815 protein-coding genes, 4 tRNA genes, 3 rRNA genes and 31 pseudogenes (2 of these 853 only partly in view) are annotated in these 922,746 nt (G+C 55.4%); 490 read left to right on the top strand and 363 right to left on the bottom strand.

Annotated elements, in window-relative coordinates:
- The 3 genes from OM794_RS21700 to OM794_RS21690 all read right to left on the bottom strand — a co-directional run.
- Positions 1-439, bottom strand: the 5' portion of a protein-coding gene (locus OM794_RS21700) for a glutaredoxin (protein ID WP_226250884.1). It extends 317 nt beyond the left edge of the window; only the first 439 of its 756 coding nucleotides appear in the window; its start codon is at positions 437-439; its stop codon lies off the left edge, out of view.
- A 122-nt stretch (positions 440-561) separates the two neighbouring features.
- Complete coding sequence (locus OM794_RS21695; RefSeq protein ID WP_226250883.1) at positions 562-906, bottom strand: hypothetical protein; 345 nt, start codon at positions 904-906, stop codon at positions 562-564.
- Between the two features lie 79 nt (positions 907-985).
- Positions 986-2,107, bottom strand: coding sequence for a glycosyltransferase family 9 protein (locus OM794_RS21690; protein WP_265154055.1), 1,122 nt, complete (start codon positions 2,105-2,107; stop codon positions 986-988).
- A 357-nt stretch (positions 2,108-2,464) separates the two neighbouring features.
- Here OM794_RS21690 and OM794_RS21685 point away from each other — a divergent pair, with 357 nt between their 5' ends.
- Together OM794_RS21685 and OM794_RS21680 are read left to right on the top strand one after the other, a co-directional pair.
- Complete coding sequence (locus OM794_RS21685; protein WP_226250881.1) at positions 2,465-3,127, top strand: response regulator transcription factor; 663 nt, start codon at positions 2,465-2,467, stop codon at positions 3,125-3,127.
- Positions 3,124-4,536: an ATP-binding protein gene (locus OM794_RS21680; RefSeq protein WP_226250880.1), complete on the top strand. Its 1,413-nt coding sequence runs from the start codon at positions 3,124-3,126 to the stop codon at positions 4,534-4,536. The genes OM794_RS21685 and OM794_RS21680 overlap by 4 nt, the downstream gene beginning before the upstream one ends.
- A gap of 238 nt (positions 4,537-4,774) precedes the next feature.
- Here the strand turns inward: OM794_RS21680 and OM794_RS21675 are convergent, their stop codons facing one another.
- The 5 genes from OM794_RS21675 to OM794_RS21655 form a co-directional block, all read right to left on the bottom strand.
- On the bottom strand, positions 4,775-5,500 hold the full coding sequence (locus OM794_RS21675; RefSeq protein ID WP_265154054.1) for a copper resistance protein B: 726 nt from the start codon (positions 5,498-5,500) through the stop codon (positions 4,775-4,777).
- A 53-nt stretch (positions 5,501-5,553) separates the two neighbouring features.
- Entirely contained in the window at positions 5,554-7,398 is a 1,845-nt protein-coding gene (locus OM794_RS21670) for a copper resistance system multicopper oxidase (RefSeq protein ID WP_226250878.1), read from the bottom strand.
- Positions 7,399-7,466: 68 nt separating this feature from the next.
- Positions 7,467-8,801 carry an ATP-binding protein gene (locus tag OM794_RS21665; RefSeq protein ID WP_226250877.1) on the bottom strand — a complete coding sequence of 445 codons (1,335 nt, stop codon included), beginning with the start codon at positions 8,799-8,801 and terminating at the stop codon, positions 7,467-7,469.
- The gene (locus OM794_RS21660; protein WP_226250876.1) at positions 8,788-9,453 is read right to left on the bottom strand and encodes a response regulator transcription factor; all 666 of its coding nucleotides are present in this window, start codon (positions 9,451-9,453) and stop codon (positions 8,788-8,790) included. Before OM794_RS21660 ends, OM794_RS21665 begins: the two co-directional genes overlap by 14 nt.
- 14 nt (positions 9,454-9,467) lie before the next feature.
- Entirely contained in the window at positions 9,468-9,971 is a 504-nt protein-coding gene (locus OM794_RS21655; protein WP_226250875.1) for a plastocyanin/azurin family copper-binding protein, read from the bottom strand.
- A 189-nt stretch (positions 9,972-10,160) separates the two neighbouring features.
- Between OM794_RS21655 and OM794_RS21650 the strand changes: the two genes are divergently transcribed.
- Positions 10,161-10,310 carry a hypothetical protein gene (locus tag OM794_RS21650; protein ID WP_157693147.1) on the top strand — a complete coding sequence of 50 codons (150 nt, stop codon included), beginning with the start codon at positions 10,161-10,163 and terminating at the stop codon, positions 10,308-10,310.
- On the top strand, positions 10,307-10,750 hold the full coding sequence (locus OM794_RS21645; protein ID WP_226250874.1) for a DUF411 domain-containing protein: 444 nt from the start codon (positions 10,307-10,309) through the stop codon (positions 10,748-10,750). Before OM794_RS21650 ends, OM794_RS21645 begins: the two co-directional genes overlap by 4 nt.
- Before the next feature lie 12 nt (positions 10,751-10,762).
- Here OM794_RS21645 and OM794_RS21640 read toward each other — a convergent pair whose 3' ends face one another.
- Both OM794_RS21640 and OM794_RS21635 read right to left on the bottom strand, forming a co-directional pair.
- The gene (locus tag OM794_RS21640; protein WP_226250873.1) at positions 10,763-11,179 is read right to left on the bottom strand and encodes a PaaI family thioesterase; all 417 of its coding nucleotides are present in this window, start codon (positions 11,177-11,179) and stop codon (positions 10,763-10,765) included.
- Positions 11,180-11,249: 70 nt separating this feature from the next.
- Positions 11,250-13,436, bottom strand: coding sequence for a malate synthase G (locus OM794_RS21635; RefSeq protein WP_226250872.1), 2,187 nt, complete (start codon positions 13,434-13,436; stop codon positions 11,250-11,252).
- A 217-nt stretch (positions 13,437-13,653) separates the two neighbouring features.
- Between OM794_RS21635 and OM794_RS21630 the strand changes: the two genes are divergently transcribed.
- Positions 13,654-14,637 carry an alpha/beta hydrolase gene (locus tag OM794_RS21630; RefSeq protein WP_226250871.1) on the top strand — a complete coding sequence of 328 codons (984 nt, stop codon included), beginning with the start codon at positions 13,654-13,656 and terminating at the stop codon, positions 14,635-14,637.
- Positions 14,638-14,742: 105 nt separating this feature from the next.
- Here the strand turns inward: OM794_RS21630 and OM794_RS21625 are convergent, their stop codons facing one another.
- Positions 14,743-16,053 (bottom strand): esterase-like activity of phytase family protein, encoded by a 1,311-nt coding sequence (locus OM794_RS21625; protein ID WP_226250870.1) that lies wholly within the window; start codon positions 16,051-16,053, stop codon positions 14,743-14,745.
- A 218-nt stretch (positions 16,054-16,271) separates the two neighbouring features.
- Here OM794_RS21625 and OM794_RS21620 point away from each other — a divergent pair, with 218 nt between their 5' ends.
- On the top strand, positions 16,272-16,850 hold the full coding sequence (locus OM794_RS21620; protein WP_226250869.1) for an NADPH-dependent FMN reductase: 579 nt from the start codon (positions 16,272-16,274) through the stop codon (positions 16,848-16,850).
- Positions 16,851-16,872: 22 nt separating this feature from the next.
- Here OM794_RS21620 and OM794_RS21615 read toward each other — a convergent pair whose 3' ends face one another.
- Positions 16,873-18,381, bottom strand: coding sequence for a YifB family Mg chelatase-like AAA ATPase (locus OM794_RS21615; RefSeq protein ID WP_226250868.1), 1,509 nt, complete (start codon positions 18,379-18,381; stop codon positions 16,873-16,875).
- A 209-nt stretch (positions 18,382-18,590) separates the two neighbouring features.
- Between OM794_RS21615 and OM794_RS21610 the strand changes: the two genes are divergently transcribed.
- Together OM794_RS21610 and OM794_RS21605 are read left to right on the top strand one after the other, a co-directional pair.
- On the top strand, positions 18,591-18,926 hold the full coding sequence (locus OM794_RS21610; RefSeq protein ID WP_265154053.1) for a type II toxin-antitoxin system PrlF family antitoxin: 336 nt from the start codon (positions 18,591-18,593) through the stop codon (positions 18,924-18,926).
- Positions 18,923-19,420 (top strand): type II toxin-antitoxin system YhaV family toxin, encoded by a 498-nt coding sequence (locus OM794_RS21605; RefSeq protein WP_226250866.1) that lies wholly within the window; start codon positions 18,923-18,925, stop codon positions 19,418-19,420. Before OM794_RS21610 ends, OM794_RS21605 begins: the two co-directional genes overlap by 4 nt.
- A 60-nt stretch (positions 19,421-19,480) precedes the next feature.
- On the opposite strand, the gene OM794_RS21600 is transcribed toward OM794_RS21605, so the two are convergent.
- The 5 genes from OM794_RS21600 to OM794_RS21580 form a co-directional block, all read right to left on the bottom strand.
- Positions 19,481-20,368, bottom strand: coding sequence for an ABC transporter substrate-binding protein (locus OM794_RS21600; protein ID WP_226250865.1), 888 nt, complete (start codon positions 20,366-20,368; stop codon positions 19,481-19,483).
- Positions 20,369-20,539: 171 nt separating this feature from the next.
- Positions 20,540-22,642, bottom strand: coding sequence for a TonB-dependent siderophore receptor (locus OM794_RS21595; RefSeq protein WP_226250864.1), 2,103 nt, complete (start codon positions 22,640-22,642; stop codon positions 20,540-20,542).
- Between the two features lie 304 nt (positions 22,643-22,946).
- Entirely contained in the window at positions 22,947-23,930 is a 984-nt protein-coding gene (locus OM794_RS21590) for a helix-turn-helix transcriptional regulator (RefSeq protein WP_226250863.1), read from the bottom strand.
- A gap of 49 nt (positions 23,931-23,979) precedes the next feature.
- Positions 23,980-26,133, bottom strand: coding sequence for a TonB-dependent receptor (locus tag OM794_RS21585; protein WP_226250862.1), 2,154 nt, complete (start codon positions 26,131-26,133; stop codon positions 23,980-23,982).
- 227 nt (positions 26,134-26,360) lie between these two features.
- Positions 26,361-26,705: an accessory factor UbiK family protein gene (locus OM794_RS21580; protein WP_226250861.1), complete on the bottom strand. Its 345-nt coding sequence runs from the start codon at positions 26,703-26,705 to the stop codon at positions 26,361-26,363.
- Between the two features lie 356 nt (positions 26,706-27,061).
- Between OM794_RS21580 and OM794_RS21575 the strand changes: the two genes are divergently transcribed.
- The 3 genes from OM794_RS21575 to glnK all read left to right on the top strand — a co-directional run bounded on the left by OM794_RS21575 (position 27,062) and on the right by glnK (position 29,213).
- Complete coding sequence (locus tag OM794_RS21575; protein WP_007112359.1) at positions 27,062-27,400, top strand: P-II family nitrogen regulator; 339 nt, start codon at positions 27,062-27,064, stop codon at positions 27,398-27,400.
- A gap of 44 nt (positions 27,401-27,444) precedes the next feature.
- Positions 27,445-28,692, top strand: coding sequence for an ammonium transporter (locus OM794_RS21570; RefSeq protein WP_226250860.1), 1,248 nt, complete (start codon positions 27,445-27,447; stop codon positions 28,690-28,692).
- Positions 28,693-28,874: 182 nt separating this feature from the next.
- Positions 28,875-29,213: a P-II family nitrogen regulator gene (gene glnK, locus OM794_RS21565; RefSeq protein ID WP_007112362.1), complete on the top strand. Its 339-nt coding sequence runs from the start codon at positions 28,875-28,877 to the stop codon at positions 29,211-29,213.
- A gap of 161 nt (positions 29,214-29,374) precedes the next feature.
- Here the strand turns inward: glnK and OM794_RS21560 are convergent, their stop codons facing one another.
- Complete coding sequence (locus OM794_RS21560; RefSeq protein ID WP_133731876.1) at positions 29,375-30,151, bottom strand: ferredoxin--NADP reductase; 777 nt, start codon at positions 30,149-30,151, stop codon at positions 29,375-29,377.
- Positions 30,152-30,330: 179 nt separating this feature from the next.
- On the opposite strand from OM794_RS21560, the gene OM794_RS21555 reads away from it, so the two are divergent.
- Positions 30,331-31,257: a LysR family transcriptional regulator gene (locus OM794_RS21555; protein WP_088700197.1), complete on the top strand. Its 927-nt coding sequence runs from the start codon at positions 30,331-30,333 to the stop codon at positions 31,255-31,257.
- Between the two features lie 4 nt (positions 31,258-31,261).
- Here OM794_RS21555 and OM794_RS21550 read toward each other — a convergent pair whose 3' ends face one another.
- From OM794_RS21550 to phnD, 6 genes and pseudogenes are all read right to left on the bottom strand, one after another.
- Positions 31,262-33,127: a methyl-accepting chemotaxis protein gene (locus OM794_RS21550; protein WP_226250859.1), complete on the bottom strand. Its 1,866-nt coding sequence runs from the start codon at positions 33,125-33,127 to the stop codon at positions 31,262-31,264.
- A gap of 125 nt (positions 33,128-33,252) precedes the next feature.
- Positions 33,253-33,614: pseudogene (locus OM794_RS21545) on the bottom strand (host attachment protein).
- 171 nt (positions 33,615-33,785) lie between these two features.
- Positions 33,786-34,595: a phosphonate ABC transporter, permease protein PhnE gene (gene phnE, locus OM794_RS21540; RefSeq protein ID WP_226250857.1), complete on the bottom strand. Its 810-nt coding sequence runs from the start codon at positions 34,593-34,595 to the stop codon at positions 33,786-33,788.
- Positions 34,589-35,401, bottom strand: a complete 813-nt coding sequence (phnE, locus tag OM794_RS21535) for a phosphonate ABC transporter, permease protein PhnE (protein ID WP_226250856.1) — start codon at positions 35,399-35,401, stop codon at positions 34,589-34,591. Before phnE (OM794_RS21535) ends, phnE (OM794_RS21540) begins: the two co-directional genes overlap by 7 nt.
- A pseudogene (phnC, locus tag OM794_RS21530) lies at positions 35,388-36,184 on the bottom strand (phosphonate ABC transporter ATP-binding protein). Before phnC ends, phnE (OM794_RS21535) begins: the two are co-directional and overlap by 14 nt.
- A 73-nt stretch (positions 36,185-36,257) precedes the next feature.
- Positions 36,258-37,249 (bottom strand): annotated as a pseudogene (gene phnD / locus OM794_RS21525) (phosphate/phosphite/phosphonate ABC transporter substrate-binding protein).
- 173 nt (positions 37,250-37,422) lie between these two features.
- Here phnD and OM794_RS21520 point away from each other — a divergent pair.
- Positions 37,423-38,016 carry a histidine phosphatase family protein gene (locus tag OM794_RS21520; RefSeq protein WP_226250854.1) on the top strand — a complete coding sequence of 198 codons (594 nt, stop codon included), beginning with the start codon at positions 37,423-37,425 and terminating at the stop codon, positions 38,014-38,016.
- Here the strand turns inward: OM794_RS21520 and OM794_RS21515 are convergent.
- The 7 genes from OM794_RS21515 to hemE form a co-directional block, all read right to left on the bottom strand.
- Positions 38,013-38,408 (bottom strand): RidA family protein, encoded by a 396-nt coding sequence (locus tag OM794_RS21515; protein ID WP_413229718.1) that lies wholly within the window; start codon positions 38,406-38,408, stop codon positions 38,013-38,015. The genes OM794_RS21520 and OM794_RS21515 overlap by 4 nt on opposite strands.
- Before the next feature lie 123 nt (positions 38,409-38,531).
- On the bottom strand, positions 38,532-39,260 hold the full coding sequence (locus OM794_RS21510; RefSeq protein WP_226250930.1) for an amino acid ABC transporter ATP-binding protein: 729 nt from the start codon (positions 39,258-39,260) through the stop codon (positions 38,532-38,534).
- Positions 39,261-39,362: 102 nt separating this feature from the next.
- The gene (locus OM794_RS21505; protein ID WP_226250852.1) at positions 39,363-40,463 is read right to left on the bottom strand and encodes an amino acid ABC transporter permease; all 1,101 of its coding nucleotides are present in this window, start codon (positions 40,461-40,463) and stop codon (positions 39,363-39,365) included.
- Between the two features lie 15 nt (positions 40,464-40,478).
- Positions 40,479-41,669 carry an amino acid ABC transporter permease gene (locus tag OM794_RS21500; protein WP_226250851.1) on the bottom strand — a complete coding sequence of 397 codons (1,191 nt, stop codon included), beginning with the start codon at positions 41,667-41,669 and terminating at the stop codon, positions 40,479-40,481.
- Positions 41,670-41,770: 101 nt separating this feature from the next.
- The gene (locus OM794_RS21495) at positions 41,771-42,796 is read right to left on the bottom strand and encodes an amino acid ABC transporter substrate-binding protein (RefSeq protein WP_226250850.1); all 1,026 of its coding nucleotides are present in this window, start codon (positions 42,794-42,796) and stop codon (positions 41,771-41,773) included.
- A 259-nt stretch (positions 42,797-43,055) separates the two neighbouring features.
- Positions 43,056-43,922, bottom strand: a complete 867-nt coding sequence (speE, locus tag OM794_RS21490) for a polyamine aminopropyltransferase (protein ID WP_226250849.1) — start codon at positions 43,920-43,922, stop codon at positions 43,056-43,058.
- Entirely contained in the window at positions 43,922-45,034 is a 1,113-nt protein-coding gene (gene hemE, locus OM794_RS21485) for a uroporphyrinogen decarboxylase (protein ID WP_226250848.1), read from the bottom strand. Before hemE ends, speE begins: the two co-directional genes overlap by 1 nt.
- Positions 45,035-45,283: 249 nt before the next feature.
- Between hemE and ribA the strand changes: the two genes are divergently transcribed.
- The 3 genes from ribA (at position 45,284) to cheZ (ending at position 47,622) form a co-directional block, all read left to right on the top strand.
- Complete coding sequence (gene ribA / locus OM794_RS21480; RefSeq protein WP_226250847.1) at positions 45,284-45,928, top strand: GTP cyclohydrolase II; 645 nt, start codon at positions 45,284-45,286, stop codon at positions 45,926-45,928.
- Positions 45,929-45,955: 27 nt separating this feature from the next.
- Positions 45,956-46,651, top strand: coding sequence for a PAQR family membrane homeostasis protein TrhA (gene trhA / locus OM794_RS21475; RefSeq protein ID WP_226250846.1), 696 nt, complete (start codon positions 45,956-45,958; stop codon positions 46,649-46,651).
- A 284-nt stretch (positions 46,652-46,935) separates the two neighbouring features.
- The gene (gene cheZ / locus OM794_RS21470) at positions 46,936-47,622 is read left to right on the top strand and encodes a protein phosphatase CheZ (RefSeq protein ID WP_226250845.1); all 687 of its coding nucleotides are present in this window, start codon (positions 46,936-46,938) and stop codon (positions 47,620-47,622) included.
- A gap of 80 nt (positions 47,623-47,702) precedes the next feature.
- Here cheZ and OM794_RS21465 read toward each other — a convergent pair whose 3' ends face one another.
- From OM794_RS21465 to OM794_RS21435, 7 genes are all read right to left on the bottom strand, one after another.
- The gene (locus OM794_RS21465) at positions 47,703-48,326 is read right to left on the bottom strand and encodes a glutathione S-transferase family protein (RefSeq protein ID WP_226250844.1); all 624 of its coding nucleotides are present in this window, start codon (positions 48,324-48,326) and stop codon (positions 47,703-47,705) included.
- A gap of 105 nt (positions 48,327-48,431) precedes the next feature.
- Complete coding sequence (locus tag OM794_RS21460; protein WP_226250843.1) at positions 48,432-48,908, bottom strand: RES family NAD+ phosphorylase; 477 nt, start codon at positions 48,906-48,908, stop codon at positions 48,432-48,434.
- Complete coding sequence (locus tag OM794_RS21455) at positions 48,908-49,351, bottom strand: antitoxin Xre/MbcA/ParS toxin-binding domain-containing protein (RefSeq protein WP_226250842.1); 444 nt, start codon at positions 49,349-49,351, stop codon at positions 48,908-48,910. Before OM794_RS21455 ends, OM794_RS21460 begins: the two co-directional genes overlap by 1 nt.
- A gap of 96 nt (positions 49,352-49,447) precedes the next feature.
- Positions 49,448-50,209, bottom strand: coding sequence for a co-chaperone DjlA (gene djlA, locus OM794_RS21450; protein WP_226250841.1), 762 nt, complete (start codon positions 50,207-50,209; stop codon positions 49,448-49,450).
- A 32-nt stretch (positions 50,210-50,241) separates the two neighbouring features.
- The gene (gene dxs / locus OM794_RS21445; RefSeq protein WP_226250840.1) at positions 50,242-52,167 is read right to left on the bottom strand and encodes a 1-deoxy-D-xylulose-5-phosphate synthase; all 1,926 of its coding nucleotides are present in this window, start codon (positions 52,165-52,167) and stop codon (positions 50,242-50,244) included.
- Between the two features lie 2 nt (positions 52,168-52,169).
- Complete coding sequence (gene ispA, locus OM794_RS21440) at positions 52,170-53,063, bottom strand: (2E,6E)-farnesyl diphosphate synthase (RefSeq protein WP_226250839.1); 894 nt, start codon at positions 53,061-53,063, stop codon at positions 52,170-52,172.
- Positions 53,057-53,347 (bottom strand): exodeoxyribonuclease VII small subunit, encoded by a 291-nt coding sequence (locus tag OM794_RS21435; protein WP_226250838.1) that lies wholly within the window; start codon positions 53,345-53,347, stop codon positions 53,057-53,059. Before OM794_RS21435 ends, ispA begins: the two co-directional genes overlap by 7 nt.
- A 247-nt stretch (positions 53,348-53,594) precedes the next feature.
- Between OM794_RS21435 and serA the strand changes: the two genes are divergently transcribed.
- Positions 53,595-54,839 (top strand): phosphoglycerate dehydrogenase, encoded by a 1,245-nt coding sequence (serA, locus tag OM794_RS21430; protein WP_088700221.1) that lies wholly within the window; start codon positions 53,595-53,597, stop codon positions 54,837-54,839.
- Positions 54,840-55,156: 317 nt separating this feature from the next.
- Positions 55,157-55,397, top strand: a pseudogene (locus OM794_RS21425) (IS30 family transposase); the annotation flags it as partial.
- A gap of 86 nt (positions 55,398-55,483) precedes the next feature.
- Here OM794_RS21425 and OM794_RS21420 read toward each other — a convergent pair.
- The 10 genes from OM794_RS21420 to OM794_RS21375 form a co-directional block, all read right to left on the bottom strand.
- Positions 55,484-55,789, bottom strand: a complete 306-nt coding sequence (locus OM794_RS21420) for a hypothetical protein (protein ID WP_226250837.1) — start codon at positions 55,787-55,789, stop codon at positions 55,484-55,486.
- Positions 55,790-55,797: 8 nt separating this feature from the next.
- The gene (locus OM794_RS21415; RefSeq protein ID WP_226250836.1) at positions 55,798-57,255 is read right to left on the bottom strand and encodes a polymorphic toxin type 50 domain-containing protein; all 1,458 of its coding nucleotides are present in this window, start codon (positions 57,253-57,255) and stop codon (positions 55,798-55,800) included.
- Positions 57,245-57,871, bottom strand: a complete 627-nt coding sequence (locus tag OM794_RS21410; protein WP_265154643.1) for a DUF2169 domain-containing protein — start codon at positions 57,869-57,871, stop codon at positions 57,245-57,247. The genes OM794_RS21415 and OM794_RS21410 overlap by 11 nt, the downstream gene beginning before the upstream one ends.
- The gene (locus OM794_RS21405; RefSeq protein ID WP_413927724.1) at positions 57,814-57,975 is read right to left on the bottom strand and encodes a DUF2169 domain-containing protein; all 162 of its coding nucleotides are present in this window, start codon (positions 57,973-57,975) and stop codon (positions 57,814-57,816) included. Before OM794_RS21405 ends, OM794_RS21410 begins: the two co-directional genes overlap by 58 nt.
- A gap of 5 nt (positions 57,976-57,980) precedes the next feature.
- The gene (locus OM794_RS21400) at positions 57,981-58,127 is read right to left on the bottom strand and encodes a hypothetical protein (protein ID WP_265154033.1); all 147 of its coding nucleotides are present in this window, start codon (positions 58,125-58,127) and stop codon (positions 57,981-57,983) included.
- Between the two features lie 165 nt (positions 58,128-58,292).
- Positions 58,293-58,748 (bottom strand): Imm30 family immunity protein, encoded by a 456-nt coding sequence (locus OM794_RS21395; protein WP_226251448.1) that lies wholly within the window; start codon positions 58,746-58,748, stop codon positions 58,293-58,295.
- The gene (locus OM794_RS21390; RefSeq protein WP_226251449.1) at positions 58,749-60,320 is read right to left on the bottom strand and encodes a DUF4150 domain-containing protein; all 1,572 of its coding nucleotides are present in this window, start codon (positions 60,318-60,320) and stop codon (positions 58,749-58,751) included.
- Positions 60,310-61,464 carry a DUF2169 domain-containing protein gene (locus tag OM794_RS21385; protein WP_265153936.1) on the bottom strand — a complete coding sequence of 385 codons (1,155 nt, stop codon included), beginning with the start codon at positions 61,462-61,464 and terminating at the stop codon, positions 60,310-60,312. The genes OM794_RS21390 and OM794_RS21385 overlap by 11 nt, the downstream gene beginning before the upstream one ends.
- A 3-nt stretch (positions 61,465-61,467) precedes the next feature.
- Positions 61,468-63,702, bottom strand: coding sequence for a type VI secretion system tip protein VgrG (gene tssI / locus OM794_RS21380; RefSeq protein WP_265154032.1), 2,235 nt, complete (start codon positions 63,700-63,702; stop codon positions 61,468-61,470).
- Positions 63,703-64,017: 315 nt separating this feature from the next.
- Positions 64,018-64,707: a pirin family protein gene (locus tag OM794_RS21375; RefSeq protein ID WP_226246459.1), complete on the bottom strand. Its 690-nt coding sequence runs from the start codon at positions 64,705-64,707 to the stop codon at positions 64,018-64,020.
- 211 nt (positions 64,708-64,918) lie between these two features.
- Between OM794_RS21375 and OM794_RS21370 the strand changes: the two genes are divergently transcribed.
- The 5 genes from OM794_RS21370 to ybiO all read left to right on the top strand — a co-directional run bounded on the left by OM794_RS21370 (position 64,919) and on the right by ybiO (position 70,777).
- The gene (locus tag OM794_RS21370; RefSeq protein ID WP_226246460.1) at positions 64,919-65,869 is read left to right on the top strand and encodes a rhodanese-related sulfurtransferase; all 951 of its coding nucleotides are present in this window, start codon (positions 64,919-64,921) and stop codon (positions 65,867-65,869) included.
- An 86-nt stretch (positions 65,870-65,955) separates the two neighbouring features.
- Complete coding sequence (locus tag OM794_RS21365; RefSeq protein WP_226246461.1) at positions 65,956-66,777, top strand: enoyl-CoA hydratase; 822 nt, start codon at positions 65,956-65,958, stop codon at positions 66,775-66,777.
- A gap of 172 nt (positions 66,778-66,949) precedes the next feature.
- Positions 66,950-67,771, top strand: a complete 822-nt coding sequence (locus OM794_RS21360) for an IclR family transcriptional regulator C-terminal domain-containing protein (RefSeq protein WP_226246462.1) — start codon at positions 66,950-66,952, stop codon at positions 67,769-67,771.
- A gap of 17 nt (positions 67,772-67,788) precedes the next feature.
- Positions 67,789-68,220: a YqaA family protein gene (locus OM794_RS21355; RefSeq protein ID WP_226246463.1), complete on the top strand. Its 432-nt coding sequence runs from the start codon at positions 67,789-67,791 to the stop codon at positions 68,218-68,220.
- Positions 68,221-68,377: 157 nt separating this feature from the next.
- Entirely contained in the window at positions 68,378-70,777 is a 2,400-nt protein-coding gene (gene ybiO, locus OM794_RS21350; RefSeq protein WP_226246464.1) for a mechanosensitive channel protein, read from the top strand.
- Between the two features lie 62 nt (positions 70,778-70,839).
- Here the strand turns inward: ybiO and OM794_RS21345 are convergent, their stop codons facing one another.
- Entirely contained in the window at positions 70,840-71,586 is a 747-nt protein-coding gene (locus OM794_RS21345; protein WP_226246465.1) for an SDR family oxidoreductase, read from the bottom strand.
- Positions 71,587-71,752: 166 nt separating this feature from the next.
- Between OM794_RS21345 and folK the strand changes: the two genes are divergently transcribed.
- Both folK and OM794_RS21335 read left to right on the top strand, forming a co-directional pair.
- Positions 71,753-72,196 carry a 2-amino-4-hydroxy-6-hydroxymethyldihydropteridine diphosphokinase gene (gene folK / locus OM794_RS21340; RefSeq protein WP_226246466.1) on the top strand — a complete coding sequence of 148 codons (444 nt, stop codon included), beginning with the start codon at positions 71,753-71,755 and terminating at the stop codon, positions 72,194-72,196.
- 79 nt (positions 72,197-72,275) lie between these two features.
- Positions 72,276-73,097 (top strand): flagellin, encoded by an 822-nt coding sequence (locus OM794_RS21335; RefSeq protein ID WP_226246467.1) that lies wholly within the window; start codon positions 72,276-72,278, stop codon positions 73,095-73,097.
- Between the two features lie 24 nt (positions 73,098-73,121).
- Here the strand turns inward: OM794_RS21335 and OM794_RS21330 are convergent.
- The 3 pseudogenes from OM794_RS21330 to OM794_RS23285 form a co-directional block, all read right to left on the bottom strand.
- Positions 73,122-73,752: pseudogene (locus OM794_RS21330) on the bottom strand (BCCT family transporter); the annotation flags it as partial.
- Positions 73,753-73,767: 15 nt separating this feature from the next.
- Positions 73,768-74,081 (bottom strand): annotated as a pseudogene (locus tag OM794_RS21325) (hypothetical protein); the annotation flags it as partial.
- Positions 74,073-74,162, bottom strand: a pseudogene (locus OM794_RS23285) (LysR family transcriptional regulator); the annotation flags it as partial. The pseudogenes OM794_RS23285 and OM794_RS21325, both read right to left, overlap by 9 nt.
- Positions 74,163-74,464: 302 nt before the next feature.
- On the opposite strand from OM794_RS23285, the gene OM794_RS21320 reads away from it, so the two are divergent.
- The 4 genes from OM794_RS21320 (at position 74,465) to OM794_RS21305 (ending at position 78,855) form a co-directional block, all read left to right on the top strand.
- Positions 74,465-75,304: an AraC family transcriptional regulator gene (locus OM794_RS21320; RefSeq protein WP_226246468.1), complete on the top strand. Its 840-nt coding sequence runs from the start codon at positions 74,465-74,467 to the stop codon at positions 75,302-75,304.
- A 321-nt stretch (positions 75,305-75,625) separates the two neighbouring features.
- Positions 75,626-77,938 carry a TonB-dependent siderophore receptor gene (locus OM794_RS21315; protein ID WP_226246469.1) on the top strand — a complete coding sequence of 771 codons (2,313 nt, stop codon included), beginning with the start codon at positions 75,626-75,628 and terminating at the stop codon, positions 77,936-77,938.
- Positions 77,939-78,011: 73 nt separating this feature from the next.
- Positions 78,012-78,467 carry a hypothetical protein gene (locus tag OM794_RS21310; RefSeq protein WP_226246470.1) on the top strand — a complete coding sequence of 152 codons (456 nt, stop codon included), beginning with the start codon at positions 78,012-78,014 and terminating at the stop codon, positions 78,465-78,467.
- Positions 78,454-78,855: a hypothetical protein gene (locus OM794_RS21305; RefSeq protein WP_226246471.1), complete on the top strand. Its 402-nt coding sequence runs from the start codon at positions 78,454-78,456 to the stop codon at positions 78,853-78,855. Before OM794_RS21310 ends, OM794_RS21305 begins: the two co-directional genes overlap by 14 nt.
- Here OM794_RS21305 and OM794_RS21300 read toward each other — a convergent pair.
- The 3 pseudogenes from OM794_RS21300 to OM794_RS21290 form a co-directional block, all read right to left on the bottom strand.
- A pseudogene (locus OM794_RS21300) lies at positions 78,844-79,044 on the bottom strand (DUF3363 domain-containing protein); the annotation flags it as partial. The gene OM794_RS21305 and the pseudogene OM794_RS21300 sit on opposite strands and share 12 nt — an antisense overlap.
- A 53-nt stretch (positions 79,045-79,097) precedes the next feature.
- A pseudogene (locus tag OM794_RS21295) lies at positions 79,098-79,432 on the bottom strand (PDDEXK nuclease domain-containing protein); the annotation flags it as partial.
- A gap of 13 nt (positions 79,433-79,445) precedes the next feature.
- Positions 79,446-79,812 (bottom strand): annotated as a pseudogene (locus OM794_RS21290) (BCCT family transporter); the annotation flags it as partial.
- 346 nt (positions 79,813-80,158) lie between these two features.
- Here OM794_RS21290 and OM794_RS21285 point away from each other — a divergent pair.
- From OM794_RS21285 to OM794_RS21275, 3 genes are all read left to right on the top strand, one after another.
- Positions 80,159-81,241: an ABC transporter substrate-binding protein gene (locus OM794_RS21285; protein WP_226246472.1), complete on the top strand. Its 1,083-nt coding sequence runs from the start codon at positions 80,159-80,161 to the stop codon at positions 81,239-81,241.
- A gap of 2 nt (positions 81,242-81,243) precedes the next feature.
- Complete coding sequence (locus OM794_RS21280) at positions 81,244-81,906, top strand: ABC transporter ATP-binding protein (protein WP_265154029.1); 663 nt, start codon at positions 81,244-81,246, stop codon at positions 81,904-81,906.
- Between the two features lie 159 nt (positions 81,907-82,065).
- The gene (locus tag OM794_RS21275) at positions 82,066-82,836 is read left to right on the top strand and encodes an ABC transporter permease (RefSeq protein WP_226246474.1); all 771 of its coding nucleotides are present in this window, start codon (positions 82,066-82,068) and stop codon (positions 82,834-82,836) included.
- 13 nt (positions 82,837-82,849) lie between these two features.
- Here the strand turns inward: OM794_RS21275 and OM794_RS21270 are convergent, their stop codons facing one another.
- The gene (locus tag OM794_RS21270) at positions 82,850-83,620 is read right to left on the bottom strand and encodes a YdiY family protein (protein ID WP_226246475.1); all 771 of its coding nucleotides are present in this window, start codon (positions 83,618-83,620) and stop codon (positions 82,850-82,852) included.
- Between the two features lie 100 nt (positions 83,621-83,720).
- Here OM794_RS21270 and OM794_RS21265 point away from each other — a divergent pair, with 100 nt between their 5' ends.
- The 10 genes from OM794_RS21265 to urtE all read left to right on the top strand — a co-directional run bounded on the left by OM794_RS21265 (position 83,721) and on the right by urtE (position 95,736).
- Entirely contained in the window at positions 83,721-85,394 is a 1,674-nt protein-coding gene (locus tag OM794_RS21265; RefSeq protein WP_226246476.1) for a sensor histidine kinase, read from the top strand.
- Positions 85,395-85,450: 56 nt separating this feature from the next.
- Entirely contained in the window at positions 85,451-86,194 is a 744-nt protein-coding gene (locus OM794_RS21260; RefSeq protein WP_226246477.1) for a response regulator, read from the top strand.
- Between the two features lie 178 nt (positions 86,195-86,372).
- Positions 86,373-87,371 carry a Bug family tripartite tricarboxylate transporter substrate binding protein gene (locus OM794_RS21255; protein WP_226246478.1) on the top strand — a complete coding sequence of 333 codons (999 nt, stop codon included), beginning with the start codon at positions 86,373-86,375 and terminating at the stop codon, positions 87,369-87,371.
- A gap of 118 nt (positions 87,372-87,489) precedes the next feature.
- A complete protein-coding gene (locus tag OM794_RS21250) occupies positions 87,490-87,972 on the top strand; it encodes a tripartite tricarboxylate transporter TctB family protein (protein ID WP_226246479.1) in 483 nt (160 codons plus the stop codon).
- Between the two features lie 54 nt (positions 87,973-88,026).
- The gene (locus OM794_RS21245) at positions 88,027-89,529 is read left to right on the top strand and encodes a tripartite tricarboxylate transporter permease (RefSeq protein ID WP_226246480.1); all 1,503 of its coding nucleotides are present in this window, start codon (positions 88,027-88,029) and stop codon (positions 89,527-89,529) included.
- A gap of 427 nt (positions 89,530-89,956) precedes the next feature.
- Positions 89,957-91,318, top strand: coding sequence for an urea ABC transporter substrate-binding protein (gene urtA, locus OM794_RS21240; protein ID WP_226246481.1), 1,362 nt, complete (start codon positions 89,957-89,959; stop codon positions 91,316-91,318).
- Positions 91,319-91,409: 91 nt separating this feature from the next.
- On the top strand, positions 91,410-93,029 hold the full coding sequence (gene urtB / locus OM794_RS21235; RefSeq protein ID WP_226246482.1) for an urea ABC transporter permease subunit UrtB: 1,620 nt from the start codon (positions 91,410-91,412) through the stop codon (positions 93,027-93,029).
- A 3-nt stretch (positions 93,030-93,032) separates the two neighbouring features.
- Positions 93,033-94,196 carry an urea ABC transporter permease subunit UrtC gene (gene urtC / locus OM794_RS21230; protein WP_226246483.1) on the top strand — a complete coding sequence of 388 codons (1,164 nt, stop codon included), beginning with the start codon at positions 93,033-93,035 and terminating at the stop codon, positions 94,194-94,196.
- Entirely contained in the window at positions 94,193-95,029 is an 837-nt protein-coding gene (urtD, locus tag OM794_RS21225) for an urea ABC transporter ATP-binding protein UrtD (protein WP_226246484.1), read from the top strand. The genes urtC and urtD overlap by 4 nt, the downstream gene beginning before the upstream one ends.
- Complete coding sequence (urtE, locus tag OM794_RS21220) at positions 95,029-95,736, top strand: urea ABC transporter ATP-binding subunit UrtE (RefSeq protein ID WP_226246485.1); 708 nt, start codon at positions 95,029-95,031, stop codon at positions 95,734-95,736. The genes urtD and urtE overlap by 1 nt, the downstream gene beginning before the upstream one ends.
- 16 nt (positions 95,737-95,752) lie before the next feature.
- Here urtE and OM794_RS21215 read toward each other — a convergent pair whose 3' ends face one another.
- Both OM794_RS21215 and OM794_RS21210 read right to left on the bottom strand, forming a co-directional pair.
- Entirely contained in the window at positions 95,753-96,217 is a 465-nt protein-coding gene (locus OM794_RS21215) for an RES family NAD+ phosphorylase (protein ID WP_226246486.1), read from the bottom strand.
- Positions 96,214-96,663, bottom strand: a complete 450-nt coding sequence (locus OM794_RS21210) for an antitoxin Xre/MbcA/ParS toxin-binding domain-containing protein (protein WP_226246487.1) — start codon at positions 96,661-96,663, stop codon at positions 96,214-96,216. The genes OM794_RS21215 and OM794_RS21210 overlap by 4 nt, the downstream gene beginning before the upstream one ends.
- A 190-nt stretch (positions 96,664-96,853) precedes the next feature.
- Here OM794_RS21210 and OM794_RS21205 point away from each other — a divergent pair, with 190 nt between their 5' ends.
- The 8 genes from OM794_RS21205 (at position 96,854) to ureG (ending at position 103,926) form a co-directional block, all read left to right on the top strand.
- A complete protein-coding gene (locus OM794_RS21205) occupies positions 96,854-98,215 on the top strand; it encodes a diguanylate cyclase (RefSeq protein ID WP_226246488.1) in 1,362 nt (453 codons plus the stop codon).
- Between the two features lie 230 nt (positions 98,216-98,445).
- Complete coding sequence (locus OM794_RS21200; RefSeq protein ID WP_226246489.1) at positions 98,446-99,330, top strand: urease accessory protein UreD; 885 nt, start codon at positions 98,446-98,448, stop codon at positions 99,328-99,330.
- Positions 99,331-99,367: 37 nt separating this feature from the next.
- Positions 99,368-99,670: an urease subunit gamma gene (locus OM794_RS21195; RefSeq protein WP_022521353.1), complete on the top strand. Its 303-nt coding sequence runs from the start codon at positions 99,368-99,370 to the stop codon at positions 99,668-99,670.
- Positions 99,671-99,772: 102 nt separating this feature from the next.
- Positions 99,773-100,141: an urease subunit beta gene (locus OM794_RS21190; RefSeq protein ID WP_226246490.1), complete on the top strand. Its 369-nt coding sequence runs from the start codon at positions 99,773-99,775 to the stop codon at positions 100,139-100,141.
- Positions 100,138-101,853 carry an urease subunit alpha gene (gene ureC / locus OM794_RS21185; RefSeq protein WP_226246491.1) on the top strand — a complete coding sequence of 572 codons (1,716 nt, stop codon included), beginning with the start codon at positions 100,138-100,140 and terminating at the stop codon, positions 101,851-101,853. Before OM794_RS21190 ends, ureC begins: the two co-directional genes overlap by 4 nt.
- 158 nt (positions 101,854-102,011) lie before the next feature.
- A complete protein-coding gene (gene ureE / locus OM794_RS21180; protein WP_226246492.1) occupies positions 102,012-102,572 on the top strand; it encodes an urease accessory protein UreE in 561 nt (186 codons plus the stop codon).
- On the top strand, positions 102,562-103,275 hold the full coding sequence (locus OM794_RS21175) for an urease accessory protein UreF (protein ID WP_226247020.1): 714 nt from the start codon (positions 102,562-102,564) through the stop codon (positions 103,273-103,275). The genes ureE and OM794_RS21175 overlap by 11 nt, the downstream gene beginning before the upstream one ends.
- 12 nt (positions 103,276-103,287) lie before the next feature.
- Complete coding sequence (gene ureG, locus OM794_RS21170) at positions 103,288-103,926, top strand: urease accessory protein UreG (RefSeq protein ID WP_226246493.1); 639 nt, start codon at positions 103,288-103,290, stop codon at positions 103,924-103,926.
- A 2-nt stretch (positions 103,927-103,928) separates the two neighbouring features.
- On the opposite strand, the gene OM794_RS21165 is transcribed toward ureG, so the two are convergent.
- Positions 103,929-104,855, bottom strand: coding sequence for a YihY/virulence factor BrkB family protein (locus OM794_RS21165; RefSeq protein ID WP_226246494.1), 927 nt, complete (start codon positions 104,853-104,855; stop codon positions 103,929-103,931).
- 427 nt (positions 104,856-105,282) lie between these two features.
- On the opposite strand from OM794_RS21165, the gene OM794_RS21160 reads away from it, so the two are divergent.
- Positions 105,283-107,067: a methyl-accepting chemotaxis protein gene (locus OM794_RS21160; RefSeq protein WP_413229630.1), complete on the top strand. Its 1,785-nt coding sequence runs from the start codon at positions 105,283-105,285 to the stop codon at positions 107,065-107,067.
- A gap of 115 nt (positions 107,068-107,182) precedes the next feature.
- On the opposite strand, the gene OM794_RS21155 is transcribed toward OM794_RS21160, so the two are convergent.
- Genes OM794_RS21155 through OM794_RS21145 form a run of 3 tightly spaced genes read right to left on the bottom strand, consistent with a single transcriptional unit; the run spans position 107,183 to position 110,004 of the window.
- Entirely contained in the window at positions 107,183-108,445 is a 1,263-nt protein-coding gene (locus OM794_RS21155) for a TRAP transporter large permease (protein WP_226246496.1), read from the bottom strand.
- The gene (locus OM794_RS21150) at positions 108,442-108,966 is read right to left on the bottom strand and encodes a TRAP transporter small permease (RefSeq protein WP_226246497.1); all 525 of its coding nucleotides are present in this window, start codon (positions 108,964-108,966) and stop codon (positions 108,442-108,444) included. The genes OM794_RS21155 and OM794_RS21150 overlap by 4 nt, the downstream gene beginning before the upstream one ends.
- Positions 108,967-110,004, bottom strand: coding sequence for a TRAP transporter substrate-binding protein (locus tag OM794_RS21145; RefSeq protein ID WP_226246498.1), 1,038 nt, complete (start codon positions 110,002-110,004; stop codon positions 108,967-108,969).
- A 298-nt stretch (positions 110,005-110,302) separates the two neighbouring features.
- Between OM794_RS21145 and OM794_RS21140 the strand changes: the two genes are divergently transcribed.
- Positions 110,303-111,694 (top strand): FAD-binding oxidoreductase, encoded by a 1,392-nt coding sequence (locus OM794_RS21140; RefSeq protein ID WP_226246499.1) that lies wholly within the window; start codon positions 110,303-110,305, stop codon positions 111,692-111,694.
- Positions 111,695-111,708: 14 nt separating this feature from the next.
- Here the strand turns inward: OM794_RS21140 and OM794_RS21135 are convergent, their stop codons facing one another.
- The gene (locus tag OM794_RS21135; protein ID WP_226246500.1) at positions 111,709-112,674 is read right to left on the bottom strand and encodes a LysR family transcriptional regulator; all 966 of its coding nucleotides are present in this window, start codon (positions 112,672-112,674) and stop codon (positions 111,709-111,711) included.
- Positions 112,675-112,781: 107 nt separating this feature from the next.
- The gene (locus OM794_RS21130) at positions 112,782-113,777 is read right to left on the bottom strand and encodes a TRAP transporter substrate-binding protein (RefSeq protein ID WP_226246501.1); all 996 of its coding nucleotides are present in this window, start codon (positions 113,775-113,777) and stop codon (positions 112,782-112,784) included.
- Between the two features lie 144 nt (positions 113,778-113,921).
- Here OM794_RS21130 and OM794_RS21125 point away from each other — a divergent pair.
- Positions 113,922-113,998: transfer RNA gene (locus OM794_RS21125), tRNA-Arg, on the top strand.
- A gap of 188 nt (positions 113,999-114,186) precedes the next feature.
- On the opposite strand, the gene OM794_RS21120 is transcribed toward OM794_RS21125, so the two are convergent.
- The 5 genes and pseudogenes from OM794_RS21120 to OM794_RS21100 all read right to left on the bottom strand — a co-directional run bounded on the left by OM794_RS21120 (position 114,187) and on the right by OM794_RS21100 (position 118,745).
- A complete protein-coding gene (locus tag OM794_RS21120) occupies positions 114,187-114,561 on the bottom strand; it encodes a hypothetical protein (RefSeq protein WP_226246502.1) in 375 nt (124 codons plus the stop codon).
- Between the two features lie 89 nt (positions 114,562-114,650).
- Positions 114,651-115,064: pseudogene (locus OM794_RS21115) on the bottom strand (Imm70 family immunity protein).
- Between the two features lie 110 nt (positions 115,065-115,174).
- Positions 115,175-115,618 carry a hypothetical protein gene (locus OM794_RS21110; RefSeq protein WP_226246503.1) on the bottom strand — a complete coding sequence of 148 codons (444 nt, stop codon included), beginning with the start codon at positions 115,616-115,618 and terminating at the stop codon, positions 115,175-115,177.
- 525 nt (positions 115,619-116,143) lie between these two features.
- A complete protein-coding gene (locus OM794_RS21105) occupies positions 116,144-116,530 on the bottom strand; it encodes a hypothetical protein (RefSeq protein ID WP_226246504.1) in 387 nt (128 codons plus the stop codon).
- 40 nt (positions 116,531-116,570) lie between these two features.
- Positions 116,571-118,745, bottom strand: coding sequence for a TonB-dependent receptor (locus OM794_RS21100; protein WP_226246505.1), 2,175 nt, complete (start codon positions 118,743-118,745; stop codon positions 116,571-116,573).
- 247 nt (positions 118,746-118,992) lie between these two features.
- Between OM794_RS21100 and OM794_RS21095 the strand changes: the two genes are divergently transcribed.
- The 4 genes from OM794_RS21095 to OM794_RS21080 all read left to right on the top strand — a co-directional run bounded on the left by OM794_RS21095 (position 118,993) and on the right by OM794_RS21080 (position 122,390).
- Complete coding sequence (locus OM794_RS21095) at positions 118,993-119,841, top strand: ABC transporter substrate-binding protein (RefSeq protein ID WP_226247021.1); 849 nt, start codon at positions 118,993-118,995, stop codon at positions 119,839-119,841.
- Between the two features lie 420 nt (positions 119,842-120,261).
- The gene (locus OM794_RS21090) at positions 120,262-121,608 is read left to right on the top strand and encodes a type II toxin-antitoxin system HipA family toxin (RefSeq protein WP_226246506.1); all 1,347 of its coding nucleotides are present in this window, start codon (positions 120,262-120,264) and stop codon (positions 121,606-121,608) included.
- A complete protein-coding gene (locus OM794_RS21085) occupies positions 121,605-121,904 on the top strand; it encodes a helix-turn-helix domain-containing protein (protein ID WP_226246507.1) in 300 nt (99 codons plus the stop codon). The genes OM794_RS21090 and OM794_RS21085 overlap by 4 nt, the downstream gene beginning before the upstream one ends.
- Before the next feature lie 330 nt (positions 121,905-122,234).
- Positions 122,235-122,390, top strand: coding sequence for a hypothetical protein (locus OM794_RS21080; RefSeq protein WP_226246508.1), 156 nt, complete (start codon positions 122,235-122,237; stop codon positions 122,388-122,390).
- Between the two features lie 73 nt (positions 122,391-122,463).
- Here the strand turns inward: OM794_RS21080 and OM794_RS21075 are convergent, their stop codons facing one another.
- Genes OM794_RS21075 through OM794_RS21040 form a run of 8 tightly spaced genes read right to left on the bottom strand, consistent with a single transcriptional unit; the run spans position 122,464 to position 130,741 of the window.
- Positions 122,464-123,234 (bottom strand): cyclase family protein, encoded by a 771-nt coding sequence (locus OM794_RS21075; RefSeq protein WP_226246509.1) that lies wholly within the window; start codon positions 123,232-123,234, stop codon positions 122,464-122,466.
- 19 nt (positions 123,235-123,253) lie between these two features.
- The gene (locus OM794_RS21070) at positions 123,254-124,711 is read right to left on the bottom strand and encodes an amidase (RefSeq protein WP_226246510.1); all 1,458 of its coding nucleotides are present in this window, start codon (positions 124,709-124,711) and stop codon (positions 123,254-123,256) included.
- Entirely contained in the window at positions 124,708-125,475 is a 768-nt protein-coding gene (locus OM794_RS21065; protein ID WP_226246511.1) for an aspartate/glutamate racemase family protein, read from the bottom strand. Before OM794_RS21065 ends, OM794_RS21070 begins: the two co-directional genes overlap by 4 nt.
- Positions 125,472-126,410, bottom strand: a complete 939-nt coding sequence (locus OM794_RS21060; protein ID WP_226246512.1) for a polysaccharide deacetylase family protein — start codon at positions 126,408-126,410, stop codon at positions 125,472-125,474. Before OM794_RS21060 ends, OM794_RS21065 begins: the two co-directional genes overlap by 4 nt.
- 2 nt (positions 126,411-126,412) lie before the next feature.
- Positions 126,413-127,789, bottom strand: coding sequence for an amidase (locus OM794_RS21055; RefSeq protein ID WP_265154024.1), 1,377 nt, complete (start codon positions 127,787-127,789; stop codon positions 126,413-126,415).
- 13 nt (positions 127,790-127,802) lie between these two features.
- On the bottom strand, positions 127,803-129,101 hold the full coding sequence (locus OM794_RS21050) for a TRAP transporter large permease (protein ID WP_265154023.1): 1,299 nt from the start codon (positions 129,099-129,101) through the stop codon (positions 127,803-127,805).
- Positions 129,098-129,673, bottom strand: a complete 576-nt coding sequence (locus OM794_RS21045; RefSeq protein ID WP_226246515.1) for a TRAP transporter small permease subunit — start codon at positions 129,671-129,673, stop codon at positions 129,098-129,100. The genes OM794_RS21050 and OM794_RS21045 overlap by 4 nt, the downstream gene beginning before the upstream one ends.
- 18 nt (positions 129,674-129,691) lie before the next feature.
- Positions 129,692-130,741, bottom strand: a complete 1,050-nt coding sequence (locus OM794_RS21040) for a TRAP transporter substrate-binding protein (protein ID WP_226246516.1) — start codon at positions 130,739-130,741, stop codon at positions 129,692-129,694.
- Between the two features lie 318 nt (positions 130,742-131,059).
- Between OM794_RS21040 and OM794_RS21035 the strand changes: the two genes are divergently transcribed.
- The 4 genes from OM794_RS21035 to OM794_RS21020 all read left to right on the top strand — a co-directional run bounded on the left by OM794_RS21035 (position 131,060) and on the right by OM794_RS21020 (position 134,815).
- Positions 131,060-131,743: a GntR family transcriptional regulator gene (locus tag OM794_RS21035; RefSeq protein WP_226246517.1), complete on the top strand. Its 684-nt coding sequence runs from the start codon at positions 131,060-131,062 to the stop codon at positions 131,741-131,743.
- Positions 131,744-131,881: 138 nt separating this feature from the next.
- Positions 131,882-132,613, top strand: coding sequence for an aspartate/glutamate racemase family protein (locus OM794_RS21030; RefSeq protein WP_226246518.1), 732 nt, complete (start codon positions 131,882-131,884; stop codon positions 132,611-132,613).
- A gap of 1 nt (position 132,614) precedes the next feature.
- Positions 132,615-134,048, top strand: a complete 1,434-nt coding sequence (gene hydA / locus OM794_RS21025) for a dihydropyrimidinase (RefSeq protein ID WP_226246519.1) — start codon at positions 132,615-132,617, stop codon at positions 134,046-134,048.
- The gene (locus OM794_RS21020) at positions 134,048-134,815 is read left to right on the top strand and encodes a fumarylacetoacetate hydrolase family protein (protein ID WP_226246520.1); all 768 of its coding nucleotides are present in this window, start codon (positions 134,048-134,050) and stop codon (positions 134,813-134,815) included. Before hydA (OM794_RS21025) ends, OM794_RS21020 begins: the two co-directional genes overlap by 1 nt.
- A 427-nt stretch (positions 134,816-135,242) precedes the next feature.
- Here the strand turns inward: OM794_RS21020 and OM794_RS21015 are convergent, their stop codons facing one another.
- The 6 genes from OM794_RS21015 to OM794_RS20990 form a co-directional block, all read right to left on the bottom strand.
- Positions 135,243-136,175 (bottom strand): hydroxymethylglutaryl-CoA lyase, encoded by a 933-nt coding sequence (locus tag OM794_RS21015; RefSeq protein ID WP_226246521.1) that lies wholly within the window; start codon positions 136,173-136,175, stop codon positions 135,243-135,245.
- Positions 136,175-136,693 carry a TRAP transporter small permease gene (locus OM794_RS21010; RefSeq protein ID WP_226246522.1) on the bottom strand — a complete coding sequence of 173 codons (519 nt, stop codon included), beginning with the start codon at positions 136,691-136,693 and terminating at the stop codon, positions 136,175-136,177. The genes OM794_RS21015 and OM794_RS21010 overlap by 1 nt, the downstream gene beginning before the upstream one ends.
- A gap of 11 nt (positions 136,694-136,704) precedes the next feature.
- Entirely contained in the window at positions 136,705-137,751 is a 1,047-nt protein-coding gene (locus OM794_RS21005; RefSeq protein ID WP_226246523.1) for a TRAP transporter substrate-binding protein, read from the bottom strand.
- Positions 137,752-137,860: 109 nt separating this feature from the next.
- The gene (locus OM794_RS21000) at positions 137,861-139,150 is read right to left on the bottom strand and encodes a TRAP transporter large permease (protein ID WP_226246524.1); all 1,290 of its coding nucleotides are present in this window, start codon (positions 139,148-139,150) and stop codon (positions 137,861-137,863) included.
- 13 nt (positions 139,151-139,163) lie between these two features.
- Entirely contained in the window at positions 139,164-140,381 is a 1,218-nt protein-coding gene (locus OM794_RS20995; protein ID WP_226246525.1) for a CaiB/BaiF CoA transferase family protein, read from the bottom strand.
- A 39-nt stretch (positions 140,382-140,420) separates the two neighbouring features.
- Positions 140,421-141,113 carry a GntR family transcriptional regulator gene (locus OM794_RS20990; RefSeq protein WP_226246526.1) on the bottom strand — a complete coding sequence of 231 codons (693 nt, stop codon included), beginning with the start codon at positions 141,111-141,113 and terminating at the stop codon, positions 140,421-140,423.
- Positions 141,114-141,504: 391 nt separating this feature from the next.
- Between OM794_RS20990 and OM794_RS20985 the strand changes: the two genes are divergently transcribed.
- A complete protein-coding gene (locus tag OM794_RS20985; protein WP_226246527.1) occupies positions 141,505-141,894 on the top strand; it encodes a histone-like nucleoid-structuring protein, MvaT/MvaU family in 390 nt (129 codons plus the stop codon).
- Between the two features lie 1,046 nt (positions 141,895-142,940).
- On the opposite strand, the gene OM794_RS20980 is transcribed toward OM794_RS20985, so the two are convergent.
- A complete protein-coding gene (locus OM794_RS20980; protein ID WP_226246528.1) occupies positions 142,941-143,744 on the bottom strand; it encodes an amidohydrolase family protein in 804 nt (267 codons plus the stop codon).
- A gap of 148 nt (positions 143,745-143,892) precedes the next feature.
- Here OM794_RS20980 and OM794_RS20975 point away from each other — a divergent pair, with 148 nt between their 5' ends.
- From OM794_RS20975 to OM794_RS23440, 5 genes and pseudogenes are all read left to right on the top strand, one after another.
- The gene (locus tag OM794_RS20975) at positions 143,893-144,651 is read left to right on the top strand and encodes a GntR family transcriptional regulator (RefSeq protein WP_226246529.1); all 759 of its coding nucleotides are present in this window, start codon (positions 143,893-143,895) and stop codon (positions 144,649-144,651) included.
- A gap of 55 nt (positions 144,652-144,706) precedes the next feature.
- Positions 144,707-145,669: a Bug family tripartite tricarboxylate transporter substrate binding protein gene (locus OM794_RS20970; RefSeq protein ID WP_226246530.1), complete on the top strand. Its 963-nt coding sequence runs from the start codon at positions 144,707-144,709 to the stop codon at positions 145,667-145,669.
- Positions 145,670-145,698: 29 nt separating this feature from the next.
- Positions 145,699-146,148 (top strand): tripartite tricarboxylate transporter TctB family protein, encoded by a 450-nt coding sequence (locus tag OM794_RS20965; protein WP_226246531.1) that lies wholly within the window; start codon positions 145,699-145,701, stop codon positions 146,146-146,148.
- A gap of 15 nt (positions 146,149-146,163) precedes the next feature.
- Positions 146,164-147,321, top strand: a pseudogene (locus tag OM794_RS20960) (tripartite tricarboxylate transporter permease); the annotation flags it as partial.
- A gap of 73 nt (positions 147,322-147,394) precedes the next feature.
- On the top strand, positions 147,395-147,655 hold the full coding sequence (locus OM794_RS23440; RefSeq protein ID WP_413927723.1) for a hypothetical protein: 261 nt from the start codon (positions 147,395-147,397) through the stop codon (positions 147,653-147,655).
- Positions 147,656-147,751: 96 nt separating this feature from the next.
- Here the strand turns inward: OM794_RS23440 and OM794_RS20955 are convergent, their stop codons facing one another.
- A complete protein-coding gene (locus OM794_RS20955) occupies positions 147,752-148,606 on the bottom strand; it encodes a sensor domain-containing diguanylate cyclase (protein ID WP_226246533.1) in 855 nt (284 codons plus the stop codon).
- Between the two features lie 318 nt (positions 148,607-148,924).
- Here OM794_RS20955 and OM794_RS20950 point away from each other — a divergent pair, with 318 nt between their 5' ends.
- The 7 genes from OM794_RS20950 to OM794_RS20920 all read left to right on the top strand — a co-directional run bounded on the left by OM794_RS20950 (position 148,925) and on the right by OM794_RS20920 (position 154,997).
- A complete protein-coding gene (locus tag OM794_RS20950; protein WP_226246534.1) occupies positions 148,925-149,092 on the top strand; it encodes a hypothetical protein in 168 nt (55 codons plus the stop codon).
- Positions 149,093-149,262: 170 nt separating this feature from the next.
- Positions 149,263-150,219, top strand: a complete 957-nt coding sequence (locus tag OM794_RS20945) for an FHA domain-containing protein (protein ID WP_226246535.1) — start codon at positions 149,263-149,265, stop codon at positions 150,217-150,219.
- 16 nt (positions 150,220-150,235) lie between these two features.
- Entirely contained in the window at positions 150,236-150,649 is a 414-nt protein-coding gene (locus OM794_RS20940) for a hypothetical protein (RefSeq protein ID WP_226246536.1), read from the top strand.
- Positions 150,646-151,008, top strand: coding sequence for a tetratricopeptide repeat protein (locus OM794_RS20935; RefSeq protein WP_226246537.1), 363 nt, complete (start codon positions 150,646-150,648; stop codon positions 151,006-151,008). Before OM794_RS20940 ends, OM794_RS20935 begins: the two co-directional genes overlap by 4 nt.
- Positions 151,005-153,173, top strand: a complete 2,169-nt coding sequence (sctV, locus tag OM794_RS20930; protein WP_226246538.1) for a type III secretion system export apparatus subunit SctV — start codon at positions 151,005-151,007, stop codon at positions 153,171-153,173. Before OM794_RS20935 ends, sctV begins: the two co-directional genes overlap by 4 nt.
- 79 nt (positions 153,174-153,252) lie before the next feature.
- Positions 153,253-154,548, top strand: coding sequence for a type II and III secretion system protein family protein (locus tag OM794_RS20925; protein WP_226246539.1), 1,296 nt, complete (start codon positions 153,253-153,255; stop codon positions 154,546-154,548).
- A 17-nt stretch (positions 154,549-154,565) separates the two neighbouring features.
- A complete protein-coding gene (locus tag OM794_RS20920) occupies positions 154,566-154,997 on the top strand; it encodes a hypothetical protein (protein ID WP_226246540.1) in 432 nt (143 codons plus the stop codon).
- 5 nt (positions 154,998-155,002) lie between these two features.
- On the opposite strand, the gene OM794_RS20915 is transcribed toward OM794_RS20920, so the two are convergent.
- Entirely contained in the window at positions 155,003-155,818 is an 816-nt protein-coding gene (locus tag OM794_RS20915) for a tetratricopeptide repeat protein (protein WP_226246541.1), read from the bottom strand.
- A gap of 166 nt (positions 155,819-155,984) precedes the next feature.
- Between OM794_RS20915 and OM794_RS20910 the strand changes: the two genes are divergently transcribed.
- The 19 genes from OM794_RS20910 (at position 155,985) to OM794_RS20820 (ending at position 174,199) form a co-directional block, all read left to right on the top strand.
- Positions 155,985-156,575, top strand: coding sequence for a hypothetical protein (locus tag OM794_RS20910; RefSeq protein WP_226246542.1), 591 nt, complete (start codon positions 155,985-155,987; stop codon positions 156,573-156,575).
- A gap of 34 nt (positions 156,576-156,609) precedes the next feature.
- Complete coding sequence (locus tag OM794_RS20905; RefSeq protein WP_035537911.1) at positions 156,610-156,801, top strand: hypothetical protein; 192 nt, start codon at positions 156,610-156,612, stop codon at positions 156,799-156,801.
- 75 nt (positions 156,802-156,876) lie between these two features.
- Positions 156,877-157,314, top strand: a complete 438-nt coding sequence (locus tag OM794_RS20900) for a hypothetical protein (RefSeq protein WP_265154017.1) — start codon at positions 156,877-156,879, stop codon at positions 157,312-157,314.
- Between the two features lie 3 nt (positions 157,315-157,317).
- Complete coding sequence (gene sctJ / locus OM794_RS20895; protein WP_226246544.1) at positions 157,318-158,142, top strand: type III secretion system inner membrane ring lipoprotein SctJ; 825 nt, start codon at positions 157,318-157,320, stop codon at positions 158,140-158,142.
- 9 nt (positions 158,143-158,151) lie between these two features.
- Positions 158,152-158,835 (top strand): hypothetical protein, encoded by a 684-nt coding sequence (locus tag OM794_RS20890; protein WP_226246545.1) that lies wholly within the window; start codon positions 158,152-158,154, stop codon positions 158,833-158,835.
- Positions 158,832-159,419 (top strand): type III secretion system stator protein SctL, encoded by a 588-nt coding sequence (gene sctL / locus OM794_RS20885; RefSeq protein WP_226246546.1) that lies wholly within the window; start codon positions 158,832-158,834, stop codon positions 159,417-159,419. Before OM794_RS20890 ends, sctL begins: the two co-directional genes overlap by 4 nt.
- The gene (locus OM794_RS20880; protein WP_226246547.1) at positions 159,416-160,753 is read left to right on the top strand and encodes a FliI/YscN family ATPase; all 1,338 of its coding nucleotides are present in this window, start codon (positions 159,416-159,418) and stop codon (positions 160,751-160,753) included. The genes sctL and OM794_RS20880 overlap by 4 nt, the downstream gene beginning before the upstream one ends.
- The gene (locus tag OM794_RS20875) at positions 160,750-161,232 is read left to right on the top strand and encodes a type III secretion protein (protein ID WP_226246548.1); all 483 of its coding nucleotides are present in this window, start codon (positions 160,750-160,752) and stop codon (positions 161,230-161,232) included. The genes OM794_RS20880 and OM794_RS20875 overlap by 4 nt, the downstream gene beginning before the upstream one ends.
- Entirely contained in the window at positions 161,229-162,311 is a 1,083-nt protein-coding gene (gene sctQ / locus OM794_RS20870) for a type III secretion system cytoplasmic ring protein SctQ (RefSeq protein ID WP_226246549.1), read from the top strand. Before OM794_RS20875 ends, sctQ begins: the two co-directional genes overlap by 4 nt.
- Positions 162,304-162,963, top strand: a complete 660-nt coding sequence (gene sctR, locus OM794_RS20865; RefSeq protein WP_226246550.1) for a type III secretion system export apparatus subunit SctR — start codon at positions 162,304-162,306, stop codon at positions 162,961-162,963. Before sctQ ends, sctR begins: the two co-directional genes overlap by 8 nt.
- Position 162,964: 1 nt before the next feature.
- Positions 162,965-163,234 (top strand): type III secretion system export apparatus subunit SctS, encoded by a 270-nt coding sequence (gene sctS, locus OM794_RS20860; protein WP_226246551.1) that lies wholly within the window; start codon positions 162,965-162,967, stop codon positions 163,232-163,234.
- 65 nt (positions 163,235-163,299) lie between these two features.
- Positions 163,300-164,079 (top strand): type III secretion system export apparatus subunit SctT, encoded by a 780-nt coding sequence (sctT, locus tag OM794_RS20855; protein ID WP_265154015.1) that lies wholly within the window; start codon positions 163,300-163,302, stop codon positions 164,077-164,079.
- A gap of 162 nt (positions 164,080-164,241) precedes the next feature.
- Positions 164,242-167,805 carry a hypothetical protein gene (locus OM794_RS20850; protein ID WP_226246553.1) on the top strand — a complete coding sequence of 1,188 codons (3,564 nt, stop codon included), beginning with the start codon at positions 164,242-164,244 and terminating at the stop codon, positions 167,803-167,805.
- Between the two features lie 15 nt (positions 167,806-167,820).
- A complete protein-coding gene (locus OM794_RS20845) occupies positions 167,821-168,870 on the top strand; it encodes an EscU/YscU/HrcU family type III secretion system export apparatus switch protein (protein ID WP_226246554.1) in 1,050 nt (349 codons plus the stop codon).
- A gap of 110 nt (positions 168,871-168,980) precedes the next feature.
- Positions 168,981-169,445 (top strand): hypothetical protein, encoded by a 465-nt coding sequence (locus OM794_RS20840; RefSeq protein WP_226246555.1) that lies wholly within the window; start codon positions 168,981-168,983, stop codon positions 169,443-169,445.
- Between the two features lie 175 nt (positions 169,446-169,620).
- Positions 169,621-170,532: a LysR family transcriptional regulator gene (locus OM794_RS20835; RefSeq protein ID WP_226246556.1), complete on the top strand. Its 912-nt coding sequence runs from the start codon at positions 169,621-169,623 to the stop codon at positions 170,530-170,532.
- Between the two features lie 2 nt (positions 170,533-170,534).
- Positions 170,535-171,443, top strand: a complete 909-nt coding sequence (locus OM794_RS20830; RefSeq protein WP_226246557.1) for a LysR family transcriptional regulator — start codon at positions 170,535-170,537, stop codon at positions 171,441-171,443.
- A 138-nt stretch (positions 171,444-171,581) separates the two neighbouring features.
- Entirely contained in the window at positions 171,582-172,205 is a 624-nt protein-coding gene (locus OM794_RS20825) for a glutathione S-transferase family protein (protein WP_226246558.1), read from the top strand.
- A gap of 20 nt (positions 172,206-172,225) precedes the next feature.
- Positions 172,226-174,199 carry a pyridoxamine 5'-phosphate oxidase family protein gene (locus OM794_RS20820; RefSeq protein WP_226246559.1) on the top strand — a complete coding sequence of 658 codons (1,974 nt, stop codon included), beginning with the start codon at positions 172,226-172,228 and terminating at the stop codon, positions 174,197-174,199.
- A 15-nt stretch (positions 174,200-174,214) separates the two neighbouring features.
- Here the strand turns inward: OM794_RS20820 and OM794_RS20815 are convergent, their stop codons facing one another.
- The gene (locus OM794_RS20815; RefSeq protein WP_226246560.1) at positions 174,215-175,003 is read right to left on the bottom strand and encodes an SDR family oxidoreductase; all 789 of its coding nucleotides are present in this window, start codon (positions 175,001-175,003) and stop codon (positions 174,215-174,217) included.
- A 314-nt stretch (positions 175,004-175,317) separates the two neighbouring features.
- Between OM794_RS20815 and OM794_RS20810 the strand changes: the two genes are divergently transcribed.
- From OM794_RS20810 to OM794_RS20770, 9 genes are all read left to right on the top strand, one after another.
- A complete protein-coding gene (locus OM794_RS20810; RefSeq protein ID WP_226246561.1) occupies positions 175,318-175,455 on the top strand; it encodes a hypothetical protein in 138 nt (45 codons plus the stop codon).
- Between the two features lie 66 nt (positions 175,456-175,521).
- The gene (locus OM794_RS20805) at positions 175,522-176,049 is read left to right on the top strand and encodes a TRAP transporter small permease (RefSeq protein WP_226246562.1); all 528 of its coding nucleotides are present in this window, start codon (positions 175,522-175,524) and stop codon (positions 176,047-176,049) included.
- Positions 176,049-177,335 (top strand): TRAP transporter large permease, encoded by a 1,287-nt coding sequence (locus OM794_RS20800; RefSeq protein ID WP_226247022.1) that lies wholly within the window; start codon positions 176,049-176,051, stop codon positions 177,333-177,335. Before OM794_RS20805 ends, OM794_RS20800 begins: the two co-directional genes overlap by 1 nt.
- Positions 177,336-177,593: 258 nt before the next feature.
- Positions 177,594-178,610 carry a TRAP transporter substrate-binding protein DctP gene (dctP, locus tag OM794_RS20795; protein ID WP_226246563.1) on the top strand — a complete coding sequence of 339 codons (1,017 nt, stop codon included), beginning with the start codon at positions 177,594-177,596 and terminating at the stop codon, positions 178,608-178,610.
- A gap of 90 nt (positions 178,611-178,700) precedes the next feature.
- Positions 178,701-179,630, top strand: a complete 930-nt coding sequence (locus OM794_RS20790) for an SMP-30/gluconolactonase/LRE family protein (RefSeq protein ID WP_226246564.1) — start codon at positions 178,701-178,703, stop codon at positions 179,628-179,630.
- Between the two features lie 689 nt (positions 179,631-180,319).
- On the top strand, positions 180,320-181,195 hold the full coding sequence (locus OM794_RS20785) for an NAD(P)-dependent oxidoreductase (RefSeq protein WP_226246565.1): 876 nt from the start codon (positions 180,320-180,322) through the stop codon (positions 181,193-181,195).
- A gap of 50 nt (positions 181,196-181,245) precedes the next feature.
- Entirely contained in the window at positions 181,246-182,214 is a 969-nt protein-coding gene (locus OM794_RS20780; protein WP_226246566.1) for a TAXI family TRAP transporter solute-binding subunit, read from the top strand.
- A gap of 97 nt (positions 182,215-182,311) precedes the next feature.
- Positions 182,312-184,240 carry a TRAP transporter permease gene (locus tag OM794_RS20775; protein ID WP_226246567.1) on the top strand — a complete coding sequence of 643 codons (1,929 nt, stop codon included), beginning with the start codon at positions 182,312-182,314 and terminating at the stop codon, positions 184,238-184,240.
- Positions 184,241-184,270: 30 nt separating this feature from the next.
- Positions 184,271-185,755 carry an aldehyde dehydrogenase gene (locus OM794_RS20770; protein WP_226246568.1) on the top strand — a complete coding sequence of 495 codons (1,485 nt, stop codon included), beginning with the start codon at positions 184,271-184,273 and terminating at the stop codon, positions 185,753-185,755.
- Between the two features lies 1 nt (position 185,756).
- Here the strand turns inward: OM794_RS20770 and OM794_RS20765 are convergent, their stop codons facing one another.
- Positions 185,757-186,446, bottom strand: a complete 690-nt coding sequence (locus tag OM794_RS20765) for a GntR family transcriptional regulator (protein ID WP_226246569.1) — start codon at positions 186,444-186,446, stop codon at positions 185,757-185,759.
- Positions 186,447-186,607: 161 nt separating this feature from the next.
- Here OM794_RS20765 and tcuA point away from each other — a divergent pair, with 161 nt between their 5' ends.
- Both tcuA and tcuB read left to right on the top strand, forming a co-directional pair.
- Positions 186,608-188,032 (top strand): FAD-dependent tricarballylate dehydrogenase TcuA, encoded by a 1,425-nt coding sequence (gene tcuA / locus OM794_RS20760; RefSeq protein ID WP_226246570.1) that lies wholly within the window; start codon positions 186,608-186,610, stop codon positions 188,030-188,032.
- On the top strand, positions 188,019-189,128 hold the full coding sequence (tcuB, locus tag OM794_RS20755; RefSeq protein WP_226246571.1) for a tricarballylate utilization 4Fe-4S protein TcuB: 1,110 nt from the start codon (positions 188,019-188,021) through the stop codon (positions 189,126-189,128). The genes tcuA and tcuB overlap by 14 nt, the downstream gene beginning before the upstream one ends.
- Before the next feature lie 342 nt (positions 189,129-189,470).
- Here the strand turns inward: tcuB and OM794_RS20750 are convergent, their stop codons facing one another.
- On the bottom strand, positions 189,471-190,151 hold the full coding sequence (locus OM794_RS20750) for an IclR family transcriptional regulator (protein ID WP_226246572.1): 681 nt from the start codon (positions 190,149-190,151) through the stop codon (positions 189,471-189,473).
- 202 nt (positions 190,152-190,353) lie between these two features.
- Here OM794_RS20750 and OM794_RS20745 point away from each other — a divergent pair, with 202 nt between their 5' ends.
- Both OM794_RS20745 and OM794_RS20740 read left to right on the top strand, forming a co-directional pair.
- Positions 190,354-192,705, top strand: a complete 2,352-nt coding sequence (locus tag OM794_RS20745) for a cytochrome P450/oxidoreductase (RefSeq protein WP_265154013.1) — start codon at positions 190,354-190,356, stop codon at positions 192,703-192,705.
- A 77-nt stretch (positions 192,706-192,782) separates the two neighbouring features.
- The gene (locus OM794_RS20740; RefSeq protein WP_226246574.1) at positions 192,783-193,850 is read left to right on the top strand and encodes a TRAP transporter substrate-binding protein; all 1,068 of its coding nucleotides are present in this window, start codon (positions 192,783-192,785) and stop codon (positions 193,848-193,850) included.
- Between the two features lie 133 nt (positions 193,851-193,983).
- On the opposite strand, the gene hppD is transcribed toward OM794_RS20740, so the two are convergent.
- A complete protein-coding gene (gene hppD, locus OM794_RS20735) occupies positions 193,984-195,093 on the bottom strand; it encodes a 4-hydroxyphenylpyruvate dioxygenase (protein ID WP_226246575.1) in 1,110 nt (369 codons plus the stop codon).
- 127 nt (positions 195,094-195,220) lie between these two features.
- On the opposite strand from hppD, the gene OM794_RS20730 reads away from it, so the two are divergent.
- Positions 195,221-195,697, top strand: a complete 477-nt coding sequence (locus tag OM794_RS20730) for an Lrp/AsnC family transcriptional regulator (protein WP_226246576.1) — start codon at positions 195,221-195,223, stop codon at positions 195,695-195,697.
- Between the two features lie 14 nt (positions 195,698-195,711).
- Here the strand turns inward: OM794_RS20730 and OM794_RS20725 are convergent, their stop codons facing one another.
- Positions 195,712-196,194, bottom strand: coding sequence for an Lrp/AsnC family transcriptional regulator (locus tag OM794_RS20725; protein ID WP_226246577.1), 483 nt, complete (start codon positions 196,192-196,194; stop codon positions 195,712-195,714).
- Between the two features lie 177 nt (positions 196,195-196,371).
- Between OM794_RS20725 and OM794_RS20720 the strand changes: the two genes are divergently transcribed.
- On the top strand, positions 196,372-199,887 hold the full coding sequence (locus OM794_RS20720; RefSeq protein ID WP_226246578.1) for an indolepyruvate ferredoxin oxidoreductase family protein: 3,516 nt from the start codon (positions 196,372-196,374) through the stop codon (positions 199,885-199,887).
- A 54-nt stretch (positions 199,888-199,941) separates the two neighbouring features.
- Here OM794_RS20720 and maiA read toward each other — a convergent pair whose 3' ends face one another.
- From maiA to OM794_RS20690, 6 genes are all read right to left on the bottom strand, one after another.
- Positions 199,942-200,586 carry a maleylacetoacetate isomerase gene (gene maiA, locus OM794_RS20715; protein ID WP_226246579.1) on the bottom strand — a complete coding sequence of 215 codons (645 nt, stop codon included), beginning with the start codon at positions 200,584-200,586 and terminating at the stop codon, positions 199,942-199,944.
- Positions 200,587-200,597: 11 nt separating this feature from the next.
- Positions 200,598-201,617, bottom strand: a complete 1,020-nt coding sequence (locus tag OM794_RS20710; RefSeq protein ID WP_226246580.1) for a fumarylacetoacetate hydrolase family protein — start codon at positions 201,615-201,617, stop codon at positions 200,598-200,600.
- A gap of 36 nt (positions 201,618-201,653) precedes the next feature.
- The gene (hmgA, locus tag OM794_RS20705; RefSeq protein WP_226246581.1) at positions 201,654-202,961 is read right to left on the bottom strand and encodes a homogentisate 1,2-dioxygenase; all 1,308 of its coding nucleotides are present in this window, start codon (positions 202,959-202,961) and stop codon (positions 201,654-201,656) included.
- Between the two features lie 62 nt (positions 202,962-203,023).
- A complete protein-coding gene (locus tag OM794_RS20700) occupies positions 203,024-203,224 on the bottom strand; it encodes a DUF2783 domain-containing protein (RefSeq protein WP_226246582.1) in 201 nt (66 codons plus the stop codon).
- Complete coding sequence (locus OM794_RS20695; RefSeq protein ID WP_226246583.1) at positions 203,211-204,941, bottom strand: FAD-dependent oxidoreductase; 1,731 nt, start codon at positions 204,939-204,941, stop codon at positions 203,211-203,213. The genes OM794_RS20700 and OM794_RS20695 overlap by 14 nt, the downstream gene beginning before the upstream one ends.
- A 73-nt stretch (positions 204,942-205,014) precedes the next feature.
- Positions 205,015-205,983, bottom strand: a complete 969-nt coding sequence (locus OM794_RS20690; RefSeq protein WP_226246584.1) for an MBL fold metallo-hydrolase — start codon at positions 205,981-205,983, stop codon at positions 205,015-205,017.
- A gap of 480 nt (positions 205,984-206,463) precedes the next feature.
- Between OM794_RS20690 and OM794_RS20685 the strand changes: the two genes are divergently transcribed.
- The 4 genes from OM794_RS20685 to OM794_RS20670 all read left to right on the top strand — a co-directional run bounded on the left by OM794_RS20685 (position 206,464) and on the right by OM794_RS20670 (position 210,218).
- The gene (locus tag OM794_RS20685; protein WP_226246585.1) at positions 206,464-206,952 is read left to right on the top strand and encodes a MarR family winged helix-turn-helix transcriptional regulator; all 489 of its coding nucleotides are present in this window, start codon (positions 206,464-206,466) and stop codon (positions 206,950-206,952) included.
- Positions 206,953-207,310: 358 nt separating this feature from the next.
- Positions 207,311-208,360 (top strand): TRAP transporter substrate-binding protein, encoded by a 1,050-nt coding sequence (locus OM794_RS20680; protein WP_226246586.1) that lies wholly within the window; start codon positions 207,311-207,313, stop codon positions 208,358-208,360.
- Positions 208,361-208,387: 27 nt separating this feature from the next.
- A complete protein-coding gene (locus OM794_RS20675; RefSeq protein ID WP_226246587.1) occupies positions 208,388-208,930 on the top strand; it encodes a TRAP transporter small permease in 543 nt (180 codons plus the stop codon).
- Positions 208,923-210,218: a TRAP transporter large permease gene (locus OM794_RS20670; RefSeq protein ID WP_226246588.1), complete on the top strand. Its 1,296-nt coding sequence runs from the start codon at positions 208,923-208,925 to the stop codon at positions 210,216-210,218. Before OM794_RS20675 ends, OM794_RS20670 begins: the two co-directional genes overlap by 8 nt.
- Before the next feature lie 106 nt (positions 210,219-210,324).
- Here OM794_RS20670 and paaZ read toward each other — a convergent pair whose 3' ends face one another.
- The 9 genes from paaZ to paaG all read right to left on the bottom strand — a co-directional run bounded on the left by paaZ (position 210,325) and on the right by paaG (position 219,377).
- Entirely contained in the window at positions 210,325-212,367 is a 2,043-nt protein-coding gene (paaZ, locus tag OM794_RS20665; protein WP_226246589.1) for a phenylacetic acid degradation bifunctional protein PaaZ, read from the bottom strand.
- A 69-nt stretch (positions 212,368-212,436) separates the two neighbouring features.
- Positions 212,437-213,519 carry a 1,2-phenylacetyl-CoA epoxidase subunit PaaE gene (paaE, locus tag OM794_RS20660; protein WP_226246590.1) on the bottom strand — a complete coding sequence of 361 codons (1,083 nt, stop codon included), beginning with the start codon at positions 213,517-213,519 and terminating at the stop codon, positions 212,437-212,439.
- Positions 213,520-213,538: 19 nt separating this feature from the next.
- Entirely contained in the window at positions 213,539-214,123 is a 585-nt protein-coding gene (paaD, locus tag OM794_RS20655; RefSeq protein ID WP_226246591.1) for a 1,2-phenylacetyl-CoA epoxidase subunit PaaD, read from the bottom strand.
- Positions 214,107-214,946, bottom strand: coding sequence for a 1,2-phenylacetyl-CoA epoxidase subunit PaaC (gene paaC / locus OM794_RS20650; protein ID WP_226246592.1), 840 nt, complete (start codon positions 214,944-214,946; stop codon positions 214,107-214,109). The genes paaD and paaC overlap by 17 nt, the downstream gene beginning before the upstream one ends.
- An 11-nt stretch (positions 214,947-214,957) precedes the next feature.
- The gene (paaB, locus tag OM794_RS20645) at positions 214,958-215,239 is read right to left on the bottom strand and encodes a 1,2-phenylacetyl-CoA epoxidase subunit PaaB (RefSeq protein ID WP_022521442.1); all 282 of its coding nucleotides are present in this window, start codon (positions 215,237-215,239) and stop codon (positions 214,958-214,960) included.
- 81 nt (positions 215,240-215,320) lie between these two features.
- Positions 215,321-216,307 carry a 1,2-phenylacetyl-CoA epoxidase subunit PaaA gene (paaA, locus tag OM794_RS20640; protein WP_226246593.1) on the bottom strand — a complete coding sequence of 329 codons (987 nt, stop codon included), beginning with the start codon at positions 216,305-216,307 and terminating at the stop codon, positions 215,321-215,323.
- Positions 216,308-216,614: 307 nt separating this feature from the next.
- The gene (paaK, locus tag OM794_RS20635; RefSeq protein WP_226246594.1) at positions 216,615-217,928 is read right to left on the bottom strand and encodes a phenylacetate--CoA ligase PaaK; all 1,314 of its coding nucleotides are present in this window, start codon (positions 217,926-217,928) and stop codon (positions 216,615-216,617) included.
- A gap of 78 nt (positions 217,929-218,006) precedes the next feature.
- Entirely contained in the window at positions 218,007-218,474 is a 468-nt protein-coding gene (gene paaI, locus OM794_RS20630; RefSeq protein WP_226246595.1) for a hydroxyphenylacetyl-CoA thioesterase PaaI, read from the bottom strand.
- 111 nt (positions 218,475-218,585) lie between these two features.
- Complete coding sequence (gene paaG, locus OM794_RS20625) at positions 218,586-219,377, bottom strand: 2-(1,2-epoxy-1,2-dihydrophenyl)acetyl-CoA isomerase PaaG (protein WP_226246596.1); 792 nt, start codon at positions 219,375-219,377, stop codon at positions 218,586-218,588.
- 589 nt (positions 219,378-219,966) lie between these two features.
- Here paaG and paaY point away from each other — a divergent pair.
- Positions 219,967-220,581 carry a phenylacetic acid degradation protein PaaY gene (paaY, locus tag OM794_RS20620; RefSeq protein WP_226246597.1) on the top strand — a complete coding sequence of 205 codons (615 nt, stop codon included), beginning with the start codon at positions 219,967-219,969 and terminating at the stop codon, positions 220,579-220,581.
- 49 nt (positions 220,582-220,630) lie between these two features.
- Here paaY and paaX read toward each other — a convergent pair whose 3' ends face one another.
- The 6 genes from paaX to OM794_RS20590 all read right to left on the bottom strand — a co-directional run bounded on the left by paaX (position 220,631) and on the right by OM794_RS20590 (position 225,638).
- On the bottom strand, positions 220,631-221,557 hold the full coding sequence (paaX, locus tag OM794_RS20615; protein ID WP_088699521.1) for a phenylacetic acid degradation operon negative regulatory protein PaaX: 927 nt from the start codon (positions 221,555-221,557) through the stop codon (positions 220,631-220,633).
- Positions 221,558-222,013: 456 nt separating this feature from the next.
- Positions 222,014-222,427, bottom strand: a complete 414-nt coding sequence (gene rnk, locus OM794_RS20610; RefSeq protein ID WP_022521456.1) for a nucleoside diphosphate kinase regulator — start codon at positions 222,425-222,427, stop codon at positions 222,014-222,016.
- 111 nt (positions 222,428-222,538) lie between these two features.
- Positions 222,539-223,891: an NADP-specific glutamate dehydrogenase gene (gene gdhA, locus OM794_RS20605; protein WP_226246598.1), complete on the bottom strand. Its 1,353-nt coding sequence runs from the start codon at positions 223,889-223,891 to the stop codon at positions 222,539-222,541.
- Positions 223,892-224,129: 238 nt separating this feature from the next.
- Positions 224,130-224,606, bottom strand: coding sequence for an NYN domain-containing protein (locus tag OM794_RS20600; protein WP_226246599.1), 477 nt, complete (start codon positions 224,604-224,606; stop codon positions 224,130-224,132).
- Positions 224,607-224,749: 143 nt separating this feature from the next.
- Complete coding sequence (locus OM794_RS20595) at positions 224,750-225,313, bottom strand: flavin reductase family protein (protein ID WP_226246600.1); 564 nt, start codon at positions 225,311-225,313, stop codon at positions 224,750-224,752.
- Between the two features lie 22 nt (positions 225,314-225,335).
- Positions 225,336-225,638 (bottom strand): LysE family translocator, encoded by a 303-nt coding sequence (locus OM794_RS20590; RefSeq protein ID WP_226246601.1) that lies wholly within the window; start codon positions 225,636-225,638, stop codon positions 225,336-225,338.
- A gap of 582 nt (positions 225,639-226,220) precedes the next feature.
- Here OM794_RS20590 and OM794_RS20585 point away from each other — a divergent pair.
- The 7 genes and pseudogenes from OM794_RS20585 (at position 226,221) to OM794_RS20555 (ending at position 235,645) form a co-directional block, all read left to right on the top strand.
- On the top strand, positions 226,221-227,366 hold the full coding sequence (locus tag OM794_RS20585) for a GlxA family transcriptional regulator (RefSeq protein ID WP_226246602.1): 1,146 nt from the start codon (positions 226,221-226,223) through the stop codon (positions 227,364-227,366).
- A 232-nt stretch (positions 227,367-227,598) separates the two neighbouring features.
- Positions 227,599-228,576 (top strand): dipeptidase, encoded by a 978-nt coding sequence (locus OM794_RS20580; RefSeq protein ID WP_226246603.1) that lies wholly within the window; start codon positions 227,599-227,601, stop codon positions 228,574-228,576.
- 179 nt (positions 228,577-228,755) lie between these two features.
- Positions 228,756-229,301 (top strand): DUF5943 domain-containing protein, encoded by a 546-nt coding sequence (locus tag OM794_RS20575; RefSeq protein ID WP_226246604.1) that lies wholly within the window; start codon positions 228,756-228,758, stop codon positions 229,299-229,301.
- Positions 229,302-229,324: 23 nt separating this feature from the next.
- The gene (gene dgcA, locus OM794_RS20570) at positions 229,325-231,409 is read left to right on the top strand and encodes a dimethylglycine demethylation protein DgcA (protein WP_226246605.1); all 2,085 of its coding nucleotides are present in this window, start codon (positions 229,325-229,327) and stop codon (positions 231,407-231,409) included.
- Between the two features lie 148 nt (positions 231,410-231,557).
- Positions 231,558-233,560: pseudogene (locus OM794_RS20565) on the top strand ((Fe-S)-binding protein).
- Positions 233,557-234,837, top strand: coding sequence for an electron transfer flavoprotein subunit alpha/FixB family protein (locus OM794_RS20560; RefSeq protein WP_265154007.1), 1,281 nt, complete (start codon positions 233,557-233,559; stop codon positions 234,835-234,837). The pseudogene OM794_RS20565 and the gene OM794_RS20560 overlap by 4 nt, the downstream one beginning before the upstream one ends.
- Positions 234,827-235,645, top strand: coding sequence for an electron transfer flavoprotein subunit beta (locus OM794_RS20555; protein WP_226246607.1), 819 nt, complete (start codon positions 234,827-234,829; stop codon positions 235,643-235,645). The genes OM794_RS20560 and OM794_RS20555 overlap by 11 nt, the downstream gene beginning before the upstream one ends.
- Before the next feature lie 81 nt (positions 235,646-235,726).
- Here OM794_RS20555 and OM794_RS20550 read toward each other — a convergent pair whose 3' ends face one another.
- Together OM794_RS20550 and OM794_RS20545 are read right to left on the bottom strand one after the other, a co-directional pair.
- Positions 235,727-236,614 carry a DMT family transporter gene (locus tag OM794_RS20550; protein WP_226246608.1) on the bottom strand — a complete coding sequence of 296 codons (888 nt, stop codon included), beginning with the start codon at positions 236,612-236,614 and terminating at the stop codon, positions 235,727-235,729.
- Between the two features lie 71 nt (positions 236,615-236,685).
- Positions 236,686-238,266 (bottom strand): BCCT family transporter, encoded by a 1,581-nt coding sequence (locus OM794_RS20545; RefSeq protein ID WP_226246609.1) that lies wholly within the window; start codon positions 238,264-238,266, stop codon positions 236,686-236,688.
- Between the two features lie 244 nt (positions 238,267-238,510).
- Between OM794_RS20545 and fdhA the strand changes: the two genes are divergently transcribed.
- The 3 genes from fdhA to fdhF all read left to right on the top strand — a co-directional run bounded on the left by fdhA (position 238,511) and on the right by fdhF (position 244,471).
- The gene (fdhA, locus tag OM794_RS20540; RefSeq protein ID WP_088699578.1) at positions 238,511-239,701 is read left to right on the top strand and encodes a formaldehyde dehydrogenase, glutathione-independent; all 1,191 of its coding nucleotides are present in this window, start codon (positions 238,511-238,513) and stop codon (positions 239,699-239,701) included.
- A gap of 155 nt (positions 239,702-239,856) precedes the next feature.
- Positions 239,857-241,575 (top strand): NAD(P)H-dependent oxidoreductase subunit E, encoded by a 1,719-nt coding sequence (locus tag OM794_RS20535; protein ID WP_226246610.1) that lies wholly within the window; start codon positions 239,857-239,859, stop codon positions 241,573-241,575.
- Between the two features lie 16 nt (positions 241,576-241,591).
- Entirely contained in the window at positions 241,592-244,471 is a 2,880-nt protein-coding gene (gene fdhF / locus OM794_RS20530) for a formate dehydrogenase subunit alpha (RefSeq protein ID WP_226246611.1), read from the top strand.
- Here fdhF and OM794_RS20525 read toward each other — a convergent pair.
- The 3 genes and pseudogenes from OM794_RS20525 to OM794_RS20515 form a co-directional block, all read right to left on the bottom strand.
- Positions 244,468-246,504: an NADH:flavin oxidoreductase gene (locus OM794_RS20525; RefSeq protein ID WP_226246612.1), complete on the bottom strand. Its 2,037-nt coding sequence runs from the start codon at positions 246,502-246,504 to the stop codon at positions 244,468-244,470. The two genes, fdhF and OM794_RS20525, sit on opposite strands and share 4 nt — an antisense overlap.
- A 157-nt stretch (positions 246,505-246,661) precedes the next feature.
- On the bottom strand, positions 246,662-247,297 hold the full coding sequence (locus OM794_RS20520; RefSeq protein WP_226246613.1) for a TetR/AcrR family transcriptional regulator: 636 nt from the start codon (positions 247,295-247,297) through the stop codon (positions 246,662-246,664).
- Positions 247,298-247,430: 133 nt separating this feature from the next.
- Positions 247,431-248,716, bottom strand: a pseudogene (locus OM794_RS20515) (aromatic ring-hydroxylating oxygenase subunit alpha).
- Positions 248,717-249,078: 362 nt separating this feature from the next.
- On the opposite strand from OM794_RS20515, the gene OM794_RS20510 reads away from it, so the two are divergent.
- From OM794_RS20510 to OM794_RS20475, 8 genes are all read left to right on the top strand, one after another.
- Complete coding sequence (locus OM794_RS20510) at positions 249,079-250,185, top strand: hybrid-cluster NAD(P)-dependent oxidoreductase (protein WP_226246615.1); 1,107 nt, start codon at positions 249,079-249,081, stop codon at positions 250,183-250,185.
- Positions 250,186-250,571: 386 nt separating this feature from the next.
- A complete protein-coding gene (glyA, locus tag OM794_RS20505; RefSeq protein WP_226246616.1) occupies positions 250,572-251,885 on the top strand; it encodes a serine hydroxymethyltransferase in 1,314 nt (437 codons plus the stop codon).
- Positions 251,886-251,932: 47 nt separating this feature from the next.
- The gene (locus tag OM794_RS20500; RefSeq protein WP_009286043.1) at positions 251,933-253,183 is read left to right on the top strand and encodes a sarcosine oxidase subunit beta family protein; all 1,251 of its coding nucleotides are present in this window, start codon (positions 251,933-251,935) and stop codon (positions 253,181-253,183) included.
- 24 nt (positions 253,184-253,207) lie between these two features.
- Complete coding sequence (locus tag OM794_RS20495) at positions 253,208-253,549, top strand: sarcosine oxidase subunit delta (protein ID WP_022521483.1); 342 nt, start codon at positions 253,208-253,210, stop codon at positions 253,547-253,549.
- Positions 253,546-256,596, top strand: coding sequence for a sarcosine oxidase subunit alpha family protein (locus OM794_RS20490; protein ID WP_226246617.1), 3,051 nt, complete (start codon positions 253,546-253,548; stop codon positions 256,594-256,596). The genes OM794_RS20495 and OM794_RS20490 overlap by 4 nt, the downstream gene beginning before the upstream one ends.
- The gene (locus OM794_RS20485; RefSeq protein WP_226246618.1) at positions 256,589-257,221 is read left to right on the top strand and encodes a sarcosine oxidase subunit gamma; all 633 of its coding nucleotides are present in this window, start codon (positions 256,589-256,591) and stop codon (positions 257,219-257,221) included. Before OM794_RS20490 ends, OM794_RS20485 begins: the two co-directional genes overlap by 8 nt.
- A 71-nt stretch (positions 257,222-257,292) precedes the next feature.
- Positions 257,293-258,159, top strand: a complete 867-nt coding sequence (gene purU / locus OM794_RS20480; RefSeq protein ID WP_088699585.1) for a formyltetrahydrofolate deformylase — start codon at positions 257,293-257,295, stop codon at positions 258,157-258,159.
- A gap of 283 nt (positions 258,160-258,442) precedes the next feature.
- Positions 258,443-259,825 carry an L-serine ammonia-lyase gene (locus OM794_RS20475; RefSeq protein ID WP_226246619.1) on the top strand — a complete coding sequence of 461 codons (1,383 nt, stop codon included), beginning with the start codon at positions 258,443-258,445 and terminating at the stop codon, positions 259,823-259,825.
- A gap of 242 nt (positions 259,826-260,067) precedes the next feature.
- Here the strand turns inward: OM794_RS20475 and mapR are convergent, their stop codons facing one another.
- Positions 260,068-261,477 carry a GntR family transcriptional regulator MpaR gene (mapR, locus tag OM794_RS20470; protein WP_226247024.1) on the bottom strand — a complete coding sequence of 470 codons (1,410 nt, stop codon included), beginning with the start codon at positions 261,475-261,477 and terminating at the stop codon, positions 260,068-260,070.
- Between the two features lie 341 nt (positions 261,478-261,818).
- Between mapR and ccoG the strand changes: the two genes are divergently transcribed.
- A complete protein-coding gene (ccoG, locus tag OM794_RS20465) occupies positions 261,819-263,267 on the top strand; it encodes a cytochrome c oxidase accessory protein CcoG (RefSeq protein ID WP_226246620.1) in 1,449 nt (482 codons plus the stop codon).
- Between the two features lie 104 nt (positions 263,268-263,371).
- Here ccoG and OM794_RS20460 read toward each other — a convergent pair whose 3' ends face one another.
- From OM794_RS20460 to OM794_RS20430, 7 genes are read right to left on the bottom strand one after another with little or no spacing between them, the layout of a single operon-like run.
- Positions 263,372-264,655 (bottom strand): MSMEG_0569 family flavin-dependent oxidoreductase, encoded by a 1,284-nt coding sequence (locus OM794_RS20460; protein ID WP_226246621.1) that lies wholly within the window; start codon positions 264,653-264,655, stop codon positions 263,372-263,374.
- Between the two features lie 41 nt (positions 264,656-264,696).
- Positions 264,697-264,981, bottom strand: coding sequence for an MSMEG_0570 family nitrogen starvation response protein (locus tag OM794_RS20455; RefSeq protein WP_226246622.1), 285 nt, complete (start codon positions 264,979-264,981; stop codon positions 264,697-264,699).
- Between the two features lie 2 nt (positions 264,982-264,983).
- Positions 264,984-265,985: a sll0787 family AIR synthase-like protein gene (locus OM794_RS20450; protein WP_226246623.1), complete on the bottom strand. Its 1,002-nt coding sequence runs from the start codon at positions 265,983-265,985 to the stop codon at positions 264,984-264,986.
- Entirely contained in the window at positions 265,982-266,590 is a 609-nt protein-coding gene (locus OM794_RS20445; RefSeq protein WP_138801201.1) for an MSMEG_0567/Sll0786 family nitrogen starvation N-acetyltransferase, read from the bottom strand. Before OM794_RS20445 ends, OM794_RS20450 begins: the two co-directional genes overlap by 4 nt.
- Positions 266,591-266,623: 33 nt before the next feature.
- Positions 266,624-267,718, bottom strand: coding sequence for an MSMEG_0568 family radical SAM protein (locus OM794_RS20440; protein WP_226246624.1), 1,095 nt, complete (start codon positions 267,716-267,718; stop codon positions 266,624-266,626).
- Positions 267,711-268,703, bottom strand: a complete 993-nt coding sequence (locus OM794_RS20435) for a Nit6803 family nitrilase (protein WP_226246625.1) — start codon at positions 268,701-268,703, stop codon at positions 267,711-267,713. The genes OM794_RS20440 and OM794_RS20435 overlap by 8 nt, the downstream gene beginning before the upstream one ends.
- A gap of 14 nt (positions 268,704-268,717) precedes the next feature.
- Complete coding sequence (locus tag OM794_RS20430; RefSeq protein ID WP_226246626.1) at positions 268,718-269,200, bottom strand: MSMEG_0572/Sll0783 family nitrogen starvation response protein; 483 nt, start codon at positions 269,198-269,200, stop codon at positions 268,718-268,720.
- A 359-nt stretch (positions 269,201-269,559) separates the two neighbouring features.
- On the opposite strand from OM794_RS20430, the gene OM794_RS20425 reads away from it, so the two are divergent.
- On the top strand, positions 269,560-270,957 hold the full coding sequence (locus OM794_RS20425; protein ID WP_022521499.1) for a PLP-dependent aminotransferase family protein: 1,398 nt from the start codon (positions 269,560-269,562) through the stop codon (positions 270,955-270,957).
- Positions 270,958-271,148: 191 nt separating this feature from the next.
- On the top strand, positions 271,149-271,781 hold the full coding sequence (locus OM794_RS20420; protein WP_226246629.1) for a hypothetical protein: 633 nt from the start codon (positions 271,149-271,151) through the stop codon (positions 271,779-271,781).
- Here OM794_RS20420 and OM794_RS20415 read toward each other — a convergent pair.
- Entirely contained in the window at positions 271,778-272,860 is a 1,083-nt protein-coding gene (locus OM794_RS20415) for a zinc ABC transporter substrate-binding protein (protein ID WP_226246630.1), read from the bottom strand. The genes OM794_RS20420 and OM794_RS20415 overlap by 4 nt on opposite strands.
- Positions 272,861-272,968: 108 nt before the next feature.
- Here OM794_RS20415 and OM794_RS20410 point away from each other — a divergent pair, with 108 nt between their 5' ends.
- From OM794_RS20410 to folE2, 3 genes are all read left to right on the top strand, one after another.
- Positions 272,969-273,715, top strand: coding sequence for a metal ABC transporter ATP-binding protein (locus OM794_RS20410; RefSeq protein ID WP_226246631.1), 747 nt, complete (start codon positions 272,969-272,971; stop codon positions 273,713-273,715).
- Entirely contained in the window at positions 273,705-274,538 is an 834-nt protein-coding gene (locus tag OM794_RS20405) for a metal ABC transporter permease (RefSeq protein WP_226246632.1), read from the top strand. Before OM794_RS20410 ends, OM794_RS20405 begins: the two co-directional genes overlap by 11 nt.
- 61 nt (positions 274,539-274,599) lie before the next feature.
- A complete protein-coding gene (folE2, locus tag OM794_RS20400; protein ID WP_226246633.1) occupies positions 274,600-275,502 on the top strand; it encodes a GTP cyclohydrolase FolE2 in 903 nt (300 codons plus the stop codon).
- Between the two features lie 26 nt (positions 275,503-275,528).
- Here folE2 and OM794_RS20395 read toward each other — a convergent pair whose 3' ends face one another.
- Positions 275,529-276,416, bottom strand: coding sequence for a LysR substrate-binding domain-containing protein (locus OM794_RS20395; RefSeq protein WP_226246634.1), 888 nt, complete (start codon positions 276,414-276,416; stop codon positions 275,529-275,531).
- A 176-nt stretch (positions 276,417-276,592) separates the two neighbouring features.
- Between OM794_RS20395 and OM794_RS20390 the strand changes: the two genes are divergently transcribed.
- The 8 genes and pseudogenes from OM794_RS20390 to OM794_RS20350 all read left to right on the top strand — a co-directional run bounded on the left by OM794_RS20390 (position 276,593) and on the right by OM794_RS20350 (position 284,941).
- A complete protein-coding gene (locus OM794_RS20390; RefSeq protein ID WP_226246635.1) occupies positions 276,593-277,393 on the top strand; it encodes a citryl-CoA lyase in 801 nt (266 codons plus the stop codon).
- Positions 277,394-277,416: 23 nt separating this feature from the next.
- Positions 277,417-278,559, top strand: a complete 1,143-nt coding sequence (locus OM794_RS20385; protein ID WP_226246636.1) for a CaiB/BaiF CoA transferase family protein — start codon at positions 277,417-277,419, stop codon at positions 278,557-278,559.
- A 93-nt stretch (positions 278,560-278,652) separates the two neighbouring features.
- Complete coding sequence (locus tag OM794_RS20380) at positions 278,653-279,594, top strand: dioxygenase (protein ID WP_226246637.1); 942 nt, start codon at positions 278,653-278,655, stop codon at positions 279,592-279,594.
- A gap of 80 nt (positions 279,595-279,674) precedes the next feature.
- Positions 279,675-280,784 (top strand): C4-dicarboxylate TRAP transporter substrate-binding protein, encoded by a 1,110-nt coding sequence (locus OM794_RS20375; RefSeq protein ID WP_226246638.1) that lies wholly within the window; start codon positions 279,675-279,677, stop codon positions 280,782-280,784.
- Positions 280,785-280,881: 97 nt separating this feature from the next.
- A complete protein-coding gene (locus tag OM794_RS20370; RefSeq protein WP_138801185.1) occupies positions 280,882-281,472 on the top strand; it encodes a TRAP transporter small permease subunit in 591 nt (196 codons plus the stop codon).
- A pseudogene (locus tag OM794_RS23435) lies at positions 281,459-282,786 on the top strand (TRAP transporter large permease). Before OM794_RS20370 ends, OM794_RS23435 begins: the two are co-directional and overlap by 14 nt.
- 18 nt (positions 282,787-282,804) lie before the next feature.
- A pseudogene (locus OM794_RS20355) lies at positions 282,805-283,415 on the top strand (malonic semialdehyde reductase).
- A gap of 250 nt (positions 283,416-283,665) precedes the next feature.
- Positions 283,666-284,941 (top strand): annotated as a pseudogene (locus OM794_RS20350) (O-acetylhomoserine aminocarboxypropyltransferase/cysteine synthase family protein).
- Between the two features lie 57 nt (positions 284,942-284,998).
- On the opposite strand, the gene speB (OM794_RS20345) reads toward OM794_RS20350, so the two are convergent.
- The gene (speB, locus tag OM794_RS20345; protein WP_226247025.1) at positions 284,999-285,901 is read right to left on the bottom strand and encodes an agmatinase; all 903 of its coding nucleotides are present in this window, start codon (positions 285,899-285,901) and stop codon (positions 284,999-285,001) included.
- 173 nt (positions 285,902-286,074) lie between these two features.
- Here speB (OM794_RS20345) and OM794_RS20340 point away from each other — a divergent pair, with 173 nt between their 5' ends.
- From OM794_RS20340 to OM794_RS20330, 3 genes are all read left to right on the top strand, one after another.
- Positions 286,075-286,998 carry a LysR family transcriptional regulator gene (locus OM794_RS20340; protein WP_226246639.1) on the top strand — a complete coding sequence of 308 codons (924 nt, stop codon included), beginning with the start codon at positions 286,075-286,077 and terminating at the stop codon, positions 286,996-286,998.
- Positions 286,999-287,201: 203 nt separating this feature from the next.
- Positions 287,202-288,773, top strand: a complete 1,572-nt coding sequence (locus tag OM794_RS20335) for a Re/Si-specific NAD(P)(+) transhydrogenase subunit alpha (RefSeq protein WP_138801180.1) — start codon at positions 287,202-287,204, stop codon at positions 288,771-288,773.
- 16 nt (positions 288,774-288,789) lie between these two features.
- Positions 288,790-290,232: an NAD(P)(+) transhydrogenase (Re/Si-specific) subunit beta gene (locus OM794_RS20330; protein WP_226246640.1), complete on the top strand. Its 1,443-nt coding sequence runs from the start codon at positions 288,790-288,792 to the stop codon at positions 290,230-290,232.
- Positions 290,233-290,344: 112 nt separating this feature from the next.
- Here OM794_RS20330 and OM794_RS23430 read toward each other — a convergent pair whose 3' ends face one another.
- From OM794_RS23430 to OM794_RS20320, 3 genes are read right to left on the bottom strand one after another with little or no spacing between them, the layout of a single operon-like run.
- The gene (locus tag OM794_RS23430; RefSeq protein ID WP_413927733.1) at positions 290,345-290,473 is read right to left on the bottom strand and encodes a hypothetical protein; all 129 of its coding nucleotides are present in this window, start codon (positions 290,471-290,473) and stop codon (positions 290,345-290,347) included.
- Between the two features lie 42 nt (positions 290,474-290,515).
- The gene (locus OM794_RS20325) at positions 290,516-292,018 is read right to left on the bottom strand and encodes a sensor histidine kinase (RefSeq protein ID WP_226246641.1); all 1,503 of its coding nucleotides are present in this window, start codon (positions 292,016-292,018) and stop codon (positions 290,516-290,518) included.
- The gene (locus tag OM794_RS20320; protein ID WP_226246642.1) at positions 292,015-292,740 is read right to left on the bottom strand and encodes a response regulator transcription factor; all 726 of its coding nucleotides are present in this window, start codon (positions 292,738-292,740) and stop codon (positions 292,015-292,017) included. Before OM794_RS20320 ends, OM794_RS20325 begins: the two co-directional genes overlap by 4 nt.
- Before the next feature lie 175 nt (positions 292,741-292,915).
- On the opposite strand from OM794_RS20320, the gene OM794_RS20315 reads away from it, so the two are divergent.
- The 11 genes and pseudogenes from OM794_RS20315 to OM794_RS20265 all read left to right on the top strand — a co-directional run bounded on the left by OM794_RS20315 (position 292,916) and on the right by OM794_RS20265 (position 305,441).
- Positions 292,916-293,218, top strand: a complete 303-nt coding sequence (locus OM794_RS20315) for a hypothetical protein (RefSeq protein WP_226246643.1) — start codon at positions 292,916-292,918, stop codon at positions 293,216-293,218.
- A 65-nt stretch (positions 293,219-293,283) separates the two neighbouring features.
- Entirely contained in the window at positions 293,284-294,165 is an 882-nt protein-coding gene (locus OM794_RS20310) for a cytochrome b/b6 domain-containing protein (protein ID WP_226246644.1), read from the top strand.
- 127 nt (positions 294,166-294,292) lie between these two features.
- Entirely contained in the window at positions 294,293-294,958 is a 666-nt protein-coding gene (locus tag OM794_RS20305) for a molybdopterin-binding protein (protein ID WP_226246645.1), read from the top strand.
- A gap of 289 nt (positions 294,959-295,247) precedes the next feature.
- Positions 295,248-297,010: pseudogene (locus tag OM794_RS20300) on the top strand (ABC transporter transmembrane domain-containing protein).
- 31 nt (positions 297,011-297,041) lie between these two features.
- A complete protein-coding gene (locus OM794_RS20295; protein ID WP_226246647.1) occupies positions 297,042-298,049 on the top strand; it encodes an aldo/keto reductase in 1,008 nt (335 codons plus the stop codon).
- A gap of 262 nt (positions 298,050-298,311) precedes the next feature.
- On the top strand, positions 298,312-300,465 hold the full coding sequence (katG, locus tag OM794_RS20290) for a catalase/peroxidase HPI (RefSeq protein ID WP_226246648.1): 2,154 nt from the start codon (positions 298,312-298,314) through the stop codon (positions 300,463-300,465).
- Positions 300,466-300,680: 215 nt separating this feature from the next.
- A complete protein-coding gene (locus tag OM794_RS20285) occupies positions 300,681-302,132 on the top strand; it encodes a 4-hydroxyphenylacetate 3-hydroxylase family protein (RefSeq protein WP_226246649.1) in 1,452 nt (483 codons plus the stop codon).
- A gap of 3 nt (positions 302,133-302,135) precedes the next feature.
- On the top strand, positions 302,136-302,630 hold the full coding sequence (locus tag OM794_RS20280; protein ID WP_226246650.1) for a flavin reductase family protein: 495 nt from the start codon (positions 302,136-302,138) through the stop codon (positions 302,628-302,630).
- Between the two features lie 56 nt (positions 302,631-302,686).
- Complete coding sequence (locus OM794_RS20275; protein WP_226246651.1) at positions 302,687-303,706, top strand: ABC transporter substrate-binding protein; 1,020 nt, start codon at positions 302,687-302,689, stop codon at positions 303,704-303,706.
- 63 nt (positions 303,707-303,769) lie between these two features.
- Positions 303,770-304,624: an ABC transporter permease gene (locus OM794_RS20270; protein WP_226246652.1), complete on the top strand. Its 855-nt coding sequence runs from the start codon at positions 303,770-303,772 to the stop codon at positions 304,622-304,624.
- Position 304,625: 1 nt separating this feature from the next.
- On the top strand, positions 304,626-305,441 hold the full coding sequence (locus OM794_RS20265) for an ABC transporter permease (protein WP_226246653.1): 816 nt from the start codon (positions 304,626-304,628) through the stop codon (positions 305,439-305,441).
- A gap of 77 nt (positions 305,442-305,518) precedes the next feature.
- On the opposite strand, the gene OM794_RS20260 is transcribed toward OM794_RS20265, so the two are convergent.
- The 6 genes from OM794_RS20260 to OM794_RS20235 are packed head-to-tail and all read right to left on the bottom strand — an operon-like array spanning position 305,519 to position 310,163.
- On the bottom strand, positions 305,519-306,451 hold the full coding sequence (locus OM794_RS20260) for a 2-hydroxyacid dehydrogenase (protein ID WP_226246654.1): 933 nt from the start codon (positions 306,449-306,451) through the stop codon (positions 305,519-305,521).
- A 4-nt stretch (positions 306,452-306,455) separates the two neighbouring features.
- Positions 306,456-306,917 (bottom strand): type II 3-dehydroquinate dehydratase, encoded by a 462-nt coding sequence (locus tag OM794_RS20255; protein WP_226246655.1) that lies wholly within the window; start codon positions 306,915-306,917, stop codon positions 306,456-306,458.
- A gap of 22 nt (positions 306,918-306,939) precedes the next feature.
- The gene (locus OM794_RS20250; RefSeq protein WP_226246656.1) at positions 306,940-307,569 is read right to left on the bottom strand and encodes a glutathione S-transferase family protein; all 630 of its coding nucleotides are present in this window, start codon (positions 307,567-307,569) and stop codon (positions 306,940-306,942) included.
- A 7-nt stretch (positions 307,570-307,576) separates the two neighbouring features.
- Positions 307,577-308,575 (bottom strand): NAD(P)H-quinone oxidoreductase, encoded by a 999-nt coding sequence (locus OM794_RS20245; protein WP_226246657.1) that lies wholly within the window; start codon positions 308,573-308,575, stop codon positions 307,577-307,579.
- Positions 308,575-309,000: a GlcG/HbpS family heme-binding protein gene (locus OM794_RS20240; RefSeq protein WP_226246658.1), complete on the bottom strand. Its 426-nt coding sequence runs from the start codon at positions 308,998-309,000 to the stop codon at positions 308,575-308,577. Before OM794_RS20240 ends, OM794_RS20245 begins: the two co-directional genes overlap by 1 nt.
- The gene (locus OM794_RS20235) at positions 308,997-310,163 is read right to left on the bottom strand and encodes an ABC transporter ATP-binding protein (RefSeq protein WP_226246659.1); all 1,167 of its coding nucleotides are present in this window, start codon (positions 310,161-310,163) and stop codon (positions 308,997-308,999) included. Before OM794_RS20235 ends, OM794_RS20240 begins: the two co-directional genes overlap by 4 nt.
- Positions 310,164-310,511: 348 nt before the next feature.
- Between OM794_RS20235 and OM794_RS20230 the strand changes: the two genes are divergently transcribed.
- The 9 genes from OM794_RS20230 to OM794_RS20190 all read left to right on the top strand — a co-directional run bounded on the left by OM794_RS20230 (position 310,512) and on the right by OM794_RS20190 (position 318,628).
- Positions 310,512-310,907, top strand: a complete 396-nt coding sequence (locus OM794_RS20230) for a RidA family protein (RefSeq protein ID WP_226246660.1) — start codon at positions 310,512-310,514, stop codon at positions 310,905-310,907.
- A complete protein-coding gene (locus OM794_RS20225) occupies positions 310,856-311,572 on the top strand; it encodes a DUF1028 domain-containing protein (RefSeq protein ID WP_320442895.1) in 717 nt (238 codons plus the stop codon). The genes OM794_RS20230 and OM794_RS20225 overlap by 52 nt, the downstream gene beginning before the upstream one ends.
- A gap of 1 nt (position 311,573) precedes the next feature.
- A complete protein-coding gene (gene argE / locus OM794_RS20220) occupies positions 311,574-312,737 on the top strand; it encodes an acetylornithine deacetylase (RefSeq protein WP_265154642.1) in 1,164 nt (387 codons plus the stop codon).
- Positions 312,738-313,021: 284 nt separating this feature from the next.
- Positions 313,022-314,014, top strand: coding sequence for a TRAP transporter substrate-binding protein (locus OM794_RS20215; protein ID WP_265153997.1), 993 nt, complete (start codon positions 313,022-313,024; stop codon positions 314,012-314,014).
- Positions 314,014-314,820 (top strand): hypothetical protein, encoded by an 807-nt coding sequence (locus OM794_RS20210; protein WP_226246663.1) that lies wholly within the window; start codon positions 314,014-314,016, stop codon positions 314,818-314,820. Before OM794_RS20215 ends, OM794_RS20210 begins: the two co-directional genes overlap by 1 nt.
- Complete coding sequence (locus OM794_RS20205) at positions 314,807-315,322, top strand: TRAP transporter small permease (RefSeq protein WP_226246664.1); 516 nt, start codon at positions 314,807-314,809, stop codon at positions 315,320-315,322. Before OM794_RS20210 ends, OM794_RS20205 begins: the two co-directional genes overlap by 14 nt.
- A 13-nt stretch (positions 315,323-315,335) precedes the next feature.
- Complete coding sequence (locus OM794_RS20200; protein WP_265153995.1) at positions 315,336-316,616, top strand: TRAP transporter large permease; 1,281 nt, start codon at positions 315,336-315,338, stop codon at positions 316,614-316,616.
- 34 nt (positions 316,617-316,650) lie between these two features.
- The gene (gene dmeF / locus OM794_RS20195) at positions 316,651-317,598 is read left to right on the top strand and encodes a CDF family Co(II)/Ni(II) efflux transporter DmeF (RefSeq protein WP_226246665.1); all 948 of its coding nucleotides are present in this window, start codon (positions 316,651-316,653) and stop codon (positions 317,596-317,598) included.
- Positions 317,599-317,668: 70 nt separating this feature from the next.
- Positions 317,669-318,628, top strand: a complete 960-nt coding sequence (locus OM794_RS20190) for a LysR family transcriptional regulator (protein WP_226246666.1) — start codon at positions 317,669-317,671, stop codon at positions 318,626-318,628.
- Positions 318,629-318,693: 65 nt separating this feature from the next.
- Here OM794_RS20190 and htc1 read toward each other — a convergent pair.
- The 4 genes and pseudogenes from htc1 to OM794_RS20170 all read right to left on the bottom strand — a co-directional run bounded on the left by htc1 (position 318,694) and on the right by OM794_RS20170 (position 324,741).
- Positions 318,694-320,669, bottom strand: a pseudogene (gene htc1, locus OM794_RS20185) (methyl-accepting chemotaxis protein Htc1).
- A gap of 232 nt (positions 320,670-320,901) precedes the next feature.
- Positions 320,902-321,513: an NTP transferase domain-containing protein gene (locus OM794_RS20180; RefSeq protein ID WP_226246668.1), complete on the bottom strand. Its 612-nt coding sequence runs from the start codon at positions 321,511-321,513 to the stop codon at positions 320,902-320,904.
- Positions 321,503-322,471, bottom strand: coding sequence for an XdhC family protein (locus OM794_RS20175; protein WP_226246669.1), 969 nt, complete (start codon positions 322,469-322,471; stop codon positions 321,503-321,505). Before OM794_RS20175 ends, OM794_RS20180 begins: the two co-directional genes overlap by 11 nt.
- The gene (locus tag OM794_RS20170) at positions 322,471-324,741 is read right to left on the bottom strand and encodes a xanthine dehydrogenase family protein molybdopterin-binding subunit (RefSeq protein ID WP_226246670.1); all 2,271 of its coding nucleotides are present in this window, start codon (positions 324,739-324,741) and stop codon (positions 322,471-322,473) included. The genes OM794_RS20175 and OM794_RS20170 overlap by 1 nt, the downstream gene beginning before the upstream one ends.
- Before the next feature lie 209 nt (positions 324,742-324,950).
- Between OM794_RS20170 and OM794_RS20165 the strand changes: the two genes are divergently transcribed.
- Positions 324,951-325,418, top strand: a complete 468-nt coding sequence (locus OM794_RS20165; protein WP_320442894.1) for a MarR family winged helix-turn-helix transcriptional regulator — start codon at positions 324,951-324,953, stop codon at positions 325,416-325,418.
- A gap of 31 nt (positions 325,419-325,449) precedes the next feature.
- Here the strand turns inward: OM794_RS20165 and OM794_RS20160 are convergent, their stop codons facing one another.
- The 7 genes from OM794_RS20160 to OM794_RS20130 all read right to left on the bottom strand — a co-directional run bounded on the left by OM794_RS20160 (position 325,450) and on the right by OM794_RS20130 (position 332,151).
- Positions 325,450-326,970 carry a tripartite tricarboxylate transporter permease gene (locus OM794_RS20160; RefSeq protein ID WP_226246671.1) on the bottom strand — a complete coding sequence of 507 codons (1,521 nt, stop codon included), beginning with the start codon at positions 326,968-326,970 and terminating at the stop codon, positions 325,450-325,452.
- Between the two features lie 21 nt (positions 326,971-326,991).
- Entirely contained in the window at positions 326,992-327,534 is a 543-nt protein-coding gene (locus OM794_RS20155) for a tripartite tricarboxylate transporter TctB family protein (RefSeq protein ID WP_226246672.1), read from the bottom strand.
- A gap of 20 nt (positions 327,535-327,554) precedes the next feature.
- The gene (locus OM794_RS20150; protein WP_226246673.1) at positions 327,555-328,529 is read right to left on the bottom strand and encodes a Bug family tripartite tricarboxylate transporter substrate binding protein; all 975 of its coding nucleotides are present in this window, start codon (positions 328,527-328,529) and stop codon (positions 327,555-327,557) included.
- 144 nt (positions 328,530-328,673) lie between these two features.
- Complete coding sequence (locus tag OM794_RS20145; protein ID WP_226246674.1) at positions 328,674-329,366, bottom strand: N-carbamoylsarcosine amidohydrolase; 693 nt, start codon at positions 329,364-329,366, stop codon at positions 328,674-328,676.
- A gap of 11 nt (positions 329,367-329,377) precedes the next feature.
- Positions 329,378-330,160 (bottom strand): Asp/Glu racemase, encoded by a 783-nt coding sequence (locus tag OM794_RS20140; protein WP_319001043.1) that lies wholly within the window; start codon positions 330,158-330,160, stop codon positions 329,378-329,380.
- A 15-nt stretch (positions 330,161-330,175) separates the two neighbouring features.
- Positions 330,176-330,994: an alpha/beta fold hydrolase gene (locus tag OM794_RS20135; RefSeq protein WP_226246675.1), complete on the bottom strand. Its 819-nt coding sequence runs from the start codon at positions 330,992-330,994 to the stop codon at positions 330,176-330,178.
- On the bottom strand, positions 330,991-332,151 hold the full coding sequence (locus OM794_RS20130) for an FAD-dependent monooxygenase (protein WP_226246676.1): 1,161 nt from the start codon (positions 332,149-332,151) through the stop codon (positions 330,991-330,993). The genes OM794_RS20135 and OM794_RS20130 overlap by 4 nt, the downstream gene beginning before the upstream one ends.
- A gap of 462 nt (positions 332,152-332,613) precedes the next feature.
- On the opposite strand from OM794_RS20130, the gene OM794_RS20125 reads away from it, so the two are divergent.
- From OM794_RS20125 to OM794_RS20105, 5 genes are all read left to right on the top strand, one after another.
- Positions 332,614-333,096, top strand: a complete 483-nt coding sequence (locus OM794_RS20125; protein WP_265153994.1) for a (2Fe-2S)-binding protein — start codon at positions 332,614-332,616, stop codon at positions 333,094-333,096.
- Positions 333,093-336,104 (top strand): molybdopterin-dependent oxidoreductase, encoded by a 3,012-nt coding sequence (locus OM794_RS20120; RefSeq protein ID WP_265153993.1) that lies wholly within the window; start codon positions 333,093-333,095, stop codon positions 336,102-336,104. Before OM794_RS20125 ends, OM794_RS20120 begins: the two co-directional genes overlap by 4 nt.
- A gap of 21 nt (positions 336,105-336,125) precedes the next feature.
- On the top strand, positions 336,126-336,314 hold the full coding sequence (locus tag OM794_RS20115; RefSeq protein WP_088699225.1) for a hypothetical protein: 189 nt from the start codon (positions 336,126-336,128) through the stop codon (positions 336,312-336,314).
- A complete protein-coding gene (locus tag OM794_RS20110) occupies positions 336,307-337,815 on the top strand; it encodes a sodium:solute symporter family protein (protein WP_088699226.1) in 1,509 nt (502 codons plus the stop codon). The genes OM794_RS20115 and OM794_RS20110 overlap by 8 nt, the downstream gene beginning before the upstream one ends.
- A 128-nt stretch (positions 337,816-337,943) precedes the next feature.
- A complete protein-coding gene (locus tag OM794_RS20105) occupies positions 337,944-338,975 on the top strand; it encodes a leucyl aminopeptidase (protein ID WP_226246679.1) in 1,032 nt (343 codons plus the stop codon).
- Positions 338,976-339,143: 168 nt separating this feature from the next.
- Here OM794_RS20105 and OM794_RS20100 read toward each other — a convergent pair whose 3' ends face one another.
- From OM794_RS20100 to OM794_RS20090, 3 genes are read right to left on the bottom strand one after another with little or no spacing between them, the layout of a single operon-like run.
- A complete protein-coding gene (locus tag OM794_RS20100; protein ID WP_226246680.1) occupies positions 339,144-340,097 on the bottom strand; it encodes a biotin-dependent carboxyltransferase family protein in 954 nt (317 codons plus the stop codon).
- Positions 340,094-340,834, bottom strand: coding sequence for a 5-oxoprolinase subunit PxpB (gene pxpB / locus OM794_RS20095; RefSeq protein ID WP_265153992.1), 741 nt, complete (start codon positions 340,832-340,834; stop codon positions 340,094-340,096). The genes OM794_RS20100 and pxpB overlap by 4 nt, the downstream gene beginning before the upstream one ends.
- Positions 340,831-341,583, bottom strand: coding sequence for a 5-oxoprolinase subunit PxpA (locus OM794_RS20090; RefSeq protein WP_226246681.1), 753 nt, complete (start codon positions 341,581-341,583; stop codon positions 340,831-340,833). The genes pxpB and OM794_RS20090 overlap by 4 nt, the downstream gene beginning before the upstream one ends.
- A 367-nt stretch (positions 341,584-341,950) precedes the next feature.
- Here OM794_RS20090 and OM794_RS20085 point away from each other — a divergent pair, with 367 nt between their 5' ends.
- From OM794_RS20085 to OM794_RS20070, 4 genes are all read left to right on the top strand, one after another.
- Positions 341,951-342,934, top strand: coding sequence for a LysR family transcriptional regulator (locus OM794_RS20085; RefSeq protein WP_226246682.1), 984 nt, complete (start codon positions 341,951-341,953; stop codon positions 342,932-342,934).
- Positions 342,935-342,970: 36 nt separating this feature from the next.
- Positions 342,971-343,954 (top strand): TRAP transporter substrate-binding protein, encoded by a 984-nt coding sequence (locus OM794_RS20080; protein WP_226246683.1) that lies wholly within the window; start codon positions 342,971-342,973, stop codon positions 343,952-343,954.
- 92 nt (positions 343,955-344,046) lie between these two features.
- Positions 344,047-344,610: a TRAP transporter small permease gene (locus tag OM794_RS20075; RefSeq protein ID WP_226247028.1), complete on the top strand. Its 564-nt coding sequence runs from the start codon at positions 344,047-344,049 to the stop codon at positions 344,608-344,610.
- A 77-nt stretch (positions 344,611-344,687) separates the two neighbouring features.
- Entirely contained in the window at positions 344,688-345,992 is a 1,305-nt protein-coding gene (locus tag OM794_RS20070) for a TRAP transporter large permease (RefSeq protein WP_226246684.1), read from the top strand.
- Positions 345,993-346,074: 82 nt separating this feature from the next.
- Here the strand turns inward: OM794_RS20070 and OM794_RS20065 are convergent, their stop codons facing one another.
- On the bottom strand, positions 346,075-347,181 hold the full coding sequence (locus OM794_RS20065) for an HDOD domain-containing protein (RefSeq protein WP_226246685.1): 1,107 nt from the start codon (positions 347,179-347,181) through the stop codon (positions 346,075-346,077).
- Between the two features lie 197 nt (positions 347,182-347,378).
- On the opposite strand from OM794_RS20065, the gene OM794_RS20060 reads away from it, so the two are divergent.
- The 9 genes from OM794_RS20060 (at position 347,379) to OM794_RS20020 (ending at position 358,551) form a co-directional block, all read left to right on the top strand.
- Positions 347,379-350,054 carry a GGDEF domain-containing phosphodiesterase gene (locus OM794_RS20060; protein WP_226246686.1) on the top strand — a complete coding sequence of 892 codons (2,676 nt, stop codon included), beginning with the start codon at positions 347,379-347,381 and terminating at the stop codon, positions 350,052-350,054.
- Positions 350,055-350,185: 131 nt separating this feature from the next.
- Entirely contained in the window at positions 350,186-350,911 is a 726-nt protein-coding gene (locus OM794_RS20055) for an HAD family hydrolase (RefSeq protein ID WP_226246687.1), read from the top strand.
- Positions 350,904-351,614 (top strand): UTRA domain-containing protein, encoded by a 711-nt coding sequence (locus OM794_RS20050; protein WP_226246688.1) that lies wholly within the window; start codon positions 350,904-350,906, stop codon positions 351,612-351,614. Before OM794_RS20055 ends, OM794_RS20050 begins: the two co-directional genes overlap by 8 nt.
- A gap of 119 nt (positions 351,615-351,733) precedes the next feature.
- Positions 351,734-352,768, top strand: a complete 1,035-nt coding sequence (locus OM794_RS20045) for a putative 2-aminoethylphosphonate ABC transporter substrate-binding protein (RefSeq protein ID WP_226246689.1) — start codon at positions 351,734-351,736, stop codon at positions 352,766-352,768.
- 48 nt (positions 352,769-352,816) lie between these two features.
- Complete coding sequence (locus tag OM794_RS20040; RefSeq protein ID WP_226246690.1) at positions 352,817-353,941, top strand: putative 2-aminoethylphosphonate ABC transporter ATP-binding protein; 1,125 nt, start codon at positions 352,817-352,819, stop codon at positions 353,939-353,941.
- Entirely contained in the window at positions 353,938-355,632 is a 1,695-nt protein-coding gene (locus OM794_RS20035; RefSeq protein ID WP_226246691.1) for a putative 2-aminoethylphosphonate ABC transporter permease subunit, read from the top strand. Before OM794_RS20040 ends, OM794_RS20035 begins: the two co-directional genes overlap by 4 nt.
- Positions 355,633-355,694: 62 nt before the next feature.
- Positions 355,695-356,843, top strand: coding sequence for a 2-aminoethylphosphonate--pyruvate transaminase (locus OM794_RS20030; protein WP_226246692.1), 1,149 nt, complete (start codon positions 355,695-355,697; stop codon positions 356,841-356,843).
- Positions 356,843-357,661 carry a phosphonoacetaldehyde hydrolase gene (phnX, locus tag OM794_RS20025; protein ID WP_226246693.1) on the top strand — a complete coding sequence of 273 codons (819 nt, stop codon included), beginning with the start codon at positions 356,843-356,845 and terminating at the stop codon, positions 357,659-357,661. The genes OM794_RS20030 and phnX overlap by 1 nt, the downstream gene beginning before the upstream one ends.
- Complete coding sequence (locus OM794_RS20020; protein WP_265153991.1) at positions 357,658-358,551, top strand: EamA family transporter; 894 nt, start codon at positions 357,658-357,660, stop codon at positions 358,549-358,551. The genes phnX and OM794_RS20020 overlap by 4 nt, the downstream gene beginning before the upstream one ends.
- A gap of 11 nt (positions 358,552-358,562) precedes the next feature.
- Here the strand turns inward: OM794_RS20020 and OM794_RS20015 are convergent, their stop codons facing one another.
- The 6 genes from OM794_RS20015 to OM794_RS19990 all read right to left on the bottom strand — a co-directional run bounded on the left by OM794_RS20015 (position 358,563) and on the right by OM794_RS19990 (position 365,053).
- Positions 358,563-359,306 (bottom strand): sulfite exporter TauE/SafE family protein, encoded by a 744-nt coding sequence (locus OM794_RS20015; RefSeq protein WP_226246696.1) that lies wholly within the window; start codon positions 359,304-359,306, stop codon positions 358,563-358,565.
- Positions 359,307-359,419: 113 nt separating this feature from the next.
- Positions 359,420-360,223: a 5-deoxy-glucuronate isomerase gene (iolB, locus tag OM794_RS20010; protein ID WP_226246697.1), complete on the bottom strand. Its 804-nt coding sequence runs from the start codon at positions 360,221-360,223 to the stop codon at positions 359,420-359,422.
- A 48-nt stretch (positions 360,224-360,271) separates the two neighbouring features.
- Entirely contained in the window at positions 360,272-361,300 is a 1,029-nt protein-coding gene (locus OM794_RS20005; protein ID WP_413229632.1) for an ABC transporter permease, read from the bottom strand.
- 39 nt (positions 361,301-361,339) lie between these two features.
- Positions 361,340-362,890, bottom strand: coding sequence for a sugar ABC transporter ATP-binding protein (locus OM794_RS20000; RefSeq protein WP_226246698.1), 1,551 nt, complete (start codon positions 362,888-362,890; stop codon positions 361,340-361,342).
- A gap of 54 nt (positions 362,891-362,944) precedes the next feature.
- Positions 362,945-363,862, bottom strand: a complete 918-nt coding sequence (locus tag OM794_RS19995; RefSeq protein WP_226246699.1) for a sugar ABC transporter substrate-binding protein — start codon at positions 363,860-363,862, stop codon at positions 362,945-362,947.
- Positions 363,863-364,189: 327 nt separating this feature from the next.
- Complete coding sequence (locus tag OM794_RS19990) at positions 364,190-365,053, bottom strand: MurR/RpiR family transcriptional regulator (RefSeq protein WP_226246700.1); 864 nt, start codon at positions 365,051-365,053, stop codon at positions 364,190-364,192.
- Positions 365,054-365,445: 392 nt separating this feature from the next.
- Here OM794_RS19990 and OM794_RS19985 point away from each other — a divergent pair, with 392 nt between their 5' ends.
- The 11 genes from OM794_RS19985 to OM794_RS19935 all read left to right on the top strand — a co-directional run bounded on the left by OM794_RS19985 (position 365,446) and on the right by OM794_RS19935 (position 380,382).
- Positions 365,446-366,270: a TIM barrel protein gene (locus tag OM794_RS19985; protein WP_226246701.1), complete on the top strand. Its 825-nt coding sequence runs from the start codon at positions 365,446-365,448 to the stop codon at positions 366,268-366,270.
- Between the two features lie 53 nt (positions 366,271-366,323).
- Positions 366,324-367,220, top strand: a complete 897-nt coding sequence (locus tag OM794_RS19980; RefSeq protein ID WP_226246702.1) for a sugar phosphate isomerase/epimerase family protein — start codon at positions 366,324-366,326, stop codon at positions 367,218-367,220.
- 14 nt (positions 367,221-367,234) lie between these two features.
- Positions 367,235-368,107 (top strand): Gfo/Idh/MocA family oxidoreductase, encoded by an 873-nt coding sequence (locus OM794_RS19975; RefSeq protein WP_320442893.1) that lies wholly within the window; start codon positions 367,235-367,237, stop codon positions 368,105-368,107.
- Positions 368,108-368,496: 389 nt separating this feature from the next.
- On the top strand, positions 368,497-370,416 hold the full coding sequence (locus OM794_RS19970) for a bifunctional 5-dehydro-2-deoxygluconokinase/5-dehydro-2-deoxyphosphogluconate aldolase (protein ID WP_226246704.1): 1,920 nt from the start codon (positions 368,497-368,499) through the stop codon (positions 370,414-370,416).
- 33 nt (positions 370,417-370,449) lie between these two features.
- The gene (iolD, locus tag OM794_RS19965; RefSeq protein WP_226246705.1) at positions 370,450-372,300 is read left to right on the top strand and encodes a 3D-(3,5/4)-trihydroxycyclohexane-1,2-dione acylhydrolase (decyclizing); all 1,851 of its coding nucleotides are present in this window, start codon (positions 370,450-370,452) and stop codon (positions 372,298-372,300) included.
- Positions 372,301-372,388: 88 nt separating this feature from the next.
- Positions 372,389-373,288, top strand: coding sequence for a myo-inosose-2 dehydratase (gene iolE / locus OM794_RS19960; RefSeq protein WP_226246706.1), 900 nt, complete (start codon positions 372,389-372,391; stop codon positions 373,286-373,288).
- Between the two features lie 25 nt (positions 373,289-373,313).
- Positions 373,314-374,816, top strand: a complete 1,503-nt coding sequence (locus OM794_RS19955; RefSeq protein WP_226246707.1) for a CoA-acylating methylmalonate-semialdehyde dehydrogenase — start codon at positions 373,314-373,316, stop codon at positions 374,814-374,816.
- 303 nt (positions 374,817-375,119) lie between these two features.
- Positions 375,120-376,601, top strand: coding sequence for a sugar porter family MFS transporter (locus tag OM794_RS19950; protein WP_226246708.1), 1,482 nt, complete (start codon positions 375,120-375,122; stop codon positions 376,599-376,601).
- A gap of 737 nt (positions 376,602-377,338) precedes the next feature.
- Positions 377,339-378,274, top strand: a complete 936-nt coding sequence (locus OM794_RS19945; protein WP_226246709.1) for a TIM barrel protein — start codon at positions 377,339-377,341, stop codon at positions 378,272-378,274.
- Positions 378,274-379,464 (top strand): Gfo/Idh/MocA family oxidoreductase, encoded by a 1,191-nt coding sequence (locus OM794_RS19940; protein ID WP_319001044.1) that lies wholly within the window; start codon positions 378,274-378,276, stop codon positions 379,462-379,464. Before OM794_RS19945 ends, OM794_RS19940 begins: the two co-directional genes overlap by 1 nt.
- A 72-nt stretch (positions 379,465-379,536) precedes the next feature.
- Positions 379,537-380,382 (top strand): AraC family transcriptional regulator, encoded by an 846-nt coding sequence (locus OM794_RS19935; RefSeq protein ID WP_226246710.1) that lies wholly within the window; start codon positions 379,537-379,539, stop codon positions 380,380-380,382.
- A 179-nt stretch (positions 380,383-380,561) separates the two neighbouring features.
- On the opposite strand, the gene mgtE is transcribed toward OM794_RS19935, so the two are convergent.
- The 3 genes from mgtE to OM794_RS19920 form a co-directional block, all read right to left on the bottom strand.
- The gene (mgtE, locus tag OM794_RS19930) at positions 380,562-381,917 is read right to left on the bottom strand and encodes a magnesium transporter (protein ID WP_226246711.1); all 1,356 of its coding nucleotides are present in this window, start codon (positions 381,915-381,917) and stop codon (positions 380,562-380,564) included.
- A gap of 75 nt (positions 381,918-381,992) precedes the next feature.
- Positions 381,993-382,334, bottom strand: a complete 342-nt coding sequence (locus OM794_RS19925; protein WP_226246712.1) for a DUF6482 family protein — start codon at positions 382,332-382,334, stop codon at positions 381,993-381,995.
- 132 nt (positions 382,335-382,466) lie between these two features.
- Complete coding sequence (locus OM794_RS19920; RefSeq protein WP_226246713.1) at positions 382,467-383,483, bottom strand: 1-aminocyclopropane-1-carboxylate deaminase; 1,017 nt, start codon at positions 383,481-383,483, stop codon at positions 382,467-382,469.
- Between the two features lie 213 nt (positions 383,484-383,696).
- Between OM794_RS19920 and OM794_RS19915 the strand changes: the two genes are divergently transcribed.
- Positions 383,697-384,203 (top strand): Lrp/AsnC family transcriptional regulator, encoded by a 507-nt coding sequence (locus OM794_RS19915; protein WP_226246714.1) that lies wholly within the window; start codon positions 383,697-383,699, stop codon positions 384,201-384,203.
- On the opposite strand, the gene otnC (OM794_RS19910) is transcribed toward OM794_RS19915, so the two are convergent.
- The 6 genes from otnC (OM794_RS19910) to OM794_RS19885 form a co-directional block, all read right to left on the bottom strand.
- Entirely contained in the window at positions 384,200-384,853 is a 654-nt protein-coding gene (gene otnC / locus OM794_RS19910; RefSeq protein ID WP_226246715.1) for a 3-oxo-tetronate 4-phosphate decarboxylase, read from the bottom strand. The genes OM794_RS19915 and otnC (OM794_RS19910) overlap by 4 nt on opposite strands.
- Positions 384,850-386,136: a 3-oxo-tetronate kinase gene (otnK, locus tag OM794_RS19905; protein ID WP_226246716.1), complete on the bottom strand. Its 1,287-nt coding sequence runs from the start codon at positions 386,134-386,136 to the stop codon at positions 384,850-384,852. The genes otnC (OM794_RS19910) and otnK (OM794_RS19905) overlap by 4 nt, the downstream gene beginning before the upstream one ends.
- A 22-nt stretch (positions 386,137-386,158) precedes the next feature.
- The gene (locus OM794_RS19900) at positions 386,159-387,649 is read right to left on the bottom strand and encodes a tripartite tricarboxylate transporter permease (protein WP_226246717.1); all 1,491 of its coding nucleotides are present in this window, start codon (positions 387,647-387,649) and stop codon (positions 386,159-386,161) included.
- Between the two features lie 58 nt (positions 387,650-387,707).
- Entirely contained in the window at positions 387,708-388,196 is a 489-nt protein-coding gene (locus tag OM794_RS19895; protein ID WP_226246718.1) for a tripartite tricarboxylate transporter TctB family protein, read from the bottom strand.
- A gap of 112 nt (positions 388,197-388,308) precedes the next feature.
- Positions 388,309-389,277, bottom strand: a complete 969-nt coding sequence (locus tag OM794_RS19890; RefSeq protein WP_226246719.1) for a Bug family tripartite tricarboxylate transporter substrate binding protein — start codon at positions 389,275-389,277, stop codon at positions 388,309-388,311.
- Positions 389,278-389,327: 50 nt separating this feature from the next.
- Positions 389,328-390,752: a flagellar biosynthesis protein FlgA gene (locus OM794_RS19885; protein WP_226246720.1), complete on the bottom strand. Its 1,425-nt coding sequence runs from the start codon at positions 390,750-390,752 to the stop codon at positions 389,328-389,330.
- A 245-nt stretch (positions 390,753-390,997) separates the two neighbouring features.
- On the opposite strand from OM794_RS19885, the gene OM794_RS19880 reads away from it, so the two are divergent.
- The gene (locus OM794_RS19880; RefSeq protein WP_226246721.1) at positions 390,998-391,699 is read left to right on the top strand and encodes a GntR family transcriptional regulator; all 702 of its coding nucleotides are present in this window, start codon (positions 390,998-391,000) and stop codon (positions 391,697-391,699) included.
- A gap of 22 nt (positions 391,700-391,721) precedes the next feature.
- On the opposite strand, the gene OM794_RS19875 is transcribed toward OM794_RS19880, so the two are convergent.
- Positions 391,722-393,095 carry a PLP-dependent aminotransferase family protein gene (locus OM794_RS19875; RefSeq protein ID WP_226246722.1) on the bottom strand — a complete coding sequence of 458 codons (1,374 nt, stop codon included), beginning with the start codon at positions 393,093-393,095 and terminating at the stop codon, positions 391,722-391,724.
- Between the two features lie 162 nt (positions 393,096-393,257).
- On the opposite strand from OM794_RS19875, the gene OM794_RS19870 reads away from it, so the two are divergent.
- The 3 genes from OM794_RS19870 to OM794_RS19860 are packed head-to-tail and all read left to right on the top strand — an operon-like array spanning position 393,258 to position 396,176.
- The gene (locus OM794_RS19870) at positions 393,258-393,491 is read left to right on the top strand and encodes a hypothetical protein (protein ID WP_226246723.1); all 234 of its coding nucleotides are present in this window, start codon (positions 393,258-393,260) and stop codon (positions 393,489-393,491) included.
- A gap of 2 nt (positions 393,492-393,493) precedes the next feature.
- Entirely contained in the window at positions 393,494-394,855 is a 1,362-nt protein-coding gene (locus OM794_RS19865) for a tripartite tricarboxylate transporter permease (RefSeq protein ID WP_226246724.1), read from the top strand.
- Between the two features lie 55 nt (positions 394,856-394,910).
- Positions 394,911-396,176 carry a hydroxymethylglutaryl-CoA reductase, degradative gene (locus OM794_RS19860; protein ID WP_226246725.1) on the top strand — a complete coding sequence of 422 codons (1,266 nt, stop codon included), beginning with the start codon at positions 394,911-394,913 and terminating at the stop codon, positions 396,174-396,176.
- A 36-nt stretch (positions 396,177-396,212) separates the two neighbouring features.
- On the opposite strand, the gene OM794_RS19855 is transcribed toward OM794_RS19860, so the two are convergent.
- The 7 genes and pseudogenes from OM794_RS19855 to hemP form a co-directional block, all read right to left on the bottom strand.
- Entirely contained in the window at positions 396,213-396,593 is a 381-nt protein-coding gene (locus OM794_RS19855; RefSeq protein ID WP_226246726.1) for a YbaN family protein, read from the bottom strand.
- A gap of 123 nt (positions 396,594-396,716) precedes the next feature.
- Positions 396,717-397,418, bottom strand: a pseudogene (locus OM794_RS19850) (ATP-binding cassette domain-containing protein); the annotation flags it as partial.
- A 53-nt stretch (positions 397,419-397,471) separates the two neighbouring features.
- A complete protein-coding gene (locus OM794_RS19845) occupies positions 397,472-398,512 on the bottom strand; it encodes a FecCD family ABC transporter permease (protein WP_226246728.1) in 1,041 nt (346 codons plus the stop codon).
- A 105-nt stretch (positions 398,513-398,617) separates the two neighbouring features.
- Positions 398,618-399,385: a heme/hemin ABC transporter substrate-binding protein gene (locus OM794_RS19840; RefSeq protein WP_265153986.1), complete on the bottom strand. Its 768-nt coding sequence runs from the start codon at positions 399,383-399,385 to the stop codon at positions 398,618-398,620.
- Positions 399,382-400,437, bottom strand: coding sequence for a ChuX/HutX family heme-like substrate-binding protein (locus OM794_RS19835; protein WP_226246730.1), 1,056 nt, complete (start codon positions 400,435-400,437; stop codon positions 399,382-399,384). Before OM794_RS19835 ends, OM794_RS19840 begins: the two co-directional genes overlap by 4 nt.
- Before the next feature lie 32 nt (positions 400,438-400,469).
- The gene (locus OM794_RS19830; protein ID WP_226246731.1) at positions 400,470-402,446 is read right to left on the bottom strand and encodes a TonB-dependent receptor domain-containing protein; all 1,977 of its coding nucleotides are present in this window, start codon (positions 402,444-402,446) and stop codon (positions 400,470-400,472) included.
- Positions 402,447-402,564: 118 nt separating this feature from the next.
- Entirely contained in the window at positions 402,565-402,750 is a 186-nt protein-coding gene (hemP, locus tag OM794_RS19825; protein WP_226246732.1) for a hemin uptake protein HemP, read from the bottom strand.
- 208 nt (positions 402,751-402,958) lie between these two features.
- On the opposite strand from hemP, the gene OM794_RS19820 reads away from it, so the two are divergent.
- Positions 402,959-405,094, top strand: a complete 2,136-nt coding sequence (locus OM794_RS19820) for a PhoX family protein (RefSeq protein ID WP_226246733.1) — start codon at positions 402,959-402,961, stop codon at positions 405,092-405,094.
- A gap of 75 nt (positions 405,095-405,169) precedes the next feature.
- Here the strand turns inward: OM794_RS19820 and OM794_RS19815 are convergent, their stop codons facing one another.
- Positions 405,170-405,505 carry a hypothetical protein gene (locus OM794_RS19815; RefSeq protein WP_226246734.1) on the bottom strand — a complete coding sequence of 112 codons (336 nt, stop codon included), beginning with the start codon at positions 405,503-405,505 and terminating at the stop codon, positions 405,170-405,172.
- Positions 405,506-405,689: 184 nt separating this feature from the next.
- Here OM794_RS19815 and OM794_RS19810 point away from each other — a divergent pair, with 184 nt between their 5' ends.
- From OM794_RS19810 to OM794_RS19800, 3 genes are all read left to right on the top strand, one after another.
- Positions 405,690-406,583, top strand: coding sequence for a LysR substrate-binding domain-containing protein (locus tag OM794_RS19810; RefSeq protein ID WP_226246735.1), 894 nt, complete (start codon positions 405,690-405,692; stop codon positions 406,581-406,583).
- Between the two features lie 175 nt (positions 406,584-406,758).
- Positions 406,759-407,685: a 2-hydroxyacid dehydrogenase gene (locus OM794_RS19805; protein ID WP_226246736.1), complete on the top strand. Its 927-nt coding sequence runs from the start codon at positions 406,759-406,761 to the stop codon at positions 407,683-407,685.
- A 140-nt stretch (positions 407,686-407,825) separates the two neighbouring features.
- Positions 407,826-408,695 (top strand): GNAT family N-acetyltransferase, encoded by an 870-nt coding sequence (locus OM794_RS19800; RefSeq protein ID WP_226246737.1) that lies wholly within the window; start codon positions 407,826-407,828, stop codon positions 408,693-408,695.
- A 164-nt stretch (positions 408,696-408,859) separates the two neighbouring features.
- Here the strand turns inward: OM794_RS19800 and OM794_RS19795 are convergent, their stop codons facing one another.
- Positions 408,860-409,705 carry an alpha/beta fold hydrolase gene (locus OM794_RS19795; RefSeq protein ID WP_226246738.1) on the bottom strand — a complete coding sequence of 282 codons (846 nt, stop codon included), beginning with the start codon at positions 409,703-409,705 and terminating at the stop codon, positions 408,860-408,862.
- 457 nt (positions 409,706-410,162) lie between these two features.
- Positions 410,163-410,801, bottom strand: coding sequence for an NAD(P)-dependent oxidoreductase (locus tag OM794_RS19790; protein ID WP_226246739.1), 639 nt, complete (start codon positions 410,799-410,801; stop codon positions 410,163-410,165).
- A 110-nt stretch (positions 410,802-410,911) separates the two neighbouring features.
- On the opposite strand from OM794_RS19790, the gene OM794_RS19785 reads away from it, so the two are divergent.
- A complete protein-coding gene (locus OM794_RS19785) occupies positions 410,912-411,817 on the top strand; it encodes a LysR family transcriptional regulator (RefSeq protein ID WP_226246740.1) in 906 nt (301 codons plus the stop codon).
- Here OM794_RS19785 and OM794_RS19780 read toward each other — a convergent pair.
- A complete protein-coding gene (locus OM794_RS19780; protein ID WP_226246741.1) occupies positions 411,814-412,512 on the bottom strand; it encodes a FadR/GntR family transcriptional regulator in 699 nt (232 codons plus the stop codon). The two genes, OM794_RS19785 and OM794_RS19780, sit on opposite strands and share 4 nt — an antisense overlap.
- Before the next feature lie 276 nt (positions 412,513-412,788).
- On the opposite strand from OM794_RS19780, the gene OM794_RS19775 reads away from it, so the two are divergent.
- From OM794_RS19775 to OM794_RS19750, 6 genes are all read left to right on the top strand, one after another.
- Entirely contained in the window at positions 412,789-413,784 is a 996-nt protein-coding gene (locus tag OM794_RS19775; protein ID WP_226246742.1) for an asparaginase, read from the top strand.
- A gap of 77 nt (positions 413,785-413,861) precedes the next feature.
- Complete coding sequence (locus OM794_RS19770) at positions 413,862-414,863, top strand: TRAP transporter substrate-binding protein (RefSeq protein WP_226246743.1); 1,002 nt, start codon at positions 413,862-413,864, stop codon at positions 414,861-414,863.
- Positions 414,864-414,925: 62 nt separating this feature from the next.
- The gene (locus OM794_RS19765; RefSeq protein ID WP_226246744.1) at positions 414,926-415,447 is read left to right on the top strand and encodes a TRAP transporter small permease; all 522 of its coding nucleotides are present in this window, start codon (positions 414,926-414,928) and stop codon (positions 415,445-415,447) included.
- A 16-nt stretch (positions 415,448-415,463) separates the two neighbouring features.
- On the top strand, positions 415,464-416,738 hold the full coding sequence (locus OM794_RS19760; RefSeq protein ID WP_226246745.1) for a TRAP transporter large permease: 1,275 nt from the start codon (positions 415,464-415,466) through the stop codon (positions 416,736-416,738).
- A gap of 40 nt (positions 416,739-416,778) precedes the next feature.
- Positions 416,779-417,246 carry a RidA family protein gene (locus tag OM794_RS19755; RefSeq protein ID WP_226246746.1) on the top strand — a complete coding sequence of 156 codons (468 nt, stop codon included), beginning with the start codon at positions 416,779-416,781 and terminating at the stop codon, positions 417,244-417,246.
- 23 nt (positions 417,247-417,269) lie between these two features.
- Complete coding sequence (locus tag OM794_RS19750; RefSeq protein WP_226246747.1) at positions 417,270-418,670, top strand: amidase; 1,401 nt, start codon at positions 417,270-417,272, stop codon at positions 418,668-418,670.
- Between the two features lie 13 nt (positions 418,671-418,683).
- Here the strand turns inward: OM794_RS19750 and OM794_RS19745 are convergent, their stop codons facing one another.
- Complete coding sequence (locus OM794_RS19745; protein ID WP_226246748.1) at positions 418,684-419,733, bottom strand: LacI family DNA-binding transcriptional regulator; 1,050 nt, start codon at positions 419,731-419,733, stop codon at positions 418,684-418,686.
- A gap of 146 nt (positions 419,734-419,879) precedes the next feature.
- On the opposite strand from OM794_RS19745, the gene ltnD reads away from it, so the two are divergent.
- From ltnD to OM794_RS19695, 10 genes are all read left to right on the top strand, one after another.
- On the top strand, positions 419,880-420,812 hold the full coding sequence (ltnD, locus tag OM794_RS19740; protein ID WP_226246749.1) for an L-threonate dehydrogenase: 933 nt from the start codon (positions 419,880-419,882) through the stop codon (positions 420,810-420,812).
- A 4-nt stretch (positions 420,813-420,816) separates the two neighbouring features.
- On the top strand, positions 420,817-422,115 hold the full coding sequence (gene otnK / locus OM794_RS19735) for a 3-oxo-tetronate kinase (RefSeq protein ID WP_226246750.1): 1,299 nt from the start codon (positions 420,817-420,819) through the stop codon (positions 422,113-422,115).
- A complete protein-coding gene (gene otnC, locus OM794_RS19730; protein ID WP_226246751.1) occupies positions 422,112-422,771 on the top strand; it encodes a 3-oxo-tetronate 4-phosphate decarboxylase in 660 nt (219 codons plus the stop codon). The genes otnK (OM794_RS19735) and otnC (OM794_RS19730) overlap by 4 nt, the downstream gene beginning before the upstream one ends.
- A 43-nt stretch (positions 422,772-422,814) precedes the next feature.
- Entirely contained in the window at positions 422,815-423,612 is a 798-nt protein-coding gene (gene otnI, locus OM794_RS19725; protein WP_226246752.1) for a 2-oxo-tetronate isomerase, read from the top strand.
- Between the two features lie 63 nt (positions 423,613-423,675).
- Entirely contained in the window at positions 423,676-424,638 is a 963-nt protein-coding gene (denD, locus tag OM794_RS19720) for a D-erythronate dehydrogenase (protein ID WP_226246753.1), read from the top strand.
- A 104-nt stretch (positions 424,639-424,742) separates the two neighbouring features.
- Positions 424,743-425,756 (top strand): TRAP transporter substrate-binding protein, encoded by a 1,014-nt coding sequence (locus OM794_RS19715; protein ID WP_226246754.1) that lies wholly within the window; start codon positions 424,743-424,745, stop codon positions 425,754-425,756.
- Positions 425,757-425,827: 71 nt separating this feature from the next.
- Positions 425,828-426,391 (top strand): TRAP transporter small permease, encoded by a 564-nt coding sequence (locus tag OM794_RS19710; protein WP_226246755.1) that lies wholly within the window; start codon positions 425,828-425,830, stop codon positions 426,389-426,391.
- The gene (locus OM794_RS19705) at positions 426,388-427,665 is read left to right on the top strand and encodes a TRAP transporter large permease (protein ID WP_226246756.1); all 1,278 of its coding nucleotides are present in this window, start codon (positions 426,388-426,390) and stop codon (positions 427,663-427,665) included. Before OM794_RS19710 ends, OM794_RS19705 begins: the two co-directional genes overlap by 4 nt.
- 63 nt (positions 427,666-427,728) lie before the next feature.
- Positions 427,729-429,189 (top strand): aldehyde dehydrogenase family protein, encoded by a 1,461-nt coding sequence (locus OM794_RS19700; protein WP_226246757.1) that lies wholly within the window; start codon positions 427,729-427,731, stop codon positions 429,187-429,189.
- Between the two features lie 23 nt (positions 429,190-429,212).
- The gene (locus OM794_RS19695; protein ID WP_226246758.1) at positions 429,213-430,085 is read left to right on the top strand and encodes an NAD(P)-dependent oxidoreductase; all 873 of its coding nucleotides are present in this window, start codon (positions 429,213-429,215) and stop codon (positions 430,083-430,085) included.
- A 35-nt stretch (positions 430,086-430,120) separates the two neighbouring features.
- On the opposite strand, the gene OM794_RS19690 is transcribed toward OM794_RS19695, so the two are convergent.
- Positions 430,121-430,771, bottom strand: a complete 651-nt coding sequence (locus tag OM794_RS19690) for a TetR/AcrR family transcriptional regulator (protein WP_226246759.1) — start codon at positions 430,769-430,771, stop codon at positions 430,121-430,123.
- A 101-nt stretch (positions 430,772-430,872) separates the two neighbouring features.
- Between OM794_RS19690 and OM794_RS19685 the strand changes: the two genes are divergently transcribed.
- From OM794_RS19685 to OM794_RS19675, 3 genes are read left to right on the top strand one after another with little or no spacing between them, the layout of a single operon-like run.
- Complete coding sequence (locus OM794_RS19685; RefSeq protein WP_226246760.1) at positions 430,873-432,033, top strand: efflux RND transporter periplasmic adaptor subunit; 1,161 nt, start codon at positions 430,873-430,875, stop codon at positions 432,031-432,033.
- Positions 432,020-435,094 carry an efflux RND transporter permease subunit gene (locus tag OM794_RS19680; protein WP_226246761.1) on the top strand — a complete coding sequence of 1,025 codons (3,075 nt, stop codon included), beginning with the start codon at positions 432,020-432,022 and terminating at the stop codon, positions 435,092-435,094. Before OM794_RS19685 ends, OM794_RS19680 begins: the two co-directional genes overlap by 14 nt.
- A gap of 42 nt (positions 435,095-435,136) precedes the next feature.
- On the top strand, positions 435,137-436,075 hold the full coding sequence (locus tag OM794_RS19675; RefSeq protein ID WP_226246762.1) for a GGDEF domain-containing protein: 939 nt from the start codon (positions 435,137-435,139) through the stop codon (positions 436,073-436,075).
- Here OM794_RS19675 and OM794_RS19670 read toward each other — a convergent pair.
- Positions 436,072-436,833 (bottom strand): SDR family NAD(P)-dependent oxidoreductase, encoded by a 762-nt coding sequence (locus OM794_RS19670; RefSeq protein WP_226246763.1) that lies wholly within the window; start codon positions 436,831-436,833, stop codon positions 436,072-436,074. The genes OM794_RS19675 and OM794_RS19670 overlap by 4 nt on opposite strands.
- A 222-nt stretch (positions 436,834-437,055) precedes the next feature.
- Between OM794_RS19670 and OM794_RS19665 the strand changes: the two genes are divergently transcribed.
- Positions 437,056-438,402: an aspartate aminotransferase family protein gene (locus tag OM794_RS19665; RefSeq protein WP_226246764.1), complete on the top strand. Its 1,347-nt coding sequence runs from the start codon at positions 437,056-437,058 to the stop codon at positions 438,400-438,402.
- 8 nt (positions 438,403-438,410) lie between these two features.
- Here OM794_RS19665 and OM794_RS19660 read toward each other — a convergent pair whose 3' ends face one another.
- Entirely contained in the window at positions 438,411-438,620 is a 210-nt protein-coding gene (locus tag OM794_RS19660) for a hypothetical protein (RefSeq protein WP_265153979.1), read from the bottom strand.
- Positions 438,599-439,939: a PLP-dependent aminotransferase family protein gene (locus OM794_RS19655; protein ID WP_265153978.1), complete on the bottom strand. Its 1,341-nt coding sequence runs from the start codon at positions 439,937-439,939 to the stop codon at positions 438,599-438,601. Before OM794_RS19655 ends, OM794_RS19660 begins: the two co-directional genes overlap by 22 nt.
- Positions 439,940-440,199: 260 nt before the next feature.
- Here OM794_RS19655 and OM794_RS19650 point away from each other — a divergent pair, with 260 nt between their 5' ends.
- The 6 genes from OM794_RS19650 (at position 440,200) to OM794_RS19625 (ending at position 443,701) form a co-directional block, all read left to right on the top strand.
- Positions 440,200-441,057, top strand: coding sequence for a transporter substrate-binding domain-containing protein (locus OM794_RS19650; protein ID WP_226246766.1), 858 nt, complete (start codon positions 440,200-440,202; stop codon positions 441,055-441,057).
- 82 nt (positions 441,058-441,139) lie between these two features.
- Positions 441,140-441,781, top strand: a complete 642-nt coding sequence (locus tag OM794_RS19645; protein ID WP_226246767.1) for an amino acid ABC transporter permease — start codon at positions 441,140-441,142, stop codon at positions 441,779-441,781.
- A 23-nt stretch (positions 441,782-441,804) separates the two neighbouring features.
- Positions 441,805-442,470: an amino acid ABC transporter permease gene (locus OM794_RS19640; RefSeq protein WP_226246768.1), complete on the top strand. Its 666-nt coding sequence runs from the start codon at positions 441,805-441,807 to the stop codon at positions 442,468-442,470.
- Positions 442,463-443,230: an amino acid ABC transporter ATP-binding protein gene (locus tag OM794_RS19635; protein ID WP_226246769.1), complete on the top strand. Its 768-nt coding sequence runs from the start codon at positions 442,463-442,465 to the stop codon at positions 443,228-443,230. Before OM794_RS19640 ends, OM794_RS19635 begins: the two co-directional genes overlap by 8 nt.
- 80 nt (positions 443,231-443,310) lie before the next feature.
- Positions 443,311-443,496, top strand: a complete 186-nt coding sequence (locus tag OM794_RS19630) for a stability determinant (RefSeq protein ID WP_226246770.1) — start codon at positions 443,311-443,313, stop codon at positions 443,494-443,496.
- On the top strand, positions 443,483-443,701 hold the full coding sequence (locus OM794_RS19625; protein ID WP_226246771.1) for a type II toxin-antitoxin system RelE/ParE family toxin: 219 nt from the start codon (positions 443,483-443,485) through the stop codon (positions 443,699-443,701). Before OM794_RS19630 ends, OM794_RS19625 begins: the two co-directional genes overlap by 14 nt.
- A gap of 63 nt (positions 443,702-443,764) precedes the next feature.
- Here OM794_RS19625 and OM794_RS19620 read toward each other — a convergent pair whose 3' ends face one another.
- The 6 genes from OM794_RS19620 to OM794_RS19595 all read right to left on the bottom strand — a co-directional run bounded on the left by OM794_RS19620 (position 443,765) and on the right by OM794_RS19595 (position 450,431).
- Positions 443,765-444,529 carry a M15 family metallopeptidase gene (locus OM794_RS19620; protein ID WP_265153977.1) on the bottom strand — a complete coding sequence of 255 codons (765 nt, stop codon included), beginning with the start codon at positions 444,527-444,529 and terminating at the stop codon, positions 443,765-443,767.
- Between the two features lie 20 nt (positions 444,530-444,549).
- On the bottom strand, positions 444,550-445,824 hold the full coding sequence (locus tag OM794_RS19615; protein ID WP_226246773.1) for a TRAP transporter large permease: 1,275 nt from the start codon (positions 445,822-445,824) through the stop codon (positions 444,550-444,552).
- Positions 445,825-445,843: 19 nt separating this feature from the next.
- Positions 445,844-446,335: a TRAP transporter small permease gene (locus tag OM794_RS19610; protein ID WP_226246774.1), complete on the bottom strand. Its 492-nt coding sequence runs from the start codon at positions 446,333-446,335 to the stop codon at positions 445,844-445,846.
- A gap of 137 nt (positions 446,336-446,472) precedes the next feature.
- Positions 446,473-447,507, bottom strand: coding sequence for a TRAP transporter substrate-binding protein DctP (gene dctP / locus OM794_RS19605; protein WP_226246775.1), 1,035 nt, complete (start codon positions 447,505-447,507; stop codon positions 446,473-446,475).
- A 126-nt stretch (positions 447,508-447,633) separates the two neighbouring features.
- A complete protein-coding gene (locus tag OM794_RS19600; protein WP_226246776.1) occupies positions 447,634-448,560 on the bottom strand; it encodes a LysR family transcriptional regulator in 927 nt (308 codons plus the stop codon).
- A 197-nt stretch (positions 448,561-448,757) separates the two neighbouring features.
- The gene (locus OM794_RS19595; protein ID WP_226246777.1) at positions 448,758-450,431 is read right to left on the bottom strand and encodes an isovaleryl-CoA dehydrogenase; all 1,674 of its coding nucleotides are present in this window, start codon (positions 450,429-450,431) and stop codon (positions 448,758-448,760) included.
- A 208-nt stretch (positions 450,432-450,639) separates the two neighbouring features.
- Between OM794_RS19595 and OM794_RS19590 the strand changes: the two genes are divergently transcribed.
- The 3 genes from OM794_RS19590 to OM794_RS19580 all read left to right on the top strand — a co-directional run bounded on the left by OM794_RS19590 (position 450,640) and on the right by OM794_RS19580 (position 451,982).
- Complete coding sequence (locus OM794_RS19590) at positions 450,640-450,933, top strand: hypothetical protein (RefSeq protein ID WP_226247031.1); 294 nt, start codon at positions 450,640-450,642, stop codon at positions 450,931-450,933.
- Positions 450,934-450,954: 21 nt separating this feature from the next.
- On the top strand, positions 450,955-451,251 hold the full coding sequence (locus OM794_RS19585; protein WP_226246778.1) for a YciI family protein: 297 nt from the start codon (positions 450,955-450,957) through the stop codon (positions 451,249-451,251).
- Positions 451,252-451,454: 203 nt separating this feature from the next.
- A complete protein-coding gene (locus tag OM794_RS19580; RefSeq protein ID WP_226246779.1) occupies positions 451,455-451,982 on the top strand; it encodes an HPP family protein in 528 nt (175 codons plus the stop codon).
- A 2-nt stretch (positions 451,983-451,984) separates the two neighbouring features.
- On the opposite strand, the gene OM794_RS19575 is transcribed toward OM794_RS19580, so the two are convergent.
- Positions 451,985-452,575 (bottom strand): gamma-glutamylcyclotransferase, encoded by a 591-nt coding sequence (locus OM794_RS19575; RefSeq protein WP_226246780.1) that lies wholly within the window; start codon positions 452,573-452,575, stop codon positions 451,985-451,987.
- A gap of 127 nt (positions 452,576-452,702) precedes the next feature.
- On the opposite strand from OM794_RS19575, the gene OM794_RS19570 reads away from it, so the two are divergent.
- Both OM794_RS19570 and OM794_RS19565 read left to right on the top strand, forming a co-directional pair.
- Positions 452,703-453,557, top strand: coding sequence for a sirohydrochlorin chelatase (locus OM794_RS19570; protein WP_226246781.1), 855 nt, complete (start codon positions 452,703-452,705; stop codon positions 453,555-453,557).
- A 111-nt stretch (positions 453,558-453,668) separates the two neighbouring features.
- Positions 453,669-455,257: pseudogene (locus tag OM794_RS19565) on the top strand (ABC-F family ATPase).
- A gap of 29 nt (positions 455,258-455,286) precedes the next feature.
- Here the strand turns inward: OM794_RS19565 and OM794_RS19560 are convergent.
- The 3 genes from OM794_RS19560 to OM794_RS19550 all read right to left on the bottom strand — a co-directional run bounded on the left by OM794_RS19560 (position 455,287) and on the right by OM794_RS19550 (position 457,635).
- Entirely contained in the window at positions 455,287-455,886 is a 600-nt protein-coding gene (locus OM794_RS19560; RefSeq protein WP_226246782.1) for a cell division protein ZipA C-terminal FtsZ-binding domain-containing protein, read from the bottom strand.
- A 31-nt stretch (positions 455,887-455,917) separates the two neighbouring features.
- Positions 455,918-456,385 carry a TspO/MBR family protein gene (locus OM794_RS19555; protein ID WP_226246783.1) on the bottom strand — a complete coding sequence of 156 codons (468 nt, stop codon included), beginning with the start codon at positions 456,383-456,385 and terminating at the stop codon, positions 455,918-455,920.
- Between the two features lie 131 nt (positions 456,386-456,516).
- Entirely contained in the window at positions 456,517-457,635 is a 1,119-nt protein-coding gene (locus OM794_RS19550) for an alkene reductase (protein WP_226246784.1), read from the bottom strand.
- A gap of 182 nt (positions 457,636-457,817) precedes the next feature.
- Here OM794_RS19550 and OM794_RS19545 point away from each other — a divergent pair, with 182 nt between their 5' ends.
- The gene (locus OM794_RS19545) at positions 457,818-458,573 is read left to right on the top strand and encodes a FadR/GntR family transcriptional regulator (protein WP_027957091.1); all 756 of its coding nucleotides are present in this window, start codon (positions 457,818-457,820) and stop codon (positions 458,571-458,573) included.
- Between the two features lie 20 nt (positions 458,574-458,593).
- On the opposite strand, the gene OM794_RS19540 is transcribed toward OM794_RS19545, so the two are convergent.
- The 5 genes from OM794_RS19540 to OM794_RS19520 all read right to left on the bottom strand — a co-directional run bounded on the left by OM794_RS19540 (position 458,594) and on the right by OM794_RS19520 (position 463,895).
- A complete protein-coding gene (locus OM794_RS19540) occupies positions 458,594-459,853 on the bottom strand; it encodes an allantoate amidohydrolase (RefSeq protein ID WP_226246785.1) in 1,260 nt (419 codons plus the stop codon).
- Positions 459,854-459,905: 52 nt separating this feature from the next.
- Complete coding sequence (locus OM794_RS19535; protein ID WP_226246786.1) at positions 459,906-460,607, bottom strand: DUF1028 domain-containing protein; 702 nt, start codon at positions 460,605-460,607, stop codon at positions 459,906-459,908.
- Between the two features lie 18 nt (positions 460,608-460,625).
- Complete coding sequence (locus tag OM794_RS19530; RefSeq protein ID WP_226246787.1) at positions 460,626-462,020, bottom strand: YfcC family protein; 1,395 nt, start codon at positions 462,018-462,020, stop codon at positions 460,626-460,628.
- Between the two features lie 172 nt (positions 462,021-462,192).
- The gene (locus OM794_RS19525; RefSeq protein WP_226246788.1) at positions 462,193-462,570 is read right to left on the bottom strand and encodes a hypothetical protein; all 378 of its coding nucleotides are present in this window, start codon (positions 462,568-462,570) and stop codon (positions 462,193-462,195) included.
- 137 nt (positions 462,571-462,707) lie between these two features.
- Positions 462,708-463,895: a M24 family metallopeptidase gene (locus OM794_RS19520; protein WP_226246789.1), complete on the bottom strand. Its 1,188-nt coding sequence runs from the start codon at positions 463,893-463,895 to the stop codon at positions 462,708-462,710.
- Between the two features lie 299 nt (positions 463,896-464,194).
- Here OM794_RS19520 and OM794_RS19515 point away from each other — a divergent pair, with 299 nt between their 5' ends.
- On the top strand, positions 464,195-465,487 hold the full coding sequence (locus tag OM794_RS19515) for an NAD(P)/FAD-dependent oxidoreductase (protein WP_226246790.1): 1,293 nt from the start codon (positions 464,195-464,197) through the stop codon (positions 465,485-465,487).
- Positions 465,488-465,674: 187 nt separating this feature from the next.
- On the opposite strand, the gene OM794_RS19510 is transcribed toward OM794_RS19515, so the two are convergent.
- On the bottom strand, positions 465,675-467,063 hold the full coding sequence (locus OM794_RS19510; protein ID WP_226246791.1) for a glutamine synthetase family protein: 1,389 nt from the start codon (positions 467,061-467,063) through the stop codon (positions 465,675-465,677).
- Positions 467,064-467,329: 266 nt separating this feature from the next.
- Here OM794_RS19510 and OM794_RS19505 point away from each other — a divergent pair, with 266 nt between their 5' ends.
- The 5 genes from OM794_RS19505 (at position 467,330) to OM794_RS19485 (ending at position 473,425) form a co-directional block, all read left to right on the top strand.
- The gene (locus tag OM794_RS19505) at positions 467,330-468,124 is read left to right on the top strand and encodes a gamma-glutamyl-gamma-aminobutyrate hydrolase family protein (RefSeq protein WP_226246792.1); all 795 of its coding nucleotides are present in this window, start codon (positions 467,330-467,332) and stop codon (positions 468,122-468,124) included.
- Between the two features lie 34 nt (positions 468,125-468,158).
- Positions 468,159-469,535 (top strand): aspartate aminotransferase family protein, encoded by a 1,377-nt coding sequence (locus OM794_RS19500; RefSeq protein ID WP_226246793.1) that lies wholly within the window; start codon positions 468,159-468,161, stop codon positions 469,533-469,535.
- The gene (locus OM794_RS19495) at positions 469,535-471,034 is read left to right on the top strand and encodes an aldehyde dehydrogenase (protein ID WP_226246794.1); all 1,500 of its coding nucleotides are present in this window, start codon (positions 469,535-469,537) and stop codon (positions 471,032-471,034) included. The genes OM794_RS19500 and OM794_RS19495 overlap by 1 nt, the downstream gene beginning before the upstream one ends.
- A 222-nt stretch (positions 471,035-471,256) precedes the next feature.
- Entirely contained in the window at positions 471,257-472,711 is a 1,455-nt protein-coding gene (nhaC, locus tag OM794_RS19490; RefSeq protein ID WP_226246795.1) for a Na+/H+ antiporter NhaC, read from the top strand.
- Positions 472,712-472,873: 162 nt separating this feature from the next.
- Positions 472,874-473,425, top strand: coding sequence for a cupin domain-containing protein (locus OM794_RS19485; protein ID WP_041158716.1), 552 nt, complete (start codon positions 472,874-472,876; stop codon positions 473,423-473,425).
- 74 nt (positions 473,426-473,499) lie between these two features.
- On the opposite strand, the gene OM794_RS19480 is transcribed toward OM794_RS19485, so the two are convergent.
- The 3 genes from OM794_RS19480 to OM794_RS19470 form a co-directional block, all read right to left on the bottom strand.
- Entirely contained in the window at positions 473,500-474,240 is a 741-nt protein-coding gene (locus OM794_RS19480) for a sulfite exporter TauE/SafE family protein (RefSeq protein ID WP_226246796.1), read from the bottom strand.
- 31 nt (positions 474,241-474,271) lie between these two features.
- Positions 474,272-474,952 carry a lysozyme-like domain containing protein gene (locus OM794_RS19475; protein WP_226246797.1) on the bottom strand — a complete coding sequence of 227 codons (681 nt, stop codon included), beginning with the start codon at positions 474,950-474,952 and terminating at the stop codon, positions 474,272-474,274.
- Between the two features lie 87 nt (positions 474,953-475,039).
- Positions 475,040-476,458 carry a PLP-dependent aminotransferase family protein gene (locus tag OM794_RS19470; protein WP_226246798.1) on the bottom strand — a complete coding sequence of 473 codons (1,419 nt, stop codon included), beginning with the start codon at positions 476,456-476,458 and terminating at the stop codon, positions 475,040-475,042.
- 279 nt (positions 476,459-476,737) lie between these two features.
- Here OM794_RS19470 and OM794_RS19465 point away from each other — a divergent pair, with 279 nt between their 5' ends.
- The 3 genes from OM794_RS19465 to gabT are packed head-to-tail and all read left to right on the top strand — an operon-like array spanning position 476,738 to position 480,918.
- Positions 476,738-478,153 carry an APC family permease gene (locus tag OM794_RS19465; protein ID WP_159177453.1) on the top strand — a complete coding sequence of 472 codons (1,416 nt, stop codon included), beginning with the start codon at positions 476,738-476,740 and terminating at the stop codon, positions 478,151-478,153.
- A 30-nt stretch (positions 478,154-478,183) separates the two neighbouring features.
- Entirely contained in the window at positions 478,184-479,635 is a 1,452-nt protein-coding gene (locus OM794_RS19460; RefSeq protein ID WP_226246799.1) for an NAD-dependent succinate-semialdehyde dehydrogenase, read from the top strand.
- 11 nt (positions 479,636-479,646) lie between these two features.
- Positions 479,647-480,918 carry a 4-aminobutyrate--2-oxoglutarate transaminase gene (gene gabT, locus OM794_RS19455; RefSeq protein ID WP_226246800.1) on the top strand — a complete coding sequence of 424 codons (1,272 nt, stop codon included), beginning with the start codon at positions 479,647-479,649 and terminating at the stop codon, positions 480,916-480,918.
- A 105-nt stretch (positions 480,919-481,023) separates the two neighbouring features.
- On the opposite strand, the gene OM794_RS19450 is transcribed toward gabT, so the two are convergent.
- The 4 genes from OM794_RS19450 to OM794_RS19435 form a co-directional block, all read right to left on the bottom strand.
- Complete coding sequence (locus OM794_RS19450) at positions 481,024-481,824, bottom strand: AraC family transcriptional regulator (protein ID WP_226246801.1); 801 nt, start codon at positions 481,822-481,824, stop codon at positions 481,024-481,026.
- 438 nt (positions 481,825-482,262) lie between these two features.
- Positions 482,263-482,904: an AzlC family ABC transporter permease gene (locus OM794_RS19445; protein ID WP_265153974.1), complete on the bottom strand. Its 642-nt coding sequence runs from the start codon at positions 482,902-482,904 to the stop codon at positions 482,263-482,265.
- A gap of 970 nt (positions 482,905-483,874) precedes the next feature.
- Positions 483,875-484,054: a hypothetical protein gene (locus tag OM794_RS19440; protein ID WP_226246803.1), complete on the bottom strand. Its 180-nt coding sequence runs from the start codon at positions 484,052-484,054 to the stop codon at positions 483,875-483,877.
- Positions 484,055-484,208: 154 nt separating this feature from the next.
- Positions 484,209-485,804 carry a cryptochrome/deoxyribodipyrimidine photo-lyase family protein gene (locus OM794_RS19435; protein ID WP_226246804.1) on the bottom strand — a complete coding sequence of 532 codons (1,596 nt, stop codon included), beginning with the start codon at positions 485,802-485,804 and terminating at the stop codon, positions 484,209-484,211.
- Between the two features lie 136 nt (positions 485,805-485,940).
- On the opposite strand from OM794_RS19435, the gene OM794_RS19430 reads away from it, so the two are divergent.
- On the top strand, positions 485,941-486,243 hold the full coding sequence (locus tag OM794_RS19430; RefSeq protein WP_035560873.1) for an antibiotic biosynthesis monooxygenase family protein: 303 nt from the start codon (positions 485,941-485,943) through the stop codon (positions 486,241-486,243).
- A gap of 58 nt (positions 486,244-486,301) precedes the next feature.
- Here OM794_RS19430 and OM794_RS19425 read toward each other — a convergent pair whose 3' ends face one another.
- Entirely contained in the window at positions 486,302-487,228 is a 927-nt protein-coding gene (locus OM794_RS19425) for a 1,4-dihydroxy-2-naphthoate polyprenyltransferase (protein ID WP_226246805.1), read from the bottom strand.
- 142 nt (positions 487,229-487,370) lie between these two features.
- Between OM794_RS19425 and OM794_RS19420 the strand changes: the two genes are divergently transcribed.
- From OM794_RS19420 to menH, 4 genes are read left to right on the top strand one after another with little or no spacing between them, the layout of a single operon-like run.
- Positions 487,371-487,874, top strand: coding sequence for a DoxX family protein (locus OM794_RS19420; protein ID WP_226246806.1), 504 nt, complete (start codon positions 487,371-487,373; stop codon positions 487,872-487,874).
- A gap of 28 nt (positions 487,875-487,902) precedes the next feature.
- Positions 487,903-489,225, top strand: coding sequence for an isochorismate synthase MenF (locus OM794_RS19415; RefSeq protein ID WP_226246807.1), 1,323 nt, complete (start codon positions 487,903-487,905; stop codon positions 489,223-489,225).
- 5 nt (positions 489,226-489,230) lie between these two features.
- Positions 489,231-490,982, top strand: a complete 1,752-nt coding sequence (menD, locus tag OM794_RS19410) for a 2-succinyl-5-enolpyruvyl-6-hydroxy-3-cyclohexene-1-carboxylic-acid synthase (RefSeq protein ID WP_226246808.1) — start codon at positions 489,231-489,233, stop codon at positions 490,980-490,982.
- Entirely contained in the window at positions 490,972-491,730 is a 759-nt protein-coding gene (menH, locus tag OM794_RS19405; protein WP_226246809.1) for a 2-succinyl-6-hydroxy-2,4-cyclohexadiene-1-carboxylate synthase, read from the top strand. Before menD ends, menH begins: the two co-directional genes overlap by 11 nt.
- Before the next feature lie 6 nt (positions 491,731-491,736).
- Here menH and OM794_RS19400 read toward each other — a convergent pair.
- Positions 491,737-493,205, bottom strand: a pseudogene (locus tag OM794_RS19400) (anion permease).
- A 269-nt stretch (positions 493,206-493,474) separates the two neighbouring features.
- Between OM794_RS19400 and frdA the strand changes: the two are divergent.
- Genes frdA through OM794_RS19365 form a run of 7 tightly spaced genes read left to right on the top strand, consistent with a single transcriptional unit; the run spans position 493,475 to position 500,044 of the window.
- On the top strand, positions 493,475-495,262 hold the full coding sequence (gene frdA, locus OM794_RS19395) for a fumarate reductase (quinol) flavoprotein subunit (RefSeq protein ID WP_226246810.1): 1,788 nt from the start codon (positions 493,475-493,477) through the stop codon (positions 495,260-495,262).
- Positions 495,259-496,011: a succinate dehydrogenase/fumarate reductase iron-sulfur subunit gene (locus tag OM794_RS19390; RefSeq protein WP_226246811.1), complete on the top strand. Its 753-nt coding sequence runs from the start codon at positions 495,259-495,261 to the stop codon at positions 496,009-496,011. Before frdA ends, OM794_RS19390 begins: the two co-directional genes overlap by 4 nt.
- 12 nt (positions 496,012-496,023) lie before the next feature.
- Positions 496,024-496,425 carry a fumarate reductase subunit C gene (locus OM794_RS19385; RefSeq protein ID WP_226246812.1) on the top strand — a complete coding sequence of 134 codons (402 nt, stop codon included), beginning with the start codon at positions 496,024-496,026 and terminating at the stop codon, positions 496,423-496,425.
- Positions 496,422-496,808 (top strand): fumarate reductase subunit FrdD, encoded by a 387-nt coding sequence (gene frdD / locus OM794_RS19380; RefSeq protein ID WP_226246813.1) that lies wholly within the window; start codon positions 496,422-496,424, stop codon positions 496,806-496,808. Before OM794_RS19385 ends, frdD begins: the two co-directional genes overlap by 4 nt.
- A 34-nt stretch (positions 496,809-496,842) precedes the next feature.
- Complete coding sequence (menB, locus tag OM794_RS19375; protein WP_226246814.1) at positions 496,843-497,703, top strand: 1,4-dihydroxy-2-naphthoyl-CoA synthase; 861 nt, start codon at positions 496,843-496,845, stop codon at positions 497,701-497,703.
- The gene (gene menC, locus OM794_RS19370) at positions 497,703-498,653 is read left to right on the top strand and encodes an o-succinylbenzoate synthase (protein ID WP_226246815.1); all 951 of its coding nucleotides are present in this window, start codon (positions 497,703-497,705) and stop codon (positions 498,651-498,653) included. Before menB ends, menC begins: the two co-directional genes overlap by 1 nt.
- Positions 498,650-500,044, top strand: a complete 1,395-nt coding sequence (locus OM794_RS19365) for an AMP-binding protein (RefSeq protein ID WP_226246816.1) — start codon at positions 498,650-498,652, stop codon at positions 500,042-500,044. The genes menC and OM794_RS19365 overlap by 4 nt, the downstream gene beginning before the upstream one ends.
- 13 nt (positions 500,045-500,057) lie before the next feature.
- On the opposite strand, the gene OM794_RS19360 is transcribed toward OM794_RS19365, so the two are convergent.
- The 5 genes from OM794_RS19360 to OM794_RS19340 are packed head-to-tail and all read right to left on the bottom strand — an operon-like array spanning position 500,058 to position 505,387.
- A complete protein-coding gene (locus OM794_RS19360) occupies positions 500,058-501,458 on the bottom strand; it encodes an amidase (RefSeq protein ID WP_226246817.1) in 1,401 nt (466 codons plus the stop codon).
- Position 501,459: 1 nt separating this feature from the next.
- On the bottom strand, positions 501,460-502,734 hold the full coding sequence (locus tag OM794_RS19355) for a Zn-dependent hydrolase (RefSeq protein WP_226246818.1): 1,275 nt from the start codon (positions 502,732-502,734) through the stop codon (positions 501,460-501,462).
- Between the two features lie 18 nt (positions 502,735-502,752).
- On the bottom strand, positions 502,753-503,595 hold the full coding sequence (locus tag OM794_RS19350) for a FadR/GntR family transcriptional regulator (protein ID WP_226246819.1): 843 nt from the start codon (positions 503,593-503,595) through the stop codon (positions 502,753-502,755).
- Positions 503,596-503,606: 11 nt separating this feature from the next.
- The gene (locus OM794_RS19345) at positions 503,607-505,130 is read right to left on the bottom strand and encodes a sodium:solute symporter family protein (protein ID WP_226246820.1); all 1,524 of its coding nucleotides are present in this window, start codon (positions 505,128-505,130) and stop codon (positions 503,607-503,609) included.
- Between the two features lie 2 nt (positions 505,131-505,132).
- Complete coding sequence (locus OM794_RS19340; RefSeq protein WP_226246821.1) at positions 505,133-505,387, bottom strand: hypothetical protein; 255 nt, start codon at positions 505,385-505,387, stop codon at positions 505,133-505,135.
- A gap of 325 nt (positions 505,388-505,712) precedes the next feature.
- On the opposite strand from OM794_RS19340, the gene OM794_RS19335 reads away from it, so the two are divergent.
- From OM794_RS19335 to OM794_RS19270, 14 genes and pseudogenes are all read left to right on the top strand, one after another.
- Complete coding sequence (locus OM794_RS19335; RefSeq protein WP_319001048.1) at positions 505,713-507,086, top strand: aspartate aminotransferase family protein; 1,374 nt, start codon at positions 505,713-505,715, stop codon at positions 507,084-507,086.
- Positions 507,087-507,105: 19 nt separating this feature from the next.
- A complete protein-coding gene (locus OM794_RS19330) occupies positions 507,106-508,602 on the top strand; it encodes a CoA-acylating methylmalonate-semialdehyde dehydrogenase (RefSeq protein ID WP_226246822.1) in 1,497 nt (498 codons plus the stop codon).
- Positions 508,603-508,695: 93 nt separating this feature from the next.
- A complete protein-coding gene (locus OM794_RS19325; RefSeq protein ID WP_088701924.1) occupies positions 508,696-509,316 on the top strand; it encodes a TetR/AcrR family transcriptional regulator in 621 nt (206 codons plus the stop codon).
- 248 nt (positions 509,317-509,564) lie between these two features.
- Complete coding sequence (locus OM794_RS19320; protein WP_226246823.1) at positions 509,565-510,227, top strand: GntR family transcriptional regulator; 663 nt, start codon at positions 509,565-509,567, stop codon at positions 510,225-510,227.
- 231 nt (positions 510,228-510,458) lie between these two features.
- Positions 510,459-511,457, top strand: coding sequence for a TRAP transporter substrate-binding protein (locus OM794_RS19315; protein ID WP_226246824.1), 999 nt, complete (start codon positions 510,459-510,461; stop codon positions 511,455-511,457).
- Between the two features lie 53 nt (positions 511,458-511,510).
- Entirely contained in the window at positions 511,511-512,032 is a 522-nt protein-coding gene (locus OM794_RS19310; protein WP_226246825.1) for a TRAP transporter small permease, read from the top strand.
- Positions 512,029-513,309, top strand: a complete 1,281-nt coding sequence (locus OM794_RS19305) for a TRAP transporter large permease (protein WP_226246826.1) — start codon at positions 512,029-512,031, stop codon at positions 513,307-513,309. Before OM794_RS19310 ends, OM794_RS19305 begins: the two co-directional genes overlap by 4 nt.
- A 19-nt stretch (positions 513,310-513,328) precedes the next feature.
- Entirely contained in the window at positions 513,329-514,207 is an 879-nt protein-coding gene (dapA, locus tag OM794_RS19300) for a 4-hydroxy-tetrahydrodipicolinate synthase (RefSeq protein WP_226246827.1), read from the top strand.
- A gap of 9 nt (positions 514,208-514,216) precedes the next feature.
- Positions 514,217-517,189: an FAD-dependent oxidoreductase gene (locus OM794_RS19295; RefSeq protein WP_265153972.1), complete on the top strand. Its 2,973-nt coding sequence runs from the start codon at positions 514,217-514,219 to the stop codon at positions 517,187-517,189.
- A complete protein-coding gene (locus OM794_RS19290) occupies positions 517,186-518,067 on the top strand; it encodes a DMT family transporter (protein WP_226246828.1) in 882 nt (293 codons plus the stop codon). Before OM794_RS19295 ends, OM794_RS19290 begins: the two co-directional genes overlap by 4 nt.
- 15 nt (positions 518,068-518,082) lie before the next feature.
- A complete protein-coding gene (locus OM794_RS19285) occupies positions 518,083-518,484 on the top strand; it encodes a gamma-glutamylcyclotransferase (protein ID WP_226246829.1) in 402 nt (133 codons plus the stop codon).
- Positions 518,485-518,568: 84 nt separating this feature from the next.
- Positions 518,569-519,996 (top strand): dihydropyrimidinase, encoded by a 1,428-nt coding sequence (gene hydA / locus OM794_RS19280; protein ID WP_226246830.1) that lies wholly within the window; start codon positions 518,569-518,571, stop codon positions 519,994-519,996.
- Positions 519,997-520,234: 238 nt separating this feature from the next.
- A pseudogene (locus tag OM794_RS19275) lies at positions 520,235-520,615 on the top strand (TetR family transcriptional regulator C-terminal domain-containing protein); the annotation flags it as partial.
- 37 nt (positions 520,616-520,652) lie between these two features.
- Positions 520,653-521,111: a nucleotide triphosphate diphosphatase NUDT15 gene (locus OM794_RS19270; RefSeq protein WP_319001049.1), complete on the top strand. Its 459-nt coding sequence runs from the start codon at positions 520,653-520,655 to the stop codon at positions 521,109-521,111.
- Positions 521,112-521,117: 6 nt separating this feature from the next.
- On the opposite strand, the gene OM794_RS19265 is transcribed toward OM794_RS19270, so the two are convergent.
- Positions 521,118-521,588: an Lrp/AsnC family transcriptional regulator gene (locus tag OM794_RS19265; protein WP_226246832.1), complete on the bottom strand. Its 471-nt coding sequence runs from the start codon at positions 521,586-521,588 to the stop codon at positions 521,118-521,120.
- Positions 521,589-521,713: 125 nt separating this feature from the next.
- Here OM794_RS19265 and OM794_RS19260 point away from each other — a divergent pair, with 125 nt between their 5' ends.
- The gene (locus OM794_RS19260; protein WP_226246833.1) at positions 521,714-522,676 is read left to right on the top strand and encodes a nucleoside recognition domain-containing protein; all 963 of its coding nucleotides are present in this window, start codon (positions 521,714-521,716) and stop codon (positions 522,674-522,676) included.
- On the opposite strand, the gene OM794_RS19255 is transcribed toward OM794_RS19260, so the two are convergent.
- The 8 genes from OM794_RS19255 to OM794_RS19220 all read right to left on the bottom strand — a co-directional run bounded on the left by OM794_RS19255 (position 522,659) and on the right by OM794_RS19220 (position 529,509).
- Entirely contained in the window at positions 522,659-523,285 is a 627-nt protein-coding gene (locus OM794_RS19255) for a LysE family translocator (RefSeq protein ID WP_226246834.1), read from the bottom strand. The genes OM794_RS19260 and OM794_RS19255 overlap by 18 nt on opposite strands.
- A 93-nt stretch (positions 523,286-523,378) precedes the next feature.
- Complete coding sequence (gene speB / locus OM794_RS19250; RefSeq protein WP_226246835.1) at positions 523,379-524,365, bottom strand: agmatinase; 987 nt, start codon at positions 524,363-524,365, stop codon at positions 523,379-523,381.
- Between the two features lie 10 nt (positions 524,366-524,375).
- Complete coding sequence (locus tag OM794_RS19245; protein WP_226246836.1) at positions 524,376-525,665, bottom strand: M20 family metallo-hydrolase; 1,290 nt, start codon at positions 525,663-525,665, stop codon at positions 524,376-524,378.
- A 21-nt stretch (positions 525,666-525,686) separates the two neighbouring features.
- The gene (locus OM794_RS19240) at positions 525,687-526,406 is read right to left on the bottom strand and encodes a DUF1989 domain-containing protein (protein ID WP_226246837.1); all 720 of its coding nucleotides are present in this window, start codon (positions 526,404-526,406) and stop codon (positions 525,687-525,689) included.
- Between the two features lie 55 nt (positions 526,407-526,461).
- A complete protein-coding gene (locus OM794_RS19235) occupies positions 526,462-527,280 on the bottom strand; it encodes an amino acid ABC transporter ATP-binding protein (protein ID WP_319001050.1) in 819 nt (272 codons plus the stop codon).
- Positions 527,267-527,962, bottom strand: coding sequence for an amino acid ABC transporter permease (locus OM794_RS19230; RefSeq protein WP_226246838.1), 696 nt, complete (start codon positions 527,960-527,962; stop codon positions 527,267-527,269). Before OM794_RS19230 ends, OM794_RS19235 begins: the two co-directional genes overlap by 14 nt.
- A 13-nt stretch (positions 527,963-527,975) precedes the next feature.
- The gene (locus OM794_RS19225) at positions 527,976-528,632 is read right to left on the bottom strand and encodes an amino acid ABC transporter permease (RefSeq protein ID WP_190374540.1); all 657 of its coding nucleotides are present in this window, start codon (positions 528,630-528,632) and stop codon (positions 527,976-527,978) included.
- Between the two features lie 49 nt (positions 528,633-528,681).
- Positions 528,682-529,509 carry a transporter substrate-binding domain-containing protein gene (locus tag OM794_RS19220; RefSeq protein WP_190374541.1) on the bottom strand — a complete coding sequence of 276 codons (828 nt, stop codon included), beginning with the start codon at positions 529,507-529,509 and terminating at the stop codon, positions 528,682-528,684.
- A 160-nt stretch (positions 529,510-529,669) separates the two neighbouring features.
- On the opposite strand from OM794_RS19220, the gene OM794_RS19215 reads away from it, so the two are divergent.
- From OM794_RS19215 to OM794_RS19180, 8 genes are all read left to right on the top strand, one after another.
- On the top strand, positions 529,670-530,638 hold the full coding sequence (locus OM794_RS19215) for a LysR family transcriptional regulator (protein WP_226246839.1): 969 nt from the start codon (positions 529,670-529,672) through the stop codon (positions 530,636-530,638).
- Positions 530,639-530,935: 297 nt separating this feature from the next.
- Positions 530,936-531,559, top strand: a complete 624-nt coding sequence (locus tag OM794_RS19210; RefSeq protein ID WP_226246840.1) for a hypothetical protein — start codon at positions 530,936-530,938, stop codon at positions 531,557-531,559.
- A 23-nt stretch (positions 531,560-531,582) separates the two neighbouring features.
- Positions 531,583-533,520 (top strand): hypothetical protein, encoded by a 1,938-nt coding sequence (locus OM794_RS19205; RefSeq protein ID WP_226246841.1) that lies wholly within the window; start codon positions 531,583-531,585, stop codon positions 533,518-533,520.
- 161 nt (positions 533,521-533,681) lie between these two features.
- Positions 533,682-538,601 (top strand): DNA repair ATPase, encoded by a 4,920-nt coding sequence (locus OM794_RS19200; protein ID WP_226246842.1) that lies wholly within the window; start codon positions 533,682-533,684, stop codon positions 538,599-538,601.
- A 79-nt stretch (positions 538,602-538,680) separates the two neighbouring features.
- On the top strand, positions 538,681-539,196 hold the full coding sequence (locus tag OM794_RS19195) for a PAAR domain-containing protein (protein WP_226246843.1): 516 nt from the start codon (positions 538,681-538,683) through the stop codon (positions 539,194-539,196).
- On the top strand, positions 539,193-539,891 hold the full coding sequence (locus OM794_RS19190; RefSeq protein ID WP_226246844.1) for a VRR-NUC domain-containing protein: 699 nt from the start codon (positions 539,193-539,195) through the stop codon (positions 539,889-539,891). The genes OM794_RS19195 and OM794_RS19190 overlap by 4 nt, the downstream gene beginning before the upstream one ends.
- Before the next feature lie 16 nt (positions 539,892-539,907).
- Positions 539,908-540,996 carry a type VI immunity family protein gene (locus OM794_RS19185; protein WP_226246845.1) on the top strand — a complete coding sequence of 363 codons (1,089 nt, stop codon included), beginning with the start codon at positions 539,908-539,910 and terminating at the stop codon, positions 540,994-540,996.
- 278 nt (positions 540,997-541,274) lie between these two features.
- Entirely contained in the window at positions 541,275-542,324 is a 1,050-nt protein-coding gene (locus OM794_RS19180; protein WP_226246846.1) for a hypothetical protein, read from the top strand.
- A gap of 112 nt (positions 542,325-542,436) precedes the next feature.
- Here the strand turns inward: OM794_RS19180 and OM794_RS19175 are convergent, their stop codons facing one another.
- Both OM794_RS19175 and OM794_RS19170 read right to left on the bottom strand, forming a co-directional pair.
- Entirely contained in the window at positions 542,437-542,991 is a 555-nt protein-coding gene (locus tag OM794_RS19175; RefSeq protein WP_226246847.1) for a zf-TFIIB domain-containing protein, read from the bottom strand.
- Positions 542,992-543,140: 149 nt separating this feature from the next.
- Complete coding sequence (locus tag OM794_RS19170; protein ID WP_226246848.1) at positions 543,141-544,133, bottom strand: LysR family transcriptional regulator; 993 nt, start codon at positions 544,131-544,133, stop codon at positions 543,141-543,143.
- A gap of 87 nt (positions 544,134-544,220) precedes the next feature.
- On the opposite strand from OM794_RS19170, the gene OM794_RS19165 reads away from it, so the two are divergent.
- Both OM794_RS19165 and OM794_RS19160 read left to right on the top strand, forming a co-directional pair.
- On the top strand, positions 544,221-544,886 hold the full coding sequence (locus tag OM794_RS19165; RefSeq protein ID WP_226246849.1) for a LysE family translocator: 666 nt from the start codon (positions 544,221-544,223) through the stop codon (positions 544,884-544,886).
- A gap of 130 nt (positions 544,887-545,016) precedes the next feature.
- The gene (locus OM794_RS19160) at positions 545,017-545,937 is read left to right on the top strand and encodes a lysine exporter LysO family protein (RefSeq protein ID WP_226246850.1); all 921 of its coding nucleotides are present in this window, start codon (positions 545,017-545,019) and stop codon (positions 545,935-545,937) included.
- A 222-nt stretch (positions 545,938-546,159) separates the two neighbouring features.
- On the opposite strand, the gene OM794_RS19155 is transcribed toward OM794_RS19160, so the two are convergent.
- Genes OM794_RS19155 through OM794_RS19140 form a run of 4 tightly spaced genes read right to left on the bottom strand, consistent with a single transcriptional unit; the run spans position 546,160 to position 551,319 of the window.
- Complete coding sequence (locus OM794_RS19155; protein WP_226246851.1) at positions 546,160-548,280, bottom strand: TonB-dependent siderophore receptor; 2,121 nt, start codon at positions 548,278-548,280, stop codon at positions 546,160-546,162.
- Between the two features lie 46 nt (positions 548,281-548,326).
- A complete protein-coding gene (locus OM794_RS19150; protein WP_226246852.1) occupies positions 548,327-549,457 on the bottom strand; it encodes an ABC transporter substrate-binding protein in 1,131 nt (376 codons plus the stop codon).
- Positions 549,458-549,472: 15 nt separating this feature from the next.
- A complete protein-coding gene (locus OM794_RS19145; RefSeq protein ID WP_226246853.1) occupies positions 549,473-550,264 on the bottom strand; it encodes an ABC transporter ATP-binding protein in 792 nt (263 codons plus the stop codon).
- Positions 550,261-551,319 carry a FecCD family ABC transporter permease gene (locus OM794_RS19140; RefSeq protein WP_226246854.1) on the bottom strand — a complete coding sequence of 353 codons (1,059 nt, stop codon included), beginning with the start codon at positions 551,317-551,319 and terminating at the stop codon, positions 550,261-550,263. Before OM794_RS19140 ends, OM794_RS19145 begins: the two co-directional genes overlap by 4 nt.
- 254 nt (positions 551,320-551,573) lie before the next feature.
- On the opposite strand from OM794_RS19140, the gene OM794_RS19135 reads away from it, so the two are divergent.
- The 3 genes from OM794_RS19135 (at position 551,574) to OM794_RS19125 (ending at position 553,725) form a co-directional block, all read left to right on the top strand.
- Complete coding sequence (locus OM794_RS19135; protein WP_226246855.1) at positions 551,574-552,626, top strand: class I fructose-bisphosphate aldolase; 1,053 nt, start codon at positions 551,574-551,576, stop codon at positions 552,624-552,626.
- A gap of 202 nt (positions 552,627-552,828) precedes the next feature.
- On the top strand, positions 552,829-553,290 hold the full coding sequence (locus OM794_RS19130; protein WP_226246856.1) for an Hsp20/alpha crystallin family protein: 462 nt from the start codon (positions 552,829-552,831) through the stop codon (positions 553,288-553,290).
- Between the two features lie 36 nt (positions 553,291-553,326).
- On the top strand, positions 553,327-553,725 hold the full coding sequence (locus tag OM794_RS19125; protein WP_226246857.1) for an Hsp20/alpha crystallin family protein: 399 nt from the start codon (positions 553,327-553,329) through the stop codon (positions 553,723-553,725).
- A 70-nt stretch (positions 553,726-553,795) separates the two neighbouring features.
- Here the strand turns inward: OM794_RS19125 and OM794_RS19120 are convergent, their stop codons facing one another.
- Both OM794_RS19120 and OM794_RS19115 read right to left on the bottom strand, forming a co-directional pair.
- Positions 553,796-554,668, bottom strand: a complete 873-nt coding sequence (locus OM794_RS19120; protein ID WP_226246858.1) for a PhzF family phenazine biosynthesis protein — start codon at positions 554,666-554,668, stop codon at positions 553,796-553,798.
- Positions 554,655-554,867 carry a DUF1127 domain-containing protein gene (locus OM794_RS19115; protein ID WP_226246859.1) on the bottom strand — a complete coding sequence of 71 codons (213 nt, stop codon included), beginning with the start codon at positions 554,865-554,867 and terminating at the stop codon, positions 554,655-554,657. The genes OM794_RS19120 and OM794_RS19115 overlap by 14 nt, the downstream gene beginning before the upstream one ends.
- A gap of 167 nt (positions 554,868-555,034) precedes the next feature.
- Between OM794_RS19115 and OM794_RS19110 the strand changes: the two genes are divergently transcribed.
- From OM794_RS19110 to OM794_RS19100, 3 genes are all read left to right on the top strand, one after another.
- Entirely contained in the window at positions 555,035-556,477 is a 1,443-nt protein-coding gene (locus OM794_RS19110; RefSeq protein ID WP_226246860.1) for a PLP-dependent aminotransferase family protein, read from the top strand.
- 42 nt (positions 556,478-556,519) lie between these two features.
- Entirely contained in the window at positions 556,520-557,137 is a 618-nt protein-coding gene (locus OM794_RS19105) for a class I SAM-dependent methyltransferase (protein WP_226246861.1), read from the top strand.
- A 103-nt stretch (positions 557,138-557,240) separates the two neighbouring features.
- The gene (locus tag OM794_RS19100) at positions 557,241-558,215 is read left to right on the top strand and encodes a zinc-dependent alcohol dehydrogenase family protein (RefSeq protein ID WP_226246862.1); all 975 of its coding nucleotides are present in this window, start codon (positions 557,241-557,243) and stop codon (positions 558,213-558,215) included.
- Between the two features lie 40 nt (positions 558,216-558,255).
- Here the strand turns inward: OM794_RS19100 and OM794_RS19095 are convergent, their stop codons facing one another.
- The 4 genes from OM794_RS19095 to OM794_RS19080 form a co-directional block, all read right to left on the bottom strand.
- Entirely contained in the window at positions 558,256-558,948 is a 693-nt protein-coding gene (locus OM794_RS19095; protein ID WP_226246863.1) for a uracil-DNA glycosylase family protein, read from the bottom strand.
- A 33-nt stretch (positions 558,949-558,981) separates the two neighbouring features.
- Positions 558,982-559,707: a phosphatidylcholine synthase gene (gene pcsA / locus OM794_RS19090; RefSeq protein WP_226246864.1), complete on the bottom strand. Its 726-nt coding sequence runs from the start codon at positions 559,705-559,707 to the stop codon at positions 558,982-558,984.
- A 171-nt stretch (positions 559,708-559,878) separates the two neighbouring features.
- Complete coding sequence (locus OM794_RS19085) at positions 559,879-560,484, bottom strand: DNA-3-methyladenine glycosylase I (RefSeq protein WP_226246865.1); 606 nt, start codon at positions 560,482-560,484, stop codon at positions 559,879-559,881.
- Between the two features lie 9 nt (positions 560,485-560,493).
- A complete protein-coding gene (locus OM794_RS19080) occupies positions 560,494-561,990 on the bottom strand; it encodes a PLP-dependent aminotransferase family protein (RefSeq protein WP_226246866.1) in 1,497 nt (498 codons plus the stop codon).
- A 92-nt stretch (positions 561,991-562,082) separates the two neighbouring features.
- Between OM794_RS19080 and OM794_RS19075 the strand changes: the two genes are divergently transcribed.
- The gene (locus OM794_RS19075; RefSeq protein ID WP_226246867.1) at positions 562,083-562,532 is read left to right on the top strand and encodes a GNAT family N-acetyltransferase; all 450 of its coding nucleotides are present in this window, start codon (positions 562,083-562,085) and stop codon (positions 562,530-562,532) included.
- A gap of 10 nt (positions 562,533-562,542) precedes the next feature.
- Positions 562,543-562,998, top strand: coding sequence for a rhodanese-like domain-containing protein (locus OM794_RS19070; protein ID WP_226246868.1), 456 nt, complete (start codon positions 562,543-562,545; stop codon positions 562,996-562,998).
- Between the two features lie 63 nt (positions 562,999-563,061).
- Here OM794_RS19070 and OM794_RS19065 read toward each other — a convergent pair whose 3' ends face one another.
- The 3 genes from OM794_RS19065 to codB all read right to left on the bottom strand — a co-directional run bounded on the left by OM794_RS19065 (position 563,062) and on the right by codB (position 566,257).
- Positions 563,062-563,631 (bottom strand): YbaK/EbsC family protein, encoded by a 570-nt coding sequence (locus OM794_RS19065; RefSeq protein WP_226246869.1) that lies wholly within the window; start codon positions 563,629-563,631, stop codon positions 563,062-563,064.
- A 90-nt stretch (positions 563,632-563,721) separates the two neighbouring features.
- The gene (codA, locus tag OM794_RS19060; RefSeq protein ID WP_226246870.1) at positions 563,722-564,975 is read right to left on the bottom strand and encodes a cytosine deaminase; all 1,254 of its coding nucleotides are present in this window, start codon (positions 564,973-564,975) and stop codon (positions 563,722-563,724) included.
- Positions 564,976-564,991: 16 nt separating this feature from the next.
- Positions 564,992-566,257 (bottom strand): cytosine permease, encoded by a 1,266-nt coding sequence (codB, locus tag OM794_RS19055; protein WP_226246871.1) that lies wholly within the window; start codon positions 566,255-566,257, stop codon positions 564,992-564,994.
- A gap of 275 nt (positions 566,258-566,532) precedes the next feature.
- On the opposite strand from codB, the pseudogene OM794_RS23280 reads away from it, so the two are divergent.
- The 3 genes and pseudogenes from OM794_RS23280 to OM794_RS19040 all read left to right on the top strand — a co-directional run bounded on the left by OM794_RS23280 (position 566,533) and on the right by OM794_RS19040 (position 569,793).
- Positions 566,533-567,977: pseudogene (locus OM794_RS23280) on the top strand (diguanylate cyclase domain-containing protein).
- 4 nt (positions 567,978-567,981) lie between these two features.
- A complete protein-coding gene (locus OM794_RS19045) occupies positions 567,982-568,878 on the top strand; it encodes an amino acid ABC transporter substrate-binding protein (protein WP_226246873.1) in 897 nt (298 codons plus the stop codon).
- Between the two features lie 12 nt (positions 568,879-568,890).
- Entirely contained in the window at positions 568,891-569,793 is a 903-nt protein-coding gene (locus OM794_RS19040) for an amino acid ABC transporter substrate-binding protein (protein WP_226246874.1), read from the top strand.
- Between the two features lie 101 nt (positions 569,794-569,894).
- Here OM794_RS19040 and OM794_RS19035 read toward each other — a convergent pair whose 3' ends face one another.
- Complete coding sequence (locus OM794_RS19035) at positions 569,895-570,518, bottom strand: TetR family transcriptional regulator (RefSeq protein ID WP_226246875.1); 624 nt, start codon at positions 570,516-570,518, stop codon at positions 569,895-569,897.
- A gap of 177 nt (positions 570,519-570,695) precedes the next feature.
- Here OM794_RS19035 and OM794_RS19030 point away from each other — a divergent pair, with 177 nt between their 5' ends.
- The 5 genes from OM794_RS19030 to OM794_RS19010 all read left to right on the top strand — a co-directional run bounded on the left by OM794_RS19030 (position 570,696) and on the right by OM794_RS19010 (position 578,827).
- Positions 570,696-571,790 carry an efflux RND transporter periplasmic adaptor subunit gene (locus tag OM794_RS19030; protein ID WP_226246876.1) on the top strand — a complete coding sequence of 365 codons (1,095 nt, stop codon included), beginning with the start codon at positions 570,696-570,698 and terminating at the stop codon, positions 571,788-571,790.
- Position 571,791: 1 nt separating this feature from the next.
- Positions 571,792-572,178: an efflux RND transporter permease subunit gene (locus OM794_RS19025; protein WP_265153970.1), complete on the top strand. Its 387-nt coding sequence runs from the start codon at positions 571,792-571,794 to the stop codon at positions 572,176-572,178.
- Positions 572,179-572,207: 29 nt separating this feature from the next.
- Positions 572,208-574,838 carry an efflux RND transporter permease subunit gene (locus tag OM794_RS19020; RefSeq protein WP_265153969.1) on the top strand — a complete coding sequence of 877 codons (2,631 nt, stop codon included), beginning with the start codon at positions 572,208-572,210 and terminating at the stop codon, positions 574,836-574,838.
- A 239-nt stretch (positions 574,839-575,077) separates the two neighbouring features.
- A complete protein-coding gene (locus tag OM794_RS19015; RefSeq protein ID WP_226246878.1) occupies positions 575,078-576,793 on the top strand; it encodes a methyl-accepting chemotaxis protein in 1,716 nt (571 codons plus the stop codon).
- A 552-nt stretch (positions 576,794-577,345) separates the two neighbouring features.
- The gene (locus OM794_RS19010) at positions 577,346-578,827 is read left to right on the top strand and encodes a methyl-accepting chemotaxis protein (RefSeq protein ID WP_320442891.1); all 1,482 of its coding nucleotides are present in this window, start codon (positions 577,346-577,348) and stop codon (positions 578,825-578,827) included.
- A gap of 102 nt (positions 578,828-578,929) precedes the next feature.
- Here OM794_RS19010 and OM794_RS19005 read toward each other — a convergent pair whose 3' ends face one another.
- The 5 genes from OM794_RS19005 to OM794_RS18985 all read right to left on the bottom strand — a co-directional run bounded on the left by OM794_RS19005 (position 578,930) and on the right by OM794_RS18985 (position 585,066).
- Positions 578,930-579,799 carry an ABC transporter substrate-binding protein gene (locus OM794_RS19005; RefSeq protein WP_265153968.1) on the bottom strand — a complete coding sequence of 290 codons (870 nt, stop codon included), beginning with the start codon at positions 579,797-579,799 and terminating at the stop codon, positions 578,930-578,932.
- Between the two features lie 163 nt (positions 579,800-579,962).
- Entirely contained in the window at positions 579,963-581,297 is a 1,335-nt protein-coding gene (preA, locus tag OM794_RS19000; protein ID WP_226246882.1) for an NAD-dependent dihydropyrimidine dehydrogenase subunit PreA, read from the bottom strand.
- Positions 581,294-582,673 (bottom strand): NAD(P)-dependent oxidoreductase, encoded by a 1,380-nt coding sequence (locus tag OM794_RS18995; protein WP_226246883.1) that lies wholly within the window; start codon positions 582,671-582,673, stop codon positions 581,294-581,296. Before OM794_RS18995 ends, preA begins: the two co-directional genes overlap by 4 nt.
- A gap of 58 nt (positions 582,674-582,731) precedes the next feature.
- Entirely contained in the window at positions 582,732-584,171 is a 1,440-nt protein-coding gene (gene hydA / locus OM794_RS18990) for a dihydropyrimidinase (RefSeq protein WP_088701890.1), read from the bottom strand.
- Positions 584,172-584,199: 28 nt separating this feature from the next.
- Entirely contained in the window at positions 584,200-585,066 is an 867-nt protein-coding gene (locus tag OM794_RS18985) for a nitrilase-related carbon-nitrogen hydrolase (protein WP_226246884.1), read from the bottom strand.
- A gap of 574 nt (positions 585,067-585,640) precedes the next feature.
- Here OM794_RS18985 and OM794_RS18980 point away from each other — a divergent pair.
- On the top strand, positions 585,641-587,158 hold the full coding sequence (locus OM794_RS18980; RefSeq protein ID WP_226246885.1) for an NCS1 family nucleobase:cation symporter-1: 1,518 nt from the start codon (positions 585,641-585,643) through the stop codon (positions 587,156-587,158).
- A gap of 36 nt (positions 587,159-587,194) precedes the next feature.
- Here OM794_RS18980 and OM794_RS18975 read toward each other — a convergent pair whose 3' ends face one another.
- Positions 587,195-588,097 carry a LysR family transcriptional regulator gene (locus tag OM794_RS18975; RefSeq protein ID WP_226246886.1) on the bottom strand — a complete coding sequence of 301 codons (903 nt, stop codon included), beginning with the start codon at positions 588,095-588,097 and terminating at the stop codon, positions 587,195-587,197.
- Positions 588,098-588,303: 206 nt separating this feature from the next.
- On the opposite strand from OM794_RS18975, the gene OM794_RS18970 reads away from it, so the two are divergent.
- Positions 588,304-591,012: an EAL domain-containing protein gene (locus tag OM794_RS18970; RefSeq protein WP_226246887.1), complete on the top strand. Its 2,709-nt coding sequence runs from the start codon at positions 588,304-588,306 to the stop codon at positions 591,010-591,012.
- Here OM794_RS18970 and OM794_RS18965 read toward each other — a convergent pair.
- The 5 genes from OM794_RS18965 to OM794_RS18945 are packed head-to-tail and all read right to left on the bottom strand — an operon-like array spanning position 591,009 to position 595,859.
- A complete protein-coding gene (locus OM794_RS18965) occupies positions 591,009-592,031 on the bottom strand; it encodes a CobW family GTP-binding protein (RefSeq protein ID WP_226246888.1) in 1,023 nt (340 codons plus the stop codon). The genes OM794_RS18970 and OM794_RS18965 overlap by 4 nt on opposite strands.
- A 3-nt stretch (positions 592,032-592,034) precedes the next feature.
- Positions 592,035-593,087, bottom strand: coding sequence for a GTP 3',8-cyclase MoaA (gene moaA / locus OM794_RS18960; protein ID WP_265153966.1), 1,053 nt, complete (start codon positions 593,085-593,087; stop codon positions 592,035-592,037).
- Positions 593,084-594,355 (bottom strand): gephyrin-like molybdotransferase Glp, encoded by a 1,272-nt coding sequence (gene glp, locus OM794_RS18955; protein ID WP_226246889.1) that lies wholly within the window; start codon positions 594,353-594,355, stop codon positions 593,084-593,086. The genes moaA and glp (OM794_RS18955) overlap by 4 nt, the downstream gene beginning before the upstream one ends.
- Positions 594,352-594,975 carry a molybdenum cofactor guanylyltransferase MobA gene (gene mobA, locus OM794_RS18950; RefSeq protein ID WP_226246890.1) on the bottom strand — a complete coding sequence of 208 codons (624 nt, stop codon included), beginning with the start codon at positions 594,973-594,975 and terminating at the stop codon, positions 594,352-594,354. Before mobA ends, glp (OM794_RS18955) begins: the two co-directional genes overlap by 4 nt.
- Positions 594,972-595,859: a formate dehydrogenase accessory sulfurtransferase FdhD gene (locus OM794_RS18945; RefSeq protein WP_226246891.1), complete on the bottom strand. Its 888-nt coding sequence runs from the start codon at positions 595,857-595,859 to the stop codon at positions 594,972-594,974. Before OM794_RS18945 ends, mobA begins: the two co-directional genes overlap by 4 nt.
- A gap of 117 nt (positions 595,860-595,976) precedes the next feature.
- On the opposite strand from OM794_RS18945, the gene OM794_RS18940 reads away from it, so the two are divergent.
- From OM794_RS18940 to glp (OM794_RS18885), 12 genes and pseudogenes are all read left to right on the top strand, one after another.
- Positions 595,977-596,417, top strand: a complete 441-nt coding sequence (locus OM794_RS18940; RefSeq protein WP_226246892.1) for a DUF3305 domain-containing protein — start codon at positions 595,977-595,979, stop codon at positions 596,415-596,417.
- Positions 596,414-597,040: a DUF3306 domain-containing protein gene (locus OM794_RS18935; protein ID WP_226246893.1), complete on the top strand. Its 627-nt coding sequence runs from the start codon at positions 596,414-596,416 to the stop codon at positions 597,038-597,040. Before OM794_RS18940 ends, OM794_RS18935 begins: the two co-directional genes overlap by 4 nt.
- Positions 597,041-597,240: 200 nt before the next feature.
- Entirely contained in the window at positions 597,241-598,968 is a 1,728-nt protein-coding gene (locus OM794_RS18930) for a 4Fe-4S dicluster domain-containing protein (RefSeq protein WP_226246894.1), read from the top strand.
- 4 nt (positions 598,969-598,972) lie between these two features.
- Entirely contained in the window at positions 598,973-599,587 is a 615-nt protein-coding gene (locus OM794_RS18925; protein ID WP_226246895.1) for a molecular chaperone, read from the top strand.
- An 81-nt stretch (positions 599,588-599,668) separates the two neighbouring features.
- Positions 599,669-599,869, top strand: a complete 201-nt coding sequence (locus OM794_RS18920; RefSeq protein WP_088701878.1) for a twin-arginine translocation signal domain-containing protein — start codon at positions 599,669-599,671, stop codon at positions 599,867-599,869.
- A gap of 24 nt (positions 599,870-599,893) precedes the next feature.
- Positions 599,894-601,519 (top strand): annotated as a pseudogene (locus tag OM794_RS18915) (molybdopterin-dependent oxidoreductase); the annotation flags it as partial.
- An 878-nt stretch (positions 601,520-602,397) separates the two neighbouring features.
- The gene (locus tag OM794_RS18910) at positions 602,398-602,745 is read left to right on the top strand and encodes a molybdopterin dinucleotide binding domain-containing protein (RefSeq protein WP_320442890.1); all 348 of its coding nucleotides are present in this window, start codon (positions 602,398-602,400) and stop codon (positions 602,743-602,745) included.
- 76 nt (positions 602,746-602,821) lie between these two features.
- Complete coding sequence (gene fdh3B / locus OM794_RS18905) at positions 602,822-603,436, top strand: formate dehydrogenase FDH3 subunit beta (protein ID WP_007112726.1); 615 nt, start codon at positions 602,822-602,824, stop codon at positions 603,434-603,436.
- A gap of 11 nt (positions 603,437-603,447) precedes the next feature.
- Complete coding sequence (locus OM794_RS18900) at positions 603,448-604,548, top strand: formate dehydrogenase subunit gamma (RefSeq protein ID WP_226246897.1); 1,101 nt, start codon at positions 603,448-603,450, stop codon at positions 604,546-604,548.
- Positions 604,549-604,651: 103 nt separating this feature from the next.
- Positions 604,652-604,990: a DUF1244 domain-containing protein gene (locus tag OM794_RS18895; protein ID WP_226246898.1), complete on the top strand. Its 339-nt coding sequence runs from the start codon at positions 604,652-604,654 to the stop codon at positions 604,988-604,990.
- Positions 604,990-605,511, top strand: a complete 522-nt coding sequence (moaB, locus tag OM794_RS18890) for a molybdenum cofactor biosynthesis protein B (protein ID WP_226246899.1) — start codon at positions 604,990-604,992, stop codon at positions 605,509-605,511. Before OM794_RS18895 ends, moaB begins: the two co-directional genes overlap by 1 nt.
- The gene (gene glp / locus OM794_RS18885) at positions 605,504-606,709 is read left to right on the top strand and encodes a gephyrin-like molybdotransferase Glp (RefSeq protein WP_226246900.1); all 1,206 of its coding nucleotides are present in this window, start codon (positions 605,504-605,506) and stop codon (positions 606,707-606,709) included. Before moaB ends, glp (OM794_RS18885) begins: the two co-directional genes overlap by 8 nt.
- A gap of 19 nt (positions 606,710-606,728) precedes the next feature.
- On the opposite strand, the gene OM794_RS18880 is transcribed toward glp (OM794_RS18885), so the two are convergent.
- From OM794_RS18880 to dctP (OM794_RS18790), 19 genes are all read right to left on the bottom strand, one after another.
- Positions 606,729-607,136: a hypothetical protein gene (locus OM794_RS18880; protein WP_226246901.1), complete on the bottom strand. Its 408-nt coding sequence runs from the start codon at positions 607,134-607,136 to the stop codon at positions 606,729-606,731.
- 1 nt (position 607,137) lies between these two features.
- Positions 607,138-607,698, bottom strand: a complete 561-nt coding sequence (locus OM794_RS18875; protein ID WP_226246902.1) for a chemotaxis protein CheW — start codon at positions 607,696-607,698, stop codon at positions 607,138-607,140.
- Positions 607,688-609,367: a diguanylate cyclase gene (locus OM794_RS18870; protein WP_226246903.1), complete on the bottom strand. Its 1,680-nt coding sequence runs from the start codon at positions 609,365-609,367 to the stop codon at positions 607,688-607,690. Before OM794_RS18870 ends, OM794_RS18875 begins: the two co-directional genes overlap by 11 nt.
- Positions 609,368-609,441: 74 nt before the next feature.
- Positions 609,442-609,804, bottom strand: coding sequence for a response regulator (locus OM794_RS18865; protein WP_226246904.1), 363 nt, complete (start codon positions 609,802-609,804; stop codon positions 609,442-609,444).
- A gap of 54 nt (positions 609,805-609,858) precedes the next feature.
- On the bottom strand, positions 609,859-611,988 hold the full coding sequence (locus OM794_RS18860; RefSeq protein ID WP_265153959.1) for a response regulator: 2,130 nt from the start codon (positions 611,986-611,988) through the stop codon (positions 609,859-609,861).
- Positions 611,989-611,990: 2 nt separating this feature from the next.
- Entirely contained in the window at positions 611,991-613,418 is a 1,428-nt protein-coding gene (locus OM794_RS18855) for a CheR family methyltransferase (RefSeq protein WP_226246907.1), read from the bottom strand.
- The gene (gene cheB, locus OM794_RS18850; protein ID WP_226246908.1) at positions 613,415-614,482 is read right to left on the bottom strand and encodes a chemotaxis-specific protein-glutamate methyltransferase CheB; all 1,068 of its coding nucleotides are present in this window, start codon (positions 614,480-614,482) and stop codon (positions 613,415-613,417) included. The genes OM794_RS18855 and cheB overlap by 4 nt, the downstream gene beginning before the upstream one ends.
- A 12-nt stretch (positions 614,483-614,494) precedes the next feature.
- Positions 614,495-616,537, bottom strand: a complete 2,043-nt coding sequence (locus OM794_RS18845; RefSeq protein WP_226246909.1) for a methyl-accepting chemotaxis protein — start codon at positions 616,535-616,537, stop codon at positions 614,495-614,497.
- Between the two features lie 166 nt (positions 616,538-616,703).
- Positions 616,704-617,870, bottom strand: coding sequence for a glutathionylspermidine synthase family protein (locus tag OM794_RS18840; protein WP_226246910.1), 1,167 nt, complete (start codon positions 617,868-617,870; stop codon positions 616,704-616,706).
- 19 nt (positions 617,871-617,889) lie between these two features.
- Entirely contained in the window at positions 617,890-618,513 is a 624-nt protein-coding gene (locus tag OM794_RS18835) for a DUF1190 domain-containing protein (protein ID WP_226246911.1), read from the bottom strand.
- 23 nt (positions 618,514-618,536) lie between these two features.
- On the bottom strand, positions 618,537-618,950 hold the full coding sequence (locus OM794_RS18830; protein WP_226246912.1) for a DUF350 domain-containing protein: 414 nt from the start codon (positions 618,948-618,950) through the stop codon (positions 618,537-618,539).
- A 43-nt stretch (positions 618,951-618,993) separates the two neighbouring features.
- Positions 618,994-619,716, bottom strand: coding sequence for a DUF2491 family protein (locus OM794_RS18825; RefSeq protein WP_226246913.1), 723 nt, complete (start codon positions 619,714-619,716; stop codon positions 618,994-618,996).
- Between the two features lie 45 nt (positions 619,717-619,761).
- Complete coding sequence (locus tag OM794_RS18820) at positions 619,762-620,457, bottom strand: PspA/IM30 family protein (RefSeq protein ID WP_226246914.1); 696 nt, start codon at positions 620,455-620,457, stop codon at positions 619,762-619,764.
- Between the two features lie 68 nt (positions 620,458-620,525).
- On the bottom strand, positions 620,526-620,984 hold the full coding sequence (locus OM794_RS18815; protein WP_226246915.1) for a DUF2170 family protein: 459 nt from the start codon (positions 620,982-620,984) through the stop codon (positions 620,526-620,528).
- 133 nt (positions 620,985-621,117) lie between these two features.
- Positions 621,118-622,656 (bottom strand): malonate--CoA ligase, encoded by a 1,539-nt coding sequence (locus OM794_RS18810; protein ID WP_226246916.1) that lies wholly within the window; start codon positions 622,654-622,656, stop codon positions 621,118-621,120.
- Positions 622,653-624,020, bottom strand: coding sequence for a malonyl-CoA decarboxylase (locus OM794_RS18805; protein WP_226246917.1), 1,368 nt, complete (start codon positions 624,018-624,020; stop codon positions 622,653-622,655). Before OM794_RS18805 ends, OM794_RS18810 begins: the two co-directional genes overlap by 4 nt.
- Positions 624,021-624,031: 11 nt before the next feature.
- The gene (locus OM794_RS18800) at positions 624,032-625,366 is read right to left on the bottom strand and encodes a TRAP transporter large permease (RefSeq protein ID WP_226246918.1); all 1,335 of its coding nucleotides are present in this window, start codon (positions 625,364-625,366) and stop codon (positions 624,032-624,034) included.
- A 2-nt stretch (positions 625,367-625,368) separates the two neighbouring features.
- Positions 625,369-625,890 (bottom strand): TRAP transporter small permease subunit, encoded by a 522-nt coding sequence (locus tag OM794_RS18795; RefSeq protein WP_226246919.1) that lies wholly within the window; start codon positions 625,888-625,890, stop codon positions 625,369-625,371.
- 102 nt (positions 625,891-625,992) lie between these two features.
- Positions 625,993-626,988, bottom strand: a complete 996-nt coding sequence (gene dctP / locus OM794_RS18790) for a TRAP transporter substrate-binding protein DctP (protein WP_226246920.1) — start codon at positions 626,986-626,988, stop codon at positions 625,993-625,995.
- Positions 626,989-627,142: 154 nt separating this feature from the next.
- Between dctP (OM794_RS18790) and OM794_RS18785 the strand changes: the two genes are divergently transcribed.
- Entirely contained in the window at positions 627,143-627,826 is a 684-nt protein-coding gene (locus OM794_RS18785; protein ID WP_226246921.1) for a GntR family transcriptional regulator, read from the top strand.
- Between the two features lie 95 nt (positions 627,827-627,921).
- Here OM794_RS18785 and OM794_RS18780 read toward each other — a convergent pair whose 3' ends face one another.
- A complete protein-coding gene (locus OM794_RS18780; protein WP_226246922.1) occupies positions 627,922-629,361 on the bottom strand; it encodes an amidase in 1,440 nt (479 codons plus the stop codon).
- Between the two features lie 324 nt (positions 629,362-629,685).
- Positions 629,686-629,823, bottom strand: a complete 138-nt coding sequence (locus OM794_RS18775) for a hypothetical protein (RefSeq protein WP_226246923.1) — start codon at positions 629,821-629,823, stop codon at positions 629,686-629,688.
- Here OM794_RS18775 and OM794_RS18770 point away from each other — a divergent pair.
- Positions 629,812-630,819, top strand: a complete 1,008-nt coding sequence (locus OM794_RS18770) for a GlxA family transcriptional regulator (protein WP_265153958.1) — start codon at positions 629,812-629,814, stop codon at positions 630,817-630,819. The two genes, OM794_RS18775 and OM794_RS18770, sit on opposite strands and share 12 nt — an antisense overlap.
- Positions 630,810-631,973: an MFS transporter gene (locus tag OM794_RS18765; protein ID WP_226246924.1), complete on the top strand. Its 1,164-nt coding sequence runs from the start codon at positions 630,810-630,812 to the stop codon at positions 631,971-631,973. The genes OM794_RS18770 and OM794_RS18765 overlap by 10 nt, the downstream gene beginning before the upstream one ends.
- Here the strand turns inward: OM794_RS18765 and OM794_RS18760 are convergent.
- Genes OM794_RS18760 through OM794_RS18740 form a run of 5 tightly spaced genes read right to left on the bottom strand, consistent with a single transcriptional unit; the run spans position 631,970 to position 637,302 of the window.
- Entirely contained in the window at positions 631,970-632,416 is a 447-nt protein-coding gene (locus OM794_RS18760; RefSeq protein WP_226246925.1) for an HAD family acid phosphatase, read from the bottom strand. The genes OM794_RS18765 and OM794_RS18760 overlap by 4 nt on opposite strands.
- A complete protein-coding gene (locus tag OM794_RS18755) occupies positions 632,413-633,495 on the bottom strand; it encodes an MBL fold metallo-hydrolase (protein ID WP_226246926.1) in 1,083 nt (360 codons plus the stop codon). Before OM794_RS18755 ends, OM794_RS18760 begins: the two co-directional genes overlap by 4 nt.
- Positions 633,492-634,598 carry an ABC transporter ATP-binding protein gene (locus OM794_RS18750; RefSeq protein WP_226246927.1) on the bottom strand — a complete coding sequence of 369 codons (1,107 nt, stop codon included), beginning with the start codon at positions 634,596-634,598 and terminating at the stop codon, positions 633,492-633,494. Before OM794_RS18750 ends, OM794_RS18755 begins: the two co-directional genes overlap by 4 nt.
- Entirely contained in the window at positions 634,586-636,295 is a 1,710-nt protein-coding gene (locus OM794_RS18745) for an ABC transporter permease (protein ID WP_226246928.1), read from the bottom strand. Before OM794_RS18745 ends, OM794_RS18750 begins: the two co-directional genes overlap by 13 nt.
- Before the next feature lie 2 nt (positions 636,296-636,297).
- Positions 636,298-637,302 (bottom strand): ABC transporter substrate-binding protein, encoded by a 1,005-nt coding sequence (locus tag OM794_RS18740; protein ID WP_226246929.1) that lies wholly within the window; start codon positions 637,300-637,302, stop codon positions 636,298-636,300.
- 134 nt (positions 637,303-637,436) lie between these two features.
- Here OM794_RS18740 and OM794_RS18735 point away from each other — a divergent pair, with 134 nt between their 5' ends.
- Both OM794_RS18735 and OM794_RS18730 read left to right on the top strand, forming a co-directional pair.
- Positions 637,437-638,189, top strand: coding sequence for a DeoR/GlpR family DNA-binding transcription regulator (locus OM794_RS18735; protein WP_226246930.1), 753 nt, complete (start codon positions 637,437-637,439; stop codon positions 638,187-638,189).
- Positions 638,190-638,253: 64 nt separating this feature from the next.
- The gene (locus OM794_RS18730) at positions 638,254-638,520 is read left to right on the top strand and encodes a DksA/TraR family C4-type zinc finger protein (RefSeq protein WP_226246931.1); all 267 of its coding nucleotides are present in this window, start codon (positions 638,254-638,256) and stop codon (positions 638,518-638,520) included.
- 10 nt (positions 638,521-638,530) lie between these two features.
- On the opposite strand, the gene OM794_RS18725 is transcribed toward OM794_RS18730, so the two are convergent.
- Entirely contained in the window at positions 638,531-638,818 is a 288-nt protein-coding gene (locus tag OM794_RS18725) for a YrhK family protein (protein ID WP_226246932.1), read from the bottom strand.
- 190 nt (positions 638,819-639,008) lie between these two features.
- On the opposite strand from OM794_RS18725, the gene OM794_RS18720 reads away from it, so the two are divergent.
- Both OM794_RS18720 and mtnK read left to right on the top strand, forming a co-directional pair.
- Positions 639,009-640,238 (top strand): diguanylate cyclase, encoded by a 1,230-nt coding sequence (locus OM794_RS18720; protein WP_226246933.1) that lies wholly within the window; start codon positions 639,009-639,011, stop codon positions 640,236-640,238.
- A gap of 69 nt (positions 640,239-640,307) precedes the next feature.
- Positions 640,308-641,570, top strand: coding sequence for an S-methyl-5-thioribose kinase (gene mtnK, locus OM794_RS18715; protein WP_226246934.1), 1,263 nt, complete (start codon positions 640,308-640,310; stop codon positions 641,568-641,570).
- Positions 641,571-641,797: 227 nt separating this feature from the next.
- On the opposite strand, the gene OM794_RS18710 is transcribed toward mtnK, so the two are convergent.
- Genes OM794_RS18710 through mtnB form a run of 3 tightly spaced genes read right to left on the bottom strand, consistent with a single transcriptional unit; the run spans position 641,798 to position 643,672 of the window.
- Positions 641,798-642,346, bottom strand: coding sequence for a 1,2-dihydroxy-3-keto-5-methylthiopentene dioxygenase (locus OM794_RS18710; protein ID WP_226246935.1), 549 nt, complete (start codon positions 642,344-642,346; stop codon positions 641,798-641,800).
- Between the two features lie 35 nt (positions 642,347-642,381).
- Positions 642,382-643,068 (bottom strand): acireductone synthase, encoded by a 687-nt coding sequence (mtnC, locus tag OM794_RS18705; protein ID WP_226246936.1) that lies wholly within the window; start codon positions 643,066-643,068, stop codon positions 642,382-642,384.
- 16 nt (positions 643,069-643,084) lie between these two features.
- The gene (gene mtnB, locus OM794_RS18700; protein ID WP_226246937.1) at positions 643,085-643,672 is read right to left on the bottom strand and encodes a methylthioribulose 1-phosphate dehydratase; all 588 of its coding nucleotides are present in this window, start codon (positions 643,670-643,672) and stop codon (positions 643,085-643,087) included.
- A 111-nt stretch (positions 643,673-643,783) separates the two neighbouring features.
- Between mtnB and mtnA the strand changes: the two genes are divergently transcribed.
- Positions 643,784-644,803, top strand: coding sequence for an S-methyl-5-thioribose-1-phosphate isomerase (mtnA, locus tag OM794_RS18695; RefSeq protein WP_226246938.1), 1,020 nt, complete (start codon positions 643,784-643,786; stop codon positions 644,801-644,803).
- On the opposite strand, the gene recQ is transcribed toward mtnA, so the two are convergent.
- The 14 genes and pseudogenes from recQ to OM794_RS18625 form a co-directional block, all read right to left on the bottom strand.
- A complete protein-coding gene (gene recQ, locus OM794_RS18690; protein ID WP_226246939.1) occupies positions 644,800-646,932 on the bottom strand; it encodes a DNA helicase RecQ in 2,133 nt (710 codons plus the stop codon). The genes mtnA and recQ overlap by 4 nt on opposite strands.
- Positions 646,933-646,996: 64 nt before the next feature.
- Complete coding sequence (locus OM794_RS18685) at positions 646,997-647,833, bottom strand: carbohydrate ABC transporter permease (protein ID WP_226246940.1); 837 nt, start codon at positions 647,831-647,833, stop codon at positions 646,997-646,999.
- Entirely contained in the window at positions 647,830-648,714 is an 885-nt protein-coding gene (locus tag OM794_RS18680) for a carbohydrate ABC transporter permease (RefSeq protein ID WP_226246941.1), read from the bottom strand. The genes OM794_RS18685 and OM794_RS18680 overlap by 4 nt, the downstream gene beginning before the upstream one ends.
- A gap of 63 nt (positions 648,715-648,777) precedes the next feature.
- A complete protein-coding gene (locus tag OM794_RS18675; RefSeq protein ID WP_226246942.1) occupies positions 648,778-650,058 on the bottom strand; it encodes an ABC transporter substrate-binding protein in 1,281 nt (426 codons plus the stop codon).
- A gap of 29 nt (positions 650,059-650,087) precedes the next feature.
- Entirely contained in the window at positions 650,088-651,218 is a 1,131-nt protein-coding gene (locus tag OM794_RS18670; RefSeq protein WP_226246943.1) for an ABC transporter ATP-binding protein, read from the bottom strand.
- 124 nt (positions 651,219-651,342) lie between these two features.
- On the bottom strand, positions 651,343-652,113 hold the full coding sequence (locus OM794_RS18665; protein WP_226246944.1) for a class II aldolase/adducin family protein: 771 nt from the start codon (positions 652,111-652,113) through the stop codon (positions 651,343-651,345).
- Between the two features lie 19 nt (positions 652,114-652,132).
- A complete protein-coding gene (locus OM794_RS18660) occupies positions 652,133-652,945 on the bottom strand; it encodes an ABC transporter permease (RefSeq protein ID WP_226246945.1) in 813 nt (270 codons plus the stop codon).
- A gap of 10 nt (positions 652,946-652,955) precedes the next feature.
- Entirely contained in the window at positions 652,956-653,792 is an 837-nt protein-coding gene (locus OM794_RS18655) for an ABC transporter permease (protein WP_226246946.1), read from the bottom strand.
- Between the two features lie 22 nt (positions 653,793-653,814).
- The gene (locus OM794_RS18650) at positions 653,815-654,924 is read right to left on the bottom strand and encodes an ABC transporter substrate-binding protein (RefSeq protein WP_226246947.1); all 1,110 of its coding nucleotides are present in this window, start codon (positions 654,922-654,924) and stop codon (positions 653,815-653,817) included.
- Between the two features lie 58 nt (positions 654,925-654,982).
- The gene (locus OM794_RS18645; protein ID WP_226246948.1) at positions 654,983-656,122 is read right to left on the bottom strand and encodes an ABC transporter ATP-binding protein; all 1,140 of its coding nucleotides are present in this window, start codon (positions 656,120-656,122) and stop codon (positions 654,983-654,985) included.
- Between the two features lie 39 nt (positions 656,123-656,161).
- Positions 656,162-656,938, bottom strand: a complete 777-nt coding sequence (locus OM794_RS18640) for a hypothetical protein (RefSeq protein ID WP_226246949.1) — start codon at positions 656,936-656,938, stop codon at positions 656,162-656,164.
- Entirely contained in the window at positions 656,935-657,381 is a 447-nt protein-coding gene (locus OM794_RS23425; RefSeq protein WP_413927732.1) for an isopenicillin N synthase family dioxygenase, read from the bottom strand. The genes OM794_RS18640 and OM794_RS23425 overlap by 4 nt, the downstream gene beginning before the upstream one ends.
- A gap of 195 nt (positions 657,382-657,576) precedes the next feature.
- Positions 657,577-657,962: pseudogene (locus tag OM794_RS18630) on the bottom strand (2-oxoglutarate and iron-dependent oxygenase domain-containing protein); the annotation flags it as partial.
- A complete protein-coding gene (locus tag OM794_RS18625) occupies positions 657,962-658,786 on the bottom strand; it encodes a phytanoyl-CoA dioxygenase family protein (RefSeq protein ID WP_226246951.1) in 825 nt (274 codons plus the stop codon). The pseudogene OM794_RS18630 and the gene OM794_RS18625, both read right to left, overlap by 1 nt.
- A gap of 103 nt (positions 658,787-658,889) precedes the next feature.
- Between OM794_RS18625 and OM794_RS18620 the strand changes: the two genes are divergently transcribed.
- The gene (locus tag OM794_RS18620; protein ID WP_226246952.1) at positions 658,890-659,801 is read left to right on the top strand and encodes a LysR substrate-binding domain-containing protein; all 912 of its coding nucleotides are present in this window, start codon (positions 658,890-658,892) and stop codon (positions 659,799-659,801) included.
- Between the two features lie 53 nt (positions 659,802-659,854).
- On the opposite strand, the gene OM794_RS18615 is transcribed toward OM794_RS18620, so the two are convergent.
- Positions 659,855-661,276 (bottom strand): sigma-54 interaction domain-containing protein, encoded by a 1,422-nt coding sequence (locus tag OM794_RS18615; protein WP_226246953.1) that lies wholly within the window; start codon positions 661,274-661,276, stop codon positions 659,855-659,857.
- Between the two features lie 222 nt (positions 661,277-661,498).
- Between OM794_RS18615 and speB (OM794_RS18610) the strand changes: the two genes are divergently transcribed.
- The 6 genes from speB (OM794_RS18610) (at position 661,499) to OM794_RS18585 (ending at position 669,139) form a co-directional block, all read left to right on the top strand.
- Positions 661,499-662,449, top strand: coding sequence for an agmatinase (speB, locus tag OM794_RS18610; protein ID WP_226246954.1), 951 nt, complete (start codon positions 661,499-661,501; stop codon positions 662,447-662,449).
- A gap of 103 nt (positions 662,450-662,552) precedes the next feature.
- Entirely contained in the window at positions 662,553-663,935 is a 1,383-nt protein-coding gene (locus tag OM794_RS18605) for a YjiH family protein (protein ID WP_226246955.1), read from the top strand.
- 10 nt (positions 663,936-663,945) lie between these two features.
- The gene (locus tag OM794_RS18600) at positions 663,946-665,619 is read left to right on the top strand and encodes a 5-guanidino-2-oxopentanoate decarboxylase (protein ID WP_226246956.1); all 1,674 of its coding nucleotides are present in this window, start codon (positions 663,946-663,948) and stop codon (positions 665,617-665,619) included.
- Entirely contained in the window at positions 665,609-666,922 is a 1,314-nt protein-coding gene (locus OM794_RS18595) for a purine-cytosine permease family protein (protein WP_226246957.1), read from the top strand. Before OM794_RS18600 ends, OM794_RS18595 begins: the two co-directional genes overlap by 11 nt.
- Positions 666,919-667,653: an MBL fold metallo-hydrolase gene (locus OM794_RS18590; RefSeq protein WP_226246958.1), complete on the top strand. Its 735-nt coding sequence runs from the start codon at positions 666,919-666,921 to the stop codon at positions 667,651-667,653. The genes OM794_RS18595 and OM794_RS18590 overlap by 4 nt, the downstream gene beginning before the upstream one ends.
- Positions 667,654-667,666: 13 nt before the next feature.
- Entirely contained in the window at positions 667,667-669,139 is a 1,473-nt protein-coding gene (locus tag OM794_RS18585) for an aldehyde dehydrogenase family protein (RefSeq protein ID WP_226246959.1), read from the top strand.
- A 3-nt stretch (positions 669,140-669,142) separates the two neighbouring features.
- On the opposite strand, the gene OM794_RS18580 is transcribed toward OM794_RS18585, so the two are convergent.
- Positions 669,143-670,084: a hydroxymethylglutaryl-CoA lyase gene (locus OM794_RS18580; protein WP_226247035.1), complete on the bottom strand. Its 942-nt coding sequence runs from the start codon at positions 670,082-670,084 to the stop codon at positions 669,143-669,145.
- A gap of 35 nt (positions 670,085-670,119) precedes the next feature.
- Positions 670,120-671,325, bottom strand: coding sequence for a CaiB/BaiF CoA transferase family protein (locus OM794_RS18575; RefSeq protein ID WP_226246960.1), 1,206 nt, complete (start codon positions 671,323-671,325; stop codon positions 670,120-670,122).
- 148 nt (positions 671,326-671,473) lie between these two features.
- On the opposite strand from OM794_RS18575, the gene OM794_RS18570 reads away from it, so the two are divergent.
- The 4 genes from OM794_RS18570 to OM794_RS18555 all read left to right on the top strand — a co-directional run bounded on the left by OM794_RS18570 (position 671,474) and on the right by OM794_RS18555 (position 675,436).
- Positions 671,474-672,382: a LysR family transcriptional regulator gene (locus OM794_RS18570; protein ID WP_226246961.1), complete on the top strand. Its 909-nt coding sequence runs from the start codon at positions 671,474-671,476 to the stop codon at positions 672,380-672,382.
- Positions 672,383-672,503: 121 nt separating this feature from the next.
- Positions 672,504-673,484, top strand: a complete 981-nt coding sequence (locus tag OM794_RS18565) for a TRAP transporter substrate-binding protein (protein WP_226246962.1) — start codon at positions 672,504-672,506, stop codon at positions 673,482-673,484.
- A gap of 105 nt (positions 673,485-673,589) precedes the next feature.
- The gene (locus tag OM794_RS18560) at positions 673,590-674,144 is read left to right on the top strand and encodes a TRAP transporter small permease (RefSeq protein WP_226246963.1); all 555 of its coding nucleotides are present in this window, start codon (positions 673,590-673,592) and stop codon (positions 674,142-674,144) included.
- On the top strand, positions 674,141-675,436 hold the full coding sequence (locus tag OM794_RS18555) for a TRAP transporter large permease (RefSeq protein ID WP_265153954.1): 1,296 nt from the start codon (positions 674,141-674,143) through the stop codon (positions 675,434-675,436). Before OM794_RS18560 ends, OM794_RS18555 begins: the two co-directional genes overlap by 4 nt.
- A gap of 59 nt (positions 675,437-675,495) precedes the next feature.
- On the opposite strand, the gene OM794_RS18550 is transcribed toward OM794_RS18555, so the two are convergent.
- Genes OM794_RS18550 through OM794_RS18540 form a run of 3 tightly spaced genes read right to left on the bottom strand, consistent with a single transcriptional unit; the run spans position 675,496 to position 679,439 of the window.
- Positions 675,496-676,923, bottom strand: a complete 1,428-nt coding sequence (locus OM794_RS18550; RefSeq protein ID WP_226246964.1) for an FAD-binding oxidoreductase — start codon at positions 676,921-676,923, stop codon at positions 675,496-675,498.
- Positions 676,923-678,224, bottom strand: coding sequence for an L-fuconate dehydratase (locus tag OM794_RS18545; RefSeq protein WP_226246965.1), 1,302 nt, complete (start codon positions 678,222-678,224; stop codon positions 676,923-676,925). Before OM794_RS18545 ends, OM794_RS18550 begins: the two co-directional genes overlap by 1 nt.
- A 51-nt stretch (positions 678,225-678,275) precedes the next feature.
- Positions 678,276-679,439, bottom strand: a complete 1,164-nt coding sequence (locus tag OM794_RS18540; RefSeq protein WP_226246966.1) for a fumarylacetoacetate hydrolase family protein — start codon at positions 679,437-679,439, stop codon at positions 678,276-678,278.
- Between the two features lie 260 nt (positions 679,440-679,699).
- Here OM794_RS18540 and OM794_RS18535 point away from each other — a divergent pair, with 260 nt between their 5' ends.
- The 8 genes from OM794_RS18535 to nanR all read left to right on the top strand — a co-directional run bounded on the left by OM794_RS18535 (position 679,700) and on the right by nanR (position 687,800).
- Positions 679,700-680,464 carry an SDR family NAD(P)-dependent oxidoreductase gene (locus OM794_RS18535; RefSeq protein WP_226246967.1) on the top strand — a complete coding sequence of 255 codons (765 nt, stop codon included), beginning with the start codon at positions 679,700-679,702 and terminating at the stop codon, positions 680,462-680,464.
- A complete protein-coding gene (gene pdxA / locus OM794_RS18530) occupies positions 680,461-681,474 on the top strand; it encodes a 4-hydroxythreonine-4-phosphate dehydrogenase PdxA (protein WP_226246968.1) in 1,014 nt (337 codons plus the stop codon). The genes OM794_RS18535 and pdxA overlap by 4 nt, the downstream gene beginning before the upstream one ends.
- Positions 681,471-682,661, top strand: a complete 1,191-nt coding sequence (locus OM794_RS18525) for a four-carbon acid sugar kinase family protein (protein ID WP_226246969.1) — start codon at positions 681,471-681,473, stop codon at positions 682,659-682,661. Before pdxA ends, OM794_RS18525 begins: the two co-directional genes overlap by 4 nt.
- A gap of 198 nt (positions 682,662-682,859) precedes the next feature.
- Complete coding sequence (locus OM794_RS18520; protein WP_226246970.1) at positions 682,860-683,861, top strand: sialic acid TRAP transporter substrate-binding protein SiaP; 1,002 nt, start codon at positions 682,860-682,862, stop codon at positions 683,859-683,861.
- 56 nt (positions 683,862-683,917) lie between these two features.
- Positions 683,918-684,460 (top strand): TRAP transporter small permease, encoded by a 543-nt coding sequence (locus OM794_RS18515; protein ID WP_226246971.1) that lies wholly within the window; start codon positions 683,918-683,920, stop codon positions 684,458-684,460.
- A gap of 41 nt (positions 684,461-684,501) precedes the next feature.
- On the top strand, positions 684,502-685,881 hold the full coding sequence (locus OM794_RS18510; RefSeq protein ID WP_226246972.1) for a TRAP transporter large permease: 1,380 nt from the start codon (positions 684,502-684,504) through the stop codon (positions 685,879-685,881).
- 46 nt (positions 685,882-685,927) lie between these two features.
- A complete protein-coding gene (locus OM794_RS18505) occupies positions 685,928-687,004 on the top strand; it encodes an Ldh family oxidoreductase (RefSeq protein WP_226246973.1) in 1,077 nt (358 codons plus the stop codon).
- Between the two features lie 76 nt (positions 687,005-687,080).
- Complete coding sequence (gene nanR / locus OM794_RS18500) at positions 687,081-687,800, top strand: transcriptional regulator NanR (RefSeq protein ID WP_035580639.1); 720 nt, start codon at positions 687,081-687,083, stop codon at positions 687,798-687,800.
- Between the two features lie 17 nt (positions 687,801-687,817).
- Here the strand turns inward: nanR and OM794_RS18495 are convergent, their stop codons facing one another.
- The 4 genes from OM794_RS18495 to OM794_RS18480 all read right to left on the bottom strand — a co-directional run bounded on the left by OM794_RS18495 (position 687,818) and on the right by OM794_RS18480 (position 692,494).
- Positions 687,818-689,455 carry a UxaA family hydrolase gene (locus OM794_RS18495; RefSeq protein WP_226246974.1) on the bottom strand — a complete coding sequence of 546 codons (1,638 nt, stop codon included), beginning with the start codon at positions 689,453-689,455 and terminating at the stop codon, positions 687,818-687,820.
- Positions 689,456-689,501: 46 nt separating this feature from the next.
- Complete coding sequence (locus OM794_RS18490; RefSeq protein ID WP_226246975.1) at positions 689,502-690,353, bottom strand: fumarylacetoacetate hydrolase family protein; 852 nt, start codon at positions 690,351-690,353, stop codon at positions 689,502-689,504.
- 24 nt (positions 690,354-690,377) lie between these two features.
- Entirely contained in the window at positions 690,378-691,127 is a 750-nt protein-coding gene (locus tag OM794_RS18485; protein ID WP_226246976.1) for an SDR family oxidoreductase, read from the bottom strand.
- Positions 691,128-691,417: 290 nt separating this feature from the next.
- Positions 691,418-692,494: a TRAP transporter substrate-binding protein gene (locus OM794_RS18480; protein WP_226246977.1), complete on the bottom strand. Its 1,077-nt coding sequence runs from the start codon at positions 692,492-692,494 to the stop codon at positions 691,418-691,420.
- Between the two features lie 284 nt (positions 692,495-692,778).
- Between OM794_RS18480 and OM794_RS18475 the strand changes: the two genes are divergently transcribed.
- Genes OM794_RS18475 through OM794_RS18460 form a run of 4 tightly spaced genes read left to right on the top strand, consistent with a single transcriptional unit; the run spans position 692,779 to position 697,318 of the window.
- A complete protein-coding gene (locus OM794_RS18475) occupies positions 692,779-694,581 on the top strand; it encodes an IlvD/Edd family dehydratase (protein WP_226246978.1) in 1,803 nt (600 codons plus the stop codon).
- Between the two features lie 16 nt (positions 694,582-694,597).
- Complete coding sequence (locus tag OM794_RS18470; RefSeq protein ID WP_226246979.1) at positions 694,598-695,542, top strand: DMT family transporter; 945 nt, start codon at positions 694,598-694,600, stop codon at positions 695,540-695,542.
- Positions 695,543-695,573: 31 nt separating this feature from the next.
- The gene (locus OM794_RS18465) at positions 695,574-696,344 is read left to right on the top strand and encodes a FadR/GntR family transcriptional regulator (protein ID WP_088701807.1); all 771 of its coding nucleotides are present in this window, start codon (positions 695,574-695,576) and stop codon (positions 696,342-696,344) included.
- 35 nt (positions 696,345-696,379) lie between these two features.
- Positions 696,380-697,318 (top strand): Gfo/Idh/MocA family protein, encoded by a 939-nt coding sequence (locus OM794_RS18460; RefSeq protein WP_226246980.1) that lies wholly within the window; start codon positions 696,380-696,382, stop codon positions 697,316-697,318.
- A gap of 48 nt (positions 697,319-697,366) precedes the next feature.
- Here the strand turns inward: OM794_RS18460 and OM794_RS18455 are convergent, their stop codons facing one another.
- From OM794_RS18455 to OM794_RS18435, 5 genes are all read right to left on the bottom strand, one after another.
- Positions 697,367-698,263, bottom strand: coding sequence for an NAD(P)-dependent oxidoreductase (locus tag OM794_RS18455; RefSeq protein WP_226246981.1), 897 nt, complete (start codon positions 698,261-698,263; stop codon positions 697,367-697,369).
- Between the two features lie 69 nt (positions 698,264-698,332).
- Entirely contained in the window at positions 698,333-699,388 is a 1,056-nt protein-coding gene (locus tag OM794_RS18450; RefSeq protein ID WP_226246982.1) for an Ldh family oxidoreductase, read from the bottom strand.
- Between the two features lie 36 nt (positions 699,389-699,424).
- Complete coding sequence (locus OM794_RS18445) at positions 699,425-700,303, bottom strand: NAD(P)-dependent oxidoreductase (RefSeq protein ID WP_226246983.1); 879 nt, start codon at positions 700,301-700,303, stop codon at positions 699,425-699,427.
- 113 nt (positions 700,304-700,416) lie between these two features.
- Positions 700,417-701,382, bottom strand: a complete 966-nt coding sequence (locus OM794_RS18440) for a GntR family transcriptional regulator (RefSeq protein WP_226246984.1) — start codon at positions 701,380-701,382, stop codon at positions 700,417-700,419.
- 28 nt (positions 701,383-701,410) lie between these two features.
- On the bottom strand, positions 701,411-702,940 hold the full coding sequence (locus OM794_RS18435; protein ID WP_226246985.1) for a UxaA family hydrolase: 1,530 nt from the start codon (positions 702,938-702,940) through the stop codon (positions 701,411-701,413).
- 549 nt (positions 702,941-703,489) lie between these two features.
- On the opposite strand from OM794_RS18435, the gene OM794_RS18430 reads away from it, so the two are divergent.
- From OM794_RS18430 to OM794_RS18405, 6 genes and pseudogenes are all read left to right on the top strand, one after another.
- Positions 703,490-704,623, top strand: a complete 1,134-nt coding sequence (locus OM794_RS18430) for an iron-containing alcohol dehydrogenase (protein ID WP_226246986.1) — start codon at positions 703,490-703,492, stop codon at positions 704,621-704,623.
- A 189-nt stretch (positions 704,624-704,812) separates the two neighbouring features.
- Positions 704,813-705,739: a tripartite tricarboxylate transporter substrate binding protein gene (locus tag OM794_RS18425; RefSeq protein ID WP_226246987.1), complete on the top strand. Its 927-nt coding sequence runs from the start codon at positions 704,813-704,815 to the stop codon at positions 705,737-705,739.
- Between the two features lie 205 nt (positions 705,740-705,944).
- Positions 705,945-706,741 (top strand): annotated as a pseudogene (locus tag OM794_RS18420) (aldolase/citrate lyase family protein).
- Positions 706,742-706,837: 96 nt separating this feature from the next.
- Entirely contained in the window at positions 706,838-707,824 is a 987-nt protein-coding gene (locus tag OM794_RS18415) for a tripartite tricarboxylate transporter substrate binding protein (RefSeq protein WP_226246989.1), read from the top strand.
- Positions 707,825-707,833: 9 nt separating this feature from the next.
- Complete coding sequence (locus OM794_RS18410; protein WP_265153952.1) at positions 707,834-708,304, top strand: tripartite tricarboxylate transporter TctB family protein; 471 nt, start codon at positions 707,834-707,836, stop codon at positions 708,302-708,304.
- Between the two features lie 13 nt (positions 708,305-708,317).
- Complete coding sequence (locus OM794_RS18405; protein ID WP_226246991.1) at positions 708,318-709,823, top strand: tripartite tricarboxylate transporter permease; 1,506 nt, start codon at positions 708,318-708,320, stop codon at positions 709,821-709,823.
- A gap of 227 nt (positions 709,824-710,050) precedes the next feature.
- Here OM794_RS18405 and OM794_RS18400 read toward each other — a convergent pair whose 3' ends face one another.
- The 6 genes from OM794_RS18400 to OM794_RS18375 form a co-directional block, all read right to left on the bottom strand.
- Entirely contained in the window at positions 710,051-711,625 is a 1,575-nt protein-coding gene (locus OM794_RS18400; RefSeq protein WP_226246992.1) for an aldehyde dehydrogenase (NADP(+)), read from the bottom strand.
- Positions 711,626-711,655: 30 nt separating this feature from the next.
- Positions 711,656-712,642, bottom strand: coding sequence for an AraD1 family protein (gene araD1 / locus OM794_RS18395; protein WP_226246993.1), 987 nt, complete (start codon positions 712,640-712,642; stop codon positions 711,656-711,658).
- Positions 712,643-712,670: 28 nt separating this feature from the next.
- Complete coding sequence (locus OM794_RS18390) at positions 712,671-713,972, bottom strand: TRAP transporter large permease (RefSeq protein ID WP_226246994.1); 1,302 nt, start codon at positions 713,970-713,972, stop codon at positions 712,671-712,673.
- Entirely contained in the window at positions 713,972-714,577 is a 606-nt protein-coding gene (locus OM794_RS18385; protein WP_226246995.1) for a TRAP transporter small permease subunit, read from the bottom strand. The genes OM794_RS18390 and OM794_RS18385 overlap by 1 nt, the downstream gene beginning before the upstream one ends.
- Positions 714,578-714,657: 80 nt before the next feature.
- Complete coding sequence (locus OM794_RS18380) at positions 714,658-715,677, bottom strand: TRAP transporter substrate-binding protein (protein WP_088701801.1); 1,020 nt, start codon at positions 715,675-715,677, stop codon at positions 714,658-714,660.
- A 288-nt stretch (positions 715,678-715,965) separates the two neighbouring features.
- Positions 715,966-716,907, bottom strand: coding sequence for a LysR substrate-binding domain-containing protein (locus OM794_RS18375; RefSeq protein ID WP_226246996.1), 942 nt, complete (start codon positions 716,905-716,907; stop codon positions 715,966-715,968).
- 183 nt (positions 716,908-717,090) lie between these two features.
- Here OM794_RS18375 and OM794_RS18370 point away from each other — a divergent pair, with 183 nt between their 5' ends.
- From OM794_RS18370 to OM794_RS18345, 6 genes and pseudogenes are all read left to right on the top strand, one after another.
- Positions 717,091-718,320, top strand: a complete 1,230-nt coding sequence (locus OM794_RS18370) for an aldose epimerase family protein (protein ID WP_226246997.1) — start codon at positions 717,091-717,093, stop codon at positions 718,318-718,320.
- A 127-nt stretch (positions 718,321-718,447) separates the two neighbouring features.
- On the top strand, positions 718,448-719,443 hold the full coding sequence (locus OM794_RS18365) for an arabinose ABC transporter substrate-binding protein (protein ID WP_226246998.1): 996 nt from the start codon (positions 718,448-718,450) through the stop codon (positions 719,441-719,443).
- 71 nt (positions 719,444-719,514) lie between these two features.
- Positions 719,515-721,008, top strand: a complete 1,494-nt coding sequence (gene araG, locus OM794_RS18360; protein WP_226246999.1) for an L-arabinose ABC transporter ATP-binding protein AraG — start codon at positions 719,515-719,517, stop codon at positions 721,006-721,008.
- Positions 721,009-721,073: 65 nt separating this feature from the next.
- A pseudogene (gene araH / locus OM794_RS18355) lies at positions 721,074-722,083 on the top strand (L-arabinose ABC transporter permease AraH).
- 63 nt (positions 722,084-722,146) lie between these two features.
- Positions 722,147-723,892 carry an IlvD/Edd family dehydratase gene (locus tag OM794_RS18350; protein ID WP_226247000.1) on the top strand — a complete coding sequence of 582 codons (1,746 nt, stop codon included), beginning with the start codon at positions 722,147-722,149 and terminating at the stop codon, positions 723,890-723,892.
- A 20-nt stretch (positions 723,893-723,912) separates the two neighbouring features.
- Positions 723,913-724,689 (top strand): SDR family oxidoreductase, encoded by a 777-nt coding sequence (locus OM794_RS18345; RefSeq protein ID WP_226247001.1) that lies wholly within the window; start codon positions 723,913-723,915, stop codon positions 724,687-724,689.
- A gap of 63 nt (positions 724,690-724,752) precedes the next feature.
- Here OM794_RS18345 and OM794_RS18340 read toward each other — a convergent pair whose 3' ends face one another.
- A complete protein-coding gene (locus OM794_RS18340) occupies positions 724,753-725,979 on the bottom strand; it encodes an ROK family transcriptional regulator (protein WP_226247002.1) in 1,227 nt (408 codons plus the stop codon).
- 211 nt (positions 725,980-726,190) lie between these two features.
- Here OM794_RS18340 and OM794_RS18335 point away from each other — a divergent pair, with 211 nt between their 5' ends.
- The 22 genes from OM794_RS18335 to OM794_RS18230 all read left to right on the top strand — a co-directional run bounded on the left by OM794_RS18335 (position 726,191) and on the right by OM794_RS18230 (position 748,255).
- Positions 726,191-727,702 (top strand): sugar ABC transporter ATP-binding protein, encoded by a 1,512-nt coding sequence (locus OM794_RS18335; RefSeq protein ID WP_226247003.1) that lies wholly within the window; start codon positions 726,191-726,193, stop codon positions 727,700-727,702.
- Positions 727,695-728,720, top strand: a complete 1,026-nt coding sequence (locus OM794_RS18330; RefSeq protein ID WP_226247004.1) for an ABC transporter permease — start codon at positions 727,695-727,697, stop codon at positions 728,718-728,720. Before OM794_RS18335 ends, OM794_RS18330 begins: the two co-directional genes overlap by 8 nt.
- A 140-nt stretch (positions 728,721-728,860) precedes the next feature.
- On the top strand, positions 728,861-729,826 hold the full coding sequence (locus OM794_RS18325; protein WP_211593890.1) for an ABC transporter substrate-binding protein: 966 nt from the start codon (positions 728,861-728,863) through the stop codon (positions 729,824-729,826).
- 111 nt (positions 729,827-729,937) lie between these two features.
- Positions 729,938-730,990 (top strand): sugar phosphate isomerase/epimerase family protein, encoded by a 1,053-nt coding sequence (locus OM794_RS18320; protein WP_211593889.1) that lies wholly within the window; start codon positions 729,938-729,940, stop codon positions 730,988-730,990.
- Positions 730,991-731,025: 35 nt separating this feature from the next.
- Positions 731,026-732,072, top strand: coding sequence for a Gfo/Idh/MocA family protein (locus OM794_RS18315; protein WP_265153948.1), 1,047 nt, complete (start codon positions 731,026-731,028; stop codon positions 732,070-732,072).
- A 155-nt stretch (positions 732,073-732,227) separates the two neighbouring features.
- The gene (locus OM794_RS18310) at positions 732,228-732,998 is read left to right on the top strand and encodes an SDR family NAD(P)-dependent oxidoreductase (RefSeq protein ID WP_226247006.1); all 771 of its coding nucleotides are present in this window, start codon (positions 732,228-732,230) and stop codon (positions 732,996-732,998) included.
- A gap of 34 nt (positions 732,999-733,032) precedes the next feature.
- Complete coding sequence (locus OM794_RS18305; RefSeq protein WP_226247007.1) at positions 733,033-734,322, top strand: ABC transporter substrate-binding protein; 1,290 nt, start codon at positions 733,033-733,035, stop codon at positions 734,320-734,322.
- A 66-nt stretch (positions 734,323-734,388) separates the two neighbouring features.
- The gene (locus tag OM794_RS18300; RefSeq protein ID WP_211593885.1) at positions 734,389-735,321 is read left to right on the top strand and encodes a carbohydrate ABC transporter permease; all 933 of its coding nucleotides are present in this window, start codon (positions 734,389-734,391) and stop codon (positions 735,319-735,321) included.
- Entirely contained in the window at positions 735,318-736,145 is an 828-nt protein-coding gene (locus OM794_RS18295) for a carbohydrate ABC transporter permease (RefSeq protein ID WP_226247008.1), read from the top strand. The genes OM794_RS18300 and OM794_RS18295 overlap by 4 nt, the downstream gene beginning before the upstream one ends.
- Before the next feature lie 13 nt (positions 736,146-736,158).
- Positions 736,159-737,775: a glycoside hydrolase family 43 protein gene (locus OM794_RS18290; protein ID WP_226247009.1), complete on the top strand. Its 1,617-nt coding sequence runs from the start codon at positions 736,159-736,161 to the stop codon at positions 737,773-737,775.
- 4 nt (positions 737,776-737,779) lie between these two features.
- Positions 737,780-738,835 carry an ABC transporter ATP-binding protein gene (locus OM794_RS18285; protein WP_226247010.1) on the top strand — a complete coding sequence of 352 codons (1,056 nt, stop codon included), beginning with the start codon at positions 737,780-737,782 and terminating at the stop codon, positions 738,833-738,835.
- Between the two features lie 68 nt (positions 738,836-738,903).
- Complete coding sequence (locus OM794_RS18280; protein ID WP_413229633.1) at positions 738,904-740,310, top strand: sugar porter family MFS transporter; 1,407 nt, start codon at positions 738,904-738,906, stop codon at positions 740,308-740,310.
- Between the two features lie 286 nt (positions 740,311-740,596).
- Positions 740,597-740,893 (top strand): hypothetical protein, encoded by a 297-nt coding sequence (locus OM794_RS18275; RefSeq protein ID WP_413229634.1) that lies wholly within the window; start codon positions 740,597-740,599, stop codon positions 740,891-740,893.
- Positions 740,894-741,080: 187 nt separating this feature from the next.
- Entirely contained in the window at positions 741,081-742,190 is a 1,110-nt protein-coding gene (locus tag OM794_RS18270) for an acyltransferase family protein (RefSeq protein WP_211593880.1), read from the top strand.
- 29 nt (positions 742,191-742,219) lie between these two features.
- Positions 742,220-743,362, top strand: coding sequence for a serine hydrolase (locus OM794_RS18265; RefSeq protein WP_226247011.1), 1,143 nt, complete (start codon positions 742,220-742,222; stop codon positions 743,360-743,362).
- Positions 743,363-743,439: 77 nt separating this feature from the next.
- Positions 743,440-743,718 (top strand): peptidylprolyl isomerase, encoded by a 279-nt coding sequence (locus tag OM794_RS18260; protein ID WP_226247012.1) that lies wholly within the window; start codon positions 743,440-743,442, stop codon positions 743,716-743,718.
- Positions 743,719-743,813: 95 nt separating this feature from the next.
- Positions 743,814-744,755, top strand: coding sequence for an ABC transporter ATP-binding protein (locus OM794_RS18255; protein ID WP_226247013.1), 942 nt, complete (start codon positions 743,814-743,816; stop codon positions 744,753-744,755).
- On the top strand, positions 744,752-745,513 hold the full coding sequence (locus OM794_RS18250) for an ABC transporter permease (protein WP_088701777.1): 762 nt from the start codon (positions 744,752-744,754) through the stop codon (positions 745,511-745,513). The genes OM794_RS18255 and OM794_RS18250 overlap by 4 nt, the downstream gene beginning before the upstream one ends.
- 59 nt (positions 745,514-745,572) lie before the next feature.
- Positions 745,573-746,577 (top strand): nucleoid-associated protein, encoded by a 1,005-nt coding sequence (locus tag OM794_RS18245; RefSeq protein ID WP_211593875.1) that lies wholly within the window; start codon positions 745,573-745,575, stop codon positions 746,575-746,577.
- Positions 746,578-746,613: 36 nt separating this feature from the next.
- Entirely contained in the window at positions 746,614-747,078 is a 465-nt protein-coding gene (locus tag OM794_RS18240; RefSeq protein ID WP_211593874.1) for a TerB family tellurite resistance protein, read from the top strand.
- A complete protein-coding gene (locus OM794_RS18235) occupies positions 747,071-747,664 on the top strand; it encodes an exopolysaccharide biosynthesis protein (RefSeq protein ID WP_211593873.1) in 594 nt (197 codons plus the stop codon). The genes OM794_RS18240 and OM794_RS18235 overlap by 8 nt, the downstream gene beginning before the upstream one ends.
- Positions 747,665-747,694: 30 nt before the next feature.
- Complete coding sequence (locus tag OM794_RS18230) at positions 747,695-748,255, top strand: YqhA family protein (RefSeq protein WP_226247014.1); 561 nt, start codon at positions 747,695-747,697, stop codon at positions 748,253-748,255.
- Positions 748,256-748,283: 28 nt separating this feature from the next.
- Here OM794_RS18230 and OM794_RS18225 read toward each other — a convergent pair whose 3' ends face one another.
- The gene (locus OM794_RS18225) at positions 748,284-749,306 is read right to left on the bottom strand and encodes a serine hydrolase domain-containing protein (RefSeq protein ID WP_226247015.1); all 1,023 of its coding nucleotides are present in this window, start codon (positions 749,304-749,306) and stop codon (positions 748,284-748,286) included.
- A gap of 399 nt (positions 749,307-749,705) precedes the next feature.
- Positions 749,706-750,047 carry a hypothetical protein gene (locus OM794_RS18220; RefSeq protein ID WP_211593870.1) on the bottom strand — a complete coding sequence of 114 codons (342 nt, stop codon included), beginning with the start codon at positions 750,045-750,047 and terminating at the stop codon, positions 749,706-749,708.
- 172 nt (positions 750,048-750,219) lie between these two features.
- Between OM794_RS18220 and OM794_RS18215 the strand changes: the two genes are divergently transcribed.
- From OM794_RS18215 to pseI, 14 genes and pseudogenes are all read left to right on the top strand, one after another.
- A complete protein-coding gene (locus tag OM794_RS18215) occupies positions 750,220-751,545 on the top strand; it encodes a UDP-glucose dehydrogenase family protein (RefSeq protein ID WP_226247016.1) in 1,326 nt (441 codons plus the stop codon).
- A gap of 231 nt (positions 751,546-751,776) precedes the next feature.
- Positions 751,777-753,132: a flagellar filament capping protein FliD gene (fliD, locus tag OM794_RS18210; protein WP_226247017.1), complete on the top strand. Its 1,356-nt coding sequence runs from the start codon at positions 751,777-751,779 to the stop codon at positions 753,130-753,132.
- A 174-nt stretch (positions 753,133-753,306) separates the two neighbouring features.
- Positions 753,307-754,656 (top strand): flagellar filament capping protein FliD, encoded by a 1,350-nt coding sequence (fliD, locus tag OM794_RS18205; RefSeq protein WP_226247018.1) that lies wholly within the window; start codon positions 753,307-753,309, stop codon positions 754,654-754,656.
- 175 nt (positions 754,657-754,831) lie between these two features.
- Positions 754,832-755,695, top strand: a complete 864-nt coding sequence (locus tag OM794_RS18200; protein WP_226247019.1) for a flagellin — start codon at positions 754,832-754,834, stop codon at positions 755,693-755,695.
- 254 nt (positions 755,696-755,949) lie between these two features.
- Positions 755,950-756,813 carry a flagellin gene (locus OM794_RS18195; RefSeq protein WP_226247019.1) on the top strand — a complete coding sequence of 288 codons (864 nt, stop codon included), beginning with the start codon at positions 755,950-755,952 and terminating at the stop codon, positions 756,811-756,813.
- A 287-nt stretch (positions 756,814-757,100) separates the two neighbouring features.
- Positions 757,101-760,553, top strand: coding sequence for a glycosyltransferase (locus tag OM794_RS18190; protein ID WP_265153944.1), 3,453 nt, complete (start codon positions 757,101-757,103; stop codon positions 760,551-760,553).
- Positions 760,554-760,598: 45 nt separating this feature from the next.
- Positions 760,599-761,597 carry a UDP-N-acetylglucosamine 4,6-dehydratase (inverting) gene (gene pseB / locus OM794_RS18185; RefSeq protein WP_226251240.1) on the top strand — a complete coding sequence of 333 codons (999 nt, stop codon included), beginning with the start codon at positions 760,599-760,601 and terminating at the stop codon, positions 761,595-761,597.
- A gap of 2 nt (positions 761,598-761,599) precedes the next feature.
- Positions 761,600-762,760: a UDP-4-amino-4,6-dideoxy-N-acetyl-beta-L-altrosamine transaminase gene (gene pseC, locus OM794_RS18180; protein WP_226251241.1), complete on the top strand. Its 1,161-nt coding sequence runs from the start codon at positions 761,600-761,602 to the stop codon at positions 762,758-762,760.
- A pseudogene (locus OM794_RS18175) lies at positions 762,753-763,537 on the top strand (N-acetylneuraminate synthase family protein); the annotation flags it as partial. The gene pseC and the pseudogene OM794_RS18175, both read left to right, overlap by 8 nt.
- Complete coding sequence (locus OM794_RS23420) at positions 763,523-763,822, top strand: SAF domain-containing protein (protein WP_413927731.1); 300 nt, start codon at positions 763,523-763,525, stop codon at positions 763,820-763,822. The pseudogene OM794_RS18175 and the gene OM794_RS23420, both read left to right, overlap by 15 nt.
- Positions 763,819-764,493, top strand: a complete 675-nt coding sequence (locus tag OM794_RS18170; protein WP_226251243.1) for a cytidylyltransferase domain-containing protein — start codon at positions 763,819-763,821, stop codon at positions 764,491-764,493. Before OM794_RS23420 ends, OM794_RS18170 begins: the two co-directional genes overlap by 4 nt.
- Positions 764,494-764,513: 20 nt before the next feature.
- Positions 764,514-765,632, top strand: coding sequence for a UDP-2,4-diacetamido-2,4,6-trideoxy-beta-L-altropyranose hydrolase (pseG, locus tag OM794_RS18165; protein ID WP_226251244.1), 1,119 nt, complete (start codon positions 764,514-764,516; stop codon positions 765,630-765,632).
- Positions 765,629-766,276: a formyltransferase family protein gene (locus OM794_RS18160; RefSeq protein ID WP_226251245.1), complete on the top strand. Its 648-nt coding sequence runs from the start codon at positions 765,629-765,631 to the stop codon at positions 766,274-766,276. The genes pseG and OM794_RS18160 overlap by 4 nt, the downstream gene beginning before the upstream one ends.
- On the top strand, positions 766,269-767,300 hold the full coding sequence (gene pseI, locus OM794_RS18155) for a pseudaminic acid synthase (RefSeq protein ID WP_226251246.1): 1,032 nt from the start codon (positions 766,269-766,271) through the stop codon (positions 767,298-767,300). The genes OM794_RS18160 and pseI overlap by 8 nt, the downstream gene beginning before the upstream one ends.
- 116 nt (positions 767,301-767,416) lie before the next feature.
- On the opposite strand, the gene OM794_RS18150 is transcribed toward pseI, so the two are convergent.
- From OM794_RS18150 to OM794_RS18115, 8 genes and pseudogenes are all read right to left on the bottom strand, one after another.
- Positions 767,417-769,030 carry a hypothetical protein gene (locus OM794_RS18150; protein WP_226251247.1) on the bottom strand — a complete coding sequence of 538 codons (1,614 nt, stop codon included), beginning with the start codon at positions 769,028-769,030 and terminating at the stop codon, positions 767,417-767,419.
- Positions 769,031-769,209: 179 nt separating this feature from the next.
- Entirely contained in the window at positions 769,210-770,322 is a 1,113-nt protein-coding gene (locus OM794_RS18145) for a DegT/DnrJ/EryC1/StrS family aminotransferase (RefSeq protein ID WP_226251248.1), read from the bottom strand.
- Positions 770,323-770,940: 618 nt separating this feature from the next.
- Positions 770,941-771,654, bottom strand: coding sequence for a hypothetical protein (locus tag OM794_RS18140; RefSeq protein WP_226251249.1), 714 nt, complete (start codon positions 771,652-771,654; stop codon positions 770,941-770,943).
- Between the two features lie 13 nt (positions 771,655-771,667).
- The gene (locus tag OM794_RS18135; RefSeq protein WP_226251250.1) at positions 771,668-772,396 is read right to left on the bottom strand and encodes an SDR family NAD(P)-dependent oxidoreductase; all 729 of its coding nucleotides are present in this window, start codon (positions 772,394-772,396) and stop codon (positions 771,668-771,670) included.
- Complete coding sequence (locus OM794_RS18130) at positions 772,386-773,759, bottom strand: ANL family adenylate-forming protein (RefSeq protein ID WP_226251251.1); 1,374 nt, start codon at positions 773,757-773,759, stop codon at positions 772,386-772,388. The genes OM794_RS18135 and OM794_RS18130 overlap by 11 nt, the downstream gene beginning before the upstream one ends.
- Complete coding sequence (locus tag OM794_RS18125; RefSeq protein WP_226251252.1) at positions 773,740-773,985, bottom strand: acyl carrier protein; 246 nt, start codon at positions 773,983-773,985, stop codon at positions 773,740-773,742. Before OM794_RS18125 ends, OM794_RS18130 begins: the two co-directional genes overlap by 20 nt.
- 825 nt (positions 773,986-774,810) lie before the next feature.
- On the bottom strand, positions 774,811-775,125 hold the full coding sequence (locus OM794_RS18120; protein ID WP_226251253.1) for a hypothetical protein: 315 nt from the start codon (positions 775,123-775,125) through the stop codon (positions 774,811-774,813).
- 422 nt (positions 775,126-775,547) lie between these two features.
- Positions 775,548-775,715, bottom strand: a pseudogene (locus OM794_RS18115) (IS1380 family transposase); the annotation flags it as partial.
- Positions 775,716-776,392: 677 nt separating this feature from the next.
- Between OM794_RS18115 and OM794_RS18110 the strand changes: the two are divergent.
- From OM794_RS18110 to OM794_RS18025, 18 genes are all read left to right on the top strand, one after another.
- Positions 776,393-776,866, top strand: coding sequence for a hypothetical protein (locus tag OM794_RS18110; RefSeq protein ID WP_226251254.1), 474 nt, complete (start codon positions 776,393-776,395; stop codon positions 776,864-776,866).
- 783 nt (positions 776,867-777,649) lie between these two features.
- On the top strand, positions 777,650-778,327 hold the full coding sequence (locus OM794_RS18105; protein WP_226251255.1) for a hypothetical protein: 678 nt from the start codon (positions 777,650-777,652) through the stop codon (positions 778,325-778,327).
- A gap of 166 nt (positions 778,328-778,493) precedes the next feature.
- Positions 778,494-779,264 (top strand): amino acid ABC transporter substrate-binding protein, encoded by a 771-nt coding sequence (locus tag OM794_RS18100; protein ID WP_226251256.1) that lies wholly within the window; start codon positions 778,494-778,496, stop codon positions 779,262-779,264.
- Between the two features lie 94 nt (positions 779,265-779,358).
- Positions 779,359-780,027 carry an amino acid ABC transporter permease gene (locus OM794_RS18095; protein ID WP_226251257.1) on the top strand — a complete coding sequence of 223 codons (669 nt, stop codon included), beginning with the start codon at positions 779,359-779,361 and terminating at the stop codon, positions 780,025-780,027.
- The gene (locus tag OM794_RS18090; RefSeq protein WP_226251258.1) at positions 780,024-780,779 is read left to right on the top strand and encodes an amino acid ABC transporter ATP-binding protein; all 756 of its coding nucleotides are present in this window, start codon (positions 780,024-780,026) and stop codon (positions 780,777-780,779) included. The genes OM794_RS18095 and OM794_RS18090 overlap by 4 nt, the downstream gene beginning before the upstream one ends.
- A gap of 269 nt (positions 780,780-781,048) precedes the next feature.
- Entirely contained in the window at positions 781,049-781,315 is a 267-nt protein-coding gene (rpsT, locus tag OM794_RS18085; RefSeq protein WP_008959243.1) for a 30S ribosomal protein S20, read from the top strand.
- Between the two features lie 96 nt (positions 781,316-781,411).
- Positions 781,412-782,995: a murein biosynthesis integral membrane protein MurJ gene (gene murJ, locus OM794_RS18080; RefSeq protein WP_265153941.1), complete on the top strand. Its 1,584-nt coding sequence runs from the start codon at positions 781,412-781,414 to the stop codon at positions 782,993-782,995.
- Positions 782,996-783,059: 64 nt separating this feature from the next.
- Entirely contained in the window at positions 783,060-784,097 is a 1,038-nt protein-coding gene (gene ribF, locus OM794_RS18075; RefSeq protein WP_226251259.1) for a bifunctional riboflavin kinase/FAD synthetase, read from the top strand.
- Between the two features lie 6 nt (positions 784,098-784,103).
- Complete coding sequence (gene ileS / locus OM794_RS18070; protein ID WP_226251260.1) at positions 784,104-786,935, top strand: isoleucine--tRNA ligase; 2,832 nt, start codon at positions 784,104-784,106, stop codon at positions 786,933-786,935.
- Positions 786,928-787,476 (top strand): signal peptidase II, encoded by a 549-nt coding sequence (lspA, locus tag OM794_RS18065; protein ID WP_226251261.1) that lies wholly within the window; start codon positions 786,928-786,930, stop codon positions 787,474-787,476. Before ileS ends, lspA begins: the two co-directional genes overlap by 8 nt.
- A 36-nt stretch (positions 787,477-787,512) precedes the next feature.
- Positions 787,513-787,959, top strand: coding sequence for an FKBP-type peptidyl-prolyl cis-trans isomerase (fkpB, locus tag OM794_RS18060; protein WP_088702254.1), 447 nt, complete (start codon positions 787,513-787,515; stop codon positions 787,957-787,959).
- Positions 787,960-788,028: 69 nt separating this feature from the next.
- Complete coding sequence (gene ispH / locus OM794_RS18055) at positions 788,029-789,045, top strand: 4-hydroxy-3-methylbut-2-enyl diphosphate reductase (RefSeq protein ID WP_226251262.1); 1,017 nt, start codon at positions 788,029-788,031, stop codon at positions 789,043-789,045.
- Between the two features lie 81 nt (positions 789,046-789,126).
- Entirely contained in the window at positions 789,127-789,522 is a 396-nt protein-coding gene (locus tag OM794_RS18050) for a type IV pilin protein (RefSeq protein ID WP_319001110.1), read from the top strand.
- Entirely contained in the window at positions 789,509-790,099 is a 591-nt protein-coding gene (locus OM794_RS18045; RefSeq protein WP_226251263.1) for a Tfp pilus assembly protein FimT/FimU, read from the top strand. Before OM794_RS18050 ends, OM794_RS18045 begins: the two co-directional genes overlap by 14 nt.
- The gene (locus tag OM794_RS18040) at positions 790,096-790,524 is read left to right on the top strand and encodes a prepilin-type N-terminal cleavage/methylation domain-containing protein (RefSeq protein ID WP_226251264.1); all 429 of its coding nucleotides are present in this window, start codon (positions 790,096-790,098) and stop codon (positions 790,522-790,524) included. Before OM794_RS18045 ends, OM794_RS18040 begins: the two co-directional genes overlap by 4 nt.
- The gene (locus OM794_RS18035; RefSeq protein WP_226251265.1) at positions 790,524-791,009 is read left to right on the top strand and encodes a PilW family protein; all 486 of its coding nucleotides are present in this window, start codon (positions 790,524-790,526) and stop codon (positions 791,007-791,009) included. The genes OM794_RS18040 and OM794_RS18035 overlap by 1 nt, the downstream gene beginning before the upstream one ends.
- Positions 791,006-792,799 carry a PilX N-terminal domain-containing pilus assembly protein gene (locus OM794_RS18030; protein ID WP_226251266.1) on the top strand — a complete coding sequence of 598 codons (1,794 nt, stop codon included), beginning with the start codon at positions 791,006-791,008 and terminating at the stop codon, positions 792,797-792,799. Before OM794_RS18035 ends, OM794_RS18030 begins: the two co-directional genes overlap by 4 nt.
- A 73-nt stretch (positions 792,800-792,872) precedes the next feature.
- A complete protein-coding gene (locus tag OM794_RS18025; RefSeq protein WP_226251267.1) occupies positions 792,873-793,895 on the top strand; it encodes a tryptophan--tRNA ligase in 1,023 nt (340 codons plus the stop codon).
- Positions 793,896-794,033: 138 nt separating this feature from the next.
- Here OM794_RS18025 and OM794_RS18020 read toward each other — a convergent pair whose 3' ends face one another.
- Positions 794,034-794,552: an Hcp family type VI secretion system effector gene (locus OM794_RS18020; RefSeq protein ID WP_226251268.1), complete on the bottom strand. Its 519-nt coding sequence runs from the start codon at positions 794,550-794,552 to the stop codon at positions 794,034-794,036.
- Between the two features lie 642 nt (positions 794,553-795,194).
- On the opposite strand from OM794_RS18020, the gene tssB reads away from it, so the two are divergent.
- The 26 genes from tssB (at position 795,195) to OM794_RS17890 (ending at position 828,878) form a co-directional block, all read left to right on the top strand.
- Positions 795,195-795,704, top strand: coding sequence for a type VI secretion system contractile sheath small subunit (gene tssB, locus OM794_RS18015; RefSeq protein ID WP_226251269.1), 510 nt, complete (start codon positions 795,195-795,197; stop codon positions 795,702-795,704).
- 53 nt (positions 795,705-795,757) lie between these two features.
- Positions 795,758-797,239, top strand: a complete 1,482-nt coding sequence (tssC, locus tag OM794_RS18010; protein WP_226251270.1) for a type VI secretion system contractile sheath large subunit — start codon at positions 795,758-795,760, stop codon at positions 797,237-797,239.
- A gap of 15 nt (positions 797,240-797,254) precedes the next feature.
- Complete coding sequence (tssE, locus tag OM794_RS18005; protein ID WP_226251271.1) at positions 797,255-797,686, top strand: type VI secretion system baseplate subunit TssE; 432 nt, start codon at positions 797,255-797,257, stop codon at positions 797,684-797,686.
- 18 nt (positions 797,687-797,704) lie between these two features.
- Positions 797,705-799,468 carry a type VI secretion system baseplate subunit TssF gene (gene tssF, locus OM794_RS18000; RefSeq protein WP_226251272.1) on the top strand — a complete coding sequence of 588 codons (1,764 nt, stop codon included), beginning with the start codon at positions 797,705-797,707 and terminating at the stop codon, positions 799,466-799,468.
- A complete protein-coding gene (tssG, locus tag OM794_RS17995) occupies positions 799,432-800,451 on the top strand; it encodes a type VI secretion system baseplate subunit TssG (protein WP_226251273.1) in 1,020 nt (339 codons plus the stop codon). Before tssF ends, tssG begins: the two co-directional genes overlap by 37 nt.
- 3 nt (positions 800,452-800,454) lie before the next feature.
- Positions 800,455-801,921: a type VI secretion system-associated FHA domain protein TagH gene (gene tagH / locus OM794_RS17990; protein WP_226251274.1), complete on the top strand. Its 1,467-nt coding sequence runs from the start codon at positions 800,455-800,457 to the stop codon at positions 801,919-801,921.
- On the top strand, positions 801,918-802,457 hold the full coding sequence (gene tssJ, locus OM794_RS17985; protein WP_226251275.1) for a type VI secretion system lipoprotein TssJ: 540 nt from the start codon (positions 801,918-801,920) through the stop codon (positions 802,455-802,457). The genes tagH and tssJ overlap by 4 nt, the downstream gene beginning before the upstream one ends.
- Entirely contained in the window at positions 802,457-803,791 is a 1,335-nt protein-coding gene (gene tssK / locus OM794_RS17980; RefSeq protein ID WP_226251276.1) for a type VI secretion system baseplate subunit TssK, read from the top strand. The genes tssJ and tssK overlap by 1 nt, the downstream gene beginning before the upstream one ends.
- A 3-nt stretch (positions 803,792-803,794) precedes the next feature.
- Complete coding sequence (gene icmH, locus OM794_RS17975; protein WP_226251277.1) at positions 803,795-804,640, top strand: type IVB secretion system protein IcmH/DotU; 846 nt, start codon at positions 803,795-803,797, stop codon at positions 804,638-804,640.
- An 8-nt stretch (positions 804,641-804,648) separates the two neighbouring features.
- Positions 804,649-807,270, top strand: coding sequence for a type VI secretion system ATPase TssH (tssH, locus tag OM794_RS17970; RefSeq protein WP_226251278.1), 2,622 nt, complete (start codon positions 804,649-804,651; stop codon positions 807,268-807,270).
- Positions 807,271-807,274: 4 nt separating this feature from the next.
- The gene (locus OM794_RS17965) at positions 807,275-808,858 is read left to right on the top strand and encodes a sigma-54 interaction domain-containing protein (RefSeq protein ID WP_226251279.1); all 1,584 of its coding nucleotides are present in this window, start codon (positions 807,275-807,277) and stop codon (positions 808,856-808,858) included.
- Between the two features lie 62 nt (positions 808,859-808,920).
- Positions 808,921-809,514: a type VI secretion system-associated protein VasI gene (gene vasI, locus OM794_RS17960; protein ID WP_226251280.1), complete on the top strand. Its 594-nt coding sequence runs from the start codon at positions 808,921-808,923 to the stop codon at positions 809,512-809,514.
- An 18-nt stretch (positions 809,515-809,532) separates the two neighbouring features.
- Positions 809,533-810,996, top strand: coding sequence for a type VI secretion system protein TssA (tssA, locus tag OM794_RS17955; RefSeq protein ID WP_226251281.1), 1,464 nt, complete (start codon positions 809,533-809,535; stop codon positions 810,994-810,996).
- 177 nt (positions 810,997-811,173) lie between these two features.
- Positions 811,174-814,704, top strand: coding sequence for a type VI secretion system membrane subunit TssM (tssM, locus tag OM794_RS17950; RefSeq protein WP_265153939.1), 3,531 nt, complete (start codon positions 811,174-811,176; stop codon positions 814,702-814,704).
- Complete coding sequence (locus OM794_RS17945; protein WP_226251283.1) at positions 814,688-815,299, top strand: GNAT family N-acetyltransferase; 612 nt, start codon at positions 814,688-814,690, stop codon at positions 815,297-815,299. The genes tssM and OM794_RS17945 overlap by 17 nt, the downstream gene beginning before the upstream one ends.
- A gap of 70 nt (positions 815,300-815,369) precedes the next feature.
- Positions 815,370-816,254, top strand: a complete 885-nt coding sequence (locus OM794_RS17940; protein WP_226251284.1) for a type VI secretion system PAAR protein — start codon at positions 815,370-815,372, stop codon at positions 816,252-816,254.
- The gene (locus tag OM794_RS17935; protein ID WP_226251285.1) at positions 816,248-816,790 is read left to right on the top strand and encodes a hypothetical protein; all 543 of its coding nucleotides are present in this window, start codon (positions 816,248-816,250) and stop codon (positions 816,788-816,790) included. The genes OM794_RS17940 and OM794_RS17935 overlap by 7 nt, the downstream gene beginning before the upstream one ends.
- A gap of 4 nt (positions 816,791-816,794) precedes the next feature.
- Complete coding sequence (gene tssI / locus OM794_RS17930; RefSeq protein WP_265153937.1) at positions 816,795-819,020, top strand: type VI secretion system tip protein VgrG; 2,226 nt, start codon at positions 816,795-816,797, stop codon at positions 819,018-819,020.
- A gap of 3 nt (positions 819,021-819,023) precedes the next feature.
- A complete protein-coding gene (locus tag OM794_RS17925) occupies positions 819,024-820,178 on the top strand; it encodes a DUF2169 domain-containing protein (protein ID WP_265153936.1) in 1,155 nt (384 codons plus the stop codon).
- Complete coding sequence (locus OM794_RS17920) at positions 820,168-821,739, top strand: DUF4150 domain-containing protein (RefSeq protein WP_226251449.1); 1,572 nt, start codon at positions 820,168-820,170, stop codon at positions 821,737-821,739. The genes OM794_RS17925 and OM794_RS17920 overlap by 11 nt, the downstream gene beginning before the upstream one ends.
- The gene (locus OM794_RS17915) at positions 821,740-822,195 is read left to right on the top strand and encodes an Imm30 family immunity protein (protein WP_226251448.1); all 456 of its coding nucleotides are present in this window, start codon (positions 821,740-821,742) and stop codon (positions 822,193-822,195) included.
- A 165-nt stretch (positions 822,196-822,360) separates the two neighbouring features.
- On the top strand, positions 822,361-823,110 hold the full coding sequence (locus OM794_RS17910) for a DUF2169 domain-containing protein (RefSeq protein ID WP_226251447.1): 750 nt from the start codon (positions 822,361-822,363) through the stop codon (positions 823,108-823,110).
- Between the two features lie 225 nt (positions 823,111-823,335).
- Positions 823,336-824,748 (top strand): tetratricopeptide repeat protein, encoded by a 1,413-nt coding sequence (locus OM794_RS17905; RefSeq protein WP_226251446.1) that lies wholly within the window; start codon positions 823,336-823,338, stop codon positions 824,746-824,748.
- Positions 824,749-824,830: 82 nt separating this feature from the next.
- Complete coding sequence (locus OM794_RS17900) at positions 824,831-825,574, top strand: hypothetical protein (protein ID WP_226251445.1); 744 nt, start codon at positions 824,831-824,833, stop codon at positions 825,572-825,574.
- Positions 825,575-825,758: 184 nt separating this feature from the next.
- Positions 825,759-826,970: a YeeE/YedE family protein gene (locus OM794_RS17895; RefSeq protein ID WP_226251444.1), complete on the top strand. Its 1,212-nt coding sequence runs from the start codon at positions 825,759-825,761 to the stop codon at positions 826,968-826,970.
- 228 nt (positions 826,971-827,198) lie between these two features.
- Positions 827,199-828,878 (top strand): NAD-dependent malic enzyme, encoded by a 1,680-nt coding sequence (locus OM794_RS17890; protein ID WP_264168017.1) that lies wholly within the window; start codon positions 827,199-827,201, stop codon positions 828,876-828,878.
- A gap of 63 nt (positions 828,879-828,941) precedes the next feature.
- Here OM794_RS17890 and acnA read toward each other — a convergent pair whose 3' ends face one another.
- The gene (gene acnA / locus OM794_RS17885) at positions 828,942-831,674 is read right to left on the bottom strand and encodes an aconitate hydratase AcnA (protein WP_226251442.1); all 2,733 of its coding nucleotides are present in this window, start codon (positions 831,672-831,674) and stop codon (positions 828,942-828,944) included.
- Between the two features lie 254 nt (positions 831,675-831,928).
- Here acnA and trxB point away from each other — a divergent pair, with 254 nt between their 5' ends.
- Positions 831,929-832,882 carry a thioredoxin-disulfide reductase gene (gene trxB, locus OM794_RS17880; protein ID WP_226251441.1) on the top strand — a complete coding sequence of 318 codons (954 nt, stop codon included), beginning with the start codon at positions 831,929-831,931 and terminating at the stop codon, positions 832,880-832,882.
- Positions 832,883-832,903: 21 nt separating this feature from the next.
- Here the strand turns inward: trxB and OM794_RS17875 are convergent, their stop codons facing one another.
- Positions 832,904-833,443 (bottom strand): GspH/FimT family pseudopilin, encoded by a 540-nt coding sequence (locus OM794_RS17875; protein ID WP_265153935.1) that lies wholly within the window; start codon positions 833,441-833,443, stop codon positions 832,904-832,906.
- Between the two features lie 140 nt (positions 833,444-833,583).
- On the opposite strand from OM794_RS17875, the gene thiO reads away from it, so the two are divergent.
- The gene (gene thiO / locus OM794_RS17870) at positions 833,584-834,687 is read left to right on the top strand and encodes a glycine oxidase ThiO (protein WP_226251438.1); all 1,104 of its coding nucleotides are present in this window, start codon (positions 833,584-833,586) and stop codon (positions 834,685-834,687) included.
- Positions 834,688-834,700: 13 nt separating this feature from the next.
- Here thiO and OM794_RS17865 read toward each other — a convergent pair whose 3' ends face one another.
- On the bottom strand, positions 834,701-834,973 hold the full coding sequence (locus tag OM794_RS17865) for a PP0621 family protein (protein WP_226251437.1): 273 nt from the start codon (positions 834,971-834,973) through the stop codon (positions 834,701-834,703).
- A 136-nt stretch (positions 834,974-835,109) separates the two neighbouring features.
- On the opposite strand from OM794_RS17865, the gene OM794_RS17860 reads away from it, so the two are divergent.
- A complete protein-coding gene (locus tag OM794_RS17860; RefSeq protein ID WP_226251450.1) occupies positions 835,110-836,744 on the top strand; it encodes an NAD+ synthase in 1,635 nt (544 codons plus the stop codon).
- Positions 836,745-836,851: 107 nt separating this feature from the next.
- On the opposite strand, the gene OM794_RS17855 is transcribed toward OM794_RS17860, so the two are convergent.
- On the bottom strand, positions 836,852-838,555 hold the full coding sequence (locus OM794_RS17855) for a methyl-accepting chemotaxis protein (protein WP_226251436.1): 1,704 nt from the start codon (positions 838,553-838,555) through the stop codon (positions 836,852-836,854).
- Between the two features lie 234 nt (positions 838,556-838,789).
- Positions 838,790-839,605: an outer membrane protein assembly factor BamD gene (locus OM794_RS17850; RefSeq protein WP_226251435.1), complete on the bottom strand. Its 816-nt coding sequence runs from the start codon at positions 839,603-839,605 to the stop codon at positions 838,790-838,792.
- A gap of 185 nt (positions 839,606-839,790) precedes the next feature.
- Here OM794_RS17850 and rluD point away from each other — a divergent pair, with 185 nt between their 5' ends.
- The 9 genes from rluD to rrf all read left to right on the top strand — a co-directional run bounded on the left by rluD (position 839,791) and on the right by rrf (position 853,472).
- On the top strand, positions 839,791-840,750 hold the full coding sequence (gene rluD / locus OM794_RS17845) for a 23S rRNA pseudouridine(1911/1915/1917) synthase RluD (protein ID WP_133733178.1): 960 nt from the start codon (positions 839,791-839,793) through the stop codon (positions 840,748-840,750).
- Complete coding sequence (gene pgeF, locus OM794_RS17840; protein ID WP_088702235.1) at positions 840,747-841,502, top strand: peptidoglycan editing factor PgeF; 756 nt, start codon at positions 840,747-840,749, stop codon at positions 841,500-841,502. Before rluD ends, pgeF begins: the two co-directional genes overlap by 4 nt.
- Before the next feature lie 166 nt (positions 841,503-841,668).
- Positions 841,669-844,266, top strand: coding sequence for an ATP-dependent chaperone ClpB (clpB, locus tag OM794_RS17835; RefSeq protein ID WP_226251434.1), 2,598 nt, complete (start codon positions 841,669-841,671; stop codon positions 844,264-844,266).
- Between the two features lie 432 nt (positions 844,267-844,698).
- On the top strand, positions 844,699-846,423 hold the full coding sequence (locus tag OM794_RS17830) for an acetolactate synthase 3 large subunit (RefSeq protein ID WP_226251433.1): 1,725 nt from the start codon (positions 844,699-844,701) through the stop codon (positions 846,421-846,423).
- Positions 846,423-846,914 (top strand): acetolactate synthase small subunit, encoded by a 492-nt coding sequence (ilvN, locus tag OM794_RS17825; RefSeq protein ID WP_007113940.1) that lies wholly within the window; start codon positions 846,423-846,425, stop codon positions 846,912-846,914. Before OM794_RS17830 ends, ilvN begins: the two co-directional genes overlap by 1 nt.
- Positions 846,915-847,117: 203 nt before the next feature.
- Positions 847,118-848,020, top strand: coding sequence for a CDP-diacylglycerol--serine O-phosphatidyltransferase (gene pssA / locus OM794_RS17820; protein ID WP_226251432.1), 903 nt, complete (start codon positions 847,118-847,120; stop codon positions 848,018-848,020).
- A 509-nt stretch (positions 848,021-848,529) separates the two neighbouring features.
- Positions 848,530-850,062: ribosomal RNA gene (locus OM794_RS17815) — 16S ribosomal RNA — on the top strand.
- A 247-nt stretch (positions 850,063-850,309) separates the two neighbouring features.
- Positions 850,310-853,212: ribosomal RNA gene (locus tag OM794_RS17810) — 23S ribosomal RNA — on the top strand.
- Between the two features lie 144 nt (positions 853,213-853,356).
- Positions 853,357-853,472 (top strand): 5S ribosomal RNA (rrf, locus tag OM794_RS17805).
- The 16S, 23S and 5S rRNA genes sit together here, the layout of an rRNA operon.
- Positions 853,473-853,657: 185 nt before the next feature.
- Here rrf and hisC read toward each other — a convergent pair.
- Positions 853,658-854,716 (bottom strand): histidinol-phosphate transaminase, encoded by a 1,059-nt coding sequence (hisC, locus tag OM794_RS17800; RefSeq protein ID WP_226250729.1) that lies wholly within the window; start codon positions 854,714-854,716, stop codon positions 853,658-853,660.
- A 166-nt stretch (positions 854,717-854,882) separates the two neighbouring features.
- On the opposite strand from hisC, the gene OM794_RS17795 reads away from it, so the two are divergent.
- The 4 genes from OM794_RS17795 (at position 854,883) to mnmH (ending at position 859,056) form a co-directional block, all read left to right on the top strand.
- A complete protein-coding gene (locus OM794_RS17795; RefSeq protein WP_226250728.1) occupies positions 854,883-855,326 on the top strand; it encodes a copper resistance protein NlpE N-terminal domain-containing protein in 444 nt (147 codons plus the stop codon).
- 168 nt (positions 855,327-855,494) lie between these two features.
- On the top strand, positions 855,495-856,865 hold the full coding sequence (gene radA, locus OM794_RS17790; RefSeq protein WP_226250733.1) for a DNA repair protein RadA: 1,371 nt from the start codon (positions 855,495-855,497) through the stop codon (positions 856,863-856,865).
- A 56-nt stretch (positions 856,866-856,921) separates the two neighbouring features.
- On the top strand, positions 856,922-857,959 hold the full coding sequence (selD, locus tag OM794_RS17785) for a selenide, water dikinase SelD (protein WP_226250727.1): 1,038 nt from the start codon (positions 856,922-856,924) through the stop codon (positions 857,957-857,959).
- Positions 857,956-859,056 carry a tRNA 2-selenouridine(34) synthase MnmH gene (gene mnmH, locus OM794_RS17780; RefSeq protein WP_226250726.1) on the top strand — a complete coding sequence of 367 codons (1,101 nt, stop codon included), beginning with the start codon at positions 857,956-857,958 and terminating at the stop codon, positions 859,054-859,056. Before selD ends, mnmH begins: the two co-directional genes overlap by 4 nt.
- A gap of 21 nt (positions 859,057-859,077) precedes the next feature.
- Here the strand turns inward: mnmH and OM794_RS17775 are convergent, their stop codons facing one another.
- Positions 859,078-859,767 carry a type 1 glutamine amidotransferase gene (locus tag OM794_RS17775; RefSeq protein ID WP_226250725.1) on the bottom strand — a complete coding sequence of 230 codons (690 nt, stop codon included), beginning with the start codon at positions 859,765-859,767 and terminating at the stop codon, positions 859,078-859,080.
- Positions 859,768-860,053: 286 nt separating this feature from the next.
- Here OM794_RS17775 and OM794_RS17770 point away from each other — a divergent pair, with 286 nt between their 5' ends.
- Positions 860,054-860,656, top strand: a complete 603-nt coding sequence (locus tag OM794_RS17770) for a YjaG family protein (protein WP_226250724.1) — start codon at positions 860,054-860,056, stop codon at positions 860,654-860,656.
- Positions 860,657-860,659: 3 nt separating this feature from the next.
- On the opposite strand, the gene OM794_RS17765 is transcribed toward OM794_RS17770, so the two are convergent.
- The 5 genes from OM794_RS17765 to hisB all read right to left on the bottom strand — a co-directional run bounded on the left by OM794_RS17765 (position 860,660) and on the right by hisB (position 864,043).
- Complete coding sequence (locus tag OM794_RS17765) at positions 860,660-861,166, bottom strand: hypothetical protein (RefSeq protein WP_226250723.1); 507 nt, start codon at positions 861,164-861,166, stop codon at positions 860,660-860,662.
- Between the two features lie 28 nt (positions 861,167-861,194).
- Positions 861,195-861,968: an imidazole glycerol phosphate synthase subunit HisF gene (gene hisF, locus OM794_RS17760; RefSeq protein WP_226250722.1), complete on the bottom strand. Its 774-nt coding sequence runs from the start codon at positions 861,966-861,968 to the stop codon at positions 861,195-861,197.
- Positions 861,965-862,711 (bottom strand): 1-(5-phosphoribosyl)-5-[(5-phosphoribosylamino)methylideneamino]imidazole-4-carboxamide isomerase, encoded by a 747-nt coding sequence (gene hisA / locus OM794_RS17755; protein WP_226250721.1) that lies wholly within the window; start codon positions 862,709-862,711, stop codon positions 861,965-861,967. Before hisA ends, hisF begins: the two co-directional genes overlap by 4 nt.
- An 11-nt stretch (positions 862,712-862,722) precedes the next feature.
- Positions 862,723-863,364 (bottom strand): imidazole glycerol phosphate synthase subunit HisH, encoded by a 642-nt coding sequence (hisH, locus tag OM794_RS17750; RefSeq protein ID WP_226250720.1) that lies wholly within the window; start codon positions 863,362-863,364, stop codon positions 862,723-862,725.
- An 85-nt stretch (positions 863,365-863,449) separates the two neighbouring features.
- Positions 863,450-864,043 carry an imidazoleglycerol-phosphate dehydratase HisB gene (hisB, locus tag OM794_RS17745; RefSeq protein WP_226250719.1) on the bottom strand — a complete coding sequence of 198 codons (594 nt, stop codon included), beginning with the start codon at positions 864,041-864,043 and terminating at the stop codon, positions 863,450-863,452.
- Positions 864,044-864,239: 196 nt separating this feature from the next.
- Here hisB and OM794_RS17740 point away from each other — a divergent pair, with 196 nt between their 5' ends.
- The 8 genes and pseudogenes from OM794_RS17740 to OM794_RS17710 all read left to right on the top strand — a co-directional run bounded on the left by OM794_RS17740 (position 864,240) and on the right by OM794_RS17710 (position 869,169).
- Positions 864,240-864,725 carry a GNAT family N-acetyltransferase gene (locus OM794_RS17740; protein WP_226250718.1) on the top strand — a complete coding sequence of 162 codons (486 nt, stop codon included), beginning with the start codon at positions 864,240-864,242 and terminating at the stop codon, positions 864,723-864,725.
- Positions 864,722-867,061, top strand: coding sequence for an AsmA family protein (locus OM794_RS17735; protein WP_226250717.1), 2,340 nt, complete (start codon positions 864,722-864,724; stop codon positions 867,059-867,061). The genes OM794_RS17740 and OM794_RS17735 overlap by 4 nt, the downstream gene beginning before the upstream one ends.
- A 133-nt stretch (positions 867,062-867,194) precedes the next feature.
- Positions 867,195-867,661: pseudogene (locus OM794_RS23415) on the top strand (A/G-specific adenine glycosylase); the annotation flags it as partial.
- A gap of 108 nt (positions 867,662-867,769) precedes the next feature.
- Positions 867,770-868,288 (top strand): NUDIX domain-containing protein, encoded by a 519-nt coding sequence (locus OM794_RS23410; RefSeq protein WP_413927730.1) that lies wholly within the window; start codon positions 867,770-867,772, stop codon positions 868,286-868,288.
- A gap of 70 nt (positions 868,289-868,358) precedes the next feature.
- Complete coding sequence (locus tag OM794_RS17725) at positions 868,359-868,634, top strand: oxidative damage protection protein (protein ID WP_035585612.1); 276 nt, start codon at positions 868,359-868,361, stop codon at positions 868,632-868,634.
- A gap of 230 nt (positions 868,635-868,864) precedes the next feature.
- Positions 868,865-868,940, top strand: a tRNA-Phe gene (locus tag OM794_RS17720).
- Positions 868,941-868,946: 6 nt separating this feature from the next.
- A tRNA-Gln gene (locus OM794_RS17715) sits at positions 868,947-869,021 on the top strand.
- 72 nt (positions 869,022-869,093) lie between these two features.
- A tRNA-Thr gene (locus OM794_RS17710) sits at positions 869,094-869,169 on the top strand.
- A 225-nt stretch (positions 869,170-869,394) separates the two neighbouring features.
- On the opposite strand, the gene OM794_RS17705 is transcribed toward OM794_RS17710, so the two are convergent.
- Complete coding sequence (locus tag OM794_RS17705; protein ID WP_226250715.1) at positions 869,395-869,853, bottom strand: META domain-containing protein; 459 nt, start codon at positions 869,851-869,853, stop codon at positions 869,395-869,397.
- A 269-nt stretch (positions 869,854-870,122) separates the two neighbouring features.
- Between OM794_RS17705 and thpD the strand changes: the two genes are divergently transcribed.
- Both thpD and OM794_RS17695 read left to right on the top strand, forming a co-directional pair.
- Positions 870,123-871,112, top strand: coding sequence for an ectoine hydroxylase (gene thpD / locus OM794_RS17700; RefSeq protein WP_226250714.1), 990 nt, complete (start codon positions 870,123-870,125; stop codon positions 871,110-871,112).
- A 127-nt stretch (positions 871,113-871,239) separates the two neighbouring features.
- On the top strand, positions 871,240-871,905 hold the full coding sequence (locus OM794_RS17695; RefSeq protein WP_035585610.1) for a fumarylacetoacetate hydrolase family protein: 666 nt from the start codon (positions 871,240-871,242) through the stop codon (positions 871,903-871,905).
- 164 nt (positions 871,906-872,069) lie between these two features.
- Here OM794_RS17695 and speA read toward each other — a convergent pair whose 3' ends face one another.
- Together speA and OM794_RS17685 are read right to left on the bottom strand one after the other, a co-directional pair.
- A complete protein-coding gene (speA, locus tag OM794_RS17690) occupies positions 872,070-873,986 on the bottom strand; it encodes a biosynthetic arginine decarboxylase (RefSeq protein ID WP_226250713.1) in 1,917 nt (638 codons plus the stop codon).
- Positions 873,983-874,942 (bottom strand): homoserine kinase, encoded by a 960-nt coding sequence (locus tag OM794_RS17685; protein WP_226250712.1) that lies wholly within the window; start codon positions 874,940-874,942, stop codon positions 873,983-873,985. Before OM794_RS17685 ends, speA begins: the two co-directional genes overlap by 4 nt.
- A gap of 187 nt (positions 874,943-875,129) precedes the next feature.
- Here OM794_RS17685 and polA point away from each other — a divergent pair, with 187 nt between their 5' ends.
- A complete protein-coding gene (gene polA, locus OM794_RS17680; protein WP_226250711.1) occupies positions 875,130-877,934 on the top strand; it encodes a DNA polymerase I in 2,805 nt (934 codons plus the stop codon).
- A gap of 78 nt (positions 877,935-878,012) precedes the next feature.
- On the opposite strand, the gene OM794_RS17675 is transcribed toward polA, so the two are convergent.
- A complete protein-coding gene (locus tag OM794_RS17675) occupies positions 878,013-879,038 on the bottom strand; it encodes a Fe(3+) ABC transporter substrate-binding protein (RefSeq protein WP_226250710.1) in 1,026 nt (341 codons plus the stop codon).
- Between the two features lie 225 nt (positions 879,039-879,263).
- On the opposite strand from OM794_RS17675, the gene OM794_RS17670 reads away from it, so the two are divergent.
- On the top strand, positions 879,264-880,367 hold the full coding sequence (locus OM794_RS17670) for an ABC transporter ATP-binding protein (RefSeq protein ID WP_226250709.1): 1,104 nt from the start codon (positions 879,264-879,266) through the stop codon (positions 880,365-880,367).
- A gap of 6 nt (positions 880,368-880,373) precedes the next feature.
- Here the strand turns inward: OM794_RS17670 and OM794_RS17665 are convergent, their stop codons facing one another.
- The 4 genes from OM794_RS17665 to dctP (OM794_RS17650) form a co-directional block, all read right to left on the bottom strand.
- Entirely contained in the window at positions 880,374-882,059 is a 1,686-nt protein-coding gene (locus OM794_RS17665; protein WP_226250708.1) for an ABC transporter permease, read from the bottom strand.
- Between the two features lie 207 nt (positions 882,060-882,266).
- A complete protein-coding gene (locus OM794_RS17660; protein WP_226250707.1) occupies positions 882,267-883,601 on the bottom strand; it encodes a TRAP transporter large permease in 1,335 nt (444 codons plus the stop codon).
- Entirely contained in the window at positions 883,598-884,101 is a 504-nt protein-coding gene (locus tag OM794_RS17655) for a TRAP transporter small permease subunit (RefSeq protein ID WP_226250706.1), read from the bottom strand. The genes OM794_RS17660 and OM794_RS17655 overlap by 4 nt, the downstream gene beginning before the upstream one ends.
- 67 nt (positions 884,102-884,168) lie before the next feature.
- The gene (dctP, locus tag OM794_RS17650) at positions 884,169-885,272 is read right to left on the bottom strand and encodes a TRAP transporter substrate-binding protein DctP (RefSeq protein ID WP_226250705.1); all 1,104 of its coding nucleotides are present in this window, start codon (positions 885,270-885,272) and stop codon (positions 884,169-884,171) included.
- 439 nt (positions 885,273-885,711) lie between these two features.
- Here dctP (OM794_RS17650) and OM794_RS17645 point away from each other — a divergent pair, with 439 nt between their 5' ends.
- The gene (locus OM794_RS17645) at positions 885,712-887,796 is read left to right on the top strand and encodes a tRNA(Met) cytidine acetyltransferase TmcA (RefSeq protein WP_226250732.1); all 2,085 of its coding nucleotides are present in this window, start codon (positions 885,712-885,714) and stop codon (positions 887,794-887,796) included.
- A 27-nt stretch (positions 887,797-887,823) separates the two neighbouring features.
- Entirely contained in the window at positions 887,824-889,290 is a 1,467-nt protein-coding gene (locus OM794_RS17640) for an aminoacyl-histidine dipeptidase (RefSeq protein WP_226250704.1), read from the top strand.
- An 88-nt stretch (positions 889,291-889,378) separates the two neighbouring features.
- Here OM794_RS17640 and OM794_RS17635 read toward each other — a convergent pair whose 3' ends face one another.
- Together OM794_RS17635 and OM794_RS17630 are read right to left on the bottom strand one after the other, a co-directional pair.
- On the bottom strand, positions 889,379-889,855 hold the full coding sequence (locus OM794_RS17635; RefSeq protein WP_088699324.1) for a Dps family protein: 477 nt from the start codon (positions 889,853-889,855) through the stop codon (positions 889,379-889,381).
- A 223-nt stretch (positions 889,856-890,078) separates the two neighbouring features.
- Positions 890,079-891,212 (bottom strand): glycerate kinase, encoded by a 1,134-nt coding sequence (locus OM794_RS17630; RefSeq protein ID WP_226250703.1) that lies wholly within the window; start codon positions 891,210-891,212, stop codon positions 890,079-890,081.
- A 133-nt stretch (positions 891,213-891,345) separates the two neighbouring features.
- Between OM794_RS17630 and OM794_RS17625 the strand changes: the two genes are divergently transcribed.
- From OM794_RS17625 to OM794_RS17610, 4 genes are all read left to right on the top strand, one after another.
- Positions 891,346-891,900, top strand: coding sequence for a hypothetical protein (locus OM794_RS17625; RefSeq protein WP_226250702.1), 555 nt, complete (start codon positions 891,346-891,348; stop codon positions 891,898-891,900).
- Positions 891,897-892,256, top strand: a complete 360-nt coding sequence (locus tag OM794_RS17620) for a hypothetical protein (RefSeq protein ID WP_226250701.1) — start codon at positions 891,897-891,899, stop codon at positions 892,254-892,256. The genes OM794_RS17625 and OM794_RS17620 overlap by 4 nt, the downstream gene beginning before the upstream one ends.
- Positions 892,253-892,912, top strand: coding sequence for a DUF1007 family protein (locus OM794_RS17615; RefSeq protein WP_226250700.1), 660 nt, complete (start codon positions 892,253-892,255; stop codon positions 892,910-892,912). Before OM794_RS17620 ends, OM794_RS17615 begins: the two co-directional genes overlap by 4 nt.
- A 90-nt stretch (positions 892,913-893,002) precedes the next feature.
- Positions 893,003-894,079, top strand: a complete 1,077-nt coding sequence (locus OM794_RS17610; protein ID WP_226250699.1) for a nickel/cobalt transporter — start codon at positions 893,003-893,005, stop codon at positions 894,077-894,079.
- On the opposite strand, the gene OM794_RS17605 is transcribed toward OM794_RS17610, so the two are convergent.
- Complete coding sequence (locus tag OM794_RS17605; RefSeq protein ID WP_226250698.1) at positions 894,035-894,454, bottom strand: HIT domain-containing protein; 420 nt, start codon at positions 894,452-894,454, stop codon at positions 894,035-894,037. The two genes, OM794_RS17610 and OM794_RS17605, sit on opposite strands and share 45 nt — an antisense overlap.
- Positions 894,455-894,627: 173 nt before the next feature.
- On the opposite strand from OM794_RS17605, the gene OM794_RS17600 reads away from it, so the two are divergent.
- The gene (locus tag OM794_RS17600) at positions 894,628-894,759 is read left to right on the top strand and encodes an entericidin A/B family lipoprotein (protein WP_226250697.1); all 132 of its coding nucleotides are present in this window, start codon (positions 894,628-894,630) and stop codon (positions 894,757-894,759) included.
- Positions 894,760-894,860: 101 nt separating this feature from the next.
- Positions 894,861-895,232: an I78 family peptidase inhibitor gene (locus tag OM794_RS17595; protein WP_226250696.1), complete on the top strand. Its 372-nt coding sequence runs from the start codon at positions 894,861-894,863 to the stop codon at positions 895,230-895,232.
- Positions 895,233-895,261: 29 nt separating this feature from the next.
- On the opposite strand, the gene OM794_RS17590 is transcribed toward OM794_RS17595, so the two are convergent.
- The gene (locus OM794_RS17590) at positions 895,262-895,867 is read right to left on the bottom strand and encodes a LysE family translocator (protein WP_226250695.1); all 606 of its coding nucleotides are present in this window, start codon (positions 895,865-895,867) and stop codon (positions 895,262-895,264) included.
- 98 nt (positions 895,868-895,965) lie between these two features.
- On the opposite strand from OM794_RS17590, the gene OM794_RS17585 reads away from it, so the two are divergent.
- Positions 895,966-897,360 (top strand): PLP-dependent aminotransferase family protein, encoded by a 1,395-nt coding sequence (locus OM794_RS17585; protein ID WP_226250694.1) that lies wholly within the window; start codon positions 895,966-895,968, stop codon positions 897,358-897,360.
- 1 nt (position 897,361) lies between these two features.
- Here OM794_RS17585 and OM794_RS17580 read toward each other — a convergent pair whose 3' ends face one another.
- The 7 genes from OM794_RS17580 to OM794_RS17550 all read right to left on the bottom strand — a co-directional run bounded on the left by OM794_RS17580 (position 897,362) and on the right by OM794_RS17550 (position 904,517).
- Positions 897,362-898,366 carry an ion transporter gene (locus OM794_RS17580; protein WP_226250693.1) on the bottom strand — a complete coding sequence of 335 codons (1,005 nt, stop codon included), beginning with the start codon at positions 898,364-898,366 and terminating at the stop codon, positions 897,362-897,364.
- Between the two features lie 38 nt (positions 898,367-898,404).
- A complete protein-coding gene (locus OM794_RS17575) occupies positions 898,405-898,941 on the bottom strand; it encodes an acyl-CoA thioesterase (RefSeq protein ID WP_226250692.1) in 537 nt (178 codons plus the stop codon).
- A gap of 110 nt (positions 898,942-899,051) precedes the next feature.
- Positions 899,052-900,362 (bottom strand): short-chain fatty acid transporter, encoded by a 1,311-nt coding sequence (locus OM794_RS17570; RefSeq protein WP_226250691.1) that lies wholly within the window; start codon positions 900,360-900,362, stop codon positions 899,052-899,054.
- Between the two features lie 163 nt (positions 900,363-900,525).
- Positions 900,526-901,815, bottom strand: a complete 1,290-nt coding sequence (locus OM794_RS17565) for an MATE family efflux transporter (protein ID WP_265153934.1) — start codon at positions 901,813-901,815, stop codon at positions 900,526-900,528.
- A 5-nt stretch (positions 901,816-901,820) separates the two neighbouring features.
- Complete coding sequence (locus tag OM794_RS17560; protein WP_088699339.1) at positions 901,821-902,069, bottom strand: YfhL family 4Fe-4S dicluster ferredoxin; 249 nt, start codon at positions 902,067-902,069, stop codon at positions 901,821-901,823.
- Positions 902,070-902,142: 73 nt separating this feature from the next.
- A complete protein-coding gene (gene coaD, locus OM794_RS17555) occupies positions 902,143-902,637 on the bottom strand; it encodes a pantetheine-phosphate adenylyltransferase (protein ID WP_035585562.1) in 495 nt (164 codons plus the stop codon).
- On the bottom strand, positions 902,634-904,517 hold the full coding sequence (locus OM794_RS17550) for a beta-ketoacyl synthase (RefSeq protein WP_226250731.1): 1,884 nt from the start codon (positions 904,515-904,517) through the stop codon (positions 902,634-902,636). The genes coaD and OM794_RS17550 overlap by 4 nt, the downstream gene beginning before the upstream one ends.
- Before the next feature lie 221 nt (positions 904,518-904,738).
- Here OM794_RS17550 and trmB point away from each other — a divergent pair, with 221 nt between their 5' ends.
- The 6 genes from trmB (at position 904,739) to OM794_RS17520 (ending at position 911,619) form a co-directional block, all read left to right on the top strand.
- Positions 904,739-905,404 (top strand): tRNA (guanine(46)-N(7))-methyltransferase TrmB, encoded by a 666-nt coding sequence (gene trmB / locus OM794_RS17545; RefSeq protein WP_226250690.1) that lies wholly within the window; start codon positions 904,739-904,741, stop codon positions 905,402-905,404.
- Positions 905,401-905,730 (top strand): DMT family transporter, encoded by a 330-nt coding sequence (locus OM794_RS17540; RefSeq protein WP_226250689.1) that lies wholly within the window; start codon positions 905,401-905,403, stop codon positions 905,728-905,730. The genes trmB and OM794_RS17540 overlap by 4 nt, the downstream gene beginning before the upstream one ends.
- Before the next feature lie 9 nt (positions 905,731-905,739).
- On the top strand, positions 905,740-907,215 hold the full coding sequence (gene dacB / locus OM794_RS17535) for a D-alanyl-D-alanine carboxypeptidase/D-alanyl-D-alanine-endopeptidase (RefSeq protein WP_226250688.1): 1,476 nt from the start codon (positions 905,740-905,742) through the stop codon (positions 907,213-907,215).
- A gap of 34 nt (positions 907,216-907,249) precedes the next feature.
- Positions 907,250-907,621, top strand: coding sequence for a diacylglycerol kinase (locus OM794_RS17530; RefSeq protein ID WP_226250687.1), 372 nt, complete (start codon positions 907,250-907,252; stop codon positions 907,619-907,621).
- Positions 907,622-907,670: 49 nt separating this feature from the next.
- Entirely contained in the window at positions 907,671-910,658 is a 2,988-nt protein-coding gene (gene glnE / locus OM794_RS17525; RefSeq protein WP_226250686.1) for a bifunctional [glutamate--ammonia ligase]-adenylyl-L-tyrosine phosphorylase/[glutamate--ammonia-ligase] adenylyltransferase, read from the top strand.
- A gap of 67 nt (positions 910,659-910,725) precedes the next feature.
- Positions 910,726-911,619: an AEC family transporter gene (locus OM794_RS17520; protein WP_226250685.1), complete on the top strand. Its 894-nt coding sequence runs from the start codon at positions 910,726-910,728 to the stop codon at positions 911,617-911,619.
- Positions 911,620-911,657: 38 nt separating this feature from the next.
- On the opposite strand, the gene OM794_RS17515 is transcribed toward OM794_RS17520, so the two are convergent.
- On the bottom strand, positions 911,658-912,017 hold the full coding sequence (locus OM794_RS17515) for a hypothetical protein (RefSeq protein ID WP_226250684.1): 360 nt from the start codon (positions 912,015-912,017) through the stop codon (positions 911,658-911,660).
- Positions 912,018-912,235: 218 nt separating this feature from the next.
- On the opposite strand from OM794_RS17515, the gene OM794_RS17510 reads away from it, so the two are divergent.
- Positions 912,236-913,861 carry a BCCT family transporter gene (locus OM794_RS17510; protein WP_226250683.1) on the top strand — a complete coding sequence of 542 codons (1,626 nt, stop codon included), beginning with the start codon at positions 912,236-912,238 and terminating at the stop codon, positions 913,859-913,861.
- An 85-nt stretch (positions 913,862-913,946) separates the two neighbouring features.
- The gene (locus OM794_RS17505) at positions 913,947-914,099 is read left to right on the top strand and encodes a hypothetical protein (protein WP_170938491.1); all 153 of its coding nucleotides are present in this window, start codon (positions 913,947-913,949) and stop codon (positions 914,097-914,099) included.
- 53 nt (positions 914,100-914,152) lie between these two features.
- On the opposite strand, the gene OM794_RS17500 is transcribed toward OM794_RS17505, so the two are convergent.
- Genes OM794_RS17500 through OM794_RS17490 form a run of 3 tightly spaced genes read right to left on the bottom strand, consistent with a single transcriptional unit; the run spans position 914,153 to position 916,917 of the window.
- On the bottom strand, positions 914,153-915,439 hold the full coding sequence (locus OM794_RS17500; RefSeq protein WP_226250682.1) for a GGDEF domain-containing protein: 1,287 nt from the start codon (positions 915,437-915,439) through the stop codon (positions 914,153-914,155).
- The gene (locus tag OM794_RS17495) at positions 915,436-916,191 is read right to left on the bottom strand and encodes a substrate-binding periplasmic protein (RefSeq protein ID WP_226250681.1); all 756 of its coding nucleotides are present in this window, start codon (positions 916,189-916,191) and stop codon (positions 915,436-915,438) included. The genes OM794_RS17500 and OM794_RS17495 overlap by 4 nt, the downstream gene beginning before the upstream one ends.
- Before the next feature lie 6 nt (positions 916,192-916,197).
- Positions 916,198-916,917, bottom strand: a complete 720-nt coding sequence (locus tag OM794_RS17490) for a substrate-binding periplasmic protein (protein WP_226250680.1) — start codon at positions 916,915-916,917, stop codon at positions 916,198-916,200.
- Positions 916,918-917,122: 205 nt separating this feature from the next.
- Here OM794_RS17490 and OM794_RS17485 point away from each other — a divergent pair, with 205 nt between their 5' ends.
- The 5 genes from OM794_RS17485 to OM794_RS17465 all read left to right on the top strand — a co-directional run bounded on the left by OM794_RS17485 (position 917,123) and on the right by OM794_RS17465 (position 922,180).
- Positions 917,123-918,514: an MFS transporter gene (locus tag OM794_RS17485; protein WP_226250679.1), complete on the top strand. Its 1,392-nt coding sequence runs from the start codon at positions 917,123-917,125 to the stop codon at positions 918,512-918,514.
- A gap of 8 nt (positions 918,515-918,522) precedes the next feature.
- On the top strand, positions 918,523-919,050 hold the full coding sequence (locus tag OM794_RS17480; RefSeq protein WP_226250678.1) for a TIGR02281 family clan AA aspartic protease: 528 nt from the start codon (positions 918,523-918,525) through the stop codon (positions 919,048-919,050).
- Between the two features lie 72 nt (positions 919,051-919,122).
- Complete coding sequence (locus tag OM794_RS17475; RefSeq protein WP_022522092.1) at positions 919,123-919,302, top strand: PLDc N-terminal domain-containing protein; 180 nt, start codon at positions 919,123-919,125, stop codon at positions 919,300-919,302.
- Between the two features lie 503 nt (positions 919,303-919,805).
- Positions 919,806-920,564, top strand: coding sequence for a response regulator (locus tag OM794_RS17470; RefSeq protein ID WP_088699351.1), 759 nt, complete (start codon positions 919,806-919,808; stop codon positions 920,562-920,564).
- Between the two features lie 20 nt (positions 920,565-920,584).
- Positions 920,585-922,180 (top strand): ATP-binding protein, encoded by a 1,596-nt coding sequence (locus tag OM794_RS17465; RefSeq protein ID WP_226250677.1) that lies wholly within the window; start codon positions 920,585-920,587, stop codon positions 922,178-922,180.
- Here OM794_RS17465 and OM794_RS17460 read toward each other — a convergent pair.
- Positions 922,143-922,746 carry the 3' portion of a LysR family transcriptional regulator gene (locus OM794_RS17460; protein WP_226250676.1) on the bottom strand. It continues 335 nt past the right edge of the window, so only the last 604 of its 939 coding nucleotides appear in the window; the start codon falls outside the window, past its right edge — the gene reads right to left on this strand; the stop codon is at positions 922,143-922,145. The two genes, OM794_RS17465 and OM794_RS17460, sit on opposite strands and share 38 nt — an antisense overlap.

The raw sequence follows: 922,746 nt of genomic DNA, 5'->3' as shown, positions 1-922,746 counted from the left end.
TGAAGCTTTCGACATCCTGCAGTTTTTGCAGGCCGAGCAGCACCATGGCTGTAGCAACGGCATACTCCGGCATGCGTGCAGTAAACAGTGTGCCCTGGGACGCCCAACTAATTGCCAAACCGATCAGCAGCGCAGTAGCAAAAATGGCGATCACCGGCCGGTAAGTGGTCTCTTTTGCATTGGGAACGCTCATTCCCAGATGCTCACGCAACGCTTCATAGCCGCCGATGCGTTGATCACCGATGTACACCTGGGGCGTCGTGTCGACGTTTTCCTGTTGTTTGAACGCGTCGATCTCATCGCGGGACGTTAAGGTGTGGTCGTCGACCGTAAAGCCCTTGCGTTTGAGTAGATCAACCGTCTTCAGGCCAAACGGGCACAGATGCTCGGCGGTTTTCATCCGGTAAACCCGCGCGCTTTGGTGTGTTGATGATGCCATGGCAACCTCCCTTTTTTGCCTTATCAAGGCTAACAGCGTAGTACCTGGGGTCGCCTATAGGTCAAGTGTTGGTATATTTTCCATCGCCGAATAAATCAGGTAGTGGCCTTCGCAACGAGCGATTAGGCTAAAAGATATAAAACAACCAAAGTCCCCACGCCTGCCATACCTATCGCGTCCAGCGTATCTAAAACCTCGCGCTCTTCAGGATGAAGGAGGTGACACATAGCGGTTCTTGCACTGCTTAACCTTAATAGTTGAGAGGTACTGCTGATCCCCATGCTGAAAGTAGCGATAATGATTTCGATGATCTCTAACCCAAATAGCACAAGGAAAATGGTTAACAAGGCAGTTAAAAATAGGCATAGCCAAAAAGAAAACCATTGACAGTCAATGAGCCCCTTATTATCAAGCGACATCCAACTATCAGAAGCGATCTTTTTTGTTGATAAGAGCGATATGAACATTCCGGTGCACCCGAATCGTGATGAGGTTGGGCCTATCCTGCCACCGAATAATTAACGAACAGTTATGTGCTTTCATTCATTAGCTGGCGTACGTATGGGTTGTATTAGGAAAAGGTGTTAGGCGCTGTTTTGGTTGGCCTGCTGCCGAGTTCGCATGAATGGATGTCGCTGAGGCTCGACCCTTAAGATTAGCTTGTATGGCTTCTACGACCGTGCTGATCTCTGGACGCCATAGAATCGTGTCATAGGGTTCTCGTGGTACGAAGGCGAGTGATTTTTTCTGACGTACCAGGGAAATGGTGGCGACATCGAGTGCTGCCGCTAAGTGCATCGGCCCTGAGTCGGGTGTCACGAATAATCGCGCTCGCTCTAGAACCGCAGCAAAGTGACGGATAGGAAGCGGTGGGCATAAGCTGCCATACCGCGATAACATCAAGCGCTGCTCAATCGGTGCTAGAAGCCTAAACTCCTCCGGCCCAAGGAAAACGGCATAACGTATTTTGCAGGCTTCCATGGCATCGATGAGCATTAGCCAAAATGCCAACGGCCAACGTTTGTTTTGATGCCCGCCTACGAAGAGCGCAATAAAGTCTGTATCTGCTGTTTGGTCGCTATGCAGACTGACTAACTGTCGTATCTTCGTCATGGCCTGATCGCGCTCCTGCTCCGTTAGCTGGAGCAGTGGCCGATTACGACAAGCAACACCGAGCGGACGTGTCAAATTAACGATGGCATCGTAGGCGTGTGATGATTTCCCTTCCGCCTCAATGCTGTACCACCGCTGGTGACCTTTACGTGCCCCCATGCTGTACCGCGCCCCTATTAACCGGGTCACTATAAAGCCGCTCGTTGATCCTCCGCTTACTTGTACCGCCAGGTCATAACGTTGTGCTCGTAAGCGTCGTAATAGTGTTACGCACTGCCAGGGACGGAGAATGGCTTCTCTCGACAGTAAATAAAAATGGTTAACAGGACGTTGCTGCAACAGTGGCCATGTTTTATCAGTCGCTAAATAGTCTATGCGCGCGGAAGGAAAACGTTCACGAAAAGCATCGATGGCAGGGGTGCTGATTAGTGCGTTGCCCAGACGAAAATTGGGGCGAATAATTAAAATTTTCTCTATGCCGACAAGGCTATCGATGGTTTCTGGTTCAGGCGCTTTGAGGATATACCGTAGACCTCCCAGTAAAAATCGCTTCATTCTTTTTCAAAAAAACGGGCCACTATTTTTAAATAAGAGTTTGTTCTAATAAGTGTTAGTAAGTGCATGCTCTGGCGCTCTGTTCAGTTAATAGACAATGGTCTGCCTACGGCAGCGTTAAGGCAGATTAAAAATGACTGCCATTGAAGGCGCTGCTTTGGCTATGCCCATGGCGAAAGAGGCAGCTTGAGCCTAAATAACTTAAAGAAGAGTTAAGCTGCATAAGAGGTTTGCAAAAAAGGGCTGGCTTACTGGTTGAATTCAGATGCGTATGCCTTGTGGGGTATAAGTTGCCGTATTTAAGAAAAGCTTAAGTTTTGATGGCGAAGATAGCGGTTTGTAGATTGAGGGAGCAGCATGCGCGCACTGCTGATCGAAGATGATCCCTTGCTTGGGGATGGCATTAAAACGGCGCTGGAGCGCGAGGGGTATACGGTTGATTGGTTTATGCTCGGCCGCGAGGCAATCCGCGCTATCGGCAGCGAGACCTTCAGTGTGATTATTTTGGATCTTGGCCTGCCCGATATGGACGGCATGCAGGTACTTCAGTTACTCCGTCAGCAATCCACCCTACCTATTCTGATTTTGACCGCCCGCGATGCGGTGGAAGACCGTATTGGCGGTTTAGATGCGGGGGCGGATGACTATGTGCTCAAGCCCTTCAATTTGCAGGAGCTACTCGCCCGTTTGCGTGTCGTAATGAGACGCGCGGAGGGGAGAGCCTCACAGATATTAACGCTGGGGTCGCTGAGTATTGATGAGGCTCGTCATGCGGTGACTTGGCGGGGCAAAGACGTAAAGTTGGGGCGACGCGAGTATGCCTTACTCTTAGAACTAGCTAGGCACCCCGATAGAGTGCTTTCTCGCCCTCGCTTAGAAAATTTGCTCTACGGCTGGGGCGAAGAGGTAGAGTCCAATGCGGTGGAGGTTCACATTCATCATCTGCGTAAAAAGCTTGAGAAGCACCTGATCATTAATGTGCGTGGGATTGGCTACCGGCTGGATAGCCAAGCGCAATGATATCGATACGGCGTTATCTACTCCGCACGCTGGCCATTACCATGGTTGTCGCCGGAGGGATCGCGGTGACCGCGGCTTACTTAATTACCGATCATGAGCTAGAAGAAATTCTCGATACACAGCTCAGTCTGCATAGCCGGATTGTGGCTGGCCAACTCGAACCAAACGCGACCATTGACGACTATGCTCGCCTGACTTCGCGCATGGGCCTTCCAGGCCATCCGGCACAGCTATATCGCGCCGGTGACGCAGTGCCAGTGAGCAGCGCTGAATCAGATCCTGAGTTTTACCACGAGGAAGAGTTTAAATTAGTGCTGGGTTTTTGGAATGCCGATGGCTCACCCAAGCTGTTAGGCGGCAAATGGAATGATGCCGGGCCTTTCCCCGCACCTTTAGAAGAGGGCTTTCGCTGGGAAAGCTACGATGGTCATCGTTGGCGGGTGTTCAGCATGTTCGACGTTGCCAGCGATACCTGGATCCGCATGGGGCTGCAAGGTTCGTTTCATGATGAAGTGGTGGAGCGCATCACCTGGAACAATTTATTGCCGATGCTCTTTTTGCTGCCACTCCTCCTTTGGCTGATGAGCCGCATCATTCGGCGGGGAATTGCGCCCATCCAAGCGCTTTCCAGCCAGGTGCAAGGCCGCTCCGCCCACGACCTAAGTAAAATCGATAACCCGGTTCCTCAAGAGCTTAATGAATTACGCCAATCGCTAAACGACTTTATCGCCCGGTTAAAAGCAACGTTAGAGCGCGAGCGGCGCTTTACCGCCGATGCAGCCCATGAGTTACGCACGCCTTTGGCAGCGCTGAGAATCCACCTGGATAACGCTCAGGCAGGGGGAGAACAATCATTACAAAAGGCGTATGTTGGTGTGGAACGGCTTCAGCGGGTAGTAGAACAACTGCTTATTTTGGCGCGTTTGGATCAAGTTGCCACAACCTCACCGGCAACTATCGATCTTTACCCGATTATTGCTGAATTGGTAGCCGAACTGTGGCCACTCGCTGAAGAGCGAGATCAGCACTTGAGGCTAACAGGGTTAACCCGGCTGGAGGTTCGCGCCGACGAAGTCGAGGTGGGCATTCTCTTTCGTAACCTGCTGGATAACGCCTTACGCTATACCCCGGAAGGAGGTCATATAGAGGTAGAGTTGACCCTTCGGGAGGGGGCGCCTCAACTTATTGTGAGAGATACTGGCCCCGGACTGCCTGAGGCACTATTGGATAAAGTCACAGAGCGCTTTAGGCGCGCGTCTGGTCAGGGCACTACTGGCAGCGGATTGGGTTTGTCGATTGTTTCGGAGTTGGCTCAGCGCCAGGATGCACGCCTTACACTTAGTAACCGCATGCCCAATGGGCTAGCGGTAAGCGTTACGTGGGAACAAAACCAGCAACAAGCTCACTGATTAGCTTGCTTGGCTTGTCTTCGGATCAAGACCTCGAATCTAACGGCACTTCCACCGTTAGATGCACCAGAGAACCGCACTGTTGTTGAATGCTCTGCCGGCAAATGTCAGGCGATTCTGGGGTGCCCGGCAACAGTGCGGCAATCGCTGCATGGAGGTTGGGCCAATCGATCCAATTTGTAAGCTCGCCCCTGCGCAGGCTGCGCAGGCTGCGAAGGGGCAGTCGCACTTATCTTCGTTAAAACATCAGCTTCACACCAGTAACGACCCCCGCGTCTTCCGTGTTATCGCCACTAGCGCGGGAGAGATCCGCCGTGTCGCCATACTCTTTCTCCCAATAAGCACCGACGTAGGGGGCGAAGCGGCGGGTGACTTCATAGCCTAGCCGCAGGCCAGCACGAACCGAGTTAAGCCCTTCACCGACGCCAAATTCTTCCACTTCACTGGCGGCCACGGCGATTTCGGTGCGCGGCTGTAGGTAGAGCCGCTGTGTGAGTCGCAGATCGTATTCGCCCTCAAAACTGGCAGCCACGTCGCCATCTTCACTCACTTGCATGGCAACGTCGGTTTCAATGCCGTAGGGCATCACACCTTGCAGGCCGACCACTCCATAGGTGCGTTCGGCGTGGTCATCGGAGAACACACCGCCTTGATAACCGATACCCCCTTGTAACTCCCAAAAATCTGCCACTAGGCGGCTATAGAGTAGTTCCAGGGACTCGAACTCAGCATCTTCGCCGTCGCCCTGGACGTTTTCGCCCTCTGACTTCAGGTAAACGCGGTTGATATCACCGCCGTACCAGCCTTGAAAGTCCCATACCACGGCGTCTTGGCCTTTGTCGGGAACGGTGTATTCAAGCCGGTCGAACAGCCCCATGCGCATGTTGTGTTCCATCGTGGGCGCTGGCCAGTTGTCTGGAGCCGCATAGCCATCTTCGGCCTGAGCGGTAGTAGCGGCGGCCACGGCGAGGGCCACGCTGGCGAGGGTTAAGTAGTGCTTGTTTTCATACTGCCTCCTTAAGAAACCTGAACAACGCGGAACATGCCGGCATCCATGTGATAAAGAAGGTGGCAGTGGAACGCCCAGCTGCCCTCGGCGTCTGCGGTGATCAGCGCAGACACGCGCTCGCCGGGCTTCACATTCAGGGTGTGTTTGCGCGGAATCAATTCACCCTGGCCGTTTTCCAGCTCCATCCACATGCCGTGGAGGTGAATGGGGTGCTCCATCATGGTGTCGTTGACGAGGATGAGGCGCAGCCGCTCATCTTTCACAAAGTGAATAGGGCCGGTCACTTCGCTAAACTTTTTGCCATCAAACGACCACATGTAGCGTTCCATGTTGCCGGTCAGATGCAGTTCAAGCTCACGGCCTGGTTCGCGGCGGTCAGGCCATGGCGTGAAGGCTTTAAGATCGCGGTAGACGAGTACTCGACGTTCGTTGGGGTCGATGCCTATGCCTGCCTGGTCGTAGCGAGAACCGGGCTGGGCTTCACCAGCAACGAGCAAACCATTTTCGCCGATTTTCGCCTGCTCCCCCGGCATGCCGCCCATATTAGAGTGATCCATACCCTCCATGTTGGAGTGATCCATGCCCTCCATACCGGCATCGTCACTGCTCATTCCTGGCATATTGGAGTGATCCATACCTTCCATATTTGACATGCCTGAGTGATCCATCCCTGCCATATTGGAATGATCCATACCGCCCATACCGTGGGCAGCCATGGCTTCCATGCCGCGGTCGGCAATTTGACGTCGTTCAGGAATGTCGGCCTGCATGCCTTCACGCGGTGCCAGGGTAGCGCGGGCGTAGCCGCTGCGATCCATGGACTCGGCGAAGATGGTGTATGCCCGGTCGTCTTCAGGTGAAACAAGCACATCGTAGGTTTCCGCTACGCCAATACGGAATTCATCAACGGGAACGGGTTGCACCGGCTGACCATCAGCGGCTACCACGGTCATTTTCAGGCCGGGTATACGGACATCGAAGAATGACATGGCTGAGCCGTTAATCACGCGTAGCCGTATCCGCTCTCCTGCCTTGAACAGCGCGTTCCAGTTTTCCTGGGAGGAGTGGCCGTTGAGCAGGTAGGTATAAGTGCTGCCAGTGACATCGGCGATATCCCGGGAGCTCATACGCATTTGGGCCCACATGCCGCGCATTTCGGCGGTTTGTGCGAAACCTTTTTCGCGAACATCGGCGAAGAAGTCAGCAATCGTGCGCTCTTGGAAGTTGTAGTAGCCTTCCATGGTTTTCAGATTACGGAACACCGACATGGGGTCTTCAAAGGTCCAGTCGGTGAGCAGTAGCACGTGCTCTCGGTCGTAGCGGAATGGCTCGCGTTCGGCGGCGTCAATAATTAACGGCCCCGCATGGCCAAGCTGTTCCTGCATACCTGAGTGGCTGTGGTACCAGTAGGTACCGTTCTGACGAACAGGAAAGCGATAGGTAAAGGTTTCACCAGGGGCGATACCTGCAAAGCTAACCCCAGGCACGCCATCCATTTCCGGCGGTAGGATGAGGCCATGCCAGTGGATAGAGGTGGGCTCATCCAGCAGGTTAGTGACGCGAAGCACGGCGTCCTGCCCCTCTTGCAAGCGAATCATCGGGCCTGGGCTGGTGCCATTGATGGTGATGGGCGTCGCCTCTTGACCATCAATGGGGTGTGACTCGCGGCGAATGGCTAGCGATACCTCGGGGCCTTCTTCGACGCCCTGCGCATAAACATTGGTGCGGCCCCAGGGGGTTGCCCAGGCGGGGGTTAGTCCCATTGCGGCAGCGGAACCTAAGCCTAAGGCAGCGCCGCCTTTTAGGATCTGTCGGCGAGAGAGCGGGTGAGAAATGATGCTTGAGCGTGCCATGTAGAACTCCCATCAATGATGAATGGCACCATCTTGATGGAAGAAGCTGAAACAAAGCTGAATAGTGATTAATTAGCCATTTCACCCGCCAGTGGCAGGATAATCGTAACGCGCAAGCCCCCCAGTGGGCTGCGTTCAAAATGCGAGTGTCCTGAGTAGCGGCCAATTAGTTGCGCAAGAATCGAAAGGCCTAAGCCATAGCCGGGACGGCGTTCATCCAGCCGTGTGCCGCGCTCACCCAAACGCGAAAGATCCCCTTCTGCAACGCCGAGACCGTCATCATCAATGGTGAGCGTGAGTGTGTTGGCGGAGACGGCAATATCGCAATGAACGCGCCTACTCGCCCATTTGCCAGCGTTATCGAGCACGATGCCTACTATTTCAGAAAAGTCATGAGCCTCAATAGGCACTTGGTCTTTCTCGCCTGCCGAGTGGGTGAAGTTGAACATACGCTCAGGGTAAAGGCTTCGGAACATCTCTATGAGCCGTGAACTATCTCGCGTGACGTTGGCCATTCGACCCGCGTTAGGGCCTGCAATACGCGAACGACGCAGCTCCGCATCTAACTGGGCGTTAATAGCCTCAATACGGCTGAGCAGTTTCTGCCGCCGGTTTTCATCAATAGGCCGGTTGCCGCGCAGTACTTGGGTAACCGCTGCCAACGGAGTTTTTAAGGCATGGGAAAGGTTGGCGAATGACTCTCGAGAGCGCTGTAGACGCAGGTCGATGTCGTCCATAAAGCGGTTAAGCTGTGCGACCAGAGCGTCCAGCTCGGCTGGCGCGGTTAGCGAAAGGCGCTCGCGCTCCCCCGCTTGCAGTTCGGCCAATTGCCCACGGAGCTGCCATAAAGGCGTCAGGCTACGGTTAACGGCCAGCATGTTGAGCGTGATTAGCATTACTAAAAGCCCTGCGGCAATGCCGCCTACCCACCAGTGCAGCGTGGCCAGGCCCGCTTCAACCTGGGAAAAATCCTCCCCCACCAGTAAAACGCCGTTAGAACCCTGCCACTCAAAATGGCGGCGGTAGACCAGCAAGTGCTGATCGCCCTGTTTAACATCTAAAAGAGCATCGCCGTTTTCTTCCAGCAGCGGCGCCAACTGTTGCTGCCATTGGGGATTAGAGGCGCTCACCGAGCCGTTTAGGCGCAGCACGTATAAATGGTGAAAGACTTGATAGCCACGGCTAACCGAGTCAAGCGCGGCAGGCATGGCGGCTTCACCTTGCTCAAGCTGGGTGACGGCATGGTCGGCTTCGCGCTGGAGACGCTCACCCAAGAAATCCCGAGCAAGGTTCTGCAGCAATATTCCATGTAGTAGCCAGGTCGTCATCACCACGAATAGCGCCACGCCACCTAGCCAGGCGAGTAGTCGAAAACGTAAGCTGCGCCGATCAATGTGAAGCAAAGTAATAGCCCTGACCGCGGCGAGTTTGGATAATTGATTTGCCTAGATAACGGCGCAGACGAGCGACATAGACTTCGACCAGGTTGGGCGCGGCAGCATCCTGCTCCAAGGCATACAACTGCTCTAGTAGCTGCTCTTTAGAATGAATGCGATCCGGATGCAGCATTAAATAGCGCAGTAGTCGAAACTCAGTCGCCGTGAGCGAGCGCCACGCTTCCCCTTCTTTGCAAACCCGTTGGCCTGCCCCATCCAACGATACGCCGTTAAGCGTGACCACCTGCGATAACTGACCAGACTGCCTACGCAGTAGGGCCTTCAAGCGGGCCATGAGTTCGGCTTCATGGAAGGGTTTGGTCAGATAATCATCGGCTCCTGTTTCAAGACCAATGACTTTATCTTCCCAGGTGTCGCGGGCCGTCAGAATCAAAATAGGGGTGGCGCGTTTTTGCTTGCGCCACTGGGCGAGCAGATCCAGCCCCGAGCCATCGGGCAAGCCGATATCCAAGATAGCCAGCTCGTAATGCTCGGTTGCCATAAGCGACTTGGCCGCTTTCAATGTAGCGGCCAAATCAACCAGGTAACCGTTGTCTTTAAGACTCTCTGCCAAGCTTTCTGCTAGCAGGTCATCATCTTCGAGTAGCAACAGTTTCATGGGTAAACATCAGGTTAGAAAGAAAAATTGCCGTACATGCCGGATTCGTAATGGCCGGGGATGTTACAGGCATACTCTAGCTGGTTAGCATTATCAGGAACACTCCATAGTAGAGTCCCTGTCTCACCAGGCGCAATGGTGACGCCTGCCATGCTCATGTTGGCCATATCGTGGCTTTCACCGTGTGCCATATTAGACATATCGTGGTCACCATTGGCCATATCTAGCATCATTTGACGATGCTCTTCCTGGGCTTCTTTACTGCCAATCACAAATTCATGCTCTAAATTGCCGGTGTTGGTGATTTCAAATCTAACCACCTCCCCAGCAGTCAGTTCTAGCGCTTCAGGGTCGAACCACATATCGCCAGCCTCAAGGCTGATCGTGCGGTCAACGTCAGCCTCGGTTAGGTTATTGCCACCACCGCCGTGGCCGGGTGCAGCCAGCGCCGCGCCCGTGATCAGACTTAATGAAAGGGCAAACAAAGACGTTGTTAAAAGAGTGTAGCGCGTGGTCATTTACCTCAGAGGTTATTGTCACCCGTTCTTTATACGGTGTTAACCTGAAACGAGCCTGAACCCAGCGGTCAAAACATGATCTTTAGCAACCTTACTGTTGTCCGCAAGGTTGCAAGGCTTGACCTGAGGGTAGCCCCAGGGTTGTAAGCTTAAAGCGTTATTGCTAGCTGACTTGGTAGGAGGCTTACCATGATGAACGCAGATTGTTTTGCTTTTATGAGCTCGATGGGGTGGTTGGCTTGGTTAATGCCGCTAACTTTTTTACTGTTGATAGGGCTGGTTATTGCCTCGCTGGGCAAGTATTTGTTTAGCCACACACCTCAAGGAGACCGCTCATGAAGCGTTTTACCGCTACGGTTTTATCTAGTGCTTTACTCCTAGGAGCCGCCTCGGCTCAGGCTGCGTTGCCGGATGAAGCCACGCTGTACAAGAATCCGCAGTGCGGCTGCTGTGACGAGTACGCCCGCCACCTTGAAGAGCAGGGTGTGGATGTAACGATCGTTGATGACGTTGAGCTAAGTGAGATCAAACAGCAGGCAGGCGTCCCCTATGGTTTAGGGTCGTGCCATACCACCGAAATAGGCGACTACTGGATTGAAGGCCATGTGCCGATGGAAGCGGTTACCAAGCTGTTTGAAGAGCAGCCTGACATAGATGGCATTGGCCTGGCGGGGATGCCCATCGGTACGCCGGGTATGCCGGGGCCTCAGAGTGAGCCCTATAACGTTTACGCCTTTAGCGGCCAGCAAGATGAACCGTTTATGACGTTGGCACCGTAAGTAGCGTGCGCTTCAAGTCTTATCCGGCAGCGCATAGCTGGCGGTGACATGCACCACGGGGCGCGTTTCATCGCTGGCTGAGAATAGCTGTACTTCGCCCACCGCTAAGCGGCGGCCGAGCTTGATCAGCTTGGCGTGGGCGATAATGTCGTGATCACCTGACGCTGCGCGGAGGAAGTGGCAGTTTAAGTCGCTGGTCACCGCCATCGGCTCGGGGCCAATTTGCGCTAAAATAGCCACGTACATAGCCACATCCGCAAAGCCCATCATGGTGGGCCCGGAAACCCGCGGGCCGGGTCGCAGGTGCTCGTTGCCTATCTTCAGACGCAGGGTGGCCGTCATGTCGCCCACGCTCTCTATCTTGCCCATCCGCTGGGGAAACACTTCATCCAGAAAGTGTTCGATTTGCTCGGCACTCATTACGGTCATTGTTGTTTTCCTTTATAAAAAAGCCCCGAGACATGCGCCTCGAGGCTGATTAAACCATAAAACGAACTTACTATGCCTTATGCACCTTGGCCTTATGCACTTGCCGCCACTCGTGCAGTAGCGGCTCGGTGTAGCCGGAGGGCTGCACACGGCCTTTGAAGATCAGGTCAGAGGCGGCTTTAAAGGCGGTGGAGCCTTCAAAATCGGCGCTCATGGCGGTGTAGGTGGGGTCGCCTGCGTTCTGCTCATCGACCACCTTGGCCATGCGCTTGAGGGTCTCTTCCACCCGCGGTGCATCGACAATGCCATGCAGTAGCCAGTTGGCAATGTGCTGGCTGGAGATACGCAGCGTGGCGCGGTCTTCCATCAAGCCGACGTTGTGGATATCCGGCACTTTCGAACAGCCTACGCCGTGCTCTACCCAGCGTACTACGTAGCCCAGAATACCCTGGCAGTTGTTATCCAACTCCTGCTGCTTCTCTTCATCCGACCAGTTGGCATTTTCCGCTACCGGCACGGTGAGTAGGTCGTCCAGATAGTCGGGTTCGCCCAACGCCTCCAACTCGCGTTGTACGTCTGTGACGTTGACCTGATGGTAGTGCAGCGCGTGCAGTGCAGCCGCCGTAGGAGAGGGCACCCAAGCAGTGTTGGCACCGGCTTTCGGGTGACCGACTTTCTGCTCCAGCATGTTGTGCATCAGGTCTGGCATGGCCCACATGCCCTTACCGATTTGCGCACGACCACGCAGACCGCAGGCAAGACCCACTTGTACGTTGCTCTTCTCGTAGGCCTGAATCCAAGCGGCGCCTTTCATATCGCCCTTGCGCACCATGGGGCCCGCTTCCATGGTGGTATGCATCTCGTCGCCGGTACGGTCGAGGAAGCCGGTGTTGATAAACGCCACCCGTGAGGCAGCTTCGGCAATACACGCCTTGAGGTTAACGGTGGTGCGGCGCTCTTCGTCCATGATGCCCATTTTCAGGGTGTCACGGCTCATGCCTAAAATGTCTTCAACGCGGCTAAACAGTTCGTTGGCGAAGGCGACTTCTTTAGGGCCGTGCATCTTCGGCTTGACGATATAAACAGAGCCAGTGCGCGAGTTGCGCGGCTGGTCGGCGTCTTTCTTCAGGTCGTGCAGCGCCAGCAACGAAGTGACCACCGCATCCAGAATACCTTCCGGTAGCTCGTTGCCGTTCTCATCCAAAATCGCCGGTGTGGTCATTAAGTGACCCACATTGCGCACGAACATCAGCGAACGGCCGGGTAGCGTGACACTGCTGCCATCGGTGGTTTGCCAGGTGCGGTCAGCATTCAGCTTGCGGGTAAAGGTTTTGCCGCCTTTTTCGATCTGCTCTTCCAGATCGCCCTTCATCAGGCCCAACCAGTTGCTGTAAACACCCACTTTGTCTTCTGAGTCCACCGCGGCAACGGAGTCTTCGCAATCCATGATGGCGGTCAGGGCGGCTTCCACCACCACATCTTTAACACCTGCCGGGTCGGTTTTGCCGATGGCGTCGTTAGGGTCGATCTGGATTTCCAGGTGCAGGCCGTTGTTACCCAGCAGAATCGCGTCGGGCTTGGCCGCTTCGCCGGTAAAACCAATCAACTTGCCGGAATCCTTAAGGCCCGTCTCACGACCGCCTTCCAGCGACACCACCAAGTGCTCATCACGAATGGCGTAGTTCACCGCATCACGGTGCGAGCCAGTCGCCAGCGGTGCCGCGCGGTCAAGCACGCCACGGGCGTAGGCAATCACTTTGGCGCCACGTTTGGGGTTGAAGCTGGTGCCTTTCTCCGCGCCATCCTCTTCGGAAATCGCATCGGTGCCGTACAGGGCGTCGTAAAGGCTGCCCCAGCGCGCGTTAGCCGCATTCAGCGCATAGCGTGCATTGCTCACCGGTACCACCAGTTGAGGACCTGCCTGAACGGCTACTTCACGGTCAACGTTGGCAGTGGTCGCTTTGACGTTAGCCGGTGCTTCTGCCAAGTAGCCGACTTCTTTCAAGAAGCGGCGGTATCCCGGCATATCAGTGACCGGGCCGGGGTTTTCCCGGTGCCATACGTCAAGTTTTTCTTGCAGCGTGTCGCGCTCTTCCAGCAATTGACGGTTTTTGGGTGTCAAATCATAAAACAGGGCATCCACACCGGCCCAAAAAGCGTTTTCATCAACACCTGTTCCCGGTAGCGCCTGCTCATTGATAAAACGATCTAAATCGGCTGCCACCTGTAAACGGTGGCGCGTGATACGCTCGCTCATGGGGTTTCTCCTGTGAGGATGTCCGTGGGTAATGTGTTTGCCACGGTCAGTGTAAAATGTATTTATGGAAAATAATTCCACACCTGGGCGGGCATGTAAACAGCGTAGACCCTAATGCGCTAAAATGCTCGACCAAATGACTAGGCATTTGGTTTGGGGAGCGCGAAACACCTGCCGGGCCTAGGCCAATGGACAATGGCGTTATGGAGAAACATCAATGAGTGATTTCCAACATCTGGAAGGCTTGTTTCGCCACGCCTCGGGCGATACCGCCCTTACCCGCCTGTTGCCTGGGGAAGTACTGGCAGATGCCATGCAAGGCTATTTCCAGCACTATGGCTTAGAAGCACTGCTGTTAGATACCAGTGAAGTGCATGCAGGCTTTATCGATACGGGGCGCTTTGCGCTGTGGTGTCAAGTGTGGAGCCCCCCGCAGCCGGTAGGCACTGCCTTTGTGGTACACGGCTATTTCGATCATATGGGGCTATATCGTCATTTGCTTGAACGCCTGCTGGCTAAGGGTTGGCGAGTGGTGCTGTGGGATCTTCCCGGCCACGGCCTTTCCAGTGGAGCGCGGGCGGCAATAGAAGATTTCGATGACTATCAGCACTGCCTGGCTCATTTGCAGATGACCTTAAAGAGCCAAGGCATGGCGCCTGAGCCGTGGTTAGGCGTGGGCCAGAGCACCGGTGGGGCGATTCTGGCTACCGATGCACTCACCCGCCGTGAGGTCTCTGGCTGGTCGGGTTTGGTGCTGTTGGCGCCTCTGGTGCGACCTTGGGGGTGGAGCCAAACCAGCTGGCTGCACCTGATTGCCAGTCCTTTCGTAAAAGAGTTGCCGCGTAAATATCGCCCCAACTCCACCGATGAGCAGTTCACCGAATTTCTACGTGAGGGTGACCCGCTGCAGCCCGAGCGTTTGAGCGTTGCTTGGGTGAGCGCCATGCGCCGCTGGATGCCGCGCCTGCTGGCCCAGGAGCCTAATCCGCTGCCTACCCTGATACTCCAGGGCGAGCAGGACTTGACCGTCGATTGGGAGTGGAATTTGGCGATTCTGGCGAAGAAGTTTCCCAATGCCGAAATTCACCGCCACCCGGAAGCTCGCCACCACTTGGTAAATGAGGCAGACCCCATCCGCGAAGTGCTGTTTGAAGCGCTGGATAATTTTGTAGATGGGTTTGTCGAGAGTTCTAACCGATAGGTTTCGCAAAATATATCGGTGAGAGACCTCCCAAGCGTTACGGGCACAGAATAAACGCCGCTGAGAATTTATTCTGTGCTTTACCTGCCTATGTTCACACTCACCTTACTGGGCGTTCAGGAAGTCCTCCACATTGAGCAGTATCAGCTCATTATCATCCGCTTGCCCCTGCTGGCGGCCAATCGAGAACGGGTAGTTATTGTCGTTGGCAACCACGATGGTGCTCTCATCGACACGATCGACGTTCTCAATGGTGACAAAGGGAAAGTTAAAGGTGCCGTTGATCGTGCCTCTCGGTGCAAGGCCCTCTGGATCCTGGATGTCCATCAAGTCGATATAGGCGATTTTCTCAAGCACACCCTGCTCGTCCGTACGCTCGAGGTCGATGAGATAGATGCGTTTGAACTCGGCGGGATTCTCTGCCCACTCTTCTCGCGGGTCGCCTTGACGGCTATCGCGCTCGATGATTAGGCCGCGAGTTCCGCCAATGAGGTTGAAATCGCCAATCGCATGATCCGTTGACTCCAAGGGGTAGTAGCGGGTTGTGTCGCCCCATTCGCCGTTTTCAGTATCGAGCTCGAACATTCTTAATACGGGGGTGCCATCAATGGTTTCCGGGGCGTTGGCGTTGCTGTCCCAGACTGGCTTTTCCAATAAGGGGTAAAGGGTTGTTTGGTCTTCGGAGAGCGCCATGCCCTCGTAGCCGCCGGAGCGAAACACCACCACATCATCAGCGAGAGGCGCGCCAGGATTAGGGGTGAGGGCAAAGGCATTGTCGGGTGAGCGCATTAGTTTGCCGCCTGGGTCTGTGGCCAGCACCTGCAGCACCTCACCTTCGTTATCGACCTGGATAATCCAGGGGCCGAACTCATCGCCAATCCAGTAGCTATCGCCCACCGGTTGTATCGATTCGAGGTCGAAATCGGCACCCGTTAAGAAACGACCGGGGGTGGCTTCATTCATAATAGGGAAGGGCACCTTGCGGTTTGGATCCGAGAGTTGAACGGTCTCCTCAATGATGACGCGCCCTGAGTTCCAGTCGGGCTTTATGATGTTAAACATCAGAATGACGTCGGAAGAGTTCGCCTTGGAGCCAAAGCCGTTATCGGTCAACACCAGGAAACGGTCATCGCCAAGTGAGCGAATACCAGAAAAACCCTGCAGAGGCTGGCTGGGGAAGGGTAGCGCTAAGCCGGTGGCTTGCATGTTCGTATATAACTGCTCAATGCGGCCCTCTTGGCCAGTAAAACGGCCGGAGACGTTGTAGTGCTCAGCGGCGCCGGAAGGAGCCGCCACAAAGGTACTGCCGGGTAGCTGAGCATGGCCGGACAATGTGGAGGGAAAGCTCTGCTGGGCGTGTGCCGTACTGGTAAACGCAAAGGCGAGTAGAGCAGTCGCTAGTAACGGCTTTGTCATCACTATTTCACCATTTAGGAAGAAAAATTAGAGCAGGTGCAGCCTTTGCTAATTTTCATCCGTCATAGTGATAGTTGAATGACAAAGTGCAGACGTTTTAATGGCAGCAGGGTTTCACGTCGAGTCTGGCCCTGAGTTGTAAATACGTCTTGCTCAACAGGCGTAAATATTAATAAATGGTGTGGCTTTCAAATACATTATTCAAAGAGGAAATGACAATGGGATCATCGGTCAAAAAGGTACTGGTATTTGCGGGCAGTGCCCGAGAAGCGTCACTGAATAAGCAGCTAGCCAAGCTGGCCGCCAAGCGTATTGAGGCGCTTGGCGGGGAAGCAACCTTTATCGATTTAAAAGATTATCCCTGCCCACTGTTTGATGAGGATGTTGAAGCCCGGGGCATGCCGGAAAATGTGCTGAAACTGCGTGAGATTCTGGCGGATCACCAAGCAGTGATGATCGCCTCCCCGGAGTACAACGGCTTTATCACGCCGCTGCTGAAAAACACGCTGGACTGGCTGTCACGGCCCTACCAGGATACGCCGGGGCTCAAGTTATTTGCCGGTAAGTGGGCAGCGCTGGTGTCGGCTTCCCCTGGTGGGCTAGGTGGCATCCGTGCGCTGCCGCTAGGTCAGCAACTGTTAGCCAATCTGGGGTTGGTCGTGCTACCACAGCCATTGTCGCTGGCAAAAGCGGGCAGCGCCTTCAATGATAGTGGCGCGTTACACGATGAAACCACGGGTCAGAAGCTGGATGCGCTGTGTCAACGCCTAGTGGACTCATTGGCCGCCACCCATTAACCGTCTAGTGGCTTTCGGGGACTTACGCCCCCTTTAGCATCCGATCCAGTTGGCGGTAACCAATGGCCTCAATTAGATGCGGCTGGGTGGGCTTGGGTTCGCCCTGAAGGTCGGCCAGGGTCAGGGCTACGCGCAGTACGCGGTGATAGGCGCGGGCGGAGAGCTTGAGCTTTTCGAGCACGCCCGCAAGCCAGGCGCGCTCTTCATCGTTAAGCGCACAGGCGGCCTCCAGGGCTTTGCCGCTTAGCTGGCTATTCAGCGCGCCGCGGGCCATTTGGCGTTCTCGGGCGGCCATCACCCGCTCACGCACGGCTTCTGAAGACTCGCCTTGGGTTTGTGCGGTGAGCTGTTCTGGCGGCAGGGCAGGGACTTCCACTTGCAGATCGATACGGTCTAGCAGTGGCCCGGAAAGCCGCGCTTGATAACGTTGGATTTGACTGGCGGTACACTGGCAGCGCTGGCGCGGATCGCCCAAATGGCCGCAGGGGCAGGGATTCATTGCCGCGACTAACTGAAATTGAGCAGGGTAGCGACGTTCATGACTGGCGCGGGCTAAATGGATCTCGCCGGTTTCCAGCGGTTGTCGAAGTACCTCTAGCACATGGCGGGAAAACTCCGGCAGCTCATCCAAGAACAGCACGCCGTGGTGGGCGAGTGAAATCTCGCCGGGTTTGGGTTTTGAGCCGCCACCTACCAGCGCCGCAGCGCTGGCACTGTGATGGGGTTGCCTAAAGGGCCGTTTACCCCAGTCAGCTTCCAGCGGTAGCCCGCAAACCGAGCGCACGGCGGCGACTTCCAGGGCATCCTCCTCAGAAAGCGGCGGCAGAATGCCCGGCAGGCGGCTGGCCAGCATGGTTTTGCCGGTGCCCGGCGGGCCTGCAAACAACAGGTTATGGCCACCGGCCGCAGCGACTTCCAGCGCCCGGCGGGCCTGCTGCTGGCCGCGCACATCGGCAAGATCATCCACTGGGGCAGTGGTTTTCACCGAGGCACTGAGCTTGTGCGGCGGGATCTTCTCTTGATCGAGTAGGTGGGCGACGACTTGCCAGAGCGTATCGGCAGGTAGTACCGGCAAATCGCCCGCCAGGGCGGCTTCATCGGCGCAGGCGCGGGGAATAATCAGCGCTTTCTTTGCTCGCCGTGTGGCAAGGGCAAAGGGCAGTATGCCCGGCACGGCACGCAGCTTGCCATCCAAGGCTAACTCGCCAGCGCACTCCATGCCTTCCAGCGCTTCGACGGGAATTTGCCCGGAGGCGGCAAGAATACCTAGGGCAATGGGCAGATCAAAACGGCCACCTTCTTTGGGAAGATCAGCGGGGGCGAGGTTTAAGGTAATACGGCGGGTATTGGGAAAATCAAAGCCTGCATTGACTAGCGCACTGCGCACCCGCTCGCGGCTCTCTTTTACCGCCGTTTCCGGCAAACCCACTAGCGTTAGGCCCGGCAAGCCGTTAGCCAGATGCACCTCAACATGCACCGCCGGTGCATCTAAACCTACGCCTGCCCGCGTGGCTACAATGGCTAGCGTCATTGCCTTCCCTCGCTGCTTTTAGATAAAACTCTAACTCGAATGTAAGCGAAATCTACATTACCTTAAGTACTTAACCTATCGTAATTAAGAACGCTTTGGTAGCGCTTAAGAAACCGGTTTAAAGAAGCTGGGGGTAACTTGACGAGGTAATGCGCTTGCATTAACTTTGTATGCATTACATTTGCATTGCTATCAAGCGGGGAGCAACAGTGAGCACGCTTATCGAAGACGATTCAACTCTGACAGATCGCTATCAAACGACTGTTCCGGCATCGATTCGCCGGGCGCTAAAGCTGAAACGCCGAGACCGTATCCATTATACCGTGCGTCCAGATGGTGAAGTGGTGCTTTCCCGGGTAAGTGATGAGGCCAAACACGACCCTGTGATGGTCAACTTCCTTAATTTTCTGGAGCGCGATCTTCTGGCGCATCCAGAAAATATTCGCCCGGTGACTGCCAGTAGCTTTGCCGAGGCCGAACGGCTTACCGCAGGTATTGAGGTAGACCTCGAAGAGGCGCTCGAAGAGGATGATGACGACGAATGAAGCCTCTGGAGGTTAATGGATGGACGATTTATGCCCATCCGTTGTTCTTGGAACAAGTCGAAGCACTCACCTTGAAGGTGAGACATCTTCAATCGAAAGATCCTGCCGGTTATCGCAACAAGGCGGCAACCAAGCGCCTAGCAGCGATCATGAAGCTGGCCTTGAATGATATTCCGCAGGATCCATCAGGCACTCAATACCGCCAAGGAAACACCCTCGGCACAGAGCATACAAATTGGCAACGAGCAAAGTTCTACCAGCAGTACCGGCTGTTCTTTCGTTACGATGCTGCGAGCAAAATCATTATTTACGCGTGGGTCAATGATGACGCTACAAAGCGCGCTTACGACAGTAAGCATGATGCGTACACTGTCTTTCAGAAAATGCTCAACAATGGTAATCCGCCGGACAGCTGGAAAGCCTTACAGAAAGCCTCAATGAGTGAAGTTGAACGCATCAATGTGCTCTTTGCGGCAGATGGTGACGAAAACTAATGGCGGCATGATGTGGTCGCGCTATCGTTTATTAGGCTTCAAATCCCGCTACCCTCTGTCCTAATGGCTAACCGTTGGTGCTGTCTCCAGTGCCGTCGTCAGCTCACGGGCAAAACGTTGAGCAGAGGGGAGTGCGCCGAAGCTCCATACCGGCGGCAGGTGAACTATCCTGTCGTGCCTGACGCTGGGGAGCTGCTGCCACAGGCCGCTTTTTGCGAGCTTCTCCTCGACTCCGGTGGGCAGCGGGTCGATGATCACCAGCGTTGCTTCTGGGTAGCGTGCCAGCGCTTCAATCCCTACCAGCGCAAATCCCCAGGCATTGGTGGATTGATCCCAGGCATTGGGAAGGTCGAGCTGCTTCAGAACGGCGTTGTATAAGCTGTTTTCCCCAAACACCCGCACGTGGCGGGCATCCATGAACTGTACCATCAGTAGCGGCGCGATTTCTGACTGAGAGAGGGGCTGGGATTCGCGCAGGGTGGCCATCAAGGCTTGGGTCTCTTCAATAAGCCGCTCGGCCTGAGGCTGGCGCTCGGTTAACTCGCCTAGCTGACGGGTCAGGGTTTGCATTTCCTGCCAGGTATCGGTGCCGGGGGAGTAGAGCGAAAATGAAGTGACCGGGGCGATGCGCTCCAGGCGCGGTGTCAAACCGGCGAACATGGGCGAGATCAGCGTCTGTTCTGGCGGCACCTGGGCCAGCAGTTCCATATTGGGCTGGGTGCGCAGGCCCATATCGGTGGCACTATCGGGAATATGAGGCTCACCTACCCAGGCGTGGTAGTCACTCTGTTGAGCAACGCTGCTAACCGGCGCATCAATGGCCAGCAGTGTTTCAGCGATCGTCCAGTCCACCGTGGCCCACTGCGCTTGGGCAGTAGAAACGCTCAGCATACAAACGGCGAACAACCCGCAGCGGGCGAGCAAAGAGAACAGGTTGGTGTGGCGCATGGTGGTGAGAGGCCATCCAGAAAATAAGGGCTGTATTTAAACGATAATATTTATTGTTTGCAAACCTGCATTCAAGAAAAAAATGCCCAGGTGGAGTGGCCTGGGCAGGTGGAGTTACAAGAAATTAACGATGCTTAGATAAGGGCTGGAACCGCTGCCTAGCACGAGCGTTTAGAAACGGTAGTGAACGCTGGCGGTGACGCCGCGCTCCGCACCGAAGTAGCAATACTCAAGCGAGTTGCAGGAGGCTACATAGTCTTTATCGAGTAGATTGCTCACGTTTAAACGTGTTTCGACACCTTGAACGCCAACATGGCTCAGGTCGTAGCCAATGGTGGCATCCACCAGGGTGTAGTCGGGCACGGTTTCGGTGTTGGCCCGGTCAGCGGCGATATCCGCGTAGTGACGCACGCCGACACCCATATCTACGCCATTTAGCCAGCCCTTGTTGGCCTCGTAGTGGCCCCAGAGCTGCACTTGATGGCGTGGTGAATAAATGGCGTTGTTGCCCTGATTACCATCATCGCTTTTGGCGTAGGTGATGTCGGTGAAGCTATAGCCTGCCTGAACCGAGAGGGTATCCGTTAGCTGGGTTTGCGCTTCCAGCTCCAGCCCTTGGGATTCGATCTCCCCCACTGCGCGGTATGGATCGGTGGGCTGCTCTTTGGTGGCAACGTTCTCCTGGCGGATATGGAACAGCGCCGCGCTGTATTGGCTTTGGCTGCCGCTGGGCTGGTATTTAACGCCGGTTTCCCACTGTTCGCCCTCCATGGGCTTCAGCAGGTCGCCACGCTCATCCACGAAGCTGGTGGGGGTGAACGCGGTGGAGTAGCTAAGGTAGGGAGCCACGCCATTATCAAACAGGTAGACCACCCCGGCGCGGCCACTGAACTGGGTATCGCTGAGGGAGCTGGTGTCACCGCTATCGCGGTCGGTATTGTCGATACTCACCCAGTCGTAGCGGCCACCCAGAGTGAAGCGCCAGTTATCCATGGCTATCTGATCCTGCAGGTATACCCCGGTCTGATCGATCTTATGGCGTTCACGCACCGGGGCGTAAAACTCGATGGGGTCGCTGCCATAAACCGGGTCAAACGCATTGAGCGGCGGGAAATACCCAGTGGGCCACGATACATCGTTCTCCCGCTGCTGGTAATCCACCCCGAACAGCAGCGTGTGATCCATAAAGCCGCTGCTAATGTTGGCTTCTAACTGGTTGTCGAGCGTCCAGGCTTCCAGGGACTCATCGCTGCCGGAGTAGTAGCGGGTGAGCTCGTCAGATTCCGGTGATACCCAGCCAAAGCCGTAGACCTGGTTGAGTACCACGTCTGAATTGAGGTAGCGCATCAATTGACGGCCGGTCACCTGGTCGTTGAAGCGGTGTTCCAAGGCGTAGCCGAACATGCGTTGGGTTCGCTCGTAGGTGTCGTAATCCTCTTCACCATCAAAGAAGTTGTTGCCGATCTTGCGGCCATTATGGGCGACCACGGCCCCCTCATAAGGTACGCCGGAGTGGTAGCCGCCTTCGGGTTCATCCTGTAGGTAGGCTTCTACGGTTAGGTTGGTGTCATCGGTGATATCCCAGGTGAGCCGGGGCGCAATGGCATAGCGTTCCTCTTCTGCCGGGCCAAACTGGGTATCCGCGGCGCTGGCAATACCGGTCAGGCGAAAGGCCACCCGTTGCTCTTTGCCAATAGGCCCGGTGAGGTCAAAAGCGGCGCTGCGTTGGTTGTTATTGCCGACCCGGAAACGCAGCTCACCTCCCTGTTCAAACTCCGGCCGCTTGCTGTTCAGGGCGACCACCCCCCCAGGGGAAGCGCGGCCATAGAGCACCGAGGCGGGCCCGCGCACCACTTCAATGCTTTCCAGAAACCATGGGTCGATGCGCATACTGCTATGGGAGTTGGCATCACCCATGACTTTCAGGCCATCCAGGAAGGTATTGCTCAAGCTGCCGTCAGAAAACCCGCGCAGTACCAAGTAGTCGAAGCGATTGGAGGCGCCTACCTGATTGCTGTAAACACCGGGCGTGTAGTTGGTGGCGCGCTGCACGGTACTTACCCCGCGGTTATCCATCTGTTCGCGGGTAATCGTGGAAACGCTCTGGGGTATTTCGATCGTCGGCGTTTCCACTTTGGTGGCAGCCTGCTGGGCTGTGACCGTGACGGTGGCTAACTCGGTGCTTTCTTGAGCGTATAGCGGAGAAACAGCCAGTGCCGAGAGAACGGCGACGCTAAGCGGAGAGCGTAGAAAACGGTGATGGGGGATTAACATAGGAGGTACCTGCAATAAGCATCAATTAACCAATGTGTTAATGAGAATTATTGCGCTTAATGGCTGCTGAAAGGTATGCGCAATGACAAAGGGCGTATGCGTACTGCCAAAAAATGTCCAACAGAGGAACTTAGGAAACCTCTGATTAACTATTACGCTTGCCCATACGGCGTTAAAAATCGCCTCAAAATGCTCATTTACACCCACGTAAACTCCGCTTTTTCGTTGATTTTTGCCTTGTCTGGCCTGCGCTCATTACGTTAATCAGAGGCTCCTGACCGCTCCAAAAACAACCCTGCGGCTTTTAATGGCGATGGTGTACTTCATGGGGCGCAATGCCAAAAGCGCGCTTAAAGGCGGTGGCAAAATTGGTGGCGTGGCGGTAGCCACAGGCGTGAGCGGTTTGCTGCACGCTATAACCTTTGCGTAAGTAGTCTTGAGCTTGGGTCAGGCGACAACGGCGTAAATAGTCGAATATTGAGCAGCCGTAGCAGCGCTGAAATTTGCTGCGTAGGCTGCTGGGACTCATGGCCGCATTGCGGGCCATCTGCTCCAGCCGATACACCTGGTAGGGGTGCTCTTCGAGCTGCTTGCGCAAACGTTCCAGACGTTGGTGATCGCGATGGGAGAGCCCCTGCGATTGGCCTACTGCTTGCTCTGTTTCTCTGGGCTCGAGGTAGGCGTCGGGCAGCCCGTGAGCGAGCAACTGGAGTGCTAGGCCCTGCCATAATAGGCGCTGTCGCTCTGCTGGCCAGTTCGACGCCAGTGCCGCTTCAAGACTATGGCGAAGAAGCGGCGGCACCTGCCAGGTATGCAGCACCGGCGTTGACGGTGGGGCCACGTTGGTAGACGAGAAAGAGAGAGACCCGCTGTCCGCGAGAATTGAGAGGTTGAGGATGCGCAAATGCTGTGGTGCGGGTTGGAAGACCTCAAGCCCGGTCTGCTCGTTGAAATGGGCACTGAAGGCGCCGCCGGCCTGCAACTGAAACGACTGTTGCCCTAGGCCGACTTGGATATGGCCCTCGAGTATCACGCTGAGAAACCACGGCGCGGCACGCCGTGAAGTGGAGGCGTAAGCGTGCAGGACGTCAAGATCAGAGTGTGTCACCCGCAGCGTGGGGTCTATCTCGACGTCCATCACCCGCCCACGGGCAACACAGGGCGCTGGCTGGGAGCGGTCAGGCGCTTCGGGAAAGCGGTAGTCGATCCCGAAGCGCTGACCAATAGCCAGCAGGTCATGGGTGGTGAGTGGTACGCAAGATGGCGTTATTGAGCCGAGTGTAGCCATCCCCGTTACCTCACCCTTGAGCGGTTGTCAGCGAGTAGTGAACCAGCACTCAGTACTCCATCGACCAGTTTAGTGTGTAAGTACGCCCGCGGCCCTGGTAGTCGTAGAGGTATTCCGGGCCGTAGTAGGGCGAATAGAACATGGCGGCGCGCTGACCCCAGACGGTGGAGTACTGGTCATCCAGCAGGTTCTGCACGCCCAGGCTTAGGGTGCCGAAGTCGGTGTCTTGACTGAGCGATAGGTCGAGGGTGGTATTGCCATCGATCTCGCGGTCAGCATCGTCCTTCAGGTCGAAGTTATGGTTGGCCTGCAAGCGCGCCGAGCGAACATAATCTGTCCAGCCGATAAAGGCGGTGGCGGAAGAGAGCGAGGCATAGCGGGCGTCACGTTTCTCCCACTCCCCTTGGTCGTTCTCCTGCTCGGAACGCACCAGGTGCAGAGTGCCCCCGGCCTCCAGGCCATTATCAAAGTAACGGGTCACGGCGCTTTCCAGGCCGAAGTCACGCTTCTTCTCATCCACAACGCTGACGCTTAAATCCTCGGCGTTCTCTACCGCCTTGTCCGACCAGGCGTAGTAAAGCGCTGTTTGGGCCGTCCAGTTGCCCCCCTGGTAGCGCCAGCCTAGCTCTACTTGATCCGTCTCGATGGCAGATAACGGGTTGTTATCGACACTGACGTCGGGGCTCTTGCCGTAGTATTTGGCGGGATCTGGCAGTTCGAAGCCCTGGCTGAACTGCAGCCAGTTCTGGTGTCCATTGCGGTAGTCGTAGAGGGCGCTAGCATTGAAGAGCGTCGCTTCGTAGTCATTTTTGCCGCCAGGAATCCCCTGGAATTCATCCACTTCGACGTCCATGTGCTGCTGGCGCAAACCGGCAGAGAGTTTAAGTGCCTGAGTGGCTTGCCAGTCGCCCTGCACAAAGCCTGAGAGCCCGTCCACCTGATAGCCGGGGTAACGGGGTTCAACGCCAGATGCCTGTTGCACCAGACCGCCGGAGGCGTTCGAGATGTCGGTATCGAACAGCATTTGGCTGGCATCGAAGGTTTCACGATCCAGATCGAGGCCGTAGGTTAGCGAAACGTCATCACCCAGGCGTGACTCAAACAGCGCCTTGATGCCGCTTAAGTCGGTGTTTTGCTGTGAGGCGCGAAATTGCAGACCGTCGTCGACTGGGTAGGGAAATGCCTGGAAGCTGGACTCCTCCTCCCGGTGAAATGCCTGCAGGTAGAAGTTTTGCCCCCACAGGTTGGCGTGGTGATAGTTAATGTTGACGAGTTTACGGTCGGTTTCCGGATCGCGCTGTGAACGGTAGCCATCGCGAATCTCGGCATCATTTAAGTTGGGCGTGGCCGCGTCGAGGTTGGGAAAATAAACACCCCGGTTGCCTTCGAAGCCTGAACGGTAGAGCTGGGCACCCAATTCCAGACTCTGTTCGTCGGTCAAGCGGAAAGAGAGGTTGCCCAATACATCAATGCTGCGATTGTCCTGCAGGTCGGTCTGGGCGATATCAGGGAAGATTTCCTGGCCGCTACCGTCATAGTGGCGGCCGTTATCGCTAATGGCTGTACCCAGGTAGCCTTGAACAAACTCATTTCCACCGCTGATCGATTGCGAGAGGCGGCGGTCCATATCATCGCTGTTGTTAAAGCCGGATGTGATGCCAGCTTCCGTCCGCCAGTTCAGGCCTTCTTCGCCCTTGCGGGTAATAATATTGATCAAGCCACCCGTAGCGCCGCCGCCATACAGGCTGCTGGCGCCGGAAAGCACTTCCACACGCTCGATATTAAAGGGGTCGATGGCATCGAACTGGCGGGAAAGACTACGGGAACCGTTCAGCGATACACCGTCGATCAGTACCTGTACACCACGACCGCGCATATTTTGCCCATAATTGGTGCGCCCTTGCGGTGCCAGATCCAGCCCCGGCACCAGACGCCCCAGTGCTGTCTTGAGGTCTGCACCATTGCGGGTCTGTTGTTGCAGCATCTCTTTATCAATGACCCATACCGCACCAGGGATTTGGCTAATCTGGGTGGGCGTACGGGATCCCACGACAACCATGGTCTCCTCTTCGTCCGCGTTTGACACCGTATTTTGGGCGAAAACACTGCTGGAGAAACCCAGTAAAAGGCCGGTGCCAATGAGCGCAGCGGTTGAAGACGGCGATTTGGAAAAAGGCGATTTTGCAAATAACAGCGCGTGCATGGGTAACGATCCGCAAACGATAAGAGAGGAAATAAGCAAGTAAGAAGCGGAGGTTATCATCATGTAAGGCAAAGTCAACGATAGTGATTCGTATTTGTTTTTTGGTTAACAATGGTTGATGGGTAGAGGCATTCGCCGACCTGCCCGTCCCAGTGAATGAATATTTGTAGCAAGAGTAAGGCGCAGCAACAGGCCAATGCCCTATTGCTGCGCATAAAGCGGAAGGGTTAAGCAGGCTTATTCTTCTGGTCTGTATCTGTATCGGCGTCCGGTTCGGGGGTCGGTACCGGCGGTACCTCTGCTTCCATTGGCGTGGCCACTGGGGCAGCAGCTTCAACGGTCGCTTCAAGGTTAGCCACTTGGCGCTCCAACGTCTCTACCCGTGAACGGGTACGTTGCAATACGTCCATTAAAATATCGAAATCCTCCCGCGAGACAAGCTCCAAGCGGTCAAAGGCACCGCGTACGACTTGCTGCACGCCCTTTTGAATATCTTCCGGCGCCTGGGAGGCGTTTTGTAAACGGTCGCCAATCTGCTGGGCCAGTCGGCTGATGCGGTCTTGAGGCACCATCGCGCTCTCTCCTTAATAACTCGCTAAATGAATATTTCAAAAGTTGCTTACCGGTAAGGATACGCAACAGTCGGCGAATTCGCATGCGCCGAGTGAATTTCCTGTTAATCGTGTGGCTTGCATCGAAATGGAGCGTGCTGCTTTTGCTTGCGCTCTTTTTTGGTGCAATAGCGGTGGCGCATTAATGGACTTTGCTCAGATTTAGCTCTGCAGGACGCTTGGTTTTCAGGTAACCAGTTGACTTATAAGAAAAAAAAGTCAGCTGGCACAGTATGCGCATTATCGGTTCAGGTGCTTATTCTGGCGGCTGTGCCGCTACCAATCTAGCAGGACTTATCCAGCAGGGGAGATCCGGGATGAAACTCATCACCGCTATCATCAAGCCATTTAAGCTCGACGACGTTCGTGAGGCATTAGCCGACAACGGCGTTCAGGGCATTACGGTCACTGAAGTTAAAGGTTTTGGCCGTCAGAAAGGGCATACCGAGTTGTATCGTGGCGCTGAATACGTCGTCGATTTTCTACCCAAGGTAAAAGTGGAAGTGGCCGTAGATGACGCCCGTTTAGAGAGCGTACTGGATGCGATCTGTAGTGCGGCTAACAGCGGCAAGATCGGTGACGGCAAGGTGTTTGTGACACCGCTTGAAGACGTTATTCGGATTCGGACAGGCGAACGCGGTGCAGACGCCGTTTAACGCTGTTTTTCGGATCATTTCTATAGTTCAACGGGGAACTTACAATGAATGAGTTGACTGATCTGAGCTACGCGCTCGATACGTTCTACTTTCTAATTTGCGGTGTGCTCGTCATGTGGATGGCGGCAGGCTTCTCAATGTTAGAGGCGGGCTTGGTACGCTCCAAAAACACCGCTGAGATCCTGACCAAGAATATAGCTCTGTTCGCCATTGCCTGCACCATGTACCTGCTGGTGGGCTACTACATCATGTACTCCAGCAGCGCTGGCGGCTTCCTTCCCAATCTGGGCTTCTTGATTGGCGCTGAAAACAGTGTGGATGCGGTTACCGCAGGCGGCGATGACGCGCCTTACTACTCCATGCGGTCTGACTTCTTCTTCCAGGTCGTGTTCGTGGCAACCGCCATGTCGATTGTTTCGGGTGCCGTGGCTGAGCGTATGAAACTGTGGGCATTCCTGGCCTTTGCTGTGGTAATGACCGCGTTTATCTATCCGGTGTCTGGCTACTGGACTTGGGGTGGCGGCTGGTTGTCTGAAGTGGGCTACTCTGACTATGCGGGTTCAGGCATTGTGCACCTTGCCGGTGCGGCGGCTGCGTTAGCGGGTGTGATCGTGCTAGGCCCACGTAAAGGTAAATACGGTAAAGACGGTTCTATCCACGCTATTCCCGGTGCCAACATGCCGCTGGCAACGCTGGGTACCTTCATTCTGTGGATGGGCTGGTTCGGTTTCAATGGCGGTTCTGAGCTCAAACTTGCGGCTGTCGATTCTGCTAACAACGTGGCACAGGTGTTTGTAAACACTAATGCAGCAGCGGCGGGTGGTGTTATTGCTGCCCTGATCCTGGCCAAACTGTGGTTCCGCAAAGCGGATCTGACCATGGCCTTGAACGGTGCGCTGGCTGGCCTGGTGGCCATCACCGCTGATCCGCTCTCTCCGACCGCACTGAGCGCGACCATTATCGGCGCGATTGGCGGCATCATCGTGGTCGCAGCCATCGTCACCCTCGATAAAGTGAAGCTGGATGATCCGGTCGGCGCAATCTCGGTTCACGGTGTTGTCGGTATCTGGGGCGTGCTGGCGGTGCCGCTGAACAATGACGGCGCATCATTCGGTGCCCAGATCATCGGCATCGTAGGTATCTTCGCTTGGGTATTCCTGGCCAGTCTGGTGGTATGGCTCATTCTGAAAGCCATCATGGGCATCCGGGTTAGCGAAGAAGAAGAGTACGAAGGCGTTGATATCGCAGAGTGTGGTCTTGAAGCCTACCCTGAATTTGGTGTCAAAAAGTAATGTAGAAAGTAATTTGATGCTGACCTAGTGAGCTGGCGTGCTCCTTCTGGCCTCCCTTTAGTGGGAGGCTTTTTTATTCTCTGCCGATAGCGGTGTATGCTGGTAGTTAGCGGTTAACGGCTGCAACATTTGCAGCCGTTCAACCCGACCCCATCACGGCCACCCAGTTAGAGGATATGGTAATGAAATTGATCACAGCGATTATCAAGCCGTTCAAGCTCGACGATGTGCGCGAGTCGCTTTCTGACATCGGCGTACAGGGTATTACGGTAACGGAAGTGAAGGGCTTTGGGCGCCAGAAAGGGCATACCGAGCTATATCGTGGCGCTGAGTATGTGGTGGACTTCCTGCCCAAGGTGAAGCTGGAAGTCGCCGTGGACGACGACATGGCCGAGCAGGTGATTGATGCCATCACCCAGGTGGCAAACACAGGTAAAATCGGCGACGGCAAAATCTTTGTGATGCCGCTGGAGCAGGTGATTCGTATCCGTACTGGCGAAACGGGCAAAGACGCGGTTTAGGTTTGTGAACTGTGAGTGGTGAATGGTAATAAAAAGCAGTAAGTTTTTGAATTGTAGGTAGTAAACAGCACAAAGCCCCTGCGGATCATCTCCAGCAGGGGCTTTGTACTAGTGATGCATCACTACAGCGGCATAGCGGCTAAAATTTTTCCGCTCACCACTCACTTCTCAACAAACGCACGCTCAATCACATAGTCCCCCGGCTCGCCCATGCGCGGCGAAATATTCAGGCCCAGCTCGTCGAGCAGTGCGCTGGTATCGTCCAGCATGGCGGGGCTACCACAGATCATTGCGCGATCCTGGCGTGGGTCGATGGGCGGTAGACCGGTGTCTTCAAACAGCTTGCCCGAACGGATATGATCGGTCAGGCGCCCCATGGTGTGGAACTCTTCCCGAGTAACGGTTGGGTAGTAGACCAGCTTTTCAGCGATGTCTTCACCCAGGTACTCATGGGCTGGCAACTCTTTGGTGATGAAGTCGGCGTAGGCCAATTCAGAAACTTCCCGCACACCGTGAACCAGCACTACCTTTTCGAAGCGCTCGTACACTTCTGGATCCTGGATCAAGCTCATAAACGGCGCCAAGCCGGTACCGGTGGAGAGCATGTAGAGGTTACGGCCCGGCAGTAGGTCATCGCATACCAGTGTGCCGGTGGGCTTGCGGCTGACCATGATCTGATCGCCGACTTTCAGGTGCTGAAGGCGTGAAGTGAGCGGGCCGTCGGGTACTTTGATGCTGAAGAACTCAAGGTGGTCTTCGTAGTTGGGGCTGGCAATAGAGTAAGCGCGCATCAGCGGCTTGCCGTTCACTTCCAAGCCAATCATCACAAACTGGCCGGTTTTGAAGCGCAGGCTGCGTTCGCGGGTGGTGCGGAAGCTGAACAGGGTGTCGTTCCAGTGGTGAACGCTAAGCACTTCTTCCAGAGCAAACTTACTCATGCCGTTTTCTCCATTAGTCGATGCTGGCGCTAGGCTGCATCGATATATTCTTAAAAAGAATAAAAATGTTTAAATATGTTGCCAGCAAGTCTAAGCAAAGGGTGGTATATCTGTTAAGCGAATTATATTGATAACGCTTATCTGAAAAATAGATATAGACCAAATAAAGGGCGGATGCTATGCACTACACCCTGCGGCAGTTGGAAGTCTTTGTGGCGGTTGCCCAGCATGAAAGTGTCTCTCATGCGGCACGTGCACTGGCCATGTCTCAGTCGGCGACCAGCACGGCACTTGCGGAGCTTGAGCGGCAGTTCGATTGCCAGTTGCTGGATCGGATCGGGAAACGCCTAAAACTCAACGCACTCGGTTTTCAGCTATTGCCCAAAGCGGTGGCGCTGCTTGACCGTGGTGAAGAGATTGAAGAGCTTCTACGTGGGCAGAAAGGGGTTGGTACGCTTGATGTAGGCGCTACGCTAACTATCGGTAACTACTTAGCGACACTGCTTATTAGCGATTTTATGCAGCGTCATCCGGGGAGTCGTGTGCGCTTAGCTGTGCGCAATACCCGCCATATTATCGAGGGCGTGCGCCAGCACTCGCTGGATTTAGGCTTGATCGAGGGGCAGTGCGACGATGATATGATCATCAGCCAGCCCTGGGTGGAAGATGAGCTGTGCGTGTTTTGCTCGCCGCGGCACCCACTGGCAGGCCGCGAGCACCTTGAACTTGAACAGCTGTTGCGTGAGGACTGGATTATGCGTGAAGAGGGCTCTGGCACCCGCATGACTCTGGAGCACGCCGCCCGCCACCGCCGAAGCCGCTTCAATACCCTGCTAGAGCTAGAGCATACGGAAGGTATTAAGCGTGCTGTGGAGTCAGGGCTGGGGATTGGCTGTGTCTCGCGCCTGGCGCTGCGGGATGCCTTCCGGCGCGGCAGCTTGGTGCCGCTGCCGACGCCGGAGTTGGATCTAAAGCGTCAGTTTACGTTTATCTGGCACCGGCACAAATACCTCACCACCGGTGTGCGCGAGTTCCTGCGCCTGTGCCGTGAAATGACGGCCGGGGCCAAGCGCAGCGACGATATTGCGCTGCCGCCGATTCCTTAATCCCTCAAAATGATGCTAACGCTTTGGCTTTGGGCGAGTTTAACGTTAGCGGAGCCGATGGGTGCTGAGAGAGTTTGAAGCTGCCTATGGTGACCGCTAAATGGTCGGCTTGCTCTTTCAACTGCTCGGCAGCGGTAGTGGACTCTTCCACCATGGCCGCGTTCTCCTGGGTCATGCGATCCAGTTCTGCGACGGCAACATTGACCTGATTAATGCCATCACTCTGCTCGCTGGTGGCCGCATTGATCTCCTCCAAGACATCGGTCACGCGGGTAATATGCGCCACGATATCCTGCATGGTGGCGCCAGCATTGCGCACGAGCGTAGTGCCGTTATTCACCTTGCTTTGTGAATCTTCAATCAATTTTTGGATATCGTTGGCGGCATCGCTGCTACGCCCAGCCAGCTTGCGTACTTCATCGGCCACCACGGCAAAACCACGGCCATGCTCGCCAGCGCGGGCAGCTTCCACCGACGCGTTAAGCGCCAGCAGGTTGGTCTGGAATGAAATGCTGTTCATCAAGGTGACAATCTCGCCGATCTTATCCGAAGCGTGAGTAATGTCTTCCATGGTGGTCACCACATTTGCTACAACCTTCCCACCTTCGTTGGCTACCTCTGAAGCGGTTTGGGAGAGCTTGTTGGCTTCTTTTGCGGAGGCCGCCGTGTGTTGAACCGTGCTGGTGATTTCCTCGATCGATGCAGAGGTCTGCTGCAGGCTAGCGGCAGCGTTATCGGTGCGACGGGATAAGTCCTGGCCACCCATGGCGATCTCATTGGCCGCATGATGAACAGATTCACTGCTGGTGCGTACATCAATTAATACGGCCTCCATTTTACCTACGAAACGGTTGAAGGCCTTGGCAATTTGAGTGACTTCGTCATTACCCTCTTCGGGCAAGCGTCGGGTTAAATCGCCCTCTCCCGATGCGATATCATCCATCGCATTACGAACTCCCAGCAAGCGGCGTAGTAGCAGAGAAAGCAGCAAACTGAAGACCACTGCCGTGATTGCGGCCACAATCAGCAGCGTGACTATCGATGTCGTGGCGATGGCGCGCAGGCCCGCTGTTGCCTCGTCTTCGTCCAGTGCCACAATCAACTGCCAGCCACTGCTACCACCCACGTTATTGCCCATTAGCAACGTATCGCTGTTTTGCAGTGCAAGTGATTGGGGTTCATCGGCTTGGGCGATTTCGCTAAGCCGGGTGTTGGTCAGTTCATCGCTCAAACGTGTGGAAGGTTCGAGCGTCATGTCAGCGTCAGGATGCGCGATCAGGGTGCCGTCTTCAGTGGTTAAAAAGCCGAAACTGGATGGCGTAGGGGCAATGCCGGTAACAATTTCGATCACATCCTCGATGGTAATATCCGCACCAATGACTGCGGCCAGCTGCCCATTACGGTAGAAAGGGCGTGCAAAGGTAACGATTAAGCCCCCCGTTTGGGCATCCGTGTAAGGTGCCGTAATAATGGTCTCTTGCGCTTCGGCTGCGCCTTGGTACCAGGGCCGCTGACGCGGGTCGTAATCGCTGGGGGGCTGCCATCCATCGGAAAAAATAGCGTCTGGTGTGGAAGGATAAGCAATGTAGGCTGTCATAAAGCTGCCTGAGCCAGCCAGTTGTCGAAGTGCGGCAAGTGGGTCATCGCTATTGGCTGCATCATCCATGCTGGAAAGCATGGTATAGCGTGCGTTAAACCACTCATTGATAGCTTGCGTATTACCGTTAACTACGGCGCTAAGATTGCGCGTTATTTGCTGGCTATTATGGTGTTTTACGGTGGTGTAACTGGCAATGCCGTTAATCACCAGGGCGAGGGTAATCGCCACTAATGCGGCCAATAGGATGCGTGCTCGGAGGGTAGATAGCATGGTCGCTCTCGACGTAGAAGTGCATGTCAGTACTCAGGGGGAGGTACCGTTTATAATGTCTTCTAGGCTATCGGCGAGAGCGACCCTTTCTTTAGTCTTAGATGGGCTTTAAGTTTTGGATATTACTAGCGTAAATCACTAACTGCTTGTTGGATATCGGCCATGGAAGCTTTACTTAGATCTTTTGATAGGGAATGAATCACCAGCTTTTGGGTAGGGGCATCGAGCTTATCGCGTAAAAGCCCCAAAAATTTAGGCGGCGCACCATAATGAGCTTCTCCATACTGTTGCCTACTCGAGCGTTGTAAAGCCGCTGAGCGACCTCTTTCGCAAACAGCTCGTTTTCGTGCTTAGTAGCCGTTCCCTCTTCACCCGCCGAGCGAGAGGTGGTGGACATCGACTCATGCACATCGCCTCGACCGTCGGTGACCAAGTCACCTTCGTGCAGGCGTCCTTCAGCGTGAACCATGCTCTCCTTTTCCGCCAACGTTAAGGCATCCCGGGTAAAAATACGTGCGCGAGCTGCGTCGGCTACCACGATATAGGTTGTCATCGCTGTGCATACTCCATGTCGTTGATGGTCATCTAACCATGGCAAGCGTTTGGCGTTAGGTCAAACGCTTGCCAAGGCTTAAGCAACCTGGTTTAAACCGTGGGGCTACAGCACCTTGCTACGTAGCAAGCTGGTGACGGCTTCCCCCATCAGCACCAACACAATAATGGCAATTAAAATAGTTGCTACGGTAGGCCAAGCGAAGGTATCAATTGCGCCCTGCAGAATAACGCCGATACCACCGGCACCCACTAGCCCCAGCACGGTCGATTCGCGGATATTGATATCCCAGCGGAGTATCACAATGGCAAAAAAGGCGGGCATGACCTGGGGTACAATTGCATAGGCGACCACTTTTGCCTTGGAGGCGCCGGTCGCTTCCATCGCCTCTACAGGGCGTCGGTCAATCTCCTCAATCGCTTCACCCATCAGCTTGCCGATAAAGCCGACTGAGCGAAATACGATGGCAAGAATGCCCGCTAACACACCGGGGCCAAAAATGGCCACGAAAAGGAGCGCCCAAATAATCGTATTCACCGAGCGGCTAGAGACCAGAATGAAACGGCCCAGCCACAGGCAGGCGCGGTTGGGGGTTGTATTCTGGGCGGCGATGTAGGCCACCGGGAGCGCCAGGAAAATCGTCAGAAAGGTAGCCAGCGTAGCAATATGCACGGTTTCAATCAGTGCTGAGATAATGCTGTTTAATCCTGCGGGACTGGGCGGCCACATGCGCGCCCCGAGACCGGATATTTGGTTGGGTGCATCCCAAACCCAGGGCCAGAAAATATCAATATCGCGTACCGCCCAAACCACTACCATCAACGTAGCGAGCAGTACGCCGTAACGTATAAGACGCTGTTTGCGGTCATAGCGATGCCAAATACGGTCGGCAAGCTGCTGTGCGTGATCTACCATATTTTTTTCCTTACCCAGCCGCTGACACCTTCACTGAACAAAATGACCGCGATGATAATGAGCAGAATGGCAAAGGCGAAATCGTAGTCGTAGCGGCCAAAGGCGTTCATTAGCGTACCGCCTATGCCGCCTGCCCCCACGATTCCGACCACCGCTGATGCGCGCAGGTTACTGTCTAGCTGGTACATGGAAAGTCCTACTTGGCGTGGCAGTATCTGTGGGAAAACGGCATAAAACAGAATCGCCACATACCCCGCGCCAGCGGCTTTCATGGCTTCTACCTGGCCCCAATCAATCTCTTCTATCTCTTCGGCCAGCAGCTTTCCTACAAAACCAATCGAGTAGAGAGTGAGGGTCAAAATGCCCGCCAGCGGGCCAAACCCCACCGCGGCAACAAACAGGATCGCTACGATCACCGGGTGAAAGCTGCGTGAAACGATGATCACAGCGCGGCCCACAATATAGACGGGCAGAGGAGCGATGTTGCGGGCCGCCATCACAGCAAATGGGATCGACAAAAAGACACCCAGTAGGGTAGCCAAAATGGCGATCTGGAAGCTCTCTTTAAAGCCTGTTATCAGTAGCTCGTAGCGCTCTAAGTTGGGTGGAAAGCCACCGCTAAAAATGCGTGCTGCGCGTGGCAAACCTTCCGAGATACGCTCCCAGTTAAACGGCAATGAGCCGAAGGCCCAGATCAAATAGACCACCGCGACGATGATCAGCCCGTAGCGCAGCAGCGGGTTAGTGATAAACGGTGGCTTTCTCCACGTGCGTGGCGTCGTTGAAGAGGGTTCAGGCGGAGTCATGGGAGCGCTCCTCCGCAGACGGTTCGGTAATCGCGTCGTCTGGCGCTTCAATACCACCGTAGATGGCGTCTAACGCGTCTTTGTTGAAATCGGCAGGCAGCCCATCAAAATCATCTTACCGTGGCGTAGACCCACAATGCGCTCGGTATAGGTTTTGGCCTGAGCAACGTTGTGGATATTGATCAACACCGGCAGCGATAGCTCGCTGGCCAGGCTTTGCAGCAGAATCATAATCTGCTCAGAAGTTCGCGGGTCAAGCGAGGCGGTTGGCTCATCGGCGAGCAGCACCTCAGGCTCCTGCATGAGTGCACGCACAACGCCTACCCGCTGGCGCTCACCACCGGAGAGCTCATCAGCACGCTTGTTAGCGTAGTGGGCAATGCCCACCCGCTCCATGAGCACAAAGGCGCGCTCAACATCATCCTGGGGGTAGCGGCGGGAAATCGCCTGATAGAGATTGACGTAACCCAGCCGCCCGGCCAATACGTTCTCCATCACGGTTAAACGATCCAGCAGGTTAAAGCCCTGAAATACCATGCCGATTTTGCGCCGCGCACGGCGCAATTCAGCACCTTTCAGGTTGACCAGTTCATTACCATTGAGCTTGATAGAGCCGGATGTCGGTTCTACCAAGCGATTGATACATCGCAACATGGTGCTTTTGCCCGCACCCGAGGCGCCTACGATAGAAACAACGCTGTTTCCCTCTACCTTGAGGTCAAGCCCTTTCAGCACAGCTTCATCGTGGCCATAGCGTTTGACCAGATTGGTAATTTCCAGCATGTGTTCGCTTCCATCGTCGAGAAAAAAGCGCACCGCCGAGGGCGGTGCTGCCCTTATTACTTGAAATCAGGTTTTACTCTTCCAAGTTTTCGGGCGTATAGCTCACATTATTGGCCGCTTGATGGTACGAATCACCTGCCAGTTATCCTGATAGTTGATGGGTATGAATTTTTCGACGCCCTCAAACTCTTCGCCTAGCTCGGTGCCGACAAAATCAAAGCTGAAAAAGGCCTCTTCGATTTTTTCGACCAGATCCGGGTGCAGGTTGTGGGCGTAGTTATACGAGGTCGTCGGGAAACGGTCGGATTCGTAGATCAGGCGCACGTCCTCTTCATCGTAAAGGCCGCGTGCCGCCATCCGCTCGACGACTTCTGAGGCCACCGGGGCCGCGTCGTAGTCCTGGGCTACTACGCCCAGCATGGATTGGTCGTGGCTGCCCGAGTAGACTACTTCGTAATCCTCATCGGGCGTAATACCGAGCTCAGGCAGCAGGGCACGGGGCGCTAAGTTGCCCGAGTTAGAGGTGGGGGAGGTGTGGGCGACGCGTTTACCTTTAAGGTCTTCAACGTCATGAATATCGGAGTCAACGTGGGTAAACAGCTGAAGGGTGTAACCAAATTGGCCGTCATCGGATCCCATTAATGCAAACGGCACGGCACCGGCCAAATTCACCGCAAAGGGTGTGGGGCCTGTGGAGAACCCGGCGATATGCAGCCGCCCGCTGCGCATGGCTTCAACTTGAGCCGCATTGGATTGTACCGCGAAGAAGCGCACATCCCTCTCGGTAACTTCTGATAGGTGGTCGATAAAGGGCTGCCAGATATCTGAATAGATGGCCGGATCCTCTACGGGGGTATAAGCAAAAATTAGCGTATCCGGGTTGGCCCACTCAGACTCATCGGCGGGGCGGTCGGCGACCATATCGCCATCTTCATCGCAGTAAATGGCATCCAGATCGCCGCGTTCACACTCAGCGTGGGCCTGGGTTGAGAGCAGAGCAAGCGGTAGCAGAGAAATAGCGGTAAGCGTCGCAAGCGGGCGCTTGCGGAAGAGCGAAGTTGCCATGGTAAGCCTCATTGGTGCGTTATTGTTGTGTTCTTGCTATGGGTAAAGCACTTTTCTCTTCACTGCGTTTTGGCACTATCGAAAACGGAAAATGTTTCGTAAGTGTACATTCCGCGTGAAGAATGATTATTTTCGAAAGTAGACACCTTCAATCTAGGGTTTGTGACGAACTTATGTCAAATACTTTACAGCCGCTCTCCGACCATTGGCGTAACCGCTACTTATTAATGCGCCATGGCCATAGCCAGGCGAATCAGCAGGGGGTGATTGTCAGCTCACCAGAGCGAGGGATCGAAAACTTCGGTCTTTCCGAGTATGGCGAGCAACAACTTGCCCAGTTGGTTGCCGATTGGCAGTGGCCCGTGCCAACCCGAGTGGTGCATTCAGATTTTTTGCGCACTCGCCAAACCGCCGCTCATGTGGCCGCTAGGTTCGGGTTAGTGCCCAGTGTGGATACGCGCTTGCGAGAGCGCCATTTTGGCGAATTAGAGGGGCAGGGAGACGATCGCTATCCCAGTATATGGGCTTTGGATGCCGAGGATGCCGAACATCGTCACTATCAGGTAGAGACGTTATGTGAGGTGGCGAGCCGTATGCAGGCGGTGATAGCGGCGTGGGAGCAGCAGGCTAGCGGTGAAACCATCCTGCTGGTGAGTCATGGTGACCCGCTACAGATTTTGTTAACGGCGCTGGCTAACAAGCCCCTTACCCAGCACCGTGAACAGCCCGCACTACTCCCCGCGAGCGTTACCCTAATAGGCGGTTAGGCGTTCTCGGCAGCAGGCGGTATCCAGGCAATCATATCGACTTCCACGTCGGCGCCACCCGCCAAGCCGGTTACCCCAATGCAGGTGCGGGTGGGCAGCGGCTGGGGGAAGTAGCTGGCGTAGACCTTATTGACCTCGTCAAAGTGGCCCATATTGGTGATAAACACTCGCGACTGAACCACGTACTCGAAGGCGCTGCCAACTTCTTCCAACACAATCGCCAGGTTCTGCATCACCCGATGGGTTTGCTCGGTAAAGGTACCCAGTAGCATTTCGTTGGTTTCTGGCACTGTCGGCATCTGCCCGGTGATAAAGACCAGATCGCCCACACGGCAGGCGTGGGAAAAAGGCGCAATGGGCTGTGGCGCACGTTCAATAAACAGCTTTTCAATCATGTTTTTATCCTTCGTTAACTGTTTCTACTGGCTGTTTTTTAAGTCTGTTAACCATCATGCCTCAAGAGAGGCCCATGATGAGTTACTTATCCACAGCTGCTTTGCAGTCTGGGCTGTGTATTAATGTCCCAGAATCTGGCTAAGGAACAGTTTGGTACGCTCAGACTGGGGGTTATTGAAGAAAGGCTCCGGTGCGTTCTCTTCAATGATTTGCCCCTGATCCATAAAGATTACCCGGTCAGCCACTTTTTTGGCGAAGCCCATTTCGTGGGTGACACAGATCATGGTCATGCCTTCTTCCGCCAGCTCCACCATAACGTCGAGTACTTCCTTGATCATCTCAGGGTCAAGGGCGGAGGTGGGCTCATCAAACAGCATCACATCCGGGTGCATGCAGAGTGAGCGGGCAATCGCCACGCGCTGCTGCTGACCACCCGAAAGCTGCCCTGGGTATTTAGTCGCCTGTTCGGCAATGCGCACCCGCTCCAGGTACTCCATCGCCATCGCTTCGGCCTCTTTGCGGGGCTTCTTTTGTACCCACATCGGTGCGATACAGCAGTTCTCCAGCACTGATAAGTGCGGAAACAGATTGAAGTGCTGAAACACCATGCCGACGCTGCGGCGAATCTGCTCAATGCGCTTAACGTCTTGGGTCAGCGGTACACCGCCCACCACGATCTCACCTTTTTGGTGCTCTTCAAGGTGGTTAATGCAGCGGATCAGCGTTGATTTGCCCGAGCCTGAAGGGCCGCAAACCACGATACGTTCACCGCGCTTTACCTCCAGGTAGATATCCCGCAGTACGTGAAAGTCACCGTACCACTTGTTAACGTTGTGCATCTCGACCATCAGGTCAGAAGTACTGGTGTCAGAGGTGCTGGTGGCTGCTTGTGTCATGTTGAAATCCTACTCAAAACGTAAAGAGATTCGGCACTCGTACTTAAACTCGAACTAGCGCTTATGGCCGGTGTTTAGCTTGCGCTCTAAGTACTGGCTGTAGCGCGACATGCTGAAACAGAAAATCCAGAAGACGAACGCGGCAAATACATACCCCTCTATCGAGAAGCCCAGCCAGCGTGAGTCCGAAAGCGCCGCTTGCACAATGCCCAACAGGTCAAACAGCCCGATGATCATCACCAGGGTGGTGTCTTTAAACAGTGAGATAAAGGTGTTAACGATACCGGGAATCATCATTTTTAGCGCCTGCGGCATGACGATCAGCCCCATGCGTTTCCAGTAGGTCATGCCCAGCGCCGCAGCCGCTTCATCCTGCCCTTTGGGAATCGCCTGTAAACCACCGCGTATCACTTCGGCCATGTAGGCGCTTTGGAACAGCGTCAGGCCAATCAAGGCGCGTACAAGGCGATCGACGCTAAGTTCTGACGGCAGGAACAGCGGGAGCATCACCGAGGCCATAAACAGAATGGTGATCAGTGGCACGCCGCGCCAAAACTCAATAAAGATCACGCAGAATGTTTTGACGATAGGCATGTTCGAGCGTCGCCCAAGGGCAAGTACGATGCCGATAGGAAGCGCACCAATCATCCCTACACTTGCCAGTAGCAGCGTCAGCATTAAGCCGCCCCAGCGGTGGGTGGGAACACGCGGTAGGTCGAAGTAGCCGCCGTGTAACAGCACATAGGCGATTACCGGGAAGATCAACAGGGCAAACAGTGCCATCCAGCGCTTAAATGGCAGCCGTGGGATGACCATCCAGGCAATAATGCCCGCAAACATGGCGAACACAATATTGGCGCGCCAGTACTCACTGCTTGGATAGAGGCCGTACATAAACTGGGAAAAACGTGCATTGACGAATACCCAGCAGGCGCCTACCCGAGAGCAATCTTCACGGCTATCGCCCACCCAGTCGGCATCAATAAATGCCCACTGAACCGTTGGCACCACGAGTAGGTACAGCACGTACAGGCCCAGCAGCGTAAAAATGCTATTGATGGGGCCATTGAACAGATTGCTGCGTAGCCAGGCAATTGGGCCAATGGTACCTTTTGGTGCCGGGCGCTGAGGTATGGTTTCTTTATTGTGAATCATGGGGTCGCCTCCGGCCTAGCGTTCGACCAGCGCAACGCGAGCGTTGAACCAGTTCATGAACATGGACACCAGCAAGCTGATGATCAGATAAACCGCCATGGTCATGGCAATGACTTCAATTGCCTGACCCGTCTGGTTGAGCGTAGTACCGGCAAAAACCGATACCAGGTCGGGGTAGCCGATGGCGGTGGCCAGGGATGAGTTTTTAATCAAGTTAAGGTATTGGCTGGTGAGCGGCGGAATGATGACTCGCATGGCTTGTGGAATCACCACTAGGCGCAGCACTAGATTGCGCGGCAAGCTCAATGCCTGGGCAGCTTCCGTTTGACCATGGGGAATAGCCTGGATGCCTGAGCGCACGATTTCGGCAATAAACGAGGCAGTATAGATCGAGAGTGCTAACCAGAGCGCTAGAAATTCCGGGATAACGGTTACCCCGCCACGGAAATTGAAGCCAGTAAGCTCAGGCATTTCCCAGGTCACCGGTACCCCGGTAGCCACCAGTACCAGCAGGGGCAGGCCGAAGATAATCACCAGCGATATCCAGCCAGCAGGTAGCCGTTTACCGGTTGCTTCGTGGCGGCGTTTGTTCCAGATAATCAGCGCAATACTGGCAATGATTGCCACTACAAAGGTGATGGGGATTAGCCCAAAGCCTGATTCAAATAGCGGTTGAGGCAGGAATAAACCACGTACATTGAGAAAAATGGCTTCGCCGAACGCCATGCTCTCTCTGGCACTGGGCAAGGTACGTAGTACCGCGAAGTACCAGAAGAAAATTTGCAGCAGCAGCGGGATATTACGAAACGTTTCGATATAAGCGTTGGCTAGTTTGGCGATCAGCCAGTTGGGTGATAGTCGTGCGATACCGACGATAAAACCAATAATCGAGGCAGCTAGCACCCCAAGTCCACCGACCAGCAGTGTATTGAGCAAGCCAATCACAAAGGTTCGGCCGTAGGTGCTCTGGGAGGAGTACTCGATTAAGGTTTGACCAATACCAAAGCCGGCTGTGTTGCCCAGGAAGCCAAAGCCGGTCGTGATGCCGCGGGCGTTCAGGTTGGCTTGGGTATTGCCGATAATATAGATCAGGAAAGCCGCCACAACGGCGATTAAAATGAGCTGGAAAATAAGTGCGCGCTTAGCGCGGTCTCGCCAGAACGGCGGCTTATGGCCGGCGGGGCGAATGTTGGGTCTTACAGACATGGATGGCGTCTCCGCAACACGGAAGGTCAATCAAATGGCCCGCCAAGCCCTTTAAACAGAAATCTGTGAAGAGGGCGGCGGGCCGGGGTCAAGCGAGACGCTTAGCGAATCGGGGGAGCGTACTGGAAGCCACCGTCAGTCCACAGGGCGTTAACACCACGCTCAATTTCAAGCGGAGAGCCCATGCCTACGTTACGTTCGAAGCTTTCAGCGTAGTTACCGACTTGGCTAATAATGTTGTAAGCCCAGTCTGCTTCAAGGTTCATGCCTTCGCCGTAGTTGCCGTCTTGGCCCAGCAAACGAGCGATGTTGGGATCTTCTGAGTTAAGCATTTCTTCAGCGTTTTCACTGGTGACGCCGTATTCTTCGGCGTTAATCATCGCGAACAGTGACCACTTAACGATGTTGAACCAAAGGTCGTCGCCCTGACGAACCACAGGGCCCAACGGCTCTTTGGAAATAACGTCAGACAGAATCATCGATGCTTCAGGGTCATCTAGCTGAATACGTAGCGCTGCCAGCTGAGAGGTATCAGACGTTAGCACGTCACAGCGGCCGGCTTGATAGCCACCCACGGTTTGCTCAGAGGTATCAAAAACAATTGGGTTGAACTCCATGTCGTTAGCACGGAAGTAGTCAGCCAGGTTCAGCTCGGTAGTGGTGCCCGACTGAATGCAGATGGAGGCGCCGTCGAGCTCATCAGCACCGGTAATACCCAGGTCACGGGATACCATGAAGCCCTGGCCGTCGTAAAAAGTAACCCCGGTGAAGTTCAGGCCCAGAGTAGTATCGCGGGTAGTGGTCCAAGTGGTATTACGTGATAGAACGTCGACTTCACCTGATTGTAGGGCGGTGAAGCGCTCCACAGCGTTGAGTGAAATGTAGTTGACGGCCTCTGAGTCGCCGAGTACCGCTGCCGCGACAGCGCGGCATACATCAACGTCGATACCTTGCCAGTTACCGTCGTCGTCCGGAGCTGAGAAGCCCGGCAAACCATCGCTCACACCACACTGAACGGCGCCACGCTCAATGGTATCTTCCAGGGTGTCGGCTTGAGCAGTTGCCATTCCCGCTAGGCTAAGTGAGCCAGCAGATGCCAGCAGCACTAGGTGTTTTTTATTGAACATTTAGTTTCCCTCGAAGTTCTTGAAATTGGTTATTGAAATCAGCCATTGAAATAGTTGTGCATGCCGTAGCATGTAACTAAACCTAGCAAGGAAGATGCCAACAAGGGTACAGGCGTTAATTCAGCGCTTTTCAACGCTACTCAACGAATTCGAGACGAAGGTCTAGGTGCAAGAAAGGCAAGCGTCCACTCCAGTTTGCACCTTTGTGGGGCAAGCTGGAGTGGGCGGTGATGAAAAGGTGGGCAAAACGGCCGAGGGTTTACTCGGGGGCAAAGGCCTTGCGCATAAATGGCGGTAGGGCGAGGGCGCCACGATGGGCTTCAACGCTGTAGTACTCAAGGGGCAGGTCGTGGCTGGCGGCTGCCTGTTCGCGGAAGGCGTTAACATCAGTGGCTTTACCCGCCAATGTCACGCTCCACCAGCCCGATGGGTAAACTGGCTGCGGGAAGGGCAGCGTGGCAACGCTGTCAAAACCTGCTTTTAGCATGTCGTTGCGCAACTCACGGATGATCGAGCCGCTGTGATAAAGCGGTGACTCGCTCTGTTGCACCATTACGCCGCCGCTTTTCAAAATACGGTGGCAACGCTTGAGAAAATCGGTTTTAAATAGCCCTTCAGCGGGCCCAACCGGGTCGGTGGAGTCGATAATCAGCACATCGATGCTCTCATCAGGTGCATCGTCCACCCACTTGACGCCGTCGGCGAACAGCAGCTCAGCCCGCGGGTCGTTATTCGATTCTACCAACGACGGGAAGAAACGCTCAGACGCCTTGGTAACCTCTTCGTCGATATCAATTTGGGTAACTTTCTCAACACTCGGGTGGCGCAGCACCTCTTTTAAGGTGCCGCAGTCGCCACCGCCAATGATCACCACCCGTTTGGGATCCTGGTGGGTAAACAGCGCCGGGTGCGCAATCATCTCGTGATAGAGGAAGTTATCACGATCGGTCAACATCACGCAGCCATCCAGCACCATTAGGTTACCGTAGGTCTCGGTAGCGTAGACCTCCAGATGCTGGTACTGGCTCTGCACATCCAACAGTTTTTCAGATATCTTCAGTGAGAAAGCGCTGCCGTGGCTATCAAAGACTTCGGTAAACCACTGGTCGTCGCGTAAATCGCTCATCAATTGGCTCCTGAGTGCTGTGCATTGGTGTGCGTTGGGATATCGCGGTGATACTGCGGGCTGAGTTCGTGCAGCGCCTCCATAAAGGCGGTGACGTTATCTGGGTTGGTAAACTGGCTGATACCATGACCCAGGTTAAACACGTGGCCAGGGCCGTGGCCGTAGCTCTCCAGCACCCGAGCCACTTCGGCGCGGATAGCCGAGGGGCGGGCGAACAGCACGTTAGGATCCAGATTCCCTTGTAGTGCTACTTTGTGGCCAACACGAGCGCGCGCATCAGAAAGTTCGGTTGACCAGTCGATACCCAGCGCGTCGGCACCGGCGCAGGCGATATGCTCAAGCCACTGGCCGCCGTTTTTAGTAAACAGAATGACCGGTACGTGGCGTCCGTCGTGCTCGCGAATCAAGCCGGAGACGATCTGCTCCATATAACGCAGCGAGAACTCAAGATAAGCCGGCGTCGAGAGCGCGCCGCCCCAAGTATCAAAAATCTGCACCGCCTGCGCACCCGCACGAATTTGGGCGTTCAGGTAGTCAGTCACCGCATGAGCCAGCGTATCCAGCAACTGGTGCATGGTATCCGGGGTATCGTAGAGCATGGTTTTTAGATGGCGGAAGTCCTTGCTGGAACCTCCCTCCACCATGTAGGTTGCCAGTGTCCAGGGGCTACCGGAGAAGCCGATCAGCGGCATGCGACCGTTCAGCTCGCGGCGAATGGTTGACACCGCGCGCATCACGTAATCCAGGTCGCGCTCCGCATCAGGAACGCTGAGTGCCGCCACTTCTTCTGAGGTGCGCACGGTTTTGCGAAATTTAGGCCCTTCGCCGGTTTCAAAATAGAGCCCCAACCCCATGGCATCGGGGATAGTCAAAATATCTGAAAACAGAATGGCCGCGTCCAGCGGGTAACGCTCCAAGGGCTGCAGGGTGACTTCGCAGGCCAGATCATGATTGCGGCACAGATCCATAAAGCTGCCCGCATCAGCACGGCTGGTGCGGTATTCAGGCAGGTAGCGACCCGCTTGGCGCATCATCCATACCGGGGTGCGGTCGACAGGCTGGCGCGCTAGCGCGCGAAGAAAACGATCATTTTGTAACGGTGTAGTGGTCATAGACACTTGCTCTTAAGAAATTTGCCCGCATTGTACTCGGTGTATGTACTTGGGAACGTATGCGGGCAATTGTACTTGAAGATAAGCGCCAGGGCGGTCTACTCAGTGGCAAAATCGTCGCACCCGGCCAATTTTTCTCGCCTAACTAATCGATTTTAGCCGCTTTGCCAGCGTGAGGCGGGGGCCGCTTCCTGGTAGAATAGCTGCCCACTTTGCCAACACTCGTTTGGTTAATCCGCGAGGTATCCTGTGACCATTCGCTTCATAGCCGCTTCCCAGCTGCCAACGCCCTGGGCAACATTCACCATGCATGGTTTCGAGGACGAGGCCACCGGCAAGGATCATATCGCCCTAACCCTGGGTGATGTGACCGGCGATGAGCCTGTACTGGGGCGGGTGCATTCCGAGTGCTTGACCGGTGATGCGCTCTTTTCCATGCGCTGCGACTGCGGCTATCAGCTTCAGGAAGCGCTCAAACGCATTGCTGAAGAGGGCCGTGGCGTACTGTTTTATCTGCGCCAAGAGGGGCGCGGCATTGGCCTCTTGAACAAAATTCGCGCTTACCACCTGCAGGATCAGGGGGCAGATACGGTCGAGGCCAACGAGCAGCTCGGCTTTGGCGCTGACATGCGCCGCTATGACCTGTGCGTGCCAATGCTTAACCATCTGGGCATTACATCACTGCGATTAATGACCAACAACCCGCGCAAGGTGGATGCCCTAACCCGCGATGGCGTGAATGTCGTCGAACGCCTGCCGATCACCACCGGGCTTAACCCCCATAACGAGCAGTATCTATCCACCAAAGCGGGCAAGCTTGGCCACATGATGGCGCTGGATGATTTCACCCACGCCAGCGCAGTGGATATTGAGCGTAAGGGGGGATATGAGTGAGGCATGGGATGTCAGGAGAGCCTCAGAATGAAAGCCGTACGTGACCCATCTGATGTATCTGCTGAAAAGCAGAGCGAATTCAGCGTTGTCGAAGAGTGGCTGCACAGCATCACCCACGGTATCGGTGCTGTGCTTAGCTTGGTAGGTATGGTCGTGCTGTTGGTGGCGGCCAGCGTTGCTGCTCATGTGGATCCGTGGAAAATTGTCAGCTTGAGCCTGTACGGCACCACCCTGGTTCTACTGTATACCGCGTCAACCCTTTACCACGGCATCCCTCACCAGCGCTGGAAGCAGCGCTTTCAGCTGCTTGATCACTGTGCGATTTATCTACTCATCGCAGGGACTTACACACCTTTTTTACTCGTCAATATGCGTGGCACTACGGGTTGGGTTTTGTTTGCTGCTGTATGGTCGCTGGCGCTGGTGGGCATTGCCTGCCTACTGCTGTGGCCACAGCGCTTTTCGATATTGCGCGTGGCGATTTACCTGCTTATGGGGTGGTTGATCGTGCTGGCCTCAGGCGAGATGGCAACGAGTCTATCGACAACGGGGATCGTCCTGCTTGCTGCGGGTGGAATCACCTACACACTAGGCGTTATTTTTTACGCCGTGCGCGCGATCCCCTACAACCATGCGATCTGGCATCTGTTTGTGGTCGCCGGAAGCGTCTGCCACTACTTTGCCGTTTATAATGCCGTGTTGCCCCACGTTTCGGCTGCGTAGCGGTTAATAGCCTGACGTCGAATCACTCTCCTTTTTCGATTTGCCTACCTTATTGGTTGGCTTTTTAGCGGGTCGAAAATTCCTGTAAATCGTAGAATCCCTCTGTAAACTAAGCCGAAAACTTAAGTTTTAAGATATTAAGCCGAAAGTAGTAATAGGGTTAAATGCTGACCTGGATGTATTTAACGCCGAATGGCCTGAAAAACCACAGCGGATTCGCATAGTGATGTCTATCGCCAAACCCAAAACGACATTCAACAAGATTTTCCAACAAGAGGATTGTCATGAGCACTGTTAACAACGCCCACGACACGACCATGCCGTCGGTACTGGGCAAAAAAGACAGTACTGATGAAATGGTGCATCGCATAGGCCACTTGACGCGCCTGCTGCGGGACAGCATGAAAGAGCTGGGCTTAGATCAGCAGATTACCCAGGCGGCGCAAGCAATACCGGATGCCAATGACCGACTCAATTATGTTGCCTCCATGACGGAGCAGGCAGCAGAGCGGGCCTTGAATGCCGTTGAGCGTGCGCAACCTGTGCAAGACAGTCTCGAGGAGGAGGGCGCTGCGCTTAATAAGCGCTGGCAGTTAGCGGCCGCCCAGCTCGCGGCGGTAGAGGGTGATCCCAGTCTCGTCGAAGACACCCAGGACTTTTTGAACAGCAAGCTTCCCAGCGCAACCGGGGCTACACAAAAAGAGCTGCTTGAAATCATGATGGCTCAGGACTTCCAGGATCTCACCGGCCAGGTGATCAAGAAAATGATGGAAGTCATCAAGCTCATCGAAGAGCAGCTTGTTCAGGTGTTAGTGGATAATGTGCCTAACGTCACCGATGGCGTTAAGCTTGAAGATGACCGCGATGAACATGCCAAGCTGCGCAATGGCCCCCAGGTGGGCGAAAACAAGGTTGACGCAGTGTCAGGCCAGGATCAGGTCGATGATTTGCTTGATGAACTTGGCTTTTAGGGGCACTCAGACCTGCAAACAACCGTTGCCATGCGCTGCCAGCAACGGTTTTGAAAGCGCTTAGCTGTCGTTTACTTTGATTAACCCTTCGCGGCTGCCTGCTCTTTCTCAATTGCCTTAGCCATCGCGGGGCGTCGTATGTGGCGTTCGCGATAGGCCATCAGCGGCTCGGGTAAGCGGTGCTTCATGCTGATCGCCCACGATAAGGTATGGGCTAAAAACAGATCCGCGAGGGTAAAAGTATTGCCCACCAGGTTTTCTTGACCGTTGTAGCGACGCTCGAGGGCGCTTAGCGCACGCTGAAACTCCCAGGCGCAGGTCGGCAGCACAGCCGTCACGCGCTTATCTTCAGGCAGGGCGAATTTATGTTTGGCCTGACTCCACAGTGGCTGCTCAATTTCCGTAACAATAAAGCTAAGCCACTGGTCGACCTGAGCGCGGGCGGCGGGATCGCTGGGCAGCAGCGTACCATCGCCATACTGCTCCGCCAGGTAACGGCAAATCGGCGCTGACTCAAAGAGGGTGAGTTCGCCATCCTTTATCACCGGCACCTTACCGTCCGGGTGGCGCGCTAAATGTTCGGCTGTTTGGCCCTCACCTTTATCCAGCGCTACGTGCTGGCACTGATACTCTAGGCCTAACTCTTCAAGCGTCCACGCTGCGCGTAGCGAGCGGGAGTGGGGGAAAGTGTATAGCGTGATCATTACGGCTCCTTAGTGCTCTTAATCTTCTCGTTGCTTTCTTTGCGACGTTTTTTTCTAAATGTAGTAGAGGCCTAACAGGCCGCACTGCGATCTATAAAATTAAGCTTAAATGCCCCTAAATAAGCGCTGGTTATAAATGTCTTGGCGAGTGTCTATTAAGTGAATATCGGTAATGGCGGGATGGAGAGGGTTAATGACGGCAATATTCTCCATTGCCCCGGGTACAGCACAGCTGGGAACTAGCAGCATCAGCGTATCGCAACGCTGCAGCCATGCAGTGCCTAGTGTTTGAGTGCTTTCAGGGTAGGGGTAGTGGTGCCAATCGTCCGGTAACTGGTGCTGGGGCCAGGTTTCCCTACCGGTATCGTCGGGTAGCTCGAAAATACCTAACCGGTAGTTGGCGGGTAGCAAGCGGGGAGAGGGCAGATAATTACCGAGTTCCAGCATCGCTACGCTGGCAGAGGTGCCGAAATAGACGACAGGGTTGCCTGGAGCGTTCCACCTTGCGCCATCCCGGTAGCTGGCGCCAAGGCCGCTTAAATTATTCATATAGCGTTCGGGAGCGATGCGGTATAGCTTCATTAGCTAAATTCACCGAACTCAATTTTACGCAGCGCTTCCCTCACTAACTGGCGACCTTCGAAAGTATCAAAAAGATTCAAGGGCGTCTCGCCCGCCAGCGCAGGAATCGGCGTATTTAGCCACTCATGGGCTTTAGTGTTATCGCCAAAAACAGTTTGAGCATGGTAAAGCACGCGCAACACATCCAGTACCTCTTCGCTGTCGGTGCGGCTTAGTGCTTTGCGATGGTAGAAGCGATGCAAATTGCCTGGTGTGGTTTCCAGCAGTCTGACAAACAGTTCACGATTATTGCCCATTGCCTGAATCGCTTGTTTTACCACGCTGCCCGGGACGCCGACGCGCACCGCGTGAATAAAGGCGATCTTATCCGTCAGCACATTAACCGAGACGCTAACGCCACTAACAGCTTGCTGGCTATTGGAATAATGTTCGAGCGCTTCCATAAGCACCTCCTTCGCTGAACGCTATCGAAGTATGCATCATTTTGATGATGGCTTGCCATCAAAATGTTTTCAGCGCTTTCTGAGGCTCTTTTCCCTTTATCCCTCTCTCGCCTCACGAATCCGCTCATAAGCGTTGCCGATTTCACTGGTGCGTGCTTGGGCGACGTCGCGCATGCTGTCGGGGAGGCCTTTGCCGGCGAGTTTGTCCGGGTGATTTTGGCTCATTAGGCGGCGGTAGGCTTTTTTGATCTCTGCATCGCTGGCGTCTTCAGAAACGCCGAGCACGCGGTAAGCGTTTTTGAGGGCCTCTTCGCTGGCGCCCTGGGAATTAGCGGCGGCGCCGTGGAGCATCGCTTCGATCTGCTGGACTTCCGCATCACTACAGCCTACGCCCCGGGCGACGCGCAGAATCATCTCGTGCTCGGCGGGGTGAAGCACGCCATCGGCGGCGATGGCCGTGAGCTGAACCTGGATAAACACCTGACGCAGCACCGGCTGGCGCTGAGTGAGGCGGTTAACGGCCGCCAGTTCGGCATCGAGATTAAAGTCATCGGCGCGGCCACGCTCGAAGGCGGCGCGGGCCTTGGCACGCTGTTCGCCCTGCAGGCGCATCTGGTCAAACAGCTTTTCGGCAACGTCTAGTTCGCCTTCGGTCACTTTGCCGTCTGCTTGGCACAGGCAACCCATCACAGAGAAGATCGACTCCAGAAAGCCCTCCTGGATGCGCATGCGGGCGATATTCAGACGACGGCTAAGGCGTTTGCCTAGCCACCAGCCCAGACCACCGCCAATCAGGAGGCCCACCGGGCCACCAAACGCAAGGCCAATCAAGGCAAAGATAATAATAAGAAATAGCATGTTGATCTCAAAAGTAATTTAAAAATAATGGTTTACGGAAGTCGGGCGCGAATAGCCTGCTCAATACCATCGCTATCCAGCTGGCAGTCGGCAAGCAGCTGCGCAGGCGTGCCATGCTCTACAAAGGCGTCCGGTAGACCGAGGTTGAGCACTTCTACCTGAACGCCTTCGGCGTGGAGTAGTTCATTGACAGCGCTGCCTGAGCCACCGGCAATCACGTTCTCTTCCAGGGTCACCAGCAGTTCATGCTCATCGGCGGCGTGAAGCACCGCATCGCGATCCAGCGGTTTGATGGAGCGCATATTGATATGGGTAGCATTGAGTCGTTCGGCGACTTCTGCTGCGGCGCTATTGAGGCTGCCAAAGGCGAGCAGCGCAATACGCACCCCATCGTTGGCGGCATGGCGGCGTACTTCCGCTTTACCAATGGCCAGTGGCTCAAGGTGCGCGGGGATCTCCACGCCTGGGCCAGTGCCGCGGGGGTAGCGCACCGCGGCGGGGCCGGGGTGGTGATAGGCGGCACTCAGCATAGCGCGGCACTCAGCCTCATCCGCCGGGGCCAGAATCACCATGCCTGGCACACAGCGCAGGAAAGAGAGATCCATACTGCCGTGGTGGGTGGGACCGTCTTCGCCCACCAAGCCTGCGCGGTCAATGGCGAAAGTAACATCCAGGTTCTGCACCGCGACGTCGTGAATCAACTGGTCATAGCCGCGTTGTAGAAAGGTGGAGTAGATCGCGACCACCGGTTTCATGCCGTCGCAGGCCATACCCGCGGCGAGGGTTACCGCGTGCTGCTCGGCAATCGCCACATCAAAATAGCGCTCTGGGTACTCTTTTGAGAAGCGAATCAGGTCGGAGCCTTCGCGCATGGCGGGGGTGATGCCCATCAGGAGTGAATCAGCGGCTGCCATGTCGCAGAGCCAGTCGCCGAACACATTGCAGTACTTTTTCTTGGCCGGTGGTGGGGTCACCACCGGTCTCTTGGCTGCATTCGCATTGGATAATGTATTGGGCTTCTCCAGCTTGGTAATGGCGTGGTAGCCAATCTGATCCGCCTCGGCGGGCAGGAAGCCTTTGCCTTTGACTGTTTTGATATGCAGAAACTGTGGGCCGTCCAGGTCGCGCAGGTTTTCGAGCGTATCGGTGAGCGCGTCGAGATCGTGGCCATCAATGGGGCCTACGTAGTTAAAGCCCATCTCTTCAAACAGCGTGGCGGGGCTGACCATGCCTTTCATGTGCTCTTCGGTGCGCCGGGCCAGTTCTAGTGCGCCGGGCAGGTGGGAAAGCACTTTTTTGCTCTCTTCGCGTATTTTCAGATAAGGCTTGCTGGAGAGCACCCGGGCAAGATAGGTCGCCATGCCGCCGACGTTCTCTGAAATCGACATCTCGTTGTCGTTGAGAATCACCAGCAGGTTGGCATCTACGTGGCCCGCATGGGCCAGGGCTTCAAAGGCCATGCCAGCGGTGAGTGCACCGTCGCCAATAATCGCGCACACACGGCGCTTATCGCCCTGTGCCTTGGCTGCCAGCGCCATTCCCAGCGCCGCCGAAATCGACGTGCTGGAGTGGCCTACACCGAAGGTGTCGTACTCGGACTCGGCGCGGCGAGGAAACGCCGCCAAGCCGCCGTGCTGGCGAATACTGAGCATTGCCTCGCGGCGGCCAGTGAGAATCTTGTGCGGGTAGGCCTGATGGCCTACGTCCCACACCAGTCGGTCATTGGGCGTTTGGTAGATATGGTGCAGAGCAACGCTCAGCTCAACCACGCCGAGTCCAGCGCCAAAGTGGCCGCCGGAAACACCCACACTATAAAGCAGGTAGGCGCGCAGCTCATCAGCCAGTTGGGCGAGTTGTTTGGCGTTCATGGCCCGCAGCGCGGCGGGGTGGTCAAAGGAGTCGAGCAGCGGCGTCGTGGGGCGCTCGCGGGGGATTTCGTCGAACAGCTTCATGGGCATCTTTAGTGGTCGCGCTCGATCATATAGTGGGCTAAGTCGGCCAGCGGTGCAGCACGTTCGCCCAGCGGGGCGAGCGCGGCAATGGCCTCGTCAATCAGGCTGTGCGCTTTGCGCTGAGCGCCCTCTAACCCCAGCAGACTGGGGTAGGTGGGCTTGGCGCGGGCGGCATCGGCGCCTGATGTTTTGCCTAGGGTAACGGTGTCGCCGGTCACATCCAGGATGTCGTCGTGAATCTGAAAGGCTAGACCAATGGCGCGGGCGTAGCGAGTCAGCGCCGTTAAGCGGGGGTCGGAGTCTTCAACGGCAACCAGACCGCCCAAGCGCACAGCGGCGACAATCAGAGCGCCGGTTTTATGGGCGTGCATATGGGCCAGGGCATCGACATCCGGGTGGCCACCAACGGCGTCTAAATCCAGCGCCTGCCCCGCCACCATGCCATCACGGCCAGCGGCAGAGGCCAGGGTGTGCACCAAATGGCCCAGCCGGGGGTGAGCGTTGCTGGCCAGCACTTCGAAAGCAAGCGCCTGCAGGGCATCGCCGGCCAGAATCGCGCTCGCTTCATCAAAGGCTTTATGCACCGTGGGCTGACCACGGCGAAGGTCGTCGTCATCCATAGCGGGTAAATCATCATGGATCAACGAGTAGGCGTGGATTAACTCTATGGCCGCGGCAGGGGCGTCCAGGGCGCTGTCTTCAGCCCCCAGCGCGTGACCGGCCATATAGACCAGCAGCGGGCGCAGGCGTTTGCCACCGGCCAGCAGGCCATGGCGCATGGCGGCTTCAAGTCGCGGCGCTACCGCAGGGCGGCTATCAAACAGCGCCGCCAGGGTGGCATCTACACGGGCATTGCTGGTCTGGCGCAGGGTAGTAAGCTGGCTAGGCTGCACGGCTACCATGGTGGCGTCTCCTTGCTATCATCCTCGGCCGCATCCTTGAGGTCGTCGGGGCCAGCGAAGGGTGCGACGTTTAAACGTCCTTCGCTGTCTTCACTCAGCGCCCGCACCTTAAGTTCGGCGCTATCCAGACGCTGCTGGGCATCGCGGGTTAGCCGCACGCCCTGTTCAAACGCGGTCAGTGCATCTTCCAATGAGAGCTCGCCTGACTCAAGACGTTCAACGATGGATTCGAGTTGCTCAACCGTCGCGGCAAAGTCCTGCGGGGGTGGTGTCGTGTCGCTCATTGGGGGTGCCTACAAACCGGTATGTTTTTTAATAAGCTTAAATAAGCCCACAGTATACACCGAGGCCGGGGGGCGGCGTCTGCCCTCTTCAGTGCAGCTTATTGCGCGACTTGCGATCCATTCATCGTCTGCACGCAGACTTTTCATCATTCGCACCCGGCCTGAACGGCGCGGGTTGTGCTACGATATGCGCCTCCCGTGAACCGATACACGGCGCATGCCGCCGACCATAGAGGTTGATTCAGCCATGGCCAAAACGTCCCTGGACAAGAGCAAGATCAAGATCCTGCTACTCGAGGGCGTCCACCAAAGTGCGGTGGACAATTTTCACAACGCCGGTTATGAAAATATCGAGCATCTGCCTACATCCCTTGATGAAGACGCGCTGATCGACAAGATCCGTGATGTTCACTTCATCGGTATTCGCTCCCGCACCCAGCTCACTGAGCGAGTGTTCGAAGCGGCTGAAAAACTGGTCGGCGTTGGCTGTTTCTGTATTGGCACCAATCAGGTTGATCTGACTGCCGCCCTTGCTCGCGGTATCGCGGTATTTAACGCACCTTACTCCAATACCCGTTCGGTGGCCGAGCTGGTGCTGGCAGAAGCGATTATGCTGCTGCGCGGTATCCCCGAGAAAAATGCCCGCGCCCACCAGGGCGGCTGGCTGAAGTCCGCGAAAAACTCCCACGAAGCGCGCGGTAAAACGCTGGGTATTGTGGGATACGGTAGCATCGGCGCCCAGCTCTCTGTGTTGGCCGAGTCGCTAGGCTTTAACGTCATTTTTTACGATGTAGTTGCCAAGCTAGGCATGGGCAATGCCAGCCAAGTAGGCAGCCTTGAAGAGCTTCTGGGCCGGGCCGATGTGGTCAGCCTGCACGTGCCCGACCTTGCCTCTACCCGCTGGATGATTGGCGCGAAAGAGATCGCTGCCATGAAGCAAGGCGCTATCTTGATTAACGCTGCCCGCGGCAGCGTGGTGGAAATTGATGCGCTGGCTGAGGCGATTAAGGCTGGCAAGCTTAACGGCGCCGCGATTGATGTCTTCCCAGTTGAACCGAAAGGCAACAACGAGGAGTTCCAGAGCCCGCTACGCGGCCTGGAAAACGTGATTCTGACGCCGCACGTAGGTGGTTCTACTCTGGAAGCCCAGGAGAACATCGGTATCGAAGTGTCAGAAAAACTGATCACTTACTCTGATAACGGTACCACGGTGACCTCGGTCAACTTCCCAGAAGTCGCGCTGCCCGCTCACCCGGACAAGCACCGTCTGCTGCATATTCACGATAACGTGCCGGGTGTGCTCTCGCAGATCAACCGCGTGCTGTCTGAAAACGGCATCAACATCTCAGGTCAGTACCTGCAAACCAATGAAAAAGTCGGCTATGTGGTCATTGACGTAGATAAAGCTTACGGCCCCCAGGCGCTCGAAGCATTGAAGCAGGTGGAGCATACGCTGAAGATTCGTGCTCTTTATTCGGCGCAGAATAGCTAAAACTTAGCGTCAGAGGTACAAAACGCCCCTCATTGTAGGGGCCGTTTTAGTCTGCTTTTCTTCAGAGTATTGATGACGTTTGCCAGAAAGCCGTGGTGACCATAGTCGATGGTGCAGCTAGCCGATTCGGCAGCCACGCGATAGCGGTGAGCGAGGTCGCCGTGCAGGCTGCCGATCAAGCCTCCGGCGGCGTAGTTGTAGATGAGTGCTTTGGAGGCCGGATCACCTTGCTGTGAGCAGAGGCTTATTCGCCCCAGTGCGCCATATTAATAGCTCTACTGGCTTGCGGGTTGCGCAGGGCAACTGCCCAGGCTCTGTTTGCCGACTCGTATAGCCCATGGCAGCGGGGTTCCAAGCGGTTGGGCGCCCCCTCAACACCAGCGGGCTATTGAGACAGTACCTACTGAGGGGCACAAATCTGTCGGTCTACAGCCAGGGATAACTCGACGAGATTACCTCAATATTCGGCCACGCAAGACACTGAAGTGGCGAACGCCGTTGGAAGTCTATGCCGAGATACTTAAGAAATCCGTCGTCGTCCCGAGTACTCTTCAATAGTGTTGCAGTTGGCGCTTGAGGCCGTCGACCTTGAGCGTACGAAAATTTATGCAAAGGTACATTGCTGATCAAAATATTAAACACTTTCAGTATTCTCTCCTCGCATATACCAAGCCATCCAACAAATCCAAATCAGCTATTTTCTGTTCTGAAAATATGGCCTCTTCTTCAATATTTCTAATCTGCTCATTTGATGAAGTATGAGCCAGAATATTTGTGATAACACACTCTATAGATTCCACATCATCCTCTGTTGGCTCACGGTCAAAATAATATCGAATAAGTAAATTTTTATTTGCATCGTAACGTAAAGCAATCGCTCGGATCTCAGGGTAGATTTCTCCGATTAAAGCTTGCCAGACCCATAAAACCAACCATCCTGGTAAATTCATAAATAACCTCAAAATTGTATCGGGTTTGCGGGAACGATATGCGCTCCATTCTTGCCGTGATGTATTATTCCAAATTGAGTGCCATTGCCTTCAAATTGACCAATGGTTTTACCGAAGTCAACTACAGGCTGCCCCCTAGGAGTCATTCTAACAATAGAGTGAGTGCCATCGTGTACACCATCAAGCAGTTGTTGCGGGTTTATACCCTCAGCTAGTGGCGAACGCCCAGGAGTAAAGTTGTTGTGTCCCGGTATATGCTTACCCTGTTGACCAGGATGAATATTTTCCGGCAAGTTCTCAGGAACGGGTAGCCTCCTCCTAACATTACCGGAATTTTCCTCCACCCGGAGCCCTTCGTTGTCCTGACCAGATTCTCGCGGGTTAGCCGAACTACTAGACGAATCTCTGTCAACCCTCTTGGGCTTTTTGAAACCGCCAAACACCTTTTTAACCATGGAGCCGAGCGAGCGCCCAATGGGGGTGCTGTCAAGTAACACAGGCAACATGGCCTGGCCGTATTGGCCTGACCTGACACCATCTCCCACTCCCTCAAGCAACTGTGCTCCCGCTATAACCGGGTTGAAACCAATAAGAAAATCAACCCATGTCCCTTTTGCATTGGCACGCGCGGTCTGTCGTCCAGCGTTATCTTGCAAATCTAGGACACTGACGGTGGTTTCATTGGTGTAGTCCATCAAATCATGCAGCTCATCGTCGGAGAGGGTGCCGTTGCGCCTGGCCTCCATCATCGCTTGCTGCTGGTGCTCCACCGTCTGGGCAAGCTCCTCTACCTGTGCCCGCAATGCCAGGGCTTGTTCCGAGGTTTTGCCGGTGGGGTTGTCGTTCAGGGCCTCGCGTAGTTCGCCTACGCGTTCCAGGTTGGCTTGTGCCTCTTGCTGTAATTGCTCGGCGACGCTGAGCGGTTCGCTGGTCTCTTCGGGCTGGCTGTTGACGCTTTCGGTATTGGTGTGGACATAGCCCTTGGCGCCGCCTACCCCGGCGGCGTTGCAGTTGATCATGCTTTCGCTGCCGTCGCGGACGACCGGTTGCCCGTTGGCTTTAACGTTGTCGTGCCCGGTCATGAACAGCACGTGGCCACTGCCCTGGGAGGTGCCGGAGCCCACTCCCGACCCGGCGTTGCCCTCGGTGCCTTGGCACAGGTCACCGACCCGGTAGGTGCGTTGCCCGGCGGTGATCACGTTGGGTGAGTAGTTCACGGGGTTGCCCAACGTTGCACAGGAATCGAAGCCCACAATCTTGTCGCCCACCTGACAAAAATCAGGGTGGCTGGTCAACGCTCTCCAGCGGGCCTCCGCATTACCGGCGTGGCGAGCCTGGCCGCTAAGGGGTTCGCCTTGAGGGGCTGCCGCGGAAGTGTCTTCGGGCGTGCCTGCGTTGGTGGCCTTATCATCGCCTTCGCAGGGGCTTTGATCGCCGATGCAGATGGTTAGGCTACTATCCGACATTGCGTACCCCTCCGGTGGATGAGGTCGCCGCCAGCCGTGTGCGCCGAATGCGTACCTTCTTGAGCGGGTCATCGAGCGGGAACAGCGCCCGCCAGGTGAGGCTGACGTCTTCCCGATCCAGGTCGATCACCACGCTGTCGAGGGCCAGCGGGGTATTGCCGCGCTGGCCGCTGGCGTGGTCGGTGAGGGCGTGCAGGGCGATGCCGGGTAACCGGGTGCGGTGGCGAAAACGTTGACGATCCCCCACCGTAATCGCCCGGCTATTGGGCAGGCAGTTGGTGAGGATCATCAGTTCGTCCCCGCGCAGGTAATCGGGGGCGACCAGATCCGCCGGGGCGCTGTGGTGAAAGCGGTAGTCGAAGTCTTCTGGCCAGTAGGGTAAGCGCTGGGTTCTCCAGTGCTCGTCGAAGGTGCCTTGATAGCTGACCCGGGGCTCCCACCAGGGGGCAATGGGGCCAAAGCCTGCCGGAGCCGGACGCTCAAAGGGTGAGGTGACCAGCCAGTCCGGGTCTTCCAGTTGAGGTGCGGGTAGCCGCGTGACGGCGTTGAGGTCGGGTTTTAGGTACCTAGCGACCTCGCTGGATACCCGCTTGTAGTCCGCGCGGACGGCAACCAGCCGCGCCCGGCGGGGTTGTCGGGGTAGTAGAGTGTGTTAGCGAGGGCGTCCCCCTCGGGCAGGCGGTAGTGCCCACCGAAGGCATAGCGGTAGTCCAGCGGCACTTCGCTCACCGGTGTGGGGTCAGTGACCCGCCAGCCACCGAGCAGTTGCCAACGAAACTCCCGGGGCCGCGCACGATCAGGCGTTTGTCTACCGGGCCTACCTGTAACCGTACCTGCCAGGTGCTGCGCGGTTGCCCGGTGGGCGAGCGCATTAACTAAGTTTCCATATATAAGCTAAAACACATGCAAATCAATTACCTGCACTTCATATCTGATCTACTTTTGCATAGACACTTATCGCAAGAAACACTCTAGCGACGAAATCGCATTAACATTAAAATTGATTGTATCTAATATTGAATTAATTATTATTTTATCTATCCTTTTGCGGCAATAAGAGGTGCGACTGTCTTTGAGAGAAACGCCGGGCTCTCATTATTAATCTGTTCCAACAACCAAGCCAAAGACTTCTTCGCATCCTGATTGGCATTCCGTGCTTGTAACGTCAACTGCCCCCGCGCAGAATCGCTATTAAGAACTCTCATAATTACGATAGATGCCCAAGCGGGAGAGGTATGGCACATAGTTGGTAAAGCATCGAGAAGTTCACAAGTATAGGTTCGATCATCAAACGACTCTGCAGCATGAATAAGTGAATACATCCCCTCATCATATAAAGCGTCATCGCGAAGTAAACAGAGCAACGGCTTAATACTCGAAGCGCTACCGAATAAGGTTATTTTTGAAATAACCCTATCAATTTCTTGAACCTCACCACCATCAATTTTTCTTTCGAGCTCTTTGAGTGCCTCCTGAAGCGCTTCTTCTGACATTTATCTACCCCTCCTAAAAATAATTGGATGTGTGGTCTTGTTCTGCCGAACAAGCTCTTGTAGCTGCCGCCTTATATAGCTGTCATATAAACCATCCTGCTGGTAAATGCGGCGTGCATCTCTGACTCCTGCAGCCAAAGCATCTCGAGGCATCATGCCACTATCTGCTCTCGTGCCGTATGTAAAAGTTCGCCTATGCCTACCTCCCACTCCAGGTGTAGGTTGCTCCATGTTAATAGAAATCCCATCCTTTCTATTGACACCATGATTTGCCATATGGCTAGCAGAAGGGATGTGGTGAGGAGTAATATTATCCCCCTTAGTACCGGCAGCTTGAAGCACTCTATAAGGAGCGACATCCCCTTCTCCTGGCAGCAACTGATTATGACCACCACCTTCCATATTAGTGGAATTTTGCTCTACCCGCAGCCCTTCGTTGCTACTTGACGTCCCGCCCCTATTGGCACTACCCGCCGCATCCCCTGCTCTATCAGTGCTCCGTACAACGTCCGCGACGTCATCCGCCTTACGTAGAAGCCTTACCCCCGGAATAACCGATACTGCCGTTAGCAGAGTCATCCCAGATGCAGCGAGATAGCGGCCCTCTCCCCATAACTGTACCGTATCTTTGATATCCAAATAGGTGCCATACGGGGTGGCAACTTCGGCGGCAAACTCGCCCGCTGCGCGGGCCGACTGGCCGGATGAGGAGCTATAGCGCACTTGGCGCTCGGCTTCTTGCTGCATATCTGCTGCACGATTAGCAGCCTCATCGACCTCAAAACTACTCTCGATATAGTCGTTACCGCTGATGCGCCCTTCCCTTAGCGCATCCATCAGGGCGTCTTGTTGAGCGCGGGTTTCGCCGACTAATTGCTGCACCTCCGCATAGAGGGCTTCTGCCTCAGCAGCGGTTTTGCCGTTCGGGTTGTCATTCAGAGCGTCGCGTAGCTCACCCACGCGTTCTAGGTTGGCTTCGCCCTGTTGCTGAAACCGCTCGGCTTCGCTGAGCGGCTCGCTGCTCTCTTCGGGCTGGCTGTTGACGCTTTCGGTGTTGGTGTGGACATAGCCCTTGGCGCCGCCTACCCCGGCGGCGTTGCAGTTGATCATGCTTTCGCTGCCGTCACGCACGACCGGCTGGCCGTTGGCTTTGACGTTGTCGTGCCCAGTCATGAACAGCACGTGGCCGCTGCCCTGGGAGGTGCCGGAGCCCACCCCCGATCCGGCGTTGCCCTCGGTGCCTTGGCATAAATCGCCGACCCGGTAGGTGCGTTGCCCGGCGGTGATCACGTTGGGCGAGTAGTTGACGGGGTTGCCCAACGTTGCACAGGAATCGAAACCCACAATCTTGTCGCCCACCTGACAAAAATCAGGGTGGCTGGTCAACGCTCTCCATCGGGCCTCCGCATTACCGGCGTGACGGGCTTGGCCGCTAAGGGTTTCGCCTTGAGGTGACTCTCCCTGGGTATCGCGCGGTGTGCTGCTGTCAGCACCGGGTGGGCCGTCGCCCTCTTCGCACAGTCCGTCAGGTGTCACACACATGGGGGCTAGCTCGTGCGCGTTATCCGACATGGCGCGCTCCTCCGGTGGATGAGGTCGCTGTCAGCGGTGTGCGCCGGATGCGTACCTGCTTGAGCGGGTCATCGAGCGGAAACAGTGCCCGCCAGGTGAGGCTAACGTCTTCCCGATCCAGGTCGATCACCACGCTGTCGAGGGCTAGCGGTGTATTGCCGCGCTGGCCACTGGCGTGTTCGGTGAGGGCTTGCAGGGCGATGCCGGGTAGCCGGGTGCGGTGGCGAAAGCGTTGGCGATCTCCCACCGTGATCGCGCGGCTATTGGCTAGGCAGTTGGTGAGGATCATCAGTTCGTCCCCGCGCAGGTAGTCAGGCGCGACCAGATCCGCCGGGGCGCTGTGGTGAAAGCGGTAGTCGAAGTCTTCGGGCCAATAGGGCAGCCGCTGGGTTCTCCAGTGGTCATCAAAAGTGCCTTGGTAACTGACCCGGGGCTCCCACCAGGGGGCGATGGGCCCAAAGCCTGCCGGGGCCGGACGGTCAAAGGGTGAGGTGACCAGCCAGTCCGGATCTTCCAGTTGGGGCGCGGGTAGCCGGGTGACGGCGTTCAGGTCGGGCTTGAGGTACCGGGCAACCTCGCTGGATACCCGCTTGTAGTCCGCGCGGGACGGCAACCAGCCGCGTCCGGCGGGGTTATCGGGGTAGTAGAGCGTGTTGGTGAGGGCGTCCTCGTCGGGCAGGCTATAGTGGCCGCCGAAGGCATAGCGGTAGTCCAGCGGCACCTCGTTCACCGGTGTGGGGTCAGTGACCCGCCAGCCGCCGAGGAGTTGCCAGCGGAACTCCCGCGGACCGCGTACGATCAGGCGTTTGTCCACTGGGCCTACCTGCACCCGCACCTGCCAGGTGCTGCGCGGTCGCCCGGTGGGCGAGCGCAGCGTGCCATGCACGTGCACTTCGGTGCTGAGTTTGCCGAGCAGCACGTCGCGGTCATCGGTGATGACCTGGGCATACAGGTTGTCGCTGTCACCCTCTAGCGTGGGATGCCAGCGAATCGGCTGCTGGTGGCTGGCTTCAAACAGCGGCCAGTTGTCTTCGGTGAAGCGGTAAGTGGCGCGTACCACCACCACGTCATACTCTTGGTCGCCCGGGCCGAGCTTGCGATACAGCGCATGGGGGAACGACGTTGGATTAATCACTTGCGCCATGGACTACCACCCCGGCGACTTAGCGTCGCTTGGTTCAGGGCCATCGCTTTCCTCGGCACTTCCCGGTGCGGGCTGGGCCGTGCCGGTGTTGAGCAGGACGTCATCGGGGCCGTCGACGTGTACCTTGGTGCCCGCCTTGACGTGGATCTCGCCGGCATCCAGGTAGATGGCGTCCTCAGTGAGCACCAGCCGGCTGTTGCCTACCTGCAGGGTGAGCTGGTTGCCGGCCTTGAGGGTGATATTGCGTCCAACATTGAGCGAGTGGTTGAGCCCCACCTGAGTGCTCTTGCTGAGCCCGACCAGGGTGTTCATGATCGCCCCAACGTTGAGGCTGTAGCCCAGGCCGACGTTTTCCATGCGGCCCATGCCAACGTTCTGCAGGTACGCCTTGCCAACGGTTTCGGTTTTGTTCTTGCCGACTTTGCTCGACCAGTTTTTGCCGATGCGGTCGGTTTCGTTGCCATCCACCGTTTTGCGGCGGTTCTTGTGCACGGTAAAGGTTTCGTTACCGTCCACGGTATGGGTCTCGTTGCCATGCACGGTGTGGACTTCATGGCGATGAACGGTGCGGGTTTCGTCGCGGTCGATGTCGGTGGTGCGATCACGAAAGACATGCAGGGTGCTGTCGCGCTTGATGTCCTCGGTGCGGTCGTTAAGGGTCAGCAGGTCGAGGTCTTTTTGGGCGTGCACCCAGATTTGCTCTTCGCCCGCTTCATCTTCAAAGCGCAGTTCGTTAAAGCCGTCCGCCTTGTGGCTTTGGGTGCGGATGACCGTGCGGGTTTTGTAGGCAGGCAGTGGGTAAGGCGGCCGGTTAACCGCGTGGTAGGTGCGCCCGGTGATCAGCGGCTGGTCCGGGTCTCCCTCTAAGAACGACAAAATGACCTCATGCCCGATCCTGGGGATCGCCATACTACCGTAACCACCGCCCGCCCAGCCCTGGGCGACGCGCACCCAGCAACTGGCGGTTTCGTTAGCGGCGGAGTAGCGATCCCAGGGGAACTGCACTTTGACCCGGCCATATTTATCGCAGTAAATTTCTTCGCCCGCTGGCCCGACCACAAAGGCCACCTGGGGGCCATCGACCCGGGGTTTGGGGTTGGGCACCGGGCGGAAGGTCTGATCCCGGGGCATGATCACCACTTCATTGTGGTAGCGGGTCATCAGCTCGCCTGCTTGCGCAGCGCTGCTCCCCCTATTGTTACTGTCATAGCCACCCCGCGCCATGCCGTCCTCTTCCAGGGCCTGGGGCTGCTCGCCGTGGTGCACCACCGAGACCACCTGCCAAGCGCGGTTGAGGCTGTCGATATCATGATCCGTCAGGGTAAAGCAGATCCCAGGAGCGAGCTCCGGCAGGTCGCTTTCCGCTTCGGCGGTGGTGGCGTCAGCGCGCAGCGATTCTAGACGGTGGCGGGTGAACGGCTTGCCGGAGGCGTCTTTCTTATAGCGCCCTGGGTAGTCGTAGTGTTCGTAATCCTCTCGCTGAGCGTGCTCCCCTAGATTGGGCGCCTGGTGTTCGTGTAGCTGGGCGTAAGGCGGGTTCTTGAAGCTATAATCCTTGAGTGTGGCCGAAGCGGGCCGTACCCGGCTGACCTGGCGTAGCTTGCGCAAGTGACGTCGGGGCGGCGTGCCCCCGGCGCGGCTATGGTAGGTGCGTTCGCCGATATTGGGCAGTACCACCGTGGCATCGGCAAAGACCAAATGGTGTTTACCGCCCTCAACATTCTCAAACTCATGGAAATAGAAGCTGCCCTCTTCGGCGGCCACACGCTCGATAAAGGCCAGATCGGTCTCCCGATACTGCACCAGAAACTCTCGGTCGAGGGGCGTACGGGTGGTGGCAAACTCAACATCGGTGAGACCGCGCTCGCTGGTTAAGGTTGTGATCGCATCATAGGGCGAGGTGTCTTGAAAGATACGCGAGTTTTGGCGCAGCGATAGCCGCCACAGAGCGGGGCGAATCTCCACCCGGTAAAAGCTGCGCCGGTGACCGCGATCGCCGCGATGCAGTTCACTTATAATGCCGTGGACACGGCGTAGCGGTTCGCCGTCCTGCCAAATGGTGAGGGTTGCCTCCTGATCCAAACAGTCGGCAGGCGACAAATCATGGGTACGGCTGGCAAAGTCAACGGCAAGGGTAAACGGCTCCGACAGCGCTTCGCGGTGGGTAAAGCGAACCACGGCGGTATCATCGGCCCCGGGTAGGGTCAGGGTAAACTGCAGGCCCGTGTTGTCCGCCATCGCTCCGCTCCTTGAATCGTTATCTGCTAAATGAGAACGAGTTAGGGTAGCGGAAAAAAAGCGAAATTAAACCAATTTAGCCCGCACTTTGGGCAAGTTACATTAATCACTTACAAAATTTTAAGAGATCTCTTACAAAGAATGGGGTTGTGTTTTTGGCTTTGAGTGTGGTAGGTGCGCTCTTTTGCGGGTAGGTTGCACTGGTATTGAGTAGTAGCCCAGTAGTGTACTTGTCGTTGATAGGCTGCTTGGGAGGTTGGCTGCCCTTTAATTTAAATGTCAGGGCAGCTTTGGTTCTTGGGTGGGGGGGAAATGCTAGGCCAAATCAAACAGCAACACTTCGCCCGCTTCTTTCCCCGTGAGGCTGATCGACTCTTCCGGCGTAAACGCTGCGGCATCGCCTGCGCTCAGTGTCTCACCGTTAACCTCCATTTCGCCGTTCACTACATGCAGCCAAGCGTAGCGGGAAGGTGGTGCTGTTGCCTGTTCGCCAGCGTTAAACAAGCCTGCGTAAAGGTTGACATCCTGGTTGATGCTCACTGACCCCTCGCGACCTTCTTCAGAAGCCACTAAACGCCATTGCCCTTGACGCTCAGCGACAGGGAAGGCCTTTTGCTCGTAGCTGGGCTTGATGCCGAGCTGCTTGGGTTCGATCCAGATCTGCAGGAAGTGCAGCTCATTCTCCTTGGAGTGATTGAACTCGCTGTGTAGCACCCCGGTACCCGCCGACATGCGCTGTACATCGCCTGGGCGCATCACCTCGCCATTGCCCATGTTGTCCTTGTGCTCCATTTCACCTTCCAGCACATAGGAGATAATCTCCATATCCCGGTGCGGGTGGGCGCCAAAGCCATGGCCGCCCGTAACGCGATCCTCATTGATCACGCGCAGGGCGCGAAAGCCCATATGGTTGCGATCAACGTAGTTGGCAAACGAAAAGGTATGGAAAGAGCGCAGCCAGCCGTGGTCGGCATAGCCCCGCTCGTTGGAACGACGAATAATCATGCTGTACTCCGCAGGTTACGTTAGAGGTAATAGTGACAATATACGCCTTGTTGACCCTCCGTGGGGTGAAGCTTTCAGCACGTTCCTGTCGAATAAATCGACGTATTAAATAAGGTCGCTACCGCTAAACTTTCGATTAACTTTCAAGTAAAATCCTGCCCTCATTTAACCCGGTCCGCCCTTTGCGAGGGCGACTACCTGGAGCAAGAGCATGTCTGAGTTTAACGATACCCCGCCCATTGTGGTCGCGGCGCTGTATAAATTCGTCACCCTGAACGACTTCGAAGCGCTGCGTGAGCCGCTGCGCCAAACCATGCTGAATAACGGTGTCAAAGGTACCTTGCTGCTCGCCAAAGAGGGCATTAACGGTACGGTGGCGGGTAGCCGCGAAGGCATCGACGCCCTGCTGACATGGCTCACCGCTGACCCACGCCTGACGGACATTGACCATAAAGAGTCCTATTGCGACGAAACGCCTTTCTACCGCACCAAGGTCAAACTCAAAAAAGAGATCGTCACCCTCGGCGTGCCGGATATCGACCCTAACGATACCGTGGGTACTTATGTCGAGCCGGAAAACTGGAACGACATCATCGCCGACCCTGAAGTGCTGGTGATCGATACCCGCAATGATTACGAAGTGGCGATTGGCAGCTTTGAGCGGGCGATCGATCCTAAAACCACCACTTTTCGCGAGTTTCCCGAGTACGTGCGCGAGCACTACGACCCAGAAAAGCATAAGAAAGTGGCCATGTTTTGCACCGGCGGCATCCGCTGTGAAAAAGCCTCCAGCTTTATGCTTAAAGAGGGCTTTGAAGAGGTCTATCACCTGAAAGGTGGCGTGCTGAACTACCTGGAGAAAGTCCCCGAAGAGCAGTCGCTGTGGCGCGGTGAGTGTTTTGTGTTCGACAACCGGGTGACGGTTCGCCACGACTTAAGCAAAGGCGAGTTCGAGCAGTGCCACGCCTGCCGCATGCCGATCTCTGCCGAAGATATGCAGTCTTCTGCTTACGAGCCGGGGATTAGCTGCCCACACTGCATCGATTCTTTGCCGGAGAAGACCCGCGCCGCCGCTCGCGAACGCCAACGCCAAATCGATCTAGCCAAACAGCGCGGCGAGCCGCATCCCCTAGGCCGCGATACCCGGCTAATGAAAAAATAAGCGAGGGCACAGTAGGCAAGCGTCGCGCACAAGCCTTGTGGGCTAGACTGATGGGCAAAAGTGTTACTCAAAACCAGGAGTTCACCATGCCCATCACCTCTGACGGATTCTCTTCTGAACAGGCATCTTCAGCCGCTCCCGTTCTGCAGCGCCATGACCATCAAGGCGTCACCACGCTGACCATGAGCACTCCAGAGCGCTTTAATGCCCTCTCGGAAGCCATGCTGGAAGCGCTTCACGACGCGTTAGCCGATATTGCCGACAATAGCAGCGTACGCTGTGTGGTCATTGCCGCCGAAGGAAAAGCCTTCTGCGCTGGGCATGACCTGAAGCAGATGCGCGCCAACCCCGATAAAGCCTACTACCAAACGCTGTTTGCCCGCTGTGGCGACGTGATGCAGGCGATTGTGCACCTGCCCGTACCGGTGATTGCCAAAGTGCAGGGCACCGCCACCGCCGCAGGCTGCCAACTGGTGGCGAGCTGTGACTTGGCCGTCGCTGCGCGCAGCGCCCGCTTTGCTGTTTCCGGGATCAACGTGGGGCTGTTTTGCTCCACCCCGGCGGTAGCGCTCTCCCGAAACGTGGCGTCTAAGCGCGCCATGGAGATGCTGCTGACCGGGGAGTTTATCGGCGCTGAGCAGGCTGCCGAGTGGGGCCTGATTAATCGCGTGGCAGAAGACGACGCGCTGGATGTGGCCACGGACGAGCTGACCGCCAGTATCTGCGCGAAAAGTGCCGTTGCGGTGCGCACCGGAAAAACCATGTTTGCCCGCCAGCTCTCCATGCCGCTCGACGAAGCCTACGCCTTTGCCGGGGAAACCATGGCCTGCAATATGCTGGCCGAGGATGTGGGTGAGGGGATCGATGCGTTTATTGCCAAGCGGCCACCGCGCTGGCGGCATCGCTGACGTGCCATCACAGAATGAATGGAATTCGTTTCCGTAAACGCGACAATTGCCCTGTTGTCACGTTATCCTGACGCCCTTTGTGTTTTTCGTGGCCGCCCTGAGAAGGGCGCTTTGCGTAAGTAGGAGCGCTTTTGGGAGCGTTTTTTGAGAGCGTCTTTTAGGAGAAAGCCAGGTGAGTGAAGCCAAACGCAGGACGGTCGGTCGTCCGGCGAGTACCGCCAAAGCTAGCGGTGGCCATAGCCAGTCGCTGGTACGTGGCTTAACGCTGCTGGAACATCTCGCAGCAAGCCCACTTGGGCTAGCCCTTTCAGAAGTGGCAGAGATGGCCGAGTTGGCACCCTCTACCACCCACCGCTTGCTACAAGCCTTGCAGAGCCAGGGGTTTGTCACCCAGGAGAACGAGCAGGGGCTATGGCGAATCGATGTTAAAACCTTCCGTATCGGCAATAGCTTTCTTGAAGCCCGCGACGTGGTGGCTACAAGTCGCCCCTTTCTGCGTCGTTTAACCACTGAAACCGGTGAAACCGCGAACTTGGGTATTCGCGATGAAACCACGGCGGTATTTTTAGCGCAGCATGAATCACCACAGATGATGCGCATGATCACCCGCTTAGGCTCCCGTGCACCGCTGCATGCCTCGGGGGTAGGTAAAGCACTGTTGGCATGGATGCCTGATGATGAACGGACTCAGTTGCTGAATGGTCACGAACTTGCAAGAGTGACCGCTAATACACTCTATCAAGCCGACACACTGAAGGTGGAAACAGAGCAAATTCGCGCCCAGGGCTTTGCCTGCGACCGGGAAGAGCATGCCGTTGGCCTGCACTGCGTGGCCGCTTGTGTGTTCGATGAGCACGGCGCGCCGTTGGCAGCCATCTCGGTGTCAGGCCCGGTGGCGCGAATCCCGGAAGCTCGCTTACTCACCCTGGGAGCATTGGTTCGCCAAACGGCCGATGAAATTACCCAGCAGTTGGGTGGGCAGGTGCCGCGTTAACCTAGGTCGTTGAACGAATGATAAGTCTGTTTTTTGTCGCGCTGGCCAGTGCCACGCTGCTCCCTGGTGGGTCGGAAGTGTGGCTGGCGCGGCTCTGGTGTCTCGGCGAGCCGCCGCTGGCGCTGTGGTTGGTGGCCACGGTGGGCAATACGCTCGGTAGCATGGTCAACGTGGCGATGGGCCGCTATGCGCGTCAGTTTCAAAACCGACGTTGGTTTCCTGCATCGCCGCGTAGCTTGGCGCGCGCGGAAGGCTGGTACCACCGCTTTGGCGAGCTGAGCCTGCTGATTTCCTGGGCACCGGTTGTTGGTGACCCCCTCACTGTACTGGCAGGCGTTTTTCGGTTGCCCTGGTGGCGGGCGCTAGCGTGGATTGTGGCCGCTAAAGGTGCGCGTTATGCGGTGGTGTTACTGCTGGCACAGCAGTGGCTGGTACCGCTTTGCCAGTGAAACGCCTTATTAATCAAGTCATGTTACCCTGTACAACTTTTTCACAAGCGGTGGTGGCAGTGTAGAGTGTAAGCAACTTAGGCTGCCTATTATTGGCTTGCGTAAAACTAAGCAGCCGTTAGATTGAATACAAACTCACCCAAAAGGAGGTTTAGGTGTGAAGCCACTTCGTTTATTACCCTGGCTAGGTGTCTGGCTATTGGCAATGATTGCCTTAATGGCCACGCCAGCAATGGCGCAGAGCGCGCCAAGTGAGTCGGCCAGCGCCGATGGCGCAGCATCCTCTGAAGAAGCGGCACCTACGTCCTACGAGGCACTGGCAAACCTGCTAGAGGATGAGCAGTCGCGACAAGAGTTGATTGAGATGTTACGCAATCAAGCCTCAGCACTGCCCGAGGGTGTTGCTACTGAACTCTCCCCGGAAGCGGCTGCTCAAGGCAGTGAAATAGCGCCGGAGGATGTCTCGCTGCCGCGCCAGCTAGCTGAGCTCACCAGTCGTGTGGTAAGCGATGTGGGGGGCCAGTTCGAACAAGTGGTAGGCATTGTCGGCGGTCTGTTTTCCGGGCAAGAGGCGGACAGTGTCTTTGATATGGCCGCGTTCACCAGTGCGGCGATTAATCTGGGTATGGTGATTATCGCCACCTTTGCACTATTCATCATCGTGCGACGGTTGGCTAAGCCGCTGTTTACTAAACTCAGCGGCTGGTCGCTGAATGGCAATAATTTAACCCCCGTGCTACGTCTGGTCATCTGCGTAGCCATTGCGGCAGTCATTGATGTGCTGCTTGTGGGCTTAGCCTACGTGGGCGGTAATTTAGTGGCGACATTTGCTGTTGGGGAGGCAGGAGAACTCTCGACCCGTGCTTCACTGTTCTTGAATGCGTTCTTGATTATTGAGCTGCTCAAAGCCGCGGTGCGGATGCTGTTCTCTTCGCGCTACGAAGGGCTGCGGCTACTGCCCATCTCTGCCCGGGAGGCCTCCTACTGGAACCGCTGGCTAGCGCGGCTGATCGGTATGGTCGGTTATGGCCTGATGGTGGTGGTACCGCTGGTTAACTTCTACGTGGCGGCTTCGCTGGGTCAAGCGGTTGGTACACTGATCATGGTGCTGGCATTTATCTACGCCGTGGTCGTGGTGCTTAAGAACCGCACCCGCCTGCGTGATAACCTGAACGAGATGGCGGCAAAATCAACGCTCACCGCCAGCCGCGTTTCGCTCCAGCTATTTGCCCGTACCTGGCATCTGTTTGCGCTGCTGTACTTCTTGATGGTGTTTGTTCTGACCTTGACGCGCCCTGGCGATGCATTGCCGTTTGTGATGTTTGCCACGCTAAAGTCGTTGGCTGCGATTGTTGTCGGGCTATTGGTGTCGTCGTTTCTTACCCAAACCATTGGCCGCCGGATTACCCTGTCCGACGACCTGCGGCGCAAACTGCCGCTGCTTGAGAAGCGCTTGAACAGCTACGTTCCCAATGCACTTCGCGTGCTGCGCACGATTATTCTGATCGTGGTCATCATGATGGTGCTGAATGCATGGGGCGCCTTTAACCTCGCCGCCTGGTACGCCTCTGAACGCGGTGCCAACCTGGTTGGCAACCTGACCAGCGTGGCGGTGATTTTGATTGTGGCGCTAGCCGTTTGGCTGGGTCTGGCGAGCCTTATTGAGCATAAGCTCAACCCGGAAACCGGCCACGGAGAGCCGTCGGCACGGGCGAAAACGCTGCTCAGCCTATTTCGTAATGCCCTGGCAATCGCCATGGTGACCATTACCGGCATGATCGTGCTGTCGGAAATTGGCATCAATATCGGCCCGCTGATTGCCGGTGCCGGTGTACTGGGTCTGGCGATTGGTTTTGGCGCCCAGAAACTGGTGCAGGACGTTATCACCGGGGTGTTTATTCAGATAGAGAATGCCATGAACACCGGGGATGTGGTGACGGTAGGTGGCATAACAGGTACCGCCGAACGGCTCAGTATCCGCTCTGTAGGGATTCGCGACCTATCCGGCACTTACCACATCGTTCCGTTCTCCAGCGTGGATACCGTGTCTAACTACATGCGTGAGTACGGCAACCATGTGGGCGAATATGGCATTGGCTATAGCGAGAGCATCGACGAAGCCATCGAGCAGCTTAAGCTGGCCTTTGAGGATCTCAAAGCCAGTGAAGAGCATGGCTTTAAGCTACTGGCGGATCTCACCGTGGCCGGTGTGACGGCCCTGGCGGACAGCTCGGTGAATATCCGTGTGGTGATTAAAACCACGCCGGGGGATCAGTGGGCCGTTGGCCGCGCCTACAATCGCTTGGTGAAAATGCGCTTCGATGAGGCGGGTATCGAAATACCCTTCCCCCATACCACGCTCTACTTTGGCGATAATAAAAACGGCAATCCACCGCCTGCCCATGTGCGGGTGCTGGAGTCGACCGCTAAAGAGAAGAAGGTGGAGGATTCAGCGGTGACTACCCCGGCGGCGGCGAGCGACACCTCTCAAGGTGTGCAGCAAACCAGCGAACCTGATCACCTGAAACCCGACCACGATGATGTTGATGAAACCTAAACGGTGTTCATCTTAGCCTTAAGCGGGGCCGCCTTCGGGTGGCCCCGCTGCGTTTGGAGCAGTTAAGCAGAGTAGTTTTCCGAGTGACGCCCCTCCAGGTTGATCGACTCCCCGCCATCGACAAACAGGATCTGCCCCGTCACAAAGGGGTTGTCCAATAAATAGTGCAAAGCTTGTACAAGATGATCCGGATCCCCCTGGCGTCTCAGCGGAATGCCTTCAATACGCCACTTAATATAGTCGCTGGTACGCTGGGAGGCAGGCAGTACTACGCCAGGGGCGATGCCATTAACGCGGATGCGCGGAGCGAACTCCAATGCTGCCATACGGGTCATCTCCGCCAGGCTTTTTTTCGAAAGCAGATACGCTGCGTAAGGGTATTGGTGATAGGCCACTTTGTTATCGATGATATTGATCACCTGGCCCTCTTTAACCTCTTTGGCAAAGTGGCGGGTGAGCAGCAGAGGGGTAAACATATTGACCCTGAACTGGGTTTCCAGCATCGCAAGCTCGGTCATTGCAATCGGCGCTGATTCATAGGCAGAGGCGCTATTCAGCAGCAGGTTAAGCCCAGGGAATCGCTGCTTGGCTGACTGAATCAAGGCGTTTAAATCGTCGTTTAAAAAATCGCAGGAGAATATGGCACATTCCCGCCCTTTGGCACGGATACCCCTGGCGACCTCTTCGGCCTCCTCTCGCGAGCGATTAACGTGTAAAGCAATGTCGTAGCCCGCATCGGCCAGGGCTTCGGAGAAGTAGCGACCCAAGCGGGTGGCGCCGCCTGTTACCAGAGCTGCTTGATGATACATAGAGAGTTCCCTTTTGTTTTATTGGTATGGGAAGACTTTCTGCGTGAGTGAAACGTTTGTCAATAACTTATACACAGCTTGCACGAAGCGCTAGCTTAGGAGTAAGAGTAGAAGTGTCCTACTCCCAGGATGCTCTACGAGACGTCACGTTTAACAGGATGTCGCTATGCTGCCAACGACGCTATCTTCCGCCCACTCGATCCCGCTCCACGAGTGCTTGATCTCTCTAGGCTCAAATATCGATCCTGACCACTATGTGGCTCAGGCGCTGGATATCATTAGTCGCGAATGCAATCTGCTAGCCCGCTCCAAAACGATTCGCACCCGACCGGTGGGGTACCAGCATCAGCCCGATTTCCTCAATGCCGCGCTGTTGGTGAGCACACCGCTTGAGCGTGAGGCCTTTCGGGCTTATCTCAAAGGGGTGGAGGATCGCTTGGGCCGCGTGCGGGGGGCGATCAAGTCAGGCCCACGCACCATGGATCTAGACATTGTGGCCTGGGATGGGGAGGTGGTCGATGAGGGCTACTATCGACACGATTACGTTAAAAAACCTGTCAATGAAGTGTTAGCGAGCAGTGGCCGCACTCTCTTATCTCAAAAGTATTAATGATTTTTGCTTCTAGGCCGATAGTAACCTTGAAGCCGCCAATTCCGTTGGGCTGGCTCACTTCCCCCGGAGGCGTGCGTTGCTCAGCCTAAATACCAATGTGATCTCGCTTATCGTGCAGAATAATCTGCGCGGCAGTCAGCAATCCATGCAGACCGCCATGCAGCGCCTCTCTTCTGGGCTGCGCATCAATAGCGCTAAGGATGACGCCGCTGGCCAAGCGATTGCCAACCGCATGACGGCGCAAATCAAAGGAATGACTCAGGCGATCCGCAACACCAATGATGGCATCTCCATGGTGCAGACGGCGGAAGGTTCGCTCAATCAGATCAACGACAACCTGCAGCGAATTCGCGAGCTGAGTGTACAAGCGGCTAACGGCACCAATTCGTCTAATGATCTTGACGCTATTCAAACCGAGATTGGCCAGCGCTTGGAAGAGATTGACCGTATCGCCGGGAAAAGTAGCTTCAATGGCATTGGCCTGTTTAACGATACTAAATCACTGAACATTCAAGTGGGGGCTAACGCTGGCGATACCATTGCCGTTCGCTTTGACGCCATGAATTTAACGGGGTTGGGTCTTGATGGTTTGGACGTGACTGAGGATGTCAGTGGGACGGATAAACCGATAGATAGAGTGGATGAGGCGATTAAGCGGTTAGATCGTCAGCGCAGTTATTTGGGGGCCGTGCAGAACCGCTTCGAAGGCGTCATTGACGGCCTCAATAACAGCATTGTTAATACCTCCGATGCTCGGTCGCGGATTCAGGATGCCGATTACGCTAAGGAAGTTTCCAACCTTATGCGCGCGCAGATTCTGCAGCAGGCCGGCATCGCTATGCTGGCCCAGGCCAACCAGCAGCCGCAGATGATTTTGCGGCTGCTGGAAGGGCTATAAGGTAAGCACTGTAGCGCAGCTCTCTTAATCAATAATGCCCTGTTCATGGGCCATGGCGTAGGCCGCCTGCGGGCCATTCCAAAGTGACGGCAGTAGAATCAACGACACCGGAATCGCGGTAATAACAATAAATTGTTGAAGGGCCGAAATTTGACCAGCGCCCATATATAACAGCACCGCCGCCATAACTGCCATGGCGATTCCCCAGAAGGCGCGAATATAAGGGTTTGGATCGTCGTGGCCCGCCCCCGTAGCTGTTGGGAAGGCCGAACACTTCATGCAGGCCAAAACTGACCTGAGTCGCTAAAAAACCAATCGAGCCCACTGTGCCGGCCACGACGGCGATGACACAGCAGGCATCAATGATGCCACCCAGAGGGCCACGCATTAGCTGCTCTCCCACTAGTGGATAGAGCAGGGTGCGTGGCTGTAACGGCTGGCCTTTCACATAGTGCGAATGGGCCAGCACGATAGCGGTTAGCGATCCCAATACCGCCCAGCCAATAAATCCCCAGTGCATAAACGACTGTGCCAAGGCGTTGGAAACGGCTTCCTCCGTGCCTGCTTCGCTCTCAAAGGCGGGCGGCGTGACGATGAAGTGGTAAACCGGCTCCCCGGCGGCAAAAAAGGGCCTGTTGTCGGCGGTATCAGCGCAGCGCGCCGAGCCTTAGGTCGTGACGAGGCGCGACTGTGCGAGCGCCATACCGACATGGCGATGGCGACCACCACGGCCAGAAGGTCGCTGCCGCCCGCGATCACATCATCTATGTGGAAGATATGCGGCGCATAGGCGTCGAAGAAGAACCACCACTCGAACATTCGCCAGGGGTAATAGACCGGCGTGCCAAAGAAGTCGAACCAGGGCGAGCCAAGGCGTAGTTGATGTCCGTGGGTTGCCGCTGTCCATTACGTTGCACTCCATGCGCCGGCGATCACGATGCTGTCACCAACCTCATCGGACTGTGCGAAGCCTACGTCGTGCAGCCCTTTGATTTGCTGCGAAAGCCGCGACTGCTCGATGTGCAATCGCATGGCTACGCGGGCAAAGTACAGTTCTTCAGCCACGGCGAGAAATCAGCGAAGATGTCGCAGTTCCATTGCACGCCCTCCCCAGTTGATCCGCCGTCCTCATTGCTCTGGGTGGCACCGACAACCGTGTGGAAACCAGCCACGCCACGCCGGTGTGTAGCGCATCCCAGCCAAGGACGCCGAGGCGTGCTGGCTCGCTTGGGGGCACGAAGTCATCCCCTGCAGCCCGTCAATCGCACCTTAGCTTTGCAAACACTGGACGCCACTGAGCAAGATGGCCATAATATTTCTCGTTTAGGCCAACGCTTAATTTGCCATCCGTGGTTCTACGAAACAACATGTCGAGCGTCGCAATCACCGATCTAACTGTGCCAAGGGACGTCGATAGCGTGTCGCGCCCCGTTGTTGCCTTGAGTGCCACATCGGTAGGAAAGGACTGGGAGAACGCGAGACATCAGCATCGCAAGGCGCAGCTGATCTACTCCGTACGAGGCATCCTCAACTGCGAAATTGAAGACGGCGTCTGGATCGTGCCGCCGCAGTGTGCCATATGGATACCGGGAGATTTGCCACATGCGGCGCGAGGTGCGGGTGAAACGGAATGCTATTGCCTATTTGTTGAGCCAGACGCCACACCGGATCTTCCAAAAACCTGTTGCACGATTTCTGTATCGCCATTACTGCGCGAATTGCTACTCCGGGCGGCCGGTTTTCCTGAGTTGTACCCTCTGGGAGGTCGGGAAGACCGCTTAATTGCCACATTGCTTGATGAGCTGGTTGCAGCGCCAGTGGAAGACCTGCATCTGCCCATGCCGCGCGACTCGCGATTGCGCCACCTGGCAGAAATGATGTTGGCCGATCCCACAAACAAAACCTCGAAAGCCGACTGGGCTATTCGCATTGGCATGAGCGAGAGAAGCATGAGCCGTCTTCTGCTGCACGACATTGGCATGAGCTTCGGACGCTGGCGTCGGCAGTTGCATGTGATCCTTGCCCTTCAACGTCTGACCAAGGGGGAAAGCGTGCAAACGGTGGCATTGGAGCTGGGGTACGAAAACGCGAGCGGGTTCGTAACGATGTTCCGCAAAGCGGTGGGCAAGCCTCCGGCACGATACCTCTCTGATCGCATGAGCGGCGCGGAGCTCGCCTCCGTTCCCGGCATCACGCTTCCCGATTAAATCTCCCCCCTGATTGGGTCAGGGTATCTTAGCTCGTGAGCGCCGGTCGATATCCATCGTCAGCTTTCCTTCCTAGCGATGTTTCCGACATTTCGCACAGGTCGTGGTAATGGTGAAGATTGACTCCTCGTCGAGAGCGTAGCGTAACGACGCTGACCAAATGCATCATTGCAAAACTAAACTAGTATATTTTTCATTACGGCCATTCTGCTAAAAACACCGCTCCTGGCCTAAATGAATAACAATCTGGCCTGGTTTCGCTATGTGACAGACTTATCCCCAGTGTTTAATGTGGCATCTAAGTGCAAATGAGTATTGTTTATGACCACCATCACAACCACTGGGAAGTACCGTTGGCCAAAAAATATGCCGAACGAGCGCTCCGTCCGTTCTCGTTTGGGCAGGCACTGCAAGGACACTATGAGGAGCGCACCCCGCACCGTGCTTGGCTCGGCAGTTGCGGCGGCATGTCTCATAAGCGTGCAGGGCGTATTCGCCGCCGAGTCAGCGCAGATCCAACCCAGGGCAGGGGGAATATCTCAAGGGGAGATTGCTTTGCCTGCCATAACCGTAACGGGCCGCATGGATACGGCGACCACCGAAGGTACTGGCTCCTATACGACGGGCGAGACAGCGGCAGCAACGCACCTGCCGCTGTCCCTGCAGGAAACACCCCAGGCGGTGACGGTGATCACACGCCAACGCATGGATGATCAGCAGTTGAATTCGGTGCAAGACGTGCTGGATAACACCACGGGCGTTGCGTCGTACCAGTCTGACAGCGAACGAACTAGTTTCTATTCGCGCGGTTTCCTGATCAACAACGTTCAGTACGACGGCATCCCCACCGACATCGGCAACATCGTCAATGGGAGCGGCATCGGTTCTATCGACACCGCATTCTATGATCGTGTTGAAGTCGTGCGTGGCGGATCCGGCTTGCTGACCGGCACCGGCAACCCGTCGGCCGCCATCAATTTGGTGCGCAAGCGACCGACTCGTGACTTCTCAGTTGCCGCTTCACTTGGTGCTGGGAGTTGGAACACCTATCGCGGCATAGGCGACATCTCGACGCCGTTGACCGAGGACGATCGCATCCGCGCGCGCCTCGTCGGCACATACCAAGATGGGCATTCGTATCTCGACGGCTACAAACCGGAGAGAAAGTCATTCTACGGCATCATTGAGGCGGATCTAACGCCGGATACGATGGTGAGCCTTGGCTATGACTATCAGAACATCACACCGAAGGGCGCCACCTGGGGAGGACTGCCACTTTGGTTCAGCGACGGCACCCAGGCGGAATATTCACGCTCCAAGAATTATGCGCAGGACTGGAGCCACTGGGATAATACCCTCAAGACGGCGTTTGCCGATATCGAACATCGCTTTGACAACGGGTGGAACATCCGGGCTGTCGCTAACCATTACCGCACCGATTTCGATGCCGAGCTGCTCGGACTGATTGGCCGCCCCGACCGCGCCACAGGACTAGGCTTTTATCCCTCCGGTGCTTATCCGGTAGCGCTGGCGTCCGAAGGTCACAGCCGTCAGAACACCTTCGACGTGATGGCGAGCGGCCCCTTCGAGCTGTTCGGTCGCCAGCATGACCTGGTGGTGGGCGCGACGAGCTCGCGCCGCACGGCTAACCAGGAGGATATCGCGCCGTTCTATGCGGGCATTGCGCCAGTGAATGTCTATGAGCTGAGCCCTGCCTTTCCCCGCCCTGACTTCGATGCCATGGCGCGGATACCGACCCGCACCCGAACCAAGCAGAGCGGTGTCTACAACGCAGCCCGCTTCTCGCTGGCCGAGCCACTGAAACTCATTGTCGGCGGCCGCTTCAGCAACTACGAGATCGACGATGCCACCGGTGATTCGTCGTTGCATTACAAGAAGAGCAGTGAGTTCACTCCGTATGCCGGCTTGATTTACGACATCAACAAGACCTATTCGGCCTACGTGAGCTACACAGGGATATTCAATCCGCAAACCGACTATCGCGACAGTAGCGGCAACGTGCTCACCCCGTCGAAGGGGAAAACCACGGAAATTGGCCTCAAAGGCGCTTACATGGATGGGCGTCTTAATGCGTCGGTGGCCTTGTTCGAGACCAAGCTGGACAACGCGGCACAGATAGTAGCGGGAACCTATACGCCAAGCGGTGCCCAAGCTTATCAAGGCGCGGATGGAACGAAGTCGCGCGGGATTGAGCTGGACTTGCAGGGCGAACTGGCGCGTGGCTGGAACATCTACGCAGGTATCGCTCATTTTACGGCGCAAGATAGCGATGGTGTCCGCTTGAATTCACAACTACCGCGCACCACCGCTCAGCTTTTCACCACCTACCAGTTGCCAGGGGATTGGAGCAAGTTGACGCTAGGCGGAGGCGTCAAATGGCAAAGCAGCTTCTACCAAGCGCCCAACACTGGCACCAGTTCGTTGGGCGGGGAACAGGATTCCTATGCGCTGGTATCACTGATGGGACGTTACTCCATCACGGGGCAGACCAACGTAGCCATCAACATCAACAACGTTTTTGACAAGCAATACGCGCTACAGAAGGGCGATTTCGACACCGTGGGTTATGGCTCACCACGCAATGTGATGGTGACGCTGAACTACAGGTATTGATTTGCTTTCAGGCGAACGCTGCAACAGTTGGAAATCCCCTACCCTATAACCATTGATTATCGAGAAAGATCTTATGCCCACTCATCCCCCCCTGTACACCGAACAAGAGCTCACCACGAACACCCCAAATAAGGCCGCCTTATCCTGGGTGACGACAGCCGTTGGTGCCGTACTTTTCGTCACCATCCAGTTGTTCTTTTACGTCAACGACTTCGTGAGAGCGCAAGGAGAAATACTGGCAATTACGTTTGAGCCTGGAGTGCTGTGGATGTTTTCCGCGTTCTATGGTTGCTGGATCATCACGGTGCTTCTAGCTCTGAACGGAACCCGCATGACTCAGCGGATTGTGCTGATCCTCGGTAGCCTGCTTGTGGTTCTGAATACCCTCGGGGGAGTCTTCGATGGGTTGCGCGACGGTTGGCACATTGCCTTCTCAGCAGTCTTCTTCATTACATTGCCCGGCGTGTTCGCTATTGTGACCACCTGGCGTCGCATCAACGGCAAAGGAAACAACCATGTCGATGGATAGCTCTGACTTCCCCCTGGTCTGGATGAATATCACGCAAGAACCTGGACATGATCACCAGCAGGACTTCGACGAGTTCGAGGCCAATTTGCAGCGCGGGGAGCCCTTCGTCATCTTGAGCGATACCCCACCTGCAGAAGAACACGAGCACTCGCCGGAAGAGAAGAAACACCTCGCGCTCTGGATGAAAAAGCACAAGGTTGAATTGCGAAAGCTGGTTCTGGCAATGATTCAGATCGAACCGAACCAGGCCAAACGCATGAGCTACAAGGCATTCGCAGTCCTTTTCGCCAAGTTCTGGGGCTACCCTCTACTTCTTGCTGCTTCACGTGAGGAGGCAATAGAAATGGCTAGAGAATTGCTCCCAAAGGAGGGAAAGTCATCCCACTGATGGCCCACGCTGGCGTCCGGTCTCCCATGAAACTCTGTCGCCGTGCACCGTCGCGGCGAGCCGCTGACCTAAACGCTGTTCGATTACCGGCTTCCACGGCACCAGCGAGAACCCTATAGCGTCATCAAGCATTGCGTAACGACCACTGGCGAGCATGACGCTGCGCCGGTAGACGCCGGCCACGCGCTCCACGATGCCGATCCGGCGCAGGGCTTCCAGCCGGCGGACGTTGGCCGCGACGTCCCCAGCGGCGAGGCTTCTTCCGGCTCGCGTTCGTGCTTGTCCAGCCAGCGCAAGTAAAGCCCCATCGGCCCCTTGTAGGCCGCCTTGAACTCGCCGATCTTCAATTCCACCGCCACCAGTCGGCGTAGATGGCGGTTGTAGAACAGCAGGTCAAGGTGGAAATCCTCGTCGTCGATCTGGACGCGCTTCTGCCGGGCAAGGAGGAAAAGCCCGCGCCCAGCTCCAGCAGGAAAGATTCCATTTCGCGGATGATCGCGGCTTCGAGGTCGCCTTCCTGCCAAGTCCCCCGCAGGCCCAGGAAGTTGAGGATGTATGGGACGCGCATGACCAAGGCCCTGGAGTCATCGTGAAACAAAAAATACCCCACCACCTGCAAGTAACGTACATAAAATAATCGACAGCCACTTAAACGTGCTCATTTCTGGTGCATTTAAATTGCCGATTTTGGCTTTTGCGGCAGATGTGACCGTCAATCCCATCGCAATAAAGAAAGTGAGCAGCAGAAGCAATTAGAAGTAGCTACCCAAGGCTAACGCTGTCCAAGCGAAGCCTTTGCTGATGGACTCAGCGACTAACGTCACGTCGTAAAGTGATAGCGACAAAAAACGTGACGATAAAGCCGATGCTCAAGATCAAAACAATAGAATCGCCGAGTGAAAGCCGCTCAGAACTGTCAGTGTCAGGGGCTTCGCCGGTAGAGGCGGGGTGATTCATGTTGAATACCTTGTAGGGGCAGGGCTGGCTAAAACAGCAGCCTATCAACGCCTTTTGTTAAGCGGCGAAGTGCTGATTAATGTGCCAAATAACAGATAAAAAAAAGCGCCATTCAAGGAATGGCGCGAGGACAGGAAACTGGTCATAGTATACCGCCAATTTAGACCAACGTCTAATATGTTTTAACTTGGTGCATTGTCTGAGTGCAAATGCACCGTTTTGGCTATGTGACGGCGGAAAGTGGCACTTATATTTCCACCTAACAGAATGAAAATTAAATAAAAAAGTAATAATGGCAGCATTGCTGCAACGCTAAAGCATATTTTGTATACAAGGTATGCTCACGATGATGACGCCCACTCCGAAACGCCGTTTTTCTACTTCAACGCCCGGTTTTTCTCCTGCGCGCCTGTTGACTGGCTGCGCGGCAGCGCTGGTTTTAATCCCGGCTATTAGCCATGCCGACGACACCCAGATTCGCTTTCAGCTGGACTGGCGCTTTGAAGGCCCCTCCGCACCGTTTTTAATGGCCGCTGAGAAGGGCTACTTTGCCGAAGAAGGGCTAGACGTTCAGATTGACTCTGGCAGTGGTTCTGCAGGGGCAATTAACCGCGTGGCATCCGGGGCCTATGAAATGGGCTTTGGCGATCTTAATGCGCTAGTCGAGTTTCTCGCTGAAAACCCCGATGGCCCCGGTATCCAAGGCGTTTATATTGTTTACGACGGCACCCCCGCGGCGGTTTTTGCGCGTAAAGAGAGCGGTATAGAGAGCCCGGCTGACTTAGCCGGTAAAACCATCGCTGCCCCAGCCTTTGATACCGGTTATCGCGCCTGGGGCGTGTTTGCCGCCGCTAATGACTTGGAAGCCGACGCAGTGGAGTGGCAAAACGTAGACCCCACCCTGCGTGAAACGCTGCTAACCCGTGGCGATGTGGATGCGATCACCGGCTTCTACTTTACCAGCCTGCTCAACCTTGAAGAGCGCGGCATGAGTGAAGAGGAACTGACCATAATGCCGTTCCCCGATTACGGCGTGCCGCTATACGGCAATGCCATTATCGCTAGCGAATCCTTCGCCGAATCCAATCCAGACGCCGTGGAGGGCTTCCTGCGCGCCTTCAATCGCGCCCTGGGCGACACCATTGCCGACCCCGAGGCCGCTATTGAGTATGTTAAGAGCCGTGACGGTCTGATCGATGTGGAGATGGAGACCCGGCGCTTGAAACTGGCCCTGGATAGCGTGGTGGAAACCCCCGATGCCCGTGAGCATGGCGTAGGCGGCGTAGATGAAGCGCGCTTGGAGCAGGCCATTCAACTGGTCGCCGACGCCTATGACTTGCCCTCTGTGCCTTCGCCAGATCAGGTGTTTAACTCAAGCTACTTACCTACTCAGGAAGCGCGCAGGCTGTTTTCGGCAGAGGGTGAATAAGCATGTCGGCAGTCTTCGTCACCTTCGATGACGTTAGCCTGGCCTACGATGGATCGGGCAACGCCATTGAAGATATCAACCTAAGTATCCACGAAGGCGAGTTCGTCGCTTTCGTAGGGCCGTCCGGCTGCGGTAAATCGACCTTTATGAAGCTCTGCACCGGTCTGCATGCGCCCACCACCGGTGCCGTACGTGTGGATGGAGAGCCGGTGACCGGGCCACTGAAAATCTCCGGTATGGCGTTTCAGAACGCCAACCTGCTGCCCTGGCGCACTACGTTGGATAACGTCCTGCTGCCGCTGGAGATCGTCAAACCTTACCGCCATCAGTTTCGTAAACGGCGTGAAGAGTTTGTCGGCTGGGCGCGCAAGTTGCTCAAGACCGTGGGGCTTGAAGGCTACGAAGACCAATACCCCTGGCAGCTTTCCGGCGGCATGCAGCAGCGCGCCTCTATCTGCCGGGCGTTGATTCACCAGCCGCGCTTACTAATGCTGGATGAGCCGTTCGGGGCGCTGGACGCCTTTACCCGCGAAGAGTTGTGGTGCGTGCTGCGCGACCTGTGGGAAGCACAGCGCTTTACGGTAGTGCTGGTGACCCACGACCTGCGCGAAGCGGCGTTTCTGGCGGATACGGTCTATATCATGAGCCGTCGCCCCGGCCGGTGATTGAGCGGCGTTCCATCGAAATGGCGCGCCCCCGTGCGCTGGAAACCACCTATGAAAAACCCTTTATTGATCTGGTGCAGGAACTACGTGCTCAGATTGGCGAAGTACGCAGTACTTAATGGCCGAACTTAATCACAGAGCTTAATAAAAGGCGCGCTCATGCCCAAAAATAATCCGTTAATTGAACGATTGGCGCCGTGGATCGCCGTGGTCGCTCTGATCATTATCTGGGAAGTCACGGTGCGGATGTTTGATGTGCCCAGCTTTATCTTCCCCAGTGCCTTGGAGACAGCTCAGGCGTTGGTGACCTATTCCGGGCCTATCGCCATGCACTCCTGGCAAACCTTCTGGACAACGCTGATTGGCTTTGGCCTGGGCGTTGCCGTAGGGCTGGTGTTGGGCTTTATTATCGGCTCTTCGCGCTTTCTGTATAACGCCTGCTACCCGCTGCTGGTGGGCTTTAATGCCATCCCCAAAGTGGCTTTTGTGCCCATCCTGGTCGTCTGGTTTGGGATCGGTTCGGTGCCGGCCATTCTCACCGCTTTTTTGATCTGCTTTTTCCCCATTGTGGTTAACGTGGCGACCGGTTTAGCCACGCTGGAGCCGGAGATGGAAGACGTGCTGCGGGTCTTGGGCGCACGGCGCATGGATGTGCTGCTGAAAGTAGGCCTGCCGCGCTCGCTACCGTATTTTTTTGCTTCACTGAAGGTTGCCATTACTCTGGCGTTCGTGGGCACGGTGGTGTCAGAAACCGTCGCTTCCAATCAGGGTATTGGCTACCTGATGATGAGTGCCGGTTCGCAAATGCGTATGGGGCTGGTCTTTGCGGGGCTGCTGGTGATCAGCGCCATGGCCATGGTGATGTACGAACTGTTTGCTCAACTGGAGAAACGGATGACCGGGTGGGCGCACCGGGGGCAGAATCGCTAAGCCAGTATGGGGCTTACCAACGGTAGAGCAAAGACGCGCTGGTGGTCGTATCGGTGCGCACATTGGTGTCGTCAGGTGGCTGTGAGTTGTGCTTGATTTCGTGAGATAAGCGCAGCGATAGCTTTGAGTTGAGCCGTGCTGTAAGCGCTGTCAGCGACCGAGAGGTGGTGTTTTGGTCGGTATACTCCACCGACATTTCCTGCTGTATATCGGCGTAGTCCGAAAACCCCCAGCGATAGTCCAGCGCGGTGTAAGTCACCATTAAGCGTTCATCATCGTACTCACGCAGCCGGTCATGACGATAACCCGGGCCCGCTTCCAGCGACAGCGTATGGGTGTCGTTCTCCAGAATCTGGCGCCCGTAGCCGCCAATTGCGGAGAGCTGCTGATCGTAACCGGCAAAGCGATCCTTCTCCCAGCGGGCAAAGCCAAATAGATAGTGCGGGCCATCCAGTTCATAGCGTTCGCGCCCCGACACCAGGTACTGCTCGGCACTGGTCTCGTCATCCTTGGTAACGTTACGCACCTCTCCACGCAGCGAGTAGGTGAAGTTGCCGGTCAGCCAGGTTAGTAGCGTTTTACCAATCAGCGTCTGGCTGTTGGTGTTGCCTGAAAGGTGGGTAAAACCCAGTTCAGCATCGCCGCTAAACACAGGCGCATCATCAGGCGGAGGGGGAGGGCCATAAAACGGATTGGCATACGCCGCGGTTAACCACAGGGGCCAGCAGGCCAGCAGGAGTATCCATCGAACGATCGCCACAATATCCCTCCTTGGTTTCGGCATTAGGCCATTATATCAGCGAACGATGACTTTAGGGTGACGGCGATTACGCCGTTGGCTAGCGCGTGCCATAATGGCGCGGTCACGCATTTTGAGTCTACCTATGAGCGCTTCTCGCCCCCGAACGTTAGCCGACCTGCAGCGCTGGCGACGCACCCGCGCAAGACGCAGCTGGTACAAACGCAGTTTTCGCCTTCAGGTAATGCTGTTAGTCGGGTTTCTGCTGGCAGGCATGCTACTGGCACAGGGCACGTATCTCAATCACCGTAAGGCGGAAATTATAAGCCAGCAGATGGGGGAGCGAGCGCTGGCGGTGGCCAAAACGGTGGCCTCGATGCCGCAAATTATCAATGCCTTTGCGATCCCCGACCCCTCTTTCATTATTCAGCCCCTGGCGGAGCGCGTTCGCCATGAAACGGGGGCGCGCTATGTCGTCGTGGGCAACGCGCAAAGTATTCGCTACTCCCATCCTCTGCCGGAGCGAATTGGTCAGCCAATGGTGGGGGGCGATAATGATCAGGCGCTGATTCATGGCCAATACTATGTATCCGAGGCAACCGGGTCATTGGGCACCGCTATTCGTGGCAAAGCGCCCATTTGGGACGAAGAGGGCAATATCATCGGCCTGGTGTCCGTCGGTTTTATGATGGATCGTGTGGCCATGGACGTCGCGCGCTATAACAGCTTTGGCTGGATGCTGGTGGCGTTGATGATCTGTCTCGGCTTTGCCGGTGCTTATTGGTTATCGCAGCACCTCAAAAAGGTCATTTTAGGCCTGGAGCCCTACGAAATAGCCCGCTTGGCCATGGAGAAAGAGGCCATTTTACAGTCGATCCACGAAGGCATCCTGGCCGTCAACCGGGAAGGGCATATTACCCTGGTCAATCAGCAGGCGCGGCGCTTTCTCAACCTGGACGATGAGCATGTGCTGCTGGGGCAGCCCATCCGAGAGATTGTGCCTAATTCGCGGCTTCTTGAGGTGCTCCGGCGCGGCGAACAGGAGTTTGATCAGGAGATGTGGCTGGGCAATCACCCGGTAGTGGTTAACCGCGTGCCGATTCTGCACGAAGGCGAGATCGAGGGGGCGGTGGCCACTTTCCGCAGCCGTCGCGAGATCGTGGATCTCTCCCAGGCGCTGACCCAAGCCAGCCGTGACGTGGATATGCTGCGCGCCCAGGCCCATGAGTTTTCCAATAAGCTCTACACCATCTCTGGGTTGCTGCAGCTGGAGCGCATTGAGGAAGCCTTGGCGCTGATCCACCAGGAAACCGAGCGTGCCCAGGCGCAGATGAGCTTTTTAATGCGCAACGTGGCCGACGCCGTGCTTAGCGGTACGCTACTGGGTAAACTGACCCGGGCGCGGGAACTGGGCGTGGCGTTGGAAATCGATGAGCAAAGCTCGCTCTCCTGCCCGCTGACCCCGACCGGTCAAGAAGTGATGATGAGCGTAGTGGGTAACTTGCTGGACAACGCCTGCCACGCTGCGCTGAATGGGCCGAGTAAAGCGCCTAAAGTACGCCTGTTTTTCACCGACTTGGGCGAGCAGCTGTTGATCGAAGTGGAGGACAACGGGCCCGGAGTACCTGCCCAGTTCGCCGAGTCGATTTTCCAGGAAGGCTTTTCGACCAAAACGGGCAAACACCAGGGCATTGGCCTGGCGCTGGTGGCCAGGCTGTGTCGCCAGCACGGCGGTGCTGTGACTCTGGAAGAGAGCGAGCTGGGCGGCGCGTGCTTTATCGCAGTGCTCGACCGCTCGCTGTGCCAAAAGCAGCTTTAAAAACGGTCTTTAAAACAGTCTCAAAAACAGTGACCACGACGGCTAGGGGGAAGGCAATGGCTGATGGAGAGTACGGCATTCTGGTCGTTGAAGACGATTTTCGCATTGCCGATATCCACAGGGCCTTTATTGAGCAGAGCGATGGCTTTTATGTAGTGGGTATGGCGCGTAACGGTAGTGAAGCCAAGGCGATCATGGCGGAGCAGTCCGCCAGCATCCATTTGATTTTGCTCGATGCCTATCTGCCCGACGTTGAAGGCTTGGAGCTGCTATGGGCGATTCGCCGCGACTACGTGCATGTGGATATCGTCATGGTTACCGCTGCCCGTGAAGTGGAAACCATTAGCGAGGCGCTGCGCGGCGGGGTATTCGACTACCTTATCAAACCCATTGAAGCCGCGCGGATGACCCAAATGCTGACCCGCTTTCGCCTCGAGCGTGAAGCCTTGGCCAACCGGGCCGAGATGAATCAGGATGAATTGGATTCCGTATTGGCGCGCCTGAAGCCCGGCGAGCCGTTGCGTGCTAACAGCCAAACTTTGTCTCAAGCCCTGCCCAAAGGCATTGATCGGCTGACGCTGCGCCGGGTGATTGATGCCCTGGCCGACGCCCCCGACTCTCTCACCGCCATGCAGATGGCGCGCACCATGGGCGCCAGCCGCTCAACCGCCCGCCGCTATTTAGAGTTTTTAGTTGCCGAGCAGGCAGTCAGCGCTGAGCTGGGCTATGGTGATGTAGGGCGGCCTGAACGTCGCTATCGCTTGTTAGAAACGGCACACAAGTGGCTTGAATCACTCTAATTAAGTCAGCGTGAACAGAATGAACAAAATGCCCATAAAGAACTTTTTGTCTTTTATGAGCACAAGCTTGTCGGTCAGGGGCATGGTCTTCTAACGTTCGCGGCGTGCAGTCTCACAATAAGAAGCGCTACATAGCAACCTCATCACACAACAACACCGATACGTGGAGAACGCCATCATGACGTCGCTTACCCTCAAGCGTTTATCTGTATTTGCTCTTCCTATTGCTGCCTTTGCAGGCATGAGCACCGCCGCACAGGCGCAAGAGTGGACACCTGAACGCTCCATCGAATTCGTTGCACCGGCTAACCCGGGCGGCGGTTGGGATACCCTTGTTCGCACCATGTCGCGGGTGATTCAGCAAGAAGAGCTGGCCGATGAAAGCTTCGCCGCGATCAACGTACCTGGCGGTGGCGGCGCCGTAGCCTGGGCCCAGGTCGCCCGTGATAATGGCAACCCGCACAAGCTGTTTGCTACCAGCCCGCCGATGATTCTGGTGCCGCTGGCAGGCGCCTCACGTTACGACCACACCGACTTTACCCCGGTCGCGCGGATTAACACCGACTACTCCATCATTCTGGTGGCAGCGGACTCCGAGTATCAGAACCTTGAAGACCTGCTCAATGCGCTGAAAGAAGATCCCAGCTTGAGTGTGGGCGGCGGCAGTGCGCCGGGCTCCATGGATCATATCGCCATTGCAGGCCTTGCCTCTGCGGCCGGAATGGAAGCCTCGGATGTTAACTACATCCCCTTCTCGGGTGGTGGCGACGCCATGACCAACCTGATGGGCGGCCACATTGAAGCCGTGGTCGGCGGTGCCGGTGAAGCGGTGGGCCAGTTGGGTGAAGGCAGTCAACTGCGCGCGCTGGGTGTCTCTTCAGAAGAGCGCTTGGGCGCTGGCTTGAGCGAAGTGCCTACCTATAAGGAGCAGGGCTTCGACTACACCTTCGATATCTGGCGCGGCGTGATGGGCGCTCCCGATATGCCTGAAGAAGCAGTGGCCTACTACGAAGATCTGTTCGCCGAAATGCTGGAAACCGATGCCTGGCGCGAAGCGAGCGACCAACTGGGCTGGATTGATGCCTACCAAAACAGCGAAGAGTTTGGTGCCTTCCTGGATCAGCAGCAAGAGCAGTTCAGCGACGTGCTGGGCGAGCTTGGCCTGCTGCGCCAGTAATTCCCACTCCTGTACCACCCAGTCGCCCAAGCGCGGCTGGGGTCTTCCGCAGTTAACGTTAAAACGATGAGTTAACGTTAACCGCTGGAGGCGTGTTGGCTCCTTCGGAGAGATCCCTATGACTCGTTTAAATACCAATCAGTGGTTAGCACTGGTGTTTGCGGTATTGGCTGCTGGCTATATCGCGATGGCGTGGCAAATCCCCACCTTTCCTCTGCCGCGCCCGGTCGATTCAGACCTATTTCCTAAAGTATTAGGCTTCTCGTTACTGATCCTGTCGGTGTTTCTATTTTTTGAGAAACCTACCCCGATAGCCGGTGCCGATGAAGTCGACGAAGAGGCGCAGAACGGGCCGCTGCTACTGACGCCCTGGGCGCGGGTCATCGTGACCTCGCTGGCGATTGCCGCCTACGCATTATTGCTGGTGCCGCTGGGTTTTGTACTTGCTTCTACGCTGCTCTGCGTTGGATTGACGGCCTACTACGGCTATCGCCGCCATGGGGTCAACCTCGCTACATCGTTAGGGGTAGTGCTGGCGCTTTACCTGACCATGACGCGGGTGATGGATGTTTACCTACCCACTGGCGTGCTGCCTTTCTAAATAAAGCCGTGTTAGCAGGTCTTTCAGCTAACAGAGTTTAAGAGAGTAATTCCCATGGATGCCTTAAATAATCTGATGTACGGCTTTGGCATCGCGCTTGAGCCTATCAATATTGCCTACGTGTTTGCCGGTGTATTTGCTGGCACTATTATTGGCATGCTGCCGGGTCTTGGCCCGATCAGTGCACTTGCCCTAATGATTCCTATCACCTTTGCCATGGAGCCCTCGTCGGGGTTGATCCTGATGGCAGGGGTTTACTACGGCGCCATCTTTGGTGGCTCCACGTCGTCGATCCTGCTCAATGCTCCCGGCGTGGCCGGTACCGTCGCAACGTCCTTTGATGGCTATCCCATGGCCAAGAAAGGCCTGGCGGGTAAAGCGCTGGCGATTGCCGCTTACTCCTCGTTTGTGGGTGGTACGGTCTCGGTTATCTTCCTGATGCTGGTCGCCCCGCTGCTTTCAAAAGTCGCCGTTAGCTTTGGCCCCGCAGAGTATTTTGCGCTGATGGTGCTGGGCCTGACTGCGGTAGTCTCGCTGTCGGATAAATCGCTGATCAAGGGGCTGATAGCTGCCGTGGTCGGGGTGATTATCTCGATCGTGGGTATTGATATGCAGACCGGTACCGAGCGCTTTACCTTCGGCTCCGTTCAGCTCCTCGACGGTATCGACTTCCTGGTGGTGGCGCTGGGGATTTTTGCCCTCGCCGAGGTGTTCTATATGCTGTTGCGCGGCGGTGGTGGCAAAGAGGCGCCGCGTAATGTGATTGGCTCGCTGAAACTGTCCCGTGGTGAAGTCAAAGAGATCGCTGGCCCGGTTGGTCGCAGTTCAGTGTTGGGCTTCTTTACCGGCGTTCTGCCGGGTGCTGGCGCGACCATCGGCTCGTTCCTGGGTTACAGCATGGAAAAACGCATTGCCAAAGATGGCGACACCTTTGGGCAGGGCAATATCAAAGGTGTGGCGGCGCCAGAAGCCGCCAACAACGCTGCCTGTACCGGCTCATTCGTGCCGCTGCTAACGCTGGGTGTACCGGGTTCGGGGACTACCGCAGTACTGCTGGGCGCACTGCTGGTGATGGGGGTCAATCCTGGCCCAATGATGCTTACAGAGCGTCCGGACGTGTTCTGGGGCGTGGTGGCCAGTATGTATATCGGCAATATCTTCCTGCTGGTGCTTAACCTGCCGCTGATCCCGCTGATCGCCAAGATTCTTGATCTGCCCAAGCCGCTACTGCTGTCGCTGATTTTGATCTTCTGCATGATCGGTGTCTACGGCATGAGCTTCAGCGTGTTTGACCTGCTGCTGCTATTGGGTTTTGGTCTGGTGGGCCTGGGCATGCGGCTATTTGGTTTCCCGGCGGCGCCGCTGATTCTGGCGCTGATTCTGGGCAATATTATGGAAGAGTCCATGCGCCGCGCGCTACAGATCTCCGGTGGTGACTGGATGACCTTCATCGACAAGCCTATCTCGCTTGGTCTGCTGGTAGTGGCCGTGCTGTCGCTTGGCCTGCCGCTACTCAAGAAACGGCGTAAGAAAATTCCACCCGATGTAGCGGTTTAACACTGCCATGTGAAGGGTGAATAGCGAGGAGCCTTGGTAATGCCAAGGCTCCTTTTTTTATGCCCGTTTTACCTGATGACAAAGCGTCGTTTTGTAGCTAATGCGTAAGTATGACGTTACTGGTCTGTGTTCAAAAAGCTCAGTGTTGAGCCTCAAGTGCTTAGTTGGTGCACTGATCCTTATTGGTGCATTGAGAGGGGGCCTTAGCCGCTTTGTTGTGCTTTGTTTTGGTGCATTTGGTGAGTGTCGAGATTTTTTGATGGTGATTAAGTGGCTGATTAAATAGCTATAAGGCGACTTTGTGCCAATCTGGCGCACCCCTTGCAGGTGTTAATGGCTAGTGAACGTATTGGGGAGCTAACACAACAACCCCACGTGCGAAGCCCATCATCAAGCCCCAACCATAAGGGGTACAAGGAGATAAACAATGAACACTCTCAAACGCTCGACACACCCGCGATCACTCCTCTCACGTGGCCGTTTCGCGACGGCTCTGCTAACTGCCGCGGTTATGGGCGCCAGCACCCAGGCTATCGCCCAGGATGATGACCCAATTAAAGTCGGCATCCTGCACTCCCTCTCTGGCACCATGGCGATCAGCGAAACCGTGCTCAAAGACACCGTCGAGATGCTGATCGAACAGCAGAACGAAGCCGGTGGCTTGCTGGGTCGCCAGCTAGAAGCCGTGGTCGTTGACCCCGCCTCTAACTGGCCGCTGTTTGCTGAGCGCGCCCGTGAGCTGCTAGCGCAAGAAGAAGTCGATGTTATCTTTGGCAACTGGACATCGGTATCGCGTAAAGCCGTGCTGCCCGTCGTCGAAGAGCTCAACGGCCTGCTGTTCTACCCGGTGCAGTATGAAGGCGAAGAGTCCTCGGAAAACGTCTTCTATACCGGCGCAGCGCCTAACCAGCAGGCGATTCCTGCGGTTGAGTACCTGATCAATGAAGTGGGTATCGAGCGCTTTGCGCTGGTGGGTACCGACTATGTCTATCCGCGTACCACCAACCGTATCCTCGAAGCCTTCCTCAAGGACGAACACGGCATCGCAGATGAAGACATCATGGTTAACTACACGCCGTTCGGCCATTCGGATTGGCAGAATATCGTGTCTGAAATCAGCCGTTTCGGCCAAGAGGGCAAACCCACCGCGGTGATCTCGACCATCAATGGCGACGCCAATGTGCCTTTCTATACCGAACTCTCCAACCAGGGCATTGATGCGGCTGATATCCCCGTTATCGCTTTCTCCGTAGGCGAACAGGAACTGACCGGTATTGATACCGGCCCGCTGGTCGGCCACCTGGCAGCCTGGAACTACTTCATGAGCGTTGATACGGACGAGAACTACGACTTTATCGATGCCTGGATCGACTACACCGGCGACGAAGAAGCGGTGACCAATGACCCCATGGAAGCGCACTACATCGGCTTTAACATGTGGGCCGAAGCGGTTCGCAAAGCGGGTACTACCGATGTTGATAGCGTTAAAGACGCCATTATCGGTGTGACCGTGCCTAACCTTTCCGGCGGCTATGCAGCCATGATGCCCAACCACCACATCACCAAGCCGGTGTTGATCGGTGAAGTTCAGGACAACGGCCAGTTTGACATCGTTTGGCAGACGCCCTCTACCGTGGCCGGCGACGCCTGGTCTGACTACCTGCCGGGTTCTCGTGACCTGATTGCCGATTGGCGCAAGCCGATGGAGTGCGGCAACTTTAACGTCGTTAACGGCTCGTGCGGTGGCAGCACCGCAGCAGAAGAAGCCGAAGCGGCACTGGCTGAGTAACGAATAACATCCCCTTGCCGCGCAGTGTCGATGGTTGGCGCGGCAAGGAGCACGCTGTCTTTCCCTCTTAGATAACCAAAGGAAGAACCCCATGAGGCGTTTCCTTTCCTTGGCGCTGCTCTGTTTCCTGCTGCTGGGTATGACCCTTACAGCACAGGCACAATCAACAGACGCCGCCAGCAGTTCCACTAATGATGCGGCCGCGCTTGAGCTGTTAGAGGCGCTGGACGTTGAGTCTTATACCGCCAAAGGCGAAGCCATTACCGCTATTCTGCAAAGCGACGACGAGCGTGCTCGTGATTGGCTGCAGGCCTTGCTGGATGGACGCCTGCAGCGCACCGAAGAGGGTCGCTTCGTACTGGTACTCGAGAACCGGGGCCGCGACTGGCCGGTGGCCGATGTACTGACCGGCGAGGCGTTGGGAGAGATGTCCCGGCGCGACCTGGAGCGTATCGGCATTAATAACAACCTGCGCAATCAGCTGCGCAGTGCGATTGCCGTGGTTGACCTCTATTCCCCCAACGTAGAGCGCCGCCGCTCTTCGGCAGAGCGGTTATTGGGTGAAGTTGACGAAGAGCTTGCCCAGCCGCTGAGTGAGCTGATTAGTGAAGAGGAGGATAGCCAGGTGGTACGTCGGCTCTCCCAGGCGTTAGCGATCTATCAAGTGGAGAACGGTGAGCTTGAAGGGGTAGAAACGCTTCAGGGTAGCCTGCACCCCCGGGCACGCGTCGCGCTTAGCCGTGCGGCTAACGGTGATGACCCGGTTGTCGCCGATGCGGCCACCGCTGCGCTGATAAGTATTGAACAAAATCTTAAAATCAACCGAGGCCTGGAAACCCTCTATTTCGGTTTAAGCCTTGGCTCGGTATTAGTGCTGGCGGCGATAGGCCTAGCCATCACCTTTGGGGTCATGGGCGTGATCAATATGGCCCACGGCGAGCTGATTATGCTGGGCGCCTACACCACCTGGGCGATGCAGCAGCTGCTGCCAGGCCAGCCCGGTTTGGCACTGATTCTGTCGATCCCCGCCGGGTTTATGGTGGCGGCACTGGCGGGTATCGCCATTGAGCGCAGCGTAATCCAGTTCCTCAAAGGCCGCCCGCTGGAAACCCTGCTGGCCACCTTTGGTATTAGTCTTATTCTGCAGCAGCTGGTGCGCACCGGCATTTCACCACTCAACCGCACCGTGATTACCCCTGAGTGGATGAGCGGCTCATTAGTGATTAACGACGCGCTTTCGTTAACGCTCAACCGTATGTACGTGCTGGGGTTTGCACTGGTGGTTTTTGCCTGTTTGATGCTGGTAATGCGACGTACCCGGCTGGGTCTTGAGGTGCGCGCCGTGACCCAGAACCGCGCCATGGCCCGTTCCATGGGTATTCGCGCCACCCGTGTCGATATCATGACCTTTGCCCTGGGCTCCGGTGTGGCCGGTCTTGCCGGAGTGGCGCTTTCACAGCTCACCAACGTTGGCCCCAATCTGGGCCAAAACTACATCATCGACTCCTTTATGGTGGTGGTGTTCGGCGGCGTGGGCAATTTGTGGGGCACGCTGGTGGCTGGCCTATCGCTGGGTGTTATCAACCAGGTGCTTGAGCCCTGGGCGGGTGCAGTGCTGGCAAAAATAATCGTGCTGGTCTTTATCATCCTATTCATTCAAAAACGCCCGCGTGGACTCTTCCCGCAGAAGGGCCGGGCTGCGGAGGGCTAAACGATGTCACTAACGACCGAATCATCGACTAACTTTTGGCTGACACGCCCATTCAGCGAACGCTCGACGCAGATCTTTCTTGGTGTGCTGCTGGCCGCCTTGGCGCTGGTGACCATCCTGCACGTAGTGGTGCCGCCAGGTAATCCGCTGCATGTGGGGGCCTACACCGTTAATCTGTTCGGTAAGTACCTAAGCTATGCGCTGCTGGCTGTAGCGGTAGACTTGGTGTGGGGTTACCTGGGGATTTTAAGCCTGGGGCACGGCGCCTTTTTCGCCATCGGCGGCTACGCCATGGGTATGTACCTGATGCGCCAAATTGGTGAACGCGGTACCTACGGCCACCCCGTACTGCCGGATTTTATGGTGTTTTTAAATTGGGACAGCCTTCCCTGGTACTGGCTCGGCTTTGATATGGCCTGGTTCGCCTTCGCCATGGTGCTGATCGCGCCGGGGCTGTTGGCGCTGGTGTTTGGTTTCCTGGCATTTAGATCGCGAGTTACCGGGGTCTATCTATCGATCATTACCCAGGCACTCACCTTTGCATTGATGCTGGCGTTTTTCCGCAACGAAATGGGGTTTGGCGGCAACAACGGTTTAACCGACTTCCGCGAGCTGCTTGGCTACAACTTGCGCAGCAATGACACGCGGCTGGGTCTGTTTCTGGCCACAGGAGTAGCACTCGGGCTTGGGTATATCCTGTGCCGGGCCATTGTGACCAGCAAGCTGGGCCGGGTCAGCATCGCCACCCGTGACGCCGAAGCGCGTACCCGCTTTCTCGGCTATCGGGTCGAACGCTTTCAGCTGTTCGTGTTTGTGGTTTCAGCCATGCTGGCCGGTTTGGCGGGGGCGCTCTATGTACCCCAGGTGGGGATTATCAACCCCAGCGAGTTCTCGCCGATTTTCTCCATCGAGATTGTGCTGTGGGTAGCGTTAGGCGGCCGTGCCACGCTGTATGGCGCGGTGATAGGCGCCATTCTGGTTAACTACGCCAAAACCATCTTTACCGGCGTAATGCCGGACGCCTGGCTATTTGCCTTGGGCGCGATGTTCGTCCTGGTTACGGTGTTTCTGCCCAAAGGCGTGGCGGGGCTGTTTCATTATATCAAGCGTCGCAGGCGCGACGATAATACAGCCGCACCCAGCACGTCCAAGGAGGCTACCGCATGAGTTTGCTGCAATCGCTGACCCAGCGTGACCGGGTGTTCGATTTTATGGTGCCCCAGGCATCAAAGGTGGACGTCCGCCATGGGCCGATTCTGTATATGGAGGATGTCACCGTCAGCTTTGATGGCTTTAAAGCCATTAATAATCTCAATCTAACCATCGATGATGGCGAGCTGCGCTGCATTATCGGCCCTAACGGGGCGGGCAAAACCACCATGATGGATATCATCACCGGCAAAACCCGCCCCAACAGCGGCAGCGTATGGTTTGGCAGCCGCCATAATCTGCTGCATATGAACGAACCCGATATCGCCAGCCTGGGCATTGGCCGCAAGTTTCAAAAGCCAACGGTGTTTGAAGCGCTGTCGGTGTTTGAAAATCTTGAGCTGGCCATGGCCGCCGACAAGCGGATTTTTCCCACGCTCACCGCCCGAATGACCGGCGAAATCAAAGACCGCATCGACGAAGTGCTGGAAACCATCGGCCTGACAGCGCTGCGCCATCAGCCTGCGGGGATCCTCTCCCACGGCCAGAAGCAGTGGCTGGAGATCGGCATGCTGCTAATGCAGCGGCCACGCCTGCTGTTGGTGGATGAACCGGTAGCGGGAATGACCGAGCAGGAGATGGAGCGCACCGCCGAGCTGCTAACAGGCCTCGCCGGAAAGCAGTCCGTGGTCGTGGTCGAGCATGATATGGGCTTTGTGCGCTCAATCGCTCGCCAAGTGACCGTGCTGCACCAGGGCAGCGTGCTGGCGGAAGGCACCATGGATCAAGTCTCCAACGACCCCAAAGTGGTCGAGGTCTACCTGGGTGCTGACGACGAGGAGGCCGCCTGATGCTTGAGATTGAAAAACTCAACCAGTTTTACGGCGAGAGCCACACGCTGTGGGATCTTGACCTTGAAGTGCCTACTGGTCAGTGCACCTGCGTAATGGGCCGCAACGGCGTGGGCAAAACCACGCTACTGAAAGCCGTGATGGGTGAGGTGGCGGTCAAAAGCGGCGAGTTGCGCTATGCCACTGAAGCAGGTGACATCGAGCTCACCAAAAAGGCCGTTGAGGCCCGTTCCCGTCTGGGCATTGGCTATGTGCCTCAGGGGCGGCAGATTTTCCCGCTACTGACCGTGGAGGAGAACCTGCGTACCGGCCTTGCCGCCCGCAGCGACGGGCTTAAAAAGATTCCTGAGCGGGTCTATGAGCTGTTCCCAGTGCTTAAAGAGATGAAACACCGCCGTGGCGGCGATCTCTCCGGCGGCCAGCAGCAACAGCTGGCGATTGGCCGGGCTCTGGTCATCGAGCCTAAGCTACTGATTCTTGATGAACCGGGGGAGGGTATTCAGCCCAATATTGTGGCGCAAATCGGCCAGGTAATCCGTCAGCTGATCAAAGAAGATGGCCTAACGGTGCTGCTGGTAGAACAGAAACTACCTTTTGCCCGCAAGTATGCCGACCGCTTTGTGATCATGGATCGCGGCCGCCCGGTGGCCAAAGGCGAGATCAGCGAACTCACCAATGAGCTGATCAAGCAGCATCTGACGGTTTAAGTTATCCACACCCGGTTCAAAGTCTTGGGTCGGGTTGGAAGGGCAGTGCCTCGGCCGCTGCGATGATTTGATCGAATAAGGGGTGTGCCGGGTTGAGCATGTAATTGAGCTCTCTCGGCACGACCACGCTTGGCACTGCCAGTGCCAGACTCTGGTTGGAGGCTAGCCAGCCATCACCTAGTTCGGCGGTCTCTGCGGGCACGGGTGCTTCCCGCCAGTTTGCAGGTAAATCTTCGGCGCCAACGCTGAGAATGCTTTCGGCGGGCAGCGTCAGGCGCAGTAGCGCATAGGCGTTGAGCAGCCGATAGCTCTCCAGAGGCACCATGATTTCCAGCAGCGCCAGCGATTCAGTGCTTGCCACATACACACAGGCATTGCCTGGGCTGTTCCAGCGCCCACCGTAAAGCCGTGCGCCTTCGCCATCAAACGCTGTCTCCTGAAACTTGCGCTTCACCAGCCGGTAAGCGGTGACCTCGCTCATACCGAGACACCATGCTCAAGCCGCCCGATCAAGTTAAGCACCGTTTGATACTCCGCCGAGGTTGCGCTCATTTCGACAGGACGGCGCCCGCCTAGCCCTGCATTAGGCTTGAGCAGCCAAGCGCGTGCGCCATCGGCGTCGCCTTCAAACAGGTCCAGCGCCGCTTTAAAGAGTTCAGCAAAGCGATACAGCCGGTCGCTTTCCGCCATCTTGAAACGGCCCGATTTGGCGCGACGGCTCAACGTGGCAGGGGGAATGTCCACATAGCTCGCCAGTGCTTTCTGCTCAATACCTGACACTTTGGCAAGCTGAGGGTAAACCCGGTACTCAACGCCTTCATGCAATAACTCATGCAGCTTTCGGCCACGGGCAGGCAGGCCAATTTGTTGCCAGAAACCGAACGCCAAGGCTTTGGGTGGTTGGTACTGAGTGAAATGGACATCCATGGCGTTATCCTCATTTGATACTTTAAAGCGCTATCAATTGATATGCATGATGCATTTGCCGCCGTCAAGTGATGCACATAGGAGAGAAGATATCTGGTGGGCTAATCGCTAAAACCCTGTTCTGTGTTCGGTTGCGGGCGATTTTTTGCCTGTAACATTGATTGATTTAGCAATAAGAAGCAGGTGGGGTATGCGCTATAAAGATAAATATCAGCTCGCCGCCGAGTGGCAGACGCTTCTGGAGCGTACGCCTAAGCCGTTGCGGCAAGCCGTCGAGGCCCTGGTGGAAAGCCACGGTGATTACTTTGCTGACCACTTTTATCAGGTGATGCTGGAAGACCCGCACGCCTCGCTGTTTCTCTCCAATGATCAAGTAGAGCAGCGTTTAAACCCTTCAATGCGGCGCTGGCTGAAGGCCATGTTTGCCGTCGATCACGCCGATTTTGAGTCCCTGGTTGAGCAGCAGGAAAAAGTGGGGCAGGTGCATGCACGCATCGATATACCGGTTAACCTGGTGCTTAACGGGGCGCGGCAGCTTAAACAGGCGTTTTATCAGCAGATCAACGCCACCTTCAAAAGCCCGCTATCGCCGGGGGATGCTTCGGTATATGTCTCCGACCATATCGATATGGCCATGGAAATTATGAGCCACGCCTACTCGGTGGCCAGTGACCGTAATGCGCGCACCGAAGAGGCGTATAAGCTATTTTCTCTTACTCAAAGCATCGGTGACGAGCGTGAACGTCAGCGTTCGGCGCTGCTGAACTGGGAAAATATGCTGATGTTTGCCGTTGCCGCCCAGCAGGATTTGACCACACTGCCGCGGTTATCCAATTCCGATTTTGGTCTGTGGTACTTCCATAAAGCGTGCCATGCGTTTGAGGGCGCGCCGGAGATTGCCACTATCTCTCGCCATATTCAGCAAGTGGATCGTGAGTGGCTGGAAGTCCTGCTCCATGAAGACCCTAGCCAACGGCTCCAGGCGCTGAGTGAGATTCGTGACGCCGCTCGTACAGTGTTGATGCTGCTCGACGATGTGCTGGAACGTGCCTCCGGTTTAGATGCTGGACGCGACAGCTTAACCCGGCTGCTCAACCGCAAGTTTTTGTCGGTGGTGCTTAGCCGCGAGATTGAGATCGCCCGCCATTCGGAGCTCTGTTTTGCGCTGTTAATGGTCGATATCGACCACTTTAAGTCGATTAATGACACCCATGGGCACGACGCAGGCGACAGCGTGCTGCAGCAGGTGGCGAGTATCCTTGACCGATCCACCCGGGGCGGTGATTACGTGTTCCGCATGGGCGGCGAGGAGTTTTTGATTGTGCTGGTCAATACTGACCACGATGGCAGCCGATTATTTGCTGAGCGTTTGCGTCAGTCGGTGGCGAAAGAGCCAATGCTCGCCGGCGCCGATACGCTGCTAAACGTAACGATCAGCGTGGGAGTCACACTCCACGACGGTCACCCCGACTATCACCGCTCCTTACAGCGGGCCGACCAGGCGCTTTATCAAGCGAAGCGCAGCGGGCGGGATCGGGTAGTGGTTCAGTGATGTTGCTGGAGGTAGGCAGCGAACGCTAATGCGCATTTTTGGTGCGTATCGTATTTGTCCGTTCTTTTTTGGTGCGTTATGTGCGCGCTAAGTACGCGTTAGGGGCGCGATATGCGACCTATGGCGACGATCCAAGCCCTCCTGAGGCCGCAAAATAGGTTTTTCACCATTTTGGCGCATTAATTGCAGTGGTTAACGAAAAGCTCACTGTAAGGAAGCGATAGCCACCCATGATTCTGAGCGATATCGCCAACCCCCACATCGCCTCTGGCCACCGCTTCGATGCTGGCCGCCGCTGGGCAGCTTCGTTAGCGCTCACCTTCGCCCAACGCGATGGTGCAACTCGCATGGTGCAGGCGCGCCATCAAGGGCCACTGCGGGTGCAGCGCCCTTTCTATCCCGAAGGGCGTAGTGAGGCTTGCCATGTTTATGTGCTTCACCCGCCGGGCGGATTAGTCAGCGGCGATGCGCTTACCATTAGTGCTCATGTAGAGAGCGGTGCCCATGCGCTGCTGACGACCCCGGCTGCCAATAAGCTCTATAAAGCCGACAGCCAGGGCGTGGCCTGGACGCAGCACACCCGGTTGAGCGTTGAAGATGGCGCGACACTTGAATGGCTGCCCCAGGAGACCATCGCCTTTGATGGTTCCAAGGGCGAGCAGCGCACCCAAATTGATCTTCACGGCAGCGCTCGCTGCCTGGGCTGGGAAGTGATGGCGCTAGGCCGCCCCGCTAGCGACTTACCCTATGTTTCCGGACGTATTGAGCAGCACTTCCGCTTAACCCTGGATGGCAAGCCGTTGTGGCTAGAGCGCCAACCGCTAGACCCACTACACCCACGCTTTACCGGGCGCTGGGGGCAGGGCGGTGCCACGGTGCAGGCCACGCTCTGGGCGGTGGGGATTGCCGACGCGCCTGCGGCCATTGAAGCCTTGCGTGAAGCGCTGCCGGATAACCCGCGCTGGGCGGTTACTGTCCGCCACGGTGTTCTGCTGCTGCGCTATTTAGGCAACTCGCGCAACGAAGCCTGGGCATTATGCGAACAGGCCTGGCAACTGCTGCGCCCCCGGTGGATCGAGCGTGAAGCGCATACACCTCGAATTTGGCTAACCTAATAGGCATCACTGTGATGCACTGCTGGAGAAATGCCCCATGGAATTAACCCCAAGAGACAAAGACAAGCTGCTGCTGTTCTCAGCCGCCCAATTGGCGGAGCGCCGCAAGGCGCGTGGTTTAAAGCTCAACTACCCGGAAGCGGTGGCACTGATCAGCTTTGAGATTATGGAAGGCGCCCGGGATGGCCGCAGCGTTGCGGATTTAATGAGCTATGGCCGCGAGATTCTCAGCCGTGAAGACGTGATGGACGGCGTCGCCGAGATGGTCGACGAAGTGCAGGTGGAAGCCACTTTCCCCGACGGCACCAAGCTGGTCACTGTCCATACGCCAATTGTGTGAGGGGTGAGAAGTGAATGGTTAGGGGTGAATAGTAAGTGGTGAAGAGCGGTGTTCTCCTCACACCTAACGCCTCACTCCTCACAAGAACGAAGGAGCAAGTTAATGATTCCCGGTGAGTACAAGTTAAAAGAAGGTGATATCGAGCTGTGCGCGGGGCGTGAGCGGATTAGCGTGGAAGTGGCCAATACCGGCGACCGTCCGATCCAGATTGGCTCCCACTACCACTTTGCCGAAGCCAACCCGGCACTGGTGTTTGATCGCGACAAAACCCGAGGCTTTCGCCTGGACGTGGCCGCAGGCACGGCGATTCGCTTTGAGCCCGGCCAGACCCGTGAAGTCACGCTGATTCCCTATGTCGGCAAGCGCGAAATTTACGGTTTCCGCGGCGATGTGATGGGCGCGCTACTCTCTAACGCGCCCGATGCCGCGCGAAATGCACAAAAGCCAGGCGAACCTGGAGGTCAGTCATGAAGTCGACCAATAAGATCAGTCGGCAAGCCTACGCCGATATGTATGGTCCCACGGTAGGCGACCGCGTGCGCCTGGGCGATACCGAGCTGTGGATCGAAGTCGAAAAAGACGCCACCCACTACGGCGATGAAGTGAAATTCGGCGGCGGCAAAGTCATCCGCGACGGCATGGGCCAGAGCCAACGCGCCGATGACACGGTGATGGATACGGTGATCACCAATGCGCTGATTTTAGATTGGTGGGGCATCGTCAAAGCCGATGTGGGGATTCAAAACGGCCGCATCGCCGCCATTGGCAAAGCGGGCAACCCTGACGTACAGCCCGATGTTGAGATCGTGATTGGGCCCGGCACCGAAATTATCTCCGGCGAAGGCAAGATCCTGACCGCGGGCGGTATCGATTCCCATATTCACTTTATCTGCCCCCAGCAGGTGGAAGAAGCGCTGATGAGCGGCGTCACCACCATGCTTGGCGGCGGTACCGGCCCGGCGACGGGTTCCAACGCCACCACCTGCACCCCCGGCCCCTGGCACATTGGCAAAATGCTGCAAGCGGTCGACGATCTACCCATGAACATTGGCCTGCTGGGCAAAGGCAACGCTAGTCTGCCGGAAGGGTTGGAGGCGCAGTTGGAAGCGGGTGCCATGGGTCTCAAACTCCACGAAGACTGGGGCACCACGCCGGCGTCGATTGATAACTGCCTCAGCGTGGCGGAAAAGTACGATGTGCAGATCGCAATCCACACAGACACGCTAAATGAATCGGGCTTTGTGGAAGACACTCTGGCTGCGTTTAAAGAGCGTGGTATTCACACCTATCACACCGAAGGTGCGGGCGGTGGCCACGCCCCCGATATCCTCACCGCCTGCTCGAAAGAGTACGTGCTGCCGTCTTCCACCAATCCAACGCGGCCCTACACGGTCAACACCATCGACGAACACCTCGATATGCTGATGGTGTGTCACCACCTGGATCCCAATATCCCAGAAGACGTGGCCTTCGCCGACTCGCGCATTCGCCGGGAAACTATTGCCGCCGAAGATATTCTCCACGACCTGGGCGTGATCTCGATGATCGCTTCAGACTCCCAGGCCATGGGGCGGGTGGGCGAAGTGGTCTGCCGCACCTGGCAAACCGCCCATAAAATGAAGGTGCAGCGCGGTTTGCTGCCGGAGGACGAAGCCCTGGGTGCCGATAACTTCCGCGCAAAGCGCTATATTGCCAAGTACACCATTAACCCAGCGATTACCCACGGGATCGCTCACGAAGTAGGTTCCATCGAAGTCGGTAAGCTGGCGGATCTGGTGCTGTGGAAACCGGCCTTCTTTGGGGTTAAGCCAGCGATGATGATCAAAGGCGGCATGATTGCGGCGGCGCCCATGGGCGACCCCAACGCTTCGATTCCCACGCCGCAGCCGGTGCATTACCGCTATATGTTCGGCGCTTTCGGCCGTGCGGCCAGCCAAACCCGACTCAGCTTTGTCAGCCAGGCCGCGCTGGATGCTGGCATCAAAGAAACGCTGGGGCTAAATAGCGAACTCGCGGCGTGCAAAAACGTGCGCCAGGTGCGCAAGCAGGATATGAAGCTAAACGATGCCTGCCCAGAACTCACCGTCGACCCGCAAACCTATGAAGTGCGCTGCGACGGTGAAATTTTAACCTGCGAGCCCGCCACCGAACTGCCGCTGGCTCAGCGGTACCATTTGTTCTGAAAAAGTGGGCGACACCTCCACAGTCAGGTTAGCTGGGGTAGCTCGTAGTGAGGGTCTTTTGCCATGGATGGCAAAAGTAGCTTACAAGGATGTATTTACAGCGCCCTCACGTAGAGCTACCCCGGCTAGGCCGCGAAAACTTCAACGGGACGATACCAATGCTGAAACTGATAGAACGTTTAGGGCCAGTGGAGGAGAGCGCCGCCAGCGACACACTCACGCTGCCCTTTGAGCTACGCATTCGTGGGCGCTTAAAAGCGCAAAGCGATAGTGGCCGCGAGCTGGGGCTATTTCTGGATCGCGGCCCGGTGCTGCGCAGCGGCGAAGGTTTAAAAGCTGAGAGTGGCGAAGTCGTGCGTGTCTGCGCCGCCGTAGAACCGGTGGTGACCGCGAGAGTGAGTACTGGCTTACCGCTGGCGCGGCTGGCCTACCACCTGGGCAATCGCCACGTTCAACTGGCCCTGGGTGAAGACGAAAAAGGCGCTTGGGTGCGCTTCCCACCGGATCACGTGCTAGAAGAACTCGCCGTGCTACTGGGCGCTGAACTGGAACACCATGAGAATACCTTTGACCCGGAACCGGGCGCCTATAATCAGATAGGCGGTGGTGGCCACTCACACGGTCATTCGCATGGACATTCCCACGGGCACGGCCATTCCCACGACCACGATCACTCCCATGAGCATTCGCACGACCATGAGCATCACCATGCCCACTGAACTCGCCGCGCTAGAAAGCCAACGTGACGAGCTGGCGCTGTTGGGGCTGATGCAACTGGTTAGCCCAGCGCTGCCGATTGGCGCCTTTGCCTTTTCCCAAGGGCTGGAAAGCGCTTTCGAGCTGGACTGGGTGCGTGATGAAGCGAGCCTCGCCGAGTGGCTGAGCGGTGTGCTCGAAGATGGCCTAACCCGCTGCGAGCTACCGGTGCTGGCGCGGTTGAATCAAGCATTGGGGCAGGCGGATAGCCAATCAATCGCCGCATGGGATGAGTGGCTGGCCGCTACTCGGGAAACCGACGAGCTTGCCGCCGAAGATAGTCGCCTTGGTGCCTCGCTTAAGCGCTTGTTAACTAGCTTGGATTTAATGCCAAGTGAACACTTACTATCGCCCTTATTGCCGACTCAGGCAGGCTATGTGACGCTATTCGCCTACACTGCTCACTTACGTGGCGTATCCGTTCGGCAAACCTTGCTGGGCTTTGCCTGGGCGTGGCTGGAGAACCAACTGGCGGTGGCCTGTAAAGCCTTGCCGCTTGGCCACACCGCTGCCCAGCGGGTAATTGAGCAACTGCGGCCAGCATTAGTGGATGCCGTTAATCAGGCACTGACGTTAGATGACGATCAGTTAGGCCCTGTGCTGCCTGGGTTAGCCCTGGCAAGCGCCCTACACGAAACCCAGTATTCACGACTATTTAGAAGTTAGGAGATTTCCATTATGACTCACTGTTTACGCGTTGGCGTGGGTGGCCCGGTAGGGTCTGGCAAAACCGCACTGCTCAAGCAGCTCTGCTTAGCGCTGCGCGACTACTACGATATCGCCGTGGTCACCAACGACATCTACACCCGCGAAGACGCCGACTTCCTGCTCAAGCACGACGCCCTACCGGCGGATCGTATTTTGGGCGTGGAAACCGGCGGCTGCCCGCATACGGCGATTCGCGAAGATGCCTCCATGAACCTGGCCGCCATAGACGAGCTACAGGCGCGCCATCCCAAGCTGGAACTGGTGATGGTGGAGTCGGGCGGCGATAACCTCTCGGCCACGTTTAGCCCTGAGCTTTCCGACCTGACGCTCTACGTGATTGACGTCTCCGCCGGGGACAAAATCCCCCGCAAAGGCGGCCCCGGTATTACCAAATCCGATCTGCTGATTATCAACAAGATCGATATTGCCGAGCAGGTGCACGCCTCACTAGAGGTGATGGAGCGCGACTCTAAAAAGATGCGCGGCGAGCGGCCCTTTGTATTTACCAACCTTTATGATGGCGTAGGGCTTGAGGAGATCATCCGCTTTATTCTCGATAAAGGGATGCTGGATGAGCGGCGCCCTCAGGCCGAAGCGACCGCTAGCTAACGTCATTCGACCCGCGTAATCGGCTGGCGGCTGGGATCGACGTACCAGGGCAATCCAAGGCGGGTATTGCGTTCCAGTTCGGCAATCACCTGGGCGCCCAACAGTAAAATGATGGCGCCCACTTCCAAGCTAATCAGTACGACTACCAGTGCTGCCAACGAACCGTAGACGGCGTTCACGAACGAGAGATTGGCGAAATAGTAAACCAGTAACAGCCGAACCCCCTCCCACAGCAGTGCCGCGACGAAGCCGCCTACGATGGCCCGGCGTAACGCGATGCGCACCACCGGCAGCACTTTGTAGATAGCGCTGAAGAGTAGAAAAACGCCGATGAAGCTGGCCAGGTTAAGCACGGGTTCTGACAGCCCCGCCAATGGCAGTTCTCGGTCGAAAATGGCCATGACCAGCGCATTCAGCGAACTGGCCAGGGTCACTACCAGGGTGAGCATCATAAGCGCCGCCCCCAGTACCACCATAAAGGCGTAGGGCAACATTACCGACACCCAAACGCTGCGCTTGATATGCGGGCTATCTGGCGCATGGAAAATGATCGCCAGGGCGTCTTCCAGCATACGGAAAGCGAATGAGCTGAATAGCAGCAGAATGGGAAAGCTCAGAATGCCGATCACGTCGCGTGAGTCCAGCAGGCTGCGAACGGCCTCCAGCAACACCTCTGCATGGGCAGGCGCCATATGGCGTGCCTGTACGGCCAGCACATTGAGCAGATGCTGCTGATCCACCACTTGGGTTAACAGCACAACGAGCACGGCAAAAAGCGGTACGATAGAGAGCAGGATGTTGTAGCCCACTCCACCGGCCAGCAGGACGCCGTGATTTTTCAGGAAATTGCGTAATACGCGCCAAGCAAAGTGAGCCAACCTAGGGAGCAGGAGCAAGACAGCGCTAACAAATGGGTGGTTTCGAACCATGCTTGCTATTCTCCTTGGACATTAGGCCCTATCGCCATGATACGCTGATGGCGATAGCAAATAACAAGGAAGTCACGAATTGTCTGATCTGGCTTTAGGAGAGGGTAGTAAAAGGCAGGAACTAAACAACCGCTCTGCAAACAAAAAGGTCGCCCTGACCAGGCGGTAGGGAGGTCAGGGCAACCGAAGTTCGTGGTTTAGCCTCATGCTAAAACGGGCCATCCCTGGCCACCACACCCCCACCTTGTACCTTTACTCCTTGAATAACCTTAACTTAGGTTATGAACCTAACTATAAATTACTAATTAATTGAATATTAAGCAAAAAAACATCAAAGCTGGTTAAAGTTTGTGCATTTTAGGTCGATAACGACTCTATAACTATTAAAAACTTTTCACTCAAGACTGACTCTGGAACTTGCTCACAAATGGCCACTCCTTCTGCTCCCAAACGAGCCCTTGGTTTACAAACCAAGGTGCTGATGCTTGTACTACTCCCCCTTCTGATAGTGACGGTTGCGCTGGTCGGGTTCAAAGCCTACAGCAACGCCCAAGACACCCGCGATACGTTGGCAAACCAGCGTGAAATGCTGATTGAAGAGCGCCGCAACGCGGTGCGCGACATCGTCAAAATTGCTACCACCGCCATCGCGCCTATTTATGAACAAGCCGGTGCTAATGATGAGGCTGCCAAGCAGCGGGTAGCTGAGTTGGTGCGCGCCATGCGCTTTGAAGATAACAACTACATTTTTATCTACGACTATGACGGTAACAACATCGTCACGGCACCTGCGCCAGAGCGTGAAGGTACCAACATGATCGATGCGCAAACCCCCGATGGCACCTACCTGATTCGCGAAATTATTAAGGTCGCGCAAAGTGGTGGGGGATTCTATAGCTACATGTGGGATTACCCAGGCACCGACAGAATTGAACCCAAGCACTCCTACGTTGACCGCCTTGAAAAATGGGGCTGGCTAATTGGCGCAGGGGTTTACGTTACGGATGTTGAAGACGCCGTTGCCGAGCTTGAAGCCGCGGCTGCTAACGATTTGCGCGAAGGCATTATATTTGCCTCCCTTTTGGGGCTGGGCCTGTTTGTGGTGATTGCACTAATAGCCTACGCCTTGGTGCGTCGTACGCTGGGGCCAATCAAGCGCACAACCGCGGCTATGCATGACATCGCCCAGGGGCGAGGTGATTTAACCCGCCGCTTGACAGTTGAAAGCGGCGATGAAATTGGTGACCTTAGCGTTCAGTTCAACGCCTTTGTGGCGCGTATGCAGGACACGCTGCGTGACGTACGCCGCAGTACGCTTAGCGTGTACCAGGCGGCGGGGGAGATCTCACAAAGCTCTGGTGAGCTTGCCACCCGTACCGAGCAGGCGGCGGCTAATCTCCAGGAAACTTCAGCGTCCATGGAAGAGATCACCTCGACCGTCAACCACAGCGCCGACAATGCCCAGCAGGCCAATACGCTGGTGCAGTCTACTGCCGACGTAGCCCGCGAAGGCGAGACCTCGATGGGGCAGGTTGAGAGCACAATGCGCGATATTAACGACTCCGCATCGCGCATTAGTGACATCATCAGCATGATCGACTCGATTGCCTTCCAGACCAATATTCTGGCGCTCAACGCCTCGGTGGAAGCCGCAAGGGCAGGTGAGCATGGCCGCGGCTTTGCCGTGGTGGCACAAGAAGTTAGGGTTCTGGCCAGCCGTTCCAGCGATGCTTCCAAAGAGATTCGGGCGCTGATCGATACGTCGGTTCAGCACACTGAATCGGGCGCGAAGCTGGTGCGTAGCGCCGGTGATACCATGCGTGAGATCGTCTCCAGCGTGGCGAAAGTCACCGATGTGATCGGTGAGATCACCGCTGGCGCTAAAGAGCAGAGCAGCGGTATCGGCCAAATCAACACCGCCGTGGCCGAAATGGACACCATGACCCAGCAGAACGCCGCTATGGTGCAAGAGTCGACCACCGCCGCCGCCAATATGCGCCGCCATGCGGAGCATCTTAATCAGCTAATCAACTCCTTTGTACTCGGCGAAGATGAGCCCACACAGCAGCAGGCGCTGGCCTCTCCGGCACCTCAGCAACGTGGTGGTGATAGCGGCCTGAAGCGTCCTGCGCTTTCATCGAACGCCTCATCGCAGCCCTCTTCCAAGCCCTCACCGGCAAAGCATGCTGCAGATGAGTGGGAAGAGTTCTAACGCGACTCACTGCCAAGTCTTTTGTTAGCAGCACCCATAATCGGTGTGAAAAGAAACGGGGCTTGCCAATGGCAAGCCCCGTTTCATTCTAACGAGTGATGCTTAGCCAGTGTGGCTAATTGCCCGACCAACCCAACATAATTGGCACGTAAACCACTAACAGCAGCACCCCGATCAGCCCCAGCAGGTAAGGGATGATGGCGCGTGTAATTCGCTCCAGTGGCAGTTGCGTAATCGAAGAGGCCACATAGAGGTTGATCGCCACCGGCGGGGTAATCATGCCGATGGAGAGCCCCACCACGATAATCAGACCAAAGTGGATCGGATCAATCCCCAACTGCAGCACCAGCGGCAGCAGCACTGGAGTGAGAATAATCAGCGCACTGGCGGTTTCGATAAACACCCCGGTGAGCAGAATAATCCCCACGATCAGCAGCATAATCACATAAGGGTTGGTGGAGAGCGACAGCACGGCCTGGGCAATCGCTCCCGGCACCTGCCAGCTGGAGAGCGTCCAGCTCAGCACCGCCGACATGGCAATCACCAGCATAATCACCGCGGTGGTCATCGCTGAACGGATCAGCAGCTTATAAACCTGCGGCAGGGTCAGGTCGCGATAGACAAACAGCGACACCAGCATGGCGTAGTTCACCGCCACCACGGCGGCCTCTGAAGGCGTGAAGATCCCCGAGAAGATACCGCCCAGGATAATCACCGGCGTCATCAAGCCCCAGCTGGCGTCTTTAAAGGTCACCCAGATGGTCGAAAGCGACAGCGGCGTGCCCTTGGGGTACTGGCGCTTATAGGCCTGAGCAATGGCGATGGCCATTAATCCTAACCCCATTGCCAAACCCGGCAAAAACCCGTTTAAAAACAGCTTGGAGACGGACTGCTGGGCGATCACCGCGTAGATGATCATCGGCACCGAGGGCGGAATCACCACCCCGATGGTGCCGCTGGCGGCGATCAGGCTGGCCGCCGATGCCGGGTCATAGCCTTTGCGCTTCAGCTCCGGCACCAGACTGGAACCCACCGCTGCGGTGGTCGCGGCGCCAGAGCCGGAGATTGCCGCAAAGAACATGCCCGCCATCACCGAGACCACCGATAGCCCGCCGCGCATAAAGCCCACCAAAGAATCGGCAAAGCTGACCAGCTTTTCGCTCACCTTACCCTGGGCCATTAAATCCCCAGCGAGGATAAACATCGGGATAGCCACCAGCGCGAAGGAGTTGATGCCCTGGAACATCTGCTGGGTGACCACCATCAGCGGTACGCCGGATTGATAGAGCGCATAGAGCGTGCTGGCGCCAATCGCAAAGGCAATCGGCACGCCCAGCAACATAAACAGGAAGAACAGCCCAAACAGCAGCAGCGTCATAGCGACTCCTCCTGGGGCTGGGAGGTTTCACCGTTAATCAGCAGCTCGATGATATCGATCAGCGCATACCAGGCCATAATCGCCGCACAGATCGGCATCACTGCGTAGACGTAGGTCATCGAAAGCCGCAGCGAGGCGGATTTCTGAAAGCTCTGCACTTGCATATAGCGGTAGCCGATAACGATCAGCGTGATCATAAACGCCAGCACCACCAGCAGAGCGGCAATGCGCGCGATTTGGCGCAGGCGGCCGGGCAGGGCATCCACCACAAAGGTCACGGCAATATGTCGCCCGCGCTGAAACGCCAGGGTGCCCGCTAAAAAGGTGATCCACACCAGCAGAAAGCGGGCGACCTCCTCAGTCCAGCCCACCGCGCTGAACAGCACCCGGGAGACGATCTGCAGGGTAATCACCCCAATCAGCGCCGCCATGCCCGCAAAGACCACGGGCTGTAGAATGGCGTCCAGAAAGCGTTCAGTACGCTGTAACAACGTTACCAATGGATGCGTGTGAGTGGGCACTTACTTCACTTCCTCCTGGATGCGTTGCAGATAGTCGCCGAACTGATCGCCGTACTTCTCATACACCGGAGTAACGGCTTCCTGGAAGGCGGCGATATCGGGCGACTCGTTTATTTCCATGCCTGCCTCAGCCAATTCGGCTAACTGCTCGGCTTCCATGATGGCATTTTGTTCTCTGGCATAGCTAGAAGCTTCGCTGGCGGCATCGAGTACGATCTCCTGAACCTCCTCTTGAAGGCCATTCCAGGCAGGTAAGCTCATAATGAAAATCGCTGGCGCATAGATATGCCGCGTCATGGTGAGGTAGTCCTGGGTTTCCGCCAGGTTAAAGGCATGGATGGCGTTAACCGGGTTTTCCTGGCCATCAATCGTGCCTTGTTGCAGGGCGGTCAGCGCTTCTGTCCACGCCATGGGCACGGCATTGGCGCCGAGTTCCCGGAACGTATCCACATACACCTCGTTCTCGATGACACGCAGTGTCAGGCCTTCGAGATCCTGGGGCGCATTAATCGCGTGCTGACTATTGGTGATATTGCGAAAGCCGCGCTCAGCAAATGCCAGCCCTTTCAGGTTCACATCCTCTAATTTACCCAGTATCTCCTGGCCGATCTCACCATCCAGCACAGAGTAGGCAGATTCGGCGGAAGGGAAGAGGAAAGGCAGCTCAAAAACCGAGAACTCATCAACGAAATTGGCCACGGGCCCGTTGGTGATCACGCCCATATCGACGGTGCCGATCTGCATCCCTTCCAGAAGGGTGCGCTCGTCGCCCAGAGAGGCGTTGGGGAAAATCTCGACCGACACCGCGCCGTCGGTCTGTTCGCTGACCAACTGCTGAAAGCGTTCGGCGGCGATATGGTAAGTATCTTCTGTATTTACCACGGTCGCTAAGCGCAGGTTAATAGGGGTAATTTCCTCTGCCTGGGTCATTAGCGGTAAACCCAGCAGGCCAGCGCATAGCAAGGTTAGGTTTAACTGTTTGAATTTACTTGTATAACAGGATGCGGCGTGAGCGGTGAAGCGGGCGTTGTGATTCACATTATCTCCTAGTGGTGGCTGTTCTTATTATCCTGGTGGGCTTCATCTATACCACATCGAACTAACAGGGCAAATTACTTATTTTTATTCCACTATTCGCGATAATAATCCAAAAAATCTTTATAGATCTTAGGCTTGAGTGATTTAAAGGTTAGCGATAGCCTGCAAGCATTGACGATTGATTAACTGCCTTGGAAAGCGATGGTAAGGCTTGGCCGATGGTGAGTCTTGCTACCCTTGTTCGTGCTACCCACGTTCTTACTAACCATGGCAACGCCAGCTAAAACAGGAATAACCAATGGATAAGTTGCTTAACGACCTAGTAGCGGTAGTCGGCCCAGAAAACGTGTTGCTCGGTGACGATGTCTCCCAGCGTAGCGTCGACTGGTTTACCGGAGCGCCCTGTTGTGCCAAAGCCATTGTCAGGCCCCGCAACACCGAACAGCTCAGCAAAGTCATGGCCTTATGCTACCAGGCCGACCAACTGGTGGTGACCCATGGCGGCATGACCGGCATTGTGCACGGGGGTGAAGCCAGCCCCGATGAGTTGGTGGTTTCTCTTGAACTGATGAACCAGATCGAAGAGGTCGACCTGGTCGGCTCTACGATTCAGGTTCAGGCCGGGGTGACGCTCCAGCGAGTGCAGGAAGCCGCGGCGGAGGTCGATATGCAGTTCCCGCTCGACCTTGGCGCTCGGGGCTCGTGCACCATTGGCGGCAATATCGCCACCAATGCGGGCGGCATACGGGTCATTCGCTACGGCATGATGCGCCAGCAAGTGCTGGGGCTGGAAGCCGTACTTAGCGATGGCACCGTGGTCAGCTCGCTGAACAAGATGCTCAAGAATAACGCTGGTTATGACCTCAAACAGCTATTTATCGGTAGCGAAGGCACCCTGGGTATCGTCACCCGCGCAGTGCTCCGGCTGCAGCCACATATGCCCAGCGAACAAACCGCACTGGTCGCGGTGCCCTCTTTCGATGCCCTGACGCAGCTGTTACGCAAGGTCTCCCAACAGCTCGCCAATAGCCTTAGCGCCTTCGAGGCGTTGTGGAATAGTCACTACAAGCTGGTGACCACCGAGAGCGGCAAGCACGCCCCCCCACTGGCCGACGACTCGCCTTTCTACGCGATCATCGAAACCCTGGGGCTAGATGACGCTCAGGATGCGGAGCATTTCTCAGAGATTCTGCAAAAGGCGATGGAAGACGGCTTGATCACCGATGCCGTGCTGGCCAGTTCCGGTGCCCAGCGCCAGGGCATCTGGGCGATCCGAGAGGATATCGAAGTGCTGGTGCACCAGCTGAAGCCGATGTTCTCCTATGATATCAGCCTGCCGATTCCGCATATGGACGCCTACGTTGCTACCCTGGAGCAAAACCTCAAGGCGCAGTTTCCGCAAACAGGTAAAATGATCGTGTTCGGCCATCTTGGCGATGGCAACCTGCACATCATGATCACGGTGCGCGACGACAGCCCGCAAAGCCGCCGCCAAGTTGAGCAGTTGGTTTACTCGCCCCTGAAAGAGTACGGCGGCTCGATCTCTGCCGAACATGGCATTGGGCTCGAAAAACGCGACTACCTCAGTATTTCCCGCTCCAGCGAGGAGATCGCTTTAATGAAGCGCATGAAACTCGCTCTGGATCCCAAGCTACTGTTGAACCGAGGCAAAGTCGTGGCGGTGGAGTGAGTTTGGCGGTTTGCTTAAGGGGCGCCCAGGGCGCAGGGGGCTGGTGTCATCAGCTCCCGGGTTAATTGCCGCAACCAGTGTATGCCGGGATCGTGATCCTTCCTTTCATCCCAGCACAGGCAGACTTTGAACGCTGGGACGTCCAGGGGCAGAGCGTAGAACTTCAAGCTATTGTTGCGGCAAATGACCCTGGCGGCGCTCTTTGTCACCACGCAAAGCAGCGCAGTGGATGCCAATATTTCCTGCAGCGGATTGATGTAGGGCGTCTTGGCGACGATTTTCCGCTCTAACCCCAACTCCCTCAGCTTTTCATTAATTAACAGCGGGCTGTCTTCACGATGGGACAAAGCGACCTGAGGGGAGTTTAAAAACGCCTCAAGGGTAATGGCGCTACTCTCGCCATGAAATGTCGCATCACCCACACAGCCAATCACATCGTCAAACAGGTACTCATGATGAGAGGTGAGCGGCAAGGTTTCGAACTGCACCACCGCCAGGTCGATATCGTGCTCTTGAAGGACTTGTTGGGCGCCTTCCGCGCTAGCGATACGCGTGGAGAGCATGTTGAAACACAAATCTGGCGCGTGTTCCAAACAGTGCTGGATAAGCTTGGGTTGTAGCTGTTGGCTGACATAGTCCACCAAACTGACCCGAAACTCCCGCTTTGATGTGGCAGGCGAAAACTCGTTACTACTGTGAACTGCCTGATCAAGGTAGAACAGCCCTTTGGCTACGGCGGCATCCATCTGCCGGGCAAGTGGAGTTGGCTGCATGCCATCCAGCGTCTTGATGAAAAGCGGGTCGTCCATTAACAGGCGGAGCTTTTTCAGCGAATGGCTGACGGCCGGTTGGGTCAGGCAGAGCGCTTGTGCGGTGAGCGTCAAACTCCTTTTCCAATACAGCGTGTGAAAAACCAATAGTAAATTGAGATTGATCTTATTGAGCCTGTTCGCCAGCTTCGTATGGGTGGTGTCAGCCATCAGGCGTGTCTCTTGGTTGGAAGGGCCGTCCCGGCGTGGGAACAGCCCTCAGCCACTGCTGTAAAAGCACTGTATCTAATGTCGGGCTTGCCTCGATGGGAAGCGAATTACTTGAGCGCTTCCTGGATGCGCGGCAGGTAATCACCGAACTGTTCGCCGTACTTCTCATACACCGGCGCAACGGCGGCTTGGAAGGCCTCCATATCCGGCGAGTCATTGATCTCCATGCCCGCATCGCGCAGGGCCTGCAGCTGTTCGCTCTCCATCTCTGCGTTCACCTGGCGCTCATGCTCCGCTGCTTCCTGTGCCGCCGCTAGCAGTACCTCTTGGGCATTTTCAGGCAGTTGGTTCCAGGCGGGCATACCCATCACAAAAATTGCTGGGGCGTAGGTGTGGCGGGAGAGGGTCATGTAGTTCTGGGTTTCATCCAGGTTGAACGAGTGAATTACGTTCACCGGGTTCTCCTGACCATCGATGGTGCCTTGCTGCATGGCGGTGAGCGCTTCAGTCCACGCCATGGGAATCGCGTTGGCGCCCAGCTCGCGGAAGGTGTCGGTGTAGACCGGGTTCTCCATTACGCGGATGCGCAGGCCGTCCAGATCTTCCGGCGAGTTTACGGCACGCTCGCTGTTGGTCAGGTTACGGAAACCGCGTTCGGCGTAGGCCATGCCTTTCAGGTTCACCTCAGAAAGCTTATCGAGCAGCTCCTGGCCAATCGGGCCATCGAGTACTTCGTAAGCGGCTTCCGGGGAGGGGAACAGGAAAGGCAGTTCGAATACCGCCATCTCTTCGACAAAGTTGGCCACCGGCCCGTTGGTGATCACGCCCATATCCACAGTGCCGATCTGCATGCCTTCCAGCAGCGTGCGTTCGTCACCCAGTGAGGCGTTGGGGTAAATCTCGATATCTACCTTGCCGTCGGTGCGCTCTTCTACCAGCTCTTCAAATTTGGTGGCGGCAATGTGAAAACCATCCTGCTCATTGACCACATGGGCCAGTCGCAGGGTGACGGGATCCATATCAGCAAAATCAGCGGCGTTCGCGGCGCTCACCAGCGCCAGTGAGATGCCCAGTGCCAGCGTGCTACGTGCAAATGTTTTCATATTATTGTGTTCCCAATGGACTAAGGTGCAGAAGTGCTCCCAAAGCATGCACCACACCAGGGAAAATGGTCAATTGACTAAAGGTACTCAAGCGCCATACGGCTGGACACAGCGCCCCTGCACAGTTACGATACGCACCCACAAGCGCCCGTAGCTCAGTTGGATAGAGTATCGGCCTCCGAAGCCGAGGGTCGCAGGTTCAAATCCTGCCGGGCGCGCCAAATTGTAAAAGAGGGGCCTGCGAGAAATCGTGGGCTTTTTTTTGGTTTTGGCTGCTATCGGCCAGAAGCGGCCTTTTAGGAGCCATTGATATAGCGCTTTAACGCCAATATTAAGCGGCGCCCTTGTAGTGCAACGAAAAGGGCGTCCGGTGGACGGCCGACAGGCCGGGAACGATTTGAATGACTGGTTATGTGTTGAACTCAAGACGGAGACCGCCACCTTGCACCTCGACCCGTCCAAAATCGCCCTCTACGATGTACTGATTACCTCGGACGACCAGCCGATCAATGTTGCCATAATCAATCTCGCCGGATGCATCAGTAGAGCGTGGTGCCTCATCCATAGAGAGCAAGCCCCGATACCTCTCAATTTGATCGAAAACAAGCACTGCCCTTCGATAGCAGGTGTACTCACCGTCTTTTGGGCTCGTGTAGTACTCAGATGCGGGCCAGATGCTGAGCTCTAAATCAAAAGACAATCGTTGATCTTCAGTCTGCCAGCCCAAGACGAAGGAATCGTTAAGATCTATTCCGTTGAATAACTCTAACTCAGTCCAATCCATGGGGCACCTGCACATAACGCCCGCAGCAACCGCGGCTTTGTAGTGGAGGCGAAGCCGCAACGAAAAAGCTGTCGCTGTGCTTGGCCTTGTTAGCACGGAACGATTGCTGCGGACTTTTTATGCACTGCAGCATCGTCAAGCGCCTCAATTAGCGTTGATATCAGGTCACGACCTGTGGAAGTGACGAAATAGTTGGCCAAGGAGTTGATCTCTTGTGCGATGTCCGCGCCCCACGGTGGTCGCTTGGACAGGTCTTCTATGTCCCAGACCACCTTGCTCGGGGCAAAAGCCGCCAACTCTTCTTTTATCAGCTTCAGCTCCTGGATTGCTGCTGCAGCCAAGGCCGCCTCAAGACCACCCTGTTACAGGTGCTTGAAAAGGACTGGAAACCGGCTTCCCCAAGCTTCTTCTAGGTTGTAACTCACCGTACTGAAAAAGGCATGAAAGAAATCCGAAGTGCCAATTTCATCTATGATGCTGCCAACCTTGATGCATACCGCCATGCTCGTTCCTATGTAGTGCTAACGCTGATGATAACCGGCGCCGGAGCGCAGCGGAGGGAACCAAAAGCGGAACGCTGTTGGCGTCCGGTTGACCGCCTGGTTAGCACTTGTCACTGTGCACACCTGTCAATTTCCAGCGCCAGATCTCGCAGTTTAGTAAACACCTCAATCAACTCACTCAAAGAATGCGCCTCAGGTCGAGGATAGGGAGGTGCTGGCCTTTCTTTGCCAGCAGCCTCTCTAGCGGCTAAACACAGGGTGGCGAAGCTGGACACGTGCTCCAATTTCAGACCCCGGACTTCCAAGTGCGTCTCAACCCGTGTTCGGCTTTGTACGATGAACCTCAGAAGAACAGAATCAGGTACATCTTGAACCTCGTAGCAAGTTCCAGGGCCCTTTAATTTTTGAATACCGACTCTTCCATCTGCGGCCTTTAATACTTCTCGCGAGGGCATCTTTTCAATGGGACTACCGACTCTCAATGGGTATTCGCTGCAAAGTTCGTAGTACTTGTCGGTGAGCCCGAGTGAATCGATTTTCTGAAGCTGCTCCATGAAGCTCCTTAAGTGCTAACAGCGTATTAGACGGCGTGTTCTATGATTGGATGAACTTGCTGGCACTTTTTCCCGGCAAATGCAGCTTGCCAGGTTCTCCCAAGCCTATGATTTTTTTGGCTATTAATTTCCATTAGGCTGTATGTCCAAAATTCGCGCGCCTGCTGCATTTCCCGGAGGGTTCGCTCAGGGGCGTTTTCAGCCTCATGCTAGCTCAGCTATGCGTAGCTTTTTAGCTTCCGAACACTTGCTCAATTCTCTACTGAACTTAGCCTAGCACAAGCGGCTGAAGCGGGATGAGGTTCGTAAGCTTTTCTTTTCAACGCTCCTTCGTGGCGGGCTTGTTTGGGACTCATAACATTTTCCAGCTTTGGCGGGTGTGCTCCAGGAGTAGTATTGCTTAGATGGTAGCTGGTGGGCTGAGACAAAATGTCGAGCAAACAAGCACCCCGCGTAAGCTCGTGAGAACCAAGAGACGGGAGATGTGTTCATGGTCATCACGCTTGCCAGTGCGAAGCCCGGGCTTTAAGCCGACATAAAGTCATTCCAGCGCCTTACCAAATAGTTATGCTCATCCATTACGGTATTCCACACCGCGATGCGGCTCATTCTTGTCTGGTAGTTTTCACCGTCGCGGATTTCGCCTCGGTGAATCATATCAGCAGTGCCATCGGGGCCCGGAAGGCTCTTGGCGGCAGGTTTGCCGCCGTACCAAAAGTCCCATTCAGCAGTGGATAGATGAGGGCGGGTCAGGTCTGGGGTGGAAATGTAATAGCCTTGGCGGGCCATGACGGCGCCGGGCCACCCAGAAATCCACCAGTTGAGGTCGTCATAGGCAGCATCTAACGGGCGACTAATCGGTAATACATCAAGCCTAAGGTAAGCGTGCCGCAAACAGTGAGGGCGCTTCATAGGAAGCGCCCTCATGGTAACGGTAAAGAGGATGCGTTACTTAAAACTCGACGGTCGCCGAAAGCTTGAAGGTGCGTGGTTCGCCTTGAACCAGATAGTTCGCAAAGGACGTCGAGGCACCTGACCAGTAATCTTCGTCGGTCACGTTGTCGATGCCTGCGCGCCAGATCCAATCAGCGTCACCGACCGGTGTGGTGTAGCGCAGGCCAAGATCGAGGCGTGTCCAGGAATCCAGCTGCAAGTCGTTGGCGACATCGGCGTACTGCGAGCCCGTGTGCAGGACGCGACCAGTGGCAGTGAGGCGCTCGATGAAGGGCGTGTCCCATTCGCCACCAAGCACAAAACGATACTCAGGAACGCCCGTGGCGTCATTTCCTTCGTTGCCATCCTGTGTTTTGGTGAGTTCGGCATCTATCCAGGTCGCGCTGCTGAACAAGCGCACTTCCGTCGTCGGCTCACCGTAAAGGCTTAGCTCCAGGCCGCGATTACGCTGCTCGTTATCCAGGTTGCCGACGCCATCGACGACCGCTGCAGAGGGTAGCTCGATCTGGAACAGGCTAATGCCACCGCCTAGGTTGCCGTAGTCGAACTTAGCGCCCACCTCGTGCTGCTCGGCATGGGCAATGCCCAGGTGCTGGCCAAAATTCAGCGCGGTGGTATCGGTGACCGTGCCGCCATCCTGCAAAGCTTCGACGTAGTTGGCGTAGAGCGAGATATTCTCCGTGGTCTTGAAGACTGCGCCTACGGCGGGGGTGACCCGACGGTCGGCATAGCGGTTGCCGCTACCGGCATTAGGACGTTCATCGATCTCGAGTTCCTGATAGCGTGCACCCAGCGTCAGCAACAGTCGGTCATCGATGAAGCCCAGCGTATCGCTCAGCGTGACCCCTTGGGAGCGTGTGCGCGTTACGCTACCCCCCACGAAAGGCGTGCCCTCCGGGCGAGATAAATCGACAGGATCGTAGATGTTGGTCGTGCCTGCCGCGAGGAAACTCCAGTCCGTGTCGAACTTGCGATAGGCGCTGGAGTAGCCAACGGTGATGTCATGGCTGATCGGGCCGGTCAGTACGTAGCCACGGAACCCCGCTTGGCTGGCGACATTGTCGATGTGGTTGTTGGTTTCGAAGTCGTTGACACTGGTGTTACCTGCGTCATCTGTAAGGCGTGGAGTCGCCGACACGATGCCTTCGAGCGTGCGGTTCCCCCCCAGGGCCGCGAACGCGGTCCAGGTGTCGGTGAGGTCATATTCGCCCCTGACCATGCCGAAATTGGTTTCCAGCTCGGTTCCACCGAACGAGGGGGTGTAGTTCAACGAGGAGTCCGGCGCAGCGGGCACCTGGGTGGCCGCACCGGTGTTGACGCTTGAACGGCCATTATCCAGGGTGAGCTTTTGATGACCCAGATCGAACAATATCCGGCCTCGATCGCCACGGTAGTCGAGCCCAACGACGGTGGAGGTGTCGCGCTGGTTTTCGTCATCAATGGCGGTATCACCACGCCCGCGCATGGCACTTACCCGCGCCCCCCATTGCTGTTGATCACCATACCGCTGGCTAGCATCGACGCCCACTTCGCCGTAGCCGTCGGAGCGGTAGCCGCTGGATAGCTTAAGCATCGGGTCATCCGCCGCATGCTTGGGCTCGATGTTGATGGTGCCGCCAATTCCGCCGCTCCCGCCGATGGGGATGCCCGAGGTAAAGGCGCTGGCGCCTTTGAAGACTTCGACGCGCTCGGCAAGGTTGCTGTTGATGATTTGCCGTGGCAGGACACCGTAGAGGCCGCCATAAGACACGTCGTCACCGGTCAGGTTAAAGCCGCGCACCTTGTACGCTTCGCCATAGATGCCAAAGCCCAGCCCTACCGATACCGAGGCATCGTTTTGCAGCGTATCGCCCAGTGTCTGGGATTGCTGGTTCTCCATCAGCGCGCTGGTATAGCTGATGACGTTGAAAGGCACGTCCATCGCGTCCTTTTCACCGATCAGGCCCACTCGGCCACCCGCCGCGATTTGGCCGCCGGCGAAGGCCGGAGGTGGCGTATCTCCATAGGTGGGTATGGAGCCCGTAACGGTGACGGTATCCAGGGACTGATTGTCAGCACTCGTTTGCGCCCAGGCAGCCGCGGGTGCCATACCCATCGCGATCAGCGTCAGCGCGCGCAGCAGCCGTGCTTTGCGGCGCTTAGCCGCTGTGTTGGAGGTGTTCCCAAGAGACATAGTATCGATCCTATCGTTTTTACAGCAGCACCCAGCCGCCGCGTTTTTATGAAGCCGATATAAGAAAGCGGAGGGCTTGGCTGTCGTGCCATGATTACCTTTCCGGTATAGATGCATATGATAAACAAAATGAGATGCATTAACATATGCGGGTGACATTTTTCCGTACTGCCTTGCAAAAAATGCGTATTGACGTCTAAATGTGATCCCTTTTGCTGATGCTCTCGCTGCTATGTGCCACCGGTCGATGCTCTCTTTCTTGGTTCGCTGCTGTTTATCGGCCGCTTGCTTGCTGCCCTTGTCGAGTGCCCACGCGCAGTGGGCCACCCTCAACTGGACGATTGCTGAAACGCTACTGGCCATTGACGCGCCGCTGAGTGGTACCGCTCAACACAAGGGCTACCATGAGTGGGTGGGGGAGCCAGGGATCCCCGACGGCGTTGCAGATCTTGGCCTGCGATCACAGCCCAACCTTGAGCTCATGGCGCAATCGCCACCGACGCAAACGTTCATTTCGCCGATGTTCGCCAGTTTGACGGAGCGTCTGGAGAGCATTGCCCCGGTCACGTCCTTCTCCCCCTATTCACCCGGTACTCATACCTGGCAAGAGATACAAACACTCACTAGCCAGCTAGGTGAGTTGACCGGCCACCGGCTGCAGGCAGCGCAGCTAATCAACGAAACGCATACGTTGCTGGAAACGCTTGGCCAACAGCGCCCCGAGGCGCCGCCGTTGATGATGGTGCAATTCATGGATGCCCGTCATGTCAGGGTATTTGGCGACAACAGTCTCTATAATGCGGTGCTTGAACGAATCAATTTGACCAATGCCTGGGATCGGCCCACCAACGCCTGGGGATTTTCACTCGTGGGTATCGAAGCGCTCTACGACTATCCTGAGGCCACGCTGGTCGTGGTCGAGCCGCTGCCCGCCGGGGTCGCAGAATCCCTGGCGAAGAGTGGTTTATGGCAACATTTACCCAGCGTTAAAAACGCCACGCTATTGCGGTTACCACCGGTATGGAGTTTTGGCGCGCTACCTTCCGCTCAACACTTTGCTCGGGAACTGGTTGCTGCGCTGATGTTACGTAACTGATGTTGATGACAAACCGTTGATGACAAACCATGGCTGAGTTACACAAAGTTAAGGAGCCTCTGATTAACGTAATGAGCGAAGGCCAGACAAGGCAAAAATCAACGAAAAAGCGGAGTTTACGGGTTGTAAATGAGCATTTTGAGGCGATTTTTAACGCCGTATGGCCGAGCGCAATAGTTAATCAGAGGTTTCTTAATTCCTTTATCGAATGAATAAGGCATGCTTATAAGCGTTAATTAGCATTGAGGTAACAAGGGCTTATTTTCTTGTTTATACGAGAAACTTCAGGCTTTTTGTTCTAATGGTTTTGTGCAGAATACTGCTCATTAATTCCTTATTAAGCTTGTTTTTGTGCGCCAAACTGCTCATATTAGGTATCTATCTGAATATTTTGAGCACTATTCTGCGCACGGGTGACGCTTGAAACTAACAGTACAGATTCATTTTGATCAGGCTTGGCACGATGCGGCTGAATTATCGTTACCTGCCCCAGAGCAGGGGGCGCGAGGATCGGCGCAGTTGCGCTATACAACCGACTATGCCGTCGAAAGACTTTTTCAGGATGATCTCTACGCCTGCAGCCTGCTATTACCTGTCGAGTTGATGCTGACCCACGAGTCACCACACTGGTTCGGTTTTCTGGAAGACATTATGCCTGCCGGTGCTAGTCGCCGTTTCTGGGTGGATTATCTCGGGCTTCACGATTTGCCAACCGGGCGCCAGGATGTCGCGCTGTTGGCACATGGAACCATTGCGCCAGTGGGTAACCTGCGTATCAAAGAAGCGGTGCCTGATGCGACTGCCAAGAACACGCTAGAAGAGCGGCGATTCCCGGTGCAAAGCGTCGTAGAGCGTCAGGGTGACTTTCTGGAGTACACTCAGCAGATGGGGGCGGCCAGCGGTGGCGCGACCGGCGCTGGTGGAGAGGCGCCCAAGCTGTTGCTTCGGCTCAGCCAAGATGAGCAGGTTTGGATCGATACCTGGCAAGATGACCCTCATCAGCCTGATCTGCCCATGCTAGTGAAATTTCCACGTGGCAGTCGCTCTAGGGACGATTGCGACATCTTGCGCGCCGAGTACCATTACTATCAGGAGCTGGCGTCGCTCGGTGTCGAAACCATTAACACCGCGCACATGCGTCTGGTTGAGGGCGAACGCTATCCCTCTCTATGGCTGCCTCGCTTTGATATGGAGTACGCCGACGGTACCTGGGTTCGCTATGGTTTGGAATCCGTCTACTCATTAATAACGGTAGCGCCGGGCAGCTTTCTCCGCCATGGCGATACGCTCCGTCAACTTGTTAGCCTGCTGCGCGCCCAATACCGCGTGCGAGAAGGGCAGGAGGCATTCGATAGCGAAGCGTTTGTGCTGGAGTGGGTTAAGCGTGACCTGCTTAATATCGCCTTTGGTAACTCCGACAACCACGGCCGCAATACGGCATTGCTCAAGCGTCCCGAAGGTAGTTGGCTGGCACCCGTTTATGATTTTGCTCCCATGAAGGCTGATCCCGAAGGGGTGACGCGAACCACCCAGTGGGGGCCTCCTTTGGAAGTGGGGGGCGAATATAACTGGGCCGCCATTGCCGATTCGCTGGCAGATTTAGTCGCACCGGAACGCACAATAGATGAGCTGCGAAAGCTGGCGGCGGGGCTGGAAGGGCTAGATGAACGCCTGGCCGCCCGCGGTGTTCCTGCTCGACTTCTCAACATGCCTGCCGTGGGCTTGCGCACTCTTGATACTCGGCTCAAGCGCTGGGGGCTGTTATGAAAAAATACGCTGCTGATGATCGTGAGGCGGCGCTGGTGGCGCTATTGAAAAGCTTTTATGCGGGCGACCTCACCGAAGGGCAGTTGTTACGCGCCTTGCGGCGCGATGTGCTGGGCTTGAATCAAAGCCGTTATGCCACTTTGGTGGGCATCAGCCGACGTACCCTGTCGGATATCGAAGGCGACAAGAGTAACGTTACCCTGGAAGTGAAGAACCGTGTTTACCGGCCGTTGGGCTTGGAAGTGAGCCTGCTTCCCCGCAAGCGTTCGCTGCTGGAGCAGGCGCTATTAAGCTAAAATGCTGAGCACACAAGAATCCCGCATATTTTCGTGAGAATTAAGAGATGGGGTATGTGTTCATGGTCATCACAGCTGTCAGTGCGAAGCCCGGACTTTAAGCCGTCATAAAATCGTTCCAGCGCCTTACCAAAATAGTTGCGCTTATCCATAATGGCACCGGGCCATCCAGAGATCCACCAGTTGAGGTAGTCATAAGCCGCATCTAGCGTGCGTCCCTTTACATAGCGTGAGATTGACATGCCGCCGTACCGGGCGCGGTAGTCCTCTGTTGGCGGGCGACCATAGGCTTTCGATGCCGACCCGGCCGCGCACCATATCGGAAGAGGCTTGATCCTGGTTGCTCCAGAAGGCGCGGAAGTGTTGCTGACGCTTGAGATTGGTAAGGCAATCAATCAGGCTATCGATCTCTGCCAGGCTGAGATTGCCCAGGTCTTCGAACTCAACCAGCCCTGTTTCCTTGGCTGCCAGCTTAGTAGTGTTTGAATTCAGAGCTATTGTGGCCTCTCGCTCAAATCATGCTATGTGGCTAGCTAAAATATTATTCGCAACAGGTTCGCTATTCAGAGTGGCTGTCTATAATCGCCACCGCTCTACACCACCCAGCCGATGCGCGTTCAATCAATACCGGGAATGCCGAAAAGGTGAACCCGTGAGCTGGTAGTTCATTGAGCCGTGCTAGTTTCTCGATGTGGCAATACTCTTTATCGCGTCCTGCGTAATGCCCTGGAAAGAATGCATCTGAGTCACCTTTACGAAGCGCCTCGGCCATCATTGGTATAGGAATATCCCAGCCCCAACCATCAGTACCCATCATGCGAATACCTTGCTCAATCAACCATAACGTCGCCTCGCGGCCCATACCGGGGTGACGCATCGCCCAGTCGTGTCGATCAAAATCCATCCAGCGATCGGTGCGTATCAGCACGATATCAAACGGTTTTAGCGTGTATTCGATGCGCGCCAGTGCTTGCTGTAGATCATCGACACCAATCACCTGCCCAGCTTCCATCCATGAAAAATCCAAGACCACGCCGTCGCCGTGGCACCACTCCAGAGGGATCTGGTCGATGGTGCGTGCTGGCTTGCCTTCAGAGGTTGGGCCGTAGTGAATAGGAGCGTCCATATGTGTACCAGCATGCGAGGAGAGAGTGATTCGCTCGCTGGCAGAATGAACGCCAGGCAGCGGTAGATCGCCAGGATCCACGCCATAGGCGGTGGCCCGCTGACGAGCCATCGTGTAGTGGTCGATGTACTCGATGTGCTGCTCTTGAGTGTCAAATGATGCATTACGGATGGGTAATGACAAATCGATGATGTGCTTACTCAAGGGGAAGCCTCCTCATGAATTACAGGCTTGATGAAAAGAAGTCGCTATCGGCCAGCCAAAGGGGGGCATCAAAGCGATGGTCGATAATCGTCTCAAGATGATGAGCGAGGGCCAGGACGCTGAGGTCTGTATGGCGTGGCCCTACAAGCTGCCATCCAAGCGGTAAGCCGTGCTGGCCCAGTGCAAAAGGCAGGGATAGAGCAGGCACCCCGCAGTAATTGAACAGGGGGGTAAAGGCGGCGTGGGCCCGTGGTGAAGCGGGTTGTCCTCCGATGATGCCAGGGTGTGAGGTCTCTATTGGCCAGGCTTCCACCGGTGTCGTAGGGCAGAGCAAAAAGTCGAAGCGTTCGAAAAAGTTATCCAAGGCCTGAATGAGCGCCTTGCGACGCAGTTCATCCGCAGCATAGTCCGCCCCGCTGATACGTAAGCCCTGGGTGATCTGGTCGGCCAAGGCGGGGTCCAGCAGTTCCGGTGTATCACGCAGCACATGGCCAAATTGAGCCGCCAGGGCCGCCTGCTGCTGGCGTAACAAGGGGTACTCGAAGGTATGGGCGGGCCAGTCGGGGGAAGCGTGCTCTAGCGTGAGCCCTGCGCTCGCCAACGCGGCGATGCCGTTATCGAAAGCGGCTGCAACGTCTTCATCAAGGCGAAACCCGCAGCCTAGGTCGCTGGTCCAGCCAATACGAATAGCCTGGGTGTCGAGTTGCTTCAACGCATGGGTGAACGGGCGATCAACGCTGAGTTGGGGTGGGAGCGGGTGGCTGCGCGGGTCGCGAGGGTCATGAAATACCGCGCCGTCGAGTAGCCAGGCACACTCCTCAACATTCTTGGCCAGAACGCCGACGTCGGAAATCGCGTAGCTGGGGTCATCGAACCCATGAGGATCGGGGATCAGGCCATGCGTTGGCTTGAAACCCACTAACCCAGTGTGGGCCGCAGGCCGACGTATCGAGCCACCCGCATCGGTTCCCAGCGCTAGCGTGCCTAGCCCTGCGGCCACCGCGGCTGCTGCACCCCCCGAAGAGCCGCCAGGGGTGGTGCCTAAATCCCAAGGATTTCGGGTCGTGCCATGCAAGGCGTTACTGGTGTGGCCTTTGCAAGCAAACTCGGGGCAATTGGTAATGCCGATGCAGAGTGCGCCAAGGCGTTTCAGACGAGCAACAACGGCGCTGTCGCAGGGGGCTATATGATGGCGATAAACGTGTGAGCCATAGGTCGCCGGTCGGCCACCCAGCCAGAGGTTGTCCTTGATACTGAACACACTGCCAAGCAATGGAAGCGTCTCGCCAGCCCGTCGGCGTGCTTCAATAGTCTCCACCTGACGCATCACGTCTGCGTGGTCAGCGTCTACGAAGGCGATCAGTGAGGGGTTGAACGCCTCAATACGCGCCAGGGTGGACTCGGCGAGTTCCGTCAGGGTGAGTTCACCCTGGTGGATCATGTCATGCAGGGCTTTGGCGCGCAGTTGATGAATCATATGGGTGTCCTTGCCGACGGCAGGCCACTCAGCAGCGCCGTACACGGTTCGCTAAGGCCTGAAAAGGTCGTGGGGTAAGGTTTGCCATCACCGTTCATGGGGGAGGTGGGCAGGTTCAGTCGGATCAGGCCTTCAAGCAGCGTAACCCCGCTGGCGATGCCATCGAGGAGCGGCACCGGCACCAGTGGTTGCAAGCGACGCTGGAGCCCCGTCATGGAAGCGCCTGCAAGCACTACGGCCTCGCTGCCTTCCTGTTCGACCAGATCCATAATCGCTGCGCGGAGGGCCGACTCGCTGTCTGCGGGAGCGGCGTGATGCGTTTGTACCGTGGCCTCAATAGCCCGCAGCCCGGCAAGCCGGTCACGTAAGCCATAGTGCACAATGCGTTCTCGATAAAGGGGAAGGGTCTGGCGACCCGGCATCACGACGCCGAACCGGTTGCCGATTAGGCACGCCTGCCAGCAGGCTGCCTCGGTCATGCCGACCACTGGAACGCTCAGTACTTCACGCAGGGCTTCTACGGCCGTATCCAGTGAAATCGCCACTAACACAGCATCATAATGCCCTTGATAGTGTGCTACCGCATCCAGCACCGCATGACCGGCGATAACGTTGCTGGCCCGGTCTGACACCAGGTCGGCACCGAAACGGGCAGTCACCGCACTGATCTGAACATTGGCTCCCGCATGCCGCTCGGTTTCGGCCAGCAGCTTTTGGGTGACGGTGTGGGAGGTATTGCCATTGACGAGCAGCAGCCGGGTCATGTGCTGACTCCCGCTTCGAAAGGTGACGGTGGTGGGCAGTGGCGCAGCCAGTGCTGGGCTATCTGCTCACGGGTGGCATACCAGACGGGTAGCCCCTGTAGGCTTGCAAAGAGCTCGCGAAGGCCATCAATACGTCCTGGGCGACCAATGATACGGGTGTGCAAACCAATGGTGAGCATACGCGGTGCCTGCTCGCCTTCACGTAGTAGCGCCTTTACCGCGTCCATCACATAGTCATGAAAATCGCGGGCGCGATGAAAGCTGTGGTTGACGAAGAAGCGCATGTCATTGGTATCAAATGCATAGGGCAGTACTAGGTGGGCGCGTTCGCCGTGAGTGACGTAATACGGCAGGTCATCGTTGTAGGCGTCGCTGTCGTAGAGAAAGCCACCATGCTCGATCAATAGGCGGCGCGTCTGCAGGGAGGGGGACGATTTGGTATGCCAGCCCACTGGCGCGTTGCCAGCAATTTGCTGAAAGGTCGCGACGCAGCGATCGATTAAGGCACGTTCCTCAGGTTCCGACATCCCAGCGTGGGATTCCCAGCGCCATCCATGACAGCAGAGCTCATCGCCGCGCTGTCGTGCATAGTCCGCCACCCAAGGTGTCGCTTCCAGGGCGCGGGCACACACATTCAAGGTGACCGGCACACCGGCTTCCTCAAAGGCCGACATGACGCGCCAATAACCGACACGCGTGCCATATTCGAAGTGGCTCTCCATACACAGGTCGGGAGCGCCCTTGATCTGGCACTGCACCTCATGCGTATCCTCGTTGCTTGGGTCGCCAGAACGCAGGCTAAATTCGGCACCCTCCTCCAAATTGAGTACGAAGGAGAGCGCGAGCCGAGCGTTATTGGGCCACGCAATGCGCGGCAGGGAGGCGCCGTAGCCATAAAAGTCCCGATCGATGAGTAGGGGTAATCGTGTCGCCATGCTCATCGCTCCCACAGTTCGGTATAGCGTGCTTGCCAAGGAGCAAGGCGCTGATAGCGCAGCGCCAAATCGAGCAGTAGGTCTTCCGACTGCCAGGGGCCAATCAGCTGCAGCCCGATGGGCAGGCCCTCATGTGATGGCTCCACCGGTAGGTTGATGGCAGGGTTGCCTGCGGCATTCACCCAGCCAGTGAATACCGCATGCCCTCGCGGGCCAACGGGCTGGCCGTCGATGGTCGGCGGGTAGGCTTGGCTGGCAGGCCAAGAAAGGGCGGCGATGCTGGGCATCAGCACCATGTCAGTGTCGGTAAATAGCGTATCCACCTGACGGCGCAGGCGAGATACAACATCAAGAATGTGCCACAACCGGCTGGCCGGCAGGCGGGCTCCAGCGTTGGCCATCTCCCGATACTTAGGCGACGCATGCTCCAGCCAAGAGGCATGCGTCTCGGCGAGGTGTGCCAGTCCAATCTGCCCGACTTCACTCCAGATCTCGTTAAGCGCTGCTAACGCCAGTGGGAGGGCATCAAATACGACCTCTAGGCCCATCCGGGAGAAAGTGTCGGCTGCCTTCTCAACCTGTCGGCGTATTTGAGGGTCGACAGGGCAGTCCGGCAACGAGGAGACACACAGGATGCGTGATGCCGTGGTTCGCCGACCAGGGTACTCCATCCATGATTGTCGATCTTCCAGGCAGGCGCCTTTGAGAACCTTCAGCATGAGGGCGGCATCTTCGACACAGCGTGCCAGGGGAGCAGCAACCTCGAAGTCGAGCAGTATTTGAGGAAAGCCATCGGCTCTGGGGATCGTTCCAATGGAGGGCTTTAGCCCGACCAGCCCGCAATGAGCGGCAGGCCGCCTGATAGACCCCCCACCGTCGGTGCCAAGCGCCAGCGGCCCTATGCCCGCGGCGACAGCCGCCGCGGCCCCGCCGCTCGAACCGCCCGGCGTCAACGCAGGGGCCCAAGGGCTCCCTGTCACGCCATACACCGGGTTGTCGGTATAACCTTCCAGGGTGAATTCCGGTGCGTTCGTCTTGGCGAATAGCACCGCCCCGGCTTGACGTAGCCTAGCAACGGGTAATTCGTCGTGGTCAGGAATCCAGTTGCGTAGGGCGGCCGTGCCCCAGGTTGCGGGTACGCCTGCCAACAAAAGATTATCCTTGATGCTGATGGGCACTCCGTCCAGCGGGCTCAGGGGCCTTCCCTCGCTGTAACGCATGCTGCTGCGTTCGGCGGCTTCATGAGCATCGTCGGCTAGAGCGATGACCGCATTGAGCTGAGGGTTAACGGCCTCCAAGCGGTCGAGAACAGCAGCCAGGGCCTCCTTTGGTGACCACTGTTTTGCGCGAAACCCGCGACCAGTTCCGTTGCCGTGCATTGCCAGAGGGCGGTCATCGCATGATCTCCGGCAGCCACGTGACCATCGCCGGTACGGCGATAATTAAGCCTGCAAACAACAGCATCAGCACTACGTATGGGAAGGCCCCCTTCATGACGTCGCTGATACTTCCATTGTCGGGACGAATGCCATGCACGACGAACAGGTTCATGCCGACCGGTGGGGTAATCAGCCCCAATTCGCACATCAAGACGACAAAAATGCCGAACCAGATCGGGTCGATACCCAAAGCGAGCGCCATGGGGTAGGTAATCGGAATGGTGGCGACCTGCATGGACAGCACATCCATGAACATGCCCAGCACCAGATAGAACACCACAAGCGCCAGCAGGAACATCACGGGTGTCAGGCCTAGAGAGGTCACCCAACTGGACATGGTGCTGGCCACGCCCGTCAAGCTGATAGTGAGGTTAAGGATGAAGGCGGCAGTGATGATCAGCAAAATCATCCCTGTTACCCGGGCCGTTTGGATAAAACAGATGCGCAGGGTGGGCCACGTCAGCTTGCGCTTGAGCCCGGCAAAGATCAGGGCTGTCACCACACCGAGGGCGGCAGACTCGGTGGCGGTGGCGAGGCCACTGTAAATACTACCCATGACAATAAAAAACACCACCAAGGGGGGGATCAGGTCAACAGAGGCGCTGATCCGTTCGCGCCAGCTGTAGTTTGCTTCTTTGCTCTCATGGCGTGTGCGCATAAGGCTGGACACGCCAATGTAGGCCATGAATAGCAGGGTCAGTGTGATGCCTGGGATGATACCCGCCATGAACAGTTGGCCAATGGAGGTGTTGGTGAGTGAACCATAGACGATCAAGTTGACGCTCGGCGGGATCAATATCCCCAAAGCACCACCAGCAGCCAAAGAGCCCAGTGATTGATTGACGGGATAACGTCGTTCATTCAACGATGGCAACGCCACTGTGCCAACGGTCGCCGCAGTGGCCACCGAGGAGCCGGAGGTCGCGGCGAATAGTGCGCAAGTACCGATGTTGGAGTGCAGCAGCCCGCCTGGCAGCCGCCCAAGCCATATCGACAATGAGCGATACATGCCATCGGCAATGCCTGCCCGCAGCAGAATCTCGCCGAGCAGCACGAATAGTGGTATGGACGTTAGCAGGCTGTCATTCTGTACTCCCCAGACGACTGGAGAGATGGAGTTCATAAAGGGCAGGCCGTAGGCCATGATGCCACCCATAATCCCAATAGCGGCCATCGATACCGCAATCGGCAGGCCCAGCAGCATCATGGCGATCATTAGTGCAAAGGCAATGAAGATATAGTCCAAACTCATAGTGATGGATCCCGCTGCCGTTGCGATGCACTATCCAGCTCATCCTCCAGTTCCTGTTTGGCGCTCTTGGGCTGGTACTCCTCGTCAAGACGGGCAAGCTTACCGCTGATAAGCAGCCATAGACTTTTCACAGCCAAGCCAATAGCCGCCAGCATGAAAATGGCCTGTCCGATATACCAAATGCTCTGAGGGTAGATGAGGGGCGTTGCCCAGGAGGTCTGAGCAACACTGCGATAGGCCAATGTGTCTCCGATGACATTCCAGGCCAAGTAGCCCAACAGGCCAGCGAAGCTGGCCATCAGGACGTTTGATAAGCAGTTGAGCACTGCCCTGAACAAGCGTGGCAGTCGTTCGTGGATGATATCAATTCGAATGTGGTTGCGACCAAACAGCGCCAGGGTGAACGCCAGGGTGGCGCCCACCGCCAAGGCATAGCCGCCCAATTCATGGGAGCCCTGAAGGGAGAACCCGAAGAGCTTACGCAGTAGTACCTCCAGCGTTATCAGCACCGAGAGGGCGAGGAAAATGGCACCGAAGATAACGGCCAGCATGTTTTCGAGTCGCTCGATCATGAAAGGCTCCTTGTTGGATTACTCGAGACCGATGACCGGCCCAACATTGGCTTCCCAGTTTGCCGAGCAATCTGGATTCGCCTGATCACAGATATCAGCCCAGGTCGGCAGCGAAATATTCAGGAGGGCCTCACGCACTTGAGCAAGGTCAGCTTCCGTTGGCGCGACATTCACTAAATCGTATTCAGTGCCGGTCTCGCACGGCTGCTGGCCGCTGTTGCAGTGAAGCGCATCGTTATAGAGCGACTCTGAATACTCCCAGATCTCATCGTTAAGCTCGTTAAAAGCAGCTTGAAGGGTGGCTTGCTGATCACTATCCAGCTGGGTCCAGGCGTTGAGGGATATAGCGTAACCGTTCATGGCACTGCCCATGCCCAGGGTTAGCTGATGCGTAGTGACCTCTGGCCAGCCTGCCGAGTTGGCAGAGCTAGGGCCAGTGATGGCGCAGTCTACAGCGCCAAGCGACAGTGCTTGATGCACCTCTGGGAAGCTCATCGGCACGGCCGTGGCGCCCGCGGACTCAACGAATTTGGCGAGGTTTTGGTCGTAAACGCGCACCTTTAGCCCCTCGATATCAGAGAAGCTGGAAACGGGTGCGTCACAAAACAGAATTTGCGGGCCGAACGGCCAAGCTCCGAGAAGCTTAACGTTAAAGCTCTCCTGAAGTTGCTCGTCAAGCACCGGCAAGTAGGCCTCTGTGACAGAACGAGCCGTCGCGTAATCAGGGTTCAGGCCCACTAGATCAAGCCCCGTCAGCACCGGTGCATCCCGTGAATTAGGCGACATTCGCAGCGAAACGAGATCGAAAAGCCCCGCTTTCATAATGCGCAACTGCTCGGTATCTTTGATGCCAGTCGTGTCGACAGGCTGGTAATTGATGTCGATGGGTAACCCAGTGCGTTCAGCAAAGTTCTCAAAGAACGGCTGCTCTTTCTGGCTCTGTATCTTGCCGGTCGCGAGGGGTTGGCCCAGCACTTTCCACTGAAAAGTGTTTTCTTGAGCGACTGCCGAGCCGATGAGTGAGACTGACAGTAAGCCAGCGGCAAGGAGAGTGGGTAGTCGTTGCATCTTGTCGTTCTCCAGCAGAGGGGATGAGGTTGTCAGGCATTGCTTCAGATTGAGAACAATCATGAGAACAATAAAAGACTCGATGCATGATGTGTGCCAGCTAACAGGTAATTGCTGAGCATCATTGATTTTTGTTGGCTGTTAGGCGCTAATGCTTGAGAGTACGCCGGAGTTGGGCGAATCTTGCTGGTGCATAAAAATGTCAAAATGCACTATTAAGTGGCAAATAGTTCGTTCTGGCGCGCGTGTTGACGTTGTTCGACGTAAGGCTGTCGAGCGATTTAAAATAATTTTGTACACAATATTGGAAACTGATAAATGCAAAATATGGAGGCTGGAAAGCCCACCATCGAAAGCATCGCCGAGCGCATCAACAATGCTGTGATGGAGCATCGACTGGCCCCAGGCAGCAAGCTTTCCGAAACACGCATGGCCACTGCCTTCAATGTCAGCCGTACCAAAATTCGCCAAGTGCTTGCTGTTCTGGCCAAGAAGAGGCTGGTAGAGGTATATCCCAACCGTGGAGCCTTCATCGCTAGCCCGACCGTGCAGGAGGCACGCGAGCTCTTTGCCACTCGCCGGTTACTGGAGCCGGAGATTATTCGCAATGTGATTTCGCGGGCGCAAAAGGCTGATCTAAAGCGTCTGCATGAGCACCTGGATAAAGAGAAGACGGCGCGACAGCAGAAGAACCGTCGGGCCATTATCCGCCTTTCTGGTGATTTTCATCTGCTATTAGCGCGGATCGCGGGGAACCGATATATCGAGAACATGATGGGAGAGCTGTGCCCGTTGACCTGCTTGATTATCGCTATGTACGACCTGCCCCAAACCCCCGCTTGTCCTGAAGACGAGCATGACCAGATCGTTGCGGCCATTGAAAGGCGTGATGAAAAGGCTGCCATTGAGCTGATGCTGCATCACTTGGAGCATATTGAGAGCGCGCTCAACCTAACCAGTAACCACCGTGACGATGTGGATTGGGATCAAATCCTTGGTTGAATAATTCCAGTAACAAGGTTCAGCTTGGCATGGTTCGTGCTTGTTTTTGTTGACAGTATTGTTTTCATCATTGTCGACGAATTTGTCTCGCTTCGCTTCATGGCGAAACGGGTGTTAACCAGGAGCTAAGCCATAGCCATGTCTCAATCCAGCATTCGATTCGGCGTCCTTACGCCTTCATCCAATACCGCCTTAGAGCCGCTGACGTGCGCTATGCTCGCCGATATCGAACCGGTGAGTGCTCACTTTTCTCGCTTTCGCGTCACTCAAATTTCGCTTGAACCTGAAGCATTGGGTCAATTTGATGATCGCCCTATCCTCGCGGCTGCCAAGCTATTAGCCGATGCCAAGGTCGATGTGATCGGTTGGAGTGGCACTTCAGCCGGCTGGCTAGGTTTCGAGCATGATGTCGAACTCTGTCAGCGCATTGAGGAGGTGACCAATATCCCGGCGACGTCTTCAATTCTGGCGCTTAACGAACGCCTTAAAGAAGACAGCATTTCAAAGCTAGGTCTTGTATCGCCGTATGTTGCCAATGTTCAGTCACGTATTGTCGATAATTATCAAGGTATTGGGATTAGCTGCGTTGCGGAGAGCCATCTTAACATCAGCGATAACTTTGCTTTTGCCGAGGTAAGCCAGGCTTGCTTAACCGATCAGGTCGAGACCGTGGCTAAAGCTTCTCCTCAAGCCATTGTTACTTACTGCACCAACCTGAATGCTGCCCATCTGGTGACCGACTGGGAATCGAGGTTGGGGATTCCGGTACTGGATACGACGGCTACCGTCGTCTGGAAAATGCTGCGCATGACGGGGGTCGACCCGAGGGAAGTGCGTGGTTGGGGCAGTTTGTTCAGTAAGGAGGCTTGATATGGCGAACTTTGATTGCATCATTCGCAATGCTCGCTGTGCAACGGCGTCAGATGTGTTCGATGCCGATATCGGCATCGTCGACGGTATTATCACTGCTCTAGGCAAAAGGCTGAGTGGGGGTGAAAAAGAAATCGATGCTGGCGGACGATGGGTATTGCCTGGAGGTATCGATGGACACTGCCACTTTGACCAACCCACCGAAGATGGCACCGTCATGGCCGACGATTTCCTCTCCGGAACGCGTTCGGCAGCCTGTGGGGGCACGACAACGGTTATCCCCTTTGCCCTGCAGCGTAAGGGGCAAAGCCTGCGCGAGGCGGTGGAGGACTACCACCGCAGGGCAGAAGGCAAAGCTACGATTGATTATGCCTTCCATCTGATAGTGACCGACCCTACACCTCATGTGCTAGACGAGGAATTGCCAGCGCTCATTGCGGAGGGCTATACCTCTTTCAAAATCTACATGACCTATGACGATCTCAAGCTAGCTGATCGTCAAATTATCGATGTACTCGCGGTGGCGCGCGAGGAGGGCGCGCTAGTGATGGTTCATGCTGAAAATGCAGACTGCATTTCTTGGCTAACCGAACGACTTCTTCGGGCAGGAAAGACCGCGCCTCGTTATCACGCCGAGTCACGTCCCATGCTTGCCGAACGAGAGGCGACTCAGCGAGCTATTACATTCGCAGAGTTAGTCGATGTGCCAATTCTGATTGTCCACGTCTCAGGGCGAGAAGCTATTGAGCAGATACGGTGGGCGCAAGGGAACGGCTTACGCATCTATGGCGAAACCTGCCCTCAGTATCTCTTTCTTACCGCTGAGGATCTAGGCGGCGAGGATGACGTTGAAGGGGTTAAGTGTATTTGTAGTCCGCCCCCTCGAGATAAGGCTAATCAGAAGGTGGTTTGGGACGCATTAGAGTCAGGAACCTTCCATGTATTTTCTTCGGATCATGCCCCTTTCCGTTTTTCTGGTCATGATGGGAAGCTTGCCACGGATAGCGCGCCTAGCTTTGATAAGGTAGCCAACGGAATTCCAGGCGTTGAGACACGTCTCGGCTTACTCTTTTCGCATGGTGTTGAAAAAGGGCGCATTGATATCAACCAGTTCGTTGCCCTGACATCAACGAACGTGGCCAAGATGTATGGGCTTTATCCGCGAAAGGGGACCATTGCGATTGGGGCGGATGCTGACCTGATAATATGGGAAACCGGCGGCCAAAAGGTAATCAATAACAACGATCTTCATCATAATGTTGATTACACCCCCTACGAGGGCATTGAGATTAATGCGTGGCCGCTCATAACGATGAGCCGGGGACGCGTTGTATGGCGGGATGGCCAATACTTAGGTCAGCCTGATCTAGGTAAATTTCTGCCTTGTGCTCGACCAACAATGGCCACTCCGAAGCCCTTTTGGGAGGAGCGTTGATGGAAAGTTCTAACACTTTTCTTAGCAAGGCATTAGTCGACGCATGGCGTAGTGGCAAAGTATTGGGCGCTGCCGACGCAAAGCGCTTGGCTCCGGAAACGGATCAGGCGGCTTATCGTATACAGCATGAAGTCGGTGAGGCTTTAGGATGGTTTGCCAACGACAAACCAAAAGCTTGGAAAGTAGGTGGGACGCTACAACGACCCACTGCTTCACCTATAGCAGATCTGCACATGGTGAAGGATCCGTTCGCTATGGCCTATAGCGAACGCCATACTATGATCGGTATAGAGGTGGAGTTGGCTATACAGCTCGAGTCGCCCTTACCGCATGGGTCGACGTTGCGGGATGCATACAAAGCGGTAGGGTCGGTAATGGCTGCTATCGAAATTTGCGACGTTCGCGCCGAGTGTTGGCAGGAACTGCCAGATAGGTTCCTACTGGCTGACCATCAAATGAATCGTTGTTTGATACTGGGCGAGGCTGTTAAAAGCGGCTGGAACCCACATTATGCAAACAGCATCGTTAGTATTAAAAGCAATAAGCGTGATATTAAAGGTAAGGAACTACGTCATCCTCTAGCCGATCCGTTAAGTTTACTCCCTTGGTTGGCAAAACATGCCGCATCACAATATCCGCCGGGACTTCGGGCGGGTGACATTATCACGACAGGGACTTGGGCTGGCATTTTTGAGGCTCATCCTGGTGAAATAGTTAAGGCTAGCTTTAGCGATATTGGTGAGGTTTGCTTCTCATTAGAGCAGTAACCTGAGATCCTGAATTAAAGAGTTGTTAGTGCAATGAAATTTGAGTCTACGATGGCGGTTTTTGAGACCGCCATATACCGCTTCGCTAAAATCTATCCCCTTCCGCGGATAATTGGAATCAGGAACAAAGATCTTACCCAGCAACAGTAGACACTAGTGTAAGCGATCATTCGGGCTTCAAACCTCTGGGCTGATTATTCCAAGGGCACTTGGAAGCTGGTGGGTAGTTAAAATTGGAAGCAAATAAGAAATCCCGTATAGACTCGTGGAAGCCAAGAGGCGGGAGTTGAGTTTAAGATCCAGTTAACCCGCAATTCTGCTGTCACTAAGAAAGCACTTCACTCATTAGCTAATTTCGGCGGAAATAAAGTGGCTATAGTGAGGAGAATGCCAATGTGGTGAGCAAGGCAGTCAACGCGCCCTCACCTCAGTTCACTCGTTCCCTAGGAACCTGACGCAGATGGCTAGCCGTTTGGCCACTAGGCAGGGCGGCAATCATATCAGCCGCTTCTAGCAGTTTCGGTAGGTCAATACCGGTAGTGACTCCACCGCCCTGTAGGGCATATAACAGATCCTCAGTGGCGGTGTTACCCGTGGCGCCCGGCGCGAATGGGCATCCACCAAGTCCTGCGCAAGCGGTGTCGACTGCTGTGGCGCCATGACTTATGGCGAAAAGGGCATTCGCTACCCCCATGCCAAACGTATTATGGCCGTGGAAGGCCCAGTCCACTCCTGCGCTGGCATGCCGTTCGCGCAATTGCGTGAAATAGTCGGCTACCTGGTAGGGTGTGGCTCGTCCGGTCGTGTCACAAAGCGCTACCTCTAGGGGCAAGGCCGCAATAAGCTCAAGTGCGCTGCTGAGAATACGATCAACTTGTTGCCAGCTAATGGTGCCTTCGAAGGGACAGTCGAAGCTGGTGCCAAGGTCAAGGCGCAGTCGGCTACCCTCGGCGCGGCGCATACGCTCAATCACCTGGTATAGTTCTTGAAGTGACTCGGCGGTGCTGCGACGCACATTACTTTGGTTGTGGGATTCCGATACCGATACGACATAGACGATTTCGCGAATGCCGTGCTCCAACGCTAGTTCTGCACCCTTGAGGTTGGGCACTAGGGCAGAAAAACGTACACCTGGCCGGTCAGCAAACGCCTTTACTAACTTGCCGGTATCGGCCATTTGGGGAATGGCCTTGGGGCTTACGAAAGAGCCAATCTCCAAGCGAGTGACGCCTGCATCTAGTATTGCCTGGATACAGCGCTGCTTATCGGCAGTGGGCAGTATGTCGCGTATCGATTGAAAACCGTCTCGTGGTGCAACCTCGACAAGCTCAATACTGGATGGCGGCGATAGGGGCGTCATTATCTGTTCTCCGCTGGTTGCTCCAAGGAGTGACGAAAGCGCTGAGCGGCACAGGCAGCGTCAATGAGGAACTGTAACCCCAGGGCGGCGAAGCCGATGGGTAGCAGTGCATAGGGGTAAACCATTGGCGTTCCCAGCGAGCTTGAGACACGCTCGCTGTACTCAAACGCCTGCATCGTCATGATGCCGCCACGCCATACGAGAATTATGCAAAACAGCATGCCCAACAGGCCCGTCGTCAGGTCGATGAAGGCGCGGATACGCGTTGGCAGCTTATCTTTAAAGAAGGTAATACGGATATGGGCGTCGTGACGCTGTGCTTCGGCGGCGCCAATCACCGCTAGGTAAACCAGGAGAAAGGAGTTGATCTCCAGGCTCCAGCTAGTGGGGGCCGCGAAGACATATCGCATGGTGGCGTCATAGCAGATAGACACCATCATGAAGACCAACACTGCCATGGATGTCCAGCGTAGAACGGCCAATAGGCCGTCCCAGCTACGCATTGCCATTGTTGTCATTTCACTCTCCCTTAAGCGTTGCCAAGGGCCAGCGCGATGGCGCGATCGCCGACCTCCTCACCGACTTCTTCCTTCCAGTGATCCCAGACGTCCTGGACGCCGGCATTGAAGGCTTCAAGGTCTTCATCGGAAGGCTCGATAATCTCCACCCCTGCCTCCTCAATCTGGGGCCAGTACTCGTTGGGGTAAATGTCGTTGTTGCAGTGCTCAATGAAGTTCTCGTCGTACCAGTCAGCTGCCTGCTGTAGTACGGCGCGCGCCTCGTCGTCAAGGTTGTCCCAGGTGTCCCGCAGCATGAAGGGAGCAACCGAGAAACCGGTGATCGGCAGCTTGTAACAGACCTGCAACTGCTCCTGGAGGCTGCGGCCGATCACCGTTGAGATATTGAATACCCCGGCGTCGACGGTTCCTCGTTGCAGTGCCATATAGGTCTCTGAGGAGGGAATACGGGTCGCCCCCACGCTGTAAGGCTCAAAGGCCTTGGTGGCCTCAAAACCGACGATGCGAATCTTCTTCCCGCGTACATCCTCAAGGCGGCGGATGGGGCTAGCCTCGGTGCTCCACAGATACTCCGGTTCAAGGATTCCGCCACCGGAGGTGAGCATGTAGAGGTTGTCCTCTGCCAATACCTCGTTGATCAGCTCCATCAGCGGGCTTCCCTGGCGCAGGCGCTCCGGGTGGCGATAGAGCTCGCCCACTACCCCAGGCAAACCGGTGACGCCCAGTATCGGGATAGAGCGGGTGACGTAGGAGAAGGTATGGAACATGAAGTCGATGCTGCGCGCTCGCAGCGCTGGCAGCTGTTCGTCTACTTTGAGCAGTTGGCCAGAGTCGTAAAACTCCACCGAGAGGGTATCGCCTCCCTGCTCTGTGAGCATCTCCACGAAGCGATTGGAGCCATAGGTCAATGCTTTGTAGGAGTCGGGCAGGTAGGTGACGCCCGTCAGCGTGGTGGCGGCGTAGCTGCGGGGGGCCAGCAGGCTCTGGGTGCCAAACAGCGTGGCACCGGCGGTGGCGAAGGTGCCGTACTTCAGCACTTGGCGGCGAGACAGTGTCATGGTGAATCTCCTGATTGTTGTTGTAAGAGGCTGTTGTATGAGTCTGAGTAAAGGTTTGTTGTGATGCACCTCTGTAACGTTGCACTTCACTGACGTTGAAACACCGGGGCTACATCAGCCCCGGCAACCACAGGCTGAGGCCGGGGAAGAATACAAACAGCATCAGCACGAGGAACTGAACGGCGACAAATGGCAGTGCGCTTTTGATGATTTCTTCCACTGAGAGCTCGGGGCAGACCCCACGCAGCGCGTAGAGGTTAAGCCCCACTGGGGGAGTGACCACGGCAATCTCAAGGTTGAGCACCATCACGATACCGAACCACAGTGGGTCGTAGCCCAGGGCGGTGACCAGAGGCAGCAGTACTGGGGTGGTCACCACGATCAGCGACACGGCATCGACGATCATGCCCAGCAGAATCAACAGCAGCATCACCGCCACCAGAATCGCCCAAGCGGGCAGACCGGTGGCGGTGAGTGCCTCGGTGAGGAGCTGCGGTACTCGCACCATGTTGAGATAGTCGCCGAAGATCTTGGCACAGCCGATAATGAGTAGGATGGCACCGCTGACGCGCGCAGTTGTCGCCAGTATCTCCAGAAACTTACTCCAGCTGAGACTGCGAAATATCAGGGTGGCGATCAAAAAGGCACCACCTGCGCCAATGCCCGCGGCTTCACTGGGCGTGGCGAGGCCCGAGTAGATCGAGCCCAGCACGGCCACCACCAACAGCGCAGCGTGCCAGATGTTAGCCAGGCTCGCCCAGCGCTCTTTCCAGGTAAAACGCTCCTTACTGGCGGGCGCCTCTTCAGGGTTCAGCAGCACTCGAATGTAGATGAACAGTGATAATGCTAACGCGAGCACAATGCCGGGCACGATGCCGCCGATAAATAGATCCGCCACCGAGACGCTAGAGACGGCACCATAGATAATAAAGGGCACACTGGGTGGAATCAGCATGGCCAGTGCACCAGCACTAACGACAGCACCGGCGGCCAACGATCGGCTATAACCGCGCTGGAGCATCTGTGGTACGGCAATCGAACCCACTGCCGCAACGCCCGCTAGGCTCACCCCTGATACGGCGCCGAACATTGCCGAAGCCCCCACCGAAGAGATCGCTAGACTCCCCCGCAGCCAGTTGAGCCAGCGCACGGCGGCAGTGAAAAGACTCGACCCCACCGGTGTAGCCCCCAGAAAATTACCCATCAGAATAAAGAGTGGCAGGGCAATCAGCTCAAAGGCATTAAGCTGTCCAAATAGTGACGTGGGGGCGAAAAAAAACGCCATTGAGCCGCGCGCCATATAGAGGCCGACCAACCCGGATAAGCCCAGGGCTAGGAAAATAGGGAAGCCGATGACAATCAGCCCGACTAAAATGGCAAGAACGATAATGGGATCCATGATGCTCTCCCCCTCAGATCACGTTGTCGGCGCGAAGAGCGTCGAGAGTATCGGCTGAGAGCGCCAGCCAGTCGGCGAGGATTGTATGGGTATGCTCGCCCAGGGCAGGGCCGACGCTACGTACTTTACCTGGGGTGCTGGAGAGTCGTGGGAAAACATTTTGCATCGGCAGTGGGCGGCCCTGGCGATCAGGCACCGCTACGATCGACTCACGCGCCTGGAAGTGTGGATCGTCAAGCATATCGGGGGCTCGGTAGACTAACCCTGCGGGCACCCCCGCCTCGGCGAGGATATCCACGATATGAGAAGCGTCGTGCTGCTGGGTCCAGGCCGCAACAAGGTCGTCGATAGCCTGCTGGTTCTCCCCCCGTGCACGATGGGTCGCGTAGTCAGGATGGTCGGCCAGGCGAGGTTGCCCCATGGCCTCACAGAGGCGGCGGAAGACGGTGTCCTGATTGGCGCCGATAATAACGTCGCGCCCGTCACGGGCTGGGTAAGCATTTGAGGGGGCAATTTTGGGTAAGAAGCTACCGCTGCGCTCGCGGATTTTTCCCGCCCGGGCATACTCAGGAATTAAGTTCTCCATCATGGCCAGGACAGACTCAAATATCGAGCTATCGACCACTTGCCCTTGTCCGCTTCGCTCGCGCTGATGAAGGGCCATCATGGTGCCTAGCGCAGCGTGCAAGCCCGCCAGCGTGTCGCCAATTGAGATGCCAACACGCACTGGAGGGCGATCAGGGTAGCCGCTTAAATAGCGTAGCCCACCCATGGCTTCGCATACTGAAGCGAACCCCGCCCGGGTTGCGTAAGGGCCATCTTGGCCAAAGCCCGTGACCCGAACCATGACCAGCTTTGGGTTGTGGCGCGAGAGTTCGTCGTAGCTTAGTCCCCAGCGCTCCATGGTGCCGGGGCGAAAGTTTTCGATGATGACATCAGCATGCGTCGCTAATTGACGCAACACGTCTTGCCCGCGCTGCTGACGAAGATCGAGGGTCAGCGATTGTTTGTTGCGGCCAATCACGTTCCACCACAATGGGTCGCCACTCTCCTGGTCGGCTTCTCCCCACTGCCGCATAGCATCCCCCTTACCAGGAGGCTCGACTTTCACTACCTCAGCACCAAAATCTGCAAGCACTTGGCCGCAATAGGGCCCTGCGATGAGTTGTCCTAGCTCAAGAACCTTAATGTTCTCAAGGGGGAGCGGGGAGGGCGTGTCTTGTTGTCTCATTGTTATTCTTAGACCTCTGTATAATCAACCAATGTCTCTTTAACCGGAGGGGGGATTGGTGTGCGGGACGTGTAACGCCTGCGCAGCCAGCAAATGGGCGCGCATTACATTCTCAGCCCATTCGGGACTGCCAGCAGTGATTGCCTCCAGAATCTCGCGGTGGTGACGCATGCTGCGGCGAAGGTTGGCAAGGTCATAGTTGCCGAAGTTGCGATGGATGACCGATGTGCGAACAACATTTTCGAGCAAGTTTGCTAATCGTTGGTTGTTGCTAGCGAGAATCAGCGTTCGGTGAAATTCGTGATTAAGTGACGCAATGCCGTTGCGGGATTCAGCGTTTGTGTCGACCTGTTCGGTGAGCGCTTCCATTTGAGTCGCTAGGGTTTCTAAAGACGTAAAGCATGACTTGCTTATCTGTGTGGAGGCTAAGCGAACCGCTAAGGGCTCTAGTACCAAACGTAATTCGAATACTTCGCGAGCATCTTTCGCCGTCCAAGCCACCACGCGTGAGCCACGATGGGGAATGGCTTCGAGCCAACCTTCCGACACCAACTCCCGCAGCGCCTCACGCACGGGTGTACGGCTGACGTTAAGCTCACTGGCTACACTCGTTTCGCGAAGGTACTCATTTGCCTGGTAATGGCCATTTAGAATCCGCCGCTTGATCACATCGTGAACCCTAGCCGTGGCGGTCTGAACTACTTTTGAGGCGTTTGCGGGTATAGCGTCCATCGTTTCGCGCCCAAAGTTGCATACAATTTCAAGATAGATCACAATTTTAGGGGTTAAGAACTAGACTTTAGTCTTTTTTGTATGCAATCTTCGCTGGGCAGTTCGGCTCCCAGTGGCTGAGACAGTTGTTGAAATAGTTGTTAAAATAGCGGCTGAAACCAGCCTCCGAAACGAGAGTTGCCGGTTCAACTTCTGCCGGGCGAGCCAAATTGCAAAAAAGGGCCTGCGATTTCTCGCAAGCCCTTTTTGGGGTGTGACCAAATGGCACGCCCCCTACCCAGTAATCAAACTTGAGCTTTTCTTTTCTCAATGACTATATTAAAGCTATAATACGCAAGATATACGTTTAAGGGTTATCTTAAATAAAATTTAAAATATAGGAATTTAGACTATGGCGTCGGTACTGAGTGATTATCTCAAAAAAGAGCAGATGTTAAAGCAGCTACAAGAAGAGCTGCAAGCACTGGAAAATAACAGTGAGCTAAAAAAAGAGCTTGAATTCAAAGAAAGACTGCAAGCGCTCATGACGGAGCACGGAAAATTAGCGCGCGACGTATGTGAAATGCTTGACCCAACTTACCGCTCCAAACCAGCAAAAACTGGCAAGGTAAGCACAAGCAGCACGGATGGTCGTAAAAAGCGCCCCTTGAAGGTATACAAGAACCCACACACGGGCGAAGTGGTGGAAACCCGTGGCGGGAATCATAAAGTCATTCAAGAGTGGAAAGCAGAATTTGGTAATGAAGAAGTGGTCAGTTGGGTTGTGAAAGAAATCGCGTAATAAACCTGATGTTTACTTCGGGGGTTGCCAGCCTGGCAAAATAACCTCTTAAAACGCTCACTGAGCCTGCTCAGTGAGCGAAAATTTATCTAAGCGCTGTGTTCCCTCGTTTTATTAAGCTGAATCTAATTTCTCGATAGATCTCCCCTGAGGATAGGTATTTCTATTCGGCTAAGGCCACCCAATCTCCACGCCTCGACTGGATTGCTACTCTCTGGCACCTTAAATGACCCCCAAACCACTCGATAAGTGGTTGTGTACACAGCCCCATTCCCTATAACAATCTTCGCATCAATGTGAAATCGACGCTTTTGCTCTTGCATTAATGCATCGTCAAATTCTGATGTCGTTTCAATCTCCGCTATACCGTTATCCCTGCATGCTTCATGGAAGGCAGCGAATTCTTCCTCATAATATAAATCGGGTTCAATTTTCCGCTGGTGCATTGAAAGATGCCTCTCTTATCACCATCGCAGATCGCTTGAACAGCTGCTTCGACCATACCGGTGGCTGTCTCGCTATACACTTCATCCGCCCAGGCAGAAGAGGATCGCAGCAAAGAAAGTGCCGTAGCGGTCGAAAGAGAGATTAAATAGGTTTTTTACCATTGCCTTTCCCTTTATTATTTAGCCCCGCTCTGCAAGCAACAGAGCATAAGGCAGGGCTTGTGATGACCGTATAGGCGTTAGGGGTGCTTCCCTACTGGTTGCTAGCGTGCTTCTACAGCAATTTGTAAGGTTGCAGTTTTTGACTCCAAACTACATCAGCAAATAACCAAGATACCCAAATCCGTGCTGGGGGAAGGCGGCTTCTTCTAATATTATGGATAGTGGGCTGGCTCGCAAATTTAACTTTACTAATGCAAGGTGCGCCGTTGGCGGGGGCTACTGTGATGATATTAATGCAAAGCTCGCCATGTCTCGTAATCTGCTGCCTACCCTTCAATAGTATGAAGCCGTGATGGCTTTTCGTGAGTTCATGCAGCTTAGTGTGGCCCTGAATTCACATTAATTCAGTTTTATTTCTATTATCTTCTTATGCCTAGATTATCGAGCCTCTAACTTAAACAATGCTCTAGGACTTGTATCAAGAATGTGCTGGCGATCATCAGCATCGCTAATCCAGTCACTGAGCCATCCGTAAGTATCGCGGTAAGTATGCTTATCCTCATGGCGCGTCCACGGCCAGTCACTGCCCCACACCAGCCGGTCACGCCCAAGGTGATCCAACAAAGCCTGAACATGGGGTTTGAGGTTAATTACGGGGGAGCGATAGGGAGCTGATAGCTTTACCCACGTGCGTCCTGCCTGTCCGGCCTCAAGCAGCAGGCGGCACCCTGGGTCTTGCAGCGGGGCGGCATCGACAGGGAGTCCGATATGATCGATGACCAACTTCACGCCATGCTCATGCAGCGCTGGAAAAATTTCAGGCAGCCGGTTTCCTTCCAGGTGTAACTCAAGATGCCAGTCCATGGCTTTGAGATGATCCAGAAAGTCTATCCATTGAGGATCACTGAGGTTTGGCAATGCACTTCGCCCCTCAATAAGGTTCCACCGCACGCCCACAATGCCTGCAGCATCAAGAGCGGCTATTTCCTCAAGCGTTGTCTCCTTGGCGAGCTGAACGACTCCGCGGTAGGAGTGATCAAGCTTGGCAAGCATTTCAAGCAGTTGCCGGTTGTCATTGCCTAGGAAGCTTGGTTGCACCAATACGCCACCGCTTAACCGGCAACTTTCGAGGTTTTTTTGCCAATCCAAGAGCGGGGCAGGTCGTGAGGGGCTGTAGTTAGATCCTTTGACGTTCTTAACAGGCCCGTAAGCATGAGCATGACAATCAAAACCTAATTTCACTTTTGGCCCCTCATAACGTTATATCTGGAGATTTCACATCAGCTAACTTGTTATACATAAGTCTAGTTCTCTAGAGAACTGGTTGACTAGAAGTATACACGGGTCTTCAATGACCTCAAGAAATCAAAGTTAACCACTGGGTGGCCCTATGCAAGCCAAGTTCTCTGCGAATACGGACGGAAGATTACCCCTGTATGCCAAACTCCGTGACCAATTAGGGTCAAGGATCGCCAATGGTGAGTGGAAACCAGGCGATATGATCCCCTCGGAGAACCGTTTAGCCGAAGAGTATGGCGTTGCTTTGGCAACCATGCGAATGGCGTTGAAGCAGTTAGTCGATGAAGGGCTGTTAGATCGTCGGCGTGGCACCGGCACCTTCGTTAAGCAACCTGCTTTCCGAGCCGATCTGTTTCGCTTCTTCCATGTACATGACGTGGACGATCCAGATGTACCCGTCATTCCAGAAAGCCGAATTCTTAGCTGCCATGAAGTGCCGCTTCCCGCTGAGGTACAGAAAGCCTTTGGTGAGGACTCAGTCAGCCATTGCATAAAACTGGAACGTGTTCGCCTTTGGTCAGGTGACCCACTGCTGTTTGAAGAAATTTATCTACGCCTACCCGATTTCAATGGGCTCTTGTCGCTAAACCCAAAAGCGATGGGCCCTTTGTTGTATCCCGTATTTCTGGAGGAATTCGGGATTTTGATCTCGTCAGCAACCGACGAGCTGTCGTTCGGCGCTGCCACTGAGGCCAGTGCAAACCATCTAGAACTAGCCACTGGGGCACCGGTCGCCGCCATCCAGCGCATTGCCCGCAACCCCGCCGGAAGAGTCATCGAGTTTCGCCGGGTACACGGACGCCCCGAGCGATTCCGCTACCGTGTCACGCTCGGTGATCAACCCGCATGAGATTGCATTTGATGCACGCCTTGCCACCCTGCATTTCCAGAAAAGGTAACTAACAATGAAAACATTCCAGCTTACGTCTGCTGTCGCACTATCAGCGTTGACCGCTATGCCTGTCATGGCTGACGACTACCCGAATCGTCCCATCGAAATCATCGTACCGGCACCCGCTGGTGGCGGCACTGACAACGTTGCCCGCATGCTCAATCAGTACCTGCAGGAGGCGTTAGGAGAGTCATTGGCCGTGCTAAATGTCGCCGGAGGAGGTTGTGCCATTGGAGTCAACCAGATTGCCCGTGCTAGGCCCGATGGCTACACGCTGCTTTCCACCTGGAATAGTCCTATTACCACTGTGCCGCATATGCAGCGTGTTCAGTACTCCTACGAGACATTGACCCCCATCACCAGCACTTCGCAGAGCGCCTACACCATGTGTGTAGCCCCCGACTTTCCCGCTGAAACAGGCGAGGAATTCCTTGCCGAGCTACAGAGTCACCCCGGTCAATATACCTACGGCAATGATGGAGTCGGTGGAACCATGCGCTTGGCAGCAGAGCGTATCTTCGAAGCCTATGACATTGAGGCCCGCCCTATTCCATTTGGCGGCGCTGGCGAGACCCTCCAAAACTTCCTGGGTGGGCATGTGGATATCTACGGTGGCTCCATCACACCCGTGCTTCCCTATGTGGAGGATGGCAAGGCGAAGTGTCTACTTGTCACTTCAGCCGACGATAACGAGGCCCTTCCTCAGGCATCAGGCTTAGCAGCACTCGGCCATCCTGAACTGGAAACTGTGCTATGGCGCATGATGCTGGCACCGGAGGGCATGGATGAGCAGCGCGTTAATGTCATCGCCGATGCCGTCGCTAGAGCCGTCGAACATCCTGAGTTCCAAACGTTCCTGGCATCTCAAGGCGAGACGCTTAATCTCGTACGCGGTGAAGAGCTCCGTGAGCGTTTGCATCAGGAAACCGAAGCGATTGGTGAGACACTCGAAAAACTTGGGCTTAAGAAAAACTAATTCATCGCGTACTGGACGGTAATTTGCTCATGAACTTCAGAGATATTATCTCTGGCATCGCCTTCCTCATCTTTGGCTGCACGGTGGTCTGGGTGGGGAGTGGCTTTGATGCTGGTGCAGCTTATGTGCCTATGGGGGTTGGTATTCTGATGTGTCTGTTCTCACTTCCTCTGATGCTTAAAGGCGCTGTGCAGGCATTAGGAGCAGGGGAGACGAGCACTGCGGAATCACCTCTAATCGACCATCCTGGACGGTTTATGGCAACCGTTGCCTGTTGCCTGATCTATTACCTGGCTATGCCAACCGTGGGTTTTTACTCCACTAGCACCCTGTTCATCGTACTCCTGGCCCTGGTGCTGGGTGAGAGGCGCCCTATTGTGGTTCTAGGGATTACGGTGGGCTTCATCGCCCTCTTATACGGGTTATTTGCGCTGGTGCTGAAACGACCCTTGCCCGTCGAATTTTTCCTGGTTTCCTAAATAGGGTGGCACGCTATGTTTGATTCCTTATTCAACGCCTTGCCCGTGGCCCTGCAGTTTGGTTCCTTGGTCAGTCTTTTCGTCGGTACGCTGGTGGGGATTTTGATCGGTGCGCTACCTGGCCTCAATCCGGTCATGGCCATTGCGCTTATGCTGCCACTGACTTATGGGTTTGATCCTGTGATTGCGCTAGGGTTGGTGGCCGGTATCTACAATGGCTCGATGTACGGTGGCGCCATTCCGGCCATCTTATTAAAAATTCCCGGCACGCCAGCGGCCATTGCAACCACCTTCGACGGTTACCCGATGACCCGCAATGGGCAGGGCGGGCTGGCGCTCAAGACGGCGTGCTGGTCGTCAGCCGTTGGTGGCATTATCAGCGCCATCGCGTTGATGACGTTAGCGCCGTTGTTGGCTCAGGTCACGCTGGCTTTTGGGCCTACGGAGTACTTCTGGGTCGCCGTTTTCGGCCTTGTCAGCATCGCCGTATTGGTCGGCAGCGATATCAGCAAAGGCATGCTCAGCGCCCTACTGGGCGTCATCATCGGTCTGGTCGGCGTTGACACTATCAGTGGTGCGGAGCGCTATACGTTCGATTCGCTTTATTTAAGTGGGGGCTTCGACCTGATTATCGTGCTCATCGGCCTTTACGCAATCCCGCCAGTGCTGGAAATGGCCGAAAAGCGCAACGCGACCTACTACGATGCGGGAAGCTTCAAAGTCGATGCGAGTGGAAATGCACTGACATTGATACGTCAGCACTGGCGCACTTGGACACGCTCATCGCTGATAGGTGTGAGTGTGGGCATTTTGCCAGGTGCGGGTGGCAATCTGGCGGCCTTGCTGAGTTATAACGAAGCGAAGCGCAAATCCGCTAACCCCGACTCTTTCGGTCAGGGGAATCCCGTGGGGGTTGCCGCGGCTGAATCAGGTAACAGTGCCGATAATGCTTCTGCAATGATTCCATCTCTAACACTAGGGATTCCTGGCAACCTGGTCGCCGCCTTAGTGCTTGGTGCGCTGATGATTCATGGCCTTCAGCCTGGCCCGCAACTGTTTACGAAGTCGCCTGATGTGGTCTTCGGTTTCATGTGGCAGATGCTAATAACGGCGATGCTACTGCTGTTACTGGGCGGCATGGTGGCTACCCGCCTGTTTGCTCAGGTCTTGCGCATGCCGACCGCCCTGTTGGTTCCCACCACCTTGGTGCTAATGGCGGTGGGGGGTGTATACCGTCAAAGGGAACATGATGGATCTATATGTCATGTTAGCTTTTGGCTTGATCGGCTATCTACTCCATCGACTCGCCTTCCCGCTTGCGCCAGTAGTGCTGGGGGTGCTGCTAGGGCCAATGGCGGAGCAGAACTTACGCTTGGCAATGCTGCTCTCCCAAGATGACGTGGGTTCCCTCTTTACTCGTCCTATCTCGCAAGGGATTATCGCGCTACTGCTGTTGGTCGTATTTTCACAGGTTTGGAAAACGCTACGCAAAGGCCGTCAGCGTTAACTGCGTTACGAAGAGACTCCACAGATTTATTGTCGAACTTTGTGTGCGGCAGTCAGGCAAACATTCATAGCTGACTGCCGGTATCGGTCATAACCACTAACGACTGCGCCTTTTGATCTGATACATATGACTGTCGGCACGGCTTAGCAGGGTATCGGCGTCTTCCCCGTCGGCGGGGTAGCAGGCCACGCCGATGCTGCAGGATGGCATTCTGACCTCGCCGAATTCAGCGCCTAGTGGCTCGTTCATGACAGCGAGTATCTGCTCTATCTTTTCCTCAACGGCAGTCGTCGACTGGATGTCCGTTAACAGCACCGTGAATTCATCACCGCCCATGCGGGCCACCGTGTCCGTCTCACGTACACAGCGTTCCAATCGTCTGGCTACCGTGCAGAGGATTCTATCTCCCACGGCGTGCCCGTGGACATCATTGATGACTTTGAAGTCATTGATGTCCAGAAACAGCAGCGCCAGACTGCTCTGATAGCGATGGGCCGTGCTCAGGCCCAAGGTAAGGCGGTCATAGAAGAGCGCTCTGTTGGTCAACTTTGTCAGTGGATCATGGTGGGCGAGGTAGCGTAACTCTTCCTCGGCCTGCATAAGCGCTGTGACGTTGCGCGCGACACCGACCCGCACTTCCTCTGCTTCGTACCAGCGGGCAGACCACAGGATATGCACGATACCGCCGTCTTTGCGGATATAGCGGTTGCGGTAATCAATATGGGGCTTACCGCTCATCACACGAACAATGGAGTCCCGCGTTGCGGCTAAATCGTCAGGGTGCATGTAGTTCGTGATTAGAGTGCCGATCAACTCTTGAGGAAGGTAACCGAGCAGCGACTCACAGGCATCACTCACGAAGACGATTTGGTTGTCTTTATCGACCACGAAGACGGTGTCCAGCATCAGGTGAATCAGTTTGGGGTAAAGGGCTTGCAGGTCGACGGCCATAGGCTGGATTCATCCGGTTTACATTCCTCGACTATAGAGCAAACGCTAATGTGACGATAAAAAATTCTATAAACGTTGTAATGAAGCGCGGCCATACTGACTGCGCAATCGGTGGTGCCTTTGCCCCAAAACGATAAGGCGCATCATTCAAATTTAATTTTACTGACATCGCCCCGTCATTTAATACCCGCAACCTGCTTAATGTTGGATCGTCTTCCTCCTTACGAAACAATGTCGAAAGAACGATCGAACGGCTTCAGCTTGGGCGCCATAGGCGCATCATTCGAACGACATCTCTCTGGATTAAGGAGCAGTAAAATGGCCAATACTCCCTCAGTAGACAATGCGGGTGGCGGTGCTGATTCTGCAATCGCCGATATGAAAGCAGTATTCGATCAGGCGATCGAAAAGTCCGCTGAAATCACCAAAGTCACGACAGAGAAGAAAACCGAGCTCGACGCTACCAAGCAGCGTCCGCAAAACTGATGCTCGGAAGCCTCGGGCAGCGCCTGCTGCCCGCGGCTTTTTTTGTCGTACTTCGCCCATGCAGTTCTGGGCAATAGAGATTTCGGAACCTCTCCCAATGAGTGGCTCGATGTGGAGGCATTCAGCGGAGGGAATCACCCAAGCTTCGTACGACACGGCGAGTTAAGTGTATGACTTTCTTCACCTCAGCTTCAGCGTCGGCACGCGAAGCCGTTACGACGCTCAAGGTTATCGCAGGCTTGCATCGCGGTGCCTTCATCACACTCACTGAGCCGATTTGTTGTATCGGTAGCGATGATTCTGTCGATGTCATGCTCGGCGACCCGCATATCGCACCACAACATATCGTACTGAGATTCTATGGCCGTTATGTTGCTATCGAGGCGCTGGGTAGCGACATTACCATCAATGATCGTTGTGTTAGCCAGGGCACCGGCTTGCGCTGTGAATTGCCGGCGGAGCTCCGTTTCAACGATGTGGCGCTCGAGCTTTCACGCCCCCCAGCGCCTGCCATATTCCCAGGGCTGCCCACCGTTCCAGTGCGTTGGCGTAAGTGGCTCAACCGCAGTGCTACGCTCGCCGCACTGGTCGTAACGCTGGGAGTACTGGCTTTCTATGAGTTTATCGATGTCAATCAAGCCGACGCCAACATTGGCTATCACCCCGTCACGGCAACGCTCGATGAGCAGCCCCTGATGAGCACTGCTCAGAGTACTCCCCCAGTGATGGATGAGGTTCGCCCGAGCCCGGTTCAAGCACTGCGTGAGCGCCTGGCGGAAGCCGGGCTTGCATCGCTGGAGGTTGCCGACAGTGGCGACTATATCAGCGTCTCCGGTCACTACGATCCCGACCAGGCGGGCGCTTGGAACGCCACCCAGCGTTGGTTCGACCAGCATTACGGCAGCCGCAACGTGCTGCTTAATGAAGCTCAACTGAGTGAGGTGCCGGTTCGCCCCGACCTGCAGTTGCAGGCCGTATGGTTGGGCAAGAACCCGTACGTAATCGACGCTCGTGGACAGCGTCTCTATCCCGGTGCGGCGCTGTCGTCTGGTTGGGTTATTTCAGCGATCGAAACGGATCGAGTGCTGTTGAGCCGTGGCGATGACCAGTTTGCCCTGACCCTATAATCCGGCGTATATCGCGATGAAGATCACTGATCGACTTGTTCCACGGGATCGTTATCACGTTACTGGCATCGACCCCGTCAAGCCTGGCGTCGTCGAGCAGCCGCCGCAGCAGGACGATACGTTCACGAGGGCTGTCAGCGAAGCCCGGCAGCGTGGCTCAAACCGCCCGGCGTGGGCTGAGCGTCTCGAAGCGCTCGCGCGCCCGGAGGCCAGTGATCCCGCCAGCTACGCCAACCTTCGCAGCATTGAGCTGCTCCAACACGTAGCCGACAACGTTCTACCTTCGCTGGATGCCGATGATGAGATCATGGCGTTGGCGGAGGAGGTGATCGGTGAAGAGCTTGATTGGCGGCAAGCATGGGAAGGCCGGATGAGTGAAGCAATCGCGCTGCCGCTGGACAACATTACCGACCAGGAGAGCGTGCCATGAGCGATACCGCTGATCGCGATGCCGTCGACCTATTGCATTTGATGGGGCACCTCTATCTCAAGAGTGGTCAGGTACAGCGCGGATTGGTGTTGCTGCTAATCGCGACACGTATGGCGCCGAATCACACCGGCGTACTGCAGGCGCTGTGTCAGGGGTTCCTTGCCAACGGCAACGGCCAGCGTGCGCTCAATGTGGTCGACCGGCTAGTGGCCGCGGGTGTAGAAGATGACGCCCTGCAACTCTTGCGTAGCCGCGCCCACTGGGTCAACGGCGAGCGTGATACTGCTCGTCGCCTATGGCGGGCGTATCTTGAGCAGCGGCGTCACTCGGAATCCCGGCAGGGAGAGCCCGTTACATGAACAAGCTCCTCGGCCGTCTCAATACTCTGGCTCGCCAGGCGTCCCAGCGCAGTGACGTGATCATTGCCGTTTTTATGGTGCTCTCGGTAGTGATGATGATCATCCCGCTGCCCACGGCGATGGTCGATACGCTGATTGGTATCAATATCGGTTTTAGCCTGCTGATTCTGGTGGTGGCGTTCTATATCTCGCACCCGGTCGAATTCTCCTCGCTGCCGCCGATCATTCTGCTCGCCACGCTGTTCCGGCTGGCGCTTTCGATCTCCACTACCCGGCTGATTCTGCTCGAGGGTGATGCTGGCCAGATCGTTTCCGCCTTCGGCAATTTCGTTATCGCCGGTGAGGTGGTCATCGGCATGGTGGTTTTCCTGATCATTACGGTGGCCCAGTTTCTGGTGATTACCAAGGGTTCGGAGCGCGTGGCCGAAGTGGCAGCGCGCTTTACGCTTGATGCCATGCCCGGCAAGCAGATGAGCATCGACAACGACATGAGAAACGGCGACATCGAGCCCGCTGAAGCCCGTCGCAGGCGCTCGCTGCTGGAGAGCGAAAGCCAGCTCTATGGCGCCATGGATGGGGCGATGAAGTTTGTTAAGGGCGATGCCATTGCTGGTTTGGTGATTCTGTTCGTCAATCTTATCGGTGGGCTGTCGATCGGCATGCTCAAGCACGATATGCCCTTCGGCACGGCGGTGGAAACCTATTCGCTGTTGACCGTTGGCGACGGCCTGATTGCACTGATCCCCGCCTTACTGATTTCGGTTGGCGCGGGTACCGTGGTGACCCGCGTCAGTTCCGATAATGCCAGCGATTTGGGCAGTGAGATTGTCGGCCAGCTTGGCAGCAGTGCCAAGGCAATGGGTTTGACGTCGGCGGTGCTACTCTGCGCGGCCTTCGTACCGGGCTTCCCATCAACCGTTTTTCTGACGTTGTCCGCACTGCTGGGCTTAGCCGCCTTTTTCCTGCATCGCCGTCGCCAGACGGCCGATGCCGAGACGGAGCAAGCGGCGCAGTCCGAAGTCGTCTCAGCGCCCCCAGCCGCGGAGATCAACGCCGTGAATGAGGCGATGAACGAGGCAGCACCGCCTGATGCCGCCGATGATGATCCACGCCAGTACCGCGTTATGCTCTGCTTGGCTGCTGGACTTGTGGATACGTTATCACTCGACAGGCTGCGTGAAAGTGTTCAGGCCACCCGCGAAGGCGTTGAGCGTGACCTGGGAATCGCCATCCCTCAGGTGGGAGTACGCCTTGAACCTGCCCTCAGCGACCAGCGCTTCGCCATCGAACTGGATGAAGTGCCGGTGCTCAACGGTGAACTACCCGACTCTTCAGTACTGCTCGACGACGATGCTGATGTTTTGGAGCTGCTTGAGTTGACGTCCTTCACCTTGCCCGCGCTCGTTGGTCGCGGCAGTTGGCAATGGCTTGCCGATGAGGACGCTTCAGCGCTGACGGAAGCCGGGATTCGCTATCGCACGCTGGATCAAGTGCTGGAGCGCTGTCTTGAGCGCACTCTCACGCGTTACGCCGGCGAGTTCGTGGGAATTCAAGAGGCGCGTGCCCTGCTTTACAAGATGGAGGCACACTATGCCGAGTTGGTGACCGAAGCCGTGCGCGTGGTGTCGCTACAAAAAATTGCCGAGATTTTACGTCGCCTAGTCAGTGAGGGCGTCCCGGTACGCGCCATGCGCACTATTCTCGAAGCCATGGTGACCTGGGGGCCGCAAGAGTCGAGCAGCGCTCGGCTGAGCGACCGGATACGCATCGCCATGGCGAGGCAGATCAGTCACCGCTATGCCCGCAGCGATCGGGTTCTGCCCGCCTGGATCGCGACCCGGCCGTTGGAAGAGGCCCTGCGTACCGCCCAGCGAAATAGTGAAAACCAGCCTGTCCGTAGCAGCATGCCAGCACCTCTTTCGCGGGCCTTGAACGGCTGGTTCCAGCAGCAACTTGAGGCGCTCGATAGCGACCTTCAGCCAGTGGTGGTGGCGGCCAGCGACGTGCGCGCGGCGTTACAGCAGTGGCTAAAACAGCACGATATCGATCTTCCGGTCATGGCCTGGCAAGAGATCGCACCGGAGTTCAGCCTGCAAGCAATCGCTCAGATACGCCTGCCCAAACCGATCCCACGCCGGGAATCGGAGGCAACCGCCAAGCTGTAACACGCTTGCGAAACAATGACGCCGTGTGTCGATGATTCAACACCCATGCAAATCGCTACAACAGGGATGAAGAATAACCGTGATCAGCGTAAAACCCGTCGATAGAAACCCTTACTGGGCTGTCCGGTACCCGACGTTTTGGGTATTGGCGTTACTGCTGTGGTTCGCGGTAATTCCTGCCAGCGCTGATGTTTCCGTGGACGCTTCCGGAGGTGCGATGACGCTGGAGACCGGGCAGGGGCGTATCCTGCGGTTCGACCAGGACGTTGCGTCGGTGTTCGTCGCTAACCCTGAGGTTGCCGATGTGCAGGTGGTCTCTGCCGGGGTCATCTATCTCTTTGGCAAACAGGCCGGCGACACTAATCTGATTGCGCTGGGGGCCGACGAGCAGAGCCAGGCCTCTCTGCGGCTGCAGGTTCGCGATGGTAATGCGCTGGCTTCTCAGGCGTTAAGGGAAATGGATGGCGACAGCCAGGTTCGCTTGCGTATGGCGGGCAACCAACTGGTGGCCGAGGGCAGTAGCCCCACGGTCGAGAGCGCCATGGTCACGCAATCGACACTTGATGCCCAAGCGCCGGCCGGCGGTAGCATCAACCGCTCCAGTTACGATGGCGCCACTCAGATCAACATTCGAGTGCGCTTTGCCGAAGTCGCCCGGGATGAACTGCTCAGCTATGGGGTCAGTTGGAATACGCTGATCAACAACGGCTCGTTCTCCTTCGGCGTGCTCACCAGCAATATCGCTCCTAATCCCATCGGTGGGGGTACCGATAGCATCGACGGTTTACTCCAGGCGCTACAGCAGAACAATCTGCTGCAGATCCTCGCCGAACCCAACATCACCACCGTCTCAGGGCAGACGGCGAGCTTCCTTGCCGGCGGCGAGATTCCTATACCGGTACCGGTTAACAGCGAACTGGTGGGTATCGAGTACAAACAGTTCGGTGTCTCGCTACTGAGCACGCCAACGTTGCTGCCTAATGGCCGGATCTCAATGGAAGTGCGCCCCGAAGTCAGCAGCATTGCCAGCGATAGCGTCCGGATTGGCGGCTATGACGTGCCGTCGCTTCAAGTTCGGCGCGCCGATACCGTGGTCGAGGTGGGCAGCGGGCAGACCTTTGCTATTGCCGGCCTGTTTCAACGCCAAGCGAGCAACCAGATCGAACGAATCCCGCTCCTTGGTGATATGCCGATTCTGGGCAATCTATTTCGATCACGACGTTTTCAGCGTAACGAGACCGAGCTGGTCATCCTGATCACCCCCTATCTGGTGGCGCCATCCTCCGCGCCGGTACCCAGAATGCCGCTGGATCGGGCACAGGTCAGCCGTAATCCCCAACTCGAAGATGACCCATTCGGATTCTATCTGCAATGAGTAGAGGCAACGTTTGCATGTCGCAGCTATTTACCTATTGGACGCGTACGGCTTCACGCCTTGGGCTCTGCTTGGTGGCGTTGCTGCTGGCCGGCTGCCAGTCCTCGATGGGGCCGATGAACTGGGACACCGGGTACCGGCAGATGACAACGACTGACGCTGCGCATGAATCAACGATCATGCCACGTCTCTGCCAGGCTGGGCCTGACGATGCAGAGCGAGTTGGGCTGCCACCTGGCTGCGCCAACGACTTCAATCTGCAGCAGATGATCGTTGAGCCACAAGATTTGGTAAGGGGAAGAGCAATGGGGCCCGCCATGGGCGCGCCGGTAGCAGATGCCGCGAATGAGTATCTAAATGGCCGCGAACGTGCCAACCAGCGTCGTGCGTTATTGGAGCAGGAAGCGCGCAATGCCATGGGCACCAACGCCACTACCAGTGATCTGTGATGGTATTAGTTAGAGGCTGATGCCAACCCGAGTGCCCGGGCGCGGGCGGCGGCATCGGGCAGCGTTGCTATGTGCTCGGCACTGGCTATCAGGGAAAGGCGGTTGGCCGCTGATAGGTCGGGGATATCGACTTGCTGTGCCTCATCGCTACGCCCGGCCAGTACCAGCACCAGAATCAGGTTGCGGAAATGGCGTTCTTCGGCCAGCGGGGAGTCCGTAATGCGTTGCATGTTCGCGATGGCCTGGGTGTTTTTACCAGCCAACGCTTCGGCTAGCGCCAGGTTGGCCTGAGCGTCGAGATCACGCGGCTCAAGTGCCACGGCGTTAGCAAACGCGCTGGCCGCCTGGGCGGGCTGACCGGCCAGCGCTTGGGCGGCGCCAAGGCGGCTCCAGGCCGCTGCGCTGTCTATTTCAGGCGCCGCCAGGGAAAGGTTGCGCAGGGCGCTTTCCGGTTGACCTAGGCGCAGTTGGGCCGTCCCGAGGCCGAGTAATGCTGGCGCTAAGTGGATGTCTTCGGCAAGCGCGGCACGAAACGCCTCAGCGGCTGCCTGGGGCTCGCCACTGGCAAGCAGTGCATTGCCCAGGCGAACCTGAATATCTGCGGAGGGGCCGTTCTGCTCCAGGGCGCGTTCGTACATCGCGGCGGCGGTCGCATGATCGCCTTGCTGATCGACATCTTTGGCCAAGTTTAGCAGGCGACTTTCATCGATCTCGGAAGGCGTCGCAGCGCAGGCTGACAGTAGCAGGCTCAGTATCAGGCTTGGCCCGGCGACGAACGCAGGTCGGCTCATGCTGGGCAAAAACGTACAAAATGCCTTCATTCGTGACTCAGTCCAGAGGGTTAGGAAATGAAAATCAGTGTACCGGAGAAACCAGGCTTGGGGCAGCAGGGATATGGATGAAGCGTGATGCGCGTTTACACCAGAAGGGAAAAAACTCAAAAAGACAGATTGCCGGTCACTCAACTGTCATCGGGGGGTGGGTAGGATGATGGCAGATAGGTGGAAGCACCCCTGGCTGGGCCATCTTGTGATGCTGGTGCTCGGTTGCTGTTTTACGGGTAACCCCGCGCTGGCCGCCGAGGCGCCTTGGTCGGGTCGTGAATATCGCTACATCGTGATCGAGCAAAGCGTGCGTGATGTGTTGCAGGAGTTTGGTCGCAACCTGTCACTGCCCGTTGAGGTCAGCGACGCGGTGGATGGTGAGGTGCGTGGTGATATCCGCGCTAGCACCGCTGGCGAGTTCCTCGAACAGGTCTGCGAATCCAATGGCCTGGGATGGTTTTACGATGGCTACGTACTGCATGTTGCCGCCCGCCAGGAGCTGAGCCGCCGGAGGTTTGAACTCACCGATGTCGATGTACCACGCCTGCGCGCGGAGATTACCCAGGCACAGGTCGGCAAGCCGTTGAGCGCAATGATTAATGCAGAGCACGACAGTCTTGAAGTGATGGGCCCGCCCGCCTGGATAGCGGACATAGCCCAACGGGTCGAAGCGTTGCGCCAGCCGAGCGCGCCGTCGATTCCCGCTGAAGTTAAGGTCTTTCGAGGCAGTGTGGCCCAGCCGCCTGGCTCGTGAGTGAGCAAGCGATGAAACCCACAGGAGGCAGTCCATGGCTATCGATCCCGTAAGCAGTAGTAACCCGGCAACAGAGTCTCTCCCCGATTCCCAGGCTTTCGACGACGCAGTCGATAACGCGAAGCTGCAGGAAACAATGGTAGAGGGAATGGTCAAGGTCGGCGGTCAGATGATTCTGATGCCGATGATGAACAATATTCTCAAGGAAGCGCAGTCCGACGAGTAATGACGAGGGGCGCGACCTCCATCGCGGTGTTCGCGCCTTTCTTAGCCGATGCGAGGGACTATTCCGACGAGGTGAATGATGACTCCCGTGACACCACCGGGCAGCGGTGCGCTAACCCCAGCACCCACGCCAGAGGTTAGCGCCAAGACGTTGGCATCGCAGAATCTTTTCGAACATATGACCCAACAAGCCGGTTCGTCTTTGTCGGGGACCAGCCCCAGCGAGCTGGGGTCAAGTCTGCTCAACAACCTTGACGGCTTTATTGACCGAGTTAATAACTTCGCTCAGCAGGCCAAGACCCCTGATGTGCAAACACCTGATCGCTTAGCTCAGGTGCTGCCTCAGAGAGTCCCCGACGCTGGCGACACGCCCTCCGCTCTGGAGGATGACAAGCTGGCGCAAGTCGTTGATTCGTTGGGGCGTGTTTTTGATCACTCCATCGAAACCACCATGATCGTTCGCGGTGCCACCCAGGTCTCGGGGTCGGCCAATACCTTGCTAAAAGGCCAATGACACTTGCACTTCGATCAACGACTTTCCGGCTACCAGCAAGCGCCACACCGCAGGGGGCGTAACGCCCTGCGGGTGTTGATGCTTATCGTGATGGCGCTGCTGCTTCAGGCCTGCGACACCGAGCTCTACACTAACCTCGACGAGCGCGAGGCGAATATCATCGTGGCGACGCTGGCGCGCAACGGCATACCTGCCGGCCGTCAGGCTCAGGACGAAGGCCAGATGACCGTCACAGTCAGCGAGGAGCGTTTCGCTGAGGCGGTCGAGATACTCGACCGTGCCGGGTTGCCGGAGCAGAAATTCGCCAACATGGGGGATATCTTTCAGGGCAACGGGCTGGTGTCGTCTCCCGTGCAGGAGCGCGCTCAGATGATCTTTGCGCTCAGTCAGGAACTCTCACACACCGTGTCTCAGATCGACGGCATACTCTCGGCACGGGTTCATGTTGTGCTGCCGGATAATGATTTGCTGCAGCAGAACAGTACGCCGTCTTCGGCCTCGGTCTTCGTGCGCTATATCCCTTCTCTGGAGATCGCCCCACTGATTCCGCAGATCAAGACGCTGGTGGCCAATGGTATTGCTGGCCTCTCCTACGACAAGGTCTCGGTGGTGCCGGTCGTCTCCGCTATTCCCGAGGAAATGCGTTCTACGCCGCAGCCGGTGATGGGCTCATTTCTGGGTATCGCGATGCCAGCGGCCAGCGTGTCCCGCATCGGTTGGGTCATCGGTCTGCTGAGCGTTGCGGTGATCGGGCTCGCTGCTACGGTCGGCTGGTTGGTCTGGCGTCAGCGTCGCCAGCGTCCCTATTCATTGACGACAACACCATGAGACAGCTTCATGAATAGTGCCTCTAAACGCGCTAGCGAATCGACCGCACCGGCCTTAAATGCCGAGCCTGATATCAGATCCACAGTCGAGCCACCGGTACGGATTGCTCTCGACCACTGGGTTGACTGCCTGGACGGCATTGCCGCCGACGCGATGCTGCGCCGTTGGTGCACTCAGCCGCGCTTTCGCCAGCGCCTGCTTGCCCGCCTGCAGCGCCGTCACCAACTTGCCTCTATCGCGGAACAGCCGCTAACGGATGCCGCCGACCAGGTGCTATGTCAGCTGGACAGCGATGATTTTACTGCCTGTGCCCGTGCCGCTGGGGTGATCATTCACGCCCATGCCTTTGTGCGCGAAATTCATGCGCCACGAGTGGCGGCGCTCAAACAGCGTTTCGGCGCTGAGCTCTATTCCCTGGCGCTTACCCACCGTGACCACGGCAGTGCTGAAGCCTGCGCTGAGGATGATCTCGACGCTCTGGAGACCGCCGTCGAGCACGATGGTCGTCGCTGCTTGGAGCGGTGGTGGCAAGCGCAAACGGTGGCGTTGCGTGCCTGGCTACGGCTGGGGTGGGCTGGCCAGTTTGAGGAGCCTGAAACGATCGCAGCAGATATCGCTGCTGTTGATATTGCCCGCTTGGCCGCTACACACGGCCTCTTCCAAGCCGACGATGAAGAGCGAGCTGAGATATGAATTCACTGCCGCCCCGCCCCGGTAAGGTCATCTTGCGCGCAGAGGAGGCCAACGCCTGGGTCGATGGCTACGCTTTTCTCGAGCGGGCGCGTCAGCGAGCCGATGAACAAGAGGCCCTCATTCGTCGTGCCCGCGAAGAGGGCCATGCCGAAGGCTTTGAGGCCGGTCGCCGCGATGGTGAAGCCCGCGCCGCTGAGCTACTGGCCAGCACCCAGCGTGACGTCAAACGTTATCTCGACGGGCTCGGCCCCGAGCTAGCCGAACTGTCGCTGACTCTGGTACGGCGTATTCTCGGCGAGTTCGACGATGTAGCGCTCATTACGCGCTGCGTGCGCCATGCGCTGAGCGAGTGGCGCCACGAACACCGTATCCATATTCGTGTTGCACCGACGCTCGTGTCACAGGTCACCGAATCTCTTGCCGCGTCTCCGCCCGGGGCCACCGACTATCAGGTCGAGGCCGACGCGCAACTGGCGCCAGCCCAGTGTTTGCTGGTGAGCCCCATCGCGGTTATGGATATCGGCCTGGAAGCGCAGCTCGAAGCCCTGCGGCGCGCTTTGCAGGATGATCGGGAGGGCCCATGAGCGAAAAGGCGTTCGAGGATCTCCTGACACGGCTTGGCGAACGTTTTGCCCAAGCGCAGACCCGCCCCATTAATGGCCGGGTACGCCGCATTCGCGGTTTGCTGGTTCACGCTAGCCTCGAAGGCGCCAGCATTGGTGAACTCTGCTACCTGCGCGATCCCGTCAGCGGTCGCCGCGTCGCCGCGGAGGTGATCGGCTTCGAAGAGGAGAGCGTCGTGCTCTCGCCAATTGGTGACCTCCAGGGATTGTCGACCCACAGTGAGGTAATTGCCACTGGCAGGGCCCAGGGGGTGGCCGTGGGTGATGCCCTGCTCGGTCGCGTCATCAATCCACTCGGCGACTGGCTTGATGGTCGCGCTGCACCAGCGCCCGGCTCGCTGCGCCATTACCCCGTCCATGCCGAGCCCCCCGCGCCGCTGTCCCGCCAGTTGATTGAGCAACCGCTAGCACTCGGGGTGCGTGCTATCGATGGCCTCAATACCGTTGCCCGCGGCCAGCGTGTCGGACTGTTTGGCGAAGCCGGCGTTGGTAAGTCATCACTACTTTCGGCCATCGTCCGTGGCAGTAGTGCAGAGATCGTGGTACTGGGGCTGGTGGGCGAGCGCGGCCGGGAAGTGCGCGAGTTGCTCGATGTGCAGCTGGGTGTCGACGCCCGCCAACGTACGGTATGCGTCGTGTCCACGTCTGATCGACCGGCGATCGAGCGCGCCCGTGCTGCCATGGTGGCGACCAGCGTGGCGGAATATTTCCGTGATCAGGGGCGCGATGTGCTGTTGCTGGTCGACAGTCTTACCCGCTTCGCCCGCGCCCAGCGCGAGATCGGACTAGCTGCCGGTGAACCGCCGACGCGCCGCGGTTACCCACCTTCGCTGTTTGCGGCGCTGCCCCGTTTACTCGAACGCGCCGGGCCCGGTGGCGCGTCGGGCGGCACCATTACGGCCATCTATACGGTATTGACCGAGGGAGATGGCATGCTGGATCCGGTGGCCGAGGAAGCCCGTGCCATCCTTGACGGCCACATCGTGCTGAGCGCCGATCTCGCCCGCCGTAACCACTTTCCAGCCATTGATATCCTCGCCAGCCGCAGCCGCTTGATGGAAAACGTTGCCAACGCTGAGCATCGCCGTGATGCCGGCAAAATGCGTGAGTTGATGGCGCGTTATCGCGATGTCGAGCTGCTACTGCAAGTGGGCGAGTACCGGGAAGGTAGCGACGCCGCCACGGATGAGGCGATTCATAAACGTGCTGAGATTGAGGCGTTCCTACGCCAATCCCGTGACGACCACAGCGCCTTTGAAGACACCTTGAAACAGTTAAGGGAGGTCGTCCAATGACGTCGCAACGTCAGCTTGACCGGCTGATGCAGCTTCGGCGCCAGCGTACGCGTCTCGCCGAGGAAGCCCTGGCGGCAGAGCAACGCCACTATCGGGAGTTCGAGGCTCACTGCCAGACACTCGGGCAGGCCCTGGAGCACCACCAATACCAAGTAGTTCAGCGCGAGCAGGCGCTGTTCGAACAGGGTGAACAACGACCGCTGAACGCCGAGGATCTGGCCGGTTGGCAGCAAACACTTGCCGACGATGCCGCCCACCAGGAGGCATTGCTTGAGCAGCAGGCAAGCAGCATCCAGACCCTGCGGGCCGCTGAGCGCGAGCGCGAATCCCGCGCTACTGAATGGGCGCACCGGTTACGCGCCCAGCGTGCGCTGGAACAACTCCAGACGTATCAGGGACAGGCGCAGGCAATCGAGGCCGAGCGCCTAGCCGAACTGGAAATGGAAGAGAGCCGGATCGGCCGGGCAGGTGAAGTATGACTGCCTTCAGCTCAACCGTTCGCGCGGAAGCGACGCCCGTGCCGCTAACCCTGACGCACTATGATGCCGAAACGCTAACACTGCATAACGCGCTGCATCGTTCTCGACAGCCGCTGACTTTCGGCTGGCATGGGCGTTCTGCCAGCTTATACCTGCTGCCGGAAGCGGCGGAGGTCGCCGCTGACATGACCGTCGCGGTATGCCTCGGCAACGAGCAACTGACCTTGAGCGCCAGTTGGCGCACATTCGACCATCTCAGTGAGCACCCTGATCGCAGGCGTTCTATGGAGGATGTCGATTCGGAGTTAGCTGCAATGTGGCTTGAGACGGTGTGGTTATCATGGCTTGAACCGCTGGAGGCAAGCCTGGGGGTCGACATCCGCGTGCAGCCCGCCGACCCGCAAGAGCCACCGGCAAACCCGATCCACATCACCCTGGCCTTCGAACTAGACGGCGGAGTTCACCCGCTGCGTGTGGGGCTCTCGGCCGCTACCGCCAAACACTTGCTGCCCCTGTTTGATCGCTATTTCCCCACGCAGCCCGCGATGGCGAGCAGCGTAATGGTGATGTTGAGCTTAATGGCCGGAGCCCAGACATTGACCGTGGGGGAGTGGCGCAGCCTTCGCCCTGGCGATGTGGTTATGCTCGAGTCATTCGCCAGTAACGAAGATCCCAATGGCGCAGCGTTGAACGTTGGCGACCGGTTTAGGGTCGGCGTCAGCTTAAGCGCCGATGGTGTGTGCCCCAAAGGCCCGCTGACCCCTGTTACCTCTTGCCAAATGTCTAACCCACCCTGCGAAGAGAACTTCATGAGCGAATCCCCTGTAGATACCCCAAACCTGGATACTCTGCCTGTGCGTCTGACCTGTGAAATGGGCAAGCTGGAGATATCGCTAGGCGAACTGCGCGCGTTGGGCGAAGGCAGCGTGCTGCCGATACAGCGCCGCCCTGAACAGGCGGTCGATCTTATCGTCAACGGCCGCTGCATGGGGCATGGCCGCCTGGTGATGATCGGTGACAGCATCGGGGTGCAGATCGAGAGGCTCGCGCTCGATGAAGGGCACGCCGGGGATGAGTGAATTTCAGCCTAACTTGATCGCCATCATCATCGTCGTGGCGACCATCGGCCTGGTGCCATTGGCGGTGGTGACCATGACGGGCTTTCTCAAAATTGCCGTGGTGCTGTTCTTGATCCGTAACGCCCTCGGCGTGCAGCAGACGCCGCCTAACCTGGTGCTCTACGGCATTGCCTTGATTCTAACGGTCTACATCACCACGCCACTGGTTGGCGATATGCTTCATCAGTTCGAGCAGCGCCCCGCAGGGATGGGCAGTGTCGAGGAGATCAAGCAAACCGGCGAGGCGCTGCGTGAACCCTTGCAGGATTACCTTTCTCGTTATGCCAGCGAACGCGAACGGGCCTTTTTCATTGATGCGACGCGCACACTTTGGTCGGAGGAAGCCCGCAGCGGTCTTCAGGACGACGACTTAGTGGTACTTATTCCTGCCTTCGTGAGCTCGGAGCTGACCCGTGCTTTCGAAATCGGTTTTTTGCTCTATATCCCGTTTCTGGTGATCGATTTGATCGTTTCCAACGTGCTGATGGCAATGGGCATGATGATGGTCTCGCCTACATTAATATCCACGCCGCTCAAGATATTTCTGTTCGTGGCCGTGGACGGCTGGTCACGGCTGATGCATGGCTTGATCCTTAGCTACGGGGGAGGCTGAGATGAGCGATGATATCTTTCTCTCACTGATGCAGAACGCGCTGTGGACGGCGCTACTGGTGTCGGCGCCGGCGCTGCTGGTGGCCATTGTGGTCGGGTTCGGGGTGGGACTACTGCAGGCGTTGACGCAGATTCAGGATCAGACGCTGCCGCAAGCCGTCAAGCTGGTTGCCGTGCTGCTGGTGCTGATCATCGCCGGGCCGCTACTGGCCGGACCCGTCATCAGCATCACCGATCAGGTGTTGAATAACTTTCCAGCCTGGTCTCGATGAGCCGGGCCGGCGTCGCTTATGCACTACGATGACTTCGCCCGCTTCCTGACCGATTTCGCTATCCAATGATCGCGGCGGCAGCGGTCGGCGTGGCACGGGCGCTAGGCATGGTGCTGGTCACGCCAGCGTTTAATCGCCTGGGGCTGACCGGCATGATTCGCTCGGCAGTGGCGGTGACGATCTCGATTCCGCTGATGGTGCCGTTATTCGATGCCATGGTGAATGCCGAACAGCTATCAAGCTTCACCCTTACCGGTATGGTGATCAAGGAGTTGCTGATTGGCGTGGTGATTGGGTTGGTCTTCGGCGTTCCGTTCTGGGCCGCGGAAGTGGCTGGCGAACTCATCGATCTACAGCGCGGTTCAACCATGGCGCAGATACTCGATCCCATGGGCTCAACGGAGTCCGGCGTTACCGCAACGTTGCTGACCGTGACGTTGCTGGCGCTGTTCTTCCTTACCGGCGGCTTTATGCTGCTGCTCGGCGGCTTTTATCGCAGCTATTCGTTGTGGCCAGCGGTGAATTTCACGCCACTAATGACCGAAGTGTCAGCGCTGGCGCTGCTTGGCCTACTCGACCAGGTGATGAAGGTCGGAGTGTTAATGATAGCGCCGCTGGTCATCGCGCTTCTGGTCGCGGATTTGATGCTTGCCTACCTCGCCCGTATGGCACCCAACCTGCATGTCTTTGACCTGTCACTCCCTATCAAGAACCTGTTGTTTGCATTCCTGATGCTGGTCTACGTCATTTTTCTGATCCCCTTTATGCTGGAGCACCTTGAGGCCGCCAATCTCTATATGGAACGCCTGGAAGCCATATTGGGCGTTATGGGTGGAAAGCGGTAATACCAGGGGCGCAGGGATACCCAGACAAGAGGATATTGAAACAGCATCACAAAGTTGCCATTAGAGTGTCACGCAGTCTCTTCAGACTGGTTTTCCGTCAGTGAAATTGGGGCTTCTCGTTGCCTGCCCCATCAGCTTGCGCTAACCGTGGAGGAGTATTCGATGCGTGTCGATCCAAAAACCAACCCCAAAGCAACACCGTTGACCAGCGCCTTTGGAAATTTTGGCTTTGTCCTCGACCTGGCAAAAAAGGCGGAAGCGGGCAAAGATACTGTGGACGCGGGCAAAAAGCCGCTGATGCCGGGCAGCCAGGATTATGAAGACACGCTGAATTCACTGGCAGTGGATATGGCGGATGGCATCGATATCGACAAGCGCAAGGTGTCCGCCCTGAAGGGAGACGCTGCGGATAAGTTCGAGGCGCTGGTTATCGCCGAGCTCAATGCGCAGCGCGCGGATGGCAAGAACGCTGACCTGTCCAAGGCGATCGACAGCGCCAAGGACGCGCTGTTTGACCGCATCGGACATGCCCTGGACAACGCCGACCGAAACGCCGACAAGGGCCTCGATGTCTTCGAGGGTTACTGGAAGCGCCATGGTGGTGAAGAGGCTGCGATCAACGCGGGCTATGACGCCTATGATGACTTTCTGGCCGATACCACGTTGACCGACAACCCCAGCTACGAAGATAACCTCAATGCTCTCGCTTCCGGATTGGCTGGAGGTACGCTAACCGATCAACGCAAGATATTGCACCTGGACTCTTCCGATACCCTGTCCCAGCTCTATAAGAATTTGATCAAGAGCAAGCTCGACGAAGGCGCCACTACTGAGGAAGCGTTGAGCCAGGTCAATGATGAGCTGCGCGACCGTCTCGAAAACGCTGGCGGCAAGAGTGTTGTTAACGTCTTCGATGGATACTTCAAGCGTCACGGCGGGGAAGAGGATACCGAAAAGCTGGCTGAAGAGACTTACCTGGCCAATCGCGACGAAGACGACATCGCCTACGACGATACTCTAAATTCGCTTGCCAGCGATATGGCTGAAGGCATCGACATCGACAACCGCAAGGTGCGACCGCTGACAGGAGACGCCAGCGATCAGTTCAGCCAACTGGTGGAGTACCAGCTTAACCAGCAGCGTGAGCGCGGCGATGCCCCGGATCTACAGGCAGCCATCGACGATGCCAAGGATGCCCTCTTTGACCGTACCGGCAACGCGCTGACCGATGCCGATAAGGACAGCAAGGACGGGCTCGATGTGCTCAATGGTTACTGGGAGCGTCATGGTGGCAAGGATGCTGCCACCTCCGCTGGCTTCGCGGCCTACGACGACTTTCTCGCCGACACCACCGTGACGGATAACCCGAGTTATGAGGATAACCTCAACGCCCTGGCCTCTGGCTTGGCGGGCAGCACGCTGACGGGTTCGCGCCAGATTCTGCATATCGAAAGCTCCGAAACGTTGTCGCAGCTCTATCAGAACCTGATCGACAGCAAGATGAGCGACGGTGCCTCCCGCGAGGACGCCACTGCCCAGGTTAACGATGACCTGCGCGAGCGGATCAGGCACGCTGCCGGAGACGACGGCAAGGCGGTGCAGAATATCTTCGACGGTTATTGGTCGAGGCACGGCGGGGAGACCAACACCCAGCGTCTCGCCGACAATGCGGAGCTGGACCCAGCCCGGCGCGATCACGATCTACCGGCCTTCAGCGATGTCGATATTCAGTCAATGGAAACCAGCGAGACAGATCCGGACGACAGCTCACGCAAGCTGACCGTCAGCGAGCTGACTTGGCAGAACCTGATCGAAGAGTGGAAGACGGGGATCGAGGACGGCAGTATCGATAAAAACGATGAGCGTGCCCAGTTCTACCGTGCGCTGCGAGCCCAGGGCGCGCTTGAAAACGGCCTGGATCTGGTCGGTCTCGATATGTCGGAAGGCTTGAGTCTTGACAACGTCACCGGCGAGGATCTCTCATCCATCATCGACGGTGAGAAGCTCGATGAAAGCCTCGGCGAGCTATTCGCCTCCGAGGCGGTGCAGGAGGATTACCAGGAGGCACAGACAGACGCGATCGACAAAGTCGCCAATAAGGACGCGATCGCTTCGCAACTGGAGGAGACCGCCTTCAGCGAGGAGTACATCAACTACATCAACGACCTGCGCGAGAGCGGCCAGGGGGAACTCGCCGAGCAGGATATCTCGCGAACCTACAATGCACTTTCGGCGCTGTTCCCGGCAACGGAAGAGAACGACAAGGCAGCCGAGTTCGCCCAGAGCCTGCAGCTCGACTCAATGATCACCGATCTCGACGATCTGATCGCCAACCCTGATCAAATCAATGATGCCAACACCGCGACGGCCACGCAGGATGTGGTCAAGATGGTATTGACCGCGCTCAAGCGTGCCGGTGTCGATATTCCGCGGCGCACGGCTGAGACGATCGACAAGTTTGTTAACGAGTTTCTTGACGATAAGCAAACTGCTAAGAACTTCGGTAAGGCGCTGCAGGAGCTCGGGGATCGCTTCCAGAAAAATGGTTCGATCACCCAGTCGGACATCGATGGCCTGCTGAAGAACGGTGTTTACAAGGCGCTCAACGAGCAGACCAACGGCGGCATGATGGCGCTGATTGGCACGCTCAACAGTAACGGCGCGCTGGGCTCGACCGGCGGGCTGATATCGCTCGCCTCGGGCATCTATCAGCTCGCAGGCGGCGCCAGCAAGCTGGCAGACAGCCACGAGGCGCGAATGGCCGTGGCCAAGGAGTTCATCAGCTTTTTGGGGGCCAGTCAGCACTTCGTCAACCTCGGCAGCAATATCTGGGACAAGGCCAAGGGCACCAACGTCAATGCCATGCTGGGGCTCGACAAGACGCTGCCGCAGATATGGGGTAATGACACTGCCAGCGGTAGCCCCTTTAATGAGGGTCAAGGCCTCAAATTCGTCGAGAATGTTGAGCAGATAATCGACGACGCCCCCGTCGGAGATCGCGAAAAGCTGAGCCAAATACTGGATATCAGCGAATCCGATACGGGCAAGATCGTGCAGGGTATCGAGGATGGTTACGCCAAGAATCCATCCCTGCCCAAAGCCACGACGACGACCCGCACCATCAGTTCCTTCCTGCGTGTGCTGGATGGTGCTGCCAACTCCGCCACTGGTGCGCTGGACATTGCCCTCGGCGGGCTGATGATTAAGCGCGGCGTGGACAGCGGCGACGGCGCTACCATCGGTCAGGGCGCCGTCACTGTTGCGGCGGGTGCCTTCGGCCTTGCCGGTGGAGCGTCATCGCTGGCGGCGCTCAAGGGCATTGCTGTCGCCCGTGCCGTCACCGGGCCGCTGTTCTGGATATCCGCCGGTCTGACGGTGGCGACGCTGCCATTCACTATTGTCCAGGATATCAAGCGCACCAACGCGCTTGAGGGGCATAAGGCTGACCTCAAGGAACTCTTCACGTCGCTTGATGAGGATGGACTGCTGACCGAAGATGGCCTGACTCGTTATGAGTTTCTCGAAGCGTACGTCCGAAGCTACGGTCAGCGTGATGCTCCGGACGACGAGAGCATTTTCGACTACCGTAGCGATGAGTATGAGTTCTACGTAGAGGAAGGCCATCTACCTGACTCGTCCTGGGACGATTTCGAGCACGAAGATTACGCAGGTGATGGCAGCAATCTCGAAACACAAATGGATAAAGGCTCGACAGTAGGTGCATAGGGGCACAGCAGCGGCATGAGCCAACAGCCCTCTGAAGAGAAGTCGCTACCGCCATCGTCGAAAAAGCTTCGCGATGCGCGCAAGAAAGGCCAGGTCGCCAAGAGTGCTGACCTGGTCACCGCGATGGTGATGTTGGCCTGCACGCTCTATATCGCTATCAGCGTGAATGACATCATTGCTCGTGTGCAGGGGTTGATCGACTCAACCGCACGACTCTATACCGAGCCGTTCGATACGCTGTGGCCGCAGTTGATGACCCAGGCTGGCGAAGTGCTGCTGATGTCGGTGCTGCCGCTGGTCGGTCTAACGCTGTTGGTGATCGTGTTGACCAACATCGTGGTACTGCAGGGGGTTGTCTTCTCCACAGAGCCTGTTCAACCCAAGCCTGAGAATATCGACCCGATCCAGGGGTTCAAACGCATCTTTTCTGTACGTGGGTTGGTCGAATTTCTTAAATCACTGTTCAAGATGGTGGCATTGGCCGTCGCGCTGTTGATCGTTTACCGCCTGGGCCTTCAGTCGTTGATGGAGTCCTCTCGCTGCGGCTATACCTGTGTTCAGGGTACTTTTCTCGCCTTACTCCAGCCGCTGGTGATCACTGCACTGATTGCCTTCTTACTGGTTGGTGCTTTCGATGTGTTGCTCCAACGCTGGCTATTCGAGCGCGACCAGCGCATGACGAAGAGCGAACAGAAGCGTGAGCGCAAGGATCAGGAAGGTGATCCGACGATGAACCAGGAGCGGCGTAAACAGCGGCGAGAAATGCATGAGCTGAACGCCAAAATCGGGGTTCAGTATAGCTCGCTGATGATCGGCACCGCAGAGGGTTGGCTGGTCGGTATTCGCTACGTGCGCGGTGAAACGCCAGTGCCATTGGTGACCTGCAAGGCCTCACCCGATCAGGCCGCTAGCTTGTTGGCGAGTGCTGCACCTCGCCGAATCCCGCGGGTTGCCGATCCGAAGCTGGCCGAGCTCATCGCCAAACGCGCGGGCAATGGCGATCCGGTGCCTGATGGTACCTTTCAGGTGGTGGCCGATATGCTGGTCGCAGCCAAGCTGATTTAGCCATCACTCGGCTGCAGTCGTTTGCCATGCCGCATGATTCATACGAATGACATTAAACCGGGCAACAATAAACAGGCTGTCCAACCAAACCTCTGCTTGGGAGATATCCGATGTCTACTGTAGTGTCACCTACAAGCGTAAACGCCCCCACTCAAAAAACCTCCACCTCATCCTTCGACGACCAGTTGAATATTGCCAAATCCAGTCAGGTTCTAGTGGATTATTTGAAGCAGCAGGGCAAGTCGGCGATCAATGCCGATGAGCTCGCTCAGCTGGCCAACAATTCGTCAGGCAGTGTCCCTGCTGAAGTTTCTGCGGCTGCTTCCTATATGACGCGCCACACCAATGTTTATACGGCGATCGAAACCCATGACGTTAAGGGTGAAGATGGTCTTTCTGGCGTCTGGAATTTCGAGTGGGCGGCCGAGGGTGGCCTCGACGGCACATCGGTAGAGGCGATGGCGAACATGCAGGATGTCTTTGATCGTGCGATCACTAAGTCTGCAGAAATTACCAAGTTGACCACCGAGAGCAAAACCGGATTGGATGCCACCAAACAGCGTCCGAGCAACTGAGTTTGCTTGCACGATGTAAAACTAAAAGCATGGAAGCGTCCGGTCTAGTGCCGGATAATAAAAGCCTAATACGCTATCGGCGACGTAGCTGCGTAAAAAAGCTCTAGTGGGTATAAAGTCCTAATTGGGTATATAGAATACCGTTAGTGATACCTACCCTGACCTTGGAGCTGCCTTGGATAGATTCGAAGAGATGCGCGTGTTCGCGGCGGTGGCCCAGCTAGAGAGCTTTTCGGTTGCTGCTCGGCAGCTTGAGCTGTCACCTCCTCGGGTTACCCGGGCGGTGGCAGCGCTTGAAGCGCGTTTGGGCGTTGCCTTATTACAGCGCACCACGCGCCAGGTGCGCGTGACGGAGGCGGGGCGCCGATATCTGGAGGATGCCCAGCAGGTGCTTGCGCAGCTTGCGGAGGCCGAGGCCGCCGCGACCGGCAGCTATCTTACTCCACGCGGTCTATTACACGTGACCGCACCGGTACTGTTCGGCGAGTACTTCGTTACCCCGCAAATCGTCGATTACCTGGATCACTACCCGGATGTACAGGTTCGCGCCGAGCTGATCGACCGGCCGGTCAACCTGCAGGAGGAGGGCATAGATGTGGCGGTGCGCATCGGCCATGTGCCGCAGGATTGTCAGCACTTGACCGTGCCCGTTGGCGAAGTGCGGCAAGTGGTTTGCGCTAGCCCCGGGTGGCTGGCCCGGCACGGTGAACCAACACACCCCCTTGAGCTGGAAGCGTTGCCCACGGTAGTGGCCGAAGGTGGCAACTTGAGCGGCCACTGGTGGTTCGAGGAGGAGGGCAAGCGCATTGAAGTAACGCCCTCGCCACGGCTGCGCATCAGCGCTATTCACGCGGCGTTAACGGCGGTCGAGGCGGACGCTGGATTGACTCGGCTGCTGTCTTACCAGGTGGCTGCCAGTGAAGCCGAAGGTCGAGTACGGCGAGTGTTAACGCGCTTCGAGCCTGCCGCCATTCCCATCAATATCTGGGTGACGGCAGGCCGTGGACGCGCCGCCAGCGTGCGCACCTTCGTTGACTTTCTTGCCGAGCGGCTGCGTGCTGACCCGGCGCTCGCCTACCGCGGTTGACCATGACGCTCTCCCCTGAATCGCCGCTGCGCTTTGAGGCTTTAATGGCGCTGTCGGCTGTTGCCAGGCACGGCAGCGTGCAAGCCGCGGCTGAAGCGAGCAGCCAGTCGGCGGCGAAGCTCCACCGTCTACTGCGCGCTCAGGAGCAGCGTCTGGGAGTCGCTTTGGTCACTTCCTCAGCCAGAGGCAGTAGGTTGACAGCGGCGGGCGAGCGATTGCGCGACTACGTCGATACGCTGATCCACGCAGTCACTGACGCCGAAAGCAGTGCACGCCAGGAGCACCGGGAGCTCAACGGCACGCTACGTTTGCAGGCGCCCCAGGCGTTGATTGAGCCACTGTTGCTGCCGTTAGTTCTGAGGCTGCAAGAGCGGCACCCTGCATTAACGGTCTGCCTGCTGAGCGATGAGCACCCAAGTCATGTGGGAACTGGAGCACCGGCGCACCTACGACTGATGCGCGGGCCGCTGCCTGCTTCTGTGTACGCCAGGCCCCTGGGTGAATTACGCATTGGCTTGTTTGCTAGCCCCCGCTATTTGAATAAGGCAGGACGACCGGATAGCCAGAGTAGTCTGGCCCGCCATGCGCTTATTCACTGCTCACAGGAAGGAGTGGCCCCCGTGTGGCGGCTGACCGAAGGCCAAACTCTACGCTTTGAACCCAGGCTTAGCATTAGTGCATCTAGTGCCTCGCTGCGGGCAGCCATTGAGGGCGCTGGTATCGTGTGCTGCTATCAGCTAGAGGCGCGCCGCGCCTGTGCCCAGGGGCTGCTCGAACCCGTCGCTGAACCACTCTGGCCAACGGCGCACTCCTTGGCGTTAACCTACGCCCTTGGCATTCGGGCACCCGCCAGCGTTATGGCGTTTTTGGAGCTAGCGACCCCTTGGTTGCGGGAGTGGTTGGTCGACTGATTATTTCAGTTAGCGTAATTATCTGTTGCTAAAAATCGCCATTCTTGCGGTTCTTGTTTTAGCTCAGGATAGGTGACGTTGCCTAACGGCTGTGACGTCCACTGGTTCTTTACGAAGCTAACTCGAGGAGATAATCGCATGTCTAATGATATCAAGGTTTACCGCCACGCTCTTTCCGGCCACTGCCACCGCATCGAGCTGATGCTTTCGCTACTTGGCTTGCCCGCCACCTTTATTGATGTGGATCTCGCCGCGGGTGAGCACAAGGCATCGCCTTTTCTTGATATGAACGCCTTCGCACAGGTGCCGGTGATCGATGACCAGGGGGTTATCCTGGCGGATTCCAATGCCATTCTGGTCTATCTGGAACGTCGCTATGGTTCTGGTCGCTGGTTACCGGACGATCCGTTGCTTCAAGCCCAGGTACAACGCTGGCTGTCCGTGGCGGCAGGGCCTTTGGCGAACTCAGCGATGAAGGCGCGATTAGTCACGGTCTTTAATGCCCCGTTCGATCCTGAACCGCTGATTGCTGATGCCCATGAGCTGTTTGCGATTGTCGATGCCCACTTGGCGCATCAGCCCTTCCTGGCAGGGGATAAAGCCACCCTGGCGGAGGTTTCGCTCTACAGCTATATCGCTCACGCTCCCGAGGGCAATGTGTCGCTGGAACCTTACCGCCATATTCGTGCCTGGCTGCAGCGCATCGAAGCGCTGGAGGGCTTTGTACCCATGGCTGTTACCAAAATAGGCCTAGTGAGCTGATTACCTGCCAGGAGTCGAGAGTGGAAAACGCCGACACTACCAGCCCGTGGCACGCGGGTGAGCTTGCCCTGCAGCGCGTGGTCGGGGTGGAGCAACAGATGGCGCAGATTGGCCGCAAGGTAATGCGTCCCTTTTTAACGCCACAATTGCAGCACTTCTTTCCTCAACTGCCCTTTGTGGCTGCGTCGGCGGTGGATGGTGACTGCTGGCCATGGATCACGCTGCTGGAGGGCGCACCAGGATTTGTTTATGCGCCGGATGAATCACGGCTTGATCTCGCTTTAACGCCGGCTGTGAATGATCCCGTTACAGCGCTGCTGAATGGCGGTGCCAACATTGGGCTATTGGGTATCGAGCTGCACACGCGCCGTCGTAACAGGGTTAACGGCGTATTGCGGGGCTCAGCAGGTCAATGGCAGCTAGAAGTCGTTCACGCCTTTGGCAATTGCCCCCAGTATATTCATGACTGGTCGGCGATGAGGTCGGTGCAGCCCCAGGCGGGCCACGTGCTAACCATGCGCGACGCGACCCTCGATCAGTTGCCAGAGCCGGTGCTGGCGCATATCGACCGGGCGATCACGGCCTTCGTGGGTAGTTACGCGCATACCGACCAGGGCGTTCAGGTGGATGCCTCTCATCGCGGTGGGCAACCGGGGTTTATTCGCCGCCAGGGATCTGATCTGATCCTGCCCGATTTTGCGGGTAACCAGTTCTTTAACACGCTGGGTAACGTGCTGACCAGTGGTCGCGCTGCCTTGGTGATACCGGATTTTGTCAGCGGAGATGTGCTACATCTGACCGGCGAAGCGCGGCTTGTGGACGAGGAGACCGCAGGGGCGCGTTATCCTGGCGCTGAACGCTACTGGAGCTTAACGCCGCGGCATATTGTTTGGCGGCCGGGGGTCTTGCGCTGGCGTAGTCATGCAGGTGCAGTGGCCGTTGAGGCGGAGCCCCATGGGCCCTGGCAGCCACTTACGCGTGCTGAACGGCAGCGTGTTCAAGTGGCCGCCGTGGTGCAGGAGACAGCCGAGATCCGCTCTTTTTATTTGCAGAGTGCCCACCAAGACCAGGCGCTGGCGCCCTTTGAAGCGGGCCAGTTTATTACGCTACACTTGCCGCGCCTGGATGGCACGGCGTTGGTACGCAGCTATACGCTTTCGGGTGGCAGCCAGCAGGCTGGCTATCGTATCAGTATTAAGGCCGACGGCGAGGGCTCGCGTTACTTGCACAGCGCGCTACAGGTGGGTACCGAACTCGCTGTGAGTATGCCAACGGGCTCATTCACAGCAGGGGCTAGCGGCTCAGAGCGTGCCCACTGGGTGCTGCTGGGAGGCGGTATCGGTATTACGCCCATATTGAGCCTGGCCCATGAATTGACTGGCGCAGGCCGTGGCCCGGTAACATTAGTGCAGAGCGTGCGCGATGTGGCTGAGGCCCCTTTCGGTGCAGAGATACTCGACCTTGAGGCGCGAGGGCTGCGTTTGCAGCGGCATGTCACCAGAACGACAACTGCCCTCAATGGATGGATGGCAGGCCGGGTTTCACTGGGGCAGGTGTTTACCGATCAGGTGCTGTCAGAAGTACAGCTGTACCTATGCGGCCCCGCCGCCTTTGTAGAGCGCTACCACCAGGAGGCGCTGGAGCTCGGACTCTCAACGGGGCAGATACACACAGAAGCGTTCGGCCCCTCGGCACTGACCCAAACATACGCAGTGCCCACCGCAGAACAAGCGGTAGAAGTTAGCTTTGCCAACTCAAGCGTGGTCACCCACTGGCAGCCGGGCGAAAGCCTGCTGGAAACCGCCGAAAAAGCGGGATTACAGCCTGCCTATGGGTGCCGCAGTGGCAGCTGTGGCGAGTGCGCCTGCACGCTGGTGCAGGGGGAGGTGACCTACCCCAATGGCATATCCGCGCCAGAGGGGGAGATTCTGCTGTGCAGCGCCCGCCCAGCGGTAAACTCGGGGAGGGTAGAGATTACGCTGCCTAACGGTTAATCGCGCCTCTATCGATTAGAAGGTTCCAGGGTAGGCACCGCCATCGAGCAGGATATTCTGCCCTGTTAGATAGCCTGCATGCTCGCTGCACATAAAGGCACAAAAGGCACCAAACTCCTCAGCGGTGCCGAATCTCCGCGCAGGAACCCCTTGGGCACGCTGCTCACGTACCTGCTCGATATCTTGCTGATTCTTCTCGGCGACCTTCTTGAAGTTGCCGCGCAGACGGTCGGTATCGAAGGAGCCAGGTAGTAGGTTATTGATCGTAACGTTGTGCGAGGCGAGCTGCGGCTGGCGTGCAAGCCCCGCGACGAAGCCGGTTAGCCCGCTGCGCGCGCCGTTGGATAGCCCAAGAATGTCGATGGGGGCTTTTACCGCGCCCGAGGTAATATTGACCACGCGGCCAAAGCCGTTGGCGGCCATACGGTCTACCGTGGCCTTGATCAGCTCAATAGGCGTGATCATGTTGGCATCCACGGCCTGTATCCACTCTTCTCGACTCCAGTCACGAAAATCACCCGGCGGTGGCCCACCGTTATTGTTGATCAGAATATCGACCTGAGGGCAGGCGGCCAGCAGCGCCTCGCGTACCTCCTCGCGCCCGATATCCCCAACCACAGGGCGAACTTCGATGGCTGGATTAAGGGCCCGCAACGCGTCGGCGGTCTTTTCGAGTACCTCGGCATTGCGTGAATTAATGGCCAGGTTGACGCCCTCTTTGGCCAGCGCTTCGGCGCAGCCTCGCCCCAACCCCTTGCTAGCTGCGCATACCACGGCCCAGCGTCCTGCGATTCCAAGATCCATACCATGTACTCCTGTGTGTTCGATATTTGGGCTCATCGTGACGAATAGCCACTGTCTACCGGTAATAGAATAGTACGCCCGTTATAAAGTTAGCGCCCGGTGAGGTCGTTGGGGTTACCCCAGCGCCGTCACACTGGTGGTCATGCTGATGCAGACCAGAAGCGCTCCATGCTCTTGTAGCAGTGCGGTGCCATTGTCACCAGAACATACATTGCGACCAAAGTATGTCGTGATAATTGAAGTGCTATGAGCTAGGGTCTGTACTATGGTATCCAATAGTATTCAATAGTATTCTTTGTGGGGGTGATGATTTAATGAGTACTTCTGTCGAGGGGGCCAGGCAGTTGGAGTGTGAACTACATACTTATGAGGTGAAGTTTGTCGATGCGCTCGTAGCGCGTACCCGGCAGGCTGAGCGCATACTTGCTGAGCGGGCTGCTAGCAACGCATAAACAGGGCTCGTTATTAACATTGGCGCACTGAGGTTTATCATGGCGACATTACAGGAACACAGAACCATGACAGGTCATATTGAACAACCCGGCCTGATAAGAGCGTTGGATAAGGTTTGTAGATGCCTGGAAAATGCTCTTATTTTTGTTGCCGGATCTATGATTATTTGCGCCATGGCAATTACGTTTGTCGATGTCGTAATGCGTTATATTTTTAACTCGCCACTTAATTGGTTTTTTAATTTAATTACCATGTATCTGCTTCCTGGGTCTTATTTTTTGGCGTTTTCTTATGCGTTGAGAATGGGAAGCCACCTGAAGGTTGATTATTTCAAAAGCAAGCTGCCTTTAAAATTTACCAGCTTTTGCCTTTTGATCTTCGGCCTCATCGCCACATTGATGTTTAGCTATATTGCTTATACCTATTCTTTACGGGCATTCAGTGCCTGGCAAGAGAACGAGATCGTTTATGGCGTTGTGAGCTGGGTTGTTTGGCCTTCTGAATTTATTATCGCTATCGGCTCCTTTGTTTTCTCGTTCAGGTTGTTAATAACAACAATAGTTAACTATATTGTTAAGGGGAGCGATCTGTGATGGTCATTGCTTTATCTTTTTTCTTTCTGTTTTTTCTTTTGATAATAGGCCTTCCGGTTGCCATCAGTCTTGCGATATCCGGTGCTTTGGGCATTTTTCTAACCAATGGGATAGATGTTCTGCTGGGGATTCTATCGGCCTCGCCAGGCTCTGCTCTGACGACCTACGAGCTGCTCACCATTCCGATGTTTATCCTCATGTCGGAATTTATGGGGGTCAGCGGCATCACCGGCTCCCTGTTTAGCGCCATTGCCAAGTGGACAGACAAGATAAAGGGGGGCGTTGGGATTGCTGCTGTTGTCACAGGTGCGGCTTTTGGTGCCATTTCTGGCTCCAGTACAGCGGCTGCAGCCACGCTTGGGAAAATCAGCACGCCCGCCATGCAGGCGGAGGGGTACTCGCCGAAAATGGCTGGCAGTATTGCCGCTATTTCGGGCACTATTGCCATGCTGATTCCTCCCAGTGTCGCACTGATTTTCTATGGGCTGCTCAGCGGGGTTAGCATCAGTGACCTTCTGATTGCTGGCATAGTGCCTGGCATATTGGTGACGCTCACTATCGCCATTACCATCAAGATTCTTATCATCCGAAATCCAGTAGCCTCTAATAATAAGACCTATAGCTTCCGCGAAAAGCTGACAGCACTGAAGGTAGCTACCCCCTTTCTGATGCTGTTCAGTGTTGTTACGGGATTAATCTACACTGGCATTGCCACACCCGTTGAGTCCTCGGCTTTGGGTGCACTAGGCGCACTTTTGCTTGCTTTGAAATCAGGCAATCTCAATGCTGAAGCATTCAAAAATGCCGTTATAAATACGTGCTGCATTTCTGCCATGATCGGCCTTATTGTTGTTTGTGCACATGTTTTCGGTTACTTCATAACCATGACCGGCATCACCCGAAACTTAGTCAACTATGTGGGGCTGCTGGATGTTTCGCCATACCTGATCTTGTTCTTTCTGGTGATCCTCTATCTGGTGCTGGGGCTGTTCCTAGACTTGATCTCTATTCTGATTCTCACCATTCCTGTGGTGCTTCCGGTTGTCGTCTCGCTCGGGTTCGATCCGATCTGGTTTGGTGTGATCGTCATTTTGTTGGCTGAGATCGGTATTGTCACACCACCGGTCGGCATGAACGTCTTTGTGGTGGCGAAAGTGGCCAATGTACCTGTCGAGGAGCTTTTCTCAGGCGTCATACCCTACATCGTCATGCTGCTTGGTTTGATCGCTTTGTTAATAGCCTTCCCACAGATTGTGCTGTGGCTACCATCAACGGCTATGTACTGAGATGGTTATGTACTGAAGCGACTAAGTACTGAAACGACTATGTACTGACGCGTAATATCGGTAACTAGTCTTTGGGAATTTGTAGGCGTTTGGGTCAACGATAGATATGGTTCATCTATATAAAGGTGGGGTTAAGATTCAAACTTGTTGTAAAAACGTTATATCTATCATCAATGCACCATGCACTATTGGATTTATCCCGCTGTATTGATTAATGACTGGCACAAAAACTAAAGAGCGATAAAAGGGAGTACCATCATGAATAACTATAAAAAGCACCTTCCACTGCTATTGACGGGGGTTTTGACATGCGGTTCAGTCTCCGCGGCAGAGGTTGAACCCGTGACGCTGAAGTTTGCCGAATGGCTTCCCACTACTTCTTTTGCCATAGAGCATGGGGCCAACCCATTCATGGAAAAGGTGGCGGAGCTCTCCGACGGGCAGATACAGTTCGACTTTTATCCGGCAGAACAGCTTGGGCGTGGTTCTGAATCTCTGACCTTGTTGCAGACAGGTGTGGCGGATATTGCCAACGTATCTCCGGCTTATATACCGGAGAAGTTTCCTCTGTCTGGCGTTGTTGAACTACCGGAAATCGTCAGAAACTCCTGTAGCGCGGCGGATAGCTTCTATGAGATGGCCCAGCCAGGCGGGGCTATTTATGAAGCGGAGTTCAAGCGGCATCACATCCGCCCTCTGTGGGTGGGCAATATGGGGCGCTATCGCATACTGACCAACAATAGCAATATTTCGTCGCTCGATGACTTAAAGGGTCTGCGCATGCGTACTGCCGGTGGGCCTATGACACTCACCGCTGATGCTCTGGGGTCAAGCCCTGTCACCATGCAAGCTTCAGACGTACTTACATCGCTCTCTCGCGGTACGCTGGATGGCGTCTATTACCCACTTCGAGGCATCCTGGACTATGGCCTTGCCCCAGCACTGGATCAATTGATTCCGAACTTCTCCGTTGCCAGCTTCGGTCTCACCTACTCGATTAGTGATCGAGTGTGGAACCGCCTGTCACCGGAGCAGCAGGATATTCTGGTAGAGGCAGGCAGGTACGCTATGCAAACCTACTGTGATTATGTGGATAACTCTGAACCGGACATCATCCGTACGCTTGAGGAGGAGTACGGTATTACCCAAATGCCCCTATCGGATAGCGATCTTGAACAAGCACACGCCAACCTTGAAGGCGTCTATGACCGCTGGGCAGCACCCCTGCAAGCGCGCGGCCTGCCAACGCAAGAGGTGATCGAAGGCATGCAGTAAGTGGTGACGCCGGGCTCAGCAAATAGCCCGGCCGTTTTAGGCGGCTGCGCAGGGCTGCGGGAAAAGCAGGCAGTTCACAGGAGAGATAATATGAGCAGAACAACATTGCAGGGCAAGGTGCTAGCCAGTGGACTGGCGTTTCCTGAAGGGCCGATTGCCATGGAAGATGGCAGTATATTGGTCGTGGAGATTCAAGGAGGCCGCTTGACGCGCGTTCTACCTGACGGCGAGCTGCAGACCGTGGCTGAGGTGGGGGGTGGCCCAAATGGGGCGGCTCTTGGGCCGGATGGGCACTGTTATATCTGCAACAATGGCGGATTCAGTTGGCGTACTGATGAGGGCTACAGCCGACCTACCGGCGCTGCATCCGATTATGACGGGGGTTCGATTCAAAGGGTCAACCTTGCCACCGGCGCGGTTGAGACGCTTTATACTCACTGCCAGGACGTTCCGCTGCATGGCCCCAACGATATCGTTTTTGATGATCAGGGTGGTTTCTGGTTTACCGACTTCGGCAAGAAATTTGATGACCGCATCATGCTGGGTTTCCTCTACTATGCCCGATGTGATGGCAGCGAGATTCGCCGCGCGGCAAAGCATCTGCTGACGCCCAATGGGGTTGGTCTGTCGCCAGATGGGCGTATGTTGTACGTCTCTGAAACCGAAACCAGTCGGCTTTGGCGTTATCCGATCAATGCGCCCGGTGAGCTGGGGCAGGAGCCTTGGCCATCTCCCAATGGCGGCAAGTTGGTTCACGGCCTGCCGGGCTATCAGCGCTTTGACTCTATAGCGTTGGAAGAGAGTGGCAACATTTGTGTCGCTACCCTGGTGGATGGGGGTATCAGTGTTTTTTCTCCGCAGGGGGATTTGCTGGAGTTTCATGAAGCCCCTGAAGGGTATTGCACCAATATCTGCTTTGGTGGCCCAGACTTGCAGACGGCTTACATTACGCTGTCCGGTTATGGTCAACTGTTAGCGGTGCCTTGGCCACGCCCTGGTTTGCGTTTGGCTCATCAATAGCTTGACCAGCGAGCAAGTGCATTGAAAGCGCTTGAATAAATGGATGTGGCCGTATGTAAATAGTAACAGCGACTGCTCGTTAGCCAGCCAATCATGGATGGCTTGAGCACCACGGCATAGACGTTCCCTGCGCCCGCCCACTCTGTTGAGTAAGCCTCTGAGCGCTTGTAGTTTCCTTCCTGCATGCAGACTGACAGATCCGCGCTTCTTAGGGTCTGTCGGTCTATGGCCCGTTGGTGTCGAAGAGCGGCAGCGTCACCCCGTTCTACCCATTTTCTGGATGGCACTCTTCGCTACTCACTCTTCACCACTCACTCCTCTATCACGCTAATCACCACACCAGTGGCTTACTGCGCCACGTTTCCCTCACATTGAGATCGACAACCCTTGAGGTTTCAGGTTTGTGAATGCTTACAAAAGTGCCGCACACCCTGAGCGGTTAACGGCTAATGATCATTGTCACAAGCGCGTATATCCGGTCGCTGCGTGGTGCCTGACGGAGCGCTTTTGTTCAGGCGTGGTTATGGCGCTCGGATCGTTTCCTTCAGAATGTGAGTAGCGGTTAGCTATCGGTTTTTGTCCTGCATTGCGACCAAAGTATGTCGTGATAGTTGCAGCGCTATGGGCTAGTGTGTGTATTGCAGTATCCAACGGTATTCAAAAGTATTCTTATTAGAGGTGCTGATTCGATGAGTACGATTGGTTTTATTGGCCTGGGGGCCATGGGTGAGCCCATGTGTAAAAACTTGGCCAAAGGGTCGGGTAAGCAGGTGTTAGCCTATGACCTTTCTTCTGAGCCGTTGGAGAGACTGGCGGCTGAGGGTGTGCAGAAGGGCGAGGACGCTCTGCATGTGGCGCGCGAGAGTGATGTGCTCTTTTTGTCTTTGCCAAGTGGCCAGCATGTAAAAGGCTTGATGCTGGGCGAGGACGGCATTGCCGGTGAACTCAAGCCAGGTGCGACAGTCGTCGACCTGAGCACAACCTCGGTAGAGGATGCCCGGTGGTTGGCGTCTGAGCTGCAGGCCTACAAGGTCGGCTTTGCCGATGCGCCGGTCGCGCGCACTCGGCAAGCGGCGATTGATGGCAACTTGTGCGTCATGGTGGGTTGCGCCGAAACCGTTTACGGAAATATTAAACCGCTGCTGCAGAACATTGCATCAGACATCATCCATTGTGGCGATGTCGGGGCCGGTCAACTGGCCAAGATCCTGAATAATATGGTGCTTTTCGACACGGTGGCCAGCCTTTCCGAGGCATTGGTGATTTGTGAGAAAAGTGGCGCCGATCCTAAAAAGATTTTCGAAGCGATGTCGCTGGGGTCTGCTGACAGCTTTGCCCTGCGCAACCACTGCATGAACTTCATGCTCGAGAATGATTTCCCAGAAAAAAAGTTCCCGACTTCTTATGCATTAAAAGATCTCAGCTATGCGCTGGAACTGGCCGAGAGTTATGGCTTGACGTTGGGAATGGCGGAAAATACCAAGTCCCTATTTCAGAAAGCTATAAAGGAAGGATACGGAGAGCAGTACTTTCCAGTCATCGTTAATAGTATGCGTAATGACTGAGCTGATTCGTTAATGGAAAGTTAAACATATAACAATGACGAGAGGTGGCTGTGGCTTATACGAAGAAAGCATCCGCGCTGGCGGTGGCAATTTCCTTATGTGCAGCGGGCGTTGCCCATGCCGATACTCGGTTGACGATTGGTTCTACATCATCGTCGTCATCACACTACGGTTATTTCGTCGCTGTTTCGCAGATCATTAACGAGAATGTCGAGGGGGTGCGCTCTTCCGTCATGGAGACGGGAGCAACCATCGATAACTTGAGAAGGATCAAGCGCAACCAAGCGGATATGGGGTTAGTCACCACCAATGTTGCCTATGATGCCTATCACGGTGAGGGCGCCTTCGAGGGCAATGAAGTCCCCACCAACGTGCTATGGGTATATGGCCCTTCGGCTCAGAATGTCGTCGTCAGAGCGGATGCAGGCCTGAGCACCATCAGTGATCTGGAGGGTGTCAGATTCAATCCAGGGATTGTTGGCTCGGGCACGGAAGCGACCGCCGAAGCGGTGTTTGAGGTGATCGGCGTCGCGCCTGACTATGTCCGTGGTTCAACGACCGACATGGTTAACCAGATCAAGGACAACCGTGTCACCGGTTATGTGAAGAGCGGCAATGGCCGAATGCTGGATGCCTCCAGTATCGATATCGCCACGATGACCCCAGTGAATATTCTCGGTTTGAGCGATGAGCAGGCAGAGACCATTCGCCAGGAGCTGCCTAGCCTGGGGATCATGGAGATTGGCGAGAATGAGGCGGGTGAAGGCTATCCTGCCTATACCACCTGGGCGTATGGCAACACGGTGAGTACCAGAACGGATCTGGATGAAGAGGTCGCTTACAACATCGTTAAAGCGATCGTCGAACATCAGGAAGCCCAGGCGGCCGCGTTCTCGGTTTTAAAGGATGCCGATATCCCAGAGATGACCATTGAGCTGGCAACGACGCCTCTTCATCCCGGCGCTATTCGCTATTTTGAAGAGCAGGGGTATGAAGTGCCTGAGCATCTTAAACCCTAAGTAGTGACATCAAACGTGGTTGTTTTTATGAAATGGAGCTGACTTGAGTGTTGGCTCTATTTCTTTCTGACGTGAAGTTATCTTCATGGTGAGTCTTATGTTAGAAGTGGTTGAATCGGAATCACAGCCAATAGAAAGCGCATCATCCCGGCTGCCTGAAATAATAAAAAGACTGGTTGCCTTCTTACTTGGCGTGATGATCCTTTATACGGGGATCGCAGGTGCATTTGATTCTCTTGTACAGCGTTCAATGATGCTGGCGAGTGTGATCTTATTGGCCTTTATGGTGTATCCACCCAGTATAAAAGGACGTTTTATTCTCCTCGGGCGCGCCATGGATGCCTTGCTGTGCGTGTTTGCCATTGCCGCGTGCCTGTACGTGGCCTGGAATCAAAACCGAATCCTGACGCAGTTGCCCATTGCTGGGGTGGTGGACATCACCTTATGTGTACTGCTGGTGATCACGGTACTGGAAATATGCCGACGCTCCGTCGGGATCGCGTTTCCATTGATGGTGTTGCTGTCACTGGCTTACGTCTTCTTTGGCGATCGATTGTCGGGTGATTTTGGACATCGTGGATATGGCGTTGAGTTAGTGGTCGAAACCCTTTTCCTGTCGGATTTGGGGTTATGGGGCATGCTGACGGGGATTGGCGCAACGGTCATTGCCTCTTTTGTGCTGTTTGGCGCTGTACTTATCCGTACTGGCGGCAGTCAGGTGTTTATGGATCTTGCCATGATCTTTGCGGCCAACCGGGTGGGCGGGGCCGCCAAGATGGCCACGGTAGCCTCGGCTGCCTTTGGCTCCGTCAATGGCAGCGCGGTCGCCAATGTCGCCACGACGGGCGCCATGACCATTCCGTTGATGAAGAAAATGGGCTACCCAGCACCGCTGGCGGGGGCTGTAGAGGCGGTGGCTTCCACGGGAGGGCAACTGACACCGCCGATTCTTGGTGCAGCGGCCTTCATCATGGCTGAGACGTTGGGCATCAGCTATTTGTCGGTAGCGTTGGCGGCCCTGATTCCCGCGTTGATGTTTTATTCCAGCGTCTTTATGACCATTCACTTAATCGCCTTGAGAAAGGGGATCGGTGGGCTGCAGGAAGAGAGCAATGTGCCCAAACTGAGGGAAGCCATTAAGCTTTCCAAATCCGCACCGCTGCTAGTTGGGCTTGGGGTGTTGGTGGTGATGGTGTTAAGCGGTCGCTCGGTCGCTTTTTCCGCCTCCTTATCCATCGTGGGCATGCTGATCACCTATGCGTTGGCCGTCCTTGTCCGCGGGGAAGGTATCAAGCCGATCCTCGACACCTTCGTTGACTCGTGCGTAGATGCGGGTTACGGAATATTGATCATTATCACGATGCTGGTCAGCGCGCAGATCGTCGTCGCCATGATCAACATGACCGGCGTGGGCGTGACCATATCGTCCTTGGCCGTGGGGCTGGGTGGTGGCTACCTGTTTGGTGTCGCCTTTATCGTCGCACTGGCCTGCTTACTTTTGGGCATGGGCATTCCGACAACCGCCGCTTACGTACTGGTTGCGGCGGTCATGGCTCCCGCCCTGGTGTCCGCCGGCGTAGAGCCGATTGCCGCGCATATGTTCGTCTTCTATTTTGCGACCATTTCGGTGATTACCCCCCCGTTGTGTGTTGCCGTGTTCGTTGCTTCCTCGATTGCCGATACCCGCTGGGAAAGAACTGCGCTGCAGGCCGTACGTCTGGCGGCTGTCACCTACGTGATTCCGTTTCTGTTTATTACCTACCCTGGCGTTCTCTTTAACGGCGATGGTGCCCAGATATTGGAGGCAGTGCTGTCTGGCGTGGTGCTCGTCGTATCGGCGTCGATCGTGCTCTCGGATATTTTTGAAAAAGACAAGAAGAGGAGAGCAGGCGCGCTGCTGTGCATCGTTTCAGCGACGCTGGCCATTATCCCTTCCCTTTACGCGCTGTTGGCCGGCGCGATGCTACTGCTGTTTGTTCTAGCGTTCGTGAAGCCATTCGCCAGAAAGGCGGCAGCGTTCAGCTAAGAGATATGACTCAATTGAAGGAGTGATGTAATGGGTGAGATCAAGCGTTATCAACTTCGTATTGGTGATCAATGGCGTGACGCCGCAGAGGGACAAGTGCTGGAGTCGATCAATCCGATTAACCAGCAGGCATGGGCATTCATCCCTCAGGCAACCGCTGCTGATGTTGACGACGCGGTGCAAGCGGCACGGCAGGCCTTTGAAACCGAATGGCGGTCTACCAATGGCCTGCAACGCGCTGCGTTAATGCACGAGTTGGCGAACCTGCTCGAAACTGATGCCGAGCGCATGGCCCAGTTGGAGACCACCGACAACGGCAAGGTCATCCGCGAAACACGGGTGCAGATGTGTTTTGCGGCGCGTAACTACCGCTACTTTGCGGGCTGGGCGGACAAGCTGCAAGGCGAAAGCATCCCACTGGATCGCCCTGAACTGGTCGATTTCACGACTCGCGAGCCGCGTGGCGTGGCCGCCTTGATTACCTCTTGGAACTCGCCGATAGCGATCCTTGCCAACAAGCTTGCACCGGCCTTGGCTGCGGGTTGCACGGTGGTCATCAAGCCCTCGGAGATGGCGAGCGTGAGCACTCTGGCGTTCGCCGAGCTGTGTGAAAGAGCGGGCTTTCCGCCGGGGGTGATCAATGTGGTCACCGGGGATGGTCGCGTCGGTGCGGCACTCACCGGGCACCCCGGTATCGACTTGATCAGTTTCACGGGCGGCACGGCGACAGGCAAGGCGATTTCTCGGGTCGCCGCCGAGCATTTAACACCGGTGACCCTCGAGCTGGGAGGTAAGTCGGCCAACATCGTCTTTGCCGATGCGGATCTTGAGCAGGCGGTGACGGGCGCCGTGGCAGGCATCTTTGCCGCTTCCGGCCAGACCTGTATTGCTGGCTCACGACTGCTGGTACAGCGCGATATCTACGACCAGGTAGTGGCAAAGGTGTGTGAACGTGCCCAGGCGATTCGTATTGGCGACCCTCGCGATGAGAGTACGGAGATGGGGCCGGTAGCGACGCCGGGGCAGCATCAGCGTGTGCTGGACTTCATCGAGCGTGCCCGCGCCCAGGGAGCCACGTTGGCGGCGGGCGGCCGGGTGCCTCAGGGCGACCTATACGATCGCGGCTATTTCGTCGAACCGACGGTATTCTCGGATGTGGCGCCGGACTCCGAACTGGCTCAAGAAGAGGTGTTTGGGCCAGTCTTGGCGATTATTCCCTTTGATACCGAAGAGCAGGCCATTGCTATCGCTAACGGCACCGCCTATGGGTTGGTCGCCGGACTATGGACGCAAAATTTGGCGAGAGCGCATCGCGTTGCCAGGCAGCTTCGGGTGGGTGGGGTATGGGTCAACACCTATCGCACAAATGCGGCGCAGGCACCCTTCGGCGGGGTCAAGGCCAGTGGGAGTGGCCGCGAGCGCGGAATGCACGCGTTGGATGAGTACCTCGAGATTAAAAACCTGATGATCGACCTATCCAACGAAGCCCGCGATCCTTTTGCGATTCGTACGTGATTCAGTCGCCATCATGCTCAAAAAAGGCCTCTAGGCGGATCTTGTAAGCCTCACGGATATGGCTCCGTGCCACTTTTTCTGCGGCTTCTGGATCACGTGCTTCAAGGGCGTTAATGATGGCTTCGTGCTCACTACGCGCGGCTTTGGCACGGCTTGGTTTAGCTAACGTGCTAGGCCCGAGCAACATCATGGATTCGTGTAGTGAGTTCAGCATTTTAAGCAGATAGCGGTTGTGAGCGCAGCGGTAGAGGGTGCTATGGAACAGTTTATTGTTCTTAACGAGATCATGAGTCTCCTTTAACCGTGCATCGCGATCGCTAATTTCGCGCAGAAAAGCGATTTCAACCTCTGAGGCGTGTTGTGCGGCAAAGCCCGCCGCCGTTCCCTCGAGCATCTCGCGCATAGCATATAGCTCGCTAATCATGCTGTGGTCGAGTTCGGTGATGATGGTGCCGCGGATCGGGTCATTAGCGACCAACCCTTCAAGCTGTAAACGATTAAGCGCTTCGCGTACAGGCGTACGACTTAAGCCTATGCGCTCCGATAAGTCGACTTCACGAATCCTTGTCCCAGGCGGCAGGGTGCCTTCCTTAATAGCGTCGATGATGTAGCTGTAGGCCTGCTCGCTGCGCGGTTCGCCGCGCTGATTGGCTGCCTGGGTGGCGTGCTTGCGTGGTTTGGATTCAGTCATGGCGACCAGCCTCACGTTGCGGGTTAGACGAATGGCCATGATATGACAATGAACAATACTTGTCATTTTGAACACTGTTGGATACATTTGTATTTATTAGAATTTGGTGAGCGTTTTCAGCGTCACCATCTCTTCTTGTTAGTCATCATGAGGGAGTTCCAATGTTGTCATCGACTGGAGAGCGGCTCAGTGAGGCCGATCTGACTGGCCATGACGTGCTGGTGATTGGCGGCGGTAACGCAGCGCTGTGTGCCGCTTTATCGGCACGTGAGCAGGGTGCCAGCGTGCTGTTACTGGAGAGTGCTCCACGTCAATGGCGCGGTGGAAACAGTATTCACACCCGTAACTTGCGTTGCATGCATTGTGAGCCCACCGATGTGCTGAGTGACGCCTACCTTGAGGATGAGTTCTTCGATGACGTTTGGCGTGTGACCGGCGGCATCACCAACGAAGCGTTGGCGAAGCACGTGATTCGAGCCTCGGAAACCTGTACCGACTGGATGAAAAGCTACGGTGTGCGCTTTCAACCATCGTTGGGTGGCACGCTGCACCTGGGGCGAACCAACGCCTTCTTCCTGGGCGGCGGCAAAGCGCTGGTCAATACCTACTACCAAGCCGCTGAGCGACTTGGGGTGACCATCCTCTACGAGGCCGAAGCCGAACAACTCGTCTTCGATGGCAACCGCTTCGACCATGCGTTGGTCACTTACAACGGCTCACCCCGCAAGGTGAGTGCTAAGTCAGTGGTGATTGCCTCAGGTGGCTTCGAGTCCAACCAAGCCTGGCTGGAGGAAGCGTGGGGCGAGGTCTCGCGTAACTTCCTGATCCGTGGTACCCGTTTCAACCAAGGCAAGATGTTGCGCAGCCTGATCGATAACCACGCCATGGTGGTCGGGGATCCGATGCAGGGGCACGCGGTCGCTATCGATGCACGCGCGCCGAAGTACGATGGCGGTATCGTCACCCGTGTCGACTGTGTATCCCTGGGGATTGTGGTTAACCGCGATGGTCTGCGCTTCTATGACGAAGGCGAAGACTTCTGGCCCAAGCGCTACGCCATCTGGGGCCGGCTGATCGCCAAGCAGCCGGGGCAGGTGGGCTATTCGATTACCGACGCCAAGGCGCAGGGGCGCTTTATGCCGTCAGTGTTTCCACCCGAGCAGGCCGATACGCTCGAGGCGTTGGCGCTCAAGCTCGACCTGCCGGTGGATGCCGTACTCAAAACGGTCGCGGAGTTCAATGCGGGCGTGCAGCCTGGCAACTTCGATCACAGCGTGCTCGACGATTGCCATACGCAAGGGGTGACACCCGAAAAGACCCACTGGGCGCAGCGTATCGACGAGCCTCCTTTCTACGGTTATCCACTGCGTACTGGCATTACCTTCACGTACTTAGGCGCCAAAGTCGATGACAAAGCGCGTATGTACATGGCTAACGGCGAGTTGGCGGACAACGTTTTCCTAGCTGGTGAGATCATGGCCGGTAATATTTTAGGCCAGGGTTATGTTGCTGGCTTCGGGATGACCATCGGCACCGTATTTGGTCGCATTGCAGGCACAGAGGCAGGCAATTATGCAAAAGATTGATGCAATCATCGAAGAAACCCGTAACAACATGACGATCTGCAATGCCTGCCGGTATTGTGAAGGGTTCTGTCCGGTATTTCCGGCCATGGAGCGGCGCCGTACGTTTACTCCCGAGGATCTCAAGTATCTGGCCAACCTATGCCACAACTGCGGTGAGTGTTACTACGCTTGCCAGTACGCGCCGCCCCATGAGTTTGCCGTCAACGTACCGCAGTCAATGGCCAAGCTGCGTGTAGAGTCCTATCGCCAGTATGCCTGGCCACAGCCGCTGGCCCGTCTGTTTGACCGCAGCGGCTTGCTTGCCGCCCTGGCACTGGCGGTAGGGTTGACGCTCATCCTGCTGATTGCCATTGCGCTAAATGGGGATCTGGCGGCACTGGTCACCACCCAGCATAGTGGCGACTTCTACGCGCTATTGCCACATAACACCCTGGTGGTCACCTTTGGTTCGGTGTCGTTGTTTGCGCTACTTGTCTTGATCATGGGGATGGTGCGCTTTTGGCGCGAAAGCGGCGAGGGGGTCTCTGGGCTTGGCGATGCCGAAAGCTGGCAGCAGGCACTCAAAGAGACGTTCTCACTCAAGCATCTTCACGGTCAGGAGGGGGCAGGCTGCACTTACCCAGATGCCTATCATTCACACTGGCGGCGGCGCTTTCACCACTTTACCTTTTACGGGTTCATGCTGTGCTTCGCCGCGACCGTGACCGGCACCCTCTACCACTACCTGTTTGGCTGGCAGGCGCCCTACAATTTTATCAGCCTTCCCAAACTGTTCGGCACCTTGGGCGGTATTGGCCTGTTGATAGGCCCGGCGGGGCTGCTGTACCTCAAGCTGGTGCGTGACAAGGAGACGGCTGATGTGCGTCAGATGGGAATGGATGTGGCGTTCATCGTGCTGCTGTGGCTGACCGGCTTAACCGGCCTGTCGTTAATGCTGCTACGCGAGACCTCCGCCATGGGGGTGATGCTGGTGGTGCATTTAGGCGTGGTTATGGCACTTTTCATCACCATGCCCTATGGCAAGTTCGTGCATGGTTTCTATCGCTTATTGGCGGTCTATCGTAACGCCCTGGAGCGCAATCGCCTTGACCAATAATCTTCTCTCCAGAGGCAGCACCCGCACGCCAACCGACATAATATCGTCTGTAGGCCTCTACCAGGTGTCACCTTACCGCTTATCAAGCGGCCGCGAATCAACTTATGACTAAATTAGCCATGAGGGGTTGCTCTCTCATGGTTGTTACGACGAAGACGCTGAGCGGCACGGAAATCGTCAATGAGGCATTGTAGCCCTAGTGCGGCGAAGCCGATCGGTAGGAGTACTGACGTTAAGCTCGCTGGCTACGCTTATTTCACGCAGGTATTCGTTTGCCTGGTAATGGCCATTTAGAATCCGCTGGAGTACTGAGAGGCACCTCAAAGGCCTTATTAATCCAGGTTATCGAGCGATCAGCTCAGCAATTCGCTGCGCAGTCGTTTTTACTTCCGTGATAGCGGTCTCTTTATCTAGATCCTCCATGGCCACCACGCCCACACAGGCCTCAATGGTGGGGCGAAACGACGTGGACGAGATAGCGCTGGCCACGCCTACTGCCCCGCGTTGTAGCTGTCCATGAGTCAGGCTGTAGCCGTCGAGCCGTGCCTGCTTAATCGCCTCACCTTCCTCCGGGTGAGGGGGCCGTTCGGCAAGGATGGCAATACCGGCAGCGCCCAACGTCAACGGATGGCGACTACCCACCCGGTAGCCGATTTGCAGAGGCATTTCTCCTGATTCTGCCACCATTAACACAACGCACTCCTCCCCCTGAGCGACAGAGATAAAAGCGGTAGCGCGCGTGGCTCTGGCGAGTGCCTGCAAGAGTGGCTGGGCAATAGCGCGTAGATGAGGTTCAAAGCGGGACGCAAGCAGTGCCGTACCAGCACCCAGGCGAATGGGGCCTTCGGGGGTGCGCGTAATCAGCCCATGGCTGGCCAGGGTGGTGACGATGCGGTAGGCAATGGCTCGATGAATATCGAGGCGTTCAGCCAGGTCGGCAATAGAAATGCCATCGCTATGCTCGGAGACAATTTCCAGTGCCTTGAGTCCGCGATCAAGCGTTTGCAACGTGTTGTTAGCCATAGAGAGGCACCTCGGTACTGTGATTCGTTAAGTGGGCTCGATAACTGGACTCAATAGTTAGCCAAGCGATACAGACTAACGCAGCTACGCCGAGGAGTTGACTCGCCGACAGAAACTGCCTACCTTCATTGTGCATTAAAAGAAACTAAGTGTTCGATAAAAGTAAAACAAGCACGAGCCACTTAATTTTACGGAGCCCTTCATGGCATCAGTGTCTCACCGTTCCGGTAGCGCATCGGGCGAGTGCCCTTTTCAACCACCACAGGCGTCCGTGTCACTATCGCCTACCGGCTGCCCTGTCTCCCCTGAAGCCGCCGAATTCGATCCCTTCGATGCGCCTTATCAGCTTGACCCCGCTGAGGCACTGCGCTGGTTCCGCGAACAGGAGCCGGTTTTCTATAGCCCTAAACTCGACTACTGGGTCGTGAGCCGCTATGAAGATGTGAAGGCGGTTTTCCGTGACAACGTCACCTTCTCGCCCTCTATCGCGTTGGAGAAACTAACCCCCGCACCGCCCGAGGCGATGAAAATTCTCGAGGGCTACGGTTTCGCAATGCGTCGTACCATGGTCAATGAGGATGAGCCGGATCACATGGAACGCCGTCGCCTACTGATGGAGGCCTTCCTGCCCGAGAACCTTGTAAAGCACGAAGCGTGGGTACGTGAGTTGGTGCGTGACTATATGGATCGCTTCATCGACAAGGGGCGTGCGGATCTGGTGGGCGAGATGTTTCGGGAAATTCCCATGACCGTCGCACTGCGCTTCCTGGGTGTGCCCAATGAGGATGCCAAGGAGCTTCGCAAGTTCTCGGTTGCCCACACGTTGAATACCTGGGGCCGACCCTCCCCAGAGCAGCAACTGCAGATTGCCGAGGATGTGGGCCAGTTCTGGAAAACCGCACAAACTATCCTCGACCGCATGTGTGCCGATCCCAGCGGCGAGGGATGGATGTACGATTCGATCCGCATGCACAACAGGCATCCTGACATTGTGCCGGAGAGCTATTTGCGCTCGATGATGATGGCCATTCTGGTGGCTGCCCATGAGACCACCGCGTTCGCCACCACTAATGCCTTTCGTACTCTGTTATCAAACCGGGAGTCATGGAATGACATTTGCGAGAACCCTGCTTTGATTCCCAGTGCTATCGAGGAGTGCCTGCGCGCCGCCGGTTCGGTCGTGGCCTGGCGACGTATCGCGACCGAAGACACCCTGGTCGGGGACAAGAAGATTCCAAAGGGGGGGAAGCTGTTAATCGTGCAGGCGTCGGCCAACCGCGATCCGAGACACTTTGAAAATCCTGACGAGTTCGATATCTACCGCCATAACGCAGCGGAGCACTTCACTTTCGGCTACGGTGCGCACCAGTGCATGGGGAAAAATATCGCCCGCATGGAGATGCGCATCATTCTTGATGAATTTGTCCGTCGGTTACCCCATATAGAGCTGGTCGAGGATCAATCGTTCGAGTACCTGCCCAACACCTCTTTCCGCGGGCCCACGTCTCTATGGGTGGAGTGGGAGCCGGCGCAGAATCCTGAACGACGCAACCGCGCTGTACTGGAGAACCCTACGCTTTTCCATATTGGCGCACCTATCAAAGAGGATATCTTGCGTCGGGTCGTGGTCGACGAGGTGAAACGTGAAGCTGAGGCGGTGATTCGTGTTGGTCTGGTAGATCCCCATGGGCGTGAGTTACCTGACTGGACTCCGGGTTCGCATATCGAGTTGGTCTCAGATAAGTGGCGCCGCTACTACTCACTGTGCGGGACGCGCGATGACCGTAACCGTCTCTCCATCGCTATCCTACGAGAGCTCGAGGGGCGCGGCGGCTCGGTGTACTTTCACGACACGGTCAAGCCGGGAGATGTATTGCATATCGCTGGCCCCAAGAACCATTTCCACCTGGACGAGGCGGCAACGCGCTATACCCTGATTGCCGGTGGTATTGGCATCACGCCGATTATTGCCATGGCGGATCGACTCAAGGCTCTCGGCAAGCCCTATGTACTCCACTACTGCGGCGCTGGGCGGCGAACCATGGCCTTTTTGGAGAGAGTTGAACGTGACCATAGCGCCGCGCTAACCCTCCATGCCGGTGATGAAGGGTGTCGCCTTGATCTACCGAGTGCACTTAGCAGCCTAGCCGAGGGTGAACAGGTCTACGCCTGCGGCCCTGAGCGACTGCTGGAGGCGCTTGGGTCACTGGCGGAGAAGTGGCCCGAGGGTACCTTGCACGTTGAGCACTTCACCGCTCGCTCCAACATCCTCGATCCTGAGAACGAGCACGCTTTCGAAGTAGTGCTTGCGGACTCCGACCTGACGCTGCAGGTCGGTAACCACCAGACCCTGCTTGAGGCGCTAACTGCGGCGGGGGTGGATGTGCCTAGTGACTGCTGCGAAGGCCTGTGTGGAACCTGCGAAGTGGCGGTGACCGATGGGCATATCGATCACCGAGACCTAGTGCTCAGCCGTACTGAGCGCGACGCTAATGACCGCATGATGGCCTGCTGCTCGCGGGCAGCGGGCAAGCGTCTGACTTTGGCGCTCTAAACGTTAACACCCTTAAAAGAATCTCTGTTTTACACTGGCACCATCGGGTACATGAACCATTAAAAAGGATAATCACAATGAAAAAAATGGCGACGTTGACCACCTTTTCAGCTCTCATGCTCTTGGGCTCTTTTCAAAGCGCGACAGCGGCCGATACCGTGCTTCAGGTGAGTACCTGGGCGGGCCCTAACCACGGCGTTAATACCATCGTCTGGCCCACTTGGGGGAAATGGGTTGAAGAGGCGACCGACGGCCGTGTCAGTGTCAATGTGACCCACGACCTTGGGCCGCCTAACGCGCAAATGGAGTTGGTGGCAGATGGCGTCGCCGATGTCACCTGGCTCTTTCACGGCTTAATGCCAGGACGTTTTGAGCTGACCAAGCTACCGGAATTCCCCACTTTTGAAGACTTTTCATCGGAAAATGCCTCCGTGGCTTACTGGCGTACTCATCAAGAATTCCTAAGCGATGCCGGTGAGCATCGTGGTGTAGAGGTACTAGGGTTGGGTGTGCATGGCCCTGGGGCGCTCTTTCTTGCTGAACCAATCGAAAGCCTTGACGATTTGCAGGGCAGAAGGGCGCGCATCGGTGGCGGCGTGATGGCGGATATTTCCAATGCGCTAAGCCTCACTGGGGTCGCACTACCGCCAGGTGGGACATACGAGGCCGCCACGCAAGGGGTGATCGACGGTGCCATGCTCACCCTTGAAGGACTCAAGAGTTTTCGACTGGCCGAGGTATTGCCCTACACTGTACAAATGCCGGGTGGCTTCTATCGTGGCAGCTTTTCCCTGGTCATCAATCCTGATACTTGGCAGTCGCTTTCCGAGCAAGACCGTAACGCCATCATGGATGTCTCAGGCGAAAAGCTTTCCCGCCTGTTTGGTTTCATGATGGATACTGTCGATGTGCGTGGCGTTGAGTTTGCTAAGGAGGAGGGCAACACCTTCATCGAATTGCCTCCTGAAGAGGTTGAGAACTTCATGCAACTGGCGGCCAGCCTCCCCAACGACTGGTTTGAAGTGGCAGCTGCGAAAGATGTTGATGGAGAGGCCGCCCGCACATTCTTTCTCGAACAATTGCAGGTTGTCGCAGGCGACGATGAAGGCCTGAGCGCTGACGATGTGATTGATCCTGACGCCTAAACTAGGTGTTTTTAATGGGCTAGGCTTTGTTTGAAAAATCGGCGAAAAGGCGGATCGGACTCGCGTACGAGTCGATTTTTAACGCCGTATGGTCGAGCGCAGCCAGTTTTCAGACAAAGCCTAGGTTATGTTTTTACTCTTTAGTAGTGTCTTGCAGCACGCCGCGATTAATCTGATCCTCTTCGATGGACTCGAAAAGTGCTTTAAAATTGCCCTCTCCAAAACCATCATCGCCTTTACGCTGGATAAACTCGAAAAAGATGGGGCCAATAACCGTTTTTGAGAAAATCTGTAGCAAAATCCGGGTTTCGCCGCCGCCTACGACACCTTCACCATCAATTAAAATGCCCCGATGACGCAGTTTATCGAGAGGTTCCTGGTGGTCTTTAACGCGCTCTAGAGATTTTTCATAATAGATGCTCGGCGGGCCAGGCATAAATTCGAGTCCAGCATCAGCAATTAAGTCAGTACCGGTATAGATATCGTCGGTCGCAATAGCGATATGCTGAATACCTTCGCCGTTATACTCACGCAAGTACTCTTCAATCTGGCTGTGATCGTCGGCACTTTCATTAATAGGAATACGGATTTTTCCATCGGGGGAGGTTAATGCGCGGCTGGTAAGACCTGTTACTTTACCGGAGATGTCAAAGTAGCGTATTTCACGGAAGTTAAAGGTGTCATGATAAAACTTATACCATGTATCCATGTTGCCGCGAATCACGTTATGAGTGAGGTGATCCAAATAGTAAAAACCAAATCCTTTAGGAGTTGGATCTTCCTTATCTAACCATTCAAACTCGTTTGAGTAACAGCTGCCTTTTTCGCCGTAAGTGTCGATAAAGTAAAGCAGCGAACCGCCAATGCCAACAACCGCAGGCGCATCGATGGATTTGTTGCCGGTGTACTCTTCAGCCCCCAAGTCGATGGCGCGTTTTAGCGCATGCTGAGCATCAACTACTCGCCAAGCCATCGCCGGTGCACAGGGGCCGTGTGCATCAATAAACACTGACGCATGCGAGTTAGGCTCACTGTTAAGGAGGTAGTTGATGTCGCCCTGACGATAAACGGTGATTGATTTGTCACGATGTTTTGCAATGGGAACGAAACCCATTTGCCGAAATAAGCCATCGAGTTTTTCCGGCTCGGGGTGCGCAAATTCAACGAACTCGAAGCCATCTGTGCCCGCTGGGTTTGCATCATTTATGGTTGCTTTGGGTGCGTCATGAGGGAAGGGGCCCATCGCTGTCTCTCCTTTATTGTCTTGTTGGGTGACAAATTCAGTATAGGGAAGAGTCAGTACAATTAGGTTGCAAACTAACCTAAGATGCAGCCAATGGTGCATGGGTTGTGCGCAATAGGGGTGTTTTATGCACGGAATTTCTTTAGATCGTTATGATCTTGCAATTTTGTCAGTATTGCAAAAGAACTCGGCCCTCACCAATTCAGAATTGGGAGAGCGTGTCAGCCTATCTCCTTCGCAGTGCTCCCGACGCAAAGCACGGTTAGAAGCCGAAGGTGTGATAAAGGGATACTCGGCTAGGCTTGATGCCACTAGCCTCGGGTTTGGGCTGCGCGCCATCACCCGGGTTAATCTCAAAGCTCATGGTGAAAGCATGGATGGTGATTTTGTGTCATTACTGACGAAGCACGCCATGGTTCGTGAGGCCTATTCTGTGTCGGGAGATGCAGACTATGTATTACACGTTATCGCCAAAGACCTAACTGAATTTTCGGACTTTATTCACCATCATTTATTACCTCATCCTAATGTCACCCAGGTTCGCTCTGAAATAATACTGCGTAGTATGAAAGAGGAGCCGGGGCTGCCGGTGAAAGGTGGCTAAGTAACAGCGTTCTGTTAGCGAATCGGGATAGCGGTCTCTTCTTTGATATTACGTAGCACGAAATTGGAGTTGACCTGGGAAATGCCATCCAGGGTGAAGAGTTTCTCATTAAGAAAGCGGTCATAAGCTGCCATGTCTTCAATCACCACTCGCAGCACGAAATCCGCGTTGCCAGTAGTGGCATAGCACTGCAGCACTTCTGGGTATTGCAGGATGCGGTTTTCAAACTCGACGGTATTGTCGATATGGTGGCGAACCAGCGTCACCATGACCAATGCCGATAGTGGCTGGCCCACCAGGCTGGGTTCCACCAACGCCGCAAAGCGGCGGATCACGCCACTCTCTTCCAATGCCTTGACGCGTCGCCAGCAGGCAGCGGGGGATAGTCCGATCTGTTCGGCAAGTTCATTGTTGGTAATGCGCCCCTGTTGCTGAAGCAGGGTAAGAATGCGCTGGTCATGCCTGTCTAAGGTGGTTTCTTTGGTCGTTTCTTTCATGGTGCCATTTCTTTTATTTGTGATTTGTTGAATATCATTGCGTCAAAACTAAAAAAATGAAAGTAATGATCAATAACCAGACTTTTGAAGAGTTAATTAGCAAGCACCTTTAGTGCGCTGTTGGCTAGACTCAAGCGTATTACAACCATAACTCTTCGACCGTACTGGTGAACGCTCATGACAACCCCCTCGATCACTGAGCAGGCGGGTTCTACTACCCGGCCTCTCGATATTGCCCTCGATGATTATCAGCTTGCTGACCGCTATAGCCGCGGAGAAGGACGTATCTTTCTCACCGGCACTCAGGCATTGGTACGTATCGCCTTGCGCCAGGCCGAGCTTGATCGCCGTGATGGCCGTCACACGGGAGGGCTCATTAGCGGCTATCGTGGCTCGCCCTTGGGCGGTGTAGACCAAGAGATTTGGCGGGCGAAAGCCGCTATGGAAGAGCATCACATCGATTTTGTCCCTGCCATCAACGAAGACCTTGCCGCCACCATGATGCTGGGTTGCCAGCAAGTCGAGACAGACCCCGATAAGCAAGTAGAGGGCGTGTTTGGCATGTGGTACGGCAAAGGGCCGGGCGTTGACCGCGCAGGCGACGCTTTAAAACACGGTAATGCCTATGGCAGCTCTCCCACTGGCGGTGTGCTGGTGGTCGCGGGTGATGATCATGGCTGTGTGTCGTCCTCTATGCCACACCAGTCTGATGTCGCTTTTATGGCGTGGTTTATGCCGGTGATAAGCCCGGCGTCATTGGCGGAGTATGAACGCTTTGGACTATGGGGCTATGCACTTTCACGCTTCTCTGGTTGCTGGGTGGGTTTTAAAGCCGTGTCTGAAACCGTGGAGAGTGGCGCGTCGGTGGATGTGCCTCCCTTGCCAGATTATGTAACACCCGACTTCGATATGCCTGAAGGCGGTCTACACTACCGCTGGCCCGATTTGCCGGGGCCACAACTCGAGACCCGCATTGAGCACAAGTTGGCCGCCGTACAGGCGTTTGCCACGGCCAATCCGATTGATCAGTATCTATTTCGCCAGGAACAGGCGACTTTTGGGCTAGTCACCACAGGCAAGGGCCATCTGGATTTACTTGAAGCGTTGCGTTTGTTGGGGCTGGATGAAGCCAAACTGCGTGATCTAGGGATTGAGATATATAAGGTCGGGATGGTGTGGCCTCTCCATCGCCCCGGCATCCTTGAGTTTATTCATGGCAAGCGCGAGGTGCTGGTCATTGAAGAAAAGCGCGGCATTATCGAAAGCCAGCTGAAGGAGTACATGTCGGAACCCGACCATCCAGGCGAAGTCATCGTTACCGGCAAGCAGGATGAAACCGGCAAACCGCTGATACCTTATGTTGGCGAGCTGAGCCCGCGTCTCTTGGCAGGCTTCGTGGCAGAGCGCCTAGCGCGCTTTTTTGAGATTGATTTCAGCGACAAGCTGGCAACCGTTGATGCTTGCCAGGCGGGCGTTAAAGAGCTCGGCGGTGTACGCCGCATGCCCTATTTCTGCTCTGGTTGCCCGCACAACAGCTCCACCAAGGTGCCTGAGGGCAGCAAAGCCCTGGCGGGTATTGGTTGCCACTTTATGGCCTCGTGGATGGATCGCAACACCGAATCGTTAATTCAGATGGGTGGCGAAGGCGTTAACTGGGTGGGCAAGAGCCGCTTTACCGGCAATGGCCATATTTTCCAGAACTTAGGCGAAGGCACCTGGTTTCACTCGGGCTCAATGGCCGTGCGCCAGGCAGTGGCGGCAAACGTCAATATTACCTACAAAATTCTGTTCAACGACGCGGTTGCCATGACGGGTGGCCAACCCGTGGATGGACAAATCAGCGTGCCGATGATTGCTCGGCAATCGCTGGATGAAGGTGTTCGCCGGGTCATGGTGGTCAGTGACGAACCGGATAAGTACCGGGGGCATGAAAAGGAATTCCCTAAGGGGGTTACCTTCCATGGCCGTGAAGAGATGGATACGCTGCAGCGTGAACTGCGCGAAATTCCCGGCTGTACGGTGTTGATTTATGACCAGGCATGCGCGGCTGAAAAACGCCGTCGGCGCAAGCGTGGTTTGATGGAAGATCCTGCCCGCCGGGTGTTTATCAATCATCATGTTTGTGAAGGCTGTGGTGATTGTTCCGTACAGTCCAACTGTTTATCGGTGGTGCCTCGGGAGACCGAACTAGGCCGCAAGCGCAAAATCGATCAGTCGTCCTGCAACAAGGATATGTCCTGCGTCAGTGGTTTTTGCCCCAGCTTTGTCACTGTAGAAGGTGGCCAACTGCGTAAAGGCCAGGGCGTCGCGGCAGATAACGCCTTTTGGCAGCGTATAGCGCATTTGCCTAGCCCTGCCATTGTGCCTTTGGCGGCCCCTTATGACCTACTGGTGGGGGGCGTTGGCGGCACAGGCGTGGTGACCGTTGGGCAACTGATCACCATGGCAGCACACCTGGAAGGCAAGGGCTCCAGCGTGCTCGACTTTATGGGATTCGCTCAAAAAGGCGGGGCGGTAATTAGCTATGTTCGCTTGGCAGCGCAGCCCAACGAGCTGAATCAGGTACGCATCGAAGCGGGGCAGGCCGATGCCGTCATTGCCTGTGACATGGTGGTGGCGAGCTCCCAGAAAGCGCTGAATGTACTCCAGCCCACCACTCGTATTGTCGCCAATCTGGCGGAGCTAGCCACGGCGGATTATGTGCTTTATCGCGATGCGGATATGCAGCCCATTAAACGCCTCAACATGTTGCGTGAAGCGGTAGGAGATGAGCGCTTTGCCTCTCTGGATGCCAATCGTCTGGCTGAACAGCTGCTAGGGGATACGGTATTTTCCAATATGATGATGTTGGGATTTGCCTGGCAGCAGGGGCTGGTGCCGCTTTCTGAACCTGCGCTGCAGCGTGCTCTGGAACTCAATGGCGTCGCAGTGGAAAAGAACCGCCAGGCATTTGCCTGGGGGCGCTTGGCAGCGGTAGAGCCCGACTACCTTCAGCAGCATCTGGATACGATGCCACTGTCCGCGAATGCCACACTGGACGACGTGATTGCGCGTAATCGTCGCCACCTGGAGCGCTACCAGAACCGTGCCTGGGCTGAGCGTTACGTGGCCCAGGTGACTAAAGTGCGTGAAGCAGAGGAACCGCTAAACGTCGGTCAATCATTGAGTGAAGCCGTCGCCCATCAGCTCTATCGTTTGATGGCGTATAAAGATGAGTATGAAGTGGCACGACTTTACACCCAGAGCGATTTTCTGGATGAGATCAAAGCAACGTTCTCGGGTGATTACCAGTTAACCTTCCACTTGGCGCCACCGCTTATAGGCGGTCGTAAAGATGCTCAGGGACGTCCAGTGAAACGCCGCTTCGGCCCCTGGGTGATGAAGGCAATGGGCGCGTTGGCAAAGATGCGCGGTTTGCGCAACACGGCTCTCGACCCTTTCCGCTTCAGCGCCGATCGCAAGCTCGACCGCGCCTTATTGGCTGATTACGAGCAGCTTATTGATGAGTTAGTGGCTCGTCTTGACGGCACTAATCATGGGACTGCCTTGGCGCTGGCTAAACTGCCGGAAGAGATTCGTGGCTTCGGGCCAGTCCGCGAAGCAGCTGCCGAGAAAGCCAATGAGCGCCGCGAGACGTTGCTGGAGGAGCTACGCGAAGGTCACTCGAAGACCATCGCTGTCGAAGCCGCCTGAGGCTGCCCGCCAGGTGAAATACAGGCCGCGCAATGTGCGGCCTGTCAGGAGGGTTTAGCTGGCGTCAGGCTGCGCCTCTGGTGCGGCTTTTGCGAAGGCCGGCAGCGAACGACAGCGGGCAGTGATCCGCTGGATCGTCGGATAGGCTGACAAATCGCACTCGAAGCGTTCGGCGTTATACACCTGGGGAATCAGGCAGATATCCGCAAGTGTTGGGGTGTCGCCATGGCAAAAATCTCCGCTGCTGGGGGGATTGGAGAGTGTTGCTTCCAGGGCGGTGAAACCCTCGGCAATCCAGTGGTGGTACCAGGCTAGCTTAGCCGCTTCATCCGCTCCCATTTCGCTCACTAGATACTTGAGTACCCTCAGGTTGTTGAGTGGGTGAATCTCGCAGGCCACCGACTGAGCGAGCGCACGAACCCGCGCCCGCTCTAACGCGTTAACCGGCAGCAGGGCGGGCTCTGGGTGCACTTCATCGAGATACTCGCAGATCGCCAGTGACTGGTTAACCACCGCGCTATCGTCCAACACCAGGCTAGGCACCAGCCCCTGAGGGTTGCGCGCCAGATGTTCGCCACCACGTTGCTCGCCTTTCACCAGATTGACCGGGATCTGGTCGTAATCCAGTCCCTTAAGGTTTAAAGCAATACGCACCCGGTAAGCAGCCGACGAGCGGAAATAGCCGTAAAGCGTCGTCATGTTGCCTTCCTTTATTTGGGCTGGTACGGCACTACTTGCTGATCGATCGTACCAAATATGTTGTTGCCATCGCGGTCAAACATCTCGATACGAACCCGGTCGCCAAAGCGCATAAAGGGCGTTTTTACCTGGCCGTACAGTATCTGCTCAACCATGCGCACTTCGGCTAGACAGCTATAGCCAACGCCACCGTCAGCCACCGGCTTTCCAGGGCCACCATCGGGGTCGGGATTGGAAACGGTGCCCGAGCCAATAACAGCGCCGGCACCGAGATAGCGGGTCTTAGCCGCATGGGCCACCAGCTGTGGGAAGTTGAAAATCATATCTGGCCCGGCTTCAGGCTCGCCAAACTTCTTATCATTCAGGTGCACGGTCAGTGGCAGGTGCACCTTACCGTCCTGCCATGCATCGCCCAGTTCATCTGGGGTCACCGCAATGGGTGAGAACGAAGAGGCGGGCTTTGCTTGGAAAAAACCGAAGCCCTTAGCGAGCTCTCCTGGAATCAGACCACGCAGGCTTACATCGTTGACCAGCATCATTAGCTTAATGTGTTTGGCGGCTTCCTCTGGCGTGACTGCCATCGGCACGTCATCGGTAATAACGGCGATTTCACCTTCAAAGTCGATGCCATGCTCTTCGCTCACCGCCTCGATATCGTCCGTGGGTGCCAAGAAGCAGTCGCTACCGCCCTGATACATGAGCGGGTCTGTCCAGAAGGTTTCAGGCATCTCAGCATTACGCGCCTGGCGTACCAGCTGGACATGGTTCAGATAGGCGGAGCCATCAGCCCACTGATAGGCACGCGGTAAAGGGGAGTGCAGCGCACTCTGATCAAGCTTAAAAGCGTTTTCAATACCATCACTGTTAAGTTGTGCATAGCGCGCTTCAAGCTGAGGGCTAACCGCTTCCCAGTTCTCAAGGGCAGCCTGAAGGGTGGGAGCAATATCCACAGCGCTCACCGCTCGGGAGAGGTCTCGGGAGACGATGATGAGTTCTCCGTCGCGGCCCTGCTTAAGTGTTGCCAGTTTCATAATGATTCAATCCTTGTCGTCAGGGTGGTATAGGGTTCAGGGCTGGCTTGGGTTGAAGTGAGAGCGCAGCGTCGACCAAACATCCACATAATCACGTTGACGGAAGTCAGCATTCAGAGCCGCAGGGGTTGGGTGAAAGAAGTAGCGGCTTTCAAACATAAAGGCCAGTGTATCGCCTATGAAATGGGGCTTAAGCTCAGCGTTGGAGGCTTTTTCAAATGTCTCAGCATCGGGGCCGTGGGGCGACATTGAGTTATGTAGGCTGGCGCCGCCAGGCGTGAAGCCTTCCGCTTTGGCATCGTACTCGCCGTGTATCAGCCCCATAAACTCGCTCATTAGGTTGCGATGGAACCAGGGGGGCCTAAAGGTATTCTCGGCAACCATCCAGCGCGGTGGGAAAATGACAAAATCAAGATTCGCCATCCCCGGTGTATCGGAGGGGGACGACAATACGGTGAAGATTGACGGATCCGGATGATCGAAGCTAACCGTATTGATGGTGTTAAAATTAGCCAGATTATATTTATAAGGCGCGCAGTTGCCGTGCCACGCCACCACATCTAACGGCGAGTGGTCGAGTTTGCTCTCCCAGAAACGACCAGAGAACTTAGCCACTAAGCGGTAGTCGCCCTCCAGGTCTTCGTAGGCTGCCACAGGGCTTTGGAAGTCACGCGGGTTGGCTAAACCGTTAGACCCGATGGGGCCGAGGCCGGGCAGCTCTAAAGGACTACCGTAGTTCTCGCATATATATCCCCGCGCAGCCTCAACCCCCTGAGCTCTGCGCACTTGGAATTTCACACCGCGAGGAATGACAGCAATTTCACCGTTATCGATCTCGATGTCACCAAATTCTGTACGTAGACGAATGGCGCCCAGTTGCGGAACAAACAGCAGCTCTCCGTCAGCGTTGTAGAAAAACCGCTCGGTCATGTCCTCATTAAAGGTGTAGATATGTACGCCCACGCCTGCTTGCGTGGCCGCATCCCCGTTGACGGCAATGGTAAACAAGCCATCGATAAAATCAGTCGGCTCATTAGGTAGTGAAACGGGATCCCAGCGCATTTGGTTAGGATCCGCCGCTGGCTTGTCTAACGGGGCCGTGTGTACGCTGTTATTTTCTAGTGGCTGATACGCGCTTTGAACGACAGAAGGGCGAATACGGTAAAGCCAGCTACGGAAATTTTGATGACGTGGCGCTGTAAATGCGGATCCGGTTAGTTGCTCTGCATATAACCCATAAGCGCACTTCTGAGGTGAGTTTTGCCCAATCGGCAGTGCTCCCGGCAGCGCTTCGGTTGAGAAGTGATTATGAAAACCGCTCTGATATTGCAGTTGTTCAGTCATTGTTAAGTCCTGCGTTATTTGAACGTTATAGTGATCAATGTATGTCGGCTACTTATCGCCCACTAACCATCGCCCACTAACCCTGCATGGGAAATTGCCTCTTCAAGCACCCGTTGATCGCCAATGTGGTTAGCAAGTAACAAGATCAGGCGGGCATTGATACGCTCGCTCTCGGCTTCGCTGCGGTCACGATGCAGCGCCGTTAGCGCGGCGTAAAAGGCGTCCGGATCAGTGAAGTGCGGATTCAGCTCAAGCCTTGGCATGGCAACTTTCCTGGAAGATAGTGTCAGCGGCACCCGCAAGATAAACGCCCAGCGCGCGGTCTAAGGCGTCTTCAACCCTGCGGACAGTAATGGCGTACCAGCGGGCAGCAACGTGTTGATCAGGACGAATAAGGTACCCGCCACCTGCTTTCAGGCCGTATCGTTGCGTCACTAGCCCCTCGGAATCGTCCACGATGGTTGTGCGCGGTAGAGCGCTAAGCACATCCGGCGCAGGGCCCACGACCACCAGGCTTAAATCCGTGCAACGGCCTAATAGCTCTTTAAGCGGCGCGGCAAGCGTGTCGGCGTGCACACCACTAATACGGCCTTCGAGTAACAGCACGAAGCCATTGCCAAATTGATTGAGTAACCAGGCGTTCTCTTCTCTCAATCGAATGGGAGCGTCCTTGGCTGGGCTGCCGGGGCGCAGTTCGCTCGGGCCACCATTAACATCGGGCGTATTGAGCGGTGAGTTGTCATAGCGGCATGGCATGGAGAGGCGACCACTGTTGACCAAGCTGCGCGCAAAGGCATGCTTCTCAGCCAGTTCCAGCGTCACATCCCGGAACACTTGGCTGATATGGCTCTTCGGGGTAATAAAATCAGTGGCGCGGGTCGAGTTAAGGATGTTCTCTGCCGCGCCACATTGCCGCTCGGTGTTATAGGTAGACAACAGCGCCTTGGGTGCTTGCTGTTTGAGTACCCGAACCAGTTTCCAGACTAAGTTGTCGACGCCCTGCAGGGCACCATTGGCGCCCCGGGCACCAAAGGGTGATACCTGATGCGCCGCGTCGCCCATAAATATCACGCTGTGATGAATGAAGTTATCCATCTTGCGGCAGCGGAAGGTGTAGACACTGGCCCACTCAAGCTCAAACTCCACGTCTTTACCCAGCATTGCCTGCACGCGTGGCCGAATGTTCTCTTCTTTCTTCTCTTCTTCCGGGTCGGCATCACAGCCTAATTGAAAGTCGATACGCCAAACATTGTCCGGCTCTTTGTGCAGCAGCACTGACTGGTTGGGGTGGAAGGGGGGATCAAACCAGAACCAGCGCTCTGTTGGGAAGTCTGCTTTCATTACTACATCAGCAATCAGGAATCTGTCCTGAAATACCTGACCTTTGCACTCAAGGCCCAGCGTGTCGCGGATCTGGCTGTTGGCGCCATCAGCAACGAGGAGGTAATCACAGGTCAGTTGGTAGTCACCGTCTTGAGTAGAGACCTTGATGGTTGTGCTGTCAGGCTGTGCATCGACATCGGTGACCTTATGTTGCCAACGAAGGTCAATTTGCTCTGGAAAGTCGTGGGTGCGGTTGACCAGGAACTCTTCAAAGTAATACTGCTGTAAGTTAATAAAGGCGGGAATGCGGTGGCCATCTTCGGGCAGTAGGTTGAAGTCATAGACCTCACGATTCTGAAAGAAAACGCGGCCACGCTGCCAGGTGACGCCTTTTTCAAGCATCGGCTCGACACAGTCCAGGCGATCGATAATCTCCAGCGAACGCTTGGCAAAACACAGCGCCCGCGACCCCACGCTAACGGTGTTGTTATCGTCCAGGACAAGCGAATTAACGCCTTGCTGAGCCAAATCGATGGCGGCGGCGAGACCGCTAGGTCCGGCGCCGACAATCACTACCGGATAGTGGCGAACGTCTTGAACATCGAGCTCAGGCGGGCGCCGGTAAGGATAGACAGGATTTTTATAGGTTGTTGGCATCTATAGTCCCCTACAGCGTCGGGTGCGTTATACCCGACTGCTGGGCATGATCAGTGGGTGTCACTGCGGGCACTTACTGATTTTCGACGGCGTCCTGTAGCGAGTGCCACATAGCGGTATCGCGCTCTGCCGTCCAGATGCGGGGATCCGGGTACTCGCCGCCAGCTTCGTCGTAGCAGCGAGTGATATCGAAAGGTACACAGTGATCGAAGATGACCCAGTGACCATACTTCAGCTTAAGTACCGCATAGGTCTCGGTGTAACACTCGGAGAGAGACTTGCCCGCCGCCTTGCCCGCTTTGACGCTTCCATACATATCATTTAGGAAGTCGCGGGTGCCCTGAATGGCTTCCTGGCACTGTTCGGCAGTTTGCAGTGCATCACCGCGGCCAGGCACCAGCTTTTGGGGCTGCATGGCCTGTAGGCGATCAAGCGTGGAAGGCCAGTCCTCGTGATAAGCGTCACCGGTGTAAGGGGTGGCGCCATACTCAACGAGGTCACCAGAAAACATGACTTTTTCCTGAGGTAACCAAACGATGGTGTCGCCCTTGGTATGCCCGCGGCCCAGGTGAATGATCTGTACTTCTCGCTCCCCCATGTAAACCGTTAGCTTTTCCTGGAAGACAATGTTTGGCCAGGTTAGTCCAGGCACTGAGTCCACGCCCTTGAACAGGCGAGGGAAACGGCCGACTTCAGATTCATAGTCCTGCTGACCACGTTCAACAATCAGGTCGTAGGTGTTCTGGCTAGCGTAGATATTCTCTGCAGCGTACGCGGATGCTCCGAGAACACGCACGGCATGGTAATGAGTCATGACCACATGCCTAATCGGTAGGTCAGTCACTTCGCGGATACGGCGGATGACATCTTGAGCCATGACGGGCGTTGCCTGGGTGTCGATGACCATCACGCTGTCATCGCCAATCACTATGCCCGTATTGGGGTCACCTTCAGCCGTGTAAGCATAGAGCCCTTCTGCCAGCTTGGTGAAGCTGATCTGCTTCTCTTGGGTGTCGGCATGGGACGCGAATTTTTTGCTCATGATATCTCCGGCGCTATCAGGGTGGTTCAGGTATTTATTGGATTGTTGTATGCAGGAGGATAGTTTCTTGTGAAACTAAAAGTCCAGTTGTCTGCAAATAAGTCAGTCTTATTCCTGCATGGATTTAGCAGTAATTCCCAATAAATCAGATTATTATGGCAAATATATACTTAAGTATAGTAACTAAAACCGATAAATTGGTTGCAAGAGAGAGTACCTATCGGCACTGTTTCACCTTGTTCTGATAGGGTGAAAATACGCCTGATGGCGCCCTTATATGTTGAGGAGGAGTAAGTGGCGAGGTGTTATTGGGGGAAGCTAAGAGAGCGTTATTGGATGGCGCGAGAGAGATTCTCTTGCGCTAGGTGGTCATTATGATGTGGTCAGTACGATAGGCGCGTTGCTGGTGCCCACATTCCCAGCTATCGTGCTGATTTTTTATTACCACCCCAGATAAATGGCGCCTCTAGGAGAAACAGAATGACGATGGATAAAGTCGGCGGCGATACATCTCTGGAGTCTTCAGCCAGGGCGGAGCTGGATCTCAACCAATTTTTACCCTATCAGCTTAACCGTTTGGCTGACCGCATCAGCCAGGCGTTAGAGAAGCTTTATGCCGAGTCTTATGAACTCAATATTGCTCAGTGGCGCGTGCTTGCCTGGCTTAGCCACTGTGATGATTTAACCGCTAAGAAGGTGTGTGCCTACACCAATATGGATAAGGCTCGCGTATCTCGAGCTATTCAGTCGCTGGAAGAGCGTGGACTGATAAGCCGCACGCCCTCACAGCAGGATCAGCGGCAGCATGACTTACAACTGACAGCCGCCGGGCAATCGCTACTCAATAAGCTAGTGCCCGAAGCTCAGGCGTGGGAAGCCAGCCTGGTGTCGACCCTGAGCGTTAGTGAATATCGTGATTTGCTCAATATCATGCGCAAGCTTGAACGGCAGCTGGAGAGAATTGGCTAGCGGCTTGACGCAGGAAGGTTGAGCCAAGCTGACCGAAGATAGGCCACATTATGTCAATAACGTGTCAGTGGTGTTGGTAATAATATGATTTATGTAACGTAATTCCGGGCTGTAAATTATCCTCTTACGTCATTATTAATTCTTCAAGGTAGATTTTGTTTTTTATTAAATATCTGTAATTATTATATATTTTTTGTTATGCTACTTAAGTATTAGTGTTTGTTAGTCGATCGATCGTTGCATGATTCACGTATCTGGAGGCATTGTGATCATAAACGTGATTCGAATATTTTTTTAATTATAATAATAGAGTGTCACGTTTTGTGCTCCCAGTTCGTGACGACCAGAGGAAAGTGAAATGAATAAAACAACAAACCTGATGCTCGGCGTTATTGCCGCTGCAACACTGGGCACCTCCGCCTTTGCACAAACGACTATCACCGTGAGTACCTGGGCGGGTCCTAATCACGGCATCAACACCATGGTATGGCCAACGTGGAAAGCGTGGATTGAAGAAGCCACTGAAGGGCGCGTGACTGTTGACGTTGTGCACGATCTCGGGCCCCCTGCCTCACAGATGGAGATGGTCGCCGACGGCATTGCTGATGCCACTTGGGTATTCCATGGCTATAACGCAGGGCGTTTTCTGACCACTCAGTTACCCGAGTTTCCTACCTTTGAAGACTTCTCCTCGGAGAACGCCTCTGCGGCTTACTGGCATACGCATCAGGAGTACTTAGCGCAAGCTGATGAGCATCGCGGCGTTGATGTGGTGGCTGCGGGGGTGCATGGTCCTGGATGGATTTTTAGTCGTGAGCAGTATCAGTCCCTTGCTGATCTAGAAAGCGAGCGCATTCGCGTCGGTGGCGGGGTGATGGGAGATCTCTCTAATGCCCTTAATCTGACCGGCGTGGCTTTGCCGCCAACCGGGGTCTATGAAGCTGGCTCTCAGGGCGTTATTGATGGCGCTATGCTGGTGCCGGAAGGCCTTAGAAGCTTTCGGGTAGCCGAGGTGTTTCCCTATACCTTGACGGTGGATGGTGGCTTTTATCGAGGCAGCTTCACCATCGTGGTTAACCCGAGTATCTGGGATGAGATGTCTGCTGAAGATCGTGCCGCTGTGGAAGAAGTCTCGGGTGAGCGCCTGTCGCGACTATTCGGCTACATGATGGATGTATCCGATGAGCGGGGCGTCGAGTTTGCCGAAGAGCAGGGTCATACCTTTACAGCCCTTGGCGACGAAGATCTTGAGACGCTGCGCGGCATCAGTAACGACCTGGTTGACACCTGGTCCGAGAACGTAAGTGAACGGGGTGTCGATGCGCAGGCGGCGCTCGATTACTTCCACCAACAGCTTGAAGAAGCTGCTACACAAGAGAGCGTGGCATCCTTAGTGCCACAATCATAATTACCCTTCGCCAAGTGGAGGGCGACTATGCAGATCCTGACGACTCGCTGGTCAAATGTCGGTAGGGTCATGCAGCTGGCGCTGGAGGGGGTGGCGGGTGCCACCCTCTTTGCCTTGATGCTGCTGACGACTGCTGATGTAGTAGGCCGTTATTTCTTTAATCTACCTATCCTTGGAACCGTCGAGTTGACCCAGCAGATGCTGGCCGCTGTGGTGTTTCTGTCACTGCCAGTAGCATGCTGGCGTGAAGAGCACGTTAGCGTGGATCTCTTGGATGCCATATTTCCTGCGCGCTGGATATGGCTGCGCCAGATGATCGTCAACTTAATTATCGCAGTGGCTTTGTGGGTGATCGCTACACGGGTTTGGGCGCTGGGCGTGCGCGCTTTCGAGTGGGGCGATGTCACTGAGTTTCTACGCATTCCCGATGGTTACCTTATTTATCTGATTGCCATCATGCTGTTTCTTTCCGCTCTACTCACCATCGGTCGAGCGGTGAGTTACCTCCTGGAAGGCGTGGGTGTGATTAAGTGCGGTGGCCCAGTCAGCCAGGGAGATAAGCATGACTGAAGCACTTTATGGATTTGCAGCGCTGTTGATATTGGTATTCCTGCGCATGCCTCTGGCGTTTGCCATGGGGATCGTAGGTTTTGTGGGCTTCTACTACCTGACCGGTAACTGGAATGCGGCTGAAGCCATGGCGTCGCGGCGGGTGGTCGACACCGCTAGGGACTACGGTCTGTCGGTGATACCCTTGTTTATCTTGATGGGTAACCTGGTGTCCCATGCGGGGCTCTCTGATGCGTTATTCCGAGCCTCCAATGGCTTTCTTGGTCACCGAAAGGGCGGTCAGGCGATGGCCACCATTGTGGCTTGTGGTGGGTTTAGTGCTATTTGTGGGTCGAGCCTTGCGACCTGCGCCACCATGGGGCGTGTTGCCATGCCCCAGATGCGTAAGTACGGCTACAAGGACTCGTTGGCGGCAGCCTCCATTGCCGCGGGCGGCACCCTTGGGATACTGATCCCTCCCAGTGTGATGCTGGTGATCTACGGCATCATTACTGAGACCAGCATCCGTGAACTGTTTGCGGCGGGCTTTATTCCCGGCATATTGGGTATTGTGATGTATCTCGGCGCGGTCAAGTGGGTTTTGTGGCGTGATCCCAGCGCTGGGCCAGCGGCCGAAAAAGTACCCTGGAACGAGCGTCTTGCGGCCCTAAAAAATGTGGGGAGTACCCTGGCGCTGTTCGTATTGGTTATCGGCGGCATCTATTTGGGTATATTCACCCCAACGGAAGCGGCGGGTATTGGCGCAATGGGCGCCTTTGTGATTGCGCTGCTCAAGCGTGCTTTGACGCCGACGATACTCATGAATGTCCTGATGGACACTGTGCGTACAACAGCGATGCTGTTTGCAGTGGTGTTGACGGCGCTAATCTTTGCTAATTTCATTAACCGCGCGGGGCTTCCCAATGACCTCCTGACGTTGGTCACTGGGCTGAACGTGGCCCCCTTCGTGGTTATTCTCGTCATCTTGGCCATTTACGTACTATTGGGCTGTGTATTCGAAAGCATGTCGATGATGCTGCTGACCGTGCCGGTCTTCTTCCCGGTCGTGGCGGGGCTTGGCTATGATTTGGTGTGGTTCGGCATACTGGTGGTTATCGTCATCGAGATCAGTTTGATAACGCCACCTGTCGGGATGAATGTGTTCGTACTACGTGCCGTATTACCGGACGTATCAACCGGCACTATCTTCCGCGGCGTCACCCCTTTCTGGGTAGCGGGTACCCTACGCGCACTGCTCGTGCTTATATTCCCAGCGATCGTGCTTTTCTTGCCGCAGTTACTGTATTAATGGTGTAGCTTTAATACGGTTCTATTGACTATCTTGCTAAACAAACGGCTGACAGGACATACATCCTGTCAGCCGTTTCCTCTTATCTACTGTACTGGCTGGGCCGTTACTGCCGCTTCGCCACCAGCGTTAGGATGTCGTAACTGGCGACTAACTCATCATGTTGATTGGTCACCGCCACGTCCCACATCACCACGCCTTGAGGGTGGCCATCCGGCGATGCCCGTCCCTGGTCAATTTTGCGTTTGCAGGTGAGGCGGGCGCGGATGGTGTCGCCGACCAGCACCGGTGTGATAAAGCGCAGCGTATCCAGGCCGTAGTTTGCCAGTACGGGGCCTTCGCCTGGGTAAACGAATAGACCCGCAGCAGCCGACAGCACAAAGTAGCCGTGGGCAATGCGCTGGCCGAACTGGGTCTCTTTGGCGGCAATGTCGTCGAAGTGCATGTAGAAGTGGTCGCCGGAGAGGCAGCCGAAATTGACGATATCGGCTTCGGTGACAGTACGGCGGTGGGTGAGCAGTGATTCACCAACCTGCAGGTCGTCAAAATGGCGGCGGAATGGGTGGACGTCTGTCTCGATCACCTGGGCGCCACGCACATACTCCCGTGTTACTGCCGCGAGCATGGTGGGCGAGCCCTGAATGGCGGTGCGCTGCAGGTAGTGGTGAACCGCACGAATGCCACCCAGCTCCTCGCCGCCGCCTGCGCGTCCGGGCCCGCCATGTTTTAGCATCGGTAGTGGAGAGCCGTGGCCAGTGGACTCCTTTGATGCCTGGGCATCCAGAATCTGCAGACGGCCGTGCTGGGCGGCCAAAACGGGGATCATTTCAGCCGCAATGGCGGGGTCTTTTGTGGTCAGCGTGGTTACCAGGCTGCCCTTGCCCTTGGCGGCTATGGTCAGGGCTTCATCGATGCCGCTGTAGGGCATTAGCGTCGCGACGGGGCCAAAGGCTTCAATATCGTGAGCGCCGCCGTCGTTCAACGGGTTACGGTTGATCAGCAAGTGGGGAGTAATGAAGGCGCCGTTTTCAACACCCTGGCCGACAGGCTTGAAGCTGCCGTCTCTGCCGAAGACGCACTCACTGGTCTCTAGCAGCTGTTCAATGGCATGATTAACGTCTCTCAATTGGTCACGGGAAGAGAGCGCGCCCATGCGCACGCCTTCTTCATAAGGATCACCGACCACGATGTTGGCAAGCCGCGACTTAAGCGTGTTCGCCAAGGCATCCAGATGCGCGGCGGGCACTAAAATTCGGCGGATCGCGGTACATTTCTGACCTGCCTTGGCGGTCATCTCCTTGACCACTTCTTTGGCAAAGATTTCGAACTCTTCGTCTTCCGGGCTAACATCCGGGGCCATGATGGCGCTGTTGAGCGAGTCCGCCTCGGCGTTGAAGGGGATGCTCTTCGCCATGATGTTAGGGTGGCTTTTTAATATGAGAGCGGTGTTTGCCGAGCCGGTAAAGGTGACAAAGTCCTGCTCTTCCAGGTGATCCAATAAGTCACCGGCCCCGCCGATAACCAGTTGCAGCGCTCCTTTCGGCAGCAGGCCAGAGTCGTTGATCACGCGCACGGCCGCCTCGGTCAGGTAGCTAGTGGCGGTGGCCGGTTTGAAGATGCAGGGCATGCCTGCCAGAAAGGCGGGGGCGAACTTCTCCAGCATGCCCCAGATGGGGAAGTTAAACGCATTGATATGCACAGAGACGCCGCGGCGGGGCACCAGAATATGGGTGCCATTGAAGTGGTTATCCTTACCCAATTGGGTCACCGGGCCTTCGTGGGCCACATTGCCGGAGGGCAGTTCCTTGCGGCCCGTGGAGGCGTAGGTAAATAGGGTGCCGAAACCGCCATCGATGTCGATCCAGGAGTCGGCCTTGGTGCAGCCAGTGTGGTGAGAGATGGCATACAGCTCACGCTTACGCTCTTGGATATAGGCGGCCAGCGCTTTAAGAATGGCGGCACGTTGCTGGAAATCCAGCGCCAGCATATTTTTCACACCGGTGTTGCGGGCATACGCCACCGCTTCACGGAAGTTGATCTCTTCTTGGTGAGTATGCGCAACGACGGTGCCGTTAATGGCGCTAATCAGTGCTTTGGACTCGGTCTTTCCGAACCACTGGCCTGCGATGTAACTTTGCAAAACTGGCATTGTGTGTTCTCCCGCAAAACATAGACTAAGCCGACGCGGTCGCCGGCTTGGAAGTAGGTGGGCTAGGGTTTATACCTCGTCATAGTCAAGCACCACCCTGTCGCTGAGCGGGTAGCACTGGCAGGACAGCACGTAGCCGGCATCGATTTCGTAATCTTCCAGGGCGTAATTGGCGTCCATTTCCACCTCGCCTTCGATGACTTTTGACTTGCAGGTGGAGCACACCCCAGCCTTGCATGAGAAAGGAATATCCGCGCCATGCTCGTTACCTGCGTCCAGAATGCTCTGGGTATTACGGGGCAGGTCGTACTCAATGGTGCGGCCGTCGATGATCACTTTGATGTGTGAGGTTTCAGCTTTCAGCTGAGCCGCTTTCGTCGTCTGGCGGCGCTTGGCGCCTGACGTCGGTAGCCCGGTAGTGAACAGCTCGAAGTGAACCTTTTCCTTCGGCATTCCATGTTGGGTCAGAACACCACGCACGATCTCGGTCATTTCTTGCGGGCCACAGATAAACGCGGCGTCGAGCTTGGGTACGTCTACCCAGCGGTCAAACAGGGCGTTGCATTTGTCGGCGTCGATCCGGCCGTTGTAAAGATCGATTTCCTGTTGTTCGCGGCTGAACACGTAAATGATGTTGAGGCGTTCCAGGTAACGATCCTTGAGATCCTGCAGGCGCTCACGAAACAGTGTGCCCGTGGTGGAACGGTTGCCATAGATCACGGTAAAGCGGCTCTTTGGCTCACTTTCCAGCGTGGTGGAAACAATCGACATGATCGGTGTGACGCCACTGCCAGCGGTCACCGCCAGGTAGTGCCCTTCACGGCTGGAGTCGAGAGGCACAAAGAACTTGCCCTGGGGCGGCATTACTTCCAGGCGATCACCGGGCTGCAATTGCTGATTGGCAAAAGTCGAAAAGCTGCCGCCCGGCACCAGCTTGACGGCGACTCTCAGCTCATGTTCGTGGACGCCGGTGCAGATTGAGTAGGAGCGGCGAATATCTTCACCTTCGATATCGCGGCGCAGTGTCAGGTACTGCCCTTGGGTAAAGCGAAAAGCGTCCAGCAGGTCGTCGGGAATGTCGAAAGCAATGGAAACGGCATCATGGGTTTCCTTACGTACATCCTTGACGGTCAAGGCGTGAAATCGGCTCATGGGAAATGGTCTCGTCGTTTTACAGACACTTGAAATAATCGAAAGGCTCCAGACAATCGCGGCAGCGGTAGAGCGCCTTGCAGGCCGTAGAGCCGAATTCGCTGACGCGTTCGGTAGCGTTGCTGCCACATAAAGGACAGGGCACGACTGGATCAGACTGGCCGGTCAGGCTGCGCTTGCTAGCACTTCCTACCGGTGGCGCGATGCCGTAAGCACGCAGCTTTTCGCGACCGGCGTCTGTCAACCAGTCGGTAGTCCAGGCGGGTGACAGACGGCGCTGGATCAGCGGGTCTGCGTATCCAGCGGCCACCAACGCTTCATGGATATGCTGTTCGATAACTTCCGTGGCCGGGCAGCCGGAGTAGGTTGGGGTCACGCTGACCGCTAACCTGCCATCCAGCCAGTCGATATCACGCACAATGCCCAGCTCCACCACGCTAACCACCGGCACTTCCGGGTCGGGAACTTCCTGTAGTACAGCCAGCACGGCGTTGACATCGCCTTCGTCACCGGCGGGCGGCAGCCCGCTGCGGTCGCTGCCGATCAAGTCGCTGGAGGGCCAATTATCGCTAAGCGCAGATGGATAGTTACCAGACAGTCGCATCGGGATATGCCCTCGGCAGGTATTGCATTTCCGCCAACAAAAAGCCCAGGTGCTCGGTGTGATGGCCGACTTTGCCGCCGGTATACATCCAAGCTTCGTAGGAAGGGCGCTCCAGCGTGGCTTCTTCAAGCACCTCTTCCACGGTGGCTTTCCAGCGAGTGGCGACGGTTTCCAGGTCAGGCGCGATGCCTGCTTCTAACATGGCCAGATCAATCTCGTCGCCCTGCAGTAGCTCACCGGTGAACTGCCAGAGGTTGTCGAGCGCGCGCTGCATGCGGGTGTGGCTCTCTTCTGTGCCATCGCCCAGGCGAATCACCCATTCAGAGGAGCGACGTAGGTGGTACGTTGCTTCCTTAAGCGACTTGGCGGCCACTTCAGCAATGCGTGGGTCGCTGGAGTGGGACAGCCCGTCAAGTAGGTGGACGTGCCAGGCATCGAACAGGAACTGGCGCCCCATGATGTCGGCGAAGTCACCGTTGGGCTGCTCGACGAGCAACAGGTTACGGAAGTCCTGAGCGTCGCGGCGAAAGGCCAGATGGTCAGCGTCGATCTTGTCAGCCTTCAGTTCAGCACCCATCAGTTCAGCAGCATAGCCCAGCCAGTTGCGTGACTGACCGAAGAGGTCAAGACCTACATTCATCAAGGCCAGTTCTTCTTCCAGCGCTGGTGCCTTACCGCACAGTTGTGCGTGGCGCTGGCCGAGTACCAAAGCGTTGTCGCCAAGGCGCAGTAGGTAATCGATCAACGGGGTTTGTGTTTTTTGAGCTGTGTTTTTCTGAGCCGAGCTTCGATGAGCCGCGCTTTGATGAGATATGTTTTGCATCGCTACCTTCCTTACATGTGGCCGACTTCTTTCGGCAGTTTGTAGAAGGATGCGTGGCGATAGACCTTATCGTTAGACGGGTCGAACAGCGGCTCTTTCTCATCGGGAGACGAGGCGGTGATTTCGCTGGCCGGAACCACCCAGATGCTCACCCCTTCATTGCGACGGGTGTAAAGCTCGCGGGCGTTTTCAATGGCCATGCGGCGATCGGCGGCGTGTACGCTACCAACGTGCTTGTGATTAAGGCCGTGCTTGCTGCGTATAAAAACTTCGAAGAGGGGCCAGTCAGCCATGAGGAAAGCCTCTGTGGTCAAAGGAGCCCCGTGTCGCAGGGCTCTCGATTGTTTTAAGAATCAAAAATCAGGTCTTAAGAATCAGGCCGCTCGGTGTTGACGTTTGGCGGCATGAGCCACGGCGGCTTCACGCACCCAGGCACCGTTATCAATGGCGCTGCGGCGTGCCTCTACACGCTCGCGGTTGCAGGGGCCGTTGCCTTTCAACACGTCGAAAAATTCCTGCCAATCGATTTCACCGAACTCATAGTGGCCGGTCTCTTGGTTATATTTGAGATCCGGGTCAGGGGCGGTACAGCCCAGCAGCTCCAGCTGCGGTACGGTTTGGTCGAGGAAGCGCTGGCGCAGCTCATCGTTGCTGTGGCGCTTGATTTTCCAGGCCATCGACTGAGCGCTGTTGGGAGAATTTTCGTCGGATGGACCGAACATCATTAGCGAGGGCCACCAAAAGCGGTTGATGGAGTCCTGCACCATGGCTTTCTGGTCATCGGTGCCCTCTTGCATCATGGTCAGCAGAATCTGATAACCCTGGCGCTGATGGAAACTCTCTTCTTTACACACACGAATCATGGCGCGGGCATAGGGGCCGTAAGAGGTGCGCTGTAGCGGCACCTGGTTGACGATGGCTGCGCCATCGACCAGCCAGCCGATCGTGCCCATATCCGCCCAGTTGAGCGTCGGGTAATTGAAGATGCTGGAGTACTTGGCGCGGCCATCGTGAAGTTTGTCGATCTCTTCGTCGCGGTCGGCACCCAGGGTTTCCATGGCGCTATAGAGATACAGGCCGTGACCTGCCTCATCCTGAATTTTGGCCATTAGCTGCAGCTTGCGCTTGAGGGTCGGCGCACGGGTCAGCCAGTTACCTTCCGGCAGCATACCGACGATCTCGGAGTGGGCGTGTTGCGAGATCTGACGGATCAACGTCTTGCGGTAGGCGTCCGGCATCCAGTTCTTGGGTTCTATTTTAATTTCATCATTGATGCGCTCCTGGAAATGGCGTTCCTCAGGGCTCATCTCATCAAGCGTTTTGAGTTTGTTAGAACCGGTTTCAACGAGCTGCGCGTACATAGAGACCTCCGCCGCGTCGGACTATCAGGGAGTGTGGCTTATCTTTCCTAAAGTATAGTGACACGAAATATTTTATCAATAAGTATTTTTATGTGTCACTTTAAGACTTTGTGATGCCCTGTAAATATAAAATTGTTGATTTATAAGGGAAAATTATCCCAGAATAAGTGATTCTTGTTTTTGTTGAATTTTCTAGCTAGAGATGACTGTTTGGGTGCGAAAAAGCCCCTTTAAAGAAGCTCTTTAAAGGGCTTGGCCTGACAGGAGGGGGTAACGGTAAACGGTGGCTAGGCGTCAGGGGATTGAATCAGCGCAGATCCTTGACGCGTCTGGCCTTACCCATCGAACGCATAACGCTTTCTACCGGGCATACCTCGACCTGGGTGCTGATACCAATGTGCGTCTTAATGGCATGCTGGAGCTGTTTGGCGGCTTCCTCACAAGCCACGGGGTCGCGGGCGATGTCATGATGATTCGCCTCGACACGAACAAGCACCATGTCCATATTGCCTTGACGGCTGACTTCGATCTCGTAGTGGGGAGAAAGCGACGCGATCTTGAGCAGTTGCTCTTCGATCTGGGTGGGGAACATATTTACCCCGCGAATGATCAGCATGTCGTCGCTGCGGCCAGTGATCTTGTCGATGCGCCGCATGGGGCGCGCGGTGCCCGGCAGCAGGCGGGTCAGGTCACGGGTGCGGTAACGAATCACCGGCAGGCCTTCTTTGGTCAAGGTGGTGAATACCAGTTCGCCGTATTCACCGTCTGGCAGGGCGTCACCGCTGACCGGGTCGATGATCTCGGGGTAGAAATGATCTTCCCAGATGGTCGGGCCATCTTTGGTTTCCAGGCACTCCATGGCCACGCCGGGCCCCATCACTTCCGACAGGCCATAGATATCCAATGCGTCGATACCCAGGCGCTTCTCAAGAGCAGTACGCATGCTGTCGGTCCAGGGTTCTGCACCGAAAATGCCGGTACGCAGCGGCAGTGTGTGGGGGTCGATGCCCTGGCGCTCCATCTCGTCCGCAATATTGAGCATATACGAGGGAGTGACCATGATGATGTCCGGCTCGAAATCACGGATCAACTGCACCTGTTTCTCGGTCTGACCACCCGACATGGGGATCACCGCGCAACCCAGGCGCTCGGCGCCGTAATGGGCACCCAGACCGCCGGTGAACAGGCCATAACCGTAGGCCACATGCACCTTGTCGTTGCGGCTGCCGCCGGCGGCGCGGATCGAGCGCGCCATCACATCAGACCACACATCGATATCGCTCTGGGTGTAGCCCACCACCGTAGGCTGCCCGGTGGTGCCGCTGGAGGCATGGATGCGAACGATCTCGCTCATCGGTGTGGCCAACATGCCGAACGGGTAGTTGTCGCGCAAATCAGCCTTGGTGGTAAAAGGCAGTTTGGAGAGATCCGCCAGCGTCTGGATATCGTTGGGATGCACTCCAGCCTTGTCGAAGGAGTGGCGGTAGAACGGCACATTGTCGTAAGCGTGCTTAAGGCTCCACTGCAGGCGCTTGAGTTGAGTGGCGCGGAGTTCGTCGACGCTGGCGGTTTCCAGAGGGTCGAGAGTTGCAGTGTCGATACGCGTTACGGGCTGATTCATCAGGGGGCTCCGATCAAGCTAGTTGTTATTGGGCTAGTTTTAGTAGTGCTTATAAGCGCGCAGTGATCAGCGCGTCTTTCATTGGCTCTCTCCAGCAGTGGTGTCTTCCAAGCGTCGTACGCTGCCGCGAATTTTGTAAGAGCGCCCGCGGAACAAGGCGATGGTGTCGCCGTGCTGATTGCGCAATGTAATGTCATAAATGCCAGTACGCCCACGGCGGCTGCGCTCTTCGGCGGTGGCGGTGATCTCGTCGCCCAGCTGGCCGGGGCCTAGATAGTCGATACTACAACCAGCAGCGACTGTGGCTTCATCGTAGCTGTTGCAGGCAAATGCGAAGGCGGAATCGGCGAGGGCAAATAGAAATCCGCCATGGCAGTGGCCGTGCCCCTGCACCATGTCCTGACGCACGGTCATGGTCAGTTCGGCGAAGCCGGGCGCCACGCGGGTAATGCGCATCCCCAGCCCTTGGCTGGCATGGTCGCGGGAAAACATCGCATCGGCACAGGCTTCTGCCAGTTGTTGTGGCGTCAGTTGGGCATCATTCATGAATGTTCTCCTCGCTCATAGCTTTGCGACGTAGTCGGTAAGAACTGCGATAGCGCTCTTCGCCGTAGCTCTTTTGTAGGTGCATTAGGGCGCGGTGGAAGGGCTGGCATATCACTCTCCCTTGAAGGTGGGACGGCGTTTTTCCATGAAAGCGCTGACGCCTTCGCGGTAATCTTCGCTGCGCCCAGCAAGGCGTTGCAGGTCACGTTCCAGGTCGAGCTGCTCGTTGAAACTATTATCGCTGCTGGCATGCAGGGCGCGTTTAATCAGTGCCAGGCCATGGGTGGGTTGAGTGGCCAGGTGGCGGGCCATACTCATGGCTTCTTCTTGCAGTGCTTCATCGTCGACGCAGCGCCAGATCATGCCCCACTGCTCGGCGGTCTCGGCGGGGAGCTTGTCGCCGAGCATCGCCAAGCCCTTGGCGCGAGCCATGCCCACTAAGTTAGGCAGTGTCCAGGTGCCGCCTGAGTCCGGAATCAAGCCGATCTTACAAAAGGCCTGAATAAAGCTTGCGGAGCGGGCCGCCAGCACGATGTCGCAGGCCAGGGCGATATTGGCCCCAGCGCCAGCTGCTACGCCGTTCACCGCACAAATGGTGGGGAATGGCATGTCCTTGAAGGCACGCAGCATGGGGTTGTAGCGTTTCTCCAGCGACTCGCCGAGGTCGGGGGCCTGCTCGCCGGGCGCGACGCTACGGTCGGAAAGATCCTGACCGGCGCAGAAGCCTCGGCCGTTGCCCGTCAGTAACAAAGCGCGAACGCTTGAGTCCTGGCGCACGGCTTTTAGCACCTTGCGCATCTCGGCATGCATTTCGGTATTGAAGCTGTTCAAGCTTTCGGGGCGGTTCAGGGTGATACAGGCGACGCCGTCTTCCACGCTGTAAAGCAGGAGCGCTTGGCTCATGGGTAATGTCCTTGTGTCAGTGCCCTTGAAAAGTGGCAGGTCGTTTTTATTGGAAGGCGCGCATACCCTTTTCGCGGTCGTCGGTGCCCGCCAGTGACCGTTCGGCCTGTGGTGTACAGGGTTAATATCTGTCGAGTATAGAATTATTTTGATACACATCAATATCGTATTCTCATTTATGGTGTGTCGCTTATTGTTGTTTTTGGTAATTTATGCCTTGCTAACAGTGGTTTGTGGGGATTTTTTGCGAATATAAGGTAATGGTTAGACGATGGTATAAAAAAGCGAAGTGCGTCTAGAAATCTGACTTATAGCCGGGGTAAATCGAGTTTTTAGCTAACCGTGTGCCAATTCTGAAGAAGCCCGTGACAGGTAAAGTGTTTGATGTTTTGTTACGTAAAATATAATCTTCGTTGATATAGCGTATCAAAATAGATTGAGCGCTGGAGCGCCCCATAACGCAATCAGCGCAGCAAAGGCGCGATAACCCTAGGTGACTACACAACTGACGGGGCAGGGGTCGAACAGTTCGAAGAGCGGGCGATGGGGGCAGCGTCCCACACGGCCAATCAAGCTAACGGAGAGTGTGATGCCTTACTATCGACTTGAAGGGGTGACGCCGGTGGTACACCCGTCCGCCTATGTCCACCCTACTGCGGTGTTAATTGGCGACGTAATCGTAGGCCCCAACTGTTATGTAGGCCCCGGCGCGGTGATGCGTGGTGATTTCGGGCGGCTGGTGCTGGAAGAGGGGGCTAACCTTCAGGATACCTGTGTGATGCACGGCTTTCCGGGCTGCGTCACCAAGGTTGAGAAGGATGGCCATATCGGCCATGGCGCGGTACTGCATGGCTGCGTGATTGGGCGTGATGCCATGGTTGGCATGAACGCCGTAGTGATGGATGGCGCCAAGATTGCTGAACGCTCTATCGTGGCGGCGGCAGCGTTCGTCAAGGCGGGCTTCGAGTGTGAGCCCCAGTCGCTGGTGATGGGGGCTCCCGCAAAGGTAAAGCGCCCGCTGAGTGATGAGGAGTTCGCCTGGAAGCAGCAGGGCACCCAGGAGTATCAGCGCTTAGTAACCCGTTGCCGTGACAGCTTGGAACCCTGTGAGCCGCTGGCAGAACTCGATGCTGATCGTCCAGCCTTGCTGGCTGGTGATACTCAACCCAAGCAGCAGACGTTGGATCAGTCGCCACAGCCATAAGGTGCGTTATGCCCGATGTGATGACTGATTAAGCAGTCTCGTTAGGCGTTCAATCCAGCCCGCCGAAGCGCTGGTAGAAGCTGGGGCCTGGGGCGGGTAGTGGGCCCTCGGCGTTTTCCAGATGTTGATCCAGCCAGCGTTCTGCACGTTCGTAGAGCAAACGATAAAGGTTGCGGCAGAGCTGATGGGCGTAGCGGCCTTCCCACGCCGTGGGGAGTAGTTCCTCAGGCAGGAGGGGGTCGCGTAATTGAACCTTGCGATACTCGTGAATAAGCAAGGTGCGGGCAATGAAACACTCTTCCTGCCCCAAATGGTTCTCTGCGTTGAGGGCATTCCAGAGTGGGCGAAACTTAACGAGAAAACGTTGGTAGAGCTCGGCTAATTCGTCGAGGTTCCAGCTCTCTCTGACCTGGAGACGCAGCGGCTTGCTGGTCATGGGCTCCATGGTTTGCGTCTGCATTACAATCGTATCGTCTGCTGCATCCAGTTCTTGCAAGGCCGCCATGGTCTCTGCACATGACAGCGTGGGATGCGCCAGCACGCCCTGAGCAAAACTACCAAAGCCTAGCCATTCAAGCTCATCACGAATCTGCTGGCGCCGGTCTGGGGGAAGCTGTGTCAGCAATACCAATGTCCACTGTCCCGACCAAGCTGGCTGGGCGCCGTGATAGACACGCTTAAAGGCTTGCTCGAAACGACGCCGACCAGGGCCACTCAACCGGTAGTAGCTGCGACGACCGATCTTCTCTCCCCGTAGCCAGGTTTCATTGGTCAGCCGGTAAACCGATGTACGCACCAGCCGCTCATTGATACCGATGGGCTCCACCAGTTTCGATAGACTGCCTAACCAAACGGTACCGCCCCGCGGAACGATAGAGTCGCCATAGACGGTAATAATCAGTGAGCCGGCACGAATTGGCCGACGCTTTTGGAAGTCATCAATAAGCGTAGCGACGCACTCTTTAGCTGACGACATGGTGGACGTTGATTCCCTTTGCGGTGAAGTTGTCGCTAAAAACGACAGAAAATATGACGAATAAAAAAGATTATCGTATCACGTTTTTTTGTCGTTTGGCCGGAGTCGATCCTCTCCTGACAGGGAGTCGATCCTCTCCTGACAGGGAGTCGCTGCGTCCACTTCCTGGCGTAAGGGCGTCTATGAGCGCTGTAATGCTTTGTCGATTCAGGTTTTAAGGTAACCGTCCAATGTGTACATTATCACTGGAAGAATTGTGAAAAGTACCATGGCTATGACTAATAGCAGGGACGGTGTGTTTAATGCGATAAAGAGCCGCTTAGTTATAGTCTTCCGAAGGGGGTATGTGAAAGCTGAGGGCGCCCTGAATAGACCCTCTTTATGTGGATTAAGTGGGCGAAGAAAATAGCTGACTTAATCATGAGCTAGCGGAGCCAGCTCACTCTTTATCGCGACTTATCGGTGGAATTGCTTTTCGCGCTCGGGCTGCCAATAAATAGCATCGATGCGGAGTCGTGCTTCGGTATTGTTGGGTAACGGCCATTCGATGATGTCGCCCACTTTAAGGCCGATCAATGCAGCACCAATAGGCGCCATAACCGAAATGCCGTCCGCTACGCTTTCCAGGGAGTGCGGATAGACCAAGGTACGAATCATTTTAAGCCCGCGGGTAAGGTCGGTGAAGCGAACCTGGCTATTCATGCTGACCACGTCATCCGGAATATCCTCTGGATCACAGACTTCACCTCGTGCTAACTCTTCCTCAAGTAGCTGAGCCACAGCCATGTCTTTTTCGGATGCATTGTCGATCAAGCGCTGGAGGCGTTCGGCATCAAGACGGTTAATAATAATAGCAGGACGTTGTCCCATGATTACTCTCCTTGGAAAGCAATAAGTTTAAACCAATAAAAAACAGCCCTTCCCCAATAAAGGAAGGACTGCGTGCTTTTAGAGTATAAGCGATTTATAAAATAAAGACGATCAGGTCACTCCTTGCTCAATCATGGCGTCAGCCACCTTTCTGAAGCCTGCAATATTGGCGCCCAGTACCAAATTGGTTTTATCACCAAACTCCTCGGCGGTGTCGGCGCACTGGCGGTGAATATTGGCCATAATCTGTTTTAATTTCTGGTCGACTTTCTCCAGCGGCCACTGCTCCATGCTGCTATTTTGTGCCATCTCTAGCTGGCTGGTAGCGACGCCTCCTGCATTGGCGGCCTTGCCTGGGCCATAGGCAATCTTTGCGTCTAGAAACAGGTCGACGGCCTCTTTGGTAGAGGGCATGTTGGCCCCTTCACTAATACATCCTATGCCATTCGCGAGTAGGCTTTCCGCATCGCTTGCAGTCAGTTCATTCTGCGTCGCGCAGGGGAACGCAACATCGGCTTGAATACGCCATACGGCATTCCCGCCCTGGGGGTAGTCACGTGCAGAAATGTAGTGCGCTTCAGGGTGCTCATGTAAGTAGGCCTCTAACGAGGTGCGCTGCACTTCTTTGAGCTGTTTGAGTAAGCCTAAATCAATACCGTTTTCATCGTGAATGGTGCCACGTGAATCGCTGCAGGTGACAGGTCTAGCCCCCAGTTCGTATAATTTCTCAATGGTATAGATGGCAACATTGCCAGCACCGGAAACGAGGCAGGTCTTGTCGCGCAGCTCTTCTCCCCGGGCAGCGAGCATATTTTGTGCAAAGTACACTGCACCGTAGCCGGTGGCCTCTTTACGGCCTAGCGAGCCTCCCCAATTAAGCCCCTTACCTGTTAGCACGCCCTCATAGTGGCCAGTGAGTCGCTTGTACTGACCAAAGAGATAGCCAATTTCACGTGTACCGACGCCTATATCGCCTGCAGGCACATCACAGTGGGGGCCAATATGACGGTAGAGCTCGCTCATAAACGCCTGGCAAAAGCGCATGATCTCGTTATCTGATTTTCCTTTGGGGTCAAAATCGGCGCCACCTTTCCCGCCGCCGATCGGCAAACCGGTTAACGCATTTTTGAAAATTTGCTCAAAGCCGAGAAACTTGATGGTGCCCGAGGTAACGCTGGGGTGGAATCGTAAGCCACCCTTGTAAGGGCCAAGGGCAGAGTTGAACTGAACGCGATAGCCTTTGTTGACCCGCACTTTCCCAGCATCATCTACCCAGCTTATCCGGAACATGATTTGCCGTTCGGGCTCGACTATTCGTTCAATAATGCTGTGCTGATGATAGTAATCACTCTGCTCGAGTAGCGGGCGCAGGCATTCGAGCACTTCTTCGGTAGCTTGATAAAATTCTGACTGTGCAGGGCTGCTTTTATTAAGTCGCATTAGCGTATCGTGAACGTAGGGCATCGGGGCATGTCGTCATCGTTATTCAACAGAGTAGTGGCTGGCCAGAGCGTTAGAATATTTAACTGGCAGCTTGCTTCTGTGCATAGCCTATGCCGGTTCGGTATGAGCAAATAGAGTGGGGAATTTAGACTAAAGTAGGCGCTAGAAACATTCGCTCAGCTTATTTTTAGAAAACTGATAAACGATGTATAAACGATTAGGGGGCAATTAACAGACGTATTGATTGTATGAACTATAGCTAACTTAGCAGAAGCGCTTTATCGATCCCTATAAACTCATTGGCTGCATTGATGAGCGACGCTGCAGTCAGTTGAGGTACTCCATAAACTTCGACTTTTTTGCCATGCTTAGCACGGATTTTTTGGACGAGCAGGTCAAAATCACCATCGCCGGATACCAGCACGATAACATCTGCCTGTTCCGCATACTCCATGGCATCGAGCGCGATGCCCACATCCCAATCGCCTTTTGCGGAACCGTCTGACCGCTGAATAAAAGGCTTTAATTTCACATCAAAACCAATCGCCCTGAGTATATTTTGAAACTCTCGCTGCTTTTGGTCACCCCTATCGATGGCATAGCAAACAGCTTTAATAACCTCTCTGTTAGCGGTTACTCGTATCCAGAATTTGTTGTAATCAAAGTTTCGGCCATAGGCTTCACGCACGGTGTAATAGACGTTTTGAATATCAACAAATATGGCAACGGTGGTCATCAATTCGCCTTTTCAGGAACATATTAGAAGAAACCGGGTTAGCTAACCCAGTCTAACACTCTCGAAGCGAGTTCGGTTGACTGGCTAGCTTCCAGGGTCGTGTGGCGATAAGAGATGGATGGAAAGTCTCCAGCGCACAACGCTCAGACTAGCATCGACGGTTTAAATAGCTCCGTACGGTCAATGGATCGCCCCGACAGCATGAACTCTCCCATCCCCCGGTAGTGCAGCGACTCTTCCTCATCTGCCAAAGGCGCTACGTGGGCTTTAACGACCTCAAAGATAAACAGGTTGTAGCGTTCAATCATGGCGTCATCGTGCAAACGGCACTCAAAAGATGCGTAGCACTCCTCTACCCGAGGCGCACCAACCTGTTCTGACTTGCCTGGGGTCAGCTTAAACGCCTTGAACTTGTCAACCTCGCTCCCGGAGCAGTTCCCGATACCCACCACCGTATCGACAAGCGATGCCGGGGGAATATTGATCACGCATTCGCCGCTGTTGCGCACCATGGAATGGGAGTGGTTCCCCGCATCTATAACGCAGCTGAGAAGCGAAGGGGTGAACGCCATCACCATGTGCCACCCCATGGTCATGATGTTGGTTTGCGCTTGCCATTGTGATGAAACCAGCGCAATCGGGCCGGGCTCAAGAAAGTGTCTGATATTCGATACGGGGGAGTCTTCCTTTGTCATCGGGTGTGTCATCAACAACCTCCGATTAGATAAGTTAGGCAGCAGGACGTCGCATTACGGTCATCAACACACCCGCGCCTAGATAAAGAAGATAGAGAACCCCTAGCCATTTAACGATGGCGAATAGCTCCGCCGATGCCATCAGCAGGGCGCCTACGCCAGCAAACGAAAGTGACATCGCCACCAGGTCTCCCAAGAAAAAGCCAGGCAGCATCGCCAGCGCGGCTCTGCGACCTTGATTGATGCCGGTCATGACCAGCAGAGCCACCGCGGGGCCGGGGGAGGCGATCACCAAAAACGAAGCCAGCACAAACGATAGCCAGAGCTCAATCGACATAGCGTTACCTGCCCTATTGTTGAATTGTTAACTATATCTTGCCATATAGTTGTAAGTACTGGATCGTCGCGTGGCAACTCTATCCGCTGATTGACTGTGTCATACATTGAGATAATGCTTCGCTGTTGACACTGGAGCATCTTGGTGTGATACACCCGCTGAAGGCTAACCGATACCGCTGATTATTCAATAACCCTCAATTGGACGATGATATAACCAGCAATTGGACGCTGGCATCGCCTGCAATTGGACGTTGCCAGAGACAAGCTATGGATACCTCTTATCTACCCCGGCTAATTTCGTGATCGAGTGGTCGAGTCGCTCGCGGATACGCCGGTGGTGTGTTTGCTAGGGTTGAAGGTTTCGGATGCGACCTCAAGCGTTGCATTTGCGACTGATCGCCAGATTCGCGTGATAGTGTTGTCGCTTTCCGTCCTGTTCATGCCAATATACGACCACAGAGCAATGCCCCTCCTGCACGAGCGAGTATTCACTACAGTAAGGGGGAAACTAAAATACGCCAGCGACGCCTATACTAATAAGAAAAAAGTGATGTTTAAAAAGGTGACGGAGGGTAAGACCATGACATCAAATCAAGCAAAAGACCCGGCAGCAAAGACTGATCGGGCGGGTGAACCGCAAACCCTTGGCTTTCTACTGCTAGATAATTTCACCCTGATTTCGCTGGCCTCCGCGATAGACCCTTTGCGGATGGCTAATCAACTGGCTGGGCGCGAGCTGTATCGCTGGTACACCCTGACCCAAGACGGGCTGCCCGTGCGCGCCAGTGATGGGCTGCAGGTGACGCCGGATGCCTCTATGCATACCCCTCTATCGCTTGAGTGGGTAGTCGTTTGCGGTGGGGTAGGCCCTCATCACAGTGTCACCCGCGAGCACGTGCGCTGGCTGCAGTCCCAGTCGCGCCAACTAAAGCGATTAGGCTCGGTATGTACCGGCAGTTGGGCGCTGGGCCAGGCGGGGCTGCTCGATCACTATCAAACCAGCGTGCACTGGGAGTGCCTGGCCTCCATGCAGGAGGCCTTTCCCAACGTCATTCTGACCCCGCACCTTTTCTCTATTGATCGTGATCGATTCACCGCCTCGGGCGGCACTGCGCCGCTCGATATGATGCTCAACCTGATTGCCCACGACCATGGACGTGAGCTTTCGGCAGGTATCTCCGAGATGTTTATCTACGAGCGTGTGCGCAACGAGCAGGATCAGCAGCGTGTACCGCTTAAACACGTGCTGGGTACGACTCAGCCCAAGCTACTAGAGATTGTGGCGTTGATGGAGTCCAACCTTGAGGAGCCGATCGAGCTCGATGAGCTGGCAAAGTATGTGGATGTTTCACGGCGTCAGTTAGAACGGTTGTTCCAGCGCTATTTGCTCTGCTCTCCGTCCCGCTATTACCTCAAGCTACGCTTGGTACGTGCCCGTCAATTGCTCAAGCAAACGCCTCTCTCTATCATCGAAATTGCGTCCGTTTGCGGCTTTGTCTCTACGCCCCATTTTTCCAAGTGTTATCGTGAATACTTTGGTGTGCCGCCGAGAAATGAGCGCTTGGGGGTGCATGACCGTCAAGGAAGTAATCCTGCTAAGTCGCCATCGTTAATTCAGCGGTGGGGGGGCGAGCCGTACAAAAGCGAGCCTCTTTCGAGTGCCCAGCAGGCGCTTGCCCATGCCCAGGGTGAGCCTACCTTTGCCAGCGTGCCGCTACTGCGCTGATAGGTACTTCCGTCACCACTATTCCAAACCTGCTGTCCACCTCCGGGCAGCAGGTTTTTTAGTAGCTGCTATCTCTAAAGTACTCCTCCTCTGCAAAGGTTAGCGGGTGCGTGGGTAGTGGTCGTGTTCACGACACCATGACGCTTTTGGAATTTCCGCCGTCGTTTCCAAGAGCAGTCCAATCCAACGTCAGCGCTATGCTCGCTACATTAACCAATGTTGGAGCTTAGCTATGACCCCCTCTGAACTGCACAATGACGCCATTGTCATTGATGGTCTGATCATCGCCAAATGGAACCGTGAGCTGCTTGAGGACATGCGTCGCGGCGGTCTTACTGCGGCTAACTGCACCGTCTCCGTGTGGGAGGGGTTTCAGGCCACGGTCGATAATATCGTCAAGTCCAACCAGTTGATGGCGGAGTGTAGTGACCTGGTGCGTCCGGTTCGTACCACCGCTGACATCACGCGGGCGAAAGAGGAGGGCAAGACCGGCATCATCTTCGGTTTCCAGAATGCCCATGCTTTCGAAGACCAAATTGGTTACGTAGAGATCTTCAAGCAGTTGGGCGTGGGCATCGTGCAGATGTGCTACAACACCCAGAACCTGGTGGGTACTGGGTGTTACGAGCGCGATGGAGGCCTCTCCGGCTTTGGTCGCGAAATTGTTGCCGAGATGAACCGCGTCGGCATTATGTGCGACCTCTCTCACGTCGGCGCCAAAACCTCCGAAGAGGTCATTCTCGAGTCCAAAAAGCCCGTCTGTTACTCCCACTGCCTGCCCTCCGGCCTCAAAGAGCACCCGCGTAATAAATCTGATCAAGAGCTTAAGTTCATTGCTGACCACGGCGGTTTTGTAGGTGTCACCATGTTTACCCCGTTCCTCAAGAAAGGGGTCGATTCCACCATCGATGATTACTGTGAGGCCATCGAGTACATCATGAATATCGTCGGTGAGGATGCTATCGGCATCGGTACCGATTTTACCCAAGGGCACGGTCAGGAGTTCTTCGAGTGGCTGACCCACGACAAGGGCTACGCACGCCGCCTGACCGACTTTGGCAAGATCATCAATCCCGAAGGAATCCGCACCGTGGGAGAGTTCCCCAATCTCACCGAGGCACTCCTCAAGCGCGGCTTAAGTGAGACCCAGGTGCGCAAGATCATGGGAGAGAACTGGGTGCGCGTGCTTAAGGATGTGTGGGGCGCCTGACTCAGCGCAGGCGGCTGCCTCCGAAGCGAGGGGCGCCGGGAGCATGCCGTAGAGGAGGTCCGACGCCAGGGATGGCGTCGGTAGCGTCCAGGGATGGATTCATAGCGCCTCCTCGTAGGCATGCTCCCGGGGTAGCCCCGTCGATAACCTGACATAACAAAGATTTGAGGAATATAACCGTGACCAAACTGGCCCCCGCACTGCCCATCGAAGTGGATAGCGAAACAGGCGTCTGGACGACCGATGCGCTGCCTATGCTCTATGTGCCACGGCACTTCTTTATCAATAATCACGTAGCCGTAGAAGAGGCGCTAGGTGCTGAGAAGTATGCCGAAATTCTTTATCACGCAGGTTACAAGAGCGCCTGGCACTGGTGTGAGAAAGAGGCCGAGCTACACGACATTAGCGGAGAGGCGGTATTTGAGCACTACATGACCCGCCTTTCCCAGCGCGGTTGGGGGGTATTCATTACTGAACAGATTGATCTCGACTCGGGCACTGCTCAAGTACGCCTTGAGCACAGCGCTTTTGTTTACCAGCTTGGCAAAACCGGGAACAAGGAGGAGTACATGTTCACCGGTTGGTTCGCCGGTGCCATGGATCAAATACTCGCCGCCCGCGGAAGTTCACTGCGTACCGTTGCCGAGCAGATGCAGAGTGCAGCCGAACCTGGCTGTGATGTAGGCATCTTCGCCGTCCAGCCGCTGACCGACGCTGCCCGCTAACTGGGGTACGAGGAGAGACAAACATGGCATTCGACGCAATTTTCGAGCCGATCGAGATCGGTAAGCTGACTATCCGCAACCGTGTGGTCAGCACCGCTCACGCTGAGGTGCATGCCACCGACGGCGGTATGACCACTGAGCGCTACGTCAGGTACTACGAGGAGAAGGCCAAAGGTGGTTGTGGCCTATGTATTTGCGGCGGCTCATCGGTGGTGTCCATCGATAGCCCGCAGGGCTGGTGGAGCTCGGTCAACCTGTCCACTGATCGCATTATTCCGCACTTTCAGAATTTGGCCGACGCTGTGCATAAGCATGGCGGCAAGATCATGATCCAGATTACCCATATGGGGCGCCGCTCCCGCTGGGACGGTTTCGACTGGTCGACGCTGGTCTCACCCTCCGGTATCCGTGAGCCGGTGCACCGCTCTACCTGTAAGACCATTGAGGAAGAGGAAATCTGGCGCATCATTGGTGACTTCGCCCAGGCCGCGCGCCGGGCAAAGGAAGGTGGCCTCGACGGCGTCGAACTGTCTGCCGTGCACCAGCACCTGATCGATCAGTTCTGGAGCCCACGGGTCAACAAGCGTACCGACGAGTGGGGCGGTAGCTTCGAAAATCGCATGCGCTTCGGTATGGAAGTGCTTAAAGCTGTACGTGCTGAAGTGGGTGACGACTTCTGCGTCGGCATGCGCATCTGCGGCGACGAGTTCCATCCGGATGGCCTCTCCCACGATGACATGAAGCAGATCGCCGCCTACTACGATGCCACCGGTATGGTGGACTTCTTCGGCGTTATCGGTTCTGGCTGCGACACCCACAACACTTTGGCCAACGTCATTCCTAATATGTCCTACCCGCCGGAGCCTTTCCTACACCTGGCGGCGGGGATCAAGGAAGTGGTGAACGTGCCGGTGATCCACGCTCAGAACATCAAGGATCCCAACCAGGCTCAGCGTATCCTCGAAGGGGGCTATGTCGACCTGGTGGGCATGACCCGGGCACATATTGCCGACCCGCACCTGATCGCCAAGATCAAGATGGGCCAGATCGACCAGATCAAACAGTGCGTGGGCGCTAACTACTGCATCGACCGCCAGTATCAGGGCCTTGATGTGCTGTGTATCCAAAACGCCGCCACGTCCCGTGAGTACATGGGGCTGCCGCATATCATTGAGAAGACCGAAGGCGCCAAGCGCAAAGTCGTGGTGGTCGGCGGTGGCCCTGGCGGTATGGAAGCAGCGCGGGTCGCTGCGGAGCGCGGTCACGATGTCACTCTGTTTGAGGCTGCTGACGCTTTGGGAGGGCAGATCACCATTGCCGCCCAGGCCCCACAGCGCGACCAAATCGCTGGTATCACCCGCTGGTACCAGCTGGAGCTGGCGCGGCTGAAAGTCGATCTGCGTCTGGGCACCCGCGCCGATGAAGCAACGCTGCTCGATCTGCGCCCGGATATCGTGGTGCTAGCTACCGGTGGCCAGCCCTTCCTTAGCCAGCACCCAGAGTGGGGCTACTCGGAGAATGCCGAGGAGAGCCTGGTGGTCAGCACCTGGGATATTCTCTCAGGCAAAGTGGCTCCAGGTAAGAACGTGCTGATTTATGACGCCATCTGCGAATTCTCCGGCGTCTCGGCAGCGGATTTTCTCGCGGATAAGGGCGCCAAAGTGGAGATCGTCACCGACGATATCAAGCCCGGTGCAGCGGTGGGCGGCACCACCTTCCCCACCTACTATCGCAGCCTCTACGAGAAGGAGGTGATCATGTCCTCCGACTTGATGCTGCATAAGGTTTACCGCGAGGGCGATGGCCTGGTGGCGGTGCTCGAAAACGAGTACACCGGGGCTTTGGAAGAGCGCGTGGTGGATCAGGTGGTGGTGGAGAACGGCGTGCGGCCCGATGAGGCGCTCTACTACGCCCTTAAAGAGCAGTCCCGCAACAAAGGGCAGGTGGATCTGGAGGCGCTCTACGCTATCCAGCCTCAGCCGAGCCTGGTTGATGAGAACGGAAAAGAAGGGGATGGCTTCCTGCTGTTCCGCCTGGGCGACTGCACGGCACCGCGTAACACCCATGCGGCCATCTACGATGCTTTGCGAATCTGCAAGGACTTTTGACCTGAGCGAGAGCCGGGGCGCCGGGGGTAGACCGTAGCGAGGGTCTTTTGACAGGGACGTCAAAAGTAGCGCCCAGGGATGGGTTCATAGCGCCCTCGTAGAGGTCTGCCGCCGGAGCAGCCCCGTCGCGAAAGATGAGGTGAGTACCATGCTCGAAACGCTCTTGCCGATACTGATTTTTACTGCCCTGGCCCTGGCAGTAATCGGCGCCGTGCGGCGTATGCGCCTGTGGCGTCAGGGGCGCCCTCGCGAGTTAACTTGCTGCAGGGGTTGGCGGCCATGCCGCGCCGCTATTTGGTGGATCTGCACCATGTGGTGGGACGTGACAAGATGATCTCCAACACCCACGTGGCCACCGCCGGTGGCTTCGTGGCCGCCGCCGTGCTGATGATCCTAGTGCACGGTCTGGGGATCGCCAACCCCGTGCTGGGCGGATTACTGCTACTGGCGAGCGCCTCGATGTTCATCGGCAGCCTCTTCGTGGCACGCCGACGTATTAATCCGCCCGCTCGGCTCTCCAAGGGGCCCTGGATGCGCCTGCCCAAGAGTCTAATGGCGTTTTCGCTAGGTGTTTTCCTAATCACTCTACCCACGGTGGGCCTACTGCCCCAGGGTTTGCTTGAAGGTGGCAGTAGCTGGCTGCTGGCGCTGGTATTGGCGGGCGTTGTGGCCTGGGGCCTGGGGGAAATGTTTTTCGGCATGACCTGGGGCGGGCCCATGAAGCACGCCTTCGCCGGTGCCTTGCACCTGGCCTTTCATCGTCGCGCCGAACGCTTTTCCACCAAGAAAGGGGGCGCTGGCCGATCAACGGGTCTCAAGGCACTCAACCTTGAGGATGAAGCGGCGCCTCTGGGCGTGGAAAAGCCAGCCGACTTTACCTGGAATCAGTTGCTGGGCTTCGATGCCTGCGTGCAGTGTGGTCGTTGCGAGGCTGTGTGCCCGGCATTTGCCGCCGGTCAGCCGCTCAATCCCAAGAAGCTGATCCAGGACATGGTGGTGGGCATGGCCGGGGGCAGTGATGCCGCCTATGCTGGCTCTCCCTACCCCGGCAAGCCGGTAGGTGAACACGCTGGCTCGCCCCATGGGCCCATTGTGGCGCTACAGGGAAAGGCTTTGGTCGACGCCGATACACTCTGGTCGTGTACGACCTGCCGCGCCTGCGTGGAAGAGTGCCCGATGATGATCGAGCATGTGGATGCGATTGTCGATATGCGCCGCCACCTGACCCTGGAGCGTGGCAAAACGCCCAACAAAGGCGCCGAAGTGCTCGATAATTTGATCGCCACCGACAATCCCGGCGGTTTCGACCCTGGCTCGCGGCTCAACTGGGCGGCGGATCTTAACCTACCGCTCATGGCAGATCTTAAGCAGGTCGATGTGCTGCTGTGGCTGGGGGATGGCGCCTTTGATATGCGCAACCAGCGTACCTTGCGCGCGCTGGTCAAAGTGCTGCGCGCCGCTGAAGTCGATTTCGCAGTGTTGGGTACTGAAGAGCGCGATAGCGGCGATGTGGCGCGGCGTCTGGGCGATGAAGCGACGTTCCAGTCTCTGGCGAAGCGCAATATTGCCACTCTGGCCAAGTATCGCTTCCTGCAGATCGTCACCTGCGACCCTCACAGTTTTCATGTGTTGGGCAGCGAGTACGGTGAGCTGGGTGGCGACTACCAGGTTCGTCACCACAGCACCTTCATTGCCGAGCTGTATGAAGCCGGTCGACTGGCGTTCGCACCTTGGAAAGGCGGCAGCGTCACCTATCACGACCCGTGTTACCTGGGGCGCTATAACGGTGAATACGAGGCACCGCGCAACGTACTTAAGGCGCTAGGTATCGAGGTCAAGGAGATGGAGCGCTCCGGCTACCGCTCGCGCTGCTGCGGCGGCGGTGGTGGGGCACCGATTACCGATATTCCCGGTGAACGACGGATTCCCGATATGCGCATGAACGATGTCAAGGAGAGCGGCGCCGAGCTGGTGGCGGTGGGCTGCCCGCAGTGTACCGCCATGCTGGAAGGCGTGGTGGATGCCAGCGCCGAAGTGCGCGATATCGCCGAGCTGGTGGCCGATGCCCTGGTAGAGCGTCCCGCAGGTGATGCGTCTGATGAGCCCCGCCGACCTGCTGCAACGACGACGGCTGAAGAGGTGACCGTATGAGCGAGATTATACGTCGCGATCCGCGTCGCGAGTGGATCGCCCGGAATCGTCTGCACCCCGACAACGCCGCGGTGCTGGCCGCCCTGGGTGTAAACAGGGGCGGCGGAGCGACCAGCGAGTGGATGGGCCCCAACGGCGTGGTGCGCAAGGATCCGCGTGCCATCGGTTTTATCGGCCCCAATGGGGTCAAACGGATTGACCGCAGTGGCCTCCAGCAAGGGGGGCAGTCCACCGCGGCAACCACGGCGGCCCACGATAGCCGCCGCACGGTGACCATTGACCAGCCCGCCTTCCTGGTGGCTGTGGTGCCTGACCTGACCGGTGGGCGACTCTCCGGCCATGACAAGGACTTGCTGGGGCTGGCCCGGCGTCTGGCGGATGCCGACGCCGAGCATCCCGGCGCCGTGGTGGCGATCCTCTTCGGCGAGCATAAGGAAGAGGCGCTGGGCGAAGCTGGCATCGATCGCGTCGTGCATCTTGATGATGAGTTTTACGCAGGGTTTGCGCCAGAAGCGCGCCTGGCGGCTTTAAGCGCCGTTGAACGGGAGATGACGCCGCGCTTCTGGCTGTTGCCAGACTCACCCCTGGGCGGTGCCGATCTGGGGAGGCGTCTGTCCTTGCGCTTGGGCGAACGCGCTGCCACGGGCGTTTGGCAGATCGAGACTGACAATGAGGCGCCGCTGGGTTGGCGCTGCACGGCTCGTGGTGGCGCCGGGAGCCTGGATATTCAGCGCCCGCTGCCGCGGGTTGCCCTGGCGCTGGCCGAGTGCGCCGAGCCGGTGGACGAGACCCAGCATGCGGCCGAGCACCTGACCCTGGCAGCGTCACTTCCCACCACTCTATCGCGCATTGAAGACCTGGGGCAGGTGGCGGTGGATCCCGCCGGCGTGGCGCTGGCCGAGGCCGAGTTCATCCTCTCCGGCGGCAACGGTGTTAAAGAGTGGGATGCCTTCCACCATGCCGCGAAAGTCCTCGGCGCTACCGAAGGTGCGTCCCGTGTCGCGGTGGACGACGGCTTTATGGCCCGCGATCGTCAGGTGGGTGCGACCGGCACCTGGGTAACCGCCCGAGTCTATATGGCGGTGGGTATTTCAGGCGCTATCCAGCACCTGCAGGGCATTCAGCGCTGCGACAAGGTGGTGGCGATTAATCTCGATCCGGGGTGCGATATCATCAAGCGCGCCGACCTGGCGGTGATTGGCGACAGCACGCAAATTCTGGCCGCGTTAGTGGCCATGGTGGAACAGCAGCGGGGAGGTCAGCGCGATGCAGCCTGATCGACAGCAACAACAGCAGGGAATCGACGTGGCAGTGCTGGTCTCCATCGGCCGTCACCCGACAACCGGACGCGCGCGGCGCGCCGAACAGGATGCCCGGGGCCTGGAGCTAGCGCTGGCCATGGAAGCCGAACTGCCGGGCACTCGGATTAGCGTACTGCATGCGGGGCCCCAGGCGGATGACAGCGAATCGGCGCTACGCGGCTACCTGGGCATGGGGCTTGAATCCATGACCTTGCTCGAACAGCCCGCGGGCAGCGATGCCATTCTGTCCCTGGTGGAGCATTTAGCCGCTACCTCGCCCCAGCTAGTGATCACCGGTGCCCGGGCAGAGCGGGGTGAAGGCTCTGGGCTTTTGCCCTATGCGTTGGCAGAACATCTCGGCTGGCCATTGGTGAATAGCTTGGCATCGATAGAAAAGGTGGAAAATGGCGTGGTAACGCTGCTGCAGGCGTTGCCAAGGGGCCAGCGTCGCCGTCTCAAGGTGCGTCTGCCCGCTATCATCAGTGTGGGTGAAGCAGCGCCGGCGGCGCGTCAAAGCGCCTTCGGCCCGGCGCGTCGCGCCACCTTTGCGGTCACGCCGACGACCCCTGAAGCCGACAGCGAGCTGGCCCAGTGGCAACTTGCCCCAGCGCGTAAACGGCCTAAGCGTCTGAAAATCGTTAAAGCTGCGTCGGCCAGGGATCGCTTCAAGGCGGCAGCGGCCAAGTCCGAGGGCAAGGGCGGGCAGGTGCTCACCGATGTGACCCCCGAGCAGGGCGCCGAGGCGATCTACAAGCTGCTCAAGGAGGAAGAAGTGCTGCGCTGAAACGCATCACGCCTCTAACCATCGTTCAAGCCCGCTTCCCTGCGGGCTTTTTGTTGGGCGATGGCCCACGCGACGTATTGACTATTTGCCAACAAAGCCCGGATAAAGCTGAAGGCGCTGTCTCTCCAGACGCAAGCCTATCCAGGCATGCACTACCAGCACCAGTATGACCACACCACCACCGAGCAGCGTCGAGGTCGTGGGTGTCTCACCTAATAACCACCACACCCATAGCGTGCCCAGCGCGGTTTCGACCAAATAAAACAGCGCCACTTCCGTTGACGACAGATAGCGGGTGGCGCTGTTGATCAGCACCGTGGCCAAGGGCATCTGCACCAGCCCCATCAGTGCCAGTACGCCATAGCGCTGGGCATCCAGATCCAGCGGTGAGGCCATGGGCAGGGCAACCGCCGCGGAGAGCAGCCCACCACCGGCAATCACCGTCATAGGGTCAATTGCTGGATAGCGGCGCAGCAGGGTCAGGTTGCCGCCGATAGCCGCCGCGGCCGCCAAGGCATAAAGATTACCTACCAGCATCCCCATAGCCCCCTCGCCCATGAACACCAAACCCATGCCCACCATGCAGACGGCAATGGCCACTAGCGTGCGCTGTGGGACGCTTTCGCCCATAAAAAACCGCGAAAACAGCGCGGCAAACAGCGGCGCTGTACTTAGGATTACCACCACATTGGCCACGTTGGCGTTCATGACCGCCAGCACAAACAGGCTGGAGATCAAGCCCAGCAGCAGCGCCGAGGCTAGCGAGGAAAAGGGATGGTGTCTCAGCGTCGTCAACCGCTTGCCAGAACTGCACAGCAGCCCCAGTACACAGAACATCAATAAACCGCGCCAGAATACGATGATCCAGCCATCGGTGGCTGCCAGGCGAATCAACAGACCGTCAAAGCTGAGAAACACTACACCCAGTATGACCATGATTAGACCGCGCTGGTAAGAACTTGCCTGCATTGTCTTGATCCTGGCTGGCAAAAAAAGAAAACCGCTCGCCGAGTAGGCGAGCGGTGCGTGAAGAAAACCGTTTAACTAGCGATTTTTGGCATCGCGTTGCTCTGCTGCCACTCTTTGTGAAGCCCTTTGTAGAGGCTGAAACACATCAGCAAGAGAACCAACGTAAAGGGCAGCCCTGTGGCCACCGCGCCCGCCTGCAGTGCGCTGAGTGCGGTGCTTCCGCCGCCATACAGCAGCACTCCGGCAATCACGCCTTCAAGCGTTGCCCAGAATACCCGCTGACTCTTGGGCGCATCGGTCTTGCCACCGGCGGTGATGTTGTCGATGACCAGCGAGCCGGAGTCGGACGAGGTAATAAAGAACACCAAGACCAGAATAATCGCCAGCGTCGAGGTGATACTGGTTAGGGGCAACTGCTCCAGCATATGGAACATGGCAAGCGAAACGTCGCCAATGCCGTTAGCCAGTTCACCCACACCGTTGGCAGCCTGATAAAGCGCCGTGCCGCCAAAGGCGCTCATCCACACCAGTGTGACCAGCGTGGGTACCAGCAGTACGGCGATGAGAAACTCACGAACCGTGCGCCCCCGCGATACACGAGCGATAAACATGCCGACGAACGGCGACCAGGAGATCCACCACGCCCAGTAGAAGATGGTCCAGCCGTGGTACCAAGTATCATCCTCGCGGCCAATCCAGTTCGACAGTGGCAGCAGGTGGCTGGCGTAGTCCAGCGCTGTGGTGCCAATTCCCGTCACAATCATCAGGGTTGGCCCCGCCACGACCACGAACAGCAGCAACGCCGCCGCGATGACCATATTGATATTCGAGAACAGCTTCACGCCACCGTCGATACCCCGCCATACCGAGATCAGCGCAATCACCGTGACCACCACGATGATTGCCAGCTGGGTACCGATGGTATTAGGGACATCGAAAAGGTAAGCGAGGCCGCCAGCGGCTTGGGTAGCGCCAAAGCCAAGTGAGGTGGCCAAGCCGAAGATGGTGGCCAGCACGGCGAGGATGTCGATGACATGGCCTGCCCAGCCACGGGTGCGCTCGCCCAGAATGGGGTAAAAGGCGGAGCGAAGGGTCAGCGGTAACCCTTTGTTATAGGAAAAGAACGCCAGGGACAGCGCCACCACGCCATAAATGGCCCAGGGGTGCAGACCCCAGTGAAACATGGTCGCTCCCATGGCGGCGCTGGCGCCCTCCGGCGTCCCGGCCGGCGTATTCAGGGGCGTTCCATACCAGTCAGTGTAGTAGGCTACAGGCTCAGCAACGCTCCAGAACATCAAGCCGATCCCCATGCCCGCTGCAAACAGCATGGCGAACCAGGAGGTGCGCGAATATTCCGGTTTTGCATCCTTGCCGCCTAACCGAATCCGCCCGAGTGGCAAGCAGATCAGTACAAGGCAGAACACCACAAAAATATTGCCAGCGATCATAAACAGCCAGTCGAAGTGTTCAATCGACCAGTTTTTGGCAAGCCCTAAGTGCGTATTAGCTGCGTCTGGATAGACCAGTGCGTAGATAATGAACAGCAGGATAGCGAGGGCGGATAGGGGGAAGACGGGGTTGTGGAAGTCCAACCCCAATATCTGCGTATTGTCCTGTCCGGGCGACAGAACCGGGTCGTCGTTGTTATTCATCAGGTTTCCTTGGTGGCTCTTGTTAGACGTCGGGTATGCATCACCATTGCCGACGCTATGAATTGTTGGGCCTGTTTCAAAAGAGGAATGTCGTGAAAGCGACCTCTATCTATTCGTCTTGGCTAGGATGTCTTGAATAGATACGTGAGTGCCTTATTCGGGTAAGTCCTTAAGCGCGGAGGGGATAGGGTGGGAAAGCGCCATCAACCATCATGAACAGAACAATAAACCACAGGAGCCAGCCATGAATGCAGCCAACCGCGGAGTGGTCTACAAGGGGCCGGGTGAGGTCGCCGTTGAGTCCATCGCCTATCCTGAACTCGCCCTCGGCAATCGCAAATGCGAGCACGGCGTGATTCTCAAAGTAGTCACCACCAATATCTGTGGCAGCGACCAGCATATGGTACGCGGCCGCACCACCGCCTCACCTGGCCTGGTACTCGGCCACGAAATCACGGGTTTGGTGATTGAGGCCGGCCGTGATGTTGAATTCATCAAGCCGGGCGATCTGGTCTCGGTGCCGTTCAACATTGCCTGCGGCCGCTGCCGCAACTGTAAAGAGGGCCGCACCGGGATCTGCCTCAACGTTAATCCAGCCCGCCCTGGCGCTGCCTATGGCTACGTGGATATGGGCGGCTGGGTCGGCGGCCAGACCGAATATGTCATGGTTCCCTATGCGGACTTTAACCTGCTGAAGTTCCCGGATGCCGATCAGGCCATGGAGAAGATCAAGGATCTAACCCTGCTCTCCGATATTTTCCCCACCGGCTTCCACGGCTGTGTGACCGCTGGTGTCGGCCCCGGCAGCACCGTCTATATCGCCGGTGCTGGACCAGTGGGGCTGGCCGCTGCGGTTTCCGCTCAACTGCTGGGTGCGGCCTGCGTGATCGTTGGTGATATGATCGAAGAGCGCCTGGCCCAGGCCCGCAGCTTTGGCTGTGAGACCATCGACCTGACCCAGGACGGTGACATGGCTGACAAGATCGAGGTGATTCTCGGCGAGCGTGAGGTCGATGCCTTTGTCGACTGCGTTGGCTTTGAGGCTCATGCCTGTGGCTGCAATCACGGCAAAGAAGCGCCTGCGACGGTGCTCAACTCGGCGATGTCGTTGACCCGAGCCGGTGGTCAGATCGGTATTCCGGGCCTGTATGTGACCGAAGACCCCGGCGCGGAAGACGATGCTGCCAAGCAGGGCTCGCTGAGCATGCGCTTTGGCCTCGGCTGGGCCAAGTCCCACAGTTTCCATACGGGGCAGTGCCCAGTGATGAAGTACCATCGCCCATTGATGCAGGCTATTCTGTTCGGCAAGGTCAATATTGCCGATGCGGTGAATGTCCAAATGATTAACCTGGATCAGGCGCCCCAGGGCTACGCCGACTTCGATGGCGGTGCGGCTAAGAAATTCGTTATTGACCCACATGGCAGCGTGGCTTAATAACCTATTTAGTAATAAGTACTGAGCAATATGGCCTGAGTAACAAGCCCTGACCCCTGCCTGAGGGTAGGTTAGTGCGACCCTAGACGGCGCCCCGCGGGGTGCCGTCTTTGTTCATTCGGCAAAAAGCCGATCAAGATAATAATGAGTACCCCATGACCGTCCAGACCGTGATCCCCAAACGCCGCTTCCGCGGCAAGCCCCGCGGCCGTGAACTCGACCCCCGTCTTCTAGAGGAGTTGCGTGAGCTGCTGGGCGACGAACGCCAGGACGCCTCGCTGCGCCGCCGCGACCTACTGATTGAACACCTGCATGCCATCCAGGATAACCGCGGCCATCTGCTGTTGGCGGAACTGCGTGCCCTGGCGGCTTACATGAACCTGCCCATGGCGGCCGTTTACGAAACCGCCACCTTTTATGCCCACTTCGATGTCATTCACGACGACCAGTTGCCGCCGCCCGCGGTGACCATTCGCGTTTGCGACTCCCTCACCTGCCAGTTGGCCGGTGCTGAGACGCTTAAGGCACAGCTGGAAGCGAATGTGGATATCGAGCAGGTGCGAGTGCTGCGCGCTCCTTGCATGGGGCGCTGCGACACGGCGCCGGTGGTGGAAGTGGGGCACTATCATGTGCCGTTCGCTACTCAGGAGCGTATCGCGTCGGTGATCGAGGAAGCACACTTTCATCCTGACCCCGTCGATTGGCAGCGACTGGACGACTATCGCCGCGAGGGCGGTTTCGCGCTACTGCAAGCCTGCCGCGAGGGAGAGGTCACGGTGGAAGCGCTGATGGAGGCGATGCAGCAGGCCAATCTGCGCGGCCTGGGTGGCGCGGGTTTCCCTACCTTCAAAAAATGGATGTTCGTGCGCCAGGAGGCCGGCCCCCGTTACTGCGCTATCAATGCCGACGAGGGCGAGCCCGGTACCTTCAAGGATCGCTATTACCTGGAAAACTCGCCCCACCAGTTCCTTGAAGGCGCCTTGGTCAGCGCCTGGGCGGTAGAGGCCGAGGCGCTGTATATCTATCTGCGCGATGAGTATCCGGCGTTACACGGCGTGCTGCGCGAGGCCATTGGCGAACTGGAGGCTGCTGGTCTGGTGGCGCCGGGTTACATTGTGCTGCGTCGTGGTGCGGGGGCTTATATCTGCGGCGAAGAGTCGGCGATGATCGAATCGTTGGAAGGCAAACCGGGCAAACCCCGCCACCGCCCGCCGTTTGTGGCTCAGAAGGGGCTCTTTGATCGGCCGACGCTGGTCAATAACGTCGAGACCGTCTACTGGATACCCATGATCTGGCAGCGTGGCGCGGAGGCTTTCTCCAGCCAGGGTCGCCATGGCCGCGTAGGGTTACGCAGTTTCTCTGTCTCGGGTCGGGTCAAGCAGCCCGGTGTGTATTTGGCGCCCGCAGGGATAACCCTTCATGAATTAATTGACGAGTATTGCGACGGCATGGCCGACGGCCACCGCCTGGCGGCCTACCTGCCCGGCGGCGCCTCCGGCGGCATTCTGCCCGCTGCCAAGGCCGATATTCCCCTCGATTTCGACACCCTTCAGGAGCACGGCTGTTTTATCGGTTCCGCAGCGGTGATAGTACTCTCCGATCAGGACGATCTGCGCGGGGTGGCTACCAACCTATTGGCCTTTTTTGCCGATGAGTCCTGTGGCCAATGCACGCCCTGCCGGGTGGGCACGGAAAAAATGCTCACCCTGCTCGAGCGGAATGAGTGGGACGCCGGGCTGATGACGCAGCTCTCCCAGGTCATGATCGATGCCTCTATTTGCGGACTCGGCCAAGCGGCACCTAATCCGGTGCTGGGGCTGTTGAAGGATTTCCGCGGCGAGCTGGCCGCCCAGAACGTAATCGTCAAGGGGTAGGGGGATGAACATGAGCATGAGCGAACAAAACCCAGGCACAAGCTTTACCCTGACGCTGGATGGCGTTGAGGTGAGTGCAACCCCCGGTGAAAGCCTCTGGCAGGTGGCCAAGCGCGCCGGCGAGACCATTCCCCATCTCTGTTTTAAGGACGCAAGCGGTTACCGCGCCGACGGCAACTGCCGCGCCTGTATGGTGGAAATCGAGGGCGAGCGCACCCTGGCCGCCAGCTGTCTCCGTGAGGCAGCCCCTGGCATGGTGGTCAAGAGCGCCAACTCCGAACGGGCGCATACCGCCCGCAAGATGGTCATGGAGATGCTGCTGGTCGACCAGCCTGAGCGGGAAGAGAGCCCCGACAGCTCAAGCCACTTTTGGGCCATGGCTGACCAGTTAGCCATTGATGCCACGGCGGTGCGCCGTAAACTGCCCAGGCGCGAAGAGCGCGAGGCGCCTACCGTACATCATGTGGCGTCCCGGGTGGAAAGCCTGGAACAAGACAGCAGCCACTCCGCCATGCGCGTCAATCTTGACGCCTGCATCGAGTGCAACCTGTGTGTGCGCGCCTGTCGCGAAGTACAGGTTAACGACGTGATCGGCCTGGCCCACCGCGGTGCGGCATCCAAAATCGTGTTTGATTTCGACGATCCCATGGGGGATAGCACCTGCGTAGCCTGTGGCGAGTGCGTTCAGGCCTGCCCCACCGGCGCCCTGATGCCCGCTACCCTGGTCGATCAGGCGGGCCGCGGCGATTCTGCGGTGGCTGACCGCAAGGTCGATTCGGTATGCCCCTACTGCGGGGTGGGTTGCCAGCTTACCTACCATATCAAGGATGATGAGATCCTTTATGTGGAGGGCCGCGACGGCCCCTCTAACGAGAACCGGCTATGTGTCAAAGGCCGCTTCGGCTATGACTATCCGCGCCATCCATCCCGGCTTGTTACTCCGCTGATTCGTCGCGAGGGTGTCGCCAAGGGGCTCGACCCGGACTTCGATCCCGCCAAGCCGCTGACGCATTTCCGCGAGGCGAGCTGGGACGAAGCCCTTGAGGTTGCCGCCAGCGGGCTTGTGAACCTTAAAGCGGCCCATGGCCCTGATGCCCTGGCGGGATTCGGTAGCGCCAAGTGCTCCAACGAAGAGGCGTGGCTATTCCAGAAACTGGTGCGTACCGGCTTCGGCTCCAACCATGTGGATCACTGCACCCGCTTGTGCCATGCAAGCTCCGTGGCGGCACTCATGGAGTGTATTGGCTCAGGCTCGGTCACCGCCTCCTTTATGCAGGCAAGCCAGGCCGATGTGGTGATTCTTACCGGCTGCAACCCGGCTGTGAATCACCCGGTGGCGGCCACTTTCTTCAAGCAGGCCGCCAAGCGTGGCACCAAGATCGTGATCCTCGACCCCCGTGGCCAGTCGCTGGATGCCTATGCCCACCTGAGCGTACGTTTTTCGCCGGGCGCCGACGTGGCGCTGTTCAATGCCATCCTCAATGTGGTCATCAGCGAAGAACTGTATGACACGGCCTATATCGCCGAGCATACCGAGGGCTTTGAGGCCCTTAAATTGCACACGGTGGATATGACCCCCGAAGCGATGAGCGACCTATGCGGTGTTGAGCCCGAGACCATCCGCGACGTGGCAAGGCTGTATGCCAACGCTGAGCGGGCGATGATTTTCTGGGGCATGGGCATTTCCCAGCACACCCACGGCACCGATAACGCCCGCTGTCTGATCTCGCTGGCGTTGGCCTGCGGCCAGACCGGTCGCCCCGGCACCGGCCTGCACCCTTTGCGGGGGCAGAACAACGTTCAGGGGGCTTCTGATGCCGGGCTGATACCCATGGTCATGCCCGACTACCAGCCGGTCAATGATGATCAGGTTCGTGCGGCGTTCGAAGAACTGTGGAATACCAAACTGGATCCCACGCCGGGTCTCACCGTGGTGGAGATCATGGATGCCATCACAGCAGGCACCATCCGCGGCATGTATATCCAGGGCGAAAACCCGGCGATGTCCGACCCGGATCTCGCTCATGCCCGGGCCGCCCTGGCCAAGCTGGAGCACCTGGTGGTGCAGGATCTGTTTGTCACTGAGACTGCCCAGTTTGCCGATGTCATTCTGCCTGCCTCCGCCTGGCCTGAGAAAAATGGCACCGTCACCAACACCAATCGGCAAGTGCAGATGGGGCGCGCGGCGTTGCCGCTACCGGGTCAGGCCAAGCCGGACTGGTGGATTATCCAGGAAATCGCCAAACGCTTTGGCCTGGACTGGGATTACCAGCATCCGCGGGACGTCTTCGCCGAGATGAAGCAAGGCATGGCCTCTCTCGACCATATTTCCTGGGAGCGTTTGGAGCGCGAGCAGTCGGTGACCTACCCCTGCCCAGCGGAGGACGCGCCAGGGCAAGACGTGGTCTTCAGCGATGCTTTTCCCACCGCCAGCGGTCGGGCGAAGTTCGCCCCCACGCGCCCGCTGCCACCGGATGAGCCGGTCGATAACGACTACCCAACGGTACTGACCACCGGGCGTCAGTTAGAGCACTGGCATACCGGTTCGATGACCCGGCGCGCCAAAGTGCTTGATGACCTGGAGCCGGAAGCCGTAGCCAGCCTGGCCCCCGCTGAGTTTATTCGATTGGGAATGGCGCCGGGCGATGATCTGACGATCGCCACCCGGCGGGGTTCCATCACTCTCAAAGCGAGGACGGATCCGGGAATGCCGGAGGGGATGGTTTTCGTGCCCTTCTGTTACGGGGAAGCAGCGGCGAACTTGTTAACCAACCCTGCACTGGATCCTTATGGCAAGATTCCGGAGTTCAAGTATGCCGCCTGTCGCCTTGTGTCTGCCGGAAAAGAGCCCGTCGATGGAGGAGCAATGGAGGTGGAAAGTAGGACGCTGTATTAAATGTCCTTGACCAACCTGAGCGCGTCGTAGATGGCCGCGTGGGTGTTCCGGGACTCGACGGCATCGCCGATCCGGAACAGCTGGAAATGGCCATCCGGATTGTTGATGACGCGCTGAGGGTTGCCCACGATCAGGTCATCGTAGTTCACCTCGCCGCCATTGCTGGCGTGCGGTTTGAGCTCGAAATAGATGTCGGCCATGGGCGTGATGCCGTAGTTGACCACTACCTGGTCGATGCGCCGTTCGTGCTCCAGATCCATGTAGTCGCTGGTGATCTTGGCCAGTAGCTCGCTTCCATTACGCTGCACGGACTTCAGCCGGTAAGTGGTTGTGAAGGTGACGTTGGGGCGCTGTAGGGCACGCATGTAGGGCACCAGGTTCATGGCCATGATCTCTGCGGAGAAGGTGCGATCCGGCGTCATGATCTCCAATTCGCCCCCCGCGGCGGCAATGATCTCGGCCGCCTGCAGGGCGGCATGGTCGCCAGCATCGTCGAACAGCAGTACCCGTTTGCCAGGCGGCACATGCCCTGAGAGGATATCCCAAGTGTTGACCACCAGATCGTGCCCGACCTCAGGCTGATCTTCCATGGGATAGCCGCCGGTGGCCACGATCACCACGTCCGGCAGCTCGGCGAGCACGTCCTCCACCTCGGCCCAGACGTTGTAGCGGATCTCGACACCCAGCGCGTCGCACTGCGCTAAGCGCCAATCGATGATGCCCAGCATCTCGCGTCGCCGCTCGCTCAGGGCTGAGAGTCGCACCTGCCCGCCTGCATCGCTGGCAGCTTCCAGTACCACCACCGAATGGCCCCGCTCGCCGGCGACCCGGGCGGCTTCGAGCCCCGCTGGCCCGGCGCCAATGATCACCACCCGACGTTGCTGCGCTGCCCTAGGGATAGTGTGGGGCATGCTGGTTTCGCGCCCGGTGGCGGCGTTGTGGATGCAGTAGGCGGCGCCACCCTGATAGATACGGTCCAGACAGTAGTTGGCACCGACACAGGGGCGAATATCTTCTTCGCGGCCTTCTATGATCTTGCGCACGATGTGCGGGTCGGCCATGTGGGCGCGAGTCATGCCGATCATGTCGACCTTGCCTGAGGCGATGGCATAACGGGCAGTGGCGACATCCTGGATCTTGGCGCCATGGAAGGTGGGAAAGTCGGTCTCGCGACGTATTTCACCGGCGAAATCCAGGTGCGGGGCGCTGGGCATGCCCTGGATGGGAATCACGTCGGTGAGCCCCGCATCTGTGTCGATGTGGCCACGAACCACGTTGAGAAAGTCGACCAGACCGCTGTCCTTCAAGCGCCGTGAGATCTCCATCCCGTCGCCGAACGTCAGCCCACCCGGCAGCATCTCGTCGCCGGTGTAGCGCACGCCGACGATGAACGCTTCGCCAACCCGCTGGCGAATGGCGCGCAGCACCTCGAAGGTGAAACGCAGCCGATTATCGAGATCCCCTCCATAAGGCCCCTCAAGGGTATTGGTCAGTGGCGACCAGAACTGATCCATCAGGTGGCCATAGGCCTGCAGCTCGATGCCATCGAGGCCGGCGGCGTGCATGCGTTCGGCGGCATCGGCGTAGTCGCGGATCAGGCGCTCGATATCCCACTCCTCGACCTGCTTGGGAAAAGCGCGGTGGGACGCCTCGCGACGATGCGAAGACGATACCGCTGGCAGCCAATCGCCCTTGTCCCAACGGGTGCGCCGGCCCAGGTGGGTCAACTGGATCATCACTGCGGTGCCGTGCTCGTGGCAGGCGTCGGTCAGCTCGCGCATCCACGGCACCACTTCATCCTTATAGGCGAGGATGTTGTTGAACACGGGAGGGCTGTCCTTGGCCACCGCCGCGGATCCAGCGGTCATGGTCAGGCCAAGGCCTGCCTTGGCGCGCTCGACGTGGTAGGCACGGTAGAGTGTCTTGGGCATCCCGTCCTCAGGATAAGCGGGCTCATGGGCTGTCACCATAAGCCTGTTTTTCAGGGTCAGGTGCTTTAGCTGAAAGGGCTGCAGTAGCGGATCGTTAAACATGGACAGGACGCCATTTTGTTGTGTATTTGATAAATCTAGGCGCTAGTGTTCATTGATGTCAATATAATGTTCATCAATGTACATTGAGGGGCGAGCATGTTCGACCGTAAGGACGGCGGCGGGGTGGGTGGCGTTAGCCGATTAGGCTTGCCGTGGGCTAGCCGGTGCCGGTTGGAGAATATCCATGGCGGGCATAGAAGCGTTGCAATTCCCTGGAACCAGGCGGCTGGCCGGTGAAAATTTCGACATAGGAGGGGATGCGCTGCATGCGCACTTCGAGTGGTTCCTGGGTCTTCATCGAGATATAGCCGATCTGGGTTAGGTAGATGGTGCGGCCCCGAACGTTGGCCGCCAGCGGATCATAGCCGTAACGCTGGAACATCCGCGCCAGTGCTTCGATACGGGTGGCATCAGCCGTATCGATTTCACTCACTACTGATGCTGACTGCAGCGCCCAACTACGCATGGCGAACTCTAGCGGGGAGTCGAACAGCTTAGGATCCAGCCAACAGTCGAAGACATTGAGCATCGCCTCGACGATATTCTCGGCATAGGCTTCGGTCTGATTTACTAGCCCCTGGGTATTCTTTTCACGCCAGCGTGCAATCAGTGCCTCCAGTAGTGCCTCGCGATCCTTGAAGAACCAGTAGAAGCTGGTGCGAGAAAGCTTTAGTCGCTTGGCCAGGGGAAGAATGCGCACGCTGTCGACGCCCGATTCGAGTAGCAGCTCAAACGCCGCGTCGAGCCAGACGTCTTGAGAACCCTTGGCAGCGGGAATATCGGTGGATGGCATTGAGCAGGTCTCTAAGAATAGTCCAGGAATAGCGTGGCAAAGTGTACACAGGTGTCTCTTATGTGTACACGTTGCCAGCTACTCTGGCTAAGTCCTAGTGGCGGTAAACGTCGCTGCCTGGATCCTTCAAGTTTTAACCTTGGGCTAAGTGCAACGTCGGAGCCTCATATCCTAGGTTCTCAAGCACCCGGTTGGCGTACCAGTCGACAAAATCGATAACACCGAACTCATAGGTTTCAGAGTAAGGGCCGGGTTGGTAGGCCTTGGAGTTGATGCCGCGCTGGTTCTCTTCGGCCAGTTGGCGATCCTGGTCGTTGGTGGCATCCCAGACGCGGCGCAGCTGTTCGGGGTCGTAGTCAACGCCTTCTACCGCGTCCTTGTGAACCAGCCACTTGGTGGTTACCACGGTTTGCTGCGGGCCAAGGGGAAGTACGCGGAACACCACCGCGTGATCACCCATGAAGTGATTCCATGAATTGGGCAGGTGCAGGATGCGCAGAGAACCCATGTCGGGATTTTTCAGGCGACCCATCAGCTTCTTGCAGCCGGGTTTACCATCCATTGTCATGGAGACAATGCCATCCAACAGCGGCGTGCGGGTCAGACGGTTCTGCTGGCCAAGCCGCGTCAGTTGGTAGGGCACCCGCTCCTGATCCCAATCCGCCTGCTTGCGGGCCACCAGCTCCTTGTAGGCAGGCGTTGCCCGCGGATCCTCGGTGTCATCAAACTCTTGCAATGAATTCAGCAGCTCAGGTGCGCACCGTTGCAGTGGTAGCACTCGCGGTTATTTTCGATGACCAGCTTCCAGTTGGCTTGCTCGACGATACTGGACTCGGTGGCGACCTTAACGTTGTCCATCTGGTAGGGCTCAAGATAGTGCTCGAGCGTTTCCAGAAAGTCATCCATGGGAGGCGGGTTGTCGCTTAAGTTGATAAAGATGAAGCCGCCGGCGGTGCAAATGCTGACCGGCTTGAGGCCAAACTGATCCAGGTTGAAATCAGTGCCCATATCGCTGCCGGCAAACAGCAAGCGACCATCAAGCTCGTAAGTCCACTGGTGATAGGGGCAAACAAGTTTTGCCACTTTGCCTTTATCCTTTACGCAAAGTCGCGAACCGCGGTGGCGGCAGACATTGTGAAAGGCATGAATGGTACCTTCACCACCGCGTACGATGACAATGGGGTTGTCACCGATATCCAATGTCATGAAGTTACCCTTGGTGGGGATCTCGCATGTCATTCCTGCGAATAGCCACTCTTTCTCGAAAACCTCTTGCATATCAATCGCAAACAGTCGGGCATCGTTATAAAACGGCTGCGGAAGTGAAAAGGTGCGCTCCCTCGTTTGCAGCATATTGGCCGTTGACTCACGGGCCGCGACGAGCGGGTCATCCATTGTGTTTAACACGTACTTTTGCATACCAGTATCCTCGTAAACCACCGCTTTCCCCTCTAGGGCTGCGAGTCGGCCGTTAGTCAAGATTGTTTATCTTGTTGTTCTGTTGCGTAACCTGGCGTTTTATTCAAATGTGGTCTGACGTCAGGGATAGATTGTGTTGCAGGCTACTCCCTGCCAGTTATCTGCCCGCGACATTAGGTGGCGTAGTGGCGACTAAAAAAGAGGTTTCTAAACGATAAAGAGTGGCACGAGGTAAGTGCGCGTCGTTGTCAGGTAAGTCGGCTGGCAGGCGCATCCCCAGAATGCATCTCAACGGTACTGGACGTATAGCGATTACGGTTCGGTGATGCATAGTGATAAAGGCTGGTCAGGCAGAGGCGATAATGACAACCAATTTCTTCAATCCGGTCACGACCCAAACCTGGACCAACGGCCGTCACCAGGTACGTTGCGTTAAGGTCATCCAGGAAACCCAGGATGTGCGCACGTTCTGTTTTATGGCCGAGCAGCCTGTACTGTTCTTCTTCAAGCCCGGTCAGTTCGTGACGCTGGAGCTGGAGATTGATAATCAGCCGATCATGCGCTCCTATACCATTTCCAGCTCTCCCTCCATTCCTTACAGCTTTTCAATCACCGTTAAACAAGTGCCGGGCGGTAAGGTATCGAATTGGCTGCATGCCAATTTAAAGGTGGGCGACGAGCTGGTGGTGCACGGGCCGGTAGGTAACTTTAACTCTATCGATTTTCCTGCCGAAAAAGTGCTGTTTCTCTCTGGCGGGGTGGGCATTACCCCATTGATGTCCATGACGCGCTGGCTGTTTGATACCAACGCCGCTGTTGACGTTGAATTTATACACAGCGCACGTGCCCCTCGCGATGTAATTTATCACCGTGAACTGGTGCATATGTTTTCGCGCATTCCTGAGTTCAAGCTGCATATCATATGCGAGAGCAAGGAAGACATTGGTGAAGCCTGGGCCGGCTACCGTGGCTACCTTACCCAGCCGCTGTTCGAACTTATTGTGCCGGACTTTATGGAGCGGGAAATCTTTTGCTGCGGCCCGACTCCCTACATGAACGCCGTCAAAAATATTCTGCGTGCCAACAACTTCAACATGGATCACTACCATGAGGAGTCGTTTGGCGCTACGCCGGTTGAGGTACGTGAAGATGTCCTTGAGCTGGCCGAACAGGCAGAGGTCGACGCCGAAAATGTCGACACCAGTGACTTGTTTAGCATCGAGTTTGCCTCTTCAGGGAAAAGTGTGCGCATTCAGCCGGGTGAGACGGTTCATGCGGCGGCAGCGAAGCTGGGACTGCATATTCCCAAGGCGTGTGGTATGGGGATTTGCGGTACTTGCCGTGTAGAGCTCAAATCGGGTGAGGTGGAAATGGAGCATAACGGCGGTATCACGGATGAGGATGTCGAAGAAGGCTATATCCTCTCTTGCTGCAGCCGTCCTAAGGGGGATCTGGTGGTGGATTTCTAGCGCTGGCAGCCATTTTGATACCTGTCGCAAAACGCCCTTTATGGTTATGGCCGTAAAGGGCGTTTTGGTTTTAGTGATAACCAATAATCCTCCATCTTGGGCAGCACTGGTTGCTAATAAGTAAGCATTTACCATTGGCTTTACCCAGCTGGGATGGGGCTTTTTCGGCTGCGTTTCCGGTGCTTTCTCGTCAGCAGCAGCCTAAATGTTGCCGATGTCGCAAATGCATCGAGTGGTGACGTCGGCAAGCATCTTGGGCTCGGAAACCAACGATAGTATCGCGGTAACAACGCGTTGATAGGGACTTTGGTTGAAAGCGACCTGAGTTTATCAGCATTAAAGGTATGTCAGCACTTAATAAGAAAGTGACTCATGAGGAGGCGTTAATGCTTCACAATAATTTTTCCCCCAATGCACGTTTGGCCAGTTACGACACGTTGCTTGCTGAAGCAATTGCTGAAGAAACGGTTCGACAAGAAGCACATATTGAATTAATCGCCTCCGAAAATTACACCAGCAAACTTGTTATGGAAGCGCTAGGTACGCAGCTGACCAATAAGTATGCAGAAGGCTATCCAGATCGTCGTTATTACGGTGGCTGTGAGTTCGTCGACAAGGTTGAAGCCTTGGCTATTGAACGAGCCTGCCATCTTTTTAGTGCCAATTATGCCAATGTGCAGCCGCACTCCGGTGCCCAGGCCAATGCCGCTGTGTTTATGGCCCTGGTATCGCCGGGCGATACGGTCTTAGGGATGAGTCTGGCCCACGGTGGCCACTTAACCCATGGTGCCGCCCCCAATTTCTCGGGTAAGCACTACAACGCCGTCCAGTACGGCCTCAAGCCGGAAACCGGCGAGATCGATTACGAAGAAGTCGAGCGATTGGCTCGTGAGCACCAACCGAAGATGATCATCGCGGGCTTCTCCGCTTACTCTCGCGTGGTGGATTGGCGCCGTTTTCGCGCTATTGCCGATGAGGTAGGCGCTTGGTTGATGGTCGATATGGCCCACGTCGCTGGATTAGTGGCCGCTGGCCTCTATCCAAGCCCGCTTCCCTTCGCTCATGTGGTCACCACCACCACCCATAAAACGCTGCGCGGCCCGCGGGGCGGTTTGATTCTCTCCGCCCATGGCGACGAGGCTCTGTACAAGAAGCTCAATGGGGCGGTATTTCCGGGGCAGCAGGGCGGCCCACTGATGCATGTTATTGCCGCTAAGGCGGTAGCGTTCAAGGAAGCCATGAACCAGGAGTTTGTGCGCTACCAGCAGCAGGTGATCGATAACGCCCAGGCCATGGCCAAAGTGTTTATGGAGCGCGGCTACGACGTGGTGTCCGGCGGCACCGACGACCACCTCTTTTTGGTTTCGCTTATCCGCCAAGGCATTACCGGTAAAGATGCGGATGCAGCCCTTGGCCGCGCACATATCACGGTGAATAAAAACACGGTGCCCAACGACCCGCAAAGCCCCTTTGTGACGTCTGGCCTGCGTATTGGCACCCCCGCGGTCACCACGCGTGGCTTCGATGCCGAGGAGTGTAGCGAGCTGGCTGGATGGATCTGCGACATCTTAGACGAATTGGCGGCAGGCAAAGATACGACCTCCATTGAAGCTGAGGTGCAGGCCAAAGTGACCGACGTGTGTGCCCAGCACCCTGTCTACGCTGAGTCCGCCGCTGAAGCCGTCGAATCCATTGCTTGAATTGGCTTGCCGGCAGGGCCCGGCGCGGCTGAACTGAGGAGACACCTATGCAACGCTATTCCGGCTTCGGCCTGGTCAAGCACGCGCTGAGCCACCACGAGAACTGGGAGCGCCAGTGGCGTAATCCAACGCCCAAGAAGCAGTACGATGTGATCATCGTTGGCGGTGGTGGTCATGGCTTGGCCACGGCTTACTACCTGGCCAAAGAGTTCGGCGTCAAAAATGTCGCAGTGATCGAAAAAGGCTGGCTGGGCGGTGGTAACACCGCCCGTAATACCACCATCGTGCGTTCCAACTACCTGTGGGACGAATCGGCCGCTCTCTATGAGCACGCCATGAAACTGTGGGAAGGGCTTTCCCAGGATCTAAACTACAACGTGATGTTTTCCCAGCGGGGGGTGCTCAACCTGGGGCATACCCTGCAGGATATGCGCGATATCCAGCGTCGGGTGAATGCCAATCGGCTGAATGGCATTGACGGCGAAGTATTAGACGCCAAAGGGGTGCAGGAGCTGGTGCCGATTATGGACTGCTCCAAAAACGCGCGTTACCCGGTCATGGGTGCCTCCTGGCAGCCGCGTGCTGGCGTGGCCCGCCACGATGCAGTGGCCTGGGGCTACGCCCGCGGTGCCGATGCACACGGCGTGGATATTCTGCAGCAGACCGAAGTCACCGGCTTCAAGATTCGTGATGGCCAGATCTACGGTGTACACACCAACCGTGGCGATATTGAAGCCAAAACCGTTGGTTGTGTGACTGCCGGTAACTCCTCCGTGCTGGCCAAGATGGGCGGCTTTAACCTGCCGTTAGAGTCCCATCCGCTGCAAGCCTTGGTGTCTGAACCGATCAAACCGATTCTCGATACGGTGGTGATGTCGAACCAGGTGCATGGCTACATCAGCCAGTCCGACAAGGGCGACCTGGTGATCGGTGCGGGCATCGACGGCTACAACGGCTATGGTCAACGCGGCAGCTACCCCACCGTGGAGCACACGCTCCAGGCGATCGTCGAGATGTTCCCGATCTTCTCGCGGGTGCGCATGAACCGTCAGTGGGGCGGTATTGTTGATACCTGCCCGGATGCCTGCCCGATTATCTCCAAAACGCCGGTGAAGGGGCTGTACTTCAACTGCGGCTGGGGTACCGGCGGCTTCAAAGCCACACCAGGGTCGGGGCATGTATTTGCCGCCAGCCTGGCCAAGGGGGAGATGCACCCCATTGCCGAGCCGTTCTCCATGTTCCGCTTCCATAGCGGTGCGCTGATCGACGAACACGGCGCTGCCGGCGTGGCCCACTAGGGTTCATACGAGAGGAATATCCGCATGTTCTATATCTACTGCCCCTACTGCGGCGAACACCGTGAGGAAGAGGAGTTTCACCCCAAGGGCCAGGCGCATATCGAGCGCCCCAAGGAGCCCGAGGCGTGTAGTGACGAAGAGTGGGGTGACTACCTGTTCTTCCGTGACAACCCCCGTGGTGTTCACCATGAAATGTGGGTGCACGCGGTGGGTTGCCGCAAGTTTTTCAACGTGACGCGCCACACCGTGAGCTACGAAATTCTCGAGACTTACAAAATGGGCGAGCAGCCGTCGATTACCGCCGACAGCCAGAGCCAGGCTCGCGAGGGCGCTGCGGTAAGCCAACAAGAAGGAGTGCGGGCATGAGTCAGTCCAAGCAACAAGTGTACCGCCTTAACACGGGCGGCCGTATCGATCGCTCCCGCACGTTGAGCTTTACCTTTAACGGCCAGCGTTACCAAGGGCACCCTGGGGATACCCTGGCTTCGGCGCTGCTGGCTAACGGTGTGGATATCGTTAACCGCAGCTTTAAATACTCGCGGCCCCGCGGCATTGTCGCTGCGGGTGCCGAGGAGCCCAACGCCATCGTACAGCTAGGCAGCAGTGAAGCGGCCCAGGTGCCCAACGTGCGCGCCACCCAGCAGGCGCTATATGATGGCCTGGCCGCCAGCAGCACCAATGGCTGGCCGAACGTACAGCGCGACCTGATGGGGCTGTTCGGCAAGCTGGGCGGTCAGTTTATGCCGCCGGGCTTCTACTACAAGACCTTCATGGCGCCGGCCTCAATGTGGCTGACCTATGAGAAGTACATCCGTAAGGCGGCAGGTCTGGGCCGAAGCCCAATGGAAGCCGATCCGGACAGCTATGATCACTTCAATCAACACTGCGATGTGCTGGTTGTCGGCGCAGGCGCCGCAGGTCTTGCGGCAGCGCTGGCCGCCGCGCGCAGCGGCGCCCGGGTGATCGTTGCCGACGAGCAGGAAGAGATGGGCGGCTCGCTGCTGGCCAGCCGCGAAACCCTGGAAGGCAAGCCAGCGGATCAGTGGGTTGCCCGGGTGCTGGACGAGTTGGCGAGCTGCGAGAACGTCACGCTGCTGCCGCGTACTACGGCCAACGGCTATCACGATCACAATTTTGTGACGCTGCACGAGCGGCGTACCGAGCACCTAAGCGATACGGCGCCGGTGGAAAATGGCCACCGTCAGGTACGCGCACGTCTGCACCGGGTACGCGCTGGTCAGGTGATCCTGTCCACGGGCGCCCACGAGCGTCCGCTGGTCTACGCGGGCAATGACGTGCCGGGCAACCTGCTGGCTGGCGCTGTGTCGACCTACATTCGCCGCTATGGCGTGGCGCCGGGCCGCAAACTGGTGCTCGCCACCAGTAACGACTATGGCTACCGCGCTGCCCTGGACTGGAAAGAGGCCGGTTGTGAGGTCGTCGCTATCGTGGATGCCCGCGAGGCACCGGCAGGCGACTGGGTCGATGCCGCCCGCGCCCAGGGCATCAACATTATTACCGGCAGCGCCGTTATCGAGGCGAAGGGTAGCAATCGGGTCACCGCGGCACGAGTCGCCAAGATCGATATTGACGCGTTCAAAGTGAGCGGCTCGGTTCAGGAACTGGCTTGTGACACCATCGCCAGCTCTGGCGGCTACAGCCCTGTGATTCACCTGGCTTCCCACACCGGGGCGCGGCCTACCTGGCGCGACGATATTATTGGCTTCGTGCCGGGGCTGGTGAAGGGCGTTCAGGCCTGTGGCGGTGCCAACGGCTGCTATGCCCTGGGTGACGTGCTGGCGGAAGGTGTCGAGGCTGGCATCAGGGCAGCGGCCGCCATGGGGCATGCCGTTCAGACGGTGACGCTGCCAAGCGCCGAGCGCCTTCAGCAGGGGCCAGCGGTGGCCCTCTTCCAAGTGCCCCATGAGAAGCCCACGCTGCGCGGGCCCAAGCAATTCGTCGACCTGCAGAACGACGTCACCGCGGCGGGGATTGAGCTGGCGACCCGGGAAGGCTTCGAGTCCATCGAGCACATCAAGCGCTATACCGCGATGGGCTTCGGTACGGATCAGGGCAAGCTGGGCAACATCAACGGCATGGCAATTGCCGCCCGCTGCCTGGGTCGCTCCATTCCTGAGGTGGGCACTACGGTGTTCCGTCCCAACTACACCCCAGTTACTTTCGGCGCCATCGTCGGTCGTCACTGCCGTGAGTTGTTCGACCCCGAGCGCTACACCGCGCTGCACCAGTGGCACGTGGAGCGCGGCGCCGAGTTCGAGGACGTTGGTCAGTGGAAGCGTCCCTGGTACTACCCACAGAAGGTGAATGGCAAGACCGAGACAATGCACGAGGCAGTGGCTCGTGAGTGTCTGGCCGTGCGTGAGAAGGTCGGTATCCTCGATGCCTCAACGCTTGGCAAGATCGATATCCAGGGGCCAGATGCGCGTGAATTCCTGGCGCGGGTCTACACCAACAAGTGGGAGAAGTTGGCAGTCGGCAAGTGCCGCTACGGCCTGATGTGCAAAGACGATGGCATGGTCACCGATGACGGCGTGACCAGTTGTCTAGCCGAGAATCACTTTTTGATGACCACCACTACCGGTGGCGCTGCCGCGATCCTGGAATGGTTGGAATTATGGCATCAGACAGAGTGGCCGGAACTGGATGTCTACTTTTCTTCAGTGACTGACCACTGGGCCACCATGACCATCACTGGCCCGGAAGCACGCAAGCTGCTCGCTGAGATCAGTGATATCAATCTTGACCGCGATAGCTTTAAGTTTATGGATTGGCGATCCGGGAAAGTGGCGGGGGTGCCTGCCCGAGTCTTCCGCATCTCCTTTACCGGCGAGCTGACCTTCGAGATCAACGTTCAGGCAAACTACGCCATGCATGTGTGGCAGACCCTGTTCAAGCATGGCGAGAAGTATGGCCTGACGCCCTATGGCACCGAAACCATGCACGTTCTGCGTGCTGAAAAGGGCTTCATCATCGTGGGTCAGGAAACCGACGGCTCCGTTACGCCGGAAGACTTAGGGATGCAGTGGTGCGTTGGCTACGACAAGCCCTACTCATGGATTGGCAAGCGTGCCCTGACGCGCAGTGATACCAAGCGCGAGAACCGCAAGCAGCTGGTGGGGCTCAGGCCGAAAGACCCGAAGGTGATCCTCGAAGAGGGGGCCCAGATCGTGCTTGATCCCAAGCATGCGATTCCCATGCCGATGGTGGGGCATGTTACCTCCAGCTACTACAGCCCGATTCTGGATTCAGGCTTTGCGCTAGCGGTGGTTAAGGGTGGCCATCAGAAATTGGGTGAAACGGTTTACCTGCCCATGGCAGACGGCCAGACCCATGAAGCTGAAATCGTCAGCACTGTTTTCTACGATCCCAAGGGAGAGCGCCAGCATGTCTAACGCGGCTACTTTCGACACACGTACTGATACCGCGATCCCGGTAGAGTCCCCGTTAGCTTATAGCTATCGTCACAGTGGCGCTCCTCGGGGCAGCGGTTACCGTCTTAAACTACGCGAGCGGGCAATGCAGGGGCATCTGATCCTGCGTGGTGGCGCCATCGTGCTTGATGAGGCAGTGCGCGAGGTACTGGGGGTCAGCCTGCCTGGCAAACCTCAGGCGCTGGTGCTGGATGCCAGCGGCGAGCGCTCCATTCAGTGGCTTTCCCCGGATGAGTGGCTGGTGATTGTACCCGGTGGGGAAGAGTTCCCACTGGAGACGCAGCTGCGTGAGCGTCTGGGAGATGCCCACTTCGCCATTAGCGACGTTAGTGGTGGACAAACAGTGCTGGAGCTTTCCGGCGAGGCAGCCCGTGAGCTGTTGATGAAAACGGTGATCTACGATGTTCACCCCAGTAATTTCCCAGTGGGGAAAGGCGTCACTACCGTTTTTGCCAAGGCGACCACTATCCTTCGTCGCCCTAGTGAAGAGCGCTGGGAGCTAGTGGTACGGCGCAGCTTTGCCGACTACTGCTATCGCTGGTTACTGGATGCCGGTTCAGAGTACGGCGTTAACGTAGAACAATAAGCTGGCAGGCCGGAACACTGTTTCGGCCGCTACGATCTTTCGCGATGATCTGCCGCTACTAGAGATGCACTATGAGCCGAATGAGTGATACCTGGATACTTGCCGCCCAATGCCCGAGTCGCTTGGGAACGGTGGACGTCGTCACACGCTTCTTGAAAGAGCAGCAGTGCTATATCACCGAACTCAACTCTTTCGATGATCGACTGGGCGGGCGCTTTTTCATTCGCGCCGAGTTTCGCCCAGAACAAGATGAGTTTCATGAAGAGCGCTTTCAGGCCGATTTTGCAGCAAGAGCCAACGAATTCGATATGCAGTTCGAATTGACGGCCCCTGGCAAACGCACCGGCACCGTGATTATGGTCTCCAAGGCCGATCACTGCTTGAATGATCTTCTCTACCGTTATCGGACGGGCCAGCTTCCGCTGGATATCAAGGCGGTGATTTCCAATCATCCTGATCTGGAGCCGTTGGCAGCATGGCACGATTTGCCCTACCACTACCTGCCGATCACGCCCGAGACGAAATTGCAGCAGGAAGCGCAGATACGCGAAATCATCGCGGATACCGACGCTGAATTGGTGGTGCTGGCAAGGTATATGCAGGTGCTTTCGCCCTCTATGTGTGAGCTGTTAGCCGGCCGGGCCATCAATATTCACCACTCGCTGCTGCCCGGTTTTAAAGGCGCTAAGCCTTATCATCAGGCCTATGAGAAAGGGGTTAAACTAGTCGGCGCAACGGCCCACTACATTAATAATGACCTTGATGAAGGGCCTATTATTGCCCAAGGGGTCGAGCCAGTGGATCACACCCACTACCCAGAGGATCTGGTTGCCAAGGGGCGTGATATCGAGTGCTTAACCCTGGCTAGAGCGATTAGCTATCACTTGGAACGCCGTGTGTTCTTTTATTCAGGGCGTACGGTGGTGTTTGGTAACTAGTCGTTTTTGTAATTAATACTTTTTATCTAATGCTGTTGTTAATAATCGCCAACAGTTTGGGCGCACTTTTATAATCGGGTTGCTGTCGTTGCTAAGCTTTTTTTAGAGCGATGCGTAACCCTTTGTTATTTTTGATAAGTCGTGCCTAAAAGTATCATTTTATAAATATAAAAAATCATCAATAAAAGATAGCTTCGTTTTATTTTTTTGCCACATCAATAACTTATTAAAACTTTCAGGCGCCGCCTGATTTTCCCCTGTTTATACGTCAAGAGGTGCTCCAATGCCTATCAGTGTTTTCGACCTTTTTAAGATTGGAGTAGGCCCCTCCAGCTCCCATACCGTTGGGCCCATGCAGGCGGCTTTTAAGTATGTCACCACCCTGCGCGAAAACAGCCTGCTCAATGAAGTGGAGCACCTTGAGGTGCATCTATATGGTTCGCTATCAGCGACTGGGGTAGGCCACGCCACAGATTACGCGATTATTATGGGCTTGATGGGTGAACGCCCTAGCACAATCGATCCCTCAATTATTGAGCCAGCCATTCAGGCGCTTAAAGAGAGCCACTCATTACAGCTTGGTCGCCTAAAAGCAGTGACATTTGTGTGGGAGAGTGACCTCTATTTTCATGAAGAGAGCTTGCCGCACCACCCTAATGCCATGAAGCTGGCAGCTTTTTCCCACCAGGGCGACTTGGTGTATGAGAATACCTACTACTCGGTGGGCGGCGGCTTTGTGGTTGAACAGTCCCAGGTGGATATGCCGCTGGATGATTTGGGTGGCGTTACCCTTCCTTACAACTTTGACACCGCTGACCAGCTCTTGGCGCTATGTAAAAAAGAGCAGCTTAGTGTCAGCCAGTTGATGCTGGAGAATGAGAAAGTCTGGCGGACGGAGGAGGAGGTCAGAAACGAACTGTGGCGTATCTGGCAAGTGATGTGTGAATGCATCGACAATGGATTAACTCACGAAGGGATACTGCCGGGCGGGTTGAAAGTTAAACGCCGGGCTAAGCTGCTTCATCAACGCCTTCAAGCGGCCGAGCAGAATGAGTGCCTGATAGCCTCGACGTTCTCAGCGATGGAGTGGGTGAATATCTTTGCCCTTGCCGTCAACGAAGAGAACGCCGCAGGCGGGCGTATGGTCACGGCGCCCACCAACGGTGCTGCAGGTATCATCCCCGCCGTCTTGCACTACTATATGAAGTTTCAGCCCAACGCCTGTGAGAAAAACGTGGTGGATTTTTTGCTGGCGGCAGGCGCCATAGGCATCCTCTGTAAGAAAAATGCCTCAATCTCCGGCGCCGAAGTGGGCTGCCAGGGGGAGGTCGGGTCGGCTTGTGCCATGGCTGCCGCTGGCTTGGCTGATGTAATGGGAGGAACGCCCGAACAAGTCGAGCATGCGGCCGAAATCGGCTTGGAGCACAATTTAGGATTAACCTGCGACCCTGTTGGTGGGTTGGTGCAAGTCCCTTGTATTGAGCGCAATGCCATTGCAACGGTAAAAGCCATCAATGCCGCTCAAATGGCACTGCGCGGCGATGGCACGCACTTTATCTCGTTGGATAAAGTGATTCGCACCATGCGCGATACAGGCCGAGATATGCTGGATAAGTACAAAGAGACGTCTAAAGGTGGCTTAGCCGTGAATGCCATTGAGTGTTAAAAAAGCACCTGCTTGATTAGTTAAAAACGCCGGATCTCCGCTGAGGCAGGAGTCCGGCGTTTTCTATTTAGGCGATAGGTGCATTCCTCCGATGACAGCCACTCTCTTAACGCTTTTGCGGACTGGTATAGCAGCTGTGTGGCTTCATCGGAACAGTCTAGTGATTGCTGTGTTGCATAACAGGCTCAGTCTTTAACTAAATAACCATATCAGTTGCCTGGAGACAGCGTCGGCGATCTTCGCTAAAAAAGGCTTAATAACCTGCCCAAGGTTTCCATGCCGCGCTCGCTGGTTTGCGTCCATGGATGGCCATAGCTCAGCCGCACACAGTGGCGAAACTGTTGGGTCGCCGAAAAAATCGGGCCTGGCGCTAAGCTGACGCCGTGGTCGAGCGCGGTATTAAATAGCCGCAGCGAATCCACTTCTTCAGGAAACTCCACCCATAGGAAATAGCCGCCCGCAGGGCGAGTGATGCGGGTGTTGGCAGGAAAGTAGCGATCCGCCGCCGCCAGCATGCTGCCTTGTTGGGCTTCCAGGGCATGGCGGAGCTTGCGTAAGTGGCGGTCATAACCGCCGTGCTGCAAATAGTCAGCAATGGCTGCTTGGGCGGGTACGGAAGGTGAGATGGTGGTCATCAGTTTTAGCCGCGAGATGGCCTGTGCATAGCGGCCGCCCGCTACCCAACCGACCCGGTAGCCCGGCGCCAAGCACTTTGAGAAGGAGCTGCAGTGAATGACCAACCCCTCATCATCGAAGTTTTTTACGGGGGCGGGTGGGGTGCTGCCAAAGTACAGCTCGGCATATACATCATCCTCTAGCATCGGCACTTGGTGCTGTTTTAGCAGCTGATAGAGGTCTTGTTTGCGCTCTCTGCTCAGGCTGGCGCCGATTGGGTTCTGTAAATGGCTCATAAACCAGCAGGCTTTGATGGGCAGTGTCTCTAGTCGCTCTGCCAATACTTCAAGGTCGATTCCCTCCCGTGGGTGAACCGGAATCTCCACGGCGCGAAGTTTTAGTCGCTCCAATACCTGCAGGCTGGCATAAAATGCCGGTGACTCAATTGCCACCAGGTCGCCCGGCTGGGTAACACTCTGCAGCGCTAGATTAAGTCCCTCCATTGCACCATTGGTAATCACCAGCTCTTCCATCGGCAGTTGAATGCCGCCCAGCATGTAGCGCAGCGCAATCTGTCGACACAGGTCGGTATGCCCGGTGGTCATGTCGGCCACCACCTGTTGGGGCGAAAGCTCGCGTAACCCCCGTGTCATGCTAGTAGCCAGGCGAGAAAGCGGAAACAGCTCGGGGCTGGGGAACGCCGATCCGAAGGGCACCGTGCGGTCATCCTGAAGCGAGCCAAGCACCGAGAACACCAGCTCGCTGACTTCTACCTCTGCCGGGTCGGTGGGCTGCAGTGGCACGCGCGGCTCGTCCAGCAAGCGCCGGGCGTGTTCACGAACAAAATACCCCGAGCGCGCCCGTGCAGTGATAAGTCCTTGGTTTTCCAGTAAGTAGTAAGCCTGAAACACCGTGGAGGGGCTAATGCCATGATGACGGCTAGCCTGACGCACCGAAGGAATACGCTCCCCAGGGCCAAGTACGCCCTGACGAATCAGTGTGGCTATCTCATCGGCAAACTGTTCGTAGCGTTTCATGGGATAAACCGTCGGTGCGTTAAGTGGAACGTCGGTGTGCTCACACATATTGTTAGCTGACACGGTGCGGCTCTCTGGTGTTGGAAAGCGTCACTGTGGGTTATATGAGGGAGGTAAAACAGAATCAAATAGAGTAATAAAAAGCATATCAGAAAGTCAGGGTATGAGTCATAGGGGGAGATCTGATACGGCTTATTTTTCTAAAACTGCGCCTGTTTGTGATTCTGCTCACTAGGCATAGTAGCGCCTAAATCAGTCGCTCTCTTAAAAAAGCATGATCACCTACTTAGCGACGCCCCTCGACCGTATAGACCTCTACTCCCTCTTTTCTGGATATCGGTATGACGCAACGCATCCCACTGCAAGACCTGACCACTGAGGCAGCGGTTGAACACCATACGCCCCCACCTAAGACGCCTAGTGCTAAGTCTCCCAGCAGCAAGCCACCGAAGCTGGGGCATATTTATGTGCGCGAAATAGGCGGCTTTTTTCAGCGTATCCGACGCCACTCAAACTGGCTGCTGATGGCGCTCTATTTCGGTTTGCCGTGGGTCAATTGGGGCGACCGACCGCTGGTGTGGTTTGATCTCTCTGCCCAGGAGTTCCACCTGTTTGCGGCGACGTTTTATCCCCAAGACTTTATCTTGCTCACCTGGATCCTGGTGCTCTGCGCCTTTGGACTGTTTTTGATCACGGTGGTCGCTGGGCGCGTGTGGTGTGGCTACAGCTGCCCGCAAAGCGTGTGGACGTTTCTATTTATCTGGTTTGAGCATCGCTTAGAGGGGCCACGCCACCGTCGCATACGCCGCGACCAAGCGCCACGCAAGTTCGATACGCTATGGCGAAAAATCACCAAACATGCAGCTTGGCTGCTGATTGCGGTGGCTACAGGAGTGGCCTTTGTCGGTTACTTCACGCCAATCAGGGCATTATTGGTGGATGTCGTCAGTCTGGACGCGCACCCCTTGGCACTCTTCTGGATCGGTTTTTTTACTTTGTTTACCTACTTGAATGCCGGTTGGCTCCGCCATCAGGTATGCCTGCATATGTGCCCTTATGCGCGCTTTCAGTCGGCGATGTTCGACGCCAATACGCTGATTGTTTCCTACGACGCTGCCCGCGGTGAGCCGCGCCGCCACCATTCTCAAAAGAGCATTGAGGCAACGCGAACCGGTGACTGTATCGACTGTGAACTCTGTGTTCAGGTGTGCCCTACCGGCATCGATATTCGCGATGGGCTGCAGTACGAGTGTATTGGTTGCGCGGCCTGTATCGATGCTTGCGATAGCGTGATGGCGCGGATCAATAAACCGCTTGGTCTGATTCGTTACACCACCGAGCGCGCGTTGGCAGGTAAAACGACCCGCTTTTGGCGTCCTCAGTTATTTGCCTATGCAGCGGCGCTACTCGCCATGGTGGTGTTGCTCATTGGCTTCTTGAATGCCCGTGTGCCCCTTGATGTCGATATTGCACGCGACCGTCAGGCATTGTTTGAAAGCACGGCAGAGGGTCGCATTATCAATTACTACAACGTGACGCTGCGCAATCAAGATGGCCAAACCCATCATTACGCGGTATCAGCCGCGGGGTTGCCAGGGCTTCGTCTGCAGGGGGTGGATATCTTAGAGGTGGCGGCGTTTGAAACACGCAGCCTACGTCTAGCACTCACCGCCGATGCGAATGACCTAACGCAGCCTAGCCATCCTATCGAACTGCACTTTATCGCCTTAGATGACCCTTCAATAACGAAGGTCAGTGAAACACGTTTCCTGGGGCCTTCAGGGGAGTAGTGGGTATGGGTAGCCACGATCTAACAAGCGAAAAAACCTGCGATCAAAGCGGGTAACGATGCAGTAACCCTCTGATAGCAACCCAATGGCTAGTGTGAACCGCGTCAGGCTAACACTTGCTCCGAGAGCAGTTGTAACGCCGCATCCTGTTGTCGCTGATAAGCTTTGATGCGTTCAACCAAGTATTCAGCGTCAGCCGCCACCCCAGAGAACCTCCCAGAGCCCCAGGTATGCAGCCATGGCAGGCCAATAAAGTAGAGGCCGGGCTGTTGGGTGACACCGCGTTTGTGTATAGGATGGCCCTGACCATTGAATACCGAAGCATCAAGCCAGTGAAAGTCAGGGCGAAAGCCGATGCACCAGATAACGGCGCTAATCCCTGCGTCGACCAGATTTAGCGCGGAACGCTCTTGGGTCGGTTCCCAGCACGGCGTGTACTCGGGCGCTGGTGGGGCCTCGATACCCTGGGATGCGATATAGGCATCAATTCGCTGATTGATATTGCAATAAACACTGTCGGCATGATCAAGGTTGGCTTGCAAATTATCGCGAAAGATAAAGTCCCCATTGCGGTACTCTTCTAATAGCCCGAATAGCTCCATACCTTCGAGAGCGAACTTACGCAGGTCGATCTCCCGGCCCCCGTCACGCCCTGTAACATAGTGGTTGGTGTTATCTCTTACTCCCTCACGTAATGGGTGCTGATCGACCGACATCTCGTAGTAGCCCATTTCATCAAGCCATTCGACAACATCTTTGCCGCGATATTGACGCGCCACGCGTGGGGCATCACCAGTGGCGAGGAAGACTTTTCGCCCAGCAATGTGCAGGTCTTCGGCAATCTGGGCGCCAGACTGGCCGGAGCCCACCACCAATACCGACCCCTCGGGTAATTGTTCAGGGCTTCGGTATTCCGCCGAATGTAGCTGGAACAACCGATCGGGCAATCGCTCTGCCATACGTGGAATGATAGGGAGATGATAACCGCCGGAGGCCACCACGATCTGATCCGCGCTAAACTCACCCGCGGAACTCTTCACTTCGTATTTCCCGTTGCTATTCAGACTGACGCGATTAACGGCAACGCCTTCGAGAGCGGGAGGCTGAACCTTGGTGGCAAAGCGGTCAAGGTAGGCGACCACCTCGTCACGCTTCATAAATCCTTTGGGGTCATCCCCGTCATAGGGATGGTCAGGTAGCTGACATTGCCAATTTGGCGTTACCAAGGTGAAGGAGTCCCATCGTGCGGACTGCCAACTATGCATCAAGCTATGTTTCTCAATAACGAGGTGATCGATCGCCTGGGCTTGAAGGTAATGGCTGACCGAGAGACCGGCCTGACCACCGCCGATGATAAGCACTGAGTAGTGTTGACGTAGATCTTTCATAGCACTCTCTCTTTGCAACGGTTCAAGAAATGTTTGGTGAGTTAGTCGATGCGGATAATTTCGACCATGCCCTGCGGACTATTGCCAAACTGCTGGGCTTTGGCCTTGATGACCGTCGACTGATCCATGGCACTGGAGCAGAAGAAACCGAATTTTTGTTCGACGCGCTGGCTGGCCGCCTCTAAGGCTGTGTTGGCGCGCTCCACAAAAGCATCGACGCTGAGACGCTCGCCGACCTGGAAGTACTCCTTTACGACGGTAGAGGGTGAGTAACACTGGTCTTCGCTGCCATCTGGCCAGCGAACGTGGAAGTGTATGGCTGGCATGCTCAAAGCTCCTGTTGGGGAATGGGCATTTGGGGGCGACTCAGCCCGGTTAATGGAGTGGTTGCAAGGTCATGGAACAACTGGCGATCATTGTCGGTTTCTACCCAGAGCTGCGGAGAGGAAGCGATCTCGCCGATCTGCGCGGCGGCGATGCCACGGGCACGGAAGCGCTCCAGCAGCATGGGGAGGTGCTCATTATCCGTGGTGAGCAGGTAACCGAAGCTAGGGAAGGTGCATAACCAGTCCTCCCAAGTGACTTTCTCGGGTTTCGGGATAGCGTCAAGGTTAATACTCACGCCTACATCAGCGCTCTCCATGAGCATTAAGGTGGTACCGAGGAGACCGGCCTGACTAATATCTTTAGCGGCGATAGCCAAGCCCGCTTCAGCAATACAGGGAAGTAGTTCGATGTCGCCACGCAAACGCTCAGCGGGCGCCGTTGTGGCCGCGTTCCAATTCAGATAGGGCGCTTGATAGGCGCCGCGCAGGTCGATAGCCGCCACTAATAGCTGCCCAGGCCGCGCCGCAAAACTGCTCAGCAGGCATTGGGCTCGACCCAGGATGCCGACCGCCAATTGCGGCTGATTGGAGCGAAGGTTGGTGTGGCCACCGACGATGGGAATGCGGAAGGTGTCGGCGGCCTCACGCATGCCTTTGGCAATTAGTTCAGCGCTTGCTGGGTCATGGCTCCATAGAGCATTGACGATTGCCTGGGGCCGCCCGCCCATTGCGGCGATATCACTGACGTTAACCATCACCGAACACCAGCCAGCAAACCAAGGATCCTCGGCGACGAAGGCGGTAAGTAGCCCTTCCATCGCCAACAGTGTGTAGCTTTCGCCGCTGGGAATGGCCGCGGTATCGTCGCCGTTGGGATGCCAGCCATCGGGCAGTGCTGTCAGGTTGGGAGCGATCCGCGCGATATCGGCCTTATGGGCAAGACCACTATAATCGTGCACTTTCTGGAGCAGTTCTGTTAGGTCGAGTCGTTGCTTTTGGCTCATGATGCTTGTCTCAGTGCGGGGGCTGAAAGGATCTTAAGCAGCCCAGGCGCCAGCTCAGCGAGAGGTTGGCGTTGACGCCCAGGCACAACAAAGCCGCTAAGAGGAGAGTGGCAAGGGGGGTAGTGGGTAAGGTCGGCCTCCATTACCACATGAGGTCGATCAAGGATTAGCTCCTTGCCAATGCTTCGCCAGTGCAGCTGTTGAAAAAGAGCCTCATTCTGGGCCTGTACCCGGGCCAAAAAGCGTTGGCAGCCCAATGCATGAGCGCTGGAGACGGCCAGCCGAATCAGCGTGGAGCCTAGGCGGCCTTGGGCGCGGAAGGCTGGGTCAACAGCAAGACGCGAACCATGCCAGAGTCCAGGTTCTGATTCGTGAATACGCACTGTCCCCACCACTTGCTCATACCATCCTCCTGTGCACCCTAAAGCGACGAGTAGGTGGGCTGAGTCATCGATGGCATCTCGGTCGTCCTGATCAAATATTGCCTGCTCATCGCAGAAAACGCGCCGCCGCAATGCCATTGCTTCATCGGTTTCCCAAGGCAGGCTCGCCCACTTGATCCGGTAGTTGGAATAGGCCGAATAGGCGTCGGATGTTGACATCATCGGGCACTCCTCTATTAAGCGTTTCGCGTGCTGTTAGCGCTCGTACTCAGACAACGTTGAACAGGCACCGCAACGCCCGCAGCCCGCTTTGATATCGCTAGAGCGCAACGCTGCGAGCTTGAGACGTCTGCCCAACGGCGCCAGGATCGACTCCATAAAGTCGGCGCTGGGCGGCTTATGATCTTCTAATGGCGTGCCGTTAATCGGCACGAACGGCACTACAAAGGGATAAACGCCGATTTCGGTTAGGTGTTGGCAGGTTTCCAGAATGGCCTCGCGGGTATCCCCGAGCCCGGCAAGAATATAAGTGCTGACTTGCCCGCGGCCAAAGACGTCAATAGCATCGCGAAACGCCTGCATATACTCTTCGATGCCAACCTCGGCCTTGCCTGGCATTAGCGTTTTTCTTAGCGAAGGTGTGACCACTTCGAGATGCATGCCCAGGCTGTCAATGCCAGCTTCCTTCATGCGGGCATACCAAACGGGATCCTTCGGTGGTTCGCACTGCCCTTGCAGCGGAAGATCCACGGCCGCTTTGATGGCCCTGGCACTTTCGCAAAGGACGCTGGCTCCTCGGTCAGGCGTGGCTGGTGTTCCGGTAGTCATGACCATATGTTTGACACCGTCGAGCTCGACAGCGGCCTTAGCCACCTCGGCCAGTTGGTCTGGGGATTTATGCGCAATGGTGCGCCCGGCTTGGAGTGATTGACCAATCGAGCAGAATTTGCAGGCTTTGCGCCTGCTCTCATAGCGGATGCATGTTTGCAGTACCGTCGTGGCCAGTACATCGCGGCTATGCAAGGTGGCGATATGCGTGTAGGGGACGCCGTCAGCGGTTTGCAGGTCGTAGAAGTGGGGCGTATCTGCAAAGGTAATATCGGCCATAGGAATCGTGTTTTCAGTCAGCCTATGCCCTTCATCACCTGACACTACGCTAAACGGTGAACGCCATGCCGACTGGGTATAGACGGGCACCATCATAGTGATTCCATCGATGGTTATTGCCTGATGGTCAGAAGGGCCAGCGCCGCCCCGTCGGCTGACATGCTCTTGTGATGCATCCTGCAGGCGTACGCCATGGGTTTGAAGTTCGGTGAACAAGCGTGAGCGATCGGCGAGCTTACTCATCTTCATCTCCTTGGGCATTATGGCCCTGAGCGGAAGTGGCCAGTGGCTGGCAGCAGTGGGCGGGCATATCGTTAATGGCTAAGCTCAACAGTTCAGGGCGCGCATAGTGGCCCACCGAATCCATCATTCTCTTACGCTTGGTAATCAGGGCGAAATCCAGGTCGGCAATAACGATGCCTTCTCCTTTGCGCAGCGGCTCGGCCAAGTGCTTACCTTCTGGCGAGATAATGGCGGTGTTACAGCCATCACGCAGAGCACGTTGTAGCGTGGTGTCGGGGGTAATGGATTCGATTTGGGAGTCGGTTAGCCAGCCGGTGGCGTTAACCACGAAACAGCCCGCTTCAAGGGCGTGATGACGGATGGTTACCTCAATTTGATCCGCAAAGACTGGGCCGACCAGCGAGCCAGGAAACTGGCTGCAGTGGATCTGCTCGTGCTGGGTCATCAGGGCATAACGTGCCAACGGATTGTAGTGCTCCCAGCAGGCCAGGGCGCCAATACGGCCCACGGCGCTATCCACTACCTTCAAGCCCGAGGCATCGCCCTGGCCCCAAATCATGCGTTCGTGGTAGGTCGGCGTGAGCTTTCGGCGTTTCAGCAACAGACGCCCGTCGCTATCAAAGATCAGTTGAGTATTGTAGAGGGTGCCATGATCACGCTCATTAACGCCAAGCACGACGACGATGCTCAGGGTGCGAGCGCGCTCAGCGACAGCATCAGTGATCGGGCCTGGTACCACCACGGCCTGTTCATACAGCCGTAAGTGCTCGGCGCCACAGGCCACGGCGGGGTAGACAAATGAAAAGTACGGATAGTAGGGAACGAAGGTTTCGGGGAACACGATCAGCTCAGCCCCCTTGCTGGCCGCTTCGTCGATTGCATCCAGTACCTTGATCAGCGTGCCGCCAACACTCTCAAGATCGGGAGAAAGCTGAGCGGCAGCGGCCCGCACTATGGTCGTTCCTGTCATGTTTGCTTGTGCCATGACCGCTGCTCCCCTTAGACCGTCCAGGTATCGATGATCAGTGCATTGTCGCGCACGTGAAGCAGCTTGAGGTCAAGCACATCCAGTGGATTGATCGCGCGGATGCCCTCAATGAGTGACGGTTCGCCATGACCATAGAGTGCTTGAAGAGCAAAGCGGCAGGCGTAGACCTTGCCTCCCTCGGCCATAAACTTGGTCAACTGATTGTTGAAATTCATGTGGCCGGGAAACGCTTCATCGCCCAGGGTCGGGAAGCCACGCTGGACACCCAAAGTGACGCCAGGGCCATAAAGTAAGATGGAGGTTTCAAAGCCTTTACGCAGCAAACGCGTTGCTTGCAGCATATTCACGAAGCCGATCAACCCCTCAAAGGCAACCGTATGAAAAGTTACCAGGGCTTTTTCGCCTGGTTTCGCTTTTACGTCTTCAAAAACCTTCTCTTCGTAGTCGACCAGAAAATCGCCTTTCTTGTTGAGTGGTTGCGTCACTGTAGGCATGTCTAAGCTCCGTTTATTGCGAGTGGGAGAGTCGTTAACCGCCGTGCTTACACAAGCGGTACGATCAATACGGAGCAATCGACGTGCCAATTGATATGCTTATTGATCCAATCAATTGTCGATCATGTAGGTCGCTCTAAGCCTAAAAATTGACCAAATTTTTAGGCTAAAAAAATAATAAAAGGCTAATATTTCAAAAAAACTGTGTTTTTCACCTTATTTGTGCAATAAAAGTGTGTTTTGCACCATTAAGTACATATGCAATCAATTTTTTATTTGTGCAATATTTAGCCCATCAGTGATAAGTTTTGGTCGATAAGAAGAGTAGGTAACAATGTTTATTTAACGACGGGGAAGATATGCATACATCTGAGCTGGAACGCTGGCGAAAACGTTTAGACAAGGAGGTCAGCCAGCCAGCTTATCGTCTGGTCGCTGAATTGATTGCTGAAGATATCGGTAGTGGTCGGCTGCAGCCCCGCGAGCGACTGCCCCCGCTGAGAGAACTGGCGGGGGCTTTGAGTATCAATTACACGACCGCGGCGCGTGCCTATAACGAAGCTAAGCTGCGAGGCTTGATTGACTCGCATCCGGGCTCGGGCACTTTTATTAAAGGTAAGGCAGTGTCAGTGAAGCCGAGCAGTGGTTATGAGATGACCATGAACCTAATGATTGAGCCCGCTATACCGACGTTGATTGAACGAGTACGCGATAGCGCTATCTCGGTGTTGGCCCAGCGTGATCTTTACTCATTGCTGCGTTATCAAACCTTTGGTGGCAGCCATCATGACCGTGTGGCTGCGCTCCAATGGCTGGATCGGCGGCTGGACAACACGACACTGGAACAGGTCTTGATATGCCCCGGTATTCACAGCGGCCTGGTTGGGCTACTGATGCAGTTGGTAGCCCCAGGTCAGCTAATCTGTGTCGAAAGCCTGGTCTACCCCGGCCTAAAGGCTATTGCGGCCCAGCTCGGGCTGACCCTGCATTCATTGGAGCGTGACTCCGATGGCCCTCTTGTTCGCTCCTTCGAGGATATCTGTAAGCAGGGTCAAGTGGCCGTTTTGTATATTAATCCCACCATCCAAAACCCCACGACGACGACTATTCCCTTGGGGCGTCGTGAAGCTTTGGCCGATGTTGCCTTGCGCTATAGCATCCCGATTATTGAAGATGATGCTTACACCATGCTCAGCGAAGAGAAGATCGTCCCTATTGCTAACTTGGCCCCTGAGCTCACTTACTATCTGACGGGGACTGCCAAGTGTTTTGGCCCCGGTTTGCGATCAGGATTCCTACACGCCCCCACCAAGCGACAGGCGCAGAGAACCGCTGGCGCGCTTCGAGCCACCTCGGTGATGTCCAGCCCGCTGATTGACGCCCTGGTCACTGAGTGGATAACCGATGGGACGGCAGATGCCATGCTTAAAGCGATCCGTATCGAGGCCATTGCCCGCCTTGAAATAGCCGAGAAGATTCTGGGACGTCAGCGCATCGTGTCTGCCAAAGGTGCTTTCCACCTATGGCTTAAGCTGCCCAAACACTCTGGCTGGAACCCTTCAGAGCTGGCGGTGCAATTACGTTCACATGGCGTTAGTGCGGTTGCCAGCGCTGCTTTTAGTACCGACAACCATCCCCCTGAAGCTCTGCGCTTGTGCTTCGGAGGTCAACTGACAAGAGAGGACTGGGAGGAAAGGCTGCATTATGTGGCGGATATCATCGACCAGCCTGCATATCTGTCATCTTTGACGATGTGATCCTAATTTAGGCGTTATCGGGTAAGTTTTGATCTGACCCGCCTTTTTAGCAGCTCTCTGAGCCTATACAGATGAACGGTGTGCAGGCATAGTCATCAAGTTAGTTTGAAGGCTCACAAAGTTTTCGCTTGAACAGGTGCGTTTTCATTTAAAAGGTGTCTATTAATATGTTGATATATATTGTCTTTTTGATGATTTTTGTGGGCGTGACCGCTGCTCTGTATCAGGTGTATGAAATTCATTACAACATCAACGTCGGCAACGATAAGAAGTTGTCGAAGGCTGATAAAAGCAGCTTACAAGCGCTTTCTGAACAAGCCAAAACCGCCACGCAAACCCATGCCCGGTCAGATTTTGATCAAGCGGCAGCCAATACTTTGAGCCCTCAGCTCGATCGGGATATCGCACTAAAGGCTTTTGCTGAAGAGGAGAAAGGAGTCTACGCGATCCCTTTGTTGCGGCGTAAAGCGCGGTTGCGTTTTAACGACGATAGCTGTGCAAATAATAGCGGTGCGTCTATAAACAGCGTAAAAGTGCGCCACTTGCCCTTTTGGAAAACAACGCTGCCGCGTACCAATATACGCGCAGCGTTGATTACACTGGTTATTTTGAACTGTTTCTTGGTTCAGCTACTGGCTGCCATGAGTGTTTATACGCTGGGTTATCCAGTCTCGACGCCTTGGCTGGTTTGGTTAAACGACCCCATGGCAGTCATGCTGCTGATTTATGCCTTTATCTTTGCGTCACTGCTTATTACGAAGTTTGATAGATATATGCACGACCTCTATCAACTCGGCAAGCTGTTTAAGAAAAAAGCTGTTTAGCCGTCAGTGCAGCGTGCAATCTCATTAGCCAGCTGTTCCAGTAGCGCATCGTAAAGGCCAGCATCCAGCGTCAGACCCACACCCAAGGGATCCATAACGCCGATATAAGCCGTCGTATCCCCAAAGACATTATTGACCATCTGCGGATTGAACTGGGGTTCACTGAACACGCACTGGATATTTTCGTCATTCACCAGCGTTTGCAGTGTCTCGATACGTGCCGGGCTGGGTGACGATGCATCGCCGATGGAAATGGAGCCTGCTGCATGCACGTTAAAGGCTTCCTCGAAATACTGATAAGCATCATGGAAGACAATAAAGCGTGTGTCGGCGCTGTTGGCTAAACGATCCTGAATGTGTTCCTGAAGGCTGGTTAGCTCCTCTTTCCCCTGGGCGGCGTTGTCGCGATAGAACGCGGCGTTGTCAGGGTTGATCTCACTTAGTTGCTCGGCGATGGCATCCAGCCAACGGCGTGCATTGTCAGGATCCAGCCAGGCATGAGGGTTCATGCCGGTATGGCTGTGATCATGGCCATGGTGATCGCGAAGGTCATGATTGTGCCCACTTTCGTCATGGCTGTCTTCATGATGGTGGTGTTCATGATCGCCATGAGCATGCTCATGATGGTCGTGGTCGTGGTCGTGGTCGTGGTCGTGGTCGTGGTCGTGGCCATGATCATGGTGCCCGTGACCGTGTTCATCCCCATCGTTGAGCGCAAAGGTCGCGCCTTCGCGGTATTCCAATGTGGTAATGCCAGGCACATCCATTAGCTCGAGATGGTGTGCATCTCCCGCCAGGTTCTCAATAGGCCCTGATAGCCAGGGGGTGAGCGCGTCGCTTACCCATATCACCAGATCCGCATCATCAAGGGATTTTGCTTCAGAAGGCCGTAGCGAATAGCCGTGGGGTGACGCGCCGGGCTGAATAAACAGCCGAGGATCGCCGCGCTCCCCCATCACCTTGGCGACAAGCGAATAGACGGGCGGAATATCCACCGCAACACGCGGCACGTCTGCGGCGGCAACAAGGGGGAAAGCCGCCAGTAGCGGCCATGATAAACGGGCTAAACGGTTGTTCATGGGGTTCTCCTGAAAGAGTGGCTGTTAAACGCAATAGTGAGCCAAGGCTCGCCTATATTTATCTTATATGTTATAACATAACAAGTTGGTCAAGAGTGAATGTTAACCATGCGACTTGCTTACCCTCCTGATAGCGATGCGATTCTGAGCGTGCGCCAACTGAGCGTTCGCTTCGGTGGACAGCAGGTTCTTGAGAACATCAATCTCGACTTATATCGAGAGCAGGTGGTGACGCTGATTGGCCCCAACGGCTCGGGGAAATCCACGCTGGTGAAAACGCTGATCGGGGCAGTAAGGCCCACGTCGGGCCAGGTGACTATCGCCCCGCAGCAGCGTATCGGTTATGTGCCCCAACGGCTGCACCTGGGTTCCACCCTGCCCATGACGGTTAAGCGTTTTATCAACTTGCCGCGTCGTAACCCGAATCGCAATGTACAAAAGGCGCTGGAAGATGCTGGTGCCGAGGCTTTGATCAATGCGGCTATGAGCGAACTTTCGGGGGGGCAGTTTCAGCGCGTGTTGCTGGCCCGGGCGCTGCTGGCAAAACCCGATATTCTGATTCTCGATGAAGCGACACAAGGGCTTGATCACCGGGGTACCGCTGAGTTCTACCAGCATATCGAAAGCGTGCGCCGCAGCTACGGCTGCGCTGTACTGATGGTCAGTCACGACCTCCACGTCGTGATGCGTACCGCCGATCATGTGCTGTGCCTGAATCGTGTTATCTGTTGCGAGGGCAAGCCCGAGCAGGTGGCCTCATCGCCGGACTATCAGGCGCTGTTTGGCGATCAGACCGCCCAGACCTTAGCCCTCTACCGCCACCATCAGCATGAGGAGGCCGCCAATGCTGGATGATTTTATGTGGCGGGCGATGATCGCCGGTGTATTAGTGGCCATGGCCGCCGCCCCGTTGGGGTGTTTCGTGGTGTGGCGGCGTATGGCCTACTTCGGCGATGCGACCGCCCACGCCGCCATTCTGGGCGTGGCGTTAGCGCTGTTATTGGACGTCTCCATCTTCTTAGGCGTACTGACGGTCGCCCTTGTGATGGCAAGCTGTGTGTCAATGCTCAGTGGGCGTGGCTATGCCATGGATACCTTGCTCGGGGTAATGGCGCACTCGGCTCTGGCCATCGGCCTGGTGGCGGTGTCGTTTCTTGCCGGGGTGCGCATCGACCTGAGTGCCTATCTGTTTGGCGATATTCTGGCCGTTGGGAAAACGGATATCTGGATCATCGGCGGCGGTGTGGCGCTGGTTCTGATGCTGCTTTTCTGGCGCTGGTCATCGTTATTGACCGCCACGTTGAGCGACGAGCTTGCTTATGCCAGCGGCATCCACCCACGGCGCGAACAGCTGGTACTCACCCTGGCACTCGCGGTGGTCGTCGCCGTGGCGCTGAAAGTAGTGGGCGTGCTGCTGATAGCCGCCTTGTTGATCATCCCAGCGGCCACCGCCCGGCCTTTTTGCCGTACGCCAGAAGCGATGGCGGTTCTGGCCGCGGGGATTGCCATACTGGCGGTGACGGCAGGGCTGAGAACCGCTTATGTGATGGACACTCCGACCGGCCCGACGATTGTCACGCTCGCCGCTGTGCTCTTCACCCTGGCCACGGTTGTGACCCAAGGCTGGCGCTTATTGCGTCAGCTCCTCCAGCCCGGATCCTGTCATTCCTGTAAATAGCGCGGTGGTTGCAAGGGCTGCGTTCGCTCACCGCTTCACGTCTATTCCAAGAGGTAACGAAATGACTGTTTTAACCCTGCCTGATGTAGCCAGCCAAACCGCCCGCTCTCCGGCCGCTTTGACCTGGGTGGGCATGGAGGGCATCGCACTCCCCATCCGCCTAGGCAGTCGCAGTGTGACGGCCAAACTCAACGCAGGGGTCAGCCTGGATGACGCTGATGCACGGGGAATCCATATGTCCCGGCTGTATTTGGCGCTGGCACCGCTTGAAGAAGCACCGCTGACACTTCAAGCGGTTAAGGACATATTGAATGCATTTTTAACCAGCCAAGATGGCTTATCGCAGCATGCTTATCTCAGCATCGAAGGCGAGCTTCCGCTTAAGCGGCAAGCCTTGATCAGCCCTTTAGCCGGGTGGAAAAGTTATCTCTTCACCTTGCGCTGCCAATTAACGCCCGCTGGCTTTCAGGCTGGACTCGACCTTACAGTGGGCTACTCGTCCACCTGCCCCTGCTCGGCGGCGTTGGCGCGGCAGTCTATTCAGCAAGCCTTTGAAGAAGACTTTTCAGAAATCCCGCTAACCCAATCGGCGGTATCGGCATGGCTGGGCAGCGAAGAGGGCATATTAGCCACGCCCCACAGCCAGCGCAGCTTTGTCGAGTGTTCGCTGCGTTTAGCCGAGGGTGAAAACGATGAACTGCCCATTGCAGATTGGTTGGAGAGTTCGATTGATCGTATCGAAAAGGCGCTAGGTACTGCACTGCAAACCGCCGTGAAGCGCATTGACGAGCAGGCGTTTGCCCTCGCCAACGGGCAAAACCTGATGTTCTGTGAAGACGCGGCAAGGCGGGTAGATAAAGCCCTGCGACAAGCACCGGGTGTCACCGGTTTTCAGCTCAAGGTGGTGCATGCCGAGAGCCTGCACGCCCACAATGCGGTGGCGTGCAGTGAGTGGAATTGGTGAGCTAACAAAGCAACCTGGAGCTAATTTTACGCGATTCCTTGTCTAACAATGTCGCGAATTATCTCAGCCATAAAGCGGCTAGCAGCAGGACGCTCAGACTGTGGTGGCCATAACAAACCGGGGGTGCGCACTGGCGTTGGGCTTTCAAGCGGAATTGCCTTAACGCCTGGTTCGTTTGCTAAGGCATTTTCTGACACGATACTGCACAGATCCGTGCGTCTGACGAGCTCAATCATAGGTGAGATAGCGTTAAGCTCGGCGACAATTTGGGGGCGAGCTCCAGCTGCTTCGAAACACTCGTCCAGCATTTGACGTGTTGAGAAATGCGGCGACAATAATGTCATGCGTTGGCCATTGAGCTCGACCATGCGCAGCCTCTTACGCTTTGCAAGCGGGTGATTGCTAGCCACAATAAGTTTGAGCTCCTCATTGTAAAGCGGTTCAAAGCGTAAACCACGGGGTATTGCCGGACGGTAGGAAATACCCATGTCTAAATCGCCACTCATTAAACGCTCACTGATTTGATCTCCAGCGAGCTCTTCCACAGCCACTTTTAAATTTGGCAGCCGTTGTAAAAATATTGAGAGGCACAGCGGGATAAGCTGAACATTAAAGCTATGGGTCGCCGCAATATGCAGTTCTCCATATAAATCGTCCGGTGTTGCCTTCATTGCCCCAATGGCTTGATCAACCTGTCTAAGGATGGGTACTACGTGCTCAAGCAGGCTCCGTCCAGCTTCGGTGAGTATCACTTTTTTGCCCACTCGTTCAAATAGCCGCTGGCCTAACTCCTCTTCTAACTGACGAATTTGATGCGATAGCGTCGATTGGGTGACGTGTACGCGCTGGGCGGCGCGGGTGAAGTTAAGCGTTTCAACAATGGCGATAAAGTAGCGCATATGGCGCAGTTCCATGGCATGACCTCCCTGCAAAATGGCTATTATGATCGATGGTGTCGATTGTTTTTATGTGAATTAATCATTTTTATTCATTATTTATCGCTTCTATATTCATTTGCAGCAAGTAATTTTCCCGATGAGTGTGACCGTCACCTTGACGTTATCCTCTCTCCTGATTAGCGGAGCGGCATATGAAGATAGGGCGCGAAACAATACCAAAAACAGCCATCAGCACGTCGGATGCCGACGCTATAGTGGTGAGAGGCAAGGATCTTTGCCAGGAACTGATTGGGCAAACCTCCTTCTCTGACTACTTTTTGCTGCTACTTACCGGTCAACCTGCCAATGAGACCCGCCGCAGGGTGTTGGACGCCACTCTGGTAGCCATTGCTGAGCACGGTTTAGTACCTAGCGTGCAGGCATCGCGTATGACCTACGCTGCTGCCCCTGAAGCACTGCAAGGTGCAGTGGCGGCAGGCATCTTAGGGTGTGGCTCGGTCATCTTGGGGGCGTCTCAAAACGCCGGGGTGTTATTTGATGATATTGCCCGTCAGGTCGATGAAGGCAAGTCTGTCAAGCAGGCCGCTTTTGATGCAGTTACGGCCATGCGTCATGAACGCAAGCCGATTCCAGGGTACGGACATCCGTTGCACAAAGCGCGTGACCCGCGCGTCGAAGCGCTGTTCAGGGTTGCACGTGAAGCCGGTGCCGATCTGCGCTTCGTGGAAATTGCCGATGCGGTTGAGGCCGTCATTCCCGAGATCATCGGTAAAGACCTGAAGCTCAATGTGTCTGCCGCCATACCCGCGGTATTGCTTGGTGCAGGGTTCCCATTAAATGCGCTGAGGGGCATACCAATTCTGGCGCGTACGGCCAGCCTGATCGCGCACATGCTTGAAGAGTCCGAACAGCCGTGCGGATTTGCTCTCTCTTACCAAGCCACACAGCACCTGGAATACACCGGCGACTTTCCGCCCGGTTACAAGCGTTAAGTCAGCGACCTGAGGCAACGACAATGATAAAGGTTTTGGAAGGTATTACGGTGATCGAGCAGGGCACCTTCATCACGGGCCCGGCAGCCGGCATGATGCTGGCCGACCTGGGCGCAAACGTGATCAAGGTGGAGCTGCCGGGCAAAGGCGATCCGTTCCGCGCCTTCAAGGGCGGACTTTATAGCCCGCATTATCAAACCTATAACCGCAACAAACGCAGCATTGCGCTGAACACCAAAGAAGCCAAGGATCAAGCGATCTTTCATGACTTGATCAGCGATGCTGACGTATACATTCAAAACTTCCGTCCTGGTACGGCGGAGCGCTTGGGGGCGGGCGAGGAAGAGCTGCGTGCTATCAACCCACAACTGATTTATTGCGCTATAAGCGGCTTTGGCAACGACGGTCCTTACGCTAATCGTCCCAGCTATGACACGGTCGCTCAAGCCGCAAGCGGTTTTCTTAAGCTATTGATCAATCCGGAAAACCCGCGCGTGGTAGGCCCAGCCATGGCCGACGCTCTGTCAGGTTTTTATGCTGCCTACGGCATTTTGGGCGCGCTTTACGAGCGTAGCCATACCGGTAAAGGGCGTCGTGTGGATGTGTCGATGATGGAAGCTATGTGCCACTTCAATCTGGACGCCTTCACGCACTATCTCTCGGAAGGCGAAATCATGGGCCCCTACAGTCGTCCGCAGGTATCTCAGTCATACGTGATGGAGTGCGCTGATGGGCACTGGGTGGCGCTACATATGTCGTCCCCAGAAAAGTTTTGGCAGGGACTGGCGAATGCTATCGACTACCCGGAACTACTTCAGGATGCACGGTTCACGACCCGTGAAGGCCGCATCGATAATCAGGAAGCCATGATTGGCGTGCTGCGTAAGGTGTTCGTCCGAGAGCCTCGCACGTACTGGCTAGCGCGACTTGAGGCTGAAGACGTGCCGCATGCGCCCATGTACGACGCCAGCGAGGTACTGGAAGACCCACAGGCCAAGCATTTGCAGCTACGGATCAGCACTCAGCATCCGCAAGTCGGCAAGTGGGAAACGGTGCGTTCACCTGTGTCTTTCGATGGCGTTAAGCCACTAGAGGTGAGCGCACCACCGATATTGAACGAGCATCATGATGAGATCATGGAGGAGTTGAAGCAGCGCCAGCGCTGAATGATCCCAATCGTACGATGCAAGACATCATTAATAACAAGTAATAATGGGTGGCGTGTCCGGTGGGCACAACACTCCCTAGGAGCGTGAATCATGTTTGAGTTGCCCCGAAAGGAAGATATCGTCAATCACGGCATCCCCTCAACGCCGGATGACATTACCGATATTGTGATCAAGGCGTTCAGCCATACTCAGGATGATCGCTTGAGGGAAATACTCACCAGTCTGGTCAAGCATCTGCATGCCTTTGGTCGGGAAGTAAAACTGAGCGAGGAAGAGTTTACCGCGGCGATCAATGCCGTGACGCAGTTAGGCCATCTAACCAAGGATCGCCATAACGAGACCATGGTGATGTCGGATGCCCTGGGCTTCTCCACGCTAGTCATGATCATGAACCAGGATCGCACCGACGAGCAAATTTCGCCGGCCTTGTTGGGCCCATTTTATACACGCAAAGATCCAGAATATCCGCCGGGAACCAACATTGCCCGTGACAAACCCCATGACGGTGATATTCCGCTATTCGTCTCCGGGCAGGTCAAGAGTCGCGACGGTCAGCCGTTGGCTAATGCGCTGGTGGAAGTGTGGCAGGCGTCACCCGAAGGGCTGTACGAAAACCAGGATGAACGTCAGCCGCACATGAACTTGCGTGGCAAGTTTCGTACCGATGTAAACGGTCGCTACCGATTCCGTACGCTGCGGCCTGCCAGCTACCCCATCCCGACCCATGGTTTGGTCGGTGACATGCTGCGAGCACAGGGGCGCCACCCGTTCCGTGCTGCGCATATCCATTTCTGTATTTCTGCACCGGGCCACCAGACGCTAGTTACCCAGATTTTTCCGCAAGATGACCTGTTCATCGAATCCGACTGTGTGTTTGGGGTCACCAGTGCCGACCTGGCCATGGAGTTCCCTCTGCATAACGATGGTAATGCGCCCGACCCTGACGTCACCGGGGAGTACAGCACCGTCACTATCGATTTTGATCTCTCGCCAGGGGAGTCACGCTTGCCTGAATCACCTATTGGTTCTTGAAGCAGCGCCATGTTGGGTCGACAACATGGGCACAAGACCAAATAGGTTTACAACAATAACGTCAATTTACGAGCCGTCTCATGAAAATAAACAATGGCATTGCCAAGCCTCGCCCAATAATGACATTAACCGCGCTAGCCTTAGCCGTGAATGTCTCGCCTTCGCCCGCGAATGCCCAGGAAGTGATAAACCTGACGGTCGGCTCAAGCCATCCCACAACCATTCCCTGGGTTGGCATGATCCCTGATGTGTTCATCACCACCGTTAATGAGATTCTAGCTGATAAAGGTGAGTACGAAATCAACTGGACAGAAGCTTATGCTGGCCAGCTTTACGGCGCCAACGCGACTCTCACATCTGTCCGGGACGGTATTGCCGATATTGGCTGGGTGTTCAGCTATCTTGAACCATCGCGCATGCCGCTGGCGCAAATGAGTGCCTACACGCCCTTCACCACCAGTGACCCTGAACTGATGCTCGACGTCTGGAACGATATGATTCGCAATGTTCCTGAGTTCAAGGCCGAATGGGAGGAGCATGACCTGGTATTCCTGGGCGCAACGGCCTCCGATAGTTACGACATTTACTCGGATTTCCCAGTGGATACGCTTGAGGATCTGGACGGTGCGCGGCTTTCCGCGCCGGGCGTGCTGGGGGTATGGCTGGATCCAGTAGGCGCCGTTCCGGTCGATGGCACTCTCGCTAGCTATTACACCGATATCCAGACTGGGGTATCCCAGGGCGTTGTCGGCCTGGCGACCGGCAACCTGCCAGCGCGTATCTACGAGGTCGCGCCCTACATTACCCAAGTCAACATGGGGGTGGTCTTCTCCGGCGGGTTAGCCATCAACCAGTGGAGTTGGGATGGTTTACCTGAGCCCGTGCAGGAGGCCCTGATGACGGCCGGTGAAACCTACTCCGAAGCCCATGGCAAGGATCTCGCTGAACGCTATGAAACGTCAATTGAGCGCATGATCGAGCTAGGCGAGAGCCAGAACCCGCCGGTTCAGGTCAGCCAACTGTCTGAAGAAGATCGGCAGGCCTGGATCGATGGCATGCCGGATCTCGCCCGCCAGTGGGTGGAGCGCAATGAGGAGCGCGGTTACCCAGCACAGGCACTGTTGAATAACTACATGAATGCCATGCGCGAGCGCGGCCACGAGCCGGAGCGTGCCTGGGATCAGGAGTGATCTGATCGCCTGACTGACCTATATCCAGCTTTTGATTCCCCTCAACGTTACGATTCTGTCCGTCACCTGGCGGACAGGACTCCAGGAGTAGCGGGCAATGTCTTTTTCTTTAAAGACCCTGATTTTGGGGCGCAGGTTGGGCAATGCACAGCACAACAGCCTGTTTGGCTATCTGGTTGATGGCCTGAATGCAATCGGTTCCCTGCTCATCTTTATCATCATGGCGATGATCGTCATAGACGTACTGTCGCGCAACCTGTTCAACCAGCCGATTGCCGGGGTAGCGGAGCTAGTAGCGGCGTCTATCGTCATGATCGTCTTTCTGCAGTTGCCGGGCACGTTGCGACACAACCGCATGGCCCAGGCTGATATCTTTATTGTCGGCTTTACCGATAAGCATCCACGTCTGGGTAACCTTTTGATGTGTATGTTCTTTCTGGCAGGTGCGTATATGCTCTATATCGTTTATACCGGTACGCTGCCAACCTTTATACGTGCCTGGGAGCGTCAGCAGTTTATGGGGGTGGAAGGGGTGTTTACCTTCCCGGTATGGCCTATCCGTTTCATCGTTATCAGCTGTGCGGCTATCACTGTTGTGCAATATCTGCTGCTGGCGATTCAGTCCTTGTGGCTGGCTTGGCATGGCCAGGTATGCCTGACTGAGGAGGCCGAAAATGACAGGTCTTGAAATCGGTACTATCGCCGTCGTGCTCATGCTAGTGCTGATCTATTTAGGCATGCACATCAGCATCGCCTTGATGCTGGTCTCGCTGATCTCCATAGCCACACTGCGCAATTCGGAACTAGCCACGCGTATGGTCGCCGCTGCCGCGAACGATTCGCTGAGCAGCTATCTCTATGGGGTGGTGCCGCTGTTCGTGCTGATGGGATTATTGGTGGTGGTCTCTGGCGTGGGGCGCGATACCTTCGATGTGTTTCAGTGGCTGCTACGCAAAATACGCGGTGGGCTGGGCATTGCTACCGTGGGAGCCAACGGCATCTTTGCCTCTATCACTGGCATTAGCGTGGCGTCAGCAGCGGTATTCACCAAAGTGGCCGTGCCTGAAATGCGGCGCCATGGGTACACAGCCAAGTTTTCCGTGGGCGTGGTGGCGAGCAGTTCGGTTTTGGGTATGCTAATACCGCCGTCTCTGCTGATGATTGTCTATGGCGTATTGGCGGAACAGTCAGTCGGGCGCATGTTCATCGCTGGGATTATCCCAGGAATTATTTTGGCCTTAGCTTTCTGTGTTGTCATTATGCTGCTTGCTTGGCTGCGTCCCGGTTTCATGATGCAAAGCCAAACCGATACGGGCGAGGCACTTGAGGATCCGATTGAGGAAACGCCGCTAACACTGGTGTCTAAGCTAATCCCTATTCTGCTGCTGATGATGCTGGTGCTGGGTGGTCTTTACAGTGGCTTTTCACACCCACTGAGGCGGGCGGGGTGGGAGCCTTCGGGGCGCTGCTGTTGGCGCTCGCTAAGCAACGGCTGACGCTAGGGAAGTTCTACGAAGTATTGGGAGAAACAGGGTACGTCGCGGTTTCCATCCTTTTTTTGATCCTGGCTGCTTCACTCTATAGCCGCATGCTGGCATTGACGGGCTTACCGATGTCGATTGCCCAGGCAGTTACGACGATGGATCTGACCATCTATCATTTCCTGGCTCTGTATCTGTTCATCATTATCCTGATGGGCTGCATCATCGATTCAGTCTCCATCATGCTGATTGTGCTGCCCATTGTGCTCCCTATCGCGCAGCATTTTGGCATGGATCTGATTTGGTTCGGGGTAATTACCGTTGTTGCGGTTGAAATCGGGCTAATTACTCCGCCCTTTGGTATATCGGTTTACACAGTCAAAGCAGCGCTGAATGATAAAACGGTGCCCGTCAAAGAAATCTTCAAGGGGGTAGTGCCGTTTTTTATCACCATGGTGGTGGTGCTGGTTATCTTAAGTGCATTTCCTATTTTATCTACCTACTTGGCCTATCGCTATTAACGTTAAAGAGGGTAATTCATGAGCTTAATACTTACTCAGGGGGCTTTACCCAACGATGCACTGGGGCAACTGTTTAGTGAAGCACGCACCTATGCCTATTGGCAGGACAAACCGGTTGAGGATGAAACACTGCGCCATCTGTATGAGCTGATGAAATTTGCGCCAACCAGCGTTAACTGCAGCCCGCTACGCATTAAGTTTTTGCGCACTGACGATGCAAAGGCAAAGCTCGATCCTGCCTTGAGCGAGGGCAATCGACATAAAGTTCATGCCGCACCGGTAACCGCCATCCTTGCGTATGATCGAGGATTTCATCGTCACTTGCCGGAGCTGTTCCCACATGCCGATGCGAAGTCCTGGTTTGTAGGTAATGAGCCATATCGGGAAGAAACAGCTTTTCGTAACAGCAGCCTACAAGGTGGCTATTTTATTCTTGCCGCGCGGCCTTGGGTTTGGATGCCGGGCCGCTGTCGGGATTTGATAACGACATGGTGGACGGGCTCTTCTTTGCTGAAGGCGACCCTGATTACCGCAGCAATTTTTTGTGCAACTTGGGTTACGGCGACAGCAGCAAGCTCTACCCTCGCAGCCCTAGGCTGGCGTTTGAGCAGGTATGCGAGTTTTTATAAATAAGTATGTTCGCTTCCTGATTTCAATCAGTAAGTGCAGCTCCTGCGGTTGTTGGCGTTAATGTGCTTGTAGCCTATTAAAATCGGTGGACGTTCAGCACTCGGTTGATCTGCTATTTTGGATGTGGCTGCACTGCGAAAGGTGACCTTTGCGAGCTTAGCGCAGCGGAGGGCGAACGATTGTTGGCCTTCCCGTCAGCGCTTGTTTAGGATCAATAGCGGATCCCAATAAAAATAGCGAGCCGTTCTCATGAAGCCAGAAACCATTGCTCTTCACCATGGCTATTCGCCTGATTCACAAAACGCCGTGGCGGTGCCGATTCATCAAACCACCTCGTTTTCCTTCGATAACGCGCAGCACGCGGCGGATCTGTTTGATCTTAAAGTGGAAGGAAACATCTACTCGCGCATTATGAACCCCACCTGCGCCGTGTTGGAGCAGCGGGTCGCCGCGCTGGAAGGCGGTATCGCCGGGTTAGCGGTGGCATCGGGAATGGCGGCGATCACCTATGCGATCCAGACCATTGCTGAAGCGGGCGATAACATTGTCTCGATCAGCGAGCTGTATGGCGGTACCTACAATCTGTTTGCCCACACCTTGCCGCGCCAAGGCATTCAGGTGCGTTTTGCCGATAAAGACGATATTGATGGCATCGAAGCGCTGATTGATGAGCGTACCAAAGTGGTTTTCTGCGAAAGCATTGGTAACCCCTCGGGGGGGAGTGGTCGACCTGACGAAGCTTTCCGAGGCGGCCCATCGTCACGGTGTGCCAGTAATTGTGGATAACACCACGGCGACGCCGTTCCTATGTCGGCCGATTGAGCACGGGGCGGATATTGTTGTTCACTCGGCCACTAAATATATCGGTGGCCACGGCACCACCGTGGGCGGTGTGATTGTTGATTCAGGCACCTTTCCCTGGGCTAAGCATGCCAATCGCTTTCCGCTGCTCAACGAGCCTGATGTCTCCTATCACGGTGTGAGTTATACCCGCGATGTGGGCGATGCGGCCTTTATTGCCCGTGCCAGGGTGGTGCCGCTAAGGAATATGGGGGCGGCGCTGTCTGCCCAGGCGGCCTGGAACCTGCTTCAGGGGCTGGAAACACTGTCTCTGCGCATCGAGCGTATCTGCGCCAATGCCTTAGCGGTTGCCAAGTATCTGGAAAGCCACCCTTTGGTCACCTGGGTGCATTATGCTGGCTTGGAAAACCATCCCGATTATGCGCTGGCCCAGCGTTATATGAATGGTCATGCTTCGGGGATTCTTAGTTTTGGCATTGAAGGTGGGCAGGCCGCTGGTGAGCGCTTCTACGATGCGCTGGCGCTGATTCTTCGCTTGGTGAATATCGGCGATGCCAAAAGCTGCTCTTCCATTCCAGCATCCACCACGCATCGCCAGCTCAACGAGCAGGAGCTAAAAGCCGCTGGCGTCACACCGGATATGGTGCGCCTTTCAATCGGCATCGAGCACATCGACGACCTGCTGGCGGATATTGATCAAGCGCTGGCGGCCTCTCAAAGATAGTCTGTTCCGTCCCCGCCATCTCAATACCATAAGTCTAGAGATGGCGGGGGGTAACCGTTAAACGCCCTTAGAAGCCGCCAGGGTATACAAAAATTCCAGCCCCAGCGTCGCGGCAGCAAGCGAGGTAATGTCGCCGTGGTCATAGGCGGGGTTCACTTCCACCACGTCCATACCGACCAGCTCCATGCCTACCATACCGCGAATTACTTTCAGCATCAGGTCGGTGGACATACCGCCGCACACCGGCGTGCCGGTACCAGGAGCATAGGCGGGGTCGAGGCCGTCAATATCCAAGGTGACGTAGGCTGGATGATAACCCACGCGGGCGCGGATGCGCTCTAGCACGGCAGCGGGGCCATTATCATTTACCCAATCCGCATCCAGCACTTCGTAAGGGTGGTTATGGCGGTCGTAGCTGGTGCGAATGCCAATTTGCAGCGAGTGCTCAGGCACCACCAAGCCTTCTTTTAAGGCGTGGTGGAAAATGGTGCCGTGGTCGAAGCGCGTGCCTTGCTCATAGGTATCGGTGTGGGCGTCAAAATGGATCAGCGCCAGCGGGCCATGCATCCGGGCGTGGGCGCGCAGCAGCGGTAGGCTGATGTAGTGGTCGCCGCCCAGAGTGAGCATCTTTTTACCCGCTTTTAACCAGCGGTTGGCGTGGGTTTCCAGGTTGTCGACCAGGCTCTCCGGCTCGCCGTAGGCGTAATTTACGTTGCCTGCATCGCACACCTTAAGGCGATCTTCCAAGGCGAAGTCCCATGGCCAGCGCTTGCCTTCCCAGATCAAGTTAGCGGTACTTTGGCGAATTGCATTTGGCCCCATACGGGTGCCCGCACGGCCAGAGCAAGCAAGGTCAAAAGGCACACCACTCACTACCACGTCGGCGTCGGTTTGCTTGGGATCCGTTGCTTGTGCTACGCCCATAAAAGTAGAAATCACATCGCCATAAAGGCTGGGCATGGTTTGTGCGGACATCGCTTGTGGGTGGGTCACCGGTGTGCTTCTCCTTAAGTACTGGATTATCGCTGATAGTCGCTGGTGAGCGAATGTGCGGCCGACAATAAGCAATTCCTGGCGATAAATTAAATGAATGTTTAGAATTTAATCATTCGTGATATGAATAATGAGAAACCATGCGTTCGCTACGCCATTTCGATCTGAATTTGCTGCTGGTATTTGAAGCGCTGATGCGCGAGCGTCATGTCACTCGGGCGGCAGAAACGCTGCATTTAAGCCAGCCAGCCTTGAGCCATGCGCTCAAAAGGTTGCGTGAGGCGCTGGATGACCCATTGCTGGTACGCACCGAAAATGGCATGCAGCCCACGCCCAGGGCGCTGGCGCTGTTGCCTGTCGTACAGCACTCCTTGGCCCTGCTACGGCAAGGCTTGGCACCGCCTGCGCTGTTTTCGCCTGCGACTAGTAAGCGGCGTTTTACGTTGGCGACCACCGACTACTTTGAAGAGGTGATGTACCCACCCTTTCTTAGCCAACTGTTGAGTTATGCACCGGGCATTAGTTTTTCAATTGAGCTGATTACCCCGGATGTTCTAAGTGAGGGGTTGGAACAGCGCCAAATTGATATGGTGGTGGGGCTGGATAGCCAAAGCGCGCTGCCTAGCGGCGTTATTCAGACTCCCTGGATGGCTGAGGAGTTGGTCTGCTTGGCGGCTACCCATAATGATCGCGTAGGCGATGCGCTCAATATTGGTCAGTTTGCTGATGCGCTCCATGTAGAGCTGGCAGATATTAGCGGCCTACGCCCCAGCAATATCGATAGTTGTCTGGTGCAACACGGCTTAACCCGCCGGGTAATTTCAAAAAACCTCAACTATATCGCCGCGGCGCAGGTAGTGGCGCTAACGGAAGCGATCATGACGTTGCCACGTCAAATGGCTGAAAGGTTCGTTGCTATGCTGCCGGTGCGCTTAGTGGCGCCGCCCAAAGAGCTGCCAGCGCTTAAAATGACCCTGATTCAGCATGGTCTGTACGCCAATGATCCAGCCAACGTGTGGCTTTATCAGGTGCTTACTGAGTTTGCTAATGAGTTTAGACGTTAGGCAAGCCGTCATGCACACTGGCCCATGTTGTAGTTAAACAACCCAGTTGAATCAAAGGTTGAATAGTATCTGGCAGCCGCCCCGTTAGATCCTAGACTGCTAACAGGCGTTATGACGAAGGTCGAAAATGGGCAGTGCCCAACCGCTATGTGGCGGCGCTGTAGGAAGGTAACAGCAGCAGAAAAAAACAAAGGAGAACGCGAGTGAAAATAGGTGCACCGAAAGAGAGTGCCCGGGGGGAAGCGCGTGTTGCGCTAACCCCCGAGAGCGCCAAGCAGATCCAGAAGCTGGGCCACGAGTGCTTGGTAGAGAGCGGCGCAGGCCTGGCGGCGGGCTTTAATGACGACACTTATCGTGAGGCGGGCGTTACCGTGGTGGAAGGAGCGGATGCGCTCTGGAACGACGCCGAGGTGGTCATTAAAGTCCGCGAGCCCTCAGATGAAGAGGCTGAGCGGCTGCGCAAAGGCCAAACCCTGATTGCCTTCTTCTGGCCAGCGCAAAACGAAGCGCTGCTGGAGAAGTGTAAGGCTCAGGGCGCCACCGTGATTGCCATGGATATGGTGCCGCGTATCTCCCGGGCGCAGAAGATGGACGCACTCTCCTCCATGGCCAATATCGCCGGTTACCGGGCGGTGATTGAAGCGGGCAACAATTTTGGCCGCTTCTTTACTGGCCAAGTTACCGCTGCAGGTAAAGTACCGCCTGCCAAGGTGCTGGTGATCGGTGCAGGCGTGGCGGGCTTGGCGGCGATCGGCACCGCCACCAGCCTGGGCGCCGTGGTGCGCGCCTTTGACGTACGCCCCGAGGTCTCTGAACAGATCGAGTCCATGGGCGCTGAGTTCCTGTTCCTCGATTTTGACGAGAGCCAGGATGGTTCTGAAAGCGGCGGCTACGCCTCGCCCTCAAGCCCAGAGTTCCGCGAGAAGCAGCTTGAGTGCTTCCGCGAGCAGGCGCCGGATGTGGATATCGTGATTACCACCGCGCTAATTCCTGGTCGTCCCGCGCCCAAGCTGTGGCTGGAAGACATGGTTGCGGCCATGAAGCCGGGGTCGGTGGTTATCGATTTGGCGGCTGAGAAGGGCGGCAACTGCGACCTGACCAAGCCCGATGAGCGCGTGGTATCGGATAACGGCGTTGTGGTGGTCGGCTATACCGACTTCCCTTCGCGCATGGCCACCCAAGCATCGCTACTTTACGCCACCAATATTCGCCATATGCTGACCGATCTAACTCCCGAAAAAGACGGGGTGATCAATCACAATATGGAAGACGATGTGATCCGTGGCGCCACGGTGACTCACGAGGGTGAAATAACTTTCCCGCCACCGCCGCCCAAAGTCAAAGCGATTGCGGCTGCCAAGCCGAAGAAGAAAGAGAAAGAGCCCACAGCGGAGGAGAAAAAAGCCGCTGAACTCGCTACCTTCAAAGCACAAACCAAGCGCCAGGTGGGCCTGTTGGCCGTCGGTGGCGCGCTGATGCTGCTGTTGGGGCAAGTGGCTCCGGTGTCGTTTATGCAGCACTTTATTGTCTTTGTGCTGGCCTGCTTTATCGGCTTCCAGGTGATCTGGAACGTCAGTCACTCGCTGCATACACCGCTGATGGCGGTGACTAATGCGATTTCGGGCATCATTATTCTGGGAGCGATTCTGCAGATTGGCTCCGGCAGCGCCATTGTGGGCGTGCTGGCATCAATCTCGGTGCTTATCGCGTCAATTAATATCGTGGGTGGCTTCCTGGTGACACGCCGGATGCTGGCCATGTTCCAAAAATCCTAAGCGGCGGAGAGACGATATGTTAGGTCAAGGATTCGTATCTGCCGCGGCGATCGCGGCAAGCGTACTGTTTATTCTGTCGCTGGGCGGCTTGAGTAACCAGGAGAAAGCCAAGCGGGCCGTGTGGTACGGCATTGTGGGCATGGCGCTGGCGGTGTTCTTCACCTCCTTAGGGCCGGGTATCGGTGGCTACTGGTGGCTGATCCCGATGATGGTCATTGGTGCCGGTATCGGTGTCTACGTGGCGGGCAAGGTCGAGATGACCGAAATGCCGCAGCTCGTGGCAGCGCTGCACAGCTTTGTTGGCTTGGCCGCGGTGTTTGTGGCCTGGAGCGCGGATTTAGAGCGCCGCCGGGTACTGGCGGCACAAGCAGCCGATGGCGTTATGCAGGAATTTTCTGCGTTTGCCGCGTTGGTCGCCACCAAGGCGCCTGACGAGCTTACTTTTCTACAGATTGAAGTCGTGTTCGCTATCTTTATCGGCGCAGTCACCTTTACTGGTTCGGTGGTGGCGTTCGGTAAGCTGGCCGGTAAAGTGGATGGCAAACCGCGCCAACTGCCCGGTGGGCATATGCTTAACGCCGGAGCGGCGGTGCTGTCACTGCTGTTAGCCATTTTGTACCTCAACGGTGCGGGCTTCTGGACATTGATCGTGCTCGCAGCGCTGTCGTTCTTTATCGGTTACCACCTGATCATGGGCATCGGCGGCGCCGATATGCCCGTGGTGGTCTCGATGCTCAACAGCTACTCCGGCTGGGCGGCGGCAGCGATCGGCTTCACGCTCTCCAACGATCTGCTGATTGTCACCGGTGCGCTGGTGGGGTCATCCGGTGCGATCCTCTCTTACATCATGTGTAAGGCGATGAACCGTAACTTCGTTAACGTGATCTTGGGCGGCTTTGGCGGTAGCCAAGGGCCCGCGGCGGAGATCGAAGGCGAGCAGGTGGCCATTGATGCCGGCGGCGTGGCAAGTGCGCTGAACGATGCCGATAGCGTGATTATCGTGCCAGGTTACGGTATGGCGGTGGCCCAGGCACAAACAGCGGTGAGCGATTTGGTACGCAAGCTGCGTGCTTCGGGCAAGACCGTGCGCTTTGGTATTCACCCGGTCGCGGGCCGCTTGCCAGGGCATATGAACGTACTGCTGGCGGAAGCCAAGGTGCCTTACGATATCGTGCTGGAAATGGATGAGATCAATGATGATTTCGCCACCACCGACGTGGTGATCGTGATTGGTTCCAACGACATCGTGAACCCTGCGGCCGAAGAAGACCCCAACAGCCCCATCGCCGGTATGCCGGTGTTGAAGGTGTGGGAGGCCAAACAGGTGTTCGTCAGCAAACGGGGCCAGGGCACCGGCTACTCCGGTATCGAGAACCCGCTGTTCTTCAAAGAGAACACGCGGATGTTTTATGGTGATGCTCGGGATAGCTTAAATGCACTGCTGCCATTGATTGATTAGGCCTTTGCGACTTAGCTGTTCAGGCAACTTAGCTAGACGCTAGGTTACTAAGAGCCAATAAGTACTGAGCCCGCGAGCAATCGCGGGCTTTTTAGTTGTGTGTCTGACTGGCTCAGTCCTGCGCGACTGCCCATGGGATGTTGTCGATCAGTTCGGCGTCCATGTCGCGTTGCGCCAGCGTATTGACCGCATAGCGGGCGAGTCGGGTGCCAACTCGGCCGTGTCGGCAGGAACCGTACATAACGAGTACCCGTTGGGGCATGAGATCTCCGGATGCGAAGTGTCAGCCCGGTCGGGTCGCTCTCTCATCGAGTATCGTCCTCGGCAGTGTGAACCAGATACAGGTGCCTTTTCCCGGTTTGCTCTCGATGACGAGTTGGGACTCGTGACGCTTCAGCACTTCGGAGACGATAGCGAGCCCCAGCCCGGTGCCTTCACCTCGTTCACGTCCAACCGTGGTGCGATAGAAGCGCTGTGAGATGAGGGGGATTTCTTTTTCGGGGATGCCGACACCGGTATCTCGGACCCCGATCTTGAGCCGGGCATTGTCGAACTCGAGAATTCGGATCGAGACCGTGCCGCCGGTGTTGGTGGCGGTGATGGCGTTGTCGACCATATTGGTCAGCGCGTGATCGATCAGTTCGATGTCGGCGGAGACCTCGGCTATCGCCGCCTGGTTCTCAACACGAAGCTCAATGCCTTTCTCCAGCGCGCGAGGGTGGAATTTACCTAGAATGTCGTTGGCCAATTCGGCGAAGGAGAACGTGCTTGGGCATAGCGGTCGGCCAGCGATATTCGCGCGAGACATCTGAGAGAGCTGGTCGGCCAACTGGGCCAGTCGCTCCACGTTGGCGCGAATGGCGTACAGGCTACTGCGTGTTTCACCGTCGAGAGGCCAGCGATCCAACTGCTTGGCATAGCCCAACAAGGAGGTCATCGGCGTGCGGAATTCATGGGACAGGTTGGCGATGAGTTCCCGACGCTGGCGGTCGGTATCGTGCAGCGCTTCGACTTGGGCTTCGATGGTGGCTGCCATGTCGTTGAAGGCACGCCCGACCCGGCCAATCTCGTCGTCGATCGACTCGGGACTACGCTGTCGGTAATCGCCCTCGGCAAAGTGCTGGACAGTGCGGGTCAGACGAGAAAAGCGTCGCGTCAGAAAAGCGAAGAGGGCCAGTCCCACCGCCAGCGTCAATGCCAACGCCACGCAGCCTGCGATGAGCAGCGTGCGCGAGATGCTGCTCGTCTGCCAGATGTTGGCCATCGAGACGTCTGTGTTAGCCTCCAGTTGCACCAGCAGATAGCCCGATTGCTGCTGCGGGCTGTAGGTGATCGGGGCAACCGAAAAAACGCCCTCGTCGCCCTGGCAGGGCATGTCCGCGTAGACCGGCAGCATGGGCATGTCGGAAAGCAGTTCGTCGATAGCATCCCGGTCGATTCGGTTGCCAAGTCCACAGCGGTCAGGGCCGTAAGCGCCAACCACCTTGCCATCGGTGTCGAGCACGTAGAGCGAGAGCGCCGGATTGATGGTCATGACCCGCTCGACGGCCGCTAGCGTCGAGGGGGCGTAGACGCCCTCGTCGAGTGAATCCTGCAGTACGCGGGTCAGATGATGAGCCATGTCGATCTCATTGCGCTGCAGCCATTCTCGTCCCAACTGGTTGAACTGATCGACCGCCACCAGCGTGGTCGTGGTGGAGAGTGCGATCATGCTCACCAGATAGACGAACACGATGCGCGCGAACAGGCTGCGATAGGTTCTGCGCAACGATTGGCCCAGGCTCATGGGGCGTGCTCGTCGGAGGCGGATGCCGGGGCGACGGCGTCGTCGGTGAACCGGTAACCGGTGCCCCATACCGTGAGAATGTACTCGGGCCGCGCCGGGTCTGGTTCTATCTTGCTGCGCAACCGATTGATGTGCGTATTGACGGTGTGATCAAAGCCGTCGAATTCCGGGCCCCATACGGCATCGAGCAACTCGCTGCGGGAAAAACCCTTACCAGGATGGCGGGCAAAGAATACGAGTAGGGCGAACTCCCGGGTTGTGAGTTGAATCATTTTTCCGTCGCATTTGACGCTGTAACCGTCGATGTCGATCTCCAGCGCCTTTATCTTCATAAGCGTCGACGACGTACGCTCCTCCATCGCCTTTCGACGACGCAGTAGTGCTTGGATTCTCGCCAAGAGGATGTCGGTGTCGAATGGCTTGGTGATGTAGTCGTCGGCACCGATTTCCAGACCGACGACCACGTCCCGCGTGCCGGCGAGCGCCGTCAGCATGATGATCGGAATGGTGGCGTCGTGAGTGCGAATGTCTCGACACACGGCGAGACCGTCGATACCCGGCAGCATCAGATCGAGAACGATGAGCGAGGCATTCCGCCATTGATGCAAGGCTTCTTCCCCGGTCAAAACCCAGGTCGGCTGATGGCCCGCTTGTACGAGAATGCTCGTTAATAGCCGACCGATATCGGGATCGTCCTCGACGCAAAGTATCGGGCACGACATATCGGATCTCCTCTAAGTGAGCTGTGAATCCTAGCCCAGTGTACCTCGTCAATCATCACGGGAACGTTATCACCGACGTTATGATTCCGTGATGATTGCGCTGAAATTCCTGTTTATCTTGGGCAAGCCGTGTCGAACCGGACACGGTTTGCCCAAGATAAATCAGGAGAGAATCATGACCCGCACGACACCCAAATATCTACTCGCCTTGAGTGCTGTACTGCTGAGCGGCGGCCTTGCCTTCACCACGCTTGCCAGTGCCCAGACCGACAATATGTCCCAGGACTCGATGAGTCAGGACGGCATGAGCCACGACGATGGCATGAGCCACGACGATGGCATGAGCCACGACGATGGTATGAGCCACGACGACGACATGAGTCACGACGATGGTATGAGCCACGACGACGACATGAGTCACGACGATAGCATGAGCCATGACGAAATGAGCAGCGACTCCATGGAGCATGCCAACTAAAAGTTGCGATCCGGCAGCCAGGCGCTGTCTGGTTTGCCGGACGCCTTCGTTTCGAGGTCAATATCATGTCTGAGTCTGTCAAAGCTGCGATCGCTAGTGACTCGACCGGTAATGTGCCCGGTGCGCCGACCACACAAGTGATCAAACGACATACGCTGGCGACTCGTCTGTGGCATTGGACGAATCTCGTCTGCCTGATCGTGTTGCTGATGAGCGGTTTGCAGATATTCAATGCACACCCCGCGCTTTATTGGGGGGAGCAATCCGATTTCGCCAACCCTTTCATCGCGATCCATGCGCGCACCGCCGAAGATGGCGAGCGCATGGGCGTGGTTCGCATCGCTGGGCAGGCGTTCGACACCACCGGTGTACTGGGGCTTTCCGATGACAATGGCCAGCTACGCGAACGGGCCTTCCCCCGCTGGGCGACGCTGCCGGGGGACAAGTGGCTGACGATGGGGCGCAACTGGCATTTTCTGGCTGCGTGGATCTTCGTGCCGCTGGTTGTCGCGTATCTGCTCTATACCCTGCTGGTGCCCCAACGACGACGGGCGCTGTTTCCAACGTGGGTGCAGTTGAAGAACATTCCGCGGACGCTACTTGATCATGCGCGGCTGCGTTTTCATCACGAAGCTGACTACAACGGTATCCAGAAGCTGACCTATCTTCTGGTGCTGTTCGGGTTGCTGCCAGTAATGATTCTGTCGGGGCTGACCATGGCACCCAGTGTCAACGCCGCCTGGCCGTGGCTCACCGAGCTTTTCGGCGGACGACAGAGTGCTCGCACCTTTCATTTTCTCTGTGCAACGGCCCTCATTGGCTTTTTCGTCGTGCACATCGCGCTGGTGCTGGTATCCGGCGTTTTCAACAACCTGCGCTCGATGGTAAGCGGTCGCTACCGCATCCAGGTAGAAGCGCATGACGGATCGGAGCCGAGGCATGACTGACTCGAACACCAGACACTCGACATCACCAGCGCCTGACCGCGCTCGACGGCGGCTACTGGGTGGCCTGTGCGCGTTGGGGGCTGGCACCTTCCTCACCGGTTGCGATCGACTGTCGGAAAGTGCACCCGTGCGCGCGGCGCTGAGCAACGTCGAGCAACTCTCTTACAAGGCCCAGCGTCTGATCGCCTCGCGCCAGGCACTCGCCAAGGAGTTTGACGAGAGTCAGATCGCGCCGGTGTTTCGTCCCAATGGCACCACCAACCCGCAGGAGGATTACTATCGTGCCTGGGTCAACAATGGATTCGCCGACTGGCGTCTGACCATCGACGGGCTGGTCGAAGAGCCGATGACGCTGTCGTTGCCGGCGCTTCGGGAGATGGCCTCGCGAACCCAGATCACTCGTCACGATTGCGTCGAGGGTTGGAGCTGTATCGGGCAGTGGACCGGCGTTCCTCTGGCGGATCTGCTTGATCGGGTGCGTCCGGCAGATACCGCGCGCTTCGTGGTTTTTCACTGTGCAGATCACACCTACGGTGGGTCGGATCTGTATTACGAGAGCCTCGACATGATCGAGGCGTATCATCCGCAGACGCTGCTGGCCTACGATCTCAACGGCGAACCGCTACCGGTGGCCAATGGGGCGCCGATCCGTCTGCGCGCCGAGCGTCAGTTGGGTTACAAGCAGGCCAAGTACGTGATGCGCGTCGAGCTGGTGGAAAGCTTCAAACAGCTCCACGGCGGCAAGGGAGGTTATTGGGAGGATAGGGGCTATGACTGGTGGGCGGGCATCTAGGCGATGACCGTTGAGCGCGTGAGGGCTTAACTTTAGGCTCGTCGTACAATCTTTAACGTGCTATCTGTTGCCTGAGGTTCCGATACTTTCGCTCGACGGCCGGGCCTGATCTTGGTACTCGATACGGTAAGAGGGCTTACACGTTCTTCATGAACCATCGTCTACCTAACGGTACGTACGGTGGTGTGCGAGGACGGGGGAGGTAACTCCCCTGCTACTCGATTCTGTGCAGGGCACTGCTACTCCTGCTATGGTCGAATACCCCCTTATGTATTGAGCAATCGCAACTATGAATCAACGCCCCAATCCCCGAGTACTGCTGCGTTTGTTGGGTCTACTGCGCCCCTACCGCACGCGGTTGGCTCTGGCTGGCCTAGCGCTACTTATGGCATCGGGAAGCGTGCTACTGCTGGGGAATGGGCTGCGCTTAATCATCGACCGCGGTTTTCTGGACGCGGATGCGCAGGCGCTAGCGCAAACACTGGCCCTGATGCTGGTGGTAGTGGCCGTGCTGGCGTTTGCCTCCGCACTGCGCTACTACCAAGTGACCTGGATTGGCGAGCGCTTGGCCGCCGACCTTCGTCAGCGGGTGTTTGATCATTTACTCACCTTAGAACCCAGCTTTTTCGAGAGCGCAAGCGATGGCCGCGCCGCGGGGGAAATTGCCTCACGGCTGACGGCAGACACCAGCGTACTGCAGAGCCTGTTTGGCTCCTCTGTCTCCCTGGCGTTGCGTAATCTGGTCATGCTGGTGGGCGCCGTGGTGCTAATGCTGGTCACTCAACCGTGGCTCTCGGCAATGGTGCTGATTGGCATCCCAGCCACCCTGCTACCCATCGTGTGGTACGGCCGCCGAGTGCGTCGGCTTTCGCGCACCAGTCAGGATCGCGTGGCCGAACTGGGCCGCTATGCTGAAGAGGCGCTAAGCGGTATTAAAACGCTTCAGGCCTTTACCCATGAAGCAGTGGATAAAACCCACTATGGCCAGCGGGTTGAACAGGCCTTTGGCAGCGCCGTAGAGCGCACCCAGCAGCGCGCCTGGTTAACCGGTGTCGCTATGCTGGTAGTGTTTACCGCGGTTGGCTTAATGCTCTGGCAGGGCGGCCAGGCGGTGCTAAACGGCACCATGAGTGCGGGCGAGCTATCGGCGTTTATCTTTTACGCCGTGCTGGCAGCAGGGGCCATTGCCACCCTGGCCGAGGTAGCAGGGGATGTACAGCGTGCGGCAGGGGCGGCGGAGCGCTTATTGGAGCTGCTCGATACCCAGCCCGCTATCCAGTCGCCCGCAACTCCGCAGAGCCTGCCAAGCCCTTCGCGCGGTGAGATTACACTGGAGAACGTCACGTTTACCTACCCCGGCCGGAAACCCCTGCGCTTGAAAGGTTTGATCTGCATATTAAGCCGGGAGAGCGAGTGGCAGTGGTGGGGCCTTCGGGGGCAGGTAAAAGCACGCTGTTGGCGCTGCTGCTACGCTTTTATGACCCCAGCCAGGGGCGCATTACCTTGGATGATAGGGATGTCCGTACGCTAGATCTTGCCGCCTTACGCCGTGCCATGGGATTAGTGGCGCAGGAACCGGTGCTGTTTAGCGGCTCGGTGGCTGAGAATCTGCGCTACGGAGACCCCGAGGCTGATATCGATAGATTGCGTCTTGCCGCCCAGGATGCCAGCGCCCTCGACTTTATCGACGCACTGCCCCAAGGCTTTGACACCCCCCTGGGCCCCGGAGGGGTGCAGCTCTCCGGTGGCCAGCGTCAGCGGCTCGCTATTGCTCGAGCGCTGCTCAAAAATCCTGCGGTACTGCTATTGGATGAAGCCACCAGCGCCTTGGATGCAGAGAGCGAGCGGTTGGTACAGCAGGCGCTTGATCGATTGATGGTGGGGCGCACCAGTATCGTGATCGCCCACCGGCTGGCGACGGTTATTGCCGCTGACCGCTTGCTGGTGCTGGAAGGTGGGAAGCTAGTCGCGGCGGGCTCCCACGCGGAATTGATCACCACCAGTGCGCTCTATCGCCATTTAGCCGCATTGCAGTTTGGCGGTGAAACGTAATAAAACGGTTCTTTTAACAATGGGAAACCCTATGTCGAGCTTCTTTCAGCGCCTTAATGCTGTCAACGCCCCTTCGATTGGTCTGGGCTGTATGAACCTCTCCCACGGTTACGGCAGCGTCGTGCCTGAAAATGCGGCCTTGCGCGCGCTGGATGAGGCTTTTGATATGGGCTATCGCCATTTCGACACCGCTACGCTGTATGGCGCCACGGCTAATGAGAAAGTGGTCGGGCGCGCCCTGGAAGGCAAGCGGCACCAGCTCTTTCTGGCCAGTAAATGTGGTATGGCCATGGATCCTGAGTCGGGCAAACGGGTGATTGATGGCCGCCCGGAAACCCTGCGTAAGCAGTGCGAAGCAAGCCTTGCGCGCCTGCGAACCGATCATCTAGACCTCTATTATCTGCACCGTTTGGATCGCCAGGTGCCCATTGAAGAGAGCGTGGGGGCGCTGGGGCGACTTGTTGAAGAGGGTAAGATAGGTGGGGTGGGACTATCCGAAATATCAGCGATCACGCTGCGCCGCGCGGTGGCTGAGTACCCTATCGCTGCGGTGCAGTCAGAGTACTCGCTCTGGACGCGCAATCCTGAAATTGCGTTGATTCAGGCGTGTCGAGAATTGGAGGTTGCTCTGGTAGCGTTTAGCCCGCTGGGGCGTGGTTTCTTAACTGGCGCTATTAAAGACCCGGCGCGCCTAGAAGAGGGCGATATGCGTCGACATATGCCGCGCTTCAGCGCCGAAAACTACCCGCATAATTTAAAGCTGTTTGAACGCCTGGCGGCGCTGGCGCAGGCCTTGAACGTTACGCCAGGGCAACTGGCGTTGGCGTGGCTGAAGGCACAGGGGCAGGACATTATCCCTATTCCCGGTACCCGTTCGGCTGACCATATGCGTGAAAATCTAGCGGCAGAAACGCTGCACCTTGATGTCACTACCTTGTCTCAGTTGAGTGCCATGATGACCCCAGGCCAAGTGGTCGGTGCGCGCTACAGTGAGGCGCAACAAGCGGACATCGATACGGAAGAGTTTGAGTCACACTAGTGCACACATAGTGACGATGTATAAAAACTATTAGATCGGTCGCTAAAAGCAAATTGTGCCTATGAAAGTTGTGGGCTAAAAATATACTCAGTGAGTGAGGCGTTCTGTGGATACCACGTTGCTTTTTGAGCACGGCTGTTTGAGCACGCAGATCAGGACGCTCACCTTCAGTTGACTTGGTAGCGGCTCTTTCACCATCACCAAGATGAACGCAACCAAGACAAAAGCAGTTAAGACAAAATGACGTTAGAGGGAGAGAGCTATGAGTGGTAAATGTCCTGTAATGCATGGTGGCAATACCTCCACGGGCACGTCGAATAAAGACTGGTGGCCGGAAGGGATTAACCTGGATATCCTGCACCAGCAAGACCGCAAATCAAACCCGATGGATGCTGATTTTGACTATCGGGAAGAGGTCAGAAAGCTCGATTTCGACGCGCTAAAGCAGGACGTCCATGCGCTGATGACCGATAGTCAATCCTGGTGGCCGGCGGATTGGGGGCACTACGGTGGTCTGATGATCCGCATGGCGTGGCACTCTGCGGGAACCTATCGTCTTGCTGACGGCCGTGGTGGCGGTGGTACCGGTAGCCAGCGTTTTGCGCCCCTCAACTCCTGGCCGGATAACGTCAGTCTCGATAAGGCGCGTCGTCTGCTGTGGCCGATCAAGAAGAAGTACGGCAATAAGATCAGCTGGGCCGACCTAATGATCCTGGCCGGTACCGTTGCCTACGAATCCATGGGCCTACCCGCCTACGGCTTCTCATTTGGCCGTGTGGATATCTGGGAACCCGAAAAAGACATCTACTGGGGCGATGAGAAAGAGTGGCTGGCGCCTTCTGATGAGCGCTATGGCGATGTTGAAAAGCCGGAAACCATGGAAAACCCGCTGGCAGCCGTGCAGATGGGCCTTATCTACGTTAACCCCGAAGGTGTTAACGGTGTGCCCGACCCGCTGAAGACCGGCCAGCAGATACGCGAAACCTTCGCCCGTATGGCGATGAACGACGAAGAGACTGCAGCGCTCACCGCGGGTGGTCACACTGTGGGTAAGTGCCACGGTAACGGCGATGCGGCAGCGCTGGCGGCTGAGCCTGAAGCCTCTGACGTTGAAAATCAGGGCCTTGGCTGGGGCAACCCTAACATGGGTGGCAAGGCGAGCAATGCGGTGACATCCGGCATCGAAGGCGCCTGGACCACTCATCCGACCCAGTTCGACATGGGCTATTTTGACCTGTTGTTTGGATATGAGTGGGAACTGCGCAAGAGCCCGGCGGGTGCTCACCAGTGGGAGCCGGTGAACATCAAGGAAGAGGACAAGCCGGTCGATGCCAGTGACCCCTCTATTCGCCATAATCCGATCATGACCGACGCTGATATGGCCATGAAGATGGATCCGACTTACCGCGCCATTTGTGAAAAATTCATGGCGGATCCGGAGTACTTCAAGCAAACCTTCGCCAAAGCGTGGTTCAAGCTGACCCATCGTGACCTTGGCCCGAAATCGCGCTACATCGGCCCGGAAGTACCCGCTGAAGACCTGATCTGGCAGGATCCCATTCCGGCTGGCAGCACCGACTACAGCGAGGAAGTGGTTAAGCAGAAAATCGCTGAGGCTGGCCTGAGCATCAGCGATATGGTTAGCACTGCTTGGGACAGCGCACGCACCTATCGTGGTTCCGACATGCGCGGCGGTGCCAACGGTGCCCGCATTCGTTTGGCGCCCCAGAAGGATTGGGAAGGCAACGAGCCTGCGCGCCTCGCCAAAGTGCTGGCGGTGTACGAGAAGATCTCTGCCGATACCGGCGCCAGCCTTGCTGATGTGATTGTGCTAGCGGGTAGTGTAGGTATCGAAAAAGCCGCTAAAGCCGCGGGCTATGATGTCCGTGTGCCGTTCCTGAAAGGCCGTGGTGATGCCTCTGCCGAAATGACCGACGGCGAATCGTTCGAGCCGCTAGAGCCGCTGGCGGATGGTTTCCGTAACTGGCAGAAGAAGGAGTACTTGGTCAAGCCGGAAGAACTGCTGCTGGATCGCGCCCAACTGATGGGGCTGACAGGGCCTGAAATGGTCGTGCTACTGGGCGGTATGCGTGTACTCGGTACCAACTACGGTGGCACCAAGCACGGCGTATTCACCGACCGTGAAGGCCAGTTGACCAATGACTTCTTCGTCAACCTGACCGATATGGGCAATGCCTGGAAGCCCGTAGGCAATAACACCTACGAGATTCGCGACCGCCAAACCGATGCCGTGAAGTGGACGGCTACCCGCGTTGACCTGGTGTTCGGCTCCAACTCGCTGTTGCGCTCCTACGCAGAAGTCTACGCCCAGGACGACAACGATGAGAAATTCGTTAAAGACTTCGTCGCCGCCTGGACGAAAGTGATGAACGCAGATCGCTTTGACGTCGCTTAAATACATCGAAGTTTATTGAAAGCAAGCGAACCCCGCATTCTCGGATGCGGGGTTTTTTTGCGAATAGTAGGGGGGGGTTGACTTAACAGTAGCCCTTTTATACCGGGTTTAAGCTAACTCAGAATTTCTGATGCAACAAAAAGGAAAAGGCGTTTTTACAAACAAAGTAGCCAGCGACACACTCTTCTCAAACCACCACTGAGAAGGAACGCAGCATGATCCGTACTGGCGAAGAGTATCGCGAAGGGCTACGGGATGGTCGTGAAATCTGGATGGAGGGCGAGCGTGTCAAGGATGTGACGAAGCACTCTGCTTTCAAGCCTATCATTGATGTGAAATCCCGGATGTACGATATGGCGCATGAACCAGAGCATAAAGACGCCTTTACTTATCGAGAAGGGAACGAGACAAATTCGATCTTCTATCGCCCTCCCCGCGAAAAGCAGGACTGGTACGACAAACTCGATGCCACTGATCGTTTTCTAAAGGACATCGGTGGGGTGGCAACCCGCGTCGGTGATGAGACGATCGGCGAGATGTGGTCGTTGCTGGATGGTCGAGACATGCTAGCCGAAATCGACCCTCGCTTTGCTGACAATATTGATCACCATATTCAGCGGGTTTTCACTCAGGATATCTTCCATGTGTCGGCCAACACCGACCCAAAAGGAGATCGTTCACTTCCGCCGCAAAAGCAAGACCCCGATATGATGGTGCGGGTTGTTAAAGAGACAGATGCGGGCATCATCATTCGCGGTGCTAAGTTCGAGACAGCCGCCGCCTACGCTGATCAAGCCTTTCTCAAGCCCACCGTCGGCGCCTGGAGTACGCAAGAGCTTTCGGACTATGCGCTTGGCTGCATTGTTAAAATGGGTGCACCTGGCGTCAAACATATTTGTCGGGCTGGATTTGCTGGCCGCACAGACCCGCTGGACTATCCGCTAGCTAATCGCTTCGATGAGGTGGAGGCGCTGGTTGTTTTTGATAATGTTTTGATTCCCTGGGAAGACGTTTTTTTCTATCGGCATACCAAATCCGCGCAGTTTGTTCGCAATACGCTGCACCGTTATTCGGCCTTCCCTTATGTACTAAGACTTCGTTATGTCGCCGATATGATGATCGGCACCGCGATGTGGAATGCCATGCAAACGGGGTTGGACAAGTTGCAGCCAGTACGGGAAAAGCTGGCAGACTTGGTTTGTTATCGCGAGAGCATTAATGCCCACCTGACAGCCTCTATCGCAACGGCGGAAAAGAGCCCCGCAGGCATGCTGATGCCGAATCAATCCCTGCTATATGCCGGCCGTGTTCTCGCTTGCTCTCAATTACCAAAGATGATGCATATAGCGAGGGAACTCTGCGGTGGACAACTATGCGTTACTCCTAACGCGACAAGTTTCCATACTGAAGGATCCAAAGAGTGGTTAGATAAGTTCTACTCTTTGAATGATCGCTGGAATTCAGAGGATCGTCGCAAGTTAATGGCGTTTGCTCGAGATCTATTAACCTCTGATTATGCTGGGCACCGACTTACTTTCGTGCAGTTTGCGCAGGCCCCTCATTTCAGCCACTTGGCGGCGGTCTATAACAGCTTCGATTTCTCAGGGCCGCTAGATTTTGTCCGTAAAGCGGCAAGCCTTTCCGATAACGTCATGGGGGATAATTAATCCATGATGACGCCAGAACTATTTCGTCAAGCAATGAGCTTAACGGCTTCAGGGGTGTCGGTTATTACTACTGATGGGCCGTTAGGACGTTCCGGGTTGACGGTATCTTCGCTCTGCTCGCTCTCAATGACGCCACCTTCCGTGGTGCTATGTGTTCACTTGGATAATAGGGTGCTGCCAACTTTCATGGAGCACGGTGTTTTTGCTGTCAATGTATTAGCCGATGATCAAGCCCAGATTGCCAATATCTTTGCCGGTGCTGTAGCTGAATACCGCGAAAACCGTTTTGCGGTGGGGGAGTGGACAACATTAAACAGCGCTGCGCCAGTATTGGAAGGAGCCACCTGTAGTTTTGATTGTAAGCTCGTCGACTTTAAAGATTTTGGCTCCCATCGAATACTGATTGGCGAAGTCATTGCTTTAGAAAATAACACTAAATCACCATTAGTTTACAGTGAGCGCGCTTTTCACCGTACAGCTGCATTAACCGCTGTATAACTCTCATGGCAAGGCTTTAAGCATTGCAATAATCGTTACTATAACTGGGGGGTACAATGAAAAAGTCGTTATTTATAACAGCTATTGTTCTTGGTATTAGTTCTGGAAATGCCATGGCTCAAGATGTGTTAGTAGTTGATACTTGGGGTGGTAGTTTTCGCGATTTGATTGATGAGGCGATCGCCCAGAAATTTACCGAGGAAACGGGTGTTGAAGTGATTTACACCACCGGAGGTACCATTGATCGCCTTAATAAAGCCAAGTTGGCTAGTGAGCCTGAGAGCGATGTGACTTTCACTACCTCTCATGTGGGATGGCTTTACGCGACGGATGGCTTGTTTGAAGAACTGGATATGACGCGGATACCCAACGCGGAACATTTGGTTGATCAGGCGCGGGTCAGCCCCTATCACATTGGTGCCTGGGGCTATGGCTACACTATTGCTTACCGGCCTGACTTACTTCCTGAGGGGGTAAGTTTTGATAGCTGGGAGGATCTCTGGAGTCCTGAGCTAGAAGACTCTGTCGCATTACCCGATTTTGACCCCAGCCACATTATTGCTGTTTCAGCTTTGCTTTCAGGGGCTGATGCTGAGAACTGGCAAGAGGGCATTGAGCGGCTTGAAAGTTTAAAGCCTAATCTACGCGCTTTTTATACCAATGATGCTAATAGTCAGCAGTTAATTTCGACGGGTGAAACGCCCGTACAGTTGATGCTTTCAATGAACGCGCAAAACATGATTAATGAAGGCGTTAATATCGAACTGGCAACACCTAGCGAGGGTGTCGTGTTGGGTGTCGACACCATGGCGATTACTCGTGGCTCGAGCAATCAGGATCTTGCCTATCAATTCATTAACATCGCGTTGTCTCCTGATGTACAGGCCCGCATTGCCGAGATCAAGCATGGCAGTCCCACGGTCGATAATGCAGAGCTATCGGCTGAGTTGACTGATTCAGCAGCCATTCTGGCGACGCCTGAAGAGTGGGATCAGACCATTAACGTCGATCCTCAATTGCGTGCCGAGAAAATGGGTGAATGGCGTCAGTGGTTTACTGAAAACATCATGAACTGACTCGACGTTCAGTAGCGAAGCACTCCATAGGTGCTTCGCTACTTTTTGGGAGACGGTAAGGTTATGCAACAAAAACCACGCTTTGTTTATTGGTTTCTTCTTCCTTCTACGCTGACAGCCTTTGGTTTGATCTGTGCAATGTTGGCTATTCTGCAATACAGCGTTCGCAGTTATATACCAGGCTCGCTTGAAGTAGGTGAGTTTACGCTTGCTAACTTTCACGCCTTGTTGAGACCACTTTACGCAAGTGCCTTTCTGGAAACGGTGGTACTCAGCCTGTATACCGCGATTTTTACGTTACTGATTGGCTATCCGCTAGCGTATGCGATGATTCGTGCCCAACGTGCCTGGTGCCGCTCCTTGATTCTGATTGTTGCGATTACACCGCTGTTTTTGGGTGAGGTAGTGCGAACTTATTCATGGATTATCGTGTTGGGTAGTAACGGGTTTCTGAACAGTGTGCTGATGGGGCTGGGCATTATAGAGCGCCCTCTGCGGCTGATGTTTACACAGCTGGGAGTAGTGATTGCGCTGGTACACGTCACGCTACCTATCATGGTGTTGATGCTAGCAGCTGGGCTATCCCATATTGACCGTGCCTATGAACGGGCAGCAATAAGCCTTGGGGCGGGGCCGGTGCGAGCGTTTATGACGGTGACCCTACCGTTATCCATGCCAGGCATTATTGCGGGCACCATGACCTCCTTTGCATGGACATTTAGTGCCTTTGCAACGCCGCAACTGATCGGTGGCGGGCGTGTTAATACTATTTCAACGATGGTTTATCAGTTAGGTTTCTCATCGCTTAATTTGCCTTTCGCTGCCAGTTTGAGTGTGGCTGGGCTGGTACTGACCATGGTGGTGCTATGGCTTGCCAAGCGCCTGACGAATTCACTGGAAAGAATCGGGGGGCACTGACATGCAGCGTTCACGTACCGATCTATGGCTGTTGCGCGCAGGTCAGGGGCTTATCGCGCTAATCTTGCTATTCATATTACTGCCAGCATTGGTGGTCGCCATTGCCTCTTTCAATGCCTCTTCAGTCCTCGCCTTTCCTCCCCAGGGGTACTCACTTCGCTGGTTTAAGAACGCTTTTGAGTATCGCGATTTTCAAATTGGTCTGTGGAATGGCCTGATTGTTACCGCTTGGGCATCGTCGCTGGCTACCCTGGTGGGTACTACGCTGGCGATTGTCATTCATCGATATGAATTCAAGGGCAAGCGTTTGTTGGAAGGGCTCCTGTTATCGCCGCTTTTTATTCCGCACTTTATGGTTGGTCTTGGGTTGCTGATGCTGGTGTCTCAGCTGAGCCTCTCAAGAGGATATGCGGTCGTTGTGTTTTGCCACCTCCTATTAGTTCTGCCGTTTGTGCTTCGCAGTGTGTATGTGTCTATCCACAATCTGGATCCTCGAACCGAACTTGTGGCGGCCAGCCTGGGAGCAACACCCTTGCGCGTTGTGACGACGATTACATTTCCCCAACTGTTGCCAGGACTCGCCGGCGGCTGGCTGTTTGCTGCGATTCTGTCGTTTAATGAGTTCACGGCTTCGCTATTTGTGACGACTCAAAGCACCCAAACACTGCCCGTTGCGATGTATAACTATGTACGTGAATATGCTGACCCCACGCTAGCGGCGGTGTCGGTGGTCTACATAGTGACAACCGCCATGATCATGATTGTGGCCAACCGTTACTTGGGGCTTGGAAAAGTGCTCAGTGTTGAAAGCCGTTGAGTGCTCACTGCCAGCGCGTAGGGGGCTGGCAGTGAGCAGAGCGTTGAGGCGTAGCAGCATAGCCGCGAATAGGTAGATCAGTAACCGCGGTTAAGGTCGACGCAGTGAAGAGGCGGTTGTTTATCATTCACGCGCTGAATGTTGGCCGCGATCTGTTTAGCCGCTGACCCAGGGAGTGCTACCGAGGCGAGGTGGGGAGTGATCAACACATTCTCCATCGACCATAAAGGATGGCTCTCTGGAAGCGGCTCTTGTGCAAATACATCTAGTGTTGCGCCGCCTATCTGGCCTGAGGAGAGGCTAGCAATTAATGCGGGTTCGTCCACGATATCCCCTCGCGAGACGTTGATTAGATTGGCTACATGTGGCAGCGCTGCCAAGCGTTGATCATTCAGTAGGCCCCGTGTCTCAGGCGTGGACGGTAGCATGATCACCAGTATGTCGCTGCGTGATAGAAACTCATTAAGCGAGGCCATGCCGTGATGACACTCTACACCGTCAATCTGTTTGGCGGTTCTTGACCAACCTACGACTGAAAAACCTTGCCGAGCCACCTCCTGAGCCGTTGTCCCGCCTAACTCCCCTAACCCCATAATGCCGACACGGATTTCTTCTGCTGCGCGCGGGTGGCGATACTGCCAGCGTGCCTGTTTCTGCATCTGCTCAAAGAAGGGGATATCGCGGGCATAACGCAGTACAGCAAACAGGACATAGCCCGCCATCATCCGCGCCATGTTGGGATCCGAGAGGCGAGTGACCGGTATGTTTGATAGGTCGCACCTACCAACAAGCGCATCGACGCCAGCACCCAGGTTGATCACGAGCTCAAGATTTGGCCAGCGCTGGAAAAAGTGTTCGGGTGGTTTCCAAACCAGGGCATAGCGAACCTTCTCAGGTGCAGTCACTGCACTGGCTTGCTGTATATCGAGAGTGGGAATTTCACTTAGTAGTAGTCGCTTCCACTGATCAAAGTCGTCAAATTCACTATAGAAAACAAGTGTGCCCGTCATAGTGTCAGCCTTTGTGTTGAGTGAGCAACTGGGCCGTGGTGTCTAATGCAAGCCGATAGCCGATGACGCCGAGGCCGGCGATCACACCATTAACTGCTTGCGAAAGCATCGAGTGATGACGAAAGGGTTCGCGCTTCCAGATATTACTCATGTGGGCTTCGATAATCGGCCCTTCGAAAGCCAGCAAGGCATCGAGTATCGGTATTGAGCGGTAACTGAGACCTGCGGCATTGATAATGAGCGCATCATGTTGCAAGCGGGCTTCCTGTATCCAGTCGATGAGAATGCCCTCATGATTGCTTTGCCGAAAATCCAGGGTGATACCTAGTGTTTCAGCATGGGAAAGACAGCTCTGTTGGATGCCCTCAAAGCTTTCACTGCCGTATGTGCCGTCGCGATCCAGGCCATAGAGATTGGCATTGGGGCCATTAAGAAACATAACCTTGGGAGATGCAGGCATTGACATAAAATTCACTCTCAGTGGCTGTTCACTCATGGGGACGTGTGGCGCTCATTGCGGGCTGGGCATCGAAGTCCGTAAGCCAGCGTGCTGCCTGTGGGCATTGGCTGCGCCAATCCAGATCTGGAAAGCGAAAATCCAGGTAGCCTAAGGCACAGCCAAGGGTAATAGCGCCAATATCACAGGGAGTGTTCGAAAGCGTCGGGGCTTGCTGCTCAATACTTGTCAAAGCCGACTGCACCTTATCCATCTGAGCCTGATACCAAACATCGAACTGAAGCTCTTTAGGGCGCGCTAAGCGTTCATATCTGGCGAGCAGCGCAGCATCCAGCAACCCATCACCAAGTGCCTGGCGTGCCAGGGCTTCCCAGCGCGCAGCACCCACCGGGAATAGGCCGCCCTGGGCATAATCGTCGAGATACTCACAGATAACTCGGCTGTCGAATAATAACTGCCCATCTCTCGTCTGGGCTGCAGGTATCTTGCCGATAGGGTTGAAGGTCGCAATACGACTGTCGCGCTCAATGGGGTGTGCGGCGCTAGCCAGCAGCTCTATCTGCGATGCCAGGCCAAGCTGGGTCGCCACCGCCATGACTTTGCGTACGTAAGGCGAGGTTGTTGCGTGGTAAAGACGTAATATAGGGGCAGCAGTTGTCATGATGTCGTCACTCTTCCCGTGTGCTGGTGGTCAGTACTACTTTGCCGATATTGCTGTTCTGCTCTAACACGTGGTGGGCGTCCGCTGCTCTCTCCAGGGGGAATGTCTTGTAAATAACGGGAAAGACCTTCCGGCTGGCGAGTAGGGGCAACAGATGGTGGGTGACTCGCTGCGCCAAGCGTGTTTTTTCATGGCGGCTCTTAGGGCGTAGCGTCGAAGACGTTAGCGTCAGCCCCTTGCGCATAATGGTCGGCAAAGAGAGCGAGATCTCAGCGCCAGCGAAGAATGATAGGCTGACATGGCGCCCTTCGGGAGCCATCACTTCCAGATTTCGGCCAATGTAGTCGCCGCCCACGGTATCCAGAACCACATCGATAGCGTTTTCGCCCCAGGCTGCATTAATGACGCTGACGTACTCCTGTTCGCGATAATTAATCGCCAGATCAACGCCTATATTGCTCAGCGCAGCCACCTTTTCGGCGCTGCCCGCAGTAGCGGCAACCCTTGCTCCGGTGGCTTTCGCCAGAGCAATTCCCAGAGTGCCCAAGCCACTTGCACCGCCGTGGATAAGCAGGCTATCCCCTGGGGTAAGGCGTCCGCGTTCATATAGGTTATGCCATAGGGTGAAGAGCGCTTCGGGCAGTGCGGCGGCTTCGATTAGCGAAACCTGTTCAGGAACGGGCAGGCAGTGATCGGCGATAGCAATGCAGTGACTGGCATAGCCGCCACCATTGAGCAATGCCATTACACGATCGCCTACTTTCCAGTTGGTTTCACCTGGGCCGACGGCTTCCACCAAGCCGGATGCTTCGAGCCCGAAGATGTCGGTAGTACCTGGAGGTGTGGGCATGCCGTTGCGCTGCATCAGGTCTGGCCGATTAACGCCGGCAGCGGCTACCTTGATCAGTATTTCGCCCACTCCCGGGGTGGGGATCTCCCGAGTGACGCTGTGCAGAACCTCCGGGGAACCATATTGTTCAGCGATAATGGCGGTCATGTGTTGCATCAAGCTTGCACTCCTTCCACTAGTATGGCCGCTCCCGCTTTGGCCACCTCAATATCCTGCTGGCCGGTGCCGGATCCGACACCAATGCCGCCAACACAAACATTGCCAATCATTAACGGCTGGCCGCCTTCAAGGTTGGTGAGCCGTCCCCCTGCCGCGATAGCGAGCTTGAGTTCAAGGTCAGGGTCAAGCTGAGCGGTTGGCTGCCGGTGAGAGGCCGCTGATATCGCTTTGGAAATCGCCGTTTCACGGGATAGAAGCTTTGCCCCATCCATGCGGATAAACGCGAGCAAGTTACCTCCTTCATCAACAATCGCAATGTTCTGCGCAACGCCTAGCTGTTCTGACTTTTCAATCGCTGCATGTAACACCGCAAGTGCTGCATGATGTGTTAACCGTGGCGTATGGCGTATCCAGTTGCTCATTGAGTGCTCTCCTCTGAGGTTGAGGCGCGTGTAAAGGCGGTGGTATCTCGGCATATAAAATTGATACCCACCCCGGTGCCCGTTGGCCAGCTATCTAGAGCGTCTAAACCAGGACTGCGAATAGTCACAGGACGATCAATACCGGTCTCAGGGACATGAACGGAGACATCGACGTGATCACCCAGGAAGACATGCCCAATCACAGTACCGGCGAGATCAGCCTCCTCATGTAGAGGGGCGAGGCGAAGATTCTCAGGGCGTGCATACAAATCGACGCTATCGCCGACCTGACCATGAATATTGGCAATGGGCAGAAGGAGCTTGGTGCTGCCGAATTCGATGGTTCCCGACCCATTGTCATGGCCGGTGTAGTGGGCAGGGAAAATATTGGCATCTCCGACGAAAGAGGCAACAAAAGGGTCGATAGGATGACGGTAGATCTCATGGGGTGGCGCTACCTGCCGAACATGGCCCGCGGACATCACCACGACTCGGTCTGACATTGCCAGCGCTTCATCCTGATCATGGGTAACAAATACCGTCGTAACCCCAAGCTTGCGTTGAATCTCCTTGATCTCCTGTTGCATGTTCAGCCGCAGGTTTTTATCCAGTGCCGAGAAGGGTTCGTCCAGAAGTAGAACCTTTGGCCGTATAACCAAGGCGCGTGCGAGTGCCACGCGCTGCTGCTGTCCCCCTGACAACTCTTTGGGTCGTCGCTCCTCGAAACCTTCCAGCTTCACCATCTTTAAGGCCTGATCGACACGTTGCTTAATCTCCGCCTTGGGAGTGCGACGCATACGCAAGCCATAGCCCACGTTCTCGCTGACATTCATATGGGGGAACAGCGCATAACTTTGAAACACGATACCTATTTCCCGCTGGTAGGGCGGTGTTTCGGTAACCAGTTCACCATCAATAAAAATCTCACCATTATCGGCTTCAAGAAAACCTGCCATTAGATTTAACAAGGTGGTTTTGCCACAGCCGGAGGGGCCCAATAGTGTTAAAAACTCTCCTTGGAATATCTTCATAGAGACACGGTGCAATGCCGTGGCATCGCCAAACTGCTTCAGTACGCCATCCAGTTGCACAGCAATACGGGGTTCTGTTATGGGGGCTGATGTTTGCGTCTCAGCAGGTTTAAAGCTAACTAACTCACTCATATGAATTACCCAGGGAGTAGGTGCCGAAAATATTTTGCGTAGGTGGGTCTTTTGAGCATACCGATGTGGCAGTAGTCAGGCAGTTCGTCCTTTCTAAAGACAAGCTTAAGAAAAGCGGAAGCAAAGGGGGGAACATGGCGACCTTGAGCCATGTTTCGGTACAGCAACTTTCAATGCACCAATAGGTATTTTGTGGACTAGATCGTTTTTATTGAACCGCAGGTGCAGATAATGTGATTGTCGCTAAGCGGATCAGATGGCTAGCTTCAGTAGGGAGCAAATTACATTAACGATGGTAGGCCTCTGATGCAGCAAACGACCCGAGCGGTAACCCATGAACGAATCCGAATGTTTAATACCAAGGCGACATATCCAAATCAAAGTTTAGATAATGATCTTTGCCAAGCAGTGCGAGCGGGTAACACCATCTATGTGCGTGGTCAGGTCGGCACTGACTTCGACGGCAACCTTGTCGGCCTGGGCGACCCTGCGGCTCAGGCAGAACAAGCCATGAAAAATATCCAGCAATTACTGCATGAAGCAGGCAGTCACCTTTCTCACATCGTTAAAACAACAACTTATATTACCGATCCTCGCTTTCGTGAGCCTGTATACCGTGAAGTGGGCAAGTGGCTAAAGGGTGTTTACCCCATTTCGACTGGGCTGGTAGTGGCGGGGCTAGCACAGCCTGAGTGGCTGATGGAAATCGATGTGATCGCGGTTATTCCGGAGGTGAAGCAGTGACATTCTCAATTGCTGCAGTGTGTAAGGAAACCGGCGAAACCGGGTGTGCTGTTAGTTCATCTAGTATCTGTGTCACCAGTCGCTGCGCTTTTGTAGGCCCAGGAGGCGCGGCATTGACTCAGAATGTCACTAATCCTGCTTTAGGCATGCAGGCTATCCAGCTGTTAAAGGAGGGGATGGCACCACAGCAGGTGATCGATACGCTGCTACAGGACGAGCATTACCCTCAGTGGCGCCAGTTGCTGGTAGTCGACTCACGGGGGCGTAGTGCCCTATTCGACGGTGAGAAAGCTCTCGGAATCGTGGGACGGGCTAAAGGCGATGGCTGCGTAGCCGCCGGTAATTTACTGGCTGATAGCCGCGTCCCCGTGGCGATGGTAAAGGCGTTCGAGAATTCGGAGGGTCAGCTTGCTGAGCGGCTGATATTAGCCATGCAGGCGGGAGTGGCTGCTGGTGGTGAAGCTGGTCCTGTTTACTCTGCGGGCCTTCGCGTGGCACGCCCCAATATTGAGTGGCCGGTTATTGATTTACGGGTTGATTGGCATGATTCGCCGATTGATTCGTTATATGAGAACTGGCTGCGGTATGCCCCGCAGTTGGAAGATTATGTGATGCGGGCGGCCAATCCCGACGCCGCTCCCAGCTATGGTGTGCCCGGTGAGTGACATGATGCAGAGTCGGTTGCTGCTAGAAAAACTGGTGGCCTTTGAGACCGTGAGCCGTGCTTCCAACCTGAATTTGATTGAATTCATACGCGGCTACTTGGACGAGTTAGGGGTTGCCTCTCAGTTGGTCTATAACGATTCGGGTAGCAAAGCCAACTTGTGGGCCACCATAGGCCCTGCTGATCGCGGCGGCATTGTTCTGTCTGGGCATACAGATGTCGTGCCGGTGGATGGTCAGGCGTGGGCCTTTCCCCCATTCAAGCTGACCGAGCATGATGGAAAGCTTTACGGTCGCGGCAGCGCCGACATGAAAGGCTTTCTAGCCTGCATGCTAGCGGCAGTGCCCACCTTCTTGGCAACCCCTCTACGCACGCCGATACATTTGGCTTTTTCTTATGATGAAGAAGTGGGGTGCTTGGGCGTGCGCTCCCTCCTGGAGTACATCAAAGAGCAGGCTCATACTCCTGTCGCTTGCATCGTGGGCGAGCCAACCGAGCTCAAGCCAATCTTAGGGCATAAGGGAAAACTCGCTATGCGCTGCCATGTGCATGGAGCCGCCTGTCACTCTGCCTATGCCCCTGACGGTGTGAATGCCATTGAGTACGCTTCCCACTTAATCGTAAAGCTAACGGAAATGGGGGCTGAACTCCGCGATAAGCAGCTTGATTATCGGTTTGACCCTCCTTTTACCACGCTACAGACCGGCACTATCAGTGGAGGGAATGCACTCAATATTGTGCCCACTGATTGCTGTTTCGACTGGGAAATTCGCACTTTGCCAAGCGCTGATGGCGAACAGATATGCAGCGAATTAAAACAGTATGCCTGCCAAGAGCTTGAGCCGCAGATGCGTGCTGTCAAAGCGGACACAGGGATTCACTTTGAACACCTACAAGCCTATCCCGGGCTACTGCTGGATCAAAGCGCTCCTCTCGCTAAATTTATTGCCTTACTGGCTAACAGCAGTGACTTCAGCACGGTGGCCTTTGGCACAGAAGGTGGATTATTCCATCAAGTAGGAATACCAGCGGTCATTTGCGGGCCTGGGAGCATGGCTCAAGGGCATAAACCCGATGAGTTTATTGCTATTGAACAACTGCATAGGTGTGACGCCATGATGCGTCGACTAGCTAGGTTTGCCACAAGCGAGGAAATCCTGAAGTAAATCTTAAGAAGTTATGTGTTTTCTTGGATTCAAATACCATTTCAATGGTGAATACGTCAGCCATGTTTTTCAAGGAAGTAATAAAAGTCAATGCACCGTAACGATCCAAAAATATAACAGCAGTAATAAAATTCAGTGAAACGGTGTAGGCAGGGAAGCATCCAATAGCATTTATTGTTTGCCAAGTGTTTTAAATTTTACGATTAATAAAAAGTGGCACAAAAAATGCTTATAGTTGGTATGCAAACGCATGCCTGAATAATCCCTATAGTGTGGAAAAAAGCATGTTAAAACGAAAACTCCTGACGTATGCACTTATCTCCGGTTTATCATTTCCGACGGCCTCAATATTAGCGAGTGATGATGTTGTTGAGCTGAGACTAGCTGTTGAGACAACCCCGGGTGACCCTCTCAATGTCATGCTAACGAGCTTCAGGGACGCTCTCCAGGCGAGCGCCGAAGAGGAGGTTGAACTTGAGTTCTTTGAAGGTGGGGCGCTGGGCAGCGAATCTGATTTGATACAGTTACTTCGAGCCGAACAGGTGCAAGTATTGCCTATCGGGTCGGATATCGTTGAGCTAGACAGTAATTTCGCGCTTTTCGATATGCCTTTTATCTTTGCAGATAAGCAAATCGCGCGTGATGCCTTGGATGGAGAGCTTGGCGACCTGCTGGCCGACTCATTGCGTGACAAGAGTGGCCTTGAAGTACTGGCATTTGGAGAGCTTGGTTTTCGTGTGATTAGCAACAATCGTCGTCCGATCAATACGCCGGAGGATCTTTCAGGTCTGAAGTTGCGTACTCCTGGCAGCGCAACACGTCTTCTTGCATTTGAAATGTTGGGTGCGGCACCGACTCCCATGTCACTTGGAGAGGTCTATATAGCGTTACGCCAGGGCGTTTTGGATGGGCAGGAGAATCCGCTTTCAGTATTGGAAGAGTTCTCTCTTTATGAGGTTCAGGATTACGTCTCTTTAACCAATCACGTTTACACCCCTATTACTCTCGCCATGAGTGCCAACAGTTATGCATCGCTGTCGCCTGAAATGCAGGAGCGAGTAATCTCCGCTGCTCAGGAGGGTGCAAATCAAACCCGCCAGCTTTCTGATACCAGTGATGCCGAGTTAGTTGAGGTCTTTAGCAATGCCGGAGTAGCGGTTAACCAGCCTGATTTAGCCAGCTTTCAATCTGCCTCGGTGCCCATCCGTGATGCTATTTCTGAGCGTTTGAATGAAGCGTTCTGGGAGCAGGCACAGAATATCCTGGAGTTGAGATAATGAATTCATCTCATGAACAGCCGATGAGCAACCCTATGTTTCGCTATGACGGTAGCGGCGATGATGCGCGTATTGGATTGATTTATATGGCATCAAGCATCGTTATGGAGGCTGAAATGTGGGCTATGTCGACTCCTGGTGTTTCTACTCACACTACCCGTATACGGCTGCCAAAGGTCACCTTTGAGGGCATTGATGCAATGATGCGCTCTCCAGAAATTGAGCAGGCCGCAAAATTGCTCGGCTCTGCTCCCATTGATGTGCTCTGTTTCGGTGGTACCAGTGCGTCATTCCTGCATGGAACCGCCTACGACAAGGCCTTAATCGAAAAGCTCAAGCAGTGGGCGCCAGGCCCGCAAGTCACCACTGCCTCAACGGCAACATTGGCGGCGTTAGCAGCTGTGGGGGCTGACAAAGTGGCCCTCGCAACTCCTTATGTGGATGCGGTGCATGAACGAGCGATCAACTTCCTGCAAGAGAATGGCCATGAAGTGCTTCGCCACGCCAATCTGAGGATTGATGAAGACCAGGCATTAGCTGAAGTCTCTTTGCAGGAGGTGTATGACTTAGTGAAATCCGTTGATCATCCTGAGGCCAGCGCCATTTTTATCAGTTGCACCAATTTTCGTACTGTGGGGGTGATTGAAGCACTGGAAGCTGAGCTGGGTAAGCCCGTGATATCTGCTATTCAAGCCTCCTTTTGGCACTGTCTCGAGGCAGTGGATGTTAATGGCGCGCGCCCCGGTTACGGCTCGCTTCTTAAGCACCGCTTAGCGAAGGGAGCAGATGAAAATGAAGATCATTAATTCGGGACGCTTGGCAATGGCTTCTTCTTATCACATAGGACAGAAGTTACGAGTGCCAAAAGTAGGGTTAGGCCTGGTAAAGATAACCGAAGCAGGCGCAGCCTGTTGCATTAGTAGTATCGCGTTACTTGTTTTTGCCAATGCCACCAGTCGTTATCTTTTTGGCCGCCCGCTACCTTGGACTGATGAAGTCGTCATTGCCTTAATGGTGTGGGTTGCGGCGTTCGGGATCGTGCTAGCCAGTATCCGGGGGGCATTGATCTCTTGCGATCTATTGACCCGCTCTCTCTCGCCCGCTCGTTTGATTCTGATGCGCAAACTTTGTGCGCTGTTCAGTGCTGGAGTGATGAGTGTACTGGGCTGGCTGACATGGCAATACATTGATCTCTTCGGGAACGATGTAACCGCCATGCTCAGAGCGCCGAAGAGTATCGTCTACAGTGGGCTGCTATTTGGCTCTTTAGGTATGACCATCGCTTTTTTGCTCAGCTTACGTCGCTGAGGGGGGGGGCATCATGTTGTTACTCGCTTGTGCCTCTATCGTGTTGCTTTGTCTGTTAGTCATTTTGGGTGTGCCCATCATTGTATCCCTGACGGCGGCCATACTGATGTATCTAATGTTTAGCGGTGGCTGGAGCTTAGCATTACCCCAGCAAACGCTGGCAGGTATCAGTGACTATATTCTTGTGACGATGCCACTGTTCATTTTTGCTGGCGCCATCATGAATGCTAGTGGCATTGCTGATCGCTTATTCGCATTTGCTGGAGCTTTAGTGGGGTGGATGCGAGGCGGCTTGGCACACGTCAATGTCACTTCAAGCATCATGTTTGGGGGAATGGTGGGGACTTCGGTGGCTGACTTAGCCGGTACTGGGTCGATTATGATCCCGAAGCTCAAACAAAATAACTATCCAGGCCCATTCGCAGCCGCGCTAACAGCAACCTCATCCGGTATTGGCATCTTAATTCCTCCAAGCTCGCCCATGATTCTCTACTCGGCGGTGACAGGTGTGTCATTAGGAGCACTATTTTTGGCGGGAGTGCTACCTGGATTGTTGATGGGCCTGTTGTTAATGCTAATTGTGGCTATTCAGGCACGGCGACATGGCTGGAAACCTATAAGTAATTTTGCTTGGAATCGGGTTTTGACAACTGGGATGCAAGCGCTATTACCGATGGGGCTTCCATTTCTAGTATTAGGTGGGTTGGTTGTGGGTCTATTCACGCCCTCGGAGGCAGGTGCTTTTGCCGTTGCTTATGCGCTAGTGCTTGCCATGCTGGTCTATCGCACTCTCAGCTTTGCGCAGCTTTATCGTGCCATGGTGGACTCCACCGTATTGACAGGGGAAATTCTACTGGTGGTCGGGCTCTCAACTTCCTTCGGCTGGGCATTGTCGCAGGCTGGTGTGCCAAGCGCTTTAGCGGCTGGTTTAGATACCCTTTTTCCTTTTGAATCAGTTGTGTTAAGGGTGCTCGTGCTACTTTTATTGGCGCTTATTGCCGACATGGTATTGGATCCATTGATTCCTATGATCATGCCAATACTTCTGCCAGCGCTGATGGCCATGGATGTCGACTTATTACACTTTGGTGTACTCATCATAGTAACAGTGGTGATAGGCCAAGTAACACCTCCGGTTGCATTAGCGCTGCTGGTTGCCGCCAAAATTGGCAACGAGGATGTGACGAGTGTTATTCGAGCGAATACTCTGTTTCTTATTACGCTATTTGCCTTTCTACTGTTGCTTGTATTTATTCCGCAACTTTCGATGGCACTGCCAACATTGATGCAGTGAACTTTACATCTTTAATATTTATTGAGGCTTTGTCATGAATCATCATTCTGGTGTCTTGGAAGCTTATCAACATCATCACTCATTCGGGCTTGATCAAAAAAACACGAATGAGAAACGTATCCTCTTTGTGACACTCATCACTATATCTGTAATGGCTTTGGAAGTGGTAGCAGGATATTTCTTCGGTTCCATGGCGCTACTTGCTGATGGTCTCCATATGGGATCACATGCTATTGCATTAGGTATTAGTGCTTTTGCATATGCCTATGCCAGAAAACATGCCAATGATCCTTCTTTTACTTTTGGCACGGGCAAGGTTGATGCATTGGCGGGGTTTGCAGGTGCTATTTTGTTAGGAGGTTTTGCTAGCGTCATTCTGGTAGAAAGTGGGGCGCGCATGCTGCAACCACGAGCCATTGATTTTAATATGGCGATTCTTGTGTCGGTAATTGGCCTTGTGGTTAATATAGTGTGCGCCATCATCTTAGGCAAAAACCATGATCATCATTCACATTCACATAACGATGATCAAGTAGCTCCATCTAGGCAATCCCATGCACTAAGTTCCGCATATCTTCATGTTCTAGCCGATGCCCTCACCTCTTTATTGGCGATTATATCTTTGTTAGTGGCGAAGCATACTGGTTTGCTATGGGTTGATCCGTTAGTAGGTATTGTAGGCGCTTTTTTAATTGCGCGGTGGTCATGGAAATTGCTGCGCACAACCTCTGCTAACTTGTTAGATAAACGACCAAGTATAGCCTTGCTTGAAAGTGTGCAGCAGGCAATTCAAGAAAGATCGTCAGATAGAGTTGTAGATATTCATATATGGGAGCTGGGAGCAGGAAACCTTAGCCTAGCTGTATCTATTATCTCAAAAAAGCCTCTTACGCCGGATGAATATCGAAGCCTGATTCCCTCTCAAATTAATATCGTCCACTCAACTATAGAGGTTAATGTTGTTGGCGAAAATGCGTGGTGATTTTATAGATAGGTTTTTATTGATGCTGGTAAATTCTAACCCTAGACGGTTTAATTGAAGTGAGAATATTATGCTTAGCAGGATTACACATCGCCAACTTGAATATTTTATAGCATGCGGTGAAGAAAGCAGCATAATCAAAGCTTCTGAAAAAATTCATGTATCCTCACCTTCGATTTCAGCGGCTATTACTCATATTGAATCAGAATTGGGGGTGCAGCTTTTTATACGTCACCATGCCCAGGGAGTCTCTTTAACGCCTATAGGCAACATTGTGCTTCAGGAAGCTAAGTTAATCGTTGAACAGGCTAAAAACCTGTATACCTTGGCTTCAGACTCACTAAACGCAGTAAGGGGGCCGCTGCGAGTTGGATGCTTTAATTCATTGGCACCAATGATTGCACCTGAAGTGGTCTATGGCTTTGCGAAGGCATTCCCAGGTGTGCGGATTAGTTTGATAGAAGGTGATCATGATGAGCTACTGGAGGGGTTGAGACGATCACAGATTGATATCGCGATTACTTATGATCTCCATGTTTTTGAAGATGTGGAATTTACTCCTTTGGTTGGCCTGCCGCCTCATATTATTGTAGGTCACCACCATCCATTGACAGAACTTTCGACCATCAAAATAACGGACCTTAAAGACTTTCCGATGATCTTCCTTGACCTACCCTACAGCAGAGAATATTTTCTCAGTCTGTTCTCAAACGTAGGGGAGGCTCCTAATATCAGGTTGTGCTCAAACCAATTGGAAGTCGTGCGATCTATGGTGGCAAATGGCTTGGGCTACTCTATCGCTAATGTACGGCCAAAAGCCAATTTCTCCCAGGACGGGAAAAGGGTTATTCGTCTTCAGCTCTCTGGACAGCATCGGCCATTGTATATTGGGTATGCTGTTTTACAAGGAGCACAGCCTCCAAGGGTGGTAGAAGCTTTTGCTCAACGATGCCGCAACTTTATTTCTGAGCAATATATTCCAGGAATGACGGCTCCTAGGTATTATGATTCGCACCCAGTTGAGCCTTAGCGAAAAAAATCGTCAATTAAAAAGCACCCAAGCGGGTGCTTTTTAGCCTTATTCATGATGAGAAATTAGAACTCTTCCCACTCCGCTACTTCATGCTTCTGCTGAGTGGCCTGAGAAGGGCGGCTAGGCGCTTGAGGTAGTGCAGTGCCTGTCCGCGCTTTATGTGCTGCCGTATAGGGTAGCGCAGAGTTTTCAGCGCCACCTTCACTAAGCACAAACTCGCTCATCAGTTGATCCAGCCGTTGTGCATTGTCGCGCATATTGGTGGCAAGCGTGGCGCTCTGGCTGACCATGGCAGCATTCTGCTGGGTCATCATATCCATCTCTGCCACTGCGGTATTGACCTGTTGGATGCCAGTGGTCTGTTCCCGGGCGCCGGCGGCAATCTCGGCGATGACATCCGAGACCTGGGTAACGCTGTGACGAATCTCACTCATACGTTCAGCCGCCGCCTTAACGATATCGCTGCCTTCTCTTGAGTGACTCACGGACATATCAATCAGCGCACGAATATCATGCGCCGCAGAGGCTGAGCGACTGGCTAGCGTGCGCACTTCGCTGGCGACCACGGCGAAACCACGGCCTTGCTCACCGGCGCGGCAGCCTCTACGGATGCGTTGAGTGCCAATATATTGGTTTGAAATGCAATCGAGTCAATCAAACCAATAATGTTGCTTATCTTATTGGCTGACTCGCTGATAGCGGCCATCTTGGCTTCCATTTGCGTCATCGACTCAGTGCCGCGCTCTGAAGCACTGGCGGCTTCTAGTGCCAGGCTGTTCGCCTGCTCGGAGGCTTGGGAAGTATGCGCCACCGTGGAGTGAATTTGCTCCATTGAGGCGGACGTTTCCTGGAGATTAGCTGCCGCTTGTTCGGTACGCGATGAAAGCTCATGAGTACCATCCGCCATATCGCTGGCATCGGATAATACCGTGCGAGCGTTTTGGCGCACTTCCTGAAGGGTAGACTGCATACGCTCGACAAAGGCATTAAAGCCGTGGGCGAGGTCGCCAATTTCATCCTGGGTTTTGGCTTCTAAACGGCGCGTCAAATCACCTTTTCCTTTGGCAATATCGGCCATGGCACTGGCGGTATGCTTGATAGGCGCAAGTGAACGCCTCGCCGCATAGGCAACTACCACCAGCAGCAATACCAATAGCACGCCCCCCGCCAGCAGCAGCGACTGCAGCAGGCTGTTAGTCACGGTGGTAAAGGCAGTGATGGGCACGGTGACCCCGACCACCCAAGAAGTGCCTTCCACTGGGCTCCACATGAGCACGGTCTGCTCGCCGCTGGGCATGGTTATTTCACCGGAGCCCGCCGTGCCGCTGAGTATTTGCTGACTCAATGCATCCAGCCCTTGGTAGCCCTGCTGGTCGGCATCGGTGTAATTGAGCGACATGCGATACTCTTCAACCGGATGAGCAATGACCTGCCCTTGGCTGTCGATTAGCCAGCCGTAGCTGCCTTCACCAACATTAATATCGGAGGTGATATCAGACACGGCGGCCATGGAGACGGTCATGCCCAGCAGTCCCGCTCGATTACCACGTTCATCGAATACAGTATCAGCGACAATAGCTGTTGGCAGTCCGCTCACCATGGAGATAACCGGGTCGCTGAGCAGACTATCCTGGGTGCCGTCCGTCACTAAAGATTTGAAATAAGGACGTTCGGCTATCTCCAAGTTGACGCCTGCGTGAGTTAAGGTCGCTCCGGAGGCGTCAGCAAAGAACAGTGACTCGATGGTGCCCCCTGGCGGGTAGCGCTTTTCGAGCCAAGCGCGGTGAGACGCAAGCGGCACGTCTTCCACCAAACGCTCATCCTGAGCAAGTACGGAGATCCAATTACGGTACCCGGTAATCCATCGGCTGATCTCATCGGCCCTTGCTTCTACCTGCCGCTTACCGGCATTGTCGATTAATGCAGGAATGGCCTGGTTAAGCTGTTGATTGACGACAAAGCCTAAGATGACGGCTACCGCTAAGAGAGGAAGAGCGACCGCGACCAGCAGTTTCTGCGTCAGCGAGAGACGAGAAATTTTTTCATTTGTTGCCTCGAAGTGTTGGCCAGAAGCAGATCACGAGGATATGGGTGAGTGTCATTTTCTGGCTGTTTTATGGTTCCCTGGGAGTTATATTGCTACCGCTAATCATTAGCGGTGCATGATGCGCTTGCTTTCATTTTTTAATATTTTTAATCTAATATAGTAATGCTAAGCTAATATTTTTTCTGACTTTTAATGTAATTTTTGTTTGGGTGGTATGTGGCGTTTATGTATCTTTTGTATTTTTTAGTGATTCGGCTAAATCATCGGGGTAATCAACATCAGTGCACACGCCTGGATCATCGAGAGAGACATGAATAACACGGTTGCTATGCTTTTTGATGACAGTGTTCGCGCCATTTATATTTTCTAAATGTGCTAATTCTTTCCAAAAATTTCTACCAAAAACAACAGGATGGCCAGGTTTTCCTTGATGTAATGGTTTTACGATGCACTCTGGTGTGGCCTTCTCTGTTAGTTTGCAACATGTTTCTTGGCTTACCCAGGGAAGATCGGCCAACCATATGGCTGCTGCTCGGTAGTGATGCGTATTTTCATCGTTGCAGAGTTGTCTGAAGGCATCGCTAATACTATAACCCAGGCCTAAATGACTGCGCGAACTAACAATTGTAGAAGATTCTACAGAGAGCTCGAAAGACTCGAGGTTGTCTTCAGGTTTAATGACAATGCTAATATTGGAAAAGTGTTTCTGAATAGCCAATAAAGTGGCGTTTAAGAGTGTTTTTCCGCTATTCAATTGCGCTATTCGTTTATCGCTGCCAAAGCGGCTTGATTGGCCAGCCGCCATCACGATAACGATAATGTCGCTACAAGGCATGACGTTCTTTTCCTCGGTAAAGGCGAACAATATCGGCCATTACGGCTAGCGCAATTTCAGCCGGTGTTTTGCTACCCAGATTAAGCCCAATGGGCATGGCAATTCTTGCTACTTGGCTTTCCGTCAGGCCGCCAGAACGTAGCAGCCGTTCGGCGCGCTGTTGCGAGGTTTGCTGGGAGCCCATAACGCCAATGTAAAAGGCGTCCGTTCGGACAGCTTCGATCATCGCTAAATCATCAATACGCGGGTCGTGGGTCAAGGCCACAACGGCGGTATTGGCATGGCAACCGCCCGAGGCGATAAACACGGAGGGCAGCACTGCCTGCACTTCCACGCCCGCGACAGCAAAATTTTGCCTAGCCTCGTCTCTGGGATCGCAGACAATCACTTCAAAACCGAGTGATTGGGCAAACAGGGCACATGGCGCAGAGATCGCGGAGATCCCCGCGATGATCAGCCGTAGCGCAGGGCCTATGCGAATATTGACGCTAGCGGTATCGAAAGTAACGGTGGGCTCGGTGTTATTCGATGGGTTAAAGCGCTTGCCGCTGCCATCCAATTTGACGCAGCGGATGAGCGGTTGGCGACCCAGTAACGTGGCATGCATCACTTCTAGGTGAGTGAGGTTTTCGGTGCTGGGCGTTAGCCGTTCAACAAGTACTTCAAGGCTGCCACCGCAGGGTAAACGAATATTCGCTGGATCAGCATCCCCGCCATAGCGCACCCGTTGAACCGGTTCGTTAAACTCACCCTTTTGAAGCCTTGCGATAAAGTCTTCTTCGACACAGCCACCCGACAGTGACCCTAGATAGTCGCCTGTCGAACATGCGGCCAGCATGGCACCCGGCTCCCGGGGGGCCGAGCCAAAGGTTTTCATAACTGTGCATAGCCAAACGGTCAGTCCCTGGTTGGCCCACTTCAGTGCCCGTTCGATAACCTGTAGATCAAGATGGTGCATTAACTCGTCGCCTCCATGGGGAGTCGAAAGGCGGCTTTCAGCGCATCGCGAATGGTGTCAGGAGTAAAAGGGGGATGGGTAAAGCGTACCCCTGTGGCATCAAAAAGCGCGTTGGCAATCGCGGGAGCGCCGGGCAGTGAGGCGGACTCCCCAACGCCGAGTGGGGGCAGTTCAGGGCGGTCAAGCAGCATGACATCGATGGTAGGAAGCTCCGAGAAACGCAGAATAGGGTAGCCGCCCCATTCTCTGCTGGTCGGTAAACCATCCTCAAAGGTTACCCGCTCCTTTAAAGTACGACTGAGCATCTGGATCACATTGCCATGCACCTGATGGCGAACGCCAGCGGGGTTCACCATCAAGCCTGCATCCTGGCCTACATATAGGTTCTCGACGACAATCCGCCCACTCTGCACATTGACTTTAAGCTCAATCACCCAGGCGGCGAGCGCGGCGCCAAAGCCTGGAAATTTGCTATGTACGTACTGGGCGTAAGCGAACCCGCGGCCGTAGCGCCACTCGCCATCGTTACGCGGATTGGCGTTAGCGGTACCAGGTTGCCAGCTCGCCCGTTCGGCTAGCGCTTCGACAAGCTCGCAGGCGCGGTTATCGGCTAAATAGCGCAACCGATAGGCGACAGGATCTTCACCCGCCAAGTAGGCGAGTTCATCAATATAGCTTTCGTGGGCGAAGGTGCTGGGCAGCGCCGAGACACCACGCAGCCAGGAGGCGCGCACCAGGGTCGGGACGTCGTCGCATACTATTTGGCGATGAGGGTAGCGGTAGGGCGGCACCGACGTTCGATCCCCCATCTCAAAGGGGATATCAATCGGTGAGGCCGCACCGGTCAGCAGCAGTGCCAGGGTGGGCGCACTGTTAGAGGGGTAGCGCGTATTAAAACGATAACCTGCTGGGCTGCCATCTGCGTTCAAGCCGCCCTGGATGGCCATATACTGAGCAGCCCCTTTAGGCTCCCAGGTGTGCTCCTGCTCACGGGTTAGTTGCACTCGGACAGGACGGCCAACCGCCTGAGACAGCAGCACTGCATCCGCGCCAACGTCGTCGGCGCAGTTGCGGCCATAGCAGCCCGAGGTTTCCATGCGGGTAATGGTGATAACGCCTTCATCCAAACCGGTAAGGCGGGCAAGGTCGGCGCGCAGGCTGTGCGGATTTTGGGTGCCCGACCATACGTGAAGGCCATCTTCATTGGCATCGGCGACAGCGCACGAAGGGCCAATGGAGCCATGCAGTTGGAAAGGCCACACATAGTGGCGATTGAGCGGTTGGTCGGCGGCGGCCAGAGCACTGTCGAGATCACCCTCTTCGAGGAGAATGCGCTGCTTGCTGGGCAGGTCGAGCAGTGCTTGCTCTATGTTGTCCAACTGAGGTAAGCCTTCGATGGGGCGCCACTGGATCTTTAGCTGTTTGGCTGCGGCAGCAGCCTGCTCTTCACGCTCGGCCACCACGCCAACAAAGTCACCGACCACGACGACGCTTATCACACCGGGCAAATGCGCCACAGAGCTTTCATCTACCGCGATTAAACTGTTGCCAATAAAGTCACCGCTATCATGGCCTACATAAGGCGGGCGAATCACTCGCCCATGCAGCATGTTGGGCAGGCGTAGGTCGTGGATAAAGGTCAATTGCCCGGTAGCCTTGGCGGGTATATCCACGCGGGAGGTCGATTGGCCGACCAGGGTATAATGGCTGACCGGCTTAAGCGGCACCTCATCGGCGAGCTTTAACGCATGACGGGTACCTAGCAGTAACTCCCCGAAGCTCACGGATGAGCGGTTATTATCACTTGGCGAAATAGCGCCGTTCTGGCAGCTAAGTAGCGAGCGCTCAGTGTCAAAGTGCTCTGCTGCCAGTGTTAATAGGTACTCCCGCGCCTGGGCCGCCGCTCGGCGTAGAGGCTCAGCAGTGATCTGAATCGACGCGCTGGCAATGGTAGGGCCTTGGTTGGGGGCTTCAACGGAGTTGCCCAGCACCATGGTGACGCTGTCGAACGCGACGCTAAGCTCTTCTGCAACAATTTGAGCGAGCGCCGTGCGTATGCCGGTGCCCAGGTCTACGTGGCCGTTGAAAGCCACGATATGACTATCGCTCAATACGGCAATGAATATTTCGGGCTCATGGGGGGTGAAGTTTGAGTGTGTACCTGGCTGTCCGGGCGCGGGCTTGGGGGGCGTAACCGGGTCGCGATAGATCACCAGGACATCAGACCCATACAGCAGTGACTCTCTTGTATAGTCTGATTTGTCAGCCATGTCTGCCTCCCACGCTCGCGTTTACGATGATCAGTGCGGATGAATTTTAGGTGATGAAAGAGCGATAACTAAGGTAAAATTATAGCGTGTACGCCATAAAAGCATGATGAATTGATCCAGCGCAAGGAGTATTTCATACGTTGATGCATCATTTTGTTAACCAGTGCCATACTCGATACACGACGTCGCCAATAGATTAAGGATATGGAATGACAATGGATAGTGCGTTCAAACACTCGTCTTCCGGCGAGCACTCTACGCCTTCAGAGCAGGGGTATGATTTTTCTGAGCAAGTAGGCCATCTACTGCGTAAAGCCTACCAGCGGCATACGGCTATTTTTCAGCGCTACAGCAGCGATAAACAGCTCACGGCCATACAGTTTGTAACGCTGTGCACGGTGATGGAGCGCGGCCCCAGCTCGTTAACCGATATCGTCAACGCCACGGCGATTGATCCAGCCACTATCCGCGGCGTCATTAAACGTCTTAAAGCGCGGGGGTGGATCTCACTAACCACCGACCCCAATGATCAACGCAAAGTCATGGTCGTGATCACCGAGCCTGGCGAGACATTAGTCGAGGGCATGGTGCCCAGTGCCAAGCAAATTAGCGATCAGACCATGAAAAATCTCAATCCGGCAGAGCGGGTTGCCTTAATGCATCTGCTGGAAAAATGAACGCTGATTCTTCTGTTACCTAATCAGGTTATCAAAAAGGTACCTTTAATCGCTGTAGGTCGCTTTTAAAGCGAACCCACAGTGGTGCTATGAAAGGTAGGACGATAGCAAAGATTGATAGGGCTAAGAGACTCATTGCTATTGGGCTATTCAGGAACAGATCCCAGGAGCCACGCCCCAGAATAAGACTGCGCCGCAGATTCTCTTCTAGGAGTGGCCCCAGAATGAGGCCGAACGCCAGCGGTGCGCTCGGCAGTGATAGAAGATGCAGCAGATACCCCAGTGCCCCGAAAAATAGCATGATATACACATCAGCCATGCTGTTACGGATGGCATAGGCGCCGACAACACAGAGCAGAGCAATGCCGATCAGTAACACATGGGAAGGAATGCGTAGAATCACGGGAAGCCAGCGCATCAGTAAAAGACCAATGATGAGTGTCAGAAGAAGCGCAATAAGAAAGCCTGCATAAATGCTGGAAACCATTTGCGGGTTTTCGGCAAATAGCATTGGCCCTGGACGTAAACCATGAATCAATAGCGACCCCATCAGTACCGCTGTGATGGCATCTCCTGGTACACCCAGTGTCATCATGGGAATCATGGTGCCGCCTATGCTCGAACTGTTGGCAGCCTCTGGAGCAACTACCCCCTCAATTGCACCCTGACCAAATTGCTCAGGGTGTTTGGAAAAACGCATTTCCTGGGCGTAGGCAATCGCAACCGCGATGGCCGACCCCGCGGCAGGAATAGCGCCAACAAAGGCACCAATCAGCGAACCCCGTAGCATGGATTTCCAGCGTTTCAGTAGTGACCTTACTTTCATCTGGGTACGCTGAGTTGCTTTTATGTTAACCGTAGGTGCAGCCTGATGAGAGGCATGAAGGTGTTTCAGTACTTCGGCCAAGCCAAATAATCCTACACAAAGCGGTACCAATTCGACTCCCCCTTGCAAGATGCGAGTGTCAAACGTGAAGCGGGGAACATCGGTTAACGTATCGAAACCTACCATGCCGCATATTAGGCCAATGGCACCTACCAGTAAGCCACGAACGGTGGTGCCAGGAGATGCATACGCTAAGAGAACCAGGCCGAAGATGGCGACAGCAGCGAATTCAGGGCTGCGAAAGCTCATGGCAACAGAGGCAAGCAGGGGGGCAATAATGACCAGCAAGCCCAGCCCAAATGCGCCACCTATCGTTGAAGCAACCAGCGCATAAACAAGCGCTTCTCTAGCTCTGCCTGCCTTGGCCATCGGGTGACCATCCAGTTGAGTCACAATGGCGCCCGGTGTGCCTGGAATATTGATCAGAATGGCTGATATCGAACCTCCGTAAACACTGGCGACAAAGACGCAGAGCAAGAACAGAATCGCCAGATGGGCCTCCATGCTGAAACTTAGCGGTAGCAATATGGCCAGTGCCATCGTAGAGCTAACACCCGGTAGTGCACCCAGAACGATGCCTAATAGTGCGCCCAGGGCGGCAAGCGATAAGCCCCAGGGCGAAAGAAGCGTACTTATCAGGGCAGTAATAAAACTTTCAACCAGCATGATCGGCTCCTGAGTTGGGCATCACAATGGGACGTCGAGCAGTGTGATAAAAATCACATAGAGACTGGTACATAGCAGGCTAGATATTAGGCAGCCCAGCAGCGCAGCTTGGACGACCCGTCGGGTGCGCCGGTATCCCAGCCAGAACAACCAGGGTGTTGTTATGGCAAGGGCTGCAGGTAAGAAGCTAAGCCATTGAACAATGCTTGGCAGGAGAGCCAGGGTTCCCAGAAGTGCCGCCGCATGAAGGTGCTGACTTATGGGCGGAAGGGGGTGTTCAGCTACTTCCGGCAGAGGGCTGTCTAGGGTTTGGCCGCGGTTTTTGGTGTGTTTCACCCATCGCCAAATGCCCTTCATCAGAATCAGAGTGCCGCCGGTTAATAGCAGGCCCAGTGTGACCAGGGGGAGCAAGGCGGGGCCTGGGTCTAGCCCTCGGCCCAGGCTATTCATGAGGGCCGGACTGTTGACGACGCTAATCAGTCCTACCAGGGCGAACCCACAGAAAAAAGTACCGCAGGCCATATCGCGCCAAGCGGCGACTGACCGAAAAGCTGAAGTAGTCATCGGCTGTACTCCGCTCAAGGCTAGCGTGTCAGTGAGTCATCCACTAGGTTGGACTCGGTAAGAATCGCGTAAACCTCATCGGCACGTTGCTGCAGGTAGTCCTCCGTCTCATCTTGTGATTTGGGTTGAATCACCAAACCAATGTCATGTGCGGCGTCTTGAAACGAGGTGTCCTGAAGTAGCTCATAGAACATTCCAGCCAGTTTATTCCTGCGTGCTTCGGTCACTTCACCGGGAAGGTAGAGCATGAAGAAATCCTCCGCGATGAAGTCATATCCCTGCTCCTTGAATGTGGGGACTTCGGGCGCGAAAGGATGGCGTTGTTCCGCCGCAACACCCAATAAGTTGAGCTGCCCTGCATCATGTTGATCAGCCAATAGTGGGATAGGCAGCAGCGCAGACATTACTTCGCCTGAAAGCAGTGCGGAAACAGTAGGAGCGTAACCTTGGTAGGGAATCTTGGTCAGTTCAACATCGAACTGGTTTTCAAGCATGGCAGCGGCAATGTAGGAGAAGCCACCGGGAGAGTCATTGCCGTTTATGATGCTGCCTGGCGCCTCCTTCAGCGTATTGAGGTAAGCTGATATATCCGCAATATCCGTGTCATCAGTGACCGCTAGAGCGGCAGGTTCGGGGCCAATAAATACTAAGGGTGTGAGGTCATTCAACGCAGTGGCGTTGGGATTCATAAAACTCTGGGCGATAGCATGGGTACCCATAACGCCAACGGTATAGCCATCGGCAGTGGCATCTGCCACATGCCTTACTCCTGTGGAGCCTGCCGCACCGGTGACGTTCTGGACGACTAACGGTACCGAAAAAGTTTGGCTAGCATGCTCAGCCATCAGCCTTGCGGCCAGGTCGTAAGCACCGCCCGCTGGCCAGGGAATCACAATGTTGATGGGTTTCTCAGGAAAATCATCAGCCAGCACAGGTGCTGCCCACTGCAGGCTTAGCAGCAGGACGGATGACATGATTAGATCTCGTGTTTTCATGATAGTTACCTATTCAATTTTTCAGGGGTCAACGCGGTGAATCTTATGGTTATGTTTGCTGGCGTGCGTTGATACCGTTTTTTCTCCTCTTCTATGCTGCAGCAGCAGGGGGCTAGGGTCGCGTGGCTTTGCTGCAGCAATGGGCTATGTGTTGCTCGGGTTGGTCAATAGATGGTTTATAGCCAACTGGCTATCGATGACATCCCCATATTTGCTATCGATATCAAACAGGTTAGCTTCATGGGGCGCGGGGTGGCGGTCGCCTACGCAATCACGTACCACCATCACCCGAAAGCCGTGCTGTACGCCGTCAACGGCGGTGGCGCGGATGCAGCCGCTGGTGGAGCAGCCGGTGATGATCAGTGTATCGATACCCATGGCGACCAGCGTGGAGGCAAGCGAAGTACCAAAGAACGCGCTGGCATACTGCTTGGTCATTACCAGCTCATCTTCACGGGGGGTCACCTCGGGGCAGAACTCAGCGTAAGGGTTGCCCGCCACCATCGCCCGCATGACCGGCGCCTTCTTGACCCAAATGCCGCCATCGATTTGATCCGGGGCGTGATAAAGGATGTTGGTGTGGATAACAGGCGTGCCAGTGCGCCGTGCGGTATTGAGTAGCGGTGGCATATTGGCCACCGCATCCACCACGCCCTGGGCAAATAGCGGCGAACCTGGTGTGGTGTAGCCTTGCATAAAATCAACCACCAGCAGCGCGGACGTTTTGCCAAAACCGATGCGTCCATCCCAGACGCCCTTGTAGTTGTTATCTAAGCTGTCATCTAAAGAGCGGTCACTAGCTTCGCTGCCGTTGGTTGCTTGGCTGGGGTTCGTCATGGCGCTATCTCCTAGTAAGCCCCTGATAAAAGCGCGCCTGCGCCCGGTACGATGGGCTCCAGGTCGAGTGCCTTGAGCATGGCGTAGGTGGTCGCGATAGCTGCGGTAACCACCGGCTTACCGGTCAGGGCTTCGACCTTGGCGACGGCCGGCAGCGATGGCATTTGTACACAAGCTGACAAGACGATAGCGTCCACGTTACTTAAATCGAGACTGGCGACGATTTCGGGGAGATTGGCGGGATCGTGGCGAGCGACATCCAGGTTATTGGGGATCTCAAGCGCTCGGTAGTCGAGCACGTCAATGCCTTCCTGACGGATGTAGTCCACCACCATTTCGGTCAACGGCTTCATGTAGGGAGCCACCACCACCACGCGCTTGGCCTTCATCACACCCAGGGCATCCACCAGAGCACCTGCACTGGTCACCACGGGCGTATCGCAGCCGTTTTCTGCGGTTCGGCTGCGCAGGCGCTTTTGCGACGCTCGGTGGTAGCCAGGCCCCATCGCCATAATGGCGACTAAACAGGCATACCCCATCACATCCACTGCCGCGTCAGAGAGCTCTAGGGCGCAGCGGTCAGACTCTGCATCCATGGCCGCCAACTCATCCTTGCTGACGGTCTTCATGCGCATACGGCTGGAGTGGAAGGTAAAACGTTCTGGGCGAATTAACTGCCGCGCCGCCAGCATCGCGGGGATCTCAGTCTCCATAGTGATATTGGAGCTGGGAACGATCTGGCCGATACGGTATGTCTTGGTCATGGCATTTCGGGTGATAGCACTGTGGGTCATGATTATTGGCCTTTGTTAGAGTTGTGTGCCCAGAAAGTCTTCAAAGGCGGCAAAAAAGCCATCGAAGTCATCCCAGGGAATCATATGGCCCGCTTGTTCCGCGGTGGAAATGCGAATCGTCGGCAGCAGGGTGCGTATTTCGGCGCGATCTTCATCTTGGATAACACCGCCCTTGCCTGCACACATCAGCAGCGTGGGCACTTTGATACCGGGAAAATCCTGGTGGATATCGACGCTGTGGAACTCTTCAAACGCCTGAACGATGGCGGGCTCAAAGCAGGTGTGTAGCCACTCGGCGCGTAACCGCAGCTGCTCGTCGCTCCAGGTGGGGCAGTAGTGGCGCATGGTCTCGATATTGGCACCCCGCGTGCAGTCGCGAATCGAATCCACGTACCAGGGCAGTTTGCTGGGGTACTCACGGCGTCCTGGCCCTGAAACCGGTGGGTCGATAAGTACCAGTTTGTCGATTCCCTTGGCGCCGCGACTCATGGCGCGTAGCGCAAAGCGCGCACCCATGGAGTGGCCCGCCAGGATGACATTGCTTAGACCTAGCGCATCGATAAAGGCGATCACATCATCAGCGCAAGTGTCGGTGTCATAATCGAGCTCGGGCCCGGTAGACGACAAACCACGACCACGGACATCCAGCACATAAGTGTCGAAGTGCTGACCGAGTCGCTCGGCCACAAAACGCCAGGTGATGGCCGGGCTGGTAATGCCCGGTATCAGTACCAGCGGCTGGCGCGAGGTCTCGGCGCTGTCACCAAAACGCAGGTAGTGCTGACGAATACCATTGGCGTGCACGTTGGCGCCATAGAGATAGGTGCTGCTCATGCTGGGCTCCCTTGGCTGGTGGGTTGCTTCAGCGTTACTTCAAAGGGGTCATAGGCGAATACCCAGGCCGGGTCTTCGTCTTCCCGTAACCAGGTATTGTCATGGGAAACCTGCTGAACCCGCGAGGCGCGTTCAAAACGGTTGGTGCGGTAAAGTTCGAATGCCTGTTGGTAGTGCTCGGCGCCCACTTCCTCCAGGCAGCGCACTAGCATGGCGGCATCCTCGATGGCCATAGCGGCGCCCTGGGCCATATGTGGCTTCATCGGGTGGCAGGCATCGCCCAGCAACACTAGCCGATTTTCATGCCACAGGGGTAGCGGGCTGCGCTCCAATAGGGGCCACTTGGTAACGCTTTCAGTACAGTCGATTAGCGCTTGTACGGTGGGGTGGTACCCCTCGAATGCTTTGCGCATCTCTTCCCGTGAGCTGTCGACGAAGGAAGTGCCGTGGTTCCAATCGGGTTCAGGCACGCCGGTCACGTAGTAGTACTCCTTCTCGTCGCCGGTCACGAAGTACACCATCATGTGCCGGTCTTCCGACCACCACTTCACGCAGGCTTCGAAATCCAGGTCGTATGCTTTGAGTTTTTCCGCCGAGATAATCGCCCGGTGAGCGACCCAACCACTGTAAATAGGCGCTTCAGGGCCAAGCAGCTTCTCGCGTAGCCGCGAGTTAACGCCATCAGCGCCGATCACCAAATCTGCCTCTTCGGTTGAGCCATCGGCAAAGATCATGACCACCTTGTCGCCGCTGTCATCCACATCGACCAGGCGCTTATCGAAATAGAGGTTGTCCTGGTCGAGCGTGCTGACCATCAATTCGTGCAGATCACCACGGTGTACGGTGATGTAGGCCGCCCCATAGTTTTCGCGAGCAAACTCGCCTAGCGGGATGCGAGACTGATACTCGCCGGTCATACCGTTGCGGCTAAACCAGTAATCGGGGTGTGAGCCCATGGCATTGAGCTTCTCCTCAATGCCGATCCGGCGCATCACTTTCATCACGTTGGGGCCAAGGTGAATGCCCGCCCCAAGGCGTGCAAACGCTGGTGCCTGTTCGTACACCTTGGTGGGGTAACCCGCTTGCTGCAGCAGCGCGCCTGCAGCGGCGCCGCCAAGGCCCGCGCCAATAACGGCGATGGTGGGTTTGTTGTTCATATCCTGGTTTCCTCGCTGTTTTATACGCCTATCACTCGTTTCTGAATGCGTTCGTGAATGCTATAAAACAACGTATACACCATTTATTTTTTGGTCAAGAATTAGTTTCGAAATTATTTTTTAATGGTAATAATGCAGTATTTTTAAGTAAATAAATGAATTTAATGGATTTTTTGTTGTTTTTTGGGTTTTGTGCAAAACTTGAAAAACGCATCCATTGAGTGCTATACGTTTATTAGGCTTATTTTTATAGCGTACGCACCTTTAATGCTCGATGGGCATTAGCTCTGCACTTAGCTGGTGCAAGTGAATTGGCCGTATGTGAAAGGTAGATGAAAATAGGCGGGTTTAAGGTGCTACGAAGCGTGTTTGGCAGGCAGTGTTTATTAGTAATATCTAAGTCATATCCAAGCCCTATTCAGAGCAAAAGGGCGGGCTTAACAATAACGATGATGATCCCCTATGACGCTAAAGCTAACTATCAATGGGCAAGAACGCGAGCTGGCCGTGCCGCCGCAGACACCACTGCTCAATGTGTTGCGTAATGACCTGGCGCTCAATGGGCCCAAGTATGGGTGTGGTTTGGGCGAGTGTGGGGCATGCAGCGTATTGATCGATGGCATGGCCGCACGCACCTGCGTGCTGCCCGTGTCCGCTGCCGTTGGCCATGAGGTAACCACCCTTGATGGTCTTTCCCAGGGCGGTGAGCTTGACCCTGTACAGCAAGCCTTTATCGATGCTCAGGCAGCCCAGTGTGGCTACTGTTTGAACGGCATGATCATTACTGTTCGTGCGCTGCTAAACCATAATACCCAACCCTCTGCACAGCAGATTCGCACCGCTTTAGAGCATAACCTCTGTCGATGTGGCACCCATGTTGAAATTCTCCAGGCAGCGGAGCGTGCCGTGGTCATTAACGCGCGCGTTGCAGGAGGCTTCTCATGAGTGAAGGGTCGATGCTCCATGGCCAGCAAAAACAGGCCGGCATCCCCGCGCTGCTAGCGAAGGCACGTTTTGGTGTCGTCGTGCGTCCTCCTTACTACCGGTGGAATGGCGAGCACTTTGATAGTGATCGCTTAGTGGGCGTCGATAGCAGCAGTATTGCCTCACTATCCGGATCTATTGAAGTAGTGGTGGAAGGGAGCTTTGTGGGGGTGGTGGCCGATAGTTTGGCCTTGGCGACCGATGCCGCTAAACAGCTGCAGGTTGAGTGGCAGGCCGTTCACCAGGCGCCCGAAAAAGCGCCTGATAGCGATCAAGCGCCCTGTGAATCGCCTCTTGTTAAGCCTAGCCCGTCATACACGCATTCGAACCATGCGTATGGCTGGCCGAGTCGCATGCGCTGGGGCCATCACCCCAGCTGGGTAATCGCCGATTGCCGCGATCAACAATTGAGTGTGTGGGGGCAAACCGTTACCCCAACGGCGCTTAAACAGGATCTAAGCCGTTTAACCGCGCTGGATATTAGCCAGATTGAGCTTTATAGCTCCGATGGTGAACACACATCACATCAGGCCTCAGGGCTGGGTCGCCATTGCGGTGACGATGCCGCCGTGGATGCAGCGTTGATGTCGCGAGCTGTGGGCGGCCCAGTCGCCGTCTGGCTGGATGCCCGCTACGCCAAGGATGTTCAGGCATTGGGCCAAGCGCAGCGAATTAGCCTAAACGCGGATATTGCCAGTAGTGGTGAGATAGCCCGTTATCACTATCAGCAGGCCAATCTTACTGGTGAGGTGGCTGCCGTTGGGTTGTTGTTAAGTGGCCGGGCCACGATAGCAACGTCTAGTGCTGAGGCCACCGTCGGCGAGCAAGACACAGCGCCGTTCTCGCCCTATGTATTTCGCGATCAATACCTTGCCGCACGCTCCCAGCCAGCTTCGCTCTCCTCCAACTCCACCTTAATGGGGATACAGCAGACGTTTGCGCGGGAATCCTTTTTAGATGAGGTGGCCCGTGAGAGTGATCAAGACCCTGTCGCGCTGCGACTTCGCCATCTTGACGATGCGCGTGGTATTGAGCTGATTGAGTCCGTTGCTAAACGGGCCGAGTGGCAAAGGGCGTTCAATCCATCAGCGGACTCTTTACCCCAGGATCTATTGCGCGGGCGGGGTTTTGCCTACTCCCAACTACCTGACCGCGAACAACGCGTGGAATCGGGCGTGCGCTCTGCCTGGATTGCCGATGTTGAGGTCAATCGTATTACCGGCGATGTCCAGCTTACCCGTTTGGTGGTAGGGCAGGACGCTGGCCCAGATGTGGATACTGATCGCCTTCAGCAAACGCTACAGGCCCGGGTATTGGGCGAGGCGCGCCCCCTTTTGGGGCAGGCGCCCAGTTTCGACGAGTGGGGTGACGGCAGTTGTGCGCTGACTAAAAGTGAATATTCAGCAGGATTACCAACCACCCCTTCTTCGCCAAGCCCTGTTGAGGGAGGTGTTAATCAAACCGTCGGTGAAGACGTTTTAACCGGGGCGGAGCTATCGCCGGGTGTTGCGGTAATAGCCAATGCGCTTTTTGATGCCACCGGCCTGCGTTTTCGCCAACCACCGTTTACCGCCAATCGCGTACGCCAGGCACTCGAAGCTTCGTCCACCGAGGAGGCAGGGCGCCCATCTAAATTGAAACCGCCGCGGTCAACGAAACGGCGCTGGTTAGCCGCTGCAGCGTTCACCACCATTGCGGGCACTGCGGCCATGGCATGGCCGTGGAAAGGGGCCATTGCGCCTGTCTCTCGGCCAGCCGCCAACCTCTACTCCGCCGAGACCATTGAGCGCGGGCGACTCGTTGCGGCTGCAGGTGACTGCGCGGCGTGCCATACCACCGAAGGTGGCGTGACCAATGCCGGTGGGCGTGGGTTTGAGACACCTTTCGGGACGCTCTACAGCACGAACATTACGCCGGATGAGGCGACGGGGATTGGTCAGTGGTCTTACGCAGCCTTTGAGCGCGCCATGCGACACGGCATTAGCCGTGATGGCAGCCACCTTTATCCCGCGTTCCCCTATACGGCATTTGCCAAGACCAGTGATGCCGATTTACAGGCGCTTTACGCCTACTTAATGGCTCAGCCCCCCGTGTCGACTGAAAAAAAAGCCAATGCGCTCACTTTCCCCTTCAGTGTGCGTAGCTTAATGGCAGGCTGGAATACGCTTTATCACGACGCAACTCCTTTTCAGCCTGACCCCATGCAAAGCGAGCTGTATAACCGGGGAGCCTACCTTGCCGAAGGATTAGGCCACTGCAGCGCCTGCCATAGCCCCCGCAATGCCATGGGGGCTGAGAAAAGCGGCGAGGCATATTTTGCCGGTGCCTTTGTAGATGGTTGGGAAGCGCCACCGCTTAATACGCTGTCTCGTGCGCCCATCCCGTGGAGTGAAACATCGCTTTACGACTATCTGCGCCACGGTGAATCTGAGCTACACGGCGTTGCCTCTGGCCCTATGGCCCCAGTGGTAGCGGGGCTGGCAGAGCTACCTGAATATGATGTGCGGGCTATTGCCCACTATGTGGCTGCCCAGATGCAGGCGCCCACAGCTAATAGCGATACGGCCGTGGCGGACGCTACGCAGCGCGTGACCAGTGCCGCCGTTAGCTCAACAGAAATGGAGGCAGGGGAGCGGCTCTTCGAGGGCGCCTGTGCGGCGTGTCATGCTGATTCTGGTGTGCCTACCTTTTCGAGGGCAAGCACTAATCTGGCGCTGAATACCAATTTGCACAGCGATCATCCCGATAACGTTATTCAGTCAATTTTGGGCGGTGTTCACGCCGAACACGTTCCCGGTATTGGTAGCATGCCAGGCTTTGCCGACAGCTTTAGTAATACCCAGGTCGCTGATTTGACGACCTATCTCCGAGCGCGTTTTGCCCCAGACAAAGCGCCTTGGCAACAAGTAAAACAACGTAGCGCAGATTTACGCCAGCCTCACCACAACAACTCACACTCTTCTCCCTGACGGAATAAAACGAGGTGGACTATGAAACGCAGTAAATGGATATGGCTAGTATGGGCAGTCGTCTTGCTGAGCTATTTAGTGCCTTACACCCTATTAAGCGGGGTGACACTTTGGTATGGCAGCTTCCTGTTTTGGGCAGTTGCCGGACTAGTCGTCATTGCGCTGAACGTGTTTATCACTAAAGATTTTGAGGAGCACAGCAATGACTGAGTCACTCATCTGGTGGTCGATTGCCATCTACTTATTAATCGCGATTGGTATTGCGATTATGTCCCGCCAAGGCCCTTCAGAAAGCATGTCCGGCTACTTTTTGGGCAACCGACAAATGAACGGCTTTGTCTCGGCGCTGAGTTACAGTGCCACTACCTACAGCGCTTTTATGATGGTGGGCCTGGCAGGCCTTACCTATGCCGGCGGCGTTGGCGCCCTAGGCTTTGAAATTATCTACTTCGCCGGTGTTTCCCTGGTGGCTATTTTCGGGCCCAAATTCTGGGCGGTGGGCAAGAAGTTTGGCTTTGTAACCCCTAGCGAGATGCTCGGCCACCGCTACAACAGCAAGCATGTGGCCATGGCCGTTTCCATTGCCAGCTGTATCTTCCTGATTCCTTATTCAGCTGTTCAGCTCGCCGGCGTTGGTTACCTGCTGCAAGGCATTACCGATGGGGCGATAACCTTTACCACCGGTGTGGTGCTGGCAACCGTGATTGCTATCTTCTTCTCCTATATTGCCGGTATTCGTTCGGTAATGTGGACCGACTCCCTTCAGGCGATCATGATGATTGTCGCCTCAACGCTGGTGGCTTTCCTGGTAATTCAGGGGCTGGGTGGCTTTGGTGCGCTATTCGATACGCTGGCGACGGAACACCCGCAGTCACTGACGGTACCTGGCCCTGGCCTGTTCAGCTTTGTCACTTTCCTAGGGCTTACGATTCCCTGGTTCTTCTTTAGCCTCTCTAATCCGCAAGTGAGCCAGCGTCTGTTTATGCCCTCTTCGTTGCGCTCCATGCGCCATATGCTGATTGGCTTTCTGGTGTTTGGCTTTATTTACACCATGGTCTCTGTGCTGTGGGGCTTCTCGGCCTTGGCCGCTTTCCCGAGTCTGGAGCGTGCGGATTTAGCCACGCCCACCCTATTGGCTTCGGAGTTTGTGCCACCGGTACTCGGGGTGATTGTGATGATCGGCATTATGGCCGCGGCCGTTTCCACCATCGATTCGATCATGCTGACTCTGGCCTCCATGGTTTCCCGGGATGTCTATGCCAACGTTAAACCGAACGTCAGTGAAAAGCGCCAACTGCTGGTGGGTAAGTTCGTGGTGCCGGTGATTGCGCTAATGGCGCTGGCCTTTGCCGAGCTGCAGCTTGACCTTATTGCGGTGCTGTCGGTGGCTGCCTCTTCGGGGCTGGTTGCCATGGTGCCTGCGCTTATCGGTGCCTTTTATTGGAAGCGCGGTACTGGCGTCGGTGCACTGGTCAGCGTGGTGGGCACCAGCGCCTTTGTACTGTTGATGTATGCCACCGGGAACTCGCTGTTGGGCCTGCCAGCAGGCGTATGGGGCATTGTGGTCGCTAGTGTGCTGTTTGTTGGCGTTAGCCTTATGACCAAACCTCATCAAGCCTCTTCGGATGCCTTCTTTACCGCCATCGCTGAAGAGCTGGGTAAAAAGCGCCGTACTACCACCGATCAAGCGACGAAAGAGGCGGCTGCCTAATTGACGTTCAGCTTTGACCGATAACACCATAGAGCGCTTGGTGTGCCTACAGGCGAGCACGAGCGCTCTCAGTTAACACTTCCCAGTACGCTATAGCTGTGCTTTCGCCTGGGGAGTTAGGAGACTTTATGGATCACGCAAGCTTTGCCGAAATTTGCCTCCATCAGCTAAAAATGTCCGGCGTACATGAAGGCGAAAAACTCGTCGTGCTGACCCAGGGCAGCGAACGCCTCGATTATGCGGATGCCTTTATGGCGGCGGGGCAGCGTTTAGGCGCCAATATGTACCATATGCGGTTACCCGCGCCGCTACCCACCGGTGGCTGGGCCGTGGGAGCAACGGGGCTTGCCAGCATGCCCGATGCGGTGGAAGCGCTTAAAAACTGCGACATGTTGATCGATTGTATTTTCCTGCTGTTCTCTCCCGAGCAAATGGCGATCCAAGCCGCGGGTACGCGTATACTGACGGCGGTTGAGCCCCCGGAACTGCTGGCCAGAATGCTGCCTACCAAGGAGCTAAGGGAAAAGGTCGAGCTGGCCGCCGCGCTGCTGGAAAAAGCCAAAGTGATGCGCATCACCTCGCCCCACGGCACTGATGTCACCTACCAGCTGAATACGTATGAGACGGTTGCTGAATATGCCTGTACTGACGAACCGGGGCGTTGGGATCACTGGCCCTCTGGCTTTGTATTTACCGGCGGCGATGACGATGGCGTCGATGGCACCATTGTGGTAGCGCCGGGCGATATTCTGCTCCCCCAGAACATGTATGTCAGAGAGCCCATTACCTACACCATTGAGAAGGGCTGGATTACCGATATACGCGGCGGGCTCGATGCGGAGCTGGTGAAGTCCTATATGGATAGCTTTAATGACCCGCGCGGCATGGGCATGAGCCATGTGGGCTGGGGCATGAACCCTAATGCCAAATGGCACCGCATGGTGCCGGGGGAGTTCCCTGGTGGTATGGGAATGGAACCACGCAGCTTCTATGGCAACGTGATGTTCTCCACCGGCCCGAACAGCGAACTGGGTGGGTCTAACGATACTGCCTGCCACCTGGACATTCCCATGCGCAACTGCTCGCTGTTTCTCGATGATGAGCCTATCGTGCTTGATGGCGATATCGTCGTTAAAGAGCTGCAGATGGCTAGGGGTTAATACGCTAATAAGTAGTGATACTGATAAAAAGCCAGCGTTAACTATTCACTGAGGTCGGAATCAACCCGTAGCGGGGGTCTTTCGCCATGGATGGCGAAAGTAGCGCCCATGGATGGGTTCACAGCGCCCCCGCGTAGGGTTGTGCAGACCGTTGGGTTGCTTTTGCGGCTACTTCTTCCAAACCATTAACTGCTTTCGGTAATCTTCCTGCGCCTGGCTGGCGCTGACAGGGGTTAGCCACACTTCAGTGCCGGGCAAACACTGGGCCAGCGCAGCGCAGGCGATGGGAGTGAGGGCGCCTAGGCGCGGGTAGCCGCCGATTGTCTGGCGGTCGTTCATTAGCACGATAGGCTGGCCGTCCGGCGGTACTTGAACGGCTCCCAGGGGAATGCCTTCGGAAATAATCCCCGTGAGTGAGCCGTGTAGGGCAGGGCCGGTGAGGCGGACGCCCATGCGGTCGGCGCGGTTATCCACTGTCCAGGGCTGGTTGAATGCCTGAAACAGCGCGCGACCGCTAAACGAGGCGATTTGCGAACCGAGTACGATGGGTAAGCGGCAGCCCGAAGCGGGCATCTGCGGCCCTTGGTCTTCAGGAATACGGCGCACCGCTGGAGCGGCGCCTTTCCAGGTCAAACGGTCGCCCACTTTTAGGGGTTTACCATCTTCATCCAGGCCACCCAGTTGCTCACGGACGGTGCAGGCGCGGCTGCCCAGCACCTCCGGTGCATTTAACCCGCCGGGAAAAGCGAGATAGGCGCGCAGGCCCTGACGCGGCTGGCGAAACTCCAGGCGCTGGCCAGGCAATAGCTTAAAGCTGGTATTGGGGGCAAGTGGCTTGCCATCAAGTTGGACGTCTAAATCAGCGCCGCTTAGCGCCAAGCGCACTTCGCGTTCGGTTTCAAAGCTCAAACCGCCGCCCATGACGATTTCCAGCGCGGCGCTGTTTAAAGCGTTGCCCAGTAGCCAGTTAGCCCAGCGAAAAGAGATCCAGTCGGCGGCGCCGCCCTGAGTAACGCCTAAGTGGCCGACGCCAAACCGGCCGACATCTTGGATAAGCGCCAGCGGCCCCGCCTGTTTAACCACTAGCCCTTTTTGTGTTTCATTCATGGCGGCTTGGCTCATGGGCGTTCCTCCATGGGCGTAGTGTCGCCACCATCTGCTTCAAACTCCTCCCGGGAGATCGCTCTAAAGCGCACCTTGTCGCCAGGGCGAAACAGCGGCTCGCCACGCTTGGCATGCTCGAATAGCGGCACGTTGGTGCGACCCAGAATATTCCAGCCGCCCGGCGAGAGCAGCGGATAAATCGCGGTTTGGCGATCGGCAATGCCTACACTGCCTGCCGCCACCTTGCGGCGCGGCGTTTTCAAGCGCGGCGTCGCGAGAGCTTCATCTACCAGGCCCATAAAGCCGTAACCGGGGGCAAACCCTAGCGCGAACACGCAGTAATCGTGGTTGCAGTGCTGCTCGATAAGCTCGTCAATGCTTAAACCTGCGCGCTTGGCGACCAGGGGCAACTCGGGGCCCACGCTTTCGTCGTACCAGACCGGAATGTCGTGCAGCTCACCGGCTTGAGTATCCACAGGGGTAAGACCAGAAAGCGCCTTGTGAATAAGTTGAATCGCCTCGCTATGGGTTAACTGCTGGCAGTCGTAATGCAGCAACAGCGTGGTGTAAGAGGGCACCAGGTCAATTAACATGCTTCCAAAGGCGTTACGCAGTGCCTGATCGGCGGCGATTACCCAGGCCATATTGGATTCGTCGATGGTGTCGAACAGGCGCACCATCAGGGCATCCATGGCGGCGGTTTCAACACGTACGTTAGTGCTTCTTTCAGCTTTTTTTTCAGTAATGGGTTTCACGCCTGCTCCAGCGCCTGAAAGGCCTCGCGAATAGCGCGCACGGCGGCCACTGACTCCGGGTTATCGCCGTGAACGCAGAGCGTATCGCAGGCTAGCTGCAGCGGCGTACCATCAAGCGCGGTGAGCGGCTCGCCTTTAGCCAGCATTACTGCTTGATTGACGATAGTGTTTTGGTCGTGGTGCACGGCGTTAGGCAGGCGACGTGAGGCCAAGTGGCCATTGCCATCATAAGCACGGTCGGCAAAAGTCTCGAACCAGAGGGTAATGCCCATTTTGGCGGCTAGCTCGCGGTGCGGCTCGGGGTCGGCAGTGGACATAATCATTAACGGCAGGCTGGCATCGTAAGCACGTACCGCGCGCATGACGCCTTCGAGCAGCGCCGGGTTGGCGGCCATATCGTTGTACAGCGCACCATGCGGTTTGATGTAGCTCAGTTGGGTGCCTTCCGCTTGGCAGATGCCTGCCAAAGCCCCCACTTGGTAGAGCACCATATCTTCCGCTTCTTCCGGCGAGCAGGCCATTGAGCGGCGGCCAAAGCCCATCAAATCCGGGTAACCCGGGTGCGCGCCAATACGAACGCCATGTTGTACCGCTAGTTTGACGGTGCGGCGCATCACATGGGGGTCAGAGGCATGGAAGCCGCAGGCGATATTGGCGCAGTCGACGAAAGGCATCGCCTCGGCATCCAGGCCGAGGTGCCAGTTGCCGAAACTTTCGCCCATATCGCAATTAAGCAGGGGGATGGCCATAGCGACTCCTGTGTCGATGCAGTGGGTGCGTTTGATGGGTTAGCGCTGATTGTAGCCCATCACCAATATATGAACATGGCTTGCCCAGTGCCAATCGTTTTTGACGATACTAACTATCGGGCGCTTCTATCATATTGTTATTTATTGGAAAAAGGGTTGACGCTTGGGCACGATACGCTTATCACATTAGTAGCGGGGCGTGATAATAACGTTGGTGGAATAGCGCTGCTGAAAGTGGTCTTAAAGTTGCATAGTGTTCTTCAAGTTGCGTAGCTATCAGGCCGTCATGAGCCGTAGCACACAGGCCTCTTAACGTGTCACTACAACAGCGCTTTTACCCCAGTAAGTCATTTGCAGGCGAGTCACTATGCTCGATTTTAAGGAACTTGAGGCGTTCGTATGGGCAGTGAGGCTCGGCTCCTTCCGTAAGGCGGCGACTCGCCTGCACCTTACTCAGCCCTCGGTTTCTGAGCGTATTTCGCGCTTGGAAACCACGGTAGGAGAACTGCTGCTGGAGCGTGCCGCCCGGCCTATTCAGCCGACTATGCGAGGCCGCGAGTTCTTTGTGCACGCTGAGCGGATGCTGCACCAGCGTGACGAAGCGATGAAACTTTTCGATGACGAAGAGGCGTTTTCTGCACCATTGCGGCTCGGCACCATTGAAACCATCGCCCACAGTTGGTTTCCCGAATTTATGCGCCGTTTAACCGAGCGGTATCCGCGTTTGACCATCGAACTGACAGTGGATTACTCGCCGGTGCTCAATGAGCGGCTACTGGGTAACGAACTGGATATTGTCCTGGCGATGAATGGCTATTCACCGCAAAAGCAGATCGAGTACGAATCCTTGAGCCCCTATGAAATGGGCATGTTTGTCTCTCCGCGCCACGTCAAGCTGCTGGGCGAAAGTGCCGACACTTGGGGCAAACAGTTGCCGTTTATTTCATTTGGTAAGCAGGCTCGCCCCTATGCAGAGTTGGTGAGTTATTTGGCAGAGCAGGGAATCGCCAATCCTCGTATCCATAGCGTCAGCACGCTAATGACCATTGTACGCATGACCACAGAAGGATTAGGGATCGGCGCGCTGCCTGTCGCCACTGTGCTGGATGAGTGGCAGCGGGGGGAGCTCTACCGGCTCTCGCTACCGGTGCCGTTACCGGCCATGCACTATGATGTGATATGGCGCAACGCTAACCATCCGCGCTTTTGTCGCGGCGTTGCCCGCTTGGCCCAGCAGTGTGCCTGCAGCTATGCTCAGGCGCGTCGTGTCGATATGACAACAACACTTTTCTCCGGGCGCTGGGTTACCCCCAGTGCCTCCTCTGGTACCACCGAAGCAACACACTATTAGCACCATACTATTAATAGAAATAAGAGGGTTCTCACGATGCGCAAGACAATAACGACTTCATTGCTCCTGGCGACCGCCTGCGGTTTAACGGTGACGGCTCATGCTGCGGAATGGACGATGGCCACGCCTTACGGTGATGCCAGCTTTCATACCCAAAACAACAAGCAGTTCGCTGAGGACGTGGCCGAAGCGACCGATGGCGAGCTCACCATTACGGTGCATAGCGGTGGTTCGCTGGTATCGCATGGTGAAATTAAGCCCTCGGTGCGCCGTGGCACCATCGATGCGGGTGAAGTATTCCTCTCCGTTCTTTCCAACGATGATCCCATTTTCGAAGTGGATACCTTGCCCGGTGTGGCGGGCAGCTATGACGATGCCTATGCGCTGTGGGAAGCCACCAAGCCGATGATTACCGAGCTGTTTGCCTATGAAGGGCTGATTCCGCTCTATGCCGTCGCTTGGCCTGCTCAGGGGATTTACACCGCAGAGCCCCTCACTGACCCAGAACAGTTCGAGGGCTTGCGCGTTCGCGCTCCCAATATCAATACCCAGCGTTTTGTCGATAATCTGGGCGGCAGCCCGACTGAAACCGAAGAGTCAGACATCCCTACCGCGTTTAGCACAGGGCGTGTGGATGCCATGATCACCTCAAGCTCTACGGGTAACTCCATGGCGGCGTGGGATTACGTGACTGATTACACCGATGCTAACTTGTGGCTACCCAAGAATATCGTGTTTATCAGCCAGCGCAGTTTCGATGGCCTGGATGAAGCGACCCAGGAAGCTCTGATGGAAGCCGCCGCTGAGGCTGAAAAACGTGGTTGGGAGATGAGCCGCGAAGATAACGATGCCAGCCTGGCTGCACTGCAAGAGAACGGTATCTCGGTTTCTGAGCCTAATGAAGCTGTTTCAGCGGCACTTCAAGCCGCCGGTGATCAACTGTTTGAAGATTGGCAGTCGCGTGCTGACGACGAAGCCAAACAGGCGCTGGAAAGCTACCGCGAGCAGCGCGACAGCTAAAGGCTGCTGTCATGGCTCTTACAGCGGGGGTGGTAACGCCTCCGCTGCTTTTCCCGCGTGCTTTTTCCCATGTGCTTCGTGAGGCTGCGAACATGACGTTTAAATTCGACAAGCTTTATCGCCTGGGTGCTTGGGGTGCGGCGGCCTGCATGGTCGCCATTTGTGCGCTGATAGCACTTCAGGTGACCTTCCGCCTGGTAGACGCCCTGCTGGTGCTCGTTGGCCTGAGCCGCCTGGGCATGAGTATTACCGGCGTTTCGGAAATTGCTTCTTATCTATTGGTGGGGGCGACCTTTCTGGGGTTGGCCTATACCTTTGTGCATCACGCCCACATTCGCGTGACGCTGTTGATTACCCGGCTACCGTCGGCAATTCGTGTGTGGTTGGAAGTGTTTTGTCTCATCATCGCCCTGGCGATCAGCCTAATGCTCAGTTACGGCCTCATTGGGTTGGCGAGGGAGAGCCTGCAATATAACGATGTCTCCTCAGGGTTCGTGTCGATTCCACTTTGGATTCCTCAGCTTGTGCTTGTGGCCAGCGTAGGGCTGCTGTGCCTGGCACTGGCTGAAGCCTTGTTTATGGTGGTTCGCATTGCCATCCGTGATCCAGGGAGCTTTCGCGAAGCGACGGCTCAAGATGAAAGCGAGGGCCTCTAAATGGCGATTTTCCCCCATTCTCTTGAAACAACATCGCTGTTAACCGCGCTGCTGCCGCCTAAACCGGAGAGATCCTCGTGCTGCTACTAAGTCTCGCCACTATATTTACCCTCGTGTTGCTGCTGGGTAGCGGGGTGTGGATCGCCTTCGCGCTGATCGGTACTGCCTGGGTAGCATTGGAATTCTTTAGCTCTTTCTCGCCAGTCTCTATTTTGGCTTCCGATTTCTGGGGCGCCAGCTACGGTTGGGATCTCACTGCGCTACCCATGTTTATATGGATGGGAGAGATTCTGTTTCGCTCCGGGCTTGCGGATAATATGTTTCGTGGTCTGTCGCCCTGGTTAAACCGACTGCCGGGTCGTCTACTACATACCAATATTATTGGTAGCGGCATGTTTGCTGCAGTTTGCGGCTCTTCGGCTGCTACCTGTGCCACGGTGGGCAAAATGACCTTGCCAGAGCTTGAACGGCGGGGCTATGACAGTAATATGGCGATTGGCACCTTAGCCAGCGCCTCCACTTTGGGGCTTTTGATACCACCCTCCATTGTTTTGATCGTCTACGGCGTAGTCACCGAGCAATCGATCTCCAGGCTGTTTATGGCTGGTATTGGTCCGGGGTTGATGATCCTGGCGCTGTTTATGAGCTATCTCATCTTGTGGGCGTTACTCAAAGGCAACCGCGAAGGGCTGACCGGCGAAGATGAATCTGGCATGAGCTTTGCCGAAAAGTTGCGTAATACCTGGTCGTTAGTGCCTATTCTGCTGTTAATTGGCGGGATTATCTTTTCGATCTACGGCGGGTTGGCGTCGCCCACTGAGGCCGCGGCGGTCGGCGTGGTGCTGTCGATTGTCATTGCGCGCTTTAACGGTCACTTTGATCGCGACATTTTTAAAAGCTCGCTGTTTGCTGCCGTGCGTACTGCCTGCATGATCGCTTTTATTATTGCCGGTGCGTCGTTTTTAACCTCGGCCATGGGGTTTACCCAGGTGCCCATGAAGCTGGCCCAGGCGATTGGTGAAATGGGGCTATCGCCCACCATGCTGCTGATCGCACTTACCTTACTGCTACTGGTGATGGGCTGTTTTCTCGACGGCATCTCGCTGATTCTGCTCGTTACCGCGATTATCATGCCGCTGGTGAGCGCCGCTGGCTTCGATCTGATCTGGTTCGGTATTTATCTGGTCGTGGTGGTCGAAATGTCGCAGATTACCCCGCCTGTGGGCTTCAACCTGTTCGTGATTCAAGGGCTAACCGGTAAAGATATTCTGACCATTACCAAAGCCACACTGCCGTTCTTTCTATTGATGCTGTTAGCAATTGCTTTAATGCACATCTTCCCGGGTATTGCACTCTATCTACCTGAAGCAATGAACCGGTAAGGCGCTTAATATAAGCGGAAGCCCAAACGAAAAAAAACCGCTGGCCGAAGCGCTGAATGGCAAGCATGGTCTGGTCAGCGAGTTAAGGTTTGGTACGGGGTTGTTTATTGAGCTTTTTGAAAGTGATGTCTTTGTTGAATCCATCCGGGGCGTTATACCCTTTGCGTAGCATCGTGAGTGCTTTGGATTGGGCTTCCCTCCGGCTATTGAGTACGAGCGTATGGTTTAGCAAGAGTTGCTGAGCATTTTCAAGCAGCTCTTTAGGGTCAATCGCCGCAGGGGCATCTATCATCAGTGTTTTAGCGATCAACGCCATTTTAGGCTGAACTTCTTGTAGCACGCTTTCAAAGGAGAGAGAGGGTATGCCCGCTTTTGTGCTCAAATCGTATAAGAGGGCGGCAAGCAGCTCTTCTGGGGTGCTTGATAGGCAGGCATCCGCAATGGGGCCGGATAGGCGGACACACACTTCCATCAAACAATCGCTTGAATTATCACTTGCCCTATCGTTTTTATAGGGGCCATGACTAAAGCGTATGGTGTTGATCAGCGTGGCCGGGAGCCCCCATTTGGCGGCTAGCCAAGCCCCTATAATAGTGTGGTCACAACCAAAGTAACGCTGTTCTTCCACAACAAGGTGGGCATGTGGAATCGAACTATCGATGTAGAGCTCGTCTACTTGTTCAGGGTACGTCGCACTCAGCGCCAATATGCCAATATCCTGTAACAGTGCTGCCGTAAACGCATTACCTGCCTGTTGAGGGCACACTTGTTCAGCAAGCTGGCGCGCTATGAGTGCAGACATGATAGCCCGCCGCCAAATATGCGTATGCTGCGGCCCTTTATTGGGGTGCTGAAAAAGGTTGAAGCTCAATACCACCGTTAATGTGGCATCTAGCCCTAAACGCTGGATAGCCTCCAGGCATGTTTGTGTCGAATTGGCGGAGCGGGTGTGGTGAACGCTATTGGCGAGGGATATTAACCGAGCGGTTAACGCTGGGTCATGCTCAATGGTGTCGGCAACATCGTTGATAGTCGCTTTTGAAGATTGCGTTAACCTGAGGATGCGCAGTGCGATTGAGGGGAGCGAAGGTAAGCGCTGGCACTTGAGAAAGTCGCTGATTAGAAAACCAGGCAGTGCTTCCGTTAGCATTACATACAGTGCTTCATCCTTTGTCGATGTTTTAGTCACGTTATCTCCTGCGCACTTTATAGCGTAGCCGCCAGCCATCATGAGGTGATGTCCTAATTTTACCATATACCCAGCGAGTGTTGACGTTGTTATAGTTGGAAAAGCGCGGTTTATTCGTTGTAGGTCGCTGGATATACTTTATGAGGTGAGCAGCAGGCACTCCAGCCGCTCCAGAATTAAAAAAAGTGAGTGCAACCATGCACACAAAGAACGACGCGGCCGATATATTCCGTCAGTTGGCAGAAGGCGTAGGGAATAGCGGGAGCCCCCGCTTCTATGCAACGCTGGTGGAGCGCTTAGCAACGATACTAGGCGTTGATCATGTGTTAGTGGCCGATGTCACGCAACTGCACCAGGCTGAAACGTTGGCCGTCTGGTCCAATGGGGGCTTAATCGGCAATATGACTTATTCGCTGACTGGCACCCCTTGCGAGACCGCGTTGGGGAGCGAGTGTTGCCTCTATGCGCACGATGTTCAGTCGCGCTTTCCTGACGATAAACTGCTTTGTGAACTGGGGGCCGAGAGCTACTTGGGGCGAGCGCTCTATGCGGCGGATGGCGCGCTGATAGGCCTGCTGGCGGTGCTCAAAAACTCCCCTATGCAACTGGGGGAATTAGCCAATGAAATACTCCACATCGCCGCCGCCCAGGCGGGGGCTGAGCTGGGCAGGCAAAAGGCGGAGCAGGCATTAAGAAAAAGCGAAGAGGTTGCACGGGAAAGTGAGCGCCGCTTGGACACCCTGCTCAATCATCTACCGGGTATGGCCTATCGCTGTTTGAATGACCGCAGCTGGACGATGCAACTGGTGAGCCAAGGGGCCGAAACGCTGACGGGCTACCGGCCTGATGAATTGCAGGGTAATCGGCTGATCAGTTTTGCCGCTCTGATTCATCCTGAGGATCAGAATAAGCTCTTTCATGAGGTGCAGGCGGCCATTGCCAATAGGCGGCCTTACCGTGTTACCTATAAACTTCGCCACCGCGACGGCGGCTACCGCTGGATGTGGGAGCAAGGCCAGGCCGTTATGGATGAGGCGGGTGAAATCGTTTGCTTAGAAGGCTTTATCTCTGATGTGACCGACCAACAAGAGTCGCAGCGGGTGCAAAACGCTGTGGTAGAAGTGGCTTCTACGGTCACTACCCAGGTGGGGGACGGTTATTTTCAGCAGTTAATTGCTACCTTGGTGAAAGTGCTGGAAGCTGACGCTGGCTTTATTGCGCTGCTGCATACCTCCCCTCAGGGCGATGATAGCGTCTATGGACAGGCAACGACCGTCAGCATGGTCGTTGAAAGCGTGCAGCGAGATAAGCATACCTTTGCGTTGCGAGGCTCACCCTGCGAGCAGGTAGTGCTGGAGCGTGAAGCGGTCATGCATGATGGCCCACCGCTGATGTTGCCAGGCACATTGCTACCGACAAGGGCATGGATTGGGCGGCGCTTGGATAACGCCAACGGCGAAGCCATTGGCGTAATGATGGTGTTTTACCGCCAGCCGTTGACCACTAATGCGTTCGCCACTTCGGTGCTACAGATCCTCTCCACCGGTGCTGCGGCAGAGCTAGAGCGCCGCCGCGACCACCGTCACATGCACCAGCTAGCGTATACCGACGGCACCACCGGTTTACCAAACCGCGTGCGTTTCATGGAGTTGTTAGCGCAGATGTGGAAAGAGGCCCAGCAAGGCGAGCATGGGCTTTCGCTGCTGCTATTGGATATCCGCCGTTTTAAAGAAGTTAATGATCTTCATGGCCATCAGGTGGGGGATCAACTGCTGGTGAAAGTGGCTGAACGTCTAGAGCAGGTTAGCCGCTCATACGGCTCGCTGGCGCGGTTGTCAGGTGATGAGTTTGCCCTGCTGGTGGTTCATCCCGTCCCTAATGATATAGGCCACCTTGTCGAGCAGCTACGCTTAGCGGTAAAACCGCCGCTTTATCTGGAACGACGGGTCTTCCACCTTGATGTCAGCATCGGTTTTGCTCATTACCCTCAGGATGTGGCTGAGGCGGGCGAACTATTTAACGCGGCCAGCATCGCCTTACATCACGCTAAGCGTCGTGAAAAAAGTATCTGCCCCTATACCCAAACGATGCGCCTTGCGCTGCATCGACGCCAACGAATGACGGAGCGACTCAACGCTGCTATCAGTGGACATCAGTTAGCGCTCTACTTTCAGCCCCAGGTGGATCTCGCCAGTGGTCGGTTGACCGGCGCAGAAGCCCTGTGCCGTTGGTACGACGCCGAGTGGGGCTGGGTGAGTCCCGGTGAGTTTATTCCCCTGGCAGAAGAGCGAGGTTTGATACGTGCCTTGGGGGACTGGGTGCTGGAAGAGTCGGCAAGGCAGTTACTGGCATGGCGTGAAAAGCCTGAAGGAGGGCTACCAGGGAGGCTATCAATCAATATTTCCGCCCAACAGTTTGCCGACCCAGAACTTACCCGCCACATCGCCCAACTCACCGCTGGCGTTTCACCGAGCGCTATCGCCCTTGAGCTGACCGAAAGCGATTTTATGCGCGATCCGGATCAGGCCGTTGAGATTACCCACACCATGCGCCAAGCGGGCTATGCACTCTCGATTGATGATTTTGGTACCGGCTACTCATCGCTCTCCTACCTACGGCGCTTCGCCGCCGACGCGCTGAAAATTGATATCTCCTTTGTGCGCGAAATGCTCGAAAACAAAAATGATCGTGCCATCGTGCAGACCATCATCGCCATGGCAAAAGCGCTAGAGATGAAAACCGTGGCCGAAGGCGTTGAAACCCGCGACCAAGCAAATTTACTGGCTGAAATGGGCTGTAATGAAGCCCAGGGATACTGGTTTGGCCGCCCGCTACCGGCGGATGAGTTTGCGGCGCAGTGGTTGACTACTTAGCGCTCTATTATTGCTATGCTGTTATCGCGCTTGGGTCTCGAAAGAACCGCGTCGTGATACCAGCGTCATCGTCTTGTCATCACCTTTGGCATACCCTACGCGCCGCCAACCCGCGATGAAAGGAGTGCCCCATGCGCCTGGCCCTGTTTGATCTTGACGACACCCTCTTGGATGGAGACTGCAGCGACCGCTGGAATTTATGGATGATAGAGCAAGGTTGGATCAGCGATGCCGAAGCCTTTATGGCGCGAGCGGAGCAAATGCACCAGGCCTATCACGCCGGTAAATTGAAGCTTGAAGAGTACCTAGCCATGACCCTGGCGCCGCTGCGAGGGCGTCGGGTGAGAGATGTGCAAAAAGAGGTGGAGCGCTTCGTCGCTACCCACCTGCAGCCGCGTATTTTTGAGCAGGCCTGGGCCTGCCTGGAGGCACACCGCCAGGCGGGGGATACCCTGCTGCTGATTTCCGCCTCGTCGCGTCACCTGGTCGAGCCGATTGCCACCACCCTGGGTATTGAACACGTGTTGGCGGTAGAGCTAAGTGTCGAGAACGGTGTCAATGAAGAGGCGCGTTATACCGGCGGCAGCGAAGGGGTTTTTTCCTATCGTGGCGGCAAGGTGTTGCGCCTGAAACAGTGGCTGACCGAGCAGCAGATTACCCCCAGCCACACCACCTTCTACTCGGACTCGCGCAACGACCTTCCGCTACTACAGTATGTGGATTGCCCAGTGGCGGTTAATCCAGATCCGGTACTGGCCGAGGTGGCTAGCGTCGAAGGGTGGCGGCGCTTAGACTGGCGGACGCCTCCAAGCGCTCCGTCGTCTAACGCTCTGCCAGGAAAATCGGCGCATGTCTGATGCCTACTATTTACAGTTAACCGAACAGCTCCGCATCTTGATCGACCAAAACGCCGCCCAGTGGGAAGGCAAACTCCCCGCCGAGCGGTCATTGGCCGAACGCTTTGCCACCACCCGCGTGACCCTGCGCCAAGCGCTTTCCCAGTTGGAGGGGGAGGGACTGATTCATCGCAGCAACCGGCGTGGCTGGTTTATTTCCCCTGCCCGGCTAGTCTACGACCCTACCCGTGACGCGGGCTTTAACGACTATGTGCGCGCCCAGGGGCGGCAGCCGCGCACCGCCGTGTTGAAGCTGGAAAGCCGCCTTCACCCGCCCGCCGCTCGGGCACTGGGCCTGCCGGATGACCAGCCATTTCACCATATTCGCCGCCGCCGCTATGTGGATGATCGCGCGGTGCTGGTGGAATCCCTTTGGGTGGTGCCCGAGCGCGCCCCAGAGTTGCTAGATATCTACAGCGGCCAATCGCTTTGGGGGCTGTTGCGCGAGCGCTGGGGGCACTACCTGGCCAATCGCTCTATTCGCATGGTCTCAGAAGCGCTTTCGCCAATGGATGCCGAAGAGCTATTCGTTGCGCCCGGCACAGCCGGGTTAAATATTAACCGTGCCATTTTAGACGACCAGCAGCGCCCTATTGAGTTTGATGAAGAGCACTGGCTGCACGATTCGCTGTGTATCAGCGTGGAGCTATCCGGTCAGCGCTAGCGGAAACGACCTAGTCGAGGTCATCATCAGTTAAAAAAACGGTCAAACAAGCGTCATCGCAGTGTCATTTAAAGCCTGCAGACTTCTGGTCTATACCAATTAGACAGGAGTTCGCCCTCATGATGCCACACCGTTTATTCCCCTCCACTTTGCTTGCCGGTGCCGCAGCCGTTGCACTCGTTTCAAACGCCCAGGCCACTGAATTAACCGTGTATACCGCCGTTGAGTCAGATGACCTGCAAAAATATGCTGAACGCTTCAACGCGGCCCACCCGGATATCGAGATTAACTGGGTACGCGACTCCACAGGTGTGATTACCGCCCGCCTACTGGCCGAGAAAGACAACCCCCAGGCCGACGTGATCTGGGGCCTAGCCGCTACCAGCCTGCTGGTGCTGGAAGAGGAGGGCATGCTAGAGCGCTATGCCCCCGCCGGTGTTGAAAACCTCGATCCAAAATTTGTCGATGCGGCCTATCGCGACGGCGAAGACCCGGCGTGGGTGGGCATGGACGCTTGGGTAGCGGCTATCTGCTACAACACGGTCGAGGGCGAGCGCCAGGGCGTGCCCATGCCGACCTCTTGGGAAGACCTGACCCAGCCAGAATTTGAAGGCCATGTGATCATGCCCAACCCCAACTCGTCGGGCACCGGCTATCTGGATGTGGCCAGCTGGCTGCAGCTATGGGGCGAGGAGCAGGGCTGGGACTACATGGATCGCCTGCATAACAATATCGCCCGCTACACCCATTCGGGTTCCGCGCCCTGCAGCCTGGCCGCTACCGGTGAAACCGTGGTAGGCGTGTCATTTGCGTTCCGCGGTGCGCGCTTGAAGTCTCAGGGCGCGCCTATCGAAGTAGTGTTCCCTGAAGAGGGCCTGGGCTGGGATATGGAAGCTTCCGCGATGGTGGCCGGTACCGACAAGCAAGAAGCGGCGCAAACGCTGCTGGATTGGTCGATTTCACGGGAGGCCAACGAGCTGTATAACGAAGGCTATGCGGTGGTGGCCTACCCTGGCGTGGCACAGCCCATCGACAATTATCCCACAGACATTACCGAGCGCATGATCGATGCGGACTTCAAGTGGGCGGCCGTGAACCGCGAGCGCGTGCTGGCCGAGTGGCAGCGCCGCTACGACGGTAAAACCGAACAGTAAGCCCAGATCAGCAGTTGCCCCGGTTAAGCGCCGGGACATGGAGATGTTATGCACACCACCATGACGTCGCTGCTGGCGGCTGATTCGCCAGCGGTGATGACCCCTACGATGCCGCACTTACGTATCGATACCGTCACCAAGCAGTTTGGAAACTTCACTGCGCTGGACGGTATTTCCCTGACCATTAACGAAGGTGAGTTTGTCTGCTTTCTGGGCCCCTCCGGCTGCGGCAAAACCACTCTGCTGCGTACCATTGCAGGGCTAACCCGGCAAACGTCGGGCACACTGATTCAGCGCGACAAGGATATTTCCAGGCTGCCCACCCAGGCGCGGGATTTCGGCATCGTTTTCCAGTCCTATGCGCTGTTTCCCAACCTGACGGTGTTTAACAATATCGCCTATGGGCTGCGCAACCGCCGGGATGACCGGGCGCGTATCAACGCGCGGGTCGCCGAGCTACTCGCCCTGGTCAACTTGACCGGTAGCGAAAACAAGTACCCGGCGGCGCTCTCCGGTGGCCAGCAGCAGCGGGTGGCGCTGGCGCGGGCATTAGCCACCGAGCCAGGGCTGCTGTTACTTGATGAGCCCCTCTCGGCGCTGGATGCCCGGGTGCGCGGCCATCTGCGTAGTCAGATCAAAGCGCTCCAGGCGCGCCTGGGGGTGACCACCATCATGGTGACCCACGACCAGGAAGAGGCGCTGACCATGGCCGACCGCATTGTGGTGATGAACCATGGCGTAATCGAACAAGTGGGTACGCCAGCCGAGATTTACCACCAGCCTGCCAGCGCCTTTGTGGCCTCGTTTATTGGCAGCATGAATTTCCTTGACGTCACCGTGCGGAGCCGCGATGGGGCACAGGTTGGCTCCATGCTTTGCGCCTGCCTGCCGCACACCCTGGAAGTGGGCCAAGCCGCTCAGTTAGCCATCCGCCCGGAAGCCGTGGCGCTTAGCCGTGAAGCGGGAGCGCTGAAGGGCGAAGTGGTCGGCAACGAGTTTTTAGGCCCCTTTCAGCGGGTCTCCCTGCGCCTGGCGGAGACTGACCAAACCCTCATCGCTGATGTGCCCAGCCGGGATAGTAGTGACCTAAGCCTGTTTGTGGGGCAGATGCTATCGATTCACCTGCCCGCGGAAGCTGCCCGCCTGTACCCTGCAGGGAGCAGCCAGCAATGATCGCCAACGCCTTCTCAATGTCATTACCCCGACCGTCCCTGGAGTCGCTGATTCGTTTACTGGCACTCCTCGCCGGGGTCGCCTTGCTGGTGGTGGGGCTGCTGTTTCCACTGGTGGCCATGCTGGTGAAAAGCCTGCAAGACCGCGCCGGTGACTTTATCGGCCTGGCTAACTTTGTTCACTATTTTCAGACCCCTGCGCTGGTTAATTCGATTGCCAACTCGTTGCGGGTGGCGCTGATGACCACAGGTGTGGTGGTTGGCTTGGCGTTTCTATGCGCCTACGGGATTACCCGCACCTGCATGCCGGGCAAACGGCTGTTTCGCATGCTGGCGATCCTCCCTATTCTGGCGCCGTCGCTGCTGCCCGCGATCAGCCTTGTTTACCTGTTTGGTAATCAGGGATTTCTGCGTGAGGTGCTGGCAGGCCACTCGATCTATGGGCCAATTGGCATTGTGATGGGCATGAGCTTCTGGATATTTCCCCACGCGCTGATGCTGCTGACCACCGCGCTGACCAACAGCGATGCACGGCTCTACGAAGCGGCCGAAGCGCTGGGTACACCCAAGTGGCGCACCTTTCTGACTATTACATTGCCCGGCGTGCGTTATGGGCTGATTTCTTGCCTGTTTGTGGTGTTTACCCTGGCGATCACCGATTTTGGTGTACCGAAAATCATCGGTGGTCAGTTCAGCGTGCTGGCCACTGATGTCTACCGTCAGGTCGTCGGCCAGCAGAACTTTCAGATGGGCGCGGTGGTCAGCGTGATTCTGCTGCTGCCCGCAGTGCTCTCGTTTATCGTTGACCGCTGGATACAGCGCCGCCAGGTGGCCCAGCTCTCGGCCCGAGCAGTGCCGTGGCAGCCGACCCCCTGCCCGCTGCGGGACTGGGTCTTTATGCTACTTTGCTACGCGGTGGCCGGTGCCATTGTGTTGGTGATCGGCACCGCGGTGTATGCCTCGCTGATACAGTTTTGGCCCTACAACTTGTCGATCACCTTTGAGCACTACACTTTCCAAGGCATGGCCGACGGCGGCTGGGGAGCCTGGTTTAACTCGCTCAAGCTTGCTTTCAGCGTGGCCTTAGTGGGCACGTTGGTGATCTTCTTTAACGCCTGGTTGATCGAAAAGAGTGAAGGCTACCGCCCGCTGCGCCAAGGGCTGCACTTTATGGCCATGCTGCCTATGGCGGTGCCCGGCATGGTGTTGGGGCTTGCCTATATTTTCTTTTTTAACCAGGCGGGCAACCCGTTTAACTGGCTATACGGCACGCTGATGATTCTGGTGCTCAATACCTTGATTCACTTCTACACCGTGTGCCATCTCACCTCGGTCACCGCGCTTAAACAGCTCGATCCCGAGTTTGAAGCGGTGGGGGCCTCCCTCAAGGTACCGTTCTGGATCACGTTCAGCCGCGTGACGCTGCCGGTGTCGCTCCCCGCGGTGCTGGATATCTCGGTGTATCTGTTCGTCAACGCGATGACCACGGTGTCCGCAGTGGTGTTTCTCTACAACAGCGACACCCGGTTGGCCTCAGTGGCCGTGCTGCACCTGGATGAAGCGGGCTACTTCGCCAGCGCGGCGGCCATGGCGGTGCTGATTTTCCTTACCTCGCTGGTGGTGAAGCTGCTGCACACTGCTCTTACTTACGTCCTGTTAAACAACGCCCAGCGCTGGCGCATGGCGGGCTAGGCAGCATCTAGACTGCTGTTGTGCTTACGGTTAAAGTGTTTAAAAAATCTGGTATATACCAAATGATCGATCATATTAAAGAGCCTTATCTATTAACTCCCGGGCCGCTGACGACTTCCCACGCGACCAAAGCCGCCATGCTGCGCGACTGGGGCTCCTGGGATGATGGCTTTAACCAGGTAACGGTCGACATTCGCACCCAGTTACTTGCCATGGCCGAGGCGCCAAGCGACGAATACGCCTGCGTGCCCATGCAGGGCAGTGGCACCTTTGCGGTTGAGAGTGCGCTGGCTTGCGCTGCGGATCCCAGCGGCAAAGTACTGGTGCTGATGAACGGTGCCTACGGTAAGCGCGCGGCGCAGTTGCTCCACATGATGGGGCGTCGCTACGTGACGCTGGATAAAGGCGACTATTTGCCACCACAAGCTGATGAAGTCGCAGCACTGTTGCAGCAAGACCTAGAGATTACCGCGGTATTTCTGGTGCACTGTGAAACCAGCTCGGGCATTTTGAACCCGTTAGAAGCCATCGCTGACGTGGTGCACACCCATGGGAAAACCCTCATCGTCGACGCCATGAGCTCCTTTGGCGGCATCCCCATCAGCCTCACAAAAACACCCATCGATGTGCTGGTTTCTTCTGCCAACAAGTGCATCGAAGGCGTGCCGGGCTTTGGCTTTGTGATTATTCGCAAAGCGCTGCTTGTGGCAGGTAAGGGGCGCGCTCACTCGTTGAGTCTGGATCTGCACGACCAGTGGGCGTATATGGAGCGCACCGGCCAGTGGCGCTTTACGCCGCCCACGCATACTGTGGTGGCTTTTCAGGCGGCGCTTGCCCAGCACCGGGAAGAGGGCGGCGTGCCGGGGCGCTGCGCGCGCTATACCCGCAACCGCGATGCCCTGGTCAACGGTATGCGGGCGCTAGGCTTCAATACGTTGCTGGAAGACGAATGGCTATCGCCGATTATCACGACCTTTTTAAGTCCCCCCGACCCCGCCTTTGAATTTAATACCTTCTATGCGGCGCTCAAGGAGCGCGGTTTTTTGATCTATCCCGGCAAGCTGACCGAGGTCGAAAGCTTTCGCATCGGCTGCATTGGTCAGCTAGGCACCACGGTGATCGCCGAACTGCTACGCGCCATTCAAGAGGCGCTAGCGGATATGGATGTCTCGCTCATAACTGACCTATCTTCACAATCCGGGAGCGCCTAATGCAGTATCAAACTCCTCAACATCTTCAAGCGGTTATCTGTGATTGGGCAGGCACGCTGGTCGACTTTGGCTCCTTTGCGCCGACCCAGATCTTTGTCGAAGCGTTCGCTGAGCTGGGTGTGGCGATTAGCCTGGAAGAAGCCCGCGGCCCCATGGGTATGGGTAAGTGGGATCATATTCGCACTCTCTGTAATCATCCGGAGATCGCTGAACGCTTTGTTCGGGCGGTCGGCCATGCGCCTTCCGATGACGATGTTACGGCGCTTTACGAGCGGTTTATGCCCCTGCAAATCGCCAAGATTGCCGACCACTCGGCGGTGATTCCCGGTGCGCTCGACACCTTAACGACGCTGCGCGCCCAGGGGCTGAAAATCGGTTCCTGCTCCGGCTACCCGGCGGTGGTGATGGAAAAAGTGGTCGCCCTGGCGGCGGATAACGGCCTGCACGTCGATCATGTCGTCGCCACCGATGACGTACCCAATGGCCGTCCGCATCCCGCCCAGGCGCTGGCCAATGTGATTGCCCTGGGCGTCAGCGATGTGGCTGCCTGTATTAAAGTCGACGATACCACGCCGGGCATTCTTGAAGGGCGAAGCGCGGGTATGTGGACGGTGGCACTTACCTGCTCAGGCAATGCGCTAGGACTGACGCATAAACAGTACCAATCGCTGAGTCAATCAGAGCGCCAAGCGGCCCATGAGCGCGTCGCTGCCCAGTTCGCTCCTTCGCAACCCCACTACTGCATTGAGACCATTGCCGAGCTACCCAGCGTGGTCGATACCATCAATACACGTCTTCAACAGGGAGAGCGTCCTTGAGTCCAGCCGCGCTTGCTCTGGTGCTGGTCTCGGTATGCATGCACGCCGCATGGAACGTGCTGGGCAAACGCAATGCGCCGTCGTTAGCCTCTTTTGCGCTGGCTTACGGGGCGGGCGGGACTGTACTGATTCCTCTGCTATGGTTGGGGCCATCGCTGAGCGCGCTACCCATTGCCTTCTGGGGCTGGCTGGCGCTCTCTGGACTGTGCCAAATGCTCTATATGGGCGGCCTGGCCTGGGCTTACGCCAGGGGGGACGTCAGCGTGCTTTACCCCATCGCCCGGGCACTGCCGGTGGTGCTGGTGCCGCTGGTCTCCATTGCGCTCTTGGGCAGCCGCGTGTTGGATCGCTGGGACGGCCTAGGCATGGTGCTAGTGGTGGCAGGGGCCCTCTGCCTGCCGCTTAGCCACCCCGAGGCGCGCAGGTTATCTACTTATCTCACCCCGGCCATGGGGTTTGCGCTGCTGGCCGCGGCGGGCACGGTGGGCTATTCGCTAATCGATAAGCAGGCGCTGGGGCTGATGCAGGGAGCAGGACATAGTGGGTTAACCGCCGGGGCAGTGTTCATGGTGCTGCAAGCGCTGATGACGCTAACCTGGGCGGTACCCCTGCTGGCAATGCTGCCGGCAGAGCGCCGCCGCCTGCCTGCACTGCGCCAGCAGGGACTTGCCATGCTAGTCGCCACCGGACTGATGATGACCAGCACTTACGGCCTGGTATTAATCGCCTTGGCGCTTACCGACGAGGTGAGTTATGTGGTAGCGCTGCGCCAGCTCTCCATTCCAGTGGGCGTGCTAATGGGGGTGCTGTGGCTGAAGGAGCCCGCATCCAGGGCAAAAGCCATCGGTACGCTGGTGATGTTGGCGGGGTTGGTGCTGGTGGCGCTTTAGGTCAGCGATACCTATTTCAGTGCCTGCCAAATCAGATTAAAGCCGACCAAGAACATGGCCAGTATTACCAGACGGTAAAACAGCGCTTCGTTGACGCGGCTTTGCAGCCAGAGGCCGTTGCGCACGCCGATCCAGGCGATGGGCACCAGCAGTAGCGACGCCCAGGCGCTGGTGACGTTGATTTCGCCAAGCCACATATAAGGCGCTAACTTGATCACGTTGACCACCGCAAAGGAGACTGCGCAGGTGGCAATAAAGGTCTCTTTAGAGAGTTTGCGCGGCAGCAGGTAGACATTTAGCGGCGGCGCGCCCGCATGGGCCATAAAGCTGGTAAAGCCGCAGACACTGGCGGCGGGCAGCGCCCAACGTGAAGAAATAGGCTTCTTGGCAATGGGCTTCAGCAGCATGTAAGCGGCGAACAGCAAAGTGATAACGCCAAGTGTCAGGCGCAAGCCCTGTTCGCTCAGGCTGTCGAACAGCAGCGTTCCCACTGCCACGCCAATGAATAAGCCCGGTACAAAGCGCCAGACCTCCTTGGCGTCCTGCTTGCCCCACCACGCCTTAACCGCAAACACGTCCATCACCAGTAGCAGCGGCAGCAACAGGCCGGCTGCCTGGGTGGGACTAATTGCCAGCGCCATGAGAGGAACCGACAGCGTGCCGAACCCACCCGCAAAACCGCCTTTGGAAACGCCGGTCAGGTAAACGGAAAACAGGATCAGCAGCCAGGCGATCACGGAGTAGTCGGGGAGCATACGCCTCTCTTGGTTATCAGTTCTCGGGTGTCAGTGGTCAATAAAAAGCCCCGCAGAAGCGGGGCAAGATAGCATAGCATTAGATAAACGTTAGCGGGCAAATTGTCGACCTATTACGCGTTCATTAGCCACTCGTGGTCGGGGTCGTTATGGAATTGCCACGCCCGCTTGGGCCCCGCCATCACATTTAAGTAGTAGAGCGAGTAGCCATGAGCCGCGCCCACTGGGTGGTAGCCTTTGGGTACCAACACACAGCAACCGTTCTCCACCGCCATGGTTTCATCAAGGCTGCGGTCATCGGTGTAAACGCGCTGGAAGGCGAACCCTTGGGCAGGGTTGATACGGTGGTAGTAAGTCTCTTCCAGCAGCGACTCGTGGGGTAAGTTATCCACATCGTGTTTGTGGGGCGGGTAGCTCGACCAGTTACCCGCAGGTGTGAATACTTCGACTACTAATAGGCTATCGGCGGGCTCGGTTTCCGGCAGGATGTCGTGCACATGGCGGGTATTGGTGCCCTGACCACGGGTGCTCTGCTTGATGTTGTCAGGCGTGATGAGCCGTGGGGCATGGTTGCCATGCCCAGGGGCGGCGCACACCGCTAGCTCTAAATCCGTTGTCGCTTCCACCGCGTAGCTAACCCCATTGGGCAGATAAACCGCGTAAGGCGGAATCTGTTCAAAGATATCCATACGCTGGCCGATATCTTCAAAGCGGTGCTCGCCGCAGGTTACCATGGCGCGCCCGGTGAGCAGCACCAAGCACACTTCCTGGTTATCGCTGCTGGCCTCCAGGCGCTGACCTTTGGCAAGTTTGTGCACCCGAAAGCCAACGTGCGTCCAGCCAGCCGATATTGGGGTAACGTCAATCACGGTGCCTTGGGCATCTGGGGCGGTGGGGCGTACCAGTAGGGATGACATAGTTCCTCCAATTTCAACTGCGTGTTGGCAGTAGGGATAAGTAAAATATTAAGCAGTTTTTAAACGACGACGCTGACGATACTGATCTACGACCACTGCCGCGACGATAATGGCGCCTTTCACGATGTCCTGGTAGTAAGCATCGACCCCCAAAAAGGTGAAGCCGCTTAGCATTACACCTAAAATGAGTGCGCCGATGACGGTGCCCGCAATGCGACCCACCCCGCCCGCTAGGCTGGTGCCGCCGATGACGGCGGCTGCAATGGCATCAAGCTCGTACATCAATCCCATGCCCGCCTGGCCGGTACCCGCGCGAGCTGATGCCACGACACCGGCCAGACCTGCCAGCAGGCCAGCAATGGCATACACCATGATGAGGTGGCGCCGCACATTAATACCGGAGACACGGGCTGCCTGGGGGTTGGCACCGATGGCGTAAGTGTATTTGCCATAGCGGGTGTACTTCAGCGCGATATGGAAGAGCACAGCTACCGCCAGGAAAATGATCACAGGGTTGGCCCCTGAACCAATCCAGGTGAATTGATCGGTAAGCATGCTCACCGGCTGGCCATCGGTATAAGCGCGAGCCATACCCCGCGCACTCACCATCATGCCCAAGGTGGCGATGAAGGGGGGAATCAAGGCAAAAGCTATTAAGGCGCCATTGATCAAGCCTGCCAGGGCGCCGATCAAGAGCCCGGCCAATAAGGGTAATACCCAGGGTAGATCGGTGAGTGCCGGGTAGACAGCGCGCAGATAGTCTGACTGTTGAGCAAAACTGGCGGTAACCATTGCCGTCAATGCAAGTACCGACCCGGACGAAAGGTCAATGCCGCCAGTGATGATGACCTGGGTAACCCCGATAGCGATAATGCCGATAATCGACATCTGAAGAATCATGATCAGCAGGCGTTGCGGATTCATCAGGAAAGAGTCGCCACGTACGATCCAGCCTAGAATCTCAAACAGTATTGCAATACCCACCAAGACAAGAAAGATGCTGACTTCGGTGGGAATCTTTTTCTTGCGTTTCTTGGCCACCTCCAGGTGGTCGGTGGCTTCCATTGTATTGTTCATTGTTTTCTACCTCGTTAGTACCCGTTGTCGGGAAGGTGATCAGGCTTCGACGACCGGTGGTGCCACCGGTGATGAGGCTAGCTCCATGATATTGACTTGGTTGGCCTCACTGCGGTCGAGGAAGCCTGTCACTCTGCCTTGGTGCATCACCATAATGCGGTCGCTCATGCCTAACACTTCTGGCAGTTCGGAAGAGATCATGATCACTGCCACACCTTGCTTGACCAGCTCGGTGATTAATTTGTGAATTTCGGCTTTTGCCCCGACGTCTACCCCGCGGGTGGGCTCGTCCAAAATCAAGATGCGCGGCTTGGTCATCAGCCAGCGGCCGATCAGTACTTTTTGCTGGTTGCCGCCGGAGAGGTTGCCGATGCGTTCTTCCATGGAAGGGGTTTTGACGCTTAGGCGTTCCTTCATTGCGTCGCACTCTTGGTCGAGCCGACTCTGCTCAACGAACGTGCCGCGGGTATAACCGTCTCGCAATACGGCCATTTCCATGTTCTCTTCGACCGAAAGGCCAAGAAACAAGCCTGTTTCCTTACGATCTTCAGTGAGTAACGCCAAGCCGCGCAGCATTGCCTGATGGGGTGAACTGATGACGTGCTTTTTGCCATCAATGGCAATGCTGCCTGAGGTGGGAGGGGTCACGCCGAACAGCGTCTCGGCAATATTGGTGCGGCCAGAACCTACCAGGCCTGCTAGGCCAAGGATCTCTCCTGCACGTACCTGAAAGCTGATGTCTTCAAAGACCCCCTCTAAGCAGAGGTTATGTACCGACAGCACTACATCACCGATGGGCACATCTTCTTTGGGGAACATTTGAGTGACCTCACGTCCAACCATCAGCTTGATGATCTCGTTGGATGTCATATCGCTTGCTGCAGCGGAATAAATGAACTGACCGTCACGGAACACCGAAATATCGTCAGCGATCTCGAACACTTCATCCATCTTGTGAGTGATGTAGATAATGCCTTTGCCCTGCGCCCGCAGGTCAGAGATAATTCTGAAAAGGTGCTCCACTTCGCGGTCAGCTAGTGAAGAGGTCGGTTCGTCCATGATGAGTACGTCGGATTCATATGAGACTGCCTTGGCAATCTCAATCATCTGACGGCCAGCGACGGTGAGCTTTCGCACCTCCATTTCTGGATCCATGTCGATGCCCAGACGCTCAAAAAGTGCCTCGGTCATCTGGTTCATTTTGTCGTGGTTAATCATGCCAAACGCATTGAGCGGCTCACGACGAATCCAAATGTTTTCGGCGATAGTCATGAATGGCATCAGGTTAAGCTCCTGATGGATCATGGCAATCCCGGCTTCCAGTGCGTCCAACGGGCCCTGCAACGTCAACGGCTGGCCCTTTAAACGAACCTCTCCTTGATCGGGAATATAGACGCCAGCGATGATTTTCATCAGGGTCGACTTGCCTGCACCATTTTCACCCATCAGGGCATGTACGGTGCCTGGACGAACTTTTAGTTGGACATTGTCCAGTGCTACTACACCGGGAAACGCCTTTCGGACATCGGCTACTTCAAGAATGAACTCGGCGCTATCGGGAGTCAGGTTTTCTGCGGTCATTGACGCCATGCTGGTTTCTCCTGAAACATCAAGGCAGACTCGCCATTTGGCGAGCCTAACGCCTCATTGATTGGCAAGAAATTCTTCAAGCGTCTCGGGGGTGACCAGTTGGAAAGGCACCATCGTGGTTTTCTCGACCTCATTACCTTCGGCTAGATCGATGGCTGCCTTCACCGCACCACCGCCCTGGCCGACCGGATCCTGGAAGACTGTGACGGCCAGTTCGCCGCTTTGCATGGACTCGAGTCCATCACGAGTGGCATCGATACCCCCTACTAGGATCTCTTCAGGGCTGATCCCCAACTGGCGCATGGCGTTGAGGGCGCCAATCGCCATCTCATCGTTGTTGGCAGCGATGGCATCAATTTGCTGGCCGCCAACGATCCAGTTGGTCATAAGATCGATGGCTTCAGTGCGCTGATAATCTGCGGGTTGTTCTGCGATGATCTCAATACCCGGATACTCGGCAGCGACTTCCTTGACGCCGTTGGTACGTTTATGTGTAGCTCCAGATGCAAGGTTCCCCAACATGATGGCAACGTTACCTTCGCCACCAAGCATCTCGGCTAGTGCCTCCATCTGGAGAGTGCCCGCACGTTTTTGTTCTGAGCCGACAAAAACCACGCCGTCATTATCTAAGTCATCCCCTTCGGGTTCACGGTTTACATACACTAAGGGAATGTTCTGCAGTACGGCTTCTCCTGTCATGCGTGATGTTGCTGCCGTATCAACGGGATTAATAATGATGGCATCCACTCCTTGAGCAGCAAGGCTTTGTACTTGGCTAAGCTGACGGCCAATATCCTCTTGAGCATCCAGAAACTGGATATCGTAACCCTGCGCTTCGGCTTCGGCTTCCATCGCCTGACGCATAGAGGTAAGGAAGTTATCATCGAAACGGGCGATGGAGACGCCGATAGATTGAGCCATGGCAGTGGTGCAAGTGGCTGCGAGGGCGGCGCCAAGTAGAAGGCGTTTCATAGGTATTCTCCTGAGTATTATTGTTGTGATTGTGATCACCATTTCGGATGCGGCAATTAAGAGTGCGCATATCCTATGTATGGAATTTAGATTCTATTTGCGCCAAAAGCAAAATTTTAATTCCATACTTTGGTATAAATGGAATATTTGTTTCTTTCGCCAGGAGAGCGATTGATTTCTAGAAAAGCTAAATATTTCCGCTGTGTAACCGTGGTGCAAAAGCCAAGGAAGGGGGGCTTCGAGGACTGATAGGCCTGCTGCATCTGGCTAAGCAGGCACTCTTCAAGTGGGAGAAAGGGGAGTGGTCGGTATCGATAGCAGCAGCGATTAAGGCTGGTCAGGTTGATTGCGGCTTTTTTGCAGATCCAACGCTTTGTCCTGGCGAACGCCGAGTGAAATAGCAAGTGTCTGAGTAAGACAAAGCGAGGCGGTCAGTCCTCGAAAACTCTTTACTTCCGCTTCGTGCACTATCAGTGCTACGTCAGACAAGCGCACTAGTGGGCTGAGACTTGAGTCTGTCAAAACCACCAGTGGGATGCCTCTTCGGAGAGCCTCCTCCGCGACATCACGGGATTCTTGAGCGTAAGGGGCGAAGCTGATAACCAGCAATGCGTCATGAGTAGCCACCGCTTTTACCTGCTCGCTGTACATACCGCCAATACCGTTCATCAGAAAGGCGGGTTTCTCTATATGGTGAAGGGCATAGGTCATATAGCTAGCGACCACAAAGCTGCGGCGTGCGCCCATTACATGAATGGCTTGAGCTTTTTCGAAAATATCCAACGCATTCTCCAGGTGATCAGGGTTGATCCGATCAGGGAGCTGTTGGAGTACTTCTTGATTGGCACTGGCAAATTCCCATAGCAGTTGAGTGCTGTCCGGTGTTTCACCTGTGGCTGTGCGTACTGCACGGATGCGTTCGTTGTAATTGGGTAATTCATCAAACAGACGGGCACGAAACAACTGCTGCATCTCTGAGAAGCCTGAAAACCCAAAGTTATTAGAAAACCGAATGAGCGTTGAGGGCGTCACTCCTGCTTGTTGAGCCAACTGAGCAACCGTCGCGAAAGCCACCTCTTGAGGATGATCTAAAAGAAACCGTGCTGTTTGCTGCAAACGACGGCTTAGAGTGGGGTATTCAGCGGTGATCCGCTCTTCTAGTGTTGTAAAACTTTGTGGTACTTGGCTCATAGGGCGCCTGCTAGTCACATTTAATGTTGTCATCGTATATGTGATTCATAGCGTAGTTAAATGGGAATATAAATTCTATAAATGCTTTTCGATAGCACCAAGTAAATCATCACAAATTCATATGAGAGATTTTTGAGCTTAACGGTACTGCTTTGGTCGAATGTGTTGACTAGGATTAGCGTAATAAAAACAATAAATTATTGATTTCATTACTAACGACTTGAGTTGATGCCAAACAATAAAGGAATCGAATATTCTGTATGTTTCCTGTTTGGAATGTATGTTCTATTCTCGTTTTAACGTTGGACATCATTGCTTGGCTAGCCCAACAGCTGAGCTCGTTTTTGTCCTATTTAAGAAAAACAACCAAACCACTCTAATTGGAGACCTCCATGGTGCAGCACTCTATTCAATTCGCGCTGAATCATATGGTTAACCCGCGCTGGACGCCTCAGCAGCTTATCGAAGCCGCCGCTGAAATGGGCGTAGGTGCAGTAGAACTGCGCAACGACGTGGGGGGTAACAGTATCGTTGATCTGGATTCTGCAAGCAGTGCTGGTCAGCGGGCACGAGAATTAGGCATTGAGGTTTTGAGCATTAATGCGCTTTACCCCTTCAACGTTTGGAACGAAGAGCGGGAGGGGCAGGCAGAAACGCTGGCTCAGTGGGTTCATGCAGCGGGTGGACGAGGGTTAGTACTCTGCCCGCTAGTAGACGCCGAGCACCGAGCCAGTGCCGAAGAGCGTAAGGCTGGCCTGGAGCAAGCGTTAACAGCGCTGGATAAAGTACTGGGTCGTTACGACCTACAGGGGTTTGTTGAGCCCCTTGGATTCCCCACCTCCTCGTTGCGGGCTAAAGGCGAAGCGGTAGAGGTCATCCATGCACTTAACCTGTCATCGCGTTTTTCACTAGTACACGACACTTTCCATCATCAAGGCGCCAGTGAGTCTAATGTTTTTGCTGATATGACAGGGTTGGTACATATCTCTGGACTTGAAGATCCCGATGTCACCTTTGAAGGCATGTTAGATGAGCATCGCGTGCTAGTAAGCACTCAAGATCGTCTCGATAACGTAGGACAACTTAAGCGTTTATTAAGCGATGGCTACAACGGGTATGTCTCTTTTGAGCCTTTTGCCACATCGGTACATCAACAGAAAGATCCAGTGGCAACGCTGCGAGACAGTATGGCATTTATTCAGCATCAGCTGGGCTAGCGCTGGCTCTGTTATCGCGCTGTAAGCGCAATAATAAAGACAAGGAGAATTTAATGAAAATCGCCCTCGATCCGCATATGCACCGGCACCTCTCGTTGCCAGACATTTGTCGACTCACTAAAGAGCTTGGTTACGACTATATAGAACTGTCGCCCCGCCCCGATTTCATGGTGTGGTGGACTCGGCCGCGTGCTTATCCTGAGGCTATCAGGTCATTTAAAAAAGCCATGAAAGAGCATGATGTTGGCCTTGCCACCATGCAGCCGATGTATCGATGGTCTAGCCCCTATCGCGATGAATGGGAAATGGCCATGGATAACTGGAAAAGAATTATCGAAGTGGCGGTAGAGCTTGATAATCCACTGCTGATTTCCGAATTCGGGCGCGGCGGTTCAGTGGAGCGTTCTCAGGCAGACCGAGCAGGGCTCCATACTCCAGAAGCGTGCGAAAACGCCTTTTGGCGCTCGATGGATGTATTGGTACCCATTCTTGAGCGCGAAGGATTAACGCTGAGCATTGAGCCTCATCCTGAAGACTGGATTGAGACAATGGAGCCGGCGGTGGAAATCATTAAAACCATTAACTCACCTGCTATTAAAAGCTCCTATATTGCCCCCCATAGCTTTTTTTACGGTGACGACTTGGCGACCACCATCCGTGCCACCAAGGGTGAGTTAGTTCACGCCCGTGTCGCTGATACGTTTAACCACAAAGCTTCTTCGGAGTTGCGCTATATCGTTAACCCCCCTGGTTCTACTGCCCGAGTCCATCAGCACCTGGATATGGGGGAGGGAGAAATAGACTGGGACGTTTTCTTCAAAACCCTGCATGAAATTGGCTTTGATGGTGTGCTCTCCAGCTGTGTATTCGGTTGGGAAGAGCGAGCTGAAGCCTCCAATCGTTTTATGCGTGGTGAGATTCAACGTTACGTCGACAAATACTGGAAATAATAAGGAAAACAATTATGTCCGTAAAAATAGGAATTATCGGCACCGGCATGATCGGGGAAGAACATGCCCGTCGTATTACCCAACAGTTGACCGGCGGTCAGATTGTCGCGGTTACTGACGTTAACCTTGATCAGGCCAAAGCAGTGGTGGAACGGTTGGGCGTCGAGGCGCAGGTTTATGAAGATGGTCAGGCGCTGATTAGCGCCGAAAGTGTTGATGCGGTGATGGTTACTTCATGGGGCCCTACCCACGAAGAGTATGTATTGGCCGCTATTAAAGCCGGTAAGCCGGTCTTTTGCGAGAAACCTTTGGCGACCACTGCTGAGGGCTGTCGACATATCATTGATGCGGAAATAAAGGCCGATAAGCGACTTGTTCAGGTCGGGTTTATGCGCCGCTACGACAGCGGTTACCGGTTGATGAAGGATGCAATTGATAGCAACCGTCTAGGTGAGCCTCTGATTGTTCATGCTGCACATCGCAACCCGGACGTGCCGGAGCGTTACATTACCCCCATGGCGATTCACGACACGCTGATTCATGAATTGGATACGTTCCGCTGGCTGCTGGACGACGATTACAAAAGTGCTCAGGTACTATTCCCCCGCAAGACGCGCCATGCTCACAGCAAGGTTGAAGACCCTCAGATCGTGCTGCTTGAGACCGTCAAAGGCGTGCGAATTGACGTCGAAGTGTTTGTGAACTGCAAGTACGGTTATGACATTCAATGTGACGTTGTGGGTGAAGAGGGTATTGCCCGACTGCCAGAACCTCAATCACTGCAGCTTCGCCAGGCTGGCCAGCTCTCCAATGAGATTCTCATGGATTGGAAAAACGTTTCGGTGAGGCATTTGATGTCGAGCTGCAAGCCTTCATTGATGGCGTAGCCACTGGTGAATTGAAGGGGCCCTCATCCTGGGACGGCTATGCGGCCGCCATCGCGGGCGATGTGTGTGTCAAAGCACAGGAAAGCGGCGGTATTGAACAAATTGAGATGCCAGAGCGACCGGCGTTCTACGCCTAACGGTTCAAACTCCTCATACACGGCTCCGCTGCTCTGCACGGAGCCATTTTTTTTGAGACGTCATATTTTGTCGAATGTACAACCAAAGCATTACGGATTGCACGTTTCAAATATTGATTATTTGGAATATAAATTCTATATTGAAGCGAACCACGCTAATAACAATGTCCATTCCTGAAAATCCACGGCAACGCTGCTTCTCTTTACAAGTGACGCTGGGTTAGGGACTGGCTACACGTAGGATGTGATGCCATGAATAAGACCAAGACACTGGATCTAATCTGCCTCGGTCGAGCGGCTGTTGACTTATACGGCAACCAAGTGGGTAGCCGTTTGGAGGATATGAGCAGCTTTGCCAAGTACCTGGGGGGCTCTTCAGGCAATATCGCTTATGGAACGGCTCGCATGGGGCTGAAAACAGCGATGCTGACGCGCGTCGGTGACGAGCACATGGGCCGCTTCGTGCGCGAAGAGTTGGCCAGAGCCGGTGTCGACACCAGCCACGTCGTCACCGATAAAGAGCGACTCACGGGGATGGTGGTGCTGGGCATTAAAGACCGCGATACGTTTCCGCTGATCTTTTATCGGAATGACTGTGCCGACATGGCCGTTGATAGTGGAGATTTCGATCCTGCCTTTATTGCCTCCAGCAACGCGCTGCTGATTACCGGGACGCACTTCTCGACAGAACAAACCTACACGACCAGTAAAACAGCGATTGAATACGCCAAAGCCGCTGGCACCAAAGTCATTCTGGATATCGACTATCGCCCGGTGCTGTGGGGCTTAACCACGTTGGGTGATGGTGAAACCCGGTTCGTTTCCGATGAAGGCGTTAGCCGCCATTTACAGACGATTCTGCCTGACCTCGATTTAGTGGTAGGCACCGAAGAAGAGGTGCATATCGCGGGCAACAGTACCGATACTCTTACAGCACTGAAGCGTATTCGCGAACTCACGGATGCCACCATCGTGCTCAAACTGGGAGCTCAGGGGTGTACGGTGCTCGACGGGGTTATCCCCGATAGCGAAGAAGACTTCGTGGTGCACACTGGGGTGCGCGTCGATGTACTGAATGTATTGGGTGCAGGCGATGCCTTTATGAGCGGTTTCTTGCGAGGCTGGCTGCGTAATGAACCTCATGAACGCAGCTGCGCATATGCCAACGCTTGTGGTGCTCTGGTGGTCTCCCGCCACGGCTGCGCGCCGGCGATCCCCAGTGCCGAAGAGCTTGACGATTACCTCTCCAGAGCGGAGTCCATTGCCCGTCCAGACCTGGATACCCGGCTTAATTACCTGCACCGTGTGACCACTCAGCGCAACCCCCAGCAGTGGGATGATCTCTGCATCATGGCGTTTGATCACCGCAAACAACTCTTTGATATGGCCCGTGAAGAAGGGGCTGATGTCGCCAGGATTCCTTACCTAAAGCAACTGCTTGTGAAAGCGACAGAGCGCGGTAGTGAGCAATTGGGTAACAGCCGCGTGGGGGTATTGATTGACGATACCTACGGTCAGGATGCGCTTAACGATGTCACCGGGCGAGGCTGGTGGATCGCCCGGCCGGTGGAGCTGCCTAGCTCCCGGCCCATCGAACTGGAAGGTGGGCGCAGTATCGGCTCACGCCTTCAGCAATGGCCGAAGGAACATATCGTCAAGTGCCTTGTTTTCTACCACCCGGAAGATCAAGTGACCCTGCGGCAAGTCCAGGAAAGGCAAGTGATGGAGCTTTATCGCGCCTGCGCTGAGTCGGGCAATGAATTATTGCTGGAAATTATCCCGCCGCGCGACCTGGCTGCTGATGACGATATGTTCATCAATGCGATGCAGCGTTTTTACAATCTGGGTGTGCAGCCCGATTGGTGGAAACTCCCTCCGCAAACACGAGATGGCTGGCAGCGTATTAGTACGTTACTCAAAGCCCGTGCGCCTCACTGCCGCGGTGTTGTGATGCTGGGCTTGGATGCGCCGCTGGATGAGCTTAAAGAGGGATTAATGGATAGTGCCGGCGTCGATGTGTGTAAAGGCTTTGCCGTTGGTCGCACCATCTTTGGTGAGCCAAGCCGCCGCTGGCTTCGTGGCGACTATGACGATGAACAACTGATAGAAGCGGTGCTGGCCAATTATATGACCCTGGTTGATGCCTGGCAGAAGCGTCAGCGCGCGGCCTAGCGCATTCCAGTTTATGACAAGGGTGACAAAGCTATGAATACTATTCGACTCACCATGGCGCAAGCGGTCGTGCGCTATATGCTGGCCCAGAAAGTAGACATTGAGGGCGAGATTAAGCCGCTCTTTCCGGGTGTTTGGGCCATTTTTGGTCACGGCAACGTCGCCGGGCTAGGCGAGGCGCTGTATCAGGCGCGCGAGTATCTGCCAACCTATCGCGCGCACAATGAGCAGGGCATGGCCCATGCCGCCATTGCTTATACCAAAACACTCAATCGTCAGCAGGTAATGGCCTGCACCGCATCGGCGGGCCCAGGCGCGACGAACATGGTCACGGCAGCCGCAGTAGCGCATGTGAACCGCCTGCCTGTGCTCTTCCTGCCAGGGGATACGTTTGCCACGCGCATGCCTGATCCTGTCCTTCAGCAAGTGGAAAACTTCCACGATCACACACTGACCTCTAATGATTGCTTCAAACCGGTCAGCCGGTTTTTTGACCGCATTACGCGGCCCGAGCAACTGCTCACCTCGCTGCCCCAGGCGGTGCGGGTGCTAACGGATCCGGTCGAGTGTGGGCCGGTCACACTGGCGTTGCCTCAAGATATCCAGACGTTCGCCTTTGATTATCCCGAACACTTCTTTGCCGAGAAGGTGCACCGGCAGCGTCGCCAGTCAGCAGATCGCCATGAGTTGGAAAGTGCGGTTCAGCTTATCCGCCAGGCTAAAAAGCCGCTGGTGATGGCAGGGGGCGGCGTGCACTACTCAGGGGCTATAACCGCCCTTGATGCGTGGGTTTCTCGCTACCAGCTACCTGTCGGAGAGACCCAGGCGGGCAAAGGGGCACTACCGTGGGATCACACCCAGAATGTAGGCACGATTGGCGTCACCGGCGGCGCGGCTGCCAACGCCTTGGCGGCTGAAGCGGATCTGATTATTGCCGTCGGTACCCGGCTGGGGGATTTCGCCTCTGGCTCGCGCGCCATGATTAACCCGAATGCCAAGCTGCTAAGCATCAATGTGGCCTCTTTCGATGCGGTTAAGCACAAGGGGCAGGCGCTGGTAGGCGATGCCAAGCTGACCCTTGAGGAACTGATCACTGAGCTCGAGGGTTGGCAGCCAGAGGAGAGCTGGGTTGAGCAAGCCGCTGGACTTCGCGCTGATTGGAACCAGACCGTCGATAAGGTGACCGCCGACCGCGGCAACAACTTGCCCTACGACGCAGAAGTGGTTGGTGCAGTTAACCGCGCGGCGGGCGAGCGCGACATCGTGGTGTGTGCGGCAGGTGGCCTGCCGGGTGAGCTGCAAAAACTCTGGCGTACGCGGTTTGATCGCGGCTATCACATGGAGTACGGCTACTCCTGCATGGGATACGAGTTAGCCGGTGGCGTCGGCGTCAAGATGGCCAAGCCCGACTCTGAAGTGTTTGTGATGGTGGGCGATGGCTCTTACCTGATGCTCAATTCAGAAATTGCCACCTCGGTCATGTTGGGTCACAAGATCGTCGCTGTAGTTCTCGATAACCGTGGCTATGGATGCATCCACCGCCTGCAGCAGTTCTGCGGCGGGCCCGGCTTTAACAACATGCTGGATGACTGCTTGAGCGTTGATGAAGGTGCCCCCAAGACCGACTTCGCAGCGCATGCGGCCGCATTGGGTGCACTCAGCGAGCAGGTCGGCAATATTCAGGAATTAGAACAAGCGCTTGAGCGTGCCAAGGCCGCTGACCGTAGTTACGTGATTGCTATCGATACCGATGGCTCGACCGATACCCAAGACGGTGGTGCCTGGTGGGACGTGGCAGTGCCAGAGGTTTCCGAACGCGCCGAAGTGAATACGGCCCGCGAACGCTATGAGGCGTACAAAGCGCGCCAATTCCAGAATCTTTAAGGCGCTGCCCTCTGCTTATTTGGAAGAACGACCCACTTTTAATAACGACGCAATCTAAATGTGAATAACAACAGTAACGGAGACCGCCATGAGCGTAAGACTCGGTATTAATCCACTTACCTGGACTAACGATGATATGCCCGCATTAGGCGGTGATACACCGTTGGATACCTGCCTTGCCGAAGGTAAGCAGGCAGGCTTTTCGGGCTTCGAGCTAGGCCATAAGTTCCCCCGGGTGCCAGAAAAGCTTGGGCCCATTCTTGAGAAGCACGGCCTCTCGTTAGTCTCAGGCTGGTACAGCAGCGAATTATTGACCCGCAGTGCCGAGGACGAGATTGAAGCACTCAAGCCGCACCTGCACCTGCTCAAATCGCTGGGCGCCAACGTCATGGTGTTCTGTGAAGTGACCCACTGCGTGCACGGCGAGCGTGACACGCCTCTTTCTCACTCGCCGCGCATGAGTGAGGAGGGGTGGAAGACATTTATTCCACGACTTAATCAGGTAGCTGATTACTGCCTGGAGCAGGGGGTGCAAATCGCCTACCACTACCACTTGGGCACAGTGATTGAAACGCCTGATGAGATTGATCGGCTGATGGCCGAAGCCGCTCCTTCGGTTGGGCTGCTGCTGGATACCGGGCACCTGGTGGCAGCGGGCGGCGATCCGGTGGCGTTGCAGAAGAAGTACGCAGATCGCATCAATCATGTGCACTGCAAAGATATCCGCAAAGACGTACTGGCGGACGTGCGTAATCGGGATCTCAGTTTTCTCGACGGCGTGCTGAACGGCATGTTCACCGTGCCGGGCGATGGTTATATCGACTACACCACCTTATTTGAAGGGCTCCGGGAGAGTGACTATTCGGGCTGGATGGTGGTAGAGGCGGAGCAGGATCCTGCCGTGGCCCACCCGCTTACCTACGCTTGTTTAGGGCATGACAATTTACGCCGTTTCTGCGCCGAAGCCCGTTTAACCGTGGATGCGTAAACCGAACACCAAGAGGAGTTGAGCGATGAGTATCTTAGGTAATTTCATCAATGGTCAGGCGGTTGCGAGCCAAAGCGGCCGCACCGCGCCTGTCTATAATCCCGCCACTGGTGAGCAGAGCCTGCAGGTGGCGCTCTCTTCTGCGCAGGAGACCCAGGAAGCCGTGCGCGTTGCCGATGAGGCCTTTGCCACTTGGTCGAAAATGTCTCCGCTTAAGCGCTCGCGTATTCTGTTTAAATTCAAGGCGCTGGTGGAGGAGCACACCGACGAGCTGGCGCGGCTGATTTCCCGAGAGCATGGCAAGGTGTTTTCTGACGCCAAAGGCGAAGTAACCCGTGGCCTGGAAGTGGTCGAGTTTGCCTGTGGCATTCCGCACCTGCAAAAGGGCGAGCACTCCATGAACGTCGGCACCGGCGTAGATAGCTACTCCATGATGCAGTCGCTCGGCGTGTGCGCCGGTATTTCGCCGTTCAACTTCCCGGCAATGGTGCCCATGTGGATGTTCCCCATTGCGCTGGCCTGTGGCAATACCTTTGTCATGAAACCGTCGGAGAAGGATCCCTCCACGCCGATGCGCTTAGCTGAGCTACTGAAAGAGGCGGGCTTACCGGATGGCGTCTTCAACGTCGTCAATGGCGATAAAGAGTCAGTGGATGTACTGCTGACCGATGAGCGTGTTCAAGCCGTCAGCTTTGTGGGGTCTACCCCGATTGCCGAGTACATCTACGCCACGGCATCAAAACATGGCAAGCGTGTTCAGGCGCTGGGCGGTGCCAAGAATCACATGGTGATCATGCCGGATGCCGATCTTGATCAAGCCGTTAGTGCACTGATGGGTGCCGCCTACGGCTCCGCAGGCGAGCGTTGCATGGCCATTTCGGTGGCGGTGCCCGTGGGTGAGGAGACCGCCCAGAAGCTGCGTGAGAAGCTTGAGGCTGAACTCGCGAACCTGCGCGTCGGGCCTGGCCTGGTCGATGGCCCCGATAACGATATGGGCCCACTGGTGACTCGCGATCACCTGGAAAAGGTCAAAGGCTATATCCAAACTGGCGTGGACGAAGGCGCAGAGCTGGTGGTAGATGGCCGCAAAACGGCGGTGGACGGCGCCGGTGATGGTTTCTTTATTGGCGGCACGTTGTTTGATTACGTCAAGCCCGGTATGCGCATTCACTCTGAAGAGATCTTCGGCCCGGTGCTGGCGATTGCCCGCGCGGCAAGTTTCGATGAAGCGGTCAGCATGGTTAACGCACATGAGTATGGCAACGGCACAGCGATCTTTACCCGTGATGGGGATGCCGCGCGCCAATACTGCGAGCAGATTCAGGTCGGCATGGTCGGCGTCAACGTCCCTATTCCCGTGCCCATGGCGTTCCACAGCTTTGGCGGTTGGAAGCGCTCGTTGTTCGGCCCGCTGCATATGCATGGCCCCGATGGCGTGCGTTTCTACACGCGGATGAAGACCATTACCCAGCGCTGGCCCAGCGGTATCCGTGAAGAGACCAATCACTTCACTATGCCCACGCTTTAATTTTTTCTTCATTTACATTGCGCCGTTCCCTATTGGTTCGGCGTTCTTTTGAATCCGCTCTTACGTTTCTAATTATTTATCTCACTCGTAACAAGATAAGCGGCGAAGCAGTGAGCAATGTATCCAGCCTAAATGGAACGCTTTTTCAACATTGAAAGCGTGTGAAGTCTGTCTAGACGACTAAAGTATAGAATAAATAATTTGAGTTCAGTCTTTATAGAATATATGTTCTATAAATAGGGTAAATCAATTCGTAAATATCAATAACAATGAATACAAAACGTATGTACGAGGAAACTCGGTATGAAAACGACTAAGTACAATCTAAGGTACCTACTGACAATATGTGGTGTTGCCGCGTTAGGTGGCCTTTTGTTTGGTTATGACACGGCGGTAATTTCGGGTGCTATTGGGCCAATACAGCGTTATTTTGACCTTAGCTCGTTTGAGACGGGATGGGCGGTTTCCAATGTGGCAATTGGCTGTATTATAGGTGCCTTTGCATCGGGTGTTGTTGCGGCTCGGCTGGGTCGCAAAAAGACGCTAATAATTGCCGCTTTATTGTTTACTATTTCAGCGATTGGCGCCGCCTTAGCGACCACTTTTTATTGGTTTATTGTCTATCGCTTCATTGGCGGTATTGCTGTTGGCATTGCCTCGGCGGTTTCACCGATGTACATGAGCGAGGTATCGCCGAAGAGCCTCCGAGGCCGTGCGCTTAGTATGCAGAATATTGCTATTGTATTCGGGCAGGTTGTGATATTTGTAGTCAACTATCTGATTGCTAAAGGCGCAACCGATGCATGGCTAACCGAGGCGGGTTGGCGTGTAATGATTGGTTCAGAGGTTTTGCCCTGCATACTGTTCTGTCTGATTGTGTTTTTTATTCCAGAGTCCCCGCGCTGGTTGGTTATGAAGGGCCGTGATCAAGAAGCGCTGAAAACCTTAAGCCGCATTGGGGGGCCAGATTATGCTAAAAGCGTTCTTGTGGAAGTGCATGAGTCGTTGGAAAGTGATCGGTTACGTCGCCAGCAGGCTGACCGAAAAAGCGATTTGATTCGTGATCGTCGCTTTTGGTTTATTGCAGCTATTGCCTGTTTAATTGCGTTCTTCCAACAGGCTAGCGGCGTTAACGTGATGATGTACTTCGCCCCGGTAGTTCTCGGTGATGTCACCGGTAATACCGAGGTCGCTATGTTTCTTACTATTTGGATCGGCGTTGTCCAATTAATTGGCAACCTGATTGGCATGATGCTAATGGATAAAGTTGGTCGTGTACCGCTGTTCCGAGTTGGCACTCTCGGCTGTGTCTTTGGCTTACTGGTAACATCTTTCTTCCTCTATCGATCGGCTGGTCTTAGCGGAGATGCCGCTATTGTTCAGGGATGTCTCACTTTAGCAGGAATGTTGATTTTTATGCTGTTTTTTGCGTTTTCCTGGGCGCTGGGGGCGTGGATTATCGTTTCGGAAATATTCCCTAATAGAATGCGTGCATTTGGCATGTCGCTATCGGTTACTGTACTTTGGATAAGCAACTTCTTAATTGGCCAAGGCTTCCCTGTGTTAAACCAGAATGCTTGGCTGAACGAACAGTTTCATGGGGCTTTCCCAATGTGGATATTCGCTGGTTTGATGGCGCTGGCTTATTTGTTTATTCGTCGCTTTCTGCCAGAAACTAACGGGGTTGCCTTGGAACATATGGAAGACCATGTGTTGGCTAAGCGTAGCGGTATCAGCAACCAACATCGCGTCAATAATCAAACCTTTGCAGAAGCTGTTCGCTAAATCAAAAGTTATAACGCGGGGCAATAACTGCCCCGCTCATTTAATGGGATTGACGGATGATCAATTCTCCAGGTAAGAGAAGCGGGCGGGACGTTTCCCCTTCCTCCATCTAGACACCGAATTGCCTCGTCAACCAACTGCTTTAATGGTTGCCGGTAGGTGGTTAGTGCGTAGTGAGGAGAGGATGCTTCAGCTATATCGTCAAGCCCACAATACCGATTCTGTTTGAGTTTCCTCTATTATGCAGCGCGTCAATCGCACAGGAAGCAAGAATATCGTTTTCACAAAATAGGGCTTCAATACGGAGACTCGGCGGTCTCAATGACCAAGTGAGTCAGGTGTTGCACTTGGTCATTGAGACCGCCCTGTTTGGGTGCCTTTTGAGTGGGTAATACCTGATAACCTAGATGAATACATCGGACGTAACTAAGTTCTTGTCGCCAGTGGCATGGGTCAGGTGCCCATGCTTCTGCTTGGGTGCCTGATGTTAGATTTGGCGCATTGAAGCCTGCACAAAATAGAGACATCTTGCTTGATGCTTTAAAATCGCAAGAATATGTAGTAGTGGCAGTGGGTAATTCCTGTTTTATTGTTAAGTGTTTGATTTATAGAAATGAATTTATTTGATGAGAAGTTAACAATAACAAGAAAGTGACAGTGAGTGCTGTGAATAACTGTTTTAATAAGGCCTGAATCAGAACCGCCATATATAAAAATAACCGTATAGGAGGCACTTGATGAGCATGCAAATCGCTAGCGCGCCTTGTTGTTGGGGCGTCGACGACGTTAATAACCCGAATTTACCACCCTGGCAGAAAGTGTTGGATGAGGCCGCGCAAGCGGGCTACCAGGGCCTAGAACTTGGGCCTTACGGCTACTTGCCACTAGCTCAAGGGCACCTTGGAGAAATGCTTGAGGAACGTGGCTTGAAAGTTGTCGCGGGTACTATTTTTGATGACCTAGTTGACCCCGCCAATCGAAATAACCTTATTCGTCAGACTCATGAAATTTGTACCTTCCTGAAACAGCTTCCAAAGCTACCAAGTCAGCCAGGCAAAGACTACCCTGCACCCTACTTGGTATTGATCGACCATGTTCATGATGAGCGCAGTCTATATGCGGGCCACTCCGATAAAGCGCCGCGTCTAGATAATGTGCAGTGGGACACCCTCATGGATCATATTCGCATCATTGCTGAGCTAGCTAGCCGCGAGTATGGCATCCGAGCCGTCATTCATCCCCATGCTGGAGGGTACATCGAGTTTGAGGATGAAATACTGCAATTGATGGCAGATATTTCCTATGACACCGCTGGATTGTGCCTGGATACTGGCCATCTCTATTATTCGGGCATGGATCCCGTAACCTGGATTCGCGACCATGCAGACCGAATAGATTATCTGCACTTCAAAGATATTGAGCCAAAAGTCTTTGAAAATGTCATGGCCAGCCAAGTGGACTTTTTTGATGCCTGCGCACGTGGAGTCATGTGTCCGATTGGAGAAGGAGTTATTGACTACGAAGCTATCTATCAACTCCTTCAAGAGATTGGTTATCAAGGCTATATCACGATTGAGCAGGAGCGTGACCCTCGCGATGCCGATGGTAGCCTCGCCGACGTTACAGCCAGCTTAGAGTATTTGAAACGCCGGGGCTTTCAGAACGAGTTTTGATGACAGGATACAAAACCATGATACAGGGTGATACAAAAGTGACTGCGCCAGTTCGTTGGGCGATGGTGGGCGGCGGTCAGGGAAGTCAGATCGGCTATATCCATCGTTGTGCAGCGCTGCGCGACAATAGCTTTCAACTGGTGGCTGGTGCATTCGACATCGACCCAGCAAGGGGGCGTGAGTTTGGCGTGTCGCTGCGGGTGGACTCCGAGCGTTGCTACCCAGACTACCAGACGCTGTTTGCCGAGGAGGCTAAACGAGAGGACGGTATTCAGGCAGTTTCCATCGCAACACCCAATAACACCCACTTCGCCATCTGCAAGGCGGCGCTGGAGGCTGGCTTGCACGTGGTTTGTGAGAAGCCTCTATGCTTCAATGTAACAGAGGCAGAAGAGCTTCGGGCGTTGGCTATAGAGAACCGCTGCATTGTAGGTGTTACCTATGGTTATGCGGGCCACCAGCTGGTGCGCCAAGCCCGGGAGATGATCGCCAACGGGGATCTCGGTGATATTCGCATGGTACATATGCAGTTTGCTCATGGCTTCCACAGCGAAGCTGTTGAGAATGCGAGCCCCAGCACTCGTTGGCGGGTCGACCCTCGCTACGCCGGGCCCAGCTATGTGCTAGGTGATTTGGCAACTCACCCGTATTACATTGCAGAAATGATGTTGCCAGAGCTTCGCATCAAAAGGTTGCTTTGTTCTCGGCAAAGTTTTGTCGCCAGCCGGGCACCGCTTGAGGATAACGCTTACGTACTTATGGAATATGAAGGTGGTGCTATGGGGCATTTGTGGGCTTCGGCAGTCAACGCTGGCTCCATGCATGGGCAGAAAGTGCGGGTTATTGGGTCTCGAGCAAGTATCGAATGGTGGGATGAGCATCCCAACCAGCTGCGTTACGAAGTGCAAGGTGAACCTGTGCGTCTCCTCGAACGAGGCATGGAGTATCTCTATCCTCAAGCGCGGGAGGATGATCGCATTGGTGCTGGTCATCCGGAAGGTTTATTTGAAGCGTGGGCTAACCTCTACTATCGCTTTGCTCTCGCTATGGAGGCGATGGAACGTGATGATGTGGCTGGTGTTGAAGCGCTTGGTGTGCCGGGTATTGATGCAGGATTAGAAGGCGTGCGTTGGGTAGAGAATTGCGTGCGTTCTGCCGATGCTGGAGCGACTTGGGTCGATTATTTCTGAATTAGCTAGAGTTTGAAGTTACCTTGAGCTACTAGGTTATATTTTAATACCGTTAAGAATAAGGCTAACATCGTGATTCAACGCTTTATGAAACCTACCCATAGTAGCTCTGTGGTGGTTGAACAGCCCGGTGAGTTGCTCTATATGTGTATGGTTGAAGGCAAGCAGAGTGAGATGCCGCGAACAATGCATCGCCATAACAACTGTACAGAAATCGTTTTTATCAGCGAAGGGCAGGGAGTCCATATAATTGGCGGCCAGAAGTATACTACCCAAGACGGCGACGTGCTGATTTATAACAGTGGTACATTACATGATGAGGCTGCTCAGCCAAGCGTCGGTCTTGTGGCCTATTGTTGTGGTTTTCAAGGGCTTAAACTTCGGGGGCTACCTGCCAACCATCTAATATCTGCGCAGGATCAACCTGTGCTTGGCAGCGGCGAGCATTACGATTCGATTAAAAGTTTGATGCAGTTGCTATATGACCAGGTCGAAGCTAGTAGAAATGCTGATATTTGTCATCATTTGTTGCAAGCTTTGATTCAGTTAGTAAGCCGTATGAGGGGGCAATCTTACGCGCAGCTTAATATCCTAGATTACGACCTTGGACAGGAAGTGAGACGCTTTATTGATGAGAAATATGCTGACGAGCTTGATCTCCAGACTCTTGCTAAGCGGTTTAAAGTAAGTCGCTATCACCTTGCTCACTGCTTCAAGGCCTCGGTGGGCTGCTCACCTATACACTATATGATTCGGCGCCGAATGGGAGAAGCGCAGACTCTCCTTATTAATACAAGTCTGAGTATTACCGAAGTAGCCGAGCAGGTTGGTTATCATTATCCCAGCTACTTTAATACTGCTTTCAAGAAGGTTGTCGGAGTGACGCCCGGTGGCTATAGAAACCATTACTTAAAGTGAAAGAGTTTTGGGCTTTCCTGCTTGGCCTTATCAGCAGTATTCCTGTGGTTAAGTGGTTCTTCCCATTCACGCATTCTCATTTCCTCTCTTTAGGTGACCTTTCTCATAGATTAGTATCGCTATCATGGAGTCTGCTTGGGCCCGTAGCAGACGCTCCGGCACCCACTGGAATGAACAAGTCACAAAATAATCAGCGTCGCGAGCCCAAGGAATGATAAAAAGCCAACCACATCGGTAACGGTCGTCAAAATAACCGCACCGGATAACGCGGGATCAATCTGCAGCTTTTTCAACACCATGGGGATGAGTACGCCGGATAAGTTGGCGAGGCTCATATTGATAAAGATGGCCAGGGTGATCACCAGTGTAATCATGGGGTCGCCAAACCAGAGATGGGCAATCAAGCCCACCACTAACGCCCAAACCAGGCCGTTACTCATACCTACCCACATCTCTTTGTTATACAGCCAGCGAACGTTGTTGCCTGCCAGTTGGCCCAGCGCCAGGCCGCGTATAACCACGGTGAGGGTTTGGCTACCGGCAATGCCGCCCATGCTTGCTACCACCGGCATCAAAATGGCCAGCGCCACGATTTGATCCAATACTGCTTCAAATTGGCCGATAACGAATGCAGCTAAAAAAGCCGTTAACAGGTTAATACCCAGCCAAATGCCGCGACTTTTTGCGCTGCGTAAGACGGGTGTAAAGACTTCCTCTTCGTTACTCACACCTGACATGTGTTTCAATGTCATGTCAGCATCTTCTTGGGTAATTTCTAAAACATCGGCAGAGTTTAGTTGCCCTACTAATATCCCATCGCTATCGCAAACGGGCACAAAGTGAAGTTCTTTTGAGCGCAGTAGTGCTGCTGCATCACTAACTTTCATTTGATCATTGAGGGTGAAAAAGTCATCCATATAATCATCAACCACGGCATCTTGTGGTTGTTTGATTAAATCAATCAGGGTCAAAGTGCCGAGTAAACGCTTATCCTTATCGGTAATCATGATCTGCTGCGACTCATCGTCGAGCAAGTGATGAATTCGTATATAGCGCTGCACGGCCTCTAAAGAAACACCTTGCTTTACGTTGACCGTTTCAGGATCCATGTAACGGCCGACTACGTCATCTTCATAGGCGTGAAGATTTTCAACCTGGGCACGAATATCCTGATCCAGGCTGGCGTAAACGCTGGTTTTTATAGCATCGTCAGCAACATCCAGTACTTCCGCAACTTCTTGAGCATCCAAACCTTTAACAATCTGCTCTACGTCGCTGGCCGATAAATCCTCGATGTAGTCAGCACGGATATCTTCATCAACTTCGGCAAGCACTTCACCAATTACATCGTCAGGTACATATTCCCAAAGGAAGTCACGCGTTTTGGCCGGAAAGGATTCAAGTGTTCGCGCAATATCTAAAATATCGAGTTCAGTGAAGAACGCTTGTAGAGCCGCTGTGTCCGAAGTGTCTAACAGCTTTTGTAGATAGAGTAGCTGCTCTTCGTTATTGCTATATTTTTCATCATCGCGCATAGCGTCCGTCCTTTTTGGAAACTAGGTGTTCATGGCAATAAAATTGCAAACTCTCGGCGGCTCGCTTTGGTGAGTTTATAGGCTGGCTTGGTTGAAAGCCACGCGAACACCGTAGGCTAGGCGTTGGTGAGCGGAGACGGAGGGCACATCACTACCTATCATTTCATCGGCGGCTTCGGCCCAGGTCAGCGTGCCATGGGTGAAGCCAAGCGGCGCTAACGCGCGACCAATCCACTGGGTGCCGGTGAAACGTTGCGTCTCCCCGTCGTGGTCAATGAGCAAACTAGTAGCGTTACCCTGGTGCAAGCGCACGATGTACCAGCCCAAATCGAGTCCGTGTACCTCAACCTCGGGGAGCGGTGCGGAACAGTGCGCAAGATCGTCAAGGGTAATATGTGCGGGAAGTGCTGAAGACATGGCGTATCCTCATAAGTGAATATCCTATACGCCAAGCCTAAAGGGTGTGCTTTATTTGTACAGTAGTAACCGTCTGAACGGCGCTATTTATTAAGCGCTGGATCAGACGGTTAGAGATAGGTGCTCTACTACTTAACCGTTACGAAATAGGAAACTGTAGGCATTTAACGCAGGTACGCCGCCTAGGTGGGCGTAGAGCACCTTGGAGCCCGCGGGAAATTCACCGTTGCGCACCTTATCGATCATGCCGTGCATGGATTTACCTTCGTAAACCGGGTCGGTAAGCACACCCTCCAGACGGGCACAGAGACGAATGGCTTCCAGCGTGCCTTCGTTGGGCAGGCCGTACTCGGGGCCGCCGTAGCGGGTATCCAAAATGACATCGTCATCGCTAATACCGCCTTCCAATTCCACCAGCTCGGCCGTATTGCGCGCGATGCGCAGGATCTGTTCACGGGTTTGCTCAGGCTTGGCAGAGGCATCAATGCCAATCACTCGCTGGGCACGGCCATCGGCGGCAAACCCCACCACCATGCCCGCCTGGGTGCTGCCGGTGACCGAGCACACCACGATATAGTCAAACGTGAAGCCGAGTTCTTTCTCCTGCTGGCGCACCTCTTCGGCAAAGCCAACAAAGCCTAAACCGCCGTAAGGGTGCTCGGAGCAGCCTGCGGGAATCGGGAAGGGCTTACCACCCCGCTGGCGCACATCTTCCATCGCCTGCTCCCAGCTGGGGCGAATGCCGATATCGAACCCCGCGTCATCCATGCGCACATCGGCGCCCATGATGCGGGACATCTCGATATTGCCCACCCGGTCATACACCGCATCGGAGTAGTTAACCCAGTTCTCCTGAACAAGCACGCACTGCATACCCAGGTGAGCGGCCACCGCTGCAACCTGGCGGGTCTGGTTGGATTGAATACCACCAATGGATACCAGCGTATCGCAGCCCTGTTCCAGCGCTTCTGGAATCAAATACTCAAGCTTGCGTGTTTTGTTACCTCCAAAGGCCAGGCCGCTATTGCAGTCTTCACGCTTGGCGTAGAGCTCTACTTCACCGCCTAAATGTTCGCTTAGCCGCTTTAGCGGAGTAATGGGAGAGGGGCCAAAGGTGAGTGGGTAACGGGGGAAGCGTTCGAGGTTCATAACAAGCTCCTGCTGCTCAGGGTTTGAGTGCGGTGTATATAAAGTTGCTAGGCGAGGGTTTGTGTGAACAGTTGGCGTGCTCTCTGCTATTAATAGTATGTGCTCATCGCTATTTTTGTGTTGCAAAGTTGGCTGCTTGTAAGCAATAAAAAATGCTATAAAAGGTAAATTATGTTTTTAAATAGTGCATAAAAGTGATTGAGGTAAATAATAGTGCGTTCAAAAAGGGTGCGGACGGGCGCTGAGCCTGATGACCAGTGGGCTGAGCTAGACCGTACAGACCGGCGTATTCTCAAACTGCTGCAGGACGACGCCACTCTCTCCAATGTGGCACTGGCAGAGCAGGTGAACTTGAGTCCAGCGGCCTGTTTGAGAAGAGTCGAAAAGCTCAAGCGGGACGGGGTGATTAGCCGTGTGGTGGCCCATTTAGACCCGGAACAGCTCCAGGCGGGGATGGTGGTATTGATTGGCGTGGTGCTGGATCGCTCGACGCCGGAATCCTTCGCCGCCTTCGAAGAGGCGGCCCAGAAGGTGTCGGGCTGTATGGAGTGCCACGTGGTCACCGGGGAGTTTGATTACTTTATGCTGGTGCGCACTCGGGACAGCCAAAGCTTCAACAGGCTGCACGCCGAACAGTTACTCTACCTGCCCGGCGTGCGCCAGATCCGCTCGTTTATGGGGCTGCGACAGGTGGTCTCTACCCATAAGGTGTTGGTTTAATCTTTTGGAAAGCGCGCTTCCAGCTCGGCCACTTGCTCCTGCGTTAGCCCCCGCGGGTTCTCGCCCCGCAGCAATAGGTAAAGCTTGGCGGTCTCTTCCAGCTCTTCAGTGGCATACACTGCCGCTTCGAGGTTTTTCCCCGCTACCACTGGACCGTGGTTGGCCAGCAGTACCGCGCTGTGTTTGCCGGCTAAGCCCCGCACCGCATCGCCCAGTTTAGGATCGCCGGGAATGTGATACGGCACCAGCGGCAGCTTGCCCACCCGCATCACGTAGTAAGCGGTCAGTGGCGGAATGCAGTCGCAGGGATCTACGCCCGGCAGGCAAGAGACCGCCACCGAGTGGGTGGAGTGCAGATGCACAATCGCTCCGGACTGCGGGCGCTCCTCGTACATCGCCATATGCAAAAACTGCTCTTTGGTAGGCTTATCGCCACTCAGCAGTTGGCCGCTGTTATCAAGATGAGAAATCCGCGCAGGATCCAGGCGCCCCAGGCAGGCGTTGGTGGGTGTCATCAGCCAGCCGCCATCGTCTAGCCGCACGCTGATATTGCCGCTGGAGCCCATGGTCAGGCCGCGATCAAACAGCGACTTGCCCAAAGTGCTTATCTGTTCTCGCAGGCTGTTATGGCGATGTAAGTGGATGCTCATGCCAGCACCTCAAACGCCCGAGTAAAGAAGTCGACGCCGCCGAAATTGCCCGACTTCAGCGCAAGCGACAGCGGTGCTTCGCGACCCGCCATTGGGGTTTGCGTCCAAGGCACGCCGGGATCAATCTGTTCACCAATCCGTAGGGTAGTAATGCCGAGTGCTGAGACCACCGCGCCGGAAGTTTCACCTCCGGCGACCAGCAAGCGGCCCACGCCTTCGTTGACCAGCGTGACGGCCAGTTGGCTCAAGGCCTCTTCGACTAGATGGCCTGCACGTTCCACGCCCAGTTCAGCTTGAGCGGTTTTGACCTTCTCTGGATCCGCTGAGGCGTAGATCAGTACCGGAGCGTTGCTGGATAAACGCTCCAAGGCAAAGGCAAGCGCTTGCTCCCACTGTTTGTCTCCTTCGCTCAGCTTTAACGGATCCAGGGAAAAGCCACCATCAGGGTGCTTGGCTAGAAAGTCCGCTACTTGTGCCAGCGTGGCCCGGGAGCAACTACCGGAGAGCACCAGCGCCCCGCCCGAGGCAGGCGATAAACGCCCCGGCTCACTGATCGTGTCTAGCCAGCCCTGGGCACGGTACTGAGCGGGCAGCGCCTGCCCCAGACCAGACCCACCGGTGACTAACGGCATCAAGACGGTAGCTTCGGCCAGCACGTCCAAATCCTGCTCATCCAAGGAGTCACAGATCACATGGCGCATGCCGTGCTCGGCCAGTGATAATAAATGCGCACGGGTGGCCTCCGCCCCTTTAGCTAGTATGGCGCGATTGGCTAAGCCCACCGGGTGTGGTGTTTGGCGGGCGAGTACACGGACTAAATCCGCGTCTTGCATGGGGGTTAGCGGGTGGTGCTGCATGCCGCTGTCGTTCAGTAAGCGATCACCGACAAACAGGTGGCCTTGGTAAACCGTACGGCCGTTAATCGGGAAAGCGGGCACCATCACCGTTTGATGCGCTCCTAGCGCTTCCAGCAGCGCATCCGCCACCGGGCCGATATTGCCCTGGTCGGTGGAATCAAAAGTGGAGCAGTACTTGAAGAACAGTTGCCGAACCCCCTGCTGGCGAAGCCACTCAAGGGCGGCCAGAGAGTCCGCCACGGCTTCGTCCACCGGGCAGGAACGCGATTTCAGCGCCACGACCACCGCATCGATATCAGCGAGGTCGATCTCTTGCTGGGGCACGCCAATCACCTGCAGACAGCGCATGCCACCGCGCACCAGGTTATTTGCAAGATCCGTGGCCCCAGTGAAGTCGTCGGCAATAGCACCTAATACAATTGTCATACGTTGCATCCGTTGTCAGGGTTCAGGGAGTGGCGGCTTTCATGCGTGCGCGTTTAATCAGTGGCGAGATAATCGTCACTGCCAACAGTAGTACTGCAATGGCCAGTAAGGTGGCGCTGATGGGGCGGGTAAAGAAGATCGATATATCTCCCTGGGACATTGACAACGTACGGCGCAGCTCGCTCTCTGCAATGGGGCCTAGTACTAGGCCTAGGATGATCGAAACCAGCGGGAATTTTAATTTTTCCAGCAGGTAGCCCATGACGCCAAAGCCAAGCATCAACCACACATCAAACATGGAGTTGCGCACCGAGTAGGTACCCACGATGCAACACATAAGAATGATCGGGCCGAGCGCCGAGTAGGGCACATTCAATAGCTTGGTGAACAGGGTGATAAATGGCTTCGAGAACAACAAAATCATAAAGTTGACGATAAACAGGCCCGCGAACACGGCATATATTAGGCTGCTGTGGGTCATCATAAACATTGGGCCAGGCTGCAGGCCGTGCATGATAAATGCCCCAAGAATGACCGCTGTGGTGCCACTACCTGGAATGCCCAGGGCAAACAACGGTACTAAGGCGCCCATGGCAGCGGCATTGTTCGCCGACTCTGGCGCTGCGATACCTTCCGGGGCCCCTTTGCCAAATTTCTCAGGATGTTTAGACCAACGCACTGTTTCGCTATAGCTCACCATGGCGGCGGTGCTAGCGCCAATGCCCGGTAAGATGCCAATGATGACGCCAATAATAGAAGAGCGTGTAAGCGTGGTGCCGATTTGGCGTAAGATAGGTAGATCAAAGATTTTAACTTTTACTTTCGTAATCGGCTGATGGCTGTCTTGATCTAGGGAGCGTTTCATCACTTCAGAAACGGCGAACAGCCCCACGATCATCGGTATCAGTCCAACCCCTTCCATCAGGTTCAGGTTATCGAAGGTATAGCGGCTGGTGCCTGTCAGTGGGTCAATACCAACGGTGGCGATAAACAGTCCAATAGTGGCGCCAATCAGTCCGTAGATCAGACGGCCACCTAAGGAGGCCACAACGGTTAAGCCAAGCACTGCAAGGGCAAAATATTCGGGGGAGGAGAACCTTAATGCCATCTTAGCCAGCATTGGGGTAAAGATAATCAACGCAATGGTACCCACTAAACCGCCAATCGCAGAGCTCAGTACGCCAATGCCCAGTGCTTTGCCTGCCTGGCCCTGCTGGGTCATCGGGTAGCCATCAAAGGCAGTCATCACCGCTTCCGGCGTTCCTGGGGCACGGTAGAGAATGGCAGTGATCAAACCAGAAAAAACAGTCGCGCCATAGATGGCAGTCAGCAACATAAAGGCAGTCGTGGAGTCCATGCCATAGGTAACGGGTAGCAGGATAACCACCAGAATAACGCCGCTGATGCCGGGTAACGCACCACCGATAAATCCGATAAAAACGGCTGAAGTAAGTAGTAGCAGGTTGAGTGGCTGCATCACTACAGCCAGCCCGCCTAGAAAATTCTCTAGCATCATTAACTCCTAAACAGGTAGCAGTAGCGGTTATCGGCAAACTTCGTAACAATAAGTGTCATAGTGGGATGCCAAGCAGCATGACGAAGACACCCTGCATTAGCAGTGTGGTAACCACCACGGTAATTAGAATCGTGCGCCAGGAGCGAGCCCCAAGCAGCAGCGTACCTACCAATGTAAAAGCGATACTGGCGATGAAAAAGCCCACCATGCTAATTAACCAGGTGTAGATAACGGTGGCGGCAATCAGCCACCAGTGGCGCATGGACGCTAGGGAAAAGCGTTTAGCTGTGACTGGATCGTTCTGAGGAAGACTCTTTTCTTCCGGTTCATCGTCATAAGTGGTGCCTCGCTGCGCATCACGCCAAGTGATCAGTAGCAGGGCGCTACCCAACCCAAGAAGCGCAATGACTAGCGTCAGAGGCCATACGCGGGGGCCGATAAAGGTAGAAACCTCAGCGGAGCTGGGAAACTGCAGTGTGGGCACTAAACTGACCAGTGCTAGTAACACCACCGCGAATGCGAAGAGAGAAATCCTGGCGTGCATGATAAACCCCGAAGGGAACGTGGCAGGGCCTACTTGAAAAAATAGTCCCAGCCAGTGAGTTAAAAAGCAGGCAAATTGATTGCCTGCTTTCACTTAGCACTTAATGCGATATTTATTGATCGTTATTAAGTAGGCGCGAATAGAGTTCATAGTTATTTTCTAGGCGCTGACGATATTCGGCGCTGCCCATCCAGCCTTCACGATAAGTAAGGTTTACTCGCTCGGCGTATGTCTGGTACTCCTCAGAGTCGTAAACCTTTTTAAACGTATCTTCTAAACGTTTTAGAAGCGGTTCAGGTGTATCGGCGTGGACGAAAATTGCACGGTCGTTGCCATCGGTTAGATCCCACTCGTATTCAGCTGTGGTGGGAACATCAGGATAATCGGCCAAACGCTCATCGCTGAATACCAGGATTGGCATCATTTGGCCCGCTTCCATATAGCTCAGCAAAGGGCTAAGTGACGTGGTGGTCGCGTCGATATTGTTGCCCAGAACATTAGCGGTGGCATTGCCTGTGCTGTCGTAAGGAATGAAATTCATATCCAGGCCTGATGCATCACGCAACGACAGAAATGAAACGTGGTCAGGGCTGGCGGTATGGGTGCCGCCCACAGTGACCTCGCCTGGGTTTTCCTTGGCGTACTCCAAGAACGATTCAAAATCCGGGTAACGCTCTGGATTGACGAATAATGCCATTACATCTGACTGCATCCGTGCCACGGGCGTGAGTTGATCTAAGCCGATTGGGTTTTGTCCTGCTGCTAAAGACGTTACTAAGGTGGTGGAAGCGAAATCAAGGGTATGGCCGTCAGCTGCGCCAGTAGCGGTGCGCTGGTGCGCCAATGCACCAGAGGCGGAGGGCAGGTTAATAACGGTAATATTTGCGCCGCCCAAGGCTTCTTCAAACATCGGGCGAACCACACGAGCGAAGTTATCCGTGCCGCCACCAGCGCCTGCCGCTACCAAAAACTGGATAGTCTTTGTCGGATAATCTGCTGCATCATCGGCGTTGATAGCTGTGGCGACGCTAACCAGCGCGACGCCGAGTGTTGCCATTTTGAGAGTGGACTTAGTGAGCATAGTGTTTCTCCTATCTGATTGTTATTGCTTTTAATTCCCGTTAGGGAGGTTTAGTTTAGCGTGCTGTCGATAGCGGCTTTTGGAGCTAAGTTGTTTTGTTGAAACAATTGATCCTGCTTTTCACGAAGCTGTTTTAAGGTTGATTCAGGCAGTGCCACATCCGCTAAGGTAATGGGCTGATTGGGGGCAATGTCGCGGATCACTTGAGCGCCTGGCAGTAGATAAAAAGGCACTTTTGCTTCTGGTGATAGCGCCGCGGCGGGATGCAGCTCTGGACGTAGCCCTTCGATGTGCCTGTGGTGGCCGCGCATTTCGAGGTGCTGGCCCGCTTTCATGTGCTGGGTTGCCCGCGCTGTTAGGTCAAACCTGGGTGTCGTGGCGTGGCCACCGCCGGAGGTTTGACTATTGATGACTGCATCGAGAAGTGAAATGGGTGCTTCTAGACCAAGCAAGTGGCGAGGTAGATAAATCATTGCACTACTGCCGCTGTGGCTAAGTACATGGCCTTTATCCCTCAGTAGAGACCAAACATGCGCATCTTCACAGCGCACGACCACAAAAACGCCTCCTGCAAAGCTCAGTTCATCTGGTCGGCGTAGGCAATTAAACACTTCCAAGCGCTCCAGCCCTTGCAGTACCCCACCTTGGTTCTGAATGTCCAACAGGGTCGGTACTTCCGTGGTGCGCAGCACCATGGCATGAAACTCAGGGCGATCAGGACGTAGCCCCGTGGCATTGGCTACGTTGACCATTTCGCACAGATCAGGCACCGAAATTTGCGGGATCGCAGCGAGTAGCTTGCTGCGTGCTTCCACCATATCGCGCTCCTGGCCTGGCGATAATTCCCAAAGTTCTTTCAAGCCAGGGGCAGGAAAGTCGGTACCGTTGCAAGTAACGGTGTCGCTTGCCTCATCCCAAATAAAGTCATATTCGCTACTTTTACCTGCAGCAATAATCTCAAAGCCAAGGGTTCTGGCCCAGGTGAGTAGGCCAATAAGCAGGCTAGGCTGGTCACCATCCAACGGAGTGAATAGTCGCCCCTGCTGATAAGCCAGGCGGGTTAAATAGGAACCAACCACCGACTCGGTCTCTTTGGTGGCAATGCCAACGTGCTTACCTGCGAGCAGAGCAGCTTCTGCATAGCGCGCGCCTACATCAGGTATGCCAGTAGATTCCACTAAAATATCGAAAGGCAGCGCTTGAATTGTTTCAAAGGCAGCCGCGGCGATAAACATCCCTTCTTGCCACGCTTTTTCAGCGTCACTTTTAGAATGGCATACCATTATCTGAGCGTCAGAAATGCCTGCATGCCGCAACGCTTCGGCTGCTTTTTCAGGATTAATATCGATTGCAATACGTGCTGATAGTTTTTCCATTTGGCGCGCTTGTCGCAGAACGCCACGCCCAAAGTCACCCGCGCCCGCGATGCAGGCCTCAACAACCTTGCCTTTTTCAAAATGTTGTAAGTAGTTCATAAGGTGTTGGTATTCCCTTTACTGGTAAAACTGCTGCGATGACATTTTCTATCGCCATGGCGCTAAAGAGGTGAGCCTTTCAGAAATCCTATGAATGAAATGTAGTGGTATACCATTTTGGGGGTCAATTGGTTGATGTTAATACTTTGGTATTGAGTAGGTCTTTTTTTTATTTATGGCATTGATAAATATGGATTTAAAAAATAATCGTTTTAACGTAATTTATTTGAAAGGATTTTTTTGGTATGCCATTCTTGGCGTTCGCTTACTATGTGAACATGCCAATGGAAGAAGTCGCCCAGCCAAATCAGCCCGGACTTGTGGAGAAAGTCGCGAATTATTTACGTGAACATATCGTGATGGATCATTTTCAGCCTGGCCAACGTTTGCCTGAGCGAACATTGGCGGTTGAGCTTCAAGTATCCCGTACCCCGTTACGTGAGGCCCTGAAGATACTTGCTGCGGAAGGGTTGGTGGTGATATTACCAAACCGTGGGGCCGTGGTGGCGGATGTAAGTCCCGCCGATATGAAAGAGAAGGCGTATGTTTTAAGTGTGCTTGAGCAGGCCGCAGCAGAGCTAACGTGCGCTAACGCCAGTGATGATGATATTGCGGAGTTGCAGGCGCTCCACTATGAGATGAAGGCTTCATTCTTAAGACGTGACCGGCAGAACTATTTTCGCCTAAACCAAGATATCCACAACCGGATTGTGGCGCTGTCGGGAAATACGACGCTGATTGATATGCATGCCAACCTAAGCCGCCAGCTTTATCGTGTCCGCTACCTTTCAAATCAAAAAAATGAAAAATGGGCAACGGCAATGGAAGAGCACGAAGCCATTCTTGCTGCTTTGGAAGCGCGGGATGGTGAACGTGTAGGCCAAGAGCTACGCAATCACCTGGGCAAGACGTGGGTTAAGTATGCTAATGGGGAGCCGTTGGCTTAGTACTGTTTGATTTACAACACGTTTATTCGTTGAGAGCCTTACTGATGAACTCCAGAAAACGGTGGTCGTTGGCATGAGCAATATTGATACGCATTGAGTTGGCATCGGTACTGTCGGGGCGCAGTGAAAAGATGGCGCCTGGCGCAATAAAAATGCCGTTTTCTGATGCCTGTTTAGCCAGCTCAGTGGTGTTGATATGGGTAGGCATTTTGGCCCATAAATAGTAGCCGCCGCCGGATCCTGTCACATCATTAATGCCGATCTGCCCCAGTACTCTTACCGCCGTAGCACTCGCTTTAGCCACTCTCTCGCGCAGTTGTGCGAGGTGGCGGCGGTAGCGGCCTCTGGCTAATAGCTCATGCACGATCATCTCATTGAAGGTTGAAGTGTTTACGACAGTGAGCATCTTAATATCGACCAGGGCGCGAATGATGGATCTCCCTCCTGCGATATAGCCACAGCGCAAACCGGTGGAGAGCGTTTTGGAAAAAGTGCCTACGTAAATAACCCTTTCTAACCCATCAAGCGCAGCAAGATGAGCGCTGCCTTTGGGCAGTATGTCAGCGAAAACATCATCTTCCACTAGGGTGACACCATAGTGGTCGGCGAGCTTTAGCAGGCGATGCATATTACTCAGCGACATGGTGCTACCGGTAGGGTTGTGGGCATTGGGTTGCAAGAAGAAAAGACGCGGACGGTACTGTTTGGCTTTTCTCTCAAACTCTTCTAGGTCGGGGCCATTGATCGTGCGTGGAACGCCCACCAGTTTCGCTTTAGCGAGACGAAGTTTTCCAAACAGAGGGTAGTAACCCGGTGTTTCAACCAGAACACTCTCTCCTGCGGCTACGAAGTGGCGAATGATTAAGTCAAAGGCGTGATTAGCACCAAAGGTCATCATGACTTGATCCTGTGATGCATGGATAGAGCGCCCAGCCAATGTCATAGCTAAGCTTTCGCGCAGTGGAGAGTACCCCTGGGGCATGCCGTACTCGACGTCGCTCATTTCATCCGGTAAGCCACTCCTACGCCTTACCAAACGCGTTAGCTCCGCTCCCCCCATCCAGCTTGCGGGCGCTCGGCCGTCCCCCACGCGTACCGCAAAATTGCCGACTAACTGCTCACGAAGAAGCGATACGCTATCCACTGCCTCTGAAAGGTCGTGCGTAGGCTCGTCAATAGGCGATGGGCGGGGGCGTGAAACAAAAAAACCTGCTCCCTGGCGGGCGCTCAGATGGCCAAGCGCTACCAACTGGTCGTAAGCATCAATCACGGTATTTTTCGATACGCCAAATTGTTTAGCGGCTTCTCTGATGGAAGCCACCCGGGTGCCAGGCGAGAGGCGCCCCTCTTCAATGGCTTTTAGAAGAGTGGTGGCGACCTGATGAGATTTTGACATGAATATCTCTCAATGGCGGTGGAACTGTACCTGTTATTTTATAGGTACAGTACTTTATACACTTTGCACCACTGTACCTTACTCAGCGCCTTGTCTTTCCACAAGCTAAGGCCAGCCTACTTGGGTATACAACACTAATAATGATCTCCGCGGAGAATGGGCATGCCAAATAAAACAACTTCCTACCTAACGGTTTGGGACGATACGGTGACCGGCAGAGACCTGCTGATTGCCTTAGTAATTTCCACTCCTCTCACACTAGGTGGTTTCATTCTTACCCCTGGGCCAGCGCCAATGCCTCTAATAGTGGGCTTATGCGGCGCACTGCTGGGGTTTGTTATTAATACGGTTTGTTTACGCCCGAAACGACACCTCGACACTGATGGGGAGGCGTAATCATGGACGCTCTATTACTTCTGCAGATGTTAATGGCTGCTTTAATCGGTGTGGTGGTCTATACCGCGATTGGAGTGGCGCCAGGTACCGATGAGACCGCAGTACTTGCCCCGGTGACGTTAGCATTGGTGGTGGCAGGTGTTCCCTTGCCAGTGGTATTGGCTTTCTTTATGGCTGCCATCGTAGCCAAAAAGCTTACCGACTCAATACCCGTTTCCGTGGCGGGGATACCCGGTGGTGTGATGTCAGCCCCCATGGTTGAGCACGCAATGATACTGAAGCGTGAAGGGCACGCCACGTTGGCCATTCGCAAAATGGCGTCGGGTTCGGTTATCGGCACCCTTGTTGCTATTCCTGTGAGCTTGCTACTGGCTTTCCTGCTAACCCCTCTGGCGGATGTGCTGAGCCAGTACGCTAGCCAAATATTTTTTGTCGGCGCGATATTCCTGGCGTTAATGAGCCGTGAAAAAGTGATCAGCTTGATCAGTATCGTGATTTTAGCTGCGCTGATACAGGCACTGCGCCACTTCTACTGGGGTATGGGGGTTATCCCTGAAGGTCAGGTTGTCTTCATCTCTTTCTTCCTGGGTATCACGATAGGCCCAATGATCTTCAATTTGGCACAGCTAACCGTGCGTGAAGAGCGACAAAAAATGGCTACTGGTGAACCTAAAACGATCACAATCTATGCTGCCGATGATAGTGATGACAAGAGCCGCTTCCCTAACCCTTTTCGAATTTTGACCCGCCAAGAAGCTGTTTCGGCAACCGCCAGCTCGGTGCTCGGTTCGGCCACTTTCTTTATGAGTCCGGTGGGAATCACCATTTTCCTGGGCGAAGTAATGTCCAGCTGGGTGAAGGGTACCGTTGAAAAAGCTAGTCGTGCGCTTTCTTCAATGGATGCGGTCACCAATGCCGCTTATATCGCAGGCATTCTGATTCCCCTGGCGGCATTAGGCATCCCCATGAGCCCCATGGCGATTGGGCCAGGTAACGCCTTCTTTAATGCGCCGCCAGTACTTACGTTGGAACAGAATGCCCACCACCTAATGAGCTTTGGTGAAATCGCTGTTGCCAGCATTTTGGGCGCTGGGGTGGCGCTGTTGATTACGTATCCCATCGCTGTTCGCTATGCCCGGCACATTTGCGTGTTTGTTTTTCAGCGGATTCCTCATGAGGCCTTCCTGGCGATGTTCTTCTCGCTGGTCGTGCTGTTGGCTTATATGGATGCAGGTGTGATGGGCATTCTGGGGGTCGCGGTGTTAGCGCTCGTGGCGGGGCTATTAAACCGCTGGGGCGTGAACTATGGGGTGCAGTTTATGACTCTTTATGCCGCCCCTTGGCTAATGGGCTGGCTGGCTTGAACACTTCCTTTTTAAGTGACGCTACACAATAGTTTATTCATTGTAGGTAACGGTTATGACAATAAAATCATCGCGGATTCCAGGATTTTACCAGCTATCACCACGCGAGCGGTTGCGTAAAGTGGCCGCTTTAAGTGGCTTAGATGCGACAGGGGAAGCCCATTTGGCAGACACCGGTAACCTGCCAGCAGAAACAGCCGATAGCATGATCGAAAATGTTATTGGCACTTTAAACATACCGATTGGCGTTGCCACTAATTTAATGATTGATGGTGAAGAGCCGCTGGTGCCCATGGCAACCGAAGAGTCGTCCGTGGTGGCTGCTGTATGTAATGCGGCGCGACAGTGTCGTGCGTCAGGCGGCTTTTATACGGATACCTCATCCCCGATTATGATTGCTCAGGTTCAGCTACTAGGCGTTTCTAATCCTGACTTTGCCCGGCTACGTTTATTAGAAGCCCGCGAAGAGATTAAGCGTATTTGTGACGCGACAGACCCTGTGCTGTTAGAGCACGGCGGTGGTTTTCAGGATATAGAGGTGCGCGTACTTGAGGATATGGTCATTGTGCATCTACTGGTGGATGTGCGCGATGCCATGGGCGCAAATGCGGTGAACTCGATGGCTGAAGCGGTAGCTCCGTCGTTAGCTGAGTGGTCGGGAGGCGAGAGTCGTTTGCGAATTCTGTCTAATCTGGCTGATCGTCGTTTAGCAAGAGTCAGAGCGACCTGGCATCTTGATCAAATAGGCGGGGAGTCGGTGCGGGACGGAATATTGGCGGCTTACCGCTTTGCAGACTTAGATCCCTATCGGGCAGCGACTCATAATAAAGGGGTGATGAACGGCGTGAGTGCGGTGGTGTTGGCGACGGGTAATGATACTCGCGCAGTAGAAGCCGGTGCTCATGCTTATGCAGCGCGTACCGGACGTTATCGGTCACTGACTCACTGGGAAGCGGATCGCGATGGCAGTCTAACCGGTACTCTTGAAATGCCTATGCCAGTAGGATTAATCGGCGGCGCGACGAGAGCGCACCCCACTGCACGACGGTGTCTTGAAATTTTAGGCGTCAACAGCGCTGATCGTTTAGCCCGTATCATAGTCGCCGTTGGGCTAGCGCAGAACTTTGCAGCGTTAAAAGCGTTGGCTACCACCGGTATTCAAAAGGGGCATATGGCGCTGCATGCTAAAAATATCGCCCTAATGGCAGGAGCGGTAGGGGCGGAGGTGGCGTTGGTCGCCGACGAATTGGTGAAGCAAGGGAGTGTGCGTGTTGATATAGCGCAGGCGGCTTTGGCCAAGCTACGGTCTAAACCCGAATAAAGCGGCTTGAATATGCAGTGTGAGCATGCCAGAACGTTACTCTGCAGAGGAAGAAGAAGGCTCTGGCCGGGTAGCCAGCCACAAGGCAATCAGCACCAGTAGGGCGATCACGCCCCAGCGTTGCCAGCCGGGGCCGAGTGACCAGCCGGTGATCAGCGCACTCAACGCGATCATGCTAATAGCCGCCAGTTTGGCGCGGCGGGGAATGGCGCGCTCTTGCTCCCAGGTGATGAGCAAGGGGCCAACATAGTGGCGTGAGCGGATCCAGGCCTCAAAGCGGGGAGAGCCTTTGGAAGCGCAGTAAACCGCCATCAGCATAAACACGGTGGTCGGCAGCAGGGGCAGAAAAATGCCCAGTACACCGATGCTAAAACTTACCCCTGCCAGCACCACCCACATGAGGCGGATTAGTCTCATTCCTGCTCCTATATTGGCACACGGTGGCGCACATATGGCTCGTTACGTATGGATAAGTATGGACTTATATTATGGCTTTGCCATACCTACCAGGATAGGTCTCAACGGCTGCTGAAAGCTATTTTATGGCGCCAGGGCGAGCAGGGGATTGCCGTGGAAAGGGCCTTCCACGTGCTGCAACTCGGCGGCGTAAACCTGTGCGAGGGTCGCGGGGTTAAGCACTTGTTGGGGGAGTCCATGGTCAATCCGCTTGCCTTGATGTAGCAACCACACCCGGTCAGCGTAGGTGCTGGCGAGATTCAGGTCGTGGAGTACACAGACAATCGCCATGCGGTGCTGCGCGGCCCAGGTGCGTAGCTGGCGCATTAAGCGCTGCTGCTGGCCGATATCCAAGGCGCTGGTTGGCTCGTCCAGCAATAAAGTACCGCCATCCTTGGCGGTGGGAGAACGCCTTGAAAGTAGCTGGCAGGCGCCTCGGGCAATCATCACCCGCTGGCGTTCGCCGCCGGAGAGCGAGAGCACGCTGCGCTTGGCAAGGTGGGTGAGATCCAGGTCGTCCAGTAGCGCCGCTACCAGCGATTTGGCCGGGTTACTGCCTAGGCTCAACAGCTCGTTGGTTTGCCAGTCAAAGCCGGGCAGTTCCTGCTGGGCGACCAGGGCGCGGCGATTGGCGAGTTCGCTGATGGGCCATTCGCGCAAGGGCTTGCCATCCAGGTGTAGTTCGCCCTGCTCGGCAGGGCGAAACCCCGACAGCATGCTAAGTAGCGTACTCTTGCCTGCGCCATTGGGGCCGACAATGGCCAGCAGCTCGCCTGGGCGAACTGTGCCATCTAATGGAGCAAGCGTGGGTGTGGTGGTAAAACCCGCCTGATGAAGCGTTAGCATGCTCGGTTCCTGCGCATCAGTAGGTACAGGAAATAAGGCCCGCCCAGCAGGCTGGTCAGCAGCCCGACGGGGATTTCCGCAGGTGCAGAAACGGTGCGGGCCAAGGTATCAGCTACAACCAGCAGCAGCGCACCGCCTAACATCGAAGCGGGGAGCAGTAGCCGGTGGCCGGGCCCTAGACAGAGGCGCAGGCAGTGGGGCACCAGCAGGCCTAGAAAGCCAATCACCCCGGTAAGCGCAACACAAAGCCCTACGCCCAGCGAGGTCGCGACCACCACCCGGCGTTTTAAGCGGCTCGCATCCAGCCCCGCTGCATGGGCGGTCGCTTCGCCTAGCTGCAGTAGGTCGAGTTCGCGCGCGCTGCGCATTAACAGCCACAGGGCAACGGCAATCAGAATCAAGGCTAAGGCCGTGGTGCGCCACAGGGCGTTAGTCAGCGTACCCATGCCCCATAAACTAAGCTGGCGGAGCTGTTCATCGCTGGCGATAAAGGCTAGAACTCCACCGCCCGCCCCGGCCAGAGTATTGATGGCCAAACCCGCTAATAGCAGGGTCATCACCGCAGCACTGCCGCCGCCCTGGCGCTTGGCTAGGCCAAACACAATCAAACAGACGCATAAAGCGCCCAGAAAACCAGCCGCAAACTGGCCGTAAAGGCTGCCAGCGCCGCTGTCCTGAAACAGCACAATCCACACTGCTACGAAAAGCCCGGCACCACTGGCAAGGCCAAGCAGGGTGGGGTCGGCCAGCGGGTTACGAAATAGCCCCTGCATGGCGGCCCCGCTACCGGCGAGCATCGCCCCCACCGCGACGCCCAGCAGTAAGCGCGGCAGGCGGAGTTGCCACCACACCTGAACACTGAGCGGGTCGGCTTGGCCGCTGATGAGTCCCCAGGGGGAAATGCCCAATGCACCGGAGGCCGCCGCCCCAGCTAAGGTCAGCAGTAGCGCCGCAGTTAAACCGGCGAGTACGCGACGGGTTCGGCTAAGTGGCAGCCGTAAACGAAAGCGGTAGGTGTTCAGGAGGGTAATCATGGGCTTACTTGGGCGGTGGTGGATGCGTTCAATAGCACTTCAATATTCTGACGCAAAGTGAGCAGTTGATCAGGAGTGCGCGGGCCAAAGCCGAGCAGCGCTTGGTCATTGATCGTAATCAATTGTCGATGACGCCCGCGGGGTTAATGCCATCCCGGGCAGTTGCCATAGCGCGGCTTCGCCGCCCATTGCCGCGAGTCCGCGCTCGGAGACAATCACAACGTCGGGCGCCTCCTTGACCAGCGCTTCGGCGCCTACGCTGTGATAGCCCCGCATCTCGGCAAAGGCATTGTCCAGCCCCACCGCTTCAAGTGCGGTATGTGCTGCCGTATCGCTGCCCGCCGCCCGGGGAGTTAAGCCGCTGTGCTGCATAATAAACATGGCGCGGGTCGTTGGTAGGGCGGGCAGGTTGGCTAGCTGCGCTAGCTTAGCATTCAGTGCATCGGCTAAAACGTCACCTTCCTCACGGCGTCCGGTGAGTTGCCCAACAGCACGAACTTTCTCGCCTATGACCTCCAGCTTGGGCGGGGCGTTGATAATCTCTATGCTGACACCGACGGCCGCTAGCTGCTCAAGCACCTCTTGAGGGCCTGCGTGTCCAGCGGCCAGGATCCGGTCGGGGTTAACTGACAGCACGCTTTCAGCGGAGAGCTGGCGCAGGTAACCGACTGAGGGAAGTTCCGCCATAGCCGGTGGATAAACCACCGTGTCGTCTCGAGCGATAACGTTGATCTCGGCTTCCAGGGCGGCCAGGGTTTCGGCGATATCGCCGCCCAGCACCACCCAGCGCTCGCTGGCCAATACGGCCCCGGTGGTCAGCCAGCCAATCAGCAGTGCTGCCAGTGAGTGACGTATCAGGCGTGTTGCTCTCATGCCACCGCCTCTTGCTTGCCGAGTTCATCCAGCAATTGCCGCCACTCTCGGCGCTCCGCACGGCCTTCCTGGCGCTCTGCGTAGAGCTGCAGCACCAGCGAGCCTTCGGCATCAAAGGCCTCAATGCTGGTCACGCCTCCGTCGCGGTTGGGTTTACTGACTTGCCACACTTGGTCGATAGCGGCGTCATCCAAGTGCAGAGTGAACTGCTTGCCAAACAGGTTCAGCCAACCACGGGCGCGTTGCGGAGCGGGCAGTGTGCCGGTACGAATCTGCACGCAGCCGGGGCTGGCGACAAATAGCATTAACGGCAGCGCCCGATAGCTGGCTTGCTCAAGGAGCGTTTCCAGTGAGTGCACAGGCAGCGCACGGGTAAAGCGGCCCTCCATTAACTGGTTGGCCTCAAGACGCTCCAGGTGATGGCGCTGGAGGAGCGCAAAGAATTGGTGCACATCGCGCATCGCACCCCACTCGCTAGCAAGGGTCGGGGCTTCGGGGAGGGGGCGTTTGGGGCGGGGCATGCTCTGGGTAAACGCTGGCGTGTCCCGCGTTCCTAAGGCTGCCAGAGCGTCCCAAAGGCGCGGCAGCGGGTTGTCCAGAGCAAAGCATTTATGTACGGCGCAGCCATGTTGGTTAAATATCTGCAGGCTCCACCGCCACTGCGGCTCTTCTGCGTGGCTGGAAGGTAGAGGGTCGCGGATCAAGCAGGCCCAGTGCCAGTGGGTGTAGAGCAAACGTAGATCCAGGCCGCCTGGGTCGAGCAGCAGGCCAGTTTGCGGTCCGCCGCTGAGCTCAGGGTAATCGCCGGTTTGTTCCAGCACGGCCAGTCGGGAGCGGGTTAATGCCTTCACCCGCCCCAACTGTGGCAAGTAAGCGGCAAGCTCGTTAGGCGCAAGAGGAAGTGTCCATACATCGCGGCCCAAACGAGCGGCCTGAAGTTCGCCTTCGCTGATCGCTAAGCGTTCGGCAATCTCAATGGCGGGAAGGCGCGGCTGAGCGGCGCGCGCCGCATCAAGGGCTTCGAGAATGGCGATCTGTTGGGATGAAATCATAACGCACCTCTTTTATGGTTCACTGGTGGGGGTTACCACTGCCAGTTGAGGGTGGCGAACAGGCTGCGCCCATCGCCCAGGCTACCGTCGGGGCGGTACCACACCTTGTCACCCAAATTGGCAAGACGCAGCGAGGTATCCACGGCCGGAGTGATTTGCCAGGCGAGATGGGCATCGTGCAGGCCATAGCCGGGCAGGCGTTCATCGTCGCCCGCTTTATCGAAAGACTGGGCAAAGCGCGCTTGCCACCCGAGGCGCACGTCGCTGCTGTAGAGTGCCACCTCGCTACCCAAAGTCGCTTCCAGCGGTGTTTGACTGCCCAGTGGCTCGCCGGAGTCGCGGTCTTTACCGGAGACTTCTGAAAGGCCCACAAAGCTGGTCAGTAACGGGAAGGAGCTGGGCTGCCAGGTCACCCGGGCGTCATAGCCCCATAGCTGGGCACGCTGAACGTTCACCGCTTGGGTAGTGCCTGCCATGATGTCGACCTGGGTATCAATAAAGTCGTCCGCACGGGTATCGAAGTAGCTGGCGCGAACCTGCCAGTCGCCCTGATGCCAGACCACACCGCTTTCCCATGTGCTGCTCGTCTCGGGCGATAGGTTGGGGTTAGGGATCCAGTAGTTATCCGGCGTGCAGAAGGTGGGCCCGGCGCAGAAACCGGCAAAATGGCGCTCGTTGGCGTAAAGCTCGGAAAGGCTAGGGGCACGAAACGCTTCAGCGTATCCCGAGAACAGCATCAAAGCATCGTCGGGCCGCCAGGCGAGGCGAAAACGCGGCGATACCTGGTCGTGAACGCTATCCGCATCGTTTTGGCCACTGGCGTCATAGCGGTCGTAGCGGGCGCCAAGACCCACATCAAACTGCCCGGCGCCGCCATCGGCCAGATAGCGTCCAGCGGTGAGGGTGGTGTCGAGATAGGCTGCCTGGGTATCGATATCGGCGTTAGGGAAGCCGTTGGCGTCGCCGTCCGGCCGTTGGCGGGCCTGCTCTAATTCGGCACCAAATACCAGCGTTTGTGAGAGCCAGCCGTGATCCATGCTGTGGTAGCCGTCGCTCTGAAGCCCGACGCGCTCTAAGGTACGGTTGGCCTGGGGTTCGTCGATATCCTGCTGGCTAAAGCTAATCCGGGAGGTGACCTCGGTGGAGGCACTAGGCTGCCAGCGGTGGCCGAGTTGCACGTTATTACTTTCCACATCGCGGTCGCGCAGCGGGTTGCTGGCATCGCTTGAGAGCTGCTGTGGATTGGCGGGTTGGGTGGCGCGTTCGTCGTAGTACTGCCAGCTTATAAACACTCGCTGCTCATCGTTTGGCTCCCAACCGCCTTTGAGCAGCAGGCTATTCAGGCTGGCGTCCTCTTCCGCCTCGTTGCCCCCGGCGCGGCGAATATCACCGGATTCACTGCGGCCAACTGAAAATAGACCATCCACTTGCCCGTTGTCGGTATCACGGCGACCGAAGGCGGTAATACTGCCCCGCAGCTCATCACTGGCTGTGGCGCCGCCGATAGAGAGTCTTGCGCCGCTATCTTCACCAGGAGCGAGCAAGTCATCGGCATCAACGCTGGTAAAGCTAACCACGCCGCCCATAGCATTGCTGCCATACAGGCTGGATAGCGCGCCACGGGCTATCTGTACCTCTTGAATCAAGCCTGGGTCGAGGAAGAAGTTGCCGATGTGGCCGGTGGAGATATCCTGGCGAACGCCATCTAACCTCACCAGCACGCCTTTGCTGCCAAAACCACGCATACTCAAGGTTTGCCCATTCCTACGGCCTTGCCCAGCGACGTGCAGGCCGGGTTGGCGGCTAAGCACGTCTTCGACCCGGCTGGCGGTAGCTAGCACGGCGTCATCGCGATCAATAATATCGATAATCAGCGGTGCCTGGGAAAGGTCGGTAGGCGCTCGGGTGCCGGTGACAGTCACTGGATCAAGTTCGGCGTCGTCTGCCTGGGCAGCGAGCAGTGGGAGCAGTGTTAAGCAGAGGCCACCAAAGACGTGAGTGTGGTTCATAGCCAGAGAGTTCCAACAGAGATAAGTGGAAGAGGTTGCTGGCTGGGTGCGATGGGCTACCTGGCTGGCTTTGCTTTAGTCATTTTTAAACGAATCAGAGATTTAGAAGTTAAGTGCTTTAGGCGTTGAGGATTAATTTGCCGCTTTTAGTCAGGCGCAACACATAGCGGCGCTGTTCATGGTGAATCACCAGTTGGCCTGAGCTACCGAGCAATTCGCCGCTATCTACTTCGCGGGGCGCTGAGGTCGACGTATGCCTCTGGGACGTATCCCCCTGGCGAGTGCCCTTATCGGCGATCAGCATGAGAGGATAACTCCTGTGTTAATGATAACTATTAGCGTTAATTTAGCAGAGTTGTCGGTATCTCTCAATAGGATTTGGAGAGGATAGGCGGGTTAACCACACGTTCTTCATCTAAATGCAGCCACTACGTCACCGTGTTGTCATTTAGCTTCTTTAGTGTCTCCTAACGTTCAATCGTTGGCCTACAAACGATCAGGGGGAGACCAGAATGAGTAAAGAGATCGAAGATCATCGCCTGTTTAACCACAGTGGCAATCAACCTTTCGCCGAAGTATTGGCGCACCATGTATCCCGGCGCGATGTGATGCGGGGTGGTTTGAGCATGGCGGCTGCCTCGATGCTTAGCTTTGGCGGCGCTGCTCAAGCGCTTGCCTCAAGCGGAGCCCAAAAAACACCCCTGACACTGGCGTTTGAGGCGGTTCAAGGATCACTTACCGATGCTGTGGTGGTACCAGAAGGTTACGTGGCCCAAGTCTTAGTGCCTTGGGGGACGCCGTTAAGCGCTGGCGACAGCTGGCAGCCCGATCAGCCAATGACCGCCGAGCGTCAGGCGGACAGCGTGGGCATGCACCATGACGGCATGGCGGGTTTTGCCCTGGATGCTGACAGCGCCTCACGCCGTTTTGTGTTGGCACTTAACAATGAATATATCGACCAGTCGGCACTCTGGGCACCCCAGGGCGGCCCCACCAATGCGGATGAGGGCCAGCGTCCGGCCGAGGAGTCACGCACCGAAATCAATGCTCACGGTGTCACCCTTGTTGAGGTGGAAAAAGACGCCAGCGGCCAATGGGCGCATGTGCCGGGTTCGCGTTATAACCGTCGTCTTACCAGTGCGACGGTGATGGAACTTTCCGGGCCAGTGGCGGGCAGTGACTACGTCAAAACGCGCTTTTCGCCTGAGGGTACCCAAACCCGTGGTACCAACAATAACTGTGGTAACGGGGTAACGCCCTGGGGCACTTATATAGCCTGTGAAGAGAACTGGCCCGATATCTTTGTGAACCGCGGCGAACGCTTCCAGGACGATGCCCGGATTGGTATTCCCACCGATAAAAGCCGCTATGGTTGGGATACTTCGGCAGGTGATGCCTCAGAACAGAATGACGAATTTGCTCGCTTCGACATTGCCCCGCGCGGCGAACGTGCCGAAGATGATTATCGTAACGAAGCACGCACGTTCGGCTACCAGGTGGAAGTGGATCCCTATAGTGATGCATTGGCGGTTAAGCGTACGGCACTCGGCCGTTTCCGCCATGAAGGGTGTTGGTTAGGCAAGCTGGAAGCCGGTCAGCCAGTGGTTTACTACTCAGGCCACGATGCCCGCAACGAGTACGTATATAAATATGTCTCTGATGCCGCCTGGGATCCCGCCGATGCCAACCGCCCAGGTGAAGAGTACGATCGTCTTGCCATTGGCAACAAATATTTGGATAACGGCACCCTCTATGTGGCCCGTTTCCACGCTGACGGCAGCGGCGAATGGCTGCCGCTAACGCCTAGCACCCAAACGCGCGATGGTCGCACACTGGCGGCGGCGTTGGGGCTAGCCGACGACGATGCGGCAGGTATCATCATCAACACCTGTGATGCAGCAGATTTGTTGGGTGCCACGCCAATGGATCGCCCTGAGTGGGCTTCCGTCGATCCGGCATCCGGTGAGGTGTATCTCACCTTAACCAATAACACGCAGCGTACCGCTGAAGAGACAGCCCCAACTTACACTAATAACGGTGAGCACCTGGAACAAGCAGGTGTTGGTTACGATTTAGCGCCCACCAATGCCGCCAACCCACGCGCCAATAACGAAGCGGGGCATATTATTCGCTGGCGGGAAAGCCGGCTGCCCAATGCCTTTACTTGGGAAGTGTTTGTGTTTGGTGCTGCCGTTGACGATGCTGATAACCTTTCGGGCTTGACCGAAATGAACCAGTTCGCCAGCCCGGATGGCCTTTGGTTTGACGAGCGCGATGATGGGCAGGGCATTCTTTGGATTCAAACCGATAACGGCTATGAAGGCATCACGGAGTACACCAACGACCAGTTGCTTGCAGTAGTCCCCAATGGGCTGGACGAGATCCAGGGAACCGGCCCGGTGGTCAACAGCAGCAACCAGCAGCAGCTTAAGCGCTTTGCGGTGGGGCCGAACGGCTGTGAAGTGACGGGTATCTTTGCCACCCCGGATAAAACCGCGCTGTTCATTAATATTCAGCACCCAGGTAACTGGCCAGCGGATGATAACGCACTGGTACAAGACGCCACCGTTGCTGCAAGCGGCCAAGTCCGCCCGCGGGCATCGACTGTGGTCATTCAGAAGCGTGACGGTGGGCCGGTAGGCGTTTAAAAGCCAGGCTTAAATACGCAGTAGCAAGCCTATACAAGCGTCGAACCTCTCCCAGGTTCGACGCTTTTTTTGATGCTAGCTTTGCGGTACATGGCATGTTTTCTGCCGAGCCTTTAATGCCTGAATCGCATCGACTTTTAATGGCAGTTGGTTGGCCCAGAGAATATCTTCGCGGCAATGGCCAATATCCCTCAGTACTTGGTCGTCGTAACCCAGTAGCGGCAAGATATGGCGTCGAAATAGCCGCCGACGCCGGTAGCGCCACCAGCGCATATCGAGCGCTCTAATCAGCCCCATTGGCGGCATGGCAGGCATGTAAAACTGCAGTTGTGGCGGCTTGGGTGGCGGCGCCAATTGGCTGGCTTGTTCCCAGGCGTTATGGGCATGTTGGCAAGGGTTTTCGAACTTCATCGCGCACCTCCATTTCCACGCCTGCTGTTGGCTAAACGGCGTCTGAGCACCCTTTCGGCAGGTGTGTTTTGTGATTAATAAGTGGAGGGTCGCGACCTCTGGTTATCAGCTTGGTGCTTTACCTTGGATCAATCAAACGAAAAGAACTACACTGTGGATTAAGATTTTCTGAAAGGTAGGTGCGATGAATCAACTCTCTAATATAGCTCCCAGCCGGGCCGCCTTGCCGCTACTGGATAGCGAGGTGTTGCGCACCTTTGTGACGATTGCTGAGAGCGGCAGCTTTACCCGCGCTGCCCAGCAGCTGTTTCGCACCCCTTCCGCCCTGAGCATGCAGATCAAACGCCTGGAAGAGATCCTCGGCCAGACGCTGTTTGTGCGCGAGGCGCGGCATGTCCGCCTGACAGCCGAGGGGGAAGTGCTGCTGGGCTATGGTCGTCGGCTGCTTAAACTCAACGCGGAAGCCGTGACCCAGTTTTTAGCCCCCACCATAGAGGGGCGCGTGGGGTTGGGGATAACCGACGATGTGGTGGGGCGTATCCTGCCCACTGTGTTGGCTCAATTTGCCCGATCGCACCCGGCGGTGCAGGTCGATGTCGAGGTGGGACGCAGCAAAGATCTGCTCGCCAGGCTGGATGAGGGTGAGCTTGATCTGGCGCTGGTGATGGCCGGAGGGCCTGGTCAGGCGGCGCGTGGGGAGATTGTCCACAGTGAACCGCTGGTGTGGGCGGGGCGTGAGGATGGCGTTGCCGTGCAGCGAACGCCACTGCCGGTAACCCTGGCCCAGCAGGGGTGCGCGTGGCGTAGGATTGCGCTCAATGCTCTTGATCATGCAGGGGTGAATTACCGGATCGCCTACTCCTGCGATCACTGTGCCGGTCAGGAAGCCGCTATGCTGGCCGATTTGGCTGTGACGGCATTTCCAAAAAGCTTGGTTCGCCCGCCGCTCAAACGTCTGCACAACGAATCGCTGCCCCCGCTAGGCGATTACCAGGTGGCGCTGGTGAGGCGTCCAGGCAGTGGGGATGCCAGCGAGGTATTGGCCGAACGGGTGATCGAAGCATTTCGAGAGGGATGAGTATTGCTCTATGAAACCAGGATTGTGCAGCGTGAGTCACTGTCATGGGGGGCACAGTGTAATCTGCGCCTTAAGCGCGGATTGTAGGCGCAGGGCTTCGCGTCATCACCGCCAAAACGGTATCCGCGGCCTCTCAAACCACCGTAGGATGGCGTTTTAGCTAAGGAGAAATGCTATGGCACTGCTGTATAAGTCTGACCCGGCGCGTGGCGCCCGGTGGAAAGAACTTTTTGCCCAACACGCGCCTGATATTGAGTTTCGTCAATGGCCCGATATTGGTGACCCTAATGAGGTTCGCTATTTGTTGGCTTGGATGCCCCCAAAAAACATAATGGCGTGCCTGCCCTCCCTTGAAGTGCTGTTTGCCACGTCTGCAGGAGTCGATCAGTTTGATTTTGACGCATTGCCTTCAGATCTGCCGGTCGTGCGGATGCTCGACCCCTCTATTGAGCACGGAATGATTGAGTATGCCGCCTTCGCCACGCTATGGTTGCACCGTCGTATGGGTGACTATGTACGCCAGCAGCGGGAGGGAAAATGGCAGGCGCATATGCTTGTGCCCACCGCAAAACGTCGCATCGGTATACTCGGTTTAGGCCGGTTGGGTCGCGCTATTGCGACTCATCTGGCGGGGTACGGTTTTGACGTGAGCGGTTGGTCGCGCTCGCCACGAGAGTTGGCTGATGTTCACTGTCACATTGGCCAGGAAGCACTGGATGGGTTTCTGGCCTCAAGCGATATTGTGATCTGCGTGCTGCCATTGACCGACGCCACCCGAGGAATTCTCAACGCAGACCTATTTGCGCGTATGCCCGAAGGCGCGGCCTTGATCAACATTGGCCGCGGTGAGCACTTGGTTGAACACGACCTGACGCAAGCCCTTGACGACGGACGTTTGAGTGCGGCGGTATTGGATGTGTTGAGCGAAGAGCCGCCCGCCGATGATCATCCCTTTTGGCAAGACGAGCGTATTTTGCTAACGCCCCATGTAGCTGCGATGACACAACCCGATAGCGCTTTTCCTGTACTGCTGGACAACCTACGTCGCTATCAACGTGGAGAATCAATGATTGGTCGTGTTGACTTCCAGCGTGGCTACTAGTGTCGCTAACACTTAACACTGACTTTTCCCGCTCGCCCTGTGTATTGCACTAAGCAATCTTTTACAGCGTGGCATCGCGCCTCTTCTGAGTGCCAAAGTAGCGGCAAACCGATCAATACCAGCTCAAGGAATATAGTGTGATGACTGACTCCCCTTCGGCGGCTGCTTCAGCTGGCGTTTTCGCCCGCTTTGAACGTGAGGAGTTAACGTGGCGAGCAATGACCGTTAACGATCTTGAGGCGGCGTATAGCCTATCCCTTAAACTCGGCTGGCCCCACCGCGTCGATGATTGGCGCCAGATGTTTGATGTGGGAGAGGGCGTCGTTCTGGAAAGCGTCGACGGTGAGCTGGTGGGCACTGGGCTCTGCTTCAAACAAGGGGCTATAGCCACCCTGGGCTTGGTGGTAATTAGCGACGAGTGGCAGGGCCTCGGGCTGGGGCGGGAGATGATGGTGCGGCTGATGGCGCTGGCAGGCGCCCGGACGCTGCTATTAGTGGCCACGACCGCGGGCCAGCCCCTGTACCAAAAGCTGGGCTTCAATCCGTGCAATCGTATCTGCCAATACCAAGGGGTGGTCACCCTTGCACCGCCTGTACCGCTGCTGCCGGGTTTACGTGCGATGCAGGCAAGCGATCAGGCGGCACTGATCGCGCTCTCACCCGACAGCCCAGCTCATGCGGTGGCCGTTCAATCGGCTAATAGAGGGGTGGTGATTGAAAAGGCAGGCGTGATTGAAGGATTTGCGCTAAAGCGTACCTATGGACGCGGCGAGCATATTGGCCCCATTCTGGCGCGCAGTGCCGAACAGGCGCAGGCGCTGGTGTTGGCGCTGCTGACGGAAGCTGAGGGTGATTTTATACGCATTGATTTAGTCGATCCCGGCGAGGATAGCTGGCTGACAGCTTTAGGGCTCACCTGCGTCGATCAAATCACCCGCATGCGCTATGGAGAGGCCGTCGAGGAGGGGGCGTTAACGCGCTTTGGCTTGCTTACCCAGGCGTTGGGCTAAAGGCGGAGGCCGCTTATCTCGCCGATTATCCTGGCATCACCCAGTTAGTGAAGCGCGATGTGCTGCCCTCGGGCTTTGAAGGTGCCGCCTCGCTAAGCGGCTATTGCGTATAGCGAGGCGTTGCCGTTTTTCGAAGAGCAGTGACAGCCAGCCCCCGTCTTGGATTAGGCAACCTGTCTTTCAAGCTCACTAGGAATCAAGAAACCACGCAGGATTTTCTCCATTCTCTGGCGTGCGTCAGCATGCTCAAGGTCAAGAAAATGTCCTGCGTTGGGTACGACTTCGAACTTGCATTTCGGCATATAGTCGTCGGCAATCAGAATGTCTTCCGGCGTTGTGTACTCATCCAATTTGCCATTCACGAACAGTGTCGGTATCTCAATATTACCCAGTAGCTGTTCATAGTCGGTGTCGTTCATGGAGAGTATTTGTTCGATATGAAAGCAGACCTGCTGAAGCTCTTGATCATCTAACCGTGAGAGATGCCGATAATTGATATGTTTTAATAAGCGGGGTAAGTATTTTCCCACTTCTTCATTAAGCAGGTTAGCTGCGGTTTTGACCTCGCCGGTCTTAATATAATGGCGTGCACCATTGATATAACGCAGCATACTCTCGTTAAGCTGAGTGGAGAATGAAGCTAGCACTGCTCTTCGAATCGATGTGGGGGATTGCGCTAATGCCATCATGGCGGCATAGCCGCCCCAAGAGACTGAAAGTAACGAAGTGGGTTGGTAGCGTTCAATCAGGGCGAGGAGGATATTGACTTCATCCTCCTTGGTAATGATGCCACCCACAGGGTTATGCGCTTTCGACTGGCCAGCAAACGGCAAATCAAACAGGATAACGTTTAATCCGTCACTCAAGTATTTGACACAATTGGTAAAGGAGGCGGTGGTGGCTAGCGCGCCGTTGACCATAATAATACTTTCAGTATTTTGTGGCTGTTGATAGATTTCTACATGCACGCAATGGTTGCCTATCTTAACGAGGTCGGTATTGGCTTTCATGGTATTTTCCTTGCAGTAATTGAGTCAGTTAATGCGAGTTCTATTAATGTGAGCTCTATGCGCGTGCATGCCTGAGTAATTGATTCTGAACCTAATAAGTTTATTAGCTGTCACAAGTGTGCAAGTTTTTTAGTATTTCTTTATTTGTGTCTACCTGATTGTTGAGGGGATAGGCTGCTGTGTATGTAGGATATTGCTGACAGCATTTGTAAGAGATTCGCTATGCGAATGTAAGAAATATCTTATAAGTAATTTTTTAATGCGCAGATGTTAAGTAATGTGTAGTCGGGTGGTGTTTGGATTAATTAGCGTAGTTAAATATGGCTGATGAATGTTACGGGGAATGAAAGATAAGGCCAGCAGAAGGGGAGAGAGTAAACAGGAGAAGAGGTAAGAAGAGGAGACAAGAGAAGCAACCCCCTCACCTAGCCTGAGTGAGGGGGGGATAGCGACTTGATCAGTACGCGACGCAGAAGCGTTGATTGGTATGACGTGGATTCTCCAATTCATCGATCATGGCGACAGCATAATCCTGCACAGAAATACGGCTGTTGCCTTCTCTATCGGTCAGTAGCGTATCGCCGCCAAGCCGGAAGCTACCCGTACGCTCGCCGGGGAAAATCTCGGCGGCGGGGGAGAGAAACGTCCACGCTTGAGCCGTTTGCCCGCGCAGCGTTTCAAGGGCCGTTTGCGCCCCTTCCGCCGTGGCCCGGTACTCTGCTGGAAAACCCGGTGCATCTAACAACAGCTTACCCGGCGCTACCTCGAGCGTCGCCGCGCCACCCACTATCAGTAGCCTAGGCACAGATGCGTGTCGAGTGGCAGCCAAAATCGAATGAAAGCCTTTGAGATAGTAGTCGTAAACGTCCTCCTGAGCGTGGCCGCTAAAGGCGCTGATCACTGCTTCAAAACCGCGTAGCTGCTCCCTAAGTAGATCAGTATTTAACACATCGCTTTTAACGGTAGTGAGATTTTCCTGTAGTGCCACCCGTTCAGGGCGAGTCACTAACGCCGTCACGTGATGGCCGCGGGAGAGCGCTTCGGTTAACAGGGCGGAGCCAATAAATCCGCTGGCGCCAATCAGTGCTATTTTCATCGCAGTACTCCTTCAGTGGGTAGTCGCTGCATTGTCAGACGCTTTATTGATTTGAAAAATAGCGATTAGCGTAATTTACTGTTGTTAGTTTCATAACAATAGGGCGCTATATGACCACCGCCAGCGAGTTCGATTTAAATGCTTTACCGATCTTTATCGCCCTGGTGGAAGCCGGTAGCTTTACCAAGGCGGCAGAGCGGCTAGGCTGTACGAAAACACGGGTAAGCCTGCAAATTCGCCAGTTGGAGACGCGCCTGGGCGTAACGCTATTCCTGCGTACCACGCGACGTGTTCAGCTTACCCAGGCCGGAGAGGCGCTTTACCATCAATGCCACCCGCTATTAACCGATTTGCAGGGAGCGCTTGCCCGTGCCGTTAGCGATACCCAACAGCTGCATGGTGAGCTGCGTATCACTGCTCCTGAAGATTATGCCACCGGTGTGTTGAGCGAAGCGGTGGTGGCGTTTAGCCGTTTGCACCCGGCGCTGCATATAGAGCTACGTAGCGGCGACCAGATAAGCGATATGGTGCAGGAGGGTATCGATTTAGCGTTTCGTTTAGGCTGGTTAAAAGACTCCACGCTGCGTGCTCGTCGGCTAGGCGCTTTTCAGCAGCAGGTGGTGGCTGCGCCTGATTACCTGAAACGCCACGGTACGCCTGCGCATCCCAAGTCGTTGGAAGAGCATGCGTGGATCGCTTTTACACCGTTAAGAGCGCCATTAACCTGGACTTTTCAGCGACGGGATGAGCGGTGTGAGGTGCAAATGAGCGCGGGGTTGGCGGCTAACTCAACGGTGAGTTTAGTCGCGCTGATGGCTGCGGGCGGAGGTCTCTCCGTATTGCCGGATATTACCGCAGCACCTGAGATAGCCGCCGGGCGTCTAGTGCGCGTGCTTGACGAGTGGGCACTGCCTGAAGGCGGCGTTTATGCGGTATATCCGCCAGGGCGGCACGTAACCGCCAAAGCACGCGCATTTATGACCTTTGTTGACGCCTGGTTACAAAGAGAGTCCTAACGGGGTGCTGCACTTAATTCGCTGTCACTTTCATAAGTTAGGTTGGTTTCCCAGCTTTCGCTACTAACGGCTATCGCTGCATGAAGACCGGCGGTATCGCCTGCTTTGAAGGCCGCATAGATAGCTTTATGATCCTTCAAGGCGGTTTCCGGTAGTGAGCGCATGGAGGTTTCCAGTGCGGCTTCGATCAGTTGCAGCAAGGTTTCCCCGACGCGGATGGTCATGGGGTTATGGGTGCTGTGCAGAATGGCCCGATGGAAGGCAATATCGTGCTTGGAGGTTTGAGCACCCGCTCGGATGGCTTCTTCCATGGCGTCGATACTCTGCTGAATACGTTGATGATCATCTGCCGTTGCCCCGCTCATTGCTTGAAGCGTGTAAGCCGGTTCAAACATGCGGCGAAACTCCAGTACATCCCGCGTCATGCCACGCGCCAGGATCATCCCGAACGCCATCGGGTCGACGAGCGGCGTGCCTGGTTCGCGGCGGATCATGGTGCCTTGACCCCGTTTGACCTCAACGATCCCTATCGCTTGCAGCATCTTGATGGCTTCACGCACGCTGGATTTACCAATGCCCAGGGTGTGAGTGAGCTCCGTTTCCGAGGGCAGGTAATCCCCTGGCTTGAGGTCGCCTCGTATAAGAGCGCTTTTAATACGCTCTAGCAGTTGCAACGCAACTGAACTGCGATCCATTGAATCTCCAAAAGAGGTTGTGCGGGTCGAGCTAATCTCGGGCTGGCGTTTAAAACTCATGAGGGCCTCGCGTGGCTCATCGGTGTTTCCTGCATTTTATCAATGCCCTAAGCCTAGCGGCTTAATACAGTCGATTGCATATATTTAAAAGACATATTCTTATCCTTTATTGTTTTATGTGACTGCCTTGCTAATGGTTTGTTCTTTAGTCTAGTCTGAAATCAGACATCTGATGTCTGTTGTTTGTGGCGAAAAGCATAAAAGATGGGAACCTGAATGACTAAAAAGCACATCGTGGTATTGACCACGGGCGGCACGATTGCCAGCAGGCCCAGTGATTCAGGCCGAAGCCAGTCAGGAGGGTTAAGCGGCGAGCAACTGTTGGATCAGGTAGCGCTGCCGCAGGGTGTCGATGTCACGTTAGAGGTGATGTCGATCCTGCAGAAACCCAGTAATGCCGTCACTCTCGCCGATCTTGCTGAACTCCATTGCCAGGGGCGGAGAGCATTGTCGCGAGCCGATGTGGACGGTCTGGTGATCACCCACGGTACCGATACCTTGGAAGAGACCGCTTACTTTTTATCGCTCACGCTGCCAGCGGATAAACCTTGTGTCATCACTGGCTCCCAGCGGGCACCTCACCAGTTAGGTACCGACGCCTTTAAAAATATCTGCGATGCCATCGTGGCGGCGGTCAGCCCCCAACTGAGTCAGCTTGGCTGTGTCGTGCTGTTCAACGAGTCGCTGTTTGCTGCGCGCTATGCCCGCAAGGTGAGCAGTTTCCAGTTGCATGGATTTGACGCCCCCGGCGCTGGTTCGCTGGGGTATATCGACGGGCAACGGCTCAAGCTTTATCACACGGCAACGGCGATAGCGCCCCCTATTGAAAGGTGGGATACCCCGCTGCCGCGTGTCGACCTACTGCCCGCTTATCTGGATGCTTCGCCCACGCTGTTGAAAGCCTGCGTAGAGAGTGGCGCGAAGGGGGTGGTGATCGATGGCTTAGGCCGGGGCCACGTGCCACCTGGCTGGATGAACGAAATACGAGCATTGGTTAGCGCAGGTGTCCCTGTCGCGGTCGTGAGTAGTTGCGCTCAAGGGCCGGTGAACACCAGTTATGAGTTTAGCGGCAGCCTGGCCGATTTAATGTCGGCTGGAGTGATCGCGCTCAACGATATCAGTGCACGTAAGGCAAGGCTTGCACTTGCCTTGCTGCTGAGTAGTACCCCACGCGAAGCGCTGGGGGATGCGATGGAACGCTTGATGGCGTGAGCGGCCTTGTAACCTTGCTCAACCGCAATAACAGGAAACTAAAAAGCAATTCACCATAACTAAATAAGGTGCTGGACATGAAACTAACGCTGACAAAAGCCACCCTTTCTGCGGCTATTGCTGTCGCTTCTCTAAGTGCGGCTCAACTCCATGCGGCCGACTATACCTTCAGCTTCGCCCACGTGTTGATTGAAGAAACGCCGAACGGCCAGGCGGCGCTGCGTTTTAAAGAGGAGGTAGAGGAGAAGTCCGACGGTCGTATCGAAATTAACGTACTGCCGGCCGCTCAGGTGGGTGGCGATGTTGAAATCATTGAGCAGATTCAGATGGGGCTGGTTGATATCGGTATCCCACCAACGGCTACCCTGGGCAACTTTGAGCCGCGCATGCAGATTTTGGATCTGCCGTTTTTGATCGCCGATTACGACACCATGGTGGAAACCCTGGATGGTGATGTGGGCCGCGAAATTCTCGATACCCTGAATGGCCATAACATGTACGGCGTCAACTTCTGGGGAGCGGGTTTCCGCCATATCACCAACAATGATCGCCCGATCGAAACCCCCGAGGATATGGACAGTATCCGCATGCGCACCATGCAGGCGCCGATCATCATCTCCACCTATGAAAACCTGGGCGCTAACGCCACCGCAATGGCCTTCACCGAGGTTTACAACGGCCTGCAGCAGGGCGTGGTGTCGGGGCAGGAAAACCCACTGGCCAACATCTATACCATGCGTTTCCATGAGGTGCAGGATTATCTCTCGCTGACCAATCACGCCTACCACGCCTATGCGGCGGTAATGAACCAGGACTCCTGGGACTCGCTGCCGGAAGATCTGCAAGCGGTCATGCTGGAAGCCTTCGATAATGGCCGAGACACGTCCCGTGCGCTAACGCTGCAGGACGAAGAGACCATCATGGAAGAGATCAAAGACGAAATTGCGATCAATGAGCTCACCCCAGAGCAGCGCGACGCCTTTATTGAAGCCAGCATGCCGGTGCACGAAGAGTATGAAGATATCGTCACCACCGAGTTGCTGCATAAGGTATATGACGCTGTGGGTATCGAGTATTGATCCAACGGCTTGGCTAAGACTTGGCTCCTCTCTTCTTACCCCTTTCAGGGTGTGGATATCTCATGTTCGAAGCGCTCAACAAATGTCTTGATCGCTTGGAAAGTGTGGCGATGGTCGTTTTCATGTCGATTGCGACCATCCTCACTACCATCCAAGTCGTATATCGCTACGGCTTTAGCGGTTCGCTATTTTGGGCTGAAGAAGTCGTTATTTACTCCATTATCTGTATGAGCTTTGTAGGCGCCAGTATGGGGGTGCGCCATGGCACGCATATTTCGGTCGATGTGCTGAATGCCATTGCCTCGCCCGCTGTGAACCGCTGGCTGCACATGATCGCAGCACTGATCGGTATCGTGTTCGCAGGCTTTATGACCTATTACGGCTTTGTTCTCTATTTCAGCACGCTGGATCGCGGGCAGTTAACCGCCGCACTTCGCCTGCCGATGGCATGGTTCTATCTGCCGATTGGCGTTTCCGGTGTACTGCTGATTCTGCGTTATCTATGGGTAATCAATGAAGTCTGGAAAAAGCCTCCGGTGAGTCTCTCCGAAGAGCTTGTGGCTGAGTCGGATAAGCTCGTTTAACTCTTGGAGAGTAATCATGATTACTGCCTTATTACCGATCTTCTTTGCCGTTTTATTGTTGGGGCTGCCGATATTTGCCTCGCTCGCGTTAGCGGTGTTTCTCGCCATTGAGTTTTTTGGAACCACCAACCCGGTGATTGTGCCAATGCGCATGTTTACCGGCATGAACAACTTCTCGCTGATGGCGATTCCGTTCTTTATTCTGGCGGCCGAGCTTATGCGGATTGGCGGGCTTTCCGACCGGTTGATCAATCTCGCCAAGGCGTTGGTAGGGTGGGTGCCAGGGGGCTTGGCAGCGGCCACGGTGCTGTCATGCCTCTTCTTCGGGGCCATTTCCGGTTCAAGTCCCGCCACGGTGGTGGCGATTGGCTCGATCATGTTCCCGGCACTTGTCGCTGCTGGCTACGATAAGCGCTTTGCGATTGGGTTGATCGCCACCGCCGGTACCTTGGGGCCGATCGTGCCGCCGAGTATTGCGCTGATTATCTATGGCTCAGTGACCGGTACTTCAGTGGGGCGGCTGTTTGCAGCGGGCCTGCTGCCTGCCATTGTGATTGCTTCGATTCTCATCGCCTACTGCATCGTCTTTAGCAGCATCAAAGGCTATGAGCGCGCCCCTTTCCCCTCGCTGAGGCAAATCTTGGTAGCCTTTAAAGAGGCTGCCTTGGGCCTTGGCCTGCCGGTGATTCTGCTGGGGGGCATCTACAGTGGCGTCTTTACCCCGACCGAATCGGCGGCGGTCGCCTGCGTATATGGGCTGTTTGTCGGCATGGTGATTTATCGCACCATTAACGTAACGGAACTGGTGGGAACACTAAGAAGCTCTGGATTGATTTCCGCGACGCTGCTGCTGATCACCGCTGGCGCCTCGGCGTTCTCATGGCTGCTCGCCATTACCGGTACGCCTAGCCAACTGGCAGGTGAGGTGCTGTCGTGGACAGACGATCCGTTTCAGGTCATGGCGCTGTTTAATGTCGTGATGATCGTTGCTGGCTTCTTCCTCGATAGCGCCTCGGCCATCATTGTGCTCTCGCCGTTGCTACAGCCTATCGCTGCGCAAGTGGGCGTCGATCCTGTTCACTTCGGTGTCATTACGTTGATTAACTTCTCGGTGGGTATGATTACTCCACCGGTAGGGCTGAACCTGTTCGTCGCCATGGCAATATCCAAAATGTCGCTGCAGGAAGTATTTAAGGCCTGCTTACCACTGATTGGCCTGATGCTGATAGCGCTGATCATCATCACCTACGTGCCGTGGATAAGTACCTGGCTACCCTCACTAATTTATTAATGAATCGCTTGAATACGTTAATCAATAAGGACAATGAATCATGAGTAAAACGATTGAACAGGCGGTAGCGGAGCAGGGCCTTACGTTACCGGCGATTCCAACACCGCGCGGCCTGTTTCTGCCCTGGTCCCGGTTGGGCAACCAGTTGTTTTTAGCCGGGCAGATTTGCGAACGTGACGGTGATGTTCTCTATCCTGGCAAGGTTGGCGGTGAGTTCGATCTTGAAACCGGAAAATTGGCGGCCCAGGCGTGTGCTTTAAACCTCTTGGCTGAATTGAGCGATGCTGTTGATGGCGACTTTTCTCGGGTGGTGCGATGCGTGCGCATGAATGGCTTCGTCAATGTGGCGCCGGGCTTTCACGATGTGCCGTTGGTAATCAATGGCGCTTCAGAGCTTTTTGTCGCGCTGTTTGGCGATGCGGGGCGTCACGCTAGAACCGCGATTGGGGTAGCGACACTACCCGGCAATGCGGCAGTGGAAGTCGAAGCGATTTTTGAAGTGTGTTAAGCACCCACAGAGGTACGTAAAGCATGCAGGATTCACCCATTTTTTTACCGTTGCGTGAGCAGTGCGAGCGGCTGCGGGCGGGTAAGCTGACCGCTACCGCGCTGGTCGAAGCGGCAGTCGCTGCTTATCAGCAGCGCGGCCAACACGACCACGCCTACCTCACCTGGAACGGCGAGCGGGCACTGGCAATGGCAAAAGCTGCCGATGCGGTGCTCGCCCAGGGTGGTGATGCGGGGGCGCTAATGGGCATGACGGTATCGATCAAGGATATCTACGCCGTGACCGGGCTACCCACCTATGCGGGCTCTTCTCAACGCCTGCCGAAGCGCTGGGAGCGTCCTGGCCCGGTGGTGAGCACGCTATTGAAACAGCTGCCTTCTGTGATGGGTAAAACCCACTCCGTTGAGTTTGCTTTTGGTGGACTAGGCACCAATGCCCACTGGGGAGCGCCGCGCAATCCTTGGGATACAACTGCGCACCGCACGCCCGGCGGCTCCAGCTCTGGGGCGGGTGTTTCGTTAGTGGGTGGCACGGTAAGCTTGGCGTTTGGCACCGACACCGCTGGTTCAGTGCGTATTCCTGCCTCTATGACCGGCGTAGTGGGATTGAAAACCACCGCTGGGCGCTGGTCGACCGAGCAGATCGTACCGCTTTCAAGTACGCTGGATACCCCAGGGTTACTGGCGCGTCGGGTAGATGACCTTGCCTTTGCGTTCGATGCGTTGGATGGCGGCCTTAGCGGTCAGGATGATCGAATGCCAGCAACACCGACGCTTGCCGGGTTGACCTTTGGAGTACCAGAAACGTTTTTCTGGGACGACTGCAGTCCAGGTATCGCGGAAACCGTACGCGCTGCCATTAAGCAGCTGGAAGCCGCCGGGGCGCGAATAGTGACTCTCGAGTTGCCCGGCATCGACGAAGCGTACGAACTCTTCAAGCTGGGCGGTGTGGCTGCGCCGGAATTGGCAGCGTTTCTAAACACCGAGCTACCCGAGATGATTGACTCCCTGGATCCTAATGTCGCCGCCCGCGTCAAAGCGGCAGATGATATGCCCGCTTGGGAGTATGTGCGTCGTCGCACGGTGCTGGACTCGCTTGCCGCCTCTGCTGCCGCTCGCATGGCCGATGTAGATGCAGTCCTTACTCCCACGGTGGCTATTACCCCGCCCACTATCGAAAGTCTCGAGCCAGAAGGTGCCTACCCCAAAGCCAACATGCATGCCCTGCGCAACACGGTGATCGCTAATTTCCTAGGCCTGTGTGCCTTAACGTTGCCGGTTGGGAAAGACGCCGCAGGTATGCCTGTTGGCCTGCAAGTGCTGGCCGGGCCGTGGCAAGACGCCAACCTGCTGGCAATCGGTCAGGCAATTGAAAACGAGCTGGGATCAGGCTTGGAGATTCTTGGTCAACCACCAGCGATATGAGCGCTGAGGCGGCCTAAGTACTTCCGCCGGTTTGGAGCGTAAAGCCCACATCATGCTGGCGGCGGTAGACGTTTTTACCGCTTAGCCGCCGAATGAGTTCTTTGGCGGCTAAGCGGCCCATCTCTTCTCTGGGTGAAAGAATGGTAGTGAGCTGAGGGGTTACGTGCTGACCAAGGGGCAGGCCGTTAAACCCGGCAATGGCGATATCCCCTGGCACGTTTAGCCCTTGACGTTGCGCCGCCAGCAAGGCGCCTGCCGCCAAGTCGTCGTTGGCAAAGTGAATGGCTTGGGTATGAGGGTATTGTGCGAGCACTTGAGCCAGCCCTTCAGCGCCCGCCTGCAGGCTGCCCAGGGTGTTTAGCTCCAGTAGTGGGGCGTCGATTCCTTTCTCCTTTAGTACTGCTTTATGGCCTTCGTAACGCATGCTGGCGCGATAATCCTGCGAGAGCCGGGCGCCCACATAAACAATCTGGCGGTAGCCTTTGTCGATAAGATGGCCGGCCATGCAGCGGCCTGCCGCTACGTGATCCAGGCCCACGTTAAGATCCATGCCTTTGCCCAGCTCCATTACCTCCATAATGGGATGATCCCAGTTCGCCAGCAGCGTATGACACGCCTTGTTATGACGCAGCCCAGCGGTGACCAGGGCCGAGCATGACCAGCCCAGAAAAGTACGCACCAACTGATACTCACGGTCTAGATCGTAGTCGGTGTTACCCAGCAGTATCTGATAGCCCTCGGCTTCCAGCGTCTCCTGTAGCCCCTTGATGACTTCCACAAACACGCTATTGATCAGTGACGGCACAATCACCGCAATCAGCCGCGAGCGGGAAGAGGCCAGACTACCGGCTACCAAGTTGGGTACGTAGCCCAGTTTCTCTACGGCTTGTAGAACACTCAGGCGTGCACTATCGCTGACTTTATCAGGGTAGTTCAGTGCTCTCGATGCGGTAATCGGTGATACCCCTGCTGCTTGCGCCACTTGGCTGAGCGTGACCTGATCGGAGCTTCGGCGCTGCCTGGCAGGGCTGGGAGAAGCAGCGTTGGGAGAGTCTTTAGACATTGGTCGCACGTCCCTGATTTTCAGCTTGTCGTAACGGAAACAATAATCTAAAACGAATGATAGCGCTATCATGACAGCGCTATCATTTAGCTCCTAATTGCACCGCGACGATAGCAATACACACAACAACCGCGAGGTGTCGGCTGGTGAGTCAACACGATAAGCAATCACTTCAAGTAGGTCTTATTGGCCTCGGCGCCATGGGTATGGGTACGGCCACCGCTTTGCTCAAGCTGGGCTTTAATGTGACCGGGTGCGATATTTCCGCTGGGGCACGCGATGCCTTCGCGGCAGCAGGGGGGCAAAGCGTAGCCACTCCTGCTGAGCTTGCTCACTGCCATATCGTGTTGGTGGTTGTCGTTAACGGAGCGCAGGTTGAGCAAGTGCTGTTCGGTGAACAGGGGGTGGTAAGCCACTTGGCCCAGGGCAGTCTGATCATACAGTGCGCCACGGTGGCTCCCAGTCAGGCCAAACAGCTTGGTGAGCGTGTGATGGCAGAGGGGCTGATGCTGCTGGATGCGCCGATCAGCGGCGGTGCTGCTAAAGCCAAAAGTGGTGAACTATCGGTAATGGCCTCTGGGGCAGCGGAGGCATTTACCTACGCCGAAGCGGTGTTAAACGCCATCGCTGCCAAGGTTTATCGCCTTGGCGATGCGCCTGGCGTTGGCTCAAGTATGAAACTGGTCAATCAACTGCTGGCAGGTGTGCATATTGCCACCGCCGCTGAAGCCATGGCGCTGGGCATTCGCATGGGGCTCGACCCAGAGGTTATTTATGACGTCATTACCCACTCGGCGGGCAACTCCTGGATGTTCGAAAATCGCGTGCCGCATATCCTGAGCGGTGACTACACACCGCTTTCGGCGGTGGATATCTTCGTCAAAGATCTCAATATCGTGCATCAAACCGGCCGCGAGCTGGCGCTGGCAACGCCCGTTGCTTCAAGCGCTCTGCAGCAGTTTACCGCTGCCAGCGGTGCAGGTTTTGGTCGCGAAGATGACTCGGCGGTGATCAAGGTTTATCAAAGGCTCTCCGACATCGCGCTGCCAGAAGCTGCCAACGACGCTCAGGGAGCCTAATAAAATGGGTATGGGAGCGAACATCGTACTGGGCGCCATTGCCGATGACTTCACTGGAGCGACCGACCTTGCCAATAACCTGGTGCGCGGCGGTATGCGCTGCCTACAGGTGATTGGCGTGCCCCAGCAAGAGGTCGATCTCACTGATATCGATGCGGTGGTGGTGGCGCTGAAATCGCGCTCCTGCCCGGTAGTTGAGGCCGTGGCGGACTCACAGTCAGCCCTTGAGTGGCTTCGTCAGAAGGGTGCCCGGCAGTTGTTCTTCAAGTACTGCTCCACCTTTGACTCCACTGATAAAGGCAATATCGGCCCGGTGGCGGATGCGCTGCTGGAAGCCCTGGATGCGCGTCAAACGGTTATGGTTCCCGCTTTTCCGATTAACGGTCGCACCGTCTACCAGGGCCATCTGTTTGTGGGCGACCGCTTGCTCAACGACAGCGGTATGCAGCACCACCCACTGAACCCCATGCAGGACGCGGATCTCGTGCGAGTACTCTCCCGCCAAACGGCGCACCTAGTGGGCTTAGCCAATCGTGCCGTGCTGGCCAAGGGGGCTGAAGCTACTCGTGCTCACTTAACGATGCTGGCAGATCAGGGCGTTCGCCATGTTATTTGTGATTCCTTGGACGAGCAGGATCTGGAGATTCTGGCTGAAGCTACCGTTGCGATGCCTTTAGTTACCGGCGGTTCTGGTTTGGGGCAGGCGCTGCCCGCCCAGTACCGTGCCCAGGGCTGGCTAGACATGATCAGTGAGCCGGGGCGCTTATCGCCTGCCACGGGCGGTGCGCTGGTGCTCTCCGGCAGCTGTTCCCGTGCCACGCTGGCCCAGGTGGCGGATTTTCTGGCCAAGTACCCTGATGGTGGCTTTGCCCTGGATCCTTTATCGCTTGCGGAAGGTGAACAACAGCAGACGCAGGCGCTGGCGTTTGCTCGGCAGCGGCTATCTGAACAGGCGCCGGTACTGATTTATGCCTCGGCAGATCCAATAAAAGTAACAGCGGCACAACAAGCGTTAGGGGCCGCGCGTGCCGGGCAGCTCGTGGAAGAAGCATTGAGCCAACTGTCAGTGACGCTGGTTAACGAAGGCGTGGGCCGATTACTGGTGGCGGGGGGCGAAACGTCAGGTGCAGTCGTCTCGGCGTTGGGCATTACCACTCTGCGCATCGGTGAGCAGATCGACCCTGGCGTGCCCTGGACGCAAACCCCAATGGCGGGTCGCGAAGCGCCGCTGTCACTGGCGCTGAAATCTGGCAACTTTGGTAGCGTCGACTTCTTTACCCGGGCGTTTGAGGTGCTGGTATGAGCATCCACTTGCATCGCCATCCCCAAAACAGTTTGCGGGAGCAGATCAGCACGCTGGGGAAATCGCTGTTTGACCGCGGCCTGACCATGGGCTCCAGCGGTAATATCAGCGTGCGCCTGGACGATGGCGGCTGGCTGATGACACCCACCAACGCCTGCTTGGGGCGGCTGGATCCTGCACGCATCTCTCACCTGGATAACAGCGGCCAACTGCTGAGTGGCGATAAGCCTACCAAAGAGCAGTTTTTGCATATGGCGATGTACGAAGAGCGTCCGCAATCCGGTGCGATTGTGCATCTGCACTCCACTCACTCGGTGGCGGTCTCTTGCCTGCCCGAAGTGAATCCCTGCGACTGCATACCACCGCTGACCGCCTACTACGTGATGCGGGTGGGCAAGCTACCGTTGGTGCCGTATCACATGCCCGGCGACCCCAAGCTGGGCGATGCAGTGCGGGGCTTAGCGGGCAAGCATAGCGCGGTACTGCTGGCCAATCACGGCCCGGTGGTAGCGGGGAAAAACCTTGAGGCGGCGGTGTACGCCACCGAAGAACTGGAAGAGACCGCCAAGCTCTATCTACTGTTGCGAGGTGAGAACCCTCGGGGGTTAACGCCGGAGCAGGTGGCGGAGCTGGAAGCACGCTTTCCACGGGATTAACGACGCATTTAACAATGACGTACTTAACAACAAGAGCACCACGATGATTCGATTAGCCGCCAACCTCAGCATGCTGTTTAACGAGCACGCCTTTATGGATCGCTTTGCCGCCGCTGCGAAGGCGGGCTTTAAAGGCGTGGAGTACCTGTTCCCTTACGCCTATGGCGCCGATGAGTTAAGAGATGCGCTGAATAAAAACCAACTGGAGCAAGTGCTGTTTAATCTGCCGCCAGGCGATTGGGATGCAGGTGAGCGAGGCTTGGCGAGCTTGCCGGGTCGAGAAGGGGAGTTTCATGACTCGGTGGTTGAAGGGCTACGTTACGCGGAGGCACTCAACTGTCCTCGGGTGCATGCCATGGCAGGGCTGCTCCCGGAAGATGCCGATGCCGCGACCCAGGCTGAACACCACGCCACCTATATCCGCAATCTGCATTTTGCTACGGAAGAGGCGGCTAAAGTTGGCCGAGAGATACTGATCGAGCCGATTAATACGCGCGATATGCCCGGCTTTTTTCTCTCTCGCCAGGCCCAGGCCATGGCGGTATTGGAAGAGGTAGGGGCAGAAAATCTAAAGCTACAGTTTGATCTCTACCACTGCCAAATTATGGACGGCGACTTGATTCGCCACCTTGAACGCCAGTTCAGCGCCGTCGGGCATATTCAAGTCGCAGGCGTACCTGGGCGCCACGAGCCTGACGTGGGGGAGGTGCACTATCCCGCCATCTTCGAGCGCTTAAGCGCGCTGGGCTATAGCGGCTGGATCGGCTGCGAGTATCGCCCCCAGGCCGACACTCGCGCGGGGCTGGGGTGGGGGGAGGCGTGGGGCCTAACTACCCACTGATCGACGCCCACTGACCTGACCCAACTGAATGAACAATAACAACACCACAACAGGATCCTTACGATGCATATTGCCATTACCGGTGTGGCCGGGTTTCTCGGCCAGCGTTTAGTCAAGCAACTGCTTGAGCGTGGTGAGCTGCGCCAGCAATCGATTACCCGGTTAACGCTCCTTGACCAAGTGGAGGCGCAGCAGCCTGCAGCGGGAAGCGTTGCTGTGACATCAGTGGCGCTGGATATTACCCAACCCGGCGCGCTGGATAGCGTGTTAAAGCAGCGCCCTGACGTGATTTACCACCTGGCGGCGGTGGTAAGCTCCGCCGCAGAAGCCGATTTGGAACTCGGTATGCGGGTTAACTTCGATGCCACGCGGGCGCTGCTGGAAGGCTGTCGGGAACAGGGCCTGGCCGATACCCGCTTGATTATGGCCAGCTCCGTGGCGGCCTACGGCGGTGAATTACCGGAGGTGCTGGATGATATGACCGCACTCCATCCGCAAAACTCCTACGGTGCACAAAAAGCCATGTGCGAGCTGCTCATCAACGATTACAGTCGCCGAGGGCTTATCGACGGCCTAGTGCTGCGTCTGCCTACTATCGTGATTCGCCCTGGTCGGCCGAATGCCGCGGCCTCTAGCTTTGCTTCGAGTATTCTGCGCGAGCCGCTCAATGGCGAAGAGGCGGTTTGTCCGGTACCCGTTGACCTGCCGATGTTTGTGATGTCGCCAGGCAAGGTGGTGGATGCGCTAATTCATGGGGCAGAGGTGCCGAGTGAGGCGCTGGCGCCTTTCAGAGCCTTTATGCTGCCGGGCATCACCGTCACGGTGGCCGAGATGCTGGAAGCGTTGCGTGACGTCGCGGGAGAAAAAGCGCTTTCACTGGTACGCCATGAACCCGATCCACGTATTGAAGCCATTGTGGCGAGCTGGCCCGCCCGGTTTGAAACCACGAAAGCCAAGCAGCTTGGCTTTGCAGGCGATGACAACTTCAAGCAGATCATCGATGCGTTCGTTTCTGAATTGCCATGACTTCCTCACCTACCCGCAACGGTAGGAAACTGCCTGGGCAACCCCTGCAGTCGGGTAAGTTGCCCCAACGACCACCCTCACAACAATATAAAGAGGGCACGACAATGACGAAGCAACACATGACACCAACGCTCAAGCGCCATGTTCTGGTGGCAGCAATTAGCGGTATCGCCACAGTAGGTATCGTATTTCAAGCCCACGCGGCGACAGAAGTGAACCTGGGCCATACACTCTCCTCGACTTCGCACTACTCGGTCGGTGCTGATGCGTTTAAAGAGACGCTTGAGCGATTATCCGATGGCGAGTTCACGGTGACCGAGCACACTTCTGGGTCGCTGGGCGGCGAGCGGGAGATGATCGAAGGCCTGCAGATCGGTACGGTCGATGTGGTGATAACCTCCACTGGCCCGCTGGGTAACTTCGTACCGGAAAGCTATGTGCTCGACCTGCCGTTCCTGTTTGAGAACTACGACCAGGCTCGCTGCGTATTGGATAGTGAGCTGGGCGATGAGCTGTTGGAAAAAATGGGCGAGCACGACTTGGTGGGTTTGGCGTGGTCTGAAAATGGTTTTCGCCACCTAACCAATAGCCAGCGCGAGATCGCCACGCCCGCGGATGCCGAGGGCCTGCGCGTACGCACTATGGAGAACGCGGTACACCAGGAAGCGTTCCGCCAGATGGGCGCCCGCCCAACGCCAATGGCCTTTCCTGAGCTGTTCACCGCGCTTCAGCAGGGCACTGTTGATGGTCAGGAAAACCCGATCACCGTGATCGTCGCCACCAACTTCTGGGAAGTCCAGGACTACCTTTCGCTCACCGGGCACGTCTACTCACCCGCCATCGTGTTGGGATCACCGATATTGCTCGATGGCCTGAGTGATGAGGAGCGTGGTTGGTTTATGGAAGCCGCGGCGGCGTCTGCCGAAGCGACCCGCGAAGAGGTGTCGCGTTTAGAGCGTGAAGGGGTGGCACTGCTGGAAGAGAACGGCATGAAGGTGAAAACCGATATCGATATTGCCCCCTTCCAGGAAGCGGTACAGCCTGCCTACGAGATATTCACCTCGGAATACGGCACTGAAATGCTTGAGCGTGTTCAGGAAACAGCCAGCGGTTGTTAAGTAACCCTTTCGAGCGCTTCCCCACCTCGGCCTCCGACATCCCGGAGGCCGCTTTGGCATGGTGAACTCTTATGCTAGCAGTCTTTCTTCGTTTTGAGCACCAGTTAACCCGGCTCGCTATGCTGCTTGCAGTGGCGATGCTGGCGATCTCGGTGACACTCAGTTTTTATCAGGTTCTCACCCGGTTTGTCTTCAATGCGCCCTCGACCTGGACTGAAGTGGCCTCTCGTGCAGCGATGATTTGGTGTGTATTTCTGGCGGCGGCTGCCACGTTTCGGGGTGGCTACATGATGGCGGTGGAGGTTGTTTATAAGCTGGTGCCCGCGCGTTTACTGACACTACTGGAAGTCGCCATTGTGGTGTGCTGCCTGCTGGTATTGGGGGTGCTGATTCACTACGGCATTCAAATGACCCTGCGGGTGAGCAATCAAACCATGTCAGGCATGAATATCTCGATGGCGTGGGCGTATGCGGCGATTCCGACGGGCGCCTGCTTTGCCATTGTGGCCGTGGTGGCGAGGCTGCTCGCACAGCTCACTGGCCGGGAGACGGTAGGCCCTGAAAATAGCGAGATCGTGCCGGAGGCTGAAGCATCCCAGGGTGCTACGCGATCAGAGCGGGAGGTACAGCCATGAACATGGTTATCGGCCTGTCGTTGATCATTCTATTTACCTTCGGTGTGCCGATTGCGATTTCCATCATTCTGGCGTCAATCATCGGCATTGAGTTCTTTACTCGCTTGCCGCTGCTGCTGGTGCCCCAGCAGATGTTTATCGGTATCGACAAATTCCCGCTGATGGCGATCCCGTTTTTTATCCTCGCCGGGAATTTGATGGCCGCCGGGGGGATCTCACAGCGCCTGGTGGATCTGGCAAAGTCCATCGTTGGCCGCGTGCAGGGCGGGCTGGCCATGTCCTGTGTACTGACCTGCATGATGTTTGCGGCGGTGTCTGGCTCCAGCGTGGCAACCACCTTCGCCATTGGTGCGATCCTGATTCCAGCCATGGTAAAGCATGGCTATCCCAAGCCGTTGGCCGCCTCCATACAGGCCTCCTCTGCAGAGCTTGGGGTTTTGATCCCGCCCTCCATTCCATTGATCCTGTACGGCGTGAGTACCGATACCTCCATCGGTCAGCTATTCCTGGCGGGTATCGGCCCCGGCATACTGATTGGCAGCGCGCTGATACTCTTTCTCTACCTGTTCTGCAAAGTCCGCGGTTACGGCAAGGACGACTATAAAGACAGCACCGGCTTTATGATCTCGGTAAAGCGTGCCTGGGTGGCGATGCTGATGCCGGTGGTCGTTATCGGTGGTATCTATGGCGGGATATTTACCCCGACTGAAGCCTCCGCCGTGGCGGTATTTTTTGCCCTGATCGTTGGCAGCTTCTACTACCGTGAACTGAGGGTCGATGACCTGTGGCCGATTTTACGCCAGAGCGTGATCTCTACCGCCGCCGTTATGTTGATTATTGCTGCGGCCTCGCTCTTCAGCTTTCTGCTTAGCCGCACGGGGCTACCTGCACAAATCGCCACCTTGGTCACCAATACCATTAATGATCCGATGATGTTTCTGTTGGTGGTCAATGCCCTGCTATTGGTTGTTGGAATGTTTATCGAAACCTCCGCCGCCATTCTGGTGCTGGCGCCGATTTTGACCCCGATTGCAATGCAGTTCGGTATCCACCCCGTCCATTTTGGGCTGGTGATGGTGGTTAATCTGGCGCTTGGCATGATTACGCCGCCGCTAGGCGTAAACCTGTTTGCTGCCTGTGCGGTCGCCAAAATCTCAATCGACCAAATGCTGCCATGGCTGGTGCGATTTGTATTGGTGGTACTGGCCTGCCTAATGGCGATTACCTATATGCCGTGGATTTCCATGGGGCTGGTGACTGCTTTTTACGGTTAATTTTTTACTGAATTCTGTCGCTTTTTAGCATTACCCGAACAATGACAATTAAAGGAGTGCGATATGCAAGATGCATTAGTGTTACCGCCTCAGCAGGCGCTGATTGGTGGTAAGTGGGTTGATACGGCCACTACCCTACAAGTAGAAGCACCCGCTTCGTGTGAGCCTTTGGCACGTATAGCACGTAGCCAGGAGGGTGATGTAAAGGCAGCCGTTGAGTCGGCACACCAGGCGTTTTCCGGCCAATTGGGCGAGTGGGCGAGCTGGTCTGCCCGGCAGCGCAGCGAATGGTTGCTACGCTTTGCAAATATTATCGAGGCGCATCACGAGCAACTGGCACAGCTTGAGTGTGCTGATACCGGGAAGCCCATGACTCAAGCCAGAGGTGATATTGGTGCCTGCGCACGCTACTTCCGTTTCTATGGAGGGGCGGCGGATAAGCTTCACGGTGAAACCATCCCCTTTGAGACCGACTTCGCGGTGATGACCCTGCGTGAGCCCTACGGCGTGTGTGCGCAAATTATTCCCTGGAACTACCCATCGCAAATCTTCGGGCGCTGTGTGGCCGCGGCGCTGGCTGCGGGTAACACCGTTGTGCTCAAGCCCGCAGAGGATGCCTGTTTAAGCGTACTGCGTTTAGCGCAACTGGCAGTGGATCATGGCCTCCCGGCGGGTGCACTCAACGTGGTGCCAGGGCTTGGTGCTGAAGCGGGCGCTGCTCTTGCTGCCCACCCAAACATTGATCATCTCTCCTTTACCGGCTCGCCAGAGACCGGCACCCATGTCGCTAAGGCGGCCGCGCAGCACCATGTGCCGGTCACCCTGGAACTTGGCGGTAAGTCTCCCCAATTAGTGTTTTCCGATGCGGATCTTGATGCCGCGCTCCCTGCGGTGGTGCGTGGCATTATTCAGAATGCCGGGCAGACCTGCTCCGCAGGCAGCCGTTTGCTGGTGCAGCACGAGATCGCTGAGCGCGTGGTTGCTAACCTCAGCGAGCGCTTCGCTGCCCTGCGCTGCGATGCCGGCGAAGCGGACGCTGACTGTGGCCCACTGATCAATGCGCGTCAAAAAGCCAAGCTGGAAGCGCGCTTGGCGGCCGCCGTAGCCGACGGTATTCGCGTGGCGGCAAAAGGCCAGTTAGCGGCAAGCGCGCCAAGCGGCGGCCACTTCGTAGTGCCTCAACTACTTACCGATATTCCCGTGGGGCATGCAGTGCTTCAAGAAGAGTTGTTTGGCCCAGTGCTGGTCGTGCAGGTGTTTGAGGATGAAGCCGAAGCCCTGGCGCTGGCCAACGCTACCGATTTTGGCCTATGTGCCGGTATTTGGACGCGGGATGGTGGTCGCCAGCTCCGTTTGGCCAAAGGGATTCGCAGCGGTCAGGTATTCATCAATAACTACGGCGCCGCCGGTGGTGTAGAGCTACCATTTGGTGGCGTTGGTCGTTCCGGCCATGGCCGAGAGAAAGGCTTTGAAGGTCTGCGTAGCTATACCCGAATTAAGACGGTTGCTATCAAGCACGACTAATCACCATTAATGGAGCAATGACAATGACAACATCTCGCCAGGTAGGCATCGTCGGCGTAGGCCTTATGGGCCATGGGATTGCCAGCAGTCTGCTGCGCGCAGGCCACCAAGTCAGCTTTCTCAATCACTCGGGCAATCAGCCCGTAGATGACCTGCTGGCCGCCGGTGCTACCGCGTTGAATTCAGGCCGAGAGGTAGCACAGAGCGCTGAGGTGGTGATTCTGTGCGTGACCGGCTCACCCCAAGTAGAAGCGGTGCTATTTGAACCTAACGGCGTTTTGGAAGGGATAACGCCCGGTAGTATCGTGGTGGATTGCTCCACCGCCTTGCCCAGTTCAACAGAAAACGTCGCTGCCAGAGTCGCAGAGGCGGGCGGGCGCTTTATGGATGCGGCCATGACGCGCACCCCAAAAGAGGCGGCGGAAGGGCGGCTCAACTTGATCGTCGGCGCGCCGAAGGCGCTGTTTGATGAAACGCTGCCACTATTGGAAGGCTTTGCCGAAAACATTGCCCATGCGGGCGAGGTAGGCGCAGGGCATACCCTTAAACTGCTGCATAACTTTGTTTCTTTGGGATTTTCGGCAGTATTGGCCGAAGCTACAGCGGCATCTCGTAAAGCGGGTATTAGCGATAGCGCATTGCTGGAGGTATTAGGGGCTGGAGGCGGAGGTGGCGTTGTACTTGAACGACTGCGCCCCTATATCGCCGATAATGATCCTTCAGGCTTTAAGTTTAGCGTTGCCAATGCCAGCAAAGACCTGGGTTACTACCATACGATGACCGAAGATCTCGCCGTAGAGGGAGGTATCGCTGAAGCCGTCCGCAACTTATATGAATCGGTAGAGGATCAAAACCTGCCAATACCGGCGCTAATCGGTGTGCTAGAACGGCGTTAAAACAGATCGTGATTTTTCAATGGGCTGTGTTTGGTCTATGCATTTCCATACGCCGCCAAAAACACATCCACGGCGCTACTGACCTGGTGATGAAGCTCTTCATCGCTGGGGAGGTGGCGAACGCCCATGCGGACTTCTGTGACCAGCATGCCTTGCCACATGCTGCACAGGTGGTTGGCGGCAAGTGTGGGTACGCCAAGCGTTAAATGCCCGGTCTGGGCTAGTCCCTCCAATTTCTCCTGCAGCCACTGCTTAGTGGCCCAAGGGCCTGCCTCAAAAAAAGCCTGTAGCAGCTCAGGGTGCTGCTCTCCCTGGGTATTCATCACCCGCTCAACTGCCAATACATGGGGCTCCAACAAAAAGTGCACTAAGCTCACGCCGACGTCGATCAGTGATTGGCGAACCCCCTCGTGGGTATCGGGCAGCTTATCTAATCCCCTGCGGATGGTTTCCGTTTCGCGCCGGATCACACTGCCAAACAGTGCCTCTTTGGTCACAAAGTGGCCGTAGACTGTGACTTTGGAAACCCCCGCTTCCCGAGCAACGGCTTCCATGGTTACCCCCTCTAAGCCGTAGCGAAAAAACAGACACGCAGCCGCATCCATCATGGCATCTCGTTTAACCATATCCTTGGGTCGGCCAGCGCGGCGCTTTGGTTCAGGCGGTGTATGTAGTGGCTCTGTCATCCGGTGCAATCCATGCCCATTGGGTAAATAAATATTGAACGTTGGCGTACAAATATTATAGTGAACGGTATCGTTCAAGAATAAACCATTTCGAGGCCAACATGGGCACCTCTCTAAAAACTTCCTGGAACCACCGGTTTCGCGGCATGCTGGCGGCGCTGTTGATGGTAGGTGCCACACTGGCGGCGGTGTCTTTTCTATCCAGTCAGCACAGCAGTGCTCAGCAGGCCCGCCAGCAAGGCGCTGATAATGCCCTGCTACAAGTGGTGACAGTGGCCCTGGAGCAAGCCGAGCAGCTGCAGCGCGATGTGCGTTTAACCGGTCGTGTGCTGGCGCGCCAGTCGGTATCGCTGGCGTTCGAACCCGCGGGGCGGGTCAGTACTGTGTCGGCAGACAGAGGTGATGCAGTGGAACAGGGGGATGTGCTTGCCACGCTGGATACCCGCCGCTTGGAAAGCCGCTTAGCGGAGGTAGCAGCGCGCAGTGATGAGGCTCGTGCCAGCCTCGCCCTGGCTCAGCGCCAAGAGGAGCGTGAAGCGCAGCTCAACCAGAATAACTTTGCCAGCCGCACGGCGCTGGATCAGGCCCGGACAGATCGACTGACCCTCCAGGCTCGCCTGGCGGCGCTGGCAGCCGAGCGCGATAGCCTTACCGCCGATTTGGATGACAGTACGTTGAAAGCGCCCTTTGCCGGACGAGTGATTGAGCGCCACGTCAGTGTCGGTAGCCTGGTGAGTAGCGGCACGACCGCTTTCGATCTTATCGATATCGAGCAGTTAGAAGCGCATCTTGGCCTACCTGCCGCACTGGCCGCGACCTTTACCCCAGGCGAAGCCGTTGCGCTGAACGTCAACGGCGAGGAGGTCAACGGGGTGGTGCGTGCCCGGCTCCCCCAGGTTGATAGCGACAGCCGCACCCAGACGCTGGTGGTAGCGCTGGAAGCCCCAGACTACGCCGTGCCCGGCGATCTGGCAGAACTGCGTAATTCCATCACGGAGCCCGCAAGCGGCTACTGGGTGCCGTTGGATGCCCTGCAAGCCGCCGACCGTGGCCTGTGGAACGTATTGGTGGCCGAGTCGTTAGAGAACGATCACTACCGTGTGGCCCAGGCCAGCGTGGAACTGCTGCATAGTGAAGGCGACCAAGCCTTTGTGCGCGGCACGCTGGCGCCGGGCATGCGGCTGATTACCAGTGGCACCCACCGTGTAACGCCAGGTCAGCAGGTCACGCTCAGTGAGGAAGTGGCCCATGACGCGCCTTGAGTGGTTATTTAACCGGCGACTGTTAGCGCTAGCCCTGGGCCTTCTCGTGGTTGCCGGGCTGTCGGCTATTCAAACGTTGCCACGTGCGGAGGATCCTCACTTGGTAGCCCGCATGGCCACTGTTCTCGCGCCTTTCCCTGGCGCCACCCCCGAGCAGGTCGAAGCCTTGGTGGCGCGACCCATTGAGGATGAACTACGCACTATCGCTGAGATTAACGTGCTGGAATCCACCTCACGCCAGGGCATTGCAGTGATTAGCCTTGAGCTTGAGGATGCTGTGACCAACGTCACGCCGGTGTGGAGTCGCGTGCGCGACAAGCTGGCCGATGTCGCCCCTACACTGCCTGACGGCGTGCAAACGCCGGAGCTGCTGGATGATCGGGGCTACGCATTTAGCATTGTGGCCGCACTGCGCTGGACACTGGACTCCCCACCCAACCCCCAGCTGATGGAGCGCTACGCTGAACGCTTGGAAGCAGCGTTTCGAAACGTCCCGGGCACGGAGTATACCCACCGCTTCGGCATGGCGGGGGAGCAGGTAGAAGTAAAGGTTGATCCGCTTGAGCTGAACGCCTTGGGGCTCTCCGTTGGGCAGTTAGCGGCCACCATTGAGGCAAGCGATGGCCGACGTACCGCAGGTGAAGTGATCACCGATGGCCACCGGCTAACGGTAGGGCTAAGCGGGGAGTTCGATGCGCTCGACAGGCTACGCGAAATAGAAGTGGCGACTCGTCAGGGGCAAACCGTCAGGCTTGGCGAGTTGGCTGAGCTACGCCGCGGCGTGCAAGACCCGCCCGCCGCGGTGGCACTGATAAACGGCGAACGTGCGGTGTTTGTGGGTGCACGTATGGCACCCGGCCAGCGTATTGATAGCTGGGTGGAAAAAGCACAAGAGCAGTTGGCAGTATTTGCCGATGGGTTGCCTGTCGGTATCGCGGTTGAAGAGGTTTTTGAGCAGGCCAGTTACACCAACCAGCGCTTAAGTGACGTGGCAGGCAGCCTGTTGATGGGGCTGGTGCTGGTGGTGGCGATCCTGTTCCTCACCATGGGCTGGCGCTCGGCGGTGACGGTGGGGTTGGCGATTCCCGCCACGGCCCTGCTCACTCTGGCGCTCTTCAGGCCGCTGGGTATCGATATTCACCAGATGAGCATTACCGGTATTATCGTGGCGCTGGGGCTGATGGTCGATAACGCTATTGTGATGACCAACGCCCTGCGCGAGCGCTTTTTGAAAGGCGATTCAGCGCTTGCTGCTACCCGGGACACGCTGCGCCACTTAGCGGTGCCGCTGCTGGCCAGCACCTTGACCACCATTCTGGCGTTTATGCCGATCGTGCTGATGCCGGGGCCCGCTGGGGAGTTTGTGGGGCCCCTGGCCATGGCGGTGATGGTGGCGTTGGTAAGCTCCTATCTGGTCTCGCTGCTGCTGGTGCCCGCGCTGTCACCCATGCTGTTAGCCAGGGTCGCTGATAAACCTCCAACGCCTCGAAATAACGGTGTCAGTGGGATGCTCAAGCGCGGCTTCCGCCGAACGGTACGCAGCGCGCTGCGTCACCCCTGGGCTGCGATGATCATCACCCTATGTGTGCCGGTGGGCGGCATGGCGTTGATGCCCACCCTGGACGTAGCGTTCTTCCCACCCGCCGACCGCGACCAGTTTCACATCGAGGTGCGCCTGCCCCCTGCCAGCAGTATGGCCAACAGCGAAGCCCTGGCCCATGAGATCGAGGCGATGGTTCGTGAGCTGCCAGGCATCACCCGCGTCTCGGCGTTTGTTGGTGAAAGCGCGCCAATGATGTACTACAACGTGCTTACCAATGAGGATAATAACCCGGCATTTCTGCACTTAGTGGTGGATACGGTGTCTTTACAAATCACTAACCAACGGGTGCCCGCCTTACAGCAGGCGCTTGATCAGCGCTTCCCCCAGGCCCAAAGCGTAGTACGCAAGTATGAGCAGGGGCCGCCGTTTAAAGCCCCCATTGAACTACGTGTCTATGGTGATGATCTAGAAGTGCTCTCTTCGCTGGGACTTGAGTTAGCGGCCCTAATGCATCAACTGCCTCAGGTGACTCATGTACGCGCTGGCATGCAGCGTGATTTGCCCAGGTTAACCCTGGATATCGACCATACGGCACTGAGTGATGTGGGGCTAACACCGCAGCAGTTAGCGGAGCAGGTGGGGGCCGCGCTCTCGGGCCAACCAGCAGGCATGCTGCTGGAAGACACACAGCAACTACCCGTACGGGTGCGCTACGCTGATGCTTGGCGCACGAGCGCTGAACAGCTGGCGGCGCTACGCCTGGTGAGCGATCAGGTGGCTGAGGGCCTGCCACTGACAGCGGTGGCAGAGGTATCGCTTACCCCAGCCTGGAGCGTGATTACCCGCCGTAACGCGGAACGGGTACAGTTGGTACAAGGCTACCTGGTGGCTGATGCGCTGCCAGCGGTCTCAATGGCCCAGTTGGATGACAAACTTCAGGCGGCGTTGGCGTCCGGGGCGTTTCAATTGCCTTCAGGTTACCGTATCGAAACCGGTGGTGAAGCCGCCGAGCGAGATGAAGCCGTGGGCCAGTTACTTGCCTCGGTGGTGCTGCTGGTCATCGCCATGGTGGCCACTGTGGTATTGGCATTTAACTCCTTCCGCCGTGCCGCCATCGTATTTATTGCCGGCGCCCAGGCGATGGGTATGGGCATTGTGGCACTGCTGCTAAGCGGGCATGCGTTTGGCTTTGTGATTATCGTCGGCATCATGGGGCTGGTGGGGGTGGCGATTAACGCCACCATCATCATTATTGCCGCCTTGGATGACGATGAAGCCGCCCGCCGAGGCGATATCGATGCCATGCTGGCGGTGATCAGTGGCCCCACCAGCCGGCATATCGTTTCGACCACGATCACCACCTTTGCAGGCTTAATACCGCTGATGGTGGCTTCCGGCGGACTATGGCCACCATTCGCGCAAACGGTTGGTTTTGGACTACTCTTAGCGACGTTAGTGTCGTTTTTCTTTACCCCAGCGCTTTACCGGCTATGGATATCACGGCCAGCTGACTTTTAGCGCCGTGACCTCACGACTATTTTACAAGGATGAGTAAATAGCATGTATCAGCACTATGCGAGACCAGGGCAGGACGCCGATGGTGAAGAGCCCGGCCATGCAGTGGCCATTCTCAGTGTTCAAGGAAGCTCGCCTGGCGTTCATATTGTCGATGTTAATACCGACTATCAGCGGCTCTGGGGTGGCAGCCGTGAAGATTGGCTGGGAGCAGCGCCCATTATCGTTCAGCAAGAGGCGGCCAACCGGCAAATTGTTGACCAGTTGCACGATGCGCTGAACCCCTTGCTCAATGATGCGGAAAGTTTTTTCGAGGGTATTGGTGGGCTGGAAGTCAATCGCCGCCATGATGGGTCGCGTCGCTATGTTGAATGGCGAATTACGGCGATGGGGGTGCGCCACAATGACAGCATTACACTCGTGTTAACCCAGCGCAATGTGACCGAGCAGATGGAAAAAGAGGCGCAGCTTGAGCGGCTAGCCACCACCGATATGCTAACGGGACTAGTGAATAGGTCACAGTTTGATGCGGTGCTAAAAAGCGAGGTCAACCGCCAATGCCGCTACGCTCGCCCCCTCTCTTTAATCATGCTGGATATCGATTTCTTTAAAAGCATTAACGATGGCTATGGCCACGATATCGGTGACCAAGTGCTGGTCGAGCTCGCCCATTTGCTGAAGCGCAATCTACGGAAAGCGGATTGTTGCGCACGCTGGGGTGGTGAAGAGTTTATGTTATTAGCCCCTGAAACCTCCCTTGAGCAGGCTGTGCGCCTTGCTAACAAAATTCGAGATGCGATTAAGCACACCGCTTTCCCTATTCAAGGCAGTGTTACGGCCAGTTTTGGTGTCGTCGAGGTGCATGCGCAAGATTCGGTCAAAAGTTTAATGAAGCGAGTGGATAACGCCCTTTACCTCGCGAAAGAGGAAGGGCGTGATCAAGTTTCGACGGGAGGCTTATTGCCTTCTGTTAAGCAAGCTTAATCTTGGTCGCGATCAATCGCGAACGGTGACCACGCCTGACGAACGGTCATTATTTCCAAGCGATTGATGTTGATATGGTCGGGTAGGGTAGCCAGGTAGTACAGTTGCTCGGCAATATCTTCCGCTTGAAGCGGCGTGGTGCCTCGGTAAAGCGCATCCGAAGCGGCCTGGTTGCCTTTGGTTCTAACCAGCGTGAACTCGGTTTCGGCCATGCCGGGGGCAAGATCGGTGACGCGCACGCCAGTACCCAACAGATCGCAGCGCAGGTTATAGCTGAACTGTTGAACGAACGCTTTTGATGCGCCATACACATGCCCGCCAGGATAGGGCCACTGCCCCGCCACCGAACCGAGATTGAGAATGCTCGCCCCTTTACCGGTTTTCAGCAGTAGCGGTAGCGCCGCGTGTGTCACATTGACCAACCCGGTGATATTGGTGTCGATCATGGTGTGCCAATCCTCTAGCGCCACCTTTTGCGCCGGTTCCGGTGCCAGTGCCAATCCCGCATTGTTGATCAAACAGGTGAGCGGCAGAAACTCCTCTGGCAGATCACTAATCGCCGCTGTCACCGCATCACTGTCGCGCACATCCAGCGCCAGTGTCAGCACGGGCACCTGCCCAGAGAGCTCCTCTTCAAGGGCTTTGAGGCGCTCTACGCGTCGCCCGGTTAATATCAACGACCAGCCTGCTTTGGCAAACCGCTGGGCCGCCGCTTTACCAAATCCTGACGTCGCTCCGGTAATAAGTACGCTAGGCATAGCATCTCTCCACGTTATTCAAATGATTAAAAGGCGATGGGACGAGTTCTGACATCACTGTAAGTAACGCTGGTTCAAGCCTTTAGAGCCAGTTAGTGCCTGTCACTGTGACATCACTCGTCTGTCCCTCTGGTATGTAACGACTGGCCCTACAGCCTATGCGGTTGACTCACTAGGCTGGCAAGCACGCTATTTGTTAACGGATTAATCAGGGTGCCTGCTATGAATACCAACATTGCCGCTTCACATCCACCCGTAAGCGGTGTGGATAATACTTATGTACACACCTTGGATCGTCAGTATGTGTTCCACTCCTGGGCACAGCAAGGCAGTTTAGACCCCATGGTGATCGCGGGGTCTGAAGGGTGTCGCGTATGGGACTATTTGGGGCACTCGTATTTGGATTTTAGCAGTCAGTTAGTCAATACCAATATTGGCCATCAGCACCCCAAGGTGGTGAGCGCGATTCAAGCCCAGGCCGCGAACTTGTGTACCATTGCCCCGGCCCATGCCAACTTAGCCCGGGGTGAAGCGGCCAAGCGTATTATTGCCAAAGCGCCCGCTGGGTTTAGTAAGGTGTTTTTTACCAACGCGGGCGCGGATGCCAATGAAAACGCCATTCGCATGGCGCGTCTTTACACCGGGCGAAGCAAAATACTATCCGCCTACCGCTCCTATCACGGCAATACCGGTTCAGCGATTGCCGCCACCGGTGATTGGCGGCGTGTGCCTAATGAGTATGCCAGTGGCCATGTGCACTTCTTCAACCCTTATCTTTATCGCAGTGAGTTTTGGGCGCGCAATGAAGAGGAGGAGTGCGAGCGGGCGTTGCAACACCTGTCCCGGGTGATTGAGTGCGAAGGCGCTAACGCGGTCGCGGCCATCCTGCTAGAAACCATCCCGGGTACTGCTGGCGTGCTGTTACCTCCGAAGGCGTATCTTCAGGGTGTGAGAAAACTCGCCGATGAATTCGGCATTGTGCTGATTCTCGATGAAGTAATGGCTGGCTTCGGTCGCACGGGGCGCTGGTTCGCATTTGAACATTACGACATGGCGCCGGACTTAATCGTCTTCGCCAAAGGGGTGAACTCGGGCTATGTACCCGCTGGGGGCGTGATTATCTCTGAACCCATCTCACGCTATTTCGATGACCACTTTTTTGTCGGCGGTCTGACGTATTCCGGCCACCCGTTGGCCATGGCGGCGATAGTGGCGACCCTGGATGCAATGGAAGATGAGGGCGTGGTCGAGAATGCCGATAAGATCGGTAACGGCCCCTTGGCCGAGGGGTTGCAACAGCTTGCCGAGCGATATGACCTCATCGGTGATTGGCGGGGTGTTGGCGTTTTTCACGCCTTAGAGCTCGTCAGTGACCCGGTTTACAAAACGCCACTGCCAGGGGCTGAAGTGTTGAAACTCAAGCAGCAATTGATGGAAAACGGGCTACTGGTGTTTACCGTTGAGAACCGTATCCACGTAGTGCCGCCGTGTATTGTGACGGCTGCTGAAGTGGAGGAGGGATTAGCCATTCTGGATCGCGTATTGAAAAACTATACGGCATCACGCTAGAGGAGTAGTTAAGTGCTGAGGGCGTTATCGTAGGCGAGGCCCAGGCGCTGTATGCCTGGGTCGATGCGCTCCCTCTCGATGGCGCCAAATCCCAAGCGGAAAAAGCGCCGCGGCGGAGCGGCATCGAAGAAGTGCTGGAAGCCGGGTTCAATCAGCACACCCCGCTGGGCTGCATGCCAGGCTAGCCGCTGAGTGTCTATTCCCGCATCCGCTTCCATCCAGAAGGCGCTGGAGCGGTTGCTGCTGTGGCTGAGGCAGCTGGGCAAGGCCTGATCAATGGCAATTCGCATGGCGTCCCGGCGCCGTCGATCTCCTCCACATGCAGTTTGAGGTAGCGCTCGTAATAGCCTTGCGAAATAAACTGCGCCAACTGGTGCTGTAACGCTGCGGGTGGGTGGCGGTACATCATGCGCCGCAGCGCTCGCAGTTCGTCGATCACCTCAGCATCGGCCACGACATAACCCACGCGCAGCCCAGGTGAAAGTGCTTTGGATAAGCTGCCCATGTAGATAATTCGCGCGCTCTGCGCGCTGGCTTTGAGGGCTGGCAGCGCGAACTGGTCGCCATGAATCTCGGCGTCGTAGTCATCCTCAATCACGATTTGGTCGCGATGAGGTAGCTGGGCCAGTAGAGCTTCGCGTCGCTCGCGGCTCATGGTTACACCAGTGGGCACCTGATGACTGGGCATGACGTACAGATAGTCACACTGCTGAGACCCCTCAAGACGCATGCCTTCCGTATCCACGGTTTGCAACTGCAGGCTGGCACCGCGCTGGGCAAACACATTCATTGCTTCGCGGTAACCGGGAGATTCCAGGGCTACGCGAGTGCCCCGATGGCAGAGCAGCTGCGCAATCAAATAGAGTGCATTTTGCGTTCCCATGGTGATCAATATCTCTTCTGGGCGAGCAAAAATACCCCGGCGCGGCAAAATACGTTTGCGCAATTGCTCAATCAGCAGCGGATCGTCCTGGTCAATACGGTCGCGCAGCCACGGTTTATCACGTTGGGAGCTTAATAAACGCCGGGAAACATCGCGCCATTGAGCGAGTGGGAAGAGTCGCGTATCTAACTGACCATAAATAAATGGATAAGCATATTCCGACCAATTGCCGGGCTTGAGAATCCCCTGGTAGTTAGTAGGGCGCTGAGTAATGCGTTTGTGCCAGTTTGGTGCGCTTACGGCGTCGTTACAGGGGTCGGTTAACGCTGATAGTGATGAATCAAGTGTTGATGGAGGGTCGTTATAATCAGGGTGTAAATAGTAGCCACTACGCGGGCGACTGATTAGATAGCCATCCTCGACCAGCTTTTCATACACAATCGCCACCGTATTACGTGAAATACCCAACTGTTGCGAAAGTTTGCGGCAGGAGGGGAGCGCATCCTCACTGGCCAAACTTCCCACACGAATGGCTTCTAACAGCGTTTTGCGTAGTTGTTCTTGGAGGCAGGGGCCAGCGTTAGGATCGACCTCAAGACACAGCGATGTCATGCACATCTCCTCTTCAAAATCCTGGCCATCTAGCCCGGTCACTCAAGCATCTCTCCTTAAACAAAGCATCTTTCGTGCCAGTTCTCATATCGGTAATGGGGGGCGGTAACTGTCCTGTTAATTTGCGCTAACTGGCTCTAATCGCTGAGAGGATAAAAATCTAGGGTGAAGTCAGCGCCTGCGTGTCGCCGAAACGTTGGCAGCCACACGGCATACAGAAACAGGCGAGTGTTTTTGCAACGTAATTTCTATAACGAGCTTTTCTAAAACGAGATTTTCTAAAACCTAGGGAATATCAGACGATGAAAAAAATAACGGCCTTAGCCTCCGCATTAGGTATCAGTGCGCTTGCTTTAAGCGCTTCACCGACCGTTTCCGCTGCGGATTTAGCAGAAATAGAGAGCCGCGGCTATATGAGCGTGGCCACCGAAGATAACTATGCGCCGTTTAACTTTATGAGCGGCAGCGACCCCGACGGCTTTATCAAGGATATATTGATCGAACTGGAGGAGTACGCGGACTTCGAAATCCGCCAGGATATTCTGCCCTGGACAGGCCTTTTAGCCTCGGTGTCATCGGGCCAGTACGATATGGCGCTTACCGGTGCATCAGTGACCGATGAACGCCTGCGGGTATTTAACTACGCGCCGCCGTTTGCCTCGGCTCAGCACTTTTACATCAAGCGGGCAGGTGATGACCGTATCAATAGCGTTGAAGATTTAAGCGGTATGACGCTAGGCGTTCAGGCGGGCAGTGCACTGCTATCGCGGCTGCCAGAGTTGGAAGCCATGCTGGAAGAGAGCGGTGGCGAGCTGGGCGATGTAATGGAGTATGAGGCCTATCCAGAAATCTACGCTGACCTGGCCAATGGTCGTGTCGATTACGTAATTAACTCCATCGTGCCGGTGAATGACCTAATCCGTGAACGCCCTGATGTGTTTGAAGCGGGCCAAGCTGTCTCCGGCCCAGGCTTCGTAGCCTGGCCGATGCCTAAAGACAGCCCCGAACTGCTGGCCTATATCACCGACTTTATGAGCCATCTGCGCGATTCCGGCCGCCTAGCCGAACTGCAGGAAAAGTGGTTTGGCGAGTCCTTTGACGACCTGCCGACAACCCCGATCACCTCAGTAGAAGAGTTCCACGAAATGGCCGGTATGTAAGCCATCACCTTCGCCTGCCGCCCAGGAGCGTTATCTGGGCGGCTGTTGTTATTTCATCAAGCGAATCAGGGGGTGAGTGAGCATGGACAGTAGCGCATGGGGACTTCTCATTCAGGGTGCCTGGACAACGCTGTGGATATCCGGCATCTCCATTGCCATTGGTGTGGTAATGGGACTTTTGATTGCACTGCTTAGAGTGGCAAAAATTCCTGTTTTGCATCAACTGCTAGGCGTCTACATTAGCTTGGCGCGAGCAACGCCGCTGGTAACGCTGGTGCTGTTTATTTTCTTAACCGCGCCGACCATGGGCATTAATCTCAATCGCAATGTGGCCGGTATTATTGCGTTAACCCTCAATACCACTGCTTTTAACGCCGAAATATGGCGCTCTGCCTTTAATAATTTCTCCAAAGAACAGCGTGAAGCGGCGCTGGCGATTGGGATGACCCCATGGGTCTATTTCCGCCGCATTATGCTGCCACAAATTACCATTACCAGCCTGCCGGGCCTGGTCAATGAGATGTCGTTTCTGATCAAAGGCAGCCCCGCCATTGCCGTCATCGGCGTGGTCGACCTTACCCGGGTGACCAACCGCATTTCAGCGGTGACCTACGACCCACTGCCACCCATCTTAGCGGCTGCGGCGCTGTATATGCTGATTATCAGTCTGTTGGTGTGGTTTCAACGCGTGGCCGAGCGCAAAGCCAGTCGACTCGCCGTCTAAGGTGGTCGTTATAGGAAGCCATTATGAGCAACTGGGAAATTCTTTGGTCATCTTACGATGTGTTTTTAAGTGGTTTTTATAACACCTTAAAACTGTTTGGTTTATCCGCCGCGCTGGCGTTTTTAATGGGCAGCGCCGTGGTGTTTTTATTGGAGGGCTCCCGACCACGGTTAAAGGTTCCGCTGCGGATCTTTATCGATGGTATGCGTATGCTGCCATTTTTGATCCTGGCCTACCTTCTGTATTACGGCCTGCCCAGTGCAGGCATCCGCATGAGTGCCTGGACGGCCGGGATTATCGCCCTGGTGATTTACCACGGTGCTTACTTTGCCGAGATCCTGCGTGGCTGCCGCGCCACTTTTGCCCAAGGGCAAGTAGAGGCCGCCATCGCCCAAGGATTTTCTCAGCCTCAAATGTTTATGCGCATTATCTTGCCGCAGCTGATTTTGAAAACTCGCGGCTTATTGGGCAATCAGTTGATTATCCTACTCAAAGACACCGCCTTTCTGGTGATTATCACCGTGCGCGAACTCACTGCGGCAGCAAGCAGTTTGTCGAGCACCTACTTCATTCCCATGGAAGCGTTCATCGTGGTGATCGGCTTCTACTGGCTGATCAGTATTGGTTTAGAACTGTTTATCAAAATGATTGGCCGTTTTGGCGCCAAGCGAGGATTCGAAAATGCCTGAGACCGCCGCTGTTAGTATTCGTAATCTTTCCAAAAGTTTCGATGGCATTGAGGTGCTTCGGGATGTATCGCTGGAAGTGCAGCCTGGAGAAGTGGTGAGTATTTTGGGCTCATCGGGCTCGGGTAAATCGACCCTGTTACGCTGCATTAACTGGCTCGAACAGCCCGACCGGGGCGACATCCGTATTGCTGGTGATCGCATCGGCGTGAGTGACACAGGAAAACACATGTCGCGCCGTGAGCTGGCAGGCATGCGCGCGCGCTTGGGCATGGTGTTTCAGAGCTTTAACCTCTGGCCCCACCTCAATGTATTGCGGAATGTCACCGAGGCGCCTATTCACGTTCAGGGCCTAAGTAAAGCCGAGGCAGAAGAGCGGGCCATGGCGCTGCTCGAAAAAGTCGGCATGGCCGACAAACGCGAGCAGTACCCTTACACGCTTTCAGGCGGGCAGAAGCAGCGGGTCGCGATTGCCCGGGCGCTGGCCATGCAGCCTAAAGTGATGCTGTTCGATGAGCCCACTTCAGCCCTCGACCCCGAGCTGGTGGGGGAAGTGCTTGGGGTGATCAAAGACCTCTCCAAAGAAGGCTACACCATGGTGCTGGTGACCCACGAAATGGAGTTTGCCCGAGCGGTCTCCGACCAGGTAGTGTTCCTCGATAAAGGCATCATTATCGAAAAATCCCACCCCAGCGAGTTCTTTGAGAACCCTAAAACCGACCGAGTACGGCGTTTTTTGGAACTTGAAGCGCCTGCGGTGTGAGCAGCTTCAACGGCGTCATCCATGCTGACAGAGAGGGGGCATTGCACTAGACTGAAGAAAATATATACAGGAGGCGCGTAATGAGCACCCCACTGGATCCAATTGTCAGCGAATTTGAAACTCAGGAGCAGGCAGACAGCTACCAACGCTGGTTCTGCGAGCGTGTGCAAGCCAGCTTGGATGATCCAAGGCCTTCAATCCCCCACGATGACGTGATGGGTGAAATGCGTGAATTGATCGCTAAACGTCGCGATGCTGCTAGTTGAGTGGCGCCCCCAAGCCCGCGAATCGCTGTGGGCGATCCTCGACTATCTCAGCCAACGTAATCCCTACGCCGCCGAAGCACTTTATCAAGCCATTGAAGAAGCGACCGAGGCGCTACCTCAGCATCCCTACCTGTATCGCCCAGGTCGCGTTGCGGGTACCCGAGAAGCTGTGTGCACCCCAACTATATTGTGGTTTACCGCTTAGCAGCAGGCTGTATTGAGATAGTTAACGTCCTGCACGCACGTCAGGAATACCCTTAGCTAATAATTACCCCAACTGCCTTCGCCAGCGGTTCTCAATGGTATCCAGCTCTGCCGGGCCGTAAACGGCATGATCATGCGACCCGTAGTAGGCCCATAATTGATCGCCATAGTCGAAGTGCCACCACTCGCTGGGCAGGTTGGTAAAGCCTTGCTGATGCAGGGTGTGATACAGCAGGCGGCGGTGATCTCGCGCCTTATGTTGCTGCGGGGTAAGCGTTTCCAGCGTTTCGAAATAGTCGCTATGGGAGGCGGGAATCGCTTCATCAAACAGGGTGCCCATATCCAGCGGTAGGCCATCAGCATCACATAGCGTGACATCGACGGCACCGCCGGTTAGGTGCGGGCTGGGGGCGAAAGGGTCGCGGCTGGGCACCGATACAAACTCTCTTGTACGCTCCAGTAACTCCGCTTCGCTGAGGTCAGGCTGGTGGTGGTGAATGGCTTCATGCAGGGTATCAAACAAGTACTGCTGCACCCGCCATGGCCGCCAACCGTCGAGGACGATTAAACCGATGCCGTCGGGTAAACTGCGAGCCGCAGCGAGTAACGCCCGATAAACCCCCTCACGTACAAAACACTCCGGTACTGCACCTGGAATGCCCAGCCGAGCATAGGCGGGGAACACGCTGACCGGTGTCGGGGCGAGGCTCATCGGTACCAGGCGCTCGCCGTTATCTTCAATAGGTGCGCGGCGCAACTCCTCCCAGCAGGGGGCTGGGTGGCTGGGTATCGGCGGCAAAGCCTTCAAGAGTGTGTTCAAAGGCATCATGTTATCCAAAGAGGGTGTTATCAAAATTGAGTCGGCAGCCATAGCGTCAGCGATGGAAAAAAGATTAATAGAATAAGCACCGCAATCGCCGTCAGCACAAAGGGCCAAATGGTTCTGAACAGTGACACTATCTCTAGTCGACTGACCGCGGCAGCCACAAACACACAGGCGCCCAAGGGTGGCGTGATCAATGCAATGGTAATGTTCAGCGTGATGATGACGCCCAGGTGAATGGGATCGATACCCGCCATCATGGCCACTGGCGCAAAGATAGGCGTCAGTAGCATCAACGCCGACACCTCTTCCATAAACATGCCCGTTATAAAGGTAATGGCACTCAGTAGCAGCAGAATCACTACTGCGTTGTCTATGTAAGGGGATAAAAGCGAGACAAATTGCGCGGGCACCTGCGCATAAGAGAGCAGCCAGCTAATCGTCGCCGAGGCTGCCATAATGAGAAAAATCGCTGACGTTAAGCGCGCCGTATCGACGATGGCTTGCCAGCACTCTTTAACACGTAACCCTCCCAGCACGAAACCACACAGGGCCACATACAGCGCTGTCAACGCGCCCGACTCGGTCGGCGTTACAAAGCCCAGCACAATGCCCGCAACGATAATGAAGGGGGCGATAAGTGCAGGCAGGGCGGCTACGAAGGCTATGCCAAGTTGGCCGAGTGAGGGTAACTGACCACTTTTGGGTAACCGGTGGCACCAGGCATACCAAGCGTTCATGCCCATAAAGGCAACCCCCAGCAGCAGACCCGGCACGACGCCCGCCAGAAATAGATCGCCTACCGAGGTGTTGGTCAGTGAGGCATAAAGGATCATAAAGATACTGGGTGGAATAATCGGGCCGATTAACGAACTGCCGGCGGTCAATCCAGCGGCAAAGGCCCGTGAGTAGCCCTCCTTCTCCATGGCAGGCACTAACAGCGACCCAAGTGCCGAGGTGTCCGCCACCGCTGAGCCGTTGACGCCTGCGAAGAATACGCTTGAAACCACATTGACATGACCCATGCCGCCCCGCAAATGCCCTACCATCAGGCGGGCGAGCCCCATCAAGCGTTCGGTTAAGCCGCTGACGTTCATCAGGTTGCCAGCAAAGATAAATAACGGAATAGCCATCAGGGAGAAAACATTGATACCGCTAAAGAATTGCTGGGGCAACATACGCGGAATCATCGAAGGATCGACAAACAGAAAGCCTACTATCGCGGTGGTCAGCAGCGCGATAAACAGAGGCAGCCCAAGCAAAACGTGGCCTAGGAACACCGCCAGCATAGTTAAAATCATAAAGAGTCCTCAACGGTCTTCATAAAGAGTCCTCAACGGTCTTGAGCGGCGCAGGGCCATAAAGAAGCACGTGCCAAGCGAGTAGTAAAAAGCCCAAGGGTAGCGAGAGCAGTGGCACCGTGCGGCTAATGCCAAGCCCAGAAGTGGTAAACATGCTGACCGAGAGTGCATAGCGGTAGCTTACCCATGCTCCCCCTGCGGCAATCAGCAGAGTGAGTACCCACTGGTACACATTGAGCAAACGAGCGAAGGGGGTGGGCAGCAGTTTCTCCAACAGCCCAACGCGCATATGCCCTCCTTCCGACCAGACAGCCCCTGCCGCAAGCATCACCGTGGCGATAATTAAGAAACGCGACAGTTCATCTGTCCAGATGGGGGCGCCACCGGCGATATAGCGGGAAAACACACCATATAGAATGGCCGCAACATTGAGAGATATCAGCGCGCCCGCAAGCGTAAGGGTAACAGGGCGGCTGATCGCTAAAAGACGGGATCGAAGCGTATTAAACATGGCAGCCTTCCATGAAGCACAGAAACGTTAAGCACTAGAACATTAAGTACTGGGATATTAAGTACTGGGATATTAAGTACGGAAAATAGGGGGCCGGTAAGGTACCAGCCCCTGTTTTGCAACGGTGTTAACAGCCGTTAGTCGAGCAGTTCGCTCATGCCTGCATCTTCCAACGCCATATCTATCCAGCGTTGCTCGATATCACGCTCACCGAGCCACTCAAGGTAAGCAGGCTGGCCGATTTCGCGGAAAGCGTCGAGCTCCTCTTCAGAAGGGCGAATCACTTCCATACCTTGTTCTTCCAGATAGGCAATACGCGCCTCGACCTGCTCTTCGTTATGCTCACGGGCATTGTGATTGGCTTCGGCGACGGCCTCCATAAAGGCGCTACGAAGCTCATCATCCCAACCCGCGATCATTTCGCTGTTGCCTACCAGGAATTGGTCGGAGTACTGGATATTGGCGAGGGTCAGATAGTCCTGCACTTCGTAAAGGCTGCCTAGGATGATATACATCGGCGGGTTCATTTGGCCGTCAGCTACTCCGGTGCGCAGTGCCATGTAGGTTTCTGTCCAGGGGATGGGCGTGCCGGAGGCGCCGAAGGCCTCATAGAGAGCGACCTGGCTAGGATCCATGGCGCGGAAGCGGAGTCCTTCGAAGTCGTCAGGATGGCTGATTGGCCTTTCGTTATTAGTGAACGCCAAAAAGCCGCCCTCTTCCACAACGGCTAGCATATCGATCCCCGCACGCTCCTGCAGAGCGTTGCTGACTTCCTGCCAATACTCACCCTCATCGAAGAAAGTGTGGGCTGCAGAAAAATCGTCGAACAGAAACGGAATAGCGCTAACGAAGATTTCATCAACAAGAGGAGAGACACCCGCAAATGACGCCACATTGAGCATTGGCGTATTCATGGTTTGTTCCATGCGCTCCTCTTCTTCACCCAGCATGCTATTCGGATAGAGTTCCAGCTGAATCTCACCGTCAGTTTTTTCGTCTACCAACGTTTTAAGGTTCTCTGCAAAGACGTGGACAGCATTCTTTTCGGGATCTGGGGCACCGTTGTAACTCAGATTAATGGTGGTGGCTGCAAGCGTGTTCCCTGCCATCATGGCAGAGCCAATCAGGCAAGCCGAGATGAGTCGTTTGGGTGAAAAGTGCTGAGTAAACATCGTAAGTCTCCTGGTTTATTGTCGTGAGCTACGGGGCGCTATGGGCGCGTTATTGGATTTATAAGGAGTGCCTACTAAAAGACTATGTATTGAGGTGTTGACTATGCAATACCTAAACTGTGGCTTTTATTGCAACAGTCGTGGTGCATCGGCGGAGAAAAAGCGCATGCCTTTGTGCAAATGGTCGATGCAAGTGATTGAGGCAACCGGGAGCTCCTGCCCTTTCAGGCTAACAATTTGTGCCCGCGTACCGTTCATCACCGGGTACTGCATGGGGAGTGTGAAGATCTCACCGCGCTCAATTTCATCCGCTACGGTGAGTTCAGGCATAAACGTAACTCCGATGCCTGAGCGCACGAAATTCTTTAACACCGAAACAGAATTGGTATGCAGTCGCGCTTCAAGATGAATGCGCTCCTGGTGGGCCACCATATTGACCATTTGCCGCATACCGAAAGGGTTATCCATTAACGCAAGAGGCCACTCCTTGAGGTCATGCAATCTCACAGGGCGATCTAGCTCGCTGAGCGGATGACTGGGCGGCACGATGACATCCAGCGGCTGGCGCGTTTCCACGTGGCAAAAAAGCTGCGGGTCTACCGGCGGTGCATAAAGTAGCGCTATATCCACTTCGCGATCTTTGAGTAACGACATCGCTTCATTGACACCCGCCATGCGAATTTCAACTTTGATACCGTCAAACGCTGACATAAAAGTGCCTAACGGTGCGGCGATCAGGTCAGCGATAAACCCTTCTCCCACGGCAATGCGAACTTCCCCTTTCGCTAGGCTCTGAAGGGCCATGAGCTGGGATAGCACGGCCTCTTCTGATGCTCGCTGGGCATGAAAATGGTGCACCAGGAGCTGGCCCGCTGCAGTAGCACGCATCCCCCTTCCGTGCCGCTCACATAGCTGGGTATCCAGCTCTTCTTCGAGCGCTTTTAATTGGCGGCTAACGGCAGAGGCGTCAACATTGAGGTGGGCGGCGGCGCGCCTGAGCGAGCCGCGGCGAATCACTTCATTGAGGTAGGTTAATGCACGCTGGTTAAGCATAAAACACGCCTATGTTGGGGTGTTTTATATCTTACCGGAAGCCTGCCCGAACTTGTCATGGTTGGGACTAGCAATGCACCAAGCTCTCCCGCTATCACGTTGTTGCTGGCTTTTAATTCAGGAGGTAAATAGTTTTTTAATGTGAGTAGTTTTACGCGATCAGCTTTAGCATGGAAGGCCACCATAGTCGTGAACGCTTATTCCACCGGTCGGGCACGCTCGATAATCGCCGCGCAATCCAGCCCGGTGGGTAGCGTGCCTGTATTGAGGCCACTGCGGTCGGCAAGCCGACCAGCGCAGAAGGCATCAGCCACGCAGGCAGGGGCGTGCTGCACCAGTAGGGCGCCCTGTAGCGCCAGAGCCATGCTGTCCGCTAACTGGCGGGCGCGGTACTGGAGCGCTTGGGTATCCTGCATTGACCGCTGTAATTGGTGAATAAAGCGGTCAAGATGCGCATCAGCGCCTTGCGCTTTGGCAAGTTCGGCGAAGTAGGCGTCGAGCACTTCGGGCTGTTTTTCAATCGCACGCAGGATATCCAAACACTGCACATTTCCGCTGCCTTCCCAAATGGCGTTGATGGGCGATTCGCGGAACAGGCGCGCCATCATATGGGTCTCCATGACGCCGCTTCCGCCAATTACCTCCATCGCTTCATAAGCGTGGTGGGGCGTGCGCTTACAGATCCAGTACTTGCCGACGGGGGTGGCGATTCGCGAAAGCAGGCGCTCATGCTCGTTGTCCTGGTGATCCATAGCCCGGGCCATGCGCAGCATTAAGCTGGTGGCGGCTTCGCTCTCAATGGCCAAGTCAGCGAGCACATTTTGCATCAGTGGCTGCTCGCTCAAGCGCGCCCCAAAGGCATGCCGATGAGAGGCGTGGTGAATCGCCTGGGCGGTGGCCTGGCGCATTCCGGCAGCTGAGCCAATCATGCAGTCGTAGCGGGTCATGGCGACCATCTCGATGATGGTGCGCACGCCGCGGCCTTCATCGCCCACCATCCAGGCAAAGGCGCCCCGCAGCTCGGTCTCGCTGGAAGCATTCGATACGTTGCCCATTTTACGTTTTAGCTGCTGTATATGAAGCGGGTTCTTACTGCCGTCGGGCCGCCAGCGTGGCAGCAAAAAACAGCTCAAGCCGCCGGGCGCTTGGGCGAGTACCAGAAAGGCATCGCACATGGGGGCAGAGACAAACCACTTATGCCCCACCAGCTCGTAGGTTTCGCCGGGCCCGCACTGGCCAATGGGGTAAGCGCGGGTGGTGTTCAAACGCACATCGGAGCCGCCCTGTTTTTCGGTCATCGCCATGCCGAGAGTGAGACCCTGTTTCTCGAAATAGGGCACGTTGCGCGGGTCATAATGTGGCGCGGTGACTTTATCGCCCCACTCTACGAGCAAGCTAGGCTGGTGGCGAAGCGCGGGCAGGGCGGCAAAGGTCATGGTAATCGGGCAGCCATGGCCTGCTTCTACCTGGGCCTGTAAAAAATAGCGGGCGGCGCGGTTAACATGCGCTCCGGGCTGAGGTTTTCTCCAGGGGCTGGCATGCAAGCCGTGCTCTATCGCCGTTTGCATAAGCCGATGATAGGCGGGATGAAACTCGATCAAATCGACCCGATGGCCTTGCCGGTCGTGGGTCGCTAACTGGGGTGAGTAACGGTTGGCTTCAACCCCTAAGGCAATCGCCTCGGCGGAGCCCGCCCACTGACCAAATGTCTTGAGTGGAGCGTCGTCGTCAGAGCCGCTTTCTCGTCTAACGCCCTCCTGAAGCGCACGATCAGTAGTGTAGCTGTTGTAGTTCTCCAGTGACGGCGGCTGGTTTTCCACCAAGTGCGTGCTGGCGTGAAGTTGATCGGCAAGTGGATAGTAGTGGGTCATGGCAAGCACCTAGCGCGTAGTGACGATAAGGGGGGGGTATTTAAACGAACGTTTCATGATTATTAGGGTAGTTGCTTGGCAGTAAAGTCGCTAAAAACGGAAGGCGAAGAGTGGAATGGATTTGCCTTGCTTTGCTCAGTCAGCGTATTTAACCGACAATGTCGCTAATCCTTCTCAGTCTTGGGTACTATCAATGCAAGCAAACGCGATGCAGGCAAATGGCTTTTTTGACGAAATTGGCGAAACTATCGGCGAAGCGATCCGCGTGGTGGTGGAGTTTCTGCTGAGCATTTTTACCAACTTCTTTGCAGCGTTCGGCGATTTTATCGACGGCTTGACCCGTTCGCTGGGGATCAATGATTCCTTTTTCAGTATTACCGTCTTAGTGATCGGGCTGCTGATCCTGTGGGGCGGTTTGCGCGCATTTCTGCGTGGCTCGCTAATCGGCGGTATTTTTCGTACCGTGCTGGGGCTGTTTATTCTTTCATGGTTGATGATGTAAACACACTAAGAGGAGTAGTAGATGAAGCAGTTTGCGTTGGTCGCCTACGATTACACCGATGAAGGTGCCTTAAACCGCCGCTTGGCTTGTCGCGAGCCGCACCTGGAGGGGCTCCGTACTCTCTATCGGTCGGGTAATTTCGTCAGTGGAGGGGTAGTGCTGAACGATGAAGGTAAAATGATTGGTTCAAATGCACATTTCAGATTTGCCACTCGAGAAGATTTAGAGGCTTGGCTGGCGCAAGAGCCTTATATGAATGAGCGTGTCTGGGAGCAGGTCGATATACGCGAAGTTAAGCTGTTTGACCCCTCTATCTAGTATGACGAACGAGCTCGGGTATTGTTTATAAAAAATGTCATAAAATAATGCCCCTGTTTCTCACCTTGGTTAACACCCCATGCACTGACGATGAGTAATCAGGTTGCCCTTGAGTCAATTTCATTAGGGGCATGATAGATTGTCATTTGCTTATTTGGTGCATTTTGGCATCATTTGCACTCATTTTGTGCAAAGCGAGTGCAATGAAGACTTATCTTGGCAAGATGCGGGGGCAGCCAGTCAAGCGTGCCTGGGTAGGCTGGCAGGATGCTTTTTGGTCATGGCTCGGGGCCTTTACCGGTATGGCGGTCATTTGCTGGTTAAGCTCGGCGTGGCTGTCACAACAACTGCTGATCGTAGGCTCCTTCGGCGCAACCTCGGTGCTCATCTATGCGGCACCTGAAAGTCCTTTTGCTCAGCCCAGCCATGTACTGTTTGGCAGCGTGCTCTCCGCGGGTATTGGCGTTGCTTGCTATCAACTGCTGGGGGCGACACCGCTCTCAATGGCCCTGGCCGTCTCACTCTCGGTATTGGGTATGCAGCTAACCCACACGGTTCACCCACCGGGCGCCGCGGCGGCGCTGATTGCGGTAGGCGGGGGCGCCAGTGTTCATCAATTAGGGTGGTGGTACCCTCTTTTGCCAATCGGCGCGGGCAGTGTAGTGATGCTGGTCATCGCCATATTGGTCAATAACCTTGCCCGCCACCGCCGCTATCCACGCTACTGGTAATGTTAAAATTGGCTCAGCTGCTGTTCCAGGGCAAAGATATGGGCGTCGTTGGCACCTAGTTCCCGCAGCGCCTTGGCGAGGTTGACCAAGTAGTCGCGGTTGGGGCCGCTGGGGCCATGGGCATTGGCAATTTGCTGAGCGATTTCATCAAGCGGCGCGTCGCCCAAAAAGGCTGGATTGTCTTCACTGGCCAGATAAATAAGTCCTTCACTCTGTTCGGTTCCGCTGCTCTTCTCAGCAACAGACGCCTTCTCATCAACGAACGTCAGCGCTACTTTTTCCCGCAAATAGCCGTTCTTCTCACGCACATCCAGCGGGGCGAGCACTTCCGGGGTAATGCGGTAGGCCATGCCGTGGCAAATCGAACCCTTGGCGCGAACCAGCGTCGCCACCCGCCCAGGCGCTTCAGGCGTGCCACGGTGGTCGTGGGAGCCCTGCCAAAATCGCCGCTCCCAGCCGTGTATATACGCCGGGCGACGCTCTAAGTAGGCAAAATCCGCCTTCCAAATCAGCGAGCCGTAGCCAAATAGCCAAATAGCGGCATGGCCCTCAAAGAAGTTTCTTTGCTGGTTAAGAGCAGTGGTATCAAGCATGGTTATCAAGCAACATATCGTCATCAAATAGCATCGTGGGCTACACCCGTTGTAAAGCAGCCATCTTACCATGCCACTGGTGATTACTGACCCGACAGCTCACTCAACCCAATTAGTAGAGGCAAGCATGCGCGCGATTTTTCTAGTGGATAACGGCTCGCTACGAGCGCAGGCAACGCTGAATTTACGCCACGTGGCGGCTTCACTCAGCGAGTTGTTAGGCGAAACCGTACAGGCGGCTTCACTGCTGCACTCCAACAAGATCCCAGCAGAAGAGGTAGGTGGCATTCCCGCCACTACCCTTGGTCCCGCCGCTGAACGCAGTGCCGAGCAGGGAGCAACGGAGATTATTGTGCTGCCGTTCTTTTTCGGCCCCAGCAAAGCGCTCACGGGTTACCTGCCTGAACGTATGGCCACGCTGCAAGAGCGTTTTCCCCAAGTTAAAGTGCGTGTAGCCCAGCCCTTGGTGGATGAGTTCGGTGATAACGACCTGCGCTTAGCCCATCTGCTGGCCGATAATGTGCGCGACAAGCTTCGGCCAGGCGCTAAACCCCACGTGGCGCTGGTGGATCACGGTAGCCCGATTCCCGAAGTCACCGCCGTGCGCAACCGCCTGGCGGGACAGCTTAGTGTGCTATTGGCCGATGACGTAGCCTGTGTTGCCGCTGCCTCCATGGAGCGCCGCGAGGGCGATGAGTACCGCTTTAACGAGCCACTGCTGGAAAACTTGCTGGCGCTGCCGGAGTTCAAGACAGGCCCGGTTATCTTGGCGATGCTGTTTCTTTCGCCGGGGCGCCACGCCGGGGAGGGCGGCGATATTGCGGAAATATGCGCCGCCGCTGAAAAACAGCATCCAGGGCTTTCCGTTACCACGACCCAACTGGTGGGGGAGCACCAAGGCGTCGTCGATATTTTACACTCGCGATTTCGCCAAGCGATTGATGATGAACGCTTTCTACTCGATATCCCGGCAATCAGTTGATGTGACTAAAGTCTGATGGGTGAATACCCGTTCAATAGCGCGTAGAATCGCGAGCCTTTCTATTTACTGTAAAGCTGTCGTTACAGATATGCTAACCGGGGCTCTTTTTTTGTGATCGCAACCGCCAATATCACCATGCAGTTTGGGGCCAAGCCCCTGTTTGAAAATGTCTCCGTTAAATTCAATAACGGCAACCGCTACGGCCTGATCGGTGCGAACGGCTGCGGCAAATCCACCTTTATGAAAATTCTTGGTGGCGATCTGGAGCCCTCTTCCGGTCAGGTGATGCTGGATAGCAGTACCCGGCTGGGTAAGCTACGTCAGGATCAGTTTGCGTTTGAAAACGAGCGTGTTATCGATACCGTGATCATGGGCAATGTAGAGCTGTGGTCGGTGGCTGCCGAGCGCGAACGCATTTACTCCCTGGCCGAGATGAGCGAAGAGGATGGCATGGCCGTCGCCGATCTTGAAGTCCGCTTTGCAGAGCTGGATGGCTACACCGCTGAGTCCCGCGCGGTGAATTATTGCTGGGCCTGGGGATTCCCATTGATCAACACACCGGCCCAATGAGCGAAGTGTCACCCGGCTGGAAACTGCGCGTGCTGCTCGCTCAGGCACTGTTCTCCGACCCGGATGTACTGCTGCTTGATGAGCCCACCAACCACCTGGATATCAATACTATCCGCTGGCTGGAAGATATTCTTAAAGCGCGCAGCAGCACCATGATCATCATCTCCCACGACCGCCACTTCCTGAACAGCGTCTGCACCTATATGGCGGATCTGGATTACGGTGAAATTACCCTGTTCCCGGGTAACTACGATGATTACATGACCGCCGCCACTGCGGTTCGTGAGCGCCAGCACTCGGACAACGCCAAGAAAAAGGCCCAGATTGCCGAGCTGCAGCAGTTCGTAAGCCGCTTTTCTGCCAACGCCTCGAAGGCCAAGCAGGCCACGTCTCGGGCGCGTCAAATCGATAAAATCAAGCTGGAAGACATCAAGCCTTCCAGTCGGGTAAGCCCTTTTATCCGTTTTGATCAAGCCAAGAAAATCCACCGCAACGCCGTTAACGTGGATGGCATTACCAAGAGCTATGAGGGCGACAAGCCGCTGTTCGAGCGCCTCTCCATGACCGTAGAAGCCGGCGAGCGGATTGCCATTATCGGCCCCAACGGCATTGGTAAAACCACGTTGCTGAAAACCCTGGCGGGCGAGCTGCACCCGGATGCTGGCGAAGTGAAGTGGACCGAAGCCGCCGAGGTGGGTGTTTTTGCTCAAGATCACAGCGATGATTTTGCCGTCGATGCCACACTGTTTGAGTGGATGTCGGCATGGACGCAGGGGGGCGAGCAAGTAGTTCGCGGTGCCCTGGGGCGGATGCTGTTCTCCAGCGACGATATTGGCAAATCGGTGAAGGTCATTTCCGGTGGCGAGCAGGGGCGCATGCTGTTCGGTAAGTTAATCCTCACTCAGCCCAACGTAATGCTGATGGATGAGCCGACCAACCACCTGGATATGGAATCTATCGAGGCGCTGAATCTGGCCCTGGAGAACTACCCCGGCACGCTGCTGTTTGTGAGCCACGACCGCGAGTTTGTGTCATCGCTAGCCACGCGCATTATTGATATGCAGCCCGATGGCATTGTCGATTTTAGCGGCAGCTACGACGACTACCTGCGTAGCCAGGGGGTGGTGTAAGTCTATAGGTACAAGAAGTACCGCTAAGGCTACTCACCAATGATCTGGGCGTAGGTTTCTTCGGTTGCCGCTTTATGCTCGGTATCCAGTACATTGGCATTGAATAGCGCCGCCGCTTCCTTGGCGAGTTCAACAAAAACAACCATTTGCTGGTTTCGGCGTTTACGTAAAGGAGGCTTGACGATGAGGCTGATCCCTTTGATCATTTCGCTGCCGCGCTCATCTCTGAAGAGATCCGGCAGCTCGCCCGGTAAAAAGGCATTGGCAATAGTAATGGGGTTAGCGGGCTGCTGCCCGTTGATTAAGAAGACTTTTTTGAGCGGTTCATAATGAGCGTCTTTCTCACGTAACCACTCGCTGAGTTGCTTATCAGAACGCTCACTGGGCTGATCAAAAATAATAAAGAGTGAGTGCTGTTTCACACTGCTCGTGCGCTTGGCCGAGGTGTATGGCTCGGGCTGTTCTGGAGGGCTATTCGCTTGAGTCGGTGCTGGGTTAGCGGCTCTTTCTTTCGCTGCGCGCCGTCGGCGCCGCCAGGGCACAATGACATAAATAAATATCGCCGTTGCCATTGCGCCCAATACCAGCGATATGAAGGCGAGTACTATTATAGTGGTGGTGCGATCCATACTCTCAGAACCCTTTGTTTTTAATCAGCGCTCAGGCTTTATTTAGCCGCAAAATAGTGGCGTTGAGGGCTAGCGCAAGTGCTACCCAGAGCCAGTAGGGCACCATAAGCCACGCGGCTAGGGTGTTTACCTGGAAAAACAGTGCGATGACAATCGTAATTAATACCAGTAACGCCATGATATCTACCAGCGCTGCGACAATTTGCTTGCGCCCAAAGAACAGCCATGACCACATGGCATTAACTGTAAGCTGCAGTGCGTAAGCCACTAAGCTTGCCGAGCGCCATGCTGAGTCATCCGCCATATAGATACGCCATGCGGCGATAGCCATCAATAGATACAGTATGCCCCAAGCGATAGGAAAAGCGATATTCGGTGGTGTCCAACTTGGCTTACTGAGTTCGCGGTACCAACCATCAGGTCGAAAGCGCGCACCGGTCATGGCGGCAGCGCCGACTAGCAGTAGAGACACCAGCAGCGCTAACAGCGAACCAAGCATTCATCACCTGTGTGTTCAAACGAAAGAATCAATAGCCTAGCAGCATTTTTACTATAAGCAGATATAAAAAAAGCATCACTTAAGTGATGCTTTTCCAACGTAAGGGAGTCGCAGCAATAATAGTGTGCTGTTTAACTCATACGGTCATAGCCATTATCCATAAACGGATAATCGGTGTAGCCTTTCTCGTCGCCGCCGTAGAAGGTTTCGTGGTTGGGCTCGGTGAGCGGGGCGTTCACACGGAAGCGCTCGGGTAAATCAGGGTTAGCGATATACGGACGGCCAAAAGCAACGGCGTCGGCAGTGTTATCACCGATACGCGCTTGTGCAAGCGTGGCATCGTAGTTCCCGCAGTAGATCAGGCTGCCGCTGAAGCGCTCACGCATCTGCTCACGGAAACCGTCAGGGAAGGTGATATCGCCACCGGCCCAGTTGGGTTCGTTCAGGTGCAGATAGGCCAAACCACGCTTTGAAAGCTGCTCGGCCATGTAGAACGCCATGGCTTCCGGCTCGTCGTCGGTCAAACCGAACAGCTCGATGAACGGTGTCATGCGGATGCCAACCCGGTCAGCGCCATAGACGTCAATCACGGCGTCGACGACTTCCAGCGGGAAGCGAGCACGGTTTTCCAGCGAACCGCCGTACTGGTCGGTACGCTTATTGGTGCCAGTCGCCAGGAACTGGTTAAGCAGGTAAGCGTTCGCCGCGTGGACTTCGACCATATCGAAACCAGCGCGCTTGGCGCGAATGGCCGCCTGCCGGTAATCTTCGACAATGCCGGGGATCTCGTCAGTTTCCAGTGCACGTGGCGTGCTGGTAGGGTGCTGACCTGCGGTGCCGTCTTCAAACTCGACGAAACACTGGGCGCCTTCGCCTTTCAGCGCACTCGGCGCAACGGGCTGTTGGCCATCAGGTTGAACCATTTCGTGGGAAACACGCCCAACGTGCCACAGTTGCAAGGCAATACGGCCACCCTTTGCGTGTACCGCGTTAACGACGCCTTTCCAGCCAGCTTCCTGCGCATCCGTCCAAATACCGGGTGTATACACATAGCCACGGGCGGTGGGGGAGATATTGGTGGCTTCGCTAATGATTAGCCCCGCTCCTGCGCGCTGGCCGTAGTAAGCTTCCTGCATCTTGCCCGGCACACTATCTGGCGTACGCGAACGGGTCAGCGGCGCCATAATGACGCGGTTAGGGATTGATAGGCTGCCCAGTTGGAGGGGAGTAAATAGTGTTTCGAAAGCCATCAATTAAGCTCCTTTTGAATGCTTTGATGAAATAGTACGCACCAGAATAGACCAGTTTACTAGTTAGTGCCAGCCAGATATTTTTAAACGCATTTATGCGCTAGATAACCTTTTATGTGGCATTCAAACTCGCGATCTCTCTGGTACTCTTGCTGCTTATTACCCAGGATGTTGTTGATAGCATGTTAAAAAACGCCCCTCAGCGCCGCCCTTATCAGGTGGCGGAAACCATTAAATGCTGGATCGTGGACAGGCACCTAAAGCCGGGTGACCGGCTACCTAGCGAGTCGGAGCTGATGGAGACCCTGCAGGTGTCGAAAGGGACAGTGCGCGAGAGTACCCGAGTACTGGAAGCCCAGGGGTTGGTCGAAACCCGCACAGGGCCCGGAGGCGGCGCATTCGTTCGTGAGATGAGTGAGGCCAAAGCGGTATCGCTACTAAGCAATTACCTGTTTTTCAAAGAGATATCAATCAAGGATATCTACCAGATACGCTTGGCGTTAGAGCCTGAATTGGCCGCTTCGTTAGCCGGTAAAGTGGCTGCCAGTGATATGGTGCGTTTACGTGAAAGCCTGCATAGTTACGCAGACCCTGCGGACGATAGTGAGACTGAGCGTCAGCAACACCTTGATTCGCTGCATTTCCACCTAATGCTCGCTGAACTGGCCGGTGGCAATCAACTGCTGACATTTATTATCCGCTTCACCATCCAGGTGCTCTCAGATCTGACGATTTATCACCGTCTCTATGAGCCAGTTACCCACGATTTAGGACAGACTGGCTGTCGTTATCATGCAGAAATTTTGGATGCCATTGAGCTTGGCGATGCCGAAAGTGCCTATAACATCATGCGCGAGCATATGCTCGATGCCCAACAAGTGATGAATCAGCAGGAGGCTCAGGTACGCCGAGGCTTTTTACCTGAGCCACTAGCGTAACGGGCTGAGGGCGGAAAACGCTATGGACGTGGCAGCTGCTGTAAAAATGCCATGATCACTCGCGTCGCGACTTCGCCGTCTTCGGCGGTAATAGCTTCGTCTGGGTGGTGGCTAAGCCCATCTTTACAGCGTACAAACAGCATGCCGATATCGGTTAATGCCTGCATCGCTAAGCCATCATGCCCAGCGCCGCTAAACATTTGCTCTGCCGGTTGGCCAACCTGGGTGCACGCCTGTTCGAGGGCGGTCATCATCCAGTCGGCACAGGCCACCGCATCGGCGCTGTAAGTGTTTTCAATATTAATGGTTAATCCGCGGCGAGTGGCGACTTCCGTTAAGGCGGCTGTTACGACGTCTCGCCCTTGCTGGCGAATGGTCGCTTTGGGTGAGCGCAGCTCTATCGTGAACGTTACCTGAGCAGGTATAACGTTGACCGCATTGGGATGGACATCGAGCCTGCCCACCACGCCGACCAACTCATCGGTATTCTGCAGTACGCTATCGATGGCAAGCACCATTTCCGCCGCGCCGACTAGCGCGTCATGACGTATGCCCATCGGTGTAGTGCCTGCGTGTCCGGCCTTGCCGCTTAGCGTGACTTGGTGGCGTTCAATACCCGTTAGCGCCGTGACAATGCCCACCGCATGATCCCGCTGTTCCAGGATTGGCCCTTGTTCAATATGTACTTCTAAAAATCCCAAGGTGTTGGCAGGGTCGCGGGCGGTAGCGGGGATATCCTCAGGTGTGCAACCGAAGGCTATTAATGCCTCTCGCAGAGAGATTCCCTCGGCATCCTGGGCTTCCAGTTGGTCAGGTGTCACGCTCCCAGCCAGAGCTTTACTGCCGACCAGCGTGGTAGGGAAGCGAACGCCCTCTTCGTCGCCAAACGCGACCACTTCTATCCCAAATGGCAGCGTCACACCTTCGCGTTTAAGCGCCTCCAAGGCCAATAGCGGTAGGGCCACGCCTAGCATGCCATCGTATTTGCCCCCTTCTATTACTGAATCTTGATGAGATCCCATAATGAAGGTTTTCTCACCCGCTTGAGCTTTGGGGCAGCGACCCACAAGATTGCCAGCGGCATCCAGTTGGGGAGTAAGCCCAGCGTGTTCCATCCAGCGGCTGATTAACGGCAGTACCTGACGATGCGCCTGGGAGCAGAACAGTCGCGTGACGCCGGGGCCTGGCTCAGAGTATTGGGCAGCTTCGTCCAGGCGGGCAATTAATGCCCTCCCCAGCTCGCCTTGGTTAAAACCAGTGTGAGCAACCGTGTTGGTCATAAACTCTCCAATAGGTGCTGGCAGAGGGGCCAGCAAAAGAGTAGAAATGCTTTTAGCGCAGCGGCAGTTGACGCCAAAAGGCTTGAAAGTTCTCGGCCATAAACTCATCGACTAACGCCCGCAATGCGCCGACGACGTCTTCCGACCAGTCGACGCGCAAATCGATGGGGGCTTGCTGAAACGACTCGATACGCAGTGCGGCTGAGCGTACACCGCGTTTATCGCCACCCGCTGATAGAGCAGCATCAAGAGCATCAATCAGATGCGTAAGCAGATGTTGGTCGTGATGAATAGGGAAGCGGGGCGACTCGTCGCGCTGAATGGCAGCGCTGCTATTAGTGGCGCTAAGGCGTAAAAATTGCTCTGCAAAAATCCTCACGACCTCGGTGCTCTGCAGCATATTCCCAGCGGCAGCGACGCTAGGGAAGCAGGTTTCAGCCACTTCCGGCACATTCTCTGCACCTGAGTGTGCTGATGTGCGGCCCTGAGAATCTATCACCAAACATTGGCGGAACCCTGAGTCGCTATCCTCGCTAACGGCGGCGCGAATCGCCTGCCGGGCGCGGGCGCCCTTGGCAAGTGCTTCATATATCCGAGCTGGGTACCACGGGTTGGTAAAGCGCCCTTGAGTGGCGCATGCCCCAATGCCTCGCCAACAGTGATGTACATAGCCTCCCACCGCCACTCCGCCTGTAGCGGTGATGGTAGCGACGGTGCCCGTGTCAGGATTGCAATGAACAAGTGAAAGCGTCATCGCGGTTTCCTATGTTGTTCAGTAACCCACGAGATGGCCAATCACCAACCCTACCCAGGCTAATACATACACCAACGCCATAAAGGGCATTATCGCCTTCAACCACTGGGCGTATGAGACGCGACCCAGTGCCAGCATGGCGAGTGTGCCGCCAGATGTGGGAACAATCAGGTTCGTTAAGCCGTCACCGACTTGGAATGCAGTGATCATCAGTTGGCGACTCATACCCACAAGATCCGCCACTGGAATTAGAATGGGCATTGTCACCAGTGCCTGACCGGAACCGGAAGGTATGAAGAGGTTGATAATACCCTGCACCACACTGGCCATAATTGCGGAAAATATTGACGGAATGCCGTCGATCATGGCGCTCAGCGAGTTAACGATGGTGTCGATAATCACTGCTTGCTCAAGGATGACCTGAATTGAGGCCGCCACCCCGATCACCAGCGCGCCTGCGGTTACACTGGCAGCACCCTCCATCATCTGTTTAACAATACCGTTCGCCGATAGGCCGTTTAAGGCGCCAATGATGATTGCCAGGAGCAGGAAAGTGCCCGCAATTTCATTGATATACCAACCGCGAGTGAACACGCCAATGAGCATAGCGACCAGGCCGCCCACAAAGACGACCATGGTGAGAATGTTGCGTTTGGAAAGATGGTATTCGTTAAGCGGTTTGCTCAACGCTTCCGCATTATCCGGCTCTTCAAACTCCATTTTGACGACGCGTTTGCAGATATACAGCGAGAGCAGTGCCAGTGACGAAAGCACCAGCAACGTACGCAGCCAAGCGCCAGAGAAGGTCGGCAGTTCCGCGATCCCTTGAGCAACCCCCACGGTATAGGGATTGATGGGCGAGAGTGCAAAACCGATCCCAATACCACCAACGGCCATAGCGGTACCCACCAAACTGGAGCAGCCAATGGCGCTGGCGATGAGTACCGCAATGGGGACTAATGCAATGTTGTTTTCAAACCCGACGGCGACACCAAAAAAGCCGTAGATAAAGGTGCCGACGACGATAATCACGTTACGCCGCTCAACGCCAACACGATTAACCGCTACGCCGATCGCGTTCTCTAACGCGCCGGTCTTTTGCAGAATATGAAACAGACCACCGGCGATAAAGACGATAAATAGATACTGCGAGGCGGAGATAAGCCCTTCAGGAATCGCCACAAAAATATTGAAGAGTGGGATGTTGGCAACGTCTTCCAAGTAGGCAAAAGAGCCCGGCACCACCACCGTTCGGCCATCTTGGGTAACTCGTTCAAATTCACCAGCGGGGATAATGAAGGTCAGAAAATAGGTAGCAACCAGAATAATAAAGATTAGTACCATGGGGTCGGGAACCGCCTGATACCACTTTTTACGCGAGCCAGAGGCTGCCGCGGTTTGTTGTTCAGCCATGAGGATACCCTTTCTTGTGATGTGTCTCAGCGTTGACGCTCGTTGGCGCCTCACCTTGAATTTATCATGATGAATAGCAGGGTCAAGCAAGGCTGAATTTTCAAACGGCAGGAACGCGCCGATTAGACCGATTTGGAGGCCTTAATCGCACGCTTGTTTGTGGAAAAGGGAATTAATGTCGTTGCCAAGGCCAAGGCCAACGCCGCTTGGCGGGAGTGTCGATCTGCTGCAGTGCGCTTGAAAGTGGCAGCATAATGGCACCCAGTTGGCGATAGCAGACTGCACTGCTGAGTACGCCTGGGCACTGTTTGAGTAGCAGCTCGCACTGCTGGGAGGCGATATAGAGCTGTTCGGTGACGGCTGGGGCAAACAGCGGCTTGGACTGTTGGCAGCAGCGAGTAAGCTCCCGCGATAGCATGGAAAGCATGCTGGTATCGAGCCAGCAGGGCAGCGGGTCTTCCAGGCGGCCAGCAATAGAGTGCTGAACCGCTTCAAAAGAGGTGCGCAAAAATATCAACGTTTGGCGAAGTTGGCGCTGCTCACTGGTCATAGTACTTACCTTTACCTCAAGTGATCGTCACCTCATATAGATGAGAGAGCTAAAAATAGTGTTTCTCATTTGCATCTGTGATGACGATAGCGCTACTCCATCGAGCTGTCAATACTGTGACTATAAGGCGCAAGCTCCTATGAGCGCGCCTCAAACAGCTGCCAGTCGTTATTGGTCAGCGGTTTGGCTCCGCTTTCAGTCACTACCACAGTGTCGCTTATGCCAACGCCCCACTGGCCGGGCACACGTAGGCAGAGAGGGAGGTGAAACACCATATTGGCTTCGAAGGTGCGGTTCTGACCTTTGGCGATAAAGCCGGTGCCCTCCACCCAGCTAGGTGGAAACTGCGCGCCCACGGCGTAGCCAAATACACCGGAGAAGAAATACTGGTCGCGCTGGGGGGCGAGTAGGGAATCAGCCGCCTGGGCAGCGGCATCAAAGGTGTTGCCAGGCCGCATGGCGTCGCACAGCGCTTCAAAAATTGAGCGGCACAGATCCCGGGTGGCGGAGAGCGCTGGGTTTGGTACGCCTGTCACCGCGGTGCGCATCATGGGGGCTGTATAGCGTTGATAAGCAGCGCCAAACTCTAAAAAGACCGGCTCATTAGCCTGAATGACACGCCGTTTATGGTTGACGTGAATCACGCCAATGCGGTGGCCGCTGGTCACAATGGGCTGCAGGCTCATAAACTCGCTGCCATTTTCGAGCAACGCTTTGGCACCTGCGGCGGCAATGTCGTTATCCGTCATGCCGGGGCGAATGCTCTGTATGGCGATTTCTAAACCTAGGGCGGTTATGCGCGCGCTCTCTTGTAACATCTCCAGTTCAGCGGGGCTTTTAATAATTTTGATGGCATCGACTAACGCGCCTGCCTCGCTAAAACGTTCACGGCCAATGGTTTGCATCAGCGCATCAATGACGCCAAAGCGTAGCCCGCTGCTCCAACCATCAATACCGATTTTTTGACAGGGAGTAAGTAGATCTGCCAATGGGGTAATGATTTCATCGAGGTTTTCCCAGCGATAGCCGATGATCTCATCAACCTGAGCGGTAACGACTGCCGCACCGGTTTCAATCGAGGCGACTTGAAGTACTAACCGCTCTTGAGTGCAGACCAGACAGGCGTGCACCGAGACTTCAAAGGTGTGATAGCCGGTGAGGTAATTGATATCGGCGGGGTCGGTGAGAAGCAGCGCATCGAACGCTTGTTGTTCCATGTCATGGCGCACTTTATCCAGGCGCGCCTGATATTCGACGGCGGGAAAGGGCAGTTCACTCTGGGCGAGCGTTTTCGCAAGGGCTTTGCGGTAGTGATGATAATCCATAGCGACCTCCATCAATTGATAAGCCCAGTATAGGAGCCTGCATAAAGCTCGCTTTTATTCCCCTCAACGTTAGAGGACATGAAAGTTCGCCTTCAGAGGGATGGTATATAAGCGAAAGGCCACTCTTTCCAGTGTGTGACCGTGACTTGTTATGAGTGAGTGTTGCTTTTTTAGTAACATTTTTTGCAGAGAATAAAGTGTTACCCCTCTAGAATGCCGGTATTTTCTAGGGTTGCGTATTTTTGCAGCGGTCTATATGATTATTTTGGTTAAAATAATCAACAAAAGGGTGGTGGCAAATGCAACCTCAAGCTTCTTCCGGTCATGTGGCTTCTTACTACGCAGCATCGTCACACTCCAAATCACAAAGGCCCACGCTGGAGGGGGATGTGGAATGTGATGTTTGTGTCGTGGGGGCTGGGTTTACAGGTATCTCTGCAGCGTTGCATTTGGCGGAACGCGGTCACCGAGTGGTGGTGCTGGAAAGTGTGGCGATAGGCTTCGGGGCTTCCGGTCGCAATGGCGGGCAGATCGTTAATAGCTATAGCCGTGATATGGATGTTATCGAAAAGCAAAACGGCGCTGAAACCGCCCGAGCACTGGGGGCTATGGCATTCGAGGGTAACCAGATTATCCGTCAGCGCATTGAAAAGTATCAGATCAACTGCGACCTAAAAGAGGGCAACCTTTTTGCCGCCTGTAATAAGAAACAGTGGGAAGGCTTAAAGGATCAAAAAAGCTTATGGGAACGCTATGGTCATCAGCAGCTTGAGCTGCTGGAAGGCGAAGAGGTCAAGCGAGAAATAGGCAGCGAACGCTATGTGGGCGCCTTGGTGGATCACTCTGGTGGGCATTTGCATCCCCTCAATCTGGTGCTGGGGCAGGCGGCGGCGCTGGAGTCGTTGGGTGGAAAGCTTTTTGAACATTCTCCCGTGACAAGAGTGGAACACGGTGAGCCGGTAACACTGCATACCCCGAAGGGGCGAGTGACTGCGCAGCGGGTGGTCATGGCTGGCAATGCCTATTTGCAAGGGTTGCTGCCCAAGCTGGAAAGCAAAGCGATGCCGTGTGGCACCCAGATTATTACTACGGAGCCGCTGTCGGCAGAGGTAGCGGCACGACTACTGCCGAACAACAAAGCGGTAGAAGACTGTAATTACCTCTTGGATTACTATCGCCTGACCGCCGATAACCGTTTGCTGTATGGCGGAGGCGTGAACTATGGCGGGCAAGAGTCCTCCAGTATCGAGGCTGCTATTCGACCAAAAATGCTATCTACCTTCCCAGAGCTTGGCGATGTTCGCGTCGACTACGCCTGGAGCGGTAACTTTCTGCTGACACTCAACCGCCTGCCGCAATTTGGCCGCATTAATAGCAACGTTTACTACGCCCAGGGGTACTCTGGCCATGGGGTAACGTGCTCCCATCTGGCCGGCAAGTTAGTGGCAGAAACGATTAGCGGTGAAGAAACGCGTTTTGAAGCTTTTGCGCAGATTTCCCACCTACCCATGCCAGGTGGGCGGTTGCTACGTGTTCCGCTTTCCGCAATGGGCGCGTGGTTCTACGCTATGCGTGACCGTTTGGCGGTTTAGTGCTGATTAGTTTGATGATGGTTTGAAAACGGGCTGGCGAATACGTTCGTCAGCCCGTTTTTATTTGCCCCGGAGGCTCACGGATAACACGGCATAAAAAGCTAATAGAAGGACAGGGTAGCAGGATAAGACAGGCATAAGTAACAAGAGAGAGGCGGCGAGCAGCACCTCTCTCTGTTCTAACAACTCATACGTGCCGCAGGTACCAGTCATACTCCATAGCGCTGACTTCGCGCATGGTGTCGGCGCGCTCTGCTTGGCGGTTGGCAATGAACACTTCAATAAAGTCTTCGCCTAGTTGTTCGCCGAGTACGCAGTTGTTACCCAGCAAATGCAGCGCGTGTGCCCAGCTGTTAGTCAACTGAGGTGCAATTTGTTCATAGGCGTTGCCGATAATGGGGTCGGCAGGTGCAATCTGCTGGGTTAGGCCATGGTGGATAGATGCCAACACGGTCGCCAGTAAAAGGTAGGGGTTCACATCGGCACCCGCTACGCGATGCTCTATTCGTCGTGCTTCTTTCGGGCCAGCGGGTACGCGTATTGCCACGGAGCGGTTGTCGTATCCCCAGGTAGGTGCCATGGGCACATAGAGTCCTTCCTGAAAACGGCGAAACGAATTGAGGTTGGGAGCCAACAGTGCCATGGAGTCTGGCATCAGTTCCAGTAGCCCTCCTACAGCGTGTTGTAGTTCTGCGCTCTCCAACGGGTCATCGCCGCTTTCGGCAAAGATGTTATGTCCGTTGCTATCTATCAGACTGACGTGAACATGGGTACCGCTACCGGCTTCTGAACCGTATGGCTTGGCCATAAAGGTCGCTTCAAAGCCATGCTTTAATGCAACGCCCTTGATGAGGCGCTTGAGCAGTACCGAGTGGTCGCAGGCGCTTAACGCATCATCTGTATGAATCAGGTTGGCTTCAAATTGGCCTGGTGCGCACTCTTTCAATACCGTATCCAGCGGCAAACCTTGCGCCTGGGCGGCACACTGCAAGTCATTGATAAATTCGGCGTACTCATCTAATTCCAGCACCGAATAGAGCTGGCTTTGAGTAGCCCGCTCGCCGCTGGAAGGGGATTGAGGTGGCTGGATTAAATTTTCTTCGTCACGTACGCGGTCGACCAGATAAAACTCCAGCTCAAGGGCGACGACGGGGGTTAAGCCACGGGCGGAGAACTGCTCAAGAATGCGCCGCAGTATTTGGCGAGGGTCGGCAAAAAACGGCGAGCCATCCATCTCCTCCATGGTCATTAACAGCTGGCCATACTGGTTGTTATCCATCCAGGTGACCGGGTTGAGTGTGCCGGGAATGGCGCGGCATACGCGATCACCGTCACCGCTGGAAAGCCCAAGTCCTGTCTCTTCCACCGTGTTGCCATTGATGTCCAACGCAAAGACCGAAGCCGGCAAATAAATGCCTTTTTCAAACACTTTGGCGAGGTTGTCACAAGGAATGCGCTTTCCTCGGATGACACCGTTAAGGTCACTGATCAGCAGGTCAATAGTGGTGATGTCAGGGTGCTGGTCGAGAAAGTCCGAGGCTACGTTTTGAGCGTCTGTGTCATTGGCAGAGGACATACGTTGACCCTTATTTTTATGCCGTGTTAGTTGTGTTTCTGCTAACAGTATCCTTGCGGTGTCGATCGTTTCTGTCAATTATTTAATAACAAAAAGCGTATAAAAATTTATTCTTCATGATGGGTTTGTTTTTTAATCCTTTGTTTTTCAATATCTTGGTGTGTATTTTGGCAAAAAAGTCAATTTGCACTTGGAAAATAAAACGAGTCACGCTATGTTGAATTGAGTGTTGAATAAAACATAACAACCGACAAAGTGGTTTGACTATGCAAGCAACGCATTCTTCGCGCCCCCTGGTGGGGGTTATCGCCTGCTGCCGAGAGGTGGAAGGTCATCCTGCCCAAATGGTGACTGATAAATTTCTTCAGGCGCTCTACCACTACGGCGTTACGCCGGTGATTCTCCCAGTGCTGGTGGCTGATATGACGACGCCTGAGCAGCGCGCAGAGCAGGCTGTCGATCTGTTGGGTAGCCTTGATGGCTTGATGCTAACCGGCAGTTACTCCAACGTCGCTCCTGATCGCTATGGTGCCGAACGCGCCCCGGAGAATACCCGTGATGACGCACGGCGCGATGAAGCGGCGCTTTGCTGGGTGCATGAGGCGTTACGCCAGGCGTTACCTTTATTTGGCATTTGTCGTGGCTTTCAGGAAATGAACGTTGCCCTTGGGGGCACGCTTCACCAAGCAGTTCAAACACTCCCTGGCATGCTGGATCATCGAGAGCCGGCCGCTGACGACATGGCGGGCCATTATGCACCCTCCCATACGGTAAAAATTCGCGCTGGTGGAGCCCTGGCTGCGCTTTATAGCGGCGAACATGCTGAAGTGAATTCACTGCACCAACAGGGGATTGATCAGCTTGCGCCAGGGCTGGAAGCGGAAGCCTGGGCACCTGATGGGTTAGTTGAAGCGGTCTCCGTGCGCGCCGCCGCCGCGTTTGCACTGGCTGTTCAGTGGCATCCGGAGTGGCGCCCTAAAGAACATCCTTTCTATGACGCCCTGTTCCAGGGGTTTGCGGCGGCATGCCGTCAGCATCGTACCCAGCGGACTGCTGGCTGAACGCTTATTGCAAACACTGAACAGGAACTGATCTATGCAGACCCAGGATTACCAGGCGTTGGATCGCCAGCACCACCTTCATCCCTTCACCGACTTTAAATCCCTTGGCGAAGAGGGGAGCCGCATCATCACTCATGCTGATGGGGTATACATTCACGATAGCCAGGGCAATCGTATTCTTGATGGTATGGCGGGACTTTGGTGCGTCAATCTCGGTTACGGGCGTCAGGAGTTGGTTGAGGCTGCTACCGAGCAGATGCAGCAACTGCCGTACTACAACAACTTCTTTAAAACCACCCACCCCCCGGCAGCGAAGCTGGCCGCTAAGCTAAGCGAACTGGCACCCGAGCATATCAACCGTGTGTTCTTCACCGGATCCGGTTCCGAAGCCAACGATACCGTGCTGCGCATGGTACGACGTTATTGGGCGATCAAAGGCAAGCCGGAAAAGCAGTGGGTCATCTCGCGTGAAAATGGATATCACGGTTCTACCGTGGCGGGTATGAGCCTTGGCGGCATGGCGCCGATGCATGATCAAGGCGGCCCTTGTGTGCCGGGCATTACCCATATTTGCCAGCCTTACTGGTTTGGCGAAGGTCGCGAGATGAGTCAGGAGGCCTTTGGCAAGCAGTGTGCTCAAGCGCTAGAAGAGCAGATCCTGGCATTGGGTGAAGACAGAGTAGCCGCCTTTATTGCCGAGCCGGTGCAGGGCGCAGGCGGTGCCATCATTTCGCCGGACAGCTATTGGCCGGCGGTGAAAGAGGTACTGGCTAAGTACGATATTTTGCTGATTGCCGACGAAGTCATTTGCGGCTTTGGGCGTTTAGGCGAGTGGTTTGGCAGCACCCACTATGGGCTCAAACCTGATTTGATGCCGATTGCCAAGGGGTTGTCGTCGGGCTATCTGCCCATTGGCGCGGTGCTGGTGGGAGACCGTGTGGCCGATACATTGATAGAAGAGGGCGGTGAGTTCTTCCACGGCTTTACTTACTCCGGCCACCCGGTCTGTGCGGCTGTGGCGCTTAAAAACCTCGAGCTGATGGAAAGTGAGCAGGTGGTCGACAACGTTCGCAATGACCTGGGCCCTTATCTGGCGAAACGTTGGCAGGCGTTGGCGGAACACTCGTTAGTTGGTGAAGCTCGCTCGCTAGGCCTGATCGGGGCACTCGAGCTTGTTGCTGACAAGACGACTGGCGAGCGCTTCGATAAATCCCTTTCCGTAGGCAATCTGTGCCGTGATTTGTGTTTCGAAAGCGGGCTAGTGATGCGCTCAGTGGGCGACACCATGGTGATATCCCCGCCGCTCATCATCACGCACAGTGAAATTGATGAACTGGTGAGCAAAGCGCGTTTGGCTCTGGACAAAACAGCCGAAAAGCTGGCGATAACACACCCCATGGAGAGTGCATAATGGCGGCAGATAACACGAAAACCCTAGCCGACTGGCAAGCAAAAGCGGCGTCACTGAGCTTTGAAACACGCGCTTTTATCAATGGCGAGTTTGTGACCGCCGTCGCAGGCAGCACACTAACCAGTATCAATCCTGCTACCGGAAGCGTGCTTGCGGAAGTGGCCAGCTGCGATGGACTAGATGCTGAGCGTGCAACGCAAGCGGCCCGTGCAACCTTTGATAGCGGTGTCTGGTCACGTTGCCATCCGAGTAAACGCAAGCGCGTGTTGCTGCGCCTCGCGGATTTGGTAGAGACGCACCGCGATGAGTTGGCGTTACTCGATACGCTCGATATGGGTAAGCCGATTTCCAGCTCGCTCGGGGATTTGGCAGGCACCGTTGCCTGTTTGCGCTATCAGGCGGAGTGTATCGATAAGCTTTATGGCGAAGTGGCTCCCACGGGCGAGAATGCGCTTGGATTGGTGTTACGCGAACCCATGGGTGTTGTGGCGGCGATCGTGCCATGGAATTTTCCGCTGATGATGACATCCTGGAAAATTGCCCCGGCACTGGCCGCGGGCAACAGCGTGATTCTCAAACCGTCGGAAAAATCGCCTTTGTCGGCGCTGCGCTTGGCGCATCTTGCCCAGGAAGCCGGTATTCCTGACGGCGTATTTCAGGTTTTACCCGGTTACGGCCATACGGTGGGCAAAGCCCTGGCGCTCTCCATGCAGGTAGATTGTCTGGCGTTTACCGGCTCCACGGCGGTGGGTAAACAGCTCATGCAGTACGCCGGACAATCCAACCTGAAACGCGTGTTTCTAGAGTGCGGTGGCAAAAGCCCAAATATCGTTTTCGCCGACTGCCAATACCTTGATGCCGTCGCCCAAAGCGCTGCAGAAGCTATTTTCCACAACCAAGGGGAGGTGTGCATTGCCGGTTCGCGCCTGCTGGTGGAAAACAGTATTCGCAAGGAGTTTGTGGCCCGTGTGGTGAAAGCTGCTGAGCACATGCAGCCAGGAGACCCGCTCGACCCGAATAGCTTCATGGGCGCCATGGTTGATGAAGCGCAGTACCAACGAGTACTTGATTATATTCGCCAAGGAAAAAGCGAAGGCGCCACTCTGACGCTAGAGGGCGAAGCAAATCACTCCCAGGGATATTTCCTGTCTCCGACGATTTTTGATGACTTAACCCCCGATATGCGCATTGGCCGCGAAGAGATCTTTGGCCCCGTGCTGAGCGTGTTCGGTTTCGACAGCGAAGAGCAAGCGATTGCACTGGCGAATGATAGTGACTTTGGCCTCGCTGCCGGCGTTTGGAGCCAGGATATTGACCGCATTATGCGGGTCTCGCGGCGTCTGCAATCCGGACAGGTATATGTGAATAACTGGGCGGGTATCGATCAGACAGTGCCTTTCGGTGGCGTGAAGCAGTCGGGCAATGGGCGCGATAAATCGCTTCATGCGCAGGAGAAATACTGCGAAGTGAAGACGGTGTGGATGTCGCTGAGCGTTTGAACCATCGAAGTTCGTAACGAGCTTCGCCTGGGCACTTCACCCTTTATTGATTCGATTCAACAGCGCGAGGTGTCGCGGCAAATGCCGTGATACCTCGCCAAGGAGGCCTTGTGCCTGAAAAACCAATAAAAACAAGCATAACAATAATCGGAGTCGCCATCACTGCAATGATTTCCTAACGGAAATACGACGACCAATAATCAAACATTAAGTGAGAACATTATGTCGACTGACCACACTGCTAAGGAAGACCAGGAAACTCCCCGCCCAAGTTTGAAAGCGACCATGATACCCGTTGTGTTTATGGCGGCGTCATTGGGCGTCTTTATCGGCTATTTCGAAACTGACCCGCACTTGCCACTTTTTTTGAGTGCGATTGTAGCGACGATAGTGGCTATTGCGACGGGTAGTCGCTGGAAGCATCTCGAAGCGGGAATCATGCGCTCTATTGGCCTGACCACTCAGGCGATTGTGATTCTCATCATTATCGGCACCATTATTGGCTACTGGATTGCCGGTGGGATTGTGCCCACCATGATCTATTACGGCCTGAGCATTCTGGCACCAGACTACTTTTTGGTTGCGGCGTGCCTGATCTGCTGCTTGGTATCGTTGGCTGGCGGTAACGCCTGGACGGCGGCCGGCACTATTGGTATCGCCTTGATGGGCGTCGGTGAAGGGCTCGGCCTTAACCCTGCGATGGTAGCCGGCGCCGTGATCTCTGGGGTTTATTTTGGCGACAAGATTTCTCCGCTTTCCGAAACTACCAACATGGCGCCAGGTGTCGTCGGTGTCGATCTGTTTGAACACATTCGCTATATGCTCTACACCACGGTTCCTGCGCTCGCGGTGGCACTGGTGCTTTACACCATTATTGGCCTGAACATGACGCCTTCCGGCGATGGCGCGACACAAGTTGCGGAGTTACAGCAGAGCTTAAATGAACTATTTATCATTAGCCCCTGGCTGCTGCTGGTGCCTGCGGCAGTTATCGTGATGATGGTCAAGAAGGTGCCGGCCATTCCTGCGCTTGCTGTTGGCTCGCTAATGGGAATCATCTGCGCGATTGTGGTTCAGGGTGTACCTCTAGGTGATAGCTTCACTATTTTTGTGGAAGGCTATGCGGTAGATACGGGTAATGTCACTGTAGACGACCTGCTGACCAACGGCGGTACTGACGCCATGATGTGGACGGTCTCATTGATCATCATTGCAATGAGCTTTGGCGGGATTCTTGAGTCGGCTGGTTTTTTCCGCACCATCGTGGAAAGCCTGCTCAAACTGGCCAAGACCACGGGTAGCCTGATTGCTACTACGGTTGCGACAGCGATGGCTGCTAATGTCGTGGGGTGCGATCAGTATCTCAGCATTATCTTGCCCGCCCGCATGTATGCCAAAGAGTACCAGCGTCGCTCGCTTAAACTGAAAAACCTGTCTCGCACAGTAGAAGATGCTGGCACCATGACGTCGCCCCTAGTGCCTTGGAATACCTGTGGTGCCTTTATGTTTGCCACGCTAGGCGTCAGTGCTTTCAGTTACGCACCCTATGCCTTTTTAGCGCTGCTTAGCCCGCTATTTGCGATTCTTTACGGCTTTACCGGTTTCCGGATTGCTTACGAAAACGAGCCGCAAGAGTCTGACGTGGCCTCTGAGTTGGCTGATGCTCGAAGTGCTTGAGCTGAGCACGACGATGAACACCGGCTAAGCGAATTATCTTTTGTAGCAAGCGCCCTTTTAATTAAGTTTTTGCCCCACAGCCGTGGGGTTTTTTTTGCGCTATTATGTGCCCGTCAATAGACCAATAACGTAATTTACTTATTGATAGGGAGTGAAAAAAGCATGTCGGATGACGTGGGTGCGAGCTTGCGCTCCCTGCGCAAGCAGCGAGGGATTTCGCAGCGTGAACTAGCCAAGTTGTGTGGGGTGACCCATTCAAGTCTTTCGCTAATAGAGCAAGGAAAAGTTAGCCCATCCGTCAGTTCCCTGAAGAAAATCCTAAACGCCTTCTCTATGAGCGTCGGTGATTTTTTCACCATGGATCTGGATAGTCAGGAGCAGGTGTTCTATTCGGCGGATGATTTGGTTGATATTGCCTCTGGTGATATTTCCTTCAAACTTGTCGGGGCAAATCGTCCTAATCGTGCCTTGGCGTTTATGGTTGAGCGGTATTTACCGGGTGCTGATACCGGGCAAGCTATGATTACCCACTATGGTGAAGAGGCGGGTTTTGTCGTGGAAGGTGAGATTGAAATCATCGTTGGAAGCAATACGAGGCGCCTAGGGCCAGGGGAGTCCTACTATTTCAAGACCAGCACTCCGCACCGTTTCAGAAATATTGGTGATGTTCCCTGCAAGATAATCAGCTGCGCTACGCCAGGTAAGGCGTTCTGATATTACTGGCTTGTATTGTGCGGCAACTGTTGCAGCAATGATGTCGCGCCAATCGCTTGGGCTCTTCCTCAACGCTAACGAGTGAGTAGGAATACCCCTTGTAGTAAGTAGAAGACCCCAATACCGGTGACGATCCAACGTGTCCAGGTGCGGAAGTTGGCATCGGTGAGGCGGTGTAAAATGCGGTTGCCGGTGTGGGTGCCCAAGATCGCAAACGGCGCCGCTAGCAGCACAATACCCCACTCTCCGGCACTAAGCGCCATGGCGGCACCCAGGTAGAAGATGATCTTAATGCTGTGCGCCACCACCTGAATCATCGCCTTGGTGGCGACTACCTGACGTCGATCCATGCGAGAGCGCACAAAGAAAATATCGATCAATGGCCCGGACACCCCCGCCGCTATTGTCAAACCGCCGGAGGCGATCCCACAGCACAGCGCGTGGCTGGCGCGGTTGGCGTCCAGATGAAACCAGCGCTTGGGTATCCACACCAGAATCGGCATTAGGCCAATCAAAATCGATACGCTGGCGGCATTAGGGCTGTAGTTAAACAGCAGCAGTAAGCCCGCGGCACTCAGTACGCCAAGCGTCATAAAAGCGACAATACGCCAGACAATAAAGCGCCGCGATAGCCACGCTCGTGATCCATTCGCGGTGAGTTGGATAACGCCGTGCACCGCCATGGCCGTGCCTGCGGGAAAGATCAGCAGCAGAAACCACAGCAGTACCAAACCGCCCGCCATGCCAAACACACCCGACAGCATCGAGGTGAAAAACACCACGCTCACAAAAGCAATGCCTATCCATAGGCTCATACTGTTCTTCCTTGCTCTTTTTTACTCTTTCTTAACGACGGCAAAACGGCCAGACCTGATAAAACTTGCGGCACTGAAACTCCGCTTCGCAGCTGTTGAGCTGGGCTTGGTAGCGATTAGCGCGAGCGGCTACTTGTCTCCCTGCGCTTAACACGTGGGACTTACCGCGATAAGTGCCACGTTGGTAGCCGCCCGCGCCTTCATGATAGGCGTAGTAGAGATGCTCAGGATTGGTTAGCGATATGCCCGCCTGCTGCTGGGAGCGGCGGTTGTACCAACCAATAAAATCCGTGGCGTGCTTCATATGGGTACGCCGGGCAAACAGGCTGCCCGCTTGATCCTCATACTCTTCCCAAACCGGGTCTTGGGCCTGGGCGTAGCCTTTAGCAGAAGAGGGGCGGGGGCCGGGGATAAAGCCTAGATAGTACTTGCGATCAGGACGGATATGACTGCGAAACGATGACTCCTGTTGAATAAACGCCATCTGGGTGGCGATCGGTGTGCCCCACTTTTTCTGCGACTCCCGGGCGTAGTCGTACCAACTAGGCTGCTCGCGGAAGATCTCGCAGATATTGCTTTGATCCTGGGGTGGGTTGGGCGCAAAGGTGGCACAACCCGAGAGCAGGAGCACAAGACTTAGTGAGGCCCAGAGGCGCAGCCTAGCGAAAGCAGCCGAAGAGGGGGCGATGAAATTATCAACAGGGTGATGCATAAAAGTCCTTGTGTATAAACCGTTCAAAGCTTGTGGATAAGGTGTTGAGAAACACTTCCTACCTTACCTGTGCGCTATTAATAACGCCTAGCGCAGCAGTGCTTCCAGGCTGCGACGCAGGCGCTGTGCTTCACGCACCAGCGTTTCCCCTGATAGCATGCCGACGCCCATTACTAAGCCGACGCGCGGATCGGTTGGTGCACACACTGGGCTTAATGGACGCACAATTAAATGCTCTTTCAGCAGTGACTGAGCGATTCCCACATCGTTAACGCCCGGTTCAAACTCGACGCAAAGGCTGATGGCGCTGCTGGGCGGTGAAACGCTGCGCACTAGCGGTAATGAGCGAAGCTGATCATGTAGCACCTGTTGGCGCCCCAGGTAGTCGCGCTGAATGCGTCGACACCAGACGTCCAGATCACCATCAAAAATAAACTGTGCCAGCACCGCCTGATCCAGCATGCGTCCTTCGCGGAAGAGTTCACTGCGCAGGCGGTTCATTGGACCCGCTAAATGGTGCGGCACGACTAAGTAGCCTAAGCGCAGGCCTGGAAACATCATCTTGGAAAAAGAGCCCACCAGCAAGTGGCGCTCCGAGTGCGGATAGAAGAGCAGGTTAGAATGGTCGTCGCGGTTAAACTCGTAATCATCTTCGACAATATATGCGGGCGCTAAGGCATCGCATAAGCGCTGTTTATCCGCCGCGCGGGTAGGCACGCTGAGCGGGTAGTGGTGCGAGCCGGTCAGGTAGGCCAATTGCACCGAGGTAGAAACAGGTGGAAGGCGGTGTCCCTGTCCTGGCAGCCACGCCACCGGTTCGATTTCCAAACCAGCGGCGGTAAAGACATTGCGCGCCCCCCAGTAGCAGGGCGACTCCATAGCCACGGTATCGCCAACATCAGCCAGCGCCACGGCGCATAGCTCAATGCCGTTATGGGTCCCGTCGGTGATGATGATCTGCTCCGTGTCGCAGCTAATATTGCGCCAGCGCGCCAAAAAATCGCGGATGGCGCGCTTTAACGGCCCGTAGCCACCGGTGGAGTAGGAGAGCAGCAGGGCGTTCTGCGGCACCGTCACACTGGCGTAGAGCTGCCGCCATTTTCGCATCGGGAACTGGGCGATATCAGGAATACCGGGCACAAAGGCGCCGCTTTGAACTGCGCTAGCGCCAGGGCCATCCAGTACCCGCTGGGCACGTTGAGAGAGCTGCGCATTGCCACGCAGGGGAGAGTTTGGTGTCACGGGGCGGCTCGTCCAGGTGCCTTGGCCGTGGGCGGTTTTAAGCAGTGCCTCTTCGAGTAGCGTATGAATTGCCAGTGCCAGGGTTTGACGGGCAACGCCCAAGGCATCCGCCAACTGCCGGTGAGAGGGCAGCCGCAGTCCGGAAGGCCACTGCTGGGTGATGGCCTGGCGCAATGCTTGCTCTATACGCACCTGCTTACTCAACCGTTCCGGCTGGAGTGCATAAAGTTGTACAAGTTGGTGCACGACCTCCTTGCGATCCATCTGGACACCCCTTAATCCCGCTTAACCCTCTAACCGCGGGCACTTAGACGAAAGCCGTATAAAAATAATGCACCCTTTCGGTGCGTATAAAAAGTGGTCTAGTTAAACACAAAAGTGGTGCATTCGTGTTTTCTCTCTCGCCTGCTAGCTTGTGGCTATCCTGTGTTTAGCAACACCGTTTAAAACGCGCCTGCTTGAAGCGAGACGGCTAAAACAGGATCAGGATACTGCGCCCCTGAGCGCCTACGACAACATCCAATAACTCGCAGGACATTTCAAATGACCACACCCTCATCAGAACAGGAAGGGCTCGTCCGGGTATTGGCCCGTGGCGATGTACTAGCGCTGGCTTTCGGCGCGATGATCGGCTGGGGCTGGATTGTACTCACCGGTACCGCGATTCAATCCGCTGGCAGCCTGGGCGCCATTATAGCCTTTATTATCGGCGGCTTAGCGATTGTCTTGGTCGGCCTCACCTATGCAGAGCTTGCCGCTGCGATGCCCAAAGTGGGTGGCGAGCATGTTTACAGCTACCGCGCTTTAGGTCATTTGCCCTCTTTTTTGTGCACTTGGGCGATTATTTTGGGCTACTTAAGCGTAGTGGCCTTTGAAGCCGTCGCCCTGCCCACGGTGATCGAACACCTGGCACCCAACTACGCCGTTGGCCACCTCTGGACGATTGCCGGTTGGGAAGTGAAAGCCACCTGGGTCGCGGTAGGCGTCGGCGGTTCGCTGGTCATGATGATCATCAACTACTTCGGCGTGACCACCGCGGCGTTGCTGCAAAAAGTGGTTACCGGGTTAATTCTGCTGGTGGGGGTGATGTTTGTCACCGGTTCGCTGTTTGAAGGCGAAACCATCAATATGATGCCGCTGTTCACTCAAGCCGATAGCGGCGTGTTCGCAGGCATAGTGGCGGTGCTGGTGATGGTGCCGTTCCTGTTTGTGGGCTTTGACGTTATTCCCCAGGCGGCGGAAGAGATCAACCTGCCCTACAAAGCCATCGGCAAGGTACTGATGATGTCGGTGATCCTGGCGGTGGTGTGGTACGCGCTGATCATTCTGGCCACCAGCCTGGCGTTGAACAGCGATGAGCTGGCGGCAAGCTCGCTTAGCGTGCCGGACGCCATGGGCAGCCTGTTTAATGCCGAGTGGGCCAGCAACTTAATGGTCATGGCGGGTATTGCGGGGATCATTACTAGCTGGAACGCCTTCTATATTGGCGGCTCGCGGGCAATCTATGCTCTGGCCAAAGCAGGCATGCTGCCTGCGCCGTTCGCCAAGCTGCACCCTCGCTACAGAACCCCGACCAATGCCATCTTTATGATGGGCTTTCTCTCTTGCTTGGCACCCTTCTTTGGCCGCCCGGCGCTGGTATGGATCGTTAATGCGGGGGGCTTAGGCATCGTGTTGGCCTACCTGTTTGTCGCCATCTCCTTTGTCGTGCTGCGGGTGCGTGAGCCGGATATGCCCCGCCCATTCAAAGTGAATAACGGCAAGCTGTGCGGCATCCTTGCGATCATCCTCTCTTTCGGTATGGCGTGCCTCTACCTGCCCGGTAGCCCGGCGGCGCTGAGCGTCGCGGAGTGGACTATTTTTGCCGGTTGGGCGGCGCTGGGCATCGTGCTGTACCTGCATGCGTTGCGCACTTACGGGCGCGAATATAGCGACCGTCACATGAAAGTGGATCTGTAAGCCTCTTAACACGTTACCCAGGAGCAATGTATGAGCTTTATTGAACAGTGGTTGCACGATGGCGTCGCGGGCCTGATTGGCGATGAGTGGCGCGCAGGGAAACAGACATTTGCGGTCGATAATCCCGCCACCGGCGAAACGATTGCCCGCGTAGCCGATATGGACGGGGATGATGCCCGTGATGCGGTGGCCGCCGCTTATAATGCTGGTGCCGCTTGGCGCGCTACGCCGGTGAAGCAACGCTCAGCGCTGCTGCGCCGTTGGTTTGAACTGATCATTGAGCACGCCGATGACCTGGCCCGCCTGATGACCTTGGAGCAGGGCAAGCCGCTGGCGGAAGCCAAAGGCGAAGTGATCTACGGTGCCTCATTTATCGAGTTCTTCGCCGAAGAAGCCAAACGTATGGCCGGTGAAACCCTGCGCAGTCACGGCGCCGACAAGCGCCTGCTGGTGCTGCGCGAGCCGGTCGGTGTGGTGGCGGCCATTACGCCCTGGAACTTCCCGCTGGCGATGATTACCCGTAAGTGCGCTCCGGCCCTGGCCGCGGGCTGCACCGTGGTGATCAAGCCCGCTGAAGCCACGCCGCTCACCGCGCTGGCGGCCGCTTACCTGGCGCTGGAAGCAGGCCTGCCAGCAGGCACCATCAACGTGGTTACCGCCTCAAAACCGGCAGCGGTAGGGGAGGTGCTTACCACTGATTCGCGGGTGCGCAAAGTGTCGTTTACCGGCTCAACGCCAGTGGGCAAACACCTGCTGGCCCAGTGTGCCAGCACGGTGAAGAAAACCGCCATGGAACTGGGCGGCAACGCGCCGTTTATCGTCTTTGATGACGCCGATGTGGATGCCGCCGTTGATGGCGCCATTGCCTCCAAATTCCGCAACGCCGGACAAACCTGCGTATGCACCAACCGCTTCCTGGTGCAGGACGGCATTTACGATACGTTCGTCGCCAAGCTCACCGAGCGTGTGAATGCACTCAAGGTAGGTGACGGCCTGGCCGAAGGTAGCATCATCGGCCCGCTGATCAACCAAGCGGCAGTGGACAAGGTTCAGCGCCATGTGGATGACGCCATCAACCAAGGCGCGCGGCTACTCTGCGGTGGCAAGCCCCATGCCGCAGGCGAGCGCTTCTTTACCCCCACAGTGCTCGCCGATGTCACCACCAAGATGGCGGTGGCCGATGAAGAGACCTTTGGCCCGGTAGCGCCGGTGTTCCGCTTCCAGCGCGATGAAGAGGCCATCGCCATGGCTAACGATACGCCCTTTGGTCTGGCGGCCTACTTCTACTCCACTGACTACCGCCGCATCTGGCACACCATGGAAGCGCTTGAATACGGCATGGTCGGTGTAAATGAAGGGCTGATCTCCACCGAGCTGGCGCCGTTTGGCGGTGTGAAAGAGTCCGGGCTGGGTCGCGAAGGCTCCCACCATGGGTTGGATGAGTTTACTGAACTTAAATATGTCTGCGTTGGCGGCCTTTAAAGAGAAAAATGATGACTAACCAAGAATTGAACGACCTGAAAAACCGTTACGTGGCCAACGGTGCTGCCACGCCAACAACTCAGTTTGCCGAGCGCGCGGAAAATGCCGAGCTGTGGGACGCAGACGGCAACCGCTGGATCGACTTCGCGGGCGGCATTGGTGTGCTTAACCTGGGGCATCGCCACCCCAAAATCGTTGCCGCCGTTGAAGCGCAGCTCAAGAAAGTTATGCACACCAGCGCGGCGGTGATCTCCTACGCCCCCTACGTGCAGCTGTGCCAAAAGCTCTGCGAACTAAGCCCGGTGCGCGGCCCTGAGCGTAAGGCGATGCTGGTCAACACCGGTGCCGAAGCGCTGGAAAACGCCGTGAAGATTGCCCGCGCTGCCACTGGCCGCACCGGCATTATTACCTTCGACGGCGCTTTCCACGGACGCACCATGATGACCCTGGCCATGACCGGCAAGGTGCTACCGTACAAGAACGACTTCGGCCCGATGCCGGGCGACGTGTTCCGCGCCCCATTCCCGAATCCGCTGCACGGCATCAGCGAAGAAGCATCTTTGGATGCCATTCGCACGCTGTTCAAAACCGATATCGCCCCGCACCGCACGGCGGCCATCGTGATCGAGCCGGTACAGGGCGAAGGCGGTTTCTACATCGCCTCGCCGGACTACCTGAAAGCCCTGCGCGCCCTGTGCGACGAGCACGGCATTTTGCTTATCGCCGATGAAGTGCAGTCCGGCTTTGCCCGCACCGGCAAGCTGTTTGCCCTCGAACACAGCGGCATTGAGGCGGATATTCTGACCACCGCTAAGAGTCTAGCCAACGGCATGCCGCTCTCTGCCGTGGTAGGTAGCGCCAAGGTAATGGACGCCTCCGGCCCCAACTCGCTGGGCGGCACCTACAGCGGCAACCCACTCTCCTGCGCGGCAGCCCTGGCGGTCATCGAAGCCATCGAAGAAGAGAACATCCTTGAGCGTAGCGAGCAGATGGGCAAAATGCTCGCCGAGCGCTTCGCGGCATGGGAAGAGCGTTTCCCCGCCGTTGCGCACGGCCGCCAACTAGGCGCCATGGCGGCGTTTGAATTGCTCGACAGCGAAGGAAAACCTGATACAGCGCTCACCGGTGCGCTCTGTGCCAAAGCCCGTGAGAAGGGCCTGATCCTGCTCTCCTGTGGTTTCTACGGCAACAGCATACGCATTCTGGTGCCGTTAACCGTCTCTTCTGCGGTGTTGGAAGAGGGGCTCAGCATTATTGAGCAGTCACTGGAAGCGCTTAGCTAAAATCGTCTAAGCAACACTAAGCCCGCCCTCGTCAGACAGCAAAAGCTGTTGGCGAGGGCGAGGTTTTTATTTCATAGCGGTGAAAGTTTTGGGGTTGCAGTGTGATTATGAGCCACTACCCCTACAGTTTTGTTTAAACCTAGATAACCACTGTGTGGGAGTAAGCCCGAAGGCTTTCTTAAAGTGATTTGTCATATGGCTCTGGTCATTGAAACCAGCTGAAACTGAGGCGTACGACAACGAATAACCCTGGGTCAAATAGTGTTTTACGCATGACAGACGCCGCATGGTCAAGTAACGGTATGGGCTTGTTCCATATAATGCACTGAAATCTCTTGATAAACTCCACTTTTCACGGCTACTGACTAAGGCTAAATCATCGAGTGTGATCTGAGTATCCAACGAATAGTGGATAAATTCTCTAGCTTTTTCTGCGGCGCCATAGTCGTATGCCACCCTGCCTCTTTTATGTCCTGCCACAGCAGCAAGAACGTTGGCTAGCTCAAAAAGGATATCTTCCTCTTCAAGTTGCTCATGAGCTGTATCTAAATCATTCATGAGGAATTCTGTGGCGGCATAAAGTCGAGAGTCTGTGCTAATGCCATCCTTTATATATGGTAAAGGGCGACCACCAAGCACAGTTTGAAGCACGCGTGGTTCAATATACATGATGCGGTAGTGGAAGCCTTCGTTCGTACCCGCCTCACCGTCGTGGAGTTCATCTGGATGAATCACAATGGTATTGCCCGGCAAGCTAGTCCTTTTTTCACCTCGGTAATTGAAACAATGCACCCCTGCCAGCGTTCTGCCAACAGCATACGTATCGTGCCGGTGAGGCTCGAAAGCAACGCCAGAAAAAAAGGCTTCGAATCTTTCTATCTGTGTATTGAAAAAAGAATTTAGCATAGGCGGTACGTTGTCTGCTGTTGGCTGAAGACAGGGTAATCATGCAACGGAATATGTGGATAAGCAAAGCGGGTTGGCTGTTTTGGCAATCAATATACTCTGTCTTTGAAAGACTTTCATGTTACAAGCTTCTCAGCTCAATACGTAATATAAAGTAGTAGCGATGAGTGTGATGAAAATCAACCCGAATTTCAAGATGATTGTTAGTATGACTACTGAAATAAAAGCCAAAAAGGATATAGATAGCCCGTTAGTTACTTCTGGCATCACAATGTAAGTAATGAAGCAAATGAAAATAGAGCTAGGTAGTACTTCCTCTATCAGGTGCTGAGTCTTTTCTCCGAAGTTGATAATGATCAAAGAGGGCAGAACTCTGACCATGAGGCTTGTTAATAAAAGAGCCATGATTACCCAGATATTACTCATCATATTATGTCCTCAGTCCCTGCTCTTTAATAGATAATAGGTAGCGGATAATAAAACTACAGATGGGATCCAAAAGTAGACAGCACCAAGGGTGTAGTAGAGAAATCCGCTTACTATAAAGCCTAGTATTGCCTTTGGAACAGTGATCAAACCGCTTTTATATGGTCGATTTTTAAGATACGAAATGGCCAGAAAAAGAAGCACTAAGCTTGCAGGGATGCTGGCATTAATCCCATCAGGTAAAAGGTTGGGAAAAAGCCCTGCTACAATACCGCCTGTTACCCCGAATAGTATCCAGCACCCGAAAATGGTGAAGCGAATTATGAGCATAGCTCTTTGGTTATGGCCTTGCTCAATTGCATAAGCTTCATCGCCGAGTGTATGCGACGAAAAAATCTTAAGCAGCTTGTTGGGTGGTAGCTTTTTTGAGCACGAAAGTGAGATAGCAAAGTACCTACTATTAATCATGACGGAAACGAAGAGAATAGTTAAAAAAGTAGCGCCAGAGCTAGAAAGAGGTAGTGCAGCGAATTGCCCACTTCCAGAAAAGCCTAGTAGGCTTACTAGAAAAATTTCGCCAATGCTCCAGTCTGCTTTATATGCAGTAAAGCCGAATAGCATGCTAACTGGTGCGATTGCAAAGAGGGCTGTCAATAGGTTCGGTAACAAATTACGATACTCTGCTGTATTTGAAGCAGAGAATATTTTTAGTATTTAAATACTTATTCATCGTTGTTAATCGCTTTTCGAAAAGTATTAATATTTTTTAGCTATGGGTAATGGGCTTGCTACAGAGTAGTCAGGTTAGCTACTTCAATGGAAGTGTATGAGAAAAGTGGACAGACGTATTGTAAGATCGTGCAGGGTATAGCGAGCAGAGAGGGGGGCTTCAGGGTTTTTGATACTCAGTTTTAATCAGCTCATAGGCTGTTAAGGCGTTGCTCTTCATTGTCAAACAGAGAAAGTGGCTGGCGTCTTGAGTGCGGAGAAGCACATGCAGCACCTTTTCCAGTTGTGCGCTAAACTAGCGTGATGAGTGGTAATCAGCAAGGTACAAAATGAGCACGCCATCTGGTTACACTTCCTAAGCAGGCTCATTCGGTTACGTGAATATACATTGTACGCAACCGAGGCTGTTCGTCGCCTAGTGTCTCTATAAGTGTGAAACCGTGTTGCTCATAAAGCTGTATCAGTTTCTGGCAGTCTTCACACTCAAGGATGATGACACGACCACCAATAAGGGCCTTGGCTTGTGAAATAACCGCATAAATCTCTCCCAGAATGGCATCAAGCGATATCGGGTTGTCAATGACAGCCGTATTTTTACCAATTTGGCCAATCAGAAAGGCGCGGATACGTTCAGCGCGCTTAGAAATACCATCCAGCTGCCGAACCTTGGTCTTGCTGACGTTGGCTCCTTCAAGTGTTAATTCTTTAAACGATAAGGAAAAGTACGCGAGGATATCGGCAGTATCGTCGTTGATGATCAGGTAGGTTCTAGCGTTGCCTGTCTGCTCAAAGCGGATGGCTTTATCAGGCTGAGTGAGGAAGCTTTCGACATCAGCGTTGCGGTGACAGGAAAATGTACTGAGAAGCTCGATGGTGGATGTCTCATCAAGCTCCTTCAGCAGGTCTCCGAGTTGGACAATCGTTGTTTTAATAGCTGAATTCCCCGTTTGTTTTCGGCCTCATAGTCACGCTTCTGAACCTTGATATGGCGGGGGGTCGCCAAATCCTGGTGAATCCGGTCAATGGATTGCTTATCGTTGACTACAAAGGTTTTATCAAAAGATGCAGTAGCCACTAGTTGGCACCTCCTATAAGTGGTTGCCAATAATATTGTAGCAGCTTTCAAAATCATGAAACAGGTCAAAAATTAACCAGGCGTTGCTCAGCATTCAAAGGTATCCAGAATGGCCTATGTGGGGCTTGGAAAATCGCAGAGCACATCGATTTCTCTAATCGTGCGTGTCGGCTGTTGGTCCTAGCCCGCCCTCATCAAACAGTGAAAGCTGCTGGCGATGGGCGGGTGTTGCTTTTTTACCCCGCCGAGCGGTAGGCCGACGCTGGCTGGCGAGCTTATCCATAATGGCTTGGCTGGCTTCTCTTGCGTCTGGAGTGCGGCGAAGCTCATAGAGCACTTTCTTCCGGTGGCGTGCTTCGACCTCAAAATCGTTGGGGGTTGGGTAGTTTACGCCAGGCTGAAAGTCGAACCGCTTTTGCAGACTTTCCGGTAGCGCCCAGGGCTTAGCGCGCCACTTCAGGGGCAGTGGCGTTAGTTCTGGCACCCATCGGGCGACAAACTCACCGGTAGGGTCGTTATCCTCCGCCTGCTTGATGGGGTTATACACCCGCAGCGCATTGGTGCCCGTAGCACCTGCTTGCATCTGCACCTGGGGGTAATGAATGCCCGGCTCGAAGTCGGTAAACAGCCGAGCCAAGTGCAATGCTGGTTCGTACCAATGCAGCCCAAGGCCAAAGGTGGCGTGGGAGATCAGCATGGCGCGCATGCGAAAGTTGATCCAACCGGTGGCGATCAGGCTGCGCATGCAGGCATCCACCAGCGGCACGCCGGTTTGCCCACGCTTCCAGGCAATCAGATTGGGGTGGTTGGGGTCGCGCTCCCGCAGGCCGCGCAACGCCGGGTGGAGGGTTTGTGACTCAATGCTTGGCTCGCTTTCGAGCTTTTGAATAAAGTGGCAGTGCCAGTGAAGCCGGGAGGCGAAGGCGCGCAGTGAGCGCGACCAAGCGGTGTCTTCAGCATGCTTTTTTCGTTGGCGGCGCAGCGACTGCACCACTTCGCGTATGGAGAGGGTGCCCCAGGCCAAATGGGGCGAAAGCCGCGAGCCAAATTCCCAGGCCAGTAGTGGTTTAGACAGTGAGCCGCGATAGCGCCGCCCGCGCTGGCTTACAAAGCTGCGCCACACTGCGCGGCCTTCGCTGCGGCCACCGGGCTGCCGCTCGGGGCATGGCGTGGTATCAAACCCCAGCGTCAGGCTGTGAAGCTGCCCAACGTCAATGTGGTGAAAGTATTGCCACTCCTCAGCCGCTTGAGCGTTTTGCGGGGCTGGGAAGGTAGGTGCCGTCATGAGCGTTTCCCACTGATTTTCCCAGGCGTAGCGATCTTCCGATCTGGACTTCAAACCACGCACTACGCCGTGCTGGCGTGATTCCTGCCAATTAACGTCATGCTTTCGGCACCAGGTATGAACGCTAAGATCGCGGGCAAAGCTCCAGGCGTTGCCGGTCTCTGCATGGGAGTGAAGAGCAAACTCGCCGTAATGGGTTTTCAGGGCGTCCAGCAAATCGACAATATCGCCTTGCCAAAGACACAGCGGCAGGCCCAGTGTTTCCAATGCGTTTGAAAGGTCTGCCAGTGAGTCCGCGGCAAACTGCCAATGGCGCAGGGCGCTGTCTGGCGCTTGCCACTGGCCGGGTTCAATGGCAAATACGGGCAGTACTGGGCCAGCCATGGCGGCGTTGGCAAGCGGCGCATGATCATGAATACGTAAATCGCGTTTGAACCAAACAACCTGGATAGGTGCCTTAGCCATGCCGTACCTTGCGGTTGAGGGCTATTCGGCGCTAAGTCTATTCGCCACTGAAATGTGACGTTACCATCAAGCTACCGTTTGCCAAATGAACCCAACAGGGCCAACTCTGCAGGAACAAACCCGTAGGAGAGTAACGATGTATATTGCCATGAACCGTTTTCGGATTGCCCCAGGCCGCGAAGAGGACTTTTTAGAGGTGTGGCGCAACCGCGACTCTCACCTGGATGAAGTGCCGGGCTTCAAACAGTTCAAGATGCTGCAGGGTGAAAGCCAGGAAGATCACACCGTGTTTATCTCCCACAGCGTGTGGGAATCGGAAGAGGCCTTCCGTGACTGGACTAAGTCAGACGCATTCCGGAAGGCCCACGCCAATGCCAAAGCGCCCGAAGGTATTTATCTTGGCCCGCCTAAATTTGAAGGTTATGAGGTGGTGCTGTAAGGCGGCACGGCTAAACGAAGCAGATTGTCAGCGGGGCGCCTGCCCCGCTTTGGGCGCTTTAAAACAGTGCCAAGCCAATCGACAGCAGCACGCTGTAAAGCAGTGTCGAAATAGCGGTTTTCTTCAGCATGCCGGTCAGGATCTCGCCATCATGGGTATGGCGTAGTGTTCTGGCGGCATCCGTTAACGGCTTGGCTACCAGCAGGCAGCTCCACCCCACCAGCGGTACAGGGAGCGCGACTAGGTAAACCAGCGTTAGCAGTAGCGCCAACCCCAGTAGTGCCCAGTGGTAGTTAATCGCGTTTTCGCGACCTAGCCGCACCGCCAGGGTGATCTTGCCGTTGCGTGCATCACTTTCTATATCCCGCACGTTGTTCACATTGAGTACGGCGGTCGCCAGCAGCCCGCAAGCGGCGGCGGGGAGCAACGGTAGCCAGCTTAGCTGGTGGGTGTGCAGGTAGTAGGTACCCAGCACGCCGAGCAGTCCAAAAAACATAAAGACCGCAATATCGCCAAATCCCCGGTAGCCGTAGGGAGTACCGCCGAGCCCAACGGTGTAGGTGACCGCCGCCAATAGCGCAGCCGCCCCTAACAGTATAAAGGTGAGTATCTGCTCCCACTGGTTCCCAAAGGCGGCAAGCAGTAATAACAGCCCCAATAACGCGGCGGTGAGGGCCGCAACCACCATTCCTTTGCGCATCGTTTCGGCGCTAAGCAAACCAGACGAGACCGCTCGGGCAGGGCCTATGCGCTGATCATCATCAGCGCCGGAGGCGGCATCACCGTAATCGTTGGCTAGATTAGACAGCACCTGTAGCGCAATGGCGGTCAGCAGGGCGAGCACAAGCACCGCACCATTAAAGGCATCCACGCTAGTCGCTAGCCCGGTACCCAGCAGAATAGAAGCGCACGCCAGCGGTAACGTACGGGGGCGAGCGGCTAGCAGCCAAGCTTGGTAGTGGCGGCGCTTACTGTTTTGTTGCATTGCGTCGATATTCCTGTTGACCGTTGTCATTTAATAAACATTCGGCAATGTATGATTAAGTGCTAAAAAGTAGATCTACGTCAAACTATGCCGCGTCATCTTGCTCCACACTGCAACAATCCCTTGAGTAGGAGTTTACGTGATGATTGGCGACTTATTTAGACATAACAAATATATGGCGGTAGTTTGGTTACTGCTACGGCTCTATTTAGGCATCACTTGGCTGACGCTTGGCATCGGTAAGATAACCGGTGGTTTTAATGCCGAAGGCTTTCTAAGCAATGCCGTGGCCAATCCCGTGATGCGAGAAGGAAGTGCGGTTTACCCTAATTATGTCGCCTTCCTTGAGAATTTCGCGCTGCCCTATGCGGATGTTATTAACGTCATTATACCGCTAGGGGAGATGTTGGTTGGCCTGGGTTTAATCGTTGGTGTGTTGACCTCGTTTGCTGCGTTTTTCGCCATTGTGATGAACATGTCCTTTTTGATGGCGGGCACGGTGTCTACCAATCCATGGATGATTGCACTGACGTTCTTTTTGCTGGTAGCAGGCGCCAATGCCGGTCGGCTTGGCGGCGATCGCTGGGTGCTACCCTATATTAAAGATAAGCTAGGCTTAAGGTACCCAGCGGTCGTCAGCAAGTAATTGAAAATGCTGGCCTAACAGGCGAACTATGCACTCTAACCCTATTGAAGCCCTCAGGCATCAGCTTGCTACGCTTTGTGATGCCGCTCAAAAAGGGGTTATCCGCTTAAGTACCCCGTGTCAGGTGAACGACATGATGGGGTGGCTAAACATGCAGAGCGTTTATCCCCGTCTCTACTGGCAATCACGTGATGTGGGGGCCGTTGAGTATGTGGTGCTGGGGGCTGTTAACGCTTTTGATTCACTAGCGGCACTGGAGGCTGATCTTGCTGCGCTGATCGATATCGGTGGCCAGCAGCCCGACTTTTTTGGCGGTATGGCCTTCGACCCTGGTACGCCGGGGTGGGAGCACTTTCCTGCCTTCCACTTTGTGCTGCCGCGTATCGAGCTTAAACGTCACCAAGGAGGCGCGACGCTGTCACTGAATCTACGTTTCGATGACCGCTGCCCCAGTGCCGAAATCGCCCAGGCTCATGCCTGTTTAGCCGCCTTGGCAGCAGAGCAGCCGCTGCCTCGTTTGCAGCCTCTGGTTTACCAGCGTGAAGACTGCCCCAGTCAACAGGAGTGGGCGGCTTGGGTGGGGCTGGTGACGAACCCCGACCACCTAGTGCATACGCCCAAGGTGGTGCTTTCTCGTGAAACTCGCCTGACAACACCTGAAACGCCTAACCCTTGGGCGCTATTGTCACGCTGGCAGGCCGGTGCCGCTGACTGTTTTCACTTTGGCATCCAGTTGACACCCCATGAGGCGTTTATCGGCTGTCCGCCGGAGCAGTTATATAAGCGTGACGGTCGGCACTTAACCACCGAGGCGCTGGCAGGCACGACGCGCCGTGGGCGTGACGCCGAGCAAGATCTGGCGTTTGCCGCTGAGCTACTGGCAGATAAGAAAAACACGCTGGAAAATCAGTGCGTTTATCAGCAAATCTTGGCCCAGCTTGAGCAGCTTTCTTCACAAGTCCAAATGGGTGAGGCGCATATTGTTAAGCTGCGCTCGGTGCAGCATATTCGCCGACTGATCCACGCCGAATTACACCATAGCGTCACCGACCACTCTTTGCTCTCCTCACTGCCACCGACTCCGGCGGTGGGCGGCGTTCCTCGCGAGTCAGCGCTAACGTTTATTCGTCAGCATGAGCGCCATCAACGCGGTTGGTATTCAGGGGTGTTCGGGAGAATCAGCCACGCCAGTAGCGACCTCGCCGTGACTATTCGTTGCGCCCATATCGATTCAGAAATGATCCGGCTCTATGCCGGTGCTGGCATTGTGGCGGGCTCCCAGCCGGACGAAGAGTGGCGGGAGCTGGACAGTAAAATCGCCGATATTATGTCGCTGCTAGGAATGGGATAACACATATGACAGCTTCTACATCGAGCGGTTTTGCGCAAGCGCACGCTACCTTTAATCATGTTTGGTCGGCGCTAATGCTGGAGGAGCTTTATCGCTTAGGCGTGCGTGATGTGGTGCTGGCGCCCGGCTCGCGCTCATCGCCGCTGACCATGGCCGCCAGCGAGCATGTGGGGCTTTGCTGCCACTGCCATTTTGACGAGCGCGGGCTGGGGTTTATGGCACTGGGTATTGCCCGGGGCAGTCATCGCCCCGTGGTGGTGATTACGACTTCCGGCACCGCCGTGGCCAACCTCTACCCGGCAGTGGTGGAAGCTAATTTGCTTGGCGTACCGCTGATTGTGCTCTCCGCTGACCGACCCATTGAGCTGCTGGATAACGGCAGCAATCAGGCCATTGACCAACGGGATATCTTCTCCCGCCACACCATTGTTCACCACGACTTGCCAGCGCCCGATGCTGAGATAAAAGCAGCGTTTCTCCTTAGCACGATTGATCAAGCGGTTGATCAGCAGCGCCGCACCCCTGGCTCCATCCATATCAACTGTCGTTACCGCGAGCCCCTTTACCCCGGCGAATGTTTGGTGGATGCCAGTGACTATCTCGCCCCGCTGGGGCGCTGGCTGACGAACTCCACGCCGTGGAGTGACTGGTCATGGGGGGATATACAGACCCGCACCACCATTCCAGCGCTTAGTGACGTATGGGAAGCATTTGCCCAGCAGCGCGGAATTATCGTCGCGGGTAGCATTGATGACCCGCAGCAGGCGCAGCAAGTGGTGGCGCTCGCCAAGCAACTGGGCTGGCCACTACTGGCGGATGTGCAGAGCCAGGTGCGTTTTGATCCTTATAACCTAATCCATTTTGATCTGGCGCTCCATGACGAACGCTTTAGCGCGGAACTGGCTAAGGCAGAGGTGCTGCTGCAGTTTGGCGGTCGGCTAATTTCCAAGCGGCTCACGCAGTTTATTGCCCATCAGCCCTGGCAGGATGTCTGGCTGGTTGATCCGCTGCCCCAACGGCTGGATCCTGATTACTGCGTTAAGCGCTGGTTGATAAGCTCGCCCGCGGATTTTATAGCTGGCTTGCCGAAAATCCCCGAACAAGCGCCTTGGCATCAGTTGGGTAGCCTTCAGCGCCGCACCAGCCAATTTGTAGAGGAGCAGTGCGCGGCCTTCTCAGAGCTGGGTGTTTGCCACCTGCTAGCGCAACGGGTGGAAGGGCAGCTGTTTATCGGTAACAGTCTGCCTGCAAGGCTGATGAATATGCTGGGAACACACCGCCAAATGCCGCTGCGGGTGTTGGCCAATCGCGGCGCGTCTGGCATTGATGGCTTAATCGCCACGGCCTATGGCGTCAGCTGCACATGCTCAGCACCTACGACCATTGTGCTGGGAGATACCAGCGCACTGCATGATCTCAATAGCCTAGCGCTGTTAAAGCAGACCACCCAGCCCCTAGTGGTGGTTATCCTCAATAATGATGGCGGTAGTATTTTTCATATGCTGCCGGTGCCCAAAGAGGGGGAACTGCTGGAGCGCTATTATCGCCAGCCACATGGGCTTAACTTCGAGTATGCCGCCAGGATGTTTGGGCTTGGCTACTCGGCGCCCAGTTCCTTGGAAGCCTTTACGGCGGCTTATACCCAGGCGTTAGAGTCGGGCGTTACGTTGATTGAGGTTAACGTGCCCCACCAACAGGTCGCTGATGATCTCAAGTTGTTTGGCGCAGCGATTCGAGGGACGTCGCGTGAGCTGTAAGCCCCACAAGCAGGCGCCTACCCTGGTGCTGCTCCACGGCTTGTTGGGCAATGGTCAGGACTGGGTTGAGGTCATCGCTGACTTGGAAGGTATTAACTGCCTCGCGCTGGACTTACCTGGGCACGGCCAGAATCATCAGGTGCAGGTAACCTCTTTTGAGGCGTTTCATCACTGGCTGAGCGATATGCTGATAACCCGCGGTGTAAGCCGTTACTGCTTGCTGGGCTACTCCCTGGGTGGTCGTTTGGCGCTGTACCACGCCAGCCGCCAACCGTCGGGGCTGGAAGCGCTTTGGCTGGAGAGCGCTCACCCTGGTTTATCCGCCAGTGAGCGTGCTGGCCGTATTGCTCATGATGAACGCTGGGCGCTTCGCTTTGAGCAGGAACCGTTGGAGGACGTACTTATCGATTGGTATCAGCAGCCGGTGTTTGCCGATCTCACGGAGGCCCAGCGGCGTCGGCAGATTCAACGTCGCCTGGCGAACCGTGGGCCAGCCGTCGCCCAAATGCTGCGGTCAACGTCCTTGGGGCAACAGCCCTCGTTTTGGCAGTGGCTGGAAAATACCCGCCTGCCGGTCAGCTATTTTTCGGGCCAGCGGGATGCCAAGTTTCACACCCTGGCGACTCATCTAGCAACGATGGCCCCGCACCTGCGCCATATCACGCTGGAAGGGGGCCACAATCTTCATGCTGAGCAACCGGGGATGATTGCTCAGCAGCTCAATGCCTGGTATCGCACGCTAGGCTAATGTTTATCAGCTGATCACCATTAACCAGGGCAGGCCGATCACCAGCCAAACCACCAGGAACAGCAGCCCGAAGATGACTCCTAGCCGCCAGAACAGCGCGCTGGGTAGGTAGCCGCTGCCATAGTAAACCGGGCTTGGGCCCGTGCCGTAGGGAGTAAGAATGCCCATAAAGCCGAGTGTGGGGAGTAGCAGCAGGATAAACATCTGCATATCCAGCCCGGCAATGCCCGATGCCGCCGCCAGGATCACCGGCAGCAGGGCGGTAACGTGGGCCGTTACGCTGGCAAAGAAGTAGTGCAGTAGGTAGAAGATAACCACCAGTGCCACCATGGCCATCAGCGGATTGAAGTGGCTTATCTGCCCGCCGACCACACCGCCAAACCAGTTAACGAATCCCACCTGGCTGAGACGCCCGCGAGCGCCACCAGAGTGGCAAACCATACAAAGGTATTCCAGGCGGCTCGGTTATCGAGAATATCGCTCCAGGTCACAATGCCGGTTAACAGCATGCCGCAGATCACCAGTAGACCTACCAGCGATCCAGAGATAATGTCGCCCGCGAAAATCCACAGCATCAGGGCAGTCACCACCATCATGACCAGCATGATTTCATGACGGGTCAGTGCCCCTAGCTTGGTTAACTCCTGCCGCGCCCAGTCGGAGATTTCACTGCCTGCTTTCACTTCGGGTGCGCATAGCCAGTAGCTCAGCAGCGGCACCAGCAGAAGCAGCAGAATGCCGGCAGGTGCTACTGCCATAAACCACTGCCCCCAATTGACCTGGATACCGGTGGTGCTTTCGGTTAACGCGATCGCCAACAGATTGGGCGCCAGGGCGGTCAAAAATAGCGAACTGGTGACGCAAGTAGACGCCAACGCTGTCCACATCAGAAAGCTGCCCATGCGTTTCATGCTGGGGTCGTTGGGGTGGGAGTCGTAAAGCGGCGGCAGGTTACGAATCACGGGGAAGATCGTGCCCGCACTGCGCGCCGTATTGGAAGGCGTAAACGGCGCCAGAATGCCATCGGCAATCATCACCGCATAACCCAGGGTTAAGGTGCGCTTGCCCATTGCTTTGACCAGCCAGAGCGATATCCGCCTACCAAGGCCGGTTTTTTCATACCCCAAGGCAAACATAAAGGCACCAAAAATCAGCCATACCGTCGAGTTGGTAAAGCCCGACACCGCCCACGAAAAGGCCTGGTTAGCGGCATTAAACCCATCAGCGGCCAGTTGTTCCGGAGAGTACAGCACCCATCGAGAAAGCAGTGCGACCAGAGTGACTCCGATTAGGCCCACCACTGCGCCCGGTAGCGGTTCAAGAATCAAGCCCACTACGCAGCCGAGGAAAACGGCGAAAAAATACCATGCATGAGGGGCAAGCCCCGGGGGCGTGGGTATCAGCGCGACGATGATAGCGACTGCAAGCGGCGCTAACAGTTTCCATCGCGGTGAGGGTTGAGCATTGGTCGTCATGCGGCACCTCTCTCTTCAGTTTTTGCAGTAAGGTCTTCTTTGTCGTTTGGTAGGCAGCCATCTGCCTGCAGTGAGTGGCTTGAAGAGTAGGTGCTGCGGCGCGGGGGGAACAGCAATACCGGCTCGATTTTCCACTTGCTTGACGCACGTCAATAGTTCTTTCGACTAATGAGCAGGGCCTGTCATAGGCGTGGTAAGTTGGAGTGATGAAAGGGCACCGAAGAGTGTCGCCGGTACCACCTTTGACTTGGCTAATGGAAGGGGTTGTCATGCAGCAGCGAGATTTCGATATCGTCATTGTTGGTGGGGGTGGGGCGGGCTTGCGCGCGGCTATCGGGGCTGCTGAACAAGCCAAGGAGCAGGGCTCTCCCCAGCGCATAGCGCTGCTCTCCAAGGTTTACCCCATGCGCTCCCATACCGTGGCCGCTGAGGGCGGCGCAGCGGCCGTTACCAGTGCCGAGGATACTCACCAGGCGCATTTTGACGACACGGTGTCCGGCGGTGACTGGCTGGTTGAGCAGGGCGTCGTCGACTACTTTGTCCATCATGCCTATCAAGAACTGGTGCAGATGGAGCGCTGGGGCTGCCCCTGGAGCCGCAAGGAAGATGGCCAAGTGCAAGTGCGTCGCTTTGGCGGCATGAAAACGGCCCGCACCTGGTTCGCGGCTGATAAAACCGGCTTCCATATGCTCCATACCCTGTTTCAGACCTCGCTGAAATACCCCGAGATCGAGCGTTTCGACGAATACTTCGTGCTCGACCTCGCCGTCCATGAGGGCGCGGTGATCGGCGTGATTGCGCTGCAGATCGCCACCGGCGAATTGACCCTGCTGCGTGCCAAAGCAGTAGTGCTTGCCACCGGCGGCGCGGGACGCTTGTTCCGTTTCAACACCAATGCGGGCATTGTCACCGGCGATGGGATGGCGATGGCTTATCGCCACGGTGTGGCGCTGCGCGATATGGAGTTTGTTCAGTATCACCCCACAGGCTTACCCGGCTCCGGCATTTTGATTACTGAAGCGTGCCGGGGCGAAGGCGGTATTCTGCTCAATAAAGAAGGCTATCGTTATCTGCAGGATTATGGCCTTGGCCCGGAAACGCCGCTGGGTAAACCGGAGAACAAGTATATGGAGCTGGGCCCGCGGGACAAGCTCTCCCAGGCCTTCTGGCAGGAGCAGCAGGCGGGTCGCACCGGCAAGTTTGGCGACAGCGATGTGGTCTATCTTGATCTGCGCCACTTGGGTGAAAAAACCATTCTGGAGCGCCTGCCGTTTATCTGCGAGCTGGCCAAATCCTATATCAACGTCGACCCGGTGAAAGAGCCCATCCCCATTCGCCCAGCGGTTCACTACACCATGGGCGGTATTCAAACCAATCCACAGTGCGAAACCTCCATTGCCGGGCTCTACGCCGCCGGGGAGTGTGCTTCGGTGGGTCTGCACGGCGCCAATCGATTGGGCTCTAACTCGCTGACAGAACTACTGGTGTTTGGCCGCTTGGCCGGTGAACAGGCAAGCAAGCGCGCAGCGCAAACCGAGTGGGCCGATGAGCGCCTGCTGGAAGCGCAAGGCGATCGTCAGCAAGCCAAGCTACTGCGGTTATGCGACGGCACCGGCAGTGCGGAGAACTGGGTAGAACTCAAGCACGCCATGGTGCAGGCCATGGAGAGCGGTTGTGGCATTTACCGCACCGAAGAGGGCATGCGCCACTCGCTGGAGACCATGCGCCAACTGCGCGCGCGCTTTAACAAGGTTCGCGTTAACGATACCAGCAAGATTTTTAATACCGAGTTACTGGAATGCCTTGAACTGGAGTGTGGACTGGATATTGCCGAAGCCTCCTGTTTGGGTGCGCTTGAGCGCCGTGAGTCCCGCGGCGCCCACCAGCGCTTGGATGAAGGTATGCAGAAGCGCGATGATGTTAACTACCTCAAGCATAGCCAGGTGTTCTACCAAGGCGATGGCCATGCCGAGCTGCGCTGGCAGGACGTCGATGTACGGTTTTCCGCCCCGGCGGAGAGGGCCTATGGCGATGCGGGCAAGGGGGGCAAGGTATGAACAGCCAACAGATCAGCACCAAACACATTAGCGTCAAACGCTATCTGCCAGACAGCTCGGCTGAACCCTATTGGCAGCAGTACGAACTGCCGGTGGACGATAGCACCTCGCTGCTGGATGCCCTCAACCACATTAAAGAGCAGCTCGATAGCACGCTGAGCTACCGCTGGTCGTGCCGCATGGCGATCTGTGGCTCCTGCGGGGTCATGGTGAACGGCATTCCCAAGCTGGGCTGCAAAACCTTCTTGCGCGATTATGAGGGCGAAATTCGTATCGAGCCGCTGGCCCACTTCCCTGTGCAGCGGGATTTGGTGGTGGACATGGAGATATTCCTTGAGCACCTGGCGGCGGTGAAGCCCTACCTGATTGACGATAACCCGGTAAAACCGTTGGATCCCAATGCGCCGGAAACCTACCAGCAGTCACCCGAACAGCTCGCCCGCTATAAGCAGTTCGCCAACTGCATTAATTGTGGCCTCTGCTACTCCGCCTGCCCCCAGTTTGGGCTTAATCCGGAGTTTCTTGGCCCGGCGGCGTTAACGCTGGCTCACCGTTACAACCTGGACAGCCGAGACCACGGCAAAAAACAGCGCATGGCCGAGCTTAACCGCCACGACGGGGTATGGAGCTGCACCTTTGTGGGCTTCTGCTCCAAGGTTTGCCCCAAACACGTTGACCCCGCCGCGGCGGTCAATCAGGGCAAGGTTGAAGCGGCCAAACACACGCTTATTGCGCTGTTTAAAGGGTAGGGGAGGAACATCATGGATAAATCATCATCGCAACGCCTGCCGCCGCTGAAACGCAACTGGTGGCTAAAACACCGCTTTTTTAAACTCTATATGCTGCGCGAAGCCACGGTGCTACCGCTGGTGTTTTTCACGCTCTGTTTACTCGCCGGTATGGTTGCTCTGTTGCAAGGGGCGGAGAGTTGGCAGGGGTGGATCGCCTTTATGGGTTCGCCCATTGTGCTACTGCTGAATCTTCTAGCCCTGGCCGCCAGCCTGTTTCATGCCGCCACCTTCTTTGTGCTGTTCCCACGGGTAATGCCGCTGCGTATCGCCGGGCATAGCATGCCTGATCAGGCCATTGTTGCCGGGCAGTGGGCAGGTGTCGTCGTGGTCACGCTGCTATTTTTCTGGCTATTGGGGAGGAGTGGAGCATGAACATGCACAAAGATGATGTTCAGCATAAACAAGCCTTTGATGAACCGCTTTGGTGGGGGCTGTTTAGCGCAGGCGGTGTCTGTTTCGCTGTCTTTCTACCTGCTGTGATTCTGTTTATCGCCGTGCTACTGCCCCTGGGCCTGTTGCCCGCCGAGGCGCTGAGCTATGAGCGGGCATCTTCGCTGCTGTTTAGCGTGCCGGGCTTTTTGTTTATTGGCGCTGTGGTCTGCTTGCCGCTATTTCATGCTGCCCACCGCCTGCGCCATGGACTGTTTGATATCAGCGTGGGCAGCGACACACTCAATAAGAAGCTGATGTACGGTGGGGCGGCGCTGTTGAGTGTTTTGGCGTTGGGCATTGTTGTGGCGGGTTTCTTTCGCTAAACGGCGCATTGTTCAGATAAAAAAAGAGACTGGCATGATTAAAGGACTGACTGAAGCAGAACTCTACGCGGCGATTGAGTGGCAGGATCACTCAAACGACTATCAGGATATTCTGTATCACACATCAAAAGAGGGCATTGCCCGCATCACCATCAACCGCCCCGAGGTGCGCAACGCCTTTCGCCCGCTAACGGTGAGCGAGATGATCCAGGCGCTAAGCCGGGCGCGTTACGACAGCGCCATTGGTGCGATTATTCTCACCGGCGCAGGCGACAAAGCGTTCTGCTCCGGTGGCGATCAGCGCATCCGTGGCGACTACGGTGGCTACCAGGACGAAGAGGGTGCCCACCACCTTAACGTGCTGGACTTCCAGCGCGATATTCGCACCTGCCCTAAGCCGATTATCGCCATGGTGGCGGGTTACGCCATTGGCGGTGGCCATGTGCTGCATATGATGTGCGACCTGACCATTGCCGCCGATAACGCCATTTTTGGCCAGACCGGCCCTAAAGTCGGCTCCTTTGATGGTGGCTACGGCGCCTCTTATATGGCGCGCATTGTGGGCCAGAAAAAGGCCCGGGAAATCTGGTTCCTATGCCGCCAGTACGATGCCGCCCAAGCGCTTGAAATGGGGCTGGTCAACCATGTGGTGCCCCTGGCTGAGTTGGAAAAAGAGAGCGTACGCTGGTGCCGCGAGATGCTGCAGAATAGCCCCATGGCGCTGCGCTGTCTGAAAGCCGCACTCAATGCCGACTGCGATGGGCAAGCCGGGCTGCAGGAGCTGGCGGGTAACGCCACCATGCTCTTCTATATGACCGAAGAGGGGCAGGAGGGGCGTAACGCCTTTAACGAAAAGCGCCGCCCGGACTTCTCCCGCTACCCGCGCAACCCGTAATGCAACTGGCGCTTTACCGCTACTCGCTACCGTTCCGTAAGCCGCTAATGTTTAAAGGAGAGCGGCTGGCGAGCAGAGAAGGGCTGCTCGTAACGATCAATGGCCAGTGGGGCGAGATAGCGCCGCTGCCTGGCTTCTCCGCAGAAACCCTCGCCGAAGCAGAAGCTGAAAGCCTGGCCTGTCTTAATGCCATTAAGCGCGGCGAGAAAGCCGCTCCAACGTTACCTTCAGTGCAGTTTGGTTTCGACTGTGCCCAGCGCCTGTGGCCTGTAAATCTTCCCGCGTCGTTGTCGCCCTATCCACTGCTCCAAGGTGCGCCCGCGGAATTGATGCTTTCGCTGGATACTATCTTGACCGGCTGGGGGGCTTTGCCGCCGCCTAGACTCAAACTCAAGGTGGCACGCTACGCCATGGAAGAGGAGCTGGCGCTGATCGAACAGCTCGCAGCCCGGCTACCCACTACCAAGCTGATTCTGGATGCCAACGGCGGCTGGACGAGGGAAGATGCCCGGCGTTTCTGCGAATGTCTTCCCCTTGAACACATCGACTACCTGGAAGAACCCTGCACTGCCTTTGCTGACACCATTGCCGTGGCTGAGGCAACGGGGGTACCTATCGCCCTGGATGAAACGCTATCCCGCAGGGAAGAGTGGTATGGCCACCCCCAGATTAAAGCCCTGGTGATCAAACCCACCTTGATTGGCTCGCTAAATGCCTGCGAAGCGCTCGTTAAAAGGGCGCGAGCGGATAATCTGCGTGTAGTGATCTCCTCCAGCTTTGAATCCGATTTAGGCCTTGTGCAGCTTGCCCGTTTGGCAAGTGAGTGGGCGCCAGATGAGCCGCCTGGGTTGGATACGGGGCATTGGCTTACCGGACGTGTGACTAATCTAGCGGGTGAGGTGATGACAGAAAACGTGCATTGTCTTTCTAAAATGGAAAATTTAGCGTGATAGACACCTGCCCCATTCACTACTGGGCCAAAGAGACCCCTGAACACATTGCGGTAGAGGCTGGCTCGGTGCGCATTAGCTACCGAACGCTCAATCGCCGGGTGGCCTCTTTAGCACAACAGCTTGTGCGCGAAGGCTTTGTGCCCGGTGATCGCTTAGTGGTGCCCGCCAAAGGCTCGCTTACATCCTTGCTGCTGGCGTGGGCCTGCCTGCGGGCAGGGGTTATTTTTTGTCCTCTGAATCCTGCGTTCCCTATTGCCCAGCAGCTCACTCTAGCCAAACGCTTGCAGGCTGGCCGGGTTTGCCAAACGGAAAGCGACCATCATTATCCTGCCGAGCTCACACCGGTTAGCCTCGATTTTTTGGCGGAAGCCGATGTGAGGGAGCCACCGGTGCTGGATAGCCACCAGCTGTGCAACACGATTTTTACCTCTGGCTCTAGCGGTACGCCTAAAGCGATGCTGCATTGTGTGGCCAATCATTTAGCCTCTGCACGCGGTTCGGCGTCGTTGATTCCCGTTGATCAGAACAGTGGCTGGCTACTGTCGCTGCCGCTGTTTCATATCGGCGGCTACGCGATCCCGTTTCGGGTCTTTCTTGCTGGTGGGCGGGTGATCCTCGACGAGGCTCCCCAGTCACTGGCAGAGCGTCTTGAGCAGCAGGCGATTAGCCATCTGTCCCTGGTGCCTACCCAGCTTTGGCGGCTGCTGAAAGCGGGCTTTACGCCCCGGCGCACCCAACTACGTGAGCTGCTACTAGGCGGTGCGGCGATTCCCGCACCGCTGGTGGCGCAGATGACATCGCTAGGGCTAACGCCGAAAGTTAGCTATGGGCTATCCGAGATGGCCAGTCAGGTCTGTACCGGTATTCCCACTGCGCCCGGTGTGGTCGGGAAACCGCTGCCGGGCCGGGAGGTTAGGGTTGTTGAGGGTGAGATACAGGTGCGTGGCGAGACCCTGTTCTGCGGTTATTTGAATAATGGCGAGGTTGATCCAGCCCTCAATGACGAAGGCTGGTTTGCCACCCGCGACAAGGGCCACTTCAATGCGGACGGGGCGCTGGTGGTGGAAGGGCGGCTCGATAATGGCTTTATTTCCGGTGGCGAGAATATCCAGCCGGAAAGTATAGAACAGCGCTTGGTTGACCACCCCGGCATCGCCCAGGCGTTGGTTGTAGCAGTACCCCATCCCGAGTGGGGCGAGCGCCCGGTGGCATTTATCGACTGGCACGGCGAGGCCGTATCGAAACAAGCGCTAAATGTCTGGGTTCGCGAAGCCTTGCCCGGCTTTATGGTACCCGATGCCTGGCTGGCCTGGCCGCCGGGGGTAGGTTTTAAGCCCTCCCGCAAGCAGTTTGCAGAGCTGGCGCGGGCTCAGTTGGCCAACAAGTAGCCAACCCGCGTAATTATGCCATTCCCGGTGGTGTGAGTGGTGGCAAATAGCGCTCCAGCAGCTGAGCGGCATGCAGTATTTTTAGATCTTGGTATTTGCCTGCCACAAGGTGCAAGCCTACCGGCAACCCTTGGCTATCCAGCCCGCAAGGCATGGAGGCGGCGGGCTGTTGGGTAAGGTTGAAGGGGTAGCTAAATGGCGTCCAATCCATCCAGTCTTTATAGCGCCCGCTTGGCGGCACGTTGTGGCCGGCTGCAAAGGGGGCAATGGGCATGGTGGGGGTAACCAGCAGGTCATACTGCTGATGAAAGATTGCCATATGCGCCGTCAATTCACTACGTTCCCGCCGCGCGGCGAGATAGGCGGAAAGTGAGACATCCTGACCCCGCCGTGCGATATCCAGAAATCCTGGGTCGAGTGCCGCTTGCTGCTGTTCATTGAGTTTTTCGAGCGCTTGAGTAGCGCCTGCAAACCACAGCGTATTAAACGTCTTAAGCGGATTGCTAAAGCCAGGGTCAATTCGCTCTACCGTCGCGCCCAATGCTTCTAAATGGGCAACGGCTGCCTCAACCCGCTGGGCAATATCAGGAGCTACCTCTACATAGCCAAGGTCAGCGCTAAAGGCGATTCGCCAGCCGCTTAGATCCGCAGGAGGAGGTGTTAGCCAGTCTGGCCCAAGCGGGTTGCCGGAGTAGCCATCCCGAACATCAGGCTGCGCCATTACGCTAAGCATTAGTGCGCTATCAGCAGCGGTACGGGTCATTGGCCCCAAGTGGGAGAGCGTACTCATGGTGCTGGCGGGCCACTGGGGCACCCAGCCAAAGGTGGGTTTAATGCCAAAAGTGCCGGTAAAGCTGCACGGTATGCGAATAGAGCCACCCGCGTCGCTGCCCTGATGCAGCAGGCCAAGGTTGAGCGCCGCGGCTGCCCCCGCGCCGCCTGATGATCCCCCTGGAGTTAGTTCAGTATTCCAGGGGTTGCGGGTAATGCCATGCAGCGGGTTGTCGGTGACACCCTTCCAGCCAAACTCCGGCGAAGTGGTCTTGCCGATCACGATCGCCCCGGCATTACGAAGATGACGGCTGATTGGCGCATCTACCTCCCAAGGGCCATTCGGGGTGGTGGTCGTTGAACCCAGGCGGGTGGGCAGCCCTTTGGTTAAGGTTAAATCCTTAATGGTAACGGGGATGCCGTCCAGCGGGCCGCAGGGCGTGCCTGCCTGCCAGCGCCGAGCGGAGTCGGCTGCTAACCGGCGGGCCTCTTTGCCGTTAACACAGGTGAAAGCATTGACCTTGGGGTTATCCCGCTCAATACGCGCCAGGCAGTCCTCCACCAGCGTCTCCGGTGAAAGCGATCCATCACTGAAGCGCGCCAGGGCGTCCACGGCCGTCAGGGTTGCTAAGGTGTCTGCCATGCTATTCGCCATCCTCGACACCTGCCGCTTCCAGCATGGCGTGCAGCAGCACGTTACAGCCTGCGTGGACGTGCTCTGGCGTGGCGCTCTCGACCTCGTTATGGCTAATGCCATCCTTGCAGGGAATAAAGATCATCGCGGCAGGGGCAACGCGACCAACAAACATCGCATCGTGGCCTGCGCCGCTGATGATATCCATATGCGATAGCTCAAGCTTTTCAGCTGCTTGGCGCACGGCATCAACACACGCTTTATTGAAGTGCTCTGGTGCAAAGTCAGCAGTGGGTGTCAGCTCGTACGCCAGCCCGTGACGTTGGCAAATTTCTTCAACAGCGGCGGTGACTGCTTGGCCCATTTTCTCAAGTGCTTGCGGTTCCCAGTGACGCATATCCAGAGTCATTTTGACCTGACCGGGAATCACATTGCGCGAACCGGGGTGCAGCGTCATGCAGCCTACTGTGCCGCGACCGTGGGGCTGATGATCGAAGGCGATACGGTTGAGCGCTTGGGTGACTTCGGCTGCACCCATCATGGCATCCCGGCGTAGGTTCATCGGCGTGGGGCCTGCGTGGGCTTCAAGTCCGGTCAGGGTTAAATCAAACCACTTCTGGCCAAGCCCACCGATAACCACGCCAATGGTTGTGTCGGTATCTTCCAGGATCGGTCCCTGCTCAATGTGCGGCTCAAAGTACGCTTTTATCTCATCTGGCGAAACGCTGTCGCTGCCGCGGTAGTGAATGGCGTCCAGGGCATCGCTTACCGTGACGCCATCGGCGTCGGTACGCTCCATCATGGCGTCAAACTCAAGCACGCCACTAAACACACCGGAACCCATCATGCAGGGTGGGAAGCGGCAACCCTCTTCGTTCGTCCAGGCGACGACTTCGATAGGGGATTGCGTGGTGATGTTGTGCTGGTTAAGGGTGCGAATCACTTCCAGACCGGAGAGTACCCCAAAGCAGCCATCATACTTACCGCCGGTGGGTTGGCTATCCAGGTGGCTGCCCGCCATCACCGTTTTGGCGTTGGGGTCGCTGCCTTCACGGCGGGCAAAGATATTGCCGATATTATCAATGCGAATTGTGCAGCCTTCGGCGCGACACCACTGGATAAACAGGTCGCGCCCCTGGCGTTCTAAATCGGTAAGCGCTTGACGGTTCACCCCGCCTTTAGGAGTGGCGCCTAGTTTGGCCATCTCCATTAGCGACTCCCATAGGCGGTCGCTGTCAGTACGTAGGTCGGTGCTATCTTTGCTGGGCGTAACGTAGGTGTTCATTTCACTCTCCTCGCAAGATTAAACGGATGCATTTTCCGTCGCTAGGTCGTGTAGCTTGGAACGGTGATTCTGAAGGTTGGGAGAATCGTTGCTGATCAGCATCTGCGCGGCCATTTCCGCTTCCAGCGCGCTCATATGGTGCTCGGCATCGGCCATATGCTCAGCCATTACCTGGCGCACACGCTGGATATCTTCGGCCCGGTAGGCGTCCACCAACTGGCGGTGGTAGTCCTGATTGGCGTGATCGAACTGCTTGCGTTCGGGCACGTAAGCTTTCTTTATCACTACCAAATCGCGCAGCATGTCGTTTAAAAACTGGCACATAAAGGCGAGCAAAGGATTAGGGCAGACACGCGCCAGCAGTTGGTGAAACTCCAGCTCCAAAAAGCGCTGGTGTCGGTGATCCTCTTCATCGCTCGCGCAGCAAGCGCAGGCCGACATATTGGCTTCCAACTGCTGGAAGTCGTGCTCGGTGAGCCTTCCCACCACTGATGCTGCCAGCTCCACTTCCAGCAGTTTGCGCAACTGGTAAACCTGCCTGCCATCCAACTGCTGAAAATGCAGGAAGTTACGCAGCATTCGGCTGGCGGGCTCCATGCCTGGCTGATTAATTACCGCGCCGCCTTTAGGCCCGGTTTTTAAAGTGATTAGCCCCTCAACCTCAAGAATCTTGAGCGCTTCTCGCACCGTCGCCTTGGCACTACCATAAAGCTCCATCAGCGCTTTTTCGTTCGGCAGTCGGTCGCCTTCTCCCAAAGATTCGGCGGCAATCCAGCGCTTGATATCGTCGCTGATCAGCTCGGCAAGTTTGGGTCGGCGCCGTGAGGCTGAACCAGAGGTTGAAACAGGGGCTTGAGTCATTAACCCACTCCTTATTTGTGGTCAGCGTTGCTGGTCACTGCTTGGCCATAGGCGAGCAAACGCTCGGGGTGGTACTCAGCATCGTAGTCGTAGCGTGCCTGGCTAAACCGCTCCACTACTGCTGTATCGCGACGGTGCAGCGCATGGCTTAGGCCAACAAACAGCACCGCATTCAACAATAGTCCCCAAATACCCGCGTGGTAACCAAAGGGGGCACTTAGCGGGCCAAAGGTCATCAGTAGTACACAGGCAACACCGACCCAAAGCCCCGCAAGCGCCGCAGTGGGGTGGGCTTTTTTCCAGGTGATGGCGCCGATAGTAGGAATAACCAGCTGTGCGGTACCCGCCAGCGCAGCAATACCGATAGTCACCAACACGCCGGGGACGGTAAGCGCCATGATATAAGCCGCCAGAGAGAAGCCTACTAACGATAAACGACCGATATAAACGATCCGCGCCTGGCTTGCTTCACGGTTCACATAGCGCTTATAGATATCCATCGTTACCACTGTGGACACCGCGTGAATCTGCGAATTAGCGGTGGACATCGCTGCTGAAGCGCCTGCCGCCATAATCAGCGAGGCAAGCAGGTAAGGGGCGTAATCCATTAACATGATGGGTAGGATTTGATCGGGGTTTTCCACATCGGGCTCAAGCAGCACCCCGGAGTAACCAGACAGCACCGAGCCCACATAGGCAAAGGCTGCCAAACCGAGTAGAAAGGGCATTAAATTGAACAGCTTGCCGTGTTTGACCGAGTACATACGCAGCCAGATTTGGGGGCCCATAAAGGCACCAATCGCGGTAATGGCAAACAGCGAGAACCACATGGGGTAGCCCATTGTCCCGTTAGGCCCAGGCATAGTGAGGTGCTCGGGTGAGCTTTGCTGTAACTGACTAAACAGAGCGGCTGGCCCTCCTACCTGGGTGGAAATGTAGTAACCCGCGTACAGCATGCCGAAGAACAGCAGCGCGCCATAAATAACGTCAGTCCAGGCGATGGCGCGGATGCCGCCAATCCATACGTAGATAATAATGATGAAGTAGAACAGCAACGCGGCGAGCCAGAAAGGAATCAAACCACCGGAGGCAACTTCGATTAAGTAGGCGCCCCCGGTTAGCTGGATCTGCAAATAAGGCACGGTGAAAATCAGCGTAATCGCGGCAACGGTAATGCGTAGCGCCTCGCTGTTATAGAAGTCACCAATTAAATCTGAAGGGGTTAAATAATTGAATCGCTTGCCTAAAAACCAAACCCGCTTACCGATCCAGTAGTACATAAAGCCAAACAGCAGGTTCCAGGCGAGCGCGGTAAGAAATACTGGCCCATTGGTATAAAAGGTGGCGTTAGAGCCAAGGAAGGCAAAGGCACTCCACCAGGTTGCTGCCACGGTGAAAAACACCGCGATACTGCCCATGGCGCGACCCTGAACAAAAAAATCTTCACTGGTTTCTTGCGATTGGCGCGCTGATAAAATCCCCACCAATAATGGGATGATCATAAACGCCGCAATAATTAATAGACTGCCGGTCATGGTTAATCCCCTTGTGATGGCTGTTTAGTGACGTGAGCCGTGGTTGGTGCGTGGCTGCCCCAGTTGGTGAAATAGGCCACCAAAAAAAGCGCCGTTAGCACAAACCACCAAAACAAGTTCCATACCAGCAGGAAGGGGATGCCCATCAACATGGGCTCTATACGGTTAGCCAACATAATGATGGGGCTTTCCAGCATAAAGAAACTGAAAAGCATGACGCTGTAAATCGACAGTTTGAGGGGAGTTAAATACTTCATAGCGAGTTTGCCCTATATTCATAGTGAATTGTTTATGTTGAGTTTGTGAGCAATATTTTCAGTACGCAGCTACCAACAGTGAGCTTCTTGGAAGTAGCGTTATCGGTGCCAAATACTGGTTGGGCGTGCTTCATAGATTTGTTGTATTTATTCGCATAAATATAATGATTAGGTGCTTTCTCAACCGGCGTCAAGGTCAAGAAGCATGCCGAGATGCCTTGTTACGTATAGATTCTCTAACGTGAACAAAAGAAGAGCGTAATTTTATAAACGTGTCTGGTGGCGCATGCTGAGGCAATGCCCTATAGCGATGGAGCTGGACACCATGTTTGGAATAAAAAGCAAAACCCCCGCTGAAACCTCGAGTGCCCCGACAGCAGAGACGCCCTCAAAAACGGCGCTTAACCAGCACTATTGGATGCCGTTTAGCGCCAACCGCGATTTTCGTGCTAACCCGCGCGTTATCGCCGGGGCGGAAGGGCGTTACTACATTGATGATCAGGGCCGTAAGCTATTCGATTCCCTTTCCGGGCTTTGGACTTGTGGCGCGGGGCATAACCGTGAAGAGATACAGAAAGCCGTGGCGGCGCAGCTCGGCAGCCTCGATTTTGCCCCCGGTTTTCAAATTGGTCATCCGCTGGCGTTCAAGCTGGCGGAAAAGGTGGCTAGCCTCACGCCTGCCGGGCTGGATCATGTATTTTTCACCAACTCAGGATCTGAAGCCGCCGATACCTCAGTCAAGATGGCCAAAGCCTACTGGCGTTTAAAAGGCAAGCCGGAGAAGACTCGTATGATTGGCCGTGCCAAGGGCTATCACGGGGTGAATATTGGCGGCACCAGCCTGGGCGGTATCGGTGGTAATCGTAAACACTACGGCCAGTTGATGGATGTAACGCACTTGCCGCACACCCTTCAGGCGGGCTATGCCTATACCCGTGGTCAAGCGGAAACCGGTGCCGAGCTTGCCGATGCGCTGTTGGATCAAATCGCCCTGCACGATGCTTCAACCATTGCAGCGGTGATTGTCGAGCCCATGTCCGGTTCGGCGGGGGTGATTGTGCCGCCAAAGGGCTATTTGGATCGGCTGCGTGAGATCTGCAGTGCCCACGATATTCTGCTGATTTTTGATGAAGTCATCACTGCCTTTGGGCGGAGTGGTGCGACCACCGGCGCCGAAGCCTTTGGCGTCACGCCAGATATCATGAACGTGGCCAAACAGATCACCAACGGCGCTATCCCTATGGGCGCAGTGATCGCTTCAAGCGAGATTTTCGATACCTTTATGCACGCCGGTGGCCCCCAGCATGCCGTCGAGTTCTCACATGGCTACACCTATAGCGCTCACCCCGTAGCTTGCGCGGCGGGTCTAGCGGCGCTTGACATGATGGAGCGTGAAAACTTCCCTGCTCAAGTCACTGCCATTGCACCTGCCTTTGAGCAGAAGCTACACGCCTTGAAAGGCCGCAATCACGTTGTCGATATTCGCAATTACGGTTTGGCAGGGGCGATACAGCTAACACCGCGGGATGGCGACCCCATTATCCGCCCGCGGGATGCGCATATGGCGCTCTGGGAAGCGGGTTTCTATGTGCGCTACGGCGGTGACACGCTGCAGTTTGGCCCTCCGTTTGGCACTACTGAAGCCGAGCTAGAACGCCTTTTCGATGCCGTGGCGACGACCTTGGATTCGTTAGCCTAATCTGTTCCGGAGTTTAAATATGAGTAATGTTTCCCACCTGATTAACGGTGAATTAGTACAAAGCCAGCGGACGCTGGACGTAACCAATCCCTCAACGGGCAAAGTGATTCGCCAAGTGGCGGATGCCAATGCAGCCGACGTAGAGCGTGCCATTGCCGCTGCCCAGGCGGCATTTCCTGCTTGGCGCGATACCCCGCCAGCCAAGCGCGCCCAGGTGATGTACCGCTTTAAGCAACTGCTCGAAGATAACGCTAACCGCCTGGTGCAACTGGTTAGCGAAGAGCATGGCAAAACCCCGGAAGACGCTATGGGGGAGCTCAAGCGTGGCATTGAGAACGTTGAGTACGCCTGCGGCGTACCGGAACTCCTCAAAGGCGAGTACTCCCACAACGTAGGGCCAGGTATTGATGCGTGGTCTAACTTTCAGCCGTTAGGCGTGGTGGCGGGCATCACGCCGTTTAACTTCCCCGCCATGGTGCCACTGTGGATGTACCCCATGGCAATCGCCTGCGGCAACACCTTTATCCTCAAACCCTCGGAGAAGGATCCTTCAGCGGCGATGGCGGTAGCTGAACTGCTACAAGAGGCGGGGCTGCCGAAAGGCGTCATGAATGTGATACACGGTGGACGCGAAGCGGTGGAAACGCTGCTGGACGCCAAGGCCGTAAAAGCCATTTCCTTTGTTGGCTCAACGCCGGTCGCGGAAGCGATCTATAGCCGGGGCTCTGCTGCGGGCAAACGCGTTCAGGCTCTAGGTGGGGCGAAGAATCATGCTGTCGTGCTGCCGGATGCCGATTTAGAGAACGCCGCCAATACGCTAATGGGCGCAGCATTTGGTAGCTGCGGCGAGCGCTGCATGGCGATCTCGGTGGCGGTGTGCGTCGGCGATGAAACGGCCAATCGTTTAGTCGAAACCATGCTGCCTAAAATTGCCCAACTGAAAGTTGGCCCCGGCACTAAAAAAGATCTGGATATGGGCCCGCTGGTGACCGCCGAGCATCGCGCTAAAGTGCTCAGTTTTATCGAAGATGGTGTAAGCGCTGGTGCAACGCTGGTCGCAGACGGCCGTGATCTGCAAGTCGCAGGCTACGAGGAGGGCTACTTCATGGGTGGCTGCCTGTTCGATAACGTCACCGCCGAGATGCGCATTTACCAGGAAGAGATTTTTGGGCCGGTGCTCTGTGTCATGCGGGTTGCTAGCCTTGATGACGCCATGCAACTGATTAACGACCACGAATACGGCAATGGCACCTGCCTGTTCACCCGCGATGGCGAAGCTGCCCGTCGCTTTACCGACGCTATCGAGGTTGGCATGGTCGGGGTGAACGTGCCGCTACCAGTGCCCGTGGCCTACCACAGCTTTGGCGGTTGGAAGCGCTCACTGTTTGGTGATCTTCACGCCTACGGCCCGGATTCAGTGCGCTTCTACACCCGCCGCAAAGCCGTTTCCCAGCGCTGGCCGTCGGTTAGCGAAGCGACCCGTGCGGAGTTCTCGTTCCCCGCCAATCAAAGTTGACGTCCTAGGGTAAATAGGAGATCTTCTCAGCACCGTCGCTCTGCGGCGGTGCTTTTGTTAGTGCCTATCTTCGACGTAAGGAACGAGTGCAGCGTGGCAAGAACCCAGGATGAAATTCGCCAGACCAACGTTAAGAAGATTCTCTTAGCCGCGGAGCAGCTATTTGCCGAAAAAGGCTACGCCGGTGCCTCTATGGGGGAAATCGCCCAGATGGCCGAACTTCCCAAGTCCAACGTGCACTACTACTTCTCCACCAAAAAAGCCTTGTACCAGGATGTGTTACTGGAGCTTTTAGAGGTCTGGAAGCAGGACGCGCTCTGCTTCGAGCTCTACGATGACCCCCGCGTGGTGCTCTCCACCTATATTCGCGCCAAGATGAACCACTCCCGCAATCGCGCCCACGGCTCGAAAGTATGGGCGGCCGAGGTGATGCAGGGCGCGCCGATCCTCAAAGAGAGCCTGCGCGACAACCTCTACGAGTGGGCCAAGCTTAAAGAGTCGAAAATCCGCGAGTGGGTCGAGTCAGGTCAAATCAACCCCGTCGAGCCTTCCTACCTGCTCTATATGATCTGGGCCTCCACCCAGCACTACGCCGACTTCGACTACCAGATCTATCTGCTCAACGACGATCAACCGCTGGATGACCTGCAGTTCGAAAAAGCCGTGCAGTCGGTCACCTCGGTGATTTTGCGCGGCATTGGGCTGACGGCTTGATATGACATTCAAGGATATTTTCTAGGGCTGCAAGAGCGTTTATCTGGATGAGTCGATATACTGTATTGTAATGAGACTAGAAAAGCTGGTACATCTTTCTTTAACAAAGCTGATACAGTTAAGTACCGCTTAGTATCTGTTAATTTCAAGGTGGTGATAATGAGGTCTAGGTGTAAATAATAAGAACTTATTACAATGCTTTTTAGCAGTATCCAGGTGGTTTTATTAATAGTGGGATGACAACCTTTATGTTAGCAGTGAATGATTGGATTTCTTATGAGCAAGCTGATCACGGAGGCCTTTCGAGTGTGGCCTACGAGGCTATCATGCGGATGATTCTTGCCCGCGAGCTTTCTGGGGGCGATATAGTGCAAGAAAGGCGCCTTGCAGATAAGCTGGATATGTCGCGTACCCCTGTACGTGAAGCCTTAAGACGACTTGAGGCAGAAGGTTGGCTTGTACGCTTGAATGCACGCACCATTGGCGTGAAAAAAATCGCCATCAATGAATATGTGGCTGCACTACAGGTACGAGAGCTACTCGAACCCGAGGCGGCTGCTCTGGCAGCGGCTAAATCACAAACCAAGGAAATCGCGGACTGGGTCGAGAGGTTAGATTCAATTAGGCTTTCTAAACAAGTGGGGCTTGAGCAACAGTGGGAGTTTGATCAAACACTGCATATGGGGATCGCACAGGTCACCGGCAACGAAGTGCTTCTAAAAATTATTTCTGAACTGAGAAAAACGACGCAGATTTTTGAAAACCAGACGCTGCCCGCCAAATCTTTCCCTGGGTATGACGCACACTTGGCGATAATCAATGCCATCGTAGAAGGCGATTCTGATAAGGCGCGTAAGGCAATGTACGATCACCTACGTGAAACGAAGAAAAATATTTTTGAAGCTCTCTAATTTTAGTTCGTTTTGATGCACCGGTTTGGTGCTCTCAGATACCAGATTGTTCGTTAAGAAAGCTTTCGAATCTTTGCGAAAGCTTAATAAGTGCAAGAGAATCTAATAGACAGTAGAGCGTCGCACAATTTTTGTGCAAATGCCTTATTTTATACCTTTTTTGGAGCGTAGAAATAATTTTTCCACGTGGGATTATTGGTTGACAGTTGGTATACCGGTGGTCTACAAATAATGCGTCAACGTCTAAGAGAGATAATTATGAAAAAATCTATAGCTGTTGGAATTATTGCACTTACCTCTATTTACTCCACGTCTTCTTGGGCTGAAAGCTTAGTGTTGCGCGCTGGGCACTCGGCCAACTTGAGCGAGCCTTATCAAAAGGGGTTAGAAAAATTCGCAGAAGTTGTCGAGCGCGAAACAAACGGCGAAGTTACCGTGCAGATATTTCCTAATAATCAGTTAGGTAATGAGCGCGAAATGATCGAGGGGTTGCTTTTAGGTACTCTGGATATTGCCGTTCCCACTAACGGTGTTTTGACCAACTTCGTTTCCGAATTGTCGATTTTTGATCTGCCTTTCCTGTTTGATGACCGTCAGCACATGTATCGCGTTATGGACGGCGAGGTTGGCGAGCGTCTGGCCGGTTCTATGCAGGACAACGGCTTTAAACTACTGGGCTTTTACGAGGCGGGGGTTCGCCATATCGTGACCCAGGAGCCGGTCAACAGTATCGAAGACCTGGAGCGCCAAAGTATTAGAACTATGCAGATTCCGGCCCATGTTGCCTCTTTCAACGCGTTTGGTGCTAATGCCTCGCCACTTGCTTACAGCGAGCTTTATGCGGCGTTAGAGTCTGGCGTGGTGGATGGCGCTGAAGCTGCCTTCACCAACTATCAGGCACAGAGGTTTTACGAGGTGGCGCCATATCTTGCCGAAGTGAGCTGGACCACGTTGGTTGCGGATCTCATCATGTCTGAGGAGCGCTTCCAAAGTCTGCCCGAAGATGTGCAGCAGGCTGTGATGATTGCAGGTAAAGAGTCCGCTCAATACGAGCGTCAAGTATATGCCGAGATGGACGCGCGCATCCGTGAAGAGCTTTTAAGTGCCGGTGTTGAGTTTACCCAGCCTGAAATCGAACCCTTCCGCGAAAGGTCTCAGGCGGTCTATAGCGAATTCGTCGATACGGATCAGAAGCAAGAGCTTTTGAACGTCATTGAGCAACTACGCTAGCCGTTTAGAGAGTCAGGGCTATTGATATAGCCCTGCTACTTCAGGGGGTAATTATGGCACCTATAGTGCAAGTGGCTGAGCGAGTGCTGCACGGTATCAGGTTCTTGATTGCCGTATGTGTCGTTGTCCTTTTCAGCTATATGGTCGTCGCAATACTGACGCTTGTGGCAGGACGGTATGTCTTCGGATTTTCCGTGGCTGGTGCGGCAGAAACGGCTACCTTCGCCCAGATATGGGTTATCTTTTTGGCCGCCGGTATTGCCATGCGTGAAAAGCTGCATATTGGCGTTGATATCCTGTATGACGTTTTGCCCGATATTCTCAAGCGAATTACAGCACTTTTTATTCTGCTTTTGGGCAGCTGGTTTTTATGGCTCGCTATTCTCGCCAGTCAGCGGCTACTTCAAATTGGCCAGATTCAGACTTCGTCGGCATTGGGTATACCCATGTGGATACCTTATCTCTCCCTGCCGGTAGGGCTTGGCTATTTCTTCCTCGAATTCAGTATTGCCTATTTAAAGAAGATTTTCGCTAAAGATAGCGCTGACAATAATAATGAGGAAACCGCATTATGATCATGGTCATGGTGTTATTCGTACTGCTTTTAATTGCCGGCGCCCCCATCGTTTTTACCATGGGCGTCTCGGCGAGTCTTGTGCTGGTGGGCGAGGGGATATCTAGCAGCATTATTCCCCAGCGTCTGTTCGCGGGTCTGGACAGTTTTACCATCATGGCCATTCCGTTTTTCGTCCTGTCAGGGCTTTTGATGGAGCGCGGCGGTATTGCACGTCGCATGATCGATTTTGCAACCGCGCTGGTCGGCTGGATTCGAGGGTCGCTGCTGTTGGTGTCCGTCGTATCGGGCACTGGCCTTGCAGCCGTGTCGGGTTCTGGCTCTGCGGATACGGCGGCCACCGCCTCTCTAATGCTGCCCGAGATGAGAAGTCGCCGTTACGATATCGACTTTGCCGCTGGTTTGATGGCCGCGGCGGGCTCTCTGGGTCCCGTCATTCCTCCCTCCATCATGATGATCGTGCTGGCCTCGGTAGGTAATGTTTCGGTAGGCGATATGTTTATCGCCGGTGTCGTACCAGGGTTTTTAATGGCGCTGGGGCTGTTGCTGGCGGGGTATTTTCACGCCCGGCGTTATGGCGGTGTGTATAGCCAGGTGCAGCCTTTCTCCTTGAAGGAACTGGGTGCGACCGCCTTGAGGGCCATTCCGGCTTTTCTGATGCCCATCATCATCATCGGAGGTATTGTCGGGGGCGTTTTTACTCCGACCGAAGCCGCCTCGGTCGCTGTTGCGACCGGACTTCTGGTGGGGCTCTTTATCTATAAAGAGCTCAAGTTTCGTGATCTGCCTCGCCTGATGCTGCGGGCGGCGAGTATTTCTGCCTCCGTGATGATGATCATTGCCGTGGCCAATATTTTCTCATGGTTAGTGGCCAGAGAAGGCGCACCCCAGCTATTGGTAGGCTTTTTACAGTCTGTGTCAGACAATCCCTGGGTATTTCTGGCGCTGCTGAATGTCGGGCTGATTTTTGTCGGAATGTTCATGGAAAGCATCGCCGCCATATTGATCCTGGTGCCGGTGTTGATGCCCGTGGCGCAGAGCTACGGTATCGACCCGCTGCATCTGGGCGTGGTGATCATCATCAACCTTTCCATCGGCATGATCACGCCGCCCTACGGCATCACGCTGTTTGTCGCTAGCAGTATCGCCCAGCGCCCCATCATGCGCGTAGCGGGCAAAATCATCCTGCCCTTGAGTTTCATGTTGGCCGTGCTTCTGCTGGCGACTTACGTCCCATCTGTCGTGACCGCCTTACCCGATTTTTTTAGAACCCGTTAACGTTGAGTCGGAGAATTAAATGTCCCAGTTTGCTGGTACTTATAGTGTTCTTATTACACCTTTCGATAAAGACTTGGAAGTCGACGTAGAGAGACTGCGCACGTTTATCGATTGGCAGATTGAGCAGGGCATCCATGGGTTGATCCCGCTTGGTAGTACCGGTGAATTTCTTTCGATGACCGACGACGAGCGCCGTCTGGTGGCCAAGACCGTGATCGATCAAGCCGGTGGTCGCGTTCCCGTGCTGGTAGGTACCGGCGCTGAAAATACCAATGATGTTATTCGTTACAGCCAGGAAGCCGAACAGCTTGGCGCGGACGGACTGATGATCATTCCGCCTTACTACAGCTGTCCCACCGAAGACGAGCTCTATCACCACTACAAGCAGGTATCCGACGCGGTCTCGCTGCCAATTATGATCTACAACAATCCCAATGCGGCCAACGTGGACATGATGCCCGAAACGGTGGCACGGCTTGCCGAGATCGAAAACGTGGCTTACATCAAGGAGTCGACGCTAGAGATTACGCGCGTGCGCGATATTTTGAGGCTATGCGGCGATAAGATAGGCGTGTTTGGCGGGGTGCTGGGGTTTGAATCCTACGTGGAAGGCGCGATCGGCTGGGTAGCGGTTGGCTCCAACGTTATGCCTAAGGAGTTTGCCGATCTATACACCACCACGGTGGTGGAAAAGGATCTGGATCGCGCCAGGGAGGTGTATCGCCACATTCTGCCGGTCATTGATTTCGTGTTCGGCCATCGCTACGTATCCGGCACCAAGGCGCTGCTCGAGTCGATGGGAAAAAGCGTTGGGCATCCGCGTCCTCCGCGCCTTCCCTCGCCCTCTGAGGACAAGGCGTGGGCCGATGACATCGTTCGCAAGCTTTCGTTGAAATAGGAGGCTTCAATGGACGCGCTGGGAAGCAGGATCTCTAAAAAAGCTAAAGAGATAACCTTTACCTTCGAAGGCAAGAAGGTCAGCGCCCTTGAAGGCCAAAGCCTGGGGGCCGCACTTGTTGGCGCTGGCCACCTGTCTCAGCGAGAAGGCCGTCTGGGGGGAACCCATGGACATTATTGCGGCATGGGCGCCTGTTTCGAGTGTCTGGTCAGCGTCGACGGCCGCTCCGGCATGCGCGCCTGCATGACGCCTGTTCAGCAGGGCCAGACGGTCAAGCGACACCCCTATAAAACCCCGTTCGATATCGATGCGCAACGTCAAAGCTCTACCCGAGCTGCTTCGCTTGAGGTGGTGGCGATTGATGTACTGGTCATCGGCGGAGGGCCCGCCGGTTTACAGGCTGCGCTCTCGGCGCGCGAGGCGGGGGCGAGTGTACTCTTGATTGATGAGCGCACAAGTCTTGGCGGACAGTATTTCAAGCAGCTATCATCGGCCTATTCGACAAAAGATGGCAATGCGCCGGATAAGCAGATGCAGGCGGGCCGCGCGCTAATCAAAAAGCTTGAACAAGCGGACGTTCAGCAGTGGCGTAACACTCTGGTCTGGGGGGCATTTCGCGAGCGCTTTGATCAGATGCGAATTGGGGTCGAGCGAAATGGTCAGGCGCTGATCGTCGAACCCCAGGCTATTGTCATTGCCACCGGCGCCACAGAGCGGCCCTACCCCGTACCCGGTTGGACGCTTCCCGGAGTGATGACCACTGGCGGCCTGCAAACTCTACTGCGCTCCTACCGCACGGCACCACCCGGCCCTATTCTGGTCGCGGGCAATGGGCCGCTCAACCTGCAGGTTGCGGCGGAACTGGTCTCGGCGGGCGTCGAAGTGGCGGGGGTAGTGGAAAGTGCAAAGCTGACGTCACTAACTGCATTTACGCAGACTGGTCAGGCGACTCGCCATTCGCCGTCCTTGATCGGCGCCGGGCTTGGCTACCTGCTTACTCTCAAGCGTGCCCGCGTTCCTATTTTCGATGGCTACGCTATTGCGGCGATCAAGGGCGAAATTGCCGTCGAAAGCGTGGTGCTGGCGCCGGTTACTTCCGAGGGAGAACTGGGACAACCGACCCGGCAGCTTGACGTTAAAGCGGTAGGTCTTGGCTATGGCTTCCAGCCGCAGGCCGAAATCAGCCGGCTGCTAGGGGTCGAGCACCACTACGCGCCCGCCACGGCTTCAGCCCTCAAGGTGCTTTCAGCTGAGCGCGCGGCGGATGGCAGCTGTAACGTCGAGGGCGTTTTCGTTGCCGGTGAGGCCGGCGGATTCGGCGGCGCCCAGCTAGCTCTCGCCCAGGGAGCACTTTCGGGCATTACCGCTGCCAAGTACTGTGGTTATCACACGAATGCTCCCTCCTCGTCCTGGCAAGCTCGGCAACGACAGCATCGGCGTTTTCAACAGGCGCTGTGGGGCGCCTTTGCATCGCCGCTCAAGCCGCTGGCGGGCGTTACCGACGATACGATCATCTGCCGCTGCGAAGGCATTACTGCCAAAGAGATTCTGAGTGGACGCGATGCGTGTAGCGACGTAGCTTTGATCAAACGTCAGACCCGCGCGGGTATGGGGCGGTGCCAAGGGCGTTACTGCGCCTCGACGGTTAGCATGCTGATCGCCACCGATCAAAAATCGGGCAGTCAGTTTGATCTGCCGGCACCGCAAAATCCGATCAAGCCGGTTGCCATTGGGGCCCTGGCCATCGAAAAGGGCGAGTGGGCCGGGCACCGGCGCGTGACGCCGCCTGTCACTCCTGCTCGTCATCAGCCTATCGATTCTCGACCTCTTATTGAGGTCGACGTACTGGTGATCGGCGCTGGCGTTGCTGGAAGCTCTACCGCCATGGAGCTGGCTAAACAAGGGGTGGAGGTGGCGGTACTCGATCGCGGTCTGCCCAATGGTCAGGCATCCGGCGCCAACGCGGGTAGCCTACACGTTCAGCTACTGTCGTTTGATTTTGGTACGAAAGCTGAAAGGGGAGGTGGCCCCGCCGCCAGCACGCTGCCGCTTCAAAAAGCCAGCGCCTCGCTTTGGGAGGCCTTGGCTTGTGAGCTCGATAGCGATATCGAGTTCAAGCGCAGCGGTGGCATCATGGTGGCTGAAAGCGATGCGCAGATGCGCTTTCTTGAAAGAAAAGCGACATTGGAGCGCTCGCTGGGAATCGATACACAAATTGTCGGCCGTGGCGATATCGAGCGTAAGCTGCCCGCGATTACTGATGCTGTGGTCGGCGGGGCGTGGTGTAGCGAGGAGGGGAAAATTAACCCGTTGCTCGCCACCCCCGCCCTGGTTCGGGCGGCCAAGCAGGCTGGGGCGCGTTTTTTTACCGGCGATGGGGTGCATAAGGTGGAACACGCCAATGGTCGGTGGGTGGTCACCACCATTAGCGGCTGTCGCTATCGTGCCAACAAGGTAGTGAACGCCGCCGGCGCCTGGGCGGGTGAGATCGGCAAGCTGGCCGGGGTGCATGTGCCCGTTCATGCGGCCCCTTTGCAGATGATCGTCACCGAAGCCGCCGAGCCCATTGTAGATGTGTTGCTTGCCCACGCCGATCGTCATCTGACGTTGAAGCAGGCGGCCAACGGAAACGTAATCATAGGCGGCGGCTGGCCGGCGGGGCTGAGTATACCCTTTGGTTACCAGCGCCCGCTTCTGGAAAGTATCGAAGGCAATCTGTGGGTCGCCCAGCACGTGTTGCCAGCGTTGAATCAGCTGCGCGTGCTGCGTACCTGGGCGGCGATCAATATCAACATTGATGGCGCGCCCATATTGGGAGAGGTAGAGCATCGCCCGGGCTTTTACAACGCCGTCACATCCAATGGCTTTACCTTGGGGCCGTTGGTTGGCCGGATCACGGCAGATTTGATTACGCGTGGCAAGAGCGATTGGGATCTAACGCCTTTTTCGCTCAATCGTTTTGAAGGGCAGCCGGTCACATGAGCGTGGTGACTATGCCAGCACAGCGTCCGCTTCACGGCATTGCCTGTATGCTCGCCGCTGCAGCACTTTTCGTGGGCATGGACTCTCTGGCCAAGTATCTGGGCGATCACTACTCGCCGGTGCAGCTGGCGTGGTCGCGCTACAGCGTTCACCTGATCGTGCTGGTAGTACTACTGGCCATCATGGGGCGGCTCACTCGGGCCGAGCTCGAAAGCCGTGCGCCCTGGGGTCAGTTGGGCCGGGGGGTGCTGCTGCTTGGCGCCACGCTGTTTGCGTACCTGTCGGTGCGGGTTTTACCGCTTACTCAGGTCTACGTCGTCAACTTCAGCTCGCCGCTGATCGTCACGCTACTGGCAATACCGCTTTTGAAAGAGAAGGTCGGCGCCAAGCGCCTTCTGGCGGCCTTGTGCGGATTCTCAGGTGTCTTGATTGCCGTACAGCCCGACGTGGGAGGTCTGAACGCCAATCTTCTGTTGCCGGTTGGCATGGCGGTCTGCTTTGCGCTCTATCAATTGGCGACACGCTACTTTGCCGCACAGGATTCCGCGCTTACTTCGCTGCTGTATACCGCCGCCGCCGGCGGCGTAGTAAGTACGCTAGCGGTTCCCTTTTTCTGGGTGCCTGTGGAGAGTAAAGATATCGCCCTATTTGTTCTGATCGGATTACTAGGTGCATTGAGCCACTTTGCACTGATCGAAGCCATGCGCTCGGCCTCAGCATCTCTGGTATCGCCTTTTTTATATTCACAGCTTATTTGGGCCACGCTCATTGGCTACTGGTTTTTCGGCGACTATCCCACTAAAGCCACGTTTATCGGGGCAGGCCTTGTCGCTATGGCAGGTGGTTACCTCATTATCAATGAGCGCCATCAACATTAAATAGAGAGAAAACTTATGAGTGAAAAAACGAAAACAGTTTTGATGTTTGTTAACGGTCAGGCGATGTCTGGTGGGAGCATCAATTTTGCTTTGCAGGAAGCGAAGTTTTTGGGCGCTGCCAAGACCGCTGCTAAGTATCGTTTTTACTCCGTGCGAGATGAGTTTCCCGGCTTATGGCCTGTCGAGCAAGGTGGGCAGTCTATTCCCGGCGAACTCTATGAAGTCAGTTACGCGCAACTCCGTGAATCACTACTGCCTAATGAGCCTTCCGAATTGGAGCTGGGAGTTATTGAAATGGAGGATGGTAGTGGCTCTTTGAGCATGAAAATGCGTGCAGAGGAAATTACTGGCACCGACGTCGTGGATATTACCAACGAAGGTGGCTGGCATAAATATCTCGCTGCTAAAAAAGCATAGCCTTCAAAAGTCTGAGTGCTAATCAAGAAAAGATAGCTAAGCTATTGAAGTTTAAAATACTACCATAATAGTAAAGGCACCTTTATGACCGGATTCGATTTAATCATTCGTAACGGAACCGTGGTTACCGCAAGCGACACCATGCAGTGCGATGTGGGGATCAGAAACGGCAAGGTGGTGGCATTGGCGGACAGGCTGGGCGCGGCCGAGCGCGATATCGACGCGGCCGGTCTGCTGGTCATGCCCGGCGGGATCGACAGCCATGTACATCTGGCGCAACCGACAAGTGATGGTACCGTCATGGCCGATGACTTCGAATCTGGAACGCGCTCGGCGGCTTGCGGCGGTAACACGACGGTGATTCCCTTCTCGCTTCAGGAACGGGGCAAGTCGCTTCTCGCGTCCGTTGAAGAGCACCACCAGCGGGCTGCGGGTAAGTGCTACATCGACTACGCTCTGCACGCCATCATTACCGACCCGACGCCTCAGGCGCTCGAAGAGGAGCTGCCCCAGGTGGTTCAGGGCGGGGTCACGTCGGTTAAGATCTTCATGACCTACCAGGACATGGCGTTGAACGACGGCGAAATCTTCAAGGTGATGGAGGCCACGCGCCGCGAAAATGCCCTGACTATGGTGCATGCGGAGAATTTCGACGCGATCCAGCAAATGACCGAGCGCCTTGAGAAGGCGGGCCAGACCGGGCCGCGCGGCCATGCCGAGTCACGTCCTATCGTGGTCGAGCGCGAGGCGACCCACCGCGCGATCAGCTTTGCCGAGCTGGTGGATGTGCCCTTGTTTGTGGTGCACGTGTCCGGCGGTGACGTCATTGAGCAGATCGAATGGGCGAAGCGCCGTGGTCTGCCCATCTACGCTGAAACATGCCCGCAGTATTTGACGCTGACCGCGGACGATCTGGATAACACTAACATGGAGGGCAGCAAGTACGTGTGCAGCCCGCCGCCGCGCGATGAAGCCAATCAGAAAGCCTGCTGGGATGCGCTGGCTAGAGACGTTTTCTCGACTTTTACCTCTGATCACTGCCCGTTTATTTATGAAAGCGATACGGGCAAGAAAAAAGCGGGAGCTGATACCAGTTTCAAGTATGTGCCCAACGGTATACCCGGCGTGGAGACTCGTTTGCCGATTCTTTTCAGTAAAGGTGTATCTGAAGGACGTATCAGCCTTAATCAGTTCGTTGCCCTATCGGCGACGAATCATGCCAAAGTGTATGGTATGTATCCGCAAAAAGGCACCATAGCCATTGGTTCCGACGCCGATATTGCGATCTGGGATCCTCACAAACGAGTGACCATATCGCAGTCCATGCTTAACCATAATTGTGATTACACCCCTTATGAAGGCATGGAGCTAAAAGGATATCCAGTCACCGTTATTTCTAATGGTGAAGTAGTGGCAGAAAATGGGCGTCCGGTGGGAAGCGCCGGAAAAGGTAAGTTTATTCCGCGAGGTAAATCAAGTCTGGTACCTTCTCGGCATCCTTTTGAGACCTGAAATAGTGAGTGCTGATGAGTGAGCTAGGTATCTAGACTCCAACTAAAATGGTGCTTTAAGCGCTTATAGCAGTAAGAATCTGTTGGCACTTGCGACAACCGTAACTTAATTGTTTAAAGATGACCTCTGCTCAGCACTGTCGCCCTGCGATGGTGCTTTTTTGGTTTGTAATTCAGAGGTATAGGGACATGGAATGCATAACGGGAGCACAGGACGAGATTTGGTAAACCAAAGTAAAGATGCTCCCCATGGCGTACTTTCCAACTACATTTACGCCAAGATGAACCACTCCCGCAATCGCGCCCACGGCTCGAAAGTATGGGCGGCCGAGGTGATGCAGGGCGCGCCGATCCTTAAAGAGCGCTTGCGCGACAACCTCTATGAATGGGCCAAGCTCAAAGAGTCGAAAATTCGCGAGTGGGTCGAGTCAGGTCAAATCAACCCCGTCGAGCCTTCATACCTCCTTTATATGATTTGGGCTTCCACTCAGCACTATGCCGACTTCGACTACCAAATCTGCTTGCTTAATGACGACCAACCGCTGGATGACCTGCAGTTCGAAAAAGCTGTGCAGTCGGTCACCTCGGTGATATTGCGCGGGATTGGGCTGACGGCTTAAGTTACCTATGTGCTCTAGCTGATCTGGAAAAGGGTTAATGATGGACAGTATCGGACAGCCTATTATCGGTGTTGGCGCTATTCTTATCCGGCCTGACGGAGCAGTACTGCTTGGCTACCGCGATAAACCTGGTGAATCGCCAAGCTGGTGTTTGCCGGGTGGGCATGTTGATGCGGGAGAGTCATTTGAAGCGGCGGCTGTTCGCGAAGTTGCTGAAGAGACGGGTATTTCCGAGTTGCAGCGTACTAAACTGCTGGCGATTACTCAGAACTTGAATAGTGCAGCCTCTATAGTGACAGGGGCAGTAATCGCCAACGTGGAACAGGAGGCTGATGCATTAGTGCTTGAGCCGGAAGTATTCACTCAATGGCGCTGGTTCCGTCCCGGTACGCTTCCCACGCCGTTATTCCCGGCCAGCCAGGCGGTACTAGCGTATTGGTTGGGAGAAGCGTCGCCAACCGGGTGGCAGACATACTCCATCGCTCAAGCAGAGTAAGTCTTGCTATGTAGAGAGCAGGCTTTCCATCGGCACAGATGTATCAAACTTATGCCGCTTACGCGACAGTAGCGTGCGAAACTTGCGCAGGTTGTCATCGCCATAGAGCACTCGGTCGCAGAAGCGGTCGTATTCATCTAAATCCGCCACTGTCACGATCAATACAAAATCACACTCTCCGGTCACCTGATAACACTGCTTTACTTCTGGGGCGCTTAGCGCGGCTGTTAAAAAACGCTGGTAGAGTGATTTGTTATCCCGCTCCATCGTCACCTCCACCACCATATGCAGGCACTGCCCAAGGGCGTCAGGATTGAGCAGTGCCACCTCCCGTTCGATGATCCCCGTGTCGCGTAACCGCTTAACCCGCTTTAAGCAGGCAGAGGGAGAGAGCCCTATCTCATCCGCTAACGCTTGATTGGTCAGGCTGGCGTCACGCTGTAGCTGGTCAAGGATTCGTCGATCAATGGCGTCCATGAAATAAAATGTCCTTTCTGCGCTCATAAAGAACGAATAGTGATTGTTAGTGCGGAATTGAAAAGAAGATTCTGCGTAAGCTCCATTATCATAACCATTGTTCTAATGATGGCAACGGGGGCTTGATGCAGATAACAACTCACCGTCTATTGGCTTGGGTAACTCATTTATTACAAGACGCGCTGCGCGTGTACCTGACCCTCCTAAAAATCCTGATTCCAGCGTTGCTTATCGTCAAAGGATTAGAGCTCTTGGGTGTTATCGGCTGGCTGGGAGCGGTATTAGCTCCCTTAATGAGCATACTCGGTTTGCCCGAGCCGTTGGGCGTTGTGTGGGCGGCGGCGCTCTTTACCAACTTGTACACCGCCATTGCGGTATTTTTCCAAGTAGCCGGTGATATGCACTTGAGTGCCGAGCAAGTAACAGTGCTTGGAGCGCTAATGCTGGTAGGGCACTCAATTCCTGTTGAGGGGGCCGTTGCCAAGCGTGCTGGCATACCTTGGTGGGCTACGTTAGTCCTGCGTGTAGGTGGGGCTTTGCTGCTGGCTTGGCTCTTGCACTGCTTCTATTCGTATTTTGGTTTGTTGCAAGCGCCAGTAGCTTTGGTATGGCAACCAAGCTTGTCGACAGCGACAACACTAAGCAGTTGGGCTATTGCACAGCTTGAAACGCTAGCGCTTATCTTTGTGATTATCTTAGCGCTGATTGTGTTCCTAAAGCTTCTGAAAAAGCTCGGCCTGGAGCGCTGGATTCATCTTGGCTTGCTACCGCTACTCAAGCTCTTAGGCATTGGCCGTTCAGCAGCTAATGTAACGGTGATTGGTTTTACGCTGGGATTAAGCTATGGCGCAGGGCTGCTGATTCGGGATGTGCAGAACGGGGTGCTTGGTAAGCGGGATAGCACGCTTGCAGTATGCTTTCTCGGCCTCTGTCATAGCGTTATAGAAGACACGCTGCTGATCTTGATGCTAGGGGCCGATATAGCGGGCATTTTATGGGCACGGCTACTTTTTGCCGTTATTGTCACCGCGATGATTGCCCGTTGGCCCGCAACTACAATCAATAGGGCGCTACACCGGCTGCCGTAAGCGTAAAATGGATAGGCCCAATCCGATAAAAGCACTACCCATCAGGCGATTGACCCATGCCACCCGCGAGCGACTGCACAGCCAGCGGGCAAGATGCTTGGCAAGGGTGCCGTAGGTCATCAAGGTGACAAAGGAGAGTGCCATGAAGGTACCTACCATGATGGAGAACTGAGGAAGCAAGGCGCGCTGCGTATCCAGAAACTGTGGGAACAAGGCAGTGAAGAACAGGATCGCCTTAGGGTTGCTCATGGCGACCAGTACGCCTTCACTGACCGTGCGCCATCTGGGAGTAGGTTTTGCCGGGCTGGTTGAGAGCGCAAGGGAGGTCTTGCTCCGCCACTGACGAATGCCCAGGTAGATCAAGTAGGCTGCGCCGCCCAGTTTAAGCAGGTTGAACAGCACTTCCGAGGCGTTCAACACCACCCCCAGCCCCAAGACTGCTGCACTGGCCAGTATGAGTAGGCCAGTGATATTGCCCAGCGACGAAAGCGCCACGCGCTTGGCTCCTCCTGCCATGCCGTTGCGCACCGCGACTAGAAAAGCGGGCCCGGGGCTGGCAATGCTGACCAGTGCCACGGCAACAAAAAGCAACCAGGTGGAAAGCTGCATGGGTGCATCTCCGGACGGGGGTGAAGTAACTCATCGTATTAATCCTAATGGATAACACCCGTGTAGACGACTCCTTATCAACCATTGGTAATTTTATTGCCTCTCACTGCCTACCTGCTCTGTCATTAAACACAAAAGCTCGTACATAACGGTAGCGCCAAGCAGGGCCGTGTTACCGCTGGGGTCGAAGGGTGGGGAGACTTCCACTACATCGGCGCCGATCAGCGGTAAGCCGCGAAAACCGCGCACCAGCTTAAGTGCCTGTAAACTGGTGAGGCCGCCGACTTCTGGTGTGCCGGTACCCGGGGCGAAGGCGGGGTCGATGCTGTCGATATCGAAGGATAGATATACTGGGCCACTGCCTACAACGCGGCGTGCTTCGGCGACTGTCTCTTCAATGCCAAGCGTATCCACTTCCTCCATAAACATCACCCGCATGCCACTAGCATCGGAGTAGTCCCAGCCTTGGGTGGTGTTTTGGGCACCGCGAATGCCAATTTGTACCGTGCGTTTGGGATCAATCAATCCATGTTCACAGGCAAGCCGGAAGGGGCCGCCGTGGTGAAATTTTGAGCCCTGAAACTCGTCCCAGGTGTCGGTATGAGCATCAATATGGATCAATCCCACCGGGCCATCGGCTGCCAAGCCGCGCAGGATGGGATAGGTAATCGAATGGTCTCCACCAACGCTTAGCGGGATAACGCCTGCTCGGCGAATAGCTGAGTAATAAGCGGCAATATCATTAGAGACCTGCTCAAGGTCGTAGATCGATGAAAAGCGAACATCACCTATGTCGGCAATGCGTGCCTGGGCAAAGGGATCAAGCCGGGTAACATGATGCAGACTGCGCATCATGCTTGACTGGTTGCGAATCTCCCGCGGGCCGTGGCGGGTACCGGGGCGATTGCTAACGCCGCCATCAAACGGAATGCCGACCAGGGCAATATCAAGTTCCGCCAAGGAGTCGGCGAGCGGCGCACGCATAAAGCTGGCTATTTCGCGATAGCGTGGTTCTTGGTGCGGTAGGTAGCTTTCGCCAGTGGCGGCATTGTGGCGAGTGCCGTCGGTGCCCTTGGTCATGTTGCTCTCCTTATTGGGTTAGGCTGGCCAAACTGGCGGCTAACAGTTGCGTGCCTGCCACGGCATCGGCGATCTCGATATGCTCATCTGGATGGTGGCTAAGACCGTCGCGGCAGGGCACAAACAGCATCGCCGTTGGGCAGTGGTTGGCAAGGTGAATAGCGTCGTGAAAGGCACCGGATACCAAGTGCGGTGCGCTAATGTCTAACTCCTGGGCGGCGTCATCTAGTAGGGCGGTAAGTGTTTCGGGAAACGCGACCGGCTCAACCCGCGAGAGCGGTGTCAGCGTTGCACGGCAACCTGCCCAGGTCTGCTGAGCGAGCTTATTGAATTCGGCTTCCAGCGCTTTGAGCGTTAGCGCTTCTGGGTGGCGTAAATCAATGCTGAAGGAGACGTGGTCAGGAATGGTGTTCACCGAGCCAGGACTAACGGTGAACTTGCCGATGGTAAAGCGCACCCGGTCTTCGTCATCTCTCGCGGCTTCCCTGAGCGCTGTTGCTAACGCGCAGGCGCCTTCAAATGCATCGCGACGCATGGCACGCGGGGTAGTGCCTGCGTGGTTGGCGCTGCCCGTTATCGTGACTTCAAACCAGCTAACGCCCTGAATACCTTCAACCACGCCCACTGCAGCACCGGCACGCTCCAATATTGGGCCTTGCTCAATATGTAGTTCCAGGAAGGCGTGCATGGGCGTTGCCAATGGGCGGTGTGGCACACCTGCGGCGTCAAGCACCGCCAAGCAGGAGTCTAATGCACTTCCCAGGCTGACGCCGTCGCTATCTTCAATCAAGCGCGTTTCATCCAGGCTGCGTACACCACAAAAGACGGCTGAGCCTGAAGTGCCCGGCGAGAAGCGTGCGCCTTCTTCATTTGTCCAGCTGACCAGTGATAACGGTCGGCGTGGGGTAAAACCAATGTCGTTAAGCGCGCGCAGCGCTTCAAGGCCTGCCAGCACACCCAGTGCACCATCGTACTTTCCCCCCGCGGGTTGGCTATCCAAATGGCTGCCGGTGACGACGGGCTCAAGCTCAGGGTCGCTGCCGGGGATGTCGAGAAACACGTTGCCGATGGCATCAACGCTCGCCTTTGCACCTAAGCCACTGGCCTGCTCAATCAGCCATAGCCGCGCGCGGGTGTCGCTGTCATCTAGCGCGAGGCGAGCCACACCGCCATCCGAGCGAGCGCCAAATTGGGCTACCGTTGCCAAGTCATTAGCTAAACGCGCCGGTTTTACCGCAGCGGCGATTGTCGCCAGATCTGTGGGGGATCCACCGGTAGGGTGATCGGTGTGGTTCTGCATCAGGCTCTCCACAGGTGTTTGTTATTCGTAAACTTCGAAATGCAACTCGACAGGCACACAGTCCGCTCCGTTGATAGGGATTATGTCCTGTGGGCAGGCGGACATGACCACAATACAATCCATCACGGCGCGTAGTTCAACATAGTCGCCAGCATTAGACACCGGAGGGCACCAGTCGACTTTCATCTCTGAGTTAACCGGAATATTCATCCATAGATTGAGCGGCTGGGGAACCTCGGGGGTGTCAACGCCAATTGCCTTCATGGCTAAGCGTAGGTTGTCGGCGCAACTGTCATGATAGCCCTCGACACCCAGGGTCATATAACGGAACAGGTCGCAGGCCGCCATTAACGTGTCGTGAATGCCCGGCGAGGTATCAGCGGTGAGGGTCATGATTGGGCGGCGGCGGTTACTGATCAGCGGATCGCCCACCTGGGGAATTAGTGCGCTCAACCAGGCGCGCCCGTGCTCCCAGGACATAAACTCGTTGATATTGTCAGTACTAAACGCCCAGGTATCGCACACTTGGGTGCCATGGGTATTGATGATGCGGATAGTTTGCCCTGCTTTTAAGCGCACCGCTCGCCCGCTACGGGCAGGGACTTCGTAGCGCTCGCCGAGCACCGGCGTGCCATCAGGGGAGATGGGGTTGTCTAAGCTGTGGTTGTGACCGCAGGGCTCGCTGTTACTGCGCGGTAGTTGCTCAATGCGAGCGTGGTCAAAGCGTGTGTCAGTACTCATTTGAATCTCCAGGTGTGTTGTCGTGGTGTTAGCTAATCGGTACATGTAAGTCGAATCAGTCGATATGACGCTCGCGCCAGGTATTCAAAAACTGTTGCAGGCGCTCACTTTTCGGCTGGCGAAACAGCGTGGCGGGCGGGCCGCTTTCGACTATCCGACCTTGATCCATAAAGATCACTCGGTCGGCCACTTTGGCGGCGAAGCCCATTTCGTGAGTAACGATCACCATGGTCATGCCGTCGCTGGCCAGCGCTTTCATTACATCAAGCACTTCGCCCACTAGTTCTGGGTCAAGCGCCGAGGTGGGTTCATCAAAGAACATCACTCGGGGTTTCATAGCGAGTGCCCGGGCGATGGCCACACGTTGTTTCTGGCCACCGGAAAGGCTCTCAGGAAAGTGATCCGCGCGATCGGCAAGCCCAACCTGCTCGAGCATGGCCATGCCTTCAATGTCTGCATCTTGGCGTGACAGGCCATTCACCAAGCGCAGCGCTTCGGTGACGTTCTCCAGCGCGGTACGATGGGGCCAGAGATGAAAGTGTTGGAATACCATGCCCACCGGGGCGCGCACTTCATCGACGCGTTTTTCACTGGTAAGAACGCGTTTACCGGCGCGGTCTTCATAGCCCAACAGCTGGCCGTCGATGTAGACGCTGCCGTGATCGTAGGGCTCTAAAAATGCCAGGCAGCGCAGCAGCGTTGATTTGCCGGAACCGGAAGGGCCAATGACGCAGACCACCTCGGAGGGCGCAAGGCTGAAGTCGATGTTGGTCAGCACTTCCAAGTCGCCGAACTGTTTGCTGATGCCGTGTGCTTCAACCATCGCTTTTTGACGGGAAGAGGATGCGGGCAAGTGTGTTTCAGCCGTTGGCATGGGTCGCTCCTGGTTGGGCAGCTTGGCGCGGTTGACGATTGGCTAAGCGTTTTTCCAGCGCATAGCCTCCCCGGGCAATCAGTTCAATCATTAACCAGTAGAGTAGGGCGACCGCCAGATAGGGCTCGATCACCTGAAAGGTTTGGTTAACGATGGTGGTAGCGTTTTTGGTGAGGTCGTCCACTGAGATGATTGAAATCAGGGCGGACTCTTTCACCAAAATGATCAGCTGGTTGGTACTCGGAGGAACGATTAAACGAGCCATTTGGGGAATCTGAATACGAATTAGCGTGTGCCAAGGGGAGATCCCCAGCATGCGTGCTGCCTCAAGTTGGCCCTTAGCAATCGACTTGAAGCCACCACGATAAATTTCCGCAAAGTATCCTGCGCCATACAAGCCAATGCCGGTGACTCCAGCAATCTCGGCATCCAACCGCAGGCCAATACTGGGGCCACCGTAATAAAGTAAAAACAGCAGGATCAGCAGCGGCGTGCCGCGGCAAACCTCCACATAACAGGCCACCGGGTAGCCGAAAAGGCGAGGGTTAGCTAAGCGTAGCGCTGCGAGTACCAGACCGAGCGAAAGTGCCAGCAGGCAGCCTAAAAAACAGATCCATAGCGTATTCCACAAGCCTTGCAGAATCAGGCCACGCGCTTCCCATAGCAGGGCAATATCTAACATAGCGGACACTCCCCTATTCGGTGGCTAGGCCGCCGGTCATGCGGCGTTCTAAGTAAGCGCTGATTCGCGCCAGCACAAGATTGACGGCAAGATAAAGCACGGCAGCGGCAAGATAGGTTTCCAGTGGCTGAAAAGTGCGCGAAGCGATTTGCTCACTCACCCGCATAAGCTCAGTGACCGCAATCACCGAGATCAGCGATGAATTTTTGAGAATCGTAATGATCTCGTTGGTTAACGGCGGCAAGGTAAGACGCAATACCTGGGGCATTATGATGCGCCGCCTGGTTTGCCACGCCGAAATACCTGCCATACGCGCCGCTTCTATTTGCCCAGCGGGAATATGGCTGATGCCACTGCGGAAAATTTCTGCCTGAAAGGCGGTGGTATTCAGCGTTAAGGTCAAAATGGCGGCTGAAATAGGCGCGATCTCAATGCCTATCTCGGGCAGCAAATAGTAGACCAGCAGTAGTTGCAGCAAGATGGGGGTGCCACGCCAAAAGCTGCGGTAAAGCCCACAGGGCCAACGCACCAGACGGTAGCGACTGGTTAAGCCAAAGGCCAGCAACACGCCTAATACCAAGCCCAGTGCGATGGCGCAAAGCGAGACCACCAAGGTGGTGGTCAAGCCCTTAAGCAGCACAGGGTAGTGGTTGAGTAAAATCTCAAACATGGTGCACCCTTAGAGAGAAGAGAATCGTCTTAGCGAACTGCGCGGCGTGTTACTCGGCCGCTGGCAGTTCTAAAGGCAGATCCATCGGGCCGCCGAACCATTTCTCTTGTAGCTCTTTCAGAGTGCCGTCTTCATTGAGGCGTTGAATTTGCTCATCCATAAAGGCATTTAGCGAGGCGCTCTCTTCGTCATTACGCCCTGCCCAACTAAAGTAAACCGGGTCACCAAAGGTGCCGACCACTTCAAATACCTCGGGGCGGGTGCGCTCGGCTTCGAGCAAATTGGGCAGGCTGTTAATCACCACATCAACGCGGCCGGTACCCAGCTCGGCGTATGCCTCGTCAACGCCTGTGTAAGTGCGGATATCTTCAACGGGGGTGCCCGCTTCCTCAAGCTCGGCGGCCAAGGCTTCTAGCGCCTCAAGTTGAGCAGAACCCGCTTGAGCGGCGGCTACTTTGCCGGCGATATCCTCAGGTGAGTTGATACCCTCTTCGCCCGCGCGTTTTAGAATCGCCATAGTGGCATCGGCAATCGGTGCGCTGAGGTGATACCGCTCCATGCGCTCAGGTGTGGCGGTGACCGAGGTGATCACGTAATCAAAGCGCTCGCGCTCAAGGCCCGGCAGAATACCTTGCCAGGGAAGATCCATACGGATCAGCTCGACCCCCTCAAGCTCGGGCATGATGTATTCCATGATATCGGCGGAGTAGCCGACAATCTCACCCTCTTCAATGTATTCAAATGGGGCGAAGCGCGCTTCAGTGCCGACAGTAAAGGTGCCGTCTGAGCGAATATCGTCAAGCAAATCACTGTGCGCAGTAGAGGCAAAGCTAACGCCAAGTAAGAGGCCTGCGGTAATCGTCGGGATGCGTTGCATGGGGATGCTCCTCGGAGTGGTGATACTCGAATCAAAAGGCGAAGGCCCGTTGAACAACAACCCCTTGAGTAAAGCAGGCGTTATGCAACAATAAAACTGCTATCTTTCGATGTTTGTACCCGTTTTATTGATGTGAATTGCACTAACGTAGAGCACTCTAATGAAACTCTCAGCTGCCGATCTTAAAAGCCTCTCTGTATTCCTTGCCGTGACTGAGCATCGCGGTTTTGCGGGCGCGCAAACGGCGCTGCATATGAGTCAGTCCGCTGTGAGTTTTCATATCCGGGCACTTGAAGAGCGGGTAGGCTTCACTGTATGCCGACGAGGGCGACAGGGGTTTGAGCTCACTGAGCGGGGCACAATGGTGTATGAGCGTGCCAAGGTGTTGCTTGCCTCCGTTGATGATTTTGATAGCGAGATGAGCGAGCTGCGCAGCTCCGTTTACGGCACGCTGCGTTTAGGTGTTGTCGATAACACCATTATGGATGTGGATCTTGATCTGCAGGGGGTGATTGGCGAATTTCTGCGCAAGAACCCTAAAGCGCGTCTCAACATTACGGTAGGCAGTCCTGATCGCCTGATTGGTGAGATTGCCAATGGTGAAGTACAGCTCGGCATCTTACCGGAAATGGCACAAATTGAAGGCTTGCAGCATCGTCAGGTTTACACCGAAGTGCATGGAATCTACTGCGCAAAACGGCATCCGTTGTTTGCCCGTGATAGCGATCAGCTAACGATAGAAGAAGTGATCAATCACCCCTTTGTGGTGCGGCCATATGCCAACCTGCAAGAGCTTAAGAGTTTTCCCAATGCCCAGGTGGGCGCCCATGCCTCCAATATGGAAGCCCAGGCTCTGCTGATATTGAGCGGCCACTTTATCGGTAACTTGCCCCGCTACTATGCCCACCACTGGGTGGAGCGGGGCGAGCTCAAAGCGCTGCTGCCAGATCAGGTCGAAATCGCGTCGCCGTTTTGTGTCGTTACCCGAGCGGGGCGACGCCCCTCGCTTATCGTGCGAACCTTTATTCAGGAACTTGTAGCTAGACTTTGGCAGCAGTCACATTTGGTTGATGCGTACCAAGGAGATGAGTTGTTAGCAGTAGGTAAACCAATCAACGAGAATTGGTAGGCAAAGAGTAAGCTATCTCCGGTGCGCATGGCGAGAAAGTTGGATTTTGTAAGACATTCGCTATTGGTTTTGTAAGAGATCTCTTAAAAACCGCTGACCGAATTGATTTTGCGAGGAAATACTGTAGGTTTTCTTGGTTTTGCTAACAGAGCTGCAGTCCCGAGCAATGAATATCGTCGGGTGAAGACTGTTTTTTTATATAAGAGCCCTTTCTCAGCAAAATGGAAAGGGGTAATGACTCATGGCGCCATTCAGTAGTGATGGCGTTTGTATTTAGCCTTACTGGGTTTCAGGCGCATGCCTCTATTTATCTCTATTATCACTACCTTTCCTACCGTCATTTTTACGATTTTGCTAAGTGTCGCCGTTATTTACTGGCTAATTTCGCTATCAGGGTTAGTCGATAGCGATGCCGTAGAGGGCGATGGTGGCGCGTTGGATTTTGGTGGCTTACTAGCAACGCTGGGCTTGCACGGCGTTCCTCTGCCGCTGGTGATTACACTGTTGGCATTGACCGGCTGGCTGTTTAGCTACTTCGCAACGCTGCTGCTGGGCATACGACTTAACCCGGGCGTGTTGCTGTGGCTGTTTAATGGCGTCGTACTGATCCTGGGGTTTGTGATTGCCACTATCGCAACTTCCTTACTCATTCGCCCTTTACGACCCCTATTCCGCCCCGCTCAACACCTGCCAATTGAGCAGCGTCTGACAGGTAAGCAATGCACCGTTCGCTCGGCAGTAGTGGATAAAGAGAAAGGCCGCGCTGATGCCCATATCGATGGTGATCATCTGATTTTACAAGTGCGAAGCGACTCAGCGTTGGTGCGGGGTGAGCGAGCCATCATCATTCAGTACTTGATTAATGAAGATGCGTACTGGGTGGTATCTGAGAAAGATTTTGAAGCCGGCTTAGCCGATTAATTGCCTTGCTGCAGGAGATAAAGATGGATTTGTCGTGGATCATGCCTCTACTGATTACTGTCAGTGCGCTTGTTATTGCACTGTTTGCAATACTGGCGCTGTTTAAAGCCTTTTATCGGAAGATCGACCAGGGGCAGGCATTGATCGTCAATGATCTTTCCACGACCCCCAAAGTTTACTTTACCGGTGCCATGGTGCTACCTGTTGTTCACCGTTCGGAAACCATGAAGATCTCGGTGATCACCCTGGAGTTGAACCGTACCGGGAAAGAGGGATTGATCTGCCGCGACAACCTTCGTGCTGACATCAGCGTAGCGTTTTACCTGCGTGTTAATGCCACTGCAGAGGATGTCTTGCGGGTTGCTAAATCCGTTGGCGTCGGCCGTGCATCGGATCGCGATGCCGTTAATGAGCTGTTTAATGCCAAGTTCAGCGAAGCATTGAAGACCGTCGGTAAAAAGATGGACTTTATGCAGCTCTTCGAAGAGCGGCAGCAATTCCGAGACGCCATCGTTGAGACCATTGGCCAAGACCTCAATGGTTATATTCTCGAAGATGTCGCCATCGACTATTTAGAGCAGACGCCGAAAAGCTCGCTGGATCCGAACAATATTCTGGATTCAGAAGGCATCAAATGCATCACCGAGATTACCGCCCGCCACAATGTTGAAACCAACCGCTTGGAACGCGACCAAGAGTTGGAAATTCAGCGCAAGAATGTCTCCGCTCGAGAAGCTGCGCTAGAGCTGGAGCGCACCCAGGCCGATGCCGAAGCGCGTCAGCGTCGTGAAATCGAAAGCCTGCAATCGCGTGAGCAGTCCGAAGCCGAGCAGGTGCTCCAGCAGGAGCGTGCTAAAAGTGAAGCTGCGCGGATTAAAACCGACGAAGAGCTGGCGATTGCCGAAGAGAACAAACAGCGCCAGATTGAAATGGCCACCAAGGCCCGCGAGCGTGCGGTACAGATCGAAGAGGTGCGGATTCGTCAGGCCAAAGAGCTTGAGGACGTTAACCGTGAGCGTGCGGTAGAAATTGAACGAATCGGCATGGAAAAAGCGCTGGAAGAAGAGCGCAAGGAAATTGCCGAAATTACCAGCCAGCGTATTGCGGTTGAGCGCAGCGTGGCGGAAGAAGAAGAGAATATTAACGATGTGCGCAACCGCGCTGAAGCGGAGCGCCAGAAGGTCACTCGCCTGACGGCTGCCCAAGCCGAAGCCGAAGAGCGCAAGCTCAAAGAAGTCCGTGCAGCGGAAGCTGTGTTCGAGCGTTCCAAACTGGAAGCGGAAGAGGCGGTTATTCGGGCGCAAGCCGACCTGGATGCGGCAGAGAAGCGTTCTGCGGCAGAAGAGAAGCAGGCGCGCGGTCATCAAGCCCTTGCCGCCGCAGATGGGCTTGCCGAAGCACAAGTGCTCGAAGCGCGTGCCCACGCCCAGCGTAGCGAAGGCTTTGCCCAGGCCGAGGTTAAAACGGCCAATGCGAAAGCCGATGAAGATGCAGGCTTGGCGGAAGTACGTATTCTTGAGCAGCGCCTTGAAGCCGAGGCGATGGGCGAAGAGAAACTGGGCACCGCAAAAGCACAAGCCCGGGAAGCGATGGCCAAAGCCGAAGCCAATGGCCTGGTCGAGAAGCTGCGCGCTTACGACAATATGTCCGAAGAGGCGCGCCACTTCGAAGAGTTCCGTATGAACCTGGAAGTCCACGAGAAAGAAGTGATGGCGCAAATCGAAGCCCAGCGCATCGGCATGCTGGAGAACGGCAAAGTGATGGCTGCCGCGATGCAAAATGCCAAGTTTGAGCTGATTGGTGGCGACAGCGATGTGTTTGAAAAACTCACCGCCGGCCTGGGCTACGGTAAAGCAGTACAAGGTGTGCTCGATAAGTCACCAGCGCTGCAAGCTACCCTGGCGGGCTTGGCGAATCGTGCCCTGAACGCTGACGCTGGCAAAGCCTCCGAATCTGCCTAAGGGGCAGGGCGACTCTCTATGCAGAGAGTCGCATTCCCTCCTATGCAGAGAGTCTCGGCCTACGTCGTTCCAAGCGGCCGGTGATACCTTTCCAAGACCGCAATCGTCACCCCATTGCGGTCTTTGCTATTTCTAGTGAGCACTTTTTCAGGATGACTACTATGTCGAAGGAGCACTCTTCGGTTGAAAACATCGTCAGAGAAAGCACCGCATTCGAGACAATACAGCGGCGCTTGAGAACCCAGGGCGGCGAATTGGGCACTTCGATCGGTAAACTGAACGAAGCCCGGGCGGATGTTTTTGGTAGCAGTAGTATGGCGCTGTTGGGCAGGGCCCGGGTACGTACCGAAAATAACGCCATTGCCCGCGATATGGTGCGCATTGGCGAGCAAATCCTGTTTGGCTTCAATGTGCAATTGGGGTTGCGCAAAGAGCTTGAGGCGAGCGATATCTTTGCGCTTTATCACCTCAAAGATGACGAAGAGGGGCTTGAGTTAAGCGAAGCGCCCATGGCGGATAGCTTTCTCACCGAGAGCCGCTTTGTTCAGGATTTCAAAGAACTCCAGAAATACTACAGTCACGCTACACTGGTTCAACTGGTCACCCTGAACAACAAGCTGCTGATCGCTTTTCAAATAGGTGAAAAACTTAGCGACCTGCGTGTCTTCCGCTGGGAATTAGCCGCCAGCGGCGAGGTGAGCCGCTATATCGATAACCGCGGCGAGCGTGATCTGGTGTTCCCCGACCGCTTCGCCTTCCCCTGGCAGACAGCAGGTCGGGATATGCAGGAGCAAGGCCGTGCGCCCCACCTGAATATCCTCGATGCGGTCTTTGTTGATAACCTGCGCGGCAACATTACCTTCAAGATCGAGAACAACACCAGCAGCGGAGAGGGTGTATTCGCCGACCCCGTGGATTCAGACTCCCAGTCGCTGGACGATGCCAGCTTTGAATACGCCGATCTTGGCGTTGTCATCCTGATTCGTATCCTGCCTTTTAATGAGCGGCAGTGGCGCTACTACCTTTTCAATCGCGCTGAACAACACGTTAAACGCATTGATGCCATGGCGGGTTCGGTGGTTGAGCTGCCGGAAAATCATGGCCTGATATTTCCCTCGGGCTACTATTTGAATACCGGGGAGCTGACCACCTACGAAGTGCCCGAGGAGGATCTGCGTTTCAAGCGCATGGTGCGCTCGCCAAACGGTGAAGATGTTCTGTATGTCTTCTACGCGCCACAAACCGGGCAGGTGGTGCTTTACCGTTATAACTTGATCCGCAAGCAGGTCGATACCCCCATGGTAGGGCACGGGGCGGCGATACTTGAAAACGGTCATCTGGCAATTTTTTATGCCGAAGATGAGCCGACGCTGGTTCACCCCATTCAGGTATGGGCGACGCCCTTTATGTCGGAGCGCTTCCATGCCCAGGACGCGGTGCGCAACGACACGCCACTAGGACGGATCGGCAACCCTGATCTGGTGCGCGGCATTGCCGAACTCAATAGCATTGTGCAGCTCGCTAACGAGCAGCAGGCGTCCGAGCGCCACTTTAACGCCATTATTCGTCGGGTCGACCGCACGCTAAACCAGTTCCACTGGATTGGTGAAGCTGACTTTAAAACCATTCACGCCGCCCTTGAGCAGCTAAAACACACCGCTGAACTGATGCTCGATGAGTATGAGAAAGTTCAGGCGATCCGTGCCCAGACAGCCCAGGCGCTAGACGAGGTTGAGAAACAGCAGGCAGTGCTGCTACGGGAGCTCAAGCCCAGCAGTTGGAAAACCCCCGACCTATTCGTCACCTATCTGAAACACTTACGCGACCATCGTGGACGGCTAATGGCGCTGCGCGAGCGCCGATACCTGGATGAAGAGCGCTTGCAGGCGTTAGAGCAAGCGCTGGATAAAGCGGAACAATCGTTGACCCAGCAGACCTTTAGCTTTCTTGCTCAGCCAGAAGCGCTGGATGGCTACCGGGCAACCCTGGCAGCACTAAAAGAGCAGGTGGGCGAAGCGGAAAATCGCCAGCAACTGGCAGAGTGTGTAGGGCGCTATCGCGAATTGACCGCTGGCCTGGATATGATCCAAGGGCTGCTGTCGTCGATGTCCGGCGGTGATGCTATCGAGCAGACGCGGATTACCGAGAATATCTCCAGCATCTACGCCTCGATTAATCAGCAGCGCTCCGAGGCTGAGATCCGCTTAAGAGAGCAGGGGAGTGCCGAGGCTCAGGCGCAGTTTGCGGCCCAGATTCGGCTGTTTGAGCAGAGCCTGGCCAATGGTGTCGGCGCGCTGCGGGAGCCCGATGACTGCGATCAATTAATGACCCGTATGCTCGATCAGCTCCAGGAGCTGGAGAGTCAGTTCGGTGAATTTGATGAGTTTTTGACCACCATTCTCGAACAGCGTGAAAGCGCCCACGAAAGCATCGAAGCCCGTCGCCAGCAGTTGCAGGATGAGCGTCAACGCCGTGTCTCTACCCTAACGGACGCCAGCCAGCGGATTCTGGCCAATGTGGAGCGGCGCACAGAGCGCTTTGAAACCCTGGAAGAGCTGCATAGCTTCTTTGCTGCCGATGCCATGGTGGGCAAAGTGCGTAGCATGATTGATGAGCTACGCGAGATGGGCGGTAACCTTGAGGCGGACGATATCGCCGGGCGGCTACGCTCCTCTCAAGACGCCGCCATGCGTAGCGTGCGCGACCGTTCCGATATCTATGAATCCGGTGGCGATGTTATTCGCTTGGGGCCGCGTCACCGCTTCAGCGTCAACCAACAGCATCTCGACTTAACCCTGGTGCCGCGCCAAGAGCGCATCATGCTGCACCTGACGGGCACCCAGTATTACGAGCCACTGGAAGACGAGCGGTTGACCGAGCTGAAAGACTACTGGGGGATGCTGCTGCCTTCCGAAAGCCCCGCTGTTTATCGCGCCGAGTACCTTGCCTATCGCTTTATGGGTGAACTGGCGCAGCCTGGTGCCAAGCCCATTAATGTGGAAGATTTCAGCGAGCTGCAGCGTCAGATTGCCAATTTTGCCTCGCCGCGCTACCGCGAAAGCTACGAAAAAGGTATCCACGACCACGACGCCGCGTTAATCGTACGCACCCTGTGGCCGGCTCGCCAAAGTGCTGGTCTGCTAGGCTTTGGGCCGCTGCCCCGAGCGCTGGCGATGCTGTTCTGGGCCGACCGTATTCATGATGAAGACGCGACCCGCAATCTGCGTGCACGCTGTCTATCGGCGGGTATCCTGTGCCGCATTATGAACAACGAGGATCTGATAAACGCCTTGATCCAGGAAGTACAACCGCAGCTGGGTGCCTTTGTATCGGCCCAACAGATCAACTGCTCGGTGAGTGAGATAAGCAGTGCCACCGACTTTCTAGTGCGCCAGTTGGCTGAAGAGGGCGAACGTTTTCCGGTCACCCAGTACGCTGCCAGCCTGGTGGAGAGCTTTACCACCTCCATGCAGCAGCAGGGCCACTACGCACACTTCCAAGAGGCCTTGGCGGTGGTGGCGGGTAACCCCGGCGCCCGCTGGGTGATCACTTCCCACTGGCTGCAGGCTCACGCGGGGCAAGCCAAGCAAGAGGCGTTGCTACACTACCTGCCTGAAGCGATTGCTATGCTCAATACGGCTGACCGGTTAAGTACCGCCACCCATAATGTCGAGCTAGCCTTCACCGTCACCGGTTTGCTGGGGCAGCACGGGCGCTTAGAACAGCAGGAGTTATCGCTTCAGCTCGATGACTTTCAGGAGCGGCTGCGCCAACACGAGCAGGTCGTGATACGCGACTGGACGGCACTGCAGGAGCGTCGTCAGCTGATTTTACGCGAGCAGCGGGAGCGGTTGAGGCTAGAAGAGTACCTGCCCAAGCCGCTCAACTCCTTTGTGCGCAACAAGCTGATTACCGAAAGCTACCTGCCCATTATCGGCGATAACCTGGCTAAGCAGATGGGCACGGTGGGAGATACGCGGCGCACGGATAATAGCGGTTTGCTGATGATGATCTCCCCGCCCGGCTACGGTAAAACCACGCTTATGGAGTATGTGGCGAACCGCTTAGGGCTGATCTTTATGAAGATTAACTGCCCAAGCCTTGGCCATGATGTGACCTCGCTGGATCCTGACGCGGCTACCCACTCCACCGCCCGGGCCGAGCTGATCAAGCTCAACCTCGCCTTTGAAATGGGCAACAACGTGATGCTCTATCTGGATGATATCCAGCATACTCACCCGGAGTTTTTGCAGAAGTTTATCTCGCTATGCGACGGCAGCCGGCGGGTTGACGGTATCTGGAACGGGCGTACCAAGACCTACGATATGCGCGGTAAGCGCTTCTGTATTGCCATGGCGGGTAACCCCTACACCGAAAGTGGCGACGTGTTCAAAGTACCCGACATGCTGGCCAACCGCGCCGACGTTTATAACCTGGGTGATGTATTAAGCGGCATGGAAGAGGTGTTTGCGCTCTCCTACATCGAGAATGCCATGAGTGCCAACACGGTGCTCGCCTCTTTGGCCACTCGCGGTATGGACGATTTCTACCGCTTTGTTGATATCGCCATGGGCCGCGAGGTGCCAAGCACCGACTTTGAACACGACTATAGCGCCGCAGAGCGCGAAGAGATCGTCGCGGTGCTGAAGAATATGTTTAAAGCACGTGAAGTTGTGCTACGCGTCAATCAGCAGTATATCGCCTCCAGCGCCCAGGCCGATGAGTACCGCACCGAGCCTCCGTTCCGCCTACAGGGCAGCTACCGCAATATGAATCGATTGGCGGAGAAGATGTCGCCGATCCTCAGCGACGACGAGCTTGAAGCGATCATTGATGATCATTACGTCGGTGAAGCGCAGCTGTTAACCCAGGGCGCCGAAGAGAATCTACTCAAGCTAAAAGAGCTTAGAGGCACCTTGAGCGAGGAAGAAAAACAGCGCTGGGAAGCGATTAAGCGTGAGTTCCAACGTCGGCAACTAACCGGAGGCAACGAAGAGACCGGTGCCTTGGTGGTGCGGCAATTAAGCTTGATTGCGGAGGGGGTTGGACAGTGGGGGAAGGTAAGGCCTGAGGAGAGTTAATGTCGTCTGAAGAGCAGTCTTCACTCTTATCTATTTGGTTTGTTGATCAATAAAAGGCGTTTGAGTAAGGAGTTTTAATATGAGTGGAAAGCCAGCAGCACGTATTACTGATCCTACCGCGTGTCCTGTGCCAGGACACGGCACAAACCCATTGGTAGATGGCTCGCCGGATGTGTTTTACGACGGGTTGTCGGCGGCAAGGCTAGGCGACAAATCTGCTTGTGGCAGCCCGATTACCCAAGCGGTTTCGTCCACTGTGCTAATCAATGGAAAACCTGCCGCGACCCTGGGCAGTGTCGGTGCCCACGGTAACACCGTTATCAGCGGTTCGGGAACAGTCATTATTGGTGACGTTGCTATCGGTGGCGCATCCCCCGTAAACCCATTGAGTAGTAGCACAGCTCCATACTCAGGTCGTTTTCAGCTTATCAATCAGGATACGGGTAAACCCGTCGCTGGGCGTAGAGTTAAAGTCAGATCCAGCGGCGGTTGGAGTGCATTCGACACCACGGATGATGAGGGTATGACCTCTTGGGTTAGGCATGATGCGGCGGAGACGATATATATCGACTTAATCCAGGGAAGTGAAAGATGAGCGATCACCCTTTATCCCAAGGTGCTATGAGCCCAGAGGGCGAGACTAACCCCGTTCGCATTGCGGAGCCTCGGCTTGACCCTCAAGATGAGAGAGTATTGTGCTCTGCTATCTGTTATTGCAGTTCAACACCCAATATTAGCCGGGATGGCAAAAATCTTAAGCAAGACTGCGTGTCACAGCGCCTTGGCGAGTTGAATGAAGTGCTCCGTGGAAGCAGCCCTTACAAGCCTGAGGTCAGTTACGATATGACCAAGGAGCCACCGCAGCCAATTCTCGATAGCCAGACAGGTACTCATTCTCATAGCTGGATACCGGGCTGGATCCGCAAATACTGGGATGAAGATCCAGAGCATCCACCCTTCCAACGCGGTCGGGGAATGATTCGCCGCCCCGACGTTGTGATTGTGAATGATCCAACCAGACCACCCACCCAGGACAATATCAAGCAAGTGGTGGAGATGAAGTTTCCGCCTGATCCTCCAAACGAAGATCAGACGAGTGAATACTCGGTAATCGCTGGTGATGCAAATAAAGTTATAGAAATGTCGCCTTCTGATTGCGATTGTAGCCAGGAGACCCAAGAGCCCAATGTGCCTGTAGAGCAGCTAGGCTGGGCGGCGACAGTGGCCAGTGGATTGATGTATTTTCTGACCCGTGGTCGTTCACCCCGTGCTCCCATACCTGCTCACTGATCCAGAGGAGAATCCCGTGGAACCACCATTTGATCTGGCTGAAGAGCTAGCTAAGCAACCGCATATGCTGGAGATGCCCGGCAATCTTTTAATGAGAGGCGGCCCCGAGGACTATATTGGGGCTGTGCTGTGCCTTCGGGGCTCGCTCTATTTCAAAGGGGCGCATACGACTGGGGTGCGCGAGGCGCTATGCCAGTGCTTCGATGCGTTCAAACGTCTGGCCGAGCCCCACCTTACCTGGCTGTGGCGTGAGGAACCGCCGGAAGGCAGTCCGCTGACCGCCTATGCCGAGGCTAGGCCTTTGCGCGATATGCTTTCCCGTATGGATGAGAATTATCCGCTAAGTTTTTACTACACCAGCGGCAAGCAATCCAATGATGCGAGTGCTTGGTATTTTAGAATATCTGGACGAGCAGCTTGGCAAGCAAAAATTGGGCGTGATCTTAGCGTATTGGAGTTCTCTGTGCCGCTACTCTATCAAGAGCAGCATCCGCTAAGCTTTCTGCGCTTGTTCTTGGATTTTGCGCGGTTGCTAAACCCAGAGCAGGGCTATGCGGGGCATGCCTTCAATCTTTCTGTGACAAATCGGAGTGAGAACGAGCCAACTGAGGCTTTTATGGCTGACCGTATGCCCGGTTTGGATGCGGGGACGGCGGGCTTATTGGCTAATCGACCCCAGTTCAAACCCACCAAGATCAAAACCGTTAGCTGGCTGACGCTACTTAATCAAGAGCGTTTGCAATTGGCTGGGGGGCTGGATTCCCTGCAAGCGCAGCTGCCTAGCAGCCATTTTGCCTTGTATGATTTAGGCACTAGTGTGGTTATCCAGTCGGGGGCTTACGCTTATATTGCTGGCGATGCTGAAGACCCTAAACCAACCCCCTACGTGTTGTTGAACCATCTACTCAAAGGTATCCGTTACGAAACGGTTGGGGATTTACACGGTGGCTCGCGTCACGGTGAACTGCGCTTGACCGGCTGGGCTGCCGACCAGTGGTTGAAGCGCCTGGATGTTGACGAGCAAGAGATTCCTGCGTGGCGTACGAAGCTACTGGATCAGGAGCCTCGCCTGGATGATACCAACAGCTTGCCGGAGCGTTTGTAGCGTAATCAAGGGGCGTTGTTGCAAGCATTGTTGGGCTCTTCCTTGCGCCGGTATACGTGGCAGTAAGGTGGATCTGGCGTAAAGTTTGGAACTGAGATGGAAAAGCCCCGTGGGATAGCGATCTATAACTCAATTGCCCTGGTTACCTGTTTCTCTTCGCGATTCCTGCGGTGTTGTTATGCACCATTGATGGAGGCATAGACTTGGTTAGATTATTGATCAGGTGATAGTGCTGGGCTGACAGCTATAGCGTTGCACCGGGGGCAAGCGCTGCAGGAATGTACTTAACCAATAAAACCAAGCGATGTGAGCGGCAGCCCATAAGGGCAATTCAAGCTCCATCGCCTTATAAATCAACGTTTGAGGGGTTACAGGTGAAACACTTTTTCTGGTATTTGTTGATTGGTTTATCGGTTGGGCAGGCAAGCTGGGCTGAGTCGGTAACGCCTCGCCTTCCTGAGGAGATGGTTATGGTCGCCCCGCAGCTAGCAGCCGTCAGGAGGGGGCTCGAAATCCAGCGTCTCGTGCATGGACAGTTCAATCAGGATGGGAACCAGGTCACCGTTGTACTGCATCTTATCCGCCATCCAATGAATCAAACGCCGACGTGTCAATCAGGTGATCATGATTGCTTACCCAATGTTTCCGATTCGATGACATTAAGTCTGAATGATCCTGAGATGTCGCGGCTTGAACAATATCAAACTCTCCTACACCCTCGCGACGATTCGACCTACTTAAAGTTTCCCATTTTTCGCGAAATGTTCGAGCTGTTGGTTGTCGATGGTCTCAATATTCAGCCACAGGGCGATGCTTGGACGATGACTCGCGATGACGACGTTGCAACAATATGGCAGCCGATGAGTCTTGAACAGGCATCTAACGCTTCCTATTTCGTGCAAAGCTTGTCCCTGTCCGCCTCCGAGATAGAGCAGTGCGTTGCATCACAACTGGCTCGCGTTTACGCGATCGAAGCGCCTAGTGCAGAGCAACAAGCGCTGCTCGATATGGTGTCGCTGAACGCGGAAAAGTACCGTTTTTACGATCGTGACGAAAGAAAACGCTATAGGCAGCCTGTGATTCTGGAGCTCTCGGCTAGACTCCTCAGCGGGATGGATAACTGGCCACAGAGTGCCGCCGATTTCGTGTCCACGGAGCCGTTCGAGGGGATTGCCGCTGACTCGCCTGCCCTGTTGATGGACAATTTCGAGCGTATCAGCAGCGCTGCTCACTATTATCGTCGACTTGACCTCTTTTCTAATGAATATACGCCCGATGAGCAGGTACGCATCGTCTGCAGTGACTTGGTCAATCTTAACTCGCCCTAAGCCGCTCTAGGTTTAATTAAGCGTTATTGATTGGTGATGCAGCATAGATAAAACAGCCGCTGTTAATCAGCGGCTGACTCATCATTTATATAAAAGCACTAGCCTAAAGCATTTAATCAATAGCCGAGTAAGGATTTTCAGCCATTAAGAAAGCGCGTAAGTCGGTTTTTTGAGAGTGGCTATGCAGCCACTCGCGCACGTCACAGGCTTTTTGGTAGTCAGCATCACCAAACTTGCTGCGATACAGCTGCTCAAAGGTGTCACTGGTTTTTTCCTGACGTATCCGCTTTTGCCAGGGATCTGTCAGTATGCTATTCAGATTACCTGCCAGTCCTTCCGCAACCAGCATTTCCCACTCACCTTTATTCAACCAAACGCCGCCAACGCGGGCGCTGTAGTCGATGCGGTGGGCATTATCTTTAGTAATGCGAAATTTACTCATAATGCCGCCGGTCACCGGGCAAATAAGCGCGCCGACGGTGTCTTCAGCTTCAATGCTTTCAACGCAAATGTCATCAAATACATGTTCGGGGTGACGTTCTTTCCAGCTAATGTAGTCTTCAATCAAGATCCAATTGCCGCCGCAGTTATCGCAAGTATGGCTACGGAAAAGAGCATCAATAAAGCTGGGGACTAAGTTCCCTTGTTGGCATGCGGTACATTTCATCGGCGCGTTCCTGCTGTTAAGTCCATGATATCTTTCTCATGTATGAAAGTTGTCACAAAGGCTAATTAAGAGCAAGTTGTCACGCCGAGAAATTAACACTTAAAACTTAACCGATGCCTGCAGGCTAACTTCCAGTGGGTTGCCGACTACTAAAAGGACGCCTCAGGCGATTCGTAGGGAGGGTCTGATAGTTCCGGTTCCTGGGGCGGCTTTTTATACAAAGTGGGTTCCTGGCCCAGTCGCTCAGCCATGAAACTGATAAAAGCACTCAGTTTCGGCGGAAGATATCGAGTTGGTGGATAAAGCACCCAGGCCTCGCCGCCATAATAATGCGTCTTGAATTTCCATTCCGGAAGTACTTGTACGATATCTCCCTGCTGCAATGCATGGCGAGCGGTGAAGTACGGCAAACTGCCGATGCCTAGATGCTGTAACACTGCGTCAAGCCTTGCCCCGGTGTGATTGACCGCATATCGGCCACGCACATTGACGCTCACGCTCTTGCCATTGAGCTGGAATTTCCAGCGTGAATCACCGGGCTCCTCGCCTAGAAAAATGCAATTGTGCACTTTCAAATCGTGCGGGTGCGTTGGTGTGCCTTGACGCTTGAGATAGTCCGGCGTCGCGCAAAGCATATGGTCGATATCAATGAGTTTACGCCCCATCAGCCCTGGTGAAGGGCGATCAGTAATACGGATTGCCAGATCCACCTGATCATCAATCAAGTCCACATAGCTGTCATTGAGCTGTAACCGAACGTCGATTTTGGGATAACGCGCCAGGAAGTCAGGAATGTGGGGGTGAATGACGAAACGTCCTACCGCCTTCGGCACACTGACGCGTATTAGACCTTGTGGTTCTGGGTCGAACTGCCCGGAAACGGTCATCACGGCCTGCGCTGCGCTCACCATGTCCACGCAACGTCTATGAACCTCATGCCCGCTTTCGCTCAGCCGCAGTTTGCGCGTCGTACGCTGGAGCAGCCGGGTACCCAACGCCTTCTCCAGGCGGGCAACCGAGCGGCTGATTGCCGAGGGCGTTGCGCCCAACTGGCGTGCCGTTTCTGAAAAGCTGCCGGTTTCGACCACCTTGACGAAGACCGCCATTTCGCCCAACAGGGCGACCATCTGATTTGTGCTCATGAGGCAAAAAATATTTGAATTTACGCTGGATTATCGCAGCCGCTCTTTATCAATACAATTGATAGTCGATGAGAGAGGAGCGGATATATGACACCGGATTATCTGGCGGAATTTCTCGCCCTGGCCGCCATTCACTTTCTTGCAGTCGTGGCACCGGGGCCGGATTTCGCCGTTACGATTCGCCAGAGCGTGCTCTATGGGAGGCGTCTAGGCATCGCTACGGCGGTTGGCATTGGTGCCGGTATCTCGGTACATGTGATCTATACCTTGCTGGGGGTCGGCGCGTTGATGCACACAACCCCCTGGTTACTGAGTGCGGCCGAGTTGGTGGGCGGAGCCTATTTGTTATATCTCGGCGTCACGTTCATCCGGCAGGCAGGTAAGCACACAGCCGGGATGGCGCTGGATGCCGGAGCCGAGGCAGGGGCAAGGAGCTTTCGCCAGTCGTTTGGGCTGGGGTTTCTGACCAATGCGACCAACCCCAAGGCGACGCTGTTTTTCCTGGCCGTGTTCACGACTGTGGTCAGTGATTCGACGCCATTGCGCATTCAAATGCTTTATGGCGGTTGGATGTGCCTGGTCAATGCCGGTTGGTTCGTGTTGGTCAGCCTTGTGTTTACCAGCCCGCCTGTTCGCGAGCGATTTCTGCGTATCGGTCACTGGTTCGAGCGGTTGATGGGAGTGCTGCTCATCGCCTTTTCGATGCGTTTGTTATGGGGGATCGGAGGCATGATGGTTACTTTTTCACAATGAGAAGGGCGCTCCAATTTTAAGCACTGGAGTTAGATTATTACGTATCACCAATAGTTAAATCTGAAGTTGATGCAGAAGATGCCGATAGGTGCATGATACTTATAGATTTCTCACCAATGGTTCAAAGAATATGAAAATACTTTTTTCTCTGCTACCGATTCTGATTGCGCTACTTGCGGGGTATGCGATTGGAAGACTGCTTCCCACCCAGTTCCGTAAGCCACTTCTACATTCGATAGCACCTTTAGTTTGGGTGCTTCTATTCCTTATTGGATTCGAATTTGGTGAGGTGATTTTGTCGGCAAGCTCGATAGGCATTGTGATGAAGGCCGCGTTTGTTTTTGCAGTCTGCACCACGGTGTTTCCATGCCTGCTCATTCTCATGCTTAAAAGCAGTCGGCAAAGCCTCCCTGCCAAAGCGCGTCAGCCATTCAGATTGAGCTATATCTGGCCGCCGCTTAAAGAGTGCCTCATCGCCCTGGTGATGGTTGGGCTGGGCGGTGTGCTTTACCTTCTACAGGATCGCATTCTAGGGGGGGCGCTGGCGCTTCCGTCAAGCGGTGCCATGCTACTGCTGCTAATTCTTCTGGTCGGTATCGACCTAACACAGGTCAAACTTAATGTGCAGTGGTTATCGTGGTCGATATTGGCCGTTCCCCTATTTGTTGTTCTGGGATCCTTGGTCGGTGGTGCTATGGCTGCCTGGATTACTGGTGAAAGCTTACGGGTCTCCTTAGCCCTTGCCAGTGGTTTCGGTTGGTTTACGCTTTCTAGCGTCATGATCGGTGATGCGCTTGGGCAAGTGTATGGAACGATGGCACTCATGACAGACCTGCTTCGTGAGCTGCTTGCTATTATGGTGCTCTACGCCTTGGGACGGCATCAGCCGCAGGTTGGTATTGGCAGTGCCGGGGCAACTGCATTGGACTCTACGCTGCCGATTATCAAGCAGGCCTGTTCGCCCGATGCGGTGCCATTGGCTCTGGTTAGCGGGTTCTTGTTGACGCTGCTGGCACCGGTGTTCATCACGATCCTGATGCCAGGGACTTGAAAACAGCCTTAAAACCGTTGCTTGGTTTAAAGTAGCTGATGGTTCAGCTTCGAAGCTTGCGTAGGCCAGGATTTACCAGGGCTAACTGCGAATGCACGTAGCAGCAAACAATTCCCCCGTTTTATTTGACCGTTTCGGGGCAGCCTCGATATCGCCCCGTTGCTAGCCGTCCGGCTTTGGCAGCAGTCACATTTGGATGAAGCTATAAAGGCGATGAGTTGTTCAAAACCTCACCGACGCCTGCAAGCTAACTTCCAGTGGGTCGCCGACCACTACCCGCGTGCTGCCACCGCTTGAGGGGTAGTAAGTGGTGTCGAACAGGTTCTTGGCGTTGAGCTGCAGGTGCAGGTTTTCGCCCAACCAGGGGGTGTCCCAACCGACAAAGGCATCGGCAACGGTGTAGGCGTCTAACTGGAAGCTGTTGTCTGCGTCGCCTTCGCGTTCGCCCACATAACGAACACCACCACCCAGTCGCCAGTTGCCCAATCCAGGTGCGGTGGTTAAGTCGTGCGCCAGGTAGAGGCTGGCGGTATGGCGTGCGGCGTTGGTCAACCGGTTGCCCTGGGTGCCTTCGGTATCTTTGAGCACCTCGGTGTCGGTATAGGCGTACGCGCCCAGTAGCGATAACTGATCGGTCAACTGGCCGGAAACCGTTAGCTCCACACCTTGGGAGCCCGCTTCGCCTACCGTTCGGGTGACACCGTTATCGGAGACGGCAACATTCTCCTTACGGATATCGAATAGCGCGGCCCCCAGGGCGAGCTGGTCGTTCCACAGGTGCTTGACGCCAATTTCGCTCCCTTCACTGTGCTCGGGATCCAGCGCTTGGCCGCTATCGCTGTCGGCGCCGTTGGGCACGAAGGCTTCGCTATAGCTGGCGTAAATCGATGTCTCCGGGCTCAGGCGGTGCAGCAGGCTGATGGATGGCAGGAAGATGTCATCGCTGATATCGGTCTCGGTAACGAAGTCCTTACCACGGCCTGCAAACTGTTCATAGCGGGTGTAGCGGCCCCCCAGGCCGAGTATCCAGCGCTCGTTGAGATGCCAGCGGTCGTTGAGATAGAGCCCGGTGGTATTGGTCTCATCCAAGCGGTTGCTGCGCGAGGTGTTAAGGCTGTCGCGATCCAGGTTCAGGCCGCCGTAGCTAATGTCGTATACATTTTGATCGGTGACCGCCGTGCCGCGATACGCTTCCGCCAGATAATTCCGCTGGCGTTCATGATCCACACCGATAGTGAGGTCGTGGCGCATACCTGCCAGGGTGGTAGTGCCGGTGGTGTCCCAGGCGGTGTACTGTACACGGCGGTCAATACCGTGGTTGGCATCAGCCCGGCGGGTTAGTGCGCCGCTGGCATCGTTCACGCGCAGCACCCGTGGTTGGCCACCGCTGTACTGGCGGCGGTTCCAGCCGTAGGTCAAGCGTGTTGACCAGTCGTCGTTGATATCCTGCTCCCACCAAGCGGTGACCGCTTCGTCGTGGCCGAATGTCCGTGACCAGGGTTCGTCGAAACGGCGGTCGTTAGGCACCTTGGCGGGCTCGCCGTCGATAATCACCGTGCCACGATCCAGATCCAGGTCGTAGTCGCGATACTCATAAGAGATCTGGGCACGACTGTCGTTGCCTTCCCAGCGCAGCGAAGGAGCAACAATTGTGCGTCGGTTATTACCGAAAGTGCGAAAGGAGTCTTCATCTTCATGGTGGATGATAAACCGGAAGGCCAGCCCAGTATCGGCAATCGGCCCGGTGACATCCACGCTGGCATTACCACCGCCCAAGGAGGTGTTTTCGGCGCTGATCTCGCGCCGCCACTGGTACTCAGGGCGTTTGGTCACCAGATTGATCACCCCGCCAGGATCCTGCTGGCCTTGAAAGAGTGAGGCTGGCCCCTTGAGTACTTCGACATGATCCACCGTCGCCATGGAGAAGGTGCCGCGGGGCTGGCGAATGCCGTCGATCAGCGTTGAGCCATCGCTATTGCTACCAAAACCGCGTTTGATAAAGCCGTCTTCGGTGCCCCCCATAGTGTTGCCTTCGGTCACCCCTGCGACCATCGCCATCGCTTCAGTGAGGCTGTCGATATTATGATCGGCCATCACCTGGGCGGTGACCGTCTCTACGGTGCGGGCTTCTTCCAGAAACGACACCGGCTGTTTGCTGGCCAAACTAGAACGCTGGGCACGATAGCTCTGCGGGGCTACGTCAGTAAGGCGATCTGAGGTGACGATCATTGTTTCTGAAACCGTTTCTGAAGCGGGCTCGTTGGCTTGTTGCGCGTAGGCATAGGGCAGCGGATTCAGCAGGAGCAGCGGCGAGAACAGCGCAATGGTTCGGGAGCGGAGCATAGGGGGATCGATCCTTTTTATCGTCAGTGGGTTGAGGGAGAAAGCGTTATTGAGCGTTGAGCGAACCCCAGAAGTGCCCCTCGCGGCTTAGCGCTGACGGGGTAGGCAGCAATGCATCGAAGGTGGCGGCCGGGTCGAGATCATAGAAGCGCTCGGGGTAGAGCCATTGGGCAATGCGTTCCAGCGCGACAATGGCGAAGGGGCCTTGGTGAAAGCCGTGCCACAGAGCGTAGAGCTGCCCCTCCTTAACGGCGTTCAGATGCGTCCAGCCGGGCAGTGTTTGGCTGAGGAGACGTAAGTCCTGATTAATGTCGTCGGCGCTAATACCCACTCCGGCGCGTATGCCATCACCGGCTCTCCATTGCCCTGCGGTGTTGATGATGATGTTGGGCGGGTGGCTCAGCACCCACTCGTTGCTTAGCGTTGCCGATGCGCCGGGGGTTAACGCAGCGGCAATATTATCGCCACCTGCCCGGGCCACTAGGTCGGCAAGCCCGTTGCTTAAACTGGTTCGGCAGCAGTCGATTTTTACCCCAGGGGCGACATTGATCAGGACGGTGGGGGCGTCGGTGGGCTGCTCTGCCAAACGCTGGTCAATACGTGCCAGATGCTGCTCGATAAGGGTGATCAGCTGATTGGCGCGTGGTGTGGCATCCAGGGCTTCACCCAGCAGGGCCAGGCTCTTGGGCGTGTTCTCCAGCGGGTGACGGTTAAAGTCGATAAACAGGTAGGCAATGCCCAGCTCGTCCAGCAGCCGTGCCAACGGGGAGCCTTCTACGCTACCCACACGGGAGAGATCGAACAGCACCAGATCTGGAGCCAGATCCAGCAGTGCTTCGCTATCGAGCTGAGGTGTCGGCGCGCTGGAGAGGGTGGGCAGTTGGGCAAGTGCAGGCCACTGGTGAATAAAGCGCTGGGCCATCGTGGGATCAAAAAAAGCCAGTGGGTAAGCCCAGCCTGCTAAGCGTGATGTCGGGTCATCCAGTAGTGTCGCCAAGGCATACAGCTGGCGTGGCTGGGTTAGAAACAGCCGAGTCGGCGGCGCTGAAAGTGTCACCTGGCGGCCTGCTAAATCGGTGACTTGTTTAGGGAAACCCTCTGCTGGCTCACCGGCCAGGCATACGGCAGCGCTTAACAAACTCATCCAGCACAGCAAATTAATAGCCAAGCGTCGCATGTTGGTATCCCGGGGTTAATTAGCAGAGAGATCGCTGACGCGATCGCTTAATACTATTGGCCGCCCCTGCGAGCAGCGTTCGACCCGTGACTCGACCCCATAGGCGGTGCGCAACACGTCAGGGGTAATCACATCGTGTGGGTCGCCTGCGGCCAGCAGTCCGCCGTTACCAAACAGCAGCACCTGGTCGCAGAAACGCAGGGCCAGGTTGATATCGTGAATCGCCATCAGGCAGACCGCCTGACGCTCTGCTATCACTGCCCGCACGGTATCAATCAGCGCCAGTTGCCAGCGAAGATCCAGCGCGCTGGTGGGTTCATCCAGCAGTAACAGCGCGGGCTGGCGGGCAATCGCCTGGGCCAGGCCAACCATCTGACGCTGACCGCCGGAGAGCTCGCTCAACGGGCGCAGCGCGAGCATACGAATGGCCAGGGCATCGAAAACGCGCTCAATTAACGTGTCTATTTCTACACGGCCGAGGTCGGGTCGGACGGCACGGCAGGCGCTAAGCACTGCTTCATAAGCGACCAAGGTGGTGGCCTGAGGGAGTGTTTGCGGTAGATAGCCCACATGGCGCATCCGCGCGGCGCCGCTTAGGGAGGCAAGGTCGATATCGTTAAGCTGCATGCGTCCGCTGGCAGGCTGCAAGCCCGCGATGGCCTTTAGCAGGGTCGATTTACCCACCGCATTGGGCCCCAGCACCGCGACCAGTGAACCGGGTGGCAGTGTGGGTAGACTGAGCTGCTCGAAGACGCGCCGTTTGCGATAACCGGTGGTGAAATCGCTGAGCGTAAAACCTGCACTCATCGCGCTCGCCCCTGTAGCATGATCAACGCCATAAAGAAGGGGATACCCACCAGCGAGGTCACCAGCCCTACCGGCAACACCAATCCATCGACCAGCGTTTTACTGGCGATGGAAGCAAGTGAAAGCACCAGCGCCCCGGCCAGAGCGCTGCCGGGCAGGTAAAAGCGGTGATCCTCACCCAACGCCAAGCGTGCCATATGCGGGCCCACCAGCCCAATAAAGCCAATGGTGCCCACAAACGCCACTGCGGCAGCGGCGAGCAGGCTCACTCTAAGCAGTGAGATAAGTCGCAAATGCTCAACCGCGATGCCGAAGCTGCGCGCGTGCTCATCCCCCGAACGCAGCGCCGTCATTGCCCAGGCGCTGCGCAGTGAGAAGGGCAGGCAAACGGCCAGCACTGTTGCGACGATGGCCACCGTCTCCCAGGAGGCGCGGGACAGGCTGCCCATTGTCCAGAACACTAACTGCTGCAGAGCATCGGGGCTGGCAATCAACTGCAAAAGCGCGACCAGTGCGTTGAGGACAAACACCAACGCAATACCAAACAGCACGATAATCTCGCGGCTGGCCCCGTAAAGGCGTGATAGGGCATTGATGGTCAAAATCGACGCCGCCGCAAATACGAACGCCATCAAAGCGGTGGCGTAGTGGGCATTTAAACCAAACATGGTGAGATTAAAGACAATCACCAGCGAAGCACCCAGGGTGGCCGCCGCGCCCACGCCCAGGGTAAACGGGCTGGCCAGCGGATTATTCAGCACTGTTTGCATCTCTGCCCCCGCCAGGCCTAGGGTAGCGCCTACCAGCGCTGCCATTAGCGCCGCAGGCATACGGATTTCCCACACAATGGCTTGTTGAATCGGCCCTTGGGCCTTGGCGTCAACAATCAGAGCGATCAGTTTGCCAAGAGGAATATGCGCAGGGCCACTGGCAATATCAGCCAGTAGAGAAATGACCAAGGCGATGGCTAGACCCGCGACAATCAGCAAGCGGATAACGATAAAGCGCCGATAGGAGGAGGCCAACGGAGCTGCAAGCGGCGGTGAGGCGGGCATTGTAAAAGTGTTTCCAGGTGAGAACACAAGGTTAAAGGATTTAGTCTTATTTGCGACTAAAACTCATTCGCTATTGTATTTTCATCCTTTAGTCGTAGCCTTGTCAACTACAGGGAAACCTGGCGCCACCGGATTGCGGCGGTGCTTCCTCTATGCTCTATTGAAGGGCTAGGCTTTATGACAACGATAGGCTTCATTTCAGCACCATTTGGCATACACTTACTTTCTGTTACATAAATATAAAGGAGTTCATCATGACCGATATAGCCGCTCTACTAGGCAGTGATGCAGATAGCCTGCTTCATCACACTTGCCAGGGGGTGCCCCGGGACAGCTTGCACCTACCGGGCCCAGATTTTATTGACCGTGTCATGGCGGATAGCGACCGCAGCCCAGCGGTGCTGCGCAGTATGCAGAGCTTTTTTAATCACGGCCGCTTGGCGGGCACCGGTTACCTCAGCCTGCTGCCGGTGGATCAGGGCATTGAGCACTCAGCGGGTGCTTCCTTCTCACCCAATCCGCGCTACTTTGATCCAGCCAACATCGTTGAGCTGGCCCTTGAAGGGGGCTGTAACGGTGTGGCATCGACGCTTGGGGTTCTCTCTTCCGTGGCGCGGCGCTATGCCCACAAAATCCCGATGATGCTCAAGTTGAACCACAATGAGACGTTGAGCCACCCAGCAATATATGACCAAACGCTATTTGCCGATGTGGAGCAGGCCCACGATATGGGCTGCGTGGCGGTGGGGGCAACGATTTACTTTGGCTCCCATGAGAGCCGTCGGCAAATCATGGAGATCAGCGAAGCCTTTGAGCGTGCCCATCAGTTGGGAATGGTCACGGTGCTGTGGGCCTATCTGCGCAACCCGGCCTTCAAGCAGGACGGCGCTGATTATCATGTCGCAGCCGACCTCACCAGCCAGGCGAACCATATGGCTGCAACCCTTAAAGCAGATATCGTCAAACAGAAACTGCCTGAGAACAACGGCGGCTATCGTGCTGTGGGCTTTGGTCATACCCACGATAAGGTTTATAACGAGCTGACCACGGATCACCCCATTGACCTGGCCCGTTACCAGGTCGCCAATTGCTTTATGGGCCGCGCAGGTTTGATTAACTCCGGCGGTGGCTCCAAGGGGCATTCCGATCTTGGCGAAGCGGTGCGCACGGCAGTGATCAATAAACGTGCCGGGGGGATGGGCTTGATCTCAGGGCGTAAGGCCTTCCAGAAACCAATGCAGGAAGGCGTTGAACTGCTGCATGCGATCCAGGATGTCTATCTCTCTACCGACGTGACGGTGGCTTGACCGCTGTAAGCATCGGCCTTCAAAGGGGCCTTAATGTGCTGTCTTTGGCCGGTTAAATAGCCCAAAAAATTGCCATCCAGACCCTTGAAAATCGATTGAGCGCTCCTATTTTGCAAACTGTAGAGGCTGCTTCGGTGGAGTGGATAAGAGGCTGCCTCTTATCGCAATTCTCATAGTCTGCTTAACGTAGGAGGTGTTCGATATGTTCGATGATCTCAAGCGTTTTGAAACCGGTTCGCCTCGACAGTTTGACTGGTTTAGTCAACTGCTGGATGGCTTCTTCCCCGACGGCAATGCGATGGATATTCGCGCGGTGCCGCGGGGTAGTTTCCCCATGATCAACGTGGCGCGTAACGATGACACCGTGCGTGTCTACGTGTTTGCGGCGGGGCTGGCACCTTCGGATCTGACCATTGATGTTCAGGACAATGTGCTGACGCTGCGTGGCAAGCGTGATGCTGTAACGGGGAATAATGAGGATGGCAGCTCGCGCCCGATATTCCGCCGTGAGCGCGCCAGCGGCGAGTTCGTGCGCGCGATTGCGCTCCCAGATGGCCTGGATGCCGAGCGGGCAGAGGCTCGCCATGCCCATGGTGTGTTCGAGATCGTGCTGCCTAAGCGGGAAGAGCTCAAGCCGCGGCGTATTGATGTTCAGGCGGCGTAAATCATGTTTGTTAACCTTGATTAGGAGGTATAAACCATGAATAACGTTGTTCGTTCATCCAACCACTCCCCACTTCAACAGCGTGGTGAGCAACAGCGCGAACAGGAAACCCTGTTGCCAGCGGTGGACATCATTGAGGAGCCTAACGCGCTCAAGCTGGTGGCGGATATGCCCGGCGTTACCCACGAGACGCTTAAAGTAGAACTCGACAACAACGTGCTGAGCTTGGAGGGCGAGATAGCGCTAAATATGCCCGAAGGGCTGAGCGCGCTGCACGCCGAGGTTCGCGGCCAGCGTTTTGCGCGGCGTTTTAACCTCAGTCACGAAGTGGACAGTGATGCGATTACCGCCACTATCGTTAATGGTGTACTGACTCTAACGCTACCCAAGAAAGATAGCCACCGCACACGCCGTATTGAGGTGCAGGCGGCATAAAAGAAGGCAACGGATGACTAAAAGGCCGAGTGTCCGCGATACCGTGGACACTCTTTTTTTGTCTTGTTAGTTATTGCTTTAAGTAAAGCGTGCCCTTACCCACCACGACAGCGTTACCGCCAACCTTTACATAACCGGGCTTGATCTCGCCATTGGCGGTGGTATGGATAACGCTGGAACGACCCATCTCAACACCCTGATGAATCTTGCACTGTAAGGCGTCTGGCTGCAGTGACGCCAGGTAGCCCGTCAACGCTGCGGCGGCGCTACCGGTAGCGGGGTCTTCGCAGATACTGGCGTGCATACAGAACATGCGACTGCGAACCACCGTCTCTGCCCCGTCGTGTTGTTCAATCACATACAGGTAAATCTGCTCTGCACTGCTAGGCACAACAGCACTCGCCCAGGTGGTGGTTGAGATGTGCACGCTCTCTAACGCTGCCACGTCAGTGAGTTCAATTAAATGAAAGGGCAGTCCGAAGGAAGCAATGACCGGATCACCCATTACCTGGTGAATGTCTAGTCCAAGTAGCTCAGCGGCAGTGATGCGATCAATCGTGCTGTCTTTCAACATTGCGGGCTGGGCGGTGGTAAACGTCGCTCTTCCGTGGTTATAACTAACCGCCAGTTCGCCGACAGGAGGGTGTAGCACAACGCTTTGTTTGCGGTTTACTAGGCTCAGCTCCGCAAGCAAATGCGCGGTACCTATCGTGGGATGGCCTGCAAAAGGCAGCTCACGCGTCGGCGTGAAAATCCTCATCGGGTAGTGATTCGGGCCAGTAGGGGCGCTCAAAAACACCGTTTCAGCCAAGTTCAACTCATTGGCCAGCGCTTGCATGGTGTTGGTCTCCAGCTCACCTGCCTCTAAAAACACTGCCAATGGATTGCCGTTAAACGGCTGGTCGGTAAAGACGTCGAGGAGGTAATACTTAGCGGTTTTCATAAGGCCTCTCATCTAGTGGTGTATGCTTCCAAAACGCTTTATGACCCTCTTTGAGCGCCTGCGTACGGTTAATGCCGATATCTTCAAGAAGCCTATCATCCAGTGATAGCAGTTGACGGCGGCTACGGCGGTAGTGACTGTACTGGCGCAGTTGAAAGCTTATCTGGTAGCGAAGCAGAGTAAGGTTGAAGCGTGGCATGGCGGCTCTCCTTGAATGCTAAGTGCCTAACCAGATTACTCAGTGCGGCTGTTTGAATACAGATATAGGATTTATTGTTTTAAGGATACAGAAGGGCGTGTTATACCTCTGTATGGTCGCTGGAAAGGGTATCTGTATTGTTATCGGGCTATAGGTAGGAGGGTGTCATGACGCGCTATGAAGAAGTCGCTACCATTTTGCGGGAACGTATCGAGCACGGTATTTACCGTGTAGGTGATCGCCTGCCGTCTATTCGCGCGGTTTGCCAGGAGCTGGACGTTAGTATTTCAACGGCTCAGGAAGCCTATCGGCAACTGATAGATGTAGCGTTGATTGAGTCGCGGCCTAAATCGGGCTACTTCGTGCTGCCAAGTAGAGTGCCATCGGTACTGCCCTCCGTCTCTCGGCCTGCCCAGCGCCCGCTGGATATTTCCCAATGGGATCAAGTGCTGGAGCTCGTTGCCACTCAGCGAGATGATGTGCGGTTACTGCTGGGGCGAGGCATACCGAATTTTGAGTATGAGACGCTGCGGCCACTATCGAAGATCCTCGCCGGGCTGCATCGCAGCAGTGACCTGCACGGGTTTAACTACGACAAGTTGAACGGTAGTCCTGAGCTTCGCCAACAGGTGGCACGGCTGGCCATCGCCTCCGGCTGCCTGCTGCACCCGGATGACATCATGGTGACCACCGGCTGTCAGGAGGCGCTGGCCATCGCGCTGCGCACCCTTACCCAGCCCGGCGATGTGGTGGCCGTGGACTCACCCAGCTTTTACGGCACCATGCAGATACTCAAGGCCAACGGCTTAAAAGCGCTGGAGATACCCACTGACCCACAAACCGGCATCAGTCTGGAAGCCCTGGAGCTAGCGTTAGAGCAGTGGCCAATCCGCGCGATACAGGTCACGCCCACTTACAACAACCCGCTGGGCTACACCATGCCTGAAGCGCGCAAGCGTGCGCTGTTTCAGCTTGCCCAACGCTTTGATGTGGCCATTATCGAAGATGATATCTACGGTGACCTGTCATTTAGCCTGCCAAGGCCGCGCACCGTGAAATCCTTCGATGACGACGGGCGCGTGATGCTGTGCAGCGGCTTTTCCAAAACCGTGGGGCCGGGGTTAAGAGTGGGTTGGCTGGCGCCAGGGCGCTACCGTGATCAGGCGTTGCATATGAAGTATGTCTCCACCGGTGCTTCAGCGACGCTGCCGCAGTTAGCCATCGCGGAGTTCGTCGCCAAAGGGCACTACGAGCGCCACATCCGTTACGCCGCCCGCCAATATCAGCGCCAGCGCGATATCATGATCAGTTGGGTTCAGCGCTACTTCCCTAAGGGCGCGGGCATTAGCTACCCCGAGGGCAGTTTTTTGCTATGGGTAGAGCTACCTGCCGCCGTAGACTGCGTGCGCCTTAACCAGCGCTTGGCGCAGCATGCTATCCACGTAGCGCCGGGGTCGCTGTTTTCCGCCTCGGGTAAATTTCGCCAATGTCTGCGTCTAAATTATGCGTTTACGCTCACCCCTGCCATCGAAGATGCCGTCCGCACCGTGGGAGTAATTGCCACTGAAATGGTGGAAGAAGCGCAGGCGCATGCGGTGGAAGTAGAGTGATGGAGCAACGTTTTAGCTGTTTAATACCATGGGAGAGCCATCATGCAATCCAAAGAACACTGGGAGAAGGTCTACACCAAGAAAACACACACAGAGGTCAGCTGGTTTCAGGAACATGCGGCACTTTCCGTAAAGCTTATTCGCGATGCTACCGTTCCTGCGTCAGCATCAATAATTGACGTGGGTGGCGGTTCTTCAACGCTGGTGGATGACCTGTTAGCGCTTGATTATGAAAAGATAACCGTGCTGGATTTATCGTCATCCGCGCTGGCCACAGCCAAAAAACGGCTTGGCAAGCGTGCATCACACGTCCTATGGCGTGAAGAAAATGTGCTGGAGGCTGAGTTTACTGAGCATGGCTATGATGTTTGGCATGATCGCGCCGTTTTCCATTTCCTGACGAGTGAAGAAGAGCGTCATCGTTATGTACAACAAGTGATGGGGGCTGTTAAACCGGGCGGGCTTGTGATGGTGGCTACCTTTGCCGAAGATGGCCCAACTCAATGCAGTGGGCTCCCCGTGATGCGCTACAGCGCTGGCGCGTTGCACGCAGAGTTTGGTGAGCCGTTCGAGCTTATCGGTCACGAAAGAGAGTCACACCAAACGCCAGATGGCAGTGAACAAAAGTTTATATACTGTCTTTGTAAGAAAATGATGTAACGACGCCTTTATTTAACAGACCGTAAAGACTGTTTCAGTTCCTGCTCAACATATCCTCAACTGTTTTTGCAATATTTACATTAGTTAAACGGATTTTGTCTCTGTGTTCAAAGTACCCCTGCGGCGCCATGCTCTCATTTATCGCTCGTTCGGAGCGCCGCTGGACACATTGAAAATGGAAGCATCGGATGTTCCAGGCCTCAGCGAAGGCAAGCTCAGGGTTCGGATGTTGTGTGCCCCGGTTAATCCCTCTGATTTGATCCCCATCACCGGTGCTTATTCTCACCGTATAAAGCTGCCCGCTGTCGCCGGTTACGAAGGTGTTGGTCGTGTTATTGATGCCCCGCGAGAGTACTCCTACTTGGTCGGAAAGCGAGTTCTCCCATTACGAGGCGATGGCACTTGGCAGACTATTTTGGATTGTGATCCAGCTCTCGTAGTGCCCGTTCCGGACGCCATTCCTGACGTGGTCGCGGCACGTGCCTACATTAACCCTTTAGCTGCCCTAACAATGCTTGAGACTTGGCCAGTAAAGGGAAAGCGTGTTCTTCTAAGTGGAGCTGGGTCGAATTGCGCTGATTATCTTGGGGCATGGGCATATCAGCACGGCGCTAGGGAGGTTGTTGGCATATACCGTTCCGAGAGTAGAGTTACCCGCCTGGAACAGCTCGGTATCAAACCGATATCGATTCACGATATGCCCCAGATCTCGCGTATGGCCCGTGAGTCTGACGTGGTGTTTGACGCTTTAGGTGGACCCGTCGCGGCAAATATATTGCAATTAATGGCACCGGGGACGACGTTTATCGCCTACGGGTTATTGACAGGGCAGGCGATTCAATTGGAGTCCAAGCCTTGCGCTCACTACAGAAGGTTTCACCTACGCGATAGTTTGGCCAGGATGTCTGCCGAGGCTTGGCAACATCAGTTCTCCTATATCTGGCGACTTTTGAGCCAAGCAGATATGCCAAATTATCAAGTATTTCCTAGCCAGGAATGGCGTCAAGCTGTCAAGGCGGCGCTTTGCCCAAGCGGCCAAAAGGTGCTTCTGGACTTCACTCTACCCTTGCATGATTAGCATCCAACCAGCGTTCGCCTTAAAGAGGGCGGTTATGTCTTTACAGCGTGAGGTTGTCTGGACGTACATCCAACTGCTCTAGGTGCTGCTTCAATAGACCTGGGAACCGAGCATACCAGTTCTGATTGAGCGGAGAAGGGTGAGGAAGCGGATAGAGGGTAAAGGCCTGTGCCTTGCCCCGATCATCCTCCAGCGTCACTTCGATACTGCTCTCAAAGCGATTCTCACTCTTCCAGAAGCTCTCCAGGCGCGCACGCTCCTCCTTTGAGCGACCAATGCCAAACCATAGAAAGGCCTCGCGTCCCAGCGTGATCAGCGTCCGCCCCTCCCAGCGCGAGATCAGAACCTCGTTCATCAGGCCGTGAAAGTGGCGCTTGACCTTCATGGACCACGCCTTATTACCGATGGGCTTGTAGGGCACAGTGTTGATCCAAAAAAAGTGCTCTCCTACGGCACGAGAGGCCTCGAAGTCAGGCATTTTCTCGCCATAAAGTTGTTCATAAAGGGCCTTTCTCACTAACTGCCCGCCAGCGCCGATGAAGGGCTCGCCATGGCGTACCTCATCGCGCCCTGGGTCGCGCCCGAAAAAGCCAATGCGCAGATTCGGCTTGCCAAGACCGATGATCGGCTCCAGAGGATCGCGCTCAAAGCGTTTGTAGACCTCGATATCGATTCCTTCGATCTCTGCCGCCAGCGCTCTGAACTTCTCCTGTTGCCGCGGGGTCAGTGACATCTTCCATGCTCCTTGGTGACGTTAGGCAGTTGTTCAATAAAAGCACTCTTGCGCCGTACGCCAGAGGCACATACCGGCAAAGTAAACAGACGCAATGCCCCATCCCCATAGGGCCCAGGTGGCGTGTTCAGGGCTTGAGAGTACCAACGACGTTGTACATGCGCACCACACCAGGGTGATGGCGATATTGAACGGCATGAACAAGCGCACCCGAAAAGGGTGAAGGAACTTCATCTTAGTGACGGTCAGGATGGCCAGAAAGACAATAGCGGCAAAGGTGATGAAGGGGGGGAAATCGAGAATATAGAAATAGGCGGCGGCGATGTTCCAGGCGGCGGGAAAGCCAACAAAGTAATTATCCTGGCTTTTCATATCGACATTGCAGAAACAGAACATCGATGACAGCAGAATGATAAATACGGATAGCAGCCCTAAATAGGGCGGCAGTTCAATAAAGTAGTAGATGAATAGGGCTGGAATAAAGGCCCAGGTCAGGTAATCAATGACCATATCAAGCGTTGAACCATCGAAATGGGGCAGTATGGCTTTCACTTCATACTTACGTGCTAGCGTGCCATCGATACCATCTATCATCATTGCGGCACCTAGCCAGAGCAGGCAAGCAACGGGATTATCATCGACCAGTGCGAGTAGCGCCATCGTGCCGAGCAGCACTCCGCTGGCAGTAAATACGTGAACGCTCCATGCCTTGCATATTGATGCGCGAGATTCTGCCTGCGAAGAGAGCGGTTGAGCCACATTAACCCCAATGGGAACGTGGTGTCCCCGTGCTATTTGGTTTATAGATAAGAGATGAAAGAACCATACCCTACTACAAGAAGATACCTGGAGAATACGCAGGTAGGCCCTCTGTCCATGACGCTACCTTTGCCCGCCATGCTAGAAGTATAGTGTCTTCCATCTTTTTTGTTACGCCGGTCGCTGAAACTGCTGCCTTGCCTGTTCGACCCGTTCGCGGGTGATGCAGCTTGGCGAGTGATCATTGAGCAGCCCCATTGCCTGCATAAAGGCAAAAGCGGTCGTTGGGCCAACGAATTTCCAGCCGCGCTTTTTCAGCTCTTTGGAGAGTGCGATGGATTCAGGCGAGGTGGTCTGGGTTTGCGGCGCGGTGAGTGAATCAGCGTCTGGCTCGTAACGCCAGAAGAAGGCGGCCAGCGAGCCTTCCTGTTCCACCATTGCTTGTGCCCGCTGGGCATTATTAATGACGGCTTCGATTTTACCCCGGTGGCGAATAATACCCGCGTCGTGCAGCAAGCGTTGCACGTCATCTTCGCTAAAGCGGGCAACCTGATGAAAATCAAAGTGGTGAAATGCAGTGCGGAAGTTCTCGCGTTTATTGAGAATGGTGCGCCAGCTCAAGCCCGACTGAAAACTCTCTAAGCAAAGCTTCTCAAATAGCCGCTGATCATTGTCTACTGGATAGCCCCACTCGTTATCGTGGTAGGGAAGAAACTCCGGCGCGCCGCCACACCATTGGCAGCGAGGGTGTCCATCGGGGGCGATAAAATCGGGCATTGGGCGCTCCTAATTGTCTAGTCCAAGATGTGAGTGGCTTAAGCTTAACCATGTATCGCTAAGCCACGCGCCTGCCGCTAAAAGCTCGCTTTCAGTCGAGCCCGCATAGCCAAGCACTAACCCAGGGCGCTTGTTCTCGGAAAGGTAATAGCGTGAAAGTGGAGAAAGCGTAATGCCCGCTTCACTGGCGTGCTTAACGAGCATCCTCTCTTCCTCAATAGTATCGAGTTCAGCTAATAGATGCATACCTGCATGGCCGTCAGAAAGCCGAAGCCCAGCGGCCACAGCAGGCGCTAATGCCGTGCGTAAACAGGCTTGGCGCTGGCGATAAGCCGCCCGCATACGGGCGATGTGACGAGTAAAGTGCCCGCTGGTAATAAATTCAGCAAGCGCCGATTGCACGGGATAGTTACCTTCACGATGCAATCGGGCATGGGCACGTCTGACGTCGTGGGCAAGTGTATCAGGCAGCACCAAATAGCCTAAGCGCAAGCCGGGATAGAGCACTTTACTAAAGGTGCCTACATAAATAACCGATGCCTGCTCGGCAAGGCCCTGTAGAGAGGGCGTCGGTGGCGTGTCGTACCGAAATTCGCTGTCGTAATCGTCTTCAATGATCCAACTACCCGCGCGAGAAGCATGCTCAAGTAACGCCAGCCGTCTGGGTACTGGCATGGTCACGCCACTGGGATACTGGTGAGAGGGTGTCACGTAAATTAGCCGAGGTGTTGACGCATTCTCGGGAGCAAGTAATGGGTTTAAGCCTTCTTTATCGACGGGTACGGGCGTTACCGTTAATCCCGACGCCAGAAAGCAGGCCTGGGCGCCGCCGTAACCTGGCTCTTCCATCCAAACCGAATCACCAGGGTCAGTAAGCAGTTGAGCAATCAGTTCAAATGCCTGCTGGGCGCCTTGGGTAATCACAATCTGTTCTGGTTGGCAGCGCACCGCGCGGGAGAGTCTTAGATAGTCACAAAGGGCCGCTTTGAGTGCAGGTAAACCACCGCTGGTTTGATAATCCATCCATGCCATTTCCGCGTGATAATAGTGACGCCTTAAAAGGCGCTGCCACTGCTCGCGGGGAAACAGGTCAAGCGCCGGGACGCCTGGGGAAAAGGCGCGATGGCCGTGGCTCAACGTTCCGCTTAGCGTTAGTAGCTTGTTACCCCGGCTTGAGTAGCGGACAGGCAAAGGTGGTGGAAGCTCGGCTCGGGTTAACAGCGCGGGGAGGTTCGCCACATAGAGCCCTGCTCCCTGGTGGGCAATCAGTAACCCTTCCGCCAGTAGCCGATCCATGGTGGCCAGCACCGTATTACGGCTAATACCCAAAGCCCTAGCCAGATAGCGTGAAGAGGGAAGCGCATCGCCAGCCGTCAGCTCACCGTGTTGAATCCACTCCTTAAGCGAGCAGTACAGCTGCTGCACAAGCGTGGTGGCTTCATTCGTGGTTAGCCTTAGCGCTAGTGCTTCCACAATCCAATCACTGGCAGCGTCACGTCTTTTCACTGGTTCCCTTAATTTAGCGATAAGTGGCTCTTCATTATAGACCACTATGACGGCAAGATTTGTTAAATCACCTCTCACACGGAGCAGTCGTTATGGTTAACATTCGTTCGGCGGTACTCAATGACTTAGAACCTCTTAGCGCATTACTTGATGGCTATCGTCAGTTTTATAAGCAGCCGAGTGATATTCAAGCAGCGCGTGATTTTTTAGAGCAGCGCATGGGGCTAGGGGATTCATTCATTCTGGTTAGCGAGAGCAAAGATGGGACGCTCACGGGGTTTGTGCAGCTCTACCCCGGTGTTTCCACGGTGGGCCTAAATGCCCGCTGGACGCTAAATGACCTCTTTGTGTTGCCGGAGTGTCGCGATAAAGGCACCGGAAGGGCATTGATGGAAGCTGCCACCCAGCTAGCCCATGGTCACGGCGTCGCACGCTTGATACTAATGACCCAGGTTGAGAACGAGCGCGCCCAGCACCTTTATGAATCATTGGGCTGGCAGCGTAATACGGCATTCTACGGTTATTTGTTGGATATCAAATAAGGGGCAAACGATGACTAACGAATATCAGTCTGCGGTGCTGGCGTTTCCGCCTGCTAAACCCGCCACAATGGCCTCCGCGATGTACGATAAGCTCTGCTATCACACGGATGCCTGGGATGTGGCGCAGGACTTGGCCAATGGGATTGCAGGTATTGTGGTGATCGATACCCGCAGCTTTGAACACTACTATGCCGGACATATTCCTGGGGCGATTAGTCTGCCACACAAAGAGATGACGCCAGAGCGTTTATCTGAGTTGGATAACAACCTTGTATATATCGCTTACTGCGATGGTATTGGCTGTAATGGCTCAACCAAAGGCGCTTGGAAGCTGGCGAGCGCAGGACTGAAAGTAAAAGAGCAGTTGGGTGGGTTGGACTTTTGGCGACGTGACCAGCATCCCATCCAAACAGGTGAGCAGATGGGAAGCTTGGAGAGCACGGAGACTGTGGCGTGTGGGTGTTAGGTGATAAAGCCCATAAAAATTAATTATGTGGCATTTACTTAGCTTAAGAAAAGCACGCTGACGTTATTTTTCAAATAGTGAACGTGGCTGTGCCTGTCCAGAATGGTACTGCTCAATTGATGTCTCTAAATGTTTGGCGTTGGCTTGAGAACTGAGCAAGTAATCACTCTCCGGCAACTTGCACACATCAACCCACTTGGCATTGACCAGCTCGGCCAGGCGCTTTGGGCTTAGGCGCACGGCGCTAGTGGGCGAGCCTGCGGCGGGTAGCACTTCGTCATAGGCGTGGAGCGATTCATCGCAGTAAACCGGCAGGTCGGTGGCGAGGCCAAAGGGGCAAACGCCGCCGACCGGGTGGCTGGTGAGTTCCATCACCGTCTCGGCGTCGAGCATTTTGGCCTTGCCGCCGAAAGTATCGCGAATCTTGCGATTGTCGATACGCGCATCGCCGCTGGCGACAATGAGTAGCGGCTTTTCACCGACTTTGAATGCCAGTGTTTTGGCGATTTGACCAGGGGCGACACCATGAGCCTCGGCGGCCAGCTGCACCGTAGCGGTGCTGGTTTCAAGCACTTTGATCTTTACATCCGGTGCATGCTCGGCAAAGAATTGGCGAACGGTTTCGATGCCCATTATGGATTTCCCCTGCTATTAACATTTGGTATTAACATTCGTCGATAACATTAGACGTTTAAATAACTAATCTAACGTGCCTTTGCTACATTAGCCAAGCCACGGGGGCGTCGTAATTTTGGCTGGCTCGCGCTGCATAATGATCTCGCCATGGCGTACGGAAAGCAGCACTTCGCCTTGGGTGCGCAGCACGCTGTAGTCATCCTCGCCTTCCAGCAGGTTGAAGCTGGCGGGTTTGCCGACCTCAATGCCATAACGCTCTTCAATATTGAGCGTGCGGGCGCTGTTATCGGTAATCAGTGAAAGTGCCTGGCTGAAGTCCTGATAGCCCATCATTTGGCAGATATGCAGGCCAAAATCCAGCGTTCGCAACAGCTTGCCATTCCCCAAGGAGTACCAGGGATCAAAGATGGAGTCCTCGGCAAAGCAGACGTTAATGCCCGCTGCGTTGAGCTCTTTTACCCGTGTCACGCCGCGGCGTTTTGGATAGGTGTCAAAGCGCCCCTGAAGATGAATGCTTTCCGTGGGGCAGGAGACAAAGTTAATGCCCGAACGCTTGAGCAGCAGAAACAGCTTGGAGCAGTAGGCGTTGTCGTAGGAGTGCATCGCCGTGGTATGGCTGGCGGTAACGCGACTGCCCAGGTCGTTAAACAGCGCTTCGCAGGCCAGTACTTCGAGAAAGCGCGAGTTGGGATCGTCAATCTCGTCGCAGTGCACGTCCACCAAGCGGTCGTACTTGATTGCCAGCTCGATTACCCGCTTCATGGAAGCGACACCCAGCTCCCGGGTGTACTCGAAGTGGGGGATGCCGCCCACCACATCGGCGCCAAACTCCAACGCTTCTTCCATCAGTTTTTCGCCGCCGGGGTAAGAGAGCAGGCCGTCTTGCGGGAAGGCGACCACCTGAATGTCGATTTTATCTTTTAATTCATCGCGCAAGGCGCACAGGGTTTTAAGGCCAATCAGGCTGGGGTCGCTGGTATCGGCGTGGGTGCGCACAAACTGCACGCCATTGCCGATCAATAAATTAAGCGTTTTCACTACTCGCTCACGAATATCTGCTTCGGTAAGCATGGGTTTACGCTCGCCCCAGCGCTCAATACCTTCAAACAGCGTGCCGCTCTGGTTCCAGCTTGGTTCACCGGCGGTGAGGGCGGCGTCCAGATGAATGTGTGGCTCAATAAAAGGCGCACAAACGAGCTTAGCGCCCGCATCGATCTGCTCTTCGCTCGCTGTTTGCGGTGCGTCTTGCACGGTAATTGACGTGAATGTGCCGTTCTCAATCTCAAGTCGGTAAAGCTCAGGGCGCTGGCGTAGGCGGGCGTTGATAATTTGCATGCTCATATAAAAAACGGCTCGCTTATTGTTTGGCAGTGGATGGAAGGCTATCACCCAGCGTAGCGTGCTTTAGGCGCAGCAGCACGGCGTAGCTTCCTGCAGCCACTGCCACACCCACCAGCGGCGGTAATAACGGTGAAAAATAGGCGGCCCCGGCGCCCAGCGCATAGGCAGCTAAACCACGTCGGTTGAAATCGGGCAGTTGTGCAGATGCCAATGCGGGGTAGCGGCCTTTATGCTTGAGCCAGAAGTCGGCCATGATCACGCCCCCCATGGGTGGGATAAAGGTGCCCAGTAGTACCAGAAAGGGGATCAGTAAGTTATACATGCCGCCTACCGCCAGCACCGTGCCAATTGCTGCGCCGCCTACGGTGACCAGTCGGCGCTTTTCGGTGCGCAGTAAATTGCAGCCCGCCACAGCGAAGTTATAGATGGTGTTGTCCTGGGTAGTCCAGATATTCAGAAACAGCATTAGCACGGCGATAGAGACAAACCCTTGAGCGATCAGCACATCCACGATATCCGCCTGCTGGTAAATCATGGTGCCCAGCGCGCCGGTCAGTACCATTAAGCCGTTACCTACAAAAAAAGCCGCCATGGTGGAGATGACGGCAATTTTCGGTGTTTTGGCGAAGCGGCTCCAGTTAGTGGCTTGGGTGCCGCCGCTGATAAAGGTGCCAATGATGACAGTAACCGCCGCTGCGACGCTCATACTTTCCGTGGGCGTTTGCTGGCTCAGCCCCGCAAAGCCGCGCACATCCACTAGGCCGGTGAATAGGCTAATCAATATAAACAGCATCATGGCGGGGACGGCAAAGCGCGAAAGCCAGTCCATACCTTTATAACCAATCATGGCGGTCACGCAGAAACCAAACCCAAACAGCACCATTAAGGGGATTTCCAGCCATTCAGGCATCCCAGTGGTGCGTACTAACACTAGCGCAATCGTTGCGGTGCCCCAGGCGTACCAGCCAATCTGGGTAAAACCGAGAATAAAGTCGGAGAGCTTGCTGCCTTTTTCGCCGAAGCAGAAGCGCCCCATCAGCACCGAATTGAGCCCGCTTTGACAAGCAATATAGGCGAGGGCTGCCGCATACATCCCCAGCAGCAAATTACCAATCACTATGATCCAGAGCAGTTGGCCAATTGGAAAGGCTTGGCCTAAGGTGCCGCCTGCCCACATGGTGGCGGTGAAAAACGTAAACCCAAGCAGTACTGCCGAGGTAGAAAGCAGGCCCTTTCGGGCACTGGTAGGGACTTCACTGAGGGGATAGTCAGAATTATGCATTAATCTCTCCTAATGTAAATCAGCGAGTCTGTCAGCTATTTATAAAGCAAGAGACATGCCAAAAGGGTAGGGCAACAAGGATGGTTGCGTTTGTTATTTTTTTAAGACATACCAGCCCATTTTAATGATACTTTAGTTAATAAAACCTAATTGTTTGTGTACGTTTGTCGATTAATATAGTGGTCATAAAAGTTTGTTTGTTAAAGAAATGGTGCTTACTGCGCTTGCGCCCAGGTACGCCCGCTGCAGCTATAGCCATGAAGGAACCGGAGTAGATGCCAGAACCCCAGTATAGGAGTGTTTCACTGCCTGCGGCTAAACTTCCTTGGCATCATACCCTGGTGGGTAAGGTGGTGATGTTTATGTTGCTGGGCGTGCTGTTTGCGTATCTAACGGGGGCACTGTCGGGGTTTTTTATGGTTGAACGTGGAGCCCGGGAGCAGTGGTTGCGCGAAGCGCAGGTGAACGCTCAGATAGTGAGTGCGACTATTAGGCGTATTTATACGTCCGTGGCAGTTAAAACAGATGACACCGGCCAAGTCACACATATCATTTCCCAGCGCCCGATTGGCGATGAAGAGTCGGTTCTGGAAACTGGGTTTAGCCCAATTGATGTATTGGCGCTGGCAAGTGCTCAAACGCGTAACAATGTATGGCTGTTCGCGAAGGCATCAGAGGGCTTCTCCGTCGTGGCCGATGCACTTAATACATCATTAGACTCACCATCCAATCTGGAGATCGATACGTGGCATACAACATCGGATGCCGCTGATTTTTATGTTGGATTTGCCAACATTGGCAATGCAGAGTACTTCATTAGTTCGCTGCCCATTATTACTCCTGATGGTCAACTTTTAGGGGTGCTGGTAGCCACTATAGGCCAGAAAGAAGGACTGTATCAGATGCGTGATGATCTGATCAGCAAAGCATTTGTGGCGCTGCTGGCGGTGCTGATTGCTACAGCCTTGTTAGTCACTATTTTAATGCGTCAGTTATTTACACCTGTACCGGTATTAATTAGGTCGCTCACCGACATCGCCAAAAACCAGACTGCTGAAAGCACGCCTTATACCGACCGAAACGATGAAATTGGCCGGATGGCAAAGGCCATAGATGCACTTCGTAAAAAAGTCATTGAGCGTGAACACTTACTTGAAGTTAAAGACGAAGCTCTGCGCTTCCAGCATCTTGCTCATCATGATGAACTGACCAAGTTGCCCAATCGTGTACAACTCAATAATGCGTTGAAAACAGCGGTGAATGCACTTCATCAAGGCGATGTATTTAATATCATGCTGTTTGATCTTGACCATTTTAAAGCAGTTAACGATAGCCTGGGTCACGCGGCGGGTGATGCTCTGCTCGTTGAAGTTAGTCAGCGGGTGCAAGGGCTGCTGACCGACAATGATTTGGTGGCGCGCTTGGTGGCGATGAGTTTGCCATCATTCAACGCGTCATGCATAGCGCTACCAGTGAGGCGACAGCACTGGCGGAAGCGATTGTTTCTACCCTACGAGAACCGTATCAGTTTAATAACCAGGAAATTAACATTGGCGTGAGTGTTGGCATTGCAACCGCGCCCGCCAATGGCCGTAGTAGCCATGATCTGCTACGCCACGCAGATCTTGCGCTCTATGCGGCCAAGGCGAAAGGGCGTGACCGCTATATGCTCTATGAATCAGGGATGACAATGGATTCCGGGATCACCGAACAAAGGTAAGCCTATGAAGTGGCTAGTAGTGGTATTACTAAGTAGTGCGATGTGGCATTGTGCCGCCGCTAGTGATGAGCGGGTAGCCTCTTCACCGACTTTGTCGCGTATTGCGTCCACTGGCGAGATTGCTGTCGGCCATCGTACCAGCGAAATTCCCTTCTCCTACCTGGTCAACGACCAACCAACAGGCTATGCGATCGAGCTATGCCGAAATGTCATTGAAGGTTTGGAGGCAACATTAGGGTTAAGTGATCTCAAGATAACTTATGTGCCGGTAACGCCGGCCAATCGGTTTATATTAGTGCGTAATGGCGACGTGGATATCGAGTGCGGGGTAACTACCAATACCCCTGAGCGTCGACGCCAAGCCGCTTTTTCGTACCCTCATTTTCTGACCACAACGCGTTATGTATCCCTCGCTAACCAGCATATGGACAGTTTGCAGGATTTGGCGGGCCGCAGCGTGGTATCAACCACGGGCACTATCAATATTGCCCAGCTCAACGAGCTGAATCGCACCGAGGGGCTCAATATATCGGTAATGCTCAGCCGTGACCATGAGGAAGCCTTTGCGATGGTCGCCTCAGGGCAGGCTTCCGCGTTTGTGATGGATGAGATTTTGTTAGCGGGTTTGGTTTCGTCTGCTGCCGACCCTGCCGCTTTTCATATTTCTCAAGCAACACTGAGCAGTGCAGAGCCCTATGGCTTAGTGATGCCGCCTGATGACCCTGTTTTTGTTGAGCTGGTCAATAAGGAGCTACGCAACATTTATCAGAGTGATACTATCCACACGCTTTATGAAAAATGGTTTTTGCAGCCGCTCCCTCCCGATAACCGAGTATTGAACTTGCCACTAGCGCCGGCGCTTGCTGCTATTTTCGCCAATCCTGAGCAGTACATAGAGTAGAGGAGGTGTGTTATGCGCCGGAGTTTATTGCTTGGGTGGTGTAGTTTGTTGGTAATGATGTCTGGTGGAGAGGCAGCCTATGCAGAGACGCCTATCGATTCGCTTGAACGCATAGAAGCAACCGGCGTATTAAGGGTTGGCTATGGTGATACAGCGCCATTCTCTTATTTAGACAATCACGGTAACGTCGTCGGTTACTCTATTGATATTTGTCAACGTTTAGCGAAACAGCTGCAAGTGCAGTTAGGTCTGCCTTCCATGGATATAGAGTATGTGTATCGTACGCCTAGTAATCGGGTACAACTGCTCAATAGCGGTGATATCGATATTGAGTGTAATGCCAGTACTAATACCCCAGAGCGACGGCAGAGTGCGCAGTTTGCACTGAGCCATTTCTTTGTCTCGGTGCATTATGTGGCCCTGAAAGAGAATGGGTTTACCACCCTGGAGGACTTGGCCGGACGAAGCGTGAGCGTTGCTAGGGGCACCGTTAATGTCAGCCAGATCAACCAGGTCAATCGAGAACGGCAACTGAACTTGTCGGTCGTGCCAGTTGAGACATTGCAGGAAGCGTTTGACTTAGTCGCTGATGGGCGCGTAGCGGCCTTCGCGATGGATGATATATTACTGAGCACAATGATTGCTGAGTCCGAGCACCCTGACGCATACGCGCTTTCCGAAGAAGCCATCACGTCGACAGAGCCACTCGGTTTTTTAATGCGATTGGGCGACGACGCCTTTGCAGCTGAGGTGAACAAGGCTCTTGAGCATATTTATACCAGTCCGGAAATGCCGCTGCTTTACGAACGATGGTTTCAGCAACCTATTCCTGGCAAAGGCATTACGCTTAATGTACCGATGAGCACCGTATTGGCTGAGCATTTTATCGCCCCTCGCGAGATGAATGCAGATTAAGCGCATTAAGAGTAAGTAGGGAGAAATACCTGCTCGCAACTGGTCTGGAAGTAGTGTTTTAAATGCCTTTAGTTATCAACGTTTTAAGGTGTGGCAAAGGTTTATACGGTTTGAGTGTTAAATAAACCACGCATTAACGTTTCCACGATGCCGCTGCTCTCATCCGCCAGAGAATGCTGCTGGGGATCCTGTAGCCAGTCGAAACAGACGCCAATCAAAAAGCCATGAAATTGGCGTCGGGCGCTGGCTGGGGTTAGGTCAGCGCGTAAAGTACCAGCTACTTGTGCCTGTTCAAACAACTGCTCTACTCGCGCCTCTGCGTGCTCAGAGAGTCGAGTGATCATGCAGATCCGCGGGTGCTCCTCTTCCAGTTTCTCGCAACGGTGCAGCACGATGGTGGCTGCCCTCTGCAGTGGTAAATCGTGACAAATGCCCGCGAGTGATCGTTGGGCAATATCGCGCAGGCATTCGACCGGTGTCGCGCCTAGCCGCTGTATCGCATCATCAACGATTTCATCTAGCGGAATACGTACTCGCTCCAGCAATGCATCAAAGACCGCTGCTTTATCCTCAAAGTGCCAATAAATGGCTCCCCGGGTCACCCCGGCCGCTTGGGCGATATGCGCCAGCGTAGTACGTGAAACGCCTTGAGCCAGAAACGTGGCTTCCGCAGCGTCAAGAATCGCCTCGCGGGTACGTTCAGCGTCGGCCTTACGACGGGACATAGCGGCTCCTATTAATAAAAGTAGCGGTATTTTGGCAGTGATGGATAGCAAAGTCGCCAGTTGGTGATTATTATATATCTCACTGACATTCACGAATGTCAGTGAGATATATAATACCCCACTTCGGTTTTTCTACGTCAGTTTTGGAAAGCGGTATAGACCCCCAAGGAGCATCCCGTGGCCGTTACTCTTCTCCGTTCATTGCCCATCCTGCTGGCTCTGCTCGTGCTAACGGGTTGCGAGCAACCCCAGGCGCAGTCAACTGAACCAACGCGCCCAGTCAAGTTGCTTACGTTGCAGTCGGCGAACACCGCAGTCTTGAGGCAGTTTCCGGCGCGTGTGGAAGCCTCTACGCGCAGCAACTTGTCCTTTCGGATGGCAGGGGAGCTGTTGGAACTCAATGTCAGCCCCGGCCAGCGGGTGAGCGAGGGCGAGGTGATCGCGCGGATCGATGATCGCAATGCGCAAAGCGAACTGGACAGCGCCCGTTCGCGCTTGCAGCTAGCCGAGGCAACGCTGGAGCGCATGCGCTATACCCTGCAGCGCGGGGCGGTCAGTCAATCCCAGTTTGATGAGTCGGAGAGTGAGTGGCGGGCCGCCCGAGCCACCTTTGAGCAGGCCCAAGAGCAGGTCGAGCATACAAAGCTTCGCGCCCCTTACGATGGCGTGATTGCCCAAGTGCCGGTGGATAATCGTCAGATAGTCCAGGTTCAGGAAACCGTCGCCGTGATTCAGCAGCCAGGGCAGTTAGACGTGGTGTTTCATCTACCCGAGCAGATCGTGCAGCGCATACCACACAGCAATGGAACGCCCTTCGGTGATGCGCTGGCGTTCGAAGTGCGCTTTGGTAATAGTGACAAGCCCTATCTCGCCCAGCTTGCCTCTTACACCACCCAAGCCAGCGCGCAGAGCTTGGCGTATGAAATCACCCTTACGCTTCCCCAGCCGGACGATATCACCCTGTTGGATGGCATGAGCGCCAACGTGCGCTTGGACTTGAGTTCGCTGCAAATCGACAGTAGCACCCCGCTGTGGCACCTGCCTGCGGAGGCGGTGAGCTATGCCGGTGATGATCCTAACCAGGCCCAGGTATGGCGGTTCGCCGAGCCGGAAAACGTTGAAGCAGTGCCGGTGGAGGTTGGTCAATTAACCTCAAACGGCCTTGAAGTCAGCGGAGAGTTGGCAGCGGGGGATCGCATCGTGGCCGCTGGCGCCCACCGCTTAACCGCAGACACCCAGGTGACGCCGTGGGAAAAGGAGCAGGGGCTATAATATGGTCGACTACTTCCTACGCCACCGCGCGGCCAGCTATTTAATGACGGTGGTGCTGCTGGCGGGCGGCGCGCTATCGTTTTTAGGCATGGGCCAACTGGAGTTCCCCGAATTTACCATCCGCAATGCGTTGATCACCACACAGTATCCCGGAGCGACGCCTGAAGAGGTCGAACAGGAAGTCACCTCGACCCTGGAAGAGTCAATCCAGGAGATGTCATCAATCAAGCGTGTTAGTTCGGTAAGCTCTGATGGTCTCTCGCAGATTACCGTTGAGCTTGAAAGCACGGTACAAAATGAAGAGCTGCAGCAACTGTGGGACTCGCTGCGCCGTAAAGTACAGGATGCCCAAGCTGCGCTCCCGCCGGGGCGAGTCAATCCCGCGTAAACGACGACTTTGGTGATGTATTTGGCTTTATGGTCAACCTGACCGGCGATGGGTATAGCATGCCGGATCTGGCTGACCACGCTGATTTCCTCAAGCGTGAGCTCGCGCTGGTGAAGGGCGTTGCGAAAGTGTCATTAAGCGGTGAGCATGAAGAACGCATCTATATCGAAGTTGATCGCGAACGTCTTCGCGCGCTCAATATTCCGCTTGCTCGTCTGCAGCAACTGCTTGAGACCCAAAATGCCGTGGCAGACTCAGGGCATCTTAAACAGGATGGCCGCCGTTTTCGCATCACGCCCACGGGGAGTGCAGCGAATATTGACGATCTGCGCGCCCTGATTGTCAGCGAGGGCGATGGCGAGCTGGTGCGGCTGAGCGACATTGCCGATGTGAGCCGTGAGCTGGCGGAGCAGCCCCAGCAGCTTTACCGCGATATGGGCAGGCCGGCGATCTCGCTGGGCGTCTCGTTTGAAAGCGGCGTCAATGTGGTTGAGGTGGGGGAACGGCTAGAGCAGCGTTTGGATGAACTGCAAAACCGCACGCCGCTGGGCATGGAGCTAAACGTCGTTTACAACCAGCCCCAGGTGGTCGATGACGCAGTATCCGGTTTCCTGGTCAGCTTGATCCAGGCGGTGGCCATCGTCATCGTGGTGCTGATGCTGTTTATGGGATGGCGCAGCGGGCTATTAATGGGCTTTATTCTGCTGATCACCATTATCGGCACCTTTATGTTGATGCGCTTTCACGGGCTGCAGCTGGAGAAAATCTCGCTGGGGGCACTGATTATTGCTCTTGGGATGCTGGTGGATAACGCCATTGTGGTCACCGAAGGCATGTTGGTAGGGTTAAAGCGCGGCAACACTATTCGTGATTCAGCCCACCAAGTGATTCGCCAAAACGCCTGGCCCTTGCTGGCGGCCACGCTGATCGCGATTGCCGCCTTTGCGCCCATCGGTCTATCGCCCGACACCACCGGAGAGTTCATAGGCTCGCTATTCTTCGTGCTGCTCTACTCACTGCTGCTGAGCTGGATCACGGCGCTGACGTTAACGCCCTTCTACTTCAAGCTGTTTTTCCGCAACGTTGCCCCCGGCGATGGTCAGGAGGATCCCTACAAAGGCGTGGTTTACCGTTTTGTAGGCCGCGTGATTATCGCCGGTATTCGTTGGCGCTGGATAACCTTGGTACTGATGGTGGCCGTATTGGCGGGTGCCGTGGTGGGCTTTGGTTCGGTTAAAAATGCCTTTTTCCCAGCCTCCAATACGCCGATCTTTTTTGTCGATTACCGCACGCCGGAAGGCACTGATATTCTCGAAACCCAGCGCCGCGTTAGCGAGCTGGAAGAGCGCGTGATGGAGATGGACGGCATTCGCCACCTGACGACTACCGTCGGCGGTGGGGCGCAGCGCTTCACGCTCACCTATTCGCCGGAAGACCGCTATTCAAGCTATGCACAGTTGATTGTCGAAACCGATGATAAGGCGATTCAGCACGACCGCATGGCCGACGTCGAGCAAGTGCTTAAGCACGATCATAGCGATATCGACTATAAAATCGCCCCACTGGAAGTGGGGCCCGCCCCCAAAGCCAAGCTAGAAGCGCGTTTGTACGGCAGCGATCCGGCAGTGCTACGTCAGTTAGGTGATCAGGTTGAAGCCATGTTCCGTGATACGCCGAATATGACCAGCGTGCGCACCAGCTGGCGTAACCGCGTGCAGGTGATTGAGCCGGCCTTTCTTGAGGATACCGCACGCAGACTGGGGGTCTCCCGTGAAGATCTGGCCAGCACCCTTGCCCTCAGCACTAGCGGCAGCCAAGTGGGGGTTTACCGCGATGGCAGCGATCTGATCCCGATAGTGGCTCGGGCGATCCCCGAACAGCGCCACGACGTAGACAATTTAGGCTCGTTGAACGTATGGAGTGAAGAGCAAAGCCGTTACATTACGGCCGATCAAGTGATCCGCGATATCACCACCCAGGTAGCGGATCCTCTTATTATGCGCCGCAACCGTGAACGCATGCTGGCGGTGTACGGCGAGCCTGACCCGTTAAGCGGGGTGACTGCCGCCAGCGTATTGGCTGAGATTCGCCCAAGGGTGGAGGCGTTAGATCTACCCGCGGGCTATCGGCTGGAGTGGGGCGGAGAGTACGAGACCGCAGGCGAAGCGCAGAGTGGGCTATTTGCCTCACTGCCCCTTGGTATCGTGATGATGTTTATTCTCACTGTGGTGCTGTTCAATAACTTCCGTCAGCCGCTGGCTATTTGGTCGCTGGTGCCATTAACCATTATTGGTGTAGTGGGCGCGCTGTTGATCACCGGGTTGCCCTTCTCGTTTATGGCGCTGCTGGGCACGCTAAGTTTGATCGGTATGGTGATTAAAAATGCCATCGTGCTGGTGGAGGAGATCAATGTGCAGTTGCCGCTACACCAAGACCGCTACCACGCCGTGGTGCGAGCAGCCGTCAGCCGGGTTCGCCCGGTCGCCATGGCCGCATTGACCACCATGCTGGGGATGATCCCGCTGATTAGCGATGCTTTCTTCGCCAGCATGGCGGTCGCGCTGATCGGTGGTCTTGGTGTCGCTACGCTATTAACCCTGATAGTGCTGCCGGTGGTTTACTGCGTGCTCTACCGGATTCGCATACACCCGGATAAATAACACCCCGCACTGGATTGCTTTTTACCCTACCTAGCCGCCGTGGCTTAGCGAAGTCACGGCGGTAAAATGGTTGAGTTTAAATTAGACTAAAGTTGAATAACTATTGGCCGATAAAGATAAAGTTTTGGATAAGAACCAAAAAGAAAGGTTAATTTAATTTAGTCTAAAATCGCTGGAATGTCTCTAGCTAGATTATGTTAATTAACAAAAACTAATCTAAACCTGGAGCAGTCCTGTAAATGAATCGTATTCTTAATAATGCCTCAATTAAAATGAGCTTAACGCTCGTTTTGGTTATTTTTTCCCTGCTAATAATCATTATTGCCTTTCTTGGTTATCAAGCAGGCGAAGAGGGTAGCTCGTCGCTTAAAGAGGTTGACCGCGCAGCAGACCAAATGCGGTCAGTTAATCGGGGACAGCTATCACTTGCGAATGCACAGCTTTTTTACGTGAATAGCTATGTCGCGGCTTATGAAGGTGATACTCGCGCAGCGCGTGATTACCTGACGGAAGCACAGAGTATGCAGCAGTCAGCTCAAGAGTACTTTTCCAGATTTGAGTCTATCGCTATTCAGACGCCTCTTGTGGAAACCTTGCTGACCAGTTTCCAGAACTTGACGGAACAGGGGTTGATGCCCCAAGAAGTAGCGTTGACAGCTGGCGATGAGGAGCAGTTTCGCAATGCAAGGGAGACGGCCAGCGAGTTAAATCAGCAGTTCATAGAGGCGGGAACGGCCTATAACGATTACATGGCTGCACAAAATAGGATAATGGTGGACGATTATGAAAGTGACATGCAGCTCCTCACTTATATTGATATCGCCGTGTTGATATTTGCCGCGTTAATGGTGTTGTTCGTCCGCATTGCTATGGTCGGTTCGATTGTAAAGCCGCTCGATGAGGCGGTAGGTCATTTTGAGCGCCTTGCGCAAAATGATCTCTCTGGCAATGTCAGTGCACGTGGCAGAAATGAAATTGGCAAACTGTTTAGCGCCATGCAGCATATGCAGAGTAATTTGGTTAAAACCGTTTCTGAGGTACGCAATAGCAGTGGCTCTATCCATATCGGCGCGCGTGAGATTGCCAGTGGTAACGCGGATCTATCCTCACGTACCGAGCAGCAGGCGTCTTCACTGCAGGAGACGGCCGCCAGCATGGAGCAGTTAACCGCTACCGTTAAACAGAATGCCGATAACGCCCGCCAAGCCAGTCAGTTGGCTAACGATGCGTCGAGTACTGCAGGTCATGGTGGTGAAGTGGTTGAACAGGTGATTACCACCATGCACGGTATTTCCAGCAGCTCACAAAAAGTGGCGGATATCATAAGTGTTATCGACTCTATCGCCTTTCAAACCAATATTCTGGCGCTTAATGCCTCGGTGGAAGCCGCTCGGGCAGGTGAACAAGGGCGTGGTTTTGCGGTGGTGGCCAGCGAAGTGCGTAACCTGGCGAGCCGCAGTGCGGATGCCGCTAAAGAGATCAAAGCACTGATTGATGCCTCATCTAATCAGGTAAAAGAGGGCTCAGCATTAGTCGAAAGCGCTGGGGAAACCATGCGTGAAGTGGTTGCCTCTGTGCGCCGGGTGACCGATATCATGGATGAAATATCCGCAGCATCCCAGGAGCAGAGCTCGGGTATTGAGCAGGTCAACCAGGCGGTTGCCCAGATGGATGAGGTGACCCAGCAGAACGCGGCGCTGGTTCAGCAGGCTTCCTCGGCGGCAAGCTCGTTGGAAGAGCAGGCAGCGCGGCTTGAAAGCGTTGTTTCAGCCTTTCGTTTAGCGGAAGGGGACAGCCGCACGCAGCATGCGCCTTTAACCTCGCCACAGCGTTCTTTACAGAGGGCTACACAGCACTCGCCACAACACGCGTCAAAACAACAGCCCGTCCTACTGCGGCCAGCGCCGCGTAGCCAGCAAACGAGTAGCGTCGACCAGGATTGGGAGTCTTTTTAAGCCCGTGTTTCTATTTGGGTTTTAATAGCTCAACCATTTGAGCAGTTCAACTGCCGCGCTGTGCAAAAAGCGCCATAGACTTAAAACAAAACCTAGCGCGCGGATGAGAGATCATCCGCGCGAATCTTTATAAGTGCTTAATTTATTAAAATAGTAGTTAGCGTGAAAACAAGTCAATTGTTAAAAAGTATGAACTCGATGTTTTAGGTTGAGTGAGGGTTGTAATATCAAGTAACCCAAAGGTGGCTGATTACTCCTAATGATATAGGGGGATATGAGTTGCCTCTCTTAACTTTAAGCACAGCCGGAGCGAAAAGCTCAGGAAGCGAGGCCCTTACCCATGAACCGACTACTTAGTAATATCTCAGTGAAGATGAGTTTGACTCTCATGCTCGCTATTTTTTCAGTGTTAATTGTAATAATTTCTTTTCTCAGTCATCAGTCTGGGAAAAGGGGGGAGAGTCCCTTGAGGAGCTAGATAACATTACAATGCATCAAATGCTGCCTCTTAATCGTAGCCAACGATCAGTCTCCTATACGCAGCTATTTTATTTGAATAGTTTAGACGCGGAACACGAAGGCAATACTGGCGTAGCGAGTGATTACCTCGCTCAAGCGGCAACTTTTCAAACGGCTGCCCAGGAGTTCTTTGCAACTTTTGAGTCATACGATCCTCGTGCTACTCAGGCCGAGCTAGCTGAAGCGGTGATCACTTCCTTTAATAACCTTATGCAACAAGGACTGATCCCTCAAGGCGAAGCATTAGAAGCAGGTGATGAGGCTGGTTTTCGCACTGCACAAGAACGAACTAGTGCTTTGAATCAGCAGTTTATGGAAGCGAGCATAGCTTTCAATGAATTCTTGGTTGAGCGCGGTGACCAATTGGTTACCGGTTATGAAAACGATATGCAACTCATCACCTACATTGATATCGCTGTACTCTTAATTGCAGCGTTAACGGTTTTATTTGTTCGCATTGCCATGGTCGGCTCAATTGTCAAACCGTTAAATGAGGCGGTAACGCACTTTGAGCGTATTGCCCAAAATGATCTTTCAGGGAAAGTCAGTGATCGTGGCCGTAATGAGATTGGTAAGCTGTTTATTGCCATGCAGCATATGCAGAGCGGCTTAGCCAAAACGGTGTCAGATGTGCGCGATAGCAGCGGCTCTATCCATATCGGCGCGCGTGAAATTGCCAGTGGCAACGCAGATCTGTCGTCGCGTACCGAGCAGCAGGCCGCTTCTCTGCAGGAAACCGCCGCCAGCATGGAGCAGTTAACCGCTACCGTTAAGCAGAATGCCGATAACGCCCGTCAGGCGAGCCAGTTGGCAAATGATGCATCGAGCACGGCAAGCAACGGTGGCGAAGTGGTTGAGCAGGTGATTACCACCATGCACGGCATTTCCAGCAGTTCACAAAAAGTGGCGGATATCATAAGCGTTATCGACTCTATCGCCTTTCAAACCAATATTCTGGCGCTTAACGCCTCGGTGGAAGCCGCACGGGCAGGTGAACAAGGGCGTGGTTTTGCCGTCGTGGCCAGCGAAGTGCGAAATCTGGCGAGCCGCAGTGCGGATGCCGCTAAAGAGATCAAAGCACTGATTGAGGCGTCATCAACCCAGGTAAAAGAGGGCTCAGCATTAGTCGAAAGCGCTGGGGAAACCATGCGTGAAGTGGTCGCTTCGGTGCGCCGCGTGACCGATATCATGGATGAAATATCCGCGGCATCCCAAGAGCAGAGCTCGGGCATTGAGCAGGTCAACCAGGCGGTTGCCCAGATGGATGAGGTGACCCAGCAGAACGCGGCGCTGGTTCAGCAGGCTTCCTCGGCGGCAAGCTCGTTGGAAGAGCAGGCGGCGCGGCTTGAAAGCGTTGTTTCAGCCTTTCGCTTAACGGAAGGGGAGAGCCGTACGCAACACGCCCCGCTAGCTGTCCCCCAACAAAAGTCGCCTGCGCTTATGCGGCCAGCGACTCGTAGCCAAGCCAGTAGCAAAGCCACGGCGAGTGCTGAAGGTGATTGGGAAGCTTTCTAAGCTCACGTGTTCCGCCGCTTAGATTTCCCGATACTTGTATTTCCCGATACTTAGGCAGTATTACCCCCTCTCTTCAAGAGGGGGTAATAGTTTAGCGAGCGCCTAGTCCCTTGACGAGCTAAGTGCCGCAGCCACTTCTTCAACCTGAAGTGCCAGGCTCTGCAGTCCACCGCCTGAGAGGTACCACAGCGCGGGCGTTAACATAACGACCCGCGCTGTCTCTGTCTCAGCTCTCGCATCGAAGAGCGTTTGCGCTAAAGCATCAGCGGTGGCGGGTTCCTCACCAATCGCGGCGCTGCGATCAATCACCAGCACGACCTGCGGATCAATTTCACTAATTGCCTCAGGTGAAAGCGGGGTAAAGGTACGGTTACCGCGGGTTTCAGAAGTGACACTTGCGGGCATCTCTAATGCTGCAATACCCAGTACGTCGTGAACGACCGGGTGCTGATTCAGCATCAGATTGCCGCCGTTGTGGGTTACTACCAGCGTGCGGGGGGCGTTGCTTAACGCTTCGCGCTGGGTCTCAATCTCGGCGTGCAGTGTACCAAGCGCCTCTTCGGCTTTGCTTTCCACTGCTAAACGACTCGCTAGTTCGCGTACATTGGCGTCAAAAGCAGCCTGATAGTCGTCACCCTGCAGGCTGGTGTTGAGCAGCGGGGCGATTTCGCCAAGCTCTCCTTCCCACTCACCCTGGCGGCCAGTATAGAGAATCAGGCTAGGCTCGCTTTCGCCAAGAGTATCCATATCCGGTGAGCGCAGGCCGCCAATATCGGTGACGTTTTCGGCTGCATATTGCTCAAGATAGTCAGGCAGGCTGGCTTTCGGCACACCCACTACCTGAGCATTTAATCCTAGCGCATCCAGCGTATCAAGGCTGCCTAAATCGAAGGTGGCGATTCGCTGGTCAGCGCTCACGGTGGCGCTTGCAGTTGCTAAGAGTATAGCGGTGGTAGTGATAGCGAGCTTCATCGGTCTTCCTTTTATGAGAAAATATTCTATATGCGACAGCTTCTCATATTCTCAAGGATGCTGTGTCTTGTCGCTACTTGGTGATGGAACAGCACGTTGCGCGAAACGCGACCGCCCTCACAGACTGAGGGCGGCGGGAAGTGTAAAAGAGAGGGTTAAGAGCTTAAGAGGCAACCCGGAAGGGATTGCGCGGGTCGTTATCCCAGGCTAGGAAGGGTTGACCGGTTTCCTGGGGCACCATGGTGATGCAGTTTTCCACCGGGCAGGTGATCTGGCAGAGATTGCAGCCTACGCACTCCTCTTCAATCACTTCATAACGCCGCGCGCCGTCCTGCTCGGTAAGCTTGGCAATCGACTGGTGGGAAGTATCCTCGCAGGCGATATAGCAGCGGCCACACTCGATGCACAGATCCTGATCGATCTTGGCGATGGTCTTGAAGTTGATATCCAGATGTTTCCAGTCTGTCGTCTGGGGTATCGCCTTGCGCGAGAACGCCTCGATGGAGTCGTAGCCCTTCTCTGCCATCCATCGGGAGAGGCCGTCCTTCATCTCCTCCACAATCCTAAAGCCGTTGAGCATCGCCGCGGTGCACACCTGCACGCTGCCCGCGCCGAGTGCGATAAATTCCGCTGCATCCCGCCAGGTGGAAATGCCGCCAATACCGGAAATGGGCAGCGTTGGCGTCGCTGGGTCGCGGGCAATTTCCGCCACCATATTCATCGCGATAGGCTTCACGGCGCTGCCGCAGTAGCCGCCGTGGGTGCTTTGATGGCCTACCGTGGGTTTGGCGACCATGTTGTCCAGGTCGATGCTGGTGATCGAATTGATGGTGTTAATCAGCGAGACCGCATCGGCACCCCCCCTAAGCGCTGCCTGGGCGCCCACGCGAATATCGGTGATATTGGGGGTGAGCTTTACAATCACCGGTTTGGAGTAGTGCTTTTTACACCAGTAGGTGACTTTTTCGATCAGGTCGGGGTTTTGGCCTACTGCCGCCCCCATGCCGCGCTCCGGCATACCGTGAGGGCAGCCCAGATTGAGCTCAATGCCGTCCGCCCCGGTGGCTTCTACCAACGGCAAAATATACGCCCAGGCCTCTTCATTGCAGGGCACCATAATGGAGACGATCAGCGCACGGTCGGGCCAATCCTTCTTCACCTGGGTGATCTCTTTAAGGTTGATCTCAAGCGAACGGTCAGTAATCAGCTCGATATTATTAAAGCCGATGACCTCGCGGTTCTTGCCGTAATGGGCCGAGTAACGCGAGGAGACATTCACTGCGGGTGGCTCTTCGCCAAGGGTTTTCCACACCACGCCGCCCCAGCCCGCCTCATAGGCGCGTACCACGTTGTAGGCCTTGTCGGTGGGCGGTGCAGAGGCCAGCCAGAACGGATTGGGGGCTGTGATACCAGCAAAATTAACCGATAGATCAACGCCGTTGACGACGCTGTCGCCACTGTTTTTCTTACCTGGGAAAGAGAGCGGGGTGGTATTCATGCGGCCTCCTGCTTAACGGCGAGCGCTTGATGAATGGCGTGAGCGGCCAGTTTGCCGTGCTGCACGGCCTGAACGGTAAGGTCTTGGCCGGGCTTCACACAGTCGCCACCGGCGTACACATTGGGCAACGAGGTACGGAACATCTCATCCACATGAATACGTTCGCCGTCGCGGGCGAGCTCAGCGGCGGTGGCGTCGCGTAGACTTTCGTCTTCGAAGCCCTGACCGATAGCGGTGAAAATGGCGTCGGCGGCGATCTCAAAGGTTTCACCTGTGGGTGTTAATCGCCCTGCTTGATCCGACGTCTTGGCAAAGCGCATGCCCGCTACACGATCCTGATCATCTAGCAGAATCTCGTCGGGCTGAGCCCAGGTCACCATGCGTACACCGTTGGCTTTGGCGATCTCCTGCTCGTGGTCGGTGGCGGACATGGCTTCAATACCGCGACGGTAAACCAGCGTTACCTCCGTAGCGCCTAAGCGGGCCATTTGGGTGGCCATATCAATGGCGGTATTGCCTGCGCCAATCACGATACAGCGCTGGGCTACCGCAAGAGTGCCCAGGTCGTCGGCCTGGCGGAGAACTTTGATGTAGTCCACCGCAGGCATCAGGCCGGGTGCTTGCTCCCCGGTTAAACCCAGGGCACGGCTGGCGCCCAGGCCCAAGCCGAGAAACACGCTATCGTACTGCTTATGGAGCGTGGCAAGCTCCAGGCTTTCGCCCAGCCGTTGGCCGTACTGGATCTCGATGCCGCCAATTTCCAGCAAAAACTCGACTTCCTTGTGGGCGAAGTCGTCGGTCATTTTGTAGCGGGCAATCCCGTATTCATTTAGCCCGCCGGGCTTCTGTTCGGCTTCAAAAATCGTTACTTGATGGCCCAGCATGGCTAGGCGGTGAGCGCAGGAGAGCCCCGCCGGCCCGGCGCCTACCACGGCAATATGGCGGCCTGTGCTGGCGGCGCGCTTAAAGGGGTGGTTATCGAACTGCATGTTATCGGTAGCGTGGCGCTGTAACAGGCCGATTAGCACCGGCTGGCACTCGGCGTCGTGATTGCGTACGCAGCTGCGTTCACAGAGAATTTCGGTGGGGCACACCCGGGCGCAGCTGCCGCCGAGAATGTTGGCTTCCAGAATGGTTTTTGCCGCGCCGTTGATATTGTTCTCGCTGATCTGGCGAATAAAGCTCGGGATATCGATATCCGATGGGCAAGCCTCTACGCAGGGTGCGTCATAGCAGTAGAGGCAGCGCTGGCTTTCAATCATCGCCTGGCGCGGAGTAAGCGGTGGGTGTAGGTCGCTAAAGTTGCTTGCCAGCGTATCCGGGTCATAGGTGCCGACCTCTTTTGCGCTGGGTAGGTGGTTCAGTGGGTTAGTCACAGTAGAGCCTCCGCTGTTGTTATGGGCACAGCTGTTGGTCTTGGTCGTTCTTTCTTATTCAGCGCTTGACCGCCATCGGCGCATTTAGCTCGGCGCGTTTGGCCAACAGCTCAAAGACACCGGGATAGGCGGGGCGCTCCAGATAGCGGCCCGCACCGCGCTCGGCGCGTAGATCACCGTCACGCCATACCCACTTACCGTGGCTGATGGTGTGGCGAGCGATACCCCGCACTGTTTTGCCCTCGAAAATATTGAAGTCAACGTTCTGGTGATGGGTTTCGGCAGAAATCGTCCGGGTGCCGTTGGGATCCCACACCACGATATCCGCATCAGATCCCACCTGAATCGCCCCCTTGCGGGGGTAGAGGTTGAAAATCTTGGCGGTGTTGGTGGACGTCAGTGCGACAAACTCCTGGGGCGAGAGCTTGCCGGTGTTAATGCCTTCATCCCACAGCACGGCCAGGCGATCCTCCACCCCGGCAGTACCGTTGGGAATCTTGGTGAAGTCGTCTTTGCCCGCGGCTTTCTGATCGGCGCAGAAACAGCAGTGGTCGGTGGCGGTGGTTTGCAGGTTGCCTGATTGCAGACCGTGCCAGAGGGCCTCTTGATGCCCTTTGGGGCGGAAGGGAGGGCTCATCACGTGGGCGGCGGCACGGCCCCAATCAGTATCCTGGTAAACGCTGTCATCGATGAGCAGGTGCCCGGCTAAACATTCGCCGTAAACCGGATGCCCTTGCTGGCGGGCATAGGCGATTTCGTCCACTGCGTCTTTGGTGGAGACGTGCACCAGGTAGATCGGCGCGCCTAAGGTGCTGGCAATGCGAATCGCGCGGCTGGCGGCCTCGCCCTCTACCTGAGGTGGTCGGGAGAGCGGGTGCGCTTCCGGCCCCGTCATGCCCTGGGCGAGCAGTTTCTGCTGCATGTGGTACACAAGCTCGCCATTTTCCGCATGAACGGTGGGGATCGCACCCAGCTCCAGGCAGCGCGAAAAGCTCTCCACCAGAATGTCATCGGTGGCCATAATCGCGCCTTTATAGGCCATAAAGTGTTTGAAACTGTTAACGCCGTGCTCCCGCACCAGGGTGCCCATCTCCTCCTTTACGCTCTCATCCCACCAGGTGATCGCCACATGGAAGGCAAAGTCGGTGGCGGCTTTTTCCGCCCAGCCCTGCCAGGTTTCAAACGCTTCCAGCAGCGACTGACCCGGCTGGGGAATCACGAAGTCGATGATTGACGTGGTGCCCCCGGCCAGGGCCGCGGCAGTGCCGGTGTAGAAATCCTCGCTGGCCACGGTGCCCATGAACGGCAACTGCATATGGGTGTGGGGATCGATGCCGCCGGGCATCACCAACTGCTCGCTGGCATCGACAATCTCGCAATCGGCGGGTATCTCTAAATCGGTGCCGATGGCGTGGATTTTACCGTCAACGCACAGTATGTCGGCACGATAGGTGTCAGCGTGGGTGACGACGGTGCCGCCCTTGATTAGTAAACTCATTGTTAGCTCCTGTATTGTGCCAGCAGAATCATTCGCCGTCGGTTAAGCGGGTATAGGTTTCCGGGCGCCGGTCGCGGAAGAATTGCCAGTTGTTGCGCACCTCGCGAACCATGTCCAAATCGATCTCGTGAACCAGCAGCTCGTCTTCGGTTTCGCTGGCCTGGGCTTCGATTTTGCCGCGGGGGTTGACGATGTAGCTGGAGCCATAAAAGTCGCCGATATTCCACGGTGCCTCAGTGCCGACACGGTTGATGGCGGCGATAAAGCAGCCGTTTGCGGCGGCGGAGGCGGGTTGCTCCAGTTCCCACAGGTATTGGGAAAGACCGGCCACGGTGGCGGAGGGGTTGAAGATCACCTCGGCGCCGTTAAGCGCCAGGGCCCGCCAGCCTTCGGGAAAGTGGCGGTCGTAGCAGATATACACGCCGATTTTGCCGTAGGCGGTATCGAATACCGGCCAGTTGGATTGGCCTGGCTTGAAGAAAAATTTCTCCCAAAATCCCGCTACTTGGGGAATATGGGTTTTGTGGTACTTGCCCAGGTAGCTGCCGTCTGCATCGAACACCGCGGCGGTATTGTAGTAAACGCCTGTCTCTGTCTCTTCGTACACCGGCACGATGATCACCATCTGGTGCTCGGCGGCGAGCTTCTGCATCATCTGGCAGGTAGGGCCTTCCGGCACCCGCTCGGCGGCGGCGTACCACTTGCCGTCCTGGCTGGGGCAGAAGTAGGGCTGGTTAAACACTTCCTGAAAGCACAGTACCTGTACGCCTTGATCAGCCGCTTGCTGAATCATCGGCAGATGCGCTTCGTTCATCGCATCGCGGATGGCTTCGGGCTCCAAATCGGTGCTGGCTTTTAGACCCATTTGAATCAAGCCGATTTTCATTTTCTGCATGAGACACTCCCTCTGATTGTTGATTTAAAGCGTGTTTAGGAGTTGAGAATTAATATTATAAAGCTGACTAGGCTGGCAGCTTTTGTTGAAAGTATCGCTGGCTTGGTGGTTTTAGCAAGTCTTAAAATTCAATTTCTACAATCGCATTTAACTCTTTGAGTTTGTTTGTTTTTATTATTTTATGCAGCTGCATTCACTTTTTTGGTGAACCCTTGCACCGTTATGGTTTATCTGTTTTTTGTTTTATAATCATTGTCTTAGTTAATTTTTTATAGGTATTCGTTGTGTTTTTGTGTTTGGTGTTGGTGCAAATATTTTTTTTGATCTAGCTTTGTTTAATTGGTTTTTGTTTGAGGTGGGAAAGAAAATAAGGTAACAAGCTAACAATAATATTGTTGTCCATTAAGACAGTTTTTTAATCAAGGAGTTAGTCGTCCTGCTTTTGTGGATGGGCACACTTATTGCTTGTTTTCTAAAGCTATGGTTTCTAACAGCCATGATTTCTAGGCGTCTTTTTGAACAGTTCCACTGACTGTGGGAGTGATGGACAACGCAATGCTGAGGAGATAAAAAAATGACCGAAACAACCTCTCAGATGGTGGATCGAGGCGGATTGATTGAGCTTGATGTAGGGGACGATGTACGCAACAGCACGCGTTTTAATGAGGATATTGCGCCTACCCGGGCCAGCGAGCGTACTTGGAGCAAGTGGAATATTGCAGCGCTGTGGGTAGGCATGTCGATCTGCGTACCCACCTACACGCTAGGCGGGGTATTAACCGCCTATTTTGGGTTGAGCGTAGGGGAAGCGCTGTTCGCCATTCTCTTAGCCAACGTGGTCGTATTGATTCCTCTCACTTTAAATGCATTTCCTGGAACCAAGTTTGGTATTCCCTTCCCAGTCGTGCTGCGCTCCTCGTTCGGTATTTTAGGCTCCAACGTACCCTGCCTGGTGCGCGCGTTGGTTGGCTGTGGCTGGTTTGGTATCCAAACCATGTTTGGCGGGTTGGCTATTCACTTGCTGCTGTCTGAGTTGATTCCCGCTTGGGCTGCGCTTGGCGGTGTAGGTGAAGTGATTGGCTTTTTTGTCTTCGGCGCGATGAATCTCTATGTGGTGATTCGTGGGGCAGAGTCGATTAAATGGCTGGAGACGCTGGCGGCACCATTGCTGTTGGCAGTCGGGTTTGGCCTGATGGTGTGGGCATGGCCGCATATGTCGATGACTGAGCTGCTGGCGCAGCCGCCGTCGCGGCCTGAAGGGGCATCGGTATACGGCTACTTCTTCGCGGGCTTAACCGCCATGGTGGGTTTTTGGGCCACTCTGTCGCTGAATATTCCTGATTTCAGTCGCTTTGCCAAAAGCCAAAAAGACCAAATCGTCGGCCAGGTGATTGGACTGCCGCTGACGATGTTTTTCTTTGCCGCCCTCGGCGTGGTGTTAACCGCTGCTTCCGAGACGCTGGTGGGCCAAACCGTTGCCGACCCGGTCAATCTGATCGGAATGATCGATAGCCCATTTTGGGTCGTGCTGGCGATGCTGTTAATTATCATCGCAACCCTTTCTACCAATACCGCCGCAAATATTGTCTCACCCACCAACGATTTTCAGAATATTGCGCCTAAGTTGATTAATCAGACGCGCGGCGTACTTTTAACGGGCGCCGTGGGCGTGCTGCTGATGGGCTATGATCTGTTGCAAAAAGCGGGGATCATTCCACCTGGCGTGTCTCTGGAGCAGATGTACTCCAACTGGTTGTTGGGCTACTCAAGCCTGCTAGGCCCTATCGCGGGCATTATGGCGGTGGACTACTTTCTGATTAAAAAGCAGCGTTTGGATGTGCCGAGCCTGTACATGGATAGCCATGCCTATCCTGCGGTGAATGTCGCTGGTTTCATCGCCTTCGGTGTGCCCGTGGCACTGACGTTACTATCGCTATTAACCGGCACCATGAACTGGTTCTACGACTACGGCTGGTTCACCGGCTCGGCGCTGGGGGCCATCGTATATTTTGTTGCCAGCCAAGTGCTGGCGTCATCGCCTCAGGCGGGGCCTGCACCGATAATGGCCAAGGAGGCAGCCGAGCAGCGCTAAACAGTTGAAACCCGGCTTCGTGCCGGGCTTTCTATTTTAGCTGCTCTTGATGAAACGCAAGAATGCATCAACAACCCGGTTAGGGCGGCGATCATGACGGGTAATCAGTACAAAGGGGATGCGGTAGTGCTGCGTATCGGTATGCAGCGCCCGCATTTTGCCCGCAGCCACCCACTGGGCTGCGACATGCTCAGGTAGAAAGCCGATAAAGCGCCCGGTAAGAATCAAAAAGGCGGCGCCTTCGCGATCAGATGCCGAAGCACGCAGGCTGAGCACATCATGCGCCTGGCGCGCCTCAACCGGTAACGGATAGCGGGGGGAAATAGCGGCGTGCTGGGCGATATCCTCACCACTGAGCATGTCATCATCCTCGGTAAACAGCGGATGGCCCGCCGCGCAGTAAAGATACGATGGCTCATCATACAGGTGGCGCGCTTCTAAACTGGTGGGCAGGTTCACCGCAGGCACGACGCCGACGTGCAGGTGGCCATCCATCACGCCTCGGATGACCGCGTCAGATGGCTCCATATGAATATGCAGCGTTACCTCATGCTCCGCTGCGCTAAGCTCCGTCAATGCATTAGTGACATGCATGGCGGGCAGTGTCACCAGATTATCGGTGATACCGATATTCAGCTCGCCTTTAATCGTTTGATGTAGCGCGTTAACATCGCTTTTAAACGTTTCAAGCGCGGTAAGTAGCGTTAACCCTGCCTGATAAATCTCTTTGCCCTCTTCGGTTAAACTAAACCCGCCACGCCCACGCTGGCAGAGCGAAAAGCCCAGCCGCCCCTCCAGATCGTTCATGTGCTGGCTAATCGCCGAGCGACTGATGCCCAGCGTGGTTTCCGCTGCGGTAAAGCCGCCGCATTCAACGACTGTCTTAAAAATACGGATGAGACGTATCTCGTAGTCACTCATCTGGCCCAGCGATGCCATAACAATTCCCTGATAGGTAGGCTATCAATACATAAGGTCACGCTTTTCAACGTATTAACGGTGATAAAAACTGATATACATCCTAAAAGCGCCGCGGCACTATTCAGCTAAAGCCGCGTGTCAGCGCTTGCTTTAATAGTATTTCTGGTTACTTTTTACACTCTATCAGGTGTCCCCATGGGTTACCTGCATAAGGCTTCTGCGCGATGTCCGCTACCTCCATTAATGTAAATGATGATGTGTTGAAAGCTACCAAGACTTATCGGCAACAGCGTCGCCATGTGATTGCGCTATATCTGCTAGCACTACTTGTTATGGGAGTACTTTTCGGTTGGCTGCTGAGCGAACAGTATAAACAAGAAATTGAGGCCGCCGAGTCACGTATTAATGCCCGTGCCAACGTGGTCAATGAGTGGGCAAAAGGGGTATTTGCACAAAGCGGCCAGGCCCTGTTTGGGCTTGCGGAACTACTCGCTCTGCAAGGGATGCCTAATAGCGACAATACTCAGGCGCTTCAGCGCACATTAGAAAACCTGACCCTGTATGTACCCATGGTGGACGAAATTGCAGTATTGAGTGCTGAGGGTCGAGTATTGGCGAGCGGCCGCGGCAACCGAAAAGCAGATGTTGATATCAGCGAAACGGTGTTTTTTAATGCCTTTAAGCAACCAGGGCAGGAGGAGCTAATTACTCCGCTGTACTGGTCTGACAGTGATCAGCGCTACTATCTCTACCATGGCCGACGATTAGAATCCTCGTCTGGTGAGTTTGCAGGCGTGGTCATTTCCAGCATTATGCCCGAAGTCTTTGCCGACGCCCTTGAGCAGATGAGTGTCTACGATGGCGAGAGCATTGCGCTGGTCGACCCCGGTTTAAAATTTATTGCCCGGTACCCCCTACCCGACGCGCCATTTTCGATCGGCAGTCAAATTGAGAGCCCTGAAACGGCTGAGTGGTTAACCCGTGGTGAGTCAGCGTGGTCTATCAACATTGAGTCACCTATTGATGGCCGTAAGCGGTTATTTCGCATGCTGAGGGTGGGCGAGTATCCCATGCTGGCCGTGGTCGGCGTAGACCTTCACGAGCTGCTTTCCGCCTGGCGGCAGCGCGCTTTGATTTTAATGCTGGTGACGGCAGTCATTGCCCTGTTGGGCGCTTGGGGGGTACGCCACTACCTGAACCGTTTAGCGTTGGCGCATCAACTGCGCCAGCGCATTGAAGAGCGTGAGCAGGCCCGTGCCGAGGCGCAAATCGCCGCTGCCGCCTTTCAAACACATTTAGGCATTCTAATCACCGATCCTCGGGGCACCATACTCAAGGTTAATGAGACCTTCAGTCGTATCACTGGCTATAGCGAAGCCGAGATAGTCGGTAACAACCCTCGCATGTTCAGCTCTGGCCTACAAAATGCCACCTTTTACCGGCGTTTATGGAAGCGTGTTATCAAGACCGGCAACTGGGAAGGCGAGATATGGAACCAGCGTAAGAATGGTGAACTGTTTCCCGAATGGCTAACCATAAGTGCTGTCTACAGTGATGAGGGCACCTTAACTCACTACGTGGCCACTATGAGCGATATCAGCGAGCGTAAAGCCGCTGAGCAGGAGATCCATCAGCTGGCGTTTTATGACACCCTAACCGGGTTGGCGAACCGGCGACTGTTTATGGATCGCATGGGCACTGCCCTTAAGGAGCTTCAGCGCCATCAGCGTTGCGGAGCGCTACTGTTTATCGATATCGACAACTTTAAGCAAATCAATGACACCTTGGGTCACTATGCGGGAGATCAGGTACTACAGAGCGTTGCACGACGGATGGGCCAGATGTTGCGGGATACCGACACCTTGGCGCGGCTGGGGAGCGATGAGTTTGCGGTCTTAATTGAGGGCGTGGATAGCAATGATGCTCAGACCACGCGGCTGGTGGAGCGTATCGCCTATAAATTGCTGGCAACCCTTAACGAGCCAATCACGCTCGCCGAAGAGAGCATCATGGTGACGGGGAGCATTGGTATTACCATTATGGCGAGCAATGAGTACGGCGTTGATGACTATCTGCAGCAGGTGGATATGGCGCTCTTTCAGGCTAAGAGCAATGGTCGCCACGGGGTCTGCTTTTTTGATCCTTCAATGCAGGCAGCGCTATTGGCCCATGTAAAGTTAGAGTCGGATCTGCGCCAAGCCCAGGCCAGTCAGCAGTGGCAGCTCTATTACCAGCCACAGGTTGATCACCACGGAACGATTACTGGCGTTGAAGCGCTGCTGCGCTGGCATCATCCTGAGCGTGGCATGGTCTCTCCAGGCGACTTTATACCGCTGCTGGAAAGCAATGAACTGATAAACGATGTGGGCGAATGGGTATTGGAGGACGCCTGCTATCAATTAGCGCGTTGGGCGCAGCACCCCCGACTAAGCCAATTGACCATATCGGTGAATATCAGTCCGCTCCAGTTTCGCGATGAGCAATTTCTGGCCCGAGTAGAAGGGGTTTTTGCGCGTACCCAGGCGCCGCTTCAACAGCTAAAGCTGGAAGTGACGGAGTCACTGTTTGTGGAAGCGCGGGATGACGCCCGGGATAAAATGCTCGCCCTGAAAGCGCGTGGCGTGCGTTTCTCTCTGGATGATTTCGGCACCGGTTACTCATCGCTGGCGTATTTGGCCCAACTGCCGCTGGATCAGCTTAAAATCGATCAATCCTTTGTGCAGCAGGTGCTGGAAAGTCAGGCCAATGCGGCGATTGTGGAGAGTACCATTGTTCTGGCAGAGAGCCTCAATCTAGAGGTTATTGCCGAGGGGGTAGAAACCAAAGCGCAGCAGGCGTGGCTACTGGCCCACGACTGCCACGCTTATCAAGGCTATCTGTTTGGGCGTCCGGACACTGCTGCGGCCATTGAGAGATTGATTTCTGGCGATTAACCCAGCGTCAGCAAGCGGAGTCGGCCTTCGATATCGGGAGCGGGGGTCGTATCGGGAAGGATAACTTCCAGCCGGGAGTCTTGCCGCCACGCGCTGCTTTCAACGCTGAGCGTACCTCCGGCGCGGTTCAGGCGTTTCCAGCCGCTATCGGTATGAAACACGCCTTTAATGCGCGCCTCGCTGGGAAGCTCTCCCAAACAGGCGGCCAAGTTATCCAGGTCGAAGCGCTCGCTTGGGTGCCAACGCAACCCCGTACTGGTGTAACCCAGAGAGGAGCCGGTTTCTCGCTGGGGCTTACCGGGAGGGGGAGGGACGTCAAAAAACGAGCCCTCCATGCTGGGCGTTGCCGCCAGCTGTTGATGGCTGGCGGGTACGCTAATATCACTTGCTTCGGCGTTGCCGCTCTGCACTAACAGTGACATTGGCAGCTCGCCTTGGGTGGCTTCCTGCACCCACTTTCGCGGCGGCCAGCGCTCAGCCACAAAAGCGTAGGCCGAGCTGAGCTGTTCGGGCGTGCTCTGGTCGAGCATAGTGAGCGCCACGGCGTCGGCCATATCGAGCTGGTCGCGGAAGGTGTCGTGCTGCCGAGCGCGGGCGTCATCTAACCGGCGTGGGTCGAGGGTGGCAATAATGTCGCGCACCTCAACTACCTCATGAAAAGCCTCGCCACACAGAAGATCCAGCAGACCCGCCGGGTGGCCAAGGCCAGAGGGCTCGATGATGACCCGGTCGGGTTTGCTGCGTGCCAGCAGGTTAATGAGCGCCGCTTGCAGAACAAAGGCGAGCTGGCAGCAGAGGCAGCCGCCGGGCAGGCCCTTGATGACCACATCATCGCGGGCGTCGAACATGGCTTGGTCGATACCAATTTGACCAAACTCATTAACCAGGATGGCCCACTTTTCATCCACAGGCTTCTGCTTGATCAGGCTGTGGATAAGCGTGGTTTTGCCACTGCCGAGAAAGCCCGTGATGATATGCACCGGCACTTTTCTGTTCTCCACTCCTGCTGATACTGCCAACGACTACCCCCCTGTCATATTCATAAAGCGCACCACCTGCACATCACCATCGGTGGTGAAGTGGTGGCGCTCTGGCTTGAGCGGCAGGGCATTGATGATGGCCTCTTTCAGCGCCTGCATATTGCCGGGGTGGCGGCGCAGCACGGTGCGCAGATCTACCGAGTGCTCGTTGCCTAGACAGAGCAGCAAACGACCCTCAACCGTCACGCGTACCCGGTTGCAGGTGTCGCAAAAATTGTGACTATGGGGCGAAATAAATCCTACCCGGCTATCGCTATCCGCCATTTTGAAGTAGCGGGACGGCCCAGGAGTCGTTTCGGTCGTGGGAGTCAGCGGATAGCGGGACTCAATCAGTGCCTGAACATCATCGCTGGAGTAAAAGGTTTCCGCCCGTGAGTGGTCGGAGACATCGCCCAGCGGCATCTCTTCGATAAAGCTAATATCGAGATTTTCCTGACGGGCAAAGGTGACCAGGTCGATGACTTCGTCGTCATTACGGCCTTTCAAGATCACTGCATTGAGCTTGATACGCTTAAAACCCGCTTCCTGGGCGGCGTGGATGCCGTCGATTACTTTGGCCAAATCTCCGGTGCGGGTGAGCTGCTTAAAGCGCTCCGCATCCAGGGAGTCCAGGCTGATATTCAGCCGCCGCAGGCCGCTGGCGTAAAGCTGCTTAGCGTGCTTGCGCAGGCTGGCGCCGTTGGTGGTCATGGTGAAGTCGTTAAGACCTGGCATAGCGCCGATCTCATCGACCAGTTGCTCAATGCCGCGACGAACCAGTGGCTCGCCCCCAGTCAGCCGAATCTTCTCCACCCCTAGCTCGGTAAAGGCACGGGCGACCATGGCGATCTCTTCCAGCGTCAGTACCTGGGCGCGGGGCAGAAAGGTCATCTCCTCGCTCATACAGTACACGCAGCGGAAATCGCAGCGATCGGTGACCGAGATACGCACGTAGCTAACGCGCCGACCAAAGTCATCGATCAGTTGCTGGCCAGCTTGCACTTGGGTGGATTGCTGTTGGCCAGATTGCTGTGGTGCGGTTCGTTGCTCGCTCATAGCCATCCCGTTAGCGGTTGTATGCTGACTACCTCGCCTGGTTGGGCGCCGTCTTGGTCATCGGTAAGCTCAATCAAACAGTTAGCAGCCACCATCGAGGTTAAAATACCCGAACCCTGGGCGCCGGTACTACGCACGTGTAACTGCCCTTGCTCATCAGTATGGTAGACGCCGCGAATAAAATCAGTGCGTTTGTAGCGGCTTTTTAACGCGTTGTCGGCAATCGCAGTAAGGCGATTGGGTGGCGACAATGGTTGCCCATCAAGCCGATCCAGGAGCGGCTTTACAAACTGTAGAAAGGTTACCATGACCGCCACCGGATTACCGGGTAAGCCTACAAACGGTGTGCGCGTAGCACCTAGCCAGCCGCAAACCATAGGTCGCCCAGGGCGCAGCGCTACCCGCCAGAAGGCCAAGCGGCCCAGTTGCTCTAATGCTTCGCGGGTAAAATCCGCCTGGCCCACCGATACGCCGCCGCTGGTGATCACCAGATCGCTCTGCTGGACGGCGTTCTCCAGGGCCGCTTTCGTCGCGCTTAAGTCGTCCGGCAGAATGCCCAGGTCAATCACCTCGGCTCCCTGTTCGGTTAGCAGGCCCATTAGCGTAAAGCGGTTGGCGTCATAAATGCCTGCCTTGGGTAGCGGCTCGCCAGGCGCAGTGACTTCGTTGCCGGTGGAGAAGATCGCTACTTTTGGGCGACGGCAAACGCTGATTTCGGCATAACCCAAGGAAGCTAAAAGCCCCAGAGACGCCGCATCAAGCCGTGCCCCCTTAGGCAGAGCCGTGTCACCAATGGCTATATCTTCACCGGCCTGGCGAACGTGTTGGCCGTGTTTGAGAAGTTCGGGCGACGCAATGATCACATGCGCTGGCTGCTCATCTAGCGATTCGCGCAACTGTTCACTCATCACCACTGTATCGGTGCCCGGCGGTAAAGGGGCGCCGGTGGTGATGCGTACACAGTGTCCGGCAGGTACTAGCTCGCGACGGTACTGTCCGGCCAACACTTCACCGGCCAGCGGCCAATGAGCTTGCTTGGCGCCAACGCCTCTCTTAGGCAAGGCTAGCGCCACGCCATCCATGGCCGCATTGGTGTTTTGCGGCACGTTAATGGGGGCTTGAACGGTTGCTGCCAAGCGGCGGCCATGGGCCTGCGCCAAAGGGATATTTTCGCTGCCCAGCGGGCGTTCAATCAGGGTGACGAGCGCTTGGCGCGCTTCGTCCACGCTAATCATCTGTTCGCCCAGGTCAAAGCAGGAGAGGGTCATTTCACCTCCTTGCTCGGTGAGCCCATGACGGCCTTCTCCAGGCGCAGCTTCTCCTCTTCGGTATTGAGATTGGCAAAGGCGTCGGGGCAGTCCGACATATCGACCTTGCACCAGTCGTGGCGAGCGTACCAGCGGTCAATTTTGCGCTCGCCCCCGGCAAGGGTCTTGGCCAAGTCATCGGCCAGTGACGTGCGCAGCAGGGCAACCACCGGGTGCAGCCGTTCGCCATCAAAGGCCACGGCGATGTCATGCTCGCCGCTCTCTGAGGCGATGCCTGCCACCATGCGGGCGACTAAATCATCGGGTAGGGCGGGGGAGTCGCAGGGAGCCACTAACAGCCAGGGGGTTTTTGCCGCACGCAGGCCACTATAGATACCCATCAGCGGACCTTTAAAGCCATCTTCAGCATCAGCAATGACCCGATCAGCGAAAAAGCGGTAAGCGTCGGCATTGCGATTGGCGTTAATCACCAGCTCGGCCACCTGGCCTTCAAGGCGCTTGACCACATGGCCGACTAGCGGCAGGCCTGCAAAAGGTTCGAGCCCCTTGTCGCGGCCGCCCATTCGGCGCCCTTCGCCGCCAGCGAGAATCATGCCAGTGAGGTCGTGAGTGGGGATCATGAGCTTGCCTTCGTTGATGAACGATATTCTTGAGATGAACGGGCATGGGATGGCCGAGACGGGATCGCGTCCAGCGCTAAACGGTTTTGGGTATTGATCGCCTGGAAGTGACGGCCTTTGGCGCGGGCGATCAGCATCACCCCAAAACGCTCGGCCAGTTCAACGCCTTTCTGGGTAACACCCGAGCGCGATACCAGCACGCTAATGCCCATTTGGGCCACTTTCAGCACCATCTCAGACGTCAGCCGCCCAGTAGTGTAGAAGATATCCGCCTTGGCACTGTCTGCCTGCTGTAACCACTGTCGCCCCGCCAAGGTATCCACCGCGTTATGCCGGCCGACGTCTTCAACAAAATCAAGCACCTCGGTTTGATGGCAGAGCGCACAGCCATGCACTGCACCCGCACTGCGATACGTTTCATTATAGGCATTGAGGTTTTGCAGCAATTGATAGAGCGTGGATTGTGCCAATAGGGTATCCGGCAGTGTCGTGAGGGCGGTCTGGTCGAGCAGTTTACCAAAAACCGTGCCCTGGCCGCAGCCAGTGGTCACCGTGCGGGTGCTTAGCCGAGCTTCCAGATCCTCGGGCAGATGGCGGGTAATCACCACTGCCGCTTCGACGTCCCAGTCGACCTGCACTGCCTGTAAATCGTTAGCTGCACGCAGCAGCCCCTGGTTGCGCAGATAGCCAACGACCAAGGCTTCGGGGTCGTCGCCCAGTGTCATCAATGTGACAATTTCACGTTTGTTGAGGTACACCGTCAACGCTCTTTCAGCGGCGATCGCCTGCTGGCGGGCATCGCCATACTCATCAACGATGCTGATCTCGGTGGTGGCAGGCAAGCGGGCTCGGCTTAACTGAAGAGTGGGCTGAAGGGCGGGCATGGCTAATCCTCGCAAAACGGTTCTCGCAAAACGACAGGGTTGACGATGATGGCGCCGTGGAGGCTTACTTGTCTACCTATTCAAGCGCTATCCGTTGATGGCAAAAGGTCTGATGTTATGAGTGATAACCTACGCCCAGTCAGTATTGCCTTGATTGCCGAAGCCAAGCAGGTGGGGCGCTTTAGCCTAACCCAGTGGCGCATTGCTGAGCTTGCGCTGTCTGATCAGGGCGAGCATGTGCTTAACCTACAGCTGTCGATGACCGAGCGTGCTGCCTACCGCTTTAACTTAACCTCCGCCACCCCGCGGCTATTTGTGCGGGCTGGGTTCACCGGGCAACCCCCACAACCTGACGCCATCACCGCCAGCCAGGATGTGGCGGCGGGGTGGATGGATGGCGAACAGCAGGTGCTCGAAGCGCCAATGCCCATGGCGATTCAGGTCTGGATTGAGAGCTATCTCGCACGCCACGGCGAAGCACCGCTGGAAATGCGTAAGAAGAAACGCAAAGGGGCAGGGCGCGGCAAAGAGACGCCCACCAAGGAGCAGCCAGAATGAGTCGTTTAGAGCGCTGGTCGCGGCTTAAGCGTAATGTGCCAACGCAAGAAGACGTATCTCCCGCGGACGCACCCACAAGTGATGAAACGTCTGCAGAGTCGAATGCGGCGGCTTATAATGAGACCGAGCAGCCGCAACAGCCAACTGACACACCGCAAGCGCCAGAACGGGAACCAGAGCCCGGTAGTCTCGACCATACCTTGCCTGACCCAACGACATTGGAAGCAGGCAGCGACTTTAGCGCTTTTATGGCGCCAGGGGTAAGCGGCCCTTTACGCAGACAGGCCTTGAAGCGACTGTGGGCCACGGGTAACTACAACGTTCGGGACGGTCTGGACGACTACGATGCTGACTACAACAAACTGTTGAAGCCCATGAGCTCGGAGCTCGCAAGCACACTACGCCGTTGGACACATAAAGTGGAAGAGGTCGTTGATAAGTCGCTGGAGCACGCCGAACCCGAGTCTCCACAAGCGTTGACAGCCGACGAGCAGACACATGAGCAAGCAGTTACATTAGAGGAAGCGTCCTCAATGTCTTGCGCTGACAGCGACAACGCTGTAAAAAATGCGCCGCTAGACGACCAGTCTGATTATTTATCTGGCACTAAGACGAAAACATGAGATCAACGTTAAGTCTATATAAATCAATATCTTGGTAGTCAGATGGCTTCCCAGCGTTGGCAGCGTTGACGGTAACCAGGTTGGCAAATTATGGATTTCGCCATAGGCTGAACTTAGCGTCAACGCATTGTTATGCCACAATAGTTAAATAATATAACTCAAAATTATAATAAGAATTATTCACCTGACCGTGAGAGCGCATGAACCAACGAATCCAACTGGCGTCCCTAGACGACCAGCGTAACGCCGAGGCTCGGGAGACGGTACGCCAGCGTATCTCCTGGCCCGCGAACCTGACGCCTGCCAACGTGACCTATCACAGCCGCGGTCATGCGCTGCTGCTCGGCAGTGAGCGCGATACCCGGCAGGCCGCACGTACTCTACAAGGGCGTGGTTTGGCTTCATTGACCCTGCTCTTTACCGCGCCCAACGCCGCAGATATTGACCAAGAGATGCCGGATAGCGATTTGCTCGCTGCGACCGAGATCCTCACCACCCAGCCGCTAACGACTGTCCAGACCGAAAAGCTGCACATTAGCGGCCATTTGGGCATGTTCAAAGCGATGATTGGTGGTGATGAGCCGCTTGACCTTGCCCGTGCGTTGATCCAGCGAGAGGCGTTCGATCTCATCCTGGATTTAAATACCACTCCTCGCCTGCCCGTTGAGTTACCCCCGCCAGGTTATGTAGTGATGCAGTGGCATAACGTTGAGCAGCGCAACGATACTCTCGACGATTTTGTCGGGTTGGTGGGCGAGTTCGACAAGCCGCGTTATTTCCAGGTCAATAGCGACTTATGTGCCCACTCCACTAGCGGCAATATTGGCTGCACCCGCTGTTTGGACGTCTGTCCGGCGGATGCCATCTCCAGCATTAAAGGGCGCATTGAGTCGCATATCGAGATTGATCCGTTTCTCTGCCAAGGTGTCGGCAGTTGCACCAGCGCCTGTCCCACTGGCGCTATCGAATTCCGCCTGCCTGAAACCCGCCGCCAACAAGATACCCTCTCCGCGTGGCTTAGCGCCTACCGCGCAGCGGGCGGCCAAGCACCGGTGCTGCGCTTTATTACCCATGATTCCCAGGACGCTGAGCGCGCCGCGGGTGTCGTGCCCGCAGGCCATGTCATTGACGCGCCGCTAGAAGAGCTGGGCGCCGCCGGTCACGACCAGTGGCTAACCGCCCTGGCCGCTGGCGCAGCCGAAGTGCGTATCCAGCTTCACCCCAATATGCCTGCCCGCTTGAGCGCTTTTTTGACCGATCAGGTTGCCCAAGCTCATGCGTTGCTGGGCGCCTTGGGCCATGATTGCGCTCGCGTAAAGCTGATCGAGATTGCCGATGATGCAGGGCGTGATGCGCTACCGGCGCTCACGCCATTGACAGAGGCGCCGCTGAGCCTACCTGAGCCAGAAAAGCGTACACGTTTGAACCGTGTGCTGGCGCGCCTGGCCGAGTTGGGCAAGCCCAGCGGCGAGCGGGCTAAAGTGCCGGTTGGTGCTGCCTACGGAGCCATTCAGGTCGATAGCGATGCCTGCACACTGTGCCACGCCTGTGTCAGCAACTGCCCGACCCCGGCGCTTAAGTCGGGTGGCAAAACACCCGCGCTGAGCTTCCTGGAAGCGGACTGTGTGCAGTGTGGCTTGTGCGAGCAGGCTTGCCCGGAAAATGCGATTACCCTGATGCCCGGCTTCCTGGCATCCAGTGCCCGCGAAGCGCGCCATATCTGTCATGAAGAGGCGGCGTTTGAGTGCATTAGCTGTGGTAAGCCGTTTGCCACCGTCAGTACGGTAGCGACCATTAAACAGAAGTTGGCTAATCACCCTTACTTTGCCGGTGATGCGATGATCCGGCTGGAAATGTGCGAAGACTGCCGGGTTAAAGATGTCTGGAAAACCATGATTCGCGACCCTGATGCGCAACTGAAGGTATAAGCCGATGACGGATGCACTGCCCACGCTCAAAGAAGCCGATGCGCTACGCGCCGATATCTACCGGCTGTTAGCCACGCTGCTGCGCCAACCGCCGGATACTGAGCTACTCGACTGGTTGGCTGAGCTAGCTATCGAGCAAGATGGCAGCCGCTTGGCAGAGTGCTGGCAGGCGTTGGCTGACGCCGCCAACGGTACGAATACTGAGGGACTGCAGCGAGCGCACTTTCGCCACCTGGTTGGTGTAATTCAAGGTGAGGTAGTGCCCTATGCCTCCTGGTACCGCAACGGCGAATTGATGGAAGCGGCGCTGGTGGCGCTGCGCCAAGACCTAAAAGTGCTCGGTTTTGAACGCAGTGGGCATACTCGGGATCCTGAAGATCATTTGGCGGCCCTGTGTGAAGTGATGGCGATGCTGATTGACGCCGAAAGCGCCGAGCAGCGCTATTTCTTTGACCAACATTTAGCCCCTTGGGCGGCCAGTTGTTTTGCCGACCTTGGGCAGGTAGACACCGCTTTCTATGCAGCGCTGGGGCAGTTGGGTGGCGCTTTTATGGAGAGTGAACAGGCTCGCTTGAGGGTTGATGCGGGCCATACGCCAGTGCGTATTCTTGAGCCGTAACGCAGGCTTCATAAAAGAAACAGCAAAAGCAAAAAACAGCATAAAAAGACCCGCATAAAAAGCATGCAAGAGGAGAAACCCATGCAACCGTCACACAACGCTGAGCGCCGCCGGTTTATGAAAACCGTTGGATTGGGAACCGCTGCTGCTGGCGCTGCAGCGGCTGTCGGCCATGTCACTCTGGCCCAGGCCGAAACGGCCCCGGTTAAAAACGAAAAACAGTCGGTTAACTACCGTGAGACTGATCACGTCCGTGCTTATTACGCCTCGCTGCGTGACTGACGGCGGAATGCCAGGAGATTTGCCATGCGCTTAACTCGCAAAACAGACACCCCCAAGGCCTCCGGGCTGGGTATTTCCCGCCGCCAGTTCCTTAAACGCAGTGGTGCAGCCACTGGCGGTGTGGCTGCCGTTGGCTTTATGGGCGCACCGATGATGCGGCGCTCAGAAGCCGCCGATAAAACACCCGTGCTGGACTCGCCGGTCGAGACCAAACGTACCATCTGCTCCCACTGTTCAGTAGGTTGTGGCGTGTATGCCGAAGTTCAAGAGGGCATTTGGACCAAGCAGGAACCCGCTTTCGATCACCCTATCAATCGGGGTGCGCACTGTGCGAAAGGCGCTTCGCTGCGCCAGCACGGCCACTCCACGCGGCGCCTCAAGTACCCGATGAAGCTAGTTGCGGGTGAGTGGGAGCGCATGAGCTGGGAAGACGCCATTAACGAGATTGGCGACAAACTGCTAGAGCTGCGCGAAGAGCACGGCCCGGACAGCGTTTACTGGCTAGGCTCGGCGAAGTTCAGCAACGAGCAGGCGTATTTAATGCGTAAGCTCGCCTCGCTGTGGGGCACCAACAATACCGACCACCAGGCGCGTATCTGCCACTCCACTACCGTGGCGGGCGTGGCGAATACCTGGGGTTATGGAGCGATGACCAACTCGCTCAACGATATGCATAACAGCAAGGCGATTCTGTTCATTGGCTCAAACCCCAGTGAGGCCCACCCGGTGGCGATGCAGCATATTCTGATCGCCAAAGAGCGCAACAATTGCGACATCATCGTCGCTGACCCGCGCTTTACCCGTACTGCCGCCAAAGCCAACAAGTACGTGCGTCTGCGTCCCGGTTCGGACGTCGCCTATATCTGGGGCTTGTTGTGGCATATTTTCGAAAACGGCTGGGAAGACAGCGAATACATCAATCAGCGCGTTTACGGGATGGACGAAGTGCGCGCCGAAGTCGCCAACTTCCCGCCCAGCGTTGTAGAAGAAGTCACTGGCGTCCCCGAAGCCGAGATGTTTGATGTCGCCAAACGCCTCTCCGACAACCGGCCTGGCTGTGTGGTTTGGTGTATGGGCGGCACCCAGCACACCACCGGTAACAATAATACCCGCGCTTACTGCATTCTTGAGCTGGCGCTGGGGAATATCGGCGTGGCGGGCGGCGGCGCTAATATCCTGCGCGGCCACGATAACGTACAGGGCGCAACTGACCTTGGCCTTGGCTGTGACTCACTGCCGGGTTACTACGGCTTGGCGGAAGGCGCCTGGCAGCACTGGGCGCAGGTGTGGGATCTCGACTACGAGTGGCTAAAAGGCCGCTATGATGATACCGAGTACGCCGACGGTAAGCCGATGTACACCAGTGGCATTACGGTCTCCCGCTGGGTCGATGGCGTGCTGGAAGAGGACGAGAATATCTCTCAGCGCACTGCCCTGAAAGCAATGTTCTACTGGGGCCACGCGGTTAACTCCCAGACCCGCGGCGTCGAGATGCAAAAAGCGATGCAGAAGCTGGAGATGATGGTCATCGTTGACCCTTATCCCACCGTTGCTGCCGTTATGCACGACCGCAGCGACGGCGTCTATCTGCTGCCAGCGGCCACCCAGTTCGAAACCACTGGCAGTGTCACCGCGACTAACCGTTCGATTCAGTGGCGTGACCGCGTGATTGAGCCGCTTTTCGAGTCCAAGCCCGACCACGAAATCATGTACCTGTTTGCCCGTAAGCTGGGCTTCGGTAATGAGCTGGTCAAGAACTACCAGATGAACGGTGACGAGCCGCTCATCGAAGATATTCTGCGTGAAATCAACAGCGGTATGTGGACGGTAGGTTACACCGGGCAAAGCCCCGAGCGCCTCAAAGAGCACCAGAAAAACTGGCACACGTTCAGTTTCGAGAACCTGCGCGCAGAGGGTGGCCCGGCGGATGGTGACTACTACGGCTTGCCGTGGCCCTGCTGGGGCACGCCGGAGTTTAATCACCCTGGTTCGCCTAATCTTTACGACACCAGCGTGCCGGTGATGGAAGGCGGCATGGGTTTCCGTGCCCGCTTCGGTATCGAGCGTGACGGCGTCAACCTTCTGGCAGAAGGTTCAGCGCCGGTGGGTGGTGATATCGACGACGGCTATCCGGAGTTCAACGACCAACTGCTTAAAGATCTCGGCTGGTGGGACGACCTGACCGCCGAAGAGAAGCAGGCGGCGGAAGGCAGAAACTGGAAAACCGATCTCTCCGGCGGTATCCAGCGTGTCACCATTGAGCATGGCTGTGCGCCCTACGGCAACGCCAAGGCACGCGCCGTGGTTTGGACTTTCCCCGACCAGGTGCCGAAGCACCGCGAGCCGCTCTACACCACGCGGCGCGATTTGGTTGAACGCTTCCCTACTTGGGACGACTTCGACTCCATCATGCGCCTGCCGACCATGTACAAAACCATTCAGGATCGCGACAACAGCGGTGAGTATCCGATGATTCTCACCTCCGGCGCCTGGTTGAGTATGAAGGCGGCGGGGAAGAGACGCGCTCCATGTCGTGGCTTGCCGAGCTTCAGCAGGAGATGTTCGTCGAAATTAACCCGGCAGACGCCAACGACCTCAGCATCAAGGATGGCGACGATGTCTGGGTTGAAGGCGCTGAAGGAGGTCGTGTCAAAGTCAAAGCGCTGGTCACGCCTCGCGTCGATCGTAACGTGGCGTTTATGCCGTTCCACTTTGGCGGCATGTTCCAGGGCGAAAGCCTGCGCGACCGTTACCCGGATGGGTCTGATCCGTACATCATTGGTGAGGCGGCCAATACCGCGACCACCTACGGCTACGATCCGGTGACACTGATGCAAGAGACCAAGTGCACCATTTGCCGCATTGAGCGGGCGTAAGCTTAGAAAAAAGTCGCGACCGACCTGACAGCACGACGGTGCGGGAGCCATCCCGCACCGGCATGAGGAGAACACCATGGCTCAAATGAAATTTATGTGTGACGCCGAGCGCTGCATCGAATGCAACGGCTGCGTCACCGCGTGTAAAAATGCCAACGATGTTGAGTGGGGCATTCAGCGCCGCCGCGTGGTCACGCTCAACGACGGTGAAGCCAGCGAAATGTCTATCTCAGTGGCCTGTATGCACTGTGACGACGCACCCTGTATGGCGGTGTGCCCCACCGACTGCTTCTACAAAACCGATGACGGCATCGTGCTGCACGACAAAGACCTCTGTATCGGCTGTGGCTACTGCCTCTACGCCTGCCCGTTTGGCGCCCCGCAGTTTCCCCAACAGGATGCCTTTGGTGAGCGTGGCAAGATGGACAAATGCACCTTCTGCGCGGGCGGCCCGGCCGAAAGCAAAGAGGAGGAGTACCAGAAGTACGGCTCTAACCGCATTGCTGAAGGGAAACTACCGCTATGTGCTGAAATGTGCTCCACCAAAGCACTGCTGGCCGGTGATGCTCAAGACGTGGCTGATATCTTCCGTCAGCGCGTGGTTCATCGCGGGCACAAAGATGGCGCCTGGTCTAATAACCCTCAGGCCAGTGCCGACAACCTAGCCTATGATGCTGCCCATAAAGGGTAAGGAGGCGTGTCATGAACCTGTTGACTGCACAGGCACCCGGTGGGGTGCCGCGCTCAGGTAAAGGGCTCGCCCTGGGTATTTGGCGCTTTATGTTGGTGGCGCTTGCTCTGGTGCTAAGCCTCGGTTTCACGCAAGTGGCCGTTGCCCAAGCGGATCCTGATCGCGAGATGACCACTGCAGCCCCCGGCATTACCGCTGACCAGTGGCGCCAGGTACGTAGTGGAGAAACCGGGCCCAACTACCGTGATTCACGCGCTGACAGTAACTACAGCCTGATCAATTCAAGCGGTGAAACCTGGCGGCAGATTCGCAACCGCTGGGTTTCGCCGTTTGGCTTGATTGCGGTATTTGGCATGGCGGCGCTGATCGCGCTGTTCTACCTCATTGTCGGGCGTAAGGAGCTTGAGGCGCCGCGCACGGGGCGTCTGCTCTTGCGTTGGACGCTGATGAAACGCGCGCTGCACTGGACGGTAGCAACGCTATTTATCATTCTGGCGCTGACTGGGATGACGCTGCTGTTCGGTAAATTTGTGTTCCGTCCACTGTTTGGCGATGGGATTTGGGCCTGGATGATTGCGGCGACAAAAGTGCTGCATAACTACCTGGGGCCGATCTTTGGCATTCTGCTGGTGATCCTGCTGGTCAGCTTGATCAAAGACAATATTCCCAAAAAGCACGACTGGGTATGGTTCAAGAAAGGCGGCGGTATGATTGGCAAAAAGCATGTGGATGCTGGTTTTGCCAACGGTGGCGAAAAAGTCTGGTACTGGCTGTTAGCGACTGTGGGCATCCTTGTTGTCGCCAGCGGCTTTGTGCTCGACTTCCCCAACTTCGACCAGAGCCGTGACACCATGCAGTGGGCCAATATTATCCACGCAGTGGGGGCATTGGGGCTCACCGCAGTTTCCCTTGGCCATATCTATATCGGCACGCTGGGTACCGAGGGCGCGCTAGAGGGTATGACCACGGGTTACGTGGACGAGACCTGGGCCAAAGAGCACCACAATCTTTGGTACGAAGAGGTCAAGGATCAAACGCTATCGGAACAAGAGGTGGCGGCCCGCAAGTCATCTGGCGGTAGCAGTGAACCGTCGGCGACGCGAACCAGTTAATAAGCATTTAATGGTCGCTAAGACACCGCCTTTCGGCGGTGTCTTTTGTTATGCTTCACCTTAAGTTATTAAATAACCCAAGCCATGTATAAGAGGAACGGTTATGTCAGCGTTTGATGAGTTAGACCCAACCACGCGCACCGAGCTTGAAGCCGCTGCGTTTCGGCGCTTGCTACAGCATCTGGACGATAACAAAGACGTCCAGAATATCGACTTAATGATCCTGGCGGACTTTTGCCGCAACTGCTTATCCAAATGGCTGGTTAGCGCCGCTGAAGCGCGGGATGAAAGCCTCAACTATGAAGAGGCACGTGAGTACGTTTACGGTATGCCTTACAGCGAGTGGAAGGAGCTTTACCAGCCCCCCGCTACGCCTGAGCAGATGGCCGCTTGGGAAGCGCATCACGCCAAAAAGAAAGCAGCCAAACAAGGGGGACGTTAATGGGTGAGCCAATGGTGCCTCTCAACATAGCCGTACTCACGGTCTCCGATACCCGCACGGAAGAGACGGATCGCAGCGGTCAAGCGCTGGTCGAGCGGCTAACCAACGCCGGTCATACTCTCGTTGAAAAACGCATTGTGCCGGACGATGTCTACCGCATTCGTGCGGTGGTCGCCAATTGGATCGCCGATACGGAAGTACAGGTGGTGATCACTACCGGCGGCACCGGCTTTACTGGCCGCGACTCTACGCCGGAAGCCATCTCGGTGCTGCTGGATAAGCGCATCGAAGGCTTTGGCGAACGCTTTCGTCAGCTAAGTGGTGAAGAGATCGGCAGCTCCACTATCCAGAGCCGCTGCCTCGGCGGCTTAGCCAACGCCACGGTAGTGTTCTGCCTGCCCGGCTCAACCGGCGCCTGCCGCACCGGGTGGGACGGCATTCTGGCCGAGCAGTTGGATAGCCGCCACAAACCCTGCAACTTCGCCAACCTGGTCATCCCAGGCCGGGGGCAGCATGGCTGATTTGCAGCCGATATCCGCCGCGCTTAATGCGCTACTGGCAGATGTAAGTGCACTAGGTGCAGAGAGCGTTCCGCTGGAAGCCGCTGGAGGGCGTGTGTTGGCCGAGGCTGTCACCGCACAGTTGGATGTGCCGCCGTTCGATAACAGCGCGATGGATGGCTACGCGCTGTGTTCATCCGATGCTGGGCAGTGGCTGCCGGTGAGTCAACGTATTGCGGCGGGCACCCAGGCTAAAGCGCTTGCCCCCGGCAGCTGCGCGCGTATTTTTACCGGTGGTGAGATTCCTCCCGGCGCCGACTGTGTGGTAATGCAGGAGCGGGTCGAGGTCGACGGTGAACGTGCGCTGATGCCTGAAGATGTACCCGCAGGCGATAACGTTCGCCGTAAAGGACGCGACGTGAAGAGCGGTTCCGTGCTGCTCAACGCCGGTGAGCGGCTCGAAGCGGCGGCACTGGGCCATTTGGCGGGCCAGGGTATTACCCAGGTCAGCGTGCGCCGACGCCCCCGTGTGGCGTTGCTTTCGACGGGTGATGAGATTATTGATCCGGGCACTCCGCTTAAGCCAGGGCAGTTATATAACTCTAACCGGCCGATGTTGAAACGTCTGTTAGAGAACTTTGGCGCCGAAGTGGTGAGTGCCGTTAGCGTGCCGGATGACTATGCTCGCACCGTGGCGCTGTTAACGGCCGCCGCTACTGAGGCAGACCTGGTGGTTACCACTGGCGGCGTGAGTGTCGGCGAAGAGGATCATGTCAAGGCTGCGCTGGAATCGATTGGTCAGCTCGATATGTGGAAGCTGGCGATCCGTCCTGGTAAGCCGCTAGCACTGGGTCGTTTGCCTCGCGATGGGGGGAGCCAGGCGCGGTTTGTCGGTTTGCCAGGCAATCCGGTCTCAGGATTTGTCGGTGCCTGGCTGTTTTTACGCCCCTTGCTGGGCGCAATGCTGGGTTGTCCAGCGCTAACATCGCTGCCAGCGGTAACCGCGAAAGCTGGGTTTGCTACCTCCACTGGCCCACGTGAGCACTATATGCGTGTGACGCTTGAGTTCACGCCAAGCGGAGTAACGGCGACCGCCTTTGAGGATCAGAATTCCGGCGTGCTCTCATCCTGTATTAGCGCCGATGCCTTTGCGGTCATTCCGGCCAATAGCAACATAGCCGAGGGTGATGCCATTAGCTGCTTGTGGTTGGCTGGCTAAGAGCAGGGGGCTGAGAAAGCTAGGGATTAAGCTTGTGGGCATCCAGTAGCAGTACTAGTTGCTGCTGGTCGAAGGTTAACCCGCATAGCGCCGTGGAAAATCGGCGGGAAAGCAGCAGTTTAGGCAGCGGGTAGAGCGTATTGGCCGGCAGTTGCTGAAGCGTTACGTCACCGCTCACGCCCAGTTGCCAAATGCTGTTGTTGTCGCTGGCTGCTTGAGCGTCGCGCAGGGTGAGCCAGCGGTTAGATGGGGTGTCATGGTCTCCACCTTCATAGAGCAGCGTTTGAGCATTGGCGGTGCGCAGTGCCGTAGGGTGATCGGTCATGGCCAGCACATGGCATGCTTCCAGAGCAGCACGGTAAGGCCCTACGCAAAACAGCACCAAGGCAACCTGGGCTTGTGCGTGATGGCCGCGATGTAAGGGCACTTTAGCCAAGCCCCTGCTGGTAAGCGTCGAATAGCGCCTCTGGGTCAAGCAGGGCAAGCGCTTCTCGCTCATCTCTCTGCCACAGGGCACTGACATAGGGGCGCAACGTACCAGAAAGCGTCTCTGGCGGCGCTTGCAGTATACTCTGGGTGACCTCGGATACATCATCAAGCTGTTCAATACGCACGCCGCTGGTAATCCCCGCCGCGCTCACTAATAGAATCATCCCTTTACTGTCGCCTTCCGGTGCAGGTAAACCGAGTAGTCGATGCAGGCTAATGACGGACTCGATTTTGCCTCGCAGGTGCAGCACACCTTCGGTAGAGGCGGGCAGTCCCGGTACGTAATAGACGGGTTGGTCGCTGGATAGAATTTCACTCACCGCGCTGCCGGGTAGTGCAAAAGGCTGGCCGTTGAGCCGAAAGAGCACTAGCTGTTGGGTGGGCTCATCAACATCCACCACTGCTTCAGCATCGCCGTTTGCTGCCAATGCATCGTCAAGGGTTTGGGTCGCGGGCGGCTGATCATTCGCCTCGTCGTCGCGGGGAAATTCAGCGGTCATCGGTCAGCTCCGTCGATATCACTACCTGATTTCGACCATGGTGTTTGGCGCGATAGAGCGCCTGGTCAGCGCTTAAACGCAGCGACTCGGTAGAAGGTTGTGCGGGGAAGCTGCTAATGCCTGCGCTAAAGGTGCAGCGAAATGGAACCTCACCGGCGTGAAAATCGACCAGTGCAAAATCCTCGCGCAGGCTATCGATTAATGTGGCGGCTTTCTCGGCATTAATGCCCTTTAGCAGCACAACAAACTCTTCTCCGCCGTAGCGGCCGATAATATCTGAGAGGCGCAGACGGCTCTTTAATAGTCTTGCCAGGGTGATAATTACCTGGTCACCCGCTAAATGACCGTGGGTGTCGTTGACCTGCTTGAAGTGATCAATATCGATCATCGCCATGGCGTGCTGGCTATTATCACGGTGAGCCTGAGCGAGGTTTTTATTGATCAGTTCGGTGGTAGTGCTGTGGTTATACAGCCCGGTCATGCTGTCGCGGGTCATTAACGAGCGCAGCAGGCGCAGGCGTTCGGCGCGTAGCCGCACGGCAGAAACCAGCTCTTCGGGCTGAACGGGTTTGGTAAGAAAGGCTTCAACCCCTGCAGACATAGCGGATATTTGCTTTTGGCTGTCGGTTTCACTGGAGAGATAGATAATCGGTAGCCCCAGGTGTTCCGGCTGCTGGCGAATAATCGATGCCAGCTCTTCCCCTGAACACACCGGCATATACACATCGACCAGTACTAAGTCGGGGCTAAAGCGCTCCATAGCATTAAGTGCATCGGCCGGGTGATGCACCTGATGAACGCTCATGCCGCCCTCTTTAAGCAACAGAGCGTGGTAAGCGGCTGCTTCTGGCTCATCATCCACTACCAGCACCTTCAGCGGCTCTTCCGCTGCCGGAGCGGTCAGTTCATCCACGGCCAGCATCAGATCCAGCGGTTTTACCGGTTTGGTAAAGTAGCCGCCGCAGCCTGCACGAACGGCACTCAGGCGCGAATGAAAGTCGCTATGGGCCGATAAAACGATGGCGGGAAGCGGTTGACCTGTCAGTTTGTTCAAGCTGGTCAGGGTTTCAGTGCCTGCCGTCTGGCCTTGGGGGAACTGCACATCCATGATCACCGCGTCAGGGCGACGAGTGAGCACAGCGTTAAAGAATGTGTCTGTATCGATAAACTGAACGACTTCGTGACCAAAGCAGCGTAGGTGATGGATTAATTGATCAACCTGCTCGGGCTCATCGTCGCACAGATAAATTAACCGCTGACGCTTATTGCGCAGTGGTTCAACCTGGCTGGAAAGCTCGAAGCTGTTTACGGCCGCCAGCGCTTGCTGTTGACCGTGGTGGGAGCGCAGGTGCTGCTGTTCGTGACCCATCTGGAGAAGCAGTTGACTGATAAACGTATCGATATCGGCGCGGGTGGGGGAGCTAGTGAGCGCCTCTTCCGCTTGATCCGCCAGCAGGGCAAGCCGCTCAAAGCCCAGCGACCTCCCGGTTCCTTTCAAACTATGAAAGAAACGGTGCAGCTCTGGCGCGAGTCGCGACTGTTCTTCGCTCGTCGTGCGACTCTGCTGCCACAGCTCGGCGGTTTGCGCTAAGCGGGACGGAAGCTGCTCAATAAAACGCTCACGTAGCTGGTTTAGCTTATCGTGTAGCGTAGGGGCGGGCTTAGACATCAAACTACCTACGTAAGTGATCGAAAGCGGCGATCCATTCCATGATTAATCCCTTTCATCTCATCAAGCGTTGCTTAGCCGTTGAGTGCCAGTGTCTGTTTCACCGCAGCGTCAAGGTTCCAAGCAAGTTCGGCATCTTTACGTAAACAGGCGTTCAGGCCAGGGGTCTGCCGTAGCGTTGTATCTGGGGTGTCGCCGGTGAGTAAAATAAACGGCAGGTGATTATCTTGTTCGCGCAACATCTCTAACAGCGCTAATCCGCTGACAAGGGGCATGTGCATATCGCTGACGATCAGTTTGATATCGCTATGAGCGTCTAACTGCTCGACGGCCTCCATCGCGTCACTGGCCAGCAAGGTGTTATGGCCCTGAGACTCAAGCAGTGCCGCCGTCATTTCTCCGGCAAGCGGATCGTCGTCTACGACCAGGATATGCATTCCATGACCTCATGATTGTTGTGGCATTTATGGTGATATCAGTAACGCTCACCGTTAGCCCAGTAGGGCCTGGAGCGTCTCTACTAAATTGTTTTGGTCAAAACTACCTTTGACGATATAGGCGTCGGCACCGACTTCAATACCGCGACGCCGATCAGCCTCTTTTTCCCGCGAGGTGATAATGATGATCGGCCGATAACGATAAACCTCATTTTCGCGCAGTCGGGCAGTCAGCGCAAAGCCATCCATTACCGGCATTTCAACGTCGGTCAGTACGGCATCAAAAGGCTCTGCCAATGCTTTGGCTAATCCATCGCGACCATTTTCGGCCAGCGTGACGTGGTAACCCCACGCTTCGAGTACATCTTTTTCTATTTCGCGGGTATTCAGTGAGTCGTCGACCACCAAAATGCGTTTCGCGAGAGCGGCGGAGGCTCGCTCTTCGTTAGCACGCTGGGTGCCGTGTCGGGTGGCTTCCAGTAAAGCGGGTACGTGGAGTAGGCTTACCAGCGCATTGCGGCCCATGGAAACCATGCCCGAGACCAGCGGTAAATAACGAAGATGCGCAGGCAGCGGCTTGATGATCATATCGCGTTCATCAATCAGTGAGTCAATAATGAGAGCAAGCTTTTGGTGCCGCTGGTGGACGACCAGCAGGAGGGTGGTATCAGTACCTGACGACGTCTCAGGTAGCTCAAGCAGCTGGGCTAGCGATACCACCGGCACAAATTCATTGCGTAAAATCAGCGTGCGCTGACCCGCAGCATCAATAAATGCTTGTGATGAGCACTCTACCAACTCTGATACGTAAGGCGCGGTTACCCCTAGGTTGACGCCGCCGACGCTGACCAGCAGTACCCGCATCATCGCCAACGAGAGTGGCAGGCGCAGAGTAAAGCGCGTGCCGCTACCGCGTTCGCTGGCAAGCTGCAGATCGCCGTTAAGCTCATCTACCACGGTGCGCTTGACCACATCCATGCCCACACCACGGCCAGAAAAATCGGTGATCATGCTCTTGGTAGAGAAACCCGGCAGGAATATAAGCTCTAGCGTTTCCTGTTCGCTCAGCGCAAGGAGCTGCTCTTCGCTGACCAGCTGTTTAGCGAGCGCTTTCTGGCGCACTGCTTCAAGCGAAATACCCGCGCCGTCGTCACGCATCTCTACCACCACCCAGTCCGCATCCTGCCAGGCTTCGATAATCAGTTGCCCACGGGGAGGCTTACCCGCTGCCTGGCGCTCGGCAGGCAGCTCTAAACCGTGATCCAAGGCGTTGCGCAGCAGGTGAATAAGCGGATCCGACAGCCGGTCAATCATCTGGCGATCAAGTTCGATTTCGCTGCCTCTCACTCGGCAGTCGACCTGTTTGCCGAGTGACTGGGCCAATTCCCGGGACATATGCGCGAGTGGATCAAACGCCACGCTTAGCGGCAGCATGCGCATTTGCAGTGCCCGGTCGTGTAGGTCGCTCATCAGTGAATCGTGGCTTAACACGCTATCTTTCAGCTCTCGGTGAAAGGCGTGAAAAGGCCCCTGCTGTTCGGCAGGAAGGGTGGTGCTTAGCTCACGGGCTTGGTCAACTAGGGTATGTAAATGATGGTGGCTGGAAAGTACTTCACCCATCAAACGAATAACATCGTCCAGTCGATCCAGGCGAACCCGCACCGTATCGCTAAGGCGCAGTTCGCTCTCCGTCACCAGCGCAGCGGAGGAAGGTGGTGTTGAGGAGGATGGTAGCGCTGGTGCAGAGGACGGCATTGCCTCAGCGGAAGTAATGGGCAGGGGGGGAAGCTGGCCGAGGGCAGCCGCTTCCAGGGCGTTACATAGCGCTTCATCCGCCGCGGGTAGGTCGTCACCTGTCGCGCCTTCGGCGAGTCGACTGACGAAGTCAGCAAGACCATCTACCGCCTGGCTGAGCAGGCTGGTCACCGTCGGGGTTGCGGTGAGGGTGCCGTCGCGCAGAGCGCTGAGCAGCTCTTCAGTACTATGTGCCAGCGCCGTAATCGGCACCAGTTTAAGCATCCGCGACGAGCCTTTCAGTGTATGCGCTGCGCGGAACAGCTCGTTGATCTGTTCGCGATCAGCATGGCCCTGCTCCAGTGCGCTAACGCCTTCGCGCAGGCGGGGCAGGTGGTCGGCCGCCTCTTCAACAAAGCGCTGTATAAAGCGGCGAATATCCAGCGCCATAATTAACCCACTCCCTGTGTGGTACTGGTTGATGCCAGTGTTAGGTTAACCGCGTCTAAATAACGTTCGGCTAGAAAGCGCGCATCACCTGGCGGTAGCGGTGGAGCGATAGTGTCTAGGCCGCCGTTAGAGGTGGGCGCGGTGGTCAGCAAACGAACCACCGCGGCATAGCTACGCTGGCGTTGAACAGGCTTGTCGGTCAGTTCGCCCTGGCGATAAAGTTCAGCTAAGTAAAAATGGGCCGGCCAACACTCCGGGGCGACGTAAATAGCCCGCTTAAAATGGTCGTAGGCAAGCTGGGGCTGCTGCTGCCAGCGGGCGACCAACCCGGCCAGCACTAGCGCATCGATCGACCACGGCTGGTGCTTAAGCAGTTCCTCAAGTAGCGTCGCGGCGTCGTCAAAAGCATTTTGGTTGAGCAACCGATGAGCGGTGTGCAGTGGGTGGCTAATGCTATCCGTTGGCTCATTTTTCGTCGCATGCTGATGTGGCGCTTGGAGGGCCACATCAGTGCAGTTGTCTAACGCTATCTGTTTATTCGTGCTCTCAGCAACGCTAATACTCTCTTCAGCCATGTTGTCCATTGCAAGTAATGAGGGCTGAAGGGGAGTCGCTGGCACTATTGCGGGTTGCTCTGCATGGCGAAAGTAAAATATGCCCTGAGCTTCGGTCAATTCAAACACGCCGAGATCGTTACCCAGGGTTTCGGTGACGCCGCAGAGTAAAATGCCATTGGGGGCCAGCAATTGGCTAAGCTGCTGATGAATATGGCGCCGCGTCTGCTGGTCAAAGTAGATCGAGACATTGCGAAACAGAATGACATCAAAGGGGCCGCCGGGGCTGTCTTCGTTGGCGTTTAAAAGGTTAAACGGTCGAAAGGTGACCCATTGGCGCAGCGATTCGTGAAGCTTGTAGCGGCCCTGGTAGGGGCTGAAGTAACGCTTTTTGAAGGCGGGGGAGAGGGCGCGAAACGACATGCCGCCATAAACCGCTTGGCGTGCCTTGGCGAGGACTTGGTGATCCAGATCGCCGCCGGTAAGGGTAAACAGCGCTTTGGCCCGCTCGCCAAAGCGCTCAAACAGCATCATCGCTACGCTATAGGGCTCTTCACCGGAAGAGCAGCCCGCGCTGAAGATAGAGAGCGGCGGCTGCTCTGTCGTTAGGCGTGCTGGTAAATAGGTGTTGATCAGCCAGTCCAGGGCGTCAGGTTCGCGAAAAAAATAGGTTTCGTTGACCGTCAACTGACTGACAAATTGATCGAATAGCGCCGGGTCACGGCTTAATTGGTTGAGAAGCTGGACGGTGTCAGTCAGCCCTGTGGAGGCCTGTAAGCTGGCTACTGCTCGGAAAAGCCGGGCTTCGGCCAAGCCCTCTAGGTGTAACCCGCAGCGCTGATGTACCAGGGCTTTGAAGGGAGCAAACGCACTCATGCCAGAGGCTCCGGTCGGCTATCCATGTAGCCGCGGACATCGCGAAGCAGCCGATCCGGAAGGCTATCGAGCGGTAACTCATACTGTATAACGCCCGCTTTGACGGCTTCCTGATTCATGCCATAAATCACCGAGCTGGCTTCATCTTGCGCGAAAGTGGTTCCGCCTGCGCGATGTATTGCCCGCATGCCATTCACTCCGTCGCGGCCCATGCCGGTCAAAATAATGCCAATCGCATCACTGCCGTAGACCTCTGCGACACTTTGCAGCAGCACATCGCAACAGGGGTGATACAGGGAGCATTCAGGACTGGGTTGAAGCTGGAAACGGTGGCGGGAGGATACGCATAGATCACGCTCGGAAGGTGATAAGTAAATATGCCCAGGGCGTAGCAGTTCGCCCTCTTGACCCACGCTAACCGGCATAGTGCAAAGGGATGCCAGCCATTGTGCCATGCCATCAATAAAACCATGGCTGATGTGTTGAGCGATCACAATGGGGGCTGGAAACCCGCTGGGTAGCCTCCGCAGCACCCGCACTAAGGCTTGCGGGCCACCGGTTGAGCAGGCGATAGCGACCACGTGCTGGAAGTTACGCGGCACCCCCCGTGGCGTTACCGTAAACGCTGGTCTCGGGGGAGTAGGGGGAGGTGCTAAGCCGCGTCGACGTAGACGAGTGATGACCGCCACGCCGGAAAGCAAGCGTACACGCTCCAGCAAGCGTTCGGCATCGGCGCCTTCCAGAGTGGGTTTAGGCATCACCTCCAACGCGCCTACCTCAAGGGCTTGATAGGCCGTTTGCGCATCGGAGCGGTCGCTGACCACCAGAATGGGTACCCCTTTGCTGTACATGATCTCTTCGATAGCGGACAAGCCGTCCATCACCGGCATATTGAGATCCATGGTGATCAACTGCGGCGCAAGGCGCTTGGCCAGCTCCACCGCTTCGCGGCCATTAGTGGCTTCTCCCACGATCTCAATATCATCGTCCCGGCTGAGGATATCGCGTAGCACGTCGCGGGCTACTTGGCTGTCGTCAGCAATGACTACCCGAATTACACTCATCCGGTATCCTTATCAGCGATCTTTATTTGTTAGGGTGAACTCCTGCACCAGCGCGTTAAGCTCAGCCGACATATGAATCATGTCCTGGCTAATATCGGTAATACTACGCACTGAGTGCGCGTTGCGAGAACTGGCCGTATCGATATCGCGTAGCGCCATCACCACCTGGCTGCTGGCGGTTTTTTGCTGCTGTGTGGAGAGCGATATCTGCTGGGCCGCGCTGCTGGTTTGGCTCGCCGCCTTGAGCAGCGCCTCCAGATCCTGGGCGGTACTCATGCTTGCCTCAACGCCCTGCTCGATTGAGGAGGCGCCTTTTTCAGAGGCCACCACTAAGCGATTAATCGCTGTCTGAATATCATCGGTATGCGCTTCAATCTCTTGAGTTGAGTCGGTCACGCTGTCAGCCAAGCGGCGTATCTCGCTGGCGACAACCGAAAAGCGGCGGCCCGATTCGCCTGCACTTGAGGCTTCCAAGGCGGCATTAAATGCGATCAGCTTGGTCTGAGCGGCCAGGGTGTTGATCAGCTCCATCACCTTGTTGATCTGTTTGGATTTCGCCCCCAGGGTCATGATCTCTGTCAGGCTCTGCTCGCTGTCGCTACGGATATCCTGCATTTTTGACTGTAGCAGTTGCATGGCCGAACTGCCTTTTCGGCTGCGCTCTAGTGTCTGATTGGCAACGTCGACCACCGATTGGGAGTGGTCGGCGATTTGGGTGGATGAGGTAGAGAGCTCCTCCATGGTGGAAGTGATTTCCGCTACCGAAGAGGCCATCTCCTCCACCGCTGCGGCCATGGTTTGGCTCGCTTCATGATCGATATCGCTACCGTGCACGCCGGAAAGCCCGGCAGTTTTCGCCAGCCGGTCTGCCACTTGGGTTAGCGCCTGAGCGTTTTTGGCCACTGCCGCAATAGCACGGGAGAGGCGCTCAAGGAGCTCGTTGGTTTGATTGGCTAAGTCGCCAAGCTCGGCTTTGTCATCGGTGCTGACCCTACGCGAAAGATCCAGGCTGTGGGTGATGTCTTTCAACTGGCGCTGGAAATTAATCAGCGGGCGGATGAGGCTGCCAGTCAGCGGGTAGAGTATCAGCAACCCAACCAGCAGAATGAGCAGCCCTATACCGCTTGACTCCAGGAAGCGCTCTCGGGTGGACGCCAGATACGCCTCTTTATCCACCTCCACCATCAGGTAGCGCTGCAGCTCGGGGAGCCAGATAGTGCTGACCAACATTTCTTGGCCGTCACGCGTCGTTTCCTGCACCTGTAGCTGCTCGTTTTGCAGTAAACGCTGCGACGCTTGCTCTGGTAAGGACTCGGTGGCTGTTGCGACAGTAGGCGCTGATTCATCACTATGATTGGCTTGGTCGCTGCGAATAAGCAGCTCCCCCTCGGCGCTGAGCAATGAGGCGTGTCCGCTACCGCCTAAGCGGAAGTCATCAATCAAGCTGGCCATTTGGGAGAGATCAAGTCCCGCACCGGCCACGACCAACGGTCGACCATTGGCGGCATTGACCGCGCTGCGGTAATTGACGTACACAAAGGCATCGTCGGGTGAAAAGGTGTCGCTATCTAAATTCAGCTCGTAGGTGTTATCGCTGTCGGTAAAATCGTAGTACCAGTCATCTTCGCTGCCGGGGGCCTGGATAGTGCGCTGCAGAAATTCACCGTTGCGCAGTTGGAAATAGTAGCCCCGGCCCTGGTGTTGAGCAGCGATAAAAAGCAGCTCGGTGTCTAACTGCTCCATAAGGCGCGCTAGATAAGCCGTAATGTCGTTTTGTCGCTCTTCCGGTAAGCCGTCGCGAACCCACTGCTCAATAAAGTAGCTATTGGCCAGGCTTTGGGAAATGGCAAGATCCTGGCTAAGGCTGAGATTTATATGTGCTGCCAGCCCTTTGACCTGTGCCGGTAGCTCTTGATTAAGCAGGTTATCCAGCCGCGCTTGGCTGTGTGAACGCGCTTGAAGATAGAGCGCCAAAAGCATCGCGAGTGCTAAGACTGTCCCAAAGGAGAGAAATAGCCGAAGCCGTAGAGGTAGAGATTTCCAGCGCGCCATCATGTTCGCCGTTGCTCCAAAGTAAACGGTGGCCCTAACGGCGCTGCTCAATAGCGCTCAGGGTGAGAAGTAGAGTGATACTTACCACTCTACTTAGGGTATTAGCAACGATTTCAGCTTTTTTTGTGAGGGCTGTCCAGCCTGGATAAGCGCGTTTTGGTACTTGCGTTTACACGATCGCGTGGGGCACGAAGCAGGAGGAGTCTTTGGTAATGCGGCCTACGTCTTCGCGAATGCCCATGCCACAGGCGCGGTCGCCCACCACCCAACTGCCAATTAAGGCGTGATTGTTACCAAAGCGGGGCATCGGGTGGTAGGCCTGGCGAATCCATGGGCTGTCGGTGTAGGGGCCGCCCACCGCTTCGCGCTGTCCGGCGGGGGTGATTAGTTCTACGTTGCTGCCTTCCCGGGAGAAGAACGGTTTACGCACCCAGCCTGCCGGTAGCGGCGGGCTGTTGGCATCCTCGAAGAACGCCGGTAGCAGATTGGGGTGGCCCTCAAAGTACTCCCATAGCAGGGGCAGAATACCCTTATTAGACAGAATCGCTTTCCAGGGCGGCTCAAACCAGTGGGTGTTTAGCTGGGGGATAACTTCGCCGAAGGCATCGTCGGCCATCTCTTCCCAGGGGTAGAGCTTGAAGAGGGCATGGATAGCATGGTTATCCAGGTCAACAAAGTGTTCCGCACCGGTAGTGATGCCAATATCTTCCATATAGATAAACGGTGCCTTGAGGCCTGCCTGCACCGCCACATCCTGTAAGTAGTGCACGGTGGCACGCTCTTCTGTGTTCTCTTTGATGCAGGAGAAATACAGCGTGCGCGCTTCAATGCGATCACCAAGGTGCGCCATGGCATTGAGGAGGTGCTCCTGAATCGAGTTGTACTGATCCGCATGTCGCGGCAGGATACCTTGCGCGATGGCCTGCTCAAGCCACACCCACTGAAAAAAGCCCGCTTCGTAAAGCGACGTGGGCGTATCGTAGTTGAGTTCTAGCAGTTTCGCCGGGCCATCGCCTGAATAGGCAAAGTCCATTCGCCCGTAGAGATGCGGCTGCCCTGATTTCCACGAGTTATGGATGCTATCCCACATATGCTCGGGCAGTGCCAAACGCTGCATAAGCGCATTGGAGTGGCAGACCTTGTCCACCAGCTCCATGCACATCTCATGCACCGCCTCGGTAGGCGCTTCGATATCCCGCTCTACCTGCTCCATTGTGAACTGGTAGTAGGCGTCCTCTTTCCAGTAGGGCTCCCCGTCGATGGTGTGAAAATGAAAGCCCAGCTCGTGGGCCAGGGCTTTCCAATTGCTCCTTTCAGGGATATCGATTCGCAGCATAGTAACCTTTGCTGGCGGCTTAAGAGCCCCAGCCACCCCGCGCCGAGGAGCGCGAACCGAAACCGCTGCGCTGCGACGCTGCTTGGCGGTTCTGAACCACCGAGCTACGCATGGCATCGTTACGCTGGGTGACGCGCTGAGTTGCTTGGTTAGCGGCCGTGTTCCAGTTGCCTTGGTTCTGACGATTACGGTAGACCGGCTCCTGGTACACCCGCTCAAAGGAGCGACCACGGTTGGTATTGGACATCATGCTGCCGACCATATAGCCCATCATGGCGGGCATAAACCAACTGCCCCCGGTGCTTCCGGTTGCGGCCTGGGACTGTTCGTCGGTTGGAGCAGTACAAGCGCCTTCACCATTTTCAGCTTCGCACTCTTCAAGCGTGCTATAGCGCGGCACCTCTTTTAAAGAGGCTTCGTAGGCGTCTTCGCAGGCGCTGCGGGTGTAGACATTCTCTGCAACGCAATCCTCGACGCTTTGAAAGCTACGCGGCTGATCGAACTCTATATCGGTGATCTGCTCTTCCTGGGGTGGTTGACCACAGGCGGTAAGACCAAAGGCGCTGGCGCCCATCATCGCCAGTGACAAGCGCCCGCTGCGCTTGCGGCGCGGCAAATGAGGGGTACTATCGTGTTTAGACATGCAGGCTCTCCTTTACCACGTCGTTACCAAGTCATCGAAGCGGCGTTGAGCAAGCCGACTGCCACGGCCACGCTGGCCATCAAAATGCCGTAGGCCTGGTGGCCTTCGGTGATGTGCTGAGACAGACTTTCACCCTGTTTACGCAGAAACAGCTTAACCGCGAAGAAGGTGGCCAACTGAACAATAAAGGCCACCACGCCCCAGAGCACAAAGTCGATAAAGTTGATCGAGTGGGCCATCGCGCTGTACAGCGGAATGGTAAAACCTAGAATGGAGCCGCCGTAGGCTGCGGCTGCGGCCGCGTTACCTTCACGAATCAGCGTCCACTCGTGGTGCGGTGTAATCCGGCTGTAGCAGTACATAAAGGCGGCGAGCAGGACAATCGCCGTGACTAGATAGGCGATAAATGACGGCAGTCCGTAGAGATAATTCACCATGGTGGCAGTTTCCTTTTCAATAGCTTAAAAATAGATTTGCAGGTCAAACAGCGTCGATATCGACGGAGGCCACATCTACCCCCACGTTGTGCACTACCATAAAGCTGCCTTCACCATCACTTTCAGCGCTGAGCAGCAAGTACTCCATGCGCTCAGTGCCTTCGATGGTGCGCTCGTAAAGCATCGCGTGATGAGTCACCTGCCTGGCAGCCACGCTCTCGGTGGTCATTACCTGCTCTTCGAAAACCACCGGTGGCGACCATAGACTGCCGTCACTCCCCCACACTCGCTGATAGGTGCAACTGCGCGCTTCCTCAGTGGTTGAAGTGAGCGTGATGGTTTGAGCGCCGATGCTGTCGGGCTGTTTATCTTCACCGTTGATCAAATTATCAAATTCGGCATCCGCGAGATGGGCAACACGGTAAAAGTCGAACAGCTTATATTCAAGTACCTGGCCATGCTCAATGTTCGCCTGCAGCCAGGTGTCGTTATCCAGATAGAAGCGCACCAGGTACGCCCCTTGGCCGAGATCCACATGGCCCACGGCGGCAATATGGTGGTAGGCGTCGTCATCCCAGCGAAACAGCGCATCGGGGTGGGCACGCAGACCAATCAGCTTGATATTGACGCGCCCGTCCAGGCGTAGGCCCTCAAGGTCTTCCTGGCTGATGCCCATGGGCAGGCCTGCGGCTACCTGGCGGCCTGCATTGGGCTCGTGCGGCTTTTCCGTGGTGGCGCGAAAAAGTGCCTTGAGGGTATTAAACATGGCCTGACTCCCAAATCGATTTAAGCGCTGATTTGCCCTTAACTCTTATTTCTGTGCGGCGTTTTTCTTTGCTTTCAGGCGCGCTAACACGTCGTCTGCTTTGCGATTCTGGCCACCCACACCGGCCGCTTTCAAGCGGGCTTCCAGCGAGCTGCCGCTCTCTTCTGCGGCCATATCGTCAGCCGCCTGCATTTGCGCTGAGTTAAGCTGCTGGCGCTCTTTAATGCGCTCCAGGGATTCCATGGCGCTGCTCATGGCGCTGTTCTGGCCTGAGTGGCGAGCCGCGACGGCAGATTGGGCTTTTTGTGCTGACTCAGTCGCCTTAACGACGCTCACCTGCTGCTTGAGTTGGCGAAGCTGATTGTCGGTGCCGCGAATCGCGCCGCGTAGTTTTTCGATGCTGGCGTCGTACTCGCTGACAATAGCGCGCTCCGCTTCCAGGTCATCCTGCAGCGCCACCATGCGTTCAGCCACTTCCACGGCTAGCGCTTCTTCACCTTTATCCAGCGCGGCCTCAGCGCTTTTTTCCAGTTCGGCGATTTTGCTTTCCAGGGCGTCAGCTTTATTGCTGTTTAGCTGGCGCTGGCCCATCAGGCGGGTGAGTTCGGTTTTAGATTGGCTCAGGTGATTTTCCGAGTCGCGGATTTCCTGGTCTAAAATGCGCAGCGCCTGGGAGTCCACCACCGCTTGACCGGTTTCATTTGCTTTGCCACGCAGGGCGGTCATGATTTTGCTTAACATAAGAAATTTCTCTTAAAAAAGGAGTGTAAAGTGCCACCTAGCAGGTGTCATTGACCAATTAACGAACGTTAGGCGAAATGGGTTTGGATCAGTTCGGCGACATCCATGGCGGCACTGGCCGTGGCGTGCAGCTCGGCGCAAATTGATTCAAGTTTCGAGTCGCCAAACAGTTGTCCGTAAGCCACATAAAAGTCGTTACCGTCGATTTCGACAATGCCCACGGAAGCCAGCGGTAACGCAATGCCCTGGCGCAGCAGTACTTCGTTGAGCTCTGTGGTGTTTTTAACGCTCTCCACGGCAACGATAGGCGCCATGGCGACCCACTCATTTTCGCTGCGCGACAGGCTAATCGGCAAGTTGCCGTAATCGTTAAGCTCCCAGATCAGGGTCTGATTTGTCTCATCCAGGCTGATAGTGCCCTCAGGCCACTCAAGGGATCCATCTCCAGCGCTGTTGTGCGCTGGTTGACTGACTAACTTATATAGCTCGGTGGCGGTGATGCCATTGGTAACGGTAGGCGTAGTCAAGGCAGTCTGCTCCATCGTTTGTTAAGTGACCTTACCTTAACATTTCGTAGAGCAAATGGTTCCTTTTCGCAAAAAAATGCCCCGCATGCTGCGGGGCAAAATCTTGGGAGAATTGTGCTTTCAAGACGGATAGTTAGGAGGTTCGGTAAGTGTCGTTGAACCGCTTGCGCAGTTCATTTTTCTGTACTTTGCCCATCGTATTGCGCGGCAGTTCATCGACAAAGAAGACCCGCTTGGGCTGCTTATACTTAGCTAACCGGCCATCTAAATGGGTGATGACTTTCTCCTCTTCAAGCTGGTTTTCTCCAAGCTCAGCGCCTTGCTGTCGTACAACGACGGCGGTAACGCCCTCGCCCAAGTCAGGGTGCGGTAGACCGATGACCGCGGATTCGGCGACTTGATCGAGCTCGTCGATCACCTGCTCCACCTCTTTGGGGTATACGTTGTAGCCGCCGGAAATCACCAGGTCTTTGTCACGACCGACGATATGCACATAGCCTTGCTCGTCGACCATGGCGAGATCGCCGGTAATGAAAAAGCCGTCGTCTAATAGCTCTTCACGGGTTTTTTCAGGCATCCGCCAGTAGCCGATAAACACATTCGGGCCACGAATTTGCAGCATGCCAATCTCACCCAAAGGCACCTCGTCGCCGGTTTCCCTGTCGGTAATGCGCATCTCCACGCCGGGTAGCGGCATACCTACGGTGCCCGCCCGCCGTGCCCCCTCATAGGGATTGGAGAGGTTCATATTGGTTTCGGTCATGCCGTAGCGCTCAAGAATCGCATGCCCCGTTTTGGCTTCAAACGCCTCGTGGGTCTCGGCGGTGAGCGGGGCAGAACCAGAAACGAACAGCCGCATGTTGGCGGTCGCTTCTGGGGTCAGTCGTTCGTCCTGCACCAGACGGGTATAGAAAGTGGGTACGCCCATCATTACGCTGCCACGGGGCAGCTCGTCAAAAATCACATCGGCATCGAACTTGGGAAGGAAGAGCATGCTGGCGCCCGCCATCAGCGTGACGTTGCAGGCGACGAACAGACCGTGGGTATGGAAGATTGGCAGCGCATGGATCAGCCGGTCATCAGCGCTGAAGTGCCAGGCTTTGGCCAGGGTCTCGGCGTTAGAGGCGAGGTTTTTGTGCGTCAGCATGGCGCCTTTGGAGCGCCCGGTGGTGCCCGAGGTGTAGAGAATCGCGGCCAGGTCGCGCTCGCCAAGCGCTACGACCTCCTCTCGTGGCGTTGCCGCTTGGGCGGTTTCCATCAGGCTGCCATCGGCGGCGCTGCCCAGGGTGGCCACCGCCGGGCAGCCGGTTTCAGCAGTGAGCGCCCTCGCTTGCGCTGCTAGTTGGGGGCGACAAACAAACAGCGCAGGCTCTGCGTCGTTTAAGAAGTAGCGTATCTCATCGCCGGTATAGCCCGTATTTAAAGGCAGATAGACGCCGCCGATGCGCAGGCAGGCCAGATAAAGCAGTATCGCCTCAGGACTTTTATCCACCTGCACGGCAACGCGGTCGCCTTGCTTAACGCCTAACTCGGTTAGTGCGCCGGCAAGTTGCGCACTGATGGTCAGCGCATCGGCATAGCGATAGCGGCGGCCGTCGCGGGTGGTAATAAAATCGGCCTCTGCGCACTCGCGCATTTTGGCCGCAAAGGTTTCAAATAGGTTGTGGCTCATTTGGTGGTCTCTCCCTTGGCCAGCTTGCGGGCGCGTTTGGCGAGGTCACGCACCTCATTGGAGCAAGCAACGGTCGCCTTGGCGGTATAGTTTTCGTGATTGCGTTCGATATCGTCCAGCACATAGAGGTAGTTAACCATCAGTCCGGCGGCTTGTTTAAAGCCCTTCTCGGAGATATCGCCCAACCAGTTAATGCGGTGGAGTTCAGCGCCGTTGCCGAGGTGAAAGCGGGCCACCGGGTTGAGTGGCAGGCCGTGGCGGTTCTTCTCTTCGACCAGATAGCGGGCGGCTAGCGGGCGAATAATGGCTTTGAGCTCCTCTTCGCGGGCTTTGTCCTGATGCCATCCCGGTGTTTCAAGCCCTTTGAGTGCTTGACGCAGCGACGCGGGAAGCTGCTCATCCTCACGCTGCTCCTGAAGCCACTGGGCGAAGCCAGGCACCGGCGAGAGCGTAACGAAGTATTTAAGCTGCGGCAGTTCCTGGGAGAGTTCCTGGACTACCTGCTTGATCAAAAAGTTACCGAAGGAGATCCCGCGCAGCCCGGTCTGGCAGTTGCTGATACCAAAGAACGCCGCTGTATCGGCATCTTCGGGGTCGTCGATACCTTTTTTGCTATAGCTGCTTTCGCCCGAAAGGATGGGCTGAATACGGCTTGGCAGACCCTTATGCAGGGCCACCTCCACAAAGATCAGCGGCTCGTCGCCAATCGCCGGGTGGAAAAAAGCGAAGCAGCGCCGGTCACGGGCATCCAGCCGCCGACGCAGATCGTCCCAGTCTTGAATTTCGTGTACCGCTTCGTAGCGGATGATCTTCTCGAGAATCGACGCGGGGGTGTTCCAATCAATACGCTTGAGCATCAAAAAGCCGCGGTTGAACCAGGAGCCGAACAGATGGGCGAAATCGTCGTCAATAGCCGCCAGCTCGGGCTGCTCACGTAGCAATGCCAGCAGGTCTTCACGCATTTTAACCAGCTCATAGGTGCCGTCGCTGGCCAGGTTTAAACGCCGGAAAAGCTCTTGGCGGCGTGGCTCGCAGGCTTCAAACAGGCGCTGTAGCGATTGGTTGTCGCGAACCTCTTGATAGGCCAGATAGGCCGCGTCAATGGGGCTGGGGTCAGCCGCAAAGTCAGCCGTCAGGCGGGCAAAGAAGCGGCTCTTCTCAGCCGCCGAAAGGCGCTGGTAAATCGCCAGGGCGCGGCTTGCCAGCGCAATGCTGGAGGCTTCGCCATCACTTTCCAACAGCTTGTGGCAGGCGTTAACCAACTGCCCATGGTCGGGCGTTAAGGTCTCGGGATGGCGGCGGCGCAACAGTGCATCACGCTGGGTGATGTTGTTGAACAGCTCCTGCAAAAACAGCATGTTCATGGTCGAACTCCTTAACCCATGATCAAGTTAGGTAGCCAAAGCGCGATGCCTGGGAAGAGACACAGCAGCAAGATACCCAGCACCATGCACAGCGCGTAGGGCAAGCTTCCCATCAGAATGTCGCGCAGCGAAATATCCGGCGCGATGCCTTTAATAATGAACAGGTTGAGGCCCACCGGCGGCGTAATCAGGCCAATCTCAAGGTTGATCGTCAAAATCACCGCAAACCAGTAAGGGTCGAAGTTAGCCGCCAGAATAATGGGTAACAGAATCGGCGCGGTCATCACGATCACGGCCACGGGCGGCAGGAAGAAACCGGCCACCAGCAGGAACAGATTAATCACCCCCATCAATGCCCAGCGGTTGATCTCCAGGTCGGCAATCGCGGCGGCCACGGTTTGGGTAATAAACATGGAGGAGAGTGCATAGGCGAACACTTCTGCGGTGGCGATCACCAGCATGATCATTACGCTTTCCCGCAGCGAGTCGCGCATGATCAGTTTGATCGGGCCCAACTGCCACATGCGGTAGATCAGAATCGCCAGCGCCAAACACAGAAATGCCCCCACGCCTGCTGCTTCTGAAGGTGTGGCCACCCCGCCGTAAAGTGCAAACAGGATGCCCGCGACCACGCCCAGGAAAGGCAGCACGCGCACTAATGCTTTGAGGTTAGCATCTACGTTCTGCTTAACGGTTTGTTTGAGACGCTCGGCTGACTCTGCCATGGGATTGTTATAGCCACCGGCCAGCTTGCAGGCGATCATCGTCCAGATCATAAACAGGCCCGCGAGCATAAAGCCTGGCACTACCCCGGCAATAAACAGTCGACCAATAGAGGTTTCGGTGGAGATGCCGTAGATAATCATGGTGACCGACGGCGGAATTAGAATGCCCAGAGTGCCACCCGCGGCAATACAGCCCGCGGCGGCGCCATCGGGATAGCCGCGCATGCGCATTTCGGGAATGCCCATTTTACCAATCGCTGCACAGGTGGCCGGTGACGACCCCGAGAGCGCAGCAAAGATAGAGCAGGCGCCGATATTGGAAACCGCCAAGCCGCCGGGCAGCTTGCCCATCCAGAGATCCAGCGAGCGATACAGGTCGCGCCCGGTGGGGGAGGAGGCCACCGCGGCGCCCATCAGAATAAACATTGGAATGGCGACAAAACCAAACTCGGCGATGCGGTCAAAAAAGGTTTCCCCGAAGTAGGTGAGCTCGGATAGGCCACGGTCGTAGATCAGTGCCAGCAGCGATACACCGCCCAGGGCAAAAGCGATAGGAGTGCCAATAGCCATAAGCGCAATCAGCGCGATGGCGACAATAATACCTAAGGTAATGGGATCCATGCTTAGCTCTCCCCACGCAGAATTTCAGCCACATACTGCAGCGACAGCAGGGTGGCGCCGATGGCCATGGGCAGCAGGGCGGGCCACAGCGGTGGATTCCAGACGGAACCTGTGGTCCATCCACCGTGGAGTGCCTCAAATACATACACCCAACTGGCATACGCCAGAGCGGCACAAAAACCCAACCCAAACAGCGAAGCGATCAAACGCATGATGGTGCGGGAAATGCCGCCCAGCGCATCGGGAACAATAGTGATGGCGACATGGCCACCGGTCATCAGCACATAGGGGCTGCCCATCAGCATCGCCGCCGTTACCGAGAAGATAGTGAATTCGGTCTGCCAACTGGTGCTCATTCCGAGTAAGTAGCGAATAAATACCATCTGGCAGATCACTAACACGCCAGCAATAAACATGGCGCAGGCCAAATAGGCGCAAAGCCGTGAGAGCTTATCCATGACGCGAATGTAGCCGCCAATGATCCCCCCGCGTGCCAGGGCATTGTGAGTCGTTACAGGTGCCATATTTCCCTCTTCAAGCCGGTTATCTCGCCAAGCTAAGCAAGCATCAGTAGAAGGCGGCCACCCCGGTTGGAATGGCCGAGCCGTTAGGCAATTAGCGGTTGCTTACTCGACGGCCAGCGCTGCATCGATAATGGCTTGACCGTTGGGAACGTTCTCTGCAAAGTTTTTGTAAGAGGTCTCCTGGGCTATCTCCAGCCAAGCGTTGTAGTCCTCTTCGCTCATGCTGACGACCTCGACGCCGTTCTCCTCGTAAAGCTCGACCATCTCCTGATCGATGGCGGCGGCCTCTTCAGCAAAGAAGGCCTCTGCCGCCTCACCGGCTTCCATTAGCGCCGCCTGCTGCTCTTCGTTAAGCCCTTGCCACACCTGCTCGGAGATCAGAATTGGCTCGTACATAAACCACAGCGCGAAGTCGCCCGGCTCGGTCAGACACTCAACCTGTTCATAAAGGCGGAAAGAGATAAATGACATGGACGAAGTATTGGCGGCGTCCAGTACGCCAGTTTGCATGGCGGTGTAAACCTCCGAGGAGGGCATAGAAGCGATGGAGGCGCCGGCGGCTTCCAGCATCTCTTCAAAGGCGGGGCCAGCGGCACGCAGGTTCTGGCCCTCGACGGTATCGGGTGAGGTTATGCAGCGCTCGCTAGAGGCAAAGCCGCCTGATAGCCATGCGTCTGAGAGCACTCGGGCACCGCCATCAAGGATCACCGCTTTGATCATCTCCATGTATTCGGAGTCGTTTAGGCGCTGGGCATGGTCTTGGTTGCGTACTAAGCCAGGCATCAGCGTGGCTGAAAACTCTGGGTGCCGACCGCTGGCATAGTCCAGCGGTAGCGAGGTGATATCCAGGCGGCCCCGGGCCAGGGCGCCCCACTGTTCGCGCGCTTTGAACAGCGATTGGCCGGGGTAGACTTCTATAGTCAGACCCACATCCGCTTCGGCCACGTGGCGGGCCATCATTTGTACCATTTCATCGCGGACATCCCCCTGGCCTCCAGGAAATTGGTGGGACGCGCGCAGTACGGTATCGGCGGAGGCGTGGGAAGCCGCAATGGCGAGACCAAGGGCGGCGGCAGTAGAGATCAAGTAGCGTTGCATGTGCGTCTCCAACAGTTGTTGTTGTGTGTTTGGATGAGCTTAATATGTTTATCAGCTAGGCTGATATATATATCAATAGGCGCTACGTATGCTAATGTCAACTATATGGCAGCATTAAACGGCTAAGATGGGCCGCGATCCAAGGAGGTAAAACATGACGGGCACCAAGCGATCCAATGCGCAGCGCTTAAGAGATTCTCTTGAGGATGACATCATCAATGGCCGCCGTTTACCTGGAGAGCGCCTGGATCCAGAAGCCTTGGGTCGTGAGTTTGAGGTCTCGCGTACCCCAGTGCGCGAAGCCTTTCAGCAATTGGTCGCCAGCGGCTTGGTGACCGTTTCGCCTAAGAAGGGCACCTTCGTTGCAAAAGTGGGCATTGATCAACTGATCGAAATGTTCGAAGTGATGGCGGAACTTGAAGGCATGTGCGGACGCCTGGCGGCACGGCGGATCACCGAGCAGGAACTGGCCGCATTAAAAGAAGCCCACCAGCGCTGCGAAGCGGCGGCGTTGGCCGGTGATAGCGACGAGTATTACTACGAAAATGAAGGCTTTCACGACTGTATCTACACCGCTAGCCACAACGCCTTTCTGGCCAGCGAAGCGCGTCAGCTGAAGCAGCGTTTAAAGCCCTACCGGCGCCTGCAGCTCCAGGTGCGCCAGCGGGTAAATAATTCCCTCAGCGAGCACCAAATCATTGTGGAAGCCATTGAACAGGGCGATCCCGTGGCGGCCCAGCAAGCCCTGAGCGACCATGTGTTGATTCAGGGTGAGCGCTTTAGCGACTTCGTTTCCAGTGTACGCAGGATGGAGGCGCCGCTTGAGAGGACTGGCTGATTCATCTTATAGCTTATTGATTGATATGCCTGTATCGGTTGAGTCGCGGTTGTCTTCACGGAGCATGGTTTTTCACAAAGGTTTTTTGAGAAAAGCTATTCAGAAAAACAGGGCGGCAAACGATGTTTCCAACTGGGTAAGATTGATTGGTAGGCTTGACCAAGTTGCAATAGCGCTAGCTCGGCTCGATGGGGTGCGATTACCTGAATGCCCATCGGTAGGTCGTTATCATTAAAGCCCGCAGGTAAGTTTAATACAGGGCAGCCTGAGAGAGAGCCAGGTATGACAATTTGCATCCATCGGTGATAGGTATCCATAGGTTTGCCAGCGATTTCATTTGGCCACTGCGTTGTCACAGGGAAGGGGAAGCATTGTGCGCTGGGCAGCATGACATAGTCGTAATGCAAGAACAGTTTATGTAGCTCTGTATACCACTGGCTGCGCGTCACATTGGCTTTATGGACATCCAGGGCAGACAAGGCAAGCCCTTGTTCTATTTCCCACTGCGCTTCTGGTTTCAATAAACGGCGCTTTTCAGGGGCTTGATAAGTGTCTACTAAGTTACCGGAAATAGCCCATTGCCGCAGTGTCAGCCAGCTTTCCCAAAGTGATTCCATCGACATCGGCATATCAGGTTGCTCAATGGTGCAGCCAATCTGTTCAAACTGTTTAACTGCGTTTTCGCATAGCTCAAGTACACCGGATTCGAGCGGCAACTCTCCCTGCCAATCGCCAAGCCATGCAATGCGTTTACCACGCTGGCAAGCGTTCAAAGAGCCAGAAAGGTTGGTTAAGGAGTCGGTTATAGAGAGTGGAGCACGTGGATCGTGACCAGATTGCGTGATCAGTAGGCGTTGAAGGTCTTCGATATTTCTGGCCATAGGGCCTTCGGTACTCAACTGATGCCCAAAAAGATCGGGTGCTGATGCTGAAGGAATGCGCCCAAATGCAGGTCTAAGGCCGTATAAATTTTGATAAGCAGCCGGGTTACGTAAAGAGCCCATCATATCGCTACCGTCGGCGACCGGTAACATGCGAAGTGCCAGGGCTACCGCGCCTCCACCGCTTGAGCCACCGGCGGTTAGATGTGGGTGATAGGCATTGCGCGTCGCACCGAAAACAGTGTTGAAGGTTTGGGAGCCAAAGCCGAATTCAGGGGTATTGGTTTTTCCTATGATAATGGCGCCATCGCGCTTAATCCGTGACACCATAATCGTATCAGTGTCAGGTATTTGGTTGGCCATAAGGGGAGAGCCAAGCGTCGTCCTTATACCTGCTGTAGAAGATAAATCCTTGATGGCTTGAGGAATCCCGTGTAACCAACCACGAGATTGCCCTTTAGCAAGTTCCCTATCTAATTGCGTGGCTTCAGCAAGCAAATCATCAGTGTCGCGCAATGAGACAATCGCGTTAACAATAGGATTAAGTAGTGAAATATGGGCGAGATAATCCGCGATTACCTCTTTGCAACTAATATCTCGTGAGTGAATCGCATTCGATAGTTCTATCGCATTCATCCCAACGGTAGGAGGCATGCTATAGGCCTTGGGCCAAGGAAGAGGTTCGGGTAGTGAAAGCGGGGAAGGTGAAAGTATATTCATCGGTGAGAAATATCCATTTTTTGCTAAGTTATATACTTCATAAGCTATAATGGATATTTAAAGGGCTGGCAAGCCGCTTTAAGGTTTGAAGTAAAAGTAAGTAAGCATCAAGGAAAATAAATGCTTCTATCCTCCGACATGATGAAACTCTCCCTAAAGGTGCTACTCCCTGCAGTTGTAGGTACATCAGCGAGTGGATAAGTTACGCTTGGCAAGCTGTAAACTGTCATGGCAGCTCCGTTAGATAAAACAGGCTGATTAATACTCTTCGAATAGCGTATCTAGCGAAATGTCCATATCGGTGGGGTAATCGTCCTTGCCGACATTGGGCGCAGCGCTGAAACTCTCTCTAATGCTTCGATTCCCTGTTAGCGGAGAGAGAATGTGACTCGCCATGTTGCTCTATTTGCCTACCCCGACTGCCAACTGCTGGATGTCAGCGGCCCCTGGCAGGTGTTTGCCAGTGCCAATGCGCTAAGCCCCCAGCCGCTCTATCAGTTGACCCTGGTCGCCGATGCCGTCGGCCCGGTTGTCACCAACGGCGGCCTAGCCGTGCACGCTACGCACACCTACCATCAACTTACCCATTTACTGCCCCTGGATACGCTGTTGGTGGCGGGCGGCAGCGGCGTGATACAGCAGCGAGAAATAGCCGCAGTGAAGCAGGTACTTTGTGAGGTGGCCCCAGAGGTACGACGGCTAGGTTCGATCTGCTCCGGGGCCTTTTTGTTAGCCGCTGCAGGTTTACTGGATGGCTGCCGCGTCACCACCCACTGGCGCCATGCACCTCAATTGGCAGATGAGTACCCCGCGCTTAGCGTCGAGCCCGATGCGCTGTATATCGAAAGCAGTGGTCGCTACACTAGCGCCGGTGTAACGGCGGGGATTGATTTAGCGCTGTCGCTGGTAGAGGCGGATCACGGTGCTGAGCTTGCCGGGAGGGTTGCCCGCGAGCTGGTGGTTTTTTTGCAGCGCCCTGGTGGGCAGTCGCAGTTCAGCGAGATACTGCGACACCAACAAGAGGCGGGGCCGCTGCGCCGCTTGCTGGATCAGCTCCACGCCGACCCCAGCGTAGATCACGGGCTTGAGAGTATGGCCGACCTGATGGCGGTCTCCCCGCGCCATTTAACCCGACTGTTCAGGCGTCATCTGCATACCACCCCCGGCGCTTACCTAACCCAACTACGCCTCGAGCAAGCACGCTTGGCGCTGCTCAACGGGCGCGAAAACGTATCCCTTGAGCGCCTGGCACAACGCTGGCGGCTGGGCGGCGCGGAGCAGCTGCGCCGCCAGTTTCAGCGTTACTACGGCGTATCACCCTCGGTATATCGCCAGCGCTTTGCGTCTTCCCATACAGATGATTCTATTCAGGAGAGCGTTTCATGCCTTTAACCGTCACTCTATTGTCGCTCTGCCAGGCGCTACTGGTTACCGGTAATGTTTTACTGATTGCCGTCTCGCCGCTGATTGGAGCGTCTTTGGCGCCAAGTGCGTCATGGTCAACCGCGCCGGTCGCCACCCAGTGGCTGGGGCTGATGTGCGCCACCATTCCCGCCTCGCTAATTATGGCCAGGCTGGGCCGAAAGCGCGGCTTTATATTGGGCAATTTTTTGGGATTGGTGGGGGCACTGGTCGCCGTGCAGGCGCTGATTGGTGAGCGGTTCGGGCTATTTTTACTATCAACCTGGCTGATTGGTATCGGCATTGGCTTTGGCCAGCTCTATCGCTTTGCCGCGGTAGAAGCTGCACCTACGCCGATGCGTGACCGGGCGATTGGTTTGGTGATGGGTGGCGGTGTGTTAGCCGCGTTTGCCGGGCCATGGCTGGCCAGGGTGAGTCGTGAGTTGGGGGAGGTGCCGTTTCTGGGCAGCTTTATGGGGTTAGCCGTGATCTACGCACTGGCGCTAGTGGTGCTGATGCTGACACGGCTACCGCCTGCTTCCCGCACCCACGGCGAAGGCAACGCACTGCCGCTGGGTAAGATACTCCGCCAGCCTGGATTTATTGTGGCGGTGAGTGCGGCGATGGTCGGATACGGCGTGATGAATCTGGCCATGACCGCCACGCCGATCGCCATGGCGGGGGCAGGGCATCACTTTAACCATGTTTCAATGACCATTCAGTGGCACGTGGTAGCGATGTTTTTACCCTCGTTCTTTACTGGCCATTTGGCCACCCGCTTCGGCGCTAAGCAAGTCATTGTGGCCGGCTGCCTGCTACTGGTGGCCAGTGCCTTGGTCGCTCAGTGGGGTGTCAGTTTAGCTGGTTTCAACGTGGCGCTGATTTTGCTGGGTTTGGGATGGAACTTCACCTTTTTACCCGCCACAGGCCTGCTCACCGAGAGCTACCGCCCGGTGGATAAAGCGCGCACCCAGGCCGCCAACGAGTTTTTAGTCTTTGGCACCGCTGCGATCACTGCGTTGCTGGCTGGGCCCTTGGTCAGTGGCTTAGGCTGGGCGACACTTAACCTACTGTTGATCCCTGTCTCGCTGGTGCCCTTGGCGGTGCTGGTGTGGCAGCACCGAACCAAGCTGGCAAACGCTTAAAAATCCCCCGGCGCGCACTGCAGGCAAGTAAGCCCGAGCGCGCGCCACTGAGCGACCACGGCATCACGGTCATCCAGCACCAGCCAAGGCGTAAAGCCGTCGCTGCGCATTTGATTGAGTAGCGCGGCTTTCACCTCTTCATCATCTATATGGTCATCGCCCTCAGGGCGCAGGTACATGGCATCAAAGGGGATAGTGTGGCGCTCTAACCAGCGCTGGGTATGCTCACGATGGCTATCCGGGCGGCCGCTGCAAATCACGATCTGCTGGCCTTGGGCCTTCAGTATCTTGACCAGCTTGGCCACCGCTTCGATCACCGGCGCTTCGGCCATATGGGCAAAGAAGGGCTCCCACTGTTTTTGGCTGCCCAGCACCCAGTCACTGACCTGATGGGGGTGAAACTCGGCTAAGGTGCCGTCAACATCAACAATGACTGCGGTCATACAAAACTCCCTAAACTGGAAAGGGTGACTAGACGTGAATGAGCAGATAAACGCTGGGCAGTGCAGAGGCGCTCGCCTAGTAGCCCCTGCCAGGCATTTAATTCGTTATTGGCAAGCTGGGTAAATAGCGGCACCACTTGAGTGGCGTCCAACTGATCGGCAAGCGCCACCAGGTGCGACGCGCGTAGGTGAACATTCCAGCGCTGCCAGCTGATTTGGCCTGCCGCTAGCTCGGCGCGGCGATCAGGAGTCAGATAACCGGTGTGGAGCAGGTGGTGGTCGGGCCACTGTTCCGGCGTATCGCTGCGATCGCACGTCAATATAAGAGTTGGCGAGTGAGCGTTTTTCCGCGCTAACAGCGAGCGAATCGAGTGGTCGAGGCCAGGCCGACGCAGTGTGGCAGGCAGAGCCAAGAGCGCTGCCAGGTTGTCGCGAATCACCGGGTCGATGGCGAGCGTTAACTGCCGCTGATCCGCTTCTTCCGCCAGCCATAGTGCCATTTCCAGGGCGCGGCCGGTTTCCGGCACCGGAAACGCCAGCGGCTGATCAAGGCGCTTACTCATAGCCTGAACACAATGCGCTTGGGGTTGGTCGTAGCTGCCGTAGGAGGCATCCAGTAGCGCAATACGCGCCGGTGGTGGTGTATCAAACGGAAAAAGGCGTGATTCAAAACATGCGTCGCCGCTATAGTAAACACCGCCCTCTACCGCTAGATGTAGCCACACACCGCCTAGCGAGTGCCCCGCTTGGCCGGTGGTAACGGTGATGCCTTCCACCTCTAGCGTGCCGCGTGCGGGCAGTGGGTACCAGGGGCGGTTGTGAGGCAAGGCCTTGGCTACCAGCGGTGTGCAATAAAGTGGCACGTTCTCCGCTAGCTCGGCCACGCCGCCGATATGGTCAATATGGTCATGGCTAATCAGTACGGCATCCACATCCAGGTTGTCCACCCAAGTAATGGAGCCATCCGGATGGAGTGAACCACCGGCATCTAGCAGTAGGCGTTTACCTTGAGCTTCTACCACTATCGCAGCAGGCCCTTTGGCGCCTAACCCACTGAGAATCTCGATATTGACACTCATTGGTCGGGCTCCAGACACCAGCCCTGCTGAAGGTCGACGGCAACTTGGCTACCCAGGTCAGGCGCGGTGTGGTGGTAGGCCAGCAGCGTTTCGCCGCTTGGTAGGCGTAGCGTTAGCTCATAGCGCTCGCCGCGGAAAATCACGCTCTCTACCTGGGCGATAAGCTGGTTATTAGTTGGAGTCGCGGAGGGCGCGAGTGTCGCGCTGATCTGAATATGCTCCGGGCGCACCAGCACGCTTTGGGTGCGCTCGACCTCAATGGCGTTGAGCCCGCGCATCAGGGGAGCGTTCTCAAGGCGCTTTCCTGGCTGTCCGGCGGCGACCTTTAATTGACTTCCCTGGCCGATAAAGTCGGCGACCCACGCGGTGCGCGGCTGGCGATAAAGCGTTTCAGGGGCGCCACACTGAATCAGCTTGCCTGCTTTCATGACGGCGATTTTATCCGCTAGCGCCATGGCTTCGGTTTGGTCGTGGGTGACGTAGACCAGCGTGGCACCGGTGCGCTGGTGAAAATCGCGGAAGCTGTGCTCCATGGTGGCGCGCAAGTGGCGATCAAGGTTGGCCAACGGCTCATCCAACAGCACCACCGAAGGGTCGCTAACCAGGCAGCGCGCTAGAGCGACGCGCTGGCGCTGGCCGCCGCTAAGGGCCTGGGGTATGCGCTCGGCGTAGGCATCGAGCTCCACCAGGGCCAGCGCCTGCTGCACCTTTTGCTGATACGCCGCCCCGCGCAGGCCGCGCAGTTTAACTGGGTAGCCCACGTTGTCAGCCACGCTCATATGCGGCCAAAGCGCGTAGGATTGAAACACCATGGCCATATTGCGCTGCTCCGGGGGCACATGGGTATCGGCACTAGCCAGAGTACGATTGGCTAATTGGATAGTGCCCTCGTTGACGGTTTCAAACCCAGCCAACATGCGCAGCATGGTGGTTTTGCCACAGCCGCTAGGGCCGAGCAGGGCGACAAACTCTCCAGGATTAATGTCCAGCGACAGGGCATCCACGGCTGTTTGTTCACCAAAGCGTTTGGTAACGCCATCAATCCTTAGGCCTGCCTTGCCGAGGCCTGTGATGCCTCGCTCTGCCGTGTTTAGCTCTGCCATGGGATCACTCCTTTAGGTAGCCGCGGGGCCAGCAAACTGAGCGTTAGCATCAACGAGGCGACCATCACCACCACCAGCACTGACACCGCAGAGGCCAACACGCTTTCGCCGCCTTCATCGAGGTTGAAAATCAGTACGCCAAGGGTTTCGTTATCGGCGCTCCAGAGTAGCGCTGACACGGTTAGTTCGTTGACCGCCAGCAGAAACACCAGCAGGCCGCCTGCGAACAGCGCGGGTGCGACCAGGGGTAAAATAATGCTGCCCAGGCGCCGCCAGGGGCCTGCACCCGCGAGCTGAGCCGCCTCTTCAAGGGAAGGATCTAACTGCGCCAGACTGGCGGCGACGGGCTTGACGCAGACCACCAGAAAGCGCGCCAGGTAAGCGATAAAAATCAGCCCCAGGGTGCCGTAGAGCGCCACATTGATAATCGGCAGCGGGCGAACAAAGAGCAGGATGCAGGCAATCGCCAACACCACGCCAGGTAGCGCATAGGGGATCTCGATGGCACTAAGTACCACACCCCGCCAACGCTCTGGCAGGCGCTGGAGCCGGTAAGTCAATGGCAGACTCAGCAGCATCAGCACCACCGCCGCGCTACCCGCCAGCCACAGACTGTTGTTCACCGCCCGCCAGGTGGCGCCTTGGCGACCCATCACTTCGGCGTAAGCGTTTAGGGTGGCGGTCTCAGCGTTTAGCGGTACGCCCATGGCGGGCACCAGCGAGCTGATAATGAGCGCAAGCAGCGGTGCGACCAGAATAATCAGTAAGATCCCGACTAGCGTGGCGGTCATCAATGAGCGCCAGGGGCCGAGGGTAAAGTCGTGGGAGCGGCCACTGTGGCCACCCAGGCCAAAACGGCTGCGATTCATCAATTGCTGCTGCAAGGCGACCCCGGCCAGTGCCAGTAACCCAATCAGCAAGGAGAGCGCAGCCATCTCTGCCAACACCCCGGTGCCGAAGTTGGCCATACGCTGGTAGATCAGGGTGGGCAGCACGTAATAGCCCGCGGGAATACCCAGCATGGCGGGGATGCCAAAGTTGCCGAGGCTGGAGATAAATGCCATCGCGCCCCCGGCGATCAAGCCGCTACGGGTCACGGGCAGAATAATATGGCCCCATACCTGGGTCTGTTTGGCGCCGCTAATGCGGGCAGCTTCAATCAGTTCCCGGGGTAGCGAAAGCAGGCTGGTGCGCAGCGCCAGAAATACCAGTGGTGCGCTCTGGATGCCCAGCAGTAAAGCGATGCCTTCAGCGGAGTAGAGCGGTTGCGGGCTGCCTAGCGGCGGCGCCATGCCAATACTCTTCAGCAGCGGGCTGGCCGGGCCAAAGAGCTGCAGCCAGCTTAAGGCGGTGACCTGGGGCGGAATCATCATCGGCAGCATAAAGCAGAACACCAGCCACGCTTTGCCACGGATATTGGTGAGCGTGATGGCAAAGGCAAATAGGCTGCCCAGCACCAGGGCGATCAGCATGCCAAGCCCCGAGGTATACAGGCTATGCCAGAGTGCTCGCCAAGTACTGGCACTGTTGAGCACCTGCCACAGCGGCGATTGGCGGCCCTGGGTAAGGTCGCTCAACGCTTCGAACAGCAGGCGCAGGCTGGGTGCCAGGCTGAGCAGCACAATGGCGATCAACAGGCTTGAAAGCAGCCAGCGGTGCTGGCTGCCGTACTTATCATAGTTGAGAGCAGGCGTCATGATTACCCGCCGAAGAGGTCGCTAAAACGCTGTTTGAGTTCTTCTTCCTGCGCCAATGCCTGCTCGGTATCAACCGGCATCAGGGTAATGCTATCGCGCTCGGGGAAGCCTTCAGGTGGGGCAACGTCGTTGTGGGCAGGCAGGTAGCCCTGCTGGCTGACCAGCTCCTGGCCCTGCTGGGAAAGCACGAAATCGACAAATTTCTGTGCGGCATCGACATTCTCTGCGCCCTGCAAAATAGCGACCGGCTCGGTCACCGCGCTCACTCCCTCTTCCGGAAATACGAATTCGACCGGCGAGCCTTTGGCGGCTTCACGAATTGGCAGAAAGTCCACCACTATGCCGTAGGGCTTGGTGCCCGCTGCTACGGCGTTAAAAACGCCGCCGTTCCCACCCTGGGCTTCGGTGCGGTTTTCGTGGAGCGCCTCGTAATATTCCAAGCCAAGATCAGGGTGGGCACTCATCGCCGCCATATGGATCAGCGCTGCGCCGGAGTAGAGCGGACTGGGCATCGTGACCATGCCTTCATAGTCAGGCCCCAGCAGGTCTTGCCAGCTCTGCGGCTGATGCTCTGCGCCGGTGTTATAGACAATCCCGGTCGTGATCAGCTTGGTGCCGTAGTAGTAGCCTTCCGGGTCATATAGGTCGGCGTCATACCCTTGGCGTTCATCGCTCAGGTACGGCTGTAAATGCCCCTCCTGCTTGAGTGACTCCATGGTCATGCTGTCGGCAATCAGCAGTACGTCGGGATTGCTCACCCCGGCTGAAAGCTCCGAGCGTAGCCGTGTCATCAAGCGCGTGGTGCCGTCGCGTACCCACTCCACTTCAATGTCGGGATAGGCCGCTTCAAAGGCGTCAACGGTCTGTTGGGCGTCGCTATTGGGCTGGCTGGTGTAGAGCGTCAGCGTTTCGTTCGCCGCTACTTGAGCGGACAGGGAAAAACTGGCTACCGCAATGGCCGCAGTAAGGGCAGATACCGGGAGAGATGACAGGGAGCGCTTCAACATGGGTAAACCTCCAGTGAGTGAACCCCTCCTAAGCTACTGTCATCTGCTTACAACAAAGTGACACTATGCTTTCGTTCAACATTTTGTGGCTTTCGTTTGCTGCACTTTTTGCTTTCGTTGTGCCGAGAGGGGTTATGCGCCAGTTCGAACGTCGACAACAGCTATTACAGCGAATCCATTCTATGGGGCGCCAATCGGTAGACAGCCTGGCAACTGATTTTGGGGTGTCGGTGCAGACCCTGCGTGGGGATATTCGCTACCTAGCCGATAAAGGGCTGGTGCTGCGCCGTCAAGGCGAGGTGCTGCCATTTCCCGAGCAGGAGAATATCGGCTACGACCAGCGTCAGATCGTCAACGTGGCGGGTAAACGGCAGATTGCGGCGCGGGCAGCGAGTTTGGTACAGGATCATCAAGCGCTATTTCTGGGCACGGGCACCACGGTTGAGCAGTTGGCCGATGCGCTAAGCGAGAAGCAGGGTTTGCATATCATGACCAATAATCTGCATGCACTGATTAAGCTGTGCCAGCTGAAATGTGAGTTAGTGGTGGCGGGCGGGCGCGTACGTCGGCGTGACCAGGATGTGATTGGCGGCGATGCCTGGCGTTTTTTCCAACGCTACCGTGCCGATGTGGGAATCGTGTCGGTGGGGGGAATGGATAGCCATGGCCAGCTTTATGACTACAACGACGACGAAGTGATGGCCCGTGAGGCGCTGTTGGCCCATGCTGGTTATCGCGTGTTAGTGCTGGATAAAACCAAGTTCGACCTGCCACTGCGCTGCGCTGCAGGCCAACTAGGGGATTATGATGCCGTGGTGACCGATGTGCCGTTGCCAGACAGACTACGCAGCCCGCTGGCTGCCCAAGGCGTTCGGTTTTTGGGATAAAGGTTCGCTTGACTGGTTGCTGCTATGCTTAGAGATTATTACTGGTGTAGCGAGGGAAACAACCATGGCAGGCGGATGGGCAAAAGATGGCGCCGAACAAGAGCAGATGGAGAGCACGCTGGAGGATGCGGTGCAGCGTGCGCGTAGCCAACTGCCCCGTGGTGAGAGCCTTTATGTTTGCGAAGAGTGTGGTGACCCCATTCCCGAAGCGCGCCGTAAGGCCATTCCGGGGGTACGGCTCTGTGTGGCCTGTCAAAGTGAACGGGACAAGCAGCAGTCGGCCTTTAGTGGCTACAACCGCCGCGGTAGCAAAGACAGCCAACTGCGTTAAACGCTGCTTTCTAAGCATCCTGGTCGGTGTCCGGCAACTGCTTAAAATAGACATAGCGGTGAAGGCGAATCGCCGGGCGAATTAATAGCTGTAAGCTACCAACCACAAATAACCACACGCCAACGGTTTGTACGGCACCTTGGAAAAAAAAGCAGACACTGCCGATCGTAAACCAGATGCCCAGCATAAAATCGTTGATCATGCTAAGCACCTCATAGCGTTGGTGCACAACGAGTTCGCGATGGCCAATGGTAAACGTCCAGTCGCTCGTCATCGGATCCTGTTGGCGCTGCATCATTAGTCTCCTTGTTGAATAGTCGTTTAATAAAAACGGATAAGTTTTCGTTTAAAATTTTCAGCAAGATTCACTTTAACTAAATGCTATTGTGGCACACTAACCGGGTACTTAAAGGTAATGGTTGGCTTCTGGTGTTTAGTAATGATGCATGAAAGCCGTAGATCATCGGGTGGGGTATTGAGGGCGAGTAATGATCAATGACGCGCTGCTGACAGCGGTGGAAGGTGAGTTGCGCAGGGGGCTTTGGCGATTACGCTTTGCTGACGAAGTGGAAGCGCGCTTTGAAGCGGATACCCGGCGCCGACGTGGTTTTAGCATGGCCGTGGCCGGGGTGATAGCGGCGCTTATTTACTGCCTGTTTTTGATTAATGACTATAGCTTTCGCTCTGATACTTTCAGTATTGCGGTAATTTTGCGGGTTGGGGTGATGCTGCCTTACGGCTTACCTATCCTTTGGCTGGTCTATCGTGGTGTCTCCCCTGCGTTACGGGAGACTTTGATGGCGAGTACGGTTATCGTTGCGACGGTAATCTCTTGTATGATTTTTGCGAGTTCCACCGCTCCTTACTCTTATCTGGATGTATTCTCCTTTGGGCTTATTTTGTTGGTGGGGAACATTGTTTATTCACTGCGCTTTAGCTACGCCGTATGTTCATCCGCAATAAGTGTTTTAATAATTCTGACATTTGTCTTGCCATATGAGCCAATGCCAGCAGAAGCAAAACGACTGGCTATATTCACACTTATGGCTGTGGCAGTATTTAGTCTTGCCGCGAACTACCGATTCGAGCGTAGCGAGCGAACCGCCTACCTGCATGTGCTGAAAGAGAAGATCCGTTCAGGCTATTACTTAAAAGATAATCAGGAGCTGTCGCGGATGTCGGTCACCGACCCGCTAACGAATCTTGCCAATCGTCGCCAGTTCGATACGGTTCTCCTTATGCGCTGGCAAGAGGCCACCGATAAAGGCCTCAGCTTGGGGCTGATGGTGATCGATATTGATCATTTCAAAGCTTACAACGACTATTATGGTCATCCCCAGGGGGACGAGTGCTTGCGTCAAGTAGCCAAGACGATGCAGGCCAATAGTCGTGATGCCGATTTAGTGGTGCGCTTTGGCGGCGAAGAGTTTGTCGTGCTAATGGCCAATGCATCGCTTGAGGCGGCAAAGCCAGCAGCAGAACGAATCCGACGCAGTGTGGAAGCGTTGGCGATTCCTAATCATGGTGTCTCGGCACAGAGCGTTGTGACCGTCAGCATTGGTGTTGCGGTGTTGACGCCTACCGATGGGGCCTCGCCAGCCGATCTTTTGGCCCAGGCAGATGTAGCACTTTATGAAGCCAAACGGCAGGGCCGCAGTCGTGTTCGGGTGGCTAACTCGGTGGGTGTACCAGCCACCGATGCCACTATTGGCGACTGAGGTATATCGGTCTAAGAGTGGTGATCGTCGGGCCAGCTCTACCCTAAATTATTTTGTGAGGAGTGACCTTTGGAGATCGACCAAGATTACCGCGCGCTCACCGTCGACACTCTTTCCCAGCGGCTTGGGAGTGTTGAGGCGGTGGCTAGTCGAGTGGGCGGTGAGCCTGCCAGTTGGGAAATTCGCGAGGTGGGAGACGGTAACCTCAACCTGGTGTTTATTGTCTCCGGCAGCCACGGCAGCGTAGTGGTAAAACAGGCGCTTCCCTACGTGAGAATGGTGGGAGAGAGTTGGCCGCTGCCGATCTATCGCGCCCATTTTGAGTGCTACGCCTTGGTTCGCCAGGCCAAGCGGGCGCCAGGCATTGCCCCCGAGGTCTACTACTTCGATAAGCCCCAAGCGCTTATCGTCATGGAGTATCTGCACCCACACACTATCTTGCGCCGCAAGTTAATCAACGGTGAGCGGGTCGTTCGGCTGGGTGAGATCATCGGCCAATTTTGTGCGCGCACCGCGTTCCGTGGCTCAGAGCTTTCACTAAGCAGCCCAGAGAAAAAGGCGGATGTAGGACTGTTTTCTGGAAATGTAGCCATTCCCGCAATCACCGAATCGCTGGTGTTTACCGACCCTTATTACGGCGCGGAAATGAACCACCACACCCCGGAGCTTTCGCCGGTGGTGGATGAGTTGCGCCGCAATGCGCGGTTAAAAGCCAAAGTGCAGCGGCTGTTGATGAAGTTTACCGCTAACACCGAAACCATGCTGCACGGTGACTTGCACTCCGGTTCTATTATGGCCACTGATACTGACGTCCGGGTGATCGACCCTGAGTTCTCTCAGTACGGCCCTATGGCGTTTGACCTGGGTATGGCAGTGGCCAACTTCCTGATGGCCTACTTCAGCCAGCCTGCGCACCGCCAGGAAGGTGAGCTTGAGGCGTATCAAACCTGGATCCTTGAAGTGATTGAAGCGTGCTTTAGCAGCTTTGATGCTGAGTTCCGCCACCTATGGCAAACCGAGCGGACGGGTATTCTGTTCCCGAAAGCCTTGTTTGAAGAACAGGGCAATAGCGCCGATGACGCTTGTGATGCACTGCTTGACGAGATTCGCCTGGATGCCCTGGCCTACTGCGGAATCGAGATGCACCGACGGGTTTTATCGCTGGCCCATAACGCTGACTTCGAAGAGATCGAAGACACCGCACTGCGCGCCAAGCTTGAAGCGCGCAATGTGCTGATGGGCCAAGCGCTGATTATGGAGCCGGAAGCTTATAGTGACCTTACCGCGCTGGCGGATTTAGCTAGGGCATATAACCAGCAGGAGGTTTTATAACCGCTAAGCCCCGTAGCGCGGTGTAACGAATCTCGCGCGGGACGAGCGTATGAGGCACCCGCGACGGCGGCGCCAGCCGCCTGGATGATGCCACAGTGACTCATCAAGCCTCGGTGCCGCCTTCGGCACCGCTACCGCGCTGCTTCACGGGTGCGCTGACGCTTACGCCGCGCTACAACTACCTCCAACGATTCACCACTTACGATTTACTCCTCACACCTCACCGCTTACAGCTGCTCCAAACGGTCAAACTTCCCGGCGATATCGCTCTCTGTCCAGTGGGGCACCCAGCCTTCCACGTTGTCAAAGAAGCGGAGCGCGGTGAATTCCGGCGCGGGGCCCATATCGAACCAGTGAGGTGTGTTGGCGGGTACGCTGATCAGATCATTGCGGGTACACAGTACCTGATACACCTTGTCATCGATGTGCAGGCAGAACAGCCCTTGTCCTTTGACGAAGAAACGCACCTCATCTTCGTGATGACGGTGTTCGTTTAAGAACTTCTGTCGCATGGCGTCTTTTTCTGGGTGCGTCGGCACCATATGTAGTACATCCACGGTTTGGTAGCCGCCCTTGGCTTTTACCCGGTCAATATCTTGCTGGTAAAGCGCTAGGATGTCTTCCTGAGTGGCGTCGGCAGAGATCTCGCCCGGCGTGGCCCAGCGCTCAAACAGTACGCCGACCTTGTTTAGCTCAGTCATAATTCGCTCACCGTCAGTGGTGTCGATCAGCGCCTCATTGGGGTTTTGGTCAGCGAATACTTTCAATTGCGACATCGTAAATTCTCCTTAAAGGTGACGGGCCATCAACGTTACACAGCGATTTCATCGAAGCGAGTGACGCAAGCGTGAGTAGTGCCCGCTTGAGTGCCTTCGCGCACCAACTGTAGCGTTTGCATACCCGCCTGCTTGGCGGCGTCCAGTTCTTCCACCACGTCAGACAAGAACAGCACTGCATCCGCTGGTAGGTCAAGCTCAGTGACAATACGCTGGTAGGAAGCGGCCTCGCGCTTATGGCCAATATGGGTATCGAAGTAGCCGCTAAACAGCGGGGTCAGGTCGCCCGCATCGCTATAGCCAAACAGCAGCTTCTGCGCCTGCACTGAACCAGAAGAATAGACGTACAGCGCCTTGCCCGAGTCCTTCCACTGGCGCAGGGCAGGGGCTACATCGCTATACAGATGGCCTTTAAAGTCGCCGCGCTGGTAGCCATCGGCCCACACCATGCCTTGCAGTGCTTTAAGCGGCGTAACCTTTTGGTCAGTCTCTATCCAGTGCAATAGTTGATTAATGACCGCTTCCAGCGTGGCATCAGGGTCTCCCATCTCACTACGCACGGCATCAATCTGCTCGGCTACTGCCGAGGTTGCTGCGTTAGCGCTTAGAAAGTCAGGCAGCTTGGCGTGGGCGTATGGAAAAAGCACCTTATGGACGAAGTTAATGTCCGTGGTGGTGCCTTCAATATCGGTGACAATGGCGCGAACAGTTGGTTTGCTCATTTAAGACTACTCATTTTTAAGACCATCGACTCTCTTCAAGAACACAGGCGAGTAAAAACTCGATGGCTTCCAGGTGGCGGCGGCAGTTGGCAATGCTATCGCCCACGGCATATATGCCATGCCCCGCGACCAAAAAGCCCCAGGGCATTGGCCAGCCGCTGCGTACGTGCTCGGCCAGCTCTTCCATATCCTGGGCGTTGGGCACCACCGGTAACCGGATGGTAGCCTCGTGGGTCACGTTGCCCGCTAAGGCTTTTTGCATTTCAAAGCCGCTTAGCTCAATACCCTCTGGGAAGCGACGCGAGAGCACCGTGCTGGCTATCGTGTGGGTGTGCAACACGCAGTTAATGGTGCTGCCCAAACGATAGAGGGCGGCATGCAGATCGCTTTCCGCGCTAGGCTTGCCGTTCCCTTCAAGCACTTTGCCATCCAGGTCACACAGCAGCAGGTCATCGGCCTGAATGCGGGTTTTATCCCGGCCAGAAGCGGTGACAAGATAGCCCGCCTCGGTACGGGCGGAAAAGTTACCGCCGGTGGCTGGCGTCCAGCCTTGCTGCGCCGCCCATGAAATGGCGGCCAGCAGTTCAGTTTGTAGCGTCATCATAGGATCTGCGTCGCCTCTTCTAGTGGCAGCCATTCTATATGATAAGCTTCTCGCCTGATAAGCCGCGCTGTTGTTCAGTTAGGCAAGTTCAAGTGCTCAAGGAGTCTATCAATGCCCCACTTACAGTCACGCAGTTTACGGGTCTATGCCGACCACCTTGAGTATTTGGATCAAACCCAACTGCCCCAGGCGGAGCAGTGGGTGCGCTGTGATTCGCCAGAAGAGTGGCAGGTAGCGGTGAAAAGCTTAGCGATTCGCGGTGCGCCGCTGATTGGTTTGAGCGCCGCCTTTGTGCTTGCCCAATACGCCGCTCTCCATCCACAAAGTGATTGGCAGTTGGTAAGCGATCGCTTACGCGCCACACGCCCCACCGCAGTTAACTTAATGTACTGCCTGGATGCCATGGAAGCCTGCTTTGAGCAAGGCGCAAGCGCCCTGGCCGAACGTGCTGCTGAACTGTTTGCAGAAGACCGTGCGCTGTGCCAACGCATGGCTGAGCGGGGCGCTGACTTGCTGAAAACTAGTGACCGTGTGCTGACCCACTGCAACACTGGCGCCCTGGCCACCGCCGGGGTGGGTACGGCCATTGGTGCGCTGGCAGTGGCCAAGCAGCGCGGTGTAGAGCTGCATGTGTTTGTGGATGAAACCCGTCCGCTGCTCCAAGGTGGCCGCTTAACCGCCTGGGAAATGGCCGATCTGGGCATTCCCTACCAGCTAATTACCGACAGCATGGCCGCCAGCCTGATGGCGGCGGGCAAAGTGGATAAAGTAATGGTGGGCGCCGACCGTATCTGCGCCAACGGCGACTTTGCCAATAAAGTGGGTACTTACATGCTGGCGGTGATCGCTCACTACCACCAGGTGCCGTTCTATGTGGTGGCTCCCTACACTACGGTTGATCCCGCTTGTGCTACTGGTGCGGACATTCCTATTGAACAGCGCGACCCCGCTGAGATCCGCGGCGTCGCTGGCGCCTTTGGTGAGGTTACCTGGGCACCCGATAATGCACCGGTATGGAATCCGGCCTTTGACGTCACTCCCGCCAAGCTCGTGACGGCTTGGGTGTTGGATACCGGCGTATTTGATGCCGCCGCCATTGAGCGAGGCGAGCATTTTCTGGGGCGAAGTTAACCCTTTGCGGCCATGGACGCCCGCACACAGTGCAGAATAGGGTAATCAATGCGCCCCTCCAGCGCTTCGAACACCACTTTCAGCCCTTGATCTGGGTATTGCGCAAAGACTGCGCGGATTTGTTCTAAGGTTGGGGGATCCAGGTTGACCACCTCTTCAAGCTCCAGGTCGCCACTTTGAATTACATCGCCCAGATGGCGGTAAACAGTGTTGGCAGCAAGGCCGCGCTGCTGCGCGACTTCCTCTGGCGTTAGTCCCTGGCGCAGCAGTGCTGCGGACTCCATGGCGCTACTGCCCGCGGGTGGGGGGTCGTGATGGGTTTCCTGATGCGCCAGAATAACGTCCAGAAAACCCTCTCCATAATCCGCCAACTTACGTGCACCAATGCCGGAGATCGTGCCCAGTGCCGCGAGGCTCTGGGGTTTCTGTTCGACCAGTTCGGCCAGGGTGGCGTCGTGGAAAATCACATAGGCGGGCACGCCCTGGGCTGCGGCCAGCTCGCGACGGTGCTGGCGCAGGGCTTCCCATAGCTCCCCATGGGGCAGCGTGGCCGAGCCCGCTTTGCTGCCCCGACGGGTGGCCTTGGCCTTGCTTGGTTTGCGCAGGGTAAGCGAGTGTTCGCCGCGCAGCACCGGCTTGGCGTTGGCAGTGAGCTTAATGCCGCCGTGCCCCTCCATATCCACGCTTAAAAAGCCGCTGGCAATCAGCTGACGAAACAGCGCTTTCCACTCGTTAGCCGCGAGTTCTTTACCAATGCCAAAGGTGCTTAGGCGGTCATGGCCAAAACGGATGATGCGCTCATTGCTTTTGCCCAGCAGTACATCCACCAAATAGGTCACGCCGAAGCGCTGCTCAGTGCGGTAGACGCACGACAGCGCCTTCTGCGCCGCCACGGTGGCCTCCCAGGTCTCGGGTGGCGTCAGGCAGTTGTCGCAGTTGCCGCAGGGGGCGTCCAGGTGATCGCCAAAATAGTGGAGCAGCGCCTGGCGGCGGCAACTGATGATTTCGCAAAGCCCCAGCATGGCGTCGAGCTTCTGCTGCTCGATACGCTTTTGCTGGTCGGCGGCGCTGGAGTCCTGCTGCATCTGACGCAGGGTGATTACGTCCTGGAGCCCATAGGCCATCCAGGCATCGGCGGGTAGACCGTCGCGCCCGGCGCGGCCGGTCTCTTGGTAGTAGGCTTCGATGCTCTTGGGCAGATTGAGGTGGGCGACAAAGCGCACGTCCGGCTTGTCGATGCCCATGCCGAAAGCGATGGTGGCGACGATCACCACGCCATCTTCACGCAGAAAGCGAGTCTGGTGCTGCTGGCGCTGCTCGGGGGCAAGTCCCGCGTGGTAGGGCAGTGCGGTCAGTCCCTGACGCTCCAGCCAGGTGGCGGTCTCCTCCACCTTACGCCGGGAAAGGCAGTAGACGATACCCGCCTCGCCGTCGTGGTGCTCGCGGATAAACTGCAGCAACTGCTCCTTGGCCTTGCCCTGATTTTCGGCGATATGGTAGCGGATATTGGGCCGGTCAAAGCCGCTGTTGTAGAGCGCTGCCTCTTGGAGCTGCAGATGCTCCATGATATCGCCCCGGGTGGGCACATCGGCGGTGGCGGTGAGGGCGATGCGCGGTACCTGGGGGAAACGCTGATGCAGGTGGGAAAGCTGGCGATACTCCGGGCGAAAGTCGTGGCCCCACTGGGAGACGCAGTGGGCTTCATCAATGGCGAACAGCGCAATCCGGGTCTGTTCCAGCAGCATCTGCATACGGGGCGTGGCCAGCCGTTCCGGAGCGACATACAAAAGATCCAACTCGCCCGCCCGCAGGCGGTTTTCCACATCGGCCGCCTCGTGATAATCGAGGCTGGAGTTCAGGTAGGCCGCCTTGACTCCGTTCTGCTGAAGTGCCGCTACCTGATCCTGCATCAGCGCGATCAGCGGTGAGATCACAATCGCGGTGCCTTCGCGCAGTAGTGCCGGAATCTGATAGCACAGCGACTTGCCCCCGCCAGTGGGCATCAGCACCAGCGCATCGCCCCCGGCCATCACATGCTCAATGATCGCCTGCTGCGAGCCGCGAAAGCTGTCGTAGCCAAATACCTCCTGCAGCACTTTCAGGGCTGTTGAGTGGGTGTCGCCGTGCATTAATGCTCTCCCGTGTCGCGTGCTTAAGAAAGAATTGTGCACGAAAAACGGGGAGGGCGTCAGCCTAGCGAATCCCGGCCCTTAAAAACGACTGCACGAATTGGCGCTGGAAAAGCAAAAAGGCGATTAGCAGTGGAGCGATACTTAGCAGCGTTGCGGCGCTAACGGTGGCCCAGTTGACGCCGGTTTCGGGCGCGGAGAAAACGCCTAAGCCCACCGTGAGCGGGCGGCTCTCTACCGAGTTGGTGACCACTAGCGGCCAGATAAAGTTATTCCAGTGGTGGCTGATCGAGACCAGCCCGTAAGCAAGGTAGGTAGGCTTGGCGAGCGGTACGTAAACCTTCCATAAAATTTCCAGCCAGTTACAGCCTTCGATGCGGGCGGCGTCTTCCAGCTCACGGGGAATGGTTTTGAACGTTTGGCGGAGCAGAAAAATACCCAGGGCACTGGCGACATAAGGCAGGCCAATCCCGGTGATGGTGTTGATCAACCCCAGCTCGCTTGCAATGCGGTAGTTCTCGACAATCAGCACTTCGGGGAACACAAAGAGCTGAATCAGCACTAGCATAAATAAAACGTTCTTACCGGGAATTGGAAAGCGCGCAAAGGCAAACGCCGCCAGGGTACAAACGATAAACTGACCGATCACCACCCCTGTCACAAGCGCAAAGGTGTTCAGGTAGTAGCGGCCAAAGGGTGCTTGAGACCAGGCGTTAGTGAAGTTTTCCAGCGTCAGCGGGGCGAATAGAGAAAAATTCACCATAAACTCGCTAGGGTGGAAAGCCGCCCAAAAGGCATACAGCAGCGGGAATATCCAAATGATCGCCAGCAGCCACGCGGCCACCGTTTCAAGCGATAGAGTGGAGGTGTAACGAGATCGGAGCGCAGTGATTGTATTCATTGGTAGTGCGTCCTGCGGTCTAAAATCGTGAACTTCAGCGTGGCCACCACCGCCAGTACCACCAGAATGACCACCGTAATGGTGGCTGCCGTGGTGCGGTCAAAGAACGAGAAGGCGTTCTCGTAGACGTAATAGAGCAGCAGGTTGGTGGCGTTGTTGGGCCCACCCTTGGTCAAAATAAACAGGTGATCGACGACCCGCACCGAATTAATCAGCGCATTGATCAACACAAATAACGTGGTGGGCATCAGCAGCGGAAAGGTGACCCGCCAGAAGAAGCTCCAGCGGCTAGTGCCTTCTAAGTCTGCTGCCTCTTTTAATTCGGGTGGCATACTTTGCAGCGCCGCCAGGTAGAAGATCATAAAAAAGCCGGCTTCTTTCCATACCGACATCACAATTACCGAGCTTAACGCAACGCTGGGATCGCCCAGCCAGTTCACCCCGGAAAAGCCCAGCATGCCGAGCAGTTTATTGAATAGGCCAATCTGCGGCGCATAGAAAAACATCCATATATTGGCCGCGGCGATCATGGGTAGAATCGTCGGCGTAAAGTAAGCCATGCGCACAAAGCCCCGCCCGCGAAGCTTGCCATTGACGAACAGCGCCATACCCAAGGCCAGCGCGATGGACGTAGGAATCGTACCGACGGCGTAGATTAAGTTGTTACGGGATACTTTCCAAAACGTCGGGTCATCGAACAACACCTGATAATTTTCAAGGCCTACGAATTCAGTGGGAGCACCGCGAAAGCCGGGTAAAAACAGGCTGTTAATGACCGTAGTAACGGTCGGTAAATAAGCAAACGTCGTCAGCAGTAGCGCAGCGGGCAGCAGCAGAAGCGCGCCATAGAGCTGCATTTTGCGGTGGTTGGTGAATGACATAGAGACGTACCGCAAGTTGGAAAAGCCGGGGCATGCCCCGGCGAACAGTCAAATATCTAACGATTAGCGTGCGTAGCGACGCAGCACGCTGTCGGCTTCTTGCTGTGCCTGGCTAAGCGCTTCCTGCGGTGTCATTTGCCCGGTGAGTGCCGCCTGCACGGCATTATCCAAGGCGCGGCGAATGCGCCCCCCCTGATAGGTGGAAAGCTCCGCCGTGCCGTGTTCAAGCTGGTCGCGGGCAACCGCAGCGGGCGGGAACTCTTCCACATAGCGTTGCAGCGCATCGGTTTCGTAAGCGGCGGGGCTGACGCCCATATAGCCAGTCTCAATCGACCAGGCAGCGGCGCGCTCGGGAGCGGTCATCCAGCGAATGAAGGTCATCGCCGCGCGCTGTTCTTCTTCAGTGGCGTCTTCAAAAATGTAGAAATTGCCGCCGCCGGTGGGGCTGCCGCGCTGGGTTTTCATCGGCAGCATGGCGACGCCAAAATCAAAATTGGCTTCGCTGCGTACGGCGGTCAGGTTGCCGGTGGTGTGCCACATCATTGCCGTAGACGCTTCAAGGAAGTTCTGACGCAGGGTGCCCCACTCAATGGTGCCGTCGGGCATCGCGTCGTGCTCAGTGGCCAGCGATACCCAGTATTCAAGGGCCTTGACCGCAGCGGGGTCATCAAAATAGACCTCGGTGCCATCTTCGCTCATTAGGCGATGGCCGTTCTGAAAGGCAAACGCTTGGAACATCCAGTAAGGGTAGCCGGTAGAGGGCACCATCACTCCCCACTGTTCGCCACCGGAGGCTTCACGCACGGTAGCGGCCATCTCGGCCATCTCTTCCCAGTTCTCGGGGGGCGTTTCGGGGTCTAGGCCAGCGGCTTCAAAGGCGTCCTTGTTCCAAAACAGTACGATGGTGGAGCGCTGGAAGGGGATACCGTAGGTTTTACCATCCAACTGACCGTTTTCCATCAGACCTGGATAGAAGCCATCGAGCCATTCGCGCTCTTCATCGGTTTCGACCAGATCATCAAAGGCGACAATGGCGTTCTGCTCAATCAGCTCGTACAGATCAATGGAGAACATGACCGACAATTGCGGCGTTTCACCCGCTTCCATCGCCGACATGGCGCGCACGCGGGTGTCGTCGTAGTTGCCGGCGTAGATCGCTTCCACATTGATATCGGGGTATTCGCTTTCAAACTCTTCCACCAGATTATCAACCACGTCGGTGAGTGCACCGCCCACCGCGACCGGGTAGTACATGGTCAGATCGACGCTATCCGCGTTTACCTGGGCGGCGCTTAACAAGCCCGCTGTCAGGGCGGTCATTGCAAAAGGGGGACGCAAACGCATAAGAGACTCCACAAGTGTCAATACTGCTGTCAGTGTTGGAAAGAGCCCACCGCCGGTGGGCGAGGAATGCTTCGAGATGAGCTGGGTAATGGGGTCGGTGTCAGGTCATCCCGCCGCAGGCCGTCGGCATCGAAAAGGTGTGTGTTCTCTGACGTCCAATAGAGGCTACATGGCTGGCCTGTCAGTGCCTGCTTGCCGCTAAGCCGCACGCGTAGGGTGTGCGATCCCACCGCGACATAAGCAATGGTGTCCGCTCCCAGGTACTCTTCACTTAATACGTTAGCGGGCACGCCGGAACCGGGTGCGATTCGCAGTTCGATATCTTCCGGGCGGATACCCAAGTGGCCGCCGACGGCCTCCAAGGGGGCTACGGGGGTACTTGGTTCGCCTTCGATAACGGCGCCATTCTCACCGGCCACTAGGGGCAGCAGGTTCATGGCGGGGCTGCCAATAAAGCTAGCGGCAAAAGCGCTAGCGGGGCGGTTATAGAGCTCGTCTGGGGTGCCGTCCTGCACAATTTTGCCGTGCTGCATCAGAATCACACGATCACCCATACTCATGGCTTCCACCTGGTCGTGGGTGACGTAAATCACCGTCATATTCAGGCGGCTTTGTAGTGCTTTGATTTCCCGGCGCATATCGCTGCGCAGCCGGGCGTCCAGGTTGGATAGCGGTTCATCCATTAGGCAGATCGGGTGTTCGGAGATCACCGAGCGCGCCAAAGCAACCCGCTGGCGTTGGCCGCCGGAAAGCTGGGCAGGTTTGCGGTTCAGATAATCGGTTAAATCAACTAGCTCGGCCACTTTGGCTAGCCGCTCGCGCTGCTCGGCTTTGGGTACCTTGCGGCTGCGCAGGCCAAACACGATATTGTCGGCAACGCTTAAATGCGGGAATAGCGCATAGGACTGAAACACCATGCTCAGCCCTCGATCTCCAGGCGGTAGGCGCGTAACGTCTCGATCGCCAATGTGAATACGCCCGTCGCTGGCCTCTTCAAGACCTGCGATCATGCGCAGGGTGGTCGATTTACCGCAGCCGGAAGGGCCCAGAAGAATGACAAACTGCCCAGGCGTGACATCGAAGGAGATTTCATCGACGGCAGTGGCCGCGCCCCAACGTTTAGTGACGCGTTCCAGGCGAATACGCGATTGGTTTGACATAGCACACACATCACCGGCTGTTGGTTGTTATTGGTTCAGCTTGTGTTGAAGGTGTTGCCGTTTCATGACACTTACATGGATGGTTGATGACAGCAGTTGTGTCAAGCAGAAAATCACTTGGTGCTTAACTGCAGTAATCGTCATGCTGATCCTCGATTAAACGAAGCGCTGCCTGCCATGCCAAATGAGTGATCTCTTTCTCATCTTCCGAATCGAACTGGGCTGCAGTGTGTCGCTTAACCTCTTCGCTAGGTATATGAAGAGCTCGTCCACCGGATAAGGCCTGAACCTGGGCCTGACAGGCGCGCTCCAAAAAATATATTTCCATAAAGGCCTCTGCAACACTCTCGCCGGCTGCCAGTAGACCATGATTGCGTAGAATCATTGCCTTATGTGGCCCCAGATCTACCACGAGGCGCTGCCGTTCAGAAGTATCCAGAGCAACGCCCTCATACTCATGGTAGGCCAGCTTACCGTGGAATTTCATCGCATGTTGTGTGAGTGGTAGTAATCCCTCTTGCAGGGCCGACACGGCCATTCCTGCTGCTGTGTGCGTGTGGATTACGCAATCTAATTCGGGGCGGGCAGCATGGATGGCAGAGTGGATAACGAATCCCGCCACATTGACTCGTCCTTGTGGGTTGAGGGTGTCCACTACCTTGCCGTCATGGTCGATGCGTACGAGATCGGATGCACGCATTAGATCGAAGGGGATGCCATAGTGGTTGATCAGGAAATGCTCGGGGGTATCAGGATGGCGTAATGTCAGGTGCGTATCGATCAGGTCGGTCATGCGGTAATAGGCAAGCAGCCGATAAAGTGCCGCCAGTTCACAGCGTGCTTGCCACTCATTGTTACTAATGTGCTGTCGAACGTTTAGCGGTATGTTATTCATGAAAATCCCTTTCGAGTCATTAATGCCGCTGTGCGGCGCGCCAGCCTTGTATGGCCATACGCAGAAACAGCAGCGTCAAGGTCAAGATAATTAGCAGCGTAGAAATGGCCGCTACTACTGGGTCGACATTGTCCCGTAACCCGCCCCATATTTGACGAGGCAGGGTAATAACCTCCCAACTGGTGATGAACAGCGTTACGGCAATCTCTTCCCAGGAGAGAATGAAACAGAGCAGAAAAGTCGTCAGCATGGAGAGGCGCAGGTTAGGGAGCAACACCATCCAGGTGGTTTGCCACAGGCCAGCCCCCAAGTTGCGCGCCGCGAGTTCAATCCGTCGATCAACCCGACTGATGGCGACCAACATGTTAATGACGCCGAAAGGAACGACCAGCAGCGTATGGGCGAGAATCACTCCGGGCAGAGAATCATACCCAAGGCCGGGGGCGATGCGCGAAACATTGGTAGTCATAAAGTAGAGCACCATAGCCGATACGACTGGGGGGACGATCAGCGGCAACATGCAGAGTCCGATCAGCCAGCGTGTCCACTTGTTATTGCGGTACCAAACAGCGATGACAAAAGCGGTAGATAGCAGGGTGGCCAGCAAAGCAGCTGAGATAGCAACGATAGCGCTATTCATGATGCTGCCAATCCACTCCGATGAGTTGAACAGTGTAATGTAATGGCGTAGTGACCAGTCGCCCTCGGGCATCGACAGATAGCGCTTGCCGGTGAATGACACGGGTATCACTGCCGCAAGGGGGAGCATTAAAAACCCCATAGTGATAAGCGCTAGGAGCTTGGCGAGCCAGCCGACCCGATAGATATTCATAATGTTCTCCTCAACCGACTAGTCGCTCGACCCGCGAAAACCGCATAAGTAGCCACACCAATCCAGATACCAGTACCAGCATCAGTACGCACAAGGCGGCTCCAATTCCCCAGTTGTAGGTCTGAAACATCTGCAAGAAAACGTATTCCGCCGCCATCAATGTGCTACCACCACCAAGAATGGCGGGAATAATGAAAAAGCCCAGGCAGAATACAAAGACCATAATGAAAGCACCTAGCAGTCCGGGCAGGGTTTGAGGCAGGAACACCGAAATGAATACCCGCAAACGTGAGGCGCCTAGACCGCGGGCGGCCAATAGCACTCGGTCATCAATCTGGCGCATCGAAGAGAGGAGTGGAAAGAAGGCAAAAGGCACCATGAAATGAACCATGGCAATGATTACTCCAAGAGTATTGCGGGTGAGCGCTAGTGGAGAGTCAATTAGCCCCAGATCCTGCAACCAACTATTTACTAATCCATTATTTCGCAGTGCTACGAGCCAGCCGAAAGTACGTACTAGTACCGATATAAAAAAAGGCAGGAAAATGCACAGCTCTACCCAGCGTTGCCATCGGGATGAGCTGTAAAGCCAGCAGTAGGCCATCAAAAAGGCCAGCAGTAGTGCACAGACCCCTACAATGGCGCACAGATGGAGAGTGCGCCATAGCACGGCGTGTATTGAAGGGTCGTTCGCCAGGCGTGCATAGTTATCTACTCCTAGCTCCGGCAGCGTCACGCTCCAGGTGACGATGCCGGCAAAGGGGATCACATAGCAAAGCAGCAGTAGAATCGGCAGTGGCCACAACAACAGACGGTACTGCCAACGTTCGGGAAGGCGGTTAATCATATTTGCATGCCCTCACATAAAGTCAGGCACCAGTGCGTGACAGAAACTGGTCTAGTACGCTGCCGTAGTGATCGGCGTACCATTCAATGTCGAGCTTGAATTGGCGAGCAAGATTATCGACTGAACCACAGTTCAGTTCGATGAGTTCCTCGGGAATCAATGCCTCAGCAGCTGGGTTTGATGGGCCGTTACCTAGCAACTTGAGTAGCTCAATCTGACCTTCCGGTTCCAGTGCATGATTGATAAAGCGCATGGCGGGTTCTGAACCTGCTGGATTGTCGCCAAGGACTGCCCAACTGCTGGGAGTGACACAGGCATTATCATAGTGCCAGCCCACCCTGCCCTCTGTATCGCGTTCAAGCACAATGGCACGAGTATTCCATATCTGTCCGATGCTGACTTCTCCATCGAGGAACAACTGCTGGCTTTCCGCGCCGGAGCCCCAATAAGCTAGAATGTGAGGGCGCAGCTCATCAATCTTGTCGAGTGCTCTTGCTACGTCGAGAGGGTAGAGATCCTCGACAGCGACACCATCGGCCAGCAGGGCTGCTTCGAGAACGCCATTCATCCATTTGTACATGGTGCGCTTACCGGGGAAACGCTCAACATCCCAAAAGTCTGCCCAGGTTTGTGGGGCTGAATCGAAGCGCTCCTTGTCCCAGGCGATAACATAGCTATACAGGTAGCCCGCCACACCGAACTCTGTGGCAAACTCTTCATTCACTTTGCTTCGTTCAATGGTATTGAAGTCTAGTGGCCGCATCAGTCCTTCACGGCCCAGGGTCAAGGAAGTAAACGGCTCGGCATCTACCACGTCCCAACTGGGGCGGCCTGAGGCTAGCTGGGCACGGATCGCCCCTTCTGTAGGGCCGCTGCCATCAATGCGCACCGGAATGCCGGTTTCGCGGGTAAAACTATCGGTCCAGGCTTGCCGATATGCATCGATAGCATCGCCGCCCCAGTTGACGATAATAACTGGGCGATCCTGTGCCCAGCCAATACCACTGCGCATAGCAAGCGGTAATGCCGCTAGCATACCCGCCGCCTTAAGAAAGCTACGGCGGTCGATTTGACCACGACGCGCCTTTTCGACAAGAAGCTCAATACAGTCCTGTTGATGTGTCTGATGCATGATGATTACTCCAGTGGGGCGATGCGCAAGTCACGCTGTAAGTCTGTGGGTAAAATATTCAAGCCTCGATCACGATGCCGGCATCAACTGGCCAGTAAAGCCATAATGGGGTGCCTGGTGTGGCTCGAGCGGCCGGATGTGAGTTGGTAACGCTGGTGGTCAATACATGGCCCTGGGTGGTGCTAAGTGTCAGGTCGAAACTGTGGCCTTGGTAAGTGCGCTCCTGAAGCGTGGCCATCAGGCAGTTGACGCCATTACTCGCGGCTTCGTTATAGCTAAGGGCAATACTCAGTTGTTCGGGACGGATGCCTAGCATCAGGTTGTTGTGAGGAATATGGCGTAGGTTGTTCGCTGTCAATAGGGTACCTTCGAACTGGCTGCTGACACGCTGCCCGGAGCGTTTGGGATGGCTTAGCGGCAATAAGTTCATACGGCCTAGAAACTCTGCAACAAAGCGGTCATGAGGCCGGTTGTAAAGGCGTTCTGGCGTATCAAGTTGAGCCAAGCGACCTTTCTTGAAGATGGCTATACGCGATGAAAGGGCAAGTGCCTCACTCTGGTCATGGGTTACGAAGACAAAGGTGGTACCCATTCCCTGGTGTATACGTTTCATTTCCTCTTGCAGCTGACCGCGCAGGTTTTTATCTAGCGCCGAAAATGGCTCGTCAAGCAGCAACATCTCTGGCTCAAAGACCAGTGCCCTAGCCAACGCTACCCTTTGCTGCTGACCACCGGAGAGAGTGTGTGGCTTCTTGTGAGCATGCTCGCTCAGACCCACGGTCTCCAGCATGTGCTTCACGCGCTGGCGTCGGTTGGCGGCAGCTACGCCACGAATACGTAACGGAAAGGCGACATTGTCCGCAACGCTCATATGCGGAAACAGTGCATAGCCTTGAAATACCATGCCAAAGTTACGCTTTTCGGCTGGCCGCTGAGTGAGGTCTTGTCCCGCTCTGGTCAGACGTCCGGCAGAGGGAGTGCTGAAGCCTGCCAGAATCATCAGTAGGGTAGTTTTACCAGAGCCAGAGGGGCCGAGTAAGGTTAGAAATTCGCCCCGTTGGACATCAATGAAAATATCGTCGAGAGCCAGAAAACTTCCAAAACGCTTCTGAATGCCCTGTATGTTAATTTGTACGTCACCATTCTGAGCCGTGTCGCTAATTAGCTCGTGAGTGGGTGACTGGGAAAGGCTATTCATGACGGCTCCTGAGCGGTTCAAGGGAATAACGTTGATGTATTAGCCTGCAAAGCCCGTACCAGGATTGGGCGGTAGCGCCAAGGAAGAAGCAGAAGTACCAGAGAGATGTCTGGAAATGCCAGAATAGTGTTCTTCCAGTCGCCATCCAGAGGGGAGTATTTCCCCCTGCTGATTGCACAGGCTAAGGGACTGTCCTTCACGCCAGGGCAGAGTCGAGTGACGAATCAGGAAGTTGCTGTTAGCGCCATACTCGGCATAGGAAATCTCGCAGTTGAGCAGGGCCAGGGCGTCTTGTGATGATTCACGTAGCAGGTTGGCAAGGGGGAGAGGTGGCAGGACAAGCGAACGGCGTTCAATCAGCATGGCAAAGGCATCTATGACCAGCAGACGTGCATGCCCATCTTCACGAAGCCAAACATGTATATCTGGATCTTTAGGCGTTAAGCGGTGCCACTCTTCTTCGTAAGCACCGGATGGAGCGCGTTCGATTATGCAGCTATCGCGCAACTCGATGTCGCCAGGTTCCGGGAAGTCGACTACTGGTTGATAGCCCCATTCGCGCTGCCAAACTGCTTGCCCATCAAGGTAATGACAGTGCCCAGTAGCACCCTGCTGGTGCGCCAGAGCGAGATCATCATCGCGGGACGCACCAAGGCGCTTCACTATAGGCCGAGTTGTCGCGATACGTAGATCTCCATAGCAGCTTAGCCCTTGTAGCCAGAACACTCTGCTTGAGGTATCACTACTACCGTCGCTATAGTCGATACGTGTTCGTTGCCAAACGCCTCTTAGCCAGTCGGGTACCGTTGCTTTCATACTCCTGCACCGCTGGTGTTCTGACGATGGGCATTGGTAGCATCCAGGCGCCCAACTAAGTGTTCACCGGCAAAAGTATCGGGATAATGGGGGGGATTATCGGAACTTGAGCAGTGAGGTAAACAACTGACCAATGTGTGGTAATTGCAGCCACAGAAAAAGGGCATTGAGTAGCGCTCGTTGCTGGAGCGGTTATAAACACGATGAATGGTGGATGCAAAGCGGTCATTGGTCCAGCGCGCCATCATGTCACCGATATTGACGACAAAAGTACCCTCAATGGGGGGCACTGCGATCCAGTCCCCAGCAGCATTGCGGGCTTCTAAACCTCCGTTGTTATCCTGAGCGAGCAGTGTTAGGCATTCGTAATCGCTGTGCGCGCCGATACCTACTCGGGGCTCACCTTCGTGTGCGGGATAACGAATCAGGTTAAGTTGCGCCATAGGCTTGTCGATTTTGTCATCGAAAAAGTGTTCGTCGATGCCAATAGCCAGGGCGAACAGTCGGAATAGCTCCTTCGATAGCGCCGACATTTCCTGATAATAACTGTAAATAGTTTCGCGAAATCCAGGCAAATCCCGGGGCCAAGTGTTCGGGCCGTACATGATGATGCCGTTAATAAAATCCGGATCATCAGCCGGTAGCTCAAGCCCAATCTTGAAAACTTCCTTACTATCTGCAGCGTAGGCATCAAGTGTCTCTTCACCAATCCCTAGATATCCCCTATGGTTTGGTAGCTTGCTGATATGGATCTCATTTTTGCGCTCTAGAGGCAGCGCAAAAAACGCTTTGCCTCTGCCCATGCTGCCGAGATCTTGTCACTGTTGACACCGTGGTTAGTAACATAGAAAAAGCCTATTTTTTCACAGGCAAGACCGATTTCATCAGCCACTGCTTGTCGTGACGAGGGCGTAGCATCGGGGCCGATAGCGGGGGCAAGATCAATGACGGGTACCGCTGTAAAGTGGCGACCTTTTTCTCGAGCCAAGCGATCAGGGTTTGGGGCATATGTGGAATTAGGCATTAAAAAATCCTCGGGAAGGTGGAACAAGCCAGCGGTGCGCCGGGTATCAAGCCATCGCCCTTGATCGGCGGTGCGAGATCGCTCGCTATTTCAATGTAATGCGCATCATCCCCCGCCCAGCATGTCGACAGTACTCGGCGGGGATGGGGGAGTGGGTTGCCAGGAGCGCGATGTAGTGTGCGTGCGTGAAACGCAAGGCAGTCCCCGGGTTGTAGAGACCAACTGACGATGTCCTCGTCACTACAGCAGAGGCCGATATCCGGCACTTCTGGGCGGCCATCGCGGCTACCATCAAAAGAGCTTTCATCGGCGAAAGGCACGGCAGCATAGAGAGTGTTCCAGCGATGAGAGCCGCGTACGAACTCAAGCGTATTGGCTGAACTGACAGCATCTAGAGGAGCCCAAATCGTCAATGCTTGGTCACCACCTATGCACCAATAAGATTGATCTTGGTGCCAAGGTGTCGGCTTGCTGGAGCCAGCATCCTTAACGAGCAAGAAGTCATGATAAAAGGTCACACCCTGAGAGTTCATTAGATGACCGGCTAAACTTGCCAGCGGGCCGTCAAACGCAAACTCATAAAAGCTAGGCCAGCGTTGCCAGAGCATGACATCACCAAAGAAAAAACCGGGCGCATTTGGCGTGCCAAATCGGAAGTGGTGAGGGCCGCCCTGTTCGATAGCGTCGCTGGTGCCTTCTTTGAGCCGAGTAAGCCAGCTTTCATTCAGAACATTACGTAGGCAAATAACCCCATCCTGTAAATACTGGTCAAACGCACGAGGATCATCGGGAGTAAAGCCCTGTTCTGTGCTGTTGGCTTGCATGACAACCTCTCTCAAATTCGATGTGCCAATAACTTTTAGGTTGGCAAAAGATGGTTGATAATAAAATTCATATTTTTTGTCTTTTTATGTGAGAAAAATTGTTATGAGACGAGCGTTACCTCCCTTGAATGCGTTACGTGCCTTCGAAGCGGTGGCGCGCTTGCAGAGTGTTAAGCTTGCTTCCGAAGAACTGCACGTCACTCACGGGGCGGTAAGCCATCAGTTGAAAACACTCGAAGAGTCTCTGGGGATGGTGCTGTTTCACCGCGATCGCCGCCAATTGCGACTCAATCAGGCGGGGCTGGTTTACTCTCGTCAGGTGCGGGAGGCATTACGCCTTCTAGCGGAAAGCACCATGAAACTTGGACTGCCCAGTGTTGAAGGGAGACTACAGATCATCTGTGCTCCTACTCTGGCCACTAAATGGCTGGCCCATCAGTTGAAAGCCTTTCGCAGTGCCTTTCCAGATATCGATCTGACTGTTATGCCGCAGAACCTTGATGATGAAGGGATAGCTACTAGCGACTATGACGTGGCGGTGATTTATGGACATGGTGAATGGGAGCGCAAGCACGTTAAACTGTTGGCCAACTTCAATATGACACCGGTCTGTCATCCGCACTTTTTTTCTACCTACGACCAACCCCATCAGGTCAGCGAGCTTCGCGGAAGCTGGCTGCTGCATGAAGATGATGGCGGTAACTGGAAACGCTGGTTAGCTAGGGTAGGTGCTGATTCTCATGATTTGAGAAGAAGTACTCACTTGGGAGGAGCCCATCTGACACTCGAGGCGGCTGCGTCAGGCTTCGGTGTCGCGCTGGGAGATCGGATAGTCTGCGCGCAGGATTTTGCCCGTGGTCATCTGGTGCGCTTATTCGATGCCGAGGTGCCAGCGCCAAACGCCTATTATTTGGTCTGCTCGCCACACCGGCTGAACGAGCCACGTATTCTTCTATTTTGTGACTGGATACAGGCGCGTATCGAACGTACCTTGGCCGTCAAACAAGCTCCATAAATATAAGTTGATGAACTTGAATCACAGGTTTTACGTCAATTTGATAGGCTGGATTATCGCGGGGAGGCACTCAGACCATAGCGCTGAAGCCTGCGCACCACGCTGGATTGGCTGATGCCCAGCCGCTCGGCAATGGCATAGGTGCTTGGAAGCGTGTTGCACAGCTCTTCAAGCGTTTCACGCTCCAGCCGCGCTAGGTACTGCTTGAGGGTTTCCTGGGGTTCGAGTGCTACTGCCGACCTTGTTGGCGAGGCGCTCAGCAAGTTGGCCGGGTGCTGTTCGGCGTGAGGGAGTGCGGCGGGCTCCTCGATTTGATCGGTGGGGCTGGAAAGCCAGGCTCTCTCTAGCCAGTTCTCCAGCTCGCGGACATTCCCTGGCCATTCGCCACCCATCAGCGTCGACCAAACGCGGGTATCAAGGATTTTTTGCCGGCCATAGCGCTGGTTGAGCCGATTTAAGCACGCTTCAACCAGGTCGGGGATATCCTCCCGGCGGTCACGCAGCGGCGGCAGGGTGACCGGGATCACATTGAGGCGGTAGTAAAGATCCAGACGGAAAAGTCCGGCCTCTACTCGCTTGCCCAAATCCTGGTTGGTCGCCACGACCAAGCGAAAATTGACCTTGCGTGATCGGGTGTCACCCAGCCGGGTCAAACTACCGTCCTGAATCACCTTGAGCAGTTTGGTTTGCATCAACAGCGGCAGCTCGCCGATTTCATCCAAAAACAGCGTACCGCCCTCGGCCTGCTCTAACAGCCCGGCTTTGCCCTGGCGAGCGGCACCGCTGAAAGCGCCGGGCTGGTAGCCAAACATCTCGGACTCAAACAGATTCTCGGGAATTGCCGCGCAGTTAACGTCGATAAACGGCCCGTCACAACGCTGGCTCCAGCGGTGCAGCTGTTTGGCAAAGGCCGTTTTACCCACACCTGACTCACCCAGCATCAGCACATTGGCATCTGAAGGGGCGACCCGCTTAAGCAGCAGCGCAATTTCACGCATCACGCTGCTGCGTACCTGCAAATTATCCAGGGCGTCATCCAACGCCTGCTCTTCTGCGTCTGGCGCTGCCTGACTGCGCTTTAAGTGTTCGCTAAAGCGTTTTTGCAGCAGCGCATACTCGTCCTGCAATAACTGCAAGTCGGTTAAATCCCGCGAGCGGCTGATAATGCGTTCCAGCTTGCCGTCGACGAATACAGGGTAGGCTTCGGCAATCACCCGGCGGCCTGTGCCGGTGACCTGCATAAGCTGCGCAGGCCGGCGGGTGCGCATCACTTCCATGGTGATGGAGGGCTTGAGAACCCCGGCCGCTTGTAGTTGCTGCACACTGCTGGAAAGCAGCTCTTCCCGTGAAACGCCGTAAACCGCTTCGGCTCCCGGGCTAATATCGACTATTTGTCCATCACCACTGACGATAAAGAAGTGGTCGTTTGCGGTCTCCACAATGGTTTGCAGCACGCGTTTATCTATTTCACTCATCGCAGCTGACTCCTCCGAGTGATTCATTTATGAATCTTTGATTCAAAAATGAATTGAAAAGGCATTTTTTTGATTCATTTTTGCATCGTTTGGCCACTAATCCCACCACTTTATAGGCATCTACGACTTGGCATGGTCTGTGCAATGTCTTTAGAAGAGTAGTGAAAAGAGCTAGGCCAATACCTACACCGTGCTCACCGCCAAAAATATAAGGAGATGTGTATGTCGGAGTTTAATCAGCCCCTGAGCGGAAACACCATGCCGCGCTTTGCAGGCCCTGCCACCATGATGCGCCTGCCTACCCAAGAGACAGCCGAGGGATTAGACGCTGCGTTCATTGGCATTCCCATGGATATCGGCACTTCAAACCGGCCCGGCACGCGGCTTGGGCCGCGCCAGATCCGCGACGAGTCGCGCATGTTGCGCCCCTACAACATGGCGACTCGCGCAGCGCCCTTTGAAAGCCTGCAGGTGGCCGATATCGGCGATGTGCCCATCAACACTTTTCATCTGCCGAAAAGCGTCGACATCATCACCGCCTTTTACGATGACGTGCTTAAACATGACTGCATTCCGCTGACCCTGGGTGGTGAGCACACCCTGACGCTGCCTATCCTTCGCGCCATGGCCAAAAAGCACGGCCCGGTGGGGCTGATTCATATTGATGCCCATGCCGATGTCAATGAGCACATGTTCGGCGAGCCAATTGCCCACGGCACGCCGTTTCGTCGCGCCCAGGAGGAGGGCTTATTGGCCCATGGCAAGGTAGTGCAAATCGGACTGCGCGGTACCGGCTATGCCGCTGAAGATTTTGACTGGTGTCGCGCTCAGGGCTTTCGTGTCGTGCCCGCCGAAGAGTGCTGGTATCGCTCGCTAGCGCCCTTGATGGCCGAGGTGCGTGAGCAGATGGGTGATATCCCGGTTTACATCAGTTTTGACATTGATGGTCTGGATCCTTCTGTTGCCCCCGGCACCGGCACGGTGGAAATGGGCGGGCTGACCTCTAGCCAAGGCTTGGAGCTGGTTCGGGGTGCCGCTGGGCTGAATATTGTCGGCGGCGACCTGGTGGAAGTATCCCCACCTTATGACCCCAGCGGCAACACCGCGCTGATGGGCGCCACGCTGCTGTATGAAATGCTCTGCGTACTGCCGGGCGTTAAGCACAGCGAGTGACGCCGACCAAATAGCTAACAAAGAAATAGCGACTAAATAAAAAAGTACTGACCTAGCTACGCCGCCAGCCACCTCCAATAATCACTTCCAATGGGTGACCCCTATGTCGTATAGCAACGTTAAATCGGAACAGCCGACCTCGTCGGCGCCGATACCCCGCGCGCACTTACTGAAATTTATCATTCCCTCGCTAATTGGGGTGCTGCTGTTTCTCGTCCCTTTTCAAGTGGGCGATACCATCAATATCGGCATGGGGCTCATGGCCGATAGTCTGCAGGCTTTGCTGGGCTCGGCGCTGCCGGCCATTGCCGTCGTTGTGCTCTGCCTGTCGGTGGTAGCGACGATTTACGCCAAGCTAGCTAACCCTTCCTGGGCCAAAAAGGGCATGCTGCACGAAATGTTTCATGTTGGCCCGGTGTGGCTTGCGATGCGCGTTTTAGGCGCGCTGTTTGCTGTGATGACCTATTTTCAGTTCGGGCCTGAGTTCGTGACCGCTTCCTTTACCGGTGGCGTGATGCTCAATGACCTGGCGCCGGTACTGCTCACCTTCTTTTTCTTTGCCGCGCTGCTGCTGCCGTTTCTGGTCGAGTTTGGCTTTATGGAGTTCATCGGCAGCATGGTACGTAAACCGTTTCGGATAATTTTTAACTTGCCGGGACGCAGCGCCATTGATGCCACCGCTTCATGGATGGGGTCGGGCACCGTCGGTGTGCTGATCACCACGCAGCAGTACGAGCAGGGATTCTATAACCGCCGGGAAGCCTCGGTGATTGCCACCAACTTCTCCGTGGTGTCGATTGCGTTTGCGCTACTCGTTACCAGCTTCGTGGATATCAACCACCTGTTTGTGCAGTTCTACTTTACGGTAGTGGTTTCGGGATTAATCGCTGCAGTCATTGTGCCGCGCCTGCCGCCGCTGTCGCGCAAATCTAATGACTATTACGAACCGGTGGGCTGCCAGCTGAATGAGGAGCGCACTGAAAAAGTGGGGCTGTTCCGTTACAGCCTGATTCAGGCTACCAATCGCGCCGCCGGTGCTCCCGGCCCCCGTGAGCTGGCACGTTTGGCGCTCCTCAACGTGATGGATATTTTCCTTGGGTTACTTCCCTTGGTGTTTGCCATTGGCACGGTGGCGCTGATTCTGGCGGAATTTACTCCGCTGTTTACCTGGCTCTCTTACCCCATGGTGCCGGTGCTTGAGCTGCTGCGGATTCCTGAAGCAGAAGCGGCGGCGCCTGCCACGCTGGTGGGCTTTGCCGATATGTTCCTGCCTGCGGTGCTGGCGACCAATATCGAAAGCGAACTCACCCGCTTTGTGATTGCCTGCCTGTCGCTCACCCAGTTGATCTACATGTCGGAAATCGGCGCGCTGCTTCTCAAGTCGAAAATTCCCATCAAACTGTGGGAACTGGTCGCCATCTTTCTGCTGCGTACCGCCATTACGCTGCCGATCATTGCCTTTATGGCCCACACGTTTTTCTTCTAAGAGGCCTGCAATGAACGCTGATGCAACGAGTACTGATGCAACGAGGAATCAAGCGGCTATGACCTGTGCCGAACTGCTGATCCGGCTGCTGCGTGATACTTACGGCGTGCGTGCCCTGTTCGGTATTCCCGGCGTGCACACGGTAGAGCTTTATCGCGGGCTGGAAGGCAGCGATGTACAGCACATCACTCCGCGCCATGAGCAGGGCGCGGGATTTATGGCCGACGGCTATGCCCGCGCTAGCGGTCAGCCTGGCGTTTGCCTGATTATCACCGGCCCGGGGATGACCAATATCGCCACCGCCATGGGCCAAGCCCTGGCGGACTCGATTCCCATGTTGGTAATTTCCAGCGTCAACCGCCGCGATACGCTGGGCTTGGGTCAGGGGCGGCTGCACGAGCTGCCCAGCCAGCAGCAGATGATTAGCGGTGTGGCGCGCTTTAGCCACACGCTGCTGGACGCCAACACCTTGCCCGAGGTGTTGGCCCGCGCCTTTGCCGTCTTCAACGGTGCGCGCCCAGGCCCGGTGCACATCGAAATCCCCATCGACCTGTTTAATGCGCCGGTAAAAGCCTCGACTTCGTGGCGAGCGCCCACGCTTTATCGAGCAGCACCTGATGCCGAAGGGCTTGCTGAAGCCGCGCGCCTGTTGCAAGCGGCCCAGCAGCCTTTAGTGCTATTAGGTGGCGGCTGTGTTTCAGCGCCAGAGGCCGCACAGGCATTGGTAGAAAAACTTGATGCTCCCACGGTCACCACCATTAACGCCAAAGGGTTGCTAGGCCGCGACCACCCGCTGGATTTGGGGGCTAATGCGGCGCTACCCGCCGTTCGCGAGTTGGCGGCCAACGCCGATGTGATTTTGGCAGTAGGTACCGAGCTGGGCGAGACCGACTACGACGTCGTGTTTGATGGCGGTTTTCATCTTAATGGCACGTTGATCCGGATTGATCTTGACCCTGAACAGTTAGTGCGCAATCAGCGCGTAACGGTGGGGCTAGTCGGCGATGCTGGGCGTAGTCTTGAACTTCTTCTTGGCTACTTACCCGAGCCGCTATACCGCCACGGCAAGGCGCGAACAGCGGCCGTATTGAGCGCGCTGAGCCTTCACAACGACCCGGCCTTTAGCGACTTTGTGCCGCTGTATGCAACGCTTGCCGAGCACCTACCCGAGGCCATTTTGGTAGGCGATTCCACCGCGCCGGTGTATGCCGGTAACCACCTGGTCAGCCAGCCGGCCCCCAGGCGCTACTTCAATGCCTCTACCGGCTACGGCACCCTGGGCTATGGGCTACCGGCGGCACTGGGCGCACAGTTGGCACGTGGGGATCTGCCGGTGGTGGCACTGGTGGGAGATGGCGGGGTGATGTTTACGCTCTCGGAAATCGCCACCGCCGTAGAAGAACGCCTGCCCGTGGTGATTGTGCTCTGGCACAACGCCGGTTACGAAGAGATTCGTCGCTATATGGATGCCAACGGTGTGGCGCGCCTGGGCGTAGATATTCAGGCACCCAACTTCCTCACCCTGGCCGAAGGCTTTGGCTGCCCCGGCGTGCTGGTAGAAAGCCCCACCGAATTTTCCAAGGCGCTTGCTAATCGCGAAACCAACGGGCCTCTACTGATCGAAATTGACGCTGCTGCCTGGCAGAAAAACCTGATGCCACCAGGAGATAACAATGAAGAATAATCATGTGCTCGGCCAGGACACCCTATCTGCCGACGACGTTGAACACAGCCTTGGGCTGCCGGGAACCTTTGCGCTGTGGCTCGGCGCCAACGTGGTAGTGACCACTATTCTAACCGGCATGTTTTTAGTCCCTGACCTGACCTTTCAGCATGCGATGTTGCTGATATTGATCGGTTCAGCGGTAGGGATTATCCCGTTGGTATTGATCGGGGTGATGGGCCAGCAAACCGGCATGACCACCATGGTGCTGGCGCGGGGCACCTTCGGCAGAAAAGGCGCTAATTTCCCCGCATGGGTGAATCTATTGGCGCTGATTGCCTGGAGCTGGATCCAGGCACTGCTCGCTGGTATGAGTCTGGATTACGCCGTGGAAAGCCTGACCGGTTACTCCAATGTGGCGCTCTTTACGGTTATCTGTGAATCTCTGGTGGTGATGATTGCCCTGCGTGGTCATCTGGGGATCGAGAAAGTCGAGAAAATAGCGGCCTTGTTGATGCTGGGGCTCTCAGCGGTGGTGCTGTTCGCGCTCAATCGCCATTATGATCTGCCGAGTATCACCCAGTTGGAGCCTGAAGGCGTGTTGGGCGGCGGCGTGGTGTTCGATATCGTGGTCGCGACGGCTTTCTCCTGGATTCCATTGGCGGCGGACTACAACCGCCACTGCCGCTCGCTAAAAGCTGCCGTTGTGGGCACCTGGGGCGGCTACGTAGTGGCAACGCTGGTAGCGATGGGTCTGGGCGCCACGGTGTCAGCGCTGTCAATCAGCGTGGGTATGGAGCCCACTTACGACCCGACGACCCTGCTCAGCGGCTTCGGTTTCGGCCTGCCCGCCGCCCTGGTGATTTTCTTTTCGGTGCTGACCACCAACGTGATGTGCGTCTACAGCGCGACGCTTTCGTTCATGAGCGTGCGTCCCAAGGTACCGTTCTGGAAACCGGCGTTGATTATTGGCGTGGTATCGGTGGTGGGCGCGCTCATCCCCGGCATCCTCGATCAGTTCCAGACCTTTCTATTGATTATCGGCAGCGTCTTTATTCCGGCCTTTTCGCTGATGATCGTGGATTACTACCTGCTAGGTCGCCAGCAGCGCTATACCTCGGCACAGCTGATCCAGGCTGAACATCGCCTTCCCGCCTTAAACTGGCTGGCGCTGGGCAGCTACGCGATCGGGGCGTTGCTGGCTTACTACTGGAACTGGGTCGCGCCGCTTGATTTTGGCGCGTCGCTTCCGGTTTTCGTGATCACCGGCGCGCTCTATTTCGTGGTCAGCAAGGTCGCGGTCACCAGGCGGGTGCCCGCATGAGTCTTGAGCGCATCACTGCACAGCAGTGGTACCATACCGCCCCCAAGGCGGACGGTATCACCCTGATCGACGAGCCCTGGATCAAGCCGTTTTATCGCTGCAATATTTGGCATGTGCAGGGCAGTAAGCGGGGTATGGTCGTGGACTTTGGACTAGGCGCAGTGCCGCTACGTCAGCACGTGGCGCAGCTTGCCGAGCGGGATCTGCTGGCGGTGGCCAGCCATACGCACTTTGACCATATCGGCGCCGCCCACGAGTTTGGCTGTTGCCATGTGCATGCCGCTGAGGCGGACATCCTGGCCTCACCCGACAACACGCGCACCCTGGCTGACCAGTTTCTCAGCGATGACATGTTTGAGGCGCTCCCTGCCAAGCCTTATTCGCACAGCCGCTACCGCATCACGGCACCGCAGCAGGTGTGCCCGCTGGTGGATGGCGAAATACTGGACTTGGGGAACCGTCAGTGGGAGGTGATCCATACCCCGGGTCACTCCCCCGGCGGCATCGCCCTGTGGGAGGCCGCCACCCAGACGCTGATCTCGGGCGATCTGATTTACGATGGCCCGCTCATTGAAGACCTCTGGCACAGCGATCTTACCGACTACGCTGCCAGCATGCGGCGGCTGCGCAAGCTGCCTGTTCGCACCGTGCACGGCGGCCATTTCCCCAGCTTTAGCGGCCAGCATCTCATAACGCTCATCGATGATTGGCTTCGCCAACACGACCTCTAAAGGAGCCACGATTATGCCCATGATCTCCCAAACCGATTACCCTTCGGTTGTTGACCACCAATTCATCAACAACCAATGGGTGCCCTCGGCGGGCACCCGCCTGCTCGACGTAATGAATCCTTTCCGCGAAGAGCGGATTGCCCAGGTTACGGCAGGTGACGCCGCCGATGTCGACGCCGCCGTCAACGCCGCAAGGCAGGCACAGCCTTCCTGGCAGGCGCTGGGCGGAGCCGCGCGGGCAAAATACCTTGAGGGGGTCGCCGATACACTGGCAGCCCGCCGAGACTCGATAATCACGCTTTCGGCGACCAATAACGGTAAGCCACTGGCAGAGGCGGAGATTGACCTGGACGATGCCATTGCCTGCTATCGCTACTACGCCGGGCAGGCCAAGGCGCTGGATGCCCGCCAGGGCGAGCTGGTCAGCGTGGAAATGGAAGGCGTTGAGGCGCGTACTTATCATGACCCGGTTGGGGTAGTGGGGCTGATTGCGCCCTGGAATTTCCCGCTGGTGACCAGCGCCTGGAAGCTGGCACCCGCTTTGGCGGCCGGCTGTACCGCGGTGCTCAAACCGTCCGAAGTCACTCCGCTCCCCGAGCTGGTGCTGGCAGAAATAGCCCTGGAGATTGGCCTACCTGCTGGGGTGCTCAACCTTTTAAACGGCGACGGTGAGGGCATCGGTGCACCGCTGACCAACCATCCAGATGTGGATAAAATTTCCTTTACCGGCAGTAACCGCGTCGGTGAAGCGGTGATGCAAGCGGCAAGCGCCCGTACCGCCAGCGTCTCTCTGGAACTGGGCGGGAAGTCGCCGATCCTGGTGATGGAAGACGCCGACCCTGAACAGGCCGCCGACTGGGTAATGGCGGGTATCTATTTCAACGCCGGCCAGATCTGCTCTGCGACCTCGCGTTTACTGGTGCACGAAGACGTGGCAGAAGCACTCTACGCCGCGCTTGCCGAGCGTATGGATGCGCTGACGCTGGGCGATCCGCTTGCTCAAGGCACCGACTTAGGGCCATTGACCAGCGCCAAGCAGCGCGACGCCGTACAGCGCTATCTGGATCTGGCCGAGCAGGAAGGGCTCACAGCCGTGCGCGATGGCAAACACTGCACGCTGCCCAAAAAAGGCTACTTCCTGGCGCCCACGCTTTACCGCGATGTGCCGGTGGAAAGCCGCCTGTGGCAGGAAGAGATTTTTGGCCCGGTGCTCTGCGGACACAGCGTGGGCAGCGAAGCTGAGGCGGTTCAGCTTGCCAACGACAGCGTCTTTGGTCTGGCAGCCACGGTGATTAGCGGCGACCCTGAGCGGGCAAAACGCATTGGCCGCCAGCTCAAGGCGGGCAGCATCTGGTACAACAGCGAACAACTGGTGCTGCCTGAAACCGCCTGGGGCGGCTTCAAGCGCAGCGGTATTGGGCGTGAACTAGGCCCTTGGGGGTTAAGTGCCTACCTTGAAGTGAAGCATGTGATTGGGCCAGCCTAACGTCTAGGTCTGAGCTGTAGGCATCGCATAACGCCGGGTCGATTTCCCGGCTTTTACCACCTGCCCCGGCACATCATGACCGATAAGGTCGGGAAGGGGGGCGGCGACTTCAAGCAGTGCATCCAGATTGACACCGGTATCTACGCCCATGGCTTCAAACATATGCACCAGGTCTTCGGTGCATACATTACCGCTAGCGCCGGGGGCGAAGGGGCAGCCACCCAGCCCACCTAGTGAGGCATCAAAGCGGCTAATACCTGCTTGCCACGCCGCCAGGGCGTTGGCCAGACCCATGCCGCGAGTGTTGTGGAAGTGCAGGGTAAACGGTGTTTCAGGCCAGCGCTCAAGCACGGCTTCACATAGGTGTTTGACCTGGGCAGGATTGGCCATGCCGGTGGTATCGCAGAGTGTGATGACCTGAATGCCAAGGCCAATAAGCTTTTCAACAAGCTCTACTACCTGCGTTTCGGGTATCTCGCCTTCGAAGGGGCAGCCAAAGGCGGTGGAGAGCGAGGCGTTGATAAACACGTCGCTGCCTTTGCTGACCTCCAAAATCGCCGCAAACTGCTCTAGGGATTGTTCCGGCGTCATGCGCAGGTTGGCCAGCCCATGGCTATTGCTGGCTGACATCACCAGATTGATTTCATCCACCTGGCAGGCCAGCGCCCGCTCGGTGCCTTTTACGTTGGGTACCAGCACCGTGATATCCACGCCTTCCCGACGTTGAATGCCGGTGACAACATCTGCGGCATCACGCAGGTTGGGAATCGCTTTAGGCGACGTAAACGACGTTGCTTCGATGCGCCGCAGGCCAGTGGTGGAGAGCGCATCGATCCAGCGGATTTTGTCTTCGGTGGGCACAAAGCGTGCCTCAATCTGCAGGCCGTCCCGGGGGGCGACTTCGTTGATTTCGATCTTTGCAGGGCAGGGCGATGGTTGGCCCATAGGCTTATGCATAGTGCTGTCCTTAAGTACTCTTCTTAGATTATGCCCGCTTGGCGCAGTTTGTCGCGGGTTTCATGATCAATGCCCAGCTCGTCCAATACGTCGTCGGTATGCTGGCCAAGAGTCGGGCCACCGTCGCCGATTCGTCCAGGGGTAGCGCTCAGCTTGGGCAGTACGCCGGGCACTTTTAACGGTTTACCGTTAGGGCGGGTAAAGGTTTGAATCATTTCCCGCGCTAGGTAGTGGGGATCAAAGGCGATATCTTCTGCCGTGTAGGGGTAGCCTGCGGGCACACGGGCCTCGTCTAGGGCTTGAAGAATGGCATCCCGAGGGCGATCTTCCGTCCAGGCCTGAATCGCCGCATCAATCATCTCCGCTTGCTGGCTGCGCCCATCGTTGTGGGCCAGCGCCGGGTCATTGGCCAGATCATCACGACCAATCACGCCCATTAAGCGCTTGAAGATGCTGTCGCCGTTACCGGCAATCAGCACGTAATCGCCGCCCTGGCAGCGGTAGGCGTTTGAGGGGGTAATGCCGGGCAGGGCGCTGCCGCTGGGTTCGCGCACTTGGCCGCTGGCATCGAACTCCGGTAGCAGGCTCTCCATCATGGCAAAAACCGACTCATATAGCGCGACGTCGATCTCTTGGCCCAGACCGCTGCGGTTGCGCTCCTGAAGAGCGAGTAGTGTACCGATGACGGCGTAAAGTGCGGAAAGCGAGTCGCCGATGCTTACGCCCACGCGTACCGAAGGCTCTCCCGGCTGGCCGGTGAGGTAACGAAGCCCGCCCATGGCTTCGCCAATCACCCCAAAACCGGGTTTGTCGCGGTAAGGCCCCGTTTGCCCGTAGCCTGAAATATGCACCATGATCAGCCGGGAATTGAGTTGAGAGAGCGCTTCCCAGCCTAGCCCCCAGTTGTCTAATGTGCCGGGGCGGAAGTTCTCCACCACCACGTCGGCTTCGGCGGCGAGCTTGCGCACTAGGTCTTGGCCCTCTTCACTGCGCAAATCCAGCGCCACAGAGCGCTTGTTGCGGGTTTGCACATGCCACCACAGCGAGGTGCCTTCTTCCAGCATTCGCCATTTGCGAAGTGGGTCGCCGGTGCCCGGCGGCTCAATTTTAATTACATCGGCGCCGAATTCGCCCAGCAGCTTGGTGGCGAATGGCCCTGCAATCAGTTGGCCAAGCTCTAGAACTTTTAAGCCCTGTAGCGGAAGCTGGCGTGCTTCGGAAGCATTCATTCAGGCTCTCTCTTATCATTGGTGTATCACTACTTGTCAGCATGCGTGAGCTAACCTGGGGCGACAATTAGGCAATCGGTAACAAAGGGTTCGTGGCTGGCGAAGGTGTGGGCTACCATAGTGAGCTTGCTTTAAAGGAGTCCGTTACATGCGCCGCTTCGATTTCGTCACCCTTAAACTGTTTATCTCCGTAGCGGATGAGGGGCGTCTGACGGCGGCTGCCGAGCGCGAACACTTGGCGCTTGCCGCGGTGAGCAAACGTATTAGCGACCTGGAAGCGCTGGTGGGTACAACGCTGCTCTATCGTCGTCCGCGAGGCGTGGAGTTGACCCCCGCCGGCCAAGCATTTCTGCATCACGCTCGGCGTATTATGGATAACATTGAACGTCTTAACGCAGAGCTTAGCGAATATGGTGAGGGGGTGCGCGGCCATGTGCGCATTCACTCCAATACCTCGGCAATTATTGCCTTTCTACCCCAGGATCTTAGTGCCTTTTCCCGCCTCTATCCGGAAATTAAAATTGATCTACAGGAGCGGGTTAGCAGTGAAATCATTGCCGCGGTTCGCGATGGGCTAACCGACATTGGTATTTTCGCCGGGCATGTGGCGGCGCCCGACCTGCAGCAGCTCTCCTATCGGCATGATCGGTTAGTCCTCATGACGCCCATTGACCATCCCTTGGCTGAGCGCGAAAGCATCGCCTTTAACGAAGCGCTGGTGTTTGATTTTATTGGCTTACAGCAGGACGCTTCGCTGCAATCGCTATTGAATGAACAGGCCAACCTAGCCGGCAAAGCGCTGCATATGCGCATTCAGGTACGCAGCTTCGACGCGATTTGCCGCATGATTCACCATGGCATGGGCGTGGGGGTACTTCCCGAGCAGACCATCTATCGTGATCTGGGCGATTTGCAGCTCAAAAGCATTCCGCTCAGCGACCCATGGGCCCAGCGGGAGTTGGTCATTGGCATGCGCCGTTACGCCACGCTTCCGGTCACAGCTCGGCATTTAGTCGACCACCTCACCCAACATCGCCGGAGTGGGAGCATACTCTAAAGTCAAGCCATCGTATTTGACGAAGCCAGCCTTCTCGAACGTCGATTTGAGACACTGGGCAGCTTGTTTCAAGATCAAACCAGCATCATACCCAATAACGACAACCGTAGAGAGTCCTCCCATGCGGAAACAACTACTAGCCACGCTGGCTACCTTAGGCATGCTAACGACGGCCCCGTTCGTCTTGGCTAATCCGATCGAAATTCAAGTCAACAACACTATGAGCGAAGGCGGTTCGGAAAGTGCCGCCGTGGAACGCTTTGCTGAATATTTAGAGGAGCAGGCACCAGGCCGCTTTGAAGTGCGTCCTTTTTTAGCCGGTTCTCTGGGCGGTGAGAACGCTGTGCTTGAACTGCTGAACCTGGGCCAAACCCAGCTCTCCATTACCGGTGGCAACTGGCGCCAGCAGTATGCGCCTGAATACGATGCCATTACGGTTCCTTTTGTGTTCACCACGTGGGATGAAGTAGACGCCTATATGGAGAGTCCGTCCGGCCAGGCGTTGGTTGAGAAAGCAGAAAGCCAGGGCGGCCTGAAGTATTTTGGTTTGCAGCACCGCGGGCCCCGCCATATGACGGCGAATAAAGAGATCCACACGCCGGAGGATCTGGAAGGTTTCCGCCTGCGCCTGCCTTCGCTGCCGGTATGGCTGGAAGTGTGGGAAGAGATCGGTGCTCAGGTAGTGAATGTGCCTGCGCCAGAGATTTATCTCGCCATGCAGACCGGCCAGGTAGATGGCCACGAGAACTCGCTCTCCTCCCCCTACACTCGCCGCCTCTGGGAAGTACAGGACTACCTGATCATGACCAGCCACGTACAGTTTCCGTGGAGCTGGGTGGCCAGCTCGCGCTGGTGGGATGGCCTAGAAGCCGATGACCAGGCATTGATTGAAGAGGCAATCGATGTCGCTCGTCAATACGGTTCAGAGCAAGAGCGTGAACTTGACGAGTTCTATCTAGAAGCGCTGCAGGATGAAGGGATGACCGTCATTGAACCGGATGTGACGCCTTTCCGCGAAGCGGCGTTACCGGCCATCGATCGGGTCATGGAGGATATGGCCGACGGTGTACGTGAAGACGCGTTGGGTAACGACAGCGAGTAACACGCGCTGGACAGAAATCACGGCGGCCCATTGGGCCGTCGTTGTTTTACAAGTCAAATACGTTCTCATAGACGACCAACAAGACGTTAGCTAAGGAGTTTTCCTGTGGAAGACGCGGTAGCGCCCGATAAGGGTCTGGATCGAATTGCTTTCTATACGCTGCGCGGCGTTACTCGTCTTTGTGACGGGGTGGGCGTGGCGCTTATGGCGGCTATTCTGCTGTTGATCGTGGCGGCCGTGATTGCCCGTGACCTGCTGGGACTAGGTATGCCCTGGACCGAAGAAGTGGCGTCAATGCTGGCGATTTACGCGATTGGTTTTGGCTCATTATCGGCGTGGGTGCGTAGCGAGCACCTGGTGGTAGATCTGTTTAGCCACAAGCTCTCAGGGCTGGGTAAAAATATCCAATATCGGCTCACTGCGCTGATTTCCTGCGGTTTTCTTCTGCTCGCTGCCTGGGGCTCGTGGATCATGTCGGATATGAGTGCCAACAATAAAACCGTCTCGTTAAGTATCAGCTTTAGCTACCTCTACTACGGTGTTTTCTTCAGCTTTGCGGGCATGGCGCTGATGGCACTGTGGCAATGCTTGCGTGGCCCAGTAGCGTGGTTGGACGCTTCCCATCAAGAGGGGCGTACCGAGGAGATAGCTCAGCCATGACCGAACTTCTGATTTTTGTCGGCGGCCTGTTAGTGCTAATGGCGATTGGCTTGCCGGTGGTTGTCGCTATTGGCGTCACCTCGTTTATCGCCTTGGTATTTACAGGGACGGGCGGTTTGCCTGTTGAGCTTTTGCCGCTACGCATGGTGCAAACGCTCAATAACTTTACTCTACTGGCGATACCGCTTTTTATTTTGGCCGCCAATATTATGAATATTGGCTCGACGACCACGCGGATTTTCGACTTTGCCACCGCCTTGGTGGGTTTTACCAAGGGCGGCCTTGGCCACGCTAATGTGGTAGCCAGCTCCATCTTTGCCACTATGTCAGGCACTGCCGTTGCCGATGCTGCCGGGCTGGGTAGCATTGAAATCAAGGCCATGAAAGAGCGTGGCTATGCACTGGATTACTCTACCGGCATTACCGCCGCTTCCAGCGTTATCGGGCCGATTTTGCCACCCAGCATCGCCCTCGTCGTCTATGGCTGGCTGGCCAATGTAAGTATTGGCGGGCTTTTTATGGCGGGGCTGCTGCCGGGTATGTTAATGGCGCTGCTACTGATGGGGATGACCGTGCTACTGGCTGCCAGTGGCAAGGTAGTGATGCCTAAACCCACGCCCTTTGATGCTTGCGAAGTCGCCCGTACCGGTAAGCGGGCTATTTTACCGCTGTTGATGCCAGCGATTATCGTCGGCGGTATTTGGAGTGGTTTCTTCACACCCACCGAGGCGGGTGCCATTGCCTCGCTTTATGCGGTCATTCTAGGCGGACTGATCTACCGCGACTTGAACTGGCGGGATCTCTATAACGCCTTCCGCCGTACCCTGATGTTCAGTGCCGTGATCCTGCTGATTATCGCGGTCTCTAGCTTTTATGGCTGGATTCTGGTGCGGATGGGAATCCCCCAGGCGTTGGCGGGTCAGGTCGCCAGCATCGATATGCCCATGTTTGCACTACTACTCTGCTTTGCGCTTTTCTTTCTGCTGATTGGCTGCTTTATGTCGGTAATTGAAAGCATCCTGATTTTTACCCCGATTGTGGTACCAGCGGCACTCAGTGCAGGGTTAGACCCCGTTCACTTTGGTATCGTGATGGTGATTACACTCTCGGTGGGGGTGATTACGCCGCCCTTCGGCACCGTGTTGTTTTTAATGGTGGGCATTACCCGGCTGCGCTACGGTCAGGTCGTTACGGCGATCATGCCGTTCTTACTGCCGATTATCGCCACTATTTTGCTGCTGATCGCCGTACCGGGGCTGGCCACCTGGCTGCCAGATGCTATGGGGTATTGATCAAGGCGTTCCTGGTAGAAAAGCCCCGCGGCGCTGTTCCGTGGGGCAGGTAGGCGTTGTTAGTACTCCTTTGCAGGCAAAATCCGCCCTGGGTTCATCAGACCCTTAGGGTCGAACAGCGCCTTAACGCCGCTGACCAGTTCTCGCTCAACAGGTGATAGCCGAGCCAGGTAGGGCGCCTGCTTGGCTCGGCCAATGCCGTGTTCAGCGCTGATGCTGCCATGGAAATCGTCAAGCACGTCAAACAGCCGCTCTTCCAGGTCGTGCAGATGAGCTTTCTTATCACTATCCGCCATTGCCGTGGACGGTAGAATGTTGAAGTGCAGATTGCCGTCACCCACATGGCCGTAGGCGATAATTTCGCACTCGGGTGACGCCGCCATGACCACTTCGCTGGCGCGGGTAACGAAGTCGGGAATTGCTGAGATAGGCACCGAGATATCGGTGCGCAGGTGCTCACCGCGCCGCCGCTGGCCTTCCAACATGCTTTCGCGGAACTGCCACAGCTGGGCGGATTGGGTGTCGCTGGAGGCCAGCGCGCCATCCAGCACTAGCTCGCGCTCCATGCCGGTTTCCAGCAGCTGTTCCAGCATCGAGCCTAAATCTACTGACCCCGTGGCCGCAACTTCCATCAGCACGTACCAGGGGTAGGCGCTCTCCATCGGGTCGCGCAGTTCAGGTGTGGCTTCAATAGCAAGCTCGATACAGCGGCGGGGAATCAGCTCAAAAGCGGTCAACAGATCGCAGCAGTCGCGGCGCGCCAAACCGTAGAGATCAATCACCGCCTGCACGGAAGGCAGGCCCAGCAGTGCGGTGCGGTTCTGGGTCGGGCGTGGTGAGAGCTTGAGCACCGCGCCAGTGACGATGCCCAGGGTGCCTTCGCTGCCTAGAAACAATTGTTGAAGGTCGTAGCCGCGGTTGTCCTTGTGCAACGCACTCAGGCTTTCCCAGATGCGCCCATCGGGCAGCACCACTTCAAGCCCCAGCACCAGCTCGCGCATCATGCCGTAGCGCAGTACGTTAAGCCCTCCCGCGTTGGTGGCAATATTGCCGCCAATCTGACAACTGCCTTGGGCGCCGAGGGAGAGCGGGAAGTCACAGTCATGATCAAAAGCTGCCAGCTTGACGTTCTCAAGGATGCAGCCCGCGTCTACGGTAATGGTGAAGTTCACCGGATCAATGGCGCGCACGCTGTTTAAACGCTCCAGGCTGATCACTAGTTCATGACCGTGAGAAGCGGGCAAGGCGCCTGCTACCAAACCGCTATGACCACCCTGGGGCGTCATGGCGACGCCTTGCTTATAGCAGCGCTTAACGACTTCGGCGACCTCCAAGGTACTGGCTGGACGGGCTACCGCTAGCGGCATGCCTAATGTATCGCCTGCCCAGTCGCTCACATAGCGGGCCATGGCCTCCGGCTCGCGCAGCAGACCGCGTTCGCCGAGCAGGCTGGTGAGTTCATCTAAAAAGGTAGTGGTGTCGGTCATTAACTCTCTTCCTGCCAGGCCGCACCCTCGGGGAAGCGGTGTTGGGCTTGGGACTCCGCATGCATGGCAATGCTGTAACCCGGCGCCTCAGGCACTTGATAGCGGCCACGTTTGATGACTACCGGGTCGATAAAGTGTTCGTGCAAGTGATCCACATACTCAAGCACGCGACCTTCAAGGCTGCCGGATACCGCGATATAGTCGAACAACGAGATATGCTGGGTGTATTCGCATAGCCCGACACCACCGCCGTGAGGGCAGATCGGTACGCCGAATTTTGCGGCCATAAGCACCACTAAAATAACTTCGTTGAGCCCACCCAAGCGTGCCGCATCGAGCTGACAATAGTCGATAGCATCGGCCTGGAAGAACTGCTTGAACATTACTTTGTTGTGACAGTGCTCGCCGGTGGCGACGCCGATAGGCGCAACCCTGTGGCGGATTTCTGCGTGGCCAAGAATATCGTCAGGGCTGGTGGGTTCTTCGATCCATAGCGGGTCGAATTCCGCCAGACGGCGCATTTTGGTGATGGTCTCGTCGACTTCCCATACCTGGTTGGCGTCCATCATCAGCACGTTGTCCCAGCCGATCTCTTCACGCAGCAGCGCCGCACGACGGGCATCCTCTTCGATGTTGCCGCCAATCTTCTGTTTAAAGTGAGTCCAGCCTTCGGCCAGCGCTTCCCGGGCCAGGCTGCGCACTTTCTCGTCGCTGTAACCCAGCCAACCCGCGGAGGTGGTGTAGGCAGGGTAGCCATCGCTGCGCATTTCGGCTTCACGGGCGGCTTTGCCAGAGGATTGGCGGCGCAGTAAACAGATCGCTTCTTCCGGGGTTAGCGCATCGGTGACAAAGCGGAAATCAAGGCAACGCACCAGCTCTTCTGGCGTCATATCCACCAGCAGTTTCCATACCGGCTTGCCTTCTTTTTTTGCCCACATATCCCACACGGCGTTAACGATGGCAGCGGTGGCTAGGTGAATCGCACCTTTATCGGGGCCAATCCAACGCAGCTGGCTGTCGCCAGTAATTTCCCGCCAGAAGGTACCCATATTGTCGGTCATTGAGGCAAGCGTTCGCCCTTCAATCAGCGGTGACAGCGACTGCAAGGCAGTAACGACAATCTCGTTGCCGCGACCAATGGTAAAGGTTAACCCATGCCCTTCAGGGCTGCCGTCATCGGTGTGCAGGATGACGTAGGCGGCGGAGTAATCCGGCGCGGCATTCATGGCATCCGAGCCATCCAGAGAACGCGAGGTAGGGAAACGAATATCCTGGATCTCGACGCGAGTGATGGTTGTCATTGTGCTCTCCTTGGCGTTGAGGGGGTGGCGTACTGATTGATAAGAGGAGTATTAGCGGCGTGCCAAGTGGCGCATCAGCTCGCGAATACCGTAGGTCCAGGGCGGTAGCTGATCGCTTCTGCCTACCTTATTGACCAGGGCGCCCAAGGCTGGGGTGGCGATCGTGACGCGGTCATTCATATGATGGGTGAAACCTTGGCCCTTACCGTCGCGATCCTGAATCGGCGAGAACATGGTGCCAAGAAACAGCATAAAACCATCCGGGTATTGATGGTGGTCGCCGATGGTTTGACTGACCAGATCCAGCGGGTCGCGACTGATTTCGCGCATATCGCTCTCGCCCTGGAGCAGAAAATCATCGTCTTCACCCTCAATACGCAGCGATACCTGACAGTTGCGGACGCTGTCTATATCGAAGTGGTCATCAAACAGGCGAATGAAGGGGCCAATAGAGCAGGAGGCGTTGTTATCTTTTGCCTTACCGAGCAGCAGCGCACTGCGCCCCTCAACGTCGCGCAGGTTGACGTCGTTACCTAGGGTCGCGCCACGCACCTGACCACGGCTATCGACGGCCAGGACAATTTCCGGCTCGGGGTTATTCCATTTTGATGACGGGTGCAAACCTACCGGGGTGCCAAAACCTACCGAGGAGAGCGGCTGGGCTTTGGTAAATACCTCCGCGTCGGGGCCGATGCCAACTTCCATATATTGCGACCAGCCGCCGCGGGCCTGTAGCGCTTTTTTTAGCGCCATCGCTTCTTCAGAACCCGGCTTAATCTTGGAAAGATCGCTGCCAATCAGTGACTGCAAGTCGTCACGCAGCTCGTCAGCTCGGGCAGGATCGCCCCCCGCTTGCTCCTCAATCACGCGCTCCATCAAGCTGACCGCAAAAGTAACGCCGCACGCTTTAACTGCCTGCACATCGCAAGGGGCGAGCAGGTAGGGCGCTTGCGCTGGAGACGACTGGGAATTAGCCAAGAGTGTTTCCAAACTGCCCAGCGGCTTACCTTCTGCGCGTTTGACTACTTCCAGCAGGTCGGCGCGTTCAAGCAGGTCGGCCATGGTCGGGCCAAACTCGGTGATGTCGATGACTTGGCCGTTGTGCACGGACACCAATGCAGGTCCAGCATGCGGACCATTCAGCCATACCCGGCCAACCAGCAGCGCGTTATCCAGGTCATTGGGAACGGCGTCAGTTAGGGAAAGTGGGTTCATGCGTGCCTCCTGTAGTAATAATGGGACAGTAATAATGGGACAGCCATAAGCGAGTCTTTAAAAATGGTGCGCGACTGGCGGTTGGTGCGCCATCGCCTATCCTGTTATGGATATCGTGTTGTATGACAGGTATGCCAGTTCATGCCTTACTCTAGCGCACCGCTCTATTTCGGGTCGATAGGTAAATCTGTCTAGATGAAGGCGACTTCACCGAGCACGGCGTTCAACAATAAAAGCAACAAGCATTAAGGAGAAACTTCATGTTAGGCGAGTGGAAAGGCAAGCGAGTATTGATTACCGGGGCTAGCCGCGGCATCGGCGCCGCCGTGGCTAAGCAGTTGGGCGCGTTAGGGGCCCACGTGGCGGTGCACTATCACAGCAGTGAAGCGCCCGCCGAAGCGGTGGCACAAGCTATTCGTGATGCAGGCGGCGACGCCTTTACCCTTAAAGCGGATGTCAGTCACACCAGTGAAACCCAACAGCTTGTTGACGGTGCTGCCGAGCGGTTAGGCGGTTTGGATCTGTTGATTAATAACGCTGGCGACATGATGAAGCGCGTTGGTTTAGACGATATGAGCGATGATCTTTTTGATCAGGTCATGGATCTCAATGTGCGCTCTGTGATCATGGCCAGCAGAGCGGCGCTGCCGCATTTTCGCCGCGCAGGGGGCGGGAATATTATTCACACTACCTCGATTGCCGCACGCAACGGTGGCGGGGGTGGAGCCGGTTTATACGCCTCTGCCAAGGGGTTTGTAAGTACGATAACCCGCAATATGGCCAAGGAGCTGGGGGGCGATAATGTTCGGGTTAATGCCGTGGCCCCCGGCACGATTGCAACCGATTTTCATGAACGCCACTCCAGTGAGGCTCATTTAGCCGCTGCTCGGGCGTCGATTCCCATGGGCCGTTTGGGTACGGCGGAAGAGTGCGTGGGTGCCTATGTGTTCCTGGGCACCGATGCACTTAGTGGCTATGTTAACGGCCAAATCATTGAGGTTAACGGCGGGCAGCTAATGCCATGACTATCTCAACATCCGAATCGAATCAGCGTTACGACATTGTAATTACCATGGGCGACCCCGCTGGCATCGGCCCGGAGATCATTTGCCGTGCGTTGAGCACGATGTCCGCCGCTGAGCGTGCCACGGCGATGGTGATCGGCGACCCAGCTATTTATCGTCGTGCGGTAGCAAGCGTCGGGGTTGAGCTAGACTTTGTGCCGCTGGAACAGATAAAGAGCGGTCAGGACAGTGTGGCCGTTGGGGTGGTCGAAGTCCCCGCAGGGGTAGAGATACCCGATGGTAAAATCAGCGCCGGGGCAGGTGATATGGCGTTTCGCTGCGTCCAGAAAGCCGTTGAACTGGTGCAGGCGGGGCGTGCGCAAGTGATTGTGACGGCGCCGCTAAATAAAGCGGCGTTGCACGAAGCCGGTCACTATTACGATGGCCACACCGGCATGCTCGCTTCGCTGACCGGTGCGCCCTCGTCGTTTATGCTGCTGGCTTCCGAGACACTCTCGACCCTGCATGTATCCACTCACGTATCGCTGCGCGACGCGATCGATAGAGTCACCCCAGAGCGCATCATTGCTACCGTGGAGGCGGGGCATGCGCACTTGAATGCGTTAGGCATGCAGGCGCCGCGTATCGCCGTGGCCGGGCTCAACCCGCACTGCGGCGAAGGGGGGATTTTCGGTGACGAGGATAGCCGATGCATAGCCCCCGCAGTGGAGCGTTTGCGTGAACAGGGTTTTGATGTGAGTGGGCCGTTCTCGGCTGATACGGTGTTTTACCGCGCGTCGAAAGGCGAGTTCGACTTGGTGATTGCCCAGTATCACGACCAGGGGCATATCCCCGTCAAGCTGATCGCCTTTGATACCACGGTGAACGTCAGCCTCGGCTTACCGCTTCAACGCACCTCGGTTGACCACGGCACCGCCTTCGATATTGCCTGGCAGGGCAAAGCTGATGCCACCAATATGGGCTCGGCGATTGCCTATGCCCGGCGACTAGCCAGAGGCGCCAAGGCATGAGTGGCTGCCGATTGGCGATTATTGCCGACGATCTATCCGGGGCGCTGGATACCGCGGCACCGTTTGCCGCGCGGGGTGGTGATGCCCGCGTGGTGATTAGTCTGGAGGCGTTAGCGGCGACGCTGGAAGCGTGGCAAGGCCAGTGGCCAGACGTAATCGCCGTGAACACTGAATCCCGTCATCTAAAGGCCGAGGAGGCGGCGCTTCGGGTGAGAGAGGCGGTTCGATTATTAACGCGCGCCACCCCAAAACAGTGGTTTAAAAAAGTCGACTCAACCCTGCGGGGGCAGGTAGTTGCAGAGTGCACGGCAGTGAGAGAAGCGCTTGGTCTCCCTTTATTGTTGGCGCCTGCGGTGCCGACGCAGGGAAGAACTGTGCGTGATGCTCAGGTGTGGGTAGATGGGATTCCTCTTGCAGACACTGCCTATCAACAGGATGCGCGATCGGCGCCGCTGGTTGGCCCCATTGATCAGGCCTTTGCCGCTCATGGAGTGCCGCTGAAGCGCCATCAGTCTGGGCGAGAAGCCCCCTTTCCAAGTGCTGACTGCATCGTCGATACCGAGAGCGACGAAGAGCTCTCAGCTCTCTATAACGAATTAATAGCTGCTGGCGAAAGCCGCGTGATGATAGGGGCGGCGGGGCTGGCCACGGCCATCGCTCAGCGCAGCTTTGGGCCTCTTGATGCGCAATTTCGTGCGCTGAGTAATGTTACCGCAGTGCTCTACGCCGTAGGCTCTAGAAGTCCTCGTGCTGCCGAACAGCTTGAGCAGCTGTGTCAACAGTGGCCTGACTTAGCCATTATAAAAGCGTGCAGAAGATCCGTTGGTGCTTCCTTGGCTACCCATGATTTACGTGCCTGCGTGGTAGTACCAGGCTGCAAGGAGAGCACTCTCACGGCGAGTGAGGTGGCGCAAGCAATGGCTGTTCAGGTAGCGAGTATTATCTCAACGCGGAACGCAGATGAGAGTCTGCTGTTTTTAACCGGTGGTGATATCGCCATGGCGGTGCTTAGTCAGCAGGGTGTGCATTATATCGTCGTTGAGGCTGAGTGGTCGCCGGGCGTAGCCCTGGGCTATTTGGATGGGGATCCTGCTCGCAGAGTGATGACTAAAGCGGGCGGCTTTGGCGACCCGCAGCTATTGGCGCGTTTACATCATCAGCTCGGTTCCAGACTTGAATCAACATAAGCACTACTAAAATCCCAAGCTGGATAGTTGCGCGATTGCAGGCGACCAACTAGGTTTGAAGCTGGTGGTATGATACGTATACAGCACTATGATCGGTTACGTTGGCGGCCACCGCTTAAATAATAACCAACAAATCACAATAAACAGCAGCACATCACAGTAACCAACAACAAATCTAATGGTTATGAGGAGTACACGATGAGCCATAAAAGCCCGCAACATCCCCGTATGTCCCACTTGCTAACTGCCACGCTGATCGCTGCTGGCATCGGTTTTGCAGGTGCCGTTCACGCTGCCGAAAACCTCCGCTTTGCGCATGTTTATGAAACCTCTGAGCCGTTCCACAAATGGGCGCTGTGGGCCGCCGATGAGATCGAAGAGCGTACCGACGGTCGCTATACCATGCAGGTGCACCCCGCCTCTTCGTTAGGCAAAGAGGAGGATATTAATGAAGGGCTTGAGTTAGGCACGGTGGACGTTATTTATACAGGCACCCAGTTTGCTGGCCGCGCCTATGGGCCCATTGGCATTGCCGGGGCCGCCTATATGTTCCGTGATTTCGATCACTGGCAGGCCTTTGCTGACAGCGACCTGTTCCAAGAGATTGCCCAGGGCTACCAGGATCAAACTGGCAATGTGCCGATGGCGCTCAACTATTACGGTGAGCGGCATGTGACTTCCAATGAGGCGATCAACGAGCCTGCGGATATGGAAGGGCTGAAAATACGCGTGCCCAACGCGCCGATGTACATGATGATGCCGGAAGCTGTCGGCGCCAATCCCACGCCAATTGCTTTTGATGAGGTCTACCTTGCCTTGCAACAAGGCGTGGTGGATGCCCAGGAAAACCCTCTGCCAACCATTCGTGCCAAGGCCTTCCATGAAGTGCAGGACTATATCAACCTAACCGGACATATTACCGACTCGCTAATCACTATTGTGGGTGGACCACGCTGGAACCAGCTCTCAGAGGAGGATCGTGAGATATTCCGCGAGGTTTTCCAGGAAGCCGCCGAGAACAACACCCAGGATATTCTTAAATCCGAGGAAGAGCTGGTGGCGTGGTTCGAGGAGCAGGGCAACACGGTTAACGAAGTGGATCGCGAACTCTTCCGTGAGGCGGTTATGCCAGCCCATAACGGCGATGCTGCCACCTGGGATGAGGAAACCTACGAACGCCTCCAGGCTATCGGCCAGTAATCCAACCCTTTGATAACACTCCGCTCCTTTGAGCGGAGTGTTTGGAGTGTTGTGCCATGAGTGACACACGAGAAGACGTCCCGCATGCCGTCGATCCAATGATCGATTTTGAATCCGCCTTTGATGACACCCCATTCAGGCTGAGTGATTACCGGATTGAGGATTGGGTGACCCTAATACTGTTCTGGGCGCTGATTTTAGTGGTCTTTGCCCAATTTTTTAGCCGCTACGTGCTGGGTGACTCAATCGGCTGGACGGAAGAAATCGCCCGCTACCTGCTTATAGGCGTGGGCTTTTTGGGCAGTGTCATGGCCGCCCGCAATGGCAGCCATATTATGGTGGAGTTCTTTTACCACTACATGCCAGCTTGGCAGGCGCTTTTGTTGGAACGCCTCGTTAATCTCGTAAGCCTTACCTTCTATATAGCGATGGCATGGGTGGCCTATCAACTGGCATCGCGCACCAATAGCTTGATGGTGTCTATCGATCTACCCAAAAGCATCATCTATTTCACCGTGTGTGCGGCATTTGTATTGATGGCGATGCGTACCGTTCAACGGCTCTATCTCAAGTATCAACACCGCAACGATGATGTTTAAAGAGTGCTTTTCACCCCGCCATTTTGATTAAGAGGCCTGCTATGTCTCGATTAACTGTGATGCGCTGGCAAAAGCCACTCGTGTCGCCGCTGCTGGCGGCCCTTGCGGTGCTTGGTTGCGTGATCTTGCCGCTGATGGGCTACCATCTTGCGTTTCTGTTTTTCGCGCTGTTTACCATGCTGGTGCTCGGCGTGCCCATCGCTATTAGTCTGGCGGGCGCCTGCTTGATGTTTGTGCTGATCACCGGACAAGTGCCCAATATTGTGGTTGCCCACCGCATGATTAATGGCATCGACAGCTTTCCGTTGCTGGCGATTCCCTTTTTTATTTTTGCCGGTAGTTTGATGAATAACGGCGGGATTACCGAGCGCATTTTCAATTTTGCCAAGGCGTTAATGGGATGGATGCGTGGCGGGCTTGGACACGTCAACGTTGGCGCCAGCATCGTATTCTCCGGGATGTCCGGGGCGGCGGTAGCGGATGCCGGTGGTCTTGGCATGATCGAAGTAAAAGCCATGAAAGACGCCGGTTACGATGAAGAGTTTGCGGTAGGCATTACCGCCGCGTCATCAACTATCGGGCCAATTATTCCGCCTAGTCTGCCGATGGTGATTTACGGCGTGATGGCTTCCGCCTCGGTAGGCCAGCTGTTCGCAGCGGGGCTGGTTCCTGGGCTGCTCATGGGCGCCATGCTGATGCTGATGATCTTTATTATCTCGCGTCGGCGTGGCTATCAGCGCGATGCGGTGTTCTCGATGCGGGTGTTGGGTCATACCTTCAAGCGGGCTTTCTTATCGCTAATGACGCCGGTCATTATCGTTGGTGGTATTATCACTGGTGCTTTTACGCCCACCGAGGCCGCGGTGGCCGCGGTGTTCTACGCGCTGCTACTGGGTGTGGTGGTTTATCGCACGCTGACTTGGCGCAAGCTTTTGAAAGTCAGCATGGAAACCATCGAGACCACCGCGGTTATCCTGTTTATTGTCTCTTCGGCGTCGATCTTTGCCTGGATACTCACCAGTAATCAGGTCACTCAGAACGTGATTGCCCTAATGGGCCCCTTTGCCGACAGCAAGCTGGCGGTGCTGATGATGGCAAACATCGTGCTGATTATCGTTGGCTGCTTTATGGAAACCATTGCGGCAATCACCATTTTGGTTCCGGTGCTGCTACCCATGGCGGTTGCGGTTGGCGTAGACCCGGTTCATTTCGGGGTGATTATGGTGCTCAACCTGATGATTGGGTTGCTGACCCCGCCGGTGGGCATGGTGCTCTACGTGCTCTCTCGGGTCTCCAATGTCAGCTTTGAGCGCTGCATGCGCGGCACCATGCCCTTCCTTATTCCCTTGGTGGTCTGCCTGCTATTGGTGACCTTTATTCCGGCGATCTCTATGTGGCTACCCACACTGATTTATCGTTAAGCACTGTCGAGAACAGTTTAATATTAAGACCAGGAGTACGTGGCCCATGACTGATCCGTTGCCAGAGTTTCGCGTCGCGCGAGAAGACCTTCATCGCTTTATGCAAGCAGCACTTGCGGCTGCGGGAGCCGATCAGGCATCGGCAGAGGCCGTAACCCGCGCCCTGGTCACGGCCTCGCGGATGGGCACCGACAGCCACGGCTTGCGGCTGCTGCCCCACTATTTGCAGGCGCTTAAAGGTGGGCGCGTTAATGGCTCGCCTAACATGCAGTTTCACCAGCGCTTGGCCGCAACGGGGTGTTTAGACGCGGACGATGGGCTAGGCCACCTAGCGGGTTATACCGCGATGGAACACGCCATGGAAATGGCGGCAGATGTGGGCATGGGGGCTGTCGCTGTAGGTAACTCTTCTCACTTTGGTGCAGCAGGCTGCTATGCCTTAGCGGCGGCTGAACGCGGTTATCTGGGAATGGCGTTTTGTAACTCTGACCCTTTCGTGCTGCTGCATGACGGCGCCAAGCCCTTCCACGGCACCAACCCCATCGCCTTTGCAGCACCCGTGGCGGGTGAGGCGCCTTATCTGCTGGATATGGCCACCAGTTCGGTACCCTGGAACCGTGTACAGCAGTACGGCGCCATTGGTCGTGAACTGCCGGATCAGGTAGCCGCCGATGCCACCGGAAAAGTAAGCCGTGACCCAAGCAAGATCGCCGCACTGCTGCCGTTAGGCGGCAGTGCCTTCGGTTTTAAAGGCGCCGGGCTGGCTGGCATGGTGGAGATCCTAAGCTCAATGCTATCGGGTATGCAGCACGGCTTTCAACTGCTCCCCATGGGCGGGCCTGATATGGCCACGCCGCGTGGAGTAGGGCATTTTTTCCTGGCCATGAACCCCGATGCGTTTGTAGACGAAGGTACTTTCGCGCGCGGGTTAGCTGAGTACTTGGCCGACCTGCGTGCCCAGCCTGCCGCTGAGGGGGCAGAGGTGCTAGCTCCAGGGGATCGCGAATGGCGCTGCCAGAGCAAACGCGATGCCGAAGGCATTCCGCTAGATTCCGCCAATCAGTTAGCCTATGCCGAAATTGCTAAACAGTACTCAATAGCGCCGCTTACTCAACTCTGTTGAAAGCCGGTTTGAAGGATAATGCCTAAAAATGCAGTAAAATGGCGGAAAATTCCAGGTTAACCAGGGGTGACTGCCTATGAGCAGATACCGGATCGAGCGGAAAACGCTGTCCGAACAGGTCGCTGAGCAGCTCGAGGCGGAGATCCTCGAAGGGCGGCTAAGTGAAAATGATCAACTGCCTTCAGAGAGGGAGTTGATGGAGCAGTTTGGTGTTGGCAGGCCAGCGGTGCGCGAAGCGCTGTTCCATCTTCAGCAACTTGGGCTAATTGCCATCAATAGCGGCACCCGTGCCAGGGTGATTCGCCCCACTGCCGAGGCGGTGATGGCGAGGCTCTCCGGGGTGACCCGGCAACTGCTTTCCAAGCCCGATGGCCAGCAATACTTTCAAGAAGCGCGGGCCATGTTTGAAATTTCATTGGCGCGCTATGCCGCGCGTAACGCCAGTGAGGAAGATTTGGCCAGATTGCGCGATGCGTTGGCCGATAATCGCGATGCGATTGGAGACGAAGCGCGCTTTAAACGCTCTGACAATGATTTCCATGGGGTGCTGGCAAGCATTGGCCGCAACCCCATTTTTGATGCCATGCATTTGGCGCTATCGGAATGGCTGGACGACCGACGTGCCCAGGTGTTGCAACAAAAGGACGAGGATAAAGCTGCCACCGCCGCGCATACCGAAATCATTGAGGCCATTGAGTCCCGTGACCCAGACGCAGCCGAAGCGGCGATGCGACGCCACCTCGACCGCCACTATGGCACCTACATGCAGCTCAAGAAGCGCCTCGCGCCTGATTGATCCGGCTTTTTTTGCTGCTAGAGAGACACGCCTCGCTTCCAGGGAATAAAGTCGTACTGAGCAAGCGACACTGCACGTGGCCGGTAGCGTCCAGAGGCTGTCTCGATGCACAGCTCAAGCAGACGATCGGCTAATTCGCCGATCACCACCTCGCCGCGAATGATCGGCCCAGCATCAAAGTCGATGACGTCGCTCATACGGGTGGCAAGTGCTGTGTTGCTGGCGATTTTGAGCACCGGCGTTACCGGGTTGCCGGTTGGCGTGCCAAGCCCCGTGGTGAACATGATCAGGTTGGCGCCGGAACCGGCCAACGCAGTGGTTGATTCCACGTCATTGCCCGGCGTACACAGCAGACTAAGGCCCGCGCGTGTTTGTGGTTCCGTGTAGTCGAGCACGTCGACCACCGGGCTGTCACCGCCTTTCTTGGCCGCGCCAGCGGATTTCATGGCATCGGTGATCAGGCCGTCACGGATATTGCCCGGTGATGGGTTCATTGAGAAATCGGCGCCGACCAAGGCCGCATGACGCTGATAAGCTGCCATCAATTCGCTAAACCGCTCAGCCACTGAATCATCACTGCAGCGGGCGATTAGTTCGTGCTCTACGCCACACAGTTCCGGGAACTCACTGAGAATGCCGCTGCCGCCCAGCGCCACTAAGCGGTCGATGACCGCACCGACCAGCGGGTTGGCGGACAGCCCGGAAAAACCATCCGAGCCGCCGCACTCCACGCCGATGCTGAGTTTTGACAGCGGCGCCGGGGTGCGTTCTACCTGATTGGCGGTGGCTAAGCCATCAAAAATGGTGGTCAGCGATTCGCGTATCAGTGCGGTTTCACTCTGACTGGCTTGCTGCTCAAGGTAGTGTACCGGGCGCAGGCCTTGGGGATCGCGGGCCTGAACCGCCGCTTTGATCATATCGATCTGCGCCTTCTGGCAACCAAGGCTGAGCACCGTAGCGCCGGCCACGTTGGGGTGGCAGATATAACCGGCAAGTAACTGGCAAAGTGCCTGGGCGTCGCTATCCGTGCCGCCGCAGCCGAGTGTGTGGGTCAGAAAGCGTACCCCATCGACATTGGGAAACAGTCGTTCGCGGGGCGGTGGAGTGCGTTCTCCCGAACTGCCATGCAGCAACTCCCGGGCCAACTGCTTATACTCACGGAAAGGGTCTTCACCCAGCGCATCGGCGACGCACTGGCGTAACACCTCAATATTGCGGTTCTCGCAGAATACCAGCGGAACGACCAGCCATACGTTGGCGGTACCGACCTTCCCATCCGGGCGGTGGTAGCCATCGAAGGTGGCACCCTGAAAATGTGCGACGTCAGGCGCCTGCCATCTACCGCGCTTGGCCTGAGGAGTCGAACTGGCGGTGCTGTGTTCGACGTTCTCGGTGGTAACGGCCGCCCCCTGGGCGATGGGGCGGGTGGCGCGTCCCACGGTGACGCCATACATGATCACAGTGTCGCCGGGCTCAAGGGCCGTCAGTGTGAACTTGTGCTTATGGCGGATCGCCTCGGTGAGCGTGATGCGCTGGCCGCTGTCGGTGACATCAGTGCCAGCGGGCAAATCCTTCAGAGCAACGCGAACATTGTCTGCGGCATGCACACGTAGGGTGTCCAGCTGGCCGCTGTCACTGGCAATGGTCTGGCTCATGGCAAGGCTCCAGTGGTGGGTTAGCGAGGTTTCTCCGCCTTTTGAATCAGCGCTGCTGATCAGCTACGACGGTCTGGTGCTGCTCACCGAGCCCTTGGATACCCAGGCGCATGCGCTGGCCGGGTTTTAGGTAAACCGGCGGCTGTTGGCCCATACCGACACCGGGCGGCGTGCCGGTGGAGATCACATCGCCCGGCTGGAGGCTCATAAAACGGCTTAAGTAGCTGATCAGAAAAGGAATCTGGTAGACCATGGTGCGGGTGTTGCCATCCTGGTAGCGCTTACCATCCACCTCAAGCCACATATCGAGCTGATGAGGGTCTGCCACCTCGTCGGGGGTGACTAGCCACGGGCCCAGGGGGCCGAAGGTATCGCAGCCCTTGCCTTTATCCCAGGTGCCGCTGCGTTCGAGCTGAAAGGCGCGTTCGGAAACATCGTTGACCACGCAAAAACCGGCGACGTGTTGCATAGCATCGGCTTCGTCGATGTAGCGTCCGGCTTTACCGATCACCACGCCAAGCTCGACTTCCCAATCGGTTTTCTCAGAATCGCGGGGAATGATCACCTCGTCATTCGGGCCGCAGATGGCGCTGGTCCATTTATTGAAGATCACCGGCTCCGGGGGAACCTGAGCGCCGGTTTCGGCCGCATGATCCGAGTAATTCAAGCCAATGCAGATAAACTTGCCCACACCCGCAACGCAGGGGCCAATGCGCGTATCGGCGGTTATCTCAGGCAGCCTGGTGGCATCCAGTGCAGCAAGGCCTTCGAGGGTGCGGCGATCGAGAGACTCGCCAGACAGGTCGGTGATATGGGCCGACAGGTCGCGGATTACCCCATGGTCATCCAGCAGGCCGGGCTTTTCATGGCCGCGCGGGCCGAAGCGTAATAGTTTCATTGGTCGGTTCCTTGGTTTACATGATCAGATCAGCCAGCCACCGTCGATAATCTGGGCGGTGCCGGTGGTATAGGCGGACTCATCGGCGGCTAGGTAGGTGGCCAGGGCGGCAATTTCTTCCGGGCTGCCCAGACGCCCCTGAGGTTGGCGAGCGATAAATTCGGCGTAGACATCCTCTTCTTTTCGTCCCTGCCGCTTGGCTTGCTCGCCAATGCGCTGGCGCAGCGAGGGTGAGTCCACTGTGCCGGGGCAGATGGCGTTGCAGCGAATGCCCTGGCCGATGTAGTCGGCGGCCACCGACTTGGTCAGGCCGAGTACTGCGGCCTTGGTGGTGCCGTAGGCACAGCGGTTGGGCACCCCTTTAAGGCTAGAGGCCACCGAGGCCATGTTGATAATACTGCCGCCGCTACTATCGAGCATGGCAGGCAGAAAGGCGCGAATCATGCGCACCATCGCCATCACGTTCAGTGATAGCGAGAGCTCCCAGTCATCGTCGCTGCCATCCAGCAGCGAGCCATTAGCCACGTAGCCAGCGCAGTTGAAGAGAATGTCGATGACGCCTAGCTCGGCGGCCAGCCCCGTGATGGCGGCCTCATCCAGTACGTCGAGTCGGCGCGTGGTGATGCCGTTGACGTTGGCCAATTGGTCGAGGCTTTGGGTGTTGATGTCGGTGGCAATGACCTGCGCGCCCTCAGCGGCGAAGTGCAGCGCTGTGGCCCGGCCAATGCCTTGGCCTGCGGCAGTGATCAGTGCCGTCTTGTCTTTAAGTCGCATGGCGGTTCCCGGTGCTATTGTTATTGATTCAGTACGGTTGTTAACCCGGTACTGCTGTTGATCCGGTGATGATCGCTTGTTGGTTGCTAGTTTGATAATGAACAGTCATGTGGTATGACAGGATGCTAGCATGACGTTTGGCTAAGTATGGCCTAGTTACTGACAGTTGCCAATAATCTGAGGGGGCATAATGAAACGCAAAAGGGACAGCCGAGGCTGTCCCTGTCAGTGCTTTTGAGTATTTTCTGTTAAGCGGTGAATGAAGGTAAAGGCCCCAACGCTGAAGGTGATTACTCCGTCATTGATGATTCAGCAATGCGCTGAAACTCAGCCACTAGGTCTTCACCAATGCGCGGCGCCCACTCATCGTAAACTGGCTGCACGGCCTCCTGGAAAGCGGCAATCTGCTCGTCATCCAGGCGGGTGATTTGCATGCCGCGCTCTTCAAGCTGATCCCGCGCCCAGTCGTCGTACTCGCTGGAAAGCTGGATTTCGTAATCCGCTGCCTGCAGCGCCGCTTCCTGAATCAGCTCCTGATACTCGGGGTCGAGGCGATCCCAGGTACGCTGCGAGATCATCTTGATAAAAGGGGTATAGACGTGGCGTGTTTCGGAGCCGTAGTCCTGCACTTCATAGAAATTGGAAGTCAGGATGGTGCTCCAGGGGTTTTCCTGGCCATCGACAACGCCCTGTTCCATGGCGGAGAAGAGCTCACCGAAGGCCATGGGGGTTGGGTTGGCGCCCAGGGCTTCCCAAATCGCCAGGTGCACCGGGTTCTCCATGGTGCGAATTGAGAGGCCACGAACATCCAGGCCTGCCACATCTTCTGGAGAAGAGACTTCCCGAGCGCTATTGGAGAGCTGACGGAAGCCGTTTTCAGAGAATGCCAGGGCTTTCAGGCCGGTACCATCGAAGGCGTCGAGCATCTCCTGGGCTGCATCGCTACGCATGGCCTCGACAGCCGCCTCTCGGGTTGGTAACAGGAAGGGGAGGTCGAAAACCGCTAACTCTTCAACATAGCCGGTAGCGGGAGAAGACGACGGATAAGTCATATCCAGCGTCCCGGTCTGCAGCATCTCCATCATCTGCACGTCGTCGCCAAGCTGGCTGTTGGGGAAGATATTGACGGTGATACGACCTTCACTGCGCTGGTCAAGAATATCCGCGAAGTACTGGCTGGAGATGTACTGAGGCGAGCTTTCCGCTAAGCCAAGCCCCATACGCAGTGTAACGCTGCCATGATCGCCCACCGTCTCGCCTTCGATTTCAGGCGGGTCGGAAAGGTCGGGCGTTTGCGCGTAAGCGATGCCTGAGCTGAGCAGCGTGGCGCCGGCCAATAGTAGGGTGCGTTTCCAAAGATGGTGCATAGTCGTCACTCTCCTGGGATGCAGCAGGTCGCTATGCTAAGGGGATATTCCTAGCGAGCTGCAGCGTGGTTACGGTTGTTGTTGTGGGTAAGCTATTGTTGTGTGTAGCAGCACTCACTCTTAGAGGATGCCGTGCCGCAAACCGCCAAGGTGAATGTCTAACGTTTTCCTTATATGTTCAACATATACTTTTGTATGTATCGACGTTAGAGCGAAGAAAGCGTACCGTCGTGACCAATCTCTCTTTGACTCTTACAACCTTACTCTAGGCGTGGAGTGGCACCATGGCCAATTTTCAGCGAATAACTCCTGAGCAGTTGCGTTCACGCTACTGGTTCGATAACCCCGATCACCCCGGCACCACGGTGCTGTGCATCGAGCGCTACCTTAATTACGGTATTACCCTGGATGAGCTGACCAGCGGTAAGCCGATTATCGGTATTTGCCAGTCTGGCTCTGATTTAACCCCGTGCAATCGCCACCACATTGACCTGGTTAAGCGGGTGAAAGACGGCATTCGTGCCGCAGGTGGCGTGCCGTTTGAATTTCCCATGCATCCTATTCATGAGAACGTGCGCCGACCCACCGCTGCGCTGGATCGTAATCTTGCCTACTTAGGCATCGTCGAAGTGCTGCACGGCTACCCGTTAGATGGCGTCGTATTGACCACCGGTTGTGATAAAACCACCCCCGCGGCGCTGATGGCGGCGGCAACCGTGAATATTCCGGCGATTGTGCTCTCCGGCGGGCCAATGCTCAACGGCTGGCGGGGCGCTGAGCGGGTTGGCTCAGGGACAATTATCTGGGAGCTACGCAAGCGCCTGGCGGCGGGAGATATCGACTACGCGGAGTTCCTCTCTCGCGCTAGCGACTCGGCCCCCTCGATTGGCCACTGCAACACCATGGGCACCGCTTCCACCATGAACTCCATGGCGGAGGTGCTGGGCATGAGCCTGCCGGGGTCGGCGGTGATTCCCGCCCCCTATAAAGAGCGCGCCATGGTGGCTTACGATACCGGCACGCGGATTGTCGATATGGTTTGGGAAGACCTGCGTCCGCTGGATATCCTGACCCGTGATGCCTTTGAAAATGCCATTGTGGCGTGTTCGGCCCTGGGCGGCTCCTCTAACGCGCCGGTACATATCAATGCAATTGCTCGCCACTCGGGCATTGAATTGGATAACGATGACTGGCAGCGGCTGGGCCATGAAATCCCTTTGCTTGCCAATGTGATGCCCGCCGGTGCTTTCCTGTGCGAAGAGTTCCACCGCGCCGGGGGGGTGCCCGCGATCCTCCACGAGCTACACGCCGCCGGTAAACTGCACAGCGATGCGCTGACGGTGAATGGCCGCTCCATTGGCGATAATCTGCAGGGCCGTGAAACCCAAGACTCCGATGTGATCTGCCGCTATAGCGATCCACTGGTGGAGCACGCGGGCTTTCTCAATCTCAAGGGCAACCTATTCGACTCGGCGCTGATGAAAACCAGCGTGATCTCCCGGGACTTCCGCGAGCGCTTCCTGAATGATCCCAACGACCCGGAAGCCTTTGAAGGCAAGGTGGTGGTCTTCGATGGCTCGGAAGATTACCACGCCCGTATTGATGACCCAGCGCTGAACATTGATGCGCGCACCATTCTGGTCATGCGTGGTGCAGGCCCGGTGGGTCACCCAGGTGGGGCTGAAGTGGTCAATATGCAGCCGCCGGAGGCGTTGATTAAACAGGGTATCGAATCGCTGCCGTGCCTGGGCGATGGTCGCCAGTCGGGTACTTCCGGCTCACCGTCGATTCTTAATGCCTCCCCAGAAGCTGCTACCGGCGGTGGCTTGGCGCTGCTGGAGAGCGGCGACCGGCTGCGGGTCGATCTTAAACGCGGTGAGGTACAGCTGCTGATCGATGCCAGTGAACTGGAAGCGCGCCGCGGACGTTTAGCCCGGCAGGGCGGCTACCGCTACCCCGGCCATCAGACGCCTTGGCAGGAGATCCAGCGCAGTATGGTCGAGCCGCTGGATCGCGGCATGACACTGGAGCCCGCCACCAAGTACCGCGATGTGGCTCGCCAGCATCCGCCCAGGGATAATCACTGAAGGGGCGAGCACTAAGATGAGCCGTTTAAGTACTTTGTCCCATCGCCAGCAGGGCCTGCTGCTCACCGCGGGTGGCGCGATCATTATGGCGCCGGATGCCCTGTTGATTAAGGTCGCCAACCTGCCCGATGCAGAGATCCTGATGTGGCGTGGCTTTCTTTCTGGGTTAGGTTTTCTACTGATCGCCCTAATGCGCTACGGCCGTGGCACGCTGGCAGCCTACCGCCGCTGCGGCTGGACAGGCATCGCCGTGGCGCTGCTGTTCAGCCTGACCACCTGTGGCTTCGTGCTGGGCAACCAGTACACCAAAGCAGGCAACGTACTGATGATACTGGCTAGTTCGCCACTGATCGCTGCGGTGCTCTCCTGGATTATCCTCAAGGAGCAACTGCCAAGGCGTACCTGGTTAGCGATATTGCTATGTATGGCAGGTGTTGCGCTGATCGCCCTTGATGACGCGGGCGCCGGCTCTTGGTTGGGCAATGCTTTTGCCTTGATGGCGGCAACCACCCTGGCAATTAACTTTACCCTCTGCCGTACGCGACCGGGAGTGGATATGAGCCCCATGCTGGTATTCAACGGCCTTATCGTGGGTAGCACTGCGGGGCTGTTTTGGTTGGCAGGGAGCGAACCGAGCCTGCCTGCAGCCAGCCAGCTTGCCGTCGTGATCCTGCTCTGCCTGATTATTGTGCCCTGCGGGGTGACGCTACTGCAGCGTGGGCCGCTCTATCTGCCCTCCGCGGAAGTAGGTTTGCTGATACTGCTCGAAGTGGTGCTGGGTACGCTGTTGGCCTGGTGGATACTGGCTGAGCAGCCCGCGCCAATGGCTATGGTCGGCGGCGCACTGGTGCTGGGCACGCTGAGTGCTAAGGGGCTCTATGAACGGAGGCTTGAAATGAGGCTGCGCGCCAGGCTCGAAGCTACCCCGTCGGTAACAGTCGACCGGTCAAGTACGGTATGATTGACAGGAATTGAAATAGGGCCTTATCGCAGTGACGTCATCTCCCAGTAAGCCAGCCGCTCGCCCCAGTATCGCTGAACATCTCGCCGAGGAGATCTTCGGTGGCCGTTATCACCCCGGTGACCTTGTGCCCCGGGAAATGGATCTATGCGAACGTTTCGCCATTAACCGCTCGGCGGTGCGTAGCGACCTGCGTCAACTGGTCGATGCCGGTATTATCGAACGTATCTCCGGGCATGGCTCCAAGGTGCGCGAGTACTCAGAGTGGCATATTCTCGATGCTCAGGTAACCGACTGGCTGACCCGCTATGCGGCTCCCAACCCGGATATTCAGCGTGAAATCCTCGCCTTCCGCCTGGACGTGGAACCCTATGTGGCGATGACCGCCGCCAAACGGGCCAAGGCGCGAGATCTGGTTGCTATCGAAGAAGCTTTTGAAGGGTTGGGGCAGAACCTGCGCAACGCCACCTGCGAAGAGGAGCGGCGGCTGCACAGCGAGTGTGACGTCGCTTTCCACGAGGCGATCTTCAAGGCGACCCACAATATTGTCTGGGCGCAGCTATCCCATATCCTGCGACCCTCCATCTACATGCTGATTTCCATGTCCAACGAGAACGCCCCAGATCCTGAAGAGAGCCTGGAGCGTCACCGTCAACTGATGGAGAGCATCCGGCTGCGCCGCCCCCGGGAGGCGTTTTTAGCGTCCCAAGCGGTGCTCGCAGGTACCGCCGCGGCGCTAGGGCTTGAGCACAGCGTTAGTTCATTAGGGCGTAGCGTTGAGCTGCCCCATACCGCTCCCTAACTCCTATTTTCAATGGCAAATACAAAGGCAAGCGTATGTCTGATTTCAGCTCTGGCTTTAAGCTCGGTTTGGTAGGCGTAGGTAAAATCGTCCGCGACCAACACCTTCCGGCGATAGCCGCCACCCCGAACTGCCAACTTGTCGCCACGGCGGATCCTTACGCGGAACTACCCGATGTGTCGGCCTATCAGAATCTTGATGCGATGCTAGACGCCCACCCGGAAATCACCGCCGTCTCTATTTGCACGCCTACACATCTGCGCTACTCCCAGGCGCGGGCGGCGCTAATGCGCGGTAAGCACGTACTGCTTGAAAAGCCGCCGGGGGCGACGCTTAGCGAAGTGGAGGACTTGATTGCCACCGCGACCAAGCAGGGCGTTAGCCTGTTTGCTGCCTGGCATTCGCGGTTTGCCCCCGGTGTGGCGCAGGCTAAGCAGTGGTTGAGTGAGCGTCAGGTGCAGCGGGTGGAGATCGAGTGGAAAGAGGATGTGCGGGTATGGCATCCCGGCCAGGCGTGGATCTGGCAGCCCGGTGGCATGGGGGTTTTTGATCCCGGTATCAATGCGCTGTCGATTGCGACTGAAATCCTGCACCAACCGTTTTTCCTGCAACAGGCGCAGCTGCTGGTGCCGAGCAACGCGCAAACCCCGATTGCCGCGGAACTTACCTTTACCGACCCAGAAGGCGTATCCATTGAGGCCGCGTTTGACTTTCGCCAGAGCGGCCCTCCCACGTGGGATATGCATATCGACACCGATAAAGGTCGTTTAAGCCTTACCCAGGGTGGCTGCCGGTTGGTCATCGACAATGAACTGATCGTTGAAGACGAAGAGCGCGAGTATCAAGGCCTCTACGCGCGCTTTGGCGAACTGATCGCAACAAAACGCAGCGAGGTGGATGTTGCCCCGCTGCGCCAGGTCGCCGATGCGTTCCTATACGGTCATCGTGAGGCTACCGAAGCGTTTATCGAGTGAAGGCTTTATATGGACAGATGAGGTAGCCAAGAGGCTATCTTAGTGGCCTCAATCGGATACGATCTTATTGCGCTTTATACAGCTGTCGTACGCTTGGGGAACGAAGCTATCTTCGCCCACGTCATCTCGAGCCAACGTAAGAAACTCGCAAAGCGGTGGCAGCATATGGGGAGCTAGCTGATAGGCGTTTAACGTTTCGGTCAGGTAGCGCATATCTTTTTCAGCATTACCCAGGCTGAACTGCAACTTTGTGCACTCCTTCTGCAGTACCCACTCCATAACGGGAGCCAGCATCGCACTGTTGGCTCCCCCCTGTGAGCAAATTTCCAGGAGTTTGTCTTGTGAAACATCCATACCAGCCGCCATAGTGGCCGCTTCACTGACCAGAGCGGCAGCCCCTAACGAGAGAAAATTATTAATCAGTTTCAGTTTATGCGCTGAACCAACCTTACCCACATGAAAGATGTTTTCCGCGAAACTTTCCATGACCGGCGTAATACGCGCCACTGTGGGGGCATCGCCACCCACCATGACATTTAGTCGTCCATCTCTGGCTTCACGAGGTGTTCGTGCTAAAGGCGCGTCAACGAGTATCGCCCCTTGGTGTTCTACGGTTTTCGCAAGGCGCTCAGTTGATTCGGGATGAGCCGTAGAGCAGTCAACAATAATAAGCCCTTCATGGCTTCCGGCCATTAAACCGTCAGCGCCGCTGACGATTTCGCTAACCTGTTCGGATGTCTTGACGCAGATAAAAACAATATCGCTACTTCTTGCCATCTCTGCGGGAGTACTAACTTCTGTCGCGCCTTCCTTGCATAGCGCTTCAAGGGGGGATCGATTCCTATGGGCCATCACCGTTAGCGGATAACCGTTACGTACGATATGTCTGGCCATTTCCTTGCCCATTAAGCCGAGCCCAATGAATCCGATGCGTTCTTGTTTCATAGTCGCCTCTGATGAGTTGGTTCACCCTACCTGAAATATCGCCCACTAAACCTATTGCATGAGCGACGGTTATTGCAGCGCCCGAGGGAAAGCAACCCCCAGACGTTCCGACCAATCGGCTAGGGCTTCGGGAACACCGTCTGGCAGAGGCACCCCCGCCTGTGCATAACGCTTATGGAGGGCAAGCCCACGCTCGCCAGGAATCCGTACGGGAGAGCTACCTTCTGCAACAGGATTGTTACGGCAAGCATCCACCAAAGCGCCGGTTTCGCGTTTGAAGGCATCGAGCCCACCAAAGGCTTCTGGATCCATGATCTGCACCATGACCGAGGCGCCCCATTGTGAAGGCGCCTGCACACGGCCAAATCCAGCAAGCCCAGACGTAAAGGCTTCCACCATTAGCCCCAGTGCATATCCCTTGTGACCATGGTCAAGACCACCAATTGGCATGATGCTCCCTTGAGGCTCATCGAACAGCACGCTAGGTTGATCGGTCGCATTGCCTTGGTGATCCTTAAGCCACGGGTAGGGCAATGGGCTGTTTTGTTTGTGAAGTCGGCCGACCATGCCATTAGTGGTAATGGATGTGCTGACATCTAACAGAACCGGGCCTGAAGCCGTCGGGTAGCCCACAGCGATAGGGTTGGGGGTATGAGTCGCTTGCAAACCGCCATACGGGGCAACCGACTTAGTTGCCGGATCGGATGACTCGATCACCACCACAAGGTCTTGATCAGTGGCGCGTTTCAGATAGGCCGCCAAGCAGGCGATATGATTTGAGCGTCGAATCACGACCGTCCCTGTGCCGCAGGCGCGGGCCATCAATTCGGCGGTTTCCATCGCTTTAATGATCAACCAGGGGCCGGGAAGATAACGGCCATCCCATGTCTGCACGGCAGCGCGTTTGGAGATTACCTCATACTCACCTGACACAGGCATCCGGCCAGACTGAATCTCGCCAAGGTAAGGGGATAGTAGCTGAAGCCCGTGAGTCGTGTGCCCCATCAAATCGCCTTCGACGAGTATCTCGGCAACTGCTTGAGCCTTTTCTTCATCGAGCCCGGCTGCCACAAGTAAAGCGGTACTGAATTGAGTAATTTCCTGAACGTCATAATGGTGGCTCATTGTATTTATTCTCCTAAATTTGTTGTTGTCAGGCTCTTAATTATTGCGCCGTCTGAGTTGCTTGATTAAGGCGCTATGATCTAACTCGCCATCCCCTTGATCGACGAGCTCTTCAAAAAGTGTGTTGACCAATGACGAAACCGGTAGTTTAAGATGCAGCGTATCGGCAAAAGCCATCGCGGTCTGGGTATCTTTCAATTGCCATTTCGCTGGCCCACCCGGTGTAAAGTTTTCCTGAATCATGCGCTGCCCGTGTATACGCAAAATGGTCGAGTCAGCAAACCCTCCTTCAAGCGCACTGAGCATTCGCTCCGGGTTCGCCCCGCCCTGTTCTGCCAATAGTATGGCTTCTGCCACGGTAGCGATGGTGTTGGCCACAATCATTTGATTGGCGAGTTTCGCAAGTTCCCCGCTACCTGCAGGGCCAACATGGACGGGCCTGCCGAGGGATAAGAGAATGGGTTCTACCGCTTTAAAACTCACGGCATCGCCGCCCACCATAATGGCCAGCGTGCCGTCGATCGCTCCCTGCTCACCGCCAGAAACCGGCGCATCAAGGTAATTAATCTGGCTCTTTGCGGCTTCTTCTGCTTGACGGCGAGCGGTTTCGACAGGTATCGAACTCATGACAATAAGTGTGGCGTCATGCTGCATGGCATTGAGTAGGCCGTCAGGGCCCAGCAGCATTTCATCACACACAGGCCCAGAGCTAAGCATAACGATAACGGCATCGCTTTCGGCAACGGCTTCTTCGGGCTTTTCTACGATGGTGGCACCCACCGACTCTAAACGGTTGGCTTTGCTTTTTGTTCGATTCCAGACAAGCACTTGGTGTCCTGCCTGGGCCAAGCGTGCTGCCATCGGCGCACCCATAATGCCCGTGCCAATAAATCCGATAGTACGTGACGTTGTCATTATTAGTTCCTCTATCTAGGTGAGCCCGTCAAGGCTTCTCGTAATCCTTATTTAGCAGGTCGATACATTGCTTCAGTTGAAGATATGGGGCATCCATTTCCGTTATTTGGTTGTTAGCGCAGGTAAAGCGGTATATTGATATCACCTGATTCTCGGAAGTTAATCAGCCGGTCGAGCACCTTGGATTCTGAACGCTCTAAATGGATTGCCAAGGCGTTGCCTGCTTGTGCAGGTTGCTGTAGGCGCATTTTTTCAAATATCCATAAATGTTCATCGAAAAAAGGATCTTGATCGGGAAGCTTTAATACTCGTCCAAGCAGGTGTTTACTGACTAATAAGATAGGATGCGTGCGCCGGAGCATATTCATGACCTCCTGGTTATCACCTAAACTAACGGCGGCATGATGGAGATCATTCTCCAGCTCATCCAGTAGCTCCCCCTTTATTTCAGGATAGTTATCAGCAGCGTTCTTGAGTTTGGTGATATAGTCTTTAACGGCACTTTCTGATATGTTTTTTGTGGCTCGCGCAATCATGTATGGCTCTAATTGGCGACGTGCTTCATAAAGATTATGTAACCGCTGATCATTAAGAGGTACCACGTTCCAGCTATTATATTTAATCTTCTCGACTAAACCGATAGATTGTAAATAGAGCAAGATTTGGTGAGTGACCGTGCGGCTGACATTGAGCGTTTTGGAAAGCTGCAGCTCATTGAGTTCAAACGTACCCTTAATCGAGCATAAAACGATGTCATGTTCAACGCTGTCGATATGCGCCCGCCAAGAAACGATACGGTCTACTTTTGGGGCATGGCCAAGTTGTTTGAAATCATGCTCACTAAGTGCACGTCGCACTACCTCACCTGGCGATGCGCCTACTAAATAGCCGCGCCCTTCAAAACGGCAGATATACTGCTCTTCGTGCAACCGGCTTAATGTTTGCCGAACGGGCGAGCGGCTAATACCAAACAGCTCCGCTATATTTCCCTCAAGCAGCACTAAACCGGGTTCAAGGCGTTTCCCAACAATACTCTGTTTAAGAGCCGTGTAGAGCTGGTCGCGCAGCGTTTGTGTCATAGTCAGTTAATTGCTCTTTAATGGGTGTTTAGGTAACGGCACCTACCAGCCAGGGAACGAATTCATTATTACCGTAGCCCAGTGATTCGCTGGCGCTCATATCGCCTGAAGCGATGGCAATAATGCGCTCAAAAATCTGCTCACCAACACTTTCTACACTGTCAGTGCCGTCAACAATAACACCACAATTTATATCCATGTCTTCATGCATTTTCTCATACATGGCGGTGTTCGTTGCGAGCTTAAGGCAGGGAGCGGGTTTGAAGCCTGAGACTGAACCTCGACCAGTGGTAAAGCAGACTACATTAGAACCGGAGGCGATTTGACCCGTAACCGAAATCGGGTCATAGCCAGGGCTATCCATAAAGTTAAAACCGCGCGTGGTCAACTTCTCAGCATACAGTAGCACGTCGTTAAGGCTCGACGTTCCGCCTTTAGCTACCGCGCCTAATGATTTCTCAAGAATAGTTGATAGACCACCCGCTTTATTGCCAGGGGAAGGGTTGTTGTTTAACTCAGCGCCATTTATCTCAGTGTAATGTTTCCACCAGGTAATCCGATCAAGGAGTTTCTGTGCGACGTTTTCACTAATGGAGCGGTCTATCAGAAGGTTTTCAGCGCCATAGATTTCGGGGGTTTCGGCGAGTATAACGCTGCCTCCATGTTGCACGATAAGATCGGCGGCATGGCCCAACGCTGGGTTCGCGGTAATACCTGAGTAGCCGTCTGATCCACCACATTGTAATGCAACCACTAAATGTTCAAGAGAGGCGGGTGCACGCTGCTGTTGGCCGTGTTGGGTGGCCATTTGCATGATGTGATCACAGGCCGTTTTGATGCTAGTGCGTGTCCCTCCTGCGTCTTGAATATTAAAGTAAGCCAGCCGCGAGGCATCTTCCAACCCCTTTCTTATGACTAATGTTTTAACCTGGTTGGTCTCGCAGCCAAGGCCAATGATAAGTACAAAGGCAAAGTTTGGGTGTTGGGCATACCCCGCGATAACGCGCTCGAGAAACGCAAAACCTTCTGAGTCAGTATTCATGGCGCAACCAGAACCATGGGTAATGGCTACTACTCCATCGAACCCCATGCGGCTTAATTCGCCAGACTGATTGAGCACGTCCGCAGCGGCTTTAGCCACCGTGGCAGAACAATTCACGGTAGAGAGAATACCAATATAGTTGCGCGTTCCCACGCTACCATCAGCCCGGTGGTAGCCCTGAAACGTTCGAGAATGGCTAACGGTGATGTTTTTTTGATGAGGCTGAAAATCTTCCAATGAAGAACTGAGTTCAATCATGGTGAGGTTGTGGGTGTGCACATGCTCACCAGGATCAATATCCCGCGCAGCAAGCCCAATCAGTTGGCCATATTTAAAAACAGCTTCACCATTTTGGATGTGAGTCAGCGCAACTTTATGTCCCGCTTCAATATTTTCTTGAGCTAGCGTGCCCTTTTTATCAATGGGAATACCTTTTGGAACTGCTTTTGAGGCAACACCTACGTTATCCCGCGGATTGAGATGAATAATAACTGACGGGGAATTAATGAGATTCATCGTATACCTCAAGCTGATTATTGGGCTTTTGCTGCAAGGGCCAAGCGCAAGCTTAAAGCGATCATTGTGGGTGCACTCTAGCAAGCCGGCCGCGTACGTCGATTAGACTATTGTTCTATATAATGATCATTGAGCGCAATGGTCATCTAGTCTAGATTGCTTTCATACGCGCGGCCCACAACGCTAATTGCCGATTGCGGCTCAGTTGGAAGGCCAGCTCACGATTACGCCGCAGATGGATAATGTGATTTGGATACGGCGCGGCCATCCATCGCTTCTTACGGCCTGTGTGTTACCAAGATCTCCCCATGGCCTTGCTGCCGGAGGCGCTGAAGGGTATCAACCCCTGAAGGTAATCCGCTTGGTAGATGGGCAGCGTGAGCAACCCCATATTTGAACCACCGTTCCCAGTTTTGCTAGACGTTTTTTTGTAAAGGCCTTGGCAGCTGTAAAATACATTACTAGACTGTTGTCACGCAGTCATACTGTATGACACCTTGGGTGAAGAGGTAGCTGGGTTCACGAGCCAAACAATAATGAGAAATGACAATGCCCCACATAATCAATTATTTAACAAAAATTCAGTTCGGTGAAAGCGCTATTGCGGAATTAGCCAATGAGCTGCAATTGCTGAAGATAAAACGACCATTGTTTGTGACTGATAAGGGGCTCAGTGCTACCCCTCTGATCACACACGTGATTGAGTCTGCTCAGCTTGATGATGGCGCATGTGTTTTCGACGATACGCCTTCCAACCCTACGGAAGTCGCGGTAGAGCAAGCGCTTACTTACCTACGTGAAAGTAAATGTGACGGCATTATTGCCGTTGGTGGTGGTTCCAGCATTGATTTAGCTAAAGCGGTCGCCTTGCTTTTTAATCATCCTGGGCCGTTACGCCAATACGCTGCGATTGAAGGCGGCGTAACAAAAATTAAAGCCGATGTGCTGCCATTAATAGCAATACCGACAACGGCGGGAACCGGTAGTGAGGTGGGAAGAGCCTCATTGATTACCATGAAAGACAATCGCAAACTTGGCTTTCTTTCTCCTTATCTGATTCCTTCGGTCGCTATTTGTGATCCTCGTTTGACGCTAGGTTTACCCCCTTTTTTGACTGCCGCCACGGGTATGGATGCGATTGCTCACTGCGTTGAAACCTTTTTAAGCCCCAAAGTGAATCCTCCAGCTGAAGCGATTGCTTTGGATGGACTGACGCGCGCTAGCAAATATCTAGTAGAGGCAGTTGAAAATGGCGAAAACTTAACGGCGAGAAATGAAATGATGATGGCGGCCCTTGAAGGCGCCATGGCTTTTCAGAAGGGGCTGGGAGCAGTGCACTCCTTATCCCATGCGCTAGGCGGTCTGCACGAACTAAAACTTCATCACGGTACGCTCAATGCTGTGTTGATGCCGACTGTTCTAAGGTTTAACCACCCCGGCTGTGAGGAGAAATATGCTTGCCTCAAAGACGCGATGGGTCTCAATCCTAACGACGACTTAGCTGAAGCATTTGAAAAGCTCAATGTGAAATTGGGGATGCCTGCTAGCTTGAGTGAAATGGGCGTCATGGAAGAGCACTTGGATCAACTATCTCAGTGGGCCTTGGAAGATCATTCCACGGCAACCAATCCGCGCGCGCCCTCTAAGGAAGACTTTTATAACATGCTCAAAGAAGTTTTCTGATTAAGAGAATTCTATACATTTAATAGTGCGTGAAGGAGGCTTTTGACAAGAAAAACGTAAAGAAATAAAGCATACAGTTCCAAAAATGATAATCAATTGTAAGCAATACATTACTAAAGGAAAATGAATATGATAATTACAAACCATTCCCTTAAAGCTATTTTTGCTTCAAGTATAGCAGCAGCTGTTATGACAGCGTCTGGCACTGCCTTTGCGGACTACCCCGAACGCCCCCTTACGTTGATTGTGCCTTGGGCTGCTGGTGGTGGCACTGATGCGACTGCGCGAACTATCGCTCGTGCTCTGGAAGAAGAGCTGGGGCAGAACGTCAATGTTGTCAACCGAACAGGAGGCAGTGGCGTTGTTGGTCATACCGCCATGATTAATGCTGAACCGGATGGTTATACGATTGGCTTGGCTACTGGTGAAGTTAATATGATGCATTGGTTGGGTTTAACTAACCTTACGTATGAAGACTTTACGCCTATTGCTCAAATCAACTATGACTTTCCAGGCATACAGGTAGCAGCCGATTCTCCTTATGAAACCCTTGAAGAGCTCCTTGAAGCGATACGCTCTGAGCCTAAAGGCACGTTTACTGCTTCGGGTACTGGGCAAGGCGGTGTGTGGCATCTAGCCTTTGCTGGCTTTTTGATGGATCAAGGTATTCCCGCCGACCAAGTGACTTGGATTCCTAGTGAAGGAGCAGCCCCAGCGATGACTGAGCTGGTATCTGGGGGGATTGATATTGTACCAAGCTCGGTGCCTGAAGCCCGCTCAATGATCGAGGCCGGTCGCGTTAAGAGCTTTGCGGTAATGTCTCCAGAGCGTATACCCAGCTTTCCTGATGTGCCCACCACTAATGAAATAATCGGCAGTAGCTATCAAGTAGGTGAGTGGCGCGGAATCGCCGGCCCTCAAGGCATGGATCCGGACGTGGTGGCAACGCTCGAGTCAGCCCTTGAAGCCGCCTACAACAGTGATACGTATCAGGAGTTCATGAATCAGCAAGGTTTTGGTACCGAATGGCGCAACGCTGAAGAGTTTGGCCAGCTTATGCAAGATATGGACGGCGTTTTCGGTGAAATCGTCGAACAGGTGGGGCTGGCTAACTAATAGGCTTGCTCTCTCTTCTCTCGCCTGTCGGGGAAAGGGAAACCCGCTCGAAAGTCACTGACCGTAACGCGATCGCACTAAAGAGAAGTTGGTTTTAGCGGTAACGGTCAGTGACTGTGTTGCCTGGGTCTATGGTTTGAGTCATCGCTGTTGACTGTCAGGTGCAGGAGTGAATAACCGTCCATGTCTCTAAAGGAGCCAAAGGATGCAGGTACCTACCAACACATTCAAGCAGGCGTTGACCGAGCAAGCCCCGATGTGGGGCTGCTGGGCAGGATTTGCCACGGGTTACGCCACCGAAATCGTTGCCAGCACAGGATTCGATTGGTTATTGATCGATGGTGAGCATGCGCCTAACACGCTTCCTTCCATCCTTGCCCAGCTACAGGCAGTAGCCCCTTATTCGACGGCGCCGGTGGTTCGTAGCGTTAATCAGGATCCGGCGCTGATCAAGCAGTTGCTCGACATCGGTGCGCAAACGCTGATGATACCCATGGTGGAGAGCGGTGATCAGGCGGCCGCGCTGGTGCGGGCAACCCGCTATCCTCCGCACGGGATACGCGGCGTTGGAGGTGGGGTCGTACGTGCTACACGCTGGGATAGCGTGGACGACTACTTAAACAAAGCACATGAGTCCCTTTGCCTGATCGTCCAGGTGGAGTCCCCCAAAGGCGTCGATCAGGTAGAGGCTATCACCGCAACAGAAGGTGTAGACGCCGTGTTATTGGACCAGCAGATCTTTCGGTTGGAATGGGCTATCCCGGAAATCCGACCCATCCCAACGTTCAACGCGCCATCGAAAAGATCATTCGAACGGCGCACGACGCGGGCAAACCGGTAGGAATTTTAGCACCAGTCGAAGAGGATGCCCGCCGCTACCAGAAGCTTGGCTGCCAGTTTATTGCTGTCGGAATTGATATCAGCCTGCTTCGACAAGGAGCACTTGCCACCATTGGCCGATACAAAGAGCAGCCTGCTGAGCGCCCATCAAGAACGTATTAAGCCTGTTATTTGGCTGGGCGGATATTGATGCCGTAAGTATGAAAAGCGTATGACAAGAACAACTAAACAGATGGTCAATATTCAAGGATTTTCATCATGAACAAGATCAGTGTCAGATTCCAAACCCTTCGTTACTCGCTTTTGACAGCGATAATCGCGCTAGTGTCTACCTCGGCTTTTGCCGATTACCCCGAACGCCCTCTTACCCTGATCGTACCCTGGGCTGCCGGCGGGGGAACGGATGCAACGGCACGCACCATTGCTCGGGCCTTGGAAGAGCAATTGGGGCAAAACGTCAACGTGGTGAATCGCACCGGCGGCAGCGGTGTCGTGGGCCATACCGCCATGCTCAACGCGGCACCTGATGGCTACACCATCGGCTTGGCCACCGTCGAGGTCAATACCATGCATTGGCAGGGGTTGACGGATTTGACTTACGAAGATCTGACCCCCATCGCGCAAATCAACTACGACTCTCCCGGTATCCAGGTCGCCACTGACGGGGCGTTTGAAAGTCTTGACACGTTGATGGAGGCAATTCGTACCGAACCGAAAGGAAGCCTTACTGCGTCGGGAACAGGGCAGGGCGGTATCTGGCATCTCGCCTTTGCGGGCTTTTTGATGGATCAGGACATTCCTGCTGATCAGGTTATCTGGATCCCCAGCGAAGGCTCGGCGCCCGCGATGACAGAGTTGGCATCTGGAGGGATTGATGTTGTTTCTACGTCGGTGCCTGAGGCTCGTTCGATGATTGAGGCGGGACGTGTAAAAAGCTTTGCCGTCATGGCCCCAGAGCGTCTTTCGGCCTTCCCAGATATTCCTACTACCCACGAACTTGTGGGCAGTGACTACCAGGTAGGGGCGTGGCGAGGAATCGTTGGTCCTCATGGAATGGACGCAGCGGTCGTCGCAACGCTTGAGTCAGCGCTCGAAGCTGCTTATCAAAGTGACACGTACCAGGATTTCATGGCGCAGCGAGGGTTTGGAACCGTGTGGCGTAACGCGGAAGAGTTCGGCCAACTGATGCAAGAGATGGATACGGTGCTAGGCGAAATCGTCGAACAAGTTGGCCTGGCTAACTAAGGAGTGACCATGAGGGATTTGTTTACCGGGTTAGCGTTTGTTATTGCCGGGATCGCAACGATCGTCACGGCCCAGAAATTTCCGACGCTACCCAGCCTTCAGTATGGGCCCTCGCTTTTCCCTTCAATTGTTGGAGCGGGATTTTGTCTCGGGGGTGCGCTCTTGGCGGCCAATGCGTTATGGAATAGAAGAAGGGTGTTGGCTCCACAAGCATCGACGGAGGCCACTACCCTGAAAGAGCCCTCCTCAGGAAAATCCGGTTTGGCAATGCTGCTACCGCCCCTCGCCATTGTCTTTTACATCTTCGCCAGCGGCTACCTGGGCGCAATGATCACGATGGCGGTCATCATGTTTGTCCTGATGATCATGAGAAATACTCTCCCCTGGGTGGCGCTAGTTGCCTCGTTACTAGTGGCTCTAGCGATCTATTTCATTTTTCACACTACTTGCTTATTCCATTGCCGCAAGGAGTTCTGCTAGAGGGGCGTCTGCCATGGATATTCTGATGAATGGAGTCGGCCTGGTTTTGAATTTTGAGACCCTGTTGGTCATCTTGCTGGCGTCGCTTTTCGGCATATTTGTTGGTGCCGTGCCGGGGCTTACGGCAACGATGGCCGTTGCCCTACTGGTGCCTTTGACATTCTATATGGACACCATCCCCGCCATCGCCGCCATTGTCACGACTTCGGCCATGGCGATCTTTGCTGGCGATATACCCGGTACTTACCTGAACATACCCGGCACACCTGCCTCTGCTGCCTATGTCGGGGAATCGTATGCACTAGCCAAGAAGGGAAGGGCACGCGAGGCGTTGGGCATCAACCTTGCCTGCTCTGTCTTTGGCGGTATTTTCGGCACCCTCGTCTTGATCGTGGTGGCGCAGTCGCTTGCTGAAGTCGCGTTGCAATTCAGTGCCTTTGAATACTTCTGGCTGGCAATACTGGGGTTGAGCTGCTCGATATTCATCTCCATAGGCTCCCGAATTAAAGCTTTTCTATCGCTGCTCTTTGGCATTTTGCTATCGACGGTCGGTCTGGACATGATGAGCGGCGCGCCGCGTTTCACCTTCGGCGTGCCCGATCTAATGGCGGGCATCAACTTCATTCCGGTCATGATCGGCATGTTCGCACTCAATGAACTGATGAGCTATTACGGCTCCAAGTCCGAGAAAAAGACCATCAGCGTTGTCGATCAGGACAGCGTATTTCACAACGTGCCTGGTCACATGAAGCGTTACTGGCGCAACATGGTGCGTGGCAGTTCGATCGGTACATTGATTGGGGCATTGCCCGGCGCGGGAGCCGATATCGCGGCCTGGATCTCCTACGGCGTGGGTAAAGGACGATCCCAGGAAAAAGAGAAATATGGTACGGGTAATATCGAAGGCATCGTGGATGCTAGTTCCGCCAATAACTCGGGTATCAGCGGCGCATGGGTACCTGCGCTTGTGTTCGGCATCCCAGGTGATTCCATTACGGCTATCGTTATTGGCGTTTTGTACATGAAGGGCATGAACCCCGGTCCGACTATCTTTATGGATGGTAGTGGCTTGATCTACGCCCTGTTCATCGTGTTTATCCTGGCCAACCTGATGATGCTGCCTATCGGATACATTGCGATTCGGCTTTCAAAGCTCTTTATCCTCACGCCCAGTCGAATACTTATGCCGGTTATACTCTGTTTTTGTGTTGTAGGCGCCTTTGCCATCAACAACAGTATCGTCGATGTCTGGCTGATGTTGATTGTAGGACTAGTAGCCTATGTTCTAGCAGTCAATGACTTCCCCATGGCGCCGGCCATACTAGGGCTGGTGCTAGGATCCGTGGTCGAGAACAACTTTATGAGCGCAATGCTGCGTACAGGGGGAGATCTGACGAGCTTCTTTGCACGTCCGATCAGTGCAGGCCTGGGTATCGCCGTGATACTCCTATGGTGTTCACCGCTTCTGATCAAAGCGTATCGTTACCTGCAGACAAAGTCTCAGCACTCTTCGGCGTAATGAGCTTTGAAGGGGCATTCAAGTGTCATGACTGTGGACTGAATACCCCATCGAATTGTTCGAACAAGTAAGATGCAAGTCGCCAAGCAAGGGAGCAGTGGCTTAGCGGCATACCAGCTAGGTACAAAAAAACGCAACGAAGGATAGGATCCTCGCTGCGTTTGAATTACTAAGGGTTCGGTGTCAGCACCATCTCAAAGCTGGCAGCATGACCTTCAAAACGATGTTTATTCACGCTTACCATCGACCAAGCGGGATACTCCGCAAGGGTTACCGTCACGAATGGCCTCGGGCAGTAACCCCTCAGGCAACGCCTGGTAGCACACCGGGCGCAGGAAGCGGAAAATCGCCGCGCTGCCCACCGAGGTAGTGCGGGAATCCGATGTCGCCGGATAGGGGCCGCCGTGCACCATGGCGTGGCACACTTCCACGCCCGTCGGCCAGCCGTTGGCCAGAATCCGCCCCGCCTTGCGCTCCAGGGTGGGCAGCAGTTGCTTGGCAGTCGCTAAGTCACCGTCATCCATTTGCAGGGTAATGGTGAGCTGGCCTTCAAGCTGGGCAGCGACCTTCGCCACTTCCTGGGCGTCAGCACAGGCGATGACCAGCGAGGTGGAACCAAACACCTCTTCCTGGAGGGCTGACTCATTGAGGAACGCTTCGGCCTGGGTAACGAATAGCCCTGCTTGGCACGGGTTGGCTGTTTCACCTGCCTGACCGCGAGCCACTTCGGTGACTTTGGCGTGATGGGCGAGTCGGTCAACGCCCTGCTGGTAAGCGTCGTGAATGCCCGGCGTCAGCATGGTCTGAGCCGCACTGCCCTTAACCGCTTCCCCGGCCGCTTCAACAAAAGCGTCCAGCTCTGGGCCCTGAACCGCAATCACCAGCCCAGGGTTGGTGCAGAACTGCCCGGCACCCATGTTGAGTGAGCCAACAAAGCCTTCGGCGATGGCTTTGCCACGAGATTTGAGCGCTTCCGGCAACAGGAATACCGGGTTGATGGAACTCATCTCGGCATAAACCGGGATTGGCTGCGACCGCGCCTGGGCGGTGGACATTAGTGCCGTACCGCCACTGCGCGAACCGGTGAAGCCCACCGCCTGAATACGCGGGTCAGCCACCAGCGCCTGGCCGATTTCTCGGCCCGAGCCAAACAGCAGCGAGAAAACGCCTTCGTGCAGTTGGCACTTGGCCACGGCGCGCTGAATCGCACGGCCCACCAGCTCAGAAGTGCCGGGGTGGGCAGAGTGGCCCTTGACGACCACCGGGCAGCCTGCGGCCAGTGCCGATGCGGTATCACCCCCGGCCACGCTAAAGGCGAGCGGGAAGTTGCTGGCGCCAAACACCGCCACCGGGCCCAGGGCAATATGCCGCTGGCGCAGGTCGGCGCGGGGCAGGGGTTCACGATCAGGCAGGGCGGGATCGATACGCACATCAAGCCACTCGCCAGCCCGTACCACGTTGGCGAACAAGCGTAGCTGGCCGCAGGTACGTCCACGTTCGCCCTCTAAGCGCGGGCGCGGTAGGCCTGTTTCGGCCATGGCGCGCTCAATCAACTCATCACCGATCCCTTCGATCTCGGCGGCGATGGTTTCAAGAAAGCTGGCTCTTGCCTCTAAGCCCGTTTCGCGATAACTCGCAAACGCCGCCTCGGCTAATGCGCAGGCTTGCTCGACTTCGGCCTTGCTGCCGCCGGGGTAGGCAGGCGCCAGCGTTTCGCCGGTGGCGGGATTTACCGCATGAATGTCAGCCTGTTGGCCGCTGATGGCCTGCTGGCCAATGAGTAGTTTGCCTTCCAGAGTCATACTTCCTCCTGCTGGGGTGGTTTGAGGTTGTTAAAGCGACTTTACGCTGATGGCCGGTGCGTCTGCTTCCACCCGGAGCGGGTTGCGCAGGGCGCGGCCAAACTCATGGATGTTGATCTCAAAGCGATCGCCTTCGCGCACCTTGATGCCGTCGGCAAAGCTCAACGTGGCGGTGCCGAAAAAGTGCACATGCACATCGCCGGGGCGGCGGAAGCCCGGGTATTTAAAGTGGTGATACTCCAGGTTAGCCAGGCTGTGAGCCATATTGGCCTCACCAGTTAGAAAGGGCTTCTCCCAGACCGTTTCACCACTGCGCTGGATACGGCTGGTGCCCTCCAAGTGCGCGGGCAGCTCGCCAATCAATAGCTCGGGTCCAAAGCTGCAGGCGCGTAGCTTTGAGTGAGCCAGCCAGAGGTAGTTGAAGCGCTCGGTGACGTGGTCAGAGAACTCGTTACCCAAAGCATAGCCGACGCGCCAGGGTTGGCCATCGTTGCCAATCACATAAAGCCCTGCCAGCTCGGGCTCCTCGCCTGCATCTTCAGCAAAGGCGGGGGAGGGGATCTCTGCTTCCGGCGCCACTACGCACTGGCCATCGCCCTTGTAGAACCACTCCGGCTGCGCGCCTGGCTCACCTGCGTCGGGTTTGCCGCCTTCCACGCCCAGCTTGAACATACGCATGGAGTCGGTCATATCTTCTTCGGCAGCTTGGGCTTTAGCATGCATCGCCGAGCGGGTATCGGCACTGCCCAGATGAGTAAGGCCAGTGCCGGTCACCAGGCAGTGGGCCGGGTCGGTATGCGTTAGCGGGGGCAGCAGCTGTTTGGCATCGACCAGCGCTTGGTAATCCAGACGGGTGTCAGTTAGCGCTTCTGGCACCATCTCGCTAAGCGACTTGCCGGCGCTAATGGCCCGGTTGGCCAGGGTGTAGGTGTCGCAGTCGAGCAGTCTGACCTGCTCTTCGCTCTCGACCAGGGCGGCGCGAACCTGGCCCTGGTGGTCACACTGAATCAGTCGCATGGCGTTCTCCTTATGCTGGTGGCGATTATCATAGTGGCCAAATGGCCAGTTGCGGCCACATCAACAGCGCCGCGAGTACACACAGCTGAATGGCCATAAAGGGCAGTACGGAAAGGTAGATATCCTTCAGGCTGATATCCGGCGGTGCCACGCTCTTAAGATAGAAGGCGGCGGGCCCGAAGGGCGGTGACAGGAACGAGACCTGCATATTCACGGCGAACAGGATGCCGAACCAGATGGGGTCGAAGCCGAGCTGGATAACGATGGGTAGAAAGATCGGCAGGGCCAGCATGGCGATCCCGATCCAGTCGAGGAAAAGCCCCAGCACCAGCATAATCGCCATCATTACCAGAATGATCACAATCGGCGCGACGTCGAGGCCGAGAATCAAACTCGATACAAAGCGATTGCCCCCCATCAGGTTATAGACGCCCACCAGGGCGGCCGCACCGATGCCGATCCAAATAATCATGCCGCAGGTGTTCAGGGTCTGCCCCAGGCTATGGTGCAGCATGCCCGGGGTGAACTCGCCACGCACAATGGTGGCGAGCAGTACACCGAAAACGCCCATGGCCGCAGCCTCGGTGACCGAGGCAATACCGCCATAAATAGTGCCCAGCACTAAAAAGGCGATTAGCCCTGGCAGCAGAATAGCTTTGACCGCGTCCAGCTTGGTAGCGAAGGGGTTATCCTGGGTGTCCCTGTCTAGCGGTGGCCCCAGCGCGGGGTTTTTCAGGCAGCGTACCAGCACATAGGCAATATAGGAGCCCATTAGAATCACCGCTGGAGTAACGGCCGCGGCGAACAGGTCGGCAATCGATACGCTGGCGATCAGCCCGTAGATAATCAGCACGATGGACGGCGGCATCATGGTACCCAGGGCTCCTCCGGCACACACCACCCCAATAGAGAGGTGTTTGTCGTAGCCCAGGCGGAGCATTTGTGGCAGCGCCAGAATCCCCAGTAGCACGATCTCACCGCCGATAATGCCCGAAAGGGCGGCCAGGAAGAACGCTACCACGATGGTCTGCACCGCCACGCCACCCGGCAGGCGGCCAGCGAAAACGCGCATGGCGTTGAACAGATCCTTGGCAATGCCAGAGCGATCCAGCAGCGATGCCATCAACACAAACATGGGCACTGCTACCAGCGAATACTCGGTGATAAATCCGTAGACACGGCTGGTGACCAGTGGCAGCGCCGCTTCGCCGAACCAGCCGAAGGTGAACGCCATGGCCACTAAACCGGTAATAAACGCCAGCGGCAGACCGGTGACTAGCAGCGCGAAAATTGCCCCTACCATAAGGATCGTTGCGGTTGAAATATCCATCAGCGCGCCTCCTCGGTGCGGGGCTTCGCCTTAAGCGACTGCCATAAATGCAGTGAGGCTTGCAGGGTCATCAACACCAGAGCAAACAGAATCATGCCCTTGACCATGGCAGGAAAGGGCGGATTCCAAGAGGTGCCGGAGCGCTCCAGCGACCACTCGCCGAGCGGGTTATGCGACGCGCCCCAGAACATATGGAAGGCGGCATAGCTCATCGTCAGGCAGAAAACCAGGGTCAGCAGGTCGTTGAAACGATCCATCCAGCACTTCAGCCTGGGCCCGGCGCTGTCGTAGAGTACCTTGACGCGGATATGGCTATTGCGCGCCATGGCCGCTGGGCCACCCAGCACAAAGATAATTGCAATCAGAAACACCACGGTTTCGTGTACCCAGGAGGTGGGGTTATTGAAGCCGTAGCGCATAAAGACCTCGACGACGCTGATACCCATCGCCACCAGCACCAGCCAGGAAATAGCACGGCCACCTCGTGCAATCAGGCGGTCTAAGGCATTACGTTCGGGGGCGATCTCCTCTACCGTTTCGAGAATCTCAGGAAGATCATGGGTAGGAGGCGAGCGGTATTGATTGTCAGGTGTTTTTTGAGACATGGCGTGACTCTGCGCGCATCGCTCGGGGCGCCCGAGCGATGCGCTGGTTAGGTTAATGAGGCCGAGTTGAGAGCAAAAAGTTAGAGCAGATTGCGCGAGCGCAAAAAGGCGGTCGCCGAGTCATAAATCTTCTGGGTCATCTCATTTTCACCGGCCCACTCTTGCCACTCCTGCTCAGCCGCGGTACGGAATTTCTGGCGCTCTTCAGCGGGAAGATCAAACGGATGAACATCAGGATCTTCCTGAAGCCGCTGCAGTGTCTCGATATCCTGCTCCTTGAGGCGGGCAATCAGGTCGTAGGCCATGCCGTCAAAGGCGGTATTTAGGGTCGTCTGTAGCTCCTCGGGCAAGCCATCCCAGATGTCTTTATTGATCGATACGGCGATCATCGGCATGGAGTGAAAGCCTGGGTAGAGCGGGTAGGGAGCGAAAGCGTGCAGGCCCATGGCGTCGTTATTCGAGAGCACCGTAGAGTCCGCAGCGTCGATCACGCCTTTTTCCAGCCCGGTATACACCTCAGAGCCCGGCAGGTTGACCGGCGTGGCACCAATACGCTCGAAGATGTTGTAGACCATGCCTTGGGGGGCACGGATTTTTAGTCCTTCGAAATCGGCAATGGATTCAATGGGCACCGTGGAGGGCACCGACTCCAGCGGGAAGGTCGCTGCGCTGATCAAATGCGCGCCGTAGGGCTCGACCAGTTCGTTGTAGAGTTCTTCACCGCCGCCGTACTTCATGTACTCCAGGAAGTCGTAGGGGTTCTGCCAAGCGCCAACGAGGTTGCCGAGCATGCCAAAAGCGGGATCCTGGCCAGAGAAGTAGCTAGGGTCGGTCATGTGGCCCTGCAGAATCCCTGAACTCACGGCGGTCAGCGTTTCGGTGGGGCCCACCACGGAGTTAATCGGCATGACCTCAATCTCGACGCGACCATCGGTCATCGCCGTGATGCGCTCGGCCCACTCCTGCTTGATCTTGAAGCTGGGTTCGCCCGAGGTTTCTGACGCCTGAAATTTCCATTCATACTCGGCCGCCTGAGCCGTTGAAAGGCCTAGTAGCAGTGCTGAGCCAGTGAGTAGCAAGCTGTATTTGGGTTTGAGCATGGCACTATTCCTCAAGATTATTGTTGTGAAAAGCGTTGTGAAAAATGTTGTGAAAAGCGTTATGGAGGACGTTGTTATGAACATCGCGGTGAACATGGTGATGCAGCGGGGCAATTAACCATGCGGGAGGTAATGTTGAACATTAAGGTCAATTGTTCAACATATACTTTTGTATGGTCATTGGTTTTTCGGGGGAGTTTAGTGTCTTACACATTTGGTGAAGACATCACACCCTCGATCAGATCGTCAGCCCTCATTGACCTAAAACAATGTCTTAATAACAATGCGTTAATCGGACTGGGCAATGATGTCGCGCAGGGTGCTCATTAACGCGGCGGCACCGGGAGAAAGGCGTTGGTGGCGCAAGCTCACCAGTCCGTAAGGTTGAACACTTAGCGTCTCGCTGAAGGGCAAAAGATGAAAACGTTGCGGCGGGCAGAGTAGATCGGCGGCTTCCCGTGTGGTCACCGTAATGGTGTCGGATTTATCCACCAGTGCCAGCGAGAGCAGCAGGTCGGCGGTATCAACGATTTGGCGGGGCGGCGCGACCTGATGGTGTAAAAACAGGCTATCCACCCGCTGGCGCATCAGCGCACCGGCAGGCTGCAGCGACCAGGGGTAGCTCGTCATGTCCGCAAGGTTGAGCGTTTTCTTAACGGATAATGGATGCCCTTGGCGGCATACGAAGCAGAGTTCCTCCTCACCGATTTCTTCAAATACGAAACGCTCGGCATCGACGCCTGCGGGAATACGGGTAATCGCGAAATCCAGCTCGCCTTCGAGCAGACGCGGCACCAGCACCTTGCTGACATCCACATCCACACTGATTTTTAACCCTGGCCGGTCGCGGTGTACCCGCTCAATCGCGCTGGTAAGCAGTGTGACCGCCGGCGCCATTACCGTGCCGACCGCTACCGTGCCCGCATTCCCTTCGCCGAGAGCGTTCAACTCCTCACCGGTATGCCGTAGCGCCGAAAGCATGCTGTGGGCGTGGCGAATCATAATCTCGCCGTACCAGTTAGGCGTTAGCCCGCGGGGGTGGCGATCAAACAGGCGAATACCCAGATTGGCTTCCAGATCGCTGAGTAGCTTTGATGCGGCGGGCTGGCTCATATTGAGCTGGGCCGCAGCGCGATGCAGGTTGCGCTGCTCATCCAGCGCCAAAAATAGCTGAAAATGGCGCAACTTTAGTCGCACGTCTAAAAACCAGTTCTCACCGAGAACGCCCATAGAATAAGCCTTGAGTTGTTATTGATACTAAGAAGTATATCGATAGTGAGGTATTTGTATATTGGTTGGTTATGCCAGACATGGCTACTGTAGTCTCTGTATCGGTGATAACGTCCTAAGTTAACTGCACCGGCCTAACAACAATAAGCTAGCAACATAAAGTACGCCTCCAGGAGGAAGCTCATGCCTCTCATGTATAGCCAACGATTACAAAAGGGTTCGCCACTGATGTTCGGTGCCATTGTCGCAGCGCTGTTGGCAAACGCTGCGCAAGCTCAGAGTGGTTCTGACACCGACGCAGGCAGTGGTGCCGATAGCGGAATACAGACATCGGTATTTGGCCACTTGCCCGATGGCCGTCAGGTCGATGTCTATCAATTTACCAACGCCAACGGCATCGAACTGCGGGTGACCAACTACGGCGGCATCATTCTGTCGCTGAAGACCCCCAACGTGGATGGCGAATTTGACGATATCGCGCTGGGTTTCGACTCTTTGGAAGCGTATCTCTCTGATGAGTATCGCCAGGCAAATCCCTACTTCGGCGCCATCATTGGGCGTTACGGCAATCGTATTGCGAATGGCCAGTTCTCCCTTGATGGCGAAAGCTATTCACTGGCCACCAATGATGGCAGCAATCATCTTCACGGCGGCGATCAAGGGTTCGATAAAGTGCTGTGGCAAGCCGAACCCTTTGTAAACGAAGCAGGTTCTGGCTTGGTATTGCGCTATACCAGCGAGGATGGCGAAGAGGGTTATCCCGGTAGGTTAGAGACCGAGGTCACCTATACGTTGACCGATAACGACGAGCTTATGGTCGATTACCAGGCCGTGACCGACAAGGCCACACCCATCAACCTCACCCAGCACAGCTACTTCAACTTAAAGGGCGAGGGTAGCGACACTATTCTCGATCATCAGCTCATGATCAACGCACCAGAGTTTACCCCGGTCAACGACAGCCTGATTCCCACCGGCGAGATTCGCTCGGTAGACGGCACGCCGTTCGACTTTACCCAGGCGACGACGATTGGCGAGCGGATCGAGCAGGAGAACGAGCAGCTCGGTTTTGGCGGCGGTTACGACCACAACTTTGTGCTTGACCGGGATAATGCGTCAGCGGATGAGCTGGTGCTGGCTGCCAAGGTGTGGGAGCCCGAGAGCGGCCGCATGGTGGAGATCACCACCACTGAGCCCGCGATACAGTTCTATTCCGGCAACTTCCTTAACGGTGACCTGACCGGCAAACAGGGCCAGGCCTACGGGCACCGTTCCGGCTTTGCGCTGGAAACCCAGCACTATCCCGATTCACCCAACCAAGAGGCATTTCCCAGCACCCTTTTAGAACCTGGTGACACCTATCGTTCGCGCACGGTTTACCGTTTCTCAGCGCAACAAGATATGGGTTCGTAAGCCTGGTACTTAACGATGGTACTTAACACGGGCTTTTAACCACCTGTGGTTTGGGAATAAATACTGAAACAGCAATAAAAACTGAAATAGCAATCAAAACAACGCTAAAAATCGTAGGAGTATAACAATGAGATTGACTAAGACATTTACCCGTTTAGCTCTCGGCAGCGCGATTATGCTGGCCTCACTGGGGTCTGCCCAGGCCCAGGAAGACGAAGTGAAGATTGGCTTTATCGTCAAGAAACCGGAGCAATCTTGGTTCATTAATGAACAAAAAGCAGCCACCGAGGTAGGCGAAGAACTAGGCTTCGACGTGGTGCGCCTGGGCGGTGAGGACGGCCAGGAGGTGCTTAGTGCAATTGACAACCTCTATTCTCAAGGCGCTCAGGGATTTGTTATTTGCCCGCCGGATGTGCGCTTGGGGTCAGCGATTATGAACCGTGCCGAGCAATATGGCATGAAGGTAATTACTGTCGATGATCAGTTTGTTAACTCAAGCGGTGAACCTATGGAAGGCGTTCCTCACCTGGGTATGTCGGGCACCAAGATAGGCCGGCAGGTGGGTGAAGCCATCACCGCTGAAATGGAAGCCCGCGGCTGGAACCCGGAAGAGGTTGGCGCGCTACGCATCACCAATGACGAGCTACCCACCGCTGTCGAACGCACCGATGGCGCCACTGAGGCGCTACTCGCCGGAGGCTTCCCGGAAGATAATATCTTTGATGCGCCCCAGCAGAGCACTGACACCAGTGGGGCTTTCTCAGCGGCTTCCCCGGTATTTTCTAAACAGGATGATTTTGAACACTGGGTGATCTATGCCCTAAACGAAGAGAGCGTGCTGGGCGGTGTCAGGGCCTCTGAGCAGTATGGTTTAGCGCCGGAAGATGTGATCGGCGTGGGCATCAATGGCTCCGGGGCCGCCTTTGCGGAATTCTCCCGGGATAACCCCACCGGCTTTCACGGTACGGTAGCGGTCAGTTCCACCATGCACGGCCGTCAGACCGCTGAAGACCTCTACCGCTGGATTAGCGAGGATCAAGAGCCGCCTGCCAATACCGAAACCTCCGGCACGTTAATGACGCGCGACAACTGGGAAGAAGTGCGCGCTGCGCTCGGTCTATAAAGCGCTTGGTTGGCAATAAAAGAGGCCTGTAACGGGCTCGCTGTTACAGGCCATCTGCGGAGTACTCATGCATGTCTGATGCTTATTTACGGTTCGACGGGATTAGCGTCGTGTTCCCCGGTGTTCGCGCCCTGGATGGGGTGAGCTTTGCCGCTCATGCCGGCCAAGTGCATGCGCTAATGGGAGAGAATGGCGCGGGTAAGTCCACCCTGCTCAAGGTGCTCAGTGGCGTTAACCGGGTCGCCGAAGGCGCACTGTGGATCGATGGTCAGCGACACGTCTTCAACAACGCCCGGGAGGCGCTGCGGGAAGGCATCGCGATTATCTACCAGGAGTTGACGCTCTCGCCCAATATGTCGGTGGCCGAAAACCTGCTGCTGGGCCAGCTGCCCACGCGGCAGGGGTTTGTTAATCGCCGCGAGTTAAAGCAAAAGGCCTTGGCGATTCTGGCTGATCTCGGCGAAGGGGATATCCACCCCTCGACCAAGGTGCGCGAACTCTCCATCGGCCAGCAGCAGATGATCGAGATTGGCCGTGCCTTGCTGCGGGACGCCAAGGTCATCGCCTTTGACGAACCTACCAGTAGCCTCTCGATTCAAGAGATCCGCCAACTCAAACGCATCGTCAAGCGGCTACGCGACGAGGGCCGGGTAGTGCTCTACGTGACGCACCGCATGGAAGAGGTGTTTGAGATGTGCGATGCGGTCACTATCTTCCGCGATGGCAAGCATATCCGCACCCATGAAGATATGTCGGCGCTCAATCACGACCTGCTGGTGAGTGAAATGGTCGGCCGCGATATCGATGATGTGTACGGCTATCGTCCCCGGGAGCAGGGCGAGGTGGTGTTTGCCGTGGAGGGTATTGAAGGGCGCGGCTTAAAGGCCCCGGTAAGTTTTTCAGTGAAGCGCGGCGAGGTATTTGGGCTGTTTGGCTTGGTAGGGGCAGGGCGCAGCGAGCTGCTGCGGCTGGTCTGCGGCGTCGAATCCCCCAAAGCCGGCAGCGTGACCTTTAACGGCAAATCGCGGCGCTTTAAAAGCCCGGGTGAGGCAATTCGCGCCGGTATCGCCATGTGCCCGGAGGATCGCAAATCCCAGGGGATTTTTCCGGTGGCCAGCGTCGCCGATAACCTCAACATTAGCTGTCGGCGCTTTTTCAAACGCTGGGGCGTTTTTCGCCACCCCGGCCGTGAACGGCGCAATGCCGAAGCCTATATCCAGCAACTCAGCGTTAAAACCCCCGGCCCACGTTCGCCGATTGGCAAGCTCTCAGGCGGCAATCAGCAGAAGGTGATTCTGGCCCGCTGGCTGGCTGAAGAGATTGACCTGTTCGTGATGGACGAGCCGACCCGGGGGATCGATGTAGGCGCACGACGGGATATTTACTCGCTGCTCTACGACCTGGCCGAACAGGGCAAAAGCGTGGTGGTGATCTCCAGTGATCTGGCGGAAGTCAGCTCCATCTGTGATCGCATCGCCGTGATGCGCGATGGTGAGCTGGTGGAAGTAGTGCCGCGGGAGTCGGCTACGCCGGAACGTCTGTTGGGCTTGGCGCTACCCGCCTAAGTGTTAGCTTTTTTTAGGGTTTCCAAGATATTTCGTTCTTAGAGAACAAGTTCAGGACAAACATCATGACAACGAACAACGCAACCCAAGGTGAGACTGCTCCTGCCGGCCCGCGGGGCGCCAGGGGCTGATCAAACCGCTGCGCACGCTGCTGGATACCTCGGGACTGATCGCGATTTTTCTGCTCCTGTTTATCGCTCTAGCGGTACTCATCCCTGATTTTCTGACCGGCCGCAATATGGTTGGGCTACTGCTTTCGATCACCCTGATCGGCAGTTTGGCCACCACCATGATGCTGGTGCTGGCCCTGGGGGAGGTGGATCTCTCGGTGGCCTCTACGGTGGCCTTTGCGGGTGTGGTCGCGGCGGTGGTGACTTCCAGTACCGGTAGCGTCTTTATCGGTGTCATCGGGGGCATTGTCGCTGGGGGCGCGGTGGGGGCCTTTAATGGCTTGGTGATTGCCAAGTTTGGCATTAACTCTTTAATAGCCACTCTGGCAGCGATGGAGTTTGTGCGCGGTCTGGCCTACATCACCTCCGGCGGCGACGCGGTGATGATTACCGTGCCGGGCTTCTTTGACCTGGGCAGCGCTTCCTTCCTCGGACTGACTCTGCCGGTATGGACGATGCTGGCCTGTTTCGTGATCTTTGGCGTAGTGCTCAATATGACCGCCTTTGGGCGGAATGTACTGGCCACCGGCGGTAACTCGGAAGCCGCCGCTCTGGCCGGGGTCAATGTCCGTCGCCTCAAGATTATCGTTTTCGGCCTCCAGGGCGTAGTGGCGGGCGTGGTCGGTGTACTGCTGGCTTCACGCATGGGTCTGGGTGACCCCAATACCTCCATGGGCCTGGAACTGGCGGTGATTTCCGCCTGTGTTCTGGGCGGCGTGGCGCTATCCGGCGGCGTGGCCACCATTACCGGCGTGGTGGTCGGCGTGCTGATTATGGGCTGCGTTCAGAATGCCATGGGGCTGCTTAACGTCCCCACTTTTTACCAATACCTGGTGCGTGGCGCGATTCTGCTGCTGGCGGTGATGTTTGACCGCTGGAAACAGACCCGCCGTCAACGAGCCTAACGCTTAAAACGTTATCCCTTTATTTGTTTGCCACTTTTTTCCGGTTTGTACGGAGGCTTTGTTATGTCTGATCGCCAGCGCCCATTACGCTCAGCCCAGTGGTTCGGCACCGCTGACAAAAACGGCTTTATGTACCGCAGTTGGATGAAAAACCAGGGTATTCCTGACCATGAGTTTCAGGGCAAGCCGATTATCGGTATCTGTAATACCTGGTCGGAGTTGACGCCCTGCAACGCGCACTTTCGCAAGTTGGCGGAGCACGTGAAGCAGGGCGTGCTGGAGGCGGGCGGCTACCCGGTGGAGTTCCCAGTGTTCTCCAACGGTGAATCCAACCTGCGCCCTACTGCGATGTTCACCCGTAACCTGGCGAGCATGGACGTGGAGGAGGCCATTCGCGGCAATCCCATCGATGCCGTAGTGCTGCTGGTGGGCTGCGACAAAACCACTCCGGCGCTGCTAATGGGCGCGGCAAGTTGCGATATTCCCACCATCGTGGTGACCGGCGGGCCGATGCTCAACGGCAAGCACAAGGGCAAGGATATTGGTTCCGGCACCGTGGTGTGGAAGCTCTCCGAGCAGGTCAAAGCCGGTGAGATTTCACTCCACGACTTTATGGCCGCCGAAGCGGGCATGTCCCGCTCCGCGGGCACCTGCAACACCATGGGCACCGCCTCCACCATGGCCTGCATGGCCGAATCGCTAGGCACCTCGCTGCCGCACAATGCGGCGATTCCGGCGGTAGACTCCCGCCGCTACGTGCTGGCCCACCTCTCCGGCAACCGGATTGTCGAGATGGTCAACGAAGACCTGCGGCTCTCCAAAATCCTCACCAAGGAAGCCTTCGATAACGCCATCCGCACCAACGCCGCCATCGGCGGCTCCACCAACGCGGTGATTCATCTAAAGGCGATTGCCGGGCGCATCGGTGTAGATCTAACCCTGGACGACTGGAGCCGGGTCGGCCGTGGCACCCCGACGGTAGTGGATCTGCAGCCCTCGGGGCGTTTTCTAATGGAGGAGTTCTACTACGCTGGAGGGCTGCCCGCTGTGCTCAGGCGCCTGGGCGAGGCCGACCGGCTGCCCTTCAAGGACGCCTTGACCGTCAACGGCAAAACACTTTGGGAGAACGTCAAGGACGCCCCGCTGTACAACGATGAAGTGATCCGGCCGTTGGATAACCCCCTCACCGCGGACGGCGGTATCTGCGTGGTGCGTGGCAACCTGGCCCCCAACGGTGCGGTGCTCAAGCCCTCAGCGGCGACCGCCGAGCTGATGCAGCACCGGGGTCGCGCGGTGGTATTCGAAGACTTCGACGACTACAAGGCACGCATCAACGACCCAGACCTGGGCGTGGAAGCCAACGATATTCTGGTCATGAAACACTGCGGCCCCCGCGGTTATCACGGTATGGCCGAGGTAGGCAATATGGGCCTGCCGCCCAAAATCCTCGCCCAGGGCATCACCGATATGGTGCGTATCTCCGATGCTCGCATGAGCGGCACCGCCTACGGCACGGTGGTACTGCACGTCGCCCCGGAAGCCGCCGCCGGTGGCCCGCTGGCGGCGGTACGCAACGGCGACTGGATCGAGCTCGACTGCGCAAGCGGCCGGCTGCACCTTGATATCAGCGATGAAGAGCTGGCGTCGCGCCTGGCGGAAAGCGACCCCACTGCCGCTTCAACGCTGATTGCCAGCCAGGGCGGCTATCGGCAGCTCTACATCGAGCGGGTGCTGCAAGCGGACGAAGGCTGCGACTTCGACTTTCTGGTCGGCTGCCGAGGCGCTGATGTGCCGCGTCATTCGCACTGATTAACTGTACAGGAGGCGCGATGACCGCCAGACTGGCCGACAAGCATATTCTAGTGACCGGTGCAGCCACCGGCATCGGCCGTGCCATTGCAGAGGCTTGTGTTCGTGAGGGCGCCATCTTGACGTTACTGGATATGGAGGGGGAAAGCGTTGAACGGCTGGCGACACGGCTATGTGGCGAGGGGTATCAGGTTCAAGCGGTAGTCGCTGACATTGTAGACCGATGTGCGGTGGAGGCTGCCGTAGCGAAGGCCCGTGAGTACTCCGGGCCCTTAACCACCCTAGTCAATAACGCAGGCATGAATGTCTTCCACGAGCCACTTGCCATGCCGGATGAAGCCTGGCAGCGCTGCTTATCGGTGGATTTGGAAGGCGCTTGGCACTGTAGCCGGGCGGTGCTGCCCGATATGCTGAAGCAGGGCGGAGGCGTCATTATTAATATCGCCTCCACTCATAGCTTCTCGATTATTCCCGGCTGTTTTCCCTACCCGGTCGCCAAGCACGGCTTGGTCGGTTTGACCCGAGCACTCGGTATTGAATATGCCTCCCGCGGTGTGCGCGTCAATGCTATCGCGCCGGGCTATATCGCCACCCCAGCGGTAGAGGCCCATTGGCAAACCTTTGATGACCCCGTCGCCGCCAAGGCCCGCATTGAAGCGTTGCTGCCGCCGGGGCGGCTAGGGCAACCTGAGGAAGTGGCCATGACAGCGGTCTTTCTAGCCTCAGATGAAGCACCCTTTATCAACGCAAGCTGCTTAACGATTGATGGTGGACGTAGCGTGGTCTACCACGACTGACGAAGCGATGCTTAACTGCTTGGACACACTTTTTTAAGCCTCCGCTGCTATTAATCGGTCGGCCTAGGCTTCACGGGCGGTTTGGCTATCTAACAGCGTCTCGCCATCGGTGGCGTTCAGCGCTATGGCGATACCGCCCATGCAGGTCATGTCGCGATCCCAGGCGCAGCTTTCAATGCGGGTGGAGCCCATTAGTTCGGCCACTAGGGCTTCGTCGATGGCGCCATGCATGGCCGCTTGCATGGCGTCAAAGCCGCGTACGCCGGAACCGGTAATCAGCACTAGATCGGGGTTGAACAGCGCCAGCACATTGGCGATACCGTACCCCAGTGCACGGCCTGCCTCTGCATAGATGCGCTGAGCCAAGGGGTCGCCTTGAAGTGCCAGTTGGGTTAGCGCTTGCATCTGCTGCTCGGAGGGGTGTGCGCTGTCGCCGGAGGGGAGTTCTAGATGCTCGGCGGCGGCGCGATAGAGCGCGTAGTCACTGGTGTAAGCTTCAATGCATCCCCGTCGCCCGCAGGCGCAAAGGGCGCCATCGGGCTGATATTTGCTATGCCCAAACTCAGCTGCCGAGCCATTGGCGCCGAGATAGGGCACGCCATTAATCAGCACCGACATACCGATACCATAGCCCAGCATAATTACCACCAGGTTGGGGCAGTCCGCATAGGCGGGCTGGGCCGCCAGCACGCTGGCGATACAGTTGGCATCATTCTCGAGTAGCACGCTGCAGTGAAAACGTTCCGCCAATCGCGCCGATATCGGTGCATTGCGAAAGCTTAAAGCGGGTGACCAGATGATCGTACCGCTTTGCGACGACACCACCCCCTGTACCGCCAAACAGATCCCCGCCAAGCGCTGAAACCCCGTCAACTGTTGTGTGCAAACAGCCCTGATCTTCTCCTCCAGCAGTGCTTCCAGGTCGTCGGCGCTCAACCTCAAGGTGTTCACTGCATGGTGCTCGCTATGGTGTATCTGGGCCGCAAAATCGCCTACTACCAACTGGATCTCATTGATCGACAGCTTGATACACACCACGCAGGCGGCAGTGGGGTCGAGTCCAATCAAGGTTTTTGGTCGACCACGCCCGTTGGGGCGGGGGGCTTCAGGCGGGCGTTCAGTGATCAATCCCTGCTGGAGTAACTCGGCGCTGATCGAGGTGACGGTGGCAGAGCTAATGCCGTTGATTGCCCCCAGGTCGATGCGTGCCACCGATCCTTGGTCACGCAGAGTGCGGATCACCGCGAGGGTGTTGTCGAGGCGGCTGGTATCAGTCGACGGAAGGGCCATAGGGTCGCCGTTATAGTTCGTGTTGAAAAAAGGCTGTCATGCCAATTGTCTTGCGCACTCATCCTGGGGCGTTAACGCGATTGTCAAAATACGACCTAAGTTGCATATGCAAGTATTTATTTTAGCGCCTAAAGTAAATCAAGCATCATTCTGACGCAATCGATGCTGATAAGCCCCAACACAATAACAACAGACATTATCAGGTGGCCCCATGCTGTTATCAGCGCGCAAACTCTGCCGCTCCTTTGGTGATAACCAAGTGTTATTCGACGTTGATCTCGACCTGAAGGCGGGGGAAGTACACGCCCTGCTGGGTGAGAACGGCGCCGGTAAATCGACCTTGGTAAAAATCCTAGCTGGGTATCTTCGTCCTACTTCGGGCGAAGTGTTAGTAGACGGCCAAAATAAGCAATACCGCTCCAGCGGAGAAGCAGAGGCCGACGGCGTGGTCATGATCCACCAGGAGCTGGCGCTGGCGGAGCAGCTCAGCGTGGAGGAGAACATTTTTCTGGGCCGCGAGCTGCGCCGGGGGCTCTTTCTGGATCGGCGTGCCATGCGGGAACGCAGCAGTGCAGCGCTGGCGGAGCTTGAAACCCACGTGGATCCGCGTGCTCGAGTGAAAGACTTAAGCACTTCCGATCAGCAAATGGTAGAAATCGCCAAGGCCATCACCCGCGACGTGCGCGTGCTGATTATGGATGAACCTACTGCCACCCTGACCGAAAACGAAGTGAAGGTACTGTTCGCACTCATCGACCGTTTGCGCCAGCGGGGCGTGGCAGTTCTGTATATCTCCCACAAACTGCGTGAAATCGAGCAGATTGCCGACCGCGTGACGGTACTGCGCGATGGCCATTTGATCGATAGCGGCCCCATGGCCGGGCGTAGTAAAGAGGAATTGGCACGACTAATGGTGGGGCGTGAGATTACTGAGATGTACCCACCGCGTACACAGCTGGCTGAGGATGCGCCGGTGGTACTGGAAGCGCGGGACTTCGTGGTACCCGGTGCCGTGAAGCAGGCCAGCTTTAGCCTACGGCGGGGCGAAGTGTTGGGATTTGGCGGCATTGTGGGCGCCGGACGCACCGCGCTGATCGAAGCGGTGCTTGGCCTACGCGGCAAAAGCGCAGGCCAGGTACTGCGCAACGGTGAGCCGGTGGAGCTGCGCCACCTGCGCGATGCGGTGCATCAGCGTATCGCTTATCTCACCGAGGATCGCAAGGGCAAAGGGCTGGTGCTCAATATGGATCTGCGCTCCAACGTTACCCTGCTCAATTTACGCGCTCACTGTCACCCCTTGATTGACCGCCGCCGTGAAGAGCAAGCCTTCCAGCAGGCTATCCAGCGCTTTGATATCCGCCTGCGCACGGCAGCGCGCGCCGCAGCTGAACTCTCCGGCGGCAACCAGCAGAAGTTGCTGCTCGCCAAGGTGATGTCCATCGACCCCGAAATCGTGATTATCAACGAGCCGACCCGGGGCATTGATGTGGGCACCAAGCACCAGATCTATCACTTTATCCATGAACTGACCGAAGCAGGCTGCTCGGTGATTTTGATCTCTTCAGAGATGGGCGAGCTGATTGGGCTTTCCCACCGGGTGGCGGTGATGTGCGCGGGTGTACTCACCGGGGTGCTTGAAGGTGAGCAAATTAATGAACAAGAAATTATGCAGTACGCATCCGGCATTAGGGGAGTAGGGGTCGATGAGCAGCGTTATGGCTAATAACAAAACAACGAATAAAGCAGCTAACCCAACCACTCAGAAAAAGGGTTTCTCCATAGACCTTAAAACCTGGGGGCCTTTCGTCGCGCTACTTGCCCTGGCACTGCTGGGTGTGCTGATTAATCCGGCTTTTCTGGGGCTGGATAATCTCTCAAACATGCTCACCCGCAGTGCCTTTATCGGCATTATCGCCATCGGCGCTACCTTTGTGATTACCGCAGGCGGTTTGGATCTGTCGGTAGGGGCGATGGCGGCCTTTATTGCCGGGGTGATGATTATTCTGATGAACAGCCTGGTCGAGCAGTTTGGCGCGGGGCTGACCACCGTGCTGTTCGGCGTAGGTGCCTCACTGCTACTCGGGCTGTGCGCTGGTTTTATCAACGGCATGGTGACCACCAAAGGCAAAATAGAAGCCTTTATCGTCACCCTTGGCACCATGGGAATTTACCGCTCGTTGGTCACTTACCTCGCCGATGGCGGCACCCTGACACTGGATTGGGCGGTGCGTGATATCTATCGCCCGGTCTATTACGGCAGCTTCCTGGGCATCACTATTCCGGTCTGGGTGTTTCTGGCGGTCGCCATTATTGGCTATATCCTCCTCAACTACACCCGCTTCGGACGCTACTGCTTTGCCATCGGCTCCAATGAAAAAGTCGCCGAATATAGCGCCATTCACGTGGATCGTATCAAGACCATGACCTACATGCTGCAGGGCGTGTGCGTGGCGTTGGCGACGATTATCTATGTGCCTCGGCTGGGCTCTGCTTCAGGGGCTACCGGGGTGCTCTGGGAGTTAGAGGCAATTGCCGCGGTGATCATCGGTGGCACCATGCTTAAGGGCGGCCATGGGCGCATCTGGGGCACGGTGGTGGGCGCTATTATGCTCACCATGATCGGCAATATTCTCAATTTGACCGACGCCATCTCTAATTATCTCAACGGTACGGTGCAGGGGATCATCATTATTGTGGCGGTCTACCTGCAGCGTGCCTCGTGGAGAAAAACAGCGCCTTAAGGCTCTGAAACGAATGTAAAAACCAGAAAAACGTTCGCAACATCAACCCTTAGCCGCTCGCAACAAAGCAATTGAAAACAGCAAGTAAAAACAGCAAGTAAAAACAGCAAAACAATTACAAACACGAAAGGAGCATCACTATGCGAACCATCAAGACAGCAGTGAAGGCCTGCGTCACTACTGCAGCACTCACTTCAGCAATAGGGCTCTCCGGCGCCGCGGTTGCCCAGGAGTACACCATCGGTGTATCTATTCCCGCCGCCACCCACGGCTGGACGGGTGGGGTCAATTACCACGCTGAAGAGGCCAAAAAACGCCTTGAAGCGCTCTATCCCGATATCGAAATCACCATCTCCACCGCGGGCACGGCCGGTGAGCAAGCCAATGATCTGGAAGACTTGGTATCGCTGCGCAATATCGATGCGCTGGTGGTGCTGCCGTTTGAGTCTGGCCCACTGACGGATCCAGTGCGCCGTGTGAAAGACTCGGGTGTATTTGTCACCGTGGTGGATCGGGGCCTGACGGAAGAGGGTATTGAAGATCTCTACGTGGCGGGCAACAACCATGAGTTAGGCCGCGTGTCCGGCGAGTACATCCGTGAGCGTTTGGACGATGAAGGCGACATTGTGGTGCTGCGCGGCATCCCTACCGTGATCGACGATGAGCGGGTGCAAGGCTTCCAAGAGGCCATCGAAGGCTCTGACATTAATATCCTCGATATGCAGCACGCTAACTGGAACCGCGACGATGGCTTTGAAGTGATGCAGGACTACCTGTCGCGCTTCGACAGCATCGACGCCGTTTGGGCTCAGGATGACGATATCGCTCTGGGGGTCATTGAAGCGGTGCGCCAGGCGGATCGTGAAGATGAGCTGTTTATCGTTGGTGGCGCGGGCATGAAGGACATTATCAAGCGGGTCATGGACGGTGATGAGCTAGTGCCGGTAGACGTGCTATATCCACCTGCCATGATCGCCACAGCCATGGATCTCACCGTGCAGCATTTTGTCTCTAATGGCCCGGTGCTGGGCGAATATATTCTTGGCTCCCCGCTAATTACCCAGGAGAACGCCGAGCAGTACTACTTCCCCGATTCGCCGTTCTGATCGCGTATTGATTGCGTATTGATTGCGTAGTGATTAATAGGCGCGGGTAAAAGCATCACTCCTTCCCGCGTCTACCCAAGCACTTTATCCAAATAATAATGAGAGAGTCCTATGAACACAATCAAAGGGCCAGCGCTCTTTCTCGCCCAATTTGCCGGTGATGAAGCCCCGTTTAACACTCTTGATAGCATTGCCGCCTGGGCGGCGGGGCTAGGCTATCAGGGCGTGCAGATTCCCAGTTGGGATGCGCGCATGATCGATCTAAAACGCGCCGCCGAGAGCCGCACCTACTGCGACGAGATCAAAGGCACCATGGCTGAACACGGCTTAGCGCTTACCGAACTCTCCACCCACCTTCAGGGCCAGTTGGTCGCCGTGCACCCTGCTTATGACGAGATGTTCGACGGTTTCGCGGTACCCGAAGTACGCGGTAATCCCAAGGCTCGCCAAGCCTGGGCCGTTGATCAGCTCAAGCTGGCCGCCAAGGCATCGCAAAACCTCGGCCTCACCGATCACGGCACCTTCTCCGGTTCCCTGGCGTGGCCGTTTATCTACCCCTGGCCCCAGCGCCCTGCGGGCTTGATCGAAACCGCCTTTGACGAACTGGCCAAACGCTGGCGGCCGATACTGGATGCGTTTGATGAAGCGGGAGTGAACCTCTGCTACGAGATTCATCCCGGCGAAGATCTCCACGACGGCATCACCTTTGAGATGTTCCTGGAACGGGTCGGCAACCACCCGCGCTGCCACATTCTTTACGACCCCAGCCACCTGATTCTGCAGCAGCTCGACTACCGCGGCTTTTTGGATGTGTACCGCGATCACATTCAGATGTTTCACGTTAAGGACGCCGAATTTAATCCCAGCCCCAAACAGGGCGTCTACTCCGGTTACCAGTCGTGGACGGAACGTGCTGGCCGCTTCCGCTCGCTTGGCGATGGCCAAATCGATTTCAAGTCGATCTTCTCCTGGATGGCGGCCAACGACTACCACGGCTGGGCGGTGCTGGAGTGGGAGTGCTGCCTGAAGCACCCGGAAGTCGGCGCCCGTGAAGGCGCGACCTTTATCCGCGACCACATCATCGAGGTCACCGAGCGGGCATTTGATGACTTCGCCGACGGTGGCTCTGATGAGGCCGCCAATCGACGCATTCTGGGTCTTTAAGAACGGGACTCAACTAGACAACAGGACAACACGACATGAGCACTCAACAAGACACCTCGCGTCGGCTCCGCCTGGGTATGGTCGGCGGTGGCCAGGGCGCGTTTATTGGCGGGGTGCACCGCATTGCCGCCCGGCTGGATGACCACTACGAACTGGTGGCCGGGGCCTTTGCCTCTGACCCCGAGCGCAGCCGGGCCGCCGCGGCGGAACTACACGTCGCCGATGACCGCGCCTATCCCGACTACCAAACCATGGCCGAGGCGGAGCGTAAGCGGTCGGATGCCATCGATGTGGTCGCCATCGTCACCCCCAATCATGTCCATTTCGACGCGGCGCGCACCTTTCTTGAAGCGGGTTTTCATGTCATCTGCGATAAGCCGATGACGATCACATTGGAAGAGGCCCAGAGTCTCGCCGAGTTGGTGGAACGAAGCGGGCTTTTCTTCGGCTTGACCCATAACTACTCCGGCTACCCGTTAGTCCGCCAAGCGCGGGAAATGGTCGCCAACGGTGAGCTGGGCGATCTGCGCGTTGTTCAAGTGGAGTACCCGCAGGACTGGCTCTCCACCCGTCTGGAAGAGAGTGGCGTAAAGCAAGCCGAGTGGCGTACCGACCCCAAACGCAGCGGCCCGGCGGGCTGCTTGGGCGATATCGGCACCCACGCCTACCACCTGGCGCGCTATGTGACCGGGTTGCAACTGGAATCCCTCGCCGCCGATATGCACACCTTTGTCGAAGGCCGCGCGCTGGATGACAACGTGCATATGCTGCTGCGCTTCAAGGGCGGTGCCCGAGGCATGCTGTGGTCGAGCCAAGTGGCGCCGGGGAACGAAAACGGCCTACAGCTGCGGGTTTATGGAAGCAAAGGCGGCCTTGAGTGGCGTCAGGAAAATCCCAATCAGATCATGCATTCACCGTTGGGAGAGCCCTCGCGCATCTTAACCCGCAACGGCCCGGGTTTAGGTGAAGCCGCGATGGCATCAGCGCGCATCCCCGCGGGCATCCGGAAGGTTACCTCGAAGCCTTTGCCCAGCTCTATCGCGATTTTGCAGTGCAAATTCGAGCCCACCAGAAGGGTGTAAACGCCAATGCGCTGGCCGCGCCCACGCCGGGTGTAGCCGACGGCGTTGACGGCCTGAGGTTTATCACCTGCGCGTTGGCCTCGTCCGCTGCTGGCGGGCAATGGATGGATGTCTAGAACACTGTTCAAACAAGCAAAAGAGAGGTGGGAAACCCTATGAATCAGCACTCAGCGCGCTATGTAAGCCTTGAGCAGCGTGTGGTCTTTATTACCGGCGGTGGCAGCGGCATTGGCGCCGCGCTCACCCGTGCCTTTCATCATCAGGGCGCGCGGGTGGTGTTTGTCGATATCAACGACGCCGCCAGCGAGGCGCTGGTCGCTGAACTCAGCGGCGAGACTGGCGAGGCACCTCGTTATCACCACTGCGACATTCGTGATGTGGCCAGCCTACAGCAGGTCATCGCCGAGACCGGCCGGGAGATTGGGCCGATTCATACCCTGGTCAACAATGCCGCCAACGATGATCGCCACTCCTGGCGGGAGGTAGATGTGGCCTATTGGGATGAGCGTATGTCGCTCAACCTGCGGCCGATGTTTTTTGCCGCCCAGGCGGCGGCTGAACAGATGATTGAGGCGGGCGGGGGATCGATTATCAATTTTGGCTCGGTCAGCGTACAGATGGCGCTGGGGGGGCTGCCCGCTTATGTCACCGCCAAAGCGGCGGCCCACGGCCTAACCCGCAGCCTGGCCAGGGAGCTGGGTGAGCACAACATCCGTGTTAATACCCTGGTGCCCGGTTCGGTGATAACCGAGCGCCAGCTCGAAAAGTGGATTAGCCCTGAAGACGAAGTCGCTATTCAACAACGCCAGTGCCTAAAAATGCGCCTTGAAGCCGAGCATATCGCCCCCGCGGTGCTGTTTTTAGCCAGCGCCGAAAGCCAGGCGATTACCGGTCAGGAGCTGGCGGTAGATGCCGGCTGGGCCTGAGTTCAATAACGTTAAACACTATTAGGAGAGTTTTATGCAGGTATCTAACAACTACAACGTGCCCTGTTCACGCCCTCGTCACTTAGCGCTAGCCGTTGCCGTTGTTGCTGCTTTGGGATCCGTCTCTGCGGCAGCCGATACCACGGTGACGGTGTTAAGGGTTGAGAGCAGCAGCGCTGAAAAACGCTACTACGATGAGGTGGTCGCCGAGTTTGAGTCGCAACATCCCGATATTAACGTTGAGTTCGAATACCTGGCCAACGAGGCCTACAAAACGCGCCTGCCCACCATGCTGCAGTCCAGCCAGCGCCCGGATATCTACTATACCTGGGGCGGCGAAGGGCTGCGCGATCAGGTGGATGCGGGGTTTGTACGCGACTTAACCGAGCCGATGCGCGATGGCTGGCAGGATATCTACCCCACGTCAGCGGTACTCGCCTTCACCCTGGATGATCGTGTCTATGGTGCGCCGCTCTACGCCACCGTGGTGGGAATCTGGGCGAACACCGCGCTGACGGAGCCGGCAGGGGTCAATGTCGAAACGATCAAGACCTGGGAGGATTTTGAAAACGCCGTGGTGGCGCTGCGGGAAGAGGGCATAACGCCGCTGGTAGTCGGTGGTCAGGATGGCTGGCCGCTGCACTTCTATTGGGGCTCTTTAGTCACTCGTCTGGCCGGTGGTGAAGGCATCGAAGCGGCCAAAAGTGGTGACAACGGCGGCTTTAACGGCGAGCCCTTTGTACGTGCCGGTGAAATGCTGCAGGCGCTGGTCGAGCTTGACCCTTTTCAGTCCGGCTTTATGGCCACCTCCTACGAGCGTGCCAGCGGCATGTTTGGCGATGGGGAGGCCGCCTTTCATGTGATGGGTGACTGGGACTACCTTCCTTCCAAGCAGCGCTCTGCCAGCGGAGAGGGCGTTCCGGATGAGGACTTGCGTTTTATTCCTTTCCCAACAGTGGCCGGAGGAGAGGGAAACGAGCAGAGTTTCGGCGGTATGAACGGCTTTGCTGTTACCCGCGACGCCCCCGACGAAGCGGTGGAGTTCCTGCGTTTTCTACTCAATGCAGAGAATCAGCGCAAAGCCGCGGCCACGGGCATCTTTGTGCCGGTTGCCGAGGGTTCCGCCGAAGCGCTTGAAACCCCCTATGCCCGCCGCGTCGCAGAGATCCTTGATGAGTCCGAATTCCATCAGGTGTTCCTGGATCAAGCGCTGGGCACCTCCGTCGGTGCGACCATCAACGACATTAGTGGCGATCTGGCCCAAGGCGTGATCACGCCGGAAGAGGCCGCCGCCCGGATCGAAGAGGCCTGGCAGTTTAGATGATCTCCCCGCTAAAAGAGCACGCGCGTTTTCGCTCGTGTTCCCCCATGTTCTGCCTCGGAGTTTGCCATGACCACGCTTGACCGAACCGCCGTGCCGCGGAGAGGGAATGCTGACCGGGTGAAGAAAGGCTTGGTAAGCGGTAAATTCACCGCGCTGCTGATTCTGCTGCCACCGGCGTTAATTCTGTTTTCGCTATTCGTCATTCTGCCGCTCGCGGATGCTGTTTATTACAGCGGCTTTTCCTGGAATGGCTATGGAGCGCCCAGTGACTTTGTCGGCACGCAAAATTATCAGCGGCTGCTCGATCACTCGGTGTTTCATACCGCGCTATGGAATACCGCCAAGCTTATTCTGGTCTCGCTACTGATCCAGATGCCCCTGGCGCTGGGTCTGGCGCTGTTGGTGTACCGTAAAACACCCACCAACACCCTGTTTAGATTGGTGTTTTTTCTGCCCTATATCCTGGCAGAAGTGGCTGCCGGGCTTATCTGGAGCTTTGTCTTCGACGGTGACTACGGCATTACCAGCTCGCTGCTGCATGCCATGGGCCAGGAGTCGGTATATGTGCTGGCCGACCACCAGTGGGCGTTCCCCGCGATTATGACCGTGATCGTTTGGAAGTACTTTGGCTTCCATATGATGATCTATATTGCCGCTCTACAGAGCGTGCCCAAGGATCTTGTCGAGGCCGCCAAGCTGGAAGGGGCGAAACCCAGGCAGGTTGCGCTCTTTGTGCAAATCCCGCTGATTAAGCACGCCCTCGTCGTCAGTGGTTTCTTTGCCATTATCGGCTCGCTACAGATCTTCGACATTATCATCCCGATGACTAACGGTGGTCCCTCCAACTCGACCCATACCATCGTTACCTACCTGTATAGCTTTGGTCTCTCACGGCTCAATATTGGCTTTGGTAGCGCCACAGCGGTAGTGCTGTTTGTGCTCGCTATCGGGATCGCCTTCTTCTACCAACGCACCACCGGCAAGGGGAGTAAGGCATGAAAAATATCACTACCCGTAACACCCTGCGGGTGATCGTCCTGATTGTGGTGGCAAGCATTGTTATTGGCCCGCTGTTAGCGGCGTTCTTCGGTGGCTTTAAGGGCAATTCTGAGCTGCGCACCAATCCGCTGTGGCTGCCCGACAGTTGGGATGCGGGCAATTACATCGGCATCCTGCTGGATGGCAACTTCTGGCGCTATTTGGGCAACTCGTTTTTCATCTCGTTAATGACGGTGTTTTTAACCCTGGTGGTAGGTGCTGCCGCGGCTTATGTGTTTTCGCAGATCCACTTCTTCGGCGCCAAGATGATCCTCTCCTACCTGCTGCTGGGGCTGATGTTTCCCTTCGCGGCGGCCATTTTGCCGCTGTTTATCAAGGTGCGCGATTTGGGCCTGCTGGATACCTACTGGGCGGTGATCCTGCCCCAGACGGCGTTTGGTTTGTCGCTGGCGATTCTGCTCTTCAAGGCCTTCTTCGACCAACTGCCTAAAGAGCTGTTTGAAGCGGCCTACGTCGATGGCTGCAGTTACTTGCGCTTCTTCTGGTCGTTCACGCTGCCGCTCTCGACCCCCATTCTGGCCACCGTGGGCGTGTTCGTCTTTGTGCAGAGCTGGAACAACTTCCTGCTGCCGCTGGTGGTGCTCAACGACCGCTCTATCTACACCTGGCCGCTGGGCATGATGCAGTTCCAAGGGGAGTATCTGACTCAGTGGAACATGATTCTGGCCTTCGTGACCTTGACCATCATTCCGGCAGTTATCTTCTTTCTCGCCGCCCAGAAATACATCGTGGCTGGCCTGACTGGCGGATCTGTTAAAGGATAAAGGAGGATCCCTAATGGACGATGTTATTCATAATCCAATTCTGGCCGGGTTTAACCCCGATCCCTCAATTTGCCGGGTAGGCGATGACTACTACCTCGCTACTTCGACCTTTGAGTGGTACCCCGGTGTTCAGATCCATCGCTCCCGCGACCTGGCTAACTGGGCGCTGGTCACACGGCCATTGAGCCGGGCCAGCCAGTTGGATATGCGCGGAAATCCGGACTCCTGCGGCATCTGGGCGCCCTGTTTGAGCTACGCCGACGGCCTGTTCTGGCTGGTCTACACCGATATGAAGCGTTATGAGGGTAACTTCAAGGATGGACATAATTACGTGGTGACAGCGCCACGTATTGAGGGCCCCTGGAGCGATCCGGTCTATCTCAATTCGAGCGGCTTTGATCCTTCATTGTTTCACGATGACGATGGCCGCAAGTGGCTGATTAACCTGCAGTGGGATTATCGCCAGCGGGAAGGGCGGGATCGTTTCGGCGGCATTGTGCTGCAAGAGTACGATGTGGAACAGCGCCGCCTAGTCGGTGACATCATAACTATTTTCACCGGTACCGAACTGAAGCTGACGGAAGGGCCGCACCTCTATCGGCGCGATGGCTGGTACCACCTGCTGGTGGCCGAGGGTGGCACGGGCTACCAGCATGCGGTGACCATGGCGCGTTCAAAAAAACTGACAGGCCCTTATCAAGTACATCCCAATAATCCACTTCTGACGAGTCAACATGATCCTGAAAACCCGCTACAGCGTGCGGGCCATGCGGATCTGGTCGATAGCCCTGAAGGTGATAGCTACCTGGTGCATTTATGTGGCCGCCCCTTGCCGGGAACCCGGCTTTCACCGCTGGGGCGCGAGACCGCTATTCAGCGAGTGGCGTGGGGGGATGATGGCTGGCTACGGCTCGCCGATGGGGGCAATACCCCGGCTTTAAAGGTCACCGTGAGTGGTGTTTCCCAAAAGCCCCCTGTGCCGGAGGAGCGCTACGATTTTGAAACGGACACCCTGCCTGCCGCCTTTCAGTGGCTGCGTACCCCTTATCCTGATCGGCTCTTTTCGCTTACCGAGCGGCCCGGCTACTTGCGCCTGTTTGGCCGTGAGTCGGTCGGTTCCTGGTTTGAGCAAGCGCTCGTGGCGCGCCGTCAGGACTGCATCCACTGTAGCGCCGAAACGACACTTGAATTTGAGCCTGACGATATCCAGCAGTTTGCCGGGCTGATCGCCTACTACAACCGCTTCAAATTCCATTACCTGGCGGTGACCCTGAATGACGTCGGCGACAAGGTGCTGAGCGTAATCAGCTGTCTGGATGATTGGCCTAACGGGAATCTGGAGATAGCTGATGCGAGCGTGCGCCTTGCCCCTGGCGGCAAGATTCGGCTCGGGCTGGATATCCACGCCCGGGAGCTGCGCTTTCGCTATGCCCAAGGTGGCGGGGAGTGGCAGCCGATCGGCCCCGCGCTGGACGCTGGCCTGCTCTCCGACGAAGGCAGCGGTCGCGCCCATGGCTACTTTACCGGCACCTTTTTAGGCATGGCCGCCTACGACATTAGCGGACGCGGCACCCCCGCCGACTTCCAGGCGTTCTGCTATCGCCGCGCCCCTCTTTCAGAGACGAGATAAGCTCATGGCTGAAGTAACACTCCGGGATATCGAAAAAACGTTTCATGGCAAAGCCACGGTGATCCCTGACTTAAATCTGCATATCGAAGATGGCTCTTTCACTGTGCTTGTCGGGCCTTCCGGCTGCGGCAAATCCACGCTGCTGCGAATGATCGCAGGCCTTGAAACCGTAACCCAGGGCACGATCACTATCGGTGGAGAGGATGTCACCACCGCCGAGCCGAGCGATCGGGATATTGCCATGGTCTTTCAGTCCTACGCGCTCTATCCGCACATGACGGTTGCCCGCAATATCGACTTTGGCATGCGGCTAGCCAAGGTACCCACCAAAGAGCGCGAAGCCAAAGTGGCCGAGGCCGCACGCCTGCTCAATCTTGAAGATCTGCTGGAGCGTAAACCTGCTGAGCTCTCCGGCGGGCAGCGCCAGCGGGTGGCCATTGGCCGTGCCATTGTGCGCAGCCCCGGCGTATTTCTGTTCGACGAGCCGCTCTCTAATCTGGACGCTTCGTTACGCAACCGCATGCGGGTCGAACTGGCTGAGCTGCATCAACGGCTCGAAACCACCATGGTGTATGTCACCCACGACCAGGTCGAGGCGATGACCCTGGCCGACTGCATTGTGGTGATGAACGCCGGGAAGATTGAGCAAATGGGCAAGCCCATGGCGCTGTACCAACGCCCCGAAACGCTGTTTGTGGCGGGTTTTATTGGCTCGCCGAAAATGAATTTGATCGAAGGTGACCTAGCAGCGGCTTACGGTGCCACCACGCTAGGTATACGGCCCGAACACCTAGAGGTGAGCCGCGAACAGGGCGAGTGGAAAGGGCGCGTGCGATTCATTGAGAAGCTGGGCGCTGACGCTTTCGCCTATATAGACAGCGAGCAGGCTGGCCCACTCACTGTCCGCCTCTCTGGCGATATCGAGCTGAATCATGGCGACACGCTGTTTATGACGCCTCAACAGGCCCAACTTCACGCGTTCGATGCCGACGGACAGCGCCTGCCTGACGATGCGGTTCGCCAATGCTCAACCCGTCGTGAGAGCACGCTAAACCACTAACGATCATCAATTTCCCGACTTTTTAATAGACACAAAAACGCTCAATAACAAATCCAAGGAGCTCGACAATGACACAACAAAGAACGCTAAGCCGCTCATCGTATATTCTGGTGATTTGCTGTATTGCCGCCATCGGCGGTTTCCTGTTTGGTTTCGACAGTGGCGTGATCAACGGCACGGTGGATGGCCTACAGGCCTCTTTTAACTCCGATAGCGCGGGCACGGGTTTCAATGTGGCGTCGATGTTGCTGGGTTGTGCGATCGGTGCTTTTTTTGCCGGTCGCCTGGCGGATCGCTTTGGCCGCCGTACGTTGTTGATCGTGGCCGCTGTGTTCTTCCTGATTAGTGCCTGGGGCTCCGGCGTTGCCGGTAGCTCTATGGAGTTTGTGATATATCGCATTCTTGGTGGGCTTGCCGTAGGCGCCGCCAGTGTCATGACCCCGGCTTATATCAGTGAGGTAGCTCCATCTGCCTACCGAGGACGCTTGGCCACTATTCAACAGGTGGCGATTATTTCTGGCCTTTTTATGGCCTTTTTGAGTAATTATGTCTTGGCCTATGTAGCGGGCTCGGCCATGTCAGAGCTATGGTTTGGCTTCGCGACCTGGCGCTGGATGTTCTGGGTTGAGCTGATACCGGCTACCGTTTTCCTGGTGGCACTGCTGTTTATTCCGGAAAGCCCGCGCTACTTGATCAGCACCGGTAAGCAGGGCGAAGCCCGCCGTGTGCTGGGGTTAGTGATGCCTGAACGGGATGTCAGCACTAAAATTGATGAAATTAACACCACCCTGGATCAGGATCACAAGCCACGGTTAAGCGATGTGATGAATCGTACCACTGGCAAGCTGCACGGAATCGTTTGGGTGGGGATTGGCTTGGCGGTTTTTCAGCAGTTGGTGGGCATTAACGTCGTTTTCTACTACGGCGCGGTGCTGTGGCAGTCGGTGGGTTTCTCCGAAGGCGATGCGCTACTCATCAATGTGATCTCTGGTGCTGTGAGTATCGGTGCCTGCCTGCTGGCCATTGCGCTGATCGATAAAATTGGCCGAAAACCGCTGCTTTGGGGCGGCTCGGTGGGCATGGCAGCGACACTGGCATGCCTCTCCTATGCGTTCTCTAGCGCGACGATGGTGGATGGCAGCCTACAGTTGTCCAGTGATATGGGCGTATTTGCGCTGCTGTGCGCCAACCTCTATGTGCTGTTCTTCAACGCCTCTTGGGGGCCGGTGATGTGGGTTATGCTGGGCGAGATGTTCCCCAATCAGATGCGCGGCTCGGGGCTGGCGATTGCCGGTCTTTTCCAGTGGCTGGCCAACTTCGGTATTACCATGACCTTCCCCATCATGCTGGCCTCTATCGGGCTGTTCGGGGCTTACGGCTTCTACGCCATCAGTGCCGTTGCCTCGGTCTTCTTCGTTATTTACTTCGTCAAAGAGACGCGCGGTAAAGAGTTGGAAGCGATGGCCTACGAGTAACTCTGCTAGATTGCCCCGATTGCCTGATCAATCGGGGATCATGTGCCTATTTTAAACAGTGTAAGGCTAGTTTTTATTAATAAAATCAAAAGGTTGGTTTCTGTTTTAAACATATAAGAAGTTGTTTAATAATGGTTTTTATTTACTGATGCCATGAGGTGGCATGGTGGCTGCAATGAATGGGTTGAGAGCGTAACAGGAAGGACGACCTGACGCTCTTACACGTTAAACCCAGTGCGATGCTCGCACAGATGTTTAAGTAGCAACGTTTGATAGGAGCAGTATCATGATGAAGACGGAATCTCTCAAGAAACTTGGCATCCTAGGTGTTTCATTTGGCCTGATGGCTAGCCCACTTGCTTTTGCTCAAGTGGACAGCAGCGACGAGTACGAACCGACCCCGCAAGAAGAAACGCAGCAGGATGATCAAGGCACCTACAACAGCTACGACACTGAGCAAGACAAAGGTTCGGATGTAGGTACTGAGTACGAAGAGGAAGAGCAAGAATTCACTTACGAAGAAGAGGAAGAGGAGCAAGAAGTCCCCACCACTGATGAAGAGGAGGATGACTCCGGGTGGTAATTGCAACTTTTTAAGGAGTAACTTTTCTCGGGCTCAAGGATGAGCCAACGGATGCCCCGCCAACTGCGGGGCATCTTTGTGTGTGGCCGTTAACACTGTCAACCCAAGCGGGCGGTATCATTTCACGCTAAAGTGTTAAGCATCTCTACGCTTAACCATTGTCTACGGTGCCCACAAGGATGTCTCGATGCCTCTGAACTGGAAGGAAGTTCCCCAACTGCCCAAGGCGGAAGGCCGTATAGAAGCAATAGATTTAGCCCGTGGCCTCGCTATTGGCTTAATGATTATAAGCCACGCGGTCAGTGGGTTGGTGGGGATTCGCAATGTGCCTGATTGGGGCATGGTGCCTGTCCATTTTCTGACTAAATTCTCCTCGTCGCTATTTATTTTGGTGTTTGGCATTGCACTGGCAGTGGCGTTTCTTTCTCATACCCAAAGCGACGATTGGCCGAAACGCCGTTTAAAATTGTGGCTGCGCGCTGTAGAAGTTTGGTTCTGGTACAAAGCGCTGCTCGTTATTGAAATGTTACCGTTCTATCCGCCCAGCGAAATTGTCGATGCGCTGCTCTATGGGCGCTTTGCGATTTGGGTCGAAATCTTAGGCTTCTACGCCATTGCGCTGTTATGGGTGCCGCTGATTTTGCCACTTTGGGCGCGGGCGCCGCTGTGGAGCCGACTCGCCACGATTGGCGTGTTAATCGCGCTGACCGTTTGGCTGCAGAGCCTTACCTTTGGTGGCAACGATATCCTCAAAGCGCTGCTGGTAGATCACGAAGACCACTACACCTGGGGGCAGATAAGCCGTGCCCCCATGATTTTAGCGGGCCTTTTGATCGGTGAAGCCTTGCTGCGCTGCTACTTTGAGCCCGCTATGCGGCGGCGCCTGGTGTTGACCCTGCTAGGACTGGGTGCGCTAATGGTCGCCGGATTTTATGGCTTGGCAGTTGCCAGTGGTGATGTGCATGCGGCGATGCTGGCGGTGGCGAACAATGTTGGCAAACACCCGCCAGGGCTAGAATTTATGTTGTTTAGCCTGGGCGGTGCGCTGGTGCTATTAGCTCTTGCGCTTGCCGGTGGCGTCAAAGCGGCAAAGGCTTTAATGCCGCTGACGATTGTTGGCTCTAACGCCCTCATGGCGTTTATTTTCCATATTGTGATGATCTTTTTAGTGCTGCGCTTTCTGTGGGAAGGCGAAGGGATGTACACCTATCCACAGGCACTTGGCGTGGGCGGCCTGTTGATACTGGGGGCTGCGGGGTGGATTTGGTTGACCCGCTGGATGGCTAGACACCGCTAATCACTACTCATATTTCTGGAGCTTACGATTTGCGACACTGGATTCAACGTGGACTGGTTGCCTTGGCGCTGTTCATAGCGCTGCCTGTCCATGCAGAGGGCTACGATACAAATGGGTACGATGCTAATTGGTACTATGAGGTAGATAAACAGAGCACCTGGCAGGGAGACTTAAGCGCACGTCTACAGGCTATCGAGGGTGTATTTGAGGGCGAATTGGGCGTTTATGTGCAGAACCTTGCCAGTGGCGAGGCCTACTCCTGGCGCGCCGACGACCCTTGGTACTTAGCCTCACTGATTAAAATACCGGTGGCAGCCCAGGTACTCGCTGAACGCCAAGCGGGCAACTTAACACTGGATGAACGGCTAACGCTTGCTCAAAGCGATTTTGTTGATGGCGCAGGCCCCACCAACTGGCACGATCCCGGTACGCCAATCTCCATTCGTTACCTAATGGAACAGATGATTACCGTCAGTGATAACACCGCCTCTGATATGTTGATTGACCGTGTGGGACTGGAAGCAGTGAACCAACGCGCCCGAAGCATGATCGCGGCAAGTGGGGGCAACCCCGCTGACATTGGCCCCATCTCTAAATTAGTGGAAGTACGCCAGGGGGTTTACGGCGAGCTGCACCCAGATGCACGCGCGCTGGGCGGAATGGATTTTATCGCCCTGCGCCAGCACCCGGTCAGCCAGCGCGGGCAGGCGCTAGCCCGCGCCCTGGGTGTCAACGTGGATACCTTTACTCAGCCGGACTATGACCACGCTTTCGATGCTTACGAAGCCACCGGTGAGAATGTAGGTACGCTAAGAGCTTACGGTGATCTGCTGGCTAGCTTACGCCCTGTCCAACGAGGACGTGCCATGGAGGATTTAGATGCCGAGCAGCGGCAGACACTTTTGGATGTAATGGAGCGAACCAGTTCGGGCAAACAGCGTCTTAAAGCGGGTCTTGGAAGCAGCATAAGCTTCGCCCATAAAACCGGTACTCAGCAGCGGCGTAGCTGCGATGCAGGGATTGCCGAGCGTGATAATGCCGATAGTGCAACACAGGGGCCGTGGGTGATTGTCAGCTGTACTCGCGGGCCTTTGGCGGTAAGTGCTCACGAGCGAGCCTTGGCCAGCGTGGGTGAAGCGTTGCGCTATAGCGGTGCTCTCGGCAAGCCGTGATAAACTATTGCCCTTTTAAAAGTGACGCACCAGAAAGAACATCACAGAAAGAACATCAAACTCGTCAGGAGAAAGTTATGACACGCGCCAGCGCCCGCCACATTTTGGTCAGCAGTGAAGAGCAGTGCCTTGCACTGAAAGAAGAGATCCACAATGGCCGTGACTTTGCGGAAGTCGCCAAGGAGCACTCTAGCTGCCCATCCAGCCGTCAAGGCGGCGATCTGGGTAGCTTTGGCCCCGGTCAAATGGTGCCCGAGTTCGATAAAGTCGTTTTCAGCGGTGAAGTAGGCCAGGTACATGGCCCGGTGAAGACCCAGTTTGGCTACCACCTGCTGGAAATTACCGAACGCTCTTAACTTTTCCACCAACCGTTCTTAATTCTGCCTAAAAGGCCGTCAAGCGCCGCGACCATGGTGTTTAACCTATCGAGTCGCGGCGTGAGGAGTAAGCCTTGAACGACCCAATTATTGCCATTAACGGCTTGAATAAAACCTACGAAGGTGGCTTTCAGGCGTTAACGCACATTGATTTAACCATTCAGCGTGGCGAGATCTTTGCGCTGCTTGGCCCCAATGGGGCAGGTAAGACCACGTTGATCAGCGTGGTGTGCGGTTTGGTTAATCCCACCGCGGGCCATGTGCTGGTAGATGGTTTCGACAATATTACCCACTATCGCCAGGCCAGGGAGCGCATTGGGCTAGTACCCCAAGAGCTAACCAATGAAGCGTTTGAAACTGTTTGGAACACTGTTAGTTTCAGCCGCGGCTTGTTTGGCAAGGCGCCCAATCCTGCCCATATCGAAAAAGTGCTCAAGTCGCTGGCGCTTTGGGATAAGCGCAACAACCGCTTGATGACGCTCTCGGGTGGCATGAAGCGGCGTGTGCTGATCGCCAAAGCGCTCTCCCATGAGCCACGCATACTGTTTCTAGATGAACCCACTGCCGGGGTGGATGTAGAGCTGCGCCGCGAGATGTGGGAGGTCGTGCGCCAACTGCGTGATAACGGCGTGACCATTATTCTAACTACCCACTACATTGAAGAAGCTGAAGAGATGGCTGACCGTATCGGCGTTATCAATCGCGGGGAGCTGGTGTTGGTGGAAGAGAAGGCCGCGTTGATGAGTAAGTTGGGCAGCAAGCAGCTAACGCTCAACCTGCACAGCCCGCTAACCGATTTACCTGCCACACTGCAGCGCTTTGAGCTGAGCCTTGCGGCGGAGGGGTATGAGCTGATTTATACCTACGACGGCAGCCAGGAGGAGGACGGCCACGCGATTTCAGAACTATTAACGGCCTTGGAGCGGGAAGGCATTACGTTTAAAGATCTGAATACCCGGCAGAGTTCGCTTGAAGATATTTTTGTCGATCTGGTTAATCCTAAGGAGCGTGCATGAACCTTCACCCTGTTCGCGCTATCTATATGGCGGAAATGGCCCGCACGCGCCGCACGCTACTGCAAAGCATTGTCTCGCCGGTGATCTCGACATCGCTCTACTTTGTGGTGTTTGGTGCCGCGATTGGTTCACGCATCAGTGAGGTCAACGGCGTCAGCTATGGCGCCTTTATTGTACCGGGACTGATTATGCTGATGCTGTTGACCCAGAGCGTTTCAAACGCCTCTTTCGGCATCTTCTTTCCCAAGTTTTCCGGCAGTATTTACGAGCTGCTTTCGGCGCCTATCTCGCATTTAGAGATCGTGATTGGCTACGTGGGGGCGGCGGCTTCGAAATCGATTCTGCTGGGACTGATTATTCTGGCGACCTCGGGCTTGTTTGTACCGCTAGAGATCGCTCATCCGTTCTGGATGCTAACCTTTCTGGTGCTAACGGCCGTCACCTTTAGCCTACTGGGCTTTATTATCGGGATTTGGGCCGATGGCTTCGACCGGCTACAGCTGGTGCCGCTGCTGGTGATTACCCCGCTGACCTTTCTGGGGGGCAGCTTCTACTCTATCGATATGCTGCCGCCGTTCTGGCAAACCATTACCCTGGCTAACCCGGTGGTGTATCTGGTAAGCGGCTTTCGCTGGAGCTTTTACGGCATCAGCGACGTTAGCCTAGCGGCGAGTGTCGGCATGATTGCGCTATTTCTCGTAGCTTGCCTGGGTACGATTGGCTGGATTTTCCGTACCGGCTATCGCCTTAAACCCTGATTGCCATCCAGCTTGCTATTCACTCCTCACTCTTCACCATGGAGCGCTAGTAAACCCTTATGCCGCTACTGCAAAGTATTGTGCACCGCCTAGACCCGACCCTTGACGGTGAGCGATTGACGCTGACCGCCGCACCTGCCCCTTCGCCCAGTGACGACACGGTAATGGCGAGCCTGGTGGGTGCGCTCAACGATACCTACAACACCAAGCCCAAAGGCTGGGGGCGCTTCGCTGAAGAGGGTGAGCAGGCCGGGCCGCTGGCTATGTGGCTGCGTGATTATCTGGCGGACAATAAGAGCTTTGCTGAGTTGTCAGTAGACTTAGCTGAGCGGCTTGCCAAGCAGCTTCAAGAGCAGCTGTCGGTAAGTGGTTACTTAGTGATCAGCCACCAACGCCAGGGCGATACCGAAACGCTGCTGATGGCTTTGGTGCACCAGCGGGAAGGGATTGGCATTAATGATGATCACCACGCGGTGCCCGCCGCCCAACTCAATACCAGCCAGCTCACTCTGGCGGCGCGCATCAACCTCACCCAGTGGCAGAGCGATGCGCCGAATGCACAGTATGTGTCGTTCTTAAAAGATCGCGGCGGAAAGAAGCTCGCCGAAGGCTTGGTCGCGCTGCTGGGGATGGAAGAGGGTGTCGATGCCCCGGCGGAAACTCGTACGCTGCTCAAAGCGTTTAGCGACTACGTCGAGAAAGAGGATTATGACGACGAGGTGAGTCGTGAAAAAACCGATACGTTGGTGGATTACGCCAATGAGCAGCTGCGCCGCGGCGAGCCGATGACTCTGGAAGAGCTGTCCGGGTTGGTGGACGAACAGCAGCCAAAAGCCTTTTACGAGCATATTCGTAACGCCGATTACGGGCTCTCACCAGAGATCCCCCCCGATAAACGCACCTTAAGCCAGTTCCGTCGTTTTACCGGGCGCGCCGGTGGCGTCTCCATTAGTTTTGATTCGCACCTGTTGGGCTCAAGCATCGAGTACGACGCCACACAGGATCGTCTGATTATCAAGCAAGTGCCCAAACAGTTAAGAGAGCAGCTTACCAAGAAGGATTGAGGTAAGGACGACGCTGTAGCTACCTAGGAGCCCCCTATGCTGAATGCCATTACTGATTTCTTCCAGCGCACGCTGGCGCAGCCTGAACAGCGTGAAAACCAAGCGCTGACCCTGGAGCTCGCTACCGCCGCACTGCTATGTGAAATCATCCGCGCCGACTACGATACCAGCGAAGAAGAGCTTGCTGCCCTGCGTACTATGCTTACTGAGCGCTATCGGTTAAGCGAAAGCGATGTGGAAGAGCTAATGTCACTTGCTCAAGCGGAAGTGGATGAAGCCGTCGATCACTACCAGTTCGTGAGCCTGATCAAAGAGCACTATAACTACGACCAGCGCTGTGAGCTGGTCGCGCAAATGTGGCAGCTGGCCTGGGCCGATGGCAATGTCGACCCCCTAGAGGAGCATCGAATTCGTCGCTTGGCGGACTTGCTTTACGTTAGCCACAGCGATTTTATCCGTACCAAACTGCACGTAGAGGAGCGCAATAACCACGATGCATAACCGCAACGAAGACTCGAATTTAATGGATCTAATTAGCTCGATTGAGCGTATGGAGCAGGATGCTTCGCGGGTCAGCGTTGACGATGTTGTTCACGCCGTTGGGCGGCGCTCGTTTGGGCCGCTGCTGTTAGTTGCCGGGCTAATCACGCTCACCCCGATCATTGGCGATATACCCGGTATGCCGACCTTAATGGCCGCATTGGTTCTGCTGGTTTCCGTGCAGTTGCTAGCGGGAAGTGAGGCGTTTTGGCTGCCTCGCTGGTTGCTAAAACGCTCTCTTTCCCGTCGAAAGTTTAATAAAGGCATCCAGCTGATGAAAAAGCCTGCCCGCTGGATTGATGGACTATTGCGGGTGCGGTTACCTTGGCTGACGGGCTATATCGGCATTCGAGTGACTGCCGCGATTTGTTTATTGATCGCGCTGGCAATGCCGCCGATGGAGTTTATTCCCTTTTCGGCCAACGGTGCTGGGCTGGCGCTGACGCTACTGGGGCTAGGTTTGGTTGCCCGCGATGGCATTGCGCTGTTACTGGGGTTTGCGCTATTCGGCGCCACCTGCGCCTTCATCACGATGAACCTGATATAACAAAACCTGATATAAAAAAGGAGTATCGCTGTGTCCAACCCGATTTCAACGCCGCCGCCAAAGCCCCCAGAGAGCCAGAATGATTGGGAGCGCCGCATTGAAACGGCGCTATGGAACTCACGCTTTTTGGTGATGCTCGCGGTCGTGCCCAGCCTATTGGGATCGTTAATGCTGTTTATCGTTGGCACTGTCGATATTTTCAAGGTGGTCGCCGACGTAATGAGTTACTACCTATTAGGGGGCACCCAGGACATCCACGACAGCCTAGTGCCCGATATCATTATTGCGGTGGATATCTACCTGATCGCCATCGTACTGCTAATTTTCGGCTTGGGGGTTTACCGCTTATTCGTTTCCCGCATCGATCAAGCCGAAGAGAGCAATTTGCGTCACCCCTTTAATGTCGCCTCGCTAGACCAGTTGAAAGATAAAATCGCCCGGGTGGTGATTCTGGCAGTGATTATTGAGTTTTTCCGCGCCGTGGTCGACATTCGCTTTGCCACGCCCCTGGAAGCCATCTATTTAGCGCTTTCTGTCCTGGCGCTGGCAGCCGCGCTCTATTTGATGAGCCTGGGCCATAAAGGTGAATAAGCGTTAGCACAGTTGCGAACTGCCCGTGCTACTGACTACTTTCTATTAGCAAACCTTCTACCAGCCTATTTAACTGCTGCTGGAACTGCCCGCCGGGCGAGGGAGGGTTCGGGTCTGAAGTGATTACCACGGTCATTTCACGCTCGGGAATAACGAACAGCGCCTGGCCGCCATATCCGCGCCCGTAGTACACATCTTCGCCCGCCAACTGGGTAATAAACCAACCATAGCCGTATCCGTCGCCAGTCCAGCGTGATGTGCCGCGCGGCTGCCATGATTCTTCTACCCAGCCCTCTGGCAGAATGCGCTGTTCGTCTCCTGCCTCATTAAAGACGATGCCATCATTCCGATACAGCTCGCCCACCTCTATCAGTGCTCGCGGCGAGAGCTGCATATCATTGCCGCCAAAGTAGATCCCTTGCGGGTCGCGTAGCCAGGGGCGAATGGTGATATTAAGCGGATCTCCCAATAGGCGCTGGGCAAGGGCATGGGTCGACTCGCCGCTGGCGTGGGTGAGCGCAGCGGAAAGCAAGTGGCTTGTGCCGGTGGAGTAGAGCATCCGCCCACCGGGGGCATCCACAAAAGGGCGGGTAATGGCATCATTCACCCAGTTAGCGCTGGCGACCCAGGCGCTGTAATTGCCGCCTGACGTTCGTTCTAGCCCTGCCTGCTGGGCGAGTAGGTGCGCAACGGTGATTTCATTAACACGCGGGTCGGTGCCGCTCGGCAGATGATCGCCAAGTAGCGCCACCATAGGTTGTTCAGCGGATTCAACGATGCCCGCTTCAATCGCTGCCCCGGTAATGGCAGCCAGCACGGTTTTGGACAGCGACTTAATGTTGGCAGGCGAGGCCACCCCCGGCCCACCCTGGTGCAACTCATGAATAATCTCACCATCGTAGGCCACTACCACACTATGTACGCGGTCTAGTTGGCGGGTTTGGCGATCTAGCGCCTGGAGAGCGTCTGCAGAAGGTTCATTCGCTGTGGCATAGGTGGTGGGTAACAACGAAATAACGGCAAACGAAACAAGCAAAGCAGTAGCGCGCATCGCAACACCTTCGGTATGAGTGGCAAAGGTTCGAGGTTTAGAAGTAGCAGAGGTTCCGCAGTACATGCACAGCCATGTTCTAACAGAGAAATGCAGCGATATTACGCAAAACCTGAAAAAGCCTGCTAGGCTAGGGGTGTTGATTCATGGGCAAGCAAGCCTTTGATTTCCCTAAAACGCAACAAGCAAGGAGCGCCCTATGCGTAATATTATTTACATTATTGGTCTTATCGTGGTTGTGCTGTTCATTCTTTCGATGCTTGGCCTGCGCTAACATCTAGGCACTGGTTTCATACAGCATGCCAACAAAAACCGCCCGAAGCGTTTGCTTGCGGGCGGTTTTATTATGAGCAGCTTTTATAAGCTGCTGAGTTCAGCAATGCTTGGCAACAGCTTGCGTTAAGCGCAATCAGCAGCCCCTTGGCCAAACATATCAAACATTATTTCACGGCCAAGGCGAGTCAGTACAAAGCGGCCATACTCATTGAAGGTGGCGGCTTCACTGGCTTCCATCACTTGCTGGCAGGTTGCCCATGTGGGGGTTGCGGCACATAGTGTGAGCAGTTCACGGTGGGCTAAACCGCGCTGGGGTAAGGTAATGGTTTCCAGGACATGGCCGTTATCGTAGAGCAGCTCAGCGGCGATCGATAAGCATTGACGAAGGCTACGCTGAACGTTCGCAGTAGTCGACAGCCCACTTGACGAGGGGGCAGAGTGTTCTTTCGTAGGCTCGGGAGTCATCGTATGTTCTCCAACGGTCAGCACCAAATCGGGCTTGTTGCAGCGCATTATAAACCAAAGTCGATGTTAGACCAAGGTCTATAAGGTGGAGCGGATCTCCCACTATTGAGCTCATCAACGGTAGGTCAATGTGCTACGCTCGCTATCACGTATTTTAGCGAGTTAATAAGTCATGCATATCAGTGTATTCGGAACCGGTTATGTCGGTCTTGTGGCAGGCGCTTGCTTAGCCGATGTTGGCCATCAAGTCACCTGTATGGATGTTAACGCTGAGCGGATTGAACAGCTTAATGGCGGCGACGTACCGATTTTTGAGCCAGGGCTAAGTACCATCGTTGCCCACAACATAGCGGCGGGCCGTTTACGCTTTACCACCGATGCTGCTCAAGCGGTAGCCAGTGGTGAACTGCTATTTATCGCGGTGGGAACGCCGCCCGATGAAGATGGCAGTGCCGATCTTCGCTATGTGCTAGAGGTGGCGCGCACGATCGGCCAGCATATGGATAGTTATAAGCTGGTGATTGATAAATCTACCGTGCCCGTGGGAACCGCCGAGAAAGTCCAAGCCGTTATCAATGATGCACTTCAACAGCGCGGCGAATCACTCGCGTTTGACGTCTGTTCGAACCCAGAGTTTATGAAAGAAGGTGCCGCGATCGAGGACTTTACCCGCGGCGCGCGGATTATCGTCGGCACCGAAAGCGAACGCGTGAAATCACGTATGCAAGAGTGCTACGCCCCCTACAATCGCAACCACGAAAAACTGATGTTTATGAGCGTGCGGGCCGCCGAACTCACCAAATACGCCGCCAACGCCATGCTCGCCACCAAAATCAGCTTTATGAACGAGATCGCCAACCTTGCCGAAAGGCTTGAAGTGGATGTGGAGGACGTACGGCGTGGTATTGGCAGCGACCCCCGTATTGGTTACCACTTTATCTATCCAGGCTGTGGTTACGGTGGTTCCTGTTTTCCCAAAGATGTCCAGGCGCTAGAGCGTGCTGCGCGTCAGCTAGGCTATACGCCGGAACTGCTCAGCGCCGTCGAGTCAGTGAATTTACGCCAAAAACAAACGCTGTTCACAAAATTGCAAGATAACTTAGGCAATCTAAGTGGTAAGACCATCGCTGTGTGGGGCTTGGCCTTTAAACCCAACACGGATGATATGCGTGAAGCCCCAAGCCGCACGTTAATGGAAGCGCTCTGGCAAGCAGGTGCCAAGGTGCAGGCGTTTGACCCTGAGGCAATAGCGGAGTGTCGGCGCATCTATGGCGAACGGGATGACCTAATGCTGGCCGGCGACCGTATCCAGGCAGTCAAAGGCGCAGATGCGCTGGTGATCTGCACTGAGTGGAAAGAGTTTCGAAGTGTCGATTTTGATTGGCTAGCCGACCAGTTGGCTGAAAAAATCGTCATCGATGGGCGTAATTTGTACACGCCCAGCGCTGTTGAAGAAGCAGGTTTGCGGTACATAGGGGTGGGGAGAAAGAGCAATTAAGAGAGGTATCTATCATCGCGTTTTTACTGATTAATTCGTGTATGCATTACTAGAAGTTACTTGGGATTACGTGTTAATACGAAAAAAAGAGGAGAATATTTAAGTTATTCTTCACCTTGCCGAGGTTTTAAGGTAAGTGTATTAAAAACAGTGTTACGCAGGGCTGCGCAGATATGCGCTTACTGAAGGCAGCAAGCGTAGCTACATGTATTCAAAAAAAGGCTTTGGTTTATGGCTGCTATTACATCACTAGGCATCGGTTCTGGCTTGGATCTGAACGGCTTGCTGGAGCAATTAAAAACGGCAGAACAAGCGAAGCTTGAGCCCATTGCGCAGCAGATTAAGTCTGAGCAAACGCAGATATCTGCCTATGGTCAGCTTAAAAGTGCGCTTGAGCAGTTTCAAAGTTCTGCTGAGGCCCTCAACGATGGTTCGTCATTCGAGAGCTTGACAACCAATGTCGAGGGCAGCGCCGTTGGTGCTGTTAGCAGCAATGAGGCCCAGCCAGGCCAGTACGAAGTCGAGGTCAATCAGTTAGCTACCGCCAGTAGCTTGGTGACGGAACGTCTAGAAACAGCAGTGGAAAGTATAGTGACGGGCGAACAGTCTTTAGATTTTACTATCGCTGATGGCAACCTGACCACGATTACTATCCCTGACGGCAGTTCTCTTGAAGATATGCGTGACGCCATTAATGAGCAGAGCGATGGCCGCTTAAATGCCTCCATTATCAATGATGGCGAAGGTTATAGGCTTTCCGTTAATGCCACCGATACCGGCGCAGACGCGAGTATTGAAAGCACTAATTTTTCTGACATTCTAGCCGCTGGCGTCGCAACCTCCGACGCACAGGTAGTTCAAGCAGGCCAGGATGCGGCGTTTAACGTCAATGGAATCGATATCGTTAGCCCCACCAATCAAGTGGAAGGTGCAATTCAAGGCGTTACCTTGAATCTTGCTGAGGCTGGCGCGACGAGCACTGTAACCGTTGAGCAGGATGATGAAGCTATTCGCGAGCAGGTCACCGCTTTTGTTGATGATTTCAACACGCTCAAAGAGACCATCACGACTTTGACAGCCTTTGACCCAGAGACGGGTCAGGCGGCAGGATTGAATGCCGATGCAACCACTCGGGCTGTTGAAAGAGAGATTCGCCAAACAATCAGTGCAGTTGTCGGTGGAGATGGCTTTAACGTGTTATCTGATATTGGTATTTCACTTCAAGTAGATGGCAAGCTAAAGATTGACGAAAATAAGTTAGATAACATTGTTGCTACTCAGCCAGACCAGCTAGCCAATTTTTTTGCAGGCGATAGCGAGGAAGGTGGTATGGCTGGTCAAATAGCTTCAGCGCTTGAGGGTCTTGTCGGTACAGGTGGTCGGCTTGAAAGTGCCGTTAGCTCATCTGAAAGCCGTGTTAGTTCGTTGGAAGACCGTTTTGCGACCACTGAAAGCCGCATTGAGCAGACCGTTGAGCGTTATCGCACGCAGTTTCAAGCAATGGACGGTATGGTCGCGCAAATGAACCAAACCAGCGCCTATTTGACTCAGCAGTTTGCAACGCTGGGCCAGCAAAACCAAAATTAAGCAGATAAGCTTGCTAAAATAATGGCTTACAAAAAATGCTCAGCACAAAGTGCTGGGCATTTTTTTGCAATGCCTTAAAAACAGCTTAAAAAAGGCGCTACCTCTAAAGTTTGTTCCTCCGCAGCCGATAAATTATCTAGATACCTTTATCTACTACTTATAAGGAACTGAGTCATGGCTTCGATAACTGCACTTGGTGTGGGCTCTGGGCTGGATTTGAATGGTTTGGTAGAACAGCTTAAAGCGGCCGAAAAGCAAAAGCTTGTACCCATTTTACAGCAGCAAAGTGCTCAGAAAACCAAAATTTCAGCTTATGGGCGCCTTGAATCAGCAATGGATCGCGTGCAAACCTCCATCGCTAAGCTTAATGATGCTTCTACGTTTAAGCAGCAAAAAAGCACCGTGACGGGTGACGGCGTGCTGGCGACCGCAGGCGAAACCGCTAACGCAGGGCGTTATGAAGTCACCGTTACCCAATTGGCACGTTCTGGCAGCGCTGCTTCCAACAGTGTAGCGTTAGACCAAGAGCTAACCGCAACCGATACGACGCTGACGCTTGAGTTTGGTGCTGGCGGTACCCAAACAAGCTACGACGTGACTATTTCAGCAGGCAGTACGCTGGCGGATGTTCGTGACCAAATCAACGCGGATAAAGAGTCTGGCGTCACTGCTTCTATCGTTAATGACGGCACTGGATACCGTTTAGCGCTGAGTTCAAAAGAGACAGGCCAAGATGCGTCACTGGAGGGCTTCTCAGGCTTGGCATCGCTGACCATGGATGCAGCTACCCAGCGTTCAGGTCAGAACGCTGAGTTGAATGTTAATGGCATTGCTATTACCAGTAAAACCAACCGCGTTGAAGAGGCAATCCAAGGCGTAACGCTTGACCTTACAGCTGTCTCTGGAAACCCTGTAACGCTGGTGATTGAGCGCGATGAAGCTTCGCTGAAAGAAGCAATTAATGATTTCGTTAAAAACTACAACGAAATGAAGTCCACCGTTGGCCGAATGACCGCCTATAACGGCGAAGGCGAAACATCAGGCGAGCTGGTGGGTGACCGCACCGTGCGCACCATTGAAGACCGCCTACGCCGGGATATCACAGACAACCTCGGAACGGGCGATATTACACGCCTTTCTCAACTGGGTATTGCCATTGATGAGAAGGGACGACTTAAGGTCGATGAAGATAAGTTAGACGATGCAGTCGCCAACAACCCTGAAGGTCTAACTGCCTTTTTTGCAGGTGACTCCAAAGAGGGCGGCTTTGCAGGGCGGCTAAATGCAACGCTTGAAGCCATCACTGCTGAAGATGGCATTATTCAGAGCTCGGTGACTAGCGCTGAACAGCGGGTTGATAGCCTGGATGTGCGCAAGCTGCGTATGGAGGCAAGTATCGAGCGAAGCACCGAGCGTTACCGCAAGCAGTTTGGGCAATTGGATGGCTTGATCGCTCAGATGAACTCAATGAGCAGCTACCTCTCTCAGCAGTTTGACATGCTGGGTAATATGCAGAAAAAGTAATTAATAAAGCGGTTGGAAAAGTGGTTGAGAAAACATCTGAAAAGTTACAGTAAATTACATAAAAAAGAGCATTTTTTTCTAAAGAAGTAGGCGGGGCTGCCGTTAATTATAATAACGGCGACGCAAGCGCCGCTAAGCAGGCCATAAGGCCAGTTAAATTTCGAGGAGCACTTACATGTCTGTAATTAACACTAACATTACTGCCCTGATCGGCCAGAATAATCTGTCCAACTCCCAGTCCATGCTGGCTAAAGCGCAAGAGCGTCTCTCTTCTGGTCTGCGCATCAACAGCGCTGCTGACGATGCTGCGGGTCAAGCCATCGCCAACAAAATGACGGCTCAGATCCGCGGCATGGATCAGGCTAGCCGTAATGCTAGCGACGGTATCTCCCTGGTGCAGACCATGGAAGGCGGCCTGGATCAAATCAACGACAACCTGCAGCGTATTCGTGAGCTAGCGGTACAGGGTGCTAACGACACTAACGCCGCAGAAGACCGTGATGCGATCGTTACCGAGATCAACGAGCGTCTAGCTGAGATTGATCGTGTAGCTGGTAGCAACAACTTTAACGGTACGAACCTGCTGAATGTCAGCGGTGGCGGCACTCTTAATATCCAGGTTGGCTCCAATACTGAAACAGAAGACGTCATTTCTGTTACCACTCTTGACGCTACCGTTTCAGGTCTTGGGTTGGATGCATCAGGTGGTGCTATCACTGGTTCGACCTTTGCAATTACTTCTGGCGGCGCAGTTCACGGCGAATTCCAAAGCTTGGTTGATGCTGTTGATACCGCCACTGAAACACTGGATACCAACCGCGCTACCTTGGGTGCTACCCTTAACCGTTTCGACTCTGTAATCGATAACCTAGCGACGACGTCTACCAATCTCTCTGAAGCCCGCTCACGTATCGAAGACGCTGATTACGCTGTTGAAGTGTCTAACATGACACGTGCTAACATTCTGCAGCAGGCCGGTACTTCCATGCTGGCACAGGCGAACCAGACGCCGCAGTCTGTACTATCTCTGCTGGGCTAATCGTTTAGCTAGTAATGCACAACAGAAAGTAACGACGGGGCCAATAGGCCCCGTTTTTATTTTTTAAGGCAGACGACTCCAAGCACTGACGATTAAAAGCAACTGTCGCATTCATCAAGTTAATTTACATTGGCTTACACAAAAAAAGGGATTTTTATTAAAGAAGCAGTTGGAGCTGCCGTTAATTATAATAACGGCAACGCAGGTGCCGCAAAGCAGGCCTCAAGGCCAGTTAATTTCCAAGGAGCACTCACATGTCTGTAATCAACACTAATATTACTGCCCTGATCGGCCAGAATAACCTCTCTAATTCTCAGTCCATGCTGGCCAAGGCGCAAGAGCGCCTCTCTTCTGGTCTGCGCATCAACAGCGCTGCTGACGATGCTGCGGGTCAAGCCATCGCCAACAAAATGACGGCTCAGATCCGCGGTATGGATCAGGCTAGCCGTAATGCTAGCGACGGTATCTCCCTGGTACAGACCATGGAAGGCGGCCTGGATCAAATCAACGACAACCTGCAGCGTATTCGTGAGCTAGCGGTACAGGGTGCTAACGACACTAACGCCGCAGAAGACCGTGATGCGATCGTTACCGAGATCAACGAGCGTCTAGCTGAGATTGATCGTGTAGCTGGTAGCAACAACTTTAACGGTACGAACCTGCTGAATGTCAGCGGTGGTGGCACTCTTAATATCCAGGTTGGCTCCAATACTGAAACTGAAGACGTCATTTCTGTTACCACGCTTGACGCTACCGTTTCAGGTCTTGGATTGGATGCATCAGGTGGTGCTATCACTGGTTCGACCTTTGCAATTACTTCTGGCGGCGCGGTTCACGGCGAATTCCAAAGCTTGGTTGATGCTGTTGATACCGCCACTGAAACACTGGATACCAACCGCGCTACCTTGGGTGCTACCCTTAACCGTTTCGACTCTGTAATCGATAACCTGGCGACGACGTCTACCAATCTCTCTGAAGCCCGTTCACGTATCGAAGACGCTGATTACGCTGTTGAAGTGTCTAACATGACACGTGCTAACATTCTTCAGCAGGCCGGTACTTCCATGCTGGCACAGGCGAACCAAACACCGCAGTCTGTACTGTCTCTGCTGGGCTAATCGTTTAGCTAGTGATGCACAACAGAAAGTAACGACGGGGCCCAATTGGGCCCCGTTTTCTTGCGTGGGAGCCTGATAATTTCGGCGATTCTCTGACTCTGGCGCCCACTTTGGAGTTAGTAGTCGAGAGTTCCTTATAAGTAAAATCTCAATTTATAGCTTACTTTAACCTCTGCGCGTCACTGATCGTGTGAACACATACGCAAATAGAGGCGCATTCGTGCCTTTGCTGATTGGACGAGCAGGGTAAACTAATTAAATTGCCATTTTTCTCTGTGAGCCGCTTCATGGTCAAGACCTCCTCTACCCCTGCTACTCAAAAACGCAAACCTCGCCTGCTTTGGGCTAATCCTTCTTGTTTATTGGATACCTCCAGCGGTGCCAGCATGACCGTGCGCCAAATGCTGTTACAGCTTGCGGCCTGTGGCTATGAGATTCAGGTGTTGGGGGCAACTGTTTTTGATAACCCGAAAGGAATGGGGGGGCTCAAGGAGCAATATCCAGACCTTAATGCGAACCTCCATCAATTGATTGAAGCCGAAGATGGCCCGCTGACTCATCAATTGGTGGTTAGCTATAGCTACAACCGCAACCATTTTACGGCGCATGAAGAGGGGCTCTGGTACAGCCAGTACCTCTATATACTGGATTCATTTAAGCCAGACATTGTCTGGTATTACGGCGGCCAAACGCTGGATATGTTAATTGCCGCTGAAGCGCGTGACCGGGGGATACCTGTCGCTTTCTATCTCGCCAATGGCAACTATAAAGCATCAAATTGGTGCCGTGACATTGATCTGATTCTGACCGATAGCCAGGCCACGGCAGATATGTACCGTAAAACGGTGGGCTATGCCGCCAAACCTGTAGGCAAGTTCATTGCCCCTGATAATTTTATCGCCGATCACCATGAGCGAAATCGACTGCTGTTTGTTAACCCCAGTTGGCAAAAGGGGGCTAGCGTATTCGTACAGTTAGCTGAAAAACTGGAGCGCGAGAGGCCCGATATTGAGCTTGAAGTGGTAGAAGCACGTGCTGACTGGCCCGCCGTGCTGCGTGAAACTACACGCCGAATGGGTAAGCTACGTAACTCGTTAAGCAATGTAACCATTACTGCCAATACCAACGATATGCGCGGCCCTTATGGGCGTGCTCGTGTGGTGATAGCTCCTAGCCTATGGTGGGAAAGCTCTGGACGAGTGCTTGCGGAGGCCATGCTTAACGGGATTCCTGCACTGATTACCAATCGGGGAGGCATGCCTGAAATGATAGGGGATGCAGGTATCGCCTTTGATTTCCCTGATGAGTGTTATAAAGAGCCCTATCAACAACTTCTCAGCGAAGAAGAGCTTCAACCGCTGATTAATGCGGTCATCAGTTTTTTCGATGACGAAGACCTTTATCAAGACTATGTAAATCGCGCTTGGCAAGTAGGTAAAGAGAAGCACCACCTTGATAGCGCTACAGAGCGTCTAGTGACCGCGCTAACACCACTGGTAAACTTACGCGCTGGAAATAAAGACTTCGCCATCGCCCAGAAGAAACGTCATCGTCAACGCCTCGCCACCCGAGCAACCAAGCCAACGTTCAAAGTCGATAACTCGTTTCAACAGTTGGTTCGCAATGACACTAACGCCAAATCGAGTGAAGACACGCAAGCGCCACGTCTATATTTAATAAATGACTTTACTTGGCAGTTCAAAGGCAAAGTGATGGTGCTCGATAATCGTGCCAGCTTAATTAAAAGTGGTCTCGCCGAACAGATGGCGGCTACTAAGGCCTTTGGTATCGTTGCGTTTGATCCCGCTAGCGAATTAAAGAACGCCAAGCAGTATGAAGGCAACGAATATATTCAGTTATTCCAGCATGCCCTGCTCGGTGATGGGAGCACAGCTACCCTTCATGCCTGTGTATCCGCGGAAATGACTAGTACGCTTTATCCGTTACCGGCTGACAAACTACCCAAACGCCATGAATTGAGCGCCAAGCCGTTAGCTGAATTGCCGATTAGCTCAATAGCCATAGATAGCATTGAGGGCTTAGGCAATCTTGATTGGCTAATTCTTGATGAGCTAAGCGATGCTATGGCCGTGCTGGAGAATGGTAAAAAGGCATTGACCGACACGCTACTGATTCAGGTGCGAGTGCCTTTCCAGCTCACCCATGAGAAACAGCCTAGCTTTGCTGAACTACAGCACTGGGCCAGCCGAAATGGTTTTCGCTTTTATCGCTTCCACAATATTCGCCACTACAGCCATTTGCCAGAAGAGTTGAACGCTCGCGCACCTTGCGCCACGGAGCAGGAAAGTGCTGATGTACTATTCCTTCCCTCCCACGAACGTATGGCGGCTCTGAGTGATGAGAATAAAACCAAACTGGCATTTATTCTGAGTGCAGTATTTGCGGCGCATGATGTGGCGTTTGAGCTTCTGGCGAATGTTAGCCAAGAGAAGGCGCTGGAGTTTCTTGAAGCGCAAGAGCTTTTACCTAAAGCGCCAGTAACCAAAGCACAGGTGCCACCACCGGCAGGGCCTCCGATCCCCCAAAGTGAGCATGTCAAAGGCGATCCAGTAGTGACTGTTTTGTGTCCTACCTATAATCATGGCCCGTATATTGAGGACGCTCTAAAAGGCTTTGTATCGCAGAAAACAAATTTTCCGTTTGAAGTTATCGTGATCGATGACGCATCGACTGATGATACGCAAAAAATTATCAGCAGGTATGTAAATGAATATCCTGATTTGATAATTCCAGTTTTTAATGATATCAATCTAAGATCTCAGAATAAAAATATTACAAATAAATTGAAAGAAATGGCGCGTGGAAAATATATTGCTACGTGTGAAGGAGATGATTATTGGGTTGATAGAAGTCAACTGCAACAACAGTATGATTTTATGGAGTCTAACCTTGATTACTCGGTTTGCTACCATGATGCATTTACTTTTCAGAATGGTGAAGTAGTTCGCAGCTCTAAGCTCCCAGACAGGGAAAAAAGAGATTTCTCTCAAGAAGATCTCTTGTTAAATAATTGTTTTTTGCTAACACTTACAAAATTTGTAAGAAAAGAAGTTCATTTTTCACGCTCTGTTCCTGAAGGTGTTAGAATTGGTAACGGTGACAATCTTGCAATTTCAAGACTCGGATTGGTCGGGAAAGGAAAGTACTTGACAGGTATTAAGCCAGCAGCCTATCGGTTACATCATAAATCAATATGGTCGAGTAAAGATCTCGTCGAAAAATCACTTATGTTAAGTAACTCTCTTAATTGGATAGGTGTGTTTCATGAGCGAGAAGGTAGGAAAGAGATTGCTGATTTTTATTACAGAAAGTCGAAAGCTACGGCTAATGTTAATTATATTAAAGGTGTAAGTGCGCCCCATGGCCTGGTGAAGAAACTTGATAAATTAGGAGTGCAGAAACCTTGCGATATTTTAGAGTTCTCTACGCTCGATAATCTGTTTTTTAAGGGAAGTAATAACGCCGTTAAAAGTGTAAATGGTGATAAAAATACTTTTATCGTAGACATAGATGGTGCTAAATTTAATGCGCCGGATAAGCATTATAAAATTGCTATTATAAACGATATTTCGATTTTTTCCGAAAATCCTGAAAAACTTGCGCGAGAAGTAGTCAGAATATCATCTTCTGTAATCGTAACTAGCCTTGGAAAGAGTGGCAATGTTGTTTGTGAAAAAATTAAGAATATATTTGCACGGCATGCCAAAAAACAGATCTGATAGAAAGTGGTTCCATGGTTTTCTACGCATTTGAGAAAGGTGCATATGTTTAACGATAAATCAATTTTGATTACCGGTGGAACCGGCTCATTTGGCCATACTTTTGTGCCTATGTTACTTGCACGCTTCAATCCACGTCGGGTTATTATTTTCTCCCGTGATGAGATGAAACAGTGGGAGATGGCCAAACTGTTTCAAAACGATGATCGGCTAAGATTTTTTATCGGCGATGTGCGTGATAGGGAGCGCATGTATCGCGCACTGGATGGCGTGGATTATGTAGTACATGCGGCCGCCACAAAAATTGTACCCACCGCTGAGTATAATCCCTTTGAGTGCATCAAGACCAATATCAATGGTGCCATGAACGTGATCGATGCATGTATCGACAAGGGGGTTAAAGGGGTAGTTGCGCTGTCCACCGATAAAGCCAGCAGCCCCATAAATTTGTATGGCGCTACAAAGCTAGCATCTGACAAAATTTTTGTAGCGGGTAACTCCTACGCTGGTGGCCATGAAACCAAATTTTCCGTGGTTCGGTATGGCAACGTAATGGGGTCACGTGGTTCCGTAATACCGTTTTTTATGTCTATCAAAGACAAGGGTGTACTACCTATTACTGATCTACGCATGACTCGCTTTATGATTAGTCTGGAGCAGGGCGTAAAACTTGTTTGGCATGCTTTTGAAGACATGGTTGGTGGCGAGATTTATGTAAAGAAAATTCCTTCGATGAGAGTCACAGACTTGGCGCGCGTTATTGCACCTGAGGCCAAGCAAGAAATAGTTGGTATTCGTCCTGGTGAAAAACTACATGAACAAATGATTGGTTCAGAAGATTCTCACTTTACCTACGAGTATACGGAACACTTTAAGATATTGCCGAGTATCAATAACTGGGGAAACTCTATAGAACGTATCAAAGATGGCAAAAAGGTGCCCGAAGGTTTTGTGTACTCAAGCGATAACAACACTGAATGGATGACCGACAACGAGCTAAAAAACTGGATTGATAATCACTATAACGAAATTGGCAAGATTTAATTATGATTCCATATGGCAGACAGGATATCACACAATCTGATATTGATGCTGTAGTTGATGTATTGACCTCAGACTTCCTAACACAAGGCCCAAAAGTGCCTGCTTTTGAGCAGAAAGTAGCAGCGCATGTGAATGCCAAACACGCGCTTGCTGTAAACAGCGCAACTTCAGCCCTACACATCGCCTGCAAAGCGCTGGGGTTGGGATCGGGTGATTGGCTGTGGACGACGCCGATTACCTTCGTGGCTTCTGCCAATTGTGGATTGTATTGCGGTGCCTGGGTCGATTTCGTGGATATCGACCCAAGAACCTACAATCTATGTCCGAAGGCTCTTGAATTCAAGCTGCAAGAAGCCGAGCAGTATAACCGCCTACCGAAAGTATTGGTGGCCGTTCATTTGTGTGGACAGCCCTGCGATATGGAAGCTATCTATGACTTGAGTCAACGCTTTGGTTTCAGCATCATTGAAGATGCTTCCCACGCCATTGGTGGCAAGTATAAAGACGAATACATCGGCAGTGGACGCTACAGTGACATTACCGTCTTCAGTTTCCATCCGGTAAAGATTGTCACCACCGCTGAAGGCGGTATGGCGCTGACCAATGATGACGAACTGGCTAGCCGCATGAACCTAATGCGAAGCCACGGGATTACCCGAGATCAGAACCTAATGACGCATGAGCCGGATGGCCCCTGGTATTACCAGCAGTTGGAGCTAGGCTATAACTATCGTATGACGGAGTTACAAGCTGCTCTTGGCATCAGCCAGATGGATCGATTAGATGCGTATGTCGGTCGCCGCCATGAGCTGGCCAAATGCTACAATGCACTCTTAGAAGGCCTACCTATAACAACGCCATGGCAGCACCCAGATAGTTATTCCGGTCTGCACTTATATGTGATTCGTCTGAAGCTAGGTGCAATACGCAAAACACACCGTCAAGTTTTTGACTCTCTGAGAGAACAAGGAATAGGCGTGAACCTGCATTATATCCCCGTTCATACTCAGCCTTATTATCAGAAAATGGGGTTTAAACCATACGCTTACCCCCAAGCAATGCAGTATTACCGCGAAGCCATCAGTCTTCCGATGTTTCCAAATATGGCTACTTCTGAACCAATTAAGATTTCGAATATTCTTAAAGGATTATTAGATGACTAATATCGTAAAGATAGGTGATAAATATGTAGGTGATGGCGAAAAAACATTTATCACTTTTGAAGCTGGCCCGACACACAATGGCTTAGAAAGTGCAAAACTTCTGGTTAGACATGCTGCAGAAGCTGGTGGTGACGCAGTCAAGTTTCAGATTTTTGATCCGGACGAACTTGTGGCTGATAAAGGATTGATGTACAGCTACGATGTATTAATTGATAAGCAGACAGGCAAAACTGAAACGGTATCTGAATCGTTGTATGAAATTTTTAGAAGGCGCAGCATGCCTGAAAGTTCATGGAGAGAGCTTAAGACGTATGCAGATGAGCTGGGCCTTACTTTTTTTGCAACTATCGGAGATGAAGCGGGGTTTGAGTTGGTAAAGTCGCTTGGCTGCCATTCTGTTAAGATAGCATCAGCAGACGTTAACTACCTTCCTTGGCTTAGAAAAATTGCTAATTTGGGAGTGTCCCTTCAGTTAGATACTGGTAATGCCACTTTTGGTGAAATCGAACAAGCGGTAGATGTAATTCGTAGTGAGGGCAACGATAAAATCATCATTCATAATTGCCCTTCTGGCTACCCCGCACATCTTGATAGCATAAATCTCAATATGCTTCCAAATATAAAGAAAATTTTCAAATGCCCAGTTGCCTATTCAGACCATTCCCCTGGTGAAATAATGGATGTCGCAGCAGTAGCGCTTGGGCAAATTTGGTAGAAAAAACGATAACAGAAGACAAAACGACTCGAAGCGTAGAGCATGTAATGTCTATCGAACCACACGAAATGAAAAAATTTGTAAACACTATACGAGACGTCGAGCAAGCAATGGGGGAACCCCGCAGAATTATGACTGACCAAGAGAAAGCAAACCGTTTAAATATTAGAAGAAGTGCAATTTTAGATGAAGCAGTATCTGAAGGGCAAAAATTATCCTCAGCAAAAATAAAGTTCAAGAGACCTGGATACGGTATTGCACCTGATCAGTATGAAAATATGACTAATATGTACTTTAATAAAGCATTGCCCAAAGGGCATGTTTTATCAGTTAAAGATCTGTCATGAAACCTGTCGCGATTATACCTGCAAGAGGAGGGTCAAAGCGCCTTCCTCGGAAAAATGTATTACCTCTGGGCGGTAAACCATTGCTCGGACGAGTAATAGATTGTTGTCAAGCTAGCAAACTTTTTTCAAAAATAATTGTTTCAACCGAAGATGATGAAATAGCTGAAATTGCTAAAGCTGCAGATGCTTTTGTTTATAATAGGAGCCATTCTTTAGCAGAAGACAGATCTACAGTAGCTGAAGTATGTGAAGATGTTTTATTAAATGGCAACTATGATTTATTTTGTTGTGTTTATGCTACAGCGGCATTATTAAAGCCTGGAACACTAAGGAGTTCTTTTGAGCTTTTTGAAACTAGTCGTAATGCTAATGTTGTTATGGGAGTTTCATCTTATAACTATTCGCCGGCACAAGCCCTGAAAGTTGATAGTAATGCAAGCGCTGAGTTGCTACTGCCTCACTATCTGGGGGTTCAATCTCAATTTCAGCCTAAATTTCGGGTAAGCAATGGAACGTTTTATTGGGGTAGAAAAGATTCTTTCTTAATAGAGAAAACGTTCTATAGCAATAATCTTTTTGTTTTTGATGTTCCAGAGGAAGAAGTTTGTGATTTAGATACTCTCTCTGATTATAATGTATTGTTATCTAAATTCTCCGATGATGATTTATAATATGATGCTTAAAATAAAAAATGTCGTTAAACACAATGAAAATATTCTTTAGAGTTGATGCATCTATTAAGATTGGCACCGGCCATGTTATGCGCTGCCTTGCCCTCGCTGACGAATTACGTCGGCAAGGACATCAGTGCTTGTTTATTTGTAGAAATCACGAAGGCCACTTGGGGAACTTAATTACTCAAAAAGATTTTGAACTTCATGTGCTGCATACACCTAAGCAGTTGGGCACTTTTGCCAATGATAAAGCAGATTTGGCTCACTCCGATTGGTTAGAAGCTCCCTGGCAAACTGATGCAGAGCAGACGCTAAGGGTGCTCATGGGACACGCCCCAGATTGGTTAATCGTCGATCATTACGGACTTGATGCTAAGTGGGAGCGCTCATTAGTCCACGCTGTTGGTCACATTATGGCGATTGATGACCTAGCTGACCGGGAGCATGACTGTGCGTTGTTATTGGATCAAAATCTGGGCCGGGAACCTTCTGATTATGAAACATTGGTTCCTCCGACTTGCAAGCAACTGATTGGGCCAAAGTATGCGCTCCTTCGTACTGAATTCACAGACCTCAGGTCGGTCAGTCTTAAGCGCAGGCGCTCACCGAAACTAAAACGTATCTTGATTTCTATGGGGGGGGGTGACCGAACCAATGTCACTGGCAAGGTACTTAAAGCACTTTCAAACAGCGGTCTACCTCCAGAGACTGAGTTGGATATCGTGATGGGGAATTTTGCTCCGCATCTTGAAGCTGTAAAAAAGCAGGCCTCCAAGCTTTCTTTCCAGACCGCGGTGAGTATTAGCGTTAGTGATATGGCAAACCGTATGTGTGCTGCTGATTTTTCAATTGGTGGCGCTGGAAGCACCTCTTGGGAGCGGTGTTGCTTGGGCTTGCCTTCAATAATGATTGTGCTAGCAAACAACCAACGATTGATTGCAACTGCGCTTGAGCAAACGGGCTGTGCTCAAATGTCCACTGTGGAGGACGTCGATGCCCGGATCAGAGAGGTGATTCAAGAGCTTAAAGTCCAAAGTACAATGCTGATGAGAATGTCAGATAAATCCCAGAAAGTCTGCGATGGCCAAGGGTGCATGCGTGTGGTTGCCGTATTAAGTCATGAGGACAACTTATGAAGATCACCATTTTATGTAGCGACGCTAGCCACCCTGTTAACGTGTACTTGAAGCGTTGGATGCAGCAGCACAAGGCAGTACATGAGATTGAACTTGCGCGCTCCCGATCAGAGCTCACTGGCGGAGATTTTTTATTTTTAGTTTCCTGTTCTGACATTATTAAGCAACAACATCGAAGAGGGTACAACTATACTCTAGTTCTGCACGCTAGCGATCTACCATATGGCCGCGGGTGGAGCCCTCATGTTTGGGAATTAGTGAATGGTGCCAGAGAAATTACCTTAAGCCTCTTGGAAGCTGAAAATCAAGTAGATACCGGCCGAATCTGGCGCAAACGAAAAATCCCGATAGAGAAAACCGCCCTTTGGTACGAAGCGAATCATTTGCTTTTCGAGGCAGAGCTTGAGTTAATGACAGAGGCTATTGAGCAATTAAATCAAATCGATCCACAACCTCAGAGTGACATTGCCGTGCCTAGCTATTATCGGTGTCGAGGTCCACAAGATAGTCAAATAAATCCTGAGAAATCTATATCAGAACAGTTTGATCTACTACGGATGTGTGACCCGGATCGTTACCCAGCCTGGTTCGAGGTGCATGGACAAAAATACAAGATTACTTTGGAGAAGCTGAATAATGACTAATGTAGTAATAGCCGGTAAGACAATTGGTCCTAATCAGCCTACCTACATCATAGCCGAAATGTCAGCCAACCATAATGGCAATATTGAAACGGCTTTTCGTATAATAGAAGAAGCCAAAAAAGCGGGTGCTGATGCCCTAAAAATTCAGACATACACACCGGATACTATCACGCTGAACTCCGATCTACCTGATTTCCAGATTAAAGGCGGCCTCTGGGATGGAAAAACTTTGTATGAGCTTTATGACTGGGCACATACACCTTGGGATTGGCATAAACCTCTATTCGAACACGCTAAAAAGATAGGTATTCCAATTTTCAGCTCCCCCTTTGATACAACCGCTGTAGATCTGCTGGAAGACCTGAATTCACCAGCCTATAAAATTGCCTCCTTCGAAGCGGTCGACTTAGCGCTTATTCGCTATGTCGCAGCTACCGGCAAGCCCATGATTATATCTACCGGCATGGCCAATGCAGAGGAAATTGAGGAAGCTATCACAGCCGCGAGAGAAGGTGGATGTAAAGAGTTAGCCATTTTACATTGTGTGAGTGGCTATCCTGCTCCTGCCGAAGATTACAATTTAAAAACGATTCCAGACATGATAAAGCGTTTTGGATTGGTCACAGGGTTGTCTGATCATACACTGGATAACACAACCGCTATTGCCAGCATTGCGATGGGGGCATCTCTTATTGAAAAACACTTCACACTTGATCGTAACGGAGGTGGCCCAGACGATAGCTTCTCACTAGAGCCCGCTGATTTGGCAGCATTATGCAAGAACAGTAAAGTCGCCTGGAAAGCCCTCGGCCATGTTAACTATAGTAGGAAAGCCAGCGAGCAGGGTAATGTTCAATTTCGTCGCTCACTTTATTTCGTTAAGGATTTGAAAGCAGGAGATGTTATTACAGAAGATGCCGTAAGAAGCGTAAGACCCGGATATGGTTTGCCTCCCAAAATGTTAAAAGAGATATTAGGAAAGAAAGTAACTCAGGATGTTAAGTCGAATACCCCGGTTCGCTAATTATTTGTAAATAATACCTCCAAGACAGTGATTTTATAAAACTTTTAGTCTTGGAGGTGTTCGATGCAGGTAGTAAGGTTTTATTCATAAACTTTTAATTAGTTTTTTTGAAAGCATTACCCTTCGACTAAGTTGTTTATGTAGCTTTCAAGACTCATTTCTAAAACTTCTTTTAGTTTATCATCAGCTTCATATAAATTTCCTAGATACATGCACTTCATTAATAAGAAATTTAAACAGAAATCATGCGAAAAATTGCTTATAAGTTTTCCTTGTTGTGTGAAAGATAAATTTTTAATATTAAGATTTGAAATTTTTTCTCTATATTTTTCATCATAAGTGGATGCTTTGTTTATATTGGCATATAGAGTGCAGTTAAAAACTTTTATTTTTCTTGGTGAGAATGTTATTAAGTCGATTAAACTTCTTGGTGCCGAATGAGGCATAGTTAGTAAGTTGTTTCCTAATTCCTGTATAGTTCGCGCATTGTTCTCGTTATTGAGCAAAGGAATAATAGATAAGTAGTTATAAAAAATCCCGCTATTTTGTGAACTTTGATTGTTGTCTACGTTTCTGATAATAGATGTTGATTTATATATTACGTCGGTTCTTTTCCCTAAATAGAGTACGTTTTCTGAGTTGTCGACAGGAAAGTTCATGCGTGAAACAATATCGAAGTTATCAATTTCTGCGCCTTGTGGTTGAGCGGTAGATGCCGAGCCTACAATAGCTACGCTTTTGCCAAAAATAAGATTTTCAAATTTTCGGTCATTAATGTTTCGATTTCTAAAAACAGATGTTCCTTTAGTTATATGAGAGTGCAAAGAACTTAAGAGAACACTTTCCGTTATGTTCTTTGGTTTGTTAGAGTGAATTTTAAGTAATTCATTGAGTTCTATTTTTTTACAGTTTATGTAATTTTCTATATCACCTTTAGCAAAATAAATCCCAGATAGCTTGTTTATAAATACGGAGTTTTTCCACAATGTTTTAAAGCTATCAATGTCAGGGAGTGGATCTATTTCTTGCAATTTATGATAAAAATATTCAATTGATTGCCCATGTGTCAAATTTGGTACTTTTTCAGCCTCGCTTGCAGCTTCACTTATGCTACGAAAAATTGCCTTTGCGCGTACCGTGTTAACTACATATTCAAGTTGGAAGTAGTCGGCCATGCTAACTAGATGGCTTTTAAATTTATAGTTCCAGGTTGCAGAGTGTATGTTTCTTGATCTATAAGAATAGTCTATATAGTTAATAAAAGATGTTTCACTCAAAAAAGTAGTTCTGGTTGGCGTTTTTTTACAGCTTTTAGTTATTTTTATTTTTTCTACTATGGCTGCATTTTTTACAGCTTTTAAATCAAGATTGTACCTCCTAGGATTGAAAGAAAAAAACCAATCGCAGTCGTTACCGTAAAGCCCATGTTTTGAAAAATACTCATGCTTGTATTTAGTGTAAAAGCTATTTTTTGGAATGCTATATTCTGGCTCTATAACTAAGTCAGGAAGAAGTAAGGTTATGGTTAATTTAGGATGTATTTGTTTCTCTATAAGGCAAATTCGCCAATCGTAGCTTGATAGGCTAACTGAGTATCCTCGACTTTGCTCTAAGCTTATCAGTTTATCTATGCGGTCAACCTGGTTCTGAGTAATAGGATAAAAAATATTATTTTTCACTATTAACTTTATTTTTTTTGAAAGCGAATATCTTTTTTTAATGATAACCATAAGATTAGCTAACCTAAAGTTAAATTAACATAAATGTGGGGCTGAGTGCTTTTTTTTGAAAATTAATTGCGACGATTAAAATAACGAAATTCTGCGTGCTGACAAAATCGAACATTTTTCATTTAAGAGCACAATCCAGAGCCGGAGGTAAAAAAGCAGCGATATGTTTACATTTTTTGTTACCTTTTAATTGGATTGCTAATAACTGATGAAATCTCTGAAAGCGCTATCTTCTCTATTTCCGGAAAAATAGGTAAACATATAACCTTTTCAGAAATTGACTTCGCATTTTTCAGATGATTTTCTTTAAATCTGCTATTGTAATGGGTGGTGTTGCTAATTAATGGATAAAAATACCTGCGTGCGTAAATATTTTTTTCTCTTAATAAAAAGTAAAGTTTATCTCTGCTTATCGGATATTCCTTGTCTATTACTATTGGGAAATAAGAAAAATTATGCTTCTCAAGGTCTAAGGGCTTCAATAATCTAATACCTTTTATTTCACTTAACGCATCCCTGTAGTGCTTGTCTACTAACTTTCTACTTTCAAGAGCTGCGTCAATATATTTCAACTGAAGTAAACCAAATGCTGAATTCACTTCACTCATCTTTCCATTAATACCTGGCGCAACAACGGTAACTTCGTCAACGAAACCAAAGTTTTTCAAGTTATTGATATGTTGTTTCGTTTTTTTATCAGGGCAAATGATAGCGCCGCCTTCGAAAGTGTTAAATACTTTAGTAGCATGGAAGCTTATCGCGCTTAAATCACCATGTCTTAAGATACTGCCTCCTTCGTCTTGAACACCGAAAGCATGCGCAGCGTCATAAATAACTTTGAGATTATATTTATCCGCAATTTCCTGAATAGCATTTACATCACACGGATTTCCATAGCAATGAACGGGCATGATCGCTGTAGTGCGAGAGGTAATGGCAGCTTCAATTTTTTTAGGATCAAGGTTGAAAGTGTTAGGATCAATGTCAACAAAAACAGGTGTAATGCCGTTCCAAGTCAAGGAATGTGCCGTTGCTACGAATGAGAAGGGCGTAGTAATAACTTCGCCAGTAATTCTCAGTGCCTGTAAAGCAGTTAGGAGCGCTATAGTTCCGTTATTGAAAAGCGCTATTTCAGGTACTCCTAGGTACTCGCACAGGGCTTCTTCAAGCTGTTGGTGCATTGGCCCATTATTAGTGAGACGCTTGCTTTTCCATATCTTTTCTAAATATGGAATGAACTCTTCTAGCGGTGGAAGGTAAGGCTCTGTCACATAAATTGGTTTATCGCTCATGCTTCTCTCGATACTTGTTTTAAGTAGGCCCCGTAATTGGTTTTCTCAGTGGATTGCATAAAACCATCAATGCTTTGTGACAGTGTGAAACCTTGCGAACCACTACCAATGAATCTTGCGCAACCTGTAATGGACATGACGTAATTTTTAAAGCTGGCCTTAATGCGAAATTCTGAGTCGAGCGGATTTAACCAGTTAAATATGTCTTAATTCTGACAGAATGCATCAACCTCAATTGGTAGAAAAGCGGTATTTGTTGGCCTTATGAATATCATTTAAAGCATGGTAGTTGTCCGTCAGCTGATAGCAGAATATAAAATTTATTTTAAATCAGCGGGTTATGCACTTTTCGAGCTATCTGGATACAGCTTTTAAAATCCTTTTATAGCTGCTTTTTCTATACCAAAGAAGCTACTGGCTTTTTCTTGACCTTGGTACGAGCCATAGGTAACGCCACACCCCCTCATGTGTTACTGGTTAGCCATAAAGCTTATCGACAAAGAAAGTTGCAAATACTTGCTAATCTAATAGAGGATGATTGCTGTGGATAATTAATCATAAGTGGGCTGTACTTTAATATTAAAAACTCTAGAATAGTTAATGTTTCGAGCATTAAAATTATTGCTTACTGAGCAAGCTCTTACCATCTTCAGAGCTAAACATCTTAACGCTCTTAGGTGACTCTCGGTCAAATGCTAAAATTCCGTCTGATATGTCTTTTTTAATAACAGTGCCAGACGATATTTTACAATACCGTCCAATGTTTGTGCGTGGATCCACAACCACTCCCGCACCTAGAAACGTATATTCACCAATGCTAGATTCACCATTGACATCAACATGTGGGGAAATAACGGCGCCAGAACCAATTGAAACATCGTGGCCAATTGTAGAATGTACGTTTATTATCGCATTATCACCGATATTTGAAAAAGGGCCAATGAAAACAAATGGTGCAACAATTACTCCTTGCCCAATATTTGCAAGTGATGAAACTACTGCACTAGGGTGTATTATTGTGATGAACTTTCCCCCTGCGGCCTTTATCTCAGATCTTTTTTGCTTGACTGTTAAGGCTGTGCCTATGCTAATGATAGATTTTTTTTCTGCAAAGCGATCAATATTTGTGATGCTGCTGTGAAAAGATACTGAATAACCAAGAACGTTTTGAATGTCGTCCGCTCGTGAAAACTCACTAGAAACAATATCAGTAACGATCAGTTTCTTATCACTGTTCTCGCTATGGTGTGTAACATCATTTATATACATAGCCAACTCGATAGCCATGGCACCGCACCCATGAATTATTATTTCTACAGAATCATTAGTCATCGTTCTCTCCTAATTATGCAGTACTGCCGCCATCGACTGTTAATATTGTGCCAGTGGTTTTTTCCGCGCCGGGTTCAAGCAAATATCGAACAGCATGAGCCGCATGTAAAGGATCTGGCAAACCAAGTGGCGCGCGACGCTTGACTGACTCAAGCTTTGACCCTGCTAACCCTTGCGTCATATCTGTCATCATGTAACCAGGCGCTACACAATTTACAGTGATGCCTGCACGGCCCACTTCTCGTGATAAAGAACGTGTAAACCCTTCTAAACCTGCTTTAGTTGCGCCATAAACGGATAAGCCGCTAAAGCCAGTCTGCGCAATTATTGATGATATATTAACAATTCGTCCACGTCTTACTTTCATCATCTGCCGAACCATATATTTTGTCAATGTGATCGGTGCTTCCAAGTTGAGCGCTAATACACGCGAAATATCAGATGCGTGCTGAGTGGCAAGTAAGCCATCAAGGCCAGTTCCAGCATTATTTACCAGCCCGTATGGGGCTTGGCCTATTAAATCCATAATATCGTTTACCAGTCCATGAATTTCTCCGATCTGCGTGAGGTCAAATTCAATGAAATGGCTGCGTTCACTAGGCAGCGTATTAAACTCTTGCGTAACGTTACGTCCGATTCCAATGACATTATAGCCGGCTGCAACCAGTTCCTTTGATATAGCTAAACCAAGCCCTTTTGCAGCGCCTGTAACGACTACTGTATCTTGACGATCAGTGTTCATTTTTTTGTACCATTTTTCCCGTTAAATTTGTTTTGATTTCATCAATAAATCGAATAACTTTAGGACGCTGATATGGTGCGAGTTTTTCAGTTATAAAATTTTCAATGTCTACTCTGGATTCACTTTCATCCAAGCTATCACGTAGTTTGATATCAGCTACAACTAACGTGCCAGTGAAGGGGTTTTTCTTTCCGTATACATGTGCTTCTAAAATGTTTTCGTGCTCAAGAAGAACGTGCCTCACTTGCTCTGGTATTACCTTGTCCCCCCCAATATTTAACACCCCACTTGCTCTTCCTACAATGTAAAAACGGTCTCCCTCTACACTTACTAAGTCGCCAGTGTTTATCCAGCCCTCCTCGTTAGATAAGCTTTGCTCACCAGCATAACGTTGGCCAGCGCCGCGAGAGCGTAAAAATAAGTGGTCATCACGTATAGTACTCTGCACTACGGCAGCATTGTCATCTAAAAATGAAAGAGGAAAGCCAGCCTTACCGTCACTGACAGATATCCCTACACCTGCTTCTGTTGAGGCATAGACATGAGTAATACGTGCTCTAGGAAAACTTTTATTTAGTGCGACTAGTATTGTCTCATCTGCTGCTTCACCGCCTAAAGTGATCTGCTGCAAATTGAGTTTTTCACTACCAGGACACATCAAAATTTTTCGCCATAGGGTAGCTGTAGCAGATATATGAGTTACGCCAGTAAGTAAGCAAAATTTTACACACTCATTCATCGGCGCTGTTAGGTCAGGCACGACTAGGGTATGACCGCCAAGCAATGCTTGAAAGAAAACTTGGTAACCAGCAAAGCGCGTAACATCGTAAAATAGTGCCCAGACGTGTGGCATAGATTCTGTCTGAGTTGTTTTTAGAGCCATTCGAGCGAGTGTATCCAGTGAATGCAGAACTAACTTCGGAGATGCAGTCGTCCCCGATGTTGGCACAAGCCACGTTGTTTTAATCCACTCTACTGGTTTCTCATCAGTTGCTGCTGGCTTCGGTTCTGAAGTGCTAACAATTGTAAGACCCTTCTCAGTAAATAATGCTGTCTCTTCAATAGGTAGGTCAGTTACGACATGTGAAAAGCTATGTTGGTTTAAAATGCTCGAAATATCCGTTTTGGACATTCGTGTGCTGATTGGACAAATAGAAGATGCTGTACCGTCTAAAGCAATCAGCATTCGAGCCTGATCAACAATGTCTTTACAATAAACAACAACCGCGCTGCCGCTATGATCCCACGTGATATCGCAGATATCCAAATAACTGATTTTTTTATGTGGCGTATATATCGCAATACGTTCAGGACTGGCCGCAGTCACAACCTCAAGATGGGATTTAAGGCTTGTGTTTTTCATAGAATTCTACGAACTCGCCAAAGGTCTGTGGATAGAAAGCTTCATCTGCTATCGAAAATGGGTCATAACCAAGTTGGTCTTCTAGCTCTACAACAAGGATAGCAAAACCAAGGCTATCAAGCCCTGATTCTAAAAGTATCAAATCGTCATTGATAGCTGGAGGTGTCTTACCCCTGGCTTCTCGCTGAAAAACTTCTAGAAAAATTCTTTGAATAGTGTTTTTCACACATTGCTCCTTGTTTGATAGCTTTTAAAGGACTATTTCTTAGGCTTGCACTGGCTGTTTAAGTGAGATAATAAAATATTTCGCGCTGATGATGCCACTTTTAGCTAATTCTGTGTGTCAAAGACCTGAGCATACGTTAATAGGTCTGTTGCGTGCAGCTGCTTTGTGAGCTCTTGACGGATGATATTGGTATTCATCACGACTTTCTAAGCGTTATCACGTTCCAGCAAGGTAAAAATAATGTACTCGATGTTAGCTCGGGTTGATTTTCAACCCAGTTGTCCAAATGGCTGCCTCTAAGCAGCCTGTTTATTACGCCCAATTTCGTGCACTTTTCCAGGATTGGGCCATATCGAAACGAGCATCTCCCCGTTTCGGGTGTTGCCCGACCAGTGTTGTGTAGGTCGGCGCTTAGCCCGTTTGTAAACCGCTTTGCGGTGCTCAAGACGTTCTCAGTCGACACCTCGATGCCGCTCAGAAGCCGTCACTTACCGCGCTTAGCGATGCAAAGCTCTTTGTGGGCGAATACTTGACGGTGAGGAACAACGCTTCCGAGTTAGGTGAGACAGCGGCAGGCTCTGATACTCGGGGCGATTACAGGCGCTCAAAATGGACTGTTCCTCCTCTTGAGTCAACTGATGTGGCTGACTGCCTTGTGCATTGTGTGAAAGCTGATCCTCACCACCACTCCACATCCTGAACGCCAGCGTTTCAGCACGTGCTCGCTCATGTCTATCATCGCCGCTGCTTTATAGCGTGAAGCGCCCCCCACTTTTACCGCTGCTTCAAGCAAGCCAATAAGCCTTGCACGTTTCTCAAGAGGCGTCAGACTTCCTCTACCGCCGTTTGGGTTTTTGTCGTAACAGGTGTCGAGCTTTTTGAAAGCACCGGCAATGATGTCGTTTCCGCCAAGACTCTGTCTTTGCGGCGTCCTTCTGCTTTGAGCCGTTTGATCATTTTACGGTCTTCTTTACGTTGTCTTGTACCGTTTTTGCTTGGTCTTCTTGATTGCCAGCGCCCTGTAGGTAAGCGGCTTTCCTCTCCTGGTGCTGCTTGAGATAAAGGCTTTTTCGCGGCAGTAAGCACTAAGCTTTGTTTCTGACAGGGTGACGGTTTCGATGACCACAGCAAGCTTGGCATCAGGCGATCACTCGTTGTGGCTTTGGGTTATAACCCAGCCACAGGTACTCCTTTTTCTCGATACTGTTTTAGCCAACTATACAGCGTCGTGATAGAGATGACTTCTTCAGTGGTGACCAATACCACACTGCGATTCTGGGGTGGCAATAACTTTTTTAGTACGGCTGCTTTACGCTCTCTAGAATAAGGTGATATCGCTAGCCGGACAACAAGGCCGACAGTGGGTGGAGTTGCGATCAGTCCAGCGTGGCGATCTGCAGCCTGATCGAAACCGCCAAAGCCAATGGCCTCTGGCCCTAAGACTACTTACACCACATCTTGGAGACGCTGCTGACTCTCAACAACGATGACCTCAACACGCTACTGTCCTGCAGTGGCAAAGAAACATTACTGGTCTGAGCAATCACTGTCTAGATGTGGTTATTGGATCGATTACGAAGCACCGATGCCAAACGACGCATCAGGCGATATTGTGTATCGATTTCGCAAAGCAGGAGTAATTCGGCGTTGGAGGTAATGTGAGCCCTGGAGAAATCAGCTTTAATTTTGCGGCGGGAGAGTGGCGAGAAGGCCAGTTTTTCAGGCACCATTTTAGAAGCGGCTGTTGGTGTTATTTTTGGTGTGAGGCCCTGAAATTTTAACACCTTCAACTTCTTTCGTTTATACCCAGTGAGAAATTCGGACTAGATAGTATAGATGATAAGTTATAGCGCATCTGTTAAGATTTAAAGAGATGCTTTTTTTAATCGTAGTAATGTTGACAGGTCTTCGGGTTATGTGTTTTTTTGAAAGATTTTGTATGTTTCTGTCCTGTTAAGAAATTATGTTATTAATGATAATTTTTATTATAATTGTTCTTGTGTGTTTTGTTGTTAACAACCGACTGAATTTAAGAGGTGTGAGTTGGAGATTAAATTGTCGCCGCTTTTAAATAAAGCAATACGAACTCTCGCAGCAAAAAGGACGATGTTGAAAAGAGAAAAAGATACCATTGAAACTATTGTTGTCGGTTCCTCTCATGGTGATTTTGGCTTTGATCCTCGTTATTGTGATAATTCGTTTAATCTTTGCTATAGGTCTTTAGATTTGAAGCACTCTTTTGGGCTTTATAGTTACGTGTGTAACACTTTGCCAAATTTAAAAAAATGTAGTTGTTTTTTACTCAGTTTTTTCCTCTGGGTTTTCTTTAGAGAGAAGTAATAGTGAAAAAGAAATTTCTGTAGCTGTTAATGAACTTTTTGATCTCGGCTTTACTTATGATGACGAAGTGCTAGTTGAGTCAGCTAGTAAGATAAAAGGTCATTTTAACGATTACGACGTTGAAATTAATGGAGAAAGAGGTTTTTTGACAACTGGGAAAGGGTTTTTATCTGAAAATATAGGCGTCGATATTCGCTCGTCAGCTCATATGAAGCATAATGCTAGTAAGGATTTTAATCTTTATTTAGCAAAAATAATTTCATTATCTCAGAGAATGGGACATAAGGTTTATGTAGTGATTCCACCTGTGAGATCTGATTATAGAAAGGCAGTTGGCAAAGATTTTGGAAGTATCTTTTCTGGTCTTTTAGAGCTGAAAAATGAGTTTAATTTGGATTATGATGTTCCGATAATCAATTTTTACAACGATGAAGGTTTTGTGGATAGTTATTTTGGAGATTTTGCCCACCTCATGCCAAGCGGGGATGGTGCTAGGCTTCTTTCATTAGTAATCAATAATATTTTGAAGGATGATGATTAATTACTTCGATGTTGTTTTTTTGCTCTTCGACGCTGGGTGTAGAATTCGTTTCCTTAGCTGGATCAGAATATGATCTCCCCAGCAGCCGTAGGTATGGCATGGACGGAACTCAGATTCTGACTCTCGTCTTGAGCTTGGGAACGCCCTGGGTCTTTAAAAATCAGTACCTAGATACTTCCGTGCCACCCCATCGTTTGGATTTCTTTGTCGGGGCTGAGAAAGTGTAGTGGCATTCTGTACAGAGGCGTTTGGTAAGGACACCACTCACGCCCGTTGAGCTGTGCCCTTTGCTGATTAAGCTAGGTGGGGCATCACATATACTGAGCTTCTTGGCCCTATTTCTGAAAGATTTATCTCCTGCGCAGTCTCGCTGGCTTACATATCAGCCGGTGCGACTAACATCGCACTGAAAATCAACTCTTTAGGTTTGGATGACGACATTCAGATATTCACTCAAGATGGGAAGCAACTGATAGGGGCGCTTATTGGAGGGCTCATCCTGACCATGTGAGGTATTTAATATGAGGCGCGCACAGAGTTTGCAGCAAGCAGGCGTTTCGATGCTCGCTTAGGCAAATCAGAATCCCCAAAGCGTTCTTTCGCTGCTGGATTAATGAGTTTGTCGATGAGGTCATTGCTGCTTCTACGGCCTCTACCACTAATGACTTAGCCCACTAAAATTGATCTTCCCGGCGTTTGCTCGATAATGAATAGTTATCTTCGGCACTCGCCACTTTGCGGGTGCCCAAATTTTACGTTCATCATTGGGCGGGAAGACACCCCATGGATCCGCAAAAACTAGCGGTAACCTTAGCGATTGCTGCAGGCTGGTTGAGTTTCAACAGCCTGGTCATTTACATGTATTTTCTATTAGGGGGCAGAGGTGTACTTGAAGGGGGAATGTGGCGTGGCGGAGAGTGGCTAAGGCTTGGGCAGGCAGTGCCAGCCGATGAGAGCAGTGAAATTCCCGCTGAGCCTCCTGCTGTTGCTAAACAGATGAATACCTCCTCTACGTTACCCGAGAGCGAAGATAGCGTAGAGGAGGTGGCACCTGTCGCGGTAGAAGAGAGCACTCATGTGCTGTTTGTGATGTTTGACCAGCCGGATGTTGCACTCAACAAAAAGCTGCTTTCGTGCCTGCAGAAATGGGAAGCTCACTATGATGCCGCATTCCAGGTTTACAGCGTGCCAGGTGTTACTCCGCAAAACCCATTGCGGATTGCCAATGCCTACCCGCCTGGTGTAATGCCCTCCCCAGAGGCCTTCCAGCAAGATGAGCACTTAATTGGGGGCGTGAGCGTGATCCTCAAAAAGACCAAGCGCAGGCGCGGGTTTGATAAGGTGCAGTTGGAGAAGCTCGTGACGTTTACACAGGAGTTGGCTGCGTTAGGCGGAAGCGTGCTGGATGCCGAGCGCCAAATTGCTACCCCAAAAACGTTCCTGGCCATCCGGCAGAAGTAGCCAGAGGCCTCTCTGTGGCTGATATTCAATAAGAGAATAAAAATTAATTTTAATATTCTTTTGTATGCTTTTTTTCATAGGATTAAAATAGTCTCCATTGATGCCTCATGACTATTTGTGTGGTTATTCGTATTGTCGCACTACCGACCAACGAGGAAACAGACTCATGCCACTACCCCGTAAGCTTAACCTAACCCTGGCCGCCCTTTCGTTGAGCGTTGCTAGTGGGTTGTTAGCCGCCTCTGCCCAAGCCGATACACTTCGGGTCGGTATGTCCGGTGGTTATTTCCCTTTTACGTTTGTGGAGCAAGACGAGCTAAAAGGCTTTGAAGTTGATGTTATGAACGCCGTGGGTGAGATCACCGGTGATGACATTGAGTTTGTTACCGCGAGCTTCTCGGGCTTGGCGGGGATGCTGGAGTCTGGGCGTATCGATACCATTGCTAACCAGATTACGATCACCCCGGAGCGTGAAGCGAAGTATGTGTTCACTTCGCCTTACGTTTACGACGGTGCTCAGGTCGTGGTGCGGGCGGGTAATGATACTGTTCAAGGTGTGGAGGATTTATCCGGCAAAAGCGTTGCGGTTAATCTGGGCTCGAACTACGAGCAGCTACTGCGTGAACAACCGAACGCAGATGAAATCGATATTCGCACCTACGAGTCCAACATCGAGCAGGATGTGGCACTAGGCCGTGTTGAGGCATTTGTCATGGATCGCGTCAGTGCTACGCAGGTCATTAAAGAGAAAGGCCTACCATTGGAACTGGCTGGCCAGCCGTTCTCGACCATTGAGAATGCGCTGCCGTTTCGTGATGACGAGGCGGGCCGTGAGCAGCGTGACCGCGTTGATGCAGCCCTTACTGAGCTTCGTGAAAGCGGTGAGCTGAGTGAGATATCCGAAAAGTGGTTCGCTACTGATATCACTCAGCCGTAACCGTTGGAACTATTCGCTTCAGGCGGCCGTGGCATTGCCACGGCCGTTTGCTTATCCGCAATTTGGCTATGCTTTATTACCATGTTGATTGACCATGCTTAACCTTGAGTATATGTGGGGGCTGTTGCCGGTTTTGCTGCGCTATCTGCCGCTCACAATTCAGATGGCGACAATTGCCATGTTCTTTGCGCTGATAATCGCCTGCCTGTTAGCTGTGGTGCGTGTGTCGCAAGTACCTGTGTTGAATGGCGTGGCGCTGCTGTTTATCTCTTTTTTTCGCGGCACGCCGCTGTTGGTACAGCTCTTTTTGTTTTATTACGGCCTGCCCCAGCTGATTAATGCGCTCATTTCCATTAACGGGGTGACTGCCGCTGTGTTAGGGCTAACGTTGCACTTCTCTGCCTACATGGCCGAGTCTATCCGCGCTGCTATTGTGGGTATTGACCGTAGTCAGACAGAAGCCGCGCTCTCCATCGGGATGACCCAGTCGCAACTGATGCGGCGTATCATTCTGCCCCAGGCGACCCGCGTGGCAACGCCGACGCTGATGAACTATTTCATCGACATGATCAAGGCGACCTCACTGGCCTTTACGCTTGGGGTGACTGAGTTGATGGGCGCTACCCAAAAAGAGGCTGCGGGCAGTTTCCTTTACTTGGAGGCATTCTTGCTGGTGGCGCTGATTTACTGGGTGATCGTTGAAATACTCTCCTGGGGGCAGCGTCGGTTAGAAATTTACCTGAATAAGGCCTATCAACGATGATTTCGCTGCAAGGCATTACCAAGCATTTTAATGGCCATACGGTGTTTCAAGATATCGACTTGAGCCTTGCCCAAGGCGAGATCATTGTCATCATCGGCCCTTCCGGCACAGGTAAATCGACGCTTTTGCGGTGTATTAACTTCCTCGAACGTCCTGATGCAGGCCGTTTGCAGGTAGGGGATCTGAGTGTCGATACCCAGAAGGCCAGCCGGGCAGATATTCTCGCGCTGCGTCGGCGTACTGCGTTTGTGTTTCAGAACTACGGCTTGTTCGCTAACAAAACTGCGCTGGAGAATATCAGCGAGGGTATGATCGTGGTGGACAAAATGCCCAAAGCCAAGGCCCATGCCCGCGCTAGAGAGATTCTCGAACGCATTGGCTTGGCGGATAAAGCGGATGCTTATCCGGCGTCACTCTCCGGCGGCCAGCAGCAGCGGGTGGGAATCGGCCGGGCGATGGCGGCCAACGCTGATGTGATTCTGTTTGATGAACCGACCTCATCCCTTGATCCTCAGTGGGTCGAGGAGGTGCTGAGCCTGATGAAGCAATTAGCAGTAGAACGCCAAACGATGATCGTGGTCACCCACGAGATGCAGTTTGCTCGGGAAGTAGCCGATCAAGTGGTCTTTATGGACGACGGCGGTATCGTCGAGCAAGCCCCGCCTGAGGAGCTGTTCACCGCACCAAAAGACGAGCGAACGCGACACTTCTTGCGCAAAATTTTAGCGCCCACGGGGCAGGCGGTGCCCTAAGGCAGGCCGAGAGCCATTGAGCACCTTGCACTCATTGACAACTGCTAGCAAGCGGGCCTGGCGCGTGATAGACTACGCCATCCTCTCAGACAAGACCCGTGGGCGGGCAGCTTATTTAGACTGCCTGCTGCACATTTTGGTAGGATGATACGCCTGCCAAATCAATTGGTTGTTGCGGAAACGTCGTGCTGTGACAGCGCAGCCGACGAATACATATTTAATTTCGTTGCCGTTTTATCGGCAACCTTTATTCTCCAAGGAGATACCCTGTGGCGAACAGCAAGCAAGCTCGCAAGCGCGCCCGCCAGGCCGAGAACCGTCGTGTCCTGAAATCCAGCCAGCGCAGCATGGTTCGCACCTACATCAAGCGTGTAGTGAAAGCGATCAGCACCGGCGACCACGCCAAGGCAATGGAAGAGTTCAAGGCAATGCAACCGGTCGTTGACCGTATTGCAGACAAAGACGTGCTGTCTAAGAAGAAAGCAGCTCGCCTGAAGAGCCGTTTGAACAAGCGTATTAAGGCACTGGCGGCGTAAGTCGGCAGGCGCCATAAAAAACCGGCTGCGGCCGGTTTTTTGTGTCTGGATATTCTCTTTGGATGGTTTCTTTGGATGGCCTTTTCTGGATAGCTTATGACGGCGAAGAAAGCACCCAATACCTCCCTTGATACCGCAATAGCCCGTCGTGGGCTAATGCGCTCGGGCCTTGTGGTGAGTGCCATGACCATGCTGTCGAGGGTGATGGGGCTGGCGCGCGATGTTGTCGTTGCAACCTTGCTGGGGGCAGGGGATGGCGCCGATGCGTTCTTTGTGGCGTTTAAAATTCCCAATTTTCTGCGCCGTCTGTTTGCCGAGGGGGCCTTCAATCAAGCCTTTGTGCCGGTACTTTCAGAGTACTCCACCCAGCGCAGCCGGAAGGAGATACGCGCACTGCTGAATGCCACTGCAGGTAGCTTAACGGCGGTGCTGGCGTTGATGACCGCCGTGGCCATGTTGTGCGCGCCGTGGCTGATTTGGGTGTTTGCCCCCGGTTTTGGCAGTGACCCGGAAAAGCTGGCGCTGACCGCAGACATGCTGCGCTTAACATTTCCCTATTTATTGCTGATCTCGCTCACCGCGTTTTCTGGCAGCGTACTGAATACTTGGAACCGCTTTGCGGTACCCGCGTTTACCCCGGTGCTGCTGAATCTTTCGCTGATTGGTGCGGCGCTTTTTTTAATGCCGCTAATGGAAGAGCCCGCCATGGCGCTGGCTTGGGGTGTTCTGATCGCCGGGGCCGCCCAGTTGGTTTTTCAGGTGCCGTTTTTACTGCGCTTGGGCTTGATGCCCACACCCTGGCCTAATTTTGCCCATGAGGGCGTGCGGCGCATACTAAAGCTTATGGGGCCTGCGCTATTTGGGGTATCGGTATCGCAAATTAACCTACTGCTGGATACCGTTTTGGCGTCACTGCTGGCAGCGGGCAGCGTGTCGTGGCTCTACTACTCCGATCGTTTGGTCGAGCTACCCCTGGGCGTGTTCGGGGTGGCCATTGGGACGGTGATTCTGCCCGCGCTCTCTAAACGCCATGCCGACCAATCCAAAGAGCACTTTGCGGCGATGCTCGATTGGGCTATCCGTATTGTATTGCTGTTAGGCTTACCCGCAGCGCTGGCGCTGGCAGTATTGGCTGAGCCGCTATTGATCACGCTGTTCCATTACGGGGCGATGACCGATAACGACATCCAGATGGCCGCGATGAGCCTGCGCGCTTATGCCTTCGGTTTGGTAGCCTTCATGTTGATCAAAGTATTGGCGCCGGGCTTTTTTGCTCGCCAAGACACCAAAACCCCGGTGAAGGTAGGCATTATCGCCATGGTCGCTAATATGGTGTTTAACATACTGCTGATTTGGCCACTGGCACATGCCGGGTTGGCGTTAGCCACCGCGCTTTCTGCGTTCTTAAACGCGGGCTTGCTGGGCTACCTGCTCTATAAGCAGCAAGTATTGGTCTTTCAGCCGGGTTGGAAGCGCTATTCGGTGCAACTGATAGGTGGTAGTGGATTGATGTGTGCGGCACTCTACTTTGTAGCGCCCGACTGGCAGGCGTGGCTTACCTTTGGGCTTTGGCAGCGGATAAGCTGGGTCACTGGGTTAGTCATACTGGGCGGCTCGCTCTATTTTGCGTGGCTGGCGGCACTGGGTTTGCGCGTTCGTCATTTTAAAATGCAATCGTAACTGCACCCCGCCGGGCGTGTTCGTTATAATCAGAGGCTTTATGTCCTCCAACGGCTGAGGTGCCATGCGCGTCATTCGAGGTCTGCACAATTTGAAAGCGGCTCATCGAGGCTGCGTTGCCACCATCGGTAATTTCGATGGTGTGCATCGCGGTCATCAAGCCATTCTGCAGCAGTGCCGTGAACATGCAGCACGCTGGAGTGTGCCGCTGACAGTGGTCGTTTTCGAGCCCCAGCCGCGGGAGTTTTTTGCCGGTGAGCAAGCGCCACCGCGGTTAACCCGGCTGCGCGAGAAGGTGCGGTTACTACGCGATTTTGGCGCCGAGCAAGTGCTGGTTCTGCCGTTTAACGATGCTCTGCGCAGCCTCACCGGTCGCGAGTTTATCGATCAGGTGTTGATTGATGGGTTAGGCGTTAAGCACTTGGTGGTGGGCGATGATTTCCGCTTTGGCTGTGATCGCCGCGGTGATTTTGCGCTGCTGGCGGAGGTCGGGCTGGAGCAGGGCTTCGGCGTCGAGCACACCCGCACCTTTACCGTGGATGACGAGCGGGTTTCCAGTTCGCGGGTGCGTACGTTGCTGGCGAGCGGTAATTTTTCTGCCGCTGCGCGTTTGCTGGGCCGCGCCTATTCGTTACATGGCCGCGTGGTGCGCGACCAGCAGTTGGGGCGCACCATTGGTGTACCGACTGCCAATTTGCCGTTGATGCCTCAACCGTTAACGCTGCGGGGTGTCTTCGCAGTAGTGGCTGAGCTAGACGATGGCCAGCGTTACCCGGCGGTGGCAAATGTGGGCTTCCGTCCCACGGTAGGGTCGGAGCGGCCAACGCTGGAGGTGCACCTGCTGGATTTTAACGCTGACCTCTACGGCCAACGCATGACTGTGTTTCCCTGCGCACGCCTGCGGGGCGAAGTGAAATTTGACGGCCTTGAAGCGCTGAAAGCGCAAATTGAGCGTGACCAGGCCCGCGCTCGCCGCTATTTTGCGGCGATGGAGGGTAAGGAAGACTACTCTCTTCCGCTGGCCTCGGCCCCGCTTGGGCGTGATACGATTTCTTATGATTCTTCTTCGGCGGATGACGCCGTCGATACTGACAACGGCTGACAGACCATGGATTACAAGCACACGCTGAATTTGCCTGAAACTGATTTCCCCATGCGCGGCATGCTTCCGAAGCAGGAGCCTGGGCGGGTTTCCAAGTGGCAGGATATGAACATTTACCAGCGCCTGCGCGAAGCGCGTGCGGGCGCGCCGCTGTTTGTGCTGCACGATGGCCCTCCCTACGCCAATGGCAGCATCCATATTGGTCACGCCGTTAATAAAATTCTTAAAGATATTATCGTTAAGTCAAAAAACTTGGCTGGTTTCGATGCACCCTACGTACCGGGTTGGGATTGCCACGGCCTGCCCATTGAGCACAAGGTGGAAACCACCCACGGCAAACACCTAGCGCCCGAGCACGCCCGTGAGCTATGCCGGGAGTATGCGGGTGCGCAAGTAGAAACACAGCTGGCCGACTTTGTGCGGCTCGGTATTATTGGCGACTGGGATCATCCCTACCGCACCATGAACTTCGCCAACGAAGCGGGTGAAATGCGTGCCTTAGCCGAGATGGTCGACGCGGGTTACGTGTTTAAAGGCTTGAAGCCGGTTAACTGGTGCTTTGACTGTGGCTCGGCGCTGGCGGAAGCCGAAGTTGAGTACGCTGATAAGAAGTCCGACGCCATCGATGTTGCCTTCCCGGTAGAAGAGGCGGACAAGCTTGCCGCTGCGTTTGGCTTGACCGAATTGGCGAAGCCCGCCGCCGTGGTCATCTGGACGACCACGCCCTGGACCATTCCCGCTAACCAGGCGCTTAACGTCCACCCCGAATTTACCTATGCGCTGGTCGATACCGGTGAGCGTCTGCTGCTGCTGGCTGAAGAGTTAGTGGAGAGCTGCCTGGAGCGCTTTGACTTGCAGGGCGAAGTCATTGCCACGACCCAGGGCAAAAACCTTGATCTGATCAATTTCCGCCACCCCTTCTATGATCGCCTCTCACCTGTCTATCTGGCGGAGTACGTCGAGTCTGAAGTGGGCAGTACCGGTATCGTTCACTCTGCACCCTCATACGGCATGGATGACTTCATTACCTGCCGCGAACATGGCATGGAGTTTGACGACATGCTCAACCCGGTGCAGGGAAATGGCGTTTACGTTGACGACCTACCGTTCTTTGGCGGTCAGATGATTTGGAAAGCCAACCCGCATATCGTCGAAAAACTGCGCGAAGTGGGTGCGCTGATGGCGCATATCCCGATCAAACATAGCTACATGCACTGCTGGCGCCACAAAACGCCGGTGATCTACCGTGCTACGGCGCAGTGGTTTGTGGGCATGGATATTAAAGGCAAAGACGGCAAAACCCTGCGTGAACGTGCTCTTGAAGGCATCGAGGCCACGGCGTTTACGCCTGCCTGGGGCCAGGCGCGCCTACATAGCATGATCGCCAATCGTCCAGACTGGTGTATCTCCCGTCAGCGTAACTGGGGCGTGCCGATTCCGTTCTTCTTGCACAAGCAAACCGGCGAGCTGCACCCGCGCACCGTTGGGCTGATGGAAGAGGCGGCCAAGCGGGTTGAGCAAGAGGGCATCGACGCCTGGTTCAAACTCGACCCGGCAGAGCTGTTGGGCGCGGAAGCAGCGGATTACGATAAAGTCACCGACACCCTGGATGTCTGGTTCGACTCCGGCACCACCCACCGCCACGTGCTGCGCGGCTCGCACCCCCATGGCCACGAAAACGGCCCGCGGGCGGATCTCTACCTGGAAGGTTCCGATCAGCACCGCGGCTGGTTCCACTCGTCGCTGCTCACCGGCTCGGCGATTGACGGGCATCCACCATACCGTCAGTTGCTGACCCACGGCTTTACTGTCGACTCCCAGGGCCGCAAGCAGTCCAAGTCGCTGGGCAACGTGGTCGCGCCTCAGGAAGTGATGGACAAGCTGGGTGGCGATATTCTGCGCCTATGGGTCGCCTCCACCGATTACTCCGGCGAAATGGCCGTCTCTGATGAGATTTTGAAGCGCACCTCCGATGTGTATCGGCGGATTCGTAACACCGCGCGCTTCCTGCTTTCGAACCTTAACGGGTTTGATCCAGAGAAAAACCAAGTAGCGTTTGGCGATATGCTGGCGCTGGATCAGTGGGTGGTAGATCGTGCTCACCAACTACAGGCGCGGATCGAAAAAGCCTACGAAGAGTACCGCTTCCTGGATGTTTATCAGCAAGTGCACGGTTTCTGTGCCCGTGAGCTGGGTGGCTTCTACCTAGATGTCATCAAGGATCGCCAGTACACCACGCAAACCGACTCGCTGGCGCGGCGCAGTGCGCAAACCGCGCTCTACCATGTGGTGGAAGCGCTGAGCCGCTGGATCGCACCGATCCTCTCCTTCACCGCTGAGGAGATTCACGAGAATATCCCCGGTAAGCGCGGTGACAGCGTGTTGCTGGAGACCTACTACACTGGCCTTGGCAGTCTGGACGACAACGCTGAGCTGGGTCGTGCCTTCTGGGAGCAGGTGCTGGAGGTCAAGCACTCGGTCAACAAGTGCCTGGAAGACGCCCGTAATGCCAAAGTCATTAAAGGCAGTTTGGCCGCCGAGGTCACGCTGTATGTTAGCGACGAGCTGCAGGCGACGCTGGCCAAACTGGGCGATGAACTGCGCTTTGTGATGCTAACCAGTGAAGTGACGCTTAAGCCCCTGGCTGCTGCGAGTGATGCAGAAGCGACTGAGCTGGATAGCTTGAAAGTCGCAGTTAAAGCCAGCGACAACACCAAGTGTGAGCGCTGCTGGCACCACCGCCCGGATGTTGGTACTCATGTTGATCACCCGGATCTGTGTGGTCGCTGTATCAGCAATCTCCCCGAAGGCAGTGGCGAGATTCGTTACTATGCTTGATAACAACACGCCTAGTGATACCGATAAAAACGTGCGGCCGAAAATGCAGCGGCCGTTGCGCTGGCTATGGTTGGCAGTGGCGGTGATTGCCTTGGATCTTGCCACCAAGTACATAGCCAGTAGCCAACTGGGGTATGCACAGCCGGTAGAGGTGCTGCCGTTCTTTAATTTGACTCTGTTGCACAATACCGGCGCGGCGTTCAGCTTTTTAGCCACGCATCCCGGCTGGCAGCGCTGGTTCTTCGCCTTGATTGCCGTAGGTGCCAGCGTGGCGCTGACGATGTGGCTTGCACGGATTAAAAACGACGAAAAACTGCTGGCGATAGCGCTGCCGTTAATTATTGGCGGTGCGTTGGGAAATCTTTACGACCGCCTGGTGCATGGCTATGTGGTCGACTTTTTATCGTTTCACGTTGCCGGTTGGTACTACCCAGCGTTTAACGTGGCAGATATTGCGATTACCCTGGGCGCGGTCGCGTTAATCTGGGAATCCATTATGGGTGAGCGGCGGCGCAAAAAAGCAGCCAACGCTTCCCATTAATCGAACGTTGAGAACAACTGACTATTGAGAACTGCGATGAGCGACTACCAGATCGATGAAGGCATGGAAGTGACGCTGCACTTCACCTTAAAGCTGGAAGATGGCACTTTGGTGGACTCCACCAAAGATAAGGCGCCCGCCACCTTCGAGTTTGGTGATGGTAACCTGCCGCCTGGTTTTGAACATCCTATTAAAGGGTTGGCCGCGGGGCAGGAGGGGACGTTCCAGATAACCCCAGAGCATGCGTTCGGACAGCATAACCCGCAAAATATTCAGACCCTGAAACGCGCCGATTTTGGCGATGAAGCGCCAGAAATTGGTATGGTGATGTCGTTTGCCGACAAAGCGGGAACGGAATTGCCAGGCGTGGTCAAAACCATTGACGGTGATCGCATTGAAGTGGACTTCAATCACCCGTTAGCAGGTCGCACGCTCACCTTTGAGGTGGAAGTGTTGGAGGTCAAGCCGGTGACCACTCACTAAGCTCAGCCTACCATGTGTGGGCGGCGATCGAACTTACTAAGCAGATGCCTCGGGCATCAAGGCACTACTATGAATTTACCCAGTACTCAGTCAACAAGTACGCAGTCAGCAAACGCGCAGCAAGCACAGCCTATTCAAATCAAACTGGCTAATCCGCGTGGCTTCTGTGCCGGCGTGGATCGCGCCATCGATATCGTTAATCGCGCGCTGGATGTATTTGGCCCGCCCATCTATGTGCGGCACGAGGTTGTCCACAACCGCTTTGTGGTCGAAACCCTGCGTGCCCGAGGGGCCGTGTTTGTTGAAGAGCTGGATGAAGTGCCGGACGACGTTATTGTGATTTTCTCCGCCCATGGCGTCTCCCGTGCGGTGCAAGCTGATGCTGAGCGGCGTGGGTTGAAGGTATTCGATGCTACCTGCCCGCTGGTCACGAAAGTGCACCTGGAAGTATTGCGCTACGCCAAACGTGGCCAGGAGTGCATTTTAATCGGCCATGAAGGCCACCCGGAAGTCGAAGGTACCATGGGGCGTTACGACACCTCTCACGGCGGGCGTATCTACCTGGTAGAGGATGAACAAGACGTCGCCAAGCTGGAGGTAAATGACCCCTCAAAGCTGGCCTTTGTAACCCAAACCACGCTGTCGATGGATGATACCGCCAAGGTGATCGATGCGCTGCGCGAGAAGTTTTCTGACATCCAGGGGCCGCGCAATGACGACATTTGCTACGCCACGCAGAACCGCCAGGATGCGGTGCGCGAGCTAGCCGCTCAGAGTGATTTACTGCTGGTGGTGGGCAGCCCCAATAGCTCTAACTCCAACCGGCTGCGAGAGCTTTCGGAAAGAATGGGTACGCCTGCTCACTTGATCGATAATGCTGACCAGATCGATCCGCATTGGCTTGAAAATGTAGCCCGCGTGGGGGTAACTGCAGGTGCCAGCGCCCCAGAAGTGTTGGTGAAAGGCGTGATTGCCAAGCTGCAAACCATGGGCGCTGACTTACCCGAAGAACTACAGGGCCGTGAAGAGACCATTACCTTCTCGATGCCAAAGGAGTTACGTGAAAAGGTGATTGCCAGCAGTTGAGCATAGGCTGTGTAATGCAATGCGTATTAGTTTGCGACATACTGAAACGGTATGAGCCAACTAATACAGGAGCAGAGCCGCGTGTCCTATGTTTCGTATTCTTTTCCTGGTCGTTCTTTGCTGAATGGCCAGCGCGGCTTTACCCTCATTGAATTGATGATTGTGCTGGTGATTATTGGCATCGTCGCCTCCTTTGCTTACCCCAGCTATACCCGCTATGTGCAGAAATCAGTGCGAACCGACGCTCATGCGGGCCTGATGCAGGCCGCTTCCGAGCTTGAGCGCTGTTATACGCGCAGCTACACCTATAGCGATTGTCCTATCAACAACTCCTCTCCTGAAAACAACTACACGATTGCGGTCACTATTAGCGGCAACGGCTATTTATTGGCCGCCAGCACTGATCAAGATGACGGCTGCGACGGTGATATTACTCTCAATTCGAATGGCGAAAGGTTACCCAATGCCTGTTGGTGATTCTACGCGTCAACAAAGGTTTACCTTGATTGAGTTGTTAGTCACATTGGTGATCGCCTCCATCATCGCTATTATCGCGGTTCCCGCTTTTACTGGCTTCCTTGTCCGTCAGCAGCTCGCCAGCGACGTCAATGAAATCATCTCGGTCTTGAGCTATGCCCGCAGCGAGGCGATCAAGCAGCGTACCGATATAGCCGTTAACTTTTCTCCGCCTGACACCGCCACGACCAATCGCCGCCCTAACGCCTGTCGAAATAACGAAATCGCTGACGATACGAGTGAAGGCAGCGATGAGAGTACCCGTTACCGTTATTCGGGAGGGTGCTATTGGGTAGTACAAAGCGGTGCAGGCAGTGAGAGTGAGATACTCCGAGTAGGTCTGTCTGCCAATATAGTCTCACCGGCCCAAGCGTTATCAATCACTTTTCAAAGCTTGGGTGACGCCGATATTTCCAGCTGTCCTGACTCACCCTGCGAAATGACGCTACAGACCACGTGGGGAAAGGTATCCGCTACTCCCGCAACGCTGGTGATTCGTACAACGGGCAGTATTCGCAGGAAAGTGAGAGAGTCATGAACGCTCAGCGCGGCTTTAGCTTGATAGAAGCACTCATCGCGTTGGTAGTTCTCTCGATTGGCCTGATTGGCGTTGCCGCCATGCAGCTCAAAGCGCTGCATGGCGCGAACGCTGGCTACCAGCGCTCCTTGGCAAGCGTCGCTGCCGTAGATGCCCAAGAGCGGCTGTGGGCGGCGTTAACCACGCTAAACCCAGGTGACACCTGTGAAGATATCGACAGCTCAGCTGTTGAGGACGCGTGGAAAGATGCTTGGTTCGCGGATAACGACCAAAACCCGCTTCGCAATGCCAAAAAAGGCGAAAGCCGCATCGTCAGAGACAGCGGCGAAGATAAGTGCCGCTTTAATGTGATTCTGGTACTTGGCGATGACGAGAATGATGAGTTCGACTACACCTTCCGCCTCCCAAGGCTTGAGGTGCAATAATGCAACAGCGCCAAGGCGGGTTTACCCTAGTGGAGCTAATGGTCGCAATGGCCATTGGCACGGTGATTATTCTGGGGTCTGGCCAGCTTTTTTTAACGACCTTTCAAACGTTTCAAACCGTTGACAAGGTCAGTCGTAAGCAAGAGACCTTAATTTTTGCGGTAAGCACCCTGACTGAAGCAGGTCGCAAAGGAAAGATTGGTGACTACGCTATCACCTCAGATGAGCGAAGCTCTGAAAGCGGTACGCGTCATTACTGTGTTTTGCAGAATGAGGATAAAAGCCAACCAGTCGTTGATCTTGCCCAAGTGGATGATGCGACAGCCTGCCCAACGCTTTCTGAAGCCAGTGGTGATGGTGTGTCTCACTTGGTCACGTTGCCCATTGGCGATTGCCGAGAAGGTGTGGATGCCACGTGCGATCAAATTACCTTTACCATCAGCGAGCGAAATAAAGCGATCTCACCAGAAGAGCCTACGTCATGAAACAGCAGCAAGGCGCAGCGTTAGTAATTGTTATGGCACTGCTCGCTGGCGCGCTAATGTTAGGCATGTCGGGTATGCAGAGTGCGTTGATTGATGAGCGGCTGGCGGGTAATTATCGCGCCTCTGTCCAGGCACAAATGACCGCAGAGAGCACGTCTTCATCGCTGGCTGATTTTCAGAATTCGGAGCGTCGCAGTGAATATCTTTCTAGCCTATTCAATGATGATGAATTTGCTGCCATAGGCGACATAAAAAGCTTGCGCGGGCGAGAACTTGAGGAATTGCTTGATGTGGATGCGCTAGATGACTTTTTTAAACAGCTGCTTCCCAGCAACTATGAGGAGTTAAGCCAAGAGGAGCAAACCGAGGTGCGAAATGCGTTGATGAAAAATTTCGTATTGGAGTTTGAACGCTTAGAAAAAGACAAAATTGCCATTAGTGCGCAGGACGATGGCTTGAGACGAAGTGCGCGAGGCCAGTCGAGGCTGATTTATGCCTTCGGTGAGGGTAACAGCGGAAGTCCGGCACCTTTCCAACATTCGATAGTGGGTTGTGAAGGGGTGTCTTCTGGCGGAGGCTCGACTATCAGCAGTTATCGTTCAAGCGAAGGCGATTGGAGTGGGCAGCCAGGCAGTTTTTCTGAGAACGATATCCCTCTTATTCGCACCACCTCTGATAATGCGAACGTGGTACTTGGTGGTAATGAAAAGATTCATGGCGGCATAGAAGCACTTGGCTCCGTTACTCTCAGCGGCTCTTCACAAGTATTTGGCAGCATAATGGCTAACCGTACAATATATCTGAATGCTGGCGGGGGACGCGTACGTGGTGACGCCGAGAGCCTTAGCGATGTCATATTTGGCAGTAGTACACGAGTAGACGGCAACGTAAGGGCCATGGGGGATGTGCGTTTGAGTAACTGGTCCGCCAGCGTAGGTGAGGGCATCTACGCAGGGGGAGAAATCATTTCTCAACGAACCCCTGCCTCTGATCACATAGATGACATTAATAGAGCTAATTTCTCTCAACGTAGCGATATAACTCTAAATAGAGCGGAAGAACAGCCTTGTGATACAGCCGACTTTGCTGGCAACTCATTGAATGAAGAAATTTCTCGCTATCAAGAAACGCTTACTTCACTTGGAGATATAACGGTGGGCGCTTACCCTAATGTGGAGTGGCGATTTACTCCAGAGAAAATGGAGCGCTATGACCAAACTTGGAACGTTAACCGCTGGATTAATCATGCATCACCCGAGCTAAATACACTTTTTGGCGAGCAAGCTATTATCTACCGAACAAATAACCTGACGCTAACTAGCTCCCCGTCTTTAAGGGTCAGTGGCGGTGACGTGGTTATTGTAGTGGATGGGAACTTTACGATGGGAGGTGGTGGGCCTGGGTTGGTCATTGATGCCGACAGCAGCTTGACGGTCTTTGTCACGGGTAAAACGGATTTCGGGAGTGTGCTTAATATGCCTGCAGCAAACTCGGTTAACAGCAACGGTAAGGCAACTTTTTCGCTGTTTTCAGGCTACTCAGGTTCAGACACCGGGGTGAGTTTCAGCTCAAGTAATCGTGTGGTTGCAAATGTGTACGCTCCTTATGCAAATGTTTCGGTTAATTCGGGTTCGGGCTTTTTCGGCAGTGTAAAAGGGCGAAGTGTCAGTGTGAGCGGTAGCGGTAGTATCGTTTACGATGAATTACTTGTGGGAACTTTTGGAGAGCCATCAAATGGTGCGCCGGATGGTGGAGACGGTAGTGGCTGGCGTCTCATGGGGTGGCAATGATGCCATTCGTTATGCTGCGCGTTATGATAGTCCCATTTGCCTAAGAGCCTGAAAACTAAGAGTCTGAAAAAACATGAGTCAAACCGCCAAAACCCGCGTTCTCACCGGCATTACTACGACCGGTACACCACATTTAGGTAACTACGTCGGGGCGATCAAGCCCGCCATTGAGGCAAGTCAGGATCCCAACGTACAGTCGTTCTATTTTTTAGCCGACTACCATGCGTTGATCAAGTGTCCGGATCCTAAGCGTGTGCAGGCGTCTCGCTTGGAAATAGCTGCTACTTGGCTGGCAATGGGGTTGGATACCGATAATGCGATTTTCTATCGCCAGTCGGATATTCCAGAAATCCCTGAGCTGACTTGGATGCTCTCCTGCGTTTGTGCCAAAGGCCTGATGAATAGAGCCCATGCCTACAAAGCAGCAGTGGCAGAGAACGAAGAGGCGGAAAACCAGGATCCTGATAAAGGTATCACCATGGGGCTGTTTGGTTACCCCGTGCTGATGGCGGCGGATATTTTAATGTTTAACGCCAATAAAGTGCCGGTGGGGCGTGATCAGATTCAGCATATCGAGATGGCTCGCGATATCGCCGGACGTTTCAATCATTTGTACAAAGGTCAGCACTTTACCCTGCCTGAGGCCGTGGTAGACGACAAAATACAGCTACTGAATGGGTTGGATGGGCGTAAGATGTCCAAAAGCTACGACAATACCATTCCGTTGTTTGTGACTGAGAAGAAGCTACAGAAGCTGGTGCGTAAGATTAAGACCAACTCGCTGGAACCCGGTGAGCCCAAGGATCCTGACACCTGCACGCTGTACCAGATCTATTCAGCTTTTGCGACAGCGGAAGAGACCGCCAGCCTGCGTGAGCAGTACGCGAACGGTATTGGTTGGGGCGCGGCTAAGGATCTGGTGTTTGAGTACTTGAACGACCACTTGAGCGCGCCGCGTGAACGCTATAACGCACTGATGGAAGATCCCGCTCATATTGAGGCGGTACTGAAGAAAGGCGCTGAGCGTGCCCGTGAAGAAGCCGCTGTAACAATGGATCGGTTACGGACGACCGTTGGTTTAGGTCGGTTTGTTTAATCCCTAAGCCACGTTGCACGACCAGTAGCGAAATATCTACCACAAGAAGCAGAAACGACGAAGCCCCTTCCGGTTGGAAGGGGCTTCGTTTGTTATAGGCCTTGCTATTCAGGCTTGGCCTAGGCTAATAGCAATCGCTTAGCCTTCGATCGGGGCGCGCCAATCGTCGGAACCAGAAGTACCGGCAACAGTGTGTTCCCAATCAATCTTACGGTAAGCCAGTGATACGTCCATCAACTGGGTGAATTCAGCTTTTTGGATGTCTTGGGCGTGGGGCATACGCAGGTTGATGTCGACGATAGTGGCATCGGTCAGCGTGGTGGTGAAGAAGTGCTCCTGCTTACCTTCTACAGACGTGCGGTACCACTTCAGCTCAACATTGGGCAGCATTTCACCCGATGCTAGCGCGTTGTACATCAGCGGTACTGCTTTGTTCAGAGCAACGGTGAAGATGAAGGGCTTGTGAGCACGTTGACCGGACGGCTGACCAGACTGCGGGTCAGTGGGTACGGTAACGACATGCTTGAATTCCTGCACCAGCATTTGGTCTTCATGACCTTCAACGTAGATATTACCTACGGAGTCAGGGGTAAAAGCGCCTGAAGTGATGTTGCCCTGAGTTTGGCCTTCGATGCTGATATAACATGGTGTTGGCATGGTCTGCTCCTTGACTGAAAAATTAAGGGTTGTCACTTGGACGCAAACATTAGAGCAAGTTCAAGGCCAATTTTTTAAATTATTTAAATATCAATGGCTTATTTGTTTTTTGGGGCGGAGGGTTTTGTTTTCGGGGCAAGAAGTTGCCTATGTTGGGCAAGTTCTTGCCTGAGCAGGCAAGAACTTGCCCGCTTGTTGTTACAACCATATGCGCTGCGTAACGCAGAGTTGCATCTTCCGTGACCATGCTTTATGTCTGAGGAATTGCCTATGTTTTAAGCAGGAACAGGGCCATCGAGGCTATAATTTTGTTGCTCAAAAACGATTGAGCTACTCCCGCTAAGCTCCCCTTTTGTATGAATTCTGCTCGCCGTTTGTAAGAAATCCCTGACAGTTTTTGTAAGAAATATCTTACAAATCCATAGAATCTAAATTAGCTTTAATTAATATTTTCTTATCTTGTCGCTAAAAGACGCGAAAATGGCTGCAAAAAATGATTTTGTGATATTTCTGTCTCCATGAGCTAAAGCGACGCTTGCTTAAGCGAATTTGGTACTTTAGACGTAAATACGGTAATTTTCCGCGATTAATAAGCATTCTTCTTTTGAATCGAAAATGTTCTAATTTTTACGGGCGAAAACCATGGCTAAGCAAGGAACGGTCGCGCCGAAAGAGCGCATCAATATCAAATATGTCCCCGCTACAGGTGATCAGCAGGCCGAGACTGAACTGCCGTTGAAGTTATTGGTGGTCGGTGACTTCAAGGGTGGGGAGGAAGACACCTCCATCGAAGAACGCGAAGCCGTTTCTGTTGATAAGAATAACTTCCAGTCTGTAATGCGCGAGGCAAACCTTGGTTTGCAGGCTGCGGTACCCAATCGGCTGCAAGAAGAGGGTGAAGCAAGCGATTTGGCCGTCAATTTGGAATTCAAATCACTGCATGATTTTGCACCCGACAGTATCGCTCGGCAGGTGCCGGAGCTGCGTAAGCTAGTCGAATTAAGAGAGGCGTTGGTGGCCTTAAAGGGGCCGCTGGGCAACGTACCTGCTTTTCGTGATCGCTTGCAGAAGCTACTCGAAAGTGACGAAACGCGCCAGCAGTTGTTGGCGGAGCTAGAGCTGCTTGATTCTGACCCTGATCGTAACGATTAAGCATCCTTATTTTCGTGCTAGCCCAGTAACCGGAGTGTATTCGAGGCATCCCTATGAGTGATACGGCGCAAAAGAAAAGTCAAACGGTGGAAGCTCAGGAAGAGGTTTCTTTACTTGATCAAGTGATGGCGCAGACCCGTATGGCGCCAGCGGATGAGGGCTACGACGTAGCCAAGCAAGGCGTTGCTGCTTTTATTTCCGAACTGTTAAACGGCGAGAATGCTGCTCCGCAGGTTAATAAAGCCGTAGTGGATAGCATGATCGTTGAACTTGACCGAAAAATTAGCCGGCAAGTTGATGAGATTCTTCACGACACTAGCTTTCAGCAGTTGGAGTCTGCATGGCGTGGCTTGAAGCTGTTGGTCGATCGCACCGATTTCCGTGAAAACATTAAGCTTGATGTGCTTCACGCCACCAAAGAAGAGCTGTTGGATGATTTTGAGTTTGCCCCGGAAATCACCCAAAGCGGGCTCTATCAACACGTTTACGCAGGCGGGTATGGCCAATTTGGCGGTGAGCCGGTAGCGGGAATTATCGGTCACTACGACTTCACCCCCTCGACCCCAGATATGAAGCTGTTGCAGCACACGGCTGCTGTAGGGGCTATGGCTCATGCACCATTCCTGTCAGCAGTGGCACCTTCCTTCTTCGGCATCGATAGCTTCGAAGAGCTGCCGAATATAAAAGATTTTAAAGCCATCTTTGAAGGGCCCAAGTACGCTCGCTGGCGTAGCTTGCGTGAGTCAGAAGACGCGCGCTACTTAGGCCTGACGGCGCCTCGCTTCCTGCTGCGGATGCCCTACGACCCGGTCGAAAACCCTATCAAGACATTTAACTATCGTGAAACCGTCAGTGAAGATCACGATCATTATTTGTGGGGTAATACGGCGTACCTGCTGGCCGAGCGCTTGACCGACAGCTTTGCTAAATACCGCTGGTGCCCGAACATCATTGGCCCTCAAAGCGGCGGTGCGGTTGAAAACTTGCCTGTCCATACCTACGAGGCGCTGGGCCAACTGCAGGCAAAAATTCCCACCGAGGTGCTGGTGACGGATCGGCGCGAGTTCGAAATGGCTGAAGAAGGCTTCATTTCGTTAACCATGCGCAAGGGCAGTGATAACGCTGCTTTCTTCTCGGCAAACTCCGTACAAAAGCCCAAGGTATTTCCGAACACGCCTGAAGGTAAAGACGCCGAGACCAACTACAAGCTGGGTACTCAGCTGCCGTATATGTTCATCATCAACCGTCTGGCTCACTACATCAAAGTGCTCCAGCGTGAGCAGATCGGGTCGTGGAAAGAGCGTCAAGACCTTGAGCGTGAGCTAAATACCTGGATCCGCCAGTACGTGGCCGACCAAGAGAACCCGCCGTCCGATGTACGTAGCCGCCGCCCGCTGCGTGCCGCCTCTATTCAAGTGTCTGATGTAGAAGGCGATCCGGGCTGGTACCAGGTGTCCATGTCGGTGCGCCCGCACTTTAAATACATGGGTGCCAACTTTGAGCTGTCATTAGTCGGACGTCTCGACAAGGAATAAGGGAACCTCTCCATCATGGCTATTCACCATGGCAGCCTGCTAGGTAGCCGTCTGTTTGAGCGTCTTGCGATGCCCGAGCAGCCGTTAGCGCATGGGGAGGATGAAAGGCTGGCGGAAACTGTTGAGTCGATCAAACGCCACTTGGTGGAGCTGCTCAACAGTCATCCGGGCAATAGTGCCTGTGAGCCTGAGTTGGGGTTGCTGGACTTCAATGATGCAACGATCGGCGTGCTGGATTTAGAGCTGAATATCCAGCGCGCCATTCGGCAGTGCATCGAGCGCTTTGAACCACGGGTTCAGCATGTTGAAGTTGAGTCATTACCCAATAATGGCGATCCCTTACAGCTGCATTTTCAAGTACATGCCACCGTAGCGTTAGGGCGAGATAACGCCCACGCTACGATCGACTTATTGCTCAATAATAAGCGCTATCAGTGTCTTAACTGATAGGCTTGCGAGGCCCGAATGCTAAATCGCTATTACCGGGACGAGCTCAATTTTCTGAAGCGCCAAGGGCGAGAATTTGCGGAGGGCAACCCCGGCCTGAGTCGCTTCTTGTCAGAGCGTAGTACCGACCCTGATGTTGAACGTCTACTAGAAGGCTTTGCTTTTCTAACTGGCCGTATGCGCGAGAAAGTGGAGGATGAGTTCCCCGAACTTACCCATTCACTGATCAGCATGCTATGGCCGAACTACTTGCGCCCGGTGCCTAGTATGACGGTGGTGCAATTTACCCCTACATGGCATGCGCTAAGTACCCACCAGCTTCTGGAGCGAGGTACGGAATTAGCCAGTAAGCCAGTGGATGGCACTACCTGCATGTTCCGCACGTGTCATGACGTAACACTCTATCCGCTGGAACATGCGGGGGTTGAGTCGCGACACACACGTGATGCCTCCATTGTTGAGTTGGCGCTTGACGTACATAGTGATCAGCCCCTTAGCGCGATGGGGATGGATACCTTACGTTTGCACCTGGGTGGAGACGCTTATACAGCGCGTACGCTTTATCTGTGGATGAGTCACTACTTAGCGCGCGTGGAGCTGGAAATTGACGGTAAACGGCTGCCCCTGCCCAAGCAGTTGCTGCAGCCGGTTGGTTTTGACCGTCACCATGCGCTATTGCCCTATCCAAGGAATGTGTATCAAGGGTATCGAATACTGCAGGAATACTTGTGTTTTCCTGAGGCTTTCCATTTCTTTGATGTAACAGGCCTGAACCAGCACTTGCCAGCCATTCCCGCAGACAAAATTGTTTTGCGTCTAGAGTTTGAGCGTACCTTACCGACCGACGCCAGGGTCAAAGACGAGCATTTTGCCTTGTATTGCTCGCCGGCGATCAACCTGTTCTCTCACGATGCAGAGCCTGTCGATGTTAGCGGGGAGCGTAGTGAGTACCGCATTCATCCCAATAGTCGATCTCCCGGCCACTATGAAATTTTTAGTGTTGATAAGGTCGAGGGCTGGTTAGAGAACGAAAACGGTAAAGGGCGCGGTACGCCGCGTGAGTACGTGCCTTTTGAAAGCTTTCAACACCAGGTCAAGAGAGATCGGGGCAATGATGCCTCCTATTACCGTCTTCGCGTGCGGGACAGCTTGCGTGGTGATGGCTTTGATCACGACATCTCCTTTGTGCGGGGAGATGAGCGCAGTTACATAGGCATGTCTGAAACCGTCTCGCTAGGGCTAACGTGTAGCAACCGAGAGCTGCCAGAGCGCTTGACGGTGGGCGATATTTGTTACTCGACGGAAGAGAGTCCCTCTTATGCCATGTTTCAGAATATCACGCGCCCCACGCCAGTGTTGCGGCCCACGCTAGACGGCAGTCTGCTATGGACATTGATCTCTAATTTGTCGCTTAACTACTTGTCCCTGCTGGAGCGCGATGCCCTGTGCTCAGTATTGCGTGCCTATGATTTCCGAGCCCTGGTGGATCGGCAGGCCGAACGAGTGGCTCAAAAACGGCTGGCAGGCATCGTTAGCATTGAAACACAGCCCATTGACCGGCTGAAAAAAGGCCTGCCCATTCGTGGTCTGCGTTCGGTCATGACGCTGGATCAAGATGCCTTTGGCGATGAAGGCAGCCTGTACTTATTTGGCAGTGTGCTGGCGCGGTTCTTCTCGTTATACGCCAGCATCAACTCGTTTCATGAGCTGCATGTTATTAACCGTCAAAACCACGAGCGCTACAAATGGACCTTACAGTCGGGGCAGCAGCCTCTGATGTAGCGCTTGCCCCTTTGATGGCAAAGGCGCGGCGTTACGATTTTTATCAACTAGTAGAGCTTCTGCATCGTCATCATGGCGATGACCTTGAGTGTGGCCAGCGAGGCGCGCCCGCCTTTGAGCGCGTGCGCTATAGCGCTTCAGCGTCACTAGGCTTTCCCAGCAGCGATGTGCTCTCACTGGCTTTTCAGCCTGAGGGCCATTATGAGCTGGAAGTGAGCTTCTTGGGTCTGCAGGGATCGCAGTCACCGCTGCCCAGCTACTACCTTGAAACATTAGCGCATGAGGCAGCCCACCACGATGGTGTTGCAGGCGATTTCCTGGATTTCTTCAATAACCGCTTACTGGCATTAGTGCACCGCAGTTGGCGTAAGTATCGCCACTACATTCGCTATCAAGACGGTGCTAGCGATGGGTTTTCGGCGGCTATTTTTGCTTTGGTGGGGTTGGCGGACAGTGACCTACGCGTTGAGACGCCTATCAACTGGAGCAAGATGCTGGCGTATGCAGGTTTACTGGCAGGCCGTTCGCGTTCTCCTGATGTTGTCTGCAACATCGTTGGGCACTGCTTTGACCTTGATGATGTGCAGATAGAAGAGTGGGTGCATCGCTGGGTTCAGATTCCTATGGATCAACGCAGCCGAAGTGGAATGGCAGCCATGACGCTAGGCAGCGATGTGGTGGCCGGAGAGCGTGTCGCGGATGTGAACGGCAAGTTTGTGCTGGGTTTATTTGGTCTTACTTTGGAGCGCTTTCGCGACTTCCTACCCGACGGCAGGGAGCATGCTCCACTGCGCACCTTGGTTGAATTTGTGCTGCGCGAGCCATTGGCCTACGACCTCGAGCTAGAGCTGCTACCCAGCGCCGTAAAACCGATGCGGTTAGGCGATGCTGGCACCTGCCAGCTCGGCTGGACCACCTTTGTTAATCCCGAGTCCGGCAGCGCCTCAAAACGCCGCCGAGTGCGTATTCAGATGACAGGTTAAACAATGAACGCCAACCCAATTTCCGCTGTAACGCTGGTCATTGCCAATAGTGAGCGCCTAGAAGGCCGTTCAACAAGCAGTCACGTCTTTCATGACGTGGGGGGCACCTTAGGCTCCTCAACCGATGATGATTGGTTATTGCACGACCACGCCGGCCGCATTCGCCCCCAGCATGCCCAAGTAAGCAAGATTGATGGCAAGTTCTGTTTGATTGACAGCAGCGGGCACACCTTTATCAATCGCGCCACCCTGCCGATTGGGCGAAACCGCAAGGTCGCTTTGAGCGAGGGCGATGAAGTGCTGGTCGGCGAGTACCGTCTTAAAGTGCATTTGGGTAATCGCCAGAACACTCAGCCCGGTGCCCAACCTCTGGCTTCGTTAGTCAATGAAGAGCAGGAGGCGGTAGATGCCTATGGCCGTCCGTTGGTTCAAGAAGACCAGCCGCTACGTGCGGAAGCCGCCAAAAAAGAAGATCCCATGGAGGCACTGGGTGGGGTAGCGCGTGGAGTAGGGCACGAAGACCCAATGGCCGCGCTCGACCCCCGTTCTGCCAATGCTCAGCTTTCCGAATCCGTTGAAGAAGTGCCTGAGCTGCTGGGTTCAGAGCGGCGCGGTGAAGGAAGTGTGGGGCGTGACCAGCAGGAACGGCGCGAAGGCGCTGTTCGTATGCCAGCGATCAAGCGCAAGTCAGGCAGCTATTCACCGGGCGGCCACTCAACAAGCGGTTATTCACCAAGCAGTCATTCGCCGAACGGCTATACAGCAGGCAACCCTACAGAGAGGAGCAGTAGCATGGATGAGCGGGCAATAGACGACCTCGAACGTTCAGTTGGCGAGCAGTTAGAAGATCGCTGGCAAAAGCCTAGTGGGCGTTCACTCGGCCATGTGGGCGCTGACCCGCTATTAAGGGGGCTGGATATCGACATCCCCTTCCGTGATAGCGAAGAACAGCAGGCGTTCCTTGAAGAAGCAGGTCAAACGTTAAAGGCTGCTATCAATGGCTTGCGCACTCTTCAGCAGGCCCAAAACGATAGCAAATATCCCCTTCGAGACCGTCGCTTGCAGCCCATCGAAGATAACCCGCTGCGTCTCGGTCAGGCTTATGAAGCCACCGTTGAAACCATGTTTTCGGCCCAGCGAAGCCCGGTTCACCTTTCGGCGCCCGAAGCAGTGGGCGAATGCCTTCGTCATCAAGGCCATCATCAAGCGGCCGTTGAGGAAGCCATCGAGTACGCCCTAACTGCTATTTTGGATGCCTTTTCACCTGAAGCGCTACTCAAACGTTTCCATGCTTACCGTGGTGCCGGCACGCGCATGGAAGATGAAAACGGCTGGGCATGGGAGATGTATCGTCACTACTACCACGAGCTTAATTCAGGCCGCCAGCTAGGCTTCCAAAAACTGTTCTGGGAAGTCTTTGAGCAGGCGTATGACCAGTCTGTCCGCCGCCAGCAGCGGGAGGACGCATGAGCAAGTCCAAGAGCCTCGGGCTTATTGGGGTGCTTGTCGTGCTGCTGTCGATCACGGGCTGTGCCTCGACCCGTGAAGCAGCCGGTAAAGCCTGGGAGGTCATGCTAGACCCCTCGATACCCGTGGGCTATCCGGAAGACCAGCCCACGTTGGTCGATTTAAGCATGGTCGCAGAACCCGATGTGAACCCGAACAGGGAGGGTGAAGGGACGCCACTGCGCTTTCAAATTTTGCAGCTCAAAGATGACTCCATGTTGATGGCCGCTGACATGGATCAGCTCAGCGAGGATCTGGAAGCGGCGTTGGGTACGAACTATCTGGCCCATGACGACTTCACCTTGCTACCCGGCCAGTGGAAGTTCTATGAACCCTTCGCCATTGAAGAGGACACGCGCTATATCGGTTTGATTGCCTTCTACGCTCAGCCAAACGAGGCGGAGTGGAAGAAAGTCGTCAAAGTGAAAGCCAGTTCAGAGAATTATCACTTGCTGGTTCATCTGCGCAACAGTGAAGTAGAACTAAGGAAGGAAGAGTGATGGCCAGTCGCAATCGCGTGGTATGGAGTGAAGGGCTATTTATCAAGCCTCAACACTTTCAACAGCAGCAGCGCAGCCTCGAAGGGTTGATTGATACGCGGCTTAAAGGGGTTAGCCACTATCTGTATGGATTTTTGACCCTGGAATTGAACAACGAGTTTTTAAGCTTTGGCCGGATTGCGATTAGCCGGGCGAGCGGCGTCATGCCCGATGGCGTTGCCTTCCAGTTGCCTGAGGATGATTTAGAGCCTTCCGCGCTGGAAGTGGCAGACTCGGGCATTACCAACCAAGTGGTGTACTTAGGCTTGCCATTGGCCACGGATAGCGTCGGGGAAGTGCGCTGGCCCGATGACAATTTGCCTGCCCGTTACCGCCTTTCGCCGCGCAGTGTACGTGATCTGCACTCCCGCGATGGTGATATGGCCGACCTGGATGTGGCCCGCGTCTCACCGCGCTTACTGCTAGAGCAAGAAGACCGCAGCGGCTATGCCTGCTTAGCCGTTACGCGCATTTTAGAGCGCCGCCCGGATGGTAGTCTGGTACTTGATGAAGAGTTTATACCCACGCTACTGAACGTTCAGGCAGCGCCCAGCCTACAGCGGTTTGTCGGTGAAATGGCCGGTTTGATGCGAGAGCGGGCGCGTAATATTGCCCAGCGGCTGTCTACTCCCAATCAGGCAGGCGTTGCCGATGTGACCGACTTCATGCTGTTACAGCTACTGAACCGTGCCCAGCCACGTTTTCAGCATTTGTCACGCCTGGGGCAAGTTCATCCGGAACGGCTCTACGACACCATGTATGAAATCGCCAGTGAGCTGGTGACGTTTACCGATGAGTCGCGTTTACCGCCCGAATGCCCTGCTTATGACCATGAGCATCCCGAGCGCGGGTTCCGGCCATTAATGCAGATGATGCGACAAGCGCTCTCTACCGTGCTTGAACCCCGCGCTATCGCCATTCAGATACAGGCGCGGAAGTTCGGCTTACTGGTGGCGCCGCTTTCGGATACCAGCCTGTTCGAAACAGCCGAATTCATTCTGGCAGTGCGCGCCGATATGCCCAACGAGCGCCTGCGTAAGCAGTTTCTACAGCAAACCAAAGTGGCCAGCGTCGAGCGTATTCGCGACCTTATTAGTCTGCAATTACCGGGTGTGCCTTTGGATCCACTTCCAGTGGCCCCTCGCGAACTGCCTTATCACGCGGGCTACACCTATTTCCAACTCAGCCGACAAAGCGAAGCCTGGGGCATGCTGGATGGCGCAAGCGGTTTTGCCTTCCACGTGGCTGGCGAGTTCCCCGGGTTGGAGATGCAGTTTTGGGCGATCAGGAGTTAAGCCATGCAAGATATTGCCACGCATCAAGATGACGCCAAAAACGACTACCCGCTGGGTGAGCCGGTTCGCCATGAAGACCAGATAAAAGAGAGCGGTGTGGAGCAACTGGTGCATAGCCATGCCCAACACCTAAATGCGGATGAGGACTACTGGTTTCGCCTGCGCGGGCACAACTTAAACCCACTGGTCGATGCATCGAGCAGCCTGCTGGGCATGGCGGTACGCGTTCGCCAGGTAGACGGCGCTAATGATATCGAGCGCCTCTATCGCCAGGTGGTGGATGAGATTGCCTCAATCGAGATCGAGCTGACCGAGCAGGGGTATGACCGCCCAACACTGCTCGCCTACCGTTATGTGCTCTGCTCGTTTATCGATGAAACCGTGATGGGCATGCCTTGGGGGCGCCAGAGCGTGTGGGCTGAGCATTCGTTGCTTGCGAGGTTTCATAACGAAACCTGGGGGGGAGAAAAAGTCTTCTCTATCCTCGCGCGGCTGCAGCAAGAGCCTCATCGCTATCGCGACATGCTGGCCTTTATTTATTTGTGCCTGTGCCTTGGGTTTGAGGGGCGTTACCGGGTGAAAACCCATGGTCGTGAAGAGTACGACCAAATTGTACGCGCGCTTGGCGATCAACTGGCGTCACTTGACGAGCCGCCAGATGAGCTGCTGACCCAGCCACTTAGGCACGTGGTGAAAGGGCGCGGCAAAGGAATGCACGAGGGATTGCCGCTGTGGGCCATCTTTGCCCTATTCGGCGTTACCTTGGTGGGTATTTATTTGGGGCTTTCTTGGTCGCTGGATCAGCAGGCTGAGCAAGTCAGAGCTTTACTCGATCAGATTTATCGTTAGGAGATAGCATGCTTAGGGTAGAGCTACCGGCACTTATTAGCCGACTGAATGACGTTTCTCGTCATGGCCTGGAACAGGCTGCGGTGCTGTGCGCGGAACAGCAAGCGCCTGAGGTGACCACCGGTCACCTGCTGCTGGCACTGGTCGACCAGCCGCTATGTGATGTGCGCATACTGCTGGAAACGCTTGATGTCGATGTCGAGGAACTGCGTGCAAGAATGGCGGAGGAGAGCCGTCCGCCGCGTGATCTTGAGGTGTCGACACCCAGCTTTTCACCGTTATTGGTAGAGCTGCTCCAGGATGCATGGTTGCTGGCGGCCACCGAGTACGGTCATCAAGCGCTACGCAGCGGCGTGATTTTAACGGCGTTACTGCACAATGCCCCCCGTTACTTAGGGCCGAAGAGCACGGCGCTACTGGAAGATATCAATCGCGAAAATTTGCGTCGCCACTTAGAGCGCTTAACAGCAGATTCAGCAGAAGCACCCAGGGAGAGTGCGGGCGCTAGCCAGCGCCAGACTGCCCATTCTGCTGGCGATGACAGTGCACTGGCACGTTTTGCCACTTCGCTGACCGAACAAGCCCGCAATGGTGAGCTTGACCCTGTCCTGGGGCGTGACCCGGAAATCGACCAAATGCTCGATATCCTGGGGCGTCGGCGTAAAAACAACCCTATCGTGATTGGCGATGCTGGGGTGGGTAAAAGTGCCGTGGTAGAAGGCTTAGCGGCACGCATTGTGGCGGGGCAAGTGCCCGCGGCGCTGGCCGATGTTGAGCTACTGACCCTTGACCTCGGGGCGCTGCAAGCCGGTGCCGCGGTGAAAGGTGAATTTGAAAAACGCCTGAAAGCGGTGATCGACGAAGTCAAAAACGCCCCGCGCCCTACGCTGCTGTTTATCGATGAAGCGCACACGCTGATCGGTGCGGGCAACCAGGAAGGCGGCGGTGACGCGGCCAACTTGCTCAAGCCCGCCCTGGCAAGGGGTGAGCTACGCACTATCGCAGCTACCACTTGGCGGGAGTACAAAAAGTACTTCGAAAAAGACCCGGCGCTTTCGCGGCGTTTCCAGCCGATTGCGCTTTCCGAGCCAAGCGTTGAGCAGGCGCTGGTGATTCTACGCGGCCTGCGCGATGTATATGAACGCGCCCACGGTGTGCTGATTGGCGATAGTGGTCTGCGAGCTGCCGCTGCGCTTTCTGCCCGTTATCTGGCGGGTCGTCAATTGCCCGACAAAGCCATCGATGTGCTGGATACCGCCTGTACCCGGTTGGCGCAAGCCCTGGATACCCCACCCCGCAAACTAAGCCACTTGCAGAGTGAGCATATCGCCGCGCTACGTGAGCGCGATCAGGTCGAACGTGAACGACTGCTGGGGCGCGAACCTGATAGCGAACGCCACCACGACTTAACCGAACGTTTAGCCAAGCTGGAAGAGGAGCTAGCAAGCCTGGAAGCCGCTTGGCAAGCGCAGCGCGAATGCGTCGATGCCATTGTGGCGCTACACCGCCAATTGCTAGAGGCAACAGAGGGCGATGCCGTTGATCAACTACCCGAGGGTGTTCATCAAGAGCTCGCTGAGCGGGAGCAGCAGTTGGCCCAACTGCAAGAGGCATTTGCGCTGGTTAACCCTAGCGTTGAAGAAGCCCAGATTGCCCAGGTAATTGGTGATTGGACCGGCGTACCGGTCGAGCGAATGACCAGCGACGAGCTAACGCGACTCACCGAACTGCCCACGCATCTGGATGCGCTAATCCAGGGGCAGGGCAGTGCCATTGAGCGCATCCATCGCCACTTGCTAACCGCGCGTGCTGATCTCCGTCGCCCTGGGCGACCATTGGGTGCATTTCTGCTGGTAGGCCCCAGCGGTGTAGGTAAAACCGAAACTGTGGTGCAAATTGCCGACCAGTTGTATGGCGGCCGTCAATTCCTCACCACGATCAATATGTCGGAATATCAAGAGAAGCATACGGTTTCACGCCTGATTGGTTCGCCGCCGGGGTATGTCGGGTTTGGTGAAGGCGGGCTACTCACCGAAGCGATCCGTCAGCGCCCCTATTCGGTGGTGCTGTTGGACGAAGTCGAAAAAGCTCACCCCGATGTGCTGAACCTCTTCTATCAAGCGTTTGATAAAGGCGAATTGGCCGATGGGGAAGGGCGCGTTATCGATTGCAAAAACGTACTGTTCTTCCTCACCTCTAACCTGGGTTACGAAGCTATCGTCAGCTATGGAGATGACCCAGCCGCACTCGACGCGGCGCTCTATCCGGTGCTGGCTGAGTTCTTCAAACCAGCGCTGTTGGCGCGAATGGAAGTCGTGCCTTACCTGCCGCTGAACGGCGATACCCTGCGTGACATCGTCAAGGCCAAGCTGGATACCCTGGCAACACGCATCCGCGAGCGCCATCGCCATGCCGAGGTAGTGCTTGATGACAGCCTGGCCGAGGCAATTTGCAAACGTGCGACGCGGAGTGAAAACGGCGCACGCATGCTGGAGTCGGTGATCGACGGTGAACTGTTGCCGCCGCTCTCCCGTGCGCTGCTTGAGCGTATGGCGCGGCGCGAAAACGTCAGTCGGGTAGTGCTGGGCACGGATGCTGAGAGCGGCGCTTTTACTGCGGAGGTGGCATAGCGCCATGCAGGTAAAGGCTCTTGACCAGCGCAGTGCTAGCGAAGCGCAGCCTTTAGCCGGGCTGGCGGCGATGCCCATGGCGCTTGCACTGGTTGAAAGTACTACACCGCGGGAGCTGCGCTTACGCAGTCGCCAGCTGCTGGCCAATAGCCTGGGTCTGGAGTGGGTGGAGTGCCTCTATTTAGACAGCAGTGGTCGCTGGGTGGGCCGCGATAATAGCGAGGCACGCTTTAACTGTGATGAGTTTAGTCACCCCTATGCCCATGCCATTCGCACCGGCAAACCGGTGACACTGGGCGTGGGAGAAGCGCGCACCCGGCTGGACCACCCTGGTTTTCAAGCCCAAATGGCCTCCTTGGGCGGCAACTTGCGGCTACACGTGAGGCCGTTACGGCTCCAGGATAGTTCGCGGGAGTGGCTGGGTGTGCTGGCCTTGGTAACGGAAGCGACCACCTTGACGAGCCTCATGGAGTGCAGCGATTTTGCGGCTTTCGAGACCCTGTTGTGCCGCTTGTGGTCGCGTCTGGCCAGTAGCCAGGGAGAGCGCCAGAAATCAGCCGTTTTGCGTGACTCGTTAGCTAAGCTCAACGACACCACTCGCCGCCAGGGGTTAGCGGCCAAGCTTGCGAGCGATTTATTGGGCAACTCCATCGCCATGCAAGAGCTTCGGCAGCAGGTGATTCGTGCGGCGGAAACCAACTTAGCGGTGTTACTGCAGGGCGAAACCGGCACCGGTAAAGATCTTGTGGCCAGAGCGATCCACCGTTTCTCGGCACGCGCCAAGGCACCGTTCATGGCGATTAACTGTGCCGCGATTCCCGAATCGTTGCTGGAGTCCGAGCTGTTCGGCCACTCCAAAGGAGCGTTTTCAGGGGCTGAGCAAGCCAGAGAAGGGCTTATCGCCCAAGCCGACGGCGGTACGCTGTTTCTGGATGAAATCGGCGATATGCCGCTAGCGCTGCAAGCCAAGTTGCTCAGAGTGCTGGAGAGTGGTCGCTATCGGCCTCTAGGGTCGAACGAAGAACGCTGCGCCGATCTGCGTCTTATTGCGGCTACCCATCAGCCGCTACGCGAGCAGATCAAAGAGCAGCGGTTTCGCGCTGACCTTTACTATCGCTTGGGCCAATTTCCGCTTTCGCTGCCATCGCTTTCGGCACGGCGTGAAGACATCGCCTTCCTGGCCGAGCACTTTGTTGCTGATTTCTGTGCCCGGGAAGAGCGCAGTGAGATGGGGATCACGCCCGCCGCTTTGCGGCAGCTAAAAGAGCGTGATTACCCCGGCAACGTACGCGAGCTTAAAAACTTGATCGATTATGCCTGCGCCATGACCCCTGCCGGTGGCGATATTGAAGCCTTGCTGCTGCCCAGTGATACCAACAGTGGGTCTGATTCAGCGACGCCAGAAGCCAACGGCACGCTGAGTAAGATTCATGATCTGCGCCAAGCGGTGCGTGATTATGAAGCCCAATTGATTAGCCAGCGATTGCTTTACTACGGCGGGAATCGTGCCCTTGCAGCAGAGAGCCTGGGAATACCCAAGCGAACGCTCTCCCACAAATGCCAATTGCTAGAACTGGATGCTAAATGAAAGTGACATTCGTAAGCTGCCGATGGCAGTACAGGCTACTGATTTGCCTCTGGCTATTCAGCATGAGCAATGCCCTACAGGCAGAGGATAGTGCGGCTTTATTGGAGCAGGCGCGTCAATGCGGCCAGGAAAGCTCGCGCTTGGATCGCCTGGGCTGTTACGACAATCTTTTCCTGGACGAGCAGCGCGCGCCCACTGATAGCGTTGAATTGCCTCCCCTCTGGCACTCAGTCATCAGCCAAGAGGAGAAACGCAGCGCCGATGACTTTGGCCTGATCGTCAGCGCCGAGGGGGATCAAGTGCTGATGACGGTGCCCGCACGAGGCACCACCCCACCGCGCCCCGTCTTGGTACTGGCCTGCGAGAAGTTAATTACCCGCTTCCAGGTACACCTGCCCAATGCCTTGGATACGGCTCGCGTGTCGTTGCGAGTCGTCGCGGATGGGCGGGATGTCACTCAACAGTGGCGCGTGCGCGATAACGGCCATGTGGTTAGCGGCGGACGCGGCCTGCCCGCCATTGAAACGCTGCGGCAGTTATTGAGTGCCAGCGAGCTTGTGTTGAGTAGTGATACAGCGGCTCTGGATGGGCTGCGTTTTGATGTATCAGGACTGCGCCAGCAAATTCAACCGCTGCGCAGCGCCTGTCGCTGGTAGTGGGTAGAGGAGTTCGTGATGCGTATAACGGCGGATAGTCACCTTGAACCCCTGCTAGCCCCCCTGCCCGCCAATGAGCGAGGCGAGGAGATTGGCGTTGCGCTGGAGGACAGCGCCGATTACCTGCGTCTTGAGGCTGAAATGATGAAAGTCGGTTCATTGCAGCACCAAGACGTTGATTGGGACACGGCAGAGACATTAGCAATCACCATGCTCAGCCACAAAGGCAAAGACCTAAAGGTGTTGGGGCACCTGCTTCACTGCCTGCAGCATGAAGGCAATGGTGTACGTTTTGCGCTTTCCCTTAGGCTACTGGCCGGTTGTCTTGAAGCCTGGTGGGCGTTGGCATACCCCTTCAATGGAGCCCGTGGGGCTAAGTTGCGGCCCAGGCTGTTTCAGCAATTTACCCAACGCACGCTGAAGCTTGCCGCGGGCCTCGACTTTCATAATGCCGAGGATGAGTTTCTGGCCTGCCGCGACTCGCTGGAAAAACTGCAAACGTTAGCCGCGGACAAACAGTTGCCCGCTGACTCACTAGACGAGCTGATGCGCCTGCTGGATGAAAAACAGCCTAATCAAAACCGTGCTGCATCGGACTCTCAAGGTGGCAACGCGTCCGGTGGCGATGCGCGGACGGTCGCATCTTCTTCCTCCAGCGGGGCTGAAAAGGTTGAGCAGCCCGGCGGGGCAAAAGTCCCCGAACTGCGTCTGGAGGCAGGCAATGAGCGCGCCAACCGACAGTCTCTGCTCAAAATGGCCGATTTTCTAAACGAGCAAAACCCGGGCGAGCCGCTGGCATACCGCTTGCGTCGCTATGCCATCTGGAGCGCCATCCAGGCGTTACCTGCTGCACGGGAAGGGGGGCGTACCGAGTTAGCCCCCGTGGCTGCTGACCGGGTGGCTGATTATCGAGAGGCGCTTTCCCGCGGCGGTGACGAAGCGCTTTGGCAGCGTATAGAGAAAAGCGTCGCGGTCAGCCCCTACTGGCTAGAAGGGCACCGCCTGAGTGCCGAGCTGGCCAAACGGCTAGGTCTGCCGCGCTGCGCTGAGGCTATTCGTGATGAGTCTGCGCGGTTTGTGGAAAGGCTCCCCGGTATTGAGTCGTTAACGTTTAACGATGGCTCGCCCTTTTTGGATAACGAAACACAGCAGTGGCTGTATAGCGGCGCGGGCTCGGGTGCAAATGACAGTTCGGGGGGCGGCGAAGCATGGCATGCAGGGTTAGAAGAGGCGCGTACCTACATGGGGAGTGAAGGGTTAGGGCCTGCTTTGCAGGTGCTTGATCAGGGGTTAGCGTCGGCGCGCTCTCTCCGCGAGAGCACTTATTGGCGTTTGGCCAGCGCTGACTTGCTGAAAGAGGCGGGGCTAGAAACGCTGGCCCAGCAGCACTACAGCACGCTGCATCAAACGGTTAATGAACTTGATTTAGAGCAGTGGGAGCCAGCACTGGTTTCGCGGCTTCAGGCATCGCTTAGAACATGACCTCAGGGGATGGCAACGATGATCGACTTTATCACTAGGGACGAGGATTAAAGGCTCATGTGGGGAACATTGAAATCAAGGCTGAGCCGCTGGGTGCCCGGCTTTTCACGTGCGCAGAGCACGCATAACCGCGCCAAGGCGCAGGCTAACAGAGTCAAAGGGCTAGGGCGGTTTACCATGGCCATGTGGGCCGTGGTGATCGTACTACTGTTGGTAGCTATCTGGTGGTTAGGGCCAAGCTGGGAAGTGCGTGACAGCTACCCGTTAGGTCCCTGGGTCAATCGCTTATTGGCCACCTTGGCGTTGGCAACGCTAGTGGCGGTGATTTGGGGAGTGCGCCTCTCCCGTCGGCTGCGTGAAGCTGATCAACTCGCCCAGGACGTGGAGTCGCATCAGTCAGATCCCATACAGGAGAGTATCGAGCAACAAGAAGCCTCGCTGAACCACGTACTATCGGAAATTATTGATAGTGTTGGCGGCGGGGACAGCAGCCGCTACCGGCTCCCCTGGTATTTGGTCATGGGCGTCGAAAACGCGGGCAAAACCAGCCTGGTCAATCGCTCAGGGCAGAACTTTGCGCTGTCCAATGTCATGAAAGCCTCAGGTATCAGCAGCAAGAAAAACCGCTTTGGCTTTGACTGGTGGATTGGTGATAAAGCGGTACTGATCGACCCCGACGGCGAGTTATTGACCCAAGGCGCACTGGAAACAGGCGAGCCTGTCGAACTCAATAGCCGCCTCTGGGATCACTTCACTGAGTGGCTAGAGCGTAACCGCCCACGGCGCCCGCTGGACGGTGTTGTACTGGTGCTTGATTTAGCGCGTCTTAGCCACGCCCAGGTCGCCGTACGTAAGGCTTACGCCACCTTATTACGCAGCCGCCTGCGTGAGCTGATGGAGCGCCACGGTAGCCGCTTACCGGTTTACGTCACCTTCAGCAAAATGGATTTGCTGCACGGTTTTGACGATTTCTTCCGCCATTATTCGCGGGCGGCACGGCGGGCGCCGCTAGGCTTTACCTTCTCGGCTAAATCCATTGATACACCAGGAAAGTGGGAAGAGGAGTTCGCCGCCGCCTACGACAGCATGTTGGAACGGCTTAATCGTGCGATGCCCACCATGCTGGTAGAGTGCCGCGACCGCGAAGAGCGGGAATCGGTGTTCCGCTTTGTGCGCCAACTAGCAGGGCTGCGCGATGTGCTGCTAGGTTTCCTCAATGAAGCGCTCTCCAGCGACCGTTTTTCCACCGCGGCCATTGTACGCGGCACGTATTTCACCTCGGTCTACCAACAAGGGGTACCTGAGGATCCTTTCGTGGATGCTGCGGCACGCCGTTATGGCATGTCTGAAAGCGTACAGCCGGCGCACCGGGCGACGCGCAGCGCGCTGTATTTCACCGAAGAACTGTTTGAAAAAGTCATTTATCCGGAAGCTGGTCTGGCCGGTGATAACGCCAAAGTCGCCCATCGCCGACAGCGTATTCGCCAAGCATGCATTGTTGGCTGCATGTTAGTGGCTGCGGTAATGATTGGTGGATGGAGTCATTTCTACCAGAAAAACGCGACCTCGCTTGCCACCGTCGAACATCGGGCGGAAACCTTCCTGGCCACTCATCCCGAAGAGTTTCAGAGCGACGACCCAACGGGCTACGAAATGCTGGCGCCGCTGGATCGTCTGCGTGATGCGATGCAAACCTTCGAGGGCTACCGCACGCACACCCCTTTCCTTGCCGATATGGGGCTTTATCAAGGCCATGTGATTGGCGGACAGGTAGAAAATGCCTACTTAGCCATGCTGGAGTACCAGTTCCTGCCAGCCTTGATGGTGGGCATCATGGATGACATGAACCGCGAAGAGGAGGGCAGTAACGCCAAGCTGGCGCTGCTGCGAATTTTGCGCATGATGTCTGACGCCGGTGGCCGCCAGCCTGAGCGCGTACACGACTTTATGGCACAGCGTTGGCAGTCGGATTTCCCTCAGCGTGGTGAAATTCAAGATCGTCTGCTCGACCATTTAGATTACGCCCTGCAGCACAGCGATTTGGAGAGCAAGGTCGCCGCTGGTAATCGACGTGCTGAATACGCCATGGCACCACTGCGCGGCAGCTTAGTCGCCGCGATAGAAGACCTATCACGTGTGCCTATGGATGAGCGGGTCTACGCCACCATGAAAGCTGACAGTAGCCGTCGCGGAGATCCTCTCGATTTGCGCCGTCAGGTGGGGTCGATGTTCAACACGGTGTTTATGGCGCGTAACGATGAGCCCTCGTATGTGCAACTGCCGTATCTGGTTACCCGGGGCGGCTTCGAGAACCACTTCCTGCAACAGCTTGATAGAGCAACCGAACTCGCTCTGATCGACCTGTGGGTACTGGATCAGCGCGAAGATATCAACTTCAGCAACGCCGACCGGCAGCAACTGCAAGACGCTCTGCGTGACTACTATGTCAGTGACTACCGGGTGAGCTGGCGCGATGCCTTGCGTAATACGCTGCTGGTGCCCTTGCCGGATATTCACCAGGCGGCGGTGGTCGCTGATGCACTGGTCAGTGCCGAGCGTCCGCTAGACCGTCTGTTAGCGGCGGTCGAGCATAATACCCGTCTCTATCCGGAACTGCCTGACGATGACGAGGAAGCCCGCGAAGCGCTGCAGAACTCGCCGCGTTATCAGCTTGCCCACGATATCGAACAGCAGTTTACCGAGATTAACAAGCTCTCCAACGCTCAAGAGGGGGATCCCTCCTCGCTGGAAGAGATTAAGTCAGCAGTAACGGAGCTGCGTGATTACCTGCTAGAGATAGACGAAGCCAGCGACCCAGGGCGCGCTGCTTTCATAGGCGCGCGTGACCGCTTATCGCTGCGCGGCGATGATCCCATTTATCGCCTGCAACGTATCGCTGACAGCTCTCCCGAGCCGGTGGCGGGCATGCTGAAAAGCCTGGCAGATCAAAGCTGGCAGCTCATCATGGCAAGCGCTATCAGTCACCTGGAAAATATTTGGATAGATGAGGTGGTGGCTCCTTACCAAGAGCGTTTAGCCGGGCGCTATCCGCTGGTGCCCAGTGCCAGCCGAGATGCGTCGCTAAGCGACTTTGAAGCCTTCTTTGCGCCTGAAGGCATACTCGACAGCTTCTATCAGGATAACCTGCAGCCCTTTATCGAAGGTGCGCCTGAGCAGTTGGTGGACACCCAGGGCAATTCGTTACTGCGTGAAAGTGTGTTTGCCGCCGTGTCCCAGGCGGAGCAAATTCGCCGAGCCTACTTTGGCCCTGATGGCGCACTAGACGTTGAGTTCTCGCTAGAGCCGATCAGCTTAAGCCCCGACAAGCGTCGCAGTGTGATCAGTGCCGATGGCCAACTCATCGAATACACGCACAGTGCCAGCAGCCGGGTATCGATGATTTGGCCGAATACGCTGCGGGGCGGCACCGATAGCCGCATTACCATGGTGCCCAGTCAGGTAAACCGCTCGCCGCGGAGTATGACTCGCGATGGCGCCTGGGCCTGGTTCCGGCTGTTGGAAGAGGCAGACATCACCAGCGTCAATGAGCGTGAGTTAGAGCTTCGTTTCAACGTTGACGGGGGCGCTATGCGTTATCGCCTATTTACCGATAGCACGCCCAATCCCTTTACCCGTTCGCCCGCCGCAGGCTTCCAGCTACCGTCGGCACTTTACGCAGAACGAGGGCCCTATGCTAACGAAACTTAAGCAATGGCTCTCCCACACTCCTATCGCGACCCATGGCCACTCAGGTGGCCATGCAGATAGCGGCTCTGCCGCTAGTGGCCAAGGTGCTTCGCGCACGCTTGAAAACGCCCGCGAAGGGGATCTCGATAGTTTTATCGAAGCCGTTCAGCGCGCCGATGCAAAAGGGCATTCGCCCTGGGTACTGCGTGATAAGGGTTACCTGGATACGCTTCGCCGCGCACTGGAATTTACCCTGCACCGCCAGGTGTGGTTGCAGCGCGATCAAGAGCACGTTGAGCACTGGCAGGGGCGTTTACTCGCCCTGCGCCATGGGGATGGCCCGCCGCTGGGGATGGTGTTGGCGTGCCGACCCGATGACGAAGCCGCCTGGCAACTGCGCTTCTTCTTTATCAGCCAAGAGTGGAAGGGCAGTGGCCATGGTGCACGCCTGCTGACCGCTGCCCGGCTGAGTTTAAGCGGCGTACCGCTACAGACGCGGCTACCACTGGGTTGCCACACGGCGATTCAAAGCCTGGAAGCGGCGGGCTTTCAGCGTATGTACGTCGATGCTTTTGAGGTAGCGAGCTACGAAGCGCCAGCCAAGTGGGATGAGTAAAGGTAAGGCAACAGATGCAGAAACATGAGGGGAACGGTAGCTGCCATTAGCAAAGATTGGAGAAAGAGTAATGGGACAAAAATTTGTACTCGTGGATGACATAGGTACTGATCATAACGGCTACGTGCCTTCGCCAGTGGTGGCCGGTAGTCCGACGGTTATGATGGATAACAAGCCAGTGGCGCGGTTAGGCGACCCGCTGGAACCCCATGCACGACCGGGCAGCTCGCCGCATCCACGCAGTATCGCTGAAGGTTCCAGTACGATTTTTGTTGATGGCAAACCCGTTGCATTAACTGGCCACGCAGTGGATTGCGGCGGCGTGGTGATTGGCTCTGGGTCAGGAGAAGGGGGAGATATTACTAGCGCGAGTGGAGTAACTGCGATGACCTTTATGGCATCGGCAGTGGACTTGCCCGCCCCTGATTCGGCTGAAAGCGAAGCGATGGCATCTGCTGATTCGATGTCGCTAAGTACGGAGGGCACCGAGTGGTTAAAGGGGATTGAACGGCTACGTTTAATGCCTTATGACGACCAGACAGGTAACGATATTGACCAGTGGGTACCCGGAGCTACCATTGGCTACGGGCACCTTATTACTAAACAAGAGTGGCCGATTTATCAAGAGGGCATTACCCCTGAGCAAGCTGAGCAGTTGTTTGATGATGACCTGGCACCGTTCGTAGATACCGTCAATAACGTGATTAACGTGCCCCTTGAGCCTCATCAGTTTGATGCCGCTGTTATGCTCGCTTATAACACGGGTATTAGCGGATTTAGCACTTCTTCAGTCGCTAAACTAATTAACGATCCTAATGCGGAAACGCCTTACTCCTCTCTTGAGGATGCATGGAAGGCATGGAATATATCCCAAGGTGAAGTTAATCAAGGGCTCATCAATCGACGTGCGGCAGAGTGGAAGATGTTTTCAGAGGGAGTCTACGAAACATGGTGAGGAAGATTAAGGCAGGTTTGCTGCTTTTGTTTGCTTTAGTTGTCTCTCTTTCTGTAGCTGCTGAAAGTGTGGACTCAAGCGAATCGGTTCAAGCCCTATATGGTATCTACTCTGTAGAAGATATCGAACGTTACCGAGGCGGGTTAACAACGAAAGGGGACGCTTTCAATCAGTTAAATAAGCAGGTGGAGATAAAAGATAATAAGTTTCTATTTTGGGATGGTGTTAGCTATGAAGATCCTGTTTATGAAGTTCAAGAACATCCTGTGTTTAATGCTGAAGGTAGTGTTCCTAGTTCGGTTGAAAGGTACGGTAACTTTTATGGCTATGGCCAAGGAAGAGATGTTATTACAACGCTTAATGTGTATGAGGCTGGGTTAAACGAGCCTGGTTATGTATTTGAAGTGGTAGGGGATGAGCTTTGGTTTTTTTTTGATGGGTGGTTTTACAGGCTTGAGAAAATGTCATCAAACGATAGCGCTTTTTCTTTTAGTCAGAACTCAGGCTCCTGCTTAAGTAATGAAACCAGAGGATGAAATTATGACGGGCTTACAATTCACCCTGACGCTGCCTGGGGCTAACGATATCGCGGTGGTGCGCTTTACCCACCGCGAGGCGCTGTCGGAGCCGTTTACCCTTGCCGTTGACTTTGCCAGCCGTACCCATGATTTGTCGCCCGCCGACTGTTTGGATCAGGAGGCAACCCTCACCATTTGGCAGGACGGCGAACCGCTACGCCGTGTCCACGGCATTATAAGTGAACTGCATCGCGGCGATCGCGGTCACCGGCGCAGCTTTTACCGGGTGGAGATTCGCCCCGCTCTGTGGCGGCTATCGCTGCGCCAAAACTCGCGTATCTTTCAAGACACCTCGCCCTATGATGCGATCACAACCTTAACCAGCGAGCGCGGTCTCACCGATGTTGAGTTTGCCACCACCCGTACGCCCCTCGACCGAGAGTTTCTGGTGCAGTATCGGGAGACCGATCTGGCCTTTATCGAGCGTGTGGCCGCCGAAGAGGGCAGCTTCTATTTCCATGAGTTTGAGAATGTTGAGGGCGGTAAACACCATTTGGTCTTTGCCGATGCCACGGTGGTACTGCCCAATATCGGCGAACGCACCTACCATAGCCGCGCCGGGGGCACGCCGCCCCGACGTCACTTGCGCAAGCTACGCCAGGTCAGCCGGGTACGGCCCGCTTCGGCCACACTCAAGGATTATAGCTTCAAGAACCCGCCTTACGCCCAGCTACACGAACACCAGGCGCCCAATCTAGGGGAGCACGCTCAGCGAGAGGATTACGAACACTACGACTACCCAGGGCGCTATAAGAAAGACGCCTCCGGCAAGCCGTTCACCCGCCACCGTCTAGAATCGCTGCGCGCTGACGCCACCACCGCCGAAGCGGAAAGCGACCTGCCGGAGCTCGCTCCTGGGATCTGCTTTACCCTGACGGATCATGATATCGACAGCCTCAACCGCGCTTGGCAGGTGGTCTCGGTGGTGCACCACGGCGAGCAGCCCCAGGCCCTGGAAGAGGACGGCATGGCGCGGGGTGGCTATGACAGTAACAATAGGGGGAGCAGCGCTGCGCAAGCAGGCGAGCTGATGACCCGCTACCACAATGAAGTGGTGATCATGCCCCGGGATCAGACCTTCCGCCCGGTGCCCAACCCCAAACCCCGGGTCGATGGCCCCCAGGTGGCCTTTGTGGTCGGGCCAGCGGGCGAAGAAATTTACTGCGATAAATATGGCCGGGTCAAAGTGCAGTTCCCCTGGGATCGCTACTCCGCCGCTAACGAAACCGCCAGTTGCTGGGTGCGCGTCGCCCAGGGCTGGGCGGGCGGTGGTTACGGTAGTATGGCGATCCCCAGGATCGGGCATGAGGTCATTTTGTCGTTCTTAGAGGGAGACCCGGACCAGCCGCTGATCACCGGGCGCACCTACCACGCGGTTAACCGGCCGCCTTACCCACTGCCTGCCTACAAAACCCGCACGGTCATCCGCACCCAAAGCCACAAGGCGGACGGCTTTAACGAACTGCGCTTTGAAGATGAAGCGGGCGAAGAGCAAATCTGGGTGCACGCCCAAAAAGACCTCGACCTGCTGACCCTTAACGACCGCACCGAGGACATCAAGCGCGACAGCACCCTGCATGTCTTTCGTGATCGCACCACCGACATCGACCGCGACGAAACCCGCACCGTTCATCGCCATGAAGTCCACACCGTGCATGGCAACGAGACCCATACCGTGGACGGTAACGAAACCTTTACCGTGCACAAGAACCGCCGCAAAACGGTGGATGGCAACGAAACCGACCGCATCGGCAAAAACTGGTCGAGCAAAGTCGGCAAGAACAAAACCGAAACCGTTGGCAAGGCGTACCTGCAGAACGTTGGCATGGGCCGCATGGAAAACGTCGGCCTGGGCTACAGCCTCAACGTTGGGGCGATCATGAACACCCTGGTCGGGCTCAGCAAGAGCACTCAGGTGGGGCTCAACCACTCGCTCAATGTTGGACGCAATATCACCCTCAAGGCCGGCAACCAGCTCACCCTGCAGGTAGGCAACAGCCGGCTGGTGCTCACTGAGGACGCCATCTACCTGGATGCCGGCGAGATCCACGTCAAGGCGGGCACCAAGGTACACGTCGACGGCCCCGATGACGTCCTGCTCAACACCGGCACGGCCCAGCCCGCACCGGGAAGTGCCGAGGAAAGCGATGGCCCTGAACCAAGCGACGCTAAGTCGCCGGGGTGGTAGTCCATGGCGCAAGTGATTAATCCAACGTCGTTCCCCCATGCGCTGTATCGCAAGCTCGGCCCGGGCGACCAAGAGTATGACGTGGTGGTGGTACGCGCCACTTACCGCTTCACCGAAGACAACTGGCCGCTGTTTGAAGCCAGCCACCAGCAGCCGATTCGCTGGCATCCCACGCTAGAGGGTGACAGCGACAACCTGTATGCCCAGGTCATCACCGATGACCGCGACGTGCTGCTCGGCAAACTCAGCACCGAAGTGCACGTGCATGGCACGCTGCGCTCGCCCACCGGGCGACCGCGCAGCACCTGGCAGGTGCGGGTGCAGGTAGGCCCAGTGGACAAACGCCTGATCGTACGCGGTCCGCGGGAGTTCCGCTGGCAACTCCTCGGCGGCTGGCGGGTCACTGACCCCACACCGGTGAACGAGGTGCCGCTGGACTACCGCTATGCCTTCGGCGGCCACTATAGCCTGCCCGACGAGGACGCCCTCACCAACACGCTCTACTACCCCGATAACCCCGCCGGACGCGGCTGGTTGCCGTCCCGCGCGGACTACAAGCGGGTATCCAGCGAGGTTGCCCGGTACCTCAAGCCCGACCTGAACGCCGTCACCCGGCTACCCGCGCCCCAACTGGAAGATCCGGACTGGCTGGTCACCTCACCCTTTGACCGTCCGGCCCCGGCAGGCTTTGGGCCCATCGCCCCCTGGTGGGAGCCCCGGGTCAGTTACCAAGGCACTTTTGATGACCACTGGAGAACCCAGCGGCTGCCCTATTGGCCCGAAGACTTCGACTACCGCTTTCACCACAGCGCCCCGGCGGATCTGGTCGCGCCTGACTACCTGCGCGGGGACGAACTGATGATCCTCACCAACTGCCTAGCCAATAGCCGCGCGATCACGGTGGGAGATCGCCAACGCTTTCGCCACCGCACCCGGCTACCCGGCATCGCCCTGCAAGCCCTCACCGAACACGCCAGTGGCCAGCGCGGCAATACACCGCTAGCCCTCGACAGCGTGGTGATCGACCTGGATCGGGAAGACGTTAGCCTCACCTGGCGGGCACTGTTTCCGCTCGATGACCCGCTCAAGCAGGTACGCATCCGGCGCACACCGCTGACAGCGACCTCATCCACCGGAGGAGCGCGCCATGTCGGATAACGCGCACGAGCTAGCCCCCATGTGTGTGACACCTGACGGACTGTGCGAAGAGGGCGACGGCCCACCCGGTGCTGACAGCAGCACACCGCGCGATACCCAGGGAGAGTCACCTCAAGGCGAAACCCTTAGCGGCCAAGCCCGTCACGCCGGTAATGCGGAGGCCCGATGGAGAGCGTTGACCAGCCACCCTGATTTTTGTCAGGTGGGCGACAAGATTGTGGGTTTCGATTCCTGTGCAACGTTGGGCAACCCCGTCAACTACTCGCCCAACGTGATCACCGCCGGGCAACGCACCTACCGGGTCGGCGATTTATGCCAAGGCACCGAGGGCAACGCCGGATCGGGGGTGGGCTCCGGCACCTCCCAGGGCAGCGGCCACGTGCTGTTCATGACTGGGCACGACAACGTCAAAGCCAACGGCCAGCCGGTCGTGCGTGACGGCAGCGAAAGCATGATCAACTGCAACGCCGCCGGGGTAGGCGGCGCCAAGGGCTATGTCCACACCAACACCGAAAGCGTCAACAGCCAGCCCGAAGAGAGCAGCGAGCCGCTCAGCGAAGCCGAGCGGTTTCAGCAACAGGGCGAAGCCAACCTAGAACGCGTGGGTGAGCTACGCGACGCTCTGAATGACAACCCGAACGGCAAAACCGCTGCTGAGGCAGAAGCCCTCTATGCGGAGGTGCAGCAATTAGTCGGCGAAACCCGCGCTCAACAAGACGCCCTGATGGATGCGCTAAGGGAAGGGCGCATCAGCGGTAACGACTATATCGAGAGTAGTTTTGAGGTCGATGAGGCTGCTAATCGTGCAGCAGATATGCAGCAAGAAGCCGAGCGCCAAGTGCGCTATAGCTCCTCATCCGGCCAGTCGGCCCGCGCAGCGGGCGAGTTTGCCGCCGAAGTTGCCACCCCGTATGGCACCTATTTGGATATCAAAGATACGGTACAGTTATGGGGAGAGGGCCGCTATCTCGCTGCATCTGGGATGACTCTGCTAACGGCAGTATCGGTTATTCCGGGGGTAAGGCTTCTACGTAAGGCGGATGACGTCGCGGACGTTGTACGGAGCACTGATAGAGCAGGGGATGCGGCGGGTAGTGCCAATAGGGGCGGGACGTCAAGTAGCAACGAAGGGCTGCGGGTAGAGCAAAATTCCACTAATATGGAAGGTGGTGGTCATAATCAGTTGCTGCCAGGAGAAGGGGATGTCGCTCCTTATAGAGTGCTTCAAGCTGCCGGTACTAAGGGGGATAATATTACTCCTCACCACATCCCTTCTGCTAGCCATATGGCAAATCATGGTGTCAATAGAAAGGATGGGATTTCTATTAACATGGAGCAACCTACACCTGGAGTGGGAGGTAGGCATAGGCGAACTTTTACATACGGCACGAGAGCAGATAGTGGCATGATGCCTCGAGATGCTTTGGCTGCAGGAGTCAGAGATGCACGCCGCATTTACCAGCAGGATGGTTTATATGACAGCTATATAAGGCGGCAGCTACAAGAGCTTGTTCGGCAGAACAAGACCACACATCCAATTATTTTTAGGAGGGGTAGATAAATGTCAGAAGAAGCGCTTCAGGAGGCACTCAAAGAGCTCGAAAGAAAAATTGATGGTGGTGAGGTTCAAGAAATTGATAGGGTTATTTCAAAAATAACCTTATTCGGTAGCGCTTCGAGTATTAAGCCGTTGCTCTGTTTACTTCGCGATGACGCTTTATATGATGAGGGGATGTATTCACTTATTCATGCTGCAGAGTCGTTTGATGATCGAACCTATACTTGTGAACTTCTCGATGCTTTACCAACTATGTGCCATACCTCTCCCGCTTGGGCATCTATCGTAATTATGAGAGTTCTTAATAGCGATTCTGCGCGGGGGCAGTTGACGTTACAAGCACGGAATGCCAATCAGGATGCGAAGAAGTCTTTGGCTTGGTTGTTGGAACAGATTAATAATGAGAGCCCGGCGTTTCTCTCAAAGACAGTCGCACCTCTTATTGCCGCAAAAGGATAGATAAAATAATAATTAATTCAATATTAGATACAATCAATTTTAATGTTAATGCGATTTCGTCGCTAGAGTGTTTCTTGCGATAAGTGTCTATGCAAAAGTAGATCAGATATGAAGTGCAGGTAATTGATTTGCATGTGTTTTAGCTTATATATGGAAACTTAGTTAATGCGCTCGCCCACCGGGCAGCCGCGCAGCACCTGGCAGGTGCGGGTACAGGTAGGCTCGGTGTACAAACGCCTGATCGTGCGCGGGCCCCGGGAGTTTCGTTGGCAACTGCTCGGTGGCTGGCGGGTCACTGACCCCACACCGGTGAGCGAAGTGCCGCTGGACTACCGCTACGCCTTCGGCGGGCACTATAGCCTGCCCGACGAGGACGCCTTCACCAACTTTGGATCAATGAAGAGAGGGATCGAAATGACTGAGAGGGACTTACCTTACCCCAACAAGCCAGTAGGTGTAGGTGGTTGGTTGATGTTTTATATATGGGTTGTATGCATCATTCTTCCATTTATCTTTGTGGTCAAGATTCTAGAGTTTTTAAGAGAGCAGGATGTTGTTGAAAATGCTGATTGGTTTAATTATTTTTTAGAAACTGTGCCTTACACTTCTGCTTTTTTTGTATTTTGCCATTTATGCATGGCAGTTGTTTTGTATGCGAGTAATAAGAAAATTACGCGTTACATCGTTGTGTTGCTAATATGGCTTTCTGGCCCTTTGTTGAATGCTAGCCTTCTTGCCTTTTGTCTAGCGATTATGCCACCTGAAGCGGGAGAGTACTTTCTTGCCAAGAGAATCCCTTCTTCCATGTTTAATCTGGTATGGTCGGTTGTCTGGACTCTTTATTTTTTACGCTCCAAGAGGGTGGCTAACACCTATTGTCGAGATGGAAAGGCTATAAAGAATTCGGCAGCTTAAGCGGCGTCGTAGTACGGGTAAAACGATCATGCTGAACTAAGCCTCGGGGTTTTCTGACCAAGAGGCTGTGACAAAGGCGGTTGGCACCTCTGTTTATTTCTCGATCCTTGTTGCTCAGGCCCTTGTGGGAGTCATGAGATCAAGAAAATGAGTGGTTTGTATAGAAATCCAACAAATAGTCTGAGAAGATAAGTAAAATTAAGATCAGTGCAGGGATTGCATGCCATGCCTCACCTTATTGCTATATCACTTCTGAGTCTCACCCTTTTCTTATACTCCTCACCCGCATTAGCCCAGCCGATGAATGAAGCGCTTAGCGCTTATACCGATGACCAAGTTAATGCAGATTTTGATCAGCTTGTCGCACGCGCTAAGCAAGGTGATTCGGAGTCACAGTATCAGCTTGGTGCTATGTATCGTCACGGCGATGGCGTATCCAAAAATACTAACAAAGCCATCACGTGGCTTAGGCTCGCGACAAAACAGGGGCATCCTGACGCCCAGTTTATGCTGGCAGGGATGTATTACTTAGGCATTGGGCTTCCTCAAAGCTTTAGTGACGCGGCCGAGCTATATTTTCTTGCCGCTGAACAGGGTGTTCCCGATGCACAGTATAACTTAGGTGTTATGTACCGCGATGGCGAAGGCGTAGTACAGGATTTTAGTAAAGCCATAGAGTGGTTTCAGTTGGCCGCCGACCAAGAAGTGGTTGATGCTTATAATAACTTGGCCTGGCTTTACTATCGGGGCGAAGGCGTTCCTCAAAGCATGAGTGACGCCTTAAGGCTATTTACCCTTGCGGCTGAAAACGGCCATATGGGCGCTCAAAACCAACTGGGGTATATGTATGCCAATGGCGAGGGCGTTACCCAGAATGAGGATACCGCGACTGAGTGGTATCGCCGGGCCGCAGAACAAGGGGATGCCGATGCGCAGTTTAGAGTGGGCTACCGGTACGATACCGGCCTGGGCGTTGCTCAAAATAGCCTCAAGGCGTTGGGGTGGTATCGCCAGGCTGCTGAGCAAGGCCATATTTCTGCCCAGTTCAACACGGGCATCATGTACCGAGACGGAGAAGGCGTTGAGCAAGACGCGCGAGCAGCGGCAGACTGGTTTCGGCTGGCCGCCGAGCAGGGCGATGCTGATGCACAGTTTGAATTAGGCTATATGTATGATTTTGGTGCAGGTATTCCCCCAAACCCAGAAAAAGCGATGACGTGGTACCGTCGCGCCGCAGAGCAGGGCGACGTAATGGCTCAATTCAACCTGGGGGCTATGTACCGTTACAACCCAGGCGTTGAACGAGACGATCATGAAGCGGCGCACTGGTACCGTCTTGCCGCCGAACAGGGAGATACTGATGCTCAAACCATGTTAGGCGTTATGTACCAGTTTGGTGAGGGCGTGCCTATCAATCGCGTACTCGCCCTCCAGTGGTATCAACAAGCGGCCATTCAAGGCAATGCTATGGCCCAATACAATTTAGGCAGTATGTACCTTCGCGGCGAAAGCATTCCCGAGAGTCGGAGCGACGCCATTCGCTGGTTTGATCTTGCAGCCCGCCAAGGGGAGCCTAATGCCCAGTTTACGCTTACTCTCATTTACGTCGAATCACTAGGGCTTTTAGCAGGAGGTTAGTCCGTGATTAGTTCACTTATTATCTGCAATCAAGAAGAAAATTAGGCTACGACTAAGCTCTGTCTCACACCAAGGACAAAATATGCGACTACTTATTGCCATCTTGCTGTTTCTTATTTGTGCGGTCTTTACATCCGCCGCCTCTAACGGTTATGCGAGCTACGAGGGATTGTTGGTAGATATTATCTTAACGGCTATTTTAATCCCATCAGTGATGGCGCTTCCTTTCTGCCTGCCAAAATCTGGTAGAAACGTTAGGCGTTTCCTCAAAGCATATAATATCGCCTTGCTTGTTGTTATTTTATTTCAAGTTAAAGACCTTCCTGTTGGTAAAGAAAAAGCCATCGCTTCCACAGAGGGTGCCAATAACTCTGAAATGGTCAGTAGTGAAGCTACAAACAGAATTACCAATGGCGAGTTCATTATATCCATCCCGGACACCTGGACTGTTTATGTGCCCAACGGGGAAACCTATCTCGCAAGAATAGAGAGTGAGGTAGATAAAATAGAGATGTATATTGGCTACGATCAGAATAATACATCTCTCACCCACGAAGAGTACACTTTATCGCTTGAAAGAAGTTTTAAATCCAATATGTCAGGTGATATTTTTGTATCGAAGCTTGCTAACTGTGGTGTGAAAGATGTCGAGTGTCGATATAAAATTTTTAACGTTGTTGATGGCGACCGAGAGATAACCTCCGTTGTCGCTTCTTTCAGCGCTCCCCATGGTCACTATAGAGTATCGATGAATACTTTGACGCCGTTATGGGAGGTGAATAGTGAGATATTTTTTGAAATGATACACTCTTTTAGATTGCTATAGTGGGGTGGTTCTTGCGCTGGAATATGCGTTGCTCCATCATCCATATATTCCTCAAAGATATAACTACCTTTAAATAAAGAATTTCCCGCGCTCTACAGCTATCGTTAGGCTTATAATTATTGTCCATGTCTTCCAAAAGCGCTGTTTGTTAACAGGCGCTTTTGGTGCTGCTAAAGGTGAATATATGTCTACAACGACGGTTGCTGCGCCGCAGAGCTATCGCGTGCCGCTGATTGCCACGGCGGCGATTGTGTTAGGCGCGCTGCTTATTGGGGTTGTCTTTGACGCCAATATTGGTCTGCTGATGATTGTCGGCGGGCTGTTTGGCATGGTGCTGTACCACGCGGCGTTTGGTTTTACCTCAGCGTGGCGGGTATTTATTACTGAGCGGCGGGGGCGTGGCCTGCGTGCGCAGATGGTGATGCTGGCCATCGCCGTGGTGCTGTTTTTCCCTGCCCTGGGGGCGGGCTCCCTGTTTGGCAACGAGGTGTCGGGGTTTGTGGCGCCCATTGGTATTTCTGTATTGGTAGGAGCGTTCCTGTTCGGTGTGGGCATGCAATTAGGCGGCGGCTGTGCCTCGGGCACGCTGTTTACCGCGGGTGGCGGTAACGCGCGTATGTTGATTACGCTGGTGTTCTTTATTGTCGGCTCGGTGATTGGCTCCGCGCACTTTGCCTGGTGGCAGAGCTTGCCCGCTTTTCAGCCAGTATCACTGGTCAGCGTCGCTGGGGTAAGCGGGGGAGTGGCCATTAGCCTGGTGCTGTTTGCGACTATTGCGGCGTTTACCTGGGTGATGGAAAAACGTCGTCACGGTCAATTAGAGCAGGCGCCCATGGTCGATAAACAGGGTTATGAGCGTTGGCTGACGGGGCCTTGGCCGTTAGTGGCGGGCGCGGTAGCGCTGGCGCTGCTCAACTTTGCCACCTTGGCACTGGCAGGTCGTCCTTGGGGAATTACCTCTGCGTTTGCGCTGTGGGGTGCTAAAGGCTTTGAGCTGCTGGGCGGCGATGTCAGCCAGTGGGGCTATTGGCAGTCCCCAGGTAACGCAGCGGCCCTTGAAGCCAGCGTATGGAGCGACATCACCACGGTAATGAATGTTGGTATTATGCTGGGTGCGCTGGCTGCCGCCAACTTGGCGGGGCGCTTTGCGCCTAACTTCAGAATTCCGCTGAAATCTATCTTGGCCGCAGTCATTGGCGGCATCTTGCTGGGGTATGGCGCGCGTTTGGCGTTTGGCTGCAATATCGGTGCTTACTTCAGCGGCATTGCCTCTGGCAGCCTCCACGGTTGGGTATGGTTAGTAGCAGCGTTTGCAGGCAACATGTTTGGCGTTAAGCTGCGGCCGTTCTTCTTCTCTGGCGTAGAGGGGCGCAAACCCACCGCTAAAACGTCCTAAAGTGATGAGGAAAACATAAGTTGATGACAGAGCAAATGGCATCGGTAATGGAATAGTTAATAGCGTCATTACGCCTCGGTTTAGTCGTCCTAAATCGAGGCGTTTTTTTATCAACATGGTCGCTCTCTTCCACCTTTGTCGCAGGAGCATGTTACATTACGCTCAAACGCCGCGAACGCCCGATGTTGCTGCATTGCAGCAGTGATTGACATAAAAAAGAGAGTGCTTATGACTACTCAGAGTAGACGCCCCCTATACCTTCCTTACGCCGGTCCTTCTTTGCTCGAAATGCCGCTATTGAACAAAGGCAGCGCGTTTACTCAGGAGGAACGCTTGGCGTTCAACCTGATTGGTTTGCTACCGCAAAAGGTGGAAACCATTGAGGATCAGCTTGAGCGGGTCTATCGCCAGTACCAGCAGTGCCATAGTGATCTTGAAAAGCATATTCATCTGCGCGCTATTCAAGACGACAATGAAACGCTCTACTTCCGCTTGGTCTCCCAGCATCTTGAAGAGATGCTGCCGATTATTTACACCCCCACGGTGGGGCAGGCGTGTCAGGAGTTCTCCAATATTTACCGTAATCACCGCGGTCTGTTTATTAGCTATCCTGACCGCGAGCATATGGATGACATTCTGCGCAGCGCCACCAAAGATAACGTTAAAGTCATCGTGGTAACCGATGGCGAGCGTATTTTAGGTTTGGGTGACCAGGGAATTGGGGGCATGGGTATCCCAATCGGTAAGCTGGCGCTATATACCGCCTGTGGCGGCATTAGCCCCGCTTACACGCTGCCGATCATGATTGATGTGGGCACTAATAACAAAGCGCTCCTGGATGACCCCATGTACATGGGCTGGCGCCACGATCGGGTAGGTCAGGAAGAGTACGATGCCTTCATGGCGGAATTTATTTCTGCTGTGAAGCGTCGCTGGCCTAACGTGCTGTTGCAATTTGAGGATTTTGCCCAGGCCAATGCGGTACCGCTGCTAGAGCGCTATCGCAACGAGCTCTGCTGCTTCAACGACGATGTGCAGGGAACTGCTTCTGTGGTAGTGGGTACGCTCATGGCGGCTTGCCAGGCCCGTGAAGAGACCATTGCCCAGCAGCGGGTGGTGTTTGTGGGTGGTGGCTCGGCGGGGTGTGGGATTGCCGAGCAGGTGGTGGTTGCCATGGAAGCGGAGGGCTTGACCGAAAGCGAAGCACGGTCGCGTATTTACATTGTCGACCGCGACGGCTTGATGACCAGCGATCAAGCGTGGCAGCGCGACTTCCAGCGCCGCTTAGCCCACGATCCCTCGCTGGTCGCCGGGTGGAATGGCCAAGGCCTGGAAGAGACGATCGCGCAAATCAAACCGACGGTATTGATCGGCGTTTGCGGCCAGCGCGGTATCTTTACCGAGCAGGTGGTGCGCACTATGCACGCGGGCTGTGAACACCCGGTCATCATGCCGCTCTCTAACCCTACTTCCCAGGCAGAGGCGGTGCCAGAGGATGTTATTCGCTGGACCGATGGCCAAGCCCTGGTCGCCACAGGTAGCCCCTTTGCGCCGGTGGTTTACAACGGCCGCACCTACCCGATTGCCCAGTGCAACAATGCTTATATTTTCCCAGGCATTGGCTTGGGCGTGATTGCCGCTAGTGCCACCCGCGTCACCGACGAGATGCTGATGAGTGCCTCGCGGGCGCTGGCCCGTGAAGCGCCGCTGGTGAAAGAGGGCAAGGGTGCTTTGCTACCGCCGCTGTCGCGTATTCGCGATATCAGCAAGTCGATTGCTTTTGAAGTGGCGGCCCAGGCACAGCAGAATGGCGTGGCGTTAAAAACCAGTGGCACAACGCTGCGCGAGCTGATCGAAAAAGCGTCCTGGTCGCCGGATTACCGTACATATCGTCGCCGCGCTTTTTAAGCGATTGGCAAAAAAAAGCCCCCACCGAGGTGGGGGCATGCAAGCATTGGTAGGTTTTACCCTTTAGGCTGCGCCGATCATCTTGCGCAGCACGTAGTGAAGGATACCACCGTGGCGGTAGTAAGCCAGCTCGTTTACCGTATCAATTCGGCACTTGGCATCAACGCTACGCTCCCCATCGGCATTTTTGATTACGATTTTAACCGTGCCACCTGGCGTCAGGTCGCTTAATCCGGCAATCGAAATCTCCTCATCGCCGGTTAATCCCAACGTTTGACGGCTTTCGCCTTCGGCAAACTGCAGCGGTACAACGCCCATGCCGATCAGATTAGAGCGGTGAATGCGCTCAAAGGATTCGGCGATAACCGCGCGAACACCCAGCAAACGGGTGCCTTTGGCCGCCCAGTCCCGCGAGGAGCCGGTGCCGTACTCTTTACCGGCGATGACTACCAGCGGTTTGCCTTCCTCTTTGTACTTCATGGCCGCATCGTAAATAGCCATCTGCTCACCGCTGGGTACGTGGCGCGTTTCACCGCCCACCACGCCGTCGAGCATCTCGTTTTTGATCCGCACGTTGGCGAAGGTGCCGCGCATCATGACTTCATGGTTACCCCGGCGTGAGCCGTAGGAGTTGAAGTCCACCGGCTTGACGCCGTGCTCCTGTAGATAACGCCCGGCGGGGCTGTCAGGCTTGATGGCACCGGCAGGGGAGATATGGTCGGTGGTCACCGAATCCCCCAGCATGGCGAGCACGCGGGCATTGTGCACATCTTCGATGGCATCCGGCTCCCGGCCCATGCCTTCAAAAAAGGGCGGGTGCTGAATGTAGGTGGATTCAGGCCACTGGTACACTTTGCTTTCTGACACGTCGATGGCTTTCCAGACGTCATCACCCTCAAACACTGCGCCGTACTCTTTACGGAACATCGCCGTGTTGACCTGCTCTACGGCGCTGGCAATCTCGGCCTGGCTGGGCCAGATATCTTTGAGGTAGACCGGCTCGCCGTTACTGTCTTTGCCCAGTGGTTCCTGGGTAAGATCAAGCTGAACGTTACCGGCCAAAGCGTAAGCCACCACCAGGGGCGGCGAAGCCAGCCAGTTGGTTTTGACCAGCGGATGGACGCGACCTTCAAAGTTACGGTTACCGGAGAGCACTGAAGCCACGGCCAGGTCACCGCTGTTGATCGCTTTTTCGATCTCATCAGGCAGTGGGCCGGAGTTACCGATACAGGTGGTGCAGCCATAGCCGACCAGGTTGAAGCCGAGCGCATCCAGGTCATCGTTTAATTTAGCGGCTTCCAGATAATCGGTGACTACTTTGGAACCCGGTGCAAGAGAGGTTTTCACCCAGGGCTTGGTGGTCAAGCCCTTTTCACGCGCTTTACGTGCCAGCAGCCCGGCGGCCATCATTACGCTGGGGTTGGAAGTGTTGGTACACGAGGTAATCGCCGCAATCACCACCGCGCCGGGGTCAAGGCTGAAGTCCTGGTCATCAAGCTTCACGGACTGGCTGGTGTCATGTTCGAAGCTGCGCTTTACGCCCACGGCGGTTTGGCCGCCTTCAGAGGAGAGTTTCCCCTTGGCGCTGGCATCCGCGTTGACGTCTTCCTGCATGAACTTGTCAAAGGCCGCCGCCATGTCTTTCAGCGCCACGCGATCCTGGGGGCGTTTGGGGCCGGCAAGGCTGGCCTCTACTTCGGACATGTCCAGTTCCAGAGCGTCGGTGAAGATCGGCTCATCACTGGGTTCACGCCACAGTCCCTGAGCTTTGCTATAAGCTTCTACCAGCGCGACTTGCTCATCTTCACGCCCGGTCAAGCGCATATAGTTGAGGGTTTCATCATCCACCGGGAAGAAGCCACAGGTAGCACCATACTCAGGCGCCATATTGGCAATCGTGGCGCGATCTGCCAGCGGCAGGTCTTTCAAACCATCGCCGTAGAACTCAACGAATTTACCCACTACGCCTTTCTTACGCAGCATCTCGGTAACGGTGAGCACCAAGTCAGTGGCGGTAATACCTTCGCGTAGCTTGCCGGTCAGCTTAAAACCGATCACTTCAGGGATTAGCATCGACACCGGCTGGCCGAGCATGGCCGCTTCGGCTTCGATGCCGCCCACGCCCCAGCCAAGCACGCCCAGGCCGTTGATCATGGTGGTGTGGGAGTCAGTACCGACGAGGGTATCCGGGTAGGCAAAGGTCTTACTGTCTTCGTTCTTGGTCCATACCGTTTTGCCCAGGTACTCCAGGTTGACCTGGTGGCAAATGCCGGTGCCGGGGGGCACTACGCTAAAGTTATCAAACGCCTGCTGACCCCAGCGCAGGAACTCGTAGCGCTCGCGGTTACGCTGCATTTCAATATCGACGTTCTCTTGGAACGCTGCCGGGTTGCCGAACTTATCGACCATTACCGAGTGGTCAATGACCAGGTCGACGGGGGAGAGCGGATTGATCTTCGCAGGGTCTTCGCCCAGTTTTTCTACCGCGGCGCGCATGGAGGCTAAATCTACTACGCCGGGTACGCCAGTAAAGTCCTGCATGAGTACCCGCGCCGGGCGATAGCCGATTTCACGGCTGGATTTGCCCTCGCTCTGCCAGTCGACCAGGGCCTGCATATCTTCTTGATCTACGCTTTCGTCATCTGCGAAACGCAGCTGGTTTTCGAGTAGAATCTTGAGCGTCTTGGGAAGGCGGTCAATGCTGCCCAGGGTCTCGGCCGCTTGAGGCAGGCTGTAGTAGTGATAGGTTTTACTGCCAACCTCTAGGGTGCTTTGCGTATCGGGTATCTTGCTCATATGTCTCTCCTCTGGTTGCTGAGCGCTGGTCTCGGCGTGACGGTCACGATCTTCCTTTAGTATGAGTTACCCCCAGTATGGCGTTTATTTAGTAATAACACATGGGTGTTTGATGAGGGTCTTTCAAGGTTTCTTCACCTAATAGCGTAGACGAAACCTTGCAATCGCTTGTACTTGGCGCCATTTCAGGCAGACTCTTTGCCAAATCACGGCTATCGACAAAGCTATCAGTCAGATATTTACAAGGTGGTGTCATGGAAACTCGTCATGAGCGTTTGATTATTCTTGGTTCCGGCCCCGCGGGGTATACGGCGGCGGTGTACGCCGCACGGGCCAACCTGAAGCCGCTACTGATTACCGGTATTCAGGCGGGTGGCCAACTGACCACCACAACCGATGTGGATAACTGGCCGGGTGACGCGCAAGGGGTCCAGGGGCCGGAGTTGATGGAGCGCATGAAGCAGCACGCCGAGCGTTTCAATACCGAAGTGCTGTTTGACCACATCAACGAGGTTAGCTTAGGCGAAAAACCCTTCACCTTAAAAGGCGATAGCGGCACTTATACCTGCGATGCGCTGATTGTGGCTACCGGCGCCAGTGCGCGTTACCTGGGGCTGCCTACTGAGCAGCAGTTTATGGGCCAAGGGGTATCGGCCTGCGCTACCTGCGACGGGTTTTTCTACCGCAATCAGGAAGTCATTGTGGTGGGCGGCGGTAATACCGCCGTGGAAGAGGCGCTCTATCTCTCTAACATCGCCTCCAAGGTGACCCTGGTACACCGCCGTGACACGCTGCGGGCGGAAAAAATCCTCCAGGATAAGCTATTCGAGAAAGTCGAGGCGGGCAAAATCGCCCTTGAGTGGTTCCAGGAAGTCGAAGAAGTGCTCGGCGATAACTCCGGCGTTACGGGCGTGCGGGTTAAATCCACTAAAGATGGTTCCAGCAAAGAGATCCATGCGCCTGGGCTGTTTATTGCCATTGGTCATAGTCCCAACACGGGAATCTTTGCTGGCCAGTTGGACATGAACGGCGGCTATATCAAAGTGCACTCCGGCCTTGAAGGCAATGCAACCGCCACCAGCGTCCCCGGCGTGTTTGCCTGCGGCGATGTGATGGATCACATCTATCGGCAGGCGATTACCTCGGCGGGCAGTGGCTGCATGGCAGCGCTGGATGCCGAGCGCTATTTAGACGGTATTGCCGGGTAAACATTGGCTAGCATGGAGTGCCTAGCAATCGATAGGCGCTCCATCAATCCGCAAGCGCCCCAACTGGCTGAGTACCAGCTTTTTACCTTGGGAGCCTTGAGCGCCGCCGTTGCTTGGACAAACGGAAAAACTGCCATTGTAACCGCTGGTATAGCCTAACGGGCTGTAGCGGATGCGCGACCAGCCCCGGCTATAAGTAACCTGTGTGTTCTGTTGCGCGGGCACCATGCGCAGAATATCGTCTTTGATGATACTGTCGGTTTTATCCCCGCGCACAATCATTAGCTCACTACTCCAGTCGTTGGCGCAGGCCTTGTGGCTCTTGTTGGCAGGGCAAAGGGTAATCTGTTGGCGTTGACTAATCGCTGTATTTCGCGCGAACGCAAAAGCGCTTAGTAAGCGGTTTATTTCGCTGCTCTGCGCGGTTCGCTCCCCAAGCGCTTGAAAGCTGGGCAGCCCCAAAACAGCGATAATGCCCACCAATAGTAGCGTGACCAGTAGCTCAAGTAGCGTAAATCCGCTTTCGGGTGTGGTGCGTGCCTGGTTGTGGAAACCGACCATCCGCTTCTCCTCACTTGACCACGTTATTGCCCGCGCTATGCTCACGTTGCTTATAAACCCTGGCAGCGAGCACATCGTCGTTAAGAAGACATCCTAAGCGACGCTACGCTTTTTTTATGTAAGCCAAAACGGACAATGTTGTGAGAGATTTCTTAATTATTGGCGGCGGCGTGATCGGTATGATGACCGCGCTGCAACTGGCCGATGCTGGTCAGCAGGTCACGCTGGTCGATCGTGGTGAGTGCGGTAAAGAGGCCTCCTGGGCGGGGGGCGGTATCGTTTCGCCGCTCTATCCCTGGCGCTACGACACCGCAGTGTCGCAACTCTCCCGCTGGTCGGAGGGCGTTTACCCCTCTTTGGCTCTGCGCTTGCTGGAAGAGACCGGTATCGACCCCGAATATCGCCAAAAGGGGCTGCTCTACCTAAATGTGGACGATGCCGACCAAGCGCTGCAATGGGCGCGCCAGCTGGGTAAACCGCTAGAGCGGGTAGGGGCAGACTTTGTTCATACTAAAGAGCCTGGTGTGGCCATGGCGGACGACAGCGCACTGTGGATGCCGACACTGGGTAGCGTGCGCAATCCGCGCTTAGCCAAGGCGCTTAAGGCGCGGTTAGCCGCGATGCCCCAGGTCACGCTGAAAGAGCAGTGCGAGGTCAGTGGTTTTATTCAACAGAGTGGACAAGTAAAAGGCGTAGAGACCTCTCAAGGGCCGTTGACGGCTGAACGCATTATTGTTTGCGGCGGTGCCTGGGCTGCGCAGCTCTTGTCGCTGTTGAATGTGCAGTTGCCGGTAAGGCCCGTAAAAGGGCAGATGATCGCTTACCAAGCACCCAAAGGGTTGGTGCAGCGCGTGGTATTGAAAGATGGGCGCTATATTATTCCGCGTGCAGATGGCCTGCTATTGGTGGGTTCTACGCTGGAAGAGGTGGGTTTTGACAAGCGCACCGATGAGGCGGCATTGGCATCGCTAAAACAGAGTGCTGAAGCCATCCTGCCTGCATTGGCAACGTGCCCGGTAGCGCACCAATGGGCCGGCCTACGGCCTGGATCTCCAACGGGCCTTCCCTTTATCGGCGCGCTGGCTGAACGGCCTAATGTATTCGTCAATGCCGGGCACTATCGCAACGGCTTGGTATTGGCGCCTGCCTCGACCCATTTGCTGGTAGATCAACTGTTGGGGCGCGAGCCTCTGATTGACCCCGCGCCATACCAACTTACGCCAGAGCGGCTAATACACGCTTAAGACCAGTACAAGCTTAAGGTGTGCGATCCTTATCCTGCTGCTCCTGTAGAAAGCGGTCGCGATGGGCGCTGGAGCAGAACCACTGCTCCTGGTCACGCAGTGCTTCGTCTTCAGGAACATGTACTTCACACCAGCGGCAGCGCACCATTTTGCCACCCTCGTGACGGTTCACTTTGCTATGCTGCGCTTCATGCTCAAGCTTACGTTGCCGGTAGATGCCGTAGAGTTTTAAACCGGCATAGAATACAACGGCGAAGATAATCAGCCGAATGATCAAGAGGTTCATCCTTTTGTGTCTCCCGAAGTAGGGATATAAGCGTTGTGAGTGCCGCGCGGCCTTTGCCAGTTGGCGGCCCTTGCGGGACAATACGACTATGACGGTGCAATCCGATTTTAAAGATTCTCAAGAGATTTTGACGCCCATGCAAGACTTAACGCTGGTAATGGCCCAACTCGATCCTCTGGTCGGGGATATTCCCGGCAACGCCGCACGCGCGATTGAAGCCGTTCGCGAAGCCCGGATTGAGCATGGGGCGGATATTGTTGTCTTTCCTGAGCTTTTTTTGTCGGGCTACCCGCCTGAAGATCTGCTGTTGCGTCCCTCAATGGAAACCCGCCTGCGCGAAGCCCGTGCGCTAATGGCATCGAAGGTCGCCAGCGATGTGCTGGTGATCATTGGCTATCCCGGCGTGCGGGAAGGGCGTTGCTACAACCTGGCAGGCCTACTCTACAATGGCCAGTGGGAAGCTGAGTACGCCAAGCAGGCGCTGCCTAACTATCAAGTGTTTGACGAGCAGCGCTACTTTACGCCAGGCACAGAGACACTCGTTTATGAGCATAAAGGCGCCAAGCTGGGCATCGTGATCTGCGAAGACCTGTGGGATGGCGCGCCGGTTAAGTCCGCCGCGCAAGCGGGCGCTGAGGTGCTGGTCTCCTTGCACGCCTCTCCCTATCATCAGGACAAGCCCGCGGAGCGGCTGCGCCTGTTGGAGAAGCACGCCCAGGATACGCAGCTACCCATTGTGTATGTGAACACCATCGGTGGCCAAGATGAACTGGTTTTTGATGGCGGATCCTGCTGCGTTAACGCCCGCGGTGAGCTTCAGGTGCTGGCGCCGTATTGGCAGGCGGGCCTGATGCCGGTTCAGCTCCTCCAGACCAGCGCCACTGTTTGGGAACCCCAGCCCGGCGAGATTGACCCCGAAGTAGAACCGGAAGAGAGCCTTTACTGTGCGTTGGTTACCGGGCTGCGCGATTACGTCAACAAGAGCGGTTTTGAGGGCGTGGTGTTGGGACTTTCCGGCGGTATCGACTCCGCGCTCTCACTGGCCATCGCCGTTGACGCACTGGGCCCCCAGCGGGTGCAGGCGGTGATGATGCCTTACCACTACACCGCGGATATTTCCAAACAGGACGCTGCGGAGCAGGCCAAGATGCTCGGTGTGCATTACGAGATAATGCCAATTGAACCCATGGTTGAGGCGTTTATGGGGACGCTGGCAGAGAGCTTCGCAGGCACTGAGCGCGATACTACTGAAGAGAACCTGCAGTCGCGCTGTCGCGGTGTGCTGTTGATGGCGATCTCGAACAAGAAAGGCTTGATGGTACTCACCACCGGTAACAAGAGCGAAATGGCGGTGGGCTATGCCACGCTGTATGGCGATATGGTGGGCGGGTTTAATGCCATTAAAGATGTGTATAAAACCTGGGTGTACCGCTTGGCTCGCTGGCGCAATACGCAATCACCCGCGATACCCGAGCGTGTCATTGAGCGGCCACCCAGCGCGGAGCTGGCGCCCGATCAGCAGGATAGCGACTCGCTGCCTGATTATGACGTGCTCGATGCAATCCTATTAAGCTATATCGAGGGCGATATGAGCGCTGAAGCGATCATTGCCGGTGGCTTTGACGCTGAAGACGTTTACAAAGTAGTGAAGCTGGTCGACCGCTGCGAGTATAAACGTCGCCAAGCGCCGATTGGCGTGCGGGTTACCCCGCGAGGCTTTGGGCGCGACCGCCGCTACCCCATCGTCAATGGCTGGCAGCCCGGCGAGTAAACGGGGTATCTCTTAACGCGGCTATGACGGCCAGATAAAAAAACTCCCCTGAAAAGGGGAGTTTTTTCATTGTGCATCCACGGCAGTCAGACCCTGGCCGTTTTAATTTAGAAGCTTTCCCACTCCGGTGCTGCCTGCTGACGTTTAACGGCGGGGAGAGCGTGGGTGTTGGCAGAATGACTGCTTGCCGGTGCTAAGGGAGCCTGCGACGGTTGGGCGTTTTTGGCAGAGTTGGGTAATTTGAAGACCTGCATGGAGTGCAGCAGCGAGTGAGCGTTTTGACGCAGGTTGTTAGCTGCGGTAGCGCTTTCGTGAACTAGGGCTGCGTTCTGCTGGGTGACCTGATCCATCTCGGTCACTGCTCGACCCACTTCCTGCACACCGGTGCTCTGCTCGGCGCTGGCGTGGCTGATCTCCTGCATAATGCTGGTTACCCGCTCGATAGCCGCGACGATCTGCTCGGTCGATTTGCTGGCTTCTTCGGCGCGCTCGTTGCCATGGGTGACCCGTTCCAGGTTGCTAGAGATAAGGTCGTTGATCTCTTTTGCGGCATCGGCACTGCGCTGGGCAAGTTTACGCACTTCTTCTGCGACTACCGCAAAGCCACGGCCATGCTCCCCAGCCCGGGCAGCTTCGACCGAGGCATTAAGTGCCAGAATGTTGGTTTGGAAGGCGATTGCATCAATAGTAGAAATAATACCGGCAATTTCCTGAGAGCTCTTATTAAGATCGTTCATGGTGGCAACCACCTGATTGACCGCTGCGCCACCTTGCTTGGCGGTGCTTGATGCGCTTGAAGCTTCCAGGCTGGCCTGCTCAGAATTTTCAGCGTTAAGTTTTACGGTGCTATTGAGTTGTTCCATTGCCGAGGCGGTTTCGGCTAGTGCGCTGGCCTGCTGCTCAGTACGTGAGGAGAGGTCGTTATTGCCTTCAGCGATTTGCTCGCTGTTGCTGGCCACCGCTTCTGCAGAGGCGCGCACCTGGGTCACAATGGTTTGTAACTGCTGCGCCATGGCTACCTGTGACGCCATAATGCTGCGGGTATCTCCTTTCTTAAGCTTACCCTGGCTGGTTAACTCGCCGCGACCAATGGCTTCTGCGAAGGCTTTGACTTCGTAGGGCTCGGCACCCAATTCACGGAGCAGTTGGCGGGATAGAAACACCGCGATCAAACCGCCCACCAGCAATGCAAACAGTGTTAGCCCCAGCATTTGCATCTGGAAGCCGGAAGCGGTGTCGCGGGCTGTGGCGGTGGTGGTATCGTTCAACTGCTGCTGGAGATTGATAAACTGATTAATACGGTTAAGCCATTCGCTATAAGCAGGGCCTGCCTCTTCAAGTAGCAGTGTTTGCGCCTCCGCATACTCGTCAGCTTCGCGGGCTGCGATGACCTGCTCGGTTAGTTCCCGGGTGAGTATGGCCTGATCATTAATACTGTTAATAATACTCTGCTCTTGAGCCGTGCCAGCGTATTCGCTGGTCACTTGCTCCATGCCTGTTGTGGCTGTGCTGTAAGCGTTACGCAGGCGTTCCATTTCACTCTCTAATGAGCTGAGGTTGCCATTCCCTGCGGTGATAACAATGTCGCGAAGTACGATAGCGCGGTCATGTACACTACCTCGCCAGTCCACTGCAAAGCGTTGTTTGGTGCCGTTAACATCGTTGATGGTGGTTAAGTCGCGGTCAATTTGATTGACCTGGTAAATACCGACAGCGGTTAACAGAATCAGCAGCCCAAGCAGGGCAGCAAAACCGAGCGTTAACCGCGTGCTAATTTTGGTGTTGCTGGAACGGGCGTTAAAAAGTGACATTGAGTGCTCCCTTAGGTGCCGTTAAGGCACTTTATTATGCAAGATGGGATCATCATATATTTGTGTATAGCTTTTGTATGGGAAATAATGACTACATGTATAGTATTTTTAATTACTTTTTGTTTTCTCTTTTAGAATCATGTGCTTGTTGACTTTTGAATAAAAAACCACGCCGTGGCGTGGTTTCCTGGGTACATGTTGTACAGCTTTCAGCGAATGATAGCTCGCAGTGGTTTAATCATTTTGGCCTAAATGCTTAGGAACGAAGCGACTGCCTTGCAACTGCTCGTGATCAGGCGCGTTTTCCCGCAGTACGGCGAGGACTTCATTGGCGCGATCCTCCATGTCAAGGCCTTGATAGCCTTCTACCATGGTGGCCAAGGCATCCCGGGTGGCGCTGGATTCAGGGTAGTTTTCGATTACCCAACGGCCACGCTCAACGGCGGCCAAGTAAGCACCACGGCGCAGGTAGTAATCGGCGACATGGAGCTCATGGCGAGCCATGAGCTCACGCAGATAGACGATTCGCTGCTGGGCGTCAGCGGCGTATTCGCTCTGGGGGTAGCGCTGGATCAGTTCGCGGAAGTCGTTGTAAGCATCCCGTGAAGCCCCTAAGTCACGCTTAGAGATATCGATCAGGCGCAGCCGCTCTAGACTAAAGCGGCCCGCTTGCCAGGCGGAGAGGCCGCGCAAATAGTAGGCGTAGTCCACTTGGGGGTGGTCAGGATGTAAGCGAATAAAGCGGCTGGCAGCGGCTCGAGCCTCTTCCCAGTCGCTGTTTTCATAGTAGGCATAGATCAGCTCAAGCTGGGCTTGCTCGGCATGGGCACCAAACGGATAGCGGGTATCGAGGGCTTCCAAACGCTCTATCGCAATCGGGTAACGGTTGCTGTCTAGGGCTGTGCGGGCCAGTTCATAGAGCTCGCGCTCTTGTACCCCAGCAAATTCATCGTCTTCTTCATCGCTGGTATCGTTACTTGCACAGCCCGCTAAAAGGGCAAGGCTTAGGGCTAGAGCACCAAAGCGGTTGGCAGCTGAAAAAACGCGCATCATCATCCTCGTTGCAAACAAGCCTTGATCACCAAAAAGCGGCGATGGCCATAAGTAGAATGGTAGAATAGGTCTCAGTCCGCCCACTATAAAACACCTCGGCTCAAAACGCAGGCTTAGCGACGTTTCGTTAGGTGTCGTCAAAGGTGGCCGCTAAGGTTTTTTGCGTCTTAAAGAGGATTTTCATGTCTCGAATAGTTGAAGACACGCAGCGCGTGCCCGCGACGTTAGCCGGTGCACGGTTAGACCAAGCGGCGGCTGAGTTGTTCAGTGATTACTCCCGCGAACGCTTAAAAGCGTGGATTAACGCTGGTGAGTTGACAGTGGACGGCGCGCAAGCCAAACCTAAAGCCAAGTTACATGGCCATGAAGTGTTGGCGCTTCAGGCGACCATCGAGGACGATACCCGCTTTGAAGCCCAGGACATCGCGCTGGATATCGTTTACGAAGACGACACGGTGATGGTCATCAACAAAGCTGCCGGTATGGTGGTGCATCCTGCCGCAGGCAACCCGGATGGCACACTATTGAATGCACTACTGCATCACCAGCCGTCGCTTGCCGAAGTGCCTCGGGCTGGCATTGTTCACCGCTTAGATAAAGACACGACCGGCTTGATGATGGTGGCGAAAACGCTGCCCGCCCAAACGGCCCTGGTCGAACAGCTGCAGGCGCGCAGCGTGTCACGCCAGTACGACGCCGTGGTGATTGGTAAGCCGGTATCGGGGAGCACTATCGATGCGCCCATTGGCCGCCACCCCAAAGACCGTAAACGCCAGGCCGTTACCGCTTCGGGTAAGCCTGCCATTACCCACTTCCGCGTGGTTGAGCGCTTCCGTGCCCACACCCATGTGCGTTGCAAGTTGGAAACCGGGCGTACTCACCAAATTCGTGTGCATATGGCCCATGCCCGCTATCCATTAATTGGTGACCCCATGTACGGCGGTCGCGCCAAGCTGCCGCCGGGTGCCGCTGAGCCGCTGAAAGAGATCCTGCGCGAATTCCCCCGTCAGGCCCTGCATGCGCGTAAGTTGATTTTCAAGCACCCGGTCAGTGGCGAAACATTAACTTTTCAAGCAGACCTCCCCGATGATTTGTTAATGTTGTTGGATTACCTACGGGAAGATAATGAGACTATGCGATGAGCGATGCCATTAATTTACGGCCAACGCTTTTAGTACCCGACTGGCCCGCGCCATCCAATGTGCGTGCCTTTGTGACAACCCGGGAATCGGGGCCTAGCCAGGGTGATTTCGCCGCTTTTAACCCCGCTTCCCATGTGGGCGATAATGCTGATCATGTAGCGTTGTGTCGGCGTTTGCTGCAAAAGGAGCTTGGCGATGAGCGCCCTCTGCTATGGCTGAACCAGACCCACGGGGCTCGCGTGCAGCAGTTTTATCAGCCTGATGCTGCCGATGCAGATGCATCCATTGCTACTTCCAATGAGTACGCCTGTGTAGTGCTGACGGCAGACTGCCTGCCGGTGATGTTCTGCAATCGCGCGGGTACCCAGGTGGCGGTGGCCCATGCTGGTTGGCGCGGTCTGGCGGGCGGCGTGCTGGAGGCAACCATTGCCGCCATGAATACGGATCCCGATGAGATCTTGGTGTGGTTAGGGCCCGCTATTTCCAATGCGCAATTTGAGGTTGGGCCGGAGGTTTACGGCGCCTTTGTTGCTGTTCATCCGGATACCGCTGACGCTTTTGACCACAGTCCCTATCGACTCGGCCATTACATGGCCGATCTCTATCGGCTGGCACGCTTTCGCTTAGAGGCGCTGGGGGTCAACCACATTAGTGGCGGCCACTTCTGTACCGCCTGCGAGTCGCGTTTCTACTCCTTCCGCCGTGATGGCGGCAAAACCGGACGCATGGCCAGCGTGATCTGGATCAATTAACGTCCACAAATGATTCCTTAAGCCTGCGGTTTACGTGGGCACCTCTTGAAAAGCATGGAACTGGCGCCATTTAACTTGTCAAGCTAAGAGTGATTTAGCACGTCTAATGACACGTTATCGGGTCACGCGGTGCGTCCAAACGCACGGCTACCCCAGGAGGAACTCCATGCGTTTTGATAAATTTACCGCCAAGCTTCAAAGTGCGATTGCCGAGGCGCAGTCGCTGGCCGTTGGCCGCGGTCATAATCAGCTAGACCCAGCGCACTTGCTGCTGGCCCTGCTTGACACCAAAGATACCGGTATTAAAGCCCTGATTGAAAAAGCCGAGGGCAGCCCTTCACGCCTGCGCGATGGGTTGGTACAGCAGTTGGATAACTTGCCCAAGGTGGGGCAGTTCGACGGCGAAGTGCAGCCGTCGCGGGATTTCATCAAGCTATTCAACTTAACCGATCGCGAAGCGCAAAAACGCGGCGACCAGTTTATTGCCAGTGAGCTGGTACTACTGGCGGCGCTGGAAATGAATTCGGCGATTACCAAACTGCTGAAAGACGCAGGCATTAGCCGCAAATCCCTTGAGGCCGCTATTAATAGTCTACGCGGCGGGGCCTCGGTGGATGATGCTAACGCCGAAGACCAGCGTGAGGCGCTGAATAAATACACCCTGGATCTTACCCAGCGCGCGCTGGATGGCAAGCTCGACCCCGTGATTGGCCGCGACGATGAAATTCGCCGTACGATTCAAGTGCTGCAGCGGCGTACCAAAAACAATCCGGTACTTATCGGCGAGCCGGGCGTGGGTAAAACCGCCATTGTGGAAGGGTTGGCCCAGCGCATCGTTAACGGTGAGGTGCCGGAAGGCTTGAAAGATAAGCGCGTGCTCTCCCTGGATATGGGCTCGCTGCTTGCAGGTGCCAAGTTCCGCGGCGAGTTTGAAGAGCGCTTGAAAGCCGTGCTTAAGGAACTCTCCCAGGAAGAGGGCCGGGTAATTCTGTTTATCGATGAGCTGCACACCATGGTCGGCGCAGGCAAAGCCGAAGGCGCCATGGACGCGGGCAATATGCTTAAGCCTGCCCTGGCGCGCGGTGAGCTGCACTGCGTGGGCGCCACTACCCTGGACGAGTACCGCAAGTACATTGAAAAAGATGCTGCCCTGGAGCGCCGTTTCCAGAAGGTATTGGTGGATGAGCCTTCCGAAGAGGACACCGTGGCCATTCTGCGTGGCCTGAAAGAGCGCTATGAGGTTCACCACGGGGTGGATATTACCGACTCCGCCATCATTGCCGCGGCGAAGCTCTCTACCCGCTATATCACGGATCGTCAGTTGCCTGATAAGGCCATTGATTTAATCGATGAGGCCGCCTCGCGGATTCGTATGGAGCTGGACTCCAAGCCGGAGGCGATGGATCGCCTTGATCGCCGTCTGATTCAGCTCAAAATGGAGCGCGAGGCGCTTAAGAAAGAGACCGACGAGGCCACCAAAAAACGCCTGGAGGCGCTCAATACCCAGATTCATGAGTTAGAGCGCGAATACGCTGATCTTGATGAGATCTGGAAAGCCGAGAAAGCCAGCATTCAGGGCGCTGCTCAGTTTAAGGCCGAACTTGAGCAGGCGCGCATTGACCTTGAACAGGCGCGCCGCCAGGGTGATTTGGGTCGGATGTCGGAAATTCAGTACGGCAAGATTCCCGAGCTGGAGAAGAAGATTGCCGAAAGTGGCGAAGGTGAAGCGGATACTTCAAGCCATCAACTGCTGCGCTCTAACGTCACTGAAGAGGAGATTGCCGAAGTCGTCTCCCGCTGGACGGGTATTCCTGTTTCCAAAATGCTCGAAGGCGAACGCGATAAGCTGCTGCGTATGGAAGAGGCGTTGCACCAGCGGGTGATTGGGCAGGATGAAGCCGTCGAGGCGGTCGCCAACGCGGTACGCCGCTCCAGGGCCGGTCTTGCTGACCCCAACCGCCCTAACGGCTCATTCCTGTTCCTCGGCCCCACCGGGGTGGGTAAAACCGAGCTGTGTAAGTCGCTGGCCAACTTCCTCTTCGACACCGAAGAGGCCATGGTACGTATCGATATGTCGGAGTTTATGGAGAAACACTCCGTGGCCCGCTTGATCGGTGCGCCCCCAGGTTACGTCGGCTACGAAGAGGGTGGCTACTTAACCGAAGCAGTTCGCCGCAAGCCTTACTCGGTGCTGCTGCTGGATGAGGTGGAGAAAGCCCACCCGGATGTCTTTAATATCCTGCTGCAGGTGTTGGAAGATGGTCGCTTAACCGACGGCCAGGGGCGTACGGTGGATTTCCGCAACACCGTGATCGTGATGACCTCTAACATGGGCTCGGACATTATCCAGCGCATGGGCGGCGATGTTAGTGATGATAAAGATAGCGACTATGAGGCGATGAAAAATATGGTCATGGAGGTGGTGGGTAACCACTTCCGGCCTGAGCTGATCAACCGTATCGATGAAGTGGTGGTGTTCCACGCCCTGGGTCAAGAGCAGATTCAGGCCATTGCCGGCATTCAGTTGGAGCGCTTGAAAGTGCGCCTCGCCGAACACGATCTGAAGCTTGAGGTTAGCTCTGAAGCCATGGCGCAGTTGGCGGTTGTGGGCTTTGACCCTGTGTACGGGGCGCGGCCTCTCAAACGGGCGATTCAAAGCCGTATCGAGAATCCGCTGGCCCAAGACCTGCTAGGTGGCAAGTTTGCTCCTGGTGATACCATTCATATCAATGCAGAAGAGGGTAAGTTGGTGTTTAGCTCATAATTGCGGCCGCCACTTGTGCGCAATTGAATAGGGTAAAAGCCCCGCTAGCTTTGCTAGCGGGGCTTTTTTTATGGCTTCTTGCGACCTTTGTTGCGTTTGGCTTGATCGGAGGTTGACAGGCTGAGGGCGCTAATGGAATCTTGTCGGTTCCTGATTTGCGGGCGCGGACTCAACGGGCAACCCCTTATTCCCGCGCGAAGGGTAGGCGAAAGCCTCTACCCGCCGAAGGACTTCCGGGCTTGGGCTAACCGCTCAACCTGGCCAACGCCCCGACACGGCGAACTGCCGTGATAAGAGTGCAGGCCCTAACCGGGCCTCCTGCCAGGGTTTGGCATCAGGTGTCGGCAAGGGCCGACAGCGGCATACCGCCGCACTCGACACCGTGCCCATGTGGGTACGGATCGCACTCGAGACCTCCAGGGGAGAAATACAGTGGAACTGCTTTCCGGCGCAGATATGATCGCCCGCTTCTTGCAAGATGAGGGCATCGAATACATTTATGGTTACCCCGGCGGTGCAGCGCTGCATATTTACGATGCACTCTTCCGCCAGGACAAAGTGAAGCACATTCTAGTGCGTCATGAACAAGCGGCTACCCACGCAGCCGACGGCTATGCCCGTGCCTCAGGCAAGCCTGGCTGCGTACTGGTTACCTCCGGCCCCGGTGCCACCAACGCCGTCACCGGTATTGCCACCGCCTACATGGACTCTATCCCTATGGTAGTGCTGTGTGGCCAGGTGGCGAGCCACCTGATCGGTGAAGACGCCTTCCAGGAGACCGATATCGTCGGTGTGACACGCCCGATCGTGAAGCACAGCTTCTCGATCCGTCACCCGTCGGAAATCCCGGAAGTGCTGAAAAAGGCGTTCTATTTAGCCTCAACCGGTCGCCCTGGCCCGGTGGTGGTGGACATCCCCAAGGATATGACGGCGCCTACTGAGCGTTACGAGTATGTCTACCCGAAAAAGGTCAAGCTGCGCTCCTACAACCCGGTAACGCGTGGCCACACGGGGCAGATCAAAAAAGCCGTTGAGATGATGCTTAAGGCCAAACGTCCGGTGTTTTATACCGGCGGCGGTGTGGTCACGGGCAAAGCCAGCGAAGGCCTGACCGATCTGGTCAAACAGCTGGGCTACCCGATTACCACTACGCTGATGGGCATTGGCGCGTATCCGCAAAGTGATCGGCAGTGCTTGGGCTGGCTGGGTATGCACGGCTCCTATGAATCCAATATGGCCATGCACCACGCCGACCTGATCATTGCCATTGGGGCGCGTTTTGACGACCGTGTAACCAACAGCACGTCGAAATTCTGCCCCACCGCCAAAATCATCCATGTGGACGTCGATCCAAGTTCGATCTCTAAAACGGTGCGTGCCGATGTGCCGATCGTGGGCCCGGCCTCCAGCGTTATCAATGAGATGATCAGCTTGGTGCAGGGGCATAAAATTGCCCATCCCGAAGCGCTGACTGAGTGGTGGGAAAAGATTGATGGCTGGCGTGCCGACCGTGAAGGCAAGCTTTATGAGCCTTCCAAGGAGGGTGAAGCGCTTAAGCCACAGGAAGTTATTGAAGCGCTTTGTCGGGTAACCCGAGGCGAAGCCTACGTGACGACCGATGTTGGTCAGCACCAGATGTTCGCGGCGCAGTACTACAAGTTTGATAAACCCAACCGACTGATCACCTCAGGTGGTTTGGGCACCATGGGCTTTGGCTTCCCCGCCGCCATGGGTATCAAGCAGAACTACCCGGATGATGACGTGGTGTGTGTCACCGGTGAAGGCAGCTTCCAGATGATGATGCAGGAGCTCTCTACCTGTAAGCAGTACGGGGTGGGCGTTAAGATCCTCAATCTTAACAATGCGTCGCTGGGTATGGTGCGTCAGTGGCAGGACTTGAACTATAAATCGCGTCACGCGCACTCCTATATGGAGTCGCTGCCGGACTTTCATATGCTGATTGAGGCGTATGGATTTACCGCGATTACCGTCAATACTATTGATGAACTGGAGCCTGCGCTGGAGCGTGCCTTTGCGGATAAGCATGAGCTGGTGTTCCTTGACGTGAAGGTCGACCCTTTTGAGCACGTCTATCCGATGCAGGTGCCGTTAGGCGCCATGCGCGACATGCTGCTGTCTAAAACGGAGCGTACCTGATGCGTCATATCATCTCGATTCTGTTAGAAAATGAACCGGGTGCGCTGTCACGTGTAGTCGGGCTGTTCTCCCAGCGCAACTTCAACATCGAAACGCTTAACGTAGCGCCGACAGAAGACCCATCTCTGTCGCGCTTAACGGTCACCACCGTGGGCGATGACCGGGTCATCGAGCAGATCACCAAGCACCTCAATAAGCTGATTGATGTGGTCAAGCTGGTGGATCTCACTGAAGGTAACCATATCGAGCGCGAACTGATGCTGGTGAAAGTGAAGGCATTGGGTGCGGCGCGTGATGAAGTGAAGCGCACGGTGGATATCTTCCGCGCACAGATCGTCGACGTAACGCCCAGCCTGTATACCGTGCAGATCACCGGTGATGCGGGCAAGCTGGATGCTTTCCTTCAAGCCATGGCACCGGTAGGCATATTAGAGGTCGCCCGCACCGGGGTCTCGGGTATTGCTCGGGGCGATAAGGTGTTGTCGCTTTAGGCATTAAAAGCGTGAAGCATTGACTGCCAAATAAGAGCGCTGCTCCCTCCCAGGAGTGGCGCTTTTTCATGGTGGCTTAATTGTTGCTCGCTGACTGAGGCGCAAAGAGCATCAATACAGCAATTGGCTGGCTGAGTGACACTCACCGTGTAGAATGAAAGCGACTACTGTTCCCGTGACTTCACTTTTAATGGATGAAACCTATGACACAGGACGCTCGCGATCAAGAGCACTCAGGCTCAGGCCAGGCAAGTTCAGATCATGCTAAACCAGGCCCGATAGGCGCTGAGCAGCCAGACGACACTGATCCGTCAGAGGTAGGTGGCAACGAGGATTTGGCGACTGCTTTCTTGCGTGAAACGGAGGTGGTTGAGGAAACCGTAGAGGATGGTAAAAAGATCCGCCGTCGAGGTATCTACTTACTGCCTAACTTATTTACCACCTCGGCGCTGTTTGCAGGTTTCTTTGCGGTCGTTGCTGGTATTAATGGCGAGTTCACCTCGGCCGCCGTCGCGATCTTTATTGCCATGGTGCTGGATGGCTTGGATGGCCGTGTCGCACGTATGACCAATACGCAAAGTGAATTCGGCGCTGAGTACGACAGCTTGTCTGACATGATCTCCTTTGGTATGGCTCCCGCTTTAGTTGCCTTTACCTGGATTCTTCAGGACATAGGTAAAACCGGCTGGGTGGTGGCCTTTCTTTACGTGGCCTGCGCGGCACTGCGCCTTGCACGTTTTAATGTACAGATCGGTAGCGTCGACAAAAAGTGGTTTATTGGATTGCCAAGCCCTTCTGCCGCAGCGCTAGTAGCGGCCAGTGTGTGGACCTTCCATAGCTTTGATGCCGATGCCTTTGGCTTCAAGTTACTGATGCTGGTTGTGGTGGCGGCGGCAGGCGTGCTGATGGTGAGTAATATCCGCTACTACAGCTTCAAGGATCTCGACTTTAAAAAGCCAGTACCGTTTGTTGTGCTGCTCGCCATCGTTCTGGCTTTCGTTATGATCTCGGTTGAACCTTCGGTAATGCTGTTACTGCTGTTTGGAGCCTATGTGGCTTCAGGGCCTGTTTTAGCCGTTATGCGCAAGGCAAAACCTAGCCGCTAGGACTTTACGCCACTTTTTTGACAGTTCTTTCAAAAAGCCCTTGCCAACCCGGCAGCGAATCCGTAAAGTACGCATCCGCTGCCGGGGACGCCAAGCGTTGCCAGCGGTGCATAAGGTGTAAAAGCCTTGGTTTGTCAGGAGGTTAGAGCAAATTGTATCGCTCGCCTCAGTCGCTAAAAAAAACAGCGATTGACAACCACCAGGAAATGCGTAGAATACGCCTTCCTCGCTGAGGCAAGCCAGTTCAACGGCGGCCAGGTTGCTTTCAAAGTGATCGTGACAGCGAAACAGCTCTTTAACAATTTGATCAGGTAATTCATGTGGGCGCTTGCTGATGTTGGTGGCAAATCACCAAATATCAAGGCAAGCGACTCAAGCAATAAGGTTTTAAAGGATTCGTCCTTTGGGATCTGTTTTGAATGAATTCGTTTGAACCTTGAGCCAAGTTTGATCCGCTTTTGCTGTCTTCGGCTAGTCCTTAGAGAGCGAGTAAGGATCACAATGATTTTAAACTGAAGAGTTTGATCATGGCTCAGATTGAACGCTGGCGGCAGGCCTAACACATGCAAGTCGAGCGGTAACAGGGGTAGCTTGCTACCCGCTGACGAGCGGCGGACGGGTGAGTAATGCATAGGAATCTGCCCGGTAGTGGGGGATAACCTGGGGAAACCCAGGCTAATACCGCATACGTCCTACGGGAGAAAGGGGGCTTCGGCTCCCGCTATTGGATGAGCCTATGTCGGATTAGCTAGTTGGTAAGGTAATGGCTTACCAAGGCAACGATCCGTAGCTGGTCTGAGAGGATGATCAGCCACATCGGGACTGAGACACGGCCCGAACTCCTACGGGAGGCAGCAGTGGGGAATATTGGACAATGGGGGGAACCCTGATCCAGCCATGCCGCGTGTGTGAAGAAGGCCCTCGGGTTGTAAAGCACTTTCAGCGAGGAAGAACGCCTAGTGGTTAATACCCATTAGGAAAGACATCACTCGCAGAAGAAGCACCGGCTAACTCCGTGCCAGCAGCCGCGGTAATACGGAGGGTGCAAGCGTTAATCGGAATTACTGGGCGTAAAGCGCGCGTAGGTGGCTTGATAAGCCGGTTGTGAAAGCCCCGGGCTCAACCTGGGAACGGCATCCGGAACTGTCAGGCTAGAGTGCAGGAGAGGAAGGTAGAATTCCCGGTGTAGCGGTGAAATGCGTAGAGATCGGGAGGAATACCAGTGGCGAAGGCGGCCTTCTGGACTGACACTGACACTGAGGTGCGAAAGCGTGGGTAGCAAACAGGATTAGATACCCTGGTAGTCCACGCCGTAAACGATGTCGACCAGCCGTTGGGTGCCTAGAGCACTTTGTGGCGAAGTTAACGCGATAAGTCGACCGCCTGGGGAGTACGGCCGCAAGGTTAAAACTCAAATGAATTGACGGGGGCCCGCACAAGCGGTGGAGCATGTGGTTTAATTCGATGCAACGCGAAGAACCTTACCTACCCTTGACATCTACAGAAGCCGGAAGAGATTCTGGTGTGCCTTCGGGAACTGTAAGACAGGTGCTGCATGGCTGTCGTCAGCTCGTGTTGTGAAATGTTGGGTTAAGTCCCGTAACGAGCGCAACCCTTGTCCTTATTTGCCAGCACGTAATGGTGGGAACTCTAAGGAGACTGCCGGTGACAAACCGGAGGAAGGTGGGGACGACGTCAAGTCATCATGGCCCTTACGGGTAGGGCTACACACGTGCTACAATGGCCGGTACAAAGGGCGGCGAGCTCGCGAGAGTCAGCGAATCCCTTAAAGCCGGTCTCAGTCCGGATCGGAGTCTGCAACTCGACTCCGTGAAGTCGGAATCGCTAGTAATCGTGAATCAGAATGTCACGGTGAATACGTTCCCGGGCCTTGTACACACCGCCCGTCACACCATGGGAGTGGACTGCACCAGAAGTGGTTAGCCTAACGCAAGAGGGCGATCACCACGGTGTGGTTCATGACTGGGGTGAAGTCGTAACAAGGTAGCCGTAGGGGAACCTGCGGCTGGATCACCTCCTTAAACGATGCGTCACAGTTAGTAAGCGTCCACAATGAATTACCTGATCAGATAGCTGTTGATGCGCAGTGATAAGCCAGACGTCTTCGGCGTTGCCTTATCACTGCGTATAGCAGTCGCTCTTTAACAATGTATATCATGCTGACAAGAACACGCCGTAAGGTGTGCTTCTTAAATTGTGATACGTCTCAAGCGTATCCGGCAAAATAGAACGTTATCATTGCGACATCCAGACTCCTTCGGGTTATAGGGTCAAGCAATGAAGCGCACACGGTGGATGCCTAGGCAGCCAGAGGCGATGAAAGACGTGGTAGCCTGCGATAAGGTTCGGTGAGGTGGCAACAACCTGTGACCCGGACATCTCTGAATGGGGAAACCCACTCATCATAAGATGAGTATCGTGCCCTGAATACATAGGGGTACGAGGCGAACCAGGGGAACTGAAACATCTAAGTACCCTGAGGAAAAGAAATCAACCGAGATTCCCCCAGTAGCGGCGAGCGAACGGGGACCAGCCCTTAAGCATGAGACTGATTAGGCGAACACGCTGGGAAGCGTGGCCGTAGCGGGTGATAGCCCCGTAGTCGAAAATCTGATCATGTGAAATCGAGTAGGTCGGGGCACGAGAAACCTTGACTGAAGACGGGGGGACCATCCTCCAAGGCTAAATACTCCTGGCTGACCGATAGTGAACCAGTACCGTGAGGGAAAGGCGAAAAGAACCCCGGAGAGGGGAGTGAAATAGATCCTGAAACCGTGTGCGTACAAGCAGTCGGAGCCCACTTGTTGGGTGACGGCGTACCTTTTGTATAATGGGTCAGCGACTTATATTCAGTGGCGAGGTTAACCGTATAGGGGAGCCGTAGGGAAACCGAGTCTTAACTGGGCGACACAGTCGCTGGATATAGACCCGAAACCGAGCGATCTATCCATGAGCAGGGTGAAGGTTGAGTAACATCAACTGGAGGCCCGAACCAGGATCTGTTGAAAAAGATTTGGATGACTTGTGGATCGGAGTGAAAGGCTAATCAAGCTCGGAGATAGCTGGTTCTCCTCGAAAGCTATTTAGGTAGCGCCTCACGTAGTACCGCCGGGGGTAGAGCACTGTTTCGGCTAGGGGGTCATCCCGACTTACCAACCCGAGGCAAACTCCGAATACCGGTGAGTAACGCGTGGGAGACACACGGCGGGTGCTAACGTCCGTCGTGAAAAGGGAAACAACCCAGACCGTCAGCTAAGGTCCCGAAATCCTGGTTAAGTGGGAAACGATGTGGGAAGGCTCAGACAGCTAGGAGGTTGGCTTAGAAGCAGCCATCCTTTAAAGAAAGCGTAATAGCTCACTAGTCGAGTCGGCCTGCGCGGAAGATGTAACGGGGCTAAACCAGGTACCGAAGCTACGGGTTCATCCTATGGATGAGCGGTAGAGGAGCGTCGTGTAAGCCGATGAAGGTGGATTGAGAAGTCTGCTGGAGGTATCACGAGTGCGAATGCTGACATGAGTAACGATAAAGGGAGTGAAAAACTCCCTCGCCGGAAGACCAAGGGTTTCTGTTCGACGCTAATCGGAGCAGAGTGAGTCGGCCCCTAAGGCGAGGCCGAAAGGCGTAGTCGATGGGAAACGGGTCAATATTCCCGTACCGGACATGGTTGCGATGGGGGGACGAAGAAGGCTAGGTGAGCCAGGCGTTGGTAGTCCTGGTGAAAGTGAGTAGGCTGGGATCTTAGGTAAATCCGGGATCCTTTAAGGCCGAGACACGAGATGAACTGACCACGGTCAGGAAGTCACTGATGCCACGCTTCCAGGAAAAGCCTCTAAGCTTCAGATCATGTGCGACCGTACCCCAAACCGACACAGGTGGTCAGGGTGAGAATCCCAAGGCGCTTGAGAGAACTCGGGTGAAGGAACTAGGCAAAATGGTGCCGTAACTTCGGGAGAAGGCACGCCGGCGTAGGGTGAAGAGACTTGCTCTCCTAGCCCGAACCGGTCGAAGATACCAGGTGGCTGCAACTGTTTATTAAAAACACAGCACTCTGCTAACGCGCAAGCGGACGTATAGGGTGTGACGCCTGCCCGGTGCCGGAAGGTTAAATGATGGTGTTAGCCCCTCTCTTGTAGAGGGCGCGAAGCTCTTGATTGAAGCCCCGGTAAACGGCGGCCGTAACTATAACGGTCCTAAGGTAGCGAAATTCCTTGTCGGGTAAGTTCCGACCTGCACGAATGGCGTAATGATGGCCACGCTGTCTCCACCCGAGACTCAGTGAAATTGAAATCGCCGTGAAGATGCGGTGTACCCGCGGCTAGACGGAAAGACCCCGTGAACCTTTACTATAGCTTCACACTGGACGCTGATGTTGCCTGTGTAGGATAGCTGGGAGGCTTAGAAACCCGGACGCCAGTTCGGGCGGAGCCAACCTTGAAATACCAGCCTGGCATCATTGGCGTTCTCACTCAGGTCCGTTATCCGGATCGAGGACAGTGTGTGGTGGGTAGTTTGACTGGGGCGGTCTCCTCCTAAAGAGTAACGGAGGAGCACGAAGGTACCCTCAGCACGGTCGGACATCGTGCAATGAGTGCAAGAGCATAAGGGTGCTTGACTGCGAGACAGACACGTCGAGCAGGTGCGAAAGCAGGTTCTAGTGATCCGGTGGTTCTGTATGGAAGGGCCATCGCTCAACGGATAAAAGGTACTCCGGGGATAACAGGCTGATACCGCCCAAGAGTTCACATCGACGGCGGTGTTTGGCACCTCGATGTCGGCTCATCACATCCTGGGGCTGAAGTCGGTCCCAAGGGTATGGCTGTTCGCCATTTAAAGTGGTACGCGAGCTGGGTTTAGAACGTCGTGAGACAGTTCGGTCCCTATCTGCCGTGGGCGTTGGATGTTTGAGAAGGGCTGCTCCTAGTACGAGAGGACCGGAGTGGACGACCCTCTGGTGTTCCGGTTGTCACGCCAGTGGCATTGCCGGGTAGCTATGGTCGGACGGGATAACCGCTGAAAGCATCTAAGCGGGAAGCCCCCTTCAAGATGAGACATCCCCGAGGCCTAGAGCCTCCTGAAGGGCCCAGCAAGACCAGCTGGTTGATAGGCACGGTGTGGAAGCGCTGCAAGGCGTTGAGCTAACGTGTACTAATGGCCCGTGAGGCTTGACCCTATAACACCCAAGGGGTCTGGTCGTGATGATGACGTCAATGAAAAGCCGGATACGCAGCGTGTGGCCCAAGCAACAGCGAGGGCGGCAGGCAATGAGACGATCACAATTTAGCCATAGTCAGCATGATGTACATAGCCAGTTACGCCTGACGACCATAGCATGCGTGAACCACCTGATCCCTTGCCGAACTCAGAAGTGAAACCGCTTAGCGCCGATGGTAGTGTGGGGTCTCCCCATGCGAGAGTAGGTCATCGTCAGGCACTTATTTAACGAAGAACCCAGCCATCCGGCTGGGTTTTTTGTTTGTGTGGAAGAAAACCAAGGGGTCTCCCATGTAGAGTAGCGGGGAGCCGCCCTAGTCATCGTCAGGCACTTATACCAAAATCCCCCAGGGCTGATGCTCTGGGGGATTTTTTTTGCCTCACACCTCACGCCTCACCCTTTACTAGAGAAGCGTCTCCAGCGCCTCAATCAAACTATCCATCTCATCATCGGTTCCGATAGTGATGCGTAGGAAGTTGTTGAGGTCTGGGGTGTTAAAGTGACGAACCAGAATGCCCCGTTCGCGTAGGCCAGCAAATAGCTGCGCGCCTTCGTAGCCAGGGTGCTGGGCAAGCACAAAGTTAGCCTTAGAGGGCAATACTTCAAATCCCAACCCTTCAAGGCGCTGGCGAGTGCGTTCGCGAGTGGTAATAACACGCTCGCGACAGGCTTCAAAATGCTCGACATCTTTCAGTGCGGCGATGCCTACTAAGCTTGCCAAACTATCGACAGGATAAGAGTTAAAGGAGTCTTTTACCCGCAGCAGGCCATCAATCAACTCCTCTGAACCCACCGCATAGCCCAGCCGCAAGCCTGCCAAACTGCGAGATTTGGAAAACGTACCGGTAACTAATAGATTCGGATAGCGGTTAATCAGCGCAACAGCACTCTCCGCGCCAAAATCCACATACGCCTCATCCACGAGAACGACACGATCCGTGACTCGCTTAAGCAGCATCTCAATTGCTGACAGTGGGTGCGCGTGGCCCGTTGGCGCATTTGGGTTGGCAAAGATAACGCCGCTGCGGTTAGTCTCCGTACCAAGCGTATCAATATCGATTTCCCACTGCTCATTGAGCGGATGCTTGCGCAGCTCAACGCCATAAAGATTGGCGTAAACGGGGTAGAAGCTATAGGTGATGGCGGGTACGTCGAGTGGTGCGCCATGGCGGAAAAACGCTTGAAACGCTAATGCCAGCACTTCATCGGAACCATTACCAACAAACACTTGGCTGCTGGCTACCTGAAACGTCTCTGCCAACGCTTCCCGCAACGCTTTAGAGGTAGGGTCAGGGTATAGGCGCAGATGGTCTGTTGCATAGTCGCGCAGCACCTCACCAACGCTTGGCGCTGGTGGGTAAGGGTTTTCATTGGTATTGAGTTTAACAAGCTGCTCACGGGGTTGCTCACCGGGCACGTAAGGGGTAAGTTCGCGAACGGCCGGACTCCAGTATTGGCTCATGTGGGTAACCTGATTATCCTAGCAAGGTGCACCATGGTCGCTTGAAGCCTTACTAAGCGCAAGCATTCGCATCGCTAGGGGTGTGCGTCGCACCTTGTAGCGGTTATGCTGTCACAAGTGCGCGTAAATAAATGTGATGTCCAACACGAGATTAAGGAGACACTCTATGCAACTTAAGAGTTTGCTGGCCGGTTCGGCCATGTTGGCACTGCTGGCTGGCTGTGCAAGCAGCCCTATGGAGCAGCAAGAAGAGGCGGCTACTGCACAGCAAAATTACCAAGGTTCACTACCTTGCCGTAACTGTGATGGTATTGATCTGGACGTCACGATGGTGGGTGAAGAAACGAGCGCGGCTGAAGAACGCACCTTTACGCTGAACGCTTCATATCGGAACCATCCTCAAACACCCCCGGATGAAAACTACGCGGGTAACTGGGAAGTGCTGACCGGTACGCCGTCTGATCCAGACGCTACGGTTTACGAGCTGACGCCGGATGGTGATGGCCAAATCTACTACTTCATGCGCATTGATGAGAGCACGTTGGAGTTGATTGACCCAGAACGTCGCCGCTTTGAAAATGGTGAAATGCTGCAGCTAAAGCGCCAATAACGCGTTAGCCAGCAGTACAAAAGGCGGCCAATGGCCGCCTTTTGTGTTTGCTGGCAGTAGTGAATACAGCGGACGTGACGATTAAAAGCGATTAATAACAAGTGAATGCTAACGGCAGCAAAGCGAACGTTGCCACTTAGTGACAGCAACCGTAGGAGTGTAATGGCAGTGGCCAAAGCCAAAAGCGCCTTTGTATGCACCGAGTGCGGCGCCGAATACCGTAAATGGCAGGGACAATGTAGCAGCTGCCAGGAGTGGAACACGCTCAGTGAAGTGCACCTGGCGAGCGCTCGCCCTGGTGGCGGCGCAGCCCCCGGTCGAACGGGCTACGCGGGTGATCTATCCCGTGAAGTGATCGACCTGGGCAATGTGGATCTTAGTGAAGTGCCGCGTATGAGCTCGACGTTCGCGGAGTTTGATCGCGTGCTAGGCGGCGGTTTGGTACCCGGCTCGGCGGTATTGCTGGGCGGCAATCCTGGGGCCGGTAAATCGACCCTGCTGCTGCAAACGGCCTGCAAGCTGGCCCAGCAGCGGCGTATCCTCTATGTGACGGGGGAGGAGTCACTCTCCCAGGTAGCAATGCGTGCGCACCGCCTACAGTTGCCCACCAGTGGATTGAAAATGCTTGCCGAGACCAGCGTGGAGACTATCTTGGCGGTGGCTGAGCGCGAGAACCCCGAGATTCTGGTGATCGACTCTATCCAGACCATGCATTTGGAAGATATCAGCTCGGCCCCAGGTGGCGTTGCCCAGGTGCGTGAGTCAGCTGCAGCGCTAACGCGTTTTGCTAAGAAGACCAATACGGTGTTGTTGCTGGTAGGTCATGTCACGAAGGACGGAACCCTGGCCGGTCCCAAAGTCCTTGAGCATATGATCGATGCCTCGCTGTTATTAGAGGGCGGTGCCGACTCGCGCTTTCGCACGCTGCGGGGACAGAAGAACCGCTTTGGCGCTGTGAACGAGCTAGGTGTTTTCGCCATGCTCGAGCAGGGCTTAAAAGAGGTTAAAAACCCAAGCGCCATCTTTCTTTCTCGTCAGGAGGAGCAGGCGCCGGGTAGCTTAGTCATGGTGGTGTGGGAAGGCACTCGACCAATTCTGGTCGAGGTACAGGCACTGGTGGATGAGTCCGCGCTGGGCAATCCGCGCCGGGTAGCGGTTGGCGTGGATCAAAACCGTTTAGCCATGCTGCTTGCGGTGCTTAATCGCCACGGTGGATTGTTTACTGGCGACCAGGATGTGTTCTTGAATGTCGTCGGCGGTGTCAAAGTGCTCGAAACCAGCGCCGACCTGGCGGTACTGCTAGCCGTGGTTTCTAGCCTGCAAAATCGCGCGCTGCCCAAAGAATTAGTGGTATTTGGCGAAGTTGGGCTATCGGGCGAGATACGCCCGGTGCCGAGTGGCCAAGAGCGTATTGCCGAAGCGGCCAAGCACGGTTTTCTACGCGCCATTGTGCCGCGGGCTAACGCACCTAAGCAGGCGCCCAAGGGCATGGAGGTGATTGCCGTGGATAAACTCAGCGATGCGTTGGACGCCCTATAGAGTGAAGAGTGGGCTAAACTAATGATATCCCCCCAAAAGTGCCAAGGAGAGACACGATGAGTTCGATTCGCTTGACCCAATATAGCCACGGTGCGGGCTGTGGCTGCAAAATTGCTCCCGATGTACTGGATGGCATTCTCGCCAAGGCTGGGCCGGCTGCGGGTCATAAGAAACTTATCGTCGGCAACCAGGGGCGCGAAGATGCGGCGGTGTATGACCTTGGCGATGGTCGCGGCATGATCGCTACCACGGATTTCTTTATGCCCATTGTCGATGACCCCTTCGATTTTGGACGCATCGCGGCGACCAATGCCATCAGCGATGTTTATGCCATGGGAGGTACGCCAGTGATGGCGTTAGGCATTCTGGGCTGGCCGCTGGATAAGCTTAGCGCTGAAGTGGCGGGTGACGTAATGGCCGGGGCCCAGGCGGTGTGTCGCGAATTAGGCGTTGCCATGGCGGGCGGTCACTCCATTGATGCGCCTGAGCCGATTTTTGGACTCGCTGTCAACGGCTTGGTCGACCTGGATAAGCTCAAGCTTAATAGCACCGCCAAACCAGGTGATCTGCTGTATCTAACCAAGCCGCTAGGGGTGGGTATGTTAACCACAGCCGAGAAACGCGGTTTGCTGCAAATGGGCCACCACGGTCTTGCCCGGGAAACCATGCTCAAGCCCAATAGCATTGGCGTAAAGCTTGCCGATGTGAAAGGGGTGAACGCCATGACCGATGTCACTGGTTTTGGATTGGCGGGCCACCTTACTGAAATGTGCCAAGCCAGTAACGTCATGGCTCAGGTTGATTTTCGTAAGCTACCTCGTTTGGCGGAGGCTGAGTCCTATCGTCGCCAAGGCGCCGTGCCTGGCGGCACGTTGCGCAATCGTGACGCGCTGGGGGAGAGTCTGCCCGCTATGGATGAAGCCCACTGGCAGTGGTTATGTGACCCTCAGACTTCCGGCGGCTTGTTACTGAGCGTTAACCCTGCCTGGGAGGATGACGTTGAGCGTATTGGCCGCGAATTCGGCCTCTCATTACGCTCCTTTGGCGTAATGAAGGCGCGCCAGGGCAACGCCTCCATTGAGGTGGTCGGGTGACGCTATCCACGACGCCAGCCACCACCCCGGCAGTATTGAGTTTAATCACAGAAGAGCGACCACTTATAGATGTGCGCGCCCCGGTGGAGTTTGCCCAGGGTGCGCTGCCCGGTGCCGTCAATCTGCCCTTGATGGATAATGATGAGCGTCATCAGGTGGGGGTTGCCTATAAAAAGCACGGCCAAGCCGCGGCGATTGAACTGGGCGAGCGCTTGGTCAGTGGCGAGGTCAAGGAGGCGCGAATTGCGGCGTGGCAGGCGTATGTAGCCGAGTATCCCGATGCAGTGATCTACTGCTTTCGGGGTGGGCTGCGCTCGCAAATTGCTCAGCAGTGGCTGGAAGAGGCCGGTATCTCAAGGCCACGGCTGGAGGGAGGCTGGAAAGCCATGCGCCAGACGCTCTGTGAGCGCATTGATACAGCAGCGCGTCAGCCGATGCTGGTGGTTGCAGGGCTCACCGGATGTGCAAAAACAGCGCTGATAAATCAGCTCGATAACGGCGTTGACCTGGAAGCTTATGCACACCATAAAGGCTCGGCCTTTGGGCGCAGGCCCGAAGAGCCTGCCACGCAAATCAACTTTGAGCATGCGCTGGCCAAGCGGCTAATCGGGCTGACGGAAGGGCTGGTGATCGAAGATGAGTCCCGTCAGATTGGCAACGCCAATATTCCGCTGACTTTCTGGCGAGCGCTGCAGCAAGCCCCCCGGGTGCGTATCGAAATGCCGCTGGATTGGCGTCTTGCTCAGATTCAGCAGGACTATATTATCGATCTGGAGCAGGCCTATGCTGCTCGTCATGGGGCCTATCAAGGCTGGCAATTAATGCAGGCGCAGCTAAGTAATGCGCTTGTCCGGCTAGGCAAACGCTTGGGCAACGCCCGCCTGCAGCGCTTACAGCGGCTGCAGGCGCTAGCCTTCAAAGAGCATGCCCAAGGCAATCCCCAAGCCCACGAAGCTTGGCTTGCACCACTGCTTACCGAGTACTACGACCCGCTCTACCGTTACCACTTAGAGAAGCAGCGTGACAGCGCACCGCCAGAGATTCATGTGGGTGATTGGGATAGCTGCCTGGAAGCCGCCAGGCAGTGGAACCGCTGACGGCAATCGATCCTTCTACGGCTACGCCGCTTTAAGCCACTGGGTCATCAGTCGGTCGAGCTGCGGCGCAAGGTGAATAAAGCGGTTGGGGTCTGCTAATATTTGCCCCGCATCCTGAACAAAGCGGTCGGTGGAAGGCGTTGCGGTGGGCCACTCAGCGCTATCCAGCAACTGTTTGACACTCGCCGCGGTGGCTTCTAGGTGGCACAGCAGGCCGATAACGCGCCCTCTGTCCCAGGCAAACCCTTGTAGCGGTGCGGCTTCGCTACCGCCGAGGGGAAAGGCGTCGTCGGGTAGGCTGAAAACGTAGCGATGCCACATAAAAGCGGTGAAAGTTTCGGGTAAATCGAGCGAGTTTTCCGGCGCCAGGGTGACCGTATGCCAGCCTGTTTCCGGGTAGGTACCCGGCGCCACCACTGAGCCCAGCGCCTGGGCTATCCAGTGAGCGCCCAGGCCTATGCCCAACAGCGGTTTTTGGCCATCCAAGTAGCGGTTGATCAGCTTATCTTCCGCTTTAAACCACGCCGGTGGTGGGTCGAGTAGCGCCTCTGGGCCATCAAGGACAATCAACGCATCGGATTCGTTTGGGCGGGGGCTAAGCTCGCCTGCGTAGAGATGAAAAACGGTGTAACTATGGCCCATGCTGGTCAGCCAATCGGTTAAACGGGCGGGGCCATGGTCAGGGCCGTGCTGTAGCAGATGAATATGCATGGTAATCTCCTTGCCGGCCGGACAATCATCGAGGAGCCTGTCCGGCTTGACCGATCGTCGCGAGAAGCACGGATTTTGAGCCAAATTTATCGATCGATTGAGGCGAATAGCGTGCTATTTAACGAAATCTATCGCATAAAGTTGGCCAAAATACCGGGGTTCGCAGTAGATCAGTGTTAAGTCGGACAGGCTCCTAGGCGCTGGGGATCGCCCCAAGCGTAGAGAAACGATAACGTACCCGCTAACTTTCACCAATAACTCACGTCAAGGGATCCAGGAAATCAGTATGGTGTCGAAACCCCAGGGCTTTTACCAACGGTTGCAAGAACTCCCTCTACCTGCCCAGCAAGCCTTTATGGCAGCGCTGTGCGAGCGCTTGCTGCCTAACTATGTGCTCTATGAGCAAACCAGCGGCCAGGGTGATAGCCATACACTAGGGACTGTGCTGAGTTTGGTCTGGGAGCGGCTTAATGTACCCAATGCCAGTATCGATTTTGCCCGCCAAGCGGAAAAGTTAGCGGAGTGCGAGCCGCCCGAGGAGGATGACAGTTTTGGTGCCCGGCGCGCCCTAGATGCGGTGGTGTCTGTCTCGGCGCTGCTGGACACCCTGCAAGGCGATTCTCCAGAGGCGGTGCTGGATGTTAGCCGTACCTCCCGGGCGGGCGTACGCGCCTTTATAGAGCTCACTGAAGGTGAGGTTGACTCGCAAGCGTTGGCACTGATTATTCGCGATCATCCGCTGATGGCAGACGAGAACGACTTCCAGGACGCCGTTTTGGAAGCCGTTAGCGGCTCACTGGATAAAGCAGTGCTTAAAGAGGTGCGAAAATTAGGTCGCAATGGCGGTATCAGCAACCTGGGGTTATCGCTGGATGAGGTCGAGGAGTAGCGGCTAAAAGCGCACTCCTGCCGTTACCATCATACCGGCGGCGCCAAACACAATCAGATCAGACTCAAACCGGCCCCATTGCACCCCAATACTGGGGAGTGCGGCCGGGGCAACTTCCAAGTGATTGAGCGGAATTTTGTCGCGATACTCGCCTTTATATCCGCGCAGGAGCCCACCGGTGAGTTTGGCGCGCACGTTTAACCCTTGATCGGTTTGCCAAAGGGGAAACTCCCGCCCTGCATAGAAGTACCAGGTGGGTTGATCAAAGGAGTTTTTGAACCAAGCCGCGCCCGCTAGCCAGTTATTCGGGTTATGCAGTTCAAGGCTGATCAGGTCTTGCTGATTGGTATGTTCCGGGTCGGGACTGAAGTGGCGGGTATAAAGGCTGGTTTGCACCAGGGTATGATCCCACTCCAGCGCCGGTGTCCAATCAGGTAGCGAGAATGCGGTAGCAGGCATACTAAACAGCAAGCCTGCTAGCCATCCCATCCATGGATGTGAGCGAAACATTCGAAGCTCCTGGTTGATAAAGGGCATTTTAAAGACGCATTTCGATACCGCGTTCGGCCATATAGCGCTTAGCTTCGGGAATGGTGTATTCGCCAAAGTGGAAAATGCTCGCGGCCAGCACCGCATCAGCGCCACCTTTAAGCACCCCTTCCACGAAGTGATCCAAGTTGCCCACACCGCCGGAGGCAATCACGGGTACGCTCACCGCTTCGGAAATCGCGTGGGTCACGCCCAGGTCAAAGCCACTCTTGGTACCGTCGCGATCCATGCTGGTGAGCAGCAGTTCGCCGGCACCGAACTCGACCATCTTCTTCGCCCACTCAACGGCATCCAGGCCCGTTGGGCGGCGCCCGCCGTGGGTGAAAATCTCCCAGCGGGGTGTTTCACCCTCTTTCGATACGCGCTTGGCATCAATCGCCACCACAATGCACTGGCTACCAAAGCGCTCGGCGGCTTCGCGCACGAACTCAGGATTAGTGACCGCGGCGGTGTTGATGGAGACCTTGTCCGCTCCAGCATTTAACATGGTGCGTATATCGTCGCAGCTGCGAATGCCGCCGCCGACGGTCAGCGGGATAAATACTTCACCGGCAATGCGCTCCACCATCTCCACCGTGGTGTCGCGGTCTTCGTGGCTGGCAGTAATATCGAGAAAAGTGATTTCATCGGCGCCCTGCTGGTTATAGCGCTGGGCAATCTCCACCGGATCACCGGCATCACGAATGCCGACAAAATTAACGCCTTTAACAACGCGTCCGGCGTCTACGTCCAGGCAGGGGATAATGCGTTTAGTCAGGCTCATGAGCCGCCTCCCGTCAGTTGGTCGCTCAACCGCTGGGCTTCAGCCACATCCAGGCTGCCTTCATAAATCGCCCGGCCAGTAATAGCGCCCAGGATGCCGCTATCAGCCACCTCGCAGAGGGCTTTGATATCGTCCAAATTGGTCACACCACCCGAGGCAATCACCGGTAAACCGCCTTCACGGGCCAGTTGTGCGGTGGCTTCCACGTTGACGCCCTGCATCATGCCGTCGCGGGCAATGTCGGTGTAGACGATGCTGGAAACGCCATCGTTGGCGAAACGCTTGGCAAGCTCAGTGGCCTTGACCGTAGAGACCTCGGCCCAACCGTCGGTGGCGACATAGCCATCTTTGGCATCAAGCCCCACAATCACATGGCCGGGGAAGGCGCGGCACATCTCGCCGACAAACGCAGGCTCTTTTACCGCTTTGGTACCGATAATGACGTAAGAGACACCAGCACTTAAATAGTGCTCAATGGTTTCCGCACTGCGGATACCGCCGCCGATTTGAATCGGCAGGTCGGGGTAGGCGCGAGCAATCGCCGTCACAGCGTCGCCATTCATCGGCTTGCCCTCGAAGGCGCCGTTTAAATCAACCAGATGCAGGCGGCGGGCGCCTGCCTCTACCCAGCGTGCGGCCATAGCGACTGGGTCATCGCCGTAGGAGGTCGCGTCTTCCATGCGGCCCTGCTTTAACCGGACACACTGGCCATCTTTGAGATCAATAGCGGGAATTACCAACATACAAAATCCTCTCAGGGCGTCCAGGTGACAAAATTTTCAAGCAGGCGAAGGCCTGCGCGGGAGCTTTTTTCCGGGTGGAACTGCACCGCGAAGGTCGAATCCCGGCCAATGGCCACGTGGGCGCTTACCTTGCCGTATTGAGTCGTGCCAAATACCTGGGCATCTTCGGCGGCATTCACATAGTAGCTGTGCACAAAGTAGAAGTGCTCGTGGTCATCTATGCCTGCCCAGAGCGGGTGTTGATGATGCTGTTCGACCACATTCCAGCCCATGTGCGGTACTTTTAAGCGCTGCTCGTGGGCGTCGCGCATATCGCCAGGAAAACGATCCACGCTGCCTTTAAAGAACCCCAGGCACTCCACGCCGCCGTTCTCCTCGCTGCGCTCCAGCAACATCTGTTGGCCCACGCAAATCCCCAACAGCGGTTTGGCCTGGCGGGTTAAAATATCGTCCACCAGCTCGCGTAACTCGGTGCGTTCAAGTTCACCAACGCAATCACGAATGGCCCCCTGGCCCGGCAACACTAAACGCGTGGCGCCAAGGATGCGGCGCGGGTCGCGGGTAATGACAACATTCTCATGGGTCACATGCTCCAGCGCTTTGGCGACAGAATGAAGATTGCCCATTCCGTAGTCGATCACAGCAATGGTCATGAAACGCTCCTTGGAATAGTTGTTAAGATGTTGCTTAAGGCCGCACTGGGTACGGTGCTCGCATTCGGGCTAGCGGAGAGCAGCATTATAAACTCCCCTTGGTGGAAGGCATTTGGCCTTCCATGCAGGGGTCTTCCGCTACGGCCATACGCAGCGCCCGGCCAAAGGCTTTAAAAATCGTTTCCGCCTGGTGGTGAGCATTAAAGCCTTTAATGTTGTCGATATGCAGCGTTACCTGAGCGTGATTGACGAAGCCCTGGAAAAACTCCCAGAACAGCTGGGTGTCCAGGCTACCGATGGTGTCGCGGGTGAATTCGACATTCATATAAAGGCCCGACCGACCGGAAAAATCGATCACCACACGAGAGAGCGCTTCATCAAGGGGCACATAGGCGTGACCATAGCGGTAAATGCCGCGCTTATCGCCAATGGCTTTAAAAAAGGCTTGGCCTAGGGTAATTCCCAGGTCTTCTACGGTATGGTGGTCATCGATATGCAGGTCGCCAGTGGCATTGATATCAAGATCAATCATCCCGTGGCGGGCAACTTGATCAAGCATATGATCCAGAAACGGAACACCGGTTTGGCAGCTAAGACGGCCTTCGCCGTCGAGGTTGACGCTGACCTTGATCTGCGTTTCGTTGGTGTCACGGCTAACCGTGGCAATACGCGCTGACATGTTGCATCTCCTGCGCTGAAGCGCACTCTGAGGGGCGGCTGGTGGCTCTCATCAACTTACCACTGTTTGATCAGCCTGTGGCGAAGCGACCATTATAGTGAATCGGCGCCCTCATCCGCTACAATGCGCGAAATGTAGCCGCAATCAATTGTGGCAAAAATAGCAGCCAGGCTGCTTTGGCGAAGAGGATTTCACCATGCCGGTGACACTGCACCATGTCGACCAGGCCCGTTGGGAAGCCGATGAGCAGGTGCGCCTTGATCTAGTGCGCATCTACCAGGATGCGCCCCAAGAGCGTATGCCCACCCCAACGGTTGAGCCATTTATTGAACAACATTTTGCAGGCCAGCACTTTTTTGCCTGCGCACTCTTTAATGATCGGCTGCTGGGGGCGGTCGCTGTTCAGGAGGCCCAAGACCGAGCGTGGTGGCTGTCTGAACTCTGCGTGCGCAAAACCACCCGCCGCCGGGGCGTCGGCTCGCGCCTGATGGCCCTACTTGGCGAGCAAGCCAAGCAGGAAGGCCGCGTACTGCGCATTGAAACGTCCACGTTACCACTGGCCGACCGCGTGCTGCTCTCCAAGCTAGGCTATCGGCCAATGGCCAATCCAGAAACGCCGGCAGCGGGGATGCCCGCCACCAGCGATTTTGTTGAGTTAGACCCACAAGGGAAAGGGCAATGAAACAGCTATTACGTATTTTGCTGGCAGCGGTCGGCATTCTTGCCATCGTTGCGGTCGCCGCCGTGGTCTATGTGACCACTTTTCTGGATCCAGAGGATTTCAAGCCCCGTTTAACCGCCGTCGTGGAGGAGCAAACCGGTCTCAACTTAGCGCTGGAAGGCCCGATTACCTGGTCATTCTACCCGCGTATCGGTGTCAGCGTAGAGAAGGCCCGCGCCTGGCTGCCCGAACAGGCGGAAGAGAGCGCTGCTTTTGCGGCGATTGACCGCGCAGAGGTGAGCGTGGCCTTTGGCCCGTTGCTACGCGGTGAAATTGCCGTTGACGGTCTTACGCTAGACGGTATGCGCCTTAACCTGGAGCGTGATGCCCAGGGTGAAGGTAACTGGGAGCCCCTGCTAGAGCGCCTCTCCGAGCATAATGAGAGTGCGGCTGAAACGGTGCTGGCACCCGCCAGTGCAGGTCCCAATGCAGACGCCGGTAGCTTGGCGGTGGTGTTAAGTATTGCCAGCGTTGAAGTGAAAAATGCTGATATTCGCTTCCGCGATGCGCAGACCCAAGCACTGTGGCGCATGCAGCAACTGAATATCTCAGGCAGTAACGTCAATCCACTGCGCGCCTTTCCGCTGAAGGCCATGTTCACCCTGACCAAGCATAACCGGCTCGATGCCGAGGTGTTGGAGCGCACCCCAGACCTGACCAGTGAGATTAATCTCGAAACCCGCGTGCGGCTTGGTTTAGCAGATAAGCTTTTCGCCCTTGAAAATATGGCGCTGACCACCCGCACGACGCAAGGTGCTGAGGGAGAGCCGCAGCAACTCAGCTTGAAAGCCGCCGAGTTTCTCGCCCGAGTGGGTGAACAGCAGTTGACCATCAAAGAGGGGCTGCTTGAGACAGGGCTGCGCAATGCAGATAACTGGCAAGGCAGCTTAGCGCTGGCGCTTGCCTTTGGCCTGGAGGGGGATTGGCAGGCACAAACGGCCCAGCTCAAGGAGTTGCAGCTCACCGGGCCGGATGGGCTCAGGGTGAGTGGGCACCTTAATATTGAGCAGCTACGTGATGCCCCCAAGTACCGGGGCCAGCTAACCGCTGCGCCGTTTACGCTACGCCCCTGGCTTGCCCGCGCTGGCGTTACGCTCACTACCGCGGGTGAGGCTGCGCTCAGTGATGTCGCCATGACCAGCCCCGTCGAAGGCGATACCGAACAACTCTCGTTGACTAGCCTCTCGTTAGTGGTTGATGACAGCACCTTTACCGGTGAACTGGCGGCCGCGCTGGATGGCTCACGCCTGGCGTTCGATTTAGCCGGTGATCAGCTAGACCTGGATCGTTATCTACCCGGTGAGGCCACCGCCGAACAGGCCAGCCGGGGCTTGTTACGTAAAGCTTTTGCCCAGGAGTCCAACACATTGCTGCCGCAATCGTCGCTCAGTGGGCTGGCGCTAGAGGGCGACCTGAGTGTCGATACGCTTATTTTTGCAGGTCTTACCTTCAACAAACCACGCTTGCAGCTGCGTGGCGACGACGGCGTTCATCGGCTAACGGCGTTTGAGTCTGGTTTCTATGCAGGTGAACTCAGCGCTACCGGCCAGGTTGATGCGAGGGATTCCATCCTGGAGTGGTCGCTATCGCCCACCATTAACAACGTCCAGATGGCGCCGCTGATTGAAGCAATCAGTGAAGGGGAAGAGGCGTCACCACTGCGTGGCCGCTTAAATCTATCTGGCGACCTTACCAGTCAGGGCAATACCCGCGAAGCACTCATCGGCAACCTCAATGGTGCGATTAATGCTCGTCTAAACGATGGCGCTATTTTAAATACCAATATTTCCAAACAAATGTGCGAACTGGTGGCTCAGTTAGAGGGGGAGGGCACTTTGCGGGATTGGCACTCCGACACTCGCTTTGAGCGTTTTGATGCTACCTTCCAAATCAGCAACGGTTTAGTGGATAGTGACGACCTGCTGATCACCCTACCCGGAATCGAAGTGCGTGGAGAGGGCGAGCTCAACCTCGCTAGCTTGAACTTTGATACCCGTGCTAATGCTCGTTTGGTCGACACCGCCGACGCGGCCTGTGAGGTCAATCCGCGCCTTGAGCAGTTGCCGCTACCTGTACGTTGTGAAGGTAATTTCGGCGATGAGCGCACTGAATGGTGTCGCTTTGACCGCGAGATGTTCCAAACCGCTGTTGTTGACCTATTGCGTAACGAAACCGGAGATCGTGTAAATGAAGAGCTGGAGGAGCGCCTGGGCGACTCGTTAGATGAACTCGACGAACGCCTTGGTGAAGGCGCTGCCAAAGAACTTCGCGATGGCCTGCGTAGCCTGTTTAACTGAGCATTAGGGTGTGAAGTGACGCATTCATTGAAACAGTAAGTGCTGCGCCGGCTTAAACGCCGGCGCTTTTTTTATTGGCACGAGTGTCAGCACATTTCTGTTTCATATACCCATTTCTGTTTAAGGAGCGTGCATGGCAGATATGCCCACGCCGCGGCTGGCGGCAAACGAATTCCAACAGCGCCTACTGACCTGGTTTGACCGCTACGGTCGCCACGACTTGCCGTGGCAGTCGCCGCGTAGCGCCTACCGCGTGTGGGTGTCGGAAATTATGCTGCAGCAAACCCAGGTGGCCACCGTTATAGACTATTTTGAGCGTTTTATGACGCGCTTTCCGACCCTGGAAGTCTTGCCAAGGCACCCCAGGACGAAGTGCTGCATCTCTGGACGGGCCTTGGCTACTATGCCCGTGCGCGCAACTTGCATAAAGCTGCCCAGGTTGCCTGGCAGGAGCATAATGGTGAGCTGCCGACTGAAAGTATCGACGCGTTAGTCGCCTTGCCCGGTATTGGTCGCTCCACCGCGGGCGCTATCATTGCGCAAAGCACAGGGCAGCGGGCCGCTATATTAGATGGCAATGTAAAGCGCTCGCTCACGCGTCTGCATGCGCTGCCCGGCTGGCCGGGTAAGCCTGATGTGGAGAGAAAATTGTGGGCGTTGGCGGAGTACTACACCCCAGCAGAGCGCTTGGCGGATTACACCCAGGCGATGATGGATTTTGGCGCCACGCTATGTAAACGCAGCAAGCCAGACTGCCTGAGCTGCCCATTTAACGATGTCTGTTTGGCCTACGCCCAAGGCGAACAAAAGCGCTATCCGGAATCCAAACCCAAAAAGGCGCTGCCCACACGGCAAACGATCATGCTGATGCTGCGTGACCCAGAAGGCCGGGTATGGCTGGAGAAACGTCCTCCCAGCGGTTTATGGGGCGGGCTATGGAGTTTGCCGCAGTTCGAGAAACATAGCGAGCTCAACGACTGGCTTGAAGTCAATGCCGTGAACCCTAAGCGGGAAACTGCGTCGCCTAGCTTTTATCACACCTTCAGCCATTTTCGCTTAGAAATTACCCCGCAGCCCGTGAGCTGCGATAGGCTGGGCGGTGTTCGCGAAAGCGGCGTATGGTACGACGTTAACTATCCGCCCGAGCTGGGGCTTGCCGCCCCCGTTAAAGCGCTGCTCAGCCAGCTAACGCCCTTTAGCCTCAACCCAACACCAGGGCACGCCTAGGCGTTTGCTAGCAGGTTGGGTTGGTTGAGATCATTGCATCAAATCCACATCCCTGAACCAGGAGTACGTTATGAGTAATACTGTTTTTTGCCGCAAGTACCAAAAGGAGCTAGAAGCCCTGCCCTTCCCGCCTTTACCGGGTAAGCAGGGACAGGAGATTCAGGCCACCGTTTCCAAGCCCGCCTGGGAAGCCTGGCAGGCGCTGCAAACCCGCCTGATCAATGAGAAACACCTCAACATGCTCGACCCTGAATCCAGGGCGTACTTGATGGAGCAGATGCAGCGCTTCCTGGACAACCAGGAGACCGACCAAGCCGAAGGTTATGTACCGCCTACTCAGGCATAACCTGCGCAGTCATAAATAGCTGTCATCAATAGCGGGCATGAAGAGAGGGTGAGGAGGGCGGTTAGGAAGAGCAACTGACTTGTCATCAGTGGCTCTCAGCCTGTGAACAAGGCAGGGCGAGCTAACGGTGGCGCAGGAAAAAAGACCCCTAAGCATCGGTATCGCAAGAAAGTTTCACAAAGGTGTTGACGAAAAGCGGCGTTTTTAGTTTAATACGCACCGTTGGCAGCGGCCAGATAGCTCAGTTGGTAGAGCAGGGGATTGAAAATCCCCGTGTCGGCGGTTCGATTCCGTCTCTGGCCACCACACTGCTGGGGTATCGCCAAGTGGTAAGGCACCGGTTTTTGGTATCGGCATTCCCAGGTTCGAATCCTGGTACCCCAGCCATTGCCAACAAGATTTCTTGTTGATTGCAAAGCCTAACAGCAAAGCAGTCATTTTCTCAAGAAAACGTGAAGCGCCGACATAGCTCAGTTGGTAGAGCAACTGACTTGTAATCAGTAGGTCCCGGGTTCGACTCCTGGTGTCGGCACCACTAAAAGTGGTTATAAAGCAAAGCGTTAGAGAATCAGATTAAGCCGCCCGAAAGGGCGGCTTTTTCGCATCTGCAGTATCTATCCAGCACTAACATTATCCACAGCCACAATTTAGATATGTCTGTGGATAACGCGCTATTCAGAAGCTTGATTTCACCTGTATATGCGTCAGATAACCAACCAAGCTTTATAATCGTAACGGTAGTGTTGCCTGACCAATATTACTAATAAAGATGCACAGCCTCGAAGACAGCTAGCGGTTCATTGTTATTGCCCGACAGTACAAGCATTGCACCATCTACGTTCCATGTTGCTACCTGCTTGAGTGCGGCTAGAAAACCTTGCTCATTATTCATTTGAGCCGTGGAGCAGGCCATTTTGGTGCTGGCGATCTTGTTGAATGTGATTTGCTCGTTCTCCACACGGTAGCTGCCCATTAGCGTATTACAGCCGGTAGCACCGGCTAAACGCGAGCCGTCTTGGTGAAGTACCACGTGGGCCTCGCGAAAATTCTCATCGGTGACGACCGGCTCGCCATCAAGTGTTACCAGCTTCCAGTAGGTGTTGATCAACGGTTCGTCTGGGTGATAGGTGCCATCGGGGCTATCTATGGGTGCTGAAGAGCATCCGGCGGTTATCAATAGGGCACCGATAAATCCATAAAGCGCTAGCCGTCTTTTCAAAGCTTGCTTCCTTATTCAGTTAGCTAAAAAATTTAGAACCATTAACCGCATATATTGTGGCGTCGAGCGTGCTTTTTAGGTGACTAATTGCTCAAAAAGCCACTCTTCAATTTTTTTCACGTAACCTACGTTATCAAACCAGAAATCATGCCTTGCGGTAAAATATTAGTTGGCTAGGATACTCCCTGCACGACGTTTTAGCCGTGCATTGTTATACATAGTTGCAACAACGTTCGATCTGAAACCTAATCATACAAGGAGTGGATTAGATGACAGTCAAAAGTACACCACTACATTCAGTAACCGCCCATAAGCAGTATAGCGAAATGGCCGATGCGCCAAATGTTCAAGGCGCCAAGGCTATGGGCGCACAGGTAAAGGATGCCTACCCGTCGCGCTTAGCCACACCCCCTGCACAGACCTGGCTGCCGCGCCAGGATGCGGTGGTCAAGGGGCGCCAGCTTTCCGGACCGTTAAGCCAGGCGCAGCTCGATGAGTTTGAGCGTAAGGGGTTTCTGTTTATTCCCAACCTCATTTCAGGCGAAGAGCTTGATGAGCTGCGCCAGGAAATGAAGGCGCTGATGAATAACGATGAGTATCTCAATCAGGACTTCAGCATAACTGAGCCAGAGAGCCAGGAGATCCGCTCGCTATTTGCGGTGCACTTCCTCTCTGAACGGTTGGGCAAACTGGCCAGCGATGAGCGTGTAGCGGGTGCCGCCCGTCAAATCATTGGCGGCGATCCCTATGTGCATCAGTCGCGGATTAACTATAAACCTGGGTTTGCCGGTAAGGGCTTTAACTGGCACTCCGATTTTGAGACGTGGCACGCAGAAGACGGCATGCCTGCCATGCATGCGGTTAGCGCTTCGTTGATCTTGACTGACAACCACGAGTTTAACGGCCCGCTGATGCTGATTCCCGGTTCGCACAAAAAGTTTGTGCCCTGCCTGGGTGAAACGCCGGAGGATAACCATAAAAGCTCACTGAAAGCCCAGGAGGTGGGCGTACCCAGCCCAGAAGCGTTAACTGAGCTAGTGGCAGAGCACGGTATTGAAGCGCCGAAAGGTAAGGCGGGCGGTTTATTGCTGTTTGATTGCAATACCCTGCATGCTTCGAACGCGAACCTTTCGCCCGACCCGCGTAGTAATGTGTTCTTCGTGTTTAACCGCCAGGACAACCGCTGCCGGGAGCCCTACGCAGCGGCTAAGCAGCGGCCGGATTTCCTGGCTCATAGCCCTGATCAGCAGACGCTGTAGTATCGCTAACCAGCAGTGGGGAAACAAATTCATGGCTGAAGGTTGTGGAACCTTAGTCTAGGTGGGGTAAACTGTTGCGCCTGTCGTTGCGAATGCGGCACGCATAATGAGAAGGAGAATACCCGCCATGCGTTTTGTTCCACAGTTTACCGATGGCCAGGAGTTTCCCCACCCGCTGGGCAAGGTTGTCTGCATCGGCCGTAATTATGCCGACCATGCGAAAGAGCTGGATAATCCGGTTCCCACTGAGCCGCTGCTGTTCATTAAGCCGTCGACCAGCGTTGTGGATCTGACCAAGCCGTTGGATCCTCCGTTTTCACGCGGCGACGTGCATTATGAAGTCGAGCTTGCGCTGTTAGTGGGCGAAACCTTAACCCACGCCACCCTGGATGAAGCCGAGCGCGCGATTGTCGGTATTGGGTTGGCGATGGATTTAACGCTGCGTGATGTACAGACCAAGCTAAAAGAGAAGGGTCACCCTTGGGAAATCGCCAAAGCGTTTGATGGCGCCTGCCCGCTTTCGTCGTTTCTGCCGCTAAGCCGGGTACCCAACTGGAATGCGCTGGCGTTTACCCTTGAAATTGATGGGGAAGAGCGTCAGCACGGCGAAGGTTCCGATATGATCTTTGCGGTTCCCACGCTGGTGGCTGAAATGAGCCGCCACTTCACCCTGGAACCGGGCGATGTGATCTTAACCGGCACGCCTTCTGGCGTTGGGGAACTGGTTCGCGGTTCATCACTGCGCTTAACCTTGACCGGCGGTTTGGAAATTGAGACCAGCGTCGTCGAGTAACTAACCCATTAATGCGCAAGCAGTGAAGCCGATAGCCCGCCACAAGCATTCGCTATCGTTATCAATAGAAACGCCACCCGTTAACCACGGGTGGCGTTGCTTTTTGGGCTGTTTACGACAGGTTATTCAAGATAGGTTATTCAAGACAGGTCATTCAAGACAGGTCATTCAAGATAGGTATAGCCTTCCAGCCCTTCGCTTAAACTGGCAGCAAAGCGAGCCTGCTCATCGGCAGAGAAGCCGCTGGCGGCTAGCTGGTCGGTGAGCTTCTGCTTGAGCACGTTGGCATTGAAGTTGACGTAGGCCAGCACCTGGGCCACCGAATCGCCTGCCAATGGGTTGGAGAGCGTCCATTCGCCATCGGCATTGAGCGCGGCGTCGACGGAGTCGGTATCGCCAAACAGGTTATGCAAATCGCCAAGGATCTCTTGATAGGCGCCCACCAGGAAGAAGCCTAACCAGCGCTCGTCGTCTGAAGCCCACTCAGGCAGCGGTAGAGTGCTCTCCACCCCCTGCCCGTCGACGTAGCTGTCGATGCGGCCATCAGAATCGCAGGTAATATCCTGTATCACTGCCCGCCGAGTGGGGGCCTGATCGAGCCCGCTAAGGGGCAGCACCGGGAAGATCTGTTCAATGCCCCAAACGTCAGGCACCGACTGGAACAGGGAAAAGTTGACGAACAGTTTATCGGCGAGCTTCTCCGCGAGTTCATCCATAATTTCGCGATGGGCGCGGTTGCGGGTATCGAGCTGGGTGCGCAGCCGGGCGCAGGCGGCCATATAGACCCGCTCGCCTTCGGCCCTGGCGGTAATGTCGCTCAACCCCATTACAAAACGCTCCTGCAGCTCACTCACCGCTTGCAGCAGGTCATGCCACGCTTCTACCAACATGCGCGGCTCTTGTGCGGTGGCGAGTTGCTCGAACACACGCCAGAGTAACTCAACCTGAGTGTCCTCTTGAGCATGCCGCTCCGGTGGGGTGTCGTCGATACGCTCCTCGCCAATCACATTGGTGATCAACACCGCATGGTGAGCGGTGAGTGCGCGGCCCGATTCGCTGATCAGGTGTGGCTGCGGGAGGTTCGCCTCCTGGCATAGCTGGGCAAAGGCGCTCACTACGTTACGGGCGTACTCACGCATCGAGTAGTTGGCCGAGCAGAAACTGCGTGAACGCGTGCCTTCGTAGTCGATACCCAAACCGCCGCCCACGTCCACCGTGTCAATCGGTGCACCCAGTTCCGTCAGGTTCTGATAAAAGCGCGCACACTCGCGCAGACCGCGCTGAATGTCGCGAATATTGGCGATCTGGGAGCCCAGGTGGAAGTGCACCAGTTGCAGACTCTCCAGCGCCTCCTCGCGACGTAGTGTATCGACGACTTCAAGTATCTGACTGGCGGTGAGACCGAACTTGGATTTTTCGCCGCCGGTATTCTGCCATTTGCCTTTACCCACCGAGGCCAAGCGGGCGCGCAGGCCTATGCGGGGCGTAACCTCCAGCTCGCGTGCCTCTTCCAAAATCAGTTGCAGCTCGGAGAGCTTTTCGACCACCAAGTAGACCTTGTGGCCGAGCTTTTCCCCCAGCAGCGCCAGTCGCACGTATTCGCGGTCTTTGTAGCCGTTACACACAATCAGCGAGGAGCCACCGTCGGAAAGCGCCAACACCGCCAGCAGTTCTGGTTTGCTGCCCGCTTCCAGTCCTACGCGACCACTGCCGCGCTCGGCGGTGGCCAGAATCTCTTCGACCACCCGCCGCTGCTGGTTCACTTTAATCGGGTAAACCGCGGTGTAGCCGCCCTGGTAGTCGCAATCGCTCATCGCGGCATCAAATGCACCGCACAGCTGCTCGACCCGGTCGTGAAGAATATCGCTAAAGCGCACCAGCACCGGCAGGCGCAGCCCGGCTGCTTGCAGTTGGCGCACCAGACCGCTCAACGGTAGCGCTGGACCTTCTGCATCATTACCCAGCGGGCGTACCAGGGCTTGGCCGTGGTCATCTACGTCGAAGTAACCGCTGCCCCATTGGTCGATATTCCAGGTGCGCCGTGCGCGAAGGGCAGGGCTAGTCGTTGCCATCACACTCATGCAGAAACCTCTGGTAGCGGCAGTGCACCTTGGGCAATGCGCGCGTTTAAAATGGTACGGAAACGCTCGGGGTCGTGGGGCGTCAAGTCGTGAGCAGGTGGATCAACATAGACCACCAACAAGCGTGACAACCAGTAGCGTAACGCCGTCATACGCAGCATGGTGGGCCACAATTCCCGTTCATCCGCGGTTAATGGGCGGCGTGCCTGGTAGGCACTCAACAGGGTATTGTAGCGCTCAGGGTGGAGTGTGCCATCGTCGTTAGAGGCCCAGTCGTTGATCACGATCGCCAGATCAAACAGTAGGTCGCCAGTGCAGCCATTATAAAAGTCGATAATACCGCCAAGCTGATCACCCTCAAACAGGGTGTTGTCGCGAAACAGGTCACCGTGAAGGGCGCCTTGGGGAAGCTCATCGTGCTGCGTAAAGGCACTTTCGAAGTCGTCGACTTCATCCTTCATCAGCGTTTGATCTGCAGGGCTCAGGTAGCTCAACACCTTGTGGTGCATCACCTGCAGCCAGTTCAGGTCCCGTGGGTTCGGGCGATGGCCGGGGAAGCGCTTCGACACCACGTGCAGGCGACCCAATGCATCGCCTAAGGCTTGGCACTGGGCCAGATTGGGCGCTTCCGGATGACGGCCAGGCAGGCGTGGAAATAGCAGCGCCGGTTTGCCCTCCAGGCTATGCAGCGCAATGCCTTCCCGGTCGTGAATGGTGCCAGGCACCGGCAGGCGGTGTTCGTCTAAATAGTCGAGCAGCTCAACGAAGAACGGCAGCTCGGCTTGCTCGCCCTGTTCGAACAGGGTTAACACCAGCTGGCGGCGGTCGGTAGTGACAAAAAAGGTCGAATTTTCGGTGCCGCCCGCCACCCCCTGTAGGGAAACGAAGCTGCCAACATCAAATTTTTCTAAAAACGCGGCGACCTGTGCGTCGCTAAGCGGGGTAAATACAGCCATGAGAGTCTCGCCCAGGTTGCTAAGCCCATTATTGTAGCGGCTTGGTCGCTGAGTTGGCAGCGTTGTTGTGTTAAAGAGAGTGTGAAAGAGAGGAGCGTTTGCCTCTGCAGGCAGCCTGCGCAGCGGGTATCATGTGAGGAACTCTTTTTAGCACTTATTTTTTACGACTCTCTTTAGGAATTTGGTTATGGCTCGCGCTCCGATCGTCCTCGTAGATGGCTCCTCCTACCTTTACCGTGCCTTCCATGCGCTGCCGCCGCTAACGACCTCCAATGGTCAGCCGACGGGCGCGGTGAAAGGCGTGTTGAACATGCTCAAGCGGTTGATCAAGGATTACCCCGACAGCCCCATGGCGGTGGTATTTGACGCGCCGGGTAAAACCTTCCGTGATGAGATGTATAGCGACTATAAAGCTCACCGTCCGCCCATGCCCGATGACTTGCGCAGCCAAATTGCCCCGCTGCACGCCTGCGTCAAAGCATTGGGCCTGCCGCTGCTGTGTATTGAAGGCGTGGAGGCGGACGATGTAATTGGGACGTTGGCCCACCATGCCACCCAGGCGGGGCGCGACGCGGTGATCTCCACCGGCGATAAGGACATGGCGCAGTTGGTCAATGCCCATATCACGTTGGTCAACACCATGAAGGATGAAACCCTGGACGAGGCGGGGGTAGAAGAGAAGTTCGGCCTGCCACCAGCGCTGATTATAGATTTTCTCGCCCTAATGGGGGACAAGGTCGATAACATTCCCGGCGTGCCCGGCGTGGGTGAAAAGACCGCGATTGGTCTGCTACAAGGCATGGGTGGTGGCCTGGAGACCATTTATGGCGATTTGGAACGGGTCAAAACGCTCACTTTCCGGGGCGCGAAAACCCTGCCCAAGAAGCTTGAAGAGCATCGCGAGCAGGCGTTCCTCTCCTATCAGTTGGCTACCATTAAAGTCGACTGCGATTTGCCGGTGGGCTTGGATGATTTGGATATTGCCCACCCGGATCGCGAGGCGCTGGTCAAGCTGTATAAAGAGATGGAGTTCCGCCAGTGGCTGGGCGAGTTGCTGGAAGGCAAAGACGAGGGCGTGGATGACGTCAAAGGCGGCGAACCGGCGCCCGCCAGTGCTAAAGATGTTGATAGCGAAGCGCAGAATTTAAGCGTGCCTCGCGAAGAGCCTGCCCTTGCAAAACCAGACCGCCAAGACCAGATCATTCTTGAGCAAAAAGACTTTGAGCGCTGGCTGGATAGGCTACAAAACGCCGAACGCTTCTGTTTTGATCTGGAAACCACCAGCCTGAACTATATGGATGCAGAAATCGTCGGCGTCGGCCTGGCGCTGGAAGCAGGGGAGGCCGCCTATATCCCCCTGGCCCACGACTACCTGGATGCGCCTAAGCAGCTTGACCGCAAAACGGTGCTGGCGGCGCTAAAACCGCTGCTGGAAGACCCTAAAAAAACCAAGATTGGTCAGAACCTCAAGTACGATATTTCGGTGTTGGCCAACTATGCGATTTCCGTGGCGGGCCCGTTTGCCGACACCATGCTGGCCTCCTATGTGCTCAACTCCACCGCCACCCGCCACGATATGGATTCCCTGGCGCTTAAGTACCTGGGCGAGAAGACCATCTCCTTCGAAGAGATTGCCGGTAAAGGCGCCAAGCAACTGACCTTTAACCAGATTGCCCTGGAGCAAGCGGCGCCTTACGCCTGCGAAGATGTCGATATCACCCTGCGGCTGCAGCAAGCGCTGCGCCCTCAGGTTGAAAGCGAAGGGCGCCTGGCAGAAGTGCTGGATAATATCGAACTGCCGCTGATCAAGGTGCTCTCGCGCATTGAGCGCAACGGGGTGGCGGTGGATGCTGAGTTGCTGCATCAACAGAGCCAGCAGTTAGAAAAGCGCATTGGCGAACTAGAGCGTGAGGCGTTTGAGCTGGCCGGGCGCGAATTTAACCTGGGTTCGCCCAAGCAGTTGGGGCAAATTCTGTTTGAAGAGCAGAAAATCCCGGTGCTGAAGAAAACGCCTAAAGGCGCGCCCTCTACCGCAGAAGGCGTGCTGGAGGAGCTGGCGCTGGATTACCCTCTGCCCAAGGTCATCATGCAGCATCGTGGGCTGGCCAAGCTTAAGTCCACCTACACCGACAAACTGCCGCGGCTGCTTAACAAAGCTACCGGCCGGGTGCATACCAGCTACCACCAGGCGGTTACCGCCACCGGGCGGCTGTCGTCGTCGGATCCCAACTTACAGAACATCCCCATTCGTACCGAAGAGGGGCGCAAAATTCGTCAGGCGTTTATTGCCCGGCCCGGCTACCGCATCGTCGCTGCCGACTACTCGCAGATCGAGCTGCGCATTATGGCGCACCTTTCCGAGGATAAAGGCCTGCTGGAAGCCTTTGCCGAGGGGCGCGATATCCATACCGCCACCGCGGCGGAAGTTTTTGGCACCTCTCTTGAGAAGGTGTCGGGTGATCAGCGCCGCAGCGCCAAAGCGATTAACTTCGGTTTGATCTACGGCATGAGTGCCTGGGGGTTGTCCCGCCAACTGCATATCGAGCGTAATCAGGCGCAAACCTACATCGACCGCTACTTTGACCGCTACCCTGGCGTGGCCCGCTATATGGAGCGCATTCGCTCGCAAGCGGCGGAGGATGGTTTTGTCGAAACTGTATTAGGGCGGCGGCTTTATCTGCCGGAAATTCAGTCGCAAAACCGCAACCGCCGCCAAGGCGCCGAGCGCACCGCGATTAACGCGCCGATGCAGGGCACTGCCGCCGATATTATCAAGCAGGCGATGATCGATGTGGATGCGTGGTTAGCGGAAGGCGAGTTCGATGCGCTGATGGTCATGCAGGTGCACGATGAACTGGTGTTTGAAGTCGCCGAGAAGCAGGTCGAGGCCTTTATCGAGCAGGTGCAAAAGCGCATGCAGGGCGCGGCAGAGCTGAAAGTACCGCTGATTGTGGAAGCCGAGAGCGGCGCCAATTGGGATGAGGCGCACTAGGCACGTCTCCCTTCAACGAAAACCCCGCAGCCGGTGTGGCTGTGGGGTTAGGCTAACTACTATGGTTAGGGCAGGGGCTTAACGCCAGCCGACGCGATCAAAAATGCGGATTGCTTCTGGGTTGTTTTCCCCCAGCACGCTGATATTCACGTCATCCGTTTTGAAGTTGCCCCAGGATTCGAGCACCGGATCTTTCTTGATGCCTTCAACCACTGGGAACTCGTTGTTGCCGGAGGCAAAGATTTCCTGGGCAGTGTCTGAGGCCAGGTATTCAAGGAAGCGCACGGCGTTATCGCGGTTAGGTGCGCCTTCTACGACACCGGCGCCGCCAACGTTGACGTGGGTGCCGCGGTCATCCTGATTGGGGAAGATAAGACCCACTTTACGCGCGGCTTCGCGATCGGCGTCGTCGTCAGATTTCAGCAGGCGAACATAGTAGTAGTGATTGGCCACGGCGATGTCACACTCGCCGCTGGCAACGCCAAGAATCTGGTCGGTATCGCCGCCTTCCGGATCCCGCGCCATGTTATTGACAACGCCCTGGGCCCACTCTTCGGCACCCTCTTCGCCATGGTGCTCAATCATTGCGGCCAGCAGTGACTGGTTGTAAATGTTGTTGGAAGAGCGGATGCATACCTTGCCTTCGAACTGGGGATCGGCCAGGTCTTCATAGCTTGTGATCTGGCTTGGGTCGAAGTTTTCGCGGTTGTAGAAAATAACCCGGGCGCGCTGACTAAAGCCAAACCATTGGCCATCTGGGTGGCGCATGGATTCGGGCAGGCGTTCGTTAAGGACGTCAGACTCGACGTTTTGGAAAATGCCTTCATCTTCCGCACGCCATAGTCGGCCTGCGTCGACGGTCATCATGACATCAGCCGGACTCGCCACGCCTTCGCGTTGAATACGTTCGATCAACTGGTCTGAGTCGCCTTCAAGGATGTTGACTTCGATGCCGGTCTCTTCGGTGAAAGCGTCATATAGGCGCTCATCAGAGTCGTAGTGACGAGCAGAATAAAGGTTGAGCTCGTCTGCTAAAGCCTGACCGGCAAACGTAGCACCCACCATCATCGCTGCCATCGGAGCAACAAAGCGTATGGTTTTCATTTAGTACATCCTTATTTATTAAATGATAATAAGTTGCATTATTAACATTGTTATTGAAGCGTTTCGTATGCTGTGCGTCAAGACTCTAATAGTAAAACATTGGTAGAGGAAATCAGATGCGTGCATAACTCGGCAATAAAAAATAGAATGCAAACAACTTTCAAATGTACCCAATCCGCGTTTAGACGTTTGTCGTGTGGTTGGCCCAGCTGTAGAGGGGTATTTATGACGGCAACCCTGAAAGTCACCTCGGCGGTGCCTGGCTCATCGGCGTTAACGCTGCACAATGTGCGGCATGCCTATGATGGTCATACGGTAGTAAAAGGCGTGGATTTAAGCGTTGCTCCAGGCGAGGTGGTGTGCCTACTGGGCCCCTCGGGGTGCGGTAAAACAACGCTGCTGCGAATCGCCGCGGGTCTGGAAGTGCTGCAAGAGGGCAGCGTCTCCTTGGAAGATATCTATATAGCCGGGCAGGGCCACCGCCATGTGCCGCCGGAGAAACGCAATGTCGGATTGGCGTTTCAGGATTCGGCGCTTTTCCCCCACCTCACCGTGTTGGAAAACGTCACCTTTGGACTTAAACATCTAGCCGCTCGGGGACGTCGGGAGCGGGCAGCACAGTTGCTTGAACAGCTGGGTATGGCCGCGTATATGGATGTTTACCCGCATATGCTCTCCGGTGGGCAGCAGCAACGAGTGGCGCTGGCGCGGGCGCTGGCGCCAGCGCCGCGTTTAATGCTGTTGGATGAGCCGTTCTCAAGCCTGGATGCGCGGCTACGCGACCGCATCCGCGATGATACCCTCCACGTGCTCAAAAAGGTCGGTGCGGCGACGCTGCTGGTAACCCACGACCCCGAAGAAGCCATGTTTATGGCCGATCGCATCGCGTTGATGCGCGATGGGCGGATCGTACAAACAGGAACCCCCCGCGAGCTTTACTGCGCGCCTCAAGACCCCTTTGTGGTGACCTTTTTTGGCGACGTCAATGAGCTACAGGGCAAAGTGCATAATGGCGCTGTGAACACGCCTGTTGGGCGGGTGCCTGCCCCGGGATTAGCGGAGGGTAGCGATGCGCAAATCATGATCCGCCCCGAGGCGCTGCGAATCGTCGAGCGAGATCTACCTGCGGGTGAGCACGGCCATAGCCATGTGGTGATGGCGAAACTGCTGGGGCGTACCAGCCTGCTACACCTGTGTGCCCATGGCGAAAACGGCCTCGAGGCGCACCTACACGCGCGCGTACCGGGTGTATTTCTACCCGCAGAAGGCCAGCCGGTGGATATTCACCTCGATCTTTCACAAGTCTTTGTGTTCCCGCTCACGGCTTAATCTTAATCAGGAGTTAGCGCCAGGACGTGAGCGGCGCATGGCCATGCTCAGTAGAATAACCGGCAAAATGCCCACCACCACAATGGCCAGCGACGAGGTGGAGGCTTCGGCCAGCCGTTCGTCAGAGGCCAGGTTGTGCGCCCGCACGGCCAGGGTGTCGAAGTTGAAGGGGCGCAGAATAATCGTCGCGGGCAGCTCCTTCATAACGTCAACGAAGACTAAAATTCCCGCCGCCAGTAGGCTGCTGCGCATCATCGGTGTGTGAATATGGCGCAGCGTGCCGCCCGCGGTCTGGCCCAGAGTGCGCGAAGCGGCATCCATACTGGGTGTAACTTTGCCCAGACTGGCCTCCACCGCGTTGAAAGAAACGGCTAAAAAGCGCACTACGTAGGCGTATAGCAAGATAAACGCCGACCCACTGAAGACCAGCCCAACGATGTAACCATAGTGATTATTCAGCCAGGTATTAAGGACGTTATCCAACCAGGCAAACGGGATTAAAATACCCACCGCGACCACCGAGCCCGGAATTGCATAGCCCATGGAGGCGACCCGGGAAGCCACCCGCGCAAACGTCGTATCGTGCATGCGTACGCCGTAACTCAGCACCACCGCCAAGCCCACGGCGATCAGCGCCGCCACGGTTGCCAGCCCCAGGCTGTTCCAGGCGTAGCCGATAAAGCGCGAGCCCCACAGCGAATCGCCCCCCTGCTGGGCTAAATTGAGCAGAATGCCGCTGGGCAGTAAAAAGCCGACCAGCACCGGCACCAGACAAGCCAGCGTCGCTGCTGCAGCGCGCCAGCCGTGCAATACGTACTCGGGCAACTGCTGGTAGCGATTGGTGGTGTGGAAATAGCGCCGCTTACCCCGCGACCAGCGCTCCAGCAGCACTAATACAATCACGAAGGTGAGCAGGCACGCCGCCAACTGCGCCGCCGCCACCTGCTCGCCCATGCCAAACCAGGTGCGGTAGATACCGGTGGTAAAGGTATCTACACCGAAGAACTGAACGGCGCCGAACTCGTTAAGGGTCTCCATCAATACCAGCGATACGCCCCCCACCAGCGCCGGGCGTGCCAACGGCACGGCCACGCTGGCAAACAGTTTCCAGGGGCCCCGGCCCAGGGTACGGCCTACATCCAGCACGCAGACCGACTGCTCTATAAACGAGGCCCGTGCCAGCAAGTAAACGTAGGGGTAGAGCACTAGGGTGATCACCGTTGCAGCGCCACCCAGGGAGCGAATATTGGGAAAGTAGTAGTCGCCATACCCCCAGCCAAATGTCTCGCGCAGTAGGCTCTGTAACGGCCCGGCAAACTGGAGAAAGTCGGTGTAAGCGTAGGCGATAACGTAGGTGGGCACTGCCAGCGGCAGCAGTAGCGCCCACTCGAAGAGCCACTTGCCGGGAAAGCGGCACATCACCACCAGCCAGGCTGTCCCAGTACCGATGATAAGTGTGCCGAGTCCTACGCTCACCACAAGCCAGAAGGTGTTATTCAAATAGCGGCCCAGTACGGTGCTGGCCAGGTGTTGCCAAACGCCATCGGTAGGCATCGCGATATGGGCGAAGACCACCAGCACCGGCAACGCCACCACGAATGCTACCGCTATCAAGGCAATCGACCAGGGATTGGCGCGACGGCTAAGCGAAGAGGGGAAGGCAAATAGCCCGCGATAGCCGGATCTGAACACGCGAACACTCCTTGCATTGGCGGAAAGCAGTAGTGGGAAGCCGGACAGTAGCGCTGCGCGCTTGATGCGAAATAATACCGGGTGTGAATAGTAGCACTGGCGCCGCACGACTGCAGCCTTGTAGGCTCGCCGACCGTACAAAAGTAAGCCCGCCGAGGCGGGCTATTAACGGTGGGAAGTGAAGCATTAAGCCGATGGGGAAAAGACCTAGTAACCCAGCATCATGCTCGGCAGGCCGGTGATCAGCCAGGGGAAGAACGCCATCAGCGTACACGCCAGTAGAATCAGCGCGACGAAGGGTACGACTGCCTTGTACAGGTCGACGATTTCAACCCCGGGTGGTGCCACCCCTTTCAAGTAGAACAGCGCATAGCCAAAGGGTGGGGTTAGGAAGGAGGTCTGCAGTACCACCGCTACCATCACCACAAACCAGAGCATATCCACGCCCATGGTTTCGACGATGGGCAGCATGATGGGGAAACTCAGCAGCACAATACCGGTCCAATCCAGGAACATTCCCAGGATAAACACCAGGAACAGCATAAGAATCAACGCCCCTATAGTGCCGCCGGGCATGGCCAGCACTAATTCGCTGATCACGGTCATACCACCACCACGGGAGAACACGCCGGTAAAGGCGGTCGCCCCCACCAGCACCAGCATGACCATGGTGGTGGTTTTACCCGCTTCGATCATTGTCCAGAAGCAGGTGCTGATTTTGCGGTCGCCGAAAATCAAAAATAGAATAAAGGCAATAAACACGCCGATGGCTGAAGCCTCTGTCGCCGTGGCAATACCGGTAAACAGCGCCCCCAGTACACCCAGGATCAATGACATTGGCGGCACTACGTACTTCGCCAGCATGATCAGCAGCTGCTTCGTGCTGACTTCTGCACGCTCCTCAGCTGGCACTCTGGGGCCGTAGCTGGGTTTGATAAAGCAGATGATCAGTACGTAGAGGGCGTACATCACGCCGAGCAGCAGGCCGGGAATCAGTGCGCCCGCAAACAAAGCACCTACGGAAACCGGTGAGTAGCTGGCCATCAGAATGAGCATGATGCTGGGCGGAATCAAGATGCCCAGACAGCCGCTGGCCATAATCACACCGGCGCTAAGCTCTTTGTTGTAGCCATACTTGAGCATCGGCACCAGGGCAATCATACCCATCACCGCAATCGAGGCACCGACAATACCGGTGGTGGCAGCCAGGAGCACCGAGACAATCACCACGGTAAGCGCCAGTCCTCCGCGCAGGTTCGCCAGTAGCAAGCGCATGGCGTCAAACATCTTCTCGGTAACGCCGGAGTCGTTTAAGAATCGCGCCATGAGGATAAACAGCGGTATCGCCACCAGCACATAGTTGTCCATGGCGTTACCGAAAATATTGTTGATCAGGGTGCCGAGTATGCGTTCGCCGGGCCCCAGAAAGGCGCCAACAACCGCTACGCCGCCGAGCACAAAGGCCAGCGGGTGGCCCATAAACAGCCCTACCATCAGGCCACCAAACATCACCAGCGTGAGTAGTTCAGGACTTAAGTTCATGCTGATGTCTCCTCGCGAAGCTGCATGATGGCACGCAGCACAATGGCAATGGCCTGCAGCAGAATCAGAATGGCGGCGACGACAATCACGGCTTTAATTGGGTAGACCGGAATGGAAACCATGCCGTAAGTGGTTTCCCCGCGACTCCAGGAGCGTTCAAAGAATTTCCAGCCCAGGGTAATCAGCATCCAGATAAAGGGGACAAAGAAAATGAGATAGCCAAGCACGTCAAGCACGGCTTGCTTCCTGCGCGATAGCAGGCGCTTGAGCACGTCGACTTCCACGTGGGCGTGGTGTTTGAGTCCATAGGCCGCCATCAGCATGAAGTGGGCGCCAAACAGCATTTTAGTCACGTCAAAGGCCCAGTCACTGGGGCGTCCAAACAGAAAGCGTGACGCAATATCGAACAGAACAATCAGGGTAATGATGGCAATCAATGGAGCGATGATGCGCCCGAAAGCTTCATTGATGGCATCGATCGCCTTGGCAATCGCATTCATGGAAGATCTCCGCGGTCAGCACAAAAAAACCGCCCCGGTAAAAAAACCGAGGCGGCACAGAAGCGCCTTACAGGCAGGCTTCGATCTCTTCCAGTGAGGGCAGATTTTCCATCACCCGGCTCATGTTGTAGGGAGCGGACACATCGCGCCAGGTTGCATAGTGCTCAAGGTAGGCAATCATCGATTGGTAGACCTTGGCGTGGTCAGGGTCTTCACAAGCGCCACGCAGAATAACCTCATTGGTCACTTCTTGAATGCGCGCCAAGTCCTCTTCTGAGAACTGGTTGATAGTGACGCCCTCATCAATGAATTTCTGGGTGGCTTCAGTCGACTGTCGCTCAGACCAGGCTAGCGACCACGCCATGGTGGCGTCCGCTGCAATACGCAGGGTCTCTTGGGTCTCTTCGGAGAGCGCGTCCCAGGCGTCCTTATTGATCATCACGCCAAACACGCTAGCGGACTGGTGCCAGCCTGGCGTTGCCCAGTAGTCTGCTACTTCGGCAAAACCGGCGTTAAAATCAACGCCTGGGGTGGAGAACTCACCCGCATCGATAACGCCGCGCTCAATGGCTTGGTAGACTTCACCGCCGGCCAGGGTAACCTGGGAGCCGCCCAGCTCTTCAAGCACGCGACCCTGGTCGCGACCGGAAAGGCGCAGCCGCTTGCCTTCAAGGTCGGCGATGCTCTCAATCGGGGTGCGGCCCATAAAGCCCGACTCATTGTTGGTAATGCCGTAGGGGAGATAAACCATGTTGAACTGGCCATAGATCTCTTCGTAGAGCTCGCGGCCGCCCCACTGCTGAATCCAGTTGAGGTAGTCAACGCCATTAAACAGGCTGGTGGTGGTCGCCAGTGGCGAGAAGGCGGGATTCAAGCCTGCCCAATAGCCAGGCCAGTCGCCCGCAGCTTCAATGCTACCCGTTTCAGTGGCGTCAAACACTTCGGTGCCGGGCATCAGCGTGCCGCCTGCGCGGAAATTGATTTGCAGCTCTTCGCCGGCGAGTTTATTGACCAGTTCCACCCAGTGCTGGTCAATCTTGATCAGGTCAAGGTTTTCCGGCCAGGTGGTGGTCATTGTCCACTGTTCTTGGGCTTGGGCAGTGGTCGATAAGGCAGCGAAGGCAATGCCGGCAGTGAGGCCGGTGAGAGCGAATTTGGTCATTTTTTTCATGATGTATTTCCTGGTTTGGCGTGTGGCGTTATTAGTGTTGGTTACCTGGAGTCAGGAAAGTGCAGCGCTACTAGGTTACGTTTACGTAAACAAGGGTTTTAGCGCTTCAGAGCTAAATTAGCACATCAACCCCGCTGCGGTGCAATATCAGTAATGTAAGAGATGTCGCCTGTGGGGGGTTATACGTATTCTTTGCAAACTTAATTAAAACATGTGGTTACCTATTTTTTTGAGCGCCACAAAGAGGGGCTAAGTAAGTCGAAAACGTTGAAAGGGGTTAAATTGTGCAACCAAAGTTGTAAGGATAAGGCTCACAATCAGGCGCTCAGCGGCACACTGACAGACGTAAATGGGTAACGTAATGGGAAGCAGTCGTGCTGGAGAGGAAGGTCAGTTGTTAAATAGCCAAGTGCCAGAGAATAAACAGCAAGCACGAAGGATGGCAGCGCTTGTTCATCATGCGCAGCGCTTAGCTCGCCGCCGCTGGCGCCAGCTAGTGTGGCTAAGCGGCGATGCCCAGCAGTGCCGAACGCTTGGACAGGCTTTATGGCAAGCCCACTCCTGGCATGCACCGCTGTGGGTGGGAGATGGGCATCTTTCGCCTCGCAAGGCGCGCACGCGACTGGGCGCAGAGCATCAGTTGGTAGTGCTCGATACCCACGGCAGCGGATTTGATCCTGAGGCGTTGGGGGCCTTGTCAGGAACGCTCACCGCCGGTGGCTTACTGGTATTACTCACCTCAGAGCCTTGGGGAGCGACGCCGGATCCGGACTATGCGCGTTTTGCCGATCATCCCTGGCGCTGGCCTGATCTGAGCTGTCACTACTTAGCGCGCTTGGCGCGTCAGTTGCAGGCCTCGTCTCAGGTGGTGCGCTGGGGCCTTGATCAGTCGCTGCATCTGCCTCACCTGCCTGCGCGCAGAGTAGACGACACAGCAGCAACTGATAGCGACTGCCTCACCTCCGATCAGGCCTACGCAGTGCGGCAACTGGTTGGCTTAAAGCGCCGCCGCCCGCTGGTCATCACTGCGGATCGTGGGCGCGGCAAAAGCGCGGCGCTGGGTATAGCCTGCGCTCGGTTGCTAACCAATAAAGCCCAACGAGTAGTGCTCACCGCGCCACGGTTGAGTGCGGTTGCGAGCGTGTTTGAACGGGTAGCAACACTTTGCCCGGACGGCCGTCGCGTTGCGCCAGGCCACTTTGTGTTGGCCCAGGGCAGCGAGCTGGTTTTTTTACCCCCGGATCTGCTCACCGAGCAGATTAACGATCAGCAGCAGGGCGGTGATGGCAGCTATCTAATGGTCGATGAGGCAGCGGCGATTCCCGCAGCGCTGCTGGGGCAGTGGCTCGCCGCCTTTCCACGTATTGCTTTTGCCACCACGGTGCATGGCTATGAGGGCTCGGGAAGAGGGTTTGCCTTGCGCTTTCGCGTGACCCTTGACCGTATGACGCCTCAATGGAAAGCGCTAACGCTTAACTCGCCCATTCGCTGGCGCAGCGGCGACCCCCTGGAAGCTCTGGTCAATCAACTGCTGTTGTTAAAAGCGCCGCTGCCCAGCGCTCAGGCGGATGGCAGCGTTGTGGCAACCAAGGTGATTGATCGCGCCTGGCTTGCCCAACAGGATGCCCTCTTGGAGAAACTGTTTGGACTGCTGGTGCAGTCCCACTACCGCACTTCTCCCAACGACCTGCGCCAACTGCTTGACGGCCCCAGCACTCAATTGCGCCTAATTGCGCAGGCGGGCGAGCCTCAAGCGGTATTGGTTACCCGAGAAGAAGGCGGCTTTGAGGCCACCCTTGCCGAGCAGGTCGCCCGAGGTGAACGCCGTCCACAGGGGCATCTGCTGGCTCAGTCGCTGGCGACCCACGCGGGCAGTCGAGATGCGCTAACAGCCCGCTGGCGGCGAGTGGTGCGTATCGCGACCCACCCCGAGCGGCGTCGCCAAGGCTTGGGGCAAGCGCTGCTGCACGAGGATATGGACGCCGCCAGGCAGCAGGGGGTTGCGCTCTATGGCGCGACCTTCGGGGCAGAGGCGTCGCTGCTAAGCTTTTGGCTGGCGTTGGGCTTTAGGCCGGTACGCCTGGGGATCAGCCGGGAGACATCCACCGGTGAGTTCGCTGTTATGGTGGCCAAAGCGCTGAATGCAGAAGGCGAGACGGTGCTGGCTGATCTTAGTGAGCGCTTTCAGGCGGCACTGCCGGGTCTGCTCGCTTTTGAGCTTAAAGCGTTGCCTGCGGCCGTGCTGGTACTGCTGCTCGGCCACCTGCCGAGTACTCCGCTAAACGACCGTGAGTGGCAGGATGTTAAGGACGTAGCAACGGCCCATCGTGACCCCGTCCTTGCCCGCCCGGCGCTGCAAGCCTTGGCCCGTGAAGCCTGCCGCTGTACTTTAACCGAGCCCCAGCAGCAGGCGCATCAACGGTTAGCCGCCTGGGCGTTTCAAAATAGTTCCCTGGCGGATGCCCACGGCGATGCCTTGAAAGCCCTACGCCTCGCTGCCAACAGCCTCACTGAGGTAAAGTAGGCTGGTTACCGATAACGAAGAGTCCTTATGAACGCACATCTTGACGCGCTTGAGCCCTCATTGGTTTGGCGCCACTTTCGAACGCTATGTAACACGCCGCGCCCCTCCGGGCATGAGTCGGCACTCGTCGCTATCCTCGAAAGCTGGGCCGATGCCCAAGGCCTCGCCCATGACCGCGATAGCTTCGGTAATTTACGCCTACGTAAACCGGCATCCCCGGGCTGTGAACAGGCCCCGGGGGTGGTGCTCCAGGGCCACCTGGATATGGTCGCCCAGGCCAATAGCGGTCACGCCCATGATTTTACCCGCGATCCAATCAGCACTTATGTGGCTGACGGCTGGCTACACGCCGATGGCACTACCCTGGGCGCAGATAACGGGCTGGGCGTGGCGGCCATTCTTGCCGTGCTGGAAGACCCTGATTTACGCCACGGGCCACTGGAAGCACTCTTTACCCTGGAGGAAGAGACCTCCATGGGCGGTGCGCTGAACCTGGCGGAGAACTGGCTGGAAGGCTCGCTGCTGCTTAACCTGGACAGCGAAGATCGGGGCCAGGTCTATATTGGCTGCGCGGGCGGTGCCGACGTTGAAGTGGATGCCCAGTTGCCCAGCGCCGCCACTTCCGATCACGAGCGAGTAATCGAGATCGCCTTGACCGGCCTAAAGGGTGGCCACTCCGGTATTGATATCCATAAACCGCTGGGAAATGCCAACCGTTTATTGGTTCGAGTTTTGCGCTCCTTGGAAGCGTTTGACGCGCGCTTGATTAGCTACCACGGCGGCACCTTGCGCAATGCCATCCCTCGGGAAGCCTTTGCCCAGGTAGCGCTGCCCGCCGATGAACTCGACGCCGCCATGGTGGCTATTGCGGGGCTGGAAACGATTCTGCTAAGAGAGTTGGGCAGTGGTGATAGTGGTCTTAGCATCAGCGTTCAACCCCTAACCGAGGCGCCCGAAGCGGAGCCGCTAACCTTGGACGCCAGCGTTATGCTGTTGGCAGCACTCCACGCTGCTCCCTGTGGGGTCGAGCGGATGAGCGCCGATGTCCCCGGCGTGGTAGAAACCTCCAATAACCTGGGAGTGCTAAGCCTGGAGAATGGGCGGCTGCACCTCTGCGCGCTGGTTCGTTCGCTGCACGACAGTGCGGTGGTCGCCATGGCGGATCGCTTTCAAGCGCTGTTTGGATTGATTGGCGCACGGGTGAAAGTCGAGAACGGTTACCCAGGCTGGGCGCCGAATCCGAATGGCGAGCTATTGGCGACCTTTAATGCCCGCCATGCGGCGCTGCTGGGACGCGAGCCGGAGGTGAAGGTTATCCACGCCGGGCTTGAGTGCGGCATTCTTGGTAGCAAATACCCGCATTTGGATATGATCTCTTTTGGGCCGCTGATTCGCGGCGCCCACTCGCCGGATGAGCGGGTGGAGTTAGCCTCGGTGGAAGAGTTCTGGACGCTGCTGCGGGCGTTGATCGAGGATCTCGCGACGCAACGTTAATCCGCGTTTTCAATCGATAAGCGCAACGAAAACGGCACCCAAAATGGGTGCCGTTTGACGTCAGGATGACTAAAAACTTTTTAAACGCCTATTTACTCAAGTAGGCGTTGAGCATCCAGATGGTTTTTTCCTGTTCACGGATATAGTCACCGGCTTGTGCGGCGGTGCCTTCATCGTCGGCGTCAGAGGCGAGCGACAGCAGTTCACGCTGCAGCTCAATAATCGTTTGATACCCTTTGAGCACACCTTTGACACAGGTAGTGCCGTCGTGAACGTCTTTATCTTCCTGAATACTTGAGAGTTTCACGTAGTCACTGTAAGCGTGTACCGGCTTGTGGCCCAGGGTCAGGATGCGTTCGGCAACCTCGTCTACTTTGGTCAGCAGGTCGGTATAGAACTCTTCAAACTTGGCGTGCAGCTCGAAAAAATCGTTACCACGAACATTCCAGTGGTAGCCACGCACGTTCATGTAGAAAATTTGGTAGTTGGCCAGCAGGTGGTTGAGCTTTTCGGCGAGCTGACTAGCGCTACCTTCGTGTAGGCCAATGCTATTGGTATCCGTCATATCCTGCTTCCTCATTTATGCCGCCGTGTTTCGGTAGGCGGCGGTGAATTCATGCTTCCAGAATAGGGCGTCTTTGCGGCGCTGCAAAACAAGTTTTTTGCATCGCTGCCATAGCGTTTCGGCATCAGCATTTGTACATCAGCGCTATGACCTTACATCGTTGCCGCTATCCTTTGAGTACTCTATTAGATGCTGGCGGCGTAGGCTTTTTTCAAGGCTTGTTTCAAGGGCTGTGCACCCACAGCCGCAACAGACTTTCACAGCGCGCTTCCAGCAGTTCAGCGGTGCGTGGCAGGGCATCGGTTAAGGACATGGGGCCATCGGCCAGCGCAAACGCTGCCGTGACACCCTCGTCAAAGCAGGCCTGCCAGCCATCGCCCAGGCTGCCCGCCAGTACAATAACGGGTTTGTGGAGGCGTTGGGCGGCACGGGAGACGCCAATCGGGGTTTTGCCAGACAAGCTTTGGCCATCCAGGCGCCCTTCACCGGTGATCACCAAGTCGGTATTGGCCAAGAGTGTGCTCATATCGGCCTGCTGCATAATCATCTCAATACCGGGCTTCAGGGTGGCATTAAGAAAGGCCTTGGCTGCAAACCCCATGCCGCCAGCGGCGCCTGCGCCCGGTAGGGTGCGGTAATCATCACCTAAGACATGGGCGCTGATATCAGCGAAGTGCCCCAGCGCACGATCCAACTGCTCTACTTCCTCCGGGGATGCGCCTTTTTGTGGGCCAAATACCGCGCTGGCGCCCCGCTCGCCCAGCAGTGGGTTATCCACGTCAACGGCGGCTTCCAGGCTGAGCTTGGCTAAACGCGGGTCTAGCCCTTCGAGTTCTAAGCGAGCTAGTCGGTTAAGCGCCGCGCCGCCAGGGGGCAGCGGTTCTCCGTTTTGATCTAAGAAGCGTGCGCCCAGCGCCTGGAGCATGCCCGCACCGCCGTCATTAGTCGCGCTGCCACCAAGCAGTAGCAGCGCTTTCTCAGCACCCTGATCCAGGGCCGCCAGCAGCAATTCGCCCACCCCGAATGTGGAGGTGTGCAGCGCAGTGCGCTCATCGGCCTCAAGGTGCTGTAAACCACTGGCTTCTGCCAGCTCAATAAACGCGGTACGCTGGTCGCTCAGCCAGCCCCAGGCTGCTTGGCGAGGTCGCCCCAGGGCATCGTGAACCTTTAGCTGGCGACGCTCGGCGCCGGTGGCGGCGATCAGCGCATCCAAGCTGCCTTCGCCGCCGTCAGCCAACGGGCAAACCTGAACGTGCGTCTGAGGTGCGGCACGCTGTACACCCCGCGCCATGGCGGCAGCGGCGTCTTGGGCGCTGAGCGCATCTTTGAAGCTGTCGGGGCAAAGCAACACATTCATTAGCACGATCTCCGCAAAAGAGTGTCTTCAATACGGTGTCTTCATTACAGTATCAGTTAAGTATGATCACCTTTGGGAGCTTAGCGCGCTAGCCTGCGCCGAACCAGCGGCCTCGTCCGTTAAAGGATCTAACATGAAGTCGATACCCATAAGCTTAACCTGTCTGCTTGCACTTGCTGGTTGCCAGGTAGTCCCTGATCGCCTGCCTCAAGCAGAACCCGCGCCTGCGGCTTCGTGCTACTTCTCCGCCGCCCATGAGCAGGCACTGGAAACCAGCGTTGATGTGCTCACCGAGTGGGGCTTTACCCTGAACTCTACCGATACCACCTTGGGGTTGATCAGCGCTAGCCGCGAACGCCCGCTACACGGTTATTACGACCCTTACGATGATGCCTTCGGCTATGGGCATGGGATGCGCCTATTTGGTGGTTTGGGCGTAGGCCGGGGTTCCGGGGTAGGGTTCGGTATAGGGGGTGGTTTTGGCGGTGGCGTAGGCCAACAGCCGGTGGAGGTCGAACGTGTGTCGCTACTGGTGGACGACGCGCATATTCGTATATCCCGTGATATTCGCCGCTTCGATCACTGGGGCGACTTGCGCGAATCCTACAGTGCCAGCAATGACGATTTCTGTCAGCGTTTTCAAACCCGCTTTGCGAAAACCCTACCTGCGACCGGGAGGCCGTTATGAAAATTCGCCACTGGTTCTTAGTGGGGCTATTGGGAGGGCTGGCTGGCTGCGCGACGACGACGCCTTTAGAGCCCCGTGAACTGGTTTATGCTACCTCTCCAGAAGAGACGTTTCGCGATGCGGTCGAGCTGATGGTGGAGCAGGGGTATGTGGTGCGCCATGCAGATCTGTCGTTGGGGCGAGCGGAAGCATCGCTTGCCCGCTGGCCGGAGTACCGTTTGCAACTACAGGTGAGCGAAGAGGCGAGTGGCAGCCGCGTGCGGGTGTCTGCACTTAGAGGCAGCCAGCCACTGCCGCCCCGGTTGCTCGACCCTTGGCTTGTCGCCTTGCAGCATAAATTAGGAGTTGCGCCATGAAGTGGGCCGGGAGCACCGTTGCCGTTTGCTTGGCCATGAGCAGCTTTGTGGTCAGCTCCGAAGCCCGTGCCCATCCTCATGGCTGGATTGACTTGAGTGTACGGGTCATCACCGATGATCAGGGCGTGGTCAGTGGCCTGCATCAAACCTGGCGGATGGATCCTTTCTACAGTCTGGTGGTTTTTGAAGAGCTGCAGCAGGTGGAAAACGCCAGTTTGGAGGAGGGCCTGGATCAGCTTGGCAGAGAGATTCGCGATAATCTCGCCGCGCAGCACTATTTAACCGAAGTGAAGATTAACGGTGAGCGCCAGGCGTTAGGCGAGGTAAGCGAATATACCGCCATGGGGCGCGATGGGAGACTCGTCTTTATGTTTATCCTGCCGCTGGAGACACCTCAGCCGCTGACAGACGCTCTGCTTAGTTACCAAGTGTTTGACCCCACTTACTATATCGAGGTGGTACACGAGGAGGAGGGTGGCCAACCCCAGGATGATGCGCTGATACTCCACGGTGAGCCTGCCTGCGAGTTGTCTATCCTGCCTGCTGATCCAGACCCTGAAATGGTGATGCAAGCGGCGCTGCTCGATAAGGATGAGAGTGGTGAGCCCGGCTTGGGGCGCTATTTTGCTGAAACTGGCCAAGTTGATTGTCGCTAGCGGTTATTTAAAGCGTGCTGGTCATGCTCAAACTATCAATTATAACTGTGTTTATGTTACCTTGTAACAATTTTGCGGTGGAGCGGTAAGATGTCATTAACACGGCCCTTCAAACGACACCTAGGGGTAATGCTGGGTCTGCTGTTAGTCGCAGTAGTGCTTATGATTGCTTGGCAAGGCGGGTTTCAGAGCGTGAGCTACCAACTGCTTGGTTGGCAACGTGATCTGCACCGTTCGCTAACGCTGGCGATTACCGAATTGTCGCGTACCCCTTCCATGATGACATGGGTGAGTCTGTTGGGCCTTAGCTTCGCTTACGGTATTTTTCATGCCGCCGGGCCGGGGCACGGCAAAGCCGTATTGGCGACTTATCTAGCCACTCACGGCGGTGCGGTCAAGCGCGCCCTGGGGCTGTCGTTTGCCGCCTCTTTGTTGCAAGGGGTGACCGCCATCGTGCTAGTCGTGGTATTGGTATATGGCTTGGGCTGGGTGACTCGGCAAGCCATGGGCAGCGTTGTCTGGGTGGAGCAGGCCAGTTTTTTGCTGGTAGCGGTCTTAGGGGCATGGCTATGTTGGCGAGCCGTAAAGCAACTGCGGCGAGCCTACCAGCCAGAGCGAATTATCCACTCCCACGGCCTAGGCGAAGAGCAGCATCAAGACCACGCACACAGCCATGACCACAGTCACTGCTGCGGTGGTGCGCACCATATTGAACCGCAGCAGGTGCTGGATTGGCGAACAGCGGTGATGACGGTCGGCGCCATTGGTATGCGCCCCTGTAGCGGTGCCGTGCTAATGGTAGGCGCAGCCAGCTTGCTGGGGCAGTTCGAGGTGGGCGTGGCATCGGTCGTGGCCATGTCGATCGGCACTGGGATAACGGTGTCAGCGCTTGCGCTGGCGAGCATTTTTGCCCGCGGTTGGGCACAACGCCGCTTATCCAAGCCGCGGCACAGCCAGCGTGGCGTGCAAAAAGCCACCGGCTGGGTAGCCTTAGCCGGCGGTGCGTTGATCGTGGTGTTGGGCACCTCCCTTAGCATTGCGGGTATTACCCAGCCTGCCAGTGGGCCCCTGCTCAACGAGCCGCCTGCTCGGCAAGGTCACCCATTAACGGGTAGCGGTAGGCTATACATCGAGGTCATGGATAAGTGCCAGCAGTTGATCCCGTAACTGCGCCTGGCCATCCAGATCGTAGGGTTCGGGTGAGCCATTGCCCCATACCGGGGCAGGCCAGGTGGCATCGCCGTGGTGTCTAAGCACCACATGCACATGCAGTTGGCTAACCACATTGCCTAGCGAAGCAATATTGACTTTGTCTCCCCCCAGGGCTGTTTTCATTGCGTCGCCTAGCTGTGTGGCTTCACGCCACAGCTGCCGCTGGTCGTCGGCAGAAAGCTCGAATACTTCGCTAATAGAAGCGTGGCGCGGCACCAGGATCACCCAAGGGTAGCGCGCGTCATTCATTAGCAGCACGCGGCTTAGCGGTAAGTCTGCGATGGGGAAGGTGTCGGCGGCAAGACGTTCATCTAGCTCGAAATTGATCAAATGTTAGGCTCCAGACAGTGGTTTTGGTCATGGCTAGTATAGTCGCCGCGAAGTGAAGTAGGGAAAGTGAGCGCAATTGCCAAAACGCTGTTACCCTGAAAAAACTCCCAAGTGGCAAATTACGTTGCCAGGGGAGTTTCCCGATGATGAATGATCGTTAAGGAGAACGGAAAATGAAAAAATTATTGGCCATGAGTTTTATGCTGCTGATGACGGCGGGTGTTCTAACGGGCTGCAATACTATTGCTGGCGCTGGTCAGGATGTTGAAGAGGGCGGTCAAGCTGTCCAGGATGCAGCAAGTTAAGGTTGCATGAAAGATGGTAGTATCCCACGGGCTAGGCTAACGCCTGGCCCGTGGGGGGTTTATGGCCTATCCCTATAACCTACTTTTTTGGAGATTCAAGGATGAAACCCTGTACGTCTTTGGTTAAGTTTGCCGCTGTTAGTGCCTGTGCGCTGTTGTTAACGGCCTGTGTTAACTCGCAAATGCCTATTTCCCCTGCCAACGATGACGTAGACGCTGCGCCACCGCCGCCAACGGTAGGGTCGAATGGCGCCAGTGATGAGCAAGCCGCCAGCTGTGATCCAGACGCTATCCAATCGGCTATCGGTGAGCCCTTCGATGAGGCTAACGCTGCGCAGTTACAAAGCGACAGCGGCGCTCGACAAGTGCGCGTACTTCGCCCTGGTGATATGGCGACCATGGATCACCGCCCGGATCGTTTGAATGTGCATCTTGACGATCAGGATATGGTTGAAGATCTGCGCTGCGGCTAGGGCTAGGGCTAGGGCCTGTTGACGTTTTGTTACCCCAAAATCAGCACGACGCAGGCGGCGGTCAACACCCCCATAGTCATATTGAACGCCCGCCATGCACCGTCGCTTTTAATCCACTGCCCAATGGCCGTGCCAAAGGCAGCCCATAAGGCAATGCAGGGCAGCGCTACCATTTCTGCAAAGCCTGCCAGTAGCAGCGCATTAAATACCGGTTGGCCGCTTTCGGGTAGAAAACCTGCCATCAACGCTAGCCCCATTACCCACGCTTTTGGATTGGCGAACTGAAATGCCGCCGCCTGCCAAAAGGTAAAGGGGACACTATGGGCCTGCGCCTTAAGATTGGGTGGCGGGGCGCTGGCGATTTTCCATGCCAAATAGAGCAAGTAGGCGCTGCCGACCCAGCGCAGTGCGGTTTGAATCGCCGGGTAGCGTTCGAACAGCACCCCCAACCCCAGCGCTATGCCCGCGAACAGCAGAAAGCAGCCACCTAAAATTCCCCACATGTGCGGCAGTGTGCGCTTAAAACCGAAGTTGGCGCCAGAAGCGGTGAGCATGACGTTGTTCGGGCCCGGCGTAAGGGTCATCGACATCATATAGAGTGCGGCCGGGCCGAGGATTAACCATTCGCTGTTCATTTTATTGTATCCATACAATTATGGGTGGAGAGTTGCTTTTAAGGATGTATTGTTAGCATAATGGGGTTTAAATTGACGTCAAAGGTTTTATTGTCACCATGACAATGTGGGTGCCTTCGCTAGCTGAGTTTTCTGGTTCACGTTACCGCGCTATTGCCAGTGCCATTGAAGCCGCTATCCAGGCAGGTGAGCTTCGGCCTGGGGAGCGTTTGCCGCCCCAGCGCCGTTTGGCAGATGCACTGGGTGTGACCATTGGCACGGTTACCCGGGGGTACGCTGAAGCGGAGCGTAATGGCTGGGTGTCGGCACGAGTGGGTAGCGGCACCTACGTAAAGAGCCAAACCCAAAACAGTGCTTTTAGCCTGACACTCCCCACTGACGAAACGGTCGGTGTGATCGATTTAAGCCTTAGCCTGCCGCCTCCTAATCCGCTGCGACAGTCGCTATTGAGCGAAGCGCTGCATGCTTTAAGCCAATCTGGGGCAGCATTGGCACGTGGCGTTACCTATCAAGGGGCCCAGGGGCGCCATGAGCATCGTGAAGTCCTCGCTCGCTGGTTAAATACCCTAGGTATGCCACTAATGGCCGATGAACTGCTCATCACCCAGGGTGGCCAGCACGGCATTAGCCTGGCGCTCAGCACCTTGCTTCGGCCAGGCGATCTGCTGGCCGCCGATGCCTTGACCTATCCCGGTGCCATCAGCGCAGCGCAGCAGGGTCATCTAAAGTTGGTAGGCATTGGTCAAGACGGTGAAGGGATGCGCATGGATCTGCTTGAGGCGCAGTGTGCCCGGCAGCCACCTAGAGCGATTTACCTAACGCCGGAACAGAACAACCCCACCGGCGCCTGTTTAAGCGAATCACGCCGCGAACGACTGGTAACGCTGGCAAGGCGCTACGATATCTGGCTGATTGAAGATGGCGTGCAGTATCTGCCCGCTGAGCAGCGTGGTACGCCTCTTTATAAACTTGCGCCGGAACGCACGCTGTTTGTGTTTAGTACCGCTAAAGTACTCGCGGGCGGGCTGCGGATAGGCGTGCTGCGCGCGCCTAAAAGCTTACATGAGCGGCTAGCGACAGGCCTACGCGCCCAGAGTTGGATGGTGCCGCCGCTAATGGTCGATGTGGTCTGTCACTGGGTTAACCAGGCTGCGGCTGAAAAGCTACTTACCTGGCAGACCCAGGAGCTGGTGGAGCGTCAGCGGCTGGCTGCCGAATGGCTGCAAGGGTTTACCCTCAGCGGGCGATCTCACAGCAGTAATGTTTGGTTGACGCTGCCAGAGGGGAGCCGGGCCGGAGAGCTGTGTGAGCGACTACTGCAGCGGGGCGTTAAGGTCAGCAGTGCAGAGCCCTTTTGTGTAGGGAGCACGCCGGCGCCGCAAGCGATTCGGCTATGTATTGGCGCCGCGGCGGATCGCAGTGAATTGATTCAGGCATTGAGTATCATCGCCGCCTGTTTGACTGAGCGCCCATTAGCCCCTGCCACGTTGTAAATTACTCATAGCGGTCTTTCCAGCGTTGCCGATTGACCTGCTCTTTAAGCATTTCGAGCACATCGTACAGCACCTGTTCGGTAACCCGGTTGCTGCCTTCGTCAACCGTCAGCCAAGTGTCGAAGCTACTGTCGGCAGTGCGCTCCACTAACTGTCTAAACTCATCCGAATGAATGCCTAGCAGCAGTTCATCGACTAGACGCTGAGCAACACCACTAAGCGAGGCTTCCATCGCACTGGTGGCCTGCTGCCCCATGGGCAGCCGGTTCAGGCGCTGAATTTCGGGGCTTTCACGTAACGTGCGGCTCACCAACTCGCTGATCGCTGCCATAATGGATGGGCGGTTGTGCTGGTAGGCTTTGCCGATGGTGCTCTCCAGCCGCTGAGCGATCTCATGAATCAGCTGCGCTTTGCGCGGCATGATCACGCGCTCAATGACGCGCTCGGTGAGAGAGTCGCTGGCGCGTATCTGCTCCTGCACATTGCCCAGTAGCCGCAGGGCAATGCGGTCAGAGAGCTCTTCAAGCAAAATATCGTAATACTTGGCAAAAAACTGATAGATATCCCAGCGGGTAACATCAATAAGACCCAGGCGGTGGAGGCGGTGGAGCAGCGATACGACGCGTAAAATACGCAGCAGGCGGAAGCCCGCCAGAGGAATACAGCCCAGCACGTCATACCAATGCACGAAGGGGTAGAAGAACCAGCGATGATAGCGCCGCTCGGCAATGGCGATTGACCAGCCCAGCAAAACATCGGCGATAAAAAAGCTAACAAATACCAGGTCGATGGTGATGAAGCGGCTATGAATCACCTCATCATAGAAAGTGTGAAAACCGGGGGCAAGATTGGCGATGCCCTGGTTAATGGGGCCGAGCAGAAACAGTGAATCAAACAGCAGCAGAGAGAGGTTGATCACTACCAGCGTCAGAATGAAAAAATCCCAACCAATGTGGGCGTATTCAACCGCTCTCGGCAGGTGCGGGTAGCGTTCCCTGGCGGACATACGAACTCCTTGTCGTTGGATGGGGCTTATGTCGAGGGCTATGTGTTTGACTGGGTATTAGGCGGGTACTGATGCTGGGTAAACAGCTCTTCTTTCTCGGCCTGTTTGCGTAACTTCTTGCGTAAAGCCGCCTTTTCAAAGCGTAGCTGCTGTAAGGGCGTTGCCAAGCTGAGCGGCGGTACGCTGGCGGGTTTACCATCAGCGTCCACCGCAACCATGGTGAGGTAGCAACTGTTGGTATGACGGATCAACTTATTACGAATATCTTCAGCCACGACCTTAATGCCCACCTCCATCGACGAGCGACCAACATGGTTGACGCTGGCTAAAAAGGTGACCAGCTCGCCGACATGAATCGGCTGCTTAAATAGCACCTGATCCACCGACAGGGTCACCACATAGTGGCCCGAATAGCGGCTGGCGCAGGCAAAAGCGACTTCATCGAGTTTTTTAAGAATCGCGCCGCCATGCACTTTGCCGCTGAAGTTCGCCATATCGGGCGTCATCAAAACGGTCATGGAGAGTTCATGCTGCCCAGGCAGGGCAGCGTTGGCGCTGATTTCGGCGTCTGTCATACGGTGCTCCTGCTGTTACTTGAAACTCATAACGGCTGCCCGCGCCACTTATATGATGGGCAAGCTGGACGACGGGCAGCCATTAGCGGTTTTTTAAAACTAATCTCTTTTTAAAACCAGACCAGACCGACGGAAATAATAATACCGGTGATAAACAGCTGAATCAGGCAGAAGCCCATAATATCTTTCGCCTTGAGGCCTGCAATAGCGAGTACCGGGAGTGCCCAGAAGGGCTGTAGCAGGTTAGTCCAGGCATCGCCCCAGGCCACCGCCATGGCTACCCGCGAAATGTCCGCGCCTAGCGCTTCGGCCGCAGGCAGCATGACCGGTGCCTGAACTGCCCATTGGCCGCCGCCGGAGGGCACGAACAGGTTGACAATCCCGGCGCTGATAAACGACCAGAACGGCAGTGTCGTGGTGGTGGCAAAGGAGACCAGCCACTCGGACATGCTCTCTGCGAGCCCAGACTGCACCATGATGGCCATGATGCCAGCGTAAAAGGGGAACTGGATGACAATCCCGGCGCCGCCTTTAATCGCTTCGTTCAAGCTATTGAGTAGGTTGCGCGGCGTACGATGCAGCACAATGGCCAGGAACAGAAACATAAAGTTAACGATATTCAGGTTGAGACTGCCACCGCGCAGTAAAAAGTGATCCAGTAGGAACAGCAGCCCCGGCACGCCGACCAACAGGGCGAGGGGCATGCTGTTTTCAAGGCGCTCCGCAGGGCGGGTAATGCGGCCCACCGGTTCGGACTCATCATTCAGCACGCTGGGGTCGACGTAGACGCTATCCTTCTCATCCGGCAGCATCATGCGGTTTACCAACGGGATAGCGATAAACAGACAGACTACAATGGCGAGGTTGAAGAAGGCGAAAATCGTAGAGCCGGTGCCAATGACACCAATCTGGTCGGCGGAGAAGTGCCCTTCGGTTGCGATGGTGAGAGGTATCGAGCCCGCCAGGCCGCCGTGCCACACCACAAAGCCGGAGTAAGCGCTGGCCACTAATAGACGGTAGTCAACGCGAATCAGCCGGGCCAGCTCTTTGGCAAATAGCGCACCGACCACAAGGCCAAACCCCCAGTTGATCCAGCTGGCTGCCAATGAGACCAGCGTCACCAGGATAATCGCGCCGCCGGGAGATTTAGCAGTGCCAGCGATTTTTTGCAGAATGCGTTTAACCGGCGGCGAACTTGCCAGCATAAAGCCGGTAACCAGCACCAGCAGCATCTGCATCGAGAACGTCAGCAAGCCCCAGAACCCATCGCCCCAGAAGCGCAGCACCGCCAGCGGTGTTTGGCGCTCAATGGCAATCGCAGCGACCGAGGCAATTAACGTCAACAGCAGAACGAAAATATACGGATCGGGGAGATAGCGCTCCACCAGCTTTACCGCCGGTTTTGAGATCATTTTAAGCATAGGATGCTCTCTTTATTCATTATTAGAAAGTGGCTAAGCAAGGTCTTGGAAGTGCATAGGAAGTGCAACGACACAGCTAATATACGGGTGAGTACAGAAATTTTCACGTTGAAGCTACCCGTTAAAGCTTACGTTAGCGCAGTTAGGGTCAGGCGTAACGGTTTTAACGCCAACGGGCCAGCCGATAACGGCGATAGTAATGAATCAGGACAGCTGAGCGAACCAGCGTAAACAGCGTAAACGCCAGCCATAGTCCATGATTGCCCAGCCCCTGGCTAAGCCACCAGGCGGGCAGGTAGGCGGCTAGGCCAATAAAAATACTGTTGCGCATTTCGCGCACGGCGGTGGTACCGATAAATACCCCGTCAAGCAGGTAGCTCCATACCGCAATCAGCGGCATCACGACCATCCAGGGTAAATAGTGTGCCGCGGTCGTGCGCACCTCTTCTAGGCCGGTGAGCAGCGCAATCAGTGCATTGCCACCTAACGCGAACAGCAGGGCCGCAGCACCGGCAGTCCAGAACGAAAAACGTGCGGCGGCGCGTACAGTGGCGGCAAAATCCCGCCAATCCTGGCGCCCATAGGCGCGCCCAATCAGTGACTCTGCCGCGTGAGCAAAGCCGTCCAGGGCGTAACTGGTGAGCATGATAAATTGCAATAGTACGGCGTTGGCAGCAAGTACGGTATCCCCCTGACGCGCACCTTGAGCGGTAAAGAATGCCATGGCAAACAGCAGTCCCAGGGTGCGCACAAACAGGTTGGCATTCACGTTAAACAAGGCTGTGTAAGCCGTGAGTGCCAGCAGGCGCTCGCGCAAAAAACGGCCCTCTAGTCGGGTTAGCTGGCGAAGCACCAAATAACTTCCGAACGCCAGTGCGCTGTAGTCCGCGATGACGCTGGCCCAGGCCACGCCGTTACTGGTCATGCCTAGCCCGACCACAAACCATAAATCCAGCACGATATTGACGCTGTTGGTAAGCAGTAGAATCATCAGTGTGACGCGGGAGTTCTGCTGGCCTAAAAACCAGCCCAATATGGCGTAGTTGGCGAGCACTGCTGGTGCCGACCAGAGGCGGATATGGGCGTACTCCCGGGCTAAGTCGGTGGCCACCTCGCTGCCATCCAATAGCCATAAACCCAGCGTAATCAGCGGCGAGGCAAACACAATCAGCAGGCTGCCAATTACCAGCGCGATGATCAGTGACTGTCCCAGCAGGTTGCGTACATCAGTGCCGCTCTCGCGCCCCATGGCTTGGGCGACCAGCCCTGTGGTGCCCATGCGCAAGAAGCCAAAACCCCAATAAAGAAAGCTAAACAGCGTAGCGCCCAGGGTAACGCCTGCGAGGTAGCGGGAGTCAGGCAGGTGTCCGACCACAGCAGTGTCCACCAAGCCAAGTAACGGGACGGTGATATTGGAGAGAATGATTGGCCAGGCGAGGGCCCATATCCGCATTAGACTTAGGCGGCCGTGATGATGCGGTACTTCTTCATCAACTGCTCATGGCTTTCGTGGCGCTCTGGGTCAAGCGGAATACAGTCTACCGGGCAGACCTGCTGGCACTGGGGCTCATCGTAGTGGCCGACACATTCAGTGCATAGATTAGGGTCGATGACGTAGATCTCCTCACCAGGGGAGATAGCATCGTTGGGGCATTCGGGCTCGCAGACGTCGCAGTTAATGCACTCGTCGGTAATCATCAGGGCCATGGGCATACCTCGCAGATGGCGTTCGCACCCAGGCTATCAAATACCTGAGTGTTTTACTCAACAATGGCGTTGGTTAGCTAGTGTAGTGGTTACGCAGCGCTTCGGCGACCTGAGGATGCACCAGCGGAGAAATATCGCCGCCCAGCTTGGCAATTTCACGCACGATGGTTGATGAGATATACGAGTTTTCCACCGCGGGGGTTAAAAACACGCTCTCCAGCTCTGGGTTTTGCGCCCGGTTCATATTGGCCAGCTGCAGCTCGTACTCAAAGTCGGAAACCGCACGCAGGCCGCGCAGAATGATCGTCGCGCCCTGCTCATGCATCATGGTGGTGAGCAGGGTCGAGAAGCCGATTACCTCAACATTGGGTAGCGACGCACAGACCGTTTTCGCCAGCGCCATGCGTGTTTCCAGGTCGAGGTGAGGGCTTTTGCCGGGGCTGGCCGCGACCGCGATGACCACTTTGTCGAACATCCGCGCGCCGCGCTCGATCAGATCAAAATGGCCATTGGTGATGGGGTCGAAGGTGCCGGGGTAGACGGCGATATTCAGCTTCCGCGTACTCATTGCTCGCTCTCCTCATCCAGCCGACCGAATGGATTATCGCTGGTTAATGAGACGGCGTGGTCGTAACCAGGAATATGAATCCGGTCGGCATGAATACCCAGCTCGGGGCCTTCCAGCACCGCTTCACCAAACTGATAGCGGGGCGCGTAGTGGCCACGGTCTGCCTGGGAAAGGTAGAGCGCTGCTGCTTCACGGGTGGTTTCGCGCCGCATTTTCCAGGCACTCACCGCCGCCGCGCCGTGACGCTGAGTCAGCAGGCGCTCGGTCACCGCTGGTGACAGCACCACGCCGGTGGCATTGTTACCGCCGAAGCCCTTGGCGTTCAGAAAAGTCGCGTCCGCACGAAATGTTTGTGCCGTTTGCGAGAAGTGCAGCCGCTCAGCGTAGACATCGTCGGCCACCGCATCCAGTGTGGGGATACCCGGCAGTAGGTCGTGGGCAAAGCTGCCCAGGGCGCTCGCCAACTGATCGCCCGCTGCGGAGCCTTGGGAGTGGCCAATAAAGGCCTTGATCGCCACTACCGGCCAGCCGCTGATGCCGTTGGCGCGGGCGATTTCGTCGAATACGTGGGATTCGGTAATGCGGTTTTTGGGGGTGCTGGTGCCATGGGCGTGCAAAAAGCTGCGCTCTTTGAGCGATTTTTCACCCAGCATATCGCGCACCAGCGCAGCGGCTTTGCCCAGGGTAATGTAATTGCCAATCCCCGGCGCCGAAATCGAGCGCTTGTAACCGTCAGCATTGACGAATACGTCAGGCACGGCGCCGAGAATGTCCGCGCCGACTTCCATCGCCAGGGCATCGTCCATCAACAGCACAAATTGGCTGGCTTCTGCCATGGTAAAGCCGCAGTTGCGTGCAAATGGACGGCAGGCGCGCTGATAGTCGCTGTCGGTGAGCAGTTCCAGTGCATCCAGCGCTTTTAATCCAGCGTCGTCAGCCAGCGCGCCCATGGCCCGGAAGCCCTCAATGATTTCCGGTGTGATGGGGGCGTCTGCGGTGCCGACCATCACCACACGCCGGCGTCCGGCGCGAATGTCATCAATGCCCAGACGCAGGTTATACAGAAAGCTGGCGCAGGCACCCAGTGCCGCGCCAGTGCCGCCCACACTGCCCAATACGTAGGCATTTAAAAAGTCGGCGGGCATCTGGCCATAGCCCAGGGGCATCTGCTTGGAGGTAGCGCGCTGGCCGCTCACCAGGCTTTTCAATAATCCGCCCCAGCCCTGATCGTCTAACTGACCAATGGAGTTACCGGCGTACACGGCAATATGATCCGGGTTCAGCTGCTGACGCAGCGTCTCCCAGGAGAGGCCGCTGGCGCCCAGGCAGTCGCTGGCGCCAAATACCGCCAGAGAGAGGCCACGGGGGTGGTGAACGCTGCGGTAAAGGCTCGCGGGGTCAAAACCGCTGGGTAGCTGAGCCGCCGCGCGAACCTTGGGTAGCTGGGCGTCGGGTAGCAGTACCTCCAGCACCCCTGCGGGTACACTTATTTCTACCTCGCGGGCATCTATATCGCGCACTTGCCAATCCTCCGGCAAGTGTTCGGGCAACTGGCGGCGGCGTAACCTAAAGCGCAGCGGCTCGGTGAGTTGCATACTGGCTTGCCGGTTGGCTGGCATGCCTGGGTCGAGAAAGCGCGGGTCTTCATTGCGCCGGATCAGGGTATGCTTCAACACCTGATCACGCAGCGACTGCGCCGGGTCATCGACGGGTTGGCCTTGGCTGTTCTGCCACCCCTTTTCAGAGTGCTCTACTAGGCGCATAAGCGCCGCCAAGCCTTCCAGTGTCTGGCGTTGCTGGTCAGCAGGAAGGGCATCAAGCACAGTGCGGCGGAAGGCCTGATGGCCAGAGGTTCTGCCAGCGGGATTGATGCCGCCCATGCCGACAATCACCGGTAAGTGTGACAAGCCGGGTTCCTCGTGGTGCAGTGGTGGTAATAACAATTATTGGCATGTTTAAAGAGCAAAATTTGCCCAGTACCATGCGGTTAATAAGGTCGCTAATAACGATGTCAGGCGTGATCATAGCACCGGCTGTGCAACGGCGTCATGCTGCAAGCGTTCGAGACTGATAGAATCACGCTTTTCAGCCGAGTAATGGCATGCAACATAATTCTCGACCCGTCATTTCCAATCAGCCAGGCCCGCATCAGGATTTGGCACGCCGGGTGAGCCGAGCGCTAATGCACCCTTTGCGTAAACCGATCGCCGAACATACCCAGCATAGCTTTGCCCTGGCGGTGGAGTGGCTCGCGGGTCGTCAGGCACCGTTGATACTCGACTCAGGCTGTGGAGTAGGAGTATCGACACGTCAACTGGCGGCGCAGTTCCCCGCCCATGCGGTCATCGGCGTGGATCGCAGCGAGGATCGTTTGGGGCGTGACCACGGCACGTTGCCTGACAATGCGCTGCTGGTAAGAGCCGACCTGGTCGACTTTTGGCGTTTGGCCTACCAGGCTGGTTGGGCGCCAGAGTATCATTTTCTGCTTTATCCCAATCCTTACCCTAAGGCGGGGCACTTAAAAATGCGCTGGCATGGCCATGCGGTTTTACCCACACTGTTGGCCCTTGGCGGGCGCCTTGAGCTGCGCTCAAACTGGTCACTTTACGTAGAAGAGTTTGCCTTGGCGGTAGCACAGGTAACCGGTCAACAGGCAGCGGTAACTGAAATTGCGCCTAAAGAAGACTATTTAACGCCATTCGAGGCTAAGTATGCTCGAAGTGGGCAGGCACTATGGCGGTTATGTGTTGATTTGGAGCGAACATGACGTTTGTCTATTTGGTGCTGGCGATTGTGGCCGAAGTCATCGCCACGAGCGCCCTAAAAGCCTCTTTGGGGTTTACGCGCCCGCTACCCAGTGTGGTGGTGGTAGTGGGCTACGGGGTAGCTTTCTATTTGCTCAGTCTGGTGCTGCGCACGCTGCCGGTGGGGGTCGCCTATGCGATTTGGGCGGGCCTGGGCATTGTATTGGTTACCCTGGTCGGCATAGTGGCCTTCGGTGAAAAGCCCGATTTGCCGGCGGTGGTAGGCATTAGCCTGATCGTTGCCGGTGTGGTCATGCTGCAAGTGTTTTCTAAAATGAATGTGTATTGAGGGGCTGTAATGGGGTGTTTTTTTGCTAGTAAGCGTCGCCAGCGCTGGTCGCTGGTGGCTGGTGTCGCGACGCTGGCGCTGTGCGTCAGTGCCAGCGCGTTCGCTGATTTCAACCGCCTGGGCCAACTGCAGAATAAAGGCTTTTCGATTAGTGCCGAGGCACGCCTTTTGGATGCCGATGCGGGGCCCAACGCGCTGTTAGGCAGCATCTCTCCGGATCGCCAGCTATCGCCAGCCTCGGTCACTAAAGCCTACCTATCCGCGGCGGCGCTCAACCGCTTTGGCCCCCAGCATCGCTTTACCAGCCAGTTGGTCAGTACCGCGAGTATCGATAATGGTGTGCTGCGTGGCGATTTGGTATTTGAGGGCGGCGGGGATCCGGGCCTCACCACTGAAAACCTATGGCGTTTGGTGCAGCGTTTGCACTTAGCCGGGGTGCGTGAAGTTGAGGGTGCTTTGGTGGTCAGCCAGTGGCGCTTTGGGCCGGTGGAATGTATTACCACCGACCGCTGCAATGCGCTCAGCCGTGTGGCTAATGCGTATAGCGCGCCACTCTCCTCGGCAGGCGTTAACTTCGGCAGTTGGTGCGTCAATGTCGCCCCTGCCGCCAGCGCAGGGGAACCTGCCCAGGTGGGACTGTGCGATAGCCAGACATCGCTGATTACTATCGATAACCAAGTCGTCACTCGCCCGGCCAATAGTGGTACTGAGATTAGCGCTGAGCGTGTCACTGATGAGCGCGGTGACGTAATGCGGCTAACAGGCCAGATTTCCACCAACGCGACTGCGCGTGATGTCTATCGTGGCGCGGGCGATGCCGCCGAAATCACCGCACAAGTGTTGATGGGTATGTTAAACCAGGCGGGCATTTCGGTGCGCGAGCCGTGGCGCGTCAGCTCGTCACAGCCGCCCAGCAGTGCCCGGCGGCTGGCAGCAGTGGATAGCCAGCCACTGCAAGAGCTCTTGCTGCGCATCATGAACTACTCCAATAACTACATGGCCGATGTGCTGGCGCTGGATCTCGTCGAGACGCCCCAGGCGCAGCTACGCCAAGCAGGCCAAGCGATTGAAACGTACGCTCAGAGCCTGCCTGGGCACGGGCCGTTAACTCTCTACAGTGGCAGCGGGCTAACCACTGAAAACCGCACATCGGCCCAGGGCGTTAACGTGATGCTGGAGGACATGTTTCGTCAAGGCAGCCTGTTTCCCAGCTTTGTGGCGGCTTTTCAGTCGCCTGCGAACGGGGTAATGCGCTTTATTCGGCGAGGCTCCTCCACGTTTCAAAACAATGTCATGATCAAAACGGGCACCCTTAACCAACCCTTTGCAGTGCGTGCAGCGGCAGGCTATTTTCGCACCGCCCAAGGACACTGGGGGGTATTTAGCGTCATGGTCAATGGGAACAGCAGTACGCCCTATTTAAGCTGGTCCGAGGTGCTGGATCCGTTGTCACTGGATCTAGAAGCAATGATATTAGCGAATTGAGCAAACTCCACGCTCACAAGGTGAGGCGACCTGCATGAAACCTGGGCATACCGGTTTAACACATTTGGTTCACTCCACGCGCTATTCGTGGAAAGGCTTGAAAGCGGCGTTTAGAAACGAAGCGGCTTTCCGCCAGGAGGTAGGCATTACTGCGGTGTTGCTGCCGCTTGCTTGGTGGATTGGCGAAGGCCCTATCAGTTGGCTGCTGCTGGTGAGTAGCCTGTTTTTTGTGCTGGTAGTGGAGCTACTTAATAGTGCGATTGAAAACGTGGTTGACCGGATCGGCACCGAGCACCATGAGCTTTCCGGGCGGGCCAAGGATATTGGCTCGGCAGCAGTGATGCTGTCGCTGATCATGGCCGGCCTCACCTGGGGGCTATTGGGCTGGGAAAAATTCTTTGGCTAAGCTGATTTAAAAGCCGCACCTTTATTAACACGCTGTCAGCGAGGTCGTTATGCAAGTTTTTGAAGGACTTAGAAACGACGATTTTTTACCGTTGTCGACGCTGCCAGCGTCGTTACATACCGACACCCAGTCCGCCTGGAAGCGGCTGACCGAGGCGCTTGCTCAAGCCGATAATATCGCCGAGATGACCAAGCAGGAGCTACCTTCCAGTAATTGGCAGGAGCTTTCTGAGTCGCGCCGCGAGGCGCTTGCCAGAGTCTTGGCCATATCGACCTTTGCGCTGGATACCTTGATCCGCTACCCCCAGTGGCTAGCCGAGTTGGATATTGCCGGAGAGTTGGACGTCAACCCAGGGCAGGACGAGCTGGCCAGTTGGCTAAATGAGTCATTGGAGAGTGCCGAAGACGAAGCAGCAATGCAGCGGGCGATACGCCGTTTTCGCCGCAAGCGTATGCTGGGAATTATTTGGCGAGACCTTAATCGTGCCTCCGGCTATAGCATGTGGGATACCGCCACGGCGGTCTCGGAGCTCGCTGAAATATGCTTGGAAGCTGCGTTAACCTGGCTAGAGCAGTTTTACGCACCGCGTTGGGGCTTACCTGCCCCCCGCAGTGACGGCACCCCCCAGCGTCTGGTGATCCTGGGCATGGGCAAGCTGGGCGCGGGGGAGCTGAATCTCTCCTCCGATATCGATTTGATCTTTGCCTTTGCCGAGAAAGGCGAAACCCAAGGCGGTCGTAAGTCATTAGAGCATCAGGAGTACTTTACCAAGCTGGGCCAAAAGCTGATTGCCGCGCTAGACGCCATGACCGCCGACGGTTTCGCCTTCCGTGTTGATATGCGCTTGCGGCCCTTGGGCGATGGCGGCCCGTTGGTGGGCAGCTTTTCCATGCTCTCCAGCTACTACCAGGATCAAGGCCGCGAGTGGGAGCGTTACGCCATGCTCAAAGCACGGCCGGTCGCCGGGGATCTAGACGCGGGCGGTGAGCTGCTGGCCGGGCTGCGCCCCTTTGTGTATCGCAAGTATCTCGATTTTGGCGCCATTGAGTCACTGCGTGAGCTGAAAGCAATGATCAATCGCGAAGTGAAGCGTAAAGGCATGCAGAACAATATTAAGCTCGGCCCGGGGGGGATTCGCGAGGTTGAGTTCGTGGTGCAGGCGTTCCAACTGATTCGGGGTGGCCGCGATACGGAACTGCAGGTGACATCGCTGAAAACGGCACTTAATCACTTGCCCGAGCTGGGCCTGTTGCCCCAGGAAGTGGTCGATGAACTGCTGCCTGATTACGCCTTTATGCGCGATGTCGAACACGCCCTTCAAGCGCTGGAAGACCGCCAGACACAAACCCTGCCCAGCGATGATGGTGATCGTGAGCGGGTTGCCTTCGCCATGGGGCATGAAGACTGGCCGGGGCTGATTGCTCAGCTCGACGAAGTGCGTGACCGGGTGCGCCAGCACTTTGATGCCGTGATTGCCGACCCCGAAGAGGATATCGACGAGACCAATAATGATAGCCAGCTCGGCTTGGCCCAGTGGCGGCTTATTTGGCGCGGCGAGTTAGAAGTGCAGGAGGCGACTGCGCATCTTTTGGATGCGGGTTTTAACGAGCCAGAAAAAGCCTTGAAGCGGCTGCATAGCCTTTATCATTCTCGGCAAGTGCAAAGCATGCAGCGGATTGGCTTCGAGCGCCTGGATGCGTTAATGCCACTACTGTTGGATGCCGTGGCGGGCAATGAAGCACCGGATACCGCCCTTGAACGGGTGCAGCCGCTGATTGAAGCCGTGTTGCGGCGTACCGCTTACCTCGCGCTACTGCGCGAAAATCCCCAGGCGCTTGAGCATTTGATGCGGCTATGCGCCGCCAGCCCTTGGATCGCCGAACAGCTGTCACGTTATCCCATTCTGCTCGACGAGCTGCTGACCCCGGAAACGCTGTATACCCCCGCCGATAAAGCGCGCCTGGCCGATGAACTGCGCCAAACGCTGAATCGCCTGCCAGAGGACGATGAAGAGGCCCAGCTGGAGGCGCTGCGCGTTTTTAAACACGCACAAACGCTCCATGTGGCGGCGTCTGATATCGCTGGCACGCGACATCTGATGAAAGTAAGCGATTACTTAACCTTTATCGCCGAAGTGATTCTCGATACCGTGTTGGCCATGGCCTGGAAACATATCACCCGCAAACACGGCGTGCCTGAGGGGCTGAATACCGGGGAGGCAGCGTTTCTAATTGTCGGTTACGGCAAGCTGGGGGGCATTGAGCTGGGTTATAGCTCGGATTTAGACTTGGTGTTTCTTCACGATAGCGATGGTCAAGGCGCGACCGATGGCCCACGGCCCATTGATACGGCGGTGTTTTTTACCCGCTTGGGGCAGCGCATTATTCACCTGCTGACCGCGGTAACGCCCACCGGCACGCTTTATGAAGTGGATATGCGCCTGCGGCCATCGGGAAATTCCGGGCTATTGGTGACCTCACTTAAAGCCTTTGCCGAGTATCAACGTCAAAATGCCTGGACCTGGGAGCATCAGGCATTGGTGCGCGCCAGAGTGGTGGCGGGTAGCGAGACGTTGGCCGAGAAATTCAGTCAGTTGCGGGGCGATATCCTGGGCGCTAAGCGAGATAAAGCTGCGCTGCGCGAAGAGGTGGTCAATATGCGCCACAAAATGCGCGAGCACCTGGGCAGCAAAGCCGCCAGCAACACCTTTAATGTCAAACATGATGCCGGTGGGATGGTGGATATCGAGTTTCTCTGCCAATACGCGGTGTTAGCACTTGCTCACCAAACGCCTGAGTTACTTACTTACAGCGATAATATCCGCATTCTGGAGAGTCTTACGGAGAGTGGGCACTTACCCGCTGAAGAGGCGGAGCGTCTTCGCGAGGCTTATCTGGCTTATCGTAGCGCTACGCACCGGGCGGCGCTCACTGGTCAGAAAGCGCTCAGCGATGGTGAGGAGTTCCGTGCTCATCGCGATATCGTCACCGCGCTCTGGCAGCGCTTTCTTGAACCCTCCACCGCTGATAACAGCTAGCTAGACGGCTTGTCCAAGCGAACCAGGAAGCAACAGTGATAACAAGGAATAGGGTAGGACGGCCCATATGATTGGACACATTTTGGCCACGCTATTGCCGGTATTTTTAATTGCCGGCTGTGGCGCTGCCTATGGGCGCTACCGTACGCCGGATATTCGCAGCCTCAATACGCTCAATATGGAGCTGTTCGTTCCGCTATTGGTGTTTGCCGTGTTGGCCGACCGTCAAGCGCCATTGGCCGAATACGCTTGGCTGGCTACGGCAGCGATAGCGGTGGTGCTGGGGTCGGGGGTTGTGCTGTGGCCGTTGACTAAGTGGCTAAAGCTGGATAGTAAAATCTTTCTTCCCCCGATGATGTTCAACAATGCGGGCAATATGGGCGTGCCGCTGTTGGTATTGGCATTTGGTGCTGAGGCACTTCCCGCGGCGGTGGTAGTGTTTATCGTTGAAATGCTGCTGCACTTTTCGGTGGGGCTTTACATGCTCAATCCGCGCACCTCGCTATGGCGAATGCTGCGTATGCCGATTGTACTAGCGAGCCTGGCGGGTTTAGCGGTGAATATCAGTGGGCTGCCGCTGCCTGGCTGGCTGCTTGAGGCGATGCATATGCTGGGTGGAGTATGTATTCCGTTAATGCTGTTTGCATTGGGGGTGCGGCTTTTGGAGATCGACTTTAGCGACTGGCGGACAGGAATTCTGGGCGCGCTACTTTGCCCGTTGTCCGGGCTAGTGATTGCCTTGCCGTTGATGTGGCTACTGCCACTGAACGCGCTGCAAACGGCGGTGCTGCTGGTATTTGCAGCACTGCCGCCTGCGGTGTTGAACTACTTGGTTGCCGAGCAGTATAAGCTTGCGCCACAGAAAGTGGCATCGTTAGTGCTGATTGGTAACCTGGGGAGTCTGGTCGTGATGCCGCTCACCTTGGCGGCGGCATTTACCTGGGTGTATGCGCCTCTTTAACTTTCCATCGACGGCGCAAAAAGTCACTCACTGCGCGATTAACGCTCATCTTTAACTTCGTAACTGCCTTCCAACACGTCCTGATGACCTGGACGATTATGTGCCGACGTAGATCCGTTGGAGTAGCCGCCACCGATATCTTGCGCCTGCTGGGCACGCATCTGCTCCATACGTTTCTTCATTTTATGCCGTACAAACGGCATCATTGCCCAGCCAATCAATAGGAAAAACAGGCCGAGTACTACACCGACTATCATTAACGCGCCAAACGCCAGCCATGTGAATAGCAGCTTTAGGCTACCCGCCAAGCCAGTAGGTTGGGTTTGCGCAGCACGGGCACGCCATTGGTTAGCCGCTTGCCATGCAGCATTGCGTTGGTCGCGATTCATCTGTGGCATAAGAGCCTCCATCGGTTATTCGCACCCATTGGAACACAGTTGCTCCAGCAAGTTCACTGGTTGGGAGTAGCGCGAAGATACTTAGTTAGCTTCCAGGTGCAGTGCGATGAGGTTTTTCAACTGTTACCATTAAGCTGTACAAGACAGGCTTAGTTGTACAAGCATGCGCTTAATACGCTGTGCTTACCTAAATAGAGCTCATCTAACAGGACGGTTATATGGCTAATCATGGAGGCAAGTCGGTATTCATCGCATCGGTGGTGATTATTTTTGGCTTGGTAGTTGTTGGAGCGTCATTTCCTGAAGGATTTGCCAACGCGGCAGAGGGAGCACTGACGACTATTACTGGGCTATTCGGGTGGTTTTATCTATTTTCGGTATTCGGTTTTGTGATTTTTCTGTTTGGTCTGGCGCTAAGCCGGTACGGCAAGGTGCGCTTGGGCCCCCAGGACAGTCGGCCCAACTATTCGTTTTTTTCGTGGATTAGCATGCTGCTGGCGGCAGGCTTTGGTGTCGGGCTGGTGTTCTATGGCATGGCGGAACCCATGACCCACTTCATCGAGCCGCCTTATGGTGACAGAACCGCCGAAACGGAAGCAGCGGCTCGCTACGCGATTCAATACAGCTACTTTAACTGGGGGATACACCAGTGGGCGGCTTTCTCGATCGTTGGTTTGATCATCGCCTACTTCCAGTTTCGCAAGGGGCAGGCGGGGCTGGTCTCATCCGTGCTGTCGTCAATCACGGCTAAGAATCCTAAAATTCGTCCCTATGCTTCCTGGTTGGATGTCTTTGCCGTGGTTGCCACTGTTATGGGGGTGGCTACCTCGCTTGGGCTGGGCGTTCTGCAGATGAACGGCGGTTTAAATGCTGTGTTTGGCCTGCCAGAGAGCGGTTTCTGGCAGTTTTTGATTCTCTTCATGATGTTCTGCGCTTACATGGCATCCACTTGGTCGGGTCTGGATAAAGGCATTAAACGCCTCTCTAACCTTAATATGATTTTATGTATCGGGTTGATGCTGTACGTGCTGTTCACTGGCCCAACCGTGGCGATATTAGAGACGATCACGGTGGGTATTGGCGACTATCTGCAGAACTTTATTGGCATGAGCCTGCGCATTTCCCCTTACAGCGATAACGAGTGGGCGAGCAGCTGGACGATTTTCTACTGGGCCTGGGTGATTGCCTGGTCGCCCTTTGTGGGTACCTTTATTGCCCGGGTGTCCCGTGGCCGTACTATTAAAGAGTATGTGTTTGGGGTGCTGTTCGTGCCACCGCTGCTGGCCTGTTTGTGGATTGGCGTATTCGGTGGCGCGGCGCTGCATATGGAGTTGAATGGCACCGATGTGGGGCTTGCGGCCGCAACCCAGGATAATATAACCGTCGCGCTGTTTGAGATGTTTGAGTTGATGCCCTTCACCGGCCTGCTGTCGGTCGTAGCGATGCTGCTGATCTTTATTTTCCTGGTCACTTCTGCTGACTCGGCCTCGTATATCGTGGCGCAAATGACCGATAATGGTTCGATCAACCCGCCGCTCTACAAGCGCGTCATTTGGGGGGTGCTGATCGCGGCTATCTGCCTGACGCTGATTGCCTCGGGCGGTTTAACAGGGCTGCAGTCAGCTGCAGTGCTTTCGGCGCTACCGTTCACCTTTATCCTCTATATGATGGTATTTGTATTGGTTCAGGAGCTACGGGCAGACCGCAAGGCGATGCTTACCCAGCTTTATCGTCGCCATGGCGAAACGCCGGTGGGGGCGGATGCCTTTGAAGCCGAGCTGCTGGGTGAGGAGGAGCGCTTGCGCCGTGCACCGAGTGTGGTCAATCGGCGCATTAATAGTTAGCATCACTCATCAGTACTCATAAAAAGTAACCAAGCCTTCTATTGCCGGGCAAGGTAATTCGGGAGCAGCGACGAATGAAGCGAAGATGCTAATGGCGCGGCAAGGGCGCCATGGGGCGACACGAAGACAGGCTAAAGGGGTGGGGTTTGATCGCTGGCTTGATCGGGTGGTGACAGTGGCTGTGCTTACGGCGATGATCATTGGTCTCGCTGCTGTGGCCGCTCACTGGTTGCTCTAATGTACCTGCTTTTCGCAATACTTTTCGCAATAGAAGTGCTTAACGTCCGGCTTTCATGCCAGGCGTTTGCGTGTCTCTACGCGGTTACGACCAAGTCGTTTGGCGTTGTACAGGTGCTGGTCGGCGCGTTCAATCAGCGTTTCAGCGCTGATTGAATAGCCGGGCGACATGCTGGCAACGCCCATACTAACGGTGAGGTCTGTGTGGGTGCTGGAAAAAGCGTGGGGAATGGCGAGCGACAGCACCGCCTTGCGCAAACAGTTGGCGACGCTCACGGCGTCGTCATGATCCTGACCTGGCAGCACACAAACAAACTCTTCACCACCGTAGCGGGCGAGCAGATCTCTGGTGGGCTCAATACACTGATTGAGCGCTTTAGCAACGGCGCGCAGGGTATCGTCACCCATGGCATGTCCATAGTGATCGTTAAACTCTTTGAAGTTATCGATATCGATAAAAATCACCGATAGTGGCTGTTGGTTTTGCTGTGCCAGGTGCCAGTGACGTTGATAAAACTCGTCAAATTGGCGGCGGTTTGCCACGCCGGTTAAGCCATCCATATTGGAGAGGTGGTGGAGTTGATCGCGCTGCTCCAAACCTTGCTGGAACGCATTTAACAAATGATCCAAGCTATCCACCAGATGCCCTAATTCATCATCCTGATGACCGCGCAGCATGGGCTTGGGCCACTGGCCGGGGCGATTGGTATCGGTTTGGGCAATAGCAGCGTGTACCTTGAGCAGTGGGCGTGTAATAAATAGATGAAAAAAAGCGATCACGACGATGCTTAAAATAAACGCTTCTAAAATACTTACCCCGACCACCCTGTAAATACGCGCCAGGAACTGCTGGGTTAAGTAGCCTTCTGACAGCATTAATTCAATTTCGCCGACGACTGCTTCCGGCATATCGCTGCCCATGTAATAGGCGAGTGACGTTTGGTAGTGCACTATATCGCCAAATAAATACTGGCTGAGCCAAGTCGAAGCAGCCTGTCTGGGCCTCTCAAATTCAGCTAGCGCGCGCCCAAAATCGTCACGAATCGATACCCATGCGACCTCGTCAGCATTAAATAGCCCATAGGCGATTTGGTGGGCGAGGTCAGGGTTAAGCTGGAAAGCGGCTTCTGCTGCGGCTCCGTTGACTATGGCCAGTTGATGGGTAATGCGCTGCTCGGTTTCCTGGCGTATGTTGGAGGCGTGGCTGAGTAGTTCAATACTGCCCGCTACGGCGCTAATCAGCATAGCGACCAGCAGGGTGAGTAGCGCTTGCTTACTGGTCAGACTGCCTTTTTTAGGAGCGGGGGCCGAGAGCAAAAAACGTGGGCGAGGCGGGGTCACTGGCTCTCCTCCTGCATTTCGCGGTGCAGGGCATTCAACTGCGTTTGCAGCCGCGCCAGCAGTGCTTCTGGCACACTGGGATGGCAGGCGAGATAAAGCGGTGCGCGGTAAAAGGTAAATAAGTGCGTTAGCGCGATGTGTTGTTCTTGTGCCATAAATTCACCGGTTGCTTTGCCTGTCACAATCACATCAAGCAGGCCCGCCTCTAAACGCAGGATATTTTCTCGCTCCGAGGGAGCACGTAGAACATTAATGCCACGAGAGGCGACATAATCGCCTACGGCATCCTCGCGAAAACTACCCACTCGCCAACCGTCTAGCCCTGAAAGTGAAGCAATGCTGAGACCGCGCTCGGCTAAACTAAACGCAGCCCACTCATTAACCACCAGCGGCCCTACCCAGTGAAACAGCGCTTCACGTTCTGGAGTGCGCGTCGTGGAGTAGACGCAGTGATAGTCGCGTAAGCGTGCTTCGGTGTAAGCGCGTGCCCAAGGCAGTAACCGAAAATGCGCATCAATGTCTGCCCGGCTTAGCGCATGACGTAGCAACAGCGTTGCGCTGCCAATAATTTGCCCCTGGCCGTCCGTATAGTTGAACGGGGGGTACTCTTCGGTATTGATCGTTAGCGGCAGGGCTTGATTTGGCATAGCCGCTAGTGGCATCGCGTGCAGGGACAGTGAGCAACTGCCGATAGCGGTGAGTAGCGCAATAGCCATACGGTACTGCCATCGGTGGGTTACCTGATTAGCCATCGTCAGCTACCTCTGGGGCCGTTCCGCTAGCACCCTGTCTAATGCCTGCTGCATCAGCGTTACCAAGCGTCGGTCAGTGGCTTGGTTAATGGCAAAGTATAGCGAAGATTCGCTGAGTGTGTGTATCGGAATTAAACTATCGCTAGAATAACCTTCCGATTCTGCTATCCAGGCAGCTACATCTGCACTGTAAGCCCACAGGTCAACTCGCCCGCGGGTGAGCATACTGAGCGCGCTGCGGTTATCAATGGCCGGTACCAGTAGGCGTTCAGGGTAGCCTGCCTCCAATAGCGCCTGGGCGCCAATATCTTCCCTAATGACCGCCACGGTCAGGTCGCGATCAATCGCCTGTGACAACGCATCGATCGCAATCGGTGCGTCCCGGTGGGCAAGCAGCACGACCTGGTCTTGGGCAATCGGCCCCACCCAGTGGAAACTGTCTTCCCTTGCCGGCGTGCGGGTAGTGGAAAACAGCACTGTGTTAGGCTGGCTTAGCGCTAGCTCATAGCCGCGGATCCAGGGGTAGTAACGGACGTCATGACGGCTAAGAGGGGTGTCGGTGGCTGCAAAAATAGCCTCCAATAAATCAATTGATACCCCGGTTAATTGCTGATTATCGAGATAGTTGTAGGGTGGGTACTCTTCAGTAATGAAGGTTAATGGCGCCAATGTATTGGGCGCATCAGCCTGCACGTTTGCAACGCTTGCCAGCCAGAGGCACAGCACGGCCAACAGCCTGTTTAACAGTTGTCGATATAATCGCCGTGGAGATGTCTGGACTAACTCCATCGCAGTCTATCCATATTACTTGTCAATCAACCAAACTTAGAGCAACGCTGGTCGGCTGTCACCTCTATTCTGCCAACGCAAGCCGTGGCGTCTTACGGGTTCCACCTGCTAGGCTTACGGCTTCCCCTGTGAGAGAAAATCAATGTTGTCTGCTAACTCTGTTAAGACGACGGATGGCTACGCATCGCGTCGCGAAATATTCGGCTGGGCAATGTTTGATTTTGCCAACCAAGCCTACACGCTACTGATTATCACTGTGGTATTTGGTGAGCTGTTTACCACCGTCATTGTGGGGGATCGCGGCGATAACTTCCGGCTTGCCAACTTCTTATGGAGCTTGGCCCTGGCGGTTAGCTATTTGATGGTGGTGATCTCAGCACCACTATGCGGCGCCGTGATGGATTACCGGGCGGAGAAAAAGCGCTTTCTGCTGATTAGCTACCTGGCTACTGTCGTCACCACAGCAATGCTTTACTTCGTTGAACCGGGCTACGTTATTACCGGGCTGTTACTGATAGTGCTATCTAATTACGCTTACTCAATGGGCGAATCATTTATAGCCTCTTTTTTGCCCGAGCTTGGACCGCCCCAGTCGCTGGGCAAAATTTCCGGGTTTGGCTGGTCGTTAGGCTACATCGGCGGGCTGTTCGCGGCGGGCTTCACCCTGGTCGTGCTCGGCGAGGCCAGCGCGGATAACTTTGAGCGCATCCGCTGGGTGGGGCCCTTTGCGGCAGGCTTTTTCCTGATTACTGCCATTCCTACCTTTTTATGGTTGAAAGAGCGCGGCAAGCCCCAGCCCCGCGGTGTCTCTTATCGGCATATCGCGCTGAATCGTGTCGCAACCACTTTTCACGAGTTGCGCTACTTTAAAGATCTGACCGTGTTTTTGGTTTCACTGCTGTTCTCGATGGCCGGTGTCTACATCATCATCGCATTCGCCTTTATTTATGGCGCTCAAGTGATCGGCTGGGATGAGAGCGTACGTAATATCATGTTTATTATTGTTCAAATCACCGCGGCGGCGGGAGCGCTGGGGTTCGGCTGGATCCAGGATCAGCTGGGGGCCAAGCGAACGTACCAAATGACGTTGGCGCTGTGGGTAGTGGCGATTATTGCGATCTGGGCAACGCCGGAGGTGACTCAGTGGATAAACGGTCATTTTGAACTGCAGTGGCAGGCCCAGCACGTATTTCTGGTGGTCGGCTGCCTGGCGGGGCTTAGCCTGGGATCTAGTCAATCCGCCAGCAGGGCGCTGGTGGGACTGTTTTCACCCTTGGCTAAATCAGCAGAGTTTTTCGGTTTCTGGGGGCTGGCGAATAAACTAGCGGGGGTGTTGGGCATCGTTATGCTGGGGATATTACAGACGCTGGTTGGCTTGCAAGCGTCTATTCTATTATGTGTTGCCCTGTTCGTTATCGCGATGCTGATTTGCGCCAGGGTCAACGAGCGCCGTGGCCGTGAAGCGGCCCTCGCCTGGGAAACCAACCGTCATACCAACAATAATAACGCTAACGAGGCATCTTTACCTCAGTGAGGTGGCGTATGGCAACGCATAAGGCAGGTCAAGTGTCCCAGCGTGGCGGCATCGTTATGATGCTGCTGTTTTGGGTGCTGTTAATGGCAGTGGGGACTTGGTGGATTCACGGTGGCCTGGAAAAGATGATGCGCCCCAACGCCAATATTGTGCAGACCTTGCCTGCGGGAGAGCCCGTTACCCTGAAGCGTAACCGGGCCGGGCATTTTGAGGCGCCGGGAAGCATCAATGGCACGCCGGTGACCTTTTTGCTAGACACTGGCGCCACCTATGTCGCCATACCGGCCGATTTGGCAAGCGAGTTAGGCCTTGAGCCTGGGCGTAGCGCTTGGTTCAACACCGCCAACGGCCGAGTGGAAGGTGCCTTAACGGAGCTTGATGAGGTTTCCCTCGGCGGGCTAAAAGTGCAGAATGTGCAGGGGTCTATCAGCCCTGGCATGGAGCGCGACACTGTCCTACTCGGCATGAGCTTTCTGAGTTTATTGTCGATAGAAATACAGGCAGGTGAGATGGTGTTGAGCCTTCCCGAGCAGTGAGTTCAGCTTGTGAATGTGCCACTGATATGATTGTCTAAGTTGATACGAGTGCCAACACGCTAAGGAGTTGCTATGGGCATTGAAGTAGGTGGATTATTAGGACTAATTTGGCTCATTATTGTGATTTGGGCCATTGTTAAAGTGGCCAAAAGCGGGGCTGGCGGTCTTGCGAAGCTGATATGGATTCTGGTGCTACTGTTTTTCCCGTTAGTTGGCTTAATTGCATGGTTTCTGTTTGGGCCCAAAGGGTAGGCGCTGAAAAGCAACGCTGCTGAAAAGCGCGCCTCGTGTAATTGCGTCAAAACCTGTAGTGAAGAAAAAAGGCAGGCCACGAATGGTCTGCCTTTTTAATATGCTTTAGCAGTAGATATACTTAATCAAACATTATTCAATGGTGTCGTTTCCTTCCCCAGGCGGCGCCTTATAATGCCCCGGGATTTTTAACTTCTCCCCATTGGGCAGGTCGCGTACTTGGGCTGGAACGTAAACACGTTTTATAACACTTTTCGTTTTGCTACTTCCCATGGCAGGCTCCCCCTGTCAAATTGTCGACAGTTAGCGTTTACACATTAGTCCCCGGTTAAGGAAGAATCAAGTGTCTGGCCACACGCACTCACCAATACGCGCAATTGTAACGACAGAAGCGGGTGTTTTGGTGGTTTTGAGTTATCCTGAGTGCCAATCATGGGGCACCTGCGTTGGTATTGGATGAGCGGGTGAAAAAATAAACAGCCTAAGCGGAGTGCATAAAGAGGATGGTAGATCATTTGGAACAGCAATTTCAGGCGCTTGAGACGCAAGAGTCTGTAACGCCTGACTATCCCGATCAAGATCATGTTTTGATCATCGAAGATGACCAGCGTCTGGCCGAGCTTACCCGTGATTACTTGGAAGCGAACGGCTTCCAAGTAACGCTGGAAGCAGACGGTGCTAAAGGGGTTGACCGTATTTTAACCCTGCAGCCTGATCTGGTGATCCTGGACTTAATGCTGCCAGGGGAGGACGGTCTGGCGATTTGCCGCCGCGTTAGACCCAATTTTGCCGGCCCAATCATGATGCTGACTGCGCGCACCGACGATCTTGATCAGGTTCTGGGGCTCGAAATGGGCGCCGACGACTATGTGCCGAAGCCGGTTCAGCCGCGGGTATTGCTGGCTCGCATGCGCGCGCTACTGCGCCGCGCCGACGGGCCTGCCCCGGACGGCGAAATGCGGCTGCGTTTTGAAAACCTGGAGATCGATAACGCGACTCGTGAAGCCTGGCTCTCGGGTGAGCGTATTGACTTAACCAGTGCCGAATTCGACCTGCTCTGGCTTCTGGGTCGTAACGCAGGCCGCGTGCTTACCCGTGAAGAGATATTCAGCGACCTACGGGGCATTAAGTACGATGGTCAAGACCGCTCTATTGATGTCCGCGTATCGCGCATTCGGCCTAAAATTGGCGATGATCCTAACCAGCCTCACCGGATCAAGACCGTGCGCAGTAAAGGTTATCTCTTCGTTAAAGACAGTTGATCATTCAGAGGGACAGCATCATGCGGCGGGTGCTCAGTAACGGCTCGTTTTTACGCTTCTATTTGTTGCTGGGCATCGCGCTACTGGTGGTGTTTGTGATCGCCTTGATGGGGCGCTCCTTTATTGAACAGGTGCGCCGCGAAGACTACCGTGAGCAACTCGCTGCGCTCCCCATGTCGCTGATGACACAACGGCTAGCCGATACGTCGGTAGAGCAGCGAAGTGCTTTGCTTGAGCACTTTTCAGAGCAGCTCGATTTGCAACTGACTCTAGAGCCCATTAACGAGGCGGATTTAGGCTATTTTGAGCGCTCACGGTTGGAGCAAGGCAGAATACTGGTCGCCGAAAAACCCTGGTTGTTGCAACAGCGCCTGCCCGGGGATACCTGGCTGCTGCAAGCACGCCTAGACGACTGGAGTGAGCACCAGTGGCATGGCAGCATAGAGCTGCTTGGCGAGTGGCTCGCAGCAGCGCCAGCGGAAGAGCGTGATGGCCGCATTGCCCAGTTGCGTTCCGGGAGTTGGCCGCTGCAGCGGTTGTCTTCTCTGCCTGAAGGGCTAACGACGGCGCAGCAGGCTCAACTGGCCAGCGGCAACGTTATCACTCAGCTCGTCTCCGATAAGCTGTCAATTACGCTGCTCTATCAATTGCCGGGCGAGCAAGAATGGCTGCAAGCGGGGCCTATTTCCCGCGGGGATACGCTGCCACTCAATTTGCACTTACCGCTTCTGGTGGGGCTGATGATCGTTCTCAGTCTGATCATCTATTTGATTATGCGTAGCATTGAAGCGCGCATGGCGCGGCTGGAGCTGGCCGCCACCAGGATCGCCAGTGGCCGCCTGGAAACCCGGGTAAAAGTAGAGAGCGGCGACTTTTTAGGCCGTTTGGGCATGGCCTTTAACGGCATGGCCAATCAGGTGCAGAGCCTGCTGCGTGGCCAGCAAGAGATGATTCGGGCGGTTTCCCACGAGCTGCGCACCCCGGTTGCGCGCATTCGCTTTGCCGTGCAGATGGTCGAGGATATGACTGATCAGCCCGCTATTCGTCGTCAGCTACAGGGTATCGATGCGGATATTGCTGAACTTGATGAACTGGTTGATGAAATTCTTACCTATGCCCGCCTGGGTGGAGAAACGGTTAACGGCGCTGAGCTTGAAACGGCGCTGGTAGAGTGCCGAGCCATGGCGGAACGGGTGATTGATACGCTGTCGCCGCTGCATAAGGGGCTAGCGCTGGTGCTTGCGCCAGGATCTGAAATCGAACTGCTGGCGGAGCCGCGCTATCTTCAACGCGCGGTGCAGAACCTGGTGGGCAACGCCTGTCGCCATGCCAAGTCCCAGGTGGTGATTCAACTCTGGGATGAGCCCAATTTGGTGCGTATCGATGTTGAAGACGACGGCCCCGGCATTCCCCCTGAAGCGCGGGCGGATATCTTCAAGCCTTTTGCCCGGCTGGATGATAGCCGGGCCCGTAGTTCCGGCGGCTACGGGTTAGGGCTTTCGATAGTGCAGAAAATTATGGCCGGGCACGGTGGTAGCGTGACCATCGATACCAGTCCGACCTTGGGCGGCGCGCGCTTTACGCTGCTGGTTCCCCGTCGCGATCCGCCGGCTTAACGCCGGTGAGTACTGCAAAGGAGGTCTCCCGCGCAGTGCGCAAGAAATCCTGCATCCACGGCGCTTCGCGTGTCTCCTCGCGGATAGCCGCATACAGCGTGCTCCATACCCCATACTCACCTAGCTTTACCGCGCTCACGTAATCGCGCTCCAAGTACTCAGTGAGTGCCCAGTTGGGTAGCGCACACACGCCACGGCCGCTGGCCACCAGCTGCATCATCATAATCGTCAATTCGGCGGTGCGAATCTCCCGAGGGTGCACATTCGCCGGCTGCAAAAACTGGGTGAAAATATCCAGCCGCGACTGCTCAACGGGGTAAGTGATTAACGTCTCCTCGGCCAGCGCCTGTGGTGCTATAAAGCCCCGACCTGCAAAGGGGTGTTGCCGGGCGACGGCGAGTAGCCCTTCATAGCGAAATAGCGGGGCGTAGTGAATCCCCTCAAGAGGTTGAGGGTCGGCGGTGATCACCAGATCCAGCTGCTCGCGGGCAAGCGCCGGAAGCGGGTCGAAGTGGTGACCGCTGGGAATGTCAATTTCCACTTCCGGCCAGTGATCGCGAAAATAG

The organism is Halomonas sp. BDJS001, from assembly GCF_026104355.1.
Lineage (GTDB): Bacteria > Pseudomonadota > Gammaproteobacteria > Pseudomonadales > Halomonadaceae > Vreelandella.
The sequence above is the reverse complement of the archived record's forward strand: the minus strand, read 5'-3'. Positions and strand labels throughout refer to the sequence as shown.

Coding starts and splice junctions, on each gene's coding strand:
- OM794_RS19005 (WP_265153968.1), bottom strand. CDS start 579,799: ATGAAGCTCGCTATCACTACCACCGCTATACTCTTAGCAACTGCAAGC.
- OM794_RS17570 (WP_226250691.1), bottom strand. CDS start 900,362: ATGCTTAAAATGATCTCAAAACCGGCGGTAAAGCTGGTGGAGCGCTAT.
- OM794_RS18980 (WP_226246885.1), top strand. CDS start 585,641: ATGACCGAAACAACCTCTCAGATGGTGGATCGAGGCGGATTGATTGAG.
- OM794_RS20495 (WP_022521483.1), top strand. CDS start 253,208: ATGTTCTATATCTACTGCCCCTACTGCGGCGAACACCGTGAGGAAGAG.
- OM794_RS21400 (WP_265154033.1), bottom strand. CDS start 58,127: ATGCGCTCGCCCACCGGGCAACCGCGCAGCACCTGGCAGGTACGGTTA.
- moaA (WP_265153966.1), bottom strand. CDS start 593,087: ATGAGCGAGCAACGAACCGCACCACAGCAATCTGGCCAACAGCAATCC.
- OM794_RS18665 (WP_226246944.1), bottom strand. CDS start 652,113: ATGAATAACATACCGCTAAACGTTCGACAGCACATTAGTAACAATGAG.
- araD1 (WP_226246993.1), bottom strand. CDS start 712,642: ATGCGACTGATTCAGTGTGACCACCAGGGCCAGGTTCGCGCCGCCCTG.
- sctS (WP_226246551.1), top strand. CDS start 162,965: ATGAGCGATGATATCTTTCTCTCACTGATGCAGAACGCGCTGTGGACG.
- paaG (WP_226246596.1), bottom strand. CDS start 219,377: ATGAGCCAAGCGCTCCTGCTTTACAGCGTGGAAGACGGCGTCGCCTGT.
- tssJ (WP_226251275.1), top strand. CDS start 801,918: ATGAGCAAGTCCAAGAGCCTCGGGCTTATTGGGGTGCTTGTCGTGCTG.
- OM794_RS21550 (WP_226250859.1), bottom strand. CDS start 33,127: ATGCTATCTACCCTCCGAGCACGCATCCTATTGGCCGCATTAGTGGCG.
- OM794_RS20270 (WP_226246652.1), top strand. CDS start 303,770: ATGCAACAAAAACCACGCTTTGTTTATTGGTTTCTTCTTCCTTCTACG.
- urtD (WP_226246484.1), top strand. CDS start 94,193: ATGAGTTTGCTGCAATCGCTGACCCAGCGTGACCGGGTGTTCGATTTT.
- otnK (WP_226246750.1), top strand. CDS start 420,817: ATGGGTATGGGAGCGAACATCGTACTGGGCGCCATTGCCGATGACTTC.
- OM794_RS19480 (WP_226246796.1), bottom strand. CDS start 474,240: ATGAGCCTATGGATAGGCATTGCTTTTGTGAGCGTGGTGTTTTTCACC.
- OM794_RS18545 (WP_226246965.1), bottom strand. CDS start 678,224: ATGACAACCATCACTCGCGTCGAGATCCAGGATATTCGTTTCCCTACC.
- OM794_RS20955 (WP_226246533.1), bottom strand. CDS start 148,606: ATGGCCGTCGACCTGCAAGCCCTTTACCCCAAACTGATTCACCTGATG.
- OM794_RS18305 (WP_226247007.1), top strand. CDS start 733,033: ATGCAGGTATCTAACAACTACAACGTGCCCTGTTCACGCCCTCGTCAC.
- OM794_RS19660 (WP_265153979.1), bottom strand. CDS start 438,620: ATGGAAGCGGATGCGGGAATAGACACTCAGCGGCTAGCCTGGCATGCA.
- OM794_RS19175 (WP_226246847.1), bottom strand. CDS start 542,991: ATGAAATGTACCGCATGCCAACAAGGGAACTTAGTCCCCAGCTTTATT.
- OM794_RS19620 (WP_265153977.1), bottom strand. CDS start 444,529: ATGATGCCTTTGAACACACTCTTGAAGGCTTTGCCGCCGATACCCAGC.
- OM794_RS19575 (WP_226246780.1), bottom strand. CDS start 452,575: ATGCTTGATACCACTGCTCTTAACCAGCAAAGAAACTTCTTTGAGGGC.
- OM794_RS20075 (WP_226247028.1), top strand. CDS start 344,047: ATGACGTTTAAATTCGACAAGCTTTATCGCCTGGGTGCTTGGGGTGCG.
- OM794_RS20790 (WP_226246564.1), top strand. CDS start 178,701: ATGAGCAGAACAACATTGCAGGGCAAGGTGCTAGCCAGTGGACTGGCG.
- OM794_RS18140 (WP_226251249.1), bottom strand. CDS start 771,654: ATGACTAATGATTCTGTAGAAATAATAATTCATGGGTGCGGTGCCATG.
- OM794_RS17675 (WP_226250710.1), bottom strand. CDS start 879,038: ATGAAAACCATACGCTTTGTTGCTCCGATGGCAGCGATGATGGTGGGT.
- OM794_RS18345 (WP_226247001.1), top strand. CDS start 723,913: ATGACCGCCAGACTGGCCGACAAGCATATTCTAGTGACCGGTGCAGCC.
- pssA (WP_226251432.1), top strand. CDS start 847,118: ATGACACAGGACGCTCGCGATCAAGAGCACTCAGGCTCAGGCCAGGCA.
- OM794_RS21130 (WP_226246501.1), bottom strand. CDS start 113,777: ATGAAAACATTTGCACGTAGCACGCTGGCACTGGGCATCTCACTGGCG.
- OM794_RS20190 (WP_226246666.1), top strand. CDS start 317,669: ATGCTTAGCAGGATTACACATCGCCAACTTGAATATTTTATAGCATGC.
- tssI (WP_265154032.1), bottom strand. CDS start 63,702: ATGGCGGACAACACGGGCCTGCAGTTTACCCTGACCCTACCCGGGGCC.
- menD (WP_226246808.1), top strand. CDS start 489,231: ATGACAGCTTCTACATCGAGCGGTTTTGCGCAAGCGCACGCTACCTTT.
- OM794_RS19610 (WP_226246774.1), bottom strand. CDS start 446,335: ATGTTTAATACGCTTCGATCCCGTCTTTTAGCGATCAGCCGCCCTGTT.
- OM794_RS21495 (WP_226250850.1), bottom strand. CDS start 42,796: ATGTTCAATAAAAAACACCTAGTGCTGCTGGCATCTGCTGGCTCACTT.
- OM794_RS20550 (WP_226246608.1), bottom strand. CDS start 236,614: ATGCAGGCAAGTTCTTACCAGCGCGGTCTAATCATGGTCATACTGGGT.
- OM794_RS19245 (WP_226246836.1), bottom strand. CDS start 525,665: ATGCAGAACCACACCGATCACCCTACCGGTGGATCCCCCACAGATCTG.
- OM794_RS21615 (WP_226250868.1), bottom strand. CDS start 18,381: ATGACGCTAGCCATTGTAGCCACGCGGGCAGGCGTAGGTTTAGATGCA.
- OM794_RS17905 (WP_226251446.1), top strand. CDS start 823,336: ATGCCTCACCTTATTGCTATATCACTTCTGAGTCTCACCCTTTTCTTA.
- OM794_RS19135 (WP_226246855.1), top strand. CDS start 551,574: ATGACCGATATAGCCGCTCTACTAGGCAGTGATGCAGATAGCCTGCTT.
- OM794_RS18460 (WP_226246980.1), top strand. CDS start 696,380: ATGTCTGATTTCAGCTCTGGCTTTAAGCTCGGTTTGGTAGGCGTAGGT.
- OM794_RS18160 (WP_226251245.1), top strand. CDS start 765,629: ATGAAGATCACCATTTTATGTAGCGACGCTAGCCACCCTGTTAACGTG.
- OM794_RS18270 (WP_211593880.1), top strand. CDS start 741,081: ATGCCTCTGAACTGGAAGGAAGTTCCCCAACTGCCCAAGGCGGAAGGC.
- OM794_RS19615 (WP_226246773.1), bottom strand. CDS start 445,824: ATGATTTTAACTATGCTGGCGGTGTTCCTAGGCCACGTTTTGCTTGGG.
- OM794_RS20180 (WP_226246668.1), bottom strand. CDS start 321,513: ATGCCTTGTAGCGACATTATCGTTATCGTGATGGCGGCTGGCCAATCA.
- OM794_RS19310 (WP_226246825.1), top strand. CDS start 511,511: ATGGCACCTATAGTGCAAGTGGCTGAGCGAGTGCTGCACGGTATCAGG.
- OM794_RS19345 (WP_226246820.1), bottom strand. CDS start 505,130: ATGACCGGCAGTCTATTAATTATTGCGGCGTTTATGATCATCCCATTA.
- thpD (WP_226250714.1), top strand. CDS start 870,123: ATGACAGTCAAAAGTACACCACTACATTCAGTAACCGCCCATAAGCAG.
- OM794_RS20545 (WP_226246609.1), bottom strand. CDS start 238,266: ATGAATAACAACGACGACCCGGTTCTGTCGCCCGGACAGGACAATACG.
- OM794_RS20910 (WP_226246542.1), top strand. CDS start 155,985: ATGATGGCAGATAGGTGGAAGCACCCCTGGCTGGGCCATCTTGTGATG.
- OM794_RS21365 (WP_226246461.1), top strand. CDS start 65,956: ATGCCCATCACCTCTGACGGATTCTCTTCTGAACAGGCATCTTCAGCC.
- OM794_RS20970 (WP_226246530.1), top strand. CDS start 144,707: ATGAAAACATTCCAGCTTACGTCTGCTGTCGCACTATCAGCGTTGACC.
- OM794_RS17465 (WP_226250677.1), top strand. CDS start 920,585: ATGCGGCGGGTGCTCAGTAACGGCTCGTTTTTACGCTTCTATTTGTTG.
- OM794_RS19155 (WP_226246851.1), bottom strand. CDS start 548,280: ATGCTCCGCTCCCGAACCATTGCGCTGTTCTCGCCGCTGCTCCTGCTG.
- tssB (WP_226251269.1), top strand. CDS start 795,195: ATGGCTAAGCAAGGAACGGTCGCGCCGAAAGAGCGCATCAATATCAAA.
- OM794_RS20340 (WP_226246639.1), top strand. CDS start 286,075: ATGCGTTCGCTACGCCATTTCGATCTGAATTTGCTGCTGGTATTTGAA.
- frdA (WP_226246810.1), top strand. CDS start 493,475: ATGCAGCAGCGAGATTTCGATATCGTCATTGTTGGTGGGGGTGGGGCG.
- OM794_RS19145 (WP_226246853.1), bottom strand. CDS start 550,264: ATGAGTGCAGGTTTTACGCTCAGCGATTTCACCACCGGTTATCGCAAA.
- OM794_RS18290 (WP_226247009.1), top strand. CDS start 736,159: ATGGACGATGTTATTCATAATCCAATTCTGGCCGGGTTTAACCCCGAT.
- OM794_RS20725 (WP_226246577.1), bottom strand. CDS start 196,194: ATGAAAGAAACGACCAAAGAAACCACCTTAGACAGGCATGACCAGCGC.
- OM794_RS18920 (WP_088701878.1), top strand. CDS start 599,669: ATGCAACCGTCACACAACGCTGAGCGCCGCCGGTTTATGAAAACCGTT.
- OM794_RS20085 (WP_226246682.1), top strand. CDS start 341,951: ATGCTCGATTTTAAGGAACTTGAGGCGTTCGTATGGGCAGTGAGGCTC.
- OM794_RS19680 (WP_226246761.1), top strand. CDS start 432,020: ATGACGCGCCTTGAGTGGTTATTTAACCGGCGACTGTTAGCGCTAGCC.
- OM794_RS20110 (WP_088699226.1), top strand. CDS start 336,307: ATGACTGAGTCACTCATCTGGTGGTCGATTGCCATCTACTTATTAATC.
- OM794_RS19475 (WP_226246797.1), bottom strand. CDS start 474,952: ATGCATCACCCTGTTGATAATTTCATCGCCCCCTCTTCGGCTGCTTTC.
- ilvN (WP_007113940.1), top strand. CDS start 846,423: ATGCGTCATATCATCTCGATTCTGTTAGAAAATGAACCGGGTGCGCTG.
- OM794_RS18710 (WP_226246935.1), bottom strand. CDS start 642,346: ATGTCGCAATTGAAAGTATTCGCTGACCAAAACCCCAATGAGGCGCTG.
- OM794_RS19520 (WP_226246789.1), bottom strand. CDS start 463,895: ATGGATTATCATCACTACCGCAAAGCCCTTGCGAAAACGCTCGCCCAG.
- paaD (WP_226246591.1), bottom strand. CDS start 214,123: ATGCGACTGTCTGGTAACTATCCATCTGCGCTTAGCGATAATTGGCCC.
- OM794_RS17850 (WP_226251435.1), bottom strand. CDS start 839,605: ATGCGCGTTTTTTCAGCTGCCAACCGCTTTGGTGCTCTAGCCCTAAGC.
- otnK (WP_226246716.1), bottom strand. CDS start 386,136: ATGACAATTGTATTAGGTGCTATTGCCGACGACTTCACTGGGGCCACG.
- pgeF (WP_088702235.1), top strand. CDS start 840,747: ATGAGCGATGCCATTAATTTACGGCCAACGCTTTTAGTACCCGACTGG.
- OM794_RS18555 (WP_265153954.1), top strand. CDS start 674,141: ATGACCGAACTTCTGATTTTTGTCGGCGGCCTGTTAGTGCTAATGGCG.
- OM794_RS20315 (WP_226246643.1), top strand. CDS start 292,916: ATGACCCGCACGACACCCAAATATCTACTCGCCTTGAGTGCTGTACTG.
- OM794_RS20740 (WP_226246574.1), top strand. CDS start 192,783: ATGAAAAAAATGGCGACGTTGACCACCTTTTCAGCTCTCATGCTCTTG.
- paaB (WP_022521442.1), bottom strand. CDS start 215,239: ATGGCTGACTGGCCCCTCTTCGAAGTTTTTATACGCAGCAAGCACGGC.
- fdhF (WP_226246611.1), top strand. CDS start 241,592: ATGAGCGAACAAAACCCAGGCACAAGCTTTACCCTGACGCTGGATGGC.
- iolE (WP_226246706.1), top strand. CDS start 372,389: ATGAGCGTAAGACTCGGTATTAATCCACTTACCTGGACTAACGATGAT.
- OM794_RS18410 (WP_265153952.1), top strand. CDS start 707,834: ATGAGGGATTTGTTTACCGGGTTAGCGTTTGTTATTGCCGGGATCGCA.
- OM794_RS19650 (WP_226246766.1), top strand. CDS start 440,200: ATGAAAAAAATAACGGCCTTAGCCTCCGCATTAGGTATCAGTGCGCTT.
- OM794_RS18150 (WP_226251247.1), bottom strand. CDS start 769,030: ATGGTTATCATTAAAAAAAGATATTCGCTTTCAAAAAAAATAAAGTTA.
- OM794_RS18025 (WP_226251267.1), top strand. CDS start 792,873: ATGAGTCAAACCGCCAAAACCCGCGTTCTCACCGGCATTACTACGACC.
- OM794_RS19020 (WP_265153969.1), top strand. CDS start 572,208: ATGGTCAACCTGACCGGCGATGGGTATAGCATGCCGGATCTGGCTGAC.
- OM794_RS20415 (WP_226246630.1), bottom strand. CDS start 272,860: ATGAACAACCGTTTAGCCCGTTTATCATGGCCGCTACTGGCGGCTTTC.
- OM794_RS20600 (WP_226246599.1), bottom strand. CDS start 224,606: ATGACCACCGTTGCCATATTTGTTGATATTCAAAACGTCTATTACACC.
- OM794_RS21415 (WP_226250836.1), bottom strand. CDS start 57,255: ATGTCGGATAGTAGCCTAACCATCTGCATCGGCGATCAAAGCCCCTGC.
- OM794_RS19355 (WP_226246818.1), bottom strand. CDS start 502,734: ATGAACACCTACGTTACGCCCAGCAAAGATAGCACCGACCTACGTACT.
- OM794_RS18925 (WP_226246895.1), top strand. CDS start 598,973: ATGACGGATGCACTGCCCACGCTCAAAGAAGCCGATGCGCTACGCGCC.
- OM794_RS17635 (WP_088699324.1), bottom strand. CDS start 889,855: ATGACGGATACCAATAGCATTGGCCTACACGAAGGTAGCGCTAGTCAG.
- OM794_RS17560 (WP_088699339.1), bottom strand. CDS start 902,069: ATGGCCCTGATGATTACCGACGAGTGCATTAACTGCGACGTCTGCGAG.
- OM794_RS19630 (WP_226246770.1), top strand. CDS start 443,311: ATGAGCACCCCACTGGATCCAATTGTCAGCGAATTTGAAACTCAGGAG.
- OM794_RS20330 (WP_226246640.1), top strand. CDS start 288,790: ATGTTAGGTCAAGGATTCGTATCTGCCGCGGCGATCGCGGCAAGCGTA.
- OM794_RS17925 (WP_265153936.1), top strand. CDS start 819,024: ATGGCGCAAGTGATTAATCCAACGTCGTTCCCCCATGCGCTGTATCGC.
- OM794_RS20090 (WP_226246681.1), bottom strand. CDS start 341,583: ATGGCCATCCCCCTGCTTAATTGCGATATGGGCGAAAGTTTCGGCAAC.
- tssC (WP_226251270.1), top strand. CDS start 795,758: ATGAGTGATACGGCGCAAAAGAAAAGTCAAACGGTGGAAGCTCAGGAA.
- iolD (WP_226246705.1), top strand. CDS start 370,450: ATGAATACTATTCGACTCACCATGGCGCAAGCGGTCGTGCGCTATATG.
- OM794_RS19625 (WP_226246771.1), top strand. CDS start 443,483: ATGCTGCTAGTTGAGTGGCGCCCCCAAGCCCGCGAATCGCTGTGGGCG.
- OM794_RS18650 (WP_226246947.1), bottom strand. CDS start 654,924: ATGCATCAGACACATCAACAGGACTGTATTGAGCTTCTTGTCGAAAAG.
- codA (WP_226246870.1), bottom strand. CDS start 564,975: ATGAGCATGCAAATTATCAACGCCCGCCTACGCCAGCGCCCTGAGCTT.
- OM794_RS19385 (WP_226246812.1), top strand. CDS start 496,024: ATGGATAAATCATCATCGCAACGCCTGCCGCCGCTGAAACGCAACTGG.
- OM794_RS19540 (WP_226246785.1), bottom strand. CDS start 459,853: ATGACCAACACGGTTGCTCACACTGGTTTTAACCAAGGCGAGCTGGGG.
- mtnB (WP_226246937.1), bottom strand. CDS start 643,672: ATGATGACGCTACAAACTGAACTGCTGGCCGCCATTTCATGGGCGGCG.
- OM794_RS20320 (WP_226246642.1), bottom strand. CDS start 292,740: ATGTCGTGCCCGATACTTTGCGTCGAGGACGATCCCGATATCGGTCGG.
- OM794_RS18430 (WP_226246986.1), top strand. CDS start 703,490: ATGCCCCACATAATCAATTATTTAACAAAAATTCAGTTCGGTGAAAGC.
- OM794_RS17550 (WP_226250731.1), bottom strand. CDS start 904,517: ATGGGCGGCATCAATCCCGCTGGCAGAACCTCTGGCCATCAGGCCTTC.
- OM794_RS19745 (WP_226246748.1), bottom strand. CDS start 419,733: ATGTCTAAAGACTCTCCCAACGCTGCTTCTCCCAGCCCTGCCAGGCAG.
- OM794_RS18385 (WP_226246995.1), bottom strand. CDS start 714,577: ATGTCTCAAAAAACACCTGACAATCAATACCGCTCGCCTCCTACCCAT.
- OM794_RS18135 (WP_226251250.1), bottom strand. CDS start 772,396: ATGAACACTGATCGTCAAGATACAGTAGTCGTTACAGGCGCTGCAAAA.
- nanR (WP_035580639.1), top strand. CDS start 687,081: ATGAGCAGATACCGGATCGAGCGGAAAACGCTGTCCGAACAGGTCGCT.
- OM794_RS20140 (WP_319001043.1), bottom strand. CDS start 330,160: ATGACCCACAGTGCTATCACCCGAAATGCCATGACCAAGACATACCGT.
- OM794_RS20595 (WP_226246600.1), bottom strand. CDS start 225,313: ATGACACACCCGATGACAAAGGAAGACTCCCCCGTATCGAATATCAGA.
- nhaC (WP_226246795.1), top strand. CDS start 471,257: ATGTCGACTGACCACACTGCTAAGGAAGACCAGGAAACTCCCCGCCCA.
- OM794_RS19420 (WP_226246806.1), top strand. CDS start 487,371: ATGATTGGCGACTTATTTAGACATAACAAATATATGGCGGTAGTTTGG.
- OM794_RS17860 (WP_226251450.1), top strand. CDS start 835,110: ATGCAAGACTTAACGCTGGTAATGGCCCAACTCGATCCTCTGGTCGGG.
- OM794_RS19750 (WP_226246747.1), top strand. CDS start 417,270: ATGCAGGATTCACCCATTTTTTTACCGTTGCGTGAGCAGTGCGAGCGG.
- OM794_RS21160 (WP_413229630.1), top strand. CDS start 105,283: ATGGCCACTCCTTCTGCTCCCAAACGAGCCCTTGGTTTACAAACCAAG.
- OM794_RS20165 (WP_320442894.1), top strand. CDS start 324,951: ATGACAATGGATAGTGCGTTCAAACACTCGTCTTCCGGCGAGCACTCT.
- OM794_RS20275 (WP_226246651.1), top strand. CDS start 302,687: ATGAAAAAGTCGTTATTTATAACAGCTATTGTTCTTGGTATTAGTTCT.
- OM794_RS20285 (WP_226246649.1), top strand. CDS start 300,681: ATGATCCGTACTGGCGAAGAGTATCGCGAAGGGCTACGGGATGGTCGT.
- OM794_RS18480 (WP_226246977.1), bottom strand. CDS start 692,494: ATGCACCATCTTTGGAAACGCACCCTACTATTGGCCGGCGCCACGCTG.
- hppD (WP_226246575.1), bottom strand. CDS start 195,093: ATGGGCCCCTTCCCTCATGACGCACCCAAAGCAACCATAAATGATGCA.
- OM794_RS20060 (WP_226246686.1), top strand. CDS start 347,379: ATGCACACAAAGAACGACGCGGCCGATATATTCCGTCAGTTGGCAGAA.
- denD (WP_226246753.1), top strand. CDS start 423,676: ATGCATATTGCCATTACCGGTGTGGCCGGGTTTCTCGGCCAGCGTTTA.
- OM794_RS21155 (WP_226246496.1), bottom strand. CDS start 108,445: ATGACGCTGCTGCTGTTTGGGCTGTTCTTCCTGTTTATGTTGCTGGGC.
- OM794_RS20385 (WP_226246636.1), top strand. CDS start 277,417: ATGATAAAGGTTTTGGAAGGTATTACGGTGATCGAGCAGGGCACCTTC.
- OM794_RS20170 (WP_226246670.1), bottom strand. CDS start 324,741: ATGGCTGACAAATCAGACTATACAAGAGAGTCACTGCTGTATGGGTCT.
- OM794_RS21345 (WP_226246465.1), bottom strand. CDS start 71,586: ATGTATCATCAAGCAGCTCTGGTAACAGGCGGCGCCACCCGCTTGGGT.
- urtB (WP_226246482.1), top strand. CDS start 91,410: ATGAGGCGTTTCCTTTCCTTGGCGCTGCTCTGTTTCCTGCTGCTGGGT.
- OM794_RS19810 (WP_226246735.1), top strand. CDS start 405,690: ATGAATCAACTCTCTAATATAGCTCCCAGCCGGGCCGCCTTGCCGCTA.
- OM794_RS19975 (WP_320442893.1), top strand. CDS start 367,235: ATGTCCGTAAAAATAGGAATTATCGGCACCGGCATGATCGGGGAAGAA.
- OM794_RS17965 (WP_226251279.1), top strand. CDS start 807,275: ATGCAGGTAAAGGCTCTTGACCAGCGCAGTGCTAGCGAAGCGCAGCCT.
- OM794_RS19805 (WP_226246736.1), top strand. CDS start 406,759: ATGGCACTGCTGTATAAGTCTGACCCGGCGCGTGGCGCCCGGTGGAAA.
- paaK (WP_226246594.1), bottom strand. CDS start 217,928: ATGAATCAGCCCGTAACGCGTATCGACACTGCAACTCTCGACCCTCTG.
- OM794_RS17875 (WP_265153935.1), bottom strand. CDS start 833,443: ATGGTCGGTTTCCACAACCAGGCACGCACCACACCCGAAAGCGGATTT.
- OM794_RS19860 (WP_226246725.1), top strand. CDS start 394,911: ATGACAATAAAATCATCGCGGATTCCAGGATTTTACCAGCTATCACCA.
- OM794_RS19555 (WP_226246783.1), bottom strand. CDS start 456,385: ATGCTTGGTTCGCTGTTAGCGCTGCTGGTGTCTCTACTGCTAGTCGGC.
- OM794_RS21645 (WP_226250874.1), top strand. CDS start 10,307: ATGAAGCGTTTTACCGCTACGGTTTTATCTAGTGCTTTACTCCTAGGA.
- OM794_RS20670 (WP_226246588.1), top strand. CDS start 208,923: ATGACTGAAGCACTTTATGGATTTGCAGCGCTGTTGATATTGGTATTC.
- OM794_RS18575 (WP_226246960.1), bottom strand. CDS start 671,325: ATGAATGCTTCCGAAGCACGCCAGCTTCCGCTACAGGGCTTAAAAGTT.
- hemP (WP_226246732.1), bottom strand. CDS start 402,750: ATGCTGATCGCCGATAAGGGCACTCGCCAGGGGGATACGTCCCAGAGG.
- OM794_RS18100 (WP_226251256.1), top strand. CDS start 778,494: ATGCCACTACCCCGTAAGCTTAACCTAACCCTGGCCGCCCTTTCGTTG.
- dctP (WP_226246775.1), bottom strand. CDS start 447,507: ATGTTTACTCAGCACTTTTCACCCAAACGACTCATCTCGGCTTGCCTG.
- katG (WP_226246648.1), top strand. CDS start 298,312: ATGAGTGGTAAATGTCCTGTAATGCATGGTGGCAATACCTCCACGGGC.
- OM794_RS20235 (WP_226246659.1), bottom strand. CDS start 310,163: ATGAGTGAGTTAGTTAGCTTTAAACCTGCTGAGACGCAAACATCAGCC.
- OM794_RS21505 (WP_226250852.1), bottom strand. CDS start 40,463: ATGATTCACAATAAAGAAACCATACCTCAGCGCCCGGCACCAAAAGGT.
- recQ (WP_226246939.1), bottom strand. CDS start 646,932: ATGCACGGCGACACCCACTCAACAGCCCTGAAAGTGCTGCAGGAGGTA.
- OM794_RS19505 (WP_226246792.1), top strand. CDS start 467,330: ATGCAAGCAACGCATTCTTCGCGCCCCCTGGTGGGGGTTATCGCCTGC.
- OM794_RS17645 (WP_226250732.1), top strand. CDS start 885,712: ATGGCAGCGCTTGTTCATCATGCGCAGCGCTTAGCTCGCCGCCGCTGG.
- OM794_RS19710 (WP_226246755.1), top strand. CDS start 425,828: ATGCTAGCAGTCTTTCTTCGTTTTGAGCACCAGTTAACCCGGCTCGCT.
- OM794_RS20155 (WP_226246672.1), bottom strand. CDS start 327,534: ATGACTACTTCAGCTTTTCGGTCAGTCGCCGCTTGGCGCGATATGGCC.
- OM794_RS19535 (WP_226246786.1), bottom strand. CDS start 460,607: ATGACGCTTTCACTTGTTCATTGCAATCCTGACACGGGCACCGTCGCT.
- OM794_RS18510 (WP_226246972.1), top strand. CDS start 684,502: ATGTCTCGATTAACTGTGATGCGCTGGCAAAAGCCACTCGTGTCGCCG.
- OM794_RS21315 (WP_226246469.1), top strand. CDS start 75,626: ATGACCACCATCACAACCACTGGGAAGTACCGTTGGCCAAAAAATATG.
- OM794_RS18330 (WP_226247004.1), top strand. CDS start 727,695: ATGGCTAATAACAAAACAACGAATAAAGCAGCTAACCCAACCACTCAG.
- OM794_RS19230 (WP_226246838.1), bottom strand. CDS start 527,962: ATGTTAGATATTGCCCTGCTATGGGAAGCGCGTGGCCTGATTCTGCAA.
- menB (WP_226246814.1), top strand. CDS start 496,843: ATGATTAAAGGACTGACTGAAGCAGAACTCTACGCGGCGATTGAGTGG.
- speA (WP_226250713.1), bottom strand. CDS start 873,986: ATGAGTGTGATGGCAACGACTAGCCCTGCCCTTCGCGCACGGCGCACC.
- OM794_RS18595 (WP_226246957.1), top strand. CDS start 665,609: ATGAAGAATAATCATGTGCTCGGCCAGGACACCCTATCTGCCGACGAC.
- hemE (WP_226250848.1), bottom strand. CDS start 45,034: ATGACCACTACACCGTTACAAAATGATCGTTTTCTTCGCGCGCTAGCG.
- OM794_RS20720 (WP_226246578.1), top strand. CDS start 196,372: ATGACAACCCCCTCGATCACTGAGCAGGCGGGTTCTACTACCCGGCCT.
- OM794_RS20045 (WP_226246689.1), top strand. CDS start 351,734: ATGATGCCACACCGTTTATTCCCCTCCACTTTGCTTGCCGGTGCCGCA.
- OM794_RS21055 (WP_265154024.1), bottom strand. CDS start 127,789: ATGCACGGCAACGGAACTGGTCGCGGGTTTCGCGCAAAACAGTGGTCA.
- OM794_RS19320 (WP_226246823.1), top strand. CDS start 509,565: ATGTTAGCAGTGAATGATTGGATTTCTTATGAGCAAGCTGATCACGGA.
- OM794_RS19970 (WP_226246704.1), top strand. CDS start 368,497: ATGAATAAGACCAAGACACTGGATCTAATCTGCCTCGGTCGAGCGGCT.
- OM794_RS18130 (WP_226251251.1), bottom strand. CDS start 773,759: ATGAAAAACACAAGCCTTAAATCCCATCTTGAGGTTGTGACTGCGGCC.
- OM794_RS19215 (WP_226246839.1), top strand. CDS start 529,670: ATGAAACTCTCAGCTGCCGATCTTAAAAGCCTCTCTGTATTCCTTGCC.
- lspA (WP_226251261.1), top strand. CDS start 786,928: ATGCTTGATAACAACACGCCTAGTGATACCGATAAAAACGTGCGGCCG.
- OM794_RS19790 (WP_226246739.1), bottom strand. CDS start 410,801: ATGAAAATAGCACTGATTGGCGCCAGCGGATTTATTGGCTCCGCCCTG.
- OM794_RS20035 (WP_226246691.1), top strand. CDS start 353,938: ATGATCGCCAACGCCTTCTCAATGTCATTACCCCGACCGTCCCTGGAG.
- OM794_RS19190 (WP_226246844.1), top strand. CDS start 539,193: ATGAGCGATCACCCTTTATCCCAAGGTGCTATGAGCCCAGAGGGCGAG.
- OM794_RS21630 (WP_226250871.1), top strand. CDS start 13,654: ATGAGTGATTTCCAACATCTGGAAGGCTTGTTTCGCCACGCCTCGGGC.
- OM794_RS18550 (WP_226246964.1), bottom strand. CDS start 676,923: ATGACCGACACCACTACCTTTTTAGATGAACTCACCAGCCTGCTCGGC.
- OM794_RS17660 (WP_226250707.1), bottom strand. CDS start 883,601: ATGAACTTAAGTCCTGAACTACTCACGCTGGTGATGTTTGGTGGCCTG.
- OM794_RS20520 (WP_226246613.1), bottom strand. CDS start 247,297: ATGCCATCCACCGATATTCCCGCTGCCAAGGGTTCTCAAGACGTCTGG.
- OM794_RS20685 (WP_226246585.1), top strand. CDS start 206,464: ATGACGATGGATAAAGTCGGCGGCGATACATCTCTGGAGTCTTCAGCC.
- mtnC (WP_226246936.1), bottom strand. CDS start 643,068: ATGAGCAAACCAACTGTTCGCGCCATTGTCACCGATATTGAAGGCACC.
- phnE (WP_226250856.1), bottom strand. CDS start 35,401: ATGACTCCGCCTGAACCCTCTTCAACGACGCCACGCACGTGGAGAAAG.
- speB (WP_226246835.1), bottom strand. CDS start 524,365: ATGACCAAGGGCACCGACGGCACTCGCCACAATGCCGCCACTGGCGAA.
- OM794_RS17740 (WP_226250718.1), top strand. CDS start 864,240: ATGCCGGTGACACTGCACCATGTCGACCAGGCCCGTTGGGAAGCCGAT.
- OM794_RS18275 (WP_413229634.1), top strand. CDS start 740,597: ATGATGAAGACGGAATCTCTCAAGAAACTTGGCATCCTAGGTGTTTCA.
- OM794_RS20905 (WP_035537911.1), top strand. CDS start 156,610: ATGGCTATCGATCCCGTAAGCAGTAGTAACCCGGCAACAGAGTCTCTC.
- OM794_RS19945 (WP_226246709.1), top strand. CDS start 377,339: ATGAGCATGCAAATCGCTAGCGCGCCTTGTTGTTGGGGCGTCGACGAC.
- ureC (WP_226246491.1), top strand. CDS start 100,138: ATGAAGTCGACCAATAAGATCAGTCGGCAAGCCTACGCCGATATGTAT.
- OM794_RS19425 (WP_226246805.1), bottom strand. CDS start 487,228: ATGCAACAAAACAGTAAGCGCCGCCACTACCAAGCTTGGCTGCTAGCC.
- OM794_RS18495 (WP_226246974.1), bottom strand. CDS start 689,455: ATGAGCCAGACCATTGCCAGTGACAGCGGCCAGCTGGACACCCTACGT.
- OM794_RS18300 (WP_211593885.1), top strand. CDS start 734,389: ATGACCACGCTTGACCGAACCGCCGTGCCGCGGAGAGGGAATGCTGAC.
- OM794_RS17865 (WP_226251437.1), bottom strand. CDS start 834,973: ATGAACCTCTTGATCATTCGGCTGATTATCTTCGCCGTTGTATTCTAT.
- OM794_RS21560 (WP_133731876.1), bottom strand. CDS start 30,151: ATGAGTAAGTTTGCTCTGGAAGAAGTGCTTAGCGTTCACCACTGGAAC.
- OM794_RS18930 (WP_226246894.1), top strand. CDS start 597,241: ATGAACCAACGAATCCAACTGGCGTCCCTAGACGACCAGCGTAACGCC.
- OM794_RS18340 (WP_226247002.1), bottom strand. CDS start 725,979: ATGGCCCTTCCGTCGACTGATACCAGCCGCCTCGACAACACCCTCGCG.
- OM794_RS18040 (WP_226251264.1), top strand. CDS start 790,096: ATGAACGCTCAGCGCGGCTTTAGCTTGATAGAAGCACTCATCGCGTTG.
- OM794_RS21140 (WP_226246499.1), top strand. CDS start 110,303: ATGGATAAGTTGCTTAACGACCTAGTAGCGGTAGTCGGCCCAGAAAAC.
- OM794_RS18605 (WP_226246955.1), top strand. CDS start 662,553: ATGTCGTATAGCAACGTTAAATCGGAACAGCCGACCTCGTCGGCGCCG.
- OM794_RS18685 (WP_226246940.1), bottom strand. CDS start 647,833: ATGAATACAATCACTGCGCTCCGATCTCGTTACACCTCCACTCTATCG.
- OM794_RS20125 (WP_265153994.1), top strand. CDS start 332,614: ATGACGCTAAAGCTAACTATCAATGGGCAAGAACGCGAGCTGGCCGTG.
- OM794_RS17505 (WP_170938491.1), top strand. CDS start 913,947: ATGCTAATGGCGCGGCAAGGGCGCCATGGGGCGACACGAAGACAGGCT.
- OM794_RS21600 (WP_226250865.1), bottom strand. CDS start 20,368: ATGCGCCACACCAACCTGTTCTCTTTGCTCGCCCGCTGCGGGTTGTTC.
- OM794_RS18600 (WP_226246956.1), top strand. CDS start 663,946: ATGAACGCTGATGCAACGAGTACTGATGCAACGAGGAATCAAGCGGCT.
- OM794_RS18765 (WP_226246924.1), top strand. CDS start 630,810: ATGCCTTTAACCGTCACTCTATTGTCGCTCTGCCAGGCGCTACTGGTT.
- OM794_RS21100 (WP_226246505.1), bottom strand. CDS start 118,745: ATGTCTCTTGGGAACACCTCCAACACAGCGGCTAAGCGCCGCAAAGCA.
- OM794_RS18725 (WP_226246932.1), bottom strand. CDS start 638,818: ATGATGCAGCGCCAACAGGATCCGATGACGAGCGACTGGACGTTTACC.
- OM794_RS17685 (WP_226250712.1), bottom strand. CDS start 874,942: ATGGCTGTATTTACCCCGCTTAGCGACGCACAGGTCGCCGCGTTTTTA.
- OM794_RS19990 (WP_226246700.1), bottom strand. CDS start 365,053: ATGAGCCAAGTACCACAAAGTTTTACAACACTAGAAGAGCGGATCACC.
- OM794_RS20175 (WP_226246669.1), bottom strand. CDS start 322,471: ATGCACCATCTTGATCTACAGGTTATCGAACGGGCACTGAAGTGGGCC.
- phnE (WP_226250857.1), bottom strand. CDS start 34,595: ATGGTAGATCACGCACAGCAGCTTGCCGACCGTATTTGGCATCGCTAT.
- OM794_RS19200 (WP_226246842.1), top strand. CDS start 533,682: ATGTCGAAGGAGCACTCTTCGGTTGAAAACATCGTCAGAGAAAGCACC.
- OM794_RS19240 (WP_226246837.1), bottom strand. CDS start 526,406: ATGAGTACTGACACACGCTTTGACCACGCTCGCATTGAGCAACTACCG.
- OM794_RS19500 (WP_226246793.1), top strand. CDS start 468,159: ATGCAGACCCAGGATTACCAGGCGTTGGATCGCCAGCACCACCTTCAT.
- paaX (WP_088699521.1), bottom strand. CDS start 221,557: ATGTCGTCAGCTAAAGAGTGCGTCGCTACGCTTATTGATGACTTCCAA.
- OM794_RS21260 (WP_226246477.1), top strand. CDS start 85,451: ATGGCTGATGGAGAGTACGGCATTCTGGTCGTTGAAGACGATTTTCGC.
- OM794_RS19560 (WP_226246782.1), bottom strand. CDS start 455,886: ATGGATCGCACCACCACTATAATAGTACTCGCCTTCATATCGCTGGTA.
- OM794_RS17795 (WP_226250728.1), top strand. CDS start 854,883: ATGCAACTTAAGAGTTTGCTGGCCGGTTCGGCCATGTTGGCACTGCTG.
- codB (WP_226246871.1), bottom strand. CDS start 566,257: ATGCATAATTCTGACTATCCCCTCAGTGAAGTCCCTACCAGTGCCCGA.
- OM794_RS17910 (WP_226251447.1), top strand. CDS start 822,361: ATGCGCTCGCCCACCGGGCAGCCGCGCAGCACCTGGCAGGTGCGGGTA.
- hisF (WP_226250722.1), bottom strand. CDS start 861,968: ATGAGCCTGACTAAACGCATTATCCCCTGCCTGGACGTAGACGCCGGA.
- OM794_RS20710 (WP_226246580.1), bottom strand. CDS start 201,617: ATGAAACTGGCAACACTTAAGCAGGGCCGCGACGGAGAACTCATCATC.
- OM794_RS20015 (WP_226246696.1), bottom strand. CDS start 359,306: ATGCTCCCCGACTACTCCGTGATCGCCTGGCTGCTGATCCTGTTTTCC.
- OM794_RS17530 (WP_226250687.1), top strand. CDS start 907,250: ATGAAACCTGGGCATACCGGTTTAACACATTTGGTTCACTCCACGCGC.
- urtA (WP_226246481.1), top strand. CDS start 89,957: ATGAACACTCTCAAACGCTCGACACACCCGCGATCACTCCTCTCACGT.
- OM794_RS19545 (WP_027957091.1), top strand. CDS start 457,818: ATGTTAAAAAACGCCCCTCAGCGCCGCCCTTATCAGGTGGCGGAAACC.
- OM794_RS21095 (WP_226247021.1), top strand. CDS start 118,993: ATGCTCTCTTTCTTGGTTCGCTGCTGTTTATCGGCCGCTTGCTTGCTG.
- OM794_RS19430 (WP_035560873.1), top strand. CDS start 485,941: ATGTATATTGCCATGAACCGTTTTCGGATTGCCCCAGGCCGCGAAGAG.
- OM794_RS23430 (WP_413927733.1), bottom strand. CDS start 290,473: ATGTACGGTTCCTGCCGACACGGCCGAGTTGGCACCCGACTCGCCCGC.
- coaD (WP_035585562.1), bottom strand. CDS start 902,637: ATGAGTACGCGGAAGCTGAATATCGCCGTCTACCCCGGCACCTTCGAC.
- OM794_RS18945 (WP_226246891.1), bottom strand. CDS start 595,859: ATGCCCGCCCTTCAGCCCACTCTTCAGTTAAGCCGAGCCCGCTTGCCT.
- OM794_RS20990 (WP_226246526.1), bottom strand. CDS start 141,113: ATGGACGCTATACCCGCAAACGCCTCAAAAGTAGTTCAGACCGCCACG.
- OM794_RS18285 (WP_226247010.1), top strand. CDS start 737,780: ATGGCTGAAGTAACACTCCGGGATATCGAAAAAACGTTTCATGGCAAA.
- argE (WP_265154642.1), top strand. CDS start 311,574: ATGATGCAGAGTCGGTTGCTGCTAGAAAAACTGGTGGCCTTTGAGACC.
- OM794_RS20150 (WP_226246673.1), bottom strand. CDS start 328,529: ATGAAAACACGAGATCTAATCATGTCATCCGTCCTGCTGCTAAGCCTG.
- OM794_RS18090 (WP_226251258.1), top strand. CDS start 780,024: ATGATTTCGCTGCAAGGCATTACCAAGCATTTTAATGGCCATACGGTG.
- otnI (WP_226246752.1), top strand. CDS start 422,815: ATGATTCGATTAGCCGCCAACCTCAGCATGCTGTTTAACGAGCACGCC.
- OM794_RS20695 (WP_226246583.1), bottom strand. CDS start 204,941: ATGCCAACAACCTATAAAAATCCTGTCTATCCTTACCGGCGCCCGCCT.
- OM794_RS19800 (WP_226246737.1), top strand. CDS start 407,826: ATGACTGACTCCCCTTCGGCGGCTGCTTCAGCTGGCGTTTTCGCCCGC.
- OM794_RS21000 (WP_226246524.1), bottom strand. CDS start 139,150: ATGGATCCCATTATCGTTCTTGCCATTTTAGTCGGGCTGATTGTCATC.
- OM794_RS19460 (WP_226246799.1), top strand. CDS start 478,184: ATGAGCTTTATTGAACAGTGGTTGCACGATGGCGTCGCGGGCCTGATT.
- OM794_RS19085 (WP_226246865.1), bottom strand. CDS start 560,484: ATGCCCGATTTTATCGCCCCCGATGGACACCCTCGCTGCCAATGGTGT.
- OM794_RS20105 (WP_226246679.1), top strand. CDS start 337,944: ATGGATCACGCAAGCTTTGCCGAAATTTGCCTCCATCAGCTAAAAATG.
- OM794_RS20555 (WP_226246607.1), top strand. CDS start 234,827: ATGCAGCCTGATCGACAGCAACAACAGCAGGGAATCGACGTGGCAGTG.
- OM794_RS20940 (WP_226246536.1), top strand. CDS start 150,236: ATGAAGATCACTGATCGACTTGTTCCACGGGATCGTTATCACGTTACT.
- OM794_RS18365 (WP_226246998.1), top strand. CDS start 718,448: ATGAGATTGACTAAGACATTTACCCGTTTAGCTCTCGGCAGCGCGATT.
- OM794_RS19765 (WP_226246744.1), top strand. CDS start 414,926: ATGTTCGAAGCGCTCAACAAATGTCTTGATCGCTTGGAAAGTGTGGCG.
- OM794_RS18795 (WP_226246919.1), bottom strand. CDS start 625,890: ATGGCACCTGTAACGACTCACAATGCCCTGGCACGCGGGGGGATCATT.
- OM794_RS19235 (WP_319001050.1), bottom strand. CDS start 527,280: ATGCCAACGGCTGAAACACACTTGCCCGCATCCTCTTCCCGTCAAAAA.
- OM794_RS19770 (WP_226246743.1), top strand. CDS start 413,862: ATGAAACTAACGCTGACAAAAGCCACCCTTTCTGCGGCTATTGCTGTC.
- ureG (WP_226246493.1), top strand. CDS start 103,288: ATGACTCACTGTTTACGCGTTGGCGTGGGTGGCCCGGTAGGGTCTGGC.
- paaZ (WP_226246589.1), bottom strand. CDS start 212,367: ATGCCAGTTTTGCAAAGTTACATCGCAGGCCAGTGGTTCGGAAAGACC.
- mgtE (WP_226246711.1), bottom strand. CDS start 381,917: ATGCGCGATGATGAAAAATATAGCAATAACGAAGAGCAGCTACTCTAT.
- OM794_RS18450 (WP_226246982.1), bottom strand. CDS start 699,388: ATGAGCCACCATTATGACGTTCAGGAAATTACTCAATTCAGTACCGCT.
- OM794_RS19125 (WP_226246857.1), top strand. CDS start 553,327: ATGAATAACGTTGTTCGTTCATCCAACCACTCCCCACTTCAACAGCGT.
- OM794_RS20245 (WP_226246657.1), bottom strand. CDS start 308,575: ATGCAACACATGACCGCCATTATCGCTGAACAATATGGTTCCCCGGAG.
- OM794_RS20425 (WP_022521499.1), top strand. CDS start 269,560: ATGCATACATCTGAGCTGGAACGCTGGCGAAAACGTTTAGACAAGGAG.
- OM794_RS21395 (WP_226251448.1), bottom strand. CDS start 58,748: ATGTCAGAAGAAGCGCTTCAGGAGGCACTCAAAGAGCTCGAAAGAAAA.
- tssK (WP_226251276.1), top strand. CDS start 802,457: ATGGCCAGTCGCAATCGCGTGGTATGGAGTGAAGGGCTATTTATCAAG.
- cheZ (WP_226250845.1), top strand. CDS start 46,936: ATGAGCACTGTTAACAACGCCCACGACACGACCATGCCGTCGGTACTG.
- OM794_RS19870 (WP_226246723.1), top strand. CDS start 393,258: ATGCCAAATAAAACAACTTCCTACCTAACGGTTTGGGACGATACGGTG.
- OM794_RS19295 (WP_265153972.1), top strand. CDS start 514,217: ATGGACGCGCTGGGAAGCAGGATCTCTAAAAAAGCTAAAGAGATAACC.
- pseG (WP_226251244.1), top strand. CDS start 764,514: ATGTCGTTAAACACAATGAAAATATTCTTTAGAGTTGATGCATCTATT.
- OM794_RS20950 (WP_226246534.1), top strand. CDS start 148,925: ATGGCCAATACTCCCTCAGTAGACAATGCGGGTGGCGGTGCTGATTCT.
- OM794_RS18565 (WP_226246962.1), top strand. CDS start 672,504: ATGCGGAAACAACTACTAGCCACGCTGGCTACCTTAGGCATGCTAACG.
- OM794_RS18370 (WP_226246997.1), top strand. CDS start 717,091: ATGCCTCTCATGTATAGCCAACGATTACAAAAGGGTTCGCCACTGATG.
- OM794_RS20965 (WP_226246531.1), top strand. CDS start 145,699: ATGAACTTCAGAGATATTATCTCTGGCATCGCCTTCCTCATCTTTGGC.
- OM794_RS18660 (WP_226246945.1), bottom strand. CDS start 652,945: ATGAATATCTATCGGGTCGGCTGGCTCGCCAAGCTCCTAGCGCTTATC.
- OM794_RS19690 (WP_226246759.1), bottom strand. CDS start 430,771: ATGACAGAGCCACTACATACACCGCCTGAACCAAAGCGCCGCGCTGGC.
- otnC (WP_226246715.1), bottom strand. CDS start 384,853: ATGAGCATCCACTTACATCGCCATAACAGCCTGCGAGAACAGATAAGC.
- OM794_RS19895 (WP_226246718.1), bottom strand. CDS start 388,196: ATGCACGCCAGGATTTCTCTCTTCGCATTCGCGGTGGTGTTACTAGCA.
- OM794_RS18490 (WP_226246975.1), bottom strand. CDS start 690,353: ATGAAACTATTACGCTTCGGCCCGCGCGGCCATGAAAAGCCCGGCCTG.
- OM794_RS19980 (WP_226246702.1), top strand. CDS start 366,324: ATGAAAATCGCCCTCGATCCGCATATGCACCGGCACCTCTCGTTGCCA.
- OM794_RS19305 (WP_226246826.1), top strand. CDS start 512,029: ATGATCATGGTCATGGTGTTATTCGTACTGCTTTTAATTGCCGGCGCC.
- tssE (WP_226251271.1), top strand. CDS start 797,255: ATGGCTATTCACCATGGCAGCCTGCTAGGTAGCCGTCTGTTTGAGCGT.
- OM794_RS19075 (WP_226246867.1), top strand. CDS start 562,083: ATGGTTAACATTCGTTCGGCGGTACTCAATGACTTAGAACCTCTTAGC.
- OM794_RS20030 (WP_226246692.1), top strand. CDS start 355,695: ATGATCGATCATATTAAAGAGCCTTATCTATTAACTCCCGGGCCGCTG.
- OM794_RS18320 (WP_211593889.1), top strand. CDS start 729,938: ATGAACACAATCAAAGGGCCAGCGCTCTTTCTCGCCCAATTTGCCGGT.
- OM794_RS21215 (WP_226246486.1), bottom strand. CDS start 96,217: ATGAGCGAGGTCACCGCTTACCGGCTGGTGAAGCGCAAGTTTCAGGAG.
- OM794_RS19985 (WP_226246701.1), top strand. CDS start 365,446: ATGGTGCAGCACTCTATTCAATTCGCGCTGAATCATATGGTTAACCCG.
- OM794_RS20690 (WP_226246584.1), bottom strand. CDS start 205,983: ATGAGCAAAAAATTCGCGTCCCATGCCGACACCCAAGAGAAGCAGATC.
- vasI (WP_226251280.1), top strand. CDS start 808,921: ATGAGCAATGCCCTACAGGCAGAGGATAGTGCGGCTTTATTGGAGCAG.
- OM794_RS20250 (WP_226246656.1), bottom strand. CDS start 307,569: ATGACAACTGCTGCCCCTATATTACGTCTTTACCACGCAACAACCTCG.
- OM794_RS20460 (WP_226246621.1), bottom strand. CDS start 264,655: ATGAAAGATCTACGTCAACACTACTCAGTGCTTATCATCGGCGGTGGT.
- OM794_RS20240 (WP_226246658.1), bottom strand. CDS start 309,000: ATGAGCAACTGGATACGCCATACGCCACGGTTAACACATCATGCAGCA.
- OM794_RS21265 (WP_226246476.1), top strand. CDS start 83,721: ATGAGCGCTTCTCGCCCCCGAACGTTAGCCGACCTGCAGCGCTGGCGA.
- OM794_RS20510 (WP_226246615.1), top strand. CDS start 249,079: ATGACAACCAATTTCTTCAATCCGGTCACGACCCAAACCTGGACCAAC.
- glyA (WP_226246616.1), top strand. CDS start 250,572: ATGCTTCACAATAATTTTTCCCCCAATGCACGTTTGGCCAGTTACGAC.
- OM794_RS21460 (WP_226250843.1), bottom strand. CDS start 48,908: ATGAAGCTATACCGCATCGCTCCCGAACGCTATATGAATAATTTAAGC.
- OM794_RS21195 (WP_022521353.1), top strand. CDS start 99,368: ATGGAATTAACCCCAAGAGACAAAGACAAGCTGCTGCTGTTCTCAGCC.
- icmH (WP_226251277.1), top strand. CDS start 803,795: ATGCAAGATATTGCCACGCATCAAGATGACGCCAAAAACGACTACCCG.
- OM794_RS20745 (WP_265154013.1), top strand. CDS start 190,354: ATGGCATCAGTGTCTCACCGTTCCGGTAGCGCATCGGGCGAGTGCCCT.
- paaY (WP_226246597.1), top strand. CDS start 219,967: ATGCCTTACTATCGACTTGAAGGGGTGACGCCGGTGGTACACCCGTCC.
- OM794_RS20445 (WP_138801201.1), bottom strand. CDS start 266,590: ATGATGTCAACATCCGACGCCTATTCGGCCTATTCCAACTACCGGATC.
- OM794_RS21245 (WP_226246480.1), top strand. CDS start 88,027: ATGGATGCCTTAAATAATCTGATGTACGGCTTTGGCATCGCGCTTGAG.
- OM794_RS20380 (WP_226246637.1), top strand. CDS start 278,653: ATGTTTGAGTTGCCCCGAAAGGAAGATATCGTCAATCACGGCATCCCC.
- OM794_RS19210 (WP_226246840.1), top strand. CDS start 530,936: ATGCCTCTATTTATCTCTATTATCACTACCTTTCCTACCGTCATTTTT.
- OM794_RS17610 (WP_226250699.1), top strand. CDS start 893,003: ATGTCATTAACACGGCCCTTCAAACGACACCTAGGGGTAATGCTGGGT.
- OM794_RS19995 (WP_226246699.1), bottom strand. CDS start 363,862: ATGAAACGCCTTCTACTTGGCGCCGCCCTCGCAGCCACTTGCACCACT.
- OM794_RS19760 (WP_226246745.1), top strand. CDS start 415,464: ATGATTACTGCCTTATTACCGATCTTCTTTGCCGTTTTATTGTTGGGG.
- pseI (WP_226251246.1), top strand. CDS start 766,269: ATGACTAATGTAGTAATAGCCGGTAAGACAATTGGTCCTAATCAGCCT.
- OM794_RS19875 (WP_226246722.1), bottom strand. CDS start 393,095: ATGTCAAAATCTCATCAGGTCGCCACCACTCTTCTAAAAGCCATTGAA.
- OM794_RS18240 (WP_211593874.1), top strand. CDS start 746,614: ATGCTGAATGCCATTACTGATTTCTTCCAGCGCACGCTGGCGCAGCCT.
- tssA (WP_226251281.1), top strand. CDS start 809,533: ATGCGTATAACGGCGGATAGTCACCTTGAACCCCTGCTAGCCCCCCTG.
- OM794_RS18750 (WP_226246927.1), bottom strand. CDS start 634,598: ATGGCAGAGCTAAACACGGCAGAGCGAGGCATCACAGGCCTCGGCAAG.
- OM794_RS21285 (WP_226246472.1), top strand. CDS start 80,159: ATGATGACGCCCACTCCGAAACGCCGTTTTTCTACTTCAACGCCCGGT.
- OM794_RS20100 (WP_226246680.1), bottom strand. CDS start 340,097: ATGAGCCAAGCCGCCATGAATGAAACACAAAAAGGGCTAGTGGTTAAA.
- OM794_RS20935 (WP_226246537.1), top strand. CDS start 150,646: ATGAGCGATACCGCTGATCGCGATGCCGTCGACCTATTGCATTTGATG.
- OM794_RS21375 (WP_226246459.1), bottom strand. CDS start 64,707: ATGATTATTCGTCGTTCCAACGAGCGGGGCTATGCCGACCACGGCTGG.
- OM794_RS20455 (WP_226246622.1), bottom strand. CDS start 264,981: ATGCCAGCCATACACTTCCACGTTCGCTGGCCAGATGGCAGCGAAGAC.
- OM794_RS17510 (WP_226250683.1), top strand. CDS start 912,236: ATGGCTAATCATGGAGGCAAGTCGGTATTCATCGCATCGGTGGTGATT.
- OM794_RS20255 (WP_226246655.1), bottom strand. CDS start 306,917: ATGTCAATGCCTGCATCTCCCAAGGTTATGTTTCTTAATGGCCCCAAT.
- OM794_RS20700 (WP_226246582.1), bottom strand. CDS start 203,224: ATGCCAAGGCTTGAGCTGAATCCGCACTTCACTGATCCGGACGCCTTT.
- OM794_RS18625 (WP_226246951.1), bottom strand. CDS start 658,786: ATGCAAGCCAACAGCACAGAACAGGGCTTTACTCCCGATGATCCTCGT.
- OM794_RS21050 (WP_265154023.1), bottom strand. CDS start 129,101: ATGAGTTTGGACTATATCTTCATTGCCTTTGCACTAATGATCGCCATG.
- pseC (WP_226251241.1), top strand. CDS start 761,600: ATGATTCCATATGGCAGACAGGATATCACACAATCTGATATTGATGCT.
- OM794_RS20580 (WP_226246603.1), top strand. CDS start 227,599: ATGACCCCCTCTGAACTGCACAATGACGCCATTGTCATTGATGGTCTG.
- OM794_RS18020 (WP_226251268.1), bottom strand. CDS start 794,552: ATGCCAACACCATGTTATATCAGCATCGAAGGCCAAACTCAGGGCAAC.
- OM794_RS18375 (WP_226246996.1), bottom strand. CDS start 716,907: ATGGGCGTTCTCGGTGAGAACTGGTTTTTAGACGTGCGACTAAAGTTG.
- OM794_RS18145 (WP_226251248.1), bottom strand. CDS start 770,322: ATGAGCGATAAACCAATTTATGTGACAGAGCCTTACCTTCCACCGCTA.
- OM794_RS18215 (WP_226247016.1), top strand. CDS start 750,220: ATGCATATCAGTGTATTCGGAACCGGTTATGTCGGTCTTGTGGCAGGC.
- OM794_RS18935 (WP_226246893.1), top strand. CDS start 596,414: ATGAGTCGTTTAGAGCGCTGGTCGCGGCTTAAGCGTAATGTGCCAACG.
- hydA (WP_088701890.1), bottom strand. CDS start 584,171: ATGAGTTTACTAATCAAGGGCGGCACCGTCGTCACCCACGCTGACACC.
- OM794_RS19830 (WP_226246731.1), bottom strand. CDS start 402,446: ATGAACCACACTCACGTCTTTGGTGGCCTCTGCTTAACACTGCTCCCA.
- preA (WP_226246882.1), bottom strand. CDS start 581,297: ATGAATACCACCCCGCTCTCTTTCCCAGGTAAGAAAAACAGTGGCGAC.
- OM794_RS19340 (WP_226246821.1), bottom strand. CDS start 505,387: ATGAAGTATTTAACTCCCCTCAAACTGTCGATTTACAGCGTCATGCTT.
- OM794_RS17595 (WP_226250696.1), top strand. CDS start 894,861: ATGAAACCCTGTACGTCTTTGGTTAAGTTTGCCGCTGTTAGTGCCTGT.
- OM794_RS18225 (WP_226247015.1), bottom strand. CDS start 749,306: ATGCGCGCTACTGCTTTGCTTGTTTCGTTTGCCGTTATTTCGTTGTTA.
- OM794_RS18045 (WP_226251263.1), top strand. CDS start 789,509: ATGCCTGTTGGTGATTCTACGCGTCAACAAAGGTTTACCTTGATTGAG.
- OM794_RS17565 (WP_265153934.1), bottom strand. CDS start 901,815: ATGCGGATATGGGCCCTCGCCTGGCCAATCATTCTCTCCAATATCACC.
- OM794_RS19285 (WP_226246829.1), top strand. CDS start 518,083: ATGAGTGAAAAAACGAAAACAGTTTTGATGTTTGTTAACGGTCAGGCG.
- glp (WP_226246900.1), top strand. CDS start 605,504: ATGGCTGATTTGCAGCCGATATCCGCCGCGCTTAATGCGCTACTGGCA.
- OM794_RS17915 (WP_226251448.1), top strand. CDS start 821,740: ATGTCAGAAGAAGCGCTTCAGGAGGCACTCAAAGAGCTCGAAAGAAAA.
- OM794_RS19580 (WP_226246779.1), top strand. CDS start 451,455: ATGAAGACTTATCTTGGCAAGATGCGGGGGCAGCCAGTCAAGCGTGCC.
- OM794_RS17900 (WP_226251445.1), top strand. CDS start 824,831: ATGCGACTACTTATTGCCATCTTGCTGTTTCTTATTTGTGCGGTCTTT.
- hydA (WP_226246519.1), top strand. CDS start 132,615: ATGGCGAACTTTGATTGCATCATTCGCAATGCTCGCTGTGCAACGGCG.
- OM794_RS20200 (WP_265153995.1), top strand. CDS start 315,336: ATGTTGTTACTCGCTTGTGCCTCTATCGTGTTGCTTTGTCTGTTAGTC.
- OM794_RS21435 (WP_226250838.1), bottom strand. CDS start 53,347: ATGAGCGACACGACACCACCCCCGCAGGACTTTGCCGCGACGGTTGAG.
- OM794_RS18730 (WP_226246931.1), top strand. CDS start 638,254: ATGGCAGGCGGATGGGCAAAAGATGGCGCCGAACAAGAGCAGATGGAG.
- OM794_RS21105 (WP_226246504.1), bottom strand. CDS start 116,530: ATGAAGCGCCCTCACTGTTTGCGGCACGCTTACCTTAGGCTTGATGTA.
- OM794_RS20475 (WP_226246619.1), top strand. CDS start 258,443: ATGCCTATCAGTGTTTTCGACCTTTTTAAGATTGGAGTAGGCCCCTCC.
- OM794_RS21355 (WP_226246463.1), top strand. CDS start 67,789: ATGATAAGTCTGTTTTTTGTCGCGCTGGCCAGTGCCACGCTGCTCCCT.
- OM794_RS18640 (WP_226246949.1), bottom strand. CDS start 656,938: ATGAAAGCAACGGTACCCGACTGGCTAAGAGGCGTTTGGCAACGAACA.
- OM794_RS17890 (WP_264168017.1), top strand. CDS start 827,199: ATGACTACTCAGAGTAGACGCCCCCTATACCTTCCTTACGCCGGTCCT.
- OM794_RS21005 (WP_226246523.1), bottom strand. CDS start 137,751: ATGACACTGTCTCGCCGCCAAGTGCTGAAGTACGGCACCTTCGCCACC.
- OM794_RS19515 (WP_226246790.1), top strand. CDS start 464,195: ATGCAACCTCAAGCTTCTTCCGGTCATGTGGCTTCTTACTACGCAGCA.
- OM794_RS20590 (WP_226246601.1), bottom strand. CDS start 225,638: ATGTCGATTGAGCTCTGGCTATCGTTTGTGCTGGCTTCGTTTTTGGTG.
- OM794_RS18735 (WP_226246930.1), top strand. CDS start 637,437: ATGCGCCAGTTCGAACGTCGACAACAGCTATTACAGCGAATCCATTCT.
- mtnA (WP_226246938.1), top strand. CDS start 643,784: ATGCCCCACTTACAGTCACGCAGTTTACGGGTCTATGCCGACCACCTT.
- OM794_RS21010 (WP_226246522.1), bottom strand. CDS start 136,693: ATGACAACAATGGCAATGCGTAGCTGGGACGGCCTATTGGCCGTTCTA.
- sctT (WP_265154015.1), top strand. CDS start 163,300: ATGATCGCGGCGGCAGCGGTCGGCGTGGCACGGGCGCTAGGCATGGTG.
- fkpB (WP_088702254.1), top strand. CDS start 787,513: ATGAGCGACTACCAGATCGATGAAGGCATGGAAGTGACGCTGCACTTC.
- OM794_RS19225 (WP_190374540.1), bottom strand. CDS start 528,632: ATGTTTGAGATTTTACTCAACCACTACCCTGTGCTGCTTAAGGGCTTG.
- tssF (WP_226251272.1), top strand. CDS start 797,705: ATGCTAAATCGCTATTACCGGGACGAGCTCAATTTTCTGAAGCGCCAA.
- OM794_RS19350 (WP_226246819.1), bottom strand. CDS start 503,595: ATGACTCAAGCCCCTGTTTCAACCTCTGGTTCAGCCTCACGGCGCCGA.
- glnE (WP_226250686.1), top strand. CDS start 907,671: ATGCAAGTTTTTGAAGGACTTAGAAACGACGATTTTTTACCGTTGTCG.
- OM794_RS18220 (WP_211593870.1), bottom strand. CDS start 750,047: ATGACTCCCGAGCCTACGAAAGAACACTCTGCCCCCTCGTCAAGTGGG.
- OM794_RS21200 (WP_226246489.1), top strand. CDS start 98,446: ATGATTCTGAGCGATATCGCCAACCCCCACATCGCCTCTGGCCACCGC.
- OM794_RS18505 (WP_226246973.1), top strand. CDS start 685,928: ATGACTGATCCGTTGCCAGAGTTTCGCGTCGCGCGAGAAGACCTTCAT.
- OM794_RS21390 (WP_226251449.1), bottom strand. CDS start 60,320: ATGTCGGATAACGCGCACGAGCTAGCCCCCATGTGTGTGACACCTGAC.
- OM794_RS21685 (WP_226250881.1), top strand. CDS start 2,465: ATGCGCGCACTGCTGATCGAAGATGATCCCTTGCTTGGGGATGGCATT.
- OM794_RS18590 (WP_226246958.1), top strand. CDS start 666,919: ATGAGTCTTGAGCGCATCACTGCACAGCAGTGGTACCATACCGCCCCC.
- OM794_RS21385 (WP_265153936.1), bottom strand. CDS start 61,464: ATGGCGCAAGTGATTAATCCAACGTCGTTCCCCCATGCGCTGTATCGC.
- hisH (WP_226250720.1), bottom strand. CDS start 863,364: ATGACCATTGCTGTGATCGACTACGGAATGGGCAATCTTCATTCTGTC.
- OM794_RS18805 (WP_226246917.1), bottom strand. CDS start 624,020: ATGAACATGCTGTTTTTGCAGGAGCTGTTCAACAACATCACCCAGCGT.
- OM794_RS18515 (WP_226246971.1), top strand. CDS start 683,918: ATGAGTGACACACGAGAAGACGTCCCGCATGCCGTCGATCCAATGATC.
- OM794_RS20785 (WP_226246565.1), top strand. CDS start 180,320: ATGAGTACGATTGGTTTTATTGGCCTGGGGGCCATGGGTGAGCCCATG.
- OM794_RS20375 (WP_226246638.1), top strand. CDS start 279,675: ATGAAAATAAACAATGGCATTGCCAAGCCTCGCCCAATAATGACATTA.
- OM794_RS19260 (WP_226246833.1), top strand. CDS start 521,714: ATGCAGATAACAACTCACCGTCTATTGGCTTGGGTAACTCATTTATTA.
- OM794_RS20975 (WP_226246529.1), top strand. CDS start 143,893: ATGCAAGCCAAGTTCTCTGCGAATACGGACGGAAGATTACCCCTGTAT.
- OM794_RS17725 (WP_035585612.1), top strand. CDS start 868,359: ATGAGTAATACTGTTTTTTGCCGCAAGTACCAAAAGGAGCTAGAAGCC.
- OM794_RS21045 (WP_226246515.1), bottom strand. CDS start 129,673: ATGATCGAGCGACTCGAAAACATGCTGGCCGTTATCTTCGGTGCCATT.
- OM794_RS20405 (WP_226246632.1), top strand. CDS start 273,705: ATGCTGGATGATTTTATGTGGCGGGCGATGATCGCCGGTGTATTAGTG.
- OM794_RS18540 (WP_226246966.1), bottom strand. CDS start 679,439: ATGAACCCACTTTCCCTAACTGACGCCGTTCCCAATGACCTGGATAAC.
- OM794_RS19665 (WP_226246764.1), top strand. CDS start 437,056: ATGAATACCAACATTGCCGCTTCACATCCACCCGTAAGCGGTGTGGAT.
- OM794_RS18035 (WP_226251265.1), top strand. CDS start 790,524: ATGCAACAGCGCCAAGGCGGGTTTACCCTAGTGGAGCTAATGGTCGCA.
- OM794_RS17940 (WP_226251284.1), top strand. CDS start 815,370: ATGGGACAAAAATTTGTACTCGTGGATGACATAGGTACTGATCATAAC.
- OM794_RS18525 (WP_226246969.1), top strand. CDS start 681,471: ATGAGTGGCTGCCGATTGGCGATTATTGCCGACGATCTATCCGGGGCG.
- OM794_RS19835 (WP_226246730.1), bottom strand. CDS start 400,437: ATGATTTCATCCCAACAGATCGCCATTCTCGAAGCCCTTGATGCGGCG.
- OM794_RS19290 (WP_226246828.1), top strand. CDS start 517,186: ATGAGCGTGGTGACTATGCCAGCACAGCGTCCGCTTCACGGCATTGCC.
- paaE (WP_226246590.1), bottom strand. CDS start 213,519: ATGAGCCGATTTCACGCCTTGACCGTCAAGGATGTACGTAAGGAAACC.
- clpB (WP_226251434.1), top strand. CDS start 841,669: ATGCGTTTTGATAAATTTACCGCCAAGCTTCAAAGTGCGATTGCCGAG.
- OM794_RS19165 (WP_226246849.1), top strand. CDS start 544,221: ATGACACCGGATTATCTGGCGGAATTTCTCGCCCTGGCCGCCATTCAC.
- OM794_RS17585 (WP_226250694.1), top strand. CDS start 895,966: ATGACAATGTGGGTGCCTTCGCTAGCTGAGTTTTCTGGTTCACGTTAC.
- OM794_RS20900 (WP_265154017.1), top strand. CDS start 156,877: ATGATGACTCCCGTGACACCACCGGGCAGCGGTGCGCTAACCCCAGCA.
- tcuB (WP_226246571.1), top strand. CDS start 188,019: ATGCAAAAGATTGATGCAATCATCGAAGAAACCCGTAACAACATGACG.
- OM794_RS18520 (WP_226246970.1), top strand. CDS start 682,860: ATGAGCCATAAAAGCCCGCAACATCCCCGTATGTCCCACTTGCTAACT.
- OM794_RS20050 (WP_226246688.1), top strand. CDS start 350,904: ATGTCTGATGCCTACTATTTACAGTTAACCGAACAGCTCCGCATCTTG.
- OM794_RS18335 (WP_226247003.1), top strand. CDS start 726,191: ATGCTGTTATCAGCGCGCAAACTCTGCCGCTCCTTTGGTGATAACCAA.
- OM794_RS19160 (WP_226246850.1), top strand. CDS start 545,017: ATGAAAATACTTTTTTCTCTGCTACCGATTCTGATTGCGCTACTTGCG.
- OM794_RS21635 (WP_226250872.1), bottom strand. CDS start 13,436: ATGAGCGAGCGTATCACGCGCCACCGTTTACAGGTGGCAGCCGATTTA.
- polA (WP_226250711.1), top strand. CDS start 875,130: ATGGCTCGCGCTCCGATCGTCCTCGTAGATGGCTCCTCCTACCTTTAC.
- OM794_RS18620 (WP_226246952.1), top strand. CDS start 658,890: ATGAGACGAGCGTTACCTCCCTTGAATGCGTTACGTGCCTTCGAAGCG.
- OM794_RS19115 (WP_226246859.1), bottom strand. CDS start 554,867: ATGCCACGCTTCAACCTTACTCTGCTTCGCTACCAGATAAGCTTTCAA.
- OM794_RS21605 (WP_226250866.1), top strand. CDS start 18,923: ATGAAGCCTCTGGAGGTTAATGGATGGACGATTTATGCCCATCCGTTG.
- OM794_RS21455 (WP_226250842.1), bottom strand. CDS start 49,351: ATGGAAGCGCTCGAACATTATTCCAATAGCCAGCAAGCTGTTAGTGGC.
- tagH (WP_226251274.1), top strand. CDS start 800,455: ATGAACGCCAACCCAATTTCCGCTGTAACGCTGGTCATTGCCAATAGT.
- OM794_RS19645 (WP_226246767.1), top strand. CDS start 441,140: ATGGACAGTAGCGCATGGGGACTTCTCATTCAGGGTGCCTGGACAACG.
- OM794_RS17640 (WP_226250704.1), top strand. CDS start 887,824: ATGAACGCACATCTTGACGCGCTTGAGCCCTCATTGGTTTGGCGCCAC.
- OM794_RS18680 (WP_226246941.1), bottom strand. CDS start 648,714: ATGTCATTCACCAACCACCGCAAAATGCAGCTCTATGGCGCGCTTCTG.
- OM794_RS20995 (WP_226246525.1), bottom strand. CDS start 140,381: ATGAGACAACAAGACACGCCCTCCCCGCTCCCCCTTGAGAACATTAAG.
- OM794_RS19820 (WP_226246733.1), top strand. CDS start 402,959: ATGAGTAAAGAGATCGAAGATCATCGCCTGTTTAACCACAGTGGCAAT.
- OM794_RS20435 (WP_226246625.1), bottom strand. CDS start 268,703: ATGGCACAAGCAAACATGACAGGAACGACCATAGTGCGGGCCGCTGCC.
- OM794_RS19635 (WP_226246769.1), top strand. CDS start 442,463: ATGCCTGAGACCGCCGCTGTTAGTATTCGTAATCTTTCCAAAAGTTTC.
- tssG (WP_226251273.1), top strand. CDS start 799,432: ATGGACCTTACAGTCGGGGCAGCAGCCTCTGATGTAGCGCTTGCCCCT.
- dctP (WP_226246563.1), top strand. CDS start 177,594: ATGAATAACTATAAAAAGCACCTTCCACTGCTATTGACGGGGGTTTTG.
- OM794_RS18485 (WP_226246976.1), bottom strand. CDS start 691,127: ATGCGACTTAAAGACAAGACGGCACTGATCACTGCCGCAGGCCAAGGC.
- sctV (WP_226246538.1), top strand. CDS start 151,005: ATGAACAAGCTCCTCGGCCGTCTCAATACTCTGGCTCGCCAGGCGTCC.
- OM794_RS18235 (WP_211593873.1), top strand. CDS start 747,071: ATGCATAACCGCAACGAAGACTCGAATTTAATGGATCTAATTAGCTCG.
- OM794_RS20280 (WP_226246650.1), top strand. CDS start 302,136: ATGATGACGCCAGAACTATTTCGTCAAGCAATGAGCTTAACGGCTTCA.
- OM794_RS17590 (WP_226250695.1), bottom strand. CDS start 895,867: ATGAACAGCGAATGGTTAATCCTCGGCCCGGCCGCACTCTATATGATG.
- OM794_RS18835 (WP_226246911.1), bottom strand. CDS start 618,513: ATGTCTAAACACGATAGTACCCCTCATTTGCCGCGCCGCAAGCGCAGC.
- OM794_RS17475 (WP_022522092.1), top strand. CDS start 919,123: ATGGGCATTGAAGTAGGTGGATTATTAGGACTAATTTGGCTCATTATT.
- OM794_RS20215 (WP_265153997.1), top strand. CDS start 313,022: ATGTTAAAACGAAAACTCCTGACGTATGCACTTATCTCCGGTTTATCA.
- fliD (WP_226247017.1), top strand. CDS start 751,777: ATGGCTGCTATTACATCACTAGGCATCGGTTCTGGCTTGGATCTGAAC.
- OM794_RS19390 (WP_226246811.1), top strand. CDS start 495,259: ATGAACAGCCAACAGATCAGCACCAAACACATTAGCGTCAAACGCTAT.
- OM794_RS21015 (WP_226246521.1), bottom strand. CDS start 136,175: ATGACGCCCCTATCGCCGCCATCCAGTATTGAGCTTGTCGAGGTTGCA.
- OM794_RS17945 (WP_226251283.1), top strand. CDS start 814,688: ATGCTAACGAAACTTAAGCAATGGCTCTCCCACACTCCTATCGCGACC.
- OM794_RS17540 (WP_226250689.1), top strand. CDS start 905,401: ATGACGTTTGTCTATTTGGTGCTGGCGATTGTGGCCGAAGTCATCGCC.
- hisC (WP_226250729.1), bottom strand. CDS start 854,716: ATGAGCCAATACTGGAGTCCGGCCGTTCGCGAACTTACCCCTTACGTG.
- OM794_RS19150 (WP_226246852.1), bottom strand. CDS start 549,457: ATGCGACGCTTGGCTATTAATTTGCTGTGCTGGATGAGTTTGTTAAGC.
- OM794_RS19330 (WP_226246822.1), top strand. CDS start 507,106: ATGAGTAATGTTTCCCACCTGATTAACGGTGAATTAGTACAAAGCCAG.
- OM794_RS20450 (WP_226246623.1), bottom strand. CDS start 265,985: ATGAGCCAAAAGCAACGACTCGACCTAACAGAACTGCTCCAGAAAGTG.
- menC (WP_226246815.1), top strand. CDS start 497,703: ATGCAACTGGCGCTTTACCGCTACTCGCTACCGTTCCGTAAGCCGCTA.
- trhA (WP_226250846.1), top strand. CDS start 45,956: ATGAAAGCCGTACGTGACCCATCTGATGTATCTGCTGAAAAGCAGAGC.
- ispA (WP_226250839.1), bottom strand. CDS start 53,063: ATGGTAGCCGTGCAGCCTAGCCAGCTTACTACCCTGCGCCAGACCAGC.
- OM794_RS20770 (WP_226246568.1), top strand. CDS start 184,271: ATGGGTGAGATCAAGCGTTATCAACTTCGTATTGGTGATCAATGGCGT.
- OM794_RS19195 (WP_226246843.1), top strand. CDS start 538,681: ATGAGTGGAAAGCCAGCAGCACGTATTACTGATCCTACCGCGTGTCCT.
- OM794_RS19795 (WP_226246738.1), bottom strand. CDS start 409,705: ATGAAAGCCAATACCGACCTCGTTAAGATAGGCAACCATTGCGTGCAT.
- OM794_RS20805 (WP_226246562.1), top strand. CDS start 175,522: ATGACAGGTCATATTGAACAACCCGGCCTGATAAGAGCGTTGGATAAG.
- OM794_RS19110 (WP_226246860.1), top strand. CDS start 555,035: ATGACGCGCTATGAAGAAGTCGCTACCATTTTGCGGGAACGTATCGAG.
- OM794_RS18105 (WP_226251255.1), top strand. CDS start 777,650: ATGGATCCGCAAAAACTAGCGGTAACCTTAGCGATTGCTGCAGGCTGG.
- OM794_RS17515 (WP_226250684.1), bottom strand. CDS start 912,017: ATGCCACAGATGAATCGCGACCAACGCAATGCTGCATGGCAAGCGGCT.
- OM794_RS19530 (WP_226246787.1), bottom strand. CDS start 462,020: ATGGCTGAACAACAAACCGCGGCAGCCTCTGGCTCGCGTAAAAAGTGG.
- OM794_RS19470 (WP_226246798.1), bottom strand. CDS start 476,458: ATGGATCGCAAGGAGGTCGTGCACCAACTTGTACAACTTTATGCACTC.
- OM794_RS19180 (WP_226246846.1), top strand. CDS start 541,275: ATGTACTTAACCAATAAAACCAAGCGATGTGAGCGGCAGCCCATAAGG.
- OM794_RS18940 (WP_226246892.1), top strand. CDS start 595,977: ATGAGTGATAACCTACGCCCAGTCAGTATTGCCTTGATTGCCGAAGCC.
- OM794_RS20205 (WP_226246664.1), top strand. CDS start 314,807: ATGAAGATCATTAATTCGGGACGCTTGGCAATGGCTTCTTCTTATCAC.
- OM794_RS19890 (WP_226246719.1), bottom strand. CDS start 389,277: ATGCTCACTAAGTCCACTCTCAAAATGGCAACACTCGGCGTCGCGCTG.
- OM794_RS21620 (WP_226250869.1), top strand. CDS start 16,272: ATGGGATCATCGGTCAAAAAGGTACTGGTATTTGCGGGCAGTGCCCGA.
- OM794_RS18250 (WP_088701777.1), top strand. CDS start 744,752: ATGAACCTTCACCCTGTTCGCGCTATCTATATGGCGGAAATGGCCCGC.
- glp (WP_226246889.1), bottom strand. CDS start 594,355: ATGACCCTCTCCTGCTTTGACCTGGGCGAACAGATGATTAGCGTGGAC.
- OM794_RS19265 (WP_226246832.1), bottom strand. CDS start 521,588: ATGGACGCCATTGATCGACGAATCCTTGACCAGCTACAGCGTGACGCC.
- OM794_RS18380 (WP_088701801.1), bottom strand. CDS start 715,677: ATGCTCAAACCCAAATACAGCTTGCTACTCACTGGCTCAGCACTGCTA.
- OM794_RS20875 (WP_226246548.1), top strand. CDS start 160,750: ATGACGTCGCAACGTCAGCTTGACCGGCTGATGCAGCTTCGGCGCCAG.
- OM794_RS17620 (WP_226250701.1), top strand. CDS start 891,897: ATGAAAATTCGCCACTGGTTCTTAGTGGGGCTATTGGGAGGGCTGGCT.
- OM794_RS18675 (WP_226246942.1), bottom strand. CDS start 650,058: ATGCGTTTGCGTCCCCCTTTTGCAATGACCGCCCTGACAGCGGGCTTG.
- OM794_RS20920 (WP_226246540.1), top strand. CDS start 154,566: ATGTCGCAGCTATTTACCTATTGGACGCGTACGGCTTCACGCCTTGGG.
- OM794_RS21310 (WP_226246470.1), top strand. CDS start 78,012: ATGCCCACTCATCCCCCCCTGTACACCGAACAAGAGCTCACCACGAAC.
- OM794_RS20295 (WP_226246647.1), top strand. CDS start 297,042: ATGTCGAGCTTCTTTCAGCGCCTTAATGCTGTCAACGCCCCTTCGATT.
- OM794_RS18475 (WP_226246978.1), top strand. CDS start 692,779: ATGGCCAATTTTCAGCGAATAACTCCTGAGCAGTTGCGTTCACGCTAC.
- OM794_RS21660 (WP_226250876.1), bottom strand. CDS start 9,453: ATGAAACTGTTGCTACTCGAAGATGATGACCTGCTAGCAGAAAGCTTG.
- OM794_RS17480 (WP_226250678.1), top strand. CDS start 918,523: ATGGCAACGCATAAGGCAGGTCAAGTGTCCCAGCGTGGCGGCATCGTT.
- OM794_RS19950 (WP_226246708.1), top strand. CDS start 375,120: ATGAAAACGACTAAGTACAATCTAAGGTACCTACTGACAATATGTGGT.
- OM794_RS18895 (WP_226246898.1), top strand. CDS start 604,652: ATGTCAGCGTTTGATGAGTTAGACCCAACCACGCGCACCGAGCTTGAA.
- OM794_RS19840 (WP_265153986.1), bottom strand. CDS start 399,385: ATGAGAGCAACACGCCTGATACGTCACTCACTGGCAGCACTGCTGATT.
- OM794_RS17470 (WP_088699351.1), top strand. CDS start 919,806: ATGGTAGATCATTTGGAACAGCAATTTCAGGCGCTTGAGACGCAAGAG.
- OM794_RS21670 (WP_226250878.1), bottom strand. CDS start 7,398: ATGGCACGCTCAAGCATCATTTCTCACCCGCTCTCTCGCCGACAGATC.
- OM794_RS18315 (WP_265153948.1), top strand. CDS start 731,026: ATGAGCACTCAACAAGACACCTCGCGTCGGCTCCGCCTGGGTATGGTC.
- OM794_RS20880 (WP_226246547.1), top strand. CDS start 159,416: ATGAGCGAAAAGGCGTTCGAGGATCTCCTGACACGGCTTGGCGAACGT.
- fdh3B (WP_007112726.1), top strand. CDS start 602,822: ATGGCTCAAATGAAATTTATGTGTGACGCCGAGCGCTGCATCGAATGC.
- OM794_RS19705 (WP_226246756.1), top strand. CDS start 426,388: ATGAACATGGTTATCGGCCTGTCGTTGATCATTCTATTTACCTTCGGT.
- OM794_RS21585 (WP_226250862.1), bottom strand. CDS start 26,133: ATGCACGCGCTGTTATTTGCAAAATCGCCTTTTTCCAAATCGCCGTCT.
- OM794_RS21520 (WP_226250854.1), top strand. CDS start 37,423: ATGTCAAATACTTTACAGCCGCTCTCCGACCATTGGCGTAACCGCTAC.
- OM794_RS20055 (WP_226246687.1), top strand. CDS start 350,186: ATGCGCCTGGCCCTGTTTGATCTTGACGACACCCTCTTGGATGGAGAC.
- OM794_RS20765 (WP_226246569.1), bottom strand. CDS start 186,446: ATGACTGAATCCAAACCACGCAAGCACGCCACCCAGGCAGCCAATCAG.
- moaB (WP_226246899.1), top strand. CDS start 604,990: ATGGGTGAGCCAATGGTGCCTCTCAACATAGCCGTACTCACGGTCTCC.
- OM794_RS21165 (WP_226246494.1), bottom strand. CDS start 104,855: ATGGTTCGAAACCACCCATTTGTTAGCGCTGTCTTGCTCCTGCTCCCT.
- tssM (WP_265153939.1), top strand. CDS start 811,174: ATGGCCATGTGGGCCGTGGTGATCGTACTACTGTTGGTAGCTATCTGG.
- OM794_RS19070 (WP_226246868.1), top strand. CDS start 562,543: ATGACTAACGAATATCAGTCTGCGGTGCTGGCGTTTCCGCCTGCTAAA.
- purU (WP_088699585.1), top strand. CDS start 257,293: ATGAGCCGAATGAGTGATACCTGGATACTTGCCGCCCAATGCCCGAGT.
- araG (WP_226246999.1), top strand. CDS start 719,515: ATGTCTGATGCTTATTTACGGTTCGACGGGATTAGCGTCGTGTTCCCC.
- OM794_RS20500 (WP_009286043.1), top strand. CDS start 251,933: ATGCAACGCTATTCCGGCTTCGGCCTGGTCAAGCACGCGCTGAGCCAC.
- OM794_RS20850 (WP_226246553.1), top strand. CDS start 164,242: ATGCGTGTCGATCCAAAAACCAACCCCAAAGCAACACCGTTGACCAGC.
- OM794_RS21650 (WP_157693147.1), top strand. CDS start 10,161: ATGATGAACGCAGATTGTTTTGCTTTTATGAGCTCGATGGGGTGGTTG.
- dxs (WP_226250840.1), bottom strand. CDS start 52,167: ATGCCCATGAAGCTGTTCGACGAAATCCCCCGCGAGCGCCCCACGACG.
- OM794_RS20210 (WP_226246663.1), top strand. CDS start 314,014: ATGAATTCATCTCATGAACAGCCGATGAGCAACCCTATGTTTCGCTAT.
- OM794_RS19700 (WP_226246757.1), top strand. CDS start 427,729: ATGCAAGATGCATTAGTGTTACCGCCTCAGCAGGCGCTGATTGGTGGT.
- ileS (WP_226251260.1), top strand. CDS start 784,104: ATGGATTACAAGCACACGCTGAATTTGCCTGAAACTGATTTCCCCATG.
- OM794_RS20485 (WP_226246618.1), top strand. CDS start 256,589: ATGTCTAACGCGGCTACTTTCGACACACGTACTGATACCGCGATCCCG.
- dacB (WP_226250688.1), top strand. CDS start 905,740: ATGGGGTGTTTTTTTGCTAGTAAGCGTCGCCAGCGCTGGTCGCTGGTG.
- OM794_RS20830 (WP_226246557.1), top strand. CDS start 170,535: ATGACGCTCTCCCCTGAATCGCCGCTGCGCTTTGAGGCTTTAATGGCG.
- OM794_RS21035 (WP_226246517.1), top strand. CDS start 131,060: ATGCAAAATATGGAGGCTGGAAAGCCCACCATCGAAAGCATCGCCGAG.
- OM794_RS18970 (WP_226246887.1), top strand. CDS start 588,304: ATGTCCGCTACCTCCATTAATGTAAATGATGATGTGTTGAAAGCTACC.
- dctP (WP_226246920.1), bottom strand. CDS start 626,988: ATGCAACGCTACTTGATCTCTACTGCCGCCGCCCTTGGTCTCGCCATT.
- OM794_RS18810 (WP_226246916.1), bottom strand. CDS start 622,656: ATGAGCCACAACCTATTTGAAACCTTTGCGGCCAAAATGCGCGAGTGC.
- rnk (WP_022521456.1), bottom strand. CDS start 222,427: ATGGGACAACGTCCTGCTATTATTATTAACCGTCTTGATGCCGAACGC.
- OM794_RS20560 (WP_265154007.1), top strand. CDS start 233,557: ATGAGCGAGATTATACGTCGCGATCCGCGTCGCGAGTGGATCGCCCGG.
- OM794_RS19105 (WP_226246861.1), top strand. CDS start 556,520: ATGCAATCCAAAGAACACTGGGAGAAGGTCTACACCAAGAAAACACAC.
- ribF (WP_226251259.1), top strand. CDS start 783,060: ATGCGCGTCATTCGAGGTCTGCACAATTTGAAAGCGGCTCATCGAGGC.
- OM794_RS19315 (WP_226246824.1), top strand. CDS start 510,459: ATGCGTCAACGTCTAAGAGAGATAATTATGAAAAAATCTATAGCTGTT.
- murJ (WP_265153941.1), top strand. CDS start 781,412: ATGACGGCGAAGAAAGCACCCAATACCTCCCTTGATACCGCAATAGCC.
- OM794_RS19495 (WP_226246794.1), top strand. CDS start 469,535: ATGGCGGCAGATAACACGAAAACCCTAGCCGACTGGCAAGCAAAAGCG.
- OM794_RS17655 (WP_226250706.1), bottom strand. CDS start 884,101: ATGAATGCGATTGCCAAGGCGATCGATGCCATCAATGAAGCTTTCGGG.
- OM794_RS18830 (WP_226246912.1), bottom strand. CDS start 618,950: ATGGTGAATTATCTCTACGGACTGCCGTCATTTATCGCCTATCTAGTC.
- OM794_RS21690 (WP_265154055.1), bottom strand. CDS start 2,107: ATGAAGCGATTTTTACTGGGAGGTCTACGGTATATCCTCAAAGCGCCT.
- OM794_RS18785 (WP_226246921.1), top strand. CDS start 627,143: ATGACGGGCACCAAGCGATCCAATGCGCAGCGCTTAAGAGATTCTCTT.
- ureE (WP_226246492.1), top strand. CDS start 102,012: ATGCTGAAACTGATAGAACGTTTAGGGCCAGTGGAGGAGAGCGCCGCC.
- OM794_RS19270 (WP_319001049.1), top strand. CDS start 520,653: ATGATGGACAGTATCGGACAGCCTATTATCGGTGTTGGCGCTATTCTT.
- OM794_RS17920 (WP_226251449.1), top strand. CDS start 820,168: ATGTCGGATAACGCGCACGAGCTAGCCCCCATGTGTGTGACACCTGAC.
- sctL (WP_226246546.1), top strand. CDS start 158,832: ATGAATTCACTGCCGCCCCGCCCCGGTAAGGTCATCTTGCGCGCAGAG.
- dmeF (WP_226246665.1), top strand. CDS start 316,651: ATGAATCATCATTCTGGTGTCTTGGAAGCTTATCAACATCATCACTCA.
- OM794_RS20845 (WP_226246554.1), top strand. CDS start 167,821: ATGAGCCAACAGCCCTCTGAAGAGAAGTCGCTACCGCCATCGTCGAAA.
- OM794_RS19780 (WP_226246741.1), bottom strand. CDS start 412,512: ATGGATCGCAGTTCAGTTGCGTTGCAACTGCTAGAGCGTATTAAAAGC.
- tcuA (WP_226246570.1), top strand. CDS start 186,608: ATGTTGTCATCGACTGGAGAGCGGCTCAGTGAGGCCGATCTGACTGGC.
- OM794_RS17580 (WP_226250693.1), bottom strand. CDS start 898,366: ATGTCCGCCAGGGAACGCTACCCGCACCTGCCGAGAGCGGTTGAATAC.
- OM794_RS18030 (WP_226251266.1), top strand. CDS start 791,006: ATGAAACAGCAGCAAGGCGCAGCGTTAGTAATTGTTATGGCACTGCTC.
- OM794_RS20135 (WP_226246675.1), bottom strand. CDS start 330,994: ATGAGCAGCACCTATCTCTATGGCGCCAACGTGCACGCCAATGGTATT.
- OM794_RS18415 (WP_226246989.1), top strand. CDS start 706,838: ATGAACAAGATCAGTGTCAGATTCCAAACCCTTCGTTACTCGCTTTTG.
- OM794_RS19485 (WP_041158716.1), top strand. CDS start 472,874: ATGTCGGATGACGTGGGTGCGAGCTTGCGCTCCCTGCGCAAGCAGCGA.
- OM794_RS20825 (WP_226246558.1), top strand. CDS start 171,582: ATGTCTAATGATATCAAGGTTTACCGCCACGCTCTTTCCGGCCACTGC.
- OM794_RS18095 (WP_226251257.1), top strand. CDS start 779,359: ATGCTTAACCTTGAGTATATGTGGGGGCTGTTGCCGGTTTTGCTGCGC.
- glnK (WP_007112362.1), top strand. CDS start 28,875: ATGAAATTGATCACAGCGATTATCAAGCCGTTCAAGCTCGACGATGTG.
- OM794_RS19775 (WP_226246742.1), top strand. CDS start 412,789: ATGACTAAAAAGCACATCGTGGTATTGACCACGGGCGGCACGATTGCC.
- OM794_RS19855 (WP_226246726.1), bottom strand. CDS start 396,593: ATGAGACTAATCCGCCTCATGTGGGTGGTGCTGGCAGGGGTAAGTTTT.
- OM794_RS20585 (WP_226246602.1), top strand. CDS start 226,221: ATGACATCAAATCAAGCAAAAGACCCGGCAGCAAAGACTGATCGGGCG.
- OM794_RS18655 (WP_226246946.1), bottom strand. CDS start 653,792: ATGATTAACCGCCTTCCCGAACGTTGGCAGTACCGTCTGTTGTTGTGG.
- fdhA (WP_088699578.1), top strand. CDS start 238,511: ATGAATGCAGCCAACCGCGGAGTGGTCTACAAGGGGCCGGGTGAGGTC.
- OM794_RS18455 (WP_226246981.1), bottom strand. CDS start 698,263: ATGAAACAAGAACGCATCGGATTCATTGGGCTCGGCTTAATGGGCAAG.
- OM794_RS18845 (WP_226246909.1), bottom strand. CDS start 616,537: ATGATGGCGCGCTGGAAATCTCTACCTCTACGGCTTCGGCTATTTCTC.
- OM794_RS23420 (WP_413927731.1), top strand. CDS start 763,523: ATGTCTATCGAACCACACGAAATGAAAAAATTTGTAAACACTATACGA.
- OM794_RS17855 (WP_226251436.1), bottom strand. CDS start 838,555: ATGTCACTTTTTAACGCCCGTTCCAGCAACACCAAAATTAGCACGCGG.
- tssI (WP_265153937.1), top strand. CDS start 816,795: ATGACGGGCTTACAATTCACCCTGACGCTGCCTGGGGCTAACGATATC.
- OM794_RS18760 (WP_226246925.1), bottom strand. CDS start 632,416: ATGACCGCAGTCATTGTTGATGTTGACGGCACCTTAGCCGAGTTTCAC.
- OM794_RS19015 (WP_226246878.1), top strand. CDS start 575,078: ATGAATCGTATTCTTAATAATGCCTCAATTAAAATGAGCTTAACGCTC.
- OM794_RS17600 (WP_226250697.1), top strand. CDS start 894,628: ATGAAAAAATTATTGGCCATGAGTTTTATGCTGCTGATGACGGCGGGT.
- OM794_RS19140 (WP_226246854.1), bottom strand. CDS start 551,319: ATGCCCGCCTCACCGCCGCTTGCAGCTCCGTTGGCCTCCTCCTATCGG.
- maiA (WP_226246579.1), bottom strand. CDS start 200,586: ATGACGACGCTTTACGGCTATTTCCGCTCGTCGGCTGCTTACCGGGTG.
- hisB (WP_226250719.1), bottom strand. CDS start 864,043: ATGTCAGCGCGTATTGCCACGGTTAGCCGTGACACCAACGAAACGCAG.
- OM794_RS19065 (WP_226246869.1), bottom strand. CDS start 563,631: ATGGGCATCGAAACCGTTCGCCAATTCTTTGCCGAGCATGCACCGGAT.
- OM794_RS18120 (WP_226251253.1), bottom strand. CDS start 775,125: ATGCCAAGCTTGCTGTGGTCATCGAAACCGTCACCCTGTCAGAAACAA.
- OM794_RS19435 (WP_226246804.1), bottom strand. CDS start 485,804: ATGGCTAAGGCACCTATCCAGGTTGTTTGGTTCAAACGCGATTTACGT.
- OM794_RS20230 (WP_226246660.1), top strand. CDS start 310,512: ATGTTTAATACCAAGGCGACATATCCAAATCAAAGTTTAGATAATGAT.
- OM794_RS21275 (WP_226246474.1), top strand. CDS start 82,066: ATGCCCAAAAATAATCCGTTAATTGAACGATTGGCGCCGTGGATCGCC.
- OM794_RS20390 (WP_226246635.1), top strand. CDS start 276,593: ATGAAGATAGGGCGCGAAACAATACCAAAAACAGCCATCAGCACGTCG.
- OM794_RS20080 (WP_226246683.1), top strand. CDS start 342,971: ATGCGCAAGACAATAACGACTTCATTGCTCCTGGCGACCGCCTGCGGT.
- OM794_RS17895 (WP_226251444.1), top strand. CDS start 825,759: ATGTCTACAACGACGGTTGCTGCGCCGCAGAGCTATCGCGTGCCGCTG.
- OM794_RS20810 (WP_226246561.1), top strand. CDS start 175,318: ATGAGTACTTCTGTCGAGGGGGCCAGGCAGTTGGAGTGTGAACTACAT.
- OM794_RS19715 (WP_226246754.1), top strand. CDS start 424,743: ATGACGAAGCAACACATGACACCAACGCTCAAGCGCCATGTTCTGGTG.
- OM794_RS19095 (WP_226246863.1), bottom strand. CDS start 558,948: ATGTCACTGACCCCGCGGCAACAGGAGAAGTTCAGAGCGCTGGCGGCA.
- OM794_RS17670 (WP_226250709.1), top strand. CDS start 879,264: ATGACGGCAACCCTGAAAGTCACCTCGGCGGTGCCTGGCTCATCGGCG.
- OM794_RS18775 (WP_226246923.1), bottom strand. CDS start 629,823: ATGGCGAGTCACATTCTCTCTCCGCTAACAGGGAATCGAAGCATTAGA.
- OM794_RS20115 (WP_088699225.1), top strand. CDS start 336,126: ATGAAACGCAGTAAATGGATATGGCTAGTATGGGCAGTCGTCTTGCTG.
- OM794_RS17520 (WP_226250685.1), top strand. CDS start 910,726: ATGATTGGACACATTTTGGCCACGCTATTGCCGGTATTTTTAATTGCC.
- OM794_RS18445 (WP_226246983.1), bottom strand. CDS start 700,303: ATGACAACGTCACGTACTATCGGATTTATTGGCACGGGCATTATGGGT.
- gdhA (WP_226246598.1), bottom strand. CDS start 223,891: ATGCCCTACGTTCACGATACGCTAATGCGACTTAATAAAAGCAGCCCT.
- OM794_RS17765 (WP_226250723.1), bottom strand. CDS start 861,166: ATGTTTCGCTCACATCCATGGATGGGATGGCTAGCAGGCTTGCTGTTT.
- OM794_RS19450 (WP_226246801.1), bottom strand. CDS start 481,824: ATGCTAAATTCTTTTTTCAATACACAGATAGAAAGATTCGAAGCCTTT.
- OM794_RS17735 (WP_226250717.1), top strand. CDS start 864,722: ATGAAACAGCTATTACGTATTTTGCTGGCAGCGGTCGGCATTCTTGCC.
- OM794_RS18310 (WP_226247006.1), top strand. CDS start 732,228: ATGAATCAGCACTCAGCGCGCTATGTAAGCCTTGAGCAGCGTGTGGTC.
- OM794_RS17695 (WP_035585610.1), top strand. CDS start 871,240: ATGCGTTTTGTTCCACAGTTTACCGATGGCCAGGAGTTTCCCCACCCG.
- OM794_RS21070 (WP_226246510.1), bottom strand. CDS start 124,711: ATGATTCATCAACTGCGCGCCAAAGCCCTGCATGACATGATCCACCAG.
- OM794_RS18200 (WP_226247019.1), top strand. CDS start 754,832: ATGTCTGTAATTAACACTAACATTACTGCCCTGATCGGCCAGAATAAT.
- OM794_RS21640 (WP_226250873.1), bottom strand. CDS start 11,179: ATGACCGTAATGAGTGCCGAGCAAATCGAACACTTTCTGGATGAAGTG.
- tssH (WP_226251278.1), top strand. CDS start 804,649: ATGCTTAGGGTAGAGCTACCGGCACTTATTAGCCGACTGAATGACGTT.
- OM794_RS18170 (WP_226251243.1), top strand. CDS start 763,819: ATGAAACCTGTCGCGATTATACCTGCAAGAGGAGGGTCAAAGCGCCTT.
- OM794_RS20535 (WP_226246610.1), top strand. CDS start 239,857: ATGACCGTCCAGACCGTGATCCCCAAACGCCGCTTCCGCGGCAAGCCC.
- acnA (WP_226251442.1), bottom strand. CDS start 831,674: ATGAGCAAGATACCCGATACGCAAAGCACCCTAGAGGTTGGCAGTAAA.
- mapR (WP_226247024.1), bottom strand. CDS start 261,477: ATGAAACGCTACGAACAGTTTGCCGATGAGATAGCCACACTGATTCGT.
- OM794_RS20750 (WP_226246572.1), bottom strand. CDS start 190,151: ATGGCTAACAACACGTTGCAAACGCTTGATCGCGGACTCAAGGCACTG.
- OM794_RS18825 (WP_226246913.1), bottom strand. CDS start 619,716: ATGTTTAATACCCTCAAGGCACTTTTTCGCGCCACCACGGAAAAGCCG.
- hmgA (WP_226246581.1), bottom strand. CDS start 202,961: ATGACTGAACAACTGCAATATCAGAGCGGTTTTCATAATCACTTCTCA.
- OM794_RS20310 (WP_226246644.1), top strand. CDS start 293,284: ATGTCTGAGTCTGTCAAAGCTGCGATCGCTAGTGACTCGACCGGTAAT.
- OM794_RS17485 (WP_226250679.1), top strand. CDS start 917,123: ATGTTGTCTGCTAACTCTGTTAAGACGACGGATGGCTACGCATCGCGT.
- speE (WP_226250849.1), bottom strand. CDS start 43,922: ATGAGCGATTTACGCGACGACCAGTGGTTTACCGAAGTCTTTGATAGC.
- OM794_RS19335 (WP_319001048.1), top strand. CDS start 505,713: ATGTTTGGAATAAAAAGCAAAACCCCCGCTGAAACCTCGAGTGCCCCG.
- OM794_RS20775 (WP_226246567.1), top strand. CDS start 182,312: ATGTTAGAAGTGGTTGAATCGGAATCACAGCCAATAGAAAGCGCATCA.
- OM794_RS19675 (WP_226246762.1), top strand. CDS start 435,137: ATGTATCAGCACTATGCGAGACCAGGGCAGGACGCCGATGGTGAAGAG.
- OM794_RS17615 (WP_226250700.1), top strand. CDS start 892,253: ATGAAGTGGGCCGGGAGCACCGTTGCCGTTTGCTTGGCCATGAGCAGC.
- OM794_RS18740 (WP_226246929.1), bottom strand. CDS start 637,302: ATGTTGAAGCGCTCCCTGTCATCTCTCCCGGTATCTGCCCTTACTGCG.
- OM794_RS19255 (WP_226246834.1), bottom strand. CDS start 523,285: ATGCAGCTTTCCACCTGGTTGCTTTTTGTTGCCGTGGCACTGGTCAGC.
- djlA (WP_226250841.1), bottom strand. CDS start 50,209: ATGCTATTTCTTATTATTATCTTTGCCTTGATTGGCCTTGCGTTTGGT.
- rluD (WP_133733178.1), top strand. CDS start 839,791: ATGTCTCGAATAGTTGAAGACACGCAGCGCGTGCCCGCGACGTTAGCC.
- OM794_RS18195 (WP_226247019.1), top strand. CDS start 755,950: ATGTCTGTAATCAACACTAATATTACTGCCCTGATCGGCCAGAATAAC.
- OM794_RS21110 (WP_226246503.1), bottom strand. CDS start 115,618: ATGGAGCAGCTTCAGAAAATCGATTCACTCGGGCTCACCGACAAGTAC.
- OM794_RS20490 (WP_226246617.1), top strand. CDS start 253,546: ATGAGTCAGTCCAAGCAACAAGTGTACCGCCTTAACACGGGCGGCCGT.
- OM794_RS19940 (WP_319001044.1), top strand. CDS start 378,274: ATGACAGGATACAAAACCATGATACAGGGTGATACAAAAGTGACTGCG.
- OM794_RS18260 (WP_226247012.1), top strand. CDS start 743,440: ATGACACGCGCCAGCGCCCGCCACATTTTGGTCAGCAGTGAAGAGCAG.
- OM794_RS19045 (WP_226246873.1), top strand. CDS start 567,982: ATGAAGTGGCTAGTAGTGGTATTACTAAGTAGTGCGATGTGGCATTGT.
- OM794_RS18875 (WP_226246902.1), bottom strand. CDS start 607,698: ATGACCGCTGAATTTCCCCGCGACGACGAGGCGAATGATCAGCCGCCC.
- OM794_RS19845 (WP_226246728.1), bottom strand. CDS start 398,512: ATGATTACCCTCCTGAACACCTACCGCTTTCGTTTACGGCTGCCACTT.
- OM794_RS19360 (WP_226246817.1), bottom strand. CDS start 501,458: ATGGCAGACACCTTAGCAACCCTGACGGCCGTGGACGCCCTGGCGCGC.
- iolB (WP_226246697.1), bottom strand. CDS start 360,223: ATGTCATCCCTACTGGTACGCCCCACCGCCCCAGATGCCCAAGGCACC.
- OM794_RS19695 (WP_226246758.1), top strand. CDS start 429,213: ATGACAACATCTCGCCAGGTAGGCATCGTCGGCGTAGGCCTTATGGGC.
- OM794_RS20260 (WP_226246654.1), bottom strand. CDS start 306,451: ATGACGGGCACACTTGTTTTCTATAGTGAATTTGACGACTTTGATCAG.
- OM794_RS21575 (WP_007112359.1), top strand. CDS start 27,062: ATGAAACTCATCACCGCTATCATCAAGCCATTTAAGCTCGACGACGTT.
- OM794_RS21695 (WP_226250883.1), bottom strand. CDS start 906: ATGTTCATATCGCTCTTATCAACAAAAAAGATCGCTTCTGATAGTTGG.
- gabT (WP_226246800.1), top strand. CDS start 479,647: ATGACTAACCAAGAATTGAACGACCTGAAAAACCGTTACGTGGCCAAC.
- fliD (WP_226247018.1), top strand. CDS start 753,307: ATGGCTTCGATAACTGCACTTGGTGTGGGCTCTGGGCTGGATTTGAAT.
- ispH (WP_226251262.1), top strand. CDS start 788,029: ATGAATTTACCCAGTACTCAGTCAACAAGTACGCAGTCAGCAAACGCG.
- paaI (WP_226246595.1), bottom strand. CDS start 218,474: ATGAATGATGCCCAACTGACGCCACAACAACTGGCAGAAGCCTGTGCC.
- urtE (WP_226246485.1), top strand. CDS start 95,029: ATGCTTGAGATTGAAAAACTCAACCAGTTTTACGGCGAGAGCCACACG.
- OM794_RS20120 (WP_265153993.1), top strand. CDS start 333,093: ATGAGTGAAGGGTCGATGCTCCATGGCCAGCAAAAACAGGCCGGCATC.
- pdxA (WP_226246968.1), top strand. CDS start 680,461: ATGACTATCTCAACATCCGAATCGAATCAGCGTTACGACATTGTAATT.
- OM794_RS18390 (WP_226246994.1), bottom strand. CDS start 713,972: ATGGATATTTCAACCGCAACGATCCTTATGGTAGGGGCAATTTTCGCG.
- OM794_RS20430 (WP_226246626.1), bottom strand. CDS start 269,200: ATGCCTACAGTGACGCAACCACTCAACAAGAAAGGCGATTTTCTGGTC.
- OM794_RS19025 (WP_265153970.1), top strand. CDS start 571,792: ATGGTCGACTACTTCCTACGCCACCGCGCGGCCAGCTATTTAATGACG.
- OM794_RS21370 (WP_226246460.1), top strand. CDS start 64,919: ATGTCTGAGTTTAACGATACCCCGCCCATTGTGGTCGCGGCGCTGTAT.
- OM794_RS19670 (WP_226246763.1), bottom strand. CDS start 436,833: ATGCCTAGCGTACTTATTACCGGAGCGACGTCAGGATTTGGTAAAGCG.
- pseB (WP_226251240.1), top strand. CDS start 760,599: ATGTTTAACGATAAATCAATTTTGATTACCGGTGGAACCGGCTCATTT.
- OM794_RS18900 (WP_226246897.1), top strand. CDS start 603,448: ATGAACCTGTTGACTGCACAGGCACCCGGTGGGGTGCCGCGCTCAGGT.
- OM794_RS18350 (WP_226247000.1), top strand. CDS start 722,147: ATGTCTGATCGCCAGCGCCCATTACGCTCAGCCCAGTGGTTCGGCACC.
- dgcA (WP_226246605.1), top strand. CDS start 229,325: ATGGCATTCGACGCAATTTTCGAGCCGATCGAGATCGGTAAGCTGACT.
- OM794_RS19590 (WP_226247031.1), top strand. CDS start 450,640: ATGCAGGCAAATGGCTTTTTTGACGAAATTGGCGAAACTATCGGCGAA.
- OM794_RS21135 (WP_226246500.1), bottom strand. CDS start 112,674: ATGGCTGACACCACCCATACGAAGCTGGCGAACAGGCTCAATAAGATC.
- OM794_RS18585 (WP_226246959.1), top strand. CDS start 667,667: ATGCCCATGATCTCCCAAACCGATTACCCTTCGGTTGTTGACCACCAA.
- OM794_RS18670 (WP_226246943.1), bottom strand. CDS start 651,218: ATGTCAAACCAATCGCGTATTCGCCTGGAACGCGTCACTAAACGTTGG.
- OM794_RS18910 (WP_320442890.1), top strand. CDS start 602,398: ATGTCGTGGCTTGCCGAGCTTCAGCAGGAGATGTTCGTCGAAATTAAC.
- OM794_RS21190 (WP_226246490.1), top strand. CDS start 99,773: ATGATTCCCGGTGAGTACAAGTTAAAAGAAGGTGATATCGAGCTGTGC.
- sctR (WP_226246550.1), top strand. CDS start 162,304: ATGAGTGAATTTCAGCCTAACTTGATCGCCATCATCATCGTCGTGGCG.
- OM794_RS18860 (WP_265153959.1), bottom strand. CDS start 611,988: ATGGCGCTGGATATTCGCCGCTTTATACAGCGCTTTGTTGAAGAGGCG.
- OM794_RS21205 (WP_226246488.1), top strand. CDS start 96,854: ATGCGCTATAAAGATAAATATCAGCTCGCCGCCGAGTGGCAGACGCTT.
- OM794_RS21065 (WP_226246511.1), bottom strand. CDS start 125,475: ATGACCCGGCTGCTGCTCGTCAATGGCAATACCTCCCACACCGTCACC.
- OM794_RS21085 (WP_226246507.1), top strand. CDS start 121,605: ATGAAAAAATACGCTGCTGATGATCGTGAGGCGGCGCTGGTGGCGCTA.
- OM794_RS21465 (WP_226250844.1), bottom strand. CDS start 48,326: ATGATCACGCTATACACTTTCCCCCACTCCCGCTCGCTACGCGCAGCG.
- OM794_RS19465 (WP_159177453.1), top strand. CDS start 476,738: ATGACCACACCCTCATCAGAACAGGAAGGGCTCGTCCGGGTATTGGCC.
- otnC (WP_226246751.1), top strand. CDS start 422,112: ATGAGCATCCACTTGCATCGCCATCCCCAAAACAGTTTGCGGGAGCAG.
- OM794_RS19205 (WP_226246841.1), top strand. CDS start 531,583: ATGGATTTGTCGTGGATCATGCCTCTACTGATTACTGTCAGTGCGCTT.
- OM794_RS21320 (WP_226246468.1), top strand. CDS start 74,465: ATGTCGAGCGTCGCAATCACCGATCTAACTGTGCCAAGGGACGTCGAT.
- OM794_RS21030 (WP_226246518.1), top strand. CDS start 131,882: ATGTCTCAATCCAGCATTCGATTCGGCGTCCTTACGCCTTCATCCAAT.
- OM794_RS19785 (WP_226246740.1), top strand. CDS start 410,912: ATGACCACCGCCAGCGAGTTCGATTTAAATGCTTTACCGATCTTTATC.
- OM794_RS20840 (WP_226246555.1), top strand. CDS start 168,981: ATGTCTACTGTAGTGTCACCTACAAGCGTAAACGCCCCCACTCAAAAA.
- trmB (WP_226250690.1), top strand. CDS start 904,739: ATGCAACATAATTCTCGACCCGTCATTTCCAATCAGCCAGGCCCGCAT.
- trxB (WP_226251441.1), top strand. CDS start 831,929: ATGGAAACTCGTCATGAGCGTTTGATTATTCTTGGTTCCGGCCCCGCG.
- OM794_RS21270 (WP_226246475.1), bottom strand. CDS start 83,620: ATGCCGAAACCAAGGAGGGATATTGTGGCGATCGTTCGATGGATACTC.
- OM794_RS21680 (WP_226250880.1), top strand. CDS start 3,124: ATGATATCGATACGGCGTTATCTACTCCGCACGCTGGCCATTACCATG.
- OM794_RS18780 (WP_226246922.1), bottom strand. CDS start 629,361: ATGCCTCCTACCGTTGGGATGAATGCGATAGAACTATCGAATGCGATT.
- OM794_RS18615 (WP_226246953.1), bottom strand. CDS start 661,276: ATGAGTGAAATAGATAAACGCGTGCTGCAAACCATTGTGGAGACCGCA.
- selD (WP_226250727.1), top strand. CDS start 856,922: ATGAGTTCGATTCGCTTGACCCAATATAGCCACGGTGCGGGCTGTGGC.
- OM794_RS17775 (WP_226250725.1), bottom strand. CDS start 859,767: ATGCATATTCATCTGCTACAGCACGGCCCTGACCATGGCCCCGCCCGT.
- OM794_RS20675 (WP_226246587.1), top strand. CDS start 208,388: ATGCAGATCCTGACGACTCGCTGGTCAAATGTCGGTAGGGTCATGCAG.
- OM794_RS19570 (WP_226246781.1), top strand. CDS start 452,703: ATGCGCGCGATTTTTCTAGTGGATAACGGCTCGCTACGAGCGCAGGCA.
- OM794_RS18190 (WP_265153944.1), top strand. CDS start 757,101: ATGGTCAAGACCTCCTCTACCCCTGCTACTCAAAAACGCAAACCTCGC.
- OM794_RS18820 (WP_226246914.1), bottom strand. CDS start 620,457: ATGTTAAGCAAAATCATGACCGCCCTGCGTGGCAAAGCAAATGAAACC.
- OM794_RS20815 (WP_226246560.1), bottom strand. CDS start 175,003: ATGGATCTTGGAATCGCAGGACGCTGGGCCGTGGTATGCGCAGCTAGC.
- OM794_RS20420 (WP_226246629.1), top strand. CDS start 271,149: ATGATTTTTGTGGGCGTGACCGCTGCTCTGTATCAGGTGTATGAAATT.
- OM794_RS20680 (WP_226246586.1), top strand. CDS start 207,311: ATGAATAAAACAACAAACCTGATGCTCGGCGTTATTGCCGCTGCAACA.
- OM794_RS19755 (WP_226246746.1), top strand. CDS start 416,779: ATGAGTAAAACGATTGAACAGGCGGTAGCGGAGCAGGGCCTTACGTTA.
- OM794_RS18435 (WP_226246985.1), bottom strand. CDS start 702,940: ATGAATCTCATTAATTCCCCGTCAGTTATTATTCATCTCAATCCGCGG.
- OM794_RS21250 (WP_226246479.1), top strand. CDS start 87,490: ATGACTCGTTTAAATACCAATCAGTGGTTAGCACTGGTGTTTGCGGTA.
- OM794_RS18840 (WP_226246910.1), bottom strand. CDS start 617,870: ATGCTGCGAATCGATATCCCTGAAAGGAGCAATTGGAAAGCCCTGGCC.
- OM794_RS21020 (WP_226246520.1), top strand. CDS start 134,048: ATGGAAAGTTCTAACACTTTTCTTAGCAAGGCATTAGTCGACGCATGG.
- frdD (WP_226246813.1), top strand. CDS start 496,422: ATGAACATGCACAAAGATGATGTTCAGCATAAACAAGCCTTTGATGAA.
- OM794_RS20525 (WP_226246612.1), bottom strand. CDS start 246,504: ATGTTTAACGATCCGCTACTGCAGCCCTTTCAGCTAAAGCACCTGACC.
- OM794_RS20325 (WP_226246641.1), bottom strand. CDS start 292,018: ATGAGCCTGGGCCAATCGTTGCGCAGAACCTATCGCAGCCTGTTCGCG.
- OM794_RS21255 (WP_226246478.1), top strand. CDS start 86,373: ATGACGTCGCTTACCCTCAAGCGTTTATCTGTATTTGCTCTTCCTATT.
- folE2 (WP_226246633.1), top strand. CDS start 274,600: ATGACTGTTTTAACCCTGCCTGATGTAGCCAGCCAAACCGCCCGCTCT.
- OM794_RS19865 (WP_226246724.1), top strand. CDS start 393,494: ATGGACGCTCTATTACTTCTGCAGATGTTAATGGCTGCTTTAATCGGT.
- OM794_RS18645 (WP_226246948.1), bottom strand. CDS start 656,122: ATGAATAGCCTTTCCCAGTCACCCACTCACGAGCTAATTAGCGACACG.
- OM794_RS18865 (WP_226246904.1), bottom strand. CDS start 609,804: ATGCATATCCTGGTCGTAGACGACGATCCGCTTGCCGGAGAAATGACG.
- OM794_RS19925 (WP_226246712.1), bottom strand. CDS start 382,334: ATGTCTTCAGCACTTCCCGCACATATTACCCTTGACGATCTTGCGCAC.
- OM794_RS18425 (WP_226246987.1), top strand. CDS start 704,813: ATGACAGCGTCTGGCACTGCCTTTGCGGACTACCCCGAACGCCCCCTT.
- OM794_RS19040 (WP_226246874.1), top strand. CDS start 568,891: ATGCGCCGGAGTTTATTGCTTGGGTGGTGTAGTTTGTTGGTAATGATG.
- OM794_RS18280 (WP_413229633.1), top strand. CDS start 738,904: ATGACACAACAAAGAACGCTAAGCCGCTCATCGTATATTCTGGTGATT.
- OM794_RS18580 (WP_226247035.1), bottom strand. CDS start 670,084: ATGGGCCAACCATCGCCCTGCCCTGCAAAGATCGAAATCAACGAAGTC.
- OM794_RS20160 (WP_226246671.1), bottom strand. CDS start 326,970: ATGCTGGTTGAAAGTTTTATTACTGCCCTGATAAGTACGCTTCTTTCG.
- OM794_RS19525 (WP_226246788.1), bottom strand. CDS start 462,570: ATGACCAGTGAGCAGCGCCAACTTCGCCAAACGTTGATATTTTTGCGC.
- mobA (WP_226246890.1), bottom strand. CDS start 594,975: ATGATCCCCACTCACGACCTCACTGGCATGATTCTCGCTGGCGGCGAA.
- OM794_RS17575 (WP_226250692.1), bottom strand. CDS start 898,941: ATGACAGACGCCGAAATCAGCGCCAACGCTGCCCTGCCTGGGCAGCAT.
- phnX (WP_226246693.1), top strand. CDS start 356,843: ATGCAGTATCAAACTCCTCAACATCTTCAAGCGGTTATCTGTGATTGG.
- OM794_RS21500 (WP_226250851.1), bottom strand. CDS start 41,669: ATGTCTGTAAGACCCAACATTCGCCCCGCCGGCCATAAGCCGCCGTTC.
- OM794_RS20800 (WP_226247022.1), top strand. CDS start 176,049: ATGGTCATTGCTTTATCTTTTTTCTTTCTGTTTTTTCTTTTGATAATA.
- OM794_RS18245 (WP_211593875.1), top strand. CDS start 745,573: ATGCCGCTACTGCAAAGTATTGTGCACCGCCTAGACCCGACCCTTGAC.
- hydA (WP_226246830.1), top strand. CDS start 518,569: ATGACCGGATTCGATTTAATCATTCGTAACGGAACCGTGGTTACCGCA.
- OM794_RS19130 (WP_226246856.1), top strand. CDS start 552,829: ATGTTCGATGATCTCAAGCGTTTTGAAACCGGTTCGCCTCGACAGTTT.
- OM794_RS19035 (WP_226246875.1), bottom strand. CDS start 570,518: ATGTCCCGTCGTAAGGCCGACGCTGAACGTACCCGCGAGGCGATTCTT.
- OM794_RS19550 (WP_226246784.1), bottom strand. CDS start 457,635: ATGGCTTTCGAAACACTATTTACTCCCCTCCAACTGGGCAGCCTATCA.
- OM794_RS20890 (WP_226246545.1), top strand. CDS start 158,152: ATGAATAGTGCCTCTAAACGCGCTAGCGAATCGACCGCACCGGCCTTA.
- OM794_RS17770 (WP_226250724.1), top strand. CDS start 860,054: ATGGTGTCGAAACCCCAGGGCTTTTACCAACGGTTGCAAGAACTCCCT.
- OM794_RS19955 (WP_226246707.1), top strand. CDS start 373,314: ATGAGTATCTTAGGTAATTTCATCAATGGTCAGGCGGTTGCGAGCCAA.
- OM794_RS19170 (WP_226246848.1), bottom strand. CDS start 544,133: ATGAGCACAAATCAGATGGTCGCCCTGTTGGGCGAAATGGCGGTCTTC.
- OM794_RS18295 (WP_226247008.1), top strand. CDS start 735,318: ATGAAAAATATCACTACCCGTAACACCCTGCGGGTGATCGTCCTGATT.
- OM794_RS19510 (WP_226246791.1), bottom strand. CDS start 467,063: ATGTCCTCTGCCAATGACACAGACGCTCAAAACGTAGCCTCGGACTTT.
- OM794_RS19900 (WP_226246717.1), bottom strand. CDS start 387,649: ATGCTAGAGAATTTTCTAGGCGGGCTGGCTGTAGTGATGCAGCCACTC.
- OM794_RS21120 (WP_226246502.1), bottom strand. CDS start 114,561: ATGGATTGGACTGAGTTAGAGTTATTCAACGGAATAGATCTTAACGAT.
- OM794_RS17630 (WP_226250703.1), bottom strand. CDS start 891,212: ATGAATGTGTTGCTTTGCCCCGACAGCTTCAAAGATGCGCTCAGCGCC.
- dctP (WP_226250705.1), bottom strand. CDS start 885,272: ATGAAAAAAATGACCAAATTCGCTCTCACCGGCCTCACTGCCGGCATT.
- OM794_RS19885 (WP_226246720.1), bottom strand. CDS start 390,752: ATGAACTACTTACAACATTTTGAAAAAGGCAAGGTTGTTGAGGCCTGC.
- hisA (WP_226250721.1), bottom strand. CDS start 862,711: ATGTTGGTAATTCCCGCTATTGATCTCAAAGATGGCCAGTGTGTCCGG.
- OM794_RS19120 (WP_226246858.1), bottom strand. CDS start 554,668: ATGAAAACCGCTAAGTATTACCTCCTCGACGTCTTTACCGACCAGCCG.
- OM794_RS21580 (WP_226250861.1), bottom strand. CDS start 26,705: ATGGTGCCTCAAGACCGCATCAGCCGACTGGCCCAGCAGATTGGCGAC.
- serA (WP_088700221.1), top strand. CDS start 53,595: ATGGCCAAAACGTCCCTGGACAAGAGCAAGATCAAGATCCTGCTACTC.
- OM794_RS20410 (WP_226246631.1), top strand. CDS start 272,969: ATGCGACTTGCTTACCCTCCTGATAGCGATGCGATTCTGAGCGTGCGC.
- OM794_RS19920 (WP_226246713.1), bottom strand. CDS start 383,483: ATGAACCTCGAACGCTTCCCCCGTTACCCACTCACCTTTGGCCCCTCT.
- OM794_RS19595 (WP_226246777.1), bottom strand. CDS start 450,431: ATGACCCACTACTATCCACTTGCCGATCAACTTCACGCCAGCACGCAC.
- OM794_RS20370 (WP_138801185.1), top strand. CDS start 280,882: ATGTCTTTTTCTTTAAAGACCCTGATTTTGGGGCGCAGGTTGGGCAAT.
- speB (WP_226247025.1), bottom strand. CDS start 285,901: ATGCCCAGCCTTTATGGCGATGTGATTTCTACTTTTATGGGCGTAGCA.
- OM794_RS19600 (WP_226246776.1), bottom strand. CDS start 448,560: ATGCTTAACCAGCGTGCATTAACCTACCTCAATGAAGTGATTCGCCGC.
- OM794_RS21175 (WP_226247020.1), top strand. CDS start 102,562: ATGCCCACTGAACTCGCCGCGCTAGAAAGCCAACGTGACGAGCTGGCG.
- OM794_RS18325 (WP_211593890.1), top strand. CDS start 728,861: ATGCGAACCATCAAGACAGCAGTGAAGGCCTGCGTCACTACTGCAGCA.
- OM794_RS19415 (WP_226246807.1), top strand. CDS start 487,903: ATGCACTCTAACCCTATTGAAGCCCTCAGGCATCAGCTTGCTACGCTT.
- OM794_RS18535 (WP_226246967.1), top strand. CDS start 679,700: ATGTTAGGCGAGTGGAAAGGCAAGCGAGTATTGATTACCGGGGCTAGC.
- cheB (WP_226246908.1), bottom strand. CDS start 614,482: ATGAGTGTAATTCGGGTAGTCATTGCTGACGACAGCCAAGTAGCCCGC.
- OM794_RS21210 (WP_226246487.1), bottom strand. CDS start 96,663: ATGGATGTCCATTTCACTCAGTACCAACCACCCAAAGCCTTGGCGTTC.
- OM794_RS21595 (WP_226250864.1), bottom strand. CDS start 22,642: ATGTTAATCCCCCATCACCGTTTTCTACGCTCTCCGCTTAGCGTCGCC.
- OM794_RS18405 (WP_226246991.1), top strand. CDS start 708,318: ATGGATATTCTGATGAATGGAGTCGGCCTGGTTTTGAATTTTGAGACC.
- OM794_RS20915 (WP_226246541.1), bottom strand. CDS start 155,818: ATGAAGGCATTTTGTACGTTTTTGCCCAGCATGAGCCGACCTGCGTTC.
- paaA (WP_226246593.1), bottom strand. CDS start 216,307: ATGTACGCGCAGCTCGTTGAAACCGGTTCTAACAAACTCAAAACGCTT.
- OM794_RS19815 (WP_226246734.1), bottom strand. CDS start 405,505: ATGAAGTTCGAAAACCCTTGCCAACATGCCCATAACGCCTGGGAACAA.
- OM794_RS19220 (WP_190374541.1), bottom strand. CDS start 529,509: ATGCAACGCATCCCGACGATTACCGCAGGCCTCTTACTTGGCGTTAGC.
- OM794_RS21510 (WP_226250930.1), bottom strand. CDS start 39,260: ATGGTCGAGATGCACAACGTTAACAAGTGGTACGGTGACTTTCACGTA.
- OM794_RS18870 (WP_226246903.1), bottom strand. CDS start 609,367: ATGTCTAAGCCCGCCCCTACGCTACACGATAAGCTAAACCAGCTACGT.
- OM794_RS20395 (WP_226246634.1), bottom strand. CDS start 276,416: ATGGAACTGCGCCATATGCGCTACTTTATCGCCATTGTTGAAACGCTT.
- OM794_RS20005 (WP_413229632.1), bottom strand. CDS start 361,300: ATGAACAATACAATGGAAGCCACCGACCACCTGGAGGTGGCCAAGAAA.
- OM794_RS19685 (WP_226246760.1), top strand. CDS start 430,873: ATGGGCACCTCTCTAAAAACTTCCTGGAACCACCGGTTTCGCGGCATG.
- OM794_RS21280 (WP_265154029.1), top strand. CDS start 81,244: ATGTCGGCAGTCTTCGTCACCTTCGATGACGTTAGCCTGGCCTACGAT.
- OM794_RS17625 (WP_226250702.1), top strand. CDS start 891,346: ATGAAGTCGATACCCATAAGCTTAACCTGTCTGCTTGCACTTGCTGGT.
- OM794_RS21590 (WP_226250863.1), bottom strand. CDS start 23,930: ATGGCTACACTCGGCTCAATAACGCCATCTTGCGTACCACTCACCACC.
- OM794_RS19640 (WP_226246768.1), top strand. CDS start 441,805: ATGAGCAACTGGGAAATTCTTTGGTCATCTTACGATGTGTTTTTAAGT.
- OM794_RS18400 (WP_226246992.1), bottom strand. CDS start 711,625: ATGACTCTGGAAGGCAAACTACTCATTGGCCAGCAGGCCATCAGCGGC.
- paaC (WP_226246592.1), bottom strand. CDS start 214,946: ATGCAAAACATATCTCATCAAAGCGCGGCTCATCGAAGCTCGGCTCAG.
- OM794_RS18985 (WP_226246884.1), bottom strand. CDS start 585,066: ATGCAGAAAATGAAAATCGGCTTGATTCAAATGGGTCTAAAAGCCAGC.
- OM794_RS20945 (WP_226246535.1), top strand. CDS start 149,263: ATGACTTTCTTCACCTCAGCTTCAGCGTCGGCACGCGAAGCCGTTACG.
- OM794_RS21305 (WP_226246471.1), top strand. CDS start 78,454: ATGTCGATGGATAGCTCTGACTTCCCCCTGGTCTGGATGAATATCACG.
- OM794_RS20130 (WP_226246676.1), bottom strand. CDS start 332,151: ATGAACAACAAACCCACCATCGCCGTTATTGGCGCGGGCCTTGGCGGC.
- OM794_RS18440 (WP_226246984.1), bottom strand. CDS start 701,382: ATGACACAAACGCTGCGCGACCAGCTCTACACGGCTCTTAAACAGAGT.
- OM794_RS20145 (WP_226246674.1), bottom strand. CDS start 329,366: ATGACGAACCCCAGCCAAGCAACCAACGGCAGCGAAGCTAGTGACCGC.
- OM794_RS23440 (WP_413927723.1), top strand. CDS start 147,395: ATGATGGATCTATATGTCATGTTAGCTTTTGGCTTGATCGGCTATCTA.
- dapA (WP_226246827.1), top strand. CDS start 513,329: ATGTCCCAGTTTGCTGGTACTTATAGTGTTCTTATTACACCTTTCGAT.
- OM794_RS20265 (WP_226246653.1), top strand. CDS start 304,626: ATGCAGCGTTCACGTACCGATCTATGGCTGTTGCGCGCAGGTCAGGGG.
- OM794_RS19880 (WP_226246721.1), top strand. CDS start 390,998: ATGCCATTCTTGGCGTTCGCTTACTATGTGAACATGCCAATGGAAGAA.
- OM794_RS18755 (WP_226246926.1), bottom strand. CDS start 633,495: ATGAGTGTCAATATCGAGATTCTCAGTGGGTTAGGCGCCAAAGGGCCT.
- OM794_RS23410 (WP_413927730.1), top strand. CDS start 867,770: ATGATGGATTTTGGCGCCACGCTATGTAAACGCAGCAAGCCAGACTGC.
- OM794_RS18855 (WP_226246907.1), bottom strand. CDS start 613,418: ATGAGTGCGTTTGCTCCCTTCAAAGCCCTGGTACATCAGCGCTGCGGG.
- OM794_RS19585 (WP_226246778.1), top strand. CDS start 450,955: ATGAAGCAGTTTGCGTTGGTCGCCTACGATTACACCGATGAAGGTGCC.
- sctQ (WP_226246549.1), top strand. CDS start 161,229: ATGACTGCCTTCAGCTCAACCGTTCGCGCGGAAGCGACGCCCGTGCCG.
- OM794_RS18470 (WP_226246979.1), top strand. CDS start 694,598: ATGAGCCGTTTAAGTACTTTGTCCCATCGCCAGCAGGGCCTGCTGCTC.
- OM794_RS21570 (WP_226250860.1), top strand. CDS start 27,445: ATGAATGAGTTGACTGATCTGAGCTACGCGCTCGATACGTTCTACTTT.
- OM794_RS20985 (WP_226246527.1), top strand. CDS start 141,505: ATGGCGTCGGTACTGAGTGATTATCTCAAAAAAGAGCAGATGTTAAAG.
- OM794_RS21625 (WP_226250870.1), bottom strand. CDS start 16,053: ATGACAAAGCCGTTACTAGCGACTGCTCTACTCGCCTTTGCGTTTACC.
- OM794_RS21040 (WP_226246516.1), bottom strand. CDS start 130,741: ATGCAACGACTACCCACTCTCCTTGCCGCTGGCTTACTGTCAGTCTCA.
- OM794_RS21060 (WP_226246512.1), bottom strand. CDS start 126,410: ATGGCGACACGATTACCCCTACTCATCGATCGGGACTTTTATGGCTAC.
- OM794_RS18800 (WP_226246918.1), bottom strand. CDS start 625,366: ATGGATCCCATTACCTTAGGTATTATTGTCGCCATCGCGCTGATTGCG.
- OM794_RS21420 (WP_226250837.1), bottom strand. CDS start 55,789: ATGAATTTACCAGGATGGTTGGTTTTATGGGTCTGGCAAGCTTTAATC.
- OM794_RS18745 (WP_226246928.1), bottom strand. CDS start 636,295: ATGACGCCTGCTCTCAACTATGATAAGTACGGCAGCCAGCACCGCTGG.
- OM794_RS21555 (WP_088700197.1), top strand. CDS start 30,331: ATGCACTACACCCTGCGGCAGTTGGAAGTCTTTGTGGCGGTTGCCCAG.
- OM794_RS20730 (WP_226246576.1), top strand. CDS start 195,221: ATGCACGGAATTTCTTTAGATCGTTATGATCTTGCAATTTTGTCAGTA.
- OM794_RS20040 (WP_226246690.1), top strand. CDS start 352,817: ATGCACACCACCATGACGTCGCTGCTGGCGGCTGATTCGCCAGCGGTG.
- ccoG (WP_226246620.1), top strand. CDS start 261,819: ATGACGCAACGCATCCCACTGCAAGACCTGACCACTGAGGCAGCGGTT.
- OM794_RS18570 (WP_226246961.1), top strand. CDS start 671,474: ATGCGCCGCTTCGATTTCGTCACCCTTAAACTGTTTATCTCCGTAGCG.
- OM794_RS17935 (WP_226251285.1), top strand. CDS start 816,248: ATGGTGAGGAAGATTAAGGCAGGTTTGCTGCTTTTGTTTGCTTTAGTT.
- OM794_RS21655 (WP_226250875.1), bottom strand. CDS start 9,971: ATGACCACGCGCTACACTCTTTTAACAACGTCTTTGTTTGCCCTTTCA.
- OM794_RS23425 (WP_413927732.1), bottom strand. CDS start 657,381: ATGGCGCAACTTAACCTGATTCGTTATCCCGCACACGAAGGTGAGCCC.
- OM794_RS17495 (WP_226250681.1), bottom strand. CDS start 916,191: ATGGCTAATCAGGTAACCCACCGATGGCAGTACCGTATGGCTATTGCG.
- folK (WP_226246466.1), top strand. CDS start 71,753: ATGCTGCCAACGACGCTATCTTCCGCCCACTCGATCCCGCTCCACGAG.
- urtC (WP_226246483.1), top strand. CDS start 93,033: ATGTCACTAACGACCGAATCATCGACTAACTTTTGGCTGACACGCCCA.
- speB (WP_226246954.1), top strand. CDS start 661,499: ATGTCGGAGTTTAATCAGCCCCTGAGCGGAAACACCATGCCGCGCTTT.
- OM794_RS18720 (WP_226246933.1), top strand. CDS start 639,009: ATGATCAATGACGCGCTGCTGACAGCGGTGGAAGGTGAGTTGCGCAGG.
- OM794_RS20000 (WP_226246698.1), bottom strand. CDS start 362,890: ATGGCGTCAATGACCGCAGAAAACCTGACTCCCGATAGCGCCGAGTTC.
- OM794_RS20440 (WP_226246624.1), bottom strand. CDS start 267,718: ATGAGTAAGCTCGCCGATCGCTCACGCTTGTTCACCGAACTTCAAACC.
- OM794_RS18975 (WP_226246886.1), bottom strand. CDS start 588,097: ATGGCATCGCTGGGCCAGATGAGTGACTACGAGATACGTCTCATCCGT.